Here is a 922,746-nt window from a genome sequence, read left to right as displayed (position 1 = left end):
GTGACGCGCTCCCGTTCACCGTGCGCGGCAAGGGCGCGCTGCGCGGCGGCGCGGTGACCATCGACGCATCCGGGTCGTCACAGTTCGTTTCCGGTCTGCTGCTGTCGGCCGCCCGCTTCGACGAGGGGCTGGTGGTGCACCACGACGGCAAGGCGCTGCCCTCGATGCCGCATATCGAGATGACCGTGGAGATGCTGCGCCGCGCCGACGTGCGGGTGCATGCGCCCGCGGACAGTTTCAAGGCGCAGACCTGGACCGTGGAGCACGGACCGATCCACGCGGTGGATTGGGAAATCGAGCCGGACCTGTCCAATGCCACCCCGTTCCTGGCCGCGGCCGCGATCACGGGTGGCACGGTGAGCATCCCGCACTGGCCGCGGTTGACCACCCAGCCCGGCGACGTGATCCGCGAGATCCTGGTACGGATGGGCGCCGAAGCCGGGATCTTCGATGGCGTACTCACCGTCCAGGGCCCCGACCGGCTCGCCGGCATCGACATCGATCTGCACGAGGTGGGCGAGCTGACCCCGACCGTCGCGGCACTGGCCGCGCTGGCCGACTCCCCGACCGTGCTGCGTGGCATCGCCCATCTGCGCGGCCACGAGACCGACCGGCTGGCCGCGCTGTCCACCGAGATCAACCGGCTCGGCGGCAAGGTGACCGAGACCGAGGACGGGCTGGAGATCGAGCCCGCCGAGTTGCACGGCGGCAAGTGGCACTCCTACGCCGATCACCGGATGGCCACGGCGGGAGCGATTCTCGGCCTCCGCGTGCCGGGCGTCGAGATCGAGGACATCGGTACCACCGCCAAGACCCTGCCGAATTTCGTCGCCCTGTGGGAGCGGATGCTCGATTCTTCCGACGAAGGAGCGGCGCACTGAGTCGGAGACGCTCGACGGCCAGCTACGACGAGTCCGACGTCCGGGTTCGTCCGGGGCGGAGTTCGCGTCCCCGCACCAAGACCCGGCCGGAGCACCTGGACGCCGAGTCGGCCATGGTCGTCTCCGTCGATCGCGGCCGCTGGGGGTGTGTGCTCGACGGCGACGCCGAGCGCCGCATCGTGGCCATGCGGGCGCGGGAGCTGGGCCGCACCCCGATCGTGGTGGGCGACCGGGTGGACGTGGTCGGCGATCTCTCCGGGCGGCCGGACACCCTCGCCCGCATCGTGCGGGTCGCGGACCGCAGGACCGTGCTGCGCCGCACCGCCGACGACACCGATCCGTACGAGCGGGTCGTGGTCGGCAACGCCGAGCGGCTGTTCATCGTGGTCGCGCTCGCCGACCCGCCGCCGCGCACCGGCTTCGTGGAGCGCGCCATGGTGGCCGCGTATGCCGGTGGGCTGCAACCGGTTCTGTGCCTGACCAAACACGACCTGGCCGCCGAATCCGAATTCGCCGCCGCCTTCGACGATCTCGAACTCGCCATCGTCTACGGCGGCATCGACGATCCGCTCGACCCGGTACTCGATCTGCTCACCGAGCGCCTCACCGCGCTGATCGGCCACTCCGGCGTCGGCAAGTCCACTTTGGTGAATCGTCTTGTGCCGGACGCGGATCGAGCCGTCGGCGAGGTCTCCGGCGTGGGCAAGGGTAAGCACACCTCCACCCAGTCCGTCGCGCTCCCCCTGCCCGGTGGCGGCTGGGTGATCGACACCCCGGGTGTCCGGTCGTTCGGCTTGGCGCACATCACCCCCGACGACGTCATCGCCGCCTTCACCGATCTCGCCGCAGCCATCGAGGACTGCCCGCGCGGCTGCACGCACCTCGGCCCGCCCGCCGACCCCGAATGCGCATTGGACCAGCTCACCGGCAAAGAGCACCGCGTGGCCGCCATCCGCCGCCTGCTCGTCGCCCTCACCTCCAACGACCCCTGGTAGACCGGAACCCCTTGCCTGCCAAAGGTTCCCGGCACACTCGGCCGATTCGCCCGGCAAGACCGGCACCGTCACAGCAATGGTCGCCGCCGCCTGCGTCGCATCCGGTGCGACAGTAGAACACTGCCCGCCGGTCGGACTGTCCGGATCAATGCCCGTCCGGCTGCCCGGGCGCGAATGGCCACTCTTCGAACCACGTGCACTTGCCCGAGTCGTCGAAACGCAGAATCCACAGGTCCCGCCACTGCGATGGGGTGTCCCGCGCATATTCCACCTCGACCCGCACCACGGCGGTATCCCCGTCCACCGCGACGATGTGGAACCGCATGGTGAACGGCTCGTCGGGCCCGTCCCTGCCGTCCTCCCAGAATTCGGAGAGAGCTTCGCGACCGGTGAGCAGCTGCGCCCACGGTGACACCAGGTACCCGGCGTCCGCGGCGAACAGCTCGTTGAGCTGTTCCGCGCCCGCCGACCGCCAGGCTCGCTCATATCCGGCCACCCATGCCTCGACAGCCGCACGGTCCATACCAGGAAAATACGCCGTTCGCGGGTTCGGTGGACGCATTCGAAGCCACCGAAGTGCCACCGCGGCTGCGTCGCGCCGATGGAGCAACCCGTCAGCGACTATCGGGGTGGGTGACCGCCGCAACGGTCACCGTCGCGGAAATACCTTTGAAGTCATCGGGATTGACCGTATAGAGCGGTAGGCGGTTCGCCGAGGCGATTGCTGCGATCATCAGGTCGATTCGGCGCGGCTTCGGATTGCGGCCCGCGTCCAGGACTGCGGCGACGATATGACCGTAGCGGCGCGCAGCACGAGCGTCGAAAGGAAGCGGTTCGAAGGCCGCCTCTGCCGCCTGGAGTCGCTCGATCCGCACGGCTCGCTCCACTGGATCGGTGACGAAATGCGGGCCTGCCGCGAGTTCGGCCATCGTCACCGAGCTGATCACCAACTCGTCGGGAAGTTCGGCGGGGTCGAGCCCGTCGAGAAGGATCAGGACGTTGGTGTCGATGAGCCCGCGACCGTGCTCCACCTTGGTCACTGTCCAGTCTTCGGGGCGAACTCGCCGCGTCGGTACGCGCGGTCGTAGGGGTCGTAGATGGAATCGTCGATGAGATCAGCGACGTCCGGTGTGGTCGCGCCTGAGCCGATCCCGGAGAAGAGTGCCAGAGCCTCCTCCCGGGGTACAGCCATCCGTCGGTGGGCACGTCGATGCGGAACCAGGTCCGCGACCGGAGCGCCATCCACGGTAATGGTGTAGGCCCGGCCGGCGCGCACATCGCGCAGAACCCGGCCGGAGTTGTTGCGGAGCTCGCGCTGGGGGATCTCCGGAAGCTCGGGCTGGGGGAAGGGCGCCGCAGACGTCATAGCGCCATGCTACGCCACGTCTACAGTTGTGCTACGGCAACTTCTCGGGAACTCGACAAACCGGCACGAAGCTCCACGACATGACGAAGGCGCCCAGGAAGCCCTGGGCGCCTTCGTGATTCAACGGATCAGTGCCTGCGACGGGACTTCGGGCCGCGCTTGCCCTTCGACTCCGCGCGGGCCGCCTCGCGACGCTCGCGGCGGGTGGGCTGGGGGCCGCCGTCGACGCCGTACTCCTCGGCGTCGCTGCGCACTGCGGCGTGGCCACCCTCGTCGGGGCCCGAGTAGCTGAAGCCGCCCGGGGCGGTTTCGTCGATGCCCCTGGCGCGCAGGGCGGCTGGGGCGGCGTGGCCGTTGGCGACGCGAGCCTCTTCGGTAGGCAGCGGGCGCGGGGCGGCCATCGCCCCGACCGGGGAGCGCAGGCCCGGCTCGACCGCAACACCTTCCGGCTGCGGCTGCTGCACCTCGACCTGAAGGTTGAACAGGAAGCCGACCGACTCTTCCTTGAGGCCGTCGAGCATCGCGGTGAACATGTCGAAGCCCTCGCGCTGGTACTCCACCAGCGGGTCGCGCTGCGCCATCGCGCGCAGGCCGATGCCTTCCTTGAGATAGTCCATCTCGTAGAGGTGCTCGCGCCACTTGCGGTCGAGCACCGAAAGCAGCACCTGCCGTTCGAGATTGCGCATGCTGCCCTCGCCCGCGAGACCGTCGATCTCCGTCTCGCGGGCCTCGTAGGCCTCGTGCGCGTCGTCCAGCAGCGCGTCGAGCAACTCCTCGCGGGTCAGCTCGCCCGCCTCGCCGACCTCGGTCTCGCCGGTCAGGTCCCGGGGGTCCAGGCTCACCGGGTACAGCGTCTTCAGCGCCGTCCACAGCTTGTCCAGATCCCAGTCCTCGACGTAGCCATCGGCGGTGGCGCCGTCCACGTAGGCGGTGAGCACGTCGGTGATCATGCCCTGGACCTGGCCCTCCATGTCCTCGCCGCGCAGGATCCGGTTGCGCTCGCCGTAGATGACGGTGCGCTGCTGGTTCATCACCTCGTCGTACTTGAGGACGTTCTTGCGGATCTCGAAGTTCTGCTGCTCGACCTGCGTCTGCGCGCTCTTGATGGCCTTGGAGACCATCTTCGCCTCGATCGGCACGTCGTCGGGCAGGTTCAGCCGCGTCATGATCGCTTCCAGCGCGGCGCCGTTGAACCGGCGCATCAGCTCGTCGCCCAGCGACAGGTAGAAGCGCGACTCGCCCGGGTCGCCCTGCCGGCCGGACCGGCCGCGGAGCTGATTGTCGATGCGGCGGGACTCGTGCCGCTCGGTGCCGAGCACGTAGAGGCCGCCCGCATCGCGCACCGCGTCGGCGTCCTCGGCGGTCTGGGCCTTGACCTGGTCCAGGGTGGGCAGCCAGGCCCGCTCGTACTCCTCGGGCGTCTCGACCGGGTCGAGGCCCTGCTTGCGCAGCAGGATATCGGCGATGATGTCCGGGTTGCCGCCGAGCACGACGTCGGTACCACGACCGGCCATGTTCGTCGCGACGGTCACCGCGCCCGGCCGTCCGGCCTCCGCGATGATCTCGGCTTCCTTCTCGTGGAACTTCGCGTTCAGCACGTTGTGCGGGATACCGCGCTTGGTGAACTGCTTGGACAGGTACTCCGAGCGTTCGACGCTGGTGGTGCCGATCAGCACCGGCTGGCCGTTCTCGTGCCGCTCGGTGACGTCGTCGACCACCGCGGAGAACTTGGCCTCTTCGGTCTTGTAGATCAGGTCGGACTGGTCGGCCCGGACCATCGGCCTGTTGGTCGGGATGGGGACCACGCCGAGGTTGTAGATCTGGTGCAGCTCGGCGGCCTCGGTCTCGGCGGTGCCGGTCATGCCGGACAGCGTGTCGTACAGGCGGAAGTAGTTCTGCAGCGTGATGGTGGCCAGGGTCTGGTTCTCCGGCTGGATCTCCACGCCTTCCTTGGCCTCGATCGCCTGGTGCATGCCCTCGTTGTAGCGGCGCCCGACCAGGATGCGGCCGGTGAACTCGTCGACGATGATCACCTCGCCGTCGCGGACGATGTAGTCCTTGTCGCGGGCGTAGAGCTCCTTGGCCTTGATGGCGTTGTTCAGGTAGCTCACCAGCGGCGAGTTGGCGGCCTCGTACAGGTTGTCGATGCCCAGCTGGTCCTCGACGAACTCGACGCCCGCCTCGTGCACACCGATGGTGCGCTTCTTGATGTCGACCTCGTAGTGCAGGTCCTTCTTCAGCAGCGGCGCGATGCGCGCGAACTCGGCGTACCACTTCGAGGAGGCGTCGGCCGGACCGGAGATGATCAGCGGGGTGCGGGCCTCGTCGATGAGGATGGAGTCGACCTCGTCGACGACGGCGAAGTTGTGCCCGCGCTGCACCAGGTCGTCCAGCGAGTGGGTCATGTTGTCGCGCAGGTAGTCGAAGCCGAACTCGTTGTTCGTGCCGTAGGTGATGTCGGCGTTGTAGGCCGCCCGGCGCTGTGCGGGGCTCATGCCGGACAGGATCACGCCGACCTCGAGGCCGAGGAAGCGGTGCACGCGGCCCATCCACTCGGCGTCGCGCTTGGCCAGGTAGTCGTTCACGGTGACCACGTGCACGCCGTCGCCGCTGATCGCGTTCAGGTAGGCGGGCAGCACACAGGTGAGGGTCTTGCCCTCACCGGTCTTCATCTCGGCGATATTGCCGGTGTGCAGCGCGGCGGCCCCCATCACCTGCACCTTGTAGTGCTTCTGGCTGAGCACCCGCCAGGACGCCTCGCGCGCGACCGCGAACGCCTCGGCCATCAGCTGACCGAGCGGATCGCTCTCGCCCTCTTCGACCATCTCGGCGTACCGCTCACGGAACTCGTCGGTCTTGGCCCGCAGCTCCGCGTCGCTGAGGTCCTCGTATTCCGGCTCGAGGGCGAGGACCTGGTCGGCGAAGTGCGAGAGCCGCTTGACTATGCGGCCCTCACCAATCCGAAGCAACCTCGTCAGTGTCAGCGCAGGCACGGGTCTCGTCAGTCCTCTGGTCGGTGTGTCAAATCGTGTCGTCGGCCCCCGGGCCGGTGCGGGCCCACGCGGTTGCGCGGAATCCGCTGCAAGCTTCATGGTAATGGTCTGTTGGTTGTGCGGCGTCCGCGGCGCTGCATGTTCGCGGCCCTCATGACTCACCGCTGGTTACTACCGAGATGTGCCCGGTTCCGGCGCGCCAGGGACTGCCGGTCGCTGATTCGACACATCCGCCGGGCAACGCGTCGACCGTGCATCCCAGCTCACGCTGTGATCGAATCGGTTTGCCGGGCTCGAAGGGGAACAGCGTGCCACAGAACCCCGGGCAGGCGAAAGAAGTGCACCGAATTCACCAGATATGCCACAACGGCCGGGGTAACGGTTGTTGCGGAAGCACAATAGGCGGGGGACGGCATCGGGAAAAGGAGTACCGGGCAGCGTGATCACGAGACTGACGCCGCAGGACACAGCGTTCTACCGGCTCGAGTCGAGCAGCAATCCGATCCACATCGGGTCTCTCGCGATCGTCCGGAACACCGAGCCCGGCGAGGTCGCCGAGCCGATCCTGGACTATGACCGCTTGGTCGATCTGGTCGAGAGCAGGCTCGCGCTGGTGCCGCGCTACCGGCGCAAAGTACGCGAGATCCCGCTGTCGCTCGGCCGCCCGGTCTGGGTCGAGGACAGCCGATTCGACATCACCTACCACATCCGGCGCTCGGCGCTGCCCGGTCCAGGCACGGACGAGCAGTTGCACGAACTCGTCGCGCGGCTCGCCTCCAACCCGCTGGATCCGGCCCGGCCCCTGTGGGAGATGTATCTGATCGAACGGCTGTCCGAGGGCCGCTGCGCGATCTTCACCAAGTCGCATTCGGCGCTGGTGGACGGAGAATCCGCACTGGAGATCGGCCACGTGATCCTCGACGCCGGACCCGCGCCGCGCGAGCTGGCCGACGACTCCTGGATCGCGCCGAGGGAACCCGGTGAGCTCGAACTGCTGGTCGGCGCGCTGGCCCACCTGGCGGCGCAGCCGCGCAAGGCGCTGGAGGTGGCCCGCGACGCGAGCGCGAGCGCGTTCGCGGTGCTCGGCACGGCGGGCAAGGCGGTCGAGTCGGTGGTCGCGGCGGTGCGCGCCGCGGCGACCGGCGCTCCGGACAGCCCGCTGAACACGCCCACCTCGCGGACTCGACGGTTCGCGGTGGTGCGCACCGAACTGGAGGACTATCGCGCGATCCGCAGGCGCTTCGACTGCTCGATCAACGACACCATCCTCGCGGTGGTCACCGGCGCCCTGCGCAACTGGTTGCTGTCGCGCGGTGAGGCACTCACCGAGTCCACCACCTTGCGGGCGGTGGTGCCGATGTCGGTGTACGTCGAGGGGAACGACGGGGACCAGGCGCAGGCGGCGAGCGAGGTGTCGTCGTTCCTGATCGATCTGCCCGTCGGCGAGCCGAATCCGGTGATGCGACTGTCGCACATCGCGCACGCCACCGAGCCCAACGGCCGCCAGCGCCGCGCCGTCCGCGCGCGCACCCTGGTGCACCTGGCCGGATTCGCTCCGGCCAGCCTGCATGCGATGAGCGTGCGCGCGGCGAGTACGTTCGCAGAACACACGTTCAACTTGGTGATCACCAACGCACCGGGTCCGCAGGCGCCGATGTACATCGGCGGCGCGCGGATGCTGGAGATGTATCCGGTGTCGCCACTGCTGCGCAATCAAGCATTGAGCATCGGGATCACGTCCTACGACGGACACGTCTTCTACGGTCTCAACGCCGACCGCGACGCGATGGCCGATATCGGCGTGCTCGCCGCGTCGGTGCGCGATTCCATGGAGGAGATGCTCGGTGCCTGCGTCTGATCAGAACAAGCTGCGGGTCTACATCCCGGCGACGGTGCCGATGCTGCGCGAGCTGGTCGCCGACCGGGAGCTGGCCGCCATCGGCGGGACCGCGTTCGCGGTGACGCCCGCACTGCGCGAGGCGTACGCCTCCGGCGACGACGAGGAACTCGGCGAGGTGGCCATGGCCGAGGCCGCGCGCGCCTCGCTGCGGCTGCTCGCCGCCGAACGCGAGGCGATCGGCGAATCGGAGGACATCCCCGAATCGGACCACCCGGACGATGCCGCGCCACTCACCGGCGGCAGCCCGGTCTACCGGCGCGCGGTGGTCGCCGCCGACGTCACCGGCGCGAAGCTGCGGCCCGATCTCGACGACGCGGTGGTCCGGCTGGCGGGCCCGATCAGCTACCAGCAGATCGCCTCGGTGCACGTCGACTTGGCCGATGCCGAGCCGCAGGTGGCCAAGGCCGTCGACGTGGTCGACGCGGCCGATCTCGGCGACACCGACGCCGAGTTCGTGCTCGGTGACGCCGAAGACCACCAGCTTGCCTGGTATGCCGCGCAGGAGCTGCCGTTCCTGCTCGAACTGCTCTGAGCCACCGCACCGTTCGCGGGCTTGTCCACCCGCCGTAACCTACGATGCCGTAACCTTGCTGCCGAGGCCGCGTTCGCTCGAGGAGACGACGGCCCGCGCATCCGACAACAGGGAGACCGACGGCAGCGATGGGTTCGAAAAATGGTGGCTTCTCGGTACGAGGCGTCCGCGCGTGGCTGGAGGCGCCCGCGGCGAGTGTCGCCGAGCGCGGCGGCAAGCTGAATGTGCTGCGCGGCGCCGTGGCGCGGGTGACCACCCCGCTGCTGCCGGACGACTACCTGCACCTGGCGAACCCGCTGTGGTCGGCGCGCGAACTGCGCGGACGCATCGTGGAGGTCCGCAAGGAGACCGCCGACTCCGCGACGCTGGTGATCCAGCCGGGGTGGGGCTTCGACTTCACCTACCAACCCGGCCAGTACATCGGCATCGGCCTGCTGGTCGACGGACGTTGGCACTGGCGTTCGTACTCGCTGACCTGTCCCCCGGATTGGTCCGTGCCCGGCCACGGCGGCAAGCGGCTGATCTCCATCGCGGTGAAGGCGATGCCGGAAGGCTTCCTGTCCAGCCATCTGGTCAGCGGCGTTCCGGTGGGCACCATCGTCCGGCTCGCCGCGCCGCAGGGCGGCTTCGTGCTGACGTACCCGCCGCCGGAGAAGGTGCTGTTCCTCACCGCGGGCAGCGGTATCACGCCGGTGCTGTCGATGCTGCGCGCGATGGACCGCCGCGAGGTCTTCACCGACGTGGCGCACCTGCACTCGGCGCGCACCGCCGACGATGTGATGTTCGGCGCCGAGCTGCGCGCCCTGCACGATCGCCATCCGGGTTTCCGCACCCGCCTGCATCTCACCGCGGAACACGGCAAGTTCGCGCTCGCCGATCTGGATACCGAGTTCCCCGACTGGCGCGAGCGGCACACCTGGGCCTGCGGGCCCGCCGGGATGCTCGACGAGATCGAGAAGCACTGGCGCGACGCGGGCCGGTCGGACCGGCTGCACGTGGAGCGGTTCGAGATCGAGCGTTCCGCGGTGGGCGAGGGCGGCACGGTGACCTTCGGCAAGACCGGACGCACCGCGGAGGTGGACGGAGCGACCAGTCTGCTGGAGGCGGGCGAGTCGGTGGGCGTGCAGATGCCGTTCGGCTGCCGGATGGGCATCTGCCAGACCTGTGTCCTCACCGTGAGTTCCGGCCATGTGCGCGATCTGCGCAACGGCGACGAACGCCGGGAGGGCGACAAGGTGCAGACCTGTATCTCGGTCGCCGCGGGCGACTGCACGCTGGACGTATAGCCCGGCAGGTACCCTCGATCTGGACCGAGTAGGGAAAGGACCCCGGTGGCCATCACCGATATCAAGGCGTACGCCCACCTCACGGCAGCCGACATCGAGACCTTGGGGCAGGAGCTCGATTCCATCCGGCGCTCGGTGGAGTTGTCCCGCGGCGAGCGCGACGCGAAGTACATCCGGCGCGCCATCGCGGCGCAGCGCGGTCTCGAAGTGGCGGGCCGCGCCGCGCTGTTCGGCAGCCGCAACCGCTGGGCCTGGCTGGCCGGCACAGCACTGCTGTCGGTCGCCAAGATCATCGAGAACATGGAGCTCGGGCACAATGTCAGCCACGGGCAATGGGACTGGATGAACGATCCGGAGATCCACTCCACCTCCTGGGAGTGGGACATGACGGGTCCCTCCTCGCAGTGGCGCCGCGCGCACAACTACTCGCACCACACCTACACCAATGTCCTGGGCAAAGACGAGGATCTCGGCTTCGGCATCCTGCGGATGACCCGCGACGAGCCGTGGCGTCCGATCCACCTGGTCCAGCCACTGGCGAACCTGCTGCTGGCCGCCACCTTCGAGTGGGGCATCGCGCTGCACGACTGGAGCATCGAGAAGGAACTGTCCGGCACGCCGCCCCGGCAGCTGATGTCGCAGCCGAACAGGGAGTTCGGCCGCAAGATCTCCCGTCAAGTCGCCAAGGACTACCTGCTCTACCCCGCGCTCACCGGACCGGCCTTCAAGCAGACGCTGAAGGCCAACGCGATGGCCAACCTGGTGCGCAACCTCTGGGCGTACGCGGTGATCTTCTGCGGCCACTTCCCCGACGGCGCGGAGAAGTTCACCGTCGAGCAACTGGAGAACGAGACCCCCGGCGAGTGGTACCTGCGCCAGATGCTCGGCAGCGCCAACTTCCAAGCCGGTCCGGCCATGGCGTTCATGAGCGGCAACCTCTGCTATCAGATCGAGCACCACCTGTTCCCGGATCTGCCGAGCAACCGGTATCCGGAGATCGCGGTGCGGGTGCGCGAACTGGCCGACAAGTACGACCTGCCCTACACCACCGGCTCGCTGGGCAAGCAGTATCTGCTCGCCTTCCGCACCATCCACAAGCTGGCGATTCCGGACCGGTTCCTCAAGGCGACCGCCGATAATGCTCCCGAGACGTCCTCGGAACGCAAGTTCGCGGGCATCACGCTGCCATCGCTGGGCGGGGTGACGCTGCCAGGTGCGGAGTCCACCCACTGGCTGCGCGTCGATCCGGAGACCGGCAAACGGCGCGGTCTGCGTTCGGCGCTGCACGAGGCGAAGGTCGTGCTCCAAGAGAAGGCGCGGCAGGAGAAGGAAATGCTGCGCGAGGCCAAGGCGGCGCTGAAGGAGAAGGCCGAGCACGAGCGGCAGCTGCTGCACGGGGCCAAGCTCGCGCTGCAGGGAAGAGCCCGCCAGGAACAGGCGGCGCTGCGCGAAAAAGCCCTGTGGGACAAGCCTTTTCGCTTCCTCCGAAGGGCGCGCTAATCTAGCAGTCCGCACCCTGGATCGCAATAGGGGAACCGACACATTCGTCTGGCCGACTTCGTAACCTACGATCTCGTAACTTACGATAAGGTAACCCGCATGGCGATCTCGGATGTCAAGGAATACGCGCACCTGACCGAGGCCGACGTGGAAGCACTCGGCGCGGAATTCGACGTGATCCGGCGAGAAATCGAGGCGTCGCGCGGCGAGCGCGACGCGAAGTACATCCGCAATGTCATCCGGCTACAGCGGGTGCTCGAGATCAGCGGCCGAGCGGTGCTGTTCGCCAGCCCCGTGCGGGCCGCTTGGCTGGCAGGCACAGCGCTGCTGTCGGTTGCGAAGATCATCGAGAACATGGAGATCGGGCACAACGTCATGCACGGGCAGTGGGACTGGATGAACGATCCGGAGATCCACTCCAGCTCGTGGGAATGGGACAACACGGGCGCGGCCAAGCACTGGAAGCACACGCACAACTACCTGCACCACAAGTACACCAACGTGCTCGGCATGGACGACGACATCGGCTACGGCCTGCTGCGGGTGACCCGCGACCAGCGCTGGAAGCCGTTCAACCTGGGCAACCCGGTCTACAACCTGGTGCTGCAGCTGTTCTTCGAGTACGGCGTGGCCATCCAGCATATGGAGCTGGGCAAGCTGGTGGCGGGCCGGTACAAGCCGGGCACCCCGGAGCGCGCCGAGTTCGAGCGCAGGCGCAGCGAGGCGCTCACCAAGATGGGCAAGCAGATCCTGAAGGACTACGTGGTCTTCCCCGCGCTCACCGGTCCCGCGTTCTTCTCCACGCTCACCGCCAACCTGGCCGCCAACGCGATCCGCAACGTGTGGTCCAACGCCGTGATCTTCTGCGGGCACTTCCCCGACGGCGCGGAGAAGTTCACCAAGGCCGACATCGATAACGAGACGAAGGGCCAGTGGTACCTGCGCCAGATGCTGGGCAGCGCCAATATCTCCGGCGGCCCGCTCACGCACTTCATGACCGGCAACCTGAGCCACCAGATCGAGCACCACCTGTTCCCCGATCTGCCGAGCAACCGGTACGCCGACATCGCCGTGCGGGTGCGCGAGCTGGCCGACAAGTACGACCTGCCCTACACCACCGGCTCGCTGCCGGTGCAGTACTTCAAGGCGTGGCGGACCATTCTCAAGCTGGCACTGCCGAACAAGTACCTGCGCGCCACCGCCGACGACGCCCCGGAAACCGCCTCGGAGCGCAAATTCAGCGGCCGCGCCAGCGCCACGGTCGACCCGGTTACGGGCAAGCGCCGCGGTCTGCGCACCGCGCTTGCCCAGGGCCGACTCCCCCGCCTCTCCGGGTCTTCAGGCCGTACCAGTCGGGGGCGCAAGGATTAGCGTTCAGGTCCTGCGTCGGGTGCGGCTCGGGTTTTGGGCGTTCCCGGTGAGTTACCCATGTACTCACGAAATCAGTAGTTGGGAGCCGGATGGCCTCCGTTCGGTGACTTGCGCCGTGGTCGGCCCGTGCGCCTCGAAATGGAGGGAGCCGTAGCGTGACGCGGAGGCCGAAGCTGTGTGCACGGCGGTCGCGGGCCTGATTGACTCAGTGGGTGCAGGCTGACGTTCTGGGTGTCTATGAGGCCATTCGGCGCCGCCGTGATGTGCGCGCGGAGTTCACCGGCGAGGTGGTGGACGAGACGACGCTGTGGCGGCTGCTCGATGCGGCGCACCGGGCGCCGAGCGTCGGGAACTCGCAGCCGTGGGACTTCGTGGTCGTTCGCGAGCAGGCGACACTGCGCAAGTTCGCCGACCACGTGGCGCAGCGGCGCGTCGAGTTCCGCGACGCGTTACCGCCCGAGCGTGCCGCGACCTTCGAGCCGATCAAGATCGAGGGCATTCTGGAGTGCGGCACCGGCATCGTGGTCTGCTATGACCACGACCGAGGCGGACCGCAGGTGCTCGGGCGGGCCACCGTGCCCGAAACCGGCGTCTATTCGGCGGTTCTCGCGATTCAGAACTTGTGGCTGGCCGCCACGGCCGAGGGCGTCGGCGTCGGCTGGGTGTCGTTCTACGACCCGGACTTCCTCGCCGAGCTGATCGGCCTCCCCGAGGGCATCCGCGCGGTCGCCTGGCTCTGCGTCGGCCCGGTCCGCGAGTTCCAGGACCTTCCCGACCTGGAGCGCTTCGGCTGGCGGGCCGGGAGACCGCTGGCGGAGGCAGTGCACCGCGAAACCTACCGTGGCTGAGGCCCGACCGCGCAGCCGAAGCGACCTCGTGCATTCCGTTACGCAAATGTGTAGTTAGTTTATGGTTCAATCGCACACCAACTGGGTACGACAAGGGCGAAACTGCTTCTGACGCAGTGTTCTTCGTTCGTGGTGTTCGTCCAGGAGGTTGTGCAATGGCCAATGTCGATGCTGTCCGGCTGTCGAACGAGCTCGGCATTGATCTGGCACAGGCGATGTTGCGTCTGCGCCGGGAGGGCATTCCCGGCGAGACCAAGCGCCAGACCTGCCTGCGGATCATCGCCGACGAAGCGCACCATCGCCGTCCGGGCGCCAGGCACTGAGCCCGCGTGCCGCTGATCGTCGCGACCCGCCCGGCAACCGGCACTGACCATTACTCGGTTGCCGGGCACGGTACATGCATCGCAGACGCGTTCGAGAACCGCCGAACCCCACGGATTCGGGTCCACTTCTAGACCGACATCCCTCACCCCCGACGGTGTGTCCTCGAGGTCACCGCGTGTGTCGAGACGGCAGCCGCGGCGTCGAAAGGACCGATCGAGGACAAATGGTTCCGGGTCGGCGATCCCGAGGTGGTTGGGCAGGAGAAACGATGCGAGGTTTGCCACGCGGCCAGATAATCCTTTGGCTTCGGGCCCACCGTCGGCCCCCTTCGCCGACGGTGAACCCTGCGCAGCGGCGATCCCCTCCACCGCCGCTACCGGCCTGCCACGCGCCGTTGCGCAACAGGCCGGGACGCCTGTCCCGGCGAACGCCCCTGCTCGTTCCGGAACTCGCCGCATGGACGCCCTCCGGGCCCCAAGCGCGAAAGTATCGTACCAAACTTTCGACTAGTTTTCCAAATACTTTCTATCTATTTGCTTACAGGGTTCCAGCGGCTTACCATGAACCCACTATGCATAGCCCTTCGGAGCTGTCGCGGCAGAAGAGATTCGGGCGAATCATCAAGGAACGCCGGGACGAGCTCGGCCTCACCCAACTGCAGATCGGCGACCTCGGGGGACCTTCAGCGCCGACCATCCGGAAGATCGAGGACGGCGAGGCGACGATCAGCATGCACACGCTGAACAAGCTCGACGCGCCGCTGCGATGGCTACCGGGCAGCGCCGCGCGCACCTACGCGGGCGGGACCCCCGCCGCCGACCAACCGGCCGACGGTGCCCGGAGCGAAGGCGAGTCGGTGGTAGCCGGACCCGACGCGATCCGATTCGACATCGCCGACCTCACCGGGCTGCTCGCCGCATCGGGCCGACTCGGCGATGCCGTCGAGCACCGCCGCACCACCGATCCGCAGGTCGTGGCGGCGATCGCCGAGCTGAACCGGGTGGTCTCCAAACTGTCCGCGCGCTATGCGACCGCGATGCTCGAACGCAATGGCGGCCCTGGACGCCAGCTGCACCCGCTGGTGGAGATGGCCTTCGCGCACTTGCTCGCGGTCCCCGCGGAGGCCAGTGACGCCACCGAACTACAAGAACGCCGGTACCGCCGCTGGCTGGCCGGTCGATCGGAGGATCTCGATGCGGCGACCGAGGCCCAGTTCCGGGCACGCTGGCTGGCGGCGAACATGGCGACGACCGCGGTTCGAAACGGCGCGGATTGAGGAAGCGGATATGACCGACGACGGGCCGAAGGCCGCCGCTCCATCTCTGAGCCACAAGATCAATCGGCTGTTCGCCGTGGTGCACCCCCGCTCGGTGCCGGAGCGCAGCACCGTCTCCGTCGCCGCGCAGATCAGCGAACTCCTCGGGCGCGAGGTGCAGGTGAGCTACCTGACGCGGCTGCGCGACGGCGAATTCGACCACGAAAACGGCGCGGGCACGGTCGAGGTCGAGATTCTGGTCGCGGTGGCGCGCAGCTTCGGTGTGGCCGCCGACTACCTCGTCACCAGCGGTCCCGCCGCCGCGGCGATCGATCGGGAACTCGAACTGCTCGCGACCATGCGGGACGCGAACGTCGCCAGCATCGCACTGCGCGGTTCCAACGTCGACCAGTCGATGCTGGCCAAGATCATCCAGAGCACTGAAGGCGCCGCGCCGACGAGTCGGTAACATACGTGCCTACATGGGCCACTGAGCTTTTGTAGGAGACCGATCACATGGCCATCCAGGCCCGGTTCCGGAGCTTGACACGGGACCTACCGATTCCCCACCCATGGGATTTGTCGACTTACCTCGACGACGTCGCGGCTTACCGAGGCCGGAGCATCAGTCTGCTGCCGATCGATACCGCGCTGCTCGCGGGCACCGGTTGCGGCACGGGCAGCGGCCTGTGGATCGCCAAGCAGGACAGCGACGTCGTCGTCTACGGCGCCGACACCACCGAATGGCACGCCGAGCACATCATCGTGCACGAGCTCGGGCACATGCTACTGGGACACGGACCGGAGCGGTCCGACACCGATGAGCCGTCCGCGACCACCCCGACCGTGGCCGCGGTGGCCGAGCTGCTGCCCTCGATCACGCCGGAGTCCATCGCGCACGTCCTCGGTCGCACCGACTACGGCACGCTGCGCGAGCGCGACGCGGAAACCTTCGCCGACATGGTGATGCTGCACGCCATGCGTCCACCGCGCCGCGACTCGCTGCTGCACCGGACGTTCTTCCGCGACCGGCGGCGGTGACTCCCCGCCTCTCCGGGTCTCCAGGCCGTACTCGAGCACGGCACCGCACCGCAGATCGGCAGTGCGCTGCATCAGCTTTCGATGGGGCGGTATTGCCGTCGGCTGCGGCCGCTGTGGCGTGATCTCGGCCCCTCATGGCCACCCGCGCTACTGCCTTCGGGAGCTGAACTCAGGCCGGCGATGCCGGACCGATACGGCAATAGCGAGAGACCCCCTGTCAGCGACATCGACTCGGATCTGCGGCTGCTCCTCGCGCTGGCGCGCCGATGGCCAAGGGCGAGAAAGGCTTTCCAACGCAGATCTCCGGGCATCCAGCCGGCGAGCTGAATGCCCGGAGAAGCGAGGGCTTGCTCAGGCGAGCCTGATGAGGCCGTAGTCGAAGGCGTGGCGGCGGTAGACCACCGATGGCCGATCGGTCTCCTTGTCCTGGAACAGGAAGAAATCGTGGCCGACGAGTTCCATCTCGTAGAGGGCGTCGTCGACGGTCATCGGGGTGGCCGAGTGCACCTTGGTGCGCACGATGTGGCCGGGGCCCTCGGCGTAATCGGCCTCCTGCGCCTCCTCGCGGCGCTCCTGCTCGGCACTCGAGCCGCTCGGCCGCTCGAACAGCGCCTCGTCCACCAGGGTCGCCGTGGCCTGGGCGACGGAGACCGGCGTCTTGTCACCATAGTGCACCCGGCGCCGATCCTTGGTACGGCGCAGCCTGCTCTCCAGCTTGGCGGTCACCGACTCGAACGCGGCGTAGAAGCTGTCCGCGCGAGCCTCGGCGCGGACGACGGGACCTTTTCCACGCGCGGTGATTTCGACGCGCTGGCAGCTCTTTCGCTGGCGGCGATTGCGCTCGTGGAACAACTCCACGTCGAAGAGGAACATCGATGGGTCAAAGCGTTCTAATCGGGAGAGTTTTTCCGCGACGTAAATTCGAAAATGGTCAGGTACCTCGACGTTGCGGCCCTTGACCACAATGTCGGCGCGCATCGCCCGCTGGCGTTCCGCTGTAGGTTGCTCTGGCGCTTCCTTGGTGCCGGAATCCAGCACCGAAGCGGCGGGATCTTGCACTGAAGGACGTGAAGAAGTCGTCACGCGTACCTCCCGGATCTGGCCGCACAGACCGATTCGTGCGGCGGGATTGAGCAGTGCCGATCGACAATGGCTCGGCACGAGTTGTCCGAGGCGCCACCTCCAAACTCCCGGTTCGGGTGTGTGTTCGCGACGCTAGTACGCCAACGGGCCGATCGCCAGTGTTCACGCAAATTTCCCGGAGTCAAGCAGCGCAAGTAACCAGAACGCCACGTGTCGGCAATCCCATCAGCCCCAGTGCGTGTACCGATTCGCGGGCCGTCGCGCCGGTGGTCAGCACGTCGTCGATGACCACCACCTCGGCGTTCGGCGGAATTCCCCAGTCGGCGACGCGACCGGGTGCCGTGGTCACCCGCCCGCCCAGGTTGCGAGCCCGCTCGGCGGGTGTCAAGCCCACCGAATCACGCACCCCAGGCCCCATGCGCAACAGTGATACCACCCGGCTATCAGGAAGCCATCGTGTAGCGACCCGCGCCGAACGCAACACCGGATCGCCGCCTCTGCGCCGCGCCGCCACGACCCGGCTCGGCGCCGGAACCAGCACCAGCGGCCGCCGTGCCGACCGCAGCTCGGCGAGCCCACCCGCGAGCGCGGCGCCCAGCGGCTCCGCGAGATCCCGCCGCCCGCGTTCCTTCGCGGCGAGCACCGCCCGGCGCACGGGGCCCGCGTACGGCGCGAGCGCCCAGCACGGGACTCCGGGATCGGTGCGCGGCCATACTCGTACCGGCGGACCGGCCAGCGCCGCGTCGCATTTGGCGCACCAACCGGCGCCGGCACGGCCGCAGCCCGCACAGGAGGCGGGCAACACCAGATCGAGCAGGGTTCGCATCGCCCGAGTGTGCACCCGCCCGCCGACAAGTTGGGTCAATCGCGTGCGCCGCCCGCTGCCGGAACACTGATTCCCTTGTGGCGAAGCCGTTTACACTGCACATTCCCGGCAGCAAGGTACTGCGGGCAGCTCCGGCGCATATCGAAGGGAGCCACCAAGGGCGGCGATCTCAACTGTGGGGGAGCTGGAGCGCGAGCCGAAAGAACACGCCGCACCGGACGCCGCGGATCCCCCATCCCCGATCGCGCCGACTGATCTCGCGCGGACGTGGGTAACTCATCGGGCACGCCCGAAACTTGCTCGGCACCCGAGGCAAGACCTGAACGTAAGCCCTGTGGCACGGCCTGAATACCCGGAGAGGCTGGCTAGCCGCGGTCAGCCGGGAAGCACCGGTAGGGCGTTAGCGCCCAGTCCGGGGACCTCGCGCCAATAAGGCTGCCCCTGGTCCGGGGCCGAGGTCAGTTCCAGCACCGCGCGCGAGTCGGCCACGTACTGGTGATCCGGACTCGCGCTCACCGAGCGCGCCGGCGCCGTCAGGTTCTGTGACGTCAGCGCGGTCGGCTCGGATCCGTCCGCCGAAACCGTGCTCACCGGGTCGACATTTCCTTCGCGCGCGATGATGATCGTGTCGGCGTCGAGCCAGTCCACCGACACCGCGGCTGTGCTGAGGCCGACGCCGACGGGAAGCGCGGAGGTCAGGGTCAACTTTCCGTCGGGTTGTGGCACGACGACCGCGACATACACCTTGCCGTCGGCGATCATCGCTGCCCGCACCCCCGATCGGGAGATCCGGAGTTCGGTGATCGGCAACCGGGGCGCGGTGGCCGAGGAGGCCGCCGTCAGCGCCGAGATGTCCACATTCTGCACCGATACATTCCCGGTGGCGCGGTCGTGGACCGCGCGGATGACCCGCCCACCGTCGAGCACCGCCCACGCCGCGCTGCCGTCGGCGGTCCATGACGGCCGGGTGATGGTGAAGCCCTCGGCGACGGGAAAGGCGTTGCCGCCGTAGGTGCCGACCATCAAGGCGCGCGACGGCTCGCCCGCGGGCCTGCCCGCCTCGGCCACCGCGGCGACCAGCTGACCATCCGGAGACAGCGACGCCGACTGCAGGTTGTTCACCCGGCCGAAGTAGCCCGGCGTCGGCGCGCTGCCGCTGTCGGTGACCTGCACCAGCCCCCCGGCGCGCAGCGCGTGCAACCCGGCCTGGTTGCGCATGGAAGTGCCCGGATTGAACTGCTGCACGTCCGCGACGCTCCATCCGTTCGCGGCGAACCGTTCGTCCAGCGGCTTGCCGTCGGCGAGCAGCACGTAGGGGCCGAGGATGTCGGCGCTGGAGAGCGTGAGCACCACTTGGGCGGCCAGCACTTCTCGATCGCGCGGATTCAGCGCCGACGCCCCGGCGAAGTCGATCTTGACGCCGCCGAGTCCGATGCCGACACCTTCCGGGTCGCCGTTCATCTTGGTGACCTGGCCGCGCAGCGCGACCGGCGGCGCCAGCTCGTTGCGCAGGACGGACGCGAGGGCCGGCTGCGGCCCCTCGATCAGCGAACTCAGCAATCGCTGGGTCAACTGGCCCTTCGGCACCGAGATCCAGCGCAGATCCGGGACCGTCGTGTTGCCGCTGGGATCGGCGAAGTACAGCGCGTAGCGCCGGTAGGACTTGAAGAACGCGGTGGAGTCCATCACGACGCCGTCGGGCAGCTCATCGATGCGCCACTCGCCGTCGACCTTGGTCAGCTCGATCTTGTTCTCGACGATGACGATGTCTTCGCTGGGCCGGTATCCGCCGTCGGCGGCCAGCTCGCCGACCTTGCGGGCGCGGATCTTGTAGGTGGCCTTGTCGCCGGAGCGCGATTCCCGCAGCGTGTCGGGCTTTTCCACGATGACGGTGCCCGCGGCGTCGTCCCACTGGGTGGAGGCGGCGGGCGTCATGTACTGGCGGGCGGCCAGATGCCGGTTGGCCGGGTCGGCGGCGGCTTGGAGGAAGTCGCGCAAGAGTAGGTCGGGATCGCGGTTGGCGACCGGCGGCGGCGGGCCCTCGGGCGTGGGCTCGCGGTTGATGGTGCCCAGGGCTTCCGGTGCGGAGGACTCCGGCAGGCTGGCGCACGCGGTGAGCGGCGACAAGACCGCTAGAAGCGCCGCGACCAGCACGGTCAACCGCCGCGGCCGCGTAGACTTGGCACGCGTCCTCATGACTGTCCGTCCCCGGATTCGCGTGCTCCGCTGCCACCCGCCTGCGCCGATTCCGGCGCCTGCGATCCGTTCGGAGCGGACATCGGCGCGTCATCGGACGGGGTGCTGTCGCCGGGTGTCGTCATAGCACCCGGCGCGGTTGTGCCCCGAACGCGCGCCGCATCCGACACGCCGTTGCCCGGCTCCTCCACATCCGACTCGCCATTGCTCCACTCCGCCCGGTCCGACTCGGCCGCGCTCGATTCCGTGACCCCAGCCCGTGCCGCATCCGGCTGCGTGGGATCCGCGCTCACGTCGTCCGTGCGCACACTGTCCGCTTCGGCGGTGTCCGGCTCCGCGCGTGAATCGCCCGCCTCGGCGGCTTCCGGCTCGGTCTGTGTGCTCGAGCCGTCCGCGTGCAGGACGTCCGAACCGGCAGGAGCCGAACCGGCAGTATTCGATTCCAGGTCGTCGCGCCCGGCGCCCGGCTCGACAACGGTCGACTCCGCGTCCACGGTCCGCACACTGTTCGGCTCCGCCACGCTCGACTCCGTGGCATCCGCCGCCGGAGTGGACGCCCCCGCGTCCACGGCTGCCGACTGTGCGGCGGTATCCGACTGCGCGCCCACGACGTGCACACTGCTCGGGTCCCTTGCGTCTCGCTCGGCATCCGCCACCTGCGCAGTGGACGTCTCCGCATGCGCAGCCGCCGCATCTGTGGCATGCGCCGCGACTGCCCCCGGACCCGCGCCCTCCGCGATGGCGACCGCATCCACAGCAGGGGACTCGGCCGGCAGTTCCGTCTCGACCACACGCATCTGCTTGCGGGCGGGCTCCAGCGGCAACGGGCTCGGGCCGAGTTTCTTCCCGCGCACCAGCGGCAGCGTCAGGCGGAAGCTCGCGCCGACGCCGACCTCGCCCCATGCCTCCAGCTTGCCCTCGTGCAGGTTCGCGTCCTCCACGCTGATCGAGAGGCCGAGACCGGTGCCGCCGGAGCGGCGCATCCGGGACGGGTCCGAGCGCCAGAACCGGTTGAAGACCAGCTTCTCCTCGCCGGGCCGCAGACCGACGCCCTGATCGCGCACGACGACGGCGACCGCGTTGGCCTCGGCATCGCCGCGCATCCGCAGCAGCACCGGCTTGCCCTCGCTGTGGTCGATCGCGTTGGCGAGCAGATTGCGCAGCACGCGCTCCACGCGGCGCGGATCGACCTCGGCGACCAGCGGCTCCTCCGGCATATCGGTGATCACCTCGACCCCGGCGTCCTTGGCCAGGTGCCGCACGGTGGAGATCGCGGCCCGCGCGCACATCCGCACGTCCAGCGACTCGACCTGCAGTTCGGCGACGCCCGCGTCGTGCCTGCTGATCTCGAGCAGGTCGTTGAGCAGACCCTCGAACCGATCCAGCTCGTTGACCAGCAGCTCGGCGCTGCGGGCAAGAGCGGGGTCGAGGTCGTCGCTGCTGCCGTGGATCAGGTCGGCGGCCATGCGCACGGTGGTGAGCGGGGTGCGCAACTCATGACTGACGTCGGAGGTGAACCGTCGCTGGAGATTGCCGAACTCTTCCAGCTGGGTGATCTGATTGGACAGGCTCTCGGCCATCTCGTTGAACGCCTGGGCCAGCCGCGCCATGTCGTCCTCGCCACGAACCAGCATGCGTTCCTTGAGCCTGCCGTCGGCGAACCGGCCCGCGATCCGGGCCGCGGAACGGATCGGCAGGACCACCTGCCTGGTGACCAGAGCGGTGATCGCGGCCAGCAACACCAGCAGCACGACCCCGCCGACCAGCATGGTGCCGCGCATCAGCGCGAGGCTGCGCTCCTCGTTGGCCAGCGGGAAGATCAGATAGATCTCCAGGGTCGGGATCTCGGCGCTGGGACTGCCGATGATCAGCGCGCGGCCGTGGTAGCCGTCCGCGTCGGCGACCGTGGCGAACTGATAGCTGACCTGGTTACGCTGCACGAACCGGCGCAGCTCGTCGGGCACCTCCTCGATCGGGCCGCGGTTGATCTGCTGCGGCGGCATGCCGCCGATGACGCTCAGCGCCGTATCGAAAGTGCCTGCGGCGCCGGTGGATTGCCCCGTACCGCCGCGGCTGGACAGCGCGTTGCGTGCCTCCTCCAGCCGCTGTGGCTGGGCGCCGATATCGTGCACACCCGCCAGCTGGCTCTGCACCGTGTTGCGCGCCCGGTCCATCTCCTCGACCGCCGCGTTGATCTTGGCATCGAGCAGCCGGTCGGTGATCTGACTGGTGAGCACCACGCCGAGGATCGTGATGACGATCAGCGACAACGTCAGTGTCGACACGATGACGCGCAGCTGCAGCGAACGGCGCCAGAGATGGCCGAGGGCAATGCCGACCGCTTGGAACCAGGCGACCACCGGTGCCAGCGCGCGTTGCAGACGCGCGATCACGCCGGTGAGATCTGCCGCCCGGCCTTCGCGGGGCCCTTCGTGGTCAGGCAACCTACCGCCCCCGGGCCCTCAGCTCGGAGCGGATCACGGCGGTCCGGCCTTGTACCCGACACCGCGGACGGTCAGCACGATCTCCGGGTTCTCGGGATCCTTCTCGACCTTCGCCCGCAAGCGCTGCACGTGGACGTTCACCAGCCGGGTATCGGCGGCGTGCCGGTAGCCCCAGACCTGCTCGAGCAGGACCTCACGGGTGAACACCTGGCGCGGCTTCCTGGCCAGCGCGACGAGCAGGTCGAACTCCAGCGGCGTCAGCGAGATCTGGGCACCGCCGCGGCTGACCTTGTGCGCGGGCACATCGATCACGATATCCGCGATCGACAGCAGCTCGGCGGGCTCCTCCTCGGTACGACGCAGGCGGGCGCGCACCCGGGCGACGAGTTCCTTCGGTTTGAACGGCTTGACGATGTAGTCGTCGGCGCCCGATTCCAGACCCAGCACGACGTCGACCGTGTCGGTCTTGGCCGTGAGCATCACGATCGGAACCCCGGAATCGGCCCGCAGCACGCGGCACACGTCGATGCCGTTCATGCCGGGCAGCATCAGGTCCAGCAACACCAGATCGGGGCGGATCTCGCGAACCGCCGCCAGGGCCTGCGTGCCGTCGCCGACCACGTGCGGGTCGAACCCTTCCCCGCGCAGGACGATCGTGAGCATCTCAGCGAGTGCCATATCGTCGTCGACGACCAGAATCTTCGGCTTCATAACTACTATGTTGTCATCTCCCAGGCGAGGATCGGGCCGCCACGCCAACACTGGTGCGAACCCGGGGCACAACCAACCTTATCGACCAACGATTTCGGCGATTCGCGCGGCCAGCGTAGCGGGATCGTCCTCGGATCGATATGTCCACCAGGGCCCGTGCCAGTGGCGTTCGGCCAGCTCACGGTACACCGCGCCGGTCCGGTGCTGCAGACCACCATCCCGCTCGTAGGCGTCCGGTGCGCGTTCGGCGTCGAGTTCGCCTCGCCTGCGGGCGCGCTCGACGGCCAGCTCGGTCGGCACGTCCAGCAACACCTGTAGCGCGGGCGCGGGCAGGGCGAATCTGCCGAACTCCAATTCGCCCACCCAGTCTACGATTTCGCCGTCGGCCGACTGGCAGAGCCGCGCGGCGGAATAGGCGGCGCTGGAGGCGACGTAGCGGTCCAGGAGCACGATGTCGTTGTCGGCCAACAGCTTCGACAGCTCGTCGTGGGCGCCCGCGCGGTCCAGCGCGAACAGCAGCGCCATGCCGCTGACCGAGTCGGCGAGGTCGCCGTGCGCGCCGCGCAGCGCCTCGGCTGCCAGGTCGGCGTGCACCGAGACGCGGTAGCGCGGGAAGGCCATCGTGGCGACGCGCAGCCCACGACCCCGCAGATCGGCGACGACCCGCTCGATCAGCGTCCTCTTGCCCGCCCCGTCGATGCCTTCGACGGCAATCAACACTCCCATAGCCAGGCAGGGTACCCCGCCGCTGCCGCGCGATCGACACCGGCTGACCAGCGCGGATGCCGAGATGGTCGCGCCGGTCGGCGGGACCGGTGGAGCGGTCGGCGGGCCCGGAGCGCGGTCCCGCCGACCGGAGGCCGACGGGACCCGCTCATGACCATGCCTCGCCTGCGCTCGGCTCCGTCATGCGCGCTGCGCGCTCAGTAGCGGTAGTGGTCCGGCTTGTACGGGCCCTCCACGTCCACACCGATGTACTCGGCCTGGTCCTTGGTGAGCTTGGTCAGCTCGCCGCCGAGCGCCTCGACGTGGATGCGGGCGACCTTCTCGTCCAAGTGCTTCGGCAGGCGGTAGACCTCGTTGTCGTACTCGTCGGGCTTGGTCCACAGCTCGATCTGCGCGATCACCTGGTTGGAGAAACTGTTGGACATCACGAACGACGGATGGCCGGTCGCGTTGCCGAGATTCAGCAGACGTCCCTCCGACAGCAGCAGGATCGAGCGGCCGGTCTCCTTGAAGGTCCACAGGTCGACCTGCGGCTTGATGTTCAATTTCGTTGCGCCGGAACGCTCCAGCGCCGCGATGTCGATCTCGTTGTCGAAGTGACCGATGTTGCCCAGGATGGCCTGGTCCTTCATCGCCTTCATGTGCTCGAGGGTGATGATGTCCTTGTTGCCGGTCGCGGTGATGACGATGTCGGCCTCGCCGATCGCCTTCTCCGCGGTCACCACGTCGTAGCCGTCCATCAGCGCCTGCAGGGCGTTGATCGGATCGATCTCGGTGACCTGCACGCGGGCGCCCTGTCCGGCAAGCGATTCCGCGCAGCCCTTGCCGACATCACCGTAGCCACAGATCAATACCTTCTTGCCGCCGATCAGCACGTCGGTGCCGCGGTTGATGCCGTCGATCAGCGAGTGGCGGGTGCCGTACTTGTTGTCGAACTTGCTCTTGGTGACCGAGTCGTTGACGTTGATCGCCGGGAAGACCAACTCGCCCGCCGCCGCGAACTGGTAGAGCCGCAGCACGCCGGTGGTGGTCTCCTCGGTGACGCCGCGAACCGATTCGGCGATGCCGCTCCACTTGCCCCGGTCGGTCTCGAACCGCTCGCGCAGCAGGTTCAGGAACACCTTGTACTCGGCCGAGTGGTCGGCGTCCTCCGGCGGAACCACGCCCGCCTTCTCGAACTGCGCGCCACGCAGCACCAGCATGGTGGCGTCGCCGCCATCGTCGAGGATCATATTGGCCGGCTCGTCCGGCCAGGTGAGCATCTGCTCGGCGGCCCACCAGTACTCCTCCAGGGTCTCGCCCTTCCAGGCGAACACCGGGGTGCCCTTGGGCTCGTCGACGGTGCCGTGCGGGCCGACGACCACGGCGGCCGCCGAGTGGTCCTGGGTGGAGAAGATGTTGCACGAGGCCCAGCGCACCTGCGCGCCCAGCGCCGTGAGGGTCTCGATCAGCACCGCGGTCTGCACCGTCATGTGCAGCGAGCCGGAGATGCGCCCGCCCTGCAGCGGCCGCACCTCGGCGTACTCACGGCGCAACGCCATCAGACCGGGCATCTCGTGTTCGGCGAGGCGGATCTCCTTGCGGCCGAAGTCGGCCAGCGACAGATCCGCCACCTTGTAGTCGATGCCGTTGCGGACATCGGCGGTCAACGACGTGCGTGCGGGAAGTTCTGAGGTGGTCATCAGCCTCTCCTGGTTCGGCAAGTACCGAGGCAAGGCTAGTCGCTCCCGACCGGGTGCGGACTACGCGGTCACCCCGCGGGCAGCCAGGATCCGGCGCCGCTTGCGCGGCTGGATGTTCGCCAGCGTGACGTCGCCGCCGTAATGGGCGAGTACGCGCGCGTCCATCACCCACCGCCACAGCGGCGGGATGGCGGCGAACACGATCATGCTGGCGTAGCCCGCAGGCAGTTGCGGGGCCTGCTCCGAGCTGCGCAGTGTCTGGTAGCGGCGGCCGGGGTTGGCGTGATGGTCGCTGTGGCGCTGCAGGTGGAACAGGAAGATATTGGTGACCAGGTGGTCGCTGTTCCAGCTGTCGCGCGGCGAGCAGCGGGCGTACATGCCGTTCGGGCGGCGGGCTCGCAAAAGGCCGTAGTGCTCGACGTAGTTCACCGTCTCCAGCAGGCCGATGCCGATCACGGCCTGCAGCGCGAGCCAGGGCAGCACCTGATAGCCGAACGTCGCGACCAGGGCGCCGAACAGCACCACCGTCATCGACCACGCCTGCAGGATATGGTTGCCGACGCTCCACCAGCCCTTGCCCTTGCGCGCGAGACGGTCGCGCTCCAGGACGATCGCCGAACGGAAGCTCCCGGACACGCTGCGCGGCAGGAATTCCCACAGCGACTCCCCCAGCCTGGCGCTGGCCGGATCCTCCGGGGTTGCCACCCGCACGTGGTGGCCGCGGTTGTGTTCGACGAAGAAGTGCCCGTACCCGGACTGGGCCAGGGCGATCTTGGCCAGCCAGCGCTCCAGGTGCTCGACCCGGTGCCCGAGTTCGTGGGCGGCGTTGATGCCGATGCCGCTGACGAACCCCAGGGTCGCGGCCAAGCCGAGTTTGTCGACCACGCTGAGCTCGTCACCGGCCCACATGTAGCTCGCGATCACCAGTCCGATCAGCTGCACCGGCAGCATCAGATAGGTGCACCACCGGTAGTACCGATCGTTGGACAGCAGCTCGTAGTCCTCGTCCCTCGGGTTGCTGCCGTCCACGCCGATAGCCCAGTCCAGCACCGGGATCACGATCAGCACGATGATCGGGCCGATCCACCAGAAGACCTCCACACCGGTGTGGAACACGAGCTGCGACGGCAGCAAAGCCGACGACGGCGCGAGCAAGCCCAGAACCCACAGATGGCGTTTGGGATCGGGCGATCCCGCCGGTTTGCCAACCGTTTGCACTTTTGCCCCACTCAATGAAGACACGAAACTTCGATGACCCGACCCGCTGAGAATACTGGCAGACAGCGGATCTGTTGCACACCGGCTGACCTCGGCAACATGTCGGCAAGTGCAAGCCGTGTAGTCGGTTTTTAAGCTGCCGCACAGCTACTGGTGTGTCGCGAGCCGATTGCCCGCGACCGCTCAGCTCTGCACCCGCGCGGCGAGGATCGCCTCCACGTAGGGACTCAGGAGTGCGCTCAGCTCCGCGGGCACGTCCCGCCCCGGAGCAGGCGGAGTGGGGATGTAGCTGAGGGCGATCCGCACCAACGCGTGCGCGATCACGTCCGATTCGGCGGCCGACGCCGCCACCCAGCTGTACTGGAAGGCGCGCGCCAGCCGCTTGGTCGCATGTTCGAGCAACGGCCCGGCATCGAGGGTGATCAGCCGCAGCAGATCGAGCTTCACCTCGCCCGCGACCAGCGACTGGACCAGCGGGTCGGCGGCAGCGTCGAGGAAGAAGTTGGCCATGCCGTCGCGGAACGCGGCGCGGGCGTCACCGACGTTGCCGTTGATCGCCGCGTCCACGTGGTCGACCAGGTCGTCGGCCAGGCGCAGGGCATAGGCCTGGGTGAGGCCGTTGCGCGAGCCGAACTCGTTGTAGAGCGTCTGCCTGCTCACGCCCGCCCTGGCCGCGATGTCACCGAGCGTGATCTTGGACCAGTCCCGCTCGGTGAGCAGCTCGCGCATCGCGTCCAGGACCGAAGTCCGCAGGAGGTCCCGCGCGGCCTCCTGGTAGGGAATCCTGGTTCCGTTGCGCGGCATACCCGCGACACTGTCACGGGGGACTGCCGCAGTCAAAATCTCACGACCGTTCGATTTCGACCATGAAGAAGTCCGCCTTGGCGGCGCCACAGTCCGGACAGGTCCAGTCGTCGGGGATGTCGTCCCAGCGGGTTCCCGGCCCGATGCCGTCTTCCGGCCAGCCCTCGGCCTCGTCGTATTCGAAGCCGCACTGGATGCACTGGTAAAGCTTGTATTCGGTCATTTCGCTGCGTCCTTTCCCGTATGAGCGGAGCCCTCCGTGGTCACTCCGAGCCGTCGCCTCCTGGCCTGACGGCTCATGCTGTGGCCCGCATCGGCTCGAAGTCGATCTTTTCCCGCACGCCGCAGTCCGGGCAGCACCAGTCGTCCGGCACCGTCTCCCACTTGGTGCCCGGTGGAAATCCCTCATGTGGCGCGCCTTTCGCCTCGTCGAAGACGTAGTCGCAGACGGGGCAGCGAAAAGCACTCATGCCCCACCCCCGGCGACTACGTCTTGGACGTAGCGTGCGAGGACCTTGTCCCGCTTGCCCGGATCGATGTTGGCGCGGGTGATGTCGCCGTCGTAGTGCGCGAGCACCCGCTTGTCCATGACCCGGCGCCACAGCGGCGGGAAATAGGCGAGCAGGATCATGCTGGCGTAACCGCTGGGCAGGTTCGGCGCGCCGTCCCAGCTGCGCAACGTCTGGTAGCGCCGGGTGGGGTAGGCGTGGTGATCGCTGTGCCGCTGCAGGTGGTACAGGAAGATGTTGGTGACGATGTGGTCGCTGTTCCAGCTGTGCACCGGGCCGGGCCGCTCGTACCGTCCGCTCGCCGTGCGCTGGCGCACCAGACCGTAGTGCTCCAGATAGTTGACCGCCTCCAGCAGACTGAAGCCGACCACGGCCTGCAGGATCAGGTACGGCAACAGCTCGATGCCGAACACCGCGAGCAACACCGCGTACAGCCCGGCCGACATGAGCCAGGCGCTGAGCACTTCGTTGCGCAGGCTCCACGGCTTCTTGCCGAGCCGCTCCAGGCGGACCTTCTCCAGCTGCCAGGACGACGTCAGGCCGCCCCACACGGTGCGCGGCCAGAACGCCCAGAAGGTCTCGCCCACCCGGGAACTGGCCGGATCCTCCGGCGTCGCGACGCGGACGTGGTGGCCACGGTTGTGCTCGATGTAGAAGTGCCCGTAGAACGACTGGGCCAGTGCGATGCGGGAGAGCCAGCGTTCCAGGTCCACCTTCTTGTGGCCGAGTTCGTGCGCGGTGTTGATGCCGATGCCGCCGATCATGCCGACGGTGATCGCCAGGCCGATCTTGTCCACCACCTGCAGTCCGCCATCGATGCCGAGCCAACTCGCGTCGTCGGCGGTGATCAGGTAGGCGCCCATGAGCAGCGTGGCGTACTGGAACGGCAGGTACAGGTAGGTGAGGTAGCGGTAGTACTTGTCGTTCTCCAGGTACTCCATCACCTCGTCCGGCGGGTTCGAACCGTCCGGGCCGAAGCAGATGTCGGCGATCGGGATCAGCACATAGACCAGGACCGGTCCGAGCCAGAACGGCACGTGCGCGAGGCGATGCCAGCCGAGTTCGTTCAACGCCCAGATGAGCGGGAGCCCGATAGTGAACAGGCCCGTAGGGGCGAACAACCCCCACAGCCACAGATAGCGTTTGCGGTCCCGCCAAGCCGGTACCTCGACCGGCCGCACGGCCCTGTCGGTGTTCGTCGACATCGTTGTCTCCATTCCCAACGACGCGCCACGTGTGACGCGCATTACCTCTCAAAATGGACAATAGACCCAAATTTGTCGGCCGTCTAGACAAATCAGACAATTTGTAAAGACGATGCGGGAACGAAGAAACCCCGGCCGGATAGGCATCCGACCGGGGCTCGAGTGCTGGGAGTGGCTAACGCAGCAGAACGTCGGTGTCGGCGGGCAACGCGTCCACCGGCCACCAGCGCAGATCGGTGGATTCGTGACTGCGCACCGGGACCGCGTCTGCGGGAGCAGTGATGCGGAACAGCAGGTCCAGGTGCCTGGTGGGCACACCGAGCGAGCAGGTGATGGGATGCGCCTGGGCGCCGTACAGCCCCGGTTCCAGCCGCAGACCCGCGATGCCCGACTCCTCGGTCGCTTCGCGCAGCGCGGCGCTCGCGACGGTGTCGTCGCGCTCCTCGCAGTGGCCACCGAGCTGGATCCAGCGCCCGACGCGCGGATGCAAGGTGAGCAGCACCTCGCGGCCATCCGGAGAGAAGACAACCGCCGAGGCGGTGATGTGGCCCGGCACGTGCTCGCGCAGGCACCCGCGCGGAGCCGAGCCGAGGAAGGCCAGCATCGCCTCGCGCAGCGACCGATCCGAATCGGTTGCCGGACACCATGATTCGAGCAGCGCAGTCGCCGAGGCGTGCAGGGATTCCGCGCTCACCGGCGACGCCCTCGTGCGCCAGGCGTGACCCGCCCGCGAACCCTCACAGCTCGACCAGCCCCGAACCGGCGCCGACCACCGGCCGCGCGGTCAGCTCTTCGAGCGGATGGCCGATGGCGATCGCACCCAGCGGACGCCAATCCTCGGCCAAGCCCAAGACGTCACGGGTGATCTCCGGCGCGAAGATGGTCGAACCGATCCAGCAGCTACCGATCCCCTCGGCGGCCAAGGCGACCAGCAATCCCTGCACCGCCGCACCCACCGCGACGGTGAACATCGTGCGCTCGTACCCACGGCGCAGTGAGTCCGTATAGTCGTGCGCCCCGTCCGGCACGCAGAACGGGATGATCACCTCGGGAGCGTCGAACAGGATCCGCCCGCGGGCGATCCGGCGCTCGATCCGCTCCGGCGTGAGTCCGTCGGAACTCAGATCCTCGCGCCACTTCTCCGCCATCGCCTCGAGCAGCTGCGTACGCAGCCCCGGCCTGCGCAGCCAGACGAACCGCACCGGACGGGTGTGATGCGGGGCGGGCGCGGTCAGCGCGACCGATACCGCCGCCCGAATGCGTTCGGGATCGACCGGGATGTCGGCGAACCGACGAATCGAGCGACGCAGCAGGATCGCCTCTTTGCGCCCGCGCTCGATCGCCTCGGCGGTGCCGAGCCAGAACAGGTCCTCGGTGCCGCCGCGGAGCAGATCCGCGGCGCTGGATCCGTCGTCGACGACCGGTAGCCCGCGCACCACGGCGACCGGAACACCACCCAGCTTGCCTTTCACCAGGTCCGCGGCGGCGGCCAGCTCGTCCGCCACGGCCACCTGAGTGACGTACAGCTCGTTGCCCTGACCGTCCACCGCGCCCGCGTAGTCGTGCAGCACCCGAATCCCCGCGGCGCCGATGGCCGCATCGGTCTGTCCGTTGCGCCAGGCGCGGCCCATCGTGTCGGTGACGACGACCGCGACCGTCACGCGCAGCCGCTCGGCCAGCGCCGCGCGCAGCGCCTTGGCGCTGGCGTCCGGGTCGGTGGGAAGCAGCACCAGCTCGCCCTGCTCGACGTTCGAGCCGTCGACGCCGGAGGCCGCCTGCACGATGCCGAGCTTGTTCTCGGTGATCAGCGTGCGGCCTTTGCGGGCGAGCACCCGCACCGCTTCCTGATCGATGAGCATGCGCCGGGCGGCATCGCGTTCCTCGGGGTCCAGCGGCGCGTCCACGATGCGCCCTTCCACCTTCGCGACGATCTTGCTGGTGACCACGAGCACGTCGCCGTCGGCCAGCCACGGCGCGCATCGCGCGATGTGTTCGGCGAGGTCGTCACCGGGCCGGAATTCCGGAAGACCGGTGATGGGCAGGATGCGCAGCTCTCCGGCCGCGTGATCGGTCGATGTGGTCACGGCTCGACTCCGGCGAGATCCAGCGCCTGACGCACCATTTCGGCGGTGGTCGGCGGGTCGGTCATCAACAAGGGCACGCTGCGCACTTCCACGCCGGGCACGTCGGCGGTGTCGGTGCTGTGGATCAGCCAGCCGTCCAGGATTCCGGTGGCCGAACGCGCGCCGTAGTGCCGGCCGATCGCCTCGGCCGTGGTCTCCACACCGATCACCGACAGGCATTCGTCGGCCATGCCGCGCAACGGCTTCCCATCGATGACGCCGGAGACGCCGATCACCTTGGCCGCGGTGGTGCGCAGCGCGCCGCGAATACCGGGTACCGCCAGGATGGCGCCGATGCTCACGACGGGGTTCGACGGTGCGAGCAAGACCACATCGGCGGATTCTATGATATCGATCACATTCGGCGCCGGTTTGGCTTCCTCGGCGCCAATTGTGGCGAATCCATGCGTGTCGATGTTCGCGCGGTAGCGAACCCACCACTCCTGGAAATGGATCGCGCGCCGTTCGCCAGGGTTGTCCGGATCGGTCACAACGACATGGGTTTCGCAGCGATCGTCGGTTGCCGGGATCAGTTTCACGCCGGGCTGCCACCGGTTGCACAGCGCTTCGGTGACCGCGGAGAGCGAGTATCCGGCGCGCAACATTTCGGTCCGGATCAGATGCGTGGCGATATCTCGGTCCCCCAAGCCGAACCAGTCCGGCTGCGCGCGATATTTCGCGAGCTCCTCCTTGGCGTGCCAGGTCTCGCCGACCCGGCCCCAGCCCCGCTCGGTATCGATGCCGCCGCCGAGGGTATACATGCAGGTGTCGAGGTCGGGACAGATCCGGAGGCCGTGCATCCAGACGTCGTCGCCCACGTTCACGATCGCGGCGACGTCGGCCTCCGGCAGCAGTTCCCGGACGCCATGAAGGAAGCGCGCGCCACCAACGCCGCCGACCAGCACGGCGATCCGGGGTCCGTTCGCGGGCGTGCCGCCCGCTTGTTGTCCAGTCACATCCGCACAGCCTATGCGGTGGCGTGGCAACTCCCCTTCGCGGCAAATTTGCTGTTTATTTGCTATTGCACGGCGCAAGATCAGTTCGGAATGCGGCTGCGGATAGTAACGGAATAGCGACGGCGGCTTGACCATCGACGCGTCCGGCGTGTCTAATCACAGTCATGTCATTCCGGGTTCGCGCGAGAGCCCAAGGCGCGAGCGGCATTTCGAACAGATGTTCGCACAGGGATGACAAGCTCGGGGACGTCCGCGGGACAACGTCGCGGGGTATGGCCGTCGGTGCGCGTGTTGGTCCGACGGAAAGAATCATTCTGCGCTAACACACAGTGAGGAGGCGGAGCGATGGCCAACGAGATGGTCTCGCCGACCGATTCCACAGCAGGCGCAGCACGTGGCGTCTGCGCAGACAACGGCTGGAAGGACGGAGAGGGGGGTGACGGAGTCGCGGCGCCTCGGCTCAGCCTGGTCGTGACCGGCTTCGACGAGATGTTCGAATCCATCGAAGAGCAGTGGCAGGAGCGTGCCCTGTGCGCGCAGACCGATCCGGAGGCGTTCTTCCCCGAGAAGGGCGGCTCGACCCGTGAGGCCAAACGGATCTGCATGGGCTGCGAAGTACGCGACGAGTGCCTGGAATACGCACTCGCACACGATGAGCGCTTCGGCATCTGGGGCGGGCTCTCCGAGCGGGAGCGCCGCCGCCTCAAGCGCGGCATCGGCTGACAGACGTACGCGGCGCCCGGAGTCGCACTCCCCCCAGGACGGCTCCGGGCATACGCGACACGACCGACAGATCACCCGCCTCGATGCGGACGGCCGGAGCCGGCTGGCCTAGATTTTGTGTCATGGCACGTTCCCGTAAGCGTCGACCGCCGACCGCCCGGTCGGTGACCCGCCGCGGCCGCGGGGTGCGCGGGCCGATGCTGCCACCCACGGTGCCCGCCTGGCGGACCCGCGGCCAGAAGTTCGACCGGCTGGTGCTGGAGGCGTTCGCCCCGTTGGACACCCGCTGGCACGACCGGCTCACCAAACTGGACATCGCCGTCGACGACGTTCCGAAAATCCGTCCGCTGCACCCGGATTCGGTCACCTGGCCGGACGAGGTGGTGGCCGACGGCCCGGTTCCGCTCTCGCGGCTCATCCCGGCCGGCGTCGACCGGCACGGCGCGGCGACCCGTGCGCGGGTGGTGCTGTTCCGCAAGCCGCTCGAGCTGCGCGCCAGCGACCCCGACGACCTGGTGGATCTGCTGCGTGAAGTGCTGGTCCAGCAAGTCGCGACCTACCTCGGCGTCGATCCGGACGTGATCGATCCGGAAGCCGAGTAATTCGCACCCATCCGCGCGCCGACCGCGCCCGAATGCTGTTGCGGGGCCGAGCGCCGGGCGACCGCGGGTGTACGCCCGCTTCCGGCGGGGTACCCCGAGATCTCCTGCTCCGTGACATACCGCCGACCGCGCCATCCGGCCCGCGGAATGCCATGCTGCCCTCGTTCTGCTTACAGCAGACCGAGATTCCTCGAGCGTGTCTGTCCCCATCGATGCGCGAGGGGGGTTACTCTCATCGGCGTGATTCCCATGCGTCGTTGCTGCCGTCCAGGTTGCAAGAATCCGGCCGTCGCGACGCTCACCTATGTGTACTCGGATTCGACGGCAGTAGTCGGGCCGCTCGCGACGGTCGCCGAACCGCACTCCTGGGATCTCTGCGAAACGCACGGCTCCCGAATCACCGCGCCGAAGGGCTGGGAAATGGTCCGCCACGAAGGCGGATTCTCCTCCAGCACACCGGACGACGACGATCTGACCGCCCTCGCCGAGGCGGTGCGCGAGGCCGGACTGCGCCGCCGCCCGCCCGAACGCGAGCAGCGCGGCTATCACGACTACACACCCCCGCCGGCGCGCACCACACGCACCGGCCGCCGCGGCCATCTCCGCGTGCTCCCCGACCCACCGTCCTGATCCGGCTAGGAGGGTGTCGGAGCGGCCACGCGCAACCACTATGGTGTTGGGCATGACAGTCGCCCGCTCTGCCGAATTCGTGAACGCGGTGATCAAGGCTTACGACGTTCGCGGTGTGGTCGGTGATCAGATCGACACGGAATTCGTCAGGGACGTCGGCGCGTCGTTCGCCAGGTTGATGCGCGCGGAGGGCGCGAGCCGGATCGTCATCGGACACGACATGCGGGACTCCTCCCCCGAGCTCTCGGCCGCCTTCGCCGACGGCGCGCTCGGCCAGGGCCTTGACGTGGTGCACATCGGCCTGGCCTCGACCGACCAGCTGTACTTCGCCTCCGGCCACCTGGACTGCCCTGGCGCCATGTTCACCGCCAGCCACAACCCGGCTCGCTACAACGGCATCAAGCTGTGCCGCGCCAAGGCTCTCCCGGTGGGGCAGGACACCGGCCTGGCCACGATCAAGAACGAGCTGATCGAAGGCGTGCCCGACCGCCCGGGCCATCGCGGCACCGCGACCGAAGTCGATCTGCTCGCCGACTACGCGGCCTACCTGCGCGGCCTGGTCGATCTCGGCGGCATCCGCCCGCTCACCGTCGCCGTGGACGCGGGCAACGGCATGGGCGGCCACACCGTGCCCGCCGTGCTGGGCGCGCTGCCGCAGGCGACCATCGTCCCGCTGTACTTCGAGCTGGACGGCAGCTTCCCGAACCACGAGGCCAACCCGCTCGACCCGGCGAACCTGGTGGACCTGCAGAAGCTGGTCCGCAGCTCGGGCGCGGACATCGGCCTTGCCTTCGACGGCGACGCCGACCGCTGCTTCGTGGTCGACGAGAACGGCGAGCCGGTGTCGCCGTCGGCGATCACCGCCCTGGTTGCCGAGCGCGAGCTGGCCAAGGAGCCGGGCGCGGTGATCATCCACAACCTGATCACGTCGCGTGCGGTGCCGGAGCTGGTGCACGAGCTGGGCGGAACGCCGGTGCGCACCCGGGTCGGCCACTCGTTCATCAAGCAGGAAATGGCCGCCACCGGAGCCGTGTTCGGCGGCGAGCACTCCGCGCACTACTACTTCCGCGACTTCTGGGGCGCCGACTCCGGCATGCTCGCGGCCCTGCACGTGCTGGCCGCGCTCGGCGAGAAGGACCGGCCGGTGTCGGAACTGATGTCGTCGTACGCGACGTACGCGGCTTCCGGCGAGATCAACTCCACGGTGTCCGACACTGCGGCGCGGACGATGGCCGTGGTGGATGCTTTCGCGGATCGGGCGCACTCGGTGGACCGGCTGGACGGGGTGACCGTGCAGCTGGCCGACAACGCCTGGTTCAACTTGCGCGCGTCGAATACCGAGCCGTTGCTCCGGCTGAACGTCGAGGCCCGATCGGCGGAGGAAGTAGACGCACTCGTAACCGAGATCCTGAGCATCGTGCGCTTCTGACTGGAATAGTGGAATCACAGGCCTTGGATTCGCCCGACTCGGTCTCGGTATGGCACCCCGACCGGGTGGGCGCGGGGGCGGAAACGATACAGCGCGATGAGGGGAGGTGGGACGCCCGATGATCGCTGGAACACCGGTGCTCGACCTCGACGATGCCGCTTCACTCGAAGCAGCCGATGCCGGCGGCGCCCTGCGCTCGGCCGCTTCCGGCGGCGCCCAGGTGCGCGCCACCGCGGCGGCCGTCGGTGAGGACGCGCTTGCCCGCCTGGCCGATCTGCGACCACGCAGCGTGGTACTGGTCTCCGGTGCCGGGCGCGCCGCGCGTGCGGCGGGACTGCTCGTCGCCGCGCTCGGCGACCGCGCCGGCCTCCCCGTCGTGCCCGCCGCCGCCCTCCCGCCGTGGGTCGGGCCCCTGGATGTCGTGCTGGTCGCCGGCGACGACGCGGGCGACCCGCGGCTGATCGACGCCGTCGACCGGGCGTTGCGTCGCGGCGCCGAGGTGGTCGTCGCGGCACCGCACGAAGGGCCGCTACGGGCCGCCGCGTCCGGCCGCGCCGCCGTGCTGGAGCCGAGGGTGCAGGTGCTCGGGCACAACCGCCTGCTGCGCTTCCTGGCCGCCGGAATCGCGGTGCTGCGCGCGGTCGACCCGGTGCGCAGCGGGGTCGCCGTCCCCGAACTGACCGAGCTGGCCGACGTGCTGGACGCGGAAGCGCTGCGCGACGGTCCGCACAACGAGGTCTTCCGCAACCCCGCCAAGACGTTGGCCGCGCGCATGCAGCAGCGTGGCGTCGTGCTCGCGGGCGACTCACCGGCCGCCGCCGAACTGGCCGAACACGGCGCCGAGGTGCTGCTGCAGTCCGCGGGCAAGGTGGCCACCGCCGTGGACTTGGCCGAGGCCGTGGCGGCGAAGGCCCAGATGACCGAGGCCGCAGGCGAATCCGCCCCCGATTTCGATCCGCTGTTCCACGACGAGGAACTCGACGGACCCGCTCCGGTGCAGCGCATCCGGGTGTTCGTGCTCAGCGCCGATCACGATCGCGCCGCCGCGCGCCGCCGCATCGCGGTGTTCGACGGCGACGGATCGAATCTGGTGGACGCCGATCTGGTGAACGCCGACGTCGACCTGCTGCACACCGGGATGACCGACCCCACCGTGCCAGGACCGACCCGCGCCGAGGAGTCCGCGCCCGGGCGAGGCACCGAACTCGAACAGCTCGCGGTGCTCGCGCTGCGACTGGAGATGGCCGCCGCCTACCTGCGGCTGATCGGCTTCCGCGACGCCGCGGCCGAGAGCCAGGGGCAGTTCGGGGGAAGCTACTAGTGCACGAACTCGTTGGTGCGCTCCGTTCGTATGCCTGGGGATCGCGCACCGCGCTCGCTCAGCTGTGCGGCAGGCCGGTTCCCTCCGCCCATCCGGAGGCGGAACTGTGGTTCGGCGCCCACCCTGCCGACCCCGCGTACGTGAGGCTCGGCGACCGCAGCACCTCGCTGCTGGAGCTGGTCGCCGCCGATCCGGATCGGGAATTGGGCGCCGCCGCAGTGGAATTCGGCGGCAAGCTGCCCTTCCTGCTCAAGGTCCTCGCCGCGGAGGAGCCGCTGTCGCTCCAGGCCCATCCGAGCATGGCGCAGGCCAAGGCCGGTTTCGACCGGGAGAATCGGTCCAAGGTGCCATTCGACTCGCCGCTGCGCAACTACCGCGACGAGAACCACAAACCCGAGTTGGTCGTCGCGCTGGATCGGTTCGAGGCGCTGGCGGGTTTCCGCGACCCGCACCGCACGGTGGCGGTGCTTCGCGCGCTGGCGGTGGACGCGCTCAGCTCCTACGCCGAGCTACTTGCCGCCCAACCGGATTCGGCGGGTCTGCGCACCTTGTTCACCACCTGGATCACGCTGCCGCAGCACGTGCTGGCCACGCTGTTGCCCGCGGTGCTGGACGGCTGCGTGCGGTATCTGTCCGGCAAGGGCGCGCGCGAGTTCACCGCCGAGGCCCGCACCACGCTCGAACTCGCCGAGGCCTATCCCGGCGACGCGGGTGTCCTCGCGGCGCTGCTGCTGAACCGGGTCACCCTGGAGCCGGGTCAGGGATTGTTCCTCGCGGCCGGGAATCTGCACGCCTACCTGCGCGGGCTGGGGGTGGAGATCATGGCCAACTCCGACAACGTGCTGCGCGGCGGCCTCACCCCGAAGCACGTCGACGTGCCGGAGCTGTTGCGGGTGCTGGACTTCGAGCCGATCAGCCTGCCCGTCGTGCTGCCGGAACCGGCGAGCGGCGGGTCGGTGCGCTATCGCACGCCCGCGCCGGAATTCGCGCTGCGGCGCTTCGACCTCGTCGCGGGCTCGGCGCGGGTGCCGCTGACCGCGGCGGGGCCGGGGATCGTGCTGTGCACCGCGGGAACAGTGCGGCTGTTCCAGGACGACTCCGCGTTGGAGCTCACCCGCGGCGGCGCGGCCTGGATTTCCGCCGCGGACACCGACATTCGAGCCCAGGCGGTGGGCGGCAACGTGCAGCTGTTCTGTGCGTGTGTCGGGGCGACCGCCTGACCTGTCCGGGATGGCCGTCCGCCTCCGCTCCGGCTGTGCGGGCTGACGCCGAACTACGTCCGACTGCGCCCGTTAGGCTGTTCGCGGATAGCTCGATGACAGAGAGGACATGCTGCCATGTCGGCTGGCGGTGGCAAGAAGGCGATCATCGCGGCGTTGACCGCGAATGCGGGAATCGCCGCGGCGAAGTTCGTCGGTGCGGCGATCACCGGCTCGGGATCCATGCTCGCCGAGGCCGTGCACTCTGTGGCCGATACCGGTAATCAGGGATTGCTGCTGCTCGGGCAGCGTCGCGCCGCGAAGGAAGCAACCGAGCTGCACCCGTTCGGGTACGCGCGCAACCGCTACTTCTATTCGTTCATCGTGGCGCTGGTGCTGTTCACCCTCGGCTCCGGATATGCCAGCTACGAAGGCATCCACAAGATCCAGCATCCAGAGGAGCTCAGTTCACCGATCGTGGCGATCGTGATCCTGCTGATCGCGATCGGGCTGGAGATCTACAGCTTCACGACGGCGGTCCGGGAGTCCAAGCCGCTCAAGGGCGACGCGAGCTGGTGGCGGTTCATCCGCAATTCGCGCAGCCCCGAGCTTCCGGTGGTGCTGCTGGAGGACACCGGCGCGCTGATCGGCCTGCTTCTCGCGCTCGCGGGCGTCGGCCTGACCATGCTCACCGGCGACCCGGTCTGGGACGGCCTCGGTACCCTGGCCATCGGCGCGCTGCTCGGTGTCATCGCCATCGTCCTGATCGTGGAGATGCAGAGCCTGCTGATCGGTGAGGGCGCCACACCCGATGAGAACCGGTTGATCCACGCGAACCTGGTCGACGACACCCGTATCGATCGGGTGATCCACCTCAAGACCCAGTACCTCGGTCCGGAGGAGCTGCTCGTGGCAGCGAAGGTCGGTGTGGTTCCCGGCCTGGACGTCGCCGCCATCGCGACTGCGATCGATGACGCCGAGTCGCGCGTCCGCGCGGCGGTCCCCGCCGCTCGCGTCATCTACCTCGAACCCGACCTCTACCGCACCGAAGCCGTCCAGGGGTAGGTCTCCGCCGTCGTGGTCTGCGCGTTCTCAGCGGAGCTCGGCGGTGGGGGTGCGCAGAAGGGCGAGAGGGTCGGTGCGGATGGCGAAACGGTCGCGCAGGGCGTGGCGTGCGGCGTGTAGACCGTTCATGCCGTGCACGCCGGGGCCCGGCGGGGTGGCGGACGAGCACAGATAGACGCCGGGAATGGGTGTGGCGTAGGGATTCCAGCGCGGAGCCGGGCGGAACGCGAACTGGCGCAGGGTCATCGCTCCCGCCGAGATGTCGCCGCCGATGTAGTTGGCATTGTGCGCGGGCATTTCGGCCGCGGTGCGGACGTTCTTGGCCACGATCAGATCGCGGAACCCCGGTGCGAAGCGCTCGACCTGAGCGATCACGTCCTCGCTGACGTCGCGGGTGGAGCCGTTCGGCACGTGGGCGTAGGTGTAGAAGGTGTGGCCGCCCGCGGGCGCGCGCGTCGAGTCGACCACGCCGGGCTGGATGGACAGCAGGTAGGGCCTTTCGGCGTGTCGGCCCATGGCGACGGCGTGCTCGGCCGCCATGGCCTCGGCGCGGGTGCCGATCACGTGCACCGTTCCGGCCAGCGCACAGCCCTCGGCCTGCCACGGCACCGGACCGGAAAGCGCGAAGTCGACCTTGCAGGCCGCGCCGCCGTAGCGGAAACGCCGCAGCCGCCCGGCATAGCGCGCGGGCAATCGGTGCTGCGCGATGCGCAGCAGTTCGGCGGGGGCGAGGTCGAGCAGGATCGCGCGGGTGTCGGCGAACTCGTCCAGCGAGTCGACCCGGTGCCCGGTGTGCACCCGGCCGCCGAGCCGTTCGAGTTCGGCGATCAGCGCGTCGGGAATCGCTTGGCTGCCGCCGCGCGGAAGGACCCAGCCCCCGGCATGGGCCAGGGTGCCCAGCATCAGCCCGGCGCCGGCGGCCGTGATCGCGCGCGGCGGGATGATGGCGTGGGTGGCGACGCCGGTCAGCAGGGCGGGCGCGACCTGTTCGCGAAACCTGACGTCCCACAGCGGCGATCCCTGCTCGAACGTACGCAGGCCGAAGCGGATCGCGGTGGCGAGCCCGGATGGCACGCGGCGCAGATCCGACATCCCGACATCGACCACGTCCGGCCAATGCCGCACCAGCGGCGCGAACAACCTGCGCCAGGCCGCGCCGTCGCGACCGAGCCCATCGACTGTCCGCTCCAGATCCCGCCAAGCCAGCCCGGCCACGCCGCCGTCGAGCGGATGCGCGTAGGACACCTCCGGGGCGAGCAACTCGACACCGTGCGCGGTCAGATCGAACGCGCGGAACACCGGTGACGCCAATGCCATCGGATGCGCGCCCGCGCACACGTCGTGCCGATAGCCGGGCAGCGTCAGCTCGGCCGTCCGCGATCCACCCCCCGGCGTCGCCTCGGCCTCGTAGACCTCTACGGCCAGCCCCGCCCTGGCCAGGATCACCGCGGCGGTGAGCCCGTTCGGCCCGGAACCGACAACCACCACATCAGCCATGACCCCACGCTACCGGCGACCGACACCACGACTCGGGCCCCGCGCCGACCAGTAGGCCTGAGCACTGGTCATGCAACTCCGGTCGCGCACGCCCATTCGAGCGTGGCCGGACTCGCAGTCCGCTCCGGAACCTCGCGCTCGTCGACGAAAGGCTCGAACACCGACGCCGCCTGCTAGTCCGCGCCGACAGCGGCGAGCCACTCCGCCACCAGCAGGTCCAATCGCTGGTCGCGCAGCTCGGGACGTAGGCGGCCGCCGCGTTCGAGCGTGGCCAGGCCGTGCAGGGTGCTCCAGGCGACCTCGGTGCGGGCGCCGAGGTCCGGATCGTCGACCAACGGGCGGAACATGGCTTCCAGCTCGGCGAACCCCTCGCGCAGCGGCAGGGGGGCCTCCAGTCCGAAGGTGAGGTCGGTGCTCATGAGGAACATCGCGTCGTAGAGCGCCGGGTTGGCGGCGGCGAATTCCAGGTAGGCCCGCGCGACCCGGCGCAGCCGGTCGGCGTCGCCGGTGGCCTCGGCGTGCGCCTGCCGTACGACTGTGGTCAGTTCGGCGAATCCCTGCACCGCGACTGCCGAGACGATCGCCGACTTGCCCACGAAGTGGCTGTAGAGCACGGGCTGGCTGTATTCGATCCGTTCGGCGAGACGGCGCACCGTCACCGACTCCCAACCCTGCGCTTCGGCGAGCTCGCGTGCGGTGTCCACGATGCGCTGCCTGCGCTCGGCCCGCTCTCGTTCTTTGCGCGTCTGGGTGGTCATGACAGCAATTCTAGCGTCGCTAGACAATCTATCGAAGCTCGATTAATCTCGCTATCATATCTAGCAGCGCTAGATTTCAGAGCAGAGATAGCCACCCAGGAGTACCGCCATGAACCTCTCCCGCATCGCCACCGTCCTGTCCCTGATCGGCGCCGCGTTCATCCTCTACATCGGAATCAGCTACCTGGTCGCCCCCGACACCATCGCTCCCGGCTTCGGCCTTCCCGCCTGGCCGGACGGTGACGCGGCGGCGTTCATGAACCTGAAAGGCGTGCGCGACACCGTCCTCGGCCTCCTGATCCTGGTCCTGCTCGCCCTGAAGCAGCGGTACGCGCTCGGCATCGTGACCTTGGTCGTCTCCCTCGTGCCGACCGGCGACATGCTCACCGTGCTGAGCTGGAACGGTTCCGCCGCAGCCGCGTTCGGCATCCACGGCCTGACCGCCGCTCTGGTCGCACTGACCGGTGCGCTGCTCATCCGCGAGCACGGCCTGCGGAACCGGCGCGAGGCCGATGCCATCGGCATAGCCGCGACCGCGTGACACGAACGGCCGCCGAATCCGACCGCACCCCAGCTGGATCCGGCTCCACAGCGATCTGCATCACATCCGCCGCCTCGCCGATGAGTTGCCGACGATCGCCCCGTCATCACCATCGAACGCACGACGAGCAAGGAGATCGACCATGGCGACCAAGCCGCACGGCCCCGCGTCCTACTTTCCCTCGATCGAGGCCAAGTACGGCCGCGCCATCGACGAGTGGAAGGCCGCCATGCGCGACACCGGATTGACCTCGCACAAGGAACTCGTCGAGTGGCTGAAGACCGAGCACAGTTTCGGGCACGGCCACGCCACCGCCCTCACCCAGCACCACCTGCACCCGGAGAAGTGGGCGGCCTGACCCGGACGCCACGAAGGGCCCGCAGATCCTGCGGGCCCTTCGTCGTTCACCGCGCCGTCAGGCCTTGACCAGGTCTATGGCCTCGGCTTCCTGCGTCAGCGGTGCGCCCGGCGTCCCGTGGTCGTCGTCGACCATGGTCCGCTCGTCGAAGGGGAGTTTGCGATCGAGCACCGCGCGGACCTGGTCCACGTCGACGGTCTTGGTCCAGGTGCCGATCAGCACGGTGGCGGCCGCGTTGCCGGAGAAGTTGGTCAGCGCCCGCGCCTCGGACATGAAGCGGTCGATGCCGACGATCACGCCGACGCCGTCGAGGAGTTCGGGCCGGTGGCTCTGCAATCCGCCGGCCAGCGTGGCCAGACCCGCGCCGGTGACGCCCGCCGCGCCCTTGGACGCGACGATCATGAACAACAGCAAGCCGACCTGCTCGCCGATGGACAGCGGCTTGCCCATCGCCTCGGCGATGAACAGCGACGCCATGGTCAGGTAGATGGCGGTGCCGTCCAGGTTGAACGAATACCCGGTCGGCACAACCACACCCACGGTGGTGCGCTCGACACCCAGATGATCCATTTTCGCGATCAAACGCGGCAGGGCGGATTCCGAGGACGACGTCGCGACGATCAGCAGATACTCCCGCGCCAGGTAGCGAACCAGCTTGAAGATCGACACCCGCGAGACCGCCCACAGCAGCACGCCCAGCACACCGAAGACGAACACCAGGCAGGTCAGGTAGAACGCGATCATCAGCGTGCCCAGCTTCACCACCGCGTCCAGGCCGGTCTTGCCGACCACGTTCGCGATCGCGCCGAACGCGCCGACCGGCGCCAGCCACAGGATCATCACCAGGATGCGGAACACCAGCTTCTGCAACAGGGCCACGCCGCGCACGATCGGCTCGCCTGCCGTGCCCATGGCCTGCACCGCGAAACCGACCAGCAGGGCGACGAACAGTGCCTGCAGGACGTTGCCCGTGGTGAGCGAGGACAGCAGCGTGGAAGGGACGATGTTCTGGATGAAGTCCCAGGTGCCGCCCGCGCTGTGTGCCTTGTCGGCCAGATCGTGACCGGCATTGGTCGACTTGGCGATATTCAGCCCGGTGCCCGGCTGCAACAGGTTGCCGACCACCAGGCCGATCCCGAGCGCGATGGTCGACATGATCAGGAAGTAGCCGATCGCCAGGCCGCCGACCTTGCCGACCGTGGCCGCCGCGCGCACCGAGCCGATCCCGAGCACGATGGTGCAGAAGATGACGGGAGCGATCATCATCTTGATGAGATTGACGAAGATGGTCCCGAGCGGGGCGAACGACTGCGCGACGCCGGGCGCCAGCCAGCCGACTAGGACGCCGGCGACCACCGCGACGATCACGGCCAGATACAGCCAATGGGTGCGGTCTTGCCGCGTTCGAGTCGAGTCGCTCATGGCGAGGGTTTCCCTTCGAGAGGTACCGAAGTGAGGTGGCTCACGCCCCCCAGGCAGAATGATGGTCGGCCGGGTGACTCCGGTCACTGTTTGGTGCATTACTTTCAGTGGAGGACGCGCTTGTGAGACGCATTCGGCTCTCGCTCGCCGGTCAGGCATTCGTCTTCCAGCTGATCGTGCTCGCGGTGATGGTCGTGCTCGGCGCGCTGCTCGCGGTCCTGGACGCGAGGCGCGACAGCGACCTCATCACCACCCGTGAGGTCACCGACGTCGCGGTGAGCGTGGCCGACTCGCCCTTCACCATCGCCTCCGTTCGCTCCGACGATCCGGCGGCGCTGCTACAGCCGGTGGCCGAGGAGATCCGGCTCGAGACCGGCATGGACTTCATCGTGGTCATGGCGCCGGATCGGACCCGCTACACGCACACCAACCCGGCCATGATCGGGCTGCCGTTCAGCGGCAACATCGATCGCGCGCTGGCGGGCGAGACGTTCACCGAGACCTACACCGGCAGCCTCGGTCCCTCCATCCGAGCGGTCACTCCGGTCTACGACGACGGCAGAGTCGTCGCTCTGGTCGCCGTAGGGGTGACCCGTGCGAAGATCGGCGACCAGGTCGCCACTCAGCTCCCGGTGATCCTCGGCGTCGCGAGCGCGGGCCTGCTGGTCGCGGCGGCCGGATCGTTCCTGCTGAGCCGCAGGCTGCGGCGGCAGACCCACGGGCTCGCGCCCGACGAACTGCGCGTGATGTACGAGCACCATGACGCCGTGCTCCACTCGGTCCGGGAGGGCTTGGTGGTGTTCGGGCCATCCGGCGAGAAAGCCGAGGTGGTCAATGACGAGGCGCGCCGACTGCTCGACCTGCCGACCGGTCCGGTGCGGCGCAGCGACCTGCCGCTGTCACTGCGGCGGATGAGCGGGGGTACCGTTCGCGACGAGATGCACGTGACCACCGAGCGGATCCTGCTGGTCAACCAGGACACCGTGGAGTGGGAGGGCCGCCCGATCGGCACGGTGATGACGATTCGCGACCACACCGAATTGCAGGCGGTGATGGGCGAACTCGATTCCGTGCGCAGCTTCGCGGAATCGTTGCAGGCACAGGCGCACGAGTCCGCGAACCGGCTGCACACGGTGGTCACCATGGTCGAACTGGGCCGCCATCAGGAGGCCGTCGAGTTCGCCACCTCGGAGCTGCAGATGTCCCAGGCGCTCATCGATCGGCTGTTCGCGGCGGTCGGCGCGCCCGCGCTCGCCGCGCTGCTGCTCGGCAAGGTGAACCAGGCGGCCGAACGCGGCATCGAGCTGACCATCACCGACGAGACCGCCCTGGACTCCGTGGACCCGCTGTCGCCGCACGAAACCGTCACCTTGGTCGGCAATCTCGTCGACAACGCGATCGACGCCGCGGCGGACAGCCCGGCCGGCTGGGTGGAAGTCACCCTGCGACATCAGGAGGTGGACGCGGAAGCCGGGGCGGGGCACGGCACGTCGACGCTGGTCGTCCGGGTCGCCGACAGCGGGCAGGGGATGTCGGCGGAGATGTTCGCGCGTGCGTCGCAACGCGGCTATTCGACCAAAGCCGACCATCACGGGCTGGGTCTCGCACTGGTCCACCGGCTGGTGGCCCGCCACGGCGGAACCATCCGCACCCAACGGGATCCCGAAAGCGCGGTGACCGTGACGATTCCACGAAAGGGAGCACGATGATCCGTGTGCTGATCGTCGAGGACGAGCCGCTGATCGCCGAGGCGCACCGCGCCTACGTGGAGCGCATCGCCGGTTTCACGCCCGTCGGCGTCGCCCATACCGGACGCGAGGCGATGCGCGCGGCGGCCGACGCCGCGGCCGAGGGCGTTCCGATCGACTTGGTGCTGATGGACATCGGCTTACCGGACGCGAGCGGCCTGGATGTCGCCGCCGCGCTGACCGGGCTGGCGCCGCGCCCGGACGTCATCGCGATCACCTCCGCGCGCGACCTCGCCATGGTGCGCAGCGCCGTGTCGCACGGCGTCGTGCTGTATCTGCTGAAGCCGTTCACGTTCGCCGCGTTCCGCGACAAGCTGGACCGCTACCGCGAGTTCCGTACCGCGCTGCCCGCGGGTGAGAGCGCCATCTCCCAGCACGACATCGACCGCGCGCTGAGCGCGCTGCGCACCACCGACCAGCGCGCCGCGACTCCCAAGGGCGTCGCGCCGCAGACGCTCGACGAGATCTCCCGCACTGTTCGCGCGGCCGAGGGCGAGGGCGTGACGGCCGCGGATACCGCGACCGCGATCGGGGTCTCCCGCATCACCGCGTGGCGCTACCTGGAGAAACTGGCCGACGACGGGCTGGTCCTCCGGCGCTCGGACTACGGCAGAGCAGGTCGTCCGAAGACCCGCTACGTCTGGAAGAGCACCGGCTGATCACACCGCCGACGGTTGCGGCGCCTGCGCCCGGCGGCCGAGCTGGACCGGCATCCGCGCATAGCCGTGCAGGGTGAACAGCTCGCGGCGCTTCGGCGCGCCGTCCAGGCGCAGGTCGGGGAACCGCTCGAACAGCGCCTGCAGCGCGTAGACGCCCTCCATCCTGGCCAGGTTCGCACCGAGGCAGACGTGCACGCCGCTGCTGAAGGACAGGTGGTCCTTGGCGTTACCGCGCCCGACGTCGAACCGGCCGGGATCGGCGAAGACCGCGGGGTCGCGGTTGGCGCCCGCCAGCGAGAGCACCACCGTGCTGTCCTTGCGCACCAGGACACCGTCGACCTCGACATCGGTCAACGCGGTCCGCGCGGTGGTCTGCACCGGCGAATCGAAGCGCAGGATCTCCTCGACGGCGTTGGGCCACAGCTCCGGCTCGGCACGCAACCGCTCCAACTGATCGGGATGCGCCAGCAGCTGTGCGACGCCGTTGCCGATCAGGTTGACCGTCGTCTCGAAACCCGCGCCCATGAGCAGGCTCGCGGTGGCCTTCAGCGCGAAGGAGTCCAGCTCGCCCGCGGTGACCAGGCTGCTGAGGATGTCCTCGCCCGGCTCGCGGCGCAGCCGTTCGATGTGCTGGTCGAGGTAGTCGTTCATCACCTCCATGGCCAGCATGGCCTTGCGGTGCGCGCGCCATGGGATGCCGATGTCCAGCAACGGCGTCATCTGGTCGCCCCAGTCGAGGAACCTCGCCTTGTCCTCGTCCGGGAAGCCGAGCATCTCGGAGATGATCGCGATGGGCACCTGGGCGGCGAACGACTCGATCAGATCGGCCGGGCCGCCCGCGGACAGCGCGTTCAGCAGTTCCTCGGTGACCGTCTCGACGCGGTCGCGCAGCCTGCGGATGGCGCGCGGGGTGAACGCCGAAGCGACCGGCTTGCGCATGAGCGTGTGTTCCGGCGGATCGATCACCAGCATCGACGGTGGTTCGACCGGGTTCGGCGGCAGCGGGAAGCGCTCGGCGAGCTTCTGCATCGGTTTGGGGACGTTGAAGCTTTCCGTGGTGCGCACACCGAAGCGGGTGTCGCGCAGGATGGACCGGCACAGCTCGTGGTCGAAGGTCGCCCACGCGATCGAGGTGCGCAGCAGCCTGCCTTGCCCGCGCAACTGCTCGATCAGCGGATAGGGGTCGTCCCAGCCGGTCGGCCCGCCCATCAATTCGGCGAACGGGTCGCCACGGCGGGCCTGTAGTCGCAGGGCGAGGCGTGGCGCGCCCTGCACCGACAACCAGCGGAACCAATACTGTGGCTTCATAGTTCAACCCCGTCGTTGTGCGATGACTCCACCGTACGGAAGTCCGCATATCTGTGGAACGTCCCATGGTCGGATCGGCGCATATACCGCGGTAGGAGCCGCCGCGCGGGTCGGGAGGCCGGGTTCCGGCTTACCCGCGCTGCGTGGTCACCCGTTCCGAAGCGACGCGCCGGTCGCGCAGCGCCGGGTCGGGGTTGACCACCTGCACCAGCGAGGAGCCCGCCGCGAGCACTGCGACATAGCCGTCGATGAGCTCGGCCGGGGTGTCCCACGGCGTGCTGGAAAGCACCCGGTCGCCCTCGGCGAAACCTTGCCGCATGGCCGACTTCCGCGCCTCGGCGAGCACCTCGGCGACCGGCATGCCCTCCAGCGCGACACCGGCGCCGCGGGGCAGGAACTGATCACCGTGCACGCGCACCGAGGTGGCGAAATCGGTGACCCCTACCGGCAGATCACGCACCGGCGCGCCCATGGCGTCCAGCGACAGGGCCGCGACCTCACCGGCGCCGTCGGTGTCGTCGAGGCGATCGGGGGCCGCCAAGGCCAAGTCGGCGTCCTCGTCGGGGTGCAGCACCACCTCGGTGCCCGCCCACCAGCAGCCCAGCAGCACCGCGGCGGTCTGCCAGTGCGCGGGCAGCAGCACGGCGACCCGGGCGCCCGGGCTCAGGCCGAACTCGTCGCGAATCAGGTTGGCCGTTTTGGCCGCCCAGTTCGCCAGCGTCAGGCCGGACAATTCGATCCGCGCGCCGGTCGCGTCGTCGTAATAGGTGACGCGCGGACCGGCCGGGTCGCGGGCGAGGATCGGATCGAGTATCGCTTCGGTGAGTGTGTGTGCCTGGTCGATGTCACGCATGGTTCAGTTCACGCATTTCGGTCCGTTCTGGCCTGCATCGATCGGTGGGGCGGGTGGGACGGGTGTGGCGGCGGTCGAGGTTCCGGAGAGGTCGAAAACCCGGCCGGCCGCCGAGCCCGGACCAGAATAGTCGCTTGCCAGCACGACGCTCACCGAATCCGGGGACAGCGCCGGATCCGCGACGATCGACAACCCGCCGAGCGCCGTGGCCACCGCCTGAGCCTTCGGGCTCGACGGGTCCGCGGCGAGCACCCGGCTGCTCGTGGCGCGCCCTCCGATGTAGTTGGATACCTCGCCTTGGCGGAATCCCTTGGCGCTCAGCGCTTGCGCCACCTCCGCCGCGAGTCCGCCGACGCCGCCCGCGTTGTAGACGTTGACGGTCATCTTCGGGGGTTCGGCACCGAGTTCGGGCTTTCGCGTCGTGGTTTCCACTTCGCCGACCAGCGAGGCGATGTAGGTCTTGACCGACCTCGGCTCGACCTTGACCACGGATTCGCCATCGCTGGTCTCGCCGTTCAGGTCGGCGACCGGAATGGTCTCGAACGTCACCTGCCCGCCGGACAAGTCCTTCAACTGCTGCAGGAACGCGAGTGCGTCCCAGCCGTCGTCCACCACGATCGTCCGTCCCACCGCGGCGCTGAGCTTGTGCAGTGTGCTCGGGTTGCTGAGCGTCTTCGCGCTGAGCACCTGCTGCACCAGTTGGGCCATGAACACCTGCTGGCGCACGATGCGATCGATGTCGCCGCGCGGCAGATTGTGGCGCTGGCGGACGAAACTCAGCGCCCGTGATCCATCCAGGCGCTGCGGGCCCGCGGGGAAATCAGCGCCGGACATCCATTCGTCGACGGCGTTTCGCAAGCACACCTCGACGCCGCCGACGGCGTCGGTGAGCAGCACGAAGCCGAGCAGGCTGACCTCGGCGTAGTGGTCGATGGTGAGCCCGGTGAGGTTGGCCACGGACTTGATCAGCGCCTGCCTGCCCGCCTGGGTGGACTGCCGCTCCGCGTCGGCCTCCGCGACGCCCTGCTCGGTCAACTTCACATACTGGGCCGCCTTGGTCACGCCGTAGGCGGAGTTGATCTTGCCCATGCCGAGGCCGGGAAGGTCGACGTAGGAGTCGCGCGGAATGGAGATCGCGGTGGCGGAGCGCCCGTCGTTCGGCACGCGCAGCAGCACGATGGTGTCGGTGTTGGTGCCGGACTCGTCGCCCGCGTGCAGGATGGCGCGCTCGCGGTCCGACAGCGGATTGCCGTGCGCGTCGGTCCGGCTGTCCACGCCGACCAGCAGGATGTCCACCGCACCGTCGCGACCGCCGCCGAGCCCGAGGTCGCCGATGCGCTCGATGTTGGCGACCAGCGAATCGACACTGTGCCAGGCGAAGCCGGTGAGCACGAGCACGATGATCGCCGCCGCCGCGGCGAACGAGCGCAGCGATCCGAACGACTGTGTACCGGGCCGGGGCGGCCGCGACGATACCGATGTGCCCCTCCACTGCGACAACTCTGCATCCTCTCGCCGAAACTGGGTCTCATGGCGATGCGTACGCAACCGCTCCGCCACCTGTGGTTTCCCGCCCGCCCCGCCCAGTTTCGGGATCCCCCGACGCCTCGAGCTAACGAACGGTTACTGCGAAGGATCTGAACCGCGAGTGCGGTGGCATGCCAGACTTGCGCCCGTGACCGACCTCACCGCGCCCGAATCCACCGTATCCGCACGCCTCGTCGTCACCGGGGCGCGCGGGCAGGTGGGCCGGGAACTGCTGCGTCTCGCTCCGGCCGCCCACGGCTACCGGCGCGCCGAACTCGACATCACCGACCCCGCCGCCGTGCGCGCGGTGCTCACACCCGGCGACGTGGTGCTGAACTGCGCCGCCTATACCGCCGTCGATCGGGCCGAAACCGAGACCGAGGCAGCGTACGCGGGTAACGCGACCGGACCTGCCGTGCTCGCCGAGGCCTGCGCGGCACTCGGTGCTCGGTTGATCCATCTGTCCACCGACTATGTCTTTCCAGGTACCCACCAGCGGCCGTATGACACCACCGATCCGACCGGACCCGCGTCGGTGTATGGGGAGTCCAAGCTCGCGGGCGAGCAGGCGGTGCTCGCGCGGTGCCCGAACGCGCACGTGGTGCGCACCGCGTGGGTATACACCGGGCGCGGCGGAGATTTCGTCGCGACGATGCTGCGGCTGGAACAGGAACGCGACACCGTCGACGTGGTCGACGACGAGGTCGGCTCCCCAACCTACGCCGCCGACCTGGCCACCGCACTGCTGGAACTGGCGGGGCGGCCGGACGCGCCGCGAGTCCTGCACGCCACCAACGCCGGACAGGCCAGCCGCTTCGAACTCGCCCGCGCGGTGTTCGCCGGGATCGGCGCCGATCCGGAACGGGTCCGGCCGTGCGATTCGTCCGCGTTTCCCAGACCCGCACGGCGCCCGGCATATTCGGTGCTCTCACCACGTGCCTGGGACAGCGCCGGGCTGACTCCCCTGCGCGCTTGGCGAACGGCACTGGAAGACGCGCTGGCGAGCCGGTCCGGCTAGGGTTGGCAGTCATGAGCGAGCGTGAGCGAGTGAATCGAGGACACAGCGTGCAATCGCGCACAACGGAGCCGAGCGGCCGCGAGGCGGAGTTGTGAGTGATTCCACCGCGCCAGCGAGCCTGGCCGTCGTCACGGTGACCTACTCGCCGGGTGAACACCTCGAGCACTTCATCACCACCCTCGCCGCGGCCACCACGGAGAAACCGCAGGTGATCCTGGCCGACAACGGGTCGGTCGACGGGGCGCCCGAGCTGGCCGCCGAGGCCAACTCGCACGTGCGGCTGCTGCGCACCGGCGGCAACATCGGCTACGGCGGCGCGATCAACCGGGCGGTCGCGGAGATCGATCCGGACATCGAGTTCGTCGTGATCGCCAACCCGGACATCCGCTGGGGCGCCGATTCCATCGACAAGCTGCTCGCGGCGGCCGAGCGCTGGCCGCGGGCGGGCGCGCTCGGGCCGCTGGTGCTGGAGCCGGACGGCAGCGTGTATCCGTCCGCCCGGCGTGTGCCCGGGCTGCTCGACGGCGCTGGTCACGCGATCCTGGGCACGGTGTGGAAGGCCAACCCGTGGACCCGGCGGTACCGGCAGGAGAACGAGGAGATCTCCGAGCGGGCGGTCGGCTGGCTGTCCGGGTCGTGCCTGCTGGTGCGGCGCGCGGCGTTCGACTCGATCGATGGCTTCGACTCGCGCTACTTCATGTACATGGAGGACGTCGACTTCGGCGACCGGATGGGCAAGGCGGGCTGGCACAACGTGTTCGTGCCGGACGCCGAGGTCACCCACGCCAAGGGGCATGCCGCGGGCCGCCATCCCGAAGTCATGCTGCCCGCCCACCACGCCAGCGCCTACCGGTTCCAAGCGGACCGGCATCCGCACTGGTGGCAGGCACCGCTGCGGCTGGCGCTGCGCGCTGGACTTGCGGTGCGCTCGAAGATTGCGGTTCGATCTGCCCTGCGCCAACAGGCGCGCGACGCCGGATAGCCGGTGCCGCGAGAAGCAACGTTGTGAACAGGGGAGCTTGATGGCAGGAAATGCAGGCACCGAGGCCGTGATCCTGGTCGGCGGGCAGGGCACGCGGTTGCGGCCGCTGACCCTCTCGGCGCCCAAGCCGATGCTGCCGACGGCCGGGTTGCCGTTCCTGACCCATCTGCTCGCCCGCATCGCCGAAGCCGGGATCACCCACGTGGTGCTGGGCACCTCGTTCAAGGCCGAGGTGTTCGAGGAGCACTTCGGCGACGGCGCCGAGCTGGGGCTGGAGATCGAGTACGTCACCGAGACCGAGCCGCTCGGCACCGGCGGCGCCATCCGCAACGTGCTGCCCAAGCTGCGCGGGGACACCGTGATGGTGTTCAACGGCGACGTGCTCGGCGGCACCGATCTCGGCGCGGTGCTCGACACGCACGAGTCGACCCGCGCCGACGTGACGCTGCATCTGGTCCGGGTCAGTGACCCGCGTGCCTTCGGATGCGTGCCGACCGACGAAGACGGCCGGGTCACCGCGTTCCTGGAGAAGACCCAGGATCCGCCGACCGACCAGATCAACGCCGGGTGCTACGTCTTCCGCCGCGAGTACATCGAGAAGATCCCGGCCGGGCGTCCGGTCTCGGTGGAGCGCGAGGTGTTCCCCTCGCTGCTGGCCGAGGGCGCCCGCCTCCAAGCGCATGTCGACACCTCCTACTGGCGCGATATGGGCACCCCCGAGGACTTCGTCCGCGGTTCGGCCGATCTCGTCCGTGGTATCGCGCCCTCCCCTGCTTTGCCTGGTCAGCGCGGCGAGTCGCTGGTCCACCCCGGCGCGGGCGTCGCTCCCGGCGCGGTGCTCATCGGCGGCACGGTCGTCGGCCGCGGCGCCGAGATCGGCGCCGGTGCCCGGCTGGACGGCGCGGTCGTCTTCGACGGCGCGGTGATCGAAGCGGGTGCCACGGTTGAGCGCACCATCATCGGCTTCGGCGCGCGCATCGGCCCGCGCGCGCTGGTCCGCGACGGCGTCATCGGCGACGGGGCCAACATCGGCGCCCGCTGCGAACTCCTGCGCGGCGCGCGCGTCTGGCCCGGCGTCGAGATCCCCGACGGCGGCATCCGCTTCTCCACCGACGTCTGAAGGCACGTCACGCGCTGCGATGAAGCTCTTCCCGGGTGACGCGGCGAGCGATCTCTTCGACGTCGGCGGCAGTGAGCCCGCAGGCATCGTGCTGGCGCACGGCCTGGGCCAGCAGCTTTCGGACGAGCGCGGAGGTCGGGATGTGCTCGGCGGCGGCCCGCCGACGAAGCTCGGCGTCCAGGGTGTGGCTGATCCGCAGGTGCAGTGACACATCAAGGGTGGCGGCATTTTCGGCGGCCTCGGCCTCAGCGGCTTCAGTTTCCTCGTCGGCGACCTGCGCACGGATGGCGTCGTGGCGCGCGCGGCGAGCGGCCTTGGCGGGATCGGTCATGATTGCGTTTCCTTGCTGTAGGGCGCCTTGCCGGACACGATGAGGGCGTCGTGCGGGCTAGCTGAAGCCGACAGCTTGCTGACCCCAGGCGGTGTGGAGTTCGCGGTCGGGGTCGTCGACGACTCGGTCGGCGGTGTCGATGACCAGGGTGGTGCGGGCCGGGAGGCGGTAGGGCGGCCAGTGTTTGGAGCCGTCGAGGGCGGCGGGGACGCCGTAGGTGGCGAAGGCCAGCCAGCGGCGCATGATGCGGCCGGAGATGTCCATGGCGGTCTTGCGGCCGCCGAGCCAGAAGGTCGGGTCGTGGTTCAACGTGCCAAAATTGCCGAAGACGTAAGGTAGTTCGGTGGCATGGCCCGCGCCGACGCGGGCTGCCCGCAGCATCGGGGTGGCGTAGTCGAAGCGGTACATCCAGGTCGGCGAGTGCTGGGCGTGGCCGTCGGCGACCCAGTGCGCCGGCATCCGGAACGCCGCGTCGGTGGACATGGCCATGGCGCCACGGGCCTTGCCCAGATCCGGGTAGGCCGAGGTGATCTCGGCGATCCGCTCGGCCGACATCTCGGGATGATGTGCCGCTACGTCGCGCAGCATCGCGTTCACCGCGTCCGGGGTCACCGGCATGATCGGCGAGCGGAGCAGCCGGAACAGCGACGCCTCGTCCTTGTTGGTGCCGATCATCAGCGGCACCCGGTGCGAACGCCCGCGCTGGAACCGGTCGATCGGGTAGGTCGGCAGTAGATCTCCGTCGACCACAGGCGCCGCCGCCAGCCTGCCCGGCTCCTTCAGCGGGATCTCGTCGAGCAGCACGCCCGCCGCCGCGACGATCCGATCGATCGGGCACTCCAGGAGTTCTTTGGCCCGGGACGCGGGCAACTCGATCAGTTCCAGGAATCGCTGCGCCACCGCCGCCGCGCGTTCCGGTCCGAAAACCGTGGTCGCGGGCGGACTCTGGGCGATCGCCTTGTGGAACAGGCCCGCCGCGCGCGGCGAGGTCAGCAACGCGGTGACGCAGCCCGCGCCGGAGGATTCGCCGAACAGCGTGACGTTGCCGGGGTCGCCGCCGAACGCGGCGATGTTGTCGCGCACCCACTCCAGCGCGGCGATCTGGTCGTGCAGGCCGAGGTTCGGCACGAAGTCGTCGCCGAGCGAGGACAGGTCGAGAAAGCCGAGCGCACCGAGCCGATAGTTCACCGCGACGACCACGACGTCACCGGTCAGCGCCAGCTTGCGTCCGTCGTAGATCTCCTGCGCTGCGGTGCCGAGGCAGTACGCGCCGCCGTGCAGCCAGACCATGACCGGCCGCGGCTCGGTCTCCAGAGGACGCGCCGGGTCACCGGCCCCGCGATGCGGTGACCAGACGTTCAGCCAGAGGCAGTCCTCACCGATCGTCAGGCCCGAGTCGATGGGCACCATAGGGCCGAGCGACTGCGGCGCGATCTCGCCGAAGCGGGTGCAGTCGCGCACCCCCTCCCACGCCTGCGGTGGCTGCGGCGGCGCGAACCGGGCCGGGCCGGTGGGTGCGGTCGCGTACGGGATGCTGCGCCACATCGAAACGGACCCCTCGCGCACGCCACGCACATCGCCGTAGACCGTCCGCGCGATCGTCTCGCCGAGATCGTCGGGCCCGGGCACCGCCTCGGAGAACTCAGCGCGCATCGCAGACCTCCTCATACTTCTCTTTCGAGAGTACGTCGAAGATCGGTACGCCCAGGTTTCGATGCCGAGACATTGCTGCGTCGAGCGACATTCATCCGCTGTTCAGGCCGCTGCATGGGGCACGGTGTCGAATTGGTCACGGTCGTGCGAGTCACACCGGATTCGCTCTGATAGCTGTAGAGACGCTGGCCCCCGCCCCGCGACCGGCTCAGCGGCGAGCGACCCGCCAAAGGTCCGTCGCCTGGACAGACTTCGGACAACACCTCGCCGAACAGCAGAATGGGTGCCTCACTCCTGAGCGCTGAACGTGGACGCTTCGCTGATGGACGGCCAACGCGCCGCCACATCATCAACGTCGAAAATGACATCGGCGCGCCGCTTCACGCGCTGCAGATGGCCGTCGAGGTGTCGGGGCGCAACTGATCGCAACAAGATAGGCGGGGGGCCTACCGTGCGTCTAACGTTCATCGCCAGAGATCCGGCCTCGAACCCAACCGGTTCACCCACGCTATACCGCACTGACCGGGGTTCCTGGGTAGTGCAGGGATGGGTCGTCAACGACCCGGATGTGCTGGCTCAGATGGGTATCCCAGCGGGTGAATCATGCGTCGAGATCCCAGACCGGCTAGTTCCGTTCTTCGGGCAGGGAGACAGTGACATCGATCAGCGATGACGAATTCGACCGGCTACTCTCCGACTTCGACCGAGAGTCGCTTCACCTCGAAACCCGTGATGCGTACGGTACGGCGGTTGAGCTACCGCATATGGCGAAGTGGGCGGAAGGTGAACACGACGATCTCGAATGGCTGCAAGGCTGGTGCTCGACGCTGCGGAACCATGTCGCCGCCGGTAGATCGGTCCGCCGAGCGCGCATTGTCTCGGAGCCGCTCAGCGACTATCAGCGCTGGTCGTACGGCATCGCCCAACCCATGGTCGACGCCGGCGAAGATATCCGCTGGGTTCCTCGGCGACGGGTGTCCTCTCTCGCCATACCCGGCAATGACTTCTACCTGTTCGACGACCGTCTCGTCGTGTTCCTCCACTACGCGGGCAACGGACTCGGTAGCGACAAGGTGACTTCGACCGACCCACACGATATTCGATTGTGCCGCACGGCGTTCGAGGCGGTGTGGCAATTGGCGATACCACACCGTGAGTACAAGCCCGTCTAGTTCGGCGCAGGAAGCGCGGCGCGCGCTCGGCGCTCGACTCCGTGATCTCCGCAAAGACGCGGGTTTGACCGGCCGCGAACTCGGCGAGGCAACAGGACAGCACTACACACGGGTGTCGAAGATCGAGAACGGCGTCCAGGCCCCCACTAATCGAGACATCCGCGTGTGGTGCCGTATTTGCGCCGCCGAAGACCAGATCGCGGACCTGGTCGCCACCCTGCGGACAGTCGACTCGGCTTATCTCGAATTCCGTCGCGAGAGCAGGGCGGGTATGAAGCGCGTACTCGGCGCTCATACCCAGAAGCGGTACGAACAGACTCGGGTCTTCCGCATCTACGAGCACAATGTCATCCCCGGCCTGTTCCAGACTGCCGAGTACTCGGCCGCCATGCTGTCGTTTTGGATCCGCTTCCTCGACACACCGAACGACATCGAAGAAGCCGTCGCTGTCCGGGTGGAACGGCAGCGGATTATCCAGCGGGGCGGCAAGCGGTTCGTAGTGGTGCTCGAGGAGCAAGCGCTACGAACATGGTTCGGGACTGCAGAGGTGCAGGCTGGGCAGCTCGGCCGACTACTCGAGTTGATGGCGCTTCCGAATATCTCGCTCGGCATCGTCCCGTTGATGACCGAGCGAGATGCCGTTGCGTCTACCGGATTTTGGATCCTCGACAACGACCTCGTCGCACTGGAAACACCGACTGCGAGCATCCAGGTAACGCAGCCCGCCGAGTGCCACATGTACATGCGAATGTTCGAGGTCCTCAGAGGCGCGGCGGTGTACGGCCGCGACGCCCGCGAACTCATCGTCAACGTTCTTACTGAACTCGGCGGATAGGTGTTGAACAACGTGGCTCCGTATCTCGGTCAGCCTATTGCTGGTGTACGCGAGATCGACGAGCGAGCAGCAGAGTATCTAGCCGCAAACGGGAAGTAGGACAGAGGTCGCATGGCTGACGAAGTGTTCGAGGTAGTTCCGGTCGCACATGTCGTAGGTGGTCGCCGCGAACCTACGGACGATCACTGGAGAGGCACGGAGGCAATCATTCGCATAGATGACTCCAGGTTCACCGAAGAGTCCGTGCAAGGCTTGGAAGAGTTCAGCCATCTCGAGATCGTGTTCCGGTTCCACCTGACAGATCCAACCGACTTGCACTTCGGTGCGCGCAGTGCCCGCGACAACCCAGCATGGCCGAAGGTCGGCATCTTTGGGCATCGGAACATGCGGCGCATCAACTGGCTCGGCGTATCCCGTACCCGACTGCTCCGAGTAGACGGCTTGGACCCACACGTAGCTGAGCTGGACGCGGTAGACGGCACACCCGTGCTCGACATCAAGCCATGGTTTGCCGAGTTCGGCCCACGCGGCGAGATCCGACAAGCCCCGTGGTCCACCGAAATGCTCAAAGACTACTTCTAGACCGCACGAACGCACCGGCGGTGCGGGCCCTAGAATGAGCGGATGCCGAGTTACAGCTATCGGTGCCGCAGCTGCGGCGACACGTTCGAGGTGACCCGCCCGATGGCGGAGTCGTCAGCGCCGACCGCCTGCCCGAGCGGGCACGACGACACGGTCAAACTGCTGACCACGTTCGCCACCGTCAGCCGAGGCGGCGGCAGCGCGCCCGCACCGAGCCCCGCGGCGCCTCCGGCGAGCGGCGGCTGCTGCGGTGGCGGCTGCTGCGGCTGACTCCCCTTCGACCGCCGCGAATTCGGTCGGGCCCGCACCGTGCGCCTCGACCCGAGTTCTGCTGTGCCGCTCCCCTTCACAGCCGCCACGGGTCCGATCAGGCGCCGTGGCATCTCCAGCGGGCGGCTTGCCGCGGCCTGACTTCGCGTTGCCTGCCGAGTTCAGCCGGGCCCGCACCGGCCGCCGCGGCGCGGCGGGCTTCGCGGTCGCCCCGGATTTCAGTCGCGCCGGTCGACGTGACCGAGGTCCCGCTCGGGTGCCACCCGGTCGCGGACCCGCTGCTTGAGCACCGCGACGTCGGGGAATCCGCCGTCGGCCTTGCGCTCCCAGATCTGTTCGCCGTCGACGGTGATCCGGAAGATTCCGCCGGAACCCGGGATGAGTGCGACCTCGCCCAATTCGGTGGCGAACGTGCTGAGCAATTCCTGCGCCATCCAGCTCGCCCGCAGCAGCCAGCGGCATTGGGTGCAGTACTCGATCGCGACGCGTGCCATGTCCGCTGACGCTACCGGTCAGGCGTCGTGCGTGCCGTCCAGGTAGACCCAGGCGCCGCCGGAACGGGCGAATCGGCTGGTCTCGTGTAGTGCGCCGCGGCCGTCCGCGTCCCGGTAGTGCGCGACGAACTCCACGGTGCCGGTGTCGTCGAACAGGCCGCCGCGCTCGGTGCGGTTGATCTCCAGGAACAACCAGCGTTGGGCAGGAACGCCCCGTCCGCGGTTCCGCAGACTGCCGCGCCCGGCGCTCATCCCCCTTTCGGCGTGCGCGAGCCATTCGTGAGTACGAAGGCCGCCACCCTCAGACCTGACGCTCATGACACCCGATCTTGCCGCCGGCCGCACGACGCACGCCCGGCGGGTGCCACAAGCCCCCTGCGCCGGAGGTGATCGTCCAAGCGCAGGACCGCGCCCCGTTTCGGGCGGTTTCAGAGTTCTGTTCGGTTGCTCAACCCGGCGACTACCGCCGGTCCCGGTGAGATAGCAATTTTGTTGGTCCTTTTTCGCCGGGGTGCGGAGTACCGCGAACGGAACTGTGATTTGCTTCATATGAGCCGTCGGATTGGTCCTGGGTCTGAGATGCGTTTCAGGAGGATCGTTGACTGATGTAAAGCCCCGATCAGCGCCTCCAGTGGAGGCGGTGCGTCCCTATCCGGCACGGCTGGGCCCGAAGGGCTCCTATATCTGGAAGATGGTGACGACCACCGACCCCAAGGTGCTCGGCATCATGTACCTGACCACGTCGATGGCCTTCTTCCTGATCGGCGGCCTGATGGCGCTGTTGATGCGCGGTGAGCTGGCGCGGCCCGGATTGCAGTTTCTCTCCACCGAGCAGTTCAACCAGCTGTTCACCATGCACGGCACGATCATGCTGCTGTTCTATGCCACGCCGATCGTGTTCGGCTTCGCCAACGTCATCCTGCCGCTGCAGATCGGCGCGCCCGACGTCGCCTTCCCACGGCTGAACGCGTTCAGCTACTGGTTGTATCTGTTCGGCGCCAGCATGGCCACCGCCGGGTTCACCACCCCGGGCGGCGCGGCGGATTTCGGCTGGACGGCGTATTCGCCGCTGACGGACATAGTGCATTCGCCGGGCGTGGGGGCGGATCTGTGGATCATGGGCCTGGCCGTCTCCGGTCTGGGCACGATTCTGGGTGCGGTCAACATGCTGACCACCGTGATCTGCCTGCGCGCTCCTGGCATGACCATGTTCCGGATGCCGATCTTCACCTGGAACATCGCCGTCACCGCCATTCTGGTGCTGCTGGCCTTCCCGCTGCTGACCGCGGCGCTGATGGCGGTGGCCTTCGACCGGCGCCTCGGTGGCCACATCTACGACCCGGCAACCGGCGGGGTGCTGTTGTGGCAGCACCTGTTCTGGTTCTTCGGTCACCCCGAGGTGTACATCATCGCGCTGCCGTTCTTCGGCATCGTCTCGGAGATCTTCCCGGTATTCAGCCGCAAGCCGATCTTCGGTTACACGACCTTGGTGTATGCCACCCTGGCCATCGGGATGTTGTCGATCGCGGTGTGGGCGCACCACATGTACGCCACCGGCGCGGTGCTGCTGCCGTTCTTCTCGTTCATGACTTTCCTGATCGCGGTGCCGACCGGTGTGAAGTTCTTCAACTGGATCGGCACCATGTGGCGCGGTCAGCTGACCTTCGAGTCGCCGATGCTGTTCTCCATCGGCTTCCTGGTGACGTTCCTCTTCGGTGGTCTGTCCGGCGTCATCCTGGCCAGCCCGCCGCTGGACTTCCACGTCACCGACTCGTACTTCGTCGTGGCGCACTTCCACTACGTGCTCTTCGGCACCATCGTGTTCGCCACCTTCGCCGGTATCTATTTCTGGTTCCCGAAGATGACCGGGCGCATGATGGACGAGCGCTTGGCCAAGTGGCACTTCTGGACCACGTTGGTGGGCTTCCACACCACTTTCCTGGTGCAGCACTGGCTGGGCGCCGAGGGCATGCCGCGCCGCTACGCCGACTACCTGCCGACAGACGACTTCACGCTGCTGAACACGGTCTCCTCGATCGGCGCGTTCGTCTTGGGCGCGTCGCTGCTGCCGTTCCTGTGGAACGTCTTCAAGAGCTACCGCTATGGCGAGGTCGTCACCGTGGACGACCCGTGGGGTTACGGCAACTCGCTGGAGTGGGCCACCACCTGCCCGCCGCCGCGGCACAACTTCTACGAGCTGCCGCGCATCCGGTCCGAGCGTCCCGCCTTCGAGCTGCACTACCCGCACATGATCGACCGCATGCGCGCCGAAGCGCACGTCGGCTGGGGTACGACCGTCCACGCCGCGGCAGTGGCCGAGAGCGAGACCAGTGCGGGCCGAGCCGACTAGTCCCGGTGTGCCTCGACGGCTGCCAGCTCCGCGGCGAGCGCGAGGGTCTGTTCACGCCAGCGCCGCAGGTCGGTGACGCTCGGCGCCAGTTCGTAGTCGTGGTGGTGCGCGGCGCGCGACAGCGCCGCCCACAGCACCGCAACCCGCGCCGCCGCGTCCGGTCCGGCGAAGGCGCGCAGCGCGATCAGCTGCGCCCGCATCGGGCAGCGGATCAGTGCGGGCGCCAGCCGCAACCACAGTTCGTCGACGGCCTGCTCGAGAGCGATCCGCAGAATCCACGCCGTCGCACGCGACCACAACCCGCCCGCGTCGGTCACCGATCCGGCGAGCAGCAGATCCACCGTCTCCAGCCGCTCGGCCACCGAAGGATGATTCCCGCGCGTGCGACGCGCGCCGTTCTTCGGGCCGCGCTGCCCGTGCCGGGACGCGCGCCCGCCGCCCGCGTGGCCACGGCGTGCGCCCGCCGGGCGACGCCGCCCGCTCATGCCCGCACCTCGCTCGCGCTCGGCTCCGGCACGGGCCTCACCGGGCCAGCCACGCGACGAACTTCTCGGTCTCACCGATCAGCTCGCGCATGTCCCGCCCGATCGGCACGTGCGCGCCCGCCGTGGCGTCGCGCAGTGCGTCCACCACCCACCGTCCTTCCCGCGCGATGAGATTCTTGTTCAGATCGTCCACCTTGCTGCCGACGCCGAATACCGCCAACGCCACCTTCGCCCTGGTGGAGTGCGCGCCGTCGATGTGGCGTTCCACCTCGCGATGGTTCATACCCGCGGCGAGCAAGGTGCGCCTGGCCCTGGCCAGGCTGGCCGCCTCCACCGCGGAACGGCAGCACGTGGCCACCAGTTCGTCGGCGATCGCCGCGGGCAGCTGCGGGGTGCGTACCAGCGCGCGGGCGTCGTCGAGGTAGCGGCGGATCGGGTCGCTGGAGACCCGCACCTCGACCACCGAACGATCGCGCCGCTGCACCTCGAGTACGGTCGCGTCGAGCTGCATCCGCCGCACCGCCTCCGCGAGGCGCTCGTCGTGGGTGAAGACCACCACCTGACGACTCCACGCGACCGTCGCGAGCACCTGGGCCAGACCGTCCACCTTGGCCGGGTCCATCGCCTGCACCGGGTCGTCGATCATGACGAAACGAAACGGGCTCTCCTCCACCGTGGCCCGCGGCAAGAACAGCGAAAGCCCGAGCGCGTGCAGCTCGCCCTGGCTCATCACGCCCAGGGCCGCGCCGTCCACCTCGTCCACCGTCACGTCGAGCAGCACGCGACGCGCAGTGCCCGCGTTGCCTTGCAGACGGATCGCGCCCAGCTCGACATTGCTCTGCTGCCGCAGCGTGCGCCACACCCAGCGGGCCGTGGTCTCCAGCGGCGTCATGCGCTCGCCGCGCAGGCCCGCGGTCGCCGACTTCAGCCAGTCCTCGGCTTTCTTCACCGTGCGCAGTTCGGGCGCGTATGCGGCGACCTCGCGCGCGCCCTCCAACCAGTTCGCGATCCGCGGGACCAGCGGCGTCCACACCTCGTCCAAGCGGTCGAGTTCCTTGCGGGTGCCCTGTTGCAGCAGGTCGAGCTCGTCGACCAACCGGGCGTGCGCGCTGCGCAACCGGCCGGGCAAGGCCGGGGTGTAGTCGGTGGTGGTCAGTGCGGCCCAGTCGGCCCAGGCCTCGCGCACCGCCGCGGTATCCACGGACGGCGGATTGCGCGGATCGAAATCCAATTCGGCCGGGACGAGTTCCGGGAGAGACCGCGCGGCCCGCACGGCGTTGCCGAACTCGATTCGCGCGGTGGTGAGCGCGTCGACACGGGCGGCGAGACGCTCTATGGCGGAGTCGGTGTCGCGCGCCCAGTTCTCGTCGAGCGCGCCGCGGCCGCACACCGGGCACGGACAGGTCCCGCTCGCCGCCTGGTGCTCCCGCGCCTTGCGCAGCAGCTCGAGCACGCGCAGATCGGCCTCGGCGTCGGCGGTGGCGCCTTTGGCGAGGGCCGAGCCCCAGGTCTCCAGACGGGTCGCCACTGCCTGCACTTCCGCGTCGGCGGGCAACGCGAGCCGCACGATCGCCCGCAGGCCGTCCCGTCCGGCGGGGTCGTCCACCGAACCGAGCACCTCTCGGCCGATGGCGGCGAGATCCGGCTGAGCCGGACGCAGCAGACCGGCCACCCGCACCGCCCGGTCGTCGGCGACCGAGGCGAGCAGCTCGAGCAGTTCCAATCGTTCCTGACGCGAATCCCGGACGGCACGTTCCAGCTCCAAGCGCCGCATCCGGATCCGTTCCTGCGCCAGGGTGAGCTCGTCCAGCCCGAGCAGCTGGTGCAGCGCGTCGAACAGGTCGCTCGGCTTGCCGTCGACCAGCGCGCCGAGTTCGCTGTAGGACAGGAACGGGCGGTAGAGCTCGAGCTGTGCCGCCCACCGATCGGTGTGGAATTCCGTTGGCGGGCCGGGTGCATACCGCTGGGTCCACTGCGCGTCGGACAGGTCAGCGTCGGCGGCCCATTCTTTGGCGATGGTCAGCTGCGGCGCGTCGCCCGCCGTGAGCAGCTCCAGTTCGATGCGGGCCGCCGCTCCGTCGTGCAGGTTGCGCCACCCTTCCCGCCAGGCCGCCGAACGACCGTCCCAGCGACGGTTCCCGCCGGTCAGAGCCAATTCGGCGGCCTCGGCGAAACTGGATTTGCCGCTGCCGTTGCGGCCGACCACGAGGGTGAGACCGGGACCGGGCGGCAGCTGCAGCGTCGTCTCCGGCCCGATACCGCGGAAGCCGCGCACGCGAATCGCGTTCAAGAAGATTCCGGAGTGCTCGAATGCCTTTGCCGCGTCATCGAATTCGGCTGGCCCGAGGGCGCGCAGCACGCTGCGCGTGACCGAAGGGGTCACCGCGGGGTCCTCGGCGAGACGCCTGGTCACCACATCCGATAGCCGGGGCGGCGCATCGGAAGGACCGCCGGCCTGGACGGCATCGGGATCCATGCGCATGCGAAAACCCCTCCACCATCGAGCCGCCACACGTCCTCCGACCCCGTGCGCGGCGCCTTGTCGAAGCTGTGCGAAACGCTACCCGATCGCGCCCGAATCGCCCACCATGCGGTGCGAATCTGCCCGCGGGGATGGATATGGTCATCGAAACGCCTGCGCCGTGCCTCGATGTCCACCCCTCGCGCCAACCCCGGCGGGCAGCTCGATGGTGTCTTCACCCGTCCGGGTGGCTCGGTCGAGCCGAACAGGACAGGATGCCAGAGCACATCATCCGGCGCAACATTTGTCCTGCCGGCGAATGCGGCACCGAGACAAGCGGTTCCGCGCGACGTGGCACCGCTCGCGGCACCTGTCGGTGCGCTGCGGTAGAAATCCGGTCAACCGAGTAATGAAGGAAGGCGATGAGCCACCACCGAGCTGGAGCCGTCCGATGACGACGCCGTGGACCGAAGACCAGGTCGCGGCGCTGGCGCCGGACGCGAGCTCGCTGTCGGCGGCACGCAAGCTGGTGGGCCGCTGGCGCGAGAGCGGGCAGCACGGTGACGCGCTCTGGGGGCGTTGCCAGGGCAGCGGCGCCACCCCATATCAGACGATCGTCGATCTGTCGGGGCCCGCGTATCGATGCTCCTGCCCGAGTCGCAAGTTCCCGTGCAAACACGCGCTGTCGCTGTTGCTGTGCTGGGCCGCGGGTGAGGTTCCGGCCGTCGCGCAGGTCGCGGACTACGCGGCGTCCTGGATCGGCGGCCGCGCGGCGCGTTCCACCTCCGCGGGCCGGTCCCGCACCCCTAACCCGGCGACTGCCGAGCAGCGCGGCGTGCGCGTGACCGCTGGGCTGGAGGAACTCGACGTCTGGCTCGGTGATCAGGTCCGCACCGGGCTCGCGCAGAGCGACCGCTCGTTCCGCGCGTTCGAGGGCATCGCCGCCAGAATGGTCGACGCGCAAGCCCCCGGCCTCGCCTCGGCCCTGCGCCAGCTGCCGGCTATCACAGCCACCAGGACCGACTGGCCCGACGTCGTGCTGCGCGAGTACGCGCGGATGCACCTGCTGGTCGCCGCGCACCGGCAGCTCGACGCGGCGCCGCCCGCGCTGCGGGCCAGCATTCGCACCCACATCGGCTACCCGAACCCGGCCGAGGCGGTGCGCACCGAACCGCCCGTGCGGGACCGATGGATGGTGTTCGGCCTCCGGATCACCGAGGAGGAGCGCCTCTACACCCGGCGCACCTGGCTGTACGGGCGCGCGACCAGGCGCTGGGCGTTGATCGTCGACCATTCCTTCGGTTCCCCGAGCTTCCCCGCCGACCTTCCCGCACTCGGGCAACTGGCCGACGCCGAGGTGCATTTCTATCCGGGCGCCGCGCCGCTGCGGGCGCTCTGGGGCGAACGGCACGGCCCCGCCGAATTCTTCACCACGCTGCCCGCCGCCGATCGGCCCGCCACGATCGCTGCCGCGCTGGCCGATCACGCCGCGGCGCTCGGCGCCGATCCATGGCTGCGGTCCTGGCCGATGCTGCTGGTCGACGTGGTGCCCGCGCGGACCGACCAGCGCTGGTATGTCACCGAATCCGATGGCACAGCGCTGCCGATCCGAGCCACCGAGGACCCGTGGACGCTGCTCGCCGTCTCCGGTGGACATCCCGTGACGGTGCTCGGCGAGTGGAACGCCGACGGGCTGGCACCGATTTCGGTGTTCGCCACAGCGGAGGTGATCGACCTGGCGCGCGCCGACCTGCTCGGACACGACGTGCCGCGATCTCCCGCCGGGCAATCCACGAGCGCGGATCTGACCTCCGCAGCCCTGCTGGGCACCGCGCGCCGGACACCGGATCGCGCCGCGCTGGCGCCTTCGATAGCGCGAGCGGTGGAACGGTTATCCGCCGACCCAGCCTTTCGGCTTCTCGAATCCGCCGCTCTCCAGGACCTCTTCACCCGCGGCGGGGTCGCGCCCGCCACCGCGACCGCACCCGAGCCCGCGGCCGACGACGCCCGGCGGCTGCTGCCGCGCCCGGCGGCGGCGCGTCTGGCGCGGATGTTGCGGGAGCGCTCGGCTTTCCTCCCCGAGTGGTTCGACGCGGCGGCTCCGCAGGACTATCGGGCCCCGGACGCGCTGTGCGAGCAACTGCTCGAGCACGCGAAGATCAACGCCTCCCTGCGCGAACCGCTGCTGCGCTTGGCGGGCGCGCGCGGCAGCTGGCTGGCGGCGCAGCATCCGGAATGGCGCGCTCTGGTGCGGCAGCCCACCGCTTCCGCGGATATCTGGCAGTTCGGGCAGCCGCCTGAGCGGCGCGACTGGCTCGCACGGCTCCGGCGCGACGACCCGGACGCGGCCAGGGCACAGCTCGCGGCGGCGTGGCCGAAAGAATCCGGTCCGATCAAGACCGAACTGCTCGCCGTGCTCGCCGACGGACTCGATCCGGCGGATGAACCACTGCTGGAGACGGCGCTGGACGACCGGCGCGCGGACGTGCGCCGCACCGCGGCCGGACTGCTCGCACTGCTGCCGGAATCGGCGTTCGCACAGCGCATGCGCGCCCGGGCGAGCGCGTGGGTCCGCGTCGAGCACCGGCTGCTGCACACAAATCTGGTTATCGCGCTGGCTGATACGCTCGACGCCGCCACCCAGCGCGACGGGATCACCGACCGAACTGTCGAATTCGCCTACCGCTGGAACGGCACGCCCGACGTGCCCGCGGCCTGGCTGCGGCAGATGGTCGCGGCGACGCCGCTGCCCCACTGGACGGATCTGCTCGGCTCACCCGAGCAGGCGGTGCGGGCCACCATCGAGGACCGGTTCCGGCAGCCGGTCTTCGACGGCTGGGTGGATGCCGCACTGGCCCAACGGGATTCGGCATGGGCACGAGCGCTCTTCGAGGCGGGCGTGCCGACCGACCTGGCCATGCTGCGCAGACGGGAGCTGTTCGCGCTGCTGCCGCTGCCGGACCGCACGGCGCACCTCGGGCGATTGGACGGTTCCTGGCTGTCCGAGATCGAGGCGCTGCTGCCCGCGATGGGGCATCCGTGGCCGGAAGCGCTGGCCCAGCATGTGGTCCTGCTGCTGTTCGAACGGGCGCGGGCGGCGGCGCGTCGCCCGGACGCGCACGGCGTCTCCCCGAACGCGCACCGGTCGCTGCTCGCATCCGCCGCCGTCCACCTTCCCGTCCCGGCGGCGGCCACGCTGTCGTCGGTGGCCCGCCGATGCGACGATCCCGCCTGGGAGCGGGCCTTCGACCAGCTCGCCCACGACCTCAACCACCGCTCGATGATGCTCGAGGAGTTGCAGTGACCACCACCGAACCGAACCCGGACCTGCTGCGCCCGCACGCCGAACAGGCGTACGCCGACGAGCTGCGCGCCCTCGCCGCCGCCGACGACCGGCCCCGCCCGCCGTCCTGGCGGCTGTCGCCCTGGGCGGTGGTCACCTACCTGCTCGGCGGCACCCTCGACGACGGAACCGTGATCACTCCGAAGTACGTCGGCCCACGCAGGCTCGTGGAAGTGGCCGTCGCGACGCTGGCCACCGACCGGGCGCTGCTGTTGCTCGGCGTTCCCGGCACCGCCAAAACCTGGGTCTCGGAACATCTTTCGGCTGCGATCAGCGGTTCGTCGACGCTGTTGGTGCAGGGCACCTCGGGCACGGCCGAGGAGGCGATCCGGTACGGCTGGAACTACGCGCGGCTGCTCGCCGAAGGACCGAGCGAGGGTGCGCTGGTGCCCTCGCCGGTGCTGACCGCCATGCGCGCCGGCGCCATCGCCCGGATCGAGGAACTCACCCGCATCCCCTCGGACGTGCAGGACGCGCTGATCACCATCCTGTCGGAGAAGACGCTGCCGGTGCCCGAACTCGGCACGGAGGTGCAGGCCGCCAAGGGCTTCAACGTCATCGCCACCGCCAACGACCGCGATCGCGGCGTGAACGAACTGTCCTCCGCGCTGCGCCGCCGATTCAACACGGTGGTGCTGCCGCTGCCCGCGAGCGAGGACGAGGAGGTCGCCATCGTCAGCAGGCGAGTCGAGCAGCTCGGCTCCGCCCTGGAACTGCCCACCGTGCCCGCCGCGGCCGAGGAGGTGCGGCGGGTGGTGCGGGTCTTCCGCGAGCTGCGTTCCGGCAGTACGGCCGACGGCCGGACCAAACTCAAATCGCCGTCGGGGACGCTGTCCACCGCCGAGGCGATCTCGGTGATCACCAACGGCATCGCGCTGTCGGCGCATTTCGGCGACGGCGTACTACGCGCCTCCGATATCGCGGGCGCGGTGCTCGGCTCGGTGATCAAGGACCCGGTGGCCGACACGGTGGTGTGGACGGAGTACCTGGAGGCCGTGGTCCGCGAGCGGCCGGACTGGTCGGACTTCTACCGCGCCTGCCGTGAGGTCACCGGGTGAGACCCGAATCCCCGCCGGTGACCAAGGTTTTCGGTATCCGGCACCACGGCCCAGGGTCGGCGCGTTCGCTGCGCCTGGCCCTGGAGGCGTTTCGTCCCGACGTGATTCTCATCGAGGGGCCCGCCGATGCCGATCCGCTGGTGGGGTACGTTGCGGCCGACGGGATGACCCCTCCGGTGGCCCTCCTGGCCTATGTCCCCGACACCCCGGCCAAAGCCGCGTTCTGGCCGTACGCAGTGTTCTCCCCCGAATGGCAGGCGCTGCGGTACGCCGTGGACAACGATGTGCCCGTCCGATTCTGCGACCTGCCCGCCACCATCACGCTCGCGGTCGACGACGAGCCCGGCGACCGATTCGATCCGCTCGCGGCACTGGCCGAGGCGGGCGGCTACGACGACGCCGAACGCTGGTGGGACGCGGTCGTGGAATCGGTGCCCGACGCCGACGCGTTCGATCCGATCACCGAGGCGATGGGCGCGCTGCGCGAGTCCGCCCAACGAGCCGACGACGACCCCACGCGCGATCCATCAACGCACGGCCTACCCGCCCACGACAATCCGACACCGGACGAGTCGGCGGATGCCGCAGCGACGGAGCCGGATTCGGTCGCGGAGGCGCTTGCCGAGACCGACCTCGTTCACCGGCCACCGTACGAGCCGATCACCCTCGACGCGCACACCCTGCGGCGCGAGGCGTACATGCGCCAGACCATGCGCAAGGCGCTGAAGGATGGGGCGACGCGGCTGGCGGTGGTGTGCGGCGCATGGCACGCGCCTGCGTTGACGGGCGGGCTCGGCCCGGCCGCGCCCGATGCCCGGCTGTTGAAGGGACTCCCGAAGACCAAAGCGCGGCTCACCTGGGTGCCCTGGACGCACTCGCGGCTGTCCACATCCTCCGGGTACGGCGCCGGGGTCACCTCACCGGGCTGGTACCACCACCTGTTCACCGAGACCGAGCAGCCGATCGCCCGGTGGCTGACCAGAGTCGCCGGTGTCCTTCGCGCCCACGATCTGCCCGTCTCCAGCGCACATGTCATCGAATCCGTCCGTCTCGCAGACACTCTCGCTGCGCTGCGCGGGCGGCCACTCGCCGGATTGTCGGAGGTCACCGAGGCGACCCGGTCCGTGCTGTGCGGCGGCGACGAGACCATGCTGCGGCTGGTGGTCAGCGAATTGGTCGTCGGTGAAGCACTCGGCGCCGTGCCGGAGCACACCCCGACCGTGCCGCTGGAAGCGGACCTGCGCGCCACGATCCGTTCGCTGCGCATGAAGCAGGAGCCGCTGGCCCGCACCATCGACCTGGACCTCCGCAAAGAACGCCAGGTCGCGCGCTCGCGCCTGTTGCACCGGCTACGCGTGCTGGAGATCGACTGGGGCACGCTCACCACAAGCGACGTCCGCAGCACCGGCACCTTCCGGGAAACCTGGACGCTGGAGTGGCACCCCGAGTACGCCATCTCGATCATCGAGGCGTCCCGCTGGGGCACCACTATCCGCACCGCCGCGGAGACGAAGATCCTCGACACCGCCAGCAGCGCCGACCGCACCGTCGGCGAACTCACCGCCGCACTCGAGGTGGCCCTGCTCGCCGATCTCGGTGGCGCGACAGACGGACTGATCGCCCGGCTGGAGTCCGCCGCCGCACTCGACCACGACGTCACCCACTTGCTCACCGCGCTGCCCGGCCTGATCCGGACCCTGCGCTACGGCGACGTGCGCGGCACCGACACCAAGGCGCTGGCCCACGTCGCCGACGGACTGCTGGTGCGCATCTGCGCGGGCTTGCCCGCCGCGGTCACCGGATTGGACACCGATGCCGCCACCGAGCTGCGCACGCTGCTCGACGCGGCGCACACCGCCATCCACACCAGAGATGACAGCTGGGCCACCGGAGAATGGCTGGCCGCCCTGCACCGCGTCGCCGACCGCGACGACGTGCACGGCGCCCTGGTGGGACGCGCCGTCCGCCTGCTCGCCGACGCGGGCCGCATCGACGACGCCGAATCCGCGCGCAGGCTCTCCGCGGCCCTGTCGGTGGGCAACCCGGCCGCGGCCAAGGCGGCCTGGATCGACGGGTTCCTCGGCGGCCGCGGACTGCTGCTCGTCCACGATCGAGAGTTGTTGCGGCTCATCGACGACTGGCTGCGCGGCCTCGGTGACGACACGTTCGTCGAGACGCTGCCCCTGCTGCGCCGCACCTTCGGTGCGTTCGAATCAGGCGAGCGTCGCGCGATCGGCCGGGCGGTGCGCGACGGCGGGTCCGTCGCCGCCACATCGACCAGCGCGGGTATCGACCCGGACCGCGCGACTGTCGCGGTCCGCACCGCCGCGGAGATCTTGGGGGTGAAGTTGTGACGCCGGAACACGGGATGACCGACGAAACACACGCCAGGCGTTGGCGATTGGTCCTCGGCGCGGCGGCGGAGGAAGGGCTCGGCGGGCTGGGTTCCAGCGCGGACGCGGCAATGGACCGGGCGCTGTCTGCGCTGTACAACACGGACGAGCCGTCGCCAGGAAAGCGCACGGGCGGCTTGCAAGGCTCGGCGCCGCGCGTGGCCCGCTGGCTCGGCGACATTCGCAGCTACTTCCCTTCCACCGTCGTCGAGATCATGCAGCGCGACGCCGTGCAGCGGCTCAACCTGACCCAGTTGCTGCTGGAGCCGGAGCTGCTCGAAGCGGTGGAGCCGGACGTGCACCTGGTCGGCACCTTGCTGAGCCTGAACCGGGTGATGCCCGAGACCACCAAGGCGACCGCGCGCATGGTGGTGGAGAAGGTGGTGCGCGAGATCGAGCAGCGCATCGCGGCGCAGACCGTCGCCGCGGTCTCCGGCGCGCTCAACCGCGCCGCCCGCGTCAGCCGACCGAGGTTACGAGATATCGACTGGGACCGCACCATTCGCAAGAACCTCGCCACCTACCTGCCGGAGCATCGCACCGTAGTGCCGGAACGCCTGGTCGGCTACGGCCGCAAGGCGCAGGCGGTGCGGCGCGACGTGGTGCTCGCCATCGACCAATCCGGTTCGATGGCCGCCAGCGTCGTGTACGCCTCGGTGTTCGGCGCGGTGCTGGCGTCCATGCGATCGCTGCGTACCTCCCTGGTGGTCTTCGACACCGAGATCGTCGATCTCACCGACAAACTCGACGACCCGGTGGAGGTCCTGTTCGGCACGCAACTCGGCGGCGGCACGGACATCAACCGCGCCCTTGCCTACTGCCAGTCCCTGATCACCCGCCCCGCCGACACGCTGTTCGTCCTGATCTCCGACCTCTACGAGGGCGGCATCCGCGACGAGATGCTGCGCCGCGTCCACGCGATGCGGGAGTCCGGGGCGCAGATCGTCGTGCTACTCGCCTTGTCCGACGACGGCGCCCCCGCCTTCGATCACGAGAACGCCGCTGCCCTTGCCGCCCTCGGCATCCCGGCTTTCGCCTGTACTCCCGACAAGTTCCCCACCCTTCTGGCCGTGGCCCTCGACCGCGGCGACGTCCAGTCGTGGGCCAACGCCAACGCCGCGCACCACTAGCCGAATGTTGCGGTCGAGGAGGGTCGGCCCCGTGATCGCGGTGTGCACGTCCTCCACTTGCACGATGGTCGAGGCGTCGGCATCGACCGATCCGCATGTCGTGCGGATCGCCGATGCCGATCGCCCTGCACTAGCTTCGGTCAGCCGGTGAAGCCCTCCAGGAAGGAGAAGACCTGGACGGCGAGGTTCAGCAGGGTGTTCAGGATGGTAATCGGCTCCATGACAACTCCTTGTCGGGGCTGGCAAACAGGACGGCTAGGCGATCGTACGCGGATAGGGCGGCTTTCCACGCGATCGCCACCGGCGTGTACCGGGTCGGTTATCTGCTGCTCAGCACGCCTTCCGCGGAACAGGACCCATAACGCCCCATGCGGTGGCCGCAGCAGGAACCACGAAAGGATGCAGCGCGGCGGACAAGGTCAGCAACAAGACTGCAACTATTGCATCGAGCCAGTAATGGTTGGCCGTGCCCACGACCACGAGCAGGGTCAGCGCCGGGTGAGCCAGCGCAATCCAGCGCCAGCGCGTGCGGGTGGCGGCGACCATCGCGAAGGCGAGCAGCAGCGCCCAGCCGACGTGCAGCGACGGCATGGCGGCGAACTGATTCGACAGCCCGCCGGAATCGACCTCGCCGTAGACGGATTGGCCGTACACCGCGGCCAAGTCCACGAAACCCCGGTCGGGAAGCATTCGCGGCGGAGCGAGCGGGACCATGATGTGCACCAGCAGCGCCGCCCCGGTCATAGCCACCATGAGGTTCCTGGTCCAGCGGTAGTGCTCGGGCCGAAACACCCACAGCCACAACAGAACAGCGACGGCAGCGGTGAAATGTGCACTGGCGTAATAGAAGTTGGCCGGAACGGCGAGAAAGTCACGATCCAGGAACAAACTCTGGACCGTCCGCTCTCCCAGGAAACCGAGCCGTTCCTCGAACCCCAGCACACCGTGCGCGTTCGCCATCGCGCGACCGGTGTCGTCAGCGGTGACCAGTCGCCCGGCGCGATAGCCGAGGTAGAGCACCGTGATCAGCCCGAGCTGACCCATCGCCTCCACACCGCGACCGCGCACGGCCGCAAGAATTCGTTCGACGATCCCACCCGGCGCGAACTGGAGTCCGGCACCAGGACCACCGAGACCTACCGCAACCATCACGCGACCTCCTTCCCCGTTGAACCAGGCCGTTTTCAAGCATTAAATGGAGTGATAACCTCCGTTTAAGCTAGTACTACCGACCGGACAACTTCAGCAAGATGTGATGGGGCGAACACGCACCCGGCGAAAGATCGAATTCGCGTGCCGCAGCAGCGAATTCGCGATAAATGTCGCCCAAGTTCGGCCGCGCGGCCATCCGGGGTAGCGGACGCTTCGTGTCGGGTCGAGCAGTCCACCGCAGAACATCCGCATCAGCAGCCCGCACTGGCTCTCAGCCGACGAGCTTCCCAATGATGGTGTCGGTTGCCTCGATGAGGCGTGACGGTCTGGCTATGTTCGATTCATGGTGATCGAACATCAGTTCGCCGGGGATTTCGAGGTGCACCTGACCGTGCGCCCGCCTTCCGACGAATCGCGGTTGGTGGAGTGGGCCGCAGACCGCGGCCTTCGTTACACGCGGATCGTGCTCGATCGTGGAAGCGTGCCGGACCAGCCGATGCTCACGTTCACTGTTTCGGGGATGCTCGCCGACGCGAATCAGGTGGTCAAGGATCATGCTCGCGCACTGAGAGCGGCCGGTTTCGCTCTGGTTCGCGCCAAGATCGAGGCGAGTCCGTTCAACGAACAGATTCCGCAGACGACCGAGCAGGTGGTCGCGCTACCGACGGGCTGTTACTTCGAGCATCATGTCAAGCTCGTCCTGGGCGGTGAGGCGGATGTGCTGCGCGTGCGAGCTCTCGCCGAACCTCATGCCGCGCATGTCTCACGCAATGCCCGCCGCTCGGCGAGTCACGGCCGACACGAACGGTTCGTGACGCAGCGGGCCCATGACGTCGTCCTGTCCGAAGCCGGCGGCCGGCTCGAGGCTCTCCTGGCGGATTTGGCGGCCGCGGGGTTTTCGGCGATCGAGGTGGAGCGGGAGTTCGTCGTGTACGACGATCACCCGGGACTCGATGCGGGGTGGATCACCGAATCACCTGTTGTGGCGCCATGATCGTGGACGAGGATCACCGCGCGGCGCTGGATCATGTGCTCGCTCTTGTCGCCGGTGCGGCGTGGGGCGCCGGGCTGGTGCTGCGCGGCAGCATGACGCTGCAAGCGTGGGTGGGCGACCGGGCACGACCTCCGGCCGACCTGGATTGGATCGTGCCGACGCTGTCAGCCGACTTTTCCGACCCGCTCGATCCCTTCCCGTACGTCGATGACATCACTTGGGTGCAACAGTGGCCCGAGGCAGCCGCCGGGGCCGCTCGATACCGGATGTGGACCGAGGAAGAGTTCGCCACATTCGGCAGCCGTCCGGCACTGCCCCCGGAGGGCCTGCGATGGATTCGGGCCGAGGAGGGGTGGATGCGGAATGACCCGCATTCGGTGGCGCTGGAACTGGTCGAGGCGATACGAGACGATCCAGATGCGGGCCGCGGTGTCGTACTCGATGCCGATGGCGCCGACTCTGACGCGAAGTGGGGCTACTCCTACGGATATGACACTCCCGGCGTGCGTCTGCTTGTGCCGTGGTACACCGACAGCCTGGAATCGGGTGCGATACAGCTGGATTTCGCCGCCGAGGAAACACTGCCCGACGCACCGGTCTGGACGGCCATCCCGCGCGGCGACGGCGGTCCGCCCACACCCGCGATCACCGCAAGCCGTGAGCTGTCACTGGCCTGGAAGCTGCTGTGGCTGCACACCGACTCGATGGAGAAGAACTGCGCCGCAGGCAAAGACCTCTACGACGCCGTAGTCCTCGCCGAATGCCCACAGACACATCTGACACCTCGGCTGCTCGGTAAGGTGCTCGGAGACCACGCACACGGATTCGGCCCGGAGACGATCCGCCGCTGGCGAGTCGACTGGGACGAATTCGCCGTCACCCACTGGGCCTGCTACGACATGGACATCGACTTCGACCCGGACAGCTGGCTCGAACGGCTCGCGCACGCATTCTCAGCGTCGATCGCCGGATCCGGCTGAAGCGGAAGAGGAGGCATCAGAGGACCTCCTCGACGGCAGAAGCAAGGCGTGCAGCGTCATCCTCGTCGTGGGCACCGACGGTGAGCGGGCGTGTCCTGGTGCCGCGGTAGGCGGCTCGACCCGGTTTCGGGGTATCGATGATGCTGATGATCGGCTGGATCGCATCGTCGGGACGTTGACCCGCCAACGACCCCAGAACCGCGGCAGCGACCTTCATGCCCGTCCCCACTTCGCCGGCGAAGCTGGAGCGGACCAACCGGGTGGGTCCCCAGGTGACGTAGCCGAGGTCGGGGTTCTGGTCTGTGGCGAGGATTCCGAGCAGTTCGTTGGCTCGGCGCTGCTGAGCGTTCGATCGCTTGAAGGTGAACCCGTCGACCATCTCCAGATCGTCGAAATCGATGGCGCCCGCGCGGGCACCCGGGACAGCGGTGTTCACGATGACCGGCCGGTCGCTCGCGCGCAGCAAGTCGGCGAGTTGCGTGACGAACAGGTACTTGCTGAGGAAGAACAGCGACCAGGACGCCTCGTGTCCTTCAGGCGTGGGGTGTCGGCGCTGTCGGATGAATGACGCCGCGAGAACCAGCGCATCGATGCGTTCGTGGTGCTCCTTCAGTTGGTCGACCACGCGGCGGCTTTCCTCAACGAGGGAGAGGTCGGCCGCGATGAACTCAGCGCTGGATGGCGCCGAAGGGGACTGGCTCGCCGTGTCTGCAAGCAGCGCGTCGAACTTGGCGCGGCTACGTCCGATCACCACCACTCGTTCTCCCGCTGCGAGGTAGTGGCGCGCCAATGCGGCACCCATCCCGTCCGTACCTCCCGTGACCACGATCGTCCTCATGACACACTCCCACCATTCCGGAACCTATGTTCCGGAACAGCGTACATCAAGGCGGAACGCATGTTCCGAATTGCTAGGCTGACGGCATGACAGAAGGGCGGAAGCAACGGCGCGACGCTGTGGCGAACAAGGAACGCATCCTGAGCGCCGCAGAAGACGCGTTCCGGCACCATGGCCTTTCCGTCGACATGCGTGCGGTCGCGTCAGCAGCCGGAGTCGGAATCGGCACGCTGTACCGTCACTTCCCCACCAGGGAAGACCTCGTGCAGGCCATCACCGGGTCCGACATCGCTGACCTCGCCGTCGCACACCTCCCGGATCGGGCTTCGGCGATCGACGGACTGCGAGAGTTCTTCACGAGCACGCTGACTCAACTCGGCGCCAACAAGGCCATGATCGACCTACTCGCGGGCGCATCACCCTCCGATTCGGATCTCGAGCGATGCTTCGCCCATCTGAGAACCGTCGGTCGCGAAGCCATCGAGCGATCCGCCACCGACCGGACCCTCGCCGGGGACGTGACCGCAGACGACATCGCCTACCAGTTGCTCGGCCTCATCCGTATCGCGCAGCTCATCCCCGAGCCGGGCGCGATCGAGCATCAGGTCGAACTCACGCTGCGCGGGCTGGCGCCTGATGCCCCGTCAACGTGCCCGCCGGTCGAGCCGTCATCGGTACCCGTCACGAACGTCCCACCCCGCAACAGCTAGTCACCACATCAGATGGAACCAGGCGCGCCGCAGGCACGTCGAAGACCAGTATCGGATGGGACCGCACCGGCCGATACCGCCGCCTGCAGCCGATGCGGGCCGATCTCACCGCAGCCGTACCCGAAATCGTCGAGGAAGAGTCGGCGGCCGATCGTCACGTTGCCATAGCTCCGAGACCTGGAGCCCGCCCCATCAATTCGAAGAAACCTGTAGGAGGCAGGAAGCGACGCGGCAGAACCAAATGACCGAAATTGGTTCGCCGCGTTCGCTGTCACAGCCCCGCGTGGTTCGGGAATCTTCTCCCTGCTCTGTCGATCACGATGGGTCCGGTACCGGTTCCTTCTCCTCGGGCACGGCGGCGGGCATGAACACCGTGGTGACGAGGGCCAGGGCGAGCAGACCCGCGCAGATGTAGGCGGCGAACCCCACGCCGGAGGTCATCGCTTCACGGGCCGCCGTCGCTGCTTCGGCGGTACGGGGGTCGGCGGCGAGGGCGGGGATCATCGATCCGGCGCTGTCGGTCACGGCCCCGGCGAGGCGATCCCGGTCCTCGGTGAGCCGGTCGCGCAGTTCCGAGTCCATGGCACTGAAGAAGACCGTGGTGACCACCGCGATGCCGAGCGCGGAACCCAATTCCCTTGCCGCGCTTTGCAATCCCGAGCCCTGTCCGGCTCGTTCGGCGGGTACGTCCGCGAGCACGACATTGGTGACCTGCGCGGTGGCGAAGCCGACGCCGATGCCATACACGAAGAGGGCGAGGGCGATCGGCCACCAGGTGGTGTCGATTGCCGCGAACAAGCCGAGCAGCATCAGCCCGGCGGCTTCGAGGAATAGGCCTATGCGGACCTGGGCGAGGGCGGACACCGAGGCCGTCATGGAGAAGCTCGCACCACTGGCGAAGAAACTGCCCACCGCCAGCGGAACCAGCGCCAGCCCGGCCTGCAGCGCGCTGTAGTCCAGGGTGAACTGCAGCCACAGTGGCAGTACGGCGATGATGCCGAATTCGCCGAGGCCGACGACCAGCGTCACGATATTGCCGTTGCGGAACGAGTCGATGCCGAAGAGCCGCACATCCATGAGCGGTTCCGCACCGGCTCGCGCGAGGGCGTCCTGCCTGCGCCAGAAAGTCAGCAGAGTCACGGCCGCGAGAACGAAGGCGATCAGCACGGGGGATGGCCCGCTCGACCAGGTGAATCCGGTGATCGAGAGCGGTTCGGTGGTCAGGATCCAGCCGTGCGAGCGGCCCTCGATCAATGCGAAGGACAGCATTCCCAAACCGAGCGCCGAGAGCACCGCGCCGATGCCGTCGACCCGGCCGCGGACGCGGGGTGCGGTGGGCAGGTAGACCGATACGCACACCATGATCACGACGACCAGCGGGATATTGATGCCGAAGGCCCAACGCCAGGAGAAGTCGGCGAGCCAGCCGCCGAGCAGTGGGCCGACTGCTGCCGCCGCGCCGATGGTCGAACCCCAGACCGCGAAAGCGCGGCCCCGCGCCTGGCCGGTGAAGGTCGCGTTCACCAGGGCCAAAGAGGTGGGCAGGATCATCGCGCCACCGATGCCCTGAAGGAATCGTGCGCCGATGAGCAGCGCGCCATTCGGCGCGGCGGCGGCGAGCAGGCTGGTCACGCCGAAGACGACGAGCCCGAGCAGAAACAGCCGACGCGCGCCGTACAGATCGGACAGCCGCCCGGTGAGCAGCAGCAGGGCCGCGAAGACGATGGCGTAGGACTCCTGGATCCATTGCGCCTCGGTCGAGGTGATGGACAGGTCCGCGATGATCGGGGCGACGATCACATTGACGATTGTCAGATCCACGACGATCAGGGCCACGCCGAGCGAGACGGCGATCAGGCCCAGCCACGAGCGCAAGGGTGGGGCGGTAACTTCAGTCGGCAATGTACCTCCATCATAAAGCATCTTTGTGGTGAAGGTATATTGACACACGGTAGGTTGTCAATCCGGAACCCGGTCAGGACAGGAGGCGCGGCGATGGCACGGCAATCAGCGAATGACATTGCGGCACAAAGGCAACGACTGGTCGAGGAGCTCCGGGCCTATGGCGCGAGCTTCACCGAACTCGGCCGCCGCTTCGCCGAGGTCCTCGGCGTGCACTCCACCGACGCCTTCGCACTGCTGGAGATCACCGCGGCCGAGGAAGCGGGTGCGCCACTACAGCCCGCCCTCCTCGGTAGGCGCATCTCCCTGTCCTCGGGAGCGATGACCGCATTGCTGAACCGCTTGGAGCGGGCCGGCTACATCACGCGCAGCCGCGAGCACACCGACCGGCGCGTCGTCACCTTGCGCAGCAACGCGAAGGTCAGGGAACTCGGCGAGGACTTCTTCGGCTCGATCAACCAGCAACAGGACGCCGTCCTCGCCCGATACCCGCCCGAACTGCTCCGCCAGTTCGAGACTATTCTCGGCGATCTGCGCGCCACCATCGAAAACCATTGAGCCCGAACCTCATCGAGCCGCACAGCCGCTCGTCGAGCCCGCAGCGATGATCGCAGCTGAGTCTCGTCGAGCTCGCAAAGAGAAGACGAATCCGCAGGAGAACGTCCGGGTGTAGAGGTGAGTGCCGTGATCAGAGCCGAGGCGACCTGACCACCACGCACGGCGTGGTCAGCAGGGCGGAATCGGTGGCCAGCCCGGAAGCGACAAGAGCGGCCGCGGCGAGATTCAGGACGTGCGTGTCAGCGATGTCCGACCGGATACCGCCGGTGGCGGCGCGGCGTTCGAACTCCTCGGCGGCTGCTCGCGCATCGGAGATGTGCGGATCGATGGCAGTGCGATCTTTGGAGCCCGCCGACACGAACGCCTCCCAGATCAGCAAGTCGAGCGAGCCGCTGAGCAGACCCCATGCGTCCACCCCGGCCCGTACCGGGCGGTCGAGCATCCCGGCGAGCCTGTGCACCACGTACGAGGCCTGCTGTACGCCGAACGCGAGCGCGATGGTTCCCGCGCCCGCGCACCAGGGACGCCCGGCCTCACCGACTCGCTGCCGCCCGAGCCCGCCCACCGCCGAAGGGTTCGGGATGAACAGGGGCGCTTCGAATCCCAGCGCGACCGACCGGCCTTCGTCCAGGTCGGCCGCAAGACCGGTGACGAGGTCGTCCAAATCGTGACCGCCGCTCGCGTCGATTCCGGCGATTCGCCACCAGCCGACGTTCGCCAGCTTGCCGACATCGACCGCGGCGACGACGAGGTTGTCGGGCGACATGACAGCACCATAGTCCGGGTTCCCCGCAGTCAGGTCTCGGTCGGTTGCCGCATTCTCCGCCAACCGCACCGGATCGCAGCGGCAAGTCTCAGTCGGTCCCGGCACGCCGACCGGAACCGGTTCTGAGCCGGTCGGCTCATCACACACGTCCTGTTCTGCCGACGAGTGGATGGTGAGCCGTCGGTTGCTGGGGCCTTGCTCGGCTGTTTCAGTCGCACGGCCTCGGCGCGATATCCGCCGAACCGATGAGTTCGGCGGCTTCGTGTCGTCCTTACCGGTATGACTACACCCACCATCGGCAGCCTGTTGTTGTCCAGCACCGACCCGGCCCGGCTGCGGGACTGGTATGCCTCGGCATTCGCGCTGAAGGTCGACCGCACGCCCGGCGAGCCCGGCTACGATGTCCTCGACTTCGGCGGCTTCTACGTACTGATCGACAGCCGCGACGACGTCGGGGGCACCAACCCCGAGCCGGGTCGGGTGATCCTGAACGTCGACGTGGACGATGCGCGGGCGGTAGCGGGTCGCATCGATGATCTCGGAGGGCGCTGGGTTGCCGAGCTGGACGACCGCGACGGCAGTCTGTTCGCCACGGCGATCGACCCGGATGGAAACTACGTTCAGTTCATTCAGCTGAGCCCGAAGCATCGGGCTGCGATGGCCGAGAGGAGCTAGTGATGCTTGCCGACAGCAGAGCGTTCAGTGGGTTCTCGGTGGACGACGTCGATGCGGCCAAGACGTTCTACGCCGAGACGCTGGGAATACGGGTTTCCGAGGAGAACGGGATGCTCAACCTGCACCTCGGCGGCGGGGCCACAGTCCTGGTGTATCCGAAATCGGACCACACGCCCGCGACATTCACGATCTTGAACTTTCCGGTCCCGGACATCGAGGCGGCCGTCGACGAGCTCACCAGCCGCAACGTCCGCTTCGAACGGTACGAATTCGCCGAACAGGACGAGAAAGGCATCCACCGCGGAGGCGGTCCCCTGATCGCCTGGTTCACCGACCCCGCGGGGAACGTGTTGTCCGTCATCCAGGAGTGACGCTTCAGACCGAACGGCGTACTCGGCCCGTCCGCAATGAACCGCGGCGCGACGAGGAAGCCCAGGCCCGTAGAGGTTCGCCACAAGCGGCCGGATCACCGCCGCTTCGGTGGCCGCCATTCGCCTGTATCGAGCGCGATCAGCCGCATCCCCAGTCCGTGCGGCGCACAATCATGGTGCGCCGCACGGGTTCTCAGAGGTCGGCGATAGCCGCGAGGGGCGGCGTGCGTGCGGCGCGGACCGCGGGCCATAGTGCGGCCAGCACACCGACGACCGCCGAGCTGATCAGGACGAGCACCAGTTGCGTCCACGGGATGGCGATCTGGTCCAAGCCGAAATCGCGCAGGGTTCGCAGGAAGCCGACGCCGAGGCCGAGGCCGAGCACCATGCCGACGATCGCGCCGAATACCGCGATCAACATCGACTCGAGATAGATCGTCCTGCGCACCTGCATGCGCTGCATGCCGACCGCGCGCAGCATGCCGATCTCCCTGCGCCGCTCCACCACCGACAGCGCGAGGGTGTTCACGATGCCCAGGATCGCGATCACCACCGCCAACGCGAGCAGACCGTAGAGGATGGCCAGCAGCGTGTTGATCTGCCTGCCCTGCGCACCCTTGAACTCCTCCCGGTCCTGCACCTGCACCACAACGAATTGCTCGGTCGCCTTCTCCAGGTCGGCGCGCATCTCGGTGATGTTCGCACCCGGCTTCGCCTTGACCAGCACCAGGAAGTTGGTCCGGAAGTTGAGCGGAACCACCTCGTCGTAGACGGCTTGCGACACCACCATGGGACCGAGCAGCGGAGTCTTCTTGTACACGCCGGTCACCGTGAGCGAAACCTTCTTGCCGTCGAAACTGGTCAGGCTCACCGGTTCGCCGACCTTCCAGCCCCGTTTGTCCGCCTCCTCGTCCGACACGAGCACGTCGCGGTCGCCGAGAGTGCCACTACCGCGCACGATTTCGTAGTTCAGCACGCCGTCCAGCGGCCCATCCGCCGACGCGGCGAACACCTGCTCGTCGCCGATCTTGAAACCGGCGCCGCGGAGTCCGACCACCTCGGCCACCCCGGGCACTTTCGTGCGGGCCGCGTCGGCCGCGCCGAACGGCACCCCGAGCAACTGCGGACCCGCGAGCGCGTAGTCGGCTCGCACCCCCTTGTCGATCAGCACGCCGACGCTCTCCTTGGCCGACGCGCCCAGCATGCCGATCGCCGAGACCAGCATCAGCCCGAGCGTGAGCGCGAACGCCGTCGCGGCGGTGCGCCGAGGGTTGCGCGCGGCGTTGTTGCGCGCCATGTGCCCGATCGACCCGAACGGCCGCACCAGCACCCCGAGCCCGGCCACCACCGGCCGCGACAGCGCGGGCGCGGCGAGCAGCACCGCGAAGATCAGGCCGAGCGCGCCGACGCCGACCGTCGCGGCCGCCGTGCCGCCGGTGCGCTGCGCACCCAGCACGACGAACCCGACGCCGAGCCCGGCGAGCACCACCCCGATGGCCGTGCGCACGCGCAGCGACTCACCGGTGGACGCGAACTCCTCACGCATGGCCTGCACGGGTGGAATCCGCGCCGCGCGACGTGCGGGCGCATAGGCGCTGACCATCGTCACCGCGAGACCGACGAACAACCCGACCACGATGGTGCGCGGCAGCACCGCCATCGATCCGGTCGGCAGCCCCAGGTCGAAGGCGTTCAACACCGCCGACAGCCCGAACGCCAGCCCGACGCCGCCCGCGAGACCGATCGCGCTGCCGATCAACCCGATGACGAACGCCTCCGCCACCACCGACCGGCCGACCTGCTGACGGCTCGCGCCGACCGCGCGCAGCAGCGCCAGCTCGCGCAGGCGCTGCGCGACGATCATCGAGAAGGTGTTGTAGATGATGAACGTGCCGACGATCAGCGCAATCGCACCGAACGCGAGCAGGAAGTAGTTGATGAAGTTGAGCGCGTTGGAGACTTCCTTCTTCAGGTCGGTGCGGACCTGATCACCGTTCTGCACCTTGTAGCCGGGCAGGTCCCTGCCCAGATTGTCGCGCAGGCCGTCGCCGGGGATGCCGCCGGCCGCGAGATCCACATAGGCGACGTGCAGGCCGTCGGTGAACAGCTTGCGCGCCTGCGTGTCGTCGAACAGCACACCGATGAAACCGCCGGTGTCCGCAGGGAGTTCGTAGATGCCGGTGAGGGTTACGTCGATCGGGTCCGGCTGCGACGGGATCAGGATCTTGGTCCGGTCACCGACCTTCAGCCCGGCCCGCTCGGCTCCGCCGGTGTTGAGCGCGATCTCGCCGGGGCGCGCGGGTGGGACGCCCTGAGTGAACTTCTCCGGCTCCGCGACGGCCTTCGCCGGCGGCAGGTAGGACTTGCCGAAGGTGGGCGCTCCGCCGGTCTGCACAGCTTTCTTGCCCGCCGGATCGAGCAGCACCACCGGCCCGTTCACGCTCGGGGCCACCGTGCGGACGCCGGGGTATTTCGCCAGCTCGTCCACCACGTTGTTCGGAATGCCTTGTGCCTGGCGCTCTTTCGGGCTCACTCGGACGTCGACGCCCTTGGCCTCGTTGGCGAAGATCCCGTCGAAGGTGTGCTGCAGCGTGTCGGTGAACACGAACGAGCCCGCGATGAAGGCGGTGCCGAGCACCACCGACAACAGGGTCAAAGCGAGCCGGACCTTGTGCGCGGCAAGATTGCGCAACGCAACTTTGCGCATCGGACTTCCAGCCATCACGCCCACCCCTGGTTCTCCCGCGACCGCCCGGTCACGCCTGCTCCAACGCTTTCATCCGGTCCAGCACGGTGTCGGCGGTCGGATCGCGCATCTCGTCCACAATGCGACCGTCGGCCAGGAACACCACCCGGTCGGCGAATCCGGCCGCATGCGGCTCGTGCGTCACGATGACGACCGTCTGCCCGAACTCGTCCACCGCGGCGCGCAGGATCGACAGCACCTCCTCTGAAGCGCGGGAGTCCAGGTTGCCGGTCGGCTCGTCGCCGAAGACGATCTCCGGTTTTCCCGCCAGCGCCCGCGCACAGGCCACCCGCTGCTGCTGCCCGCCGGACAGCTCACTGGGACGGTGGGTGAGCCGATCGGTGAGCCCGAGCCGCTTCAGCACCGTGTCCAGCCAGTCCTGGTCGGGTTTGCGCCCGGCGATGTCCAGCGGCAGCGTGATGTTCTCCAGCGCCGTGAGCGTCGGCACCAGGTTGAACGCCTGGAAGACGAACCCGATGCGGTCTCGGCGCAGGCGCGTCATCTGCTTGTCGGACAGGGTGGTGAGGTCGGTGTCGCCGATACGGACGGTGCCGGAACTGGCGCTGTCCAGCCCGGCCAGACAGTGCATCAGGGTCGATTTCCCCGATCCGGACGGGCCCATGATCGCGGTGAACTCTCCCTTCGCGAACTCGGTCGACACTCCGTCCAAGGCCCTGACCTGGGTATCGCCCGATCCGTAGACCTTCGTCAGTTCGATAGCGTGGGCCGCGACATCGGTCGTGACCGCGGTGTCGGTGGTGTCGCCCAAGGCTTGCGAAGTCATGTCGTCCAGTCTTACCGGGATCCTGTCCACATGCCATCAGGGAAGACCCCGAGTCTGCGGGTGTCGTGGGGCCGTCACTCCTGCGGCAAGGGGCGGCGGAGCTCGGTGACGGCGATGCGGGCGGTCTCGGCGATGGCGGCGTCGACGACGGGCAGCTGCGGGTCCGCGCGCGCCGCACGGGTGAAAACCGCGACGGCGACGGGATACTCGCCGGGGAACTCCACCACCGCGACCTCGTTGCGGATCACGCCGATGGTTCCGGTCTTCCCCGCGACCGACACGCTGCGGTGCGGGAAAGCGGCGGCGATGCGATGCGGCCAGACCTGGTAGCGCATGACGGTTCGGACGAACTCGGTCTGTTCGGGAGACAGCAACGTGCCGCTCCATAGTGTGCGCAGGAACCGGGTCATTTCCTCCGGTGTCGTCGCGCTCGTGTAGGAGGGGTCGTATGCCGATACCGACCACGCGTCGTCGTTCTCCGCCAGGATCGCGAACGCCTCGGCGGTGGTGTGGGTGTCGGTGTCGCGGACCAGGCTGCGGTGCAGGTCGGCGGTGCCGCCCACGATTCGGGTCTGGGTGAGACCGAGGTGGTCCAGCAGTTCCTCGACCGCACCGAGACCGGTCGCGCCGAGCAGCACATCGGCCGCCGCGTTGTCGGAGACGGTCATCATCGAGGTCGCCAGGTCGCGCAGGCTCATGGTCACCGGGTCGCGCATGACGGCGATGCCGGTCGGGCCTGGCGTGCAGTCGGACGGGGTCACTGTGAGCCGGGACGTGGGATCGATGCGCCCGGCGTCGACGTAGCGGCAGAACGCGACGAACAGCGGCAGTTTGTACACCGACGCGACGACCACCCGCTCTCGACCTCCGATGGAGATCTCGGCCCCGGAGTCGTCGCAGCGGCGGGCGTGCAGCCAGCCGGTACATCCCGCATCGGCGAAGACGGCGCGGATCCTCTCCTCGGCGGCATGCCCGTCCGTCGCCCGACCGCCGCTCAACGAGTCGCTCCGCGACGCTTCCCGCCCACCCGTCACCCGACCGCCACCTCTCAACGAGTCGCTCCACGACGCATCCGCCATCAGAGGCGCTCCCGGTACAGCACCCGGTCCACCGCATCGGCGTGGGTGTCGGCTCCCGGACGGTGGACGACGCGCACCCGCAGGGCGACCGCCTGCGGCGCTATGCGCAGCCAGGTCACGCCCGGCGTGGCGGACGGAGGAGTCGCCGTGAGCCCGAAGCTCGTTCCGGCGGCCACCGCGGCGAAGACGGTGCGGTCATCGGGCGCGGGCACGGTCGGCGCGTCCAGGCCTCGCTCGCGCAGCAGGTCCAGCACGGCATCGAAGGCGGGCGGGTTGGTGGCGCGCGGCGGATGGGCGAAACTCAGCCCGGCGAGCATGGGGAAGGTGGGGCGTTCGGCACCGGTGCTGCGGTGATCCGACGGCACGACGAGCCACCGCGGCACCTTGACGACCGGGCGCGCCTCGACGCCGTCGACCAGGGCCGGATGCTCGATCACCGCGACGTCGCAGAGGCCGGCGCGGACGTCGGCGATGAGATCGACGGTCGTGCCCACCGCGGTGGACACCGCGGCGCCCGGGGCGACCACGGTGCGCAGTGCGCCCACGCAGGCCGTGACCATCCGGTCGGGCAGCGCCGCGGTCGCGCCCCAGTGCACGGCGCCGTGGGCGTGCGCGATGCGGTGCGACTCGGCGAGCAGACGCTCGGCGTCGTCGACGAGCAGCCGAGCGCGGGGCAGCAGCTGGAGACCGGCCGAGGTGAGCACGGCCCCCTGCCTGGTGCGGTGGATGAGGTCGACGCCAAGGTGCCGTTCGAGCCGCCGAAGTCCCTGGGACAGCGGTGGTTGGGTCATGTCGAGCGCGGCCGCCGCCCTGCCGAAGTGCCCCTCGTCCGCGACGGAGACGAAGAAGCGAAGGTGGCGGATCAGGTCCATGCGGTCATTGAACCAGTGGGTTTCGGGAGATCGGTTTCGCTGCCCGGCCGCGGTCTGCGCCGGAACCGAACCGCGCGGGCGAACCTGCGGCGATATCGAAGTCAACTCGTCCGCGCCGGGGTCTGATATTGGCGCCTGCCGCCGTGTCGATGGTGTGGTGCAGCGGTGACCTTCTCAGCACTTGCTCACCGTGTCCCGCTCGGTCGTCGCCGGCTTCTCGCCGCCGCGGCGATGTCCGCGCTGACCGCCGTCACCGCCGCGTGCGGGTCCGGCAGCGATGCGTCGGCGAACCCGAAAACCACACCGGCTGCCGCGACCCCGTCGTTCATCGAGATGGAGACCAGCCACGCGGCACGGCTGGGTGTGTACGCGATCGACACCGCCTCCGGCCGCACTATCGCTCATCGGGACAGTGAGAGGTTCCCGATGGCTTCCACATTCAAGGGTCTCGCGTGCGGCGCTCTACTGCGTGACCATCCGCTGTCGACGGGTTACTTCGATCAGGTGATCCATTACCCCCGCACCGATCTCGTCGAGTATTCGCCGGTGACCGAGAAGCGCGTCGACACCGGCATGACCGTTGCCGAGCTGTGCGACGCCGCGATCACCATGTCGGACAACACCGCGGGCAACCAGCTGCTGAAACTCCTCGGCGGTCCGGAGGGTTTCACCGCGTTCCTGCGTTCGATCGGCGACAACACCTCGCGCCTGGACCGCTGGGAAACCGAACTGAACACCGCCATCCCTGGCGACGAGCGCGACACCACCACACCCGCGGCGCTCGCCGCCGACTACCGCGCCCTGGTCCTCGGCGATGTGCTGGCCGAACCCGAACGGGAGCGATTGAAGTCGTTGCTCATCGCCAATACCACCGGGGGCCAACGTATCCGTGCCGCGCTGCCTGCGGGCTGGACCGTCGGCGACAAGACCGGCAGCCCCGCCTACGGCGGAGCCCTCGATGTCGCCATCGCGTGGCCGCCCGGACGCGCCCCGCTCGTCATCGCTGTCCTGACCACGAAATTCGAGCCGAACGCCAAAGCCGACAACCCACTTGTCGCCAACGCCGCCCGTGCGGTCGTCGAGACGCTCGGGTAAACCGAGACCGTGACTTCATCGCCGACCATCGCTCGCCGCACCCTACTCCGAGCGGCATTGCTTCTCCCGCTGGCCGGATGCGCGAGCGGCACGACGTCTGCGCCCCCATCCGATCCGATCGGTGGGCCGGTCTCCGCGACACCCGCGCCCTCAGCGGCGAACGACTCCGACACCCGCCTGGCCGAGTTGGAGCGGAAGTTCGACGCACGCCTGGGGGTGTATGCCCTCGCCACCGGCACCGGTGTCACCGTGGCCTACCGAGCGGACGAACTATTCGCGTTCTGTTCGACGTTCAAGGGATTGGCGGCCGCAGCGGTCTTGCAACGTAATCCGTTGTCGCACTTGGATACCGTCGTCACCTACACGGAAGCCGATCTCACGAAGAACGCATCCATCACGCCGCGGCACGTGGCCACGGGGATGACGATCCGTCAGCTGTGTGACGCCGCGGTCCGCTACAGCGACGGCACGGCAGGCAATCTCCTGCTCCGTGATCTCGGCGGGCCTGCCGAGCTGACGGCGTATGCCCGCAGCCTGGGCGACACGGTGACCCGGATGGACCGGATCGAGCCGCTGATCACCGAGGCCGCTCCGGGAGACCCGCGAGACACCTCGTCTCCCCGAGCGCTGGGCACCGACTATCACAAGATCGTACTGGGCGACACGCTGCCGGACGAGAAGCGCGCATTCCTCCGAGATCTGTTGGAGCGCAACGCTACCCGCTCCGGCGCTCGACGAATCCGGGCGGGGATCCCGCAGGGCTGGACCGTCGCCGACAAGACGGGGACCGGTGACTACGGCACAGTGAACGACATCGCCATCGTGTGGCCTCCGGGTTCCGCACCGCTGGTCATCGCGATCATGTCCAGCAAGGCCGACCGGGATGCCGCATACGACGAGGCCCTTATCGCGGAGGCCGCGGCATATGTGGTGAACACGCTCACGTGACTCGGGCTCCGCCAGGTCTGATCCCGTCCGGCGACCCACTCGACGGCTGATGTAGCGAGCAGTTCACGCGGTCGGAAAATTGGTTCGGCAGTTGTGTCGATCTCCGGTATTCCCCGTTCGACCTGAGGATGAGAGGGTCCGAGAGACGGACCCGGATCATCCAAGGAGACCGACCATGAAGTACATGCTGATCTGGCGCGCGACCGACGAGGCCCTCGCGGGGATGGCGAATGCCGACTTCACCGAGATGCTCGAGACCATAGGCAAGTACAACGACGAGATGATCCGGGCGGGCGTGCTGCTCGCCGCGGAAGGTCTCGACGACGCCGCCGACGGCGTGGTCATCGACTACTCGTCCGAGACTCCCGTGGTCACCGACGGACCCTACGGCGAGACAAAGGAGCTGTTCGGCGGGTTCTACATCCTCAACGTGGCATCGAAGGAGGAGGCGATCGAGTGGGCCAAGCGGGCGCCGATCACCGGGCCCGGCTTCAAGACCGAGATCCGCCGGGTCACCACCATCGACGAGTTCCCGCAGGACAACGAGTGGATCCAGAAGGAGCGGGCATGGCGCGAAGCCACCGGTCAGCTGTGAGCGGATCGACGTGCCATGGCCGATCCCACCGGCCGTGAGGCCGTCGCCGCCGTCTGGCGGATCGACTCGGCCCGGATCGTCGGTGCGCTCGCGCGGTACACCGGCGACTTCGCGCTGGCTGAGGACCTCGCCCAGGAGGCGCTGGCCGAGGCACTGGTGACCTGGCCCCGCGAGGGCGTGCCCCGCAACCCCGCTGGGTGGTTGCTCACCGTCGGACGGCGTCGCGCGATAGACGCGTTCCGCCGGCGCTCGGCCCTCGACGAGAGGTACACCGCCCTCGCCCACAATATGGGCGAGGGCGGTGCCGTCGCGGGGAGGGCACCTGCGGATCCGGTGCGGGACGCCGAAGACGTGCTGTGGGATCCGGACCAGATCGACGACGACGTGCTTGCGTTGATGTTCATCTCCTGCCACCCCGTGCTGCCGCGCGAGGCGCGGGTGGCGCTGACGCTGCGGGTGGTCGGCGGTCTGACCAGCGACGAGATCGCCACGGCGTTCCTCGCCCCGACCGCGACCGTGCAGGCCAGGATCACTCGGGCGAAGAAGACCCTGGCGGCGGCGCGGGTGCCGTTCGAGGTGCCCCAGGCCCAGCAGCGGGGCGAGCGGCTCGGCTCGGTGCTCAGCGTGGTCTACCTGATCTTCACCGAAGGGTCCTCGGCCAGCTCCGGTGACGCTCTGATCCGGCTCGACCTCGCGAGCGAAGCCCAGCGTCTGGCACGGGTGCTGGCCCGGCTGATGCCGAACGAACCGGAGGTCCACGGACTGCTGGCGCTGCTGGAGCTCACTGCGGCACGCTTTCCCGCGCGCACTGGGCCCGATGGCCATCCGGTGCTGCTCGAGCACCAAGACCGCCGCCGCTGGGACCGCGCCGCCATCCGCCGGGGACGAGCCGCGCTGACCCGCGCGGAGCAGGTCGGCCGGGGCCTGGGCGCCTACGGCTTGCAGGCTGCGATCGCCGAATGCCATGCTGCCGCCGCATCGTTCGATGCGACGAACTGGGAGCGCATCGTGCTCCTCTACGAGGCACTCGGCCGGCTCGCGCCGTCACCGGTGGTCGACCTCAACCGGGCGGTCGCGGTTTCGATGGCACAGGGACCGGCCGCGGCGCTGCCGATCGTGGACGACCTGCGGGCTACCGAGTCGCTGGCGAACTCCCACCTGCTGCCGACGGTTCGCGGGGAGCTGCTCACCCGATTGGGACGCACCGACGAGGCGCGCACCGAACTGGAACTCGCCCTACGGCTGTGCCGTAACCGGCGTGAGCGGGCCGTGCTGCATCGTAAGCTCGCCGACCTCGGCTGATTCGTGATCCGCCGCAGAACTCGTGCCGCGGACACCGCAGCGGCGAGTCGGGTGAGCTGAATGGATAGCCGCAGGTACGTTGACCCCGACGCATTGTTTGCTCGCAAGTTGCCCAACATGTCGAGAAGGGACAGGAAATGAAGCGTGTCGCATCCATCGTGACGGTGGTGGCGGGTGCGGTCTGTGGTGTCGTGCTCGCGGCTGCTCCGGCCTCGGCGGCGATTCCGACCGGGGTGTTCTGCGCGGGTATGACGTGCGTGAACTCGACCTCCGTACCGCAGGTGGTACACGGGACGGCGGTGTGCCCCACTGGGAGCTCCCTGCCGGTCAATGCGCTGATCGAGCCGCTCGGCGTTCGTGTCATCAGTGTCGTGTGCCCAATGGGCGCCCAGCCGATGGGCATCAGCTTCTGACCTGGGCCAGGTGCACCCGAGCGATGTCCGCTCCCGCTCCGGCCCGGACGTCCTCGGGGACCAGGTCGCATTCGCCCTTGGGAATCGACGACGGCTCCAGGTCTTTCCGCGCCTACACCCGGGGATGACCGGCACGCTCCCGGTCGACGACCCACTCGAAGGCAGAGGCTTCCGATCGGGCGCCCTCGACGGCGCGGGAGCGATTGGGTTCACCGAGTGCGGCGAGCAGTTCCTCCGACATCTCCACCAGCGCGGCCAGCGTGGCCGGAGTGAACCACGGTGGTCTGGTCGCGAACAGGATGTCCTCGGAGGCGGTGTTGCCACTCGCGCCCGGCGCGAAGGGGCACCCGCCGAGTCCGCCGAGCGCACCATCGACCATGTCCGCGCCCGCCGTGACGGCGGCGAGGGTGTTGGCCACGCCCATCCCCCAGGTGTCGTGGCCGTGAAAGACGATGCGCCGCTGGGGTGTTCGATCCCGTACCGCCGTGACGAGCGCGGCCACCCGGCCCGGATGCGCCTGCCCGAGTGTGTCGGCGAGGACGATGTCGTCCGCGCCCTCGGTGCGGGGATCGCGGGCGATGGCGAGTACCCGCTCCGGGTCGACCGGACCGTCGAAGGGGCAGGTGAACGACGTCGCCAGGCACAGCTGGATCGACCCGTCCACCTCGCGGGCCAGGCGCACCGCGTCCGGCATCGCGGCGATGCTGGCCTCGGTGTCGCGCCCGATGTTCGCCCGATTGTGCGCGTCCGACACCGAGAAGCAGTACTGGAAGTTGCGGACCCCCGCCGCGGCGGCTTTCTCCACGTGCCGCGGCGTGGCCACCCACACCCAGCAGCGGCGCAGTTCCTCGGGCGTCAGCGCGGCGACCAACTCCATCGTGTTCGCCATCGGCGGGACCAGGTCCGGGCGGGCCATCGAGCCGATTTCGAGCGCGGGCACCCCGAGCGCGAGCAGGCGGCGGACGAGATCCACCTTGTGCTGCACCGGCAGCGGTTTGCCGGTCAGCTGGAGTCCGTCGCGCAGCGTGACGTCGCGTAGCAGCGGTGCGGTCATCGTTGCTCCCGCGCCTGGCGGCGGCCGCACATCACGCCACCCCAAAGCTTTTCGCTCGCCCCGGTCGGATTCGGCTGCACCGTGGGCCTGCTGCTGGCCGGCGCACGGAATTCTCGTGCGCCGCGTCCCGGCGGACGCCTGCGGTCGTTCGGCTGCGGGCTCATGCTCCCGCCTCGCTGACACTCGGCCCCGCCACGACCACCAGGGCGGCTGCGTCGATTGTCCGCTCACTCATCGCGCCTCCAACGCATCGATCTCGGCCTCACTCATGCCGAGCAACCCGGACAGCACCTCATGCGTGTGCTCGCCAAGATCGGGGCCGACGGTATGGATGGGCAGGGACTGTTCGCCGATAACCGGGACGATGCCCGGAAAGCCGACCGTCTGCGGTTCCGGGGCGCCGACGTCCACGGCGAACGGCTGGATCATGTTGCGTGCGCGGTACTGCTCGTCGGCCACGATGTCGGCTGCCGTGTAGATCGGGCCGCACGGAATGGCCGCGGCTTCCAGGACTTTCAGCGCCTCGGCGCGGGTGTGGCGGATCGTCCACTCACCGATGGCCGCGTCGAGGCGCTCGCGGTGGCGCCAGCGGCCCGCGTTGTCCTGGAGTTCCGGGTCGGCCGCCAAGTCCGGGCGGTCGATGACCTTCATATAGCGCTGGAAGATGGCATCGCCGTTGCCGCCGATGATGATGCTGGTTCCGTCGGCGCACGGGTAGGCGTTGCTCGGCGCGATGCCCTCCATCCGGCCACCCACGCGCTCCCGCTGGATCCCGTAGGCGAGGTAGTCCGGCACCAGCGACTCCATCACCGACAGGATCGCCTCGTTGAGCGCCACGTCGATCACGCGCTCCCGCAGGGGAACCGGTGTGGCGCCGCGTTCGCGCTGGAACAGCGCCATCACGGTCCCGAACGCGGCGTAGATACCGGCGATGGAATCACCGATCGAGACGCCGGTGCGCACCGGCGGACGATCCGGGTCGCCGACCAGCTCACGCAGACCGCCGACCGCCTCGGCCACCGCGGCGAAGCCGGGCCGCGCCGACATCGGCCCGGTCTGCCCGTATGCGGAGATCCTGGTGATCACCAGGTCCGGATTCGCCTCGTTCAGCACCTCCGGGCCCAGGCCCCACTTCTCCAGCATGCCGGGCCGGAAGTTCTCCAACAGCACATCGCAGCGGCGGATCAGGTCGAGCACGATGCCGCGCCCCGCCTCGGTGCGCAGATCCAGCGTGATCGACTTCTTGTTGCGGTTGATCGTCCGGTAGAGCATCGAGGTGTCGCCGCCGTAGAGCCGCCAGTTGCGCAGCTCGTCGCCCACCTTCGGGCGTTCCACCTTGATCACCTCGGCGCCGAAGTCGCCGAGGATGCGCCCGGCGGTCGGCGCGGCGATGTAGTTGCCGAGTTCCAGGACGCGCACCCCGTCCAGCGGCCGAATACTCATGGCCACCAGTGTGGACCATGCCACCGACGGCCTGGGCGCTACCTCACGGTTCAGCGACCGTGTGGCGTGCTGCTCGCGGCTCGGCGCGGCCTGGCACCGGCGAGCCCGGCAGTATGCGACCGGACCGGCTACCGCGCCGCTGCCGGGCGTGGCCGTCGCCCGGCAGCGGCGTGCCGCGCCCGGATCTACCTGCCCCTTCGTCGGATACCGCATGGCCCCTCAACTGCCGCGGTGGGGAATTCACCGCCACAACCATGCGGGGTCCGCTCAGGAGGCGAGCAGCCGCGTGTCCTCGATGATCGAGTAGTGCTCGGCATTGCCCGCGATGCCGGTGCTCGCCACACCGTCCACGCCGACCGGGACGTCGCCGGCCAGCGTGATGCGGGTCAGCTTGCGTGGCTGGTCGTCGTAGTCGTCGATGGCGTAGTGCTGGGTGGCGCGGTTGTCCCAGATAGCGACGTCACCGGGCGCCCAGTTCCAGCGGGCGGTGTGCTCCAGGCGGGTGACCCGGTCCTGGAACAGCCGGAACAGAGCGTGCGACTCGGTGCTGGACAGCCCGACGAAGTGCTTGACGAAGTGGCCGAGCAGCAACGCACGCTCGCCGGTCTCCGGATGCACCCGAACCACCGGGTGTTCGGTCTCGTAATAGGTGGACTCGAACTCGGCACGATAGGCGGCGGAGTTCGGGCGCGGCGCCGCACCGGTGCGTGCCGCGTAGTCGTAGACATTAGTGTGCACCGCGCGCAGCGACTCCGCGAGCCGCTTCAGCGGTTCCGGCAACGAGTCGTAGGCCGCGACGGTGGAAGCCCAGGTGGTGGCGCCACCGTAGCTGGGCAGGCGCACCGCGCGCAGGATGGACGCCTTCGGGATGCGGTCGACGAAGGTGACGTCGGTGTGCCAGCTGTTGGCGCGGCCGTGCTCGGAATCGATGGCCAGGCTCTTCACGCCGTGCGAGGTGACGGTCGGGTGCGGTGTAGTCGGCGTGCCGAGCAGTTGGGCGAACTCGTACTGCCCGTCCTCGGTGAGGTGATCCTGCCCGCGGAAGAAGACGACCTTGTGCTCCAGCAGGGCGCGCTGGACCACCTCGACGGTGGCCGAATCCAGGTCGCCACCGAGCCGGACGTTGTCGATCCGCGCGCCGATGCGGGCACCGAGCCGGGTCACAGAGGCAGTGGATGGGGTGGCGGGTGCGACCGTCATGAGATCACCTTCGCTGTCGATATCGGTTGCTGCTCACTCGAGCAGATCACCGAAACCACCCCGCCGACCAGGGTTTTCGTCGCGCTGATCACAAACGACCGAAGCCCACCCACCCCCGCCGGGCACACGTCCCGCCCACACAACTCAGCCGATCACCGCCACACAACCACGTAACGGACGAAGCCGACCCACCCCCGCCGGGCGCACGTCGCGCCCACACACCGCCATCAAACACCGCGCAGGTAAGCCAGATCGTCCGCGATGCCGTCGGCAGGGGTCTCCAGGATCACCGGAGCGCCTGCCGTTTTGCACACTTCCGCGAGCAGCTGGGGGTCGATGGTGCCGTCGGCGAAGTTGGCGTGGCGGTCGGCGCCGGAGTTGAACTCGTCGCGCGAGGAGTTCAGGTGCACCAGGTCGATCCGTCCGGTGATCGCCTTGATCCGGTCGACGACGCCGACCAGTTCCTCGCCGCCCGCCCAGGCGTGGCAGGTGTCCAGGCAGAATCCCGCGCCGTAGTCGGCGACCGCGTCCCACAGCCGGGCGATGGAATCGAAGTGCCTGGCCATGGCGTGATTGCCGCCCGCGGTGTTCTCGATCAGGATCGGCACCGCGAAGCCGCCTTTGTCCTGCTGGCGCTCGAACAGCTTGCGCCAGTTGTCGATTCCGGTCTCCAGTTCGGCGTCGGAGCGCACGTGCCCGCCGTGCACCACCAAACCGAACGCACCGATGTCGGCGGCCGCCTTCGCTTGTTGCGCCACCGCGTTGCGCGAGGGCATGCGCAGCCGGTTGTTCAGGCTCGCCACGTTGATCTGGTAGGAGGAGTGCACCACGACCTCGATCGGGCTCGCGAGGATCTCCTCGGTCCGCGGGTGCGGGGTGGGCTTGTCCCAGCTCTGGGGATCGACCACGAACATCTGGATGACATCGGCCCCCAGTTTCTCGCCGAAGCCGATCGGGTCGCTGTCGAGCCGGACATGTGCTCCTATGCGCATGCGGTCAGCGTAACGGGCGGCACCGACAGCGGACGAAGGTCGCGCCCCGACTGTTGCATCCCGGCGGCCCGGCGAGATACATGGTTAGTGTCCGCGCGTTCGACTCGACCAAGGGGTGTAACGGTGTTGCAGACCGGCGATGTCTTCGCAGGCTACGTCATCCAACGCGTGCTCGGCCGTGGCGGCATGGGCACGGTGTACTCGGCCCGGCATCCCCGGCTGCCGAGGTTGACCGCCCTGAAGCTGCTGAAGCGCGAACTGTACGCCGACGCCGACATCCGCCGCCGCTTCGAACGCGAGGCCGATCTGGTCTCGCGGCTGGACCACCCGAACATCGTCACGGTGTTCGATCGAGGCGCCGAGGACCAGCAGTTGTGGATATCCATGCAATACGTGCCCGGCGCGGACGCATCCTGCGCGGACGTCGACGTGCTCGCGCCTGGGCGCGCGGTGCAGATCGTCGCCGACACCGCCGCGGCACTCGATTTCGCGCACGCCAACCAGGTGCTGCATCGCGACGTGAAACCGGCCAACATCCTGCTGGCCAAGGCGCCGATCGGGCAGCCGGAGCGGGTGCTGCTCACCGATTTCGGCATCGCGGGCGTGCGCGGCGCCGACACCACGATCGGCTCGTCCGGCTCGATCACCGCGACACTCGCTTTCGGCGCGCCGGAACAGCTGATCGGCCAGCCGTTGGACGACCGGGCCGATCAATATTCACTGGCCTGCACCCTGTTCTGGATGCTCACCGGCGCGCCGCCATATCCGGGCGCCAACCCGGCGGCGGTGGTGAACAGCCATCTGTACGCACCGATCCCGGTGCTGAGCCGGGTGCGTCCCGGCCTGCCACCCGCGCTGGATCCGGTGCTGGCCCGCGCCATGGCCAAGCGGCCCGCGGATCGGTTCGCCAGCTGCGCCGAGTTCGCCGCCGCGGCCAGGTATGCCCTCGCCGGGCAGCGGATCGCACCGCACACCGCCGCACCACAGTTGGGCATCCACGCCGACGGGAACGCGCCGACACAGCACACCGCCCCGGCAGCACCACAGCAACCCACGCCGCCGACACAGCACACCGCACCTGCGCCGCCGCGTCCGTCGACGCCGCAGGAACCGCCCCGGCAGCCCGCGCCACCGCGCCGGAGTTTCCCACCGCCGCGGCGACCCGTCCACCCCGGCATGATCGAGCTGCCGAACCTGCCCATACGCCCGGGGTCGGCCGTGCGGCCGCACCAGCAACCCCCGGACCCGCGCCCACCGCCCACCCGTCCAAGCCGCCGTTCGCCCGCGTGTCGCCACGCTCGCCGAGCGATCGGCGGCCACGCGACTACTGCTATGGTTTCGATGTTTTCCGTGGTCCGGCCCATCTCGGACCGCGCGTTCTGATGCTGTACGCCTGTTCGCCGGTGGGTCCCGGCGAGCGGCGGGAAGTGGAGCAGTCATGCTGGCCAGCGGTGACGTTTTCGCCGGCTATGTCATCGAGCGGCAACTCGGCCGCGGTGGCATGGGTTCGGTCTATCTGGCGAAACATCCGCGGCTGCCGCGGATGACCGCACTGAAGCTGCTGAATCGGGAGATGTTCTTCGACAAGGAGGTGCGGGCTCGGTTCGAACGGGAGGCGGATCTGGTCGCGCAGCTCGATCACCCGAACATCGTCACGGTTTACGACCGCGGGCTCGAGGACGAGCAACTGTGGATTTCGATGCAGTACATCGATGGCATCGACGCCGCCTCGGTCGAACCGACATCGCTGCCACCCGAACGCGCGGTCCAGATCATCAAGGAGACCGCGGACGCGCTGGACTACGCGCACGGCAGCGGCGTGCTGCACCGCGACGTGAAACCCGCCAACATCCTGCTGGCCCGCTCCAGCGCCGGGCGCGGTGAGCGGGTGTATCTCACCGACTTCGGTATCGCGCGCCTGCGCGACGACACCGGTCATCTCACCCAGACCGGCACCTTCACCGCGACCCTGGCCTACGCCTCGCCCGAACAGCTCACCGGCGCCGCGCTCGACCACCGCTCCGACCAGTATTCGCTGGCTTGCTCGCTGTTCTGGCTGTTCACCGGCACGGGCCCGTTCGCGGCGACCAATCCCGCCGCGGTCATCCAGGGGCATCTGCAGGGTGCGCCGCCCGCGTTGAGCAGCGTCCGGCCCGGACTGCCCTTCGGGCTGGACGGCGTGCTGGCCAAGGCGATGGCCAAGCGGCCCGACGACAGGTACGGCAGCTGTGCGGAACTCGCCGCGGCCGCCAAGCAGGCGCTGACCGGCCCGAGCGTGCCGTCGATGCCGGTGGTCGGCGGTCACCGTCCGGTCACCGGTCCACAGCCACAGCCGACCATGGGTCCGCGCCCGACGACCGGGCCGCAGATCCCGACGACCGGCACGCCGCACCCGGTGGCGCACGGCCCCCAGGTGAGCGGGCCCGGCTACCACATGAACGGCCCCGGCCCGCACACCAGCGGACCGAATTCGCTTGCCGCAACGGCGTCGCCGGTGACTCCGCCCCCCGCGACGCTGGTGAACCGCAGTCCGCACACCGGCCCGGCGCCGCAGCCCCCCGCCGCCAATCCCTACGGCCAGCAAGCCGGGTTCTCCGGCTTCGGCGCTCCGCCGCACGGCGCGCACATGCACCCCCCGGCCGGACCGCAGGGCAAGAAGAACACCGGGCTGATCATCGGCATCGCGGTGGGCGTCGTGGTGCTGATCGTGGCGACGCTCGGCATCATCGGCGTGGTCTCCGATTCGGGATCGAACAGCAGCGGCCCGACTACTACTACTTCGCCTGTCAAGCCGAACGTCGTCGATGCCACCCCGGAAGCGATCAGCGCGGAGTTCCCGCGGATGGTGCCCGCCTCCAAGACCGAGGAGATCGGCTACAACGGCGCCGAGTGCTGGCTGGCCTCACCGAGTTCGCCGCCGTCCCCGTCCAAGGGCGAGCCGGACTTCGGCGACTGGGCCGCGCAATGGCGCTGCTTCAAGGGCGGCAACAACGACGATCCGTACTACCGCATCTACGCGTACAAGACGCCCGCCGAAGTGCAGACGGTGCTCAAGGGCCTGCCTTCGCAGGCCACCAAGTCCACCGACACCAACGCCGGAAAGTCCTACACCAACCACAAGTACAACGACGACGGCGCCAAGATGGTCACTACTTTCACCGGCGACCCGGATCGCGCCCAGTTCCTGATGTACACCGACGGCTTCAGCTTCACCACGATCGACGAGCTGCTGCGCTGGTGGCGCTCGGCTCCGCTGAACTGACGCATGCTGCGCACCGGTGAGGTTTTCGCCGGGTACACCATCGAACGCCTGCTCGGCCGCGGCGGGATGGGATCGGTGTACCTGGCGCGGCATCCGCGGCTGCCCCGGCTGACCGCAATGAAGCTGTTGAACGCGGAGCTGTTCCACGACACGGAGATCCGCGCCCGCTTCCAGCGGGAAGCGGATCTCGTCGCACGGCTGGACCACCCGAACATCGTCACGGTGTTCGATCGCGGCGTGGAAGACGAGCAGCTGTGGATTTCGATGCAGTACATCGAAGGCACCGATGCCGCGGCGGTGGACGCGTGGACCCTTCCGCCGCACCGGGCGGTGCAGATCATCGCGGAGACGGCCAAGGCGCTGGACTTCGCGCACAGCCGCGGCGTGCTGCACCGCGACGTGAAACCGGCGAACATTCTCTTGGAGCGCGCCGAAGGCGGGCAGGAGCGCGTCTACCTCACCGACTTCGGCATCGCTCGATTCCGGGACGACACCGGACGGCTCACCCAGACCGGCTCCTTCACCGCCACCCTGGCTTACGCGGCGCCGGAGCAACTGTCCGGGGCACTGCTGGATCACCGAGCCGACCAGTATTCCTTGGCCTGCACGCTGTTTCGGCTGCTGACCGGCACGGTGCCGTTCGAAGCCACCAATCCGGTCGCGGTGATCCAGGGACATCTCAGCGCACCACCGCCATCGGTCAGCAGGCTGCGCCCGGGTCTGCCGGTGGCGCTGGATGCGGTGCTGGCCAGAGCCATGGCCAAGCACGCGGCCGATCGCTTCGACTCCTGTACCGAATTCGCCGCCACCGCATGGCAGGCACTGACCGCGCCCGCGGCGTCGTCATGGCAACCGCCGCCCCCGCCGAATCACCCGCTGCCCCAGCTGAATCAACCGGTGCATTCGCCGAATCAACCGGTGTCCCAGCCCGATTCGTCGTCAGGGCGGCGCGAGGCACGTGCCTATCTCGGCCCGGCGCGACGTTCCCGCTGGCACGCCTCGGTTGGCGGGTGGCTCGGCCTGCTGCTGGTGCTCGGGCTGGCCGCTTTCATCATCTCGACGGCGCTCGGCGACGACACCGGATCCTCCGGCGCCACTACAGCAACGACCACAGTGCGCGCCCAGAACACCGCCCCCTCGACCACCCGGCGTCCGACCACGACCGTCCCGGCCACGAAGGATCGAGCCGCGGTCGGCGCCCGCGCCGCGCAACTGAGCGCCGCATTCCCGGATATGCTGCCCGAGACCACCGCTGAACGCCTGGTGCACTCCGGCACCGGATACAACAAGGCGGGCTGCTTCGTCCACACACCGGACCAAGCGACTTCTCCCGACCATGACGACCCGGATCTCGGCGCCTGGGTGCTGATGTGGAGCTGCTTCGGCGGACCGAACAAGGCGGCCTTCGACTTCTACCTCTACGGCTCCCCCGCCGACGCGCAGAAGGTGCTGGACGCCTTGCCCGCCAACGACCGCGCGACCGCCACCAACCACAGCGGCCACACCTACACCAACTACACCCTGCACGGCAGCCGCAACCTGCGCCCACGGATGGTCACCGCATTTCCCGGCAACCCGCGCCGAACGTCCATGCTGATGTACAGCACCGGGTTCATCGCCACCGACGCCGAGTTCATGGACTGGTGGACCTCGGCGCCACTGAACTGAGCAATTACTATCCCTTGGGGAGACACGAAGGTGGAGACGTGGACGACACCCGCTTCACCATCGGACCAGTAGCCGAGCGAACCCGTCGCACCGTCAAGGCGATCCGGTTCTACGCCGACCAGGACATCGTTCCACCCTCGCGGTCGTCAACGGCTGGCCCGCCCCGCCGAGCCTCGCGTCGGTGTTCGCCTGGTTCACCGCGGCCCCAGCGCGTCGATCGGGCGAGATCTCAATCGAAGACGTAGTGCGCGAAGTCGTGGGTCGGGTGGAAGCCGATCGTGCGGTAGATCCGGTTGGCCGTGGCGTCGGCCGTGTCGGCGAACAGGCAGACGTCCAAGCCTTCGGCGCGGAGCAGCTGCGCCACGTGCGCGGTCACGGCGCTGGCATAGCCGTGCCCGCGCGCGTCGGGTGGGGTGTAGACCGGTCCGATCCGCGACCAGCCTTGGATCGGAATCTGGTGGGCGGCAAGGCTCACCGGCTCGCCGTCCCGCTCCCACAGCCACCAGCGGCCCGCTCGGACGCGGCGCAGGAGCGCGGCCTCGCCCAATCCGGGCGGTAGATCCGCGGATTCGTCGGTCATGGCGGCCATCCATTCCGCGCACAGCGCTACATCGGATTCGACCGCTCGGCGCGGTACTCCGGCGACGTCGGGGATGCGCAGCGCACCGAGCCGGTGCAGTCTGGTGACGTACGACTGATGGAATCCCTTGCTCACCAATGCCGACCAATGCTGGGCGAAGGCGGTCGCATCGGCGACGACGCCCTCCACGCCCGCACTGTCGGGCACCACTTCGACCAGCGCCCTGGCCACCGCGGCGATGCTGTCGGGCGGTAGCTCACCGAGATACACGTCGCGACCGGCCACCCGCATGGCAGCGCCGACCACCGAGGCATCCTCGCCGTGCACCGAGAGGAATCGCGACGCCTCGGCCGGGGCGTCCATGCCCGTAATGTGATTGGCGATGCTCGTGGTGATCACGGTGTGCCGCAATGGATCACGAAGCAGAAACGCCCCCGCGAGCGAGCGGAACTCGGCGGCGTCGGTGGTGATCTCGATCCTCATGCAGATCACGGTAAGGGCCTAAAGTGTTGCGCACCCTAATTTTTCGCGTACGACCCGAGGTCGGGGGACCGAGCGACCGGCCGGTTCTCTCAGTCGACTGCCCCACCACCCGCACGGAGCTTGAGCAGGACCAGCCCCGCGGTGCAGGCGAGAATGAGTCCGGCGACGGTGATTTCGACGTGCAGGCCCGCGATGCCGAGCACCGCCCCGACGATTCCGCCGATGAAGATCAGCCAGGCCAGCGTCCGCGACAGAATCGTGGATAGTCTGCGCGCCTGCTGGTTCGACGCCAGATGCTGCGCAGTTGCCGACACCGCATCTCCCGCGGCGTGGGATGACCCACGCCGGGACGCTGTCGAGTAAGCTCCCATCATCTACTCCTCGATGACGCCGGTCAGAGAACCACTGTCACGTTCTCACACAACGTGTCCCTCATCCTGAACAGGCGTCTCACGCGTAACTTTGCTCACACACGCTACGACTCCGGGACGCCGGAGGACAGCGACACGTGTCAACGACACGCCGATGAGACCAATTCGATATGTGAATTATGAGCGTTTGAAAGCGTCGTCCGGCGCATCCCCAGCGACCGTCATGCTCACCTCGCTCGGCCGAGCGCCCTCGAGTAAGGTGAGGCCACTCGATACACACGAGGAGTGTCACCGATGGAGAGCAGCAGGACCAAGATCGCCGGTCCGGCGATCGCCGCGGGAGCGGTTTCCATCGGACTCGTCCTGATCGGCGCGTGCGGCGTCGGCAAGCACGACACCTACGTCCCGCCACCGCCGCTGAAGGCGGGACAGCACGCCGAGCCGGTGGTCCGGGAGGACAACACCGGCCCGACCACCCCAAGGGTGGTCATCCCGCCATCGCCGACCTGGAGAGTCGCGCCGTACAACCAGTCGCGCCCAAGCCCATTCGCGGGCTTCGTCACCAGCACCTCCGCGGACCCCTCCGCCCCAGCCGACGACCCCGCGCACGCCGCGCCGCCCGAGGACGCGCGGCCATCGGCCGCGCGCACGACGACCGAACTGTCGGAGGAGCCCACCGCGACGCCGCGCAGAACCACCAGCGCGCGAGACGAGGACGAGTGACCTCCGGTGGTGCGCGCGAAACGCGCACCACCGCACGGTCCTACAGTTCGGGCAGCTGGTAGTCGCCGACCCGGGAACCGAGCACCCGCAGATGCTCCAGCCCACCCCCGAGGGTGCGCCCGATCGCGGTCAGCCGGGCCACGTAGTGGCCCACCGGGTACTCGGCGGTGACGCCGATGCCGCCGTGCATCTGGACGGCTTCCTGCCCGATGTGGCGCGCTGAGCGCCCGACCTGCAACCGTGCCCGCGAGGCGATCACCGGGGCATCGGCACCGTCCGCCAGCGACGCCGTGACATACAGGCTCATGCTGCGCGCCAACTCCAGCGAGACGTACATGTCGGCCGCCCGCTGGGTGAGGGTCTGGAACTTCGACAGCGTGACACCGAACTGCTTGCGCTGCTTCAGGTATTCGGTGGTCAGCCGCAGCGTCTCTGCCATCGCGCCGATCGACTCCGCACAGAGGCTCGCCTGCGCATGCGTGAGCACCGAGGCGATCACTCCGGCCGCGTCTGCCTCGCCGAGCCGCTCGGCGGGCGCATCGGTCAGTTCCAGCTGCGCGCCGCGCTGGCCGTCCACCGTGCGGTAGGACTTGCGGACCACGCCCGCGGCGTCCGGCGCCACCAGGAACAGCCCGACCCCGCCATCCGGCAATAGGGCGCTGACCACCAGCTCGTCGGCGCTGTCACCGTGCGGGACGGGATTCTTGACACCGGTCAGCGTGTACGAATCACCGTCCGCCGCCGCAGTGGTCGCCAGTTCGGTCGACGGCCAGCGCACCCCGGGCTCGGCGTGGGCGAACGCGAGCAGTTTCGCGCCCGAGGCGACCTCCGGCAGAATCCGCTGCCGCTGCTCGGCGCTGCCCGCCTCGGCCACCAGGCCACCGGGCACCAGCACCGCGTCCAAGATCGGTTCGGGCGCGAGCCTGCGGCCGACCTCTTCCAGCACGACCATGGTCTCCACCGGACCGGCGCCGACGCCGCCGTCCTCCTCGGCGAAACTCAGGCCGAGCACGCCGAGTTCGGCGAGCTGACGCCACACGTCGCGGCTCCAGCCCAGGTCGGAATCGGTGATCTTCAGCCGGGATTCGGCGTCGTAGGTGCGTGCGAGCAGGTCGCGAACCGTGTCGCGGAGCATGACCTGTTCATCGGTGAGATCGAAATCCATGGTGTCGCCTCACAATCCGAGGATCGTGGAGGCGATGATGGTGCGCTGCACCTCGCTGGAGCCTCCGTAGATGGTTGTCTTGCGGTAGTTCAGGTAGCCGGGACCGCTGCGCTGCGCCCAGCCCGGCGAGGCGATGTCGTCCGCGTCCACCGGGATCGCGTCCGGTCCCGCGATGTCCAGCAGCAGCTCGGTGGCCGCCTGCTGGAGTTCGGAGCCGCGCAGCTTGAGCACCGACGAGGCCGGGTTCGGCTTGCCGTCCGACGAGTTGGAGACCACGCGCAGCTGGGTGAGCTCCAGGGCGAGCAGCTCGTTCTCCAGCTCGGCGACCCGCGCCGCGAACACCGGGTCCTGCAGCAGCGTGCCGTTGCCGGAGCGGGTCTCGGCCGCGTACTGCTTCGCGACGCCGATCTTGACCTTGGTGCGGCCGACGCCGGTGATGCCGGTGCGTTCGTTGCCGAGCAGGAACTTCGCGTAGGTCCAGCCCTTGTTCTCCTCGCCGACCAGCTGGTCGGCGGGCACCCGGACATTCTCGAAGAAGACCTCGTTCACCTCGTACCCGCCGTCGATCAGCTTGATCGGGCGGATGGTGACACCGGGCGACTTCACGTCGAACAGCAGGAACGAGATGCCCGCCTGCTTCTTCGACGCGCTGGGGTCGGTGCGCACCAGGCAGAAGATCCAGTCCGCGTACTGGGCCAGCGTGGTCCAGATCTTCTGACCGTTGACGATGTAGGAATCGCCGTCGCGGACCGCGGTGGTGCGCAGCGAGGCCAGGTCGGAGCCAGCGTCCGGCTCGGAGAAGCCCTGGCACCACCAGATGTCCAGCGCGGCGGTGGGCGGCAGGAACCGCTCCTTCAGCTCCTGGGAGCCGAAGTGGGCGATCACCGGGCCGACCATCTGCGCGTTGAAGGTCAGCGGCTCCGGCACCGAGGCGAGCTGCATCTCGTCCTGCCAGATGTGCCGCTGCATCGGCGTCCAGTCCTTGCCACCCCACTCGACGGGCCAGTTGGGCACCGCGAGGCCGTGGTCGTTGAGGATCTTGTTCGCGGTGACGAAGTCTTCGCGGGACAGCTCACGGCCCGTGCGGACGCGCTCGCGAATGTCCTCCGGGATCTCGGTCCGATAGAACTTTCGCAGTTCGTCGCGGAAGGCGGCATCCTCCGGGGACAAGGATAGTTTCATACGTAGCTCCCTGTGTGTCTCGTACGTCCGAGTAGAACCTACCTCGTCGCAAACGTCCACTGTCGACTGGATCACACCGAGAGCTGGGGAAGGTGGTGCACGGTGTTCCGTCTCCCGGCACGACGGGAGCGGCGACCTGGTACGTTGCTGCTCGTGAGTCGGGGACCAGGCAGGTTTCGGTATCGAGGTGAACGAATGAACGGCAGGACCATCGCACGCGCCACGGCGGCCGCGGCATCTCTGGGCATCGGCGCGGTTCTGACTTTCTCCGCCCCGGCCACCGCCGAGCAGACCCCGGCGCCCGTGGACACCGGCCTGGCCCACCTGACCGAGATCGCCGGATCCGACCCGACCGCCCAGGAAGGCGTCGCCGCGCTCACCAGGTACGCCACCTTGGTCGACGCCGCCAACCTGCGCGACGTCTCCAGCGTGTTCACCCCCTTCGCGTACGCCGCGCCCACCTTCGGCTGCGGCAGCAACGGTCCGATCACCACCGTCATCGCCGCCGCGACCACCGATGGATCGGGCCCCAATCGGGATCTGAACGTCGAGCCGGGCACGTTGCGCTTCAGCGCCACCCCCTCGCACTCCGGCGCGCCGCTGGCCTCCGGCCTCGTCGTCGCGTGGGTCAATGTGAACACCGGCGCCAGCGGCCTCAGCCCCCTCGACGACGTCACCGAGTTCCGCTTGCCGTCGCTGTCCAAGACGGTCAACAGCGGTCCGGGCACGGTGCTCGCCTCGATGTGGGGCATGATCGACTACCCGTTCGCGCACTGCGTGATGACGCCCACGGTCGGCCTCTTCACGGTGCCCGACCGCCCGGCCCCCGCCCCGGCGCCCGCACCCGGTGCGGCCCCGCCCGCCCCGAACGGCGCCGCACCCGCGCCCGCCCCCGCGGCTCCCTAGCCTGCGACCTCGGCTGGAGTTCAGGCGCACGGTGCGTCTGGAGTCCGCGTCCAGCGACGATGTCCGGTGATGCGGCCGTTCGACCACCGCCCAGGCAGGTCCGTGGGTGTACTTGCGGCGGGCGCGCATTGAATTCTTCGAATGCGGCATCGGCTTCCGCAAGCAATTCGGGGTCGACCGGACCTGTCTGCACGCCGAAAACCTGTCCGGCAACTCTCTCTTCCATATACCGCTTCTATTTCAGGACTTCCGTCATTTGAATAACGGTTCGGCCTGTTGTCCAGTCAGTAAAATATATTTGTCGGCTTGAACGGCGTGCCGGATTTGAACAGTACTTCAGCGCTCTTGCTGACGTTGTTCTGCCCACGCCTGTTGCCGCTGCGCTTCCCGCTCCCGGTACCACTGGTCATATTCGGTACCAGCTAGGTCGTCACGGAATCGTTCGGGCAGATCGGCCGGATGCATTTCCGGCGCCCGGGCGGCGAATTCCTCCAACATGGCATTCGCTTTCGCCAAATATTCGGGGTCGATCGTACGGCCGGGCCGGAACGTCTTCCCGAAAGCCTTTTCCTCGTACTGCTCCATCAGGGTCCTCCTGCTAGGGGTTCGATCATTTGAATCACCGTTCGGCCGGTAGACCAATCGGTGTATATACGCGTCGGCTTGAACTCGGTACCCGACCTGAAAAGAATTTCTGGATTTCCGGGCGCCGAATATGGAGTGATGTCTTTACCGGTGCGCGAGACATAATGGAATTCCACGTTGCCTTCTCGCACATTGCCGCCCTGTTTGAGCGGGCTTGTACTGGTGAACGCGTCCTCCATGACGTTGTCGCCTCTGTCCAGCGCGCGACGGTAGCGGTCGATCTGTTCCGGAGTCAGGTCGGTTACTCGGGTCACCGGGCCTTCATGGTTCGGCAATTTACTCAGCGCCGCATTCAGATCATCAATGTATCTCTGCTGTTCCGGAGTGACGGTCCCGCGCCGCAATTGCTATGGCCTCTCATCATGCTCCTGCTGACGTTGTTCTGCCCACTCCCGTTGTCGCTGCGCTTCCTGCTCCCGGAACAGCGCTTCTTTTTCGGTGCCCACGTAGTCGTCGCGGAACCGCGCAGGCAGGTCCCGTGGGTGTACTTGCGGCGGGCGCGCATTAAATTCTTCGAATGCGGCATTGGCTTCCGCGAGCAATTCGGGGTCGACCGGACCTGTCTGCACGCCGAAAATCTTTCCGGCAACTCTCTCTTCCATAAACCGCTCCTATTTCAGGACTTCCGTCATTTGAATAACCGTTCGGCCTGTCGTCCAGTCAGTAAATATATTTGTCGGCTTGAACGGGGTGCCCGATTTGAACAGGATTTCGGGATTTCCGGGTGCCGAATACTGGGTGATGTCTTTTCCGGTCTGTGAGAATATTTGGAATTCCACGTTGCCGTCGCGGACGCCGCCGCCGTTTGTGAGTGGGGATGTGCTGGTGAACGCTGGGTCCGTGTGGCCCTCACCTCGCTCCCATGCCCGCCGATAAGCCGCGATTTCTTCGGGCTCGAGATTGGTCACGCGAGTGACCGGACCCCGGTAGTCCGGCAATTTATCCAGCGCCCGGTTCAGGTCGTCAATATATCGCTGCTGTTCCGGAGTGACGTTCCCGCGCCGCAATGCTCCGTTCGCGTAGTCGGAGGCCGATCCGGTGTAGTCGGCGATCGTGTCCACATCTCGCCCGGAGAGCTGCGCCGGACGCGTATCCGTGGCCTTCTTGCCCATGTTCGCAATACGATCCAGGTCGGCTCGACGCTTGGCAACGTTGGCCAACGAGTTGAATTCGCGTACCTGCTTTGCTTTCCGGGCCGCCTTCCAACCATCGATCAGTCCACGAATCGGTCCGGCAGCTTTCGCGATGATTTGCGCGACTCGCGCACTGCCCACTGCCGCGCCGAGTCCGGCGGTGAGCACCGATGCGGCCACAGCAAGCGCAATGGTGATGCCGACTTCTGCGGCGATCTGTTTTCCGAGGTCTTGCAGCAGGACCATCAGTTTGTCCCGCAGCTCTGTGAGTGACTGCTTATGGTCCAGGCAGGCTGCCGACAGCTCGGCGAACGCGGCGATCAGGTCTCGTGACGAGTCGCGCAGTATCTGAAGGTCTTTGATGACGAGCGGAATTTCCGGTGCAATATTCCGTTCGAGCTCCGCGGCGATCTGGTCGAGAAACGCGGGAAAATCGGCTATAGCCGGATCGGTCTGGATCTGTTTCCACGCATCCGAAACGTTCTGTAATTTGTCGGTGTCGCCGTCGGGCACGGTCACACCGATCATCTCGATCAGTTCGACCGAGTCGGATACCAGACCATTGCCGGGACCGCCCGCGGACGGCAGCGGCACCCGGCACAAGTACACGGGAGGTGGGAATGGTGCGGGTTTCTCCGGACCAGGACCGCCCGCATTGATGGTCGCCGAGTGCTCGGCCAGCGCATAGTTGTGGCCCACCGTTTGAACGACGGACGCGAAATTTCCTGCGGCCTCGGCGATCCGCGCGCCTTCTCGCAGAACGGATGACGCCACGTCGTCGTATTGGGCGGCCCAGCCGCGCGCCTCCTCGTACGATCCGGCCATGCTGGCGCATTCCGACAGCGCACCATGACGGGCGTCCATTGCCGAAAACCATTTGGTAGCGGCGTCCTGGAGCCCGGCCGCGGTGGAGTAGTACACCTGTGGGTCGATACCGAGCACGCTCATTTGGTCAACTCTCCAGAATCTGCACGTTGACGGTAATGGCGTCGCTGTAGGCGGTGTGCGCCGCCACGGCGGCCGCGCGCATGGCCGCGATGCCGTCGCGCACGTCCGCGGCGCCCTCCGCCCAATCTCGATGTGCCTCGGCATGTTTAGCCGCAGCGTCGCCGGTCCAGGTGCGATGCAGCGCGTCTACCCGCCGATTGACACCGGCGAATGTGTCCTCCGCGAAACCGGCCAATCCGCCGATGCGGGCCGTGACAGCGTCCAAATGCGCCAGGTCGACGCCGAACTCGGCTGTCATGGCAGGTCCAGCGACGACGTGGCCTCGGCGCGGCCGGTGTCCACCGCGACCACCGTGTCGACCGCCACGCCGAGCAGATCACCCATACCGTCCAGCGCCTCGAGGATCTGCACCGCACCACGGCGCGCCTCATCCCATGCCGCCTGATACGCGGTGGCGGCTGGACCGCGCCATGTCGCCATGAGCCCGGCGACCTCGGCATCAGCCGACCGGAGGCCGGAGATGAGTTGGTTTGCCGCTTGCTGGACGTAGCGGCCCGCATCGCTGACTTCGGCCGGAACCATCGCGAAATCGGATCCGGCGCCTGCTGTTTCCGTCACTGAACTCCCCGGTATGCCTGCTGTACGGTACGTGCTTACCCACGTGATCTTGCAGAGTTGGACGTACCAACCAACTCGTAGGTTCCATTCGAGATGGTTTCGAGATAACTCCTGGCTGGATCCAATCCGGTTGCGCGCCCGCCGTCTGGCGATGTGCGAGGATCCCACGGTGCCGCATCTTTGACAGGCGACGATTGCGCGGTGGACGCGCTGGCGACAACGGAGGTCTTCTGCCCTGTGGTCGCGCTCGGCGTCCCGTCGGAAATGTCCCGGCAGGGCACGAGCACCCGCGCAGCACCGACCGCGAGATCGACAGCTCGAAGGGTGTTCCCCCTGTTCGTTATCGGCTCCCTCACTGCTGGTGGTGGCTCGTGCTTCCGCCGTGGGCCGGACCGGCTCCTCCGCCCCCATGACTGCGGCCGACTTTACCGCTCGGTTCAGTGAGGCGGCCAGCGCGGCCGATCGGGCAGCGGTGGAGGGTGGCGGCAGGACCGTGTGACGAAATTATGGCCCGCCGGGCAAACGCCGCCGACCGGCACGCACTTCCGCCGCCATGTCCTCATAGCCAATGGCCAGCTCGGCGAGGCGTTCCCAGACATCGCCCAGTTCACTGGTGGACGTGCTGGCCAGCGCGGCGTAGGCGCAGGCGGTGAGCTGGCCCAGACGGTCGATGACCGCGCCGATGGTCTCGGTGTGAACCAAGGCCGCGCCATGCGAGGGCGGGAGTTGCGCGGTGACCCAGCGGTCGATATCGCGCACCAGGCGGGCGCGCAGGAGGTCGATCTCGTCGGCGGTGTCGCGATCCGCGCACAGGAGTCGCTCGTGCAGGCAGGACAGTTCATGGGCGAAGCGCAGCAGCGGATGATCATCGGCAATATTGCCCCCTCAGGCCCGCAGCAGTTGATGTTTGGTGGGCAACGGATCGCTCACGGTCATGGCGCACCCCTCCGATGGCGATGTCGGCCGTTCACCGGCGCACCGCCTTTCCTGAACAGTCCAGCAGCGCCTCCACGACGGTGGTCATGTTGGGGCGGTCGGGATCTCGCGGTGGGACCACCCACCGGCGGTAGCCCGCCAGCTCGTCGGCCGGGCCGGGCAACGCGATCTCACCACCCGCCGGGACGATCGATGCGCTCAGCCGCATCAGCCGCGCCGCGATGACGTGGTCGCCCGCCAACTCCGGTGGCTCCGCCCTCGTCAAGAAGGTCCAGCGCTGCGAGCGGTGCCAGACGATCGGCCCGCGCAATCCCTGATGGGTAAGCCGGTCGCGAACCGACTCTCCCCATTGAGCAGGCATCGTCACCGCGCCCACCGGAATTCCCGCGCGTAGCACGATGCGGTGCGCCTCGCGGTCCACAAAGCACGGCAATCCACAGGCGCGCCGGTAGTAGTGGGATCGGTGTATGACGTCGGCGGGCGCGTGCATCGGTCTACCTCCTGCGGGCGATCGGTTGTGGTGCGCACGGCCTCTGGCGGGTATCGGATAAACACCAGATCGGAGAACGGAATCGGCGTAGGTTCTCTGCCGGACGCAGCTCAAGCACAGCACTGCTGACCTGCATCGCGTTCCGGAAACTGGGTATCCCAATCGCTTCCGCGCGAAGGGCCAGAGCGGCCCCCAGTTCGCAGAATCGTTTCACCCAGTACGGGCGGTCTGCACAGTCGAGATAGGGGGCTTCATCATGGACAGCGGATCAACTTTGCCGAGGCGGCAGCTCGGCCGATACCTGCGCGAGGCGCGCACGGCGCTCAATCTCTCGCAGGAGCGGGTGGCCGAACTGACAGGGGTGAGTTCTTCGGTGGTGCAACGGGTCGAGAAGGGCATATCGACACGGCTGAAAGCCCACGAGCTACAAGCGATTTGCGAAGTACTCGAAATGTCGCGGGAGATGACCGATGCAATGACCGGGCTACTCCAGCAAGGCGGCGAGATGAACTGGTGGCACGAATACGGCCACCTCATCCCCGCAACCTTCGACGTGTACGTCGGCCTCGAGACCGCAGCGCGGAAGCTGGCCGTGTACCAGCCATCGCTGGTACACGGTCTGCTTCAGACCGCAGACTACGCCCGGGCTCTCATAGAGGTTGGCACACCCGGGGAGAGCGCCGCAGAACGTGACCGCCGCGTTGAACTCCGGATGAAACGCCAAACGATCCTTACCAGAAGGCACTGTCCCCTCATGCTGGATGTCGTTCTACACGAGGCGGCACTGCGCAGCGCTATCGGCGGCCCCAAGATCATGTCCGCACAGAATCGGCATCTCGCGGAGATTGGAAAGCTACCCAATGTGACGCTCCGGGCGCTGCCCTTCTCTGCTGGCGCACCGGTCGGTCATCCCGTCGGACAGTTCGCCACTCTCGAGTTCGATAGAGATGCCAAAGGCGTGCCCGTCTCACCCCCAATCGTCTATCTAGAGACATTCACGGCGTGCATGTACCTGGAGAAACCGAACGATCTGCATCGGTACGATGAGGTGCACGACAGCATTCGACGTGCATCGCTCAATGAGACAGAGAGCAGGAGCCTGCTCCGGCAGGTAGCGAAGGAGTTCTCAGCATGACTGCCGACCTATCCGGAGCCACGTGGTTCAAGAGCAGCCACAGCGCCACCCAGTCCGACTGTGTCGAGGTCGCCTTCCTCGACGGAGGTTCGGTTGGCGTACGTGACAGCAAGAACCCAACCGGTCCGGCGCTGGTCTTCACCCCTGGCGAATGGGACGCTTTCACCACCGGGGTCATCGTCAGAGAGTTCCACCGACACTAGCTTCGAATGCGACGAGAGCCCTTGAATCCCAACGGATTCGAGGGCTCTCGTCCGTTTCACGCGCGGTCCGAGCGGGTCGGCACGGCGGGTGCCGCTCTAGGCGGCGGCCGATCAGGACCGAATCACCGGATGCGGTGCCGCTGCCGGGTATTCAGCCCAGTTTGGTGAAGAATGCGCGGATGTCCGCGGCGTGCGCGTCCGGGCATTCCATCGCCACGAAGTGGTTGCCGGTGTTGCCCTCCGGCCAGTGCACGATGGTGTTGCCCTGTTCGGCGAGTCGCCGCATCAGTGCGGAGCCGCCGCCGTAGGTGCCGGTGGGCACCGCTTTCTGGCCTTTCGGCCAAGTGAACCCGCGGTCGCCGAGGCCGTTGTACATCGGCCAGGACGACGAGGCCGCGGTGTTGGTGAACCAGTACAGGCTGATGTTGGTCAGCAGGTGGTCACGGCTGATCACGTCCTCGACGCGGTCGGCGAGCGGGGCGAACTCGGTGAACTTCTGCATCAGCCAGCCGAGCAGGCCCACCGGCGAGTCGGTCCAGGCGTGTGCGAAGGTCTGCGGCGCGTGGTGCAGCAGCACGTGGTGGTTCACGCCGGTCATCCAGGTCTGCATGAGGTCCCACTCGGCGCGTTCGTCCGGTGTCATGGTGGGTACGTCGGCCTCGGTCGGCATCCCGATCCCGCCGTCGAGGTGCACGCCGATCACCCGGTCCGGAGCGGCGATGGCGAGTTCGGGCGCGACGTAGGCGCCGAGGTCGCCGCCCTGGGCGCCGAAGCGCTGGTAACCGAGCCGATCCATCAGCACGAGCCACATCGCGGCTACTTTCCCCGGTGTCATGCCCGGTTCCCGCGGTCCTTCGGAGAACGCGAAACCTGGCACCGAAGGCACCACGACGTGAAATGTATGCGCCGGGTCGAGGCCGTGCGCGCGCGGATTGGCCAGCAGGCCGATGGTCTCGGTGAATTCGACGAACGAGTTCGGCCAGCCGTGGGTCAGGATCAGCGGCGTGGCGTCCGGCTCCGGCGAGCGCACGTGCAGGAAATGCACGTCGAGGCCGTCGATGTTCGTGATGAACTGCGGGAACTTGTTGAGCGCCGTTTCCTGTGCGCGCCAGTCGAACTCGGTCCGCCAGTACTCGGCCAGCTCGCGCAGGTAGTCGACCGGCACGCCCCGATCCCAGCCCGCCCCGGGCAGCTGGGCCGACCAGCGGGTGCGGCCGAGCCGGTCGTTCAGGTCGTCCAGGTCGGCCTGCGGGATCTCGATGCGGAACGGGCGAATGTCGGTGTTGCTGGTCATCGGTGCGGCTCCTTGCCGGTCGGTCCTGCGGGACAACCACGACACTAGGGATCATCTAGGACTGTTCAGGTCCTAGATCTCTGCGATCCTGAATTTCGTGAACGACACCCCAGCCCGATTGCTCCGCCTCCTGTCGCTGCTGCAGACTCCCCGCGAATGGCCGGGCAGCGAACTGGCCGAACGCCTCGGCGTCACCGACCGCACGGTGCGCCGCGATATCGACCGCCTGCGCGAACTCGGCTATCCGGTGGCCGCGACGCTGGGCGCGGCGGGCGGCTACCGGCTGGTGGCGGGCGCGGCCATGCCGCCGCTGCTGGTCGAGGACGACGAGGCCGTCGCCATCGCGGTCGGGTTGCGCGCGGCGGCCGGGTCCGCCGTGGCCGGAATCGAGGAAGCGTCGGTCCGGGCCCTGGCCAAACTCGAGCAGGTGCTGCCCGCGAAATTACGGCGCAGGGTACGGGTCCTGGGCACCGCGTTGACCCCGCCCACCGACGACGGCCCCGCGGTGGACCCCGAAGTACTCGCCACGCTCGCCGCGACCGTGACCAACCGGGAGCGGGTGCGTTTCGCCTATCGCGCCGAGGCAGGCACCGAAACCCGGCGCAATATCGAGCCGGTGGGCCTGGTGCCCCTCCGGCGGCGCTGGTATCTGGTCGGCTACGACCTCGACCGCGCCGACTGGCGGGTCTATCGCGTCGACCGGATCTCCCGTCCACAGCCCACCGCCGCGCGCTTCACCCCGCGCCCACTACCCGCCGCCGACGCCGCCGCCTACGTGACCGGGAGCCGAACCGACTGGGGCACACCGGCATTCCGGATTCGAGCGACCGTAGACGCCCCGGTCCACCGGGTAGCGGGGCGGCTGGGCGACGGTCCAGGCGAGGTCGTCGCGATCAATGAGCACTCCTGCCGGATCGATGCGGTCCGGGACGACTCGCCGGAATGGCTGGCGCACCGGCTCCTCGGGCTGGGAGCGGACTTCCAGGTGTCCGAGCCACCGGAGCTGATCGCACAACTGCGCGTCATCGCTCATCGGATCGACCGCGCGGTGACCACGAATCCAGGGCCGAGCACCGGCGCCAGACGAGCTCGATAAGCGAATCGCGCCGATCGCCGGTGCACGACTCGTGCCGGACCGTGTGGCAGACCCCGGCCGTCGCGATGACGAGCTGACGCCCGAGAGCCTCCGCCCGGCTTGCCACGACATCGGGACTTCAACCACGTGGCGCGGGTTCCTCCGCCCCACGACCAAGCGCGCGTCCCGGCGTTCGGTTGGCGCAGCCGAGGCGGATGGTCCGCGCAACGATCTGAACCTGACATACCCGCATCCGACGAGTTCAGGCCTGCCGATTCGGCATGATTCCGTCGAGCACCTTGCCGGACAGTCGGCCGAGGGTTTCCAGCTCCTCTTCGGACAACTGCGCCGCCAGCGTTTCCGCAAGGACCGAACCGTAGACGCGGCGGGCCTTTCGCAGCGCGACACGCCCCTCGGGGGATAGCGTCGCCCGCACCTCCCTGCGGTTGCGCTCCACTGGTCCGCGGACCACCCACGCGCGCTTCGCCAATCGGTCGACGATCCGCGTGAGCCCGCCAGGAGTGACGGCGAGCGCCTTCGCCAGATCACCCATCCGCAGGCCGTCCGACTCGGTTGCCAGCCAGGCCATCAGGTCGTGCTCGACTAGTGAGCACGCGGCCTCCGCGGTGAGGCGGGCGTCCAACTGCTGTCCCACCGCGGTATGGACCAGGTGGAGGTTGCGCCAGCTGAGCATGGCGGGGCTCGGTCGGCTCATGCCGGACAATGTAGCCGATCCGCTGATACTTTCCTCGACAAGTATTGTCGAGAAAAGTATCCTGGGCGCATGGTGTTCGACAGCAAACGCGGAACCTATGGCCGACGCAACCAGTCCTCCGGGCCGGTCACTCGATGGCTCAGCAAGCGCATGATGAACTGGCATCGGCGCAAAGGCGGGAAATTTCAGGGAATGGATGTGCTCGTCCTCACCACGACAGGTGCCAAGACGGGACAGACGCGGCAGACGTCGCTGGCCTGGTTCCCGGATGGTAAGGACGCGTGGCTGATCGTCGCCTCGGCGGCCGGAGCACGAGGTAATCCCGCGTGGTTCCACAATATCGCGGCGCACCCGGACCAGGTCTCAGCCGAGTTTCCCGATCGGACGATTCATGTTGTGCCGTCGCAACTCACCGGCGCGCGCAGAGCGGCTGCCTGGGAGCGGATCACCGCGGCCGAGCCCCGCTACGCGAAGTATCAGCAGGCCACCGATCGTGTCCTCCCGATTATCCGACTCGTTCCCGCGGAATAGGACTGAGCCTGTCCACTTCCACAGCCCAGAGCGACGACCGAGCATCAACGTCCGACGAACGCGGTGACCGGATCGCGCCGATCATCGGTGCACACGGCGCCGGATCGCATGCCTGGCACTACCAGCCACGTCCGATACTCGTGGCCAGCTCTGGTGTCCGGATGAGATCGACTGCGGCGGTTGGGTTTCCGTGAATGGGCCTGGAGCAGTATCGGATTGGTGCGCCCATGTTCGCGGTCGACGACAAGTATGAGCCGACCGCGTGTCCGGATCTGTGGGTAGGAAGTCCTTGAGCAGTCACGTGGGCATGAAGACACTGGTCTGTGGCGCCCGAGCAACTCGCGACTCGGCGGTTGCGCGGTTGCATTGTGATGTTCGTTCTGGAACAAGACATTCCGGCTCACGGCGGGTCGGTGCGCAATCGGCCACCGCGAGTTCTCCGGTCACGAAGAACCCACCAACGGATAGGCACTCGTATGACGGACAACGGAATCACCTTCATCAACGTCCTGGAAATACCTGCCGAGCAGATCGACGAATTCATCGAGAACTGGCACGAACGGGCAAAGATCATGCGGGAGGCACCCGGCTTCCGGGACGTACGTCTGCACCGGGCGCTCCTGCCGCACGCACGATTCCAACTCGTCAACGTCGCCCACTGGGACAGTGCCGAAGCCTGCGCAGCCGCCGGGGCCAACGCGACGGTCGTAGCGTCGGTGGACGCTGCCAGGCAGGTCGCCAGCGCAAACCCGGCACTCTACGAAGTCGTGGCCGAATACCTCTGAAACGCGGTGTCCTCCCGGCAGACCGCGGAGTCGAATGGTGGCTCAACCGTGCGGTTGAGCCACCCTTTCACTACGCTCGGCCCCATTACGCTGCCCGTCATTGCGGAGACGATGCCCTGGCCGGTAGTCGGGCGATAGGTCAGCGGGCGAGGTGGATGCGGAGGATGGCGCCGTTTTCAGTGCTCGCGAGCAGTTCGTCCGAGCGGCCGGGAACGGCGGCGACGGCGGTCATGGGCTGGCTGTCGAGGACGGCGCACGCGGCGCCGTCCGCGGGATCGACGCGGACCAGCTGGCCGGTCAGAGTGGTCACGTAGAGGACACCCGCCGGGTCGACCAGGAGGTCGTCGGCGAAATCCGGCAGGCCGGCCAGCGGCGAGGAGAGGTCGGCGACGGTGCTGCGGTCGGCGGGCGCGGCGAGCGGGATGCGGACGATCCGGCCGAGCGGGCCGCCGTTGGCGGTCACGTACAGCATGTCGTCGTGCACGGCGGCGCCGTTGGCGGCGAGTCCGGCCACGGGCTTGCCCCAAGCGGCGTCGACGACTCCGTTCGGACCGACCTTGACCACGCCGGAAAGCCCTGCGACGTAGAGGTTTCCGCTCGGGTCGAATGCCGCGCCATTCGGCATCGTGAAGCCGGAGACGAAGACTTCCGGCTTCGGCGCGGCCGCGCTCGGATCGAAGCGGATCACCCCGCCGGGACGAACAACGCTGATCGGCGCGTCACCGTAGACGACGTAGAGCAGTCCATCCGGGCCCGGCCGCACGGCGCCGGGAAATTCCACCGGGACGGCCGCGGTGAGCCTGCCCGCGGCGTCGTAGCGCTGGACCTCGTTGCGGTTGAGCCGGGAGACCCACAGATTGCCCTGCGCGTCGTACCCCAGGTTCTCCGCCCAGTCGAGCAACGGCAGCCCGGCGGGCACGGCGGTAGCCGCCACGGCGGGGCCGCAGGAGGCGACCGACGGGGCCGCGGAGGCGACCGGCGCGAACGCACCGGCAAGGGCTACCGCGGCGGCGGACAAGACCCAGGCGCCTCGACGGCAGATGGTTCGCAACGGGCACCTCGGCTCGGGAAAGGGGCGGGTCGCCGCGCAGTTTAGCCGCCTTTACCGAAAAATTGTGCTGTCCCATCCGCGACACGATCTTTGGCACTATCGGTGAATGCCATTCTTCGACGGCGCGCGCGGCCGGATGCACTATCGGCGGTGGCCGATCGAAAACCCGCTGTGCACGGTGGTCTTGCTACCCGGCATCGGTCAGAACACCGGGCATTATCACCGCTTCGCCCGCGCGATGCGACCCACCGAGGCCGAGGTATGGGCGCTGGATACCTCCGGACATGGACTGAGCGAGGGCGACCCGGAGCGGCCGGGCACCCTGACGGAGCTGGTGGACGACGCGACGCGCCTCGTCGGGCTGGTCCGGGCCGACCAGCCGCGGCTGCCGGTGATCCTGATGGGCCACTCGCTCGGCGCGGTCACGGCACTGGCCATGCTCGGCGCCGCGGTGCCGGATTCGGGGGAGGCGATACCGGATTCGGCCGCCTTCGCGCGGGACTACCCGCTGCGGCCCGCACTCCCCCCACATGAGCTGGCGGGACTCGTGCTGTCCGGCGTCCCGAAGCGCGCGCTGGGCGGCGGCGTTCCCGGCGCGCCGGGAACGCCACTGCCACGCGCACTTCCGGTGCTCGCGGTGCACGGTGTAGACGATCGGCGCGCGCCGATCGATGCAATCAGGGTATGGACTAGCCGCCACGAATCGGTAGATTTACGGCAGTACACCGACGCAGGGCACGACCTGCTGCACGAGCCGGTGCACACGCGGGTCACTGCCGACATCGCGGACTGGATACAGGGTGTCGTCGTGGGGTTGGCACGGCATCCTTGAAACCGAACACGCTCTTCGGACGAGGAAGGGGGACGGGCAGATGCCATCGCAGGAGAACGGGTTCGGCGGAGAGCCACCCGCCGAGGTCACCGCGCCCGGTATCGACGTCACCGCACTGAACCGTGCGGTCGACGACGGTTCACTGTGGATCGACGGCCTACTGGTCGCCGACGGCGCACACGAACGGTGCGCGCGCCAGTACGAGCAGCTCGCCGACCAGGTGGAGGCACAGATCCGCATCTTGAGCGCGGCCACGTCGCTGCCCGGCTTCGGCGGATTCGCCTCGGGTGACGCACTGCGCGACGGTTTCGAGCGCAAAGCCGACGGCGCGATCGCCCGGCTGAGCGAATATGCCACCGCGGCACGGGAACTCGCGCAGACCTTCCGCGCCGCCGCCGCGGCGTATCAGCAGGCCGACCAGGCGCAGGCCATGGCGGTCGAGCGGATCGACGTGACGGGAGCGGCGCATGCGTAAGATGCCGCGCGCCGGTGAGCGGGCGACCCATCGGCGCACCGACCCCGCGTACTCGCCGAACGTAGAGGTCTTCGACAACCTCACCCACGCGGAGATCCACGCCAAGGTCCAGCTGCTGCAGCCCGCTGTGCTGGCGGGCGGCCAGCAGGCCTGGGGCGACGCCGCGGCCAATCTCGCCGACGCGATATTCCAGGCGCACAACGCGATTCGCGCCGCCATCGCCGACGGCTGGCGCGGCGCCGCGGCCGAGAACGCGGACGCCGTGGTGCGCGTGTTCGAGCAGAGCGGCCAAGACCTCGCTGACGTCTTCGCCGTGGTCTCGCAACGCCTCGGCCAGGCAGGCGACGCGGCGGAGGCGCTGCGTGCCGCGGTGTCCGAACCTTCCGGCGGCACGCCGGATCTCGGTGCGGCGCTGCTCGATCCGGATCAGGCGACCAGCAATGTCGAGGGCCAGAAGGCGAGCGAGCACGCACGCCAGGATGTCGTGCGCGCGATGAATGACATCTACGCGGGCGTATTCATCCGGACCGGCACCGACGTGCCCGCGTTCCCCGATGAGGCGGACGACGACCCGACACCTGCGCCATCCACCGCCACACCGGCGAGCAAAGTAGCCGCAAACGTCTCGATTTCGCCTGACGCGCAGTCGATTCCGCTCGAACACACCCCGCAGCGCCCGAGCTGGACGACGGATCCGAGCGCGGCCCCAACCGACCGGGTCCTCGCCGAGGACAGCCCCACGACGACCACCGCAGGCGTCACGCAGGCGGGTACCACGATCACGGGCGATACTCCGGCGACGACCACTCCCCGGGTTGTGCCCGCCGCCGACACACCGCCCTCGACGGTCCCGGCCGCGTCCGGGATCCGCACCGTTCCCACCGCGAGCTCATCCGGACCGGCGACCGCCCCCGCATCGGTGGGCAACGAGTCGGTCATCGTGCCGGGCGCGGGCAGCCAGCTCCCACCAGAGGAGCAACGCAAGCGTGACGAGCGGCGCAAAGACAACGACAGCAATAATGCGGTCACCGGCCTCGGCGCGGGCGCGGTGGGCGGTCTGATGGGCGGTGCGCTGGCCGCGGCCGACACCCCGCGCTCGGGGGCGAGCCCGGCCGCGAACGCGGCGGGCGCGCGGGCGGTCTCCGTCGACGACGAAGACGACGAGTTCGACCTGGACGATCTCCCCACCTTCCTGGAGCCCTCCGACGACGGCGGTGACCTCATCGGGTCGCTCGACCCGACCACGCCGCCCGTGCTGGGCGAATGGGCCGAGTACGAGTGAACTGGACGCTGACCCCGGACCAGTTCGCGCTGGCTTGGTCGCGCACCGACGGAGATCGAATCCCGTATCCCCTCGCGGTGCGCCTGTCCGCCCGCGACGCCGGCGAGCGCGCCGCGCAACAGCCCGCGCTCGAGCATTGGTGCGATCAGGTGCTGGACGCGGATCTGGAAGCGGCGCTGCGCGTTCTCGCGCAGCCGGACCTACGGATCGAGGTGTTCGGTCAGCGTGATCCGGCCCCCGCCCCGCACACCTGCGCTCCGCGCGAGGACGGCGGGCCGCTGACGCCACCCCCCGCATCGGCGACAGATGGCGACGCACCCGGCGCGGCGGCGCGACCGGTCCGGATTCTCGGCGCCGTCTCCGGGAACGTCGCGGTGGTCGCGGCGCAGCGCCCCGGTGCGACGCCCGACCGCGGCGGCGATGTGCGGTTGTTCGTCGGCGGCTCGAAAAGTCTGTGCGCGCGGGTGGTTTCGATGCTGCCGGAAAACGCCCCTGGCAACCTCCCGCGCCTGACGGCTCCCCTCGCGCAGGTCGGCCAAGACAGCCGCAACCTGGTGACCGTCCCGGTCGCCGGTCCGTCCACTCCGGCCCGGATCCGCAGGTTGCTGAAACAGCCGCGCGAAGGCATCGGCCAGATCGTCGTCTCCGCCCGCCGCGGCGCGGGCGAGCCGCGCCCGTTCGGCGTGCTGTGCTGGATCGACGTCGTCGCGGACGGCCGATACGCGGTGCGCACCGGCACCGACGTCGATATCGTCGCCGTCACCGCGGAGCGGTTCGCCGCCCAACTGCGCCCCCTGGTCACCGCGGCCGCACGCACGTCAACGGCCTACGCTCAGCGCTGAACCGCCCGACGGCCAGGCTCGGTATGGAACTCCTCTGCAACGAGATTCCGGCCCGGGACGAATACGTCCCGGGCCGGAATCTGCTGGCGCAGTCGCGGATTCGAGTTCAGATGGCCAGCTGAAGAGCCAGGGTGGCGATCGCCGGGGCCATGTACAGCAGAGGGAACGGAGTGGTCTTGTAGGAGCGAGCGCGCAGGGTGGTCACAACGGCACCGGCGAAGTAGAGGATGAGACCGATGGCGGCGGCCACGCCCACGACCGGGATGAAGAAGCCGACTACGAGGCCTACCGCCCCGGCGCCTTTGGCCAAGCCGAGCCAGTTCCACCAGGACTTCGGTACGCCGTATTCCACCAAAGGCTCCACGACGAACTTCTGCCCTGTGACGATGGAGTAGGCCGAGAAGCCGATCCACAAGGCTGCCAGGACACCAACGATGTAATAAGCGGTGGTCATCGGAATCACATTCCCTTCAACAGTTTCGTTTTCCGTGTCTGTCGAGGTGACGATGTACCGGCCGCCGGTGTGACATCTGCTTAGCGCACGTCCGACACGGCAGCGTCGTATCCAGGCGCCGGGTTACCCCGACGCGGCGGCCATCGTGGGCCGACACGGCCGATCGGGGCATCGGGCCGACGCCGTGATCCGACCGCTTACGGTGTACGAGTGCCACTCTATGAATTCGAAGGCAAACGGCCCCAGGTCGATCCGTCGGCGTTCATCGCCCCGACCGCGACGCTGATCGGCGACGTGCGGGTCGAGGCGGGCGCCTCGATCTGGTACGGCGCGGTGCTGCGCGCGGACCTGGCGCCGATCGTCATCCGGGAACGCGCCAATATCCAGGACAACGCGGTCCTGCACGTGCCGCCGGACGTGCCGATGGAGATCGGCTCCGGCGCGACCATCGCGCACAGCGTCGTGTTCCACGGGGCCACGGTCGGCGCCGACACCATCATCGGCAACGGCACCACGGTGCTGGACCTGGCGAAGATCGGGGCGGGCAGCATGATCGCCGCGCATTCGCTGGTCCCGCCCGGCGCCGAGATCCCCGACGGTGTGCTCGCCGCGGGATCACCCGCCGAGGTCAAGCGCCCGATCGAGGGCACCCAAGCCCAGGTGTGGGTCCAGCTGAACCCCGGCTTCTACGCGGACCTGGCGCAGCGCCACCGCAAGGGCATCGCGGAACTCTGAGCGTCAGCACAACAGCGCGGTGACCTCGGCGTCGCCGAGCTGATGGAAGTCACGGTAGGCGCCACCGACACCGCCGAGCGAGCGTGGCACCCACGGGCAGACCACCTCGTCGGCCTCGGCCTCGGCTCGGCGCATCGCCTCCGTGGAGGCGACCGGGATCGCGGCCACGACCCGTGCGGGCTGGTGCAGGCGCGCGACCCGGCAGGCGGCCACGACGGTGGCGCCGGTCGCCATCCCGTCGTCGACGATCACCACGGTGCGGCCCTCCAGCGGGATCGGTTGGGCATCCCCGCGCAGCATCTGTTTGCGCCGTTCCAGCTCGGCGCGCTCGCGAGCCTCGATCGAAGCCACCTGCTGCGTCGATACCCCCGTGTGCGCCAGCACATCCGGGTTGAGCACCCGCACACCGTCCTCGCCGACGGCGCCCATGGCCAGCTCCGGTTGCCACGGCACACCCAGCTTGCGGACCAGGAGGACGTCGAGATCACCGCCGATCACCTCGCGCACCGCGGCGGCCACCGGGACCCCGCCGCGCGGCAGGCCGAGCACCAGCGGGTTCGACGCCCGCAGGTGTTCCAGATACGCACCCAGCGCGCGACCGGCCGAGGCCCGATCGGTGTAGACCATCGATCCGAACGCTACTCCGGTCCGCGCTCGGTGATCGTGAATCTGCGCAACGCGAGGCTCGGGTTGGTGACGCGCACCTTGCTCAGGTAGGCGAGGTCTATTCCGGCGGTCAGCACACCCGGCTCGTCACCCAGTTCGGCGAGCACCGCGCCGGTCGGGTCCACGATCATCGAGGCGCCCGAACCCCGGGGCGCGGCCTGATCGGCGGCGGCCACGTAGACCGTGTTCTCGATGGCACGCGCGCGCACCAGCGTGCTCCACTGGTCCACCTTCCCCGGCCCGGGAATCCACTGCGCGGGCAACAGCAGCACCTGCGCACCCGCGGCGGCCACCCGGCGCGCGCCCTCGGGGAAGCGCAGATCGAAGCAGGTCTGCATGCCGAATGTCACATCACCGACCAGGAATGTGGCGGGCGTCTCGATCGCGCCCGGCTCGACCACGTCGGATTCGAGGTGCCCGAAGGCGTCGTAGAGGTGCACCTTCCGGTAGCACGTAACCAGGACGCCATCGGGTCCGAGCACGACGAGAGTGTTTCGGATACGGTCACCTCCCGGGGCGACCTGCTCCACCATCCCGGCGACCAGGAACACCCCGAACTCGCGTGCGATATCGCCGAGGCCGGTGACGAATGGGCCGGTCAGCGGCTCGGCGACGGCCACGACCCGCTCGTCGAGCCGGGTCACGGCAAACATCGAGTATTCCGGCGCGACGACCACGCGCGCCCCGCGCTCGCGGGCCGTGCGCACGTGTTCGCGCAGCGCGGCGAGGTTGGCCGAGGGATCGGTCGAGGGGGCGAACTGGACGACCGCCACGTCCAGCTGTTCCGGCGTCCGATCCTGATGCGCGGGCGAGTCGTCCAGTTGCATAGGTCTCACCGTATTGGGGCGGTGGCCGGGACGACCAGCACGAGGCAGTAAACTCCTGGTCAATGAGCACCAATCAGGTCGACAGCGTTCCTGGCGACGACGACAGGGACAAAGACGGCCCGTCCTTCGCCGATCTCGGGATCGATGACCGCATCCTCGCGGCCATCGCCGACGTCGGTTACGAATCGCCTTCGCCGATCCAGGCGGCGACGATTCCCCCGCTGCTCTCCGGCGCCGACGTCGTGGGTCTCGCGCAGACCGGCACCGGCAAGACCGCCGCCTTCGCCATCCCGATCCTGATGGGACTCGAGGTCACCGGCCGGAGCCCGCGGGCCCTCGTGCTGGCCCCGACCCGCGAGCTTGCGATCCAGGTCGCGGAGGCGTTCGGCCGCTACGCCGCGCACATCCCCGGCCTGCACGTGCTGCCCATCTACGGCGGCCAGAGCTACGGCGTCCAGCTGTCCGGCCTGCGCCGCGGCGCGCACGTCGTGGTCGGCACGCCGGGCCGGGTCATCGATCACCTGGAGAAGGGCACGCTCGACCTGTCGCAGCTGCAGTACCTGGTGCTCGACGAGGCCGACGAGATGCTCAAGATGGGCTTCCAGGAGGACGTCGAGCGCATCCTCGCCGACACACCCACGGACAAGCAGGTGGCGCTGTTCTCCGCGACCATGCCCGCCGCGATCCGCAAGATCTCCAAGCAGTACCTGCACGATCCGGTCGAGATCACGGTCAAGGCGAAGACCTCGACGGCCACCAACATCACCCAGCGCTGGGTGCAGGTCTCGCATCAGCGCAAGCTGGACGCGCTCACCCGGGTGCTCGAGGTCGAGTCGTTCGAGGCGATGATCATCTTCGTCCGCACCAAGCAGGCCACCGAAGAGCTCGCGGAAAAACTGCGCGCCAGGGGCTTTTCCGCCGCCGCGATCAACGGCGACATCGCCCAGAACCAGCGCGAGCGCACCATCGGCCAGCTGAAGTCCGGTGCGCTCGACATCCTGGTCGCCACCGACGTCGCCGCGCGCGGACTGGACGTGGAGCGGATCTCGCACGTGGTCAACTACGACATTCCGCACGACACCGAGTCCTACGTGCACCGGATCGGCCGCACCGGCCGCGCCGGACGCAGCGGCGAGGCATTGCTGTTCGTCGCGCCGCGCGAGCGGCACCTGCTCAAGTCGATCGAGCGGGCCACCCGGCACCCGCTGACCGAAATGCAGCTACCCAGCGTGGAAGACGTCAACGCCCAGCGCGTCACCAAGTTCGGCGACACCATCACCGAGAACCTCACCTCGTCGAATCTGACGCTGTTCCGCAAGCTGATCGAGGACTACGAGGCCGAGCACAACATTCCGCTGGCCGATATCGCGGCGGCGCTGGCGATCGGCTCGCACGACGGCGACAACTTCTTCATGGAACCCGAGCCGGAGCCGGTCGAGCGGCCGCAGCGCGACCGGACGCTACGCGAGCGGCCCTCCCGGCGGTTCGACGAGGACCGGGGCGGCTCGCAGCACCGCGTCAGCGGAACCGAGCTGGCGACCTACCGGATCAGCGTCGGCAAGCGCCATCGCGTGGTGCCCGGCGCGATCGTCGGCGCCATCGCCAACGAAGGCGGCCTGCGCCGCAGCGATTTCGGGCACATCAGCATCCGTCCCGACCACAGCCTCGTGGAGCTGCCCGCGCAACTGCCCGCGGAGACGCTGGAGGCATTGCGGCGCACCAGGATCAGTGGTGTGCTGATCCAGTTGCAGCTGGACTCGGGTCCGCCGCAGCATCGCTCGTTCACCCGTGGCCCGCGCAGGGAGCGCGAGGGCGTCAAGCGACCGGAGCGCCGTAAGCCACGCTCCTGAACCGGGGAGGGTACGCCCGAGGTAGACGCATAGAAGACGCAGCCGGACGAAGTCCGTCCACAGCCCGCGCCGGGCCGAGCGCAGGCGAGGCAGCCGCATAGAAGACGCAGCCGGACGAAGTCCGTCCACAGCCCGCGCCGGGCCGAGCGCAGGCTCGAGCAGCCGCTCATGCGCCGGGCCGAGCGCAGGCTCGAGCAGCCGCTTATGCGCCGGGCCGAGCGCAGGCGAGGCAGCCGCCTAGCTACAGTGTTGCCGTCGGTGCGTAACGAGGCGCACGCGGCAGCGGGTGTCCCGCGAAGACACAGGAGGGCCGCGTTTGTTCGTTTTCGGTGATCGTGTCGTCTGCACCGCCGTCGATCTCGTGCGCGCAGCGCACTGCGAGTTCGCAGTGTTGCGCGCCCTCGACACCGAACTGGGCACCCTCCCGGCCGAACCCGGCACCGCCGCACCGGCGTCCGAACTCGAACACAGAATCGATGGTGTTCGGCAACGCCACCTCGCCGACTACCGTGCCCGCTTCGCCGGCGCGGTGGTGCAGATCGACCGGCCACCGGACGACTCGGGAGGCCCGGCCGAGCAGGTCGCGGCGCTGACGGCCGCGCACACCGACACCATCGCAGCCCTGCGCGCGGGCGCACACGTCGTTCACGGCGCGACTTTCTTCGACGGTCGATTCCATAGCTCCTGCGACTTTCTGGTACGCGCGGAACACCGAGTCCGTTACACCGTGCACGGTGTCGTGCCCACGGCGGCCGATCGAGTGGGCGCCGCGCTCGAGCTCGCCGCCTGTGCTGCGGCACTGGACCATTCGGGCGCGCTGACCGCACCGTTCGTCCGGCTGCACCTCGGTGCGGAGAGCACCGCCGAAGCGCTGAGCGAGCTCCTTCCGGTGTGCCGCGCACGCAGGCGCCGGGTGGAGCGCATCGTGGACGAGAAACTCGGCGAACTGCTGCCGGTCCAGTGGGGCGACCCTCGCTATCTCGCCTGCGGCCGCTGCCGGACCTGTACCGCCGCCCTTTCGGCCGCGCGCGATCTGCTGCTGGTGGCCGGCATGCCATCGGCGATCCGCGCTCGTCTGCGCGAAGCCGGAGTGAGCACCATTGATCGGCTGGCCGCCGCCGAGGTCGCGGTACCGGATGTGCCGGCGCGCGCCGTCACAGCGCTGCGCCGCCAAGCGGAAACCCAACTGCGACGTGAAGATTCGGGTGCGCCCACGTACACGCTGACCGACGCGACCGCGCTCGGCGCGCTGCCACCGTCCTCCCCCGGCGACCTCGCGCTCACCATCGAGGGCGGCGAACGGGTGCCCCGCACGGTCGAGATCGGCGGACCGGACATTGTGCACCTGTCGCTGCGTTGGCCGTTCGGCACGGACGAGCTCGACGGCGCCGCAGAACGCCGCGCGCTCGGGCAGGTGCTCGACTATCTGGCCCAGCGGCGGCGGATGTATCCGGATCTGCATATCTACCACTACACCTCGGCGGTGCGCACGGCGCTGCTGCGCTGCATCGGGCGGCACGGCATCGGCGAGGAGTTCGTGGACGAATTGCTCCGGGCGGGTGTCCTGGTCGACCTGTACCCGGTCCTCCGCAACGCGATGATCATCGGCGAGCCGTCCTACGACCTGAGCACGCTGCAACAACTGTGGCCCGATGCGGAGCATTCGCCCGATGCGAGCGACACCGACACCGTACTGCGGCTGCGTGATTGGCTGCTCGACTGTGGTTCCGGGCAGCGTATCGAACTCCACCGCCTCTCCGCGTCTTCAGACCGTACCAGTCGAGTGACCCGGGAATTGTGTTCAGGTCCCGCGTCGAATGCCATTCGAACCCTGGACGTACCCGGCGAGTTACCCATGTGCTTGCTGAACCCGTCATCGCGTCGGGACGCGATCCAGGTGAGGACCGTGTCGAGTCCGCGGACCCGAGCCAGTTCGTTGCACACCGTCCCGGGCGAGCCCGATCTCATGCCGCCGTCCCGGCCGTCGTCACTGGAGGCTGCCCTCGCGGAATACGCAGCGGGACTCGGTGTTCCGCTGCACCCGTCGGCTCTGATGGCCGCCGCGCTCGGCTATCACCGGCGCGAGCGGCAGCCGCTGTTGTGGGCACATGCCGACCGGCTCAGCCACCCGGTGGACGAATGGCCCGATGCGGCCGGGGTTCTGGTCGCCGACTGGGGCACGGTGGACACCAAATGGCATCGCCGCCCCGACCGCCCGGCCATGCGGCGGTATCTGACGCTGACCGGCCGGATCGGAACCGGCTCGAGCGGCGCCGCGGGGCCGAGCGTCCTCGCCCCCGGCACCACCGTCTACACCTTCTACGACCCCCCGCCACCCGTGGGCATGGTCACCACCGTCGGCCGGCGGGCCACCGCGACGGCGACGGTGCTCGGCTGCTCGGTGGACACCGAGTTCGACGACACCGTCCGGCTGGAGGAACTGCTGCCCGAAGGCTGCGAACCCTACGACGAGCTGCCGACCGCCATCGCACCCGGCCTACCCGCGTGGGACGAGAACGCCGAACTGGCGGTCGAACTCGCGGCGCAGCAGTTGCTCATGACCTTGCCGGACTCGCCCCGGGAGGCAATCTTCGACATTCTCACGCGCCGCCCGCCCCGGCTGCACGGCGGCGCCAGGCTGCCCGAGGTGCACGGCGACCACGCGGCCGCGATCACCGCCGCGGTGCGCGCGCTGGACCGCTCGTACGTCGCGGTGCAGGGACCGTCGGGGACCGGGAAGAGCTCGACCGCGGCCCGGGTGCTGGAGCGCCTGGTCACCCGGCACAACTGGCGGATCGGCATCGTGGCGCAGGACCACGCGACCGTGGAGAACCTGCTCGACGCGATCGTGCGAGTCGGCGTGCTGCCGGAGTTGGTCGCCAAGAAGGACGCGGCGGCTCTCGCCCCGGAGTGGGCCGTGATCGACGCCGCCCGCTACCCGCGTTTCCTGGACAACGCGATCAGCGGCTGCGTACTCGGCGGCACTCCAGCCGATTTCGCCAACGACGATCTGGTGCCGCGCGAGGGTCTCGACCTGCTCGTGGTCGCCGACGCCGGCCGCTTCGCGCTGGCCGAAACCGTGGCCGTCGCCGCGAGCGCGCGCAACCTGCTGCTGCTCGGCGATCCGGTGCCGTCCACCCCGCGCGGCACCCACCCTGCTCCGGTCGGCGAATCGGTGCTCGGCTGGCTGACCGAGGGCCGCCAGACCCTGCCCGCCGAGCGCGGCTACTTCCTGGACCGCACTTGGCGCATGCATCCCGCGGTGTGCGAACCCATTTCCCGGCTGTACTACGACGGACGCCTGCGGTCCAATGAAACCGTCACGCTGGCACGGCATCTGGACGCCGAGGAGCCCGGCGTGCACACCGTCCTGGTCGACCACTACGGCAATGCCACCACCTCGCCCGCCGAGGCACGCGAGGTGGTGCGCCGGGTCCGCGCGCTGCTCGGCATGTCCTGGACGATCGGCGCGACGACGCGCAGGCTGCACCCGCACGACATCTTCGTGATCGCGCCGTACGCCGCGCAGGTCGCGCGGATACGGACCATGCTCGCCCGAGCCAAGATCGAAGACGTGCTGGTGGGCACGCCGGATCGGTTCCGCGGCAGGGAAGCGGCGGTGGTGCTGCTTTCGATGACCACCTCCAGCCCCGCCGACGCCCCCTACGGCATGCCGTCGCTGTTGTCGCGCGGCTTGATCCGCGCCGCGCTGTGCCGGGCCATGTGGAGGGCGATCATCATCCGGTCCCCACTGCTCACCGAGTACTTGCCCGCCACCGTGGAGGAACTGGCCGACCTGGGCGCATTCCTGCGGCTGGCGGACAGCGGTCAGCCGAAGCAGACACCCTCGCCGCGGTAGGTCGGCACGGCGACGCGGGAGCCGTCGGTGTCGACCAGATACACCGTATCGAACCGCTCGCACAGTTCACCGGCCTTCGCGTGCCGGAACCACACCCGATCACCGATCCGCAGTTCCGCGGCGCCCGACAGCGGTGTCTGCACCTCTCCCGCGCCTTCGGTGCCGAGCAGCTTCAATCCGCTGGGCCACACCGGTTTCGGCACGCGAGACGGCCCAGCCGGGCCGGAGGCGATGTAGCCGCCCGCGAAGACGGTGGCGATCTTCCGCGCGGGCCGCCGCAGCACGGGCGTGGCGAAGTAGAGTGCGGGCCTCGGGGTGAACGATCGGTAGTGGTCGAACAGCGTCGGCACGTACAGGCCGGAGCCGGCGGTCACCTCGGTCACGTCCGGGTCGGCGACGCTGACTTCGATGGATCCGGAGCCGCCGCTGTTGACGATCTCCAGCTTGCCGGTCACCGAGCGGACCGCGTCGAGCACTTTCGCCCGCCGCTTGGCGATCTCCGCCGCGGACACCCGCTTCACCAACCGCACCGCGGCACTCGCGTCGGGCAGCCCGGCGATCTGCGCCTCGTAGGTCATCACGCCCACCACGTCGAAGCCACGACGCAGCGCGGCGCTCGCCAGGGCGGCCGCTTCCTGCGGCGTGCGCACCGGGGACCGGCGGACCCCGAGATGCAGCGGGCCGATCCGCAGGGAGGCGTCCACGTCCAAACAGACCCGGGGGTGCGCGCGGTCGGTGCCCAGGGCGGCGCGGATCAGGTCGAGTTGAGCGATGTCGTCGATCATGAGCGTGATCGATCGCAGCAGGATGTCGTCGGCGGCCAGTTCCGCCAGCGCGGCCCGGTCCACGCTGGGATAGCCGAGCAGGACGTCTCGGGCCCCGTGCCGCACCAGCCAGATGGCCTCACGCAGGGAGTAGGACATGATGCCCGCGAAGCCGCCCGCGGCGGTGAGATCCGTGCCGAGGACTTCGGCGAGAACGGCGCGGCAGCGCACGGATTTGCTGGCCACCCGCATCGGGACACCGCCAGCGCGACGCACCAGGTCGGCGGCGTTGGCGCGCAGCGCGGCCAGGTCGAGGGCGGCCAAGGGCGGGTCCAGCTCGGCGGTGGCCGCGTGCAGGCCCGGGATCGGCGACGTCTCGGTCACCAGGACAACTCAACCATCAAACTGGTCGATCGTCCAGTACTTCCGGTGTGCTACCGGTCGGTCCCTTTCGCGGCCATGGCGCCGACCAGGTCATCCAGCACCACCAGCATGGCCTCGTCGTTACAGTCAGCCAGCCAGCGCAGAACGGCGCCTCGGACGAGCGAGACAACATAGGCCGAGATCGACTCCACCGGTTCGAGCCATTGCGTGCCCGACCGCTCGGTGCACAGCTCCAGGAACGCGGCGACCTCGGTTTCCATGCCCTGGTAGGCCGCCGACGCGATCGGGTCGGCGACGCGGTCGGTCCGCATGTCCCAGCGAGCGCGCAGCAGCTGCACGGCCGCTTCGTATGCTCTGATGTGCTTGGACGGAGCGGCTGCGATCAAGGGCCAGTACGCACTGACCCCGGCGTGCAGCAGCACCCGCAGCGCGCGAACCCCGGTGTAATCGAGCGTGGCCGCTGCCTCTTCGACCGCCTCGCGTATAGCAGGCCGCAGCCGATCCTTCGTAATTACTTCTCCACCTGCGCTCAACGACGACTCCCTAGGCGAAAGAACTCACGCACCTCGGTCGGCGCGACTCGCTGAACATGGCGGGCAACTTCTGGAAAACCCGCGCTGCCCGGTCCAACGTGCATCAATGTTAGAGGTTTTTCCGGGTTTAGAAACGGATTCGGTGGGTAGTTTCAGACTGAAAGAATGTTTTGTTACCCAACCGCGATCGGGATGCGATCACCTCGTGTCGCCCCGAATTCCCGCCATGACGGGCGATCTCGGAGCCTCCCGCCATCCGGCAGACCGTAGAAAAGGTTACGGTTCAAACGCTCGGCGTCCCAAATTTTGTGACGAACCGCACACTGAAACCGACCAGATCGGGCAGCTCATCATGTGTGGTCCGATCCGCGACCGACATGTTTTCGTTCCGTGGTGCCGATAGCCTGGATCGGTGACTCTCTCGCCACCCGCCGATCAGTACTTCCTCTCCGGCACGTTCAACTTCCGGGATACCGGCGGCCTGCGCACCGAGGACGGCGCCAAGGTCCGCCCCGGGGTGCTGCTGCGCTCGGCCCAACTGAGCGGACTCGACGAGGCGGGTCACGCCGCGCTGCGCGAACTGCGCGTCACCGATGTGCACGACCTGCGCGGACACCGCGAGATCGCGCACATCGGCGCCGACCGGCTGCCCGAGGACGTCCGGCTGACCATCACGCCGTTCGACTCCAGAATGGCCGAGGCGCCGCCCCACGAGGCGACCGCGCGCACCGCCTACACGCACATGCTCGAGGTCTACCGGATGTTCCCGGCGCTGCCCGAAGCGCACGCCGCCATCGCCGCGCTCGCCGAATCCATCGTGCGCGGTGCGGGCGCCGTGCTGGTGCACTGCGCGGCAGGCAAGGACCGCACCGGGTGGGCCGTCGCGACACTGCTGCGCGCGGTCGGCGTCACCGAGGCGGAGGTGCGGGCCGACTACCTGGAGAGCAACGGGGCCATCCCCGCGCTGCGCTCCTTGATGACGACGAAACTGCTCGGCGGCGAGGAGGTCTCGGTCGACCTGCTCGGCGTCCGCGAGGAATACCTGGAGATCGCCACGACCTCGATGCGGGAACTGCACGGCGATCTGCCCGGCTACCTCGCGACTGTCGGCCTGACGCCCGAACTGCTCACGCGCCTGCGCACGCGCATGCTGGAGTGAGCGCGGCTCACTCGGCGGGCACCACTCCCCTTCGCACCAGGCCGTCGGCGCCGATCGTCACCTGATCGCCGGTATGGAACCAGGTTCCGGTGAAGCGCGCCGCGGTGGTGGTGGGGTCGTCCCAATAGCGTGGCGTGACGTTCGGCCCGCGGCACAGCAGTTCGCCGTGCCCTGCCGTTGCCTTCGGCCCCCACAGCGCCAATTCCGTACCGCCGAACGGGAATCCGAGCACCGCGTCCGCGTCCGAGTGGTCCGCTGCTTGCTCGGCGTCGTCCACCGCGAGGCCGATGCCGCTGGTCTCGGTCGCGCCCCAGACCGACCACTGCCGAGCGGCCGGGAACACGCCGTGCAGTTCGGCCGTCAGGTCCACGGGAGTGATCCGCGCCGCGGCGCGTTCGGCACGGTGACCGGCTTTGCTGATCCGCACGACGCCCTCGGTGCACAGCCCATCGGCGCGCAGCTCAGCCAGCTCGGGCAATAAGCCCGCGAAGATCCGCGGCGTCGCGGAGACCATGTCGATCCGCTCGGCCGCGATGGCTTCGGCCATGCCACAGGTGTCCCTGGCGAGCACAACGGTGCCACCGACCGCGAAGGTCGGCAAGAGCTGATCGACACAGCCGCTGGCGTGCGCCAACGGCAGCAGCACCAGGTTGCGCAGGCCATCGGTCGGCAGATCCAGCGCGGCGACCATGGAGCGGACCGCCGAGAGCAGGTTCTCGTTGGTCAGCTCCACGCCCTTGGGCGTGCAGGTGCCGCTCGTGTAGCACAGCAGCGCCAGATCGCTCAGCGCCGCACCGTCATCGATGTAGGCGGCGCCATCGGGCAGTTCGGTCTCGCCGCCCGCCCGACCGAGCACGAAATCCGCACGGCTGTCGGTGATCACGCGCTCGGCCACCGCCTCGGGCAACCCGTCGTGCACCAGCACCGGCACCGCGCCGCTGAGCAGAGCGCCGAGGAAGGTTTGCACCCAGCGCGCGCCAGTGGGCATGTGCACGGCGACCCGATCGCCGTAACCGATGCCGTGCTCCTGCAAGCCGCCGGCGATCCGGGAGGCGGCGTGCCACAGCTCCCGGTAGGTCAGGCGCGGGCCACCGATCTCCACCACCGCTTCGCGGTTGGAAAACGCGTGGACCTGCAGATCCAAGAGTTCGGTGAGCGCTGGCGTGAGGTTCCCGTAGCGCAGCACACCGTCTGCGCCCCTGGCTAGCGGGTTATCCCAGGCATGCGGGCCGGTCAGGGGGTATTCGACGAGAAACTGCGACATTCGTCCTCCGCGCGCCTCGAGTGAGCAGGCACCTGCGACTATATGACTCGGGTCACAATTTTGCTGGGATAGGCGACGAACGTGTCCTACCTGTCACCGCCCGGTGTAGCCGGCCTTCCCCGGACCCACCTCGAGGAAGCTGCGCACGGCGCCTTTGAGATCGTCGGTCTCGAACAGGACGCCGGATACCTCCGGGGTCACCGAATCCGCATGTGCCACACCGCCGGAACGCCACGCCTCGATGATCTGCTTCGTCGCCGCGTGCGCCTTGGTCGGGCCGTCCGCCAGCCGGTGGGTCAGCGCCTCGGCCGCCGCGTCGACGTCGTCGTGCACCTCGTTCACCACGCCCCACTCGGCCATGGTCGCCGCGTCGTAGAGATCGCCGGTCATCACGAATTCGCGGGCCCGTCCCGACCCGGCCCGCTCGGCGAGACGCTGCGGGCCGCCCATGGACGGCGTCAGCCCGACCACGGTCTCCACCAACCCGAACTTCGCCTTCGGCGCGGCGAGCAGGATGTCGCAGGCGAGCGCGATCTCGAAGGCCGCGGTCAGCGTCAGCCCGTGCGCGGCGAACACCACCGGGCAGGGCAGCGCCTCCAGCGGATGGATTATCTGGGCGAACAGCGTGCGCCACAGCTCGGCGCCCTGCTCGGCGGTCAGACCGTCGAACACGTGCACGTCGACGCCGCCGGACACCACCTTGCCCTCGGCACGCAGCAGCACGGCGCGCGGCGGTCGCGCCGACAACTCGGCGATGTCGGCGATCAGCGCGTCCAGCATCGCCCGATCGAACAGGTTGAGCGGCGGATGGGCGAACGTGAGGGTCGCCACCTCCGCGCCGCCCGCGGTGAAGTCGCGTTCCAGGCGGGTGGCCTTCGTTTCACTCATCCGGTCAGCCTAGGCGTACCTCCGCCTTCGCTCCGGCCATGCGCGGGGCTGAAGACGGACTACGTCCGACCGCGTCCTCTGTGCGTACTCCGCCTTCGCTCCGGCCATGCGCGGGGCTGAAGACGGACTACGACAGACAGCGCCCACTAGGACTTCGATCTGCGAAACTGTCCAGGTGACCAAGTCGGCCAGCGAAAACGGTTCCTACGTCGAGCCCGGCGAGTTCAAGAGGGACACGAACTACATCACCACCCGGATCACGGCCGACGGCCGCGAGGGCTATCCGGTCGAGGCAGGGCGCTACCGGCTCGTCGCGGCTCGGGCCTGCCCGTGGGCGAACCGCACCTTGATCGTGCGCCGTCTGCTCGGCCTCGATCAGGTGCTCACGCTCGGCCTGTGCGGTCCGACGCACGACAAACTCAGCTGGACTTTCGACCTGGATCCCGGTGGGGTCGACCCGGTGCTCGGCATCCCCCGGTTGCGCGATGCCTACCTCGCCCGGTTCCCGGACTATCCGCGCGGCATCACGGTGCCCGCCATCGTGGACGTGCCGACCGGCCAGGTCGTCACCAACGACTACGCGCAGATCACACTGGACTTCTCAACCGAATGGACCGACTACCACCGGCCCGGCGCGCCGCGGCTGTACCCCGAAGCGCTGCGCGCGGAGATCGACCAGGTGAACCTCGCCGTGTTCCGTGACGTCAACAACGGCGTCTACCGGTGCGGGTTCGCCGGCGCGCAGGACGCCTACGACACCGCCTACGACCGGCTCTTCAACCGGCTGGACTGGCTCTCGGAACGCCTTGCCGCGCAACGCTATCTGGTCGGCGACACGATCACCGAGGCCGACGTGCGGCTGTTCACCACGCTGGTGCGCTTCGACGCCGTCTACCACGGGCATTTCAAGTGCAATCGGTCCAAACTCAGCGAGATGCCGGTGCTGTGGGCGTACGCGCGCGATCTGTACCAAACCCCCGGCTTCGGCGACACCATCGATTTCGAGCAGATCAAGACCCACTACTACGTGGTGCACCGGGATATCAATCCGACCGGAATCGTCCCGAAGGGGCCCGATCTGGCGAACTGGTTGACCCCACACGGCAGAGAGACCCTCGGCGGCAGTCCGTTCGGCGACGGAACCCCGCCGCCCCCGCCACCGTTGGCCGAACGCGTACCCGCAGTGCATAGCCCCGCATAGCGAGCACCGCCGAACGAAGTCAGTCCATTGCCCGCGCCGGGCCGAGCGAAGGCAGACCCAGCCGCAGAACAAGACACAGCCGGACAAAGTCCGTCCATAGCCCGCGCCGAGCCGAGCGAAGGCAGACCCAGCCGCAGAACAAGACGCAGCGGGACGAAGTCCGTCCGTAGCCCGCGCCGGGCCGAGCGAAGGCAGAGGCAGCCGCAGAACAAGACGCAGCGGGACGAAGTCCGTCCGTAGCCCGCGCCGGGCCGAGCGGAGGCAGAGGCAGCCCCAGAACAAGACGCAGCCGGACGAAGTCCGTCCGTAGCCCGCGCCGGGCCGAGCGGAGGCAGAGGCAGCCGCAGAACAAGACGCAGCCGGACGAAGTCCGTCCATAGCCCGCGCCGGGCCGAGCGGAGGCGAGGCAGCCGCCTAGTGGAACCGATCCGGCTGGGTACTTCGTTGTCATGACGAGCTGACGGCAACCGGTGCCATACAGTTCAATCCAGGAGACCGGAAGAGGAGGATGCCGCCGATGCTCAAAGGCGCGTTCGAGAAGACGGTGGTCGAGCTGCTCGATACCGGGTCCCGCCTGCAGGCGCCCGCGGTCGCCAAGTACGTGGACCGGATCCGACGCTCCCATCCCGAGGAAAACCCCGCCCGGATCATCGAGCGGCTGGAGAAGCAATATTTGCTCGCGGTGACCGGCAGCGGTAGTGCGGTCGGCGCGACCGCCGCGCTCCCCGGTGTCGGAACCATTGCTGCGGTCGCCGCGGTGAGCGCGGAGACCACCTTCTTCATGGAGGCGTCGGCGGTGTTCACCCTCGCGGTGGCCGCGGTGCACGGCATTTCGCCGGAGAATCAGGAGCAGCGCAGGGCATTGGTGCTGGCGGTGGTGCTCGGCGAGAGCGGCATGGAGATCGTGCAGAAGACCGTCGGCACCTCCGCGAAGAACTGGGGCACCGTGTTCGCCAACCGGATCCCCGGGCTGTCGAGCATGAACGATTCGCTGCTGAAGCGGTTCATCGTGCGGTTCATCACCAAGCGCGCCGCGCTGATGGCGGGCAAGGTGCTGCCCGCGGGCATCGGCGCCGTGATCGGCGGTGCGGGCAACCGCGCGCTCGGCAAGACCACGATCACCAACGCGCGCAAGGCATTCGGGCCACCACCGGGCACCTGGCCCGCCGACCGGCACCTGATCGTCGACGCCGATCCGCTCACCGCGATCGACCCGGTGAAGCCGCAACCTCCGGCCACGCCACGATGAGCGTCCGCCGCACGCCCTCTGGAGGACGTCCGGTCGCGTTCGCGGTCCGGGGATTGACCAAGCGGTACGACCTGACGAGCGCCGTGACGGACGCCAGCTTCACCGTGCCCGCCGGCACCACCGCGGCGCTGGTCGGTCCGCAGGGCGCGGGCAAGACCACCGTCCTGCGGGCGCTGCTCGGCCTCATCGCCCCTACTTCCGGCACCGCGTCGGTGGGTGGACCGGGTTCGGCGCGCCCCGACGCCGCGCCTTCCGCGCGAGGCGTCGGCGCCGTGCTCGCCCCGCGCGGACTGCATCCGGCTCGGACGGCCCGGGATCACCTGCTGATCTATGCGGCCGCGGCGGGCGTCGTGGACGCGCGGGTGGGCGAGGTGCTCGAGCTCGTCGGGCTGGACGAGCACGCCGCGACGAAGTGCGGCGCCATGTCGATCGGGCAGCAGACCAGGCTGGCGCTGGCGACCGCGCTGCTCGGCGATCCACCGCTGCTGGTGCTCGACGATCCGATGGACGGACTCGAGGCCGCCGAACGCGGCTGGTTGCAGGAGTTTCTGCGCAGGCACACCCGCCGTGGCGGCAGCGCTCTGCTGTCCAGCGAGAGTCTCGCCGCGGTGCTGCCCGGCGCGGACCACCTGATCGTGCTGAACGAGGGCGCGGTCGTGTACCAGGGCAGCCCGGCGCGGCTGCGGCGCGGACATCCGGATCGGCTGGTGGTCACAGCGTCCCCGCCCATCGCGCTGGCGACCATGCTTGCGGCACAAGGGTTTACCGACGCGGTGATCCGCCCCGACGGTCGCCTCGCCGTCGCCGAGGCGACCGAGGCGCAGATCAGGGCTGCGGCCACCGCGGCGAAGGTGCGGATCGACAACATCATCCCCGACCCCATCCACCCCGACCGGGTGCTCGCGTCGCTGACCAAACCCACGGCCGCGCCCGCGCCGCACTATCCCGGCCTCGCCGCGCCCGGCACCCAGCAACCGTCTTCGATGCCCTACGGAATTCCACGATGATCGCCATCCTGCCCGCGGACCTGGTGCCGAACGTCAACTCCGAGATCCGCAAGGTCGTCACGATGCCGCGCGGCCAGGTGCTCGCTGGCCTCGTACTCGCCATCGCGCTGATCGCGAGCATCGCCTCGGCGAGCCTGGCCGGGCCGCCGGACCCGCGCGGGCAGCCTGCCACCGGCGCGGCGACGATCGGGCTCTACGTCGGTCTCGCCGTGGTCGCGCTGGCGGCCGCCGTCTTCGGCGCGGTTGGCACCGGCGCCGAGTACCAGTACCACACGATGCCGGTGAGCGTGCTGTTCACCGCCGACCGCGACCGCCTGGCCGCCGCGAAGTTCCTGGTCATCGGGTGTTGTGCGCTAGCGGCGGCGGTGGCGGTGGAATTGGTCGCGCTTGGCGGCCTGTTCGGCGTCGGTCGCCACAAGATCACCGTCACCGCGGAGTTGTTCGCCGTGCTCGGCGGCGGTCTGCTCGCGGTGGTCTGCTGGTCGCTGATCGGCGCGAGCGCGGGCATCCTGATGCGCTCCTCGTCCAGGGCGGTAGCGCTGCTGCTCGGCTGGGTCGTGATCGGCGAGCCCTTGCTGTGGCTTGTCGCGCAGGGACTCGGTATCCCCGGCATCGTGACCCTCCTGCCCGTCTCCGCCACCGTCGGCACCGTGGCCGTCGGCTCCTTCCCCGACAGCGATTTCCTCGCGCCCACCCCGGCCGCCGTCGTGGTCCTGCTGCTCTGGACCATCGGCTCGGGCGCCGCCAGCTGGTGGAGCCTGCGCACCCGCGACCTGTGACGCGAGCCCCGGCGGGGAACAAGTAGGTGTCGGTGGGTGTCGGTACCGTCGATGAGGAACGCGGGACGACAAAGGGGGCGAGCGGTCGACATGGACGGGGGCGGCAGACCGGGATGGATACGCAGGCTGTGGGCCGAGTGCCGGCCGCACCGCGCGGTGCTGGCCGGGATCGGGGCGGCGGTGCTCGGTGGCGCGGTCATCGAGACGGCCGGGCCGCTGCTGACCAAGAAGGCCATCGACGCGGCCGGTGTGGGTGACACTGCGGCGATCAGCGCGGTCGCGGGCCTGTTCCTGGTGCTGGCCGTCAGCCGCTCAGCGGCCGGATTCGGACGGCGCTTGCTGGCCGGGCGGCTGTCCTTGGACGTGCAGCACGCGCTACGCGTGAATCTGCTCGGCTCGCTGCAGCGCTTGGACGGCATCGGACAGGACACCCTGCGCACCGGGCAGGTGGTGTCCCGGTCGATCACCGATCTCCAGCTGGTCCAAGGCCTGATGGCGATGGCCCCGCTGTCGGGCATGGCGCTGCTGGAGTTCGTTCTCGCCGCCGCGGTCATGATCTGGCTCTCGCCGCCACTGGCCGCCGTCGCACTGCTGGTGGTGCCCGCGATCGGACTGGTGGTGTATCGAGTGCGCCCGCGGCTGCACGCGGCCACCTGGTCCGCGCAGCAGCGCGCCGCCGACCTCGCCCAGCATGTCGAGGAGACGGTGACCGGCGTGCGGGTAGTGAAGGGCTTCGGTCAAGAAGCTCGGATGGTCGACCTGCTGGAACGCCATGGCCGGAGGCTGTTCGCGGAGCGGATGCGCGCGGCGAAGATCGACGCCGGATTCGCACCGACGATCGCGACGATTCCGCAACTCGGCATGGTCGCGGTCATCGCGCTGGGTGGGCTGCTCGCACTGCACGGCAGCATCGGGATCGGCACCTTCGTCGCGTTCGCCGCGTACGTCGCGGTCATGACCGGCACCGCGCGCATCCTCTCGTCGGTGATCGTCATGGCCCAGCTGACCAGAGCGGCGGCCGAACGGGTGTTCCAGGTGATCGACACCGCGCCGGTCATCGCCGACCCGGACCGTCCGGTCGAGCTTCCGGATGGGCCGCTCGGCATCGAAATCGATGCCCTCACCTTCGGTTTCGATCCCGATCAGCCGGTTCTGCGCGAACTGGACCTGCGGATACGGCCCGGTGAGACGGTGGCCGTCATCGGCCCGGCGGGCTCGGGCAAGTCCACACTCGCCCTGCTGCTCCCCCGGTTCTACGCGCCGGATTCCGGCAACATCCGGCTGTTCGCCGATGCCGCACTCGCTCCGCCGCGCACCGAACCGGCCGACGGGTCCATCGACACGTGGAACGGTCCGCACCCCACGCCGCGCACGGACCCGGTTGACGCGTACACCGAGACGCGGAACGGTCGCGACCCCACGCCGCGCACCGACTCGGCCGACCCGTTCGCCGTCACACGAAACGGTCCGCACCCCACGCCGCGCACCGACTCGGCTGACCGGTACACCGACACGCGGAACAGTTTGCGCACCGCCGCAAGCGCCGAACCGGCCAACGCGTCGGCTGTCACGCGACGCGGGTCGAGCAACGCACCGAGCACCGACCCTGCCGGTGCGTTCACCGTTCCGCGGATCGGTCCGCGCACCGCGACGCTCACGGCGGACGCCGTCGGGGTCGACATCGCCGACGTGCGTGCCGCCGATCTGCGCGCGGCCATCGGCGTCGTTTTCGACGACCCCTTCCTGTTCTCCGACACGATCGCCGCGAATATCGCGCTCGGGCGGCCGGAGGCCACCGACGATGAGATCAGGCAGGCCGCCGTGCAAGCCGCGGCCGACGAGTTCATCACCGAGTTGCCGGATGGCTACGACACTGTGGTCGGCGAACGCGGCCTGACCCTTTCCGGCGGCCAGCGGCAGCGGATCGCCCTGGCCAGGGCGCTACTGGCGCGCCCACGCATCCTGGTTCTCGACGACGCTACCTCGGCGGTGGACGCGGTGACCGAGGCCGCGATCTTCGACGCGCTGCCCGACCGCGGCGGACGGACCACGCTGATCCTGGCGCATCGGGAATCGACGCTCGCCCATGCCGATCGCGTGATCAGGCTGCCCGGCCCCGCAGGACACGTCGCCCCTGGACCGGACGCCGCCCCGACCGGGGCCGGGAACCAGCGGGCGCTCGGTCGTTCCGGCGGCCACTTCGCGGGCGCGGCGGCCGACGTGAGCGAGACCCCCGAACTGCGCCGCACCATCGAGCGCTTGCCACCCGCCGCCGAACAGCCCAGCCTGAACGCACAGCGTTTGCGCGAGCCCGATCCGCGCTTCGGGCTGCGCCGCATGCTGCGCCCGGTGCGCCCACTCGTCCTGACTGTGATGGCTCTGCTGGCGGCGGACGCCGCGATCGGCATCGCGTTCCCACCTCTGGTGCGCTACGCGATCGACGGTGGTGTGCTCGGCGACAATGCCGCGGCGCTGGTTCGCGCCGCGCTGCTGGGCGTGGTGCTCGCCGCCGCGGGCTTGGCGGTCGGCGCGGCGACCACCGTGCTGACCGCGCGCACCGGAGAACGAGTGCTGTTCGCCTTGCGGGTCCGCAGCTTCGCGCATCTGCAGCGGCTCGGGCTGGACTACTACGAACGCGAACTCTCCGGCCGGATCATGACCCGGATGACCACCGACGTCGACGCACTGTCGACATTTCTGCAGACCGGGGTGGCGACCACCCTGGTCGGCCTGATGACACTGGTCGGCATCGTGGTCGCGTTGCTGGTCATCGATGTCTCGCTGGCGCTCGTCGTGCTGGCGACGGTGCCCAGCCTGGTGCTCGCCACAGTGCTGTTCCGGCGGGTGTCGTCCATCGCGTACACCGTCTCGAGAGAGCATGTGTCGGCGGTCAACGCCGATTTCCAGGAGAACGTGACGGGGCTGCGCGCCGTGCAGGCGAACCGGCACGAGCCGCGCGCGGCCCGTCGCTTCGCCGAGTATTCACAGCGCTATCGCGACAGCCGTCTGCGGGCGCAGCGCGCGATCGCGCTGTACTTCGCATTCGTCGTCGGGTGGGCGGACGCGGCGCTGGCCGCGGTGGTGTTCTTCGGTGCGCGCGAGGTCGCCGCGGGTGCGACCAGCGCGGGAACGCTGATCGCGTTCGTGCTGTATCTCCAACTGCTGTTCGGCCCGATCCTGCACCTGTCCCAGGTCTTCGACAGCTACCAGCAGGCCAGGGTCGGGCTGCGACGGATCGGGGACCTGCTGCGCACGCCGTCCTCGCTCACCGCGGATCCGGCCGATCCGGTGCCGTTCGCGCACGGACTGCACGGCGATGTCGCCTTCGACGACGTCCGGTTCCGGTACGCGGGCAGCCGGGGTCTGGCCCTGGACGGCGTTTCCCTGCACATCCCGACGGGTTCCACCCTGGCGCTGGTCGGGCCGACCGGCGCGGGAAAGTCGACCGTCGTCAAGTTGCTGGCGCGTCTCTATGACCTGCCCCGTGACGAGTCGAACCATTCCGGTGGGCATCCGAAGGGGGCGGAGACCCGGACTATCCCAGCGCTGAGCCCCGCCGGGTTGGCGAGTAGCTCGATCGAGCAGAACGGTGACCGTGGCGTAGCTCCCGGCGTCATCCGCGTGGACGGCGCCGACATCCGCGACTACCGCCTCGCCGACTACCGCTCCCGGCTCGGCATCGTCCCGCAGGAAGCTCACCTGTTCACCGGCGATGTGGCGAGCAACATTGCATTCGGGAAACCATTGGCGACACCCGAGGAGATCGCCGCGGCCGCCGCCGCGGTGGGCGCGACCGACATGATCGCTGCCCTCCCGCTCGGGATGGGCCATCCGGTCGGCGAGCGGGGCCGCGGTCTGTCGGCGGGGCAGCGTCAGCTGATCGCGCTGGCCCGCGCCGAACTGGTCGCTCCGGACTTGCTGCTGCTCGACGAGGCCACCGCGACGCTCGATCCGGACGCCGAGGCATCGGTGCTGGCAGCGAGCCGATCGCTGAGCCGGGACCGGACCACCGTGATCGTCGCGCACCGGCTCGGCACGGCCGCGCGCGCCGACCGGATCGCCGTGGTCGACCACGGGCGGATCGTGGAATTCGGTCCCCATGCGGAGCTGCTCGCCGCGGGCGGTCCGTATGCCCGGCTGTGGGCAGCGGCGCACGAGTCAGGGGGAATATTCTCGACTATTGACGAGTCGTCACCTATGAGGTCGGGGGTGTCGGGTGGTCAGTGAATCCGCCGATTTGCTGCTGGGCCTATCCTCAGATAGGGCGCATCGGCGCGCATCCGCTGATCCCCGTGCCGGGCACGTCACAAACGTCGCAGCGCAAAGAACGAAATGAGGCGAACACCTGCTGTGAGCAGCTCAACTTCCCAGTTCGGACAGAACCAATGGCTGGTCGACGAGATGTATCAAAAGTTCAAACAGGATCCATCTTCCGTCGACGAGAGCTGGCATGAGTTCCTGGCCGACTACACGCCTGAGGCGAGCGGCGATTCCGGCAACAGCCAGACCGCCCCCGCGCCCGCGCAGGCCGCCGCTCCGGCTCCGGTCACCCCGGCCCCCAAGCCCGCTGCCGCCACGCCTGCGCCCGCCCCTGCCCCCACGCCCGCGGCCCCGAAAGCGCCCGCCCCGGCTGCCACCAAGCCCGCCCCGGCGGCTCCGAAGCCGGCCGCGGTGACCGCTCGCACCCCGCAGACCACCCCGGCACCGACCTCGAACGCCGCGCCGACCTCCGGCCCGAAGCAGGCCGACACCGCCACCGACGAGTCCAAGGTCCTGCGCGGCGCCGCCGCCGCGGTGGCGAAGAACATGGCCGCCTCGCTGAGCATCCCCACCGCGACCAGCGTGCGCGCGATCCCGGCCAAGTTGATGATCGACAACCGCCTGGTCATCAACAACCATCTCGCCCGCACCCGGGGCGGCAAGATCTCCTTCACCCACCTGCTCGGCTACGCCATCGTGCAGGCGGTCAAGGCGTTCCCGAACCTGAACCGGCACTACGCCGAGATCGACGGCAAGCCGAACGCGGTCACCCCCGCGCACACCAACCTCGGCCTCGCCATCGACCTGCCCGGCAAGGACGGCAACCGCGCACTGGTCGTCGCGGCCATCAAGGGTTGCGAGGCCATGACCTTCGGGCAGTTCCACACCGCCTACGAGGACATCGTCCGCCGGGCCCGAGACGGCAAGCTGACCGCCGAGGACTTCTCCGGCGTCACCGTCTCGCTGACCAACCCGGGCACCATCGGCACCGTGCACTCGGTGCCGCGCCTGATGAACGGCCAGGGCGCGATCATCGGTGCCGGCGCCATGGAGTACCCCGCCGAGTTCCAGGGCATGAGCGACGAGCGCATCGCCGAGCTGGGCGTCGGCAAGCTGATGACGCTCACCTCCACCTACGACCACCGCATCATCCAGGGCGCGGAGTCCGGTGACTTCCTGCGCACCATCCACACACTGCTGATCTCCGACGAGTTCTACGACGAGATCTTCCACGGCCTCGGCGTGCCGTACGAGCCGGTCCGCTGGCGCAAGGACGTCCGCGAGCGCGGCGTGGACAAGAGCGCCCGCGTGCTGGAGATGATCGCGGCGTACCGCAACCGCGGCCACCTGATGGCCGACACCGACCCGCTGCGGCTGGTCAAGGACAAGTTCCGCAGCCACCCGGACTTGGACGTCACCCAGCACGGCCTGACCTTGTGGGACCTGGACCGCACATTCAACGTGGCGGGCTTCCACGGCCAGGACCAGATGAAACTGCGCGACGTGCTGTCCATCCTGCGCGACGCCTACTGCCGCCACGTCGGCGTCGAGTACACCCACATCCTCGAAACCGAGCAGCTGCAGTGGATCCAGGAGCGGACCGAGCAGAAGCACGCGAAGCCGACTGTCGCGCAACAGAAGTACATCCTGAACCGACTGAACGCCGCAGAGGCCTTCGAGACCTTCCTGCAGACCAAGTACGTCGGACAGAAGCGCTTCTCGCTGGAAGGCGCCGAGGCCGTCATCCCGATGATGGACGCGGTGATCGACCAGTGCGCCGAACACAGCCTCGACGAGGTCGTCATCGGCATGCCGCACCGCGGTCGCCTCAACGTGCTGGCCAATATCGTCGGCAAGCCGTACTCGAAGATCTTCACCGAGTTCGAGGGCAACATGAACCCCGCGGGCGCGCACGGCTCGGGTGACGTGAAGTACCACCTCGGCGCGCACGGCACCTACCTGCAGATGTTCGGCGACAACGAGATCGAGGTCTCGCTCACCGCCAACCCCTCGCACCTGGAGGCGGTCGACCCGGTCCTGGAGGGCCTGGTCCGCGCGAAGCAAGACCTGTGGGACAAGGGCGACGGGCCGGAGGGCTACTCGGTCGTGCCGCTGATGCTGCACGGTGACGCCGCGTTCGCGGGTCAGGGCGTGGTCGCCGAGACGCTGAACCTGGGCGGCCTGCGCGGCTACCGGGTCGGCGGCACCATCCACATCGTGGTGAACAACCAGATCGGCTTCACCACCGCACCGGAGAACAGCCGCTCCACCGAGTACTCCACCGACATCGCGAAGTTCATCGGCGCGCCGATCTTCCATGTCAACGGCGACGACCCGGAGGCGTGCGACTGGGTGGCGCGCCTCGCGGTCGACTTCAAGCAGAAGTTCCGCAAGGACGTCGTGATCGACATGATCTGCTACCGCCGTCGCGGCCACAACGAGGGCGACGACCCGTCGATGACCCAGCCGTACATGTACGACGTCATCGACACCAAGCGCTCGGTCCGCAAGGCGTACACCGAGAGCCTGATCGGTCGTGGCGACATCTCGCTGAAAGAGGCCGAGGACGCGCTGCGCGACTACCAGGGCCAGCTGGAGCGGGTGTTCAACGAGGTCCGCGAGCTGGAGAAGTACTCGCCGGAACCGAGCGAGTCGGTCGAAGGCGACCAGCCGGTGCCCGCGACCGTCGTGACGGCCGTGGACAAGGCCGTCCTGCAGCGGATCGGCGACGCGTTCCTCAACGTGCCCGACGGCTTCAACGTGCACCCGCGCGTCAAGCCGGTGCTGGAGAAGCGCCGCGAGATGGCCTACGAGGGCAAGGTCGACTGGGCCTTCGCCGAGCTGCTCGCGTTCGGCACGCTGATCGACGAGGGTCGCGCGGTGCGCCTGACCGGTCAGGACTCCCGCCGCGGCACGTTCACCCAGCGGCACGCGGTGATCATCGACCGCAAGACCGCCGAGGAATACACCCCCCTGCACAACATCGGCAGCGAGAACCCTGGTTGGTTCGCGGTGCACGACTCGGCCCTGAGCGAATTCGCCGCCGTCGGTTTCGAATACGGCTACTCGCTGGGCAACCCCGAGGCACTGGTGTTGTGGGAGGCGCAGTTCGGTGACTTCGTCAACGGCGCGCAGTCGATCATCGACGAGTTCATCTCCTCCGGTGAGGCCAAGTGGGGCCAGCTCTCCGACGTGGTGCTGCTGCTGCCGCACGGCCACGAGGGCCAGGGCCCGGACCACACCTCCGGCCGCATCGAGCGCTTCCTGCTGCTGTGCGCGGAGGGCTCGATGACCGTCGCGGTGCCGTCCACCCCGGCGAACTACTTCCACCTGCTGCGCCGCCACCAGCTCGACGGCATCCGCCGCCCGCTGATCGTCTTCACCCCGAAGTCGATGCTGCGCAACAAGGCCGTGGTCTCGGATCTGAAGGACTTCACCGAGAGCAAGTTCCGCTCGGTCTTCGACGAACCCGCCTACGAGCAGGGCATCGGCGACCGCGGCAAGGTCAAGCGCGTCCTGTTGACCAGCGGCAAGCTGTACTACGAGCTGGCCGCCGAAAAGGCCAAGCAGAAGCGCGAAGACGTGGCGATCGTCCGCATCGAGCAGCTCTACCCACTGCCCACCTACCGCCTGAACGAGGCCCTCGCCGGCTACCAGAACGCCACCGACGTCGTCTGGGTCCAGGAGGAACCGGCCAACCAGGGCGCCTGGCCCTTCTTCGGCCTCAACCTCCCGGAAGTCCTCCCCGCCCGCCTCGGCAAACTCCGCCGCATCTCCCGCCGCGCCATGTCGGCCCCGTCCTCGGGGTCCAGCAAGGTCCACGCGGTCGAACAAGCGGAAATCATCGCCGAAGCGTTCGAGCCGACGGCATAGTTCCCTGACCCGAAGCCGGGCCGAATCGCCTTCTCACGCGAAGCGATTCGGCCCGGTTCGCGTTTTCGGAACACGACGGTTCAGAGCGCCGGAATCAAGCCTCGCTGGGATGGCGGATGCGTGCTGCCGATAGCCGTCGGCGGTCACCACGGCGTCGGGCGAGCTGCCGAACTCCGACGGCAAGAGGAGGAGCCGGGCTATACCCTGCCCGGCTCCTCCTGTGTTACGAGCGGGATTCGAACCCGCACCCGTCGGATCAACCGTCCGATGCTCTGCCGATTGAGCTATCGCTGCACCATCTGTGACCACTACGCCCGCGAGTGTGGTTCAGCATGATGTACCCCGCGCGTTGCCATTACGCTACAGCGCCACGTAGAGGCGCTGCCCGGACTCGAACCGAGATTTCGGGGGTGGCGTCGCGTCCACACTCATGAGCTCGAGGTCGATGGTGGAGCCGACATCGCGTACGCCAGCGAATTTCCAGTTCTGCTAAGACTATTGGGCAAGGATCAGTCCCTGACGGCAACTCTGTGTCCAAGGTGGCGAGGCGGCGGAGGACAGCCGCCACCTCGCCGTACGCCGGAACAGTCGGCCCTGGGTTCGGACCGTCAGGACGGCGCGAGCGCCTTCATCAGCGCAGCAGCGGTAGCGTCGTCGATGCACGTCGGCTTACCACCGTTGTCGGAGTGGAATGCACCGCCTTTGGTGTTTCCGGTGAAGTAGCACATCGGAAACGCCGGTTTGCCTTCCGGGAAGGTCAGCGGCGGAGCGAGGCCTCCGAGGGTCTCGTCGCGCAGTGCGCGCAGCCCTTTGATCACATCCGCGCTCGTCGATGACGGCGAGAGGCCGGCAGCTTTGGCCGCCGCCAGGAAGAGCTGCCCGCCTGCCCACGGCCACAGCAGTGGTGAGCTGAAGTCCGCGCCATCCCGAAGGCCGGGAATGTACTCGGCGAGAGCGTCATTGAAATCCTTGATCGCCGGAATCGATTCGTCGGTGTAGAGCGCATTGGAGCCTGCGAAGATGCTGCCCTCGAAGTTCGGGTCCGTGGCCCACGCCTTCTGCAGGCTGACACCGGTAGGAGCCTGAATCGGTTTGTAACCTTGCTGCGCACAGGATGCCGCGATCCGCGAAATCGCCTCGACCGAGACGCCGGGGAATACGGCGTCGACACCCTTTTCCTTGAATGCCAGGCAGGGCGCGATGTAGTTCGGCGCCGCAATCGCGACTTTCTCCGAAGCGAATCCCAGACCGGCCTGTTCGGCCATCGGCTTCACCATCTGCGGTAGCTGCTCGCAGACCGGGATCTCGGCGCAATAGTAGACGCCGAGTTTCTTCGCACCCGCCTTCTTGGCCTGGGCGACTTCGCCCAGCATCAGCACCGGCAGCGTAGTTCCGGAGGCGAAGAAGTTCGGATCGGTGATGAACGGGGCATCGACCGGCTGTCCGCCGATGACCGGAATGCCCTTGCTGTCGACGTAGCTTTGCCAACTCGAACTGACCAGGCTGGTTTGGCCGACGATGGCGACCACCTTGTCCTCTTCGACCAGTTTCTTCGCCACAGCCAGCGCCGTCGTCGGATTCTGCTGGTCGTCGTAGGTGATGAGCTTGACCGGGTGCCCATTGATTCCGCCACGATCGTTGACCCATGACGCCCACGCCTGCAGCACATCGCTGCTGCGCCCCACCGATCCGGCGGCGGGGCCGGTGCAGCTGCAAATCGACCCGATGACGATCGGATCGCCTTTCAGCCCGCCGTCGGACACTTTCACCGGGCCAACGGTTTTGGCCCCGTCGCTCGTCGAGTCGGCGGAACACGACGTGAGCGCGAGCGCTGCCGCCAGTATCGGCGCCACGCACCACAGAAACCTTCTCTTCCTCATTACTCCACTCCTGGACCGAGTATTCGCTACGCCCATGGCCCGGCCGCGGTTCCGGATGGGTGTCCCGCCGGCGATGCCGGCAAGTCTGTGTGTCCCCCGTCGACGCCGAGATAGTTCTGCAGCACGACATCTCGGTCGATCCCTGCGGCGGGTCCGGCGAACGCGACGGTGCCGCGGCTGAGCAACACCACGTGATCGGCCATCGTGAGCGCGTGGTCGACGTACTGTTCGACCAGCACAATCGCCGCGCCCGTGGTGCGCAATTCGCCAAGGGCCACGAAGATCTCGTCCACGACCAGCGGAGCCAGGCCCATGGACACCTCGTCGAGCAGGACAACCGCCGGATCGGCCAGCCAGGCGCGCCCCAGTGCCAGCATCTGCTGCTGCCCGCCCGACAGGGAACCTGCCCGCTGATCGAGCTTCGCCCGCAGCGCGGGGAAGACATCGAGCACGTCATCGGTGCTGACTCGGCGCCACGGCGGCGTCAGCAGGCGCAGGTTCTCCCGGACCGTCAAGTCCGCGAACACACCTCGGCCCTCGGGGATCAGGCACAAACCGGCGCGGGCGCGTCGTGCCGGGCGAGCGCGGGTCAGATCTGCTCCGCCGATCGACACGGTTCCCGATCGCGCCCGCAGTAGCCCGGAGGCCACCCTGAGCAGCGTCGACTTTCCGGCGCCGTTCGGTCCGAGCAACGCCACGACCGAGCGAGGTGGAACGGCCAGGTCGACGTCGTGGAGCACCATCGTCGAGCCGTATCCCGCGGTGATCGAGCGCAATTCGAGTGCGAAATCGGTGCCGGTCGCGCTGTGTCCCTTTGCGCATGCCCCGGGATCCTGAGCTGCGGCCTCCTTGCCCTGGCCGGTCATGCTACAGGTTCCTTCAGCCGGTTCTCGCCCGTGACCGGTACGCCGAGATAGGCGTGCTGCACCACCTCCGAAGCCCGGACCTGCGCGGGCGAGCCCCGGAATATCAGGCGACCGAAATCGAGTACGAAGATCTCCTCGCAGATCTCCAGCACCAGCGACATGTCGTGCTCTACCAGGACGATTCCGACGCCGCGTTCGGCGACGACATGCCGAAGAATCTGCCCGAAGCGCGCGGTCTCCGCACGATCGAGACCCGCGCTCGGCTCGTCGAGCAACAGGATCCGGTACGGCCCGGCAAGACATCGCGCGAGTTCGACCAGTCTTCGCTGCCCGGTGGACAGTGCGCCGACGCGAGAATCCTTGATGGATTCGATACCGCACAACGCCATAGCGGAAGCCGCCGCGGCGCGCACCCTCCGGGCATGTCCGTGGGCCGCGAACAGTTGGGCCAGCGGATTCGCCCCGGCGAGTGGGCCTTCGGCTCCCATCGCGACGTTTTCGGCCACGGTAAGGGAATCGAACAGCTCCGTCCGCTGAAAGGTTCGCCCGATGCCGAGCCGCGCCCGGCGGGACGTCGAGACTCGACTGATCACCCGGTCCTGCAGTCGCACCTCGCCGGCGTTGGCCTGGACGAGACCGGTGCAGGCGTCGAACGTCGTCGTCTTTCCCGCACCGTTCGGGCCGATGAGTCCGGTGATCCGCCCGGTACGCGCCTCGAACGAGAGGCCGTCGACGGCCACCACGCCGCCGAAGCGGACCGAAAGATCCCGCACCTCCAGCAGCGCCGAGGGCTGGCTCGTGGATGGCTCCACCGCGACAACCGCCACCGACCGCTTGCGGCGAAACGCGCTGTCCAGCCAGGACCGGATCGGTCCGGGAACCTCCAGGCGGCTCGCGGTGGCGGCACGGAGCACCACCAGGATGCCGAACAGGACCTGGAGCCACAGCGACATGCCTGCGACGGGGACGTAGGACGGCACCAGGATGAGCGCGACCGCGGCCAGCAGCGAATACCACGGCTCCCGGCCCACCATGATGACAATGACCGCGAAATAGGTGACCGACAGTAGCGGCTGGTAGTTGGTCGCCGAGGCAGTGGTCTGGGCCATTCCTGCGAGTGCGCCACCCAACGCCGCGAGGAACGCCGACACGCAGAAGACGAGAACGCGGGTGACCTCGATCGAGACACCGTTGGTCCGCAGCGCGGTCGGCGATTCGGCCAGACCCCGGAGCAATCCTCCGAGCCTGCTCTTGTCCAACGCCACCACTATCAGCGTGCCGATCGTGGCCAGTACCAGCACGAGACGGTAGAAGGACGGGTCAGAGTCCAGTCCGAATACGCTGGGGCGCGGCATCGGCAGGCCGAGACCGCTGGTGCCGAACATATAGGGCTGGCTGTAGAACATCATCTGGAGCACGACGCCGAATCCGAAGGTCGCCAACGCCAGATACAGGCCGCTGAGCCGAATGGCCGGAATCGACAACACCGCACCGATCGGCACGACCGCCAGACCACAGGCGAGGAGAGCGAGCGGCCACGGCCACCGCCAGTCGACCGCGAAGTGCGAGAACGCGCAGGCGCCGATCGCGGTGAAAGCCACGTGACACAGCGAGACTTGACCGGACGTGCGAACCAGCAGACCGAGCGAGAGGAAGACGAGCGTCATCGCCAGCGCCACAGTCCAATCCGTCAGGTGGATGCCCGCGAACGACGGAACCAGCGCCAGCACGACCAACACCACCACCCCGCCAATGGATTGCAACGTCGGCGGAGCAGTCCAGCCGGATCGGATACGCCGGACCACCCGATCCCGGTCCAGCAGGAAGCGACGCGGCATGACGAGCAGCACGAGGAACAACGCCAGGAACGGCAATGCGGCGGGAACTCCCGCGGCCAGCCCGGTGGTGAAGTAGCGGGTAGCCAGGGCGGCGAACACCCCGATGAGCAGTCCACCGCCGAAGCTCCATGGCAGACTGGTGAACCGGCCGATGGCCGCCGCTCCGAACGCCTGGACGACCAGCAACGTCAGCTGCATGGGATCGAGCGGCATCAACGGCGCGAACAACACCCCGGACAGCGACGCCAGACCGGTGCCGACACACCAGGCCCATCGCCGAGTGCTCACCGGGCTGGTCCCGGCCAGATCCAGCAACGGCGCGTTCCCGACGACCGCGCGCATCGCGACACCACACCGCGTGAACCGCAGCGCGGCCGAGAGCGCGGCGGTCGCGAGTACCGCGACCCCGAACGTGGCGACATCCGACCACTGCACCTGCACACCGAAGGCGGCGAATCCGCCTTGCGGCAGGAAGATCGGAACTATGCGCGTCGTCGTCTGCCCGTAGTACAGAGTCACCCCCGCCTGGACAACCAGCAGAATCCCGACGGTCGCGGCGATCCGCAGTTCCACTGTCGCCTGGTCGACAACGCGGGCCAGCAACTCCAGCGCCATCCCCATGGCCGGACCGATACCGAGAACACAGATGGCCGCGGCGAGCTGCCAAGCAAGCCCATTGATGACATGCAACGTGTAGAACCCGTACGCCGACACCGTAGCCATGGCACCGTGGGCGAAATTGAACACTCCCGACGTCTTGTAGGTGAGCACCAAACCCACCGCGGCCAGCCCATAAACCGAGCCGGATACGATTCCCGCGATCACGAACGGCAAGAGATCTGCCACAACTTACTCCAATTTTCGCTGATCACCGACACTGCGAGACCGTGCGGAAGCGTCGGCGCACTCTGGCACTACCTGGTCGGCTGCTGATCGAGCGACCGCCCACACGGAAAGGGCGTCAGCGCTCTTTGGTATAAATGGCTCTATAGGCGAGCAGCTGGACGATTGACTCGGTCATGCCGTCTCCGGGGTTCGATGAACATATGGCACGCACTGGGTGAACGCGTGCCAGTCAGTGTTGATCGTCGTCCCGCACCACACCATGCAATCCCGCAGCTTCTGCCTCGCAACCGAATTCGACGGCACGAAAACGTAAGCCGGAAGCGAAGTCGATGCGGCAGCGGCTGAGTTCAGCTATCGACGGGCGGCCAACCGCGCGACCGTGTCCACGTCATCAACCAGCAGATCTTCCGGATCACCGCCTGCGACCCTGTCGAGCAGTCGATCTGTTTGCCGAATGTGATCGATCGTGAGGATTGCGTCGGTTTGGTATTCGGCGGCGAGACACAGTGAGCGCGTCGGAAGATTCGAGTTGCAGGTCGGCATAGCGCTTCTCGACCATCCGTGCTGCGCGAAGCAGCTGGATCTGAGTTTGCGGGGATGGTGAACCTGACGCGTTCGACTTGTGTGAACAGGTAATCCATGAGGTTGCGTGCATAGAAGCCGAAACGTCTACGAGCCAGGCGAACCGCTTCGGCCAACACCGGCACCGAGACGACGACCAAGCTTGCGCCTGGGTGCATCCATCGTGATCGGCTGGTGCTGGGCGACGGTGCCAGTCGAAAGTCGCCGAGTCCGCCGTCAAGGCAATAAAGCTAACCGAGGACAGGGACGTCGTAGCTGCCGCCGACCTTACGTAGCGTGATGTGTCGAGTTGGGAACCGGATCGACCCCCGTTCGCGTACAAGTAGTGTGGCAGCCAAGCCGACATGAGGGGGGACTTGGCCATGAGGGTGGCTCCAGATCAATTGCGGGCGCTTGCGGCGTCGATGGACGACATCGGCACCAAGGCCGACGCCTTGGACGTGCGCACCATGGCAGATGCCGTGACCGCCGCGATGTCGAGTTCGCCGTTGGGTGGGGTCTGCGCGACTGCCGGTGAGTACGTCGAGGGAGCGTGGCTCCGGATGGCGATGCGGTGCAAGCGGGTATCGAACATATGCAAAGGCGGCGCTGGCGCCTATGAGGTAACCGACCAGGAATTCCGTGACCGGATCGCCGCGATGGGCGGCGGTCGCTGATGGAGGGCAGTGTTCCGACATTGCCCCAGGTCCGGTCGTGGAAGCCGTGGACGATAACCGAAGCCGGCAACCAGATGAAGGCGCGCAATGCGGAGTTCCGCAGTTTGGCCGAGCGGATGGGCACCCAGATTCGGGATGCAGGCTCGCACTGGGATGGCGAGGCGTACTGGTCGGCCCACGACCGGGTCGCAGGCGATCGTGACACCGCCTACAAGGTGGCGGACGAAGTCGAGGTACTCGGCGACGCCATGGTCCACGGTGGAACCTCGATGACGAACTACCGCGAGGTGTGATCGGCAAGGTGACCGAAGCAACCGCGGCTGGCTTCAACGTCGCCGACGATTGGATTGTCACCGCCGTATCCGGTAACAGCGACGATGGCGTGCAGGCTCATCAGACGGCGATTACGACGGCGCTCAACGAGATGGTCAGTGCCCAGGATGACGCGGTGAACGTGATCAAGCAGGCCGCCGACGAGGTGCGGTCACGCGGTGAAATGTTCGGCGACGGCGATCCGGTGGCGATGGCGCCGATGGGCCTCTGTATCAGCGGCAGCCGGGTGTCAATATCGACGGCGGCTTCGACGCCGAACGCACCCAGGCCGCAGCGGCGGCGTTCGAGAACGTATTCGGTCGACCACCGACGACGCCGACCGACTGGCAAACTGCGCACGCGCTTAACCCGAACAGTTACACGCCGAAGTTCCAGGGTGTGCCACCCGAGATCCGAGTGGTGAGGATCGAGCCTGTGCATGGTCAGGGAGTGGTGCGGACGGCACAATACATCGAACAGCGCGACGTGACGAGTTGGCCGCCTCCACAACGAGACCTGGGCGACAACCGCACGGCCGACCCCAACTTCGACCCTGAGCACGCCAAGGTCGCCACCTACATAGATTACGAGAACGGGATTGTCGTGATGCGGCAGAACCCGTCGGTTCGCCAGAACCCAGATGGCACTCCGGGCGAGGTACAAGCCGGTGTCCCCACCGGTCAAGTCTGGCAGGCCGAGGACGGTTCGGTGCGGATCAGATACGAAGCCGGAAATCCCTTCGCACCAGACTGGACCGCCAACCCGCCGGGAACCACGAAAATCGACGACCACCCAGTGACCGTGAACGGCGACCTCGTCCTCAAGCCGGGAGACACGGGGGTCGAAGTGCACGGCACCCGCACGGACTACCCCTCCCTCGAGGTGTACCAGGACGATCCGCAGGGCAACACTCGTACGGTAGTAATCGACCCGGCTGTGTCCGGACGGTCATGGGGTCCCAGCGTGAACCTGCCGTACCACCACGACATTGGCCTCGGCGAGTCGGCATTTCGGCCGTTCCATGAGTGGAACAGTACCGACGATGTGCCGGGTCCGGAAAAGCCGCCGACACAATTCGGCCCGGTGCCGAACCCGCCGCATGTGCCGCTCCCGAAAGGAATGATCTGATGGCAGCGGGAAATTCGGTATCGACCTATTGGGCTGCCGCGACCGGCAGCTTGTCGCTGGGTTTCGTTGATTTCACCAAGGTCAGCGTAAACAGGCGAGTTCGTCTGCGGTCCGACGGACATGGGCTTGAAGATGGAGTGGAGTTCCGCGAAAGCTCATGAGCACGGCGGCAACGTGGCGAGACGCACCCTGCTGACGCTAACGATCGTGCCTGTTCCGATGACGACGGTGCGAGTCGCGGTCGCGCTCCAACTCGTCCAGACGATCGTTGAGTTCCTCCCAGTCGCTCTTACCACCCACAAACCACACGACCGGATGGGCGCCCGGTCCGCAGTCGCGGGTGACGTGCGTGCGGCCCTGCGGTGCCATTCGCTCTTGCCAGCCGGTATAGGCGAAGTTGGAGCACCAGGCGTCGATCTTCACTGTGGCCGGGGTGAAGTCGCGGTTCTCGCAGTCCACCTCCAGGCGGCTTTCCACCGGCCCGTACCAGCAGGGCACCAGATAGGAGGCGTTTGCCGCGCCTGTACCGACCAGAACCGGAGCAACGGAAAATACCGCGCAGAGCGCGACACCTGCCGCAGCTCGCTTACGCCCCCTCGATCCGATTCCCCGCGATCGCCCGAGTATGGCAAGAGGATTGGTGGTTCGTATACTCACCATGCGCACCCTATATTGTTCCCGCCAATGGTGAACTTGCCACGGCCACAGCAGATCTCGGACGTCCAATCACACGAGGGATCTCTCGTCCGGTTTGAAGGTGAACTACCGCAGGCGCACCGACGGCCCCCGAAGCAAGCGGAGGAGCCGGGCTATACCCTGCCCGGCTCCTCCTGTGAAACGAGCGTGATTCGAACCCGCACCCGTCGGATTAACAGTCCGATGCTCTGCCGATTGAGCTATCGCTGCACCATCTGTGACCACTGCACCCGCGAGTGCGGGCGATCAGATGATGTGGAGCCCGTCGGGAATCGGAGAGAATCTCATCTACCCGATACGATTTGTGAATCGTAATTCGTAAGAGAAATGAAGGCCGACCACAATCTCGGCAACCTATCCAGTCGGCTAGCGGTGTACCGACCAGGTGCCGCTGCGGGCCAACACCCGCAGCAGCGACCCCGTCATGTCTCTCACGACACCGCCGTCCACCGCACCTTGCGATCCCCGCTGCGCAGGGACAAGATCCGTACCCTGAGCTGTTCGGCTGCCGCGGGCTTGTCAGGCGCCAGCCGGATATACGCGCCGACAGAGTGCAGTTCGGCGATGTCACGGAGCAGGTGCCACTTCGACCAAGCCAGAAGGTCGTATCCGTAGGCGTCGAGGAACCGACGTCGGCCGTTCTCCGGCTCATGAAAATGATCAGGTAGCCCGCTGACCAGATCCAGTTCCCGTGGACCGATGCAGCACTGGTCCCAGTCGATCAGGACAAACCCGCGGTCGGTCTGGACGGCGTTCTCGGAGTGCGCGTCAGCGTGGATCAAGCCGTACCCCAGGGGAAATTCGGCGGCATGGTAGGCGTTGACGAGTTCTTCGGCGCGGGTGGCGATCCATACACGGTCATCGACGTTCAGTACGGGGAGCGCCCTGCTGGCATCCAAGGCCAGCGCCTCATGCAACCGATGCAACGGTCTGTATTCGGGCACCGGCAAAGGTGGGCGCGGCAGACGGTGTAACCACCGGAGCACGATAGCGATGTCCGTCGACGTTGCGGGCGTGCGTGTCGGACAGTATGGCCAGAAGGTGGCGACCGCCCCGGCCGTGATGACGGGTTGCTCACAGGGAAGAGGGCATAGCCCGATCGGCTCACCGTCACGTTCGTTCAGCCACCGTGTGATGGCGACGCTCGTGCTAGCGCGTGCCCGCCGAAGGTCTGTGTCCGGAGCGAGCCGCACAACCACGCCGCCGTTGCCCTCGCCCGGTAGCAGGTACACCGCATTCGACCGGTGGTGCAGCAGCTGCGCGCCATCCGAGGCAACCCCGAATGCGGCGCATGCAGCTCTCAGCGCATCAGGGCCGGGAAGTCCACTGTCGTCGATCACAGCGCGAGAGGAGTAACCATGCGGATCTCCTCACGCATGTCAGCGACCGAAGGGTTGCGATCGTAGCGAGCGGCGATGGTATCGAGGTGACGCAGCCGCGTGCAGCAGCGTTCTGATGACAGCGCCGCAACCGCGCTGATCGCGTCACGGCCACAGGTCGCCGCGCTGTCGTAGTCACCAGCCTGGAGGTATGCACCAGCGAGCGTCGGCAACGCTACGGCACGACTCCGGGCATGCTCAATCGCGTGTCCGTTGATCGCAGCAGTCAGTTGCTCTATGGCCGCGGGCGCGGCAGTCGAATCAGTCAACGACAGTAGGTAGTACGAGTGTCCTTGCTGCGCAGTAATTTCCGCATGCGTGACGAACGACGCCCATGGCGGAGTGTTGTCGACACTGGCGACTCCATAGAGGTCCTCGGCCGTGCCCATTGCCCGCCGCATCTGTTCAGCCTCACCGAGCGCCGCCCAGCACCACGCGGTCACGGCCGAAATGTATCCCGCCGTCATCGTGCTGACCGGATGCTTCCGGCTGCCAGCGGTTGTCGAGGCAAGTCGCGCGAGCGCCAGCGCCTCTTGGCGGCGCCGACCAGCATCGTCGTCGGGCGAGTCAGGCCGCCACAGGTGCAATGACTGGTGGGTCATGTCCAGCAGGATGGTCACCGCCAGATCGGTGCTGCGCGGGTGGTCCTGTCCCCTGTACGTAGCATCAAGCGCATACGCCCACAATCGGCGCGCCGAATCGTGATCCTCGACGTCATACGCCAGCCAAGCGGCGGTCGCGGCGAGCCCCGCCGCAGCAATCCAATACCGCGTCCGCACGTCGGAAGTGCAATCGGCGTTCTCGAGCGCACGAACCTGGTGTACCTGCGCAAATGCAGCTGCCCGGCAGAATCCACCACCGTGGGCCATATCCCAACGCCGGAATCCCTCACTGATGGCTTCGATCGCGTCGATGTCGGCCGCCCCGAGACGGGTTCGAATACTGGGCATCGAATCGCCAGGCAGGCTATTGCCCAGCCGAGCCAGTTCCGGGTGCAGGTTGGAGCCGAGCGTGGCGGCGGTTACCAGGACCAGAAAATCCCGTCGGTCCACCCAACTCACCTCCTTCATCGAAAGGCTACCGCCGCCTTCGACGGGAAAGCCCAGGAGATGTGGTGGAATTCCCAGTCGTGACGCCATCCGCGCCACCACCTTGACATGCCCGATCCGACGTTCACCGCGTTCGACCGCCGATACTCGTGGTTGGCCCAGATCGAGCAGCGCACCAAGTTGCGTCTGACTGAGACCCGTGTACTCGCGGATCGCCGTGAACACTATGCCGAAGTCATAGGCTGCCAACGCATCCCTCACGTATGGCTGGTCATACAACTCCGGCGACATCGGTCGGCGCAGCCCGGCAGAACGCATGCACGTTGAGCACATCGTGCCACGACTCACTTCCTTCAGCGTCCCACCGCATATCGTGCAGCTTCTCCCCGTCATAGCGCCGCTTTCTCACCGTCGTTGGTCGAATGGTCGGCCCTGTCGCGCTCGTCCCGTTCAGTTGCCCAATGCCTGCTCGTTCGGCATTGGTAACCCCGCCAGGCACCTGCGTTCTGCCACGTAAACCCACCGAACTGTCGACGTCAAGCCCCAATGGGGCTAATCCGGCGGGGCATAGCAAACCCGTCCTCGCTCCCCAACTATTGGCCCTGGCGCCCGGCACCGGGCTTGACGCCGCGCCTCCGCGGCGCACCAGCCCGCCAGGGTGGCGTGCCGGTGGCGAAACGCCCCCGGTGTCGGGCACCGCTACAAGGACGACAACAAGCATCCAGGGGGTCACCATGTCCGCATCCGTCGTGGCGGACGCGCTCGGCCGCTGTCACTACTACCGAACCGTATGCCAATTGCCTTGCCACATAGATGAATCCGGGCGTATCGCAGTCACCATAGGCGGTCGAGTCCGTGCGCTCACCACTCCGGAACCACTCGGACACGCGATCCGTGAGTACCTGCTCGCCCGGTCATGGGCGGGGCCGATCGTGTGGCACCGATCGCGGCGGTACACATTTCTCACAGGCTATTCGGCTGAGGCCGACGATCATTCGCCCTACGCGCGCACCCTGCTGCGAACCAACTCGCTGATCATCCCGTCCCTCGGCATCGTCGCACTCCCCTCACCTGCGGATCAAGGCAGCTACCGCCGATGGATAGAACCGGCTCGCGACGGCTACCGGCCATGCCTGAAGACGGTGCTCGACGCCCTGATCGCCTGCGCCCGATGACAGGTCCCTCCACACCCCGCCCCGGCGAGCCCGATCTCCACCTCAGCATCTTCCTGCAGGGAGCCCGTCTGGACTACGTCGCCTGTCGCACCGCTGCCCTCCGCTTCATCGCGGAATGGCACGCGCGCCAGCGCGAACCGATCACCGTCATTCCCGGCCCTACGCACGGCCTCGATCGCCTCCCCTGCGAACGCCTCTACCTCGAGCCGTGAACCTGTCGCGTTGGGCGGTGGCATCCCACTTTGTTCGTCCCGCTGTCGGAATGCCGTGCAGCGATTCAACAATCGGAACGGAACGGCAGGCACAGCGGCAGCAGATCGAATCGAGCCGGGGTTTCGGTGACGGTCGGCGGTGGTGGGGCCACCTCTGTGGGCGGCGGGGGCTCGGTGGTCGACGCGGGCGATGGGGTCTGTTGTACTGCGTCGCCCTGGGGGGTGGAGCAGGCGGCGGCCAGCACCCAGATCGTGCCGATGACAAGCGCTATCAATGCCACGGCCGCGATCTGTTGGGGACGATGGCGGATCGGGCGCGGTTGGTCGGCCGTGCGGGTGCGGGTGCGTGGAGGCACGGTGATCATGTGCCGGAGGTCGGCGATGCGCGGTCGACGTTCGACGAGGCGCGGTACGGTGGGCCGTCGCGGTGGACGCGGTTCGGCGTCGGCGGCGGACCACCACGGCGGCTCGCTCGACAGGGGTGATGGCGTGGCGGGTGGGCGCAATGGCTGGGTGTCGGACTCGATCCAGGACGACCACCGGTCGGTGAAGGGTGACGACAACGGGGGCGGTGATTGGGCAGCGAAATCCACTGTTGCGCCTGATGGCAGGGGCTCCGATGGTGGCGATTCGGCGGGTTCCAGCGTGTAGGGGTCCGGCTCGGCGGGTTTCGACTGTGCGAGCCTCGGAGGCAGGCGATCCGATGTCGAAACCGGCTCCGGGTCGTCTTCGGGTCCCTCAGCGGTATCGAACTGCCGATCCGCGATGGACGACGGCGAGCTGTGCACGCGTTGGCCGCCTTCTGGACCGGAACCGGCTGTTTCGTCTGACGACACAGCTTCCAATGCGTCGGATCGGGCTGGCATGGGTGTTTCGGCAAGCGGCGATACCGGCCGGTCCGACGCGGGCGCCGTCTCGTCTTGTGCGTCATCGCTCTCGGGCGCTTGCAACGAGCCGGGTGCGTTGAGCTGCGGTGCTACCGGCCGCTCGCGGGTGGAGTGCGACGACGGCACGTCCTCATGAGCAGGCACGCAGGCCGCGTCCGAGTTTTCCGCGGAAGGCGTGCCGCCACCCGGCGCTGCTTCTTCGAGCACCATCGCGCCCGCATCACCACGCAGCGCCCGCTCCAGCGGAAAACCGTCCGCCACAAGGTCTTCAATGCTGACCTGATCGACCAGGTTCAAATCGCTGAGCACGGCGTGCGCACGTTCGGCCGTCCAGATGAGATTGCGGCTCGCGGTGCGGTGGAACCACGCACGCAGCTCGGCGGGAGTGCTTCCGAGCACCACCCCGCAACCCTTACGCCGCGACTCGATGTTGAGCGTGACGGTCGATTCCCTGGGCGGCACTACGACGATCAGCCCGTCGACGTAGGTGTCGGGGTGATGTTTGCGCACCAGTTCCTTCAGGTTCGAGACGTTGTTCGTGACCTGGTCGAACGGGCTGCTGTCGCTGTCAGGCACGTCGATCGGGTCGCCCTCGAACCCGGACAGCCGCCAGCGCCCGTTGGCCTGCACCGAGAGGACGCCGGTCATGGCTTCCGGTACGGTGCCCTTCGCCTCGATCACCACCGCGGCCCTGGGCGTGATCACAACCAGGTCGGCTCCCTGCGCCTCGCCGTCGCCTTTGCGGTCCGGTAAGTAGCAACCCGAGATCGCTACTCCCACAATGACGTACTGCCCTGTCCAGCTACGCAGCCAGCCGAGCACACGCCGCTCGGATCGCGTTGCCGTCGTTCGTTCGTTGATGACCAGCATCAGCGGCCACCTCCATCACGTCCACGGAATCGACCATTCGACGGTATTCGACACGATTTCCGGCGAAAACGCGAAAAACACTGCAAGAGCGGTCTATTGGCAGCAGAAGGGCGTGTCCGGTGCCGTGTGGGGGCAGAGCCGCAGTCGGACACAGCTGCGACCCAGGTGGCGTTCACCGAACTGGCCCGCATACACGCCGACAACCGAGCCAGCGAGAGATGGATCCTGGACAAAGTCTGCGAGCTCGTCGCCCGAACCGGCTACGCCGACAGCGTCATCGCACTTCCGCTCGGCCAGATATCCCGCTCGAAGACGAGTGGGGAGCCAGCTGGCGCCGGACAGCGCAACAACTCTCATTCGAGATCCGAAACGCATGCCGGGCTCAACTCGCCACCAGCGACGCGGCCGACCACCACTGATCCGACGCCGGCTCGAGGCCCGGTCACCCGCGCAACGCGGCCGCGAGGGCCGGGTCGACGGAAAGCGCTATGGCGATAAGGGATTCGACCAGTAGATCGATGTGCTGTTCGCGGGAAATGGGTTCCGTACTCAACCAGGTGAGGGTGGTTTCCTCGACGAAAGCGATCCAGCCGCGCATGGCGAGCCAGAGCCGCGGGTGGTCGGCCTCGGAGATCGGGACCGGTACCTCGGCGAGGATGATGCCGATGATGGCGTCGCGGGTTTGGTCGACCAGGGCCGCGAGGTCGGGGCTGACGCTGGTGGGGCCGCGCAGCAACGCCAAGTATGAGGTGCGGTTCTCGCTGACGTAGTCGATGTAGCGCTCCATCGAGTCGCGCAGCATCCCGAAGACGCCCAGGGCGCGGTCGGGGGCGACGCGCTGGAGCAACTCGGCGTTGGCGTGGCGCGCGATCGCCAGCAGGAAATCCTGCTTGGTCGGGAAGTAGTGGAACAGCAGGCCGCGCGAGATCCCGGCCTGGATGGCGATCTCGCTGACGGAGATGTCCTCGATGGCGCGCTCGCCGAGCATCTTGGCGCCCAAGGTGATCAGCTGCTCGCGACGTTCGGCCGGGCTGAGCCGAGTGCGTTTGGTCGCCTCTCCCTGGGTTCTGGTCACCCGATCATCCTACTGAACGCAAGTCAATACACTGTTGACTCGCGCTCAATAGGACCGTAGTCTCGGTTACATGAGTCGCAAGGTCACAGACAATGCTGTCGCCGACCGACCCACGCGCCACGCCAGGACGATCATCATCGGCAGCGGGTTCTCGGGTCTGGGTCTGGCTATCCGGCTGACCCAAGAGGGTCGCAACGACTTCCTCGTCCTGGAGCGCGGCAGCGAGGTCGGCGGCACTTGGCGGGACAACACCTACCCCGGCGCGGCCTGCGACGTCCCCTCGCACTTGTACTCGTACTCGTTCGCGCTGAATCCGAACTGGTCGCGGTCGTACTCGCGCCAGCGCGAGATCCAGCAGTACATCGAGGACGTATCCAAGCGCTTCGACGTGCGCGACAAGCACATCTTCGATTGCGACGTGACCGGCGCCCGCTGGAACGACGACACCGCGCTCTGGGAGATCGACTCCACCCAGGGCCACTTCACCGCGAACAGCGTGGTCTCGGCGGTCGGCGCGCTCTGCGAACCCGCGCTGCCGGACATCAAGGGCATCAGCCAGTTCGAAGGCGAGGTCTTCCACTCCGCCCGCTGGAACCACGACGCCGACCTCACCGGCAAACGGGTCGCCATCATCGGCACCGGCGCCTCGGCCATCCAGATCGTGCCCGCCATCGCCCCGAAGGTCGGCCACCTGGACGTCTACCAGCGCACCGCGCCGTGGCTGCTGCCGCGCCTGGACCGTCCCTATACCAAGGCCGAGCGGCTCGCCTTCAAGCACGTGCCCGGTTTCCAGCGACTATCCCGCGCGGCCATCTACGCCGCGCGCGAGACCCAGGTGGTCGGCCTGGCCAAGCTGCCCGCCATGATGCAGGTGTTCGAGATGCTCGCGAAGGCCAAGTTGCGCTACGAGATTCGCGATCCGCGGCTGCGTGCCAAGGTCACGCCGAACTTCCGGATCGGCTGCAAGCGCATGCTGATCTCCAACGACTACTACCCGGCCCTGTCGCGGCCCAATGTCGACGTGGTCACCGACGGCATCGCCGAGGTACGCCGGAACTCGATCGTCACCAAGGACGGCACCGAGCGCGAGATCGACGCGCTGATCGTCGCGACCGGCTTCCACGTCACCGACTCGCCGACCTACGACACGATCGCGGGCCGCGACGGCCGCACCCTCTCGGAGGTGTTCGACGAGATCGGCCAGCAGGGCTACAAGGGCGCTTCCATCGCCAACTTCCCCAATATGTTCTTCCTGCTCGGCCCGAACGTCGGCCTCGGGCACACCTCGATGGTGTACATGATCGAATCGCAGATCAACTACATCGCCGCCGCGCTGGCCACCATCGACCGCCTCGACCTGCGTACCGTGGAAGTGCGCCGCGACGTGCAGGATGCCTACAACGCCGACCTGCAGGCGAAGCTGGCGGGCAGCGTCTGGCTGACCGGCGGGTGCTCGAGCTGGTACCTGGACAAGCACGGCAACAACACCACGCTGTGGCCGGACTTCACCTTCGAATTCCGTCGGCAGACCAGGACATTCGACGTGGCGGCGTACGACATCTCCATTTCCCGATCCGATCTGAAAGCAGTGGCACGGTGAGCAAGGACGCTTACTTCGAGAACAAAGTGTGTGTGATCACCGGAGCGGGCTCCGGGATCGGCCGCGCCTTGGCCGAGAATCTGGCCGGGCGCGGCGCCAAACTGGCGCTGTCCGATATCGACGTCGAGGGTCTGGCCGAGACCGTGCGCCGCTGCGAGCAGCTCGGCGCCGAGGTCAAGTCCGACCGGTTGAACGTGGTCGAGCGCGAAGCGGTCCTGCTCTACGCCGACGCGGTGAAAGCGCACTTCGGCACGGTGCACCAGGTCTACAACAACGCGGGCATCGCCCACCACGGCGAGGTGATCCGCTCGGAGTTCAAGGACTTCGAGCGCGTCATGGACGTCGATTTCTGGGGCGTGGTCAACGGAACCAAGGCGTTCCTGCCGATGGTCATCGAGTCCGGCGACGGTCACATCGTCAATGTGTCCAGCCTGTTCGGCCTGATCGCGATCCCCGGCCAGAGCGCCTACAACGCGGCGAAGTTCGCGGTGCGCGGCTTCACCGAATCACTGCGGCAGGAGATGCTGGTCGCACGGCATCCGGTCAAGGTCACCTGCGTGCATCCCGGCGGCATCAAGACCGCGGTGGCGCGCAACGCCACCTATGCCGAGGGCATCGACAGCAAGTCGGCCGCGTCGATGTTCGACAAGAAGCTGGCTATCCACAGCGCCGAGATGGCGGCGCAGACCATTGCCGAAGGGGTGCGCAAGGGCCACGGCCGGGTGCTGATCGGCTGGGAGGCCAAGCTGCTGGATCTGTTCGTCCGGGTGACCGCGTCGGGCTACCAGCGGATCGCCGCCAACGTCGAACGCCGCTTCCTGCCCTGATCCGGATTCGAGGGACAATCATGCGGGACATCAACCTTCCGCTGCCGGTCGCGCGGGCGGTACTGAATCCGATCTTCCGGATCACGCTCAACAAGCGGTTGCCGTTTCCGATGCAGCGCAGGCTGCTCGACATCGGTTCGCGGGCGCAACTGCTGCCCGAAGGCAGCATCGTGCAACGCCTGCGCCTGGGCGGCAGGCCCGTCGAGCGGATCAGCTTCGCGGACACCTCCGATCACGGCGCCGTCCTCTACTTGCACGGCGGCGGGTACGCGGTCGGCTCGACGGCGACCCACCGTTCACTGGCGGCCCGGCTGGCGCGCGACACCGGCTGCGCGGTCTACGTTCTGGACTATCGACTGGCACCGGAGCATCCGTTCCCCGCGGCGCTGGACGACGCCGAGGCCGCGTTCCTGGAGCTGATGGCGAGCTACCACGCGGGGCAGATCGCCGTCTCCGGTGATTCCGCGGGCGGCGGTCTCTCGCTGGCGCTGGCGCAACGGCTGATCGCGCGGCATGGATCCACTCCTGCCGCGCTCGGCCTGATCGCACCGTGGTCGGATCCCAACCGGATCCCGGATCGCGAGCGCGACTTGGTGATCAGCAAGCCGTGGTCGCGCGCCTGCGCGGCGGCCTATCTGGGCGACGGGGACCCAGCCGACTCGGTTTACGCACCCCTGACCGGCGAGCTGCGCGGTCTGCCGCCGACTTATGTGCAAGTCGACGTCAGCGAGCTGCTGCACACGCAGTGCGTGGATCTGGTCGCCGCGCTGCGGGCGGCGGGCGTGCATGTCCAGTTCACCGAGAGCAAGGGCTTGTGGCACGTCGCACAGCTGCAGGCCGCGCTGGCGGCACCCGCGGCGGCCGCGTTGGGTGAGCTCGCCGGATTCCTGCGCGAAGCGCTCCAACCCGCGGACCTGCGCGAACTAGGATGAGCAGCGGAGCGGATCCGTACCGGGCGGTAATGTGCGGATCCGAATTCGGTGGTCGACCTCACGGCCCTGGCACAGGTGTCGTAGATTACTGGCGAGTAAACCCACGTGGAAGGGCAGTGATGCGAGAGTTCGAAGTCCCGGCTTCTTACACCATCCCGGATGACGCGAACAATTCCGACAACGTCTTCCGCCACGCCGAGCAGACGCCGAACGCGGTGCTGTTCAACGTGCCGAACGGCAGTGGCGGCTGGCGGGACGTCACAGCCGCGGAGTTCGCGACGACCGTCACCGGCGCGGCGAAAGGCCTGATCGCCTCGGGCCTCGAACTCGGCGATCGCGTCGCCATCATGGCCCCGACCCGGTACGAATGGGCCGTCCTCGATTTCGCGATCTGGGCCGCGGGCGGCTGCACCGTCGCGATCTACGACAGCTCCGCCGCCGAGCAGGCCAAGTGGATCCTGCAGGACTCGGCCACCAAGCTGCTGATCCTGGACAGCGACAAGCACCGCAAGGTGATCGACGACATCGAGTCCGGATCGCTGCCGGAGCTGCGGGAGATCCTGCAGATCGACAAGAGCGCGCTGGACGAGCTGATCACCCGCGGCGCCGAGCTGGACGACCAGGCCGTGCACGACCGTCGCGCCCAGGTCGGCGCGCAGTCCCCCGCCACCCTGATCTACACCTCGGGCACCACGGGCCGCCCCAAGGGCGTCATGCTGACCCACGCGAACCTCTACGCGGAGTCCAAGTCCGACGTGATCGCGCTGCACAAGTACGTCGCCGAGGGCAAGAAGACCCTCATGTTCCTGCCGCTGGCGCACGTCTTCGCCCGCGCCGTCGCGCTGGCCGCGTTCGACGCGAAGGTGATCGTCGCGCACACCGCTGACTGGTCCACCCTGGTCGAGCAGTTCGGCAGCTACCGGCCGCACTTCATCCTCTCGGTGCCGCGTGTGTTCGAGAAGGTGTTCAACAGCGCCAAGCAGAAGGCGCACGACGGCGGCAAGGGCAAAATCTTCGACGCCGCCGCGGCCACCGCGATCGCGTGGAGCGAGGCGATCGACAACGGCGGACCCGGCGTGGTGCTCAAGCTGAAGCACGCGCTGTTCGACAAGCTGGTCTACGCCAAGCTGCGGGCGGCGCTCGGCGGCCAGTGCGAGGCGGCCGTCTCCGGCGGCGGCCCGCTCGGCGCGCGGCTCGGCCACTTCTTCCGCGGCGTCGGGGTGACCATCTACGAGGGCTACGGCCTCACCGAGACCACCGCCGCCATCGCCGTGAACACTCCGGAGCACATCCGGGTCGGCTCGGTCGGACGCCCGATCGAGGGGCACGCCGCCAAGATCGCCGAGGACGGCGAGCTGCTGCTGCGCGGCTCGGTCGTGTTCAGCGGTTACTGGGGCAACGCGGAGGCCACCGAGGAAGCCTTCGAGGCCGGCTGGTTCAAGACCGGTGACCTCGGTGCCATCGACCAGGACGGCTTCATCACCATCACCGGCCGCAAGAAGGAGATCATCGTCACCGCGGGTGGTAAGAACGTCTCCCCCGCGCTGCTCGAGGACGAGCTCCGGGCGCATCCGCTGATCAGTCAGGTGATGGTGGTCGGCGACGGCCAGCCGTTCATCGGCGCGCTGATCACGCTGGACCCGGAGGCGCTGCCCGGCTGGAAGGAACGCAACAACCTGCCCGCCGACACGCCCATCGAGAAGCTGATCGAGAACCCGGACCTTATCGCCGAGGTGGACGCCGCGGTGGCCGAGACCAACAAGAAGGTCTCGCACGCCGAGCAGATCAAGAAGATCCGGCTGCTGACCATCGATTGGACCCAGGAGACCGGCGAGCTCACGCCGAAGATGTCGCTCAAGCGCGCCGTCGTGATGAAGCAGCACGCCGAAGACGTGGCGGGCATCTACCACTGAGCTGGTTTCCGAGAGGCGCTGTCCGCGAAGGTCACTCGCGGACAGCGCCTTTCGCGTGCGAGGGCAGGGAGGCAGGCTTGTCGACCCAATCGGAGCCGACATCGTCGAGGACACCGGAGGTTTGCGATGACGAGATCGGAACGGACACAGCCCGCACGTGCACTGCTCGACCGGATCCGGGCAGAGCTGGCGCCATACGACGACAACCGCCTCGTCCCGCGAATCGCGGCAGGCACGGCGCCCCGAGCGACGTTGGCGGCCATCGCCGCCGAGGAACTGCGCATCACCGACAGCGACTGGCGCAGCGTCCATACGTTGGCCGCGCGGGCCGACGAGCCACACGCCCGCGCCTTCTTCAGCGCGCTCGCACCGGGCGAGCAACAGGCGCACCACTTGCTGGACGGTCTGGTGGCGGCGGCCGGTCCGGACACCGGCGCCCAGCAACCGCGGCCGGGCTGCCAGGCGTATCCGGCCTTCATGGCGTGGTTGGCGCTCAACGGCGCCGCCGCTGCGGTCATCGCCGCGTTGTACACGAATCTCGCCGCCTTCGGCCGGTATTGCGAGGCGGTCGCCGCTGGGATGCGCGAGCACTATGGCTTCGACGACGACGCGTGCGCGTTCTTCGACTTCTACACCGCCGACGCTACTGAGATCGAGGAGAAAGCACTCGCCGCGGTACAGGCCGGTCTCGATTCCGGGCGGCTCGACCCGGACGAAGCCCGGACGTACTCGCGGCTGTTCCAGAGCTACGAGCTGATGTTCTGGAATACCCTCGCCGACGAGTTCGCTGGATAGCCGCGGACTGCCGCACGTCATCGAATGGTCACAATCCGGCCAGCGGTTCGGCAGTAGCCTCGATGCCATGGCCGTGCTGCGACTGCGGGTGGTGGCCGGGATCGTCTCGGCGGGGCTGGCGCTGGGCATTGCCGAACTGCTCGCGGCTTTCTTCGGCGCGGACAGCGCCCCGCTCAATGCCCTCGGCTCGGCCGTGGTCGACCACACGCCCGACGGTTTGCGCGAGTGGGCCATCACCACATTCGGCACGAACGACAAGGCCGTGCTGTATCTGATCATGGGCGTCCTCGCCGCGCTCGTCGCCGGGCTGGCGGGAGCGGCCGAGCGCGGGACGCGCACCGCGGGATCATGGTTGTTCGCCGCCTTCGGCGTGATCGCCGCAGGTGTAGCCGTGGCGCGGACGGGAGTTGGCGGTGCATTGCCGACTGTCATCGGCGTCGCCATTGGCATTTACACGCTGCGCGTGCTGACCCACCGCATCGACCGAATGGCCGAACAGGCATCCTCCGACGCGCAGGCCGATGCGGCGGGCGCTTCGGCCGCGGCAGAACTTCCAGCGGCTCGGTCGACCGATTCGCAAGACCGCGGAATCCGCCAGACCGGAAACGAATCCGACGCAACGGAGCGCAGGAACTCCAGCCCGGAGCGGCGGCAGGTCTTGCAAGGGCTGTTGGTAGCCGGTGGGTTGGCCGTGGTCACGGGCATCGGCGGGCGGCTGCTGGGCCTGCGGCGGCGGGACGTGTCGGGTGAACGGGCCGCGGTGCAATTGCCGGAGCCGACCGCACCCGCTATGCCACTAGCGCCCGGTGCGGATCTGCGCGTACCCGGACTGACGCCGTATTTGACCTCCAACGACGACTTCTACCGAATCGACACCGCACTGATCGTGCCGCAAGTGTCCAAGGATGACTGGTCGCTGCGCATCCACGGCATGGTCGACCGCGAAATCTGGCTCGGCTGGGCGGATTTCGCGCATCGGCCGGTGGAGGAACGCCTGATCACCCTGGCCTGCGTGTCGAATCCGGTCGGCGGCGACCTGATCGGCAACGCGCGCTGGCTCGGCTACCGCCTGGACCAGCTACTCGCCGAAGCGGGCCCGCACCCGGATGCCGACATGGTGCTATCACACAGCACCGATGGTTGGACCGCGGGCACTCCCCTCGCTGTGCTCACCGATGGACGCGACGCCCTGCTTGCGGTCGGCATGAACGGCGAACCCCTTCCCGTGCAACACGGTTACCCGGCGCGTCTGGTCGTGCCGGGCCTCTACGGCTACGTCTCGGCCACGAAGTGGGTGACCGAACTGGAGGTCACCCGCTTCGATCGCGCCACCGCCTACTGGACCCGTCGCGGCTGGTCGGCGCTCGGCCCGATCAAGACCGGCACCCGCATCGACACCCCACGCGGCAGCAAGCGCCTCACGCCGGGTCGGGTTCCCATCGCAGGCGTTGCGTGGGCACAGCACCGCGGCATCCGCGCCGTCGAGGTCCAGATAGACGACGGCCCATGGCAACAGACCCGCCTGTCCGACGAACAGTCCATCGACACGTGGCGCCAGTGGATCTTCGACTGGGACGCCCCCGCAGGCCCGCACACCATCCGCGCCCGCGCCATCGACGGCACCGGCGAAACCCAGACCGCCGAACACCGCGATGTCATCCCCGACGGCGCCACCGGCCATCCCTCGATCACCGTCCGCGTGGGTTGACTTGCATCTCGGATGGTCTCGTAGTGGCAGGCAATGAACGCTTTGTCGACCGGATAGGATCGAGCGAGCCCGGTGGTCGTCGGCCGTTCGAGGAGGGGGCCATGTCCGAAGTTTTGGATTGGGCGCGGGAGGAGAACCTGCAGCCGGCGCCGATCACGTTGGAGATCTGGAAGAAGCTTCCCGAGGATTTCTGCCGCTTGGTGGAGGTGGTGAATGGGGAAGCCGTTCGGGCGGAGTCGCCTACGAGGCCGCATCAGAAGTCCGCTCGCCGGATAGCCGACTTTGTCGAGACCGCTGCCGAAGCTCACGTCAGTCGATACCGCGATGGCTGCTTGGACGTCGATTTGGATTTCGACGTGCTGCTGTGGGAGTTGCCGAGGGTGACAATTCGGCGGTCGGACATTGCGCTGTTCGAATGCGCCCCGCCCGAACTTCGGCCGTTGCCCGCTTCCATGGTCAAACTGGTGGTCGAAGTCGTCTCACCGGGCACCGAGCGTGTGGACACGGCCGACAAGCTCGCGGAGTATGCGCTGGCCGGGATCCCGTGGTACTGGATTGTCTGGGTGTCGAATAATCGCGTCGATTCGATCGAGATCTACGTACTCGACCATGTGCTCGGCCACTACCGACCGCATATGAAGCTGGAGCCGACCGGTTCACAGACCGTGATCGATGTGCCGATCGAGATCAAAATCGACTGGACTCGACTCGGCATGCTGACACGCTGACGCCCGCCCACCAACATTCTCCGGACGGGCATCACCGAGGGCTCAGCTGCTGAGATCGGCCTTGGCCGGTTCCGCCGGGGACGGTGCGCCAGCGGGAGCGGATTGGCCGTGGCGGATGAACAGTGCCGAGGCGATGGCACCGATCAGCAGGACGCCTGCGGGGAGCAGGGTGGACTGGCCGAGGGCGGTGCTGAAGGCGTCCTTCACGAAGTCCGGGATCGGGCCTTGGCCCGCGCCTCCTTCGGAGACCTGACCGCCGCCGCCGAGGTCGTTCGCTGTCATTCTCGCCGCGATCAGAGCGCTGATCGCCGCACTGCCGAGCACCGAACCCACCTGGCGGGTGGTGTTGTAGACACCCGCGCCCGCACCGGCCTGCTGCACCGGCAAGTTGTGTGTGGCGGTCGCTGCCAGCGGCGCCCAGATACAGGCGTTGGCGAATCCGGCCAATCCTGCGGCGACGAGGTACCAGACCAGCGACGAGTCCGGCTCCATCATCGCCGAGAACCAGAACACCGAGACCGCGAACAGGCCGAAGCCGACCGTGGGTACCGCCCTCGGGTGCAGCTGGTCGGCGAATTTGCCGACCAGCGGGGCCGCGACGCCGGTCACGATCGCCATGGGCGCGAAGACCAGCGCGGACTTGGTCGGCGACATCTCCCGCACGGCTTGCAGATAGAAGTACACCGGCACCATCAGCGAGGTCACCGCCGCGCCCATCGCGGCGATGGCGATATTTGACAGCGCGAAGTTGCGATCGCGGAACAGACCCAGCGGCAACAACGGCTCACCGGTGTTGCGGGCCTGATTGACCACGAACACCGCGAGCACCAGCAGGCCCGCGCCGATCATCAGCCAGATGCGCGGCGACCAGTCGTAGCTGTTGCCTTCCTGGATGCCGAATATCAGCAGGAACATGCCGACGCCGCTGAGCAGCATGCCGGGAATGTCGAATTTGTGCTCATGCGTCGGCAGCGCGGGCACCAGCCAGACGGCCAGTGCGAAGGCGACCACACCGACCGGGACGTTCACGATGAAGATCCATTCCCAGCCGAGTCCGTCCACCAGCACGCCGCCGAGGATCGGGCCGACCAGCGTGGCCAGGCCCGCGACGCCGCCCCACAGCCCCATGGCCGCGCCGCGCCGGTCCGGCGGGAACGTCCTGGTGATCACGGCCATGGTCTGCGGCGTCATCAGCGCGGCGCCGACACCCTGTGCGGCGCGGGCGGCGATCAGCATGCCGACGCTGCCGGACACGCCGCACCACAGCGACGCCACGGTGAACACCGCCAGGCCGATCAGATAGATGTTCTTGGGGCCGAAGCGATCACCCAGCCTGCCGGTGACCAGCAGCGGCACGGCGTAGGTGAGCAGGTAGGCGCTGGTCACCCAGATCACCTGTGAGATGTCGGCGTGCAGGTCGGTCATGATCGCCGGATTGGCGACCGCGACGATCGTCATGTCCAGCAGGATCATGAAGAATCCGACAACCAGCGCGACCAGCGCCGGCCACGGATTACGTTGGGTGGACATGTATTTCGTTCCTAACTCGGATCATCCGAAAAACTCGTGACGGAGTTCGCCACGGCACCGTCCGGCGCCGGTGGCCGGGCGGTGGAGGCGACGGCCGGACGTGCGCCGCTCGGTTCGGAGCGCGCGCCGGTCTCGGGGTCGAAGTCCTCCCATTCGAGTGCGCCGCTGTCCAATTCGGCGACGAACTCCTTGACCCAGGCGGCTTCGGCGGCGAGCATGGCCCGGGTGAACGGCAGGGCGATCCAGTAGCGACGCGGGACGGCCCGCTGCTCGGCCCACGTGATCAACATGTCGGAGTCGGCCAGTTCGATTTCCAGCTCACCGATCCGTTCGCGCAGCAGCGCGAGCACCTCTGGCTTGGGCAGATTGTGCAGCTCCCCCAGCGCCACAGGGAAGACCGGATACTCGGGGATGGGTTGCCGCACGATCTCGGCGATACGGTTGCGCAGCGCGTCCCTGCCACGCGTGGTGATCCGGTAGGTGGTGCGCTCTGGCCGGTTACCCGCCCGGTCGACGCCCTCCGCACGGACCAATTCCTGGTCGGCCAGCCGGGACACCGTGTGGTACAGCGATCCTGGCCGCACTTTTACCAGCTTGTCCTCCCGCCGGGAGATCAGCGTCTGATACATCTCGTACGGATGCATGGGTCGTTCCTCGAGCAGCGCGAGCACAGCGATCGCCAACGGCGTCACCGGTGCTTGGCCCATGCGTCGTCACCTCCGTCGATCATTCGTCCGGCCCTTGACGGATACGCCGAGCCCGCCCCTTCGACCCGAACGGTAGCTCCGAGCGCCGACATCCTCCGTACCGTATATTCCATACGGAATATACCGCGTGGAGCGGGCGGCCGACAAGGCTCTACCCCCGCGGTGATCGGCAACACATCATCTCCGGCGCGGCCACGCCAACCCATTCAGCCGAACCCACGACGAGAGGCCATCGAGATACGAGTCTCGATGGCCTCTCGATTCAGCTCCCGTCGCAAGGCCGACATCGTTGGCGACCTTCCACCAGCGCCGTTGCTGGCGCGGGAGTGTGTACTGCGTGGCTTCGCTTCCGGTGGCCCGATCGAGGGCCTGACAAGAAGCCTAGGCCGAGGATTGCCGCTGAGGCAGTGTCGGAGGCGACATCTATCGCGCGATTTCCGACATCTTCCGTGCACCACCGCCGAGACGAGTTCGTGGCATCCCGAACTCCCTGGCGAATTGATCTACGGCCACCCGCGCGGGCGACATCGAACGCAACCCGTTGCCGGAAGAAGACCAGGTCACGAAACCGGAGCGGATGCTGAACAGGCGGCAGCGCGACGGATCGGCTAGAGAGCGTGCTCGTCCAACCAGCCGCGGGCCACGTCGCCCGGCGCGACGCCGTCCTCCCGGACTCGCCGGATCATGGCGGCCAGTTCGTCGGTCGTCAGCTCACCCGCGACATAGTTCAGTTTCTTGATCTGCCGCTCGTCGAGCAGCCCTTTGCGAAACAACGGCAGCACGTTCTCGGCGGGCACGGCGTAGTCGTCGTCGGACAGCACGGTCAGCCCATCGGTCGCGCCCGGAGCGAGCTCGGGCGGACCGGTCAGCAGACCGGCTTGGATCTGCCCGTCCAGCAATGCTTTTCGCAGCGCGGCCGGATCGGCGAATGCCACAGTGGACGCGAACGCGCACCCGGTGACGCGATTGAGCGTGGCCGGACGCGGCAGCACGCCCGGCATCGACGCCACACCTACGGTCAGCTCACGGCAACGGGAGGCGAGATCGCCGACGGACCGTAGTTTGTCGCGCGCCGCCGCCTCCGTGGTGAGCACCACCCGCGGCCGTAGATCGGCGCCGTCGGCGATGTCGGAGATCACCAGCCCTTCGGGCAGCGCGGCGCTCAACGCGTCGGCCACCCTTTTCGGCGGGCGAGCGGTCGCGTGTTCGTCGAGATGGGCCAGCAGCGCGCCGCTGTGCTCGCCGACCACGTGGACCCGATCGGCGTCGAGGGCGGCAAGGTAGTCCGCTCGACCGCCCAGACGCGGCGCGACCGCCGTCCGTACACCGGTCCGCGCCAGCGCGCCCGCATAAATTTCGGCGAGCACCACCGACTCCGCCGAATCGCCCGCCCCGACGGTGATCGAGGGCCCCGGCTGGTCGTTCCCGCAGGATACGACCAGTGCGACCGACGCGAGGACCAGGAATCGGGCCAGTACCCGCTGTGACGCGGCCAACACCATCCGGCGACACCAACTCTCCGACGATTCGACTCAGGCAACGGAAAAACCTGGAAGCGGGCAGTATGGACACCCAGAATGTACCGGCGGCCGCTCGGCACCGAGACCGCGCACCGCCGTCTTGCCGGAAGGGACTCCCGTGAAATCCACCCGCACCTTCGACGCCGCCGGGCGTCGGCGCGTCGTGTTGCGTGCCGCTCGTGTCCTCGCCGCCGCCGCGGCCCTCGCCGTCGCGATGGTCCTGTCCGCGTGTGGCAATTCCGATCCGCTCGCCGCGAGCGGCGACTGTTCGGGGGACGGGCTGGTCGTGGGTTCGGCGAACTTCCCGGAGTCCGAAACCGTGGCCAATGTGTACGCGGAGGTGTTGCGCGTCAACGGATTCGCCGTCGACACCAAGCTCAACATCGGTAGTCGCGAAGCCTACATCCCGGCGGTACGGCAGTGCGCCATTTCGGTGATTCCCGAGTACACCGGCAACCTGCTGCAGTACCTGGACAAGAACGCCACCGCCACCAGCGCCGCCGACATCGACAACGCGCTCGGCACGGCACTCGGCTCGGGCCTGGCCATCGGCACGCCCGCGCCCGGCGAAGATTCCGACGCCGTCGTGGTCACCCGCGCCACCGCCGAACGCTGGAACCTGCGCACCATCGGCGACTTGGCCGCGCACTCGGCCGAGGTGAAATTCGGCGCGCCCGCCGAATTCCAGGAGCGCCCCGGCGGCCTGCCCGGCCTGAAGAAGAACTACAACCTCGACATCGCCGCGAACAACTTCGTGCCGATCGCCGACGGCGGCGGCCCGGCCACGGTGCGCGCGCTGGTCGAGGGCCAGGTGACCGCGGCCAACATCTTCACCACCTCGCCCTCCATCGCGCAGAACAACCTCGTGGTGCTGGAGGATCCGAAGCACAACTTCCCCGCGCAGAACGTCGTCCCGCTGTTCAACGCGGCGAAGAAGTCGGACAAGGCGCTGGCCGCGCTGAACGCGGTGTCGGCCGAACTCACCACCGCGGAACTGATCAAACTGAACGAGGCCGTCTCCGGCACGAGCAAGACCGAGCCGAAGGCCGCCGCCGCGGCCTGGGTCGCCGCTCAGGGGCTGAACAAGCCGGTCGGCTAGGGAGGGAAAACCGTTGTCCGATATCGAGTTCTCCGGTATCAGCAAGACCTATCCGGACGGCACACACGCCGTCGCCGACCTCGACCTGCGCATCGAATCCGGTTCGTTCACCGTGTTCGTCGGCCCTTCCGGCTGCGGGAAGACGACCTCGATGCGGATGATCAACCGCATGATCGTCCCCAGTTCCGGCACGATCAGCATTGCCGGAGAGGACATTTCGACGCTCGATCCGGTACGTCTTCGCCTCGGCATCGGGTATGTCATCCAGAGCGGTGGCCTGCTGCCGCACCGGACGGTCGTCGACAATGTGGCGACCGTGCCCGTGCTGCGCGGCGACTCGCGCCGCGCCGCCCGCGCCGCCGCGCTCGAGGTGCTGGACCGGGTGGGCCTGGACCGGTCGCTGGCCGGTCGCTACCCGGCGCAGCTGTCCGGTGGGCAGCAGCAGCGCGTCGGCGTGGCCCGCGCGCTGGCGGCGGACCCGCCGATTCTGCTGATGGACGAGCCGTTCAGTGCCGTCGACCCGGTGGTGCGCGCCGAGTTGCAGGTCGAAATGCAAAGACTGCAGGCCGAATTGCACAAGACCATCGTGTTCGTCACGCACGACATCGATGAGGCGATCACGCTCGGCGATCGGGTGGCGGTGTTCGGCCGCGGCGGTGTGCTGCAGCAATACGACCCGCCGCGGCATCTGCTCGCCCAGCCCGCCACCGATTTCGTCGCCGACTTCGTCGGCCGCGACCGCGGTTACCGCGGGCTGTCCTTCCGCGCCGCGAACGACGTTCCGCTGCACGAGATCCGGACCGCGGCGGCGGACGAGGTCACCGCACTGCGGCTGGACGAGGGCGAGTGGGTACTGGTGGTCGACGCTGCGGGTAAGCCGCTCGGCTGGGTGGACGTGACCGGTGTCGAGGGTCTGCGCGCCGGGCGCGCTCTCACCGACAGCGTGTCGGCGGGCGGCTCACTGTTCACCCCGGCCGGTGACCTGCGCCAGGCACTGGACGCCGCGATCTCCTCGCCGTCCGGAATCGGCGTGGCAGTGGACGATGCCGGTGCCGTGCGCGGTGGCGTGCTGGCCACCGAGGTGCTCGAACAACTGGCGGGGCAGCGCGCGCACGATGACGCCGAACGCAACCGGCACTTCTTCGAAGAGCACGCACGGTGAGCGAGCGTCAGCGAGTGAACCAGAAGACACAGCGCGCTCTCGCGAACGGCGGAGCCGAGCGCCAGCGAGGCGCAGTCGTGAGCGGCGAATCGACATGAAATATCTCGTCGCGAACTTCTCGGAGATCATGGGGTTCACCGCGACCCATCTCTACCTCGCGCTGGTGCCGCTGCTGCTGGCATTGGTGATCGCGGTTCCGGTCGGCGCGCTGGTGCGGCGGGTGTCGTGGCTGCGGCGGGTCACGGTGACCGCCGCGAGCCTGGCCTACACCATTCCGTCGCTGGCGCTGCTGGTGATCATTCCGCCACTGGTGGGGATTTCGGCCATCGATCCGCTGAACGTGATCATCGCCCTCACCGTGTATTCCACGGCGTTGCTGGTGATCGCGGTGCCCGCTGCGCTGGATTCGGTGCCCGCCTCCGTGCTCGACGCGGCCGACGCGGTCGGCTACGGCCCGCTGCGCCGCACGCTCACGGTGGATATGCCGCTCGCGGTCCCGGTCTTCGTGTCCAGCCTGCGTGTGGTGGTGGTGACCAATATCGCGATGGTGTCGGTTGGCGCACTGATCGGGGTCGGCGGGCTCGGCAAGCTGTTCACCCAGGGCTATCAGCGCGACTATCCGGACGAGATCGTCGCGGGCGTCATCGTGACGCTGGCTCTCGCGTTGGTCGCCGACCGCGTGGTGTACGCCCTCGGCCGCTGGTCGACACCGTGGGTGCGCGCGGATGCCAGGGCCGCGAAAGCGAAAGGCGGTGCCGCATGAATCTTTTCATCGACGCCTGGCACTACTTCACCGATGGCGCCAATTGGGGCGGACCGTCGGGCATCGAAACCCGCATCGTCCAGCACCTGTGGTACAGCGTCCTGACCATCGCCGTCTCAGCGGCCATCGCGGTGCCGCTCGGACTGGTCATCGGCCACACCAGGCGCGGGGCAGCGGTGCTGGTCGGCTTCGCCAACGCGATGCGTGCGCTGCCGACGCTCGGTCTGCTGACGTTCGTGGTGCTGCTGCTCGGGCTCGGCCTGATCCCCCCGCTGCTGGCGCTGGTCACGGTCGGCGTACCGCCACTGCTTGCGGGTGCGTACGCCGGAATCGCCAATGTCCCTGACGATGTCGTGGACGCCTCGCGGGCCATGGGCATGACCGAGCGGCAGATCCTGTTCCGGGTGGAAGTGCCCAATGCGCTGCCCATCCTGCTCACCGGCCTGCGCGGCGCCACGCTGCAGGTGGTGGCCACCGCGACCATTGCCGCCTACGTCAACCTCGGTGGACTCGGCCGCTACATCTTCGACGGCATCAGCCTCTATCGCTACGACCGCGTGCTGGTGGGTGCGCTCCTGGTGGCGGTGCTCGCGATGCTGCTGGACGGTCTGCTCGCGTTCACGGTGTGGGCCAGCGCGCCGGGGAGCGGCAGATTGCGCCGATCGCCGCGACTGGCCATCGCACCCGCGACCGATTTGCGGAGCGCGGACTGAGCTCAGTCGATGCCACCCATAGCGTTCCGACGACAAGGGCGCCCCGCTCGAGCGGGGCGCCCTCGGTCTCTGTGCGGAGATTCGTGTTACGCGACGCCCTCGGCGCGAGCCGCGGCCGCGACTGCCTCCGCGACCGCGGGGGCGACCCGGGGATCCAGCGGGCTGGGGACGATCTTCTCCGGACCCAGCTCGTCGAGGACGACGCTGAGGATGGCGTCGGCCGCGGCGATCTTCATGCCCTCGGTGATCCGGCGCGCGCCGGCGTCCAGGGCGCCCTTGAAGACGCCGGGAAAGGCCAGCACGTTATTGATCTGGTTCGGGAAGTCGCTGCGGCCGGTGGCCACGATCGCGGCGTACTTGCGCGCCACCTCGGGGTGGATCTCCGGGTCCGGGTTGGACATGGCGAACACGATCGATTCCGGCGCCATCGACGCGATGAGCTCCTCGGCGATCAACCCGGCGGACAGGCCGAGGAACACGTCGGCACCCGCCAGCGCCTCGGCCGCGCCGCCGGTGCGGCCGCGCGGGTTGGTGCGGGTGGCCAGCTCGGCCTTCACCTCGTTGAGGTCGCCGCGGTCGCGGCTCACGATGCCCTTGGAGTCGAGCACGGTGACATCCCGGACACCCGCGGCGAGCAAGATGTTCGTGCACGCCACCCCGGCGGCGCCCGCGCCGGACACCACGACCTTCAGTCCCTCGATGCCGCGGCCCTGCACCTTGGCCGCACCGTTGAGGGCGGCGAGCACCACGATGGCGGTGCCGTGCTGGTCGTCGTGCATGACCGGGCAGTCAAGCGCCTCGATGACTCGCTTCTCGATCTCGAAGCAGCGGGGGGCGGAGATGTCCTCCAGGTTCACCGCGCCGAAGCTCGGGCGCAGGCGGATCAGCGTCTCGACGATCTCGTCGACGTCCTTGGTGTCCAGCACGATCGGGATCGAGTCCAGCCCGGCGAACTTCTTGAACAGCGCGGCCTTGCCCTCCATCACCGGCAGCGAGGCGCGCGGGCCGATGTCACCGAGGCCGAGCACGGCGGTGCCGTCGCTGACCACGACCACGAGCCGATCGGTCCAGGTGTAGCGCTTGGCCAGCGTCACGTCCTCCGCGATCGCCCGGCTGACCTGGGCGACGCCAGGCGTGTAGGCGATGGAGAGATCGCGCTGGGTCTCCAAGGGCGCACTGAGTTCGACCGAGAGCTTGCCGCCGAGATGTCCCGCGAAAATTTCGTCGTTGGTGATTTCGGAAAGGCTTGCGGTGGCATTCGGTGCGTCAGTCACAGGTGACACGATTTCACTCCTGCTCGGGTCGGGCTAAACCGGGGGACGGTTACCACCGGGTAATCGATATAAGACGTTTCACTAGGCTCATCGAGTGCGCTGACCGGGATGTTTCGAGGCGGCTGCGAGCGAGCGAACACGGCTTGCCGATATCTCGATGGCATGGCGCGGCACTGATCCGCGGAGCAAGAACCGGACGGGTGGGTCCGGACAGAACATGCGGTGCGATCCCTCGGGCCGCGACGGTACGTCGCGAGGCGGAGGTCTCCGTAACTCCCCTACCCGGCGGTGGCATAGGTAAGGAATCCGACACATTCTGCCAGTCCGGTAGGCGAGTTGCCAAACCGGTTCCCCCTCGGCGGTGTCGCGCGTCATCATTTCACGGTAAGACGCGGGAATTACCCTGAGGTAAGCGGAAACTCGCACCTCACGGCCGCGATGCGGTGAGTTGTCGCACCGGTCGATACCTTGCATCTGTGAGACCTGGGCGGCGGCCTCAGCGATCGCTCGGCGTGCGCTACCGACGGACTCCATCCGACGACTCCCAGTATGCGGCTGCCGCCGCCTTTCTTCGACCCGGCGCGAACCGCGGAGGGAGTTCGTTCGACTGTGTCCCCTGTGCGGCTGCCTCGATCCTCCCTCGATCCCGGCGCTGACGGCGGACGAAACACCGCGCCGCCCCTAGGCGACGATATCGCGCGCCTGTTTTTCTGTTGTCGCGCTCGGCGCATCCGGACGCACCCACACGCGGCGCACCCCGCCAGACATCAGCCGCACCCGCCGATCATCCCACGCGCCACCCAGCCCGCTGAATCCGCTCACCGCGCCACTGATCGACTCGCGGCTGGCGACGTCGCCCGCGGCGAACAGGCCCGCGACGGTAGTAGCGCAGTCCGGTCCGGTGACGCGCAGTCCTCCGGTGCCGCGCACTGTGCCCGCCAGGACCGCATGCAGCGGCACCCGCCTCGCCCGGTCGGCCATACTCTCGCGAGTCAGCCCTGCGCGCACTGCCACCGGCACGTCGTCGAGCGCGGCGAATACCCGGCGGCCATTGGCGATGGCCGCGAGCGCAGCCGAACCGTGCGTTCGAGAAATGAGCGGGCACAATTCACCGACCCGCAACCAAAGCAGTTGCGTCAGCTCCACCATTGCGTCCATAGCAATAATCCAGCAGCCAGGAAAACCATCGCCGATCCGGTCAAGGCGGCCACACCCCGATGCCGGTCCGCGTAGATCTGCGCCGCGAGGGCCACGGCGGCGGCCGCCAGATGCCAGGCGACCGACTCGCCTCCCGGCCCGGGAAAGCCACGCCGGTCCGCGATCACCGCGGCGCCGACCACGACGAGCATGCCTGCGAATGTGCCCGCGGCGACGAGGCCGCTGAGCCCACGCACCAATCTCACGGGGCGATCACCGGCACGCCGGTTGCCTTGCTCGCCAGCTTCTCGAATTGCACTGGGTCGGTGGTGAATTCGCCGAGCCGGATGGCCTTGTTCGCGCCGTGGTAGTCCGACGAGCCGGTGGAGAGCAGGCCGAGCTCGGCGACGAGGGCGGTCAGCAGGGCGCGGTCGGCCGCGGAGTGGTCGGGGTGCGCGATCTCCAGACCGCCGAGTCCGAGCCCGGCCAGCTCGCGGATGTCGTCGATCGCGAGCAGCCTGCCCCGCTTGCGCGCCCTGGTGTGGGCGAGGACGCTGACCCCGCCCGCGGTCGCGATCATCTCGACCGCGCGGTGCAGCGGGGTGTCGGCCTTTTCGGCGTAATAGCGTCCGTGCGGAGCGAGCAACTCGGTGAAAGCCGCGTCCACGCTCGGCACCACACCCGCTTCGACCAGCGCTCGCGCCAGATGCGGTCGCCCGGCCGACGGCCCCGCCGAGGCGAGCACGGCGTCCGGGTCGATGGGCAATCCGTCGGCGGCCATTCGCTCGGCCATGGCGCGCAGACGCTCCACCCGTTCGGCGCGCAGGCGCTCGCGCTCCTCGGCGAAGGAGCGATCGGCAGGGTCGAACAGATACGCCAGCAAATGCACAGGAACCGGCCAGCCGTCCGCACCCAAACCGACGCAGGACATCTCCATGCCGCGGACCAGCGTGAGCCCCTTCGGTAGCGCGTCGACGGCCTCCGCCCAGCCGGCCGTGGTGTCGTGATCGGTGATCGCGACGACATCGAGTCCCGCGGCGGCGGCGTTGCGCACCAGTTCGGCCGGAGTGTCGGTACCGTCGGACGCGGTCGAATGGGTATGCAGGTCGATACGCACGCCCTCAGTCTTACAGTGCCCGGACTTCTGCCCTCACCCGCAGGCGCCCTTCCGCGCCCACGCGCAACGTAGCATCGTCGTTGTGCCGTCGTTTTCCCCGCTCTCGTCGTTTCGCGGCTCCAGCCGGACACCGCAACAGCGGTTCATCCCGGTGCCGACCGAACGGGCGATCGTCGACTGCGCGGTCTACGTGGAGGGCAAGCGTCTGCCCGGCCGGTTCACCCACAAGCAGGCACTCGCGCGAGTGCGCGACGAGGCAACCGGATTCGTCTGGGTCGGCCTGCACGATCCGGATTCCGCGCAGATGGCCGATATCGCGGCCACCTTCGGGCTGCACCAGCTGGCCGTGGACAACGCGCTGCAGAAGCACCAGCGGCCCAAGCTGGAGCGCTATGACGACATGCTGTTGCTGGTGCTGCGCACGGTCAGTTACGTCGAGCACGAACTCGGCGCCGTCAGCGAGATCGTGGAGACCGGCGAGATCGTCGTGTTCACCGGCTTCGACTTCGTGGTCGCGGTGCGGCACGGCGAGCATTCCGGGCTCGCCGAGGTACGTAAGGCGTTGGAGGAAGACCCCGCACAGCTGTCGCTCGGGCCGGGCGCTGTGCTGCACGCGATCACCGACCGGGTGGTCGACTCCTACATCAAGGTGGCCCAGTCGGTCGAGAACGACATCGATGAGATGGAAGAACAGACCTTCACCCCGCGCAGCAAGGTCACCGTGGAATCCATCTACCAGCTCAAACGCGAGGTGGTGGAACTGCGGCGCGCGGTGAACCCGCTCGCCGCGCCGCTGGAGCTGCTCGGCCACAATCCGGACCTGCCGATGCCCAAGGAGGTTCGGCGCTATCTGCGCAACGTCACCGAGCGCCACGCCGGCGTCACCGAGCGGATCAACGACTTCGACGAGGCGCTCAGCGCGCTGATCAGCGCGGCGCTGGCGAAGGTCACGGTGCAACAGAACACCGACATGCGCAAGATCTCGGCGTGGGTCGCGATCGCGGCCGTGCCGACGATGATCGCGGGTATCTACGGCATGAACTTCGACCACATGCCGGAGTTGCACCAGGTCTGGGGTTATCCAGCAGTGTGGCTGGTCATCCTCACCATCTGCACGGGTTTGCTGATCACCTTCCGCCGCAACAAGTGGTTGTAGCCTCGCCGCGGCTCACAGACTGGCTGCGCCCCGTCCCGGATCGCGCACATCGATCCCCGCCTCCTGCCATGCCTCCCGCAGCGCCTGCGCGCCGCGGACCCGCACCCACGCCGCCTCGGTCGCGGTCACCGGCGTCACCGCGAAGTACCGCACCGGCTCGGCCGGCTCGGGCAGCACGACGTCGGGAATCTCGCTGTCACCGAGCAGAACCGCGGTGAACGGCGCATCGCGCCACATCGGCTCACCCAGGTCCATCAGCGCATCCGCTTGCAGCACAATGCCTTCCACGGCGGGCGCGGCGGCGAGCACACCGAGCGACTTGGCCACCCCCGAACTCGCGCCGACGCCGGACCGCAGCGTCAGCACCAGCTCCGCGCGCGGGCCCCGCACCGGATCCGCGTGCAGCGCGGCGGGATCGCCCATCGGATGCCGGGCCCCGCCCAGCGTCGCATAGTGCACCAGATCACCGTCGACGATGCGCAGGATCTCGATCGGCTCCAAGCCGAGGAACGTCACCGACGCCGCGTCGACGCTCGCGGCCTCCACGTCGAAATGGCCCAGCACCGCGGTGCGGACCGTCCTCAGTACTTCCATGCGTCAGATGGCCAGCCGCGCGAGCATGTCACGCGCCTGCTCGGCCGACTTCGGGTCGCACAACACGTCGTAACGGCCCGCCACCAGCTGCATGGTGGACGCGAAATCGCGTTGCCCCTTGGTCGCCGCGTACGGGATCGAGGTCGAGATGACGCCGAAGATGATGCCGCCGATCAGGCCGACCAGCAGCGGGCCGAACGCGCCGCTGGTGGTGAACAGGCTCAGCAGCAGACCGAGGAACAGGCCGAGCCAGGCGCCCGACACCACGCCGCCGCCGATCACCTTGCCCCAGGTCAGCCGATAGAGCACCCGCTCGACCTGCATCAGGTCGACGCCGACGATGGTCACGTCCTGCACCGGGAACTGGTTGTCGGCCAGATAGTCGACCGCCTTCTGCGCCTCGGCATAGGTCGGGTAGGAGCCGACCGGCCAGCCCGACGGGGGCGTCGGAAGGCCCTGCCGCGCGCGGTTCGAGTTCCCCAAGGGATTCGTCATGTCTCTATTCTGCTATCGCGACGTGGACAGCGGTGGGGTGAAACGCGTGGTGCGCGTCATTCCGGCGGCCCGGCCCTGCTCCGCGATCACCTGGGCCATCTTGGCGCTCGCCTCATCGATCATCTCGTCGCCGAGCATGACCGCGCCGCGGGCGCCGCCGGTGGCAGACGTGTGGAAGGCGTACGCATCCAGGATCTCTTCGGCGCGGTCGTAGTCCGACTGGCGCGGGCTGAAGATCTCGTTCGCCGCCTCGATCTGACCGGGGTGCAGCACCCATTTGCCGTCGAACCCGAGTGCCGCGGTGCGCGCGGCCGCCCGCCGGAAGCCCTCGACATCACGGATCTGCAGGTAGGGGCCGTCGATCGCCTGAAGTCCGTGCGCGCGGGCGGCGAGCAGGATGGTCATCAGAATGTGGTGGTAGGCGTCGCCGGTGTCATAGCCCTCCGGCTGTTCGCCGACCACGAGGGTGCGCATGTTGATGCTGGCCATGAAGTCGGCCGGACCGAAGACCAGGGTCTGTACCCGGGGGCTCGCGGTGGCGATCGCATCGATATTGCGCAGGCCCAGCGCGTTCTCGAGCTGCGGCTCGATGCCGATCCGGCCGACATCGAGGCCGCAGGTCTTCTCCAGCTGGGTCAGCAGCAGGTCGAGAGCGCGCACCTGACCGGCGTCGGTCACCTTGGGCAGCAGAATCGCGTCCAGCGCCGCGCCCGCGCCCTCGACCACGGAAATGACATCGGTATAAGTCCATTCGGTGGTCCAGTCGTTCACCCGGACCACGCGCAGCTGCGAGCCCCAGCCGGAGTCGTTCAGCGCCGCCACGATATTCGCGCGCGCCTCGGCCTTGGCCACCGGCGCGACCGCGTCCTCCAGATCGAGGAACACCTCGTCGACGGGCAGCGTCTTGGCTTTCTCGATCATCTTCGTGTTGCTGCCCGGGCAGGCGAGCACCGAACGTCGCGGCTTCATGATCACTCCCGTCGATCGTGGCGCGGGTCGGGCACCCGCCCGCGAACCTCTAGCCTGGCAGCATGGCAGCAACCAGGGTGTACGTCGCCAGGCTGGCCGGCCTGGTGGTGCTGGGACCGGACGGCGAGTCTATCGGCCGGATCCGCGACGTGGTCGTGGCCATCCGCTACGACCGCCAGCAACCGCGCGTGCACGGACTCGTCGTCGAATTGCCGACCCGGCGGCGCATTTTCGTACCGATCCTGCGGGTCACCGCGATCGAGCCCGGCATGGTCACGCTGAACACCGGGACGGTCAGCCTGCGGCGATTCACCCAGCGGCCCGGCGAGCTGCTCGCCTTGGCGCAGATCGCGGATTCGGTAGTGCGGGTGCAGGACCCGGACCTGCCGGATCTGGTGGGCGTGGACGTGCACGTGGTCGATCTCGGCATCGAACAGACCCGCAGCAGGGACTGGCTGGTCACCCGACTCGCGGTGCGCGGGCACCGCAGGCTCGGACGCAGGCGCACCGTGCACGTGGTCGACTGGACCAGGGTCTCCGGCCTGACCCCCTATGAGATCGGCAAGCCCGGACAGGACGTCACCCAGCTGCTGGAACAGTTCGAGGGGATGCGCGCGGCCGACGTCGCCCAGATGTTGCGTGAGCTGCCGGAGAAGCGGCGCGTCGAAGTCGCCGTCGCGCTGGACGACGAACGCCTCGCCGACGTGGTGCAGGAGCTGCCCGACGACGAGCAGGTCGAGCTGCTCAGCCACTTGGAGGTGCGCAGAGCCGCGGACGTGCTGGAGGCGATGGACCCCGACGACGCCGCCGACCTGCTGGGCGAACTGCCCGAAAGCGAGGCCGAATCGCTGCTCGCCCTGATGGATCCGCAGGAGTCCGAGCCGGTCCGCAGGCTGCTCGAACACTCCCCCTACAGCGCGGGCGGTTTGATGACACCGAAGCCGGTCATCCTGACGCCGTCCACGACGGTGGCCGAGGCGCTGGCGCGGGTGCGCAACCCCGACCTCACCCCGGCGCTGGCCTCCATGGTGTTCGTGGTCCGTCCGCCCACCGCGACGCCGACCGGGCGCTATCTCGGTTCGGTGCACATCCAGCAGTTGCTGCGCGAGCCACCCGCCCATCTGGTCGGCGGCATTCTCGACACCGACCTGTCGCCGCTGCGCCCCGAACTCCCGCTGGCCGCGGTGACCCGCTACTTCGCGACCTACAACCTGGTCTGCGGGCCGGTGGTGGACGAGGAGAACCATCTGCTCGGCGCGGTCAGCGTCGACGACGTGCTCGACCACCTTCTGCCCGAGGACTGGCGTGATCAGGAAGCCAACGACGAGAGGGGCCGGGCATGACCGAGAGCGACACCGGCACGCGGCTCGGCTACAGCAGGGCCCGCCAACGCCTGGAGACCCCGGTGGAAAGCCGGTTCAGGTTGGAGTGGGACGCCGAAGCGATGGCCCGCAGCAGCGAGCGGGTGGCGCGGTTCCTGGGCACGGGACGGTATCTGGCGGTCCAGACGATCCTGGTGGTGGTCTGGATTCTCTTGAACGTCTTCGCGGTCAGGCTGCGGTGGGACCCGTATCCGTTCATTCTGTTGAATCTGGCCTTCTCTACCCAGGCCGCGTACGCCGCGCCGCTGATCCTGCTCGCGCAGAACCGCCAGGACAACCGGGACCGCGTCGCCCTGGAGGAGGACCGGATGCGGGCCGCTCAGACCAAGGCGGACACCGAGTTTCTGGCCCGGGAGCTCGCGGCGTTGCGCTTGGCGGTCGGTGAGGTGGTCACGCGTGATTACCTGCGCCGCGAATTGGAAGAAATGAAAGGAATTCTGAACCGGATCGATTCCGCGGAATCCTCGGAAAGCGAGATTCACGCGGAAGGAACCGGAAAGACCGGCCGCCAGAAAAGCCCCGGCCGAAAGTCTGTTCCGACACCGGCTTCACCGCCGGTAACCGATGATTGACCGGAAATACCCGACAACGACCTGACCGGTGGGTAACCTGGACAACGTTGTCCAGAGCGACCCGGGCAGGGGATGCCCCGGACAACCGCTCCCGTGACGTCGAGGATTGGGTGTGGCCGTATGCGTGTTTCTGCTCCGATAACGGTCTCGGCTTTGGTTGTTGCTGGTGTGGTGGTGAGTAGTTCGGGGGTGCAGTCGGTGCCGGGGGTGCGGGCGCCGGGTGTGTTGACGTCGGCGGGTGCGGGTGTGGTGGCGGGTGGGTCGGGGGTGGTGGGGTTGTTGCCGGTGGTGGCGGAGGGTCCGCGGCGGTTGCGGGCGGTGTCGCCGGGGTCGGGTCGGGTGGGGTTGGGTGGGGTTGGGGGGCGGGAGTTTTCGTTGCCGGGGGTGGGGGGTGTGTTGGGGATTCCGGAGGTGGTGTTGGCGGCGTATCGGAATGCGGAGTTGGCGTTGGGGTCTTCGGTGCCGGGGTGTGGGTTGTCGTGGAGTTTGTTGGCGGGGATCGGGCGGGTGGAGTCGGGGCATGCGCGGGGTGGGCGGACGGATGCGGCGGGGACGGCGGTGGCGCCGATTTTCGGTCCGGCGTTGGATGGGAGTCTGCCGGGTAATGAGGTGATCCGGTCGGGGGATGGGGGGTTTGTGCGGGCGGTGGGTCCGATGCAGTTCTTGCCGGGGACGTGGGGGGTGTATGCGGCTGATGGGAACGGGGATGGGGTGGCTGATCCGCATAATGTGTTCGATGCGGCGTTGGCGGCGGGGAAGTATTTGTGTTCGGGGGGGTTGGATCTGCGGGATTCGGGGCAGGAGTTGCGGGCGGTGTTGCGGTACAACAATTCGATGGCGTATGCGGGGAATGTGCTGAGTTGGTCGGCGGCGTACCGGAGTGGGGGTGGGCCGCGGCCGGTGCCGTTGGCGCCGGGGGTGGTTCCGCCGGGGGTGTCGGGGACGGTGCCGCCGTCGTCGGAGATGACCGCGACCGTTTACCCGAGGGTGGAGCAGCCGCCGCGGCAGCCGCGTCCCGTGCCGCCTCCGCCGCCGGTGATGATCAAGATTCCTGGTCTGCCGCCGATTCCGTGTGGGATCTTCTGCCCGGCCCCGCCACCGGTGCCGGTGCCGCTGGATCCGTGTGTGGTACAGCCGGTTCCCGCGCCGATGCCGCGGGTGGGGCGGCCCGGGATTCAGCCGCAACCGCTGGCTCCGGCGGAGCCCTACGGCCCCGCACCCGGGCAGCTACCCGGCCCGGCCGATCCCGAGGCTGCCCGCCGTCCCGGCGATGCGGGCGCAGCCGGGACCGCCGGGCAACCCGCTCCTGTTGACCCGCAGGCCGCTGCTTGCACCCCACCGGGTACCCGCCGCGCCGCACCCGCTCTCTGGGCACCCGGACACGACCCCGCGCCGGGCGCAGCCACCCACGCCGCGCCGGGCACACCCGGACATGAGGCCGCGCCCCGCAGCAACACCGAACCTGTCACCCCCGAACCGGAAGCAGCCGCCGAACCCGCACCACCCGCACCTCAACCAGCCATCACCCTGCCCTTCGGCATCGTCATCCCCCTCCCCGGACCGCCCGCGCCTCAACAGTGATTCAAACCTGCTATCAGATCACGAAGCAGTAACAAAAAGATCTCGGATACGGTAACCTTCCTCTCATCTATAACGAAGGGCTCACAGCGAGCCATGGGAGGGTCACCACACCGTGGGGCGTCACCGAAAACAGCCACCTGCCACCGTCAGGCGGAGTTCCGTTATCGCATTGACCGGACTGGTTCCCGCTGGGCTCGTGACCGTCACGTCCGCCTCCGATGTCGGCGACATGGCTCCCCTCGCAGTCGCGGTCCAGACACCCGAAGACGATCAAGTCGCGTACGGGGCCAGGCCGCAGACCGCGGAGCCGCTCGCCGCCACCGAATTCACCGCTCACGCAATGGCGAAGGCCGCGCCCACCGCGACGCCGGTGGTGAAAGCCGTTGCACTGCCGAGCGGTCGGCAACGCGCCGCGTTGCCCGCAGGGCCGATGGGCGTTCCCGGTGTGGCCGTCGCGGCTTACCAGAACGCGGAACGCGTTCTGGCCGCGGAGAATCCGGTGTGCGGGATGCCGTGGTCGCTGCTGGCGGGCATCGGGCGGGTCGAGTCGACGCACGCCTTCGGCGGCAAAGCCGATCTCGACGGCAACCCGCTCAGCCCGGTTTACGGCCCGGTGCTCGACGGCTCGCTGACAGGGAACCAGGTCATCAACGACTCCGACGACGGCGCCCTGGACGGCCTGGCCGGCTACGACCGTGCCATCGGCCCGATGCAGTTCCTGCCGCAAACCTGGAAGCGCTACGCGGCCGACGGCAACTCCGACGGCATCGCCGATCCGCAGAACCTCTTCGACGCGGCGCTGACCGCAGGGCGATACCTGTGTGACGGCGGTCTGAACATGCGCGATCCGGCTCAGCGGTCCAAGGCGATCCTGCGTTACAACCACTCCATGGCCTACGTCGCCAACGTCATGTCCTGGGCGACCTCCTACAACACCGGGGCCGCACCCTGGGCCGGAGACGTGCCGAAAATTTGACACGCCTAAAATTCCTGCCATGCCAGTAGTCACGGAATCGGATGTGCGGGGTGCCCTCGCGAAGGTCGACGACCCGGAGATCCGCAAGCCGATCACCGAGCTGGGCATGGTGAAAAGCGTCGTGATCGGCGCCGACAGCGATATCCACGTGGAGATCTACCTGACGACGGCGGGTTGCCCGCTACGCACCGAGATCACCCAGCGGGTCACCAAGGCCATCGCCGACGTGCCCGGCGTGGGCGCGGTGACCGTCGATCTCGACGTGATGAGCGACGAGCAGCGCACCGCGCTGCGCAAGCAGCTGCGCGGCGACTCGGCCGATCCGGTCATCCCGTTCGCCCAGCCCGGCTCGCTGACCCGCGTCTATGCGGTCGCCTCCGGCAAGGGCGGGGTCGGGAAATCCAGCGTCACGGTGAACCTCGCCGCCGCCATGGCCGCACGCGGCTTGTCGGTCGGCGTGCTGGACGCGGACATCTACGGCCACTCCATCCCGCGCATGCTCGGCACCGATGCCAGGCCGACGCAGGTCGAGCGGATGATCATGCCGCCTGTCGCGCACGATGTGAAGATGATCTCCATCGCGCAGTTCACCAAGGGCAATACTCCCGTGGTGTGGCGCGGCCCGATGCTGCACCGGGCCTTGCAGCAGTTCCTCGCCGACGTGTTCTGGGGCGATCTGGACATCCTGCTGCTCGACCTCCCGCCGGGCACCGGGGACGTCGCCATCTCCATCGCGCAGCTGATCCCGGGCGCGGAGATCCTGGTCGTCACTACCCCGCAGCCCGCCGCCGCCGAGGTGGCCGAGCGGGCGGGCGCCATCGCGCTGCAGACCCGCCAGCGCATTGCCGGCGTGGTGGAGAACATGTCCTGGCTGGACTTGCCGGACGGCACCCGGATGGACCTGTACGGCTCCGGCGGAGGTCAGGACGTCGCCGACCGCCTGACCCGCGCGGTGGGCGCCACCGTCCCGCTGCTCGGCCAGATCCCGATCGAGCAGGCGCTGCGCGAAGCAGGCGACGAGGGCACCCCCATCGTGCTACGCGACCCGGAGAACCCCGCCGCCAAGGTACTGCTCGAGGTCGCCGACAAACTCGCGGTCCGCCGCCGCGGCCTGGCGGGCATGTCACTCGGCATCGACACCACCCGCTCTGGCTCTGTCTAATTGCAGCGCCTGTTGCGCTGCGTGTTCGCGGCCCCCTTATGGCTCGCGTCCGAGCGGGCGAGACTCGCGCCTACGGCGCATGCGCTTCGCCCACTCGTCCGCGAGCCGGTGCCGCGTTGTCCACCTCACGCAACCGCACCGGACCCCCACCGCCGATTTCGAGGCAAGCGAGACCGGGCATTCGCCGTTCGCGGCCCGGCTCGCGCCTCGGTGACGGTCACGTCCGCGATCAAGCCGCCAGCGGCAGTCACCTGGCAAACAGCTACCGGAGGAGTCGGTGAACATAATGGTGCTGCGGTTTTCGCGCCGCGTAACACTCGGCCCAACGCCCGCTTTCGAGCGCAGCGAGACCGAGCATTCCCCGTTCGCAGCGCCGCAGGCACTGCAAATAAGATCACATTATGCTCACCATGCTGCTGTACGTGCTGATCGTCGGCTTGGTCGCCGCGGTGCTGTTCCTGCTCGCCAGTGCGGTGTTCGGGCGGTCCGAGGAGCTGGGCCCGTTGCCGGAGGGGACGACGGCCACTGTGCTGCCCGTCGAGGGGATCACCGGGGCCGACGTGCGCGCGCTGCGCTTCCAGCAGGCGCTGCGGGGGTACAAGGCCGGCGAGGTGGACTGGGCGCTGACCAGGCTGGCCGCCCGGATCGACGAGCTGCAGCATCAGCTGGCCGAGGTGCAGGCCGCGAGGTGGCAGACGCCGATCGCGCCGGAGTCGAAATGACCGTGCCCGCCGAGGACGGCCTGATCCGCTGTGCGTGGCCGCTGGAGTCCCAGCTGTACCGGGACTACCACGACTACGAGTGGGGCAAGCCGCTGCACGGGGACGACGCGCTTTTCGAGCGGCTGTGCCTGGAGGCGTTTCAGTCCGGCCTGTCCTGGCTGACCATCCTGCGCAAACGTCCGGCCTTCCGCGCGGCGTTTGCCGGGTTCTCGATCGAGCGTGTCGCGGAGTTCGGCGACGCCGACGTGGCCCGGCTGATGGCCGACGCGGGCATCGTGCGCAACCGGCTCAAGATCGACGCGGCCATCGCCAACGCTCGGGTCGCCCTGCACCTCGACATCGGCTTGGACGAGTTGCTCTGGTCGTTCGCCCCGCCGCCGCGCCCGCGCCCGCGCACCGGCGCCGACGTGCCCGCGACCACACCCGAATCCGTAGCTCTGGCAAAAGAATTGAAACGGCGTGGGTTCCGTTTCGTCGGCCCGACCACGGCGTACGCGCTGATGCAGGCGACCGGAATGGTCGACGATCACCTGGCCGATTGCTGGGTGGGCAGCGCTGAGCCCGACACGGGCCGACCGGTCACTTTTTGAACTCAGCTATCCGTCCACATCCGCGATAGGGAAGAATGGGACGGGTGTAGCTCGCCAAACGCCGGCGAGCTCACTGGTTGGTGACAACTGGAGTTCCAAGAAAGTGCGCAGCAGACCGCGCAGATCTGGAGGGAGCAGAGGATGGCGGCCATGAAGCCCCGCACCGGGGATGGTCCCCTCGAGGCAACCAAAGAAGGGCGTGGAATCGTTATGCGGGTTCCACTCGAGGGTGGCGGGCGTCTGGTCGTCGAACTCACGCCGGACGAGGCAGCAGCACTCGGTGACGAGCTGAAGAGCGTCACCAGCTGAGTGGCCCAAGCTGAGCACTCGGCTCTCGCCGATGCCGCCGGTCTCCTGGCCTGCCCCGAATGCATGCGGGCGCACCAGGATGCCGCGGCGCTCGCGCTCGAACCGCAGGATCGGGCGCTGCGCTGTCGGCGCGGGCACAGCTTCGACGTCGCCAGACAGGGCTATGTCAGCCTGCTGACCGGCGCGTCGACCAAGATGATCGGTGACACCGCGGCCATGCTCGATGCCCGCGCCGCCTTTCAAACCGGGGGACACTTCGCCCCGATCGCCGAGGCGGTGACGCATGCCGTTACGGCGCGACGGACGGCCGGCCCGGTGCTGGAGGTCGGCGCGGGCACGGGCTACTACCTAGCTCAGGTGCTCGACGCCGCTCCCCCGACCGTCGGCATCGCGCTGGACGTGGCCAAATCGGCCGTCCGGCGGTGCGCTCGGGCCCATCCGCGCGCCGCGTCTGTGCTGGCCGACGCGTGGCGCGGGCTGCCGGTTCGGGACGGCGCGCTGGACAGCGTGCTCTCCGTGTTCGCGCCGCGCAATCCTGGCGAGGTCGCCCGGGTGCTCGCCGAGGACGGCTGCTTCGTCGTCGCCACACCCACCGAACGTCACCTCGGCGAATTGGTCGGGCCGCTGGACATGGTGCGCGTCGACCCGGACAAGGACCGCAGGCTCGACGCCGCGATGACCGGGCATTTCGAGCCGGTCGAGCAGACGCTGGTCGAGTATCCGATGAAACTCGCCAGAGCCGATGTCGCGAACGTGGTGGACATGGGCCCTTCCGCGCATCATGCGGCCGCCGACGACGCGCGTCTGGCGCGGTTGCCCGAAAGTATCGAGGTGACCGCCTCGGTTGTCGTCGGCACCTACCGCCCTGGGGCCTGACCGCGCGCCTCGGCAGGCACTCAGCCCTTGCGGATCTGGTCGTAGACGTCGACCGTCCGCGCAGCGATCCGCGACCAATCGAACTCCGACACCGCCCGCGCGCGGCCCACGGCGCCGAACTCGGCGGCCAGGACGGGGTCACCGGCGACTTCGTTCACGGCGGCGGACAGTGCGCGCTCATAGTCCTCGGCGGCCCCCGCGTCATAGTGCACCAGTCGTCCGTTGCGGCCGTCCGCAACCACCTCGGGGATACCGCCCACGTCGGAGGCGACCACCGCCGTGGCGCAGGCCATCGCCTCCAGGTTCACGATGCCGAGCGGTTCGTACACCGACGGGCACACGAACACCGACGCGGCGGCCAGGATCTGCCGGATCTGCTCGGTCGGCAGCATCTCGCGAACCCAGAACACCGTGCCGCGCCGCTTCTGCAACTCCTGCACCGCCGCGGTGGTCTCCGCGGCGAGTTCCGGCGTGTCCGGCGCGCCCGCACACAGCACGAGCTGGATATCGGGATCGAAGTCGCGGGCGGCGGCCAGCAGGTGACCCACGCCTTTCTGCCGGGTGATGCGGCCGACGAACGCCACGATCGGCCGGTCGGTGCGCACGCCCAGATCCGCGAGCACCGAGGGCGAGTCCGCGGCCGCCGGGCCGGGATGCCAGATGCCTCCGTCGATGCCGTTGTGCACCACATGCACCCGGTCCGGGTCGATGGACGGGTAGGCGTCCAGCACGTCGCGGCGCATTCCCTCGCTGACCGCGATGATCGCGTCGGCGTGCTCGACCGCGTTGCGCTCCGACCACGAGGAGATCCGGTAGCCGCCGCCGAGTTGCTCGGCCTTCCATGGCCTGCGCGGCTCCAGCGAATGCGCGGTCAGCACGTGCGGCACGCCGTAGAGGGTCGCCGCCAAGTGCCCGGCCAGGCCGGTGTACCAGGTGTGCGAGTGCACCACGTCCACCTCGCCCACGGCGTCGGCCATCCGCAGCTGCGTGGACATCATCTGCAGCGCGGCGTTGGCGGCATAGAGCGACGGATCCGGTTGGTGCACCACGGCATCCGTGCGCGTGGCGCCCATGCAGTGCACGGTCACCTGGCACAGGTGATGCAGATGCGCCGTCAGCTGCGTGACGTGCACCCCGGCCCCGCCGTACACCTCGGGTGGATATTCGCGGGTCAGCATCGCGACGCGAAGGCGGTCCCGCTCGCCGGAATCCACCGACGGGCGACCGTCATCCGTGCCGAAACTCACTGGTCCAAACTAAACGTTCAGCTCCACGTGGGCCACTCACGCACGCCGCACCCGGTAGTTTGGCAGATGTGAGGAGCCAGCCGCACGTCCTGGGAATCGTGCTCGCCGGTGGTGAGGGCAAGCGACTCTTTCCACTCACGGCCGACCGCGCCAAGCCCGCCGTCCCCTTCGGTGGCGCCTACCGCCTCATCGACTTCGTGCTCAGCAATCTGGTCAACGCCGGCTTCCTGCGGCTGTGTGTGCTCACCCAGTACAAGTCGCACTCGCTGGACCGGCACATCTCGCAGACGTGGCGACTGTCCGGTTTCGCGGGCGAGTACATCACTCCGGTGCCCGCGCAGCAGCGGCTCGGGCCCCGCTGGTACACCGGGAGCGCGGACGCGATCATGCAGTCGCTGAACCTGATCTACGACGAGGACCCGGATTACATCGTGGTGTTCGGCGCCGACCACGTCTACCGCATGGACCCGGAGCAGATGGTGCGCCACCACATCGATTCCGGTGCGGGCGTGACCGTGGCGGGCATCCGGGTGCCGCGCAGCCAGGCGAGCGCGTTCGGCTGCATCGACAGCGACGATTCCGGCCGGATCATTCAGTTCCTGGAAAAGCCCGCGCATCCGCCGGGCACCCCGGACGACCCGAACGTCACCTTCGCGTCCATGGGCAACTACGTCTTCACCACCAAGGTGCTGGTGGATTCGATCAAGGCGGACGCGGACAACGCCGATTCCGACCACGACATGGGCGGCGACATCATCCCGTCGCTGGTGTCCGCCGGGCAGGCGGGCGTCTACGACTTCGCCGACAACGACGTGCCCGGCGCCACCGACCGCGACCGCGGCTACTGGCGTGATGTCGGAACCATCGACGCGTTCTACGACGCGCACATGGATCTGGTCTCGGTGCACCCGGTGTTCAACCTCTACAACAAGCACTGGCCGATCCGCGGCGCGGCCGAGAACCTACCGCCGGCCAAGTTCGCCCAGGGCGGGCTGGCACAGGAGTGCATCGTCGGCGCGGGCAGCATCCTCTCCGCCGCCACGGTGCGCAATTCGGTGCTCAGCGCCAATGTCATGGTCGACGACGGCGCCACCGTCGAAGGCTGCGTGCTCATGCCGGGCGTCCGGATCGGGCGCGGCGCGGTGGTGCGGCGCGCCATCCTGGACAAGAACGTGGTCGTCGGCGAGGGCGAGATCATCGGCGTGGACCTGACACGCGATCGCAGCCGCTTCGCCGTCAGCAACGGCGGGGTGGTCACTGTCGGAAAGGGCGTCTGGGTCTGAGGGCTCCCCCGCCTCTCCGCGTATTCAGGCTCACCCGCCTCTCCGAGTCTTCAGGCTCACCCGCCTCTCCGAGTCTTCAGGCTCACCCGCCTCTCCGAGTCTTCAGGCTCACCCGCCTCTCCGAGTCTTTAGGCCGTACTAGTCGGGGTGACGGGGGATTTGCGCTCAGGTCCTGCGTTGGGTGCAGCTCAGGTTCTGGGCGTGCCCGGTGAATTACCCATGTACTTGCGAAATCAGTCGTTACGTGGCGACCCGAATTTAGGGTTCGCCCGGCTCGGCGGCGGGGGTTCCGATGCAGAATGGCGCGCACGGGCCGGGGGTGCGCGGCACCGTGGTCTTCGAGGCGTCGCCGAAATCCGCGGTGCTGACCAAATAGACCGCCAGCAGGGCGAATAACAGCACCGCGGCGAAGGCGACCATCGTCCGACCCCAGTGGATCGGGCGTGGGCGACGCTCGTCCTCGTCCCACAGGAACATCATCACCACGGCACCGCACCCTCTTCCGGACCCGCTCGAACCATGAACCCACTAGTACCTGTTTCGTTGGCGCTCTGCTGCAGCATGCGCCGAACCGTGCCCGTACGGAGGCGGATTCGCGAACTTCACCCGCCGCGGCGACCGACTATCCGCGAGGCGCCGAGAGCCGGACACCCGAGGACGTTCCGAAGGTGTTCTACGGCAAGCACATAGAAAGGGGCCCAGCGGCCGACGATTACGGTCCAGGCGGGGCGACAGGCTGCGTGCAGAATGGCTCACACGGGCCCGGTGTCGGCGTGACTTTGGCGGGCCCGGTATCGAAATCGGTATTACTGACCACGATCAGCACCAAGACGGCTCCCAGCAGCACCAACGCGAGGGCCAGCATGGTCGGCCGCAGCCAACTCGTCCGACGCTCCGTGACGACTTCCCCCATGACGCCCATCTCGATCGCATCCAATTCGCGCATAACCGGTAAACCTCGCTGACTTGTTTCTCAGCGCATACCCGCGATTCGGCCGCGGAAAACGACTCCGCCCGTTGCGACTCGTCTAACCACGCACCTACTGATTTCGCAAGTACATGGGGTAACTCGCCGGGCACGCCCAGAACCTGAGCGGCACCCGACGCAGGACCTGAGCGCGAATCCCGCGTTACCCGACTTGTACGGCCTGAAGTCCCGGAGAGGCGGGGAGCTTCGCTAACCACGCGAGGCACAGAGCAATCCGTCACCGACCGGAATCAGCACACAGGTGAGTTCGGGATTCTCCGCGATGGCGCGGGTCGCGGCGCGCACCGCCTGGGTGGCCGGATCACGCTGCGCCGGGTCGGGCACCCGGCCCCCGAGCAGCGCGTTGTGCAGCAGAATGGCCCCGCCATTACGCAGTAATCGCACCCCCTGGGCCACGTACTCCGGATGCTCCAGTGGCGCGGCATCGATGAAGACCAGATCGTAGGCGCCGTCGGCCAGACGCGGCAGCACATCGAGCGCACGTCCGTTGATCAGGCGGGTTCGCGCGGGCGGGATGTCGGCGGCGCGGAACGCTTCCTTGGCCGCGCGCTGGTGCTCCGGCTCCGAATCGATGGTGGTCAGCGTGCCGTCCTCGCGCATGCCGTCGAGCAACCACAGCCCGCTGATGCCGGCGCCGGTGCCGACCTCGACCACTGCCCGCGCGCCGAGCAGCTGCGCGTACATGCTCAGCAGCGCGCCCACCGACGGCGGCACGGGCGGCACGCCGAGTTCGGTGGCCCGTTCGCGCGCGCCGACGAGGATCTCGTCTTCCACGACGGATTCCTCCACGTAAGCGAGATTTCGCTCCAGGTTCGATGCCACGGGTATGAGGCTAACGCCGTGCGGGTGGTCTGGGCGGTCCGGACAACACGCGCCGCCGCCATTTCCAGGGCCGTTTTTCTCAGGTGACCCTCAGGATCTCCATAACCCGGCCATATCAGAACCAGAAAGAGTATGGGGACGCAAGACCACCGACCGTGTATTAACACGGGACTCGGGAACAACGACATACCGGTTGTCGGTTGTATCCGTACGCGACGGTCCGTAGATCCGGTCCGGAGCGAGTCCCGACGTTTGCGGTCCCTAGTAGGAGGTAGCCCCATCCACATGGTCGATGCGGCGCGCGAGTACGCCACCTTGCCCGAGCAGATCCTGCCTGTCGAAGCCGACGCCGTCGAGGAATCCGTCGAGCTCAGCGGGACTGCCGCCTTCGATGCCACCGGGGACCGGTCGGCCATGCCGTCGTGGGACGAGCTGGTCCGCGAGCACGCCGACCGGGTCTACCGCCTGGCCTATCGCCTCTCCGGCGACGCACAGGACGCGGATGATCTCACGCAGGAGACCTTCATCCGGGTGTTCCGTTCGCTGTCGAGTTACCAACCGGGCACGTTCGAGGGCTGGTTGCACCGCATCACGACCAACCTGTTCCTGGACATGGTCCGCCGCCGCAACCGGATCAGGATGGAAGCGCTGCCCGAGGACTACGACCGGGTGCCCGCCGAAGGTCCCGGCCCCGAACAGGCCTACCACGACGCCCGCCTGGATCCCGACCTGCAATCCGCCTTGGACTCGCTGGCGCCGGAGTTCCGCGCGGCGGTGGTCCTGTGTGACATCGAGGGACTGTCCTACGAGGAGATCGGCGCTACGCTCGGCGTGAAACTGGGCACTGTGCGCAGTCGGATCCACCGTGGGCGGCAGGCACTGCGCGACTACCTTGCGCATAATGGAAGTGAGCAGCGGTTCGCCGCTGATGCGAACATAGGGTGATTCGTCGGAAGCCGGCATCGCCCCACGGACGGTCGATGGCGGTTGGAAGGGTGAGCACCGAATGAGTGGCGACTTCAGTACGTCCGGTCGTCGTCCGCCTCGCTTTCGCCCCACCGAGCATCTGGCGAGTGAGGCGATCGCGGCTTATGCGGACGGCGAACTGCGGATGAACGCCTATCTGCGCGCCGCCCAGCACCTCTCGCTGTGCCCGGAGTGCGCGGCGGAAGTCGATGCCCAGCAACAGGCGCGCATCGCGTTGCGGCATGCGGGCAATGTCGCGATTCCCACCGGACTGCACGACAGCTTGACCAGGATTCCGCTCGGGGAATTGCCGGGTGGCGCGTCCAGCGCGCGTACCCCCACCTCCGGCGTCGGCCAGACGCCTCGTAACGACGCGGTTTTCGGCTTTCTGACCGATTCGTTCACCGCGACCCGGTGGACAACCTGGTGGCGCAAGTAGAGTTTCCCGAGTGACCACCGAATCGACGAATTCCGGATCGGCCGACACCTCGGATTCGGCGGCCAACCGCGGGAATCTCCGTCCATCGGACGCGCCCGTGCTCGGCCCGCGCCCGGTCTACCGGCCCCATGTCGACACGCACACCGCGCGCGCCTTCCGCAGACCGTCCGGCCTGTCCGGTTCGTTCGCCGAGCCGCTGCCGGGCCGCTCGGCCGGCGCGGCCCGGACCGGCCCCGAACTGCAGAACCGTCCGCCCGACGCGCTACTGGCCGAGGCGTTCGGCCGCCCGGAGGGTTCCACCGAACTACTGCAGCGCGACCCCGACGCGACCGGCGGTCCCGCGCCGGTCGCCGGTCCCGCCGACCCGTGGCGTGATCCCGAGGCCGTCGCACGTCTCGGCGCTCCCGCGGTGCCGACGCCCAAGCCGCAGCCGCTGCCCCGGGCCGAGAAGCTCAGCGCGCGCCAGGTGCTGTTCGGCGACCGGGTCGCCCCCAAGGCACTGGCCCTGCTCGCGCTCGTTGCGCTCGTCATCGGCCTGCTCGGCGGACTGGTCGGCAGGCTGACCGCGGAGACCGCCTCTACGCTCACCTCGCGCAAAGTCACCCTGGAGCAGACCGGCGACAGCGATCGTCCGCACGGCCTCATCGCGCAGGTCGCGAACGCGGTGCTGCCCTCGGTCGTCTCGATCCGGGTGACCGTCGGCGACAACGGCGCCACCGGTTCCGGTGTGGTGATCGATGGCGGCGGCTACATCGTCACCAACAACCACGTCATCTCGATGGCCGCCCAGGACAAGAGCAATCGGGCCGCGATCCAGGTGCAGTTCTCCGACGGCACCAGGGTCCCCGCGCAGATCGTCGGCCGCGACCCGAAGACCGACCTGGCCGTGCTGAAGGTCGATGTGAAGAATCTCACCGTCGCCAAGATCGGCAAGTCGGCCGACGTCCAGGTCGGCGACGACGTGCTGGCCATCGGTTCGCCGCTCGGCCTCAGCAAGACGGTCACCTCCGGCATCGTCAGCGCCCTGCACCGCCCGGTGAAATTGGAGGGCGAGGGCAGCGACACGAAGGCTGTGATCGACGCGGTGCAGACCGACGCCTCGATCAACCCGGGTAACTCCGGTGGCGCGCTGGTGGACATGGACGGCCGGGTCGTCGGCATCAACACCGCCATCCGCAGCGAGACCGGCGGCTCGGTCGGCCTCGGCTTCGCCATCCCGGTGGACATGATGACCGAGGTCGTGCAGACCTTGATCCGCGACGGCGCCGTGCACCACCCGATCATCGGTCTGAGCGCGCGCACCAAGCAGGTGGCCAACGAGGTCATGAGCGGCGCCGCGGTGGCGGACGTCTCGCCCGGCGGTCCCGCCGCCAAAGCGGGGATCGTGGAGGGTGACGTGATCGTCAAGGTCGGCGATCGCGAGGTGACCGGTCCGGACGAACTGGTCGTCGCGGTGCAGTCGCATGAGATCGGCGAGACGGTGAACGTGCAGTTGATCCGCGATGGCAGGCAGGTGGACGTGCCTGTGACGCTGGAATCCGACTGACCCGCCAGCCGGATCGCCGGGTAGCCTGATTAGGTGTTCAGCAACATCGGCTGGAGCGAGATGGTCATCCTGCTCGTCGCCGCCCTCATGATTCTCGGACCGGAGCGTCTGCCCGGTGCCGTGCGCTGGACCACGCGCAGCCTACGGCAGGTGCGTGACTACGCGAGTGGCGCGACCTCGCAGCTGCGCCAGGAACTCGGGCCGGAATTCGACGATCTGCGCAAGCCGCTGGCCGACCTGAACGAACTGCGCGGCATGACTCCCCGCGCGATGGTCACCAAACATCTTCTCAATGGCGACGATTCGCTGTTCAAGGATTTCAACAGCACATTGCCCGACCCGAAGGACTTGTACAGCACGAACAGCGGAATGCCGGACTATCCGATGCCGAAGTTGGATAAGCCGTTGGAGCGCAACGAACGTCCTCCGATCGACTCCGACGCCACCTGATCCGTCAAGAAGTCTAGACACCATGTGGTGTTCAGCTGTCTAGACTTCGCACATGTCGGCCGATGACGTTGCGCGCGTGTTCGCGATCGAGGACAAGGTCGAGCGACTGAAGGCGGCCACCGACGGGGTGGCGGCGGCCCAGCAGACCATCAACGAACTAACCAGGATTCGGCGTGCCGTGATCCGCGAGCTGCATGCCGAAGGCTGGACGTTCGCCAGAATCGGTGCGGCGGCGGGCCTTTCCCGCGCCCGCATCCACCAGGTGAGTACGCAGGGGCCTGCGCCCGAAGGACTGTTCTTCGGGCACGGTTCGCTCACCGTGCTCGTCCCTGAGGTGCGCGCGGGGCGAGTGATCGGTGCACCGGATCCGGCTGCGCCGCAGCGGTTGGCCGAATTACTCCGCGAACTCGGCTTCACGGTCGCGGTCGAGCATTTCCTGCCCGGCCGCCCGGTCGACCTGCGCCGCGACGGACTGATCGTGCTCGGCGGCCCCGAACTTTCCCCCAGCCTGCGCCAATTGGTGACTGCCGACCCGCGGCTGCGCCGCGCCGTGGCCAGAGTCGGCGACACGCGCCGGGGAATCGAGGACCGGGCGGCCCGGCGGGTGTACCGGCCGGGCGGCCCCGAACCACACGACATCGCCTATCTGGCCAGGCTTCCGCGCCCGGACGGGCGCGGCACCGTACTGATGATCGACGGTATGCACCCGCCCGGCTCGCTCGGCGCCATCCGCCTGCTCGCCACCCGGCTGGCCACGCTGCACGAGCGGGCGAGCACCCACCAGTTCTCGGTGTTGATCGCCTGCCGCTTCGACCGCGCCACGGGCGAACCGCTGGAGGCCGAACTGCTCACGCCGGTCTATCGCCACGATCCCGAAACCCGCTCACCCGCGGGGGGTCTGCGCCGCTGAGCGGACACATCCGGAGGGACTGACCGGACCCCTACCGTGCATCGCCTCATGCACCGCGGGGCTCGCGCGAGGCCCGTTCTCGGAGACCGTGATTCGACCTCTCCCCCGTTCGCATACTCGTGGGAGCCTCGGAAGCGTTCGCGCAAAGGAATTCAGCAAACCGCCCGCCACATAAGGCAACGCGCACACCCTTCGGCAATTGGCTGTGAGCGCATCCACGGCACAGTGTGCGTGCATCGCCTTCCGCACGCCACACTCCGGTAAGCAGCTGCTCGAGCGCGTCCGTCGAGCCGAGTTTCAGCACTCGTACACCGGTGTGGCACGGGTCACCGCATCCACCGATCCCGCCTCCTGCGGAACTGCGTAGGATAGCTGGAAGATAACCATTCTGATAGGTGAACTCAGGTGCTCAATCGAGGTTCGATGTCTGCGAGTTCCGTGCCCCTCCGCACCGTACCGCAGCGCGAGCCGCTCCAGCCCGCGGCCCGCGCCGAGACCGACGCACCCTATCGCCAGCTCCGCGAGACGGACGCGTGAGGCGTCCGGCAAGGAGGAAATAGTGAATCCGCTTCTGCTGATCGGTGGCGCCGTCCTGGTGACGGGGTTGCTGGTCTTGGTCGCCACCATGCTGCTGCGGCCGGCGTCGTCACGCGCCCACCTCTCTGTCGCCGAGCTCCAGGCCCGGCTCGCGAAGGAGCAGGAAGCCGTGACACCCGAGCCACAGAGCTCCGAGGAAGACGAACCGGCATCCGACGACTCGCGGACCGATGGCGAGACGCGCCTGGTGATGCCTCCGGTTCGTAGGCAGCTTCCGTATCCACTCACCGACGGCACGACGAGCGAATCCACGTCCACGACGGCCGAGGAGAGCTCCGACGACGCGCAAGCGGAGCGAAGGGCTGCCGCGGCGGCGTTGCTGCGCCGAATAGCCTCGGCGTAACCAGGCTGACGATACGGCGGAAACTCGCCGTTCGTCTCGAGCCCGATGCGCTGCGGCCGGACCCGCTCGGGAGCGGGTTCCTGTGCGCGCGATACTCGGGCACTTGATCACCCCTCCCGCCGCGCGGCTCAGTCGCGCCGACACGCGGGTCACCGCCTCCGCCCAGGCCACTCGTCGCCTCTCGAGCGGCGGATTGAAATCCGGTTTGCCGGGCATACCCCCGGCATAGCGGCACACGCAGTGCCGCGCCTCTCTTTCCACTTGCACGACGTGCTCGCTCGGCCCGCATTCTGTTTGCTGAAAATTAGCTGCAAGTAGGTGACGGTGCGTTGTGCTTTCGGCCCCGCCACGCTCTGCCCGGTCCGCCCTACCGAGAGGAGATCGCGCCGTGACCGCCACCCAGATCGCCGTCCTCTGCTCGCTCGCGGGCGCCGCAAGTCTGGTCGCCACCATCGGCCTGCTGCACGGACCGGCGACCCGGCGGCGCCGGGTCGGCGTCGCCGAGCACGGGATCCCGGAGGAGGTCCCGGCCACCCTCCTGCCGACCTGTCCGATCGGCCGACCGCAGCAACTGCCCACCGAGCCGTTGACCGTGGCGGAGGCACACGAACTCATGCAGCGCCACCGGATCTGTGAGCCCTCGGAATGCGTCTACAAGAACGCGGCCTTCCGCACCCTGATCGAAGCCGGGTACATGCGCGACCCGCGGGCGAACGGGTCCTGACCGGACCCGCACGCCTGGACATTTCGGGCGCTACCGCCCAGGCCGCGGGCATGCGGCCACGCCGAATCCGGTACCGCCGAGCAGCTCGCGGACGTTCAGGCCGCCACCCACGCGGGCCGCAGGGTGTTCATCGGCGGGCGATCGGTCAGCGATACCTCGGTGCTGTGCGCGGTGAATTCATCGCCGATCAGCGGGAATTGGGTCAGCGCGGCGCCGGAGTCCTGAACGCCGCTGCGGCCGAGGACCGTGCCGAGGATCTGGCGGCTCATTACCCCTAGATCGGCCAGCGGCCGGTTCCGATGGGTGCGTACGCCCAGGTTGACCTGGCCGATCGCGGACATCCCGAGCCGGTCGTAGGTGTCGAGCAGCAGCCCGATCTCCACGCCGTAGCCCGGTGCGAACGGCACCGAGGCGAGCAGCTCCCTGGTACCCGCGTACTCGCCGCCCAGCGGCTGCAACATCTGGGACAGCTCCGGCCGCAGCGCCGCCAGCAGCGGGCGCGCGACCAATTCGGTGACCCGGCCGCCGCCGTGCGCGTCCACCGCGCCGCCCTGCCGCAGCGGCCTGCGGTAGTAAGCCTTGGCCAGCTGCAGATCATTGACCGTGAGCAGCGGGCCGAGCAGTTTCGGGACGAAGGCCGGGTCCGGATCGATCAGATCGGAATCGACGAAGGCGATCAGATCGCCGCTGGTCACCGCCAGCGAGCGCCACAGCACCTCGCCCTTGCCGGGAACCGGCTCCAGCTCGGGCACCGCCTGCTCGCGGCTGATCACCTCGGCGCCCGCCGCGCGAGCCCGCTCGGCGGTGGCGTCGGTCGAACCGGAATCGAGCACGACCAGCTCGTCGACCAGCGTGCCGAGCAGCGGCCGGATGCTGGCCACCACGTCGGCCACGGTCCGCTCTTCGTTCAGCGCGGGCAGCACCACCGACACGGTGCGCCCGGCCTTGGCGGCGGCGAGCTCGTCCACCGTCCAGTTCGGGGTGTCCCAGGTATTGGTGGTCGCCCAAGCGGGCTCGAAGGATTGGAATGTCATACCAGACCTCGCAAGGTTCGTGCGGGGGGCCGGATGCCCTGGATCGCGGCGATCATGTCCACCACCCGCCGGGTCGCGGCGACTTCGTGAACACGAAAGACTCTGGCGCCGGCCGCCGCCGACCATGCTGTTGCCGCCAATGTGCCCTCCAGCCGCTCGGAAAGACCGACACCTAAAGTCTCTCCGATGAAATCCTTGTTGCTCAGCGCCATCAAGACTGGCCATCCGGTTTTTACAAGAACGTCGACTCCGCGCAACAGTTCGAGCCCGTGATAGGTGTTCTTGCCGAAATCGTGGGTCGGATCGATCAGAATCGAGTCCTTGCGCACGCCCGCCGCGAGCGCGTTCTCGGCGGCGCGCACCACCGTCTCGGTGACCTCGTTCACCACGTCGGCGTAGCGGACCCGGTGCGGCCTGGTGCGCGGCACCGCGCCACCGGTGTGGCTGCACACCACGCCCGCCCCGTTGGCCGCGGCCACGGGCACGAGTTCCGGGTCGGCCCCCGCCCAGGTGTCGTTGATCAGATCCGCGCCCTCCCGCGCGGCGGCCAGCGCCACGTCGGCACGCCACGTGTCGACGCTGATCAGTAGCTCGGGATAGGTCGCGCGGATGGCCGCGACGAACGGCACCACCCGGCGCGTCTCCTCGGCCGCGTCGACCAGATCACCGGGCCCGGCCTTCACGCCGCCGATGTCGACCAGGTCGGCGCCCTCGTCCACCGCCCGCGCGACGGCATCCATGGCCGCCGCGTCGGTGAAGGTGGCGCCACGGTCGTAGAACGAGTCCGGCGTGCGATTCACGATCGCCATCACCAGCGCCCGATCCGTCGCCACCGGCCGCCCGCACAGCGTGGGATGCGGCACCACCATCGAGCTGAACATGCCAACGACTTTAGCGAGCTGTTCCGCCTCTCCCGGCACTCAGACCATACGGTGACGGGGTTGCCCTCAGGTCCTGCGCTGGGTACCGCTGCAGCGCTGGCCGTCGCATCAACAGACGTGGTGGCGATGATCTCGCATTCGCCGCGCCCGTTCCAGTCGGAACGGAGCAACTGATCTCGCACGCACATGGGTAACTCGTCGGGTACGCCCAGAACTGCGGCCGCACCCGACGCAGGACCTGGACGCAATTCCTGCGTCACCCAACTGGTACGGCCTGAAGACCCGGAGAGGCGGAGGAGCGTCAGTTCTTGGGGGCTCGGCCTGCGGCGACGTCGGCCGGGTAGTCACCGTAGGCGGGGACATAGCCCTCGGTGCGTCCGGCGAGGACGTACAGGGTGCTGTCGGAGTTCGGCGTGTAGCCCTGCTTGCGGAGTTCGACCTTGCGGCTTTTGAACGTGGAGGTGTGTTCCAGTTCGGGAACGACACGGACGAACAGAGGAATGGCATATCCGGGGAGCTGTTCGTAGGCCAGCTTCGCCAGCGTGGCACCGTCGAACTCGGCGCCGGAGCACAGCGTCACCGCGGCCATGCCTGCCTTGCCGTCGGTGCGCGGGATGTCCACGCCGTAGACCACGGCCTGGGCGATCGACTCCGCCTTGCTCAGCGCGCCTTCCACCTCGGTGGTCGCCACGTTCTCGCCCTTCCAGCGGAACGTGTCGCCGAGCCGGTCCACGAACGCGATGTGATGCCAGCCCTGGTCACGGACCAGATCGCCGGTGTCGAACCAGACGTCGCCCGGCTCGAAACCGTCGCGCACGAGCTTGGCCTCGGAGGCGGCCTTGTCGGTATAGCCGTCGAACGGGGCGCGGTCGGTCACTTTGGCCAGCAGCAGGCCGGTGTCGCCGGTGCCCACCCGACGCAGCCGTCCGTTCTTGTCCCGCTTGGCCTCTCCGGTCTCGTCGTCGTACTCCACCACGGCGTACGGCAGTGGGCCGAAACCTGCGGTGCGGTCCACGCCGAAGACGTTCGCGAACCCGATATTCGCCTCGCTCGCACCGTAGAACTCCACGATTCGCTGAATGCCGAAGCGGGATCTGAACTCATCCCACAGTTCTGGGCGCAATCCGTTGCCGACGACGAGCCGGACCAAGTGCTGCCTATCGGTTGGTTTGGCGGGCTGATTGACCAGATAGCGGCATAACTCGCCGATGTAGATGAAGGCCGTCGCCTGCTCACGAATGACCTCGTCCCAGAACCGCGACGCGGAGAATCCCCGCCCGAGGGCGAATGCGCCGCCGGAGCCGAGCACCGCCGACAACGCGACGGTGACCGCGTTGTTGTGATAGAGCGGCAGGCAGCAGTACATGGTGTCGTCGCTGCGCAGGCGAATGCCGAGACCGCCGAACCCGGCCATGCACTTTGCCCAGCGCAGATGGGTCATCACGCTGGCCTTCGGCAGGCCCGTGGTGCCGGAGGTGAAGATGAGGAACGCGCGCTCGCGTGCGGTGACCTCGGCGCAACTCGGCGGGTCGGTGTCGTCGGCGCTCTCGGCCGCCCGATGCAGTTCGTCGGCCGACAGGAGGTTGTCGAGTGGCTCGGGCAGCGAGCCGATCGCCTCCGCGCATTCCGCGCCGACCACGTTCAGCACGCTGCCGAGCAAGCCGAAGCTGTGGGCGAGCACCTGATCGCGCTGGTGATGGTTGAGCAAGCCGACGGTGGCGCCGAGTTTCACCGTGGCCAACACGACGAACAGCGTCTCAGGTCGGTTGGTCATCAGCACGCCGACCACGTCACCGCGCCGCACACCGCGCGCCGCGAGCACGCTCGCATACCGGTTCACCTGGGCGTTGGCCGCACCGTAGGTGTAGGTGGCGCCCTCGAACCGCAGGAACGGACGATCCGGATGACGATGGGCATTGCGCTGGAAGTACAGCCCGATCGAGGACTTGGACTCCGGCTTGACCAGCACTTCCCGCGCGTTGCGCAACATGCCCGGAACCACCTCCGAGGCGATGGCGGGCAGATTGCGGGCGATATCGGCCAGCCTCACCGTCGAGCGGGCGTCGGTGCTCACGTCTGCAGTTCTCCTCGTCAAGCGGTACGCGGCGCCTCCAGTGCCGCGAAGGCGGACGGGAGATCGGTTACCACGGTAATCCGGGACAACGCTGTCTGGGGCACGAACTTTCGTTCGTACAACTCGTCTATCCAGGAGAACAAACCGGCGAAGAATCCATTGGGATCCAGCACAATAACGGGCTTCTCATGCTGTCCCAGATAGCCACCGGTCCACGTCTCGAAGAACTCCTCCAAGGTGCCGATGCCGCCGGGCAGGGTGAGGAAGGCGTCGGCGCGGTCCTCCATCACCTGCTTGCGCTGGCGCATGGTGTCGGTGACCACGAGTTCGTCGGCGTCCACGTCCGCGACCTCCCGGTGCACCAAGTGCTTCGGGATGACGCCGATGGTCTTCGCGCCACCGGCACGGGCCGCCGTCGCCACCGCGCCCATCATCGAGACGTGACCGCCGCCGGACACCAATTGCCAACCGCGCCGGGCGATCTCGGTGCCCACCCGGGCGGCGAGCGAGAGGTGATCCGGATCCGTGGTGCTCGCCGAGCAGTAGACGCAGACGGCGAAGGGCTGGTCGTTCACCACTCGTCCTCCGTCCCGATCGCGTCCTCGGCGCCGCCCGCTTCCGCGTTGGCCTGGATGATGCCCACGACCTCCTCCACGCTGTCGGTCACATGCAGCAGACCGAGGTCGCCCGGCGAGATCTTGCCGGAGGCGCCGAGCGAATCCCGCAACCAATCGACCAGACCGGACCAATACCTGCTGCCGAACAGGATGATCGGGAAACGGGTGATCTTGCGGGTCTGCACCAGCGTCAGCGCCTCGAACAGCTCGTCGAGCGTGCCGAAACCGCCGGGCAGGCAGATGAACGCCTGGGAGTACTTCACGAACATCGTCTTGCGGACGAAGAAGTAGCGGAAGTTGATGCCCAGATCGACCCAGTCATTGAGGCCCTGCTCGAACGGCAGCTCGATGCCCAGGCCGATCGAGTAACCGCCCGCCTCGCAGGCGCCGCGGTTGGCCGCCTCCATCACGCCGGGCCCGCCGCCGGTGATCACGGCGAAACCCGCCCTGGCCAGCGCGGCGCCGATCGCCCGGCTCGCCTGGTACTCGGGATGGTCGACCGGCGTACGGGCGGAACCGAAGACGGTCACCGCGCGGGGCACCTCGGCGAGCGCGCCGAATCCCTCGACGAGCTCAGCTTGGATGCGCAGCACGCGCCAGGGGTCGGTGTGTACCCAATCCGTGTCGCCGCGCTGGTCCAGCAGATTCCGGTCTGCGGTGCCGATGCCGTCCTTGCGGTCACGGCGGAACATGATCGGCCCGCGGAACTTCGCTGCCGACCTGGGCTTGGTGGTGACCTCACGGTCCGCGGCGTCGGTGGACATGCGATCCACGCTACCGTCCGGAAACGAGCACACACTTGCTGGACGTGAGAAGTCGTCCGACGTTCAGCCGGGCGCCGCGATGACGAGACGCATCCGCAATCTCCGCTCGTCGCGTCAGATCTCTCCGACCGAAGTGCCGGTCAGGTAGTTGCGCAGCATGGCGGTGACCGCGGTGATCTGGTCCACCGGAACATGCTCGTCGCGCTTGTGCGCGAGGTTGGGGTCGCCGGGACCGAAGTTGACGGCGGGGATGCCGCGAGCGGCGAACCGGGAGACGTCGGTCCAGCCGTACTTGGCGCGCACGCCGCCGCCACCGTGCCGCTGCACCGAGGCGATGAGGTCCTTGGCCGCGGGGGCGGTGAGGCCGGGCAGCGCGCCGGGTGCGGAGTCGGTCACGTCGAAAGAGAGTTCGAGTCCGTCGAAGACCTCGAGGACGTGCTCGACGGCTCGGTCCACGGTGCGGTCGGGGGCGAAGCGGAAGTTGACGTCCACCTCCGCGGCGTCCGGCACCACATTGCCCGCCACCCCGCCCGCGACACGGACCGCGGACAGCCCCTCGCGGTAGACGCAGCCGTCGATGTCGACCTCCCGCGCACGGTAATCGGCCAGCCGCTGCAAGATCGGAGCCAATCGGTGAATCGCGTTGTCGCCCAGCCAGGCTCGCGCCGAATGCGCCCGCACGCCCGAGGTGCGCAGCCGAACCCGCAGCGTGCCTTGGCAACCCGCTTCGATCCAGCCCGCGGACGGTTCGCCGAGCACGGCGAGATCACCGGTGAGCCAGTCGGGCAGCTCGCGCTCGACGTGGCCGAGCCCGTTGAACTCCGCGGCGATCTCCTCGCCGTCGTAGAAGATCAGGGTCAGATCGTGCACCGGATCGGCGACCGTCGCGGCCAGGTGCAGGAACACCGCGTCACCCGATTTCATGTCCACGGTGCCGCAACCGTAGAGCACCCGCTCGCCCGCCGGGTTCACGGCGAACCGGCCCGGCACGTTGTCGGCGATCGGTACGGTGTCCAGGTGTCCGGCCAGGATCACCCGGGTCGGCAACCCGCGATTGGTGCGCGCGAGCACCACGTTCCCGCGCCGCAGCACCTCGAACCCCACCGTCTGCTCCCGCAGCGCCCGCTCCACCACGTCGGCGATAGCGGCTTCCCCTAGCGAAACGCTCGGGATGTCGACAAGCGCGGCGGTCAGCGTGATCGGGTCGGCATGCAGGTCGATGGTCACGCCCTTCACCCTACGACCGCTGACCGGCCGCGCCCGCACACCATGTCTGGAGTGGTCGGGACCAGGTGCCGGTCGGCTGCTCGGCCACCAGTTCCGTGCTCACCTCCTCGACTCACCGCGATACGGGCACCGCGCCCGTCCGCCGTAGTCGGTTGTGCACCGACGCAACCGGTAACTACGGTGTCGGCCGTGTACCAACGGCGCGTACGAAACCGGCTCTCGCCCGGACGGCGCCGGAGTGCCCGTGACGTCGGATACACCGATCCGGTGAGCCTGGACGGATTCGACATCGTCCTCGTCGGTTTCTTCTCCGCGAAGCAGAAGGACTACGCAGAGAGGATGGACGCCGCGGCGCAAGCCGTCGCGGCGCGCGGCGGGCGGGTCGTAGCGCGGTTCGTCCAGCGTCGTGGCGTCTCCTCCGGCGGCGTCGGGCTCATGTCGCGTGAGTACTCGGCCCGGACGCTGCTCAGCGCCGGGAAGGTGCGCGAAGTGACGCAGGCGTGCGCGGATCACTCGGCGGATGCGGTGGTCTTCGTCAATCCGCTCACCGAACGGCAACGTCGTGTGCTGACACGGACATTCGGCCGACCGGCCGTGAGCCTCGCCTCGGCGGGCCGAGTCACGTAAGCGTGCGGCCAGGAGCAGCAGCACACTCGTTCGACGCGGGGCGGTAACCTGTAGTGCCGTGAGCATCCAGGGAGCAGCAGCAGTCGGTATCGCCAACGTGACCGCGGACGGGACCGTGCTGGACACGTGGTACCCGAACCCGCAGCTGGGCGAGTTCTCCGAGACCGGCACCAAGCGGCTGGACGACGCGCCCGCCGAGTACGCGGCGCTGCTCGGCTTCGACGAGGCGCGCGGGGTCGACGTGATCGCGGTGCAGACTACGATCGCCGACCTGTCCGCCGCGCCGGTCGACGCACACGACGTCTACCTGCGCCTGCACCTGCTCTCGCATCGCCTGGTCAAACCGCACGAGGTGAGCCTGGACGGCCAATTCGGCCTGCTGACCAACGTGGTGTGGACCAACCACGGCCCCGCCGCGGTGGAGGGCTTCGAGGCCACCCGCGCCAAGCTGCGGGCCCGCGGTCCGGTCACGGTGTACAGCGTCGACAAGTTCCCGCGCATGGTCGACTACGTGCTGCCCTCCGGCGTCCGCATCGGCGACGCCGACCGGGTCCGCCTCGGCGCGCACCTCGCCTCGGGCACCACCGTCATGCACGAGGGCTTCGTGAACTTCAACGCGGGCACCCTCGGCGCGTCCATGGTCGAGGGCCGCATCTCCGCGGGCGTCGTAGTCGGCGACGGCTCCGACGTCGGCGGCGGCGCGTCCACCATGGGCACGCTCTCCGGCGGCGGCACCACGGTGATCTCCATCGGCGAGCGCTCGCTGCTCGGCGCGAACTCCGGCCTCGGCATCCCACTCGGCAACGACTGCGTCGTAGAGGCGGGCCTCTACCTCACCGCGGGCACCAAGGTCGCCACCCCTGACGGCACCGTGGTCAAGGCGGCCGAACTTGCCGGGCGCGACAACCTCTTGTTCCGCCGCAACTCCACCACCGGCGCGGTCCAGGTCGTCCCCCGCAAGGGCACGGGCATCGAACTCAACGCCGACCTGCACGCGAACGACTGAGCGGTCCCGCGGACGCCGGGAACGGGGACCTGTTCACCAGGTCAGCGTCGCCCGGCAACCGCGCAGTGCGTGGCTGACTGTCCGCTTGCTGGCGCTTGTGTACTACGGCTTCGGGTGGTCCGCGAGGATCTCATCGAGACTGTCGACGGTGACGGCGCGGTCTATCCAGGTGTTGATCTGGTCGAGATCGGTGCACTCGGCAATGCGGCTGGTGGTGGCCTCGGAGAGAGTGAAGCCGCGCGTCCGCAGGATCCGCAACAGCGCAGCAGCCTCGCCGCGAGAGTAGTAACGCCGGGCGAACTCGCTCTTGTATTCGTAGATGCCGGTCGTCATGAGGCTCTCCAAGAAGTGCCGGGCCGCCTTCGGGAGTACGGCCATTACCAGGTCAATGTACATATCGCCGTTGGCCACGTCGACCATGTTCTCGGCGAGAGTGGTCAGGATGGCATCGCGTTCAGGATGGTGTCGATGCGCGATCGCCGACAGAACTGCCAACTCCGGATTGGTGGCGGCAGTCGAGGCATCGGTCACCACCGGGACGTCGGCCGGGCCGAGCGCCACGGGAGCCAGGGCGCATCCCGGCGCAATGAGGATGGGGCGACGGCAGCGGGCTGCCGTGCGCTCGCTCGGGCACATCACCAGCAGCATGGTGGGGCAGCGCAGCCGGGCGCGCAACGTGGTCAGGTAGACCGGCCAGCTCCAGGACTTGTTGCCGTCTGGCCGCAACTGAACTTCGATGATCACCGCAAGGGCGGGGTCGGTCCCGTTGGCCAGGACTACGACGGCGTCTGCTCGGTACTCGGTCGGGTCGATGTCCGGGAAATCGCCGGATTCCAGTCGGGCATGGTCGAATTCGGGTAGTGGGGTGTCCAGCACAAGCGCCAGCAGGTCGGCGGCGAGTCGCGGGCGTTGCCGGAACAGGTCGATGATCACCTCGTGCAGGACGGTGGGCATGCGGGCACAGTACCGATGCAAACCGACAGGATTCAGTGCCGGGACAAGCCCGCAGCGTCGAAGAGTTTCATTGCCCTGTCCCGAATTTCGCGTCGGCGGTCGGCGAGACGGACGATCTGGATGGTCAGCTCAGCTGCCACGGTCTCGACCTGGTCCATGCGCCGGTCGAACACCACAAACAGCGCCATGGGCCCACCGCGAGCCGCGGGTGATCAGCAGAGCTCGCCATGCGGCGGTCTACAGGAACCGATGGAATCCCCAGGGGCTCGTATCAGCCTGGACGACGCGTGCGCCGCTGCAATGCGGCGGTGATCAGTGCGCGTGACGCCTCTCCGCGAATCGCACTGGCACTGAGTGCTTGAAAAGTCTTCTCGTACAGGTCTATTTCGCGTGGCTGGGTAACGGTCAGCTCAGCGGCAACCGTCTCGACTTGGACCATGCGCCTGTCGAAAACCACGAAATTTGTTGTGGGATAACGAAATTTGGCGTCCCTGGGAATGATGCCCAGCACGACGCGAGGGTTGTCCAACTCCAGCAGGGAGGTCAGCTGCTCGACCATAACGTCATCATCGCCAACGGTGGTGTACAGACATTGCTCGGCGAGTAGGAAGCTGAATCGGTGCACTCCCTCCGACAGCACAGCCTTACGTGCCATGCGGGCATCCACGGCGGCGTCCAAATCGTCGGGTCCGTCGACCATAGCGATGCAGGCCCGCAATACCGCTTCGGCGTATCGACGAGTTTGGAGGAGTCCGGGCACCAGTTCCGTTTCGTACCAGCGTTGAAGCCGCGTACCGGCTTCCCATTCGATCGCCTGTTGCTGGCGCCGCGTGTGCCCGTTCGCGAGGATGCGTTTCCACTCGAGGTATGCCGCGTTGATGTTGCGAACAGAGGCGATCAGGTCGGGGATTTGGAGCGTGGAATCGGTCGCGGCACACCAGTCTCGGATGTCATTTTCGGTGGGTGTCTGTCGGCCGTGCTCGATTCTCGAAACCTTGGAAGGATGCCAGCCACAACGGTCGGCGAGTTGCTGACCGTTGAGGATGGCGTTTTTTCGGAGTTCGCGTAGGCGAGTCCCCAGGTTCTCGCGTGCTTCCCGTACTCCACTCACACCTGGGTGTGCTCGCTCCGGATGTAGTCCTCGTGGGGTATCGCCCTGTCCCACAGCTGATCTCGTACCGGACCGTAGACCGATGTGACGAGCGGGTCTTCGGTGACAGCGATCCCGGCCGCGGCACCGTCGGCGTCGTTGACGTTGTAAGCGAGCAATTCGTCATCGAACAGCCACCAGTCGTCCAGCGGCACCGGCAGCGACTCGGCAAGGTGACGCGGCAACCACCGGATATCCTCGTGCAGTCCGAGGTCGCCGTTTGCCGTAGTGGACAGTAGCCAGCGGACGTAGTCGCTGTGCGGGACCGTTACCACCCGTACCCGCTGCACGGCTACGCCGCGTCCGGTCGTCTCGGTCATCAAGGCTCGCCAGGCATGCCAGGTATCCGGTGGTGGTAGCGGTGGTTCGCCTGCCAGGAATCGGCGCAGTGATTCCACCTCGTCATCGACCAGGTAGGAATCCCTTGTCTCGCAATGGAAGGCGCGTCGCTTGGCACGGGTGAACAGTGGTGGGAACGGATCAGTGGTTACCAGTTGCATGAGGAGTCCTCTCTGCCGCTAGGCGCACTTCCACGGCGACCTCATGGTCGGGCAGGTTCAGTTGAGCGAGCGCTTCGGCATCGGTGACACACAGTCCGGACAGCCGGAAGCATCCGCCGCCGGAGTCCGATAGCGGCGTGTCCAGCCATGTACCCGGCTCGAGAAACGACAGTAGACGGTGCGGGATCTCCACCCTGTCGGTGCAGCCGGAGATCTCCCAGCCTTGGACGACGGCGGTGCCGTGATCGGTGGCCCACAGAGTGGGCGAGTTGCCGTTTCCACTGGGGCCGCCCAGCATTCGAAGCTTCATGGTGTTGTCCTGACGCGAGGGCTTGCGTTGCACCATCGATCGTCGCGCCTATGTCCCGTTCAGATCAACGATTCTCGGCTACGACTGCAATCTAGCGCAAGAAACTACCGAACAAGGCTATCGGCTTCCTAGCGTCGTGCCCGGCGACCTGAGGCCGGATGCGTTCAATCGGTCCTCCACTCGAGGGCAGGGCAGACCGGCGGAACACGCGCGCACTACCAGGCCTCGGGACGCCTCCAAAAGGCCCGGCAGGGGAAGGCAACGTGATGGGATTCGACTGGTGGCGGGAAGCCGAGCCGGACGAAACGTCGCCGCAGGCGATCATCGACCGAGTGCAGGCCGAGTGGCGAGCCAAGCGCCAACGTATCCAGGCCGAGGATGCCCGGCCCGCCGACGCCGGGCTATGGCCACAAGGCTGGGCGCACGAAGCACCCGACCTCCCATTCAGCGTGCCCCAAGCGCACGCCACTATGCAGCGACACCGGGAATGCCAGGTACAGGACTGCCCGCGCAAGGCAGCAGCAAGGCAAACGCTGATCGAGGCGGGCCGCATGAAGCCGGACACCTCACGGGAGTACTGAGCCGGATCGAGTCGGTGTTCGAGGAGCGGTAAGCCGAGACCGATGAGCCGTGGCCGCCGGGGCGGCGCGGGTGTGGGCCAGTCAGTAGGAGGCAGTGTCCGTTTCGATGATGTGGTCGCGGTTCGCGCAGCACAGCACAGAGGCGCGGATCTGCGAGCGGTCTCGGCAAGTATCGGAGATCACCGCGAGAGCTCACGTCGGCCGTGTTGACCTAAAGCGGACTCGAGATTCTAGGTTTGCTGTGTTGAGCCGAGCTGAGGTGGAAGAGAGCCGATGATGAACAATGCAGCGTTGCCCCTGCTGGTGCGGTACGAGGACGCTTTCAATGCCAACGATGCCGACTCCATGAATGCGCTGTTCTGGGAGGACAGCACCTTCGTCAATTTCGGCGGCGGTCTGGTAATCGGTCGGGGCGAGCTGCTCGTCAAACAGCGTCTCGTGTTTGCTCCGGGCGGGCCGCTGCACGAGGTCAGCGTTGCGTACCAGCATGAGGTGACCATTGAGCTCACGCCGACGGTTGCGCAGATGGTGGCACGGCAGCGCACCCGAGACAGCGTTGATCCGACGCGCGATCCGATGCATGGCGTGATCATCCTGACCGCCGAGCTCCGCGACGGTGAATGGCGGATCCGCACCGGGCAGAACACGCCCGTGAGCACAGGATAGCTATGCGGTCAGGCGTTGTCGGGGCCCTCACCCGACAAGCCGAAGGCGATGATCCGGTCCGGGTGGATGCGGATCATTTCGCGGGAGACCCCCGCGATGTAGGGGTCGACGTCAGTGAGTGCTTCAGCGGTGCCGCGGATTTCCAGGCAGCGGACGCGCCAGGGTTGCACCGAGGCGATGTCGTCGACGACGAATGCGACGTGGGCGTTCGTGGTGAGGTTGCGGAACTTTCGGGAGGCCCCCATGTTCCAGCCGGCGATGTCGATGGTGCCGAGGTCGGCGTTGTAGTGGAAGCCGACGGGGTTGTTCTGCGGCGTGCCGTCGGGGCGGACGGTCGCCAGGCGGCCGAGGTGCTGGGTGTGCAGGTAGTCGATCTGTTCGGGGGTCAGAGTCGAGGTCATGTGGCGACCGTAGAACCTTGACCTAACTCGAGGTCAACCGATCGACCCCTCAGCTCAGCAATTTCTTCTGCACCTTCCCCATGGCGTTGCGGGGCAGGGCGTCCACCACTCGGATCTCGCGCGGGCGTTTGTGCACTGAAAGTTGTTCCACCACATGATCGATCAGTTCGCGCTCGGGGACCGGGTCGCGCAACACGACGAATGCGGTGATGCGCTGGCCCAGGTCATCGTCGGGGAGGCCCACCACGGCGGCCTCCGCGACGGCGGGGTGGCCGAGCAGCACGGTCTCCACCTCGCCCGCACCCACGCGGTAGCCGCCGGACTTGATCAGGTCCACCGACTCCCGGCCGACGATGCGGTGGAAGCCAGATGGGTCGATCGCCGCCACGTCGCCGGTCCGGAACCAGCCGTCTTCGGTCCAGCTCTCCGCGGTCGCCTCCGGACGGTTGAGGTAGCCGTCGAAGAGCATCGGGCCGAGCATTTGGAGACCGCCGATGCTCTCCCCGTCGTGCGGGACCGGCGCGCCGGACTCGTCCATGAGCCGGGTTCGAACACCACGCACCGGCATGCCGACCCAGCCCGGCCTGCGCTCGCCGTCCGCCCTGGTGGACAGCGTGATCATGGTTTCGCTCATGCCGTAGCGCTCGATGGGCGCGTGCCCGGTCAGCTCACGCAGCCGCTCGAACACCGGAACCGGCAGGGGCGCACTACCGGAGACCAGGAGGCGGGCGTCGGCCAATTGCTTTGCCGCATCGGGGTCGTCGACCACCCGCGACCACACGGTTGGTACGCCGAAATACAGCGAACCGTTGGCCGCCGCGTATGCCTGCGGCGTCGGTTTGCCGGTGTGGATCAGCGGACTGCCCACGCGCAGCGGGCCGAGCACGCCGAGGATCAGCCCGTGCACGTGGAACAGCGGAAGTCCATGTACCAGAACGTCGTTCGCGGTCCACGCCCATGCGTCGGCGAGCGCGTCCAATCCGGCCGCGATGGCGCCCCTGCTGAGCACGACGCCTTTGGGCAGACCCGTGGTCCCCGAGGTGTACAACACGAAAGCCGTTGCGGCGGGATCGGGTTCGGGATAGGTGTGCCACGACCTGGCGTGCCGCCGCACCGGCACAACCGGCAGCTCGGCGCCCTCCGGCGCCTTACCCAGCCACGCCTGCGCGCCCGAATCGGCCAGGATGTGCGCCCGCTCCGCGGTTCCGGAGTCCGGCGGCACCGGCACCACCGCGACGCCCGCGATCAGACAGCCGACCACCGCGAGGACGGTCTCCACGGTCGGTTCGGCCAGCACCGCCACCCGCTCCGCGCGCGCGACGCGTTCGGCCACCGAGGTAGCCGCGCCCAGCAGGTCGCTGCGCGAGAGGGTGGTCCCGTCGATCGTGACGGCGTCGGGGATGTCCGCTCCGCCTGCGACGGCGAGCGGATTCAGAGAACTGAGCAGCAGCGGCGGGGCGAAGGACACTCGACCACGCTACTTCGTCGGCTCTCCGGCGACGCGGCGACATCCGGCCGCATCGGCAGCGCGAATCGTTGACACCCCGCTGACGCGGTGAGAACGTTATTGCATAGCCTTATCAGCACTGCGAGGTCAACGATGACCAGGCCACTTCGCGCGACGCATCGGCCCGAATCGCCGGACTCCTTCGACATCGGGCAGTACATCGACGGCATCGCCGGATTCCTCGGCGGCACCGCGAACGTCATCATGCAGCTGAGCGCGCCGGCGGTCGGCTATGGCGTGGTGGAGAGCACCGTTGATAGCGGGAAGGTCATGCTGCACCCGATCAAAAGGTTGCGCACCACCCTGACTTACCTTTCCGTGGCGATGCTCGGCACCGACGAGGACCGCGCCGTCTACCGAGAGGCGGTCAACGTTTCGCATCGCCCGGTCCACTCGACCGAGTCGAGTCCGGTGCGCTACAACGCCTTCGATCCCGCTCTGCAACTGTGGGTCGCGGCCTGCCTGCACTGGGGCGCGAAGGATCTCTACGAGCGAATGCACGGCCCAATGGACGAGACGACCGCCGATGCCTTCTACCGGCTCGGCGCCCGGTTGGGCACCACGCTCCAAATGCCGGAAGCGATGTGGCCTGGCGACCGGCGTGCCTTCGACGAGTACTGGGCCACGAACCTGGCCGAGACCAGCATCGACCCGACCGTTCGCGCCTATTTCTTCGATCTCGTCGACCTGCGCATGCTGCCGCGACCGGCGCAACTGGCGTTCGGCCGCCTGCACCGCTTCTTCGTCACGGGCCTGCTGCCTCAGCACCTGCGCGATGAAATGGGCCTGAACTGGACCGAGCGCGACGAACGCGCGCTCGGCCGGATCCTGCGCGCCCTCGGCGCCGCTGCTTCCAGACTGCCGGGGCCGGTCCGTGTGTTCCCGCTCAACGCCTATCTGCTGGATATGCGCATCCGGCGGCGGCTCGGCCTGCGCCTGGTCTGAGGCGACCGGACCGGATCCGCCGTTTCATTCCGGCAATCATTGGGCAATCGCTCCTGCAGCTGTCCGATTCGCAGGTTTGTCCCGAGTTTGCGGCCGATGCGCACCCAGCGAGCCAGGAGGAGAGATGGGCTATCGAATGACGACGACCGCGCTCGTCGCAGGCGCGTGCCTGGCACTGTTCGCACCGGTCGCGGGGGCCGAGCCGGAGCAGACCGACCAGGCGGCGGTGCCGTCTCGCACCGCGATCTCCGTGCGCACCACCTTCGGTATCGGATGGGGTACCGCCAATGAACACGAATCGCGCTCGAGCCTGTCGCTGGTCAAGCTGTTCATGGCCGACTACGCCCTGCGCCACGGGGACGGTTCGGCCGCCGACCGCGACTTGGCCGAGCGGATGATCCGCTATTCCGATGACGGGGCGGCCAGCATGATGGAGGCCAAGTATCCACAAGCGGTCGCCGCGATCGCCCAGGAGTACGGCCTCACCGAGACGGTTCCCGGTCCCACTTGGGGCGCGGGGGCGACGAGCGCCGCGGACGTGTCCGACTTCCTCGCCGCCAAACTGCGCAATGACCCCGGATCGCCGATCTTCGAGTGGATGGCCGCCGCGGGTTCGATGGCCCAGGACGGCACCGAACAGGATTGGGGCACCGCGCGCTGGCCGTTCGTGCTCGGCACCAAATGGGGCTGGTCGGATTTCGGTGAGCCGGAGGTCGCCTCGGCGTCCTTCGGCAACGGCTTCGCGGTGACGGCGCACACCCGCGGCACCGCGGCCGAGCAGACCGCCGACGTCCTCGCCGCGCTCGGCGCGATGACGAGCGGGCTCCCGCACTTCCGCTGACCCGCGCCGATCCGGACGCGCGTCAGGGCACCCGGAACGACACCACCACGTGGTCGCGCGCGAACCGCCGGATGGCCGCGTCGTCGCCGAGCGGGATCACCGTCTGCGGGGTCAGCGCCAGCGAAAGCGCTGTGCGGGCGATCATCTCGGCCAACGGCTCCGGGTCGTATTCCGGCAGCTTGCCCTCCCGCTGCAGCCGCGTGATGAATTCGGCGAGGTAGTCCCGCCCGAGTTCGATGACCGGGGCGCCTTCGGTGGTGAGGTAGGGCAGCACGAGTTCGGGCTCGGTCGCCAGCAGCCGGTGAATCAGCTGGTTTCCACGCAAGCCGGTGATGAACGCGGCGAACAGTTCGACGATCTGGTCTTCGGCGGTCGCGTCCCGATCGACTTGCCGTTGCAGTGCGGCGTCGACTTCCTCGATGAACTCCCGGGTCTGCCGCAGCCCGACGGCCTTGATCAGATCGGATTTGCTGGCGAAGCGCCGGTAGAGCGTGGCCAGCGACAGCCCGCAGCGGCGCGCGACCTCGACCATGCTGGTGCGCTTGATGCCGAAGTCCAGGAACGCCACCAACGCCGCGTCCAGCACTCGGGCCTGATTGCGGTCCTCCGGGGCCGCGCTGCGCACGAGCGGCAGCAGTCTGGTCAGCGTGGCCATGCCTCCACCCTCTCCGCGTCGGCGAAACAATGACACTTCCAGCATCGCATACCATCACACCCGACTCGGGACCATTGACAGCCCGTCGAGATAATGAGACGGTTGGGGCACAATCTTCTCATTGCCCGAACGTCAGGTCCGGGCGGACACCGAAAGACGAGGTCAACGATGACCGCGCCGCTGGGCACCACCGAGCACGAGCCGGATCCGAGCCTGATCCTGACCCCGGAGACCGTCGCGGAATACGTGGACGGAATCGCCGCTTTCCTCGGCGGCACCGCCAACGTCATCGTGCAGCTGAGCCTGCGCCCGGTCGGCCGCGGTGTCCTGGAGAGCACCGTCGACAGCGGCAAGGTCACCCTGCACCCGATCAAACGGCTGCGCACGACATTGACCTACATCGCGGTCGCTCTCCTGGGTTCGGACGACGAACGCGCCGCCTATCGTGCTGCGGTCAACGGCTCCCACCGCGCGGTGCGCTCGACCGCCGAGAGCCCGGTGAAATACAACGCCTTCGACCCGAACCTGCAACTATGGGTGGCCGCGTGCCTGTACTGGGGCATCGATGATCTCTACACCCGGATGCACGGCCCGATGGACCCTGCCACCGCCGACGCCTTCTATCGCTACGCCGCGCGCCTTGGCACCACGCTGCAGATGCGGCCGGAGATGTGGCCCGCGAATCGTGCGGAGTTCCAGCGGTATTGGGATGAGGGCCTGAAGCAGCGTGCCATCGAACCGGCCCTGCGGGACTACTTCGACGGTCTGATCGACCTGAAGATGATGTCGCGGCCGACGCAACGCGCCTTCGCCGGGCTCCAGCGCTTCGTCGTCACCGGCCTGCTACCCCAGCACCTGCGCGACGAGATGGGCATGACCTGGACCGAGCGCGACCAGCGTCGCTTCGATCGGCTGCTCCGGGCCATCGCGGCGGTGCACACTCGATTGCCCAAGCAGGCACGGATGTTCCCGATGAACGCCTATCTTTTCGACCTGCGCCGCCGGATCCGACGGGGGAAGCCGTTGGTTTAGGCCTACCGCGCCATCCCGTATCACGTGTCCATATGCGGGTAGCGGTATTCGACCGAGGGAACGAAAGTTTCCTTGATCGTGCGCGGCGCGACCCAGCGCAGCAGATTCAGCGGCGAGCCCGCCTTGTCGTCGGTGCCGGAGGCGCGAGCGCCGCCGAAGGGCTGCTGACCCACCACCGCACCGGTGGGCTTGTCGTTGACGTAGAAATTGCCCGCCGCGAATCGCAATGCGGCGTCGGCCTGTTCGACCGCGTTCCGGTCCTGCGCGAACACCGCGCCGGTCAATGCGTAGGGCGCGGCGGACTCGACTTCGGCGAGGATCGCGCTGTACGCGCCGGGTTCGGCGTCGTCGTAGACGTACACCGACAGAATCGGCCCGAAGTACTCGGTGGCGAACGATTCGTCGCGGGGGTTGTCGGTGACGAAGACGGTCGGCCGGACGAACCAGCCTGCACTGTCGTCGTAGCCGCCGCCGACCGGAATGGTGAGACCGGCATCCCTGGCACGCTGGATGGCCGCCACATTCTTGTCGAAAGCCCGCCGATCGATCAGCGCCCCACCGAAATTCGACAGATCCGCGACGTCACCGTAGCTCAGCCCGGCGGCAACGTGCAGGAAGTCATCGCCCATCGCGCGCCACACCGATCGTGCGATATAGGCGCGGGAGGCCGCCGAGCACTTCTGGCCTTGGTACTCGTAGGCGCCGCGAATCAGGGCGGTGCGCAGTGCGTCCGGATCGGCGGAGGAGTGCGCGACGATGAAGTCCTTGCCGCCGGTCTCCCCGACCAGGCGCGGATAGCCGTGGTAGCGGCCGATATTCGCGCCGACTTGCTGCCACAGATACTGGAACGTCTTGGCGGAGCCGGTGAAGTGGATACCGCCCAACCGCGGGTCGGTCAGCGCTACCTCCGACAACTGCACCCCGTCCCCGGTGACCATGTTGATCACACCGGGCGGCAGGCCCGCCGCCTCCAGCAACCGCATCGTGTAAAACGCCGACAAGGTCTGGGTGGGCGAAGGTTTCCACACCACGGTGTTGCCCATCAGCGCGGGAGCGGTAGGCAGGTTACCGGCGATCGCGGTGAAGTTGAACGGGCTGATGGCGTAGACGAACCCCTCGAGCGGCCGGTAGTCCATCCGGTTCCACACCCCGGCACTGGACTGCGGCTGCTCCGCGAGAATGCCGCGCGCGAAGGCCACGTTGAACCGCCAGAAGTCGACCAGTTCGCACGGCGCGTCGATCTCGGCCTGCTGGGCGGATTTCGACTGCCCGAGCATTGTCGCCGCGGCGACGGTCTCCCGCCATGGGCCGGCCAGCAGGTCGGCCGCGCGCAGCAGCACTGCGGCGCGTTCCTCGAACGGCAGCGCCCGCCAGCCGGGTGCGGCCGCCATAGCGGCGTCGATGGCGCCGTGTGCTTCCGAGTGCGTGGTGTCGGTATAGGTCCCCAGCACCTGTCGGTGCCGATGCGGCGCGACGATGTCGTGTCGTTCGCCGATGCCCGGCCGGTGCTTGCCGCCGATCACCAGAGGCACGTCGACGGGCTCGGCGGACAGCTCAGCGAGTTTGCCGAGCAATCGCTCCCGCTCGGGGCTGCCCGGAGCGTAGGTATGCACCGGCTCATTGCTCGGCGTGGGGACAACCGTGACAGCGTCCATAACTTCAGGCTAGCTCCCCCGGCCCGACGCGCGTGTCCGCCGACACACCAGTTCCACCGGCGCGCCATTTCAGCTACAGCGGTCGCTGAACAGAGGCGGATCGTCCCCGGACTGGATTCGTCGCCCCGGTCATCAGCCCGCGGTGCGCCGGCCCGTCGCCGCAGCAACTCGCTCGCCAGTTACGAGCGGCGCGGTCCGGACCGCCGACCCCAACCCGCAGTGAATCGTTCGGCCGCAGCAGCAACGCCCTCGCCGGTCACGAGCAGCGCGGTCCGGACCCCCCACCCCAACCCGCAGTCAATCGTTCAGCCGCAGCGGCAACGCGCTCACCGGTCATGAGCAGCGCGGTCCGGACCCCGCGCCCCTCAGCCCGCAGTAAGTCGTTCGGCCGCAGCGGCAACACGCTCGTCGGTCGCGGTCAGCGCGATCCGGACGTGCTCGGCGGCGCCGGGGCCGTAGAAGTCGCCGGGCGCGGCGAGGATACCGCGGTCGGCCAGCCAGTCCAGCGTGGTCCGGCACGGCTCGCCGCGCGTCGACCACAGATACAGGCCCGCCTCCGAGTGGTCGATCCGGAAACCGGCCTCAACCAGTGCCTTTCGCAGCACTTCGCGGCGTCCCCGGTACCGCTCGCGCTGCTGCGCCTCATGCGCGTCATCGCTCAGGGCGGCGGTCATCGCGGCCTGGATCGGGAAGGGGACCATCATGCCCGCGTGCTTGCGCACCTCGAGCAGCTCGGCCACCAGGGCCGGGTCGCCCGCCACGAACCCGGCGCGATAACTGGCCAGGTTGGAGGTCTTGGACAGCGAATGCAACGCGAGCAGGTTGGTGTGGTCGCCATCGCACACCTCGGGGTCGAGCAGGGAGACCGCACGGCCCTCCCAGGTCAGTCCCAGGTAGCACTCGTCGGAGGCGACGATCGCGCCGCGTTCCCGAGCGAAAGCCACCACCTTGCGCAGGTGGTCGACGCCGAGCACCCGGCCGGTCGGGTTGGACGGCGAGTTCACGTAGATCAGCGCGGGTGTCTGCGGACCGAGCCGGGTCAGCCCATCGGCGCGCAGCACCTGCGCGCCCGCCAGCAGTGCGCCGACCTCGTAGGTGGGGTAGGCGACCTCGGGGACGACCACCAAGTCGCCCGGGCCGAGGCCGAGCAACCGGGGCAGTCCGGCGATCAGTTCCTTGGTGCCGATCACGGGCAGCACAGCCGCCGGATCGAGACCGGTGATCCCGTAGCGCCGCTTCAGCGCGTCGACCGCGGCCGCGCGGAGCTCGGGGGTGCCGTGCGTGGTCGGGTATCCGGGCACTTCGGCGACCGAATTCAGCGCCGCCCGGATCAGCGGATCGACCGGGTCGACGGGGGTGCCGACGGACAGATCGACGATCCCGCCGGGATGAGCGGCCGCCTTCACCTTCACCGAAGCGATGGTGTCCCAAGGAAAATCGGGCAGCTGACCGCTGACCCGGCCACGCGGTGACACGTCAGGTCTCACTCACTCGCCATCGGGGGCAGTTCCTTGATGAACGGCGGGTCGTAGTCGACCTTGCCGACCTTCGTGGCGCCGCCGGGCGAACCCAGCTCGTCGAAGAAGTCGACGTTGGCGTTGACGTATCCGCTCCACTGGTCCGGGGTGTCGTCTTCGTAGAAGATCGCCTCCACCGGGCACACCGGTTCACATGCACCACAGTCCACGCACTCGTCGGGATGGATGTACAGCATGCGACCACCCTCGTAGATGCAGTCCACGGGGCATTCCTCGATGCATGCCTTGTCCTTCACGTCAACGCACGGTTCAGCGATGATGTACGGCACTGCCGCTCTCCTAGTCTGTCCTCGCCTGCGGGATAGTCCGCCCGGCGAAACCCTATCCCGACACCCCACGTTACTACTGGTCAGCCTGCCCTAACTCGTGGCCTTATGCACGCGAAAGTTGTCCCGCCTCTCCGGGTATTCAGGCGGTACCAGTAGATGCCGCAGAACCCGCGTTCAGGTCCTGCGTTCGGTGCTGCTCGAGTTCTGGGCTACCCGGCGAGTTACCCATGTGCTCACGAAATCACTCGTTTTCGCTGAGAATCCTGAGGTGGCCCGCCGTTGCGGACGGCGGGCCACCGCCTTACGACGTTTCGCACAACGCCGTCACCTCGGACGCTGCCGATTCGCGCTATCCGACCGTCAAGGGGAGTGCCGACATCGTCCGCTTCGGCACTCCGTAGGTCGTGGTCCGCTCCCTGGCCGGTCGACCGATGCCGGCGGCGATCTCGACCAGCTCGGCGACGGTCTTCGCCGAGCCGTGCTGCGACCCGGCCATCCGGGAGATGGTCTCTTCCATCAGCGTACCGCCCAGATCGTTGGCGCCGCTGTTGAGCATCACCCGGGTTCCGGTGGTGCCGAGCTTGACCCAGCTGGTCTGGATGTTCGCGATCCGGCCATGCAGCATGATCCTGGCCAGCGCGTGCGCGGCGCGGTTGTCCCGGTTCGTCGGCCCCGGACGCGCGGCGCCCGCCAGGTACAGCGGCGCGCTCTGGTGCACGAACGGCAGCAGCACGAACTCGGTGAAGCCGCTGGTCTCGTCCTGGATTCCGCGCAGTACCCGTAGGTGCCCGACCCAGTGCTTCGGATTGTCCACGTGGCCGTACATCATGGTCGAACTGGAGCGGAGGCCCACCTGGTGCGCCGTGGTGATCACCTCGATCCACGCCGAGGTGGGCAACTTGCCCTTGGTGAGCACCCAGCGCACCTCGTCGTCCAAGATCTCCGCGGCCGTGCCGGGAATTGTGTCCAGGCCGGCCTCCTTCAGCGCGACCAGCCAGTCCCGGATGCTCTGGCCGCCGCGCGAGGCGCCGTTCACGATCTCCATCGGGCTGAACGCGTGCACGTGCATCGACGGCACCCGCTGTTTGACCGCGCGCACCAGGTCCGCATACCCGGTGACCGGCAGGTCGGGGTCGATGCCGCCCTGCATGCACACCTCGGTGGCGCCGTCGACGTGCGCCTCCCAAGCCCGGTCGGCGACCTCGTCCATGCTCAGCGTGAACGCGTCCGCATCGCCCTTGCGCTGGGCGAAGGCACAGAACCGGCACCCGGTGTAGCAGATATTGGTGAAGTTGATGTTCCGGTTCACCACGTAGGTGACGTCGTCGCCGACCGTGTCGCGGCGCAACTGATCGGCCAGCGCGGCGACCGCGTCGAGTTCGGCGCCATCGGCCGTGGCCAGCGCGAGATACTCGGCGTCGCTGAGCCCGGCCGGATCGCGTTCCGCGGCGCGCAGCGCGGCCAGCACGTCCGAGTCCAGCCGGCGCGAGGTCCCGACGGCGAGATCGCGCGCCTGTTCGCGGATCGTGTCCCAGTCGCCGAACGCGCCGACCAGGTCTTGGCCGAGCCCGGCGTCGCTGCGGTGCTCGGTGTTGCGGCCCTCGGTGTCGATGGCGGTATTGAGATCGACGCGTCCAGCCGATTCCCAGGACTCGTCGGGCTCCTGCCAGGGCAGGCCGACCGGTATCGCGTCCGGATTCGCCAGCCCGGTCGCAGGGTCGGTGAGCGCGGCGACGTGCGCGCCGATGCGCGGATCGACCCACGGATTGCCCGCCCGCACATACTTCGGATGCGCCGAGGTCCGCTCCACCAGTTGATAGCCCGCCGCCTCGGTGATCTCGCGCAGCGTGTCCAGGTTCGGCCACGGCCGCTCCGGGTTCACGTGGTCGGGCGTCACCGGCGATACCCCGCCCCAGTCGTCGATGCCCGCCTCGATCAGCGCGCGGCACTCCGCGTGCGATACCAGGTTCGGCGGCGCCTGGACCGGCACGTCGGGCCCGAGCAGGATGCGGGTGACGGCGATGGTGGCGAGGAATTCCTCCAGTCCCGCGTCCGGCACGTCCCGCATCGCGGTGTCGTCCTTGGCGCGGAAGTTCTGGATGATGACTTCCTGGATGTGTCCGAAAGCCTTGTGCTGCTTGCGGATCGCCATGATCGACTCGGCCCGCTCGGCCACCGTCTCGCCGATGCCGACCAGGATGCCGGTGGTATAGGGCACCGACAGGCGGCCCGCGTCGGTGATGGCGCGCAGCCGCACCACGGGATCCTTGTCCGGGCTGCCGTAGTGGCAGTTGCCCTTCTCGGTGAACAGCCGGGTCGCCGTGGTCTCGAGCATCATGCCCATGGACTGCGCGACCGGCTTGAGGCGGGCGATCTCCTCCCATGACATCACACCCGGATTCAGGTGCGGCAGCAGGCCGGTCTCCTCCAGCACCATGATCGACACGGCGCGCAGGTAGTCCAGCGTGGAGTCGTAGCCGCGCTCGTCCAGCCACTGCGCCGCCTCCGGCCAGCGGTCCTCGGGGCGATCACCCAGCGTGAACAGCGCCTCCTTACACCCGAGCGCCGCGCCGCGGCGTGCGATGTCGAGCACCTCGTCGGGTTCGAGGAACATCCCCTTGCCCTCGGCGCGCAACTTGCCCGGCACGGTGACGAAGGTGCAGTAGTGGCACTTGTCCCGGCACAAGCGCGTCAACGGGATGAAGACGTTGCGGGAATAACTGATCGTCTTCGGACGGCCGGTCGAAGCCAGCCCGGCATCGCGCACCCGCGCGGCACTGCGACAGAGGTCGGCGAGATCGTCGCCGGTGGCGTGCAACAGCACCGCGGCCTCGTCCACGTTCAACGTGACACCGTCGCGTGCCCGGCGCAGCGCCCGGCGCATGGCCGATGGAGTGGGCGGCGCGGACGGGACACTCGGGTTCGGTAGGTCGGTCACGCCCTCGATCATGCGCTACACATCCGGAACTGTCTCCCTCCAGTGCTCGACAGTGAGGCGGAGCGGACCAGCCGCGCGGGCGAACGCTCCGCTCACTACGGCGCCCACGCTGGACGCGGGGCGCCGTTGAGCGTTGACAACTGCGCGGTGCCCGAGGCTATTCCGGAGCGGCTCCGGTGCGCGCTGCCCGGCGCACCGTGATGTCGCCTTGCCGCCCCGGTCCGCCGACGCTGGTCTGCGACAGCGGGTGCGCGATCGTGCAACCATGACAGCATGTCGCAGTCGCGCACGATCATGGCCGACCCGGCCTGGCGCCCCAGCCCGAAGGCGAAGCTCCTGTGGACCGTGCAGGCGACGCTGGCGTGGGTGATTCCCCTCGCGGCGCTGATCGTGTGGGCGGCGCTCGACTCCGCGCACCGCGGCTGGCAACTCGGAATCTTCTCGGTCACGCTGGTGCTGGCCGCGCTGAACGTCGGCGTCGTGCCGTGGTGGCGCTACGCGGTGCACCGCTGGGAGGTGACCGATGAGGCGGTGTACACCAGAGTCGGCTGGCTCACCCAGGAGAGCCGGGTCGCGCCGATCTCGCGAGTCCAGACCGTCGACACCGAGCGCGGCCCCCTGGAGCGCCTGCTCGGACTGGCGACGGTCACCGTGACCACCGCGTCGTCGGCGGGAGCGGTACAGATCAGCGCCCTCGATCTCCCGGTCGCCGAGGAGACCGTGACGCGGTTGACCCGGATCGCCGCCCAGCACCGCGGGGACGCGACATGAGCGAGCGTCAGCGAGTGAACGATCGACACAGCCGAGCACTCGCTCGTGCCGGAGCCGAGCGTCAGCGAGGTGCAGGCATGAGTTCCCTGAGTCAACCCCTATGCGGCGATCGGTTGTTGAGTCGGTTGTTTTTTGGTGGGGTCGTAGCAGGTTTTGGTGCGCCAGCAAGCCCAGATGATGCGCAGCCAGGCGCGGCCGAGGGTGCGGATGGCGTGGGGGTGTCGTTGGCCGCGGGCGCGGGCGGCGGTGTAGCGCTGGTCTGCCCAGTCGCTGGCGCGGCGGCTGTTGTCGATCCAGGTCACCAAGGCTTGTCTGGCTCGCTGGTTGGTGGCGTGGCGGAAGGCGACGGTGTGGATTTTGCCGGAGGAGCGGGTGACCGGGGCGATGCCGGTTTCGGCGGCGAGTTGATCGAAGCTGTTGGCGCGCTCCAGGATTGGGCCGACCTCGCCGATGATCTGGGCCAGGTTCAGTGTGCCGACGCGGGGCAGATCGGCCAGCAATCTGGCGTAGGGGTGTGCGGCGAGAGCGTCGGCGATCACGGCGTCGAGTGCGTCGATGCTGGTTTGGATCGAGCGGACGAGCCCGGTCTGGGCGCGGACCAGCTGCGCGATGACCGGCTCGCCGAGCCTGCTGGCCGATGTGGGTGCCTCGCGCAGCCGGGCGAGCAGCTCGGTGCCGGGACGGCGGCCGCTGTAGTGGTGGCGGCGGCAGAACGCCTCGAGGCGGGCCGCGGTGAGCCCAGCAGCGGCCTGCGGGCTCGGGTAGCGGTCCAGGAACGCCAGCGCGATCGGCGAGTGCAGGCTGGCGAAGATCGTCCTGCCTCCGGGCCAGTGCGTGTCCAGCAGCGCGGCGAGTTGATTGACCGCGGCGATGCGCATGCCCAGGTGGTCGCCGCGCTGACGGGTCAATGCCTGCAGTTCGAGCGTTTGCGGCAGGGTCGGGGCCAGTACCGGCAGCCGGTGGCCGTCGGTGCGGGCGTAGTCGGCCAGCTTGAACCCATCGCCGGGATCGTTCTTGGCGCGGGCGGCGCCCCAACGGGGGCGAGCGGCATGAAAAGCGTTGGGGTGCACCGGAATCACCGGATGCCCGGCGGTCAGCAGCCGGTCCACGACCAGCCCGCGGGTGGTCTCGATTGCCACCGGCAACTCACCGGGCCCGCCGTAGCAGGCCAGCCGTGCCAACGCGCGAGCGATGCCGTCTTCAGTATGCGGCACCGGGAAGCGTTCGATCTTGCCACCGGCATCGTCGATCACGGTCACGTCGTGAGTGGTGCTGCCCCAGTCCCAGCCGGCGAACGCCACAGGTGTGCTCCCTCGAGGTCGATGAACTGCCTCCTCGGAAGCGAGGGCCGCCGCCGGAAGCTCATTGATCGGCCCTCTGCGGGGCATGTCCCTGACGCCGGTCCGCGGCCCTCGGCCCGGTGGGGCTGGCAGAACTCATGCTGGCCATCAAATGGCACGCGACGAAGGCCATGCACCCACCGGAACCGAGAGACAACAACCCTAACTGTTCGGGCTGCAGAAGGGATGGTGCCCCAATGAGCGAGCGAACAGGCACAGTCTGGCACCCGCTCGTTCCGAGGGTGAGCGTCGGCAAGGGGGCGCCATGAGCGAGGCGGGCACCGCGCAGATGGAACAGCCCTGGCAGCGGCTCGACAAGCGGATGCTGCTGGTGCATCCGATCACCGAGGTGGTGAAGTTCATTCCGGTGCTGATCGGTTCGGTGATCCTCGGTACCAGCAGCGGCAACCATGTGTGGAGCGTCATTCCGGTGGTGCTGATCGTCGGGTTCGCGCTCACCCGCTGGTTCACCACGACGTACCGCGTCGGGCCCACGCATGTCGAGCTGCGCACCGGGTTGGTGCAGCGCAAGAAACTGTCGGTGCCGCGCTCGCGCATCCGGTCGGTGGACATCGAGGCGGACCTGCTGCATCGGGTACTCGGGCTCGCGGTGCTGGCGATCGGAACCGGGCAGCAGGCCGATTCCGGTGAGCAGTTCAAACTCGACGCCTTGGACGCACGGGTGGTGCCGCCATTGCGCGCCGCGTTGCTCGCGCACACGGCGGGCCAGGTCGACCAGGTCGAGGAACGAAAGGAACCGCCGGAGAACGCATCCGGTGGTTTCGCGACGACGCGAGCTCCGGCGCGTGAGATCGGGCACTGGCGTCCGGCGTGGGTGCGCTACGCGCCGCTGTCGCTGACCGGGTTCGCGATCGTCGCGCCCATCGTCGGCGTCGCCTTCCAGTACGGACTCGGTGAGATCGTGTTCCGCTCGGACGCGGTACACGACGTGGAAGACGGTGGCACGCTGGTGCTGGCGCTCGCCGGCGCCGCGCTGCTCGGCGCCATCGTCCTCGTGGTCAGCGCCGCCGCGTGCGCGCACTACCTGACCACCTATTTCGGGCTGCGCGTCAGCGATGACGGCAAGACCTTGCAGCTGCGCCACGGCCTGTTCACCACGCGCCAGATCACCCTCGACCTGGCCCGCCTGCGCGGAGCCACGGTGAAGGAACCGCTGCTGCTGCGCCTGGCGGGTGGCGCCGAGCTCGAGGCGATCATGACCGGTGAGAACCCGCGGCAGAAGATCCTTCCGCAGGCACCGCGCGGCGCCGTCGAGCACACCCTGAGCCATCTGCTCGCTCCGGACGAGGTGCGCGACAACGCTATTCTCCTCGCGCCGGGCGCAATCCCCAGTGGCGCAGGATCATCGGACGCCGGTCCGGCACCGGGCAGCGCGCCGCTGATCGCCCACGGACCTGCTGCCCGGCGCCGCAGGCACACACGGGCACTCATCCCGGTCGCTTTCCTCGCCATCGTGATGGCCTACCTCGCCCTTGCCGGAGCGGGCTTTTCGCCGTGGTGGTGGTCGGCGCCCGGCCTCGCCCTTCCGGTGGCGCTCGCACTGGCGGAAGACCGTTACCGCGGCCTCGGCCACGCCGTACTGTCTCGCACGGCGACCAGCCCGACCTGGCTGATCACCCGCTCCGGCTCACTCGACCGCGACCGGGACTGCCTGGAGGCGCCCGGTGTCATCGGCTGGACCGTGCGCCAGACGTTCTTCCAGCGCCGCGCCGGTGTCGCCACGGTGGTCGCGGCAACCGCGGCGGGCAAGAAGCGCTACGCGGTGGTCGATATCCCGGTCGACGAGGCATGGGAGCTCATCGAGGCCGTCACCCCGGGGCGGCTCGGCGTGCACTGACCCGCGGGCCGGCGTCGCCGACCGATTGCCGAACCGTTTTCCCCGTGATCTCCACTCTCGTCCGCTGAATTCAGCGCGGGCGGAACGCGCGGACGTTCATCTGGAAGTAGATGTACGCCAGCGGCGGGAGCAGTCCGCAGAACAGCAGAAGCGCCGTTCGCGCATCGCTGCCGAGCAGGACGTCGCCGCCCGGGCCGAGGCTCGCGCAGATCAGGAATCCGAACGCCCAGGCGGCCAGCGGAAGCCCTACGGCCGCGGTGCGCTGGGTGACCGACCGTGCTCCCGCGACGAGCAGCACGTTCACCACACCGGCCAGGACCGCGGCGACCGGGAACGCGATGGTTCCGAGATACGTCGGCAGATACAACACCTCGAGCGACAAGGTGAGCAGCGCGTCCAAGACCAGGAGAACGAGGATCACCGGGGCCAGCGCGCGGCCGATGGCGAGACGAGCGGCACTGGTTGCCACGGCAGCGTGGCCGTCGACGGTCGTCGTCACGGAACCGGTGGGTAGCCGAGGAGGGTCAACAGGTGGCTCTGCATGTCGGCAAACGCGTACAGCACCGTCATATACAGGTCGTGTTGCCCCTGCCAGTGCGGCTTCATGCTGTCGACGAACGCCACGATCGCGTTCTGGAGCTCCCAGTTGTACATACTGGCGAGTCTATTCCGGCGTTCTCCCGCACACGATCAGTTCCCTTCGTCCACCGGGAGGTTCGCGACAACCGGGAACGCGCCCGTGTCCCCCACTCGCTGCGCCGCGATGGCAAGCACCCGCTTGCGTGCGGCGAGCCAGCCGACGACCAATGCGGGGATGATCAGGGCGATGGTCGCGACCGTCCAGGTCCCCACCGGATAGTCGAAGCCGGTGAGCACGACGACCAGGAACGTTGCTGTCCCGGAAATCACCGGAACGGTACATGGCGCACGAATAACACCCGCGGGCAACCCTTCAGCAATGAGAAATAGCCGCTCGGATAGCTTGCGGAAACCAAGGGCGTTATATGCGAAATGTCCGGAAATACTGGGGATCATCCCCGCGACGTCTGCGGGATTCGGTCAGTCCAAGCCCGCGAACAAATCGTGCTCCCGCCCGTCCGGCCCGAGCGGACCGCGCTGACCTCGAGCGAGGATGAAGTGCTCTTCCGGCAGCACCGGTTGGGCAACATTGTTCGACAGGGCGAATTCCCGACCGGACGGCGCGACCGTGACCTGGGTGGCGTGCGCCCGCAGCGCGGCGCGCTTGGCCGTCAGCACATCGGAGACGTCGATCGTGGTGGTTACCGCGTGACTCGGCACGCTCGCGAGCTCCCCTTCGGCGGGCAGCCGCCAACCGGGTGGCAGCGCGCCGGGCAAGCCCTCGACCGTGCGCCGGCCCAGCGCGGCGGTGTGCAGGCGCAGCATATCGGCGTCGGTGACCGTCCAATAGAACTTCGGAGTGTCCCAACCCTGGCCGGCCGCCGCGTGCACGGCGGCCGTGGTGATCTCGTGCGCACGGATGTGGTCGGGGTGGCCGTAGCCGCCCTTCGGGTCGTAGCCGACCACCACTTGCGGCCGCAGCCGCAGCACCAGATCGGTGAGGGCGTGCACCGCCTCGTCCCCGGAACCCACGAACACCCGCGGCTTGTTCGCGGCAGGGGTTCCCGCCATACCGGAGTCACGCCAGCGCCCCGCACCGCCGAGGATGTGCGGCGGGCCCGCGCCCAGCGCGGCCAGCGCGCGGGTCAGTTCGAGGATGCGGTAGCCGCCGAGCTGGTCGGCATGCTCCGCCGCCAGCAGCGCCCATTCGTCGCCGATCACCTCACCCTCCTCGCCGAGGGTGCAGGTGACCACGGTGACCGGCACGCCGCGACGGCGGTAGTACGCGATCGTCCCTCCGGTGGTGATGGATTCGTCGTCCGGATGGGCGTGCACCAGGAGCAGGCCGCCCGTTGCGGCCGAGGTCACGGGATCCTGCGCCACAGCGACGCGTCACCGAAGATGCCGACCTGGATGGCGCCGCTGAGCGAGGCGCCGTCCACCCGGGGCCCGGACGCGGCGACGGCGTTGTCCTGCACGATCGGCAGCACCGTCGCCATGGCCCACAGTTTGGGCTCGGCCTCGACGATCACCCGGCCCACGTCGCCGCCACGCAGCGCTTCATCGATCGCAGGTTGCAGGCTCGGATCACACACGCCGGACAGGTTGCTCGGCGCGCGCTGCGCCGCCTCGGCGATGGCCTGCGCGGGGCCTGTGATCCCCGGCACCGCGGGCGGCGGGCAGCCGTAGCGGGACGCCAGCACGGTCGCCGGGTCCGAACCGGCCACCTCCCAGCCGACGATTGCGTCGACGGTGCCCTCGATCAATTCCGTGCCGTACAGCTCGTCGGCGGCGACGCTGCGCACCGTCGCGTCGATGCCCGCGCTGCGCAATTGGTCGGCGGCGGTATTGGCCACCGCGAGTGCGGTGGCGTCCTTGTCGACCGCGCCGATGCGCACGGTCAGCGGCTTCCCGTCCTTGCCGATGGTGCGCGGCTGCGGTGCGGGCGAGGTCGGCGAGGTAGCCGGCGGCGGCTCCGGCGCCCGGCCGTACCCCGCCGCGGCGAGCAGCGCGAACGCCTCGTCCGCGGACGGCCGAGGCGGCGCGGTCGGGGCATAACCGGGATCGGACGGGGCGAGCACCTGCGCACGAGCGGGTTCCACCCAATTGCCGGTCTGCGCGCCGACCGTCGCAAGCAGGTTGGGGTCGAGCAGCGCCAGTACGCCCGAGCGGACCCGCGGGTCGCTCAGCTCCCCCTTGCGCCCGTTGAGCACCAGGTGCAGCACGCGTGACTGCGGCATGATCGCCGTCCGCACCGACGGAATCGCACCCAGCTGCGCCTGGGTCGCCACGCCGCCGTGGACCAGCGCCATCTGCACATCGCCGGTGCGCAGCGAGCCCGCCAGCTGCGCGGTCGTGCCGCCGCGGCGCAGCAGGATCTGGCCGGGCATGGCCGGTGTCCCCCAGAAACGGTCGTTACGTTCCAACAGCAGCTCGTCGCGTCCCGGGTCCGCCGAGCGGATCCCGAACGGGCCTCCGGACACCCGGACGCCGTTGACCTGGCCGTTCATCCCTCGGGCGAACCCGCCGGGAGCGTCTTTCAGCAGATGCGAGGGCAATAGATCCGTGAACAACTCGCGCCAGCCGGGATAGGGCTGGGACATCACCACGGTGACCGTCTTGCCACCCGCCGACGAGTTCACATCCGAGATCAACCGGTATCCGGCCGGATCGACGACGCCGGGTTCGGAGATCATCTCCTGCCACAGGTAGCGGAAGTCCTCGGCCGCGATAGGCGCACCATCCGACCAGGACGCTTCGTTGCGCAACTTATAGGTGATCGTGAACGGCTCCTCCGCGGTCACGTCGGCGGAGATCAGCAACGACGAGTCCGGCACCCACGCCGTCGCTCCCGGCGTGGTCGGGCTCGGCACCGGCCGGAACGGGCTGGGCATCACCAGCGAGGCGATAGCCGAGGTGGCGGCGGACTGGTCGGAGCGCAGATGCGGATTGAAGGCCGTTCCGATGGTGTCCAAGGCGACGACGACACTGGTCTCCGCGGGCTTGACCGGCGTGGTCTTCGGACTGTCGGTGCTTTCGATGGGCGGCGGCGGGTTCGCCGCACAGCTGCTGATCAGCGCCAGCACCGCCATGGTCGGCAACAACGTACGCCACGCTGCGCGTTTTCCTGCGCCCACTTTCACGCTCGGGAACTCTACCGTACGGCCGAGTCCGCTCGCAGATTCCTGATGTCACGAGAGTGCTCGTCGATACCGATCCCATATCGGCGAAGAAGAAACCGCGCACGCACCACCGTGTCTGCGACACCGCGCGATGCCGACGCCATCGTCACCCGGCAAATATTCGGCGCATCTGCGACGTCCGCAATCCTCGACCATTCGCCGCATCGCAAGCGGAGAGCCCTATCGATATGCACGGCGATGACGCCGACAACTCCGGCGATCGATGGCGCCGCACTCGAAAATGAACAATCGCGCCGACATGCCGAACAGCAGGGAAGCTCCGCACTCGCGCGCGTTTCCAGGGTAGGCGCCGCTGGTTCCCCAGCCGCCAGTCCCCCTGCACAGCAAGGTTTTCCGTCCCCATGCACGCTGCCGGACGCGGCTGGTCGCAGGCGACCGCATGCGCGTAGCGCGATAAACGTAGTGAATATGCGGTACATAATTCCCGAACGAGACCACCGTAAAGATCAATTTCGATGAGCGAATTTCACAGCGAATTGCAGCAACGTCTCGAAGTCGAATCTCGGCCGCCGCAGAAGCGAGCCGGCACGAGTTCCACATTCCGAGAATCTGCGCACGAATCGGAACCAAACGAATTGTCGTGACAATTAACTGCTGAAGGCATCAATCACCCTCTACCAAAGAGGGCTCCCGGCCCGGCGAAAAACCGAAACCAAGCAATTCGATGACTGCCGGGCCGTCCCGCGATGGTGAATTCCTCGGAAAGTCGCCATGAATTGCCGACCAGCCCGCGACGTTTCACCGCTGCCTCTCCCCCAGCCGCGGCGGTCACGAGCACGCCAGCGGATGCCGCGTCATCGATCGGCCATACGAACCGCCCGGAGCCCCGGCGCCAGCGCGACGCCGGGTTCCGTTCCGAGGGAAGTGATTACAGCGCCGCGCGGTCCCGCGCCTTGCGCCGGGACAGTTCCCGAGCACGCTCGTTCCCCCCGAGCATCACCTTGCGCACCCGGACCACCTCCGGCGTGACCTCCACGCACTCGTCGGCGGCACAGAACTCCATCGCGCCTTCCAAATCCAGCTGCAATGGCTTGGCCAGGGTCTCGATCACGTCGGCCGTGGAGCTTCGCATATTGGTCAGCTTCTTCTCGCGGGTGACATTGATGTCGAGATCTTCCGCACGCGGGTTGATGCCGACGATATGGCCCTCGTAGGTGTCCGCGCCGGGCTCGACGAAGAACTGTCCGCGGTCGGCCAGCTGGATCATGGCGAACGGCGTCACCGTGCCCGACCGGTCGGACACCAGCGATCCGGTGTGCCGGGCCCTGATCTCACCCGCCCATGGCGCATACCCGTGCGACACCGCGTTGGCGATGCCGGTGCCGCGGGTCTCGGTGAGGAAGTCGGTACGGAAGCCGATCAGGCCGCGCGAGGGGACGATGAACTCCATCCGCACCCAGCCCGCGGCGTGGTTGTTCATCTGCACCATCTTGCCCTTGCGTGCGGCCAGCAGCTGGGTGATGGCGCCGAGGTATTCCTCGGGGCAGTCGATGGTCAGCTCTTCGTACGGCTCGTGCACCTTGCCGTCGACCTGCTTGGTGACCACCTGCGGCTTGCCGACGGTCAGCTCGAAGCCCTCCCGGCGCATGGTCTCCACCAGGATGGCCAGCGCCAGCTCGCCACGGCCCTGCACCTCCCAGGCATCCGGGCGGCCGATGTCGAGCACACGCAGCGACACGTTGCCGACCAGTTCCTGGTCCAGCCGCGACTTCACCATGCGGGCGGTGAGCTTGTGGCCCTGCACCCGGCCGACCAGCGGCGAGGTATTGGTGCCGATGGTGACCGAGATGGCGGGCTCGTCGACGGTGATGCGCGGCAGCGCGACCGGATTGTCCAGGTCGGCGAGGGTGTCGCCGATCATGATGTCCGGGATGCCCGCGATGGCGACGATGTCGCCCGCCACGGCGACCTCGCCGGGCTGGCGTTCCACGCCGATCGTCTGCAACAGCTCGGTGATCTTCACCTGCTTGACGCCGTCGGCGTGCATCCACGCGACGTTCTGCCCCTTGCGCAGCTCGCCGTTGTGCACGCGGACCAGCGCGAGACGCCCGAGGAAGGCCGAGGCGTCCAGGTTGGTGACATGCGCCTGCAACGCTGCGGCCGGATCGCCCTTGGGCGCCGGGATGTACTCCATCAGCACGTCGAACAGCGCGTCGAGATTCTCCGCGTCCGGCGCATGCCCGTTCTCCGGACGCTCCTTGGACGCCTTGCCCTCCCTGCCGGAGGCGTACAGCACCGGCAGGTCGAGCGCGAGCTCGGCGGCCTCGGCCGCGGCGTCGTCCAGGTCGGAGGCCAGATCCAGCAGCAGATCGTGGCTCTCCTCGACGACCTCCTCGATGCGGGCGTCGGGGCGGTCGGTCTTGTTCACGACCAGGATCACCGGCAACGACGCGGCAAGCGCCTTGCGCAGCACGAATCGAGTCTGCGGCAGCGGTCCCTCGGACGCGTCGACCAGCAGCACGACGCCGTCCACCATGGACAGGCCGCGCTCCACCTCGCCGCCGAAGTCGGCGTGACCCGGCGTGTCGATGACATTGATCACGGTGACCGAACCATCCGGGTGGTGCCGGTGCACCGCGGTGTTCTTGGCGAGAATGGTGATGCCCTTCTCGCGCTCCAGGTCGCCGGAGTCCATCACGCGATCGACGGGTTCGGCCCGCTCGGCGAAGGCACCGGACTGGCGCAGCATGGCGTCGACCAGGGTCGTCTTACCGTGGTCGACGTGGGCCACGATGGCGACGTTGCGAAAATCGCGTGCAGACGACACGCCTGAATCCTCCTGCTGTTAGGTGTTGGTGCTCGGCCGACCCCTGCAGACAGGTGGAGAATCGAAACTCACCGGGCATCGCGGCCAGGTACACCCTACCGGCAGTCCGGTTCCCGCAACGTTTCAGGCTTTGTACTAAGGGTATGCTAACCGCCGTGGGCAAGGTCAAAGCCAAGCAGGTGTCGAGCCTGAAGCCGAAGAAGAAGTGCTGTCGGAAGAAGACGCGCTGCGTAAAGTGCCCCGTTGTGATCATGCGGATGAAGAAGTGCGAAGCCGCAGGGATCTGCGGCAAGGATCTGAAGAAGGCACTCAAGCAGGCGCGCGCCGCCTGATCAGCGCCGCACCCTTTTCGGGGCGGCCCGATGCGAGGAGTAAGGAGCTATGGCGCAGCAGACACTGCTCTCCGATACCGAAATCGCCGAGGCCCTCACCGAGCTGCCCGAGTGGGCTCGATCAGGGGACAGCCTGGTCCGCACCGTCAAGGCGCCCACGTTTCCGGCGGGCATCGAACTCGTGCGCCAGGTCGCCGAGGTCGCCGAGACAGCAGGCCACCATCCGGACATCGACATTCGTTGGCGCAACGTCACCTTCACACTGTCCACCCACTCCGCGGGTGGGCTCACCGCGCTGGACGTCGCGCTGGCGCACGAAATAGACCGCTGTGTCTGATTTGCGGCACCTGCGGTGCCGCGTGTTCGCGGCCCCCTGATGGCTCGCGTCCGAGCGACCGCCGCTGGCGACTTCGTCGCGGACGCGGCGGCCGCTCGGACGCGAGCCGGGCCGCGAACAGGCAATGCTCGGTCTCGCTTCGCTCGAAAACGGGAGTCGGGCCCAGTGGTCACGTAGTGCGGAAACCACAGCACCTATGTTCGCCGACACCCGTGTGGGCTAGTGGCTGCCGCTGGCGATTCGTCGCGGACGCGGCGGCCGCTCGGACGCGAGCCGGGCCGCGAACGGACAATGCTCGGTCTCGCTTCGCTCGAAAGCGGGAGCTGAGCCGGGGTGTTGCGCTTGCACCTGCGCTGAAAACCCGGATGTTCGGCCTCTGGAGATGGCCACCGGGCTCGACGGCTGTCAACACGCGAGGCCATCCACAGTTACGTCGGCTCCTCCTCCGGGTGGGCTAGCCCCACGCAGCGGTGTCTAGGCGCCGCGTGCGGGGCCCTCCGCGGCAACGCGCGCTTCCTGCTCTGGGCTCGACCGCGCGCGGCGGTGTCCGGACCGGATCATCCAGAGGAAGAACACCACGACGCCGAGGACGTCGACCGCGCCGAGCCAGGCCAACACGCCCGGACGCGAAATGGTCCAGATCGAATCCTGGAAGAACGACAGCACCCACGGCACGCCGACGAGCATGGTCACCACCCAGAATCCCGCCATGATCCGCGCGCCCGGTGCGGAGCGCAGCGGCCCGTAGACCAGCCACAGCACCGTCGGCAGCAGCCACACCCAGTGATGCGACCAGGAGATGGGCGAGATCATCAGTCCGAACAGCTGCACCACGATCAGTGTGCCGAGCCGGTCGTCCGGCTCGAGCGAGCGCCAGGCCAGGAATCCCAGCACCGCGACCACCAGCACAGCCGCGATCCACCACGGTCCGGATTCCACGTCGTATCCGAGGATTCGGCTCAGCGCGCCGCGCAGCGACTGGTTCCACACCGAGCCCACCGGCCCGATCCGATCGGCGTCGCCGAGCAGCGTGCCGAAGTACCTCCGCGCCTCGATCGGCGCGATCAAGAAGCTCAGTCCCACCGTCGCGCCGAAAACGAGCACGCACCACGCGACGGTCGCCCACCGCCGCCGCGCGACGAAATACAGACCGGTGATCGCGGGCGTCAGCTTGACGCCAGCGACGATCCCGACCAGCCCGCCGGAGACCCACCATCGCGAACTGCGCACCGCGAGCATCGCGCCGAGCACCAGGAACACGTTGACCTGGCCGTAGTCCATCGTGGTCCGCACCGGCTCCAGCCACAGCCCCAGCGCGGTCCAGCCGACTGTCACCGCCCGCCACTGGGGCGCCCGCAGTGTCTCCGCACCGAACATGAGCTCGAAACTGACGTGCACCACGGCATACAGTGCCGCGGCGATGGCCAGCAGCCAGGCCACCGCGACGACGGTGAACGGCAGGTAGTGCAGCGGGAAGAACACCAGTGCCGCGAAGGGCGGATAGGTGAACGGCAGCGGGAAGTCCGGGGTCTTCTCCGCATAGGTGAAGTCGTAGAGCTGATCGGTCAGCAGCGCGGCCGATCCGCCGACGTAGACGTGCAGGTCGACGAGGTTCATGCCGTTCGGAGACAGCAACATCCAGAGCAACCGCGCCAGCACGGACAGACCGAGCACCGACACAGCCCATCGGAGGTGACGATTCAAATCGCTGCTTTCGGTTCGGGTGCGGTGCGTCGGTTCGGCACGCCCGAACTTCGGAGTGTTCCGGCGACAGCGCGGACGGCACGGATTAGATTAACCGCAGCGCGAATCAACCCCGCGCCACCCTCGAACCACTGGTAACATTTGCATCAAATTTCACACCAGTAACACCAGTGGCGCACTATCGTCTGTTAACACTGATCGTCCACAGCGCCATTCGGACGTCGCGGCTGTACACATAGCCGCAATGTCCCTAGAGTGACCCCCGAAACGATGCCTTTTAGGATCGAACCCAGTTGTACCCCGAGGTAAGGACGGCCAGACCAGTGCTTCGCACCCGAGGATCGCGGATTGCATTGTCCGCACTCGCCATCGCGGCGAGTGCCACGCTCGCCGCACCGACGACAGCAATCGCTGCCCCCGCCCCCGCGGCGACCACGCAGAGCGTTCCGATGGTCCCCGAGGGCGTACCGGTGGACGCGCTGGCCGCGCTCGCTCCCGCCATCGTCGGGGCCGTCGCGGGCCCGGCGGACATCGCGAGCCCGGCAGGTATCGCCGGCCCGCAGTCGGCGATTCTGGACCAGGCACGCAGGCTGCTCGCCACGCTGAATCTGCCGCCGCAGATCAAGTCGACGCTGGAGCGGATCATCACCTTCCTGGACGGCAGCGGCGGCGGTGGCCCCGAGGTGCCGCAGGACGGCCCGGTGATCGCGCAGTTCCTGTACCCCACCATCGGCAAGGGTTGCATCAGCCCGACCGCCGACTCGATCGGCACCGCGCTGGCCGTGCCCGGCCCGGCCACGCTGCCGCCGCCCGGCCCGCAGGCCGGTCAGACCGGATTCGTGTTCACCGCGCTCGGCACCAAGTCGCCTACGCCGGTGCAGAACCCGCCGATGACGGTGCAGTGGCTGAACCTGGACACCCGCCAGTCCGGCGTCCTGCCGCTGACCGACGAGGCCAAGATCAACCCGGACGGCCCCGCCACGCTGTCCGCGATCGCCAATACCGGTTTCGGCCGTGTCGTCGCCGTCGTCGGCGGCTCACTGACCACCCAAGCCGGCGACGCCGCGCCGCGGACCTGCTCGTTCCTGCCGACCCTCGGGTTCTTCACGGTCGGCTGATTTTTCGGTCGAGGGCGGCGACTCCATCGGGGTCGCCGCCCTCGCTGATTCCTACGCCGATGACATCCCGGAAGTATCTGCCGCGATGGCGCATGAGTCCGCCAGGACTGTGGTAGACCGCTAACTATGGCGACCCTCGATAGTTCGATACACCCGGGTCATTCGATCCGGAGCAAGCGCTCGCGCCGCTCGATCTTGTCGATCCGCTCCGAAGGTTCGATTCTGTCGATCGGCTCGGCCTATTCGATCCTGTCCATCGGCAGCGTCGGCTCGGTGCTGTCGATCGGGTCCGTGGGATCGTTCGGGTCGGCGATCTCGTCGTTCTCGTTCACCAGCCTCGGTTCCGCGTTCTCCGGTTTGTCCCGGTGGTCGCTGTTCTCCTGGCGGGCCGACCACGAAGCGCCGGACGGCCGCCCATCACTGCGGGTCGTCCCGGACGACGAACCCGACTTGCGGGTCGCACCGCTCAGCCATAGTCAGACGTAGCACCTGCCCCGGCCGATCACTCTGCACTTGCATCCGAGTGCTCCGCACCGCGAGACCGGGCATTCACCACTGCCCATATTCCGGTGCGAGCACATTGTTCAGATCTATCCCCACCCCGTCGATGGATCGCTTGTCGATTTCGAATTGGTGCAGGTGCGCCGCGGGGTGCACGAAGCCGTCCGGCGTGCCCCAATCGTGCTGCCAGTACCAGGAACACAACCCTGCGGCCGCAGCCAGCTCGATGGTCGGGGAGTTCGCGTAGACGCCGGTGTTCTCCTTGCCGAGCACAGCCTGCCAGCCCAGCAGGTACGGCCCGATCATGGTGGCGAAGTCGACCGCGGAGGGGTTGTCGTCGATGGACGCGTAGATCGGCGCGTTGTCCGGGCCGCCTGCGGCGCGATGCAGCGCGAGACCGCGCTCGGCGTGCCGCTTGCCCGCCTCCAGCCCGCCACGCCAGTCCGCGGTCGGCCCTTTGCCGAACTGGTAGTTCGAAACGATCCGCAGACCAGCTGCTTGCAACTGCTCGACTTCGGCGACGCGCAGCGGCTTGCCGACCATCCACTCGGCGCCGGGCCTGCGATCGGAGACATAGCGAATCACGCCGAGGTGTCCCGCTTCTTTGATCGCAGCGGCCGAGGGAACGCCGCCCGCGTAATCGACGAGGGTGCCGAGCGAGGGCCGCCCGGAGGCCGGGGCCGCCCCGGCGGTCACGCCGACCACGGCGGCCGCGGCCGCATAGGCGAACAGATCACGCCGGGATACCGAATTGGAACGCATCGTGGACTCCTTCGCGCAACCCGACCTGGATAGCAGCGTGCCCGGCGCACCTTCCCCTGTATCTCTCGCGCGCCGGGAGCCTCGAACGTGTACTTATTTCACCACATTCACACGGGAACCGCTAGACCCAGGAGACACATGTTTCACATTGGCCACACGCGGCAGCGTGGTCAGGCGATACCGTCGATGCGGGCGGCAACGTCGATGGTTCGCATCGACGGATCGGCCAGTTCCTTGCCGATCACCGCGACGACCTGCGCCACGACCTGCTTCTTGATCCCCGCCAGCGCACCGAGCGTGGCCGCGCGAGCACCGTGCGCGGTGAACTCCATGCGAACCTCGGCCGGGTCCGGCGGCGGAACGTCGATCACCACCTGCAACGGGTCGGCCGCTCGGGCGGTGAGCACCAGCGGCACTTCGACGTCGGCGCGATAGCGATTGGCTTTCAAGATATCCACAGTGATGTCCAAGCTGACCGGCAGCGTCAGGTCGAAAGCGACCGGCTCGGCCGAGCGATCCGCCAGCCGCGGGATCCGCACCGCTCCGCGGACCGTCACCGTCGCGGCGCCCCGCGGTCCGGCCCGCAGCGGGCCGACCTCGATCGGCCTGCCCGCCAATCGTTCCACCACGTCGAACACGCGCTGGCGGGTCACGATGTGGGAGAAGAACCGATGACCGAACTCGTCGTAGCAGATCCAGTCGAACCCGGCAGAGTTCCGATGCGGCGAGCGAGTGCCCGCGACCATCGCCTCGATGTCGAACACCAGATTGCGGCGGGTCTGCGGATCGGCCAGCATGGCGTTCACCCGTGAGGCGACCTCGCGCTGCACCACCCCCGCGATCGGGTCGAGCAGCCACTCCCAGGCCGACTCCACCGCTTGGGCGCGCAACACGAAGCTGATGTCACGCTGGGTGATCGGAGGGATGTCGATGACGATGAGCACAGGTTCCGCGGTGCGGGCATGCAGCGTCAGATCGATTTCGACCCTGGCCTCCAGCCGCAGTTTCCGGCCGCCCAGCAGCACCTTCAGGGTCAGCGACACCGGAACGGTCACCTCGAACGTCACACGTGGACCGCTGTGCAGGACCTGCGGCGTGCCGACTTTGCCTTCGGCGACGAAACCGGCGAGTCCGGCCGGTCCGATCGACACCGGGCCGATGGTCAGTCCGCGGCCCGCCATACCGGAGACGGCGGATTCGATCCGGGCCGCCGTCACGGCGTGCGTGACGAAACGCTCGCCGAATTCGGCGTAGTCGATCCAGGCCGGCTCGCTACGCGGTTCGTCGGTCGGCTGCATCAGTAGTTCCGAAACCCTCACCTCTCGATGGACAACCGACACGGTACGCGACCGATCTTGTGGCACCACCGCACGCGCGCCCTTGACCCGAGATCCCCGTCCTGCCGATGAGGGGGAAGCAGGGCGGGGATCGGCGACGGCGCTGCCGGGCGCCGCCGACTCCATCGTAGGACTATTCGGCACGCTGTTTCACCCGCATATCCCGCTGATTCGGCTCGCACCGGCGCAATGGTCACAATTGGCCGAAACCGACCACGCCCGGCACGTCGGCCAGGGTGAACCGGTGGATGCGCACCTCGTCGAACTCGTTGCCGCCGATCGTCGTCACCTGACCCGCCTCGGCCCGCAGAACGATGTTCGTATGCTGCCCGAACGGGCTGGACTCCGCGTACAGCAGCACGTCACCGGTGCGCGGCTGGTATCCGGACTCGATCGGAACGAACCGGCCCGTGCTCTCGTAGTACTCCTGCAGTGTGTATACGCCGGGGATCCGCCAGGACCCCGAGTTCGGGTTGACCAGTGGCGCGCCCGCCGCGCGTAGGACCCAGCTGACGAAATCGGCGCACCATGCCTCGTCGGCCCCCTCGGCGTACTTCGTGCCCGCGCCCGGCTCCCCGAACTCGCGTTCGGCGACCGCGACGATTCCGGCCCGGGTCGGATCGAGCGCCGAACGATCGAGGGCGGGGAACTCGGTGAGGCGCTCGCCCACGACAGCCTGACCGGCCGACTGCCGCTGCCACCAGAGGTTCCCGGCGGCGGCCACGCCGAGCAGCACCAACGCCAGCGCGATCCACCGCGCCCGCTGTGATCTGAGCTGTCGTGTCATCGATTCCCGGTTTCCGTACGATCCCGATTCTCGGTCTCATGAAGTTCGACGCGCGAAAGCACCGAACAGTTCCCGGCACCATACGGTTGGTTTCGATTACCCTGCGGAAGGGCAATCCGTACGAGCCGGAATCGACTCCGGCGCCGCGGAAATCGCGATAGTCTCCGAGGAGACCAGCCGATGTGGAGGTCCGGCCCTGGACACGCTGTGGACATTCGTCGTGCATCGGCGGCACCAGTTGCTCGTCGACTCCTATCTGCATGTCTCGGCCGTGGTGCAATCGGTGCTGCTGGCCACCGCGGTGTCGGTGCTGCTCGGAATTCTGGTCTACCGCAGCCGATTCGGCTCCTCGATCGCCACCGCACTGGCCAGCGCGGCGCTCACGATACCGTCGTTCGCGCTGCTCGGTCTGCTGATCCCGGTCCTCGGTCTCGGTGTCGCGCCGACCATCACCGCGCTGGTGGTGTACGCGCTGCTGCCGATCATGCGCAATACCATCATAGGACTGGACTCGGTGGACCCCGCCGTCACCGACGCGGCGCGCGGAGTCGGGATGAACCGGCTCCGCGTACTCGCCCGCATCGAACTGCCGCTCGCCTGGCCCGCGATCCTGGCCGGTATGCGGGTGAGCACGCAACTGATCATGGGCATCCTGGCCATTGCGGCATATGCCAAAGGCCCCGGACTGGGCAACCTGATCTTCTCCGGACTCGCGCGCCTCGGCAGCCCGAACGCGGTGCCGCAGGCTCTGGTCGGCACGATCCTCATCGTCGTGCTCGCACTCGTGCTCGATGGGATCTACGTCCTCATCGGGCGACTCACCACCTCGAGGGGAATGGCGTGACCGACACCGAAACCCGCGGCGGCGAAGCCGAACCAGCCGTCTCGGGAGTAGAGATCGTGCTCGATTCGGTGACCAAACACTATTCGGGACAACGCGGCCCTGCGGTGGACGAGGTCTCGCTGACCATCCCGGCCGGTGAGATCGTTGTGCTGGTCGGGCCGTCCGGCTGCGGCAAGACCACCACCATGCGAATGATCAACCGGCTGATCGAGCCCACCTCGGGCACCATCACCATCGGCGGACGCGACGCGGCCACGATCCATCCCGACGAACTCCGGCGCGGCATCGGCTATTCGATCCAGCAGGCGGGCCTGTTCCCGCATCTGAATGTCGCGAAGAACGTCGCCACCGTGCCCGGCCTGCTCGGCTGGGACCGGCGGCGGATCGCGGCGCGGGTCGACGAGATGCTCGAGCTGGTCAACCTCGACCCGGAGACCTTCCGCGACCGCTACCCGCGTCAGCTCTCCGGCGGCCAGCAGCAGCGCGTAGGGGTGGCGCGGGCGCTGGCGGCCGATCCTCCCCTGCTGTTGATGGATGAGCCGTTCGGTGCGGTCGACCCGATCACTCGCGGACTATTGCAGGACGAGTTGCTGCGTTTGCAGGGCGAACTCGGCAAGACGATCGTCTTCGTGACGCACGATTTCACCGAGGCGGTCAAGCTCGGCGATCGAATCGCGGTGCTCGGGGACCGATCCCGGATTCTGCAGTACGACACTCCCGCCGCGATCCTGGCCGACCCCGCCGACGCGACGGTCGCCGGTTTCGTCGGCGCGGATGCCTCGCTCAAGCAGCTCACGCTGACCAGAGTCAGGGACGTCGAACTCGGCGAGTGCCCCACCGCCACCGAGCAGGACCCGGTCGAGGAGCTGCGCGGCGCGCTCACGGGCCGGGACTGGCCGTGGGCGTTGGTGCTCGACCACCAGCGCCGACCGCTGCGTTGGGTCTCGGCCGAGCAGCTGGCGCACGCCGACTCGCTGCGCGTGATCGGATCGCCGCTACCGGAGACGTTGTCGCTGAAGTCGACCCTGCAGGACGCCCTCGAAGCCCTGCTGGCCCACCAGAGCGCGACCGCCGTGGTCACCGGAGCGCGCGGCGAGTACGTCGGGCTGATCACGATCGACACCCTGGTGGCACACCTGTCGGCGCTGCGCGCCGAACACGGCGCCGACCGTGCCCCCTCGACGGACGACGCACCATGACCGCCACCACCACGCCCACCGCACAGCGCAGCGCCGAGCGCATCCGGCTGCTCGTGCAGCCCGTGGTCGTTCTCGCGCTCACCGCGGGCGTGCTGGTGTGGGCGTTCGCTCGCGACCTGACCATGACGCAGCAGGCCAGTCTCAACGCGGCCAACATCGCGACCGTCACCAGGCAGCACGTGCTGATCACCGCGACGGTGGTGCTGATCGTCATCGCGATCGCCGTCCCGCTCGGCACCCTGCTCACCAGGCCCGGATTCGGCCGCCTGGCACCGCTTTTCGTCGGCATCGCGAATATCGGCGCGGCCGCGCCCGCGATCGGGCTGATCGTGATGTTCTATCTCGCCACTCGTACCACCGGCTTCTGGATCGGTGTAGCGCCGATCGCGTTCTATTCGCTGCTTCCGGTGCTCCGCAACACCATCCTGGGCTTCCAGCAGGTGGACCGGATGCTCGTCGATGCCGGACGCGGCCAAGGGATGTCGGCGGCAACGGTACTGCGCCGCATCGAATTCCCGCTGGCCGTGCCCTATATCCTGGCCGGATTGCGCACATCGCTGGTGCTCGCCGTCGGCACCGCGACGCTGTCGTTCCTGGTGAGCGCGGGCGGGCTGGGCATTCTGATCGACACCGGCTACAAACTGCGCGACAACGTCACCTTGGTGGTCGGCGCGGTGCTCGCCGTATCGCTGGCGCTGCTGGTCGACTGGCTCGGCGCGCTCGCCGAAGAGTTCCTCGGGCCGAGGGGGCTGAAATGACCCGGGTGTGGCGCATGTTCGCGCTGGTGCTGGGGATGGCGCTGGTGGCGGCATGCGGGTTGCAATCCGGCAGCGCGGTACCCCTGCGGGTCGGTCCGGGCAGCATCCGCCCGGTGCCCGAACTGGAGGGTGTGCGCGTCACCGTGGGCTCCAAGGACTTCACCGAGCAGAACATCCTCGGATATCTCATCGAATTCGCACTGTCGGCCGCGGGCGCCGACGTGCGCGACCTGACCAATATCCAAGGTTCCAACAGCGTGCGCGATGCCCAGTTGCACGGTCAGATCGACCTCGCCTACGAATACACCGGCACCGGCTGGATCAACTACCTCGGCAACGAGACCCCGGTGCCCGACGAGATCGGCCAGTTCGAGGCGGTCCGCGCCGCCGACCTCGCCGAGCACGACATGGTGTGGACGGCCATGGCGCCGATGAACAACACCTACGCGCTGGTCATGAGCGCACAGACCGCGCAGGAGACCGGGGTGCGCACATTGTCGGATTACGCCCGGCTGGTGGACACCGACCCGGCCGCCGCGGCCATCTGCGTCGGCACCGAGTTCAACGTCCGGCAGGACGGATTCCCCGGCCTGACCCGCAAGTACGAGATCGACGCAGGCAAGGTGCGCAAACAGATCGTCCAGGACGCCGTGGTCTACCAGGCCACCGCGGACGGCAAGCAGTGCCGCTTCGGCTCGGTGGCCGCCACCGACGGCCGCATTCCCGCATTGAATCTCGTACTGCTGCAGGATGATCGCGGCTTCTTCCCGAAATACAATGCGGCGCTGGTGATGCGCAAGGATTTCGCCGACGAGCACCCGCAGGTCGCCGCGATCATGGCGCCGATCTCGCAGCGCCTCACCAACGAGGCCATCACCGAACTCAACCGCCAAGTCGACGTGGACGGCCGCGAACCCGCCGAGGTGGCGCGGGATTGGATGGTCGCCCAGGGGTTCGTCACCGCCCGTTGAGTTCACGTGCTCCCCGGACAGCGGCGCGCGGGCCGCCGTCCGGGGTCCGGCTTGCGCTGGTGCGGATTCGCCTTGCCCAAGCAGTCGGTAGTTCACCATCGCGCCGCGACAAACGCGATCAAGCGCGCGGATCCCGACCCAGGTACCGCAGCAGCGCTGCCACAGCGGTGTCGTCCACCTGACCGTCCACGATCGGGGCATACGCCCCCCACTGGCGCAGCGGTTCGACGATTTCAGCCGCCTCGCCACTGCCGGGCGCCGGGTGGATGGTCCGCGCGGCGGCGAGGAGGTGGGTGGCGAGTTCGTCGGTCAACGGCGAGGGCTGCCCGGTGGCGATCGCGATGTCCCAGGCATGGACCGCGGCGTCCAGCGCGCACATGACCGCGGCGACCGGAGTGGCGAGCGCGCCGTGCGGCAGTGGCGTCGGCACGGACTCGGTGGCATCGTCGACAGTGGCCCAGGCGGCGGAGGTCTGTTCGATCGCCTCGCGCACCAGACTCGACGCGGAACCGTCGATCGCACCGGAGGGGGCGAACGGGTTGTCGGCCGGACCGTCGCCGATGCCGAGGAACTTCGCGTACGCCAGCTGATCGCCCGCGGCGTGCTGAACCACCTGCGTCACATCCCATTCCGCGCACGGCGTGGGCAGCTGCCACTGGTCCGCACCGACACCGGCGACGACGGACTCCAGGGCGCGGTAGGCGTCGGCGAGCACGTCCCGCCAAACGGGAAGCTGGGTCGCGGTGGTGGTGGTGGCGTTCATGTCGGAGCCTTTCGGGTCGTTTTCGGTGCTGACATCAGCCTATGCGGCCATTAGGCTACTTTCGTTCCTAATTATGGAAAGGAGAAAAGTGGCCTCGACCACTACTCGCCTACTGCGGTTGCTCGCACTGCTCCAAGACCGCGCGCGCAGCGGCCGTGAACTCGCCGAGCGCCTCGGCGTCACCGATCGCACACTGCGCCATGACATCCAGCGGCTGCGCGAGCTGGGCTACCCGGTGCACGCGGAACGCGGGGCGATCGGCGGCTACCGACTCGGCCGCGGCACCACCATGCCGCCCCTGCTGCTGGACGATGACGAGGCGGTGGCCGTCGCGGTCGCGGTCGGGCTCGCCGAGGACGGCTCCACCGGCATCGCGGATATCGCCGAGCACGTCACGAGGGCGCTGGGCAAGCTGGATCAGATCCTGCCGAAACGCTTGCAGCGCAAGGTATCCGCGCTGCGCGACGCCACCGCGATCGGCCCGGCGACGACGGGGTCGCGGGAGCCGGACGCGCCGGTTCCCGCCGCCGTGCTCACCACCCTTGCGGGTGCCATCCGAGGCGGCGCGACGGTCCGCGTCGAGGAAACGACCCCCGAATCCGCCGCTGAGATCGAGCCGTACCGGCTGATCAGCTGGCAGCGCCGCTGGTATCTGGTCGCCTACAGCCTCGAAAACCATTCCTGGCGAGCCATTCCCGTCGCGCGGATCACGCGGGCCGAGGCGAACTCCCGACGCTTCGGCGCGCGCTCGCTTCCCGAGGACGATCTGGTCGCCTTCGTCATGCGCCACATCGCCACGACCGGATGGAAGGTCCATGCCCGGGTCACCGTGCTCGCCCCCGCCGACGTCGTGATCGCCCGCATCAATCCCGCGGTCGGCGTGGTCGAAGCCGTGGACGCCGACACCTGCGTGCTCTACACCGGTGCGGACGCTTTGGAGACCATCGCCATCTACCTATCCATGCTGATGATGGACTTCCGCGTCGACGGCCCGCCGGAACTCGTCGCCCACCTCCGCACCCTCGCTCGGCGATATGCCGATGCGATCGCCGACGCGCCGGACGGCTGAACCCGCCGCGACCACGAGTGCCATAGTGAGGCCATGTCCGATTCCGGCCCCGCCGACAACGCAGCGCTGACCCGCCTCGCCTTCGAACTCTCGCTGCTGGCCAGGCACTTCCCCGCCGCTCTGCTGCGCCGTCCCGGCTACCAGCTCGACCGCTCGGCCTACTTGATCCTGACCAGGCTGGAGCTGGACTCCCCGCTGAGCCTGCGCGAGCTGTCCGAAGCGTTCCAACTGGACATCTCCACGATCAACCGTCAGGTCGCAGCGATGCTCAAACAAGGGCTGGTCGATCGGGTACCCGACCCCGAAGGAGGCATTGCCCGCAAGATCCGCGCCAGCACAAAAGGACCGGAGCTGATGGCCGCCGACCGCAGGCAGAGCCGGCAGGGCATCGGTGCGGTCGTGGCCGACTGGGCGGAGTCCGATGTCGACCAACTCAGCAGGCTCGTGGCGCGTTTCAACCAGTCGGTCGAGCACATAGAGCACAATCCCTGGCCGCGACCGCCCGGGTTGGGGTGACGGTGCGTCACGCCGCGGAGTAGATCCCCGGAGTGATGCCGTAGCAGCGACGGAACCAGCGCGTGAGATGGGCTTGATCGGCGAATCCGGCCGCGATGGCCGCTTCGGCGACGGGGTGACCTGCCGCGATCAGCTTGCGTGCGGCGCGCAGCCGCAGCAGACGCTGGTAATCGCTCGGCGCGAGATCGTAATTCGCGCGGAAAGCGCGATACAGCGCGAAGCGGCTGGCGCCGCTCGCCTCGACCAGGTCGTCCATCGAGAGCGGATCGAGATACCGGTCATCGAGCACGGCGCGGACGCGACGGGCGATCGCCGCCCCGGGCTGAGCGGACGAGCGCATCAGCGGGCGGCGCGCCCCACGCTGCACCATCGCGGCGACGGAGGCGGCCAACGCCTCGTCCGCGGCGAGTTCGGTGGCCGGACCGGTCAGACCGGCGCAGAGGCGGCGCAGTGCGGAGCTGAGCATCGGGTCGTGCAGCACCGGTTCGGTGAACAGCGGCAGCCCTGCCGGACGGCCGGCCCGATCGGACAGCAGGTCGGCGACCAGTTCAGTGCCGATGTGCACAATGGAATAGGTGAAACCCTGCTCGGTGGTGCTGTGCCCGTTGTGCGGCTCGTCGGGATTGAAGGCCATCACCATGCCCGCCGCACTGGTCCGCGCGGCGCCACGGCAGTCGAAGCTCTGCGCGCCGAACTCGGTGAAACCGAACGAGTAGGTCTCGTGGCTGTGCGAGTGATAGACGTGTCGCTCGAAATGCGCGTGCATCAGTTCCACCGGGCGATTCGGCATCCGCCGATACCGCACCCACTCACCCGCACCGTCGGACATCACCCCATTGTGCTCGCGCACCAGCGTTCAAGACCGCGGGATGGCGGGTCAGCAGGATCGAGTTCGTGCGTATCCGACTGTTGCTCGTTGTGGTCATGGCGTTGTGGGGCAGCGCGTTCGCGTCCTCGAAATCGGCGGTGGGCGTGGTGCCGCACGAGGTGGCGGGGTTTCTCCGCTTCTTCGTAGGCACGGCCGTCCTGCTCGTCGCCCTGCGGTTGCCCCGGCTGGCGACCAAGGAAGCCGGGCGCGTCGCGTGGCTGGGGCTGATCGGCGTCTTCGGCTATAACTTCCTGTTCTTCCTCGCACTGGCGCTGGCGCCCGCCGCGGACGGCAGTGTGATCGTGCCGATGACCGCGCCCGTGGTCACCGTCGCCGTCACGGCCCTGCTCGGTCGCACCCGGCTGAACGCCCAGCGCGCCTCGGGCCTCGCCGTCGCGGTCTGCGGCGGTGTGGTCTTCTTCGCCGGGATCCCCTCCGGCGGTGGCAACCGGTTGCTCGGCGACCTCGTCTTTCTCGCCGCGGCGGCCTGCTGGGCGTGCTACACCCTGCTCGGCGCCCCGGTACTTGCCCGGCTCGCGGCCCCCACCGTCACCGTATACGCCACGGCCACGGGCACAGTGGCCCTCGCCGTGGTCGCGGCGCCCGCCCTGCCCGACGTCGCCTGGTCCGAACTCGGTCTCGGATTCTGGCTGAACCAGGCTTATCTCGGCGTACTGCCGACCGCCGTTGCCTACGTCCTGTACTACCGCGCCGTCGGCCTGGTCGGCCCCGCAGCCGCCGCCTCGGCGATGTTCCTGGTCCCTGCCTTCGGTCTGGCTTGCGCGTGGCTGTTTCTCGGCGAGTCGATCGAACCGGTGCAAGCTGTCGGCGCCGGGCTGATGTTCGTCGGAGCCTGGCTCAACACCCACGAGGGCAACTCCCGAGCGGCGACCCCGCCCCAGAGGCGGTGGCGCCGGATTTCCGAGCGCCCGCCGACGACATCGACCGTTTGATGTACGGCTTCAGCGTGCTGATCTGCATGCCCGATGGCCGCTCGCATCCGGACTCGGCGGCCACCGGGACCGTCATGCGGCACAGCACCCTGCGGCGCTACGCCTGCGAAGCGGGCTTCACCGACGTCGAGGTGCTCCCGATCGACGACTTCGGCTTCTGGCGCTTCTACCGCCTGATCCCGTAACTCGCGCCGAGAGGGCCGTCAGGCGGGATAGGGACGTTCGGCGAGCGCCGACCGGAGCGCCCGCGCCCACCACACGAGCTGGTCGAGCAGCTGATCGGCAGCGGCGACAGGCATTTCCGGGTGCCCCGGCCGCCCCGCGGCATCGAACTGCTTACCGACATCGTGGAAGCTCACCGTGTCGCGCACGGTGACCGCGTGCAGCTCGGCGAACACGTGCCTGAGGTGTTCCACGGCACGCAAACCGCCGGAAAGGCCGCCATAGGAGACGAAACCAACCGGCTTGGCACGCCACTCGGTGAAATGCCAGTCGATCGCGTTCTTGACCGACGCCGGATAGCTGTGGTTGTACTCCGGTGTCACCACGACGAACGCCTCCGCCGCGGCCAGCCTCGGGCTGACCACCTGCAGCGCTCGGGCCGCCTCCGGCTCGGGCCGGCTGGACAGCCGTTCCGGCAACGGTGTTTCGGCCAGATCGATGATGTCGACCACGACGTCATCGCGGCGGTCGGCATGCTCGGTGAACCACGTGGCGACAGTCGGGCCGAAGCGGCCCGCACGTGTGCTGCCGATGATCACGGCGAGCTGAATCGGGTTGTCAGGCATGGCACATTCCCTTCGACGCATTTCGATACACAAGACAGCGTCGAACCCGAACAAGGGTTTAGGTCAAGCCGGTGTTCTCGACCACACTCGGGCGCAGCCGCCCACCGGGTCGGGCTCACACTTCCAGATCCTCCTCGATGCCCCTGAGGCGATGCCGGGCCAGCGCGAGGTTCGCGCGGCCTCGGTCCAGGGCGAGGTAGAGGAACAGGCCCTTGGACTTTCGGCCGGTCATCGGCCGGATTATGTGGTACTGGCCGGACAGCGTGATGAGGATGTCCTCGATGTCGTCCTTGAGCCCGAGCTGGTCCATGGTGCGCAGCTTGGCGCGCACCACCTCGGTGTTGCCCGCGCCCGCGACCTGGAGATCCAGAGACTTGGAACTGCCGAGCATCCCGAGTGCCATGCCGCTGTTGTAGTCGACGACGGCGGCGCCTATCGCCCCATCGATCACCATCATGTCTTTGAGGGCCAGATCCATATTCGACATATCCGTTTTCCTTTCACCTGGTTTTCGTTGTCTGATCTTTTCGGGGGTCCTGCGTCATCGGCGTCAGATGCTCGGCGATCGCGCGCGCCACCGGGCGCGACTCCAGATGAAGCCGCCCGATGTTCACCTCGGGGCCCGCCAGCACGGTCAGCGAGGTCCAGCCCGCCGAATAGATCACCACGTGCCCGCTGCTGCCGTGCACGACGACCTCGTCGAAGCCGCCGCCGTGCGCGGTGTCGGCCAGCCGGTGTGAGAGCGCCAGCTGCGAGGCGGCCATTGCCGCCATGCCGTTCGGCTCGATGTGTGCGGGAAGGTCGTGCGCGACGAGCAGCCCGTCGTTCGACGCCACCAGCACGCCGGTCAGCCGCGGGACGCGATCGCGCAGTGCCTTCAGCTCGGTCAGCACCGCCGCGTTCGGTTCCGGTCCGGACATCCCCACCTTGGTCAACCTTCCCATCAGTTCGCCCAGCAACTTCTTCCGCGTCGTCACGCGAACTCCTCCAAAGCCGCCCGCAGGCGGACGAGTAGGTCGCGGTCCGGAAGCTCCAAGCGGTCCGGGACGGGAACCGGTGCGGCCGGTTGCCGCACCCGGCGTCGAGGCAGCCGACCGGGGGCACCGGCAGGCCCAGGAACAGGAACAGGAACTAACGCTTCCGGCTCAGCGGCCATCGGCGCGGCCAGGACGATCGGCTCAGCCGCCACCGGAGCGAGCCTCGCGACGGGTGGCTCGATCAGCCCCACCGCGGTCAGATCCCGCACCGCCACCAGACAGCCATAAGTGGTGCGGCCGAGTTCACGGCCGATCGCCGCGACACTGCGCCGGGCATCGGCGGCGGCCAGCACCTCGGCCTGGCCGCCGGTGAGCACCACCCGCCGACGCCGCACCCGGCGGACGGGCACGACCGGGGCACGGTCGACCAGGTCTGCGGGCCATGGCCCGGACTCCGGATCGCCGCGCCGGGCGCATTCGTGCACAAGCGCATCCGGCGCGATATGGCACACCGGCGCGAGCCAATGCGGCGGCGCGGGCCGGAACTCTGGGACGGTGCGCGAGGCCAGCAGAAAGTAGGCGGCATCGAACACCGACAGCAGTGCCAGGGTTTCCAGCCGTGGCCGCCCCAGCACGCGGCCGGGGTCCCCGGCTCCGGCACGCTGCCAGTCCTCGGCGGTCGCCACGCCCGCCTCGACCACCAACCGGTCCAATCCGGTCGTGCGACGGCAGTCGGCGGACACTACCGCGCCTTCAGCGAGATGAAATGCGCCGTCGCCCGCGTGCAGCACGCCGGTGCTTCCTTCCTTCTCCAGTCGCCGCAATTCGACCGCGAGATCAACACCCATGACCGTCACCCGAGACCGTCCTCAGCCAATTCGGCGAGAATTCCGCGGAGCTGGAATCGCGCCATGGCCAGATTCCCGGTGTCCTCGTCGAACAACACGTGCACGAAAAGCCGCCCGTCGAAGTCGCCGTTCACCAGATTCAGCAAGTGATAACCACTCATCCCGCAGACGATGATTTCGGTGACGTCGTCGCCGTCGCGTCCGGTGGACAGCGCCGGGCAGCCGAGCACCGCGCGCACCACGTCGGTGGTGGCCGCGGCGTCCTCGTGCTGGTCGACCAGCTCGTGCACCCCGGCCGCGGCGATCGCCAGGCCGCTCGCGCCGTCCACCAACGTCACACTGCGCGCACCGGGAATATCCATGATGCGTTTCAGACAGCCGTCAATACCGATCACGCGCCACCACTTGTCATGTGCGGGTGTTTACGGGTTCCAGACGCTACACACGAAACCCTGGCGTTGCACAGCAAATCCGGGAGAAATTTCCGGTAAAAACCGATTCCCCTGGAAGAAGGGCAGAAATACCATTCGGTATTCAATACCTATTGGTATTCAATACCTTTCGGTTTTCATGCGAATCCTTGAAACTGCCGCTCAGTTGCTTCGGCTCCGCTACGGGTTACATCGCGCGACTCTCGCCATCGAGAACGCATGCGAGATCTACCGTGACGCAGACGCAGTAGCTTCGCCGCCCGACTTCCAGGGCCGCTGCCCACGGGTCGACTCGTCTTGTAGTCATCGGCCTGCAATTGCCGGACCGGCCAGGTGCAGCCGGTTCCTTGCCGGCGCGGCGCGCAGCCGATTCCGCGCACCGGCCACGATGGCATGCCAGCAGACCCGTTCTATCCGGAGCGGCAGTTGGCCCATGGCCCCGGCTGCCGCCGCTCGATATCGGTCGGGCGAATCGACGCGCGAACAACGAGTGGAGGGCGTCAGCCGCCCGTGAGGCCGGTGGAAATCTTGACCACGACCTTGTCATTGGTGAGTTCCTGCACCGTGACGGTGCGCCCGTCCGCGGACTGGGTTTCCCCGACCGGAACGGTGACCTCCTGACCAGCGACCGAAAGAGTGACCAGATTGCCGTTCACCGCAAGGAGTTTGGCCTCGATGCCGAGAATGCTCGCCTTGGCGTCCACACCACGAGCGAACGTGACCGTGCAACCACTCACAGCGCAGTCGGTCTTCGTACCCTGCCCTTCTGCCGTGCAGGCAGCCGCGAGCGGGGTCAGCAAGGCGAACAGGGACACAGCGACGAGCCGACGAACAGACACGCGCTCAGTGTAGAGGGAACCGGCCGCGCCGTGACCTGAATCCCTGCTGCGAGCCGCATGCAGATCTTTCAACCGCGTCTCCCGCGCAAGTAGTCGCTGACCAGTGCGGCGCCGAGCCCGTCCAGGTCGGGTGCTACGACGCGGCCACCACTGCGGCGCGCCATCAGGTCGACGAACGCGGCCAGCCTCGGGCTCTCGCCGAGCATGAACACCGTTACCGACGCGCCGAGCTTGGCCAGCGCGTCGACCTGAGCCATCGTCACGGTCAGGGTGCGCGGATCAGGCGGCCAGTCGAAAAACGCCTCGCCGTCCGGCTCCAGATGGGCCGTGGGCTCGCCGTCGGTGACGACGAGCACGACGGGCACCGCATCCGGATGCCTGCGCAGGTGCGCCGCGGCAAGCAGGAGTGCGTGGTGCAGGTTGGTGCCCTGCTCCCACACGCCTTCCAACGCGGTCAGTTCGCCGATGTCGACTGTCGTGGCATACCGGCCGAACGTGATCACGCTCAGCGCGTCGGAACGAAACCGGGTGCCGATCAGTTGGTGCAGGGCGAGGGCGGTGCGCTTCATCGGCACCCAGCGGCCGTCCTGCACCATCGACCAGGACGTGTCGACGCACAGCGCCACGGCCGCCCTGGACCGCTGCTCGGTTTCCATGATCTCGACGTCGGAAACATCCAGTGTGACACGGCGACTGCCCGTCGACGCCGATCGCAGCACGGCGTTGCGCACGGTGCGCGACACGTCCCACGGCTCGGTGTCGCCGAACCGCCACGCTCGCGACGCTCCGGTCGGCTCGCCGGCCGCACCGGCCAAGGCCGTGTCCCGCTCGCCGCGCCGAGACCGCAACCGGCCGACGACATCGCGCAGCGCGACCTCGCCGAGTCGCCGCAAAGCCTTGGGCGTCAACCGAAGCGAGCCGTCTTGCGCGCGTTCGAACAGCCCTTGCCTGCGCAGTTCTCGCTCCAACTCGGCCAGCCGGCCCGCGTCCACGCTCGCGTCTTCGCCGAGATGACGGGTCAGGGCATCCAGGTCGATGTCCTCCAACCTGGCACCGGGGTAGGACTGGGCCAGCTGCTCGGCGAGCGCGTCCAGTTCGGCGAGGTCCTGCAGGGCCTGCGCGCCTGCACCGAGCCCCAACGGGTCTTCGCCGCGAAACCGCCGCCCGGAGACCCAGTCCTCGCCCGGACGCAGCGCCCGCAGATTCGCGTCCAGCGCGGCTATCTGCTGGGCGATCCGCGGATCGCCGAACGCTTGGCCGATCAGCTCGGCCAGCTCCGCGCGCTGCTGCTCGGACATCGAGTTCAGCATGCGTTGCGCCGCGGCGGCGCGGGCGGCGAGCGCGTCGATCAGTTCCTCGGTGTCGCGCGGGTTCTCCGGGAAGAACTCGCCGTGCTCGGCCATGAAATCGGCGAACCGAGGCTCGGTGTTCTCACCTCGCGCATGGGCCGCGAGCAGGTCGTTCAAGTCGGACATCATGCGCCGGACCCGCTCGACGTCCTCGGTCGTGGTGTTCCGCAAGGCCTGTTTCATGCCCTGGAAACGGGATTCCAGCAGTTCCCGGCCGAGCAGGTCGCGGATCTTCTGGTAGTTCTCCCGGCCGGTCTCGGATCGCCAGCGGTAGTCGGCGAGCTCGTTGACGGCGGCGGCCGTGCTCGACGGCAATGCGTCCAGCTGTGCTTCGGCGAACCTGGCGTCGTCGGACGGATCGGGAAACAGGGCGCCGCGTTCGGCGTCCAGAGCCTCGTTCAGCAGCTCGCGGACCTGCTGCAAGGTGCCGTCCAGCCGGTGCCGCCGAGAGATCTCCGAGCGGCGCTGCCACACTCGGCGGGTCAGCTCCTCCAGCCCGGGCATCGTGCGGGTACCGCGCCGCAACAGTTCCTGCAGTGCGCTGCGCGGCGAACTGCCCTCCATCACCTCGCGCCCGATCCGGTCCAGCGCCTCCCGCAGGTCGAGCGGAGGCGCCAGCGGATCGGGCCCGTCGTGATAGGGCCCGTAGGAGTAGCGATCGGGGGAGGTCACGATGCCTCGCCGGGAGCGGTCATCGGCCGTACACCGCCATGCCGTCGTCGGAGTCCTTGGCGATCTGGCGGGCCAGAAACAGGGCCTCCAAAGCGAATTCGACGGCCGAGGCGATCCGAGGCGGCGGATCGGCGGCGTCGACGCCGAGCCGACCGGCGACCTGGTGCAGTACGGGAAGCTCGGGCAACGCGGACAGGACTTCCGCACCCGGCACGCGTTCGCCGGTGGTGACCAGATGACCATCGCCGACCGCCTCCGCCAACGGCCGCAGGTTCAGTCCGCCGAGCAGCGCCCGCGCCGTCTCGGAGAACGAGCGCCGCAGCAGGTGGGTGAGATGTTCCTGCTCTCGCCCCTCTTCGCCGGACTCGAACTCCAGCTTGCCACGCAACACCGCCGGCACGGATTCGAGATCGACGGGCCGGGCGACGGCGGGATGCTCCCCGGTCACCGCGGACCTGCGCAGGGCGGCGGCGGCCACTGTTTCGGCCGCGGCGACCGCGAACCGCGCGGACACCCCCGACCGCTGGTCGATCGCGGATGATTCACGCAGTTGCCGCACGAACCTGGCCAGCACCTCGATCAGCGGATCGCCCACCTCGGCCACCAGTTCGGCTTCCTGACGCACGAGGGCCACCTCGGCCTCGACGCTGAGCGGGTAGTGGGTACGGATCTCGGCGCCGAACCGGTCTTTCAGCGGCGTGATGATCCGGCCGCGGTTGGTGTAGTCCTCCGGGTTGGCGGTCGCGACGAGCAGCACGTCCAGCGGCAGGCGCAGAGTGTAGCCGCGGACCTGGATGTCGCGTTCCTCCATGACGTTCAGCAGCGCGACCTGGATGCGTTCGGCGAGATCGGGCAACTCGTTGATCGCGACGATGCCGCGATGGGCGCGCGGCACGAGCCCGAAATGGATGGTCTCCGGATCGCCGAGACTGCGACCCTCGGCCACTTTCACCGGATCGACGTCGCCGATCAAGTCACCGACGGACGTGTCCGGTGTCGCGAGCTTCTCCGCGTAGCGCTCCGAGCGGTGTCGCCACGCGACGGGCAGCTCGTCGCCCAACTCGGCGGCCAGCCGGCGACCTTGCGGGCTGATCGGGTCGAGCGGGTGCTCGCCCAGTTCGGCGCCCGCGATCACGGGCGTCCACTCGTCGAGCAGGCCGGCCAGGGTGCGCAGCAGCCGGGTCTTGCCCTGACCGCGCTCCCCCAGCAAGACGACGTCGTGACCGGCGAGCAATGCGCGTTCCAACTGCGGCACAACGGTCCGGTCGAACCCGACGATGCCGGGCCACGGATCGCCGCCGGAACCCAGCAGAGCCAGTAGGTTCTCGCGAATCTCGGTCTTCACCCCACGCGGCAGATATCCGGCCGAGCGCAGCTCGCCCGCGGTCGTGGGCAGGTGTGCGGGAACTTTCACGAATTCGACGCTACGTGCGTTCCGTCCGCGGGTCGACCGGAAGAGTCTCGACCGGTAGCGGTCTCGGTCGGTCGTCCGTTACGCAGGTTGTTGCCACAGGCTCATGAAGGTGATTTTCGCGTCGATCTGCGAGTTCACTCCGGCGCCCCCGATGCCCTGATGTGCCTCGGCGAAAGCCCAGGCACCGACATTGAGCTCGTATCGGGTGTTGGCCTCCATGGTCCACCGCACTTCCGCGTCGCGGCACCCGGACGCCATTCCGCAGTTGTCAATACATACGGTCGACCGTATTATTTAGTTCGCACCGGTTAGAGCGGGCAGTCGATCGAAGGGATGTTCAGCATGGAGAGCCAGCGCATGGTCGAATTGGCGCAAGCCTTGGCCGTTGCGAAGAGTAAGCAGGACCTGCCCGCGGCCATGCGGCTCCTGCACCCCGGGATGGTGTTGGAGACACCGGCATTCGGGACAACGGCCCGAGGCCGGGCGGAGAACGAAAGGGCCCTGGCGAGGTTCTTCGCCTCGTTCCCGGACTATCACGTCGAGCTGAACGGTCACGCGGACGACGGCGAGACCTTGGTTTGCTGGGGAACCGCGTGGATGACCATGACCGGCAATCGATTCGGCGTCGAACCCAACGGCAGACGTGCGCAGGTGCCGGTGTTCATCCAGTTCACCTTCGCCGACGATCTGATCGCCGGCGAACGGTTCTGCTTCGACCTGTCGGTCCTGTGCGCACAGTCCGGTGTCTCCACAGATGCGGTGCGGCGCAGACTCTTCGGCGAAGTCGCGAGCCAGGAACTCGAGATCGGAGATCGACCATGACCGTGGACGCGCGCGTGCAGCCCGTCGGCACGATTGCGACAACCCCATTATTCGATGTCGTCGTGAATCTGAACCCGCGATTGGATTTCGGCGCCGGTCCCCTCGGTCGCCGAATTCTGTTCGGTGCGGCCGGTGGGTCGTTCGAAGGGCCGAAACTTCGCGGTGACGTGGTAGCCGGCGGCGGCGACTTGGCCTTGTTCCGGCCGGACGGCACGATGGCGCTGGACGTGCGGCTGACCCTGCGCACCCACGACGACGAGCTGGTGCACATGAGCTACGGCGGCCGGTGGGTCACACCACCGGAGGTGCGGGCCGAGCTCGCGGATCCGGTCAAGAAATCCCAGGTCGACCCGTCGCGCTACTACTTCCGGACGAATCCGCTGTTCGAAACCGGCTCGAGCCGGTATTCCTGGCTCAACGACATCGTCTGCATCGGATCGGGCTACGTGGTGGAGGGCGGCGTCGCCTACCACGTCGAGCAGGTGCTCTGAAGGCGCGAATACCGAAGCGGTACACGTAGTTTCGCCGCACGGCAGACTGACTCGGGCGCTGGGCACCGGTTTCCTACTCGCCACCGTGTTCGCACTCGCGCATCAGCCCGAATCCCTATGGCACCGGTGCGTCCATCCGGATATCCGGCCTCGCCGGCGTGACCTGAACCTCCATCGCTCCGCGGCGACCGTTCTGAGTTCGGTTATCAGGCTGTTCGGCCGCATGTGGTGCGGTCGCGACGGGGGTGTCGGCGGTTTCGCGCGCGATCGATCCGGCCGCCATCAATGTGTCCAGGTGGGGAGCGCGATCGTTGTCACTCGCGCTCGGTGCGCGGTCCTCGGCCGAGCGCACGGTAATCGGCTCCCACGCGTCTCCCGCGTTCGATTCCGGGTGCGTCTCGGCCACTTCCGCCGACGCGACCGGCTCGTCTTCCGCCTCTTCGGGATCCGGGTTGGCCCGCTCGGACGGGGCATCGGGGGCGCGCTCCGCCGAGCCCTCGACGGGCTCCGCCTGCTCGCTGATCCGGATCCGGTGCAGTGTCTTTCGCACCGCCGCCGCCAATCGTGCATCCAGCTCGGCCTCATCCGCACCGGCAGGGGCTGCCACACCGTTCGAGTTCACCGCGGTGGGCTGCTGGGCCGTCGGCAGCGGTGTTGTGGCCAGCCACAGCTCAGTGAACGGTGGCGCGGGTACCGCGGGATCGGCGGAAAACGCCGCGACTTCAGCCCGCGCGGTGGACTGCTCCGCAGTGGTAGCCGTGCTGCCCTGTTCGTGCTCACGGCCGCCGGCGGGAGGCGGCATCGGGACAGCCGGGTCCTCCGTAGCGTCGGCGGACTGCTCCGGAGCACCGGCCGGGTGCCCGCCGGCTCCGCCAGCGGTCGTGGGCTGGATGAGGATGCTCGGCAGGATCTGGTTTGCGGCTCCGCCGACCTGGGTGAGCGCCGCCAACCGCTCCTGGAGATCTTCGTGGTCGGGCACGGCCGCGGTCGCCTGTTCGATCGCGCTCCCATATCGCTCGGCGACGAGGCGGTGGGTGACGAGCGCGACGCCGATCATGATCGGCGCGATCATATGGATCCCGATGCCCGCCACGTCGCCTGCTCTGAAGTAGGGGAACGTGTTCAGCGCGATGCTCGCTGTCAGCAGGACGCCCTCGACGGTGTACACCTGCCACAGCCGGTCGATCACACCCCATTCGGCGGTATCGGCGGTGGACAGCATCAGCGCGACGAGAACCGCGCTGATCAGGGCTTCCAGGCCGTAGGACAGCCACCACATCGGATTGGCCATACCGCCGGTGGGCGCGATGTTCTGCTGCACCGTGACCGCGGAGAACAGCATCGAGAACGCGACCACACCGGCGAGCAGCCCCAGCACACGCGGTTTGCGCTGGTGCAGACGAGCGACTTTCGCATGCGGGCTGCTGCTGTGCCGCTGCTCCCCGATCGCCTGCGCGGCCCGCAGCAGGTCGGCGGCCTCGCGTTCGGCCAACTCGGCTGCCGTGCGCCGCACCCGCTCCGCGGCGTCGGCCGCCGCTTGGATACGCGCTCGCTGCTCATGGCGCTCATGGTCACGCACCAGCTCAGCCAACTCGCGGGACGCGGCCAGCTCACGCTCCGACAATGCTTCCAGCAGTGCCGGATCGTCCTGGTGCGCCAACCGCTCATGCGCGATCTGCACCCGGTCCGGCAGCGCGCCGGCCACCAGATCATCCACCTGCGGCGCCGTGGCGGGCCCGTAGGTCGTGAAACGACGGAACATCAGCAAAGAACCTTTCCGACGATGCAGTGTTCCAGACGCGGAGCCAGAACGACATTCGGCGGTGGACATCTTCGTCGAACGTGACATACCGCCCCAGCCGAGACCGGCAACACGAGACCGGGCTCAGTAGCCTTTCGCCGAACGGCCCGGGTCCGTCTGCTGGACCTTTGCCTGGAGGTCATGGCCGTCTCGGGAGACGTCGTACCGTTCCATGACGTACCGCATGCTTGCGGCGACATTGGCCACCGGATCGTGAATGTTGGCAGAGGTTCCGGCCGCGTGATAGGCCTGGAAGGTGCCCGGAATGGTCTGGGTGAGACCTCTGGAGGCTTTCCCCGCCGCGGCGTTGCTGTCCCAATTGTTGACGGCGTTGGGGTTTCCGCCGGATTCCCGTTCGATCAGGACCCGGTAGCCGCGCTTCCAGTTCTCGCGGGCCACCGGATCGGTGATACCGAGCGCGTCGAGCGCGCCCTCGATGGCGGCGTCGACCGAGACGCTGCCCTGGTAACGGGCGTAATCGGCGGTCGTCGCGGAAGGCACGTAGCCCGGGCCGGGTGAATAGCTGTGCTGCATGTAATTGCTCGGCACATAGCTCGGGCCGGAGCTACCGTACGTGGGAGCGGAACCACGGATGTCGTTCGCGTGGGTCTGGACTCGGTCCGAGGCCTTCTCGATCTCGTCGTGCACGTTGTCGAGCGTGTTCAACACGGCAGTCTCCACGCTCGTTTGGATAGCACGCGAGAAGAACTGCTTCCCCGGGCTCGGTCCAGGGGTAGCGCGCAGGATTGCCTTCAGGTCTTTGACATGTTCTTTGACCGCCAAGAAAGCGCCGCTCGAGATGTCGTACGTGCCATAGGCGGACCAGTCGACGCTGTCGTCTTGTTTGCCGATGTCGTCTTTGATGCCGCGAAACTCCTTCAGGCGCGACGAGTAACCGTCGGCCAGTGCGGACTTCTTCTCGTCCTTGTCGTCGTCGTGCACGAGCTTCTCGTCACGCAGTAGTTTCAACACATCCGGGGCCTGCGACGGCACGCCCGTCGCCAGCAGGTCCGCGGAGGTCTGAATCGTCTGTTGCGCCAACTCGATGAACGTGACGAGTTCCGGACGCGAACCGTGGGGTGGGTCCAACTTCACCACCCAGCGCTCGATGCTCATCGAGGCACCCGAGCCGCGCGACTCCCGGTCGGCTGTGGGTCTGCCAACACCGCCATCATCACCTCACGCCTGAGCAACATTCAGGCCGTACGAGGCCTGCAACTCCGAACACCTGAGTATTACGCAGCCGAAAGTCGCCCATTCCCGACATTGGGAGCAGACGGCTCCTGGTGAGCACACTGAAGGACTTTCAGTGCGTGGCCCCCCGACCAGGATCGGTCGACGCTCTGCTGGGCTCGGAGCTTTCCCGCCGAGCCCAGCAGTTCGAACAGAACGCTCGGGCGCTCAGAAGCGATTCTTGTGTTCCACTACCCATTCTGCGAAAGTGCGGGCGGGCCGACCGAGTATCCGCTCGACAGTTCCATCCGGCGTCCGCGCCGACTCCGGCGGATCGGCGTGCCAGCCGACGACGTACTCGGCATCGGCCTGCGACACTCCCGTCTGCCGCAACCGCTCAATGGCCTGCTGTTTGCCGATCTGTTCGAAGGCGAGGTCCCGACCGAGCGCGGCGGCGACCATCGCGACGCGCTCGCCCGTGGTCAACGCCTGAGGTCCATTGAGGTTGTAGGCCCGGCCGACGTGACCGTCCTCGGTCAGAGCGGTCGCGGCCACCGCGCCGATATCGGCCTCGTGCACCACGGCACTGGGAAGGTCGAAAGGCTCACGCACCACAGCCTCGGCTCGGATGGAGTCGGCCCAGGTGAGTGCATTCGACATGAACTCCTGCGGCTCGAGCCTGGTCCAGGCGACCCCGGATTCCGCCACCGCGGTTTCCGCGGGACCGACGTATCCGCCCCACAGGATGGTGATGCGCTCGACTCCGGCGGACACGGCCCTGCGGACCAACTCGGGTCCGGTCTCGGCCACCCCAGCGGTCACGGTGATATGCAGCCCGGTGACACCATCCAACGCCGAATCGAGTGCGCCCGGCTCGGTGTGCGTGCCCGCCACCAGCTCCGCGCCCGCGGGCAGCAGATCTGCGGCCCGCTGCGGATCGCGGGTCAGCGCACGCACCGCTCGCCCCCGTCGCAGCAGCTCGGCTACCACCTGTCGTCCAGTGTTTCCCGTTGCGCCCGTTACCAATATCGTCACGATGAACTCCTTTCGACCGCGACCGTATGACCTCAACATAAGTTGAGGTCAAGTGGAGTTCGCCGCATCGAAAACTAGCCTTCGGGGTAGAAGACGAACAGGGTGCAGCCGGTTGTGCTCGCGGGCACGTGCCACGACCCGGCCGGGGCGTGCAGGAATGTGCCGGCCGGGTAGTCGCGTGCGCCGTCGTTGAACGTGCCCGCGACCACGTAGACCTCCTCCGGGCCGGGCTCGTGGACGTCACGGCGCGGCCATGACGTGCCGGGGTCCATCTCCAGCACGTTGGCGTGCGCGCCGGACGGCCCCGTCCAGAGTGGACGTACCCGGATGCCGGGGAAGAGTTCGCGTATGGGGGATTCGGTGACCGAGACAGAGGTGTAGCCCTCCTGGGCGAGGATCTCTGAGTACATGCCTCCCACGGTGCCGCGCGCGGCCACGCCTCGACAGTGTCGAGAAAGACATCATAGGGTACTTTTCTGCCATGCATCGCGTGGTGGCCCTGGTCCGGCCGGTGCAGTCGACGTTCGAGCTCGGCTGCGCCGTAGAGGTCTTCGGCACCAGGCGGGCCGGGGTGCCGCAGCATTACGAGTTCGAGGTGTGCACGGAGTCGCCCGGCCCGGTGGCGACCTCCGCCGGGTACGCGATGTCGGTGTCACAGGGCCTATCGGCACTCGCATCCGCGGACACGGTGCTCATCCCGGGCTGGGCGCCGGTGGAGGCGCCGCTGTCCGCCCGCGTGCGTCGCGCGCTGCTGCGGGCACACGCCCGTGGGGCGCGGCTCGTCACGATCTGCTCCGGGGTGTTCGCACTGGCCCGCACGGGGCTGCTGGACGGCCGCTCGGCCACTACGCACTGGGCGCGCACCGCGCAACTGGCGCGGGAGTTCCCCGAGGTGCGCGTGGAGCCGGACGTGCTCTACGTGGACCATGGCGATGTCGCCACGAGCGCAGGAGCGGGCGCTGGTATCGACCTGTGTCTGCACCTCGTCCGAAAGGACCATGGGGCCGCACACGCCACCCTCATCGCGCGGCACATGGTGATGCCGCCGCACCGCGAGGGCGGCCAAGCACAGTACGCGCCGTCCCCACCGCCAGCGGACGCGCTGGACGGCCTCCTCGAATGGGCCGGCGCTCGCCTCGGGACACCACTGTCGGTGGGCGACATGGCCGCGCACCTCAGCGTCTCGTCCCGCACACTCGCCCGGCGCTTCGCCGACCGACTCGGCACGAGCCCGGGCGCGTGGCTCTTGGCCCGCCGGGTGGCCGAGGCACGTACGCTGCTCGAGGAGACAGACCTGCCGGTGGAGGCGATCGCCGCCCGCGTCGGCCTCACCACAGCGGTCAACCTACGCCGCCGCTTCCGCACCCAGGTCGGCACAACCCCGGCGGCCTACCGGAAGGCGTTCCGGGTCTCGTGACACACACGTTTTTGCGCCGGCGGCCCGCCCCCGCTCCGAACGGCCTCTCGTAGCCGCACACCGCGCTGCCTGAAGTATCGTCGCCTGTTCACCACCGGAACCCCCGAGCGCGCTACGGATGACACTTGCCGATCACATCGGTAAGCGGCCAACGCGCCTCCACGTCATCGACATCGAAGATGACATCGACACGCTGCACAACCCGCTTGATGTGACCGTCGAGATGCACGCGTCCCGGCACGATGATTGCCTCCGCGTGGGTCCGCTCGACTTGATCGAGCAGCAGGCTGATCGGATCAGCCGTCTGCGCCGACAGCGCAATTGTTTTGCACAGATCGTAACCAAGGCGCTTGGCAAGGCTCCGGATCGTCGTCTCCAGCCATTTCTGATGCGGCCCTGCGATATCCGTCCGCAAGAATCCGATCGCCCGAGGGCGGCCGGACGGCGTCATCCCACACCTCCCGCCAGATAGGCGGGCTCTCCCGACAAGCCGGTTCCCTGTTCCACCATCTGTTCCCTCCGTCGACTTTGGTAGGCCACGGCGCGGGGCGAAGGCCCTACTACCGCCGAACCGGGCCGTTGGAACACTCATGAGGCTCCCAAACCCAGGCGTCCGCATAAAGGCCATGTAATGGGACATCGATAGGACGTTTATGCCCAAAGTCCTTGCGCCAGCGTCCTATACGTGGACTAGTCTGCCCCCATGGCATCGTCAGGGAATGCGGCGCTCCGCGCGGCCAGGCAGGCACTGGGCTACCGATCTCAGACCGCACTCGCAGAAGCCGTCACGGAGGCTGCGCGCCAGATCGGACTGCGCATCGAGGTCGCCAGCCGAACCGTCCGTCGATGGGAATCGGCTAATCCGCCGTGGCCTCATCCTGAGCACGCAGCAGCACTCGAGGCACTTTTCAAGCGGCCGGTTACCGAACTGGGCTTCTCACCACCTTGGACGGAGGAAGCAAGCAATCCACACGCGGGGCGCGCGCCTGCCGGCGCACACGTACGTCTGCCACTCGGCCACATTGGACTCGGCACGACCGTGCCGCAACTCCCGGCTTCCGCAGCGAAGGACTTTGCCTCGATCACAATGTCCTATCGGCACCTGTACTGGTCGACCCCCGCTGCTCGGCTGCACCGTTTGGTTGCCGATCATGCACAGTTCGGCATCGAACTCTTGCCGCAGATATCCGGGCCGGCCAAGACGATCATGGCGCGAGCCATTTCCGAATCAAGTCTTCTAGCCGGACGATTGGGATTCTTCGACCTCCAACAGCCCGAGCTCGCACAGCCAAGCCTCGTACTCGCGCTTCAAGCCGCGCACGAAGCTGGAGATTCCCTTCTCGGCGCGGCGGCGCTTGCCCACATGGCGTTCGCGCCAGCGTTCTCGGCGGACTCGTCTCGCGCTGGGGAGGCGCGTGAACGTCTGCGTGCCGCACGCGCTTTCGCGGGCCGAGGCAACGCCAACGCCGAGACGATGGCTTGGTTGGACGCCGTGGAGGCAGAGGTCGAAACACGATTCGGCGACACACGCCGTGCCCTTGCCCTCATTCACCACGCCGAGAAGATCTACGACGAACACGACGGCGACTCGCATCCCTCACCGGAGTGGTTCGACTGGTTTTCCCCGGTCCGACTTGCCGGCTTCAAAGGAAACACACTCATTCTCGCCGGCAGGGGGCGGGAAGCTCGCGAGACCTTGGAGCAGGTCCTCAGCGATCTGCCCGCTAAGGACGCGAAGCAGAGATCGATCTATCTCGCTGATGCGGCCGCCGCAGCCGTGCTGGAAAAGGAGCCTGAGCAGGCGTGCCGCTACCTCGAGGATGCCCTCGATCTACTTGGGCGCAGCTGGTATGCGACTGCACTCGAGCGAATCAAGGCTGTGCGTCAAACGCTCATGCAGTGGGACTCCTTGCCCTCCGTTCGAGGCCTCGATGAGCGGTTGTACGACTGGCATACAACCGTCAATTCGTTGGTCGGCTAACCAGCACCATTCTCGGCCGCGACGATGCCCGCCAGTTCATTCAGGTCGCTGATCTGCCAGTCGGAGAGATCAGCGACCTCTTGTTTGTCGCGGTGTATCCACCCCCACGGACCCCTCAGTACGTAGGCCGTTCGCATACCTGCCTGTTTGGCCGGCGCGACGTCATTATCGATGCGGTCGCCGACATAGACAATCTCTTCCGCTGGTCGGCCCGCCGTCTCGATGACTTTTCCGAAGAACTCGAGCGAAGGCTTTTGCACACCCCAGTCCCCAGAGGTAGCAATGAAGTCCGTGGGCAGGTTCAAACCTCGAAGTATGGTTCCGGCGGGTACTGTTTGATTCCCAGCGACCCCAACCTGAACGCCCATCTCGCGGAGCTTCGACAACGCCGGCCGAACGTCAGGATAGAGGTCGTCTTCGCCGAACCACTCCGGCTGTCCGGCGTCTACCCGTGCCTGCCGTTCCGTGTCGAGGTCGAACCCAGGACGGAAGATTTGGAATGTCTCACGGTAGTCCAAGCCAGTTGCGATGATTGCCCCGAACGCTGCCGCGAACGTATGCCGGGGGACTCCGAGCCAGTCCGCCCACGTTCCGTACTCTCGGGTCTCATCGACGAGCGTCTCTCCAACATCAAAGACAACTGCGGCAATCACCAGACAACCGTACCGTGCTGCCTCGAGTGATTACCGGCATGCTTCGATGCGGCTCAGGATCGACCACGGCTATGCGAATTCGACTGAGCCATATATCGGTTAGGCATTGGCGCCGACCAATTGTTCGGTCCGCCTGACCGCGCCAATCAGTTCGGGGCGTGCGCAGTCGATGAACTACGCCACGGCGGTACGCCGGATCATCTCGATGACCCTGAACTTGGATAGCGACGAAGTCAGAGTGCCCAGAAGAACGCTGGCCAAGTTGGGGCGTTAAGGCCGTTTCCTACACGTTGAAGCGGAACTCGACCACGTTCCGCCACGAACCAACGTCACGGCGAAGGCGCGATGTATTCGCACTGCAGGTCGGACACCCTCGCGATGTGCTCGAAGTCGTGGTCCGCGGCAAGCACGGTCGCATCGTTCACGATGGCATAGCCGGCGATGAGGATGTCGTGCGAGCCGGCCGCCCGGACGAGCCCCGCGTTCCACAGTGCTGCCTGGATATCGAGCACGAGCGATTCGTCGGGTGCATGCTCGAGCGGGAATCCGAGGGAGATCTGCTCTCGGTAGTTCGCGTGCTCTTCGGGCGTCCGGGCGCTGTGGCAGAACTCGAGCACCTGCGGCGGGCAGGTGACGAACAGGTCGGCCGACGCTCGCTCGATACGCCGCAGGCGCGCAGTGATACCCGGGTCCCCAGTGGCCAACCTCGCCCAGACCGAGTTGTCGACCAGGTAGTCGGTCACGAGGACTGGGACTCGCCCGGAGAGACCACTGGCGCGCCGAGCTCGTTGTCGAGGTCGGTCAGTCCTGCGATACCGTCGATCATCGCGCCCTTCTGCTTCGAGGCGATGAGCCGGCGCAACGCGAGGTCGAGGACGGCTCGGTTCGATCGCTCGCCCGTGAGCGCTCGGGCACGCTCGATGAGCTGCGGATCCAGGTCGACGCTGGTGACTGCCATGATTGTCCCTCCCGTTTGTTATATGTCTGATTATATATCGGGCGGCGTCACGGGGCCACCCCAGCCGTACCGGGACTCCAGCTCGAGCAGGAGGACCAAAGCCACCGACCCAAGCCAGCGCTCTCACTCGCCGTGGTTCCTGTTCCACAGCTGATGCGTCAGACCGCTGGATGTGCTGATGGACTCAACACTGAATCGCTCTTCCAGGCCAGTGAGGTGATCCCAGATCCGAACACCAGCACCGAGCACGATCGGAATGATCGACACGTGCAGAAAATCAATGAGATCGGCGTGGAGGAACTCGCTCACGGTGGACGGCCCGCCGCCGATCCGGACGTCCAACCCGCCGGCTGCATCTTGCGCCAAGCGAAGCGCCTCCTGCGGCGAGGCATCCACGAAGTGGAAACTGGTGCCGTTGTCGAACTCGAGTGCTTCGTGCGGGTAATGGGTCAGAATGAAGACCGGGGTGCGGAAGGGCGGCGAATCTCCCCACCATCCCTTCCAGCCGTCGTCCGGCCATTCGCCCGCCTGCGGGCCGAACTTGCGACGACCCATGATCTCCGCCCCGACACCCTGGCCCCACATACTGAACATGGCGCGGTCCACGGTCACGGGTTCGTCGATTCCGTGAATGCCGTGGATGACGCGTCCGTCGAACTTGCCGAAGAGCGCCTCCGCTCCGCCGATCGGCGCTTCGAGCGTCACGTGATCGCCGGCGGCATACCCGTCCGAGGAGACGAAGAGGTTGTGGACTCGCGTACGGGACACAATGGCTCCAATACAGGTGGTTGCAAAATAAAATCACTCGCATCGTAGCGTAGAGTGATTTCTATCTGCAATCACTTTGGAGATCAGATGGCGAGAGAACAGCCCCGATCAGGGTGCGCAATCAATGCGGCGGTCGAGGTGCTGGGCGACGCCTGGAGCCTCATTGTGCTTCGCGACATCGTTTTCGGCGGTCGCCGCCACTTCCGCGAGCTCCTGACGCGCAGCGACGAAGGCATCGCGTCGAACATCCTCGCCAACCGCCTCCGAAATCTGGTCGAGGAGGGCCTGCTTTCTCGTGACGATGCGACGCGGGGGCAGCGGGCGGCGTATTCGCTCACCGAGGCAGGGATTCAGACGGTTCCGGTGATGGTGGCCCTCGGGGCCTGGGGCATGCATCATCGACCCACGTCACACGCATTGAGCGTTCGCGCTCGCATCCTGGCCGAGTCCCCGGACCTCGTCGACGACCTCATTGACGAACTCCGCGAGATTCACCTCGGCATTCCGCGACGCGCCCCCGAACGCCCCCTTGCGTCCGAACGACTGCAGCACGCGTTCGAGGCCGCCGCAGAGAGAGCGGGGGCATGGTCCAGTGGCAGCGACGCGCCCGAACCAGCAACCTCGAACGCCGACGTCTGAACGTTCGGGCGTCCCGACGCCTTCGTAAGAAGGCCCTGAGGTTGAACCGAAACGCGACTACACGTTGAAGCGGAACTCGACCACGTCGCCATCTGCCATGACGTAGTCCTTGCCTTCCATTCGGACCTTGCCTGCGGCCTTGGCAGCGGCCATGGAACCGGTGCCGACCAGGTCGTTGTAGGCTACGACCTCCGCCTTGATGAAGCCGCGTTCGAAGTCCGTGTGGATGACTCCGGCCGCCTTGGGGGCGGTGTCGCCCTGGTGAATGGTCCAGGCGCGGGCCTCTTTCGGGCCCGCGGTGAGGTAGGTCCGGAGGCCGAGGGTGTGGAAGCCTGCTCGGGCCAGGCCGTGCAGGCCGGGTTCGGTTTGGCCGATGGATTCCAGGAGTTCGAGGGCGGATTCCTCGTCGAGTTCGAGGAGTTCGGCTTCGACCTTGGCGTCGAGGAAGACCGAATCGGCTGGGGCGACAGAGGCTTTCAGCTCGGCGACCTTCGCTTCGTCGGTCAGGACCGACTCGTCGGCGTTGAAGACGTAGAGGAAGGGCTTGGTGGTGAGCAGGGAAAGTTCTTTGAGGAGTTCGGTGTCCACCTTGTCGGCGGCGGCGAACAAGGTGGTGCCGTTGTTCAGAATCTCCTGGGCTGCCTTGGCGGCGTCGGCGACCGGTTTGCGGTCCTTCTTGACCTTGGCTTCCTTGTCCAGGCGCACGACCGCCTTCTCCAAGGTTTGCAGGTCGGCGAGGATGAGCTCGGTCTCGATCACCTCGATGTCGGCGGAGGGGTCTATCCTGCCGTCGACGTGCACCACATCGTCGTCGGAGAATACGCGGACCACCTGGCAGATGGCGTCGGCCTCGCGGATGTTGGCGAGGAACTTGTTGCCCAGGCCCGCGCCCTCGGAGGCGCCCTTCACGATGCCCGCGATGTCGACGAACGACACGGTGGCGGGCACGATGCGTTCGGAGCCGAAGATCTCGGCCAGCTTGGTCAGCCGCGGGTCGGGCAACGGGACCACGCCGATGTTGGGCTCGATGGTCGCGAACGGGTAGTTCGCGGCGAGCACGTCGTTCTTGGTCAACGCGTTGAACAGCGTCGACTTTCCGACGTTGGGCAGGCCGACGATTCCGAGGGTGAGACTCACGAGGAACAGAGTCTACGCGGCGGGCCGACTCCGCTACCCCGCGCCCGCCTCGAACCGGGTGCCCGCACCGCAGGCACAGGCAACCCAGGTCCGGTCAAGGGATCAGGACGACTTTGCCCAGGTTGGCGCGACCCTCGATGACAGCGTGCGCCTCGGCGGCCTCGTCCAGCGCGAATTCGGCGTGGACGGCCGGGCGCACCTGGCCGGACGCGAAGTACTGCCACAGCTCTTGGCGCCAGTGCTCGTACACCTCGGGCCGCCCCCGCGCGATGCGGGCCATCTGGAAGCCGATCACCGACTTGGCGCCGACGAGCAGGTCGTATGCCTGGATAGTGCCGCCGCCCGAGCTGTATGCGACCAACCGCCCACCGGGGGCCAGGGCGGCGATCGCGGGTGTGAGCAGGTCGCCGCCGACGGCGTCGAGCACGTAGTCGGCGGGCGCGCCCCAGGACTCCCGGCCGTACTCGACCACGTCGTCGGCGCCGAGCTTCTGCACGAACTCTGCCTTGGCGAGATCCGACACCGCGCCGACCACACGCGCCGCACCCCGCACCCGCGCCAGCTGGACCGCGAGGTGGCCGACGCCGCTCGCGGCGGCGGTGATCAACGCAGACTCCCCCTCCTGCGGCGACGCGGCGTCGAGCGCACCGAGCGCCACCAGCCCGCTGCGCACCAGTGCGACGGCGTCGACGGCGGAGGCTCCGTCGGGAATCGGCGAGGCCATGGCCGCCGAGAGCAGCGCGTAGTCGGCGTAACCGTGCCCGAACACCAAGCCCGTGACCCGATACCCGGCCGCGTACCCGTCGACGCCCTCGCCTACCGCCACCACCTCACCGGCGACCTCGCCGCCCAGCGCGATCGGTTCACGCTGCTCGCGCACCTTCCGCACCACCGGCAGGGTCACCCCGACCGCCTCGACGCGAACCAGAAGTTCGCCCGGCCCCGGTGTCGGCACCTCGGCCGAGACCAGTTCGAGCACCTCGGGACCGCCGCTGCGCCCGTATTGGACCCGCCGCATGAACACCTCCACAAATCATCGGAAGGCGCAACGCTAGTCGGATCTCAGCGCTCGACCACAGTCCACTACACGTTGTAGTGCTCCATCTCACCGTCGCCCGCGGCCAGCGGAGAGGTCGGTGGATGAGTTGTTCACCAGGCGCTGACGGCGGGACACGAAGTCACGACCGTGGTCCGGGGAGAAGCACGTCCACGTCGCGAACTGATCGCATGAGCTGCGCGGAGCCGACCTTGCGATAGCCGACGTGCGGCGTAGCGTGACCGTATGGAGCCGACCACTGAGGTGGTGACGGCGCGGCCGGCACCAGTGCTCGCGGCGTTCATCGACCGCTACCTCGGCTACCGCATGTCCGGGTTCGCCGCGTCGATCCATCGCGGGTTGCCTTCGCGTCACATGACTTTCATCGTGGCGATCGGCCCGACCATCGATGTCGTCGAGCAGACCGATCCGCGCCAGTCCCCGCAGGACTACCGCTGCGTGCTGAGCGGTCTACAGGAGAGCACCGCGCTGATCGCGCACGACGGCTACCAGGAAGGGGTGGCCGTGGAGTTGACGCCGCTGGGCTGCCGAACGCTGTTCGGCATGCCCGCCGCGGCGCTGTGGGACACGTCGGTCGAATTCGCCGACGTGGTCGGGCCGGTGGGCATGGAACTGTGGGAACGTTTGCAGTGCGCGCCGACCTGGCCGGAACGCTTCGCCGCCTGCGACCGGGTGCTCTCGGCGCTCGCCGACCCCGATCGCGTGGTCGGTCCCGAACTGACCTGGGCCTGGCATACCTTGGTCCGTTCCGGCGGCGGCATCGCGGTGGGCCCGCTGGCCGAGCAGATCGGGTGGAGCAGGCAGCATCTCACGCGCCGGTTCAATGGCGAATTCGGTCTGAGCCCGAAACTGGCGGCCCGGATCACCCGTTTCGAGCGGGCCAGGCGGATGCTCGCGCACACGCCTTCCTACATCACCATCGCTCAGGTGGCCGCTGCCTGCGGGTACTACGACCAGGCCCATCTCGATCGCGACTTCGCCGACCTCGCCGGGACGAGCCCGACGGCCTGGCTGGCCGAGGAGGTTCCATCCGTCCAAGCCGCCGAGGAGGTCGCCGGTTGACGATGAAGGACATGACGAACCCGACTGAAACCAGTACCCGCACCGCCGTCTGGCCTACCCTGACCTTCCGCGACGCTCCCGCGATGGAAACGTTCCTCATCGAGGCGTTCGGCTTCCGGGAGACCGCGCGCTACGCCCGCGAGGACGACCCGTCCATCGTCGAACACGCCGAACTGCGCTGGCCGCTGGGGGGCGGCATCATGTTCGGCTCGGCGGGCAAGGACGACAGCCCGTTCGGCACCCGCCCGCCCGGCACCGACTCGGTCTATCTGGTCTGCGAAGACCCCGACGCCCTGTTCGCCCCCGCCACCGCCGCGGGCGCCGAGGTGGTCCGCGGCCTGCGCGACGAGGACTACGGCTCACGTGGTTTCACCGTCCGCGACCCCGAGGGCAACCTCTGGAGCTTCGGCACTTACTGGGGCGAATAAGGGCGCAGCCGGACGAAGTCCGCCGGTAGCCCGCGCCGGGCCGAGCGACGGCAGAGACAGCCGCAGAAAAGACACCGCCGGACGAAGTCCGTCGATAGCCCGCGCCGGGCCGAGCGACGGCAGAGACAGCCGCAGAAAAGACACCGCCGGACGAAGTCCGTCGATAGCCCGCGCCGGGCCGAGCGACGGCAGAGACAGCCGCAGAAAAGACACCGCCGGACGAAGTCCGCCGGTAGCCCGCGCCGGGCCGAGCGAAGGCGAGGCAGCCGCTCAGCGCCCCCCGAGCCCCGACATCGCGATGCCGCGGATGAACGCGCGCTGGGCGATCGCGTAGATCACCAGCAGCGGAAGCAGGATGACGACCGCGGCGGCCATGAGGATCGGCCACTGGGTGTGGTACTGGCCTTGCAGCCGGACCAGACCCAGTGTCGCGGTGGCGACGTCCTCGCGCTGGATCATGACCAGCGGCCAGAGGAAGTCGTTCCACACGGTGATCCAGGTGAGGACGGCGAGCACCATGAGGGCCGGGCGGGTGTGCGGCAGCAGGACCCGCCAGTAGACTTGCCATGTGGTACAGCCGTCGAGGATGGCGGCCTCCTCCAATTCCGTCGGCAGCGTGCGGAAGAACTGCCGCATCAGATAGGTGCCGAACGCGCTGCCGAAGAGACCGGGCACGATCATCGCCCACGGGGTGTCCACCCAGCCGAACGCACGCATCAGCAGGAACTGGGGGATCACCGTCACGGTCAACGGCACCATGAGCGTCGCCAGGTAGGCCAGGAACAGCATGTCGCGTCCGCGAAAGCGCAAGCGCGCGAAGGCGTAACCGGCCAGCGAGCAGAAGAAGACCTGTCCCGCGGTAACGCATAGCGCGTAGATAGTGGTGTTGAGCAGCATCCGCCCCAGCGGCAACAGCTCGAAGACCTTCCCGTAGTTCGACCACTGCGGCCGCTCCGGAAGCAATGCGGCGTCGGCGATCTCACCGTCCCGTTTCAGCGACCCGGACACCGCCCACAGGATCGGCAGCAGCGCACACCACGCCACACCGACCAGCGCGGCGTACACCGCGGCCCCGCGAACCGCGCGCCGCACGATGGCCCGCTCGACCCGGCCGCGCGCGACAATTTCGCCGCGCCGGACCGGCAGGGCGCGCCGCACCACCTCGACCGCGTTCACTGCTCGACCTCCGCCCGCCGGGCCATGCGCAGTTGCAGCAGAGTCAGCAGGAACAGCATCGCGAAGATCACCCAGGCGAGCGCGGACGCGTAGCCGACCTCGTAGAAACCGAAGGCGTTCTGGAACAGCATGATCCCCAACAGGTAGGTGCCCGTCTCCGGACCGCCGTTGCCGCCGGTCAGCGCGTACGCCTGGTCGAAGGCCTGCACCGAGTTGATGATCGTGATGATGAAGACGAACGACAGCGGCCCGCGGATCAGCGGCAGCGTGATCGCGGAGAACCGCCGCAACGCTCCGGCGCCGTCGATCTTCGCGGCTTCGTAGAGCGTCTCCGGGACGCCCTGCATGGCGGCGAGCAGGATGACCGTCGCGAACGGCACGCTCTTCCATACGGTGACGATGCTCAGCGACACCAGCGCCCAGTCCGGGTCGGTCAGCCAGGGCACCGCGTCGATGCCGATCCAGCCGAGCGCGACATTCAGCAGGCCGTCGTCGGTGAACAGGAATCGCCACACCACCGCCATGGCGACCGCCGACGCGACCAATGGAAGAAACGCGACGGTCCGAAAGATGGTGATACCGGGCCACTTTCGGTTCAGCACCGCCGCCACCGCGAGCCCGATCGCCACCGTGGGCAGCAATGTCAGCACCGTGAAAACAGCCGTATTGCGCACAGCGATGAGAAACAGCGGATCGGATCCGAACAGCCGCCAATAGTTGTCCAGGCCGACGAACCGCATGGGACTGAACAAGTCCCACGAATGAAAACTGAGATAGAGCGAAAAGCCCAACGGAAACAACAAGAAAACCGCTACAGCTCCCACATTGGGCGCGACGAATGCCCAACCGGCCCGTTCCCGCCGCCGCGCCAGTCGGGACGGTGCTTTGCTCGCGGTTCGCGGCCGCGGTATCCGGCTCATGGCACCTCCAACAGGGCGTCGACGTCGGAGGCGAAGCGGCCGTTCAAGGAGTCAGCGGTGGCGGCGCCGCGCAGGACGCGGTTGGAGCCCCGCTCCAGCAGTGCCGAAACCTTGCCCCAGGCAGGCGTCACCGGCAGGGGCCGGGAGTTGGCCGGGCCCTCGGTGAATACCTCGAGATTGCGGATCTCGCGGTGCGCGGCGGCGAACCCCGCCGAGCCCATGGCGGATTTCAGCACCGGAACGAACAATCCGGACGCGGCGATGATCTCCTGCCCCACCGGCCCGGTCGCGAATTTGACGAACTCCCAGGCCTGTTCGATGCGCGGACTGTCCGCGGCGATGGATAGTCCCGTGCTGCCGACATCGGTGATGGCGCCCGGACCACCGCGCGGGCCGACCGGCAACACGGTGACGTCGATGGCGAGATCGCCGTGCCCGGCGAATTCGGAATAGAGCCAATGCCCGCCCAAAGCCATGGCCGCGCGTCCCCGCCGGAACAGGTCCGGCGCCGAAACCGACAGCGTGTCGGCCGCTTTCGGCGCCACACGGTGGCGCACCGCGAGGTCGGCGTAGAACTGGAATCCTTCGGCGAACCGCGGATCACCGACGTTGGTCCTGGTCGGATTCACCGATGGCGTGAACCACTCGGCGCCGTTGTTCATGCCGAAGCAGGCTGCCGAGAAGTAGGGCACCCACGCGTCGGCGAAGCCCCATCGGGTCCGCCCGGACGAGTCGTGCCTGGTCAAAGCGCGGGCGGCGGCGAGGAACTCGTCGAACGACCAGGCGTCACGCCAGCGAGTGGGCGGGGTGAGCCCGGCGTCGGCGAACAGTTGCCGGTTGTAGTACAGGAACACCCCGGACCATTGCTCGGGCAGGGCGTACTGGCCACCGGCGTAGGTGAAGGTGTCGTACAGCGCCGGGTAGCTGTCGGCGCGCAGCTGGTCCGCGTACTGCGGCTCGCGCTCCAGCAGAGTGTTCAGATCCAGCAGCACACCGCGCTCGGCCAAGCCGGAATACAGCAGCTCCCAGGCCATCAGCACGTCCGGGCACTTGCCGCCGGCACAATAGGTGAGCATCTGCTGCATGGGGTCGGGCCCCGACATGATGGTGCGAATCCTGATGTCCGGGTGCCGTTTCCGGAACTCGTCGATGATCTTCAGCCGCACCCGCGCTTCTTCCGGCCGGGCCTGGAAGAAGAAGGTCAGGGCGTCGTCATCGGAACCGCACCCACCGGTCGCCAGCAGCGGTGCGGCCAGCGCCGACCCGAGCAACGTCCGGCGACGGACCCGGGCGACGGGATCGGCACGCAACACAGCCCTCCTCCGGGGCGGATGTGGAGCTTCTTCGAACCGCATGGCAGCATACGTTCGGCTATCACAGGGTGACGGCCGACACATGAACAATATTTCACGCTGCTCGCCTGGCGGGCCGAATCGGCACGACGGCGATCATCGATCGGATACGTTGTCACGTGTTTCAGCAAGATCCTGCGCGTTTCACAGGAGAGTAGGCCGATGGCGACAATCGAATATCTGCGGACCGATCCCGATCTGCCGCCCGTCGGCGTGGTCGACAAATCCCCGATCACTCCGGCCAAGAAATTGATCTTCGCCGGGATCGCCGTACTCGGTGCGATCGCCTGGGCGGTGCTCGCCATCTCGCGTGGCGAATCGGTCAACGCGGTGTGGATCGTGATCGCAGCGGTGTGCACCTACTTCATTGCGTATCGCTTCTACGCCGGGTTCATCGAACGCAAGATCACCAAACCCCGCGACGACCTGGCCACGCCCGCCGAGATCCTGGAGAACGGCAAGGACTACATGCCGATGGACCGGCGGGTGCTCTACGGGCACCATTTCGCCGCCATCGCGGGCGCGGGTCCGCTGGTCGGTCCGGTGCTCGCGGCGCAGATGGGCTACCTGCCGGGGACCATCTGGATCGTGGTCGGCGTGGTGCTCGCCGGGGCGGTGCAGGACTACCTGGTGCTGTGGGTGTCGATGAAGCGGCGCGGTCGAAGCCTCGGGCAGATGGCGCGCGACGAGCTGGGCGTGATCGGCGGCTGGGCGGCGATCGTCGGCATTCTCGTGATCATGATGATTCTGCTCGCGGTGCTCGCGCTGGTGGTGGTCAACGCGCTCGCGCACAGCCCGTGGGGCGTCTTCTCGATCGGAATGACCATCCCGATCGCACTGTTCATGGGTGTCTACCTGCGGTTCCTGCGGCCGGGCAAGGTCGGCGAGGTGTCCGCGATCGGGTTCGGTCTGCTGCTGCTGGCCATTGTGAGCGGCGGCTGGGTGTCGGAAACCGACTGGGGCACCGACTGGTTCACACTCTCGCCGGTGACCATCTCGTGGCTGCTGATCGCCTACGGCTTCTTCGCCTCGGTGCTTCCGGTATGGCTGCTGCTGGCGCCGCGGGACTATCTGTCCACCTTCATGAAGGTCGGCACCATCGTCCTGCTCGCGGTCGGCATCCTGATCACGCTGCCGGTGCTGCGGGCGCCCGCGGTCTCGACATTCGCGACCTCCGGCACCGGTCCGGCGTTCGCTGGCTCGCTGTTCCCGTTCCTGTTCATCACCATCGCATGCGGAGCGCTCAGCGGTTTCCACGCACTGGTCTCCTCCGGAACCACGCCGAAGCTGCTGGAGAAGGAATCGCACGCGCGGATGATCGGCTACGGCGGCATGCTGATGGAGTCGTTCGTCGCGGTCATGGCCATCATCACCGCCTCGATCATCGACCAGCACCTGTACTTCGCGATGAACGCGCCGGTCGGGCTCACCGGCGGCACCGCGGAGAAGGCAGCCGCCTACACCAACAGCCTCGGCCTCGGCGGTCCCCCCACGACGCCCGCCGAGCTGAGCCAGGCGGCGAGCGACGTCGGCGAGACGACGATCATCTCCCGCACGGGCGGCGCGCCGACGCTGGCGGTCGGCATCTCCGAGGTGTTCCACCAGTTCCTCGGCGGCGCCAGCATGAAGTCGTTCTGGTACCACTTCGCGATCATGTTCGAGGCGCTGTTCATCCTGACCACGATCGACGCGGGCACGCGGGTGGCGCGGTTCATGCTGTCGGACGCACTGGGCAACTTCGGCGGAGCGGCGAAGAAGTTCCGCGATCCCTCCTGGAGGGTCGGCGCGTGGCTGTGCTCGGCGCTCGTGGTCGCCGCGTGGGGGTCGATCCTGCTGATGGGCGTCACCGATCCGCTGGGCGGCATCAACACGCTGTTCCCGCTGTTCGGCATCGCCAACCAGCTGCTCGCGGCGATGGCGTTGACCGTGGTGCTGGTGATTCTGGTGAAGAAGGGCCTGGCCAAATGGGCTTGGGTTCCCGGCATACCGCTGGCCTGGGATCTCGCGGTGACCATGGCCGCGTCCTGGCAGAAGATCTTCTCCGCCGACCCGAAGCTGGGGTACTGGAAGCAGCACAGCATCTGCCAGGCGGCACAGGAGGCCGGGAAGCTGTGCCTGACCGCGAAGACCCAGGACGATATGAACGCGATCGTGCGCAACACCTTCATCCAAGGCACGTTGTCGATCGTGTTCGCGGTGCTGGTGCTGATCGTGGCGGTCGTCGGCGCGGTGGTCGCCTTCCGCGCCTGGCGCTCCGGCGAGACGACGACCAGCGAGACCCCGGAGGAGCCGTCGAAGATCTTCGCGCCCAGTGGATTCGTCGCCACCGCGGCGGAGAAGGAAGTCCAGAAGCAGTGGGACGAGTTGATCGCGACCGGACAGGTGCGCGCGCCCGGCGCGGCACACGTTCATGCGCAATGAGTGATGCCGCCAGCACGGGTGCCGACCGGTCCGCGCGACCGGCCGACACCCGGCTGCGCGCCACGGCGCGTGTCTGCGGGGACGGCGTTCGTGCCGGGATCTGGTGGTTCAACTCGATCCTGGGCGGACAGGACTACCGGCGTTACGTCGAGCACCTGCGGCGCAGGCACCCGGAGTGCGCGATTCCGACCGAGCGGGAGTACTGGCGGCAGCGGCATGCCGAGGCGGATCGCAATCCGGCCAACCGCTGCTGCTGAGTGAACTTTTTTTGGTGCGCGCCGCCGCATGTCGTTTCGGTGCTTCGCACCACTCTCCACCGCGCCGGATGCCATGGCGCTTGTGTGAGGTGGCGACAGCGCCTGGCGACGATGGCTGATTTCCGCTAGCACAGGTTCGCCGTAGCTGCCATTGTGGTGGACGTGACGATCACGGCATTGGACTTCGAACGTTGCTATCGGGCGGTGTCGACCCGGGACTCCCGATTCGACGGGCATTTCTTCACCGCGGTGCGCACCACCGGAATCTATTGCCGCCCTTCGTGTCCGGCGATCACGCCGAAGCGGGCCAACGTGTCGTTCCTGCCCACCGCCGCCGCCGCGCAGCAGGCAGGCTACCGTGCCTGCCGCCGCTGCCTGCCGGACGCAGCCCCTGGCTCGCCGCTGTGGAACACCAGGGCGGATCTGGCCGCCCGGGCGATGCGGCTGATCGGTGACGGGGTCATCGAACGCGGCGGGGTGCCCGCGCTGGCCGCCACGCTCGGCTATTCGCAGCGGCAGCTCACCCGGGTGCTGAGCACCGAACTGGGCGCGGGACCGCTGGCGCTGGCCCGGGCGCACCGAGCGCACACCGCGCGCCTGCTGATCCAGACCACCACGATGCCGATGTCCGATATCGCGTTCGCGGCCGGATTCGCCTCCATCCGCCAGTTCAACGACACGGTGCGCGAGGTGTTCGCGGTCAGCCCCACCACCATGCGGACCGAGGCTCAGCGCGCGAGATCCGGCGCGCCCGCTCGTCCCGCGGCCGCCGCCAACGGCTCGCTCACGCTGCGGCTGCCGTACCGGGAGCCGCTGGACCGCGCCTGGCTGGAATGGTTCCTGTCCGCGCACGTCGTGCCCGGCATGGAACTGTGGGAAAACAGCACGTACACCAGGAACCTGCGCACCCCACACGGGCACGCCACCGCGCGGCTGAGTTTCCAGCGTGATCACGTGCGGGCGGAGTTGTCCCTACACGACATGCGCGATCTCGCGCCTACGGTGGCGCGGCTGCGGCATCTGCTGGATCTCGATGCCGACCCGGTCGGGATCGATGAGGCGCTCGGTGCCGGGCCGGGGACGCGCGGGCCGTCCATGGAACAGCTGGCGGATCACCACACCGAGTCTTTGCCGGACGCCGGTGCGGGCTCGCCGCCGGATGCCGAGGCGATGCCCGAGATCGACCGGTTCGGTGCGCTGCGGCCGTCGTTCACGCCGGGTATCCGGGTGCCCGGCTGTCTGGATGGAGCGGAACTCCTGCTGCGCACCATGATCGGGCAGCAGATCTCGGTGTCCGCCGCGGCCACGCACACCGCCCGGCTGGTCGAAGCGCTCGGTGCGCGAGTCGACGGTCCGATCCCGCTGCTGTTCCCGGCCCCGGAGGTGATCGCCGAGCGCGGCTCAGAAGTCTTGACCGGCCCTGCGCGACGGATCCGCTCCATCGTCGCCGCCGCGGAGGCGCTCGCCACCGGGGACCTGCTGCTGCACCAAGGACGCACCGCCGCCGACCTGCGCCGCGATCTACTCGCGCTGGACGGCGTCGGGCCGTGGACCGCCGACTATGTGACCATGCGCCTGCTCGCCGACCCGGACGTCCTACTGAGTACCGATCTGGTGGTCCGTCAAGGCGCGACCCTACTGGGCATCGATCTGACGGATACCGTGCGCTGGGCGCCGTGGCGGTCGTATCTGTCGATGCACCTCTGGAAAGCGGCGCTGACCGACCGCGCCACACCCGCTAAAGTTCCCGCGCTCGCCACCACGAAAGGCAGTGTCGAATCATGAACACCAGCATCGCCGTTCCATCCAGCGTCGCCGAAAAGGTCGCCTTTACAGCGGATTTCGCGACTACGGAGACTCCACTCGGGCCGTTCACCGCGCTCGTCGACGCAGACGGTGCGGTCCTGGCCGCGGGATGGACCTCCGACGCGGAGAATCTGCGTGGCTTGATCCATCCCACGCTGCGGCCCACTCAGCTGCGGCAACGAGATTCGCTGGGCGACGTGACCAGTGCCGTCGCCGCCTACCACGAGGGCGACCTCACGGCGATCGACCCGATTCCCGTTCGACAACAGTCCGGGGAGTTCCTCGTGCACGCCTGGGAAGTGCTGCGCAAGGTGCCCGCGGGCAGCCCGCTCACCTATACCGAATTCGCCGCCCGCTCCGGCCGCCCCGACGCCACGCGCGCCGCGGCCAACGCGTGCGCCCGGAACGCTGCCGCCCTGTTCGTGCCCTGCCATCGAATCCTCCGCATCGGCGGCGCACTCGGCGGATTCCGCTGGGGGTTGCCGGTAAAACGCTGGCTGCTCGACCACGAGGGCTGAAGCATCCCCGGACCGCACTTGGTCGACGCCCGCTGTCTGTAAACCATGGCCAGGCTTCTGCTGGACTTGGTCGAGCCGTCAGCGCCCGGGCCCGTACGTAAAATCGCTATCCGCCTTCGATACTCGTCCGCCCCAGAATGCTCGAGATATCGGCGAGCGATTCGCCGAGCCGCTCGGTCAAGCGATGGTCGCTTGCAGCCGGGAGCCATCGCGGCCGCGGAGGACGTGCAGGCGGCTGGGGATGCGTTGACGCATTTCGTCGACATGGCTGACCACGCCGACCACCCGGCCACCGGCGCGGAGTTCGTCGAGAACGGCCATGACGGCGTCGAGGGCGTCGGCGTCCAGGCCGCCGAAGCCCTCATCGATGAAAAGGGTGTCCAGGACCACGCCACCGGATTCGGCCGCGACGGTGTCGGCCAGGCCGAGCGCCAATGACAGTGCGGCCATGAAAGTTTCGCCGCCGGAAAGCGTTTTGGCGGGGCGAATGGCGCCGGTGTAGTCGTCGCGGATGTCGAGGCCGAGCCCGCCGCGGCGGCCGCGCGGACCCGCCTTGTCGGAGTGGACGAATTCATAACGACCACCGGACATCTTGCGCAACCGCAACGACCCCGCCTGCGCTACCTCTTCCAGGCGGGCGGCCAGGACATAGGAGTGCAGCGACATGTGGCGGTTGTTCGCGCCGCGCCCGGCCACCACTTCGGCGAGACCCTTCAACTCCTCGAAAGCCCGCTGGGCCGGCGCAATCCGCTCGACAGCGGCCCAGAGCTGACCGCCGAGGTCCTCCAGCTGACTCGCTCGCCTGCCGGCTTCGGCATGAGCGGCCACGGCGGCGTTCAGGCCGGTCTGCGCGGCCGCTACCTGTGCGTCGAATTCGGCCAGGTCACCGGGCTCCAGCGCCACCGCGGCCCGGATCTCCGGCTCCGCCAGAACGGCTTCCGCATGCGCACGGACCCGGTCGGCCGCCACGAGCTGCGCCTCGATCTCGGCCTGCCGCTCGGGCGTACGCGACGCGGCGGCGACGACCTTCGCGTATGCGGTCAGCAACGCGACGTCATCGCGTGGAGCATCGCGGCCCGCTCGCGGGTGACGCACCGTGTCGTCCGCGTCCGCATCAGCTAGGACATCGTGGTGGGCGGCACCCGGCGCGGTGGCGATGTCGGTTACGACCGCATGAGGTGATGCTGCGCGAGGGTCGGCGGAACCGCGGCGCAGTTCGCTGCCATCGGCCGCTGGCGCGAAACCCGCTGCGAGGGAGAGTTTTTCGACACGACCAGCGATCACTGACACCTGCTCGCGCGCCGCCGCGGCGTCCGAGCCGGCCTCGCGCAATGCGGTCGCCTCGGCGACGAGGGCGGTGAGCCGGGCGCGGCGGCGCTCGATGGTCTCGTCGGCACCGGCCGTGGTGCGCAGTCGTTCGGTGAGTTCGGTCAGGCGCTTTTCGGCGGAGGCGATCGTGGCGGCGACCGCGCTGCGGCGGGCGGCACCTTCGCGCATTTCATCGTGCAGGCGCGTCTGGTCGTCGCGCAGGCGGGTGAGGTCGGCGGTCAGGGCATCGGCGTGTGCGGCCAGTTCTACCGTGTCCTCGTAACGGTCGGTCGCGGTGCGCAATGCGGCGGCGAGCTCGACGCGATCGGTGTCGCCGCCGCGCGCGACCAGCGCTTCGATCTCGCGCTCCAACCCGGTGATGCGGGCCAGCGCGCGGTCGCGGGCGTGCTCCGCCGTGCGCTCGGCCGCCGTGGCGGCCTCCTCCTCGTCCTTGGCGACCGAGGTCGCGGCGGGCTGGGCGGGCGCGGGATGGTCGGCGGAACCGCAGACCGAGCACGGACTTCCATCGACCAGCTCACCGGCCAGCTCGGCAGCCATCCCGGAGAGCCTGCGCTCGCGCAGGTCGAGCACGAGTTCCTTGGCGTCGAGGTGCGCGGTGCGGGCGGTGTCGAACTCGATCCTGGCGTGATCGAGTGCGGTTCGGCGCGTAGCCAGTTCGACGGCGGCCGTCGCGGCGGTCTGCAAACGTTCGGTGTCCGCGGTCAGGCCGGGCAGCGCCGCGGCCGCCTCGGTCGCCTCGCGCAGCCGGGCTTCCGCCCTGGCGAGCGCGGCGGGCAACGTATCGCGTCGCTCGGTCAGTTCGATGATGCGTTCGGCCAGCGTCGCGTCCTCGGCGCGCAGCGCGACGAGCTCGCCGCCGAGCCGGGTGGCAGTCGCGGCGTCGGTGCGCACTTCGTCCAGGGCGCCGATCTGCCCGCTCCAGCGCTGGATCGCCGCGTCGATATCGGCGTCGTCGCGCACCTGCGCGTCATCGGACCGGAGCAGCTCAGCCGCGTCGATGTCGGCGTGGTCGCGCACCTGCGCGTCGTCATCGAATCGGAGCAGTTCGGCCGCGCCGAGTTCGGCGCTCGCCGGTTCCAGGAGTCTGGACGCCAATCGGCGTGCCGCGCTCTGCTTTTCGCTGTCCCGCTGCCGCTGGGTCCGGACTGCCACACGCGCCTCGTCGATGGCCGCCGCGACCGGCTCTGCCCGGCGCGCCAGTTCGAGTTCGGTGTGCAGCGCGCCCCGCCGTTCGGCGTCGGCGGCGAAGTCGTCCAGCTGGCGACGCGCGGTAGCCATGCGGCGGTGCAGCTCGTGTAACCGACGCTGTTGTTCGGCCTGCTCGCGAGCCCGCGCCGACTCCTGCTGACAGCGTTCGACTTCGGCGACGGCGGCCGCGAGGTCGGCCCGCGCGGCGGACAGCAGATCTTGGGACCATGTGACGGACTCCGGCAAGCCGACCGAATCCGCGACTCCGGCCGCCATGCCGACCTGGGTGATCAGTCGCTCGACGCCATCGGTGCGGGCGTCCAGATCGGTTTCGGCGGCGCGGCGTTTGTCCGCGAGCCACTGCTCTGCGGTGCCGAAACGCTTGGTGTCGAAGAGCTTTTCGAGCAGCCTTTCGCGATCTTCGTTGTCCGCTCGCAGGAAACGGGCGAAATCGCCCTGCGGCAGCAGCACCACCTGGAAGAACTGGTCGGCGCTCATGCCGAGCAGGCGCAGGACCTCCTCGCCGATATCCACTATCCGGGAGAGGTTCTCGCCGTGACCGTCCAGCCAGGTCAGCGTCGCCTTCGCGGGCACAGTGCGCATGCCGGTGCCGTCTCGCTTGGGACGCTCGAATTCGGGGCTGCGGGTCAGCCGCAGCCGCCGCCCGCCCAAGGTCGCTTCCAGCGTCACCTGCGGGGGCGTGTGTTCCGGTGCGTGATCGGAGTGCAGCCGCTTGCTTTCGCCGCGCGCACCGGGCACCTTGCCGTAGAGAGCGAAGGCGATCGCGTCCAGCACCGTGGTCTTCCCCGCCCCGGTCTGGCCGTGCAGGAGGAACAACCCGTCGGCGCCGAGCGCGTCGAAGTCGACGACCGTGGTGTCGGCGTACGGGCCGAACGCGGTCATCTCCAGCGTGTGCAGCCTCATACCGCCGCGCCTACACCCGGCTCCGGCACAGGCGAGCGCTCGGTGATATCCCTGGCCCGCTCGCTCATGCGGACAGTTCCTCGGCCGCGGTCACCGCGGTCACTTGCTCCCGCTCCGCGACGGCGGCGGCGAGCGCGCGCTCCAGCCACGTCATCTCGCTCGGGGTCGGCGCGCCGCGAACGTCGCTCAGGAAGCTCCGGGCTACTTCGGTGTCGCGGCGGCCGTGCACCCGCTCACGGTAGCGCAGCTCCGGGTTGCCCTCGGGCCGTGCCCATTCGACGTGCACAGCGTACGGGAACCGTTCTCTGAGCTTGCGCATGGCGTCGACCGGGCGAGCGATGTCGGTGAGCACCGCGGAGACGTAGTGCTGTTCGGCCTCGGTGTGCGCCGTGTCACTGAGCAGCTCGTCCAGGGTACCGGTGAGTTTGCTCAATCCCCGAATCGTCGGCAGGTCCCGGCGCCGCACCGAACGCAAGCCGGACGCGTCCAAGTCGACGATCCAGACCGCCTTGTGATGCGAGTTCTCGGCGAACGAGTACGGCAGCGGCGAGCCGGAGTAGCGCACCGACTCCGCCAGCGTCTGCGGCGAATGCAGGTGGCCGAGCGCCACATAGTCGATGCCTTCGAAGGACGCCAACGGCACCGTCTCCACCCCCCCGACCGAGATCGACCGTTCCGATCCGGTGGCTTCCCCACCGACGACGAAGGCGTGGGCCAGCACGACCGTCCGCGCGCCCGGTCGACCCGCGATGTCGGCGCGGATCCTTGCCATCGCCGCGTCCAAGATCTCGGCATGCGATCGGGCCTGCGGCACACCGAGTTCGGCGCGGGTGATCTCCGGTTCCAGGTACGGGATGCCGTAGCAGGCGACGAGCCCGTGCTCGTCCCCGAGCAGAACCGGTCGATCCGCGTCGGCGACCGTGGTGCGCAAGTGCAACCCGCCCGCCGCCGCGAAACTGGCACCGGCGCCGAGCCGAGCGGGCGAATCGTGGTTGCCCGACGTGGCGACGATGTGCGCTCCAGCCGCACGAATGGCCTCGAATCCCCGGTTGCACACGGCGATCGCGTCGGCGCTCGGGATCGACCGGTCGTACACGTCACCCGGCAGCACGACCACCTCGACCGACTCCTCGGCCACCAGCTGCGCGATCGCGGTCAGTGAACGCGCCTGGTCGGCAAGCAGATCGACACCATGAAACGTGCGCCCGATGTGCCAGTCCGAGGTGTGCAACATCCGCATGCCGCGAAACCGTAGGACAACCCACCGACAGACTTCAATCGACCTGCCCGCTGTGTCGGGTTTGCCCAGCCACAGCGCGGCGTGTCCGCCGGGTCATGCCGCGTGTTCGTCCCTCGACTCGAATCACCGCTCATCCCTTGGCTTCTCGAACCTCACGACGCGGGCGGCACGGTATGCCAGGAGCCGAGCGGTGTCCGGACCGGCGGTCTGCTGGCAAAGCGAGTTTGCCGACCCCATGGTCAAGACCGTACGCGAGACTCGTTCTTGTCGGTGGCATGAGGCAGCATCTGCGCAATGACCGCTCCGACGCTCGTCGCCCCTGATACCGGTATTTGCGGCCGGGTCGACGTCGGCCGACTGGGACCTGCGACGCGGGCCGGCCACCGCACGACAGCGGCGGAGGCGCGCCTCGCGACGTCCACCGACAACGAGCGCTGGTCGCGGCAGGGCTCAGCGCGGCCGATGAGAAGGTGCGCGCGCCGCCCAGCCGTAGTCGGCGGCCTTCTATCCACGGCCGGAGCTCGTGGCCGGAGTTCGTGCCGGGTGATCCGTTCCTGGATTCGACGCTGACCACCGAGGCAGGCGAGCAACCGGTCTATAGCCGTGCCGCCACGCCGCCGTGCGCGGCGGCAACTAGGGTGCATAGCGTGGCTGCTTCCGAACGTGCGCGATCCCGGGTGCCCGCGCCGCAACGCTCGATCCTGCCGTCGGTGCCGGGGATCCCCGTCGGCGCGGCGGTCCTGATCGCGATTGCCTGCACGTTTGTGGGATTCCTGATCGATGCCAGCGGCGGCGGCGGAGAGCTGACCGGCACGTTCGCCGCGCTGTACATCGTCGGGTGCGCGGCGGCCGTCGCGGCCGTGCGCTACCGCGGGCTGTTCAGCACGATGGTGCTGCCGCCGCTGCTGCTGTTCGTCACCGTGCCACTGGCCTATCAGCAGCTCACCGGGCGCGGCTCGACCTCGATGAAGGACATCCTGCTGAACCTGGCGATCCCGCTGGTGAACCGCTTCCCGACCATGATGCTGGCCACGGTCGTCGTGGCGCTGATCGGCGGCGCCCGAATCCTGATGCACCGGCGCGAGGCAGAGGCGAGCAGGCCACTACCCGTGCGCCGCGGCGCGGGCTCGGGCAAATCGCCCGCCAAGAAGAAGCCCGGTCGCCCCTCCGGCACGCTCGCGGACGCGGCGCGCCGCAAAGCCCGCCGACCCCGGCCCGAGCCCGACGGGCCCGACCTCGACGACGTGGACGACCCCGCCCCCCGCCCGCCTCGCCGCACCGCGGCCCAGGTCGCCGACGCTCCGCCGCGAGTCGCGCCGTCCCGGCCGCGCGAGGGCCGCACCCCGGCACGCGGCGGTTCCCGCCCGACCGGTGCAATGCCCCGCGCCGAAGGCGAGCCACCGCGCCCGGCAGGCGCCCGCCGCGAAATCCCCCCGCATCCGCAACCCAACGTGCGCTACCGCGATCGTGATTCGAACCGCACCGAACGACGCAGGCCGGAGAATCTGTAGCCGGATTCGGCACACGCCCTCTCGCAGAAGTCCCACTACCGGGCAAAATCCTCGCGACTGCGACCAATCGCAGGTGGCGGCTCACATGAGGCTCGTCCCAAGCAGCCGAGACTTACAGGACGCCCCCAGTACGACAGCGTGGTCCGGGAGCTGCAATCCCGCCCAACGCGATGACATCGCGCCGCCCGCTTCCGAGCGAGTACTCGCCGTTCGCGGCCATCGCAGCGAATACGCCGCTCTGCCGCGAGGTGGCCGGTATGTTCCGCCACGAAGCCGCCAGCAGCGCCCACCGGACCGCCCACCACCGACACGCGGCGAACACGCAGGTCACGCCGCCACCGCCACATGCGACCGCACCCGCCCAACCCCCGTTTCGAGCGAAGCGAGACCAAGCATGCCCCGTTCACCGCCATCGCGGCGAATACGCCGCGCTGCCGCGAGGTGGCCACTATGTCCGCCACGCAGCCGCCAGCGGCGCCCACCGAACCACCCACCACCGACAGGCGGCGAACCCTCGGTCGCGCGGGCCATTGCACGCAACCACACGGCCCAACCCCCACTTTCGCGCGCAGCGAGACCGAGCACTCCCCGTTCACGGCCCGGCCCGAGCAGCCGACGCATCCGCCACGAACTCGCCAGCGGCAGACACCACCGCTAACGAAGAAGCGCAGCACACCCTTGATACCGCAGTTGCCGACCCACGCAACCACTCGGCCCCACCCCCACTTTCGAGCGCAGCGAGACCGAGCATCCCCCGTTCACGGCCCGGCCCGAGCAGCCGACGCATCCGCCACGAACTCGCCAGCGGCAGACACCACCGCTAACGAAGAAGCGCAGCACACCCTTGATACCGCAGTTGCCGACCCACGCAACCACTCGGCCCCACCCCCACTTTCGAGCGCAGCGAAACCGAGCATTCCCCGTTCGCGGCCCGGCTCGCGTCCGAGCGGCCGACGCGCAAGCGACGAAGTCGCGAGCGGCGGTCGCTCGGACGCGAGCCACAAAGGGGCCGCGAACACGCCGCGACGCAGTCGCGGCAAATCAAACAGAGCGCAGTTCCCGCGGCAGCGCGAAGACGAGCGTCTCGTTGGCCGTGGTGACCGGTTGGACATCGCCGTAGCCGTGCTCGGCCAGCATGTCCAGGACGCCGCGGACCAGGATCTCGGGGACCGACGCGCCCGAGGTGATACCGATCGTGCGGACGCCATCGAGCCAGGCCGGGTCGACCTCGCGGGCGAAGTCCACCAGGTGGGCGGCCTTGGCGCCCGCCCCGAGCGCGACCTCGACCAGGCGCACCGAGTTCGAGGAGTTGCGGGAACCCACCACGATCACCAGGTCGCATTCCGGCGCCATCGCCTTCACAGCGACCTGACGGTTCTGCGTGGCGTAGCAGATGTCGTCGCTCGGCGGGTCCTGCAGGCCGGGGAAACGCGCCCGCAGCCGCTGCACCGTCTCCATCGTCTCGTCCACGCTCAGGGTGGTCTGCGAGAGCCAGATCACCTTCGACTCGTCGCGCACGGTGACGTTGTCCACCGCGCCCGGCCCATCGACCAGCTGGACGTGCTCGGGCGCCTCGCCTGCGGTGCCCTCGACCTCCTCGTGGCCCTCGTGACCGATCAGCAGGATGTCGTAATCGTCGCGGGCGAACCGCTTCGCCTCCTGGTGCACCTTGGTGACCAGCGGGCAGGTCGCGTCGATGGTGTGCAGATTGCGCGCCGCGGCGGATTCGTGCACCGCGGGCGAGACGCCGTGCGCGGAGAATACGACGACCGCGCCCTCGGGGACCTCGTCGGTCTCGTCGACGAAGACCACGCCGCGCTCGCGCAGCGTCTCCACCACGTGCCGGTTGTGCACGATCTCCTTGCGCACGTAGATCGGCGCGCCGTGCTTTTCCAGCGTCTTCTCGACGGTCTCGACGGCACGGTCCACGCCGGCGCAGTACCCGCGCGGCTCAGCGAGCAGCACACGCTTTCCGCGGTCGGCGTTTGCGGCGCCGGCTGAGCGGGCGATTCCGACGTTCAAGGGAATGGCCGAAGACATGCCCACAGGATACGTGCGCCCCGGGGCCTCGCCACTTCCGGGAGTTGTCCGTCACATCCTCGCGGCATCGACCTGGTACGGGCCGCGAGCTGGGCCGGAAGACCGCCGCGGAATGCCACGGAGCCGCGACGCGCGTGCCCGTGCGGATACTTCGCGACGTGACCCGCGGTCTATTCTCCGCATATGAGCGCTGCGCCGCGTAATTCCGGCCGATCCGCCACGCGTAGGGGCGGACGGATATTCGAACCGCGCAGACCCCTCCTTTGCATAGCACACCATTTCGGGCAGGCTAGGACCATGCTTCGACCACCCTTTCTGGCCCGGGTCGCCGCCGGTGCCGCCGTATACGCCCTCGAGGAAACCCGCCGGCTACCCACGGCGGCAATGAATTTCCCGATCACGGCCATCAGTCAGATGCTGCAAACGACGATGCACGTCCAGCAGTTCGTGACCAGTTTGGCCCTGAAGGGCGACGCGGTTTTCGACCGTTTGTCCAACCGCCCGGTCGACCAGCCGGAGTGGGCCACTTTCGACGAAGACCTGGCCGACGACCCGAGCCCCGTCACCCCCCACACCAGCCGATTCGACCTCTACACCGCCGACGAGGCCGAACCGGCCCACACGCCCGAAAACTTCCCGGCGGACGCCGCCCGCGCCACCGAGACCAACGGCCACACCACTTCGGTGCCGACCATCGACGACCCTGCCGAGCCGAAAACCGCTGAGCCGGAATCCGAATCGGATCCCGAGCCCGCCGCGGCAGCGTCCGAGATCGTCGAACCGGAAGTCGCCACCCGGTACGACTACGTCAACATGACCCTGGCCCAGCTGCGCGCCCGGTTGCGGATGCTGACTGTCGAAGACCTCATCGCGCTGCTGGAGTACGAGCAGCACACCCGCGCCAGGGCGCCGTTCGTGACCATGCTGACGAACCGGATCGCCACCGTGCAGGCCCAGTGACCGATCCTCGGACACCCCCCTCGCCGACGGTTGGCCGGGAAACTTCCGGCCAACCAGCCGCCGCGTCGGCCAACTCCGCCGAGCACCCGTGGCCGGTGCGTTCGGTGGCCATCAAGGTCGCCCAGTGGATCGACCGGCTCGGCAGCATCTGGGTGGAGGGCCAGATCACCCAGATCAACCTGCGCCCTGGCACGCGCACCGCGTTCCTGGTGCTGCGCGACCCCTCCGCCGACATGTCCCTCTCGGTGACCTGCGATCCGGACCTCATCCGCGATTCCCCCGTCCCGCTGCACGAGGGCAGCCGGGTGGTGGTCTACGGCAAACTCTCCTTCTTCACCGGCCGCGGCACGATCTCGTTGCGGATCCTGGAAATCCGGCCTGTCGGGATCGGCGAACTGCTGGCCCGCATCGAGCGGCTGAAAGCGCTGCTGGCGGCCGAGGGCCTGTTCGATCCCCGGCTCAAGCGTCCGCTTCCGTTTCTGCCCGGGACGATCGGCCTGATCACCGGCCGCTCGAGCGCCGCGGAGCGCGATGTGCTGAGCGTCGCGCGAAACAGGTGGCCCGCGGTGCGCTTCGAGATCCGCAATACCGCGGTGCAGGGACCGACCGCGGTGCCGCAGATGCTCGCCGCGCTGGCCGAACTCGACCGCCACCCCGCCGTCGAGGTGATCGTGCTCGCCCGCGGCGGCGGCAGCGTGGAAGACCTGCTGCCGTTCTCCGACGAGGCGCTGTGCCGCGCCATCGTGGCCGCGACCACCCCGATCGTGAGCGCGATCGGCCACGAACCCGACAATCCGCTCAGCGACTTCGTCGCCGATCTGCGCGCGGCCACCCCGACCGACGCCGCCAAGCGCATCGTCCCGGACGCCGCCGCCGAGCTGGCCTGCGTCCGTGAGCTGCGCGGCCGCACCGCCGCCGCGCTGCGCGGCTGGGTCGACCGCGAGACCAGGGCGCTCACCCAGCTGCGGTCGCGGCCGGTGCTGGCCGACCCGCTGCGCGAGGTCGACCGCCGTCAGGAGGAGATCGAGCGCCTGCGCAGGTCGGCGCGCCGCTGCGGCGAGCAGGTCATCCGCACCGAGACGATGGCGACCACACACCTGCGCGAGAAACTCACCGCCGTGGGTCCGGCCGCGACGCTGGCTCGTGGCTACGCTGTCGTGCAGCGCGTCACCGGCCGGGAGCGGGTGGTGGTGCGCTCGATCGAGGACGCGCCCGCGGGAAGCCAGCTGCGCATCCGGGTCGCTGACGGCGCCGTTACCGCCGCCGCGCTCGGCACCCAGGCGCTCGGAGCGAAGAGCGATGGAGTTCGCGGTCGCGGATCGGCGCCGCACACCGACACAGGGAGGAACTGACCTTGGCCGAGTCCGGCAAGTCCACGGGTAAGGACGGGACGGAAGCCGATCCGGCCGACGAACTCGCCGAGATCGTGAACTTCGGCTACGAACGCGCCCGCGACGAATTGGTCAACGTGGTGAAGATCCTCGAGCAGGGCGGCCTCGACCTGGACGAATCCCTCGCCCTGTGGGAACGCGGCGAGGCGCTGGCCAACCGTTGTGAAGAGCACCTGGCGGGCGCGCGCAAACGCGTGGAGGACGCGCTGCACCGCTCCGACTTGGAACAGCAGCAGTGACCATCCGCCGCGCCACCCCGGACATCCGCACCACCGACCTGGCCGCCAGCCGCGACTTCTACCGGCTGCTCGGCTTCCGCGAGGCGATGGACCTGGGCTGGGTCGTCACGATGGCGTCCCCGTCCAACCCGACCGCCCAAGTCCTGCTCGTCGGCCCGGACGCCGAACAGCCGCAGCCGGACATGAGCGTGGAGGTCGACGACGTCGACGCCGTGCACGGCGCGATGACCGCCGCGGGCGCCGACATCGTCTACCCCTTGCGCGACGAGCCTTGGGGCGTTCGCCGCTTCTTCGTCCGCGACCCCAGCGGGACCATCGTCAACGTGGTCACCCACCGCTGACCGGCAGCCCCGCCGGGTCGCCTACTTGCGCCGCACGAATGTTGCGCGGAACCGGGCCACACCGTCCGCTGCGCTGACCCGCTGGAACCCGGCCTTCTCCAGCACACGCACCGACGGCGGGTTGGACAGTTCGGCCTCGGCGTGCACTTCACGAACGCCAGGCGCGGTGAACGCGTGGGCGGTCAGCGCGACGGTCGCCTCGGTGGCGTAGCCGCGACCCCGCCGCGACGCGACGATGCCGTACCCGATCTCCAGATCGCCGTCGAGCGGCGGCCAGAACAACCCGATCGATCCGACCACGAGCCCGCTCGCTCGCTCGATCACCAACCGGTGCCCGAACGGTCCGAGCCAGTCCGGATGCTCGCCGAAAAGCCCGGCGATGACTCGATCGCCCTCGGCCGGGAAATCCGCGGCCCAGGCGGCCGCGCGCAGGTCGTGGAGCACGGCGGCGGCCTCATCGGCCGTCCACGACCGCAGGACGAGATGTTCAGTGGTCAGATCTGGGGAAACAACAAGAGACACGTGACACTCCTGGTCATCGAAGAGGACCGGCCCGCACCGACGCGTCTGCGGAGTCAGTGGCGCGCGGACCGGCGGAAGGCATGCGAAAGACGGCTGAGGACAGCCATATTCATCAACCTCCGAGATCCGGTTCGGCATGTGTCTCGCTCCGCGGCCAACCTAACCGTCGTAGGTGCGGAAAGCCAACCGTGTTTCAGGGCTGCGAGCGACCGGACGGGGGCGTGTGACACATAGACCGGTTGGAGATGGACGCGATTGTGCGCGCGAACGCAACCGCGATTTCCCCGGCCACCGTTCGAAGTCTCGATGCGCTGCACCTGGCCACCGCGTTGGAACTCGCCGACGATCTGACCGCCGTCGTGACCTATGACAAACGGTTCGGCGAGGCCGCGGAGGCCGCGGGATCGACCTGGGTCGCACCCGGTTGAATCAGGGCTTCAGCGGCTGGGCTGCGGTGATCGCCTGGGCCAGCGTGGTGAACGCCGCTTGATTTCCGGCGCCGGTGATCAGCACCCGCGACTGGCCGAGGTCGGCGATCCACGCGGTCTCCGAGCCCTGCTCGGCGTAGACGATCCATTTCTGCCCGCCGATCTCGTCGGCGCCGCTGGCGTACCGCGATCCGAGCACGAACCGGGCCAGCGCCTCCTCGGTCGCGCTGCTCTGGGTGAACCGCATGTAGGTGCCCTGCGGCGTGATGTAGCCGACGGTGCTGACCGGTCCGCCGCCGATGCCGCCGATGGATTCGCGGCTGCCGGAATTCGGTGTCCAGTCCGCGGGCAGGGCCGGGTTGCGAATAGGGAACGGCAGTGATCTGGCGTCGGCGTTCAGCGCCGCCCGAGCGTCGAAATGCGGGATCTGCCCCTGGGTCGGGCCCTTCGCGGCGAAACTGCACTGGCTGGCCAGGCCCGCGAACACCACGGCGATCAACACCAACGGGATCAGCGACCAGAACAGATCCCGGTAGTCGTTCATGATGCGTGGCTTTTGGTACGGCACGCTCCCAGTATCCACTCGCGCGGCGACGCTGCCGGAGCGCACCCCGATCACCCGTACCAGGGGTGTACGACCGTGCCACATCGAATGAGACAATTGACCGGCACGTACCGACGCACAGGAGGCCCCCGCAATGACGGCAACTTCCCCCAGCCCCAGCCGCCGCGAGGCGCCCGACCGCAACCTCGCACTCGAGCTGGTCCGCGTGACCGAGGCCGGGGCGATGGCCGCGGGCCGGTGGGTCGGACGCGGCGACAAGGAGGGGGGCGACGGCGCCGCCGTCGACGCCATGCGGCAGCTGGTCAGCTCGGTATCCATGCGCGGCATCGTCGTCATCGGCGAGGGCGAGAAGGACGAAGCCCCGATGCTGTACAACGGGGAAGCCGTCGGCGACGGCACCGGCCCCGAAGTGGACTTCGCGGTGGACCCGATCGACGGCACCACGCTGATGTCCAAGGGCGTGCCCGGCGCGATCTCCGTGCTCGCGGTGGCCGAGCGCGGCGCGATGTTCGACCCGTCGGCGGTGTTCTACATGCACAAGATCGCCACCGGCCCCGACGCCGCCGACGTGATCGATATCTCGGCCCCGATCGGCGAGAACATCAGCCGGGTCGCCAAGGCCAAGAACTCCTCGAAGTCCGACCTGACCGTCTGCATCCTGGACCGTCCCCGGCACGCCGAGCTGATCCAGCAGGTGCGTGACGCGGGCGCTCGCATCCGCCTGATCTCCGATGGCGACGTGGCGGGCGCGATCGCGGCCGCCCGCCCGGACTCCGGCACCGACATCCTGGTCGGCATCGGCGGCACGCCCGAGGGCATCATCGCCGCCGCAGCGATGCGCTGTATGGGCGGCGCGCTGCAGGGCATGCTCGCCCCGAAGGACGACGAGGAACGGCAGAAGGCCATCGACGCCGGCCACGACCTCGACCGCGTGCTCAGCACCGAAGACCTGGTCTCCGGCGACAACATCTTCTTCTGCGCCACCGGCATCACAGACGGCGACCTGCTGCGCGGCGTGCGTTACTTCGGCGGCGGCGCCTCCACCCACTCGATCGTCATGCGCTCGAAGTCCGGCACGGTCCGCATGATCGACGCCTACCATCGGCTGACCAAGCTGCACGAGTACTCGTCGGTCGACTTCATCGGCGACGAACACGCCGTCCCGCCGATGCCGTAATTTTTGCAGCGCCTGTGTTTGTTTTGCAGCGCCTTCGGCGCCACATTAGGGGGCCGCGAACACGCAGCGCCGCAGGCGCTGCAAAAATTACACAGTATGACCGAGGAGACGCAGTATCGCATCGAGCACGACACCATGGGCGAGGTTCGGGTTCCGGTGGACGCTTTGTGGCGGGCGCAGACCCAGCGTGCCGTGGAGAACTTCCCGATCAGCGGACGTGGCTTGGAGCGCGCGCAGATTCGCGCGCTCGGCCTGCTGAAGGCCGCGTGCGCCACGGTGAATCGTGACCTGGGTCTGCTCGATCCCGCGAAGGCCGACGCGATCATCGCGGCGGCGAACGAGATCGCGGACGGCAAGCACGACGACCAGTTCCCGATCGACGTCTTCCAAACCGGTTCCGGCACCAGCTCGAACATGAACGCCAACGAGGTGATCGCCTCGCTGGCCAAGGCGAACGGTGTCACGGTGCACCCGAACGACGACGTGAACATGTCGCAGTCGTCCAACGACACCTTCCCCACCGCAACCCATCTCGCCGCCACCGAGGCGGTCATCACCGATCTGGTGCCCGCGCTGGAGCACCTGCGGCTGGCGCTGCTGGACAAGTCGACCGAGTGGCGCACCGTGGTGAAGTCCGGCCGCACCCACCTGATGGACGCGGTCCCGGTGACCCTGGGCCAGGAGTTCGGCGGCTACACCCGCCAGGTCGCGGCGAGCATCGACCGCATCATGGCGACGCTGCCGCGGCTGGGCGAGCTGCCGATCGGCGGAACGGCGGTCGGCACCGGGCTGAACGCGCCGGAGGGCTTCGGCGCGAAGGTCGTCGCCGAGCTGGTACGCGCCACCGACATCGACGCGTTGCGCGAGGCCGAGGACCACTTCGAGGCACAGGCCGCGCGGGACGGTCTGGTCGAGGCCTCCGGTGCGCTGCGCACGATCGCGGTCAGCTTGACCAAGATCGCCAACGACATCCGCTGGATGGGCTCTGGCCCGCTGACCGGACTGGCCGAGATCCAGCTGCCCGATCTGCAGCCGGGCAGCTCGATCATGCCGGGCAAGGTGAATCCGGTACTCCCCGAAGCGGTTACCCAGGTCGGGGCACAGGTGATCGGCAACGACGCCGCGGTCGCCTTCGCTGGCGCGAACGGCGCCTTCGAGCTGAACGTGTACATCCCGGTGATGGCGCGCAACCTGCTGGAGTCGATTCGCCTGCTGGCCAACGTCTCCCGGCTGTTCGCGGATAAATGCGTGCGCGGCCTGATCGCCAACGTCGAGCACCTGCGCACCCTGGCCGAGTCCTCCCCCTCCATCGTCACCCCGCTGAACTCCGCGATCGGGTACGAGGAGGCGGCCGCGGTCGCCAAGGAAGCGCTGCGGGAGAAGAAGACGATCCGCCAGACCGTCATCGACCGCGGGCTACTCGACGAGAAGCTGACCGAAGAGGAACTCGACCGCCGCCTGGACGTACTCGCCATGGCAAAGCTGAAAGACGAGGACTAACCGGCTCGAAGGTCCACGTTGTGAGAACAACATGGACGTTCAGCCGACACGGCGGTAACGGCTGCTCACTGGTGTAGCAATCGGTGGGGTGAACATGACGAACGGCCCCGCATAGACCAGCAGCAGGGACACGATCGCCCCAGCCCTGTCAGGGCTGGGGCGCGGTTGGCGTTCAAGTGCGTCACACCTTGAACTGCGTCGCGTGGTGGATATTCAGCTCAGCGATATCGACGTGCATCCTGTATTCGCCAGGCTCCAAGCGCGGGAAGGTGGCGAACCACGTCATCGACGGAGGCCCGTGTCGGCGGGTTCGGCCTGCGCGGCGCGGATACGGTCGCGTCGGCGCTCGGCGCGCCACTCGGCCTGTACGCGGTCGATGATCGCCTGCGGCGATGTGTCCTCCGGTTCGGCTTCCCTCCACCAGTCGAATCCCACCACTTCACCCCTGTCGTGTTCGTTGCTGTTGGTGTGCACCCGCCGCCGGGGACAAAGCGCCAGCCGGGCAAACCCTGGCGTCCCCATTTGTTGAATCGGGGAGCGTCGACCCGGCGGCAGGGCCGATACTGAGAGTGACAGCGGCCACACCCCAACGTGTCCCGCCTCGGGACAAGCGCACTAGCATGAATTTCCGTGCCGCCGAAGGGAAGTGCACACATGAGTCGCAACCAGCCAGAAGACGGCCCATTCGTTGGCCGCCAGATACGCACCATCCGCGCCCGGCGTGGGATAACCCAACAGGTCCTCGCCGATCGCGTCGGCCTCAGCCGGGGCGCAATCGCGAAGTTCGAAAACGGCGAACGTCCGGTCGACTCCCGCCGGACGCTGTACGCGCTGGCCGCGGCGCTCGGGGTGCGCGTCGCGGACTTGACGGGCCATCCACTCGATCAGGCGGACCCGTCGGCGGCGGCGTTCCATGCCGCTGTCGGCAAAATCGAGGCGGCGCTATGGATGGCAGGAGACACAACCGAAACCGCCGAGGCGAGAAGCCTCGGAGAACTGGCGGTCGCCGCTCGCCGGGCTGGGGAAACGCGTCTCGCGTGCGACTTCGTAGCGTTGGGGCCGATGCTGGCTCCTTTGATTACGGACTGCTACCGGCACACGCGCAGCGCGGCCGAAGCCGACCGCGTGAGGGCGTGGAACATCCTGGCTTCGGCCGCGTTCGATACTGCGATAGCGTTGCGGGTACGTGGCTATGGGGCGCTGGCGTGGACCGCCGCGCAGGCAATCGAGCAGGCAGCACAGAACACAGGCGATACGGCGGGGTTGGCAGCGGCGGCGTTCGCGCGAAGTCAGGTGTTGCTGTCGCGTCCGGGTTCGCTCTCTGGCGCCCTGGGGTGCGCCGAAGCCACCGCCGACAAACTTCAGTCGGCCTCGTCGTCTCGCGGCGAGCTGGAGACGTACGGAATGCTCCATCTTCAGTGCGCGTTGACTGCGGCCGCACTGGGCAAAGACGCGGCCGGACATTTCGATGAGGCGGAAGAGACGGCCGACAGGCTCGCCGAAGCCGCCTCCGTTGGCGAGTCGATGATGCGCAATCCCACGTTCGGCCCCGAGAACGTGATCCTGTGGCGCATGTCTGCGGCGATGGAAACGCGCGATCCAGGCCGGGTACTCGAGCTGGCCCCGACGATCGACCCGAACGCCATCGAGGCGCCGAGCCGCCGCGCACAGTACTTCGTGGAAATCGGCCGCGCACACGCCCTACAGCGGAACTACCGCGAATCTCTGTACGCCCTACTGCGTGCCGAACACGTCGGTCCTCAGCACGTTCGAGGAATGATCCACGTCCGGGAGCTGGTCGGACACATGATGCGCACGGCGAGGCGGGATCTCACCACGGGCGAACTCGGCCGACTGGCGCAACGAGTCGGGGTTGTTCCGGCATAGGTCGCGTTGAAGGCTTCATCCGGAAGGTGATTGGGTGTCCCCAAGCCGCGCGCCCTGGCTCAGGTCGAGCACGCGCACGTGCTGGCACGCAGCGGCGATATCGAGGGCGGTTGCGCACTCGCCGCTGAGGGGTTGACCGTTGGACTGCGCTATCGCAGCGAGCGGATTGCCAGGCTGACCCGAGATTTTCGGGCTAGCCTGCCGACTCGGACCGCCGAAGCGCGACACCTGGACGATGCGCTGGCCACTCTCTACAGACTGGACGCTCTATGACACGCTTGGCCGTCACCGGGCATCGAGGTCTACCGGCGCCGACGACCGCGCTGGTCGATGCACAGCTACGCGCCGAAGTCGCTGTGCGCGCCGACAGCGAGCTGATCGGCATAAGTTGCCTCGCCGATGGTGCCGACAGCCTGTTCGCACGGGCGGTGCTCGACCTCGGCGGTGGTTTGATCGTTATCGTCCCAGCGCGAGAATATCGTGACAGCCTGCCCGCTGAGCACCATCCCGTCTACGACGAATTACGTTCTGCTGCAACGGAAGTAATCGAACTCGATCGAGAAGAGTCCGACTCCGAGGCGCACCAGGCAGGCAGTGTACGCATGCTCGACCAGGCCGACGAGTTGATAGCGGTGTGGGACGGGAAACCGGCGCGCGGCTACGGCGGTACCGCTGACGTCGTGGCCGTCGCTCGTGAGCGTGGCATCCCGGTGACGATTGTGTGGCCGGATGGAGCCGAGCGGGACTAAGGGGAAGCGCGTAGCGCGCACGACGTTGGGCGGTCTGCGTGACCGACAGGACATGCTGAGCGATCCGAAGTCGGGCGTTCTCGTACTGCCCTACAGGTGTCGTCGGCTCAAGCGCGGACACGCGTAGCAGCTCACTCCTCGTCGACGGCGTGCGCCCAGCGGCATTACGAGCCGTGGCGATCTCGAACCGTGCGATCGCCAGGAAGTCAGCTGGCGCGTTGATGTGCGGACGCGGTGTCAGTGGAGGTGTCAGGCGTGTGTCAGGTCGGTGTCAGTCAGCCCGGCAACAGTGTGTCCATCGAACAAAACGACCGGCACCGACACGGTTCCAGTCGGTGCCACAACCGATTCGAGGAGTACACGACATGTCCATCACCATCACGCTGACCGACCAGGACAAGAGCACCCTGCGCGCCGCCGCCTACGGTGCGGTGTCGCTGATGGCCGCCTCCGGTGTGCCGCACAAGGGCATCACGCACGGCTCCATCGTCTTGACCTCGGCGACCGGGCTGGTCGGGCACGTGCTCGTCGCCAGGTCCAAAGACATTCACCTGCAGGGTAAGTCCGTCGCCGAACTCGCCGACCAGGTGCTGCCCGCCCTGACCGCAGCCGTGAGCCTGCTCGCCGAGTACCCCGGCGAAGCCGACAACTTCCGCGACACCGTCCTGGTCGCCGTCGAAGCCGCCGCCGGGCCCCGCAAGGGTGAGCCCAGCCCCGCCGTGGCTGCGATGGCCCGCAAGATCACCGCAGCTCTCGACGCCGCTTGACCGGTCAGTTCACCGCGCCGTTCCGGTGGCGCCCCCGCTGCCGAGTGGTGCCACCAAGTAGGTCTTCTCCAACAGTTTCAGATCTCGAGAAAAGGATTGCAGCAATGGCAGGCACGACAAGCAGCTCATCAGGGCAGGGACATTTCGGGCGCGAGAACGGTGTGGCGGACGGCTGGGGCAAGGTCGCCGACGCGTTCCGCGCGAACCTGGAGCGAAACCCCGGTGAAGGAGGCGCGGCGTGCTGCGTCTACGTGGGTGGCCGCCAGGTCGTCGACCTGTGGGACGGCCTCGCCGATCGCCGGGCGAACCGAGCGTGGGACGCGAACACCATCGTCCAGGTCGCCTCCACCACGAAAGGCGCTACCGCGATCTGCGCCCATCTGCTGGTTCAGCGCGGTCTGCTGGATCTGGACGCGCCGGTGGTCAAGTACTGGCCGGAGTTCGGCGCTGCCGGTAAGGAGGAGATTCCGGTGCGCTGGTTGCTTTCCCACCAGGCCGGCCTCCCGCTCATCGACGGACCGTTGACCTTCGAGCAAGCGTGCACGTGGGATCCGGTCATCCAGGCACTCGAGGCGCAGCCACCGCTTTGGGAGCCGGGCACCGAACACCTCTACCACGGCGTCACTTACGGGTTTCTGGTCGGCGAGGTCGTGCGCCGGATCTCCGGCAAATCGCTCGGCACGTTCTTCGCCGACGAGATAGCTGCCCCGCTCGGGCTGAGCGCCTGGATCGGACTGCCTCAGCAACAAGAGCAACATGTGGCCGGGATCGAGTACACCGCTCCGTTCACCCTGGAGGAGCTGCTCGCGGGGATGATCGAGACTACCGGGCTCGATAAGGACACGGTCACCGCATGGATCAACGCTGTCTGGGGTCCGGACTCGGTCCAGATGCGCGCCGGTTCGCTCGGCGGTGCCTTGGACAACTCGGCAGACCCCACGACCGCGTACTACACCACACGTGCCTGGCGCGCGGCGGAGTTCCCGGCCGCGAACGGGATCGCGGACGCGGCATCGCTGGCACGGATGTATGCCGCCACCGTGAGCGAGGTCGACGGCACCCGGCTGCTCGATCCGGCCACTGTCGAACAGGCGACAGCCATCCAGACCGACAAGACGCGGATGCACGGGCTGCCGCCGGAGCTGAACATCCCGGCCGACCGCTCCTTCAACATGTCGCTCGGATTCTGGCGCGCCTGCCAACCGCTGCCGATGCTCGGGCCAGGGTCGTTCGGCCACCCCGGTTCCGGCGGATCGATCGGTTTCGCGGACCCCGACGCCGGTGTCGGTTTCGGCTACGTCACGAACCTCTGGAACTTCCGGCCCGACGATCCGCGGGCGGCGAGCCTGGCCGAGGCTGTTCGATCCTGCCTCGGCTGACACGAGCCCCGGCGGGGACGGCTCCATGCTCGATAAGCACGTCCCGGAGTCGTTCCCGCCGGGTAAGCACTCGCCGGGCTCATTTCACGCCCATCCACGAACAGTCCGAGGAACCCCCTTGTCATGCGTGACCCTTGGCTATGCGTCAAGGGAGCACATGGGTAACTCACCGGGTACCCCCAGAACTCGAGAAGCACCCAACGCAGGACCTGAACGCAAATCCCCGTCACCCAGCTAGTACGGCCTAAAGGCCCGGAGAGGCGGAGGAGCCGGAGGAGAGTTCGTCGCGGGCCAGCTGGCCGTCGGGGCCGAAATCGGTGCGGGTGAAGACGTTCCACCGCTTCAGCAGCGGAGCGAAGACCAGTTCGCCCTCCTTGGCGCGGTCGTAGACGCCCGCCTCGGCGAGCACCTCGTCGCTGCTGCGGCCGTCCGGCAGGGTCACGGTGGGGATCTCGAAACCCGCGACCCGGTCCGCGATGGCGCGCATGGTCTGGTCCGGCACCAGGTCGAGAGCCGCGGCAATCAGATCGGCGAAGACGACCGACTGCAGTTCGTCGTCCAGCGCGATCCGCTCGGCGATGGCGGTGACCTGCGGGTTCTCCTGGAGCGCCGCGATGTTGCGGTGCCGGACCGCGCTGGCGGCCTCCTCGAACGCGCAGGTGGCCAGCACCTCGAGCAGGTGCATCGCCGGGCGGCGGAAACCCTTGGTCATGTGCTCCATGCGCAACCGCTCCAGCTCCACCGGGTCGACCGACCTGGTGACCATGAGGTAGTTGCGGATCAGGATCTCGTGACGGTTCTCCTCGGCCGTCCAGCGACCGACCCAGCGCCACCATGCGCCGGTGCGCAGGTACTTGCCCACCTCACGGTGATACGAGGGCAGGTTGTCGGCGATCAGCACGGAGACGGTCAAGGCCAGTTTGGCGGTTTCACTGAGCTCGGACTCCTCCGGCGCCCAGTCGGTGCCGCCGAGGAATGCGAAGTTGCGCCCGTTATCCCACGGCACCAAGTCGTGCGGCTGCCACCCGTCGGCGGCATCGATGTGCTTGCGCAGAATCAGTTCTACGTCCACCGCGAGCGATTCGAGCAGTTCGCGATCGGTCAGGAGAGTTTGCACCGAGACAACCTAGCGGCTTGGGCCCGCGAAGCGGGGCGGATGGATGGGACGGACTGGCAAACCGGGACCGCGCGGCGATCCCGGACGCCGGAAACCGGGTTACGACTTCGGCGTGACGGTGATAGTACCGTCCACCCAGGTGATGGTGCCGCCAGTGAAATCGCTCTGCTTGCCACCCGGGATGTCCTTCTCGTCGCTGATCGGATAGCCCAGCTTGCCGTTCGCGCCGCCGTTCTCCTCCCAGGCCTTGCGAATCTCGCCCCAGACGACATACGGCTCGGCGTCCCTGGCCTCGTAGATCGTGCCGCCGGCGAAATCCTGGTATTCGCCCTCGTCGGGGCCTTGCTCCTCGGCTTGCAGGGGAAGTCCGAGCAGGCCGGTCGGACCGCCGCTCTGCACGTACTTGTCGTAGATGTCGCCGGAGACGGTGATGTCGCCGCCTGGCGTGGCGATCCTGGTCTCCTCCCCGGCGGCGCCCGGCGTGCGCTGGTCGGTGTCCTGCGTCGTGGTGGCCGCAGTGGTAGTGGCGGCGGTAGTGGTGGGCGACATGATCGTGGTCAACAGGGCGGTCGTGGTGGCACCGGTATCCGTGTCGTCATCGTCGCCGCAGCCGACCGCGACCAGCCCTGCCGCGGCGAGCACCGCGGTGAATCCAGCCGTTCGTCGAGCGAAGTCGTGCATGTCCGTCCTCTCGCAAGGGGCTACCGGCACACCACGGGCTCTGGTGACACCGCGCGTAGCCTCGGCCGATTGTCATACCGAACAGCTATCGCGCCGGATAATACCCGCAGGATGTGCAGCACCACGCCCGCGACAAGGGTGCGCCGCCCGCAATAGACCAGCGCGGCCTGCAGTGCGCTGGAGCGCTGGTCGAGCGGATCGTCGGCACACTGCGGCCGGTACTGGGCCTCTGCTCGCAGACGGATCGGCCCTCGGCGAATTCCGCGTCCACGGCTCCCGAATTCACCGCGGTGGCGCTGCTGGGCGCGTTGCGGGAACTGCACGAGGTCGGCGACGGCCTGACCTCCGGCCGCCGCGCACGTCCTCCGGGTCCCGGCCCGGAGGACGTGCGCGGCGGCGAACCTACTCAGGCGTTGGGGCCGTACTCCTCCAGCATCTCGGTGACCAGCGCCGCGATCGGCGACCGCTCACTGCGGGTGAGCGTGATGTGCGCGAAAAGCGGGTGGCCCTTCAACTTCTCGATTACCGCGGCGACTCCGTCGTGCCTGCCGACGCGGAGATTGTCGCGCTGCGCCACGTCGTGCGTGAGCACCACCCGCGACCCGGTTCCGAGCCGGCTGAGCACCGTGAGCAGCACGTTCCGCTCCAGGGACTGGGCTTCGTCCACGATCACGAAGGAATCGTGCAGCGACCGTCCCCGAATGTGGGTCAGCGGCAACACCTCCAGCATGTCGCGGCTGAGGACCTCCTCCATCACCTCGCGGCTGGCCAGCCCATCGAGCGTGTCGAAGACCGCTTGCGCCCACGGACCCATCTTCTCGCTCTCGGTGCCGGGAAGGTAGCCCAGCTCCTGGCCGCCGACCGCGTACAGCGGACGGAAGACCACCACTTTGCGCTGGGTTCGCCGTTCCAGCACCGCTTCCAGACCCGCGGTCAACGCGAGCGCGGACTTGCCGGTGCCGGCCCGCCCGCCGAGCGAGACGATTCCGACGCTCTCGTCCAGCAGTAGGTCGAGCGCGATGCGCTGTTCGGCGGAGCGACCGTGCAAGCCGAACGCCTCACGTTCGCGCACCAGCTGCACCCGCTTGTCCGGGGTGACCCGGCCGAGAGCGCTGGAGCTGGCGCCGAGCAATCGAATGCCGGTGTGGCAGGGCAGTTCTCGCGCTTCGTCGAGATCTGTCACCGACTCGGCGTAGAGCTGATCGATCCGCGACGAGCTGACATCCAGCTCCACCATGCCGGACCAGCCGGAGGTGACCACGTCCTGGGCGTGGTACTCGTCGGCATGCAAGCCCACCGCGCTGGCCTTGACCCGCAGCGGAATGTCCTTGGACACCAGTACCACTTCGCGACCCTCGGCCGCGAGGTTGAGCGCACAGGCCAGGATTCGGGCGTCGTTGGTGTCGGTGCGGAACCCGACCGGAAGGACCGCGGGATCGGTGTGGTTCAGTTCCACCTGCAACGTTCCGCCCTCGGTGCCGATCGGCACCTGCTGATCCAGCCTGCCGTACTGCAGGCGCAGATCGTCCAGGTTGCGCAGCGCTTCCCGCGCGAACCAGCCCAGCTCGTGATGGTGCCGTTTGGCTTCGAGTTCACTGATGACCACCAGAGGTAACACCACGTCGTGTTCGCCGAACCTGGTGAAGGACCAAGGATCCGACAGCAGGACGGACGTGTCGATGACGAAGGTGGTGCCGGGTAATTGCGAGGGGCGGGCCCCCTTCGCGGCGGCTCCGCCTTTCGCGGAGCGGGAGTTCGCCGAGGGAGCGGAAACGGAGCGTGCAGCAGTCACGGTGGGCTCCTTTGTGTTCGTGCGGCACTCGCACGAACGATCGCGCTGGACCGGTCCGTCCTGATGGACCCGACGTTGCCGTCAGATGCCACGAGGGCCGGGTGCCGGCCCCCTCGTACTGAGCAGCTCAGTCACGGTCAGGACCTCCCGTACGAGCCACACCGCCGCGGCCCGCACACCCGACGCTACCTGCGAAACCCGCTTCCGCGCTCAGGGACAGATGGGCTTGTCCGTGAATTTGTCGTAAACCGGAGCGTCGGGACGGTTCAACGCAGCTGGTCGAGCAGGACGGGGACATGGCTGTGCGCCGGATCGTGTACGGCCGTGAGCAGCGTGACCGGACCTTCGGCGGCCAGCGCGCGCAATTCCCGCAAATCTTGCTGCGCCTGCGTAGTCGCCAGTTCGGCCTGGTAGCGGTGGGCGAACTCCGTGGCGCGGGCGTCCCGGTCGGCGTGGAACCAGCGCCGCAGTTCGGTGGACGGGGTGAGCTCCTTGGGCCAGCGATCGACCCGCGCTTGCGCCTTGCTGATCCCCCTCGGCCAGAGGCGATCGACCAGCACACGGGTGCCGTCGTCCGGGTCCGGTGGGTCGTAGACGCGCTTCACCTGGAAGCCGCGCGGCGGTTGCAGTGTCATGGCAGTCATCGCAGCACGGGCACCGCAGCACGACGGGATGCGCCACGCGGTCGCTGTCGCCCGATTCGACGGATAGAGTCGCTGGTATGTCCGGTAACGAGGATTTGGAGAAGCTGTCGTCGAAGGAGCTGCACGATCGAGCCATGAAGTTGGCTCTGCGGCGCGGTGACGTGAAGTTCCTCTGGCGGCTGCTCACCTCGATCCCCGCCGCGGAGGCCGCCGCGGGCAATGTCGGCGAGAGCGAGGCGGACATCAAGTATGTGCTGCCCATGATCGACGACTACATCCACGGGGGCGACAGCGCGGTCGCCGAGGTGTTGCGGCCGGTGTACCTGGAGTATCTGACCCAGCACTCGTCCTGAGTCCGGTCAGCCGCGGCGCAGTACCGCACGCCACAGACCGACGGCCGTGCCGCGCAGGACGTTCTCCCAGCTGAAGTGGTCGTGCCACAGGATGATTCGGCCGCCGCGCAGCTCGAACGTGCCCGCCACCCAGAACCCGATGCGCATCGGCCCGAAGCGCAGGTAGTCGGTGCGGTCGGTGAGCACGATGTCGCCGTCGGCGGCGATGTGGTGCATGTCGACGCCGAATCCGAGCCAGTCGCGGCGCAGGCCGCGCAGCAAGCCGCCGGCCCGGCGGACGCCTTTCACATCGGGCAGCGAGGTGTTCTTCCAGACGATGTCCGGGTGCAGCAGATCGATCGCCTCCTCGGACGCGCCCAGTTCCAGCGCGGCGAAGAATTCCCGCACCGTGGTGATCGAGTCCTGTTTCAGGTCGAGTTCGTCGGTCATGGTCCGAGCGTAAGCCGCGCTGGTCAGCGACGGCGCGCGATGAGCACGGCAAGTCCGTCGAGGATGCGCCCGATGCCGAACTTCAGCGCGCCTTCCCCGCCGGCGACCGCGCCCTCCTCGGCGAACGCGGCGGCCGCCGCCGGGTAGCGATCGGCCGCGGCGGCGACCATGTCGGCGAACTGCCCAGCGATCTGTTGCTCGTACGTCTCGGTGTCCACCACGCGCACCTGCTGCACCAGACTGCGCGCATGGCCGGTCAGCAGGACGATGGTGTCCAGGCGTTCGGCGTTGGTGAGACCGGTCTCGGCGAGCGCGGCGAGTGCGGCTTCCATCCAGGCCATCTCGTTCGGGCCGATCGGCCGGACCCCCACGGACACCTCCATTGACCAGGGGTGTTCGCGGAAGCGCCGGTAGAGCGTCTCGCACCAGGGGCCGAGTTGGTCGCGCCAGGGCTCGTCGGCCGATGCCAACTTTGCCGCGGGCAGCTCCGGGGGTGCGCCCAGCGCGGCGTCCAACATCAACGCGATGAGCTCGGCCTTGCCGGGCACGTAGCGGTACAGCGACATCTTGGTGAAGCCCAAGCGCTCGGCAATCCGCTGCATGGACAGGTTGGCCAAGCCCTCGGCATCGGCGAGCGCGATCGCCTCGGCGACGATCCGCTCCAGCGACAGCGCGGGTTTCGGCCCGCGCTTGGGGCGCTGCTGGAGGCCCCAGAGCAGTTCCAGGGTCGTCGGTGTCGGCATGACCGCATCCTTCCGGAGAACGCCTTGACGTGGAACTGTGTCTACCATACGCTAATTTGCGTCTGGCGGATACAGATTCCATCGGACACAGATTTCGGAGGAGATCCTCATGCGCAACACCACCGTCCTCATCTCCGGCGCCGGCATCGCCGGACCCGCGCTGGCCTACTGGCTGCATCGCTACGGGTTCGCCGTCACCGTCGTCGAGCGCGCTCCCGCCCTGCGTCCCGGCGGGCAGGCCGTCGACTTCAAGGGCCACACCCACCGCACCGTCCTGGAGCGGATGAGCATCCTGGACGACGTCGAAGCACGGAGGACCGGCGCCACCGACACCGTGTTCGTCGACCAGCGCGGCACCCGGCTCGCCCTGATGTCGGGTGACTTCACCGGCGGCGACGTGGAGATCCTGCGCGGCGACCTGTCGGAGATCATCTACCGGCGCACCGCCGACCACTGCGAATACCTGTTCGGTGATTCGATCACCGCGCTCACCGAGACCGGGGACGGCGTGCACGTCGAGTTCGAGCACGCCCCCGGGCGCACTTTCGACCTCGTCTTCGGGGCCGACGGCATCCATTCCCGGGTACGGGCGCTGACTTTCGGCCCGGAGCGGGAATTCGTGCAGCACCTCGGTTATCACTACGCCGTCGCAGGCGCGAGTCCGCGGAGCACGACGACGACCGGCTCGCGGGAACGGGCGATCGCCCACGGCCACAACGCTCCTGGACGGCTCGCGATCAGCGGCGGACCGAAGGCGCAGCAGATGTACATCTTCGCCTCCCCCGAACTCGACTACGCCCGCGACGACAGCGCCACCCAGCGGCGCATCCTCACCGAGGCTTTCGCCGACGTCGGATGGGAGGTGCCGCGGATGCTCGCCGAGCTGGCCGACTTCGACGACATCTACCTGGACTCGGTCAGCCAGGTCCGGATGGCGGGCGGCTACACCAAAGGCCGCGTCGCGCTGGTCGGCGATTCCGGGTACGGAAACACGCTGGGCGGCTTCGGCACCGGGCTCGCCGTGGTCGGCGCGTACGTCATCGCGGGCGAATTAACCCTGGCCGACGGCGATCACACCGTCGCTTTCGCCCGCTACGACCGGATCATGCGGCGCTACGCCAAGATCGCGGGCAACAGCAACGCCGGCCCCTTCCTGGCTCCCAAGACCGGTCTCGGTATCAGAACGCGCAACTGGTTCCTCGGATCTCGGCTGTTCGGCTGGATGGCGGAATACGGCGACAATGCCGCCGACGACATCGACCTGCGGGACTACCCAGCCCTGGTCGGCGTGGGGGACGCGCACTGACAGTTCGTCACCCGCCTTGACAGCAATCGGACTCGGTCTGCTCGCCTCGCCCCCCGGCGCAACACCGCAGTTCGCGACGGCCGCACCCACAACGACGGCCGCCGCGACGCGTCGACCTCGCGGAGTCGATTGTGTTTCGATGGAACCGGAGTGGGATGGGACGCGTCTATAAGGTCAGACAGCACTGACGGAAGGGACGGCGATGGTGGACAACCCGTTTCCCGGTTACATCGAGGCTGCGAAAACCGGGGCGTTGCAGGTGCGGATGGATCCGCAGGGGTTCGTCGATATCGACCGGGCGTGCCAGGAGTTGATCGATGCGCTCGTGGCGGCGCAAACCGACGCACGCGAACTCGGTGAGCGACAGACCTGGGGGCTCGGCGAGGACAATCCCCGGTTGTCCTCCGCCATCGAGTTGGTGCGCCTGTTCCGGGAGAAAGCCTTCGGCGGGCCGAACAATGCCTTCGACACTCTCACCGACTACATCTCCACGGCGCAGGAGATCCAGGCCATGTTCAAAACCATCTGCGATACCTACGTTCGTACCGATGCGGAATTCGCTGCGGCGATGCGGGAGGTCAGCGTATGAAGCTCGGCTCAGCCGCTCGCGGAACCGGTTTCGCACTCGCGGCGACGGGCGTCGTCCTGCTGGCAGCGTGTGGTGGCCGGACGACCGCCACCGAATCACCGACGCCGACCACGCCGGGAGCGGCTGGTGCGGGCTCGGGCGCGTCCACCGGAGCGGGCTCACCGGCGGCATTCGATCCCTGCACGGCACTGACGCCTCAGCTGCTCGCCCAGCGCCGGTGGGACGCCGAACCGCCCGAACCCAAGCAGGACAGCCAGGGCGGCGTCACCTGGAAAGGGTGCCGCTACGTCGCGAAAGCAGGCTACGGCTTCGTCGTCGAGACGACCAACGGCACGCTCGACCAGGTTCGGGGAAAATATCCTGCTGCCGTGGACATCTCGGCGGGCGACCGAAAAGCCGTGCGTTATGAGGCCCGCCCGGACGTTCCTGGTGGCTGCACGGTCAACGTCGAGATGAGGTCCGGCTCGCTCTACATTCTGACCAACGTGCCACAGACATCAGCGAACAAGAACCTTGTCGCCTGCGATATCGCCACCGACATCGCCCGGACAATCGCACCGCTGCTGCCCTCGGGCAGCTGAACATCGGGGGAAGCGTCATGAGACAGACCGATGGCCGCGTGATCACCAATCCGGAGAACGCGCACAGTTTCTCGCACGCCGAGATCAAACAGGCCGCCGATGCGATGAACCCGGCCGAGCTCGGCGGCGCACTGGACGCGTGGGCGGGTATCGCGGCGGCGGTGACGAACGCCGGGCAGGAGTTCGAGACCGCTATCAAGAAAGCGGTGGAACAGCATTGGGAGGGCGCGGCGGCGGAGAGCGCGGTGCGCGGCGTACGGGACTACGCGGCACGGGTGGGTGAATTCGGCGAGGCTTTGGGCGTGCAGAGCGGACCGCTGTCGGCGGCGGCGAACGCGGCGGCGAGGTTCAAGATGTCGGTGCCGGACGTGCTGGACACCTCCGGTAGTCCGGCCGATCCGCAGCAGCGCAACTCGCGGGAAGAACAGGCCCGCGACGAGATGAACACCCAGTACATCCAGCCGTACGGGAGCACGGCACCGGCTATCCCCACACTGCCGCCACCCCTCGGCCAGGCCGCCGCGGCACCCGGCGTCGAGACCGGGAACGGCGTGCAGGCGGATACGAGCGTCAGCTCGCAGGCGCTGTTGAACGGTACCGGCCGGGGCGATACGGCCTCCTCCGACGACACGTCCGCTTCAGAGAGCAGCGGCTCCCCGGGCGGAGCTGACGCGGAAAGCACGCCGGACGCGGAAGTGTCGCCGACTTCCGAAGGCGCTCCGGAAACCGTTGCAGCCCAATCGGTTGCACAGAACCATGACATCGGAACGCCGACGGCGGCGGCGTCCACCGCGAGGCCGCCGACATCCGGCCTCGGCACCCCGATCGCCCCGACCATGCCCCTGCCGACGGCGCCCGCCACCGTCACGCCGACCTCGTTCAACGGCACGCCGAGCAGACCGGGCACGCCCGGTTCGCTCGGCCGCCCGAGTATCACCGGGGACAACGACAACCAACCGCGACCGGGTACCTCCCGTGCCGCACCGCCCACCGCCCCCGCGGCGTCGACGGCACCATCCGCGGTGCCGGGACGCCCGGGCGCACCCGGCCTGTCGGGATACTCGGGCTTGATCCCGCCGGGCATGCGCGGCAAGGGCGCGGACGACGACGAGCACAAATCGCCGAAATACCTGCGCACCGAAGAGCACGCGAAAGAGCTGCTCGGCGAGGTGAAACCGACAGTGCCGCCGGTGCTCGGAGAGCAATGATGGCGCGGTGGACCCTCTCGGCCGAGCAGTTCGCCGCGGCATGGTTCGGCACCGGACTGGACCGAATGCCGTTCCCGTTCCGATTCACCAGCCGGTTTCCCGGACTGCACGAGTACCAGGCTTACCAACAGCAGTTCCGCGCCGAACTGGGACGCGACGATCGGCTGCCGCTGCGCACGGCGATCACCACGCTGGCCCGCCCCGACTGGCGCATCGAACTGGTCGGCTACGACAACACCCGCGACGGCATCGAACTTCGCGCCGTCGCGTGCGGTACCCGCTCCGGCTCGGGCGTGCTCGCCGAGCAATCCCCCGCGCCGGATGGTGGTCGAATCCGCCTGCGCCGCTGTCGAACCGACCAGCTCGCCACCGAACTGGTGCGCCTGCTGCCGGAGACCCCTGCAGGCACCGCGGGTGAGAAGAGTTTTCTGCTCGACGATCTCAACGACGATCGTCCCGATCTGTTCGGCAGTGCACCTGCCAGCCAGGCCAAGGAGCGCTACCGGCGTTTCTGGCGGCAGTCCTGCACCACGCGCGGCACCGCCGTTGTGCTGTTGGGTCCGCGCAACGCGGAACCGCTGCGCACCGGCCGCCTGCGCTGGATCGACACGCCCGACGGCCGCTACTGCGAGGTCCCGGCCAACCGCGCACTGATGATCCGCCCCGGCACCAGCGGCGATATCGCCCGCTACTTGGACGAGGCGATCGTGCGTGCGAAAGCACGCATCGACCGGTAGTTCCGGATCACCGAGCGGACTCGTAGTTTGGGGCTATGACAACTCGGAATGAGATCGAAGCATTTCTGGACGAGTACCAGCAGGCGTTGAGCTCGTTCGACGCCGAACGCTCGGCCACGCTGTGGGGAACGCCGGGCACGCTTGTGAGCGATGGATTCGTCGGCTCGCTGTCTTCGCACGCGGATATGGCGCAGGGGCTGCGGCAGTCCTACCCGTTCTATCGAGCGTTGGGACTCGCGTCGGTCGATCACACCTTGCTGGGGCAGGTCGAACTCACCCAACGCATCACACGCTTGCACGTCCGCTGGCATTTCTTCGACAACGCGGGTGAGTTGCTCACCGACAGCGACTACGAATACCTGCTCCGCCGCGACGACGACGGCATGCTGCGCGCCTATGTCGCGGTCGGGATCGACGAGATGCGGAAACTGACCGAACTCGCCGCGGCCAAAGGCATCGAACTACCCGGTTCCTGAGCATCATCCATGCGAATGTCCGCACGGACAGCAGTGCTCGCCGATCCCGCTTCGCACATCCGGCGGGGGCACCGGATGCGCGAAGCACAGTCGGCTCAGCCGAGCAGGCGCCAGTCCTCGAGACCGTCGTACAGCGGAACGTCCTTGGCCAGCTTGCTCACCCTGGCGCGCAGCGAGTCCAGGTCGGCGGTACCGGCCAGCGCGCTGGCGATGATGTCGGCGACCTCGGCGAACTCGGTGTCGCCGAAGCCACGGGTGGCCAGGGCCGCGGTGCCGATCCGCAGGCCGGAGGTGACCATCGGCGGACGCGGGTCGAACGGAACGGCGTTGCGGTTCACCGTGATACCGATCTCGTGCAGCAGGTCTTCGCCCTGCTGGCCGTCGAGTTCGGAGTTGCGCAGATCGACCAGCACCAGGTGCACGTCGGTGCCGCCGGTGAGCACGCTGATGCCCTTGTCCTTGACGTCGGCGGCGGTGAGGCGCTCGGCGAGGATCTTCGCGCCCGACAGAGTGCGCTCCTGGCGGTCGCGGAACTCCTCGGTCGCGGCAATCTTGAAGGCGACGGCCTTGGCGGCGATGGCGTGCATCAGCGGCCCGCCCTGCTGGCCGGGGAACACCGAGCTGTTCAGCTTCTTGGCGTACTCCTGCTTGGCCAGGATCAGGCCGGAGCGCGGACCACCGAGCGTCTTGTGCACGGTCGAGGACACCACGTCGGCGTAGGGCACCGGCGAGGGGTGCAGCCCGGCGGCGACCAGACCGGCGAAGTGCGCCATATCCACCCACAGGTAGGCGCCCACCTCGTCGGCGATCGCGCGGAACGCCGCGAAGTCCTGGTGGCGCGGGTAGGCCGACCAGCCCGCCACGATCACCTTCGGACGCGCGCCCAAAGCGATGGTGCGCACCTCGTCCATGTCGACGCGGTGGTCTTCCTTGCTCACCCCGTAGGAGTGCACCTCGTAGAGCTTGCCGGAGAAGTTCAGGCGCATGCCGTGGGTGAGGTGACCGCCGTGCGCGAGGTCCAGGCCGAGCAGCTTGTCGCCCGGGTCCATCAGCGACATGAGCACCGCGGCATTCGCCTGCGCGCCGGAATGCGGCTGCACATTGGCGAATTCGGCGTCGAACAGCTCCTTGGCGCGGTTGCGCGCCAGGGTCTCCACCACGTCGACGTGCTCGCAGCCGCCGTAGTAGCGCCGTCCCGGGTAGCCCTCGGCGTACTTGTTGGTGAGCACGCTGCCCTGCGCCTGCAGCACCGCGCGCGGCACGAAGTTCTCGGAGGCGATCATCTCCAGGGTGTCGCGTTCGCGGGCGAGCTCGCCTGCCATCGCGGCAGCGAGTTCCGGATCGAGATCACCGAGAGACTGGGAATTGACAGAGGCGGTCGTCTGCGTCACGGACTCAGTCTATGGGCCGAGGGCCCGGCTCTCGAGCAGGGGGTTCATCCAGATAGTTCTCCAGCAGCAACGTGAGATGTCGCTGCGCGTCTTCCAGCGGCCGGGTGGATTTCATCGCACGCGCCTGCACGATGGCGCCTTCCATCGCACTGAACGCGAAACTGCTGAACGAGCGCGCATCCTCCGCCGACAGGCCCGCGGCGGTCAGCGCCGCGCCCAGCCGCTGGTGCCAGTCGGCGAAGACCGCGCCCGCGGCGGCCTGCACCCGGGGTTCGGACTCGGCGAGCGCCGCGCCGACGACCGGGCACCCCGCGCGGTACCCGGTCTTCTCCAGCGTGGTGATCCACCATTCGAGGAGCGACCCGAACCAGCGCTGCGGAGGCCCTGGCGTGATCTTGTCGATCACCGCACCGATCCGGTCGCCCGCGACCCGGGTCGCGGTCTCGACCAGCTCGCTCTTTCCGGAAGGAAAGTGCTGGTAGAGCGAATTGCGCGAGGCGTTGCTGCGTTCCAGCAGAGCCGCCAGCCCCGCGGCGTGCACGCCCTGCTCGCGGACCAGCTCGATAGCGCTGTCGATCAGCCTGGTGCGCGGCCCGGCGGTCACGCGATTTCCTCGTTCACGGTTGCGTGAACCGATCGGTCCATGTTGCAATCATGACAGATGTGGACCGATCGGTTCACCGAAAGGATGGGATTGATGTCCGAAACCACGCTCGACCTGGCTCAGCTGTCGGGTCTCGAGCTCCTGCGGACCGCGATGACCAGGGAGGATCGCCCGCCGTTCATCGGTGACCTACTCGGCATGGAGGTCGACGAACTCGAACACGGCAGGGTGGTCTTCGCGGTGCGCACCCGGCCCGACTTCGCCAACCCGCTCGGCACCACGCACGGCGGCATCTGCGCCACGCTGCTCGACTCGGTGATGGGTTGCGCGGTGCACACCACCTTGGCGGCGGGGGTCGGCTACACCACACTCGAACTGAAGATCAACTACATCCGGTCCGTCCCCACCGACGGACAGCGACTCACCGCTACCGGCACCACGATCCATGTCGGCCGCACCACCGCCACCGCCGAGGGACGGGTGGTCGACGAGCAGGGCCGCCTGGTCGCGCACGCCACCACTACCTGCGTCATTCTCCGCGGGTGACCGCTGACCGGAGGAGAATCACGATGCCCGAACGCACCTCGCGCGCCGAGGCCTGAGCCCCCGACACCGGGGACCCGAATTCATGGGGCTCGACGAGCCGTAACGAGAACGGGCCGCCCGAGCGGTGTTCCTGGTGACAGCTATTCAGGATCACCCAGTGGAGGAATGACCATGGTCGGCTTGGTTTCGGTACCCAACTCTCCCCTCGAGGCGCTACTGCGCACTCTTTCGCTCCTGCTGTGCAGCATCTCCTCGGGCGGGCAGGGCTGCGCCGTCATCCAGTAGCACTCCGAAACGGCGTGTGACCCGAGCGCAGTCGGGCCGCACGCCGCATCCGTCGTTCAGGCCGCGGCCCGCACCGCGCTCGGCGTAAGCGGTTCGTCGAGCAGCCTGCGGAACCGGTCCGCCCGGTCGTCGGCGTCGACCGCGCGATCGAGCCACCCGCCCAGCAGCCGATATCCCTCCACATAGGTGGAGATGTAGGCGCGCCATAGCGGCGAGGACAGGAACCGCAGCGACTGCCGCGCCCGATCCGGCGTCACCAGGCTCCAGATCTGCAAGAACTCCGCCACCTCGTCGTGCGAGCGCCGCCGGTCGTGTAGCAGCAGTGCGGCGTCCTGTCGCACGCCGAGCAGCTTGGCCGAGGCGTTCGAAAGTCGTTCGGCCCGTTCGCCGTCGAAGCGCAGGCCGAGGTCGGCGTAGATCTCCTGCGCCCACTTCCCCCAGCCCGGCCCGACGATGGAGCGCAGTGCCAGATCGGCCAGACCTTCCGCCATCAGGCACTGCGGCGTGTTCACCAGGAACAGCGTCTGCTCGGCCTGACCGTCGGCGACCAGCCCGGCCTCCTTGCGGCAGTGCTCGGTGTGGTGCCCCGGGTACGACTCATGTGCGATCAGCTGCGGCAGATGGGCCATGTGCTGTTTGAGGTCGGAGTTGATCGCGACCCGGGAGTGGTAGTTGCCCAGGTAGTAGTTGAATCCGGACCAGGGTTTGTCGCCGACCACCTCATAAGTGACGTGCTCGTGGTCGGGCAGCGGGTAGCGTGCGCGGACCAGCTCGCGTAGCGCGCTGGAGAACGCCTCGACGCAGACCGACAGGCGCTCCGGTGGGATCTCGTCGGCCTTGCGATGCGCGGCCATTCGTTCGGCCAAGGAGCCATCGCCCACGAGCACCTCGTCCATCTGCAGGTGCGCATCGCGGTAGTCGGCCACGTCGCCGGGCGCGATGTCGACGTCGAAGTAGGCCCGGACCTCCTCGACGAACCCGATCTCGTCTCCGGCGAACTTACGACCGGAACATTCCAGCGCCCGCAGGTGCACGTCGAGGAATTCCGCACGCTGCGGCGACAACCCGGCATCCGGTACCCCGGCGCGCAACTCGGCGGCGCGGCGAGCCAACTCGCGCGGCTGCGGCGTCGGCGCGTTCTGCACCGCGCGGCGCAGCGCCGGATCGCCGGTGTAGGCGTCGACGAAACCTTCCTCGAGTCGATCGAAGGCGAGGCCGAGCCGCAGGTATTCGGTCACGAGCGGTTGCGCTTCCATGCCAGCCGACACTAGCGCGGTTGGCGGGCACCCACATTACGGGCGTGCCCAGGACCGTCGATCGTCAGTCCGAGTCCCCGACGGCGGCGGCGATTTCGCGGAACGACTCCAGCAGGATGTCGCAGTAGTCGTCCAGGTCAGGAACGATCTCCGGATCACACGCCACGGACACGGTAAAACTGTCGCGCACGCCGACGAACGAGTGCGCCAGACCGATATCCGGGTAGACCGGCGGCAGCATGCCCGCGAAGCGAAACGGCTTGTCCAGCAACGACCATTCGGCAGTCGGCTCACACTTGACGCTGGTCAAGATGGTATGGGCGACTGCGGGAGCGGCGGGCGGGAGCGTGCCGTACCTCGCCCGATAGACGCGGCTCGGCAGCAGGTCGACCAACTCCAGTCGAGTGAGTTCGCGGCGGCTCGACGCCGAGTGGCGACGTACCCGCAACGTGGCGTCGACGGCCCGGGCGCGACCGGCGAGATCGAGTTCTCCCGGGAACAGGTCGACCACATCGGCGCCGGTGTGATTGGCGCCCATCACCGCGGCATCGGGCACCGCGATGGTCACGAACGCCGCGAGATCGTCTGGGCACGCCGCACCCTGTTTGTCGAGATACCGCTGCATGGCGCGCGAGATCGCGGCCAGGCCGACGGCCGTCACGGTGATCCCCGATGCCCGGACCTCCCGCAGTTCCAACGGGATCGTCCGCATGACGCGTCCCGGACCGATCCGCCGGTTGAACACCGTTTCGCTACGCGGTGGCGTGCTCGGCCCGCTGTCGTCGTTGTCGCGTGCGATCCGCCGGTTCTCCGCCCCGACGCGGGCGTTGAAACGCATCACCTGGAACGGCCAACGCAACACGCCTCCCACGGCGGCCAGTCCCAGGCGCAGGCCGAGGCGCTTCGCGGCATGGCCGAGCCCCTCGATCCGCACCGGCGCGGGCTCGGGCGCGAACAATGCTTCCGACAGCGACGTCATGGCCGGGCCCGCCATGAGCGCATGACTGACATGCATCAGCACCACGGTGCCCGCGCCGCTCAGCGTGGGTATGCCGGATACCTCGGGGAACACGTGCAGCTGCCAAGCGCTGACCCGAGCATCCAGCGGCCGCTCCAGGATGCTTCCGATCCGGTCGAGACATCCCGTCCAGTCCAGGTCAGCGGCATGGGTGACCACGTGACTGTCGATGGGAGTGTCGTCGACGCCCCAGAACGGATGTCCGAGCCCGCCCGGCACCTCGTGAATCCGGCGGCGCAGTGGTTCGAGCAGCTCAGCCCGTTCGCCGACGTGACGGGCAATGTCGGCGGCGGTCGGCGGCGCACCGGTCTCGCTGTCGAACACCCACCACATCGGCCAGTCGGTGACGCGACCCGAGCGAGCGAAGTAGTAATAGGAGGCGTCATTGGCCACCAGCTGTGATTCGGGCATCCTGCTCTCATTGATCTCGGAGTTGCCGCACGCTATCGCCGAAAGGCCGAAATCGCCTGTCCGCCTGCGGAACAGCGCGAAGTCCTGGCCGGGTTGTGTCCTCAGCCGCGGGTCAGTTTCGGCAGCCGGAAACGCCGACCACGCGGCGCGGGAGCGCTCACCTCGGACAGGGCGGCGTATTCGTCGTCGGTGAGCGTGATGGTGGCGGCGGCGGTGTTCTCCTCCAGATGCGCCACGCTCGAGGTGCCGGGGATGGGCAGGAGGACCGGCGAACGACGCAGCAGCCAGGCGAGCGCGAGCTGGGATGGGCTCGCGTCGTCGCGCGTGAAGGTATCCAGGACACCACCGGGACGGGCGAGATCACCGGTGGCCATGGGGAACCAGGGAATGAACGCGATGTCGTTCGCCTCGGCGTACTCGAGCACGTCCTCCGCGTTCCGGTTGGCGAGGTTGTACATGTTCTGCACCGAGACGATGTCGACGACCTTGCGAGCCTGCTCGAGCTGGGCGACGGTCACCTCGGAGAGGCCGATGTGGCGGATCTTGCCCTCTTGCCGCAGCTGTGCCAGCTCACCGAGTTGGTCGGCCAGCGGCACCTTCGGGTCGATCCGGTGCAGTTGATAGAGATCGATGCGTTCGAGGCCGAGATGGCGCAGGCTCAGTTCGAGCTGTTGGCGCAGGTATTCGGGGCGGCCGACGGGACGCCAGTCACCGGGCCCCGGCCGGGTCAGGCCGGCCTTGGTGGCGATGACCAGGTCCTCGGAATACGGATGCAGTGCTCGGCGGATCAGCGTTTCACTGACGAACGGACCGTAGGAATCGGCGGTATCGATGAAGGTGATCCCGAGTTCCACGGCGCGGCGAAGGACGCGCACGGCCTCATCCGGATCCTTCGGGTCGCCCCAGACTCCCGGACCGGTGATCTGCATCGCGCCGTAACCCAGGCGATGGACCGGGAGATCGCCGCCCAGGGCAAAGGTGCCCGAAGCGGCGGCGGGACGTGACTCGGCTTGTGTGGTCATGTTTCCTTCCGAACAGGGGGCCTGATCACTCAGCGTGCGCGTCATCGCTCGGGACGGGAAAGAACCCCGAGTCGATGAAGGACTCGACATAGGCGTCCAGCGCAGCCGTATCGATCGGCGGGCAATGGATTCCGTGCCCGGCGAGCTCCGTACGAGTGTGGGTGTCGTCGACGGGGACCGCAACCCCGCCGTAATTGCCGCTGACCAGTGCGGCGCGCACCAGCGAGTCGTCGCCGGCCGCATCGCGTGCCGCGGCCTCCTCGGCCAGCTTGGTGGCGATCTCCTCGACCGCGGCGATCGCGACCGGGATCCCATGGCTACGCAGGGATCGGAAGATGTCGCGGATCGCCACCCGCTGCGAGTTCACCAGGTGATAGGCCGACCCATTGGTGGCTTCGGCTGCCAGCGCCACGATGGCACCGGCAACGTAGTTCACCGGTACCAGCGCCATATCGGCGTCGCCGGTGTCGGGGGCGAGACCGAGGATGGCGGCCGCGCGGATCATGTTCCAGAACGAGTCGTCGGCGCTGTTCACGCCGGTCCGCGGATCGCCGCAGACGATTCCGGGACGGTAGATGCTCACCGGCACACCGCGTTCACCCGCCTGCCGGACCAGTTGCTCGGCAACCCATTTACTGGCCACATATCCGTTCTGGGACACCTCATCGGCGCTCAGGACCGCGTCCTCGCGGCCACGGAAATCCGGTGCGGGTGCGGCCGGTATCGCCGCGTTGACGGTGGACACGAAATGCACGGGTTTGATCCGACCGGTGGTCGCCAGCCGCAACACCTCGCGGGTGCCCTCCACGTTGGCGGCGCGCAGCCGCGCATAGGGCTCGATGTGGTTCACCCGAGCACCGTTGTGGTAGATCACCTCGATCCGGTCCGCCAGCCGGGCATAGCCGAACTCGTCGAGTCCGAAGCGCGGCGCCGCCAGATCACCTGCGACAGCGACGATACGGCTGTCGTAAGCGTCGTCCCAGATACGGTACTTCTCCAGGGCGTTACGAATCCGCTTGGTCGCCCGCTCGTCATCGTCGCTGCGAACCAGGCACCAGACGCGTGCCCGGGTGCTGGACAGCAACTCCCGGAGCAGGTGTACGCCGACGAATCCGGTCGCACCGGTGAGCAGCACATCCATCGGGGTTTCCGAACTCGCCGGCCTGGCGCCGGCACCATCGATCTCCGGTTCCAGCACGGCATCGGTGGCGATCGTCGCGGAGTCGTCGGCCGAAACCACCACCGCGGGCTGGTCCAGGTTGTCGATGCGGGTAGCCAGACCGCGCACGGTGGGCGCGGTGAACAACGCCGCCATCGGCACGTCGATGCCGAGCCGAGCGGTCAGCGCACGCTGCAACGTGAACGCGAGCAGCGACGTGCCACCGAGATCGAAGAAATCGTCCTCGGCACCCGCCCGGGCGATGGCGAGAACCTCGACGAACGCCTCCGCCACTGTCTGCTCGGTCGGGGTCGCGGGCGCGACGAAATCGCGGGCCCGGAACACCGGCTGCGGCAGCGCGGCACGATTCAGCTTTCCGCTGTCGTTCATCGGGAAGGAATCGAGCACCATGATCGCCGACGGCACCATGTACGACGGCAGCACCTGCGCCAGCGACTCCCGCAGCGCGTCGGCCGCGAGGTCGGTCGCCGCGACCACGTAGGCGACCAGCTGGTCGCCGTTCTCCGACGCCGTCACCACGACCACCGCTTGGGCGACGGAGGGCTCGGCCAGCAGCGCGGCCTCGATCTCACCCAGCTCGATCCGGTGGCCGCGGATCTTCGCCTGGAAGTCGCTGCGTCCGAGATACTCCAGCACGCCGTCGGCACGGCGGCGCACCAGATCGCCTGTCCGGTACATCCGGGCACTCGGCGGCCCGTAGGGATCGGCGACGAATCGATCCGAGGTCAAGTCCGCACGCCGCAGGTAGCCGCGCGCCAATTGGTCTCCCGCCAAATACAATTCGCCGACAACACCAGCCGGCACCAGATGCAGCCGGGAATCCAGGACGTAGGTCCGGGTATTCCACTCCGCGACGCCGATCGGCACGGTGGCCCGGTCGCTCGTGGACGCGGGCCAGTACGTCACCGACACCGCCGCTTCGGTCGGCCCGTACAGGTTGTGCAGTCCGGCGCTCGACAGCGCCGCGAAGTCCGCGACGGTGCTGGGCGGCAACGCCTCACCGATGACGAAAACCGCACGCAGCGAGGCCAATTGCTCCGCTGTCGCTGCGGCCAGGAATACCTGCAGCACAGAGGGGACGAAGTCGGTGACCGTCACCCGGTTGGCGGCGATCAGATCGGCGATGTACCCCGGATCCCGTTGACCGCCCGGCGCGGCCAGCACCAGTCGCGCACCTACCCACAGCGGAACGAAGAAACCCCACAGCGACACGTCGAACGTAGTCGCCGTCTTCTGCAGGTAGACGTCGTCCGGCCCGAACGAATACTGCGCCGCCATCCATTCGATCTGGTTGGTGATCGCACCGTGCGACACCATCACGCCCTTGGGCCGACCGGTCGACCCCGACGTGAACAGCACGTACGCCGGATGGTCCGCGTGCAGAGGTGCACGCAACTCACCCATGGCGACGGGTTCGGCAGAATAGGCCGACAGGTCCAGAGCGTCGACATCGATCACCGGAACCCCGGATACGGGTACCGGATCGCCGTTGTCCGTGAGCACACACACGGGCTCGGCCACTTCCAGCACATACCCGATCCGCCCGGCCGGATGATCGAGATCCAGGGGCAGGTACGCACCGCCCGCGCTGAGCACCGCGTACATCGCGACCAGCAATTCCGGCGAACGCGGCAGCGCCATGGCGACCACGGACTCGGGACCGATCCCCTGCCCGATCAGATACCGGGCCAAGCGGTTGACGCGCGCGTCGAATTCCCGATAAGTCCAGGCGGTCTCGTCGTGCACCACGGCCACCGCGTCCGGTGTCGCGGCGACGGCACGGCGGAAGCCGGTCAACAGGAGACGCGCCGACACCGGGTGGGCCGTGTCGGCGGCGTCGGACAGCAGCCGCACTCGTTCGGCCGGATCGATCACATCGATGTCACCGAGCACCGCCGCGGGGTCGTGGGCGATCGCGGACAGCAGGCGCACGAACCGGTCGACGAAGCCCTGCACGGTGTCCTGGTCGAACATGTCGGAGGCGTAGCTGACCACCCCGCCGATCCCGGTGGGCGCGCCCGCACCGTCGTAGGCGTCGCCCACCATCCAATGCAGGTCGAACTGCGATACCTCGGCGCCGATATCCAGGCTCGAGATGGTGAGGTCCGGCAATTCCAGCGCGACGGGCTCCATATTCTGGAACGACAGTGCCACTTGGTACAGCGGATGCCGCGCCGTCGACCGGACCGGTTTCAGCGCGTCGACCAGCCGCTCGAACGGCACGTCCGCATTCGCGAACGCCTGGATATCGGTCTTGCGCTGCCGTCCGAGCAGGTCGGTGAAGGTTTCCCCGGCGTCGTATCGTGTGCGGAACACCAGGGTGTTGATGAACATGCCGACCAGGTCGTCCAGTACCGCCTCGCCCCGCCCGGCAACCGGCGAACCGATCGCGATGTCGTCGGTGCCCGACAACCGCGCCAGGAGCACCGCCAGGGCCGTGTGCACGACCATGAACAACGTCGCGCCTTCGGTTCGCGCCAATTCCGTCAGCGCACGGTGGGTTTCGGCATCGATGCGCACCGCCACCAGGCCTCCGGCGTAGGAGCGCGTCAGCGGACGCGGTCGATCCGACGGCAGGTCGAGCTGATCCGGAAGCCCGGCCAAAGCCTGCTTCCAGTAGGCGATCTGCTTGGCCGCCAACGATTCCGGATCGTCCTCGGCGCCGAGCAGGTCGCGCTGCCACATGCTGTAGTCGGCGTACTGCACCGGCAATGGCGCCCATGTCGGAATCTCCCCGGCACAGCGAGCCGCGTACGCGGTCATCAGATCCCGGGTCAGTGGGCCTATCGATGACCCGTCAGCGGCAATGTGGTGCACCACCATCGCCAGCACGTACTCGGGTGCCGCGCTGGAGTGACCCGAATTCGCCGCGCCGCTCAGATCGAACAGCACCACCCTGACCGGCATGTCGGTAGTGAGGTCGAAGACCGTACTCGCCAAGCCGACGACGGCGTCCGCCACCTCCGCCGGAGCTACGGCCCGGATCTCGAACTGCGGAACCGCCTGTGCCACAGGCAGAATCACTTGCACAGGAGCTGCGGGGCCCTGCGCTGAACCGGAATCCGAGTGCGGATAGATGGTGCGCAGGATCTCGTGGCGGGCCACCAGATCCCCGATCGCCGTCCGCAGCGCGTCCGTGTCGAGGGCACCGCTCAACCGCACCGCCAGCGGAACGTTGTAGGCCACCGAAGCGGTGTCGAGGCGGTTGAGGAACCACATGCCCTGCTGCCCCAAGGACAACGGAATCCGTTCCGGGCGCGGACCGGCGGTCAATGGCCGACGGCCCGCCCCGGTCGAAGCCTCGCCCAGGCGCGCCGCGAGCGCGGCCACCGTCGAGGCCTCGAAGAGCAACCGCACCGGGATCCGGGAGTCCAGTGCGGCCCCCAGCCGGGCGATGAGCCGGGTGGCGATCAGCGAGTTGCCCCCCAACTCGAAGAAGTCGTCGTCGGCGCCGACCGGCGTCGCGGCGTGGAGCAAATCGGTGAAGGCGCCCGCGACCAGTTCTTCCAGTGGCCCGGACGGCGCCCGGAATTCCCTGGCCTGCAGCACCGGCACGGGCAGCGCGGCGCGGTCTAGTTTGCCGACCGGAGTCAGCGGGATCTCGTCCAGCACCATGACGGTGGTGGGCACCATGTGCGCGGGCAGGCTGCGTTCGGCGAACGTGACGAGCTCGTCCGGCCGGGCGATCGCGCCGGCAGCGGCGTGCACGTACGAGACGAGAATCGTCGCGCCAGTGGGGAGTTTGTGCCCGATGGTGACGGCGAAGTCGACGGAGTCGTTGGACCCGAGGACCGCGTCGATCTCGCCGAGTTCGATGCGGAACCCGCGGATCTTGACCTGGAAATCGTTGCGACCGACATATTCCAGCCGACCGTCGGCCGTCCGCCTGGCCAGATCGCCGGTCCGGTACAGCCGCGCTGCACTCGGGTCGAACGGGTTCGCCACGAACCGTGCGGCCGTCAGCGCGGGTCGCTCGTGATATCCCCGCGCCACCTGCGCCCCGGTGATGTAGAGCTCACCGACGACCAGGTCCGGAACCGGATGCAGCCGCTGGTCCAGCACGTATTCGGTGATGCCGCGGATCGGCCCGCCGATGGTGACGGCCTCGCCCGGCACCAGCGGCGCGCTGATATTGGTCATGATCGTGGTCTCGGTCGGCCCGTAACCGTTGTAGAACTCGCGGGTGCGGCGCCCGGCGATCGGAATAGTCCAGCGCTGGACCAGATCCGGCGGGCACGCCTCACCACCGGCGATCACGACGCGAAGCTTGTCCAGGCCCGTCGGGTCGACCGACGCCAGAGCCGTGGGGGTGATGAACGCATGCGTCACCCGCTCCCGGCGCAGCAGCGCGGCCAGTTCCGCGCCGCCGTAGACGGTCGGCGCCGCCACGATCATGGTGGCGGCTCCGCCGATTGCCAGCAGCAGTTCCAGCACCGACGCGTCGAAGGACGGCGACGCGAAATGCAGTGTGCGTGAGGTGCTCGTGACCCGGTAGCGCTCGCGCTGTTCGTCGCAGAAGCTCGACAGCCCGGCCTGGGTGACGACCACGCCTTTGGGTTTACCGGTCGATCCGGAGGTGTAGATGACGTAGGCCGGGTGCTCCGCGCGCAACGGCCGGGTGCGATCCACGTCGGCAACCGGCGCGGCCGAGTAGTCGTCGAGCTGTCGATCGACATCGTCGGCATCGATGACCAGCCATTCCAGTTCGCCGGGCAGATCCGCGCGTACCTCGGCGATCGTCAGTCCCAGCACCGCATGCGAATCCGAGATCATGTGCGCGACCCGGTCCGCGGGATAGTTGGGATCCACCGGTACGAACCCGGCACCGGTCTTGGCGATGGCCCACACCGCGAGCACCGAGTCGAGCGACCGCGGAATGCCGATCGCGACCAGATCCTCCGGGCCGATGCCGCGGGCGATCAGCAGCCGAGCCAGCCGGGTCGACCGATCGTCGAGGTCGACATACTCCATTTCGGACAACCGCGTCGAGGCGTCCGCATAGACCACCGCGACGCCATCCGGATTGTTCTCCACCGCACCGGCCAGCAGCTCCGGCAGCATCGTGACGCCGGCCTGCTCGGCTGGGCTCGGCCGGGCGGGCCGGACCGGGGCGGTCAGTGCCGGGACGAGTTCGGCGGCGCCGAGTATGTCGATCTCGCCGATGACCGCGCGCGGATCGGCAGCGACCGCCGCGAGAATCCGCTCGAACCGCCAACCGAGCCGCTGTACGGTCGCTTCCTCGAAGAGATCCGTCGCGTAGGTGAATACGATGACGAGCTCGTCCGGCGTACCGTCCGCACGGTGGCGCGGCTCGATGATCACCTGGAGATCGAATTTCGCCACCACCTCGTCGGGCTGCAGCGCCGAGACCGTCAGTCCCGGCAGCTCGAGCGACGGCTGCTCGGTGTTCTGGAACGACAGCATCACCTGGAACAGCGGATTGCCCGCACCGACCGGAGCGGGGAGAACCGCCTCGACCACCCGCTCGAACGGGATGTCCGCGTTGGCGAAGGCGGAAAGATCGGTCTCGCGAACCTGGTCGACCAGTGCGGCGAACGTGGCGGCGCGATCGACCTCGGTCCGCAACGTCAAGGTGTTGACGAACATGCCGACCAGGTCGTCCAGGGCGGCCGCGCCGCGACCCGCGATCGGCGTGCCGATCGCGATATCGGAGCCGCCGGACAGCCGGGCCAGCAGCGCTGCCAATGCGGCATGGACGACCATGAACAGCGACGAATTGCGCTCGCGCGCGATGCGGGCCATACCCGCGTGCACCTGCGCGGGCACCACGACGCCGGTCGACGCGCCGCGCAGGGACGCGATCGCCGGGCGGGGGCGGTCCAACGGCAGCTGCGACGCCGCGGACACACCGGCGAGCTGCCGCCGCCAGTATGCCAACTGCTCTGCGGCCACGGAGCTCTCCTCATCTTCGGTACCGATGACCGCACGCTGCCAGACCGCGAAGTCAGCGTACTGTACCGTCAGGGGCGCCCAGTTGGGCGTCGTGCCGGCGATCCGCGCCAGGTAGGCGGTCACCAGGTCCCTGGCCAGCGGCGCGAGCGAGGAACCGTCCGCCGAGATGTGATGCACGACGAAGACGAGCAGGTGCTCGTCCGGGGCCGGGCCGGCGAACAACCGGATCCGCACGGGCGGATGCTCGGTGACGTCGAAACCCGCGGACAACAGTTTGGCGACCCATGCTGGATCGGCGGCGATGACCGTCTCGACCTCGAGCCCGTCCGGCAGCGTTTCGGCGGCCGACCGGATCTCCTGGTGCGGCGCCTCGTCCTGGCCGTGCACCGGGAACCGCGTGCGCAGCGCTTCGTGCCGCTCCAGCACATCCACTACCGCCTGCCGCAACGCGGGCACGTCGAGGGCGCCGGCAAGCCGGAGCGCGAACGGCAGGTTGTAGGCCGGAGACTCGGTATCGACCTGATTGAGCACCCACATGCGCTGCTGGGCCAGCGACAGCGGCACCAGATCCGGTCGCGCGGCCCGGGTCAATGGTGGGCGACTCGCGGCAACACCGGAGCCCGGCACGATGCCCGCCGCCAGTTCGGCGACCACCGGTGCGTCGAACAGCGTCCGCACCGACACCCGCGCGTCCAGCGCCGCGCTCAGCCGGGCCACGACCTGGGTGGCGACCAGCGAGTTGCCGCCGAGGGCGAAGAAGTCGTCGTCGACACCCACCCGCTCCGCACCGAGCACGTCGGCGAACACCCCGGCCACGATCTCCTCGATCGGGGTGGACGGCGCCCGGAACTCCCTGCCGGTGAACGTCGGCCGAGGCAATGCCTTGCGATCGAGCTTGCCGCTGGTGTTGAGCGGGAAGGCGGCCAACTCCACCGCCGTGGCCGGAACCATGTAGGCGGGCAGCGTCCGCGCCAGCGCAGGCAACAGCTGCGCCGGATCGATGCTGGCTCCCGGCGACGGCACCGCGTAGGCCACCAGCTGATCGCCGAGCTCCGACGGCACCACCACGACAACGGCCTGACTCACCGAGGGCTGCTCGAGCAGTGCCGATTCGATGTCACCGAGCTCGATGCGCTGACCACGGAACTTCACTTGGAAGTCGGTGCGGCCGAGGTATTCCAGAACGCCGTATTCCGCGACACCCTCACCGAGTCCGGCCGGAGCCGCGCCAACGGAGCGACCCGGCTCACGCCAGACCACCAGGTCGCCGGTCCGGTACATCCGCGCGCCGGGTTCGCCCCCGGACCCAACTCCTCCGAACGGGTCGGCCACGAACCGATCCGAGGTCAGGTCCGGGCGGGCCACGTAGCCGCGGGCCAGTTGGTCACCCGCCAGATAGAGCTCACCGGGAACGCCCGCCGGCACCGGTCGCAACCGCGAATCCAGCACGTAGACGCGGCTGTTCCACTGCGGCGATCCGATCGGCACCCTGGTGCGTTCGCCGCCGGACGCCTGCCAGGAAGTGATGGACACCGCGGCCTCGGTCGGTCCATACAGGTTGTGCACGGCGGCATCGGAGATCGCGCGCAGGGCGGCGACCGTCTCCGGCGGCAGCGCCTCGCCGATCGCGAACACATGCCGCAGGGTCGAGACGGCATCCGCCGCCGTGTGGGCCGCGAACACCGCGAGCATCGAGGGGACGAAGTCTGTGACGGTAACGCGCTGTGCCGCAATGGTTTCTGAGAGATAGACCGGGTCACGGTGGCCATCATGGGTGGCTACTACGAGCTTCGCGCCGACCCGCAACGGCATGAAATAGCCCCAGAGCGAGACGTCGAAGGTGGTGGCGGTCTTCTGGAAGTACACGTCGTCGACGCCCAACGGGTACTCGGCGAGCATCCACGTGATCTGGTTGTGGATCGCGCCGTGCGATACCGCGACCCCCTTCGGGCGGCCGGTGGAGCCCGACGTGAAGATCACGTACGCCGGGTTGTCCGGACGCACCGGTCGCGACAGTTCCTCGGCACGCAGCGGGGCACCGTCGAAGCCGTCCAGATCCTCGGTGTCGATGGACAGCACCGGAATCCCGTCCGGCACGGAGACGGCGTCCGCCGTCGTGGTGATCACGCACACCGGTTCCGCGGTGTTCAGGACGTGCTGGATTCGCTCGTCCGGATGATCCGGATCCAACGGCACGTAGGCGCCACCCGCGGTGATGATCGCATACATGCCGACCACCAGATCCAGCGAACGACGGACCGCGAGCCCCACCAGGGACTCCGCGCCGACTCCACGCGAGATCAGCAGGCGCGCAAGTCGATTGACCCGCTCGTCGAAGTCGCGGTAAGTCAGCTCGCGGCCCTCGTAGATCACCGCGACCTTGTCCGGATGCGCTTGTACCGCACGGCGGTAGCCGTCCAACAGTAGTTCCGGTTCGACCGGATGCCGGGTGTCGTTCCACTCGCGCAGGATTCGATCCCGCTCGCCGCTGATCAGCAGGATATCGATCGCGCCGACCCGTGCACCGGGATCACCGACCAGTGCCTCCAGCACCCCGAGCAGCCGTGCGGCGAGGGCTTCCACTTCGTCGGCGGTGAACCGGCTGCCCAGATACTTCCACGTAAGCTCGATCGTCGACGCCGAGTGCACCAGCATGGTCAGCGGGTAGTGGGTATCGTCCCGGAGACCGACACCGGTCACCGACATGCCGTCCACGGAACTGACGGCGGCGATCGCGTCCCGGTCGATCGGGTACGACTCGAAGATCAGCAAGGTGTCGAACTGCGCGCCGGCGCCGACGACCCGCTGGATATCGGTGAGACCCACGTAGTGGTGGTCGAGCAGCCCGGCTTGTTCGCGTTGCAGCCGCTCCAGGAACTCGCCGACCGTCAGCCGATCGTCCACGCGCACCCGCACCGGCAGCGTGTTGATGAACAAGCCCACCATGGACTCCACGCCGGTCAGCTCGCCCGGACGGCCGGACACCGTCGCGCCGAAGACCACGTCGCCGCGACCGGTGAGCCGCCCGAGCAGAATGCCCCACGCAGCCTGCACCAGAGTGTTCACCGTGACGCCGAGTTCGGCGGCGCGGCCGGTGATCCGGCGGGCGCCGTCGGCGTCGATCTCGGTGATCCGCTTCCCGATCTCGTAGTGCTCGGTCGTCTGCGGTTGCGGCGCGAGCTGAGTCGGCTCGTCCACGCCGGACAGCGCCTCCGCCCACACCTTCAGCGACGCTTCCTGATCCCGGCCGGCCAGCCAGCTCAAGAAGTTGCGGTAGGACGTCACCCGCGGCAGCGCGGACCGATCACCGCGCGTCGCGTACAGCACCAGCACATCACGCAGCAGCAGCGGGTTCGACCAGCCGTCGAGCAGGATGTGATGGCTGGTGATCACCAGGTGCCACTGCGGCTCGGTGGCACTCTCCCCGGAAACGTCGCCCGTGTCGCCGCTCGCCGGTCCGGAAAGCCCTCCTTGCGTGCGGTACAGGGTGAACCGCATCAGGGGCGCCGCGGACATATCGAAGTGGGTCTCGCGCTCCAGCGCGACCAACCGCTGTAGCTGCGCCGACTGCTCGGACTCGGGCAAGTGCGTCAGATCGACTTCGCGCCACGGCACCTCGACCCGGTCCATGACCAGCTGCACGGCCTGACCATCGGCATCGGTGACGAACGCGGCCCGCAGGTTCGGATAGCGGTCCAGCACCGCCTGCGCCGCCGCCCGCAGCCGCTCGACGTCCAAGCCGCCGCCCAGGTCGACCCTGGCCTGGGTGATGTACACATCGACACCCGACTGGGCCATCAGCGCGTGGAACAGCAGGCCGGACTGCAGCGGCGACAGCGGCCACACGTCCGACAGCGCCGGGTAATTCCGTTCCCATACGTCGATATCCGATTGGCCGACCGTGACCAGCGGCAGGTCCGACGGTGTCAGGCCACCGGCATCCGGCCGCTGTGCGTGCCGAGCCAGTGCGGCGAGCGCCGCGACCCACAGATCTGCGAGCTCCTGCACCCGCTCCCGGGACAACAGCCCCCTGGGGAAGGCGAACGACGCACCCAGCCGCGGACCGTCCCCGCCGTCGGTGACGATCGCGTTGAGGTCGATCACACCGTTCGCGGGCATGTCCGGATCCATCTCGGCATCCAGCTGCCCCAGATCCGCCACCGGCGCCCAACCCAGCTCGGCGAGTTCTCCACCGATCTCCCCCGCCGACACACGACCCAGATAGTTGAAGCTGATCTGCCCCGCGGCGCCCAGCTGTGCGGCGGTCTCCGGGTTCAGATAGCGCAGCAGGCCGTAGCCGAGACCCTTGTCCGGGATCGCCAGCAGCTGCTCTTTCACCGATTTCACGATGTCGCCCAAGGGCTTTCCGCCCTCGAACGCCGCATCCACGGCGGCGCCGGCGAGATTCAGCCGGACCGGATAGGCGCTGGTGAACCAACCCACCGTCCGGGACAGGTCCGCGCCCGCGACGACATCCTCCTCGCGTCCGTGGCCCTCCAGCTTGACCAGCACCGTGCCGCCGGACGTTTCGCCACGCCACTTGCTCACCGCCAGTGCCAGTGCCGACAGCAGGCCATCGTTGACGCCGCCGTGGTACCGGCCCGGGATCGCGGTCAGCACGGCATCGGTCACCTCCGCCGACAGCGTCACCTGCACGCGATCGACGGTGGCGAACGTGTCCACCGCCGGATCGAACGCGCGCGCACCGAGCGCCGGGTCCGCAGTGGCCGAAACCTGCTGCCAGAACGGAAGTTCCGCCACGCGCGCCGGGTGCTTCGCCGCGTCCACGAGGGCGTGCGCCCAGCGCCGCATCGAAGTTCCGTTGGCCGGGAGCGCCACCGGCTGCCCCCCGGCCAGCTGCGACCAGGCCACCGCCAGATCCGGAAGCAGAATCCGCCACGACACGCCGTCGACCACGAAGTGGTGGGCGACCACCAGCAACACATCGCGGCGGCCACTGGACCCGGCATCCGCCGATCCGTCCAGCTCGGTGCCGGTGAACGCGAACCAGACGAACTGCACCATGACCGCGTTCGACGGATCGAGCCGCCCCAAGGCCGCGTCGTATTCGGCACTTGCCCGCCGCGACAGCTCCGCATCGTCGACGTCCGCAGGCAGCTCGACCCGGCGTACGAGACTGCCGACGTCCACCGCGCCACGCTCCAGCGCCTCGAAGAGCCAGGCGGCGTCCGATACGGATCCCGCTGTCGCGGAAAGGGATTCCCCTTCGCTGCTGCGGCGCAACCGAGCGCGCAGCACATCGTGGTGATCGAACACCGCGCTGATGGTCGCGTTCAAGGTCGCCCGATCGATGCCTGCGGGCAGCCGCAGCGCCATCGACTGGGAGAACCGCTGATACGACGAGCCGTTGGCCAGCGTCCCCGCCATGATCGGCGGCAACGGAATCGCGCCCACCCCGCCGCCGGGCAGTTCCGCGAGCCGGTGCTGCTCCGACGTACCGTCGAGCGCGGCGATCTCGGCCAATGCCGCGACCGTGCGATGATCGAACACATCCCGTGCGGTGAACACCACCCCGCGCGCTTTGGCCCGCGCCACCAGCTGGATCGACAGGATCGAATCGCCACCCAGCGCGAAGAACGAGTCGTCGAGACCAACGCGTTCGACACCGAGCACCGTGGCGAACACCTCGGCGATGATGGACTCGGCCTCGCTCACGGGAGCACGGAATTCGCGTCCAACGAAGGCCGGCTCCGGCAGCGCGTTGCGGTCCAGCTTGCCGATCGGGGTGAGCGGAATCGTGTCGAGCACCACGATCGCCGCAGGCACCATGTACTCCGGCAACCGGCCCGCGACGAAGGTCGCGAGTTCTTCCGTGTCCACACCGGTCCCTGCATGCGGCAGCACATAGGACACCAGGACCTTCGCGCCGGACGGGAGCGTCTTGCCAAGGGTCGCCGCGTAATCGATTGCGGGATGGGCGGTCAGCGCATTATCGATCTCACCCAGCTCGATGCGGAAGCCACGGATCTTGACCTGGAAGTCCAACCGGCCCAGATACTCGAGGGTGCCGTCGGCCTCGTTGCGCCGCACCAGATCACCGGTCCGATACAACCGTGCCCCCGGAGCGCGTCCGGTGGACGGGTCACCGGTCTCCGCGCCGAACGGACTGGCCACGAACCGCTCCGCGGTCAGGCCCGGCCGCCCGAGATATCCCTGAGCCAGCGCAGGCCCGGACAAGTACAACTCCCCGATCACCCCGGCCGGCACCGGCCGCAACCGCGCATCCAGCACGAACGCACCCACCCCCGCGATCGCGCTGCCGATCGTGACCGGCTCGCTGGGCCGCAATGGCCCGCTCACGGTCGCCCATACCGTGACCTCGGTCGGACCGTACCCGTTGACGAACAGCCGATCGTCACGCGCCCAGCGCCCGATCAGATCCGGACTGCACTCTTCGCCGCCGACCTCCACGACCTCCAGATCGTCGAGCCCGGCCGGATCCACCGACTCCAGTGCACCCGGCGTGATCACGATGTGCGTCACCCGCTCCCGCCGCAGCAGATCCGCCAACTCAGGGCCACCGAACGCGTGCGGCGGCGCCACCACCAGCGTCGCCCCGGACGAGAAGGCCAGCAACAGTTCCAGCACCGAGGCGTCGAAATTGGGCGAGCATACGTGCAGGATGCGCGAACCCTGGTGCACCCGGAGGGCTTCCCGCGCCGCGGCCACCAGCGCACCGAGACCGGTATGGGTGACCACCACGCCCTTGGGCTTCCCGGTCGAACCCGAGGTGTAGATGACGTAGGCGGGATGCCGGGGATCGACCGGCCGCACCCGGTCGGCGTAGGAGATCGGATGCCCCGGCCGCTCGGCGATTCGCGCGGCGTGCGCCGGATCATCGAGCTCGACCCAGTCCACACCCGAGCCGAGCGCTTGCCGGTGTGCCGTGACGGTCAACCCCAGCACCGCACCCGAATCCGAGAGGATGTGCGCGATCCGCTCCGGCGGATACGCCGGATCCACCGGTACGTACGCGGCGCCCGTCTTCGCGACCGCCCAGACGGCCAGCACGGATTCGATGCTGCGCGTCATCCCGATGGCCACCGTGTCACCGGCGCCGATCCGGTGGGCTATGAGCTCGCGCGCCAACCGCGACGACAACTCGTCGAGCTCCCGATAGGTCAACTGCCGATCGTCGGACGGATCGCCCGACGGATTGAACCGGACGGCGACGGCGCCTGCGGCGGATTCCACCGCGGCCGTGAGCAGACTCCCGAAGAGTAGACCGACCCGGCGACGACCACGCGGGGCACGACGATCTCTACTCATTCTGGCATTTCACCTCTCGCCGCTGTTCGGACTTTTTTGCAGGAAGAAACTCATCTAAAACAAACACGCACTTCGCGAACCGAATGCTCCACCATCGCGAACAAATCAGCGACCCTACCAAATGAAATAGCCTGTATGTTCCCAACACTGGGAATATACAGATGCCGCAGTTGCGTACCGGAAACAATCCCCTCTCGCCGGGCCTATGTCGCGACCTCGACAAGACCCGAGGAATCGGTTCGCAGCCGCGGTAGATGCGCCCGACCGAGGCGGGAAGGTCGCCGCAGGCGCGCCGAAAAACATGCATCTACCTGGAATTTCTATCACTCGCCCCGTTCCGGCCATCGGACCACGCACACCCCTTCTGGTCGGATCGGGTGCACCTGCCACGGAACGGTTCGGACCGCGCGGGATGTTTTGAGGAGTCGGAAACAGGTGTAATGCAACCCACATCGATCAATTCCGCGAATGACTCCACGCACGTCTGAGGCAGCATTTCCCGGCCGTCTTCAACGATTCGAGAGAGGGATTTCGCTGGAGCGGCGTAGGCTTTATTTTCCGACGCATCCCGAGTAATTGATTTCGCCCGCACAGTGGAGCGAAAAACTACTTTCTCCGAAGTCCGGGAGACCTCACGCAACCGCTCGGTGGCCTGGTCTCGCCGGGCAACGAACGCCACTCGCCCCGCTGGACGTCGAGCACTACGGGCACCGCAGCCATGCCGATCCGGTCGATGAGATGTGCGGAGTGTCAGGCGGTTCGCAGTGGGCTCCCACCCGGTCATCGACTCGGTTACCGACGGGTAGTGGACCCCACTCGTACTGCCATCGCGACACAGAGCAGAATTCGGCTATGCGGCGACAGCTAGACCGAATCTCACCGGATCCGCGCGGCAACTGTGCGTGTTTGCCGAAGTGGAGTGTCGGGTAAGTGGCACGGATGAGCGAGCCGAGTCCCTACGTGGAATTCGACCGGAAACAGTGGCGAACCCTGCGTAAGTCGACTCCCCTGGTACTGACCGAGGAAGAACTGATCGGCCTGCGTGGCCTCGGGGAACAGATCGATCTCGAGGAAGTCGCGGAGGTCTATCTCCCGCTCGCTCGTCTCATCCATCTGCAAGTGGCCGCACGCCAGCGCCTATTCGCCGCGACCGCGACCTTTCTCGGCGAAACCCATCCGGACCAGCAGGTACCGTTCGTGATCGGCGTCGCGGGCAGCGTCGCGGTGGGCAAGTCGACCACCGCCCGCGTGCTCCAGGCGCTGCTGGCCCGCTGGGATCACCACCCCCGCGTCGACCTGGTCACCACCGACGGATTCCTCTATCCCACCGCGGAACTCACCCGGCGCGGCATCATGCACCGCAAGGGTTTCCCGGAGAGCTACGACCGCCGTAAGCTGCTGCGATTCGTCACCGAGGTGAAATCCGGCGCGGCGGAGGTCTGCGCACCGGTGTATTCGCACATCTCCTACGACATCGTGCCGGGGAAGCTGCACTGTGTACGGCAGCCCGACATTCTGATCGTGGAAGGCCTGAACGTGCTGCAGACCGGTCCCCGGCTGATGGTCTCGGACCTGTTCGACTTCTCGATCTACGTCGATGCGCGTATCGAGGATATCGAGAAGTGGTACGTGCAACGGTTTCTCACGCTGCGCGAGACCGCGTTCGCCGATCCGAACGCGCATTTCCACCACTACTCCGGATTCACCGACGACCAGGCGACCGCCGCCGCGCAGGAGATCTGGAACAACACCAACCGTCCCAATCTGGTGGAGAACATTCTGCCCAGCCGGCCACGCGCGACTCTGGTGTTGCGCAAGGACGCCGACCACAGCATCAATCGGCTGCGCTTGCGTAAATTGTGATTTCGATTACAACTTCCACGCTTCATCGAGACGCTCGGCGACATCGATATCGCGGGCCGCGGCAATGTGCGGTCTGCGGATCTCGGTAGCGACATAGCGGGCGACGAATCGTCTCACCTCGTGATCGACGCTGGCGAGGATGCGCACCAACTGGCCGCGCTTCGTGGCGGCGGCGACATTGACGTGCACATCGACCGGACGCGGCTCGGCGATATCGATCACCACCCGTAACGGCGCGGCGGTGCGCACCGTCAGGTGCAGATGAACGGTCCCCTCGACGTGGAACCGATGCCGATCCACGGCCAGGTCCAGCAGCAGGTCGAGGTCCAGCGGGATGATCAGCTCGAACGAGATCGCCTCGCCGCCGAGGCGGCGCAGCCGCGACCGCCCGAGCTGGACCTCCGCGGTCACTTTCGCCAATCGCCCCGGGCCGACGCCGATCGGACCGAGATCGAAGGCAGCGCCGGTCAGCTGACCGAACGCGCCGGATATGCGTTCTTCGGAGGCGGCGAACTCCAGGAAGCGCCTACCGAACTCCGCGTAGCCGATGAAATCGCCCGGACCCTGCTGCGCCTTCCCGTCGGGCCGCGCACTCATGGCGCCGCGCGGTATGCGAGAAGAGCGGCGGATCCGCCGCGCCGAGATCGAATCAGACGCCGAAGCGGCGATGGCGTGCGGCGTAGTCGCGCAACGCCCGCAGAAAATCCACCCGCCGGAACTCCGGCCAATACGCCTCGGTGAACCATATTTCCGAGTATGCGCTCTGCCACAGCAGGAACCCGGACAATCGCTGCTCGCCGGAGGTGCGGATGACCAGGTCGGGGTCGGGCTGCCCGGAGGTGTAGAGATGCTGGCCGATCGCGTTCACGGTGATCGACTGGACCAGATCCTCGCCCGTCTCCCCCGCGGCGATCTCCTGGCGGACCAGCGAGCGCACCGCGTCGGTGATCTCCTGCCGCCCGCCGTAGCCGACCGCCACGTTGACATGCACCCCATTCCGCCCTTCGGTGCGTTCGGCCGCGGTACGCAGCCGCTTGGCGATGAGCTCGGGGAAGCCGTCGAGCGTGCCGACGATCCGCACGCTCCAGTTCTGCTCCGGCGCCGACAGTTCCTCGACCACGTCGGTGATCACCTCGAACAGCGTCTCCAGCTCGTCCGGATCGCGCTGCAGGTTCTCGGTGGACAGCAGGTAGACGGTCACCATCTCGATGCCCTCGGCCTCGCACCAGCCGACGAGTTCGGCGATCTTCAGCGCGCCGACCCGATGACCGTGGGTGACGTCGGTAAAACCGTTCTCCCGCGCCCAGCGGCGATTGCCGTCACACATCACCGCGACGTGCCGGGGATGTTGTTTGCCGGCCAGCTGCTGGGACAGCCGGGCCTCGTAGATGCGATACGGCAGACCCCGCACTCGACTCGGAAGTTCCACGCGGGCAACCCTACGCCTCACCGACACGATCTCGGCATCGACCGCGATACGCCGGTACAGTGGCTTGGAGCTCCAAGCTACGGTTCCGTAGGTTACTCACGGGTTCAGCTAGGCGGAGGTACTCATGTCGGAATCGGTCGGCGCCGCCGACGCGGCACTGGTCACAGCGGGCCCCCACTCGGCGGGCGAAGCGCTCGCGGAGGCGCTGGTCAAACCGCGCATGCGCGGCTGGATCCATACCTGGGCCGTCGGCATCGCGGCGATCGCGGCCGTGGTGCTGACCGCCACGGCCGCCACGATCTCGGCGACCGCGGGATGGTCGACGCTGATCTACGGGGTCACCGTGTGCGGGCTGTTCGGCATCAGCGCGGTCTACCACCGGGTGACCTGGCCGACCGCACGTGCCCGCATCCGGATGAAGCGGGCCGACCACTCGATGATCTTCCTGTTCATCGCGGGCAGCTATACGCCGTTCGCCCTGCTCGGCCTGCCCGGACGCACCGGGCAGACATTGCTGGCCGTGGTCTGGGCGGGGGCGCTGGCCGGAGTGGCGCTGAAGTTGCTGTGGCCGACCGCGCCGCGCTGGGTCGGGGTTCCGCTGTACCTGCTGCTCGGCTGGGCGATCGTGCCGGTTGCCGGGCAACTGAACGGCCAGATCGGCATCGCGCCGTTGATCCTGCTGCTGATCGGCGGCCTGTTCTACAGCGGAGGCGCGATCCTCTACGCGACCAAATGGCCGAACCCGTGGCCGACCGTCTTCGGTCACCACGAGTTCTTCCATGCGGCCACGGTGCTCGCCGCGCTCACCCACTACGCCGCGGTCTGGCTCGTCGTCCTGCGCTGAGCGCAATACAGTCGGCGGGGAGATCCGACGAACGGGGCGCGATGGCACGGCAGATGATGGGAGGCGCAGCGCTCGGCTGCCGGTGCTCGTCGGCGTGGCGGCCGGATTCGGCGTCTCCGACAAGATCATGGGGAAACCGCCTGTGCCGGTCGCACTGGTTCTATGCTGCTCGTTCGTGTTCTTCGTCGCTGCCTTCCGCGGCATCGCCCCGCCGGAGCGGGCAGTCGTGATGAGCGCGCCCTGCACCGGGGCGGCGCTCGGTAGTGCCGAACGTTTCCGCCTGGTGCCGCCCATGGACGCCGCCGGGCTATCGACGGTGTCCGGAACGTGCACACGGATCACGGGATGCTGGGCGGCGAGACCACGCGTGACGCGGCTATCCGGGCTGCGAACCCGATGATCTCGAAGTTCGTCCTCTGGGCGCTCAAGGCGCGGGGTGGGCTGGCCGTGGTGGTCACCACCGCCAACCTCAGCGGTCTCGCGGTGATCGTCACCCAGCTGTGGCTGAACGGGTTCCTCGGCAGGCTCGGCACGGACTGGCTGCGCGCGCTGGTATTCGTCGGCATCTATCCGGCGGTGGGATTCCTGGCCGGCGTCGTTCTCGCGGTGCGTGACCGCAAACGCTATTTCGGCTGGCTCGACGCCGGGCGAAAACCGACCGAAGCGGAGGCACGTCTCCTGCTGCGGCTGCCGATCGCGATCAGCATGCGGGCGCTCGCGCTGTGGATTCCCGGGGTGATCGTCGCGTCGGCGATCTTCGCGCACCTGAGCCCGGAGAACGACCCCGGCGTGACGACGGCACTGTTCACGATCGGCGCGTTCGAGTCGGCGGCGGTCACCTTCCTCATCGTGGACCGGCTGATCCGGCCGACCATTCCGGTGGTCGCCGGGATTCTCGGCTGGACGATGCACTACAGCTCGTCGGTTCTCGTCCGGGTCGTGGTGACCTGGGCGGTGGCGGCGGCGCTTCCGCTGCTCATGCTGATCGTCGTGCTGGCCGACCCGGCCGCCGCCGCCCCCGATCGGGTCCGGACCGCCATCTACCTCTCCGCGGTCGGCCTCGGTGTCGGGGCGCTGGCCACCGCCTTCCTCGCGCGTGCCGTCGCCGCCCCGATGCGCACCCTGCGCCGGGCGCTGGACCGGATCACCCAGGGCGATCTGGACGTCCGGGTACCGGTCGGCAGCACCAGCGAGATCGGCAGGTTGGAACACTCGGTCAACGAGCTGGCCGCGAACCTGCGCGAGCGGCAGCGGATGCGGGAGGTGTTCGGCAGGCACGTCGGGGCGGAGGTGGCCGAGCGCGCGCTCGCGCGCGGTGTGGATCTCACCGGTGACGTGCGGGAGGTCTCGGCGCTGTTCGTCGACGTGACCGGGTCGGTGGAGCTGTCCACCGGACTGCCGCCGCAGGAGTTCGTCGCCAAGCTCAACCGGCTGCTCGCGCTCGTCGTCGCCGCGACCGAGGAGAACAACGGGCTGGTCAACAAGTTCGAGGGCGACGCGGCGCTGTGCGTCTTCGGGGCACCGATGGCCCTGCGCGACAACGCGACTCCGGCCCTGCGCGCCGCGCGCCGCATCCGCGACGAGGTGCTCGCCACCCGCGAACTGGACATCGGCATCGGCGTGGCGCGGGGCCCGGTCTTCGCCGGTGATGTCGGCTCCGACACCCGGCTGGAGTTCACGGTGATCGGCGACGCGGTCAACGAAGCCGCCCGCCTCACCACCGCGGCCAAAACGGTGCCGCGGCGAATCCTGGTGAGCGAAGCGGTGATCGAAGCCGCCGCGGACCACGAACGCACCAAATGGACCTTCTACGACACCATTGTGCTGCGTGGCATGAAGGACCCGACGGCCTGCTGGACCGACATCGACGGCCCTGATATGCCGACCGACTCCACCGCGACCCGCGCCGACCAACCCGACAGCGGCAACCCGTCCGATACCGATCCGGTCATCGAAATCCACACCGCCGCAGCCGAACCCGACGAGGTCCGGACGCCGAACACCGAGCTGGACACCCCACCCCGGCGATAGCGGCGCCAACCGTCGCCTGTCTCGTCAGGCGCGCAGTCATCAGAAGCAGACAACCCGACGGCCGAGGGCGATCACCCAGACGTCAGAACTCGCAGCCGGGCCTCCGGATGCTGGTCCACACGAGCGGCGGCACACCGGAATCGAACGCGCGCTCCGCCGATACCAGACTGTTCATTCGCGCTGCGGAGCCAATTGCTCCGAGGCTCCCGATCTGTGGATGGCGATGCGCGACAGCAGGCGGATAGAGGTGGGCGGATGGTCGTGTATCCATTGGGCGAGCGCTGTGACGGCCGAGGCGAGTGAGGTGGCGCTGGCGAGCAGGGCCCAGGGTGTGAGTCCCGCGGTGTCGTACGAGATTTGCCGGATTCCCGGTATGACGAGGCTGCCATTGCCGAAAGCCCAGCTCACCACCATTCCAGCTTGTCCACCCAGGTCTGAGGTGCGTGCGAGCATGGCTCGCAGCTCCGGGCTTTTGCTGTTCATATAGAGCACAGTGAGGATGACCAGAGCCGCGGCGATCACCGGGGCGATCGTCGCCACCCGGGACAGGACTTCGGTGCGATGCCGGAGATTCGCCACCACCGTGCAGACGGTGACGGCGATCGCGGCCGCGGCGAGTATCGCGAAGGCACCGGTGATACGCGCGGCGGGCGGCGGCGATGACGACCAGATGTTCAGCAGGGACGTGGTCGCGGTCATCCGGCCGAAGGCGTTGACGCTGGCCTTCCCGTCGGAGCCGGAAGCGGTCAGCCACGGCCGGAACAGCAGGATCAGCGTGACGATGCTGCCCGCTGCGGCGCTCAGGTAGCCCCAGTAGCCGTTCAGCCTCGACAGGCGTACCCGGAACTCGGCCAGCTGTCCGAGTGCCGCGCTCGGCACTGGATCGGATCGAATGTCCTTGACCGACCAGGGAGTTGGCTGCACCGTCGCTCCGAATCAGGGGTAGGTCGGCGTCGAGCCGAGGCGGACATGGTGATTCCCCTGCTGCGGGCCGTTCGTGCCGGCTTTCGCGTTGGCTGGCATGCGCGCGAACCCGGCCGAGGCGTCGTCGCTGTCGTCGGCCACAGTCCGCAAAAGCAGGGGCTGGACCGACACTAAGAGGCGCAGTACGTCCGCAGAATGGTTGCGATCAGCGCGATCTTGAATCCTGGACCGGACCACTCGGCCTCGAGCTTGGTACCAGCAAGCCATTCCGCGGGCCGAGGCACTGTACGAGATCTACATGAAGGAAAGAGCCGAGGAGGAACGCGAGACATGAGCAGCTTCAGCAGGTGGGATAGGGAAGCCTATCGCAAGCGGGTCGGCGAGGACGAGGCTGCTCGGCGACGCGGTGCAATCATGGCCGAGCAGTGGGGATACCAACTTGCCGAGGAGCGGAAGCGACTGAACTTCACGCAGGCAGGACTCGCGGAAATCATGGGCGTAAGCCCCGGTCGGGTCTCGCAGATCGAACGTGGCGAGGTTGCCACCGTGGACGCCATCGCAGCCTATGTTTCCGCACTCGGTGGCAGACTCGAGTTGCTTGCCGATATCGGCGGCCATCTGCTTCGGATGCCGACCAACCCAGCCGCATAGAAGTAGAGTTGGCTAATTCCGCTGGAGTGCCATGCGCAGCTGGTCCGGGGTCGAGACCGGGAGGTCGCACACCGAACCGCGGCAGACGTAGGCCGCGGCGGCGTTGCGGACCAGGGGGCGATCGGCCAGGAGCGGGACAGCGTTGGGGGCGGCGGCCAGGACGACCGAGCCGCCAGGGGCAGCCAGACGGGCTGCGGTGAGCAATTCCATTGGGGGCGAGGCGGATTCGGTGGCGATCGCGACCTGGAGGGGCCCGCGCAGGGCGGCCTCGGCGACGGCCAGCCACTGGCCGGCCGAACGCGGAGCACGCGCCAGGACGATCGCGCCACGCTCGAGCGTGCGATCGGCGAGTTCGCGGTAGCGCTCGGCGCGTTCCGGGTCGCTCGCGGCCGCGGCGGTGAGCAGCGCCTCGGCCAGCGCGGAGGCGCCCGCGGGCGTGGCGCCATCGATCGGGTCGCGCGGACGGGTGACGAGCGTTTCGGCGTAGTCGGCGGTGTCGAACCAGCCGCCGGGCTGGTCGGGGTCGGCGAAGTGCGCGATCGCCGTGTCCAGCAACCGCTGTGCGTCTTCCAGCCAGCCGAGTTCACCGGTGGCCTGATGCAGTGCGAGCAGCCCCGTGACCAGCCACGCGTAGTCCTCCAGGATGCCCGGCGCCGCGCCGACGACACCGCCCAGCGACGCCCGCCGCAGCCGCCCGTCCACTACGTGCTCGGCGAGCAGGAAGCGCGCGCACCGGATGGCGGCGGCCACCCACTCCGGCGCGTCCAGCGCGCCCGCGGCTTCGGCGAGCGCGGTGATCGCCATCCCGTTCCACGCGGTCACCACTTTGTCGTCGCGCTCCGGCTGCGGACGGCGGTCGCGCGCCGCGATCAGCGTCGCTCGAATGCGTTCCAGGCGGGCGTCGTCCTCCGCGCCGGTCGGCTCGGTGTACCTGGTCAGCACGGAGGTGCCCTGTTCGAAGTTCCCCGCGGTGGTGACGCCGAAGAATCCGGCGGCCCACGCCCCGTCGATCGAACCGAGCGCACCAGCCAGTTCGGCAGGGGTCCACACATAGGTCGCGCCTTCGACGCCCGGTTTGCCGGGCTCCAGGTGCGTATCGGCATCCAGCGCCGAGGCGAAACCGCCCTGCGCGGTACCCAAGTCGTCGAGCAGGAACCGCACGGTCTCGCGCGTGACCCGGTGCGACAACGATTCCGGCAGCGCCGACGTGCTGCGCCGCGCCAGATGCGCGTAAGCCCGCAGCAGCTGCGCGTTGTCGTAGAGCATCTTCTCGAAGTGCGGCACCACCCACGCGGCATCGACCGAATACCGTGCGAATCCACCGCGCAGCTGGTCGTAGATGCCGCCGCGCGCCATCGCCTCGGTGGTGCGCGCGACCACGTCGAACACGGCGGGCTCGCCGGTCCGCTCCCAGTACCGCAGCAGACCCTCCAGCAGCGCGGAGGGCGGGAACTTCGGCGCGCCCCCGAAACCACCGTGCTTGTCGTCCTCGTCGCGCAGCACGGCGGCGACGGCGTGGCCGAGCAGCTCGGCCGTGATGGTCAGCTCCGCATCGGGCAGCCCCGCCGTCTGCGCCCGCAGCGCCTCGGCCACCTGCGCGGACGCTTGGTCCACCTCGTCGCGGCGCGTGCGCCAGGTGTCGGTGATCGCGGTCAGCAACTGGGTGAACGATGGCATGCCGCCGCGCGGGAGTTTCGGATAGTAGGTGCCGCAGTAGAACGGTTCGCCGTCCGGGGTGAGGAAGCAGGTCATCGGCCAGCCGCCCTGACCGGTCATCGCGACCGTGGCGTTCATGTACACCGCGTCGAGGTCGGGCCGCTCTTCCCGGTCCACCTTCACACAGACGAAGTTCTCGTTCATCTGCTCGGCGGTCGCCGCGTCCTCGAACGACTCGTGCGCCATCACGTGACACCAGTGGCAGGACGCGTACCCGACCGAGAGCAGGATCGGCACATCTCGCTCGCGCGCTTCGGCCAGCGCCTCGGCATCCCACTCCCGCCAGTGCACCGGGTTGTCCGCGTGCTGGCGCAGGTACGGAGACGTCGCCATTCCGAGCCGGTTCATGGCTCCACCGTACGACCCTTCCCGGCGCCGTGCGGGGACCAACTCCTTGACTCTCCGGTGACGGGAGACAACAGGGTCGAATCATGAAGGTTGATCTGGTCCGAGTGGACGAGCACTACTACGGAGCCGACACGCAGCCCGCGAGCGGATCACCGAGGGCGACGCGATCCAGGCACTGCACATCGGACCGTACGCGACCGAGCCGGAAACGCTGGCCCGCATGGACGCACTCATGACGGACGAAGGGTGGACCCACAACGGACGCCACCACGAGCTCTACCTGTCCGACCCGCGCCGGTCACCAGGCCCGGCCGCCAAGACGATCCTGCGCCAGCCGGTTCGCCGGACGAGGTAGCGCCAGCCGACCTTTCAGGCGGCTCCGGTAACACCGCGTGCGCGGCTTGCCCGTATCACCTTGCGCACCAACTTGTTTCGAGGGAATCTACTGGCAGGTTCTCGACGCCCTGCCGTGGCATCGCTACACAGACATCGAGAAAGCCGAGGTCAGCTGTTCGGATATGGCGGCTGGCCGGACGATGGGGCCGGATAACCGGGAGGTGGGGCCGTTGGATATCCGAAAGGCTGGGGAGGTTGGTGGCCGTACTGCGAGTAGGAGGGCTGACCATATGGCGGTGCAGGCTGGTGGCCGTACATCGGAACTGATTGACGACGGGCCGCGATCCACCGGCCGGTCGGGCTGAGGGCGGCGAGGACAAGGGTCGCCAGTGTCAGCACGCCGAGGATGATCGGCAGCAGGCCGAAAAGTCCTACCATCGCGAGCCCGACAGCCATGTTGATCAGACTCAGCGCGCTGCCGACGATCACCAGAACTCGGCCGACAGTCAATCGGCACAGCAGCAGAACGCCGCCCAGAATGAGCAGGAAAGCCACAAATCCGGCCACCGCCACGCTGATCAGCGAAAGACCTGCCAGAGTGCCGAAGGTCGTCCCCATCGACACGAGACCGAACACCTCCCAGCCACCACCCAGCAAGGCAAGCAGTCCCGCCGCGATTCCGGTGCCACCACCCGCCGAAGATCGGGGCGGCTGGTAGCCGGGCCCCGGCAGGTGGGGATGAGCGGGCGGATAGCTGCCCGGTGCGGCACCGGGCCAGCCGTGCTGGTAGTTCATATCGGCAGTCATTCCTCCTCGGTCGCGGCGGGCCATACCGTACCTGAGGTCGGCGCGCCTTTCGTTGCGGCATTGGATAGATGCCCGGTCGCCGGGCCAGCTACACCTGCCGCGGCCCGAATTCGGATTCCCGACGGCCGGTGCGCCCGCGAGCCCGAGCGGGAGGCCGAGCCGTCGCGGGTACTGTCGGGAATCGAAGAATGCTCGAATTCAGTGGCGGCACCGAAAATTTGGAGCACATGCGGTCGCTGGCACAGACTGCGAGCGGTCCGCCGCGTCGTACCGTCCGGAGATCGTTCAGCTAACGTCGGCAACTGGCTGTCCACCCGCCGCAAGCAATACCGCATCGGGAGCCTCGATCCCGCCCGGGCCGCCCAGCTGGAAGCACTCGGCGTGCACCGTGCGCCACCACGGCGAGGCAAATGGCGCGCTCGGTCGCGGCTACGACGTCCCTCAGATCGCGGCGAGAGCGACTGCCGCGACCCACAGCTCCAGCATGATCGCCTCCTGGTCCGGGCGGCCTTCGTCGGCCGGGCGGAAGGTCACCACCGGGTCCGCGTCCGGCTGGTCCAGGAACTGTAGGGCCGTCCACATGTTGCCCCGCGCGTCGGCGGTCCACGCGGCCATCGCTTCGGCCGATTCGCCGTCGCGTTCGGCCAGTATTTCGTCGCGGTAGCCGAAACCCCATAACGTCGCACGAGGGGCACGCGAGAAGGTCAGTGTCGCCAAGTCTTGAATCGGCGGTTCGTCCGTCGGCGGTATCGGCTGCATCATGACACCGACCTGATCCAGCCCCATCAGGGTCAGGCCGAAGAACATGGAAGCCGAATCCGCATACAGGTCGAGCAATCTCGCCGTCAGGATTCGTATCTGCTCATCTGAGGGATAGAGAATCGTTCTCGGCATTCGTCGGGGCGCCTTTCAGCAGGTGTGTGGCAGGTCCCGCCCCTCCGGGCGCTCGTGACTGCCGGCGCTCCCCGCGCTCGGGGAGACCGCTTCACTGTCGCGGCGGGCGAATGGTCGGCTCGGTCAAACCCTGGCAATACTTTGGCACGCTGGCGCATCGGCTCGAGGTTCGGGGTAGATCTCGGGACCAGGCGGGGGCGACGGTGAGCCCGGCCCTCGTGGATTCGCAGGTGCGGACTACGGCGTCCGGGCCAACATCTCGCGGCCGACGTAGGCCAAGAGTCGACGGTGCGCCGGTTCTTCCTCGGCGACAATGACTTCCGGCCCGAAAGCACCCCGCGCCCGGAAGGAATCGATGCCGCCCATCGCGCGCATGGTCGCGAGCAATTCGCCGCAGAGCTCGTCGTCGGCAAGATCCGTCCGGTCGATGGCCACCGCGATGTCGACACCGTGGACGAGAACTTCGGTCAGATGCACCAGTGCCGCCGCGGGGCCCGGCAGTTCACCCAGCGAAATGCCCACCGTGCCATCCAGCGCGTCCGGCCGGTGCCACGCGGCGCGATCGACCTCCGCCGCCGCGGCGTAGGCGCCCTGCGGGTCACCGCCCAGCCAATCGGAATCGTGTTCGGCGCCCGCATCTGTACCGCTCAGCGCAGCCGCGAAGATGTGCATGCCGCCCACGGTGTGGTTGAGGACGGCCCGCACATCCCAGTCCCGGCACGGCGTAGGCGCGGCCAGGCCCGCCTCTTCCACGGCGGCGACGATCGCTCCGGTCGCATCGAGTGCACGGTCGATCTGTCCGATCACGTTGTCCATGATGTTCCTTCGGTCGAGCGGTTTGGCTGAATTGGTAACACAGGACACCGACCGACGTGCGGTATTGCGAACACCATATTGCGCAAAATGGTTGCCAGCAGGACGCTTCCGCGCGACGGCGAAAATAACTAGCTGCGTGGGAGCCGAGAAAAACAATACGCGGCAACCGAATTCGGGCTCGCAAACGATCTCCCACATCCAGCGGTGACAACGGGTGCACCACAACTCCCATTGCACCTCCCGCTGCGAAATCGGCGGGCGCTTCGCTACGACGACCGATGCGGGGCCGAGACCACTTTCCGGCCCCGCAGCTGTCCGTCACCACCCGCCGATACGCGACCCGCGGCAACTACCCGAGCACAGGGTAGTTGGCCCGGATGACGCCGTGCGGGTCCCGAGCGCGCTTGATCTCGCCCAGTCGGGCCAGTGTCGCGGAATCGAATGCGGCGGAGGCGTTTTCGTCGGGCGTGAGGAAGGTGTACGGCTTCCGTCCGCTGATCTGGCCGCTCAACGCGTCGACTATCGCCGTGCGCCGGGCCTTGACGGCCCCGGCGAGGTGCGGGAGCCCCAGCCCGAGGCAGTAGAGCAGATACGGCTCGGCGACCGGGCCGCACGCACCGCCGTCCGCGCGGCGCTCGGCCAGCGCCCCGCCCAGGTGACGGATCTGCAGGTTGGCCAGCGGGGCGACCGGCTCGTCGATCAAGGTCTTGATCACGGCGTCGCCGAGATCGATCAGCTGCTCGGCACGCGACAGCGAGGGGCTCGGATCGGTGGGCTCGCCGGTAATCGCGCCGATGTCGGCGGGTCCGAAAACCCCGCGCTTGTCGATGATCGGATCCCCGATGGCGTCGAGCCGGGTGAGCAGGCTGCGGCCTTGCTCCGGGTCGCCGAGGTACACCGTGTCCACCCCGACCATGGGCGGCGCGTCCGGGATCTGAAGGCGCTGGAACCAGACGGTCAACTCGTCCGGGGCCGACGCGGTGATCTCCTGGAACGCCTCGAAGACCTCGCGAATTCGGGTCGCAGGCCACAAGATGCGGCCACCGAACAGCTCCGGCGCCGGAAACAGATCGAATTCCAGTGCGGTGACCACCGCGAAGTCGCCACCGCCGCCGCGCAGCGACCAGAACAGATCCGGATCGTTCTCGGCCGTGACCCGGCGGCGCATGCCATCGGCGTCGACGACCTCGAACGCACGCACCGCGTCCGAAGCCCAGCCGTGTTTGCGGCTGAGCCAGCTCATCCCGCCGCCCAGGGTGTAGCCCGTCACGCCGACCGCCGGGTTGCTGCCCGCGAGCCCGGTCAGCCCGTGCGTCCCGGCGGCGGCCTGCACCCGGCCCCAGCTCACGCCCGCGCCGACCCGCGCCACCCGCCGTGCGGGGTCGATGTCGATACTGTCCAGCTGTCCCGTGCGCAGCAGAATCGCGTCCGCGACCCCACCCGCGGCGCCGTGCCCGGTCGGTTGGGTGACTACCGGAACACCGGTACCGCGCGCGTACTGGACGACGGCCGCGACGTCGTACGCATCGGCGGCGTGCACCACCGCGGCCACCGGCTGAACGACCGTCGTCGTCCACGGCCGGGCCGCGTTCCCGAAGCCCTCGTCACCGGGCAGCAGCACGCGGCCCGGCAGCGCACCACGCAGTTCGTCGAATGTCATTTGCTCTGTCCTGACTCTCGCGTTCGTATCGAAGTGAGACGCGAGCAACGATCGAGGGTTTCGGCCATCAGGCCGTGGATCGTGCCGCGACTGCCTCATTGACGAACGAGAGCGCGGAAAGGTAACAGAGCGCAGCTCAGCGAGGGTTTCAGCTCGACTCGGCGCGACCATCGGGGTCGGCGCCCTCGGTCTCCTCCGCGCGGCGCGTGACGCCGTGCTCGGTCCCCTCGTCGGCCTCCTGATCCGGTTCGGGGTGCTCGGGCTCGAAAGTCGCGGGCAAGCCCTTGATGTGCCGGTTCATCGACCGGATCAGCAGGAAGGTGCCCACGAGCAGGATCAGGACGATGACGAGCCCCAGCGGCGAGGCCTTGCCGAATTCCGGTCCGGTCGGGGTGCCTGGCGTCTGGGCGAGCAGGACCAGCGTCACGACCGCTCGTCCTCGATGCCCGCGAACAGGTCGGTCTCCGGCAGCGCGGTGCGCACCCGGGTCTTGGCCAGCTCGAACTCCTCGGTCGGCCACAACCGCTGCTGCATTTCCAGCGGAATGGCGAAGAACGCGCCGTTCGGGTCGATCTGCGTCGCGTGCGCGCGCAAGGCGTCGTCGCGCTGCGCGAAGTATTTGGCGCATTCGATCTGCGTGGTGATCCGGGAGACCACGTCACCGCGCTCGGCGGCGTACTTGCGCATCCGGTCCAGCCACTCCTGCAGCGGGAACGGTTCGCCGAGACGCTCGTACTCCTCGGCGAACAACTCCATCCGCCGCATGTTGAACCCGTGGTCGTAGTACAACTTCAGCGGCGTCCACGGCTCGCCCGCGTCGGGGAAGCGCTCGGGGTCGCCCGCGGCCTCGAATGCGGCCATCGAGACCTCGTGGCAGCGGATGTGGTCGGGATGCGGGTAGCCGCCGGTCTCGTCGTAGGTGGTGATCACATGCGGCTTGAACTCGCGCACCACGCGGACCAGCGCCTCGGTGGCCTCCTCCAGCGGAACCAGCGCGAAGCAGCCCTCGGGCAGCGGCGGCAGCGGATCGCCCTCCGGCAGTCCCGAGTCGACGAAACCGAGCCAGTGCTGGCGCACACCGAGCGCGCGGGCCGCGGCGTCCATCTCCTCGCGGCGGATCTCGTCGATCCGCTCCAGGACGCCAGGGGTGTCCATGGCCGGGTTCAGGATGCTTCCGCGTTCTCCGCCGGTCAGCGTGACGACGAGGACCTCATGTCCTTCGTCGGCATAGCGGGCGGTCGTCGCGGCACCCTTGCTGGATTCGTCGTCTGGGTGGGCGTGCACCGCCATGAGGCGAAGGCCACTCACGTCTCGTTCACCGTCGCTCTCGCTCGCGGGTGTCGGGGCTTCGTTACCTATAGTTCCATTCGACCCATCTTTGTTCCGACGTACCCCCCGAGAGCGACGAGTTCATGAGCGAGCGCAGCGAGCGAACAATCGACACAGCCGAGCCCTCGCTCGTGTCGGAGCCGAACGCCAGCGAGGCGCAGGCATGAGTTCCCTGAGTCAACCCCTATGCGGCGATCGGTTGTTGAGTCGGTTGTTTTTTGGTGGGGTCGTAGCAGGTTTTGGTGCGCCAGCAAGCCCAGATGATGCGCAGCCAGGCGCGGCCGAGGGTGCGGATGGCGTGGGGGTGTCGTTGGCCGCGGGCGCGGGCGGCGGTGTAGCGCTGGTCTGCCCAGTCGCTGGCGCGGCGGCTGTTGTCGATCCAGGTCACCAAGGCTTGTCTGGCTCGCTGGTTGGTGGCGTGGCGGAAGGCGACGGTGTGGATTTTGCCGGAGGAGCGGGTGACCGGGGCGATGCCGGTTTCGGCGGCGAGTTGATCGAAGCTGTTGGCGCGCTCCAGGATTGGGCCGACCTCGCCGATGATCTGGGCCAGGTTCAGTGTGCCGACGCGGGGCAGATCGGCCAGCAATCTGGCGTAGGGGTGTGCGGCGAGAGCGTCGGCGATCACGGCGTCGAGTGCGTCGATGCTGGTTTGGATCGAGCGGACGAGCCCGGTCTGGGCGCGGACCAGCTGCGCGATGACCGGCTCGCCGAGCCTGCTGGCCGATGTGGGTGCCTCGCGCAGCCGGGCGAGCAGCTCGGTGCCGGGACGGCGGCCGCTGTAGTGGTGGCGGCGGCAGAACGCCTCGAGGCGGGCCGCGGTGAGCCCAGCAGCGGCCTGCGGGCTCGGGTAGCGGTCCAGGAACGCCAGCGCGATCGGCGAGTGCAGGCTGGCGAAGATCGTCCTGCCTCCGGGCCAGTGCGTGTCCAGCAGCGCGGCGAGTTGATTGACCGCGGCGATGCGCATGCCCAGGTGGTCGCCGCGCTGACGGGTCAATGCCTGCAGTTCGAGCGTTTGCGGCAGGGTCGGGGCCAGTACCGGCAGCCGGTGGCCGTCGGTGCGGGCGTAGTCGGCCAGCTTGAACCCATCGCCGGGATCGTTCTTGGCGCGGGCGGCGCCCCAACGGGGGCGAGCGGCATGAAAAGCGTTGGGGTGCACCGGAATCACCGGATGCCCGGCGGTCAGCAGCCGGTCCACGACCAGCCCGCGGGTGGTCTCGATTGCCACCGGCAACTCACCGGGCCCGCCGTAGCAGGCCAGCCGTGCCAACGCGCGAGCGATGCCGTCTTCAGTATGCGGCACCGGGAAGCGTTCGATCTTGCCACCGGCATCGTCGATCACGGTCACGTCGTGAGTGGTGCTGCCCCAGTCCCAGCCGGCGAACGCCACAGGTGTGCTCCCTCGAGGTCGATGAACTGCCTCCTCGGAAGCGAGGGCCGCCGCCGGAAGCTCATTGATCGGCCCTCTGCGGGGCATGTCCCTGACGCCGGTCCGCGGCCCTCGGCCCGGTGGGGCTGGCAGAACTCATGCTGGCCATCAAATGGCACGCGACGAAGGCCATGCACCCACCGGAACCGAGAGACAACAACCCTAACTGTTCGGGCTGCAGAAGGGATGGTGCCCCAATGAGCGAGCGCAGCGAGCGAACAATCGACACAGCCGAGCCCTCGCTCGTGCCGGAGCCGAGCGCCAGCGAGGCGCAGGCATGAGTTCCCTGAGTCAACCCCTATGCGGCGATCGGTTGTTGAGTCGGTTGTTTTTTGGTGGGGTCGTAGCAGGTTTTGGTGCGCCAGCAAGCCCAGATGATGCGCAGCCAGGCGCGGCCGAGGGTGCGGATGGCGTGGGGGTGTCGTTGGCCGCGGGCGCGGGCGGCGGTGTAGCGCTGGTCTGCCCAGTCGCTGGCGCGGCGGCTGTTGTCGATCCAGGTCACCAAGGCTTGTCTGGCTCGCTGGTTGGTGGCGTGGCGGAAGGCGACGGTGTGGATTTTGCCGGAGGAGCGGGTGACCGGGGCGATGCCGGTTTCGGCGGCGAGTTGATCGAAGCTGTTGGCGCGCTCCAGGATTGGGCCGACCTCGCCGATGATCTGGGCCAGGTTCAGTGTGCCGACGCGGGGCAGATCGGCCAGCAATCTGGCGTAGGGGTGTGCGGCGAGAGCGTCGGCGATCACGGCGTCGAGTGCGTCGATGCTGGTTTGGATCGAGCGGACGAGCCCGGTCTGGGCGCGGACCAGCTGCGCGATGACCGGCTCGCCGAGCCTGCTGGCCGATGTGGGTGCCTCGCGCAGCCGGGCGAGCAGCTCGGTGCCGGGACGGCGGCCGCTGTAGTGGTGGCGGCGGCAGAACGCCTCGAGGCGGGCCGCGGTGAGCCCAGCAGCGGCCTGCGGGCTCGGGTAGCGGTCCAGGAACGCCAGCGCGATCGGCGAGTGCAGGCTGGCGAAGATCGTCCTGCCTCCGGGCCAGTGCGTGTCCAGCAGCGCGGCGAGTTGATTGACCGCGGCGATGCGCATGCCCAGGTGGTCGCCGCGCTGACGGGTCAATGCCTGCAGTTCGAGCGTTTGCGGCAGGGTCGGGGCCAGTACCGGCAGCCGGTGGCCGTCGGTGCGGGCGTAGTCGGCCAGCTTGAACCCATCGCCGGGATCGTTCTTGGCGCGGGCGGCGCCCCAACGGGGGCGAGCGGCATGAAAAGCGTTGGGGTGCACCGGAATCACCGGATGCCCGGCGGTCAGCAGCCGGTCCACGACCAGCCCGCGGGTGGTCTCGATTGCCACCGGCAACTCACCGGGCCCGCCGTAGCAGGCCAGCCGTGCCAACGCGCGAGCGATGCCGTCTTCAGTATGCGGCACCGGGAAGCGTTCGATCTTGCCACCGGCATCGTCGATCACGGTCACGTCGTGAGTGGTGCTGCCCCAGTCCCAGCCGGCGAACGCCACAGGTGTGCTCCCTCGAGGTCGATGAACTGCCTCCTCGGAAGCGAGGGCCGCCGCCGGAAGCTCATTGATCGGCCCTCTGCGGGGCATGTCCCTGACGCCGGTCCGCGGCCCTCGGCCCGGTGGGGCTGGCAGAACTCATGCTGGCCATCAAATGGCACGCGACGAAGGCCATGCACCCACCGGAACCGAGAGACAACAACCCTAACTGTTCGGGCTGCAGAAGGGATGGTGCCCCAATGAGCGAACCTGCGCCGGAGAACGGCGACGGCGCGAAGGCCGCCCCGAGCGGACCGCCCGCCGACCGGTACGGAACGCGCCCCCCGGTACGGCGGCGCTGGCCGGCGCCGGTCCTCGGCGCGCTGGTGGTGCTCGCAGGGCTCGGTGTCGCCTACCTCGGCTATCAGAAGTACGGCCCGGACGACATCGAGGCCGAGCAGCTCGGTTACACCGTGGTCGATGACTCGACCATGACCATCCGGCTCAAGGTCACCCGTGCCGATCCCGCGCGGCCGGTGGTGTGCTTCGTGCGCGCGATGGCGCGCGACGGTTCCGAACTAGGCCGCCGCGAAGTGCTCGTCGAGCCCTCAAGCAGCGGAACGGTGGAGCTGACCACCACCGTCCGCGCGTCCGCGCGACCGGCATCGGGCAGCATCTACGCCTGTAGTGATCAGGTGCCCGGCTATCTCCGAGCTGGCTGATTTCCGCGCGTTCGCCCCCGACCTGCCCACGAAATCAACTCCGACCTGCAGATTTATGAATCATGCTAAAATGGCGTGATACACGGTTCCGGGGCTCGGAGCCGTGTTTGCTGCATTGGCGGCCAGCGCTGACGGTTCGGGCTTGCGAGCTTGCCCGCAACCAGGGCCTGTCGGGGTTCGATGAACTTCCCAGGATCGCTCTAGCCGTCGACTGGCGCGTGCCTGCTCCCGAGTGGGTATCCGCCAGTGCTCAGGGAATCCCGGCCTGCCGGGAACAACTACTAGGGAGTGATCGAGATGACTGAGACGCAAGTGACCTGGCTGACCCCGGAGTCGCACGACAGGCTCAAGAGCGAACTCGACGCGCTCATCGCCAACCGTCCGGTCATCGCCGCCGAGATCAACGAACGCCGCGAAGAAGGCGATCTCAAGGAGAACGGCGGGTACCACGCCGCGCGCGAGGAGCAGGGTCAGCAGGAGGCGCGCATCCGCCAACTGCAGGAGCTGCTGAACAACGCCAAGGTCGGCGTTGCACCCACCAAATCCGGCATCGCGCTTCCCGGGTCGGTCGTCAAGGTCTACTACGACGGCGACGAGACGGACACCGAAACCTTCCTGATCGCCACCCGTGAAGAGGGCCTGCGCGATTCCAAGCTGGAGACCTACTCGCCGAACTCCCCGCTCGGCGGCGCGCTCATCAATGCCAAGGTGGGCGAGACCAGGGAATACACGCTGCCGAACGGCAACACCATGAAGGTCACCCTGCTCAGCGCCGAGCCTTACCACAGCTGATGCTTGCGGCCGCGGCGCTCTGCCCGGCCGATACCTCCGCGGACACCAGCGGCCGCGCCCGATCATCGGGTGCGGCCGCTTCGTCATGTCCGTGAACCTAGCTCAGTGCCTGTTCGACGTCCGCGAGCAGGTCGCTGACATCCTCGATACCGACCGACAGCCGCACCAGATCCGCGGGTACCTCCAAGTCGGAGCCCTCGGTGGACGCGTGCGTCATCGCGGCCGGATGCTCGATCAGCGACTCGACGCCGCCCAGGGATTCGGCGAGGGTGAACACCTCGGTCCGCGAGCAGAATTTGCGCGCGGCCTCGACGTCACCGTGCAGGCGTACCGAGATCATCCCGCCGAATCGCCGCATCTGCTTGTCGGCGACGGCATGGCCGGGGTGCTCCGGCAGGCCGGGGTAGATCACCTGGGAGATGGCGGGGTGCCGGGACAGGAATTCCGCGAGGGTTTCGGCGTTGTCGCAGTGCCGGTCCATCCGCAGCGCGAGGGTCTTGGTGCCGCGCAGAGTGAGGAAGGCGTCGAACGGGCCGGGCACCGCGCCCGCGCCGTTCTGCAGGAACGCAAAGGCCGCGTCGAGTTCCGGATCGTCGGTGATCAGCGCGCCGCCGATCACGTCGGAGTGGCCACCGAGGTACTTGGTGGTGGAGTGCACCACGATGTCGGCGCCGAGCAGCAGCGGTTGTTGCAGGTAAGGGGTGGCGAAGGTGTTGTCGACCACCAGCTTCGCGCCCGCGGCGTGCGCCACGTCGGCAAGGGCGGGGATATCGCCGATGCTCAGCAGCGGGTTGGTCGGGGTCTCGATCCACACCAGCTTGGTGTTCGGCCGGATCGCGGCGCGCATCTCGTCGACGTTGAACACGTGTGCGGGCGAGTGCTCGATGCCCCACTGGCTGAAGACCTTGTCGATCAGCCGGAAGGTGCCGCCGTAGGCGTCATCGGGGATCACGATGTGATCGCCGGGGCGCAGCGTGGCACGCAGCGCACAGTCGGTGGCGGCCATGCCCGAGGCGAACGCCCGGCCGTAGCGGCCCGATTCCAGCGCGGCGAGGTTCGCCTCCAGCACCGAGCGCGTCGGGTTGCCGGTGCGGGCGTACTCGAAACCGCCACGCAACCCGCCCACGCCGTCCTGGGCGAACGTCGAACTCGCGTAGATGGGCACATTCACCGCGCCGGTTTGCGGATCGGGTTCGAATCCGGCGTGCACGGCACGTGTGGAGAATCCCAGCTGGCTCATGGGGCTCAGCCTAATCGGGCGATTCCCGGGCAATTGTCCCGGTAGGCTCATCGGGGGGAAATGTCTGGTATGCGAACGGTCGGCGCGCCGGGATCGCGGGTTCTGGACGCTCACGCCGATCGAATTACGTGCAGGCCATGCTCGCGCCGGAAATCTTGTGCCGCACGCGGCGACGTGAGCTCGGTCTCACCGGTACGACGCCCGTTTACGCTGAGTCCATGGTCACTGTCGAAGAACTGTTCGCCACCGATGCACTGCTGTCCGAGGACGAGCGCGAGATCCGGGACACCGTCGCGGCCTTCGCGGCACAGCGCCTGCGCCCGCACATCGCGGACTGGTTCGAGGCGGGCACGTTCCCGGCTCGCGAGCTGGCACCGGAGCTGGGCCGGCTCGGACTGCTCGGCATGCATCTGGACGGCTACGGCTGTGCGGGCATGTCGGCGACCGCGTACGGCCTGGCCTGCCAAGAACTGGAGGCGGTCGACTCCGGGGTGCGCAGCATGGTCTCGGTGCAAGGTTCGCTGGCGATGACCGCGATCCACAAGTACGGCTCGGAGGAGCAGAAGCAGCAGTGGCTCCCGGAACTCGCCGCGGGCCGCGCGCTCGGCTGCTTCGGACTGACCGAACCCGATTTCGGCTCCAACCCGGGCGGCATGCGGACCAGGGCGAAGCGCGACGGCGCGGACTGGGTGCTGAACGGCTCCAAGATGTGGATCACCAACGGATCGATAGCCGACGTCGCGGTGGTCTGGGCGCAGACCGAGGACGAGGGCAAGCAGGTGATCCGCGGGTTCCTGGTTCCCGCGGGCACGCCCGGATTCGCGGCGCGGGAGATGCATCGCAAGCTGTCGCTGCGCGCGTCGATCACCGCCGAATTGGACTTCGACGACGTTCGCCTGCCCGCCGACGCGGCGCTGCCGGGGTCACGTGGACTGGCCTCGCCGCTCGCCTGCCTGAGCGAGGCGCGCTTCGGCATCATCTTCGGCGCGCTCGGCGCGGCCCGCGACTGCCTGGCGACGACGATCGAATACGCCAGGACCCGCGAAGTGTTCGACAAGCCGCTCGCCGCCTACCAGCTCACCCAGGCCAAACTGGCCGACATGGCGCTGGAGTTCGGCAAGGGCCAACTGCTCGCGCTGCACATCGGGCGGCTGAAAGACCGCGGCGTGGTGACGCCCGAGCAGGTGAGTGCGGGCAAGCTGAACAGCACGCGCGAGGCCATCGCGATCGCTCGCGAGTGCCGCACCATTCTCGGCGCCAACGGCATCACGCTCGACTACCCCGTGCTGCGGCATGCGAACAATCTGGAGTCGGTACTCACCTACGAGGGCACCGCGGAGGTGCACCAACTGGTGCTCGGCAAGGCTTTGACCGACGCGAATGCTTTCCGCTGACTTTCCATAAACGAGTTTGCTGCGTCTGATCTCAACCGGCGATTGAAGCGCTGCCGAAGTCACGATTTGATAAATTCTGGGCGATTGCTAGCATGTGACGATGTTTTTTCTCGGCCCCGCGATGCTCGAAGTGTCGGCGCGCAGGACTTTGAATCGCCTCCACCAGACGCACGGGGCGCCCGCACTCGCCGCTGCGGCGCTGCTCCCCGCGCTGTCGGCGGCGCTGGACCAGCATGCCGCTGCCGTGCGCGACATCCTCCAGCACGGCGTGCCGGATGCGACCAATGTCCCGGCCACCGTGCTGCTCGCAGGTTATGCGCGTGGGCTACTCGATCAGGCGCGGGAGGCGTCGTCCGCTGAGCGGTACATCGACGGCCTGCCGGACGGCCCTGGGACGCGTGACACGGTTCCAGCGGATGTCCTCGACTGGGCCGAGGCGGACTGGATTCACTTGCGCTTGGCTGGAGTATGCCTGCACGGCATGCGCAACCCCGCCGAGTCCGCGCCGTCACACTTGCACTGAGCGAGTTGCTGGGACGCGTGCGTCCGCCGCAGGGACTCCCGCGACGGACGCACTCCACAATGCGGATGGCGGCCTAGGGCGCATCACCTTCGTCGAGGTGATCCCGGTAGCCGCCGGGCTGCGGCTTGCCACTACCCGGTGTCGGCCCTTGGCCCCACTGCTGCCCCGGGCCGCGCCTCCCCGGCTGTTCCCATTGCTGCCCCTGCGCGCCCGGTTGCCCCTGCGGACCGGGCTGTCCCTGCGCACCCGGCTGACCCTGCGCACCCGGCTGACCCTGCGCACCCGGCTGACCCTGCGCACCCGGCCGTGTCGGCCTACCCTGCGGGCCCGGCTGTCCAGGCATGCCCTGCGGACCCGGCTGTACCGGCCTACCCTGCATGCCCGGCTGTCCAGGCATGCCCGGCCGTCCAGGCATGCCCTGCCCGCCCGGCTGACCCTGCGCACCCGGCTGCCATTGCTGCGCCGGGCCGCCGACGGGCTGCTGCTCCCACTGCTCTGCGGCGCGCGTGGGCTGCTGCCCCCGGGCGGCCTGCTGATCCATCAGCATCTGCTCGCGGGCGGCGTCCTCACGGCCGCGTCGGTAGGCCTCGGCGTGTCCCCTGGCCGCGGGGATCTCCCGCTCCAAGCCGCTGATCCAGTTCTCCCAGCGCTGCTGCATCGGGCGGATCATGCCGCCGCCGACACCGACCACCAAGATGCCACCGACGGTGGCGAGCACCGCGATGAGAATCGGCATGGTGACCGCCGTGGCAACGCCGATCTGGTGCAGGGCCGCCACGATACCGACACCCCAGACGAACACCGCCGCGATCCGACCGAGCATCGGGCCGTAGGACAGGCCGCCGAGCATGTTGCTCACCATGTCGCGCACGGCACTGGCGATCGCGCCCGCGATCACCACGATGACGATCGCGACCGCCGCCCTCGGCAGCCAGGCGACGATGCCCCCGATCAGGTCGCTGACCGGGTTCGGGCCGAAGACGCCGAAGCCGAGCTGCAGAGTGATCAGCAGAATCGCGTAGTACGCCAGCTTCGCCAGGATGTCGGAGGCGTCGTATTTGCTGTGCTCGAGCATCCGCTGTACCCCGCCGCGCTCGACCGCCCGGTCGAACCCGACCCGCTCCAACACTGTGTCGACGATCTTCGCCACCGCCTTCGCGACGAGCCAGCCGATGAGCAGGATGACGAGGAAGCCGGCCAGCTTGGGTACGAACGTGGCGATGGAGGCCCATGCGTCCGACAACCCGTCCTGAAAATCGATGGCCAGACTAGAGGTATGCATGCCCATTCCTCCGCTATGCGATGACACCGTGACTGTTTGCCCCGGTTATGTCCAGCCAGGACATACCCTCATGAAATCTCTCGAATCTGCCATTTGCGGGTAAATTGCCATTTCTTTGATTCGATCCTTTGCGGCGTCTCTCACCAAGCCTGGACCCGGCAGTACACGGAATCCGCGACAGACTCCTGCGAACTCGGATGACGCTCCCGGAGAAAGGGATTGGGCTGCGCAGTCACGCGGAGCGACCGCTGTCGGCGCATACCATCAGCGCACTGCGCCGAGACGCTCGCGGAACTGTCACGCACCACCGGTCCGGCCATCGTTACCGCCGACTCAGCCGAATGGATCGGGCCGTCCGAGGCCGACTGCCGCGCAGTGTTCTACGGCGCCCTGCTCACCGCGGTCGGCTGCAATGGCCGGGACTCGGAGAATGCCGAGCCACCATCGGCGACAGCGCACCGAGGACGCCTGCCCGGTACACCCGGCCTCGTTCGACCGCGCCGGTGCGGCGAGATCACCGGAATCGACCGCGCGTGGCTTCGGCGATCGGTCACCGAGCGAGTCCTCCGGGCCGCCCTCGCGACGGCATGAGCCGAGCACCCCGCCCGTTCGCCGGGCGACAGCCCTCGCAAACCGCGGCGTAGCCCGCCACGGCACAGCCGGTGCGAAGAATTGCCTACTGAGCGGAGCTGAGCTGACATCCGGGATGAGCTCACCGAGTGGCGTGACGCCGTGGTTAAGCAATTGTCACGTTTAGTCATTTCGGTGCCATGTGAGTGTCACCGGCACGCCAAGGGCGGTGCTCACACTGAACGAGGACCCGGCATTTGGGCGATGCCTCCACCGCCACTCCATCGGAGGTGCACGATGCACACCTTGTCGATCGACCGTAGCGCACGGTTGTCGGTTCCGAATGCGCTGGGAGCCTGCCATGTTCGTGCGTGACCACCTGCCGCGGCACCCGCGCGGCGCGGCCCGGCCATTGCCGGATCAGCGCGAGCTCGTCGCCGCCTTCGGCGGCCATCCGAGCGACTCGGACGACGAACATCCCCTGCTCGTCTGGGCCGCGACGCTGGCCACGCTGCACCGGCAGCGGCACACCGATCCGCTGGCCGCCGCCGGAATCGACTGCCGCCGTGCCGAACTGGTCGCCGCTATCGATGCGTGGCTGCTCGACCGACTGCCCCGCAGGCGATCGACCGATCACCTGCGCGCCGAATCTCTCGGCGCCACAGTCGATCGCATGGCCGCGGCCCACGTCCACGCCAGCCACCTCCTGCACACCGCCGAGAAGGTCTCCGACGACCGGGTGCACGCCGCCTGGTACCGGCTGGCTCTGCTAGCCGACGAGTGGACCGACCTGATCACCGTCGGCGTGCGCGAAACGGTGCGCGGCAGGCGACCGGCTTAGCCTGACGAGACAGCCGGAACCCACTGAGCTGCGGTCACCGGGACCGTCGATCGAACTCGACGTCATCGGGTGCCCGTCGCGAGTTCTGCATGGAAAGCGCACAGAGGCAGGCAGAGGCCGCCGCGCCGGATCGGCCCCGCCCAACCGTGCGAGTTCTGCGGCACCGGCTCACACGGCGGGGCGCCATCGGTCGATCGGGTGGCCCGGTGTGCTCGTTTACTTTCCGATCTGGCCCATGCTGAGGAAGCCGAGCAGGTCGTGGCGGGTGATGACGCCGACGGGCTTGCCGTCCTCGACGACCATGAGCGCGTCGGTGTCGGAGAGCGCTTTGGTCGCGGCGGAGATGGGCTCGCCCGAGCCGATCAGCGGGAACGAGGGGCTCATGTGCTTGGCCACCGAGTCGGTCAGGTTCGCGCGGCCTTCGAAGACCGCCGACAGCAGGTCGCGCTCGGACACGCTGCCCGCGACCTCGCCCGCCATCACCGGCGGCTCGGCGCCGACCACGGGCATCTGTGACACGCCGTACTCGCGCAAGATCTCGATGGCGTCGCGCAGCGTCTCCGACGGATGGGTGTGCACCAGGTCGGGCAGCGCACCGGACTTGCCACGCAGCACGTCACCCACGAGCGGTTCGGCTGCGCCGTCCAGCCGTTCGCGGAGGAAGCCGTAGGAACTCATCCACTCGTCGTTGAAGATCTTCGACAGGTAGCCGCGTCCGCCGTCGGGCAGCAGCACCACGACCACCGCCTCGGGATCACGCCGCGCCACCTCGATGGCCGCGACCACCGCCATGCCGCACGAACCGCCGACCAGCAGGCCCTCCTCGCGAGCCAGCCTGCGGGTCATCTCGAAGGAATCGGCGTCGGACACCGCGATGATCTCGTCCGGCACGGCGGGGTCGTAGGCGGACGGCCAGAAGTCTTCGCCGACGCCCTCGACCAGGTATGGCCGTCCGGTGCCGCCGGAGTACACCGAGCCCTCCGGGTCGGCACCGATGATCTGCACCTTCCCGCCGGAGACCTCCTTGAGGTAGCGGCCGGTGCCGGTAATGGTGCCGCCGGTGCCGACGCCCGCCACGAAGTGGGTCACCTTGCCATCGGTGTCGCGCCAGATCTCCGGTCCGGTGGTCGCGTAGTGGCTGTCCGGGCCGCCGGGGTTGGAGTACTGGTCGGGCTTCCACGCGCCATCGATCTCGCGAACCAGGCGGTCGGAGACGCTGTAGTAGCTGTTCGGGTGGTCCGGCGGCACGGCGGTCGGGCAGACGACGACCTCGGCGCCGTAGGCGCGCAGCACGTTGCGCTTGTCCTCGCTGACCTTGTCCGGGCAGACGAACACGCACTTGTAGCCGCGCTGCTGCGCGACCAGCGCCAGACCGACGCCGGTGTTGCCGGAGGTGGGCTCGACGATGGTGCCGCCGGGGCGCAGCTCGCCGGACTTCTCCGCGGCGTCGATCATCTTCACCGCGATCCGGTCCTTGGCGCTTCCGCCCGGGTTGAGGTATTCGATCTTGGCCGCCACCAGCCCCGCGTCCGGTCCGACGACCGAGTTCAACCGGACCAGCGGCGTGTTGCCGATGAGGTCCACGACATGATCCGCGATGCGCATGGACCCCATCGTTGCAGACGCACTACCTGTGAGTTCGCGCACGCCGGACGCAACCGGTCCGGGCTACCGGCAAACCGGCCCTCGCGCCCTTAGGATCGCTGCCATGAGGCAGCCGAACATCGCCCGTGCCGCAGCGATTCTGGCCGGATCGGCGATGGCTCTAGTGATCGGATCCGGTGCGCGCGCGGAGGCGGCGACCGTCGAATTCCCGGAGGTGCCCACGCTCGCGCATGGTGGTCTGTGCTGGACCAGCATCCGCACCTGGGCCGATACCAGTCCCGAGTGGCCGGGCCGCGCCATTCTCAATATCCGCGCGTCACCCGTCTCGGGCATCGGGCCGGGTCGCCACCCGCTTGCGCCGCTGTGCGAGGTTCGCACGACCGTGGCCTGGCGCAACGTCACCACGGGCGCGACCGGCCGCTATGACAACACGGTGGTCACCGGCATCTACGGCAGCATCCAGTACGCGCTGTTCCAGGACACCGGCCCCGGCTTGATCGAGGTCACCATCTCCACCAACGCGGCGAGCGTCCCCGCGCGCGGCTCCTTCGTGGTGCCGGGTGAACCGGTGACGGCGGCCCGGACATCTGCGTCCTGAGGGGCCGACACGGGCTTCGGGCTGCGGTAGGTGCCGCGGACGCGTTCGGGAATGAGCGAATCGGCGTGATTTCGTAAAATTCCTGGCGTGAGCACACCTCAGTTCCGCTGGCGGACGGCCGCGATGACCGGTGCCGCGGCCGCGCTCGCCGGTTCGGGCGCGGGCACCGCGTGGTGGGCGACGTATCGCCTGCTCATGGCCCAAGCGGGCGCCGCGCGCGGCGTGATCGGCCGGGACACCTCGAAACCGCCGGAGGCGGACGGCATCTATACCGCGGGCTGCGTGGAGCCCGAGCCGTGGCGCACCGGCAAACACGCCGACCTGCATCTGATGATCTTCGGCGACTCCACCGCGGCGGGCGTCGGCTGCGTGGTGGCCGACGAGGTGCCGGGCGTGCGTCTGGCCCGCGGCCTCGCCGACGCGACCGGGCAGCGAGTCCGCCTGAGCACCAAGGCCATCTCCGGCGCCACCTCCAAGGGCCTGTCCGGTCAAGTGGACGCGATGTTCGTCGCGGGTCCGCCGCCGGACGCCGCGGTCATCCTCATCGGCGCCAACGACGTCACCAAAAAGCACTCGATCCGCGCCTCCGCGCGCAGGCTCGCCGCGGCGGTGGCCCGGCTGCGCCGCGCCGACGCGGTGGTGGTGGTCGGCACCTGCCCGAACCTGGGCACGGTGACGGCGATCCCGCAGCCGCTGCGGAGCGTGGTGCACAACTGGAGCGTCCGCTTGGCCAGGGCGCAGCGCGTGGCGACGACCGTCGCGGGCGGGCATCCGGTATCGATGGGGTATCTGCTCGCCACGGAGTTCCGCGCCGCGCCCGAGCTCCTCTTCGCCGCCGACGGATTCCACCCCTCGGCCGCGGGTTACGAACTCGCCGCTGCGCAGCTGCTTCCGGTGCTGGTCGACGCACTGGACGGGACACCCGCTTCCGGTACACCGCGACAGGACGTAAATTCGATACGAATCCGCGAGTAAGTACAAAAAGGGTTCGCCACGACCGTCCCACAAAGGAGTCCTCATGCCCGAGGCCGTCATCGTTTCGACCGCACGCTCCCCGATCGGCAGGGCCCGCAAGGGTTCGCTGGTCGACCTGCGGCCCGACGATCTGACCACGCAGATTGTGCGGGCAGCGCTCGACAAGGTGCCTGCCCTGGACCCGGCCCAGATCGACGACCTGATCCTCGGCTGCGGCTCGCCCGGCGGTGAGCAGGGCTTCAACATCGCCCGCATCGTCGCCGTGCAGCTCGGCTACGACTTCGTGCCCGGCACCACCGTGCACCGCTACTGCGCGTCGTCGCTGCAGTCCACCCGGATGGCGTTCCACGCGATCAAGGCGGGCGAGGGCGACGTATTCATCTCCGCAGGCGTCGAAACCGTCTCCCGCTACGTGACCGGTTCGGCCGACAGCTGGCCGAACACCCAGAATCCCCTGTTCACCGCGGCACAGGAACGCACCGCCAAGACCGCTGAGGGCGGCGCGGGCATCTGGCACGACCCGCGCGAGGACGGCCTGCTCCCCGACGCCTACATCGCGATGGGCCAGACCGCCGAGAACGTCGCCTCGTTCACCGGCATCACCCGCGAGGAGCAGGACCGATGGGGTGTGCGCTCGCAGAACCGGGCCGAAGAGGCGATCAAGAACGGCTTCTTCGAGCGGGAGATCATCCCGGTGACACTGCCGGACGGCACGGTGGTCAGCACGGACGACGGCCCGCGCGCCGGCGTCACCTACGAGGCGGTCGCCGGGCTGAAGCCGGTGTTCCGCCCGGATGGCACCATCACCGCCGGCAACTGCTGCCCGCTGAACGACGGCGCGGCCGCGCTGGTCATCATGAGCGACACCAAGGCCGAGGAGCTGGGGCTGACGCCGCTGGCGCGCATCGTGTCCACCGGCGTGTCCGGCTTGTCGCCGGAGATCATGGGCCTCGGGCCGATCGAGGCGTGCAAGCGCGCGCTGGCGCTGGCGGGCAAGACCATCGATGACATCGACCTGGTCGAGATCAACGAGGCGTTCGCGGTGCAGGTGCTCGGCTCCGCGCGGGAGCTGAAGATCGACGAGGACAAGCTGAACGTCTCCGGCGGCGCGATCGCGCTGGGCCACCCGTTCGGCATGACCGGCGCCCGGATCACCACCACGCTGATCAACAACCTGCAGACCTACGACAAGCAGTTCGGTCTGGAGACCATGTGCGTCGGCGGCGGCCAGGGCATGGCGATGGTCATCGAACGCCTGAGCTGAGATGCCACAAGGGCGGCCGCCGGATGATCCGGCGGCCGCCCTTGCGCGGTGCGGCTAGTCGTTCTGGAAGTAACTCAGCAGTCGCAGGATCTCGATGTAGAGCCAGACCAGGGTGACGGTCAGGCCGAGGGCGACGCCCCAGGCCGCCCGCTCCGGCGCCTGCGCGCGGATCAGCTGGTCCGCGGCGTCGAAGTCGAGCAGGAAGCTGAACGCGGCGATGGCGATGACCACCAGGCTGAAGACGATCGCCAGCGGGCCGCCGTCACGCAGCCCCAGACCGCCGGAGATGAAGAAGCCGGCGACCAGGTTGCCGAGCATGAGCACCAGGATGCCGATCATGGCGCCGACGATGATCCTGGTGAACCGCGGCGTCACCCGGATGGCGCCGGTCTTGTAGACCACGAGCATGCCCGCGAAGACACCGAACGTACCGAGCACCGCCTGCCCGATCAGCGCGCTACCGCCGACCCCGCCGAACTCGATATTGGTGAACATGAACGACAGCGCACCGAGGAAGAGACCCTCGGCGACCGCGTAGGACAGCACGAGGACCGGGTTGTCCATCTTGTTCGCGAACGTAGCGATCAGGACCAGCACCAGGCCGACCAAGCCACCGACGATCACGAACAGCGGCGCGAGCGACGTGTTCGCGTTGGTGAGGCCGTAGGAGACGATCGCGGACAGGGCCAGCACCGCGAGGGTGATGCCCGTCTTGGTCACCACGTCGTCGATGGTCATCGCCCTGGTGGTGGGCGGGGCCTGCGGCGGATAAGGCTGCTGGTGCGGCGGGTATTGGCCGTACGGCTGGCCGTATTGTCCCGCGGTGGTCACGCCGGAACCGAAGTTGGCGTAGCCACTGCCCTCCTGCCTGGGCAGGTTCCTGAAAACCGGATTGCTCGTGGTACGCACGGCTTCCCTTTCTGGAGTCGTTGCCGCTGTTCATCGAGGTGATTTCCTCGATATCCAACTGTTTTATCCAACGTTTGTCGTCCGCGGCGAGTTCCCTGGGAAACTCACTGAGCCAGACAATTCGGACTCTACCGCTGCCGCGGGTCGTGCAGGCCACGCACGGACCGAGTCACCGTGAATTTCCGGTTGCGGCCGACCACCTCGGTCCGGCCCACCATACGTTCGACCACGGCGCGATAGTTGAGGTGCGAGTTGTACACGGTCCACAGTTCGCCGCCCGGGCGCAGCACCCGCCCGGTCTCTGCGAACATCTTGATCGCCGATCCGGTGTGCACCGCCGCGCCGACGTGGAACGGCGGATTGCACAGCACCAGATCGGCGCTGTTGTCCGCGGCCGACGACATCGCGTCGTCGCGTGCGACGCACACGCGGTCGGCGACACCGTTCGCAGCGGCGGTGGCCCGCGCCGACGCGACCGCGGCGGCGGATTGATCGGTGGCGACCACCGTGATCCCCGGCCGCGCCGTGGCCAGCGCCACGGCCAAGATGCCGGTGCCGCAGCCGAGGTCGATCGCGTCGCGGGCGTCCGGCTTCATCAATTTCAGATGTTCGAGCAGGAATCTGGTTCCGATGTCGAGGCGGGCGCCGGAGAAGGCGGCACCGTGCGCGACCACCTCGAGACCCAATTCGTCGAGCCGTTCGCGCACCGGGAACGGCGGGACACCCACCGGTTTGGCCCCGGCCACCAGGAGGGTGCGCGACTTCTGCTTGCCGCGGCTGGCGCGCACTTCGGAGAACGACTGGGCCAGAACGTCGTTCATCGACTTGGTCAGATACTTGTCCCGGCCGCCCGCGAACACCTCGACGTCCGGATCGGCGTATCGGGCGATGGCGTCGGCGATTTCGGCCAGCCCGGCCAACACTCGCGGCAAGCGGAGCAACACCACTCGGGCATCACCCAGCAACTCGGCGCCGAGGGGATGTGTGGTGTAGCGGTCCGATAGGCCGAGCGCGCGGGCGTTGTTGGCAAGGGCGAGTTCCCCGGTGAGCAGATCCTGGTGCACCCGCACGCCGTTCACATCATGCCCGGCGATGGCGCCGAGGGTCAGCGCGCCGTAACTGTCACCGATAACGGCTACCTTGCCGCTATCGGCGGTCGCCAGGGCATCGGCGGCGACGTCGAGGATCAGCCGATCAGCGGCATCCACGGCGTAGAGGTTCAGCGCCTCCACGTCCGGATACCGCCGCAATCGGCTCAGTACGTCCTCGACATGTCCCACGCCTCAAGTGTGCTAGATCGTTGCCGAATGGTCGCGCCCACCCCGTCCAATCGGCCTCATCGCGTTTCCGGCGCCACGATCCGCGCTGTGCGACACACCGGCACATAGTGATTCGACGCGGAGCCGAGAAACCGTGCGGCCGCTGCGTGCCGATCTCGTGGACCAACCGAATTCGGGAGACGGAGAGAACACACGACTGCGCATCGGCAAGTGAGTGCACGGTGTCGACGGCGCAATTGCCGACCCGACTCGAGCGGTTACGAAATCGCGCCATCGAGGGTGGAACGCGCGGTACGCGAGATCGGCTGCGCCGTCGACCCACGCCGCCCAATCGGGTCGGTCGCTTCTCGGCGTATCGCCCGATGCGCGGAATCCGCTGCTGTACCGAGAACCCGGCAAAATCGGCGAAAGATGCTGCTCGCCAATCGAACTACCGGGCCAACGCGGCACAGCGGAAACCCGGGCACGATCGAGTCCACCCGGCCGTCGCACCTGTCACCCGACTTGACACCGGCGGACGCGTCACGCTGGACAGACCCGGTGCGCCGCCGGAGAACAGGAAGTAGCGATCGGGCAGTATTTCCTGCTGAGCCCAATTGTCTCGCCGACGCCATTCGATCATGGCGAAGTTCGTCCCACAGCCACCCGACGGCGAATCAACAACGACAAGCTCTGATTACGCCATCCTGCGCCGCCCCCTGAGTAGCATCGGCTCCATGCGCAACTGGATGGTGCTGACGGTCGCGGTCGCGACGGTACTGCTCGGGGGCTGCGGTGATGGCGAATCGACCCCGGGACTACCGGTCGCATCGGTCACCGGCACGCAGGCCGCGACGCCGCCCGCCGGTCCGCCCGCTGCGCCGCAGGACGCCACACCCAAGCAGGGCACGGCTTCCGGCGACGCCGCGCTGACGGTCACCGACATCCGCCTCGGCCGCCAACCCGGCGTCGATCGCGTGGTCTACGAACTCGGCGGGGTCGGCGCACCCGGCTGGCTCGTCCGATACACCGACCAGGCCGTGCAGGACGGCAGTGGCAGACAAGTCGACGTGGCGGGCCAGTCGATTCTCGAGGTGCGCATCCTCGGCTCGGCCTACCCCTTCGACAGTGGCGTGACGCCGTACGCGGGCCCCGACCCCGCCGTCGACCCGGCTGTGCCAGGCGTCGCGGGTGTCTACCGGTCCACAGTGTTCGAAGGCGCCGCTCAGTCGTTCATCGGCGTGCGAGCCGACCGGCCCGCGTTCAGCGTCACCACGCTGTCCAATCCGACCAGGCTGGTCGTGGACATCGCCAGCCCGTAGACCGATACCGGTACACCCAAGGGGTATGTGGGCGGGACGGATCGAGGGCCACTAGACTCGGCGCTCGTGGTCCAATGCCGCATGTTCCGCGCCGCCGGGTTCGCCCGGCCGCTCGGTGTGCTTGCGTTGCTCGCCGGGATCGTCGCCATGCACTCGGCCGTCTTCGCGGTCTCCGGCCATGCCACCGCAGTGCACGGCACGAACCCGGCGCGCCCCGGGATATCGGACCCCGTGCCCGATCCCGTGCGGGCTACGGCCGCGAGATTCAGTGCGGCCGTTACCGCCACGGTGGATATCGCCCGCGCCGTGACCGGCGACAAGACTCGACTGCAGCACCGAACCGACGAGCCTCGGCCATACCATCGAAACAACCTGGATAACGGCCGGACTCGCGCCGAGCCCGTCTGGACACTGCCGAACCACGACGGCGCTCCGCTCGGTTCGGACGAGACTCGACCACATCATCGGATCGAGTCGGACGTACGGATTCGCACCGAACTCGTCTGGGGACGACCAAGCGATAACGGCACTGTGCCCGGCCACGACCTGCACCGGGCGGACGAAGGGGCACGATCCGGCAACGGCGGATCCGTCCGATCGGCGGGCGAGCTCGTCACAAGGGTGGCGGGCGGTCCCGGACAAACCATCGAGGACGCCGAGAGCTCGCCCCCGGGGACGCATGCCGCGCGGGCTGTCACAGCGGTCTTCGCGGCGAGCGGGGTGCCGGAACCCGATTGCGCCGGGGGTGGGTGCGGCAGCGCGCACAGCGGGATCCACAGTTGCGTGTTCATCCTGGTCGTCCTCGCGGCACTGGCCGGGTTGGTGCTGCTCTACCGAATGGCGGCCGATCGCGCACACAGTGGCGTGGCGCTGTCGCGGCACTGGCGTCCGCGGCGGGAACGACCACCCCCGTGGACCGTGCTCACCTTGGCCGAACTGGCGATTCTGCGGATCTGACAGGTCCGCCGCGTCCGTGTGTCCGAACCACGGTCGCGGCGTTGTCCACTCCGCCATAGGACTCCCCATTTCCCAAGGAGCACATTCATGTTCATCACCCCGAACCGCCTGGCCATCGCCGTCGCCACGGCTGCCGCGCTGAGCCTCGCCGGATGCGGCGACGCCGATACCGGGCACACCACAGAGCACGGCACCTCGACAACCGCGAACACGAGCGCGCCGGCGCGCGCTGAGCACAACGATGCCGACGTGACGTTTCTGCAGATGATGTACCCGCATCATGCGCAGGCCGTCGAAATGGCCCGGCTGGTGCCCGGCCACACCGACAATCAGCAATTGCGCGCGCTCGCCGCATCGATCGAGCAAGCACAAGCGCCCGAGATGCAGCAGATCACCGCTCTGCTGCAAAGCTTCGGCCAGCCCGCCCCCACCATGGGCGAGGAACACCAGGGCCACGATATGCCGAGCACACCCATGCCCGGCCTGATGTCCGCCGAACAGCTGGCGGCCTTGCAAGCGGCATCCGGCCCGGATTTCGACCGCCAGTGGATGACCATGATGATCGAGCACCACACGGGCGCCATCGCGATGGCCGAGACCGAACTCGCCGACGGCATGAACTCGGACGCGCAAGCGCTCGCTCGCGCGATCATCTCGGCGCAAAAGGCGGAGATCGACCAGATGCGCACCATGCTCGGCCAGAACTGAATGAGCGCCGCGCCGATATCGGTTGACCATCGATATCGGCGCGGCCGCGCGACGCTCATGCGCGGCAAGTACCGTCGGACTGTCCGGCTCCGTTCCTCTTGTCCCAGCCGGACGTGCCGAGGGGAGTGTGGGACCGACTATGCGACGACTGGAACGTGCGGGCCTGATGGCCGCCGCGATGGTCACCGCGGCGGGCGTGTTGATCATCGGTGCCTGCGCACAGCAGGTTTCCGGTACCGCGCAGGTCAACGAGACCGATCTGACCGCGTACGTCTCGGAGGTCACCTCTTCGGTGGCCGCGGCGTCGTCGTCGCGGGCCGCGGCCGCCGAGCGCGCGACGGACTCGGCTTGTGACGCCTTCCTCACCGCGAACGGCAGCTCGGTGCGCGCGTTCAACGACTACATCGACGCCAGCAACGCCAAAGGCCGCAACGACCCCGACACGAACGGCAAAGCCGACCACGCCGTCACGACACTGCGCGACAATGCGCGCTCGGTGGATCAGGAGGTCACCAGAGAGGTGCCGTCCGCGGTCGCCGACCCGCTGCGCGCATACCACGACAACACCATCGCCCTGGCCGACACGCTGGACCGTCGCGCGGACACCGACACCCTGAACGCGGCGATCGACCGGTTCAACGCCACCAAGAACACCGCGCTCACGGCCTGCGAGGGTCACGGCACCCGGTAGCGGTTGGCGTGCTGGACGGCATCGCGGCGCACGCGGCCGGAAAACGGCGCGGCGCGAGATCGATTGTCAGCGCCCAGAGCGCACTATGGTGTGCTCAGCGTTTCGTCGGCTGCGTGCACGCACTCGTTCCAGCACAACAAGGGTCACGCCTACCACCAGGAAGACAGCGGCGACGATCGTCGCCATGGTCGCGCCGCGGTCGGACCCCCACCCCGCGAGCGCCGCGGCGCCGATCGCGACCACCGCCGCGACCAGTAATAGCCCGTATCCTGGCCAGTTCTTGGTGTCGGCCAATGCCGCCCCGGATTGCGGTGCAGGGTCGCGCGCGATATCCGGAGCGTCATCGAGCGGGGGAATCTCCCACGGCTCGTCATCCGCTGTCATTGCTGCTTCCTCACGCCCGCGATACCTACCGTCGATCCGGCACCTGATACGAGGAGGGTGCCCGGATCGCCCCGGCCGAAACGCGGACGCGGAATTCAGTTGTAGGACTGCGTGACTCCGTCGAGCAGATGCTCGAGCGTGTCGTAGGTCGGGGTGGCGACCACATCGATCAGGTCCGTCGGCACCGGAACGTTGCGCTCCGCGGTGACCTTCGCGAACTGGGCGGCGTCGTTGGCGCGGAAGCCGTGCTCGGCGGCAAGCCGCTGCAACTCCGGATCGGTGGACAACAGGCGACCCAAGCGGTCACCGGTCGCACCGAACGGCACCAGCGTGTGCCGGGACAGCACCGTCGGAGACGGGTACAGCAGCGTCATTTCCGGCTTGACCTGCCCGCGCACGGTGGCCTCGACGTACTGCGCCTCGTAGATCCAGACCAGCGGTGTCGGGCCCATACCCGTGGCGAGATAGTTGTTGAACGGTCCCTCGGTGGTGTTCTCGGTGTAGCCCTGGCCGACGAAAAGCCGTGCCAGTGCGGGCAGGACGGTCTGCTCGGCGGCCTGGCCCTGCACGATCGTGTTGCCATTGGCGACATAGCTCGCCGCGGCCAGATACATGGCGGCGGAGTTCGAGCTACGCGGGTCGGTGGTGGAGATCAGGATGTTCTTGCGCACCGGGTAGGCGGTGTTGTCGGGCAGCTCGTCCCAGCGCTTGCCGGTTCGGACCAGATCGAGGTAGCGGCGCAGGTCGAGGGTGGACACCGGTCCCGGCCGCACCGCGCCCGCCTTGGCCAGCAGATCCGCGATCGGCGTGAACGTCGCGATCGCCATCGGCGAGGAGAACGGGGTGTATTTGGCGGACACGTTGTTCTGCCGCTGAATTCGCTCGGCCGCCTGTTCACTGGACGGGAACGCGAAATCGTATTTCGAGAGGTCGATGGACGTGGCGATCTGGCGCGATCCGGCGGGCTCGACCTCGACGCGGACGCCGTTGCGGGCCAGCGCATCGATCACCTTCGGGTCCTGGAAGAACGCCATCTTCTCCGAACCGACGACGCCACGCACCACAGTGGGCGCAGCGGCCGGGGCGGGCGCTGCGACGGGAGGCTGCGAAACCGGTTCGCGTACAACGAGAACGACCGCCAGCACGAGTACGACAACTGCCGCCGCGACACCGAGTGTCGCTCGCTTGTTCGCCGACCATAGTCGACGCAGGTCCGGCAGCGCGAATGTCTTCGCCTCGGTCGGCTGCGCCGCCTTTTCCAGTGCCACGGCGGCGGCTTCGGCTTCCTCGACGACCTTCTCCAGCTCGCGTCGCACCAGCCGCTCGATGAGGATCGGAACGAACTGCCGCACCGGGCGACCCTCGAACTTGCGCCTCGCCGCACCGACGGCGCTCTCGATATGCTCCGGAGAATACGTCTCGGTGTAGTTCTCGACCAGCCGCTCCGTCATCTGACGGATCGCCTGTTCCTCACGGACGGTAACGATTACCACCACATTCTCCTCGGCGTCCCGGCGCTGGCGCGGCGACGTCTCGGGCTGCACCGCGCCGGCCAACCCTAACCGCATCCGTGCGACGCGGACATCCGCCCGAGCTTCCCGCCAGTGAATGATTTCGGCTGCGCCGGTGGATATCTCACGCGAACGGCACTGTGCTTCTGCCCAGCTCAGATGCCCGACGGCGCCGATGGGCAGCGGACTCAGCGCCGACCCGACCACGCGTCCAGCCCCCCGAACGCGCCATGGAGTGTTCAATACCGCATCGCCGATCCGCCACCACGTGTTGTCCTCGTGTTTCCCACGCGCACCGGCTTGCCGAGCCTGCACTGTCGCGCTCAGGGACACCATCGCGTCAGGGAATTCGCGGAGATAACACCAATGCGGCGATTGGGCGCCGGTGCCGCTACTGCATAGCGAAGCGGAGCAGCGCCTGCTTGTCGCCTTGCTTGATCTTGCCCTTGCGGTTCAGCACCTCCAGCTGCCACGCGTCGCCGGAACGGAACGCCCGGGCGACCGCGTTGGCGTTGTCGTTGCCGAGCAGCGACGGCCAGATGTCGGCGACCTGCTGGCTGCTGCCACCGGTCGAGTCGTAGACCTTGAACGAAATGTTGTTCGCCTTCTCGAACGAACTGCCCTTCTTGAAGGCAGCCGCGACGAAGATGATGGCGTCGATCGCGCCCGGCACATCCGCGAAAGTGACGTGCACCGTCTCGTCGTCCCCGGAAGCGGCACCGGTCTGCTCGTCGCCGGTGTGCACAACGGAGCCGTTGCCCAACGGGTCCAACGAGTCGAGTCCGGCGAAACGCACCGGCTCGCTGCCCTGCATGAGAATCGCGATCAGGTCCAGGTCCACCCCGCGCTTGCGACGCGCCCAGCCGAGCGCCCCGCCGCTGGTGCCGCTCGACGGATCCCAGCTCACCCCCACACTCAGCTTGGTGATACCCGCCAGATCCGCGGCGCCATCTTCTTTTTTGAGCGTAATCATGGCTGCCAGGCTACCGGCGATTCCATAACACTGAGCGGCGTAGCACTACCACGGATCAGCCGGGGAATCGCGCGAATATGGTGCCCTTTCCCTAGGTTTCCGTACTCCTTTTCTCGGAACATCGCCCTGTCCAGTAGCGCGCATCGGGAAGTTGACGATATCGTCAGCGCGTTGGTGTCGAAAGGAGCTGCCCCTCATGTCTCGTGTCGCCGTGGTTACCGGTGCTTCGTCCGGAATCGGCAAGGCTACGGCCGCCGCGCTTGCCGACCGGGGTTATCACGTGATCGGAACCAGCCGCAATCCCGGCACCATCGGCGCCGACGCCATGGTGACGGGCGTCGAGTATCGGGCACTCGACCTGACCGACAAGGCATCGATAGAAGCGTTCGTCGCTGGCCTCGGTCAGGTCGACGTCCTGGTCAACAACGCGGGCGAAAGCCAGGCGGGGCCGCTGGCCGAACTGCCCGGCGACGCGGTCGAGCGACTGTTCCAGTTGAACGTGCTCGGCCCGGTCAGCCTGACCAAGGCGCTGCTACCCGGCATGCGGGAGCGCAAGTTCGGCCGCGTGGTGATGGTCGGCTCGATGCTCGCAAGCTTCCCGATGCCCTACCGCTCCTCCTACGTCGCCACCAAGGCGGCATTGCGCGGCTTCGCGGTCGCCGCACGCTTCGAGGAATCCCCCTTTGGCGTCTGGATCACGGCCGTCGAGCCCGGCCAGATCGATACCGGCCTCCGCGAGCGACGCACGAAATACCTCACCGAAGGCTCCGCCCACACCGCCGACTTCACCACCTTCATGGCGAAACTCGACGAAAAGCAAGCGAAAGGCATTACGCCGGAAAAGGTTGCCACCACCATCGTCAATGCAATCGAAGCCGACCGCCCCCGCCCGCTCTACGCCGTAGGCAGCAACGCCCCCGTGTTGTTCACCGTCCGCCGCCTCCTCCCCCGCACGGTCATGGAACGCATCATCGCCCGCGCCCACGGCCTTTCCCGCTGAGCCGAGCGATCACCCGCCGGTGTCGGATTGCGAAGCAATGTGGTTGCCGCCCTTGCTGTCCGGTAACGTCACCGTGCGCTCCGTCGATGCACTGCGACGAGGTGTCGACGGCAAGCCGAGTGACGAAGGGATCCGGAATTGACACGTAAGTCGATTCGACGCGTTAAGACACTTGCGCTTGCGGGGGTGGTCTCGGCCGTGTTGAGCACGGCATTGGGCAGCGGCAACGCGGTAGCCGATGAAACCGACCCGATCATCGCATCCAAGGCGCTGCTGGCGTCCCCCGTTGCCGCTGACGGCTCGAAGATCGTCTCCGGAACCATCAACGGCCGCAATCTGTCGCTGGAGGTCTACTCCGCGGCGATGGAGACGAACATCGCAGTCAAGGTGCAGCGTCCCAAGGACGCTTCGCAGCCCCGGCCGGTGCTCTACCTCGTCAACGGTGCTGGTGGTGGCGTCGATCTGGCGACATGGTGGGGCAACACCAACGTGGGCGATTTCCTTGCCACCAAAGATGTGAACATAGTGATGCCGGTCGGTGGCCCCTTCGCGTATTACGCCGATTGGAAGCAGCCGGATCCGGTACTCGGCAACAACAAATGGCGCACGTTCTTCACCGAGGAACTGCCACCGTTGATCGACAAGGCGCTGGGCACGAATGGCGTCAATGCCATCTCGGCGAATTCGATGACCGCCACCGCCATCCTGCAGATGGTGGAAGCCGAGCCGGGGCTCTACACAGCCGCCGCGGGCTACAGCGGTTGCGCGCAGATCTCCGATCCGATCGGCAAGCAGTTCGTCAAGCTGGTCGTCGAGACGTGGGGCGGCGGGGATGTCCGGAACATGTACGGCGAGGACGACGATCCGGCGTGGGCGGCCAACGATCCGGTGCTCAACGCGGAAGCTCTGCGCGGGACGAGTATTTTCATGTCGACCGGCAGCGGCTTACCGGGCCCGCACGACACGATGAACAGTCGGTTCACCCTGAACAAGACGCCATACGGTCTGGCCAACCAGCTCGTGATCGGCGGAGTCATCGAGGCCGCCACCAATTGGTGCACGCGCAATCTGCAGACCCGGCTGAACGAGCTGGGTATCCCGGCCACCTTCGATTTCCAGCCCATCGGCACCCATTCCTGGGGCTACTGGCAGGACGCGTTCCATCAGTCCTGGCCGATGCTGGCCCGTGGACTCGGATTGCCCGAGTAGCACCCCAGACATACACAATCGGCAAGGCGTCCAGGCTTCACGTGACTGCGCCGCCCACCAGTTCCGGTGCGTGGCGGCGGATTTTGGCCAGCTGTTTGGCGGCCCGATCCGAGGACACTGTCGATAGGATTGGCGCGGCTGACCGCCACATATTCGCCGCGCCGACATAGTCACCGTTGCGCCAGCGCAGCAGGCCGACCTCGGCTGCGCTGATAGCGCGAATCCTAGTATGTGTCTGTGCATCCCAAACTTGATGACTGAAATACAGATAGCGCTCCGCCTCGACCGGGTCACCCAGGGCCCGAAGAGCTTTCGCTGTGTGATGAGCCGCAGACGCCTGAGTAGGGCAAAATAATGCCGCCCATCGCGGCCGGTCGGTTACCGCACTATCGATCCATTGCTCGGCTCGAGCCAGCGCGGCGCGGGCTTCGCGTAAGTTGCCGGTTTCAGCGTGGCAGCGCGCAACCGCGACATCGAACAACACCTCCGTATCCTTGCTGACACGGCCTCTTGCGCACATCGCGGCCTTCTCGGCAAGCGGTACCGCGATATCTGGCCGTAAGTCGGCGCAGCTTGCAGCGAAGGCTCGCAGAGGAAGGATCCACCTGGCGTCGCGAACTCGACCGTGCTCGTCGCAAGGAACTGGAGACCCAGTCCCCCCGGCACCCACAGAACCCGAACGACATGGCCCGCCAACTCGGCTATTCCGATGCCCGCTCGCTCCGCCGCGCCTACCACCGGTGGTCGATCGAGGACTGACGACCAGCCCGCCGCGAGAGGTGGCGGAAGCCATGTGCAACGGTCGAAGATTCCGCCGCCAACGGGTGCACGCAGGAGCCGCCTCGTGCCCCCAGTCGGACTCGAACCGACACTGGGCGGATTTTAAGTCCGCTGCCTCTGCCAATTGGGCTATGGGGGCGTCCGGGACAGCCTACCGAGTCGTACGGGTGTACCGGAATTCCGACAATTCGTCGGGGTGGTGGGGCGTCGGCCGTTGCCGGACCGGTGGGTGGTGCGTGGTGCGACCAGGCGGTAGCGACGGGTGTTTCGGCGCGGTGGTGGCAGGCGTCCCAGAGAACTAGATCGGCGGCGGCGGGCTGGTGTTAGCGTCCACGACCGGACTGGCGCGAGGAATTTCGGCGTGTCGGCTCTCGGCGTGTCAGCGACGGGGCGGCAGTGGAATTCGGGCGAGGTCGGTGGCGATGTGGATCTCGCCGGTGAAGTACTTCGACGCTTCGGCGAGGTGCTCGTCCAGATCGCGGTAGCGCTGGGAGAAGTGGGTGAGAACCAGGGTGCGGACACCGGCGTCGGCCGCGGCTCGGGCCGCCTGGCCCGCGGTGAGGTGGCCGTATTCGGTGGCCAGATGCTCGTCGGCGTCCAGGAAGGTGGCCTCGATGACGAGCATGTCGACGTCGGCGGCGAGTTCCTGGACGCCGCGGCACAGCCGGGTGTCCATGACGAAGGCGAAGCTCTGGCCGGGCCGTGGCTCGCTGATCTCGCCCAGAGTGACGGTGCGCCCGGCGAACTCGACGCTGCCGTGCTGTTGGAGTTCGGAGATGATCGGACCGCGCAGCCCGAGGGCGTGCAGCCGGTCGGGCAGGATGCGCCGGCCGGGCGGCTCGCTGAGCCGGTAGCCGAAGGTGTCGACCGGGTGCGAGAGCTGGACCGCGGTCACCGTGAACGGCGCTCCGGGTACCTCCACGATGCCGGGGCCGACGACCGGGCGCGGCCGGAGCTCGGCGCGGTGATAGTAGGAGGTCGCGTTGACCAGGCGGTCGTAATACGCGGCCCCCGACGCCGGGAACCACACGTCGACCGGATGCGGCACCCGGTCGAGATTGATCCGCTGCACCACTCCGGCCAGCCCGAGACTGTGGTCGCCGTGGAAATGGGTGATGGCGATCCGCGTCAGCCCGGTGACGGAGACGCCGGCATACGTCATCTGGCGCTGGGTCCCCTCGCCCGGGTCGAAGAGGATCGCCTCGTCATCCCACCGGAGGAGATACCCGTTGTGGTTCCGCTGTTTCGTCGGCACCTGGCTAGCGGTCCCGAGAACAACCAACTCACGCTGCGACACCGCGCCAGGCTATCCGCCGGTACCCGACGAGCCGAACGGGGCTTGCAACTAACGCGGCAACCTCGCCTCCGCTCGGCTCGGCGCGGGCCACGGACGAACTCCCTCCTGCTGCGCTTTCATTCAGCTACCTCGGCCTCGGCTCGGCTCGGCGCGGGCCACGGACGAACTTCCTCCTGCTGCGCTTTCACTCGGCTACCTCGGCCTCGGCTCGACCCGGCACATGCTGCGGACGGACCCTCCCGCTGCGCCTTTCATTCGATTGCCTCAGCCTCCGCTCGGCCGCGGACGAACGTCGCCCAGCGGCACCTGCCCACGGCTGCCTCAGCCTCGGCCCGGCCGCGCGGACGAACGTCGCCGAGCCGCACCGCCTTGCGGCTGCCTCAGCCTCCACCCCGCCCAGCGCGGAGCTACCGACGAACTTCGCCCAGCGGCGCCCTCACCCAGCGGAAGCTCTTCCGAGCAGCGAGTGGCGCCGGGAGTAGCCGAAGTAGATGACGAAGCCGATCACCATCCACGCCAGGAACCGCAACCAGGTCTCCACCGACAGATTGAGCATCAGCCACAGGCACGACAGCATCGCGAGGACGGGAACCAGCGGAACCAGTGGGACGCGGAAGCCGCGCGGCAAATCGGGGCGGGTGCGGCGCAGGATGAGCACACCCACCGAGACCAGCACGAACGCGAAGAGCGTCCCGATGTTGACCATCTCCTCCAGCGTGCCGAAGTCCACGAACCCGGCCAGCAGCGCGCACGTCACGCCGACGAGCCCGGTGACGCGGACCGGCGTGCCGTGCTTGCCGGTGTGCGCGAGCTTGCGCGGCACCAGGCCGTCGCGGGCCATCGCGAACAGCACCCGGGTCTGCCCGAGGTACATCACCATCACGACGGTCGTGAGCCCGGCCAGCGCACCGATCGAGATGATGTTCTTCGCCCAGGTCGCGCCATGGATCGCGAAGGCCGTCGCCAACGTGGCGTCGCCGCCGGACAATTCGGTGTACGACACCATGCCGGTGAGCACGATCGACACCGCCACGTACAGGACGGTGACGATGAGCAGCGAGCCGAGGATGCCGCGCGGCACCGCACGCTGCGGGTTCCTGGTCTCCTCGGCCGCCGTGGCGACGACGTCGAAGCCGATGAACGCGAAGAACACCAGGCTGGCCGCCGCGAGCAGGCCGTACCAGCCGAAGTTGCTGTGCCCGGCGCCGGTCAGATAGGAGAACAGCGACTGCCGCAGGCCCTCGCCTCGCTCGCCCGGCTGGGACGGCGGGATGTACGGCGAGAGGTTCGAGGACTTGAAGTAGGTGACGCCGACAACCAGCACGACCGCGATCACGCCCAGCTTGATGGCCACCGCCAGCGCCGACACCCGGGAGGACAACTTGGTGCCCGTCGCGAGCAGCACGCCCAGCACCGCGATGAGCAGTACCGCGCCCCAGTCGAAGGTCACCGAGCCGAAGTGCGCGATCGGCGAAATGCCGCCGCCGAGCACCTCGCCGAGATACTGCGACCAGCCCTTCGCCACTACCGCCGCGGCGAGCGCGAATTCCAGGATCAGGTCCCAGCCGATGATCCAGGCGACGAGTTCACCGAAAGTGGCGTAGGAGTAGGTGTACGCGCTGCCCGCCACGGGAACGGTCGACGCGAACTCGGCATAGCACAGCGCGGTCAAGCCGCAGGCGATCGCGGCGAAGACGAAGGCGAGCGACACGGAGGGACCCGCGACATTGCCCGCGGTGCGGGCGGTGAGCGTGAAGATGCCCGCGCCGACCACCACGGCGACACCGAAGATGGTGAGGTCCCAGGCGGTCAGGTCCTTGCGGAGTTTCGAGTCGGGCTCGTCGGTGTCCCGGATCGACTGCTCGACCGACTTGGTGCGGAACAAGCCGCTCCCACGAGACGAGACATCACCCGCCGTCTCGGCTTGTGGCCTGGGGTTCGTCACGGATTCTCCTTCATCAGCGCTGGTGTGCATCTGTTCTGTACCCCGGCGGCGCGTCAATGCACGCCAGCCATGAACTTGCTGATCCGCGGTGCGACAGCGGCGACGATCAGTCCCGCACACACCACGGCCGTCCCGGTGATACCGAAGTAGGCGAACTCGTGACCGGGGTCATAGAACCGAGCCAAAGTACCCGACATCGACGTTCCAATGCCAATGGAGAAAAAATACAGCGCCATCATCTGGGCTCGGAAAGCTTCCGGTGCCAGCTGGGTGGTAACCGCAAGACCCACCGGTGAGAGCAGCAGTTCGGCGATCGCGAATACGGCCATGATCGCCAGCACGAGCAGTGCGGGCACAGCGCGCCCGGGAGTGCCCGACATGGGCACGAACAACCAGAATGCAATCCCCATGCCGATCACGCCGAGCGCGAATTTCCGCGGCGTACTCGGAGCGCGCTGCCCGAGCTTGGTCCACAGCAGCGCGAACAGCGGCGAGAGCAGGATGACCCACACCGGCTGGACCGAACCGATCCAGCTCGACGGCGCGGTCCAGCCGAAGACGCTCCAGTTCATCCGTTCGTCGGAGTAGACCGCCAGCACCGTGAAGATCTGCTTGAACAGCGAAAAGAACACGGCGTTGGCGATGAACAACGGGAGGAACGCGCGCACCCGGCTGCGCTCGAATGGGGTGACCTTGGCGCTGGTGAGCAACACGGCGAAGTACGCGACCGAAGCGGCGACAATGACCCCGGTCGTCACTTCGGGCAGGTTGTCCAACGTGACCAGGCCGGTCACCCACACGACCACGACGAGCAGCACGGCTCCGGCCAGCGCGGCGACCAGCGGCCGGATGGCATTGTGCGGGAGCGGGTTGGGTACCTCACGACCGTGCGTGCCGAGGTTGCGGCGGAACGCCATGTACTGGGTGAGGCCGAACGCCATACCGATCGCCGCCACGCCGAAGCCGTAGTGGAAGCCGAGGTGGGTTTGCAGCAAACCGGTGAGCAGCGGGCCGCTGAACGCACCGAGATTGATGCCCAGATAGAACAGTGTGAAGCCGCCCGCGGCGCGCGCGTCACCCTTCGGATAGAGGGTGCCGAGCAGCGACGAGGCGTTGGCCTTCAGCCCGCCGCTGCCGAGCGCGACCAGCAGCAGACCGACCCCCACACCGGACAATCCCGGCAGCACGGCGAGTGCGATGTGCCCGGCCATGACCACGACGCCGCCGTAGAACAGGGTCCGCTCCATGCCGAGCAGCCGGTCGGCGATCCACCCGCCGAGCACGGTGGACAGATAGACCAGGCCGCCGTAGGCGCCGACGATGCCGATGGCGGTGTCCTTGGCCAGTCCCAGGCCACCGTCGGTGGCCGAGTAGTACAGGTAGTACCCCAGGATGGTGACCATCCCGTAGAACGAGAAACGCTCCCAGAGCTCGACACCGAACAGGTTGGCCAGCCCGATCGGGTGGCCGAACAGGGTCCGGGTCGCTCCTGATTCGTGCGATGTTGCCGCTTCAACCATCTTCAGACCATCACATGTGAGCGAGCGATCCGGAGAGATTCGTTTGTTCTGTTCAGGAACAAATTGGGTTCGCCGCCCGGGTAGTGGTTTGCTCCCCGCACGGTGGGGCACCCCGTTACCAGCAGGCAAACCAGCGTGATCCCCCCGACCCGCACCCAGAAAGCATTGTGCTGATGGTTCACGTGGAAATGACCGTGCCGACCACACCCGAGCAGGTCTTCGACGTCCTGGCCGACGGCTGGCTGTTCTCGGCGTGGGTGGTCGGCGCGACGCACATCCGCGACGTCGACGACGACTGGCCCGCCATCGGCGCCCAACTGCACTACAGCGCCGGCGTATGGCCGTTCACCGTGGACGACATCACCCAGGTGGTGTCGGTGGATCCGCCGCACATGATCGAACTGGAGGCAAAGCTTCGGCCGCTCGGCTCCGCGTGGATCCGCCTGGAACTCGTCGAGACTCCGCTCAGCGAAACCGAGATCCGCATGTACGAGCACTCGAAAAACGGGGTGGGCGCCCTGATACCCACCATGGTCCAGGAACTACTGCTGGTGCCGCGCAACAAGGAATCGCTGTCCAGGCTCGCCGACATCGCCGTCGGCAAGGCGCGTCGCGCCGCGGCTCGCGCCGAAGTGGGTTCGGTATAGGGCCGCCCGCACATCCGACGAGTCGTCAGGCGATCGACAGGGCAATGCCGTCGAGAATGTCGTGTTCGCTGACCACCAGCTCGGAAATGCCCGCGCGGCGGGACAATTCCTCCGCCAGTACCTCGGTGATGACCGCGCCGCCGCCGATCACATCGACCCGGCCCGGGTGCATCGGGCCGAGCGCGGCACGTTGATCGTGGTCCATGGCGATCAGCCTGGCGCAGACGTCGTGCACCTGGCCCAGGCTGAGCCGGGTCAGGTGGACCTTCTCCGAGTCGTATTCCGGGAGGTCGAGCGCTACCGCCGCGAGGGTGGTCATGGTTCCGGCCACGCCGACCCAGGTGTGCGCCCCTTCCACGGGGACATGGGTGAACGCCTCCCCGAGCCGTTCGGCGGCGAAGGTGCGGGCAGCCGCGATCTGTTCGGCGGTCGGCGGATTGCCCGCCAGGCAGCGCTCGGTGATCCGGACGCAGCCGATATCCGCGGAGTAGGCGGCGCGCACCCCCGCGCTGTCCCCGAACACCAGCTCGGTCGATCCGCCGCCCAGATCTACCACCACGAAAGGCCCTGCCGCGCTGGACAACTCGCCGATCGCGCCGCCGAACGACAGGCGCGCCTCTTCGTCGCCGGTGATCACCTCGGCTTCGGCGCCCGCCACTACGGTGCCGAGTTCGGCGCGTGCCATGGCGAAGAAGTCTTCCCGGTTGGCGGCGTCCCTGGTGGCGGAGGTCGCCACCATGCGCACACGGCTGACGCCCGCCTCGCGCATCAGCGCCACGTAATCGGCCAGCGCGGCGCGGGTGCGTTCGATCGCCTCCGGGGCGAGCGAGCCGGTGGCGTCGACACCTTGACCGAGCCGGACGATGCGCATCTCCCGGTGCACGTCGGCCAGGCGTCCGTCGCCGAGCACGTCGGCGATCAGCAGTCGGATGGAGTTCGTGCCGCAGTCCACAGCGGCTACCCGGTCACTCATTGCTGCCTCCAGTCTCTCGCGCGCGGACGGGCTGATACCTCGGCCAGTCGACCGGAATCGCCGTACCCCGCAGGCCGTGCTCGGCAGCCAGCGCCACCGCCTCGTCGCCGAGCGGGTTCACCCCGGGCCCCTTGGCCAGCGCGTGCGCGATCAGCACATGCAGACACTTGACCCGCTCGGGCATGCCGCCGCCGGTGAAATCGGTGCCCAGCGACTCGATCTCGTCGCGCTCGGCCAAATAGCTCACGTGGGCGGCGCGATAGGCGGCGGCCAATTCCGCGTCGGCACCGAGCCGTTCGGTCATCTCGCGCATCACGCCAGCGGATTCCTGCCTGCTCGCCTCCGCCGTGAGCCGGGGATCGGTCAGGTAGTAGAGCGTCGGGAAGGGGGTGCCGTCCGGCAGGCGCGGCGAAGTCTTCACCACGGCCGGGATCCCGTCCGGGGTGCGATAGGCGACGGCCAGCACGCCACGCGGCGCACGGCCCAGCTGCTCGGCGATGATCGCGAGATCCTGGTCGGTGGGTGCGGTCACCTAGGTCCTTCCGGTGCTTGCGGCGGCGTGGCCGCGGGCGTCGGCGGCGGCTCGGAAATACTGCGCCACAATCCGGTGTACCACGGGTCCGGTTCCCTGGCCTTGGTGGGCGCAGGCGGCGGTGCGGGCGCCTCGATGCCGGGCACCTGCACGATGTAGGGCGTCTCCCCCGGCATCACCAGACGAAGCCGATCCCGCGCCTCGGTACGGATATAAGCCGGATCTTGTTGCTGGGCACGACGATCGCGCAACCGGGCCAGATCCGCCTCCAACTCCTCGCGCTGCTGCGCCAGCTGCGCCGCCTCGGCGCGCTGGGTGAAATACGTGCGCATCGGCACGGCGAGAGTGAGCGCGAGCGCGAACACCACCATCGCGAGGATCACCGCTTTGCCGGTGGACAGCCCGAGGATGGTGTGGTCGTGCCGGCCGGCGGAGGAATTCGGTTCGCGCTGGCGCGGGCCCGGCTTCTTCTCGGCGGAATCCGACCGTCGGCGGCCGCGCTTGGCCGCGGAGTCGGCCGGGCGTGATCCAGCGGCACGCGACGTGCGGCGGTCCCCGCGTCCGGCCGGACTGGTCCCACGCGCACGTCGCTCCGTCATGTCATGCCTTTGCGTCTAATCTGCGGTGCTCCCGGGGCCCTGCGTGGTTACGCAAGCTACCTCCTCCGGGCCCGTCGCTCGCACCGCGGTGTCAGCTTTCGAACGCGAACCGCGGGAACGCGACGTCACCGGCGTAGCGCGCCGAATCACCGAGCGCGTCCTCGATGCGCAGCAGCTGGTTGTACTTGGCGACGCGCTCGCTGCGCGCGGGGGCGCCGGTCTTGATCTGGCCGCTGCCCACCGCCACCGCCAGGTCGGCGATGGTGGTGTCCTCGGTCTCGCCGGACCGGTGCGACATCATGGTCTTGTACCCGTTGCGGTGCGCCAGCTCCACCGCGTCCAAGGTCTCGGTGAGCGTGCCGATCTGGTTCACCTTCACCAGCAGCGCGTTGGCGGCGCCCTTGGCGATGCCCTCTTCCAGGCGCTCCGGGTTGGTGACAAACAGATCGTCGCCGACGAGCTGGATCTTGTCGCCGATCTGGTCGGTCAGGGTCACCCAGCCGTCCCAGTCGTCCTCCGACAGCGGGTCCTCGATGGACACCAGCGGGTAACCGGCCAGCAGCTCGGCGTAGAACTGCGCCATCTCCTCGGCCGACCGCACGACGCCCTCGAACTTGTAACCGCTGCCCGAGGTGTAGAACTCGGTGGCCGCGACGTCCAGCGCGAGCGCCACGTCGTTGCCCAGCTTCAGACCGGTCTTGGCGATGGCCTCGCTGATCAGGTCCAGTGCCGCCTTGGTGCCCGCCACGTCGGGCGCGAAACCGCCCTCGTCGCCGAGGCCGGTGGCCAGGCCCTTGGACTTCAATACCGACTTGAGCGCGTGGTACACCTCCGTGCCCCAGCGCAGCGACTCCTTGAAGGTCGGCGCGCCGATCGGGGCGACCATGAACTCCTGGACGTCGACGCCGGTGTCGGCGTGCGCGCCGCCGTTGAGGATGTTCATCATCGGGACGGGCAGCACATGCGCGTTCGGGCCACCGAGGTAGCGGAACAGCTCGAGCCCCGAGGACTCGGCCGCCGCGCGGGCCACCGCCAGCGAGACACCGAGCAGGGCGTTGGCGCCGAGGCGGGACTTGTCCTGGGTGCCATCCAGGTCCAGCAGCACCTGGTCGACGGTGCGCTGCTCGACGGCGTCCAAGCCGATGACGGCGGGCGCGATCTCGTCGAGCACACCCTCGACTGCCTTGCGCACCCCCTTGCCGCCGTAGCGCTCGCCGCCGTCACGCAGTTCGACGGCCTCGTGCTCGCCGGTGGACGCACCGGAAGGCACGGCCGCCCGGGTCAGGGTGCCGTCGTCGAGAGCGATCTCGACCTCGACAGTGGGGTTACCGCGCGAATCCAGGATCTCGCGAGCTCCGACCTGTTCGATGATGGCCACGAAAACGACACTCCTTCGGCTGCTGACACGGTAGGTCTTACGGGATGGGCCGTGCGCTGCGAGCCTATCGTCCTCGCGGCGGGGCGGGTAACCGGCACTCCGGGGAACCTGCGGTGCGAGCGACGGGCCCGGAGGTGGAAGCTTGCGTAGCCACGGAGGGCCTGCGGGAGCACCGCGAATCGGATGCCGCCGATCACACGCGGCGCCCGACGCTGTAGCCAGCGGCCCGATCGCGCACCGTGAGCAGGTATCCGTGCGACTGGTTGTAGGTGAGCAAGGCCCGTTGCCAGCCGTGCTCGGAGGTGAGATCGCCGCCGCTGGCGCACAGGTACCGCGCGGCGGTGAGCGCCGCGTCATCGATGCTCTGCGGGTCGGCGACGGCGTCTCCGTTGGCGTCGACGCCCCAGCGCTTCCAGGTCTCCGGAATGAACTGCAGCGGGCCGACGGCGCGGTCGTGGACGGGGTCGCCGTCGAGCGCGCCGCGGTCGGTGTCCTTGATCAGGGCGACGCCGGGTGAGCCGTCCAGTGGGATGCCGATGATCGGCGGGTGGACCGCGCCGTCGTCGCCGATCGCGGACCCCCGGTGGCCGCCGTGCTTGCTCTCCACGCTGGCGATGCCTGCGAGCGTCGTCCATGCGATGCCGCAGTCGGGACGGGCCCTGGTCATCACGGCCGCCGCGTAGCCGTACGCCTCCAGCGCGATCGACGGGATGCCCAGCCGGTCCGCCTGCTCGTCGGCCCAGCCGCGCAACTGAAGGGCGGTGCGTCCGGGGGCGTCCAGATCGATAACGGGCAGCGGAGTGCCAGGGCCGGGCGGAATGCCCTCCGGGATCGGTGTGCGGTCGATCCCGCAACCGGCAAGCCCGAGGATCACCACGGCGGCGGCCAAGGCGCCGGTCTTCTTCACCCCTCCCATCATCCAGATGACGAAGTGTGCTAGCGGCTATCCGGTGATCGAGACCACTGCGTGTCGGGTGCGCCGCAGCACCGATCAGACGAGCAGCTCGCTGGTCGCGGTGTGTCTCGGCGCGGCGAGAACCGTTCTGGTGTAGCCGGATTCGACGATGCGCCCGTGATCGAGGACGAGCAGTCGCGGACAGTACTCGTCGACCAGGGCCATGTCGTGGGTGATGACCAGCAGGGCGGTGCCGCTCTCGGCGCGAATACGGTCCAGCAGGGCCATGATCGCGGCCGCGGTGGCGTGGTCGAGCGCGGAGGTGATCTCGTCGCACAGCAGCACGGCGGGTTCGGCGGCGAGGGCCCTGGCCAGCGCGACACGCTGGCGTTGGCCGCCGGACAGCTCATGGGGATAGCGCGCGGCCAGATCAGCGGACAGCTCGACCGAAGCGAGCAGTTCGGCGATGCGCCGCGGGAGGTCCCGTCTCGGGACGCGCCCGATCCGGCGCAGCGGGCGGCCGAGCGTTTGCGCCACGGTCCGCCGGGGGTTCAGTGCCGATCTAGGGTTTTGCGTGACCAGCTGAATACCACCCGGGCCGTAGCGGATCCGCCTGCCCACGCCCACGGTGATCGGCTTGCCGCGCAGTTCGAGCGAACCGGTCGCGCCGTGGTGCAAACCCGCGACTACGCGCGCCAGCGTGGTCTTACCCGCACCGGAAGCGCCGACCACGGCGAGCGCCGCACCCGCATCGAGCGCGAGATCGATGCCTGCGAGCACCTGGTTACCATCGACCGATGCGCTGATTCCTCGTGCGCGCAAGACGATGTCGAGTACCGGTTGGTCATCCGACCCGGAATCGGACGAAGGCTGGTGCCCATTCCCCGTGCCCTCGACCCGCCCCTCCGGGACCGCGCTGACGTGATCTTCCGGCGACGTGATGTCCCGGCGTGCGACCGCGCCCGCACCATCGCGGGCGTCCAGATCAGCAGCGTCGAGCAGTACCGCGGGCGCGGTACCCGATGCTTGCCGCGATGCCACGGCGACCGCGCCGGAAGTCTTTGTCGGCGTGCCGTTTCCGTTTCGAAGCGGCTGCGCCGGACGAACCGGCACAAGCGTCGGGTGGACCGCGCCGAGTTCGACGACATCGTCGGCGATCGAGTGCACGAGGGCGGTGTCGTGGCCGGAGAGCAGGATCGCCGCCGATCGTTCGCGGGCGAGTTCGACGAGCCGACCGGCGATATCGGTGCGTAACGCGCCGTGTAGTCCGGCGAGCGGTTCGTCGAGCACCAGCACGCCGGTCCGGCGGACCAGCGCCCTGGCGAGGGCGACGCGGCGCTGCTGGCCGCCGGAGAGTTCGCCGGGGCGGCGGTGCAGGTACTCCGGCGACAGGCCGACCAGCGCGAGAGCGTCGGTCAGCGTGGCCTTGGACGCGTTCGGCGCCACCTCGCGCAGCAAGGCGCGCACCCGCAGCAGCGGGTTCAGCGCCGAACCGGGATCTTGCCCGACGAAGGCGATGTGCTGCCGCCGAAAACGCTGCAGCGCGTCCTGCTTCAGCGTGAGCACGTCGCGCCCGGCGACAGATGCCGAACCCGTGGCCCGCGCCGCGGCGGACGGCAAGTGCCCGAGCAGCGCCCGCATCAGGGTGGTCTTGCCCGACCCCGACGGACCGGTCAGCGCGGTGACCGTGCCCGCCGGTATCCGGAAAGTGGTGGGACCGGCCAACTCCTGCCCGTTCGAACCGAGCACGGTCAGGCCGTCGACCAGCACAGGATCGCTCATCGCCGCACCGCCGCACCGGTACGTACGTTCCCGACACTCCTGGTTTCGGTCGTGACGGCGTTCATTCCCGCTCCCCTCGTCCGAATGCCGACACCGCCAGGTTCACGCTCACCGCGACGATCGCGATCGCCAGGCTCGGCGCGAGTACGGCCCAGGGATTGAGCAGCATGCCGGAGGCGTTGTCGCGCACCATGACCGCCCAGTTGCTCGCGCCCAGCGTGGTGGGCAGATGCAGGAACGACGCGGTGCTGACGAGATAGACCCCCGCCACGAAACGCAGACCGAGCTGGGTCGTCAGCACTTCTCGCAAATTCGGGATCACCTCCCGGAAGACCAGATACGGCAGCGACTCGCCCGCGGCCTGCGCGCTTTCCACGAATCCGGACGCGGCGACACCCGCGGCTGCCGCCGTGAAGATCCGTGCGCAGTACGGAGCACCGAACAGCAGCGCCAACACGATCAGTCCGAAGCTGCCCGCGTCCGGCCACGAGGTCAGCACGAGCAGGATGCCGAGCACCGCGGGCAACAGGATGAAGAAGTCGGTGCCGAGTTCGATCACCGCGCCGATCCGTGGGCGCAGCGCAGCCACCGCGCCGAGCACACACGCCGACCCGGTCACCGCCACCGCGATGACCGCCGACAGCAGCAGCAAACCCCAACCGCCGTAGAGCAATTGACTGAACACGTCGCGGCCGAGCCGGTCGGTGCCGAGCGGCGCGCCGTCGCCGGGATCGCCGAACGGGATTCCGATCGCCTCCTCGGCAGGATGCGGCGCGAGCGTCGGCCCCAAGAGCGCAAGCACGGTGACCGCCACGGCTGGCGCGACGGTCAGCAAGCCGAGCCGTCGCGGCACCGGACGCGCTATGTCGATCGAACCGAGACCGATCATCAGCTCACCTCCCCGGACATGGATGCCCCGGACTCGAACGGCCGATAGTCGACCCGGCGAACTCGGCCTTCATCGCCGCCCCCGCAGCGACCAGGAGCGGATGCCGTCGGCGGCGGCCAGCATGACCACGATGACCACCCCGGACAGCGCGACGACCGCGGCGACCACCGAGGTATCGCGGTCGGCGACCGAACCGGCCAGCACCGCGCCGAGACCGGGATAGTTGAAGATGGTCTCGACCACCAGCGAACCGCCCAGCAGCATCCCGACCGTGGTCGCGAAGCTGGCGACGATCGTCGGCAGCGCGAACGGCAGCACGTGCCGCGCCAGGACGACGCGGGTGGAAAGCCCGTCCAGCACCGCGCTTTCCACGTGCGGAGCTCCGGCGGCGTCGGCCAGCGCGGCCCGCACCACTCTGGTGTTCCAGCCGATCTGCGGCAGCGCCAGCGCCAGCACCGGCAACACCAGCATGTCGGGTCCGGCCGGGAAACCGGATCGGTCGGTGATGGTGACCGCGGGCAGCCAGCCGAGGGCCAGCGCGAACACCAGGATCAGCACCGTCGAGATCACGAACTCGGGAATCGCCACCGCCGTGGTCGTCGCGGGCTGCAACAGGCGCGTCGCGGCACTGCCGGGCCGCGTCGCCCACCACGCGCCGAGCGCGAGCGACGCGAACACGGTCACGGCCAGGGCGAGCCCGCCGAGCAGCAGCGTCGGCGGGAACTTGTCGACCAGCAACTCGTTGACCGAACGTCCCCGCGCGGTACGGCCGAAATCGCCGGTCGCGACGCCCGATATCCAGTCCCAGAACCGCACCGGCATGGGACGATCCAGACCGAGCTGGTGTTCCTTGGCCGCGATCTGCTCCGGCGTGGCCTCACGGCCGAGGACGGCGCGGGCGGTGTTTCCCGGCAGCAGGTCCACGGCGACGAAGACGGTGGCCAGCAGCGCCACCAGCAGGCCGGCGCGCCGGAGCAGAAGGCGTGCGAAGGAGATCACCCGGCCAGCCAAGCCCTTTCCAGCTGGACCCGGGCGAACCCGCCGAGCGTGGGCAGGTCGCGCACCTGGGCGGACGCGATATCGATGCCGTCGGCCATGCCCCAGATCAGGTACCCGCCGCGGTCGTACTGGATACGTTGCAGCTCCCGAGCGGCCTGCTGGTATTCCGAGTCGGTATGCGCGGACAACGCTTTGGCGGTGGCCGCGTCGAAAGCCGCGTCCTTGAAGCCGGTTTCGTTGCGGTTGGACCCGCTCGACAGCAGCTTGCTCGCGAAGAACAGCGTGGAATCGTTGGTGCCCCAGGAGATCGTGTAGAGCGGCGCCTGGAGCCAGGTCTGGTCGTAGAAGGCGTTCGGCTCCTGGGTGACCACCTCGAGCCGGACGCCGATCTCGGCGAGCTGGGTGGCGATGACCTTCGCCGATTCGACTTCGCCTGGCGCCTCGGCCTTGGTCATAAAGGGATAGGTATGCCCTGTATCGAAGTTCGCCTCGCGCAGCAGTGCCTTCGCGCGATCCACATCGCGGGTGCGCTGCGCGATGGTGGTGTCGTAGACCGGGTCGCCGGTGCCGAGGATGTCGTTGGCGATCGTCCCGTAGCCCGAATGCACCTGGTTGAGCAGAGCATTGCGGTCGACGCCGAGCCGGAGGGCGGTGCGCACGCGCACGTCGGCGAAAGGCCCGTCGGAGGTGCGCATGGCGACGCCGACCACCGTGTCGTTCGGGCGGCGCACCACGGTCAGGTCACCGCGGCCTTCGGCGGTGCGGCCCGCGATGGCGCCGACGTTGGAGGCGAGGTCGATCTGCCCGCCGAGTACCGCGTTGCCCAGGGCGGTCACGCTCTCGAACATGGTGACCTCGATGGCGTCCAGCAGTGGCGGCGTACCGTGCCACTGGTCGTTGCGCACCAATCGGGCATTGCCGCCCTGGTAGGACTCCAGGCGGAACGGTCCGCTGCCGATGCCCCTGGTGAAATCCGTGGTGTCCTTCTTGACCGTGAAGGTCATCAGCCGGACCAGCAGCGGCAGCTGGGTATTCGGCTCTGGCACCGCGAGCACCACCCGGTTCGGCCCATCGGCCGTGATGTCCTCGACGGCCACCGGCATTTTCGACGCGCCGCCGACCGTGCGCAGCCTGCGCAGCGACCACACGACGTCCTCGGAGGTCACCGGCGACCCGTCGTGGAAGGTCGCGTTCTCGGCGAGGGTGAAGCTCCAGCGCCGCCGGTCGGCGTCCGGCTCCCATCGGGTGGCCAGGCGCGGCGCGATGTTCGGGTCGGCGCCCGGCACGGTCAGGGCGTCGTAGACCAGCGAGGCGATCAGGAAGTCGCTGTCGTTGCTGAGGTTGGCGTGCGGATCGCGTTCCAGCCGCGCCGAGGTGCCGAGCGCGCCGACCCGCAGCGTGCCGCCGCGGCGCGCCGGGCCGGGCGAGTCCGCGTCGTCGGAACAGGCGGCGACCAGCAGCACCGCCCCCACTCCGAGACTCGATCGCAGCAGTTGCCGCCGATTCAAAACCATTGCACTGCCCTCACTCCTGGACGAACCCACCGCGATACCGCATAATCACTACTGTTGATCAGGACAGGCTAGCCTAATCCGTCGGAAGACTCGCCGATACCGGCAGCAAAACGGCAGCATTGAGGCGCAGCAACCGTAAAACCGCTAGACAGCACCAAGCCGCCCGTCCGCGACCCGGTCTCGTTGAATCGAAGCTATGCGGATCGGCTATTTTCCAGGCGACACGTTTAGGTAAGGCTTGCTTTACCCCGCCGGTAGCAGTTACCTTCGCAGTTCGATCGTCACCCTGCTTTTCGAACCGATGCGAAGAAGGGAATCCCGGTGAAAAGCGTTCTCTCCGAACGTAAGACGCTTCAACCGCAAGACCTCGAACGACGTGAGCTACCCGCGACCGCGGGCCGTGCCGTACGCGAACTCGCCAGAGAGATATCCGCCACACTGGATGCCACGCTCGCCGATCCGGCCGCCGCCGCGCACAGACTCACGGATCCGGCGGTGATCGCACAGATCGATGCCCGCGCGGCGGAACTCCCCGCCGAGGTGCGCCATGCCATGCGCCCGCCCGCCACCGCGGCGGGTGGCACGATAGTCAGCCGTCTTCCGCTGTCCGACAACGAATTCGGCCCGACGCCGCCGAGCTGGCGCGAGGCCGCACGGTGGAGCGGCGATCCGGCGACGCGCGCACACTCGTTCGAGTTCGACCTCGTGATGCTGCTGCTCGCCCGCAGCGCGGGAGAACCGTTCGGCTGGCAAGGCCAGCAGGACGGGCGGCTGGTGAACAACATCGTTCCCGCGGCCGGTCACGAGCACGAACAGTCCGGCGCCAGCAGCAAAACCTTGCTGAGCCCGCACTCCGAGGACGCGTTCCATCCGCGGCGGGCACATCTGCTCATGCTCGCCTGCCTGCGCAACCCGGACCTGGTCGGCACCACGGTGTCGTCGGTGCGCCGCGTGGAACTCTCCGCCGCGCAGCGCGCACTGCTCAGCGCGCCCACACTGCCGATCCTGCCGGACGTCTCCTACGGCGCCGGGCACGAAAGGTACTCGGCCGCACCGATTCCCACCCTGTGGAGCGTGGCGGGACCAGCCGAGCAGACCCTGCGCTACGACCCGGCATACACCCCGCTCGAGGACGCCGACCCCGAATTCCGCGCTGCCTACGAGCAACTCACCGTGGAACTCGAGCGCGTCTGCGTTACCGCCGCGCTCGCCCCTGGTGAGCTGCTGCTGGTGGACAACGACGTCGCCGTGCACGGCCGGGTGCCGTTCACCGCGCGGTACGACGGCACCGACCGATGGCTCAAGCGAGTGAACATCCGGCTTCCGGAACGACGACGGCGGGCCGAGGAAGCCGACGAGAATGGGTACGGGCAACACATTGTTGCCCCGTTCCGAGCGGCAGGCGCCCTGCCGGTCGAGAGCGGCACTGGAGAGCGAGCAGTACCCCATGATCGAGGACCCCTTGAGCACGCGTGACCGCAGCACCCCACTACGGGTGTTGAGCCGCAGCGACCTGGCCGACGTGCCGATCACACCGGCCGCGGTCGTGCGCGCGGTGGAAGAGGCGTATCTGGCCTTCGCGGCAGGTGATTCGGACAACCCGCGCAAGCTCAGCGTGGCGAACCCGGACGGCTGGTCGGTCGCCTACGCCATGCTCGGCCGGGACGGACGCAGGCGCGTGGTCGCGATGAAGACCTCCTACAAGTTCGATCCCGGCCACGACCGCAGCACGAAGCGGTACTACACGACCATCACGCTCTACGACGACGCCACCGGCGCGCCGATCGCGATGATGGACTGTGCCAGGGTCGGTGCGCTGCGCACTCCGGCGGTGTCGGCGCTGCTGGTGCGGGAGACCGTCCGTCGTGGCGCGGAAAGCGTGCTGCTGGTCGGCACCGGAACCCAAGGTCGCAACGCCCTTCCGCAGCTGCTCGCCGCGAATCCGCAGCTGCGCAAGCTGATGGTCTACGGAACGCACCCCGAGGGGCTGGAAGCCGTGCACCGCGTGCTCGCCGAGCACCACCCGCAGGCGCTGCTGGAGACCGTGGCGGATCCGCGTGCCGCGGCGGCGACCGCCGACGTCGTGCTGGCCACCGCGGGCCCGGGGACCGAGGTCGCGCTCGAATCCACGGATCTCGCACCGGGTTCGGTCGCGGTGCTGGTCGGTTACGGGTTGGCGCCCTCGACGCTGGTCGACGCCGATCGGGTGATCGCGACCAGCGCGGAGCAGATGGCGCTGACCGGCACCGACATGGTCGGCCCCGACGGAACGCTGCGCGCGGTGGACGCCGAGCTGCCGCAGATCCTGAACCGGCGTGCGGTGGCACGGCGTTCGGACGACGAGCGGATCTTCGTCTACAACAGCGGGCTGGTGCTCACCGATATCGCGGTCGCCCATGTCCTGGCCGAGCGCGCTATCGCCGAGGGCCGCGGGACGGAGGTGCCGCTATGGGATTAGAGGCGGACGTCGGCAACGTCACCTCCGCGCCCGGCGGCCCCGTGGTCGTGGCCGCCGCAGCCCACGAGTCGATCAGCGCGGCGCCGATGCCCGCGCATCTCGATCCGTGGGAGCGCCGCCTTCTCGACAACCCGAATCTGCTGGGCGACATCGCCTTTGCGATGGGCGGGCCGTTCCACGTCATGTATCCGGCGCGCGTGGCGCACAACATCCGAGAGTTCCGCGCCGCCTTCGAGCGAGCCGGGGTGCAGGGCACGATCTACTACGGCAAGAAGGCGAACAAGGCCGCGTGTGTCGCGCGTTCCTGCGCCGAACATGGTGCGGGTGTGGACGTCGCCAGCGTCGGTGAGCTGACCGCCGCGCTGGCGCAGGGCGTTCGCGGTGACCAGCTCATGGTGACCGGCCCGGCCAAGTCGGACGAATTGCTCTGGTTGGCGGCCCGGCATGGCGCGCTGATCGCGGTGGACGACCTCGGGGAACTCGATCGGCTCGCGGGTCTGGCCGCACCCACGATTCCCGCGCGCGTGCTGCTGCGCGTCCTGCCCGCCGCTTCGGCGAGCCGGTTCGGCATGACCGGCGACGAGATAGACGACGCGCTCCCGGTATTCCGCGCTCGTGCGTCGATTCGCCTGGAGGGCTTCAGTTTTCACTTGTCCGGCTACGACGCAACGGCACGCGCGGAACTCGCGGACGAGCTGATCGCCCGCTGTCTGCACGCGCGCACGCTCGGGCATCCGGCCGGCACCGTCTCGATCGGCGGTGGGTTCGGCGTCGACTACGTCCCGCCCGACGCGGCGGCGGCGTTCACCGAGCACGTCGACAGGCGCTGGTTCCACTCGGGGAAGTCCTTCGATTCGTACTACCCGTACCACTTTCCAGTGCCGGGCGCCGCCATGCTCGCGCAGATCCTCGACCACGCGGGTCTCGCCCAGCGGTTGCGGGACAACGCGATACGGCTCGCGATCGAACCGGGACGCGCCCTGCTCGCACACGCGGGATCAACCGTCTTCCGCGTACAGGGCAGCAAAACTCGGTACGCGGACGGTCGGCCCTACCGGTTGCTCACCGTCGACGGCACCAGCCTGAGCCTCTCCGAGCAGTGGTTCGACAGCGAGTACCTGCCCGATCCGCTCCTGTGGCCCGCACGCCCCGGCACACCGACGCCCACCAGCGTCGGCGCGGCAACCTGCCTGGATTCCGACATGCTCAGCTGGCGCCGGGTGCCGCTACCCCGGCCCGCTGCCGTCGGCGATCTGCTGATCTACCCGAATACGGCTGGCTACCAGATGGATTCGAACGAGTCCCCCTTTCACGAACTGCCCATCCCGCCGAAAGTCGTGCTGCACGACGCGCCCGGCGATCGGTTCCGCTGGACCCACGACGGTAGCTGACCCCCACTTCACCCGATACGAACGAGGAGAAATCAATGCCGCTCGTCACGCGTGTGACGGATCTGATCGGCCGCACGCCGCTGTTCGAGCTCGCGGCCACCGCGACGGGCACCCGCTTACTGCTCAAACTCGAGCAGTTCAACCCGACCGGCGCGGCCAAGATCAGGATGGCCCGCGAAATGGTGCTCGACGCCGAACGACTGGGTTTGCTGAGCAGTGGCGGGCATATCATCGAATCCACGTCCGGAAACACCGGGCTCGGCCTCGCGGTAGTGGCCGCCGAACGTGGGTATCGCTTCACCGCGGTAGTCGACCACCACGCATGTAAGGACAAACTGCGCGCGATGGCAGCGATGGGTGCGGAACTGGTGTACGTCGCCGACGAGGGTGACGACAACCTGGCCACCTCGGCACGGGAAGATCTCGCCGAGGCGATGGCGGCCGAGCGCGACGGCGCGTTCTTCACCGAGCAGCACAACAACGACGCCAACGCGGTCGGCTATTACGCGGTGGCCGAGGAACTGCTCGACGACGTCGAGCGGGTCGACATCCTGCTGTCGTCGGTGGGCACCGGCGGTTCGCTGTTCGGCACGGCGACCCGCCTGCGCCAGCTCGGCTGCGTCCCCTACGTGATCGGCGTCGAGCCGGTCGGCTCGATCGCCTTCGGCGGGCCGGGCGGTCCCTACTGGCAGTCGGGCACCGGCACCCCGCCGGGCGCCACCATCGGCACCGCCGTGGACTATTCGCTGCTCGACGAGGGCGTGAAGGTCTCCGACGTGGCGGCGTTCGCGACCGCCCGCGCGGTGGCGGCCGAACTCGGCTTGATGATCGGCGGGTCCGCGGGCGGCTCGGTGCACGCCGCGCTCACCCGGCTCGAAGAGTTCCCGCCCGGCTCCACCGTGGTCACCATCGTGTGCGACGGCGGGGAAAAGTACCTGGACACCGTCTTCGACGACGAGTGGATGAACGAACGAGACCTGCGCAGCCCCGACAGCGAACGCGAGGTGCTCGAGATGTTGCGGCGCTACACGCCCGCCGCCCGGCGCACCCTGGTGGAGTCGCGGTGAGGTACGGCGACGGACGGCGTTTGAGCGCGCTCGCGACGCCCATCGCGCTGACCCAGCTGGCGCAGATCGCCGTCTCGACCACCAACATCGCGCTGATGGGCACGCTGGGCGTGCGTCAGGTGGCCGCGGGCGGCCTGGCGATCGTGCTGTTCAACCAGATCCGCACCATGTGCGTCGGGTTGATCACCGCCAGCGGCAACCAGATCGCCACGGCGGTGAGCGCCGCGGGCAAGCGCGGCGAATCGCCGGACCGGGAGATCCGGGACCTGCTGCGGTCGAGCTTCCTGATCGCAACCGTCGCCGGACTCGCCGGCGGCGCGGTGCTGATCGGGCTCGGCTGGGTGCTGCCCTGGCTGGGGCAGGACCCGGGCGTGCTCGCCGACGCCCGTCCGCTGATGGTCGCACTCGCACCGGGCTTGCTGCCCTGTCTGTGGTTCCAGGTGCTGCGCCAGTACACCGTGGGCATGCAGCGTCCGCAGGCGCTGCTGCTGGTGACGCTCGGATCGGTGGTGCTGAACCTCCTGCTGGCACTCGGCTTCATCCACGGCAAGGCCGGGCTGCCCGCGCTGGGCCTCACCGGCATCGGCGTCGCGACCTCGCTGGTGTTCCTGATCACCTTCGGCGTCTTCTGGGCGATGGTGTGGCGCGACGACCAACTCGGCCACACCCTGCCGATGAGCCCGCTGCCGGTGCGACCGGCGACGGTCAGAGCGGAGCTGAAGCTGGGCACGCCGATCGCGCTCACCTACGGCTCCGAGGCGGGCATGTTCTCGGTGCTGGCGCTGGTCATGGGCAGTATCGGGCCCGCGGCGCTGGCCGCGCACAACGTCGTCTACCAGATCATCTACATCGTGTTCCAGGTGGCGATCGGCCTCTCGCACGGCGCGTCGATCCTGGTCAGCCACGCTGTCGCCCGCGACGAGTACACCCACGCCCGCGCGCTGGCCTGGCTCGCGCTCCGGCATGCGGCGGTGGTCGCGGCAGTGACGGGCGCGGTCTACGTGCTCGCCCCGGATCTGGTGCTGCTCCCCTTCCTGGAATCCTCGGACGCCGACACCATCCGGGTCGCGCACACCCTGCTGCTGATCGGCATCGTGCTGCAGTTCTTCGATGCCGCCCAGAACATCGGCACCGGCCTGCTGCGCGGACTCAAGGCGACCAACGCGGGCTTCCGCCTCTCCCTGATCGGTTACTGGGGTGTCGGCCTGCCCGTCGCCCTGCTGCTCGCGTTCCCGCTGGGACTCGGCGCCGCAGGCGTCTGGTGGGGACTCACCGCGGGCCTGGCCACCACCGCCATGCTGATGCTCCGCCGGTATTTCGCCCTGCTCGACGAGCAGGAACTCGACCGCCCCCGTCTGCTCCGGGAGAGCCTCACCACGCCGAGCTGAGCGGGTCGCCCGCAAGCTCGGCTCGTGACCGTCCGATGTCGGTCATCAGCGGGTCCGCGAACCGTTGTGCAATCGCGGTGCCGGGCTCGGCAGCGAAGCGCCGGGCTTCTCAGGCGAGCAGAATCGCGCCTGCGCCGGAGGCAATGCCGGTGCGGGCGCGACAGCCTGCTCACGCGGCGACGCGCGGCGTCGGATGGACGGCGGCCTCCGTGTCGGCGGCTCGGGCCGGCTCCGGATAACGGTGCCGCGCTTCCTCGCGCCGGTTCGGTCGCGGCCGAGTTCGTCAACCACGGCCGGGGCGGGCTCGGGTCGCGTAGCGTTGAGAGGTCGGTGGGGCCGCCGTGTCGGCTCCGCGGCTCGGGGATCGGGAGGTGTCGGATGCTGAGTGTGTTCTCCTCGCCGGGGCACTATGTGCAGGGACGGGACGCCACGGCCGCGCTCGGTGCGGAGATGACCCGTCTCGGGATCGGTGGCCCGGTGCTGATCGTGTCCGGAGGCAGCGCCTTTCGGCTGCTCGCCACGACATGGGAGCACTCGCTCACCGATGCGAAGATCGCCTATTCGATCCATCTGTCCGGCGGCGAATGCAGCAGGGCGGAGATCGCCAGGATCGTCCACGCCGTCGAAGAGTCCGGCAGCACAGTCGTTTTGGGCGCGGGTGGCGGCAAGGTGCTGGACGCGGCGCGCGCGGTCGCCGACGATCTCGACCTGCCGATGATCAGCTGCCCCACCACAGCCTCCAGCGACGCACCGTGCAGCGCGCTGTCGGTGATCTACACCGAAGCAGGCGAATTCGAGGCCTATCAGTTGGTCCGGCGCAATCCGGCGCTGGTGCTGGTGGACACCTCGGTCATCGCGCAGGCCCCGGCCCGGTTGCTCGCCGCGGGCATGGGCGACGCCTTGGCCACCTGGTTCGAGGCGCGCACGTGCAGTGCGGCGCAGGTGCGCAATATGCGTGGCGGCGCATCTACGCGCAGCGCCGCCGCGCTCGCGGAGCTCTGCTATCGCACCTTGCTCGCCGACGGTGCACAGGCGCTGACCGCGGTCCGCGAACACAGCGTCACACCGGCGCTGGAGCGCGTCGTCGAGGCCAACACGCTGCTGTCCGGGCTCGGTTTCGAATCGTCCGGACTGGCCGCCGCGCACGCGGTGCACAACGGCCTCACCGCCGCCGCGGGAACGCATCCGTTCCTACACGGCGAGAAGGTCGCCTTCGGCACGCTCACCCAACTGGTGCTCGAAGGCGCGCCCACGTCCGAGATCGACACGGTCCTCGATTTCTGCACCGAGGTCGGGCTGCCGATTACCCTCGCCGCGCTGGGTCTGCCCGACGCCGATCACGAGACGCTGTCTTCCATCGCGACCCGCGCGACCGCCCCGGGCGAAACGATCCACAACGAGCCGTTCACCGTCGACGCCGCGATGCTGGTCGACGCGCTGCGCACCGCGGACGCACTCGGCAAGCGGTGACCAACGCCACTCCACCGGCCATTTCCCCTGCGTTCGACACCGAACTATCACCTTCCCGCAAGCATGTCGTCATCAGCCGTCGGGAAACCTGTTCGTAACCGACGCTATTCTGGCGACGGAGCCAAGCCAATGGCGGGCAAACCGCCAGGAGGGATATTCGGTCCGGTGGCCATCACCAGAGTCGCGGAGCACCCGCGTCCGGATCACGTGTTGTTCCACTTCAGCGACACCCACCTCATCGCTGGCGACGACCCCCTGTACGGCGATGTCGATGCCGACCTGCGATTACGGCAGCTGCTCGAACAGGCCGCGGCCAGCCGGATCCGTCCGACCGCGATCGTGTTCACCGGCGACCTCACCGATCGAGGCGAACCCGCGGCATACAGCAAGCTGAAGTCCATCGTCGATCCGTTTGCTAGAAATTTGCAGGCGCCTATCGTTTGGGTCACGGGCAACCACGACGACCGCGCCGCACTGCGCGCCCGGCTGCTCGGGGAGCGTGCCAGCACCTCCCCGCTGGACCGCGTCCACCTGATCGATGGCTTGCGCATCATCGCCCTGGACACCTCGGTGCCCGGCCACCACCACGGCGAGATCTCCGACGGCCAGCTGGAGTGGCTGCGCGCGGTGCTGGCCGAACCCGCCCCGTTCGGCACCATCCTGGCCATGCACCACCCGCCGGTGCCGTGCGTGGTCGATCTCGCCGTCACCGTGGAGCTGCGCGATCAGCGCAGACTGGCCGACGTGCTCGACGGCAGCGACGTGCGCGCCATCCTGGCGGGCCACCTGCACTTCTCCACCAGCGCAACCTTTGCCGGTATCCCGGTCTCGGTGGCGTCGGCGACCTGCTACAGCCAGGATCTCGGCGTCGCGCAGGGCGGCCTGCGCGGGCGGGACGGCGCGCAGGCCTTCAACTACGTGCACATCTATCCGGACACCGTGGTGCACTCGGTGGTGCCCATCGAGCGCGGAGATACCGTCGGCGCTCCGTCGACGCCGGAAGAGGCGCAGCAGCGACTCGCGGAGGAGGGCATCGTGATCCTGCCCGCCGCGCGCATTCCGCACGTCATGCGGCGCCAGGCGTCGACTCCGGAAGCGGACGACGAGGCGGTGCGCTGAGCCGCTCCCACGGCGCGGGCTCGGGGAAGTACTCGGCGAGGAACTCCGACACGATCCGCGCCCGCTCGGTCTCGGCGACCTCGGGGAAACTGCCGTCGTTGAGGCAGAAGAAGTCGACGTCACGGTGGCGCGCCAGCTCGTCCAGCAGGGCGAGGCCGGTAGAGTTCGTCGTGTCGACGTAGCGCATCTTCGCCGATTCCTGCGGCACCGCGCGACCGGTCAGCAGGGCATAGTAGTGATACAGCGAGTTGGTGACCGAGATATCGGCGGCCGCCCGGAACCGGCTCGCGCACGTGCGGGCGAAATCGGCGGCGAATTCCTCTTCCATCTCCATCAGCACGCTGCGCCGCAGCGGCACCGGTGTGTGCTCCAGATGCCGCGTGATCACATAGCCGAATCGCTCGGCGAGCAGCGCCCGATTCACCCGGGCGGCATTCTCGAAACCGCTGCGCCGCTCGTCGTTGCGCCCCGGACCGATCCTGGTGTCCGCCTCGATGAACCGGCTCAAACCGGCCGGGGTGAAGAACATCGACGGGCGCACCGGACGCGCGAAGAACATATCGTCGTTGGAGTACAGGAAGTGCTCGCTGAGCCCTTCGATGTGCTGCAACTGGCATTCCACCGCGTGCGAATTGAAGACGGGCAAGCCGGTGGTGTCGCGGAAATGATCCACCGCTCGCACCACCGTCACCTTCGGGTGCGTGGACAGCCAGTCCGGCGTCGCGGAGTCGGTCGCGATGAAGATCCTGCGGATCCAGGGCGCGTTCTTGTGCACCGACCGCAGCGCGTACTCGAGCTCGTCGATCTGCCGAATCCTGGCATCCGCGTCGTCGCCCTCGCCGACCACGACTTGGGCGAGCATCCCGGCGCGACGGGCGCGGAATTCGGGATCGGAACCGTCCACCCAGGAGAACACCAGGTCGATGTCGAAATCGACGTCGGTGGACTGCGGCGCGAACATGTCCGCCAGGGTTGGCCAGGTCCGGTCGAAAAGCCGCACCTGCGTGCGCTCGACGTCGGCGAGGTCGAAGACCGTACGGGTGAGCGCGTTCGGGCGCGGGCAGGTCACCGTGTCGCCGTGGTACTCCCACAGTTCCAGATCGACGTGATGCGCCGGGTCACGGTCACGTCCGAGCCGGAACACGTTGTGCCCCAGATCCACACAGGAGAATCCGGCCGACAGCGCCGCGGCCGTCACCCGCCGCACCATCGCGCGGTGCGCCGCGTCGGCCGCGAGCACGAGACGGTGTCCGCTGTCGCGCACGAGCAGAAACGGCACCTCCGCCGCCGCAAGCTCCTCGCGCAGGTACCCGAGATCCTCGGTCATCGCGGCCGACACGGCGAGGTTGCCCGCCATCGGTCGCGTCACCATTTCTACCGCCCCCGCATCCACTCCCCTGTCCACCATGATTCTCTCCACATCCGTCTATCCACCGGTTTCCGATTCCATCCGGGGCGCCGCGCCGAGGGGTGATTCCGCCGACGCCGTGGCATCGACGCGAGAGGACCGCGCTCGGCGCGGTGAATTCAGAGATGGGGAAGGGTGCCGAGGCGGGGGTACCAATTGATCACCTGGTATGCGGACGACTGGTAAACCATTTCGTATCACCTCACTCACGGCCGGACGCGGTCGCGTCATGGTTGGAAGCGCTGCACTCGTGCACGGCGAGGCCGAAGTGGCACGGATGGCAGCTGTGGGCCGGACGATCGTTGGCCGGCGAGATAGTGGTCTGCCCGGACAATGCCGGGCACCCTTACGAATGATGCAACGCGGGCGACATTCCGTCAATCGGTTCGGTTTGCCCACCCGTGCTCTTCCGCTGCCGCTGAGCAGGGCCATCGCTCCCGGCGCTAGCACACCGCGAGTAACTAATTAGGATAGCCTCACCATATTTCACGCAGGAAGGGGCAGCGCTGGTGCGCGTCGTCATTTTGTTCGGAACCGAGATGGGGACGGCGGAGTCCGCCGCGGGCAGCATCGCCGCAGAGCTCTCCGGGGCGCACGACGTCTCGGTGCACGACATGACGGACTTCGAGATCGACGCGTTGGACGTGCGCGACTTCCACGTCGTCGTGTGCTCGACCTACGGTGACGGCGATCTGCCGACCGGCGCCGAACCCTTCGCCGACGCGCTCGAGCGCCACACGCCGGAACTGACCGGCCTGCGGTTCGCCGTGTTCGGGCTGGGCGACAGCGTGTACGGCGACACGTTCAACCGCGGCGGCGAGATCATCGCCGAGAAGCTCACCGCGTGCGGCGCCATCCAGGTCGGCGAGCACGCGCGGCACGACGCGTCGACGGAGATCCGGGCCAAGGACATGGCGCAGCAGTGGGCCGCCACGCTCGACATCCCCGCATTGGTCTCCGCCTGAGCGTCACCCGGGACCTCGCCTGATCTTTCCTGCAGTCCGGACAAAGGGCGCGGCGCCAGCGCATAAGTGGCGCAGCAAGTTACGTGCTTACGGCAGGTCCTCGCACGAGCGCTCCTCCGCGACGCGGAGATTGTCGCGCCGGGTCGCTGCGGGATACGCGGCGGAGCCCGGCACACTATGGGGGTGTTGCACCTGCGGATGCTGGCTCCGGCCGAGATGACCGATGACGTGATCCGGATCCTGGAACAGGACGAGGCCGTCAGTGGCCTCGCGGTCATGCGCGGCGTCGCACTGCGGCCGAACGGTGACGTGGTGCTGGCCGACGTGGCGCGGGAGGCGGCGAACGACGTGATCCAGCGATTGCGTGCGATCGGGCTGCACCATGCGGGCAGCATCGAGATCGAGCCGGTGCGTACCTGGCTGTCGCGCAGCGGATTCGATGCCGAGGTGCGCACGCCAGGCAGCAGTGCGGACTCCGTGGTCTGGGCCGATGTCGCTCAGCGCTCGTATGAGGAAACCGAGCTGAACTGGACCTATCTCAGCTTCATGACCTTCGCCACGGTGATCGCCGCCATCGCGATCGTGCTGGATTCGCAGATTCTGGTCATCGGGGCGATGGTCCTCGGTCCGGAATTCGGAGCCATCGCCGCGCTTGGTGTCGCCTTGGTGCGCCGCCGATTCGTGTTACTCGGCCTCGCCGTGCGCACGCTGATGCTCGGTTTCGCCGCCGCCATCGCCATCACCTTCACATTCGCCTTGATCGGGCGTGCACTGGGCTGGATCACCGTGGATGACGTGACCGGTCCGCGCCCGGAAACTGCCTTCATCTACACCCCCGACAAATGGTCGTTCATCGTCGCCGTCGTCGCGGCCGCCGCCGGAGTGCTCGCGCTGACCTCGGCCAAGGCGGGGGGAATGGCCGGTGTCTTCATCTCGGTGACCACCGTGCCCGCTGCGGGCAACATCGCGCTCGGCGCCGCGTTCGGTATCGGATCGGCGGTCTGGGGCAGCACCCTGCAACTCGTGGTGAACCTGTCCGGGATGGCGCTGGCGGGCTGGGCCACCTTGGCGGTACAGCAGGCGGTGTGGTCCCGGGTGTCGGTGCGCCGTGCCAGGGCGATGCACAAGCCACGTCGGATGCTGTAGTCGCACCACTCGATATCCCCGCGGTGATCTCGGCCTGACCTGCACCGCGAGACCCGGCCTGATAGTCGCCTGAGAGCAGCCCGGACAAAGGGCGCAGCGCCAGCGGACAACGGGGCGAGCACTTTAGACTGCTAGCAAGCGCGGTACAGCCCACCGCGCTCGACGATCGATGAGGTGACGAAGATGGCAGCCGGAGCGAGCCCCGCCCAACGTCTACAGAACTCGGCAGATCATCCCGAGCTGGACGTGCTACCGGAATGGCCCCTGGAGACGATCGGCGTGCTGGTGACGACCGATCCGGCGCCGCACGCGATTCCGGTGTCCTGGCCGGTGCGCGCGGACGATCGGCAGATCCTCCTCAGCCTCAAATTCGATCGCGGCTCGCTGGCCCGGCTGCGTGAGCGTCCCGAGGTGGCGCTGCTGATCCTCGGCGGCGGCAACGTGGCGCTGTGCGCGCGCGGCACCGCGCACGTGATCGCGGAGGGGATGCCCGATGCCGAAGACTATGTGGCCGTACGCATCGACGTCGAGGTGATCGACGACCACCGCCAGTCCGCCTTCGCGATCGTGCAGGGCATCCAGCGCACGGTGCTCGACGACGAGAGCGAGCTGCGCGCGCTGAAAGGCCGGGTGAGCACGTTGCAATCCTGGGCGGGCGACCAGAACTGAGCCGGCCCAAGGTTTCCGGGCAGCAAGGAAGAAAGGCGGCACCGGCCGTGCCGCGCGGAAGGGGATCATGAGCATCACTTTGGCCAAAGGCGGCAACGTTTCGCTGTCCAAGCAGGCCGCGAATCTCACGAAGGTTTCGGTGGGTCTCGGCTGGGACGTACGTACCACCACCGGCGCCGACTACGACCTCGATGCCAGCGCGCTCGCGTGCGGGCCGAATCTGAAAGTGCTATCCGACCAGCACTTCATCTTCTACAACAACCTGCGTTCGCCCGAGGGGTCCATCGAGCACACCGGCGACAACTTGACCGGCGCCGGTGAGGGCGACGACGAGGTCATCAACGTCGACCTCACCGCCACCCCGCCGACCATCACGAATATCTTCTTCCCGGTCTCCATCCACGACGCCGACGCCCGCGGCCAGTCGTTCGGCCAGATCCGCAACGCCTTCATCCGCGTCGTCGACGCCGGTACCGGCGTGGAATTGGCGCGCTACGACCTCAGCGAAGACACCTCCACCGAAACGGCCATGATCTTCGGCGAGCTGTACCGGCACAACAACGAATGGAAATTCCGGGCTATCGGGCAGGGGTATGCGTCGGGTCTCGCGGGTATCGCGCGCGATTACGGGGTCAACATCTGATCGCTGACGAATTCTCTGACGCCGCGTGGGTCTTCCGCTCGATGCAGGACAGCGAGTTCGGACCCGCGCGGCGCGTTCCGGTGAGTACCGGCCGGGTCGAGCCCCGGCCAGTACCACTCGCACATGGGGTGATCAGGGCCGATCGAACTCGCCCTCGGCAACCCCCGTAGCAAAGGCATCCCACTCGGTGGGGGTGAACACCAGTGCCGGTCCAGTGGGGTTCTTCGAGTCACGGACACCGACCATGCCGCCATCGAGGAATGCGATCTCGACGCATTCGGAACCACCGGCACTACGGGTACTCTTGAACCACTTAGCCGTAGATAGGTCTACGTTCATGCCGCAAACTCCCTCGCTATCTGCCGCAGCAGGTTCCTGCTCTGCACTGCGTCCAACGCTGCGTGCTCAATAGCGGCGGCAGCCTTCCGATACATCCGCTCATCCTGCACTCGTTCAAGGTACATGTCACCGGTGTAGCCCTCGATGAAGACGACCGACGGCGCAATCTTCCCTCCTTTCGCGTCATAGCCGAAATCCAGGATCACGTATGGCCCGACGTACAGACCGAGCGGAAACCCAACTCCGAACGGAAGTATCCGCGCATCCACGTTGTCACGAGTACTCATGTCGGCGATGTGCCGACACTGCGCTGCCATGATCTTTCGCCCTCCCACCAGCGTTCTCAGGACAGATTCGTGCAGCACCACTTTCAGGGTTGTCGGACGTGAGCGTCGCGCAATGAGAGCCTGTCGCTTGATTCGCAGCTGCACCCGCCGGTCCAACTCCTCGGCCGTATCGTCGGGGAAGTAGATGCGATCGAGAGCTCGGGCGTAGTCAGGGGTCTGGAGCAATCCCGGAACCAGATTCGGTCGAAACATGGTGAGCGAGGTAGCGGAAGATTCCAGACCGACATACATGTTGAAACTCTTGCGGATCACATCGTCGAACGTGTGCCACCAGCACTTCGCATCCGACTGCCGAGATAGCTCAACCATAGCGGTTGTCATGTCATCATCGAATCCGAGAACCCGGCACAACTCCCGGATGTCCAGTTCGCGGAGAAGGCCACCGCCCTCGGCTTTTTCGATGCGAGCGAGCTTGCTCTTGCTCCACTGCATCATGGCCGCGACCTGCTCCAGAGTCAGGCCCAGTTCATTGCGGCCGTTGCGGAGATGCCAGCCCAGCTGACGCCTGGGCAGGGTTGAGCCACCTTCATCTGTCATATCGAGCCCCCAGTTGTCGTCCGTTCATGGGAAACGAGCGGAACCAGAGTGGCACGCCGTCAGCGTCTTTGGAGCACTTACACGAGATTCCCATGATGGCGCGCCCATCCAACCATTCCGGTGGTGTGCTGAGTAGGCGGACAGAGTTCAGCGACCCTCGCGCACTTCGCCGAACAACGTAAGGGCAAGGGCGACAGGGCGAACCGGTGTTCGCACTTCAGACCAACAACCCGAGGAAGGCTCGTATGGACGATTCCGCGTTCGCGGACACGCCGACTTCTCGGTGCGCCTACTACCGACGCACCTGCGGCATTCCGGCTGCAATCCATCCGGAGAACGGCCACATCGTCGTCCGGTCCGGAATGATCGGCGGCATCACCATGCCCGCTAGGCTCGGGCAGCAAGTGCGAGACAACCTGCTCCACAATCGTTTTGCGCTCGGGCCGGTCATCGCCCACGTCCGATCCGGACGCTGGACCTACCTGATCCGCCCCGACCTGCCCGACGACATCCGTCTGTTCGCCGAACTCTTCCGCCTCGACGTGTCCGTCGTCCCGATAGGCGGCGACATCGCCTTGCCCTCACCTGCCGACGCCCACGCCGTGTACCGGCAGTGGGTCGTCGCGCCGCGCGACTCCTTCCGGCCGTCCGGGCTGTTGATCGTCGAGACGATACGCGCCTGCGTCGCGAGAAAGGCATGGCCGTGAAAGACCCGGATCTAGATTTCGGATTTGATGGGTGCGCAGTCGAGTCGGAGGCTGCCGGTCGTGTGGAGCGGGTGTTGCGGCAGGTCGTTTGACCTCAACTTATGTTGAGGTTCTAGCTTTGCGTCCATGATCAACACGCAAACGTCGGCGAAGACGATTCTGGTGACCGGCTCGACTGGCAACATCGGCAGAGCACTGCTGACACAACTGGCTGAGCATGGTGAGGTCCGCGTGCGAGCGGCGACCCGCAACGCAGCCTCCGTTGGGCTGCCCGAAGGGGTCGAGCCGTTCCAGGCCGATCTGCGGCATGCGGACTCGCTGCGGCCCGCGGTCGAGGGCGCGACCGCGTTGTTCCTGGTGTCACGCATCGGGGACGATGCAGGCATCCTGTCGTCGGCCCGGCGTGCGGGCGTCGAGCATGTCGTGCTGGTGTCGTCCATCACTGTGCAAACGCATCCCCATCTGGGACCAGCGCAGGAGAACGCCGCGGTGGAACAACTGCTCGAGACCAGCGGCATGGACTGGACCATCTTGCGCCCCACCCAGTTCGCGTCCAACGCCTTGTGGTGGACGGACTCGATCCGTGAACGCGGTGGTGTGGAGGTCCCCTTCGCCGACGTCGGTCTGCCCACCGTTCATCCCGGTGATATCGCGCGCGTGGCCCGTACGGCGTTGACCGAACCCGGGCATCGAGGACGCGAATACGCCCTGACCGGACCGGAGCTGACAACTCCTCGCCAGCAGGTCGAAACCATCGCTTCGGTCCTCGGACATCCACTCTCGGTCACCGAGATCAGCCGTGGGCAAGCGCGCGAACGGATGATTCCGGGTATGGGAGCGCAAACAGCCGACGCGCTTCTCGATGTCATGGGCGGTGACACCAACGACGAGCTGCTGGCGGTCCGTGACACAGTCGCTCGGGTAACCCGCTCCCCGGCTCAGACGTTCCGCGACTGGGTTTCCCAGAACATTTCCGCGTTCCGATAGGTCGGATAATGTCCCTGCTGCCGCTGGTCGTCCGATCCCATTCCTTGTGCTGTGCACGCATGTGTTCATCATGGTCGCAGCCGTCGGCGACGGCGTGGACTGGTCGCCCGGCCACGGCGACAGGAAACCTTCGATGAGCGGGTCGGGCGGCGGCGAGATCATCGCGAAAATACTCCAGGCAGCCAAGCGCATCGCCGACGGGGTTGTTGGTAGAGCAGCCCCGCGAATCAGCGAGACACACCACGAATTCCCGCACGCGATATGGGACGGCCTTGCGCAGGTCAAGCATAAAGACGAGCAGCTGGCACCCGAGTTCGACAGGATCGGTCCGGCTGCGCGCATGGACCGCAATACCGCCGCCGAACATCCGGAATCCGGTCGGGTCTCGAAAGAACCTGTCGCCGACTCCTACGGAGCCGACAGCGGATCACACAACGCGGAAGTAGGGACCCGGACCGTGCACGGTCACAGTTCGAGCTCCGCGTCGGTGATCGGGTAGGCGACGCAGGAGTGGGTGTAGCCGAACTGAGCGTCGGACAGGCGGAGTTTGGCTTCCTCGGCAGTGTGCACCTGCCCCTTGACCACCCGCAGACGGCACAGGCTGCACTCGCCGGAGCGGCACGCCGCTTCGGGGCGAATGCCGTTGTCCTCCAGCGCATCCAGAAGCGGACGGTTGCGTGGGGTGCGGAAGGAGGAGCCGCCGACGGTGACGGTGACCTCCTCGGCCGGGTCCACCCCGGCGGGCCAATGTGATTGGGCGGTGGGGTCGTTGGGTGCGCCGTTGGCTTCGAAGCGGATGCGCTTGCGGGGATGACCGAGCGCGGTCAATTGGTCGAGCGCGTAGGGGTAGAGAGCCTGCGGCCCGCAGACGTAGACCATCCGGTCGTCGAGCGCGCCGACGAGGTTCTCGATCGTGTCCGCGGTGAGGAAACCGGTGGCTCCGGTCCAGTCGGCGTCGGGCTCGGCGATGACGTGGTCAACGCGGATGGTGGGGCGTGCGGCGGCGAGAGCGTCGAGTTCGTCCCGGAAGATGACGTCGGAGGCGTTGCGGGAACCGTAGATCAGGTGGAAGGTGCGGTCCAGGCCGAGGTCGGCGAGTTCGCGCAGCATGCTCATGGCCGGGGCGACACCGGACCCGCCCGCCAGGAAGACCACGTCGTTGCCGTGGAAGAGCGGATTGTGGTGGAAGGTGCCCATCGGTCCGGTGGTGGTCAGCACCTGCCCGATCTGGACGGTATCGAGGAGCAGGTTGCCGATGCGGCCGCCGGGGACGCGGCGCACGGTGAGGTCGTAGTAGTCGCGGCGGGTGGGGCTGGAGGAGATGGCGTACGGGCGGCTGGTGCCGTCGACGAAGACGTTGACGTACTGCCCGGCCAGGAACGGCGGCAGTTCGGCCTCGTCGAGGCTGCTCATCCGGAAGGTCTTGGTGGTGGCCGTCTCGTCGATGATCGCGGTGACGACCAGTTGCAGCCGCTTGGGGTGATAGGTGTCGACGGTGGCGCGGGTTTCGGCGAGGTAGTCGCGGGTGTCGGGAACGCGGGAATCGATCTCGGCGATGATCTCCGCCGCGCCGTCGAATTGTTCTGCCAGAGGGTGTTTCATGGTTGCTCCGTTCAGGCGGCCTTGGTGCGCAGCAGGCGTCGGGCGACGCGGGCGCCCGCTTCGAGAGTGGGCTGGAAGCCGCCGATGCCCGCCCAGGAACCGGCCAGATGCAGTCCGGGGACATGGGTTCGGCGTTCGCTGTTGCGGAACAGCCAGCCTTCGGTGGCGTCCTGGTCGTAGCCGTAGATGGCGCCGCCGGGGTGGCCGAGATAACGCATCATCGTCAACGGCGTGGCGACATCGATTTCCTCGATGGCGTCGCGGATGCCGGGGGTGATCGTTTCGCACAGGTCGAGCAAGGTTTCGGCGTAGGCGAACTTCGTGCGCGCGTACTCCGACGGAGCGACATTGCGCCAGATGTCGGCGTACTGCAACGTCATCAGGCTGACATGGGTGGCGCCTGCGGGCGCGAACCCGATGGGGACCACATCGTAGGAGCTGACGCAGATGCCGCGCGCCGGTTCGAAGGACCTCCACGCGTTGTAGGTGCGATCGTCGTCGGTGTCCATGTTGACGAATGTGGTGCTGGTGGTGAACCCGAGCTCGGCGGGTGTGGCGTCCAGACCCATGTGCAGGACGAAGCCGGAGACGCCGATTCGCCTGGTGGACAGGTCGTCTCGTACCGCCGCGGGTATATCGATGCCCTCGAGCATGCCGTAGGTGGTCGGCAGCGACGCGTTGGACACGACATCGGCTGCGGTGACCTCGGTGCCGTCCTCGAGCCGCACGCCGAGCGCCCGCCCGCCCGCGGTGAGGATGGCGTCGACGGCGGTGTTGAACCGCACCTCGCCACCGGCGGAGAGGAACGCGTCGAGGATGGCGGTGGACATGGCCTGCGAGCCGCCGCGCACATGCCAGGGCTTGAACTCGAAGTAGGCGAACAGCGTCAACGCCAGATCCTGGAACCGCAGCTTCGACGGCGGCTGACCGAGATAGGTCCAGTACATGCCGAGGGCGACCTTGATCCGGTCGTCGTCGAAGTACTCGTCGAGAACATCCTTCATCGGACGCAGCCCATACTTGAACAGCACCGGGTCGATCTGCTCGACCGGCATGTTCCGCATGGCGGCGATCTGCCAGAACGCCACCTGCTTCAGCAGGTCGAAGAACTTCGCCGCCCGGTTGCGATTGCCGGGGAACTCGGACTCGATGGCCTCGATCGCGGCGTCCCAGTCCGCAGGCAGGGTCAGATCCAGCTGGCCGGGAATCACCGCGCGGTAGATGTCGTGCTCCTGCACGAACTCCAGCTTGTCTGCGATACCCAGCTGCTGGAACAGGCCTTCCCGCAAGGAGATCGGCTGCCCCTCCACTCCCACGCCGGAAAGCTGGTGCAGGGCGACTTCGAATTCGAAACGTCCACGGCGAAAGGAGGTGCCACAGCCGCCCGGAAGGTTGTGCCGCTCCAGCAGCAGGGTGCGCGCGCCCGCTCGTTGCACAGTGGCGGCGGCGGTCAGCCCGGCATTGCCCGCGCCGATGACGATGACGTCGTAGTCGCTCACGCGTCCGCCCTTTCGCGCAGCACCTGCTCGGTGGCCTCGGCCTTGACGCGCTCGAACTGCTCGCCCATCCGCGCGGCAAGCGCCTGCGCCGCCGTCAGCGGCCGCACCATGACCATGAAGTCGTCGATCTTGCCGTTCTCGTCGAAGTGCAGGAAGTCGCAGCCGGTCAGCTGTTTGCCGTCCAAAGTCGCCTCGAACACGAACGCGTGATCGCGACCGTCGGCGTCGGCGATCTCCCGCACATAGCGGAAGTCCTCGACGACCCGGAGCACTGCGCGCAGGATGGCCGCGGTGAGCGCCTTGCCCGGATACGGCTTGAACGCCACCGGACTGGTGAACACCACGTCGTCGGCCAGCAGCGCCTCGACGGCGGCCTCGTCGCGGGCTTCGACGGCTGCACGGAAGGGATGCATGCCTCCCACCTTTCATACACAATTAATTGAATAGGTGAATCGAACGGTAGTACCAGCAACAGCTCGTGTCCAGAGCGAATAGGACAAAAACTTGAATAATCGCGCCAGGTGGTAGCCTGACGGGATGGCGCTACGTAACGCGGTGTTGGCCGCCCTGTTGGAGGGCGAGGCGTCCGGCTATGACCTGGCCAAAGGCTTCGATGCCTCGGTGGCCAACTTCTGGATGGCCACGCCGCAGCAGCTCTACAAGGAACTGGAACGCATGGCGACCGATGGCCTCATCGAGACCCGGGTCGTGCAACAGGAGCGCCGCCCCAACAAGCGCCTGCACTCCCTGACCCCGGCCGGACGGGCGGCACTGCACGAGTTCATCGCCGAGCCCCCCAAAGCCACCGCCATCCGCGACGAGATGATGGTCAAGGTCCAGGGCATGGACGTCGAGGACGCCCCGGCAGTGCGCGCCACGGTGGCGGAGCGCCTCGAGTGGTCGAAGGCGAAACTGGCGCGATACGAACGCCTGCGCTCTCGGCTGCTGAACGGGCGCAGCGAACAGGCGTACCTGGCCGAGGCCGAACGAGTCGGCCCGTACCTCACCCTGCTGCGCGGAATCTCCTTCGAACAGGAGAACATCCGCTGGGCGGAGTTCGCGCTGTCGGTGATCGACCGGCGGATCGCTGCGCACGCGTAGCGGTCTCGCAGCCCCGAACACCGATCCGAAAAGGGTGAAGGACTCTTCAGTTCCGCGCGGCTGTATCGGAGGCCTATAGGGAACTGTTTCCCACTCACAATCTATAGCGCACCGGTGGTCTTGCGGCAAGACCAAGGGTGTGCTGCATACTCGCTGGCCTAGGCCGAACCTGCGGACATGGGAGTAGCGAATGGGTGTTGTTCACGATCGGGACGAGCGGGGACGCGACGAAACACTCCGAGGGGAGCGGCCGGTGGTGGATACCGACGTGATCATCGTGGGCGCAGGGCCGACCGGACTGATGCTGGCCGGTGAACTGCGCCTGGCCGGAGTGCGGCCGCTGGTACTGGAGCGGCAGCCGCAGCCCCGAGACACCCCCAAGGCCAGCGGTCTCGGCGGGCGGATCCTGCACTTGCTGCGCTACCGGGGCATGCTGGACCGATTCGAGGCAGCCAGCAGCAACCCCAACGTGGCTCCTCGATTTCCCTTCGGCAATATGTATTTGGACTTCACCCACCTGGCAGACCCCCCGATGCGGGCGTTGCCGCTCCCACAACTGGAAATCGAGCGACTGCTCGACGAACGAGCCCGCGAACTCGGCGCCGACATCCGTCGCGCACACGAGGTGGTCGGGGTGAGCCAGGACGATGCCACGGTGACCGCGGACGTGCGCGGGCCGGACGGACCGTACCAGGTGACCGCCCGATACCTGGTGGGCTGCGACGGCGGGCACAGCCGGATCCGCGACATGGCCGGAATCGCGTTCCCCGGCACCACATATCCAGAGGTCAACAGGCTTGCCCAGGTCACCGTGCATGATTCGGTGACCGTGCTGGACAACGGCGACATCGACGTCCCCGGGCTGGGCACGATCCATGCGGGTTTCACGCGAACAGACCGCGGTGTGTTCGCGTTCGCGGTCAGCTCCGGGGTTCTGTCCCTCCAAACCACCGAAGACGAGTCCACCGAGTACTACGACGACGAGCCGCTGACCCTGACCGAACTCGGAGACAGTGCTCGCCGCGTGCTCGGGGCGGATCTCCCGTTGGGAGAACCGACTCGGCTGACCCGCTACACCTTCAAGGATCGGCAGGCCGAACGATACCGCGCCGGGCGGATCCTGCTGGCCGGCGATGCGGCCCACCTGTTCCCCGCCACAGGCACCGCGCTCAATGTCGGCATGCTCGACACGGTCAACCTCGCTTGGAAGCTGGGCGCCGACATCCACGGCTGGGCGCCGGCCGGCCTGCTGGACACCTATCACGACGAACGCCACTTCGCCGGTGCGCGGGCGCGGCTACAGACCCGGGCCCAGGTGGCACTGCGGCGCGGACAAGACCCGGCCGCCGAAGCGCTTCGGCAAGTCTTCCAGGAACTGGTCGCCGACGAGCCGGCATTGCGCCGGATGGGGGCTTTGGTCGGCCACACCGACATTCGCTATCCGATGCCGGGCTCCGGCCAGCACGCCTTGGCCGGCACCTTCGCACCCGAACTCACCTTGCACACCGACCAGGGCATCACCAGCGCCGCGGAACTCATGCGGACCGCACGGCCCGTCCTGCTCGACCTCGCCGACCGTCAAGACCTCCGCGAGATCGCCCGAGACTGGCAGCATCGGATAGACATCCGCACCGCCAAAACCGATAACCGACCAGCCGACGCCATGCTGATCCGCCCGGACGCCCACATCGCCTGGGCCGCAACTATCGACGAACCCACCGACACCGCCGCGATCGGGCTGCGAGAAGCGCTCTCCGGCTGGTTCGGCGCACCCGTGGAAACGACGGTGCCGATTACGGCCAGAACTCACGCCAGTCATCGGTAGGGAGAGCGAGCCGAACTCCCCGGGCCCGCTCTGCCGCGTCCTCGGCCGCGCGGATGGCGACGGCGAAATCCAGCGTCGCTTTGCGGAGGCGTTCCTCAGCGCTTTCGGCCCCGCCGAGGTGGACTATCCGCAGGGGTTCGGGGATGAGGTCAGGTGGGAGGCCCGCCTTGGTCGCGCGGGAGATGATCTTCTCGGCCAGGGCCAGGGCGGGTTGGGCCATGGCGATGCCGTCCAGGCAGGAGCGGCGGGACTTCTCGGCGGATTTGCGCTCCTCCCAAGCGCGTTCCTGGGCGGCGATCTTTTCCTCCACCGAGGCATCGGGATCGGTCGCGGAGTCAGCGAGGTGCGGGCTGCGGTTGACCAGTTTGGCGACCAAGGCGGCGGCGACATCGTCGACGGTGAATTCGCCTGCGGCCTGGGCGATCCGGGAATGGAAGAGCACTTGGAGCAGGAGATCGCCGAGTTCTTCCTTGATCGTCTCGGCGTCGTCGTTCTGGATGGCGTCGAGCAGTTCGTAGGTCTCCTCGAGCAGGTACGGGCGCAGGGAGTCGTGTGTCTGGGTGACCTCCCAGCCACCGAAATGCCAGAGCCGGTCCATGACCTCGACGGCTCCGGCCAGACCCGCCGCGACCACTGCCGTGTCGGTCCGCGCAGTCGGCTCGCCGCCCGGCGCGGGACGATCCACACCGTTGGACGGCGCCCCGCGCAGGACGGATTCCTCGCGATCCGACGAGCTCATCGGGGGGCCAACTCGGCAGCCACGGTGAGGTCGACTGCTCCCTGTGCCTTTCCGTCCAGTGCCAGCAGCAGGTCGGCGACGAACTGGAGTAGCACGACATCGCGAACCCGCTCGGCGCCGACGCTATCCTGCACGCGCGGCAGCGGCAGCTGCACCACGCCCGACGCGGCGCGGTATCCGGCGCTCGGGAAGAGCCGCTTGAGCCGCAGCTGCTTGGAATCCGGCAGATGCAGCGGCGAGATCTTCAAAGTCGTTCCGGTGACCGCGATCTCGGCGACCTCGTATTCGCGGGCGAGCAACCGCAGCTTGGCCACCGAGACCAGGCGGCCGACCTCGACCGGCAATGGGCCGTAGCGGTCCACGAGCTCCTCCACCACCAGCGCCAGGGCCGGATCGTCCTGGGCGGCGGCCAGTTTGCGGTACGCCTCCAGGCGAAGCCGATCGCTGGCGACGTAGTCGGGCGGGATGTGCGCGTCGACGGGCAAATCGATGCGCACCTCCTTGACTTCCTGGCTGGTGATCGGCTTCCCATCGGCCGCGGCGCGGTAGGCCTCGACCGCCTCGCCCACCAGACGGACATACAGATCGAAGCCGACGCCCGCGACATGGCCGGACTGTTCGGCGCCGAGCACGTTGCCCGCGCCGCGGATCTCCAGGTCCTTCATCGCGACCGCCATGCCCGCGCCCAGATCGGAGTTCTGCGAGATGGTGGCCAAGCGGTCGTAGGCGGTCTCGGTGAGCGGCTTCTCCGGCGGGTACAGGAAGTAGGCATACCCGCGTTCCCGGCTGCGTCCGACCCGGCCGCGCAGCTGGTGCAGCTGCGAAAGTCCCAGCGCGTCGGCGCGTTCCACGAGCAGCGTGTTGGCGTTGGAGATGTCCAGGCCGGTCTCGATGATCGTGGTGCACACCAGCACGTCGTACTCGCGCTGCCAGAAGCCCTGCACGGTGGACTCCAGCGCGTCCTCGTTCATCTGGCCGTGCGCGACGACCACGCGCGCCTCCGGCACCAGGTCGCGAATCCGCTTGGCCGCCTTGTCGATCGATGACACCCGGTTGTGCACGTAGAACACCTGGCCGTCGCGCAGCAGCTCGCGGCGAATGGCCGCGGTGACCTGCTTGTCGTTGTAGCCGCCGACGTAGGTGAGCACCGGGTGACGCTCCTCCGGCGGGGTGAGGATGGTCGACATCTCGCGAATACCGGCCAGGCTCATCTCCAGCGTGCGCGGGATCGGCGTGGCCGACATGGTGAGCACGTCGACGTGCGTGCGCAGCGCCTTGATGTGTTCCTTGTGCTCGACGCCGAACCGCTGCTCCTCGTCGACCACGACGAGGCCGAGGTCCTTCCAGCGGACACCGGTCTGCAACAGCCGGTGCGTGCCGACCACTATGTCGACGCTCCCCTCGGCCATTCCTTCCAGCACGGCGCGGGCGTCGGCGGGATCGGTGAAGCGGGACAGGCCCTTCACGGTGATCGGGAAGCCCGCGACGCGCTCGGTGAAGGTCTGTAAGTGCTGCTGCGCGAGCAGCGTGGTCGGCACCAGCACGACGACCTGCTTGCCGTCCTGCACGGCCTTGAACGCCGCGCGCACGGCGATCTCGGTCTTGCCGTAGCCGACGTCACCGCAGACCACGCGGTCCATCGGGACCGGCTTCTCCATGTCCGCCTTCACCTCGGCGATGGCGGTCATCTGATCGACGGTCTCGGTGAACGCGAACGCGTCCTCCATCTCCTGCTGCCACGGCGTGTCCGTCCCGAACGCGTGGCCGGGAGCGGCCTGCCGGGCGGCGTACAGCTGCACGAGTTCGCCCGCGATCTCGCGAACGGCCTTGCGCGCCTTGCGTTTCGTGTTGGCCCAGTCCGAGCCGCCGAGCCTGGACAGGCTCGGCATCTCGCCGCCGACGTAGCGGGAGAGCTGGTCGAGCGATTCCATCGGCACGAACAACCGGTCGCCGGGCTGGCCGCGCTTGCTCGGCGCGTACTCGATCACCAGATACTCGCGGCGGGCCCCGCCGACGGTGCGCTCGATCATCTCCACGAACTTGCCGATGCCGTGCTGGTCGTGCACCACCATGTCGCCCGCGTTCAGGGCGAGCGGGTCGACCTGGTTGCGGCGCTTGGCGGGCATCCGCTTGCCCTCGGTCGGCGCGGTGACCCGGTTGCCGGTGAGGTCGGACTCCGCGACCACTACCAATCCGGCGTTCTCGAATACCAGGCCGTCGTGCAGCGAACCGCACAGCACGCCGACCACGCCTTCGTTCGGCTCGGCTCCCGTCTCCAGCGCGGCGGCGGGGACGTCGGCATCGGCCAGCCGTTCCAGAATGCGCTGCGCGGTGCCGTGTCCTGCGACGACCACGACCGCCCTGCCGCCGGTGGCCACGTGCGCGCGCATCGAGGCGAACAGCGTCGCCACCAGTTCGTCGGACCCGCGTGCGGCCGGGCCGGGCAGTACCGGCAGCACGACCTCGGACGAGTCGCCGGACGCGAGCGGGCTCAGCGACCACCAGGGCAGGCCCTGCCGGTCGGCGCTGGCATGGATCTCGGGCAGCGGGCGGTAAGCCGAGGCGGCCAGGTCGAGGCCGTGCCCGCCGAGCGGGGCCGCGCCACCGAACGAGGCCGCCGTCCAGGATGCCTCCAAGAATTCCTCGCCGGTACGCACCAGGTCGGCCGCACGGGTGCGAATCTTCTCCGGATCGCACAGCAGCACGTGCGTGCCCTCCGGCAGCACCTCGGTGAGCAGGCGCAGCTCCCCGGGTTGCAGCACCGGCAACAGCGCCTCCATACCATCCACCGGGACGCCGTTGGCCAGTTTCTCCAGCATCTCGGCCAGCGCCGCATCGGCCGCGTTGGCGACGGCCACCTCGGCGGCGCGCTCGCGCACGGCGGCGGTGAGCAGCAGTTCGCGGCACGGCGGCGCGACGACCACGTCCGCCGTGACATCCGGCAGCGAGCGCTGGTCGGCGACGGCGAACGGCCGCAGCTCGGTGATCTCGTCGCCCCAGAACTCCACGCGTACCGGGTGGTCCGCGGTCGGCGGAAAGACGTCCAGGATGCCGCCACGCACCGCGAACTCGCCGCGCTTGCCCACCATGTCGACCCGCGTGTAGGCGAATTCGACCAGCCGGGTGAGCAATTCGTCGAAGTCCAGCTCGATGCCGACGCGCAGCACGATCGGCTCGATATCGCCGAGCCCGCCCGCCATCGGCTGCATCAACGATCGCACCGTGGTCACCACCACCCGCAGCGGCGCGGGGGAATGCGGATCGTCGGGGTGCGCGATCCGGCGCAGCACCTCCAGCCTGCGCCCCACCGTGTCCGCGCCGGGCGAGAGCCGTTCGTGCGGCAGCGTCTCCCAGGACGGGAACTGCGCGACCGCCGGACCGAGCATCTCCTCCAGCTCGACGGTCAGATCGTCGGCCTCGCGCCCCGTCGCGGTGACCACCACCAGCGGTTCGCCGGCCGCGATGGTCGCGGCGACGAACGGCCGCACCGCCGACGGCGCCACCAACTCGACCGCGGACTTGCCGATCAGCCCGGCGACCGTCTGCAGTGCGGCATCGACGCCGGCGGCCGCGACGAGTCCCGCGAGTGGTGGACGATGGGTGGGCATGAAGGACTCCTGAACACAAGCGGGGCGGATCCGGCGGCCAACCGAGTCTAGTTGGGGACGCCGACACGACGAACCGGCCCCATCACGGCAGACCTACCCTCGGACGCCGTCCGCGAAGATCATTCGCACCTCGACGCCGGACTTGCGCACCGCACGCGCCGCCGAATACTCCGGGGAGTCGTACCACTCCCGGATCCGCTCCAGATCCGGGAACTCCAAGACGACGGCCCGCCGGTCCGCGGGCCATGCGCCCTCGACTGCCTCCGGCACGGTCGCGACGAGGTAGCGCCCGCCGAACCGCCGGATCGACGGCTCCGCCAGCCGCCAGTACTCCAGACCGACTTCTTCATCCAGGACATCGGCCTCGACGATGACGTAAGCGGGCATGCGCGACTCCCATAGGACGAGCGGATCGGAACCGACCGAGCCTAGCGCTGCCCTGCCGAAGATATATTGCGCCACAATTCTCAGCGGCTGTCATCCAGCGGCGAGCCCCCGCAGGCGGCACCCCGGTAGGGCGGTTGTCGCCGCACGCGACCACGCTGGCCGAACTCCTGCTTTCGAGCGAAGCGAGACCGAGCATTCCCCGTTCGCGGCCCGGCTCGCGTCCGAGCAGCCGCCGCGACCACGACGAATCGCCAGCGGCGGCCACTAGCCCACACAGGTGTCGGCGAACATAGGTGCTGTGGTTTCCGCATTGCGTGACCACCAGGCCCCACTCCCGCTTTCGAGCGAAGCGAGACCGAGCATTCCCCGTTCGCGGCCCGGCTCGCGTCCGAGCGGCCGCCGCGTCCGCGACGAAGTCGCCAGCGGCGGTCGCTCGGACGCGAGCCACAAGGGGGCCGCGAACACGCCGCGACGGAGTCGCGGCCAAATATTACGGCACGTAGCGGCGCAACCGTCTGGCCGCGAATTCCCTGAAGTACGAGAGCTTTTCGGGCGGCACAAGGGCGGGGAGCAGGAAGTACCAGGCACGCTCCATCCGGACCGCCATCTGGTCGATCGATTCGGTGCCTACGGCGATGATGTGCACGCCTGCGGCCATCTCCTGCAGCAGCAGTCCGATGACATCGGCGTCCAGGTCGGGGACCAGGTCGCCCTGGGCGATGGCCCGCTCGGCGAGCAGCCGGTAGGTGTCGCCCCAGGTCTTGGCGATGTTGTCGCCCTGCGCGCCGCGGTAGTCGCCGATCTGGTGGGTCAGCTTGAGCATGGCGCCGACCATCGGGTCGTTCATCGATAGATCGGCGACGACGTAGGTGATGCCGACGCACGCTTCCAGTGCAGGCACCCGGGGATCGAAGAAGCCCTGACACGAGCTGATGAGTCGCTCGTTGCCCTGGTCGACCACGGCGCGGGCCAGCTCTTCCTTCGAGCCGAAGTGAAAGTACAAGGCGCCCTTGGTCACGTTGGACTGCGCGATGATCTCGCTCAGGCTCGCATTCGCATATCCCAAGCGCAGAAAGACATCGGCAGCGCCTGCCAGGACGGAATCGCGGGTGATCTCCGCGCGCGCTTGCCTAGCCATCAGATCCGCCTGTCATCCCAAAAACCAGCCATCCTGAAGTAGACCGACATCCCGAAGTTGACCGACTTACCGCCCGAACAGCACCCAGAGGATGGGTGAACCGTACCACCAGGAGCGCGCCCAGCAGCCAATTCGCGCATTCGGCCAGACCTACCGCGCAATTCGCTGGTTAACAATCCGGGTCACTCGCCGGCCTCCGCATGCCATTCCGAGCTCAGCTGCGGATCGGCCTCCAGATGACTCAGCCCGTTCCAGCACAGGTTCACCAGATGCGCCGCGACCACCTCTTTCGACGGATGGCGCTCGTCCAGCCACCAGGTCGCGGCGGTGGCGACCTGCCCGACGAGCGCCTGCGCATACAGGGTGGACAGGCTGGTGTCGAACCCGCGACGGTCGAAATCGCCCGCCAGAATGTGCGCCACCTGATTGGTCGCCTCGTTGAGCAAACTGGAGTACCTGCCTTCGGCGGCGGCGGCGGGCTGATCGCGCACCAGAATTCGAAACCCATCGGTTCGTTCTTCGATGTAGGTCAGCAGCGCCAGCGCGACCCGTTCCAGCCGGATCCGGGATCGGTTCTGGGTGAGCGAGGACGTGATCATGTCCAGCAGCATCGACATCTCACGATCCACGACGACCGCGTACAGCCCCTCTTTGCCGCCGAAGTGTTCGTACACCACGGGTTTGGAGACCTGGGCGCGTTGCGCGATCTCCTCGATCGAGGTCGCGTCGTACCCGCGTTCGGCGAACAGCGCGCGCCCGATCTCGATCAACTGCTGGCGCCGCTGAGTGCCGGTCATGCGCGGCCGGACCACCCGGTGCGACTCACCAGAAGACACTGCAGTTCCGCCTCTCCGGGTTTCCGGCCGTACAGGTTGGGTGGCGCAGGATCTACGTTCAGGTCCTGCGTCGGGTGCCACCGGGTTCTGGGCGTACCCGGTGAGTTACCCATGTTCGTACGAAATCGGCCGCCACGTCGGGAAACCTCCGACGCACGACACCGATGTCCGGATACAACTGTTCCAGACCGCTCGACAACGCCCCCGGTCGCCCCGCGATCACCGCTGGACACATCATTCGACCTACCCCGACCACGGGCAACTCGCCGCGTACGGCCAGATCGTCAAACCTCCGACACCAGCCCCAGCGCCCCGAGGACACCCGCCCCTCTCAACGCGACAACTGATCTCGCACGAAAATGGGCAACTCACCGGGATACCCCCAGATCGTCAGACCTACGACACCGGCCCAAGCACCCCGACGACACCCGCCCCCTCAACGCGACAACCTGATCTCGCACGAACACGCGACAGCCGATCTCGCACGAACAGGCGACAACTGATCTCGCACGAACATGGGTAACTCACCGGGTACGCCCAGAACCCGAGCGGCACCCAACGCAGGACCTGAACGCGACCCTCGCGTCACCCGACTTGTACGGCCTGAAGACTCGGAGAGGCGGGGGAGCCTACAAATTCGCGGGGAGACGGGAGAGTATGCGAGGATTCATCCCGTGCCGTGGCACAGCGGCGGGGGTTTACTCGAACCGCCGGTGTGGCAATCCGCCGTGGTGTAATGGCAGCACATCTGATTTTGGTTCAGAGAGTTCAGGTTCGAGTCCTGGCGGCGGAGCTCGACAGCACGATGACTATCGTTGGCCCGCACATCGCTGACCAAGCACGACGACAGCCCAGCACGAGGACAGGCAGCCGAGGGAGATCCATGCCACAGCAGACCGCCGTCGTCGTTCTCGCAGCCGGTGCCGGGACGCGGATGCGGTCGAAGACCCCTAAGGTACTGCATTCGCTGGCCGGTCGGAGCATGCTCGCGCACGCGCTGCATGCGGCGAACGAGATCGACCCCGCATATCTCATCACCGTGGTGGGCCACGACCGGGAACAAGTCGGCGCGGCGGTGACCGCAGTGGCCGACGATCTGGGCCGAGAGGTCACCCCGGCCGTGCAGGAGCAGCAGCTCGGCACCGGACACGCGGTGCAGTGCGCGCTGGCCGCCCTGCCGGTCGGCTTCACCGGCGACGTGCTGGTCACCTCCGCCGACGTGCCGCTGCTGGACGGGCACACGCTCGCCGCGCTGCTCGACGAGCACCGCAGCTACGCCGAGCGTCCCGCGGTCACCGTGCTGACCTTCGTACCCGCGGACCCGAACGGCTACGGCCGGATCTTGCGCGACGCGGACGGCCAGCTGGCCGAGATCGTCGAGCACGCCGACGCCACCCCGGAGCAGACCGCGATCACCGAGGTCAATTCCGGCGTGTACGCCTTCGACGCCGCAGTGCTGCGCACCATGATCAGCAGGCTGTCCACCGCCAACGCCCAGCACGAGCTGTATCTGACCGACGTGCTGCGCCTGGCTCGCGAAGCCGGTCACCCGGTCCACGGCGCCCGTCTGGTCGACGCGGCGAAGGTCACCGGTGTCAACGACCGAGTGCAGCTGGCCGCGGCGGCGCGCACACTCAATCGGTACATCCTGGAGCGCCACATGCGCGCGGGTGTCACGATCATGGACCCCGCCTCCACCTGGGTGGACGCCGGCGTGCGGATCGGCAGGGACGCGGTGCTGCGCCCCGGCGTGCAGCTGCTCGGCAACACGGTCATCGGCGAGGATGCCGAGGTCGGCCCGGACAGCACGCTCACCGACGTCGTGGTCGGCGACGCCGCCCGGGTGATCCGCACCCACGGCGAGGGCGCGACCATCGGGCCGAACGCCTCGATCGGCCCGTTCAGCTACTTGCGCCCGGGCACCGTGGTCGGCGACACGGGCAAGCTGGGCGCCTTCGTGGAGACCAAGAACGCCTCGATCGGCGCGCACTCCAAGGTTCCGCATCTGACCTACGTCGGCGACGCCACCATCGGCGAGCACAGCAACATCGGTGCGTCGAGCGTCTTCGTCAACTACGACGGGGTGAGCAAGCACCACACCGTGGTCGGCTCGCACGTGCGAACCGGCAGCGACACGATGTTCGTCGCGCCGGTGACGGTGGGTGACGGGGCCTACACGGCGGCGGGTACTGTACTGCGCAGAAACGTTCCGCCCGGGGCTCTCGCGGTGTCCGGTGGACCGCAGAAGAACATTGAGGGCTGGGTGCAGCGACACCGTCCAGGGACGGGCGCGGCGCGCGCGGCGGCGGAAGCCATCGCGGCCAAAGAGATGTCGGGTCAGGCAACAGAGCATAAGGATGGCAAAGAGCAGTGACCGCGTCATGGATCGACAACCAGAAGAACCTGATGCTCTTCGCGGGACGCGCACATCCTGAGCTGGCCGAGCAGGTCGCCAAGGAACTCGACGTCCACGTCACGCCGCAGATCGCGCGCGACTTCGCCAATGGCGAGATCTTCGTCCGGTTCGAGGAGTCGGTGCGCGGTTCCGACGCCTTCGTCCTGCAGAGCTTCCCCGCGCCGCTGAACCAGTGGCTGATGGAGCAGCTCATCATGATCGACGCGCTCAAGCGCGGCTCGGCCAAGCGGATCACCGCCGTGCTGCCGTTCTACCCGTACGCCCGCCAGGACAAGAAGCACCGCGGCCGCGAGCCGATCTCGGCCCGGCTGGTCGCCGATCTGCTGAAGACCGCGGGCGCGGACCGGATCATCACCGTCGACCTGCACACCGACCAGATCCAGGGCTTCTTCGACGGCCCGGTCGACCACATGCACGCTCAGCTGCAGCTGGCGGAGTACATCCGCAACAACTACAGCCTCGAGCACATCACCGTGGTCTCCCCCGACTCCGGCCGCGTGCGCGTCGCCGAGAAGTGGGCCGACTCGCTGGGCGGCTCGCCGCTGGCGTTCATCCACAAGACCCGCGACCCGCTGGTGCCCAACCAGGTGAAGTCCAATCGCGTGGTCGGCGAGGTCGAGGGCCGCACCTGCATCCTGATCGACGACATGATCGACACCGGTGGCACCATCGCGGGCGCGGTCAAGGTGCTCCAGGCGGCGGGCGCCGGTGACGTGGTGATCGCGGCGACCCACGGCGTGCTGAGCCCGCCCGCCGCTGAGCGCCTGACCAGCTGCGGCGCCAAAGAGGTCGTGGTGACGAATACGCTGCCGATCAGCGAGGAGAAGAAATTCCCCCAGTTGACGGTGCTGTCCATCGCACCGCTGCTGGCCCGCACCATCCGCGAGGTCTTCGAGAACGGCTCGGTAACCGGCCTCTTCAACGGCAACGCTTGACCGCCTCTCCGCGTATTCAGGCCGTACCAGTCGGGTGACGTGGGGTTTGCGTTCAGGTCCTGCGTCGGGTGCGGCTCGGGTTTTGGGCGTACCCGGTGAGTTACCCGTGTGCTCACCTGCTGCTCTGGGTCTTCGGGCCGTACCAGTCGGGTGCCCGGACAGCGCAGTCCGCCGTGGTCATAGAAGGGTTCGGGAGCGTCACTCTCCCGGGGGCGGCCCGCTTCACCGGGTAGACGTTGTCACTCGTGTTGGATCGCCACGCCGCACGCATCGGGCGGGATTTCGACCTGCTGCACTTTCTCTGGGTAACGCGCTATTCGGTATGAGGGTGCGTTCGGCGTCGGCGTGGGGAGTGCCGGTGCCTGGTGTCGCGTCGCAGTCCAACCTCTGCAAGTTCTGTGGTGCTCCCGCTGCAGGCGACGCCGACAGCTTGTCATTCGTTGATCTAGTGAGTTCCACAGCAGCGCTGGCCTTTTCGGGAGGAACGGGCTGCATACGAGTGCACGCCAGGGCGCGGGGCCGCTCAGCGGTGCCCGCCGGTGTGATCGTGGGAGCAGGTGTCGGTACGGCGGCCGTCCACGGTGGCGGCCGCCTGCCCTGCGCCGTGGCCTTCCAGGGCCGCGAACGGTCCGCACTGGTTGGCGGTGATCCAGACATGGACCATCGGATTGCCCGCGCCGGGGTTGATCGAGTTGGGCGGGCAGTTGCCCTGGGCGTCGGTGACACCGGCAACCTGAGGACCGTCGGCGCCGGTCTTCCAGCAGAGGTCGTCGTGGACGTGCCACTGCATCAGGGGCCCGCCGTAGTCCACCAGCTCGGTGTCGTCGATCTTCTTGCCCTTGGCGATGTACATCGCCGAGACCAGGGTCCGATCGGCGCCGTCGACCCGGTAAACCAGTGACTCCGGGTGGGTGGCGTCAAGGAAACGGTCGTCGCGGATGTAGCCGGTGTTGATGTAATGCTCGTAACCGGTGGCCGAGTCGCCGATGGAGCGAAAGCCCAGTGCGCCGATGGAACTGACGTCGGCGAACGCGGGCAGCTGGTCGAGGGTGCTGCGAATCAGGGCGGTCGCGCGCTGCTCCTGCGCGGCGGTCACGCCCGGCACGCCGGACACATCGACCGGGGGCGCCGGATCCCACGGCCGCGGCCATGCGGTGCCGGTCCCGTGGTCGGTGTGGTCGCCGCCGGCATGAGTGTGGTCGCCGGCGTCGTGGCTGTGCACGTGTCCAGCGCCGCCGAGCATCGCCGCGACGGCGAGGGCGCCTGCCAGACCGGCGGCGGTCGCGGTCGGTGCCGTGGGCAGTGCCGCCCTGGGGCGCGCCAGGGTGACGGTTGCACCGGCGATCGCGAGCAGCCCCAGCGCCGCGCACGTGCTGTCGAGGAACTGCGGCGCCTCCGCCGTGTCGAGGCCGTCGGGCCAAGGCAGCCCCGCGAACCGGGTGTACCCCCAGATCACCACCGCGACGAGGTTCACCCCGATCACCGTGACCGGCATGGCCTTTCGCGTGCTCACCGACGCCAGCAGCCCGGCCGCGCATTGTGCTGCCGCGAGCACGACCATCAGCCGGGCGAGGGTGGCGTGCTCGGTATGCAGTCCCGCGGCGAACAGGTGCAACGCACCCGCCCCGACCGACGCCGCACCACCGAGCAGCAGGAATCCGTTGCGCCCACCAGTCATGTTCGATCTCCTTCGTTCGCCCTGGACGCTACTGGGCCGGGTCGGGCGTCGCTCCCATGACTTGTGAGAGTTCTCTGTGGTTTTCGCGCGGCCCTTCTGCGTGCGCGGTCATCGGCATTATGGGAAGTTCAAACCCCTGCGACTCCTGGCCCCACATTCGGTCTCATCGGCGCCACCTGACGGTGCGAGAACACCGCCACTGAACGCTGCGAGTCACAGCGATTCCGGCCGACCGGGTTGGTGTTCAACAAGCGATCCGTTCTCGCCGACTCGTTGTCTGATCCACTGTGGTCGCAGGGCGTTGCGGACGACGATTGCGTCGGGGCGTTTACGAGCGAGGTTGGGTCTGCGGAGTGAGCAGGACGATTGGGATCATGCGGTCGGTCTTCTGCGCGTAGTCGTCGTAGAGGGGGAAGATCTGTGCCATCTGGGTCCAGAGGGGCTCGCGCTCGGCTGCGGACGCGACCCGGGCGTGGGCGGTGAATCGGTGGGTGCCGGCCTGCACTCCGACGCTCGGGTTTGCCAGGAGATTCTTGAACCATGCCGGGTCATCGTCGGCGCCACCTTTGGAGGCGACGACGACGAACTCGTCGCCCGAGCGGCTATAGATCAGGCAGGTGCGGCGCGGCTGCCCGGTCTTGCGTCCGGTCGTGGCGAGCACGAGCGTGTGCACCCCGTTGTTCTCGTGTCCCTCGGTGCCGCCCGAGGCCAGGTAGGTGCGGGTTTGTTCGGCGACCCAGTCCCATTGCGAGTCGGTGGCGCTGTCAAGGTCTTCGGCGACGGCCATGTCGGCGGTCCTTTCTAGGTGTGTGACGTGTGGGGTGACCCGGCGGTCTCGTGTCGAGGCCCGTGTGGTCCTGTTTCTTTGTCGCGCGGCCACGGTGGCCGCATCTGCCCTGGGAACGGAGCTGGCAGGCGGTTCTCGACATCCTGGGCCACATCGTCGTCGAGAACCCCACTCGGCACCATGGTCTGCGCTCCCCACGGATGGGTTGCTCCACTACTACGAGCTCGCCGTCGCACAGGCCGAAACTCCGGTCTCGCTCACCAAATACCCGCACCGCGCCGACGACTGCCCCGACTGGCTCACCTGAGCACGCCGTCCTCTGCGTGGTCTCGGGACGTTGGTCTTCGACAGTGAGCACGTGGCCGTTTCGAACCGCACGGGAAGCGGCTACAGGACGTTCGGTCCCCCGGAGTCTCTCGCTGCTCCACCGCCGGGCGCCCCATCCGGTGTTGGCCGATTGCGGGCGGGTGGGTAGATGGGCTCCGGGCGATTTCCGAACAGATAGTCTCGGAAAGCCCGCAGATACTCGTCCAATTCCTGTTGGTCGAAAAACCGAGCTTGCGTCGGGTCGAACCATTCGTTCGGCGTCGGGTGCCGCGCGATCATGTAGTCGAGAGCTTCGCGCATCATGTCCCCGTAGGCCGAATTCGTGGCGACGCGTCCGTGTTCTATCCGGGCAAGTCGCCGCATCTGGTCGGCCAAGCCCGCGGAGTGCATGATCACGAGCGGAAAGTCTCCATCGAGGTGGTACGCAAGCGGCTTGGGCACGCCCCCACCGAGACCACCCAGGTCTACACCCAGCGCTCAACGCTTTCGCGATCACCTTCGAAGGCCGGATCGCCCCGACCGGTAACTAACCAACACCGAGGTCGGATCCACCCTTAATCAGACACTCCCCAACGATGCCAATCGCAAGCTAGTTCGATGCGAGTACATGGAGTTACCCATGTGCTTGCGAAACCAGCTGTTGCGTTGAAGGTGCGTTGGACATGTCGGGTGTCGCGTCCTGCAACCGTTAGTTGCGGCGAGGAGCGGGGATACTGGGGGTATGGACCGTGACCCGTTGGAAAACGAGATGGGGGATGACGACCAAGAGGACGAGATCCGCGAGTATCAGCGCAACATCGAGGATCCGCCCGAAGATCTGACCATCCGCTACCACGAGAACGAGGACGACGGCAGGCTCGGCATCGGTGACGAGCTCGACCAGGAATGGACACAGAGCGACGGCCGCGCCGAGCAGGACGAAGCCGACGACCGGTCCGCCGAGGTGGCCGCGATCGAGATCGTCAGCGAGGAGGACCTCTGAGCGTGCCCCGGCCCGGTGCGCCACACCGGCGCAATCGGGTATGACGACGAGTTCGCCGTGGTAGGCATAGGTGGCGTGACCGGGACGATACGAGGAGGGTGCGATGAGCACGCCGAAGGATCCGGGACCGACGGACGACGCGCAGCGCCCATCCACGTCGCCGTCGTCGAAGCACACCGGGGACGCGTCCGGCGGCGAATCCGCACAGCCGCCGACCGGGGATACCCCGTCGTCGGCGCCGGGCGGCGAATCCGCCGAGGAAGAACCGACGCCCACGCAACAGCCATATGAAGGCGAGCCGGGTCCAGTCGAAGGCCAGCCCGCCGCGCAATGGTGGCAGCCCACCGGCGCGCCGCCCGCTGGCCCGTTAGGCGGGCAGTGGGGCGCGGAACCCAGCGGGCAGCCCTCTGAACCGCAGCAGTGGGGCGCCGATGGCCGGAGCGGTCAGCAATCGTGGGGAGCCGAACCCGCCGCACCGGGCCAGCCACCGGAAACCCCGTTGTCCGGCTCCGCACCGCAACCTCCGAGCGACGAGTCGACGACGCCGTTCACGCCGGGTGATCAAACGCGGTACGGGTCGGGCGGTCCACCGCAATACCCTCCAGGCGAGCAGCCGCCGTATCCCCCGGCCGGGCAGCCGCCTGCCGATGCTCAGCAGCCCTACCCGCCGAGCGGTCAACCGCAGTACCCGTACAACTATCCCCCGGCGGGGCCGCAGCCGCCGCAGTACGGCTACCCGTCCTACCCGCAGCAGGGGTACGAACCCTATGCCACCCCGCCCCGGCAGTCGGGTAGCCAGGTGTACTCCATCATCGGATTCGTCTGCGCGGTGACGGCGGTGTTGTTCTGCCCGATCTTGTTCGGCCCGGCCGGGATCGTGCTCGGCGTGATCGGGCACAACAAGGGGGAATCGCTCGGCAAATGGGCCGCCATCGCGTCGGGCGTCGGGATGGTGATCGGCTTCATCGTCGGGTTCGTCATGTTCGGCGGAGAGTTGACGACGTAGATTTCCCGTATGCGTCGATTCGGTGTAGTCCCGTTGGCAGGCCTGGGTTTCCGCGAAGACCGTACAGCTGCGATCGAGGCACGATCATGACCGGATTCGCAGGCTTCCCCCTTATCGGATTGGACTTCTACGAAGATCTCGAGGCCGACAACTCCAAAGCCTTCTGGACGGCGAACAAGGAGACCTACGAGCGCGCGGTGAAACAGCCGATGACCGCGCTGGTCGCCGACCTCGAACCGGCCTTCGGGTCCGCCAAGATCTTCCGGCCGTACCGCGATGTTCGGTTCGCCAAGGACAAATCGCCGTACAAGACCGCCCAGGGCGCCGTGGTGCGCGCCGCTCCGGGCGTCGGCTGGTACGTCCAGATCGGCGCCGCGGGGCTGTACATCGGCGGCGGCTTCTATCAGGGCTCCCCCGACCAGCTCACGCAGCTGCGCGCCACTATCGATGACGACGTGCGCGGACCCGAGCTGGCGGCGATTCTCGGGAAACTGGCCGAGGCGGGCTTCGCGATCGGCGGCGAGAAGCTGAAGACCAAGCCCAAGGGCTACGACGCCGACCATCCGCGCATCGACCTGCTCCGGCACAAGTCCCTCACCTGTGGAAAGGAATTCGGGGCGCCCGCATGGCTGGAGACGCCGCGGGCGGCGAAGGAAGTGCGCGCCGCCTGGGAGACGATGCGGCCGCTGATCGAGTGGCTGGCCGCGGTGGTCGGCGGTGCGCCGGCGTAGCGCGCGCCACCGACACCGGCCTGGACGTCATCGAGGGCGACGACCCGCCCGGTGCGCCGGACGAGGCGACCCGCCCCGCCCGGCGCACCGGCAGACGGTCAGCGGCGTTCGGCGAGCACCAGTGCGAACCGCGCGTCCGGATCGGTCCACACGTTCTGCGTGGCGAAGCCCGCGGCGGCGAGTTCGGCGTCGAGGCGCTCGGCCCGGAATTTCGCCGAGATCTCGGTGCGCAGCTGCTCGCCGCGGGCGAAGCCGACGGTGAGATCGAGGTCGGCGACCGTGACGGTCATGTCCTCACTCGCCTCCAACCGCATCTCGATCCACTCCTGCACCGGGTCCCAGACCGCGACGTGCCGGAATTTCGCCGGCGCGAAGTCGGCGCGCAAGCGGGAGTTCAGCACATGCAACACGTTGCGGTTGAACTCGGCGGTGACGCCTGCCGCGTCGTCGTAGGCGGGGACCAGCACCGCCGGGTCGATGACCAGCCCGGCGCCAAGTAGCACATGCTCGCCGGGCTCGAGCACGTCGTGGATTCGGACCAGGAACTCGGCCCGTTCCTCGGGGACCAGGTTGCCGATGGTGCCGCCGAGGAAAGCGATCATCCTGCGGCCACCGCGCGGCAGATTCTGCAGCGTGTCGGTGAAATCGCTGACCACACCGTGCACGGCGAGGCCAGGGAACTCGGCCGCGACCTCGTCCGCCGTGACCCGCAGCGCCGACGAAACATCCTGCGGCACATAGGTCTTCAGCGGGCCCCCAGCGCTCAGCGCGGTGAGCAGCAACCGAGTCTTGGCCGCCGAACCCGCGCCGAGCTCGACCAGCACCTCGGCCTGCGCAGCACGGGCGATCTCGCCGACCACCCGCTCCAGGAGGGCGCGCTCGGTGCGGGTCGGGTAGTACTCGGGCAGCTCGGTGATCCGCTCGAACAGCTCGCTGCCCTTGGCGTCGTAGAACCACTTGGGCGGCAGCCACTTCGGGTTCGCGGTCAGGCCCAGCCGGGCGTCCGAGCGCAGAGCCGCGGTCAGGTCGTCGTCGGTGAGGTGGATGTCCAGGGTCGCTGCGGTCATGGCAGGGGCCTTTCGGGTCAGAGGAGGGTGTCGACGGACAACTCGCCCGGCCTGGCGGTCACCAGGCTGCGGTCCGGGATCGACCGCCAGCGGGGGTCGTCGTCGAACGGTTCGGAGGACACGATCGCGAAGTCGTCGGTGACCAGCGCCGACAACGAGTGGTGGCAGGTGGTCGCCCACAATTGCGCACCGTCGGAGAGCAGGAAGTTCAGGCGCGCCTCCGGCGCCCGGTCGAGGATCGCGGAAACGAGCAGCCGCAACGCCGCCGGAGCCGCGGACCACTCGCCGTCCGGCGAACTGGTGGCCAGCAGATCGCACAGCAGCACCCACAGCGTGGCGGTGTCGGTGGCGGACTCCGCCTCCAGCAGCCGCGCGGGGGTGAACAGTTCCTCGGCGCCGAGTTCGGCGGCGATGAGCGCGAACTCGGCGGCCACCGCGGTCAAAGTGCGGCGCCAGTCCGGAACCACGCCGTTGTGGCTGAAGGCCCAGCGGTCCCGGGTGAACGGCGCGCAGGCGGACCGCTCCACCGGCATGCCGACCGTCGCCGACCGCACCGCGCCGAGCATCGCGGAGGATTCCAGCTGCGGCAGCACCTCGTCCACCGCAGGATCGGTCCAGATCGGCGCGGCGTTGCGATACCGGCTGACGGTGACCACGTCTTGCACGGTGTGCCACCAGGCGACGCCGAAACCATCAGCGTTGATGGTGCCGCCGCGGCGCATATCCCGCGGGGCCCACGACTGGGTGCGCAGCGAATGCGATCCGAGCGTCAGCATCTCACCGACACGCACCGACGGACCGACATAGCCCAGATGTCTACACATGGGCGCCCGCCGGTTCCGTGGGTGTGGGGCGCATGCGGGTCGGTTCGCACGGCCCCCCTGAGCGTCGTCCGCGCACACCGCCGCGACGGCCGGACGTGCCACTGCCAGCGGTGAGCTGCGCACCGAGACCATGACGAGGCCGGCTCACTCGCCTTCTCCCGGTCGCAGATCGCGCGCCAAGCGGAAGCCGGCGAAGATCTGGCGACGAATGGGATGGTCCCAGTTACGGAAGGTGCCGCGGCAGGCGACCGGATCGGTTCCGAAGGAGCCGCCGCGTAGCACGCGGTAGTCGCCGCCGAAGAACACCTCGGAGTACTCCCGGTACGGGAAGGGGCGGAAGCCCGGGTAGGCCTCGAAACCCGACGCGGTCCATTCCCAGACGTCGCCGATCAGCTGGTGCACACCCGCGGGAGACGCACCGGCGGGATACGCGCCGACCTCGGCTGGTTCCAGATGGTGCTGCCCCAGATTCGCGGTGGTGAGGTCGGGATCGGCGTCACCCCAGGGGAATCGGCGTGACGCGCCGGTGGCCGGGTCGAATCTGGCCGCCTTCTCCCATTCGGCTTCGGTGGGCAGCCGCTTGCCCGCCCAGTTCGCATAGGCCTCGGCCTCGAACCAGCACACGTGGACAACCGGCTGACCCGGCCGCAGCGCGGTCATCACCCCGAACACCCGCCGCCACCAACGCCCGGACGGGTCGCGCTCCCAGAATTGCGGTGCGACAAGACCGGCCGCCTGTCGGTGTGCCCAGCCGCGCTCGGACCAGAGTTCGGGACGCTCGTAGCCGCCGTCGTCGAGGAAGGCGAGGTACTGCTCGTTGGTCACGGGTGCGGCATCGATCGCGAAGCCGGGAACCCACACCTGATGGGCGGGACGCTCGTTGTCCAGCGCCCAGGCGTCGGTCGAAGTGCCCATGGTGAACTCGCCCGCGGGGACGACGACGTCCGCGCCCACGGCCGCCGCAGCGCTCGGCGCGGCCGCCGCGGAGAGCACGGCGACGCCGGCGCGCAGCTGGTGGGTGGCCAGCATGGTTTCGTCGTGCTGCTGCTCGTGCTGGGCGATCATGCCGAAGGCGAAACCGCCGTCGACCAGTGGCCTGCCCTGTAAGTCGCTGCGCTCCAGCACATCCCACACCTTGTCGCGCACGGTGCCGACGTAACCGCGGGCCTGCGTCGGGTCGAGCAGCGGCAGCCCGGGCCGGTTGGCGCGGGCGTGCCTGAACGCGTCATAGAGTTCGTCGATGTCGGCGCGCACCGGCTCGCGGCCGCCGACGTCGCGAACGAGCCAGAGTTCTTCCTGATTGCCGATGTGCGCGAGATCCCAGACCAGCGGGCTCATCAACCGCGAATGCTGGGCTACCAGTTCGGCTTCGTCGACACAGTCGGTGAGAGTGATGGTGCGCTGCCGTGCGCGCGTGAGTACCTCGGCGATCCGGTCGCGGAGTTGTTCGGTGCCGGAGTGGTCGGTCGGGGCGGGATGTGAAGTGGTCACGGGAAACGTCTCCGAGAGTCGTGCTGGTCGGCGTCGTCGCGGCCGGTGGAGTCACTGCGGCTACGGGTGATCGGGCTCTTGCTGTCCTGGTCGACCGGCGTGCGGTCGACGATGCGTGGGAGGTAGGTCGTCACGGGGCCGCTCCCGGAGGCTGTGTGCCGGCACCATCCTCGGCCGGGATGGGACCGCGGCCCATGCGGGCTCGGTCGGCCGATGCTTGGTCGGCAATGCACGGCAGGTTCCTCGTCATCGGTCGGCTCCCGGAGGGTCTGCACCGACACTGTTCACGATGTCGTCCTCGGTCGGGATGCGACCGCTGCGACATCGTTCGGCGGCGGATTCGACGGCGCGGGCCGCCTGCTCGGTCGCCGCATGCGCTGCCGCGAGCCGCAGCAGGGCGACCGCGCCCGCCCGGATGTCCGGGTCGGCCAACCCGGAGCGGGCGGCGTCGACCCAGCGATCGGCGAGCGGCGCGGCGAGCGAGGTCGCCTCCGCGACCACCGCCGGGCTGGACAGGAGCGCGTCGATGACGTGGACCGGAACGGTCCACGCGTCGCCGGGCTGAGCGTCGATGTAGCGGACCTCGAGATGACCCGAGGCGCGCACCGGTGGGAACAGCGTGGTCAGGTGATAGTCGAGATCGCCGGTATCGGGGCGACGGCCCACCTCGTCGTCCAGCGCGCCGGACAGCCAGTCGGCGAAGGTCGCGCCGGGCGGTGCGAACCATCCGCCGTGGTGGCCGTTACCGGGCTCGCCGGCGTCGTCGGGTCGGCGCACGCACAGCAGCGGTACGTCCAGCGCCCATCTGCCGTACGCGGCGACCGGGTCGGCCCAGTCCAGCACCTGTGGGCGGGTTCGGGCGTTGTCCAGCCGGAGCCAGGCCCGCATGCGCTGGGACGCCCACGTGCCGGGCGGCGCGCCGCGCAGGGCGGGCGAACAGGCGAAGGCCGCGAGTAGGGCGGGACCGATCGCATACAGCGCGGTCCAGCGCGCGGTGACCTCCGCGCGGTCGCCGCCTGCGTCGACGCTGACCTGGGTGGCGGCGGTATTGCACATCATCAGCTTGCCGAACGGCCCGATGCCGCCGAAGGATCGCTCCATCGCGCGATAGCGCGGCAGCTGAAGCAGGCGTTTGGGGCGGCGATCCGCGTCGGCGGCGAGGGAAATGGGGCGAATGGACCGGGATTCGAGAAGTTCCCGCAACAGGCGGGCATCCTCGCGCAGCCGGTCACACAGCTGCGCGGCAGTACCGTAGGGGGCACTGGAGAGTTCGATTTGACCACCGGGCTCGAGAGTGACCCGGCTGCCCCCCGGCAGAGCGAGCGCCGGCGAATCAGCGGCGATGGACCGCGGTGCGTACGGTCCGAGGGCATCCGCCAGAGCAGACAGCTGCGGACGCGGAGCGGCCGAAGGGCCGGAGGCCGAACACTCACCCTGCACCGTGAGCCATTCGAGTTCGGCGCCGATCAAGGCGGGTGGTCCCAGCTTGAAGCAGACGCCGCCGATATACGCCTCCGCCGCCGCGCGGGTGGACAATTCCCCCTGCTCGGTGGCACAACTGGCCGTCTGGAGTCTCTCGAGCGTGACCGCCATGCCAACCTCCACTGGGCGTCCGAGATGTAGTCCGCTGCTCTTCGGTTATCGCCGCGCGGCTCGGGCGTATTCCCCTCCGGGACCCACCTTTCGCGCGCGGCGTCCATCCAGCGTAGCCACGAAGACCGACAAGAAACCGACATGAAGCCGAACAATCCACCCGTTAAGGTCGGCTGCATGCTGGATGACGATCGCGTACGAGCCGACACTCCCGGATGCGTTTGCGGGCCCGGACCAGGTCCCGTTTTCCTCGACAGCGCAGGTTCGTCGCTACCGCCCCGGGTCGTCACGGACACCGTCATCGCGCATCTGCGCCGGGAAGCCGAGATCGGCGGCTACCGCGCCGCGAACGAGCGTCTCGACGACCTCGCCGACGTCAAGACCGCGATCGGCGCGCTGATCAACGCCGAGCCGACGAGCATCGCGCTCAGCGACAGCGCTACCCGCTCCTGGGCGGATTTCTTCTACTCCGTCCCGCTCTCCGCCGGGGACCGCATCCTGGTCTCCGAGGCCGACTACGCCAGCAACGCCATCGCCGCGCTACAGCGCGCCCGCGCCACCGGCGCAACGGTGGAGACAATCCCCAGCGACAGCAGCGGACAGATCGATCTCGACGCCATGACCGCGCTGGTCGACGAACGGGTCAAGCTGGTCTCGGTGCTGCACGTGCCGACCAACGGCGGCCTGGTGAACCCGGCCGCCGAGGCGACCAGGATCGCGCACTCGGTCGGCGCGCTGGTGCTGCTGGACGCGTGCCAGTCCGCTGGACAGCTGCCGCTGGACGTGGCCGAACTCGGCGTCGACGCGCTGTCGGCCACCGGCCGGAAGTGGCTGCGCGGCCCGCGCGGCACCGGATTCCTGTACCTGCGCCCGGAGTTGGCGCGGTCCATGGAACCCGAGCGGCTCGACCTGCACAGCGCGGAATGGACCGGCCCGAGCGATTACCGGCTCGCGCCCGACGCCAGCCGCTTCGAGTTCTGGGAATGCGACGTCGCGGGGCGGCTCGGCCTCGGCGCCGCTGTGCGGTACCTGCTCGACCTCGGTCCGGAGGACGTCTACGCCGCGATCGCCGCCCGCGCCGAACACCTGCGCAAGGCGCTGCCCGAGATTCCCGGCGTGACGGTGCGCGATATCGGCATACGGCACAGCGGCATCGTGTCGTTCACCGTCGACGGCGTCGACCCCGCCCAGGTGCGCGACCGGCTGCTGGCGCAGGACATCACCGTCACGGTCAGCCACGCGAGCTCGACCCTGCTGGACATGACCGGCCGCGGCCTGGCGTCGGTCGTGCGCGCCTCGCCGCACTGCTTCGTCGGCTTCGACGAACTCGACCGCTTCGTCGCCGCGGTGGCGGCGCTCTAGTTCCGGCTGTCGACCTGCGCCCCCAGAAAGGGGGTTAACGCCGCGCCGCGATGGCGGGATAGTTGGGGGAGGCCGGTTCCCGGCCGACGGTTTGGTGGTGAGGAGTGGGACGTTGAGCAGGTTCACCGACGAGATGTACGCGACAGCGCAGACCACCGAGCGCGGGCTGGTGACCGGCGAGCCGGCTGCCCCGCTGCGGCGGACCTGGGCGGAAATCCATCTGATCGCCCGGCGCATGGCGGGCGGATTGGCCGAGACGGGCATCGGGCACGGCGACGCCGTCGGCGTGCTCGCCGGCATGCCGGTCGATATCGCCCCGGCCTGCCAGGCCATCTGGATGCGCGGCGCGTCGATCACCATGCTGCATCAGCCCACACCGCGTACCGACCTGGTGGTCTGGGCCCGCGACACCGAGACCGTGCTGACCATGATCGACGCGCGGGCCGTCGTGCTCGGCGCGCCGTTCGAGGCGGCCGAGCCGCTGCTGCGCGAACGCGGCATCACCGTGGTGCGCATCGACCAGCTGCCCGAGGGGCCCGACATCGATCCGGTGCCCACCGGCGAGGACGACATCGCCTTGCAGCAGTTGACCTCGGGCTCCACCGGGTCACCCAAGGCGGTGCGGATCACCCACGCGAACTTCTTCGTCAATGCCTACGCCATGTTCGACCGGGTGAAGTTCCAGCTCGACGACGACGTCATGGTCAGCTGGCTACCGCTGTTCCACGACATGGGCATGGTCGGATTCCTCAGTGTGCCCATGCAATTCGGCGCCGAGGTGGTGTGCGTGACGCCACTGGACTTCCTGACCAGGCCGCTGCTGTGGGCGGAGCTGATCAGCAGGTACCGCGGAACCGTCACCGCCGCACCCAATTTCGCGTACTCGCTACTGGCCCGGCGCTTGCGGCAGGCCGACGACGGCGCGTTCGACCTCAGCAGCGTGCGGTACATGTGGAACGGCGCGGAACCGGTGGACCCGGACACCATGGAAGCCATGGCCGCGGCCGGAAAGCGCTTCGGGCTCAACCCGATGGCCCTCACCCCGGTCTACGGCATGGCCGAGACCACGCTCGCCGTCTCGGTTCCCGACCCAGGCCACGGACAGGTGCTCGACGTGATCGACGCCGATCTGCTCGAGGCACTCGGCAAGGCGGTGCCGGTGCCGGACGAGCACGGGCATCCGGCTCACATCCGCCGGTTGCCCACGCTGGGCTACCTGGTCGACCACTTGGAAGGCCGGATCGTCGACAGCGAACGCCAGCCGCTGCCGCCCCGGTCGGTGGGCGTGATCGAGTTGCGCGGCCCCGCCGTCACTTCCGGCTACATGACGGTGGACGGCCTGCGCCCCGCGCAGGACGCCGACGGCTGGCTGGACAGCGGCGATATCGGCTACTTCACCGATGAGGGCCTGATCGTGGTGTGCGGCCGGATCAAGGACGTGATCATCATGGGCGGCCGCAACATCTATCCCACAGACATCGAGCGCGCGGCGACCAGGGTGTCCGGCGTCCGGCCCGGCAATGCCGTCGCGGTCCGGTTGGACGCGGGCCAGAAGAGGGAGACCTTCGCGGTGGTCGTGGAGAGCAACAGCCACCAGAACCACGAGGAGGTCAAGCGCATCCAACACGAGATCGTGCACGCGGTGTTCTCCGAGGTGGGCGTGCGGCCGCGCACCGTCGCGGTGCTCGGCCCCGGCGCCCTGCCGAAGACCTCGTCGGGCAAATTGCGCAGATCCGCGACGGCGATACACCTGCCGCACGGCTGATCCGCCACTGAACGGTGGTCGTACGTGGGGCCACTCGCACACGAATCGCGTCCGGCCGCTTCCATCGCGCCAACGCGATTATCGTTGTGCGCGTAGGCAATCAGCCACTATCCAAGCGGAACGGTGCTGCGCGGAGCAGCGAGCACTCTTGCGGCTCAGTGCAATTGGTTCTGCGCGGTCTCCAAGCCGACGCGCAGCAGCAGTTCCACCGCGTCGGCGGCCTGCTCGACGATCACCGGCACCTCTTTGCGTTCCGGTGCCGAGAACGGCTTGAGCACGTAATCAGCCGGGTCCTGCCGGCCCGCCGGGCGGCCGATGCCGATCCTGGTGCGCAGGTAGTCCTTGGTGGTCAGGGCGCTGGAGACGGAGCGGAGCCCGTTGTGCCCGCCCTCGCCGCCGCCGCGCTTGAGGCGGATCGCGCCGAACGGCAGGTCGAGCTCGTCGTGCACGACGATCACCTCCGTCGGCGGCACGGAGAAGAACTTGGCCAGCGCGGCCACCGCCCGCCCGGACAGGTTCATGAACGATCGCGGCTTGGCGATCAGCACCTGGCGGCCGTCCAACCGCGCCTGCAGCAGGTCGGCGCCGGACTTCTTGTGCACACCGAAACGGCCGCCGACGCGCTGCGCGAGCACGTCGGCGACCAGGAAACCGACATTGTGCCGGGTGCGCTCGTATTCGGGGCCGGGGTTACCCAATCCGATGACGAGTGCGGGCCCGGTGGACGATTCGGTGTTGTTCAGCGCTCTGGCTTTCGGTTATTCCGCGGTCTCGCCCTCGGCCTCGGCCTCGCCCGCGGCGGGCTCGGCGGCCGGGGCGGCGATGACGTTGACGATCAGAGTCTCCGGGTCGGCGGCCAGGGTGACACCGGCAGGCAGCGGCACCGCGCCCGCGGTGATCTGGGTGCCCGCCTCGACGCCCTCGACGGAGACCTCGATGGCCTCGGGCAGCTTCAGCGCGTCGGCCTCGATGGAGATGGTGGTGGCCTCCTGGGTGACCAGGGTGCCCGCGGCGGCGTCGCCGACGACCGTGACGGCCACGTCGGCGGTGACCTTCTCACCGCGCTTGATGATGAGCAGGTCGGCGTGCTCGATGTAGCGGCGAATCGGGTGCACCACAACAGATTTGGTCAGCGCGAGCTGCTTCTTGCCGTCGATGACGAGGTTCAGCACCGCGTTGGTGCCGTGCTCACGCAGGATGGCGGCGAACTCCTGGGCGTTGACCGACAGGTGCTGCGGGTCGGTCTGGTGGCCGTACAGCACGGCGGGGACGTTGCCGGCACGCCGGGTGCGGCGGGCGGCGCCCTTGCCGAACTCGGTGCGTACAGAGGCTTCGAGAAGGTTGACGTCGGACATGACTGGATCTACTCCTACGGCTCTTCCGGGCGGTCAGCGTTTACCCGTCAGGGGTTGCTCACGCCTGACCGGGGTGGTCTACTCGTCGGGGCGAAGACCGAACGAGGACGGCCGGAAGCCGCGCCGCGTCGATCACGGTGTCGCAAATCTGGTCTGCGGTCACCCTCGCCGAGACAACCCGAACACCATACCCCAGCGCAGGTGCGCTCTATGCATCGGGTGGTTACCGACGGATCGACTCCGGTTCCCATCGGTCGCGTACGCTGGCGTGGTTGCCGATCGGTCGTCTGCGAAAGGTTTTTTGCGTTGAGCGCCTCCCCTGAGGGTGTCGTCGCGCCCGCCCCCCGCGGGCTGCCCGCCGAGGTCGCCCGGCGGCGCACGTTCGCGGTGATCTCCCATCCCGACGCGGGCAAGTCCACGCTCACCGAGGCGCTCGCCCTGCACGCCAGGATGATCTCCGAGGCGGGCGCGATCCACGGGAAGGCCGGGCGCAAGTCCACCGTCTCGGACTGGATGGAGATGGAGAAGGCGCGCGGCATCTCGGTGAGCTCGACCGCGTTGCAGTTCAACTACCGCGCCGCGGGCTCCGACGTGGACAGCGTCATCAACCTGGTGGACACCCCCGGCCACTCCGATTTCTCCGAGGACACCTACCGCGTACTCACCGCCGTCGACGCCGCGGTGATGCTGATCGACGCGGCCAAGGGCTTGGAGCCGCAGACGTTGAAGCTGTTCCAGGTGTGCCGCCACCGGGGCATCCCGGTGATCACGGTGATCAACAAGTGGGACCGGCCGGGGCGGGCGCCGCTGGAACTGCTCGACGAGATCGACGAGCGGATCGGCCTCACCCCCACCCCGCTGTTCCTTCCGGTCGGCATCGCGGGCGACTTCCGCGGCCTGCTGCGCCGCGGCCCGGACGGCGTCCCGCTCGAATACATCCACTTCACTCGCACCGCGGGCGGCGCGACCATCGCGCCGGAGGAGTCGCTCACCCCGGAGTCCGCCGAGGCGCGCGAAGGCGAGCCGTGGAACACCGCCGCCGAGGAGAGCGAACTGCTCTCGGCCACCGGCCAGGACCACGACCAGGAACTGTTCCTCGCCGGGCAGACCTCGCCGGTCATCTATGCGTCCGCGATGCTGAACTTCGGCGTGCGGCAATTGCTGGAGACTCTGGTCGCGCTCGCGCCCGCGCCCGGCGCGCGCCCGGACCTCGCAGGCAAGCCACGCGAGACCGGCGACCCGTTCAGCGCGGTGGTCTTCAAGGTGCAGGCGGGTATGGACGCCGCGCACCGCGACCGGCTCGCGTTCATGCGGATCGTGTCCGGCGAGTTCGAGCGCGGCATGGTGGTCACCCACGCCCAGACCGGACGACCCTTCGCAACCAAGTACGCGCTGACCGTGTTCGGCCGCGAGCGCGCCACCGTCGACATCGCCTACCCGGGCGACGTGGTCGGGCTGGTCAACGCGACCGCGCTGGCCCCGGGCCACACGCTGTTCGTGGACAAGAAGGTGGAGTTCCCGCCGATCCCGTCCTTCGCGCCGGAGCACTTCGCGGTGCTGCGGGCGCGGAGTGCGGGCAAGTACAAGCAGTTCCGCAAGGCCATCGACCAGCTCGACTCCGAGGGCGTGGTGCAGGTGCTGCGCAACGATCTCCGCGGCGACGCCTCCCCCGTGCTCGCGGCCGTCGGTCCGATGCAATTCGAAGTGGTCACCGCCCGGATGCTCACGGAGTTCAACGTGGAGACCACGATGGAGCATCTGGGCTACACGCTGGCCCGGCGCACCGACGCCGCGTCGGCGGACGTACTCGGGCGACAGCGCGGGGTGGAGGTCTTCACCCGCTCAGACGGTGCGCTACTCGCGCTGTTCAGTGACAAGTGGCGGCTGCAATACATCGAGAAGGAACACCCGGCGCTCACGTTGGAGCCCCTGGTGGCCACCGCCGACTGAGTCAGCCGGCGGTGGGTTCGGGCCGCTCGGTCCGCACGGTGGGGGTGCTGGGTTCGCGTTCGACCGAGGCGATGCCCTCTTCCCGGGCTATCAAGCCCCAGCGGCTGGAGGTCAGCCGCAGGCTCGGCAGGTCACTGAGCGAGAGCACTACCTCGTAGGTGCGCTCATAGCCGGTGTGGGAGATCCGCCAGCGTCCGTCGTCGCAGCGGATGTAGCGGTCGTTGTAGAAGGCCGCGCCGCGCAGCAGCATGTTGTGGCCCGGAATGAGCACCGTGTCGGCGAGGTACCAGGTGCCACTGGCGGCGTCCCCATCGACATCGATCTCCGGGTGGTCGCATCGGTGCTCGGTGATCACGTGCGGACCGAGCGTATTGCGCATGAACGCGATGAACGCCTCACGCGATTCGAACTGGAGATATTCGCTGTAGGTCGCGGTCGCCTCGGGGATCATGGTGTCCGCGAATTCATCCCATGATTTGGTGTCGAGCGTGCGAAGATAGCGGTACTTCAGCCGGCTGATCGCCGCTACGTCGTTCACTTCCCGCTCGTCGTCCCGGCCGCCTGCCGATCTCGGATCGCCGCGCACCTGCCCGAAATCGATCGGCCCCGCGTCGAAACGTAGTCGCGCGTCCGTGCGCCGAGCGCCGCGGTTCTGCTCATCGGCGCCCCGGTTGCCGCGCTCCGGTCGGCCGCCGCGCTCCGGCCGGTCCTGGTCGATGTCCCGGGTACTCGGCTCCGGTCCACCGGGATCGATTCCCACACTGCCGCGCGTTTGCCGGCCCGGGTGGAATCCCGGGTCGTCGCGCCCCTGTCCACCGGAGCTCATGCCCCGGTCAGTACGCACTTGCGCAGCGACGCCCACACCGGGGTCGCCGCGCTCTTGCCCGCCGGTTCCCTGATCCATACCCTCCACAATCCCACCCCAGGTCTCGAATTGGGAGGGTTGTATCAGATTGCTATCAGACCCGATCAGCTTCCGATCGTGAAGCAGGTGCGGCAGAAATCCTCGCCGAACTCGGTGAGCCGGAGACTCTTGCGGACGATCTTCGGCGCCCGGCCCGCCTTCTTCAGCGCCGCCTCCACCACGGGCTGGACTTCGAGCACCATGTACCGGCTCAGCACGACCGGATCATCGGAGGTCAGTGTGAGTCCGAGACGGTTGAGGTTGATCAGGTACATCCGCGCGCGGTCCGGGTAGCGCACGCCGGCCTGCTCGGGCACCGAGGTGAGATCGCCCTGCACGAGTTCCGAGCCGATCCCCAGCGGACGGTTGGTGCGCACGTCCACCGACGGTTGCGGGCCGTTGAGCGCCATGAAGCGAAGAATGCGCGCCTCGTCCGGAGCGAGCTCGTCGAGGATGCGGTCGTAGGCCGGGTGCACGTCATCGGTGAAGTAGACGTCGGCGGACCTGGCCAGCAGCGCGTCACCGCGACGGCGCAGTTCCTCGGTGGTAGCCGAGCGCAGGTGCGAGCCGACCGCGAGCGCCTGCTGCGCGCCGTTGGACGTCGGGACGTAGCTGACGATCTCCCGCACCGAACCCTCGGTGACGCCGAGGGCGCTGCGGGCGATGGAGCGCAACGCGTTTCCGGTTCGCTCGGCGATCTCGGCCGAGGATTCGCCGTCCAGCGCGGCCTGCGTGATCTCCTTGGTGACCTCGAAGGTGGTGCCGACGGCCCATTGGCTGCCGCGCACGACCGTCCCCGCGGCCACCCCTGCCGCGCGGAAAACGCCGCGGATCAGCCGCGCTTCATTGCTGATCTGCCGCTGTTCGACATCCGAACTGCGCTCGACGCCGCGGGAAGAGGCCCGGGCCACGTCCTGTCCGGTCCTGTCGTCTGCCACGTTTTCTCCGATATCGCCGGGTGAACGGATCCGCCCACAGACTACTTCCCCTTGTGTCGCCGGTCATTCGCACCGCCTGACTCGGACAGTGTGTCGGGCGCACGGCGCACAATAGGGTTTCTTTGCCGAGGGGGTGCTAGTTTTGGGTGCCGGTGAGGCGGCGGTCACCGGTGTATCGGCAGGAGGGTGTCGTGTTAGAGAGCGTATTCGGAATCCACCCCACGATCCTCCTCGAGCTCGTGACGATACCTCTATTCACCGGAGTCATCGGCTATATCACCAACTGGACCGGCGTGCTCATGCTGTTCAAGCCGGTCGCCTTCCACGGCTTCCGAGTTCCCGGTCTGCGCGCGCTGTACCCATTCCTGCCCAAGCGAATTCAAGTTCTCCCGCTGCTCAGCTACGACGGCCGATTCGGTTGGCAGGGCATCGTCCCCTCACGCGCGGACAAGATGGCCAGCATCGCGGTCGACAAGGGCCTGGCCAAACTCGGCAGCGTCGCCGACTTCTACCGCGAGCTCGAGCCGGACAAACTGGCCGAGCATCTCGCGAGCATCGCCGACGCGCAGATCAAGGACATCGTCGAGGACATCCTGAAGCGCGAGCATCCGCAGCTCTGGTACAACCTGCCGGCGCAGGTGCGCGAGGTGGTGCACGAGCGGGTCCGCCAGCAGTTGCCGGAGATTCTGCGCGAACTCACCGAGGAATTGGGCGCGAATATCGATCAGCTGCTCGACGTGAAGCAGATGGTGATCCGCTACTTCCAGGCCCGGCCGCATCTGCTCAACACGCTGTTCCAAGTGCTCGGCGCCAAGGAACTGCGTTTCATGCAGAACTTCGGTTTCTACTTCGGCGCGCCGATGGGCGTGGTGCTGGTCGCCGTCCTGCATCTGACCGGATGGTCCAGCCTGGTCGTGCTTCCGATCGGCGGCGTGATCATCGGCTGGGTGGTCAACTGGATCGGCATCAATATGATCTTCGCGCCCGCCTATCCGAAGTGGTGGTGCCCGTGGCGGCAGGGCCTGCTGATCAAACGCAAGTCCGAAATCACCGACGGATATGCGGAATTGGTTTCCAGCCAGGTGATCACGGTGGCGAATATCGGCGACGAGTTGCTCAACGGTCCGCGCTCGGATCGCACCATGCAGATGCTGGAGGACACCTTGCGTCCGGCCGCCGACCGCGCGCTCGGGCCCGCGCGTCCCGCGGTCAAGTTCATGCTCGGCAGTCGCGAATACGACTCGTTGCAGGCCACGTTCACCACCGAGGCCATGGCCATCGCGCCGATCGCGTTCGCCGACCCGGAGTTCAACGTCCGCCAGGGCAGGCAGATCAACGAATACATCGCCAGGCAGATGTCCGTGTTGTCGCCCCCGGACTTCGTCGACATGCTGCGCGCCGCGATCAAACAGGACGAGTGGCTGCTTTTCGTCCATGGTGGTGTATTAGGGCTGTTCGCCGGATACGCTCATATCCTGATCTTCGGAACGGGAGTGGCGACATCATGGCTGTAGCGGGTCCGGACGACGGCGATCTCGAGGCCGTCGAGCACCGCGATGCGACGGAGGCGAACGCCGAGCCGTCACGGGCAATCGCCCGGCGGCCTACCTCGGACCTCACCCGCACCGACGAATTAGCCAGACTGGCAACGGTTCCCGCGGCCACCGTGCGGGCCGCGACGGGCGTCGCCCGGGTCGCGTGGAGCGCCGTCACGGGCGTGACCGCCTGGGGTGTCGGCACCGCGGTCGATGTCACCTCTACCGTCGTGCGGCGCAGCATCGAGGGAACACCGCCCCGAGAAGTGTTCGCCGAGGCCGAGGCCGAGGTCCGCGCCGCGATGCGCAGGGCGCTCGGCATCCCGGGCACCGCGGAACCGCCCACTCGGGAGAGTGTGCCGACGCTGCGCGAGCAGGGCGCCGCGCTGCTGCGGTTGTCGGCCAGCGCCCACGGCGAGGACGACAACCACCCGGCCTTCCCGGGCATGCTGGCCGAGCTGACCCCGGACGAGGCGCGCATCCTGCGCTTCCTGCACTTGGACGGGCCGCAGCCCTCGGTCGACATCCGCACCGGACGCCCGCGCGCGCTCGGCGCGGAACGCGTCGGTTCGATGCTCACGCTGATCGGCGAGCACGCCGGCCTGCGCTTCCCGAACCGGATTCAGCAGTACCTGACCAACCTGCGCAGACTCGGTTTGGTCGAGCACGCGCGGGAGCCGATCGGCAACCCGAACCGCTACCAACTGCTGGAGGCGCAGTCAGCGGTCCGAGAGCTGCTGAAGCGTTCCGGATTCGGCACCAAGGTGATCTACCGCAGCGTGGTCCTCACCGACTTCGGCGCCGACTTCGTGCGCAGCTGCCTGCCGGTGGCTGTGCAGGACGGACGCGCCTCCGGGCACTAGGTCCCCCACCCCCGCATCGCCATCTCGGCCACCCGCTCGAGTTCCGCCCGGCTCGCGCCGTCCCTGGCCGCCTGCGACATACCCTGCATGATCGTGGCGACGTAGCGAGCCAGCGTGCGCGCGTCCGGATGGGCCGGTAGCAGGCCCGCGTCGATATCGGCCTGAATGCGAGCGGCGAACCTGTCGGCGTTCCAGTTGCGCATATCGCGGAGCAGGTCGGCTATCTCGGTGTTGGTGGTGTTGACACCCGCGCTGATCACCAGGCAACCGTGCGGGCAATCCGGCCGGGTGTACTCCGTCGCCGCCTCGTGCAAGATCCGCGCAACCGCCGCCTCCGCGGTCGCCTCCTCGGCCAGCGCACGCGTGACAAATCCGCCGTAGCGTGCGCCGAAACTCGCGACCGCCTCGCCGAACAGCGTCTTCTTGTCACCGAACGCCGCGTAGAGGCTCGGCGCCCCGATGCCCATGGCCGCGGTCAGGTCGCCGATCGAGGTGGCTTCGTACCCGCGCGCCCAGAACAGCCGCATGGCCTGATCCAGCGCCGCGTCCCGGTCGAAGGATCGGGGTCGTCCCCGGGTCGTGGTACCCATGCCCAGAATTTTATAGCGCTCGCTAGACAATGTGCTACTTTACTTTCTGTAGCGACCGCTAGAGAAAGGGGCCCGGCATGGGCACGCTGACGGGTAAGACGGCATTGGTGACCGGAGCCAGCCGGGGAATCGGACGGGCCATAGCCGAACGACTCGGGCGTGAGGGCGCACGGGTCGCGGTCCACTACAACGGCAACGAGCAGGCGGCCAAGGCGACCGTCGCCGCGATCGAAGCCGCAGGCGGCGAAGCGTTCGCGATCCGCGCCGAACTGGGTGTGCCGGGCGACGCCGCGACCCTGTGGGCCGCTTTCGACGCACATGCCGACGGGCTGGACATCCTGGTGAACAACGCGGGCACCGATGGCATCCGCGAGCCGATCGCGGGGACCGACGAGGGGGCGTTCGACCGGGTCTTCGCGATCAACGCCAAAGCGCCGTTCTTCATCACCCGCCTCGGCCTGGACCGGTTGCGGGCGGGCGGCCGGATCGTCAACATCTCCACCGGCCTCACCCACGGTGCGCGCATGCCGCAGCTGATCGCCTACACCATGACCAAAGCCGCGATCGACAGCTTCACCAGCGTGCTGGCCAAGGAGGTCGGCGCGCGCGGCATCACGGTGAACGCGGTGGGGCCAGGAGTGATCGACACCGACATGAACGCGAGCTGGCTGCGCGATCCCGAAGTCGAGGCGATGGTGACGGCGATGTCTCCGTTCCATCGGGTGGGGCACTCCGCCGACGTGGCCGACATCGTCGGTTTCCTCGCCTCCGACGACGCACGGTGGGTCACCGGACAGTGGATCGACGCCACCGGCGGCGCGCTGCTTTGAGTAACCGAAGCGGCTGCCACGGCCGAGCGACTGCACCTGCCATGCGGCTGCCTTCGCATTCGCTCGGCCGGGCGGGTCTGGGAACGGACTTCGTCGGCTGCGCCCGTTACGCGGCCGACTCGAGTCTGCACCCGGCAAGGCGTGGGTTATGGACAGACTTCGTCAGGCTCCGCCATTAGGCTTGTGCACCGTGCTGTCCGTAGTGCCGAGTCCCGTCACCGTGCGCGCGCCGTCGAAGGTGAACCTCCATCTCGGAGTCGGCGACCTGCGCGCCGATGGCTATCACGACCTGACCACGGTATTCCAGGCGCTGTCCCTGAGCGACGATGTGCAGATCGCGCCGTCGGCTTCGCTCGCCGTCCGGGTCACCGGCGAGGGCGCGGCCGAGGTGCCGACCGACCGGACGAACCTGGTCTGGAAGGCGGCCGTCCGGCTCGCGCACCTCGGCGGCCGCGCGCCCCTGGTGGAAATCGCCATCAGCAAAGGCATTCCGGTGGCGGGCGGCATGGCGGGCGGCAGCGCGGATGCCGCCGCGGCGCTGGTCGGGCTGAACGAGCTGTGGGACCTGGGCCTGTCCCGGGACGAACTCGGTGCGGTGGCCGCCGAACTGGGCAGTGATGTCCCGTTCGCGCTGCACGGCGGCACCGCGCTGGGCACGGGCCGCGGGGAACGGCTGCTTCCGGTGCTGTCCCGTAACACGTTTCACTGGGTGCTCGCCTTCGCGAAGGGGGGCCTGGCCACTCCGGCCGTTTTCGCCGAACTCGATCGGCTCCGCGAGCATGGCGAACCCCCTCGGCTCGGGGTGCCGCAGCGACTGATGCAGGCGCTGGCCTCCGGCGATCCGCACCAGCTCGCTCCGCTACTCGGCAACGACTTGCAGGCGGCGGCGCTGTCGCTGAAGCCGGAACTGCGGCGCACGCTGCGCGCGGGCGTGACCGCGGGCGCACTGGCCGGGCTGGTGTCGGGCTCCGGACCCACCTGCGCGTTCCTGTGCGAGAGCGAGGAATCCGCGATATCGGTGGCGGCCGAACTCGCGGGCGCGGGCGTGTGCCGCAGCGTGCGCACGGCCAGCGGCCCGGTGCCGGGCGCGCGCGTTCTGAGCGCCGACGCGTCCGGGAAGCACTGACCGGCGCGCGCCGCCGCTCGCGGGCGCGGCCGTTGGGTCAGGAGACGACGTCGGCCAGCCGATCGACTTGGTCGACATCGCGTCCGTAGCAGTAGAGCATCACCTCGTCGGCGCCGAGATCTTCGAATTGTGCGATAGCTGTGCGGATTTCGTCCGGTGTGGTGAGCATCCCGGAGACCATGGACTGGGCGCGTCCGGTGAACTCGTAGTAGGCGCCCATCGCGGCGCGGGCCGCATCGATGACCTCCGGCGGGCCGAGCGCCACGTTGACCTGGGCGACGATGCGGGGCGCTCCGGACCTGCCGTGGTCCTTCCATGAGCGGCGCACGGTGTCGAACAGGCCGCCTGCCCACGAAGGCGGTGCGGCGGCGAGAAAGCCGCTGCCCCACCGGCCGACTCGCGCGAGCGCCGCGGGTTGGAAACCGCCGAACAAGATTTCGGGACCTTCCGGCCGCAGCGGCGCGGGTCCAATCGGCCCGCACTCGTCGCTGTAGGGCACTCCGGACCACAGGCGGCGCATGAGCGCGAGTTGCTCGTCGAGGCGGCGACCACGGGTGCGCAGGTCGGTGCCGGAAGCGAGGTGATCGTCCGCGCGTCCGCCGACCCCGAGGCCGAGCACCAGGCGGCCGCCGGACATCCGGTCCAGCGTCGCGACCTGTTTGGCGAGCAGCACCGGGTCACGCAGCGGCGCGAGCAGCACTTCGGTCTGGACCTTGATTCTGGCGGTCGCCCCGGCGATGGTCGCCAGCGCGATCAAGGGTTCGGGGTTGTCGTAGACCAAGCGGTCGAGCAGGCCGAGCGTGCGGAACGGGCCCGCGTCGGCGCGCCGGGCCCAGTCGAGCAGGGCGGCGGGATCGGAAATGGGCAGGCCGAGGCCGACATGCATGGGAATCCTCCAGAGGAGCGAAGCGGAATGGGAACGGTGCCGCCCGCCGAACACCCCCGTTTGACGAGGTGGGGCTCCCATTCTGCGGCTGTACTTCTGGGGAGCGCCGGATCGGTTACTTGGAACGAACGTTGTTCGTTCCAAGCGAATCTAGACGAACGATGTTCGTTCCGCAAGCGCCCGGTTCGCCGGGAGGAAAGCCCGCCCACGCCGGTCGGTACGCTGGCCCGGGGCCATCATCGGCCCGTTTGCGCAAGACACGGAAGGATTCATGTCCAACCTGATCAATCTCGAACAGGTCCATAAGAGCTTCGGGATCAAGCCGTTGCTGGACAACGTCTCGCTCGGCGTGCATGTCGGCGAACGGATCGGGGTCGTCGGCCTCAACGGAGGCGGCAAAACCACCCTGCTCGAGGTGCTCACCGGGATCGAGGAACCCGACAGCGGCCGGGTCAGCAGGCTCGGCGGCTTGCGCTCGGCGGTGGTGACCCAGCGCGGCACGCTGCCCGCGGGCGCGACGGTGGGCTCGGTGGTGCTGGCCGGCCTCGCCGACGACGCGATGACCGACCAGGTCGCCGAACACGAATGGGCCGCCAACCCGCGCATCCGCTCGGTGATGGACGGCATCGGCATCGCCGGTCTCGGCATGGACACCCCGGTCGACAATCTCTCCGGCGGCGAGCGGCGGCGGGTCGCGCTCGCCGCGGCGCTGGTGCGCGAGCTCGACCTGCTGGTACTGGACGAGCCGACCAACCATCTCGACGTGGAGGGCGTGCAGTGGCTGGCCGAGCACCTGCTGAGCCGCCGCAGCGCGCTGGTCGTGGTGACCCACGACCGCTGGTTCCTCGACACCGTCGCCACCAACACCTGGGAAGTGGTCGGCGGCGACGTCGAAAGCTACGAGGGCGGTTACGGCGACTGGATCTTCGCCCGCGCCGAGCGCGCCCGCCAAGCGGACGCGTCCGAAGCGCGGCGGCGCAACCTGGCCCGCAAGGAACTGGCCTGGCTGCGGCGCGGCCCGCAGGCCCGCACCTCCAAGCCCCGCTACCGGGTCGAGTCCGCGGAAGCCTTGATCGCCGACGTGCCGCCACCGCGCGACAGCGTCTCCCTGGCCGCGTTCGCGCGCAAGCGGCTCGGGCGCGTCGTGGTCGAACTGGAGGACGCCACGCTCGCCACTCCGGATGGCAGGGAACTGGTGCGCGATCTGACCTGGCGGCTGGCGCCGGGCGAGCGCGTCGGCCTGGTCGGCGTCAACGGTTCGGGCAAGACGACGCTGCTGCGCGCGCTGGCCGGAGACACCGGCTCGGCGCTGGCCGCCGGCAAGCGCATCCAGGGCCAGACCGTGCAGATCGGCTGGCTGCGCCAGGAACTCGACGACCTGCCGACCGACCTGCGGGTGCTGGAGGCGGTGCAGCAGGTCGCGCAGCGAATCATGCTCGGCGACAAGGAGATCTCGGCGGGCCAGCTGGCCGAGCGGCTCGGCTTCAGCCCCGCTCGCCAGCGCACGCCGGTCGGCGACCTGTCCGGCGGCGAGCGCCGCCGCCTGCAGCTGACCCGCATCCTCATGTCCGAGCCGAACGTCCTGCTGCTCGACGAGCCGACCAACGACCTGGACATCGACACGCTGCAACAGCTGGAAGACCTGCTCGACAGCTGGGCGGGCACGCTGGTGGTGATCAGTCACGACCGCTACCTGATCGAGCGCGTCTGCGACTCCACCTGGGCGCTGTTCGGCGACGGCAAGCTCACCAACCTGCCCGGCGGGATCGAGGAGTACCTGACCAAGCGCGCGGCCCTCGCGGCGGGCCCCACCCGCGCCACAGCGCCCGAGGCCAAGTCCGCCGCCGCGCCCGCCACCGATTCCGCTGCCTACCGCGCGGCCCGCAAAGAGCTGACCCGCCTGGAACGCGCCATCGACAAGCTGTCCGACCGCGAGCAGCGTCTGCACGCCGCACTCGCCGACGCCGCCACCGAACCGGACAAGCTGGTCACCCTCGGCGCGGAACTCAAGCAAGTCCTCGCGGAGAAAGACACCGCCGAGGAGCGCTGGCTGGAGCTGGCCGACGGCGTGTAGGCGGCGAGACATGGCCCCGGGACAGACTGTGAGGCATGCCCAGGGACCTCGCCGACACCGGAATACGCAACCAACTGATTTCGTGAGAACATGGGTAACTCACCGGGTACGCCCAGGACTCGAGCGGCATCCAAACGCAGGACCTGAACGCGAATCCTGCGTCACCCACTAGTACGGCCTGAAGACCCGGAGAGGCGGATAAGCAACTCACCGGGTACGCCAGAACTCGAGCGGTACCCAACGCAGGACCTGAATGCAAACCCCGCGTCACCCGACGGTACGGCCTAAAGACTCGGAGAGGCGGGGGAGAGAGGCGGGGGAGTGACGGGCAGGCTGGTACTCGCGGCGACACCGATGGGCGACATCGGCGATGCCTCGCAGCGCCTGCGGGAGGCGCTGGCCACGGCCGATATCGTCGCCGCCGAAGACACCCGGCGCACGAAGTCCCTGGCCAAGGCTCTGGACGTCGGGATCACCGGCCGCGTGGTCAGCTTCTACGACCACGTGGAGACAGCGCGGATCCCGATGCTGCTCGACGAGATCACCGCCGGGCGCACGGTGCTGCTGGTGACCGACGCGGGCATGCCGTCGGTCAGTGACCCGGGATATCGGATGGTCGCGGCCTGCGTCGAGCACAACCTCCCGGTGACGTGCCTGCCCGGCCCCTCGGCGGTGACCACCGCACTGGCTCTGTCGGGCCTGCCGGTGGAGCGGTTCTGCTTCGACGGATTCCCGCCGCGCAAATCCGGCCAGCGCCGGGAATGGTTGCGCACCTTGGCCGCCGAGCCGCGCGCCTGCGTCTTCTTCGAGGCGCCACACCGGCTCGCCGACTGCCTCACCGACGCGGTGGAGATCCTCGGACCGGATCGACGCGCCGCCGTCTGCCGCGAGCTGACCAAGACCTACGAGGAAGTGATCCGCGGCACCCTCGCCGAACTCGCCGCCTGGGCGGTCGACGGCGCGCGCGGCGAGATCACCGTGGTCCTGGCGGGCGCTCAGCCGACTGCCGCCGACCCCGCCGACCTGGTCGACGCGGTCGAGGCCCGCACGGCCACCGGCATCCGCCTCAAGGACGCCTGCGCCGAAATCGCCGCCGCGCACGCCGTCTCGCGACGCGAACTCTACGACGCGGTGCTCACGGCCCGTCGCACCCCCTAGCCCTGGGTGCACACGCCGGACCTGACGCTCCCGCGCCGTGCACGAGTCGGGGTGGCGCTGGTGCCGCGTGCGGTGCGGCGGGCATGATCGTCGGTATGACTTCTCTGGAGAGCAAGGCCAAATCGTTTCTCGGGTTGCATCGGCCGGGAGATCCCGGAGTCTTTCCGACGGTGTGGGATGCCTGGTCCGCGAAGGTCGCCGTCGAGGCGGGCTTCTCGGCCGTGACGGTGGGCAGTCATCCGCTGGCCGATTCGATCGGGCGCGGCGACGGCGAAGGGATGACGTTCGACGAGTCACTGACACGGGTCGAGCAGATCACCGCCGCGGTGGATGTTCCGGTGTCGGTCGACATCGAGTCGGGGTACGGACTGGAACCAGCGCGGCTGATCGACGGCTTGCTCGAGGCGGGTGCGATCGGGCTCAATATCGAGGACACCGTGCACAGCGAGGGCAAACGGCTGCGCTCGGCCCAGGAGCATGCCGACCTCGTGCACGGCTTGCGCAAGTCCGCCGACGCCGCGGGCGTGCACGTGGTGATCAACGCGCGCACGGACCTGTTCCTGCGCCAGGACGGCGACGACGCCGACCGCGTCGACCGCGCCATCGAGCGCCTGAAGTTGGCCGCCGAGGCGGGCGCCGACGTGCTGTTCCCGGTGGGCCGCCACGCCGACGCCGATATGCGCCGTCTGACCGGCGAGCTGCCGCTGCCGGTGAGCGCCACCGTTCTGCCGGATCAGGCCGACAAGGCGACCCTCGCCGACCAGGGCGTCGCCCGCATCACCTTCGGCCCGTTCTTGCAGGCCGCGCTGACCACGGAGACCAACCGCCTGCTCGATCGCTGGAAGTGACCGCGGCGGTCACGCCGGAACGCTGAGACCCAGCGTGGTCATCACGAACTGGACGAACAGCGGCGCCAGTTCCGGTACCCGCGCGGGTCCTTCGGCGATGATGACGCGGCGCGTCCGCTCGCCGATCGCGTCCGGGATCAGGGCGATCAGTTCGTCCGAGACCTCCGGCAGCGTCGGATCGGCGGCACGCGCCTCGTCATAGAACAGCCGATACAGCTGGGCGAAACGGTCGACGGCCAGGTCACGGTAGTCGACGGCGGCCTGGTTCACTTTGAAGGACTCCACCAGCACCAGTCGCGCGAAATCCGGCTCGGTGGCGACGGTCTGGCAGAACGTGACGACGATGGATTCGATCTTCGCGTACGGATCGGCGTCCGGCGGCAGTTGGCCGAGTTCGTCCGCGATCCGGGTCGCCACGATGTCGACCCCGGTGTGCACCGCCTCGACGAAGCACTCCTCTTTATTGGTGAAGTGCTCGTAGAAGGTGGTGCGCGAAACCCGCGCTCGCGCAACGAGATCGGTGAGCGTGGTCGCGGGATAGCCTTTGCTGTCCACGCACTCCACCATGGCTTCGACCAGCCTGCCGCGCTGCGACGTGAGCACGGCTTCGCGCGCGGCCCGATGGCGCTCGGCGAAACCGGACCGCTGAACGGATGTCGTCGCATGCTGCTGCCGCATGGGTGCCCTCTCTGTGCCGGAACCGATGCCGAACGGGACGTCGTCGTACCGATCGCACACAGTCCACGGCGCCGCACGGCCGCGAACCGGTGTTTCATTATCCGACAACACATTCCATGGTACGTAGGCAGGTGGATCCGCACCCCGGCGGGCCGCCGGAGATCAGCGCGAAAGTGCTGCGCGCCTTGATGTTCCGGCGCGCGACACGTCCGGGTCAGTCCTTCGGCTCGAGGTACTTGGGGAAAACAGGTTCCGGCGCGGGCAGTGCCACACCGGGCTCGATCGCGGTCGCGATGTCGGCGAAGACCCGGTTCTGCTGACCCAGTTGATCGAGGATGCGCCCCGCCGACCCCGGCATCACCGGCTGCACCAGGATCGCGACGATCCGCAGCACCTCCAGCGTCACGTACAGCACGGTGGCCTCGCGGGCGAGGTCCTCCGGCGTGCCGGATTTCGCCAGTGCCCATGGCGCCTGCGCGGAGAAGTACCTGTTCGTCTCGCCCAGTGTCAGCCAGATCGCCTCCAGCGCGAGATGCATCTGTTGCCCGTCGAATTCGGTGCGGCAGCGCTCCAGCAGGCCGCCGGCGAGGTCGAGCAGGGCGCGATCGTCGGCGGTGAACTCGCCTGGGGTCGGCACCACGCCGCCGCAGTCCCGCGCGACCAGCTTGGTGCTGCGCTGCACCAGATTGCCGAACTCGTTGGCCAAGTCGCTGTTGATCCGGCCCACGATCGCCTCATGGCTGTAGCTGCCGTCCTGGCCGTAGGAGATCTCGCGCAGCAGGAAGAAGCGCACCGCGTCCAAGCCGTAGTTCTCTACCAGCTCCAGCGGGTCGACCACGTTGCCGACCGACTTGGACATCTTCTCGCCCTTGTTGTACAGGAACCCGTGCACGAAGACGCGTTTCGGCAGCTCCACGCCGGCCGACATCAGGAACGCGGGCCAATACACCGTGTGGAACCGGGTGATGTCCTTGCCGATGATGTGCACGTCGGCGGGCCAGAACCTGCGGAACGCGGCGGATTCGGTGTCCGGGAAGCCGACGCCGGTGATGTAGTTGGTCAGCGCGTCCACCCACACGTACATGACGTGATCCGGATGGCCGGGCACCGGCACGCCCCAGTCGAAGGTGGTGCGCGAGATGGACAGATCCTTCAGCCCCGCCTTGACGTAGCTGACGATCTCGTTGCGACGCGTTGCGGGCGCGATGAATTCGGGATGCTCACCGTAGAGCGCGAGCAGCTTGTCCTGGTAGGCCGAGAGCCGGAAGAAATAGTTGGACTCCTCCGTCCAGGTGACCGGCGTCTTGGACTCGGTGGAGACGCGAGTGCCGTCCTCCAGCACCGTGGTCTCCTCGTCGGCGTAGAACGCCTCGTCGCGCACCGAGTACCAGCCCGAGTAGTTGCCCAGGTAGATGTCGCCGTTGGCGAGCATCCGCTCCCAGATCGCCGCGCTGGCCACCTGGTGGTCCGCGTCGGTGGTCCGGATGAACCGGTCGAGGGAGATGTCGAGCGTCTTGTCCAGCGCCTCGAACACATCGGAGTTGCGCGCCGCGAGCTCCTCCACCGGGATGCCCTCGGCGGTCGCGGCCTGCTGCATCTTCTGACCGTGCTCGTCGGTGCCCGTCATGAAGAACACGTCGTACCCGTCGAGCCGCTTGAAGCGGGCGATGGCGTCGGCCGAGATGTACTCGTACGCATGCCCGATGTGCGGCGCACCGTTCGGATAGGCGATGGCCGTGGTGATGTAGAAGGCGGGGCGGTCAGCTTCGCTCATGGTGTTGTCTACTGTAATGCGCGTGCATTTCTTCGCTCGCGTGAATATCCCCGGCGTCGATCCCCGGGTCGCGGCGCCCGTGCTTCGCGACGGTGGCCTGCGATGAGCGCCACACGTCCCGCGCCGGAGTTGCCCGAGCCGCTCGGGCCGATCGTGGACGCGCACACCCATCTGGACGCCTGCGGCGCGATCGACGCCGCCTCGACCGCGGCGATCGTGGACCGAGCCGCTTCGGTCGGCGTCGGTCAGGTGGTCACGGTCGCCGACGACCTTGCCGCCGCGCGGTGGGCGGTGCGGGCCGCGCACTGGGACGACCGCCTGTTCGCGGCCGTCGCACTGCACCCGACCAGGGCGAACGCGCTCGACGACGCGGCGAAGGCCGAGCTGGAGCACCTGGCCGCCGACCCGCGCGTGGTGGCTGTCGGCGAAACCGGCCTCGACTACTACTGGCCCGGAAAACTGGACGGCTGCGCCGACATCGAGACGCAGATCGAGGGTTTCCGCTGGCATATCGACCTGGCCAAACGGATCCGCAAACCGCTGATGATCCACAATCGCGAGGCCGATCACGACCTGCTGACGGTACTGCTGGACGAGGGCCCGCCGGACACGGTGATCTTCCACTGTTTCTCCTCGGACACGAACATGGCGCTGTCGTGCGTGGCCGAGGGCTACATCCTGAGTTTTTCCGGAACGGTGAGTTTCAAGAACGCGCATGAACTGCGTGAGGCGGCTCGAGTCGTGCCCGACGATCAGATCCTGGTCGAGACGGACGCGCCGTATCTGACCCCGCATCCGTTCCGCGGCGCGCCCAACGAGCCGTACTGCCTGCCCTACACCGTGCGAGCGCTGGCCGCATTGCGGAAGCAGGACCCCGCGGAACTGGCGAAGATCACCACCGCCAACGCGCGTCGCGTCTACCGCATCTGAGGGCCATCCCCGGCCTCGAGCCGAGTAGCGACACTTCGGCCGGGCGCTGACCCGCGTCTGCACCAAATATCAAATGTGTTCTATGTCACGTTTGGCGTGTCGTTTTGTGATTTACCTGCGGACTCGATATCTGATCGTGATATTGAAAAGCCCCTGTTCCGGAGCTTGCGGTTGTCGGGCCTGCGCGCCCTCGTTATCGTGCTGTGACCATGTCACCCTTTTCCCGGATCAACCGGTCGCGGTCCCCGCTGCTGTATCTGGCGGTCGGGGCGCTGCTGCTGACATTGATCGTCGGCGCGGGCCTGGCGATCGTGAACCGCAAGACGGTGACCGTCGTCGTAGACGGCGAGAAGCTGTTGCAGACCACCATGTCGCCCGACGTGCGCGGCGTCTTGAAAGCCGCGGGCTTCGCCGTGACCGACCGGGACAAGGTCGCTCCCGCGCTGGCAGCGCATATCGGCAACGGCGCGACCATCACGCTCAATCGGGCGCGTGAGGTCGACCTGTCGGTCGACGGCATGACGCAGAAGGTGTGGACCACCGGCGTGACCGCGGGCGAGGCGCTCGAGCAGCTGAGGATCCCGAAAGAGGTGTACGTCTCGCCCGCGCGCGAGGAGAAGCTGCCGCTGCAGGGCGCGTCACTGCTCATCGCGACCCCTCGCACGGTCTCGCTGCTCGACGGCATCGGCAATCCGGTGGACGTGCGCATGGCGGCCCCAACAGTCGGCGAGTTCCTCACCGTCGCAGGCATCCCGCTGATCGAGCAGGACTCCGTGGAACCCGCCGCGTCCACCCCGCTGACGAATGGTCTGCGCATCACGGTGACGCGCAAGCGGATCGAGCAGCACACCGAAACGCTGCCACTGGATCCGCCGGAGAACATCATCGAAGACTCGACCTTGAACATGAGCCGCACCGTGGTGGAATCAGCCGGCAAGCCCGGCGTCCAGGACGTCACGTTCGCGGTCACCATGGTCAACGGCCAAGAAGTCGACCGCAGGCCGATCAGTTCGACGGTGTCCGTGACCGCACAGCCGAAGACCGTCCGCAAGGGGGCCAAGCCGGGAACCGAGGTGCCGCCGGTGCGCGACGGCGCGACCTGGGACGCTCTGGCCCGCTGTGAGTCGACCGGCAACTGGTCCATCAACACCGGCAATGGCTACTACGGCGGCGTGCAGTTCGACCAGGGCACCTGGGAGCGGCAGGGCGGCTTGCGGTACGCACCGCGCGCCGATTTGGCGACCAGGGAAGAACAGATCGCCATCGCCGAGATCACCCGGCAACGGCAGGGCTGGGGCGCCTGGCCCGCATGCACCAGCAGGCTCGGCATCAGCTGACGCCGACCTCCCGCGCGCCCGCACTGCACGCACACTCGTGTTGATAGATTCTCGAGGTGTCCGAACCTGAAATTGCCGCTCGCGGGAGTGCCGCACTGCTCGGTCCCGCCGAGGTGCGGGTGCTGGCCGAACGGCTCGGGATTCGGCCGACCAAGCAGCTCGGGCAGAACTTCGTGCACGACGCGAACACGGTGCGGCGGATCGTCGCGGCGGCGGGGGTGGGGCGCCCGGACATGGTGCTCGAGGTCGGACCGGGTCTGGGTTCGCTGACCCTCGCGCTGCTGGATGTGGTGGATTCGGTGGTCGCCGTCGAGATCGATCCTGTTCTCGCGCGACATCTTCCGGTCACCGTCGCGGATCGGGCGCCGGAACTGGCGGCGCGGTTGTCGGTGGTCGAGGCGGACGCGCTGCGCGTCACCGCCGCGGATCTCCCCGCCGTCCCGACCGCGCTGGTGGCCAACCTTCCGTACAACGTGGCGGTGCCGGTGCTGCTGCATCTGCTCGCCGAATTGCCCAGCATCGCAGTGGCTTTGGTGATGGTGCAGGCCGAGGTGGCCGATCGTCTCGCCGCCGAGCCCGGCAGTCGCACCTACGGTGTGCCGAGCGTGAAAGCGGGTTTCTTCGGGACGGTCCGGCGTGCGGGCGCGGTCGGCACCCAGGTGTTCTGGCCGGTTCCGCGCGTCGAGTCGGGTCTGGTCCGGATCGAACGTTTCGCGCAACCGCCGTGGCCGATGGACGCCGAGCACCGCCGCCGGGTCTTCGCGGTCATCGACGCCGCATTCGCGCAGCGCCGCAAGACGCTCCGCGCCGCCCTCGCCACCTGGGCAGGCTCACCCGCTGAAGCCGAACGCCGCCTGCTCGCCGCGGGCATCTCCCCCACCGCCCGCGGCGAGACCCTCGACACCGCGGCTTTCGTCCGCTTGGCGGCTCAGGCATGAAGCGGCACATACGACCGCGGCTCCCCGCAGCGTTTGCGAGGAGCCACGCGGATAGGCGATCAGACTGCGACTTCGTAGCCCGCCTCATCGACGGCGGCGACGACATCGGCCTCGGCGATCGGCGCGGTGCTGTCGACCCGGACCGCACCGCTGGCAAGATCGACGTCGACCCCGGTCACCCCGTCGATCTTGCCGATCTCGGCCTGCACGGAGCCGACGCAATGCCCACAGGTCATCCCGGTGACGGTGTAGGTGGTAGTGGGCATATCCGACTCCTTCATCAGCTTCCATTTATACGGCCGGGGGGTACCCCGACATACGCAATATACCCCCGTAGGGTATGAGCGGCAAGCAGTTCGGTCCCATGTGATCGGCCGTCCGACATTGGTTCCGGCGATGACCTGTTGCCATGGCGGCGCAACACCATGACGGTCACGGTGATCCACACCGAGCAGCGTATCCACCACCACAGCGAACACCCCTGCCCCTCCCGAATACGCCAGTGACCAACCTCACCGACCCAACACGCGAGACCACAAGGCACGCACACAATCCACGTGGATACGGAAAATGCGCAACCACCGATCTCACCACGCAACAGCTGATCTCGAAAGTACATGGGTAACTCACCGGGTACGCCCAAAACTCGCACACCACCCAACGCAGGACCTGAACGCAATCCCCCCACCACCCGACCAGTACGGCCTAAAGACCCGGAGAGGCGGGTGAGCAACTCACCGGGTACGCCCAAAACTCGCACACCACCCAACGCAGGACCTGAACGCAAATCCCCCACCACCCCACTAGTACGGCCTAGGTTCTGTCTCGAAGTGAAGTGATGGGTGGCACCGCTGTGCGGTGCCACCCATCAGCATGTTCGGTGAAAGTTGTTGGCCGCTTTGGCATATGGGTGAGGTCTCCGGTATTTCGGGTTAGCGACCAAGCAAACCTGAATAGTCCCGGAGACCTCGTGCCCAGCGTAGCGGTGGCGGGGCGGGCGGATCTGACCGATGCCCAGTGGGCGCGGTTGGAGCCGTTGCTGCCTCGACCGAAGAAGGCGGGCCGCCCGCCGAAGTGGACGAAACGGCAGCTCATCGACGGGATCCGGTGGCGGACCCGGGCCGGGGTGCCATGGCGCGACGTTCCCGCCGAGTACGGGTCCTGGCAAGCGGTCTACGGATTGTTCCGACGCTGGCAGCGAGCCGGCGCGTGGGCGGCGATCGTGACATCGCTGCAGGTGCTGGCCGACGCGGCCGGGGTGATCGACTGGCAGGTCAGTGTGGACTCCACGATCGCTCGGGCCCACCAGCACGCTGCTGGTGGGCGCCGCGACAGCGACCGGCAGGCCGAACCGCCAGCCGGGCCTGGTGAACGCGAGCCGGCCGATCACGGGTTGGGGCGCTCTCGGGGTGGGTGGACCAGCAAGCTGCATCTGGCGTGTGAGCAGGGCTGCCGGGTGTTGTCGGTGCTGGTCACCGCGGGTCAGGCCGGTGACAGTCCTCAGTTCACGGCGGTGTTGGACGGTATCGCGGTGCCGAAACTCGGAGGCGGACGTCCGCGGGTGCGGCCGGTGCGGGTGTTGGCCGACAAGGCGTATTCCAGTCGCGGTAACCGGGAGTGGTTACGTCGTCACGGGATCAGAGCAACGATCCCGGTCCCGTCCGATCAGGCCGCGAACCGGCTGCGCCGCGGCCGGGCCGGTGGGCGGCCGCCGACGTTCGATCCGGTGATCTACCGTGACCGCAACGCTGTCGAACGCGGCATCAACCAGCTCAAACAGCATCGGGCCGTGGCCACCCGGTTCGACAAACTCGCCGTCCGCTACCAAGCCACGATCCACATCGCTGTCATCAACCAATGGCTTCGACACTCGTGAGACGACCGGCCACAGGCCAGCCCTCACCACTTCGAGACAGAACCTAGATACCCGGAGAGGCGGCACAGCATACGATCGGGGCGTGACTCAGGTGACCGACCAGCGCGCGACCGCACGGCTCGGGGCCGTGCCTTCCTGGTCGAGTCCCGCGCCGCTGCGGCCCTCACCCGACTTCGGGCCGACCGACCGGCTACGCGGCTGGCTGGTGACGGCGTTCCTCACCGCGATCGCCGCGGTGACGCGCTTCACGATGCTCAACTATCCGACCGACGCGGGCACCCCGGTGTTCGACGAGAAGCACTACGCCCCGCAGGCCTGGCAGATGCTCACCGGCGGCTGGGTGGAGGACAATCCCGGCTACGGGCTGGTGGTGCACCCGCCGGTCGGCAAGCAGGTCATCGCGATCGGCGAGGCGATGTTCGGCTACAACGGCTGGGGCTGGCGCTTCACCGCCGCGGTCGCAGGCACCGTGCTGGTGCTGCTGGTGATCCGGATCGTGCGCCGGATGGCGCGCTCCACCCTGATCGGCGCGATCGCGGGCATCCTGCTGATCGCCGATGGGGTCACCTTCGTCTCGTCGCGCATCGGCATGCTCGACATCTTCATGGCGCTGTTCGTGACCGCCGCCTTCGGCTGTCTCATCGTCGATCGTGACGAGGTCCGCGCCCGGATCGCCCGGGCGGACGCCGAGGGCCGGATCGGCGGGACGGACTGGGGGCCGCGCCTCGGTGTGCGCTGGTGGCGCTTCGGCGCGGGCGTGCTGCTCGGGCTGGCCTGCGGAACCAAGTGGTCCGGCATCTATTTCATTGCCGCCTTCGGTCTCCTGAGCGTCTACTTCGATCTCTCGGCGCGGCGGGCCTACCGGGTCCGCCGCCCGTGGCTCGGCGTTGCCGTGCGCGATATCGGCCCCGCGCTGTACGCCTTGGTGCTCGTGCCGCTCGGCGTCTATCTGGCCGGTTACTGGGCCTGGTTCGCCAGCGAGACCGGGGTGTACCGGTACATGCCGGGCAATCCATCGGCTCCGACGGACCCGATCGGCACCGGCGGATTCTGGTCGCACGTGGTGCCGGGCGCTCTGCGTTCGCTCTGGTATTTCAACGCGAGATCGCTGGAATTCCACACCGAGCTGACCAACTCGGCGGGCAACCATCACCCCTGGGAGTCCAAGCCCTGGACCTGGCCGATGGGCTTGCGCCCGATGCTGTACTACTACGCCGACAGCGGCGTCACCGGCTGTGGCCAGACCCAATGTGTGAAAGCCGTGATGCTGATCGGGACGCCCGCCCTCTGGTGGATCGCGGTTCCGGCGCTGGCCTGGATGCTGTGGCGCGGCCTGGTCCGCCGGGACTGGCGCTATGGCGCGGTGCTGGTCGGTTACGGTGCGGCACTGCTGCCCTGGTTCGCCACCCTCGATCGGCAGATGTACTACTTCTACGCCGTCCCGATGGCTCCGTTCCTGGTGATGGGTGTGGCGCTGGTGCTCGGCGACATCTTGGGCCCGGCGCGCCCGAGCCCGATACCACGCAGCCCCGTCGGCACATACCTCTCCGCGGCGCCGAGTGAACGGCGCACCCTCGGTCTGCTCGCGGTGTGTCTCTATCTCGGGCTCGTGATCGCCAACTTCATCTGGCTCTGGCCGATACTCACGGCCCTGCCGATCACACCGAGCAACTGGCACGACCACCTCTGGCTGCCCAGCTGGCGGTAGCTGTGTTTGATTTGCAATGCTCGGTCTCGCTACGCTCGAAAACGGGAGTCGGGCCCAGTGGTCACGCAATGCGGAAACCACAGCACCTATGCTCGCCGACACCCCTGTGGGCTAGCGACCGCTACTGGCGGCTTCGTCGCAGACACGGCAGCCACTCAGACGCGAGCCCGACCGCGAACGAACAACGCTCGGTCTCGCTGCGCTCGAAAACGGGAGTCGGGCCTTGTGGTTGCGTGAGGCGGCAGCTGCGGCACCAGGTGTGGGGTGCCGATCCTGAGAGCAGGCCGCTGGGACCGCATCGATGTGCAGCGAGATTCGGATCGCGCGGGTACGGAGCGCCGCCGCTGCTCGTCAGGACTCCAGCGCCGCCTGCACGTATCGCAGAGCGGCGGCGTCGTCCAACCCCAATCGGCGCACCGTCGCGACGTATGCGGTGGCCGCCCGGCCCGCCACGTCCCGGGTCGGGTCACCCGACGACCCGATGAACGATCCCTGCCTGCCCCGGGTTTCGACCACTCCGTCGGCCTCCAGCTCGCGGTACGCCCGCGCCACCGTGTTCGGGGCCAGGCCGAGCTGGGCGGCCAGTGCGCGGACGGTCGGGATCTTGGTTCCGGCTGTCAGCCCGCCGGACCGCACCTGGGCGATGATGCCGAGGCGCAGCTGCTCGTAGGGCGGCACGGGCGACTCGTGCGACACCGTGATGGTGAACATGGCGTACTCACACATCGTCTCGGGACAGCGGACAGGACAGGCAGCGGGGGCCGCCTCGTCCGGAACCCAATTCGGAACCGGGGATGCGCAGCACCTCGATGCCCGCGTCTTCCAGTCTGGCGTTCGTCATCTCGTTGCGCTCGTAGGCCACCACCACGCCGGGGGCGAGGGCGAGAGTGTTGTTGCCGTCGTCCCACTGCTCGCGTTCGGCCGTGACCCCGTCCAGCCCGGTGTCGATCACCCGCAGCTTGCCGATGCCCATCGCGTCGGCGGCGGCGGGCAGAAACGGATCGGGGCCGCGCATGCTGACCCGGCCGCTTCCCTGCCGTCCGCCGTAGTCGTCCTCCTTGTGAATCGTGAACGCGCACAGCGAGTCGCGCACCGCCGGGTACATCACGACGGCGTCGGCGTCGACCATGGTGCACACCGTGTCCAGGTGCATGGTCGCGCGGGTCTGCGCGATCGGCAGCACCAGCACGGTGTGTGCGAGATCGTCGTCGAACAGGCTGCGGGCCAACGCTTCCGCACCCGCGGGCGAGGTGCGTTCCCCGACGCCCACCGCGACCACGCCCTCGGACAGCAACAGCACGTCACCGCCCTCGATCGGAGCGGTGTGCGATTCGTAGGCACGCCGCACCCCGAGGAAGCGGGGGTGGAAGGCGTAGATGAGATCGGTCAGCGAGGTCTCTCGGCTCCGAGCGGGCAGTGCGAGCGAGGTGATCGCGACGCGCGGACCGACCCAGAACGAGGAATCCCTGGTGAACAGCAGATTGGGCAGCGGATCGATGACGAAGTCCGCGCCGTGGTGCATGCGCCGGACCAGCGAGGTGGTGTTCGGCCCGAACGGCAGTTCGTCGAACGTCATGCCCGTCATCAGGAGTTCGGACAGTTCCCTGGCCGGCACGCCGCGCAGGAAGGCGGCCAACTCGTCGGCCAGCGCGTGCCCGAGCCTGCGTGCGTCGACCGCCGCCGAGATGCCCTGGATGCGTGCGGCGCCGCTGACCGCGAGCGTCTCGGCCAGCAGGTCCGACAGCAACAGCACCTCGGTGCCGCGCTCGCGCAGGACGTCGGCGAAGGTGTCGTGCTCCTGCTGCGCGCGTTCCACCCATGGGATGCCGTCGAACAGCAGCTGATCGTTGTTGCGCGGCGTCAGCCTGCGCAGCTCGTTGCCGGGCCGGTGCAAGAGCACCGTGCGCAACGAACCGACTTCAGAGGTCACCGCGAGGCGCGCATCGTCCGGCTCGGGTCCCTGCGCCCCTGGACTCTCGCGCCGCGCGGACACAGCATCTGCTCCCATGATCAGACCGTAGTTCGCCGCGGCCCGGAGAGCACGAAATTTGCCGATCACCCGTGCCGCCGAATCCGCCCTCGGCTCACCCTAACCTGAAGTATTGTTGAGGGTGATTGGAGGAGTGTGCATGTCGACAGCCGATTGGCGGGCGAAAGAGCTGACCCCCGGCCAGCTCTCCGAGCGTAGTGGAGTAGCGGTCTCCGCGTTGCACTTCTACGAACGCGAAGGGCTCATCACCAGCAGACGCACCAGCGGGAATCAGCGGAGATACACCCGCGAGACGTTGCGCCGGGTTGCCTTCATCCGCATCTCGCAGCGCGTCGGCATACCGCTGAGCGAGATCAGGGCCGCCCTCGATCAGCTGCCCGAGGGCCGTACCCCCACCCGGCGGGACTGGGAGACCCTGTCGACCGTCTGGCGCGCCGACCTCGACGACCGGATCACTCAGCTGATTCGCCTCCGCGACAACCTCACTGGCTGCATCGGCTGCGGCTGCCTCTCGCTGGGCAGCTGCCGCCTGGTCAACGAGCACGACCGGCTCGGCGCCGAAGGCCCCGGCGCCCGCGTACTCGACGTGCACCTCAACTGCCCGTCGAAACCAGCAGCCTGCTGAACCGGGCGGACATGACCGCGTCCGGGCTGCCGAGTTCGGCGCACACCTGCTCGGCAAAGTCCCGCATCGCTCGACGGCGGGATTTCAGTGCCTCGGCCGCCGCGACGCGGGAAGTCCAGCGGACGCTCAGCGGCCTAGCACTGCGAGCATCCCAGCCACGGCCCGCGGCCAGGTGAACTGCTCGGCACGGCTGCGCGCGGCTCGGCGCCGTCCGGCTTGCGGCATGGCCAGCACGTCGGTCACCGCCTGCGCGAAGGCCGACGGATGGTCGGCGGCGACCGCGCCGCAGTCGGCGGTCAGGATGTCGGCCAGTGCCGAGGACCGGCTCGCCACGACCGGCGTACCCGCCGCGAGCGCCTCCAGCGCGGCCAGCCCGAACGTCTCGTGCGGGCCCGGCGCCAGCGAGACATCCGCAGTGGCAAGCAGTTTCGCGACCATTGCCCGGTCGGAGATGAAACCGGTGAAATGCACGGCGGGCACCCCGCCCGGCAGTTCGGGCAGCATCCGCGCCCGCCGCTGTAACGCATCCCGGCGCGGACCGTCTCCCGCCACCACCAAGCGGGCCTCGATGCCCGCTGCACGCAGCGCGCCGACCGCCTCGATGCTGCGATCCACCCGCTTTTCCACCGACAACCGGCCGCAGTGCACCAGCAGCGGATGTCCGGGCACCCCGAGATCCGCCCGCAGCCTGCGATCGCGCCGCCGCGGGCTGAACAGCTCCAGATCCACCCCCAGCGGGACTAGTTCCACGTTCGAAGCACCGATCCGCAGGAACTCCTCCCGGGCGAATCGGGTGGTGCACACGACCATGTCGTATTCGGTGGCGGTATGCCGGTTGGCCACGTCCGCGCAGCGGCGCGCCACCGGACCGGGCAGCACCTGGCCGAGCAGCCGGTCGAGCCGCTCGTGCGAGATCATCACGCCGGTCACGTCGCGCCGCCGCGCCCAGCGACCGAAACCGCGCAGCGTCAGCCGGTCGGACACCTCCAGTACGTCGGGCCGCAGCCCTGCCAGTACGTCGGCCACCCGGCGCGGGTCCGCGGCCCGGTAACCGCCGGTCCACGGAATGGCCAAAGCCGGCAGCGTAATCCGCACCACCCCGGTGGGCAGGATCTCCTCCGACCGTCGCGGACCCGGCACGATCAGCACCACTTCGTGTCCGGCGGCGGCATATCCCTCACCCAGGTGGTGCAGCGCGGTGCGCAGCCCGCCCGAACGCGGGCCGTAGAAGTTCGCCAGCTGAACTATGCGCACGCGCCGATCGTGCAGCGGATCGGGTTACCTGCGCCGAATGACGCGTGAACAGCCGTGAAAGAACAGATAACGGGATTCGACCCGGACCACCACCATGGCGTGGTTGCTCTCGGCAACAGCGATTCAGTGCGCGGGCAGCCCGCGACCGGCTCGGGGAAGATCGAGGTCGAGCGGAATCCGGCCGGCCGCGAGATGGGATTCGACCTGTTCGGCCGGCATCGGCCGCGCGATCAGAAAACCCTGTGCGCGGTAGCACCCGAGACCGACCAGGGTGCGCGCGGCCACCGCCGTCTCCACGCCCTCGCCGACGACGCCCAGCCCGAACGAACCGGCTAGGCCGATAATGGATTTCACGATGGCGAGATCGTCGGTGCTGGCGCCGAGACGCTGGACGAAGCCGCGATCGATCTTCACCGCGTCCACCGGCAGCGCTTTGAGATGCGACAGCGAGCTGTACCCGGTGCCGAAGTCGTCGATGGCGATCTGCACGCCCATTCGCTTCAGTCCGCGCAAGGTGACCTGGGTCCTGGCCAGATCCTGGACGACGACGTGCTCGGTGATCTCGAGACACACCGAGCTTCCGTCGATGCCGAACAGCCGGAGGATGTCTTCGATGCGCTCGACGAAATCGAGGCTGACCAATTGCACCGGCGACACGTTGATCCGCATTACGACATTCCCCGCCATGCCGCGACGACGCCACTCCGCGAACTGCGCACACGCCGACCGAATCACCCAGCGCCCCAGCTCACCGGCCAGGTTGGTGGCCTCGGCCACGGTGACGAACGCGGCGGGCGGCAACAACCCCCTGGTCGGGTGCAACCATCGCACCAGCGCCTCCAGCGCGACGATGCGGCCGGTGCGCAGGTCGACCTCGGGCTGATAGTGCAGCAACAGCGAGCCGTCCGACACCGCGCCGCGCAAATTGAGCTCCACATCGTCCTGGAGCTCGAATTGGGCGCGCATGGCGTCGGTGAACACCGCGACTCCGTTGCCACCGCCCGACTTCGCCGACAGCAGCGCATGATCGGCGCGGCGCAGCACATCGGCGACGGTGGTTTCACCGGGAATGCCGAGCGCGACTCCCACGCTGGCACCCCGACTGACAGACTCGCCGCCGACGGTGACGCGCCGGGCGATCAACTGCTGGATGCGGTTGGCCTCGTACTCTGCGGCCACCGCGTCCATGGGTTTGGCGGGAACGATGACGAATTCGTCGCCGCCCAGTCTGGCGATCATGTCGTTCGGGTCCAGATTCTCCCGCAGCCGAGTCGAGAGCGTGCGAATGAAGTTGTCCCCGGCTGTGTGACCGAGGAAATCGTTGAGTGCTTTCAAGCGATCCAGGTCGAGGAAAAACGCCGCCACCGGGCCGGGGCTGCCTGCGCGTAGTCGGTCCTCCATATGCTCGAGCAACGCACGTCGATTCGCGAGGCCGGTCAAATCGTCGTGCAGCGCGATATACCGGAGCCGCTCCTCCGCGACCACCCGCGCCTGCAATTGCGCGAAGAGCGCCGCGATTGCCTTCAGCACGTTGAGTTCGCGAGTGCTCCATTCTCTATCGCCCGCTTTGACGAACCCGAGCGCGCCGGTCGGCTCGCCCCTGGACAGCAGCGGCACGGCGGCCGAGGTGACCCCCGGGATGCCGGACGCCCGGCGCACGGTCTCCTGGTAATCGGCGAACTGCGGGGTCGGACGCGCGATCAGCGGCTCGGTCGCGTTTTCCAGCGCACGAAACACCGGGTCGGCGCCATCGAAGTAGATCACGCCGAGCGGATCCGGGTCGGGCACGTTCTGCCGGTGCGGCCACTCCGCGATGAGCACGGTTGCTCGACGTTCGCGGTCGGTGTGTCGCACATAACTGAAGTCCACGTCGAAGTACTCGACCAATTGAGCGAGCACTCGCTCGGTGGCGGCGACCATGGTCGTGGCGTCCACACCCATGAGCTCGGAGGCGACCTGAGTCACCAATGAGTCGAGTGTCCGCCGTGGCACATTGTCTCCGATCGCGTTAACTACTGGTGTCCACGCCGAGCACCGGACGCCGCCTACTGCGTACGGTGGCGGCGGAGGCGTAGCTCAGGCGAAGCACCAACGCCATGGTCTCATGCTCAGGCACTTCCAGCAGGTTCAGGAAACGACGCTGAAGTGACGCTAGTGTATCCGCGAAGTCGGGGGAAATCGCGGTAAGTTCGCCCGGGCGTCGGGCATACAGGTATACCGGTGAAATCGGTTGCACACACAATCCGAGGTGTTCGGCCTGCACCCAAACCTGCGCGACCGCCGCGCCCGCCTCCGCATAGTGGCGCAACCCGGGGCCGGCGGCGTCGAATGTCACGGCCAGAATGGCGGAGCTGGACCGCACCCGGTCGCCGGTGTATTTTCCCAGAGCCGCACCGCCCGACCAGGATCGCAGCTGCGCCATGACGTCGGCGCGAGTGGTTATCTCGAACGCCGCCCACTCGTCGTCGGTGAGTTCGAGGCTCCGGGCATCGATCCCGGTGTCCGGATCGTCGTCCGGCCACCGCACTTCGGCGAGCATTTCCTCGTATAAACGGGGCGTGAGATAGCGAATTCGATCAGAATCACCCAGCAAACGCGCAGCTTCTTCGATTTTCGGACGATCCACCACCGCGCGCAGATGTGCACCAACCGATTCGGCGACCGCGGCAAGGGAATCCAGTACGCCGTCGGCGAGCGGGGCGCCGGTACCGACCCGGCGATTGGTCGCGCGGCGCAGCACCCGGGGATAGTCGGCGGCCAGTTCCGTATTCCGGTCGCCGCCCAGCAGGAGGCGCGCGACGAGCTCGCCGGACCCCGGAGCACCCTCGATGAACTCGTACGGGCCGAGGATGCCGTGCGCGGCCGCGGCGACCCGCGCGTTGTACAGGGCCGCGCCGAGCGCGACGGCGCTGCCGCGATAGCCGACATCCATCGCGGAGCTGTACTCCGGCGCCAGCTCGATATGGATGTCGCTCGCCCCCACGCGCAGCGACCATGGCTGCATGTTTCCGCCGGACGGCGCCCGCTGTGCGCAGGCCAGCACGCTGTCGACGGGCCCGGCGACCGATTCGGACGTCACCTCGGCCCACGCCGGTTCGTCGGCCGCCGGTGGATCGGCCAACTCGTCGAGATGCCGTTCCACATCCACCCGGACGCGGCCGGAATCCAGCTTCATGCCCAAGCCGATGCGCCGCACCGCGGCGACCGCACTCGCGGCGCCGAGGGTGACGTCGCCGCCCAGCTGCGGCCAGCTGGTCACCGTCTCCCCGACTTCGACCATGCTCGCGCCGAGCCGCGGCGACAACCCTGCGGTGCCGAGCAGCTTCACCACGAACGGCGCCTTCTCCCTCGGCGTCAGACCGCGCAGATCCGCGGCACGAATGTCGCCGAGCAAACCGTGAAATGCCGGGCGCTGCGGTTCGCGATCGAAACGCTCGACATCCAGCAAACCGCGGTCGCTCGTCTCCATGAGCAACGGAATGCGGTGCCGCGCCGCCGCCTCACGGATCACGAGCTTCATATCGAGAGAATCACATTCCTCGACGACGACCGACAGACCGTCCAGGAACGCGTCCACCGAATTCTCGTCGACTCCCGCAATGAAGATTTCCACCGGCAGATAGGGATCCAGTTCGGCAATACGCCGTGCGGTCACGACCGCTTTGTTGATGCCGATGTCGAACAGCGTTCCCGGAACCCGATTGAGATTGGACAACTCGATTTCGTCCAGATCGGCCAAACGCAACCCGCCGCAAACACCTTCGAGTGCGAGCAGATGCGCAATCGAGTGTCCGGCGCTTTGTCCGATGATCCCGATCGTAGTTTCGGCCAGCCGATCCTGTTCCGCTCTGGTGAGTTTGTTCCGGTTGCGATCCAGCCGAATCATTCGGAATGTTCGCCTGCCCGGCAATCCGATCACCGCGGCGCGCCACGGATAGTAGATCCACCGATCCGCCTCGGGGCCCTCCGAAATATCCGGTGCGGCAACCATTTTGCCGAGTTCAGCACGCAGCAACTCGCGCAGGTCGGTGAATTCGATGCGTGGATCGTCGCGCAGCGCGGCGAGAGTTCGGGCGTCGGCCGGATCGGCCCGATCGAGGATCAGTGGCCGGTGCAGCGCAACTCGGGTGCGATCACAGGCCATGTCCACGCCGATCCTCCGCTCCCCGCCCGGTCCCATACGGCGCATCGGGTGGCCGAGGGGGCGGTATGCCGAGCACGTCCTGCTCGGCTTGCACCAGTGACCGCTGCGATTCCTCGGCAAATGCCGTATACGACCGGGTATCCCACCACAGCGGAACCGTCTGGTAGCGCTCATCGGGATACGGAACCGCCGGGATCCCCTCGGCGGGGACGGCACCGCAGGACTGGTGCCTGCGCACGGTGAACGACGCCACCGTGGCGAAACCGTAGCGCGCGCCGAGTAGGCGCGCGCCGTGCAGCACCGTGCGCGAAATCGCGGCGCTCAGTTCGCCCCGGTGGGGCGCAGAACGGGCGACCCACGCACCCTTGGCTTCGATCACACCTTCGGGTATCCGATCGGCAATCATCCGGCGCAACTGCTCCGCCCCGGGATGACCCGCCCATTCGACCAGCGCGTGCGCCTGTCGCGCAGCGGTGTACGGTCCCTGCATCCGCACGCCGGCGACCATCTCGCCGCTCGCGTCGAGCGCCGCGAAGACCAACGCGGTCGACCGACCGTCGGCGACCGCCTCGTATTCGAGGGCGTGTTCGACCCCGAAGCGCCGGTAAACCTCCAGCGCACCATCGAGATACCCGTGCCAGAGCGTCGGCTGAACACTCGGTTCGGCGACAAAGAACGCACACTCGGATTGCGCGTCGTAATACCGAAACACTCCCCGCCCAAGGGAGTTCGTCGGCACGACTGCAATCAGATCCACAGTCATGTTGTCCCTACTCCATCGCCGCGCTGTTATGCGCGATAGCCCAGCCTCATGTAGCACCCCCACGGCCCATGAGCCGAGATGAAGTTGCCCAGGGCAGTATCCGTCATCCGACAGGAATTGACCAGCCGTCCGGCTAACTTTCCGAAAACTCTACGGTACATGCGATGTTTTCGCAGGTCAGAGGCACTGCACTCAATATCGGAAATAACGAAGAGACCAGTCGGTTCTGCTGTAGCTATCGACCAGCAAGCTAGACGAGGATGGAAATGAACAGTTCCACGGACTCCGGTCCGTGCCAGATCTCGATCTCTTCACGGTAGGCACGGGTGATCTCGGCCGACGCCGTCGCGTCGTCGACCTGCGCCCATACGTCCTCCACCGGATCGTGATAGTCGCCATTCGGCGCGAAGCGCGCGTAGACACCTTTCGGCACTCGTACCAGGACGTCGCCTACCGGCACGGCATCGGCGGAGGGGTACTCGAAGCACACCACCGCGTTGTAGTTCCCGGCCGGATCCGGCACGTACACCGTGTACATCGGACGATCCTCGCCCGCACGGTCGCGCAATCGGTCCTTGAGGAACTCGATCAGGTCACTGTTGCTGACCTTGAAGCTCGGACGCACCCTCGGGACGACCAACCCGCCGTAGATCGCCTCGGCTCGCACCACGATCGCATAGCTCATCACGCGTCGACCGCCAGGTAGAGATCGATCTTGTAGGCGTGCGGGTAACACTCGAAATCGCCGGTATAGGTCCGTTTGATCTGGTTGTGTTCCTCGGCGTACGCGATCTGCGTCCATAGGTCGGTCATCACCTGCGGGAAATTACCGACCGAAGAGAACCGCGCGTAGGCGCCGCGCGGCAGCCGGGCGACCAGGTGACCGCGGGTGACGTCGTCGAAGGACGCGCACTGATAGCCGACGATCTGCGTGTTATAGGTGCCGAGCTCCCCGGTGTAATCGGTGTAGGCGCTGGCCAGCGGTCCGCCGAGCTCCTGGTGCAGCACGGCAGCCCAGGCGGCCTCCAGGTCGCGGTCACGCAGTTCTCCGAGCGCACGCTTTGGGCTGCGCACCGGCAGCCCGGCAACCCATATCTCGTCCCGCTCGACGATTTCAAACTGCATGGAAGACTCTTTCGAATGAAGCCGGGGGTGAGCTACCCGCATCCGGTCGGTCGGAACCGCCATGCTACCAACCCGGACCGAGTGGTACCGATCACATGTCCGGCTCGATATCCCCCTCACCACGCCGCTGAACTGGACAGATGTCCGACGATATCGGTCCGGGACGGACAGATCGGCTATGAACAACTCATGTGATGCATAGTGGGCATAATCGTCCGGTTCGCCGAACCTGTGGCACCACCGAACGGAGTTCTGATGAACAACAGCTCGATCTCTGGCCGTTCGCACCACCGCGCGGGCGCGGAGGCCGCGCCATGGCGCACACCCCTGCCGAGGGGCGTGGACCCCGCCATCCAGACGCGAATCATGCGCTGACGTGTGCCGCACCATCGCCGAACTCGACGCCGCGGTCGCGGGCTGCTTCGCCTGCCCGCGCCTGGTCGCCTGGCGCGAACTCGCCGCCGAGCAGAAGCGCCCCGCCTTTCGTGACCAAACCTATTGGGGCCGTGCGGTCCCCGGATTCGGGCCGGATGACGCCCGAATGCTCATCGTCGGACTCGCGCCCGCCGCGCACGGCGGCAATCGCACCGGGCGCATGTTCACCGGCGACCGCAGCGGGGACGTGCTCTACGCCGCGCTGCACGCCGTGGCATTGGCCAACCAGCCGACGTCGACGAGCATCGATGACGGCCTGCGGCTGACCGGCGTGCGAATCACCGCGCCGGTGCACTGCGCTCCGCCGGACAACAAGCCGACGCCTACCGAACGAGACCGGTGCAGCCACTGGTTGGACACCGAAGTACGCCTGCTGACACCGACCTTGCGCTCGGTGGTGGTGCTCGGCGCGTTCGGCTGGCAGGCGCTGTTCCCGGTGCTGGCACGCGCGGGCTGGGTCGTGCCGCGTCCGCGCCCGAAATTCGGCCACGGCGCACATGTGGAACTGGCCGCGACCGACGTCGAACGGACGACGCTGCACCTGTTCGGCTGCTATCACGTGAGCCAGCAGAACACCTTCACCGGACGACTCACCCCAGCCATGCTCGAGGCGGTGCTCAGTGACGCGGCAGCGGCCGCCGGGATCGTTCCACGGCGGGCGGGCGCTCCGCGCGAGTGAGCCGGTCGCGGATCGGCGCTCCGGTTCCGCGGCTCACGACTGCACTTCGCCGGCGCTCGGCTCCGTCGTGTGCCCCTGCGCGCTGTGTCTTCGGTTCACTCGCTCACACGTGGTCGACCAGGGCCGGGTGACCTGCCTCGTGAGCGCAGTGCGCGCAGCAGAAGTACTGCCCACGCGCCTCGACGCCGTGACCGAGGATTCGGCACGAACAGTGCGTGCACGTCGGGGCCATCGCGTTGATCGCGCATTCGAAGCTGTCGAAGATGGCGGATTCGCCGTCCCGGGTGATGGTGAACGTCTTGTCGTAGTCGTTACCGCAGGTGGCGCAGGTGGCCATGAGTATCACCGGTCCTCTCGAGTGGATGGACAGCTCGTCGAGGTTCGCGGTACCCGCCGGAGACGACGCAAAACGGAGCGCGGCGGGCATGCTGCTGCACTCCGCCTGTTCCACAGACCTCAGGCCAGCCGGAGTGCTCGAACCGGACAGCTCTCCACGACGAGCTCGAGCAGTCCGCGCTCCGGCGCGGCGATCGTGTCGGAGATCGGCGCGACGATCCCGTCGTCGCCGACGCGGAAGGAGTCCGGCGCCAAGGCTTCGCACATGCCGTGGCCCGCGCAGACGGTGCGGTCGGCGATGATCCTCATCGGCCGATCCGCTCCAGCCGGATCGGCAGACCGTCGGCGGGTACCGGGCCGGTCCCCGCGACCAGCGGCACCCGATAGCTCTCCGGAACAGTCCAGCGGTACCGCAACAGCATCTGATGCACCAAGGCTTTCACCGTCATACCGCCGAAGTAGAGGCCGATGCACTTGTGCGCGCCGCCGCCGAAGGGTGCCCACGCGAAGCGATGGGATTTGTCCTCCCGACGGTGGTCGGCGAAACGCTCCGGATCGAATGCGTCGGCATCAGGCCAGTACTCCTCGGTGCGCATGATGCCGTACGTCCCGCACAGCACGAGCGTCCCTTTCGGAAGGTAGTAGCCGAGGATGTCGGTGTCGGCGATGGTTTCGCGGACCTGCTGGGCGACCGGCGAATAGATCCGCAACGCCTCCTTGAACGCGAGATCGAGCGAGGGCAACCGGTCCAGATCGTCGTAGTCGAGCGCGGGCTTGCCCAGCGCGACGGATTCGGCGCGCAGCCGCCGCTGCCATTCTGGATGTCTGCCGAGCTCGTAGACCAGCATGGACGCGGCGATGGTGCTGGTGTCGTGGGCGGCCATCATCACGAAGATCATGTGCTCGACCACCTCGGCATCGGTGAATGTCTCGCCCTCGGCGGTGCTCGCCCGGCACAGGACACTGAACAGGTCGTTGCTGTCGCCCGCGCGTTTGGCGGGCAACTCGCGGCGGAAATGCTCCTCGAGCACGCGCCGCCCGCGCAGGCCGCGGGCCCACACTCCACCCGGGACGTTGGTCCGGATCAGTGCGGCGCCGCCGCGCACCGCGTCCTCGAAGGCGCGCTCCAGCCGGAATGCCTCCGCGCCGAGCTCGGCGCCCGCGAAGACCTCGGTGGCCTGCTGGAGCAGCAGTTTCTTGATCGCGCGGTAGACGCGGAAGTCGTCACTCGGGCGCCAGTCCGCGATGCCGCGGGTGATCCGTGGCGTGGTCAGGTCGAGATAGCCGGTCAATCGCGGCCGGGTGAACGCCTGCTGCATGATGCGCCGATGGAACAGGTGCTCGTCGAAATCGCGCAGCAGCAGGCCGCCGCGAAAGAACGGGCCGATCAGGAATTCCCAGCCGCGCTGCGCCGACAGCGCCTTGTTCCGGTCCAGCATCACCGCCTCCAGCCCCTCCGGGCTGCTGATCCCGACCACTCGGCGTCCGAGTATGCCGAACCACTGGACGGGCCCCAAGCGACCGACTCGCATGCGCGAGAAGCGGATCGGGTCGGCCAAAGCGGGCAGGGTGTAGCCGATTCCGGGAAGGCCGAAGTCGCCCGGCACCGGTTTCAGTCCGCTGCCCGGCGGTGGTTCGGCCAGCGGCCGCACCGGCGCGGGATAGCGTGCGGTCAGCCGCGCACCTGCCCGCTGCGCGTACCAGGCCCACGTGGCGCGCGCCTGGCGTACCGTGCCGGAAACCTCGTTGATCGACTGGGGCACAAGCAGACTCATGGCCGTCATCCCTTCGCGACGCTGCGACAGGTCGACACTATCGGAAACCTACCGTGGAGCCTCCCCTGCCGAACGCCGCGAAGATCGGCGCAGGCCGCTACTCGACGCCGCCTTGGGCATCGGGCCCCGGGGAGTGCGGCGTTGACGGTACGCGTACCGGCGAAAGTCGGCCGCGCTGCTCAACTACCGGCCGGATCCTGCCGCACCAGCTTGGTGATCAACGCGGACATCAGCGGTTCGCGCAAACCCGGTAGAGCGCCGAAATCCCCCGCGACGATCCGGTTGGTCGCCAGCGCGACGACCGCGCCGATCACCGCCTCGGCCACCACACGCTGATCGGGCAAGCTCGCGCCGAGCGCGCCGGCGAACGCGTCCACGAAACCGGCCTGCGTCGCCAGTCGCCGCTGGAGTACCGCTGTCCCTGCCGCATACACCTCGACCAGGAAAACCTTCGCCACCTCCGGCTCCTGCGCGAGCGTCGAGAAGTAGGCGTCCAGAGCGCCGTCGATGCGTTCCAGCGCGGGACTCTCGGCCGCGAGCGCCGCCCCGATCCGGGTCATCACGATCTCCACGGCCATGTCGTAAGCGGCGAGGAAGCACGCCTCCTTGTTCGCGAAATGCTGGTAGAACGTCATCCGCGAGACGCCGGCACGCTCGAGCACGTCCGCGACCGTCACCGCGGCATACCCTTTCTGCGCGGCGGCCTCGATCATCCCCACCGACATGCGAGCACGCTGCGCGGCCACCACCTCTTCCGGCGCGATCCCATGATTGCCGCCGTGCAGCTTCCCGCCCGCCTTGGCCTTCAGCAACGATCCGCGCTCCACGTTCCGATGCTAAGCATTCCGTGGTCGGCCGGGCCCGCGAATGCACGGTTTCGCGACGGGCTGAGCGATGTCCGCGCAACCGGGTCGGCCACGGTTCGGTGTCGGCCGCCGCTGAAATCGGAGCGACCAGGCCGGCGCGAATATCGCTTCCGCATAGCTGCTCGTGCGCCGACGCAGCTCAGAGGAGTTCGCTGCGATACTTCGCGGCGAGTCGCCGCGCCTTCTCCCGCTGTTGCGACTCCTCGGCCTCGGTCAGCGGCGGCGGGCTGTCGGTCGGGCTATCGAGCGGGGCGCCGACCTCCGCGAAATACTCCTCCTGTCCCGCCGGTGCGCACATGCACAGCATGCGTGCGGGCCGATCCGAGACATTGCGGAAGAAGTGCGGCGCGTTGGCCGGGATGTTCACCGTCGTGCCTGCTACCACGTCGATATCCAGGCCACGGAAGGTGAAGCGGATGCTCCCCTCCAGAACGGTGAACATCTCCTCGACATCGTGCCGATGCGGGGGTGGACCACCACCCGGTGGCACCCTCATCTCGATAAGGGTGTAGCGGCCGTTCGTCGCCGAGCCCGGGATCAGGATGCTGTAGACGTTGCCCGCCAACGCCAGATGCCGCAGTCCGGCACCGGAATTCGCGTCGGCGACAGTCAGCTGACGGCGAGGATCGTCGGGTGGGATCGCACCATGGACAGGGCTGTCGGAAAGCTCGTCAGGGATCATGATCTTCCTTGTCGGCCGAGCGAATCAGGCGACCGCGACGACGATCTTGCCGCGCAGGTGACCCGCATCGAGACGGCGATAGGCGTCGGCGGCTTCCTCGAGCGGGAACACCGCTTCGATAGGCATGCGCAGGCGCCCGCTTTCGAACAACGTCAGATGCTCGGCCATGGCCTCCGGAATGGGGACGATCTCGGTGGAGAAGCGCACCCCGTATTGCGCGGCGCCGAGGTCGGCGATGGTGATCACTTTGGCCGGGTCACCGGTGAGCGCGATCGACAGCGGCAGCACACCGCGACCAGAGCCGTCGAGCACCGCGTCGATGCCTTGCGGCGCCGCACTCCTGATCCGTTCGACCAGGCCGTCGCCGTAAGTCACCGGGATGGCTCCGATATCGCGCAGAAAATCATGGTTTGCCTCGCTGGCGGTACCGACGACCGTGGCGCCGCGCAAGCGGGCGAGTTGGACTGCCATCAGGCCGACTCCGCCCGCGGCCGCATGCACCAGCAGTGTTTGCCCGTCGCGCACGTCGAGCTGTCGCAGCGTCCGGTAAGCCGCCTCGGTGGCGACCGGCAACGCCGCCGCCTGTACGAAACCGAGCGAATCCGGTTTGGCGACAATGTCACCAACCGGCGCGAGGGCGTGGCCTGCGACCGCGTCGAAGGCCGCGGTGCGACCGAATACCGGCTGTCCCACTGTCCACTCGGTGACGTCGGCGCCGACCGCATCGATCACGCCTGCCATTTCGATTCCGACAGTGCCCGCAACCGCCGGCGCGGTCGCGCCCGGCTCGAACAGGCCCGCACGCATCTTGGAGTCGCGGCCGTTGATCCCCGCCGCCCGGACGCGAACGCGGACCTGCCCGCGATCCGGCTGCGGCAACGGCACTTCGGCGAGTTCGAGTACCTCGGGCCCGCCGTAGGCACGGAACTGCAGGCGGCGCGTCGTGGTCGTGCTCGTCGGGTTCAGCGGGGCGAATTCCGTTGTCATCACTTGGTTCCTTGCTGTCGGGGAGGAGCACCTCGGATCAGGAGTTGCGAGGTTACCTGTTCGAACAGGTAAATTGATCAGACCATTCCTGGAGTCCGTATGACATGGATCATATGATTGTCATATCGCCAGTATAGGTCAGCCCACGACCACTAGTCCGGCGCAGCAGGCTGGCACTACAGTGTCTACTGTTCGATCAATGAAAATGGAGGCGACACCGAATGCAGCACCCGAAGCACCGAGACGCTCGGGATCAACCGGCCGACGAAACGCTCGGCACGGCGACCGTGCCGGTGCCCGCCAGCGCCGAGGTGGGTCCGATCAGTCACGGCATCTTCCGAGTCGCCCGCCTGCATCGGATGATCGCCGGACACCTGCTTCGCCGAGTTGGCCTGCACACCGGACAGGAACTGGTGATGATGCAGCTATGGGAACTGGGTCCGCAACGCCAGACCGACCTGGTACACCTACTCGATTCCGACGCGGCCACCATGACCAGAACCATCAAACGCTTGGAAAACGCGGGCTTCGTCCGCCGCCGTCCGTGCCCGGACGACAAACGCGCCACCCTGATCGAGCCGACCGCCGCCAGCCGAGCCCTGCGCCGGGAGGTCGAAAGCATCTGGACCGAACTCGAGAACGCCGCGGTCGGCACCCTCGACGCCGCCCAGAGGGCTCAGAGTTTGCAAGCGCTGCGTGCACTGGAGAACAACCTCGCCCGATACGCAGCAAAAGCGGACGAGTAACGGCGCTGACTTCGAATTGCCAGTGGCCGTTGATCTGCCAGGTCACCACGAGCCGGTGGGGCGGGTCCCAGGTGAGCACGTGGCCCCAGTCGCATTCGCTGCCGTCGACGCCGCGCTCGTACCAGCGACCGCCCTCGCCGGGTTCGAGGATCGCCTCGGCCAGTTCGGCCTGGCCGATGCGATAGGCGGCGGGCCACCAGCTGCCGAAGGACTCGGTGAAGAAGGCGAAGGCCTCTCAACCGGCATCGCCACGCTGGCTTTGCCCTGCAGAGTGGGAAGGGTGGGTAGTCATGAGGTCTCCTGTTCGGGATCGGCGGCCGCCGCGTCCGCGGCCTTCTGAAAACTGGTCAGTGCGTCGTCCCAGATCCACTGGAAATACGCCTGGATCGCGGCCAGTCCATCCGGGTTGATCCGGTAGATCCGCCGCGTGCCCTCCGGTGTGGCCACCACCAGTCCCCCGTCCTTGAGCACCCGCAGATGCTGGGAAACAGCCTGACGGGTGATCGGCAACGACTCCGCCAGATCGCCGACCGATGACGGTCGCCGGGCGAGTCGTTCGAAGATCACCTGCCGCATCGGATCACCGAGGATCGTCATATCGACGTCTCTGAAAGCAACCACGTACGTAAGTCTGCGCTTTCAAATGCTGGTCAAATCATTCAATGATCACGGACACGGGGTTGATCCATTCTTCATCGATGGAGAATGCGCCGTGATGGCCCTTGCGCAGGCCGCAAACGGTGAGCGCGAGTACGCCGTGACCCTGCACGCGCGTGTGCGGACCGAACCCGGCTGGGTCGACCGACGCCTTCGCGGCGACATTGAGTGGTGTCGCCAGATCGGGGATTCCGGTCACCTGCTGGAACTGGCGCCACAGGCTGTGGTCGTCGAGCGGTCGAGGGGCACCCCACGGTGTCGGTTCCGCGTTTTCGACGCGAACCATCGCATCGCGGGTGTAGGCGTCCCACTCGTCTCCGTTGAATCCGTTGTCGGACAACCACTGCCGCACGTCGTGATATCGCAGACCGGCTTCGGCGGGATGTGGCGCGCCGAAATTGTCGAAATTCCGATCGGCGTCGTCTTGGTACCAGTCGTGTTCGTAGTAGCGCTGTAGTCGACCGTGCTCGGCCATGCACCATCCCCACCGGTCGCCGCAGCCACCATCCTCTATCAGGCTGTACCACTGCGCGCGCCCGAATCGCCTGCTCAGCTCGATACAGCGGGATTCTCGAAGCTCACGCTCAGAGGGCGGGTCTATCTCGATCACATCCTCGATCGTGATCGGGTGCCGTCGCCTCAGCTCGATCTCGCGCTCGTGGGCGTCGCCCTCGCGCGTCAGCACAGGATTGCCGAAAACCAGTGTCCAGCCGTTCAATACCGGGCTGACGTACATGCGGGTACAGTCGCGGTGTTCGGAGTGGTCCTGTTCGAACGGCCTATACGGCGTGGCGTTGCGCCAGAGTTGGGTGCCCATGCACCAGGTCGCGGGAATCGAATCGTGGAGGTCGAACGCGTCGAGCACAGCGGCTTGATCGTCGGTCTCGACGGCATACCATTCGCCTTGAGGCACAATGGGTCTTGGTGTCGCTACGGCAATCTTCGCGGCGATGAGCCGTGCCAACGCGGTGAGATCGGGTGTGTCGAGTTGCCGCCATCCGAGCCGCACCAGCGCCAGCAGAGCACCGCGGCGCTCCGGAATCGGTGCGCGCCTCGTGGCATGCAACAGTGACAGCGTAGCGGGACCCAGCTTCGCGAAAGCCTCTGCGGCCTTGTAGCGAGCCGAGGCGTGGGCCAGCACCGGAATCAGCAGCGGCGCGTAAGCGACCGCCCGATCATCGCCGATCCGCGTGGCGACATTCTCCGGCCCGAGCGGCCAGCCATGCTCACCACGCTCGGCCTTCGCATCACCATTGACGATCCCATCGGCGTAGGTCGCCACCTTCTCCAGGTCATCGGTGGGCAAATCCATTGCGATACAGCAGAGTTCAAGAATTCTTCGGATCCGCTCCGGCTCGTCGAGCAGCAGCGCGTTCGCGATCGCTTCGGTAAGCCGCCGATATGCGGGCGGGCCGATGCGGTGCAATACCGAAACGATGATCTCGTCATCGACGAATGGTTCGGGCGCCAAGAGCTGCGCGACCAGCGGTTCGACCACAGCTCGGCCCCCGCCGACGAGTGTATCCGTGGCGGCGTTACGGGTCTGCGGGTCCGCCAACTCGAGCAACACCGCGTACAAATCCATAACGAATTCGTAGCAGAACCTCCCGACAGTGCTGTGCGCATTCATGGGGACCGAGTCCTCGTGCCGGTCGACCAGCAAGCCGAGCGCGACCAATTCGAACCCGACCGCCGAGTCGGGCGCACATCCCACGCGTGGAGCGAACATCGACGCGTCGTGCAAGAAACAGGCGTTCAGTCCAGCCGCATTCCCACTGCCCAAGATGGGCATTCAAGTTGCCGCCCACTCCGGCTCGGTTTCGGATCAGGGGCGATGCGGCGCCCTGCTACGGGCGTCTTCGGAGGTTGCTCGATCATGGCGGAGACGCACTCGGCGGCAACACGGGCTCGGACTACCGAACAGCCGCCCGGTCTCAGGACTCGTCGACCGCGAGTGCCCCGGACGGGCAAGCCTCCACGGCCTCCCGCACTGCGGCGTCACTGCGCTGCGGTGCATGGTCGAGCAACCGCACCCTGCCGTCGTTCTCGTCTTGATCGAAGACCTCCGACGCGATAAGGGCGCACATGCCCGCACCGATACAGCGCTCCCGATCCGCCGAGATTCGCATCCTCGTCATCTCCTTCGTGACGCTCGGCCGACGATTCTATCGGGCCGTTTCCGTCCAGGTGACCGGCAGTTCGTGGACGCCGTAGATGTTCATGTCGGTCCTGAGCCTCACCTCGCCGGCGTGGATGGCGAGTTCGAATGTCGGGAAGCGGCGCAGGAGTCCGGCGAAACCGGCGCGCATCTCGATGCGGGCCAGTTGCTGGCCGAGGCATTGGTGGACGCCGTGGCCGAAGGACAGGTGACCACGGGCCTTGCGGTGGACGTCCAGGGTGTCGGGGTTGTCGAAGCGCCGGGGGTCGCGGTTGGCAGCCAGCAGTGAGACGACGACGGTCGATCCCTTGCCGATCGTTTCACCGCCGAGTTCGATGTCGTCGGTGGCGTAGCGATAGAAGATGTCGGCAACGGACAGGTAGCGCATGAGTTCCTCGACGGCATCGGGGATCAGGTCCGGGTCGGCGCGCAGTTCGGCCAGCTGCTCGGGGTGCTCCAGGAGCGCGAAGGTGCCCAGTGCCAGCATGTTGGCGGTGGTTTCGTGGCCGGCGAGCAGCAGCAGGAAGGCGATGCCGGTCAGCTCCTCGATGGTGAGATCATCATGGCGGGCCAGGTCGGACAGTATGTCCTCGCCGGGCTCGGCGCGTTTCCGTGTGACCAGTTCGGCGAGGTACGTGGTCATCGCGCCGTACGCGGCCATCTTCTCCTCGAGCGACTGGTCCTTGACCAGGAACTTGGCGGAGTTGACCTGGAAGTTCTCCCGGTCCACGTAGGGGACACCGAGCAGTTCGCAGATCACCAGCGAGGGCACCGGCAGCGCGAACTCCTTGACCAGGTCGACCGGCGGAGTAAGACGCGCCATCTCGTCCAGCTGCCGCTCGGCGATGTCGATGATCTGCTCTTCGAGCTGCTTCATGCGTCTGACGGTGAAGGCGCCGGTGAGCTTGCGCCGCAGCCGGGTGTGGTCCGGCGGGTCCATGGCGATGAACAAGCCCGGGATCTGCGGGGACGGTTCGGTGGCGGCGGGCATGCCAGGGGTCTCGTACGGCACGTGGACGATGCCGATGTCCTGGCGGGAGCTGAACCGGGTGTCGGCCATGAGCTGGCGGACCGCGTCGTAGCCGGTGACGAGCCAGCCTTCGTGACCGTCGGGGAAGACCATGGGGCTGACGGGGCGAGCCTCGCGGAGCCGGGTGATCTGGCTGGGCGGGTCGAAGGGGCCCGCATCGCGATCCATGGGGAGGCCGTGCGGGACGGAAATCATCTGGCTCATCGGTTTTCCTTTCGTGGCGGTTGTTTCGACCACACTCGCCGACGGACCTGACATACGACTGTCACGGCCCTGACACCGGCCGGGTGTCGGAGCCGTGGTCGGCTGGCCCGTGCGACGACGACCCCCGACCGCTATCGGACAGACGACGCCTGAACCATCCAGGGACATTGCGAAGTTCGACGGCGCTTCGGCAGACAACCAGAACAATCGGCCGACGCCACGGACGATCGACGACGAGCTGCTCATACCAGCCCAGGGCCCGGTACCGCGGCAGCTTTCTGCGCCGCGTCGGCAGATTGCCCGTGGCAAGATCGGCCAGGTGCAGATCGGGATCCTTGGACCATTCGAGGTTCGCACGGACGACGGCGTTTTCGCCGACGTGCCGGGCGCGCGGCTGCGCGGGCTGTTGACCGCCCTCGCACTCGAACCAGGTCACGCAGTCCCGAAGGCAACGCTCATCGACTGGATCTGGGGTGAACACCCGCCCTCCGACGCGGCGAATGCCTTGCAACGCTTGACTTCCCGGCTGCGGAAGGCGCTGCCGGAAGGGTTGGTCGAGGGGCAGACGGACGGATACCGGTTGAGGGTGCAACCCGACGCTGTCGACGCCGTGCGGTTCGAACGCCTCGTGGCCCAGGCCCACAATGACGAGGATCCACGAGGGGTACAGCGGCTGCGCGAGGCCCTCGCATTGTGGCGCGGTACGGCCATGCAGGACGTCGGCCTGCAGGAGAGTGCCGCGTTCGACGCGGCGGTCACCCGGCTCGAAGGGCTACGCCTGACTGCCATGGAGGATCGGTTCGATGCGGAGATCGGCCTCGGCCATGGTGCGGAGCTGGTCACGGAACTGACCGACTCGGTGGCCGCGCATCCGGTGCGAGAACGGCTTGTCGCCGCGTTGATGCGTGCCCTCGTCGCGACCGGTCGCGACACCGAGGCGCTGCTGGTGTACGAGCGCACGAGAGAAACCCTGGCCGACGAGCTGGGCGTCGACCCCGCACCGGAGCTGTCCGCATTGCACGTCGCGCTGCTGCGGGGCGAGTTGGGACGGCGGGAGGAGAACCGGAAGACCAACTTGCGTGCCGAGCTGACCAGCTTCGTCGGCAAGGACTCCGATGTCGCGGGGGTCCGCGAACTCAACGCCGAACATCGGCTCACCACCCTGATCGGGCCGGGCGGCTCGGGAAAGACCAGACTGGCCACGGAAACCGCGCGCACGCTGCTCGGCGACCTGCCGGACGGGGCCTGGCTGGTCGAACTCGCGGCCATCGGCGCCGACGGTGATGTGGCGCAAGCGACGCTCGCCGCGCTCGGACTGCGGGATGCGCTGCTCGGCGAGGCGCCGGACGCGGAACCGACGGATCGGGTCATTGCCGCGGTCCGCGAACGGACGATGTTGCTGATTCTGGACAACTGCGAGCACGTGATCGAGTCCGCGGCGACATTCGCCCATCGAGTGCTCGGAGAGTGCAGTCGGCTGCGGATCCTCGCGACGAGCAGGGAACCCCTCGGCATCACCGGCGAGGCGCTGTGGCCGGTCGTGCCGCTGGCCTTGCCGAAGGGGGACGCCGGGCCGGGCGAGATCGAGTCCTCTCCGGCCGTCCGGCTGCTGCGCGACCGTGCCGGCGCGGTGCGCAAGGACCTCGCGACCGACGCCCACACATTGTCGACTTTGGCACGCGTCTGCCGGGCGCTGGACGGGATGCCACTGGCCATCGAACTCGCCGCGGCCAGGTTGCGCACCATGTCCCTCGAGCAGCTCGCCAATCGGCTCGACGACCGGTTCCGCCTGCTGACCGGCGGCAGCCGTACCGCGCTGCCACGGCACCGGACGCTGCGCGCGGTGATCGACTGGAGCTGGGAGCTGCTCACCGACGCCGAACGGATTGTCCTGCGGAGGCTCTCGGTGTTCTCGGGCGGGGCGAGTCTGGAAGCAGCCGAGTGGATCTGCGGGGGCACAGGGGGTGGGCCCGATGGGCGGGGAGGCGGGAAGAATGTGGCGGTCGAGACGGGTGAGGTGCTCGAGTTGCTGACCGCGCTGACCGAGAAATCGCTGGTGCTCACCGAGGGCGACCGGGCGCCGCGCTACCGGATGCTCGGCACCATCAAGGAGTACGCCGAGCAGCGTCTCGCGGAGGCGGGGGAATCGGATCAGACGCGCCGTGCGCATCTCGCGTATTTCACCGAACTCGCCGAAATCGCGGATCCGCATCTGCGCCGCGCCGAGCAATTGGAATGGCTCGCCACGCTCGAGGCCGAGCGCGGCAATATCGCTGCTGCGATGCGCGGTGCGCTCGCGGCCGGCGAGACAGAGGGGGCGATGCGGCTCGCCGCGGCCGCCGGCTGGTACTGGTGGCTCGGCGGGCACAAGGCGGAGGGCAACGAGCTGATCATGGCGGCCACGGCCATGCCCGGCGAGGTGGCCGACGAGATCCGGGCCGTGGTGTACGCGTTCGTCATACAGTTCGTGATCTCCGGGCCGCAGAGTGACCAGCACCATGCGGAGGAGTGGATCCGCAAAGCTTACGAAATCAGTCGGCGTGTTCAGAGCCATCACCCGGTGCTGAGGTTCACCGCCCCACTGGAACGCATGTTGCATGGGCCGGACGCGATCCTGCCCGCGTGGGAAGCACTGCTGGTCGACGAGGACCCCTGGGTACGCGCCCTCGGTCGGCTGCAACTCGGCAAATTGCGGATCCAGCTCGGCCAGGGCGGTAGGGATGCGGACACATATCTCGAGACGGCGCTCACCGAGTTCCGCGCGCTCGGCGAACGGTGGGGGATTTCGTTCGCCCAGACCGAGCTGGCGAATCGAATCGCCATGCGCGGCGAGTTCGCCGCTGCGTGCGAGCACTACGAACAGGCGATCGCGGTCGTCACCGAGATCGGCGCCAGCGAGGATGTCGTGCCGATGCGGTCGCGGCAGGCCCAGTTGTACTGGCTGTTGGGCAATGCGGAGTCGAGCGCGGCGGCCATGTCAGAGGCGCAGCGGTCCGCGGAACGAGTTGCCTGGCCGAATGTGCTGGCCGAGCTGGCGTTGTCGAAGGCGGAGCTCGCGCGCTGGAGCGGCAACGCCGAGCAGGCACACCGGCAACTCGACGTCGCGACAGCGATACTGGGCGATGACGCCGAGCGGGCAATCGGCCGCGCAATGAAACATAGTCTGCTCGGCTACCTTGCCGAGGATCTCGACGATGCCCGTGAACACCGGGTCGCGGCCTTTCAGGCGGCGTCCGAGGCGGGGCACGCACCCCTGATCGCCCAAGCGCTCGTCGGGATCGCGGATCTGGCGCTGCGTGAGGAACAGTACGAGCAGGCCGCGCGGCTGCTCGCGGCGAGCGCGGGCGTGCGCGGTCTGTCGGATCGTTCCCAACCGGATGTGGCCAGGATCGAGCAGGCCACGCGAAACCGCCTCGGCGACACGGGGTTCACCGAGGCGACTCAGGAGGGGGCGCGGGCCGGCTGGCACGAGTTGGCCGCGGTCACGCTCGCTTGCTGAAAGTGGAACGCGCCCACAGGAATCCGACGAGAGCGATCCCGGCGCACCAGGCGATGGCGGTGATCGCATCGCCGGTGTTCGGTGCGCCGTTCAGCAGCCCGCGCAGGGTTTCGATGATCGGCGTGAAGGGCTGGTACTCCGCGAACTGTCGCAGGCCCGGCCCCATCTTCTCGGCAGGCACGATCGCGCTGCTGAAGAACGGCAGCATGACCAGCGGCACGGAGGCCATGCCCGCCGTTTCCGGAGACTTCGCCGCCAGTCCCAAGGCGACCGTGAGCCAGCTTGCCGCGAAACCGAGCAACACGACGATGCCGACCACGCCGAGCCAGTCGAGGACATTCGCCGACGGACTGAATCCCAGCAGGAAGGCCACCCCGATGAGGGCCGCGATGGCGATCAGATTGGTCAGCACAGTGGCGATGACATGCCCGCTCAACACCGCGCCACGGGAGACGTCCATGACCTTGAACCGGTTGATGATGCCGTTCGTCATGTCGGAGTTCACCGCCGTCGCGGTGGCCCCCAGCCCGTAGCAGACGGCCAGCAGGATCAGTCCCGGCGTGGCGTAGTCGATGTAGTCGACACCGACGTCGAAAGCGTCGCCGAACATGTACACGAACATCAACATGATGATGATCGGCATCAGGACCGCGTTGAATACCGAGGTCGGGTTCCGGGCGATGTGTTTGAAGTTGCGGCGCAACATCACCTTCGAGTGGTTCTTGGTGCTCATTTCGCTTCCACCTCCGTGGCGTGGCCCGTCAGGGCGAGGAAAACGTCGTCGAGGTCGGGTGTGTGCACAGAGAACTCTTCGGCGCTGAGTGAGTACTCATCGAGCCTGCCCAGCAGAGCCCGGAGCGATTTCGTCCCGCCATCGCTGGGAACCCGCAGGGTCAGTGTCTCGTGGTCCGGCGCGGAGTCGGGGAAGAGGCGCGCGGCCGCGTCGAGGTGGGCGACGTTGGTGAACCGGAGCCGGACGTGCGTCCCGGGGATCTGGCGTTTGAGGTCGTCCGGAGTGCCCTGGGCGACCAGGCGGCCCTGGTCGAGCACCGCGACCCGGTCGGCGAGCTGATCGGCTTCCTCGAGGTACTGGGTGGTGAGGAAGATGGTCACGCCGTCGGCCACCAGGTCACGGATGATCGCCCACATCGTGCGACGGCTGCGCGGGTCCAGACCCGTCGTCGGCTCGTCCAGGAAGATGATCTGCGGGTTGCCGACGAGCGTCATCGCCAGGTCGAGCTTCCGGCGCATACCGCCGGAGTACGTCGACGCGGGTTTCTTCGCCGCCTCCACCAGATCGAAGCGTTCCAGCAGTTCTGTGACGGTCCGCTTGCCGTCTTTGGCGGAGACCCCGTTGAGGTCCACCATCAGCTGCAAATTCTCCTGCCCCGTCAGCAGCTCGTCCACCGCCGCGAACTGGCCGGTGACCCCGATCGCCGCGCGCACCGCCTTGGCCTCGGTCGCGACGTCATGGCCGGCAACGCGCACCGACCCGCCGTCGGCATTTATCAACGTGCTCAGCACATTCACCGTCGTCGTCTTGCCCGCTCCATTCGGACCGAGCAGGGAAAAGACCGTTCCCGCACGAACATCCAGATCGATGCCATCGAGCACGACCTTGTCCCCATATTTCTTCCGCAGCCCTGACACCGCGATCGCTGAATTACTCATGCGACCACCATCGGCGTTTGGCCTGACACCCACCTGTCACGCCGCTGACACGGTGTTCTACCTGGTCGTGCCCGCGTCAGCCTGGTGACAGGGCGGTGTCAGGCCAGGCGCTGATAGTGGTTGCCATGACGAAGAACAGCACTTCCTCGCCCCTCACCGAGCAAGACAAGACCACCCTGCGGACCGCCGCTTACGGTGCCATCGCACTGCTGACGGCCGCCGATGCCACCGGCTCGCCCCACAAGATCGCCACCGCAGGCTCCATCGCCCTGGGCTCGGCGACCGGCCTGGTCGGGCATGTGCTCGCCGAGAAAGCCGAGGGCGCCAAGCTCAACGGCAAATCCGTAGCCGCCATCGCCGACGTGGTACTGCCGGCCTTGACGGAAGCCATGAGCCTGCTCAACAAACAGGACCCGGCAGAAGCCGACAACTTCCGCAACACCATCAACGTCGCCATCGAAGCAGCCACCCGCGCCCGCAAAGGCCAACCCAGCCCCACCGTGGCCGACATGACCCGCAAAATCAACGAAGCCCTCAACGCCGCCTGATCGGACGCCAACCCGCGCAATCTCGAAATCAGGATTCCCGGCCCACCACCGTCCTCGCGATCGTCCGCATCCCCAACCGCCAGCCACCTACCCGCCGCCTGCGACGACCACAGACACGAAAGAGGCCCTGACCAGCATTGATCCGCGGGTCGGGCAATGGCGCTGCTGAAGGTTGAGCGCCAATGGCGACTCGCTGCGGAACGGCGGCTGGATCACGAGACCGATCGGAAGAGCCGATTCGGATCCGGATCGAGGCTGTAGTCGCGGATCGTTCGTGTGCATTTCTCATCGACGCTCATGCCATGAAAATCGGCGACCGCGAGGGCGGCCGGTATGGGAAACAAGTGGGTCAGACCGAACTGGCGCAGTCCAGCGATCGGTATGCCATACCGCGTAACGATCTCGGCGAGGACAGCGGGAGCCTCCGACGCGCCGACGTTGTCCGTCACGATCGCTTGCACAGCTGCCTCGTATGGATCCCAGGTTCCGCCGACGAGAAGGCGTTGCACCTGGTCCACCAGGTGCATGAGACCCTCGATCCGGGGTAGGTGAGCGACCAGCCGCACCTCGTCGGATGCCTCCGAACTGATCTCGATCAGGCCAGGGGCGCCATCCATCGACACTGTCCGCCGGTAGTGCTCGGTCGTGGCGTTCTCGATGCCGCGGATCGCACCGCAGGCAAGCTGCGCCAATCGTCGATCGAGCTGCACGGGCTCGGGCAGTGGCACGCGGAGCGCGAGACCGCCATCGGCGACAAGGCGATCCGCGCGACGCCGCCGTTGACGCAATTCGTGCGGTGTGGCGCGGAAGGTTGCGACCATCACTCGGTTGAATTGACGCAGGCTGCCGAACCCGGAGGCGAAGGCGATCTCGATGACCGACAGCTCGGTTTCGTCCAACAGGCGTCGGGCGAAATGCGCACGCCGAGAGCGGGCGAGCTGATCCGGGGTGGCGCCGACCTGTGTCCGGAACATCCGGCGCAAGTGGCGTTCCGATACTGCGAGTCGCGCCGCGAGTTCGGCCTCGGTGGCTTCATCCAGCGCACCAGCTGCGATGAGATCGACTGCACGGCAAACCAATTCGGATGAACTCGTTGGCCTTCGGTCGCTGCGGTACGGCCTGCAGCGGTAACACGCCCGAAATCCCGCGGCTTCGGCACCTGCCGCCGACGTGAAGGACACCACATTCTCCGGCAGCGGACGTCCAGGACACGGCGGCAGGCAATAGATGCCGGTCGTGATGACGCCCTCGAACGCTTCCACACCGACAGTCTGCGCGACGGACTACATCCCGGCCAGCCATATCCGGCCGTGTCAATGAATGTGTCCGAATGTGACGGGATCGGCGACAGCGCACACCCCATCATTGGCTGGATGGACGCACAGATCAGCAGAGAATTGGTTCTGCGGGCATGGCGCGAGTTCGCCACCCAAGACCCCGACCGGATCGCCGCCGTATTCACGCTCGACGCCGAATGGCTTGCGCCACCAGAGAATCCAACGGCCCGGGCACTCGACGGGACCAATCACCTGATCGGGCGAGACCGTATCGTCCGCTTTCTGACCATCGAGTTCCCCGCCGTCTTCGTGGCCGACAGAAAGGTGGACTTCACCGCAGTCACCGCCGAGGGCACAACAGTTGTCGTGGAGGAACGAATGCGGGCAACCCTGATGAACGGCAACCACTACGACAACGAGTACTGCTTCGTATTCGAACTCTCCGACGACGGCCTGATCCATCGAGTGCGCGAATACATGGACACCCGCCGCGCCGAAGAAATGTTCGCCACGCCAAGCCCGAACGCCTCCGGGCAGCCTAGCTCCTGAACGACGAAGGCCCGGTCCGTGTGGACCGGGCCTTCGTCAGTCGCTCACGCACACTCTCATGGTCGAGGGTGTTCAACGCGCCGACTTCGAGTCGGATTTCGTCATGGCGGCCAGGGTGAGGACGACGCGCCGCCGGCCGACCTCGACGAGTGATCTCGGCTACGACGCCGGTGAGACCTTCGGACGGCACTTTGTGGAGCGAATCACCAAGACCCGTCCCGGGTGGTACCTCGCCGCACCCCTTGGTAGGTTTCGGCTTGTTCGCTCAGCGTCGCGCACCACCTTCAGCCTTTGCCTCGCGGAACCCTTCCTTCGATCCACAGTTTGTGCGCCTCTTTCGTCATGGAAAGAGGCGGGAATCGTCATATCTACGCAGCCGATTTCGCGGTCATTCTCGACGGCGAAGTCGGTGGCACCGATGGAGCTTTCATGACACGCACCATCGCGCCGAGCTTTGGAACGCGCGCGCGAGATGCCCGACGCCGCAGTGCGGACTCTCGCAGCAAGCCTCGCGCTGCTCGGTACCTGCCGAATTCCGATCGCGCTCGCCACTGCGGCGCCGCTCCCCGCCCGGCTCGCCGCGGGCGTGGCTGTCCTGTCCCATAAAGCCTTGGAGAACCGATGGTAACCGCACTACCTCACCAGCCCGCGGAACTCGACGCGGTGATCTTCGACTACAACGGCGTCATTGGCCTGCAGCCCACCGTTCCAATGTGGAGCAGGCTCGCCGAACTCGCCGGATGGCACGCAGACCAGCTCGGACTCTTCCAGAATGCTTTCTGGAGCGCCCGCGAACCCTACGATTCCGGCGAGCTCGACGACGCGGACTTCTGGACCGCCGTGCTCGGCCATCGCCCGGACCCGGAAATGCTCACCCGGTTGCGTGCCGTCGACACCGCGCTGTGGACCCGGACCGACGACCGCGTCGTCGCACTCCTCCACCAGGCCCGGCGGGCAGATCTCCCGATGGTGCTGCTCTCCAACGCACCTCATCCGGTCAGCGATGCCCTCGACGCCTCCGACTGGCGCACTCTGATGACCGACGCCCTCTACTCGGCCCGGCTCGGCATGAACAAACCCCACCCCGACACCTACCGAAACGCACTCGCCGCGACCGGAGTTCGCGATCCCGGCCGCGTCCTGTTCATCGACGACCGTGCCGACAACTGCCAAGCCGCCGCTCGCCTCGGCTTGCGCGCTCTCCACTACACCGGCTCACCCGCCGATATCGAAGATCACCTCCGCCTCGCTACCGTCGCCGCGTAGGCGCCCGCGAGTCGTCACAGGATTTCCGGGGTCGGCCGACACCGCTGCCAGTCGGTGGTGGACACGAGCCTGGCCAGACGCTCGGCTGGGGTATCCCAGCCGAGCGTTTCGCGCGGGCGCCCCGTTTGGCCACCATGACCGAACGCCCCATCCAGGACCACGGTTCCATCGGTCGACATGTGGCCGGATCGCACAAGAAGCTATAGCGTCGCTTCCGTCGCCGAATGAGCCAACAGCCCGGCGGAAAGACAACCAACCAAACGCAACCACAATCGCGGGGTCCGGGGGCGAAGCCGAGCAGGTCACTATGGCGATGCCGAAGGCGAGCCCGAAGGGGGGTCCCGGGGGGCGAAGCCCCTCCGGGCTGGGGTGTGGGGGCTCGGCCCCCACAAACACGCGGAACGAGAAAGGCTCATGCTCTCCATGAGCATGAGCCTCCGACGAGTGGAGCTAAGGGGAATCGAACCCCTGACCTTCTCGATGCGAACGAGACGCGCTACCAACTGCGCTATAGCCCCGTGCGGCTCCGGGGAACCGCGCTGTGACACTGTATCAGGCCGTGCCCTCTGAGTCCGAATCGGCGGGCTGACCTGCCCGGATAGTGGTGACTACACTACGCACCCTCCGCGCGGCGGGTGTCGCCGGTGGCGCGGCTGCGCAGGGCGCGGGCGGTGGCCGGGTCGAAGGGGTCGAGGTGCTCGAACAGGGGGTCTTCGTCGTCGGGGTCGACGAGCGCGGAGCGGCGGCGGAGGGTGCGGGCGGTGTCGCGGTCCATGGTGCCGTGCGGGGCGTCGGCTCCGCGCGCGCGTGGGTCGCCGCCATGTCCACGGTTGAGGCGGGCGGCGCGCTTGCGGCGGATCTCCTCCTCCATCCGCACTTGCTTGCGCAAGTAGGCCAGGTACGTGACGAGCACGACACAGGAGAGCCCGGTGCCCCACCACAGCAGGGGCGTGAGCACGAACGCGAGCGCGCCGCAGAGGATGGCGGTGAGCACCAGGCCGAGCACCGCGCGCTGCCGGAAGGTGTAGCGGGCGGCGCGGGCGATGGCGTCGGCCTCGGGGTCGAAGCCGCCGCGGCCGCGGCGAGTGGAGATGAATTCCGGTTCGTCCGAATCGGTTTCGTCGTACTCGTCGTACTCGTCGTAGGGCAGGCGGGCGGGCGCGGTGGAGCGCGCAGGAGGGATTCTGGCCGCGGTCGGTTCGGGGTGGTGTACGCCCACGCCGTCATCATCGGCCGCCGTGTCGATCTTCGCAGCGACTTCGGCGGCTTCTTCGTCGTCTTCCGACTCGTCGTCTTCCGATGCGGCGGTCGCGAGGTCGGCGTCGGCCGCCTCGATGTCGTCCGTTTCGGCGTCAGCGATGTCGGATGCCGCGGCGTCGAAGGGCGCGGGCAGGTTGTCCTCGTCGGTCTCGGTGACGGGCTCGTCGGCCGGTGTCGTCATCCGGTCCTCCGCATCATCGCTGTGGGAATACTCTCTCGGTACGCGGCGCGGCCGCCAGTTCGGATCGGTTTCGTGCCCGGCAGCCGGGCCCTTTCTGAGACGTCGTTTGCCTCCGCCGCGGTGCAGGACCCGGGTCGCCAGCGCGGCGTCGGTGGTCCGGCGGATTCTCGGGTGGCGGTCGGCGAGCATCGGGAACAGGACGAAGACCCAGAGCACGACGAGACCGATCCACAGGATCGAATTCGGCATCGCGTCAGCACCTCCGTCCCCGCCTGGATTTCGTCCGGCTCGGCCCGCGAGCGGCGCGTCGTACGCCGCACTCGTCCGGCTCCCCGTCCGACGCAACCGCGTCGACGCCGGACGCCCGCAGGCTCCCTGCCGATGACGCAAGACGCACCATCGACGTCCGTAGGCTAATTCCGGGTAGCACCAAGTTCCGGCAGGCGCGCCGTGCACATCCGCCACACCTGTCACATTCCCACCAATGCCACCGGGTCCGGTGGCCCGCGCTTACAGCAGGGTGACGCGCCCCTCTCGCACCAGCCGGTCCAGAACGGTTCCGACCACCTCCTCGACGGTCATGCCGACCAGCAGGTGATCTCGCCAGGCGCCGTCCACGTCGAGGTAGCGCCGTAGCAGCCCCTCCTCCCGGAAGCCGACGTTGCGGAGCACCGCCTGACTGGCCAGATTCTCCGGTCGCACGGTCGCCTCGACCCGATGCAGGCCCACCGGCCCGAAGCAGTGGTCGAGCCCGAGCGCCAACGCCGCGGTCGCGACACCCTGTCCGCTGAGATCCCTGGCCACCCAATAACCGATCCAGGCCGAGCGCAGCGCGCCGCGCACGATATTGCCGATGGTCAGCTGTCCGCTGAACCCGCCGTCCACCTCGATGACCAGAGGGATCATCGCGCCGCGCCGTGCCTCCGCCTTCAAGCTCGACCACAGCGAGGGCCAATTGGACGCGTGGTTGCGCGCCTCCCACGCCCCGCGGCCGGTCGGCTCCCACGGCTCGAGATGGTCCCTGTCCCGCAACCGGATCCGGCTCCACGCCGCCGCGTCGCGCAGCCGCACCGGACGCAGGGTGACCTGTCCCGCGGCCACCCGGACCGGGCCGAGCCGCGCGGGCCACCCCGGATGCTGCGTGACCCGGAAAACGTTCATCGCGTCCACGTCTCAGCCACGCTGTGCGAGAAAGGCGACCTGAACCTCGTCACCGGTGCGGATCTCGGTGTCGTCCGGGTCGATCAGGATCAGGCTGTTCGCCTCGGCGAGCGTGGCGAGCAGGTGCGAGGACGAGTTCGCGCTGCCGAGTGGCTGTACCAAGTACTCACCGGTCGCCTCGTCTCGCATGAGTTGTGCGCGCAGGTATCCCTTGCGTCCGGCCATGGAGCTGATCGGCATGATCGTGCGCGCGCGGATGATCCGGCGCATGGGATGCCTGCGTCCCAACGCGATCCGGATCAGCGGCCGCACCATCACCTCGAACACCACCAGCGCGCCGACCGGGTTGGACGGCAGCAGGAAGGTCGGCACCTCGTCGCGGCCGAGCTTGCCGAACCCCTGCACCGAGCCCGGATGCATGGCCACCCGGGTGATTTCGAGCTCGCCGAGCCCCTCGAGCGCCTCCCGGACCTGCTCGGAGGCCCAGCCGCCGACCGCGCCCGCGATGACCACCACCTCGGAGCGCACCAACTGCCCCTCGACCACGTCACGCAACCGGCGCGGATCGGAACTCACGATGCCGACCCGGTTCACGTCCGCGCCCGCGTCCCGCGCGGCCGCGGCGAGCGCGTAGGAGTTCACGTCATAGACCTGGCCGGGACCGGGCGTGCGATCGATGTCGATCAGCTCACCGCCCACCGAGATCACCGATAATCGCGGTCGCGGGTGCACCAGCACCTTGTCCTGGCCGACGGCGGCGAGCAGACCTACTTGCGCGGCGCCGATGATGGTTCCCGCGCGCACCGCGACGTCACCCGGCTGGACGTCGTCGCCGACGCGCCGCACATAGTCCCCGGACCGCACCGGCTCGTACACCTTGATCCTGACCCGCCCGCCGTCGGTGAAATCCAACGGGAGAACCGCATCGGCGAGCGTCGGCATCGGCGCGCCGGTGTCCACCCGGACGGTCTGGCGCGGCTGCAACCGGATCGGCTGACGCGATCCGGCGACCACCTCACCGACCACGGGAAGGGTCAGGTCGACGAGTTCGCCCTCCTCGTCGCGGATGTCGGCGCCCGCGGAGGCGACGTCGACGCTGCGCACCGCGTAGCCGTCGATCGCGGCCTGATCGAAGCCGGGCAGCGGACGCTCGGTGACGATGTCCTCGGCGCACAGCAGGCCCTGGGCCTCGGAAATCGCGACCCGGACCGGCCGCGGCGCGACGGCCGCGGCGGTCACCTTGATCTGCTGATCCTCAACCGACCGCATCCAGCCCTTCCTGATCCTCTCCGCACTCCATCCGATTCCGCCTGCGCGGGCGCGCGGGATCGCACCGCGGCGCAAGCATGTTCGCGCGCACCGCGGTGAACCACCATTCGTACCCGACGGTCCACTCTCGGCGAAACCCCGGACGGACCCGTCAGTCGTCGGTCGTCAGCTGCGGATCCCAGTCCGGACCGAGACGGTGCTGCAGCCACTCCCGCAGGGCGGGGCCGTATTCCTCTCGTTCCAGTGCGAAATCGACCGCAGCACGAAGATAACCGCCCGGGTTGCCCAAATCGTGGCGCGACCCACGGTGCACCACCACATGAACCGGATGTCCCTCGGCGATCAGCAGTGCGATGGCGTCGGTGAGTTGCAGCTCGCCGCCCGTACCGGGCTCGATGCGGCGCAGCGCGTCGAAGATGGCGCGGTCCAACAGGTACCGGCCAGCGGCGGCGAAGGTCGAGGGCGCGTCGGCCAGTGCGGGCTTCTCCACCATTCCCTTGACGCGCAGAACATTCGGGTTCACGGCGTCCGGCACCCGCGCCACGTCGAACACGCCGTAGGCGCTGACCTCGTCCTTCGGCACGTCGATGGCGCACAGGACGGTCCCGCCGCGCTTGCGGCGCACCCGGCTCATCACGTCGAGCACACCGCAGGGCAGCACGAGGTCGTCCGGCAGCAGCACCGCGATGGCGTCCTCGTCGGCATCGAGTGCCTGCTCGGCTTGGGCGACGGCGTGACCGAGCCCGAGCGGCTCCTCCTGTACGACCGAGGTGACGTCGAGCAGTGCCGGCGCCTTGCGCACCTTCTCCAGCAGTTTGTACTTGCCGCGCTCGGCGAGCGTGCTCTCCAGCACGAGATCCTCGACGAAGTGCGCGACGACGCCGTCCTTGCCCGGGGACGTGACGATCACCAGGCGCTCGGCCCCCGAGTCCGCCGCCTCGCTGGCGACCAGCTCGATCCCGGGGGTGTCCACCACTGGAAGAAGTTCCTTGGGCACCGTCTTGGTCGCGGGCAGGAACCGTGTCCCCAGCCCGGCCGCGGGCACCACGGCCGTGCGGAAGCACGACACCACCGCGGTGTCAGCGGGCTGTCCGGCCTTTGCTGTCATGCGCATACCCTATCCGTCCATCACGCCGCCGGGTCGGCGTCGCGCCGACCCGGTACCGGGGTGAGCCTATGGTGATCACTGTGGAGATGCCCGGCGAGCGCGATAAACATGCATGGCGCATCGAACTGGTGGCCCGGCGAGCTGTGATGAGCGCCACTGATCGGCAGGACGAGGCGCTCGCCTTGGCCGCGGCGGTCGGCGCGCTCGGCGCGCGGGAATGGGTCTGCGCGTATGTGCCGGTCGATCCGGAGCCGGGCTCGACGGCGATGCTGGACGCGCTGCTGGCCGGTGGCGCGCGGGTGCTGCTGCCGGTAACCGGGCCACCTGGGCCGCTGAGCTGGGCCGAGTACACCGGAGCCGACGCCATGCGCCGCGCCCGCTACGGCCTGCTGGAGCCGATCGGCACGGTGCTGCCACCGGCCGAGGTGGCCAGGGCCGAGGTGATCCTGGTGCCCGCGCTCGCGGTGGACCTGCGCGGCGTCCGGCTCGGACGCGGTGCGGGCTACTACGACCGCACGCTGTCGGCCGCGCACCCGGACGCGCGGCTGATCGCGGTGGTACGAGACGAGGAACTGGTGGAGCGACTGCCCGAGGAGCCGCACGATCTGCGCATGGGCTGGGCACTGACACCGCGTGGCGGCCTGCGACCGCTCGGCGATAGCGCCGGGGAATGAAATGCCGATTGGCGGTGTTGGCACTGTCGGCTGTAGAGTGCCAGGTTGACGAATACCGCGGAGGATCCTGTGCCAACTTACTCGTACGCGTGCACCCAGTGTGACAACCGCTTCGACATCGTTCAGTCCTTCACCGACGAAGCTCTGAGCGTCTGCTCGGAGTGCTCGGGGAAGCTGCGCAAGCTGTTCAACTCGGTCGGCATCGTCTTCAAGGGCAGCGGCTTCTACCGCACCGACAGCCGCGGCGGCTCGTCCACCGCGAGCGAGCCCGCCAAGACCGACAGCGGCTCGAGTTCGTCCTCCGACTCGTCCACCGGTTCCACCGCGGCCACCAGCACGGCCGTAGCCAGCTGATTCGACGTTTTCCCCAGCCTCGTCGTTATCCACAGCCCCGCTGATACGGGGCGGACGAGTGTGAGTTCGGCCATAGGATCCGGCCATGACTCGCGCACTCGCCGACCTCGGCCGAGGTGGCTGGAATCCCTCCGGATGGCAGCGCCCGCCATGGGCCGACGTCGTCCTGGCCCGACGGCTACTCGCCGCCGCCCTCGCTGTACTCGCGGCCGTCCTCTTCGTGCGTGGTGACCCGGACGCCGAGCGCATGCCGATCCTCGTCGCGGCCCGGGATCTGGAGCCGGGACGGCTCCTCGAAGAGGGCGACCTGCGCTCGGCGCCACGCGAAGCGGGCACGCTGCCCGCGGGCGCGGTCGGCGACCCGGCCGCTCTCCTCGGCGCGACACTGACCGGCGCGATGCGTCAGGGCGAGGTTTTCACCGACCTGCGCGTCATCGGTCCACGGCTGGCCGCGGCGGCCACCGGAGCACGCGACGCCAGGATCGTGCCCATCCGTCTCGCCGACACCGCGGTCGCGGACATCCTCCGTGCGGGCGATCGCGTCGACGTGATCGGCGCCGAAGACTCGAACGGCCCCGGTACCCGGCCTGCCCGCACCCTGGCCACCGACGCCGCCGTCATCTTGGTCTCGGGACAGGCCGACGAACGAGGCGCCGCCGAACGCGTGGTCTTGGTCGCGATGGACGCCGACCACGCCACCGCCGTGGCCGGAGCTTCCCTGCGCACCGCGCTCGCCGTCGTCTTCCATTGACCTGCCGTGCCCGCAGACATACCGAGTGACAAAGTTCGGCGAGTATCTGCAGAAGCGTTCCAGCCCGATCACGCCCGGACTCACCGATGCGGAGCTGCTGATCCAGATCCGCGACCTGCTCGCCGAAAGCAAGACCAGCGCGGCCGGACGGCACGAACTCTGGATCACCTGGGTCGCAGCGCGGAACGGGCCCGCCGTGACAACGACGGACCCGTTCGCATTGTGCGGCTGGATGGTTGACGCTCAGCCGAGGCTGAACGGCTGGCCCCACAGCGTCACCCAAGTGATGACATTGTCGGTCTCGACCTCGACGCTGACGAAGGCACGCGCCTGCGCGTAGCCGCCACAGCCCGACAGGCCGATGGTCTCGTCGGCCCAGGTCACCGAACCGCTGGTGCCCTTGAACTTGTTGCGCTTCTTGTGCGATTCGTTGCCGAAATCGTCGGCCTGCTCCAGATCGAGCACGTAGAACGACTTCGCCTGACCCGGGCCGAGCGACAGCTCGCCGCCACTGTTCGCGCCGACGCCGCCGGTGACGGTGTCACCACTCCAGTCCACATCGCCGTCCACGCCACCGGTGGCACCGCCACCGGCGATGTTGACCTGGCAGCCAACGGTGTAACCCGGGAAGATCGCTCCGCCTGCGGCACCGGACACTTCAACCTGCGCACTACCGGACACCCAGGCATTGCGGTGCACCGGCGTCGAACCCATAGACGGGCTGATGGTGGCCGACTCCCCGACCAGACGGATCGTCACGACGGTGCCGTCCGACAACGTCTTGGTGAGTTCCCCGCCCGGCAGCGGGACGAAGGTGTCGGCATTCGCCGCACCCGTCGAGAGCAGACCCATGGTGATGGCCGCGGACGCGCACAGTCCTGCCGCGCGCGCCAGCATTTTACGATCGAACATGATGGTAATACCCCTAGAGTATCGAGTTCGCTTCAGCGAAAAGAGATTTGACAGATCCAGCCGATGTCAGCCGATGCTGAACGGCATCCCGTAGAGGGTGGTCTTCGAGTAGTGATCACCGATGATCTCGACAACCGTGTACGAACGCGCCTGCGCGTAACCCGCGCAGCCCTGGATCTGAATCTCGGCATCCTGGTACTCCACCGAGTAAACACCCGGCTTCAAGATGTCCTTGTAATCGATCTGAACGAACTTCACCTCGCCCGGCCCGAGGTTGATACCGATCGAACCACCAGCACTCGCGCCATCGAGGTTCACACTCCCGGACACACCCGCCGAAATCGCATCATCAGCAATGCTGATCTGGCAACCCACGACGTAACCGGTGCTCAACTGCGAAGCACCGTGCGTCGAGGAGTTGTTGGTTCCGGGGTTTCCGGTCGGACCGTTGTTGGGCCCGATTGTTCCCTCGGGTGTGACGGCTACGTCGGCGATGGCGTTCCCCGAAACCCACACGACACGGCCGGCACCGTTCGCAGCGAGAGAAGGGGAGATCAGGGCGCGCTCACCCGTGCGGGCGAGGCTCACGCCAGGGCCGTTCTTGTGGCCGTCCGGCAACGGCACGAAGACATCGGCATTTGCGGCACCGGTCGAGAACAGACCGGTGGCTACGGCCGCCGCGGCGGCAGCGCCCGCGACGCGGGCGCCTCGAGACAGACCGTTGGTGCGGTACTTGCTCATATTTTCCTCATCAGTTGCATCCGCCCACCTCAGGGTGTCGAGGCGGACATGTCCCTCCAAGCCGACGGCCGGGTGGTGGAATGTGAAGTCCACCAAGCGATCGCCGACCATCGCGTCATCGAGCGATATCGGACGAAACAATGCTATTCGGTATCAACCAGACTTTTCCGGAAATTCGGGCAAGTTATCCCCGCGCGACAGCGATCCGACTAGGATCGCGGAGCGTTGTCGGGGCGCAAGAGAATTCATGGCGAAATGGGCCCGCCGCCGATGTGACGGGCCCATTTCGTTGGTGGCTGCGGGGTTTTACCCGGCTGCGCTCAGCCGAGGCTGAACGGCTGGCCCCACAGCGTCACCCAGGTGATGACATTGTCGGTCTCGACCTCGACGCTGACGAAGGCACGCGCCTGCGCGTAGCCGCCACAGCCCGACAGGCCGATGGTCTCGTCGGCCCAGGTCACCGAACCGCTGGTGCCCTTGAACGCGTTCCGGGTCTTGTGCGATTCGTTGCCGAAATCGTCGGCCTGCTCCAGATCGAGCACGTAGAACGACTTCGCCTGACCCGGGCCGAGCGACAGCTCGCCGCCACTGTTGGCGCCCACGCCGCCGGTGACGGTGTCACCACTCCAGTCCACATCGCCGTCCACGCCACCGGTGGCACCGCCACCGGCGATGTTGACCTGGCAGCCGACGGTGTAACCGGGGAAGATCTTGCCGCCGGCAGTGCCGGACAGCTCAACCTGCGCGCTACCGGAGACCCACGCGTTGCGGTGCACCGGCGTGGCACCCATAGACGGGCTGATGGTGGCCGACTCCCCGGCCAGACGGACCGTCACGACGGTGCCGTCCGACAGCGTCTTGGTGAGCTCGCCGCCCGGCAGTGGGACGAAGGTGTCGGCGTTGGCCGCACCGGTGGAGAACAGGCCCATGGCGATGGTGGCAGCGGCGCCGACGCCGGCCATCCGTGCCAGGTTCTTACGGTTGATCATGATTGCTATCCCTCGAGGGTTGAGTCCGCTTCAGCGGGAGGATGGTTCGTGGATTCGACAGACGTCAGCCGATGCTGAACGGCATCCCGTAGAGGGTGGTCTTCGAGTAGTGATCACCGATGATCTCGACAACCGTGTACGAACGCGCCTGCGCGTAACCCGCGCAGCCCTGGATCTGAATCTCGGCATCCTGGTACTCCACCGAGTAAACACCCGGCTTCAAGATGTCCTTGTAATCGATCTGAACGAACTTCACCTCGCCCGGCCCGAGGTTGATACCGATCGAACCACCAGCACTCGCCCCACTGAGGTTCACACTCCCGGACACACCCGCCGAAATCGCATCATCAGCAATGCTGATCTGGCAACCCACGACGTAACCGGTGCTCAACTGCGAAGCACCGTGCGTCGAGGAGTTGTTGGTTCCGGGGTTTCCGGTCGGACCGTTGTTCGGGCCGATGGTGCCTTCCGGCGTCACGGCGACATCGGCGATCGCATTGCCCGACACCCAGACCACGCGGCCGGCGCCATTGGCAGCCAGCGACGGCGAAATCAGGGCCCGCTCTCCGTTCCGGGTGATCGTCACGCCAGGTCCCGCCTTGTGGCCGTCCGGCAACGGCACGAAGGTGTCGGCGTTGGCGGCACCGGTCGAAAGCAGGCCCATGGCAACGGCCGCGGCAGCGCCGATGCCCGCGACGCGGGCGCCGCGGCGCATGGTGCGGTTCTCGCTCATACTTCCCCTCATCAGGTTCAAACAGTCAACCTCGACCATCGAGGCTGGACGTGGTCCTCTCAGGCCCAGCTCAGTGTGTCGCTCCTTTGTTGCCGATGTGTAACCGGTTGTTATTTCGTCGCAACGTACTAGCTGGCAACGGAACCGAGCCAGGTTCCGCCGAGCGGCATCTCGCGTGCCGATACCCGGGCCTGTTGGGTCCAAATGTGCGTGGCTCGATGGGGACATTAAACGTTCGATAACCGCGCCCGCAACGCGGTGGTTCGTAAAGTTCAGCGTGACGTAAGTCACAGTTGCGAACATTTGAATATGGCTTGACGTGCATAAATGCAGGATGGCTACAGCGGAGCCTGCCCGGAAAGCGACTCAGGGGAGCCGTGACCACATACGGGACAGAGCCGTAAAGAATTTTCTTGGATTACTTTCGAGCGGAAGAGATCACGGGCGAATCACGAGAACCCTGCTCGGAATACGTAGCTACTACGTAGATAACGGCCTCAGCCGTGGTGTGGGGGGACTTGCGCGCGCAGCCAGTCGTCGTCGGCGGCGCGGCCGTCGTCGCGGTCATCGCCGCGCTCGTCGCTGGTTGTCTCGGGCAAGGCGTCACCGAAGACCTTCGCCAGACGCGCGCTATCCCTCGCCCGGCGAGCCGCCGGGCGAGGGTCTTCGGGGGGAGTGCGCGAGGTGATTACTCGACCAATCCGGAGAGTTCGCCGATCACCCGGCTGGCGAGCGGTCCGAGGGTCGCCATACCGTCCCGGATCGCGGACCTGGTGCCGGGCAGGTTGACCACCAGGGTGCTGCCGGACACGCCGGCCACCCCGCGGGACAGACCAGCGTCCAGCGACCCGGCCACCCGGCCGGAAGATCGCAGCGCTTCACTGATTCCGGGCAATTCGCGGTCGAGCACCTGAGAGGTGGCTTCCGGCGTGACGTCACGCGGCGACATGCCCGTGCCGCCGACGGAGATCACCAGATCGACGCCACCGATCACCGCGGTGTTGAGCGCGTTGCGGATCTCGACCTCGTCGGCCTGCACCGACACCGACGCGTCCACGAGGAAACCCGCCTCGGTGAGCAGCTCGGTGACCAGCGGGCCCAGCGAGTCAACACCTCCATGCGCCGTTCGATCGTCGACGACCACCACCAGAGCACGCCCCGCCACAGGAGCATCGATTTCCATGCTGCTCACCGTAGCGCCTGCGTCGAACAATCCGGCGGCCGCGCCGAGAACGCCGGCGTCGATGTCGGCCAGCGGAGCCTGTCCGCCGCGCATCATCGGCCGCCCTCCGCGGGCGCGCCGGAGAGGGTGACCTCGACGGTCTTGGGGTTGTTGCCTTGCTCATCGGTGTAGGTGACTTTCACCTTGTCGCCTGGCTGGTGGGAGCGGACGGCGGCGACGAGCGCGTTTCCGGAATCGATCGGGCGGTCGTCGAGCTTCGTCACGACCACGCCCGGCGGAATGCCCGCGCGAGCGGCGGGGCCGTCCGGCGTCACATCGCGAACCTGCGCGCCGGAAGCCTGTTGTTCCGGGTCCTGCTGCCGCGACACGGTGATCCCGATCTGGGCGTAGGTGGCCTTTCCGGTCTTGATGAGCTCGTCGGCGACACGGCGCGCCTGATCGATCGGGATCGCGAAGCCGAGCCCGATCGACCCGGTCTGACCCCCCACGATCTCGGAGGGCCCGAGTGTCGCGATGGCGGTGTTGATACCGATGAGCTTCCCGTTGCCGTCCGCCAGAGCGCCACCCGAGTTGCCGGGGTTGATCGCGGCATCGGTTTGGATCGCGTCGATCACCGGACTGACCGCGGGACTCGGCTCGCTGCCGTTGCCAGAGGTGACGACGGGCCGGTTCAACGACGACACGATGCCCGTGGTGACCGTACCCGCCAGTCCGAGCGGCGAGCCGATCGCGATGACCGGCTGGCCGACCTGCAAGTTCGCCGACGTCCCCAATTCGATCGGCGCGAGACCGCTCCGGCCGGACGCCTTGATGACGGCCAGATCGGAGACCGGGTCGGCCCCGACCAGCGACGCAGGCGCACTGCTGCCGTCGGCGAAGACGACCTCCATCTTCGCGTTCGGCCCGCCGCCCGCGGCCACGTGATTGTTGGTCAGAATGAGCCCGTCGGAGGACAGGATCACCCCGGAGCCCTCGCCCTCGGCCTTGCTGCTGGCCACCTTGATCATGACCACGCTGGGCAGCACCTTCTGCGCGACCGCCTGGGTGGATCCGGCCGGGGCGGTGGAGGCGTTGCTGATGTTCGGCTTCGGCGCGTCCAAGGCGTTGGTGACCGGGGCGCGACCGTCGTCGGAGCGGGTGACCAGCGCGCCGACCGCGCCTCCGACGCCCCCGCTGACCAGCGCCAGCGCGACTGCGCCCGCGGCAAGGCCGGTGCGGAACGGCCGCCGGGGCGGCGCGCTGTAGACACCGTCCTGCGGCGTCCCGTATGGCCCCGCGAACGGCTGAGCGGGATGGTGCTGTGGCGGGAACTGCGCCGTCGGATGCTGCGGCCCCTGCGGACCGTAACCGTGGGAATGCGCCTCCCCCGGTCCGAATACGCCGCCCTGCGGAGCACCCGCCGACCACGGGGCGGACGCCGCGCCGTGAATCTGCTCGGTCGGCTGCCGGTCCGAACCGGCGGCCGTCCCGGGCTCCGGTCGATCCTTCGAATCCTCGGTCATGGACTCCTCGTCTCTGCTCACGTCGTCACCTCGCTGGCGCTCGGCGCCGCCGTGCGCATGACGCGCTGTGTTCTCGTTCGCTCTCGAGCTCGCTCACGTCGTCACCCCGCCGGCACTCGGCGCCGTCGTGCTGTCACCGTGCTGCCCCTCGGACATACGCTGACACTCACGTGCCGACCAGGGTGGTCACGGCGACTGAGAGCGGACTGAGACTGTGCTTTCAGTTTTCCGAGATCTGCCCCCAGAAACCAGTATTAGAACCATCGGCAACTCGATGTCTCAAATCAAGCACAATCCGATCTCTGCAATGTCGGAAATTCCGGTGAATATTTCGCACAGAACTGATCATTGTGGTGGAAATAGACATCCATCGGACGGTATTGCGTCAATCGGGCGCAGGAGCTCCGGCCTCACCCGGCAGCACGACGCGGACCACGGTGCCACCACGTTCCGACGTATCGACGGCGATGGTGCCGCCGTGTTTTGTCACCACTTGCTTCACGATCGCCAAGCCGAGGCCCGAACCCGGCATCGACCGGGACGAGGTGATCCGGTAGAAACGCTCGAACACCAGCTCACGCTCGGCCGAGGGAATTCCGGGCCCCGCGTCGTCGATGGACAACTCCAGCAGCCCCGGACCGCTCTCCCGCATGACGATGCGGACCTGCGCGCCCGCTGGGCTCCACTTGGCCGCGTTGTCGAGCACGTTGAGCACCGCGCGTTCCAGCCCGGCGTCGTGACCGTAGACGAACCACGGTCGCAGATCCGCGGCGAACTCGATGCCGCTGCGACGGCGGCGCGCTCGTTCGAGCGCGCGTTCCACCACCTCGCCGAGATCCACCCGCTCGTAGACGGTTTCCGGTGCGTCTTCCCGTGCCAGATCGACCAGATCGCCCACCAGCGTCGACAACTCTTCGATCTGGGCCATGACGTCCGCGCGCAGCTCGGCCATGTCCTCGTCCGGTATGTGCGGTGCGCCAGGACGGCTCGACGCGATGAGCAATTCCATGTTGGTCCGCAGCGAGGTGAGCGGCGTGCGCAATTCGTGCCCGGCGTCGGCGACCAACCTGCGCTGCCGATCGCGCGACTCGGTCAAAGCGCGCAGCATCGCATTGAAACTCTCTGTGAGCCTGGCTAATTCGTCGTCACCGGTCACCGGGATCGGCGTCAGATCCTCGGTGCGGGCGATGCGTTCGGTGGCCGCGGTGAGCCGTGCGATGGGCCGCAGGCCGGTCCGGCCCACGGCCGTGCCCGCCGCGGCGGCCAGCACGACGCCGCAGCCGCCGACCACGAACAGCAGCCAGGCGAGCCGGTCCAGCACCTCTCTCGTTCGATCCAGTCGCTGCGAGATCACCAGCGTCGCACCCGAGTTCGTGTGAACGGCCAGTACTCGCTGATTGCCGACGGTGCGCAGCGAGGAACTGCGCTCCCCCTCGGCGACGTCCATCTCCTCGGCCCCGACCGGTGGATCGGTCGATTGCGGCGGCGAATAGGGCTTGAGGTCGGGATAGATCAGCGCGATGCCGGTGTCATCGTAGAAGGCGGAGGCGATCATCAGATTCTGGATGTTGAATCCGTACGGATTGCTGGCGATCACGGCGCTGGCGCGGCTGCGCAGCTGCGCGTCCACGTCGTCGTACAACGCGCGCGCGACGAGAGCGTAGGCCGCGATCGAGGTGACGGCCACCGCGATCGCCACCACGGAGGCGGCCAGCAGGGTCACCCGCGAGCGCAGCGAGACCGAACGGGTCAGTGGCATCGGCGGCCGCATGTCCGCGGGCTCGGGCTGGCCGAGCGCGGCGACGACAGGTCGCTTGGGAGGTGTCCGTGCCATGCGAGCGGCCTACGGGGGTGTTTCGCGTAGTACGTAGCCCACTCCGCGCACGGTGTGGATCAGCCGCGGCTCGCCTTCGGCCTCGGTCTTGCGGCGCAGATAACCGATGTACACCTCGAGCGCATTTCCCGAGGTTGGGAAATCGTAGCCCCAGACCTCCTCGAGAATGCGGCTGCGGGTCAGTACCCGGCGCGGGTTCGCCATCAGCATTTCCAGCAGTGAGAACTCGGTCCGAGTGAGACTGATCGGGCGGGCGCCGCGGGACACCTCGCGCGTCACCGGATCCAGCGACAGATCAGCGAACTTCATCGCCTCCGATGCCTCACCCGGATCGGCGGTCGTGCGCCGCAGCAGCGCCCGCAACCGTGCCAGCAGCTCCTCCAGCGCGAAGGGCTTCGGCAAATAGTCGTCCGCCCCGGCATCGAGGCCGGCGACCCGCTCGGATACCGAATCTCGCGCCGTAAGAACCAGAATCGGCAAATCGTCGCCCGTGCTGCGCAACCTGCGGCAGACCTCGAGCCCGTCCACCCGGGGCATCATCACGTCGAGCACGAGCGCATCCGGTCGCTGGACGGTTGCCTTCTCCAGCGCGTCCACGCCATCCACCGCGAGATCGACGGAGTAGCCGTTGAAGGTGAGCGACCGGCGCAGCGATTCCCGGACGGCCCGATCGTCGTCGACTACCAGAATGCGCATGTCACCAGTTTGACCGCAGCGACTGAGAGGTAACTGAGAGGCCACCCCCGACACGCCGCGGCGAGTCCGCGCGAAACCTTCGGCGCGTCACCCCGGCCGACCCCGCATGACCAGGGGGTTCCACCGATGTGCCGAGAAGTTGACGCGTCCTTGATGCATTCCACCGCGAAACACGTTCTCTATAGCCATATTCGGTTATTGCGTACCGACTCCCCCGGATTGCCGTTGACCACTCTGCACGGTATGTTCCGTGCGGTAAAAAGAAGACCTCTAGTTGGTTCTTTGCGGGTTGAATCAATACTGAACAGCCACGCCCAACCGAGGTCACTGGTGAAGCGGAGGCGACGGAAGCGGATGGAAGCTGCACCGCGGTCCTGGCAATTCAGCCTGTCGAACTGGTCGGTCACCCGCAAGGTTGGCGTGGTGCTCGTGCTTCCGGTGCTGCTGGCCACCGTCTTCGCCGTGCTCCGAATCAACAACGAACTGCGTACCATGACGCAGTTGGACGCGGCCAGCGAACAAGCCATCATCATCCGGCCGATCGTCAAGTTCGGTACCGCCACCGAGCAACTCGGCGTCACCGCGACCGCCACCTGGGGCAACACCGCCGACCCGTGGACCGACGCGGCGCTGACGAAGTTCGACCAGGCGCTGGTCGAGCTGGAAGCCGCGCTGCAGACCACCAAGGCCAGCAGCCGGGTCACCTCCGAACTCGCCTCGGCCATCGCGACCGGCACCACGATGCGCAACAGCTTGCGCAACGGCTCGCCCGCGATGGTCGGCGAGCAGTCCGACGAGATCATGGTGCGCATCGGCAATGCGCTCGCGCTGTCACCCTCGGTGGACGACCTGGTGATCCAGCGGTACTTCCTGCAGCTGGCGTCGGTGCAGACGGCACGGCGGGTACTCACCCAGCAGCGCATGCTGATCGGCTCGCCGGACGCGGGCCGCAACCCGAGCGTGCGGCCGCGCGTGCTGGTCGCCGCGGGCGCCGAGATCACCATGATCTACCAGTACGCGCAGATCCTGCCGGACTACGCGGGCAATATGCGCCCGCTGCTGGACGCCGTGCAGACCCGCCTCGGCACGTTCAGCCAGAACGTCGCCGACCCGGCGACCAACCCCGCGGTGATCGACTCGCTGCAGATCAGTTCGGACACCTACGAGAAGACCACCGCGCAGCTGATCGACACGATCGACAGCGCACTGGACGACCGCACCACCGAGGCGCAGATCGGCGCACTCCGCGAGACGACGATCGTCATCGGCATGCTGCTCGCGGGTCTGGCGCTGGCCCTGTCGGTGGCGCGCACCCTGGTCGTCCCGGTCCGCCGTCTGCGGCGCGACGCGCTCGAGGTCGCGCACTTCAAGCTGCCCGACGAGCTCGCCGTGGTGCGCGCGGGCGGCACCACGCCGGAGATCACCCCGGTCGCCGTGCACACCACCGACGAGATCGGCCAGCTGGCCCGCGCCGTCGACGAGATCCACGAGCAGGCGCTGAACCTCGCCGCCGACCAGGCCCGCCTGCGCCTGCAGATCGGCAACATGTTCGAAACCCTCTCCCGCCGCAGCCAATCGCTGGTCGAGCAGCAGCTGGCGCTGATCGAGGATCTCGAACACGACGAGGACGACACCGACCGGCTGCAGAGCCTGTTCCGCCTCGACCACCTGGCCACCCGCATGCGCCGCAACGGCGACAACCTGCTCGTGCTCGCAGGCACCGCGCTGCGCCGCGGCCAGCTCCACCCGGTGCCCCTGTCGGACATGCTCTGGAGCGCGGTCTCCCAGGTCGAGGACTACCAGCGTGTCGAGATCGGCGCGGTGCCCGACGGCATCGTCGCGGGCGAGCCCGCGGTCGACATCGAGCACCTGCTCGCCGAGCTGATCGACAACGCGCTGCGCTACTCGCCGCCGACCACACCGGTCACGGTGATGGTTTCGCGCGCGGTGGACGGCGGGTACCTGATCGAGATCACCGACCGCGGCCTCGGCATGTCCCTGGAAGACCTGCAGACGACCAACGACCGGCTCGCCTCCGGTGGTGAGGTCACGGTCGAGACGGCGCGCCGGATGGGCCTGTTCGTCGTCGGCAGGCTGGCCAAGCGCCACACCATCACGGTCAGCCTGCGCCGCACCTCGACCATGGCGCAGCAGCCCGGCATCACCGCCAGCGTGCACCTGCCCGGCGCTCTGGTCGCGCCGCCGATGGACGCCACCGACCCGGCGGGCAAGCCGCTCGATATCACCGCCGAGCATCAGCTACCCACGCTCGCCGCGCCGCACACCGGAGCACAACCCCGCAATCTCGTTCCGGTGCCGAGCCTGCCGCAGCGCGACACCGCACGCTTCGGCGTGACGAGTTCGGGCCTGCCCCAGCGCCGTCCGGCCATCCGGGTCGCCGAGTCCCCCGACCAGCCCGCGGTCTCCGCGCCGGTCGGCCGCGCGGTCAACCCGGCGGATCAGCCGCCCACCCAGCCGTGGCCGGTGCTCACCCCCCGCACGGAGACCGACCGCACCCAGACCGGTCCGTTCGGTCCGCCGACGCCCGCCGGGAGCGAGCAGCCCGGCGACGGGGAACAGACGCAGGCGCGCACCGATCTGTGGACCGAGATCCAGGACGACGAGCCGATCACGGGCCCGAACCCGGTCGTGGCGAGGGAGACCGTCGCACCCCAGACCACCGCACGGTCCGGTCTTCCGATCCGCAAACCGCCCACCCCGCCCGCCGACCCACCGCAGGAGGTGGCCCCCGAGCCCGCGACGGTAACCTCATCCCGGCTGCAGCCGGTCGCAGGCGCGTCGCCCACCCCGATCTATCAACGCATGGTCTCGGAATGGCTGGTCGAGCCCTCGACCTCGCAATCGTCGGACAGCACGTGGTCTTCGCCTGGTGACGCGGGATGGCTGGCCGCCGAGGATGCCAGCCATCCGACGAGTTCCGCGCGCACCGTCGGCGGACTGCCGATTCGCAGGCCGGGCGCCCAGCTGGTGCCCGGCGGCCTGGCGCCGGCGGAGGACGCCGGAAGTCGTGATCCGGATGAAATTCGCAACAACTTGACCAGGCATCTCAGTGGGGTCCGCAGCGGGCGGGCCAATGCGCAGTACAACGACGGAGGGCTTGCATGACCAACCCCAGCAACAGCACCACGGACGAGAACCTGAACTGGCTGGTCGCCCGCTTCACCCGGGATGTGCCCGGCGTGTCCCACGCGGTCCTGGTGTCGGCGGACGGCCTGTTGCAGGCCACCAGCCCCCATCTGCCCAGCGACCGCGCCGAGCAGCTCTCCGCCGTCACCGCCGGACTCGCCAGCCTCTCGATGGGCGCGGCCTCCTTGTTCGACGGCGGCAAGGTGATGCAGTCCGTTGTCGAGATGCAGCGCGGCTACCTGCTGGTGATGAGCGTGGGCAACGGCTCGCACCTGGCCGTGCTGGCGAACAAGTCGCACGACATCGGTCGCATCGGCTACGAGATGGCGCTGCTGGTCGACCGGGTGGGCTCGGTGGTCACCGCGACAGCCCGTACCGCCGTTTGAGTGTGAGATGTCCAACCCATACGGCCCCGGACCACGACCAACCACCCGCGTCCGGCCGTACGCCCTGACCTCCGGGCGTACCGAACCGGCGATCGACCTGCCGCTCGAGGCGGTCATCGAAACCTTGTCGTACACTGCACATCTCGACTGGCCGACCGGCGACATCCGCATCGAGATACTGCGACTCGGCACGCACCGGCTGTCGGTCGCGGAGATCGCGGCGCATCTGGACCGGCCACTCGGCATGGTCCGGGTGGTGATCGGCGACCTCGTCGTCGACGGCACCATGCGCGTGCATTCGACCCTGACCGAAGAGGCGAGCTATGACGAGCGCCGTTCCCTGATGGAGAGGACATTGCGTGGACTCCGCGCCCTATAGGAATCTGGGGCCCAGTGGAAATCCCGGGCCAAGTGGGAATATCGGACCGGGGAATGCCCCTGGGCCGGATGGCTTCGAGAACCGGGTCGCCTCGACGAAGATCGTCGTCGCGGGCGGCTTCGGCGCTGGGAAGACCACGTTCGTCGGTGCGGTGTCGGAGATCGTTCCGCTGCGCACCGAGGCGATGGTGACCCGTTTCTCCGACGGCATCGACGATCTCGCCGACACGCCGGAGAAGGAGACCACCACGGTCGCCATGGATTTCGGCCGGATCATCCTGCCGGGCAACCTGGTGCTCTATCTGTTCGGCACGCCGGGCCAGCGGCGGTTCTGGTTCATGTGGGACGACCTGATCCGCGGCGCGATCGGCGCCGTGGTGCTGATCGACACCAGGCGGTTGGAGGACAGCTTCGCCGCGGTCGACTTCTTCGAAGCGCGCAAGCTGCCGTTCCTGATCGCGGTGAACCGCTTCCCCGACGCGCCGCGCTTCCCGATCGCCGAGCTGCGCGAGGCGCTTTCGGTCCGCGAGGGCGTGCCGATCGTGGACATCGACGCACGCAATGCGATCGAGGTGCGCCAGGCGCTGGCCGCGGTCACCGAGTACGCGATCGCCCAGCTGAAGGCGAACGAGCTGGAAGGAACCGCACGGCATGCGTGAAGTCGCGCTGCTGGCCGCGGGTGGCGGCGCGCAGACGTCCGTCGATCAGTTCGCGCTCGGCTACTGGCTCGTCGTGCTCTCCGTGGGCATTTCCGTGCTCGGCGCCGTGGTCGGCCTCGCGTGCATCGTGCACGGCGCTCGTTCGGTCCAGTTCCGGCTGGTGTGGGTGGTTTCCGCGGCGATCTCGCTCGGTGGCGTCGGGGCGTGGCTGGCCACCTCGGTGGCCATGCTCGGCTTGCGGGTGCCGGGTAGCACGCTTCGCTACGACTCGGGCCGCTTGGTCGCGGCTCTGGTGGTTTCGATCGTGACGGTCGTGGCCGCGCTGCTGATCATCGGACGCAAACCGCGCCTGGCACTGCTGCTGCCCGGCGGGCTGGTCCTCGGCCTCGGCATCGCTCTCACGCACTACCTGGGCATCGGCTCGATCGCGATCCAGGGTTCGGTCGAGGTGACGATCTGGCTGGCCGCCGTCTCCACCGTGATCGGCGTGATCACGGCGACCGCGACGCTCTGGTCGTTCCAGGCGGCGCGCTTCCCGCTGGCTCGCGCCGCGACAGTGCTGCTGTTCGGCGTCGGTGTGGCCGCGACCTACTACACGGCGCTCGCCGCACTGCATTTCGACGTGAACCGGTCGGCGAAGATACCCGAGGGTGTGGAGTTGTTCGACTTCGTGTTCCCGATGTTCGTCATCGGCTTGCTGGCGCTGACGGTCCCGATCTCCGCCGTGCTGATCGCCCCCGACCGCCGGGAGTTCGCGACCCCGCCGAAGCCGCGTCGACCGAAGGTGGAGCCCGCCCGCTGATCCGGAGCGGCACGGCACGGCGAACCATGCTGCCGCAAGTCGGTTTCCGCGGCAGGTCCGCCACGGGTTCGAGCTGAGCGGTCGGGCCGGAATCCGCGATGACCCGGAAACACCAGCCCCGGCGACTTACAGTGGGAGCCACGCGTTTCGGTCTGGGGCCGCGCGGAGCCGATTTCGGCCGGTGGATTTCGTTGAACGGGAGGATCCGGACGTGACGCCGGAACAAGAGGCAGTGCTGCGCGACATCCAGACTCAGCTGCGCGGGCCCGGCCTGTCCGGTTGGCCTCAGCTGGGCACCGACGCGGACGGCGAACATCGCACGTTGGTGGACGGGCTGGCCGCCGCGCTGGCGCGGATCGGCGAGTTGGAACACCAATCCGCCGAGTTGCGAACGCAAATAGGCGAATTGCGCACCGAAATCAGCGAACTAGAGGCGACGACTGCCGAACTCACCGAGCAGGTGCAGCGGCTGGACGGGCCGCACTGGCCTTGGCCGCTCTCGCTGTTCGAGGTGCCCGCCGCGCTGGTCGGTGATCGGCTGGCGCGGTTGGAGGCGCTGTTGGCGGATTTGCCCGGGTGGCGGGGACACGACGGCGGCGAGCGGCGGGAGACCGGCGGCACCGACGGGCCTGCGGAGTTGACCTCGAAAAACTGAGCCACACACCACAGCAACCGCGCGAAGCGCGCAAATCGGCGGTGGGAGAACGGAATCGGGAGAGCCAGGGTCGACGTGGGGCCCTGCAGAGTGGCGATGAGCGGGTTCTCCTGGGAACCAGGAGAACCCGCCCTCGAGCACGAGGGTACCGCCGTCCGGCCTTGCCCGCATCATTTTCCGCAGACTTTTTCGCTGCCAAAAACCAACCCTCAGTACGTATTTGAGAGAGTGGCTAATCAGCTGCAACCATAGTGGACGCAATAGTGCGACGTGATGCACATCATAGTAATAGCTAAATATTAGCTACATACGGGGTGGGTGCCCTACCAGTTCAGGTCACCACCGGTTTTCCGGACGATCGACCAGCAACAGCGTGCCCATCTCCCCCAACAGCAAATATCAAGCCATCGAGAGCTGGTACGCGGCGCCTACACCGAAGCTCGCCACCGGAGTTCGCACGACCATCACCGTGCTTCTCGACATGGCGTCCGAGTCCCTCGCGAATCGGCGCGCCGACCACCCTTCATCAACGGCGGCGCTCACCGAAACCGCGTTCCCAACCTGATGCGCCCCTCCGCCCCGCAACAGGTTTCGAGCGAAGCGAGACCGAGCATTCCCGTTCGCGGCCCGGCCCGCGTCCGAGCGGCCGCCGCGACCACGACGCAGTCGCCAGCGGCGGCCACAGCCCACACGCGTATCGGCGAGCATAGGTGCTGTGGTTTCCGCACTGCGTGACCACTAGGCCCGACTCCCGTTTTCGAGCGCAGCGAGACCGAGCATTGCCTGTTCGCGGCCCGGCTCGCGTCCGAGCGGCCGCCGCGACCGCGACGAATCGAAAGCGGCGGCCACTAGCCCACACGGGTGTCTGCGAACATAGGTGCTGTGGTTTCCGCACTGCGTGACCACTAGGCCCCACTCCCGTTTTCGAGCGCAGCGAGATCGAGCATTGCCCGTTCGCGGCCCGGCTCGCGTCCGAGCGGCCGCCGCGTCCGCGACGCAGTCGCCAGCGGCGGTCGCTCGGACGCGAGCCACAAGGGGGCCGCGAACACGCCGCGCCGCAGGCGCTGCAAATCAGATCCAGCCGCGCCGCACGGCCGCTACCAGCCTGCGCGGCACCTGATGCACGACGCCCCCGACGGTCACCGGCACCAATTCGACAGGCGCGGCCTTCCAGTTCGCCCTGCGGCTGCGGGTGTTCGACCGCGACATCTTCCGCTTCGGTACCGCCATGTCAGGCCTCCCCTCGGACGCGCCTACCGTACTTGCGCTCGAACTTCTCCACCCGGCCCTGGGTATCCATTACGCGATGCGCGCCGGTCCAGAACGGGTGCGAGTCGGCGGTCACGTCCACTGTCAGCAGCGGATATGTGTTGCCGTCGGTCCACTCGACGCTGCGCGCGCTGGTGGCCGTGGAACGCGTGAGAAACCGCTTTCCGGTGCTCACGTCCTCGAAGACCACCGGGTGGTAGTCGGGATGGATTCCCTTCCTCATTTCGCCTCTCCTCTCGGGCTTTTCGCCTCTTCGACCGATTGGGCCGCAGTTTCACCGTCCACGCACGGATCGGCGTGCCACTCCCCGAACGGGTCCTCCCACTGGGCCACTCGCTCGGGTGCGCGCTCGACCAGCCGCAGTTCCTCGTCCTCCACCAGCGCCCAGTGCAGCGCCTCGCGGATCTCCGCGGGATCGGCGTCGTGCACCAGGATCGCCAGCGAGATGTCCCGGTCTCCGAAGCGCTCGTCCCAGCGCAGGGCGGCCATGGCGCGGCGCTCCGGGTCCACCTCGGCAAGCTGGTCGCCCGACATCCCGGCCAGCCAGCGTCCCGCACCGCCCACCCGCAGGCCTCCACCCGCCGATTCCAGCCACACCACCTCGTCGGGCTGGGTGGCCAGCCACAGGCGCCCGCGTGCGGTCACCACACCGTCGAACAGCACGTCGAGCGCCTCGTGCAGACGGGCCGGATGGAACGGCCGCCCCGCGGCGAATTCCATCAGCACGACGCCGTAATCGCTGGTCAACGGCGGTGTGCCGCGCAGCAGCGGCGCGTGCGCGTCGAAGACCCGGCCGCGCCGCGAGCCTGCGGTGATCCGAACGAGCAGCGTCTCGACTCGGGCGGGAGTGAGTTCACCTGGATCGTCCACCCAGTCGACGGGCGCACCGGGTGCCAGCCTGGCCAGTACGGCGGCGAGTTTGCCCCGGTCGGCCCGTGCATCGCTGAGCAGCGTCCCGTGCGCGTCGACGGCACCGAGAGCGATGACGGCATCGGCGAAGTCCACCTGGCCGACCGCGACCTGCGCCACGGTGCGGTCATCGTCGGCGCGGGCGAGACCGCGCTCGGCGAGCGTCTCGTCCCCGGTCGCGTCGGCGAGCCAGGCGCCGGCATCCAAGCAGGTGAGCACCGCGTGCACCCGCACGTCACGCCCGGCGGGGCCGTCGACGCGACCGTGCACGCCGCTGACCACGGCGTGCTCGATGGCCTGGCACACCGCCTCGGCCTCGAAAGCGGGGTCGAGTGCGAGGACGATGCGATCGATGGAGTCGCGCCGGGCGAGTGTGCACAGCAGCGGAAGCAGGTCCATCCGCAGCGTGCAGGATACGCAACCGTGCGCGAGCTCGAGCACGGCCGAAGTCTCCTGCGTCGGCGTGCGCACCGTGCGGTGCACGATGCCTTCGTGCAGTTGAGCCAGGTCGTGGCGGACCACGACGGTACCGGGAGCCATCCCCAGCACCGCGGCCGCGCGATCCACGCCCGCCGTGGCGAGTCCGGCGGAACCGGCGAGCACCACCACGGGCGTCCTCCGATCGGACTCGGCTGGGAACAGGGTGGAATCTTGCGCAGCCACCGGGAACCCCTTTCGGTAATGATTTTCATTTGCCGTTGGACAACGCTACATTGTCGAGCAGCCGTTGTCGAAAACGATTGTCATCTACTGGAGGGAGCGCATATGTCGGCCCACTGCCAGGTCACCGGACGCAAGCCCGGATTCGGCAAGTCCGTGTCGCACTCGCACAAGCGGACCAGCCGTCGCTGGAACCCCAATGTCCAGCGCAAGACCTACTACCTGCCCAGCGAAGGCCGGCGCGTCACGCTGACCGTGTCCGCCAAAGGCATCAAGACCATCGACCGGGACGGTATCGAGGCCGTGGTAGCCCGGATCCGGGCCCGCGGCGACAAGATCTAGAAGGAGCGACCAATGGCGTCGAAATCGACCGACATCCGCCCGATCGTCAAACTGAAGTCCACCGCAGGCACCGGGTACACCTACGTGACCCGCAAGAACCGGCGCAACGACCCGGACCGCTTGGTGCTGCGCAAATACGATCCGGTCGTGCGCAAGCACGTCGACTTCCGCGAGGAGCGCTGAGATGGCCAAGAAGTCGAAGATCGCGCGCGACCAGCAGCGCAGGGCGATCGTGGCGCGCTACGCCGAGCGCCGCGTCGAGTTGAAGGAAATCATCCGGAAGCCGAGCACTTCGGACGCCGATCGGGCGGCCGCCCAGGCCGAACTGCGGCGGCAGCCACGAGACGCCAGTCCGGTACGATTGCGCAATCGGGACGCCGCCGACGGACGACCGCGCGGTCATCTCCGGAAGTTCGGACTCTCCCGTGTGCGAGTGCGCGAGATGGCCCACCGGGGCGAATTACCCGGTGTGCACAAATCGAGCTGGTAGACAACCACAGATCTCGTGAGAAGGAACCCGTCATATGGCAGTCAAGCGAGCACCGTCGAAGAAGGTACGCGCCGAGCAGGCCCGCCGTCCGAAGAAGAACCCGCTCATCGCCGCGGGCATCGAGACGGTCGACTACAAAGACGTGAACCTGCTGCGCACGTTCATCTCCGATCGCGGCAAGATTCGCAGCCGCCGGGTCACCGGGCTGACCCCGCAGCAGCAGCGCCAGGTCGCTGTCGCGGTGAAGAACGCGCGTGAGATGGCGCTGCTGCCGTTCACCAGCCGGTAGGCGGACGTCGATACGCGCGAGACCCCCGAGCAGCCTCGGGGGTCTTTGTCGTTGGCTGCCGAGGCGACCGCTTGCGAACGAGCGTCAGGACTAGGGTTGCGCTATGGATCGGATACCGACCGGACGCGCCGCCGCAGCCGTCGCCGTAGCGCTCGCCTGCCTCGCGGCAACGGGCTGCGGCGACTCGAAGGACACTGGAACACAACCGAACACGAGCACCACCAGGACCGCGGCGCCGAGCACGCCCACCGAGGACCCCGGTGGGAACCAGGGCAACGTGTTCACCGCCGACCCGACCATCGTCGGTGCACATCCGATCCCGTTCCAATCATGGACCCGTTTGGCGGACAACAAAATCGCCGTGAACTTCCAAACCGGGACGCCCGAGTGTTACGGCGTGGATGCTGCGGTCGCCGAATCCGATTCGACGGTGACGGTCGAACTGCGCTCGGGCACCCGCACCGAGGCGGTGGGCCGAATGTGCACGATGATCGCGGTCTTCGGCACGCTGGAGGTGCCACTGAAAGCGCCGTTGGGAAACCGCACGGTGCTCAGCGCGGTCTGAGGAAGCAAGCGAACGCCGCGCCGGACCGACGGTCCCGACGCGGCGTTTTCCGCTGCTGCCCGCCTCAGTGGGCGAAGTGGCGCGCCCCGGTGAGGTACAGGGTGACACCCGCCTCGCGGGCGAGGTCGATGGTTTCCTGGTCGCGCACCGAGCCGCCGGGCTGGACGATGGCGCGGACACCGGCCTGGATCAAGGTCTGCGGAGCGTCCGGGAACGGGAAGTAGGCGTCGGAGGCGGCCACCGAGCCCTTGGCCCGGTCACCGGCCCGTTGCACCGCGAGGCCGACCGCGTCAACCCGGTTGACCTGGCCCATGCCGACGCCGACCGACGCGCCGTCGTGCGCGAGCAGGATCGCGTTGGACTTCACGGCACGGCAGGCGCGCCAGGCGAACGCGAGGTCGGCCAGGGTCTGCGCGTCGGCGGGCTCACCCGCGGCCAGGGTCCAGTTGGCCGGGTCGTCACCCGCGGCATCGAGCACGTCGCGCTCCTGCAGCAGCACGCCGCCGCTGATCGGACGCAGTTCGGCACCCGCGCGCCGCGGCGGCTCGGCGACGAGGATGCGCACGTTCTTCTTGCGCTGCAACACTTCCACGGCGCCGTCGGCGTAGGACGGCGCGACGATCACCTCGGTGAAGATCTCCGCGACCTGCTCGGCCATCTCCACGGTGACCGCACGGTTCGCAGCGATCACCCCGCCGAACGCGCTGACCGGATCGCACGCGTGCGCCTTGCGGTGCGCCTCGGCGATGTCGGTGCCGAGCGCGATGCCGCACGGGTTCGCGTGCTTGATGATCGCGACGGCCGGGTCATCGTGGTCGAAGGCAGCCCGCCAGGCGGCGTCGGCGTCGACGTAGTTGTTGTACGACATCTCCTTGCCGTGCACCTGCCGCGCCTGCGCCAGCCCCAGGCTGCCATCACCGCTGGTGTACAGCGCGGCGGCTTGGTGCGGGTTCTCGCCGTAGCGCAGCACCGCCGAGCGCTCCCAGGTGCCGCCGAGCCATTCGGGGAACCGGGTCGCCGCGTCGGCTTCGCCGTCGACGGCCAGCACATTGGTCAGCCAGCTCGCGACCGCGACGTCGTAACTCGCCGTGTGCTGAAAAGCCTTGGCCGCCAAGGCGGTCCGCTCGGCCAGCGTGAAGCCGCCGGACTTCACCACGGCCAGCACGTCGTCGTAGTCGCCGCTGTCGACGACCACCGCCACCGACGGATGGTTCTTCGCCGCGGCCCGCACCATGGACGGCCCGCCGATATCGATCTGCTCCACGCACTCGTCGGGACTCGCCCCGCTCGCCACGGTCCGGGTGAACGGGTAGAGGTTCACCACGACCAACTGGAACGCCTCCACGCCGAGCTCGACCAACTGGTCGACGTGCTCCTGCTTGCGCGAGTCGGCCAGGATGCCCGCGTGCACCCGCGGGTGCAGCGTCTTGACCCGGCCGTCGAGCGTCTCCGGGAACCCGGTCAGGTCCTCGACCTTGGTCACCGGGATGCCCGCGTCGGCGATCTTGCCCGCGGTGGATCCGGTCGAGATCAGCTCGATGCCCGCGGCGTGCAGACCGGTCGCGAGCTCGACGAGCCCCGTCTTGTCGTAGACGCTCACCAGCGCCCTGCTGATCGGCTTGCGTTCACTCACCGGAGAACTCGCTCATCTGGGATAACTGCCTTTCGTCCGTCGGAGACAATGCCTCTCGTGGCGACAGCGGCGACAACATCCGCCAGCAACCGTCGCTCGACAACCTTGATGCGCTCGTGCAGGGTGGCCTCGTCGTCGTCGGGTAGCACCGCCACCGCCTCCTGCGCGAGGATCGGGCCGGTGTCCACGCCCTCGTCCACCAGATGCACCGTGCAGCCGGTGACCCGCGCTCCGTAGGCGAGCGCGTCACGCACTCCGTGCGCCCCGGGAAACGCGGGCAGCAGCGCGGGGTGGGTATTGATGATCCGGCCGCCGAACCGGTCCAGGAACGCGGGGCCGAGCAGCTTCATGAAACCCGCCGACACCACGAGATCCGGGTCGTAGGCCGCGACAGCATCGGTGAACGCGACATCCCACGCGGCGCGGTCGGGAAAGTCCTTCAGCGCCACCCGGAAATGCGGCGCGCCCGCGGCGTCCGCGTGGCGGGTCGCGGCGCAGGTGCGGTCCACGCCGACGGCGACGATCTTCGCCGGATAGCCGGGGGCGGACGCGGCGTCCAACAGCGCGCGCAGTAGCGAGCCGGTGCCCGACGCCAGCACGACGACGGTGGCCGGCGCCGCTGCGGGCTTCCACGGGGCGTGCGAGGACGTCAGCGTAATACTCCTGCGATCGATCGGTATGGCGTACGGGTGCGGCACCGCCGGGTTAGAGCCTAACGACCGTCCACCCGGTCACTGTCCGGCAGGTCCGTCTCGACGACCTCGGCGTCGACGATGTCAGCGGTAGTGTCGCCACGGTGCGCCGCCCCGGTTTCGATCGCGGGCGGTTCGTCGACGAGCTCGGCGTCGAGCGCGCCTTCCAGCTCAGGTCGGTCGTAGTCGAGGGCGCGATCGTCGCGGTAGTCGTAGTAGTCGTCGTCCAGGTAGCCGTCGTGGTCGGAGTCGGCGTAGTAGTCGTCTTCGTCGGCGTAGTCGGCTTCGTCGTCATAGTCGTAGTCGTCGTACGGATCGGTGTAGTCGGCCGGCGGGACGCCGACCGGCACGAGGAACCAGCGCGCGAACACCAGGCCCGCGTAGCCGGGAATCGCGAGCCAGGCGAAGGTGATCGCCGCGAAAATCGGCAGGTCCAGCCCTACCCGGCCGAACGTGCCGAGCTCGCCGCCAGCGACCGCGCCCGCCAGCGCCAGGGCGAGCGCAGCCAGCGCGGCCGAGCTGAGCGTCGCCCACGGTGCGGTGATCCGGTCGGTCGAGGTGCGCGCGCAATCCAGCCCACCGAGCACGCCGACCGCCGCCGGAACGAGCAACAGCACCAGCCACCACCATGCCGCGGGCCCCGTCGGTACCGCGGCGAGCAACGGAAAGGCTGGAATCGGGCCGCCGACCACCGAGAACACGCCGAACGAGGCGGCACCGATCTGCGCGCTGGAACCGACCAGCACACCGACCGTGTGGACCACCAGGTTCGGCAGGTAGAGCAGCGAGAGCAGGGTCAGTCCGATCACGCCCACGGCGTTACCCGCCGACTGATAGGTGTCATCGACCCGCGAGACATGTGCGAGGAACGATACGACCACCACCGCGGTGGCACAGCCCAAGAGACGCAAGACGGACCGGCCCGCGCCGTACAGCCCGGAGACGGCCCAGTCGGGCACGCGCAACAGTACGAACAGCAGTCGCCGGATACGAATCGCGATGCCGATGACGGCGGCGAGCAGATACAGCGCCGCGACCCACGCGAACGCCGCGAGGGTGTTCGGCGGTTGCAGCGCGATGACGCCGGAGGCGTCTTCGGCGACGGCGAGGCAGACCGAGGTGACCAGCAGCGGACCGCCTATCGCGGCGCCGACGATCCACCCGAGATCGGCCCTGGTGCAGTCCGGTTCCACGGCGCGTGCGCATTCGCGCCCGGCCAACCAGACCAGAAACGCGGTCGGCAGCAGCGGAAGCAGGCCGAGCGAGGTCTTGCCGATCACCAGCGGAACCTGGTGCGCGCCCAGCCAGCTGGCGGCGACCGCACCGGAGGCGCCCGCGAGATCACTGCCCGAGGTCAGCAGCGTGCCGAGCACGAGAACGGCGAAGGCGGTGAGCCCGAATGCCGCGGGGCGGGCCGCGACCGAGACGAGAACCCTGGACCGCTCCGGAGTCAGCGACAGGAACCCGGCCTCCTCCACGTCGGTGTGCGGCTGCGACGCGCGCGACGCGCCGGTTCGGCGCGTCGAGGAGGTTCTGGAGGAGCTCATGACTTTTCAGCGTGGCAGCTTCCCCGGCGCGAGCGGGTCAGGCGCGCCGGGAAGAAGCTGCCGCGCGGCCGCGCCAGGGAAGCGGCCCGGGTCTTACTTGTTGTTGTCGTCCGAGGGACGGAATGCCTGGGTGGCGTCGGAGGACGGATCGCCACCCTGCTCGCCGCCGAACGGCTGGCTCGGCTGCTGCCCGAAGCCCTGCGAACCGTAGGGCGACTGCTGGCCGGACGGCTGCCCGCCGAAGTGCTGGGTCGCGCTCTCGTCCGGGCGTGGCTGCCCGCCGTAGGGCGAACCCGGCTGCTGGGACGCGCCATAAGCCGTCGGCTGGCTCTGCCCGTAGGGCGACTGCGGCTGGCCGTAGGCCTGGCCCTGCTGGCCCTGGCCGTAGCTCGGCTGGCTCTGGCCGTAGGGCGAAGGCTGCTGCGAGGGGAACTGCGGCGGCGCGGCCTGACTGCCATAGCCGGACTGCCCGTACGCCCCGCTCGGTCCGTAGCCGGGCTGACTCGGCTGTCCCTGTCCGTAGGACTGCTGCGCCTGCCCGAACGACGGCGGCTGTTGTCCGTAACCGGCCTGACCGAAACCGCTCGGCGCGGTAGCGGGCCGCGGCGCGGGCGCCTTCAGGATGCCCGCCTCGAACAGCGTTGCGGTGATCGCGACCGCGGTCTGCACGAACGCGAGGACGAGCAGGATGTACGCACCCACCTCCAACTCGGTGCCTTCACCGAAGTTGAACGACTGGAACAGCAGCGCGACGAAGCCCGCGGTCGAGGCCGCGGCCGCGGCACCGGTCCAGTTCTGCTTCGGCAGCAGCGAAAGCCCGGCGAGCAGGCCGCCGAGCAGCAGAAATCCGAGCAGCGACGAGCCGGACGCCACCTCGAACAGGTTGGCCGTCTCCGGCTCGCTGACCCGCCGACCGCCGAGATCGATCGGCTTGCTGCCCACGAACGGCAGGAAGCCGAGCAGGAAGTTGATCACGCCGAGCGCCGCGACACCGACCACCAGGAAGAACGGCAGACCTTTGGCAGCGGAACCGGTAGCGCTCGAACCTGAACTGGCACCACCACCCGCGGCCGGGCTCTGGCTGGATGGTGCTGAGGGCGAGGGTGTGTTGTACCCGGAGCCCCCGGTCGGGTATGACATGTCGTCGTCTCCTAAATCGAGTCGTTCATGGTCTTCACGGCTGGATTACTTCTGACGCTACTGCACTGCCTGGCCCAGGTCACCCCGCACCGATCACCGGGATGGGCGAGTCCGCCCACGTCCCGGCAGGTCGCCACGCGTTCGAGGCGCGCGTCCGACCTGCAGCCTCTAGCGAGACCACCGACCGCCTACCTAACTGTTGCCCGCGGCGGCTGTTTTTCACACTGCCCGGCTTCTCGAGGACGGGGACTCACACCGGCCGGTGAACCATCCATCCGGCTGCCTCGTGTGAAGAAGAAATAAGGGGCCATGACGAGTCCCCCGAGAGGCCAACGGTTCCGCACGTGGCTGGTCAGGACGCTCGGCTGCTGCCCAAGTCCGAGCCCACCGGTCACACATGACGAAGGCCGCCCCCCGAATTCGGAGGCGGCCTTCGTGCGTGCTGCGTACCGTGTCGGATCAGGCGCTGATGCTGGCCTTCTCCAGGATCTCGCGGGCCAGCGCGGCGGTCTCGGACGGCGTCTTGCCGACCTTCACGCCCGCGGCCTCCAGCGCGTCCTTCTTCGCCTGGGCGGTGCCCGACGAACCGGACACGATGGCGCCCGCGTGGCCCATCGTCTTGCCCTCGGGGGCGGTGAAGCCGGCGACGTAGCCGACGACCGGCTTGGTGACATTGGCCTTGATGTAGGCGGCCGCCCGCTCCTCGGCGTCGCCGCCGATCTCGCCGATCATCACGATCAGCTTGGTCTCCGGGTCCTTCTCGAACGCCTCGATGGCGTCGATGTGGGTGGTGCCGATGACCGGGTCGCCGCCGATGCCGATGGAGGTCGAGAAGCCGAAGTCACGCAGCTCGTACATCATCTGGTAGGTCAGCGTGCCGGACTTCGAGACCAGGCCGATCGGGCCCTTGCCGGTGATGTTGGCCGGAGTGATGCCGACCAGCGACTCGCCGGGGGTGATGATGCCCGGGCAGTTCGGGCCGATGATCCGGGTCTTGGCGCCCTTCTCCACGTTGTAGGCCCACGCGTAGGCGGTGTCCTGCACCGGGATGCCCTCGGTGATGACCACGAGCAGCGGGATCTCCGCGTCGATGGCCTCGATGATGGCGTCCTTGGCGAACTTCGGCGGCACGAACGCGATGGACACGTCGGCGCCGGTCTCCTTGATGGCCTCCGCGACGGTGCCGAACACCGGCAGTTCGACCGCGTTGCCGTCCTTGTCCGTGTGGGCGACGGTGGTGCCCGCCTTGCGCGCGTTCACACCGCCCACGATCTGAGTGCCCGCCTTCAGCATCAGCGCGGTGTGCTTGGTGCCTTCGCCGCCGGTGATGCCCTGGACGATGACCTTGGAGTCCTTGTTCAGGAAGATAGACATTCTTTTCGTCCTTACTCGGCCGTCGTTATCGGGCGGCTGCCAGTTCGGCGGCCTTGTCGGCGCCTTCGTCCATTGTCTGCGCCAGCGTCACCAGAGGGTGCGCGGCATCGACGAGAATCTTGCGGCCCTCGTCGACCCGGTTGCCGTCGAGACGGACCACCAGCGGCTTGTTCGCGTTGTCACCCAGGATCTCCAGCGCCTTCACGATGCCGTTGGCGACCGCGTCACAGGCGGTGATGCCGCCGAACACGTTGACGAACACGCTCTTGACCTGCTCGTCGTTCAGGATGACGTCCAGACCGGCGGCCATCACCTCGGCCGAGGCGCCGCCGCCGATGTCCAGGAAGTTGGCGGGCTTCACGCCGCCGTGACCCTCGCCCGCGTAGGCGACGACGTCCAGCGTGGACATGACCAGGCCGGCGCCGTTGCCGATGATGCCGACCGCACCGTCGAGCTTGACGTAGTTGAGGTCGTTCTCCTTGGCCTTGAGCTCGAGCGGGTCGGTCGCGTCCTTGTCCGCGAACGCGACGTGGTCCTCGTGCCGGAACTCGGCGTTCTCGTCCAGGGTCACCTTGCCGTCCAGCGCGAGGATCTCGTCCTGCGGGGTGCGCACCAGGGGGTTGACCTCGACCAGGGTGGCGTCCTCGGCGACGAACACCTCCCACAGCTTCTGGATGGTCACGGCCGCGGCGTCCAGCACGTCGGCGGGCAGGTGGCCCTGCTCGGCGATCGAGCGCGCGAACGCCAGGTCGACGCCCTTGACCGCGTCGACGGGAACCTTGGCCAGCCGCTCCGGCTTGGTCGCGGCGACCTCTTCGATCTCCATGCCGCCCTCGACCGAGCACATGGCCAGGTAGGTCCGGTTGGCCCGGTCCAGCAGGAAGGAGATGTAGTACTCCTCCGCGATGTCCTTGGCTTCGGCGACGAGGATCTTCTTGGTGATGTGGCCCTTGATGTCCAGGCCGATGATGTTCTGCGCGTGGGTGAGGGCGTCGTCCGGGGTGGCGGCGTACTTGACGCCACCCGCCTTACCGCGGCCACCGGCCTTCACCTGGGCCTTGATCATCACCGGCTTGCCGATTTCCTCCGCGATGGCGCGGGCTTCCTCGACCGTGTCAGTGACGCGGCCCTCGGACGAAGGCACTCCGTGCTTAACGAAGAGCTCCTTCGCCTGATATTCGAAGAGATCCATGTACTCACCGTCTCGTCTGCGTTGTGATGACAACGTCTTTGTTGGCGGCCCGACGTCGGAAGCGGGTCGGGTCGGACTTTAACCAGTCACATGGAGGCCCAATCGGCCACGTACATCCTAAGTGGCGCAGGTCACGGACCGGTGCCGAGGGACGGCAAAAGCGCTGGCCAACACTACTGGCGAGTAGGTTGCCGGTGGCGCGCCAGGTAGAACCGCCGAACCCGGAAGCAGGCGGGCATCTACTACAGCTTGTCGTCGAACAATCTCTCGGGCGTGCCCATACCGCAGTGAGATATTCCGCACGGTTAGAGTGATCAATCTCACATGTTTGTTACGGACTGTCCGCACCGCTTGTGGGGGCGCAATCGTTTCGTTACCGTAATTGCGGTCGATGTCACAACACGGTCACGACTAGGAGGACGGCAAGCTTTGACGCAGCACAGCGCTCCGCCGCAGGAGAGCCGCTCCGCAGCCGACCGATCGACGCCGCTGACCAGCGGATATCCGAGTTTTCCCTGCTTCACGATGTGGCACAGCCGATGAACCATCGCTCCACCTTCGCTTCCGATGATCGCGTGCGGTCCGGACATCGTTACCGCCAGGACGACGAGCCCTTCGGCACGCCTGGCGGGCATGCCGGTCCCTCCATCGACGGGCATCGAAATTCGCTCTACGGCGCGGCCCCGCAGGCCGACTACGACTTCCAGGCAGCAGCGGGCCACGGCCATGACTTCGCTGCCGATCACGCGCCGATCGAGGCGGGTTACGACCAGGCGGCCTACCAGAATCCGGGCTACGACCAGGCGGCCTACCAGACGCCCGGCTACGACAACTCCTGGGCAGACAACTCCTGGGCCACGAATAGCACGTGGGCCCAACAGGATTGGTCGCAGGAGAACTCCTGGCCCGACGGCGGCGCGTGGAATTCCGGCGGCGCGTGGGCCGAACAGGAGCCCTGGGCCCCCCACGAGACAACACCGGCGTCCGAGGACACCGGCTGCTGGGCTCCAGAAGAAGCCTGGGCGCACGAGACCGCCGAACCCGAGGCGACCGAAACCGGGAGCGACAGCCCGGTCGTGCCGACGGTGATCCCCGCCCGCCGCGCCGGGAGCAAGCGTGGTGGCGCGCACCGTGTGCCCGCACCTCCCGCCGCCCTCAAGGGCCGCGCCGCGGTCGCCGCTGTCGCCGCCGGTGCGGTCGTCGCAGCCGGACAGGCCGCGTTCGCCTCGACCGAGCAGCCGTCGCAGACCGTCGACTACGAAGCCGCGGGCCAGATCCACGAGATCGCCGCCCAGTCGGTGAACGTGGCCGACCCGAACGCCTCGCCGGAATCACCTCAGGTACTGAACGTTTCGGCGCCCGCCAATCTCGAACAGTTCAACGACATCCTGCAGAAGGGCCAGAAGTACGCCGAGGACCTCGCCGCACAGGAGGCCGCGAAGCTTCGCCCGCTGTTCCACAAGTTCTTCGCCGCGGGCAACTTCACCTCCGGTTTCGGCGCCCGCTGGGGCGTGCAGCACCTCGGCATCGACATCGCGGGCCCGATCGGCACTCCGATCTACGCGGTCGCCGACGGCACCGTGATCGAGGCCGGTCCCGCCGCGGGCTTCGGCATGTGGGTTCGGCTGCTCCATGATGACGGCACCGTCACCATCTACGGCCACATCGACACCGCCACGGTCTCCCAGGGCCAGCGCGTGCTGGCTGGCGACCAGATCGCCACGATGGGCAACCGCGGCTTCTCCACCGGACCGCACTGCCACTTCGAGGTCTGGTTGAACGGCGTCGACAAGGTCGACCCGCTCCCCTGGCTGGCCTCCCGCGGCATCAGCCTGGGCCCACAGCGCGACTGAGCGACCCCCGCACCGTTTGTCCGCATGCGGGGACCCTGCGCCACTTCACCGAGCACGGGATGCCTGTGCCTCCGCTACCTGGGGACGCGGGCGCAATTCGGGAATGCCCGTACCGTTCAGCCGTAGGGGGGAGCCTGCGACGCAATCCCTTACGGTGCGGCCACGATCGCGAGGCCGAGCAACGCAACCACTTTGGCGACCTCCACACCGATGTACCAGTAGTGGGCGTGCGAACGCGGCAGGTCTTCGCCTGCCAGAATCCGGTCGGCGCGGCGGGTCAGAGGCGGGCGTACCACAAGGATCTGGAGGGCCAGAAGCGTCAAGGCGACGCCCAGCCAGGACCAGGTGGCCGGGCTGGACGCCACGATCAGTGCGGCGAGCACCAACAGCGCGGCGAGCGCGACCTCGGCGGCGTTCAACGCGCGAAACACCAGGCGACCGATGCCGAGACCGAGCGGAAGCGTCACGCCGGGCGCGCGGAACTTCAACGGCGCCTCCAGGAACGAGATGGCCAGCACCATGCCGAGCCACAGCATGGGCAGAAGCCACAGGATGTGCTGCGCGACCGTGTCCATGCCGCGGACCCTACCGGTGCGGCGCGGCCACCGGCAGGGCCGAAAGGCCCGGTCGCACAGACCGGCCCATCCTGGGCGCTACCTGCACGCTCAGAGCTTGACCAGCGTCCGGCTGTACTGCGGGATCAGCCGGATCTTGCCCGCGGTACCGAAATCGATCGTCACGGTGGCCAGCGGCCCGAAGCCCTCGGCGGCGATCACGCGGCCGAGGCCATATTTGTCGTCGCTGACCCGATCGCCCACGGCGAGCACCAGGTTCGCGTTGTTGCGCGTCGCGCCGCCGGGCGCGGGCCTGCGCGGCCCACGGTCCCGCAAGCCCGGCCGTGGCTCCGACCACCCGTCGCCCCGCGTCCAGTCCCGCTCCAACCCGTCGTCGTCACCGCCGCGCCGCCGGATACCCCTGGCTCCGGGCGATCCGGCCGGCTCGAGGCGCTGCCAGTCGATGAGATGCCCCGGGATCTCCTGCAGGAAGCGCGATTCCGGGTTGGAAACCGGCTGCCCCCAGCCCGAACGCACCACCGCGCGCGACAGATACAGGCGGCGCCTGGCTCGGGTGATGCCGACGTAGGCGAGGCGGCGTTCCTCGGCCAGCTCGGTCGGATCGCCGAGCGCACGCATGTGCGGGAATTGCCCGTCCTCCCAACCCGTCACGAACACCACGGGAAACTCCAGACCCTTGGCCGTGTGCAGCGTCATCATCGTGACGACACCGGAGCCCTCTTCCGGAATCTGGTCGGTATCGGCCACCAGCGAGACCCGTTCCAGAAACGCGGCGAGCGAACCCGGGTCGGGCTCGCCTTCGCCCGCTTCGGGCACCAGCCCCTCCTGCCGGGCCGCCTCCGCGTCGTTGTGCGCCTCGGAGCTGAATTCCCGTGCGACGCTGACCAATTCGTTGAGGTTGTCGAGTCGCGCGCCGTCCTGTGGATCGTCGGACCCCTCCAGCTCGGCGCGATAACCGGTGCGCTCGAGCACCGCCTCGACCACATTGCCCACATCGGGAAAGTCGGACTCCGCCCGTTCGCCCGCAGCCCGGATCTCGTCGAGCAGGTCGAGGAAGCCCGCGATGGCCCGCTGTGCGCGGGTGTTCAGCAGCGCCACCTTGCCCTCCGCGGCGTCGCGCAAGGCGGCGGCGAAACCGATCCCGCGCTGTTCGGCGTGCACCGCGACGCACGCTTCGGCTCGGTCGCCGATGCCGCGGCGGGGCGTGTTCAGGATGCGGCGCATGCTCACCGCGTCGTCCGGGTTCTCCAGCACGCGCAGATAGGCGACCACATCGCGCACCTCTTTGCGCTCGTAGAAGCGGACGCCGCCGACCACCTTGTAGGGCAGTCCCATCCGGATGAAGATCTCTTCCAGCGCGCGAGAGTTGTTGTTGGTCCGATAGAACACCGCGACGTCGGCGTAGTTGGCCTCGCCCTGGTCGACCAGGCGGTCGATCTCGCGCGCCACGAACGACGCTTCGTCGTGCTCGTTGTCGGCGACGTAGCCGGTGATCAGATCGCCCTCGCGGGAATCGGTCCACAGCTTCTTGTCGCGCCGGTTCTCGTTGCGCGAGATCACCGCGTTGGCGGCGGAGAGGATGTGCTGTGTGGAGCGGTAGTTCTGCTCCAAGAGGATGGTTTCCGCGTCGGGGAAATCGCGCTCGAACTCCTCGATATTGCGGATGGTCGCGCCACGGAAGGCGTAGATGGACTGGTCCGCGTCACCGACCACACACAGTTCGCTCGGCGGCACCCGGTCCTCGGGCCGGTCTTCTCCGTCGTCCCCGTGGTGCCCGACCAGCTCACGCACCAGGACGTACTGCGCGTGGTTGGTGTCCTGGTACTCGTCCACGAGGACGTGCCGGAAACGGCGACGGTAGTACTCGGCGACCTGCGGATGGTTCTGCAGCAGCGCCACCGTCTCGCCGATCAGGTCGTCGAAATCCAGCGCATTCGCAGAACGCAGCCTGCGCTGGTACTCGGTGTAGACCCTGGCTACCAGGCCGGGCAGCTCGGCGTCGTCGGATTCGGCGTCCGCGGTGGCGCGGGCCGGATCGATGAGTTCGTTCTTCAGATTCGAGATCGCGGTCGCCAGCAGGCGCGCCGAGTACTTCTTGGTGTCGATGTCCAGATCGCGGCTGATCATGGTGAGCAGGCGGCGGGAATCGTCGGCGTCGTAGATCGAGAAATTCGAATTCAAGCCGGGCAGCAGCGCGGCCTGGGTACGCAGAATCCGGACGCAGCTGGAATGGAACGTGGACACCCACATGGCGTTCGCGCGCGGGCCGACCAGCCCGCTCACCCGCTCCCGCATCTCCGCGGCGGCCTTGTTGGTGAAGGTGATGGCGAGCACCTGGCCGGGAGTCACGCCACGGGCGGCGAGGAGATAGGCAATGCGCCGGGTGAGCACGGCTGTCTTGCCCGACCCCGCGCCCGCCACGATCAGCAGCGGCGAGCCCGTGTGCACGACCGCCGCACGTTGCTGCGGATTGAGGCTGTCGAGCAGTCGTTCGGCCTCCTCGGCGCGCCGCTTCTCCCGCTCGACGCGCTGTTGTTCGCGCTCGGCGTCCGACGGCGGCGCCTCCGGCACGGCGGCGCGCTGCGGGCCTTCCGCTTCGTTCCGGGGCGGTTTCGATGTCGGGTCCGGGTGCACGAGCCGACCGGTCTGCGTCTTGGGAGCCACCGTGATGTCCATCGTCCATCCACGCTACCGGCGGGCACCGACAGAGATGAAGCCCCTGGCGCTTCGGTATCCGTTCGGCAGCGGCTCGGCGAACGCGGGATGAACCCCCACTGGTGGGAAGCCGGACCGAAACGACCTGGGCGTCTCGGGCGATTCACAAATGTAGTTGTTTTGCATACCTCCCAGGCCGTGGCAGACTGGCGGCATGCTCAGCGCTCTCGCGACACGTCCGCTTCGGTTGACCGCCGGATGTCGGGATCGCGGAGCCTATGCCTGAGCGCACCTTCCTGGGGGGACAATGCAAGGCCCCACCAGGTCTGTTTCACGGTGAAAGAACCGATCGGTAACGAGCCGAGTGCACCCTCCGATCCATGTTCTGACACGAGGAGATGAATGATGAGCACCCCTGCCACGACGACCGGATCCGATTCGGCGCTGCCGCAGACCGAGGCCGAGATCGACAAGCTCCGCAAGGAGATCGACCATCTCGACGCCGAGATCCTGGCCGCGATCAAGCGCCGGACGGAGATCTCCCGGATCATCGGCCGGACGCGGATGGCGTCGGGCGGGCCGCGCCTGGTACACAGTCGCGAAATGAAGGTGCTGGAGCGCTTCAGCGAACTCGGCCAGGAAGGCCACACCCTCGCCATGCTGCTGCTTCGTCTCGGCCGCGGTCGCCTCGGCCACTGAGAACCGCGCGGCGCTCGCAAGACCGTCGCATCCCACAAGGCCGCCCCGGGTGTGCACACCCCCGGGGCGGTCGTTTCATGTCCGGATTCGGTGTGCCTGTCGGTGGCCCGGGGTAGGCTCCGCCCGCATAGATCCGCCCGTGGGGGCCGCGACTCGTGCTGACCACCCCCGACACACCGCTCAGGTGAGGGCGATGTACTTGGTGGACAGGTACTCCTCCATACCCTCGATGCCGCCCTCTCTGCCGAAGCCGGACGCCTTGACCCCGCCGAAGGGGGCGGCGGGATCGGAGATGACGCCGCGGTTGACGCCGACCATGCCGGATTCCAGCCCCTCGGCGATCCGGAGGGCGCGATCGAGGTCCCGAGTGTAGACGTAGCTGACCAATCCGAATTCGGTGTCGTTGGCGGCGGCGAGCCCCTCCTCCTCGGTCTCGAAACCGATGATCGGGGCGACCGGGCCGAACACTTCCTCGCGCAGAATCCTGGCTTGCGGCGGTACGTCGGCGAGGATGGTGGCCGGGTAGAACCAGCCGGGGCCGCCGGGCGCCTTGCCGCCGATCAAGACCTGTGCGCCTGCCGCGACGGCGTCGTCCACCAATTCGCCCACAGTCTGGAGTTGGTCCTCGTTGATCAGCGGACCGAGTGTCGTGTCGGGGTCGGTGCCCGGCCCGAGCCGCACCTTGCTGGACATCGCCTCGACCAGCTTGGCGGTGAACTCCGCGCGGACGCCGTTCTGCACGTGGAATCGGTTGGCGGCGGTGCAGGCCTCGCCGCCGTTGCGCAGCTTGGCCAGCATCGCGCCCTGCACGGCCGCGTCGAGGTCGGCGTCGTCGAACACCACGAACGGGGCGTTCCCGCCGAGTTCCATGGAGGTGCGCAGCAGCCGGTTCGCGGACTTCTCCACCAGCTTCCTGCCGACCTCGGTGGAGCCGGTGAACGTCAGCTTGCGCAACCTGGGATCGTCCAGCAGCGGTTGAGTCACCGCGCTGGAGCGGCTGGTGGTGAGCACCGAAAGCACGCCGTCGGGCAGGCCCGCTTCGCTGCACAACTGGGCCAGCAACAGCATGGTCAACGGCGTCGCGGAAGCGGGCTTGACGATCATCGTGCAGCCCGCGGCCAACGCCGGGCCGATCTTGCGCGTGCCCATGGCGAGCGGGAAGTTCCACGGCGTGATCGCCAGGCAGGGGCCCACCGGCTGCTTGTGCACCATGATCCGCCCGGTGCCGGACGGCGCGTGCAAGTAGCGCCCGTGCACTCGCACGGCCTCCTCGCTGAACCAGCGGAAGAATTCGGCGCCGTAGCGCACCTCGTTGCGGCTCTCCGGCAGCGCCTTGCCCATCTCCAGGGTCATCAACAGCGCGAACTCCTCCGCACGGGCGGTGATCCGATCGAACACCTTCCGCAGGATCTCGCCCCGCTCGCGCGCCGAGGTGGCCGCCCATTCCTCTTGCACCGCGACGGCGGCGTCGAGGGCGCGCAACGCGTCCTCCGGCGTCGCGTCCGCGACCCGCGTCAGCACCTCCCCCGTGGCCGGATTGTGCACCGGGAAGGTTCCCGCGCCGGTGGCGTCGACGGGTCCGCCGATCCACAGCCGCGTCGATACGGATTCGAGAAGTTCACGTTCGGACACCATGGATCCAGCCTATTCCGCGGGGCCGGACGAAGTCGGTCGACAGCGCGCGCCGGGCCGAGCGACGGCGAGGCAAACCGACCGTGCCGCTCCCCGCGGACGGTCGCGTGCGCGCGGCCGTGCCTGCTTGTACTCTCGGCGAACGTGAGCAGCGACATCACCGCGACGGCGGCATGGCGGAAACTGCACGATCACCACGAGGCCGTCGCCGGACGACACCTCAGGGAGTTCTTCGCCGACGACCCGGCCCGGGGCAGCGAGCTGACCGTCCAGGTGGGGGACCTGCACATCGACTACAGCAAGCACCGCGTGACCAGGGAAACCCTGCACCTGCTCGTGGAATTGGCGCGGGAGGCGGGCGTGCCGGAGCGCAGGGACGCCATGTACCGCGGCGAGCACATCAACACGTCCGAGGACCGCGCGGTCGGCCACATCGCGCTGCGGCTGCCGAAGGGCGAGAGCATGATCATCGACGGCGTCGATGCGGGCGCCGAGGTGCACGAGGTGCTGCGCCGGATGGGCGAGTTCACCGATGCCCTGCGCTCCGGCACGTGGCGCGGCGCGACCGGCGAGCGCATCGAGACCGTGGTGAACATCGGCATCGGCGGTTCGGATCTGGGCCCGGTGATGGTGCATCAGGCACTGCGCCACTACGCCGACGCCGGGATCGGCGCCCGGTTCGTCTCGAACGTCGACCCCGCGGATCTGGTCACGAAGCTGGACGGGCTCGATCCGGCCACCACGCTGTTCGTCGTCGCGTCCAAGACGTTCTCCACCCTGGAGACGCTGACCAACGCTACGGCGGCCAGGCGCTGGCTGGTCGCCGCGCTCGGCGAAGCCGCCGTCGCCAAGCATTTCGTCGCGGTCTCGACCAACGCCGAGCGGGTGGCGCGCTTCGGCATCGACACCGACAACATGTTCGGCTTCTGGGACTGGGTCGGTGGCCGCTACTCGGTGGCCTCGGCAATCGGCCTCTCGGTAATGGCGACCGTCGGCAAGGAGCGTTTCGCGGAGTTCCTCGCCGGAATGCACACCGTGGACCGGCATTTCGCCACCGCGCCGCTGGAGGTCAACGCGCCCCTGCTGCTCGGCCTGCTCGGCGTCTGGTACTCGAACTTCTTCGGCGCGCAGTCGCATGCGGTGCTGCCGTATTCGAACGACCTGGCCCGCTTTCCCGCCTACCTGCAACAGCTGACCATGGAGTCCAACGGTAAGTCGGTGCACGCCGACGGCTCTCCGGTTACCACCGCCACGGGCGAGATCTTCTGGGGCGAACCGGGAACCAACGGCCAGCACGCCTTCTATCAGCTGCTACACCAGGGCACCCGGCTGATCCCGGCCGACTTCATCGGTTTCGCGCGGCCCACCGACGATCTGCCGACCAGCGACGGCACCGGCAGCATGCACGACGTGCTGATGAGCAATCTGTTCGCGCAGACCAAGGTGCTCGCCTTCGGCAAGACCGCCGAGGAGATCGCCGCCGAGGGGACCGACCCGAAGCTGGTGCCGCACAAGGTGATGCCGGGCAACCGTCCGTCCACCACCATCCTGGCGCCGCGGCTCACCCCGTCGGTCGTCGGCCAGCTCATCGCCCTCTACGAGCACCAGGTCTTCGTCGAAGGCGCCATCTGGGGCATCGACAGCTTCGATCAGTGGGGCGTCGAACTCGGCAAGCAGCAGGCGCTCGCGCTCGCCCCGTTGCTCACGGCGGAGAAAGATCCTGAGCCGCAGGACGATTCGTCGACCGATTCGCTCATCCGCTGGTACCGCGCGAACCGCTGACCCATAGCCGCGGCCGGTGGCGCTGCGGTGGTCCGTGCGGCCTGTGCACGTAGTACCTCGGCGCGCGCCCGACCGCTTCAGCGTTCACGGACCGTGTAGCGCCCCGCGCGCTCACGCAGCACCACGTCGGCACGTGCGCTCGTGGTGGCGACCAGCTCCGCGTTCCGTAGGTCGCTGTCGCGCACCTTCTCTTCGGCTGCCGCGGGCGTGCGCCCGCCGCGAATGTGCCTGCGCAGCAAGCGGTCCTGGATCACCGGTCGCGCCGCATCCAGGTACCAGCACTCGTCGAGCAGTGCGCGGACCGCCGACCATTGCCGGGTTTCGAAGTCATCCAGCAGCAGATAGTTGCCCTCGGTGATCACGAGGGGCTGACAGTCGAAAACCACGCCACCGGATACCGGCGCATCGATCGTTCGATCGAAGGTGGGCCAGGCCACCGGCTGGCCAAGCGGTGTACTCCGCAGTCGCCGTAGTCCCGCGACGTACCCGTCCACATCGAACGTGTCCGGCTCCCCTTTTCGCGTGAGACTTCCCGTGGCCCGCAGGACATCGTTGGCCAGGTGGTATCCGTCCATCGGCGCGATCTCGGCGACGGCACCGCCCACCTCGGCATTGATCGCATCGCGCAACGCGACCGACAACGTGGACTTGCCCGCGCCCGGCGGCCCCGCGATGCCGAGCAGATACCGTCCGTCCCCGGCTCGCTCCAGCACCCGCCGCACCAGCCAACTCAACGGTCGCTCGACGAACTCCCCTGCCACCGCCGCCACACTACCGCTGCTCCGAGTGCCCGCCCCTCGTCACGCACTACCGAAGCCGTTGGCGGACCCGGGCGGATAGCACCGCCGCGTGGTCACGCAGCGCTTCGGCGAACACCTGCCGGAGTTCCAGGGTGTCGCGGTCACGGCGGTGGGCGATGACGGTTCGGCGGACCGCGGACGGGTGATCGATGCGGAGGAGCGCGATGGTCGAGGGTAGAACCGGGACCGCGATGCCGGGGACCACGGTGACACCGAGTCCTGCCGCAACGAGGCCGAGTTTGGCGAACCAATCGCGGGCGACGAACGCGATATCCGGTTCCCATCCGGGGTCGCGCCAGGCGCCGAGCAGGGTAGAGCCGGACTCCTCGCTTCCGGCGATCCATCGTTCCTCGCGCAACATCGCGGGGGTGGCGCTGGTGGCGCCCGCGAGCGGGTGTGTGGGCGCGAGCGCGACGAGCAACGGATCATCCAGCAGGGGTTCGATCTCGACACCAGGAGGCGGAGCGTCGGGCGCGGTCACCACCGCTACGTCGAGTCTTTCCCGGGCGACGGCAGTGAGCAATCGGGGACTGAGCCCCTCCCGCAGCGATATCCGCGCACGCTGGTCGCCGGCCACCGCGGCGATCGCCTGCGGCACGAGGGCGGCCATCGCGGTCGAGAACGCGCCGACGCGTAGCCGACCCGATGGGCGCGCTTCCAGGTTGCGGATATTGTGCCGAGCGTTTTCCAGCTCGCCGAGCACCATCTCGGCATGCCGCACGACGATCCGTCCCGCGTCGGTGAGTTGGACGCCGCGGGGGTGACGCTCGAACAGCGCGCACCCGGCCGCCTGCTCCATCAAGGCGATCTGACGGGACACCGCGGACTGCGTGTAGCCGAGATTCTCCGCGGCAGTGGAGAACGAGCCGCAGGTGGCCGCCTCCCGCACTACGCGCAGGCCGACGACCGTGAATTCACTCATGCGAATTACTCATACCAGCTATGCATGACTTTCGCTTGTCGCATGAGTATCCGGCCCATAGCGTCGGCGGCATGAGTGAGCGAAGCGCGCGAGCAATGGACACAGCCGCGAGCGAGAACAAGAAGCTGCTCGAGGACATCTTCGAGCAGATGGCCCTCGGCAACACCCGCGCGCTGAGCGACGCCATGGCCGACGATTTCCGCTGGGTGTTCCCCGGCGACTGGTCCTGGAGCGGCGCTTGGGAACCGAAATCCACTGTGCTACACGAACTCCTGCGTCCGCTCATGGCCCAGTTCCGCGAATACCGCAGTGCCGCCGAGGTGATCGTCGCCGAGGGTGACCGCGTCGTGGTGCAGGCTCGCGCCCACGCCGTGACCATCCGCGGCGAAAACTACGATCAGACCTATTGCTTTGTCTTCCGCGTCGCCGAGGGGAAGCTGCGCGAAGTGGTGGAGCACTGCGACACGGCGTTGGTCGAACGGGTGCTGACCCGGCCCGCCTGACACCTGACACACGTCGCCGCGGCGGAACCAGGCGATCTCGCGGGAGAATCCGCCCGGCCCCGCACAGCATGCGACGGCAGGACAGCCGCGCCGGCTCGGGACGCCGCGCTGTCCACGAGGGTCGAGCAGGTCGACACCCCGGAAGCGGGCGCCTCAGACGAACGCGCGCTCGACGATCGCGCCGGTGTCCACCCCGGTGGGCAGTGTGCCGAACGCGATGCCCCAGTCGTCGCCGAGGCGGGTGGCGCAGAAGGCGTCGGCGACGGCCGGGTGGCCGTGGCGGACCAGCTGCGCGCCTTGCAGCACCAGCGCCATCAGCTCGACGACGCGGCGCGCGCGATATTCGATGTCGTTCAGGTCCGACAGCTCCTTGCCGACGCGGGCAATGGCGTCGTCCAGCCGATGGTTCTCGCCCTTCGCCAGCGACACTTCGTTGAAATACGCGTCGACGGTCTCCGGCTGACGGCCCATGGCCCGCAGCGCGTCCAGTGCCGCGACGTTGCCCGATCCCTCCCAGATGGACATCAGCGGCGCTTCCCGGTACAGCCGCGGCATGCGGGATTCCTCGGCATACCCATTGCCGCCCAGGCATTCGAGCGCCTCGGCCGCGTGCGACGGCGCGCGCTTGCACACCCAGTACTTGGTGATGGCCAACGCGATGCGCCGCAGCGCCGCCTCGACGGGGTCCTGTGTGGCCCGGTCGGTGGCCCCGGCCAACCGCATCATCACCGTGGTCGCGGCGTCGGACTCGATCACCAGGTCGGCCAGCACATTCCGCATCGCGGGCTGGTCGATCAGCTTCGCGCCGAACGCTTCCCGGTGCCTGGCATGGTGCACCGCGTAGACCGTGCCCGCACGCATGCCGGTGGCCGAGCCGATGACGCAGTCCAGCCTGGTCATGTTCACCATCTCGATGATGGTCTTGACGCCGCCGCCTTCCGCGCCGACCAGCCAGCCGCTGGCGTTCTCGTACTCGATCTCCGAGGACGCGTTGGACTTGTTGCCGAGCTTGTCCTTGAGCCGCTGAATGCGGATGGGGTTGCGGGTGCCGTCCGGCAGCATCCGGGGCAGTAGGAAACAGGACAGTCCGCCGGGCGCCTGCGCCAATGTGAGGAACATGTCCGACATGGGCGCGGAGGTGAACCACTTATGCCCGACGATGCGGTACGAGCCGTCCGGCTGCGGTGTCGCGGTGGTGGTGTTGGCGCGGACATCCGAGCCACCCTGCTTTTCGGTCATCGACATGCCCGCGATGAGTCCAGCCTTGGTGGACGGCTCGCGCAGGCCGAAGTCGTAGACGCGAGAGCCGAGCAGCGGTTCGTACTTCTGCGCCAGCTCTCGGTTGTGCCGCAGCGCGGGCACCACCGCATAGGTCATCGAGATCGGGCACATATGGCCGGCGTCGGCGACGCCCCAGGTGTAGAACTTCGCCGCGCGCGCCACGTGCGCACCCGGCCGGTCGTCCAGCCAGGGTGCGCCGTGCAGGCCGTGCTCCACGGCGATGCGCATCAGGTCGTGCCAGTGCGGGTGGAATTCGACCTCGTCGATGCGGTGGCCGTACCGGTCGTGCGTGCGCAGCACCGGCGGGTACTCGTTGGCGAGCCTGCCCCACTCCTGAGCCTCGGCGCCGCCTGCGAGCGCGCCGAGTTCCCGTACCTCGGGTTCGGCCCAGCCCGCGCCTTCCCGGTGCAAGCCCTCGATCAGCGCCGGGTTGCGCGCGACGTCGAACGGCACGATATCGGGCACCTGGTTGAAGACTTCATGCGTCTGCATCTGACACTCCTGATTCCAGCCGAGCACCATCGGCGCCCGGGTTGTCGCGCACACCCAGCGCGCGTATCGCGAAAGCGATGAGTTCGGGGACGACGAATTCCCCGTGCGGCGCGTCGGCGAGCGGGCCGACCAGCACTTCGCCGATCGCGCCGACCAAGGCCGCGGCGCTGACCCTCGGGTCCTGCGGCGGCAGTTCACCCCGCGAAACACCCTCGGCCACCGCCGATTCGAATGTCTCGGCGAACGCGCGCCGGAAGTGCAGGCGTTCGCTGTCGACGGTGCCGTCGACCGGCTCGGCGAGCAGCACGTAGGCAAGATTCGGGTTCTTCAGCGCACGACCGGCGAAGGTCTCCACCGCCGCGGTCACCCGTTCCAGCGCCGTTCCGTTCGCACCTGCCGCGGCCACCGCGGCGACTTCGCGGGCGACCACCTTGCGGAAGACCGCGCGCACCAGATCCGCCTTGCCCCCGAAGTTCTTGTAGACGGTGCCGGTGGCCACCCCCGCCTCGGCCGCGACCGCCGCCATGGACAGCGCGGCATACCCGCCGCGGGACAACACCTTGGTGGCGGCCTGCACGATCAGCCCCGCCTTGGCGTCCAGGCGGGCCTGCACGGCGGGAGTTCTGCGGTAGGCCACACAAGAAGTGAACCACGAATTCATTTCTTCACACAAGGGCGCTTTTACGGCGTATGTTCGAGCTCGTGACGGTACTGATCGAACGCAACGGCCCAGTGACCACCGTGATCCTGCACCGCCCCGAGGCGCGCAACGCGGTCGACGGACCGACGGCCGCCGCGCTGGCCGACTCTTTCCGCGAGTTCGACGCCGATCCCGACGCGGCGGTCGCCGTGCTGTGGGGCGACGGCGGAACGTTCTGCGCGGGCGCCGACTTGAAGGCGCTCGGCACCGAGCGCTCCAACCAGGTCACCGAGGACGGCGACGGCCCAATGGGGCCGACCCGCATGCGGCTGTCCAAACCGGTGATCGCCGCCGTCTCCGGCTTCGCGGTGGCAGGCGGGCTCGAGCTCGCGCTGTGGTGCGATCTGCGGGTCGCCGAGCAGGACAGCACCTTCGGCGTGTTCTGCCGCCGCTGGGGCGTCCCGCTCATCGACGGCGGCACCATCCGGCTGCCGCGCATCGTGGGCACCGGACGGGCCATGGATCTGGTGCTCACCGGACGTGCGGTCGGCGCCGAGGAGGCGCTGCAGATGGGTCTGGTGAACCGCGTGGTGCCCACCGGCGAAGCGCGCAGGGCGGCGGAGGAGCTCGCCGCGGAACTGGCCGCGCTGCCCCAGGCCTGCCTGCGCTCGGACCGGATGTCGCTGCTGGAGCAGGACGGGATGAGCGAGGAGTCGGCGCTGCGCAACGAGCTCCGGCACGGCATGGCGGCACTTGCCAACGGCGCACTGGAGGGCGCGCAGCGCTTCGCGGCGGGCGCAGGCAGACACGGCGGCCGCGCCTGAATTCGATGACCCGCCTGAGCGTCGTCGACGAGATCTTTCTCCGCACCCACCGCGGACTGGGCACTCCGATCGCGCTGCAGGGCCTGTGGCGGACGGCCGACCTGGTGGATCCCGCGCTGCTGGCGCAGGTGCACGAGGCCATGCGCGCGGGAACATTGGGACGCAGGGTGAGTCGACCGCGCGTGCCGGGCGCTCGCCGATCCTGGCAACCGAACGTTCGCGCGTATCCGATCGCTCGCGCCGCGGACATCCTCCCCGTCGCGGAACTGCTCGACTGGGCCGACGCGCAAGGCGACGGGCTCGATCCGGAATACGGCCCGGGATGGCGGCTTTCGACCGCGACGCTGAACGACGGCGGTTCGCTCGTCTCGCTCACCTGCTCCCACGTGCTGGCCGACGGACGGGCGCTGGCAGTGGCAGTGGACGGCGCGTTGCGCGGCGACCGCGACCGCCAACTGAATTTCGCTGCGCTGGAATCCGATTGGTGCGATGCCTGGCACCAGTGGACGATCGTCCTGCGCGGCACCGCCGCGGCGTTGCGTCAGGGGATACCGCGCCAGCCGTCCGCCGCGAGCCGGGACGAGCAGCCGCGCACCGGCTACGGGACAATGGCGCACAGCGCGATCCTGCAGTGCCCCGCCGCGGAGTGGGATCGCGCGGCCGTGCGACATGGCGGCACGGCCAACAGTCTGTTCATCCACCTCGTCGCGACCATGCTGTGGAACAGCGGGTTTCCCGCCGAGACGATCGAGGCGAGCTTGCCAGTCGACACCCGCACCGAACCACGCGTGGACAACGACCTCGCCATGACCGAGATCGCGATCCGCCGCTCCGACACGCCTGCGACCGTCCGCGCGCTCGCCCGTTCGGCCTACGAACGCCGCATGTCCGCGCCGGGTGGCATGCCCGAAGAACTGCTCCAGGTGATACCGGACCGCTGGGCCTACGCCCTGTCCAAAGGCGCGGGCGAACGAGACATCCTATGCTCCAATATCGGAACGCTGCCCGCCTCTCTGCGCACACTCGGCCCGCACCGCTGTACCGGCGTCGCCGCCCGCGCCATCCACCCCGGCCTGACCGCCGCGCGACTGCCGCGCACCAGACTCGCGGGCTACCTGTGTCGCATCGGCGACGACTACGTGCTGAGTCTCGTGAGCCTGGACCCGGATCGCATCGAGTCCGCCGCCGCGCTACGCGAGCTGGCGGTACGCACCGCGGCCTCGGCCCGGCTGCGGACGCGCGCGTGGTGAGTTCATCGTCCAGCGAACCGGATACAAAGCTTCGCCACCGAGCCGAGGCAGGCCCTCTGCTCCATCCGCGATGACCTCGACCACGTCCGGGTAAACCCTGCGGCAATGCCGACGCTGCCGACGATCGGGTGAAATCCGGCCGAAGCCGTGTCGGAGCAAGCCGGGCCGGCACACGACTTGCTATGGTGCACAGTCCTGCCCGCGATTCCGACGGGAAACCGAACGCCGGTTGCGTCGGTCGACTCGCCGCGCCGGGCCCAATACCGGCCCCTGAGCTGCACCTACCGGTAAAGTTTCGGCCGCACACGCCGAGAAGAATCTACGGCGATCATTGGTGTGCGATTGGCGTTTGCGTCCGAAGTTCCGTTTCGACAGCGACTCGACTGGAGCATGATGAACCGCAAGCATTCGCGTACTCTGGCCGCGATCACCGCGGTGATGCTGGCCACCATCGGAACTGTTGCCGGAGTCGACACCGCGGCCGACGCGGAGCCCGGGGAGGTCAGTGCCGGCGGGCTGCATGTCGTCGCGTCGGTGGATGCCAATCATGTCCTGCCAACCGGCGGCGCTCTGGCGATGGGAGTTCCATTCGCGCACGCGGCCAAGGTGTCCGGAAATTTCACGGCCGCATTCGACGGGACCTCGGCCCTGCGTAGCGGGGGGATCGTCGCCGGATATCTGGTGGGCTGCGCGGTGGACATTTCCGATGGCATCTCGGTATCCATCGCCGCGGCCGGCGGAGGCGAAGTCGCTGTCACGCCCGGGGCCGCCCTCACCATCGATAATGAGGGTTTGGTGGCACTTACCATCGCCTCGGAGGTCACCATCGCCGGCAACGGGGAACTCGGTGGTGAGTTGACGGTATATCTGTTGCCGGGCAGTGTGACCGCGGTAGTGATCGCCGAGGAGGAGCTCGACGAGGACTCGGAGTTCCCCTACACATTCGCGCACAGCAATACCGCGCTGAATGTCAACGGATGCCTCTCCCCGGCCTCGGCCATGCCATTCATCACCGTCCGCGCGAACGCCAGGAACGGCACCGCGCAAACGACAGGCTATGGCGATGCATTCGTGTTCTGAATCGACCTGACTTGCTACGTGCTCGTGGCGCAGGGTGCTTGCCGGTACCCAACCCGGCGCCACCGGCACGTGCGAAAGAGCCGACCAGCGTCGCGAAGTGCGCGAGGGCGGCGTGCGTTTCGCGGATCCGGGGCGGCCTGCGGTCAGTGGATCGGGACCGAGCTCGATTCGCGCCGCCGGAGGACATCGTCCGGGACGGCGATGTCCGGCGCCAGATCGTCGGAGCCGATCGGCGCACCCCACACCTGGCGTAGCGGAAGCACACCGGCCCACACACCGCCCGCCTCGATGTCGGCCGCGTCGTCGATGGGACCGCCGGCGCGGACCTTCACCGATGCTTCGGTGAGATCGAGGGCGAGCACTTTCGTCGCGGCGAGTTCCTTCTTGTTCGGCGGGCGCACGCGCGACCAAGCGCCAGGCGCGGCGTGTTCGACGATCACGCGCAGTGCGTGCAGGCGTTCGTCGTGGCCGGTCACCTCGACGGTGCGACCGAGCACGACCGCGGAGCGGTAGTTCATCGAGAAATGCATGGCCGACCGCGCGTAGACCACACCGTCGACCAGGGTCACCGCCACCGAGACGTCGCCGGTGACCGCCGCGCGCAGGCTCCCGGCCCCGGTCGAGCCGTGCACGTAGAGCAGGTCGCTGTCGCGCCCGTAGATGGTCGGCAGCACGACCGGCGTGCGGCCGAGCAGCACACCCAGGTGGCAGACCAAACCGGCGTCGAGCACCGCATCCAGGTCGGCGCGATCGGTCCGCGCGCGGTCTTTCAGCCGGGTCGGCGTACTGCGCGGGGTTGGGGAGAGTGGGGGCCGGGAGCTGGCTGATTCGGTCATGGATCCAGCATCAGAGCACAAATGGCATTATCAAAGTGCCAATTCAGCAGAATTCCAGCAGTCCATTTCGAGGAGGGGCCGTGCTGGACGACTTTTCGCTCGAGCTGGATCGCGAACTGCCGGAACCGCTGGCGGTGCAGATCGCCGACCAGCTGCGGCATGCCGCGACCAACGGACGGCTGCGCGGTGGCGACCGACTGCCGTCCACGCGCGCGCTGGCCGATCGGCTCGGCGTCAGCCGCGCCGTGGTGACCGCCGCCTACGACCAACTGCACGCGGAAGGCTGGATCAGCGGCAAACGCGGTTCCGGCACCTACCTGACCACCGCTCCCGCCGCGGGGCCCGCGCGCGCCGCCGCGTCCCGCGGCACGGATGTCGCACCACATCTGCTCGACCTCGTGCCCGGCGCCCCATGCATCGAGGCCATCGATCCAGCCGCGTGGCGGCGCGCTTGGCGCGCCGCCGCGGACGACACACCGCTGGTGCGGAAGGACCTCGCTGGTGAACCGGAGTTCCGCACGGCGGTCACCGAACACCTGCTGCGCCACCGTGGGCTCGGCGCGGGCAGCGACACCGTGCTGCTCGCCACCGCCGGAACCAGTTCCGCCGTCGGCGAATTGGCCGCCGCGCTGCTGCGGCCCGGTGATGCCGTCGCCATGGAAGACCCGGGCTATCAGCGCGCCGCAGGCGCGTTCGCGGCGGCAGGGATCGATGTGCTTCCGGTCCCGCTGGACGCGCACGGCTTACGCGTCGATCTGCTGCCGCCAGGTATCAAGGCGGTGTATTGCACTCCGGCACATCAGTTTCCACTCGGCGCCCGAATGCCCGCCGCTCGCAGGGTCGAGCTGATCGAGCACGCGCGACGGTCCGGCATAGTCGTCATCGAGGACGATTACGACGGCGAATTGCGCTACGACACCGCGCCGCTGCCGTTGCTCGCCACCATGGCTCCCGATGTCGTCGTCCACTTGGGCACGACGAGCAAGATCCTGTCCCCCAGCCTCGGCGTCGGCTGGCTGCTGTCCGCACCGGGGATCGCTGCGGCTGTGCTCGCCCACCGGGAGCGCACCGGCACCGGCCCGAGCCCGGCGGGCCAGCGGGTGCTTGTGGCCTTCGCCGCGCACGGTGACCTGGCCAGGCACCTGCGCAGGTTGCGCCGCGCGGTGCCGCCGCGGCGCGCGCTGGTGGTGACCGAGCTGCGCAGCCGCGGGCTCGATGTGGTCGGCGACGACGCCGGTTCACATATCGTGGTCCCGGTGGACTCTGCCGAGACCGAGGCGCGCGTGATCGCGACCGGACAGCTTCGTGGCGTCGCGCTCGACGGGCTGGCCAGGCATCACCTGCGATCGCGCCGCGAGCACTTCGGCATCGCCCTCGGCTATACCGCGCTGCCCTGGCCTGACCTGGCCACGGCGGTCGCGATCGCCGCCGAGTGCCTCCCCCGGCCCGTAGCATGGTCCGCATGAGCGAACAGGACATTCTGGCGCGCATCAAGAAACTGGTCGACCAGGAGCACGAGCTGCGCTCGCAGGCCACCCGGGGCGAGTTGGACCCGAGGACCGAGCGCCGGCGTTTGGCCGAACTCGAAGTGATGCTGGATCAGGCGTGGGATCTGCTCCGGCACCGCAGGGCGCGGATCGGCCTCGGCGAGTCCCCGGACGCCGTCCAGGCCAATCCTGTTGCCCAGGTCGAGGGCTACCTCCAATAGCCGCCACCATGCCGAACACACCGACCGAATACGACGTCATCGTGATCGGTGGCGGACCGGCGGGCGAGAACGCCGCCGCCTACGCCGTCGCGGGCAGTGACCGGACAGCCGCCCTCGTGGAACGCGAGCTCGTCGGCGGGGAATGTTCCTATTGGGCCTGTGTCCCGAGCAAGGCCCTGCTGCGGCCGGGCCACGTGCTTGCGGCCGCGCGGGCGATGCCCGGTGTCGCCGCGACCGGACTCGACGTGGCCGCGGTGCTGCGGCGACGCGACGCGTTCGTGCACGACCACGACGACTCCGCGCAGGCCGACTGGGCGAAAGACAACCGCATCGACGTCGTGCGCGGCACCGGGAGTCTCGCCGGGGAGCGCTTGGTGGACGTCGACGGACGGCAACTGCGCGCCAGGCATGCCGTGGTGCTGGCCACCGGCACCACCGCCAATATCCCCGATGTGCCCGGCCTGCGCGCCGCGCTGCCCTGGACATCCCGCGACGTCACCAACCTGCACGAGGTCCCGCGCCGGGCCGCCGTCATCGGCGGGGGCGTGGTGGCCTGCGAAGCGGCGACCTGGCTGGCCGCGCTCGGCGCCGAAGTCACCGTGCTGGTGCGCGGCTCGGCGTTGCTGGCGGCGGTCGAACCGTTCGCGGGCGAGCGGGTGGCCTCGGCGCTGACCGAAGCGGGCGTGCGGGTGCGGTTCGGGACCGCGCCGACCGCCGTCGAGCGTACGGCGGCGAAGGACACCGGCGAAGGGTGGATCCACGGCGATCCGGTCACGGTGCGGTTGCGTGGCCCGGAGGGCGACTCGACGCTCGAGGTGGACGAACTCGTGGTCGCGGCGGGCCGCACGCCCGCCACCGCGCGGCTGGACTTGGCCGCTGTCGGACTGCCCGACGGTTACGTCGCCGTCGACGACCATCTCACCGTCCGCGGCGTCGAGGGCCGATGGCTGTATGCGATCGGCGACGTGAACCATCGCGCGGCGCTCACTCATATGGGCAAGTACCAGGGCAGAGTGTGCGGTGACGTGATCGCGGCCCGCGCCGAGGGCAAGCCGCTGGAGGACGCGAGATTCGTCGCGAGCTCCGACCACGGCAAGGTGCCGCAGGTGGTGTTCACCGCACCCGAGGTGGCCTCCGTCGGTCTGACCGAGGCCGCGGCCAGAGAGGCGGGCCACGCGGTCGAGACCGTCGAACTCGACATCGCGGTGGCCGGTTCCGCGCTCTCCCGGGACGACTATGCCGGACACGCGAAGCTGGTGATCGACAGCGCCGCCGACACCTTGCTCGGCGCCACGTTCGTCGGCCCCGACGTGGGCGAGCAACTGCATGCCGCCACCATCGCGGTGGTGGGTGGAGTGCCGCTGTCCCGTCTTTGGCACGCGGTGCCGGCCTTCCCGGCGGTCAGCGAGTTCTGGCTGCGGCTGTTGGAGGCGCGGCGCGCGTAGCTACCATCGGAAGATGGTGGCAACAACGGATATCGCGACCGCCGACGGTGTCGTCCGCGGTCATCGTGGCCGCCGCGTATCCCGCTGGCGATCCATACCGTACGCGTCTCCCCCGCTGGGAGACTTGCGGTTTCGCGCGCCGCAGCCGGTCGAGCCGTGGTCCGGCGTCCGGGCGGCCACCGAGTTCACCTCCGCCGCGATGCAGCATCGCTCCGGGGCGCGGATCGGACCGCGCGCCTACCAGCCGACCAGTGAGGACGCGCTGACACTGAATGTCACCGCGCCCGCGACACCCGCCGCGCGCCCGCGACCGGTGCTGGTCTTCCTCCACGGCGGCGGCTACCTGATCGGCACCTCCGCGCTGGCGCTGTATTCCGGTGCGCGGCTCGCTGTGCGCGGCGATGTGGTCATGGTGTCGCTGAACTATCGGCTCGGCGCGTTCGGCTATGTCGACTTCAGCGAGTTCGGTACGCCAGGGCAGCCGTTCGACACGAACCTAGGGCTGCGCGACCAGATTGCCGCACTGGAGTGGGTGCGCACCAATATCGCGGCCTTCGGCGGCGATCCGGGCAACGTGACGATCTTCGGTGAGTCGGCCGGTGCGCACGCGGTGCTCAGCCTGATGGCCACTCCGGCAGCGAAAGGCCTGTTCCATCGCGTCATTTCGCAGAGCCCGCCCGCCGACTGGGCGATGACCGCCGAGGAGGCCCGCGCCTTCGCCCGCCGCTGCGTCACGGCACTGGGCGCCACGCCGGACACCGCGGGCGCCGCGTTGCGCACGGCGGGCGCCAACGACATCCGTCGCGCGGTCGACCGCAGCATCAATCGGGTGCTGCGCGAACAACCGGGCGTCTTCCCCGCCTGTCCGGTCGTGGACGGTGACTTCCTGCCGCGCGCCCCCATCGACGCCATCGCCGACGGCTCTGCCCACCGGGTGCCGCTGATCATCGGCACGAACCGGGACGAAGGGACGCTGTTCGCCAAGTACGCCGACGAACTGCCCACAACGCCAGGGCGGCTGCGCGCCGCGCTGGCCCGTTCCAGCGATGCCGCCGAATCCCGGATCGCCGCGGCGTATCCCGGCTATCCGGAGCCGAAGGCCGCGGTACGCGCCGGCGGCGATTTCACCTTCTGGCGGCCTTGCCTGACCGTCACGGAAGGCCACAGCAGGCATGCGCCCACCTACGCCTACCGCTACGACTTCGCCCCGCGCGTCCTGCATCTGGCGGGTCTCGGCGCCACACATGCGACTGACCTCATCCCGGTCTTCGGCGCGGGCGACTCCCCCTTCGGCCGGGCGCTGACCGCCGCGGGCGGTCGGCGCGGGCTGCGGGCGGTCACCGATCAGTTCCAGGACAACTGGCTCGCGTTCGCCGACACCGGCGCTCCGCTACCCTCCTGGCCCGCCTACACCGAAGCCCGCAGATCCACCCTGATCATCGACTATCCCACCCACGTGGAACACGACCCGGACCAAGCGAAAAGACTTGCCTGGCAAGGCGTTCGGATACCGACACTGACCTGACCGGCGGCCGCTACTTCAGCAGCCGGGACATCCGCCGGTCCGCGAGCACCTTGCCCCCGGTCTGACAGGTGGCGCAGTACTGGAAGGACCGCTCGGCGTAGGAGACCTCGCGGACGGTGTCGCGGCAGACCGGGCAGGCCAGTCCGGTGCGGGCGTGTACCCGCATGCCGGAACGCTTCTCGCCCTTCAGACGTGCGGCGTCCTGGCCGACCGACCGGCGCACCGCGTCGCTGAGCACTTCGCGCATGGCCGCGTACAGCTCGGCCAGCGTGTCGTCGGGCAGCGTCTTCGTATTCGCGAACGGTGAGATCCGCGCGGTGTGCAGGATCTCGTCGGAGTAGGCGTTGCCGATTCCCGCCAATAGCGCCTGGTCGACGAGCGCCGTCTTGATCCGCTGTGAAGTGCCGTGCAGGATCTCGGCGAACTGCGCCTCGGTGACCTCCAGCGCGTCGGGGCCGAGGCGCGCTATGCCTGGGACTGCCTTGGGATCCTCCACGACGTACGCCGCGAGCCGCTTCTTCGTGCCCGCCTCGGTGAGGTCGAACGCCGGCGTCGCCCCTTCCGGCGTGAAGAAATGCACCCGCAGCGCGAGCGGGCTCTTGCCGCCCGGCTTCGGCGGCGTCGGGCTCGGTTCATCGATCCAGCGCAGCCACCCGCCCCGCGACAGATGCGTGACCAGCCACAGTCCATCGCATTCCATGCCGAGGAACTTGCCCCAGCGCCCTGCCCCGGTAACGTCCCGCCCCGACAACGCCGTCACCGGGGGCTCGAACGTCTTGACCGCGCTCAAAGCGGCCACGTCGACGCGCCCGACCACCGCGCCGACCGCATGTTCCCGCAGGAACTGCGCCAACGCCTCCACTTCGGGTAGCTCAGGCACGCGCTCCAGAGTACCCACCCGGGCAGCTGATCGAGGGGAGTCGAATGGCGGCTCGAATCACTCCCCTCAGCCACCATTGAACTCCCTTCGATATTCTGCGATCAACAACGCAACCACAGCCGGTCCACTGAGCTGGGACCGCAGGTGCGGGCACGACTGCGGAAGGTAAGCCGGGTACGGCACCCAACGCGCCCAGCACTGTCCGGTACATATATGGAGCGCCGACTCACCTGGGCAGCACGACCACAGGCGTCTTTACGACGCTCCCCCGCCGCGGCGCAGCAGATAGATGTCCATGATCCAGCCCTTGCGGTCACGCAGTTCGGCGCGGGCACGGACGATCTCGTCCCGCACCGCTGGCAGCGGGCCCTCGATCAGCGTCTCGTCCGGCATGCCGAGGTAGGCGCCCCACCAGATGTGCACGTCCTCGCCCGATATCGCGGTGAACGAGCAGTCGCCGTCCAACATCACCAGCGCGTTCTCGGCGCCGAGTCCCTCCTCCCGCAGGCGGCGGCCGGTGGTGATGCGCAGCGGTTCCCCGATTCCGTGCAGCACGATGCGATGACGTGCGGCCAACGCCTGCGCGCTGGTGATCCCCGGAATCACCTCGTAGTCGAAGCGCGCCACACCACGCGCGAGCACCCGCTCGATCATCCGCAGCGTGCTGTCGTACAACGCGGGATCACCCCAGACCAGGATGCCGCCCACCCCGTCGACCTCGGCGAAGGCCGATTCCAGCAGCGCCGACCTTCGATCGTGCCAGTCCTCGACGACGTCCACGTAGTCGGCGGGCGTCCGGTGGCGCGGCGGGTCGACGATCGGCACGATCCGGTACGGCCGGTCCATGTGCTCGTCCAGCACCGCGGTCCGCACGTCGACCAGTTCCCGCTTGGCCTCGCCCTTGCCGATCACGAAGAACACGTCGACCTGCCGAATCGCCTTGACCGCCTGCATGGTGACCTGATCGGGATCTCCGGCGCCGATGCCGATCACGTAGAGCTTGCGCATGCGGGCGAGCTTGCCAGGACGACTAGAGTTGCCAGGCGTGGCCCCTGACGCGCTCGATCCGGCTTCCACCCCCGATACCCAGTACGAGGACCTGCTGCGGTTGGTGCTCGCGTCCGGCACGAGGAAGGCCGACCGGACCGGTACCGGAACCCGCAGCGTCTTCGGCCATCAGCTTCGCTACGACCTCTCGGCCGGGTTCCCCCTGGTCACCACCAAGAAGGTCCACCTGAAGTCGATCGTCTACGAGTTGCTGTGGTTCCTGCGCGGCGACTCCAATATCGGCTGGCTGCGCCAGCATGGCGTCTCCATCTGGGACGAATGGGCCGACGCCGCCGGCGAGCTCGGGCCGGTCTACGGCGTGCAGTGGCGGTCGTGGCCGACGCCGGACGGCACCCACATCGATCAGATCGCCCAGGTGCTGCAGACCCTGCGCACCAACCCGGATTCCCGGCGCATCATCGTCTCCGCGTGGAACGTGGCCGACCTGGACAAGATGGCGCTGGCCCCGTGCCACGCGTTCTTCCAGTTCTACGTGGCCGACGGCAAGCTGTCCTGCCAGCTGTACCAGCGCAGCGCCGACCTGTTCCTCGGCGTCCCGTTCAACATCGCCAGCTACGCACTGTTGACCCACATGGTCGCTCAGCAGACCGAGCTGACCCCCGGTGATTTCATCTGGACCGGCGGCGACTGCCACATCTACGACAACCACTCCGACCAGGTCACCGAGCAGCTGACCCGCGACCCCTACCCGTTTCCCACGCTGCGGCTGCGTCCCGCGCCGACGCTGTTCGACTACCGCTACGAGGACGTGGAAGTGGTCAGCTACCAGCATCATCCGGCCATCAAGGCCCCGGTGGCGGTGTGAGCGAACCGAGGGCACGGCGCGCCGCGGCGCATGACGGAGCCGAGCGGCAGCGAGGCGGAGTCATGAGCCGCACGGTCGGGCTGATCTGGGCGCAGACCCTGGACGGGGTGATCGGGTCGCGCAACACCATCCCCTGGCGCTTGCCCGAGGACATGGCGAACTTCAAGGACGTCACATGGGGTCATCCCGTGGTCATGGGCAGGCGGACCTGGGATTCGCTACCGCCGCGATTCCGGCCGCTGGCCGGTCGCCGAAACATCGTGGTGACCAGGCAACCCGAGTGGGCGGCCGAGGGGGCCGAGCGCGCCGCGTCGGTAGCCGAGGCACTGGAGAGCTGTGGCTCCGGCACCGTATGGATCGCCGGTGGAAGCGAGATCTACCGGGTCGCTATGGAATTCGCGACCGCCCTCCGAGTGACCGAGATCGACACCACGGTCGAAGGCGACGCCTACGCGCCACCGATCGGCTCCGAGTGGGAGCCAGACGACCCGGAACCCTGGCGCACGTCGAGCACCGGTCTGCGCTTCCGCATCCGGCACTACACCCGCGCGCGATCAGCTTGAACGGGCGAACCGACGATGTCCGCGGTACAGCCCCGCACCTGGCTGCGAAAAGCCACGTCAGTTGCCGGTGCAACACACCGCACAGCGACGGTGCCCGTCAAACCGGACCCGCGCCGCGACGGTCTCGGGCATACTCCTCGATATGCGGCGGCCGGACTTCGTCCGTCCGAGCGCCTCGAGCCGATGCCACCAGCCCGGCATCGGCTGTGGTGATCTGCGAAAGGCGGTCCATGGACAAGAAATCGCTGACTGCGGTCGCGCGCCAACAACTGAAGTTGGCTGCCACCGCCACGAGCGGACGCAGTTCACAAACGATCTACGGCGGTCATACGCATGCTCTGCGGCAAACGGTGGTCGGCCTGACAGCCGGGCAGAGCCTGGCCGAGCACGACAACTACGGCGAGGCCACCCTGCTGGTGCTCAGCGGCACGCTGACGCTGGTCAGCGGCGCCAACGAATGGAAGGGATCGGCGGGCGACCTGATCGTGGTGCCCAAGGCGCGCCACAGCGTCAAGGCGGTCGATGACGTCGCGTTTCTGCTGACCGTAGCCAAGTAGTAGCGACCCGCGTGGTCCGCTCGGCGGTGGGGCGGGTCGAGCACTAGTGTGTTCGATCATGGGTGAGCCGCAGCCGATCCTCGAACCGCTCACACCGGCCGCCATCTTCCTGGTCGCCACTATCGACGAGGGTGGCGAAGCAGTGGTGCGGGATCTGCTCGCCGACATCAACGGTCTGCGCCGCTCGGTGGGCTTCCGGCTGCCGGGCGCAGGCCTCAGCTGCGTCACGTCGATCGGCTCCGCCGCGTGGGACCGGCTGTTCGCCGGGCCCAAACCCGCTGAGCTGCATGAGTTTCCCGGCTTCACCGGCCAGCGCCACACCGCGCCCGCGACACCGGGCGACCTGCTCTTCCACCTCAGGGCCCAAGTGCAGGACGCCTGTTTCGAGCTGGCCATGGCCATCGCCGACCGGCTCGCCGGCGCGGCGACCATCGTGGACGAGACCGTCGGCTTCCGCTACTTCGAGCAGCGCGACCTGCTCGGCTTCGTGGACGGCACCGAGAACCCCGAAGGGCGTGCCGCGGCCGCCGCCGCGCTGGTCGGCGAGGAGGACCCGCGGTTCGCCGGCGGTAGCTACGTGACCGTGCAGAAGTACACCCACCCGCTGGCGGACTGGCGGGCGCTGTCGGTCGAGGAGCAGGAGCGCGTGATCGGCCGCACCAAGCTGGACGACTTCGAACTCTCCGACTCCGACCAGCCCGCAGACTCGCACGTCGCGGTCAACACGCTGATCGATCCGGACGGCACCGAGCGCCAGATTCTGCGCGGCAACATGCCGTTCGGCAGCGTGCGTGACGGCGAGTTCGGCACGTATTACATCGCCTACGCGGCCACCCCGAGCGTCATCGAACGCATGCTCACCCGCATGTTCCTCGGCACCGACGAGGCCGCTTACGACCGGATCCTGGATTTCTCCACCGCCGTGACCGGAACCTCGTTCTTCGCCCCGACCATCGATTTCCTCGACGATCCGCCGCCGGCTCCGTGGGTCACGGCGGAACACGCGGTATCCCTCGGCACGGACGGCGCCGGTCCGGCAGGTCCGCCCGGTACCGACGCGCTAGCGGGCGAGGGTTCACTCGGCATCGGCACGTTGAAAAGGAGCACCAGGTCATGAACAACCTCCACCGTGAACTCGCGCCGATCACTTCCGAGGCATGGACGGCCATCGAGGAGGAGGCGGCGCGCACGTTCAAACGGCACATCGCCGGCCGCCGCGTCGTGGACCTGTCCGGTCCGCACGGCACCGACTACTCCGAAGTCGGCACCGGGCACACCACCGCGATCGAGGCTCCCGGCGAAGGCGTGCTCGCCCGCACGCGTGTGGTCGCGCCGCTGGTCGAACTTCGGGTGCCGTTCGCCCTCTCCCGCGAGGAACTCGACAATGTCGAGCGCGGCGCCGAGGACACCGACCTCGACCCCGTGAAGGACGCCGCGAAGAAGATCGCCTTCGCCGAGGATCGCGCGATCTTCGAGGGGTATCCCGCCGCGCACATCACCGGCATCCGGGCCAGCTCCGCCAACCAGGCGATCACGGTGCCCAGCGACCCCCGGCAGGTGCCGGAGGCGATCGCGCAGGCATTGAGCGCCCTGCGGCTGGCCGGTGTCGACGGGCCGTACTCGGTGCTGCTCAGCGCCGACCTGTACACCGCGGTCAGCGAGACCTCCGATCACGGCCATCCGATCCGCACCCACATCGAACGCCTGATCCCTGAAGGCGAGATCATCTGGGCGCCCGCCATCACCGGCGCGATCGTGCTCACCACCCGCGGTGGGGACTTCGATCTGCGCATCGGGCAGGACCTGTCCATCGGGTATCTGTCGCACGACGCCACGTCGGTCCAGCTGTATTTCCAGCAGAGCCTGACGTTCTTGGTGTACACCGCGGAGGCGGCGGTCGCGCTGACGGTGTGAGCCGGCGCTGCCGGTCGGTCACACGTGGGAATCGCCGGCTGTGCGCCGGCGCCCGGGGGCGGTACCGTGAGGCCGGAAATGCACCAGAGGCAGGTAGACGAGATGACAACGGTGCGGGCAGGTGTGGTCCCGACGCAGCGCGCGGCGCTCTACAGCGTGCTCGGCATCCTGGCGACCGTGGCGGTCTGCGGCTCGTTCGTCGTCTCGTTCGGCGTGCACCGGGTGTTCACCGGATTGCTGGCCGGTGCGGTCGTCGGCGTCGCGCTGCTGGCGGCGCTGTTCACCAGGGACGCCGTGGTGCTCACCGACTACGCCATCTACCGGCGTAAGCCGTGGACGATGTCCAGCATCTCCTGGGATCGAGTGGTGGCCGGTCGCTTCACCCTCGACGAACGTGCCCGGTGGTCGTTGGCGCTGGACCTGTCCGGCGGTGACGAACCGCACGGCGAGCTGGTCCTGCTGTCCATACCGCCGGTGGTCCGCCCGGTCGCGGGCGCCTACGACCTGCGCAAGCGCGATCAGGTCACGGAGATCCGGGCGATCTTGCGCCGCAAGCGGATTCCGGTGACCGTGCTTCCGCAGATCGCGGGCGCGTTGCAGGAGCACTGGCAAATCGCACCGCCGGCGCACTGAGTCCCGGGCACGGTGCAGGCCGATGGCCACCGTGGCGACAACATCGACCAGCGGTGCATTTGCCGCGCGTTCGGGCGGCGCAGTCGGGGGCCGGTCGGTGCGGATTGATCGCGCCGCGTGCGGGACGCGATGCGGCGGTTTCGGTTACGTTGACAGATGTGTCGATGCTGAAGGGCGCCAACGTGCCGGTGCCGGTGTCCGCCGTCCGGATCGAGGTGGGCTGGCGGGCCGCGACGGGGACGCCGGATGCCGATGCCTCCGCACTGCTCGTGGTGTCCGGAAAGGTGCGATCCGACAGCGATTTCGTCTTCTACAACCAGCCCGCCCACCCCTCCGGCGCGGTCCGGCACGAGGGCAAGCGGCCGGGCCCGACCCTGCTGGATGTGCTGTCGGCGGACCTGGCGCGAGTGGAGCCGCAGATCGACGGCATCGTGATAGCGGCATCCACCGACGACGGCACCGTCGGGCAGCTCGACGGATTGTTCGCGCGGATCGTCGATCCGGGCACCGGAGCGGAGATCGCGCGTTTCGACGACGTCGGCGCGACGACCGAAACCGCGGTCGTGCTCGGCGAACTCTACCGGCGCCAGGGCGGGTGGAAGTTTCGCGCGGTCGGACAGGGTTACACGTCCGGTTTGACCGGGCTTGCCGCCGACTACGGCATCACCGTGGACGACGCACCCGCTCCGCCGCCACCGACCGCACCTGCGCCAGCCGGTCCGGGCGAATGGGGCACAGCAGCACCGCCGACGACGCCGGTTCCGCGGGAGCCGGGCCAGGTCGCCGCACACCCATCGTCGGCGGCGCCGGATCCGTCCGGCGCGACCGCATGGCACGGCCATGCCACGCCACCGCCCGGCCGGTACATCCCGCCGGGCCAGGTCTCGTCGCCGGCAGGCCAATACTCGCCGGCACCAAGCCCATACGCACCCCCGCCCGGCCAGTACCCGACGCCCCCAGGCCAGCCAGTTGCGCCAACTGGTCACTATCCAACGCCATCGAGCCAGTACGTACCGCCAGGCCACCAAGCGCCGCCGCCGGGCCAGTACCCGCCCATGCCAGGTAGTTACGCACCGCCCGGCCAGCACCTCGCGCAGGGCCACCAGGCGCCACCACCCGGCGTCGATGTGCCGGGCCAGTATGCCGCCCCAGCACCGGCGGAGTGGTCGGCGCAGTTCGGGTACGCCGCGCCCACCGAACAGCGGGTCGGCACGAGCAAGATCTCTTTGACAGAGCACTATCCCTCGGTCTCGCTGACCGCGTGGGGCGTCGGCTCCGGCATCCTGCGGATCAACCTGAACTGGACCGCCACGGTCACGAATGCGCTGGATCTCGATCTGTGCTGCTTCTGGGAACTGGTCGACGGTCGCAAGGGCGATATCCGTCCGGTCGGCGACGTCGGCGCGCTGGACCGGGCGCCTTTCATCCGGCTGGAGGCCGACGACCGGTCCGGCGCGGCCGCCGGTGAGAACCTCCAGGTGAATCTAGACCGCACCGCTGAATTCCGCCGAATCCTGGTCTTCGCCACCCTTTACGACGGCGCCGCGGACTTCCGCGGCATCCGGGTGACCGCGACGCTGTACCCGGTCGGCGCGCCGCCGATCGAGCTGAGCGTGGACGGCTGCGCGGACAACTCCCGGGACGCGGTGCTGGCTCTGCTCGAGAACACCGGCGCGGGCCTGGCGGTGCGGCGCGAGGGCCGATTCGTCCCGCCGCCGCCGAACCGCCCGCGCTGGGGCGTCGCCGAGGTGGACAAGGTCTATGGCTGGGGCTTGAACTGGGTGCGGGGCGAAGGCAAGTCCTGACCCTCAGGCGGTGGGCAGCGCCAGGCGATCCAGCAGGTCGGCCGCCTCGGCCCGGATCGTGTCGAGGTCGCCGGGCCAGCAGAGCGTGCGCAGCACAGCACCCGGGATGGTCTGCTCTGCGTAGGTGGGCGCGGCGCCCTCGTCGGAACGGATGCTGATCACGGTCTCCACCAACCGGAACGGCAACAGCTCCGCGCCCGGCGTGCTCACCGCCCCGCCTTCGGCCAGCACCTGCGCGGCCAATGTCTCGTAGTGCCTCCGTAATTCGTCGCGGCGCAGACGGAACGCGGCGAACCGCTCGGTGCGCAGCTCCGGCAGCAGGTACAGCGCCCCCAGGTTCCAGCGCGACGCGCACAGCTGCCGCACGTCGAACAGCGCCAGCGCGTACAGCCGGACCTGCACTGGGTCGGGTACCTCGCGCAGGCGTCCAGCCAGCTCGATCGGCATCGCGATGGTTTCGGCGAGCAACGCGTCGAGGATGTCGTCTTTGGCCGCGAAGTGGTGATACAGCGAGGCCTGCCGGATGCCGACGGCGTCGGCGACGGCACGGGTGGAGGTGTTGGCGTAGCCGTTGGTGGTGAACAGTTCGCCTGCGGCGTCCAGGATTTCGGCACGCGGCGTCTGCCCGCGTCGTCGTCGCTGGGCGACGCGCGGACGGCCGGGACCGACGTTCGTCACGCCGCCATTCTGGCAGGGAGCCGCAGAGGCACTTCGGCGTGGTAGCCGTCCGGTCGGTTTGTCAACGGACCACGGTGCATTTTCTGTCACTTGATAGAAATACCGGCAACGCAGAAGTTACCGCGGGTGTCAGAAGTGATACACGGAGGTCACCGAAAGCGCGACCGCGACCATAAAACTGTCGTCTGATAGTTATTGGCCGCACGCCGAAGGACCGCCCATGGCCACCACCCTCGCCCCGACCCCGCCCTCCGACCTCAGCGGCGACAGCGCCGACCTCGCCAAGTTCGGCTACCAGCCCGTCTTGCACCGAAAGCTCGGCCGCTACGCTTCGTTCGCGGCGGGCTTCTCGTTCGTCTCCATCCTCACCACCATCTTCCAGTTCTTCGGCTTCGGCTATTCGTTCGGCGGAGCCGCCTTCTTCTGGACCTGGCCGATCGTCTTCGCCGGACAGTTCCTCGTCGCGCTGAACTTCGCCGAACTGGCCGCGCGCTACCCGATTTCGGGCTGCATCTACCAGTGGTCCCGGCGGCTCGGCGGGGAAATCGTCGGCTGGTTCGCGGGCTGGATGATGATCATCGCGCAGATCGTCACCGCCGCCGCGGCCGCGATCGCGCTACAGGTGGTGCTCCCCTCGATCTGGAGCGGATTTCAGCTCGTCGGCACGGACACCGCGCTCACTTCCCCGTCCGGCGCGACCAACGCCGTGGTGCTCGGCAGCATCTTGCTCGTGCTCACCACAGTGATCAACGTGATCGGCATCGACCTGATGGCGCGGATCAACTCGATCGGCGTCACCGTCGAGATCGTCGGCGTCCTGGCGATCATCGCGCTGTTCTTCACCAGCACCGAGCGCGGCCCCGGCGTGGTGCTGCACACCGATCAGGCCGCGCCAGGTCCCTACTGGGCTGCGTTCCTGGTCTCGGGGCTGATGGCCGCCTACGTGATGGTCGGATTCGATTCCGCGGGTGAGCTTTCCGAGGAGACGAAGAACCCGCGCCGCGTCGCACCGCGCACCATTCTCACCGCGTTGTCGGTTTCGGCGCTGGGTGGCGGCCTGATGCTGCTTGGCGCGCTGATGGCCGCGCCGAGCCTGTCCGACGGCGCGCTGGCCACCGACGGCTTGGCCTACGTGCTCACCACCAAGCTGGACAGCCCGGCGGGCAAGGTCTTGCTGGGCTGCGTCGCGGTCGCGGTCACCGTGTGCACATTGGCGATTCAGACCGCGGGCTCGCGGCTGATGTTCTCCATGGCACGGGACGGGAAACTGCCGTTCGCGCGCAGGCTGGCCGCGGTGCATCCACGCTACGGCACACCGGCGCTGCCCGCCGTCGTCATCGGGGTGCTCGGCATCGGCCTGCTGCTGCTGAACCTCGGCAACGCCGCCATCTTCGCGACACTGGCCAGCGTCTGCATCGTCACGCTGTACCTGGCGTATCTGCTGGTGACGGTGCCGCTGCTGGTGCGGCGGTTCGCCGGGCTACCCGACCCGGGCACCGACGCGCGCCTGTTCAGCCTGGGCCGCTTCGGTATTCCGATCAACGCGCTCGCCGTGGTCTGGGGCATCGCCATGGTGGTGAACCTGGCCTGGCCGCGCCCGGAGGTCTACACCCCGGACGGCGGCGGCTGGTGGATGCTCTGGGCCGCACCACTTTTCGTGCTTCTAGTGCTGGGAATGGGTGTGCTGGTGCATACCACCGTGCTCAGCGCCGGCCGCCGTGTCCAAAGCCCCGAGCCCGCACCACAACCCGCCTGATACACCGGGTGCGGTGATGAGCATGCCTGGCAACACCGCACCCGGGTCGACCACAGGAATAGCGCCCGCGCTGTGACGCCAGACGTGATCGCCCCCCGATCGGCCACGAAACCACCACAACCAGCGCACGAAAGGAAAGAACCGTGACAAGCACCGCGGACACGTCCGGCGCACGGGCGCACGCACGCTCGCAAGCCACGGCGGCGACCATCGCAGCGCCCGACCTGCCCTCGACCGTTCCGTCCTCGAAAGTCACCTTTGACCAGCGTATTCCGGCGCACGGTTACGCGAACGTCGTGCTCGGCCGCGGCACCCGCATCCGGCTCTCCGATCCGGCGGGCGCGGCCTGCGCGCATGTCCTGCTGCTGCGCACCGACGCGCCGTGGGAGCGCCTGAACGTCGCCGACACGGTCAAGGTGCCGTGGCAGGCGTACCTGGGCGGCGGCCACCCGCTGCTGTCGGACCAGGGACGCATCCTGGCGACCGTGCTCGCCGACACCTCCGGCCACCACGACGCGCTCTGCGGGCCGACCGACCGAGCCCGCGCACAATTGCGCCTGGCCGGCGCCAAACAAGGACTCGAACCACGCGATATCGGGCCGACGGTCTCGTTCTTCCGTGGCATCCGGGTCGAGCCGGACGGAACGCTCACCGCCACCGGCAGCGCCGCCCCGGGCGCCTCGGTGGATCTGCTCGTGCACCTCCCGGTCACCGTGCTCGTCGCCAACTCCGCGCACCCGCTCGACGAACGGCCCGCGACGGATCTCGATGTCGTCGCGTGGGCCGCCCCGGAAGATCTCGCCGCGGCGGCCAACGACGACCCGGAGTACCAGCGGGCCGTGCAGAACACCGAACAGGCTTGGACGGCCGCACTGACTCTGGAGGCAACCGCATGACCACGGCTCGCACCGTCGTGCTCGACGAAACCGTCCCGGCCCGCTCTCCGTGGTCTGCCGTAGTCCGTGCGGGCGACCACTTGTCGATCATCGATCTGCATGGCAACCAGGCGGTGGACTGCCTGCTGTACTCGGCCGCCGACTACACCGAGCGCTACAGCGCGCAGGCCACGGTCACCGCGCAGCGCAACATCTTCCTCACCACCGGAAGTGTGCTGCGCACCGACGCGGGAACGGCGCTGATGACCGTCGTGGCCGACGAGGTCGGCAACCATGACACCATCGCGGGCGCCTGCTCGCAGGAGTCCAACACACTGCGCTACGGCCACCACACCCGCCACCAGCACGCCTGTGTGGAGAACTTTCTCGCGGAAGGGTTGCGCTGGGGGCTCGGCAAACGCGATCTGGTGTCGAACATCAACTGGTTCATGAACGTTCCGGTCGAGGCGGACGGCACGTTGGGGATCGTGGACGGCCGGTCCGCACCCGGCAAGCAGGTCACTCTGCGCGCCGAGATCGACACGCTGGTACTGGTTTCCAACTGCCCACAGATCAACAACCCGTGCAATGGGTTCGACCCGACACCCGTGCGCATGGTGGTGTCGCGATGACCGTCGCCCAACTATCGGCGGGCGCCGGAACGCACCCCGGCGCAGCGGAACCGAACACGATGGAGGTCCTCCGCCCCGGCATGCTGACCACCGTGCAGGACTGGCCCGGCCGGACCGGGTACTGGCACATCGGCGTCCCGCCATCGGGACCGATGGACGACCTGTCGTTCCGGCTGGGCAATCGAGCGCTCGGCAACGACGAGGGCGCCGCGGGTCTGGAATGCACCCTCGGCGGTCCCGCGCTCCGGTTCACCGCGCCGACCTGGATCTGCGTCACCGGCGCACCGGCCGACGTGACGGTGGACGGCGTCCGTGTGCCACAGTGGCGCACGGTGCGGGTGCCCGCGGGCGGCATGCTGGACGTTGGTGCCGTGCGCGGGCCGGGCATGCGCTGCTACCTGCTGATCGCGGGCGGCATCCAGTTGCCCGAATACCTCGGCAGCGCCGCCACGTTCACGCTCGGCCGGTTCGGCGGCAGCACCGGCGGGGCGCTGCGCGCCGGTGAATCGCTTCCGCTTGGCACCCACCACGGCCGGGTCGTGGTGGCCGTTTCGATGGAGGAACAGCCCGTGCTGACCCGGCGCTGGGAGCTTGCGGTCACCGAAGGCCCGCACGGCGCACCGGAATTCTTCACCCGCGACGACTTCGATACCGTCGTCGGGACCGATTACGAGGTGCACTTCAACTCCGATCGCACCGGCGTCCGACTGATCGGTCCGAAGCCGGAATGGGCCCGCGCCGACGGCGGCGAAGCGGGACTGCACCCGTCCAATATCCACGACACGCCGTATTCCGTAGGCGCGCTGGACTTCACCGGCGACACTCCCATCCTGCTCGGCCCCGACGGACCGAGCCTGGGCGGTTTCGTCTGCCCGGTCACCGTCGTGGCGGCCGACCGCTGGAAGCTCGGCCAGCTGTCCCCCGGCGACACCGTGCGTTTCGTGCTCGTCCGCAGCGACCGCGCCGCCTCGATCCGCGAGTTGGGGCTCGCGCGCCGCGCCGCGTGGCCGACGGTGCTCTCGGCGGGCGGTGACGGTGACGACGGCGTGCTGCGCCGCGCCGACGTGGACGACGAGACCGCGGTGACCTACCGCCGCGCGGGCGACGACGGAGTGCTGGTCGAGTACGGCGCTATGACATTGGATCTCGGCCTGCGCGCCCGCGTGCATGCCCTGCACCAGCACCTGCTGGCGGCTCGCGTGCGGGGCGTGAGCGAGCTGACCCCGGGGATCCGCTCGTTGCAGATCCGGGTCGATCGTCACGTCCTGCCGGTGCCCGCGCTGCTCGACCTGCTCGCCGAGGCCGAAACACAACTCCCCCCGCCCGCCCGGCTCGTGGTGCCCAGCCGCGTCGTCCACCTGCCGCTGTCCTGGGACGACCCGTCCACGCGCGAGGCCATCATCCGCTATATGCACGGTGTACGCGCCGACGCGCCGTGGTGTCCGTGGAACATCGAGTTCATTCGTCGCATGAACGGCTTGGACACGGTCTACGACGTGTACGACACCGTGTTCGGGGCCGAGTACCTGGTGCTCGGACTCGGCGACGTCTACCTCGGCGCGCCGGTCGCCACCCCCACCGATCCCCGGCACCGGTTGGTCACCACGAAGTACAACCCCGCCCGCACCTGGACGCCGGAGAACGCGGTCGGCATCGGCGGCGCCTACCTGTGTGTCTACGGCATGGAAGGGCCGGGCGGCTATCAATTCGTCGGCCGCACCACCCAGGTGTGGAATCACCGCGCTACGACGACGTCCGTGCTGCGGCCCGGAGCCGATCGCGCCGCCACCGATGCTGAAACACCATGGCTGCTGCGGTATTTCGATCGCATCCGCTGGTATCCGGTCGAGGCGGAAGAACTCCTCGACCTGCGCGCCGACTTCGCCGCGGGCAACGTCCAGGTGCGGGCCGAGGACGGCGAGTTCCGCCTGGCGGACTACCGAACGTTCCTCGCCGATAAGGCCGAATCCATCGAACTCTTCCGCACGAGGCAAGCAGAGGCCTTCGCCGCCGAACGCAACTCCTGGCGGTCGGCGGGCGAGCTCACGATCCAACCGATTGTTCCGGTCACCAACCGAAAAGCTCGGCCGCGATGATCGATTCGTCGTCCCAGGCGCTCTCGATCTCGTCGCGTTCCCGGTCGGACAGCTCGGGTGACCACCCGCAGCGTCGCCAGAAATCCTCGCGATGGTCCTGGGAAAGAGGTATCGGTTCGCACATGGCGGTCGCTCCTGACAGCCCACAGTCCTGCTTTCCGATTGTGGGCCTGTTCCGCGGCGACGTGCCGGAACAGGCCCACCGAGTCCGGTTTTCAGCGCAGGTCGCGGAAGAACTCGCGAATGTCCGCGGTGAGCAGGGCGGGTTCCTCCATGGCGGCGAAGTGACCGCCACGGTCGACGTCGTTCCAGCGCGTGATGGTGTTCTCGGTCTCGGCGTAGCGGCGGATGCCGATGTCGTGGGCGAAGACCAGAGCCGCCGTGGGCACGCCGGAATTCTGCTCGGGTTCGCCCCACGGCGTGTCCTGGGCGTAGCCGACATAGGCCGCCGACCCGGCGGTTCCGGTGAGCCAGTACAGCATCACGTTGGTCAGCAAGCGATCCCGGTCGATGATCTTGTCCGGGTCGACACCACGGGGATGCGTCCATTCCCGGAACTTGTCCATGATCCAGGCGAGCTGTCCCACCGGGGAATCCACCAACCCGTAGGCGAGGGTCTGCGGCCGGGTGGACTGGATGGCGATGTAGCCGAACTCCTCCTGCATGAACGCCTCGATCCGCCCGATGCGATCGCGTTCCAGGTCGGTCAGGCTCGCCAGCTCCTCCTCCGCGAGCGGCAGCGGCGGGAAGGGACCGGGCCCGCCATTGACGTGCACTCCGGCGACCCGGCTCGGCGCCGTGCGGCCGACCTGCGGGCTCACCGCCGCTCCGATGTCACCGCCCTGCACGCCATAGTGCTCATATCCCAGCCTGCGCATGAGTTCGTCCCACGCCGCGGCGATTCGATCGATGGTCCAGCCCGTCTCGGCGACCGGTCCGGAGAACCCGAACCCGGGCAGCGAGGGGATGACCAGATGGAAGGCGTCGGCCGGATCACCGCCGTGCGCCCGCGGATCGGTCAACGGGCCGATCAGGTCGAGGAATTCGACGACCGAGCCCGGCCAGCCGTGCGTCATCAGTAGGGGCAGCGCGTCGGCCTCGGGCGAGCGGACGTGCAGGAAGTGGATGGTCTGGCCATCGATGTCGGTCGTGTACTGCGGGTAGGCGTTGAGCTGCTTTTCGGCTGCGCGCCAGTCGTATTCGGTGCGCCAGTATTCGGCCAGCTCGCGCAACCAGGCGGTCGGCGTCCCGGTGTCCCAGCCGTCACCCGGCAGCGGGGTGGGCCAGCGGGTGGCGTCGAGGCGGGAGCGCAGATCATCGAGCTGCTGCTGCGGAATGTCGATGCGGAACGGGTGGATGTCGTTGCTCATGACATCGACGATATGACCTACCTAGGACAGCTTCCGCCCTAGCAATCGGGCAAACTCTTCCTATGTTGGAAACCTCGGCACGACTGCTTCGCCTGCTGACCCTCTTGCAGACGCCGCGCGACTGGACCGGCACCGAACTGGCCGAACGGCTCGATGTGGACGTGCGCACCGTCCGCCGCGACATCGACAAACTGCGCACCCTGGGTTATCCGGTGGATGCGACACCAGGCGTGGCCGGGTACCGACTCGGCGCGGGCGCGAAGTTGCCGCCGCTGCTGCTGGACGACGACGAGGCGGTGGCCGTGGCGCTCGGCCTGCGCACCGCGGCGGGCGGCACCATCGCGGGCATCGAGGACAGTTCCCTGCGGGCGCTCGCCAAGCTCGAACAGGTGCTGCCGTCGCGGCTGCGCTACCGCGTCGGCATGCTCCAAGCGGCGACGGTCACGGTGCCCTCGGGCGGCCCCACCGTCGACCCCGATACCCTCACCACCGTGGCGGGCGCCATCCGCGACAGCCACCGCCTGCGCTTCGACTACCGCGGTCACGACGGCGTCGCGTCGCTGCGCACCACCGAGCCGCATCGGCTGGCCCACACCGGCCGTCGCTGGTACCTCATCGGCTGGGACATCGACCGCGACGACTGGCGCACCTATCGCGTCGACCGCATGCATCCCCGCATGCCGACGGGCCCACGCTTCACACCACGCGAGGCGCCCGACACCGACCTGTCCGGGTATCTCTCGCGCGGCGTCACCACCGCGCCGTACCGCTATACCGCCCGGATCACCCTGGGCGTCCCCGCCGAAGTCGCCGCCGAACGCATCGCCCCGACCGTCGGGGTGATCGAGGCGCTGGACACCGAAAGCTGTTTGCTCCGAACCGGAGCCAACTCGCTCGACGAGCTGGCGATCTATGTCGCCACCTTCGGCTTCCCGTTCCGGGTGCACGAACCCCCAGAACTCGTCGCGCACATCCGCACGCTCGCGGCACGCCTCGGCGTGGCGGTCGACTGACCCGTTCAGGCCGAAACGGCGGCGACGGCGGGTTCACACAACGATTACCGTCTTGCCCTGAGCGTGTCCCTCGAGGACGTGGCCCACCGCCGCGGCCGCCTCGGCGAGCGGGTAGCGCCGCTCGATCACCGGGTGCAGTTTTCCGTCCACGGCCAGTCCGGCCAGGAACTCCAGGTCCGCCTGCCGTGGGCGCATCAACAGCGGACGCATCGTCTGGCTGACCACCAGGCCGGTCAGCACCACCTTGGCGACCCACACCACAGGCCCGAACCAATTTCCTCCGGGCGCGCCCGCCGACGAGACGAGGACTCCTTTCGGGGCGAGCACCCGCCTGCAGGCGGTCAGCGAACGATTCCCCACCAAATCGAGCAGCACGTCGTAGCGGTGCTCGTCACGGGTGAAATCCGCGGTGGTGTAGTCGATCACCCGGTCGGCCCCGAGCGAGCGCAGCGTCTCGACATGACGTGTGCTGCACACGGCCGTCACCTCCGCACCGAGCGCTTTCGCGATCTGCACCGCGCTGGTGCCGACACCACCCGAGGCGCCATTGATCAGCACCGTCTGCCCGGCACGCAATCCGCCGACGTCGCGCAGCCCTTGGAGCGCGGTCATCCCCGAATCCGGCAGGGCCGCAGCCTCTTCCACGGTCAGACCGACGGGACTGTGCGCAAGTCGTTCAACGGGCACGCTGACGTATTCGGCGAATGCCCCCGAATCGACCGCACCGAAAACCACTTCCCCACAGGCGAACCCGGTGGCACCGGCACCGATGGCCACCACGTCACCGGCGAGATCGTGCCCGATGATCCGGTATTTGGGCCGTCGCAGGCCGAAGCCGAGCCGGATGGCGTAGGGCTTGCCGGTGAGAAGATGCACGTCGCCACTGCATACCGCCGCCGCACGCACCCGGACCAACACCTCGCCGTCGCCCGCGACAGGCCGCGGCACCACCTCCGTCCGGAGGACCTCGCTGAAGCCGTACCGCGGCGCGGCGATGGCGGTCATCGTGCCGTTGTCGATAGTGGACTGCTGGCCGTCGGCCTCGGACATGGCGATCCTCGTCTTCGCAGGATACTTACAGCGTAAGTACGTCACCAAGGACGGTACGCTTACACCGTAAGTACGTCAAGATTGGGAACCATGCCCGAGAGCAGCGCGACCCGCGCGACATTGACCAGGGACGCGGTGTTGCGCGCCGCGGTCCGGCTCGCCGACGAGCACGGCCTTGCCGCGCTGTCCATGCGGAAGTTGGCGCAGACGCTCGGCGTCGAGGCGATGTCGCTGTACAACCACGTAGCGAACAAGGACGACCTGCTCGACGGCATCGCCGATCTGGTGGTCGCGGAGATGGCGCTGCCCGAGATCGGCGGCGACTGGAGGGCCGCCCTGCGCGCCAGGGCGGCCTCCGCTCACGAGGTGCTGCTGCGTCATCCCTGGGCAACCGGCCTGATCGGTACCAGGATCAATGTCGGCCCCGCCATGCTGCGCTACGTCGATGCCACGGTGGGGTGCCTGCTCGCGGCGGGATTCTCCCTACCACAGGCCGATCGCGCGTGGAACGCGCTGGACAGCCACCTTTACGGTTTCACCTTGCAGGAGTTGAACTTCCCGCTGGAGCCGTCCGAGTACGCCTCCGCCGCAGACGAATTCCTTCCGCGCATCCCGGCCGACCAGTTTCCCCACATGAACGCACTGGCCCAGCTGGTGATCGACGGGAAGCACACGGGAATCGCCGATTTCTCCTTCGGCCTCGAGCTGATCCTCGACGGCTTGGAGCGGTTGCTCACCACGGCCGAGGACTGACGCTCAGCCCACGCCGAACGTAGCCTCCGGATTGGACACGTCACGAACGATCCGCAGCGCCTCGACCAATGCCTCCAGCTGCACGGGCGTCATCAGTCCGACGAACCAGCGATCGATGGCGGCGAGGTAGTCCGGTAGCACCTGCGCGAGCCGTGCCGCACCCGCCTCGGTGAGCACTGCATAGGCGCTGCGCCGGTCGTCTGGATCAAGCTCGCGTTCGACCAGACCCGCACCCGCCAGCCGATCGACCAATCGGGTGACGCCACTGGTGGACAGTGAGGTCTGCACCGCCAGCGCCGACATGCGCAACCGCCGCCCCGGCGAACGGCTCAACCGCATCAGCGCGTTCAAGTCCAACCCGGACAACCGGTGTGCCTTCCAGACCGGTTCCAGCTTGGCCACCACTCCGGCGTGCGCCTCGAACAGCAGGCCCATGGTGGTCAGGCGTGGATCCTCGAACAGTTCGATCGCGTCCATGCCGGGCAGACTACTCGGAATGTTTGACGCGAGGATAGTTGACACGAGGAACAAATCGTCATAGAAATATGCGTACGCATTATTCCTCGCAGCAACTAATGGAGGTTCCCATGTCGCCGAACGCCTGGATCGCCGGTTTCCGCTCCGGGGTGATCAGTCCGGACGAGCAGATCAAACTCGCGGAGTCGCGCGCGTTCACCGACCAGACCGTGCGACAAGTGCTGCGCTTGGCGGGCGGCGGTGCGCAGTTGCGGATCAGGCTGACCAACCGCTACGGGAAGACTCCGCTGGTCATCGACGCGGCCCGGGTGGCGATGCGCAAGACAGGCAGCGAGATCGTCGCCGAGACGGACACCGCGCTGCGCTTCGACGACGCCGAGCGAGTGGTCGTCCCGCCGGGTGGCGAGGTCGTCAGCGATCCGGTCGAATTCACCGCGTCGGCGGGCGCGGAGCTGGCGTTGAGCCTGTACCTGCCCGGCCCGACAGGTCTCGCGACCTTCTCCCAGGAGCCCGGCGAAATCGCCTACGTCGCAGCCGGAAACGTCGCATCGGACGCCGTACTTGCCACCGCCGAGGAGGTGCCCGCACGATTCTACGTCGTCGGCGTCGACGTGCTCGCGCCCGCGGGAACGCCGGTAGCGGTCGCCTTCGGCGATTCCTGGTTCGAAGGCGCCGGCACCACCGTCGGCGCCAATCGCCGCTCGGTGGACTTTCTCGACGCGCGGCTGGACCGCGGCTGGGTGGTCAACCAGGGCATCTCGGGAAATCGGCTGCTGACCAGGGAGATCGGCGATCCGGGCCTGGAGCGCTTCGATCGCGACGCGCTCACCGTACCGGGCGTCACGAGCGTCCTGGTGAACTTCGGCATCAACGACCTCATCCTCGGCGGCCTGGCGGACCAGCCGCCCGCTACAGCCGACGAACTGATCGCGGGCTTCAACGCGCTCGCGCACCGCGCCCACGCGGCCGGTCTCACCATTCACGCCGCGACGATCGGGCCTTTCGCCGGCTGCATTTACGAGGGGGTTACCGTCGCCGAGACGCTGCCGACCCGGCGTCGCGTGAACGAATGGCTACGTCGCTCCGACGTTTTCGACTCGGTGTTCGACGTGGCGCGCGCGGTCGAAGACCCGGAGCGAGCCGATTTCATTCGCCCCGGATTCGACAGCGGGGATGGCATGCACCTCAATGACGCGGGCGCTCGCGCGATGGCCGAAAGCGTGGACGTCGCAGCGCTTTTCGGTTGAGGTCCGCGCAGCGCTCACCGTCTCAGGCCACGCAGCACGATCTCGACACCGCCGCGGAACTCGTCGTCGGCCGACATGCCCTTGGCCCGGCCCGCGGTCTGCGCCAGATGCGGATAATCCTCAGGCGACAGCTCGGCCATCGCGATAGTCCCCCGCCCGGGCAGCGGTGCGTGGTGCTGGTTCTGCAAGTAGCCGATCAAGAAGGCGACCAGCGTGCGCTGGGCGATCACGCGTGCGCGTCCGGTGAAACCACCCTCGGTGAGCACAGCGAGCATCGCTTCCATCACGCGCAGTGATTCGACCGAGGACTGCCGATGCCGCAGCACCAGCGGCACGGCCGCCGGATGGGCGGCGAATCCGGCTCGGATGTGTTCGAGCAGCAGCGTCGCGCGTTCCTTCCAGTCGATTCCGGCGGGCAGCGTCGTGTCGATGGAGGCGAACACCTGATCCACTACCAGCACCTCGAGTTCGTCGCGGTCGCGGACGTAGCGGTACAGCGCCATGGTGGCCACGCCGAGTTCCTTGGCCACCGCGCGCATGGTGAGCGCGGGCAAGCCGTCGCGGTCGAGCACGGCCAGGGCCGCCGAGGCGAGATCGGCGGTGGTCAGCGAGCGAGGACGGGGCACGGGTTGACAGCGTACAAGCTACGCGCATACTGGTCGTAGGCGTACGAGGTACACCTACGAGAGGAGCTTCGATGTCGCTACCGACCGCAGTCCCCGACCGAACTCTGGTCACCGTCTCCGGCGCGCACGTCCAGGTACCGGACCCGGATTGCCTGATCCACCTGCAATTCCGCCGATTCGCCGGATGCCCGGTGTGCAACTTGCACCTACGCTCGATCGTCGCCCGCGGGCAGGAGATCGCTGCGGCGAACATCCGCGAGGTGGTCGTCTTCCATTCCAGCGCCGAGGAATTGCGCAAATACACCGCCGAGCTGCCGCTCGATGTGATGGCCGATCCGAGCCGCAAGCTTTACCGCGAGTTCGGCGTCGAGACCTCGCCCCGCGCGCTGCTCGACCCGCGCGGCTGGCCCGCAATCTTGCGCGGCGTGGCCCACGCTGCGTGGGCGGCGCTTCGCGGCAGGCAGGCCGCCCCGCCCACCAAGCCCGAGGGCGGAAGCCTCGGATTGCCCGCCGACTTCCTGATCGGTCCCGACGGACGTGTCCTCGCCGCGAAGCTCGGCACACATGTCTATGACCAATGGTCGGTAGACGAATTGCTGGCGCTCGCACCGATGGTGGAGCGCCGCGCGTGAGTATCGTCGAAAGGCCACTTCTGGCACGGGGATTCGCGTTGCTCTTCGGTGGACTGCTTGCCGGTGCATTCGGGTATGGCGCGGTCAACGTCCTGTACGCCTTCCGCCGGGTGCCGCTGGAGGTGCGCTTCACCTTCCACACGGCACTCATGAGCGTGAACGGCCTGGTCATGCAATCGCTGATGGGTCTGACCATCCTCAGCACGCTGATGCTCGCCGTCCGCACCACCGGACGGCCACGCCTGCTCGCGGCCGGCGCGGCCGTGCTCGCGGTCGCGGCGTTCCTGATCACCCGCCTGGGGAACGTCCCGATCAACCAGGACATCAAGGTGTGGGCCGTCAGCGGCCCACCTGCCGACTACGCCGAAATCCTCAGCCGCTGGGAGGCATTCCACTTCACGCGCACCGCCTGCGCCGTGGTGGCTTTCCTGCTCGTCGTGCTGACCACCCTGATCCGCACGAAAGAAGCACGCCCATGATGACCGTCGAATTGTTCGTCTCCGACCACACGCTGACCGCCGACCACAAAAGAGCCCTCGCCGAACGCATTCTGCGCGATCTGACCACCGAACCCGGCGCCCCGGAATCGGTGCTGGCGAAAGCCCGTGAGCTGACCCATGTTCTGGTGCGCGTCCCCGACGCTTGGGCGACCGGCGGACCGGACCAGGTCAGCGCGCCGCGCTATCTGGTGCGACTGACCGTCCCCGGAGCATGGGCCAACAACGGCGATTTCGGCGACCACGTGATCCCCTTGATCACCAAGGCCATCGCCGAGACCGAAACCGACCAGCACCGACTGACCCGCGACCCACACTGCGTAGTGCAGATCGTCGGCCTGCGCGAACACAACCTCGGCGCCTTCGGCCGGACGCTCACCATCACCGAGATCACCAAGCTGATGACCGCGGACTACCGCGCCACCGGCGACCACCCCGACGCCCCCGAGGGCCACGCCATCGACCCGATCTGCGGCATGACCGTCGAACTGTCCACCGCCCGCTTCACCCTCACCCACGACGGCACCGACTACGCCTTCTGCGCCCCGGTCTGCCGCAAGGTCTTCGCCGAGGAACACGCCGTCCCGCTCTGAGGTGTGTCAGCGAAACCTGTTCACAGCAATCAGGGCAACAGCGATCCGGGATCGATGGTGAATTCGAAAGGACTGCGCAGGGTGACCGCATTACCAGCGGGCACCCTGTGCGTCAGCTCGTAGGTGCGGTCGCCCCCGAGTTCGTGTGCGAACAGAACGGGAAGAGATTCGCCCGGCAGCTGCCCTTTGAACGGATTGGGCTCGAACCGCCAGTAGTTCGGAATACCCGCCTCTGCATAGACCACAGGTTTGACCATGCGGTCTTGCAACGTCGTAGATTTGGACACCACCTCTACCACGAGTTCTACCTGATGAGCAGGAACTCCCCTGGCATCCAATTCGATCGAATCGGCCACCACCATGAGATCGGGAATCGGCTCGTCGTCACCGATCAGCACCCCGACGCCTTCCAGCACCAGACGATCTGGCGGCAACACCGCGTCGAGGGCACGCCCCAGCCATCTGATCAGCAACTGATGCCGAGGCTTCGGCGCGGCATTCACGACGAGCTGACCATTCAACACCTCGTAACGCAATCCGTCTTCGGGCATGTGGTCGAGGTCGGCAGCCGTCCAGCTGTCGGCACGAGGAATTGGCATAGCCATGAAACCACCTCCAACCTCGTCAAAAAGATGGCGGAAGATCGCCGCCGATTCCGTTCGAGTCTATCCGACGCACCGAAACGAACCCCCCGATGAAGGGCACGGATCGGTGCCCTTCATCGGCGGAACTCACGTATCCCTACTCCACGACGACGATCGTGATCTCGTCGTCGGCCAGGTCTGTCGGCTCGCCCGGTGCGACGAACCAGTGGGTGACCTCGGCTTCGGTGAGGTCCGCGTTCAGGTCGCCGGTCGGGAGGACCGAGAGGGCGCCCGCGGTGGCGGAGGCCAGGAACTCCAGTACGGCCGGGCGGCCCGAGGTGGCGGTGGTGTACGTGGTCGACTCGTAGGTGATCTCGCACTCTTCGCGTACCTGTTCGGCCCGGGCCAGCGCGTCGGACTGGGAGAGCGCGACGACCTCGTTTGCCGTGGTGATGACGAACGCCGGGTGTTCTTCGCCGAGCGGGCGTACTCGGTCGGCGTAGGACACCGGGTGCGACGGGGCCGCTGCGAGATCCTGCTGCACTTGTGGGTCGTCGAGTGCCACCCAGCGGATTTCGCTGTCGGACACCGGTTGCAGGGTGATCCCGAATCCGGTGCCCGCGGTCGCGAGTTCCTCCGGTGCGAGGTCGCCGGCGAACAGGCAGGCGGCACCGGCTTTCTGCACCGCCCACGCCGCGACCACCGCGTCCACCGAGCGTGGCAGCGTCACCGCGACGATGTCGCCCGGTCCGGCACCGCGATCGATGAGCACTCGGGCCAGCTGCGAGGAACGCCGATCCAGCACGTGGTAGGCGATCTCGTCGTCACCGTCCAGCAGGGCGGGCGCCTCCGGGTCCTCCTCGACGACCTCGGCGAGCACCTTGGCCACCGTGTGCGCACCGACCCGGCCGACCGGCTCGGGCGCGGAAGTCGTTGCCGTGATGCCGGATTCGACCAGCAGCCGGGCACGCTCGTCCGCGTCCAGGATGTCGATGTCGCCGACCAGGGCGTCCGGGTCGCCGAGCAGCGCCTCCAGCACCCGGACCAGGCGCTGGGCCAGGATCTGCACCTCTTCGGCGGTGAACCGGCTACCCAGGTACCGCAGGGTCAGCTCGATGGTGGACTCCGCCATCACCAGCAGCGTCATCGGGTAGTGCGTGGCGTCGTTGACGCCGACACCGGTCACCGACATGCCGTCGATCGAGCTGGCGGCCGAAATCGCTTCCTTGTCCATCGGATACGACTCGAACACCATCAGCGTGTCGAACAGCGACCCGGTGCCCGCCACCCGCTGGATGTCGGTGAGTCCCACATAGTGGTGCTCGAGCAGATCGGCCTGCTCGTGCTGCAGCCGCTCCAGCAGCTCGCCGATGGTCTGGCGGTCATCGATCCGCAGCCGCACCGGCAGCGTGTTGATGAACAGACCCACCATCGACTCCACGCCGGGCAGCTCGGCCGGACGGCCGGACACCGTCGCGCCGAACACCACGTCGCCGCGGCCGGTGAGACGTCCGAGCAGGATGCCCCAGGACGCCTGCACCAGCGTGTTCACCGTGACGCCGAGTTCGGCGGCGTGCTTGGTGAGCCTGCGGGTGCGGTCCGCGTCGAGTTCGGTGGTCAGCGTCCCGATCTCGTAGTCCTCCGTGCCGCGTGCCTGCGGCGCGAGCTGAGTGGGCTCGGTGACGCCGTCCAGCGCCGTCGCCCAGGCCCGCAGCGAAGCGTCCCGGTCGCGCCCGGCCAGCCAGCCGAGGAAGTTGCGGTAGGAGGCCACCCGCGGCAGCGCGGTCTGATCGCCGTGCACCGCGTACAGCACCAGCAGGTCCCGCATGAGCAGCGGCATCGACCAGCCGTCCAGCAGGATGTGGTGGGTGGTGATGGCCAGGTGCCACTGCTCGGCGTCACTGCGGAACAGCGTGAACCGCATCAGCGGCGGCGTGGCCATATCGAAGTGCGTCGCCCGCTCCACCGCGACCTGACGCTTCAGTTCCGCTTTCCGCTGCTCGACGGGCAGCTCGGTGAGATCCACCTCGCGCCACGGCGCTTCGACCCGATCGAGCACCACCTGAACGGCCTGCCCGTCGGAGTCGGTGACGAACGCGGTGCGCAGGTTCGGGTACCGGTCGATGATGCATTGGGCCGCAGCCCGCAGCCGCGCCACGTCCAGCGTGCCGCCCAGGTCCACCACGGCCTGCATGGTGTACACGTCCACGGTGGACTGGGTCATCAGCGCATGGAACAGCAGACCCGACTGCAGCGGCGAGAGCGGCCACACCTCGGTCAGCGCCGGGTAGGTCCGTTCCCACAGTTCGATGTCGTGCTGCCCCACCCGCACCAGCGGCATGTCCGATGGCGTGAAGCCGCCCGCGTCCGACCGCCGCGCGTGCGTGGCCAGCACGGTGAGCGCCTCGACCCAGAGGTCGGCGAACTCCTGGACCCGCTCGGTGGTCAGCAGACCGGTCGGGAAGGCGAACGACGCGCCCAGCTGCGGGCCGTCAGCGCCGTCGGTGACGATCGCGTTGATGTCGATCGTCGCGTTGGCGGGCATGTCGAGGTCCATGTCGACATCCAGCTGGCCCAGGTCGGCCACCGGCACCCAGCCGATCTCGGCGAGCTGCTCGGGGATCTCCCCGGCCGACATCCGGCCCAGGTAGTTGAAGCTGATCTGACCGGGGTTGCCGAGGCTCGACGCCGTCTCGGGATTCAGCTGCCGCAGCAGGCCGTAGCCGACGCCCTTGTCGGGCACCGCGAGCAACTGCTCCTTGATCGACTTCACGACCTCGCCCAGCGCGGCGCCACCGGCGAAGGCGTCGGCGACGTCCGCACCGGCCAGGTCGAGCCGGACCGGGTAGGCGGAGGTGAACCAGCCGACCGTGCGGGACAGGTCCGCACCGGGCACCACGTCCTCTTCGCGGCCGTGGCCTTCCAGCTTGATCAGCACCGCGCTGTGCTCGATGGCGGCGTCCGCGGGGCCCTGCGTGGTTACGCCGGCTGCCTCCTCCGGGCCCGTCGCTCCCGCCGCGCCGTCACCGCGCCAGCGGGCGACCGCCATGGCCAGCGCCGACAGCAGGCCGTCGTTCACGCCGCCGCGGTAGAGGCCGGGGATGGCGGTGAGCACGGCGTCGGTGACCTCGGCGGGCACCGTGACCTCGACCCGCTCGACGGTCGCGAACGTGTCGACGGCCGGATCGAACGCGCGGGAGCCGAGCAACGGATCCGGCGTGGCCGAAACCTGCTGCCAGAACGGCAGTTCCGCGACCCGTTCCGGCGCGCCGGCCGCCTCGACCAGGCTGTGCGCCCACCGCCGCATCGAGGTGCCGTTCGCGGGCAACGCCACCGCCTGACCCGCGACCAGCTGCGACCAGGCCACCGCGAAGTCCGGGATCAGGATGCGCCAGGACACGCCGTCGACCACGAAGTGGTGCGCGACGATCAACAGCACATCGCGGCGCTCACCGCTGTGTCCGATGGCGGCGTCCGCGGGTCCCTCCGTGGTTACGCCAGCTGCCGCCTCCCGGCCCGTCGCTCCCGCCGCGAAGGCGAACCAGACGAACTGCGCCATAGCGGCATTCGCCGGATCGAGCCTGCCCATCGCCGCGTCCAACACCTCGGTGCCGACCCTCGCCAGCTCCGCCTCGTTGGTGTCGGCGGCCAACTCGACCCGGTGCACCAGGGCGTCGACGTTCACCGCGCCCCGCGGCAGCGCCTCGAACCTCCAGTCCGTGCCGGTGCGGCGCAACCGCGACCGGAGCACATCGTGGTGGTCGAAGACCGCCGCGATGGTGCCGACCAGGGTTTCCCGCTCGATGCCCTCGGGCAACCGCAGCGCCATGGTCTGCGAGAACCGCTGGTAGGACGAGCCGCTCGCGAGGATCTGCCGCATGATCGGGGTCAGCGGGATCTCGCCGACACCGCCGCCGGGCAGTTCCTCCAGCCTCACCTGTTCGGCACCGGCGCCGAACGTGGCGATCTCGGCCAGCGAAGCCACGCTGCGCCGCTCGAACACGTCACGCGGGGTGAACACAACGCCGCGCGCTTTGGCCCGCGAGACCAGCTGGATGGACAGGATGCTGTCGCCGCCGAGCGCGAAGAACGAGTCGTCCAAACCGATCTGCTCGACGCCGAGCACTTCGGCGAACACCTCGGCGATGACGGACTCGATCTCGTTGGCCGGTGCGCGGAACTCGCGCGGGGCCAGCTCCGGTTCGGGCAGCGCCTTGCGGTCCAGCTTGCCGACCGGGGTCAGCGGGATCTCATCGATCACCACGATCGCCGTCGGCACCATGTGCGGCGGCAGACTGCGAGAGGCGTACTCGGTCAGCCTTGCGGTGTCGATCTCGCGGCCCGGCGTGGCCAGCACGTAGGACACGAGAATCGTCGCGCCCGCCGCGGTCTGGCGGCCGAGCGTGATCGCGTACTCGACGTCCTCGTGCCTGCCGAGCACGGTGTCGATCTCACCCAGTTCGATGCGGAAGCCGCGGATCTTCACCTGGAAGTCCGAGCGGCCGACGTAGTCCAGCTCCCAGCGCACCGAAGGGAGCGCGGCGTTGCCCGCCCGCTCACCGGGTTCGGCGAACCAGCGCACCACGTCACCGGTGCGGTACATCCGCGCGCCCTCGTTGCTCCACGGGTTGGCGACGAATCGTTCCGCGGTGAGGTCGGGGCGGTTGTGGTAGCCGCGTGCCAGCGCGCCACCGGCCAAGTACAGCTCGCCCGCGACGCCGGGCGGCACCGGGTTGAGGCGGTGGTCCAGCACCAAGGCCGACATACCCCGCACCGGACGGCCGATCGTGATGTGCCTGCCCGGGGTGAGGGCGGCGTACGACGAGATGATCGTCGTCTCGGTCGGACCGTAGGCGTTGAAGTACTTGCGGCCCGGCCACCACTTGGCCAGCAGTTCCGGCGTGGTGACGTCACCACCGACGGAGGCCACCTCGAGCGCCTCCATCCCTTCGGCGTCGACCGTGCCCAGCACGGCGGGGGTGATGATCGTGTGCGTCACCCGCTCGGTGCGCAGCAGCTCGGCCAGATCCGGGCCGCCGATGATGGTCGACGGCACGACCACCAGCGTGGCGCCGGTGTACGCGGCGCACAGCCATTCCAGCACCGACGGATCGAAGCTGGGCGAGCAGATATGCAGGAACCGGTGGTGCGACTCGAGCTGGTACAGGTCGGTCGCGACGCCGACCAGGCCGCCCATGCCCGCGTGGGTCACGGTGACGCCCTTGGGCATACCGGTCGAACCCGAGGTGTAGATGACGTACACCGGGTGCCGCATGGCCAGCGAGGAGATCCGGTCCGCGTCCGTGACCGGCGCGGCGGACTGGCTTTCGACGAGCGAACCGAACTCGGGGTCGTCCATCCGCAGCCACTCGACGTCGCGCGGCAGCCGGTCCACGTACTCGCTCGCGGTGATGCCGATGACCGCGCCGGAGTCGTTGACCATGTGCCGCATGCGGTCTTCGGGGTAGGTCGGGTCGATCGGCACGTGCGCGCCGCCGGCCTTCGCGACCGCCCAGAACGCGGCGACCATCTCGTAGGAACGCGGGAACGACAGCGCCACGATGCGCTCCGGACCGACACCGCGCGCGATGAGCACCCGCGCCAGGCGGGAGGAGTACTCGTCGAGTTCGCGGTAGGTGATGGACCGCCCCTGGTAGCGCACCGCGATCTGCTCCGGGTCCAGCCGCGCGCCACGCTGGAGCAGGTCCGGCAGCAGGCCGGTGGCCATGACATCCTCGCCGTGCACGTGCGTGAGCAGGTGGTACTCGGCGGGGTCCAGCAGCGGCAGATCACCGATCGGGGTCTCCCGGTCGGTGACGATCGCGGTGATCAGCCTGGTGAAGCGCTCGGCGAAGATCCGCACGGTCTCGTCGTCGAAGAGGTCGCGTGCGAAGGAGAACTCCGCGTACATGCCCGCGTCGTCGGGGTTCTCCCCAGCCTCGCGGATGGTCAGCGACAGATCGAACTTGGCCGTGTCGACGTCGAAATCGACCGCCCCGACATGCAGTCCGGGCAGTTCGAAGCTGCTCTCGGGCAGGTTCTCGAACGACAGCGCCACCTGGAACAGCGGATGCCGCGCGGTGGAGCGTTCCGGGTTGAGCAGTTCCACCAGCCGCTCGAACGGCAGGTCCGCGTGCGCGAACGCCTGCAGGTCGGCGTCCTTGGTCCTGGCCAGGAACTGGTCGAAGGTGAGGTCGCCGTCCACGTTCGAGCGCAGCACCAGGGTGTTGACGAACATGCCGATCACGTCGTCGAGTTCGGCTTCGCCGCGACCCGCGATGGGGGTGCCGATGGCGATGTCGTCGGTGCCGGACATGCGCGCGAGGAACAGCGCGAGCGCGGCGTGCACGACCATGAACAGCGTCGCGTTCTGCTCCCTGGCGATCTCGGTGAGCATGCGATGCAACTCGCCCTCGATCGGGAACACCACGCGTCCACCGGCGAACGACTGGGTGGTCGGACGAGGCCGGTCGGAAGGCAAGTTGAGCTCGTCGGGCAGACCGGCCAGTGCGGCGCGCCAGTATTCGGCCTGCTGCGAGATCAGGCTCTCCGGGTCGGTCTCGGAGCCGAGCACGTCGCGCTGCCAGAGGCTGAAGTCCGCGTACTGGATCGGCAGCGGCGCCCAGCCCGGTTCCACACCGGCCGAGCGGGCCGCGTAGGCGAGCATCACGTCGCGGGTCAGCGGGCCCATCGACCAGCCATCCGCGCTGATGTGGTGCGCGACGAACACCAGGACGTACGCTGTGTCGGCCCCCGCCCCGCCGACCGCATCCGTCACTCGGAACAGCTTGGCCCGCAACGGAACCTCGGTGGTCACGTCGAATCCGGCGGAGACCACCTCGACGATCCGATGCCGGATGTCCTCGGCGGCAACCGGTTCCGGCGTCAGGTCCGGCGCGGCCCGCTCCGCGGGCACGATCACCTGATGCGCCGCGCCGTTCTGCTCGGGGTAGACGGTGCGCAGGGTCTCGTGCCTGGCGATCACGTCCGTGACGGCTAGTTGCAGTGCGGTGACGTCCAGTTCGCCGGTCAGCCGCACGGCCACCGGGATGTTGTTGACCGCGGAGGCGGTGTCGAACTGGTTGAGGAACCACATCCGCTGCTGCGCCAACGACAACGGAATCTGCTCCGGACGCGGACCAGCCACCAGAGCGCGGCGACCACCAGCACCCGCATGCTGCTCCACCTTCGCCGCCAAACCAGCCACCGTCGACGCCTCGAACAACACACGCACCGGAACACGCGCATCCAACCCCGCACCGATCCGCGCCGCGACCTGCGTCGCCAACAACGAATTACCACCCAAGGCAAAGAAGTCGTCATCCGCACCGACGCGTTCGACACCGAGCACCTCGGCGTACACCGACGCCACGATCTCCTCGATCGGCGTGGACGGCGCACGGAACGCCTGAACCTCGAACTCCGGCTCCGGCAACGCCTTGCGATCCAGCTTGCCATTCACGTTCAACGGCAGAGCGTCCAACACCACAAACGCCGACGGCACCATGTACGACGGCAAACCCGCGGACAGCGCCGACTTCACCTCAGCGACATCGACACCCGCATCGGCGCCACTCGCCACCAGGTAGGCCACCAGCCGGTCACCGGTCTTCGGATCGGACTTGGCGATCACCGCGGTCTGCGCGACCTCGGGCAGCGCCAACAGGGCGGCTTCGATCTCGCCGAGTTCGATACGGAACCCACGAATCTTCACCTGGAAGTCGGTACGTCCCCGGTACTCGAGCCCGCCCGCGCTTGTCCACGCAACCAGGTCACCGGTGCGGTACATCCGCGCACCCAGCTGGAAGGGGTTGGCCACGAAACGATCCGCGGTGAGATCGGCGCGCCCGAAGTAGCCACGCGCCAGCTGCGCACCCGCCAGATACAACTCACCCGAGACACCATCCGGCACCGGACGCAGTCGAGAGTCCAGCACGTACACCTGGCTGTTCCACTCCGGCGCACCGATCGACACCGACACCTCGTCGGCGAGGGTGACGCGGTGGCTGGTGATCGACACCGCCGCCTCGGTCGGACCATACAGGTTGAACAACTCCGTGCGCGGGTACTCCCGCAGGAACCGCTGCGCCACCGCACCCGGCAAAGCCTCACCGATCGCCAGCACCCGCCACAACGAGTTCGGCATCCCCGCCGTCGACAAAGCATCCAGCATCGAGGGCACCACGTGCAGGGTGGTCACCCATTCCCGAGCCATCAACTCGTTCAGATACGCCGGATCCCGATGCCCGTCCGGTGCCGCGATGACCAAGCGGCCACCACACACAGCCGCCGTCCAGAACTCCCACACCGACAAGTCGAACGTCGCCGCAGTCTTCAACAACACCGCATCCGCAGCGTCGAGCCCGAATTCGATGCTCTTCCACTGCAACTGATTCGCAATCGCCCCATGCGAGACCGCGACGCCCTTCGGGCGGCCGGTGGAACCGGAGGTGAAGATCACGTACGCGGTGTTCTCCGGACGCAACGGCGCGACACGGTCAGCGTCGGTGACCGGAGAGGCCGCCACGGCAGCCAGGTCGAGTTCATCGATCCGCACCAGCGGCGCGACATCGGTCTCGAACTGCGCGTCGGCGTTGGTCAACACACAGACCGGTGCCGCGGTCTCGAGAATGTAGTTGGTGCGCTCGGCGGCCTGATCCGGGTCCACCGGCACGTACGCGCCACCGGACTTCGCCACGGCATACATCGCGACGATCAGATCGACCGACCGGCGCAACGCCAGCGCCACGCGGGATTCCGGACCCACACCCAACGAAATCAAATGCCGCGCAAGGTGGTTCACCCGCTGATCGAGTGCACCGTAGGTGATCGACTCGCCATCGTCGGTGACCAGCGCTACTTCCTTCGGCCCGGCCGCGACGGTGGCGTCCAGCAGCGACACCAACGTGGCGGAGGTGTCCACCGTCTGCTCGGTCGCATTGCGTCCGGAGATCAGCCGGGTCCGCTCCGTGGCGTCGAGGAGTTCGAGGTCACCCACCGGTGTGCGCGGCGCGGCGATGATCTCACCCAGCAAACGCGCGAACCGATCCACAAAGCCCTGCACCGTATCGCGATCGAACATGTCAGTCGCATAGGTGAAGAACCCGGTGATGCCGTCGGGTTCGCCCGCGTCGCTGTAGCGGTCGGTCGCGATCAGGTGCAGGTCGAACTGCGACAGCTCGGTGTCGATATCCAGCCCCGACACACTCAGCCCCGGCAGCTCCAACGCCGCCTGCGCCAAGTTCTGGAACGACAAACCAACCTGGAACAACGGATGCCGCGCGGTCGAACGGACCGGGTTGAGCACCTCCACCAAACGCTCGAACGGCACATCAGCATTAGCGAACGCCTGAATATCGGTCTCACGCTGACGGGCCAACAAATCGGTGAACGCCTCATTCGCATCCACTCGGGTCCGGAACACCAGGGTGTTGACGAACATACCGATCAGATCATCCAGGGCGGCTTCACCACGACCCGCCATCGGCGTACCGATCGCGATGTCATCAGTCCCGGACAACCGAGCCAGCAGCACCGCCAGCGCGGTGTGCACGACCATGAACAGCGTCGCGCCCTCCGCACGCGCCAACTCGATGAGGGCTTGGTGGGTCTGGGCGTCCACCCGCAACTCGACCTTGCCACCCGCAAACGACTGCACCGCAGGACGCGGCCGATCCGACGGCAGATCCAACTGATCCGGCAACTCCGCCAACGCCTGCTTCCAATAAGCAACCTGCCTAGCGGACAACGACTCCGGATCATCCTCACTACCGAGCAACTCACGCTGCCAGATGCTGTAATCCGCGTACTGCACCTCGAGCGGCGCCCAATTCGGCGCCTCGCCCGCCGACCGCGCGGCGTAGGCGATCATCAGGTCTCTGGTCAGCGGGCCGACCGAGGAGCCGTCACCGGAGATGTGGTGCACCACCATGGCCAGCACGTAGTCCACCGAGCCGTCCGGCTGGGTCTGCGCGCCGTCGGCGATCTGGAACAGCGCGACCCGCATCGGCACCTCGGTGGTGACGTCGAAGATCGTCGACGTCAATGCCACCACGGCGGATTCGATCTGGTCGGGCGCGACCACCCGCACCTCCAGCCGCGGGACTGCCTGTGCCGGCGGCAGGATGACCTGCACCGGACCCGACTCGGTCTGCGGGTAGACGGTGCGCAGGATCTCGTGCCTGCTCACCAGATCGGCGATCGCGGCACGCAGCGCGGCAACGTCCAGCGCGCCGGACAACCGCACTGCGATCGGCACGTTGTAGGCCGCCGACTGGGTGTCGAACCGGTTGAGGAACCACATGCGCTGCTGCGCCAGCGACAGCGGAATGTGCTCCGGCCGCGGTCCCGCGGTCAGCGCCTTGCGACCACCGAGGTCGGCGTGCTGCTCCACCCGCACCGCCAGCGCGGCGACGGTTGAGGCCTCGAACAGCAGGCGCACCGGCACCCGGGTGTCGAGCGCCTCGCCGAGGCGGGCGGCGACCTGTGTGGCCAGCAGCGAGTTGCCGCCCCAGGCGAAGAAGTCGTCGTCCAGACCCAGGCGCTTCGACTCGGACCCTTCGCGATCCGAGATGCGCAGCACCTCGGCGAAGGTGTTCGCCACGATCTGCTCGATCGGCGTGACCGGGGCGCGGAACACCGCCTTCTCGAAGGTGGGCCGCGGCAGCGCTTTGCGGTCCAGCTTGCCGTTCGCGTTGAGCGGCAACGCATCCAGCTCGATCAGCACCGACGGCACCATGTACGACGGAAGCTCGGCCGACAGCGCGGCTTGCAATGCCCGCTTGTCGAGCGCGTCCGCCGTCCGGGTCACCACATAGGCGACGAGGCGGTCGCCGATGCTCGGATCGTGATGCGCGACAACCGCGGCAGCGCTCACCATTGCCTGCCGCAGCAGCGCGGCCTCGATTTCGCCGAGCTCGATGCGGAAGCCGCGGATCTTCACCTGGAAGTCGGTACGGCCCCGGTAGTCCAGCTCGCCGCCGGCGTTCCACGCCACCAGGTCGCCGGTGCGGTACATCCGCGAGCCGGGCGCACCGAACAGATCGGCGACGAACCGGTCCGCGGTCAGCTCGGGACGGCCGAAGTAGCCGCGCGCCAGCTGCGCACCCGCCAGATACAGCTCACCCGAGACGCCGACCGGAACCGGCCGCAGGCGGGAATCGAGCACGTAGACCCGGCTGTTCCACTCCGGCGAACCAATCGATACAGAGGTCTCGTCGGCGTCGGTGACCACATGGCTGGTGATCGACACCGCCGCCTCGGTCGGACCGTAGAGGTTGTGCAGCTGCGCGGCGTTGTCGCGGCGCAACCGCTGGGCCGTCGCGGCGGGCAGCGCCTCACCGATGGCAAGCACCCGCCGCAGCGAGGATGCCAGGTGGCCGCCGGATTCGGTGAGCAACGAGTCCAGCATGGACGGCACCACGTGCAGGGTGGTGACGCCGGTGGCGCGCATCAGCTCGTTCAGGTACGCCGGGTCGCGGTGCCCGTCGGCGGACGAGACCACCAGGCGGCCACCGGATACCGCGGCCGACCAGAACTCCCACACCGACAGGTCGAACGTCGCCGCGGTCTTCAACAGCACCGCGTCGTCCGCGCCGAGCCCGAAAACGCTCGTCTTCCACTGCAACTGGTTGACGATCGCCGCGTGCGGGACCGCGACACCCTTCGGCTGACCGGTCGACCCGGAGGTGAAGATCACGTACGCGGTGTTCGCCGGGGTCAGCGCGCCGCCCCGCTCGGCCGCGGTCACCGGGGTGTCCGCGTACTCGGCGAGGTCGAGGGCGTCGATCTGCACGATGTCGGCCACGGACGTGCGGAAGCCGTCGCGTCCGGTGGTCAACACGCACAACGGCGCGGCGGTGGCCAGGATGTAGTCGGTCCGCTCGGCGGGCTGATCGGGATCGATCGGCACATACGCCGCACCGGATTTCGCGACCGCGTACATGGCGACCACGAGATCGCTGCTGCGGCGGATCGCCAGCGCGACCCGGTCCTCCGGGCCGACGCCGCGGCCGATCAGGTACCGCGCCAAGCGGTTGACTCGCGCGTCCAGCTCGGCATAGGACAAGATCGCGTAGCGAATCGATGAGGGGTGGTGGTCGGGCGACGGGTGGGCCAGCTCCTGCTGACCGGTCGGCTCGTCGGCGATCAGCGCCACCGCCTCCGGCGTCGCGGCCACCGTGGCATCGAGCAACGACACCAGCGTGGCGGTGCGCGTAGAGCCTGCGGAACGCGCGGCAAGCAGAGCGTCGAGGTCGTATTCGGTCTCGTTCCACGCGGTGAGGATGCGCTCGCTCTCCTGTGGCGCGAGCAGGTTGATCTCGCCCACCCGCACCGTGGCGTCGGTCAGCACGGCGTCGAGCACCCGCAGGAACCGGTCGGCGAAGCTCTGCACCGTGTCCTCGTCGAACAGGTCGATGGCGTAACCGAATTCGGTGATGATCTCGGCCGGAGTGCCGTCCTCGGCGTACCGGTCGTACAGCGTGACGTGCAGGTCGGTCTTGGCCAGCTGCGAGTCGAAGTTGACCGGGCTCACGGTGAGGCCGGGCAGCTCGAAGGTGGTCTCGGCCAGGTTCTGGAACGACAGACCGACCTGGAACAGCGGGTTGCGGGCGGTCGAGCGCACCGGGTTGAGCACCTCGACGAGGCGCTCGAACGGTACGTCGGCGTTGGCGAACGCCTCCAGGTCGCGTTCCTTGACGTCGCCGAGCAGGTCGGCGAATGAGTCACCAGCGTTCACTTCGGTTCGGAACACCAGGGTGTTGACGAACATGCCGATCAGATCGTCGAGTTCGCGTTCGCCGCGGCCCGCGATCGGGGTGCCGACCGCGATGTCGTCGGTGCCGGACAAACGAGACAACAGAACAGCCAACGCCGCGTGCACAACCATGAACAGCGACGCGTTGTGCGCGCGTGCCAGCTCGTGCAGGCGGGCGTGCCGCTGCGGGTCGATCTCGAAGCGGATCGCCTTGCCATGGAACGACTGCGCGGGCGGGCGCGGCCGGTCGGCGGGCAGCTCCAGCTGATCCGGCAGGTCGGCCAGCGCCGTCTGCCAGTACGCCACCTGCTGCGCGGCCAGCGATTCCGGATCCTCCTCGGACCCGAGCACCGCGCGCTGCCACAGCGCGTAGTCGGCGTACTGCACCGGAAGCGGCTGCCATTGCGGCGCCTCGCCCTGCACGCGAGCCACATACGCGGCCATCACATCCCGCGCCAGCGGGCCCATCGACGAGCCGTCGGCCGCGACATGGTGCACCGTGAACGCCAGCACATGCTCGCGGTCGGCGATACGGAACAGGGCCACCGCCAACGGCACCTCGACAGTGACATCGAAGGTGGTCAGCGCGAAGGCGATGACGGCGCCGAGCAGATCCTCCTCGGCGACATCCACCGGGGTGAGCGCCACCGCGGACTGCGCCGCGGGATGGATCACCTGGTGCGGTCCGTCCGCCGAGCGCGGATAGGTGGTGCGCAGCACCTCGTGGCGGGCGAACACATCGCTGATCGCCTGCTCCAGCGCGGTCACGTCGAGCGTGCCGGACAGCCGGACGGCCAGCGGGATGTTGTCCACCGCCGAGGTGGCCGTGTCGAACTGGTTCAGGAACCAGTACCGCTGCTGCGCGGGCGAGAGCGGGACGCGCGCCGGACGCTCCCCCGCCTCCAAGCGCGGCCGGTTCCGGCCGGACCCGGCGTTGCGCTCGACCCGGGCGGCCAGCGCCACCACGGTGGACGCCTCGAACAGGTCGCGCACCGCGAGGCGGGTGTCCAGCGCGGCGCTCAGCCGCGCGGTCACCTGGGTGGCCAGCAGCGAGTTGCCGCCGAGTTCGAAGAAGTCGTCGTCAAGGCCGACCCGCGCGACACCGAGCACGTCGCCGAAGGTGCCCGCGACGATCTCCTCGAGCGGGGTGGACGGTGCGCGGAACACCTTGGCCTCGAACACCGGCGCGGGCAGCGCCTTGCGGTCGAGTTTGCCGGAGGCGTTCAGCGGGAAGGCGTCGAGCACGACGAACGCCGAGGGCACCATGTAGGCGGGCAGCTCGCCGCCGAGTTCCGCGCGCACGGCGTCGATGTCCACCGAACGGCCCGCGGTCGCGATCATGTAGGCCACCAGCTGGTCGCCGAGCCGCTCGTCCGAGCGGACCACGACCACCGCTTGCGCGATCGAATCCAGCGCCGTGAGCTCCGACTCGATCTCGCCCAGCTCGATGCGCAGACCGCGCAGCTTCACCTGGAAGTCGGTGCGGCCCAGGTATTCCAGTTCACCCTTGGCCGTCCAGGTCACCAAGTCGCCGGTGCGGTACATCCGCTCACCCGGCGCACCGAACGGATCGGCCACGAAACGGTCCGAGGTCAAATCCGGACGCGCGACATAGCCACGAGCCAACTGCACACCCGCCAGATACAACTCACCCGCGACACCAACAGGCACGGGGTGCAGGCGCGAATCCAGCACGTACACCTGGGTGTTGAACACCGGGGCGCCGATCGGCACCGACACCACGTCGTCCTCGGTCACCTCATGGAAGGTGACGTCCACCGCGGCCTCGGTCGGGCCGTACAGGTTGTGCAATCGGGTGCCCGTGAGTTCCTGCATCCGCCGCGCGGTGGCCGCGGGCAGAGCCTCACCGGAGGCGAAGACGTTGCGCAGGCTGGTGCACTCGTCCGCGCGCTCCTCGGCGGCGTCAGGCCCGGAGGCGGTAGCTTGCGTAACCACGGAGGGCCCCGCGGCCGCCGCATCCAGCACAGCGACGAAGACCGAGAGCATCGACGGCACGAAGTGCGCCGTGGTGACCTGCTCGTCGGTGATGACCTGCACCAGGTAGGCCGGGTCGCGGTGACCGTCCGGCTTGGCGACCACCAGTCGCGCACCGATCTGCAAGGGCCAGAAGAACTCCCACACCGACACGTCGAAGGTGGCCGGAGTCTTCTGCAACACCACGTCGGTGTCGTCCAAGCCGTACTCGTCCTGCATCCACACCAGACGGTTGACGATCGCGGCATGCGAGACCGCCACACCCTTCGGGCGGCCGGTCGAACCGGACGTGAAGATCACGTACGCGGTGTTCGACGGACGCAGCGGCGCACGACGGTCCGCGTCGGAGACCGGGGCGTCCGAGTAGTCCGTCAGCGAGATCAGGTCGATCTCGATCGCCCGGGTCGACCCGGCGTCGAACTCGTCGCGCGAGGTGGTCAGCACACACACCGGACGGGCGGTGTCGAGCACGTACCGGGTGCGGTCGGCCGGATGATCCGGGTCCAGCGGCACGTACGCGCCACCGGCGACGCTCACCGCGTACATGCCGACCACCAGGTCGATCGAGCGGCGCATGCCGAGCGCGACCATCGCGTCCGGTCCGACGCCCAGCGAGATCAGGTGACGGGCCAAGCGGTTCACTCGCGCGGCGAACTCGGAATACGTCAGCGTCGCGTAGCGACTCGATGAGGGGTGGTGGTCGGGCGACGGGTGGGCGAGACTCGTCCCCTCGAACGTCACCGCCTGCGCGTCCGGAGTCCGCTCGACCTGCGCGGCGAACATCGAAACCAGCGTGGCGGACGGGTCGACCGCGTGCGCGGTGGCGTTCCACCGCTCGACGACATCGGCGCGCTCGACGCTGTCGAGCAGCTCGACGTCCCCGATGGTGACGGACGAATCCGCGGCGACCGCGGTCAGCATGCGCACCAAGCGTTGCGCGACGCTCGCAATGGTGTCGACATCGAACATGTCGGTCGCGTAAGCGAATTCGGCCGTCATGCCGTCGGCGGCGCCGTCGGCATCGAACCGGTCCGCGAGGTTGAGGTGCAGATCGAACTTGGCGGTCACCACGTCCAGCGGCACACCGGCCACGTCGAGGCCGGGCAGTTCGAACGCGGCCTCGCCGGTGTTCTGGAACGACAGCATCACCTGGAACAGCGGATGCCGCGCCTGCGACCGCGCCGGGTTCAGGATCTCCACCAGCCGCTCGAACGGCAGGTCCGCGTGCGCGAACGCCGCGAGATCGGTGTCCTTGGTGCGCGCGAGCAATTCGGTGAACGGTGTCGCCGGGTCGACCGCGCTGCGCAGCACCAGCGTGTTGACGAACATGCCGATGGCGTCGTCGAGCACCGCCTCGCCGCGGCCTGCGACCGCGGTGCCGATGGCGATGTCGTCGCTGCCGGAAAGCCGGGCCAGCAGCGCGGCGAACGCCGCGTGCACCACCATGAACAGGCTGGCGCCGTTCCCGCGGGCCAGTGCGTTCAACTCCCGCAGCAGCTGCGCGTCGAGCGAGAACTCGTACACGCCACCGCGGTTGGACGCCACGGCCGGACGCGAACGGTCCGACGGCAGATCCAGCTGCTCCGGCAGACCGCCCAGATGCTGCGACCAGAACGCGACCTGCTGGGCGATCAGCGAGCCGGGATCGGTCTCGGCGCCGAGCGTTTCGCGCTGCCACAGCGCGTAATCGGCGTACTGCACCGGCAGCGGAGCCCAGGTGGGCGCCTCGCCGCGGGAGCGCGCCGAGTAGGCCACCATGACGTCGCGGGCCAGCGGCCGCACCGACCAACCATCGCCGGAGATGTGGTGCACTACGAAAACCAGCACGTGCGTGTCGGGCTGCGAGCCGTCCATCGAGCCCGCGATGCGGAACAGCCGCGCCCGCACCGGGACCTCGGTGGTGACATCGAACCCGGTCAGCACCAGTTCGCTGATGCATTCCTGGATCTCGTCCTCGGAGACCTCGATCGGGGTGAGATCGAGGGTGCTCTGCCCGGCGGGCAGCACGACCTGCACGCCTTGGCCGTCGGCGGTCTCCGGGTAGACGGTGCGCAGCACCTCGTGCCGGTCGACCACGTCGGCGACGGCTTGGCGCAGCGCGTCGGTGTCCAGGGTTCCGGTGAGCCGGACCGCGAGCGGGATGTTGTTCACGGCGGTCTGGTTGTCGAACCGGTTCAGGAACCACATGCGCTGCTGCGCCAGCGACAGCGGAATCCGGGACGGACGCGGACCCGCGACGAGCTCGCGGCGGCGTCCGGTGCCCTGGTGCGCCTCCACCCGCGTGGCCAGCGCGGCCACGGTCGGGGCCTCGAACAGCACGCGCACCGGAATCCTGGTGTCCAGTGCCGCGCCGAGCCTGGCGACCACCTGGGTGGCGATCAGCGAGTTGCCGCCCAGATCGAAGAAGTCGTCGTCCGAGCCGACGGCGCGTTCGGCCTCGGCCAAGCCGAGCACCGCGGCGAAGGTGTCGGCCACGATCTCCTCGACCGGGGTGGACGGCGCGCGGAATTCCCGTGCCTCGAAGGCGGGTTCGGGCAGCGCGCGCCGGTCCAGCTTGCCGTTGGGGTTCAGCGGCATGGCGTCGAGCACCACGATCGCGGCGGGCACCATGTAGGACGGCAGCAGCGCGGACAGGTGTGCCCGCAGCTGCTCGACATCCACCGTCGCGCCGTTCGCGGGCACCACATAGCCCACCAGCTGGTCGCCGGTGCGTGCGTCGGAGCGCACCAGCGCGACCGACTGCGCGACCGATTCGTATGCGGTGAGCGCGGTTTCGATCTCGCCGAGCTCGATGCGCAGACCGCGCAGCTTCACCTGGAAGTCGGTGCGGCCCAGGTACTCGATCGCGCCGGTGGCGTCCCGCGTGACCAGGTCACCGGTGCGATACATCCGGGCACCGCGCGCACCGAACGGGTTGGCCACGAAGCGATCCGCGGTCAGGTCGGCGCGGCCGAAGTAACCGCGGGCCAGCTGGTCGCCGGCGAGGTACAGCTCGCCCGCGACGTTCGGCGGCACCGGGTGCAGGCGCGCGTCCAGCACGTATGCCTGCGCGTTCCACACCGGCAGACCGATCGGGACCGCTCCCTCGACCTGCCCGGCGACCGGGCCGTGCGTGGCGTGCACGGTGAACTCGGTAGGGCCGTACAAGTTGTACAGCGCGGCGTCGCTGACGCGGCGGATTGCCACCACTGCTTCGGCTGTGAACGCCTCACCGGCGACGAACAGAGTCCGCAGCGAGGCGAGCGCGTCCGCGTCGGCCGGGTCGACGCCGCCGGCGAAGACGGTCAGCATGGACGGCACGAACGAGGTCATGGTGACCCGCTCGGCCGCGATCACCTCGGCGAGGTACTGCGGGTCGCGGTGCCCGTCCGGGCTGGCGACCACGATCCGGCCGCCGGTGCTCAGCGGACCGAACAGCTCCCATACCGACACGTCGAAGGTGGCGGGGGTCTTGAACAGCACGACGTCGTCCGCGCCGATGCCGTATTCGCCGGTGATCCAACGGATCTGGTTGACGACCGCGGCGTGCGACACCGCGACGCCCTTCGGGCGGCCGGTGGAGCCGGAGGTGAAGATCACGTATGCCGGGTGCTGCGGGCGCAGCGGCGCGGTGCGCTCGGCGTCGGTGACCGGGGCGTCCGAGTATCCGGACAGGTCCAGCTCGTCGACGCGCAGCGTGGCGCGGTCCGCGCCGTCGAACGCGTCGCGCGCGGTGGTGAGCACACAGACCGGGTCGGCCGAATCCAGCACGTAGTGCACGCGATCGGCGGGCTGGTCCAGATCCAGCGGCACATAGCCGCCACCGGCCGCGTGCACCGCGTAGGCCGCGACGACCAGATCGACCGACCGGCGCATGCCCAGCGCGACCAGCGTCTCCGGGCCGACACCCGCCTCGATGAGACGACGCGCCAGCCGCCGCACGCGGGCGGCGAATTCGGCGTAGGTAAGGGTCGCCCCGGTGGCCGGGTCGACAATGGCGATCGCGTCCGGCGTGGCCTCGGCCTGCGCGGCGAACTCCTCGACCAGCGTGCTCGCCGGGCCGAGATCACGTGCGGTGTCGTTCCAGCCGCGCAGCGCCTGCTCGGTCTCCTGCTCGTCCAGCAGCGCGACATCGCCGATCGGCAGATCCGGTTCGGCCGCGACGACCTTCAGCAGCCGGTCGAAGCGACGCCCGAACTCCGCCATGGTGACCGGGTCGAACAGGTCGGTGGCGTAGATCAGCTCGGCGGTGATGCCCGCTGGGGCCGGACCTGTGCCGTTGGTCGCTCCGGCGGGCGCGGCGCCGCGCTCGGAGAGCACCAGTTGCAGGTCGAACTTGGCGACGTCGATCGGCAGGTCGACACCGCTCACCGTCAGGCCGGGCAGCTCCAGGCTGTTCTGGCCGGTGTTCTGGAACGACAGCATCACCTGGAACAGCGGGTGCCGCGCCTGCGACCGCGCCGGGTTCAGTATCTCCACCAGCCGCTCGAACGGCAGGTCCGCGTGCCCGAAGGCCGCGATGTCGGTGGCGCGCACCGAGCGCAGCAGTTCGGTGAACGTCGCGTCGCTCTCGATCGGGGTCCGCAGCACCAGGGTGTTGACGAACATGCCGATCAGGTCGTCGAGCGCCCGCTCACCGCGCCCGGCGATCGGGGTGCCGATGGCGATGTCGTCGTCGCCGGACAGCCGCGACAGCAGTACGGCGAGCGCGGTGTGCGCGACCATGAACAGCGTCGCGCCCTTGGTGCGGGCGAGTTCGGTGAGCTGGGCGTGGGTTTCGGCGTCGATCTCGAAGGTGTGCGTGGCGCCGCGGCCGGAGGCGACCGCGGGGCGCGGCCGGTCGACGGGCAGATCCAGCTGCTCGGGCAGCCCGCGCAGGGTGTCCGACCAGAACGAGATCTGCTCGGCGATCACCGAATTCGGGTCGTCCTCGGCGCCGAGCACCTGACGCTGCCACAGCGCGAAGTCCGCGTACTGCACCTCCAGCGGACGCCAGGCGGGCTCGCCGCCGTCGACGCGGGCGCCGTAGGCGGTCATCACGTCGCGGGTGAGCGGGCCCATGGAGAAGCCGTCCGCCGAGATGTGGTGCACCACCAGGGCCAGCACATGCTCGGTCGGGCTGATCTCGAACAGCCTGGCGCGGAACGGCACCTCGGCGGTCACGTCGAACGCGGTGCCAACCAGCCGCGAAAGCGCTTCGGGCAGTTCGGCTTCGGTGACGTCGAACGGGGCGAGGTCCGGAATGACCTTGGCGGTCGGCACGGTCTGCTGATACGCGGTGCCGTCCACCTCGGGGTAGAACGTGCGCAGCGACTCGTGTCTGGCCAGCACATCGGCGACCGCGATCTGCAGCGCCTGCCGGTCGAGCAGGCCGGACAAACGCACCGCGGCCGGAATGTTGTCCACCGCCGAGTCGGGGTCGAAGCGGTTGAGGAACCACATGCGCTGCTGCGCCAGCGACAGCGGGACCAGTTCGGGCCGCTGCTGCGGCGCCAGCGCCGCCCGTGCGCCCGCGCCCGCCTTGGTCTCCGCGCGCGCCGCGAGCGCGACCACCGTGGAGGCCTCGAACAGTTCGCGGACGCCGAGGTCGGTGTCCAGCGCGGCGGACAGCCGCGCCGCGACCTGGGTGGCGGACAGCGAATTGCCGCCGAGGGCGAAGAAGTCGTCGTCCAGGCCGACCCGCTCCAGGCCCAGCACGTCGGCGAAGGTCGCGGCGACGATCTCCTCGACCGGCGTGGTCGGGGCGCGGAACACCGCGGCCTCGAAGACCGGCGCGGGCAGCGCCTTGCGGTCCAGCTTGCCGGAGGCGTTGAGCGGGAACTCCGCCAGCACGATCACCAGCGACGGCACCATGTACGCGGGCAGCTGCCTGGCCAGGTCTTCGCGGACCAGGTCGGTGTCCAGCTGGACATCCGACGCCGTGCTCTGCGCGGCGTCCCGCGCGGGGATGACGTAGGCGACGAGCTGATCGCCTGCGTGCGCGTCGGAGCGCACCACCACGACCGCTTGGGCGACCTCGTCCAGTCCGGTCAGCGCCGACTCGATCTCGCCGAGCTCGATGCGCAGGCCGCGCAGTTTCACCTGGAAGTCGGTGCGGCCCAGGTATTCCAGCTCTCCGTGCTCGGTCCAGGCCACCAGGTCGCCGGTGCGGTACATCCGCGCACCGGGCTCCCCGTACGGGTTGGCGACGAAGCGGTCGCCGGTCAGGTCAGGTCGCGCGACATAACCGCGCGCGAGCTGGGCGCCCGCCAGGTACAGCTCACCCGCGACACCCACCGGAACCGGCCGCAGGCGCGCGTCCAGCACGTAGACCTGGGTGTTGAACACCGGAGCGCCGATCGGCACCGTCTCGGTGTCGGCGTCGACGACCTCGTGGAAGGTGACGTCGACCGCGGCCTCGGTCGGGCCGTACAGGTTGTGCAGCGCGGCGCCGGTCAGCTCACGCAACCGGTGCGCGGGCTTCGGCGGCAGCGCCTCACCGGAGGCGAACACCAACCGAAGCGAATCGCACCGCGCGGCGGCGGCATCGGCCACGAACACCGCGAGCATGGACGGCACGAAGTGGGTGACGCTCACCCGCTCCGCGCTGATCACCTCGGCGAGGTAGGCCGGATCGCGATGCCCGTCCGGCTTCGCGACAACGAGCCGAGCGCCGATCTGCAACGGCCAGAAGAACTCCCACACCGACACGTCGAACGTCGCCGGCGTCTTCTGCAGCACCGAGTCATCGGCACGAAGCTGGTAGGCGGTCTGCATCCAGACCAGACGGTTGACGATCGCCGCATGCGAGACCGCCACGCCCTTCGGACGACCGGTCGAACCGGAGGTGAAGATCACGTACGCGGTGTTCGACCCACGCAGCGGCGCACGACGGTCGGCGTCGGTGATCGGCGCCTCCGACAGCCCCTTCAGGTCGAGCAGGTCGATGCGCACCTGCGCGGTGTCGATGTCCAGATCGCTGCCGGAGGTCAGCACGCACACCGGATCGGCCGCGCCGAGAATGTATTCCGTGCGCTCGGCCGGGTGATCCGGGTCCAGCGGCACATACGCGCCGCCGGCCACGGCGACGGCGTACATGCCGACGACCAGATCGATCGAGCGCCGCATACCCAGCGCCACATACGATTCCGCGCCGACCCCGCGGGCGATCAGCCAGCGCGCCAGCTGGTTCACCCGCCAGGAGAACTCGGCGTAGGACAGACTCGTCCCGTCGAATGTGATCGCGGTCGCGTCGGGGGTGCGTTCCACCTGGTCGTAGAACATCGAGACCAGCGTCGCGCCGGAAGCGGAGCCCGCGGAGCGACCCGGCAGGGCAGCGTCCACATCGAATTCGGTGGCGTTCCACCCGGACACCACGAGTTCGCGCTCGGCGGTGTCGAGCAATTCGATGTCGCCGACGGAGACGTCGGGCGCGGTGGTGATCGCGGTGAGCACCCGGATCAGGCGGTCGGCGACGCGGCGCACGGTCTGCTCGTCGAACAGGTCGCGCAGGTAGCCCGCGCGCACCCGCAACCGCGAATCCAGCTGCGCGATCAGGGTCAGCGGGTAGTGCGTGGCGTCGGCCGCGTCCAGGCCGACCACCGACATTCCGTCGATGTCCGCGGCCTGTGCTTGCAGACCCGCCGCGTCGACCGGGTAGGACTCGAACACCACGAGGGTGTCGAACAGACCGCCGATGCCCGCGGCGGATTGGATGTCGGCCAGCCCGACATAGTGGTGGTCGAGCAGGTCGGCCTGCTCGCCCTGGGTCCGAGTCAGCAAGTCGCGCACGGACTCCGACGGATCGAACCGCACCCGCACCGGAACGGTGTTGATGAACAGGCCGACCATCGATTCCACGCCGCTCAGCTGCGCGGGACGCCCGGAGACGGTGGTGCCGAACAGCACGTCGTCGCGGCTGGTCATCCGGCCGACCAGGATGCCCCACGCGGTCTGCAAGACGGTGTTCGGCGTGACGCCCAGCTGCGCGGCCAGCGCGGTCAGCCGCGCGGTGGCCGCCTCGTCCAGGTCGAAGAAGTACTCACCGGACAGCGAGGTGATCTCGCGACCGGCGTCCGGGCGGGCCAGCAGGGTCGGCTCGCCCACGCCGCGCAGCGCGTGCGTCCACGCGGCCAGCGAGGCCGCGTGATCCTGCTGCCGCGTCCATTCCAGGAAGTGGCGGTAGGAGCGGGCGGCGGGCAGCGCGGAGCTGTCCGCGTGCGCGGCGTAGAGCACCAGCAGGTCGCGCATGAGCAGCGGCATGGACCAGCCGTCGAGCAGGATGTGGTGGTTGGACACCACGAACTGCCAGCGGGCCCCTTCTTTCGCCGAAGAGTCCGCGACCTGGATCAGCGTGAAGCGGATCAGCGGCGGTGCGGTCAGGTCGAACCGCCGCATGCGGTCGGCCTCGATCAGGTCGGCCGCCGAACCGGAGTCGGTCCGGTCGTGCTCGGCCCACGCCACCCGGACGCCCTCCAGCACGATCTGCACCGGGTTGCCGTCGCGGTCGGTGACGAACGCGGTGCGCAGGTTCTCGTAGCGGTCCACCAATGCCTGTGCGGCCGAACGCAACCGGGCGGCGTCCACCCGTCCGGTGAGGGTCAGCACCGCCTGCGCGGTGTAGACGTCCACCGAGCTCGCGGCGAGGCGAGCGTGGAACAGCAGACCTGCTTGCAGCGCCGAGAGCGGCCAGATGTCGGCCAGCGCTCCGAAGCGCTGCTCCCAGCCGTCGACATCCCGCTGGCTACTGCGCACCAGCGCGAAGTCGGACGGCGTGTGTCCCCCCGCGCCGGTCGAATTGGCATGGCGGGCAACCGATTCCAGTGCGGCAGTCCACAGCTCGCCGAACTCGCGCACGTCGGCGGCGGTCAGCAGAGTCGAGGGGTAGCCGATGTTGGCGGTGAGCTTGTCGCCGACCACGATGGCGTTCACGTCCAGCGGCGCCATCGCGGGCATGTCCGCGTCGTAGGCGCCGCCCAGCGCGCCGAGTTCGGGCGCGGGGATCCAGCCGAAGCCGCGCAGCGACTCGGGTACGTCGCCCTCGGAGACTCGGCCGAGATAGTTGAAGCTCACCTGACCGGGCAGCTCGCGCGGCAGTTCGGACGCGGTCTCGGCGTTCAGGTAGCGCAGCAGTCCGTAGCCGATGCCCTTGTCCGGCACGGCGAGCAGTTGCTCCTTGACCGCCTTGACGGCCGACCCCAGTGCGGGTCCGCCCGCGAACGCCGCGTCGACGTCGATGCCGGACAGGTCGAAGGCGACCGGGTAGATCGCGGTGAACCAGCCGACGGTGCGCGACAGGTCCGCACCAGGGGCCACGTCCTCTTCGCGGCCGTGGCCCTCCAGGCGGATCAGCAGCGAATCATCGCCGCGAGCGGCCACCCGGCGCGCCCGCCACTTGGCGGTGGCCAGCGCCAAAGCGGTGAGCAGGCCGTCGTTCACGCCGCCGTGGAACAGCGCCGGAACCGTGGTGAGCAGGGCCTTGGTGACCTCGGCGGACACCTCGAACGAAAGCTTCTCGATGATGCCCGAGGTATCGACCTCGGGGTCCATCGGACGCTCGGTCAGCAGCGGATCGGGCGCGGCGACCACCGAACGCCAGTAGTCGAGTTCGGCGACCCGCTCCGGGCTGACGGCCTCGCGTTCCAAGGCGTGCGCCCAGGCGCGCATCGAGGTCGTGGGCGCGACCAGCTCGGGCGTCTGGCCCGCGCTGCGCTGGCCCCACGCGGTGACGAAGTCCGGCACCAGGATGCGCCACGAAACACCGTCCACCACCAGGTGGTGCGCGACGACGATCAGGCGTCCGGCGCGATCGATGGCATCGGGTTCCAGCCACACGAACCGGATCACCACACCCGCGGCGGGATCGAGCCGGTCCAGCGACTCGTCCAGCGCGGCCGAGGCGATCTCGACCAGCTCGGCATCGGTGCCGCTCGCGTCGAACTCGGTGCGGTCGATCAGCGCGTCCACCTCGACCGTGCCCGGCGCGGCGGTCTCGACTACCCAGTCGTCGCCGTCGCGGCGCAGGCTGGCCCGCAGCATGTCGTGCCGATCGATGACAGCGCTTACCGTCGCCACGATTCCCGATCGATCGATGCCGACCGGCAGTTCCAGCGCGAGCGTCTGGTTGAACCGGCCGAACGAGCCGCGCCGCTCGGCCATGAACCGGACCACCGGCGTCAACGGCATGGCGCCGATACCGCCGCCCGGCGGCTCGGCAAGCGTCACTGCCGACGCCGCGGCGGCCTCGGCGGTTTCCGCGACGGAGGCCAGTCCGGCCACGGTGCGCTGCTCGAAGACGTGCCGCGGCGTGAACACCACGCCGCGCGCCTTGGCCCGCGAGACCAGCTGGATCGAGACGATGCTGTCGCCGCCGAGCGCGAAGAACGAATCGTCCACACCGACCCGCTCCACGCCGAGCACTTCGGCGAACACCTCGACGATGGTCTGCTCGAGCGGGGTGCGCGCCGCGCGGAACACGACCTCGGTCGCGAACACCGGCTCCGGCAGCGCCTTACGGTCCAGCTTGCCCACCGGGGTGAGCGGAACGTGGTCGATCACCATGATCGACGAGGGCACCATGTAGGCGGGCAGGCGCTCTTCGACGTGCGCGGTCAGCGCCGGGACATCGATCGAACGACCCTGCGCGGCAACCACATACGACACCAGCGACACCGCGCCAGCGGCGTTCTCCAGCCCCAGCGTGACCGCGAAGTCGACGGTCTCGTGCGAGGTGAGCGCCGCGTCGATCTCGCCGAGCTCGATGCGGAAACCGCGCACCTTCACCTGGAAGTCGGAGCGGCCGACATATTCGACCTCGCCGGTGCGCGTCCAGCGCACCACATCGCCGGTGCGGTACATCCGCGCGCCCGGCACATACGGGTTTGCCACGAACCGCTCGGCCGACAGCCCTGGCCGCGCGTGGTAGCCACGCGCCAGCTGGACACCCGACAGATACAGCTCACCTGCGACACCCACCGGAACGGGCCGCAGCTGGGCGTCCAGGATCAGCGACTGCATGCCGCGGACCGGGCCGCCGATGGTGACCAGATCACCGGGCGCGAGCGCGTCGCTGATGTTGGTCATGATCGTGGTCTCGGTCGGGCCGTAGCCGTTGTGGAAGCGGCGGCCCGAACCGTCCGGCGCGCCACCCCACTTGGTGACCAGATCGGCGGGCACGGCTTCACCACCCGCCACGATCACCCGCATATCGGCCAGTGCGGCCGAATCGAGCGAGGCGAGCACCGACGGGGTGATGAAGGCGTGCGTGACCCGCTCGGCGCGGATCAGCTCGGACAGTTCCTCGCCGCCGTACACGCCGGGCGGGCAGACCACCAGGGCGCCGCCGCGGCCGATCGCGAGCAGGAACTCGAGGATCGAGGCGTCGAAGCTCGGCGAGGCGAAATGCAGTGCGCGCGTGTCGGAATCGACGTCGTATCGGGCGTTCTGCTCGTCCCGGAAGTTGGCCAGGCCCGCGTGGGTGACGACGACGCCCTTGGGCACACCGGTGGAACCGGAGGTGTAGATGACGTAGGCCGGATGCTCCGGCCGCACCGGTCTGATTCGATCGGTGTCGGTAATTGCGGCATCGTCGAATTCGGCGAGCTCCAGCTCGTCGAGCACCAGCCAGTCGACCGAGTCGGGCAACTCGGCGCGCACCGACGCCACGGTCAGACCGATCGGCGAGCCGGAGTCGGTGACCATGTGTGCGATGCGGTCGGCCGGGTAGGTCGGGTCGATCGGCACGAACGCGCCGCCGGACTTGGACACCGCCCATTCGGCGAAGTACGACACGTCCGATCGGGGCACGGCGACGGCCACCAGATCCTCGGTGCCGATGCCGCGCTCGATCAGCAGGCGGGCCAAGCGGTTCGACCGCGCGTCCAGCTCGCCATATGTCAGCGTCGCGTAGCGACTCGTTGAGGGGTGGTGGTCGGGCGACGGGTGGGCCAGCGTCGCGTAGCGACTCGTTGAGGGGTGGTGGTCAGGCGACGGGTGGGCCAGACTTCTCCCCTGGAACACCACTGCGGGCGCTTGCGGGTCGATGGCCACGGCCTCGGCGATCAGGTCCGGCAGCGTCCGCGCCGGAGTCGCCGCCGCGCCGGTGCGGGTGACGAGATCGGCCCGCTCGGCGGCGTCCAGGACATCGATCGCGCCGACGGTGATCGCCGGATCGGCCGCGACCGCCTCGAGCACGCGCTCCCAGCGGTCCACGATGCCCGCCGCGGTCGACTCGTCGAACAGCTCGGTAGCGTAGGTGAGCGCCAAAGCCATACCGGCGGAACCGGATTCGCCGCGCTCGGCCAAGGTGAACTGCAGGTCGAAGCGTGCGACGCTCTCTTCCAGGTCCAGCGCGGACACCGAAAGACCCGGCAGCTCGAGGGTGGTGCGCTCCAGGTTCTGGAACGCCAGCATCACTTGGAACAGCGGGTTGCGCGCCTGCGAGCGTTCCGGCGCGAGCAGTTCCACCAACCGCTCGAACGGCACGTCGGCGTTGCCGTACGCGTCCAGGTCGGCGCGGCGCACCCGGTCGAGCATCTCGGCGAACGATTCACCCGGCTCGATCCCGGTACGCAGTACCAGGGTGTTGACGAACATGCCGACCAAGTCGTCGAGCGCGGCCTCGCCGCGGCCCGCGATCGGGGTACCGACCGCGATGTCATCCCCGCCCGACAAACGCGACAGGAGAACGGCGAGCGCACCGTGCATGACCATGAACAGCGAGGCGCCGCGCTGCCGCGCGACCTCGTCCAGCGCGGCGATCAGCTCGCCGGACAGCTCGCGGTGCAGCGTCGCGCCGCGGTGCGAGGCGATGGCCGGGCGCGGGCGGTCGGTAGGCAGGGCCAGCTCGTCGGGGACGCCGTCGAGCGTGCTCCGCCAGTGCGCCACCTGCTGCGCCAGCAGCGACTCGGGATCGTTCTCGGAGCCGAGGATCTCGCGCTGCCACACCGCGAAGTCGGCGTACTGCACCGCCAGCGGCGCCCAACCGGGGGCGGCACCGGTGCTGCGCGCGGTGTAGGCGGTCATCACGTCACGGGTCAGCGGCCCCATGGAGAAACCGTCGGCCGCGATGTGGTGCACCACGACCACGAGCACATGCTCGTCGGGTCCCGCCGCGTACAGCCGGGTGCGCAGCGGAACCTCTTCGGCCACATCGAATCCGGTGGTGACGAAATCGGTCACCGCCGCGGTCATCCCCGCGGGATCCACCGGGACCGGATGCAGGTCCATCGCGATGTTCTCGGCGGGCACGATCACCTGGACCGGGGTGCCGCCGTGTTCGGGGTAGCGGGTGCGCAGCGACTCGTGCCTGCGCACCACATCGGCGACCGCCAGGTGCAGCGCCTCGACGTCCAGAGCGCCGGTGAGCCTGATGGCGATCGGCAGGTTGTAGGCCGACGAGGCGGTGTCGTACTTGTTCAGGAACCACATGCGCTGCTGCGCGAACGACAGCGGTACCAGTTCGTCGGCGGCCCGCTCGCGGGCGACCAAGCGGGCCCGGGCGGCGCCGTCGGCATGCGACTCCACCCGTGCGGCAAGGGCTTCCACGGTGGAGGCCTCGAACAGGGTGCGCACCGCGACGGTCGTGCCGAGCGCGGCGCCGATGCGGGCGGCCACCCTGGTCGCGATGAGCGAGTTGCCGCCGAGGTCGAAGAAGTCGTCGTCCACGCCGACCCGCTCCAGGCCGAGCACGTCGGCGAACACCGCGGCCACGGTCTCCTGCACCGGGGTGACCGGCGCGCGGAAGGCACGCGCCTGTGCCGTCGGGGCGGGCAGCGCGCGGCGGTCCAGCTTTCCGTTGACGGTCAGCGGAATCCATTCCAGCCGCACCACGGCCGAAGGCACCATGTAGGCAGGCAACTGCTCGGCGGCGCCGTCGCGGACCGCGTCGAGCACCGGCTCGGCGCCCGGTTCGGCGACCACGTAGGCCACGATCCGCTGGTCGCCGGGCTGGTCCTCGCGCACGATCACCGCGGCTTGCGCGATGCCGGGCTGAGCGAGGATCGCCGATTCGATCTCGCCGAGTTCGATGCGGAAGCCGCGCACCTTCACCTGGTCGTCGGCGCGGCCAAGGTACTCCAGTTCGCCGTGCCGGTTCCAGCGCGCGAGGTCGCCGGAGCGGTACAGCCGCTCACCCGGCGCGTCACCCATCGGATCGGCGACGAAGCGGGTGGCCGACAGGTCGGGGCGGCCGAGGTAGCCGCGAGCCAATTGCGGTCCGGCCACATACATTTCGCCCGCGACGCCGACCGGCACCGGCCGCAACCTGTTGTCGAGCACGTACACCCGCAGACCGGCGATGGCGCGGCCGACCACGCTGCCGGAGGCGGCGGCGATGGTCGCGGCGTCCAGCGCGCGGTAGGAGACGTGCACCGTGGTCTCGGTGATGCCGTACATGTTGACCAGCAGCGGCGCTCCAGCCGCGGAGCTTGCGGAGCGGCCGTCGGGCCCAGCACCATGGCGTGCCACCCAATCCGACAGCCTGCGCAGCTCCAGCGCCTCACCGCCGAACACCACGTAGCGCAGCGCCAGCGGCGCGGCGTCGGGCGCGGCGTTCCGGTCCGCCTCCGCCAGTTGGTAGAACGCGGACGGGGTCTGGTTGAGCACCGTGACGCGTTCGGCGCGCAGCAGCTCCAGGAACTGTTCCGGCGAGCGCGAGGTGTAGTAGTCGACCACCACGAGGCTGCCGCCGAACAGCAGCGGGCCCCACAGCTCCCACACCGAGAAGTCGAAGGCGTAGCTATGGAACAGCGTCCACACGTCTTCGGGCCCGAACCCGAAATCGCGGTCGGTGTTCGCGAACAGCCGCACCACGTTGCGGTGCGCGACCGCGACGCCCTTCGGGCGACCGGTCGAGCCGGAGGTGTAGATCACGTACGCGACGTTGTCGGGGGTGAGCGCGGCGTTGCGGTCGTCGTCGGTGATCGGCGCATCGTCGGCGTCCTCGACATTGCCGGTCTCCACCGCGAAACCGTCCAGCACCACGGCGGGCAAACCGTCCGGCACCGCCACCTGCACCGTGGAATCGAGCACCACGCTGGTCGGCCGGGAATCAGCGAGCACGAAGGCGATGCGGTCGGCCGGGTACGTCGGGTCCACCGGCACGTAGCCCGCGCCGGTCTTCACCACGGCCAGCAACGCGACCACCAGGTCCAGCGACCGCGGCAGGATCACCGCGACCAGCGTCTCCGGCCCGGCGCCGTCGGCGATCAGCCTGCGCGCCAGCACGTTCGCGCGCCGGTCCAGCTCGGCGTAGGTCAGCGTCTCCACACCGAAGCGGGCCGCGACACGGTTCGGGTGCGCGGCGACGACGGCATCGAACAGGCCGGCCAGGGTGGCGCCGGGATCGGCGAACCCACCCGCACCGGCGGTGTCGACGCCGGAGGACACCCAACGCTGCGACACATCGAGACGCTCGCTCTCACCGAGCAGATCGATGTCGCCGACGGCGATCTCCGGATCCTCGGCGACACCGCGCAGGATCCGCACGAAACGGTCGGCGAAGGCGGCCACCGTCTCCGGGTCGAACAAGTCGGTGGCGTAGTTCCAGGACAGCGTCAGCCCGCCGTCGGCGGCCTCGCCGACGGTGAGCTGCACGTCGAATTTCGCCGTGCCCGGGTCGAAGTCGACCACCGCGACATCCAAGCCGGGCAGCGCGACGGTGCCCAGGTCGGCAGCCGAGGCGGCCTCGAAGGTCAGCACGACCTGGAACAGCGGGTGGTACGCCTGCGAGCGCGCCGGGCTGATCACGTCCACCAACCGCTCGAACGGCACGTCGGCGTTGGCGAAGGCGGCCAGATCGGTGCGGCGCACCTGGTCGAGCAGCGCGCCGAAGTGAGCGCCGGGATCGACCTGGCTGCGTAGTACCAGTGTGTTGACGAACATGCCGACGGTGTCGTCGAGCGCGCGCTCGCCGCGACCCGCGATCGGCGTGCCGATCGCGATGTCGGTGCTGTTCGACAGCCTGGCCGCCCACGCGGCGAGCGCGGCGTGCACGACCATGAACAGCGTCACGCCGCGGGCGCGCGCCAGCTCGGCCAGCGCGTCGTGCACCTCGGCGTCGACCGAGAAGTTATGCGTGCCACCGGCATTGGAGGCGACTTCGGGCCGGGGCCGGTCGGCGGGCAGCTCGATCTGATCGGGCAGGTCGCGCAGCCGCTCGCTCCAGTAGGCGAGCTGCCGCGCGGCGACGGAGTCGGCGTCGTCCTCGGCGCCGAGCACCTCGTGCTGCCACAGCGCGTAGTCGGCGTACTGCACCCCCAGCGGAGCCCAGGAGGGGACCTCGCCGCGGGCGCGCTCGGTGTAGGCGAGCACCACGTCACGCAGCAGCGGGCGCAGCGAGAAGCCGTCCGCGCTGATGTGGTGCATGACCAGCACCGCGACGTGATCGGTTTCCGACAGCGCGAGCAGGCTCGCCCGGAACGGGATCTCGGCGGTCACGTCGAACCCGACGCTCACCAGCTCGACGATCCGCGCGGGCAGTTCCTCCGCCGCGACCGGCTCGGCGACCAGATCGAAGGCGACCTCGCCGACCGGCAGGACACGCTGGTAGCCGGTGCCCTCCACCTCGGGGTAGACGGTGCGCAGCGCCTCGTGCCGCGCGAGCACGTCGCGGATGGCCGCGCCGAGCGCGGCCACGTCGAGATCACCGGTCAGCCGCAGCGCGACCGGGATGTTGTTCACCGCGGTCCGGTTGTCGAACCGGTTGAGGAACCACATCCGCTGCTGGGCCGACGACAGCGGCACCAACTCCGGACGCTCCCGCGCCACCAACGGAGCCCGGCCGCCCTCTCCGGCAGCCGATTCCACCTTCGCGGCCAGCGCCACAACGGTGGACGCCTCGAACAACGCGCGCACCTGGACCTGCGTATCCAACGCCTCGCCGAGCCGCGCGGCCACCTGCGTGGCGACCAGCGAGTTGCCGCCCAGTTCGAAGAAGTCGTCGTCCAGGCCGACCCGCTCCACACCGAGCACCTCGGCGAAGGTGTCGGCCACGATCTCCTGCACCGGCGTCGCGGGCGCGCGGAACACCTTGGCCTCGAAGACCGGTTCCGGCAGCGCCTTACGGTCCAGCTTGCCCGAGGCATTCAGCGGGAACTCATCGAGCACCACGTACGCCGCGGGCGCCATGTACCCGGGCAGCCGAGCGCCGAGCGCTGCCTTGACCGACTCGACGTCCACCACCCGGTCCGGGTCCGCCACCAGGTAGGCCACCAGCTGGTCGCCGGTCCGCTCATCGGCGCGCACCACGACCACCGCCTGCGCCACCGATTCCAGCGCCGTGAGCGCCGACTCGATCTCGCCCAGCTCGATACGCAGACCACGCACCTTCACCTGGAAGTCGGTGCGGCCCAGGTACTCCAGCTCACCGTCTTCGGTCCAGGCCACCAGGTCGCCGGTGCGGTACATGCGCTCGGCATCGCCGAACGGGTTGGCCACGAAACGCTCGGTGGTCAGGTCGGGACGACCCACGTAGCCGTGCGCCAGCTGCGCGCCCGCGAGGTACAACTCGCCGGGCACGCCGGCCGGAACCGGCAGCAGCCGCGAATCCAGCACGTACACCTGGGTGTTGAACACCGGGGCACCGATCGGCACCGACACCACGTCGTCCTCGGTCACCTCATGGAAGGTGACGTCCACCGCGGCCTCGGTCGGGCCGTACAGGTTGTGCAGCCGCGCGCCGGTCAGCTCACGCAACTTCTGCGCGGTCACCGCGGGCAGCGCCTCGCCGGAGGCGAAAACATTACGCAGACTGGTGCATTCGGCCGCGCGTTCATCCGCCACGAACACCGACAGCATCGACGGCACGAAGTGCACCGTGGTGACCTGCTCGTCGACGATCAGCCCCGCCAGGTACGCGGGATCGCGGTGACCGTCCGGCTTCGCGATCACCAGTCGCGCACCGACCTGCAACGGCCAGAAGAACTCCCACACCGACACGTCGAACGTGGCCGGGGTCTTCTGTAACACCACGTCGTAGGCCGCCAAGCCGTACTCGGCGTGCATCCACACCAGGCGGTTGACGATCGCCGCGTGCGAAACCGCCACACCCTTCGGACGACCGGTCGAACCGGAGGTGAAGATCACGTACGCGGTGTTCGCCGGACGCAGCGGCTTGTGCCGATCGGCGTCGGTCAGCGGCTCGTCGGAGAACTCCGACAGGTCCAGCTGATCGATGCGCACCTGCCGGGAGACAGTGGTCGCCAAATCGGAGCCGGAGGTCAGCACGCACACCGGGCGCGCGGTCTCCAGAATGTAGTCGATGCGCTCGGCCGGATGGTCCGGGTCCAACGGCACGTACGCGCCGCCGGCGGCGTTCACCGCGTACATGCCGACCACCAGATCGACCGAGCGGCGCATGCCGAGGGCCACATACGATTCCGGGCCGACGCCGTTGCGCTTGAGCCAGCGCGCCAGGCGGTGCACCCGCGCGGCGAACTCGGCATACGTCAGCGTCGCGTAGCGACTCGATGAGGGGTGGTGGTCGGGCGACGGGTGGACCGGACTCGTCCCCTCGAACGTCACTGCCGCCGTGTCCGGCGTGCGCGCGACCTGCGCCTCGAACAGCGAGACCAGCGTGGCCGCGGCATCGCCCACCGGCGAGGTGAGCGCGGCGTCCACCGGGAACTCGGTGTCGTTCCACCGCTCGATCACCAGCGACCGTTCGGCGTCGTCGAGCAGGTCGATGTCGCCGACCGTGACCGACGGCTCGGCGGCGACACCACGCAGCACGCGCACGAAGCGCTCGGCGAACGCGCCCGCGAACGCGCCGTCGAAAAGATCGGTGGCGTAGACGAGTTCGGCGTCCATCGCCGTCTCGGCGCCGGGTACCTCGCTGAGCGTGAGCTGCAGGTCGAACTTCGCGGTCGGCTGGTCGATACCCAGCTCGGAGACGGTGAGGCCGGGCAGCTCCAGCGCGGTGCGGCCGAGGTTCTGGAACGACAGCATCACCTGGAACAGCGGGTGCCGCGCCTGCGAGCGGGCCGGGTTGAGCACCTCGACCAACCGCTCGAACGGCACGTCGGCGTGCGCGAACGCCTGCAAGTCGCGCTCGCGGACCTGGGCGAGCAGGTCGGCGAAAGACTCACCCGCGTCCACTTCGGCGCGCAGCACCAGGGTGTTGACGAACATGCCGATCAGGTCATCGAGTTTGGCTTCGCCTCGACCGGCGACCGGGATGCCGATGGCGATGTCCTCGGAGCCGCTCAACCGCGCCAGCAGCGCGGCGAAGGCACTGTGCACCACCATGAACAGCGTGGTGCCGTGCGCGTGCGCGACGCGGTTCAACTCGTCGATCAGCTCGCCGGGCACGCGGAACCGGTGGGTGCCCGCCCGGTACGACGCGACAGCGGGCCGCGGGCGACCAGCCAAGCGCAGCTCGTCGGGCAGACCGGCGAGCGCGCCGCGCCAGTAGTCGAGTTGCTCGGAGATGAGCGAGGTCGGATCGTCCTCGGAGCCGAGCGTGTCGCGCTGCCACAGCGCGAAGTCCACGTACTGCACCGCCAGCGGCGGCCAGCCCGGCTGCGCCGCCGAGGTCCGCGCGACGTAGGCGGTCATCAGGTCGCGCACCATCGGCCGCATCGAGAAGCCGTCGGCGGCGATGTGGTGCACCACCACGACCAGCACGTAGTTGTCCGGCGCGAGCCGGTAAGCGCGCAGGCGCACCGGCGGTTCGGTGGTCACGTCGAAGCCGCGCTCGACAAAGTTGTAGAGAGCGCCGAGCAATCGCCCCTCGGCCACCTCGACCACATCCAGATCCGGAATCGCCCTGGTCGCGGGCAGCACCCGCTGATAGGCGACACCGTCGCGGGACGGGTACACGGTGCGCAGCGATTCGTGCCGCGCGATCACGTCGGCGATCGCGCCGCGCAGCGCGTCCAGATCCAGCGCACCGTCCAGCCGCACCGCGGCGGGGATGTTGTCGGCGGCGGAATCGGCGTCGAAGCGGTTGAGGAACCACATCCGCTGCTGCGCCAGCGACAGCGGCGGGTGCTCGGGACGCACCTGTGCCGTGAGTGCTTGGTGCGCACCGGTTCCCGCGTGCGACTCGACCCGGGCGGCCAGCGCGGCGACGGTCGGCGCCTCGAACAGCACGCGCACGCCGATCTCGGTGTTCAGCGCTGCGCTCAGGCGGGCGGTCACCTGGGTGGCCACCAGCGAGTTGCCGCCCAGCTCGAAGAAGTCGTCGTCCACGCCGACGCGCGGCACGCCGAGCAGGTCGGCGAAGACCTCCGCCACGATCTCCTCGATCGGGGTGGACGGCGCGCGGAACACCCGCGCCTCGAACACCGGCGCGGGCAGCGCCTTGCGATCGAGCTTGCCGGAGGCGTTGACCGGGAACGCGTCCAGCACGACCAGCGCGGCCGGGATCATGTAGCCCGGCAGCGCGGTGGCCAGCGCGGTCTTCACGTCGTCGATGTCGACCGTCGCCTCGGCTTCCGCGACCAGATAGCCGACCAACTGGTCACCCGCGTGCGCGTCGGAACGCAGCACCACCACCGACTGGGCGATACCCGGCTGCGCCAGCAGTGCCGCTTCGATCTCGCCCAGCTCGATGCGCAGGCCGCGCAGCTTCACCTGGAAGTCGGTGCGGCCCAGGTATTCCAGCTCGCCAGCGGCGGTCCAGGACACCAGGTCACCGGTGCGGTACATCCGCGCGCCTGGCGCGCCGTACGGGTTGGCGACGAACCGATCCGCGGTCAGGTCCGGACGACCCAGGTAGCCCAGCGCCAGCTGATCGCCCGCCAGATACAGCTCTCCCGCGACACCCGGTGCGACGGGGTGCAGACGGCTGTCGAGCACGAAGACGCGCGTATTCCACACCGGGCGTCCGATCGGCACCGACACCGTATCCGCGTCCGTCGCTTCGTGATACGTCACGTCGACGGCCGCCTCGGTGGGGCCGTACAGGTTGTGCAGCCGCGCGCCGGTGAGCGCGCGCAAACGTTGTGCCGTTTGCGCCGGCAACGCCTCGCCGGAGGCGAAGACCTGCCGCAGCCGCGGCGCGGGCTGGCCGTCGCCGTTCTCGTTGCCCAGCGTGGCGACGAAGACCGAGAGCATCGACGGCACGAAATGCGCTGTCGTGATGTGCTTCTCGGCGATGATCTGAGACAGGTACACCGGGTCGCGGTGCCCGTCCGGGCGCGCGACGACCAGCCTGGCGCCGGTCTGCAATGGCCAGAAGAACTCCCACACCGACACGTCGAACGTGGCGGGAGTCTTCTGCAACACCGCGTCCTCGGGGCCGATCGGGTACTCGTGCTGCATCCACAGCAGCCGGTTGGCGATCGCGGCGTGGCTGACCGCCACACCCTTCGGGCGTCCGGTGGAGCCGGACGTGAAGATCACGTACGCGGTGTTCTCCGGCCGCAACGGCTGCGTGCGCTCGGCGTCGGTGATCGGCGCGCCGCTGGTGGCGGCGAAGCCGGGCACGCCTTCGATGCCCTCGACCGACAGCACCGTCACCTGCGGCTGCGGGTCGAAGTCGAACCCGTCCGCCGAGCGGTACAGGATCATCCGCGGCCGTGCGGTCTCGATGATGTAGTTGACGCGGTCGGCGGGCTGGTCCGGGTCCAGCGGGACGTAGGCCGCGCCGGTCTGCACCACCGCGTACATCGCGACGACCAGTTCGGTCGAGCGCCGCAGCGCCAGCGCCACCAGCGATTCCGGGCCGACGCCCGCGCCGATCAACTGTCTGGCGATGCGGTTGACGCGCTCGGACAACTCGCGGTAGGTCAGCCGCTCGTCCTCGAAATCCAGCGCGATCGCGTCGGGCGTCGCCGCGGCCTGCGCGTCGAACAGCGAGACCAGCGTCTCGGCGGGCACCGGGTGCGCGCTGTCGTTCCAGTCGACGAGCACCTGCGCGTGTTCCTCGGGCGCCAGCAGATCGATATCGCCGATCGGCACGTTCGGGTCGGCGGTCACCGCCGCGAGGACGCGGTCCAGCCGCCGGGCGAACGCGGCGACGGTCGGCTCGTCGAACAGGTCGACGGCGTAGGAGAACTCCGCCGACATCCCCGCCGAGTCACCCAGTTCGTCCTGGGTCTCCGAGAGGGTCAGCTGCAGGTCGAACTTGGCCAGGCGGGCGTCGTAGTCGATGCCGTTGACCGAGAGACCGGGCAATTCCAGGCTGGCCTGCCTGGTGTTCTGGAAGGTCAGCATCACCTGGAACAGCGGGTGGCGCGCCTGCGAGCGGGCCGGGTTGAGCACTTCGACCAGCCGCTCGAACGGCACGTCCGCGTGCGCGAACGCGTGCAGGTCGGTCTCGCGCGCCTGGGCGAGCAGATCGGCGAAGCTCGCCGCGCCGTCCACCTTGCTGCGCAGCACGAGGGTGTTGACGAACATGCCGATGAGGTCGTCGAGCGCGGCCTCACCACGACCGGCGACCGGTGTGCCGATCGCGATGTCGCTGGTGCCGCTGGCCCTGGCGAGCAGCACCGCGAGCGCGCTGTGCAGCACCATGAACAGCGAGGCGTTGTGCCTGCGGCCCAGCTCGACCAGGGCGCGCTGGGTCTCGCCGGAGATCACGAACGGGTAGGTGCCGCCACGGTAGGAGGCGACGGCGGGGCGCGGCCGATCCGACGGCAGCACCAATTCGTCCGGCAGATCGGCGAGTTCGCGCGTCCAGTAGCGGATCTGATTGGAGATCAGCGAACTCGGGTCGTCCTCGGCACCGAGCACCTCGCGCTGCCACAGCGCGTAGTCGGCGTACTGCACCGGCAGCGCCGACCAGGCCGGGGCCTCCCACGACGTACGAGCGGCATACGCCACCATGACGTCGCGGGCCAGCGGCCCCATCGACCAGCCGTCGGCCGAGATGTGATGCACCACCATGCCGAGCACGTACTCGGTCTCGCTGATCTCGAAAAGCCGTGCGTGCAGCGGCACTTCGCTGGTCACGTCGAACGCCATCGAGGCCAGCTCGACCAGGTGATCGATCAGGTTGTGCTCGGTCACCGGCACCGGGGTGAGGTCCGGCACGATCTGCGCGGCGTCCAGCACCACCTGCACCGGGCCGCCCTTGGTCTCCGGGAAGACCGTGCGCAGCGACTCGTGCCGGTCGATCACGTCGATGACCGCGACCTGCAACGCGGCGATGTCCAGGTCACCGGACAGCCGGATGGCGACCGGGATGTTGTTCACGGCCGACGAGGTGTCGAACCGGTTCAGGAACCACATGCGCTGCTGCGCAAGCGAAAGCGGCACCTGTTCCGGACGCTGCCTGGCGACCAGCGCCTTGCGCGCCCCGTCACCGGCGTGCGACTCCACCCGCGCGGCCAGCGCCGCGACCGTGGACGCCTCGAACAGCATGCGCACCGGCACCCTGGCATCCAGCGCGATGCCGAGGCGGGAGGCGACCTGGGTGGCGATCAGCGAGTTGCCGCCCAGCTCGAAGAAGTCGTCGTCCACGCCGACCCGGGAGATGCCGAGCACCTCACCGAAGATCTGCGCGACGATCTCCTCGATCGGCGTTGTCGGAGCACGGAATTCACGCACCTCGAACACCGGGGCCGGCAGCGCCTTGCGGTCCAGCTTGCCGGAGGCATTCAGCGGCAACGCCTCGAGCACGACGATCGCCGAGGGCACCATGTACGCGGGCAGCGTGCGGTGCAGCGCGTTCTTGATGTTGTCGATGTCGACCGGGCCGCCGGTGCTGACCACGTAGGCGACCAGCTGGTCGCCCGCGACGGTGTCCAGCACCAGCACCACGGCCTGGGTGACGGCCGGGTGCTCCAGCAGGGCGGACTCGATCTCGCCGAGTTCGATGCGCTGGCCGCGGAACTTCACCTGGAAGTCGGTGCGGCCGATGTACTCCAGCACGCCCGCGCTGCCGACTTCCGGATCGCGCGGCTGCACCCAGCGCACCAGGTCGCCGGTGCGGTACAGGCGGGAGCCGGGCGCGCCGAACGGGTCGGCGACGAAGCGCTCGGCGGACAGGTCGGGGCGGCCGTGGTAGCCGCGGGCGGTCTGCGCGCCGCCGAGGTACAGCTCGCCGGGCACACCGACCGGGACCGGGTTCAGGCCCTCGTCCAGGACGTAGGTCTGCGCGTTCCACACCGGGCGGCCGATCGGCACCGACACGGGCGCGACCTCGTTGAGCTGCCACGCGGTGGCGTGCACGGTGAACTCGGTGGGGCCGTACAGGTTGTGCACCGTGGCGGTGGAGAACTGCCGGAACGCGGTGACGGTCGCGGGCGGCAGCGCCTCGCCCGCGACGAGAACCGCACGCAGCGAAGCGCATTCGGCCGTGGACGCGGAGCCGGCGAACACCGAGAGCATCGACGGCACGAACGAGGTCATGGTGACCCGGTGCCGTCCGATGATCTCCGACAGGTACATCGGATCGCGGTGGCCGTCGGGCGCGGCGATCAGCATGCGGGCGCCGACGGCCAGTGTGCCGAACAGCTCCCATACCGACACGTCGAAGGTGACCGGGGTCTTCTGCAGGATGACGTCGGCCGGGCCGATCCGGTATTCGGCGGTGATCCAGGCGATCTGGTTGACCACCGAGGCGTGGCTGACCGCGACGCCTTTGGGGCGGCCGGTGGAGCCGGAGGTGTAGAGCACGTAGGCCGTGTTGGTCGCGTGCAGCGGTGCGCGGCGCTCGGCGTCGGTGATCGGCCCGTCGCCGACCCCGCTCAGGTCCAGGGTGTCCAGCGCGAGCACCGGGATGCCTGCCGCGGTGACGTTGTCGGCGGTGGTGGTCAGCACGCACACCGGGGACGAGCTGTCCAGCACGTACTCGGTGCGCTCGGCCGGGTGGTCCGGGTCGATCGGCACGTAGCCGCCGCCTGCGGTCATGGTGGCGTAGATCGCCACGAGCATGTCCACCGAGCGGCGGATGCCGACCGCGACCAGCGATTCGGGGCCGACGCCAGCGTCGATCAGCTTGCGCGCCAGGCGATTCACGCGCGAGGCGAACTCGGCGTAGGTCAGCTCGACCGGCGGGCCGAACTCGTCCGCGCCGCGGACGCCGCCGTCGAACATCACGGCGGGGTCGTCGGGCCGGGCCCGCACCTGCTCCTCGAACAGCTCGAGCACCGTGGCAGCGGGCAGATCGTGCCGAGTGTGGTTCCACTCGGTGAGCACCCTGGCGCGTTCGGAGTCGTCGAGGATTTCGATGTCGCGTACAGCGGTCTCCGGCGCGGCGACGGCGGCTTCCAGCACGCGCAGGTAGCGGCGGCCGAACTCGGCGACGGTCGGTGCGTCGAACAGGTCGGTGGCGAAGGAGACCACCGCGGCCATGCCCGCAGGCTCGCCGTGCGAGCCCCGCTCCTCGGTGACCGTCCATTGCAGGTCGAACTTGGCGATGTCGACCTCGAGCTCGTCGGCGGTGACCGACAGCCCGGGCAGTTCCAGGGTCGCGTGCGACATCTCCTGGAACGACAGCATCACCTGGAACAGCGGGTGCCGCGCCTGCGAGCGGGTCGGGTTGAGCACCTCGACCAGCCGCTCGAACGGCACGTCCGCGAAGGCGAACGCGGCGAGGTCGGTTTCCCTGGTACGGCCGAGGAATTCGGCGAACGGTTCGTTGCCGTCCACCTCCGAGCGCAGCACGAGGGTGTTGACGAACATGCCGATCAGGTCGTCGAGCGCCTGCTCGCCGCGTCCGGCCACCGGTGTGCCGATGGCGATGTCGCTGGTGCCCGACAGGCGAGCCAGCAGCACGGCCAGCGAGGCGTGCATGACCATGAACAGGCTGACGCCCTGCGCCCGAGCCAGCGCGATGAGGCGCTGATGCAACTCGACATCGATCTCGAAGCTCACCCGGCTGCCGCGGAAGCTCTGCACCGGGGGACGCGGACGGTCCGCGGGCAGATCGAGCTGATCCGGCAAGCCCGCCAAAGACATACGCCAGTAAGCGATTTCGCGGGCCGCCATCGAGCCGGGATCGGACTCGGCGCCCAACAGCTCGCGCTGCCAGATGCTGAAGTCCTGGTACTGCACCGGCAGCGGCGCCCAGTTCGGCACCTGGCCCGCGGTACGGGCCAGGTAGGCAGCGGCCACGTCGCGCGCCAGCGGACCGAACGAGAAACCGTCGGCCGCGATGTGATGCACGACGAACGCCACCGCGTAATCGGCGGTGCCGTTGCCGCGACCGCCGGTGACCGCGAACACCCGCACCCGGATCGGCAGCTCATGCGACACGTCGAAGCCGCGTGCGGCGAATTCGGCCAGCGCGCCGTGCAATTCGGCCTTGTCGATCGGCTGCACCGCGATGCTCAGATCCACTTGGTCGACCGGAACCACCTGCTGATAGCCGCCGTCGCCGGACTCGGGGAAGATCGTGCGCAGCGACTGCTGGCGCTCGACCACGTCCAGCAGCGCCGACTGCAGCGCCGCCAGATCCACCTGACCGCGCAACCGCACGACGAACGGCAGGTTGTAGGTGGGCACGGTCGGGTCGAACTGGTTGATGAACCACATGCGCTGCTGCGCCAGCGACAGCGGCACCCGTTCCGGCAGCTGCTGGGCCACCAGCGGTGGACGCGATTCGTCGGCGGGAGCGGCGTTTTCCGCCCGTGCGGCGATTCCGGCGACGGTCGGGGTCTCGAACAGCGCGCGCACCCCGATCTGGGTGCCGAAGGCCGCGCCGATGCGCGCCACCACCTGGGTCGCGACCAGCGAGTTGCCGCCCAGATCGAAGAAGTTGTCGTCGATGCCGATCCGGTCCTGGCTGAGCACGTCGGCGAAGATGCCCGCCACGATCTGCTCGGCCTGGGTGCGCGGTGCGCGGAACTCGCCCGCGTCGGCGCTGAACACCGGCTCCGGCAAGGCTTTCCGATCCAGCTTGCCGCTGGTGTTGAGCGGGAAGGCGTCCAGCACCATGATCGACGCGGGCACCATGTAGCTGGGCAGCTTCTCCGCCGCGAACCTGGCCAGCGCAGCCGGATCCACGGTCTGGCCCGGCGCCGCGACGACGTAGGCGACCAGCTGCTGACCGGTTGCCGTGTCCACGACCAGCACCACGGCCTGGCTGACCGCGGGGTGCGCGAGCAGATCGGTTTCGATCTCCCCCAGCTCGATGCGCTGACCGCGGAACTTCACCTGGAAGTCGGTGCGGCCGATGTATTCCAGCGTGCCCGCGGAGTTCCAGCGCACCAAGTCGCCGGTGCGGTACATCCGCTCGCCAGTGGCCGACAGCGGGTTGGCGACGAAACGGTCCGAGGTCAGATCGGGGCGGCCGCGGTAGCCACGGGCGAGCTGACGCCCGCCGAGGTACAGCTCGCCGGGTGCGCCGATCGCGGCCGGACGCAGCCGCGAATCCAGCACGTACACCTGGACGTTCCACTCGGGGATACCGATCGGCACGGTCACCGTGTCGGCGGCCGTCGCCTCCCAGTAGGTCACCGAGACCGCGGCCTCGGTGGGGCCGTACAGGTTGTGCAGTCCCGCGTCGGTGATGGCGCGGAAGCTCGCGGCGGTCTCCGGCGGCAGCGCCTCACCGATCACGAAAACCGCACGCAGCGTGGCACATTGAGCCGCCGTGGCGTGCGCGACGAACACCGTGAGCATGGACGGGACGAAGTCGGTCACGGTGACCCCGTGCCGGGAGATCATCTCCGCGACGTAGAGCGGGTCGCGATGGCCGTCCGGCGACGCGATGACCAGCTTCGCGCCTACCAGCAGCGGAAGGAAGTAGCCCCACAGCGACACGTCGAACGTGGTCGCGGTCTTCTGCAGGTACACGTCCTCGGCGGTCAGCCGGTACTCGTCCAGCATCCACAGCTGCTGGTTGACGATGGCGTGGTGGGTGACCGCCACGCCCTTCGGGCGACCGGTCGAGCCCGAGGTGTAGATGACGTAGGCGGTGTTGTCCGGACGCAGCGGCGCGAGCCGGTCGGCGTCGGTGACCGGGGCCGCGGAGTATGCCGACACGTCCAGGGTGTCGATCTCCACCCTGCGCACCGACCCGGGTAGGTCCAGCTCGTCGGCCGACAGCGTGAGCACGCACACCGGATCGGCGCTGTCGAGGATGTAGGCGGTGCGCTCGGCCGGATGATCCGGATCGATCGGCACGTACGCGCCACCGGCCTTCACCACCGCGTGCATGCCGATCACCAGCTCCAGCGAGCGGCGCATGCCCAGCGCGACCAGCGATTCCGGGCCGACGCCGTCGGCGATCAGGAACCGGGCGAGCCGGTTGACTCGCGCGTGGAACTCGGCATACGTCAGCGTCGCGGAGCGACTCGTTGAGGGGTGGTGGTCGGGCGACGGGTGGGCCAGCGTCGCGGAGCGACTCGTTGAGGGGTGGTGGTCGGGCGACGGGTGGGCCAGCGTCGCGCCCTCGAAATCGAGCGCGATGTTGTCCGAGGCCAGCGGCATCTGCGCGTCCAGCAGCGCCGCGAGCGTGGTCGCCGGAACCTCCTGCTCGGAGTCGTTCCACTCCAGCAGGGTCCGCTCGCGTTCGCCGGCGGTGGTGACCTCCAGGTCCCACACCGCCTCGTCCATGCCAGCGGCGAGGAAGCGACCGAAGAACTCCAGGAAGCGGCCGTGGTGGCTGCGCGCCTCGTCCTCGGTGTAGAGGTTGGGGTTGGTCTCGAAGTCGATGTGCGCGCGGGTGCCCGCCACCGACTGGTAGAAGTTGACGCCCAGGTCCTCGATGCTGCCCGTGGACAGCACGTGCATCTGGCCAACGGTCGAGCCGAAGACGATCTCGTCGTGGAACAGCATGATGTTGACCCACGGCCCGAAGAACTCGGTGGTCACCACGCCGTCACCGGCCGCGTCCCTGCGGATGTCCTCGTGGCGGTACCGCTGATGCCGCAGTGCGCCGGAGACCTCGACCTGGACCTGCTTCAGCAGCTCGGACACCGTGGTGTCGTGCCCGACGTGCAGCCGCAGCGGCACGATGTTCGACGACGCACCGCCCGAGCGGCGCATCGCGGCGGTGGTGCGCGCGGTCACCGGCAGGCTGAGGATCACGTCGTCGACGCCGTTCCACTGCGCCAGGTACGCCGCGAAGCCGGCGAGCAACAGTCCGGCGGGCGAGGAATCGTGCCGCGCGACGGCCGCGTCCAGCAGGGCGTTCTGCTCGTCGGACAGCGCGGCGCTCACGATGCCGTTGATCGCGGCAGGCGGCGCGGAACGGCCGGTCAGGCTGGTGCCTTCCTCCAGCCCGGCCACCCGCTCGGCCCAGTACTCCTTGTCGGAGGTGAAGCGGGTGCTGTCGCGGTAGGCGATCTCCTGCTCGTAGAGCGTGCGCAGCTCGGTGGCTTTGGACGCCACGGGCTCGGTGCCGTTCACGTATGCCGTGTACAGCTCGGCGATCCGGTTGACGTTGGTCATGGCGCCGAAGCCGTCGAGCGCTATGTGGTGCGACCGCGAGTACCAGTACCAGTGATCGTCTGCCAGCTGGAGCGCCGCGATGAGGATCAGCCGGTCGGAGGTCAGATCGAGCGGGCGGCTGTACTCGGCGCGCATCCACGCCTCGGCGGCGGCGGCCGGATCGGCCTCGCCGCGCAGGTCGACGTAGACGACCTTGTCGTAGTCGGCGATCGAGTGGTCGACGAACTGCAGCGGCTGCCCGCCCTGCTCGATGATGCGCAGGAAGCCCGAGCCCAGCTCGTGCGAAGCGTCGAGACTGGCGCGCTCGAGCAGATCCGCGTCGAGCTCGCCGTGCAGGTCCACGTACTGCGCGATGTTGATCGGCACCTGCGGATCGACATGCTGCGCGTACCAGATACCCAGCTGGGCGGGCGACAACGGAAAGGTCACGGACACCCCGGTTTCTACCTCAGCGCCAGCGTGTGCCCGTTCGCCACCAGTTTCGCCGTTTCCGCCGAAATCCAGCCGGTCCAACCGTAACCTCGCTTCCGGAACACCACGCAAGCGCTCCCCGACCACACCTGGAGTAGGCGCTCACCTGTCCAAGCGTGGCGCCTGCGTCTCCAGTTCAGTTCCCATATCAATCAGGCAAAAATGTTCATTTGAACTATCTGTCCAACAGGCCGGCGTTGTTACATGGGCTCGACCGTGCCCGAAGCCCACCGACCGGCTCCGCCGGGACTGCCGTTGCGAATCACCGGATCAATCTACCGTCGCCTCCGCCACCCGACCAACCAACCTCCATAGCCGTACGACATCACCACAGGCAAAGTGGTTGTGAGCGGTTCGTAAGGGGACTGTTGCGGTTCTCACATACCGGAGTTGTCGGCGGACCCGCGCCCCCGCGCCGGGTCGTAGAGGTGGGACTCCGCGCAGGAGAGCGAGGGCGCGAGCGCACGCCCTACCAAGATCACCGCGGCCTGTCGTAGGCCCGCCGCCTCGACCTGGGCGGCGATGTCGGCCAGCGTCCCGCGCAGGACGAGCTGCTCAGGCTGGCTGGCGCGGTACACGACAGCCGCCGGGCAGTCCGGGCCGTAGTCGGCGGCCAGTTCGGCCGCCAGCGCGCGGACTCGGGTGATGGCCAGGTGCAGCACGAGCGTCGCGCCGGTGGCCGCGAAGTTCGCCAGCGCCTCCGACTCGGGCATCGCGGTCGAGCGGGCGTGCGCGCGAGTCAGCACCACCGACTGCACCAGCTCCGGCACCGTCAACTCGGCACCGAGCAGCGCCGCGGCCGCGGCGTAAGCGGGCACGCCCGGCGTGACATCCCACGGAACACCGTGCGCGTCCAGCCTGCGAGTCTGCTCGGTGAGCGCGGAATACAACGACGGGTCGCCCGAGCACAGCCGAGCCACGTCCTTGCCCGCGCGGTCGGCGCGCACCAGATGATCGGTGATCTGATCGAGGTCCAAGTGCTGGGTATCGATCAACTCGGCATCCGGCGCGCAGTACGCCAACACTTGGGAGTCCAGGTAGGTACCTGCATAGAGACAGACCGGCGACGCGCGCATGAGTTCGACCGCGCGCACCGTCAACAGATCTGCCGCACCCGGCCCCGCCCCGATGAAGTGCACGGTCATGCGCCGAGTGTATTGACCGCCGCACGCCACCTTATGGGCACAGTCGGACGTAGTCCGTCGTCAGCCCGCGCGGCCGGAGCAAGGCGGAGGTATGTCCAACCGGCAACCGAACTCGTCGCACCCGAACGTCGACTTCGCCACTCGTTCACACAGTGCCGGAGCCCGACCTCAGCCGGTCACGTCGAAGTGCGCCTTCGCGGCCCACAGCCGGACCACCTGCTGACCAGACCCCGTTGTGCTCACCGAACTCCTCCGCTCAGGCCGCACCGGTACCACGAGTGCCGAGCAGTCCACACCGTCGCGTCGAAGAGGGCGACCAACCTCGAGCGCCGAGCGCCTCAGCCGGTCACGTCGAAGTGCGCGACCACTTTCGCGGGCCGCAGCCGGACCACCAGCTCGCCGGGAACGCCATTGCGCTTGCCGAATTCCTCGGCCCGATCCGCCCCCATATACCGTCCGCCGATCGCAGTGGCGGTGCGCAGCAACTCGTCCGGGTCCTCCGAGAGTGTCACGGAGCCCTGCAACTGAACCGACGCATACGGCGGCACCTCTAGATCGACGCACACCGCGACCCGCCCGTCCCGCGCGAACGCCTGACCCTTGACTGTCGACTTGCCCGTGTTGAACACCAACTCGTCCCCGTCGAGGACGAACCAGACCGGCGTAACCATCGGCCTGCCGTCAGCGGCCACGAAAGCCACTTTGCCCGTCCGGGTTCCTTGGGTGAGAAATGCGCGCACGTCGGGATCGGAAAGTGAAGCCATCGGCTCACCCTAGGTCGACCAAGTGCCCAATCAGCGCTGACACGCATGACCCGCAGCGTCCAGGATCAGGACCGGGAAACCACTCCGCGCATCATCGCCCCGACGTTCGCCCGCCGTCTCCCTCTCGCCGATCATCACGATGAACCACAGTTAGGACGACCCACATCCGCGAGACCTCGCACGCGGTCATCGGATCCCGTCCGCTCAGACCATGCCCGCACGCTTCACCAGACCACGCCTCGCGCATCATGCGGCGGAATATTCCCGGAGTCGAGCGTGATCAGCCCGCACACCGCCATGATCGTATCTTCGCGAGATTCCAAGTGGTCCAACGCTGGGGTGATCACGGCCGCTGCGCCGACTCGGCCGATCACCGTGAGCAGCGCTGCGATCGAGGCGGGCGCGGTCGGGCCGACGACCAGTGTCCGAGCCAGGTCGTAGCCGGATAACCGTGCCAGTGACCGGATTTCGAGTTCATGTCGGCGCGCGCGGCGACCGGAGATGTCGCGACGCAGATACCCGACCACTTTCGGCTTCACGATGACCTCTCGTTCGATGGGAACGCCCGCAGTCGGGGGCTTTAGCCACCGCTCGCAGCTCACTGCGTCCGGAGTGTCGTGGTGGGGCCCGACATCACCCCGACGCCGGGCGCAACGCAAGCCTCAGGGAACGAAGGGTGCGCGGCGACGCTGTCAAGCGCACGACAACAGGAGTGCCATATCTGCCGTTGAGCCGCACAGCGGGCGGCTTCTCACCTAAAGTTCGCTCGTAACAATGGCTTTCGGGGTAGGGGCAAATGTGATCGACAAAGAGATCAATAGCGCGTGGAAGTCGCCGGGATTCCGGAAGTTGCTCGCCGAAGGGCGACCGGGTCAGGCCCTCGCCCTGGTCCGCAAAGAAATGGGCTTGTCCCAAGCCGACTTCGGTGCCTTGCTGCACTGGGACCGCACCCATGCAGGCCGCGTCGAACGCGGCGAAGTCGGGACAATCTTCGATATTCGCGAACTGATCCGCGCCGCCGACGCACTGGGAGTTCCCCGCACGGCATTGCTCCCGATCTTGCTCGGACCCGCGGATCCGAGGACCATCGAAGAGGGGGGTAAAGGAGCCGACGATATGGACCGCAGACAATTCGGCCTAGCAGCAACGATCGCGACAGTGGCCGTAGGAGCACCAGCAACTTCGACGCCGACACAGGTCGGCTCGGGCCATATCGGTTACTTCCAGGCACTGACCCAGCGCATGTGGAATCACGACAATCACTTCGGCGGCGGGGATATCGCCGAGTACGCTCTTCACCAGTACGGATTGGCTCGCCGCCTGCTTGATCACGGCGACTATGGACGGCAAACCGGCGTGCGCCTCTTGGTGGAGACGAGTCGGCTTGCCCGCTGTGCCGGTTGGCTTTGCCTCGACAGCGGCCGATCAGTTGCCGCGCGGCGTTGCTACGTCGAGGCGGTGCTGCTGGCCGAACAATCCGGAAGCGACGAACTGCTCGCCAATGCGCTTGCCAGTCTGACATTCCTGACAACGGACAGACCGATCAGCCGAGAGCCGGTCCGGCTGGCACAGCGCGCCAGCCACCTCGCACGCCGAACCCCGTCGGCCCGACTGAATGCAGTCCGATCCGCCCGCGAGGCCGTGGCCCACGCGGCCATCGGAGAACGACAGGAGTTCGAGCAAGCGATCACCCGTGCCTGGCGCGAGGTCGATCGAGGGCTCGATGACGCCGACGAACCAGTCTGGCTGCACCACGTCACGCCGACCGAGATCAAATCGATCGAGGCCAGAGGCCGCGTCTACCTCGGTCAGCACGGCCGAGCGGTCAGCATCTACCGCGAAACGATCGGCAACCGCGGCGCCCAACCGCCACGCGATGAAGCGTCCTACCGTGCATACCTCGCCGCCGCCCTCGCGGGCCTGGGAGACACGACCTCGGCCATCACCGAAGCCCATGCCGCCCTAACCCTTCTGGAGGGGCCGGTCAACTCACCACGCCTGCTGGCCGAACTGCGCCCGGTCCGCGTCGCCGCCGCATGCTCGCGCGGCCACGAACACTTCCGCGTCCGTTTCGACACCTTGGTGCGCACGGCCTGAGCGCCAGTCCAGCCTCGTTCAGAACGGCCGGATTCATCCATGCGCACGGCCTGACCTTCCTGAGGACACAAAGCTTTTCGCCGAGTTGTTCCGAATCAACGTGTCGATTGCCCGGAAGGTGGGGCGGTTGCGTTGCCGTCGCCGACGGCTGAGTCCGAACGCTCTTCTGCGCCCTGTCCGGAGCGGGGGCAGTGTCTACGGATGACATCGACGGCCCGCGATCACCGTGTGAACGGCTGTACCTGGAGCGATGATGGTTGCGTTTCGGGCAGCGGACGACTGCGACACCCGCGCCCGTCCGCCGCTTGCCCCGTGACACGTGCAGGCGGGACACTGGCCTGATCGAGTGATGACGAGAAGGGGTAGGCGTCGACTCCAAGCCCGCGGAGTACCGCCGGAAGTGTTGCAAATTCTTGGACTCGGCCAAGCACAACCACCCTCAGCGGCGGTGCGGGAGCAGCCGGGGCAAGCTCCGCAAGTGCAGCGCGGCGGCACTGACTACGGCCAAGAACGCAGCCGGGGAATCACCCGAGACCGGTGAAATCGTCTGCGTGACATCAATACTGAGAGTTCACCGGAACTGGCTCGTAACCAGTCCCGCTGCTCAGCGCGTCACGCGTGAAGTCCAGTACTCCCGCAAACTTGCGATCAGCGGCCCATCGAATTCGAGGATCGCTACCTCGCGCATCTGCTTGCGGTTGCCCTGGACCCGGTCATCGAACCGTGCTTCCCACTCCGCCACGGCGGTACTACCGTCCACGTACAACGCCAGCAGGTCGCATTCGATATTGCCTTGCGACTCGACAACCTTCGATTTCCAGTACGCGCGGATACCCTCGCGGCCCTCGATCGGCGCGTCGAGCACCCGCTCGTGATAGGTGGCGTCCTCGCCGAAGATGGTGACGATCAAGTCCGGGTCCTGGCCAACCCACGCCCGGATGTACACCGCAGCAACGTCTTCGACATGTTGCCTGGTCGGCGCGATCGTGCCTCCACAACATCGCTCAATGTGAGCGGCCCATCAGGATCTGTGTGCTCGCTCGCCGACTAGAGCGTAAACCAGCCGCGGGTCCGGCAACGTGATGTCGTTCAGTTCGACCCCGACACGGATACCTAGTGCCTCGTCCAGATCGATTCTGCTGTAACCGCCGGCATGGACGAGTCCGCGAACGTAGTCGAAAGGCGGTTGGCCACGGCGTGTCGCGCCGCCATTCGACTACCCTCGCCGCGTTACTGAACTCGAATACCAGTGAACCTATCTGGACGAGGCACTAGTCAAGGCAAACCCACTTCCAGCGCTGCGCTACTACCCGGAGGTCATGGGCATTGCCGGTGCAGTAGCCATCCAGCACGATCTTCATCGGGAAGCACGGCCAGATGCAACGCCCCGAAGCAACACGCGTCGCTGACGTTCCGCCGCCGCCCGATCGACTGCCGATCGAACAACTCCGCGTTCACCTCATGGCGGAAGTCCGACCTGCGCTTCTCGCGTCGAGGTTCAGGCCGATAGTTCCTCGTGAACACCCCACGGCCGCCCGGCGCCGCAATCTCCGCGATATCGGCATGGCACCGGTCGACACCTTGGTTGCACACGACCTGACCGCCACGCCAGCCTCGTTCAGGACAGTCGTATTCATCCGTGCGCAGAGCCTCGACTTTGCGCGAGATCGGCGCTGCGACACCACCCAGGATCCGGCCGAAATCACGCATGATCTGGAGAAAATCGCCGTAAGGGGTTCCGGAGAACGTCTGCCACTTCATCGGTAGACCAACGGAACGACTGTCGGCAGATTGACGGAAGAACCATCGGCAGATCCTCGGACTGCCGACTTCCGATGCTCCTGCTATCACCGGCAAGCGGGCACGTCAGCGGAGGTAGATCCCACTATGCTTCACCATTCCGGCTCGGACGGTATCGTGCACCGTGTGTCGGACCGGGGGATCGAATTCAAGCCGGATGCGGATGACCCGAAGCGGGTAAAGCTGTCCAGGGGCTTACCGCAGGGGGTTTCACGGGCGGAGATCACCTATCGCGTAGAGGGCGGACTCAGAGGTACGCGGGTGGTGCACTATTCCGAAGCGGAGTTCGCGCACCTTCGGACTGCCGTCGACAATGTGTACGAAGGCTCGTGGAGTGAACCGCAGCGACTGTCACTGGCGGACGCCAGGCGCTATATCGATCAGGCGCAGCAACGGATAACGCTGAAAGAAAACGAGATTCGTCGTAAGCGGGAGGCCGTTGACCTGACCTGTCCGTGCTGTGAACGGCAACGGACCTACATCGGTGTGCTCGGTTTCATCACCGGGCATACCGGCTTCATGACCGACCATCCGAACGAGTGGGGCCAGCAGGTTGTGCAGCAGCACGCCTACCGATGCGATCAGTGCGGCTCCATGCTGTTCTTCGCCGATGGCTACCTGGCTCATCCCTTGCCGGGTCGAACGAACCCCGGGGACCTCCGGGGATAGCTGCGGACCGGCAAGGTCGAAACGCTGTGTCCCTGCACGACCTGCGGATGAGGCTCCCTTCGGCGGCGTTCAGCTTCGGATGTGTTCCGGCCGGACGCCGAGGCCGATGAATCGGCCTGCCGCGTGGCGTAGTACAGGTAGGCGGCGGAACACGCGGAAGATCGGTGGCACGTGGGTGGCTGTGTTGTCGTGGAGGTTCTTGGGGTAGAGGTCGCGCAGGATGGCCAGCTGGAATAGTTGGGTCAGTTTGACCGGCAGTTGGCGGCGTGCTTGCACGCGGGGTGGATCGGCGTCGGTCAGGTTGTGTGCGAGCAGTTTCGGGCCGAGGATATTCGCGGTCGCAACGGCATCCTGGATGGCCAGGTTTATTCCGACACCACCCGCCGGTGACATAGCGTGCGCGGCATCGCCGATGCAGAGCAGGCCCGGTCGATACCAGTTATCGAGCCGATCGACACGCACCGTCAGCTGATGGATATCATCCCAACTGGCGAGTTCGTGAACACGGTCCCGCAATGCGGGGGCGAGTGCACCTATTCTATTGTGTAGCTCGCCGATTCCGAGCGCGCGCAGCTCCTGGTAAGAGTCCGTCGGGATGGTGTATGCGACCTGCCAGTAGTCACCGCGGTCGATGGCGACCATTGCCCCTTTACCGCCCTGGAAGAACTCGACCCGGTCTGTCGCCCGCCGCGACAGCCGGAACCACAGGACGTCCATAGGCGGCGAGCTCACCTTGGCACGCAAACCGGCCTGGTCTCGCATGCGCGAGTGTCGGCCATCGGCCGCTACGACGAGGTCGGCGCGGATCTCGAGCTGCCCGCTATCGGTGGTCGCCCGTACGCCGACCACACGATCGTTCTCGATGAGCATCTCGGACGCTTCGGTGCGCTGCATGAGCTGGAAGCCGGGGAATGTCGCGGCCTTGGTCGCAAGGAAATTCAGGAACTCCCATTGCGGCATGAACGCGATGTAGGGGCTGCGGACCGGCAGCTTCCGGAAATCCGCGAAGGTCACCGGCGTGCCACCGACGGCGACGGTGACCCGGTCCATCGTGCTGTGCGGGAGGCGGTGGAATTCGTCCAGCCAGCCGAGTTCGTGGATGAGTTCCTGGGTGGACGGATGGATGGTGTCGCCGCGGAAGTCGCGCAGGAAGTCGGCGTGTTTCTCCAGCACGATCACCTCGACGCCCTGCCGGGCCAGCAAAGTCCCCAGCATCATCCCGGCGGGTCCTCCTCCTACCACGCAACATTGCACCTTCATGTCATGCACCGGCGATCTCTCCTTCTTCTTCGGGTGGCGTGCCGCCATTGGGTCGAACAAGTCCGTGGAGCACGAGAGCGGCCAGCTCGGCGACATCGACGGGGTTTCCAGCGCTGCGCCCGACGGCGAGAGTCGCGAACAGCGCAGTCGCGGTCGTGTGCACATCGTGGTCGCGCAATTCCCCGGCGGCCACGCGTGAGCGCAGGTAGTCGGCCATCGCTGTCTGGCCTTCGGCGACGAACTCCGCCAGCACAACCCGGACGTTCTCGTGTGAATGGCCCGCCGCGAAAAACAGCCTGAGCAGCTTGGTGTTGTCGGCCAGCAGGCTGTCGAACTCGCGCATCACCCGGGGAAGGACCTCGGCCGCCGCCAGCCCCCGCGCCTGCTCCAGCAATTCGCGCAACTGCCGCGAGAACCCCCGCTCCCGCAGCAACGCGGTCACCAGCGCTTCCTTGCCGGCGAAGTAGTGATACAGCAGTCCCGGCGTCACCTCGGCCGCAGCCGCGATGTCCTTGACCGAGGCCCCATCGATGCCCTTCGTTGCGAACACATCCAACGCCGCGTCGAGCAAGCGCTCGCGCCGCCACTCAGCCTGTTCTCGTCGACTTGCCACCACGACCTCATTGACTAAACGATCATTCAATGAATTGAGGTTACCACGTGCGCGGCCGAGAATGCACCCTTCCAATGTTCCATCCGGAGGCAAACTTTCGACGGTTGATTAATAGTACGCAGCTGCGTACTATCTGTGCATGCTTATTGTCTTTCTTCCAATTCACATCGTCCTGGCAGAGCAGGCGCGGCCATGACGGGCGACCAGCCGTTTTCGGAAGGCACTGTGCTCATGCCGTGGCAAGCCGGACCACGGCAAGACATCTCCGGGCCGATATTCGTCAGCGTCACGGACTTTCTGGCCACCTCCGACGAGGACGTTCAGCTCATCTACAAGACCGGAATGGAGCTGGGGCGTACCTGGCCCGTCATGCACGGCGCCGTCGGCCTGTGGCTCTGGGGTCGGCCCTCGCAATTACGTGGCGGCTCGATCTCCGTGTGGGAAACCGAGCAGGATATGCGGCGTTTCGTGCGATGGCCGGTGCACACGGACATCATGCGGAAGTGGCGCGGACAAGTCGGTGTCGCGGCAGACTCGTGGCAAGCCGCCCGGTTCGAGGCAGAGGAGGTGTGGGCTCGGACCCGGAACACGATCGAGCGCCCCCATCCACACGCTCGATGACGGCACCCGCGGTAGCCCGCAGCGAGTGCCACGGAATACGAACGACACAGCAGTTCCCGTCCAGCCGTGAACCCGGGTTCCCGGGAACCCGCTGAGAGTTCAGGACGCTGTCGATGCGTGGCAAGAACAGTGGTTGCGACCTGCGGCAAAGTCACCGAGGACGGCCGAGGAGAGTGTCGCGCTGGTCGTCGATCACGGCCCGGATCGCGGCGACGACGGCGGCGACCTCTGGGCGGCGGAGGGTCTCGGCGCGGGCGACCAGCCAGTAGCCGAGGGTGACCGTCACGGAATCGGCGAGGACGCGGACCAGGTCCGCGTGGCGGTCGGCCATGAAGCAGGGCAGCAGGCCCAGGCCCGCGGCGGCGCGGGTGGCCTCGACGTGCACGAAAACGTTGGTGGAGGTGACGGATTCGCGCATGGAGGGCGCGAAGCTGGAGGCGAGGTCGAGGTCGTCGACCTGGAGCATGGAATCGATGAAGTACACCAGCGGGTGCCGGGCCAGGTCGTCGATCGTCGCGGGGGTGCCGTGCTCGTGCAGGTATTCGCGCGAGCCGTAGAGGCCGAGGCAGTAGTCGGCCAGGCGGATTGCGGTGGCTCGGTGCACTTGCGGCTCGCCGACCACCACCTCGAGGTCGAGACTTGATCGCTGCTGCGACGCGCGCCTGGTTGTCGCCACGATCTCGACGGTGATTTTCGGATGCCGCCTCCGCACCTCGGCGGCCGCGGGCGCGGCGATGTAGGCGCTGAAGCCGTCGGTCGCGGAGATCCGCACCACGCCCTCCAGCACACGGTTGCCGCCCGCGTCCGCGGCGAGCGATTTCACCGCCGACTCCACCGCCTCGGCCGCGGCGAGCGCCTCCTTGCCGAGATCGGTCAGCTCCCAGCCGCCGCTCACGCGAGTGAGCACCCGGCCGCCGAGCGTTTGCTCCAGTGCGGCGATGCGGCGTGAGATCGTGGTGTGGTTGATGCCGAGTTCCTCGGCTGCGGTGACGAAGCGGCCGGATCGTCCGACCGCGAGCAGAACGAGGAGGTCATCGGCGCTGGGACGCCGGGGGGACCCCGCGGAAGCCGGGCTCATATCTGCATGATTGCAGATGCGTACTGCATTAATGGTCATTGCGGCGCGATTCGTCTGCACGAATACTCGGTTCAGCCAAAGCATTGTGGGGGCCGTCACATCGAGACCGAAGTGTGGCCCCGGGCACGAAGGAGAAGTGCGATGAGGGTGCACGACGCCGGGGCGAACCCGGCCAAGCCGAAAGGCGTAGATCCAGGCGAAACCAGCGGTTTGCGGCGTGTAGTGGCCGCGTCCATGGCGGGCACGGTCGTCGAGTGGTATGAGTTCTTCCTCTACGGCACCGCCGCCACGCTCGTGTTCAGCAAGGTGTTCTTCGCCAAGGACACCAGCGACCTGGACGCCATCCTCGCCGCCTTCGTGACCTACGCCGTCGGCTTCGCCGCCCGCCCACTCGGCGGCGTCGTGTTCGGGCATTTCGGCGACAAATACGGTCGCAAGAAGCTGCTCCAGTTCAGCCTGGTGCTGGTGGGCGCCGCGACCTTCTTGATGGGCTGCCTGCCGACCTTCGCGCAGATCGGCTACTGGGCGCCCGCGCTGCTGGTGATCCTGCGCTTCATCCAGGGTTTCGCGGTCGGCGGGGAATGGGGCGGCGCGGTGCTGCTGGTTGCCGAGCACAGTCCCAGCCGCAGCCGCGGTTTCTGGGCGAGCTGGCCGCAGGCGGGCGTGCCCGCGGGCAACCTGCTGGCGACGATGGTGCTGCTGGTGCTCACCTCCACGCTGTCGGACGCGGCATTCCTCAGCTGGGGCTGGCGGGTAGCGTTCTGGCTGTCGGCGGTGGTGGTGCTGGTCGGCTACTACATCCGCACGAAGATCACCGACGCGCCCATTTTCGTCGCGGCGCAACAGGAAGCCGAGCAGATCAAGGCGACCTCGCTCAGCGTCGTCGAGGTGCTGCGCCGGTACCCGCGCGGCGTGCTCACCGCGATGGGACTGCGTTTCGGCGAGAACGTCATGTACTACCTGGTGGTGACCTTCACCATCACCTATCTCAAGGTGCAGGTGCACGTCGACACCAAAGTCATCCTGTGGTGGCTACTCGCCGCGCACGCGGTGCACTTCGGGGTGATCCCGCTGGTGGGCAAGCTGTCCGACCGCTTCGGCAGGCGGCCGGTCTACCTGGTCGGCGCGCTGACCGCGGGCACCTGGGGCTTCTTCGCCTTCCCGATGATGGACAGCGGCCACAACGTGGTGATCATGTCCGCCATCATCATCGGCTTGGTCTTCCACGCCTTCATGTACGCCGGGCAGCCCGCGATCATGGCCGAGATGTTCCCCACCCGGATGCGCTACTCCGGTGTGTCGCTGGGCTATCAGGTCACCTCGATCGCGGCCGGGTCGCTGGCGCCGATCATCGCCGTCCGGCTGCTCAACACCTATGACTCCGCGGTGCCGATCGCGTGGTACCTCGCCGGCGCGGCCGCGATCAGCGCGATCGCCGTGCTCGTCGCTCGCGAAACGAAAGGCCTGAGCTTGGAAAGCATCGATCTCGCCGACGCCGAGAAACTCGGCGTGCGAACCGCAAAAGTGACGGTCCGATGAGCGAGCGCGGCGAGCGAATCATCGACACAGCGCGGATGACGGAGTCGAGCGCAGGCGAGACGCGGTCATGAGCGATCTCGCGGGGCGCACGGCCCTGGTCACCGGCGGCGCGAGCGGCATCGGCGCGGCCTGCGCCCGTGCGCTCGCGGCGCGCGGCGCGGTGGTCACCGTCGCCGACATCGATGACGTCGGCGCCAAAGCGGTGGCCCGCGAGCTCGGCGGCACGTCCTGGGCGGTGGACCTGCTCGACGTCACGTCGCTGGAAACACTGGAACTCGACGCCGACATCCTGGTGAACAATGCCGGAGTCCAGCACATCAGCCCGATCGAGGACTTCGCGCCCCAGCGGTTCCGCGATCTGCTCACGCTGATGGTCGAGGCGCCGTTTCTCTTGGTGCGCGCGGCGTTACCGCATATGTACCGGCAGGGCTGGGGACGGATCATCAACATCTCCTCGGTGCACGGCCTGCGCGCCTCGGCGTACAAGGTCGCCTACGTGACGGCCAAGCACGGGCTCGAGGGGCTGTCGAAGGTCACCGCACTCGAAGGCGGCCCGCACGGCGTGACGAGCAATTGCGTCAACCCCGGCTATGTGCGAACCCCTTTGGTGGACAAGCAGATCGCCGACCAGGCCAGAGCACACGGCGTGCCGGAACAGGAAGTGGTGGAAAAGATCCTGCTCACCGAGAGCGCGATCAAACGCCTCGTCGAGCCGGACGAGGTGGGGGCGCTGGTGGGCTGGCTGGCCTCACCGAACGCGGGAATGGTCACCGGCGCGTCCTACACGATGGACGGCGGGTGGAGCGCGCGATGAGGGCGCGCTCACCCCAAGGCGGCCAGCGCCATACGGCGCAGCACCGGGCGGGCCCGGACCGCGGTGGCGTTGGTCGCGCTGTGCGGGGTCGAGTTGATCAGACCGAAGGCGGCGTGGGCCTGCACCCGCGCCGTCTCCTCGGGTAGCTCGGGATGCAACTCGCGCAGCACCGCGACCCAGATCTCCACATACTGGCGCTGGGTGCGGCGGATCTCCCGGCGGGCCGGTGCGGGCACGTTGTCCAGGTCGCGGTCTTGGATGCGGATCAGCTCCGGCTCGCCGAACGCGAAGTCCAGGTGGTGGTCCACCAGCCCGGCGAGCGCCTGCTGGGCCGAATTCGTCGTCGCCACCACGGCCTTCCCGCCATCCAGCAGCCGCTGACTCACCCCGACCAGCAACTCGATCAGCAGCGCTTCCTTGTTCGGGAAGTGCCGGTAGACGGCGGGACCGCTGATGCCGACGGCGGCGCCCAAGTCGTCCAAGCGCATGCCGAGGAAGCCCCGGTCGGCGATGAGCCGGGCGCCCGCCTCCAGCAGTTGCGACCTTCGCTGCGCCTTCAGCTGCTCGCGACGGGTGGGCGCGACGGGTTCGGCACTGGTCACGCGCGGTCCTTTCCGCCGATCTGGACATCTCGGTTAACCAAGACTAACCTGAATTCCAGTTATCGTCGACTAACTGGACGACAGGATGGCGTGATGACCGTTACCGAAGAGGTCGGCAACCAGGCCGCGCACGCGGCGCTGGTCGACGACCTGCGCGCCCGGCTGGCCGCCGCGGCGCTCGGCGGACCGGCGAAGGCGCGCGAACGCCACGTTGCGCGGGGCAAGCTGCTGCCGCGGCAGCGGGTGGACCAACTGCTCGACCCGGGCAGCCCGTTTCTCGAGCTGTCCCCACTGGCCGCGACCGGGATGTACAGCGACGAGTCCCCCGGCGCCGGGATCATCACCGGGATCGGCCGGGTGTCCGGGCGTGAATGCGTGATCGTGGCCAACGACGCCACCGTCAAGGGCGGCACCTACTACCCCATGACGGTGAAGAAGCATCTGCGCGCGCAGGAGATCGCGTTGCAGAACCGGTTGCCGTGCCTGTATCTGGTCGACTCCGGCGGCGCGTACCTGCCGCGCCAGGACGAGGTGTTCCCCGACCGGGAACACTTCGGCCGCATCTTCTACAACCAGGCGACCATGAGCGCCAAGGGAATCCCGCAGATCGCGGCAGTGCTCGGCTCGTGCACAGCCGGTGGCGCTTACGTTCCCGCGATGAGCGACGAAGCCGTGATCGTGCGGAATCAAGGCACCATCTTCCTCGGCGGGCCGCCGCTGGTGAAGGCCGCGACCGGCGAGGTGGTGACGGCCGAGGAACTCGGCGGCGGCGAACTGCACTCCCGCACGTCGGGCGTCACCGACCACTTGGCCGAGGACGACCAGGACGCGCTGCGCATCGTGCGCCGCATCGTCGGCACGCTCGGACCGCGCGCGGCCGGCCCATGGGAGGTGCGGCCAACCGTCGCACCCACCGCGCCGGAATCGGAACTCTACGACGTGGTCCCGGTCGATCTGCGCACGCCATACGACGTACGCGACGTCATCCACCGCGTGGTCGACGGTTCGGGCGACGGAGCGAGCGGCTTCCACGAGTTCAAGGCCGAGTACGGCAAGACCTTGGTCACCGGATTCGCGCGCATCCACGGGCATCCGGTGGGCATCATCGCCAACAACGGCGTGCTGTTCAGCGAATCCGCCATGAAGGGCGCGCATTTCATCGAGTTGTGCGACAAGCGCAGCATCCCGCTGCTGTTCCTGCAGAACATCACCGGCTTCATGGTCGGCCGCGACTACGAGGCGGGCGGCATCGCCAAGCACGGCGCGAAGATGGTCACCGCGGTGGCCTGCGCGCGGGTGCCGAAGCTCACCGTCGTGATCGGCGGCTCCTACGGCGCGGGCAACTACTCGATGTGCGGGCGCGCGTATTCGCCGCGGTTCCTGTGGATGTGGCCGAACGCGCGGATCTCGGTGATGGGTGGCGAGCAGGCCGCGTCGGTGCTCGCGACAGTGCGCGGCGACCAGCTCGACAGCAGCGGGCAGCCCTGGTCCGCGGACGACGAGGAGGCATTCAAAGCCCCGATCCGGGACCAGTACGAGGGCCAGGGCAACCCTTACTACTCGACCGCGCGCCTCTGGGACGACGGTGTCATCGATCCGGCCGACACCAGAACCGTGCTCGGCCTTGCCCTTTCGGTGTGCGCGCAGGCCCCGCTCGAACCCGTTTCCTACGGCGTCTTCCGGATGTGATGGCGATGCTGAACAAATCCGTTCCCGTCGAGTTCGACACCGTGCTGGTCGCCAACCGCGGCGAGATCGCGGTGCGCGTGATTCATACGTTGCGCGCCATGGGAATTCGCTCGGTGGCCGTCTACAGCGACGCCGACGCCGACGCCCGACACGTCCACGAGGCCGACACCGCGGTGCGCCTCGGACCAGCCCCCGCACGGGAGAGCTACCTGTCCATCGACGCTGTGGTGGCCGCCGCCGTGCGCACCGGCGCGCAGGCCGTCCATCCCGGCTACGGATTCCTCTCGGAGAACGCGGCTTTCGCCGCCGCGCTGACCGAGGCGGGCATCGTCTTCCTCGGCCCGCCCGCGCGCGCGATCGAGGTGATGGGCGACAAGATCGCCGCGAAGAACACCGTGGCCGCGTTCGGCGTCCCGGTGGTGCCGGGCATCGCTTCGCCGGGCCTCACCGATGACGAGCTGATCGCCGCGGCCGCCGAGGTCGGGTATCCGGTGCTGGTCAAGCCGTCCGCGGGCGGCGGAGGCAAGGGCATGCGCCGAGTGGACGATCCGGACCGGCTGCCCGATGCCCTGCGCAGCGCGCGCCGCGAGGCCGCCGCCGCGTTCGGGGACGACACGCTGTTCCTGGAACGCTTCGTCACCCGGCCCCGGCACATCGAGGTGCAGATCCTCGCCGACCAGTTCGGCAACGTGCTGCACTTGGGCGAGCGCGAATGCAGCTTGCAGCGCCGCCACCAGAAGGTGATCGAGGAGGCGCCCTCGCCGCTGCTCGACACGGCGACCAGGGCCAGGATCGGCGCCGCCGCCTGCAGCACCGCGCGCAGCGTGGACTACGTGGGCGCGGGCACCGTGGAGTTCATCGTCTCCGCCGACCGGCCCGACGAGTTCTTCTTCATGGAGATGAACACCCGCCTCCAGGTGGAGCATCCGGTGACCGAGCTGGTCACCGGCGTCGACCTGGTGGAATGCCAGGTCCGCGTCGCGGCCGGGCAGAAGCTCGCGGTGGCGCAGGACGACATCCGCATGGTCGGGCACGCCATCGAGGCCAGGGTGTACGCCGAGGACCCGGGGCGCGGGTTCCTGCCCACCGGCGGCACGGTGCTGGATCTCGACGAGCCGGAAGGCCCAGGGGTCCGGGTCGATTCGGGGCTGCGGATCGGCACGCGCATCGGCAGCGACTACGACCCGATGCTGTCGAAGGTCATCGCGCACGCCAATGACCGCGACGCCGCGCTCGCGAAACTGGACCGGGCGCTCGCCGATACCGTGCTGCTCGGCGTGACCAGCAATATCGAGTTCCTGCGCTTCCTGCTGGCCGACCCGGACGTCGTCGCAGGGCGATTGGACACCGACCTGCTGGACCGGCGAGTGGCCGACTTCCATCCCGTGTCCGTCGGCGATGAGGAGTTCGTCGCCGCGGCGGTCCGGCACTGGCTGCGGCGCTGGCCGACGACGGCGGGCAATCCGTGGGAGGTCCCGTCCGGCTGGCGGATCGGCGCCCACGCACACACGCCGATCCGGCTCGCGGGCGGCGATCGGATCGAGCACGTCTACCTCTCCGGCACGCCCACCGACGGTGTGGTGCGCGTCGGCGACGGCGCGACCTCGTCGCTCACCGCGACATTCACCGGTCGCGACGACGACGCCTACGCCGGTGTGCTCACCCTGACCAGGGACGGCCTGCGGCGCACCTTCCGGGTTGCCGAGCAGGACGGTCTGCTGTGGGTGGCGGGACCGTCCGGCATCGCGGCGCTGCGCGAAGTCGCCGAGGTCAATGTACGCGTCGGCGATGAACACGTCGGCGACGCCGAAATCCACAGTCCCATGCCGGGTTCGGTGATCGCGGTGCCGGTCGCTTCCGGCGCCGCGGTCGCCGCGGGCGATCCGGTGGTGATCGTGGAGGCGATGAAGATGGAGCACTCCCTCACCGCCCCGGTCGCCGGGATCATCGAACTGCTGGTCGAGCCCGGCGCCCAGGTGCGCCTCGACCAGGTGCTCGCGCGCGTCGTCGCCGCGCAAGCCGAACCGGAACACGCTCAACGAGAAGGAATCCCGACATGACCGACTTCCTGTCCACCGGCACGCTGCCGGAGGAGTACCGCGATCTCGCGCTGACCGTGCGTGACTTCGCGCGGTCGGTGGTCGCTCCGGTGGCGGCCGAGCACGACGCGAACCACACCTTCCCGTACGAGGTGGTCGCGGGAATGGCCGAGATGGGTCTGTTCGGTCTGCCGTTCCCCGAGGAGTACGGCGGCATGGGCGGCGACTACTTCGCCCTGTGCCTCGCGCTCGAAGAGCTGGGCAAGGTCGACCAGAGCGTGGCCATCACCCTGGAGGCGGGCGTCTCGCTCGGCGCGATGCCGATCTACCGATTCGGCAACGACAAGCAGAAGCAGGAATGGCTGCCCCAGCTGACCAGCGGCCGCCAGCTCGCCGCGTTCGGCCTGACCGAACCGGGCGCGGGCAGCGACGCGGGCGGCACCAGGACCACCGCGGCCGCCGACAGCGGCGAGTGGATCATCAACGGCAGCAAGCAATTCATCACCAATTCCGGCACCGACATCACCGTGCTCGTCACGGTGACCGCCGTGACGGGACAGACCGGCGGCAAGAAGGAGATCTCGACCATCCTGGTGCCCACCGACACCCCCGGCTTCGTCGCCGAACCCGCGTACAACAAGGTCGGCTGGAACGCCTCCGACACCCATCCGCTCAGCTTCACCGACGTGCGCGTGCCCGAGGAGAACCTGCTCGGCGAGCGCGGCCGCGGCTACGCGAACTTCCTGCGCATCCTCGACGAGGGCCGCATCGCCATCGCCGCGCTGTCCGTCGGGGCCGCGCAGGGCTGCGTGGACGAGAGCGTCCGCTACGCCAAGGAGCGCGAGGCGTTCGGCCAGACCATCGGCCGCAACCAGGCCATCGCTTTCAAGATCGCCAGAATGGAAGCGCGGGCGCACGCCGCCCGCACCGCCTACTACGACGCCGCGGCGCTGATGCTGGCGGGCAAGCCGTTCAAGAAGCAGGCGGCCATCGCGAAGCTGGTGGCCAGCGAAGCCGCCATGGACAACGCCCGCGACGCGACACAGATCTTCGGCGGCTATGGCTTCATGAACGAGTACCCGGTCGCCAGGCACTATCGGGACAGCAAGATCTTGGAAATCGGCGAAGGCACGACGGAGGTGCAGCTGATGCTGATCGGACGGGAGCTGGGCCTGTGACCCGGCGCGCGGTGGTGCAGCGCGGACTCTGGTTCGAGGAGTTCGACACCGAGGTGGTCTACGAGCACCGGCCCGGCCGGACCATCACCGAGGCGGACAACGTCCTGTTCACCACGCTGACCATGAACACCCAGGCATTGCACCTGGACGCGGCGTTCAGCGAGCAGCTGCCCCCGTTCAACCAGCGGCTGGTGAATTCGATGTTCACGCTGTCCACCCTGGTCGGGCTCTCGGTGGCGCAGCTGACCCAGGGCACCATCGTGGCCAACCTCGGCTTCTCGGAGATCGCGTTCCCCAAGCCGCTGTTCCACGGCGACACCATGTACGCCGAAACCGTGGTCACCGACAAGCGCGAGTCGAAGAGCCGCCCCGGCGAGGGCATCGTCACCTTCGCACACACGGCACGCAACCAGCACGGCGACATCGTCGCCACCGCGGTACGCAAGACGCTGGTCCGCAAAGCCCCGGAGCAGCCATGAGCTGGCAGATGGCGGGTCCGGCCTGGTTGTTCTGCCCGGCGGATCGCCCGGAGCGTTACGCGAAGGCCGCCGCCGCGGCCGACGTGGTGATCCTCGACCTGGAGGACGGTGTCGCCGCCCACGACAAAGCGGCGGCGCGCACGGCGCTGGTCGACACCCCATTGGACCCCGAGACCACGGTGGTGCGGGTCAACGCGGCCGGCACCGACGAGCACGACCTCGATCTGGCGGCGCTGGCCGCCACCGGCTATCGCCGGATCATGCTGCCGAAATGCGAATCCGCCGAACAGATCACGGCGCTGCCGGACTACGAAGTGATCGCGCTGATCGAGTCGCCGCTCGGCGCGCTCGCGCTCGGCCAGGCGGTGCCTGCGCGCAACGCGATCGGTGTCATGTGGGGCGCGGAGGATCTGGTTGCGGCGCTGGGCGGGACCGCGAGCAGGCACGCCGGCGGCGGCTACCGCGACGTCGCCCGGCACGTCCGATCCACCGCGCTGCTGGCGGCCAAAGCGTACGGAAAGCTGGCGTTGGACTCGGTCTACCTGGATATTCGCGATCTGGACGGTCTGCGCGCGGAAGCCGAGGACGCGGTCGCGGTCGGCTTCGACGCCAAGGTCGCGATCCACCCGAGCCAGGTGCCGGTGCTGCGGGCGGCCTACGCACCGTCGGAGGACGACACCGCGTGGGCCCGGCGGGTGCTCGCGGAGGCGCCGAAGCACCGCGGCGTGTTCGCCTTCGAGGGCAGGATGGTCGATGCCCCCGTGCTCCGGCATGCCGAGCAGATCGTGCGACGCGCCGGCCGCGCCTGAGCACCGAGTTTCCACAGCGAGGAGGACCGCGATGCAACCACAATGGATGCCAACCGAACAAGACATCGCTGCGGCCAGGATCACCGACTTCGCGCGATTCGTCGCGGAGCGCACCGGGGTGCGGCCAGCGGACTACCGCGAACTGTGGCAGTGGTCGATCACGGATCTCCCCGGCTTCTGGCACGCGTTGTGGGACTACTTCGAACTCGGCGAGGTCGCCGGCGAGGTGCTGGCCGACACCGAGATGCCGGGCGCGCGGTGGTTCCCCGGCACCCGGCTCAACTATGTCGACCAGGTGATCCGCCAGCTGCGCACCGACCGGCCCGCGATCAAGGCGATCAGCGAGGACGGTCCGATTCGCGAGGTGTCCTGGGCCGAATTGATCGACGACACTGCCACTTTGGCCCGTACGCTGCGCTCGCTCGGCGTGCGGCCCGGCGACCGGGTGGTGGGATACCTGCCGAACATCCCGGAGGCGGTGGTCGCGTTCCTGGCCACCGCGAGCATCGGCGCGATCTGGAGTGCCTGCGGTCAGGACTACTCGCCGAAGGCGGCGCTGGACCGGCTCGGCCAGCTGGAACCCACCGTGCTGGTCACCGCCGACGGCTACCGTTTCGGCGGCAAGACACACGATAAACGCGCCGACATCGCCGCCTTGCGTGCGGGGCTGGACTCGCTGAAGGGCACGATCGCGATCCCCCGGCTCGGGCTCCGCGTACCGGACGCGATGCCGTGGCGCGAAGCGGTCACCACCACAGCGGCCGCGCCCCCGGTGATCACCACGGAGTCCGTCGATTTCGACCATCCGCTGTGGATCGTGTTCTCCTCCGGCACGACCGGCCTGCCCAAGGGCATCGTGCACGGCCACGGCGGCGTGCTGCTCGAACACCTCAAAGCCGTTGCCCTGCAATCGGATATCGGTCCAGAGGACACGTTCTTCTGGTACACCAGCCCCAGCTGGATGATGTGGAACTTCCAGATCGCCGGCCTGCTGGCCGGGGCGACGATCGTCTGTTATGACGGCAGCCCCACCCATCCCGCTCCCGACACGCTCTGGCGCATCGCCGCCGAAGTGGGCGCCACCGTGCTGGGCACCAGTCCCGGCTATGTGCTGGCCTGCATCAAAGCGGGCTCCGTGCCGCGCACCGACCACGACCTGTCGACGTTGCGCACGGTCGGCATCACCGGCTCCGCACTGCCCACCTCCTCGGCGCTGTGGCTGGGCGAGAACGTCGGCGACCACGTGCAGGTCTCCTCGATCAGCGGCGGCACCGACGTGGTGTCGGCGTTCATCGGCGGTGTGCGCACCGTGCCGGTGTGGCCGGGTGAGCTTTCGGCGCCCTACCTCGGCGTGGCGCTGGACGCCTATGACCCGGCGGGGCAGCCGGTGCAGGGCGAGGTCGGCGAGCTCGTCGTCACCGAGCCGATGCCGTCCATGCCGGTCCGCTTCTGGCGCGACGACGACGGAAAGCGTTATCACGACGCGTATTTCGACATGTTCCCCGGCGTCTGGCGGCATGGCGACTGGATCACCATCACCGACCACCACAGCGTGATCGTGCACGGCCGCTCCGACTCCACGCTCAACCGGCACGGCATCCGGATGGGCAGCGCGGACATCTACCAGTCCGTCGAGCGGCTGCCGGAGATCGCCGAGGCCCTGGTGATCGGCGCCGAGCAGCCCGACGGCGGGTACTGGATGCCACTGTTCGTCGTGCTCGCCCCCGGCGCCGAACTCACCGACGACCTGAAGGCACGCATCAACAACACCATCCGCACCGAGGTGTCCCCACGCCACGTCCCCGACGAGATCATCCTCGCCCCCGGCATCCCGCACACCCGCACCGGCAAGAAGCTGGAGGTGCCGATCAAGAAATTGTTCCAGGGCGCCGACCCGGCTCGCGTCGTCGAGCGCACCGCCGTCGACGACCCCGACCTGCTCGACTGGTACGCAGCCCGGCGACGGTGATCGGGTATGTCGATAAGCGCTTCGACAACGTGGGCCCAGTGAGGCTGCCCCTAGCCGAGGCTGCCCGGTGGCACGACCCAGACATGAGGTTGCCTGGTCACCGCCGCGATGTCCCGCCGCTCATCCCGTAGCCCTATCGCATGAGATCGCGAGACGGCACATAGCACCAGGTCGTTACGATGTTCGTCATGAGTGTCGACAATCGCCGTACGGCGCGGAAGGCGAGCAGCGGCGACTCGGCACCTCGAGAGGTCCGGCGGAGGCCGAAGAATCGCCGGGCCCAGATCGCGGCGGCCTCGGCCGCGGCGTTCGGCGCACTCGGCTACCACGGCGTGAGCATGGACGACATCGCCTCCGGCCTCGGGATCAGCTCCGCGGCCCTGTATCGGCACTATCCGAGCAAGTACGCGCTGTTCCGGGAGGAATTGCTGCGGGTGGGCCGGGCGATGACCGAATCGGTCGAGCTGCCCGACGAGGCGGCGGACTGGCCCGCCGAGCAGCGGCTGCGGCACGTGCTCGACGCGCTCATCGCCGTCACGATCGAGAACCGCCCCACCGTCACCCTGGTGCGCTGGGAGGGGAGATACCTCGAACCCGCAGACGAGACGACGCTCGACGAGCAGCAGGCCGCGGTACTCGACGCCCTGGGCAGCGAACTGGCCGCGCTGCGCCCGAAGACCACCGATGACGATCTGCGGGTGCTGCGCGCGGCATTGCTCAGCGCGATCACCAGCATCGCCGACCACCACGCCGGCCTTCCCGCGAAAGCTCTTGCCCGCCTGCTGCATTCGGCGTGCTGGTCGATCGCGCACGCGGAGCTGCCCGCCGAACGTCCGGTCGAGCCGGTGGCGGTGGTGGAGATCCCGGATTCGTTCAAACACGAACTGCTGCTGCGCAAAGCGGTCGAGCTGTTCCACGAGCGCGGGTACCCGAACGTCAGCGTGGAGGACATCGCCACCGCCGCAGGGCTTTCGGCCGCCTCCGCGGTGTACCGGTTCTATCGCGGTAAGAGCGACATCCTGGCCGCCGCGTTCCGCCGCGCCGCCGAACGGGTTTCCGGCGCCATCGGCCCGGCCGTCGCGGCGGCAGGCGATTCCGAGGACGCACTCACCGCGTTGATCACGAAGTACGTCGCGGGCTCGTTCGCCGAGCGCGCCCTCACCTTCGTGTATTACACGGAATTCCAACATGTTCCGGCCGAGGAACGCACCGTGCTGCGCAATATCCAGCGGCTCAGTGTCGAGGAGTGGGCCCGGCTGCTGCGCGAGGTGCGCACCGAACTCACGCCGGCCGAGGCCCGCATTCTGGTCCACGCGGCCTTCGCGGTGGTCGTCGATCTCGGCCGCGCCTTCGGCAACGAGCCACTCGCAGCTCAGGATCGGGTGCGCCTGCTGATGCAGCTGGTGCTCTTCGGTCGCCCCGCACAGTAGCGATTGCCGTAGGCACCACCCCGGTACCGGAAACGGTCGGCACGGCCTGCGCCCGAACCCTGCTCCAGCGCAACCAAACGGAAGTTTATGTTAGTCACAGTTCGCTGCTAGATCTACCTATATCAGTAGATAATCAACGCTTTCCATACTGGTTGTGACCTCTCATTCAGCGCTTCCCGAGATGGGGAAACATCGCTGAGACAAATGACCGATTGGGCTACCATCGCGGCATGGGTGCCGAGGAACGCCGCGCTGCGGGCAAGGCGGCGGGCGAGAATCCGGCACGGGCGGTCCGGCGCCGGCCGCGCGATCGACGCGCCCAGATCGCGGCGGCGTCCGCCGAGGCATTCGGCGCGCTGGGCTACCACGGCGTCAGCATGGAGGACATCGCCTCGCGGCTGGAGATCAGCTCCGCCGCGCTCTATCGCCACTACCCGAGCAAGTACGCGCTGTTCCGCGAGGAAGTGCTACGGCTGGGCGCGGTCAGCCAGGAGGCGGCCCGGCTGCCGGATGACGCGGGCGAACTGCCCGCCGAGCGCAGACTCGAGCAGGTACTCGACGCCCTGATCACAGCCGCCATCGCCAACCGGCGCAGCGCCGCGCTGCTGCGCTGGCAGCGGCGCTATCTCGAGGACGCCGACGCGGCCACCCTGTCCGAGCAACTCGCGAGCGTGAACGCGGCGCTGATGTCCCTGCTCGCCGATACCAGGCCCGCGCTGAGCAAAGCCGACCGCGCCGTGCTCGCGGCGGCTTTGCTGAGCGCGCTCAGCAGCATCGGCGATCACCACGTCTCGATTCCGGTCCGCGCATTGACCCTGCGGCTCACCGCGGCCTGCCGCACGATCGCCGATTGCCTGCTACCGCCGCCCGGCGGCGCCGAAGCCGAAACCATTGCGGCGACCGAGATTCCGCTGACCTTCAAACACGAACTGCTGCTGGTGCGCGCGGTGGAACTGTTCCATCAGCGCGGCTATCCGAACGTCAGTGTCGAGGACATCGCGGCCGCCGCGGGGCTGCCCGCCTCCTCGGCGGTGTACCGCTTCTACCGCGGCAAGGGCGATATCCTCGCCGCCGCGTTCCGCCGAGCGGCCGATCGGGTGTCGGCCGCCATCGGCCCCGCCGTCGCGGCCGCCGCAACCCCCGAGCAAGCGCTGAGCACGCTGGTCGAACTGTACGTGGCCGGCTCGTTCGCCGAGCGCGAGCTGACCTTCGTCTACTACGCCGAGATCAGCAACGTGCCGCCGGAGGAGCGCACCGTGCTGCGCAATATCCAGCGGCTCAATGTCGACGAGTGGGCCAAACTGCTCGCGGCCGCGCGTCCGGAGCTGTCCGCCGCGGAAGCACGCCTCCTCGTGCACGCCGCACTGGCGCTGGTAGTAGACCTGGGCGAGCGCTTCGGCTCGCACGACCCGGCCTGCTCCCGTCTGCGGGTGATCTGCCTCATGCAGGTCATCCTGTTCGGTCGACCGGCAGAATAGGGCGTCGGTCGCACATCCCGCGCGGAATGCCGAATTGGTCGCGCGAAACCCGTTGACCGCCAACGAGTTCGACGATTTCGTTCGACTGGTCGCGCGAAGCCCTTGGTCGACAACGGGTTCGACGATATCGCCCGTCTGGTCAGCGCGAGTACCCGTCGGCCCGATTGTCGGGCACGACGCGTCCGGAGGCGACCAGGATGCGGAACGCCGCCTGCTTACGCGGGCAGGCGTCGGCGCGGCACGGGCGATGGCACTGCATCACGCGGTGCGCTTGTTCGACGGTGAACGGCTGGTCCGGGGGCTGGTGCGCGTCTTCGGCTCCGCCGTGCGAAAGGCAGGAGCCGACGGCGGTGATCAGCGCCACCAGCAGCAGGCATGCGCTGAGCATGCCCAGCAGCGGTTCCACGGCCGATCACTGGCCTGGGACCTGCCGGAAACAATACGCCGAGGCGGCTAGGTACTGACGGCAGCTCGCGCCGTGCCCGGCATGGACGGCGCGGATGAACCGCGCGCGGTCGTAGCTCAGGCCGAACGGTTCCTGGGTGCAGTCGCGGCTTTGCACCCGCCACAGCTCCCGGACATCAGAGTGCAACACGTCCATCTCTCACCTCCACAAGTGCGTGCACCCGGCACCGAGAGGGCGCCGCCGGAACCGCGCTCGACACGGATGGATCGGGCCGTGCCGGGACCGTGCGCCGGGTACCGGTCGATGGACGCCCTCGACAGGGTTTGGGCGTGACCCCCGATGCCGGATGCAGATTCAACAGTGCGCGTTGCGATTCGGTAGATAACAGTCCCTAATGCGGTAATTGCGAGTACTTTCCGTTTGTATCGTCCTGGAGCAAGGAAGCGAGACCTATGGTGGAGGTCGACTGGACGGGCGAAGCAGTACATGCGCTTCGCACGGCGATGAAGCGAAGCCGTTACGAATTCGCACGTCTGGTGGGCGTCACCCCGCGCACCGTGGTCCTATGGGAGAACGGCCGGACGACCCGAATGCACGCCGCTAGCCAGCGACTGCTCGACAGGGTTGTATCGCAAGCCGATTCAGCCGTTGTCACCCGATTCGAGCGGGCGATCACCGCGGGACGGGAGTCGGTCTCCAACCGCGAAAGCGCCGATCCGGCGCCCGAAAGGCACACCAAGCTCGGTAGGGAAATCGGGCTCGACAAGGAAGTCGAGGAAGACGACGTGAGAAGGCGAGAACTGCTGGCCTGCATCGGCGCAGGCATGGCAGGCCAGGCGGCGGACCTGGTGGCGAACGAACCGGAGCGGATGCTCGCGACTCTGGACGCCGGGTCGATCAGCGAGCGCCGACTGGTGTTCCTGGAGCAGTCTGCCGAGGTCCTCGGCACGCGAGTGGTGCAGGTGCCACCGCACGAACTGCTGCATGCCGGCCTGGAGCAGTTCCGCCTGGTCCGCGGCTGCCTCGGCGAACGGCAACCGACCCATCAGCAGGTCCGGCTGGTGCGCACCGCAGGCCGACTGGCGAACGTGGTCGGCGAGATCCTGTTCAACGAGGGTCATTTCGGTCAGGCGCGGATGTGGTACGCCACCGCGATCCACGCCGCGCAGGACATCGGCGACCGCTATTCGGAAGACATCGCCCTGGCCGGACTCGCGTATTTGCCGACCTATAGCGATAAACCGAAGGAAGTTTTGCAGCTTCTCGATGGTCGTTTGCAAGAAAATCCGTCATACGGCCCCGCTGCCGCATGGTTGTGGGGAATGGCCGCGCGCGCACATGCCAGCCTCGGTCACGCCGATGAATTCGCGCGCTGTATCACGCGATCGGCCGCGGCATTGGACGATGTCGGGCCGGAAGACCTTTCGGTCGGTATCTTCTCTTTCCGACCCGAGAAACTCGCCTTTTATCAAGCGATCGGATATTCCCGCCTCGGCCGGGCCGACGAGACCGCCGCGGCGGCGGCGCACGCGATGGCGCTGTACGACCCGTCGGAGACCATGGAACCCGCCCTGGTCCGCTTCGAACACGCCACGGCGCTGCTGGCCTCCGGAGAGGTGGACGAAGCCTGCGCGGTGGCGACCGGCGCGCTCACCAACGCGCGCACCTACGTCGGCCTCACCGTCACCAAGCGCGCCAAGCAGTTCGACGCTGCGCTGGGCGGTCTGCGCACGAGAGCAGTTACGGAGTGGCGGCAACAGGCCCACACGACGATCGACGCCCGTGTCAAGGCGTGAAGAACTGGCTGGACAAGGCGGGGCGCGCCGGTCGGCAGAGGGGATGTGACCAGCGCGCCCCGCGTATTCAGTTGGTCAGTTCGCCTCGTTGGACATCGCCTCGACAAGCGACTTGGGACGCATGTCCACCCAGTGGTTCTCTACGTACTGCAGGCAGGACTTGCGGTTGGCCGCGCCGTAGGCAATGGTCCAGCCGCCGGGGACGGCGGCGAAGACCGGCCATAGCGAGTGCTCACCCTCCTCGTTGATCAAGACGTAGAACTTGGCGTCATCGTCGTCGAACGGGTTCTTCATTCGGTTTTCCTTCTTCCTGGTCGGATCAGGGTTCGGGGGAATTCAGGGGTATTCGGCGCGTGCGTCTCGGTGCCGAGAGCGCTGGGGGCGGAGTCCTCTCGCTCGGTGTGCTGCTCGCCCGCGCCGAACAGATCGATGTCGCCGACCACCTGTTCCGGGTCGGCGGTGACCGCCGCGAGCAGGCGGACGAAGTGGACGCCGAAGGCCTCGATGGTGGGGGCGTCGAACAGGTCGAGGGCGTAGGTGAAGCGCAACGTCCCGCCCGTGACGGTCAGTTGGATATCGAAAGACGTTGTCTCGTAGAGGAATTCGTATTCCGCTGCGGATACGCCCGCCATGTCCGCAGTGACCGGCGCAAGGTCCTGGAACAGCAGCGCGATCTGGAACAGCGGATGCCGCGCCTGCGAGCGCGGCGGGTCGAGCACCTCGGCCACGCGGCCGAACGGCACGTCAGCGTGGGCGAAGGCATCCAGATCGTGCTCCCGCACCCGGCACAGCACGGCGGCGAAGGTATCGGAGCCCGACACTTCGGCGCGCAACACCAGAGTGTTGACGAACAAGCCGATCAGGTCGTCCAGCGCCGCGTGGCCACGGCCCTGGACCAGCGCGCCGATGACGATGTCCGTCGTGCTGGACAGCCGCGCGAGCAAGGTGGCCAGCGCGGCGTGCACGATCATGAACGGGGTCGCCTCGTAGCGCGCGGCCACCGCCGCGATGGCGTCGCGAACGTCGTCCGGTAATGCGAGTGTTGTGCTCGCCGCGGCATGGGAGGCGACCGCTGGACGCGGCCGGTCGGCCGGAAGGTCGAGTTGTATGGGCAAGTCGCGCAGCACATTTCGCCAGTACTGCAGCTGGCGTGCGGCCGGCGAGCCCGGGGCATCCTCGGCGCCGAGCACGCGATGCTGCCAGAGCGCGTAGTCGGCGTACTGAACATCGAGATCGGCCCAGGCCGGCGCGGTGCGCGTCGCGCGGGCCGTATAGGCGGTGGCGAGGTCGCGGACGAGCACGCCGGTCGAGAAGCTGTCGGCCGCGATGTGGTGCAGCACCAGCGCGAGCACATGGTCGCGGTCGGAGCGGGTGACCAGGCCGACGCGCAGCGGCACTTCGGCGGTCAGGTCGAAGGGGACGGCGGCGAACTCGCGCAGTGCGTCCGACGTGTCCAGCGGGTGGATCTCCACTACCTCGACGGGGTCGAGAATGCGCTGGTAGCCGGTGCCGTCGAGATCGGGATACACAGTGCGCAGCGTCTCGTGCCTGCAGATCACGTCACCGATGGTGGCGGCGAGCATGTCCGGGTCGAGGTATCCGGTGAGGCGCACCGCCACGGCGAAGTTGTCCACGGTGTCGGACGGACCGAACCGATTGCGGAACCACATGCGTTGCTGCGCGGGCGAGAGGGGAACGCGCCCGGGGCGCGGCCGTCGTGCCGGCGCGGGCGGGCCGCCTGCGCCGACGAGCCGTTCGGTTCGCGCGGCGAGCGTGGCCACGGTGGGCGCCTCGAACAGCAGGCTCGCCGGGATCTCGGCGTCCAGCGCGGCGCCGAGCCGGTCCGCGGCCTGGGTCGCGAGCAGCGAGTTGCCGCCGAGAGCGAAGAAGTCGTCGTCGGCACCTACCCGCTCGACGCCGAGCGACCGCGCGACGATCCGCGCGACAGTCGCCTCGCTGCGGGTGGCCGGAGCGCGGTAGGCCGCGGTGCTGAGCACCGGAGCGGGTAGCGCGTTGCGGTCGAGCTTGCCGGAGTTGTCGAGCGGGAAGCGCTCGAGCACCACGAACGATGCGGGCACCAGGTGCTCGGGCAGCTCGGCACGCAAGGCGGCGCGCACGTCCTCGGCGTCGATCCTGCGGCGCGCCCGCGCAAGCACATACGCGACCAGCTGCTCGCCGAGCCGTTCGTCCCAGTGCACCAGCACCGCAGCCTGCGCGATCGTATCCAGCGCCGTGAGCGCCGACTCGATCTCGCCCAGCTCGATACGCAGACCACGAAAGTCGCTGCGGCGCAGTTGCTTCAGTTCACCTCTGGCCGTCCGGGTCACCAGGTCACCGGTGCGATACATGCGCCCACCCGGCGCACCGAACGGATCGGCCACGAAACGATCCGCGGTTGAATCCGGACGCGCCACATAACCACGAGCCAACTGCGCACCCGCGAGATACAACTCACCCGCCACACCAACAGGCACCGGATGCAGCCGCGAATCCAGCACATACACCCGTGTGTCGGACACCGGGGCACCGCTCGGCACAGAGACCGTAAGGTCCTCGGTCACCTCGTGATAAGTGACGTCGACGGCAGCCTCCGCCGACCCATACAGGTTGTGCACCCCCGCTCCGATCACCTCTCGCGCCCGCTGCGCGGCAAAGGCGGGCAGAGCCTCGCCCGATGTGAAGACATTGCGGAGCGTAATGCAGTCCGCGGCGCGTGGATCCGCAAGAAATACCCCCAGCAGTGGGGGCTCGAAGTGCACCGTGGTGACGCGCTGCTCGATGATCACCCGCGCCAGATAGGCGGGGTCGCGGTGCGCGTCCGGCCATGCAAGCACCAGGCGTGCACCGAATACCAAGGGCCAGAACAACTCCCATACCGAAGCGGCGAAGGTGGCCTGGGTGTGCTGCAATACCGCGTCGTCCGCGGACAGTGGATACGCCGACTGCATCCATGTGAGACGCTTCACGATCGCCGCGTGTGATACCGCCACGCCCTCGGCCGATCCCGAGGTGAAGATCACATACGCGGTGTGGGCCGGTTCCGGCGCGCCGAGCCGGTCCAGCGCGGTCAGCGGCTCGGCGGAGTACCTGCTCAGATCGAGCCGATCGATCCGGATCTGCCGCGCCGCGCCGGCGTCCAGGTCGAGACCCGAGGTGAGCACGCACACCGGCCGGACGGTCCGCAGCACGTATTCCAGCCGATCGGTGGGGTCAGCGGGGTCGAGCGGAACGTACGCGCCGCCCGCGAGGGTGATCGCGTAGATGCCGACCACCATGTCCAGCGAGCGCCGCATGCCCAGCGCGACCGGCGCGTCCGGACCGACGCCTTGTCCGACCAGCCAGCGCGCCAGGCGCCGCACCCGGCCCGCGAACTCGGAATACGTCAGCGTCGCGTAGGGACTCCATGAGGGGTGGTGGTCGGGCGACGGGTGGGGCAGCACCCGTCCCTCGACCGTGACCGCGGGCGCGTCCGGTGTTCTGGCCACCTGCGCCTCGAACAGCGAGATCAGGGTGGCCGCGGGGGCCACTGACCCGGTGGTGTCGTTCCACCGGTCCAGCACCAGCGCGCGCTCTGCGGCGTCCAGCAGCTCCAAGTCGCCGACCGGCACCGACGCATCGGCGACCACGGCCCGCAGCACCCGCGTGAAGCGGGCCGCGAAGGCCTCGACCGTGTCGCGGTCGAATAGGTCCGTGGCGTATCGGAGCACGCCGCGCAGCGCGGTGCCTGCATCCGCTGAGAGTTCGGTGAATTCCATGGCCAGGTCGACCTGCGCGACACGGTTATCGAACGGATAGGCCGACACCGTCAGCCCGGGCAAGCCCAGCACCGTGTCATCCCGATGCTCGAAGGTCAGCATGGTCTGCACAATCGGCGAATACGCCTGCGACCGAACGTGATCGAGCTCCTCGATGAGCCGGGCGAAAGGCAGATCGGCATGCGCGAAGGCGCGCACGTCGATGTCGCGGACCCGAACGAGCAGCTCGGCGAAGGACATGTCCGCAGGGACGGGAGTGCGCAGCACCACGGTATCGGCGAACCTGCCGATCAGGTCGCTCAGCGCGTTGTCGGCACGTCCGGCGACGGTGCTGCCGATAGCGATGTCGTCCACCCCGGTCAGCCGTGCGAGCAGCGTGGCGAAGGCGGCGTGCAACACCATGAACGTCGACGCGCTGTGCCTGCGCGCGAGTTCGGCGATCAATCCGGTCAGGTCGGGCGGGACCGCGAACTCGACGGTGGCGCCGCGTCCGGAGGCCACCGGAGGGCGCGGACGATCGGTGGGCAGTTCGAGCAACGGGGCCAGTCCGGAGAGTTCGGCCCGCCAGTACGCGATCTGGTTCGACAGCACCGACGCAGGGTCGTCCGCCGAGCCGAGCACGTCGTGCTGCCAAAGCGTGAAGTCCGGATACTGCACCGGCAGCGGCCGCCACTGTGGCGCCTCCCCCGCCACGCGCGCGGTGTAAGCCGTCATCAGATCGCGAACCAGCGGCGTGGTGGAGACGCCATCGGCGGCGATGTGGTGGACCACGACGGCGAGCACGTGGTTGTCCGGCGCGACGCGAAACAGAGTCGCCCGCACTGGAATCCGGGTGCGCAGGTCGAATCCGTCAGCGGTGGTCGCCAGGACCGCCTCGCGCAGGTGCGGCTCGGTCACCGCGATCGGATGCAGAGTCGGCTCGGGCACATCCGCACCGGCGAGCACTACTTGGGCAGGACCTTCGGCGTCCGCCGGGAAAATGCTGCGCAGCGCTTCGTGCCGGTCGATCACGTCACGCACAGCGGTCCGCAGCGCCTGGTAGTCGAGTGCGCCGGTGAGGCGGATGGCGATCGGAGTGTTGTAGACGCCCGAGTCCGGATCGAGCCTGTGCCGCAGCCACATCCGGTTCTGCGCTGGTGACAACGGAATTCGCGCGGGCCGTTCCCCGGGGACCAGCGCGGAGGGTTCGGTGGCGTCCAGCCCTGCCGAGCGCGCGATCCGGCGCGCGAGCTGGGCCACGGTCGGCGCCTGGAACACCTCGCGGACGGTCAGCGAGCAAGCCAAGGCCGTGTTCACCCGGGCGACCAGCCGCACAGCGAGCAGCGAATTGCCGCCGCGGGCGAAGAAGTCGTCGTCCGCGCCGATCCGCGCCGCACCGACCAGGTCGGCCACCAGCGTGGCGAGCACCGCCTCGATTCCTTCCCGCGGCGCGCGAAAGTCCATTGTGGTCCCGGTGAATTCGACTTCGCGTGCGCCGGAATAGACCAGTTCGCCGGTGCGGTTCCAGCGCACCAAATCGCCGGTGCGGTACATCAACCGGCCGGGCACGCCGAACGGGTCGGCGACGAATCGTTCTGCGGTGCGCCCGGGCCTGTCGGGATAGCCGCGCGCCAGTTGGTCGCCCGCGAGGTACAGCTCGCCGGTGACACCGATCGGCACCGGCCGCACCCGCGCGTCCAGCACGTAGACCCGCGTGTTCCAGCACGGGCGGCCGATCACCCCGTTCCGGACGGATTCGGCGTCGGCCTCGGTGAACTCGTGGCAGATCGCGGAAACCGCCACCTCGGGCGTTCCATAGGCGTGGTGCACCGCGCCGCCGACACTGCCGCGGAGCGCGGCGAGCAGAGCCGGGGTGAGTGCCGCACCACCGCAGCGCAAATGCCGGACCGAGCGCAGTGCGTCGCCCATGCCAGCGCTGATCAGTGCGGCTGGCATCGACGGCGCGAACTCGGCGATGGTGATCCGATGTTCGCGCAATAGCCCCGCGACGTACCCGGGGTCCAGCGGCCCGCCCGGCCGCGCGATCACCAGCGGAGCTCCGGCCGCGATGGGCAGAAAGCACTCCCACACCGATACATCCGAGGTCAGCGGCGCGTGCTGCAAGATGCGGTCGGACGCGGTGACTCGGTAGCGGAATTCGAGCCAGCGCAGCTGGTTCAGGATCGCGCGGTGGGTTACCGCGACGCGGTTCGGATACCCCGTGGAGCCGGAGGTGAACAGCACGTAGGCCGTGTTTTCCGGGCGCAGCGCCGCGATTCGCTCGTCGTCGGATACCGGCCCGTCGGCGACGCCGTCCAGGTCGAGATCTGCGAGGTCGAGCACGTGCACGCCGTCCGGTGCACGCAACGCCGCGCCGCCCGCCGTCAGCACCAGCCGCGGCGCGGCGGTGGCGACGACCTGTGCCAGGTGATCGGCTGGACGCGCCGGGTCGATCGGCAGGTAGGCCCCGCCCGCGCGCACGATCGCGTACATCGACACGAGCATGTCGATCGAACGCAGGGCGGCCAGTCCGACGACGGTCTCCGGGCCGACGCCCGCCGCGATGAGCCTGCGGGCCAGCCGGTTGACCTGGGAGGCGAACTCCGCGTAGGTGATCGCGGAGCCCTCGTAACGCAGGCCGACCTCGTCGGGCGTGGCCGCCACGCGGGCGGTGAGCAGGTCGTCCAGCGTCTCGCCGGGAAGGGTGTGTGTGGTGGCGTTGTGATCCGACAGGAGCATTCCGCGTTCGGCCACCGACATCAGCTCGGCATTGCCGACGAGGGTCCGGGCGTCGCGAACCATGGCCCGCAGCACGCGTTCGAACGCAGCCAGGAACCCCGCGACGGTGGGCGCGTCGAACAGGTCGAGCGCGTAGCGCAGCTGGACGTCGATGCCGTCCGGCGCGCCGTCGGCGGTGTGGCGGTCGGTCAGCGTCCAGTCCAGGTCCAGGTGGGTCGGCGCCGGTCCGACCTCGAACACCGCGATGGCCAGGCGGTGCAGGCGAAACGCCGGCGTGGCCTGGTTCCGCACGGTCAGCGCGACCTGATACAGCGGCGCGTGCGCCGGCGAGCGGACCGGGTTCACCGCTTCGACCACCCGCGCGAAGGGCACCGCGGCGTGGTCGAACGCGGCCAGATCGGCCGCGCGCACGGACGCGAGCAACTCGGCCAGGGTCGCGTTCTGGCGGACCTCGGTGCGCAGCACCAGCGTGTTGACGAACGCGCCGACCAAGTCGTCGAGCGCTTCCTCCCCGCGTCCGGCGACCGGCGTGCCGATCGCCACGTCGGCGCACGCGCCGTAGCGGCTCAGCAGCACGGCCAGGGCGGTGTGCAGGACCATGAACGGGGTCACGCGACGCGCGGCGGCGAAGTCTCGGATCTGCTGGTGCAGAGCGGCGTCCAGCCGCCCTGTGAGCGCACCGCCCCGGTTCGTGGCGACCGCGGGCCGCAGCCGGTCCGACGGGAGGGCCAGCACCTCTGGGAGCCCGGACAGGCGATCGGTCCAGTAGGCCAGCTGGAGTGCCGGCACCGAATCCGGGTCAGAGGCGGAGCCGAGCGCGGCGCGCTGCCAGATCGCGAAATCGGCGTACTGCACGGGCAGTGGTCCCCACGCCGGGGCGATACTCGCACAGCGCGCGACATAGGCACTGGTCAAATCCCTGGTCAGCGGCGCGAAAGACCAGCCGTCGGCGGCGATGTGGTGCACCACGAACAGCAGGACGTGGACCTGTCCAGCGATAGGCGCTTCGCCCTCGACGCGCAGCAGGCGAACGCGCAGCGGCACCTCGGCGGTCACATCGAAACCGGCTCGCGTTGCGGCACCGACGAGTTCGGACACCTGGGCCGCGGCCACCGGCCGCGCGACCAGCTCGACCAGCTTCGTTCCGGCGGGAAGCACCACTTGCGTTGCCACGCCGTCCTGTTCGGGATAGAGCGTGCGAAGCGTCTCGTGCCGTGCGATCACATCGGCGATCGCCGCCTCCAAGGCAGGCACATTGAGCGCACCGGTCAGTCGCAGCGCGAACGTGATGTTGTATCCGCCGCCCGTGGTGTCGAACCGATTCAGGAACCACATGCGCTGCTGGGCGATCGACAGCGGGGTCGGCCCGCTACGTTCCTGCGGCGTGAGCGGCGGGAACTCGATCGGTCCTGTCTCGACCGGCGACAGCCCAACAGATCCGGCCTCGCCCGACGCCGCCACAGGCCCCGTACCCATCAGAGACAGCCCAACAGGCCCCGATTCGCCCGACGAGTCCTCGACAGATCCGGCCTCGCTTGATGGCAGCCCAACAGATCTGGTCTCGACCGACGCCGCCACAGGTCCTGTCTCAACCGACCGTGGCCCGACAGGTCCCACCTCGCCCGACGACAGCTCGACAGCTCCGGCCTCGACCGGCGCCGCCACAGAGCCCGTCCCCCTCAGAGACAGCCCAACCGGCTCCGCCTCGACCGAGGACATCCCGAGAGGCCTGGGCCCGCTCGACGAGACCTCGACAGATTCGGCTTCGCCCGACCGGAGCCCAACAGATCTGGTCTCGACCGACGCCGCGACAGGTCCGGTCTCAACCGACTGTGGCCCGACAGGTCCCGCCTCAACCAACGACAGCCCAACAGGCCCGGCCTCGCCCGACGAAAGCTCGACGGAACCGGCCTCACCCGACGAAAGCTCTACAGAACCAGTCTCAACCGACGAAACCTCGTCAGAACCGGTCTCAACCGCCCGCTGCCCGACAGATCCCGCCCCGACCAACGACAGCCCAACAGGTCCGGCCTCGACCGGGCGCATCGCGAAAGGTCCGGTCTCTATCGGACGATCGGCGGTGATCCGCTGCGCGAGCGCGCGCACCGTCGGCGCGTCGAAGATCGTGCGCACCACCACCTCGGCGCCAGTGGCCTTGCTCAGCCGTGCGGCGAGCTGGGTCGCGTTGAGCGAGTCGCCGCCCAGGGCGAAGAAGTCGTCGTCGGCGCCGACCTCGGTCACCCCGAGTAGAGCCGTAAATGCCTCGGCGACCAGCTTTTCCGCTGCTCCGCTGGGGGTCCGGTACACGGCTGGTTCGAACGCGGGCGCGGGCAGCGCGGTGCGGTCCAGCTTCCCGGCGGCGTCCATCGGGAAGCGGTCCAGCAGCACGAAAGCCTGCGGCACCAGATAGCCCGGAAGCCGCTCGGCCACCGCGTCCCGCACCGTGGCGATCTCGACCGGCCCATTGGCCACCAGGTAGGCGACCAGTTGCTCGCTCGTACCGCGGTCGTCGCGCACCAGGGCGGCGGCCTGCCCGATGCCGGGTACCGCGAGCAGGGCCGACTCGATCTCGCCGAGATCGATCCGCAGACCACGGATCTGGGCCAGGGCGTCGCTGCGGTCAAGGAACTCCAGCTCGCCCGCCGCGGTCCACACCACCAGGTCGCCGGTGCGGTACATGCGCTCGCCCGCCGGACCGATCGGATCGGCGACGAACCGGTCACCGGTGCGACCGGGCCAGCCCAGGTAGCCGCGCGCCAGTTGGGCGCCGGCCAAGTACAGCTCGCCGGGTACCCCCACCGGCACCGGCCGGAGCCGCGCGTCCAGCACGTAGGTCCTGGTGTTCCAGATCGGCTTGCCGATCGGCACGGTCTCGAAGTCGGCGTCGGAGACCTCGTGGAAGGTCACCTCTACCGCCGCCTCGGCCGGTCCGTAGCCGTTGTGCACGCACGCGCCGGTGAACTCGCGCATCCGCTGGGCGACCGCGCCGGGCAGCGCCTCGCCGGAGCAGAACACCTCCCGCAGCGACGGCACCTCCGGCGCTTCCGCGACGAACGCGGCGAGCATGGACGGCACGAAATGCGCCACCGTCACGCCCTCGCTTCGGATGAGCCGGGCCAGGTAGGCCGGGTCCCGATGACCGTCCGGCCGCGCCAGCACCATCCTGGCCCCGGCTTGCAAGGGCCAGAAGAACTCCGGCACCGAGACGTCGAGGGTGACGGGCGTCTTCTGCAGCAGAACATCACCCGGTCCCAGCGCGGCATACGCCGACTGCATCCAGCGCAGCCGGTTCACGATGCCGCCGTGGCTCATCACCACGCCCGCGGAACCCGAGGTGAACAGCACGTATGCGGTGTTTGCCGGGCGCAACGGCGCGCGCCGGTCGGCGTCGCTGAGCGGAGTGTCCGGGTGGCCGGACAGGTCGAGCCGATCGATTCGAATCTCGGCGGCATCGGAATTCAGGTCGGACCCCGCAGTGAGCACATACACCGGCGCCGCCGTGGCGAGGATGTGCTCGTCGGGCCGGTCCGGATCCAGCGGCAGGTAGGCGCCGCCCGCTTCGATGATCGCGTACATGCCGACCGCCAGGTCGATCGACTGCCGAATACGCAGCGCGACCAGTGCTTCCGGCCCCACACCTCGGGCGACCAGCCAGCGCGCAAGGCGATTGACCCGCCCCGCGAACTCGTCGTACGACAGCGTCGCCCCCTCGAAGGTCACCGCAGGCGCGTCCGGCGTTCTGGCCACCTGCTCGACGAATAGCGAAGCGAGCGTGCGTGATTCGCCGATCGCGTGCACGGTGGCGTTCCACTCGCGCAGTATCAGCGCGCGTTCCGCATCCGAGAGCAGCTCGATGTCGCCGATGCGTGCGTCCGGGTCGACCGCGACAGCGACGAGCATCCGCCGGAATCGGGCGACATACGACTCCACCGTCGCGGCGTCGAACAGATCGGTCGCATAGCGCAGGCTGCCGGACAGCCCCGCCGATCCCGCCTTCTCACCGACGATCAAGTGCAGGTCGAATTTCGCTCCGGTGGAGGCCACCTCGACCGGTCGCACCGACAGCCACGGCACCTCCAGCGCCTTGCCGCCGACCACGGGCGCCGCGGCCTCGAAGCTGAACATCACCTGGAACAGCGGGTGCGCGCCGGTGCGGCGAGCCACCGGCACGGCGTCCACCAAACGTTCGAACGGCAGGTCGGCGTTGGCGAACGCGGCCGAATCGCCGTCTCGCACGTCCCTGAGCAGTGCGGCGAACGAGATGTCATGGGTGACCCGCGTGCGCAGCGCCACAGTGTTTCCGAACCTGCCGACGAGCCCGTCGAGCGCGGGTTCCGCGCGCCCGGTGACCGGCGAGCCGATCACGATGTCGGCACTGCCGCTCAGCCGCGCCAGCGTGGCGGCGAACGCTGCGTGCAGCGTCATGAACAGTGTCGCGCCGCCGCGCCGCGCCAGCGCACGCAGTCCGGCGGTCACTTCGGGCGTGATCACGAAATCCACGGCCGCGCCGCGCTGCGATGCCACGGCTGGTCGTGGCCGATCGGTCGGCAGCGGAAGCTGCGCCGGGGCGCCGTCGAGCAGCTCGCGCCAGAACCGCAGTTGCTGATAGGCCAGAGTGCCAGGCAGGTCCTCAACGCCGAGCAACTCGTCGTGCCACAGGCTGTAGTCCGCGTATTGCACCGGCAACGCGTCCCACCCCGGTCGCCTGCTGGTCAGCCGGGCGAGATAGGCCCGGAGCAGATCGGTGACCAGCGGAGCCAGCGACCGGGCGTCGGCCGCGATGTGGTGTACCACGAATACCAGCACATATTCGTCGCCGGTGACGCCGCGTGCTCGGTCCACGCGGTCGACGGCCAGCAGCGCGACGCGCGAGGGCAGCTCGGTGGTCAGATCGAATCCGGCGCGGACTATCCCGGCCACCGCGTCGTCCACCGCGGAGCGGTCGATCGGCACCGCGTGCAGGCTCAGACCGATGTCGGCGGCGTCCGGGACGGATTGGCAAGGGCCGCTGTCGGTCTCAGGGTAGACAGTGCGCAGCGTCGCATGCCTGGTGAGCACGTCCAGCACGGCGCGCTCCAGCGCTTTGATGTCGAGCCGCCCGGTAAGCCGCAGCACGAGAGGAAGGTTGTCGACGCTGTCGGCGCCGTCCTGACTCTCGATCCGGTTGAGGAACCACAGTCGCCGCTGCGCGGGTGAGAGCGGCATCCACTCCGGCCGGTCCCGGGTGGCCAACGGAGGCCGTCGCGCGGCGGCGAGGCCCTCCCCCGCGGCTGCGTCGAACAACGCGCGCACCGGAATCCGCCCGCCGCCGGCCTCACCCGTGCCGGTGGTGACGTGGATGCCGTCCAGTGAAGTGTCGGCAAGGCGGCCCAGATGGATCAGCTCGCCGTCGTTACTCCAGCGAACCCTTTCCCCGGTGCGGTACATCCGCTCCCCTGCCGGACCTTCCGGGTTGGCCACGAATCGCTCGGCGGTCGAACCGGGGGCGGCGACGTAGCCGCGGGCCAGTTGCACACCGGACACGTATAGCTCGCCGACCACACCAGGGGGGACCGGCCGCAGCTGCTCGTCGAGCACCAACATCTCGGTGTCGTCGGCGGCGACGCCGATCGGAACCTGGGTGACGTCCGCGGCGGTCACCTCATGGGCGGTCACGTCGATCGCCGCTTCGGTGGGCCCGTACAGGTGGTACAGGGTCGCGCCGCTGAGGTCGCGGAAGGCCGCCGCCGTAGCGACGGGTAGCTCCTCGCCGGAGGCGAAGACCATCCGCAACGAGTCCGGCGCCGCCACGTGCCGATCGGCGACGAACGCCGCGAGCGCGGACGGCACGAAATGCACGGCGGTGACGCCGCTCTCGTGAATCACCCGAGACAGGTGGGCCGGGTCACGGTGCCCGTCCGGCGCGGCGATGACCAGTCTCGCACCGACCTGCAACGGCCAGAAGAACTCCCACACCGACATGTCGACTCTGCACGGCGTCCACTGCAGCACCACGTCGTCGGCCCGCAGCCGGAACAGCCGCTGCCGCCAGCGCAGATTCGCCACGATCGACCGGTGCGACACGGCCACGCCCTCCGGCCGTCCGGTCGAGTCGGAGGTGACGATCACGTAGGCGATGTCGTCGGCCGACCGGGCGACCGCAGGCGCGTGCGGTGTCGGCAGACCCTCGAACCGATCGATCCGGAACGTCGGGACCTCCGCGCCGAACCCGGGCTCATCGCGGGTAGTGGTGAGCACGACCACCGGTTCGGCGACCGCGAGCACGGCGGCGATCTGATCGGCCGGTTGGTCGGGGTCGATCGGCAGATACGCGCCACCGGCCTCGAGAATCGCGTACATGCCGACCAAGAGGTCGAACGAGCGCCGAACGGCCAAGCCGACCAGCGTCTCCGGCCCGACGCCCAGGGCGATCAGATGCCGAGCCAGCGCATTGACCCGGCCGCCGAATTCGGCATACGTCAGCGTCGCGTTGCGAGTCGATGAGGGGTGGTGGCCGGGCGACGGGTGGGCCAGGGTCGCGCCCGCGTATTCGAGCGCGACCGCGTCCGGCGTCCGGCGCACCTGATCCTCGAACTGGCTCACCAGCGTCTCGGCCGGCGCGGGCGCGGCCAGGACGTCGCGCGCCGCCGTGAGCGCGTCGTCGAGCAGCGCGTCCAGTACCGCGCCGAGCGCGACCTCGCCGGTCTCCAGCAGCGTGGGCAGCCGACTGGAGACGACTGCCGGGACCAGGGCGTCCGCGCCGAGTTCCGAGCCCATGGCTTCGGACAGCGCCGCGAGTTCGGCCGCCAGCGCCGCATAGGTGACGACGACTTCGGCGTGGCGCAGCGCGACCCGCCACGGCTCCAGCTCTGCGACGGTCGCGATCAAGCCGGGCAGATCGTCGATGCCGTAGGCACGGCGGGCGTTCGCGCGATCTCCAGGGGCGGAATGGGTACCGATCGGACTGGACGCATTTGCGTGGGTCATCCGCGGCTTCCTTCCGAATCGACATCCGGCGCCGAGTCGGCAAGTACCGCCGCAGCGGCGGCGCACCCGGAGCTGATATCGCTGTGCGCGGGTCGCGGCTGGTCGGTGGGCAGGGCGAACAGAACACCCAGCCACTGCTTCACCTGGATACGTGCAGCGCCGACTGATGACAGATCGGGCATCCGAATGTCGAAATGCGGTGTGGCGTGCAGGAAGCCGACGAATCGATGCGCGTGGCCCGCGACCGTCGCCTCATCGATGGGATGCGTGGCGTAGCGGGACCCCGCTTGAATTCCCGCCGATGCCGAACCTTCCCCGAGTCCGGCACCGGCGGGGTTCTCGGTGACCATGAGCTGGAGATCCAGCGTGGTCGCTCCGGTGTCCAGGGTACTGGTGGACACCGACAGTTCGGGCAGTTCGAACGCGATTGCCTCGGCATCGTCGACGAAGTGCAGCACCTCGAAGGCGTCCGCTGCGCCGCGCGAGCCCGGCACGATGGGGCAGGCACCGGAACGCCGGAACGGATCGCGATACCTCGGGCGCTGCCGCGCGGGAGACAGTGGAACCAGCGGCGGCCGTGGCCGTGCCCGCAGCTGCGCGACCAAGGACGCGCCGCCGGATCCACCGGCCCGCTCGACGAGTTCGGCGCGTTCGTCCACCATGCTTGCGGTGAACACGTCGCGAACCTCGAGCGGGCAGCTCGGTTCGGCAGCGAGCCGGGCGACCTGGGTGGTCGCCGAACTCTTGCCGCCGGGTGTGCAGTAGTCGTCGTCGCGGCCGATTCGCCCGTTACCAGGCGCCTGCGCGACCGCCTGCTCCGCAGCGGTCGCGGAGTCGGTCCGCCCGAGGCGATCCGGCGCACCGTGGGTGGTCCACCGCGCCAGATCAGGCTCCGCAGAAAGCCCGTCTCGCCTACCGCAGGAGTCGGCCACCAACCGCGCCGTCGCCGGCCCGGATCGCACGATGCCGCCCCGGGCGAGCTGTACCCCCGACAGATACAGCTCACCCGGCGTTGTGACCGGTACCGGCCGCAGCGGTGCACCGAGCGTGTAAAGCCGGGTGTCGAACACCGGCGCGCCGATCGGCACCGAGAGAGTATCGGTGCCGCTCGGCACTCGCAGCCCTTGGGTGAGCGCGAAGAGCGGCGCCGCACTGGAGGCGCGCACCGGCGAGGCGCGGCGCGCGACCTGCTGGCAAGCAAGGCCCGTACCCTGCACCAGAGCCTCCTAGTTTGGCGAAATATCAGCCGTCCGAACACTTTTGGACAACACGAACAAGCCGCTGCTCCCGGCTGCCCACCCCGGGCGCATGGCGTTTAGCACCACGTGCGAGTCGACGAAAAAGCGCGAGCGGTGACACCGCGCGCGCAAGATTGGCGACAGATTCGTGTGAAGAGATCGGCGACCGATGGTCGCCGCCGTGGCGAGGGGTCGCGCCCGCCGACAGCCTGGCCTAGCGTGTGATCGTTCCTCCAACGTCATGGCCGTGGACGCCACGGCTATGTCAGCTACATCACACGGACGTGATCCGTGCAGTGCGAACCTTATGCGGTCCGTCAATAAAAAGGAACTACTTCCTCTAAAAAATTCTGGACGAACGTGCAAGTACGGCTCTCGACGGCCAAAAGCCGAGGCCCGAAGCGTGTGCGCGACCACATTCGCGCCCCGCGGGCGCGCTACCGCGCCACTGACTGAGCAGATTACGAGCCGAAAGGTTGCATCCGCGTTGCATCGGCGCCCATCCGTCGATCCAGTACTCGGATCTTGGCCTCGATCTGCGCATAGAGAGGCGAGTCCGAATCGACTGTCGCGCGGTAGGCCGTCCATGCGGCCGCGTCGTCCCGTCCTTCCGCGCCCGCCGTCCAGCGACGCAGCGCCCCGGAATCGCGGGAATTCAACACAGCGATGCGCAGCCGCAGCCGCAGCTCGTCGCGAATGTCGATGACGCCCGGCGCGGTCGAGCGCGGCAGCACTGGCCCGGCATGAAGTCGTAGTGCCGAATCGACGTCTCCGGAGTCGAGCGCGGCGCGTAACGCCTCCACATCGGTGGCGACCGGAACACGCAAACGGTAAGGCCGCGAACCGAGAACGGCCGCACCGACCACCGCGCGCAACCGCGACATGGCCGCACGAACGGTGCCGTTGTCGAGGTCGGTGTCATCGAGCAGCAGCGCGAGATGATCGGCGCCGAGCCCCTCCGGATGCTCGGCGAGCAGCAGCAGGATCTCGGCGTGCCGCTGCGACAACGGAACTCGCTCGTCGGCGATGCTCAACTGCGGCTGTCCGAGGCCGAGCACGTCGAGGCCGAGCCGACCCGCCGGTTGCGGGTGCGCCGCGTCGAGCCGGGTCGACACGCCACGCTGCCCGGCCCGCATCGCGGTGAGCAGCAGGTCCATCTCGGCGGCCGTGGCGGTGGCTTTGACCAGCGCGAGGGTCTCCGGCTTCGCCACGCGAACGCCACCGGCGATCATCAGCACGCCGACCAGCCTGCCGTCCGGATCGTGCACCGGCGCCGCGGCGCCGGTGATCTGGTGCATCCGGTGCAGGAAATGCTCGGGTCCGTGGATCCACGTGGCGCGCCCGGTGCGCACCACCAGGCCGACCGCGTTCGTTCCGATGCGGCGCTCGCTCAGGTCGTCGCCCGCACGCAGGCCGATCTCCGCGGCCGCCGCCACCTGCTCGTCGTTGCCGTGCACCGAGAGCACCCGGCCGAACTGATCGGCGACCACGACGATCGAACCCGTTCCGGCCGTGTCCTGTACGAGCAATTTGTCGATCAGCGGCATCAGCGCGGCGATCGGATGCGACTGGACGTAGCGTCGCAGATCGGCGCCGCGCAGCCCGCGGTCGTCGAGCACGTCCATCGGGTCGACGCCGCCGCGTAGGCTGCGCAGCCACGATTCCAACACGGCAGGGCGCAACAAGCCGGCGAGCTTCACGAGCTGATCGCCACCCGCGCCGAGGTATCCATGCGCCTTGGCGGCATAGACCTCGAGCGCACCGAGTGGGGCACCCGGCTCGGCGCCCTGGCGTGGTGGCCGCCCACCCGCGATGTTGCTGACCATTTGGCTTTCTTTCCGCCCCAAACTCTACCGGCGCGTAGCGAGCCACAATGGCGGATGGTCGGCTTTGTCCGCCAGGTCACACCCCGGCGCAGACCTGCCTGATTGTGACCCAACGCCCCCTTTACTACGAGGTGAGGTGCGCGGCCACTTTTTCCGCGAGCATCACCACCGTGGCTTGCGGTCCGCGTCCCAGCGGTACGGGCACGACGGAGAGATCCACAATGGACAGTCCCGTCACGCCACGGACTCGGCACATCTCGTCCACCACGGCGGCCGAATCGGTCTCGCGTCCCATCGGACAGGTCCCGGATAAATGTTGTGAAGTGGCCAGATTCGCACGTAGCCAGGGGTCGAGATGCGCGCGTGCCGGAATCGGATCGACGGAGCGCGCGTTCATTCGACGCAGCAAGTCACTGGCGGTCGACACCGCGTCACGCAGGCGGGCGCGGTCTTCCTCCTCGGCGAGATAGCGGTAGTCGATCAGCGGCGCGTCCGCGGGATGAGCCGAGCGCAGGCACAGCACGCCGGAGGATCGGGGGCGCATCAGCGCGACACCGAGCCTCCGCACACCCGGCGTGAACGACACGGCGTACGGCCGGATCTCGATATCGTCGACCTCCAGCACGGATTCCAGCGGAACGGTCTGCGGCCCGGACAGGTCGAGCTGGTAGGAGATGCCGATCTCGGGATGGTCGGTGAACCCGGCTCCGACCGGCGCCGCGTGCACCACCGGAATGCCCAGTGCGCGAAGCTGTTCCGGGTCGCCGACACCGGAACGCAGCAGCAGGACGGCCGACTCGATCGCACCGGCGCTGAGTACGACGCGGTCCGCCCACTCGGTATCGGCCTTGCCCTCGCGAACGCAGTCCACTCCGATCGCCCGCGTCCCGTCGAAGCGGATGCGGGTGGCATACGTGCGCGGCGCGACGCTCAGGTTCGGGCGGGACAGCGCGGGCAACAGGTAGCCGAGCGCCGTACCGGTCCGCCTGCCCCGGTCACAATTGCACGGCACCACGCCGACGCCGTCGCCGCTGTCCGGCGCGTTGAGATCGGGCACCGCGGCGAACCCGGCGTCCAGGCACGCCGCGGTGAACGCCGCGCTGATCGGAGCCGGATTCTTCGTGCGGAGCAGCGGAACCGGGCCGCGGTCACCGTGCCACGGGCGATCGCCGAAATCCAGGTCACGCTCGGTGCGGCAGAACATCGGCAGCACGGCGTCGAACGACCAGGTCGCCGAGCCGCCCAGCGCCCGGCTCCACGCGTCGAAGTCCGCTACCGTGGCCCGGACGAAATAGCCGCCGTTGATCGCTCCCGAGCCGCCGATCACCTTGCCGCGCACGATGGTCGCCGGCACCGGCGGATCGTCGGCGAGGACGACTTCGTAGTGCCACAACCACTCCGCCCCTGGACGCAGTGGCATCGCGGTGGCGTCGAGCAATTCGGCGGGGACGGCGGCGGGATCGTCCCACAGCTGCCCCGCCTCGATCACCCGCACTGTGTGCGCCGGATCCGCGCTCAGCCGCGCCGCCAGGACACTCCCGGCGGTACCGCCCCCGACGATAAGTGTGTCAGCCATGCTAGTCCGCCTCTCTGTACCGCCTCTCCGGGTATTCAGGCCGTACCAGTCAGTGCCACCGGATCTGCGTTCAGGTCCTGCGTTGGCGCCGCTCGAGTTCTGGGCGTTCCCGGTGAGTTACCCATGTACTCACGAAATCAGTAATTGCGAGCCATATTTCGATCGGCAAGGCCCCGGCAGCACAAGAGGCCATGAATACCTCGCTGCGCGTTCACCGCCTGGACCAGGTGCGCCCGTCCCCGATCGCGTACGACCGCGTGATGACCGCGGCCTCGGGCGAGAGTTCGGCTCGGCGCGGGCGACGGGGCGGGCACGGTTGGGTTCGATCAGCGGGGTGGGGTGGGTTTCAGCGATTCCACGCTGCGGGCGCGGAAGGCGCCGAGCCACAGGCCGGTGCCGTAGGCGATGTCGTCGATCCGCTTGTAGGCCACGTATCGGACGGGATCGAGTCCGCCCGCGTCGCGATGGGTGAACCAGTCGGCGAGGCCGTCCGCGATGGCCATCGTGACGGCGATTCGGCGAATCCGCCGGGACACGAGCATCGCCAGCAGCGTGATCGGCCAGTAGTGCCTGCACATGGCCGAGGCGAGGCGCCACAGTCCGGCGAAGAAGCCACGGGCCAGATAGATCGCCGCGATCCGAGTGGGATTGTCCAGCTCGGCGAAAACCCGCCGCAAACGGGCCAGCGCGGTGATCAGGGTGACGATCCCGCCGAGCAGTCCCCACTTGGTAGTGGTGGCGAACAGGAACGCGGCCAGCACGGTCCAGGACGGCACCGAGAGCGGCGAGACCATCCCCGCGTGTCGCTCGCCCAGCGGCGCGGCCCCCGTGCCGTAGAACAGCTTCCGGCCGAACCAGGCGCGGAAGCAGACCCTGTGGTCGTGCGCCACGTGCGCCGCGGGCTCGTAGCGCAGCCGCCAGCCCGTCCGTTCCAGCCGCCAGCACAGGTCGACGTCCTCGGCGACGTGCATCGACTCGTCGAAGCCACCCTGGGCCAGCAGCGCCCTGCGGCGCACCAGCAGCGCCGCGCTCGGGACGTAGGACACCAGCCCGCGCGAGTGCACCGCCGCCTCGCGTCTGCCGAGATCGAGCGAGGAGCGGGTGTGCTCGTAGCGTGCCAGTGCGTTGGACTCCGGATCGAGCGCGACGATCCGCGGCGCGACCAGCGCCACCCCGGGGTCGCTGAAATGGCCGAGCATCACCTCCAGCCAGCCGCTGCGCGGCACCACGTCGGAGTCCAGGAAAGCGACGAAGTCGGTTGTCGCCGCCCGCAAACCGGCGTTGCGTGCCGCGGCAGGCCCCTGCTTGCGGTCGTGCCGCAGCACCGTCACCCGGCAGCGGGTGCCGCGATTGCGCGGTATGCGGACCGGCTGGTCGGAGCCATCGTCCACCACGATGACGTTGTGCCCGCGCAGCGCGGCGAGCAGCCGGGCCAATCCCTCGGTGTTGTTGTGCAGCGGCACGATGACGGTGACGTCCTCCGGCGAAGGCAGCAGGCGAGGACGCGGATTGGCGACGCCGGAGTCGAGCAGCCGTCTGGCAACGACGGCGGACTTGGGGCCGGTCACCTCGAGGTACCCGTCGCCGATCATCTCGGCAGCCTCCGGGGCAAGCCGCAGCAACCGGGCTGGCGAACCGCCGATCAGAACCCGTCCTCCGGAGTATGCGCGTACCCGAGGATCGATCCGCACCCCGAATCCATCGGGCAGGCGATCATGGCGCATTCCTGGCATGCTAGGCGGAGATTCGCGCGCGGGCATCAACAGTCCGGAAAAATCGGCAGATTTCCGGGCGGAACCGGGCCGCAACCGGGACCACCGTGCGCCGGACGTGATGCCGACAATTCGCCTTGGCAACTTCTCCAACATCCGGCAACATAGTGGCTATTGCCCGGTAGCGGACCGTACAACGACCCATTCCCAGCCCTTAGCATGCGTTTGGCAAACTGCATGGCATCACGCCAGCGGACTCTCGTCGCAGGCGCGCGCGGGTCGGCGTTCGGGCGTGAAAGCGGCCGGGCGCGTCGCGCTCAGGGTCAGCGGGACCGGTCCCGTCCCACGCCCGCTCACTCGGGGCGCCACCCGGCGGGAATGGTCGACCGAGGAGCGCGGGATCATCCGCGTGGTGTCGGCCAGCGCCGCCTCGCCGTAGCCCTGGACGCACTCCGGGTCCGGCCCGTCGGCGGGGAGTCCGGTGAAGAACTTCGCCGCCATACACCCGCCCCGGCAGGCGTCGTAGTGACTGCACGACGCGCACGCGCCACCGCCGCTGGGCTCGCGCAACTCGGTGAACAACTCCGCGGACCGCCATACGGCGCCGAACCCCCCGTCGGTCACCACGTTCCCCGCGCGGAACCGGTCGTGGATGGCGAACGGACAGGCGTAGACGTCGCCGACCGGGTCGACCAGGCAGACCACCCGGCCCGCCCCACACATGTTCAGACCCGGCAGCGCCTGACCGAACGCGGACAAATGGAAGAACGAGTCGCCGGTGAGCACGCCCTCCCCGTTGCGCAGCAGCCAGTCGTAGAGCACGCGCTGCTGGTCCGACGTCGGGTGTAGTTCGTCCCACACGTCCGCCCCACGCCCCGAGGGCCGCAGTCTGGTCAGACGCAGCGTGGCGCCGTACCGGTCGGCGATGGCCCGGAACCGGTCGAGCTGCCCGATGTTGTGCCTGGTCGCCACCACCGACAACTTCGCGTCCCGAAAGCCTGCCGCCGCAAGGTTTTCCAGCGCGCGAATGGCCATGTCGTAGGATCCGGGCCCGCGCACGGCGTCGTTGACCGCGGCGTCGGCGCCGTCCAGCGACACCTGCACGTCGACGTAGTCGCTGGCCGCCAGCCGGGCCGCGATCTCGGGCGTGATCCGGACCCCGTTGGTGGAGAACTTCACTCCCACGTGGTGGGCGGTCGCGTAGTCGACCAGCTCCCAGAAATCCGGGCGCACCGTGGGCTCGCCGCCGCCGATGTTCACGTAGAACACCTCCATGCGCTCGAATTCGTCGATCAGCGCCTTACACTGCTCGGTGCTGAGTTCCCTCGGGTCCCTGCGGCCCGAGGAGGACAGGCAGTGCACGCAGGACAGATTGCAGGCGTAGGTGAGTTCCCAGGTCAGGCAGATGGGCGCGGCCAGACCGGATTCGAAGCGGTCGACCAGACGCACCGCCCGATCCGACGGCACGCTCGTCGACGGCGCCACAGCCGCGCTCGCGACTGGGCCTCGCCGGCGCTGGGCTCCCTCGTGCGCGGCTGACGCGCCGCGTCCTCGGTTCACCCCCTGACGCTCGCTCACCGCCGTAGGCGCTTCCGGCACGCAGGCCGGCGCACCGACGATCATGTCCGAATCGGCCAGCTGTTCCAGCGCTTCGACGTACGGCGCGGCATTCTCCTCCGGCACGCCCGCCGCACGCAGGGCGGCACGAGCCGAGCCGTGCTCCGGCAGTGACCGCACGATCTCGACGATCCGCGGACTCTTCAGGAACGAGAGTTTGCGTGTGCCGAAGTGGTAGAGCAGCGCGCCGAACGGCTCCGGGCGCAGAGCCACTCGCGGATGCAGCTGCCAGCGGGTATCGAGATCGAGCATTGTCGTCGACCGCCCGTCAGTAGACGCCGCACATACCGTCGATGGACACCTCTTCGATGAGGCTCTCCTCGACCAGCGGCGCCTCCTCGGCCGACCGTGCGGCGGCGGTCTCCACCCGGCCGGTGTTGTCGGTGTCGGTGTGTCCGATGGATCCGTATTCCGGCATGTCTACCTCCGAGGGGACGATCGGTGCGCCGGGCCGCCCGGTGCGGCCCGCGCTCACACGATAACGTCATCAGCTGACAAAATGGAACCTGTTTCACCTATTCGGCGGGCGACCGGACGAATTCCGTCCGCGGCCGGTCCCGGCGACCGACCCGATCCCGACGCACGCCGAGTCGTACGCGCGGCGACCGGAGCCGGAACGCGGCGCTCTAGACTTCGGGTGGCAAGCAGCTGAACAGAATGTGACGGGCGACATACGCCCGCAGCGGTAGAGGTGGCATGGGAGTCGGACGAATGCAGGCTAACGGGGGCGGCAGCACACAGTGGTGCGGGCATCAGGTCCGGAGGCGGAAGCTTGCGTAATCACGGAGGGCCCGGGAGCACCACGAATCAAACACTGTCGGAGTCCGAGATCGTCGAGGCCGCACTGCGAGTGGTCCGCGAGGACGGCGTGGAAAAGCTGTCGATGCGACGACTTTCCCGCGAACTCGGTGTCTCGCCGATGGCGCCGTACTATTACGTCGCCGACAAGCGGGAGTTGCTCGACCTCGTCGCCAGCGCGGCGCTCACCGGAGTCCGTACGCCACCGCCCGAAGCCGGGGCGTGGCAGCACCGGCTGCGCGACCTCGTCGACCAAATCGACGAGAAGCTGCGCAAACACCCCGGTCTCGGCGACATCCTGATCGAGCAGATGCTCGGCAAACAGCTGGACCTGATCGCCGCGATCATGGACATCCTGGCCGACGCGGGGTTCGACGACCGCAACGTGCTCGCCGCCTACGCAACCATCCACACCTACCTCTTCGGCCGTAGCCGGGTGAACCCGAGGGACCGCTCCGCACCCGCCGACGTCACCTTGCCCCCGGTCGTCGAGCGGGCCACCCGGCATATCGGCGACCTGCGCGGGCGGTACTCCTACGAGTTCGGCATGGACGTGCTGATCGCCGGTCTGGAAGCCCAGCTTGTCCGGCAGGCGACCACCGACGTACGATGAAACTGAAACACGTTCTAGTTTTGGGCGCCCTCTGGCGCACGCGTCTGGTTCGAGAGGACGACATGACCACTGTCGAGGTTCCACATGGCTCGCGCTCGGTCGTGCTGCGCGTGTCCGCGGTGATCGCCGAGACCGCCGACACTTGCTCGCTGGTCTTCGACGTCCCCGACGAACTGGCCGAGAAGTTCCGCTACCAGCCGGGGCAGTTCCTCACATTGCGCATCCCCAGCGACCGGACCGGCTCGGTGGCCCGGTGCTATTCGCTGGCCAGCTCGCCGTACACCGACGACCGCCCGAAGGTCACCGTCAAGCGGACCGAGGGCGGCTATGGGTCGAACTGGGTGTGCGACAACGTGAAAGCGGGCGACCGGATCGAAGTGCTGCCGCCCTCGGGCGTCTTCACGCCCGATGATCTGGACGACGATCTGCTGCTGTTCGGCGCGGGCAGCGGCATCACACCGGTGATGTCCATCCTGAAATCGGCGCTGGCGCGCGGCACGGGCCGCATCGTGCTCGTCTACGCCAACCGCGACCACGAATCGGTGATCTTCGCCGGTGAGCTGCGCGAACTGGCGGACAAGCACCCGCAGCGGCTCACCGTGATCCACTGGCTGGAGTACCTGCAGGGGTTGCCGACAGCCGATGGGCTGGCCACCCTCGTCGCGCCGTATCGCGGCTACGACGCGTTCATGTGTGGGCCGAAGCCGTTCATGGACCGGGTGCACGACGCACTCGCGCAGCTGGGCGTGCCGCGGACGCGCACGCACGCGGAGGTGTTCAATTCCCTTGCCGGAGACCCCTTCGCCGACCAGGCGCCGGTCGAGGTGTCCGATGAGGAGGCCGCCGACGCGGCGACCGTCCAGGTGGAACTCGACGGCGAGGTGCACGAGCTGAAGTGGCCGCGCAAGCAGACGCTGGTGGACATCATGCTGGCCAAGGGCCTGGACGTGCCGTATTCCTGCCAAGAAGGCGAATGCGGGTCGTGCGCGTGCACGGTTCTGGAGGGCAAGGTCGAGATGGACAATGCCGAGATCCTCGATCCCGAAGACATCGAGAACGGCTATATCCTCGGCTGCCAGGCGCACCCGGTGACCGATCACCTGAAGATCCAATTCTGAGCGGCGCGGCGCCCGACCCCGTATTCGCCGGGGATGGACCACGCTTGCTCGGCTGAGCTATCGAGCGCGGTACTCGGCGCGGAGTTCGGGCGGCAGATGCTCGGTCGCGTAACTCAACGCGGTACGCCCCATGGCCGTGGCGTGACGGTCGAGGAAGCCCGTCAGCAGAGCTCGGCCGATGCGCTTGCCGATTTCGCGCAGCATCCAGCCCAGCGCCTTCTGGATCAGGTCGCGCCGGTCAGCGAGCAATAGTTCGCTCAGCGCGAATGTGGTCGAGGCGTCGCCCGCCTTGATGAACGCGAACGTGGCGAGCAAGGCCACCCGCCGCTCCCACAGCGAATCAGCCTGTGCCAGTTCGAACAACAGATCGCGGGGTTTGTCGAGCAGCCACGGACCGACGATGTTCTCGGCCGACACGTCGACGAGATCCCAGTTGTTCACCCGGCCGCGGAGTACGGCGGCCAGGTAGAGCTCCACCATGGCGGTGCGGGCAGCTTCGTCGAAAACGCGCGGCTTGGACGCCGCGGCGAATCGCGCGTTCAGAATGACCAGCCCGGCGAAGCGGTCTTCGTGCACAGCGCTGTCGAGCAGCCGATCGATCTCGTCGAGCGCAAGCCCCGCGAAGCGTTTCGCGACGCCTCGGCTCGCGGGCACCCGGACGCCGATGAACACGTCACCCTCGCCGTACTCTCCCGGCCCGGTCTTGAAGAACCGCCGCAAGTGCACCGCATCGGCAGGGTTCGCGAGCGCCCGCAGCGCCGCCTGCACGTCCGCCGCGCTCACCGCCACCTCGGTCATCGAACAACCCTTCGTTCCGTCGCGCCGGACGTTCAGTTCCGCGCGCCCAGAATGCGGCCCGATTCGAAAGCCGCCGCGCTGGCGGGCAGCGCGCCGGGCCTGCCGCTGTTCAGCACCCGGACCTCGCCATTCCCGGCGCTCGGGCGGCCAAGGGCCTCGATGCGCCGAATGGTCTGCGCGGCAACGGCTTGCGCACTGTCGAAGAGGCGCACACCGTCCGGGAGCGCGGCCACGATCGCGTCGGTCACCAGCGGATAGTGCGTGCAGCCGAGCACCACGCCCGCCACGCCCGCCGGAGTCCGCGCGGCGGCGCCGGCGATCGCGGCGTGGGCGGCCGCCAAGTCGCCACGATCGATCGCGTCCGCCAGCCCGTGGCATGCGACGCCGATCACCTCGGCATCGCCGCCGAACTTCGCAATCAGATCGGCCTGGTACCGGCTCGCCGTGGTCGCGGCGGTGGCCCAGACCGCCACCGAGCGGCACACGGCGGCCGCGGGCTTGATCGCGGGCACGGTGCCGATCACCGGAACATCGGGCCCGACTTCCGCACGGACGTGCTCCAGCGCCGTGACGCTGGCGGTGTTGCACGGCAGGACGATCACCTCGGCGCCCGATCGGAGGGATGTCCGCGCGGCGTCCACCACCCGCTCGACCACCCAGTCCTCCGGCTTCGGCCCCCACGGCGCGCCGTCGGGGTCCAACTGCAGGAGCAGATCCACATCCGGCCGCAACTTACGCAGCCAAGCGGAGGTGGGGAGCAACCCCAGACCCGAGTCGATGAGCGCGACGATCACCGGACCACCGTATTACTCCCCCGCCGCTCCGAGTATTCAGGCCGTACTAGTACGCCATAGTGCGCGTTCGCCGCGCTGTTGGCTATCGGCAGCCCGTGGCCGTCGGTCGCCCTACCACCGCGCGACGGTCGCACCGTGCCGCCGCTCGAGCATGCGCCGAACACGGTCGCGGCCTCGAGCGAAGGCTCAGCTCGGGGCCAGCAGCTCCCTCAGAGGGGCGGCCGCGGCGATCTTGGCGCGCGCCTTCATCACCTGGGCGGTCATGCCCGCGCCGACGACGCCGGTGAGGGCGCCCGCCTGGGAGTAGTACGCGAGGAATCTGCGGCCGTCGTCGGAGACGATGTGCACGTCGTCGGTGGCGTTCGGGGTGCCGAGGGCCTGGATCTTGACCTCGTACTGGTCGCTCCAGAAGTACGGCACACGGGCCGCCGTGGGCGGTTCGGCCCCGAACAACGCGCAGGCGAGCAATTTGGCCTGTTCCCCCGCGTTGGTCCAATGCTCGACACGCTTGCGCAAACCGGTCTCGTGCAGCCAGGCCGCGACATCGCCGACCGCCCACACCCCCGCTACGGAGGTGCGTCCGACCTCGTCGGCGAGCACACCGCCGCCGGCCGACGGCTCGGCCAGCGCGATTCCGGAGTCGCTCAGCCATTCGGTCACCGGCCGCGAGCCGACCCCGATCACGACGAGGTCGGCGGCGATCTCGGAGCCATCGGACAGCAGCGCACCGCGGACCCGGCCCGTGTCATCGCCGCGGAGCGTGTCGAGGCCCGTGCGGCAGCGCAGGTCGACCCCTTCCTCGCGGTGCATCCGTGCGACCAGTTCGCCGACCTCTGTGCCGAGCACCGAAGCCAGCGGTGTCGCCTGCGGTTCGACCAGGACGACCCCGACGCCGTTCGCGCGGAAGCTCGCGGCCAGTTCGCAGCCGATGAAACCCGCGCCGACCACGAGCGCTGTCGCGGCGTCGGCCAAATCGGCCCGCAGGGCGACGGCGTCGGCGTGCTCGCGCAGCACGTGCACGCCGCGCAGATCCGGCAAGCCCGGCAGGCGACGCGGGCGCAGGCCGGTGGCGATGATCAGCTGGTCGTAGACCAGGGTGCTGCCATCGGCCAGACGGACGCGGCGCGCGTCGGTGTCGACGCCGACGGCTTCGGCGCCCAGGCGTACGTCGATGCGCTTCTCGGCGTAGAACTCGCTCGGCCGCAACGTCGTGTCGTCGGTTTCGCCGCGCACGAACTGCTTGGACAGCGGCGGACGGTCGTACGGCAACCGCGTCTCGGCACCGACGAGCACCAGCTCACCGTCGTAGCCCGCGCGGCGCAGTTCCTCCGCGGCGCGCAGGCCGGCGAGGCCGGCTCCGACGATCACGATCGGCGCTGTCATGCGGCCATCCCTTCCTGGAACCGACCGCCGATTCGGTGAACAGGCGGTGACACGCAGCAACCCTAACCGTTGCTTGGTTGTCCATTCTGTGAGGACTGTCACGTCGAACCGCGCCGATTTCAGCGCGAAATCGTAGCCGTTCAGCTATTGATCGGGCGGTCAATCAGGGCTATACCAAGTACTAGGACACAATCCACAGCCCGAGGAGGCACACAATGTTCACCGAGAGCCGCGCACAAGATTTCCTGGCTGTCGTGCTCGGGATCTTCACCGCACTGTCACCCATCTGGGTGGACACGAACAACAACGCCATGTGGTCACTGATCGTGCTCGGCGTGCTCATCGCCCTCACCGGCCTCGCACAGATGGCCCGCCCCGAGTTGGCGGCGGCGGACTACGTGATGGGCCTGTGCGGCGCGCTGCTGTTCATTTCCCCCTGGGTCATGGACTTCACCGAGTATCGGGCCGCATCCTGGACCGCATGGGTAGTCGGAGTAGTGACGGTGGTAGTCGCGGTGGCGGCACTGCCGACGGTGTCGGGGCGTCTGCACGACATGGCTCCGCATCACTGATGCAGATGCCGAGAACCCGGCGCGCCGGGCGTCGCCGTAGCGCGAAAGTCGACGGCGACGCGCGGCAGCTCATCCTCGATGCCGCGGAAAAGCTCTTCGCGGCACAGGGATTCGACGCGACCGCGACGGCGTCCATCGCCGCCGCGGCCGGCGTCCCCAAAGGACTCGTCTTCTACTACTTCCCGACCAAGGATTCGATTCTCTCCGCGCTGATGTCCGAGCGAGTGCCCACGCAGCCGATCGATGACATCGGAACCGTGGTGGCGCCGGGCGATCCCGCGACGAGCCTGGTCAATCTGGATGCCGCCCTGAACCTGCGCGACCATCACTCGTCGGTGCTGCGGGTGATCATGTGGCGGGAGGCCGATACCCATCCCGACGTGCGCCGCCAACTGCGTCGCCTGCGCGACCAAATGCTGGACGTCACCGCCAAGGTGCTCCAAGCGAGTGCGCCGGCCCCGGTCGGCCCCGGCACCCTGCGCGCGTGCGCCGCGGCGTGGGTCTCGGCGATGTTCGCCATCGCCAGCACCGACCGACTGCACGCGCTCGACGGCGTCCCGCTCCCCACCGCCGATGAAGTGCTCAACATCGCACGCGTAGTCGCGGCTGGGATGGCTCAGCTGGGCTGAGCTCCCCCGCCTCGCTCCCCCGCCTCTCCGCGTCTTTAGGCCGTACTGGTCAGGTGGCGCGGTGTTTGCGTTCAGGTCCTGCGTTCCGGTGCTGCTCGAGTTCGGGCGTTCCCGGTGAAATACCCATGTTCTCTCGAGATCAGTAGTCGCGAACCATGTTCGATCCGATGCTGAGCGAATTCCCGGAGAGGTAGTTCAGGGTTATCCACAGGGGGCGTGTTGTCCACATTCGGCAGTCGCGTTGGTGTTCCGCGATCCCAGGTCCGCCACGATCGTCGGTATGGAAGCACTGCAACTGATCTCGCGTCGGCAAGCGCTGGCGTCCGGGCTGTCCGACAAGCAGCTGCGGCGGCTGTGCCGCACCGGACAGTGGCATCGTCTGCGGGCCGGGCACTATCTGAACTCGCCGGGCTCCGGTCTCGGCGCGACGGGACGGCATCTGCTGCTGGCGCTCGCGACCGCGGAGACGACCTCCGACTCCGCGATCACCAGTCACTGTTCCGCCGCGGTGCTGCACGGGATGTCGACCTGGAACATTTCGCTCGATCGCGTCCACCTGACCAGGAACCGGATCAACGGCGGCCGCCTGAGCAATCGGGTCGTCGTCCATTCCGCGCAGGTGGAGCCGGACGAGATCACTCTCGTCCGGGGCATCCGAGTGACCACCCCGGCGCGCACGGTCATCGATATCGCCCGATCGGAAGGCTTCGAGCAATCCGTCGCCCTCGGCGATTCCGCGCTGCGCGACGGCTTGACGACCACCGCCGAACTGCGGGAACACCTGCGGCGAGCCCGGCACCGACCCGGCCGCCGCAAAGCTGCCCAAGTGCTCGACTTCCTGGATGGCCGCAGCGAGGGGGTCGGCGAATCCCGCAGCCGAATCATGCTGCATCACTACGGCTTCCCCGCTTCCGAGGTACAGGCACGTGTCTTCACCGACAGCGGAGTCTGCGTCGGCCGCGTCGACCTCCTGTTCCCCGACCTCGGCGTCATCGGCGAGTTCGACGGAAACGCCGAGAACCACAACGCCTTACGCCTTCCCCGCTGCCCCGAACAGGTAGTCATCGCAGAGCGAACGCGCGAAGACCAACTCCGCGCACTCGGCTGGATGGTGGTTCGCTGGAACTGGGACGACCTGACCGCCCCCGCTGATCTGCTGCACCGTCTCCGCGCGGCCGCCCAAATCGCGGCTCAACGCCACCGATCCGGCTACTGGACACCCACCCCCATGCCCTGACTCCGTCTATACAGCGGCGGTCACCGTGATGAGGTGGACAGCCCTCCGCGGGGACGTCGGGTTGCGGTTCCCGTCAGTCGGGCTGGTTGAGGAAGTTGGTGACGTCGATCGCGAAGCGCTGGTGCTTGATCGCGCCCATATGGCTGGCGCCGGGATAGATGATGAGTTGGGAGTCGGGGATTCCGTCGGCGGTACGGCGGAAGTTAGCGATGCTGTAGCCGGCATCTCGTTCGCCGCCGATGACGAGGGTGGGCGCTTGGATTTCGCCGAGGCGGTCGGTGAGGTCGAATCCGTCTTCGGCGCGGATGAAGGCGTGCGTGTCGGCGGGGTTCCGCGGGCGGGCCAGCGGATCGAACAACCACATGGCGACCGCGGCGACACGGGCGGCCACGGGCGAGGCGAAAGCGGCGAACGCCATGTGGTGCATCGCTCGGCGGCCACGCAACGCCGCTTCGGCGTAGCGCATCTGGCCTTCCTTGGCGACCGGATCCAATCGGTACCCGGACGACGCGAGGACAAGGCGCCGCAACGCCTCTGGATGGTCGGCGGCGAGCTGGAGGGCGATCGAACCACCCGACGATATGCCGAGCACGTCGACCGGCTCACCGAACTCGACGCGCAGCGCGTCCGCGTGCTGTGCGGCGATCTCGCCCATCGTGATGCCCTCGGTCATGCCGGGCGCCCGACCCACCGCGTAAACACGGAAATTCCGGGCAAGCGGCGCCAGCACCTTGATCTCCGAGTCGAGCATCCAGCCGCGCGGATTCGCGTGGTCCGGAGTGAACCACCGGAGAAACACCAGAGGCCGACCGGCACCGATCGCGAAGTACGGCATGCCGTGCTCCAACACACCCTCCGCGACCTCGAGCTCCGCTCGTTCGGTCTTACCCACGATCCACTCCAATCCACGATCGTCATCCGTCCACTCGACGCTATCGGAGCACACTGCGCCCGCAATAACCTCCGACGTCACGCCCTGCGTTGCCACTGACCACGCACTGAACTCAACGTCGGCCAGCTGAATATGTGAACTCGCCCAAGGACCGCCGCCTGGCGTTGCGCTGCCCGTAAGGTACGGAGCATGGTGCCCACCGAGATGTCCGACTTGGTGCAATCGGTCGTCGAGTCCTACCTGCTCGACGGAGCGCGCCGGTACAACCGCAGGGAGGTGGCCGCGCAGTCCGGGACGACGACGGCGCTCACCCGGCGGTTGTGGATGGCGCTCGGCTTCCCGTCGAGCATGGGCGACGAAGAGGTCGACTACGCCGACGCCGACATCGCGGCGGTGCGCAATTTCCAGCAGCTGAATGTCTTGTCCTCCGCCGACAAACGGCAGCAAGCCGCGACCGCGCGCACACTCGGTCAAGGCATGGCGCGGCTGGCGGAATGGCAGATCGACCTGGTTCTCGCGGAGATCGAAGAGCGCATTGCCGAGGCGGCCCCCGACGCCGACCCGGCCGAGACGGTGCGCACCGCCACCGAGGGCGCGATCGCCGCGCTGGAACAGTTGAACACCTATACGTGGCGACGGCATCTGGCCGCGGCGCTGTCGCGCTCGCTGGACCCGGAGACGACCGCGGGCGAATCGGTGCGCGAACTGGCCGTCGGTTTCGCCGACATGGTCGGCTACACCCGCCTGACCAGGCACCTGCACCCCGACGAGTTGTCCATGCTCCTGGAGGCATTCGAGTCCACCACCACGGCCGCCATCACCGAGAACAGCGGCTGGGTGATCAAGAACGTCGGCGACGAAGTCATGTTCGCCACGGAGAACGCCGCCGATGCCGCCACCATCGCCTTGGCCATCCAGGAGTCGACGATGATGGTGGGGGGGACCCCGGAACTGCGTGTGGCCCTCGCGTACGGCCCCGTGCTGCAACGCTTCGGCGACCTGTACGGGTCGGTGGTGAATATCGCCTCCCGGCTCACCGGCGTCGCACGGCCGGGCACCGTACTGATCGATGACCGAACCGCCACCGCCCTGGAGGGCAATCCGGAATTCGACATCAAGCACCTTCGCAGCGTGCGGGTGCGCGGCTTCAACCGGCTGCGTCCGCACTTGCTGCGCCGCAACGGCAGAAACGGCCGGTAGCTCGTGCTCGACCCGGCGCAGGGCTGACGGCGTACTGCGTCCGGCGGCGCCTTCTATGCTCGTCCGGTGGAAACGGACTGGTCACAGCTGCGCGCGCGTTCCCTGGTGGAGGAGGACGCCGCGATCCTGGCGTTGCACAAGCCGTCCGGGATCTCCGTGACGGGTGAACGCCACGACACCGACATCGTCGAACTGGCCGCTGCCGTGGGCGAGACACTGTATCCGGTGCACCGCATCGACAAGGTGACCTCGGGCCTGATCCTGTTCGCGAAGGAACTCGGCGCCCACGGCGAGCTGACCAGGCAGTTCAACAAGCAGACAGCCGACAAGGCGTACCTCGCCGTGGTGGCGGCCACCGGGCTGCCCGACACCGGCGTAATAGATCTGCCGCTCAGCGTCGGACGCAAGAACCGGGTGCGGATCGCGGCGCCTCGGGAACGCATCCAGCGTGCGGCAGACCGATGGTTCGTCGACGACGCCGATCTGCTTCCCGCGAAGCACTACCCGTCGCTCACCCACTTCGCCACGGTGCTGCGCGCCCCGGCGCACACCGTGCTCGCACTGCGCCCGATCACCGGACGGCGCCATCAGATCCGGGTCCACCTGGCCTGGACCGGACATCCGATCGTCGGCGATCCCCTGTTCGACCGGTCCGGCACGCACGAGCGAACCTACCTGCACTCTTGGCGTCTCGGCCTGACGGCCTCGTGGCGCACGCCACCGCACCTCACGCTGACCGCCGAGCCGGACGCGGACTTCTGGCGGCCGATCGAGGAATCCGCCGACGCGGCGATCCTCGACCGAGCAGCCGAGCTGCTGCACACGATTCGCTAGCTGTCCTGGCCAGTGCGCACATGGCGCTGCGCCACCACTCGATGGCAACCGGTGGTCGAGGCCGGGCGGACAGCCGGATCAGGCCGCTGCGTCCGGCCAGCCGGGTGAGCGGCCGAGGACCAGCAGAATTCGATCCAGCACCGAAGTTCCTTCCGAAACAATCAATCCCGGCGCGAAAGCCGCACCTGGCGCCGAGCGTTCGGGCCCGTCGGGGACGGCGAGGGCGACCCGCAGTGCCGCTTCGGCGAGATCCGCGTCGAGAGTGATGCTGTCGCCGATCGATCGCGCGACGTCCCAGGCGTGGACGACGCTGTCGACCAGGTGGAAGCCGATCGCGCGGGCCGCGGGAAAACCGTAGCCGGGCAGGATTTCCGGGAGCTGCAGCGTGCGCTCGAAGATGTCCCGGGCGGCGAACGCGGCGAGCACGTCGTCGGCCGAGGCGCGATAGTCCGCGATCGGATCGGCGGAGGGGCGGACGGTCCAGAGACCCGGATCGTCGCCGCCCCGCGCGGCGGCCGCGAAGCCATGGTTCTGCGCGATCATGTGCTCCAACAGGGCCCGGAGATGCCAATCCGCACAAGGGGTTGCGCCGCCGAGCTGGTCGGGGCGCGCGCGGGCGACGGCGTCCACACTCACTCGAACCGCACGGGCGTGCCGAGCGCGCAACTCTTCACCTTCAATAGTATGCATACGCTTATCATATGTTAATGCGTACGATCCGCCAAGCAGTATCGTCATTCCATGTCGAACGCCCGTCCCGATCTCGCCGCGATGATCGTGCCGCTCGGGCGGGCGCTCATGGCCGCGGAGCTGCCCGTCCTGGACCGGCATGAACTGTCGATGTGGAGCTACGCCGTCCTGCTCGGGCTCGGCGCCGAGCCCGTTTACACCCAGGCGGCACTGGCCAAAACGATCGGCGCGGACAAGACCCGCATCATCGGCGTGCTCGACGAGTTGCAGCGGCGCGGCCTCATCACTCGCGGACCGGACCCGGCGGACCGCCGGGTGAACCTGGTATCACTCACCGAGGCGGGCCGGAACATCCGCGATCGCGCACAGCGCGATATCCAGGCTCGTGAGAATCAATTGCTCGAGCGGCTGCCCGCCGGAGATCGGCGTGTGTTTCTGCGCGCCCTGCGCACATTGTCGGATGCGGTGGCCGAGCAGTCCGGCCGACACGGGAACGAAACGAATCCCGCATTGTGACCGTCGACACAAAACGACGAGCATGCTCCGGGCAGTGGCGAGCGTCATGACGACGGGTAATACGCAGGTCAATTAGCCTGAGGGGGTGCCGCGGACGCGACGCCGGCACGCTCTGACGCAACGCAGCGAACCCCTAGCGAAAGCGAATGCCGATGATCCTGGTGGCTCAGGTCAGCGACACACATTTCGATCTCGGCACCCGCAATGCCGAACGTGTGCAGCGGGTGCTGGCATTCCTCGCCGACCTGCGCCGCAGACCCGACGCCATCCTGGTGACCGGCGACATCACCGATTCCGGAAAGCCCGAGCAATACGCCGAGGCCAAGCTCGCGTTCGACACCGAGCTTCCGCTGTTCACCATCCCAGGCAACCACGACGATCGCGCGGGCTTCCGCACCGCCCTACTCGGCGAGCGAACCTCCGGCGCGCCGATCAACCGCGTCCATCGGATCGGTGAGCTCACCATCGCCCTGCTGGATTCGACTGTCCCCGGCGAGGCGGGCGGACGACTCGCCGACGAGACCTACGACTGGTTGCGCGACGTGCTTGCGGCCGCGCCCGCTGGCAAGCCGATCATGCTCGCACTGCACCATCCGCCCGCGCGTCTGCACAGCCCGATCGTCGACGAGATCGCACTCGCCGACCCGCAGCGGCTCGCCGACGTGGTCGCCGCCGACGAGCGGATCATCGGCGTGCTCACCGGGCATGCGCACTCCGCCGCGACAACCACATTCGCCGGGCGCCCGCTGCTGGTGGCGCCGAGCACCGCGTCGGTGCTGGCCGGCGAATGGGAACTCGACCTGCCCGACCACGTCATGGACTACGCACCGGACCCGGCGATCGCGCTGCATGTCATCGATGACGATCACCGGCTGACCACCCATTTCCGCACGGTTCCGATGGGCGGCCGGATCGGCGTACAGCCGGTCTGAGCGCGGTTTATCCGGCTCGCGCCGGGGCAATCGGGAGGCACAACGGACGTCTACCCGGAGGCACCGCCATGGTCGACCTACCAGCCGCATTGGTGAAAGGCGCGTTCGCGACCGGAGCGCGTATCCGGCATGCTCGGGTGTTCCATCCGAACGGCCTGCACCTGTCCGGCCGTTTGCACGCGGAGCCCGAGTTCGAGCCACTCTTCGGGGCCGGGGAACGGGCGGTGATCGCCCGATTGTCCAAGGGGGCGGGAATGCCGGGCGGCCTGCCCGATGTGCTCGGGTTCGCGTTCCGGGTGCTCGACCGCGATGACGAACCGTGGGATTTCACGCTGGCCACCACCGGCCGCGGACTGCTCGGCCGACTGGTGTTCACACCCGCCCGCGGCTGGGCCACCGCCCGCTACGGCTGCCTGATGCCCTACCGGATCGGCAATTCCGCGCCGACCTGGTTCTTCGCCGAGCCGGACGCCGACCAGCCCGCGTCGGCCTCGCTCCACGCGATGGACGCCCATCTGGACGAGCACCTGGTGAGCTTCACCCTCACCGCCAGCCGCCTGACCGGGCCGCGAGTGCGACTGGCCGAACTCGCGCTGCGGCATGCCGAATCGGCCGAGTATCGGACGGACTACTTCGATCCGATGCTCAATCGCCCGTCCGAGGTGGAACTGTTCCCCAATGCCGTCGGCAAGATCCGCGAACTGGCCTATATCGGCAGCCGGAGCGGGCGCGGCGAAGGCGCCTAGCTTCGCGCGGCGCGTTCGCGGCGATAGGCCGCGGGGGTGTTACCGGTCCACCGCTTGAACGCGAAGATGAACGTCGAGGCTTCGGCGTAGCCGAGGCGGATCGCGACGTCGCTCACCGATAGCGGTGTGGCGGTGAGCATTTCCTCGGCCAAGGTACGACGGACTTCGTCCAGCAGAGCGCGATAACCGGTGCCCGCGGCGTCGAGGTGGCGGCGCAGCGTGCGCGTGCTCATGTTCAGGTCGCTCGCCACGACGTCGATGCCGGGTGGCGCGGCGAATCCGTCCTCGCCACCGCGCGGCACCAAGCGTTCCCGCACCTCGGCCGCGATGCCGGTGCGGGCCCTACGCCGGTGCACCAGCTCACGACACTGCGCCAGACACATCGCCCAGGTGTGCTCGTTGGCCTGGGGCAACGGCTGCTCCAGCAGGACCGGTTCGATGGCGAACAGGTTGTCCGGCATGCCGAACCGCGGTGGCACCACCGTGACCTCTGTGATCCGGTCTACGTAACCGGGTGCGGGAAAACGGAATTCGGCCCTGGTCAGCGGCAGTCGTGTGCCGAGCAGATCGCTCATCACCTGGTGCATCGCGGTGACGTCGCGTTCGACGAGGAACTGGCGCACGTCCGCGGGCACCGACTCGTCGTGTACCACGGCGATGAACTCGTCTTCGCGAAACTGAGCCACCGGCAGGCAGAACGTGAAGCTGAGGTCCAGATAGCGCAGTGCGAAGTCGATCGCCTCCCCGAGCGTGGGGCTGCTGACGCAGGCGAAGCCGAAGATGCCGAACGTGGTGATCCGGTAGCGGCGGCCGATCTCGATGCCCAGTGCCGGCCGGTCGGCGAGTGCACGAACCAGATTGCGGATCACCGCCAATTCGGTGTAGGCGTCGATCTGCGCGTCCGGGTCACGCAGTTGCCGCTCGGTGAGCCCCGTGCCGTTCAGCATGCGCGTGACGGGCACGCCGTGCTCGGCCGCGTAGCCCACCATCAGCGCCACGCTGGCCACGCCGCGCGGAAAGTTCCAATCGCGGACTTCTGGATCCTGCACCCGCTCCACGCGGACAGTATGGCCGAATTTCTCGATACGACGGACCCGGACTCCTACAGTGGAGTCAGCTACGGCCGGAGTGAGGAGTGTCACATGAAAGCGCGCAATGGGCCATCGATCCTCATCATCGGCGCGGGCTTCGGCGGCATCGGGATGGCGATCGAATTGCGCCGCAACGGTTTCGACGACATCACCATCCTGGAGCGCGCGGCCGACCTCGGCGGCGTGTGGCGAGAGAACACCTACCCGGGCGCCGCCTGCGATGTGCCGTCCCCGCTGTACTCGTACTCGTTCGAACCCAAGCCGGACTGGCCGCAGCGGTACTCGGGACGCGCCGCCATCCACGACTACCTGCGCGGCGTCGCCGAGCGGCACGGCGTGCTCGACGCGATCCATTTCGGCACGAGCGTGACCGACGCGGAATTCGACGACGCCACCGGCCAGTGGACCGTCCGCACCGCCGACGGGGACACCCGGATCGTGGACGTGCTGATCTCCGCGGTCGGCCAGCTGTCCCGCCCGGCCATGCCCGCAATCCCCGGCATCGACAGCTTCGCGGGCCCGTCGTTCCATTCGGCCGCATGGGACCACGATGTCGATCTCACCGGCAAACGCGTCGCCTGCATCGGCACCGGGGCCAGCGCCATTCAATTCATCCCGGAAATTCAGCCCGTGGTTGCCCACCTGACGCTGTTTCAGCGCACCCCGGCCTGGGTGATCCCGAAGTTCGACACCGACTACACGCCCATCCAGCACAACCTGTTCGCCCGCTTGCCGGGCGCGCTGTTGGTCGAACGGTTCGGCTGGTGGTCGATCGCCGAATTCTTCTCGCTCGGGCTGGTCGAGTTCCCCGCGATCACGCGGCTCGTGGCCCGCGTCGCCGCCTGGCACCTGGCCAAGCAGGTCGCGGACCCGCACTTGCGGGAGAAGCTCACCCCCGACTACCCGATCGGCTGCAAGCGCGTCCTGTTTTCCAACGACTACTACCCGGCGCTGACCCAGCCGAACGTGCAGGTGGAGACCACCCCGATCACCGGGATCATCCCCGCGGGCCTGCGCACCGCCGACGGAGCCGTGCACGAGGCGGACGTGATCATCTACGGCACCGGGTTCAAGGGCACCGAATTCCTCTGGCCGATGAATATCTACGGGCGCGCGGGGCGCCAACTGTCGGACGCCTGGACCGACGGCGCGCACGCCTACTACGGCATCACGGTGCCGGACTTCCCGAACTTGTTCCTGGTCTACGGGCCGAACACCAATCTCGGCGTCGGATCCATCATCTACATGATCGAGTCGCAGACCCGCTATATCCGTCAGGCCATCCAGTTGCTCGCCGACCACCCGGGCCACTGCCTGGACGTGCGCGCGGATCTGGAGGAGCACTACAACACCGCTCTCCAGCAGCGTATGGCCCGCACGCCGTGGAACTTCTGCTCCAGCTGGTACCGCAACTCCGCCGGCCGCATCACGAACAACTGGCCGGGTTCGCAGACCAGCTACCGCCGCGGCACCCGTCACCTCGACCCCGCCCACTACACCCTCACTCCGGTCTGCTGATCAATCACAGACCGCTGAACTGCGCGAATTCTCTGGAACCTTGTGCTGCCCGCCGGACTGGCAGACTTGTGCTGTGAGTGGACTGGCCCATGCGGGCGACCCGGGTGAGCGAGGACCGCTGCGCCCGATCGAGTTGGCCACCGGCGCCGTGCTCGGCGGGGCCACCGTCGGGTTGGTCACCATCGGATCGGTGATTCCGTTCGCCGCCGCTCTACAGCTGGTCGCCGCAGTCCCTATGGGGCTGATCGCGCACCGCTACCGGCTGCGCGCACTGGCCACCGCGACCATCGCGGCCACGCTGGTCACCTTTGTCGCGGCGGGCGTGGTGCCCGCGACCGGATTGATCGCCTCGGCGACGGTAGGCGGCATCATCGGCATCGTGAAGCGGCGCGGCGGCGGTGTCGTCGCGGTGTTCGGCCTCGCACTGCTGACCGGCCTGGTCTGGGCGGCATTCGCCGTCGGATCACTCCTGCTGCTCTCGGCCGCACGCAACTTGCTGTTCGACAACATCCGCAACGCCGCACGCGGTATCCAGGAACTCGCGGCACGCCAGGCGCAGCTGGCGCCGCTCGGACAGGCCGCGACCGATCTGGCCGAGTCCGTGCTGCGCTGGTGGTGGGCGTGGGTCGGCGGCAGCGTCGCGCTCGGCATGGTCGCCACCGGGCTGTTCTCCTGGTACGTACTCGGCTCGGTGCTGGATCGGCTGGCCTGGCTGCCCGGACGGGACCGGCTCGACGCACCGGACGACGACCGTCCCATCGCACCGCTACCGGTCACCCTGCACGGCGCCGGATTCCGCTATCCCGGCGCGGCGCGCGATGCCCTGCGCGACATCGACCTGACAGTCGGCGTCGGTGAGTTCGTCGCTGTGGTGGGGCACAACGGATCGGGCAAGTCGACGTTGACGCGGTTGCTCGCCGGACTGCCGCCCACCTCGGGATCGGTGCAGCGCCCCGGGTCGGCCGGACTCGGGCGCCTGGGCGGAACGGCACTGGTGATGCAGCGGCCGGAGAGCCAGACCTTGGGCGTGCTCGTCGCCGATGACGTGGTGTGGGGGTTGCCCCCTGAGCTCGCAGCCGACGTGGATGTCGACGGACTGCTCGGCGAGGTCGGGCTCGCCGGGATGGGCGCCAAGGAAACCGCCACGCTGTCCGGCGGGCAGCAGCAGCGCTTGGCGGTGGCCGCGGCGCTGGCTCGCCGCCCGGCGCTGCTGATCGCCGACGAGGCGACCTCGATGATCGATCCGGACGGGCGCCGCGAACTCGTGGAACTGCTCGCGGCACTGCCGAAGCGACACCCGATGGCCGTGGTGCTGGTGACCCACCACGAGGCCGACGCCGCCGCGGCCGACCGGGTCGTCCACTTGGCCGCGGGCCGCTCCGCGGCGCACCTGCCCGCATGGCCGCGCCCGGTGCGCGACGCGCGGCGCAGGCCGATCGGCGAGCCGATCCTCGAACTGCGCGAGGTTCGGCACACCTACAATCACGCGACACCGTGGGAAGCGGCCGCCCTGCACGGCGTCGACCTGTCGGTTCGGCGCGGCGAAGCGTTGCTGGTCGTCGGCGGCAACGGATCGGGCAAATCGACTCTCGCGTGGATCATGGCCGGGCTGATCGAGCCGAGTTCCGGTCGTTGTGAACTGCGCGGGAAGCCGATCACCAAGCAGATCGGGGGCGTCGAACTGGCGTTCCAGAGCTCTCGCCTGCAGTTGCAGAAACAGACCGTCGGCGCGGAGATCGCGGACTGGGGCGGGCGGGCGACCGGCTCGGGCGCGGTCGGGCGGGCGCTGGACGCGGTGGGGCTGGACCGGTCGCTGGCCGCCCGCTCCATCGAGGAACTCAGCGGTGGCCAGGCCAAACGGGTGGTTCTCGCGTCGATCGTGGCCAGCCATCCGCAGGTGGTCGTGCTCGACGAGCCGCTCGCCGGACTCGACCCGGAAGGCCGGGCCGACATCGTGGAACTGCTTGCGCGGCTGCGCGATTCCGGGCTGACGCTGATCGTCATCTCGCACGACGTCGCCGACATGGCGGCAGTGTGCGACCGCACGGTCCGACTGCAGTCCGGACGCATTCTGGCGGCCGAGTCCGCATGGGAAGCCATCCCGAGCGGCGCCGCCACGCCCGCCGATCCCCGGCCCGCCGAACTGCGTCCGCCCGGCGACGCGGCATGGCGACTCGAGCACGGAGGTCACCGATGAGTACGGTGCTGCTGCGTCAGGTTCCCGTCGACAGTCCGGTGCACCGATTGTGGGCGGGTACCAAGATGATCGGGGTTTTCCTGATCAGCCTGTTGCTGATGTTCCTGCCGTCCTGGCCGGTGCTCGGCGTGATGGTCGTCTTGCTGGTCTTCGTCGGAGTGGTCGCCCGACTGCCGCTCGGCACCTTGCCGCGGCTGTCGTGGTGGTTCTGGGCGCTGCTCGCCGTCGGAGCCCTGATCAACGTGCCGGTCGGCGGCACGGCGGTGCTGCGTTACGCGCAGGTGGTCGTGTTCGGATTGATCCTGGTATCCGCCTCATTCCTCATCGCGTGGACCACGCCGATGAGCGAGATCGCACCGGCGCTCGCCAAGTTGGGCGCGCCGTTGCGCAAACTCCGCGTCCCCGTGGACGAATGGGCCGTCGTCGTCGCGCTGACCCTGCGCGGTCTTCCACTACTCATCGAGGAAATCCGGGTCCTGCGCGCGGCCCGCCGCCTCCGTCCCAAGGACAGCTTGCTCTATCGCGCCGCCGACAACCCCCTCGTCGACATCCTCACCGCGGCCATGGCGGTCTCCACCCGCCGCGCCGGTGAACTCGGGGAGGCGATCACCGCACGCGGCGGCACCGGACAACTCACCGCCCATCCGGGCTCCCCGGGCCGTCGCGACGCCCTCGCACTAGCCGTGGTCGTCGCGACCTGCTCGGGCGCCGTCGCCTTGCACCTGCTGCTCTGACCGGCTCGGCGCGTGGAATGTACGGGATGCCAGGCCGGTAGAAAGGCAGGATTCTCGGCCGCCACAAAAGGGAGAGCGTTCGGTTTGGCAATCCCGAGGAACTTTCTGATCGCAAGCATGGAGAAGGCGCGCAATACCTGATTGCTGGCCCATTGCTGCCGCCATTGCTTTCTGGCGAAATCTTAGCCCCGGCAACCACAGTCGGCGGCGACGATCCCGCGAGCGCCCCGAACTCCGCCGCGCATCCCACGCCATGGCTACACAGGTGCACGAATCGTCGAATAGCTACCGGCTATAACTAGAGTAAGGCGGAAAAAGAAGGGAGATTACCCTCTCAATTCATGATCTAAACCCTCCGGTCGCAGTACAGTTACCACTCAGAAGTTGCTGTCTTATGCATCACATCACGGATGTACGCGCCAGTGGGGGAAGGAATTTCAGCGCGTGCCGCGTTCTCTTGTGCTGGAACCTGATGAAGATTGGAAACCAGGGAAATGATTCTCCGGAAAGTCACCGCCGCTGTTGTGCCACTCGTCGCGGCGCTCACGGTAGGCGCGGGCGCCACACACGCGGAACCGGCCGCGGCACCGGTCCCGAATATCGGGTACGAGGCCCGACTGGTCGGGAACCAGATCGTCACGACACTCACGGCGGGCACGTTCGAGGTTCGCGGCGACGCCGTCGGCATCAAGGACGAGGCCGGAAATGTCGCGCTCACACTGCCGCTCGCCTTCCGCCAGGACGGACTCGAGTACCCCATGCCGTACGCCGTGCGTGAAGCGGGCCGGGTGCTGGAGCTGACCGTCGTCAAGGACGCGACACGGGCGCGCCCGGTCGCCACGCCGGTCGCCTCGCCGTACGAGAACCAGCGCGCGATGGAGGCGTTCCTTTCGCAGTTCGGCATCGCCACCGCGGTCGGCGGGTTCATCGGTACGATCATCGGCGCGCTGGTCGGCCTGACGGGCATCATCTCCGGCCCTGGCGTGATCGCCAGTGTCATCGCCGGTGCGGGCATCGGCGCCATCATCGGCACCATCGTCGCCGGTGGACCGACGCTGATCGTCGCCGGAATCGACCTGCTCAGCACCCTCCATGCCGCGCCGGGGACCACCAAGTGGATGGACACCACCGGCCGTCCGCAGTACTGACCCCGCCCCGCGGAGACACCGGTCGGCCGACCGGGACGAAAGCGCACCGAATCACCTGCGATTCGGTGCGCTTTCGGGTATGCCCGGGCGCGGCGATCCTGGTGCGCAACGAACCCGCCTACCGCGAATGACACCCCGGAGCAACCGGCAGCCCCGCGAACCGGTCGGCGAGAAAGTTCATCGCCCCCGGTGCCTCGCCGATCGCCGCCGGATTGTGGGTGGGCAGCATCGAGTGCACCGAAGTGACGGTCGCTCCCTGCGCGCAGTAACGACCGAGCAACTCGGTGAACCCCGCGACGGGGATCACGTCGTCGGTGATGCTGTGATACAGGTACATCGGAACAGCGGGCGCGGTGCCGCCGAGTTCCTGTACGCCGATCGCGGCACGAAAAGAATGGTGCGACAGCAGACTCGGAACCGTGGCGAAGTCATCGACCCGTGCCCCGACGTACATCGGCACCAGATCGGACCCGCACGCCGCCCCGACCTCGATCAGCGCCGCCTGCCCACGCTCGTTGAGCAACTCCAGCACGCCCGCGCCGGGATCGTTGCGGGCGATCGCGAACAAGATGAGCACCGCCAGCCCGGCCTGCACGGTGCCATCCGCGCGGCGGGCGATGGCGGGCCAATCCGCCGGAACGCCACCCGAGGTGATCCCGGCGAATCGAATGTCCGGCGCGTACTCCGGCTGCATCTGCGCGGCCCACAGCGTGGCGAAGGCGCCGCCCGAATAGCCCCACGCGCCGATAGGGCTCTCGGGTCCGAGTCCGGCCGACGGGAAGTCGCGCGCGGCCCGGATGCCGTCCAGCACACCGCGCCCTGAGTTGACCCCGTCCAGGAAACGGGACTGCGGCCCCTCGTAATCGCTGACTACGAGGGCCCATCCACGCCGCAACGCCTCCGCCATGAACGGCGTATCGATCAGCGTGTTGACCGCGCCGGGATCCCACCCTCCGCGCAGCGCGTACGACGGTGCGCACCGCGTTCCGAGACTGTCCTCAGGAACCTGATACGACAGCAACGGCCGCGCTCCCGGGCCGAACCATGGCAGCATCGGCACCATCACGGTCGCCACATAGGCCGCGGGCCGGTCGCTGGAATCGGTGGTCCGGTACTTCACCTGCCATGCCCGAACCGGCAGGGGCAGACCGAACAACGCGATCGGGCGGGAGTCGAGAACGGCGCCGTTGGGGTATGCGCCGACGTCGGTGGGCGCCGCGTAGAACGGGTCGTGGTCCGGGGGCGGTAGCTGCGCGGATACCGCGGGAGCTGCACTCAGCACGGCCACCAGAACGATCACGGCCGATAGAATTGTGCGCAGGAATGCCTCGCGTATCAGCCGATTACCCGTCTGCTCGGTGACAGGCGCTGCGTGAATATCCTTCATCAGGCCACCCCACTCCCGGCGAGGCAAGAGTGCGCGGGTGCCGTCGACACCGACTCACTCCCGCCTCGGTACTCAACGCTACTGCCGTATGATCCGCCCGGGCAACGGTCGATCGGAGGTCACACCCATCGCCGGGGTTGTCCGCCGCGACTGGCTACAGTGATCCGAAAATGCGCCTGACGCAACCCAATAGCCATCAGGCACCACCCAGCCCGGGATGCGGGCGCGACGAACAGGAGTAGCCGAGCATGCGGCATGGCAACGGACTGGACATCCCCGAAGGGCTCGCCGACGTGTGCGCCCCGGACCGGATGGCGGTGCTCGTCTACGACATGCAGGTCGGCGTGCTCGGCCAGCTGCCGGACGGCCCGGAGATCATCGAGCGCGTGGTTCGGGTGGTCGACGCGGCGCGCTCCGGTGGCTACCCGGTGGTCTTCCTGCGCCATTTCTTTCTGCCCGAGCGCCTCAGTGGCGCATTCGCGCTGCGCATGGCGATGAACTGGCAGCAGGTGGATTCGGTGGACAAGGTGCGGTTCATCCTGCAGCGCGACACTCCCGCCTTCGAGCTGGTCCCCGAACTGCGGCCGCGCGCGGACGAGGTGGTGTTCGACAAGACCTCGATGTCGGCGTTCGAAGGCACCCCGCTCGCTTCGATGCTGCGCGACCTGCGCATCGGCGCCTACGCGATCGCGGGCGTCGCGCTGGAGATCGGCATCGCCCCCACGGTGACGCACTCCACCGATCTCGGTTTCGTCCCCGTGGTGATCAGCGACGCCTGCGGCGGCCGGGACAAAGCCGCTATGGCGCGGGCCTACGATGATTTCGAATTCCAAGGCCACACTGTGGTGACAGATGTCGCGACCATCACCCCACTGCTCGCGGGCGCCAACTGACGAGGCACCCGGCGTCACGCGCCCGGCGGGTCGCCGAGCCACGCCGGGTGCCACAACCGGCCCGCCTCGGTCCAGTTCATGAACCGCACGGTGCCGCCGAGTTTCGGCGTCACCCACACCGCCTCCTTGCGCTCCTCGGCGGTGAGTTCGTTGTCGAACGGGGAGGTCTTTCGTTCCAGCTTGCGCAGCCGCGCGGCCAGATCACGCATGTGCGGCTCGCTGAATCCGGTGCCGACCCGCCCCACGTAGTACAACCGCCCGTCGTGCGGAATGCCGACCAGCAGAGATTTGAAATTCCGTGCCGCGCTGCGCCGCCAGCCACCGATCAACACCTGCTGCGTGCGCCAATTGCGCTGCTTCACCCACGAATGCCCACGCTTGCCCGGCAGATACACCGAATCCTTGCGTTTGGCGACCACGCCCTCCAGGCCGTGCTCCTGGCTGTAGCGCACCGCCTCGGCGCCCGGTCCGTCCAGTCGCGGCGGCACCATCATCGAAGGGGCATTCGCGGCCAGCGCCTCCAGCACCCGGCGGCGGTCCGAATATCGTTTGCGTACCAGCGACGTGCCGTCGAGATACAGCACGTCGAAGGCGACGAAGACGGCCCGCGCCGCCCCGGCTTGCAGCAGACCGAGATTGGCGACGCCGTGATCGTCGAAGACCACCGCCTCGCCATCCAACACCACGCTGTGCCCGGCGAGTTCGCGCGCCAGCACCCCGATCCCGCGATAGCGATCGGTCACCACGTTCCCCGCGCGGCTGCGCAAGGTGATTACACCGGAATCGATCTCGGCGATCAGCCGGAACCCGTCCCACTTCGTCTCGAAGCACCATTCATCGGCGCCGAGGGCGGCGACGTCACCAGGCGTCGCCAGCATCGGCGCCAGCCCGCGCGGAAGCGGCGAAGGCGCGCTCGACGGCAGGATGATTTCGCCGGAAGGCTCGTCCGCGCTGGTACGGGGCTCGTCCCGCGTTTCGGCGCCGTTCTGTGCGCGCATCAGGTGCATCAGCCACTGGTTGCCGTTGGTCTGGATCAGCGCGTACCGCCCGGTGAGCCGCTTGCCGTGGAACTGGACGATGATCTCGTCGTCACGCCATTTCTCGGTGTCGTACGTGCCGGAATCCCAGATCGTCATCTCACCGGCGCCGTACTCACCCTTCGGGATGGCGCCGTGGAAATCGAGATACTCCAGCGGATGGTCCTCGGTGTGCACGGCGAGACGGTTCTGATCCGGCGAGGTGGGCGGCCCCTTCGGTACTGCCCATGACACCAGTACCCCGTCGCGCTCCAGTCGCACGTCCCAGTGCAGCCGCCGCGCATGGTGCTCCTGCACCACGTAGCGGTTGTTCACCCCCGGCTCGGGCGGCTCGGCCGGCACCGGCTCGGGTGTACGGGACGGGTCACGCAGCGACCGGTACTTCGCCAGCGCGTCCGGCGCCGAGGCGCCCCGCGCCAGCGGCGGATCCAGCTCCGCGAGCAGATCGCCGTCCGACCGGTACCTGGCCAGCACCTCATCGAACCGCAAGTGCCGCAGCTTCTTCCGGTTCTCGATCTCCTTCCAGGTACGCGGCGCGGCGACATTCGGCTGCTGACGCCCACGCATCGAGTAGGGCGCGATGGTGGTCTTGGACGGGTTGTTCTGGCTCCAGTCCAGGAAGACCTTCCCGCCACGAGCCGCCTTCGCCATCGTCGCCGTCACCAGATCCGGGCGCAGCCGTTGCAGATTCGTCGCCACCTCTTTGGCTACCGTAGAGGCGCCACCGGGGCTGAGTTCCCGGTCCAGCGGCACGTAGAGGTGAATTCCCTTGCTGCCGCTGGTGACCGGGAACGCATGCAAGCCGATCCCCTCGACCATGTCGCGCACCGCGAGCGCCACCTCGGCACATTCGGCGAGTCCGGCTCCTTCGCCCGGATCGAGATCGAACACCAATCTGGTCGCCGGACCCATCCGGTCGTCGTCGAAACGCCATTGCGGTACATGGACTTCCAGCGCCGCCTGCTGGCCGACCCAAGCCAGACCGGCCTCGGAATCGATCAGCGGGTAGACCACCGTGCGATCGGAATGCCGCATCGTGCGACGCTCGATCCAGGGCGGCGCGTGCGAGGCGAGATTCTTCTCGAAGAAGGACGGCTCGTCGACACCGTTGGGCCAGCGCTTCCGGGTAACCGGCCGTCCCATGACGTGCGGGAGCATGGCGGGCGCGATCGCCGAATAGTAGGCGATGACTTCGCCTTTGGTGGTGCCGGTGGCCGGATACAGCACCTTGTCGAGGTTGCTCAGCTCAACCTCGATACCACCGAACTCTCGGCGGGCCACCATGTTCGCAGTCTAGCGGCGGAGACCCCGCGACGGTCTCCGCCGCTGCTTCAGGCGTGCGGCCCGGACTGGTCCGGCGGGACCACCTTCTTGGCAGCCTCCTTGCCTTTGGCGATCTTGTCCGTGTACTTGTGATGCGTCTTGTCGTCGATGAAGTCACCGGCCTTGTCGACCGCTGTGTTGATCTTGTCGGCGTTCTTGGCCGCCGCGTCCCTTCCCTTGCCGACCAGGCCTTTGAGTGTGTCCGCGAAACTCATCGCCGTCCATCCTTCCTGTCGCCAGCTAACCGGAGTCGTTCAACCAACATTCTCCCACCAGGAATCCCCTGGTGGCTCGATCATCGGATCCACACGCTGACCTGGCATCGGTACCGCGACGGAGGTGCCCGCCGCCCGCGCCGCCGCCACCATGCGCCCGACCGGCTCGGACCAACCGTGGAAGGCGAGGTTGAACGTCGCCCAATGGATGGGCACGAGCAGGCCGTAGCCCGGATCGCCGACGCACAGATCGGCATGCGCCATGACCGCCTCCTCGGGGTTCATGTGCACATCCGGCCAGCGCTCGTCGTAGGCGCCGATGGGCAGCAGCGTCAGATCGAATGGACCGAGCGCAGCGCCCGCCGCGGCGAACGCCTTCGTATATCCGGTGTCGCCGCCGAAGTAAGCCCGCCGCGTCGGACCGACAATCGACCAGGAAGCCCACAGCGTGGTGTTGCGGAGCAGGCCGCGTCCGGAGAAGTGCCGCGCCTCGGTGCAGGTGAGCGTCAGATCCGCGCCGTCCCGATCTCGGCCGAGTTCAGCCAGTGATACCGAAGCGCCCCAATCCAATTCGATGATCCGATGGTCCGGGACACCCCAGTGCCGCAGGTGGGCGCCGATGCCGATCGGCACGAGGAACGGCGCGCTCTGGCGTACCACCAGTTCCCGGACCGTCTCCTTGTCCAAGTGGTCATAGTGGTCGTGTGAGATGAGCACCGCGTCCACCTCGGGCAGCTCCGCCAGCGGCTGCGGCACCGGGTGCAGGCGTGCGGGCCCGACCAGCGCCGAAGGCGAAACCCGTTCGCTCCATACGGGATCGGTGAGAATCCGGTACCCGTCGATCTCGATCAGCGTCGTCGCATGGCCGTACCAGGTGACGGCGAGAGTGGCCGCCTCACTCGGCGGCAGGGGAGTCTGCAGCGGGATGGTTCCGCGCGGCCTGCCCGCATTGCGCTGGGTCAGTGCCGAGACCAACAGCGATGGAGCCGACCCCGCGGCTACCTGACTGCTGGGTTCGGTGTTGTGGAACTGGCGATTTCGGTAGCTCGCCGCGCCCGCCGCGTAGGGCTGGATCGCCGAAATCGAAGCGCCCATCGCCGATGGGATACCCCACACCGCCCGGACCACCCACGTAATGCCGAGTGTACCGGCGGCCGCGCCGACGATATTTCGAATGCCCATCATCGCCCCACAAACTTCGCGGCGCGCTTTTCCTGCCTGGCCAAACGACCCTCCTTGGCATCCTCACTCGTCCATGCGGCCTCGAGCGCCGCACGCTGCTGAGCGGTTTCCGGATCGCGCGTCCCGTCGTCGTTGAGCACCAGCTTCATGTGGCGGAGCGACAGCGGCGCCAAGGCCGCGATCTGCTTCGCCCAGGCTTGCGCCTCGGCAAGGCCGCCGATCCGGTTGGCGAACCCGAAGATGTAGGCGTCCTCGGCCGAGATCGATTCCGCCCCGAGCAGCACGGTCCTGGCCGGACCGCCGCCGATCAGCGCGACCAGCCTGCGCACGGTCCACCGATCCACCGTGATGCCCAACTTCGCCGCCGGAATCGCGAGATACGCCTCCGGCGAGACCACCCGCAGATCCGAGGCGAGCGCCAACTGCACGCCCGCACCGATCGCGGCGCCGTTGATCGCCGAAATCACCGGGATCGGCGCCGATTCGATAGTGTGCAATGTCTCCAGCCACGCGGACAGGAAATCACCGGTGTACACCCCGGACAGATCGGCGCCCGAACTGAAGACCGGACCGCGCCCGGTCAGCACGATGACTCGCGCTCGGTCGGCTATAGCGGCGAGGACGGCTTCACGCAGCAGCGTCACAAGTTCGTAGTTGAGCGCGTTGCGGCGCTCCTCCCGCTGGAGTTCGATGGTCACCACATCACCATCGCGGCTGACCCCGAGCATGCGACCTCCCTGAACGGTCCATCTGGTCTCTTCACTCTGCCACAGGCGCAGACCCGCCTCTCCGAGTATTCAGGCCGTACTGGTCGGGTGACGCTGGATTTGCGTTCAGGTCCTGCGTTTGGTGCCGCTCGGGTTCTGGGCGTTCCCGATGAGTTACCCATGTACTTTCGAAATCAGTTGGTCCGGTGCCTGCCGCTGCGGCCATGCGTCGGGTGACGAAGGATTGCGTTCAGGTCCTGCCGTGGGTGCCGCTCGGGTTTTGGGCGTGCCCGGTGTTCGAGATGCTCGGTGAACTCGGCTGCCGGAGCGCGGGCCGCGCGATTGGAGTCGGAGGTGCTCGCCACCCGGCCACAGTCGCTAACCTACCGTTAACCGAGCAACTGATTTCTCGAGCACATGGGTAACTCACCGGGAACGCCTGAAACCGAAACGGCACCCCCACGCAGGACCTGTACGCAAATCCCGCGGCCCGACCAGAACGGCCTAAAGATCCCTAGAACGGCCTAAAGATCCGGAGAGGCGGAGGGGCTCAGACCCACAGTGAACGTATCCGGGTCCGCACCGATGCGCGAACCGCTGTCCAGCGCGTTGATTGCGTTCACCTGCGCCGGGGTGAGCTCGAAGCCGAACACGTCGAAGTTCTCCGCGATCCGCGACGGTGTGATCGACTTCGGAATGACGACATTGCCCAGCTGGAGGTGCCAGCGAATGATCACCTGCGCCGGAGTGCGATCGACCTCGGCGGCCACAGCGGTGATGGTGCCGTCGTCGAGTACGGTGCCCTGACCGAGCGGGCTCCACGCCTCGGTGGCGATCGCGTTCGCGGCGTGGAACTCACGCAGCTCCCGCTGCACAAACCTGGGGTGCAGCTCGATCTGGTTCACCGCCGGGATCTCGCCGGTTTCGGCGATGAGCCGCTGCAGGTTCGCGACCGTGAAGTTCGAGACGCCGATCGACCTGACTCGCCCCTGCGACTTCAGCGCCTGGAAAGCGCGGAAGGTGTCGACGAACCGTCCGGCGGCGGCCACCGGCCAGTGAATGAGATACAGGTCGAGGTAGTCCAGGCCGAGCCGGGCCAGACTGGCGTCGAAGGCGCGCAGCGTGGCGTCGTAGCCTTGCTCGGCGTTCCACAGCTTGGTCGTCACATAGATCTCGTCCCGGGGCAGTCCGTATTCCCGGATCGCACGACCGGTGCCCTCTTCGTTCCCGTAGATAGCGGCGGTATCGATGCTGCGATAACCCACCTCCAGCGCGGTGGTGACGGCCGGAAACACATCGTCGGCGGGCACTTGGAACACGCCGAAGCCGAGCTGCGGGATCACGTTCCCGTCGTTCAGCACGATCGGGGGAACGGTGCTGGTCTCGCTTCTGAAGGTCACATTCCGACGGTAGAAGTGCGGCGGCGAACCGTCAATCACGCACTCGGGTGTGTTGGCCTGCAATTTGCTGGACACGCTGGGTATTCGGGTCGCGTCGCGGTGATCAGCCCGCGTCGCCGGGCAGTCCCAGTCTCCGGTAGCGCACCTGCCGTGCCGCGAGCACCTCCGATTCCGGGCGGGCGCGCAGGGTCGCGAGTTCGTTCGCGATCGCGGCGACCATGCGGCGGGCGAAGTCCACCGGCTCGTCCGCGGCATCAGGAAGCTCGGGCACGATGCGGTCGACCACGCCGTCGGCAAGCAGATCGGCTGCGCTGATCCGTTGGGCCGCAGCAAGTTCCGGAGCATGGTCGGTGTCACGGAATACGATGGCGCTCGCCCCTTCCGGCGGCAGCGGAGCCAGCCAGGCGTGCGTGGCGGCGAGCACCCGGTCGGCGGGCAGCAGCGCCAGCGCACCACCGCCGGTGCCCTGACCGAGCAGTACCGAGACGGTCGGGGTGTCGAGCGTCACCAGATCTGCGATGCAGCGGGCGATTTCGGGTGCGAGGCCCCGCTCCTCGGCTTCTTTCGACAGCGCCGCACCCACTGTGTCGATGACCAACACCAGCGGCAGTCGCAACTCCTGAGCAAGCGCCATACTGCGCCGCGCCTCGCGAAGGGCGGCCGGACCCATGGTGTTCTCGCCTTGCTGGCCGCGCCGATCGTGCCCGAACACCACACATGGTTGCCCCCGGAAACGTCCGAGCGCGAGTACGGCCGTTCGATCCGATTCGCCCTGGCCGGTGCCGCTGAGCGGAACCCGTTGCGTCACATGACGTAAGAGCTCGCGAATGCCCGGCCGCTGTGGGCGGCGCGAGATCAGCACCGACTGCCATACCCGGTTTTCGCCGGAACGATTCGTCGCGTCATCGCGGCGGATTTGTCGTGCCTCAACGGCTTTCGAATCATCGACGGTAGCCGCCTCCGTCGGCTGCTGCCGCCACGTTGGTTCATGAGGAGACACAGAGGTGGGCAGCGCGGTAGCGCCTTGCGCCGCCGTGGAATCGGGCAGCTGGACGCCACTGAAAACGCTCAACGCGCGATGGGCGATGCGACGGAAAACGGGTATCGGCAGCACCCCGTCGATGACGCCGCGGCGGTACAGGTTCTCCGCGGTCTGCACACCTTCCGGAAATGGTCTGCCGTACAGGGCCTGGTAGACCCGCGGCCCGAGAAACCCGATCAGCGCACCGGGCTCGGCGAAAGTGATATGTCCCAGCGAACCCCACGACGCGAAGACGCCGCCCATCGTGGGATTGCGGAGGTAGACCAGGTACGGGTGACCAGCCGATTTGTGGGTCGCGACGGCACCAGCGATCTTCACCATCTGCACGAACGCGACGGTGCCCTCTTGCATCCGGGTGCCGCCAGAGGTCGGCGAAGCGATCAATGGCAGCCCGAGTTCGGTGGCGCACTCGACCGCCGCGACGATCCGTTCCGCCGCGGCGACACCGATCGAACCGGCCAGAAACCCGAACTCGCAGGCGATCACGGCAACGCGACGACCACGCAACAGCCCCTCCCCGGTGAGCACCGACTCATCGGTGCCCGCCGCCAGCGCCGCCTTCCGCAAAGCGTCACGATACCGCGGGGTGGCGGCCACCGTCACCGGTGGCCGGTCCCAGCTGATGAACGAGTCGGTATCGAGCAGCTGCCCGAGGAACTCCCGCGCCGAAGTACGCACCGGGCGAGCCTATCCGGCCCTACCCGGTGCTTCAGCGTGCCGCGCGAGCCCTCAGTAGCCCTGCATCACCTTGCGTAGGGCGTACTCGGTGAGCGCGACCAGCGCCTGCTTGGCGGGCTCACGACGCCGGGCATCGATGGACAGGATCGGGGTATCGGCGGGCACGGCAAGTGCCTGCCGGATGTCCTCGATCGGATACCGCGGTGCGTCGTCGAATTCGTTGAGCGCTACCAGGAAGGGTAGGCCGCGCGCTTCGAAGTAGTCGACGGCCGCGAAGCTGTCCTCCAGTCTGCGGGTGTCGACCAGCACCACGGCGCCGATGGCGCCGCGGATCAGGTCGTCCCACATGAACCAGAACCGATACTGGCCGGGCGTGCCGAACAGATACAGCACCAGATCGTCGGCGAGGCTGATTCGGCCGAAGTCCATCGCCACCGTAGTGGTCGACTTCATCGGAATGCCGGTCAGATTGTCGATCCCGGCGCTGGCATTGGTCACCAATGCCTCGGTGCGCAGCGGAACGATCTCCGAGACGGCACCGACCATCGTGGTCTTCCCGACGCCGAACCCACCCGCGACCACGATCTTCGCCGATGTCGGCTTGCTGGTGCGGGTGTCGACCTGTGCCGTCGAATTAAATACGCCGGAGTCCACTGAGAACCCTTTCGATCAGCTCGCGACGTTCATCGTCGCTGGAATCGTCTTTCAATGTCGCCGAAACGCGCACGTGTCCGGCCTCGATCAGGTCGGCTACGAGCACGCGGGCTACCCCAATGGGGATACCCAGTCTGGCTGCTACCTCGGCAACGGACGGCGATTCTCTGCACAACTCCACGATTGACGTCTCGATGTTGGTCAGTTCGAACTGCCGCTCGAGGGCGACCGGATGCGATGCGACGAGGGCTTCCAACGCCAACTCGACCGCCGGCCTGGTTCGGCCTGCGGTCAGCGAGTACGGGCGTACGAGGCTCGGCTCGGCGCTTCCCATGCGGTGATCTTCTATGTCCATCCCACCATCAGGAACCCATCGTGACGCGTGGCGTGGCCTGAACAGTCTGGCCGACACGCTCGACCAACAGAGCCATCTCGTAGCCGACCTGACCGATGTCACATGAGGTGTTGGTCAGCACCGCGAGATAGGAACCGTCGCCGACAGCCATGAGTAGCAGGTAGCCGTGCTCCATCTCGACGACGGACTGCAGCACGGTGCCGCCCTCGAATAGATTCGAGACGCCGACTGACAGGCTGGCCAGACCGGCCGTCACGGCCGAGAGCTGTTCGGCGCGATCGACGGGCAGCTGGGCACTCGCGGCCATGAGTAGGCCGTCAGCCGAGACCAGGACGGCATGGGCTACGCCAGGAACCTCGTTGGCAAAGTTCGAAACCAGCCAATCCAGCTGACGGTTCGTACCACCTAGATCGGGGTTCATCGGTCTCCTTTATCTCCGGTTAGGTTCATTGCTCTCATTGCGCGGCCATCCCGGACGCCCTGCTGGTGACGACTCAAGCTGGACCTGATCGTTTCTGGATCGCGGCGCGGCACCCGATCGCCCGCACCGCTGACGCCACCCGGGACAAGCCTCCCGCCCGGATTGCGTTGCGGCAACCCCGCGGCCGTCCTCGTCTCGGGCTGCGCCTCGCTCGCGCGGCGAGCCGCCTGCCACCCTTCGTCGCCCGGCGACTCGAAGGAGGCCGCCACCTGCGACCGATCCGCGTTGGGGTCCGACAGCCACGCCGACATCATTTCGGCGAAGATCGGCGTCGATCCCATGGACGACTCCGACTCGGCCGCGGGCTGCAGCCTGGTCTGGAAGAACGAGGCCGTCTTCGCGGGGTTGGACTTGAAGCTGTGCTTGCCGGGATCACGCCCGGAGGTGGTTGCCGACTGCTCACCGCTCACGGCGTGCTGGCCACCGCGATCCCGTTGCGGCAGAGCGATTCCCGGGGGAACGGGCTGACGCTGTGGCGCCTGGGCGCCCGGCTGCCGCTGCGGCAGGCCGGTCAGCCCGCTCTCTCGCTGCGGCAGGCTCGTCGGCGCGGGCGGACGCTGGGGCAGACCACCCAGCGCCGACTCACGCTGCGGCAGACCACCCGAGGCCGGCTCGCGCTGCGGCAGGCCGGTGGCGGCCGAATCCCGTTGCGGCAGACCGTTGATCGAGGGCAGCGCACCGGAAGCCGGTTCGCGCTGCGACAAACCGTTTCCGGACTCGCGTTGCGGGAGACCATGGGCGGCGGGCTCACGCTGCGGCAATCCGCCTGGTGTCGCGTCGCGCTGCGGTAGGTTCGGCGCCGGCTGCCGCGGCGGAAGGCCAGTGGTGCCCGGCTCACGCTGCGGCAAACCACCCAGCGCCGACTCACGCTGCGGCGCACCGTTCGACCCCGGCTGACGCTGCGGCAATCCGGTGGCGCCCGACTCACGCTGCGGCAAACCACCCAGCGCCGACTCACGCTGCGGCAAACCACCCGACGCCGACTCACGCTGCGGCAAACCACCCGACGCCGACTCACGCTGCGGCAAACCACCCGACGCCGACTCACGCTGCGGCAAACCACCCGACGCCGACTCACGCTGCGGCAAACCACCCGACGCCGACTCACGCTGCGGCAAACCGCCCGACGACGCGTCCCGTGGCGGAGCGCCGTTCGATCCCGGCTGCCGCTGCGGCAGACCGACGCTCGGCTGCGGCACACCATTGGCGCCCGGCTGCCGCTGCGGCAGTTCGCCCGAGTTCGCTTCACGGTGCGGCAGACCCGCGCCGCTCGGCTCCGCCGGACCACCCGGCTGACGCGGCGGCGGACCGCCGGGACCGAGATGGCGCTTGGGCAGGTTGGCCGCGGCGAGCTTGCCGCGTTGCGGGCCGCCGGCGGCTTGGCCCGGCGTGGGACGCAAGCTCGCGCCCGACTGCTGGGCGTCCGAACGCAGACCGGACGACATCGCCGACGAACCCGGCTGCCGCTGGGGCAGGCCGCCCGAGCCGACGGGCGCCGGTGCGCTGGGCGATGCGGCGGGCGCGGAGCCCGCGGAGTCGGTGACCGGAATCGGGCCACTCACTCCGGGATCTACGGTGACCATGACATTGCCCCCGGGTGTGCGCGTGACCGCCCGTGTCTGCATGGACGACTGCGCCGACGGACGCTGCGGCTTGACGGGCTGCGGCGAGGGCGTCGGGGTGACGGGCTGCCCCGCGCTCGGCTTGCCCGCGACGATCAGTCCGACCGGCACGTGCACGGTCACGGTCACGCCCGGATCGCGTGCGGTGTCGAAGGTCGCCCGCAGCCGCACGGTGAGACCGTGTCGCTCGGCGAGCCTGCCGACCACGAAGAGACCCATGTGGCGGGCGGTGTCGGGCCCGGGCTCGGCGGTCTGCTCCAGGCGCAGGTTGATGTCGGCCATCTCCGCGGGCGGCATACCGATGCCTCGGTCGGCGACCTCGATGAGCAGCCCCTGGTCGTGCGCCTGCGCGAAGGTGAACTTGACGTCCGTCTCCGGCGGCGAGGCGCGCAGCGCGTTGTCCAACAGCTCGGCGAACAGATGCGCCATGTCGGAGGCGGCAGGCTCTTTCAGCGAACCGCGCGGCGTGGCGCCGAGCTTCACCCGCTCGTAGTCCTCGACCTCGGAGATCGCGGCACGCAGCACGTCGGCGATCTCGACCGGAGCGGACTTGCTGCGGCGCTGTCTGGTGCCCGCGAGAATCAGCAGGTTGTCGCCGTTGCGGCGCATACGCGCGGCGAGGTGGTCGAGCCGGAAGAGGTTTTCGAGCAGACGCGGATCCTTCTCGTCGTACTCCATCGCCTCGATGAGGGTGAGCTGATGGTCGACGAGCGACTTGGACCGCCGCGCCAGGGTCTCGAACATGTCGTTGACCTGCGCACGCATCTTCGCCTGCTCGCTCGCCAGACGCAGGGCCTGCCCGTGGATGTCGTCGACCGCGCGCGCCAGCTGACCGATTTCCTCGGTGCTGCGCACCGGCATGGGTTCCAGCGGGACCTCTTCGGGCGAGGCGCCGTGGCGGAGCTGGGCGACCTCCTGCGGCAGGTCGCTCTCGGCCACGCGCAGCGCGGCCAAGCGCAGCCGGTGCAGCGGGACGATCATCGAGCGGGCGACGAACACCGCGAGCAGGAGCGCGGCGAGGATGGTCGCGATGACGACCGCGGTGTAGGTCCACGCGTCGCGCTGGGCCGTGGACACCAGCGACTGCATCGCGGCGTCGATGTCCTTGGTCGCCTTGCCGACGACGTGCTCGTACACCGCGAGGCTGTCGGTCAGCGACTTCTTCAGGTCACCGACCGGGAGCTGGCCCGCCTGGGACTGCGGGCTGGTCAGCAGCGCGATCCTGGTGTCGATGCCCGCGCGCAGGTCGGCGATCGAGGTGTCGCCGTCGGAGAAGCGGTGCGCGAGCACGTTGAGCAGCGCGCGCTCGGTGTTGGCCGCGATCATGAAGCTCTGTACGCCGGACTGCTGGCTGCGCAGCACCTCGGGGAAAGCCGCGACTTCGTTGACCAGAGCGGCACGGGTGTTGAGCGAGTCGACCAGCCGCAGTTTGGCCACGTCCACGGCGGAGTCGCTGACCTGGCCGACGGTGTTCTCGACGATTCGCACACTGTCGTTGCGGACGCGGTCGATCAGCGCGAGGGTGTCCGACGGCGGGCCGGTGGTGACCGATTTGCCCTGGGCCCGCACTCCCCTGGCCTGGGTGAGCATGCTGTCGATGGCCTCGCGTGCACCCGGCACGCCGCCCAGCTTGCCGATCGACTTCTCGGCGTTGGCGATCGCCTTGTCCAGATCCGCGAGGTTCTGATCGGTCACTACGGACTGATTGGTCCCGAGCGAGATCATCTGCGAGGCCGCGGTGGTCGCGGTCTGCGCGCTGAGCCCGGTAACCGACGGGATGGCGGCCACGTTCTCGGCGATGTCGGCGAGCCGGTTCGATTCCGCGAACTCCGACGAGATCCTGGACACGCCGAGCCCGACTGCGACCGCCAGGGGCACGGCGAGCACCGCCGTCACCTTCCAGCGCAGGTCCCAGTTGCCGAGCGCCCAGCGCTTACTGCCGGACCTAGCGGCGTCACGCATGTCCCACTCACTTTCCAAACTGGCCTCTACCACGCGCCATCAGCCGAACCTCCACGATCGCGTGCATGGCTCGACAGGTGGAGCTGGCCGAGAACTGCGGCTGGCCGAGAAATTGCGTCCTACGACGGCCCAAATAAGTGACATCAGATTCTAACGGATCAATAACTTCTTGGGTGCCCGGGCGTGATGTCGCGATCATTGACCTGCCAGTTCCAGGCAAAACCAAAGGTCGCGCCACCCATCCGGGCGTCGCGTGAAGTCTGCCACAATCAACCAGATCTATCGAGGCGGGCATCGAGGCGAGGCTAGGGAGTCACGGGTTTGAACGTGCGGCAGGAGTACCGACCGGCCTATCAGACCAGCTTGGTGGATCCGGCCGAGTTCTGGGCCGGCGCGGCCGAAGCGATCGACTGGGACGTGCCACCGACCCAGATCGTCGACACCAACGCTCGGCCGGTGGCCAGATGGTTCGCCGACGCGCGCCTCAATACCTCCTTCAACGCACTCGATCGGCACGTGCACCCGACCACCCCCGGTGAGGCCGGTCGCGCCGATCAACCCGCATTAATATACGACTCCGCTATGACCGGCGCCAGCGTCGTCTACAGCTACGCGGAGTTGCTCGCGGAGGTCTCCCGGTTCGCGGGAGCGATGCTGCGACTCGGTGTCTCAGCGGGCGACCGCGTGGTGATCTACCTGCCGATGATCCCCGAGGCGGTGATCGCGATGCTGGCCTGCGCACGCATCGGCGCGGTGCACTCGGTGGTGTTCGGCGGCTTCGCCGCGCCGGAACTGGCGGTTCGCATCGATGACGCGGAGCCGGTGTTGATTATCACAGCGTCAGGGGGACTGGAGCCCGGCCGGAAGATCGAGTATCCGCCGATCGTGTTGCAAGCGCTGGATCTCGCCACGACCACCGCGCCGCGCACGGTGATCGTCAAGCAGCGACCCGAGTTCGAGACCATCCATTTCCCGCCGCCACAGCCCGCCACCGAGTACCTGCCGAGCTCGACGGAAACGGTGGCCGCGCAGTGGCTCGACTGGGACGACGCCGTCCGCGACGCGCCGCGGGCGGACCCGGTGCCGGTCGCGGCGACCGATCCGCTGTACATCCTCTACACCTCCGGCACCACCGGGAAGCCCAAGGGCGTCGTCCGGGACAACGGCGGACACGCGGTGGCCCTCGCCTGGTCCATGCGCAACATCTACAACGTCGACGCGGGCCAGGTGATGTGGGCGGCATCCGATGTCGGCTGGGTGGTCGGCCACTCCTACATCGTCTACGGGCCGCTGCTGGCCGGGGCGACCACGCTGCTGTACGAAGGCAAGCCGGTCGGCACGCCGGACGCGGGCGCGTACTGGCGGGTGGTCGCCCAGCACAAGGTCAACGTGCTGTTCACCGCCCCGACCGCGTTGCGCGCCATCCGCAAGGCCGACCCCGGCGCGGAGCTGGCCCGGGACCACGACTTGTCCTCGCTGCGCGCGCTGTTCTGTGCGGGCGAACGGCTGGACCCGGCCACCTACACCTGGGCCGACGAGACCCTGCTCGCCGGTCGTTCCGACTGCCCGGTCGTCGATCACTGGTGGCAGACCGAGACCGGCTGGCCGATCTGCGCGAACCCGCTGGGCCTGCAGCAGCTGCCGATCAAGCCGGGCTCGGCCTCGGTACCGGTGCCCGGCTACCGATTACGCGTGCTCGACTCCTCCGGTAATCCGGTGGCACCCAACACCGAGGGCAATATCGTCATCGGACTGCCGCTGCCGCCAGGGACACTGACCGGACTGTGGCGCGACGACGCCCGCTACGAGCGCTCCTACCTGTCCGCTTATCCCGGGCACTATCTCACCGGCGACTCCGGCTACTTCGACGAGGACGGCTACCTGTATGTCCTCGGCCGCAGCGACGACGTGATCAACATGGCCGGGCATCGGCTCTCCGCGGGCAGCATCGAGGCCGCCGTCGCCGGGCACGACGCGGTCGCCGAATGCGCCGTGATCGGACTGCCCGACGAACTCAAGGGGCATCGGCCGGTGGCCTACGTGGTGCTCAAGTCCGGTGTCGAGATCGATCCGCGACAGCTGCGCGACGAACTGATCGAGCGGGTGCGCACCCAGGTCGGCGCGATCGCCACGCTGCACGACGTCATCATCGTGTCGGCGCTGCCCAAGACCAGGTCCGGCAAGATCCTGCGCAAGACCATCCGGCAGATCACCTCCGGCGAGACGTTCGAGGTCCCGTCCACCATCGACGATCCCGGCGTGCTCGCGGCGCTGGAGGAGCAGATCATTGCGGCCCGTCCGGAGTGGCGGGCATCGGCGCAGGACAGCCGGGAGAACCCCGACCAGGTAGTGGCTCCCGACGTGAATCCGGTTACGCCGTCCTGAGTTCGCACAGCACCCCGCGCGTCCTCAGAGTTTCCACAGAGGACGCTCATCTCGGTGCCAGCCGTTCGAAATAGCCTCGAGACCGCACCGCAATCACTCGATGATCTGGAGGCAACACATCATGAAGCGTTCCGTAGGCCGCCCCGCCGTCGCCGCACTCGCCGCAGGCGGATTCGCGACGATCGCCGTGCTCCTGAGCCCCGCGATCGCGGCGGCAGGCCCGATGGAACTCGCCGAGCCGCTGCTGACCTCGGATTGCTCCTTCGCCCAAGTCGACGCGGCACTGCACGCCAAGGCCCCACAACTGGCCGCGATGCTCGACGCCAACCCGACCCAGAAGGACGAGCTGCGGCGCAAGTTCGATCAGCCGGTCGAGCAGCGGCGTGCCGAGTTGCAGCGAGCCATCAACGAGAACCCGGACGCCGTGCGCGAGGCGGAGACCGACCCCCGCACAGCACAGCTGCGCGACACCATCCGCACCGTGGCCGACTCCTGCCACAACTACTAACCTATTAACCAGCTAACCGCCCCCCGGACCGACTGATCTCGCGAGGACATGGGTAACTCACCGGGTACGCCCAGAACCCGAACGGCACCCAGCGCAGGACCTGAACGCAAATCACGCCCCTCCGACTGGTACGGCCTGAATACTCGGAGAGGCGGAGGAGCACCCAGCGCAGGACCTGAACGCAAATCACGCCCCTCCGACTGGTACGGCCTGAATACTCGGAGAGGCGGGGAGGTGACGTGACGACCTCGAACCCGACCGTTCTCGTCGTCGACGACGACGAGGACGTGCTCGCGTCGGTCGAGCGCGGGTTGCGGCTGTCCGGTTTCCAGGTGCTCGTGGCCAGGGACGGGGCGCAGGCGCTGCGCACCGTGAACGACCACGCGCCCGATGCCGTCGTGCTGGACATGAATATGCCCGTGCTCGACGGCGCCGGCGTGGTCACCGCGTTGCGCGCAATGGGCAACGACGTCCCGATCTGTGTGCTCAGCGCTCGTGCGTCGGTGGACGATCGCATCTCCGGGCTGGAGTCCGGCGCGGACGACTACCTGGTCAAACCGTTCGTGCTCAAGGAGCTGGTGGCGCGGATCCGGGCGCTGCTGCGCAGACGGGCCGACGCGCCCGCCACCGCAACCCCCGGCGCGATCACCGTCGGCCCGCTGGAGGTGGACGTCGCCGGCTACCGCGCGCTGCTGCACGGCCGCGAGATCGAGCTCACCAAGCGGGAATTCGAGCTGTTGTCCACGCTGGCCAGGAATGTCGGCGTGGTGCTGAGCCGGGAACGCCTGCTGGAACTGGTGTGGGGCTACGACTTCGCCGCCGACACCAATGTGGTGGACGTTTTCGTCGGCTATCTGCGCCGCAAGCTGGAGGTCGGCGACACGCCCAGGTTGCTGCACACGATCCGCGGCGTCGGTTTCGTGCTGCGAGCGCCGAAATGACCGCTGCCCCTGCTGCCTCCACCGCACCGCCGAAAAGCCCTCGACTACGGTCGTTTTCGCTGCGTACCCGGGTGGCGGGCGCCGCGGCCGCCGGCGCGATCGTCATCGTGACGCTGATCAGCCTGATCAGCATCCGCGCTATCGAGCGCAACAACGTGCAGCAGTCCGACCAGCAGCTCGCCATCGCGGCCCGCATCGTGCTGATCGAGCCGCAGATCGCGGTCCGGTTCATCAGCCTGACCGGGCTGAACAACGACATGGCGGTGACCGTCCGGGACAACGGCGTGGTCGCCGCCAGTACGACCACCGAACTGCCCGCGCTGCCGACCGGTTCTCGCACCGTCACGGTGGGCGGCACCCCGTACCGGATTCTCACCACGACGGAGAATCAGCCCGCGGGGCGGGTGGTGTCGCTGGGTATCCCCGCCGCGGGCGCGGCCCAAGCCACCGCGGACCAACAGCGATGGGTGCTCGGCGGCGCCTTGCTGTCCATCGCCGCCGCGGCGGCGCTCGGCTGGCTGCTCGCGGGGGCCGCGGTGCGCCCGATCGTCCGGCTCACCCAGCAGGTCGGCGCCCGCAGTGCATTCCCCGATCCGCGTGCTCCGCAGGTGCCGGTGGAGGGCGCGGGCGTGCACGAGGCGGAGAAACTCGCCGACGCGGTCAACACCATGCTGCAGCGCGTGGATCAGGCCCATGCCGAGACCGCTGCCGCGCTGGAGACCGCGCGCGACTTCGCCGCTGTGTCCGCCCATGAGCTGCGCACCCCGCTCACCGCGATGCGCACCGACCTGGAAGTGCTGCGCACCTTGGATCTCGACGAGACGCAGCGCGCGGAGATCCTCGACGACCTGCAGCGCAGCCAGGGCCGGGTGGAGACGACGCTCGCGGCGCTGGAGCGGCTGGCCACCGGCGAGCTGACCAATCAGCGCGACCACATCGCCACCGACGTCGGCGACCTGTGCGACCAAGCCGCGCACGATGCCATGCGGCACTTCCCCGGCCTCACCGTGCGCATCGACTCCGACGCCGAACTGGTGACCCGCGGTCTGCCCGCCGGGCTGCGCCTCGCGGTGGACAACGCGCTGGCCAATTCGGTCAAACACGGCGGAGCCACCGAAGCGCTGGTCTCCGCGCACCGGGCGCCGGGCGGCCACATCGTCATCTCCATCGATGACAACGGCCGCGGCATCCCGCCGCACGAACGCGAAGCCGTCTTCGACCGCTTCTCCCGCGGTAGCCAAGCCAGTAAGGGCGGCTCCGGTCTGGGCCTCGCCTTGGTCGCGCAGCAAGCCCAGCTACACGGCGGCCGAGCCTATTTCGACGAGGGCACGCTGGGCGGCATCCGCCTAGTCCTGGACCTGCCGGGCTCTGTTTGATTTGCAGCGCCTGCGGCGCTGCGTGTTCGCGGCCCCTTTGTGGCTCGCGTCCGAGCGACCGCCGCTGGCGACTGCGTCGCGGACGCGGCGGCCGCTCTGACGCGAGCCGGGCCGCGAACGGGCAATGGTCGGTCTCGCTGCGCTCGAAAGCGGGAGTCGGGCCGAGTGGGTGCGTAGTGCCACGCCTGCATGCCTCGGTGGTCAGTAGACCTTCTTGGCTGTTGCGGCGGCGATCGTCCGCTGGCAACTGCGTCGTGGCCGCGGCGGCCGCTCAGATGTGAGCCGGGCCGCGAACGGGGGTGCTCGGTCCCGTTTCGCTCGAAAGCGGGAGCCGCGCCGAGTGGTTGCCCGAGGCGATCACCGCGACAACCACGTGTTCGCGGCTTGGTGTCGGCTCGGACGGTTCGAGCGCCGGGCTGATCGACTGACCGGCCTCGAAGCACAGCACGCCATGTGTTGCCGGAAGAATGCCGATCCCTTAGTCAATTCTCAGAGAAACGCCAAGGGCGCGGCCATAACTCGCGTTTAGGGTCTGCGGGCGTGATCGGAAAACGCGCCCGCTGGGCACTTCTCGCCGTTGCTGTCCTCGCCGCAGGAGGATTGGGTGCCGGAATCACCACATACCTCGGTTCCGATCGGGGCCCGCGGGGAATCGCGCTGGTCAATGCCGATACCGGGCCGACCGGTGCGCGCGTGGTGCAGGCATTGCAGGAGGCCGGTGGCTACGACTGGGCCGCTGCCGCGCCGGGCGAGGCGAGCACCGACGACTATGCCGCGGTCATCACCCTGCCCGCCGATCTCACCGAGTCCATGGGCACCCTCGCCGGAGCACAGCCCAAGCGGGCCAAGGTCACCGTGGACGCGCACCACGACGCCGACGCCGACCTGGTGAACGGCGCGGTGACCGAGGTGACGCGCCGGATCGGGGCGGTCGGCGTGGACGCCGCGCTCGCCGCCGTCGCACAGGCACGGTCCCAGATGTCGCAGGTGCAATTCACCGCGCAACTGCTGAACGCGGGCGTCGACGCGGCCGCCGCCGGCGCAAACCAGTTCAGCTCCGGCGCCGATCAGCTGCTCGGCTTCCTCGACTTCGCCCGGCAGGGCTCGGCACAACTCACCTCGGCGATCGCGCTGCTGAACTCGACCGTGGACGGCGCTGCGGCACAGGCGAATCAACTCGCTTCCGCACTGGATTCGACCGGTATCACGATCGCGCAGGTGGAACGGACGGCGAATACGGTGAGCGGCGGACTCGACCAGGTTCTGCCGCTGCTGCGCGCCCTGCCCTTCGCGAGTGATCCGGCGCTGGCCGACATCATCAGGAAGCTGGAAGCGCTGCGCAGCGTGTCCAGCCAGGCGGGCGCCCAGCTCACCGGCCTCGGCTCGCTCGTCGGCGGCGCGGTGGACCCGGACACCGATCTCGGCACCCTGCTTCGCACCGTCGTCGACCGCCTGACCAGCGCGAGCGCGCAACTGTCCGAAGGCGCGAAGCTGGCCGAGGGCCTGCCGCAACTCGCCGAGCAGGGCGGCGCCCAGCTGGTCAGCGCCATCGGCCAGCTCACCGGCGGCGTCACCCAGCTGCAGAACATCGTCGACAACCTGAGCACCCAAACCGGCCAAGCGGTCGCCGCCCTACCCCAACGCAGCAGCACCCAGCAATCCGCCTTGGCGCTAGCCCTCACCGATCCGGTCGAAATCGTGCGGGAATAGGAGAAGTACGACGATGGCCCGTGCTCCGAAACGGATCACGGGCCGGTCGAGTCAGCGAGTACTCAGAGCACGTCCGCGACGAAGGCGTAGGCATCGGTCACAGCTGCCGACCTCCGAAGGTCAAGGGCCGCCGGAAGCTTCTGCGATCGCTATCCGACGCAACCACACTGGCTCAACCTCCGTTTTCGAACGAAGCGAGATCGAGCATTCGAACACGCGGCGCCGCAGGCGCCGCCAAACTAATTAGCGTTGAGCAGGTCGATCACGAAGACCAGCGTCTTGCCCGAGAGCTTGTGACCCGCACCGGCCGGGCCGTAGGCCAGCTCCGGCGGGATGGTCAGCTGACGGCGGCCGCCGACCTTCATGCCGGGGATGCCATCCTGCCAGCCCTGGATCAGGCCGCGCAGCGGGAAGGTGAGGGACTCGCCCCGGTTCCAGGACGAGTCGAACTCTTCGCCGGATTCGAATTCGACGCCCACGTAGTGCACCTCGACGGTGCCGCCGGGCACGGCTTCCTTGCCCTCGCCTTCGATGATGTCCTTGATCACCAGCTCGGCGGGCGCGGGCCCTTCTTGGAACTCGATCTCCGGTTTGGTCATTCGGCAATCCCCTTCGATAGGTGGTGGTTGGATTCGGTCAACGATTGGTGATCTCGCGGTAATCGCGGGCGCCGTAGCCGGTGTAGATCTGCCGGGGACGGCCGATCTTCAAAGGCTCGCTGTGCATTTCGCGCCAGTGCGCGATCCAGCCGGGGAGGCGGCCCATCGCGAACAGCACGGTGAACATGCGGGTCGGGAAGCCCATCGCCTTGTAGATGACGCCGGTGTAGAAGTCGACGTTCGGGTACAGGCGCCGCTGGATGAAGTAGTCGTCGGTGAGCGCGGCCTCTTCCAGGGCCTGGGCGATCTCGAACAGTTCGTCGGCGCCGCCCAGCCTGCTCAGGATGGCGTCGGCGTGCTTCTTGGCGATCGAGGCGCGCGGGTCGTAGTTGCGGTAGACGCGGTGCCCGAAGCCCATGAGCTTCACCCCGTCTTCCTTGTCCTTGACCTTGCGGATGAACTCCTTGACGTTGCCGCCGCTGGCCTTGATGCCGTCGAGCATCTCCAGCACGGCCTGGTTGGCGCCGCCGTGCAGCGGACCCCACAGCGCGTTGATGCCGCCGGACACCGAGGTGAACAGGTTGGCATCGGACGAGCCGACCAGGCGCACGGTCGAGGTGGAGCAGTTCTGCTCGTGGTCGGCGTGCAGGATGAGCAGCATGTCCAGGGCGGCGGCGACCTCGGGGTCGACCTCGTAGGGCTCGGCCGGGAAGCCGAAGGTCATCCGCAGGAAGTTCTCCACCAGGCTCAGGGAGTTGTCCGGGTAGAGGAAGGGCTGGCCGACCGACTTCTTGTACGAGTAGGCCGCGATGGTGGGCAGTTTGGCCAGTAATCGGATGGTGGACAGCTCGACCTGTTCGGGGTCGCGCGGGTCCAGCGAGTCCTGGTAGTAGGCCGACAGCGCGTTCACCGCCGACGACAGCACCGGCATCGGGTGCGCGTTGCGCGGGAAGCCGTCGAAGAACCGCTTCAGGTCCTCGTGCAGCAGGGTGTGGCGGCGGATGCGGTCGGTGAAGTCCTCGAGCTGGGCCTGGGTCGGCAGCTCGCCGTAGATCAGCAGATAGCTGACCTCGATGAAGGTCGACGCCGACGCGAGCTGGTCGATCGGGTAGCCGCGGTAGCGCAGGATGCCGGCCTCACCGTCGATGTAGGTGATGGCCGACTTGGTCGGGGCGGTGTTCATGAAGCCCGGGTCGTACGTCACATACCCGGTGCTGGCCAGCAGCTTCCCCAACTCGATCCCGTCGTTGCCCTCGGCGGCCTTGGCGACCGTCATCGGGAACTCCCCGCCGGAATAGGAAAGGACCGGCTTGGCGTCTTCGTCGACGTTGATGATGTTCTCAGCGGGCACGGAAGGATCCCTCTCAGGCTAGAACCACAGGCACCGGCGCGGTCGGCGCACGATGCGCTTGCCTCAACGCTAGCCGTTCACCGACGCGGACAATACCGGAGGGTAGTCCTGCGGCGGCTCACAAACACATCTCGGCGCGGTGAGGTCCCGCGGCGACGGCGGGGCGCGGTCGCCCGGCGTTCGCGGTGCACTTCAGACGGCTATTTCGGCATGAGCGCGACGGACACGGTAGCGCGTGAACGCCGGGAAGGCGATCGCCGCGATCAGTACGCCCACCACCACGAGCACTCCTCCTCCCGCGGCAGCTATAGCCGTACCCAGGCTCGCCGCCGCGAAACCGTGGGCAACATCACCGATGCGCGGGCCACCCGCGACAACCACCGTGAACACGCCTTGCAGCCGCCCGCGCAGGTCGTCGGTCGCCACGGTTTGCAGCATGGTGACCCGCAATGCGGCCGAGACCATGTCCACCGCACCGCCGAACGCCGAGCAGGCCAGCGCGATCCACAGCCCGGCACCGAGGCGCAGACCGTGCCCGGTGAATCCGACCGCGACGCCGAAACCGACCATGGCCAGGCCCCACAGCGCGATGCAGACCAGCACGGCGAAGCCCGGACGGCGGATGCGCGGAATCCAGCCGGAGAACACGCCGCCGAGCACAGCGCCCGCCGACATCGAGGCGAACAGCAACCCGAGCGCGACCCCGCCGGTGGCGGGATCACCGAAGGTCTCGTGCGCGATCTGCGGGAACAGCGCGCGCGGCATGCCGAACACCATGGCGATCACGTCCACCGCGAACGACGCGAGCAGCACCCGCTGGGTCGCCAGGTACCCGAAACCCTCCAGCACCGTGCGGAACCCGGCGCGGCGCACCGTTCCGGTCGGCGGCAGCGCGGGCAGCCGCCACACCGCCCAGAGCGTGGCCAGCAGCGCGATCGCGTCGACCAGGTAGAGCGTGGCCAGGCCGACCACCGGGATGAGCACGCCCGCCAGCACGGGCCCGGCGATCGCGCCGAACTGCATCACCGTCATGTTCAGCGAATTCGCCGCGGCGAGTTGGCCTTCCGGTAGCAACCGCGGAATGGTGGCGCTGCGGGTGGGCTGGTTCACCGCGAAGAATGCCTGCTGCACCGCGAGCAGGCCGAGCACGATCCACACGTTGTCCACCCCGGCGGCCGCTTGCAACCAGAAGGCGAGCGCGGTGAGCCCGGTGCCGCAATTGGTGATCAGCAACAGTTTGCGCCGGTCGAGGACGTCGGCGAGCGCGCCGCCCCACAGGCCGAACACGATCAGCGGCACCAGACCGAACAACCCGGCCAGGCCGACATAGCCAGAGCTGCCGGTGATCTGGAAGACCTGCTGCGGCACCGCGACGATGGACAACTGCGCACCGATCATGGTGACGATGCCCGAGGTCCACAGGCGCCGGAAATCCTGATGGCGCAACGGGGTTGTGTCGGCGAGCAGTTTCACCGGCCGCAGCGTATCCAGTCCTCCCCCACCGCTCGACGCGAGAATTCTCACGCGTGCGGTGGGAATACCTCAGGGCTGCAAGCGCTCCACCGTGGACGGGCCGTCCGCGATACGCACCCGGATCCGGTTGTGCAGTCGGCCGCGGCGCCCCTGCCAGAACTCGACCTCGTCGGGGCGGAGCAGGAAACCACCCCAGTGCGGCGGCACCGGGATCTCGTCGACATCGGCGAATCGCGCGGTTGCCTCGGCCAGCGTGCGATCCAATTCGGCCCGCGACCCGATCGGTTTGGACTGGCGGGACGCCCAGGCCCCCAACTGCGAATCCCGCGGCCGGGAACGCCAGTAGGCCGCCGTCGTCTCGGCGGGCACCCGCTCGACGGTGCCGCGCAGGTGCACCTGCCTACCCAACGCGGGCCAGACGAAGGTGACCGCGGCGTGCGGCACCGCTGCCAGCTGGGCGCCCTTGTCCGAGTCGTAGTTCGTGTAGAAAATCACACCTTCGGGCGAGAGGCCTTTACACAGCACGGTTCGCGCGACCGGCCGTGGCGTGCCGTCCACGACCGACACCGTGGCGAGCACCATGGCGTTGGGTTCGGCGATACCGACCGCGGTGGCCTGTTCGATCCAGTGCCGCAGCAGCGGCTCCCAGCCACCGGCCAGCCAGGTCTCGTCCAGGTCGACGTCCTCGTTGCCGCCGTGCGGCAGGCCTCCGTATTCGACTCGCATGCCAGCGAGATCGGTGGTCGGCAGAAAGTCTGCCGTTTCGTTGCCGGGAGGTGAATTGTCCAGGTCGCGCATGGGCCAGACGTTACTCCGGGGTAGCAGGGAGCTAAGGTTTTGGTGATCGGCATGTGCTCGTCAAATCAGACATCTCCCCAGTAGCGAGAACATGCGACCCAAGTGCAAGGAGAGCCGCAAACATGACTACCAGCCCCGCGGTTTCCGGTGGGCAGGCCACCGTACCCAGCGATTTCGTCAGTGGCCTGGAGGGCGTGGTTGCTTTCACCACCGACATCGCCGAACCCGACAGAGACGGCGGCGCCCTGCGCTACCGCGGCGTCGACATCGAGGATCTGGTGCAGAGCCAGGTGACCTTCGGTGATGTGTGGGCGCTGCTGGTCGACGGGTCGTTCGGCCGCGGCCTACCGCCAGCCGAACCATTCCCACTGCCGGTACACACCGGTGACGTGCGCGTCGACGTGCAGGCGGGCCTGGCCATGCTCGCGCCGATCTGGGGTTACCAGCCACTGCTGGACATCGATGACGAGACCGCACGGGAGAACCTGGCCCGCGCCTCGGTGATGGCGCTGTCCTATGTCGCGCAGTCCGCGCGCGGCATCTACCAGCCCGCGGTCCCGCAGAAGAAGATCGACGAGTGCACCACGGTCACCGCGCGCTTCATGACCCGCTGGAAGGGTGACCCCGACCCGCGCCACACCGAAGCCATCGACGCCTACTGGGTCTCCGCCGCCGAGCACGGCATGAACGCCTCCACTTTCACCGCGCGCGTGATCGCCTCCACCGGCGCGGATGTGGCGGCCTCGCTGTCCGGCGCGATCGGCGCCATGTCCGGTCCGCTGCACGGCGGGGCGCCCGCGCGTGTGCTGCCGATGATCGAAGAGGTCGAGCGGACCGGCGACGCACGGGCTCTGGTGAAGGGCATCCTGGACCGCAAAGAGAAGCTGATGGGCTTCGGCCACCGGGTCTACCGGGCCGAAGACCCGCGCGCCCGGGTGCTCCGCGCCACCGCGAAGCGCTTGGCCGCCCCGCGCTACGAGGTCGCCGCCGCGCTGGAGCAGGCCGCGCTCGCGGAGCTGCGCGAGCGGCGTCCGGATCGCGCCATCGAGACCAACGTGGAGTTCTGGGCCGCGGTGATCCTGGACTTCGCCGAGGTGCCCGCGCACATGATGCCCGCCATGTTCACCTGTGGCCGCACCGCGGGCTGGTGTGCGCACATCCTGGAGCAGAAGCAGCTGGGCAAGCTGGTCCGTCCGGCCGCCATCTACACCGGTCCCGGTCCACGCAAGCCCGAGGATGTCGCGGGCTGGGCGTCGATCGCCCACAAGTAGCCGAGAGCGCGACGGCGGCCGATTTCGGCGCGACCGCCTCGGCCACAGGTGCAATCGGCGATGAATGCCGCTGCGCCGGGCGCTATTCCACTCGCCCATACGCACCGGCCGCAGTCCGGGCCGCGGCGGGCACGATGGCGGTACTGCCCGACGTCCGCGCCGCGGGTTTCGCCTTCGTGCATTTGTCGGTACTCGGGTGATGCTTCGCCTGGTCACTCCTCGAGCGAGGCAGCCCAGTCGACGGCGACGGTTTCGCCGCGGTCGACATCGAAGAAAGCGACCTCCAGGTGCTGGCCCAGGTCGACGAGACCGATGGCGGGCAGCGGCACCGGCTGGACCAGGCGGACCCGCCACGGCTTGGGCTCGTCCCAGGCGCGCAGTTCGAGGTCGAGGCGCAACACGGGGTCGTCGCGACCGGAGTAGTCGGCCGCGACCGGCGCGGCGGCGAGCACGGTGGCGTCGGCGCGGCGGCCGTCGGCCAGGATCTTCGCGATGCTCACCCGCCCCGACTCCTCGATATCGGGCACGTACAACACCAGGCGGCCGCGGTCGCCCGGATCCACCCGGCAGCACACGACGTCGCCCGGCTGCATCCATTCCAGGTCGGCTTCCGCCACTCGTTGCCGCACCCGGCTCTCGTAGGGGAACTCTCCGTCCAGCTGCACCCGGACCCAGAACACGTGGCCCGGTTCGGTCCGCCGTGGACGCACGCCGAGGATCGTCGCCGACCCGGCTTCGCCGCGAATCAGCAACTCCCGACGCATCGCGTCCGAGAGCGTCGCGCCGCGCAGCCGGATAGTTCGCATCCGCTCGCGCAATCGCCACCCCGAGTTAGCCGACAGCATGCCCATGGGCGCCTACGTTAGCCGGAGTGTGGGCGACGTCACAGCGACACCACCGACTACCCTGTTCGCCATGACCTCTGCGTTTCCGACCATTCCCGACGACATCAAGCCCGCCGACGGACGGTTCGGCTGCGGCCCCTCCAAGGTGCGCCCGGAGCAGCTGCAGTCTCTGGTGAACGTCGGCGCCTCGGTGTTCGGAACCTCGCATCGGCAGAAGCCGGTCAAGGACGTGGTGGCGCGCGTGCGCTCGGGCCTGCGCGACCTGTTCGGCCTGCCGGACGGCTACGAGGTGGTGCTCGGCAACGGCGGCACGACCGCGTTCTGGGATGCCGCGGCGTTCGGCCTGGTCCGGGAGCGTTCGCTGCACCTGACCAATGGTGAGTTCAGCTCGAAGTTCGCCGCCGTGACCAAGGGCAACCCGTTCATCGGCGACCCGATCGTGGTCTCGGCCGAGCCGGGCAGCGCGCCGGAGCCGGTGTCGGACCCGTCGGCGGACCTGATCGGCTGGGCGCACAACGAGACCTCCACCGGTGTCGCCATCCCGGTGCAGCGTCCGGCAGGGTCGGAACACGCGCTGATCGCGGTCGACGCCACCTCCGGCGCGGGCGGCCTCCCAGTGACCATCACCGACGCCGACGTCTACTACTTCGCACCGCAGAAGTGCTTCGCCTCCGACGGCGGCCTGTGGGTCGCGCTGATGAGCCCGGCAGCGCTGGCCAGGGTCGAGGAGATCAAGGCGTCGGGTCGCTGGACGCCGGATTTCCTGTCGCTGCCGATCGCGATCGACAACAGCACCAAGGACCAGACCTACAACACCCCGGCGCTGGGCACCCTGCTGCTGTTCGCCGACCAGGTCGAGTGGCTCAACGCCAACGGTGGCCTGGACTGGGCGGTCAAGCGCACGCTGGACTCCTCGTCGCGGCTGTACTCCTGGGCCGAGTCGAGCGAGTACGCCACGCCGTACGTCACGGACCCGGCGCACCGCTCGCAGGTGGTCGGCACCATCGACTTCGCCGACTCGGTCGACGCCGCCGCGGTGGCGAAGGTGCTGCGCGCCAACGGCATCGTGGACACCGAGCCCTACCGCAAGCTGGGCCGCAACCAGCTTCGCATCGGCATGTTCCCGGCGATCGACCCGGACGACATCAGCCAGCTGACCCGCTCCATCGACTGGGTCGTGCAGAATCTCGGCTGACCGCCGCGCATTACGGCCGCACGGCCGCAACACGCCCGGGACGACACGCCGAAAAATTAGGCGCGGCAGGGCGAATAGAGCAGATTAGCGGGGCGCGGGAGTCTCGCCGGAGATTTCCGTGCCGCGTGTCCTGCCCCACGAATCTCAGATGTGCACTACTGTTTCGAAAAGTGGGCGGTGTCGCGAGTCGACGCGATAAGGAGGTAACGGTGCGTGAACTTCGAGTGATCGGGGTGACGCCCGACTCCACGCACATCGTGTGTATCGACACCGAGTCCGGTCAGAAGTTCCGGCTTCCCGCCGACGACAAACTGCGAGCCGCCGCGCGCGGAGACCTTGCCCGATTCGGCCAGATTGAGATCGAAATGGAAGCAACTATGCGTCCCCGCGATATCCAGGCCCGTATTCGCGCAGGGGCCTCCGTGGAACAGGTCACCGAAGAATCCGGAATGCCGGCCAGCCGCGTCGAGCGGTTCGCCTATCCGGTTCTGCTCGAGCGGGCCCGTGCCGCCGAGCTCGCCCAGAAAGCGCACCCCGTCCGCCCCGACGGCCCCGCCGTGGAAATGCTCATCGACGTCGTCACCGCCGCTTTCACCGCGCGCGGGCACAACATCGAGGGCGCCGAGTGGGACGCCTGGAAAGACGAGAAGGGGTACTGGGTCGCCCAATTGCAGTGGCAGAACGGGCGTTCCGAGATCGCCGCGCACTGGCGTTACCAGCCGGACGCGCACGGCGGCTCGGTCTCCCCGCTCGACGATCCGGCCTCCGATCTGATCGATCCGGATTTCGGGCGCGCGCTGCGCGGGCTGGCGACGATCCTGCCCCCCGAGCCGGAACCGGCCGCGGCACAACCGGAGCCGGTGGTGGAACCCCGCCCCGCCCCGCCCGCGCCCCCCTCGCGTCCGGCGAGCCGCCAGAACCAGCCCACACTGGACGAGTACTACGAACAGCGTGCTGTGGCGGCTGGCGGCAGCTCCGCGGCGATCCCGGCGGGCGCCGGTGCGGCGCCGCCCGCTGCGTCGAGCACCGCGACTGCCGCCGCCGGTAACGCGGCGCCCACCAACGGCGCCGCGGCGACAACGACCTCCTCCGCCGCAGCGGAGGAGCCCGCGAAGCCCGCGCCCGCCGCGTCGACACCCGCTCCCGCCGAGGAGCCCGCGAAGCCCGCGGCCAAGGCTCCTGCGAAGCCGAGCCGCAGCAAGCGCGGCAAGGCTCCGATGCCGTCCTGGGAGGACGTGCTCCTCGGCGTGCGCAGCTCCGGCCACTGAACTCCCCCGCCTCTCCGGGTATTCAGGCCGTACTAGTGCCTCGTCCAGGTAGGTTGCCCTGGTAACCGGGTGTCGGGTTGATCGTGGACGCGTGTCCGGTGATGCTGCCAGTGGAGGTGGTGTCGGTGGCCCGGAGGCCGGAAGTGTTTGTGCGGGCGGTGACCCCGGAGGAGGGGCGCCGGTTGCAGAAGATCACCAAGACGAGCAAACAACCGGTCAGGACGCGACGAGCGATCGTGGTGATGGCCTCGGCGCAGCGGCAACCGGCCCCCGCGATCGCGAGGTTGATGCAGGTCAGCGAGGCGTATGTGCGGCAGGTGATCCACGAGTTCAACGAGCGGGGGTTCGAAGCTCTGGACCCAAAATGGAGCGCGGGCAGGCCGAAGAAGGTAGATCGGGCGACGCGTGAACGCATCGCTTGTATCGCCCGGTGCTGCCCGCGTGATCTGGGCTGGCCGTTCTCGGTGTGGAGCCTGTCGAAACTGCGAGAAGTGTTGCTGACCAACGGAATCGCTGAGATCAGCCGCGAAACTCTGCGCAAGATCCTCCACGGCGAGGGGGTGTCGTGGCAGGCGGTCAAGACCTGGAAAGCGGGCACCGACCCGGAGTTCACCGCGAAGATGAACCGCGTCCTGGACCTCTATGACCATCCACCCACCGATGGGCGGGTGGTCTGCGTGGACGAGTTCGGGCCGCTGAACTTGCAACCCCGCGCTGGTCGTGGCTGGTTCGGGCGACGAACCCCGAAACGGTTGCGGGCGACCTACCGGCGCACCCAGGGCGTGCGGCACCTACTCGGCGCTCTGGATCTGGCGACCGGCAAGATCCACTACCGGATCCGGGATCGTAAACGGTGGCAGGAGTTCCTGTCGTTGCTGAAGTCGCTGCGGGCGCGCTGGCCCGGACAGAAGCTCTACGTCATCGCCGACAACTTCTCCCCGCACAAACGAGCCGAGGTCCGCACCTGGGCTGCGGCCAACAACGTGGAACTGGTCTTCCTACCGACCTATTCATCGTGGTTGAACTGGATCGAGTCCGAATTCGCGGCTCTACGCTACTTCGCCTTGAACGGCACCGATCACCGCAGCCACGACGAACAGGACGCCGCGATCGGCGCCTACATCCGCTGGTACAACCAGCACGCCCGACCCAAACGCGACTTCGCCGTCAACTCCAAGATCCGGCACCCTGATTACCTACCGAAGGTTGCTTGACGAGGCACTAGTAGGTGCCGCGGGGCCCGCGTTCAGGTCCTGCGTTGGGTATCGCCCGGGTTCTGGGCGTTCCCGGTGAGTGACCCATGTGCTCGCGAGATCAGTAGTTGCGATCCGATGCTCGATCGCCCGCCCGAATGGAATTGCTACCTACACCCACGAGCGGGTCCGCATATGACGGCTGGGCGCGTCGCGTGTTCGCGGTGCGAAGCCACGCCACAGCCAGTGCTGGGCGAGTAAGTTTGCGGTGTGGTCGACGACGTGCGTCGGCGCCGAGCAGCTCATCCCTGTAGTGAGCCGATCGGCGCCGCTGTGCGTTGCTCGAAGTTCGCGGAGTTGATTCGTGCAACTATCGGGAGGTGCCGGACATGCTTTCGAAGGCTTCGTCACTCTGGTATGCCGATGCACCCAACCCCTTGGCAGTACTGCGAGCGAACCACGACCCGGACCCGGAAGCCGCACTGGCACTTGCGAAGCAACTGCACGACGACTGCGATGTTCGGCCGATCATGGTCGGGACGCTGGCCGGTTGTGCGGGCCCGGAAGCCGGTCAGGTGTACATCGGTTGCTATCCCGGTGTGACGGTGCTGTGCTCGGCGCAAGCCGCTCGCATCCGTCCGACCGAGATCCCGGAGTTGCTGGTGCGTCCGCTGGCTTCCGAACACACTTACCTGGTGTCCTTCGACGCGGGGCACGGCTGGGGTGCGTTCGCGCACTGGGAGCGCGGGGAACTGCGCAGGTCGTTCAGCTCGACGAGGGTGAACATCCTGGAGGACGAGGGACTTCCGCTGGTGTGGGAGCGGCCGTACTGGGCAGGCGAGCATCCGGTCCAGTGGCGCGCCGGTGAATTACCCGACCCGCAGACGCTGCCGTTCGATCCGCCCGACTTCGCCGACACCGCGAACAACGAATGGCTCGGCTTCCACTACCGTGCACCCGCCGCGGACGGCGCGCTCGTGCCGGGTGATGTCCCCATCTGCGGATTCACGCTCTACCCCAAAGGCCACGCACCCGAGCCCGTCGGACAGGCCCCGGCCGACGGGGAGGCACATGACCAGCGCAGGCGGGGCTTTTTCGGCTGGCTGCGCGGCCACGACCGGGTTCTCTAGACGTAACCACACCCGGTGTCGATACCGCAGGGCCCGCCATGGCTTCGCCGATCAGGCAGCAACTGCGCCGAGCAGCAGTGTTGCCCACCCGAGCAGCACACCCGCCGCACCGCCACCGACCACCCACCGGGTCACGGGGGCGAAGCGCCACCGCCACACGGTAGGCGCGGCGCCACCGGCCGCGACCAGATTCACCGCGACCGCGAGCAGCGGGTGCACCTCGGCCAGCGCGGCGCCGAAGGAGTACACCGCGACCGCCGACAGCAGCGCCACCATGATCGCCACGGTGAGCCCGGCGCCCCATGGTGTCGGGTCCTGGTAGGACGGGTACGGGCGATACGGACCGGTCACGCCGTCCTCACCCGCTCGTAGAAGGCCATCGCCGCCGCGGTCGCGACATTGAGCGAGTCGGTGCCGGGCGTCATCGGGATGCGCGCCCGGATATCGGTGGCACGCATGGCCTCCTCGGTCAGTCCCGGGCCCTCGGCCCCGAGCAACAACGCCACTCGCTCCCCCGTCATCGCCGTCGCCAGATTCACCGCCGCTGCCTTCGGGGTGAGCGCGACGATCTGGAATCCCTTGCGGCGCAGTATATCCAGACCGTCCGGCCAATCCGGCACGGACGCGAAGGGCACCCGCAGCACGTGTCCCATCGACACCCGCACGGCGCGGCGGTAGAGCGGATCGGCGCAGCGGTCGCCGAACAGGATCGCATCGGCTCCCAGCCCGGCCGCGTTGCGGAACATGGCGCCGAGATTCTCGTGGTCGTTGACGCCTTCGAGCACCGCGACGGTCCGCGCCTTCTCGATCACCTCGGCGACCTCCAGCTCCGCGCGGCGACCGGCGACGGCGAGCACGCCACGATTGAGATGGAAGCCGACCACCTCCGCCATCACCTCGGCCGAGGCGCGGTAATACGGAACATCGACCGCCACCAGATCGTCGGCGAGTTCGGCGCGCTTGCGCTCCACACCGAGCAGCGCGGTCGGCGCGAATCGCGAATCGAGCATCCGCTGGACGACGACGACGCCCTCGGCGATCACCAGTCCCTTGCGCCCGGGCAGATCGGGCCTGCGATCGGCCGACTTGAGATCGCGGAAGTCGTCGACCCTGGGGTCGGCGGGGTCATCGATATCGATCACTTCGGCCACCGCTCCATCCTGCCGGGCGGCTCCGGCCGGGACCGAATCGGTGTTCGCTCGGCAGTCGCGGGCGCCGAGGAAAATCCGGTGCGGTCGCCTCCGGGAACGTGGGATGGTCGAGGCATGACCCTTCCGGGAATCACGATCCGCTCCGCCACCGAGGACGACACGCCCGCGATCGAGACGCTGGTGGAGACCTCCTTCGGCACCCGCTACGACCCAGCGGAGCTGGACCGGGTGCCGCTGCTGTTTCCCGAGGAGAACTCGATCGTGGCAGAGGCCGACGGACAGATCGTCGGGCACGTCCAGTCGACCACCATGACGGTGACCGTGCCCGGTGAACGGACCGTGCAGGCGTGCGGCATCGCCGGTGTCGGCGTGGCGCCGACGCATCGGCGGCGCGGCATCCTCCGCGCCATGTACACCGAACAGCACCGGCGCATCGAGGCGGCGGACCTGCCGCTGACCATGTTCACCGCCAGCGAGGGCGGCATCTACGGCCGCTTCGGCTACGGCACGGCGACGCGGGAGAACGCGGTGACCATCGATCGCCGGTTCGCCGAATTCCTGCCGTCCGCACCGGACCCCGGCGGGGTCACGCTGCCTGCGGCGCGCGATATGCGCGGGGCGGCGGAGTCGATCTACGACCGCTGGCGCAGGCTGGTGCCGGGCGCGCAGGTGCGTCCGGCCGCGAGCTGGGACATCCTGTTCGACGACCCGCAGCGCTTCCGCGACGGCGGCAGCGACCTGTTCGCGCTGCTGCACGCCGACGGCTATGCGCTGTATCGCTTCCACTCCGAGGGCCGGGCGAGAACGGTCGAGGTCGTCGAGATGCGGGCGGTCACCAAGGAGGCGCACGCGGCGCTGTGGCGGGCCCTGCTCGGACTGGATCTGGTGCAGCGGGTCGCAGCCGTGCTGACCGACCACGACCCGCTCCCCTATCTGCTCACCGACCCACGGCTCGTGCGCACGACGGCACGCTACGACGGTTTGTGGCTGCGCCTCATGGACATTCCTGCGGCGCTGGCGGCGCGAGCCTATGCGGGCGACCTGGATGTGGCGCTGGAGGTGACCGACCCCTTCCGGAACGCGGGTGGCACGTTCGAGCTGCGTGTACGGGACGGACAGGCCGTCTGCGAACCCACCGATCGTGCCGCCGATATCGAACTCGGCATCGACATCCTGGGCAGCATGTACTTCGGCGCGTACCCGGCCCGGCTGTTCGCCGCGGCGAACAGGTTGCGGGCCAAGGATTCCGCCCTGCTGCGCGCGTTCGACGACGCCTTCCGCGCCGAACGGGACGCGGCACTCGGCTGGTTCTTCTGAGCGTGGGCCGCTCCGCCGCCGGGAAGGAAGAGATGTCCGAATCGGCGCGGGGCTGGCATGCTGGTGTCATGAAGCCGATTCAGTTGGTTCTCAACATCCTGTGGCTCATCTTCGCGGGGTTCTGGCTGGCGCTTGGCTACATCGTGGCAGGGATCATCTGCTTCATCCTGATCATCACGATCCCCTTCGGGATCGCGTCCTTCCGGATCGCGGCCTACGTGCTGTGGCCGTTCGGCCGGACCACCGTGGAGAAACCCGGTGCGGGGGCGGGCTCGCTGATCGGCAATATCATCTGGTTCATCGTTGCCGGATGGTGGCTGGCGCTGGGTCACCTACTGACGAGTATTCCGCTGTTCGTGTCGATCATCGGCATTCCCTTCGGCTGGGCCAACCTCAAACTGATACCTGTCTCACTGTTCCCGCTCGGCCGCGAGATCGTGGACAGCGATCAGCCGTTCGCCGCCGGATAGGTCTCGCCGACGCGATGATTCGGCTGGGCCGATCCTCGGGCTCATCCCCATTCTCGCCTGCCGACTCGGAAGCGAGTCGATCCGGCATGCTCGCCACATTCGCGACACGACAGTGATCTGTGTCACAGACTGTTAACGAAAAGCCCCCTTCGTGCGAAAGTTAGCTAGAAGGTAACTGACTTGCCAGTGCCCCCGCGCCTCGATCCGGGCGCCGAGCCGACCGCATCAGGAGGGCTCCACCATGACCGATCGCCCAGCTCCACCGGCCGACCAGGACACCACGCCCCTCGCGCCGATCGCGGTGGTGCTCGGGCTCCTGCTGCTCGTCGCCGCGGGCACGCGGCTCACCCACCTACCGAGGTGGTCCGACGACTACGGCGTGCTGGTCTATCCGGCGTTCGCGCTCTACCTGGCGATCACAGCCCGGCTGCTGTGGTGGGGCGGGAAGACCAGTGTCCGGCTCGTCCGAACCGGACGCTGAGCGAGTGCCGCGGTGACCGCGAATCCTGTTGCGGCCCTCGCCGCTACTCGGATTCCGCGACGATCTGCTTCATGATCGCCACGGCCCGGCCGAGCACAACGAGCTGCTCCTCGCTGAGCGTCGCCAGCTGTTCGGTCATCCACGCCTCGCGGGCGCTGGTTTCGTCGGCGATGAGCGCACGGCCCCCCGGAGACAACGAGACGATGATCTGGCGGCCATCGGTCGGATGCGGATTGCGCTCCACCAGGTCCAGATCGGTGAGCGACGCGATGACACGGGTCATCGAGGGCGGCTGCACACGCTCCTTCGCCGCGAGGGCCCCCGGCGTCATCGCACCCTCGCGCGAGAGCGTCGCGAGCGCCGAGAGCTGAGTCAGCGAGATCTGCGAGTCGGCGCGACGGCCGCGCAGGTGTCGCGTCAGTCGAACGACCGCCAGCGAGAGCTCACCAGCGAGGGCTCGAAGATCCGATGGCGTTGTCACAGTGGCAAACGATACGCCGACCGCCTCGCCGCGAACGTCTTTCCGCCGCTCGGCGGTGCCTCGCCTCCGCTCGGCCGCTGCTGCCTCGGCCTTACCTCGCCTGACCACGCCCATTAGGCTGAGCGCGTGACAAAGAATGTCCCGCAACTTCCACCGCGGCTGACCGATCCGCGCCCCGTGCTCGCGGTCGGCAGCGCGCTGTGGTTGATCGCCACCGTGGTGGTGTGGGTGGGCGGCGACCGCTGGGCGGCGGCACGTCCGGTGTGTCTGATGGGGCTGGTGGTCGGCGGGATCGCCCTGGTGATCTACCTGGTCCAGCGCCGCGGCGCGCGGCGGGGCGACAAGGGCGCGCAGACCGGTCTGTAGTCGGCGGGGCTACGGTCCACCCACCTCGAATTCTTCGGTTGTCCCGGTGAAGGGGTGCAGCCCGCCGTCCGGATCCAGACGAGTCGCATAGTGCTCGAAGCGGTAGCGACCTGGCGCGGCATCGAGGGGAATGTCCCAGGTGAATCGGGCCACCGACCCGGCCGTGCCGCGCTTGCTCCAGAAGAACTTCACCGCCCACTCGCCCTCGTTGGCCACCCGCGCCCACGCCCCGGAGGAATTCCTGCGCTGCACTTCCAAGAACGTGCCGTTGCGGCGGTTGTCGTGTTTCGGATGCGCCGAGACGAATTCCGCCACTACCCGACCGCCGCGGCCGTAGAACGGTTCGGGTTGCACGAGCACGTCGCCGAAGCCACGGCCGGGTGTGGCGACGTCCGGTCCCGCACCCGGTTGGAAATTCGGCTGGAGGTGCGAAACGTCGCGCGGCGCCGGGCCGCGCGGCACCTGCCGGCGGGCGACGAATGCGTCGGCCAGACGCGTGAATTCCTGCTGATAGGCACACAACGTGTAGCGGCCGAACAGGGTCGAAGCGCCCTCGTACTGCTGGGCGTCGTATTCCTCGGGCGTGGTGACGTATTCGTGGTAGGCATTGGCGTACCCCTGCATGAGCACCTGCTCCAGCGGAACGTTCAGTGCCTGCGCGACGGCACGGCGGATTCGAAGTCCGGACGTAATGGTGAATTCGCCTCCCGCAGCGGCTAAATAGAGCTCGCCGATGTGAACGAGCTGAATCGGCAGCACATTCGGCACCCACGGCACCGGAGGCAACAGACCGAGCGGCGCCGCGATCACCTTGGGCGCCTGCGCGTCCGCCAACCAGCCCGGCGCGGTCCGGTCAGGATTGCCGACCCAGTCGACCAACGGGTTGCGCACGCCCTCCGGCACGGGTCCGCCGGGCAGGCCCGGGCCGTCCTCGACGCTACCCGCGATGAGCGAAACACCCGCCGCCGCCGGTGCGGTACGACGCGGTTGGCCATCTGGCGTGAAGTGACCGTCCACGGCGATGTCGGCCAAGTCGATGTAGCAGAGCAGCGCGTCGATCGGACCGCCGATCGATTGGGCTTGGCCTACCGCCTCTTTCGACGCCAGGTACTGCCGCTCGCCGATGATGCGCGTGTTCTCGAACTCGTCCTCGGTGGGTCCGGAACCCGGCCGCAGGTTCAGATTCGGGGACATGTCGCCCGCGTTGGTCTGCGCGAAGGCGGCGACGAACGAGGGCTTGCCGTCCAGGTAGCGCACGCCGTGGTCGATGTGCTCGGCGGAGAACGAGGCGTAGCCCTTGTTGTCCGAGCTGATCAGACGATTCGCGTTGGTCATCGAGGTGTTGTGCGTGGCGAACCAGGTGATCGTCCCTACCGTCGCGCCGCCCTTGCGCAGGGCGAGAGCGGTCACCTCCGGATCGATGGCATCGGGGAAATGTTGCTTGTCCGCAGGCGGATTGAGCTCCCAAGCCACCCGCGAACGATTCACGCTCGCGTCGTGCAGCTCACTACGGCCGAGCGCGAGCGAGCCAGGGCCGAGGTCGGCGTGCGCGGCGGCGATCGCCTCGACGATCCCGTTCACCTCCGCGTCGTACACCTGCTGCTGGAAGCCGAGAATGGACAGGTTGTAGGCGTAGTCGTTGCTGGAGCCGCCGCAGGTCGCGTGTGAATGCGTCGAGGTGAGCAGCACGTTCTGCTCGGTGTACAGATCACCGAAGCGCCGGGCCAATTCGGCCAGCACGCCGCGGTGCACGGACTGGAAGATCATGCCGTTCTCGGCGACCGCGAAGACCACCCGTCGCCCGGCACTGCCGACGATGAACGCCCTGGCCCGCGGGCGCAGGTGAATCCCGGCGGTCTGCTGCTCGAGCTGGGAGTAGCCCATCATGCCGCATTCGGCCGCGGGTCCGGTGATGTCGGAGAGCCCGACCCCGATTTCGTAACCGCCGGAATCCGGCGCGGCGCCCGCCGGAACGCCGCTCATCCCTGGCGCCGTGGCGGCCGCGAACGTCGCGGAACCGATCGCGGCCCCCGCCAGCACAGTTCGCCGCGACACCGCCATGCCCGTCTCCCTTCCGTCCGATGCAGCCAACCACACAACTGGTCACTCGTCCAGTCCAGATTTTTCCGGCCCGCGAATTGACTGCGCGCGCGGTGCGCGCTTAACTCCCTTGGGTGTCCTCCCGATTGAGCGTCGAAGAACGACGGGCCCACCTTATCGAGGCCGCGATCGGCCTTGCCGAGAAAAAGGGCGTTGCGGGCGTGACCACGCGCGATGTCGCTCAGGCGGCCGGCGTCTCGCTCGGTGTGGTGCATTACTGTTTCGAAAACAAGGACGCGCTGATGACCGAGCTGGTCAAAGCGTTGTCGATGGAATTGCGCGATTCCGTCGACGCAAACGAAGCAGTATGGCAGGACGTCGAAAGTGGAAAAGAATCCCTTCAAAAATTGGTCCGCGCCGGACTGGAACTGATGTGGCTCAACATAGAAGCCACTCCGGAACGGCAGCTACTCACTTATGAAACGACCACTTACGCGCTGCGCGAAGGCGAACTAACGCCGGCGAAACTCGCGATCGCGCGCGAGCAGTACAACTTCAACGACTCCACCGTCGCCGACGTCCTGGAGCACGCACGCGACGCGACGGGAACCCGGTGGTCGGTCCCGGTGCGGGCGTTGAGCCGATTCACCCTCAACGTCATCGACGGCGTCGTGCTGCGCTGGCTGGTGGACAACGACAGCGAAAGTGTGCGCGGGCAGCTGGATCTCTTGAGCGAGATGATCACGGGCTACGCCGAGCAGTAGGCCGCTGCTCAGCGTCGAGGACGCGGCGCGCGGACGTGGACGGTCGAGCCGACCCGCCACCAGGGCACCTCGACCGTGGACTCGATCGGGCCGCTCAACCGCACCAGCAGATCGTCGTGCACAACCAGCTCGCCCTCCTGCACAGGCAGGGTGAACAGCTGGCGCAGCACGACGCCCAGCGGCTCCGCCGCCCAGGTGGTGCGGCGACCGGCGTCGACCACCTCGGCGGTGACGGCCTCCGAGACCAGCGGCAGATCGAGCAAAGCCGCCAGGGCCGGGGCGGTTTCGGGGTCACCGGCCACCAAGCGGTCCGGCGGTACGGCAAGGCCGAACCAGGGCTGGTCGAGGACGAACACGTCGCCTGAATCGACCACAGCGCCGGATAGCGCGCGCACGCGATCGGGCGGGTCGAGGTCGGTGAGATCCAGCCATCCCGTCGCGATGGCGGCGGACAAACGGGCGTGCGTGCGCGAAACAATGTCCGGTTCAGGCGTTTTGGACGGGTCGCCGAGCGCGTCCAGCAGAGCGGCAGCCAGCTCGTCGGTGATCGCGTCCGGGTTCGCCAGAACGGCGCGGAAGGCGTCGGGGTCGACGTCCGGCACGGCAAAAGCCGGTAGCAGTCCAGCGAATTCGGTGTCGGCGGGATGGCGGAACAGCCCGAGCGGGGTGCCGCCGATCCGTGCGTATCCGCGCAGCCACCACGCGGTGTAACCGCCGACATCGGCGAGCAGGCGGCGCGTCCGCGGCGTCGCCGACAACTGCCGCAGGGCTTCCGGCCAAGCGGCCTCGTCCACCAGGTCCAGGTCACGGACCGCGGCCAGCTCCGGCGGATCGTCCGGCAGCGTCGACCACCAGCGTTCCTCGTCGTCCAGATCGTGATCCGGTCCGGTGGGATCGGCCTCGACGATCACACTGAAATCCCAGCCGACGCCGAGGGACCGCAATGCGTCCGCGCCGTAACGATCGACGAGTTCGGGGGCGACCGTCCCGAACGGCGCATCGGGCACCAGCAGGTCACGCAGCGGCGCTCCGGGCAGCAGCAGTTCGTCGGCGGGCAGCGCTTCGCCATCGGTGCCGGGCAATTCGAGCAGCCCGAGCCAGGACGGCAATGCGGCCGCGTCGGCGTGCGCGGCCAGACGCAGGACGGCATCGGCGGTGTCGGGATCGCCGGGGTGGTCCTCCAGGTCGGCTCGCAAGCCCGGATCGCTCAACAGATCCTCGGCGGTGGCCGACCGCGCGCCGAGTCGCGCCAGCAAAGGGTGTGCCGCCTCGGGATGCACCAGCCTGGCCCAGTGCACCGGGATCGCGACCTCGAGCTGGTCGTCCAGCACCACTGTGCGCGGCCCGGTGACGAGCCTGCCGTCCGCCAGCGGCACCGCCAGCGCGCCGAGTTCTTCCGCCGCGAGCGGATCGACCACGAAGGGCTCCAGCGCCGCGTACAACGACCGCCACCAAGTCGGCGGCCGCTCCAGCCCACTCGACAGTTCCGCAAGCCGGGCCAACCCGATCCGGTGCACGTCCAGCACGCCCATGGGCTCGGCCTGCGCCCGGCCGGAGAGGTCCGGGATCACCAGCGGACCGACCACGCCCTCGAGCAGCGCGGCCAATTCCGCGGTCAGACCGGTGAGAACGTATGCACGGGTGGGGACCGCGACGTCGAACGGCCGGGCCTGCTCTGCGGTCGACGGAGTACCGCCGAAGCCGAACTCGGTCTCCGATCCGCGGGGCGATTCGGCGCTCTCGGCGGCGTCCGGCCAACCATCCGGCGCATGGCCTGGTCGGGCGCCGACCGGGGCATCCGGCCCGCCGTCTGGCCTCTCTCCCGGTCCAGCACCCGGCGCGCCGATCGGTTCGGTGCCCGATCCAGCAGGTCCGCCGCCGGACAGGTCGCGCGGTTCGACGGCGATCGACGCAATGTCGTCCCATAGTGGTTCGTCGGAAGCGACCGTGGCTCCGCCGAAACCTTCCAGCGGTGCATGCCCGTGGATATCGAGGACAGGAAGCCAAGGGCGGGTTTGCAGTTCGCGCACCAACGCTTCGCGCAACAGACCGTCGGCTTCGCTCCGCGCGAAACCGGGTGCGGGGACGAGCACGAGGCGGTCGCGCGGCGGGAGGGCGCGAGCGAAATCCGCGTACCCTTCGGCTAGCTCGCCGAGCCGGGCGCCGGGCAACAGCCTTCGGCGATCCGGTTGCATCGCGATGTCGGCGATGAGCAGCGCGGGCAGCGACAGTTCCTCATCGGACCTGGTCGGCGCCCTGAGCACATCCGGGGCCGCGGGCACCGGCTTGCCGTCGCGCACCGGCAGCAGCCAGCGGGCGCGGGGCGTGCGGTACTGCCACCAGGTCCGTTGTTCGCTGCCGGGGCCGTCGACGTACACCTCGTGCATGCCGTCGCCCATGTCCTCGGCGCTACTGACGAATTCGTCCCTGTCGATGCGGATGCACTGCAAGACGGGCAGTTCCAGCAGCAGGTCGACGGCTTCGGCACGCATAGCGGCCAGCAACGCGTCGGCGTCCACGTCCGCGCGCAAGCGCAGCACGATCTCGGTGTCGAGGCCATCGGCAGGTCGCGTCTCGATCGGCCAAGCCAACCTCAGCACCGGAGGGGCGGATTCGCCCGTCTCGACGGCAGGCATCCGGACTTCGTTCCGGCGCATGGCGTCCGTGGTCCGAGCGCGGGAGAACCGCAGCGATCCCGAGGTCGAACGCACTTCGATGTCGTCGCTCACCGCGAGCACCGCGGTGAACCCGACGCCGAATCGGCCAACGGTGCCGGTCTCGGCCTTCCCCGAGGCGCGCAGGGCGGTCATGGCGTGCACACCCGAAACATCCAGCGGCGCACCGGTATTACCGATGTGCAGCTCCCGACCGTCGAGCCGGACGACCAGGCGACCGGCGATGCCCGCCTTGCCCGCGGCATCGGCCGCGTTCTGCGCCAACTCGGTGAGCAAACGGTCGCGGTAGCCTGCGCGCACCAGGTCGTTCTCGGTGGCGGCATCCTCGCGCAACCGGGTCGGCGAATCACGCCAAGCGGCGAGTACTGCCGCGCGCAGCGCCGAAGTGCCGAACGGATCGGCGGCCTCGGTCAGCTCCGCGGCGATGACGGGAACTCCGGCCGAGCCTCGGCCTCACCGACCGGTTCGATGCCCGAACCAGCCTGCGCACCAGCCTCTTCGACCTCGGTCGCTTCGGTCGTCGGCTCGGCTGCCGAGGGGGCGGAGGCGGCGGGTTCGGAAGCGGTCCCGGCAGTCGACGGAGCCGCCGACTGGACTGCGTCCGTCCCGGCCACGACCGAATCGGCCGGGTCTGGATCGGCCGCGTCCGATTCCACTGCGCTGGGCCCGGCTGCGTTCGACGCCGCTGCATTCGTCTCGATCGAGTCCGGCTCCGCCACGGCCCACTCGACCGGGGTCGACAACGAATCCGTGGCGGGCTCGATCGCGGCTTCTGTCGGTGCACTGGTGCTCGGCGCGTCAGCGGAGCCGGTGGCCGACGGGGTGTCCACCGGGGCCTGGCCACTCTCGTCAGCCACTATCGGATCGGGCACATCGGTCGCGCTGGACTTCCGCTCGGCGGTGTCAGCTGCACTGTCGGTGTCGATCGTCACCGCGCTCGACTCGTCCTCGTCCGACTCGCCGGGCACGGCAGTATGGTCCGCCTCGCTCGCGGGCGCGTCGACGGCAGTCGGCTCGGCCCCGGGTTCCGCGCTCTCTTCCTTGGCCGCGGCGGACGCGGCACTCGAATCGGCAACGGCAACGCCCTCGGTCGCGCTCGATACGTCTTCAGCCCGGTCGGCAACAGCGCCGGACCCAGCACTCGCAACCGGCGCCGCTGGATGCTCGCCCGTCCCTGCCGCGAGTTCGGTGGAATCCTGCTCGGCGACGGGAGAGGCGGGCGCGGCCCGCTCCGGCTCCATCGAGATCATGTCGATCGCCGCGTCGTCGTACGCCTCGTGGAGTGGGGAGCCGCTGCCGCTGGGCATCACGGTGTCGGAGTGGGCGCCGCAGCCGTAGGCGATATGGACGACACGCCCGTCGGCACCCATGGCGTTGCCGCACACGCCGAAGGCGGCGCGCAGCGACCCGGCAAGCGGCAGGTAGAAGCCGCAGGTCCCGCAGGTAGCCGGCGCGGACTTGGCCATCTCGGAGCCGGGACCGTGCTCGGTGTACCAGCGCTCGGCGGCCTCTTCGCGGCCTTCCTTGCTCAGCACCTTGGTGCGGCCGAGACCGAGCTCGTAGGCGACTTCGTCGACCACCGGATCGCCGGTCGCCACATAACCGGGCGCCAGCCGCGGATCGTCGGCGGGCGGCGCGAGCAGATCCCCCGGCGCGAGGTCACCGGGACGAATCCGCTGCTCCCACGGTACGAAGTCGGGCGCGACCAGGGCGTCGGGCCCCGGCAACAGCGCCGACTCGCTGACCGTCGCGTAGTCGGCCTCGGGCGGGGCGGCCACCACCACAGCCCACTGCCAGCCGCGATAGCCGGGCAGCGTGGCTTCGAATCGGTGCGTCGCCGAGCTCTCGTCCTCGGCGATCACACCCAGGTACGCCCCCACCGCTACCGGTTCCAACTCCAGGAGCGCACGGCGGGCCAGGTCGACGGCATCAGCCAGAATCGGCCGCATGCCGGACTCAGAAACAGAAACTGCGCTCACGGCCTACATTTTGCCGTATGAAGCGCAATCGGCGTCGGTTGGCCACCGGTGTGCTGGTCGGTCTGCTCGTTGTGGCCGGATGCGACGCCACCGAGAACCCGACACCCCGGATGAATATCGAGGTAGTCGGCACCAGACCACATGATCGGCAGGCGTTCACCCAGGGGCTGGAGGTCGGCGGCGGCATTCTCTACGAGGGCACCGGACTGGCCGGCGCGTCGACCGTGCGCGCGTCGCTGCTCGCGACCGGCGAGGAACTGGCCAGGGTCGAATTGCCCGCCCCCTATTTCGGTGAGGGCATCGCCATCGCCGGTGCCACGCTATGGCAGCTCACCTGGCATGACGGCGTGGCGATAGCCCGAGATCCGGCCACGCTCGCCGAACGCGGCAGGGCGAGCTACGACGGCGAGGGCTGGGGTCTGTGCTCCCGAGACGGGCGACTGGTGATGAGCGACGGCACCGACCGGCTCACCTTCCGTGATCCGGTCACCTTCGCTCCTACCGGCTCGGTCGCTCTGACCAGCTGGAACAATGCGCGCCTCAACGAGCTCGAGTGCGCGGCGGACGGGTCGGTCTACGCCAATGCCTGGCCCACCGACACCATTCTGCGCATCGACCCGGAGTCCGGCCACGTCCTGGCGGCCATCGAGGCCGCCGGTTTGCTCCCCGCGACCGCCCGGGCCGGCACCGACGCGCTCAACGGCATCGCCCAACTGCCAGGCACCGATCGGTTCCTGATCACGGGCAAGAACTGGCCGACCATGTTCGAAGTCCGTTTCACTCCGGCCTGAGCGCGACCCGAGGGCGGGACCTTACGCGCCGCCACGGAGCGCGAGTGAATGCCCAGCGCGGGAGTAAGCCAGAATTGGAGTCGTGACTACTTCCCGCGAACCTTCCGGTCCCGACCGTGATCGGTGGGAAGGCGAGGAGTCCCCGCCCTTCGACCGGCATCCCGGTTTCGACCGATATCCGCCGCCCAACGCTCCGCGTCGCCGCAGGCCGCTGCCACCACTCGGGCCGGAACCGGGACACACCTCCGGGCGCTCCGACCAACCGGGATCGCCGCCCGGCCGTCGCGACGAAATGTCGCGGACCCCGGAGAATCCAGCAACCAAGCGCTTGCCGCGCGGAAACGACACCGAGCAGCCGACGTCGCCCGATCGCACGCCTCGACGCGTCTTCCCGTGGCGCCCGCAACCGCCCCGGCACGCCGAGCCGCCCAGCCGTACCGAACCCGACTATCCCGAGACCCTCGTCCAGCAGCAGGTCGAGCCACCCGAAACCTCGGCTCCGCCCGGCGGGCAGCGCGTCCCCCGCAAGCTCACCGTGACCCGCGTCGCCGCCATGCGCGGCAGGCAACTCACCGAAAAGGGCATCGCGACCTTCCAGCGCGCGGCCAAGGCCGACGGCGCGGACAAGTCGGGACTCACGGCGCTCACCTACGCGACCATGGCGAACTTCGCCCTCGACGCGGCTATCGCGGTGGCACTGGCCAATACCTTGTTCTTCGCCAGCGCCACCGCGGAGAGCAAGACGAATGTCGCGCTGTACCTACTGATCACGATCGCGCCGTTCGCCGTGATCGCGCCGCTGATCGGCCCGATGCTCGATCGCCTGCAGCGCGGCCGCCGACTGGCGCTGGCCACCTCGTTCGCGCTGCGAGCGGTGCTCGCGGTGGTGCTGATCATCGAGTTCGACACTTGGGGGCTGTATCCGCTCGCGCTGTGCATGATGATCGGCAGCAAATCGTTCTCCGTGCTCAAGAGCGCGGTGACGCCACGGGTGCTGCCACCCGATATCGATCTGGTCCGCACCAACTCCCGGCTCACGGTGTTCGGTTTGGTGGGCGGCACTATCGGCGCCGGAGCGCTGGCCGGGCTCGCCGCCGCCATCGCGGGTTCCAACGGCGCATTGGTCTTCGCGACGCTGATCGCCTGCGCGGGAACATATCTGAGCCTGCGCATCCCGTCCTGGGTCGAGGTCACCGAAGGTGAGGTGCCCGCGACGCTGAGTTATCACGGCGCCGACGCGCACACCGAGGTGCTCTCGTCCGGCAGGGAATCGACGGTGCCACCGCGCAAGCGCAGGCAGCCGCTCGGCCGCGCGGTGGTGACCGGGCTGTGGGGCAATGGCGCCATCCGGGTGCTGACCGGGTTTCTCACCTTCTACATCGCGTTCGTCGCCAAGGCGACCGAGCAGCGCCCGGTACAGCAGGCCGCCATGCTCGGCGTGGTGGGCGCGGCCGCCGCCATCGGCAATTTCGCCGGCAACGCGACCGGCGCCCGGCTCAAGCTCGGCAAACCCTCGCTGGTCGTGCTCGGCTGCACCGCGGCGTGCGCGTTCGTCGCGTTGTTCGCGACGTTCACGAACAATCTGCTCGGCGCGGCGGTCGCCGCCCTGGTCGCGGCCGCGACGAGCGCGCTGGCCAAGGTGTCGCTGGACGCCGCGATCCAGGACGACCTCCCACCCGAGTCGATCGCGTCCGGCTTCGGACGGTCGGAGACCGTGCTGCAGCTCAGCTGGGTTGTCGGCGGGGCGGCGGGCGTGCTGCTGCCGACCGACTACTGGAAGGGCTTCGCGGTGATCACCGCGATACTCGCGATCGGCTTGGTGCAGACTTTCGTCAGCTTCCGAGGACATTCGCTGCTGCCCGGCCTCGGCGGCAACCGTCCGCAGCACGCGGAGCAAGAGGTTCCGGCGTCCCGGCCGCACGGGCACCCGGCCGGCACGCCCGGTGCGCACGGCCACACGCCTCGGCGCGGCGGCGACACCACACGCATCCAACGAGGGCAAGGAGACCCGATCTGGTGAGCAAGCTCAACGCACGCACGATCGTCGCGCTGGTCGCGACCGCCCTGCTCGTGCTCACCGTCGCCTTCGTGGGCGTGCTGGCGGTGCTGATCCGCAACGCCGACGAACCCGACGTCACCCTCACCGCCTACGCGCAAGGCAAAACGGTCACCGTGCGGCCGTTCAGCTACTGCGCGGTGAATATGCAGGACTGCAGCATCCTGCCCGAGGACACCGTGGAAGGCACGTTTTTCGCGACGCTGCCCTGCGCTCCCGACAGGCCGGACTGCCACCGCGGCCGGACCGCCGAACTGGACGTTCCCGCGGGCTACCCCCTACAGCTGTCGCTGCCGAAGGAGGTGGCCGAGGCGCCCTGGCTCGCGCAGCTCGTCTACACCCTCCCGTCCGGCGAGCGAGTCGACCGGGTGATCAGCCGCTACGACTACCCGGACCGCGCCCTCGCACTCACCATCGAGTCGAAACCGGAGCCCGACCTTCGCCTCATCGGCGTCGAATTCCAGCTCCCCATCCTCGCCCGCGACGAAACCGGAAAGGAGTTCTACCTCCCGCACGCCACCTGGTCGATCAGCACGGCGTAGCGAGTTCCCGACGGCATTCCTCCCGCCGTGGCCTCCCCGGCTGCCGCTGCGATGAAGGCCTCCTCGTGTAGGCCCCTTTACCGCGCTGGCCCTACCTCCGGTCAACCCGAGCGTTTCGCGGTGATCGCAGCACGGACCAAGCGGCCGAGCGCGTCGACGCGCTCCGAAGTGCCGCTGCCGCCGACCTGCACCACCGTGATGACGACCGCGGTGAAGATGGCTTCCAATGCGATCGCGGTGTCCCTCGGATCGATGTCTTCGGCGATGTCCCCGGACTCCTGACCCGCGCGCAGCGACGTTTCGAGCGATTGCCGAATACGTTGCGGCACAACGCCGTCGACCAGCCTGGCGAGCAGGCCCGGCTCTCGGCCCGCGAGGACTCGATGCACCAGCGGGTAGGTGGCGAGCCGCGTCACGAACCGCCGGACGACCTCCTGCCAGTAAGCGGCGTCCATCGGCCCCGGCTGGTCCAGCGCGTCGTCGCACAATCGAGCGGCGTCGCGATCGAACGCGGCGACGAAGAGAGCCTGTTTGTCGGCGAAGTGGAAATACACCGCCGACGGCGCCAAACCCAGTTCCCGCGCCACCGCGGCCACCGAAGTGTTGCGGAAACCCTGATCGGCGAACCGGCGAGTGGCGACATCGAGGATCGACCGCCGCGTCTGCTCGCCACGTGGCGTAGTGGACGTCGTCTCGGGTGGTGACATGCCTGCACAGTATCGCGGCGTCCCTCACCAGCTGAAAAGTCTATTTGAATGATTTAATCGATTCGTCAGTTACGGTGGTCTGTGATTGTTCCACCCACTGAAAGGACCGGACATGTCCATCTCGACCCCCGATCAGCCTGTCGCGTCCGCTCTTCCATCGACGCCGAACCGACGTCAGGTTCTCGCGATGCTGGCCGCCGCATCCGCCAGCGTGCCGGTCTTGCGGAGCACGCTCGGCGCCGAGGCCGCCGCGGCACCGGCATCGCGGCCCAACATCCTGGTGGTGATGACCGATCAGGAACGTGCGGATGTCGTTCTGCCCTCGGGTTTCACACTGCCCGCCCGTGCCAGGCTGGACGCCGCCGGCGTACGGTTCGCCATGCACCATTCGCCGACGGCCCCGTGCTCGCCGGCGCGATCGGCGTTCTTCACCGGGCTGCAGGCTCCGGTCACTGGCATGACCGACAACGTGCGCGGCAACGATCTGATGGCCGCGGCCCTCGAGCCGATGCACGCCTGGAGCCCGAATCTCGACACCGCGATCCCGACGCTTGGGACAGTGCTGAAGAAGTCCGGCTATCGCACCGCCTACATCGGGAAATGGCATCTGTCCGAACCCGTCGGCGCCGACAGCACAGCGCTGTCGGCCTACGGATTCGACGAGGCCTACGACATCCTGTCCGGTGGCGGTCCGAACGAAGGCACCCATGAGGATCCGGGCGTCGTCGAGAACGCGGTCGGGTGGCTGCGGCGACACGGCAACGACCCCGAACCGTGGCTGTGCGTGGTCAGCATGGTCAACCCGCACGACATGATGTACTGCCCGCGCTTCTACCGGCTCGAGGACGTCCCCGATTACGGCGCCGACATACCGCCGAACTTCCAATCCGACCTGTCGACCAAACCACAGGTGCAGACCGTCTGGCGCACCATGAACGAGGCCGTCGGCGGGCTCATGCCCAACGAGGTCGACTCGCCCCTGGGGCGCAGGCAGTGGCGCCAGTGGGGCAATTGGTATCTCGAGTTGCTGCGCCGCACGGACGAGTTGCTCGGCCAGGTCCTCGACGCGGTGGACCGCAGCGGCGGCGCGGGCAAAACAGTCGTGGTCAGGGTCGCCGATCACGGCGAACTCGGTGGCGCACACGGACTACGGCAGAAGGGGGCGATGATCTATCGCGAGAACAACCGGGTACCCCTCGTCATCTCCGATCCCAGAAACCCTGCCACGCACGGAACCACTGCCGCCGCACTGACTTCGCACGTCGACCTGGTGCCCACTCTGGCCGCCTTGGCCGGTACCGACGCCTCCGCCATCAGTCCGATCGTCGGCAAGGACCTCACCCCGCTACTGGCCAGCCCGGCAGGCGTTGTCCGCGACGCCATCCTGGTCACCTCCGACGCCAAATCCAGTGGTGGCCAAGCACCAGGCGTCAAATACTGTCTGCGCGGCGCGATCACATCCCGCTACAGCTTCGCCCGCTACTCGACGCCCCGAGACATAGCTGGACCACGTAGCGAATTCGACTACGAACTCTACGACCGCCAGGAAGATCCCCTCGAAATGCACAATCTCGCCCACCGCGGCGGGGCGGCCGCACTGGTCGAGGAGATGAACGACCTCGTCGATTCCCTTGTCGCCCAGGAACTACCAAGTCTTTGATTTACGGCGGGCGGTCCACTCCAGTACCGCGGGTTCCCGCCCCACGCAACCACACGGCCCCACACCGATTTTCGAGCGAAGCGAGACCGAGCATTCCCCGTTCGCGCAGCGCCGCAGGCGCTGCCAAATAAACAGAGCTACCTGTCCAGCTCGCGGGCTACCGCGCGGACCACTTCCGAGATGCGCTGCGCGGTCTTGCGATCCGGGTACTTGCCCTTGCGCAGGTCGGGCTGCACCTTCGCCTCGAGCAGGGTGATCATGTCTTCGACCATGCCGTGCAGCTCGTCGGCGGTGTGCCTGCGGGCGGGAGGTTCCTTGCGCGCGTTGCGTTCCTGGCCCTGCCGGACCGAAGGCGGCGCCTCCAGCAGCTTGAGGCTCAGCGCCTGCGGGCCGCGGCGGCCCGCCGCCATGCCGAACTCGACACGCTGCCCGGGCTTGAGGCCTTCGACGCCCTCGGGCAGCGCGGACGAGCGGACATAGACGTCCTCACCCTCGTCCTGGGAAAGGAAGCCGAAGCCCTTTTCGACGTCGTACCACTTCACCCTGCCGGTCGGCACTGCGCTCACCCGTTCATCATCGAAAACTCGGACCCCTACGGCCCGAGCACATCCGTCTGCCGGTCCGGTCCCGCGGCGGCGCCGCGACCGGGCCTTTTCTTGTGCGAAAAGAACGCGCCCAGCACGATTGCGGGACGCGATTGCCATCGAGTCTACCCCGGCGCGAATAACGCAAGCACATCAGTTTTACCGTCGAGCCGTGACGAACTCTTCCACTCCGACTCCGTCCGGTGGCGCGCCGCGTCACCGCGGCGATTGGTTGCTGCAGCTCGCGCTCTGCCTGTTCGCGCTGGGATTGCTGGCGATCATCGTCATCTTCGCCATCCCGATGCTGACCGACGGTGAGCCGGGGCTGTGGCTGTACTTCGGCGCGCTGCTCGCGCCGCTGGGGTTCATCCTCGCCCTCGTGTTCGCATTGCGCTCCGGCCGCAGATCGCGCTGAACCGGAGGTGCCGCCTCCGTCGCGAGCCAACGGTTACCCGGCGCGATCGTTACCGACTCAGTTATGTGATCCTCGTCACATTACGAGAAGGTCACAGAGCGGTGACGGCCCGCAACCAACGCCGCTGCGGCTCGTCTAGCTGCGTCAAGGCATTTCAACGCGCTCGAGATCGCATCGAGACCCATCCGTACACGCCGGTTACCAAATAGTGATTTTTCCCGCGGTTCGTCGTACCGTCTTACCCAGCCGGGACACCCGGCAACCACCGGCCCGCCGCACCGAGCCTCGCCCCGCGGGTACCGGACCCCGACATAAACGTAAGGGGCGAGGGCGGAACGGACGACCTCTCAGTCCGAACCCCAAACGAAGACGTCGCAGGTGCGCCGAGAGGAAGACGAACCCGATATGAGTGGACGCCATCGCAAGCCAAGCTCGACCGGCCGCACAGTAGCCAAGGTTGCCGTCACCGGCGCCATCATCGGCACTGCCAGTGCGGCATTCGCAGGCAACGCCAGCGCGGCACCCGACTCCGACTGGGATCGACTCGCTCAGTGCGAGGCCGGCGGCAACTGGGGTATCAACACAGGCAACGGTTTCCAGGGCGGGCTGCAGTTCTCGCCGAGCACCTGGCGCGCCCACGGCGGCCAGGACTACGCCGCCGCCGCCAACCAGGCCTCCCGCGAAGAGCAGATCGTGGTCGCCGAGAAGGTCCTCGCCACGCAGGGCTGGGGCGCTTGGCCCTCCTGCTCGCGCAAGCTGGGCCTGAGCAGCGCGCCCACGCCGCGCTCCGCGCCCGCCACCACCGAAACCCCGGCCTGGACCCCTGCCCCGCAGGCCGCCCAGGCCGCGCCGCAAGACAGCTCTCAGCAGGTCTTCTCGGCCGTCGACCGCGCTATCCAGGTCGTGCAGGCTCAGGGCGTTCAGGTGCCCAAGGAAGCCCTCGACTTCGTCAACGCCGCCAAGGCGAGCGGAGTCACGCTCGACCCCGCGATCGTCAACTTCTACGAGGCGAACAAGGGTCTGCTCCCTTCCTGACCCCCGACACTCGCGAAGAAGGGCCCCGCATCAACGAGGATGCGGGGCCCTTCTCGGTAGTCGAGAACGTTCCGGCGCGCTCAGCGGTTGATCACCGTGTTCGGGTGCATGTAGGGCAGCTGCTCGGCGGGGACCGGAAACTCGGTGTCCTCGCCATAGGGCGAGAGCCCACCGGAGCGGGCCGAGGAGAGCTCGGTGACTGCGTGGTCACCGTCGGCGACCTTCGGCCAGCCGTTGTCGACGTAGGGTTTCTTCGATTTGTTCACCACGGCCCCATGCTAGCTCCCCCGCCTCGCTCCCCCGCCTCGCTCCCCCGCCTCTCCGGGCCTTTAGGCCGTACTAGTCAGGTGACACGGGATTCGGGTTCAGGTCCCGCGTTAGGTGCTGTCCCGCCTCTCCGGGTCTTCAGGCCGTACTAGTCAGGCGATACAGGATTGCGTTCAGGTCCTGCGTTGGGTGCCTCGCGGATTTTGGGCGTTCCCGGCGAGTTACCCATGTGCTTCTGAGATCAGCGGTTGCGTACGGATCCGCTTGCTCGGCCCCGGCGTCGTAGGCTGGGTCGGATGACCGCGACCGACTCCCTCGCCGGATGGCTCGGTGGCCGCAGTGATGCCCAGCTCGTCACGCTGTTGCAGCTTCGGCCCGACCTGGCCGTGCCGCTGCCCTCCTCGATGGCCGTGCTCGCCGCCCGCGCCGAACAGCGCGCGTCGGTGCTGCGTGCCACCGAGGACCTGAACACGCTCGAATTCGCCATTCTGGAAACCCTTGCGGTGCACGGCGTCACGCGCACCAGCGGTGGCCCGCTGCGCAGCGACGAACTGCACGTGCAGCTGAGCGAACGGGTGCCCCGCGCCGCGATCGACGACGCGCTGGAGCGCCTGACCGTTCGCGCGCTGGTATGGCTCGATGACGAGCAGCGCTTGCATCTGATCCCGGCAGCCGCCGAGGCGCTGCCGTGGCCGATCGGCAGCGCGACCGAGATTCCCGACGCACTCACCGAACCCGAGGTTGCCGCCGCGCTCGGCGAGCTCACTCCCGCCGAACGGGCCCTGCTGGACAAGCTGGCCACAACCGGCCCACGCGGACGCACCAGAGACGCCGCACCGGGCACTCCTGCCGATCGTCCGATCCAGCGGCTGCTGGCACGGAGGCTGCTGCACTGGATCGACGAAGAGACCGTCGAACTGCCCGTCACCGTCGGCCAAGTGCTACGCCGAGAACCGGTCACGCACCCGCACGCGCTGACCCCACCGCAGCCGCACCCGACCAAACAGGCGCCCGCCGAGGTCAACGCCGTCACGGCGGGCGAGGCGGGCGAGCTGCTGCGGCACTGCGCGGGCGTGCTGGAAGTGCTCGGCCAGGCTCCCGCCCCGACCCTGCGCGCAGGCGGGCTCGGCGTGCGGGAGCTGCGCCGCATCGCCAAGCAGACCGGTGTCGACGAGCCGAGGGCAGGTTTGCTGGTCGAACTCCTGGCGGCGGCGAAACTGCTCGAGAAGGGTTTGCCGGACCCGCCGCCGGACTTCGACTCGACCGACGAGTTCTGGGCGCCGACCCCCACTGTGGACGCCTGGCTGGAATCCCCGCCCGCGCGACGCTGGGCCACCCTCGCGCTCACTTGGCTGGAATTGGACCGGATGCCGTGGATGATCGGTATGCGCGATGCCAATGACAAGCCGCTGGCGGCACTGTCGCTGGAGCTGCGCACCCCGCACGCACCGCGCGACCGGCACGCGATCCTCGGCCTGCTCGCGGAGCATCCATCCGGCACCATGCTGGACCCGGCGGATATCGGCCGGGTGCTGGCATGGCTACAGCCGCGCAGGCGCCGCAACTTCCGGCCGGAGGTGGTCGAGCAGACCCTTGCCGAGGCGGCCGCGCTCGGCTTCGTCGGCCGCGGCGCGCTCGGCTCACCGGCGCGGGCGCTGCTGCACGGTGCGGCGACCAGCGTGACCGACGCCGAGGCGGAGATGGAGGCGGCGCTGCCGGAACCGGTCGATCACGTGCTGGTCCAGGCGGATCTGACGGTGATCGCCCCCGGCCCGCTGACGACGGACCTGCAGCATCGCATCGCTCTCGTCGCCGATGTCGAATCGGCCGGCGCCGCAACGGTGTATCGGATCAGCGAGTCCTCGGCACGCCGCGCCCTCGACGCCGGGTTGACCGCGGCCGAGCTACACGCCTTGTTCGCCAAGCATTCCCGGACGCCTATCCCGCAGGGACTCACCTATCTGATCGATGACGTGGCGCGGCGGCATGGTCAGCTGCGTGCGGGTATGGCGCAGTCGTTCCTCCGCACCGACGACCCGGCGCTGCTCGCACAGGTGCTTTCCGCGCCGGTGGCGAGCATGCTGGCGTTGCGGTCCATCGCGCCGACCGTCGCCATCGCCCAGGCGCCGCTGGGCGAAGTGCTGGAACAGCTGCGGGCGGCCGGTTTCGCGCCCGCCGGTGAGGATTCGTCGGGCGCGATCGTCGATCTGCGCCCGCGGGGCGCACGGATAGCGGTGCGGCCTGCCGCGCGCCAGCCGTATCGCCCGACGCCCCCCAGCGCCGAGCAACTGGAGTTGCTGGTCGCGGAGCTGCGTGCGGGCGAACGCGCCGCGAGCGCACGCTCGGGTCACTCGGTGCGGCCGGACGGCACCCGGACCAATACCGCGGCGACCCTGGCCCTGCTCCAGCTGGCGGCGCGGGTGCGTCGATCGGTGAACATCGGCTACGTCGACGCCCAGGGGGTCGCCACGCAGCGCGTGGTGGAGCCGTTGAAGGTGGGCAACGGGCAGTTGGACGCACTGGACCCGGTGACCGGCGCGGTCCGGCACTTCACCCTGCACCGGATCGCGTCGGTTGCCCTGCTGGAGTGATCAGTTCTTCGGCTTGGCCGTGCAGAAGGTGGCCTTGGGGTCGCTCTCGATGAGCCGGAAGCCGTCGGCGTCCTCGCTGCACAGCAGTTCGTCGGCCTGACCGTCGATCCGCTTCACCACCCGGAACGTCGCTTCCGACGAAGTGCAGTCGACCTGCTTGTATCCGGTCGCGCTGCTCTCGTTGTAGCAGCGGCCTTCCTTGAAGTTCGGCGCCAGGCACAGGAACGCGGTGGTGCCGCCGCTCAGGGTCTCCTCGTAGGACGTGTAATCGGAGGCGCAGTCGGTCTTCTTGTCGTAGGACTGCGCGACCTTGTACACGGCCTTGTCCGACGAGCAGTCGACCGGCTCGGTCTTGGAATCCACCGCCGAGCCCTCGATGACGTTGATGCAGTCGCCGACCTTCGCCTTGGCCGTGTCCGATTTGCCCGCGTCACCGATCAACGAACATCCGGCCACCGTGACCACCACCGCGGCCACCGCCACGAGGGCGAGCACAACCCGTGCCAGCAGCCTCGCTCCTGGAACCATCACCTGTAAACCTTCTCTCACCGAACACGTTCACGGGGTCGTGAACGCGGGTGAGGATACTCTGTCCGCCTCTCCGGGTATTGAGGCCGTACTAGTTGGGTGACACGGGTTTGCGTTCAGGTCCTGCGTCGGGTGCTGTCCCGCCTCTCCGTGTCTTTAGACCGTACCAGTCGTGTGATGCGGGATTTTGCGTTCAGGTCCTGCGTTGGGTGCCTCGCGGATTTTGGGGGTTCCCGGTGAGTTACCCATGTGCTTCTGAGATCAGCTGTTGCGTGGCGCGATCAGGAGTGCGTGGCGGAGTCAGTGGTCCCTGAGTGGTGGTGTGTCCCCCCTACATGTGCAGCCCGAGGAGGCCCAGGAGCGACAGACCGATGATGGTGGGGACCAGACGGCCGAGCAGTTGGAACGCAGAGTAGTTCACTAGCAACGCCTTTCGCATTTCCTCGACTGGACCCTTGTCCAGCATGTGGTTTGTGTCGCTGCCGGAGATCGAGTCGTTACGCTTGGTCGGTATGACGGTTCAGGACGTCGCGAACGACCTGTACGGGCTGGCTCCCGCGGAGTTCGTCGCCGCGCGTGCGGACCGGGTCGACGCAGCCAAGAAGGCGGGCGACAAGCAGCTCGCGACCGCAATCGGCAAACTGCGCAAGCCCACCCTTGCCGCGTGGACGGCGAACCTGCTCGCCCGCGCAGCGCCCGACGACGTGGAAGCCCTGCTGCGGCTGGGCGCGGCGCTGGCCGCCGCGCAGCGGGAGCTGTCCGCCGAACAGCTGCGCAGCCTGACCGCGCAGCGGCAGCAGCTGGTCAACGCGCTGGCCAAGAAGGCGGGCGCGCTGGCCGCCGAGCACGGACACCCGGTGGGCGAGGGCGTCGTGCGGGAGGTCGGCCAGACGCTGACGGCGGCACTCGCCGAACCGGACGTCGCCGAGCAAGTGCGCACGGGAACGCTCGCCACGGCGGCGAGCTACGAAGGCTTCGGACCGAGCGGACCGAATCTGCGCGCGGCGCCCGAACCAGCGACGCCGCAGCGGGCAGCGGGAGCGGCGGCGGACGACAGTGCGCGCCGCGAGCTGGATGACGCGCAGGAAGCACTCGAATCCGCGCGCGCGGAACGGGATTCGGCCCAGGAAGCACTCGATGACGCGGCACAGGAACTGTCCGACGTAGACGCGCGCGTCGCAGCATTGCGCGACGAACTCACCCGGGCCGAAGAGCAACGACAGTTCCGCAAGTCTGCCGAGCGGTCCGCGAAAGAAAACCTGCACATCGCACAACGCCAGTTGGACCGGGCCGAACGCCGGGTGACGAAGGCCCGTCAGCGCGTCGACGGCAAGTGACACCACTGCTTCGGGACTCGGCAACGCAACCACTGATCGCCACACACTCCCGATCACGCCACACACTCCCGATCACGCAACGCAACACGTGATCTCAGAAGCACATGGGTAACTCACCGGGAACGCCCAAACCCGAGCGACACCCGACGCAGGACCTGAACGCAAATCCCGCGTCACCGACTGGTACGGCCTCAATACCCGGAGAGGCGGGGGAGCCTAAAGCCCCGGAGCGGCGGGGGAGCTGGGGAACAGGTATTCCTCCGGCGGCGGTTCGGTGCGGTCGAGCCACGCGTCGAAGAAACCGGTCAGATTCGTGGCCGACCTTGACTGCATGAACGCGCGGAACTCCGGCATGGAGGCGTTGCCGTAGGTGTGTGCCGCCAGGAAGTCGCGGACGGCGACGAAGAACACCGCGTCGCCGATCTGCTTGCGCAGTGCGTGCAGGAACAACGGCCCACGGTAGTACACCGAGGTGAATTCCTTTCCGGCGCCGGGGTTTTCCAGCGGAATCGCCCAGAACTTCGCACTGTCGCGGTACTTGCGGATGGTCTCGCGGTAGTCGTCGTCGACGTTCTTGCCCTCCATCCGCTCCGGCCACAGGTAGTCGGCGGTGTAGCTGGCGAAGCACTCGTTGAGGCAGATATCCGACCAGTGGCGCACCGACACCCAGTTGCCCCACCATTGGTGCGCGATCTCGTGCACGACGGTCTGCAGATTGGTCTTGGGCGCGTAGAGGGGGCGCGTCTGGGTCTCCAGCGAGTACTCGATATCGGCGTCCAGGTAGATTCCGCCAGAGGCCTCGAAGGGGTATGGGCCGTAGAGGTTTTCGGTGAAGTCGAGGATCTCCGGCAGGCGCTGCTCGGTCTCGCGGTGGTGGCTTTTCGCGTTCGGGGCGAACGCGCTGACCAGCGGGGTGCCGTTGGCGCGCCGCTGCTCCAGGTAGTCGAACTTGTCGATCGCGACCGTGGTCAGATAGCCGAGCACAGGTTTGGTGGTCGCCCAGCCGACCACCCGCTTGTCACCGCGCAGCACATTCTCGGTTGGCAGACCGTTGGACACCACCTCCCATTCCGCGGGAACGGTGGCATGTAGTTCGAACGTCGCCTTGTCCAGTGGGGTGTCGTTGAGCGGATACCAACTGGTGGCGGAGTGCGGTTCGCCCGCGACGAACGCGCCGCCGCTGGGAGCGAAAGTCCATCCTTCACCCCCGGCGTCCACAGCGGGACCCGCGTAGTCGACGGTGACGACGAACGGCAGACCGGGCAGCAACGGAAGCGTCGGCGTCACGGTCAATTCGTGCTCACCGTTGCGGTCGAACGCGGCAGGCAGGTGGTTCACCGACACCATGCGCACCGCCGGCCCCGCGAAGTCGAGGTTGAACCTGCGCAATGCCTGGGTGGCGGTGGCGGAGATCTCGGTGGTTCCGGTGAGCCGGCGGCTCGGCGGGTCATAGTCGATGCCGACGTCGTAATGCTGGACGTCGTAGCCGCCGTTGCCGTCCAGCGGGTAGTAAGGATCGCCCAAGCCGGGTGCGCCGACCAGCGGGTCCGCGAGCGGGTCGGCGTTCGCGGGCGCCGACCATACGGCGACGAACGCGCAGGCGACCGCGGCGCACATCCAGCCGGACAACCTCATACGAACGACCACCCCTCTCAACCCCGCCTCTTTCGGCGCCGATGCACCGACCTCGCAGGATGGTAGCCGCTTCAGTCACCGCTGCCGGTCAGCGCCACGGACGCGCCGACACCGAAGATCATCACGCCGCCCGCGCCGCCCACCGCCTCCAGCCTGCGTGGCGACCGGGCGAACCAGGATCGGGCCGAGGCGGCCAGCAGCGCCCATGCGCTGTCGGAAACCAGCGCGATGGCGAGGAAGACGGTGCCGAGAAGCAGGAATTGCCACGGCAACGAGCCACCGGCCGGGTCGGCGAAGTGCGGCAGCACGGCGGAGAAGAAGACGATCGCCTTGGGATTGGTGAGCCCGACGATCGCGCTCTGACGCAGCACTCGCGCATGGGGCGTCGGTTCGATCGGTGCACCCAATGCCGCGCGCAAGGCCCCACGCTGGCGAATTGCCTGGATTCCCAGGTACATCAGATACAGCGCGCCAGCGAACTTGACCACGGTGAGTGCCAGCGCCGACGCCGTGAGCAGTGTGCCCAGCCCGATCGCGACCAGGACCAACGCGACGTAGACACCCGCGGCGTGCCCGAGCACCGAGAACAGCGCCGCACGCCGACCGAGGGTGAGCGCGCGACCGACAGTGAACAGCACACCGGGACCCGGCACGACGATGATGACGACCGCGGCGGCGACGAACGCCAGCAAATTGGACGCTGGGACCATCTCCCGAGTGTATGCGCCCGCGCAAGGGCAAAAACTGGGCTTCGCAGCCGGATTCAGGAACCGAGCTCGCCGGGCAGCTGGTGCGGATCGAGGAGCAGTCTTTTCGTGGCGGTGCGGCGCACCTTGTCGGCGAGCGCGAGGTTATCGGTGAGCAGCCGCCACTCGACCTCGCTGATCGCGGCGCGGGCGCGCTCGATGACCGAGCCGTCGGTGGTGCCCCAGGCGATCGGCATGGCGCTCACCGACTGCCAGCGCTCGCCCACCTGCCGCGGTGCCCGGTCGGTGCGCACCGCGACCGACGGCACCCGCTCACCCGCCTTGGCTTGGTGGCCGGGCAGCGTGCGGACCTTCCTGGTCACCAGGGCGTAGCGCGGATCGGCCGCCTCCGGCGTCGACACGTCGACCAAGGCGAGCAGCACCACGCCGGAGGGATAGGTTTCCGAAACCACCGCGGGGACCAGCTCGCCGTCCGCGTAGAGCTTGTCGATGCTGGAATGCCGCGGCGTCCACAGCGCCACCCACAGCGCGGTCACCGCACCGAGCGCGAAAGCGACCGCGAGCAGGTACGCCCAGCTGTGGTTCAGCCAGATCAGGAACGCCGTTCCGGCTGCCGCGACCACCGCGGCGGCGGTCGCCATGAGACGCAGGCGGCGAAGGTCGGCGAATACTTCGTTGACCGCGTGGGCATGCCTGCGGTCCACCGCGAATTCGAAGCGTCGCACGCCCTCATTCCTAGCACAGCTTGCGGAGGGATTGCCTCCGCTTATCCGATGGCCGGGCCGAGCAAGTCGTCGGCATCTGTGATGCGATAGGCATACCCCTGCTCGGCGAGAAACCGCTGACGATGCGCGGCGTATTCGGCATCGAGGGTGTCGCGCGCGACCACCGAGTAGAAATGGGCCTGGCCGCGGTCGTGCTTCGGCCGCAACAACCGGCCGAGGCGCTGCGCCTCCTCCTGGCGCGAACCGAAGGTGCCCGAGACCTGGACGGCTACCGAGGCTTCCGGCAAATCGATGGAGAAGTTCGCGACCTTGCTCACTACGAGCACCGGGATCTCCCCGCGGCGAAACGCGTCGAAGAGTTCTTCGCGTTCTCTGGTTTTCGTCGAACCCTGGATCACCGGGGCGTTGAGCTCGGCGCCGAGTACGTCCAGCTGTTCCAGGTAGGCGCCGATGACCAGGCTCGGCGCGTCCTGGTGCTGGGCCAGAATCGATTCGACCACGGCGATTTTGGTGTGCGCGGTGGAGCACAGCTTGTAGCGCTCCTCCGGCTCGGCGGTCGCGTACGCCATCCGTTCGGCATCGGTCAGCGTGACCCGGACCTCGATGCACTCGGCAGGGGCGATCCACCCCTGGGCCTCGATGTCCTTCCACGGCGCGTCGTAGCGCTTCGGGCCGATCAGCGAGAACACGTCGCCTTCGCGGCCGTCCTCGCGGACCAAGGTCGCGGTCAAGCCGAGGCGGCGGCGGGACTGGAGATCGGCGGTCATCCGGAAGACCGGCGCGGGCAGCAGGTGGACCTCGTCGTAGATGACCAGGCCCCAATCGCGGCTGTCGAACAGTTCCAGATGCTTGTACTCGCCTTTGGTGCGACGGGTGATCACCTGGTAAGTGGCGATGGTGACCGGGCGGATCTCCTTGCGTTCGCCGGAGTACTCGCCGATCTCTTCCTCGGTGAGCGAGGTGCGCGCGAGCAGTTCGCGGCGCCACTGCCGGCCCGCCACCGTGTTGGTGACCAGGATCAGCGTGGTGGCCTTCGCCTTGGCCATCGCGGCGGCGCCGACCATCGTCTTGCCCGCTCCACAGGGCAGCACCACTACGCCGGACCCGCCCGCCCAGAACGAGTCGGCGGCCATCTGCTGGTAGTCGCGCAGGTGCCAGCCGCCGGTCACGTAGTCGAGCTCGATGGGGTGCGCCTCCCCGTCGACGTAGCCCGCGAGGTCCTCGGCGGGCCAGCCGATCTTCAGCAGCATCTGCTTGATCCGGCCGCGCTCGGACGGATGCACCACCACGACGTCGTCGTCGATCCGCGCGCCGAGCATCGGCGCGATCTTCTTGTGCCGGAGAACCTCCTCCAGCACCGCGCGATCCAGGCTGACCAGCGTCAGCCCGTGCGCGGGATGCTTGACCAGCTGCAACCTGCCGTAGCGCGCCATGGTGTCGACCACGTCGACGAGCAACGGCTGCGGCACCGCGTACCGAGAGAAACTGACCAGGGCGTCCACCACCTGCTCGGCATCGTGCCCCGCCGCCCGCGCGTTCCACAGCGCCAGCGGCGTCACCCGATAGGTATGCACATGCTCCGGCGCCCGCTCCAACTCGGCGAACGGCGCGATCGCCTGCCGCGCCGCATCGGCCAACTCGTGGTCGACCTCCAACAGCAGCGTTTTGTCACTCTGCACAATCAGCGGACCGTCGGTCACAGTCCCTCCTCGTATTCGATTCCCCGCCATTCTCCCCGATGCCCCCGACAACCCCGCAGGTTACCGGGCCCTTATCCGCGGTGCGGGAGGATGGCAGCGATCAGGTGCAACAACGGAAGGGTGCGATGTCTTCCCCGACGACCAGCAACCGTGACGGTGCGAGGGAGAGACAGCGAACCGAACACGCCACTGTCGTTGTCTGGCCGCGGTCGAGGACCACCGGATAGTGACCGCTATTCCCAGTAGCCCCCGGCGCGGGCCGCAGAAAAATTGGGTGGGCAGAGTTGTTGCGCTGGTTGGCATTTACCTACAGCGACAATCAGGGGACCTCCGCCCGGCCGCACTGGCCGTTGGCTGGCTGGGCCAGTAGCATAACGACAAATCTGCCAATGGACGGGGGGCCGCGGTGAGCGAACTCGAACTTGATCCGGACAAGACTCGCGAGATGGCGGGGATAGTACGCGGCCACGCCGACACCATACGACAGTTGATACCGCTGGCGAGCGGCGTCGTCGCCGTCGGGATGATGCAAGATTCCCAGGTCGCAGACTCTGTCGACCAGATCGCTAGGGCACTGAACAACGTGGTGGACTACCACACGAAACGGCTGATCGACTTCGCCGATGTCACAGACACTGCCGTAGTCGAATTTGTGAACCGTGACCAGCTCTGGGCCACCGCTCTTCGGGAGGCAGGTCAGCGATGAGCGGTGGAAGCTACACGACGCCTCTGACGGTGCCGAAGGTCCTAGCCTGGGATCCACGCGCCACAATCGCCATTGCCAACGTATTCAAGGACGCAGCGCTGCGGATCGATGAGCAGACCCACCAAGCGGCATCACGCATCGACATGTCATATACCTATTTCAAGGGATCTGTCGCCGATTCCGCTCGCAACCGGGCGGCTCAGGACCGGGACCATGCTCGGCGGACAAAGCAGGTCCTCATCGACATCCAACACGAGGTTTACCTTCAGATCGATGCGATCGTCGGCTACATCGATGTGATCAAGGACAAGAAGGCCGAAGCAGAGTCTGCCAAGTTTGATTTCTTCGTCAGAGACAACGGCGGAGTGGACTCCAGGATGTCCAACGCCGAGGTCCTCATGAAATACGGTCCCACCGGCCTCGTAGAAAAAGAAGGGCTTGAGCTCTACCTGACAACACAGCTTCGGGCTGCGTTGACAGCCATCCAGCAAACCGATCTGGAAGGCGCGGAGAAGATCAAGCGGCTGCTGGAGGATCTGTCACCGGAAACGCAGCGCGGAGCTACCAAAATGCCGCAGGACCCAGTTCTCGCCGAGGTCCTCACGAAATTCCAGACCGCCCCGTCAAGTGCGCCGGCCACGTTATGGCCATCCGGCTTCGTCCTCGATCGCATCCGTGCCGTCCATCCCGATTTCCAACCGATCCTGATGACACCTGAGGAGATAGCGCTCCTGTCATCACGGATGGCCCGGCCAGGAACCAACGCGATCAGTGAGATCACGGACTTCTTCGAGATCAAAGCCCAAGCCGAGGACGCCGCCAAGAAGACTTATACGAATCCGAGCGAGAACGCGCTCAACGACGGCCATGGCGATGCGTTCCGGCACATGTACTGGAATGCGCTCATGACGCAGCGATACGGCGCAGAGTGGACCGAGAATTACGGCACCGCGCACGAAGGACTGGGCGCGAACCCCCCGACGCGAGAAGCGATGGACCTGCACAACAACTCGATTGGACGACAGATTGCCATCGACAATCCGAATGCCTCGCCGCAAGAGCTACAGCGATTGATCTATCAACGAATCCAGGATGGCGGTGCGATCGTGCTCGACCAGAAAGGCCAGGTCGCATGGAGCAACCAGGTAGACGTGGATAGGAACGGGCACCCTGCGCCTGTTGACATTCCGCTTCCGGCAGGTCGGTGATCCCGTGCGCGGTCTTCTTCAGATCATGGCCGTAACAGGCTGCTTGCTGGCCAGTACGGCATGCTCGCCATCGGATGACCGTAGTACCGCTGATGCGCAATGCTCGGCGACCTTCGACCTGGAGTCGCGGGCCGAGCCTCTGGGCTCTTCCTACGGGTTACAACGCGCCATCAGTGACCGGGCTGCGCAGCCTGGAACATATTCGCTGCGAATGCTGACGGAAGCCGCGGGGTGGGCTAGTCAGTGGGATCGCGTTGTCATGGCGTTGTCCGGCGTTCCAGCGGAGTGGCTGAACTCGGTGGCAGGAACCCCCGGATACTGCTGGTCCAACCTTGGCAGCTTCAAGTTCGACTATCCCGTCGATAACTTCTATATCTTCGTCACGGGCTCCACTCCTACGCAAGTGATTCGCACCAAGCAGGGGTCCGAACTCTTCATCGGCGTATTCAGTGGCGACATACTCGCGCCGGATTCCCGGTTCCAGTCCGTTCAGCCACCGGACCGTCCATGGGAATCGTATCTGGAATTGACGCAGAGCTGACCGGCAGCCCCGGTTGGCCAAAGCACCCACTCGGAGCGACAGATCCCGATCGGCGCCACGCTCTCGCCGAAGCGGCCGATTCCGGAGGCGTTTCTCCGATCATGACTCGAGGTAGAGGCGTTCGCATGGGAGGCGAGGAAGGCCCTCCGCACCGTCCGGAAAGACTTCCACCGCGTCGCCGTAGTGGGCCGCCCTCCACTCCTTGACGAATGCGTGTGCAGCCGTGGCGCAGGCGGCGAATTCGAGGTGCAGGCCGTGCCAGAACAGGCTGAGGCGGACATCGACCTCGGTAGGACGTGGGGACGTGTTCGCGTCTGTAGGTTCACCGCTGCCGGTCACCGGCTGCTGCCGATCACGAAATCGGATCTGTCATCGACCACGCGGAGCCCGGCGGTAGAGCATTCGCGACCGGATACGCCTCTGTGTTCGCTGATCACGTCATCGTGTACCGGTGCGATGCGACGGCACTGTGGATAGCCCACGTACATCAGCGTGTCGGTCGCGTTCTTGAAGACAGCGCCGATGCACTCCGACAACCGCAGCGACCTGGGCAGTTCGGATTCAGACATGCGCCGCCGCCCTCGGGGGCTTGCCGGGTCCGGCGCACGCTCGGATGGCGTCGACCACGACCAGACCCGAGTGGCGGAACGGGCAGTTGGGTGCTTCGACCCACAGCCGCAGGTGCGCGGATCGGTGGTCCGGGCTCGGTAGCGCGATCGTTCCTCCGGTCCGCACGATCGACACGTTCAGCCGATACAACTCGGCGAACAGTCGCACCTCGTCGGGCAGGTCAGGTCGGGTGAGGATGGTCCACCGCTTCGACCGCGGATGCGACATGATCGGTCCGATCAGCGAATGCTGATGTCGCATATGGTTTCTGACCGCCGCGCCGAGTTGGGCGGGCATGATGATCCCCCACACTTGCGTTGCGCGCATGATGATCCGGCCCATGCAGGGCGGGTCGATGACAGCGGGCAGGTCGCACACCCGCCGGTAGTAGTTGACACGGGACAGCGGCGTGTCCCCAAAAGCTATGTGGTCCATTGGAAAGACCTCTGCTCGTATCGGTGGCCTTGGATGCGCCCGTCCCCGCTATCCCCTGAAATGGTCCCCGGAGATGGGATAGAACCTCTCGACCGGACGCGTATTCAGCACACACCGCGGAGTTGCCGAGAGTAAGGTCGCAGCGGGTGTTGAAAGGTGGTGGATCGACCGCTTCGGGTGACGAAATGGCAGGTCTGATGGACAGTCCGAACATGCACCTTTCCGAGTGGCTGACCCGGTCGGGTTGGAGCCGTGGAGAACTGGCGCGCCGCGTGCGTGCCCTGGCGATCGAATGGGGCGAACCCCAGATCAGGCCGGACACGTCGAGCGTGCGCCGCTGGGTGGACGAGGGAGAGCAGCCCCGCCCACCGGTTCCGGCGATTCTCGCTGACCTGTTCTCCGCGCGTTTCGGCTACCGTGTGACGACATACGACCTCGGTCTACGCGACGCGTCGACCGTTGACCGCGCACTCGTCTACCACCCATCGTGGACAGAGACGGTGGAAGCAGTCGCAGACCTTGGGAGAGCAGACGTGGATCGTAGGAAATTCCTGACCACAGCGCCCTTCGCGGCCGTCGCGGCAATCGGACCGTCTCGAGACTGGCTGCTCAACACACTCGACCAGTTTCCCGATGAACGGCAACGTGTGGGTCTCGAGGATGTCACCGCCGTGAAGAACATGTTCAGCACGTTCCAAGAGATGGACATCTTCCAAGGAGGCGGCTCAGGTCGTCTCGTATTGGCGGCGTACATGAACGAGCATGTGTACCCGCTGCTGCGGCGAACGCACGCCGAGGAAGTCCGTTCGGCGTTGTATGGCGCGGCAGCCGAACAGACTTATCTGCTTGGGTGGATGGCGTTCGACAACGGCGAGCACGGTGCCGCCCAGCGATATCTCATCCAGGCGCTTCGCCTGGCGGAGGAGTCGCGGGACCCCGCGCTCGGGGCTCACGTGCTCGCAGGCATGGCCGACCAGGCGACGCTGCTCGGGCATCCGCATGAAGGGCGACGGCTTGCCCAGGCGGGTCGGCAAGGTTTGTCGAAGGTGAACGCGCCCGCCTGTCTGACGGATCTGTGGACCCTCGAAGCTCGCTCTCTTGCAGTCATAGGCGACAAAGTGGGCACCGCGCATGCGATCAACGCGGCGGAAAGTGCATTCGCCCGCATCGAACCCGACCGAGAACCCGAGTGGGCGCGGTTCATCGATCAGGCGTACATCTGCGGCGAGTGGGCGAACGCCTTTCGTGATCTCGAACAGCCGGACGAAGCCGAACCACATGCACGCCGGTCCATCGCCTACGCCCGTACACAGAACCGTGCGCGGCGCGGGGCACTGTCTCATGCCGCCTTGGCAGTCACACACATGCAGAAGCGGGACCTCGAAGCTGCCCACGCCGCTGGGGTGCGAATGCTGGACCTCTCCCGCAGGGTCAAGTCCTCGCGCTCGGTGGAAGCCGTCCGCGACGTGCAGCAGCGCATGATGACGTTCGGAGCGCATCCCCTGGTCGCGGACTTCAACGAACGGGCACGAACGCTACTTGCGGCATAACATGAACCGCAACGAGGCCGGACCTTCGTGCTGCTCAAGCCAACCTGTCAGTCCGCGTCGTTCTTTTCGAACCGGGCGACAAACCGTAACTCCAGTGCATGAGCCAGCCTTTCGAGCATGTCGATGGTGGGCGTGCCGCCGCCGGATTCCAGCCGCGAAACATCCCGCTGCCGCAGCCCGGCACGCTCGGCCAACTGCGTCTGCGTGAGTCCGAGTTCCAAGCGACGTTCCCGAATAGCGTTGGCGAATTCGATTGCCAGTCGAGCCTCTTCGCGGCCAGCGTTGTACTCGGCGGCGTTGAAATCAGAACGATCGGCTCGCTCCCGCCTCAGCTCATCCATGGACTTGTGGTCAGCCATCGCCGGTTACCTTTCTATCGAAACTAGCTCGGGCGTGGTCATGCTCGGCCTCGCACACCTTGCGGAGAGCCTTTGCCCGCTCAACCTCCGCAGCTTCCCGCATCCGAGTTTTACGGAAAACGGTCAGCAGGACCACCCGTCGATTCCTTCTAGGACCACGACCAGCAACCGTCAACTGGACCGCGACGGCGGGGAACGGGACAGGTGAGGATCGGGGGCATGATCGAGATGGCGGCGGTGGCCGGGGTTGCGGTGGCGGCGTTGGGGATGGTGCTCACGCCGGGGCCGAACATGATGTATCTGGTGTCGCGGACGGTGTCGCAGGGGCGGCGGGCCGGGCTGGTGTCGTTGAGTGGGGTGGCGGCTGGGTTCGGGGTATATCTGGCGGCGGCGACCGCCGGGATCACGGCTGTGTTCGCGGTGGTGCCGGGGCTGTATCTGGGGGTGAAGCTGGCTGGGGCCGCTTATCTGGGGTGGTTGGCGTGGCAGGCGCTGCGGCCGGGTGGGGTTTCTGTGTTCGCGCCCGCGGCGCTGTCCGCCGATCCGACGCGACGGCTGTTCACGATGGGGCTGGTCACCAATCTGCTGAATCCGAAGATCGCGATCATGTACATGGCGTTGATTCCGCAGTTCGTGACGCCGGAGCACGGCAAGGTGTGGTTGCAGAGCCTGTGCCTGGGGTCGGTGCAGATCGGGGTGGCGCTCACCGTGAACGGATTGATCGTCCTGGGCGCGGGCGGCCTCGCGACCTTCCTCACCAAGCGCCCCCTGTGGCTGCGCACGCAGCGCTACATCACCGGCACGATGCTCGGCACCATCGCCGCCCTGCTGGCTACCGACCGCACCCGTCCCACGCCCGCCTGACCCACGGCGGCGGCAAAAGGTGTGGGCCGAACTCGGCACCCGGTGCGGCGACTGTTGAAGTTCAGCTGTCCGGGGTCCGGTGCGGGTGGATCTCGTCGCGAGAGCTGGGCGTCGAGTTCGAGGCTTCGGTGCCAGCCGGCCTGGAAAAGCAAGAAACCCGCGCCGTGGCGCGGGTTTCCGGTTTGTCAGCTCCTAGATGGCGCGGACGCTCTGGGCCTGCGGACCCTTCTGGCCCTGGCCGACCTCGAACTCGACACGCTGCCCCTCGTCGAGGGACTTGAACCCGGAGCCGGAAATCTCGGAGTAGTGAACGAAAACGTCGGGACCGCCAGCGTCTTGCGCGATGAACCCGAAGCCCTTTTCGCCGTTAAACCACTTCACAATGCCTTGCGTCATTTACTTTGTATTGCTTTCTGTAGCAAGCCGAGCGATCACTTCAACAGCTCGTGCTCACCGACAAGCATGTCACACTCCCCGCCCCTCATCAGCAGAAGGTGAGGCAGCGCACGTCAGCGCAGCCACCGAAGATGACGGATTGTGCCCCGATCTGCCCCAACTCAACTGCGCGATCGGAAGAGGGTGCCGACCGCCGAAGCTTCCCGTGGTCGACACTCAGGTCCGTGCTCCAGTGCTGAGGTCGTAGTGCAGTTCGGCGAACTGTCCTGCCTGTTCGACCTTCGTGAGCCGCATCCGAGCAGACAAGATGCGCCGAGGCAGCAGGGGCGCGCCCGCTCCGAGAGTCACCGGAACGACGCTGGCGACGATCTCGTCGAGCAGCCCGGCGTCGGCGAACTGACCGGCCAGATCGCCGCCGCCGACGATCCAGATACTGCGATCGCCCGCAGCCGCGGCCATCTCGCGGTGCACGGGCTCGACGGAGCCGGAGACGAATCGGAGGTTCGCGTCGGGGATGACGGGGAGATCGCGGTGGGTGAACACCCAGCACGGGAGGTCGCCGTAGTACCTGCGCCAGTTCTCCGGTGGCTCGTTGGCCACGATCCACTCGTAGGTGGTCGCGCCCATGCACATGGCGCCGACCTGCGCTAGGAAGCCGGCGATGCCTGCTTGCGCCTGCTCCGCTCCGTCCACCTCGAACAGCCAGGAGAGCGAGTTGTCCGCGTCGGCGAGGAATCCGTCCAAACTGGTCGCCGTGTAGTACTGGGTAGCCATGCCGAGCACGTTGCCAGCAAAACCTGACAGTTCACGGCAAGGTTTTCCGATCAGCCCAAGCGCAATCGGCGGACGCCCTCGTCCAGCGTTTCATCGCGCTTGCAGAAGGTGAAACGCACCAGATGGTTCCAGGCGGCGGTGTCGTCGGCGAACACGCTGACCGGCACCGCCGCGACACCGAGTCGCTTGGGCAGTTCCCGGCAGAACGCCAGACCGTCGGCGGCGCCGAGGGGTGTGATGTCTGCACACACGAAGTACCCGCCTGCGCTGGTTTGCACGCCCAACCCGGTGTCGGCCAGTGCCGCGGAGAGGCGAAGCCGCTTCTCGGACAACGCATCTCGCAACTTCGCGACCCAGCCCAGCTCGTGGTTGATCGCGTGCGCGACCGCGGGCTGAAACGGACCGCCCGCCACGAAAGTCAGGAACTGCTTCGCCGCGAGTACGCCGTCGATCAGGTCGGCAGGGCCGCACGCCCACCCGGTCTTCCATCCCGTGACGCTGAAAGTCTTTGCCGCACTGGACACCACGATCGTCCGCTCGGCCATGCCCGGCAGGGTGGCCAAGCTGATGTGCTCGGCGCCGTCGTAGACCAGGTGCTCGTATACCTCGTCGGTGAGCACCAGAATGTCACGCTCACAGGCGATCTCGGCGATCGCTTGCAGATCCGGGCGCCCGAGCACCGTGCCGGTCGGATTGTGTGGCGAGTTGACGATCAGCATCCGGGTCGCCGGGGTGATCGCGGCGCGCAGACTGTCCAGGTCGAGGACGAACCGGTCGCCGTCGGCCACCAGTCGGGCCGTGCGCCGACGTGCACCGGCCAGCGCCACCGCGGCGGCGTACGAGTCGTAGTACGGCTCGATCAGCACGACTTCCTGACCGGGCTCGACCAGGCCGAGCACCGCGGCGCTGATCGCCTCCGTCGCGCCCACCGTCACCAGTACCTGCGCCTCCGGGTCGTAGCTGGTCCCGTAGCGCCGGGCGCGGTCGTCGGCGACGGCTTGACGCAGCACCGGCACGCCACGCCCTGGCGGGTACTGGTTGAGGCCGTCGGCGATGGCGCGGCGAGCCACCTCCAGCATGCTCGCGGGCCCGTCGGTGTCGGGAAATCCCTGGCCCAGGTTCACCGCGTCGTGGCGGACGGCGAGCTCGGTCATCTCGGCGAAGATCGTGGAGGCGAAGGGACGCAGGCGGGCCACGGTCTGGGGTTGCGAGGGCATACCCGGAGAGTAGTCCAGAGGCGGGTCTTGTTGCCAAAGGATAGCTGTCATCATCTAAGGTGCTGACCAGGCCATTCACCTGCAGAATTGTTCGTTGCTCCAATGGCAAAAGCCTCGCCATGTTCTAGCCCACAAGCTCGCGGGCAATCCCGAAACGGAATATTTACAGATTCCTTCCCGGATCTGCCCGTCGGCGGACAAGTACTGCGTTCCTTGCGGGGCATTTGCTGCGCGACTGGTCACGAACCTGGTCGATAAGTTCGGCGACACCGGGCCGGGCGCCGCGACCGGTAAACCCGGAGTCGGTGTCGCCTCCAGCTCGCATCCGCCTCAGCCGACGCGCGGCTGGCGACAGACGGCTGGCGCTCAACCCAGCCGAATCCCGCCCAGCTTGGCTGGATTCGCCAGATCGTAAGTGCCCCAGACCAATCCGTCACACACGGTGAAACCGACAACCCGGGTGGGATAACCGGCCCGCCCCTCCTCGGCCGGACGCGCGGCGACCACAAGGCCCAATTGCCCGTTGACCGAGGCGAATTCGAAATCCAACGGCGTGTCCTGAAGTCCGTACTTGCGCACCAGCCCCAGGTAGAAGCGGGCGATCCGATCCGCGCCGTGCAGGACGTTCACCGCGGTGGCGGTGGTGCCGTTGGCGTCGCCGATCGTCACCGCGTCCGGGTGCAGCGCCGCCGCAACGGCGGCAACGTCACCGGAGCTCAGCGCGGTGAGGAAACGCTGCACCGCCGCCTCGTGCTCGGCATCAGCCACCGGCTGCGGCGTCCGCGCCACCGCCTTGCGGGCGCGCACGGCCAGCTGGCGTGCGGCGTCGGCGGAGATGCCGAGGATGTCGGCGATCTCATCGAACGGCACCGAAAGTCCGTCGTGCAGCACGAAGGCCACCCGCTGCGGCGGCGTCAGGGTGTCCAGCACGACCAGCGCCGCGAATCGGCACTCCTGCTTGCGTACCACCGCCTCCAGCGGGTCGGGCGCACTCGACGGCGTTCGGGCGGTGACCACGGGTTCCGGCAGCCACTGGCCGACGTAGCTTTCCCGGCGCGCCGCCGCACTCCGCAAACGGTCCAGGCAGATCCGGCTGACGACGGTGGTCAGCCAGGCCCGCAGGTCCTCGATCTCGGACTGGTGCGCGCCCGCCAGACGCAGCCAGCTTTCCTGAACCGCGTCCTCGGCATCGCCGACGCTGCCCGTCAGCCGATAGGCGACCGAGAGCAAATGCGCCCGATGTGACTCGAACAGGTCGGAAAGCAGCGCGGCAACCATCACCGGGAAGTCTACGGTCCGGCGGTGGCACGTTTCCGCGCGGTATCCGAGCATTGGGTGATGGACAAACCGGATGATCCGGCGGGCCGGTCCGTGACAGCATGGCCCAATGGACCATCACGTGCTGTCGAACGGAATGATCTGGCTGTCGGCGCCGACGATGGACGACGTAGACACCATCACCGAATGCTGCCAGGAGCCGTCCATCGGGGAATGGGTGACCGTCCCGGTGCCCTATGTGCGGGAAAACGCCGTGTCCTTCATCGAGGACATGGTCGTTCCCGGCTGGTCGTCGCGCAGCCCGATCTGGGCGGTGCGGCTGCACCCCGATGGGCCGGTCGTCGGCACGATCAGCCTCGGCCGACGCGACGAGAGTTCGGCCGAGATCGGGTTCTGGCTCATTCCCGCGCAGCGGTCGCGCGGCCTGATGACTCAGGCGGTGAACATGGTGTGCGACTTCGGGTTCCGCGCCGACAGGCTGGACTTGGAACGGATCGGCTGGCGCGCCTACGTGGGCAATTACGCGTCCGCCGCGGTGGCGCGCCGCGCTGGATTCCGGTACGAGGGCCTGTCCCGGCTGGGCAGTGTGCAGCGCGGCCGACGGCGCGACCACTGGTTCGCCGCCCGGCTGCGCACCGACCCGCCCGGCCCCGCCGCAGGGTGGCCTGCCGAGTTCGACCGGACAACGACCACCGCGACGGCACTGGGCATCGCGGACGGCGTGTCGTAGATTGCGAGGATGGCAGCCGACCAGCGCTTCACCTGGATAGTCCGGACCATGGACGTGCGGCCCACCGACCGGGTCCTGGAGATCGGTCCCGGTTCCAGCGATTCGATCTCCTGCCTCGCCGAACAGGTGACCGACGGGAGGATCGTCGGTGTCGAGCGCTCCGGCACGGCCATCGCCCGCGCGCGCAAAAAGCATGCCGCACAGCTCGATTCGGGCCGGATCCGCCTGGTGCACGCCGATTTGGCGAACGTGGACCCGGACCTGCTGCTGAGCGAAATCGAACCCGGCGCAGCGGGTTTCGACAAGATCCTGGCAGTGAACGTCAACCTGTTCTGGACGAAAAGGCCCAATGCCGAACTCGCCTCGATCCGGCGGCTACTGGCACCCCGCGGCGCACTGTGCCTGTACTACGGCTACGGCACGCCCGACGCGCCCGAGCCGACCAGTCCGAAACCGGCTCCGGGCAGGCTCACCCAGCACTTGGCCGAGGCGGGCTTCGACGTCCGCACCATCTCGTCCGGCGATCTGCTGGGGTTGATCTGCTCGTTCTGATTCGCTGCGCCGCGTGCTCACGGCGCCTTCCGGGTCGCGCCTGAGCAACCGCCGCCGGCGGCTTCCTCGCGAAAGCGACGGCCACTCGGACGCGAGCCGGGGTCTTGATCAGCGCTCGCGACGCTGCCGCACCGCTTCGGCCAGCCGGTCCAATTGACGTGCGGTGGTCTCCCAGTCCAGGCACGCGTCGGTGATGGACTGGCCGTAGGTCAGTTCAGTGGCGCGGCCGAGGGTGAGGTCTTGGCGTCCCGCGACCAGGAAGCTCTCCAGCATCACGCCGACCACGCCTGCTTCGCCTGCGGCCACGCGCTCGGCGATATCGGTGACCACGTCCACCTGCTTGTTATGGTCCTTGTTGCTGTTGCCGTGGCTGGCGTCCACGACGACCCGCTGCGGCAGCGACGACTTCTCCAGCCGGATGCAGGCCTCGGCGACCGAAGCCGCGTCGTAGTTCGGGCCGTTGCTGCCGCCGCGCAGGATCACATGGCAGTCCGGGTTGCCTGTGGTGCGGATCAGCGCGGAGCGGCCGTCGAGATCGGTGCCAGGGAACACGTGACTCGCCGCCGCCGCGCGCACACCGTCCACCGCCACCTGCACGTCGCCGTCGGTGCCGTTCTTGATGCCGACCGGCATGGATAGCGCGCTGCTGAGCTGGCGGTGCACCTGGCTGGCCGCGGTACGCGCGCCGATCGCGCCGTAGGAGACCAGGTCCGCGATGTACTGCGGGGTGATCGGGTCGAGGAACTCACACGCCACCGGAAGCCCGAGGGCGGTGATGTCGGCCAACAGCTTGCGGCCGAAACCCAAACCGGTATTGACGTCGAACGAGCCGTCCAGGTGCGGGTCGTTGATCAGGCCCTTCCAGCCGAGGCTGGTGCGCGGCTTCTCGAAGTAGACCCGCATCACCACGTGCAGCCGGTCGTCGAGCTCTGCCGCCTTCGCGGCGAGACGCCGGGCGTAGTCCAGGGCGGCGGCGGGGTCGTGCACGGAGCACGGACCGACGATCACCATGAGGCGATCGTCCGCGCCGTTCAGCACGTCCACGGTGGCCTTCCGTCCCGCACGGACGGTGTCGGCGAGGGCATCGGTGATCGGGTGCACGCGACGCACCTCCGCCGGCGAGCGCAGCGGGCTGATGTTGAGGGTGCGCTGATCGTCCAGATCGGAATGCCGAGCGTCGACCTCGGCTGCGGTTGTCATGTCGTGGGTTTCCTTTTCTCGGGGCCGACCCACGGATGTGACACCGTCGAGCCGGTCCATCATCCGGCTCGGGGTGGAATGTCGTCAGCGCATGTGGTTGCCGCAGACCAGCCCACCCAGGGCCGGCTTGCTAAACCAGAAATACACGCGCTGCACGTCAGGGACAGTACCAGGCCGCTACCACACCGTGAACGCGAAGTGGTGCTCTGTTGGTTTTGCAGCGCCTGCGGCGCTGCGTGTTCGCGGCCCCTTTGTGGCTCGCGTCCGAGCGACCGCCGCTGGCGACTTCGTCGCGGACGCGTCGGCCGCTCGGACGCGAGCCGGGCCGCGAACAGGCAATGCTCGGTCTCGCTTCGCTCGAAAACGGGAGTCGGGCCCCAGTGGTCACGCAATGCGGAAACCACAGCACCTATGCTCGCCGACACCCGTGTGGGCCAGTGGCCGCCGCTGGCGACTCCGTCGCGGACGCGTCGGCCGCTCGGACGCGAGCCAGGCCGCGAACGGGGAAAGCTCGGTCTCGCTGCGCTCGAAAACGGGAGTGGGGACGATCTGGTCGCGTTGCGCCATCACCGCAACACCCGGTGTCTGCCGCTGAGGTTTTATGTGCAGCTGCTACCGCTTGTGGTCCAGCCAGGAAACCCTGAATCCGCACTTTTCAGCACGGCCGGAGTGCGATTCTGGTGAGCGCCGTTCGCGGCAGCTCGAAGATCGTTCTCACCCCCACTGGCCGGGGACATAGTCGCCCGCCGGGGTGCGGGCGATGACGTTCATCCGGTTCCAGGCGTTGATCATGGCGATGGCGGCGATGAGGGCGGCGATCTGGTCGTCGTCGTAGTGCTTGCGCACCTCCTGCCACACCCCGTCGCTGACGGCGCGGCCGTCGCCGATGCGGGTGGCCTCTTCGGTGAGCGCCAGCGCGGCGCGCTCGGCCTCGGTGAAAACGGTGGCCTCGTGCCAGGCGGCGATCAGGTTGAGCCGCACCGAGGTCTCACCGGCGTGCGCGGCGTCCTTGGTGTGCATGTCGGTGCAGTAGCCGCAGCCGTTGATCTGGCTGGCGCGGATCTTCACCAGCTCGTAGGTGGCGGCGGGCAGGGTGGAGTCGTTGATCACCTTGGAGGCCATGGTGAGTCGTTTGACGAAGCTGCCTGCGACCGGGCTGGCGAAGAGGTCGATGCGCTGTTCCATGCTGTCCGTCCTTTGTTCGTTCCGTTGGGTTCACAAAGACGACGGCACGGTGCGCCGGAGTGTGACGGCGCGTTGCGTGATCTGTATCACACCGCCGAGACAGCCGGACGAAGGCGGCGATCGACTACTTCGTGAAGTCGTAGGTGACGCCGGTCAGCTTCTCCGACAGCTCCCACAACTCCCCCGCAACCTTCTCGTCCCTGGACGCCTTCGACGAGCTGGACGGCCCAGGGGATCCGCGCATGCCACCGAACCCGGTCGGGCCGTAGTAGCCGCCCGGCTCGACGTCCGCTGTCGCGGCGTACAGCGTCGGCAGCGCGCCCATCGCGGCGCTCTGCGCCAGCAACCGGTTGCCCAGCGCCATCATTTTGTCCTGGATCGACTCGGTATGCGATTGCAGCTCGGTCGCCGCATAGCCAGGGTGCGCGGCCACCGAGATCTTCTGCGCACCCGCCGCGGTCAACCTGCGCTGCAGTTCCCTGGCGAACATCAGATTGGCCAGCTTGGCCTGCGCATAAGCGGGCCAGCGCTGATATTTGCGCCGCTCCCAGTTGAGATCATCCAGGTCGATCGTGCCCATCTGGTGCGCACCGCTGGAAAGGGTGACGATCCGGTCGGCGATCTTGTCCAGCAGCAGCCCGGTGAGCGCGAAGTGTCCGAGATGGTTGGTACCGATCTGCCGTTCGAATCCGTCGGTGGTGCGCCCCTCCGGGAGCGCCATCACACCCGCGTTGTTGATCAGCACGTCGGCCCGGTCGATGCCCTCGGCGAACTCGCGCACCGAGGCCAGATCGGCCAAGTCCAGCTTGCGCACCTGGGCTCGCTCCCCGAGCTCAGCGGCAACCTGCTCCCCTTTGGCCATGTTCCGGCAGGCCAGCACCACCTCGGCCCCCGCACCGGCCAGCGCACGCACCGTCTCGGCCCCCAAGCCGCTGTTGGCCCCGGTCACGATGAACGTCCGACCGCTCTGGTCGGCGAGATTCGAGGTGTCCCACCTGGTCATGGCGCCAAGTCTAGTCCGCGCCCGCGTCCGGCGACGGGTTCGACACCGGCTGCGCGCCACTACGTCTGGGCGAGAATTTCCTCGTCCGACATCGCCGTGGCCTCGAGGTAGAGCGACGCTACGTCACCACGGCGTCGGTATCGAGCACGACGGCGGCGAGCTTGTTCGAGACTGTTCGAGGAAGAGCCTATCGCATTGAGATAGGGTTGCCTAACCTATCTAAAGCAACCTCGGCTCGACTTTTCTGTGAGGCAGACCGTGACTTCGATACCGACCGCGTCCGCAACGCATCGCGACGGCTATGTCCCTTTTCCCGCACACACGGCCGCGGAGTATCGAGCCGCCGGGTACTGGACCGGCCGGCCCCTCGGTGATCTGCTCCGCGCGACAACGCGCAGGCATCCGCTGCGTCCGGCGCTACTCGATGCCAAAGGCGCGCAGACCTACGCCGACGTCGACGCCGCGGCGGACCGGATGGCCCACGGGTTGCTCGCCCTCGGCATCGCGCCCGGCGACCGGGTCGTGGTCCAGTTGCCGAACGTGCCCGAGTTCCTGACCGTGTTGTTCGGGCTGTTGCGCGCCGGAATCATCCCGGTATTGAGCCTGCCCGCACACCGGCGCGCCGAGATCGAACACTTGGCCCGGCTCTCCGACGCGGTCGGCTACATTGTCGCCGACCGCATCGGCGATTTCGACTATCGCGACCTGGCCACGACGGTGCGGGCCGCGGTGCCCTCGCTGCGCCACATCCTGGTGCTCGGCGACCCTGGGCCGTTCACCGACCTCGCCTCGATCCCGCGCGAGGGCGAGGCACTGCCCGAGATCGATCCGAGTGATATCGCCCTGATGCTGGTCTCCGGCGGCACCACCGGACTGCCGAAACTGATCGCGCGCACCCACGACGACTACGTCTACAACGCGACCGCAAGCGCCGAAGTGTGCCAGCTGACCGAAAACGACGTGTACCTCGCGACCCTTCCCGCCGCCCACAACTTTCCGCTGGCCTGCCCCGGCATTCTCGGCACTGTCGGCGTCGGCGGCGCGGTCGCCTTCGTCGGCGATCCGAGCCCGGAGAACGCGTTCGCCGCGATCGAGCGGCATGGCGTCACGGTCACGGCGGTGGTGCCGCCGCTGGCCCAGCTCTGGTGCGCCGCCACGGAATGGGAGGCGGCCGACCTGACCTCGCTGCGCCTATTGCAGGTGGGCGGCGCCCGGCTGGCCGAGGTCAACGCGAAGGAGGTGACTCCAGCGCTGGCAGCGACCCTGCAACAGGTGTTCGGGATGGCCGAAGGGCTGCTCAACTACACCCGGCTCGACGATCCGGTGGAGTTGCTGCACACCACGCAGGGCAGGCCGCTGTCACCCGCCGACGAGATCCATGTGGTGGACGCTGACGGCAACGATGTCGCGCCCGGCGACGAGGGCGAGTTGCTGACCAGGGGGCCGTACACGATCCGCGGCTACTACCGCGCACCCGAGCACAACGCGCGCGCGTTCACCCCGGACGGCTTCTACCGCAGCGGCGATCTGGTGCGCCGTCTGCCCAGCGGTCATCTCGTGGTCTCCGGCCGGATCAAGGATGTGATCAACCGCGGCGGCGAGAACATCTCCTGCGACGAACTCGAGGAGCACCTGCTCGCCCACCCGGCAGTCCGGCATGCCGCGGCCGTGGGACTGCCCGACCCCGCGATGGGCGAAAAGGTCTGCGCCGTCCTCGTCGTCGACGGCGAAATGCCGACCCTGGCCGAGATCAAGACCTTCCTCGCCGCCCGCGGGTTGGCCACCTACAAGCTGCCGGACGTGCTGCGCCGCAGCGACAGGCTGCCGATCACCGCGGTCGGGAAGATCGACAAGAAGGCGCTGCGCGCCCAGGGGTGAGCAGCACGTGTGCGAAAACCGACGGGCAGCGCAGCATCGGTGCGCTGCCCGTTCGCTTCGTCGCTCAGGCCTTGACCACGTACGGCGCGACGCTGCCCAGCTTCTCGCAGGTCTCCTCGAACTCCCGCTCCGGCCGAGACTGCCCGACGATCCCGGCGCCCGCCCGCAGCCAGGCCCCCTCGGTGTTCTGGTACACCGCGCGCAGCACGAGGGTGGCCTCCATCGCGCCGGTCGGCGAAACCGTAAGCACCGCACCGGAATACAGCCCGCGCGGGTCGTGATCGAGCCGGAACACCGAGGCGACACCCTCGCGCTTGGGAATGCCGGAGGCGGTCACCGAGGGGAACAGCATTTCCAGCGCGTCCCAGCTGGACCGATCGGCGGCCAGCCGCCCGCGCACGGTGGACGCCAGGTGCTGCACGCTGCCGCGCTCACGAACCGTCATGAAATCCGACACCGCGGGCGTGCCGGGATCGGCCACCGCCGCGATCTCCGCGAACGAGGTCTGCACCGAGATCGCATGCTCCACGATCTCTTTCGGATCCGTGACCAGATCCGCTCGTGCGGCCGAGTCGGCCGCCGCGCCGCGACCGAAAGCGCGGGTCCCCGCCAGCGGCTCGGTGGTCACCACGCGATGCTCGTCCACCGATGCGACCAGCTCGGGACTGAAGCCCGCCGCTTCCAAGCCGCCGAGCCGCAGCAGGAACGACCGCGCCGGAGTGTTGTGCGCGCGCCCGAGCCGATAGGTGGCCGGAACGTCGACCGCGAACGGCAGATCGACCTTCCTGGACAGGATGACTTTCTGGTATCGCCCGGCCTGGATCTCGCCTACCGCCTCGGCCACCCGATCCCGGTAGCCGGTCGGGTCGATGCGGATGTCCGCGGGATGGGCCCGCGGGAGTTCGGTGCTCTGCGACTGCGCGATCAGATCGTGGATGTCACCGGTCTCGGCAGGTGTCGCGCCGGACACCCGGACACCGAATTCGCCGACGCGTACCTCGATGCGCGGAATCATCAGGTGTGCCAGCGCGGTACGCGGGTCGACGTGCTCGGTCGCGTCGAGCGCCCACGCGCAGAACTCGAAACCGATCCAGCCATAGGCGTTTCGCCCTTCGAGGGGCAGCGTGCCCAGCGCGCGATCGATCACCCCGGCCGGATTTCCCACCCAGCTGCTGATCGTCGTCTGTCCTTCCCACGTGACCCGCAGCTCCCGCACATCCAGTTCGACACTGCCGACCGGATCGGCGGCGAACACCCATTCCCCCGGACGCTCGTACATCACATACTCGCCGAACCGATCCGACCCTGCCAGCTGAGACATCGCTGCCGCCGGATCGGTCACATACTCAACCCGCAGGCGTTCCGTGGTCGACAACGATCCTCCAAAGGTTACCCTGACCTAACTTGTGCAGGTAAGGTTAGCATTACCTGCATAGCTACGCCGGTAACGGAATCCGTGCCATCGCGGCGCCACCGCCCGGGCAATCCGGCGAATGCTCAGGCCCCGCGATCGGTTGTGCTCGCCGGGAATGGGGAGACCCGAGACTGCCGGTCCACGGACAATGCTCGGACCATGCGCACCGCCCGAACCGAACTCGCCGCCCCGACTGCCTGCGGGGAATCGACCCGGCGGGATTGAATAGTGGAGAGCGTCACCTGCGGAGGGAAGAACATCGATGATCGATCACCGCGGCGATTCACCCGCGACCGCCCGAGCCGGGACCACACCGCAGTCGGTGGTGGCCCTGATCGACGCCGCATCGGGGGTGGAACGCGAACTCGTCGGCACGTGGCTGGCCGACGGCGGGATCAGCGCGGAGTTCGGCACCGAAGCCCCGGTCACCCAGCTGGACCTGGACGCGGGCGCCGTCGCCGCCCAACTGGTCAGCAGGCGCGACGATCCGCTGGTGGTGCCGATCCGTGTGCTGTGGCTGCCACCGGAACGCGACGGCGTGCGCCGCGTCACCTTCGCCGATCTGGCTCTGCTGACCAATCCGCGCAAGCCCAACCGGTTGGCGCAGCGCAGACTGCTCGCCAAGTCGCCGGACCGGCACGTCGTGCTGACCGGCGCGCCCGCGCGGCTCAGCGAGCTGCGGGCGAACAACCCGGAGGCCGCCGGGCTGTTCGACAAGGGCACCGCCGAGCCGTTCGCACGCGCCATCGTGCGCGCGGCGGTGGTGGCGCTCGAACGTGCCGAACGCACCATCATCGGCGACCGGTACAAGGTGCCCCGGCTGGTCGCCGAGGAAATCCTCGATTCCCCCGACTTCCTGCGCAGGCTGGAGCTGATCGCCGACCAGATCGGGGCGAGCCCGCACGAGGTGTACCGGCGCGCGGAGAAGTCACTCAACGAACTCGTCGCCGCGCAGAGCAGGCTGGTCTCCGATCTGTTCACCCAGGCCATGCGGCCGATACACGCGTCGACCTGGAACGTGGACCCCGATGAGTCCGGTCTTTCCGCGCTGCGCGATCTCAACCGTCGCTTCCCGCTGGTTTTCCTGCCCTCGCACCGCTCGTACGTCGACGCGTTCGTGCTCGGGGACGTACTGGCCCGCAACGACTTTCCGCCGAACCATGTCATCGGCGGCGCAAATCTGAGTTTCTGGCCGATCGGGCCGATCGCCCGGCGCACCGGAGCGGTGTTCATCCGGCGTAGTTTCGGCGACGACGAGGTGTACAAGGCCGTCGTCGAGGAGTACTTCGCCTACCTGCTGGCCAAGCGCTTCAACCTGGAGTGGTACTTCGAGGGCGGCCGCACCCGCACCGGCAAGCTGCGCCCACCCCGTTACGGTTTGCTGAACTACCTTGCCGCGGCGGTGCGTTCGAATCGCATCGACGATGTCATGCTGGTTCCGGTCTCCATCACTTACGAACGGCTCAACGAACTCGGCGCCATCGCCACCGAGCAGGTCGGCGGCACGAAGAAGCCCGAGGGGCTGGCCTGGCTCGCGCGCTACATCCGCAACCAGCAGCATTCCGCGGGACACGTATACGTGCGGTTCGGCGAGCCGCTGTCGGCCCGTGACCGGCTCGCCGCGCACGGAGATCCGCTCACCGCCCCGCCGCTGACCATCCCGCTGCACCAGACCGAGCCGATCCCGCCAAGCCGCACCGAGGCGGGCACCGTGGACGACAACGAACCGCCGGAGATCGCCGAGCTGGAACGAAAGGCCGTGCAGCGGCTGGCGTTCGATGTCGCGGTCGGGATCAACGCTGTCACGCCGATCACGGTCAACGCGCTGGTCACCCTGGCGCTGCTGGGCGTGGACGGGCGCGCCCTCACCCTCGGCGAGGTGCGCACCGTGCTCGCGCCGGTGCTCGGCTACATCGACAAGCGCGGGCTGCCCGGCGGCGAACTCGATGCCCTGCGCGACGAACCGGGCCTGGCTGTCGTGCTGGAACAGCTCTCGCTGGCCAAAGTCGTCACGGTATATCGCGGTGGGCTGGAACCGGTGTATTCGATCGAGTCGGGGGCGCACCTGGAGGCCGCGTTCTACCGCAACAGCGCCGTGCACTGGTTCGTCAACCGCGCCATCCTCGAGCTGTCCATCCTCGCCGGCGTCGACTGCGGTGACGCCGACGCACTGAAATCCGGCTGGGACGAGGCGTTCCGGCTGCGTGACCTGCTCAAGTTCGAGTTCTTCTTCCCCGAGCGCAGTGAGTTCGCCGACCAGATGGTCGCGGAGATGCTCCTGGTGGACCCGGACTGGTACAACCACACCCGCCGCGACACCAGGAGCTCGGACATCCTGGGGAAACTCACCGCCTCCGGATTCATGATGGCCCACCGCGTGCTGCGCTCCTTCTTCGATGCTCAACTCGTGGTGGCGGAACGGCTGGCCGCCCGAGACCCGGGCGACGAGATCGACCGCAAGGAGATCAGCGCCGAATGCGTGGCCGTCGGCAAGCAGATGATGCTGCAGCAGCGGTTGCACAGCCCGGAGTCGGTCTCCACCGAGTTGTTCACCAGCGCATTGAAGCTCGCCGACAACTACGACCTCTTGGTGACGGTCTCCGACGGCTCGCCCGAGCAGCGCGCGGAATTGACCCAGCGCAGAATGGAATTCGCCGAACGCCTGCGCGCCATCGGCGCCCGTATCGCGCAGGCCGTCGCGCTGGACCCGTCCAACATGGAAACGCGGTGATCGATCGTCCCCCGGAATGCCGCGATACACAGGAGGTTCGATGACCGACGCGCGCGCTGACCTCGACGCCGCGGTCGCCGCCGTCCGCTCCGGGCCGCAGGGCCCCACTGTCGCCGCGGTCTTCGACTTCGGCGGCACTGTCGTGGACGGGGCGTGGCGACGGCGTCTGCCGCGCCGCCGCAAGCTCGCGGACGTGCTGCTGCGCGGCATTCGCAACGGCATGACCGACGGCGAGTACGACCAGTTCCTCCAGCAGCTACCCGAAGCGCTGGGCGGGCGATCGGAACAGGAGCTGGACGAGCTGGGCAGACAGCTGTTCCGACGCACCATCTACGGGCACCTGTTTCCGGAAGCGTGGCAGCTGATCCGGACCCACCGGGCCGCCGGGCACACGGTCGTGCTGGTCAGCTCGCTGACCAGGTTCCAGGTGCTGCCCGCGGCGACACAACTGGGCATAGCGCACGTCCGCTACACGCCGATGGCCACCAGCGGCGGTGGGCTGACCGGCTACCCCGACGGAAAGACGCTGTGGCGCAACGGCAAGGCCGAGGCGATCACCGAGTTCGCCGCCGCACATGACGTGGACCTCGAACGCAGCTACGCCTACGCCGACGCGATCGCCGACCTACCCATGCTGTCGCTGGTCGGTCATCCAGTGGCGGTGAATCCCGATGACGCACTGGCCGAGATCGCCGACCGGCAGCACTGGGGAAAGCTGACATTCCGGCCACGCCGCACGCCGCGCACGAGCGATTACGCCCGCACCGCGGCGGGCTTCGCCGGACTACTCGGCGGCGCGCTCTTCGGTGTGGCGTCGAAGGCACCGACCAAGGACCGCCAGCAGATGGCCGACGCGCTGATGGCGCACGCGGCGCGCAATACGCTGCGCATCGCCGGGGTGCACGTCCGGGTCACCGGCGCCGAGCGCGCGAAAGCTCCACGGCCCGCGGTCTTCCTGTTCAACCACCAGAGCCAGTTCGACATCATCATCGTGCCGGAAGTGCTCGGCGGCGGCGTGACCGGCATCGGCAAGAAGGAACTCACCAAGAACCCGGTGTTCGGGCCGCTCATGCGCTTCGCAGGGGTGACCTTCATCGATCGCTCGAACACCGCGCAGGCGAAGGCGGCGCTGCGACCGGTAGTGGAGACCTTGCGCAGCGGACTGTCGATCGCGGTATCTCCCGAGGGAACTCGCTCCTACACCCCCGAGGTCGGTGCGTTCAAGAAGGGCGCGTTCCACATCGCGATCCAAGCCGGGGTGCCGGTGATCCCGATCGTGATTCGCAACGCGGGCGAGATCTGCTGGCGCAATGCGATGGTCGCCCGGCGCGGAACCGTGGACGTGGCGATTCTCGACCCCATCGACGTCAGTGCATGGAACCCCGACGACATGGACGAGAACGTAGAGCGCGTGCGACAGCTGTTCATCGATACGCTCCTGGACTGGCCCGAGTGATCAGCCAAAAGTGTCGTGGCTCACGAAGGCATTAGAGCGTCCGGCCGAACAGCAGCTTCCACGGCATCAGCGCCGACTCGAGCTGCACTTTGAGGCTCATCTTGGAGGCGCCGAGCGTTCGCTCCTCGAACCGGATCGGAACCTCGGCGATCGCCGTCCCCCGCTTGATCGTGCGGTAGTTCATCTCGACCTGGAAGGAGTACCCGTTGCTGCGGATCGAGCCGACATCGATGGCGCGCAGGGTGTCGGCCTTCCATGCCTTGAAGCCCGCGGTGGCGTCCTTGACGCCCAAGCGCAGAATCAGGTTGACGTAGAAGTTCGCCCAGGCCGATAGCGCCTTGCGATACCACTTCCACTCGGCGGCGGTCGAGCCGCCGGGGACGTACCGGGAACCGAGCACCACGCCCACGTCGGTGGTCGTCAGCTTCTCCAGCATCGCCGGGATGACTTCGGCAGGATGTGAGAGGTCGGCGTCCATCTGGATCACCACGTCCGCGCCCTCGTCCAGCGCGCGTGTGATGCCCGCGACGTATGCGCGCCCGAGCCCGTCCTTCTCGGTCCGATGCAGCACGCCGACCACGTTCGGCAGTTCGGCGGCCAGCTTGTCCGCCACCTCGCCGGTGCCGTCCGGCGAGCTGTCGTCCACCACGAGCACATGCAGGTCGGGCACGGGCAGTGCCGTCAGCCGCTCCACCGCAACCGGCAGATTCTCCCGCTCGTTGTAGGTCGGCACAACAACGGTAACCCTCAAGGGTCGCCCTCCCTGCTGATCCTGGTTTCCGCTCGCAGGCCACGCCAGGACCACCGAGCATTCGTCGAGTTCTGGAGAACCGTACTCGATACCCCGGACCGCGGGCCGAGCGGCCGCACCCGGCGCGACGCCGTTCGACCCTCCGACCTGCACCTCAAGATCAACTTCTGGGCGGCGGGGAACACCTCACGCAGCCGTGCCGTCCGGCCGCAAGCGACATCGAGCGTACCCGATTCAGGGCTGCGGTCGACTCGGCGACATCACGTGAAGTGCATTACCGCGCAAAGCAATTCACTACACCGTCGCACCTCAGTCCCCCTCGCGCCAGGCTCGGTCCCGCGCATCCTCACGCTCATTACGGGCATGCGCGATTTCCAGCGCCCGCTCCGCTGTCGCCCGGTCCGGATAAGGCCCCATTCGATCGCGGAACCAGCACTGCCGTCCTTGTTCCGCTCGTTGGTGCTTCAAGCAGTAATACCAGCGTTCAGCCATACCTCCAGCATCCCACCGAACACGACACCCCATCCGCATTTCGAGTTCGCCCATCCATAGCGGTGAGCAGGGTATGCCCGTAATTCGCGGGAGATCTACCGCCGACAGACTTGGGCAATGGATGAGCGAGCCGCATACAAGAACCGCACCCGAAGACGACGAGGAGAATGCGCCCCGAAGTAGCCACATATGGAGAGAATGCGGACGACCTTTCGATAGATGCATCGCGCTCCGATCGTGCGCCCGATAGCGAGGGCAAGAATCGCCCAGGCGACACAATACGAGCGCGCAATAGGCGACGATGATCAGCGATATGGATCGCCACCCCCAATCACCGCAAGTAACCAGGTGACGTCGCAATGCCGTTCCCCGTTTCCGCTCCCGTTCCCGGTCATCCGAATGCCAACTAGCGCGATCACCACCACACCGATAGCGAGCACGCCCCCAGACCGCACCGGCGGGATGATCTCGAACTCGACCAGGTCGCTGAGAAAGCCGATCCCGAGGACGGCAGATCCCCAAGACGGTTGTGACGGCGAGAACGCCCCCAAGCAAGCTCAGCCCGCCATCCAGCGACGAGCGAGCATTCGATCGCAGACGACGCCCGCGATGACTCCGATGAACAGCACGCGACCGAATCGAGAAAGGCGAACCCGCAAGCGCGAGGAGAAGGGGCGACATGGCGGCGCCAGCCTATCCACGGTGCGCTGGACGAGCGCGAACCCAGTCAGTAGTGCCCTACGGCGCCGCGCGATTCGCCACCCCCGAACCGCACCGACCCACCAAACGCAACCACAAACATGGGGGTCCGGGGGCGAAGCCCTCCGGGCGGGGCGTGGGGGTTGCACCCCCACAAGACATGACGAAGCGAAAAGGCTCATGCTCTTTATGAGCATGAGCCAGCGATGAGCAGAGTGGCCAGGGCCGGGATCGAACCGGCGACCTTCCGCTTTTCAGGCGGACGCTCGTACCAACTGAGCTACCTGGCCGCAGGCACCCGTAGTGAATGCCATACGCTGAACGCCGGATTGATCCGGCGCATATCTGCGACCCTGACGGGACTCGAACCCGCGACCTCCGCCGTGACAGGGCGGCGCGCTAACCAACTGCGCCACAGGGCCATGCTCTGCTACCAACGATCCGCAGATCGTACCCCCTACGGGATTCGAACCCGCGCTACCGCCTTGAAAGGGCGGCGTCCTAGGCCGCTAGACGAAGGGGGCTCGTCCCGGATTTCTCCGGACCGGCTTTCAACGGCTGTCCGTTGGGAGCTGGGATAGCTTATGACAGACCGGACTCGAATCCCAAACCGGCTGGTCAGAGCCCCAAACCCAGCTCCTCCAGACGAGCCTGGGCACGCCAGCCGTCGCTGCGGAACTTCTGCAGCCAATCCAGCGTGGCCATGGCCTCGACCACCACCTCGAGCGCCTCCTCGAAACGCGAGCGCAGATCGACCTGACCGCCGATCAGGTCCACCATGTATCGCTGACCGGCGAGCGCCGCCGCGAGCGTGCGGGTGAACCGGTCGGGGTCGGCGTCGGCGCGCAGCTGTCCGTGGTCGATGGCGCGCACGGTGAGCACCCTGGTCGTGCGGCCGAGGATGCGTCCGCCGCCCGCTCGCACGTCGCGGTAGAAATCCGGCTCGATGATCAGGCGGTACTCGGCTTGCACGATGATGTCGTGCTCCAGCCGCAACGCGATCTCGTCGACCATCCCGTGCAGGATGTCCAGCGGGCTGAGATCCGTTCGCGCGAGCCACCGCTCGGCGGAGGTGCGATAGCGCTCCACCGCGGTCTCCAGCACCGCGCGCGCGAGGTCTTCCTTGGAATCGAAATGGAAGTACATGGCGCCCTTGGTGGCACGCGACCCTTCCAGTATGCGGTTGAGCGATGCAGCGGCATAGCCGCTCTTCCCGAACTCAACGGCGGCGGACCTGATAATCGCCGCCCGTGTCCGGCGGGCCCGCTCTTGCTGCCGTGCCATGCTCGAAACGCCTCCGAAGCCTACTCGCCGCCAAGCAGCCACCCCCAAAGGAACGGACCCTTGGCGCGAATTCATGAGTTTTATCAATACTGCAAACCGGGTTTTCGCCCGGTTTCAAACCTTTGGTACGAAAACTCGCGGAAAACCTGAACCACACCGGCTGGTATAGTTTTCCTGCCCGGGTGCGCCGCAGGGGGTGCGCATCCGGGCATTTCTTCGTCTCGGATCTGCCTCCTCCTGCGGCATCCAGTTCCGCCGAGTCGTGGCCGACCGAACCGACCGCGACGCCTTCGGACACAGCAACGACAAGCTGAATTCCGCAGCACCGACACAGTCGGCGAATCTTTCGGAATTCACCAAGGCGTCACCGTACCCGGAAACCCGATGCGACACGCGGCAAACCGAAGAGTCAGATGGCCATCCGATTCCGCTTTCTGTTGCAGCAAATATTCCGCAACCGAACCTCGGCGTCCGGCGGCTGCACGAATTCGCCAGCGGCCCAGCGATGTTCACCCGCGCCGACCGGCAGGCCGAACGACCGATCGGCGCGCACGACGCACCGGCCAACCCGGTCCGCGAGCCCCGCCCGGCCCGGGCCGTTCACCCCCTGAAAATCCAAAGACATTGTCAGCCAACATGATTGGATGATATCCAGATCCGGCTAAGATGAACAAAGCTGGGTGCCAAATGTTTTACCGGCTGCATCGTCACGTGCGCGCGCCGCGTTACCCGCGCCGCCGCGTCGTGCAACGCACCCGCTCACCACGCCGACCCGACCCTTCACCGCACCCCGCCGACACGAACTCCCCCGATTGGGGCAACGGCACGCGATCGCACTACACTGTTCCTCCGCGCCCCTATAGCTCAGTTGGTAGAGCTACGGACTTTTAATCCGCAGGTCGTAGGTTCGAGCCCTACTGGGGGCACACCCGTCGGGCGCCTGGATCCTCCGGGCGCCCGATCTGGTTTTCCAGGAGTCCTGCACTACCCCACACGCATGGGACGCACCGCGTCCACTCCAGCGCTTTGCCACTGTGCGGCGCAGGCCCATGCCGCTTCCTCTCACAAGCCGTGCCGACGAGCCCCTTTCGGCGATGCTCGTTCGATTCCGACGGCTCGGATCGTGGGTGGCGACCACGGTCTACCCGCGCTGCAAGCGCGTCGAAGCGGACATCAAGGGGACCTTCACCCGAACGGCGGCGCTGAACGACACGCCGCTACCGCACCCTGGCATCGAGTATTCACGACGGTGGCGACCGGTCCGATTGTGAGGAAAGGCACAACCGGAGCCAGTTCACCAGCGTCGGCACCCGTGACCTCATCTGTGGCGGCTCGGTGCACGCCGATACGGGCAACGCGCTCGGCGGTCCGGCAGACGCGCTCGAACGCGTTCCCGGGTCCTCGGCGGCCAGTATTTGCCATTTCCAGCGGACTGTGCGATTGCACACGCGGGCTAACGCTCCGCGCCCCGCGCCGATAGTCCCCTCAGTGCGGGCTGAACCCATACACTCGTGTGGATCACTGAACGGCTGAGACGGCGTATGAGGTGGATCACCAGGGCATCGATCGTCCAACGGAAGCGTTTCGCATCACACCTACGGTGCCGTAAGGTATGGCCGCATCAGTAGCGGTCTACCTTGGGATGACCAGCACGACCGGACGCACACACTGAAGGGTTCATACATGGCAAGGGATCTGACTCAACTCGAGCTTCTGACGGAGTTGGAGCCGGTTGCCGAAGAAAACGTCAACCGGCACCTTTCTCTGGCAAAGGAATGGCATCCGCACGACTACGTCCCGTGGGACGACGGCCGCAATTTCGCCGCACTCGGTGGCATCGATTGGGATCCGGAGCAGTCCGGTCTCAATGAGGTCGCGAAGGCAGCCATGATCACGAACCTGCTCACCGAGGACAACCTGCCCTCCTACCACCGGGAGATCGCCGAGAACTTCTCTCAGGACGGCGCTTGGGGCACCTGGGTGGGCCGCTGGACCGCCGAGGAGAACCGCCACGGCATCGTCATGCGCGACTACCTGGTCGTCACCCGCGGCGTCGATCCGGTCGCCCTCGAGGAAGCTCGGATGGTCCACATGACCAACGGCTTCGCCTCTCCCGCCGAAGCCGACGCCGGATTCCTGCACTCCGTCGCGTACGTCACCTTCCAGGAGCTGGCCACCCGGGTCAGCCACCGCAACACCGGCAAGGTCTGTGACGACCCGATCGCCGACCGCATGCTGCAGCGCGTCGCCGCCGACGAGAACCTGCACATGATCTTCTACCGCAATATGTGCGGCGCGGCCCTCGACCTGGCTCCCGACCAGGCCATCGAGGCCATCGCCCTGATCCTGGAGAACTTCCAGATGCCCGGCGCGGGCATGCCCAACTTCCGCCGCAACGGCGTGCTGATGGCCAAGCACGGCATCTACGACCTGCGCCAGCACCTGGAAGAGGTCGTCCAGCCGGTGCTGAAGAAGTGGAACATCTTCGAGCGCAGCGACTTCACCGCGCGTGGCGAGGCGGTCCGCGAGCGCCTCGGCCTGTTCCTGGACAAGCTGGCCAAGGACGTCATCAAGTTCGAGGAGCAGCGCGACCGCATGCTCGCCCGCGAAGCCGCCAAGCGCGAGCGCAAGATGGCGGGCAGCACGGTCGGCTGATCGCACACCGACCCCACTGCGCCGCCGTCCGGGAACCGGACGGCGGTGCTTTTCGGACGTTGGTGACCGTCCGGCTCGTAACAGTCGACTTTCCGAGCGGACGACCCGCACCGGCCGAGTTACGTGCGGAAATGAGACACTGGTCGGCGTGACGATGACTACCGAGGCGAAGGCCGCGCTGCGGATCGGGCCGTATCCGGTCGATCCGCCGGTCGTGCTCGCGCCGATGGCGGGCATCACGAATCTCGCGTTTCGCAAGTTGTGCCGGGAATTCGGCAGCCCGACCTCGATCTACGTGTGCGAGATGATCACCGCGCGCGCAGTGGTGGAGCGCAACGAGAAGACGTTGCACATGATGTCCTTCGACGCCGACGAATATCCCCGTTCGATTCAGCTCTACGGCGTGGACCCGGCCACGCTCGGCGAAGCGGTGCGGATCATCGTCGGCGAAGGCTGGGCCGACCACATCGACCTCAACCTCGGCTGCCCGGTGCCCAAGGTCACCCGACTCGGTGGCGGCGCCGCGCTGCCGTACAAGCGCACGCTCTTTCGCCGCATCGTGCGCGCGATGGTGAGCGCCGCCGAACCAGCGGGAGTTCCGGTGACCGTGAAGTTCCGCATCGGCATCGACGACGAACACCTCACCTATCTGGACGCGGGACGCATCGCGGAAGCCGAAGGCGCGCGGGCGGTCGCCCTGCACGCGCGCACGGCCGCGCAGCGCTACTCCGGACAGGCCGACTGGACTGCGATCGCCCGGCTGAAGGAGGCCGTCACCTCGATCCCGGTGCTGGGCAACGGCGACATCTTTTCCGCCGACGATGCCGTTCGCATGATGGACGAGACCGGCTGCGACGGCGTGGTGGTCGGCCGCGGCTGCCTGGGCCGCCCCTGGCTGTTCGCCGAACTGCAGGCCGCGCTGCGTGGCGAGCCGCTGCCCGTGGCCCCCGATCTGGGCCGGGTCGGCGCCGTGCTGCACCGGCACGGCGCGCTGCTGTCGGAACACCTCGGCGAGGACAAGGCCATGCGCGACCTGCGCAAGCACATGGCCTGGTACCTGATGGGATTCCCGGTCGGCGCCGACCTGCGCCGCGCGTTCGCGACCGTGGCCAGCCTCACCCAACTGGAAGACCTTGTCGGACAGCTGGACCCGACCGCGCCGTTCCCCAAGGACGCCGAAGGCCCACGCGGGCGCCAAGGTTCCCCAGGAAAGGTCGCACTGCCGCACGGCTGGCTCGACGACCCCGATGATCCAGCGGTGCCGCAAGCCGCCGATGTGATGCACAGCGGCGGATGATCGGGCAATCCCGCAGCGAACCACAGTGACAAACACCGCTATGACCTCGCTGGTTTCACGCTCGGGTGGCTCGCCGTGGCGGAATCGTTATCATTGCGGAATCGGTGCTGCCGATCGAGTACGGCTGAGGCGGAAAGCAAGACGAAAAGCGAGGTTCGTTGGTGGGTGACGATCGGCACGGGCGTTCGCCACGGCCCGGAGGTCGTGCCCCGTGGGAGCGGTATCCCGAGGAGGACTACCCCGAAAGAGACGCCGCACGGACGCCCCGGCGGGCGCGCCACACCGACGCCGCCCCCGACCAGGGTTCCGCGCCGCTCACGGTCCAGGACCTCGTCCAGCGGGTCGACAACGAGCGTGCCGGGCGAGGGGGCCGCCGCGCCACCGCGCCACCGGACGGGGGCGCGCCGAACCGAGGTCGTCGCGCGGAATCCGATCCAGTAGATGCCGGCCCCCCACCGGGCCGGGGCCGCCGTGCCGAACCGGCACCACCGGACGCGGGCCCCATCCCGGGACGGGGTCGCCGTGGCGAGCCCATGCCGCCCGCAGGTCCCGCATCGCCGCCCGCAGGTCCGGCAGGGAGGCCCCCGGGTCCGGCAGCGAGGCCGGGGCGCCCCGCAGAGCCCACACGCCGCCCACCGGACGCCGCCAATGGCCGCGGCGCCGCGGCAGGCCCGCGGCGCGCGCCCGACGCTCCCGCACCACGACAGACCGGCAATTCCCCGGTCGTCCAGGACATCGCGGGCGAACGCGCTGCCCCGGCCTCGCGTTCGGCGGGCCGTCACCCCGCCGAGCGCTCCGCGCCTCCCGTCCGCCCGGAGCCGGAACAGGCCGAAGAAGTCACCGACGTTCTTCCCCCGCTCACCGAGCCGACCCGCGCGAAGCGCAAGGGCGCGGGCTGGCCGACCAAGGAAGGCAAAGCCCAGCCCAAGTCGGTGGGCACACCCGCGCAATCCCGTCTGGAGGCCGCCCGCGAGCGCAGGAACAAGCGCCTGCGGACCATCGGCCGAGTCGCGATGGCGGTGGTCGCCGTCCTGGTTCTGTTGACCACCGGCGGCGGCTGGAGCTACATGCGGTCGACCACGGACAGCTTCACCCAGGTCTCCGCCCTCGACGAGAACTCACAGGACATCGTCGATTCCAATGCCCAGCTCGGCGACGAGAATTACCTGCTCGTCGGTACCGACACGCGCGCAGGCGCCAACGGCAAGCTCGGCGCAGGCACACTGGACGACGCCGAGGGCTCCCGCGCCGACACCACCATGCTCGTCCACATCCCGAAGAACCGAAGTCGGGTCGTCGTAGTCTCTTTCCCGCGCGACCTGGACGTGACCAGGCCGCAGTGCACCGGGTGGGACAATGAGAAAAGCAGAAGCACCGACGAGAAGTACCCGTCTGCCATAGGCGACAAGCTCAACGCCATCTACAATCTCGGCGGCCCGCCGTGCCTCGTCTCCACGATCCAGCGTCTCACCGGCGCGTCGATCAATCACTTCATCGGCATCGACTTCGCCGGCTTCGAGACAATGGTCAATAGGATCGATGGCGTCGAGGTCTGCGCGACCAAACCGCTCGTCGACGATGTACTCGGCACCATCCTCGAGAAGCCGGGTAAGCAGCGCATCAACGGCGAGACCGCACTGAACTATGTGCGGGCCAGGCACGTCTACGGCGAGGAACGCAGCGACTACGACCGGATCAACCGGCAGCAACGCTTCCTCGCTTCGCTGCTGCGCGGTGCACTGGCGAGCAAGGTGCTCTTCGATCTGGGCAAACTGAACGGTTTCATCAAAGAGTTCACCGATCACACCTTGGTCGACGAAAAGACCAGGCCCGAGGATCTGCTGATGCTGGGCCGCTCGCTGCAGAAGATCGATGCGGGCACGGTTACCTTCATCACCGTCCCGACCGCGGGCACCACCTCTTACGGCAACGAGATCCCCCGCGAATCCGACATCAAGGCGATCTTCAAGGCGATCCGCGACGATCAGCCGCTGCCGGGAGAGAAGCCGACCGTCCCGAAGGACATACCCGCTCCTACCCCGGCCACGCCGACACCGACGAAATACACGGCGGTGGATCCCTCCACCGTCTCGTTGCTGGTGTCCAACGGCTCCGGACACGAGGGTCTGGCGCGCACGGCCGCCACCAAGCTCGGCAACCAGGGCTTCACGATCTACAACACCGGTAATTACGCCAACGGCAACTCCGCGACGACGAAGGTCCGCTACGCCGCAGGCCTGGAAGCCGAGGCCGCCACGGTGGCCACCGCGATCCCCGGCGCGACCATCGAGGCCGCCGACGATCTCGGCGGCATCGTCGAGGTCGTCATTGGAGCGGACTCGACGAACGGCGTCACCGTGAAGGCACCGACGCCGGTCGGTGACACGATCACCAACGTTGCGACCAGCACCTCGAAGGATTCGACGCCGACCGTACTGCCCTCGGACCTGGAACACGTCAACGCGGCCGAAGAGATCTGCAAGTAGCAGCTGGCCCCTTAGAGCCATCCGGCATGCTGGGCACGGTCGCGCCCACTGTGCGATGCGGATCACATTTCCGGGGCCCGCGGCCGCGTCGAGACCGAGATCGGCCGCGCGATGTCAGCGAGCATTCCGCCTGCGGCAACACATGCGCTAACAGTTCGTACCGGTCATTCACTCGGTGTTCGTGACTTGGTCAGCGCGGAGAACTAGTGTCAGTTTTCATGCGTGTCATCTACAACGAGCAAATGGCCGAACTCGCCACCCTCCTGGGCGAGATGGCCGGCTTGGCCGGCTCGGCCATGGACCGGGCGACCCAGTCGCTGCTCCAGGCCGACCTGGCTCTGGCCGAGCAGGTGATCAGTGAGTACGACCGGATCCACGAGCTGATCCAGGACGCCGAGGAGAAGGCCTTCGCCTTGCTCGCGCTGCAGGCCCCGGTGGCGGGTGATCTGCGGCAGGTGGTGAGCACGATCCAGATCGTCGGCGACGTGAACCGGATGGGCGCGCTCGCGTTGCACGTGGCGAAGGTCACGCGCAGGCGCCACCCGAACCATGCACTGCCGGAGGCCGTCAATGGCTACTTCGCCGAGATGGGTCGCATCGCGGTGAACATGGGTGCGGGCGCCAGGGAGGTGCTGGAGACCCGCGACCCCGAGCGCGCCGCACAGCTGAACGAGGACGACGAGGCGATGGACGACTTACACCGTCACCTATTCACGCTGCTCATGGACCGGGACTGGAAGTACGGCGTCGCTGCCGCGGTCGACGTCACACTGCTCGGCCGCTACTACGAGCGCTTCGCCGACCACGCCGTCGAAATCGGCCGCCGGGTCATCTTCCTGGTCACCGGCGTCCTTCCGCCTGACCCGGACGCCGAGTCGTAATTGAAAGCCTTGGCGCTGGAGACCAGCCTGGCATTCGTCAATCGGCGAGCTGCTCGGTAGCCGAACCCAGCGCCCACAAGGCCGCACCCGGTTCCCGGCCGATCACGCATGCCCGCATCGGACTATCGCAGCGGCATCGGCAAGAAGACAGATGCAGATACGCGGAAGGTCCTGGGCAGCCGAGTTGCCGCCCAGGACCTTCGCCGTGCTCATACCGCGTCGACCGAGACGCGATGGGTGGCTGGAATCAGCCGAAGCGACCCGAGATGTAGTCCTCCGTGGCCTTCTGCGAAGGGTTGGAGAAGATCTTCTCGGTGTCGTCGATCTCGATCAGCTTGCCCGGCTTGCCCTGGGCCTCCAGGTTGAAGAAGCCGGTCTGGTCACTCACGCGCGCGGCCTGCTGCATGTTGTGGGTGACGATGACGATGGTGAATTCCTTCTTCAGCTCGGTGATCAGGTCCTCGATCGCCAGGGTGGAGATCGGGTCCAGCGCCGAGCAGGGCTCGTCCATCAGCAGCACATCGGGTGATACCGCGATGGCGCGTGCGATGCACAGACGCTGCTGCTGACCGCCGGAGAGACCGCCGCCCGGCTTGTCCAGGCGGTCCTTCACCTCGTTCCAGAGATTGGCGCCGCGCAGCGAGCGCTCGGCGACCTCGTCGAGCTCCTTCTTGTTGCGAACGCCCTGCAGCTTGAGCCCCGCGACCACGTTGTCCCTGATGGACATGGTGGGGAAGGGGTTCGGCCGCTGGAAGACCATGCCGATGGTGCGACGCACGCCCACCGGGTCGACCTGCGTGCCGTAGATGTCCTCGCCGTCCAGCAGCACCGCGCCCTCGACGCGGGCGTTCGGGGTTACCTCGTGCATGCGGTTGAGCGAACGCAGCACGGTGGACTTGCCACAGCCGGACGGACCGATGAAGGCGGTCACGCTGCGCGGCAGCACGGTCAGCGACACCTCGGACACGGCATGGAACTTGCCGTAGTAGATGTTCAGATCTTTGACGTCGATCCGCTTGGCCATTTTTCGGTAATCCGTTCCGCTTCTATCGGTTCCGCGTGAGCAGCCGGTTGACGACCGCCGCCGCCAGGTACAGGAAGGCAATGATGAGAATGAGAGTCAATGCCGCGCCCCAGACCCGCGCCCGTCCGGCGGCTTCGGGGTTGGCCAGCTCCTGGTAGATCAACAACGGCAGCGACGCCATATTGCCGTCGAAGATGTTCATGTTGATCGACTTGCTGTAGCCGACCAGCACCAGCACCGGAGCGGTTTCACCCATCACCCTGGCGATGGCCAGCAGAATGCCACTGATCATGCCGGGCAGCGCGGTCGGAACCACGATCCGCACAATCGTCTTCCACTTGGGGACACCGAGGGCGTAGGACGCTTCGCGCAGCTCGTCGGGCACCAGTTTGAGCATTTCCTCGGTGCTGCGAACGACCACAGGCAACATCAGCAGCACCAACGCCAGCGAAACGGCCAACGAACTCTGCGGGAACCCGAGCGTCGCGATCCACAGCGCGAAGATGAACAACGCCGCGACGATCGACGGCACACCCGCCAGAATGTCGACCATGAATGTCGTGGTCTTGGCCAGAGTTCCGCGACCGTACTCGACCAGATACACCGCGGCCATGATGCCCAGCGGCACCGCGATGACCGTCGCGACCAGCGATTGCGCGATGGTCCCGTAGATCGCGTGGTAGACGCCGCCCGCGAACTGGTTGGGCAGCACGCCCTTCAGCGAGTTCTGCCACCAGTTCAGCTTGACCACAGCGTTGAAACCCTTGGTGACCACCATGAGCAGCACCCAGCCCAGCGGCACGAGCGCGATGCCGAACGCCAGCCAGACCAATCCGGTCGCGGTGTTGTTCCGCACCCGCCGGCTGAGGCTCACATGCCGGAAGGTGGGGGCTTTGACCGGCCGGTCCAATGTCGACGTGGTCATCACCCGTTCACCCTTCCGCCGGCGGCGAGGCGCGCCAGCGCGTTCACGACGAAGGTCAGCGCGAACAGCACGAAGCCTGCCGCGATGTACGCGCCGGTCGGCAGCGGCTCACTGAATTCCGCTGCCGCCGAGGCGATTTTGGAGGCGAAGGTGTAACCGCCGTCGAACACCGACCACTGCCCCGGCTGCGCGGCCGTCTTCAGCACGATCAGCACGGCGATCGTCTCACCGAGCGCGCGTCCGAGGCCGAGCATGGCTCCGGCGATCATGCCGCTGCGCCCGTAGGGCAGCACGGTCATCCGGACGACCTCCCACTTCGTCGCGCCGAGCGCCTGTGCCGCTTCGATGTGCGCGCGGGGGGTGAGGTTGAAGACCTCGCGGCTGACCGATGTGATGATCGGCAGGATCATCACCGCGAGCACGACGCCCGCGGTGAAGATCGTGCCGCCGCTGGCCAGCGGGATATTGCCGTCCGAGAACAGGAACAGCCAGCCCAGCTTGTCGTTGAGGAAGGTCTGCACCGGCTCCAGTTGCGGAGCGAGGACCAGAATTCCCCAGAGACCGAACACGATCGAAGGCACCGCCGCCAGGAGATCGACGAGCACCGAGAACGGCCGCGCCAGTGTCTTCGGCGCGTAGTGCGTGAGAAACAGCGCGATGCCGATGCCGACCGGAACCGCGAGCACCAAGGCGAAGATCGAACTCAGCACCGTCACCATGAACAGATCCCGGATGCCGAACCGTAGGTTGTCGGCATCGGAAGTGTTGAACTCGGCGCTGGTGAAGAAGCTCGCGTCGTTCGCCAGTACCGAAGGCACCGCGCGAATCAACAGGAACAGCGCGATCAGCGCGATGGAGGCGACGATGATCGCGCCCGCCGTCGTGGCCAGCGAGCGGAAGATGATCTCCGCACGCGGACTGTGACGGCGGCCGGTCTCGGCGGCCGGTTCGGTGCTCGGATTACTCGGCATGGGCGCAGTATCTCCGCCCGCCCGCTGGACAGTCGAATCCGACTGTCCAGCGGCGGCAACTTCGTCGTGCACGGTCATGGGTTCGCTATCAGGAGATGGCGTTGATGGCGGTGGTCAGCTTGGTCTTGAACTGCTCCGGGATCGGGATGTACCCGGCCTCGTCCAGACCCTGCTGGCCGTTGGTGACCGCCGAGGTGAGGAAGGCCTTGACCGCCTTGGCCGTGTTGGCGTCGGCGTACTTCGAGCACACGATCTCGTAGGTCGGCATCACGATCGGGTACGCGCCCGCCGCGGTCGGCTTGTAGAACGAGGAGGTGTCGATGATCAGGTCGTTACCCTGGCCCGAGATCTTGGCCGACTCGATGGCCTTGCCCGCCGACGCGACGCTCAGCGTCACCGGGTCCTTGCTCGCCGAGGTGACGATCCGCGCGACCGACAGGTTCTGCGCCTTCGCGAAGGACCACTCGTTGTAGGTGATCGAGTTCTTGGTGGTCTTCACTGCGGCCGAGGTGCCCTCGTTGCCCTTCGAGCCCGCGCCGACGCCACCGACGAACGCCTTGCCCGCGCCCTTGCCCCAGGCACCGTCGGAAGCGGCGTCCAGGTAGAGCTGGAAGTTGTCCGTGGTGCCCGACTCGTCGCTGCGGAAGATCACCGCGATCGGCTCGGACGGCAGTTTGGCGTTCGGGTTCAGCGCCTTGATCTCCGGGGCGTCCCAGGTGGTGACGGCGCCGTTGAAGATCTTGGCGGCGGTCGGGCCGTCCAGCGCCAGGTCGGTCACGCCGTCGATGTTGTAGGTGATCGCGACGGGGCCGAACACCGCGGGGAGGTTCCACGCGGGCGAGCCGCAGCGGTCGGCGGCCTTCTTCGGCTCGTCCTTCTTCGAGCTCAGCGGCGAGTCGGAGCCACCGAAATCGGTCTGGCCACCGAGGAACTCGCTCACACCCGCGCCGGAGCCGCTCGAGGTGTAGTTGAGCGTGGCACCGTCGCAGTTCTTCTCGTAGGCGGCGATGAAGCGCTCCATCGCGTTCTTCTGCGACGAGGCGCCACTGGCCTTGAGGGCCTCTTTACCACCACACGCGACGTCGACCTTGGCAACGTTGTTCGAGTCGGTCGAGGTGTTGTCGTCGCTACCACACGCCGCGAGTGTCATGGCGCCGACGGCCAGCACACCAACGAGGGCGCTGCTGCGCTTGAAATTCACTATTCCTCCGGAATGGCGTTCTACTCGTCCGGTCCCTCACCGGCCCGGACGGGTGTTGTGGTGCTGTTCGCGGGGAACTTGCGCACCAGGCAGCAGTATGCTGCCCTGACTCAACCTAGGGTCACGTGGTTGACAGTTGGACCGACCTGGGTGAACGGGAGGTGAACAGCCCGGCGCGATTGCACCCGGTACGTGTGACGTTTGCCCCAGTTTTACTCGGAGACACCGAGTCCGCCGCCTGCTATTCAGCCTCGGCCGCCGCGTAGGCGACGTCGACGTGAGCCGTGGCGAATCCGAGACGGGTATAGGTGCGCACCGCGGCAACGTTGTCGGCCTCGGTATACAGCAACACCTCGGCTAGGCCGCGGTCACGCAGGTGGCGCAATCCGGCCAGGGTGAGCAGACGACCGAGCCCGCGACCCTGGGCGGCCGGGTCGATCCCGACCACGTAGACCTCACCGAGCGGCGGGTTCTGCTCGTAATGCACCTTGGTCCAATGGAATCCGAGCAGGCGCTCGGGGTCGTCGGCGGCACAGGCCAGGAACAGGCCCTGCGGATCGAACCACGGCTCGGTGCGGCGGACGGCGATGTCGCGTTCGGTCCACCCACCCTGTTCGGGATGCCAGGCGAAGGCGGCCTTGTTCACCCGCAGCAACTCCGGGTCGTCGGCGGGACCGGCATAGGTGCGCAGTACCAGGTCGTCCGGCACGGCCAGTTCCGGTAGCTCCGGTGTAGCCAGAGACCGCCGCATCTGCCACAGCTCACGCGCCGTGCGCAGCCCGAGTCCGGCCGCGACGGACTTGGCTGCGGGGAGATCACCATGTGCCCACACCCGCGCTCCCGGACCGCCTGCGGCGAGCGCGGCCGTGACCAGATCGGTACCCACTCCATGGCCGCGCGCCGATGGATCGACCGCGACCTCGGCCATCGCCGGGTGTTCGCCATGCGCGGGAACGAGATTCGCGTACCCGACGATCACGCCGTCGCGCCGGGCGAGCAGATGGCGCGGCCCGGTGTGGTCGCCCGAGGTCACCGACAGCACAGCCTGTTCCGAGATCGGGGCCACACCGTCCGCGGCGGTGGCCCGGGCGAGCAGATCGGTGATCGCCCGCACCGCATCCGCGTCCGGACGGTCGATCCACTGTGTCGTCGCGCCGCTCATCGGCCTCCGTTCTTCGAGCCATCATCGGACCCCGTGTGGAGTTCCGCTCTTGGCAACGCCGTGGCAGCCAGCCGCATTTCGGCGTCGGCCGACCGCGCTGCGGGGCTAGCGAAGACAACGCGGCAGCCCGCCGCGAGGACTCACTGCGCCGAGCCGTTGATCGGCGCGAACGGGGAGTCGTCGGTGCCCTCGTTCTCGTCGTCCGGGAAGTTCACCTGTTCGCTCTTGCTCGCTGCCCGCGATGGACGCACGGCCTTGTAGCCGACATTGCGGACCGTGCCGATCAGGGACTCGTACTCGCTGCCGAGCTTGGCGCGCAACCGCCGGACGTGCACGTCCACGGTGCGGGTGCCGCCGAAGAAGTCGTAGCCCCACACCTCCTGCAACAACTGCGCACGGGTGAACACCCGGCCCGCGTGCTGCGCGAGGTACTTCAGCAGCTCGAACTCCTTGTAGGTGAGGTCGAGGGGGCGTCCGCGCAGCCGGGCGGTGTAGGTGCCCTCGTCGATCACCAGCTCGCCGAGGGTGATCTTGCCGCTGTTCTCCGGGCTGGCCACGCCGCCGTTGCGCCCGACCAGCAGCCGCAGCCTGGCGTCGAGTTCGGCAGGCCCGGTGCCGGGCAGCAGGATGTCGTCGAGTCCCCAGTCGGCGTTCACCGCGACCAGTCCGCCCTCGGTGAGCACCGCGACCACCGGCACGGACGAGCCGGTACTACCGAGCAGACGGCAGAGGCCACGAGCGGCGGCCAGATCGGTGCGCGCGTCCACCAGGGCGACATCCGCGGAGCCCGCCTCGAGCAGCGAGGCCACTTCCGTGGGCGCGGGGCGGACGTTGTGCGGGAGCAGCGCCAGCGAGGGCAACACCGACTCAGGGTTGGGGTCGGAGGTAAGCAGGAGCAGCTCCACAGGCCCTCCTCCCATCTCGTAGCTTCGCGCATGCGGCAGCACCGCCGTTGCCACGTCGCTAATCACAGGTAATCGGATGCAAGATTAGCGCGTAACCCGGGATGACCACGCATTCCGGGGTCGGGCACCGCACCGCGGGCCGCCCGGGAGCCGGGTTCGGGCCACCCGATAGGGTGCGTACGTGGGTTACCCTGCGCATCGGGCACCCAGCACACACGAGTTGCCCGGCGCGGAATTCGAACGCGTGCCGCGCGGCGGCCAACCGGCGCGGCCCGAGACCCGGGAGAGACGGGGGAGCATGCGGAAGCTGATCATCGGCCTGCTGTGTCTGGCCGGATTCGCGATCGTCGTCGACTTCAGCACCGCGGCCTATTCGGAATATCGCGTGTCACGGGCGCTGCGGGACGGCGCCGATCTCACCGCCGACCCGGAAGTGACGATTCACGGTTTCCCCTTCCTCGGGCAGGCGTGGGACAGCCGCTACGACCGCGTCGAGATCCGGGCGCGCGCCAAGCGAGAGGACATTCCCGGCGAGACCGCATTGGAAGCGACGCTGACCGGAGTGCGGCTTCCGCTGGGCGAACTGGTCGACGGCAGCCTGCGCGGCGTCCCCGTCGAGCGAGTGGACAGCAGGCTGCGGGTCGAGCCGACCGAGCTCGGCAGGCTGTTCACCATTCCCGACCTGCAGGTGCACTCGCGCCCCGCGGACAAATCCGACGGGACCGGAGGGTCGGGCGGCTCCGGCATGACCACCACGGGCGCGCTGGTGCTCACCGGCACCTTGCCGGAGACCCCCGGCGCCCAGTACGGCGGCGAAAAGGTCAGCGTGAAGGCCGATCTGTTCCTCGACGGCGACCAGGTGAGGATCGTGGCGACCGGCTTCTATCGCGGCAGCCCCGGCACCGAGACCATGCCGGTGGCAGTGATCACCGAGGCCGATCGCCCTGCCGTGCTCGCCCGGTTCACCCGTACCATCGACACCAAGGAGTTGCCGTTCGGTGTCCGGCCCACCAAGGTCTCCGCCCAGGGCGGTCAGATCGTCGTGGAGGGCAAGGGCGTGAACGTCACGATCGACCTCGACCGATTGCACCGACCATGATCGAAATCACCATCCTGGCAGTGGTCCTGCTCGCCGCGCTCACCGTGGGCGTCCTGCTGCGCCGCCGCCACGGCAAGGTGCGCGCGGCGAACAGCATCGACCTGTCCGAATCGGCGCGGGCCGAACTGCTCGCGGCCGTCGGCGTGACCGGTGCCGGTCCCGCGGTGCTGCATTTCTCCGCCGAGTGGTGCGGACCGTGCGCTGCTGTTCGCCGGGTGGTTGCCAACGTCACGGATCAACTGGCCGGATCGGCACAGCCGCCGCAGGACATCGAAGTGGATATCGACGCCGAACCCGCGCTCGCGCGCGAGTTGAACGTGCTCTCCCTGCCGACCACGTTCGTCTTCGACGTCGAGGGCAGGGAACGGTTCCGGATCTCCGGCGTGCCGAAGGCCACGGATCTGCACTCCGCGCTCGAGCCGCTCACCGTAGCCGCATAGTCCTGCGCCGGGCGATGGAAGCCAAAGCAGCCGCCTGAGCTGCGACGACAAGCCCCCTCGACGGTTCTGACGCCCCCCGGGTCCAATTCCCCCGCCGAATTGGGTAAACTGCTTGCCGTGCTTGCCAACCACGAGCTGATGCTCACCCGACGCCGCACAGTTGATCTGTGTCGGCTCGGTGGTTGTTGCTGCCTGTGCCGCTGATCGGTCGGCTTCCCGGATTCCCTGACGCCGACCGCTGCCCGCCGCGCGAGTGATCTCACGATCCCCCGGCGAACTGGCAACTTCCCAGTCATCAGACTTATTCAGCGCAGGAGTACGCACAATGTCCACCGAGATCCGCAATAATTCCGGAACCGCCCCTCCCTTTACCGACCAGGTCGACGTCCGCGGACCGCGCTTCACGGCGTGGGTCACCACCGGGGTCCTCGTTCTGGTCCTGCTCGCCGCCGCGTTCTCGCCGGCCGCCGCGGCAGTGCTGATCGCCCTGCAGGCGGTCGCCTTCGCCATCGGCGCCGCCTACGGGCCGCGCCGCCACCCGTACGGCCGGATCTACGCTGCGTTCGTCGCGCCGCGGCTCGCGCCGACCAGCACGACCGAGCCGGCGGCTCCGCTGCGGTTCGCGCAATTGCTCGGCCTGGCCTTCGCGGGCGTCAGCTTGCTGGGCTTCGCGCTCGGCTCCACCGTCGTCGGCGCCGTATTCGCCGGCTTCGCCCTGTTCGCGGCGTTCCTGAACGCGGCGTTCGGGATCTGCCTGGGTTGCCAGATCTATCCGCTGGTCGCCCGCGTCCGCCGGACCGGTCCGGTGGGCGGTGTTCGCGAACCCTCCGTGGTTACGCGAGCTGCCGCCTCCGGCCCTGACACGAACACCGCCGGGTCCCCGGCATCGAACTGAACCCTGCACGTCATCTCTGAAAGGAAAACAATGGCTCGCTCCGATGTCCTGGTCTCCGTTGACTGGGCCGAAGAGAACCTCAACGCCCCCGGCGTCGTCTTCGTCGAGGTCGACGAGGACACCTCCGCCTACGACGGTGGGCACATCGAGGGTGCCGTCCGGCTCGACTGGAAGAAGGACCTGCAGGACCAGGTTCGTCGCGACTTCGTGAACCAGGAGCAGTTCTCCGACCTGCTCTCGGCGCGCGGCATCTCGAACGACGACGAGGTCATCCTGTACGGCGGCAACAACAACTGGTTCGCCGCGTACGCCTACTGGTACTTCAAGCTGTACGGCCACAACAACGTCAAGCTGCTCGACGGCGGCCGCAAGAAGTGGGAACTGGACGGCCGCCCGCTGTCGAGCGAAGCAGTCAACCGGCCGGCCACCCAGTACAAGGCGGCCGCGCCGGACCTCTCGATCCGCGCCTTCCGCGACGAGGTCATCGCCGCCATCGGCACCAAGAACCTGGTCGATGTGCGTTCGCCTGACGAGTTCACCGGCAAGATCCTGGCGCCCGCGCATCTGCCGCAGGAGCAGAGCCAGCGTCCCGGCCACATCCCCGGAGCCATCAACGTGCCGTGGAGCAAGGCCGCGAACGAGGACGGCACCTTCAAGTCCGACGCCGACCTGACCGAGATCTACAAGGATGCCGGGCTGGACGGCGAGAAGGACACCATTGCCTACTGCCGGATCGGTGAGCGTTCCTCGCACACCTGGTTCGTGCTGCAGGAACTGCTCGGCCACCAGAATGTCAAGAACTACGACGGGAGCTGGACCGAATACGGCTCCCTCGTCGGCGCACCGATCGAGTTGGGAGAGTAATCAATATGTGTGCAGCACCGACACAAGGCCAGGCCATCCCGGCGGGCGTCGACGTGGAGAAGGAGACGGTCATCACCGGCCGTGTCCTGAGCACCGACGGCCAGCCGGTGGGCGGCGCGTTCGTGCGCCTGCTCGACGGCAACGGTGATTTCACCGCCGAGGTCGTCGCCTCGGGCACCGGTGACTTCCGGTTCTTCGCGGCTCCCGGCGCGTGGACCGTCCGTGCGCTGTCCTCGGCGGGCAACGGCTCCGCCGAAGTGCGCCCCGAGGGCGCGGGAATCCACGCGGTCGACGTCGCGGTCGCCAAGTAAGTCACCGCACTCGCCGAACGGCCCCGGTGCTTTCCTCCGACGGAAGCACCGGGGCCGTTTGCGCGCCGCGCCGCGGGTGTCGTTAGACTCCGAACGTGGTCCTCTTCTTCGAGATTCTGCTGGTGGCTGTGGCCGTGCTGATCGGCTGGTTCGGCCTGTACGTCTTCTACCGGCTGTTCACCGAATCATGAGCGAACTCGCGAGCGAAGGTTCCAATCCGGCCGAGCGAGCGAGTGAACAACTGAACGGCAGCGCTCCGGCCGATGCCGCTGCTCGGCGCAGCGGTGACCGGGCCGTGGCCGACGCTGCCGAACGGGCGAAATCCACCGCCGCCCGCAATATCCCGGTCCTGCCGGATCTGCCGCTGCCCGAGGACACCGCCAATCTGCGGCTCGGCCCGGATCTGAGCGCATCGATGCTCGCGCTGCTGCCGCTGGTCGGCGTCTGGCGTGGCGAGGGCGAAGGCAACGATCCCGAGCGCGGCGACTACCGGTTCGGCCAGCAGATCGTCGTCTCGCATGACGGCGGCGACTTCCTCTCCTGGGAATCCAAGTCCTGGGTGATCGACGCCGAAGGCAATTACGGCGGCCCCGACCTGCGCGAGAGCGGCTTCTGGCGGGTCGGCATCGACGGCAACGACGAGATCATCGAGCTGCTGCTCACGCACAGCAGCGGCATCGTCGAGCTCTTCTACGGCCAGGCGCTGACCCAGTCGTCCTGGGAGCTGGCCACCGACGTGGTGATCCGCAGCCAGTCGGGCGTCGTCGTCGGCGGCGCCAAGCGCCTCTACGGCATCGTCGAAGGCGGCGACCTCGCCTACGTCGAAGAACGCGTCGTCGCCGACGGCCCTCTCCAACCCCGCCTCTCCGCCCGCCTACAGCGCTACATCGGATGAGTAGGCCGTTCCGCATCGGCCGAGTTCGCCGATCCGCTGAGCTATCGGAGCAGCTGTACTGCCGTTGAGCTTCTGCCGACGCGACAACTGATTTCGTCAGCACATGGGTAACTCACCGGGTACGCCCAAAACTCACCCATACACCCAACGCAGGACCTGTCACCAACCCGAGCGGCACTCACTAGTACGGCCTGAATACGCGGAGAGGCGGAACAGACCTGAATACGCGGAGAGGCGGAACAGAACAGCCCCCGAGCCTTACCGGTGCGTTTTGATGCGCACGGGTCCGGTCGGACAGACCGGAGCTCGGGGGCCGGGTGACTGCCTGGTATTCGCTCAGCGCTCGCGCGGGCGAAAACCACCTGCAGCGGTGGCGCTAGCGGACAGCCACCTCACGTGTCCTAGAAATAACCATTATTCGAACCACCTCCTTCCTGTGTACGAACGAATCTAGCGAGGCGTCGTCAGGTCGGCAACGGAATTTCTCGGTGGGCGGAAGTGGTGGTCTCCGGCCGTGTGCCGTCGGCCGCAAAATCGGTTGCCGCCTGGTCTGATGCATCGATCCGGAGCACCGCGTCGGCCCGATGATCTCGAGGCAGTTGATGCGTGACGACGACCACGACGCGATCCGCTTCCACCAGGCCGCTGTCGGCGTCCAGCAGATCGCACAGCAGCCGCGCACCGGCCGCCGCCTCCAAGTGCTCGGTCGGTTCGTCGAGGAGCAACACACGTGCGGGTGATACGAGGGCACGCGCCATGAGGATGCGGCGGCGCTGGCCCCCCGACACGGCCGCCGCTCCCCCGACCAGGTGGGTATGCACGCCATCGGGCAGTCCGTCCAACCAGTCACCGAGGCCGACTGTCCGCAAGGCGCTTCCGGCTTCCGCCTCGGTGAGGTCGCCGCGGGCGACCCGCAGATTTTCCAGCACCGAGGTGCCGAACAGGTGCGCGTCCTCGGCGAAGAAGGTGACGCCGGGCCGCGGCGTGTCGAACAGGCCCGCCCATGCCATCAGCAGCGTCGTCTTCCCGGCGCCACTCGGGCCTACCACCGCGATCCGCCGCCCCTCCGGCAGCTCCGGCACGCAGGCGCCTACCGCACGGCCCGAACCGGCCATCGGCTCCGACATATCCACCGCGGTAGCGGTCACCGCCGACGTCTCCATCCCATCGGTCTCCCTCGCCGACGTGACTGTGCGAGCACCCGCCACGGCCGTCGTCCTATTGCCGATTCGAGTAACCATCGTCGCGGCGGGATGCGTTGTCCGTGACCGCGAGGCGGTTGTCGTTGGATCGCCGTCGAATCCGACCAGTCGACGCAGGGCCGCGCGGGCGGTGGTCAGCGCCTGCGCCGCCGCGGGTAGCGGGCCGACCGCCTCGAAAGCCGACAGCGGCAGCAGGACCAGCACGGTGAGGGCCATGGGCGTCATCGCGCCCGCGGTCCCGCCGTCGGGGCCGTAGAGGGTGATGCCGATCAGCAAAGCGCCAAGCACGCTGGCGCCGATCGACAGTGGCGTGGCTGCTGCCGACCAGGCGCTGCGCGAGGCGGCGGTGTCCTCCGCGGCGACAGCCCGGCGTGCGGCGTCCGCCGCCGCATCGAGTGCGGCGTCCAACCGACCCGCGACGCGCAGCTCGGCCGCGTGGTCGAGCACGGTGAGGGCCCGCGCGGTGAACTCGGCGCGGTCGGCGCGCACGGCACGCTCGGCCGCACGCGCCGCGTTGGCCGACAGCCACGGAGCGACGACACCGGACAGCGCGAGCGCACCCGCCAGGATCGCGGCAGCACCCATCGAGATCGTGGCCAGCAGCCCGATCGCAGCCGCGGAGAGCACGACGGCGACCGCGACGGGCACGAAAACCCGCACCACGACCGACCCCAGATCATCGATATCGCTGCCGATCCGGACGAGGAGATCACCCCGGCGCGGTGGAGTGGAACCACCGCCGTCGGCGCGCGGCGAGTTCGACCCGTCGGTGTCGCTGCTCGACTGCCCGGGTCGACGCAGCCAGAAGTCCGAGCGCGCCAGCGTTCGATAGACCGTCGTCCGCGCCGCCGTCATAGCGCGCAAGGCGACGTCATGCGTGGCGAGGCGCTCCAGGTACCGGCACAGGCCCCGCGAAATGCCGAGGGCGCGCACCGCGACCACGGCGATGCTCAGGTCCAGCACCGGCGGCATCTGCCAGGCGCGGGCGATCAACCATGCGGCCAGCGCCGCGAGGCCGAGCCCGCTACCCAACGCGAGTACACCCCAGGCGATCGCCACCGCGACCCGCCAGCGGGACAACTCGAGCAGTGCCCACATCCGGCGCAGATCGCCGAGCAGCGTGGTGCCGGTGTCGCGCGAAAGGGTTTGCGTCATGACAGCCGCTCCGTTCCCACCGCACCGGTCTCGGTTCGCGACACCCGGGCGGCACGAACCTGGACGACACGGTCGGCTGCGGCCAGCACGGTGGGACGGTGCCCGATGACGATCACCGTGGCGCCCGCGCGAGCTCGTACCCGAAGCGCGGCCAGGACCGTGGCCTCCGCAGTGGCGTCCAGGTGCGCGGTCGGCTCGTCCAGCAGCAGGATCGGGCGGTCGGCGGCCAGCACCCTGGTCAGCGCGAGCCGTTGGCGTTGGCCGAGCGACAGCCCGACACCGCCGGGGCCGACCACGGTGTTCCACCGATCCGGCAGCTCATCGAGCACGGCGTCGAAACCGGTGGCGACGCAGGCCGCCTCGAGGTCGTCGACAACCCGGGCCGGTCCCCGCGGGGCATCGTCCACCGTCTGGGCGCCGAGCAGCTCCAGGTTCTCCCGCAGCGTGCCGGGAACGAGCACCGGCCGCTGCGGCAGCCACGCCACGCGCGCCCACCATCGCTGCACATCCATTTCGCGCAGGTCGATCCCGTCGACGGTCACCGCGCCCCGATCAGGCGCGATCAAGCCCAGAATCGCCTGTATGGCCGTCGATTTCCCGCTTCCGTTGGGACCGGCGAGCACGGTCATGGAGCCGGGCGAGAATGTTGCCGACAGTCCCGCGGGCGCGAATCCGTCCCGCGCACCCATCGACAGGTCGGTGACCTCGACCAAGCCTGCGCCCGAAATACTGCTGCGAGGCACCGAGACGGATGCAACTCCTGGCGCGGGAACGACAGCGCTACTGCTCGCACGGGAGCCCTTGTCGGGCAGAGCATTCCGGCCCTGTTCCGGCTGATCCGGCGCTGCTTGCCGGATAGACGCGGTATCGCCGCAGGCAGGCGCCGATTCGAGAATCGCGAACGCTTTGTCCGCGGCCGCCATGCCGTCCTGCGCGGCGTGGAAACGCTCGCCGACCATGCGCAGCGGCAGGTAGACCTCTGGCGCCAGCACCAGGGCGACCAGTCCCGCGTAGAGGCTCATCTCCCCGAATACCAGGCGCAGCCCGATGGAGACCGCGATCAGTGCCACGCTCAGCGTCGCCAGCAACTCCAGCACCATCGAGGACAGAAAGGCGATGCGCAGGGCGCGCATCGTGCGCAGCCGCAATGCGTCACCGAGATCCCGCACGCGGTGCTGCATGGTGTGCCCGCGTCCGGCGTCGCTGCCCAGCGGACCGGGGTCGGCACCGACCTGCCGTGCGTGTGCGGAAGGCGGGGGAACGATCTCCGCCTCGCCGGTCTCCCGGCCGAGCGCCCGTAACGTCGGCATGCCCGCGAACAGATCGAGCAACTGATCCGACAGCCGGGTGGTAGCCGCGAGCGTGGCTTCGGCCCGCCCCTGGGTCAGCAGGCCGATGAGGATCATGAAGATCGGGATCAGCGGCAATGTGATCACCACGATCACACCGGAGGTCAGATCGTGCGCCGCGATGACCGCGAGCACGATCGGCGGAACCAGCGCCGCCAACAGCAGCGCGGGCACGTAACCGACGAGATAGCCGCGCAGCCCGGACAGCCCGGCACCGACGACCACGGCCAGCTCGGTCCGCCGCGAATCCAGTTCCCGCGGCGACAACCGCGCGCCTGCCGCGAGCACCGCGGTTTCCAACTCCGCCACCACGCTGGCACCCGCCCGATGGGCCAGCCGGGACTGGACCCAGGTGGCCAGCACGCGGACCGCGATCGCGAGGGCGAGGGCGGTCAGCTCCGTGGTCCACGCGCCCACGGTGCGCTGGCCGGGATCGGTGACAACCCCGGCGAGCACCCGTCCGATCAGCACGGCCGCCAGCACGATCGCACCGGTGATCAGCAACGACAGCGCGACACTCAGCGCCAGATAGCTACGCGCCGAGCGGGCGTACCGCCACAGGCGTGGATCGATCGGCGGGCGGGCCATGCCATCAATCCTGCACGGGTCCCAACGGCAGCCCCACCGGTGCGGGAATCTGCTCGAGGGTGATCCGCTTGCGGAATACCCAATACGTCCACCCCTGGTACACCAGCACGACGGGCGCGACGAACAGCGCGGCCCAGCTCATCACCTTCAAGGTGTATGGCGTCGAGGACGCGTTGTGGATGGTCAGGTCGAAGGCCGCGTCGATGGTCGAGGGCAGCACATTCGGGAACAGCGATCCGAACAGCAACGCGGTCGCCGCCGCCACGGTCGCCGTGGTCCCGGTGAACGCCCATCCGTCGCGGTGGGCGAAATCTGCCGCCGCCGCGACGACCAGTGCGAGCACCGCGAGCGCCAACGCGATCCAGGTCCACCCGGTCCCATAGGCCAGCTGGGTCCACAGCCCGAATCCACCGACCACGACCACGGTCGGGGCCAGCAGCAGCCGGGCGGTGCGCCGCGCGTCGTCACGCACCTCGCCGCCGGTCTTGAGCACCAGGAACATCGCGCCGTGCAGCGCGAACAGCAGTCCGGTGGCCGATCCGCCGAGCAGGGCGTAGGGCCCGAACAGGTCGGCCACCGAGCCGGCGAGCTGCTTCTTCTCGTTCAGCGGGACCCCGTGCACCACGTTCGCGAACACCCAGCCCCAGGCCAGCGCCGGAATCCAGGAACCGATACCGATACCGATGTCGCAGCGGGCGCGCCAGCGCGGGTCATCGATCTTGCCGCGGTACTCGATGGCGCAGATACGCAGGATCAATGCGACGAGCACCAGCAGCAGCGCAAGATAGAAGCCGGAGAACAGGCTGGCGTACCACTCCGGGAATGCCGCGAACATCCCCGCGGCCGCGGTGATCAGCCATACCTCATTGGCATCCCACACCGGCCCGATCGTGTTGAGCACCACGCGCCGTCGCTTATCGGACCCCTTGCCCAGAATCGGCATGAGCATTCCGACGCCGAAGTCGAAGCCCTCCAGCACGAAATAGCCTGTGAACAGCACGCCGATCAGGACGAACCAGAACTCTTGCAAACTCATCGCAGGCTCCTAGTAAGCGAACGAAAGTTGTTCGACGGCAGGTTCTTCGGCACGGCGGCCACCCGAAGCCTCGTCGGTGTCGCTGGACTCGCCCTTGGCGGGCGCGGCGGGGTCCGGTCCGTGGATCACATACCTGCGCATCAGGTAGAACCACACCACCGCGAGCGCACCGTACAGCAGCGTGAAGGTGATCAGCGAGAACAGCACGACGCCGGGCGAATGGTTGGAGACACCCTGCTGCACGGTGAGGCGCAGGTTCGGATCGCCGGTCGGGTTCGGCACGACCACCCACGGCTGGCGTCCCATCTCGGTGAACACCCATCCGGCGCTGTTGGCCAGGAACGGCGTCGGGATGGCGAGCAGGCTCAGCCAGGAGAACCATCGCTGGTCCGGCACCCGGCCGCGGCGGGTGAGCCACAGCCCGGCCAGGGCGAGCAGCGCCGAGCCCGCTGACAGGCCGATCATGGCGCGGAACGACCAGTAGGTGACGAACAGGTTCGGCCGGTAGTCGCCGACACCGAAGTGTTCGTTGTAGGCCTTCTGCAGGTCGACGACGCCATCCAGCGTCACCCCGGTGAACGAGCCCTCGGCCAGCCAGGGCAGCACATACGGCACCTCGAGCACGTGCGTGACGCTGTCGCAGTTGTTGTGCGTGCCGACGGTGAGCACGGAGAAGTCGGGGTCGGTCGCGGTGTGGCACAGCGATTCCGCCGACGCCATCTTCATCGGCTGCTGCTCGAACATCAGCTTGCCCTGAACGTCACCGGTATAGACCAGCGCGGCCAGCGACACGATCGTCACGACGATGCCCGCCCGGGCCGCGGGCCGCCACATGGCGCGCGCCTCGGCCAGTTTCGCTTCGTCGCCGCTGCGCGCGTTGCGTACCATCCACCAGCCCGCGATGCCGGCCACGAATGTGCCTGCGGTCAGGAAGGAACCAGCGACCACGTGCGGAAAGGCGGCCAGCGTTGTGTTGTTGGTGAGCACCGCGACGATGCTGTTCAGCTCGGCGCGCCCGGTTTCCGGGTTGTACTTCGCGCCGACCGGGTGTTGCATGAACGAGTTGGCCGCGACGATGAAGTAGGCCGAGGCGTTCACGCCGATGGCGACCATCCAGATGGCGCCGAGATGCAGCAGTTTCGGCAAACGGGTCCAGCCGAAGATCCACAGCCCGAGGAACGTCGACTCCATGAAGAAGGCGACCAGACCTTCCAGCGCGAGCGGGGCGCCGAACACGTCACCGACGAACCGGGAGTACTCGCTCCAGTTCATCCCGAACTGGAACTCCTGCACTATGCCGGTCGCGACACCGAGCGCGAAGTTGATCAGGAACAGCTTGCCGAAGAACTTGGTCAGCCGTAGCCAGTGCTGCTTGCCGGTGATCACCCATGCCGTCTGCATGGCGGCGACCAGCGGCGCGAGACCTATCGTCAGCGGCACCAGGAGAAAGTGGTAGACCGTCGTGATGCCGAACTGCCATCGCGAGATGTCCAGCGCGCTCAAGCCGACCTCCTGCGTATCTACGACGTGTCGTAGTAAGCCTACGCCGGAGGCGGTCCTCGACAATGAGTCCTAGACCACGACCAGCGGGGTCTTTCCGCTCGAATCGCCGGTTTCCCGTGCTCGTCGCCACCCCGCGCCCGCCCGAATAGGACGGAGATCACGGGAGCGGCGCTCCCCTGCCTCTCCGGGTCTCAGGCCGTACTAGTCGGTGACATGAGATTTGCGTGCAGGTCCTGCGTCGGGGCCGCTCGAGTACGGGCGTACCCGGTGAGTTACCCATGTACCGCGGAGATCGCGTCAGCGAGAAGCCAACGGTGGGTGCCACCACGCCGGTCAGGGCCGTGTGACCAACCCTGGGCGCCACTCACCCTTGCGGCCTGAATACGCGGAGAGGGACCAGGCCCCTTACCAGTCGCCAATGGCTCCCGCGCGCTCGATGCCGCGATTCACCAACGCGATGATCTCCGGCGCGTTGTCCGGTGCGGACATGCGCAGACCGTCCAGCGAATTCACGCGCGCCGCCAGCGAGATGCTCGACAGCATCCAAATGCTGTCGCAGGTGAGCAGGTCGGCGGTGAACAACGAGTCGTACCGGCACTGCCACCCGGCCTTCTCCGCCTCGGCGAACAGCGCGCGCTGGGTGACACCGGGCAGCACGCCGTTCTTCGGGGGCGGAGTGATCAGCTGCTTGTCGCGCGCGATCACCACGCTGGAGCGCGGGCCCTCCAGGACCCGATTCTCGGTGCTGGTGAAGATCACGTCGTCCGCGCCCATCCGCGCGGCGAACCGTAGCGCGGCCATATTGGTGGCGTAGGACAGCGTCTTGGCCCCCAGCAACTGCCACGGCGCGGCCTGTGCCAGATCGATCGAGATACCGCGCGACAAACTCACCACCGCGACGCCTTCGGTGCGGGCCTTCTCGACGCGCTCGGACACCGGCACCACCAGCACGAAGGCTGTCGGCACCGGCACGGCGGCAGCGAGATCACCGGTCTTCACCTTGTCGGGCGCGCCGGCCAACTCGGAGTCGCGGCCGCGGGTGAGCACCAGCCGCATCACGCCTTCGCGCTCGCTGCCCCACTCCTTCGCGGCGGTCTCGACCGCCTCCCGCCACTTGCCCAGCTCCGGCTCGGGCAGATCCAGCGCCTGCGCGGAGCGACGCAATCTGCCTAGATGAAATTCGATCGCGCACGCAACTCCCGCGCGCACGAGCACCGTTTCGAAGACACCGTCACCGCGTAATACGCCAATATCGTCCGCAAACAACAACGGCGCGTCCGCATCACGGACCACGCCATCGAGTGTTACCAGAACTCGATCCACCATGCGTTGAGCGTAGGCGGTAGGAGCGGACAATGCCTACGTCACGGCCGCTTTCGCAAGACCTTTTGTCAATGTTCCTTGCGGCGTCGACCGTAATGCTCGAGAAATGCCGATCCGCTATGCCCGACTCGGGCTCAGCGGCCCGGCTCATCCACCACTGTGCGGCCACGCAGAGAAGACTCAGCCGGACGAAGTCCGTCTTAGCGGCGCCGGGGTGAGCGGCGGCGAGGCAGCCGCCTAGAGTGGGAAAGGTGTCCGTGGTCGTTGCGCCCAGCCCCATCCTCAGTGTGTCGGGAGCCGTCGCGGGAGCGGCGGGTTCGCCCGACGCCGCCGTCGCCTGGCACTACGGCGACCCGTTCGGCGAACAGCGCGCCGCGGTGGATCGCGCCGCGATCGTCGACCGCTCGCATCGCTTCGTCCTGCGCATCAGCGGCGCGGAGCGGCTCACCTGGTTGCACACCATCACCAGTCAGCATGTCGCCGCTCTCGGTGACGGGCAGTCCGCGGAGAACCTGGACCTCGATCTGAACGGCCGGGTGCTGCACCACTTCGTGCTCACCGAGCTGGACGGCACGGTGTGGATCGATACCGAGGCCGAGCATGGGCCCGATCTGCTCGCGTTCTTGCAAAAGATGGTGTTCTGGGCCGACGCGCAGCCTGCCGAAGCCACCGACCACGCGGTGCTGAGCCTGCTCGGTCCACGGATCGGCGACTTGACCGAGGCGCTCGGCATCGCCGCCCTCCCCGGGGTGTACCAGGCGACGCCGCTGCCCGGCGGCGGGTTCCTGCGCCGGATGCCGTGGCCGACGGCGGACTCGTTCGACCTGGTCATCCCGCGCGACCAGCTGGCCGACCGGTGGACCCGACTGACCGCGGCCGGAGCGGCGCCCGCCGGGATGTGGACGTTCGAGGCGCTGCGGGTCGCAGCCGTTCGTCCCCGGATCGGACTGGATACCGACGAGCGGACCATCCCGCACGAGGCCCACTGGATCGGCGGCGTCGCCGAACACGGCGCTGTCCACCTCGACAAAGGCTGCTACCGCGGCCAGGAGACCGTCGCCAGGGTGCACAATCTCGGCAAACCGCCGCGGCATCTGCTGCTGTTGCATCTGGACGGCTCGGCGGACGAGCGCCCGGCCACCGGCGACGACGTCACCGCCGGCGGCCGCGCGGTCGGCAGACTCGGTACCGTCGTCGATCACTACGAACTCGGCCCCATCGCGCTGGCCCTGGTCAAGCGAACGGTTCCGGCCGATACCGCGCTCGTCGCGGGCCCGGTCGCGGCGTCCATCGATCCCGATTCGGTGCTCGCCGACGACGCGCCGCAGGCAGGCCGGATCGCGGTCGACCGGCTACGCGGGCGCTGAATCCGTTGACGAACGAGCGGTCGGCCAGGGGATTTCCCCGCCGGCATCCCCACTCCCGCTCAGCGCCCAGTTCCCGATTCCAGACGAGAGGAGCGCTGTCCATGCGCATCGGTGACTCCGGAGAGGTCCTCGCCACCTGCGTCGTGCACGCCGACCTCGAGGTACCGGGACGAGTCGGCCGCACCGCGATCGACAAAAGGCCGGTAGCGGGACGGGTCGCGGTGCGCGTTCTGGGTTTGGACGGCGACCACGTCTGCGACACCGAGCACCACGGTGGCGTGCACCAGGCCGTATACGCGTACGCCGACGAGGACGCCCGCCGCTGGGGCGCGGAACTCGGCCGCGAACTGCCCGCGGGCTGGTTCGGCGAAAACCTGCGCATCACCGGTCTCCCGGTCAGCGATGCGGTGATCGGCTCGCGCTGGTCGATCGGCGACACCCTCTTGGAAGTGAGCGCTCCGCGGGTGCCGTGCGCCACCTTCCAGCACTGGAGCGGCGAGCGGCAGTGGGTAAAGCGGTTCGCGCTGCGCAGCGACACCGGTGCCTACCTGCGTGTGCTCACCGAAGGCACGATCGGCGCAGGCGATCGGGTCGCGGTGGCGCACGTCCCCGAGCACGGCATCACCGTCCGGGACGTGTTCACCGGCGACGATCTCGACCTGCTCGCGATCCTGCTCGCCGACGAGCCGACCATCTCCGATGACGTGCGGATGCAGATCGAACGACACGCGCGCAGGCAGACGAACGCCGCGCGCGCCGCCGCGCGCCGAGCCGGCGAGGACGAACTCAGCACGGGAGCCCAACTGTGAGTGTGGAACTGGTCGAGGTCGTCCGCTCGGGCTTCCGCGAGTGCGTGCACCGCGGCTCGGTGGTGGTGCTCGACGCCGTGGGCGAACCCACTCTGACGCTCGGCGAGGTGCACCTGCCGATCTTCCCGCGCTCGACGAACAAACCGATGCAGGCGATCACCATGCTGCGCAACGGTTTCGAACCGCTCGACGACGCCGAACTGGCCATCGCCGCCGCCTCGCACTACGGCGAGCCGGACCACGTCGCCCTGGTGCGCAGGTTGCTCGACCGCTTCGACTTTTCGGAGTCGGACCTCGCGTGCCCGGCCGACCTGCCATACGACGAGCGCGCCCGCGCCGCGGCACTCTCCGGCGGACAGCAGCCGCACCCGATCTACATGAACTGCTCCGGCAAGCACGCGGCGATGCTCGCGACCTGCGCGGTCAACGGCTGGCCCACCGATGGCTACCTGGACCAGGCGCATCCGTTGCAGCGCGCGGTGATCGCCACGGTTGCCGACCTGACCGGCGAGCCGGAATCCGATCTGGGCATCGATGGCTGCGGACTGCCGATCGTCCCGGTATCGCTGGTGAACCTGGCCCGGGTGTTCGCGATGATGGCGACCGCCGAACCCGGCACCCCGGAACGCCGGGTGGCCGACGCCGTCCGCGCTCATCCGCGAGTGATTTCCGGCACGAACGGGCCCGACCTGCTCGCCATGCGAGCAACCCCGGGACTGCTGTGCAAGATCGGCGCGGACGGCGTGCACGCTGGTGCGCTGCCGGACGGATCGTCCTTCGCGTACAAGATCGACGACGGTCACGACCGCGCCCGGATCCCGCTGACGCTGGCCATTCTGCATCGGATGGGGATCGAATGGACCGATGCGCATGCGGAACTGGCGGCCCCTGCCGTGCTCGGCGGCGGTGCACGAGTCGGTGTGATCCGCGCGATACCCGGAGTCGTGTAGCGATTCGACCGCGGGGCGACAAGCGGGCAAACGGCACCAGTTCCTGAGTTCTTCACCCACTCCTGGAAGCGAGACCGCCGGACACACGCTAAAGTGTCTGTCAGGAAGAGTATTAATTCGAACGGGGCCGCCACCAAACCCCAGGCCGCCCCGCTGTGACGCGAGGGGGTCAGCCATGGGCCGTGGCCGGGCTAAGGCAAAGCAGACCAAGGTCGCACGGGAGCTGAAGTACAGTTCGCCGTCGACCGACTTCGCGAGCCTTCAGCGCGAGCTTTCGGGAAGCCCCAACTCCCAGCGGAGTGGTGGTGTGCTGTCCGATGAGCACGACGCGGACGACTCCTTGTCCCGCTGGGACGAGGACGACGACTACAACGACGACTGGCGCCGCTGACTCGGATCACGTTCGAAGGGGGAGGCCGACGGGCCTCCCCCTTCGAGCGTTGTCGCGGGTTGACGGGACTGGCGCCGAAAAGGCTTGCAATACACCAGAGTCCCGCATCGGATGAGGATGCGGGACTCTGGCGTGTCTTCCGCTGCGGTCAGAACCGCGGATGGTCACCGACCAGGACGGCGCGCACGGCGTCGGCGTCCTTGGCCTTCTTGACCGTGCCGAGCGTCCAGCACTCGATGTGCCGCGCGGTCAGCACGGCCAGCGCGCGGTCCACATCCTCCGGGGCGACGACGGCGACCATGCCGATGCCCATGTTGAAGGTCTTCTCCATCTCGGTCCGTTCCACCCGGCCGCGCTGCGCGATCATCTTGAACACCGGCGCCGGATTCCAGGTGCCCCGATCCAGTTCGGCGACCATGCCCGCGGGCAGCACCCTGGCCAGGTTGGCCGTCAAACCGCCGCCCGTGACGTGGGCGAACGTGCGCACGTCGGTCTCGGCGATCAGCGCGAGGCAGTCCTTGGCGTAGATCCTGGTCGGCTCGAGCAGTTCCTCGCCGAGCGTGCGGCCGAACTCCTCGACGTGTCCGGTGAGCGACATGCGGTCGATGTCGAGCAGCACCTTGCGGGCCAGACTGTAGCCGTTGGAGTGCAGGCCCGAGGAGCCCATGGCGATCACCACGTCGCCCGGACGGACCCGGTCCGGCCCGAGCACCGCGTCGGCCTCGACCACGCCGACTCCGGTCGCGGACAGGTCGTAGTCGTCGGGATCCATCAGGCCGGGATGCTCGGCCGTCTCACCACCCAGCAGCGCGCACCCCGCGCGCACGCACCCTTCGGCGATACCGGAGACGAGTTCGGCGACCTTCTCCGGAACGACCTTTCCGATCGCGATGTAGTCCTGCAGGAACAGCGGCTCCGCACCGCAGACCACGAGGTCGTCCACGACCATCGCGACCAGATCGAGGCCGACCGTGTCGTGCTTGTCCATCGCCTGCGCCACCGCGATCTTGGTGCCGACGCCGTCGGTGGAGGCGGCCAGCAGCGGCTCCCGATAGCCACCCTTCAGCGCGAACAGTCCGGCGAAGCCGCCGAGGCCGCCTTGCACCTCGGGCCGGGTCGCCTTCTTCGCCAATGGCCCGAACAACTCGACGGCGCGATCACCCGCCTCGATGTCCACGCCTGCCGCGGCGTACGAGGCACCACCACTGGGGGTCTGTTCAGTCATTTTCGGGGAAAGCTCCAAACCGAATCGGCGGATAGATGCCTGCTCACGCTACCGGAGCAGGATAACGACCCCGCACCGGTGTTGGCTCGCCCTCTTGACAATAGGGCAGAGCGAACCGTAATACAGACCATCAGTCCGACTCCTCCCCGTCGAACAGTCCGGCCGTCCGCGCCCGGCGGCGACGCTGCCGCACCGGATCGGGCACGGGCACCGCGGCCACCAGACGCCGCGTGTACTCCTCCCGCGGCGCGCGCAGGATGTGGTCCCGGTCGCCCTGCTCGACCACTGTCCCGTTGCGCAGCACGACGATTCGGTCGGCGAGCTGATCGACCACGGCGAGATCGTGGCTGATGAACAGGCATGCCCAGCCGCATTCGCGTTGGAGTTGCCCGAACAGCTCCAGCACCGCGGCCTGCACCGAGACGTCCAGTGCGCTGGTCGGCTCGTCGGCGACCAGCAGGTCCGGGTCGAGCACCAGGGCACGGGCCAGGCTGGCGCGCTGGCGTTGTCCTCCGGACAGCTCGTGCGGATACCGGTGTTCGGTGCCCGCGGGCAGCCGCACGTCGTCGAGCAGTCCGCGGACCCTGGCGCGAATCTGCGCCGAGCTGCCGGCCTTGTGCACGATCAGCGGTTCGGCCACGCAGTCGCCCACGGTGAGCCGCGGGTTCAGCGAGCTGGCCGGATCTTGGAACACGAATCCGAAGCGTCGCCGGATCGGCCGCAGCTTGCGCTGCGACAGCCCGACGATGTCCTGCCCACGCACCCGCACCTCACCGGACGTCGGCCGTTGCAGCGCGGCGACGCAGCGCCCGATGGTCGACTTGCCCGACCCGGACTCGCCGACCAGGCCGAGGGTCTCGCCAGGTCCGATGCGCAGGCTCACCTCGTCCACCGCGCGGAATCTCGGGCGACCGAACGGCCCGGGAAATTCGACCACCAGATCGCGGACCTCGAGCACCGGACCGCCCTCGGCGTCCGCAGCGTCGGCCGGGCCGTGATCGATCTGTTCGGTGCCCAGATGCGGGACGGCGGCCAGCAGGGATCGGGTGTATTCCGCCTTGGGACTCGCGAACAGTTCGTCCACCGGCGCCTGCTCGACCACCGCGCCGTCGCGCATCACCACCACGCGGTCGGCGATATCGGCGACCACGCCCATGTTGTGGGTGATCAGTACGATCGCGCTGCCGATCCGGTCGCGCAGGTCGCGCAACAACGCCAGGATCTCGGCCTGCACCGTGACATCCAGTGCCGTGGTCGGCTCGTCGGCGATGATCACCTTCGGCTCGCAGGCGATGGCGATGGCGATCACCACACGTTGCTTCTGCCCGCCCGAGAGCTGGTGCGGATAGTAGTCCACACGGTGCTCCGGATCGGGCAAGCCGACCGTCCGCAGCAACTCCACCGCACGCGCTTTGGCGGCCTTCTTGCTCAGATCGGTGTGCGCTCGCAGTGCCTCGCAGATCTGGAAGCCCACCGTGAACAGCGGGTCCAGCGCCAGACCCGGCTCCTGGAACACCATCGATATCGCGCCGCCGCGCAGAGCGCTGAGCTGCCTTTCGCTCATCGCGGTGATCCGCTCGGTCCCCAGGGTGACCAGGCCACGCACGGACGCGGTCTGCGGCAGCAACCCCATCGCCGTCCGCGAGCTAACCGACTTGCCCGAGCCCGACTCCCCGACGATGGCCAGCACTTCGCCGGGATAGACCTCGTAGGACACGCCGGTGACCGCGTGCACCGGCCCCGCGTCGGTGGCGAAGGTGACCGACAGCGATTCGATCGACAGGGCAGGGCGACCCCGCTCCGCCCCGGATGACTCAGGCATTGGTCGTGTCCTTCCCGCCGACTCCGTCCCGTGCACCCGGAACACTGCCGGGTTGCTCGTCGGCGGCACTCGGCCCGACTCCCGACCCGGCCGCCACGGCGACGGCACGACGGGTGCGCAAGACGGGGTTGAGCACTTCGTTGAGGCTCTCGCCGACCAGCGTCATGCCGAGTACGACGAGCACGATGGCGACACCGGGAAAGATGCCGGTCCACCAGATGCCGTTGGATACATCCGGCAGCGCCTTGTTCAGGTCGAAGCCCCACTCGGCGGCTTGGGTCGGTTCGATACCGAAGCCGAGGAAGCCCAGACCGGCCAGGGTGAGGATGGCCTCCGATCCGTTCAACGTGACGATTACCGGCAGCGACTGGGTGACGTTGGCGAGGATGTGCCGGAACAGGATTCGCGCGGTCGACGCGCCGGTCACCCGCGCGGCGTCGACATACGGCTCCTGCTTCACCGCCACGGTGGCGTTGCGCACCACCCGGAAGTATTGCGGCACGAACACCGCCGTGATCGCCACCGCGGCGGACAGCACACCGCCCAGACTGGTGGAGCGGCCACCCGCGACCACGATGGACACCACGATCGCCAGCAGTAGCGTCGGAAAGGCGTACATCGCGTCCATGAACAGCACGAGCACTCGGTCCAGCCAGCGGCCGATATAGCCGGACAGCAACCCGAGCGGCACGCCGATCAGCAGCGAGAGCACCAGCGAGATCGCGATCACCCAGAGTGCGGTGCGCGCGCCGTAGATCACTCTGGAGAACACGTCTTCGCCACGCACCGAGGTGCCGAACCAGTGCTGGGCCGACGGCGCCTGCTGGCGGGCGAAATCGACACCGTCGGCGGCGCTCTGGGCGAATCCGTACGGCGCGATCAGCGGAGCGAAGAGCGCGGCGAAGACGAAGACGCCGACCAGGCCGAGCCCGAGAATGAGCGTCGCGCGCTGCAACCCTGCGGTCATCGAGAACAGCCGCAGGCCCGGCACGCCCCGGCGCGGTACCGGCGCCGCGAGCACCGGTTCGTTCAGCAGTTCCGGAGCGGTCATCAGAACCTCACCCTCGGATCGATCAGCGCCACCAGGACGTCCACCAGGAAGCTCATCACCGCCACGATCAGCGCGATGAACGCGACGATGCCCTGCACGGCGATGAAGTCGCGCGCGGACAAGTACGACGCGAGCTGGTAGCCGAGCCCTTTCCATTCGAACGTGGTCTCGGTGAGCACCGAGGCGCCGAGCATCATGGCGATCTGCATACCCATCACCGTGACGATCGGAATCATCGCGTTGCGGAAGGCATGTCGTCCGGTCACGACCCGTCGAGACAGGCCGCGCGCCCGCGCGGCGTCCACATAGTCCGTGCGCAGCGTCTGGATCAGGTTGATCCGCACCAGCCGCAGGAAGATGCCTGCGGTCAGCAGTCCGAGCGCGATGGCGGGCAGCACAGCGTGTTTCAGTACGTCGACCAGATATCCGGTGTCGCCGTAGAGGATCGCGTCGATCACCATGATGTTGATCTTGGGTGAGACGTGCTGAAGTTGGAGTTCGACGTTCGTACTGGCCCGGCCCGCCACCGGCAACCAGCCCAGCTCGACCGCGAACACCAGCTTCAGCAGCAAGCCCACGAAGAACACCGGCGCGGCGTAGAACAGGATGGCCAGCAGCCGCAGCCCTGTGTCGGCGGCCGAATCCCGATGGGTCGCCGCGTATCTGCCCAGCGGGACACCGATCGCGAACGCGACGATCAGCGCCCAGCACACCAGTTCCAGCGAGGCGGCGCCGTAGGTGATGACGACCTCGCTGATCTCCCGGTTGTCCTGCGAGCGACCGAGATCTCCCTGCATGAGCCCCGAAAGGTAGTCCCAGTACTGGGCCAGGATCGGCCGGTTCAACCCGGCCGCCTCCTTGCGCACCTCGATCTGCTCCTGGGTCATGCGCCCACCCAGCGCGGCGCTGATCGGGTCACCGACCACTCGCATCAGGAAGAACACGACCGTCACCAGGATCCACGCGGTCACCGGGATCAGCAGCAGGCGAACGCCCAGGTAGCGCAGCAGCACCAGGTGACGAGAATCGTCGCCGCCCTTGACCGTTCGCGGCCGGCCGAAGCGCCGGGCCCGGGTCGGCGCCGTGTCCGGCGCTGTTGTCGTCCCGGGCCCGGCAGTGTCGCCGGAACTCACTTGCTCAGCACCGTATAGCGGAACTTGAACGACGAGTCGAGCGTCTGCTCGACGCCCTGCACATCGTTGCCCGAGACCGCGATCTGTTTGCCGGACAGCAGCGGAACGATCGGCAGGAAGTTCTGCGCGAGATCACGCTGCACCTGCCTGATCTGCTCCATCCGCTTGTCCTTGTCGGGCTGGGTCGCCCCGGCGATCAGCTGCGCGGAGATGCCGGGGTCCTCGAAGTGTGACTGCAGGAAATTGTTCGGACCGAAGAACGGGCTGAGGTAGTTGTCCGGGTCCGGGAAGTCCGGGAACCAGCCGAACTGGTAGAGCGGATACGCGTCGCGCGCTCGTTCCCGCTGGTAGCTGACCCATTCGGTCGATTGCAGGTTGACCCGGAACAGGCCGCTGGCCTCCAATTGCGACTTGATCGCCGCGTATTCCTCGGAGCTACTGGAACCATAGTGATCCGGGTTGTATTGCAGGTTCAATTCGACCGGCGTCGCGACACCGGTGTCGGCGAGGAACTTCGCCGCCCGGTCCTTGTCCGGCTGGGCGCCGTAGATGTCCTTGAACGGCTCCGCCGCACCCGGCATGCCCTGCGGCACGGACGAATACGCGGGCAGATAGGTGTTCTTGTAGACGCTGTCGGCCAGCGCCGCCCGGTCGATCGTGGCGGCGACGGCTTTGCGCACGGCCAGCTTCTGCTCCGGTGCGCCGCCCGGCATGGTGTTCAGGTTGAACACGATGTAGCGCAGTTCGCCGCCGGGACCCTCGTGCACGGTGACTCGGTTGTCGGTGCGCAGCGATTCGATGTCGGTCGGCGTGAAGGACCGGTACCCGACGTCGAGCGACCCGTTCTGCAGGTCCAGCTTCATGTTGTCGGTAGTGGCGTAGTACTTCGTCGACACCGTCTTGGTCTTCGGGGTGCCGAGAATGCCGTTGTACTCGGCGAACGCCTGGTACTCGACCAGCTTGTTCTTGTCATAGCTCGCGATGGTGTACGGGCCGGAGTAACCCTTGGCCCGCACCACCTCGTCGTCCGTCATCACCTTATCCGGCGTGTACACCTTCTCGTCCACGATCGGTCCGGCCTGGGTGGGCAGGATCGCGGGGAAGGTCTGGTCGTTGGCCACCTTCAGGGTGAACGCGACGGTGCGCGCGTCCACGACATCGGTCTTGTCCAGGTTTCCCAGCAGCGACGCGGGTCCGTTCGGATCGTTGATCCGGAGCATCCGGTCGAAGGAGAATTTGACGCTGGTCGCGGTCAACGGGTTGCCGTTGGCGAACTTCAAGCCCTCTTTCAGGGTGCACGTGTATACCGTCGGCGCGGTGAACTCGCACTTCTGTGCCGCGTCCGGCCGTGGGGTCGCATCGCCGGGCGCGAAATTGAGCAGGTACTGGTATATCTGCGTCTCGGCGACCAGCGACCCGTTGTCGTAGGCGGCCGCCGGGTCCAGCGAGAAGATCTTGTCGGTGGTGCCCGCCACCAGTCCGCCGCCACCGTCGCCGGTCCTTCCGGAACCGCAGCCCGCCACCATCGATGCCGCCAACGCCACCAGGCCGACGGCCGCGATGGTTCGCGTCCCGGTCCGTCGCCCACTCCTCGAATTCCTCATCACGGCCCCACTTCTCGAGCGCCGCACCGCGTTCTCCTGGATCGCAGGCCCGGTGCGGACACGGGTGAACTTCCGATCTGATCGGCACCGTACCTACGAAGCATTTTCGGCACGTTACGTTTTCGAAGAAAAATTGCCGCGTCGTCAGCAGGGGTTATGCGTCACACGGATGACACCGCGGAAAAACCGGTCGTACGTCCAGAATTGCCGGAGACCGCGGGAAGCGATGTCTCGAGCACGCCACATCACGGTGCACGACAGTCGGAAACTGTACCCACAAGGCCACCGAACGAAACCACCAACCGGCACTGCCGGGGGCGAGCTCTCGACGGGAGAGTGCCACCGGCACAGGTGAGCCGAAGGGCGATCAGGGATTGTCCTCCGCGTTCACGGACGACTCAACGCGCTCGCGTTCGCGTTCTCGCTCAACAGCATTGCCTCGGACTGGCCGGTCAGCATGCCCTCGAGCACGTTCTTCCCGATGGCCGCCTCGGTGGGCAGCGGGATCGGGTAATTGCCGTCGAAGCACGCCGAGCACAGCCGGGAGCGCGGCTGCTCTGTCGCGGCGATCATGCCCTCGAGGGAGATGTAGCCGAGGGTGTCGGCGCCGATCGACCGGCGCACGCCCTCGACCATGTCTTCGACATCGTCTTCGGTACCCGCGCCGTTGGCGATCAGCTCCGCGCGGGAGGCGAAGTCGATGCCGTAGAAGCACGGCCATTTCACCGGCGGCGAGGCGATCCGCACGTGGATCTCCAGCGCGCCCGCCTCACGCAGCATCCGGATCAGCGCGCGCTGGGTGTTGCCGCGCACGATCGAGTCGTCCACGACGATCAGGCGCTTGCCGCGAATGACCTCGCGCAGCGGGTTGAGCTTGAGCCGGATGCCCAGCTGACGGATGGTCTGGCTCGGCTGGATGAACGTGCGCCCGACGTAGGCGTTCTTCATCAGGCCTTGGCCGTAGGGCACACCCGACCCTTGCGCGTAGCCGACCGCGGCCGGTGTGCCGGACTCGGGGACCGGGATCACCAGATCCGCCTCGACCGGATGCTCCTTGGCCAGACGACGGCCGATCTCCACCCGGGTGGCATGCACCGAACGACCCGCGATGGTGCTGTCCGGCCTGGCCAGATACACGTACTCGAAGACGCAGCCCTTGGGCTCCGGGTTGGCGAAGCGCATCGAGCGGACGCCGTCGGCGTCGATCGCCAGCAGTTCGCCGGGCTCGATCTCCCGGACGAACGCGGCGCCGACGATGTCCAGCGCGGCGGTCTCACTGGCAACGACCCAGCCACGCTCCAGCCTGCCCAGGCACAGCGGGCGCACGCCGTGCGGGTCACGCGCGGCGTAGAGGGTGTGCTCGTCCATGAAGGTCAAGCAGAAGGCGCCCTTCAACGTGGGCAGCAGTTCCATCGCGGCCTGCTCGATGCTGGAATCGGCCGCGGCGTGCGCGAGCAACGCCGTGACCAAGTCGGAGTCGGACGTCGCCGCGGCGGGCTGCGGGCGCCCGCCACGCACCGAAGCGCCGACCAGACCGAGTTCGCGTGCGCGACCGGCCAATTCGGCGGTGTTGACCAGATTGCCGTTGTGTCCCAACGCGAGCCCGGAACCGACCGCGGTGGTGCGGAAGATCGGCTGAGCGTTCTCCCAGGTCACTCCGCCGGTGGTGGAGTAGCGACAGTGGCCGACGGCGATGTGACCGGGCATGGCGGCCAGGGTCTGCTCGTCGAACACCTGGCTGACCAGACCGAGATCCTTGAAGACGAGGATCTGCGAGCCGTCCGACACCGCGATGCCCGCCGCCTCCTGCCCACGATGCTGCAATGCATACAGGCCGTAGTACGTGAGCTTGGCCACTTCTTCGCTCGGAGCCCAGACTCCGAAGACGCCGCACTCCTCGCGCGGCTCGTTCTCATCGACATCCGGGGCGGAAAACGAGGTGGCGGAAGTGCTGTCGACCGGCAGTTCGGCGTTGGTCACCGTTTGCTCCCTGTTCGGGCGGGCTGGGGGCAGATTTCATTCTACGGGTGCACGCCCGCGCCTTCGCACCGCCACCGCATCCGAACAGCAATCCAGGGTCGCCGAAGCGCCGGATTCGCGCCACCGTGAGCTGTTACCGTGCGCACCGTGACGACGACGGACGACATGAGCAAGCCGGGGTCGAATGCACCAGGGAATCACCGGCCATGGCCTCGTATGGCGCTGTTCCCCGTTGCCGTGCTGACCTTGCTGACCGCGCTGCTGGGCATCATGTACCTCGACTACGTCGTGGATCCGGAGAAGAACCTGCACGACTTCCCGGTCGCGCTGGTGAACCAGGACGTCGGCGACACCATCGGGAGTGGCGACGGGCGCAGGCAGGTGAACTTCGGTAGCCAGATCACCGAAGCGCTGGCGCAGGGTGTGCCGTCCGACAAGGTCGATCTGCGCGTGATCAGCATCACCGAAGCCGAGCGGCAGATGCAGTCCGGGCAGGTCTACGGCGCGATCGTCATCCCGAGCGACTTCAGTAAGCAACTCGGCAATCTCGGTGTGGGCAGCGTCATACCCGGTGACATCCAGCGGCCGGTCATCACGCTGCAGACGAACCCGCGCACGGGCGCGTTCGGCACCCAGATCGCGCTTCGGATCGGCAATGAGGCGTTGACCAAGGTGAACGAACAGGTCGGCAAGCAGCTGACCGATCAAGTCAACGCGCAGCTGGCCCCGCGACCAGGCGGCCCGCCCGCGCCCGAACTGTCCGGCGCGACCAGAGTCGCGCTCGCATCGCCGATCCAGGTGGTCGTGCAGCAGTACCACCCATTGCCCGACGGCAGCGGTCAAGGCCTCACCGCGTTCTTCTACGCGCTGCTGTTGTTGCTGGCCGGTGTGGTCGGCGCGATGGTCATCCACACCATGATCGACGCTCAGCTCGGTTTCGTGCCAACCGAGTACGGGCCGTGGTACGTGCACTATCCGCCGACGCCGATCTCGCGGTTCAGGACGCTGCTGATCAAGTGGGGCGTTTTCGTGCTGGCGGCGAATATCGTCGCCGGGGTGTTCCTGCTCGTCGGCAAGCTGCTGGACATGCCGATCGGCAATCCGCTCGCCCTGTTCCTCTACAGCGCGCTCGCCATGATCGCGGTGGGCGTGACCGGGCTGTCCATGCTGGCGGCGATCGGCTCGGCGGGTCTGCTGGTGAACCTGATCCTGTTCGTCATCCTCGGCCTGCCGTCCTCCGGCGGCACCGTGCCGATCGAGGCGACGCCGGAGTACTTCGGCTGGCTGGCTTCATTCGAGCCCATGCACCAGGTATTCCTCGGGGTGCGGGCGATCCTGTACTTCGACGCGAGTTTCGGCGCCGGACTCGCCCGAGGGGTGTGGATGGCGGTGCTCGGGCTCGCCATCGGGCTGGTGTTCGGCGCGGTGGTCACCCGCTTCTACGACCGCAAGGGGCTGGAGCGGCGCAACCGCGTCCGAGCGTGAGCGGCCCGCGGCCGGGATGATGGTCGATGTGACTTCGTGGATCGAACGCGCCCGCCGGCTGACCGATGAGGTGCTCGCGCCGCACGCGAGCGCCGTCGACCGGGACGGCGCGATACCGCGGACGCATTTCGACGCGCTGGCCGAGGCGGGGTTCTACGGCATCTCGATGCGTGAGGACGTGGATCTGGCCTCGTTCACCGAGGTCGGTGAGATCTTGGTGGCGGGCTGTCTGGCCACGTCGTTCGTCTGGGCGCAGCATCTCGGGGTGGCTCGCCGGGTGGCGACCTCGCCGAACCCCGCACTGCGCGAGCGCTTCGGTACGGATCTGCGCGAGGGCCGGGTGCGTTCCGGGGTTACCTATGCGGGCGCAGCCGAGCAACCCGCACTGGTCGCGCATCGGACGGACGGCGGGTTCGTCATCGAGGGGAACGCGCCGTTCATCACCGGCTGGGGCATGGTGGACGTGGTCGGCGTCGTCGCGCGGGACGCCGCCGACGACCAGTCGCTGGTCAGCGTGATCGTGCCCGCCCAGGAGGGCGCGCATCTCTCGGTGCGGCCGATACCGCTCACCGCGGCGGACGCGAGCCGCACCGTGACCGCGCGGTTCGACGGCCTGCGCGTCCCGGATTCGGCGGTGGACAATCGCATCTCACTGCGGTCGTTCCACGCTTCGTTCGTCGTAGCGGCTTGGCGCAACGGCGCACTCGCCCTGGGTATCGCGCGGCGCTGCCTCGCCGAGCTCGATCAGCTCGGCATCGATACCACCGCGCTCGCCGCGGAGCGCAGTGCAATCCGCACGGAGCTGGACGCCTCGCTCAGCGGAAGCGCGGATGTCTACGTTGCCCGTGCCCGCGCCTCCGAACTGGCGATGCGCGCCGCGTCAGCCTTGTTCACCGCCGCTGGCAGCACCGCGATCACCCGCGGCACCCTCGCCGAGCGCTCCCTGCGCGAAGCCGCGTTCACGCTGGTCTTCGGCTCCCGGCCCGGTATCAAAACAGCTCTGCTCGAACGGTTTACGAGCAAGTCATGATCGCAGACTCCACCCACGGCGGCATGCCCAACCAAAGCGTTGTGCCCAACAAGTAGTGGCGAACCGCGCCGCAATAGGCGATCTCCGGCGGTCTGCACGGCGGCGGCGCCTCGGCGGTCAACGCGCGGTCACCCGGGCGATCGGCAGCCAGTGGTCTATTTCCGCCGCGCGGGTGCCGGAGGCGCTGACCGCGCCGGACTCGACCGCGGCGTGGAAGTCGAGCAGCCCGGTGGCCAGAAGCAGCCAGGTGCGGGGGTCGGTCTCCACGACGTTCGGCGGAGTGCCCCTGGTGTGCCGCGGGCCCTCGATGCACTGCACCGCGACGAACGGCGGCACCCGGAGTTCCACCGAGTGCCCGGGCGCCGAGGCCGCCAGCGAACGCGCCGTGGTCCGCACGGCCGCCGCGAGTCCGGTGCGAGCAGGTGCGCCAACCGACTCGTCGCGCAACCATTCGCTCACCGCCGCCACTGCCGCCCGCATCTCCGCCGGATCAACCGTCCCTCGCGCCACCCGGCAGACCTTACTTCCCACTCCCGACACCCAAGGCCCGCGCTCAGCACAGTTGCCCGGCACCACACCCTCGCCGAAAGGTGCGGAGATCCGGGCGACCGTGGGCAGAGGGGTCAAGCGGCCTGCTTGGGGGTGGCGCGCATACCGACGTAGCAGCATTCGGTGCCGTCGGCGAGGGTGGCGAAGACGACCGGCATGTAATCCTCGCTGAAGGACGGTCCAGCGCCGGAGGCGGCGAACACGGTGGGCGCGACCGGCGTCAGGTCCATGCTCAGCGCGGGTGACAGGCCCGCCATGCCGTCGACGAACTCGTAGAGCATGTGCGCGGTGCCGTCGTCACGCTTGGTGACGGTGATGACCACACCGGCGCGCCGGTAGGTGCCGACGAAGGGGGCGATGTCCACCGCGACCGGCGGCTCGGCCGGGCCGAACGCCTCCGGGACGCGGACGTCCGCCAGTTCGGCGAGCAGTTCGCGGAACAGGGCCGCGTAGAGCTGGCGCGCGCCGCCGCCGTTGGTCAGCAGTGCCACCGCGACGCCCGCCCGCGGCACCGCTCGCAGGTACGCGTACTGCCCGATCGCGGCGCCGTCGTGGCCGAATCCTTTGACGCCGTCCCAGTCGTAGAGGGTCCACCCGAGACCCCAGCCGTCGGCGCTGACCGTCCACTTATCCGGCACGTCGACCTCGCGCCGCTGCATCGCGGCGACGGAGGCTGCCGACAGCACCTCGGCGCCGTCGGCGGCGCGTCCACCGTCGAGGTGCATGCGCGCGAAGCGGACCATGTCACCCGCCGAGGTGATCACGCGCGCTGCCGGCGCGACACTACGGGGCATCAGATCCCATTCCGGCGCGGGATCCGGGTCGGCACCCGCCGCGCCGAGGTGGCTCATCGCGACGCGGAACCGCAGCGCCTGCTCCGGCAGCGTCACCAGGTGATCGAGCCCGAGTGGAGCGGCGAGCATGTCCTGCACCGCCTGGTCCCAGGTCTTCCCGGTGCGCACTTCGATGACGCGACCGAGCACCATGTAACCGAGGCTGCCGTAGGACATCGCCGTCCCCGGCGCGCAGTCCAGCGCGACATCTCGCGCCGCCTGCACGTATTCGGCGAGGCAGTCGTCGCCGCGCCCGGCGTCGTGGTTGAAATCGTTGGTGACGCCGCCGGTGTGGCTGAGCAGTTGCCTGATGGTGATCGTCGCCGTCGCCTCCGGGTCCGGAGTCGCGAACTCCGGCAGCACGTCCACCACCGGCGCGTCGAGATCGAGCTTGCCTGCGTCCACCAACCGCATGATCAGCGTCGCGGTGTACACCTTGGCGATCGAGCCGCAGAGGAACACCGAATCGGTGGTCACGGACACCCCGGTCCCGCGGTGCAGGACGCCGCTGGCGATCTCGTAGACCTGCCCGTCGACCAGCACCGCCAGCGACGCGCCCGGCACATGATGTTCGGCCCGCAGTTCGTCCAGGCGCGCCTGCCAGCGCGCAACGGAAAACCTGCGCCCGGCCGAGTCCGTGCTCCCCCAGCGCCCACGCACCTGCCACGCGCCCGTCTCGTCCCAGCTCATCGTGTTCGACATCGCTTGCTTCCCTTCTTCTTTGCGCACACTGTTCGCGCCATGCGAACAATGTACCCATTCGGGAACGATGTGCGCAACTTGCAGCCGACGGGGATACCGACCAGGAGGCCAATCCGCTGACGCACATCTCCCAGCGACCGCCCAGGCCTCTAATGAGCAGGGCAGATGGTGATGTGCACGGCCATGTCGGCGGCGCGCGCGCCAGGCAGACAGGTACCCGTCGCGGCATGTTCGTGTTGTCGCTGAGGCGCGGTCCGGTCCCTTCCGGATCGCGGGGCGTCCCGCGAGCGAGCGCCGGGCCGATGCGGCAGAGATCGGTCAGACACTGGTGCACGATGCCGAGCGCGCGAACTCTCGCGTCGAGCCGCGACGACGAATCACGGGAAACGATGGCGGCGCGCGGTTGTCCACAGCCGCTGACAGGCACCGGGCCACACGCCCGCGGGCCGCCTCGCGATCAATCCAAAGACGGCTCAGCGTTCGCGAAAGGAGCCTTCGAGGTGGCGCGCCAGGCGCGGGGCGACGGCTCCGCCCGCGTTCACCGCCAGGTGCAGCAGAGCCGGAGCGGTGGCGCCGCCGGAGCGGTGGCGCAGCCGGCCGAAGATAAGACCGCCCGCCGTGGTCGCGGCGATGGTCGCGGGCACGCTGTCGCCCGCCGCACGTGCAGGCGCGATGTGCCAGAGGCCGAAGGTCGCCGCGCTGAGCAGTGCACCCGTTCGCACACCGAAAGCCTGGTCCAGCAGTGGGTCCAGAGTGCCGCGGAAGACGAGTTCCTCGCTGTAGACGGTGCCGATCGGGATGTGCACGGCGACCCACTCGACCGTCGACACTTCCGGCCCCCGGTCGGCGATCGCACCCACGAACCTCCGCGCCGGTGGAAGGGCAAGGGCGGCACCATAACCGGCGGCGACCACCGAGGCGGCGAGCATCCCATAACGCACACCGTCTTTGGAGCACCAGTTCGGACTACCGCGCAGCGCAAGCGCATATCCCGTGGCGAATCCGGCGTTGGTGGCGGTGCGCTTGCGCACGCCGAGACCGAGGCGCGGCAGGACCACGTTGCTCCACGCCAGCGGAAGCACGACGGCCGCAACCGTTCCTGCGACGCGCCCGATGCTCACTTGGTCGTCCGCTCGTATTCCTCCGCGGACTCCACTTCGGCCCGGATGCGTTCGGACCTTTCCGCGGTCCAGTCCGGCGGCGCCGCGATGGCTGCCCAGCCGTCCAGCACCAGGCTGCCGTAGCGGTGCCCGTGTCCGTCGGTGACGCCCTGCGCGTTGGTGAGGTCGGCGGCGACCTGCCAGAAGGTGACGAACGGCCACCAGCGCATCTGCGAGGACACGTCCGAACCGCGCGGCTCGGACAGCCAATCCGGTTGCGAGAAGATCAGATCCGTCGACCACCAGACGATCGGGTCGGACGCGTGCTGCAGATAGGCGATGCGCGGCGGACGCCATTCCGACGTGGGCCGCGCCAGGTCGGCGCTGTCGGAGGCGAACCGGACCACGAGACCGTCCGCGTACACCGGCTCGACCTCGGGCGAACCCGGATCGCGGCGCTCGACGAACTGCTGCCACAGCCGGTTGGAGTTCGGCGGGCCGACCCACAGCGCCCCGTCCACCTTGGCGCGCAGGTCGGCCAGCCCGTCGAACGCTGCCTCGGACCCCTCCGAGCCCAGGCTCTCGCCGTACACCAGCAGCTCGGGTCGCAGCTGTGGCGGGCGTGCGGTCCAGTGCTGGTACACCGCGTCGAACAAGTCTCTGCTCGCCGCGGCGGCCTTGCTGCGGTCGGCCAGGAACGACAGCACGCTCGGCAGGTACGAGTACTGCGTGGCCACAATGGCGGTGTCACCGTCGTACATGTACTCGACGGCCGCCGCGGCCAGGGAGTTCACCCAGCCCGTTCCGGTGGTGGTGACCACCACGAGCACTTGCCGGTCGAACGCGCCGGCCCGCTCCAGTTCGGCCACCGCGAGCTCGGCAGGTTCTTTGTCGCCTGCGACCGACTCCAACCCCACATAGGCCCGGATCGGTTCCTTGGCGGGGCGGCCGGTGACCGAGGTGATCCGGCCGGCGCTGGGGCCGTGCGAGACGAACCACCGTCCTTCGAACCCGAGGGTCTCCCATTTCGCCAGGGAGCCAGGGCTGCCGGAGCGCTCCGGTTGCTGCGGCTGGACCGCGTTCACCGAGGTGTGGTCGTTGCGCACGCTGAAAGCCGAGTTCGCCACCGCGAAGAACGCCCGCACGGCCACGCCGTTGAAGATCGTCACCGCGAACACAACCAGCACCAGGAACCCGGCGGCCGGAGCCAGCTCGCGCGGCACCCTGACCCACCGGTTGAGCAGGCGAGCCAGGAAGCGGATGATCTCCCGCACCGTCCGGAACACCGCGACGGCCGCGGCGCCGACGGCCAGGCTGAGCAGTCCGGTGCGCAGGTAGGCGGGCGTGGTCGTGCCCGCCATCCCCATCAGGGCGGTGATCTCGCGCTGCCACCGCGCCGATTGCACCAGCATGAGGGCGGCGCTCAGCGCGGCGGTGAACAGAATCGCCGACTTCACCGTGTAGCGCACCCAGGTGGGCGGCGTGGAGAACTTCAGCCGGGGACGCACCCACAGCCGGAACAACCACTCCAGCAGACAGCCTGCCCCGTACCCGAGCGCGGCGTTGATCCCGCTGATCAAGCCCTGGAACAGCCAGTCACGCGGCAGCAACGACGGCGTCACCGACAGCGCGAAGAACACCGTCGCGACCACAAGGCCGACGTAGTTCAGGTCGATGATCTCCTCGGCGCGCCGGACGACCGCGACGGCGCGTGTGCGCAGCCTCCGCATAGCCCCGGCGGTCTCCAGCATTCGACCAGTATGGCGGTCGCCACCGACGATCCGTCGCGTGCCCGGAGGAACGCGGGCGCGGGCGGCGCAGATCACGCCGAACGGTTGGGAGAGCCCTGCAACGGATGTCGTCCATGGCAACTACCCAGCCCGCTCGAGTAGTTGTACGCGGGCGCGGGCGCAGCGCGATCCGCAGACTTCCTATCCATGAGCACACCGAGCGCACGCCCGAAAGCCACCGCGGCATTCGTCGCACAGGCCGCGGTCGCCTTCGGCGTCAGCTTCGTCGGGGTGGGTATCGGCATCTTCGCACTGCCCCTGGACATCTGGCAGCGCGGATTCCTGGCGATGTCCGTCCTCTTCCTGGTCACCAGCACCTTCACCTTGGCGAAAGTGGTCCGCGACCAGCACGAAGCCGCGACCGTGCACGGTCGCATCGACCAGGCGCGGATGGAAAAGCTGCTCGCTGAGCACGATCCGTTCACATCCGTCGCCTGACCACGCGCACCTGGGCGGGCCCGGTAATCGAGGGGTCCAGGCCCGCCCAGGTGGGCGTTCAGACCGTGCCGGCGCCGAACAGCTTCGGCAGCGTGCCCTCGTGCGCGGCGCGCAGCTCGTCCATGGCGATGGAGAACTGGCCCTGCACCTCAACCGAATCCGATCCCTGGTCGACCACGCCGATGCGCACCCACGGCAGTTCGCGCGCAGTGCACATACGGGTGAACCGGGTCTCCTCCGAGCGCGGCACGGCGACGAGGACCCGCCCCGCCGATTCGGAGAACAGCATGACGAACGGGTCCGCGTCCTCGGGAAGCAGAATGCGGCAACCGGTCTCACCGGCGAGCGCGGCCTCGACGACGGCCTGGGCCAGGCCGCCCTCCGAAAGGTCGTGCGCTGCACTGATCATGCCGTCGCGGGAACCAGCGGTCAGCACCTCGGCGAGCAACTGCTCGCGCGCGAAATCGACCTTCGGCGGGACGCCGCCGAGATGGTCGTGTGCGACCTGCGACCAGATCGAACCGCCGAACTCGTCGTTGGTGTCGCCGAGCAGGATCAGCGTCTCGCCCGGCTCCAGGCCGAGCCCGGTCGGGATGCGGCGGTGCACGTCGTCGATCACGCCGAGCACGCCGACCACCGGGGTCGGCAGGATCGCGGTCTGGCCGGTCTGGTTGTAGAAGCTGACATTGCCGCCGGTGACCGGGATGCCGAGTGCCACGCAGCCGTCGGCGAGACCGCGCACCGCCTGCTGGAATTGCCACATCACGCCCGGGTCCTCCGGCGAACCGAAGTTCAGGCAGTTGGTGACGGCCTTCGGCGTCGCACCGGTGGTGGCCACATTGCGGTAGGCCTCGGCCAGCGCGAGCTGCGCGCCGGTGTAGGGATCCAGCTTGGTGTAGCGACCGGAGGCGTCGGTGGCCAGCGCGATGCCGCGGCCGGTCTGCTCGTCGATCCGGATGACGCCCGCATCGGCGTGTTCGGCCAGCACGGTGTTGCCGCGCACGTAGCGGTCGTACTGTTCGGTGATCCACTTGCGGCTGCACAGCTGCGGGCTGGAGATCATCTGCAGCAGGGTGGCGCGCAGCTCCTCGGCCGTCCTGGGCCGAGTCAGCCGGTCGGGGGTGTCAGCGATCAGCGCGTCCTGCTCGTCGGGGCGCGCGACCGGGCGTTCGTACACCGGGCCCTCGTGCGCGACGGTGCGCGGCGGCACGTCCACCACGGTCTCGCCGTGCCAGGCGACCACCAGCCGGTCGCCCTCGGTGACCTCGCCGATCACCGTGGCCAGCACGTCCCACTTGCGGCACACGGCCAGGAACGCGTCCACGTTCTCCGGGGTGACCACCGCGCACATACGCTCCTGCGATTCGCTGGAGAGCACCTCGGCGGGAGTCATATTCGCCGCGCGCAGCGGCACCTTGTCCAGCTCGATGTGCATGCCGCCGTCACCGGCCGCCGCGAGCTCGGAAGTGGCGCAGGACAACCCGGCGCCGCCGAGGTCCTGGATGCCGACCACCAGCTCGGCCGCGTACAGCTCGAGACAACACTCGATCAGCACCTTCTCGGTGAACGGGTCGCCGACCTGCACCGAGGGCAGCTTCTTGCGGCCCGCGCCGGACTCGTCGCCGGAGAAGGTGTCCGAGGCCAGCACCGACACGCCGCCGATGCCGTCCAGCCCGGTGCGCGCGCCGAACAGCACGATCTTGTTGCCTGCGCCGGACGCGAAGGCCAGGTGCAGGTCCTCGACCCGCATCACGCCGGCGCACAGCGCGTTCACCAGCGGATTGCCCTGGTAGGAGGCATCGAACACGGTCTCACCGCCGACGTTCGGCAGGCCGAGCGAGTTACCGTAGCCGCCGACGCCGCGCACCACGCCGTCCACCACGCGACGGGTGTCGGTCGCGTCCGCCGCGCCGAAACGCAGCTGGTCCATCACCGCGATCGGGCGCGCGCCCATCGCCATGATGTCGCGCACGATGCCGCCGACGCCGGTGGCCGCGCCCTGGTACGGCTCGACATAGGAGGGATGGTTGTGGCTTTCCACCTTGAAGGTGACCGCCCAGCCGTCGCCGACGTCCACCACGCCCGCGTTCTCCCCGATACCGGCGAGCATCGACTCGCGCATTTCGTCGGTGGTGGTCTGCCCGAAGTAGCGCAGGTGCACCTTCGAGGACTTGTAGGAGCAGTGCTCGCTCCACATCACGGAGTAAATCGCCAGTTCGGCGTCGGTCGGCCTGCGACCGAGGATTTCCTTGATGCGGGCGTATTCGTCGTCCTTGAGGCCCAGCTCTTTGTAGGGTTGCGGCACATCGGGGTTTGCTGCGGCTGCGCTGACGGTGTCGACCTGCGGAGTCACGGAGTACCAGGGTCCTTTCGGCCGGGCAGGAGGGTCGGCAAGCCGGCGGAGCCGGCGGGTTGGGCGAACTCAGCGAAGCGACGAACGTTGTCACTGGGTTGCGGCGAGATGCCTGGGTGTAAGTCTAAAGGCAGTGGGTACGGGCCACGCAGCTGAGGCCGCCACGGGGGTGCCCGCGAATGCGAGAGCGGGTCCGCGGGATGCGGTCCCACGTGCGATATCGCCACCCGGGTCGACCAGCCGAGCCGCCGCGCGCACCGGCTACTCTGAGCCGGTGAACGAAGGATCGGGGGTCGCGAATCCCGATGGGCGTTCGGTCGCCACGGACGTCGCGCGATCCCGGAGCGAAGATTCCGGAGCCGCGCCAGGTAGCGCACCGCAGAGCCTGTCATCGCCGCAAGTGCGCTGGCTGGTTGCTGCCATCGCGCTGTTCGCGGTGTCGGCGATCGTGTCGCTGCTGGCGCACTGGTGGCATGGCTACATCGATCTACAGGTGTACCGCAACGGCGCCCGGGTCTGGTTGGACGGCGGCGAACTGTACGGTCCGATGCCGCCGGTGGAGGGCATCGGGCTGCCGTTCACCTATCCGCCGCTGGCCGCGCTGTTCTTCGCGCCGCTGGCCCTGATGCCGCTCACCCTCGCCGAGGCGCTGGTGACCGCCACATCCATAGCGAGCCTGGGTATCGCCGTCTGGTTGGTGCTGGTGCGCCTGCGTCCCGAGTTGTCCCGGCTGACCGTGCTCACCCTGGTGATCGGCGCGGTCGCGGTGGCGCAGTTCTTCGAGCCGATCCGCCAGACCTTCGGCTTCGGCCAGGTCAACCTGGTGCTGATGGCTGCCATCACGCTGGATTGCCTGGTGCGCAAGCCGTTCTGGCCGCGCGGCATGCTGATCGGCATCGCGGTGTCGGTAAAGCTGATCCCGGCCGGTTACCTGCTGTACTTCCTCCTGCGCAAAGACTGGAAGGCCGTCGGCACGCTGGTGGTCTCCACGATCGCGGCGGTCGGTCTCGGATTCCTGCTGTTTCCCAGCGATTCCGTGGACTACTGGTTCAGCACACTCGCCGACACCGGCCGGATCGGCCCGCCCTATTTCGCGGGCAACCAGTCCATCAAGGGCATGACGTACCGTCTCGGCGTCGATGATTCGGTGGCCACGGTGCTGTGGATCGCTTTGTCGCTGGTCGCCGTCGCGCTCGCCGCGGTGTGGATGCGCAGGCTGATCGACGCGGGCGCGACCGTCGCGGCGCTGCTGGTGAACGCCGCCGCGATTCTTCTGGTGTCGCCGGTGTCCTGGTCGCATCACTGGGTGTGGATCGCGCCCGCGCTGGTGCTCACCGCCGACCTGATGGTGCGTGGCGCGCGCAGCCCGCGGCTGATCGGCGTGGTCGCGGCGGGCACCGTGCTGTTCCTGATCGGTCCGCACTGGCTGTTGCCGCACTCGCGCGACCGCGAACTGGAGTGGGCCTGGTGGCAGCAAGTCATCGGAAGCAGTTACGTGCTGGCCACATTCGCGGTGTTCGTCGTAGCGGTCGCCACCTACCGCCCGGTGGTCTCGGGCGTCAGGAAGGCGGCCAGCGCCGCGGCGTAGGCCGGGACGTCGGCAGCACCCATCAGTTCGCGGGCCGAGTGCATCGCCAGTTGCGGCGCGCCGACATCGACGGTCGGCATGCCGGTGCGCGCCGCGGTCATCGGCCCGATCGTGGAGCCGCAGGGCAGATCGGCGCGATGCACGTAGCGCTGCAACGGAACTGCGGCCTGCGCGCACGCCAGCGCGAACGCGCCCGCACCGGTGGCGTCGGTGGCGTAGCGCAGGTTCTGGTTGACTTTGAGCACCGGCCCGCCGTTCACCTGGATCCGGTGCGCCGGCTCGTGCCGCTCCGGGTAGTTGGGATGCGTCGCGTGCGCCATATCACCGGACGCGCACACCGAACCGGCCAGCGCGGCAAGGTAATCGGCGCGTCCGCCGCCGCGGGCGAGCACGACGCGCTCCAGCACGGCGGGAAGCAGATCCGACTGCGCGCCGCGGTCGGACTGGCTGCCGACCTCTTCGTGGTCGAACATGGCCAGCACCGGAACCGCCGCACCCGGCTCCTCGATCGCGGCCAGAAAGGCTTGCAGCCCCGCGAAGCAGGTGCCCTGGTTGTCCAGGCGCGGCGCACTGACCAGATCCTGGTCCCGACCGACCAACCTGCTCGGCGTCACATCGTGGGTCATCAGCTCCCAACCGAGCACCTCGCCCGGCTGGACCTCGGCGCGTGCGGCGACGAAATCGAGGAAAGCGCCGGGCTCGTACCCGACGCCCCACACCGCGTTGACGTGCCTCTGTGGATCCAGCGTGACGCCCTTGCGGTCCTCGGACAGGTGGATGGCCAGCTGTGGCACCCGCAGGATCGGTTCATCGATGCGAACCAGCCGCTCGCGCACCGCATTTCCCTCGCGCACGCTCAACCGCCCCGAGACGCCGAGCTCGCGATCCAGCCAGGAGTTCAGCCACGCGCCGCCGTAGGGTTCCAGGCCGACCAGTTGCCAGCCTGCCGAGCTCAGGTCCGGATGCTGCTTGACGCGCAGGTTGGGACTGTCGGTGTGCGCGCCGACCACACGGAACGGGGCCGCGTTCGAATCTTCTCCGGTCGCCCACGCGACCAGCGACCCGCCGCGCACCACGTAGTGCCTGCCCGGGCCGCCCGAGGGCCAGGGCTCCGATTCGGCGAGCCGGGTGAACCCGCGCGCGTCCAATTCCGCGGCGACCGTCCGACAGACGTGGAACGGTGACGGAGACGCATCGATGAACGCGCACAGCCCGGCGGCCGTGGCTGCGGTGGTGGAAACGGGCATGCCTGCGATCCTAGGCGGCGACCTCGCCTTCGCTCGTCCGGCGCGGCTTCGGACGGACTCCGTCCCACAGCACCCCTTCTGCGGCAACCTCAGCCTCCGCCCGCCCGGCACGGCTTCAGACGGACTCCGTCCCACAGCACCCCTTCTGCGGCAACCTCAGCCTCCGCCCGCCCGGCACGGCTTCAGACGGACTCCGTCCCACAGCACCCCTTCTGCGGCAACCTCAGCCTCCGCCCGCCCGGCACGGCTTCAGACGGACTCCGTCCCACAGCACCCCTTCTGCGGCAACCTCAGCCTCCGCCCGCCCGGCACGGCTTCAGACGGACTCCGTCCCACAGCACCCCCTCTGCGACGACCTCAGCCTCCGCCACACCGGCCCGGCCGCCGATACCACATTCTCCAGGTAACCGCGCGGTGTGAATACTCCGTCGGCCGCGCCGATTCCGATTGGAACATAACAGCCAGAATGGTTAGACGACCAGACGAATCGGATGTTCGCGGCATTCATCGGATGAATATCTTGTACTCCGGAGTATTACTCCGACGCGATCGAAACCAGATCGAGCAATCGCATGAGTTCGGTATATCGGCGCGCTCCGATTCGCCCCCGCAGCTCCTGCTCGGCGTGCGCCTCTTCCGCGCGTACCTCGGCGACCAAGTCGGCCCCGAGCCTGCTCAGCCCGATCAGGACACGCCGTCGATCGTCCTGCGCGGCGAGCCGGAAGATCAGGCCGCGTTCGGCCAGATAGTCCGCGTGCCTGGTGGCCGACGACGGCGCGAGCTGCGATTTGGCCGCCAATTCGGTCATCGTTATCCCCGCGTCGCCACAAAGATTCGACAGCATCGACCACTGGTCCGGCGAGAGTTGCCTGGCGCACAGCGCCGCGTCCAAGTGCCGCACCCAACCGCGCTCCGCGGCACGCAACGCGCCATGTAGCGTGGAATTTCCGCTTACAATGGACGTCATTTATTTCCTGCCTGCCATGAATTTCGCCCGAACGAGAAGAAGAGTACCCAATGCCAGCGTTCGGGGAGAGCCCAGAGGGCACGATCGAGATCCTCAACATAGTTCCGCTCCAGGGACCGGGCGGTATCATCGCGCCGTCCTGCGACGCCGCGATATCGCTTGCCGTCGATGAAATCAACTATGGTGCGGGAATTCTGGGACGAGAAATTCGTACCACGAATATCGACGGCGGACGACAACCGCACGAGGTCGCCGCCGAGGTCTCGGCGCTGCTGGCCACCGGCATGGTGCACGCCATCACCGGCTGGCACACCTCAGCGGTCCGGCGAGCCGTGGCCCTGGCCGGCGCCAGCCGGGTGCCCTACCTGTACGCCACCAGCCACGAGGGACTCCCCGACGAACTACCCGGCGTACTGATGCTCGGTGAGCACCCGGCCGGGCAGACCGTGCCCGCCGTGCACTGGCTCGAACGTGAGTACGGCGTGCGGCGCTGGGCCGTCATCGGCAACGACTACATCTGGCCGCGCCAGTCCGCCAAGGCGATTCGCGACAGCCTGGCCGATCCGGTCGCGATCGTGCTCGAACAGTTCGTCCCGCTGGGGCTGCCGGACTTCTCCGGCTTCCTCACCCACCCGGCGCTGGACCTGGCCGACGCGGTGGTGATTCTGATGGTCGGCGCGGACGTGTCCCGATTCAACCAGCAGTACGCCGCCACCGGCCGTGCCGCGTCGCAGCTGCGAGTCAGCCCGGCCGTGGACGAGAACGTGTTGCTGGCGGCAGGTCCGGAGGCCAACCAGAACCTCTATGTGGCGTCCAGCTTCTTCCTGGACGACCGGACGTCCGACGGCCGCGACCGGAGAGCCCGCTACCGCAGGCGGTACGGCGACTTCGCCCCCGCGCTCACCAGCTTCAGCAACGCTACCTACGAAGCCATCCACACCCTGGGCGCGCTCGCGCGGAGGGTCGGGTCGCTCGAGGTGCCCGCGATTCTCGACGCCCTCGACCAGGGCTTGGTCCTCGAAACCCCGGGCGGGCTCCTGGGTTTCCGCGGCAACCAGGCGATCCAGCACGGCTACCTGGCCCGCGCCGACGGCGTCGGTTTCGACATCGTCGACCGCATCGCCTGATCCGCATCTCGGTCGAGGGTGCACCCGTCCGCTGCTACCGCGCGCGGCCGAGTTGCGCCACGACCAGGTCCACCGCTGCTCGAACGACCACCCGGTCCTTTTCTTTCTCCGCTTCCGAGAGGTCGCGGTACGGCGGTAGCTGCTCCGGCTCCGCCCACGCACGGTTGCGATCCAGCCACGCTATGTGGACCACATCGCTGGCGTCCTCGACGAAATCGGCGCTGATCAGATCGTGCCCTGCCCGCAGCGCCGAAAGCACGAGCGACATCGCGACCTGCGCCGACGCGATGTTCTCTCGCTGAAAGTCTTTGGGCAGCCAGCGAAAGCGAGTGTTCGCGATATCCACCCGATCGATGCCGCCGCGCGCCGCGATCCACTCCGGATCGGTGGTTCGCTTGAGCCGAGGTCGACATGAACCGTCGCTGCGCCGACGGCCCTCCCGCCACAACTGGTGTAACCGGGACGCCAATTCCTCGTTCAACTCATCCGAGCGCGACTCCAGCCACCGAAGTTCCGTAGCCGAGGCCTGGTGCGGGTGTCCACTGATGGCGTTGACGTCTCAGGCGGAGACCAAAGTGTCCAGCACCGAGAGAAACAGACCCAAGCCGTCGTCGCTGGGGCCGGTCAAGGGCTCGGTGGCGTGTTCGGGATGCGGCATCAGACCGACGACGCGACCGTTGGTGGAGGCGATGCCCGCGATACCGCGCTGCGAGCCGTTCGGATTGCCGCCCGCGTAACGGAAGACCACCCGGCCCTCACCCTCCAACTCGTCCAGCACGGCGGCCGAGGCCTGGTAACGGCCCTCGCCGGACTTGAGCGGGACGAGGATTTGCGCGCCCTTCTCGAAACGGGAAGTCCACGCCGTGGAAACCGACTCCACGGTCAACCATTCGTCCCGGCAGATGAAGTGCAGGCCCTCGTTACGGGTCAGCGCGCCGGGCAGCAACCCAGCCTCGCACAGCACCTGGAAGCCGTTGCAAATCCCCAGCACCGGTAGACCGGCACCGGCCGCGCGCACGACTTCGCCCATCGCAGGGGCGAATCGGGCGATGGCGCCCGCCCGCAGATAGTCGCCGTAGGAGAAGCCTCCGGGCACGATCACCGCGTCGACCTTCTTCAGGTCGGCGTCGGCATGCCACAGGCTGACCGCCTCGGCCCCGGCCATGCGCACCGCCCGAGCCGCGTCGACGTCATCGAGCGTGCCGGGAAAGGTAATGACCCCGATCCGCGCGGTCATGAGACGCGAACCACCTTCCACTCCTCGATCACGGTGTTGCACAGCAGCGATTCGGCGATCTGCTCCAGCGCCGCGTCGTCGACGCTGTCGTCGACGTCGAGTTCGAATCGCTTGCCCTGCCGCACATCCGAGACGCCCTCGAATCCCAGACGCGGGAGCGCGCCGACGATGGCCTGCCCCTGCGGATCCAGGATCTCGGCCTTCGGCATCACCTCGACCACGACTCGTGCCACGCGTTGCTCCTCATGTGGTTGTGGGGTTACCTCAGCAGCGTAGTTGTGCTGGTCGGACGCGGCATCCGCGGGGGTCGGCCAAGCCGCGGCGATGTCGGCGAGAACACACCTCTCGTCGATAGCATGGCGGGATGCGCATAGCCCACTTCGGTCATTCCTGCCTCCTCGTCGAGCTGCACGGCAAGAAGATCCTGTTCGACCCGGGCACCTTCTCGCACGGCTTCGAGGGCCTCACCGGCCTGGACGCGATCGCGGTCACCCATCAGCATCCCGACCATATCGACCCGAACCGTATCGACGCGCTCATCGAGGCCAATCCAGCCGCACGGTTGCTGTCGGATCCGCAGACGGCTCAGCAGCGCGGCGAGCCGTGGGAGCCGGTACGCGCGGGCAACGTGTTGAGGCTCGGCGATCTCCAGATCACCGGGGGCGGCGGCAGGCACGCCGTCATCCACCCGGAGATACCCGTGATCGACAACACCGTCTTCCAGCTGGGCACCCCGGACGACCCGGCCCGGCTCGTGCACCCGGGTGACTCGCTGTGGGTGCCGCCGGTCCCGGTCGGCGTGCTGGCCGCCCCGGCCGCCGCACCGTGGATGCGGATCAGCGAGGCCGTCGATTATCTGCGCGCGGTCGGTCCGCGTGTCGCGCTGCCCATACACTTCGGCATCATCCAGCCCGAGGCGCAGGGCATCTACTTCGGCCGCCTGACCGAAATGGCGCCGGCCGGAACCGAATTCCGGGTGCTCAGGCCGGAGGACGCCGCGGATCTGTAGCGCTACCCGGCGTAGGTCGCGAGGAACAGCGCCTCGGCGAGCGCCATGTGTTCGATCTCCTTCGGGTCGACGCTCTCGTTGGGCGCGTGGATGAGGCATTTCGGTTCCTCGACGCCGAGCAGCATGATCTCCGCGTCCGGGTAGGTCGCGGCGAAGACATTGCACAGCGGTATCGAACCGCCCTGCCCTTGGGTGGTCGCCGGGCGTCCGTAGGACGTGGACAGCGCCGCCTCCATCGCGACATGCGCCGGTCCGCCGGTGCGGGACCGGAACGGCGCTCCCATGCCTTCCAGTTCGATGGTTACTTCGGCGTGCCACGGCGTGTGCGCGTCGAGGTGCGCAACGAGCGCGCGGTACGCCTGCGCGGGGTCGGTGCCCGGCGGAATGCGCAGGTTGAGGCGGGCGCGGGCGATCGAAGGAACCGCGGCGGCGGAACCGACCACGGGCGGAGCGTCGATGCCGAGCACGGTCAGCGCCGGTCGCGCCCAGAGCATGTCGGCGACGGTGCCGTCGCCGGTGAGTTCGACGCCGCGCAGGACGGCGGCGTCGGCGTGGAACTGCTCGCTCGGATACTGCACGCCGGGCCAGACCTGGTCGCCCGGCACTCCGGCGATCGTGGTGTTGCCACGCTCGTCGCGCAGCGAGGCCAGCACTTGGATCAGCGCGGCCAGCGCGTCGGGGGCCGGGCCGCCGAACATGCCGGAATGCAGCGGACCGGCGAGGGTTTCGATGGTGACCACCACATTGACGTTGCCACGCAATGTTTCGGTGAGAGTCGGCACACCGGCGGCGAAGTTACCGCAGTCGCCGATCACGATGGCGTCCGCTCGCAGCAGATCCGGGTTGGCCTCGACGAACCGTTCCAGTCCACCGCTGCCCTGCTCCTCTGAGCCCTCCGCGACCAGCGTCACCCCCACCGGCAGGTCCGGGAGCGCGCGCAAAGCCGTCAGATGCATGACGATGTTGCCCTTGCAATCGGCGCTGCCGCGCCCGTACCAGCGTCCGTCCCGCTCGGTCAGCTCCCAGGGCGGAGTGCGCCACGCTCCCTCGTCCATCGGCGGCTGAACGTCGTAGTGACAGTAGAGCAACACCGTCGGCGCACCCTCGGGCGCCTGCCGCGACGCGACGACCGCCGTGCTGCCGTCCTGCGTTTCGTGCAAGCCGATCTTGGTCAGGCCCGCCGCGGCGAAGGCATCGGCGACCCACTGCGCCGCCAGGTCGCACTCCTCCGGAGGGAACTGCCGCGGATCGGCCACCGATCTAAATGAGACAAGCTGTGCCAGATCACTTTTCGCTTGCGACATCAATGCGGCAACCCTCGCGCGCAACCCCGCGGTACGAGCATCCTCAGTCATCCCCCAACCCTATCCCCGCCCGCTCGGGCGAACTCCGCACAGCCGGTCGGGTCTTCGGATCCGGCACGCCGTTCGCGACGACCCGGCGGATCAGTGAAGTCCATCCGCAGCGGAAGGCGGTGTGTCAAGCTGGGCGGGAGGCGTGCCAGCTATCGGTTGGCATCCTCGAAAGGCACGGCAACACAGCCGGTCCTCGAGCGACCGGCGCCCGCACAGGCACACCGCACACGAGCCGGATCGGGAGGCCGCATTCATGTCCGAAGGAGCCGATGACCTGTTCGCCCTGCCAGGGTTCAGCCGGTCCGCGCCACGGGGCGGATTTCCGGCACACGAGATGTTCCCGCAGGTCGCCTATGAACTCGTGCACGACGAACTCATGCTCGACGGCGTCGCCAGGATGAACCTGGCCACTTTCTGCACGACCTGGGTGGACGACCAGGCGCGCAGGCTGATGACCGAATGCCTGGACAAGAACATCGTCGACAAGGACGAATACCCGCAGACCGCCGAGTTGGAGCGCCGCGGCGTCCAGATGGTCGCGGATCTGTGGCACGCGCCGGACCCGACCGGCACCCACGGCACCTCGACCACCGGGTCCAGCGAGGCGGCCATGCTCGGCGGACTCGCAGCCAAATTCCGCTGGCGCAAGCGCGGCGGCACCGGAACGCCCAACTTCGTCTGCGGGCCGGTTCAGGTCTGCTGGGAGAAGTTCGCGCGCTACTTCGACGTCGAGATCCGGCAGATTCCGCTGCGCGGCGACCGGCTCACCATGCAGCCCGCCGACCTCGCGGAACATTGCGACGAGAACACCATGATGGTGGTGCCGACCTTCGGCCAGACCTACACCGGTCTGTTCGAAGACGTCGCCGGGATCAGCGCCGCGCTCGATGCACTACAGGACGAAAAGGGCCTGGACATCCCGATCCACGTCGACGCGGCCAGCGGCGGCTTCCTGGCCCCGTTCGCCGCGCCCGACCTGGTCTGGGACTTCCGGCTGCCGCGGGTGAAGTCGATCAACGCCTCCGGTCACAAGACCGGGCTCGCGCCGCTCGGCGCGGGCTGGGCGATCTGGCGCGAGGCGGCCGACCTGCCGGAGGAGCTGATCTTCAACGTCGACTATCTCGGCGGCAGCATGGCCACCTTCAACCTCAACTTCTCCCGGCCCGGTGGGCAGGCGATCACGCAGTACTACGACTTCATCCGTTTGGGGCGCGCCGGCTACGCCAGGGTGCAGTCCGCGATCTACCGCGCGGCGCAGCACCTGGCCGCGGGTCTGCGCGGGCTCGGGGTCTTCGAGCTGATCCATGACGGCGACCCGCAGCGCGGCATCACGGCGGTCTGCTGGCGCCTGGCCGGCGATCCCGGATTCAACCTCTACGACCTGTCCGACCGGCTGCGCTCCAGAGGCTGGCTGATCGCGGCGTATCCGCTGCCTGCCGACCGGGACGACGAGACGATCATGCGCGCGGTGATCCGCCACGGCTTCACCGTCGACATGGCCGACCTGCTGCTGGCCGACCTCACCCGCTGCATGAAACAACTGGAACAGCGACCATTTTCCACTTCGCTCACCCGCGCGGAAGCGGGTGGGTTCACGCATGACGCGACACCCGCCGTCCCCGAGACGAAGATCGCGCCGACCTGATCGCGACCGCGCCGCCGCCCGGCTACGCCATTCGCGGGCGGCGGCGCCGATCGGCCGCGCGGACGCGGTGCCGACCGGCCGCGGCGTGGCGGCGGCCGTCACACCGCCGCGCCGCGGCGTCATTCATGCGGCTCGGGCGGCCGGGAACGGCTCCCACCGGTAGGTGTCGCCGACCGCGCCGTGGAACAGCGCGAGGTCGACGGCGTCGAGCATGGCCTGGCGCGGGCCGGAGCGCGCCAGCTGCGCGGCGGACACGGCCAAGCGGAGCACCCCGCCGCGGCGGGCGGTGCGTGCGGCGCCCATCACCAGGGCGCGGCACCACCACGGCTCGGCACGGAAGCCCTCACCGATGCCGTACACCCGGGCTTTCTGCGCCATATTGCGCTCCAGATCGATGATCGAGGTGAGGCCGAGCGCGAGCCGGAAACCGACCTCGGGCAGCGCGTCGAGCGCGCCCGTGGAGGCGTCCCAGCGCGGGGCGGCGAACAGTCGGGTGCGCAGGTCGACCTGCTCCATCACCCGGTCGGCGGCGGTCAACCGCAACCGCGCCTCGTGCTTGGGCAGGGTGGCGAACTCGGCGCGCCGCCGCTTGGTGGCCGCCTGGTCGTAGCCGTGCAGCACGATGGCGTCGCCGCGGGCCCGGCGACCGCGAAGCCAAGCCTGGGTCGCCGGGTCGTCGAGCAGCCGGTATTTCCCCTTCAGCCGCGGTGCGACCAGCAGCGAGAGCGGCACGCCACGCCGATCCATCTCCTCGGCGAATTCCATCGCCGTGTCCCGGGTGGTGTCCCTGATCCCGGAAATCGACACGATCAGCGCAGCGTTCATGAACCTACGGTGCCAGCCGCACATGTCCTCGACGTGCAGGCCGAATGACCAGGCGGCGAACACTCCGTCACGCCTGTGTCGAGCGGGTGGCCCGGCATCGGCGCACCGCCGCTACCGTTCGGCCACCGGCTTCCCGTGCCCGGCTTACGCGTCGGCGAGGCCGACCGTATCGAGCACCCAGGCGTGCTCGAAGGCCACTTCCCGCCACTTCTCGTAGCGCCCGCTGACTCCGCCGTGGCCCGCGGTCATCTCCGTCTTGAGCAGCAGCGGCCCGTCGCCGGTGGCGGTGACCCGCAGCTTGGCGATCCACTTCGCGGGCTCGACATAGAGCACGCGGGTGTCGTTCAAGCTGGTGATGGCAAGGATCGCCGGGTAGTCCTTGGCCTCGACGTTCTCGTAGGGTGCGTAGGACTTCATGTACTCGTACACGTCCTTGTCCGCCAGCGGGTTGCCCCACTCGTCCCACTCGATGACGGTCAGCGGGAGCGACGGGTCGAGGATGGAGGTGAGCGGATCGACGAACGGGACGTTGGCCAGGATGCCCGCGAACAACTCCGGCGCCAGGTTCGCCACCGCGCCGACCAGCAGGCCGCCCGCGCTACCCCCGTCCGCGATCATCCGGTCCGCTGCGGTGGCGCCGGTATCGATGAGATGCCGTGCGCAGGAAACGAAGTCGGTGAAGGTGTTCTTCTTGGTCAGCGTCTTGCCGTGCTCGTACCACAGCCTGCCCATCTCGCCGCCGCCGCGCACGTGCGCGACCGCGAAGACCATGCCGCGATCCAGCAGCGAGAGACGGGCCACCGAGAACGTCGGGTCGATGCTCGCTTCATAGGAGCCGTAACCGTAGAGCAGCAACGGTTTCGGCCCCTCGGCGGCCGCGTCCTTCTTCCGGACCAGCGAGATCGGAATCCGGGTGCCGTCCGCGGCGACCGCCCAATCCCGGTGCTGCTCATAGTCGTTCGCGTCGTAGCCGCCGAGCACCGGCTGCTCCTTGCGCAGCAGCAGCTCGCCGGTGGCCGGGACATAGTCGAATACCTGCATGGGCGTGATGAACGAGGTGAGCCCGATGCGCAGGGTGGGTTGCGCCCACTCCGGGTTCGAGCCCACGCCGACCGCGAAAAGCTCCAGGTCGAAGTCGAGTTCGCGACGTTCGCCGTAGCCGGATTCGGTCAGCGGCCACACCGCGATCCGGGTGAGCGCCTCGCGCCGGTAGCTGAGCACCAGGTGGTCGCGGAACGCGTCGATGTCCTCGAGCCGCACGTCGTCGCGATGGCCGATCAGCGGCGTCAGGTTCGACGGATCGTCCACCGGCGCCTCGGCCAGCACGAAGTTCTCCGCCTTGACTCCGTCCACCACGTCGTTGTGCAGGATCAGGAAGCGATTCGCGCCGCCGACCACCGCATGCTCGGCGGAGTACTCGACGCCCTCGCGGCGGGGCAGCAGAACACGGAACTCACCCTCGGGCTCATCCGACTCCAACACCCAGCCCTCGCTGGTGATCTTCGAGCTGACCCAGATCATCAGGTACTTCTCCGAGCGGCTCGCGCCGATGCTCACCCAATAGCGCTCGTCGGGCTCATGGAACACCTTGGCGTCGGGCTCGGTGCTGCCCAGCCGGTGCCGCCACACCGTATCGGGCCGCCACGACTCGTCGACAGTTTGATAGAAGACGTGACTGCCATCCAGCGACCACGTCGCGCCGGGAGCGGTACCCGCGATCTCGTCGCCGAGCAGCTCGCCGGTGCGCAGGTCCTTGAACCGCAGCACGTAGCGCTCGTCGCCGACGTTGTCCACCGAGTAGGCGAGCAGAGTGCCGTCATGGCTGATCGAGAACGCGCCCAGCGCGAAGAAGTCGTGGCCCTCGGCCAGCTCGTTGCTGTCGAGCAGCACCTCTTCGCCCGCTACGTCGGTCTCCGCGTCCAGCACCGGCGGCGTCCACGCGTCGACGCCCTCCACGGCGGCGGCGATCGGGCACCGACAGTGCACGCCGTACTGCTTGCCTTCGAAGCTGCGCGAGTAATACCAGTAGTCACCCAACCGGCTCGGCACCGACAGGTCGGTCTCCTGGGTGCGCGCCTTGATCTCGTCGAAGATCGTCTCGCGCAGCGTGGCCAGGTGCGCGGTTTGCGCCTCGGTGTAGGCGTTCTCCGCCTCCAAGTAGGCGATGACGTCGGAGTTCTCCTTGTCCCGCAGCCACTCGTACTCGTCGACGAACACGTCGCCGTGGTGCACCCGCTCGGTGGGCATCGCCTTCGCGACCGGCGCCGCCACGACGGGAGCGCCACTGCCGGGTTCGGAGATCGTTCCGCTGTCGAGAGCCATGGCGTCCACCCTACTGTTCGGACCCGTCGCCGCCCGCCGCACGGCTGGTCGACGCGGTGACCGACGCCATCGGTTCCTGACGCGCCCCTTTCCGCCCCGGGTACCAGCGACCGCCGCTTGCGGCTTCGTTGCGGACGCGGCGGCCACTCGGACGCCACGACGTTGTCCCGCAGGTCCGCGGCGCCTTACGCGTTCAATCTCCGAGCGCGCCGCGAATCGACGCAGCTAGATAGTCCAAGTCGGCTCGCCGCGGGCTGGTCGGACGACCACGCAAGCCGAACCCGTCGCCCGGCGTGCGCGGGATGACGTGCAGGTGCACGTGGAAGACTTCCTGCCCGGCCGTCACCCCGTCGGCCAGAAAGAAATTGACCCCGTCGCACCCCACCTCGCTGACCCGCAGCGCCGCAGCCAACCGCTGCCCCACCTGGAACAGCTTCCCCCCGATCGCCGGATCGAGTTCCGCCAGACTGTGTGCCGCCACCTTCGGCACCACCAGCAGATGCCCCGGCGTCATCGGCCGAATGTCCATGAACGCCAGCACATCATCGTCCTCGTAGACCTTGCTCGACGGCGCCCGCCCGGCAACGATATCGCCGAAAATCGTGTACGGATTCACGATCGGCAGCCTAGGCGCTCACCGTTGTGTGCACGCTACGCAATTGCGTAGCCCATACACGACACGTGAGGTACCATCGAGTCAGCTCCTGGCACTAGCTGGGAGAAGTGGACCCGGCTCCTCTCCGGACGGTGAGCAGTCGGGTTTCGCGCTATCTGGAGCGATTCTCGACCTCGATGATGTCTCTGATCAGCGGCGCGACCAAAGGCCGCCAGACTCCACCCGCGCCGAACGCCCACGCGACCGCGTCGGGCCACCACAGCCCCGGCTCGCTGTGCGGTGGCAGGTGCACGTACGGCAGCTCCACCGATGCCTTACGGAGTACTGCGGCAATACAGTTACGGTCCCGATGGTCCAGGCTTTCCCGGGTCTCGATAACGAGTCGCCCGGCCTTCAGGTCCACCAAGTAGGTGACCAATTGAGCCATGCATTCGTCACGAGCGCGCACCTCGATCCCCCTCCCTAGGAAGATCGCGACGCGAATGCTTTCGCATCGGGCCATAGCGGAGAGAATCTGCCGACGGCGCTGATCCGGCTCTTTCGCGAAGTGCCACCGCCGCTGGCCAGGCAAACACATGCTGCGGACCAACGCCCGCGCGTGGTCCAGTTGCTCAGCGGGAACGAGTGCAGCGCACAGTATGTAGCGGTCGCGGCGAATCGACTCGTCCACGAATGCGTGAATGGGCACCGGGGGACCATACCGGCGCCCTAGCACCTCTGCGAGCGAATTCGCGGCGAAAGTCTAAGTCCCGCTACAGAATTGGTGACGGTGTATAGCGGGCCGCGTCCGGGTAGCGGTCGACCAGTTTCTGCACCTGGCCGATGACGTCGGCTGCCTGCTCTTCGGCCGCGCCGACGAAGGCGGACTTGTCCGCAAGGGCCGCGTCGAGGGCGGCACGGTCGAGCGGGAGGCGCCCGTCGGCGGCGAGGCGGTCCAGGAGGTCGGGTTCGCGGCCCTGTTCCCGCATCGCCAGCGCGACCGCGACGGCGTGCTCTTTGATGACCTCGTGCGCGGTCTCGCGGCCGACTCCGGCGCGGACCGCGGCCATCAGGATGCGGGTGGTGGCGAGGAATGGCAGGTAGCGATCCAGTTCGCGGGCGACGACGGCCGGGTAGGCGCCGAACTCGGCCAGGACGGTGAGGAAGGTCTCCATCATCCCGTCGATGGCGAAGAACGCGTCCGGCAGCGCGACCCGGCGCACCACCGAGCAGAACACGTCGCCCTCGTTCCATTGCGCGCCCGCCAGCTCGGCCGCCATCGAGGCGTAGCCGCGCAACACCACCTGCAGACCGTTCACCCGTTCGCAGGAGCGGGTGTTCATCTTGTGCGGCATCGCCGAGCTACCGACCTGCCCGGGCTGGAAACCCTCGGTGACCAGTTCATGCCCGGCCATCAGCCGGATGGTGTGCGCGAACGAGGACGGGCCTGCACCCAGCTGCACAAGCGCGGAGAGCACGTCGTGGTCCAGCGAGCGCGGGTAGACCTGGCCGACGCTGGTGAGCACGGTCGCGAAGCCGAGATGCCTGGCCACCTGCTGCTCCAACCGGGTCAGCGCGGCCGGGTCGCCGCCGAGCAGGTCGAGCATGTCCTGCGCGGTGCCCATCGGACCTTTGATGCCACGCAGCGGGTAGCGATCGATCAGCTCGCGCAGCCTGGTGAGCGCGATCAGGAGCTCGTCGGCGGCGGAAGCGAATCGCTTGCCCAGCGTGGTGGCCTGCGCGGCGACATTGTGCGAGCGGCCCGCCATCACCAGCGCCTGATACTCGGCGGCGCGCTCGGCCAGCCGCGCGGCGATCGCGACGCCGTGCGCGTGCACGTGCTCGAGCGACAGCCGGATCTGCAGTTGCTCCACGTTCTCGGTGAGATCGCGGCTGGTCATGCCCTTGTGCACCTGCTCGTGCCCGGCCAGCGCGTTGAATTCCTCGATGCGCGCCTTCACGTCGTGCCGGGTGACCCGCTCGCGTTCGGCGATCGACGCGAGATCGACCTCGTCGAGTACCCGCTCGTAGTCCGCGATGATCCCCTCGGGGACGTCGACGCCCAGCTCCGCCTGCGCGCGCAACACCTCCAGCCACAGCCGCCGCTCTAGCACGATCTTGTGCTCCGGTGACCACAGGTGCACCAGCTCATGGCTGGCGTAACGGGTGGCGAGGACGTTGGGGACGATGCTCACGACTGCGCCTCGCTGACGCTCAGCTCCGTCGTGCGCATGGGCGCTGTGTTGATGGCTCGCTCGCTTCGCTCCCTCACGTCCGGTCAGTCTAGCCCCCGGAAACGGTCCGGTTGCCTCGGCGTGGCGCCGGACGCGGCACGCCCCGTGCCCTCTGAGGTCAGGTACGTTGCGCCTTCCGGGCCGCGCGTGCCCGATGCGGTTCGCCCGGAGCTCTCCATGGTCCCGTAACCCTCCGCCTCCGCGCCGCGCACCGGTCCTGGTGCGGCGCGAACGGAGCCCTCCATGGCTACGCCGACCGCCTCCGGGCCGGACGCACGCGCCGGGGGCGCGACGATGTCGATCACTTCCAGGAGCGCACCACGAGCCATCCGCCGCGGTTCGGGGTCCATCTCGGTGAGCGCCGCGACCACCGCTCCATCCACCACCGCGACCAGCCTGCGCAGTTGCTCCGGCCGCACCATCCGGTCGGATCGGCGCAGTACGTCGGCCAGCAGCTCGTCCAGCTGGGCGCGCAGCCGGAGCTGGACCTCGCGTAACTCCGCGTGCCGGGCCGAGGCGACCGAACGCTCGTACCGGGCGATCAGCTGCCCCCGCGCGAGCTCGTCGGCGCCGTCGCTGCCGACCAACAGGTCGAGGACCAGCTCGACGGTGGCCTCGGCGCCGCGGCGGCGGTGGCTCACCTCCCCGACCCGCCTGCGCATCGCGTCCAACTCGGCGTTCCCGCTGAACTCGACCGCCCGCGCGATCAGATCATCCAGGGATTCGAAGTAGTAGGTGGTCGACGCCAGCGGCAGATCAGCGCGCGTCGCGACCGACCGATGCCGCACCGCTTCGAATCCACCTTCGAGCAGCAACTCGGCGGCGGCGGCTACCAAAGCCTGGCGACGCCGTTCGCCTTTCGGGGTCGTCGCGGTGATCACCGTGCCATCGTGCCAGTCGTCATCAGTTCTTCCAGGGGAAATCAGCGAGGAAAAGCAGCCATCGTTGTTTTACCCCATCCGCGCGGACATGGTGCCGAACTGCGGAAAGTTGTTGCACGGCACAGGGTTCAGCGAGCGAGATAGTGCCCTAGACGCAGTAGCGCCGCCTCGATGTCCGCCGTGGCACCCGCGAACGAGAAGCGCACCGTGTGATGGCCGTTGACGGTGTCGAAATCGACCCCGGGCGCGAGCGCCACGCCGGTGTGGTTCAGCACGTCCGCGCACCAGGCCCGCGCGTCGTCGGTGAGATGGCCGATGTCGGCGTAGGCGTAGAAGGCGCCGTCGGCCGGGGCGAGGTCGGTGATGCCCAGTTTCGGCAGGCCGTCCAGCAGCAGCCGCCGGTTCACGGCGTACCGCCGGACGTGCCCGTCGAGTTCCTCCTTGGCCTCCGCGCCGAACGCGTGCAGCGCCGCGTATTGCGAGATGGCGGGCGGGCAGACGGTGAGGTTCGAGGCCAGCCGCTGCAGCGCGGGCCGCAGTCCGCTCGGTACCAGCATCCAGCCCAGCCGCCAGCCGGTCATGGAGAAGTACTTGGAGACCGAGCCGATCACCACCGATTCCCGTGAGGTCTCCCAGGCCGACGAGGTCGCGCTGTCGGTGCTGGAGTTGTCGTAGGTGATGCCGTGGTAGATCTCGTCGGAGATCAGCAGCGTGCCGTGCTCCTCGCACCAGCGGGCCAGTGCGGCGAGTTCGGCCGGGGCGATCATGGTGCCGGTCGGGTTGGCGGGACTGGCCACGATCAGACCGGCGGGTGGTTCCGGGAGAGCTTCGAGCATCGCGACGGTGGGCTGGAATCTGGTCCGGGCACCGCAGTCCAGCTCCAGGACGCGGCAGCCGAGCGCGGTGAGGGTGTTGCGATAGGCCGGATAGCCGGGGCGCGCGACCACGACGGTGTCGCCAGGATCGAAGGCGGCCAGGAAGATCAGCGAGAACGCGCCGGACGAGCCGGTCGTCACCACCACGTCGTCCGGGTCGACCGGGTATCCGTAGGTCTCGCTATGGTGTTCGGCGATCGCTTCGCGCAGCGCCAGAATGCCGAAAGTCTCGGTGTAACCGAGCAATTCGGATTCGATCGCCAGTCTCGTCGCGCGCAGCACCGGTGCGGGCGCCGGTGTCGACGGCTGCCCCGCGGCGAGGACGAGCACGTCGCCGTGGGTTCTGGCGCGTTCCGCGGCGGCTTTCCAGACATCCATAACGTAGAAAGGTGGAATGGTCGACCGGCGAGATTCTCTGGACACTCGACAGACGGTAGAGCACCATTCCGCGCGATCGCGGTTATGGTCTGCGTAATGCTCGAGAAAGCTCGACGAGTCCGGCTCGACCGAGTACGCGGAGTGGGTGGCATCGGGGTCATTCCGCGTGACTGGCGTGCGCGAGCACCGAAACGTCCCACGCAAGCGCTGTTCGAGGGACTTGATCCGCGTGTCCTGTGGACCCGCCGATCCGAGCTGCGGACCTGGTGGGAACGCAGACCGGACCCCCGTGACCTATGGCGGCGCAGGCCCAGCGGCGAGGATGTGCTCGCGCTGGCGCGGGAGCACAGAGTGCTGCTGGCCGGGCTCGTCGCGGTCGCGGTGTTCGCCGCGGGCGACACCTCGTTCGCCGGGAGGGTTACCGCACGCACCCCGGCGCCGGACCGCGCGCAGCGCGTCGCCGTCGCCTATCCGCCGCAGGTCCAGAGCACGCCGCCATCGGTGCGCCGGTTGCTGAACGCGATCGCCAACGGTGAGCGGCGGCGCGAGCAGGCGGTGGTCACGGCGGCCGCGCGCGCCACCCTCGAACGCGCCAAAGCCGAGGCAGCCGCCGCGACCGCCGGTGAGCGGCAACCGTGGATGACCGGGAGCGCGCCGATTCAGCCCGGACCGCTTCTACCGGGCATCAGCGGCTTCGTCCTGCCCACGCACGGGGCCTTCACCTCCGGATTCGGTTCCCGCTGGGGCACGTTCCACAACGGGATCGATATCGCGGCACCGATCGGCACGCCGATCTACGCGGTCGCCGACGGGACGGTCATCGACGCGGGACCGGCGCAGGGCTTCGGTCTCTGGGTACGGATCCGCCACGACGATGGCAGCATCACCGTCTACGGACACATGTACGACTTCTTCGTCTCGGTCGGCGAACGGGTGCCCGCGGGCATGCAGATCGCCCGCATGGGCAACCGCGGCGACTCGACCGGCCCACACCTGCATTTCGAGGTAATCGTCGGCGGCCGCCACGTAGACCCGCTGCACTGGCTGGCGCTACGCGGCCTGACCTTCAACTGAACCGCAACAGGGGCCCCGCGAACACCCAACCAGCGCGCCGCGCATCCCCCGCACGCAGCCCGAGAGCGGTCCTCAAAGCGAGCCGTCGCCCCGCGCCGATGGCTTGCTGTGCGCGGCCAACTACAGCACGAGAGCACTGCGAGCCGCGACTACTGATCTCGCAAGCACATGGGTAACTCACCGGGCACCCCAGAACCCGCGCGGCCACCCAACGCAAGACCTGAACGCAAACCCCACGCCCCCAACTAGTACGGCCTAAAAGTCCCGGAGAGGCGGAACAGCCAGACCGATATCCGTGCGGTAGTGGCTGCCCGGAAGCTTGATCGCGCCGATGCGGTCGTAGGCGCGTGTGCGAGCCTCCACCAGGTCGGCGCCGACGCCGACCACGTTCAGCACCCTGCCGCCCGCGGAGACCAGCGCGCCGTCTTCGCGCAGCGCGGTCCCGGCGTGCAAGACCGTGGCGCTGTCGTCGAGCGCGCCTTCCCCCGCACCGGAGATGGCATCGCCGACGCGCGGGCGACCAGGATAGTTCTCGGCGGCGAGTACCACGGTGATCGCCGAACCATCGCGCCAGCGCGGCGGCGCGACCTGCGCGAGCGTGCCGGTGGCGGTGGCGTTGAGCAGCTCGCCGAGCGGGCTGTCCAGCAGCGCGAGCACCGCCTGCGTCTCGGGATCGCCGAAGCGGCAATTGAATTCGACCACGGCGGGACCGTCCTTGCCGATCGCCAGGCCCGCGTAGAGCAGACCGGAGAATCCGCTCCCGCGTCGCACCAGTTCGGCGGCAACGGGTTTCACCACATCCTCGATGATCGCGGTGACGGTCTGGTCGGGCAGCCAGGGCAGCGGCGTGTAGGCGCCCATGCCGCCGGTGTTGGGTCCGGTGTCGCCATCGCCGACGCGCTTGTGGTCCTGCGCGGGCAGCAGCGGCAGCACGGTCTCGCCGTCGACCAAGCAGAACAGTGACACTTCCGGTCCGTCGAGGAACGATTCCAGCAGCACCGGGTGGCCCTGTTCGAGCAGTTCCGCGCCGTGCTCGCGCGCGGCGGATCGGTCGGCGGTCACCACGACGCCCTTGCCCGCGGCCAGTCCGTCGTCCTTCACCACCCAGGTGGGGCCGAAGCGGTCGAGTGCGTCGTCGAGTTCGGCCGGGCTGTCCACGACCTCGCTATGCGCGGTGCGCACGCCTGCCGCGGCCATCACGTCCTTGGCGAACGCCTTGGAACCCTCGATCCGGGCGGCGGCGGCGGACGGGCCGAAGCAGGCGATGCCCGCGGCGCGCACCGCGTCGGCGACCCCGAGCACGAGCGGAACCTCGGGCCCGATCACCACGAGGTCGGCGTTCACCTCGGTGGCCAGCGCGACCACGTCCTCGGCGGAAGACGGGTCGACTGGTCGGACCTCCGCGTGCTGGGCGATCCCCGCGTTGCCGGGGGCGGCGAACAGCGCGGTCACCGCGGGGTCCCGGCGCAGCGCCAGGACGAGGGCATGTTCACGGGCTCCGGAACCGATGACGAGTACACGCACGGCAACAGACTAATGGGCGCAGCCGGAGGCAGTCCGTCCGCGGCCCCGCACCGTGCCGGGCGAAGACCGAGGCAGCCATATAGCAGACCCGGCCGAACGGAATCCGCACGCAGCCCGCGCCGGGCCGAGCCGAGGCCGAGGCAGCCGCAGAACGACCCGATCGCCGTCTTCATCGCTGCCGGTCCGTGTGCGGGGGATGATGAATGGGGACAACGGATGTGGGCGGACATGCGCCACTCCGACCGCACCGGAGCACCTGAAGGATGTGCTGACCATGGGTCTGATCGACGGACTAATGGGCAATGCCGGCCGGATCGATCCGGGCCAGGCGCAACAGGAGTACGCCAAGCTCCTCGGCAATGGTGAACAGATCTACGCCGCGTACCTGCTGGTCCGCGACGCCATGCTGTTCACGAACCGCCGCCTGATCCTGATCGACAAGCAGGGGGTAACCGGCCGGAAGGTGAGCTACCACAGCGTCCCCTACCGCGCGATCACACATTTCTCGGTGGAGACCGCCGGCACCTTCGATCTGGACGCCGAACTGGCCATCTGGATCGCGGGCACTCCCGAACCCCTGCAGAAGCGGTTCAACCGCCAGGTGGACATCTACGAGGTGCAGGGCATCCTGTCGCACTTCGTCGCGGTGTAGCACGCCGGCGCAGCCCCGTGGTAGATGAACCGGTCTAGTCTGCGGAGCATGGCTTCTGTCTTCAGTGCGATCATCGCCGGTCAGCTTCCGGGCCGATTCGTCTGGGAGGACGACGAGTTTGTCGGCTTCCTCACCATCGCCCCGATCACCCCGGGCCACACCCTGGTCGTGCCGCGCAAGGAAATCGACCAGTGGCAGGAGGTCGACGCCAACACCCTCGCCCGGCTCACCGGCGTGGCGCAGAAGATCGGGCAGGCCGTGCGCGCGGCGTGGGACGCGCCGCGCGCCGGCCTGCTGATCGCCGGTATGGAAGTGCCGCACCTGCACGTGCACGTGTTCCCGGCCTTCACTCTGGGTGACTTCGACATCTCCAGCGCGGACCCGAATCCGAGCCCCGAATCCATCGACGAGGCCCAGGCCAAGATCAAGCAGGCACTGCGCGACCTCGGCTACGGCGCCAACGTCCCCGACTCTCCCGACTCCCCCGCCTCTCCGGGTCTTTAGGCCGTACTAGCTAGAGCGCGGGATTTGCGTTCAGGTCCTGCGTTGGGTGCTCCTCCGCCTCTCCGAGTCTTCAGGCCGTACCAGCCGGGTGCCGCGCGATTTGCGTTCAGGTCCTGCGCTGGGTGTCGCTCGAGTTCTGGACGTCTCCGGCGAGTTACCCATGTGCACGCGAAATCAGCCGTCACGTCGCGTCGTAGTCAGTCGTCCCTCGGTTCCGGGGGAGGGGCCGACCCCTCGTGGTCGGCCGCTCCCTTCACCTCTATCGCGGTCAGCTCGCCACGTCGTGCAGCGGAGTATCCACTCCGCCGACCGAGACCGTCGCCAGCGTCTGGCTCGGGGTCCAGTAGATCCGGCCGTGCTCATAGTCCTGGTACGTGCCGGTGTCCCAGGGGATCTCGTCGGTCTTCGGCCAGCCCAGCGGCCCGTTCTCGTGGCCGGAGCGGTTCCAGCGGTCACGGATCGCGCCGTGCACCCAGAAGGCGCGTTCGCTCGTTTGCTGTCGATAGAGCGCGCCGCCCTGGAACCCCTGCACCTCGCCGGACGGCTGGCCGTCCGGACCCTTCAGGATCGTCCGGTCGGTGACCGGGTAGCCGAGCGGACCCGCCTCCCAGCGCAATTCCTCGAACTTTCCCCACAGCGTTTCCGGGATCGGGTGTGCGCCGGTGTCGGGGTGCCAGTAGATATAGCCGTGCTCGAACTGGGCGAAGCGGCCGACACCGTCGGGCGTCGCGATTTCGCCCTCGGTGATCCTTCTGCCCAGCCATGGATTCGCGGCGGCGCTATCGTTGATCGCGTTCGGCTCCGACCCGCCGCCCGGTTCGCCAGTGGCGAAGCCGCGCACATCGTCGGCGAAGACGTCCCACGGGAAGTTCGGTCCGACATCCGTGTGCGTACCGAAACCGAGAACCTCGGTCACGTACTTGTGGTCGGAGATCCCGTCGCGCCGTTCATAAGGCGGCGCGATGACATGCGTGTCGAAACCGTATTTCCTGGCGTCCTGCACCGCCAGCCACGCCGCGATCCGGATGTCGTCGCGGATACGTAGCCAGTCGTTCCGGCTCCAGGCGGCACGGCTGCCCGCGAAGCATAGGTTGATCGTGTAGGGATTCGCGTCCAGCACAGACCAGCTCGCCAGGTCGGTGTCGACGACATCGACGACGATGCGATCGCGGACCGTGTAGTGGTAGCTCACGCCATTGTTGGGATTGTTGAGGTAATTCGCCAGGCTCTCCGCGGTTCCGTTGCCCTCCTGGGTGTGTAGCAGGAAGTTGGTGACGCGCGCCCCGTGGCGGCTGGACGCGGAGTTGCCCATACGGTCGATTTCGGTGTACTCAGGCTTGTTCATGTTTCCCCCTTCATTCGGATTCGCCGCTTTCGACCATTGGCCGTAGTCGTCGGCGAGTACTTTGTTCACGTCCACCACGACGCCCCCGACCCGGTCGCTGTCGATGCGGATCTGGTGGATGTGCGCGGCCGGATGATCCCCGTTGATCGAAGGGTCGCCGGACCAGTTGTGTTGCCAGAACCACGTGGCGACACCGTCCTCCAGCGCCCAGTCGATGCACCGCGCGTTGCCGTACATGCCGGTCCACTCCAGGCCGACCACCGATGCCCAGCCCCGCAGAAACGGTGCGATCAGCGAATTCCACTCGTTCAGGGAAGGATTCGCGTCAACGGGAGCATACAGCGGCCGGAATTCCGGTCCGCCGGCCGCGAGATGATAGTTCAGTGCGATCCGCGCATGATGCACGCCCGCGTCGAAGCCGCCCCTCCAATCCGAGGTTTCCCCTTTGCCGTACTGATAATTGGTAACTATCTCCAGTCCGATGGCACGTAATCGGTCGCAATATTCGCGCCGCAGCGGTTTCGCTCCGAAATTCGTGCCCGGCCGGGAATCGCTGAAGTAGCCGATGACACCGGCATATCCAGCGTCCTCGATCGCTTGCGGTTCGATCAGCGCCGCGGAGAAGTCGATCAGTTCAGTCATCGCGCACCCCCCGTACGAGTCCGCGCGCTGGTTTGCAGTAACGCGTTATGTTCGTACATCTCAACAACTTTCGACAGATGGAGAACCCGACATAGTCAGATTCGGCGCGATGGTAACAGGAGATGCACCCATGCACGGGTTGATCCCCATCTGGTGTTTGCCCGTGACCTCACCGAACCCGCAGCGAGACCTGGTCGCCTGCACAGATTCCCATTGCCGAGAACATGCCGACGATCGGCACCGAAGTCTGCCCGCCGTTCGCGGCACATACCGGTCGGCCGCGCCACTGGAACACCGCAACTAGACGCGAATGATCATGTCGCAAAAGCCCTGATTCGTTGCCACCCGTGTCCGAGGTGCGGCGACAGAACGAAAGTCATTGATACCTACGCGAGGTGTCGGGCACGATGCGCCCGGCGTCGATCAACGCTTGCCGTGCCGCTGCCTTGCGCGGGCACTCGTCGACGTGGCATCCACGATGCCGCTGCATGGTCCAGTGCGCTTCGGACACACTCAGCGGGTGGTCAGGTGCCTCATGCGGCCACCCGATCGGCCATAGGCGGGCGTCGGCCGCCTGCTCAGTCCAGATACGTGTGCGGCGGCGTTCGGCTCGCCACTCCTCCTGCACGCGGTCGATGATCGCTTGCGCCGATGTTTCATCCGGCTCGGCTTCCCGCCACCAGTTGAACCCCACCATTTCACCCCTGCCGTGTTCGCGTGTCTTGGTGTGGGCACCCGGCGCGGGGGAATCGTCAGAGCGCGGCGACCACTGGCGAACATCCCCGCGCCGGGGCCTACGTCTAGAGCGTTCCGCGCATACGGCGCTGGCAGCAGTGGCACCACTGGTGGCATGACCGGCACGACGCCGCGCGATGAGGGCAGCCGTAGCCGTACTAGTGGCATGGGGGTGGCATTCGACCGTTCGGCGGGCATTTTCGGCCGGGGAGGTGGCAGGCTGGTGGTATGTCGGGGGCCACGGGCGATCTGATCAGGCAGTTGCGCACCGCCATGGGCTGGAGTCAGGGCAAGTTGGCGGCTGAGCTGTCCAAGGTGTCGGGCTACAACATGACGCGGGAATACATTTCGCGGCACTGGGAGTCGGGCAGAACCGAGCCGTCGCCGTTCTGGCTGCGCCATCTGGCCACGGTGCTGGATTGTCCGCTGAGCTTGTTGGAGGCCGATGTGAACCGGCGTGAATTCCTATCGCATCTTGCGGCTACCTCGATCGCACCTGTGGTGGCGTCGGATCTTCTCTCGCACGGGTTTTCCGCGCAGCTGCATTCGACCGGGCCAGTAATCGACGAGTGGGAAGGCAAGCTTTCTCAGTACGGCACCGACTACATGAGCCAGGGTGCGGCGCAGATCCAGCAGCGGCTCGCCGCTGATCTGGTCGTGCTGCAACAGCAGCTCGATTCCCCACGCATGTGGGCCGTCGCCGCCCGGCTCATGACCCTGTTCGCGAAGACCTACCCCGGCTCCGACGGCAACAAGGCGATCTCGTGGTATCGCATGGCGGCCGAAGCGGCGGACCGATCCGGCGACACCGATACCCGGACTTGGGTGCGCGGCCGCGCCGCGATCGCCCTCGGCTACGAAGGTGCGGGGTTGCCGGTCGCACACGAATTCGCCGATCAAGCTCTGGCAATCTCGGAGCGACCCGGTCTCGGCCGCCTCAATGCGCTATGGGGGAAGGCGCATGCGGCCGCACTCCAAGGCGACACCCACACCGCCCGTCAGCTGAGCGACGACGGCCGCCGCGCGTTCGACCGTTCCGGCTCCGAAGAGCAGACCTCCGACTACGCGGTGCCGTGGTGGCGCGTGAACGTCTTCCTGTCCCTGCTCGCCGCCCGGCTCGGCGACGAACGGCTGGCGGTCCAAGCCCAGGAAGCGGCACGGACCGAACTGCCCGACTCGCTGCCCCGGTTCGCGACCCACTTGGACATGCATCGAGGCTTGATGTTGGTTCGGGCCGGGGACCGGGCCCAGGGAGTGAAACTGGCGCGGGCGGCACTCGACGCGCTACCCCCGGAGAAGCACTCGCTCACACTGCGCATGTTGATGACCGAGATAGAGCCTCCGTTGAACGGCCTCAGCCGCTGATCACACGCCCAGCGGCTGCTTGGAGCCCCCACTGAGCTCAGGCGCGAAGCGGCTGCTGGAGCCCCCCGTCAGGATTGAACTGACGACCGCTCGCTTACAACAACGGGCACGGCCTCTACCACTGAGCTCAGGCGCGAAGCGGCTACTGGAGCCCCCTGTCAGGATTGAACTGACGACCGCTCGCTTACAAGGCGAGTGCTCTACCACTGAGCTAAGGAGGCGGGAAAAGCGGTTGTCATCATAGCCGGGCGCGCCGACTGCGTGACACCGGGTTTCGGTGTCACGCAGCGGCGGTCGATCGTCCCCGGCGCAGTATCGATTACCGCGGGATCAGGACTGCGCTCCCTGGCGGGCCGCATCGTCCGCGGCCATGGCGTCGCGCAGGCTCTTCGGACGCATGTCGGTCCAGTTCTTTTCCACGTACTCGACACAGGCGGCGCGGCTGTCCTCGCCGAACACGACTCGCCATCCGGCTGGAACCTCTGCGAAGGCCGGCCACAGGGAATGCTGTTCTTCGTCGTTGACCAGGACGAAGAAGCGGCCGTCTTCATCATCGAAGGGGTTGGTGCTCAATTTCACCTCACTGGATACTGGCGCTATGTACGGGATCGCTCCTGGTCCACACGGCGCCCGGGTTATCAGGAACACTGGCGCCGAGTGACCCCGAGCGTTGTTTCGACACTAGCAAGCAAGACGTTACGCCTGGGCGGTTACCCGGGCGGGCACGTCGGCCGCCTCGCAATCAGCTCGCAAAGAAGTCGAGCAGAATCTTGTTGACCGCCTCCGGCCGTTCCAAATATCCGAAATGTCCCGCGTCCGGTACCTCCTGGTATCGCGCACCCGGGACCACCTCGGCGATCTCCCTGGACAGGTACGGCGGAATCATCCGGTCGTCGGCGAATCCGACCGAAAGGCAGGGCACGCGAATCGCCCGGTATGCCTGCACTCGGTCGAAATCGTGGTCCATCCTGCGCTGTGCGCGGATGCCGGGGGGAACCGGTCCGCCGGTGAACTCGAACAGGTCGAGCCAGTCGCGGGCGGCGTTCGGCTCGGCCATGGTGGCGGGCGAGAGGTTCATCACCGCGGTCATCGCGGCCTCGTATTTCGGCGGCAGTTTCACCCCGCTGGCGTCCAACTCGTGTTCGCCGAGCGACAGCGTTTTCTGGAATTGGTCGAGCCGCCCGTGTCCGGCCATGAATACCGCCTTGCGCACCAGGTCGGGGCGGGCCAGCGCCAGCTCCTGAGCCACCCGGGCGCCCATCGAGGTGCCGACCACCAGGGCGGGACCCTCGTCGAGAAATTCGATCAGGGCGGCCGTGTCGGCGACCAGGTCGTCGATGGTCATGCCGGAAGCCGCCTCGAAGGACGGCGCGATCCCCCGGTTGTCGAATGTGCACACCCGGTAACCGGCCGCGACCAGCGTCGGAACCTGGTGCAACTCCCACACCCGGCCCGGACTGCCCGTGCCCATGATCATCACCACGAGCGGCGCGGAGCCCTTGACGTCGGTGCCCCTGGCGCGGTCACCCTTCACCTGATAGTTGAGGGAAATCCCGTTCACCGTGGCCAGCGGCATATCGACCCTTTCGTGGAGTTGGTGCTGCGCTCCCCACGGTATAGGGAACGGCGGGGTCGGCGCACCGACCGGGGTGACCTGGTGTCGAGTGCCACGCGACCGTCGGCCGCCCCGGCAGACGCACCTCCCAGCGTCGCATACCATTGACTTTTCGCACGGACGAGCGCACTGAGCCGGGAGGACTTGACAATGGCCGCGAAGGGCAGCGCCAACGACATTGCGGACGACGATCTGGAACCACTGGCCGACGAGACCGCGCGCCAAGCGCAGCGGGTGGTCGCGGCCTATGCCGAAGATGCCGACGAGTGCCGGATGTTGTTGTCTATGTTGGGTATTGGACCGAGCGCCCGGGGCGAATAGTCTCGTTCTCGACGCCAACGGCGACGTCGACTACACAACTCCAGCGGGATACAGCAACGCGCAAAGGATGCGTGAGTGGACCAGATGAACCCGTCCGACGACTCCGAGCACGCCAGAGACACCTCGACTGCTGACACCGCGACCGGAGCCACCGGTCCCGACGCGGGCTCCGGTTTCGTCGTCGTCGCCAATCGGCTCCCCGTCGACCTCGAGCGGCTGCCCGACGGCAGCACCCGATGGAAACGCAGCCCGGGCGGCCTGGTCACCGCGCTGGAACCGGTCTTGCGCAACAACAAGGGCGCGTGGGTCGGTTGGGCAGGGGTGCCGGACGTGGAGGTCGATCCGATCATCGAGGACGGCCTGGAACTGCATCCGGTCCCGCTGGCGGCGCAGGAGGTGGCCGACTACTACGAAGGCTTCTCCAACGGCACGCTGTGGCCGCTCTACCACGACGTGATCGTGCGACCGGTCTACGACCGCAAATGGTGGAGCGCCTACGTCACCGTGAACCGGCGTTTCGCCGAGGCCACCGCCAAGGTCGCCGCCGAGGGGGCGACCGTGTGGGTGCAGGATTACCAGCTCCAGCTGGTGCCCAAGATGCTGCGCATGCTGCGCCCGGATCTGACCATCGGGTTCTTCCTGCACATCCCGTTCCCGCCGGTCGAGCTGTTCATGCAGATGCCGTGGCGGACCGAGATCGTGGAGGGCCTGCTCGGCGCCGATCTGATCGGTTTCCATCTGCCCGGCGGTGCGCAGAACTTCCTCTATCTGGCCCGTCGCCTGGCCGGGCAGCCGACCTCACGCGGCTCGGTCGGCGTGCGCTCCAAGCTCGGCGTCGTCCAGGTCGGGTTCCGCACGGTACGAGTGGGCGCGTTCCCGATCTCTATTGCCTCTGCCGACCTCGACGAGCAGTCCCGCCGCAGGTCGGTGCGTGAACGTGCCGCCAAGATCCGGGCCGAACTCGGCAACCCGAAGAACATCCTGCTCGGTGTGGACCGCCTGGACTACACCAAGGGCATCGACATCCGGCTCAACGCGCTGGAGGAGCTGCTCATCGAGGACCGGATCGATCCGGCCGACACGGTCATGATCCAGCTGGCCACGCCCAGTCGCGAGCGCGTCGAGAGCTACATCCAGATGCGCGGCGACATCGAACGTCAGGTCGGCCGGATCAACGGCGAGTTCGCCAGAGTGGGCTATCCGGTGGTGCACTACCTGCACCGGCCGATCCCGCGCGACGAACTGATCGCGTTCTTCGTGGCCGCCGACGTGATGCTGGTGACGCCGCTGCGCGACGGCATGAACCTGGTCGCCAAGGAGTACGTCGCCTCCCACAGCGGACTCAACGGCACCCTGGTGTTGAGCGAATTCACCGGCGCCGCAGCCGAATTGCGCCAAGCCTACCTGTGCAATCCGCACGACCTGGACGACGTGAAGGACGCCATCGTCGCCGCACTGGGCGATGACCGGGATACCAAGCGCAGGCGGATGCGCGCGTTGCGCCGCCAAGTGCTGGCCCACGACGTGGACCGCTGGGCACGCGCCTTCCTGGACGCGCTGGCGCAGGACCAGGTCGCCGGCAGCGCGCTGCTGACCGACGACGACGTGTACCCGGAATCCCGCGCGCGGCGCTGAGCAGGCATTCCGTCGAGCCCGGGTTCACAGGAATCACCCAGCTTCGATCCAGGAACTTCGCAGCGGGGTGCTGGACCATGAAGCCATGAGTGGCGCGCCGGTGGAGCAGAGACCCGAAGCCAGGGTGCTGGTGGTCGACGACGAGCCGATGATCGTCGAACTTCTCGCGGTGAGCCTGCGCTACCAGGGCTTCGAGGTGGACACCGCGGCCGACGGCGCCCAAGCGCTGGACAAAGCACGGACGTTCCGCCCGCAAGCGCTCATCGTGGACGTGATGATGCCCGGCATGGACGGCTTCGGCCTGCTCCGCAGGCTGCGCGCGGACCGCGTCGACGCGCCCGTGCTGTTCCTGACCGCGCGCGACGAGGTGCAGGACAAGGTCACCGGCCTCACCCTCGGCGCCGACGACTACGTGACGAAACCGTTCAGCCTGGAGGAGGTCGTGGCCAGGTTGCGGGTCATCCTGCGCCGCGCGGGGCACGCCGCGCCGCAGCGGGAAAGCTCGCGCATCCGCTTCGAGGACATCGAGCTCGACGACGACACCCACGAGGTATGGAAGGCGGGCGAGCCGGTGGCTCTGTCTCCCACCGAGTTCACGCTGCTGCGCTATTTCATGGTCAACGCGGGAACCGTGCTCAGCAAGCCACGCATCCTCGACCACGTGTGGCGTTACGACTTCGGCGGCGAGGTCGGCGTGGTGGAAACCTATGTCTCCTACCTGCGCAAAAAGGTCGACACGGGCGATACAAGACTGATCCACACGCTGCGCGGTGTCGGCTATGTCATGCGCGGGCCCCATCGCAAGAGCGGCACGTGAGCCCGAGCCGGATCGCGACGGCGCGGGCGAAAGCGTCCGATCTGCTGTCCGCGATCCCCCTGCGCGTGACGCTGATGGTTCTGCTGGTTCTCACCGCGGGGCTCGGCCTGCTCATCTCCGGCATGGTGGTCACGTCCGGGTTGGAACAGCAGCTGACCGACCGCACCGATCAGCAACTGCGCGATGGTGCGATGGAGTGGTCGCGGCGGCCGCCTCCGCTGCCGGTGCTGCCGCCCGACCCGCGCCACGCACCGAGCCAGTTCTACGTGCGCTCGCTGCGGACCGACGGGCGCGCGTTCCTGATCAGGGCTTTCGGTGTGGAGGCCGAGCCCGACCTGACGCAGACGCCACGATCGGGTCCGTACACCGTCGGCTCTGTGAACGGCAGACCGACCGAGTGGAGGGCACTGACGGTGCGGACTCCGGACGGCACAACCACGGTGGCGCTGCCGCTCACGCAGAACACCGACACGGTGCAGCGCCTCGTGACGCTCCAACTGGTCGTAGGCGCGATCGTCCTGACCGCGCTGGCGGCGATCGCGTACTTCGTGGTGCGACGCAGTCTGCGACCGTTGCGTCGGGTGGAGAGCACGGCCGCGGCGATCGCGCGCGGCGACCTGCACCGCCGGGTGCCAGTTCGCGGCAAGAACACAGAGGTGGACCTGCTGTCCCGGTCGCTGAACGGCATGCTGGCGCAGATCCAGCGCGCGTTCACCGCGACCGAGGCGTCCGAGGAAGCCGCACGGCGGTCCGAGGAGCGGATGCGTCGATTCGTCGCCGACGCCAGTCATGAACTGCGCACCCCGCTCACCACGATCCGCGGGTTCGCCGAGCTGTACCGCCAAGGCGCCAACGCCGATCCGGGCACCTTCATGGAGCGCATCGAGCACGAATCCCAGCGGATGGGTGTGCTGGTCGAGGATCTGCTGATGCTCGCGCGGCTGGATGCCCAGCGCCCGCTGGAGCTGGGGCCGGTGGACCTGCTCGCCGTCGCCAGCGACGCGGTGCACAACGCGCGGGCGGTGGTCGCCGCCGAGCGTACGGACGGACCCGTGCGCACCATCGAGCTGAAAGTAGAACCGGGCGAAGGGACGCTGGAGCTGCTCGGGGACGAGGCGCGGTTGCGCCAGGTTCTGGGCAATCTGCTGAACAATGCCATCACGCACACCGTGCCCGACACGTCGGTGACGGTCCGGCTGACACCCGCCGCCGATCACGTCCTTCTCGAGGTGGCCGACACCGGCCCTGGCCTGCCGCCGGAGGAGGCTGAACGCGTCTTCGAGCGCTTCTACCGCACCGACACCTCTCGCACCCGCACCAGCGGCGGGACCGGGCTCGGCCTGTCCATCGTGCAGGCTCTGGTCACCGCGCACGGCGGCGAGGTCGGCGTCCGCAGCACGCCCGGTGAAGGGACGACTTTCACCGTCCGGCTGCCGCGCCCGACGGATTCGCCTTGAGGCCGACGATGGTCTCCGACAACATCGGCATCGGATTCAGTCGGGCGTGTGCAGCAGAGTCCGCCGTAATAGCTTGCCAGGCTTCGCAATTCGAACCGCCGATTCGAGAGGCTCGATACTCTGCACCTGCCGACAGTGTCAACCGAGCTCTACACGGGAGTGACGGCCTCGACCAACCAGCGTGAGTCGGTTTTGGCCAAGCTGACGCGCACTCGGCTGCCGGTGGTGGTGCCCTGTGGCGTGTCCTTGCTCGTCATGACCTGGTTGAGGAACAGCAGGACCACCGCGTGCGATCGGTCGGCGGAGATGACGCCGCCCGCCTGTGTGGTCGCGGTGACGGTGAGCTGCTTTTCCTTGGCGCCCGGCGCGATCTGCTTGTCGATCAGCGTGAGGTAGTCCTCGCGGAAGTCGCCGCTGAGGTTGTCGGCCGACTTGCGCAGTTCGGTGTCCACGGTCTGCGGGCTGTAGGTGAACATGGTCTCGACGGTGCGGCTGGCCGTCGCGACCGCGTCCTTGCGCGACTGTTCGGCCTGCCGGTCGTCCCAGTAGCGGTATCCGTTGACGCCGCCGATGACCGCGACCGCGGCGACCACGACGCCGAGCACCGCGAGCAGGATCCTGCCTCGAATTCCGTTCAGGTTCATGCCACGAACTCCACGTCGGAAACGGTCAGACCGGAGTCGCCGCGGGAAACCGTGACCCGGAACCGGTAATACCTGGTCTGTGGTTCGGCCTGGCCCGCATTGGTGAGCGTCTGCTTGGCGGCGACCAGCACGCGCGCCGAGCGATCATCGTCGCTCTCCAGCGCGGACTCCACGATCTCTCCGCTGGATACCACCTTGGCCTGCTGCACGATGCTGGTGAACGGGTCGACGCGACCGTCGAACTCGGTCTTGAACTCGCCGGAGGCCAACGACAGGATCCGGTCGATGTCCTGCTTGGCCGAATCGGCGCGGATGGTGGTGAGGTTGACGATCGCCTGCCTGGCGGTCTGTACGTACTCGGCGCGGCGCTCGTCGCGTTCGTGCGCCGAGCGCATCGCGAACACCGAGAGGGTCGCACCGCACACCAGTGCGAGAACCAACAACGCGGAGACGGCCAGCGCGAGGATCCGTGGAGCGCTACGGCGCCGTGTCCGGGCCGCTTTGTCGGTCGCCAAGTCCTCAGCGGTGACCTGCTCGGCGTCGGCTTTCGCCTCGGCGAGCGATGTCTTGTCGGTTGCGGCACTGTCCGCCCCGGCGACCGTTCCCCCCGCGGCATCCGCTGCCTGGCCGGCCACAGCGCCCGATTCCTTGTCGACCTCGCCGGTCGGCGCCGCCGAGTCGGGCGTGTCCCGCGAGGGGGGTTGCTTCGCCAGCGAGGTCGAGGGGTCGGGCTCGGCGCCAATGGAGCTCGGTTCGCCATCCACTGTGGATCGGGAGGTTCCGGCGCCGCGGGCCGCAGTGTCCTCGGAGGCCGTGGTCTGCACGTCTGTGGTGGTCGCGGTCGCGTTCTCCTCGACCGGTGGACCGGCCGAGCGCATCGCACGCCGCCGCGTGCGGTGACCTTCTCCGTTGCTCTCACTCATTGTTGCTGCTCCTCGAGCATCGCCTGCCAGCTCGACGGTACCGTGCCCGAACCGCCCGGTCTGATATCGCCCTGTCGGTATGTGCGCCCGTCGGTGCCGATATACACGCCGGTGTCCGGGTCATATGCTCGCGCGGCGGCCGGTGTGGCGCCGCCGTAACTCGCGGGTGCGACACCAGGAGGTTCGTCCACGGGCGCGGCCGCGGGTGCGACCGGCTGCGGCGGACCGAACGGCGGGTTGTTACCCAACGGAAAGTACCCGCTCCGACACAGCTCCGGCGTCGGGGCGCGCACGCCCGGCACTTCCGCGCACGGTGTATTGCGGATGCCGCGCACCGCCTCGGGCGCGTCCTGCGGCACTTTGCAGTACAGACCGGGCGGCGTGTCCGGGGTGTCCAACTCGCTCGGCGAACGGCGCTGGTCCGGCGGCAGGAACCCGGTGGTGCACGCGGGCGGGTCGTTGACCAAGGACATGAAGTCGACCAGCGCGCCGTATTCGAGCGGACCGCGGACCGCGGTGAGCAGCGCGGCGACCAGCGGTGGGTAGACCACCAGGACCTGCTCCAGCCCGGCGTGATAGGTGACGCCGACCTGGCCGACGCTGACCAGGTTCGCCAAAAGCAGCGGCAGCGACGGGCGCAGATCATCGAACAGCGTGGTCACCCGCTGCATCGCGGCCGGTCCCTTGTTCAGCACGCCGCGCAGCGCGGGGTCGTGGCCGCGCAGTTGGTCGGTGACCGTCGCCAGATCGGCGGTCCAAGAACGGATCGCGGCGTCCGAGCGGGTCTGGGTGTCCAGCAGCGGCCCGATCTGGTCGAGCAGCTGTTTCGTGGGTTCGGCGTTGGCCTGCGCTTCCTGCACCAGCAGCGCCGCGGAATCGATGAACCGCTGCAGATCCGGCCCGGCGCCGTTGAACGCGAGGAAAGCCTCGTCGATGACCTGCCGCAGCCGGGTGTCCGCGACGCTGGACAGCAAGCGGTCGGCCTGGTCGAGCAGCGCGCCGACATCCTGCGGCAGCTTGGTGCGTTCCACCGGGATCACGCTGCCGTCATGCAGATTTCCGCCGGTGCGTCGCTCGGGGGGCACCAGGTCGACATACTGTTCGCCGACCGCGGACACGCTGCGCACCCAGGCGTCGACGTCGGCGGGGATCTTGTAGTCGCTGCCGATGGACAATTTCGCGTCCACACCGGCGGGCGTGAGCCGGACCTCCTGCACCACACCGACATTCGTGCCGCGATAGGCGACGTTGGCCGTCGGGTAGAGACCACCGGTCGCGGCCAGCTGCACCGTCACTTCGTAGCGCCCGATACCGAACATCGCGGGCAGCTTGATGTACGTCCCGCCCATGACCACCAGGCCGATCACCGTCAGCACCGAGAAGATGATCAGCTGGGTGCGGACGAACCGCGTGAGTTTCACTGTCCCGGCCCCCCTTGCGGCGCGGTGTTGCCCGGCAGGGGCACGGTCAGCCCGGGAATGGCGGGCAGGCCTGGTATCGGCGGCAGACCGGGGATGGTCGGGCTGGGCTGGCTCGCCGCGGGCGGCGGCGCCTGGAGCGGCCCGGTGGCCGGGTCACCGTTCTGCGCCGCGGTACCCGGTGCGAAGCTGCCGAGCGCGCCCTCCACCCCGCCGAAGCGCCCGCCCAGCGGCGTACCGGTGAGGAAGTTCGAATCCAGCCGCCGCCCGGTCATATCCACCGTCATGAACAGATTCAAGTAGTCGCCCTTGATGGCGTGGTCCAGGTTCTTCATCGGGAACGGGAAGGTGGCCAGGATCTTCAGCGCCTCGGTCAGGTTGCCGCCGGTGTCGGAGAGCGATCGCAGCACCGGGACGAGGCTGTGCAAGTTGGCCTTCAGGTCGTTGCCGCTGGCGTCGATGATCCGTTGCGTGACGTCGCTCAATTCGCCGAGCGCGGTGAGCGCCCTGGTGATGTTCGCCCGGCGGTCGGCCAGCACGCTCAACGCCGGATGGATCTGTTCGATGGCCGCCGCCACCACGTCGCGCTGCTCGGCCAGCTGGCCGCCGAGGCGATCCAGGCCGCTCATCGCGGCGATAATGTCACCGGTCTGGCGGTCCAGGTTCGTGGTCAGCTCGTTCAGCTGCGGCAGCAGGTCCCGGATCGCCTCCTCCCGCCCGGTGAGCGCGGAATTGAGTTCGCGGGTGATGGTTTCCAGCTGCGCGACGCCGCCGCCGTTGAGCACCACCGACAGCGAGGACAGCACCTGCTCGGTGGTCGGGTAGGCCCCGGCCCGCGCCAGCGGAATGACATCCCCCGGCTTCAACTCGCCTTCGGGGGGCTGATCGGTCGGCGCGGACAGTTCGAGATGATTGGACCCGAGCAGACTGGTCTGCCCGATCTTGGCGACCGCGTTCGCCGGAAGCCGCACATCGGGATTCAGCGTGACCGTGACCAGCGCGTGCCAGTCCTCCACCTCGATCCCCGAGACCGTCCCGACCGTCACGTCGTGCACCCGGACCGGCGAATTCCTGGTCAGAGTGGTCACGTTCGGCATCTGGATGCGCACGTGATAGGAGCCGGGCGCGGTGCCCTCGGTGCCGGGCATCGGCAGCGAATTCAACCCGTCCCATTGGCAGCCGGAGACGCCGAGCGCCACCGTCAGCCCCACCGCGACAGCGAAGGTGCGGCGTATTCGCATCATCGCACTCCTCCTGGAAACCCCGGAATGGCCAGTCCGGCAATGCCGTCCGGCACGCTCACCGGCGCGGGTTGCGGCCCCGCCGGGGTCTGGCTCGCCACCCGATCGGCCAGATCGGGATCGGTATACACCAGCTGCTCCGGAAACGCGGTCATGCCGCTGGCCGCGTTGCTCATGATCGGCACGTAGTTCATGCTCAGGCTCTTGATCACGGGCGCCAGGTACTGGGCGCAGAGGTCGGCGCTGCGATCGGAGTCGTTGGTCTCCAGGGCGCGGACCGAACCGCACAGGAAACCGAGCGGGTCAGCGGGATTGTTCAGGGCGATGGCGCCGGTCAGGGTGCCCTGGGCCGGTTTGTAGATCTGGTAGAAGTTCACCAGCGCGGTCGGACCTGAGTGCAGCACCCGTTCCAGCTCCGGCCGCTTGTCGGCCAGTACCTGGGTAGCGTCGGCCAGCCGCTGCAGGCCCTCGGTGAGTTCGGTGCCGCTGCTGTCGAGAAACCGGCGAACGTCGGTCACCGCGGCGTCCAGATTGTCCAGTCCGGCGCCGAGATCCGCCGAGACATCGGCCAGCACCGACGACACCGACGCGAGTCGTCCGCCGAACTGCACGATCTGCTCGTTACTCGCCGCGAGCACCTCGACGAACTTCTGCAGGTTGCGCACGGTGCCGAACAGGTCGGTGCGGCCGTCCGACAGCGTGCTCAAGGTCGCCGACAGCTCCCGCAGCGTGTCGCGGAACCGTTGCCCGTTGCCGTCGAGGTTGTCGGCGGCGGTGTCGATGAAGCGGCCGAACGAGCCCTGCTTGTCGTCGCCGACCGGGCCGAGCGCGGTGGCCAGCTTGGACAGCTCCGCCTTGATGTCGTCCCACTCCACAGGCACTGCGGTGTGCTCGATCGGAATCACGTCGCCGTCGCTCAGCTTCGGGCCGGCGGTGTAGGCGGGCGCGAGCTGGATGAACCGCGCGGAGACCAGCGAGGGCGAGATGATCACCGCCCGCGGGTCGGCGGGGACGTCGACACCACGGTTGAGCGTCATCGTCACCTGCACCCGGTCGGCGCCCGGCTCGATCGAATCGATCCGGCCGACCTTCACGCCGAGCACCCGCACGTCGTCGCCCGCATAAAGGCCGGACGTGGACGGGAAGTATGCGGTGACCTTCGTGGTCCCGATGCGGGCTATACCGTTCCACGCGACGGCGACCACGAGCACGGCGGCCAGCACACCGGCCACCACCAGCGCCCAGCGGGGCAGTTTCCGTACGGCGTTCAGCGCGATCATGCACATCCCCCCAGACGCGACTCCCCTGTCATCGAGGCCGATCTATCGACGACTCGAGACGGGTAGAGGATGGACGGGTATTCCGCACTCATCGCGGCGGCTCCTGTATCGCGGGTTCGATCGACGGGAACGGCGTGAGGTAGCTCTGCAGATCGTTCGGCAGGTGCTGCGGCCACACCAGCGCGTCCACCAGCGGCTGGAGCGTCTTGCTCGCGGCGTTGACCACATACGCCTGGAAATACGGGCCGCTGCCGACCTGCTCGCCGAGCGCGGCGGCGAACGGGCCGAGCCCCTCCAGCGCATCGGCGATGTTCTGCTTGTTCCGCTGCAACAGGGCCAGCACCGAATTCAGCTTGTCCAGTGCCGGTTTCAGTTGTGCCTCGTTGTCGGCGACCAGGCCGGACAGTTGCTGGGCGAGTCCGTTGACATAGACGATCAGCTGCCCCAGCGCGGTGCGCCGCCGGTCCAGCTCACCGAGCAACTCGTTGCCGTCCAGCAGGAGCGCGTTGATCTGGTTGCCCCGGTCGGCGAGGATCCTCGTCACGTTCTGTGCCCGCTTCAACAGATCCGACAGTGCCTGGTCGCGCGCGTTGATGCTGCGCGAGAGCGCGGTCACCCCGTCGAGTGCCGAGCGCAACGGCGCCGGCGTGTCGGCGAACGTCGTCGAAAGCGCGTCGAGGGTCTGGTCGACCTGGTCCAGATCCAAGCCGTGCACCGTGCCCGCCAGCTCGCTCAGTGCCTCGTTGAGCGAATACGGCGAGGTGGTGCGGTCCAGCGGAATGGTGTCGTCGGCACGCAGCGCGCCCGGACCGGACGGCGTCACCTCGAGCGACTTGCGCCCGAGCACGGTATTGGTCTTGATCGCCGCCGAGGTCTTCTCACCCAGCACGATCGACTCGGCCAGGGTGAATCGGACGAGTACCTTGGCGCCGTCCAGGCTGACTTTTTCGACCCGTCCGGAGCGTACGCCCGCGACTTGAACCGAGTCGCCGGGCAGCAAGCCGCCCGCGTCGGCGAAGTAGGCGGTGAATGTAGCGCCGGAGCGGATGAACGGGAGCCGGTCGAATTGCAGTGCCGACAGCGCCACCGCCACCGCGAGCACGAGGCCGACGATGCCGATGGTGGTGGCGGAAGATCGCTGCTGGTTCATCGCTCGTCCGCACACCTTCCGGTCGTCTGTGCACCAGGCATGTTGATCTTCATCGTCTGTCCGTTCGGGCCGTCCACCAGGAAGTTCGTCTGGCAGACGTAGAGCTGGAGGAAGGAGCCGTAGGAACCGATCCGGATCAACTGGCGATAGGTCGTCGGCAGCCGTTCCAGCACCCACTGGACGGTGTCGGACCCGGCGTCGAGGTTGGTGGCCAGGCGTCCGGTCTGCTCGATGGTGCCCTGCAGGTCGGGACGGGCCTGGGCGAGCAGGTCGGTCAGGTCGCCGGTGGCGCCCGCGATGCGCGGGATGGCGTCGCCGATCTGGTCCCGGTCGGCGGCCAATCCGCTGACCAGACGCTGCAATTCGGCGATGGTCGTGGCGAACTGGTCACCGCGCTCATCGATCGTCCGCAAGACGGTGTTCAGGTTGTCGATCACGCTGCCGATCAGCGCGTCCCGATCCGCCAGCGTCTTGGCGAACGAACCGCCGCTGTTGAGCAGCGACACCAGGGTGCCGCCCTGGCCCTGGAAGACCTGCAACAGCGCGTTGGTCAGGTCGTTCACCTGTCCGGGGTCCAAGCCGCGCAGCAGCGGCCGGAACCCGCCCAGCAGCATGTCCAGATCAAGTGCGGGCGCGGTCTGTTCCTTCTGGATGGTGCCGCCCGGTTGCAGCACCCGATTCGAGCCCGGCCCCTCGGCCAGCTCGAGATAGCGGTCACCGACCAGGTTCTCGTACTTGATCGCCGCGCGCGTGCTGGTGAGCAGCCGGTATTTGCGGTCGACGTCGAACTCGACATGCGCCAGATAGTCCTTGCCGACCTTCACCGAGGCGACCGATCCGACCGGCACGCCTGCGATGCGCACCTTCGCACCGGGCAGTATGCCGGAGGAACTGGTGAACACGGCGTGATAGCCGTTCTCCCGCGCGAAGCGAACCTGGCTGAACACGACCGCGAGTCCGGCGAAGACCAGCGTCATCACCAGGGTGAAGATGGCCAATTTTATGGTCGTCGCGGTGTTTTTCACGGTCGCGGCACCCCCGGCAGTCCGGCGAACAGGATCTGGAAGATCTTCGGTGGATTCACCGTCAGCATCATCGACGGCGCGTACACGAGACCTTCCGAGGTATCGGTGACGACATAGTCCGCGTGGCTGCCCGGCACCCGGTCCAGTAGACCTGCACAACGCGGGCCGCCGGTCGCGTTGACCTTGGGCAGGTCCTCCGGATAGGTGTAGGGCTTGGCGCCGTACATGAAGCCGGTGTTCAGCGCGACGCCTTCTTGCAGGCCGCCGAAGACCGCCTCGCCCATCGGGAGCGCCTTGCCCAGGCCGCCGATCAGGCAGTACAGCGCGGGCGCGTACTCCTCGAGCAGCCCGGTGGTCGGACGCAGCAGATCGAGCGCCGTGACGAGCTGGCTCTCGTTGTCGCGCAGGACCGAACCGGTGGTGTCGGCCAGTCCGATGAGGTTCACCAGCACGTTGTCGAGATTGTTCTGCTCCTCGACCAACGTGTGGCTGGTGACCGTCGCGTTGTCCACCGTGCGCAGCAGGTCGTTCACCGTGTCCGCGTACAGGTTGGTCACGTCGCTGGTCTTCGCCAGATCCTGTTGCAGCGTCGGCAGATACGGGTTGATGTCACGCAGGTAGGCGTCACTCTGCGCGAGCAAGTCGCCCAGCTTCTGCCCCCGGCCCTGCAATGCGGTGCCGAGCGCGGACAGCGTCGCGTTCAGCTTCTCCGGCTCGATCTTGGCGAGTACGTCGGACAGATGCTGGAACAGCGTGTTGAATTCGACGGTCACCCGCTGCGCGGTGACGGTCGCGCCCGCGCTCAGCGGGGTGGCCGAAGGCCGTTCGGGGACAATGAAGTTGACGTATTTCGCGCCGAACACCGTGGTGGACCTGATGTCGACCTCCGCGTTGGACGGCACCAGCTTCAGCAATTCCGGATCGAGGGCCAGTTTCAGCGTGGCGCCCTCGGCGGTGTTGTCGACGGACGCGACACGGCCGATCTCGACACCGCGGATCTTCACCTTGGCATCCGGGTCGAGGACCAAGCCGCTGCGCGGCGCGTCCACCATCACGGTGGCCGTGGGGGTGAACCCGCCGACGAACATGATCAACGAGACCGCCACGATCGCGACCAGCGCGAGCACCATCGCGGCCCCCGCGAGTTTCAGCCCGAGCCCGCCGCGCATCGCCCGCAGGAAGTGGCTTTCCGTTTGCTTCGATTCCGCCATTTCGCTTATCCGGAGAGATGGAAGTTGCCGGAGGTGCCGTAGATGGCCAGCGAGATCAGCAGGGTCACCGTGACCACCGCGACCAGCGAGGCCCGCACCGCGTTGCCTACCGCGACACCGACGCCGACCGGCCCGCCCGCGGCGTTGTAGCCGTAGTAGGTGTGGATCAACATGACCGCCAAGGCCATGAAGATCGCCTGGGCGAATGACCAGAGAATGTCGCTGGGGATGAGAAAGGTCGAGAAGTAATGGTCGTAGACGCCCGCTGACTGCCCGTAGATCACCACCGTGGCGAACCGGCTCGCCAGGAACGAGGCGATCACCGCGAGCGCGTAGAGCGGGACGATCGCGATCATCCCGGCCAACACACGAGTGCCGACCAGGTACGGCACCGGCCGGATCGCCATCGACTCCAGCGCGTCGATCTCCTCGGCCACCCGCATCGCGCCCAGCTGCGCGGTGGAGCCTGCCCCGATGGTGGCGGCCAGACCGATGCCGGAGATTACCGGCGCCGCGATGCGGACATTGATGAACGCCGCGAAGAAACCGGTGAGCGCCTCGACGCCGATGTTGCCCAGTGAGCTGTAGCCCTGCACCGCGATGGTGCCGCCCGCGAACAGCGTGAGGAATCCGACGATCACCACCGTGCCGCCGATGACCGCCAAAGCGCCTGTGCCCATGCTGATTTCGGCAATAAGGCGGACCGTCTCGGTGCGGTAGTGCACCAGCGCCCGCGGAATGGAGCCCAGCGCTCGGCCGTAGAACACGGCGTGCTTGCCCACCGAATCGAGCGAGTCCGACATCCGGCGCACACGCCGAATGGTCCGGGGGAAGCGGGATTGGATTACGAAGGCCATCGGGTCACCGCGCCGTGAACTTGATGCCGACGGCAGTGACCACCACGTTCACGACGAACAGGGCCATGAAGGCGAAGACTACGGTCTGATTCACCGCATCACCGACACTCTTGGGTCCACCTTTGACATTCAGGCCCAGATAGCAGGCGACCAGCCCGGCGATCAGCCCGAACAACCCGGCTTTCACCTCGGAAATGATCAGCTCGGGCAGATGGGTGAGCAGCGTGATGCCATTGACGAATGCACCGGGATTCACATCCTGCAGATACACCGAGAACAGAAACCCGCCGACGATGCCGATCGTGCACACCAGGCTGTTGAGCATCAGCGCCACGAACATCGACGCGAGCACGCGCGGCACCACCAAGCGGTGCACCGGGTTGATGCCGAGCACCCGCATGGCGTCGATTTCCTCACGGATGGTGCGCGCGCCGAGATCGGCGCAGATCGCGGTGGCGCCTGCTCCTGCGACGATGAGCACGGTGACGATCGGCCCCACCTGAGTAACGGAGCCGAATGCCGCGCCCGCGCCGCTGAGATCGGCTGCACCGATCTCGCGCAACAGAATGTTCAGCGTGAAGCTCACCAGAACGGTGAACGGAATCGCCACCAACAATGTCGGGACGATCGATACTCGCGCGATGAACCAGGATTGGTCGATGAACTCACGCCATTGAAAGGGTCGGCGCACGCTGGAACGTGCGACGTCGGCGATGAGTTCGAAGAATCCACCAACGGCCCGCAACGGCACGGCAAGGACCTCGTTCATCCGCGATCCTCCTTGCTCAACCGACGTACACGGCGCACGGCGCGAATCTCAACCGTGGCCGCACCGCCGGAACGATTAGAACATGTTCACCGTGTTGCCGGAAGCATTTTTCACACTTTTGACGTGCATTTTCTCGAAAGATCGACATATTAAATTGACACCGGTTTCACCCGGGAATGATCCCACCTCTGTGAAGCGTGACATACCCAGTCCCCATGTCTACCAAGCGCCGATCCCCCGATCAACAGTTGGACAGCTGATCAGTAGCGCACCCGCGGCAAGCCGCCGCTCAGCCCAGATCGATCAGGGCGGAGGCCGAGAAGGTCCGCTCCGCCGGGCGATCGGCGAAGTAGCCGCCCAGCATGTCTGCCAGATCCCGCCCCGACCATTGCCCATCGGCGGCGTCGAACCGGCGTTCGACTACCGGAGCCGCCATGAGCGCCACCATCCCCCCGTAGACGACGAACAACTGCCCGTTGACCGCATCGGCCGCGGGCGAGGCGAGGTAGGCCACCAGCCGCGCCACGTGATCCGGCGACAGCGGATCGACACCCCCCTCCGGGGCGGGGCTGAACACCGCCTCGGTCATCGCGGTTCGAGCACGCGGCGCGATCGCGTTGGCGCGCACGCCGTAGCGCGACAGCGCTCGCGCGGCCGAAAGGGTCAACGCGGTGATGCCCGCCTTCGCGGCACCGTAGTTGGCCTGCCCCTCCGGGCCGAGCAAGCCCGCCTCCGAGGAGGTGTTGACCAACCTGCCGTACACCGGGGCGCCCGTCTGCTTGGACTTTCCTCGCCAGTATGCGGCGGCGTTGCGCGACAACAGGAAATGGCCGCGCAGATGCACCGCGACGACCGCGTCGAAGTCCTCGTCGGACATGTTGAACAGCATGCGGTCGCGGGTGATACCCGCGTTGTTGACGACGATGTCGACCGACCCGAAGGATTCCTCGGCGGTGCGGATCAGCGCGTCGGCGGTGGCCCGCTCCGCGATGCTGCCCGCGACGAACTCGGCCTTGGCACCCAAGGCGCGGATTTCGGCGAGCGTGTCGGCGACCGCGTCCGAGTCCGCGATGTCGTTGACCACCACGGAGGCGCCGGCCCCGGCCAGCGCGAGCGCTTCGGCCCGCCCAAGTCCGGCGCCGCCGCCGGTCACGATCGCCACTCGGCCCGCAAGGCTCAGATCATTGCTCACGCGGCCGACTCTAGAACGTGTTCCAACTTACGGCAAGGGTCGTTCACTGCAGCCGCAACGCGGCCTTGGGGCACTGCGCGACTGCGTCCTCGACGTCGGCGAGCCGATCGGCGGGTACCTCGGCGTTCGCGATGTGCAGCACGTCCTCGTCATCGAGTTCGAACACGTCGGGGGCGATTCCGACGCAGATTCCATTCGCTTCGCATTGGTCGAGATCGACACTGATCTTCATGGCAACTCCTTTACCACAGCTCCAGCAGAAGCCTAACAAGCCGATCGGCCCGGTCGAAGCGCCATCGGGGATTCGGTATCAATACTGGAACATGTTTCAGTCCATATGCAATGATCGGGAGAACCCGATCCAACGAAGGCTCGGTCCAACCCACCCCGCCGACTCCGCAAGCTCCGTCGGCTGACCACCCCCAAGTCCAACCCACCCCGCCGACTCCGCAAGCTCCGTCGGCTGACCATCCCCCAAGAGGTATTGCCATGCGCATTGCGTACACGCCGCAACAGGAGCAGCTGCGCGCGGAGCTGCGCGACTACTTCGCGCGGCTCATCACCCCCGAGCGCAAGGAGGCGCTCAGCGCGCAGACCGGTGAGTACGGGCAGGGCAACGTCTACCGCGAAGTCGTCCAGCAGATGGGCCACGACGGCTGGCTGGCACTGGGCTGGCCCAAGGAGTACGGCGGCCAGGACCGCCCGACCATGGACCAGCTGATCTTCACCGACGAGGCCGCGATCGCGGGCGCGCCGGTGCCCTTCCTGACCATCAACTCGGTCGCGCCGACGATCATGCACTACGGCAGCGAGGAGCAGAAGAAGTTCTTCCTGCCCAAGATCGCGGCGGGCGAACTCCACTTCTCCATCGGCTACTCCGAGCCGGGCGCGGGCACCGACCTGGCCAGCCTGCGCACCACCGCGGTGCGCGACGGCGACGACTACGTGATCAACGGCCAGAAGATGTGGACCAGCCTGATCGCCTACGCCGACTACGTCTGGCTCGCCGTGCGCACCGACCCGACAGCCAAGAAGCACAAGGGCATCAGCATGCTCATCGTGCCGACCACCGCCGAGGGCTTCTCCTGGACCTCGGTGCACACGATGGCGGGACCGGACACCAGCGCGACGTACTACCAAGACGTCCGGGTGCCCGCGAGCGCGCTGGTCGGTCAGGAGAACGGCGGCTGGGCACTGATCACCAACCAGCTCAACCACGAGCGCGTGGCGCTGACTTCCGCCGGGCCATTGGGGCTGGCGCTGCGCCAGACCGTCGAGTGGGCGAGCAACACCAAGGCCAGTGACGGCTCCCGGGTGATCGACCGGGAGTGGGTGCAGCTCAACCTGGCCAGGGTGCACGCCAAGGTCGAATACCTCAAGCTGCTGAACTGGGAGATCGCCAGCCGGGCCGACGCGGGCGGTGACGCGGCTCCGCGGCCGTGGGACGCCTCGACCTGCAAGGTGTACGGCACCGAGCTCGCCACCGAGGCCTACCGGCTGCTCATGGAGGTGCTCGGTCCGCAGGCGTACCTGCGCCAGGACTCCCCCGGCGCCGAACTGCGCGGACGACTGGAGCGAATGCATCGCGCCGCCCTCATCCTGACCTTCGGCGGCGGCACCAACGAGGTGCAGCGCGACATCATCGCGATGACCGCCCTCAAGCAGCCTGCCGCGGCGCGCTGATCGAAAGCAGGAAGACCACCATGGATTTCACCCCTACCGAAGCCCAACTCGATCTCGCCCGGCTCACCGGCGAGGTGTGCGGCAAACTGGTCACCGCTGACCGATTGCGCGAACTCGACACCGCGGACGAGCGATTCGACCAGCCGCTGTGGAGTTCACTGGCCGAGACCGGCGTGCTCGCGGCGGCGCTGCCCGAGTCGGTCGGCGGCAGCGACCTCGGCCCACTCGAGCAGACCGCCATCCTGCGCGAGCTGGGCAAGCACGTCGCGGCCGTGCCGTATCTGTGGTCCATCGCCCTCGGCGCGGGCGCGCTGGCCCGCTTCGGCGATGCGGCGCAACAGGATCTGGCCACCCAGGCCGGAGCGGGTCGGGTCAACCTCACCGTGGCGCTGGCGGAGGAGCGCAACTGGGAACCCGCCACGCCGACCACCACCGCGATCGAGACCGACGAAGGCTGGCGGCTCACCGGCGCCAAAACGACCGTGCCCTACGCGAACCGCGCCGAGCGAATCCTCGTTCCCGCCACGGTATCCGGCACCACCGCGGTCTTCCTGGTCGACCCGGCGGCGGCTGCGGTGACGGCGCAGCAGGTCGTCGACCGCAGCCCGGAGTTCGCGGTCGAACTCACCGATACGCCCGGCGAATTGATCGGCACCGTCGAGGGCGGTGCGGAGATCCTCGACTGGATCCTCACCCGCGCCTGGCTGGGGCTGAGCGCCATGCAGCTGGGCACCCTGGAACGAGCGCTCGACCTGGTCGCCGAATACGCGAGGGAGCGAGAACAGTTCGGCAAAGCGGTCGGCAGTTTCCAAGCCGTAGCCCAGCGTCTCGCCGACGGATACATCGACGTCCAAGGCCTGCGCCTGGCGGTCACGCAGGCCGCATGGCTGCTGTCGGAGGACCTGCCCGCGGCCGAGGCCGTGCACACCGCCAAGTTCTGGGCCGCCGACGCGGGCCACCGCGTCGCGCACACCGTCGTCCACATACACGGCGGCGTCGGCATCGACCGCGACCACATCGCGCACAACTACTTCACCGCCGCCAAACACAACGAGTTCGCCCTCGGCACGGGCACCGACCACCTGCGCGCCCTCGGCGCCATGCTGGCCGGTACCCCCGCCTGAAGGGAATACCACCGAGTCCGCCCGCCGCCATGACGGGCCGACTACCGTGCCGAGTTCGCCGATTAGACCCATATACTGAACTACTTCAGAAGTGGAGTAAAGTAGGCGTATGACCGCAAAGAGCTTCCCGTTCAGCGACTTGATTCGCAAGCAAACATCGGTGTTTCCCGCTTTGGCCGATGCCGACGTCATACTGGAGCGCCGCGACGCCGAGAATCTGGTGCTGTCTCGTTCCGAACGCTTCGAGGCCAAGGAGACGGCATTGCGCCTGCTCGCCCGAACCATCGCCATCATCGCCAAATCGAACCGCAGCCTGGCGGAGGAAGTCTTCGAGGAAGAACTGCCCTGGCTGAAATGGCTACCGGACACCGGTCGCGCCGAGGCGGCCGCTGAACTGCTGGATCAGTTGATTGCCGGAGCCGATACCGGACTGTTCACCCCGTTCGCCCGGGATCTCGTCGCCTGGCAGCACACAGCCGAGATATACGCCCAGCCGGAATTGGCACATCGACTGGCCGGACCGTTCGACCCGTCGGACTTCAGCGAGGTATCCCGTCCGGGACGTGCGGAATGAAACTCCACAGAGGCGATGAGGTTCCGCGCCCAAATCCCTGGCGAGTTGTGGTGCACAATCTGAACGCGGCGCGAGGATGGGCCGAGCTGCTCGCCCAAGCACCCGGCAACCTCGATCGAGCCTGGGTCGATATCACCAGCGACCCGCGAAGCGCCGCGAATCCTTCGCGGCAGCATCGACTGAAGTACGACCTCGGGTCGGTGAAGCTCGGCGGTGCGGAGTTGGAGCAATGGCAATATGAGATCACCGGTGGCGGCCGGATCTGGTACGCGATCGACGACGCCAACCGGATTCTGTACCTGCCCCTCGCCGGGACCGGGCATCCGAGGCAGACCGATCGTCGACGCTGACTCCAGGGGTGTCATGCCGGATGCCGCGGTCGGGCCGCTGCGAGGGCGCGGGGCCCGACCGGTCGCCGGGGGTCTACTTCGAATTCGCCTCGAGGTGGTCGTCCGCGGGACGGGCCTGGGTTTGCTCCTTGGCCCAGCGGTAGTCGGGCTTGCCCGCCGGGGAGCGCTTGATCTCGTCGACGAACCAGACGCTGCGGGGCTGTTTGTACGGGGCGATTTCCTGGGTGAGCATCGGCCGCAGTTCCTCGAGGGTCGGCCGGTTTCCGCCGCGACATTGCACGACCGCGACCACCCGTTGGCCCCAGCGTTCGTCCTCGATGCCGACCACCAGCGCATCGAAGATCTCCGGGTGCGTCTTGAGCGCGCCCTCGACCTCCTCGGGGTAGATCTTCTCGCCGCCGCTGTTGATGCTGACCGAGCCACGGCCGAGCATCGTGACCGTGCCGTCCTCCTCGACCCTGGCGAAGTCGCCGGGGATGGCGTAGCGAATCCCGTTGAACTCCTTGAATGTCGCCGCGCTCTTGGCTTCGTCCTTGTAGTAGCCGAGCGGGATGTGCCCGCGCCGCGCCAGGATGCCGACCTGCCCGGAGCCGGGCTGCACCGGGTTTCCGTCCTCGTCGAGCACCTCGGTGGAGGCGTCGATCTTCACCCGCGGGCCTCCGGTGTGCGTCGCGCCCTTGGCCACGATGGACAGCCCGCCGAAACCGGTCTCGGAGGATCCGATCGAGTCGGAGATCATCCGGTTCGGCAGCAGCTCGAGGAACTGGTCCTTGAGGGCGGGTGAGAACAGCGCCGCACTGCTGGCCATCACGTACAGGCTCGAAAGGTCGTAGGGCTGACCGGTTTCCGGGTTGCCTTCGATCAGCGCGTCCAGCATCGGGCGCGCCATCGCGTCGCCGGTGATGAAGATCAGGTTGATCTTGTGCTTGTCGATCGCCTGCCACACCCCGTGCCCCGAGAACTCCGGGATCATCACAACCTTGCCCCCGCCGAACAGGCTGTGGAACGTCGCCCACTGCGCGCCGCCGTGGATCATCGGCGGAATCGGCCACCGCACCATGGGCGGACTGCCCGCCCCGACCTTGGCCAATTCCCATTCGTCCTGGACGTATTCGCCGGTGACGAAGTTGATGCCGGCACCGAGCACACGCCACACGTCCTCCTGGCGCCACATCACGCCTTTGGGCATGCCGGTGGTACCGCCGGTGTAGAGCATGTACAGGTCGTCCGGGGATCGCTCGCCGAAGTCGCGCTCACCCGAGGCACCCGCGAGCGCCGCCTCGTATTCCACCGAATCCGCTGCGGTCGCCACCGTGCCGGTCGTATCGTCGTCCACGACGATGACGGTGCGCAGCATCGGGGTGTTCGCACGAACCGCGGCGACCTTGTCGCTGTAGCGACGCTCGTGGATCAGCGCGACCATGTCCGAGTTGTCGAAGATGTATTGCAACTCGTTCTCGACATATCGGAAGTTCACGTTGATCATCACGGCCCGCGCCTTGAAGATCGCGACCATGGCCTCGACGGCCTCGATCGTGTTGCGTGAGTAGATGCCCACCTTTTCGCCCGGCTGGACTCCCTGTTCTTGCAGGTAGTGAGCGAGTTTGTTGGCCCGCTCCTCCAACTGGGCGTAGGTGACCTCGCGGCCGTCGTCGGCCAGCGCGACGCGGTCGGGCATCAGGTCGATGGCGTGTTCGACAAGGTCCGCTATGTTGTGGCTCACAGCCATAAAAATAGAACGTGTTACTGTTTCTGACAAGGCTCTAGTCAGGAGAATCAGCAATGCCGCACTGCCTCGTCGAGAAGCGCGACCATGTCCTCATCGTCACCATGAACCGGCCCGAGGCGCGCAACGCGCTGTCGGCGGAGATGATGGCGATCATGCGTGACGCCTGGGACCAGGTGGACAACGATCCGGACATCCGGGTGGCGATCCTGACCGGCGCAGGCGGCGCGTTCTGTGCGGGCGCCGATCTCAAGGCGATGACCGCCCAGCACCCCGGCGACTCGTTCGCGGGCGGCGGCTGGGATCTGTCCAAGATCGAGGCGCTGCTCAAGGGCCGCAGGCTCACCAAGCCGCTGATCGCGGCGGTCGAGGGCCCTGCCATCGCGGGCGGCACCGAGATCCTGCAGGGCACCGATATCCGCGTGGCCGGCGAGAGCGCGAAATTCGGTGTGTCCGAAGCGCGTTGGGGCCTGTTCCCGCTGGGCGGCTCGGCGGTGCGGCTGGTCCGCCAGATCCCCTACACCGTCGCCGCGGACATCCTGCTCACCGGTCGGCACGTCACCGCGGCGGAAGCCAAGGAGATCGGCCTGATCGGGCACGTGGTGCCGGACGGAACGGCACTGGACAAGGCACTGGACCTCGCCGGGCAGATCGCCGCGAACGGCCCCCTCGCGGTGCAGGCCATCCTGCGGACCATCCGGGAGACCGAGGCCATGCCGGAGGAAGACGCGTTCCAGATCGACGCCAAGCTCGGCATGGCGGTGTTCCGCTCGGCCGACGCCAAGGAAGGCCCGAAGGCGTTCGCCCAGAAGCGCACGCCGACCTTCACCGGCAGCTGAGCCCCTGCCGACCTGACAGCTCAGGCCCGGTCCAGCACCGCACGCAGGAATTCCCGCGTGCGGTCGTGATCGGGGTCGGTGAAGATCTTCTCCGGATCGCCGTCCTCGATCACCCGGCCGGAGTCGAACATCATCACCCGATCGGAAACGTCACGCGCGAACTGCATTTCGTGCGTAACACACAAGAACGTGATGTCAGTGGTCACGGCGATGTCCTTCAGCAGATGCAATACACCGGCCACCAACTCGGGATCCAGCGCCGATGTCACCTCGTCCAGCAGCAGCACCTCGGGTTCCATGGCGAGCGCCCGGGCGATGGCCACCCGCTGCTGCTGCCCGCCCGACAGCTGAGTCGGCCGAGCAGTCGTCTTGTCGGAGAGACCGACCAGCTCGAGCAGCTCCACCGCCCGCGCCTCCGCCGCCCCCTTCGGTTTGCCGAGACTGCGGATCGGGCCTTCAGTGACGTTGCGCAGCACATTCATGTTCGGGAACAGATTGAACTGCTGGAATACCATGCCGATCTTCTTGCGCGCCCGGCGCAGATGCGCCTCGTCCGCGGGCACCAGCCGGGCGCCCTTGTGCATGTGGCTGAGGTACTCCCCGGCGACCTCGATGGTGCCTTTCGACACCCGCTCCAGCGTCATCAGCAGGCGCAGGATCGTTGTCTTGCCGGAACCGGACGGACCGATCAAGGTCACGAACTCGCCCGGCGACACCGCGAAGTTCAGCTCGCTCAGGCACATCACTTCGCCGAAGTACTTCTCCACATCGGTGAACCGGATCATCGCATCCGCGGAACCGGGCGGCTCCGGCGCGGCACGCTCGGTGGCGGTGGGCTGGGATTCAGACTGTTCCGACACGTCGCTCCAATTTCCGAACCAAGATCGAGCACGGATAGCTCAACGCCAAGAAGGTCAAGCCCGCGGCGAACCACGCCTCGGGGCCGGCGCCACCGGTGTCGGCCGCGTAGGCGGTCTTGACCTGATAAACCATGTCCAGGATGACGATCGAGGACAGCAGCGGCACTTCCTTGAACATAGCGATGGTGTAGTTGCCGAGTGCGGGCAATACCCGCGGCACCGCCTGCGGGAGGATCACGCCGGTCCAAGCCCTGGCGCGCGGCAGGCTCAGCGCCGTTGCCGCGTCCCACTGACCCCGCGGAACAGCGTCGATCCCGGCCCGGAAGACCTCCGAGGTATAGCAGGCGTAGTGCACACCGAGCGCTGTCACACCCACGATCAGCCGCTGCGTTTCGATGGTGAACCCGCCGAGCAGGTCCGGGCGAACTATCCAGTACAGGACGAAGATCTGCACCAGCAGCGGTGTGCTGCGCACCAATTCGATGAACGCCCAGAGCAACTGGTCCACCACTGGTATCTGCAGTTGCCGGATCACCGCGAAGGCCAAGCCGAGCAGATAGGCAACCAGTGAGCCGAGCAGCGTGAACTGGATGGTGACCTGCAACCCGTCCCAGATGTAGGGGAAGGCTTCGAAGAACCGATCCCAGCGCCATTTCGACATCAGGAACTCACCCCCATGGTCATTCGGCGGGCGCGGTGCACCGGCGGCCGGCCGACCCGCCGCGCCGCCAGGCGCTCCAGCACCCGCATGATCACCGTGACAGCGATGGCGAACAGCAGGTAGAAGACCAGCTCGAGAGCGTAGATCAGGCCGAGCTCACGGGCGAACGCCGGCACGGCCCGCAGTTCGTCGGCCTTCTTGAATATCTCCGGCGTGGCAATGAAACTCAGCAGCGCCGTGCTCTTCACCAACTGTATGAACAGATTGTTGAACGAGGGCAGCATCTCGACCACAGCCTGTGGCAGAACTACCCGCCACATGCGCTGCAGCGGACTTAGATTCAGTGCTATCGCACCGTCTAGTTGTGTAGTTGACACGGATTGAATCGCGCCGCGGACAATCTCCGCACCATACGCGCCGTGATTGAGCCCGAGCACGATAACGCCGATGAGCAGCAGACCCTCCGCCGTCGCACCGAGTGAGACGCCGAAGAAGATCGGGACCGCCACCGCGAAGAAGAACAGCTGCACGACCTCGGAGCTGCCGCGGAACCCCTCGACATAAACCCTGGTGACGAAACGGACGGGCCGGGATCGCGACAGCATCGCGATCCCCGCCACAAACGACAGCGCCACCGTGAGCGCGATTCCACCCACCGCGGCCCACAGCGTGAACGGAAGTCCCTCGAGTATGCGCTCGAAGTAGATATCGATGTTGTCGAACAAGACTCAGGCCGTGCAGTACTGCTCGGTGGTGCGAGACGGGTCCGGTTCGTTCGCGGCAGTCAGCCCGAACGGCTCGACCAGTTTCAGCCACTCACCGCTCTCGTGCAGCGCACGCAGCTCACGGTTGAAGTCCTCGCGGAACTGATCATCGTCCAGGCGGAAGTTGAACGTGCCCACGTCGGGCTTGGCACTGAACTGGAAAGAGGAGGTGACCTCCAAGTTGGCATCCGGGTTGTTCTTGACCAGCCACGACGCGGTGACATCCAGCATAGCGCCGCCGTATACATCGTTATTGCGCACCGCGCGCAGAATATCGTCCTGCTTGGCCATCGGTTCGATCAGATTCGATGGAACACCCGAGCTCTCGGCATATCCGTTCTCCACCGCACCACCCAAGGTCGCGATGCGCACGTTCGCTCTGGTGATGTCCTCGAACCGGGTGATATCGCGCGGGTTGCCCTTCGGCACCAGGAACGCGGAACCCACCCGATAGTCGGGAATCGCAAAATCCGAACTCTCGCAACGCTTCGGATTGATGAACATGCCTGCGGCGACGAACGCGTAGTTCTTCGCCCGCACCCCGTCGATGAGCCCGTCGAAGTCGGTGACCACGCCCTCGACCTCATTGATGCCCAACTTCTTCAGCACCGCGCGGGCGACGGTGGGTGCGTACCCGGTCAGTTCGCCTTTCTCGTCGAGGAAAGCCCATGGCGCCTCGTTGGCGAAGCCGACCTTGATCTTGCCCGAACTCTTTGCCTCCGCATAGGTGACCGCCGCGGCACCATCACCCCCCAACCCACATCCGGCCAACATGGCGACCGCCGCGGCCGATAACGCCACCGCTAGTGTGCGCCGCCACCGTCCGATACCAACCCTCATCCGAAACTCTCCCGTCCTGCATATCCCCACCTGCGGGACCATCGTCCCGCAGGTGGGCCCCCCTGCTCGTACCCGGGAAAGAGTAACCTAGATCACAGTCCGATAAACGTCTCGCGCCCAAATTGGCTGGTGGCGCGAGGGGCACCGGGCCGTGCGCCGATGTCAGTTGCTGCCCGGGTAGTCCATCCAGAACGGCTCCCACTGGTGCCCGTCCGGGTCGATGAACGTGCGGCCGTGCATGCCGACCTGCGCCTCCTGCGCGCGCTTGTCCTCGTTCACCTCTTCGGTCGCTCCCGCGGCGAGTGCGGCGGCGGTGAGGCTGTCGACCTCTGCGGCACTGCCGAGCGACAGCGCGTACGCGGCATTGATCGCCACCTTCGTGTCGGCCAGTGGCCGCTTGCTGAAGGTGGTGAAGAAATCCTTGGTGAGCAGCATCAGGCAGATGTTGTCGTCGACCACGATGCAGGCGGCGTTGTCGTCGGTGAACTCCTGGTTGACCTTCCAGCCCAGCGCTTCGTAGAAGGTCTTCGACCGGTTCAGGTCGTCGACGGGGAGATTGATGAAGATCATCTTGCTGCTCATGGGCGTCGTCCTTTCGAGCGCATCCGTTCGTGTCACTGGATATGACGGGCCATCGACGGTGAACTCATCGCCACAGAACAGGTGACACGTCCCACAAACCGAACAGGTTTAATGATCTTGATTGGTAGCGACCTCTCGAGTTCGAGGCCTGTTTTGTGTCGGTGGCCTGTGGCAGGGTGACACCCATGAACGACTCGCCCGGCTCCCCCGCGGGCCTCGCTCCCGATGTACTCGCCTCGTTCGAGGCCCATCGCAGAGAGCTGTGCGCGTACGCCTACCGCATGCTCGGCTCCTCCTTCGAAGCGGAGGACGCGGTGCAGGAGACCTTCACCCGCGCATGGAAGTCCTATGCGTCGTTCGAAGGTCGTGCCAGCCTCCGATCCTGGCTGTACAAGATCACCACGAACGTCTGCCTGGACATGCTCGACGGCCCGCAACGCCGGGCCCGGCCGATGGATCTGTCGGGCCCGTCGCGGCCGGATTCGCCGCTGCCCGCGCCGCAGCCCGATTACGTCTGGATCGAGCCCATCCCGAACGCGCTCGCCTTCGGCGCCGATCCGGCCGAGCACGCCAGCGCGAAGGACACGCTGCGCCTGGCCTTCGTCGCCGCCTGCCAGCACCTGCCCGCCACGCAGCGCGCCATCCTGATCATGCGCGAGGTACTGCGCTTCTCCGCCAACGAGACCGCCGAGGCGCTCACCATGTCACCCGCGTCGGTGAACAGCGCGCTGCAGCGGGCGCGGGCCACCATGTCCAAGGTTCAGCCGATGGCCACCCACACCTACGACGAGACCGACGAGGACCAGCGCAGACTGGTGGACAACTTCGTCAAGGCGTTCGAGGCCTATGACATGGACACACTCACCTCCCTGCTGAAAGCGGATGTGGCCCTGTCCATGCCGCCGATCGAACTGTGGATCTCCGGCCCGGAGAACGTGGCCGCTTTCATGCTCGGCAGCGGAAGCGCCTGCCGCGACTCGCGACTGGTCCGGTTGGAAGGCGCCAACGGCCTGCCCGCCTTCGGCCACTACAAGCCCGGCACCGAGCCGGGCGTATGGGTGCCATGGTCCATCACGGTGCTGGAACTCGACGGCGACACCATCGCCGGCCTGACCTTCTTCCTCGACACCGAAAAGCTGTTCCCGCTGTTCGGCCTCGCACCGGAACTCCGCGAGCCAGTCAGCTGACCAGCGCGCGCTGACCATGAGGACAGTGAAATGGCGGCCCGGATACTAGGTCTGAGCCGCCATTTCACTACCCGACTCCAACGCAACCAAGCCCCTGACCCAGCCCTCTCAAACGCAACCACAGCCGGTCGACCACGCTGGAAGTGGCACGTTCCCAACCCAACTGCGGGAGGTAGCCGGGTACGACACCCGACGCGCCCAGCACCGCCAAGGGAATACCGTGGTAGGTCGGGCATGACTCGAAGCCTTGGGCAGAGACATCTCTGGCCGTGCCCCCAGTCGAGCGCACCCTCCATGCGTTTACTGGGCAGTGCTGGGCACGCTGAGTGCCGTACCCGGCCTACCTCCCGCAGTCGAGTGCACAAGTGCGGTCCCAGCTCAGTCAACCGGCTGTGGTCACGTCACAGATCTCAGGGCATCGAGCCGAGTCGAATGGCGGTTGTCGTGGTGGCTGGAGCCGCCATTTCACTAACCCCGATTCCACACGCAACCACGCTCCTGACCCAGCCTCGCTAAACGCAACCACAGCCGGTCGACCACGCTGGAAGTGGCACGTTCCCAACCCAACTGCGGGAGGTAAGCCGGGTACGGCACCCGACGCGCCCAGCACCGCCAGAGGAAAACAATGGTAGGTGGGCACTACTCGAAGCCTCGGGCAGGGGAGTCTCGGGCGATGCCCCGTAGTTGAGCACCCTCCATGGGTGTACCGGAGCAGTGCTGGGCGCGCTGGGTGCCGTACCCTCCCGCAGTCGAGTGCGCACCCTCAGTCCCAGCGCAGTCAACCGGCTATGGTTGCGTCACGGATCTCAGGGCATCGAGCGGAGTCAAATGGCGGCTATCGCGGTGGATCGAGCCGCCATTTGACTCGGCTCGACTACTTCGCCGGGATATAGCGGTCGCGGAGTTTGCGCTTGTAGAGCTTGCCGTTGGGGTCGCGCGGCAGTTCGGGGAGGTAGTCGATCGACTTGGGCATCTTGTACTTCGCCAATTGGGTGGCGGCGAAGGCGAGCAGTTCGGCGGTGAGCTCGTCGTTGCCCTCGACGTCGTCGGCGGGCTGCACGACCGCCTTCACTTCCTGGCCCCAATCCGGGTGCGGGATACCGAAAACCGCGACGTCCGCGACCTTCGGGTGGGTGATCAACACGTTCTCGATCTCGGCCGGGTAGATGTTCACCCCGCCGGACAGGATCAGGTCCGAGCGCCGGTCGTGCAGGTAGAGGTAGCCGTCCTCGTCGAGATGGCCGATATCGCCGACGGTGAACAGGTCGCCGACGCGTGAGTCCTCGGTCTTGGCCTTGTCGTGGTGGTACTCGAAACTCGAAGCGCCCATGCGCATGTAGACCAGCCCGGGTGCGCCGACCGGGACCTCGGAGCCATCCTCTTCACTGAGCACCTTGATCACCGACCACGGCCACGCCTTGCCCACCGAGCCCGGCTTGCGCAGCCATTCGGCGCCGTTGATCACCGTCCCGCCGCCCTCGGTGGCCGCGTAGTACTCGGTGACCGTCGGTCCCCACCATTCGAGCATCTGCCGCTTGGTCTCCTGCGGGCAGGGCGCGGCGCCATGCACCATACTGCGCAGCGAGGACACGTCGTACTTGGCGCGCACCTCCTCCGGCAGCGCGAGCAGCCGGTGGAACTGAGTGGGCACCATGTGGCTGTGCGTCACCCGGTGTTTGTCGATCAGCCGCAGCATCTCTTCGGCGTCCCAGCGATCCATCAGAACGAGCTTGTGGCCCAACTGAATCGAGATGGTGGCGAAGTTCAGCACGGCCGTGTGATACAGCGGCGAGCCGCAGATGTGCACGTGATCGTCGTAGGGCGCGAGGTCGAAGAGGCCGAAGAAGGCGGCGGTGTGCGGCGGAACGACATCCGGGTCGGCGCCGGTGAGCGGGCGCCGAACTCCCTTGGGCCGTCCCGTGGTTCCCGACGTGTAGAGCATCGGAGCGCCCGTGCTGCGATCGGACGGACGACCGGTGTCCGCGGCACCGAGCCAGGCCACCGACTTGAAACCCTCGATCTCGCCCACCGCGAACCGTGCCGTCGCGGGAAGTCCGGCCTCATCGGCCGCGGCCTTCGCGGCGGCGGCGAAACGATCGCTGGCGATGAACGCCTTCGCCTCGCTGTCGCCCAGGATGTAGGCGACCTCGGGCCCGGTGAGATGCCAGTTCACCGCGACGATGTACAACCCGGACTGATAGGCCGCGAAATAGGCGGCGATCGCCTCGACACAGTTGTGCACCATGCTCACCAGCACGTCGCCGGTATTCAGGCCGAGCCCACGCAGGCCGGTGGCGTAACGATTGGCGAGCGTTGCCAATTCGCGATACGTCACCTCCCTGCCCGACGGATCGACCATCGCGATCCGATCCGGTTCGGCTTCGGCGATGTTCCACAGACCGAGAATGTTCTTTGACTCCTGCATGGGGGGATGGTGAGGAGGCGGAGCCGACGGGGCGGGTGAGGCAGTCACCCCATTGAATTTAGAACGTGTTCTACTTTTCGACAAGGGGTGCCAGCCGACGCAATTGCGCGATATCGGAAACCGACACCAGCATCATGGTGACGCCGGCGGCTTCCCACACCCCCAGTTGCTTACGGACGTGCTCCTCGTCGCCGATGATCGCGGTGTCCAGAATCAGCTCGTCTGGTACCGACGCCGCGGCCTCGGCCTTCTTGCCCGCCTGGAATAGCAGCCCGATCTCGTCGACCTCGCGGGCATAGCCCATCCGCCGATACACCTGGGCGTGGAAGTTCAACTCCGGCGCGCCCATGCCGCCGATGTAGAGCGCCATGATCCATCGCATCCGCTCCAGCTCGCTCGCCGGGTCATCGGTGATCACCACCTGGCAACTCGCGGCAATCTCGAAATCGTCCCTGCTGCGCCGCGCACCGGCCCGCGCGAAGCCCTCGTCGAGCCAGTCGTTGTACATCCCGGCCAGCCGGGGCGCGTAGTAGATGGCCAGCCAGCCGTCGGCGATCTCGGCGGTGAGCGCGACGTTCTTCGGCCCTTCCGCACCCAGCCAGATCGGCAGATCCGCGCGTAGCGGATGCACGATCGGCTTGAGCGGCTTGCCGAGCCCGAGCGAGCCCGGCCCGGTGTAGGGCAGCGGATAGTGCGGGCCGTCGTTGGTGACCGGCTCCTCGCGGGCCAGCACCTTGCGCACGATGCCGACGTACTCCCGGGTGCGCTGCAACGGCTTGGCGAACGGCTGTCCGTACCAGCCCTCCACTACCTGCGGCCCGGAAACGCCGAGCCCGAGAATCGCGCGGCCGCCGCTGAGGTGATCGAGGGTGAGGGCATGCATGGCGGTCGCGGCGGGAGTGCGCGCCGACATCTGCACCACCGAGGTGCCCAGGCGTACCCTCCGCGTCGAGGAGCCCCACCAGGTGAGCGGACCGAACGCGTCCGACCCCCAGGACTCGGCGGCGAACACGGCGGCGAACCCGGCGTCCTCGGCCGCCACCACCAGTTCCCCCGCGTTCGCGGGCGGCTGGGCCATCCAGTACCCGAGCTGCAATCCGAACTTCACGCCGGACCCCTTTCTGTGTTGTGTCGGCGGGCGCTCGATCGTGCCGTGAGCCCGCCTCCTTGTCCATGACCGCACCGCCGCTTGCCACCAGAGTTAGAACCTGTTCTACTCGATATCGTGACTCAGGGGAATACTGCATCCACGGCAATCGCGGGTGAGAGCGGCACGGGATTGGACACCTCGCCCGACGTACTCAGCGCGCCCCTGCGGATGCGTTTCGACTACACCCGCTCCGTCGGAACCACCATCGGGACGTTTCTGACCAATCTGCGCGACCACAAGATCATCGGCGCGCGCGGCTCGGACGGTCGAGTGATCGTGCCGCCGCCGGAATACGACCCGATCACCGCGGAACCGCTGACCGACTTCGTCGACGTCGCCGAGACCGGCACGGTCGAATCGTGGACCTGGGTGCGCGAGCCGCTGCCAGGCCAGCCGTTCGACCGCCCGTTCGCCTGGGCATTGATCCGGCTCGACGGCGCGGACACTACATTGCTGCACGCGGTCGACGTCGCGGCGCCGGAGGACATGCAGACCGGTCTGCGAGTCACCGCTCGATGGGCGGCGAAGACCGAAGGCAGCATTCGCGACATCGTCTGCTTCGAGCCGGGCGAGAAGTCCGGCTCCCCCGCCGAAGCCGGCGCCGCTGCCGAGCCGGTCACCATGATCACCACCCCGGTCGACCTGTCCTACAAGCACACCGCCTCCCCGCAGGAGACCGTCTACCTGCGCGGACTAGCCGAGGGCAAGCTGATCGGCGCGCGCACGGACGACGCGGGCAAGGTGTACTTCCCGCCGCGCGGCGCGAACCCGACCGACGGCAGGCCGACCAACGACTTCATCGAGCTGCCCGACCGCGGCACGGTGACCACCTTCTGCATCGTGAACGTGCCGTTCCTCGGACAGCGGATCAAGCCACCGTACGTCGCGGCGTATGTGCTGCTGGACGGCGCGGACATCCCGGTGCTGCACCTGGTGCTCGGGTGCGACGCCAGCGAAGTCCGCATGGGCATGCGGGTGGAGGCGGTGTGGAAGCCGCGCGAGGAATGGGGCTACGGCCTGGAGAACGTGGACCACTTCCGTCCCACCGGCGAGCCGGACGCCGACTACGAGACCTATAAGCACCACCTCTGAGAGAGGCGCACGTTGACCGACAACGCCACCGACATCGCGGTCGTGGGTTTCGCCCACGCACCGCACGTGCCGGAGACCTTCGGCACCACCAATGGTGTCGAGATGCTGGTGCCCTGCTTCCAGCAGCTCTACGACCGGCTCGGCATCACCAAGTCCGATATCGGCTTCTGGTGCTCTGGCTCCTCCGATTATCTTGCCGGACGGGCCTTTTCGTTCATCTCGGCGGTCGACGCGATCGGCGCGGTGCCGCCGATCAACGAATCGCACGTCGAGATGGACGCTGCGTGGGCGCTGTACGAGGCGTGGGTGAAACTGCGCTCAGGACAGGCGAAGACGGCGCTCGTGTACGGCTTCGGCAAGTCCTCCGCGAGCACGCTGCGCCAGGTGCTCACCCTGCAGCTGGACCCGTACCTGGTCGCGCCGCTCTGGCCCGACGCGTTGTCCATCGCCGGGTTGCAGGCCCGCGCCGGGCTCGATGCGGGCCGCTGGACCGAGCGCGACATGGCGGCCGTGGCCGCGGGCGCGTCCGGCGACGTCGATAGCCTGCTGGACAAGCCGTATGTCGCCGATCCGCTGCGCGCGCACGATGTCGCGCCGATCACCGACGGCGCGGCAGCCGTCGTGCTGGCCGTCGGCGATCGCGCCCGCGAGCTGTGCGAGCGCCCCGCCTGGATCACCGGTATGGCGCACCGGGTGGACACCCCGGTCCTCGGCGCCCGCGATCTCACCGTCTCCCCCTCGACGTCGGCCGCGGCCCGAGCCGTCACCGGCGGCGACACCAGCGGTTTCGACGTCGCGGAATTGCACGCGCCGTTCAGTCATCAGCAGTTGATCCTCACCGAGGCCATCGGCCTGCGGAACGGCACCGCGATCAACCCGTCCGGCGGCGCCCTCACGGCCAACCCGATGTTCGCCGCGGGCCTGGAGCGCATCGGCTTCGCGGCCGAGGCGATCATGGCCGGCACGGCGAATCGCGCTCTCGCCCATGCCACCAGCGGCCCCGCCCTCCAGCAGAACCTTGTGACCGTCTTGGAATCGGAGACCCAATGAGCACAGCATCGCGCAGCGATTCGATGAGGGGTGGCGGTCGGGCGACGGGTGGGCGCACAGCATCGCGCAGCGATTCGATGAGGGGTGGCGGTCGGGCGATGGGTGGGCGCTTCCCTGCCGCGGTGCTCGGCACCGGACAAACCCATCATGTGACGAAACGCACCGACGTGTCGATGGCGGGCATGTGCCGCGAGGCCATCGATCGCGCCCTCGCCGACGCCGGGCTGACCATCGCCGATATCGACGCGGTCGTAGTCGGTAAGGCGCCCGACCTGTTCGAGGGCGTCATGATGCCCGAGCTGCATATGGCGGACGCCTTGGGCGCTACCGGGAAACCGCTGCTGCGCGTGCACACCGCCGGTTCGGTCGGCGGCTCGACCGGCATCGTCGCGGCCAATCTGGTGCAGGCGGGCGTGCACAAGCGCGTGCTCGCGGTGGCGTGGGAAAAGCAGTCGGAGTCGAACGCCATGTGGGCGTTGTCGATTCCGGTGCCGTTCACCATGCCGGTGGGCGCGGGCGCGGGCGGGTACTTCGCACCGCATGTCCGCTCCTACATCCGGCGCTCCAACGCCCCGGGCCATATCGGCGCGATGGTCGCGGCGAAGGATCGCCGTAACGGCGCCAAGAACCCGCTCGCCCATCTGAAGCAGCCCGACATCACGCTGGAATCGGTACTCGCCTCGCAGATGCTGTGGGACCCGATCCGCTTCGACGAGACCTGTCCCTCCTCCGACGGCGCGTGCGCGATCGTGCTCGGCGACGCTGACGCGGCCGCCGCCGTCGAGGCCACCGGTAGGACGGTCGCCTGGGTGCACGCCACCGCGATGCGCACCGAGCCGACCACCTTCGCCGGACGCGACCAGGTCAATCCCCAGGCCGGGCGGGACGCGGCCGCTGCGCTGTGGGAGGCGGCGGGCATCACCAACCCGCTCGAGGAGATCGACGCGGCCGAGATCTACGTGCCGTTCTCCTGGTTCGAGCCGATGTGGCTGGAAAACCTCGGCTTCGTGCCGCCAGGCGACGGCTGGAAGCTCACCGACAAAGGGGAGACCGAGATCGGCGGCACCCTGCCGGTCAACCCGTCCGGCGGCGTGCTGTCCTCCAACCCGATCGGCGCGTCGGGCCTCATCCGGTTCGCCGAAGCGGCCAAACAGGTCATGGGACGGGCCGGGGACTATCAGGTCGAGGGTGCGCGCAAGGCGCTCGGTCATGCGTACGGCGGCGGGTCGCAGTACTTCTCGATGTGGGTGGTCGGATCGGAGCCGAGGTGACTCCACTGAGGTTCACCCTCGGCATCGCGCTGAGTCCACTGGACCAGCTGCCCGGGCTCGCGAAAACCGCTGAGGAGTGCGGCTTTTCGTCGATCGCACTGCCGGACTCACTGTTCTACATGAAATCGGCGGCGGCGAGATACCCGTACACGCCCGACGGCAGCAGGTTCTGGGGACCGGACACACCGTGGGTCGACCCGCTCATCGGCGCGACCGCCATGGCGGCCGTCACCAGCCGCATCCGCTTCTACACAAACGTGCTGAAGCTGGGTTCGCGCAACCCGCTGCTGCTGGCCAGGCAAGTCGGCTCGGTGGCCAACCTGTCCGGAAACCGCTTCGGGTTCGGTGTCGGAATCGGTTGGGCTCCAGAGGAATTCGAGTGGTGCGGGGTGCCATTCGCGCGGCGCGGCGCCCGGGTGGACGAGATGATCGAGGTCATCAAACTGGTCCTGGCCGGAGGAATGGTCGAGTATCACGGCGAGTTCTTCGACTTCGATCCGTTGCAGATGAGCCCGGCGCCGACCGAGCCGGTGCCGTTCTACATCGGCGGGCACACCGACGCGGCGCTGCGGCGCGCCGCGCGAGTGGGCGACGGCTGGACCTCGGCCATGATGACCTACGACGAACTACGGCACACCATCGGAAAGCTCGGCGCACTGCGCGCCGAGTTCGGCAGGGCCGGCGGACCGTTCGAGATCCAGGCGGTGTGCGTCGACCGCTTCGGCCGGTCCGGGTATCAGGACCTCGCCGATGCCGGCGTCACCGACGCGATCGTGGTGCCCTGGCTGGCCGATGGCATCGGCTTCGACGGCGAGCTCGCCGCCAAACAGGACTCGCTGCGCAAGTTCGCGCAGCAGAACATCGCCGAACCCATCGTGGCCGCACGGTGAGAACCACTCGCTGACCAAGGGAGCGCATATGAGCGACGAACACCCGGCCCGGGCAGCGGGCCTCGCCTCGCAGGCCGCGGTTCGAGCACGGGACAAGCAGGCATGGGTCGCGCTGTTCGCCGAGGACGGCATCGTGGAAGACCCCATCGGTCCCTCCGGCTTCGACCCGGAGGGCAACGGACATCGCGGCAAGGAGGCCATCGCCGCGTTCTGGGACAAGGCGATCGCCAAGACCGACCTGATCGAGTTCCTGTTCGGGGACTCGTTCGCGTGCGGCAACGAGGTCGCGTTCACCGGCACCATCCGCAGCACGATCGGCGGTCATCGGATCGATGCCGATGGCGTGTTCACCTACCGCGTTGACGAGGGCGGCAAGATCGCCGCCCTGCGGGCATTCTGGGAGGTCGACCGCGCCATGGCCACCGCGCGACCGGTCGACTGAACACCCCCGCCTGTCCCGGCAGACGAAAGAGGCCCTCACACCGTGCGGTGTGAGGGCCCCTTTCGGGTCTCAGTGCGCGATCGGGCAGGTCTTGTAATCGACCGGGAACTCCTTGATTCCGTTGAGCCAGCCCGAGCGGAGCCGCTTCGCGTCGGCGACCTTGGTGATATCGGGCAGGTGATCGGCGATGGCGTTGAAGATCAGGTCGATCTCCAGCCGGGCGAGATTCGCCCCGATGCAGAAGTGCGCGCCGGTGCCGCCGAAGGCCAGGTGCGGGTTGTCCTTGCGCATGATGTCGAACTTCTCCGGCTGGTCGAAGACGTCCTCGTCGAAGTTGGCCGACCGGTACAGCATGACCACTCGCTGACCCTTCTTGATCTGCACGCCGCCGAGTTCGGTGTCCTCCAGCGCGGTCCGCTGGAACGAGCTGACCGGGGTGGCCCAGCGGATGATCTCGTCGGCTGCGGTAGCGGGCCGTTCCTTCTTGAACAGCTCCCACTGGTCCGGGTTCTCCAGGAACGCCATCATGCCGTGCGAGATGGCGTTGCGGGTGGTCTCGTTGCCCGCCACGGCGAGCATGATCACGAAGAAGCCGAACTCCTCCTCGCTGAGCTTGTCACCATCGATGTCGGCCTCGATCAGCGTGGTCACGATGTCGTCGGCCGGGCACTGCTTGCGGGAGGCCGCCATCTGGTAGGCGTAACCCAGGATCTCGGCGGAGGCCGCGACCGGGTCGGCGGTGCTCTCCGGATCGTCGTAGCCGGTCATGTCGTTGGACCAGGTGAACATTTTCATCCGGTCTTCCTGCGGGACGCCGATCAGCTCGGCGATGGCCTGCAGCGGCAGCTCGCACGCGACCTGAGTGACGAAATCCCCGGAACCCGATTCAGCCGCCGCCTTGACGATCGACTCGGCACGGGCCGACAGCTCCGCGCGCAGACCGTTGATGGCGCGCGGAGTGAACCCGCGCGAGATGATCTTGCGCAGTTTGGTGTGCTCGGGCGCGTCCATGTTCAGCAGGACGATGCGCTGCAGCTCGATCTGCTCGCGGGCGATGTCGTCGTTGAACCGCGGGATGGCGGTGTTCTCGTAACTGGAGAACACGTCGCTGCGCCGCGAGACCTCCTTGACATCAGCGTGCGAGCTGACCACCCAGAAACCGTCGTCGTGGAACCCGCTCACGTCGGGCGACTGCGGATTCCACCAGATGGGGGCGGTCCGGCGCAGTTCGGCGAACTCCTCGACCGGAACACGCTCGGCGTAGATGTCCGGGTCCGTGACGTCGAACCCGTCCGGGAGATTCGGCCGGGCATTCCGAGTGTCTACCACCAGATGTCTCCTTCGACAAACTGAAACACGTTCTATAATCATTGAAGCACAGGCGCGAGAACGAGGAAAGAAACCGGACAGATCCGCCCCTGGTAAGTGCCAGGAACGCGTTTCAGTTTTCTGTCCCTAAGGAAAGGTTGGACATGGGCACACCCGTCATCGTCGAGGCCGCACGCACCCCGATCGGCAAGCGCGGCGGCTGGCTGTCGGGCCTGCACGCGGCCGAACTGCTCGGCATGGCCCAGCGCGGACTGCTGGACCGGGCACATCTGGACCCCGCGCAGGTCGAGCAGGTCATCGGCGGATGCGTCACCCAGGCGGGCGAGCAGTCCAACAACGTCACCCGGGTCGCCTGGCTGCACGCAGGCCTGCCGTGGCAGGTCGGCGCCACCACCATCGATACGCAGTGCGGATCGGCCCAGCAGGCCAACCATCTGATCGCGGGGTTGATCGCGGCCGACGCGATCGAGGTCGGCATGGCCTGCGGCGTGGAGGCGATGAGCCGGGTTCCGTTGGGCGCCAACGTCGGCGAGCACGCTGGACCGCGCAGGCCCGCGTCGTGGAACATCGACCTGCCCAATCAGTTCGAGGCCGCGGAGCGTATCGCCAAGCGGCGCGGCATCACTCGCGCCGATGTGGACGAGTTCGGCGCGCGCTCACAGCGTCTGGCGGGGCAGGCTTGGGCCGAAGGCCGGTTCGACCGCGAGGTGCTCACCGTGACCGCGCCGGCGGTCGACAAGGAAGGCAACCTGACCGGCGAAAAGCTCGATGTGACACGGGATCAGGGTCTGCGCGCGACCACCGTGGAGGGCCTGGCCGAGCTGAAGCCGGTATTGGCGGGTGGCGTGCACACCGCTGGATCGTCCTCGCAGATCTCCGACGGCGCCGCGGCGGTACTGCTGATGGACGAAAAGGCCGCGCAGCGAGCGGGTTTGCGACCCAGGGCGCGGATCGTCACCCAGGCGGTGGTGGGGGCCGAGCCCGAATTCCACCTCGACGGCCCGGTGCAGGCGTGCACTCGGCTGCTGGAACGGTCCGGCATGAATATCGGCGACATCGACCTTTTCGAGATCAACGAGGCGTTCGCGTCGGTGGCACTTTCTTGGGCATCGGTCCACCAGCCGGACATGGGCCGGGTTAATGTCAACGGCGGCGCGATCGCGCTCGGACATCCCGTCGGCTCCACCGGATCGCGTCTTCTCGCAACGGCTTTGCACGAGCTGGAGCGCAGCGACCGCAGCACGGCGATGGTTCTCATGTGCGCCGGTGGCGCACTCGCGACAGGCACTATCATCGAACGTTTGTGAAACTTCAACCATTTCGCGCGATTGGTTGAACGTTCATCCCCCAGGGGCACAAACGTGTCGTACGCCACACAAACCCGCATACCGCCCGGTCGATGAGATGTCAGCTATCTTGCCGCTATCAAGACCCCTTGCGGCGAGACCGCAACGACGGGCCAGAACCTGGTCGTACGCCTGGTTCTCGAGAGCCCTTGGGGTAACCCGCAAACGCAACCGTCCCAGTGCCTTCGCCGCGATCCGACCTAGAAGCTTCAAGGAAATCCGGAATCAGGCGTAGGTTTTCAGTTACTGAGCCGCTAATATCAATGATACGTATCCGAGATAACGACTGTTAGTACAGCGAAGGGAATTGGGCGGCTCACAATGGCTGATTTCGCGGCGCGGCTGAACAAGCTGTTCGAAACCGTGCATCCCCCGGGGCGTAAGCCGCATACCAACGCGGAGGTTGCGGCGGCGCTGACGGCCTCCGGACATCCGATCTCGAAACCGTACCTGTCGCAGTTGCGGTCGGGACAACGGACGAACCCGTCCGATGAGACGGTGGCCGCCCTGGCGAAGTTCTTCAAGGTCAAGCCGGACTACTTCTTCAACGACATCTATGCTGCCAAGATCGATCACGATCTGGAACTGCTGTCCCAGCTGCAGGGCTACGGACTGCGACGGCTGTCGAGTAGGGCGTTCGACTTGTCCGAAGAATCACAGAACCTGCTCACGTCCATGGCGGAGAAGTTGCGGGCCAGCGAAGGCTTGCCCGAAATTCCTCCAGACGGCACCGAATAGGTTCTCCTGCACGGCAGCACAGTGCGGCCCACCGGGTCGCACTGTGCTGTGTTATGCACGTGCAAACGTGCGTGCAGCACACAACCGGCGCGCGGCCGTGTCCGACGAAATAAGGGCACGGACGCGTGCTGGCATGTGGTGTGATCTGGATCATTGTCCTGCATAACCGCATTCGACGCACCATGCGCGTTCGTCGTTCGCGCCGAACCGGATTCCCGGCAGCGCCCGTTCGTTCGAATAGCCGACCGGTCGCGCACTATTGCGTCGGACTGATCGCGATCGCGCCGGTCTGTTCAATTCCGAGCGGACGCGGAAGCGGACGCCGCATAGGCGCTGGCGATGGTCTGGACCCATCCGCGCGGACTAATGCCTTCCGGCGGAGCAATCCACCGGGCGTCCACCACGATCTCCCCCATCGGATTACGCGCCCACCGCGCCACCCGGTCGGCCCGGTCCGCCACCGACGCGGGCGGGGAGGCCGGTTCCGCGAGCACGCCACCGACATCGCCGTCGCGAACGCGATCCAGCTCACACCGCTCACACCGTCGGACAGCCGCCCCGCGCGCGCGCCGCCGGGATCGAGATGGTCGAGCGCGACCGCGATCTCGGGCACCGCGACGGCGGCGGCGAGCGCGCCCGCGGTGACCGCGAGGACGACGGCCACCCTGACTGCGGTCGCGGGCTTGACCAGGACGCGGCCGACCCACGCGTCTGCGGGCCCGCCGAGCAGCGCTGAGCCCGCGACGGCTTCGGCTACCCCTGGCACATGGAGTGTGCGACCTATGGCCATGCGACGAGCCTTCCCCTCATCAGTTGAAACGCAGTCTTCTGCCCGGTCGCCACTCTCACACGGGACTTTCCCACGGACGGGTGCCCCATAGTAAACCCAGCCCGCAACTGCGCCCCAGAAGGGGCTGTGCCGCTCAGGCGCCGTAGACCGGCTCCGAGGGTGCCGCCTTGGCGATCAGATCGGCCACGACGGGGCCGAGTTCGGCCGGATTCCAACGAGCGCCGCGGTCCACTGCGACGCCGTGCCGCCAGCCATCGGCCAGCGCCACCTTGCCGCCCTCGACCTCGAACATCCGGCCGGTCACCGTCGCCGACTGAGTACTGCCCAGCCACACGACCAGCGGCGACACATTCTCCGGCGCCATGGCGTCGAAACCGTTGTCCGGCTCGGCCATCGTGTCCGCGAACACCGTCTCGGTCATCCGGGTCCGCGCTGCCGGCGCGATCGCGTTCACCGTGACGCCGTAACGGGCGAACTCGGCGGCGGCGGTCAGCGTCAGTCCCGCGATACCCGCCTTGGCCGCGCCGTAGTTGCCTTGACCAACACTGCCTTGCAAACCCGCGCCGGAGCTGGTGTTGATGATGCGGCCATCGACCGGACAGCCCGCCTTGGCTTCCGCGCGCCAGTACTCGATCGCGTGCCGCATGGTGGCGAAGTGGCCCTTGAGATGAACGCGGATCACCGCGTCCCACTCGTCCTCGCCGAGGTTGACCAGCATCCGGTCGCGCACGAAACCGGCGTTGTTGACCAGAACGTCCAGGGTGCCGAACGTGTCGACGGCCTGGCGCACGAGCCTGCGGGCGCCTGCCCAGTCCGCGACGTCGTCGCCGTTGGCCACGGCTTCGCCGCCGAGCGCCTCGATCTCGGCGACCACCTGCTGTGCAGGCGTCTCCGCGGTGGCCGCGCCGTCCAGCGCCGAGCCGAGGTCGTTGACCACCACGCGGGCGCCTGCCGAGGCGAAGGCGAGGGCATGCGCGCGGCCGATGCCCCGGCCCGCGCCGGTGACGATGACGACGCGTCCGGCGCAGATCTGGTCGGTGTCCATGTGTGTCCTCTTCGTGCGGTGTTCGGGATGTTCAGGACTGCTGTTCTGCGGTGGAGGCAGCCAGGAAGGCGGGGCGCTCGCCGCCGCCGTGCACCAGCAGTGTCGCGCCGCTGACGTAGGCGGCCAGCGGCGAGGCGAGGAAGACGGCGCAACTGCCGATGTCGTCGGGGCGGGCCATGCGGCCGAGGGGGATGGTCCGGCCCACCGCGTCGACGCCTTCTTCGTCGCCATAGTGCAGGTGGCTCAATTCGGTGTGCACAGGCCCGACCACCAGCGAGTTGACCCGCACCTTCGGCGCCCACTCGACGGCGAGCGAGCCGGTCAGGCTGTCCATGCCCGCCTTGGCCGCGCCGTAGGCGGCGGTGCCCGGCGACGGACGGTGCCCGCTCACGCTGGAGATGTTCACGATCGAGCCGCCCTCTTCTTGTCGCTGCATCACCGCGTTGGCGGCCTGCGCCACCAGCAGCGGGGCGAGCAGGTTCAGCTCGACGATCTTGGCGTGAAAGTTCTTGCCTGCCTCGGCGGCGAGCGCGAAGGGGGCGCCGCCCGCGTTGTTGACCAGATGATCGAGGCGGCCATGGCGCTCGGTGATCGTCTCGATCAACGCACGGACCGCATCCGCGTCCCGGACATCGCACGGCAGGTAGTCGATCGCGCGTCCGTCGACCTCGACGGGAACGTCGGCGGGGCGCCGCGCGCACGCCACGACGGTCGCACCCGCGGCCAGGAATGCCTCGCTCACGCCCGCGCCGACGCCGCGCACGCCGCCCGTCACCAGAACGACGCGTCCGGCGAGATCGATTTCGAGTGCCACCGTGCTAACCTACCAAGCAACTGCTTGCTTTGCCAATGGCGTTCACACACGATGGGACTTGCGATGGGGATCAACCGCCACTCCGAATCCACCGGCATCACCGTGGTCACGGTCGACTACCCGCCGGTCAACGCCATCCCGACCGAGGGCTGGTTCGCCATCGCCGACGAAGTGCGGGCGGCGGGCCGCGATCCGGACACCAAAGTGGTGGTCCTGCGCGCGGAGAACCGCGGCTTCAACGCGGGCGTGGACATCAAGGAGATCCAGAGCAAGCCCGGCCACCAGGCGCTGATCGACGCGAACCATGGCTGCTTCGATGCCTTCGCAGCGGTCTACGAATGCCAGGTGCCGGTCATCGCGGTGGTGCAGGGCTTCTGCCTCGGCGGCGGCATCGGGTTGGTGGGCAACGCGGATATCGTGATCGCCTCCGACGACGCCACCTTCGGCCTACCCGAGGTGGACCGCGGCGCGCTCGGCGCGGCGACCCACCTGGCACGGCTGGTGCCCCAGCACCTGATGCGCGCGCTGTTCTACACGGCGAGCACGATCACCGCACAGCAGTTGCAGCACTACGGCTCGGTCTACCAGGTGGTGCCGCGCGCCGAACTCGACGCGGCGGCTTTGGAATTGGCCAAGAACATCGCGGCCAAGGACGGCCGGGTGATCCGGGCGGCGAAGCGCGCGCTGAACGGCATCGACGTGCAGGACGTGCACCGCAGCTACCGGTACGAGCAGGGATTCACCTTCGAACTCAATCTCGCCGGCGTCGCCGACGAGATCCGCGCCCGGTTCGACGACGATCTCGCGGCGCGCAAGGCCGGCCAGTGAAGCCGCGTAACCAGGAAAGTCCCCGGGCGGGCCACCCATCGGAGAGGGAGCGAAAAGCGATGCGAGACAAGCGGATGTCGCTCGACGAGGTCGTCGGCGAACTACGCAGCGGGATGACCATCGGCATCGGCGGCTGGGGTTCCCGGCGCAAGCCGATGGCACTGGTGCGGGCCATCCTGCGTTCGGAACTCACGGATCTGACCGTGGTCAGCTACGGCGGCCCCGATCTCGGGCTGCTGTGCGCGGCAGGGAAGGTGCGCAAGGCGTACTACGGCTTCGTGTCGCTGGATTCGCCGCCGTTCTACGACCCGTGGTTCGCGAAGGCGCGCTCCGCGGGCGCGCTGGTCGCGCGCGAGATGGACGAGGGAATGCTCGAGTGCGGGCTCGAAGCGGCCGCGGCACGGCTACCCTTCCTGCCGATCCGCGCCGGTCTCGGATCGGACGTCCCGAACTTCTGGGAGGGTGAGCTGAAGACGGTCGAATCGCCTTATCCGGTAGCAGGCACGCCGGAAACTCTGATCGCTATGCCCGCGCTGAATCTGGATGCGGCACTGGTACACCTGAACCTCGGCGACCCGCACGGCAACGCCGCCTACACCGGCGTCGACCCGTATTTCGACGACCTCTTCTGCCTGGCCGCGCAGCGGCGCTACGTCTCGGTGGAACGGGTGGTCGAGACCGACGAGCTGGTGAAAACCGTTCCGCTGCAAGCGTTGCTGCTCAATCGCATGATGGTCGACGGCGTGGTGGATGCACCGGGTGGCGCGCATTTCACCCTGGCCGGGGACAGCTACGGCCGGGACGAGAAGTTCCAGAAGCACTACGCCGAATCCGCGAAGACGCCGGAAGCGTGGCAGCGGTTCGTCGACACCTATCTGGCCGGATCCGAGGAGCAGTACCAAGCCGCCGTCCGCCGATTCGCGGCGGAGGCGTGATGCAGAAGCGGGTGTCCCGCAAACCACAGGAGGCGCGATGACCAGCACCGAGATCGTGAGCCGCGCCGAGGTGTGCGCGGTGGCGTGCGCGGAGATCTTCCGCGGCGCCGGGGAAATCATGGCCAGTCCGATGTCGCCGATGTCCATCCTCGGCGCCCGATTGGCCAAGCTCACCACCGAGCCCGATCTGCTGCTCTCGGATGGTGAAGCGCTTCTGTTCGCCGAGACTCCCCCGCTGGGCGGCAAAGCGCCGATCGAGGGCTGGATTCCATTCCGGAGGGTGTTCGACGTGGTGGCCTCCGGGCGCAGGCATGTGGTGATGGGCGCCAACCAGATCGACCGTTTCGGCAACCAGAACCTGTCGGCGTTCGGTCCGCTACAGCAGCCGACCCGGCAGATGTTCGGTGTGCGTGGGGCGCCGGGCAACACCATCAATCACGCCACCAGCTATTGGGTCGCCCGGCACTCCAAGCGCGTGTTCACCGACGGGGTCGACATCGTCTCGGGGGTGGGGTACGACAAGGTGGACCCGGCCAACCCCGCCTACCGCTTCCTTCACCTGCACCGCGTGGTGACCAACCTGGGCGTCTTCGATTTCGAAGGTCCCGACCACACCATGCGTGCCCGCAGTCTGCACCCCGGCGTCACCGCCGGCGAAGTCGCCGAGAACACCTCGTTCGAGATCGCCGGACTCGCCGACGCGAACGAGACGCGCTTGCCGACCGCCGAGGAACTGCGGCTGATCCGGGAGGTGCTCGACCCCAACAAGATTCGCGAAACCGAGGTCCCGGCATGAGTGAGCGAACCATCGGCTCGACGTTTGCGCCGAGCGTTGGTCATGAGCGTCAGGGCTGGGCGGCAACCGTGCAATCACGTCGCGAACGCCCAGGAGGACACCGCATGAGTTCCCTGAGTCAACCCCTATGCGGCGATCGGTTGTTGAGTCGGTTGTTTTTTGGTGGGGTCGTAGCAGGTTTTGGTGCGCCAGCAAGCCCAGATGATGCGCAGCCAGGCGCGGCCGAGGGTGCGGATGGCGTGGGGGTGTCGTTGGCCGCGGGCGCGGGCGGCGGTGTAGCGCTGGTCTGCCCAGTCGCTGGCGCGGCGGCTGTTGTCGATCCAGGTCACCAAGGCTTGTCTGGCTCGCTGGTTGGTGGCGTGGCGGAAGGCGACGGTGTGGATTTTGCCGGAGGAGCGGGTGACCGGGGCGATGCCGGTTTCGGCGGCGAGTTGATCGAAGCTGTTGGCGCGCTCCAGGATTGGGCCGACCTCGCCGATGATCTGGGCCAGGTTCAGTGTGCCGACGCGGGGCAGATCGGCCAGCAATCTGGCGTAGGGGTGTGCGGCGAGAGCGTCGGCGATCACGGCGTCGAGTGCGTCGATGCTGGTTTGGATCGAGCGGACGAGCCCGGTCTGGGCGCGGACCAGCTGCGCGATGACCGGCTCGCCGAGCCTGCTGGCCGATGTGGGTGCCTCGCGCAGCCGGGCGAGCAGCTCGGTGCCGGGACGGCGGCCGCTGTAGTGGTGGCGGCGGCAGAACGCCTCGAGGCGGGCCGCGGTGAGCCCAGCAGCGGCCTGCGGGCTCGGGTAGCGGTCCAGGAACGCCAGCGCGATCGGCGAGTGCAGGCTGGCGAAGATCGTCCTGCCTCCGGGCCAGTGCGTGTCCAGCAGCGCGGCGAGTTGATTGACCGCGGCGATGCGCATGCCCAGGTGGTCGCCGCGCTGACGGGTCAATGCCTGCAGTTCGAGCGTTTGCGGCAGGGTCGGGGCCAGTACCGGCAGCCGGTGGCCGTCGGTGCGGGCGTAGTCGGCCAGCTTGAACCCATCGCCGGGATCGTTCTTGGCGCGGGCGGCGCCCCAACGGGGGCGAGCGGCATGAAAAGCGTTGGGGTGCACCGGAATCACCGGATGCCCGGCGGTCAGCAGCCGGTCCACGACCAGCCCGCGGGTGGTCTCGATTGCCACCGGCAACTCACCGGGCCCGCCGTAGCAGGCCAGCCGTGCCAACGCGCGAGCGATGCCGTCTTCAGTATGCGGCACCGGGAAGCGTTCGATCTTGCCACCGGCATCGTCGATCACGGTCACGTCGTGAGTGGTGCTGCCCCAGTCCCAGCCGGCGAACGCCACAGGTGTGCTCCCTCGAGGTCGATGAACTGCCTCCTCGGAAGCGAGGGCCGCCGCCGGAAGCTCATTGATCGGCCCTCTGCGGGGCATGTCCCTGACGCCGGTCCGCGGCCCTCGGCCCGGTGGGGCTGGCAGAACTCATGCTGGCCATCAAATGGCACGCGACGAAGGCCATGCACCCACCGGAACCGAGAGACAACAACCCTAACTGTTCGGGCTGCAGAAGGGATGGTGCCCCAATGAGCGGCCGAGCCCGCATGCGGCAGCGAAGCGTAACCACGGAGGGCTCCACTCAGGCGAGAAAGGCGACAGCATGACCGCGCACCTGCGCACCGCGTTGACCGATCTGGTGGGCGTCGAACACCCGATCGTGCAGACCGGCATGGGTTGGGTGGCGGGCCCGAGGCTGGTTTCGGCCACCGCCGAGGCGGGCGGACTCGGCATTCTGGCCTCAGCCACCATGACCTTCGCGGAGCTGGAGGCGGCCATCGCGAAGACCAAGGCGCACACCGCGAAACCGTTCGGCGTCAACATCCGCGCCGACGCCGCGGACGCCCCCGACCGGATCGATCTGCTGATCCGGGAGAAGGTGGCGGTGGCCTCGTTCGCGCTCGCGCCCAAACAGGATCTGATCGCGAAACTGAAAGACGCCGGCGTGGTGGTCATCCCATCGATCGGCGCGGCCAAGCACGCGGTCAAAGTGGCGTCCTGGGGTGCGGACGCGGTGATCGTGCAAGGCGGCGAGGGTGGCGGGCACACCGGCCCGGTGGCCACCACCTTGCTGCTGCCCTCCGTGCTGGACGCGGTGGACATCCCCGTGGTCGCGGCGGGCGGGTTCTTCGACGGACGCGGCCTGGCCGCCGCGCTGGCCTATGGCGCCGCGGGTATCGCTATGGGCACCCGGTTCCTGCTGACCCAAGAGAGCACGGTGCCCGACGCCGTCAAACAGGAGTACCTGCACAGACAGCTCCAGGACACGGTGGTGTCGCTCAAGGTCGACGGCATGCCGCACCGCGTGCTGAATACCGAACTGGTCCAGCGCCTGGAACATTCGGGCCGCTGGCGCGGGCTCGCCGCGGCGGTGGGCAACGCGACCCGGTTCAAGAGCATGACCGGGATGAAGTGGTCCACCATGATCCGCGACGGCCTGGCTATGCGAAAGACGAAGGAGCTCACCTGGTCCCAGGTCGTGATGGCCGCGAACACCCCGATGCTGCTGCGCGCGGGACTGGTCGAAGGCAACACCGAGGCCGGTGTGCTCGCCGCCGGTCAGGTCACCGGAATCATCGATGACCTGCCCACCTGCAAGGAGTTGATCGATCGGATCATCGCCGAGGCGGTCGCGCGGATCGAGGCGCTCGCAGCGCTGCCCGATGGGGCGAACTCGACGAGCAGGTAGCCGAATGATGACGGCCTCCGGATCACAGACCGAAAGCCGTCACACGCCATCTGGCATTGCAGGCACGGGCCGCATCGAAGGAGCCGTCGGCACGGTCATGCGCGCGGGAGGTCCGACGGTTGATCAGGGTGCGCGCCAGCGTATCGGGCGAGTCCGGCGGCGAAAGAGTCGAACATCGGCTCGAAGAAGCGTCGCATCACAAGGGACTCGATCGGGCGCAGAACCAACGCCGGGTCGAGGTGTACCTGCCAGACCAGTCGGCAGCGGTCGGGTCCGACCGGGTCGACGGTGATGTCCTCGATCATTCTGCGGGCCAACGGGATCGACATGGCGTCGGCGGAGAACGTGAAACGGACAGCGGGCTGCCAGGCCAGGAATCGTTCACGCACGGTTATCCAGCGCAAATGGATGTCGCGGATCGTGCCGACGTCGTGCGGAGCACTTCCGTACCAGGTGGTGGCCCGGTAGCCGCCGGCCCACTCCGATTGCCCTTCGCCGGTGGCGAGAATGTCGAAGGTACGCGGCGCTGACGCCGCCACGACACGTTCGCTGAACAGGTGGCAGCGCATCGCGGAGATGTCGTCGAGGCTACTGGGTCGCAGTGCGTGCAAGGTCATTTCGCGGCGACCAATCCGCGGGTCAGGCGAATCGTTGTGCGGCGCGGTAGATACCGCGGCAGACGCGCGGACACCGCGTTCGCCAGCCCGGATACCACGCTCGGCCGGGGTGCGCGGCGGTCCAGTTCACCTAGCGCCTTCGCCACCACCTGCGCCGCTGTCTGCCGTCGTCCGACGCTGGCGGCTTCACCCGCCACGTCGAAGAACTCGGTATCGGTGGCACCCGGGCACACGGCAAGGGCGGTGACACCGCTGCCTTCGAGTTCACCCCACAGCGCCTCGGTGAACGAGAGCACGAACGCCTTCGTCGCGCCGTAGACGGCCATGAACGGGATCGGTTGGAACGCCGCGGTGGAGGCGATGTTGACCACCGCTCCGGCGCCGCGCCGCACCATGTCCGGCAGTATCGCCCGGGTCAGTTCCGCGACGGCGGTGATGTTGACCGCGATCTCCTCGCGCATTCGCGCGGGGTCGTCGTCGACGAGCGGGCCGTGGGTTGCGAAGCCGGCATTGTTGACCAGCAGGTCGATCGGGTTGTCGTCCGCGGACAGCACGGCCACAAGTCGCTCGACGTCGGCCGGGATCGAAAGGTCCGCGGTGAGGATTCGAGCCCGAACACCAAAGGTGTGTTCGAGGTCTGTCGCCAGCTTGCGCAGCCGGTGCTCGCGCCTGGCGACCAGGATCAGATTGCAATGTCTTTCCGCCAATGCGGTGGCGAACGCTGCGCCGATCCCGCTACTCGCACCGGTCACGACCGCGGTCGCGCCATCCCAGGTCTTCATGTCGCCTCCTGAAGGTGAACAGGTGTTCAGCTAGCTATACTTAACAGCTGTTCAGTGAACTTTGTCAAGGGAGGCTCAATGACCGATACACGCCTGCGACGAGCGCGTGGGGAGGGCGAGCGGCTGCGCGCGGAGTTGGTTTCCGCCGCGATCGAGCTGCTGCTGGAACCGCAGTCGTTGCCAACGCCAGCACTGCGGGCCATCGCCCGGGCCTGCGGTGTCGCACCCAGTGCGGTCTACCTGCATTTCCCGTCTCAGGATGCGCTGAACTATGCGGTGACCGAGGAACTGTTCGGTCGGCTGCGGCACGCGCTGGACGTCGCGGACATTTCCACCGGCACCCACGCGGACCGGCTGCGCGCGTTGATCGACGCCTATCTCACATGGGCCGAAAATCATCCGGGCGCCTACCAATTGCTGTTCGAACGCCCCGATCCCCCGATCGAATCCGGCACCGGGCCAGGGCTGGATCTGCTGGATCGTCTCGCCGATCTGTTACCCGCCGCCGAGAACTCCGCGGATCTCGCGCTGCGTGTGTGGTGCGCCTTGCACGGCGTAGTCTCGCTACGCATCCACAAACCTACGGCCCCTTGGACATCGGAACCACGTGCCGACGCATGGGCAGTCGTTGCAGCCCTCGCCGACCTACCGTGACCATCCGCGGCATCCATCCCGCGGATCCGGCACATCGCGCGATATCGTTCCGCGCCCCGGCAACGCCGGGACCGGGCCATGCCACCGAACATACTCACCGCTACCGGCCTGAGCGATACCTCAGACCAGCACATTTACCGGCGACGCCTGGTTGACGGGGAATCGACGGCCTAATCTTGACCCATAACCGCATACCGGTTTCGCCTGTCTCCGCCGTACTGGCGCAGGCGTCGGTCGCGGCAGTGTGGCGACACGGGCGAATCGAAGGACTCGACCACTACCACTCGAGCGGAGGCCACGATGCCTGCGACGAACGAGATCACTGTGAGCAGTAAAGCTTTCGCCGATGGCGCACCCATTCCGGAGGCCTACTCGTGCACGGGAAAGAACCGACCGCCACCCCTGACGTGGACCGTTCCGGAATCAGCCGTCCGACTCGCCCTGATCATGGACGACCCGGACGCGCCCATCGGGCTGTTCACCCACTGGGTGGTCAGCGACATCCCGCCGACCACGACCTTCAGCGAGGAGGGCCAGGCCCCGAAGGGCGGTGTAGTCAGCCTCAACAGCGCGGACCTCGCCGATTACTTCGGTCCGTGCCCACCGACCGGGACCGGAGTGCACCACTACCGATTCATCGTGCATGCGCTGGCACACCCGGTTTCGTTGAGCTCGAAAACACCCGTGGCTCAGGCGAAATCCGCGATCGAGGGAGCAAGTGTCGGATACGGCCAGCTGGTCGGCACCTACACCGTTGACACCGGTCCGGTCTGAGCGGAGTCCGCCGGGACGTCCTCGTTGGTGTGTCGCCGGCGGTCCGGGGTAGTCCTCCCGAGCGGCAGGTCGGCCGACCCGAGTCGCCGACGTGCCGCTCGTCGCGCGGTGTCAGCGGGGCAGGCGCTCGATGATGGTGGCGTTGGCGGTGCCGCCGCCCTCGCAGATGGTCAGCAGGCCGTAGCGGCCCTCGATCCGTTCGAGCTCGTTGAGCAAGGTGGCGAAAAGCTTTGCGCCGGTGGCGCCGAGCGGGTGGCCGAGGGCGATCGCGCCGCCGTTGACGTTGACCCGCTCCGGGTCGGCGCCGGTCTCCTTCAACCAGGCCAGCACCACCGGCGCGAAAGCCTCGTTGATCTCGACCACATCGATGTCGTCGATGGTGAGGCCGGACTTCTCCAGCGCCCACTTGGTCGCCGGAATCGGCGCGCTGAGCATGAAGATCGGGTCCGCGCCGCGCGCGCTCACGTGGTGGATGCGCGCTCGCGGCGTCAGGCCGTACTCCTGCACGGCCCACTCCGAGGCGAGCAGGGTAGCGCTGGCGCCGTCGGAGATCTGGCTGGCTACGGCGGCGGTGAGCGGGCTGCCCTCGGCCAGCGGCGGCAGCGTGGCCATCTTCTCCAGGCTGGTCTCCCGGGGGCCCTGGTCGATCCAGAAATCGCCGACCGGCACGATCTCGTTGTCGAAGCGACCATTCTTGATCGCGTCGCGGGCCCGCTCGTGGCTGCGCAGCGCCCAGCGCTCCATATCTTCCCTGCTGATGCCCCATTTCTCGGCGATCAACTTGGCCCCCTGGAACTGTGAGACCTCACCCGTGCCGTAGCGGTGGTCCCAGCCTTCCGCACCCACGAACGGCGAGTCGAAACCGTACTCCTTGCCCGCGAGCATGGCGGCGGAGATCGGTATCGCGCTCATGTTCTGCACACCGGCGGCCACGATCACTTCGGCGGTGCCGCTCATGATGGCCTGCGCGCCGAAATTGACGGCCTGCTGGCTGGATCCGCACTGCCGGTCCACCGTGACGCCGGGAACCTCTTCGGGATAGCCCGCGGTCAGCCACATGGTACGGCCGATGTTGCCCGCTTGCGGACCGATGTTGTCGACGCAACCCACGATGACGTCGTCCACGTTGCCCGGGGCGATCGGGCTGCGATCCAGCAGGCCACGCAGCACGGCCGCACCCAGATCGGCGGGGTGCACGCCCGCCAGTGCGCCGCCGCGCTTGCCGACCGGGGTGCGTACCGCATCGATCACGTAGGCGTCCCGCAACGGGGCATACGGACGACGGGACGCGGAAGGTGCTGACATGTAAAGACTCCTACGTGGTGCGCTCGGGGACGGTGAGTCCGTCGAGCACGATGGTCAGGTACTGCTTGGCGAGGTTGTCGACGGTGATGGGTCCACCGGGCCGGTACCACCGCACCGCGACCCACACCGTGTCGCGCAGGAAGCGGTAGGCCAGTTCGACGTCCAGTTCCGGCCGGAAACTGCCGTCCTGTACGCCGTTGGTCAGCACCCGGTGCCAGAGTTCGCGGAATTCGCGGTTGTAGTCGGCGATGTAGGTGAACCGCTCCGCAGTGCGCAACCGCTTGGCCTCGGCCTGGTAGATCGCCACCGCGGCGTGCCAGCGGTCGAACGACTCGTAGGAGGCGAGCACCAAGGCTTCCAAGGTGTCTCGCGAGCTCAACCCGGAGGCGACGATCTCACGGTAGCGGCCGAACAGATCGTCCAGGAAGCCGCGCAGGATCTCGTCCACCATCGACTCTTTGGAATCGAAGTGGTGGTAAAGGCTCCCGGATAGGATTCCGGCCGCGTCGGCGATGTCACGCACGGTGGTGGCGCGCAATCCCCGCTCGGCGAACAATTCGGCCGCCAAGGCGAGCAGCTCGCGGCGCCGTGCTGATTTCGAGGCGTCTGCTGCGGTCACGCGCCCATCATACAACCAAGCATTTGCTTGGTCGAGCCGCGTCTTCTCAACGAGACGAGTAGCGCAGCGGGGAGGAAACCGAGAGGTCGGCGAGCAGTCGATCGCAGATCACCACGGGCGAGACGCCCGCCCGCGCCATCCGCGCGACGAGCGCGAGACGGCGCTCGCAGCTGTCCCATTCCACGGTGAGCTGGCCGCGGTCCGGTCCCGCGTCCACCGTGGCCATCACCCGGGGCGGGCCGCCGCGAACCGGCTCCTCGCTCAGCTTGAGCACCATGCCGCGCTGCCAGGCGTGATAGGTGTCCATGTCGGCGCCGACCACCAGCTTGTCGGTGGCGGCACACAGGCCCTGCGCGATCTCGTCCGCGAAGGCCACCCGGTCGAAGCCGAATTTGCGGCACTTCGCGAGTACCGCGAGCAGATCCGCGCGCACCTCGCGCAGTAGAGCAGTCTGACGGTGTCTGCGCCGCTCCTCTTCGTTGCCGGGATGGCCGGACGCGAAACTGAGCCCGATGCGTCTTGCGCGCTCCCGATCGCGCGCCAGATCCGCGCGCAGTGCGCCGCGTGGGTCGCGGGCGACCTCCCCCTCGTCGACGGCATGCTGCTCGAGAATGCGGGCGGCGGCCATCGCCACAGCGCGTTCGGAGGTGTGCTCGATGAGTTCGGCGCCGAGGGCCAGCGCCGAGAGTACGAGGCTGTCCAGCCGCCGTCTCGCGAGCACGACGTCGCGGACCAATTCGAGTTCCAGTTGTTCGCGGGCAGGTGGGCGATCCAGGCCCATAGCCATCGCCCCCTTGCAGAGCGCGGATCCGATCGCATCCAGCATGGCACATCCCGGCGCTCTCTTGCGTGCCCTTTTCCACCTGATCAGCCGCCTATTTGCCGCACTGCGCCCGACGCCGGAAGGCGATCGCAATGCAGCGCAGAGGTTGCCGCACCGATACCGAGCAAGCGGCTGCTCGATGGTCGCCAGACGCGCGCACCTGCACGTTCCGACGTGGCGGACGGGCGAAGAGCCGTGGAAACCGATGCGACTCAGGCGCGTTGACTGCTGACCGCGACCACCTCGCCGGTCAGGTACGAGGTGTAGTCACTGGCCAGCATCGCGATCGTCGCGGCGACCTCCCACGGCTCGGCCGCGCGGCCGAACGCTTCCCGCTCGGACAACCTGTCCAGCAGTTCGGTCGAGCTCACCTTGTCCAGGAAAGCGTGTCTGGCGATGCTCGGGGCCACCGCGTTGATCCGGACACCGAACTCGGCGGCCTCGACCGCGCTGCACCTGGTCAGCGCCATCACGCCCGCCTTCGCCGCGGCGTAGTGCGCTTGGCCGTGCTGCGCACGCCAGCCGAGCACGCTGGCGTTGTTCACGATCACGCCCCCGTGGCCCGCGTCGCGGAAGTAGCCGAGCGCGGCGCGGGTGCAGCGGAACGTGCCATTGAGCGTGATGTCCAGAACGCGGCTCCACTGCTCGTCGGTCATGTCGACCACCGGCGTCTCCCCGCCCAGCCCGGCATTGTTGACCATGATGTCGATCCGGCCGACGGCCTCGGCCGCGCCGCGTACCAGCGCGTTCACCTGCTCGGTGCGCTGTACGTCGCACGCGATCGAGGCCACCCGCCGGTCCGGGAACTCGGCGGCGAGCTCGGTGGCCGTCTCCGCCAGACGCCGCTCGTGCCAGTCGGAGACCACCACGTCCGCACCCTCGGCCAGCATCCTGCGCGCGGTGGCCGACCCGATGCCGGTGCCCGCGGCCGCGGTGATCACGGCGGTCCGCCCGGTCAGCAGGCCGTGCCCTGGAACGGGCGCGGGGGCGACCGACAGCGGCCCTCGACCGCCGACGCCGGGCGTCACGGGCGCGCCTCACGCGGCAGTCCGAGCACGCGCTCGGCGATGATGTTGCGCTGCACTTCGTTCGAACCTCCGTAGATGGTGTCGGCGCGGGTGAACAGGTACAGCCGCTGCCATTCGTTGAGATCGTCCGCGCCCGCCACCAGGCCGCGGGCGCCGAGCACGGCCATCGCCAGCTCGCCGAGTCCGCGATGCCAGTTGGCCCACAGCAGTTTCGCCACCGACGCCTGCCCGCCGCCGTCGTCTACGCCTGCCCCCTCCATCGTGCGCATGGCGTGCGCGCGCAGCACCCGCAGCCCGACCCAGGCTCGGTCGATCCGGTCGGCGATCAGCGGGTCGTCGGCCGCGCCGGTGCGGCGGGCCAGCGCCTCGATGTCGGCCAGTTCACGGGCGAACCGGATCTGCTGGCCGAGCGTGGAGATGCCGCGTTCGAAGGTGAGCGTGCCCATGGCGATCCGCCAGCCGTCACCCGGTTCGCCGACCACCAGGTCGGCGGCGGTGCGTGCGTTGTCGAAGAAGACCTCGTTGAACTCGGACGTCCCGGTGAGCTGGATGATCGGACGCACATCGATGCCCGGCTGCTTCATCGGGACCAGCAGGTAGGACAGGCCTTTGTGCCGGGAGGAGCCGCGCTCGGTGCGGGCGAGGACGAAGCACCAGTCCGCCACGTGGGCCAGCGACGTCCAGATCTTCTGCCCGTTGATCGACCACTCGTCGCCGTCCAGGTGCGCCGAGGTGGCGATCGCGGCCAGGTCCGAGCCCGCGCCCGGTTCCGAGTAACCCTGGCACCACAGCTCGGTGACGGTGCGGATGCCGGGCAGGAACCGATCCTTCTGGGCCTTGGTGCCGAAGGCGAGGAGGGTGGGGCCGAGCAGTTCCTCACCGACGTGCGACACCCGCGCGGGCGCGTTGGCCTTGGCGTACTCCTCGTGGAAGATCACCTGCTGGCGGACGGTGGCCTCGCGGCCGCCGTACTCCTTCGGCCAGCCCAGGCAGGTCCAACCCGCCGCCGCCAAGTGCCGGTCCCAGGCCAGGCGCTCGTCGAACGCCTCGTGTTCGCGGCCGGGGCCACCGAGGCCCCGCAGCGCGCGGAATTCTCCGTTGAGGTTCTCCTCCAGCCACTCGCGCACCTCGGCGGCGAAACGCGCATCTTGCATGACGGAAAACCGTCCGTCCGGCGCGGCGGTGTCGGATTCTGAGGTCTGGATCGCACCCACGCCGGTAGGATAACCTACCAAGCACTTGCTTTGTAGTGCGCGCGCATAACTGGCCCGCGGACGGTAAGGACAACCGTGACAACCCCTGCACAAACGACACCGATGGCACTGCACCACGCCGCGCGCACGTTCGGCGCCGCTCCCGCGATCGCGGATGACGGAGTCCGGCTGGACTGGGGCCAACTGCTCGAGTCGGTCCAAGACGTGGCCCGGGCCCTCATCGCGCGCGGTGTGCAGGCCGGCGACCGGGTGGCCATGTGGGCACCCAACACCCATCACTGGGTGATTGCCGCACTCGCCGCGCACTATGTCGGCGCCGCACTGGTGCCGTTGAACACCCGCTACGTCGCCGGCGAGGCCGCCGACGTGCTCGGCCGGGTGCACGCGAAGGCGCTGTTCATCGCGGGCAGCTTCCTCGGCCGCGACCGGCTTGCCGAATTGCATGCCGCTGCACCGGATCTCGCCATCGACACGGTAGTGGTGATTCCGGTCGAGCCGGGTACGGAGAACATGGATATCGCCGCGCTGGACTGGTCGGAACTCGCGATCGTCGCCGAACAGGTCACGGTGGCCGAAGCGGAGGAACGCGCTGCGGCGGTGCGCCCGGAAGACATCTCCGACATCCTTTTCACCTCCGGTACCACCGGTCGCAGCAAAGGCACCCTGGTCGCGCACCGGCAGGCGCTCGCGGTGGTGCGCGCGTGGGCGGAGTGCGCCACGTTGCGCGCGGACGACCGGTATCTGGTGGTGAGCCCGTTCTTCCACAATTTCGGCTACAAGGCGGGCATTCTCGCCTGCCTGGTCACCGGAGCCACGATCATCCCGCAGGCGACCTTCGACGTGCCGGAGACGATGCGGCTGATCAGCGCGGAGAAAGTCACGGTGCTGCCCGGTCCGCCGACCATCTATCAGACGATCCTGGACTTCCCCGACCGCGACAGCTTCGGCCTGAGCAGCCTGCGGGTGGCTGTCACCGGCGCGGCGACGGTACCGGTGGTGTTGATCGAGCGAATGCGGTCGGAACTCGACTTCGATGTCGTCATCACCGCATACGGCCTGTCCGAGGCCGCGGGCTTCGGCACCATGTGCCGCGCCGACGACGACGCCGAGACCATCGCGAACACCTGTGGCAGGCCGATCGCGGATTTCGAACTGCGGCTCGGCGAGGCGGGCGAGGTGTTGCTGCGCGGACCCAACGTCATGCTCGGTTACCTGGACGACCCGGACAGCACCGCCGAGACCATCGACGCCGACGGCTGGTTGCACACCGGCGACGTCGGCACGATCGACGAACGCGGGTACCTGAAGATCACCGACCGGCTCAAGGACATGTACATCTCCGGCGGCTTCAACGTCTATCCGGCCGAGATCGAGCAGGCGTTGGCCCGGCTGGAGGGCGTGGCCGAGTCCGCGGTCGTCGGGGTGCCCGACACCAGGATGGGCGAGGTGGGCAAGGCGTATGTGGTGCGCAGGCCCGGTTCGTCGCTCACCGAGGACCAAGTGCTCGCCCACGCCACCACCGTGCTGGCCAACTTCAAGGTGCCGCGGTTCGTCGAATTCCGCGACCGACTGCCCTACAGCGCCGCCGGGAAAGTGCTCAAGCGTCAACTACGTGAGGAGAAGTCGTAATGTCGGAACCGGCAACCCCGAACGAGGGCCCGGCCATCCCGGACGAGGGCGAGGTGGTCACCTACCAGCGGCGTGGCCGCGTCGCGATCGTCACGCTGAACCGGCCGGACTACCGCAACGCGCAGAACTCGGTGATGACCTACGCGCTGGACGCCGCCTTCGAACGCGCCGTGCAGGACCCCGAAGTCGGGGTGATCGTGCTGGCGGGCAACGGAAAGCACTTCAGCGCCGGGCACGACATCGGCACACCGGGCCGCGACCACCACGTGCGATACCAGAACAAAGCCGCGCTGTGGTGGGACCACGTCGACCGGGTCGGCGGCGATCAGCGCTTCGCCCGCGAACTCGAGGTCTATCTCGGCATGTGCCGCCGCTGGCGAGAGATTCCCAAGCCGACCATCGCGATGGTGCAGGGCGCCTGTATCGCGGGTGGGTTGATGCTGGCCTGGGTGTGCGATCTGATCATCGCCTCCGATGACGCGTTCTTCTCCGATCCGGTGGTTCGCATGGGCATTCCGGGCGTCGAGTACTTCGCGCACCCGTGGGTGATGGGCCCGCGCGCGGCCAAGGAGTTCTTGTTCACCGGCGACCGGTTCGGGGCGGCGCAGGCCAAGGAGTGGGGCATGGTCAACCGGGTGGTGCCGCGTGCCGAGCTCGAGGCCGAGACGCTGGCGCTGGCCGAAAAGATCGCCACCATGCCGCAATTCGGTCTGGCACTGACCAAGAAAGCCGTCAACCAGGCCGAGGACCTGATGGGCATGCGGTCGGGCATGGACTCGGTCTTCGGACTGCACCACTTCGCACACGCACACAACGCCGAAGTCGGCGCCGACTCGCTGGGCGGCATGAACGCCAAGTCGATGAAGGCTTCCGCGAGCACCGAACAGAACGGAACGACGTAGTGGATCTGGATCTCGACCAGGCGACGCGGGAATTCCAGCGGGAAGTCCGCGAATTCCTGGCCGCCACCAAGCCCACGAAGCCGCTGCCCTCCATGGACACAAAAGCTGGATTCGAGGCACACCGCGCCTGGGAGCGCACCCTCGCCGACGCCCGGCTCTCGGTGGTCGCCTGGCCCGGGGAATTCGGCGGACGCGACGCCTCGCTGCTGGAATGGGTGCTGTTCGAGCAGGAGTACTACGCGGCAGGCGCGCCGGGGCGGGTCAGCCAGAACGGTATCTTCCTCTTGGCGCCGACGCTTTTCGAGCACGGCACGGCGGAGCAGCTGGCGCGGATCATGCCGCGGATGGCACGCGGCGACGACATCTGGGCGCAGGCGTGGTCCGAGCCGGAGGCGGGCAGCGATCTGGCCGGCATCCGCTCCACCGCCCGGCGCACCGCCGGAGGCTGGCTGCTGAGCGGCCAGAAGACCTGGAGCTCGCGCGCCGCCTTCGCGGACTGGGCGTTCGGGCTGTTCCGCAGCGACCCGGAGGCCGAGCGGCACAAGGGCCTCACCTACGTGATGTTCCCGCTCACCGCCGACGGCGTTTCCGTGCGCCCGATCCCGCAGCTGGACGGCGAGCCCGGCTTCGCGGAGATCTTCCTCGACGACGTCTTCGTGCCCGACCGTGACGTGATCGGCGCTCCCGGCGAGGGCTGGCGGGTGGCGATGAGCACCTCCAGCAACGAACGCGGCCTCTCGCTGCGCAGTCCCGGCCGGTTCAGCGCCACCGCACAGAGGCTGATCGATCTGTGGCTCGACGCAGGCGACCAGGACAACACCACGCAGCGCGACGCCGTCGTGGAGGCCTGGATCGGCAGCGAGGCATACCGGCTGCACACCTTCGGCACGGTCACCCGGCTCGACCAGGGCGGCAAACTGGGCGCGGAATCCTCGATCACCAAGGTGTTCTGGTCCGAACTCGACATCGCTATGCACGAGACCGCGCTCGAGGTGCTCGGCGCGGCGGCCGAGCGCTCCGGGCCGTGGACCGACGGATACCTGTTCGCGCTGTCCGGCCCGATCTACGCGGGCACCAACGAGATCCAGCGCAACATCATCGCCGAGCGGCTGCTCGGACTACCGAGAGGAAGCAGCCGATGAGATTCGCGCTCAGCCCCGAACAGCTCGATTTCGGCGCCAGTCTGCGCAAACTGCTGGACGCTGGTCGCACACCCGCCGCGGTGCGCGCGTGGGCCTCGGGCGATCCCGGACCGGGCCGCATGCTGATCCGGCAGCTGGCCGAAGCCGGTGTGCTCGGCTTGGCTGTCGCGGAGCGGCACGGCGGCCTCGGCGCCGAGCCGATCGATCTGGTCGTGGCGTTCCAGGAGATCGGACGCGCGGCCGCGCCGGGACCGCTGGTGGAGACGGCCGCCGCGATTCCCGCACTGCTGCAAGCACTTCCGGATCCAAGTCCGGCCGCCCGGTGGCTGCCGGGCTTCGCGGGAGGTCTGGCGCTCGGTACGGTCGCTTTCGAGACGCCCGGTCCAAGCGGCGTCGCACTGGACGCCGACACCGCCGAGGTCGTCCTCTTCGCCGACAAAACGCGGCTGTGCACCGGACACCGCACCGGGCTGGTCCGGTCGGTCGATCCCGCGCGCCGCTTGTTCGCGGTGTCCGCTGACGACACCATCGCCGAGGGCGAGCAGGTGCGCGAAGCTGCGGCCGCGGGATTCGATACCGGTGCGCTGGCTTGCGCGGCCCAGTTGCTCGGCGCTGGACGGGCTCTGCTGCATGCTTCGACCGAATACGCCAAGCAGCGCAAGCAGTTCGGCAAGGCGATCGGCGAATTCCAGGCCGTGAAGCAAAAGCTCGCCGATGTGCTGATCGCGTTGGATCTGGCCGAGCCACTGCTCTACCGCGCCGCACTGACCATGACCGGCCCCACCCGAAGCCGGGACGTGTCGGCCGCCGTGATCGCCTGCGGTGACGCGGCTTACCGTGCGGCCCGTGCCGCCCTCCAGGTACACGGCGCGATCGGCTACACCGCCGAGTACGACCTCTCGCTGTGGCTGACCAAGGTGACCGCCTTGCGTTCGGCTTGGGGCACACCGGATCTGCACCGCTCCCGGATCGCCCGCGCGCTGCGCGATGAGACCGACCGAGACCGCGTCGCACAAGGTATCGCATGAGTAGCCAGGCCCCCAGCCTGCCGCGAGGCGTGATCACGCATCGCCCCGCTCGAGCCGGAAAGGACACAGCATGAGCATCGCCGAACACCAGGAATTCCTCGCGTCGGTCCGGGCCCTGCTGACCAAGCACGCCGGTTCCGCGGCGGTGCGGGCCGCGATGGACACCGAACTCGGCTACGACCCGGCCCTGTGGCGGCTGCTGTGCGAGCAGATCGGCGTCGCCGCGCTGGCGATTCCGGAGGAGTACGGCGGTTTCGGTGCGAGCCTGGTCGAATCTTTGCTGGTGGTAGGCGAATTGGGCCGCACACTAGCTGGCGTACCGATGCTCGGTTCGGCCGTGCTCGGCGCGCAGGCCGTGCTGCTGTCGGGTGACGCCGAGGCGTGCTCGCGATTGCTGCCCGAGGTCGCCGAGGGCACCAGGACTATCGCGGTCTGCTGGGCCGGCGAAAGCGGCTGGGACGAGCAAGGCGTGCACGCGGCGGACGGCGCTCTTACCGGGACCGCGCACTACGTGCTCGACGGGATGTCCGCGGACACCCTCGTCGTCGTGACCCCGAGCGGTCTTTTCGAGGTCGAACCCAGCGCTACGGGCGTCACCCGGCGATCCGCGCCGACCATGGACCCCACCAGGAGACTCGCCGAGATCAGCTTCGCCGCGGCGCACGCCCGCCCACTCGGGTCCGGTGATCCGGCGCCGACCATCGCCCGGCTGCGACACATGGCCTGGGCCGCCTTGGCCGCCGAGCAGGTCGGCGCGGCGGACCGCTGCCTGGAGATGACCGTGGACTACGCCAAGTCCCGGGTGCAGTTCGGCCGGGTGATCGGCAGCTTCCAAGCGCTCAAGCACCGGATGGCGGACATGTATGTGCTGCTGGAATCGGCCAGGTCGGCGTCCGTCGCGGCCACGGCGGCGGTGGCGGCGGACAGTCCGTCGGCCGCCGAGGACGTGTGGGCCGCCCGCGTGCACTGCTCGGAGGCGCTCACCGCCATCGCGGCCGAGACCGTCCAGTTGCACGGCGGCATCGCGATCACCTGGGAGCACGACGCGCATTTGTTCTTCAAGCGCGCCCACGCGGACGCGCAGTTGTTCGGCACGCCGCGGCGGCCGTTGACCCAGTCGGCCTGAGGCCGGGGCGCACCCGATCCTGTTGACGGTGCGCCCACCTCGATGGCCTGCCCGGTGCTGACCGAATCAACTACCGATCGACGCCGTGGGCCCGTGGGCATGCACGGCTACACGAAGGCCGTCGAGGACGATGTCCATCAGCCGCTGCACAGCGACCCGCGGAGTCAGTCCGGTGTGAGGAGTACGGTCGGGAGGTATGACCGAAGCGAAGCGGGGACGCGTGCGGGTCGAGACCGGCCAGAAGCGGGTGCGGGTCTATCTGGGCGGGCACCTGGTGGCCGACACCGTCAGGTCGGTGCTCGTGTGGGAGACCCCCCACTACCCGACCTATTATCTGCCGGTCGCGGATCTGCACGCGAAGCTCGAACCGCACGGAACTACCCAGCACTCCCCGAGCCGGGGCGACGCGACCGTGTACGACGTCGCGGTCGACGGTACGACGGCCGGCGCCGCGGCGCTGCGGTATCACGATTCGCCGCTCACCGAACTGCGTGACCTGGTCCGGCTGGAGTGGGACGCGATGGACGAATGGTTCGAGGAGGACGAGCCGATCTACGTCCATCCGCGTGATCCGTACTCGCGCGTCGACATCCTGGCCAGCTCGCGGCACGTCCGGGTGGAGATCGACGGCGTCACCGTCGCCGACTCGCGCACGCCGCGCATCCTCTTCGAAACCGGTTTGCCCCCAAGGTATTACCTGCCGATGACGGACGCTCGCATGGATCTGCTGCACCCGTCGGCCACCCACACCAGCTGCCCCTACAAAGGCACCGCCGACTACTGGTCCGTCCGCCTCGAGGGCAAGGAGTACCCCGACTACGTATGGGGTTACCGCACCCCGCTTCCCGAGAGCCAGAAGGTCGCCGGACTGGTCTGCTTCTACAACGAGAAGGTCGACATCTACCTCGACGGCGAACTCCAGGAGCGGCCCCACTCGCCCTTCAGCTGACCGGATTCAGCAATATCCAGCGAGCCCACGCGCGATGGGCTTCGACCAGAGTGGCGGCGCAGGCGGATTCCACATTCATTTGTACCCGCAGGGTGCGCTCGGCCGGTAAGCGCACCACTCCGCTTTCAGGTCATACCGCGACCAGGGGCGGGCTGTCGGCCGCGCGGCGGTATTGACCTGGGGCCGAGCCGTATTCGCGTTTGAACGCCTTCGCGAAGGCGAATTCCGAGGTGTAGCCGACTCGGCGTGCGACGGCGCCGAGGCTGCTGTCGGTGGCGCGGAGCAGGCGGGCGGCGGTCAGCATCCGCCAGCGGGTCACGTAGGCCAGTGGCGGTTCGCCGACTGTCCCGGTGAAGCGACGGGCGAGCGTGGCGCGGGAGACACCGGCGACGTCGCTGAGATCGGGGACGGTCCAGGCTCGGGCGGGATCCTCGTGCACCGCGCGAAGCGCCGCCGCGACCGCCGGATCGGTGAAAGCGCCTGCCCAGCCGGAGGCTCGGGTGTCGGCCTGCTCGTCGAACCACGCGCGAAGGATGAACAGCAGCAGCGTCTCCAATAGCGCGGGCACGGCGGCGTCGCTGCCCGGACGTGGCTCGGCGATCTCGGCGGCCAGCAGGTCCACGGCCCCCCGCAGCGCGGGATGACGCCCGCGACGGGCGGGCAGATGGATGAATTCGGGCAACTCGTCGAGGATCGGATGGCTGCGATTTCGTCCCAGTTCGTAGGCGCCACACAGCAGAGCGGTCCGCACGCCGGGCCCCACGATCTCCCTCGGCTCGCCGGGCAGCGCGGTCTCGGTGACCGGACTGTCCAGGCTGTCGACCAGGTCGTGTTCGGCGCCGCGCGGCATGACCAGCACGTCTCCGACGCCGAGCGCCATCGGTTCGCCGTTCGGCGGGACCACCCAGCACGACCCCTGTAAGACCACATGGAACCCCGCGCCTGGCACCACGGGATACCGGCGGCCCCACGGCGCGTGCCGGATGAACAGGCCGGAGGTCGGGCTGCCGGTGCGGATGGCCGCGATTGCTTCGCTCAGGATGTCCACGAAATCACCATACACTCCCTATGTGAGTGTTATAGACATAAAATAGAGCAATATAGCCATAGATTGACTCGAACGAAAGCAATATGTTTCCAACCATGACATCGACCGAAGCCACCGCATCCGCTCCGACGATCGCCGTCTACGGCGCCACCGGCCACACTGGCGGCTACCTGCTCACCGAACTGCACCGCCGCGGCCTCACCCCGATTCTGGTCGGCCGCGACGCCGATCGGATCCGCGCCGCCGCCACTGCCGCGGGCCTGCCGGAGTTCGAAGTGCGGGTCGCGCACCTGACCGACCGCGCCGCCCTCGTCGCGGCGTTCACCGGCGCCGACGCGGTGATCAGCAGCCTGCCCGCCTACGTGAACCACGGCCCCGCCGCGCTCGCGGCAGCCATCGACGCGGGCGCGCACTACACCGACATGTCCGGCGAGCAATTGTTCCTGAAGCGGGTCTTCGACGAGTTCGGACCGAAGGCCGCGGCGGCGGGCGTCACCGTGATTTCCGGCATCACCGACAGCAATCTGCCCGGCGACCTGCTCGGCTACCTCACCACTCGCCGAGTCACCGGACCGGCCGACGTGGTGCTGAGCCACCTCAGCAAGAGCGGCGGCAACGGTTCCAAGGGCAGCGCCGAGACGGTTTTCGCCAGCCTGGACTGGTTTCGCGGCGGCGGCTGGCACTACGCCGATGGCGAATTGCGCACCGGCGCAGCGGCGCGCCACGACAAGATGACCTTTCCTGGCGACACCGAACCGACCGCCGTCGCGAAATTCCCACAGCCGCCGGTCCTGACCATTCCCCGGCACTCGGACGTCTCCTACGTCGAGGGCGTCCTCGCCACATCGATCCTCGACACGCTCAGCGGGTTCACCGCCGAACTCATCGACGCGCTGCCCGACGAGCCCGGCTCGGATCTGCGCTACGACCTCGTGGTGGACGCGTCCGGGACGGACGGGCGCACGGTTCGCGGCGTGGTGAGCGGCGTCGATTCCTACCGCGACTCGGCGCTGATGGCGGTGGAAACCGCGGTCCGGCTGGCCGGGGGCGCCGCGGCGCCTGGTGCGCTCGCTGCCGCCGAAGCGTTCGACGCGGCCGAGTTCCTCGACGCGCTGGCGCCGTTCGGAATCACCTGGCGCATCGAGGAAACCGGAGAACAGGCACGGCATCGGGCATAGTCGAACGATGACCGACAATCGACCTCCGCTCGCCGTCGCACTCGATCTCGCACCCCACCCGGAGGGCGGCTGGTACCGCCAAACTTGGCGCAGCCCTGTCGAATTCACGCCCGAGGGATACGAGGGACGGCGGGCGAGCGCGACAGCGATCTACTTCCTCTTGCAGCCGGGTGAGCAGTCGGCGCCGCACACCGTGCGCTCCGACGAGCTGTGGCTCTGGCATCGCGGCGGGCCGCTGGCGCTGAATATCGGCGGCGAAGAAGTGATCCTCGGTCCCGACCTGGAGCATGGTCAGGTACTCCAGGCCGTGGTGCCGGGCGGTGTCAGCCAGGCGGCCCGGCCGGCGGGAACGGACTATGTTCTGGTCAGCTGCATAGTCGCGCCGGGTTTCGACTTCGCGGATTTCCGGCTGGACTGATCGGATTCAGCGCACGGGCGCCGCGGCGAACGCGGCGAGTTCGTGCGGATCGTGCGCGCAGAACATCCGCACCCGGTCGCCGTGTTCGGCGCGCAGCGTACGCAGCCGCTCCAGATTCTCCACCCGCGCCTGCCCCACCGCGCCCATGAGCACCTCGAAGATCCCGAGCCCGACGGGCGGGCGCGCCTTCACCGACTCGAGCTGCCGGTGGTGGAAATAGGCGTCGCCGCAATGCAGCAGCCAGCCGTCGCTCTGCCGGATCGCGACGCCGCTGTGCCCTCGGGTGTGCCCGATCAGTGGAATCATCAGGATGTCCTCGAGCACCGGCACCGCCGTGAAGCCGAACCACGAGTCCGCACCGGTTTCGTGGGCGAGCCAGCGTGGCCCGTGCTCCCATTGGCGCGGCTGGTAGCGGCGGCGCTCGCCAGCCGTCGGCCGCTGCGTCGCCGCGTCGAGTTCGTCGGCGAAGACGTGCACGGTGGCGTCGGGGAAATCGGACAACCCGCCCGCGTGATCGAGATCGAGGTGGGTGAGCACGATGTGGCGAACGTCCTCGCACCGATAGCCGAGCGCGCGAATCTGATGCAGCGCGGTGAGCTCCGGACGTAACCGCGGCCGCAGCAGCTGGGCGGTGCCGAAGCCGAGCCGGCTCCGATCGAGCACGTCGCCCATGCCGAACCCGGTGTCCACCAATACCAGTCCGTCGCCGGTCTCGACGAGCAGGCAGTGGCCGACCAGCGCGCCGGTCAGCAGCCCACCACTGCCGAGCAGCGCGCGCCCGCCGACCGGGCACATCGTCGCGCAGTCCAGATGGCGCACCAGCATCGCGGAAACTCCCTCCTGCGGCGCCGGATCGGACCGCTCCGATCCGGCACGAAGGTCTTTGTAGTTCCGGTCAACGTAGCCCGATCGCGGCGCGGCCGCGACAGCACGGTCGCCGCCACAGCGATCGGCGCGGCAGATGGTCCGCCCGAACACCGCACCTATTCAGGGATTTCGAGCACGCCCTCGTGCACGGCCCAGGCGATGGTGCGCTCCAGGTTCGGGCAGGTATCCGGGCGACCCGGCCCGTAGCCGCTCGCGTTCAGCTCGGCGAAGACCGGGCAGTGCTCGGCCGGGTCGCCGGTCCACTGCACGGACGTCTGATGCGAGCTGCTTTTGCGCACCAGCACCTGACTCCGGCAAGTCAGACACCGCAATGGGGTCAGGCCGTCCTCCAGATACCGCTGTTTGTCGGCCACGGTCTGGGCGCGCACCTCGGCTCGCCGACTGGGCTGGCCTGCGAAATCGGGTGCCTTCGCCCAGGTTGCGGCCATCAGACCCCCGCCTCGGCTTCCTCGGCCTCGCGCTTGCGCCGCAGGTTCTCGGCGACCTCGGCCTCCCACGCCTCGTTGGCCTTGGTGGTGTCCACCTCGAACTCGAAACGCTGGGTCATCTTCTCGGTGACGTCGGCCAGGTCGACATAGAACTGGTCGTACCAGCGACGCAGCTGGTAGACCGGCCCGTCCTCCTCGCACAGCAGCGGGTTTTCCACCTTCGACTTGTGCTTCCAGATCTCGACGTCCTGCAGGAAGCCGACGCTGATGCCCTCGGTCATCTTCTCCGCCAGCCGATCGGCCATCTCGCCGTCTACGCCCTGCGGCTTCTCCAGCGTGATCCCCCATTGCAGGACGAAGGAGTCCTGGGTAACCGGGTAATGGCAGTTGATCAGCACGCTCTTGACCTCGTAACCGCTGTAGATATTGATCAGCGGGTTGATCATGTACGAGGGGCCGTAGTACGAGGCCTCGGACTTCAGCAGCGTATCGCCGCTGTACTTGGAGGCCATGCCGATGTCCGGCCTGCCCTTGGTCTCCAGGAACTGGGTGGCGATGTGACCCTCGAAGACGTTCTTGAAGTACGTCGGAAAGGCGAAATGGATGTAGAAGAAGTGGGCCATGTCGACCACGTTGTCGATGATCTCGCGGCAGTTGGCGCCCTCGATCAGCATCGAGTTCCAGGTCCAGTCGGTCCACCCGCTGTCGAGTTCCTCGGTGGGGTTGCCGTCGGCGTCGGTGTAGGGGCCCTTGATGTACGGAATGGTCACCTCGGGCGGCGGCTGGCTGCCCTCGACGTCGTGCCAGACGAACAGCTGACCATTGCGCTCCAGCGTTATCCACCTCCTGGTGCGCGCCAATGGCGGCACCCGGCGCGCGTACGGAATCGCGGTGCACTTGCCGCTGGTTCCCGACCAGCGCCAGTCGTGGAACGGGCAGGCGATGTCGTCACCTTTGACCTCGCCCATGCTCAGGTCGCCGCCCATGTGCCTGCAATAGGCGTCGAGTACTCGCAGTTCACCGCTGCTGTCGGCCCAGACGACGAGTTTGGTGCCGAACACATTCACCGCGTGCGGCTTGCCATCCCGGAACGTCTTGGCCAAACCCAGGCAATGCCATCCCCGCGCATACCGGGTAGGTGCGGTGCCGACATCCAGCTCCCGGACCCTCGCACTCCCCTGTGGGGTAATTGCCATCGCGATTCCTCCTCCTTCTGTACTAGAACACGTTACAAAACTGACGCCCTCGACGCCAGCGATACGCCGCACTTCCTGCATGAGCGCAAGTCCGACCGAGGGTGAACCCGAGTTCTCGACAGAAATAGGAACCTGTTCTAGTCTCAGAGGCAAATGACTATCGGTTATCAATCGACCAGGCAGGAGCGGGTCCCGAGATGACGCAAGAAGTGACCGAACGGGTCGAAGCGCTGTTGCCTACGCTGCGCGAACGCGCGCAGGAGGCCGAGGACCTGCGGCGCATCCCCGACGAATCCATGAAGGCGTTGCAGGAGACCGGCTTCTTCCGGTTGCTCCAGCCGAAGCAGTGGGGCGGTCACGCCGCCGATCCGGTGGTCTTCTACGACACCGTGCGCAAGATCGCCAGCGCGTGCGGCTCCACCGGGTGGGTGGCAGGCATTGTGGGCGTGCACAATTGGCATCTGGCGCTGTTCGCGCAGCAGGCGCAGGAAGACGTCTGGGGCGAGGACACCGAGGTGCGGATCTCCTCCTCTTACGCGCCGATGGGTGCGGGCACGGTCGTCGACGGCGGCTACATCGTCAATGGCGCGTGGGCTTGGTCGTCCGGGTGCGATCACGCCACCTGGGCGGTGCTCGGCGGCCCGGTGATCAAGGACGGCAAGCCGGTCGACTTCGGCAGCTTCCTCATCCCGCGCGACGACTACCGCATCGATGACGTCTGGAACGTGGTCGGCCTGCGCGGCACCGGTTCCAATACTGTCGTGGTCAAGGACGTCTTCGTGCCGTCCCATCGGTTCCTGAGCTTCCGCGCCATGAGCGAACTGAAATCGCCTGGACTGGAACAGAACACCGATCCGGTCTACAAGATGCCCTGGGGCACCATCCATCCCACCACCATCTCCACCCCGATCGTCGGCATGGCCTACGGCGCCTACGAGGCGCACGTCGAGCATCAGGGCAAGCGCGTGCGAGCGGCCTACGCGGGCGAGAAGGCCAAGGACGACCCGTTCGCCAAGGTGCGGATCGCGGAGGCCGCCAGCGACATCGATGCGGCCTGGCGGCAGCTGTCGGGCAACGTGGCCGACGAATACGCACTGCTGGTGGCGGGCAAGGAGATTCCGTTCGACCTGCGCGTGCGGGCCCGGCGTGATCAGGTGCGGGCCACCGGCCGCTCGATCGCCGCCATCGACAAGCTGTTCGAGAGCTCCGGTGCCACCGCACTCGCGAACGACACTCCGTTGCAACGCTTCTGGCGCGATGCCCATGCCGGACGGGTGCACGCGGCCAACGATCCCGAGCGCGCGTACCTGATGTACGGCACGCACGAGTTCGGGCTCCCGGTCACCGACGGCATGGTGTAGGAGGTGACCGTGACCTCGACCGTGGAACTCACCGCCGAATCGTCCTCCCGCTTCGCGCAGGTGCGACCCGGCCTACGGCTGCACTATCACGAGGCGGGCGTGGGCAATGGGCCGACGATCATCCTGCTGCACGGCGGTGGGCCGGGCGCGTCCTCGTGGTCGAACTTCGCCCGCAACATCCCGGTGCTGGCGGAGCATTTCCATGTGCTGGCAGTGGACCAGCCGGGATACGGCCGCTCGGACAAGCCGACCGAGCATCCGCAGTACTTCGTGCACAGCGCTTCCGCGCTGAAGGACTTGCTCGACCATCTACAGATCACCTCGCGGGTGCACCTACTGGGCAATTCGCTCGGTGGCGGCGCCGCGGTGCGGTTCGCGCTCGACTACCCGGAGCGGGCCGGAAAGCTGATCCTGATGGGCCCGGGCGGGCTGAGCACCAACCTGTTCGCGCCCGACCCGACCGAGGGCGTGAAGCTGCTCGCCAAGTTCAACTACGAGCCGACCAGGGAGAACCTGGAGGCGTTCCTGCGCATCATGGTCTTCGACCAGTCGCTGATCACCGACGAGCTGATCGACGAGCGGTTCGCATCGGCGAGCACGCCGGAGGCGCTGGCCGCGACCCGCGCCATGGGTAAGTCGTTCGCGAGCGCGGACTTCGAGAAAGGGATGCTCTGGCGCGACGCCTATAAGCTGCGTCAGCCGGTGCTGCTGATCTGGGGTCGCGAGGACCGGGTCAACCCGCTCGACGGCGCGCTGGTGGCGACCAAGCTGATCCCGCGCGCGCAGTTGCACGTCTTCGGCGGGTGCGGGCACTGGGCACAGCTGGAGAAATTCCACGAGTTCAACCGTCTGGCCATTGATTTCCTCGCAGGCGTCAAGGAGAAGTGATGGGAATCCGCTCACTGGGGTATCTGCGTATCGAGGCGACCGACATGGCCGCCTGGCGGGAGTACGGGCTGAAGGTCCTCGGCATGGTCGAGGGCAAAGGCGCTGATCCCGAGGCGCTGTATTTGCGCATGGACGAGTTCCCGGCCCGGCTGGTGATCGTCCCCGGCGAGACGGATCAGCTGCAGATCTCGGGCTGGGAAACCGCCGATGCCGCGGAGCTGCAAGACATTCGCACCCGGCTGGACGCGGCCGGTGTGCCCTATAAGGAGGGCACCGCCGCGGAACTCGCCGATCGCCGGGTCTATGAGCTGATCCGGTTCGACGACCCCTCCGGCAACACGCTCGAGGCGTTCCACGGTGCCGCGCTCGAGCATCGGCGGGTGGTCAGCCCCTACGGGCACAGGTTCGTCACCGAGGAGCAGGGGCTCGGGCACGTGGTGCTCAGCACCAAGGACGACAAGGCAGCACTGGAGTTCTACCGCGACGTCCTCGGCTTCCGGCTGCGCGACTCGATGCGGCTGCCACCGCAGCTGGTCGGACGCCCGGCCGACGGCGAACCCGCCTGGCTGCGCTTCTTCGGCTGCAACCCGCGCCACCACTCGCTGGCGTTCCTGCCCATGCCCACGCCGAGCGGCATCGTGCATCTGATGCTCGAGGTGGAGAACGCCGACGACGTCGGGCTGTGCCTGGACCGAGCGCTGCGCAAGAAGGTCACGATGTCCGCGACGCTCGGACGGCACGTCAACGACAAGATGCTCTCCTTCTACATGAAGACGCCGGGCGGGTTCGACGTCGAATTCGGTTGCGAGGGTTTGGAAGTGGACGACCACGACTGGATCGCACGGGAATCCACCGCGGTGAGCCTGTGGGGTCACGACTTCACCATCGGGCAGCGGCAGCAGTGACCGAGAGGGCGAGCGAAACGATGACCTCGGACGGACCCGAGATCGACCCACGGCAGTTCCGGAACGTGCTCGGGCAGTTCTGCACCGGCATCACCGTGATCACCACCTTCGACGGCGACCAGGCCCCGATCGGCTTCGCCTGCCAGTCGTTCGCCGCCCTCTCCCTCGAACCGCCGCTGGTGCTGTTCTGCCCCACCAAGGCTTCCCGGTCCTGGGCGGCGATCGAGAAAACCGGACGCTTCTGCGTGAACGTCCTCGCCGAACAGCAGCGCGAACTGTGCGCCCGCTTCGGCTCCCGCGAACCCGACAAGTTCGCGGGCACCGACTGGCACACCTCCGACCTGGAGCTTCCCGTCCTGGACGACGCCCTGGCCACCATCCAGTGCAAAGTCGACAGCGTCATCGACGGCGGCGACCACTACATCGTGATCGGCCGAGTCCAAACCCTCTCCGAATCGACCACGACGGGCCGCCCCTTGCTGTTCTACCGCGGCCAATACACCGCCATCGAACCCGAGAAGACCACCCCGGCCCCTTGGCGCGCCGACCTGGAACACTTCCTCACCACAACCACCCTCGACACCTGGCTGTGAGACCCTCGTAGCCACTGGGGCTACATGGGGCTACAATCACCTGATGAAGGTGATCACACAGCGAGAGTTCCGGAACAACTCTGCCGCCGTCATGGACGAGGTGGAATCCGGCGAGACGTTTCGGGTGACGCGGAACGGCGTCGAGGTCGCCGAATTGCGACCGGTGTCGCGACGGCGGCGGCTGACCGCTGAAGAACTCGTAGAGCGGCATCGCAAGCTACCTCGGGTCGACTACGCGCTGATGCGTCAGGAGGCCGATGAATTCTTCGGTACCGAGGATCGCGTCGGTGACGATGACGCCTGGGCGTCACGCCGATGACGAAGCGTCATCCGTCCGGCGTGCTCGACACGTGCACCTACATCGACCTTCCTCTGCTGCCCCCGGAGTCGCTACCTGCGGCACCGGAGATCACCGCTATCACACTGGCCGAGCTGAATCAGGGCGTAGCCATGGCCAAGAGCGCCGCCATCCGAGCGTCGCGGACCGAACAACTGGGCGCCGCCATAGTTGAGTTCGATCCGCTACCGTTCGATGGGGATGCCGCGACAAGGTATGGCTCGCTGGTGGCGCTGACGATAGCCGCCAAGCGCGACCCACGCCCCCGCCGGATGGACCTCCTCATCGCGGCAATAGCTTCCGCCCGCGGGCTACCGCTGTTTACCCGCAACGGTGAGGACTTCCGCGGCCTCGAAAGCATGCTCGACATCGTCGTGCTGTGAGCCGGAATCCGGTTATCGTCGGCGATTCCGCTTGTCTTCCAAGATCTCCAGGCTGAATGCGCCCTCGATGACCGCGTCCTGTAGACGGGTCAGTGCGAGCGCGCGGCGATGCGTGCCGAGAACTTCACGAAGTGCTGTGTTGACCGTATCCGTGGTAGTACCAGTGCCCAGCACCTTGGCCACCTCGAAGACGAGTTCGTCATCCAAGTCGATCGCGGTCCACGCCATACCATCCCTAGGGAGCTGAGCAGGGTCACTGTACTGACAACTGTACTTTCGTTGAGAGCTCAGCGAGGTGCAGTACGCGGCAGGTGAGTCTGGATATGAGAGTTGCCCGGTGCCGCGGGGGCAACTCCGAGGCCTTTCAGGACAAAGTGCTCAATTGATGAGCACTTCAAGGTCGAGGATGGGCTTTAGCACCAGCACCGCGACCCCGGGAGACCACCATGGACCAGTTCGATGGCACCGAAATCCTCGCCTGCGCCGACCACACCCAGTGGGAGGGATGGCTCGACGCCAACCACGACCGCAGGACCGGCGTCTGGCTGAAGATCGCCAAGAAGAGTGCGGCGGGTACGACGATCACCATCACCGAGGCTCTCGACGGCGCACTGTGCTTCGGTTGGATCGACAGTCACCGTCGCAGCCTCGACGCCGATCACTACCTCCAGCGCTACTCCCCCCGCCGCCCGAAGAGCCCGTGGTCGCAGGTGAACGTCGCCAAAGCTCAAGCCCTCATCGCCTCGGGGCGCATGCGCTCCTCCGGTTTCGCCGCCATCGCCGCGGCACAATCCGACGGCCGCTGGTCTGCCGCCTACGAGCCCCAGCGCACGGCCACCTGCCCCGCCGATCTGACCTCCGCTTTGACCGAGAACCCCCGCGCCCGAAGCAGCTTCGACCAACTCGACCGCACCGGACAATACGCGTTCTACCTGCGGCTTATGAAGTCGCGGGCGCCTGTCGAGCGCACAACTCAGCTACGCCGGATCCTCGCGGAATTGAGCGAACAGGGAGCCTAGATCATCCGGAAATCGGTTGGGGATCGCGTACGAGCACGCGCTGACGAGAACAATCAGGGCGAGCGAGACATCCGAGCTCGTCGGCGCCGGTGACGCCGTAGCGTCGGACGCGTTCCTGACCAGTGGCGCCGACCGGCCGGAAGCGAGGAACCATGATCGCAGTCCACGCCTACGTAGCGCATATGGAGATCGTGACTGCCACGGCAATTGGCTGAATCTTCTTGCAGATGAATGGGATTCGCTACGCTGGTCGGGCATGCAACCTAGCGCGACCGAGTTGCGCGCCCCCAATTCGACCGGGTTGTGTATCGCACACCCAGTACATAGCTTGGCTACAGAAACTAGGGTCGGGTCAGCGAAGGAACGCCAATGTTCGCCAAGTGGATCGTCCGTGCGCCCATGATCCCGAAGGTACGTCGCATACGCTCGATGGCCGCCACGCTCTGCTCGCTCGCCGTGCTATCCGCGACAGCGGCGGTCTCGACCGCACATGCCGACGAGATCGACCAGACCGCCGCCGCGACAATGGAACTGGGTTCGGTGGTCAGTTCACACGGATTCGCCGCCGGGTGGGGCGGTATCGAATCGGCCCGCTTCATCGAGTACGTCACCGAGGGGCCGACCGGCGCGCCGACGAGGGCAACCGGCATTCTCGCCACGCCGGACGGAACCCCGCCGGCGGACGGGTGGCCAGTTGTCGCATGGACGCACGGAACCACTGGCCTCGGACCTACCTGCGGGATCAGCACGAACGCGAAGGCCGACGCACCGCACGTACGACGGCTGCTCGATCGGGGCTACGCGGTCGTCGCGCCGGACTATGTCGGCCTTGGTCCGGGCGCGGCCACCGTCCATCCGTATCTGCAGTCGCGCACCGAAGCCACGGCGACCGTCGACCTGGTGCGCGCCGCCCGCCGCGCCGAACCCGCGCTCGCGCAGAGATGGGCGGTGGCCGGAGTCTCGCAGGGCGGCCACGCCGCGCTCAACACGGGCAATATCGCCGACCGCTACGCTCCCGAACTCGACTTCCGCGGCACCGCGGCATTCGCGCCCCCATCCAACATCGAGAAGATATTCACGCTGGCCGGGCCTTATGTGCCCACGGTATCCGGCTTCGACGGCCTCACCGCGACGTTCGCCGCCGTGCTGGACGGGGTGCGGCTCGGTGCGCCCGAGGCCGTGGCGGCCGTACTGACACCCACCGGGGCGGACGCGCTCGCTCGCATCGACCGCCGGTGCGAACCCGAATGGAAGGCAGCGGTCGCCGGTATCACGGTCGGTTCGATGCTCAACCGGCCGGTAGCGGGCAGCCCCTTGGCTGACGCCATCACCCGATACATGCAGGTGCCGACCTCCGGATACCGCCAGCCGCTGTTCATCGCACACGGATCCGCCGACCGGGACGTTCCCATCCCGATCACGCATGTGCTGCTCGCCCAATTCAAGGACGCTGGAACGCAATACGAGTTCCGCACCTACGACGCCGATCACGGCGGGATCGTCGAGGCCGCCTGGCCGGATGTTCTGTCCTTCGTCACCCGTGTTCTCGCACCCGCGTGACCGGCGAGGAGCTGCCCAGTCAGCCGCGTAGGTGGGCGCTGTCCTTCGTCAAAGGCAGTCGACCACCGCCTCGACAATCGCCGATAGCGGCGGGAGCGGCTCGCCATTAGGCGGACGCAACCAGTAACGGTTCTCCTTCGTCACCGGACCGAATCCAGTTGGCAGGATGACATTGCTGCGGTGCGGCCCGACGCAGACACCACGGCGCTCCAGGCACGACGACACGACCGTTTCCAACGCGCCGTCGTAGATCACCAGGAACGCGCAGCGAGCGGGCCGACGCCGCGCCAACACTGGGCCGGGTCGGCCCCGCCCTTCGAGTTCCGCCAGCACCCGCACGCCGAACTCACCCGGCGTATTGACCACCGACAGCGCCCCGACCAGCGGTAACACGACGAATCCCGGTGCGGTGGCGTGCGCGCCGTGCAATCCATACGACTGGTACCGCGCGGCCCACCTGCCGGGAGAGTCACCCTCACTCGTAGTCATCAGGAAACCAGACGGCACGCTCATCGAGAACCATGCGGCCAGCCGCCACCAACGTCCGCCGTGCCCTCCGCCGCACCCGGCAGACTTCTACCAGGCATTCCAGGTGCACCTGCATGGCGCGATGGGCCTGCTCGACAGTCATCGCGCCGGGGTCCGCACAACAACTCCAAGGTCCCGCGCCCCAGTATCCAATCTGCGCTAGTTCAGTTGTGGGGCAACCATTCTCCTTCGCGAACTGTCGCTCACGCATGAGTCGTTCGTTGATCGCCTGCACAGTCAGGCGCGTTCGGTGGAGCATGGGCTCAACCCCCTGATCAAGACGTTGTGTATTCGCCGACGTCCGAGCTCGCCGTCGGCCTGGTACGAAACGGCGCTCTCAGATTCGGGCACTGCGCAGGGCGAAAGGAGGGCAAGTTACGGGGCAGACACACCGAGATCCGGTCGATAGCCGACGCCACTGGCTAGACTGAGTCGATAAACGCTGATGAGGGGGCCGCATGCCACCGAACGTGCAGTTC

At 68.1% G+C, this 922,746-nt stretch carries 811 protein-coding genes, 10 tRNA genes and 8 pseudogenes (1 of these 829 cut by a window edge); 391 read left to right on the top strand and 438 right to left on the bottom strand.

What is annotated here, in order from left to right; translation table 11 throughout:
* Together aroA and rsgA are read left to right on the top strand one after the other, a co-directional pair.
* Positions 1-881, top strand: partial view of a 3-phosphoshikimate 1-carboxyvinyltransferase gene (aroA, locus tag OHA40_RS22430; RefSeq protein ID WP_330228851.1) — the 3' portion only. It extends 406 nt beyond the left edge of the window; 881 of the gene's 1,287 nt are visible here — the last part of the coding sequence; its start codon lies beyond the left edge, outside the window; it ends in the stop codon at positions 879-881.
* Positions 878-1,876, top strand: a complete 999-nt coding sequence (gene rsgA, locus OHA40_RS22425) for a ribosome small subunit-dependent GTPase A (protein WP_330234325.1) — start codon at positions 878-880, stop codon at positions 1,874-1,876. Before aroA ends, rsgA begins: the two co-directional genes overlap by 4 nt.
* 145 nt (positions 1,877-2,021) lie before the next feature.
* On the opposite strand, the gene OHA40_RS22420 is transcribed toward rsgA, so the two are convergent.
* The 4 genes from OHA40_RS22420 to secA all read right to left on the bottom strand — a co-directional run bounded on the left by OHA40_RS22420 (position 2,022) and on the right by secA (position 6,235).
* On the bottom strand, positions 2,022-2,399 hold the full coding sequence (locus tag OHA40_RS22420; protein WP_330228850.1) for a YybH family protein: 378 nt from the start codon (positions 2,397-2,399) through the stop codon (positions 2,022-2,024).
* Positions 2,400-2,490: 91 nt separating this feature from the next.
* Positions 2,491-2,916, bottom strand: a complete 426-nt coding sequence (locus OHA40_RS22415) for a type II toxin-antitoxin system VapC family toxin (RefSeq protein WP_330228849.1) — start codon at positions 2,914-2,916, stop codon at positions 2,491-2,493.
* A complete protein-coding gene (locus OHA40_RS22410; protein WP_330228848.1) occupies positions 2,913-3,242 on the bottom strand; it encodes a type II toxin-antitoxin system Phd/YefM family antitoxin in 330 nt (109 codons plus the stop codon). Before OHA40_RS22410 ends, OHA40_RS22415 begins: the two co-directional genes overlap by 4 nt.
* 128 nt (positions 3,243-3,370) lie before the next feature.
* Complete coding sequence (secA, locus tag OHA40_RS22405) at positions 3,371-6,235, bottom strand: preprotein translocase subunit SecA (protein WP_330228847.1); 2,865 nt, start codon at positions 6,233-6,235, stop codon at positions 3,371-3,373.
* Positions 6,236-6,674: 439 nt separating this feature from the next.
* Between secA and OHA40_RS22400 the strand changes: the two genes are divergently transcribed.
* The 10 genes from OHA40_RS22400 (at position 6,675) to OHA40_RS22355 (ending at position 16,292) form a co-directional block, all read left to right on the top strand.
* Entirely contained in the window at positions 6,675-8,093 is a 1,419-nt protein-coding gene (locus OHA40_RS22400) for a WS/DGAT/MGAT family O-acyltransferase (protein ID WP_330228846.1), read from the top strand.
* A 40-nt stretch (positions 8,094-8,133) separates the two neighbouring features.
* Complete coding sequence (locus OHA40_RS22395) at positions 8,134-8,667, top strand: DUF6912 family protein (protein WP_330234324.1); 534 nt, start codon at positions 8,134-8,136, stop codon at positions 8,665-8,667.
* A gap of 128 nt (positions 8,668-8,795) precedes the next feature.
* Positions 8,796-9,953 carry a ferredoxin reductase gene (locus OHA40_RS22390; RefSeq protein ID WP_330228845.1) on the top strand — a complete coding sequence of 386 codons (1,158 nt, stop codon included), beginning with the start codon at positions 8,796-8,798 and terminating at the stop codon, positions 9,951-9,953.
* 45 nt (positions 9,954-9,998) lie between these two features.
* Entirely contained in the window at positions 9,999-11,453 is a 1,455-nt protein-coding gene (locus OHA40_RS22385) for a fatty acid desaturase family protein (protein ID WP_330228844.1), read from the top strand.
* Positions 11,454-11,552: 99 nt separating this feature from the next.
* Positions 11,553-12,824 (top strand): fatty acid desaturase family protein, encoded by a 1,272-nt coding sequence (locus OHA40_RS22380; RefSeq protein WP_330228843.1) that lies wholly within the window; start codon positions 11,553-11,555, stop codon positions 12,822-12,824.
* A gap of 227 nt (positions 12,825-13,051) precedes the next feature.
* A complete protein-coding gene (bluB, locus tag OHA40_RS22375) occupies positions 13,052-13,672 on the top strand; it encodes a 5,6-dimethylbenzimidazole synthase (RefSeq protein WP_330234323.1) in 621 nt (206 codons plus the stop codon).
* 155 nt (positions 13,673-13,827) lie between these two features.
* Complete coding sequence (locus OHA40_RS22370; RefSeq protein ID WP_330228842.1) at positions 13,828-13,995, top strand: hypothetical protein; 168 nt, start codon at positions 13,828-13,830, stop codon at positions 13,993-13,995.
* A gap of 572 nt (positions 13,996-14,567) precedes the next feature.
* The gene (locus OHA40_RS22365; protein ID WP_330228841.1) at positions 14,568-15,272 is read left to right on the top strand and encodes a helix-turn-helix domain-containing protein; all 705 of its coding nucleotides are present in this window, start codon (positions 14,568-14,570) and stop codon (positions 15,270-15,272) included.
* 10 nt (positions 15,273-15,282) lie between these two features.
* Positions 15,283-15,720: a hypothetical protein gene (locus OHA40_RS22360; RefSeq protein ID WP_330228840.1), complete on the top strand. Its 438-nt coding sequence runs from the start codon at positions 15,283-15,285 to the stop codon at positions 15,718-15,720.
* 110 nt (positions 15,721-15,830) lie between these two features.
* Positions 15,831-16,292, top strand: coding sequence for a hypothetical protein (locus tag OHA40_RS22355; protein WP_330228839.1), 462 nt, complete (start codon positions 15,831-15,833; stop codon positions 16,290-16,292).
* Positions 16,293-16,643: 351 nt separating this feature from the next.
* Here OHA40_RS22355 and hpf read toward each other — a convergent pair whose 3' ends face one another.
* The 15 genes and pseudogenes from hpf to cofD all read right to left on the bottom strand — a co-directional run bounded on the left by hpf (position 16,644) and on the right by cofD (position 32,775).
* The gene (gene hpf, locus OHA40_RS22350) at positions 16,644-17,270 is read right to left on the bottom strand and encodes a ribosome hibernation-promoting factor, HPF/YfiA family (protein WP_330234322.1); all 627 of its coding nucleotides are present in this window, start codon (positions 17,268-17,270) and stop codon (positions 16,644-16,646) included.
* Between the two features lie 286 nt (positions 17,271-17,556).
* Positions 17,557-18,201, bottom strand: coding sequence for a ComF family protein (locus OHA40_RS22345; protein WP_330228838.1), 645 nt, complete (start codon positions 18,199-18,201; stop codon positions 17,557-17,559).
* Between the two features lie 375 nt (positions 18,202-18,576).
* Positions 18,577-20,397, bottom strand: coding sequence for an MtrAB system accessory lipoprotein LpqB (gene lpqB, locus OHA40_RS22340; protein WP_330228837.1), 1,821 nt, complete (start codon positions 20,395-20,397; stop codon positions 18,577-18,579).
* A gap of 629 nt (positions 20,398-21,026) precedes the next feature.
* Positions 21,027-22,778 (bottom strand): annotated as a pseudogene (mtrB, locus tag OHA40_RS22335) (MtrAB system histidine kinase MtrB); the annotation flags it as partial.
* 96 nt (positions 22,779-22,874) lie between these two features.
* Positions 22,875-23,552 carry an MtrAB system response regulator MtrA gene (gene mtrA, locus OHA40_RS22330; RefSeq protein WP_039800350.1) on the bottom strand — a complete coding sequence of 226 codons (678 nt, stop codon included), beginning with the start codon at positions 23,550-23,552 and terminating at the stop codon, positions 22,875-22,877.
* Positions 23,553-23,630: 78 nt separating this feature from the next.
* The gene (locus OHA40_RS22325) at positions 23,631-24,278 is read right to left on the bottom strand and encodes a dTMP kinase (protein ID WP_330228836.1); all 648 of its coding nucleotides are present in this window, start codon (positions 24,276-24,278) and stop codon (positions 23,631-23,633) included.
* Between the two features lie 197 nt (positions 24,279-24,475).
* The gene (gene ahcY, locus OHA40_RS22320; protein WP_330228835.1) at positions 24,476-25,960 is read right to left on the bottom strand and encodes an adenosylhomocysteinase; all 1,485 of its coding nucleotides are present in this window, start codon (positions 25,958-25,960) and stop codon (positions 24,476-24,478) included.
* A gap of 60 nt (positions 25,961-26,020) precedes the next feature.
* Positions 26,021-27,115: an alkane 1-monooxygenase gene (locus OHA40_RS22315; protein ID WP_330228834.1), complete on the bottom strand. Its 1,095-nt coding sequence runs from the start codon at positions 27,113-27,115 to the stop codon at positions 26,021-26,023.
* A gap of 246 nt (positions 27,116-27,361) precedes the next feature.
* Positions 27,362-27,982, bottom strand: coding sequence for a TetR/AcrR family transcriptional regulator (locus OHA40_RS22310; RefSeq protein WP_330228833.1), 621 nt, complete (start codon positions 27,980-27,982; stop codon positions 27,362-27,364).
* A gap of 40 nt (positions 27,983-28,022) precedes the next feature.
* A complete protein-coding gene (locus OHA40_RS22305; RefSeq protein WP_330228832.1) occupies positions 28,023-28,205 on the bottom strand; it encodes a rubredoxin in 183 nt (60 codons plus the stop codon).
* 73 nt (positions 28,206-28,278) lie between these two features.
* Positions 28,279-28,452, bottom strand: coding sequence for a rubredoxin (locus OHA40_RS22300; RefSeq protein ID WP_330228831.1), 174 nt, complete (start codon positions 28,450-28,452; stop codon positions 28,279-28,281).
* Positions 28,449-29,696 (bottom strand): alkane 1-monooxygenase, encoded by a 1,248-nt coding sequence (locus OHA40_RS22295; RefSeq protein WP_330228830.1) that lies wholly within the window; start codon positions 29,694-29,696, stop codon positions 28,449-28,451. Before OHA40_RS22295 ends, OHA40_RS22300 begins: the two co-directional genes overlap by 4 nt.
* Before the next feature lie 175 nt (positions 29,697-29,871).
* Complete coding sequence (locus tag OHA40_RS22290) at positions 29,872-30,390, bottom strand: NUDIX hydrolase (protein ID WP_330228829.1); 519 nt, start codon at positions 30,388-30,390, stop codon at positions 29,872-29,874.
* Between the two features lie 43 nt (positions 30,391-30,433).
* The gene (locus OHA40_RS22285; protein ID WP_330228828.1) at positions 30,434-31,780 is read right to left on the bottom strand and encodes a coenzyme F420-0:L-glutamate ligase; all 1,347 of its coding nucleotides are present in this window, start codon (positions 31,778-31,780) and stop codon (positions 30,434-30,436) included.
* The gene (cofD, locus tag OHA40_RS22280; protein WP_330228827.1) at positions 31,777-32,775 is read right to left on the bottom strand and encodes a 2-phospho-L-lactate transferase; all 999 of its coding nucleotides are present in this window, start codon (positions 32,773-32,775) and stop codon (positions 31,777-31,779) included. The genes OHA40_RS22285 and cofD overlap by 4 nt, the downstream gene beginning before the upstream one ends.
* 489 nt (positions 32,776-33,264) lie before the next feature.
* Between cofD and OHA40_RS22275 the strand changes: the two genes are divergently transcribed.
* The 7 genes from OHA40_RS22275 to OHA40_RS22245 all read left to right on the top strand — a co-directional run bounded on the left by OHA40_RS22275 (position 33,265) and on the right by OHA40_RS22245 (position 39,744).
* The gene (locus OHA40_RS22275; RefSeq protein WP_029901515.1) at positions 33,265-33,498 is read left to right on the top strand and encodes a WhiB family transcriptional regulator; all 234 of its coding nucleotides are present in this window, start codon (positions 33,265-33,267) and stop codon (positions 33,496-33,498) included.
* A gap of 122 nt (positions 33,499-33,620) precedes the next feature.
* Positions 33,621-34,100, top strand: a complete 480-nt coding sequence (locus OHA40_RS22270; protein ID WP_330228826.1) for a metallopeptidase family protein — start codon at positions 33,621-33,623, stop codon at positions 34,098-34,100.
* A 249-nt stretch (positions 34,101-34,349) separates the two neighbouring features.
* A complete protein-coding gene (locus OHA40_RS22265; protein WP_442944071.1) occupies positions 34,350-34,730 on the top strand; it encodes a DUF3499 domain-containing protein in 381 nt (126 codons plus the stop codon).
* A gap of 52 nt (positions 34,731-34,782) precedes the next feature.
* Positions 34,783-36,159: a phosphomannomutase/phosphoglucomutase gene (locus OHA40_RS22260; protein ID WP_330228824.1), complete on the top strand. Its 1,377-nt coding sequence runs from the start codon at positions 34,783-34,785 to the stop codon at positions 36,157-36,159.
* 118 nt (positions 36,160-36,277) lie between these two features.
* Entirely contained in the window at positions 36,278-37,480 is a 1,203-nt protein-coding gene (locus OHA40_RS22255; RefSeq protein WP_330228823.1) for a tobH protein, read from the top strand.
* Entirely contained in the window at positions 37,480-38,700 is a 1,221-nt protein-coding gene (manA, locus tag OHA40_RS22250; protein ID WP_330228822.1) for a mannose-6-phosphate isomerase, class I, read from the top strand. Before OHA40_RS22255 ends, manA begins: the two co-directional genes overlap by 1 nt.
* A gap of 117 nt (positions 38,701-38,817) precedes the next feature.
* Positions 38,818-39,744 (top strand): cation diffusion facilitator family transporter, encoded by a 927-nt coding sequence (locus tag OHA40_RS22245; RefSeq protein ID WP_330228821.1) that lies wholly within the window; start codon positions 38,818-38,820, stop codon positions 39,742-39,744.
* Between the two features lie 27 nt (positions 39,745-39,771).
* Here OHA40_RS22245 and OHA40_RS22240 read toward each other — a convergent pair whose 3' ends face one another.
* Positions 39,772-41,241 carry a phytoene desaturase family protein gene (locus OHA40_RS22240; RefSeq protein WP_330228820.1) on the bottom strand — a complete coding sequence of 490 codons (1,470 nt, stop codon included), beginning with the start codon at positions 41,239-41,241 and terminating at the stop codon, positions 39,772-39,774.
* Between the two features lie 173 nt (positions 41,242-41,414).
* On the bottom strand, positions 41,415-41,999 hold the full coding sequence (locus tag OHA40_RS22235) for a TetR/AcrR family transcriptional regulator (RefSeq protein WP_330228819.1): 585 nt from the start codon (positions 41,997-41,999) through the stop codon (positions 41,415-41,417).
* A 109-nt stretch (positions 42,000-42,108) separates the two neighbouring features.
* Between OHA40_RS22235 and OHA40_RS22230 the strand changes: the two genes are divergently transcribed.
* Positions 42,109-42,540, top strand: coding sequence for a DUF4267 domain-containing protein (locus tag OHA40_RS22230; protein ID WP_330228818.1), 432 nt, complete (start codon positions 42,109-42,111; stop codon positions 42,538-42,540).
* A gap of 142 nt (positions 42,541-42,682) precedes the next feature.
* Positions 42,683-42,898 carry a DUF4287 domain-containing protein gene (locus tag OHA40_RS22225; RefSeq protein ID WP_330228817.1) on the top strand — a complete coding sequence of 72 codons (216 nt, stop codon included), beginning with the start codon at positions 42,683-42,685 and terminating at the stop codon, positions 42,896-42,898.
* Positions 42,899-42,955: 57 nt separating this feature from the next.
* Here OHA40_RS22225 and OHA40_RS22220 read toward each other — a convergent pair whose 3' ends face one another.
* Positions 42,956-44,320, bottom strand: a complete 1,365-nt coding sequence (locus OHA40_RS22220) for a cation:dicarboxylate symporter family transporter (protein WP_330228816.1) — start codon at positions 44,318-44,320, stop codon at positions 42,956-42,958.
* 188 nt (positions 44,321-44,508) lie between these two features.
* On the opposite strand from OHA40_RS22220, the gene OHA40_RS22215 reads away from it, so the two are divergent.
* Positions 44,509-46,029 (top strand): sensor histidine kinase, encoded by a 1,521-nt coding sequence (locus OHA40_RS22215; RefSeq protein WP_330234321.1) that lies wholly within the window; start codon positions 44,509-44,511, stop codon positions 46,027-46,029.
* A complete protein-coding gene (locus OHA40_RS22210) occupies positions 46,026-46,727 on the top strand; it encodes a response regulator (RefSeq protein ID WP_330228815.1) in 702 nt (233 codons plus the stop codon). The genes OHA40_RS22215 and OHA40_RS22210 overlap by 4 nt, the downstream gene beginning before the upstream one ends.
* Here the strand turns inward: OHA40_RS22210 and OHA40_RS22205 are convergent, their stop codons facing one another.
* The 3 genes from OHA40_RS22205 to OHA40_RS22195 form a co-directional block, all read right to left on the bottom strand.
* Positions 46,728-48,035: a cytochrome P450 gene (locus tag OHA40_RS22205; protein ID WP_330228814.1), complete on the bottom strand. Its 1,308-nt coding sequence runs from the start codon at positions 48,033-48,035 to the stop codon at positions 46,728-46,730. It lies immediately after the preceding gene.
* A gap of 130 nt (positions 48,036-48,165) precedes the next feature.
* Positions 48,166-48,888, bottom strand: coding sequence for a TIGR03089 family protein (locus OHA40_RS22200; RefSeq protein WP_330228813.1), 723 nt, complete (start codon positions 48,886-48,888; stop codon positions 48,166-48,168).
* A 3-nt stretch (positions 48,889-48,891) separates the two neighbouring features.
* Positions 48,892-50,319: an LCP family protein gene (locus tag OHA40_RS22195; protein ID WP_330234320.1), complete on the bottom strand. Its 1,428-nt coding sequence runs from the start codon at positions 50,317-50,319 to the stop codon at positions 48,892-48,894.
* 244 nt (positions 50,320-50,563) lie between these two features.
* Here OHA40_RS22195 and rfbD point away from each other — a divergent pair, with 244 nt between their 5' ends.
* From rfbD to OHA40_RS22180, 3 genes are all read left to right on the top strand, one after another.
* On the top strand, positions 50,564-51,433 hold the full coding sequence (gene rfbD / locus OHA40_RS22190) for a dTDP-4-dehydrorhamnose reductase (RefSeq protein ID WP_330228812.1): 870 nt from the start codon (positions 50,564-50,566) through the stop codon (positions 51,431-51,433).
* A gap of 91 nt (positions 51,434-51,524) precedes the next feature.
* Entirely contained in the window at positions 51,525-52,415 is an 891-nt protein-coding gene (locus OHA40_RS22185; protein WP_330228811.1) for a glycosyltransferase family 2 protein, read from the top strand.
* A gap of 40 nt (positions 52,416-52,455) precedes the next feature.
* Entirely contained in the window at positions 52,456-53,535 is a 1,080-nt protein-coding gene (locus tag OHA40_RS22180) for an NDP-sugar synthase (protein ID WP_330228810.1), read from the top strand.
* A gap of 7 nt (positions 53,536-53,542) precedes the next feature.
* Here the strand turns inward: OHA40_RS22180 and OHA40_RS22175 are convergent, their stop codons facing one another.
* On the bottom strand, positions 53,543-53,866 hold the full coding sequence (locus OHA40_RS22175; protein ID WP_330228809.1) for a hypothetical protein: 324 nt from the start codon (positions 53,864-53,866) through the stop codon (positions 53,543-53,545).
* Between the two features lie 57 nt (positions 53,867-53,923).
* Positions 53,924-55,519, bottom strand: a complete 1,596-nt coding sequence (locus OHA40_RS22170; protein WP_330228808.1) for a carboxylesterase/lipase family protein — start codon at positions 55,517-55,519, stop codon at positions 53,924-53,926.
* A gap of 653 nt (positions 55,520-56,172) precedes the next feature.
* Between OHA40_RS22170 and OHA40_RS22165 the strand changes: the two genes are divergently transcribed.
* The 4 genes from OHA40_RS22165 to OHA40_RS22150 all read left to right on the top strand — a co-directional run bounded on the left by OHA40_RS22165 (position 56,173) and on the right by OHA40_RS22150 (position 58,378).
* Complete coding sequence (locus tag OHA40_RS22165) at positions 56,173-56,691, top strand: DUF6879 family protein (protein WP_330228807.1); 519 nt, start codon at positions 56,173-56,175, stop codon at positions 56,689-56,691.
* On the top strand, positions 56,672-57,526 hold the full coding sequence (locus OHA40_RS22160; RefSeq protein WP_330228806.1) for a helix-turn-helix domain-containing protein: 855 nt from the start codon (positions 56,672-56,674) through the stop codon (positions 57,524-57,526). The genes OHA40_RS22165 and OHA40_RS22160 overlap by 20 nt, the downstream gene beginning before the upstream one ends.
* 111 nt (positions 57,527-57,637) lie before the next feature.
* The gene (locus OHA40_RS22155; RefSeq protein ID WP_330228805.1) at positions 57,638-58,108 is read left to right on the top strand and encodes an SAM-dependent methyltransferase; all 471 of its coding nucleotides are present in this window, start codon (positions 57,638-57,640) and stop codon (positions 58,106-58,108) included.
* Between the two features lie 42 nt (positions 58,109-58,150).
* Positions 58,151-58,378: an FmdB family zinc ribbon protein gene (locus tag OHA40_RS22150; protein WP_330228804.1), complete on the top strand. Its 228-nt coding sequence runs from the start codon at positions 58,151-58,153 to the stop codon at positions 58,376-58,378.
* Positions 58,379-58,596: 218 nt separating this feature from the next.
* Here OHA40_RS22150 and OHA40_RS22145 read toward each other — a convergent pair whose 3' ends face one another.
* Complete coding sequence (locus OHA40_RS22145) at positions 58,597-58,872, bottom strand: SelT/SelW/SelH family protein (protein WP_330228803.1); 276 nt, start codon at positions 58,870-58,872, stop codon at positions 58,597-58,599.
* Positions 58,873-58,890: 18 nt separating this feature from the next.
* Positions 58,891-59,190 (bottom strand): YchJ family metal-binding protein, encoded by a 300-nt coding sequence (locus tag OHA40_RS34760; protein ID WP_442943787.1) that lies wholly within the window; start codon positions 59,188-59,190, stop codon positions 58,891-58,893.
* A 280-nt stretch (positions 59,191-59,470) separates the two neighbouring features.
* On the opposite strand from OHA40_RS34760, the gene ctaD reads away from it, so the two are divergent.
* Positions 59,471-61,222, top strand: coding sequence for an aa3-type cytochrome oxidase subunit I (ctaD, locus tag OHA40_RS22135; protein ID WP_330228802.1), 1,752 nt, complete (start codon positions 59,471-59,473; stop codon positions 61,220-61,222).
* Here ctaD and OHA40_RS22130 read toward each other — a convergent pair.
* Entirely contained in the window at positions 61,219-61,707 is a 489-nt protein-coding gene (locus tag OHA40_RS22130) for a hypothetical protein (RefSeq protein ID WP_330228801.1), read from the bottom strand. The genes ctaD and OHA40_RS22130 overlap by 4 nt on opposite strands.
* A 37-nt stretch (positions 61,708-61,744) precedes the next feature.
* Positions 61,745-64,189, bottom strand: coding sequence for an AAA family ATPase (locus tag OHA40_RS22125; RefSeq protein WP_330228800.1), 2,445 nt, complete (start codon positions 64,187-64,189; stop codon positions 61,745-61,747).
* A gap of 430 nt (positions 64,190-64,619) precedes the next feature.
* On the opposite strand from OHA40_RS22125, the gene OHA40_RS22120 reads away from it, so the two are divergent.
* Genes OHA40_RS22120 through OHA40_RS22105 form a run of 4 tightly spaced genes read left to right on the top strand, consistent with a single transcriptional unit; the run spans position 64,620 to position 72,092 of the window.
* Positions 64,620-67,472: an SWIM zinc finger family protein gene (locus OHA40_RS22120; RefSeq protein ID WP_330228799.1), complete on the top strand. Its 2,853-nt coding sequence runs from the start codon at positions 64,620-64,622 to the stop codon at positions 67,470-67,472.
* Positions 67,469-68,569, top strand: a complete 1,101-nt coding sequence (locus tag OHA40_RS22115) for an ATP-binding protein (RefSeq protein WP_330228798.1) — start codon at positions 67,469-67,471, stop codon at positions 68,567-68,569. The genes OHA40_RS22120 and OHA40_RS22115 overlap by 4 nt, the downstream gene beginning before the upstream one ends.
* Positions 68,566-70,923, top strand: a complete 2,358-nt coding sequence (locus OHA40_RS22110; protein WP_330228797.1) for a DUF5682 family protein — start codon at positions 68,566-68,568, stop codon at positions 70,921-70,923. Before OHA40_RS22115 ends, OHA40_RS22110 begins: the two co-directional genes overlap by 4 nt.
* 14 nt (positions 70,924-70,937) lie before the next feature.
* A complete protein-coding gene (locus OHA40_RS22105; protein WP_330228796.1) occupies positions 70,938-72,092 on the top strand; it encodes a VWA domain-containing protein in 1,155 nt (384 codons plus the stop codon).
* 330 nt (positions 72,093-72,422) lie between these two features.
* Here OHA40_RS22105 and OHA40_RS22100 read toward each other — a convergent pair whose 3' ends face one another.
* Positions 72,423-73,241: a phosphatase PAP2 family protein gene (locus tag OHA40_RS22100; protein ID WP_330234319.1), complete on the bottom strand. Its 819-nt coding sequence runs from the start codon at positions 73,239-73,241 to the stop codon at positions 72,423-72,425.
* 346 nt (positions 73,242-73,587) lie between these two features.
* Between OHA40_RS22100 and OHA40_RS22095 the strand changes: the two genes are divergently transcribed.
* Positions 73,588-74,238 (top strand): hypothetical protein, encoded by a 651-nt coding sequence (locus OHA40_RS22095; protein WP_330228795.1) that lies wholly within the window; start codon positions 73,588-73,590, stop codon positions 74,236-74,238.
* Positions 74,235-75,218 carry a nucleotidyl transferase AbiEii/AbiGii toxin family protein gene (locus tag OHA40_RS22090; protein ID WP_330228794.1) on the top strand — a complete coding sequence of 328 codons (984 nt, stop codon included), beginning with the start codon at positions 74,235-74,237 and terminating at the stop codon, positions 75,216-75,218. Before OHA40_RS22095 ends, OHA40_RS22090 begins: the two co-directional genes overlap by 4 nt.
* Positions 75,219-75,234: 16 nt before the next feature.
* Here the strand turns inward: OHA40_RS22090 and OHA40_RS22085 are convergent, their stop codons facing one another.
* Positions 75,235-76,056, bottom strand: a complete 822-nt coding sequence (locus OHA40_RS22085; RefSeq protein ID WP_330228793.1) for an SDR family NAD(P)-dependent oxidoreductase — start codon at positions 76,054-76,056, stop codon at positions 75,235-75,237.
* Positions 76,057-76,142: 86 nt separating this feature from the next.
* Between OHA40_RS22085 and OHA40_RS22080 the strand changes: the two genes are divergently transcribed.
* On the top strand, positions 76,143-76,766 hold the full coding sequence (locus OHA40_RS22080) for a TetR/AcrR family transcriptional regulator (RefSeq protein WP_330228792.1): 624 nt from the start codon (positions 76,143-76,145) through the stop codon (positions 76,764-76,766).
* Between the two features lie 315 nt (positions 76,767-77,081).
* Here the strand turns inward: OHA40_RS22080 and OHA40_RS22075 are convergent, their stop codons facing one another.
* Positions 77,082-78,668: a DHA2 family efflux MFS transporter permease subunit gene (locus OHA40_RS22075; protein WP_330228791.1), complete on the bottom strand. Its 1,587-nt coding sequence runs from the start codon at positions 78,666-78,668 to the stop codon at positions 77,082-77,084.
* Positions 78,669-78,761: 93 nt separating this feature from the next.
* Between OHA40_RS22075 and OHA40_RS22070 the strand changes: the two genes are divergently transcribed.
* The gene (locus OHA40_RS22070) at positions 78,762-79,226 is read left to right on the top strand and encodes a MarR family winged helix-turn-helix transcriptional regulator (RefSeq protein ID WP_330228790.1); all 465 of its coding nucleotides are present in this window, start codon (positions 78,762-78,764) and stop codon (positions 79,224-79,226) included.
* A 130-nt stretch (positions 79,227-79,356) separates the two neighbouring features.
* Here the strand turns inward: OHA40_RS22070 and OHA40_RS22065 are convergent, their stop codons facing one another.
* Positions 79,357-79,992 (bottom strand): hypothetical protein, encoded by a 636-nt coding sequence (locus tag OHA40_RS22065; protein WP_330228789.1) that lies wholly within the window; start codon positions 79,990-79,992, stop codon positions 79,357-79,359.
* A gap of 279 nt (positions 79,993-80,271) precedes the next feature.
* Here OHA40_RS22065 and OHA40_RS22060 point away from each other — a divergent pair, with 279 nt between their 5' ends.
* Together OHA40_RS22060 and OHA40_RS22055 are read left to right on the top strand one after the other, a co-directional pair.
* Positions 80,272-80,667 (top strand): VOC family protein, encoded by a 396-nt coding sequence (locus tag OHA40_RS22060; RefSeq protein WP_330228788.1) that lies wholly within the window; start codon positions 80,272-80,274, stop codon positions 80,665-80,667.
* Positions 80,668-80,669: 2 nt separating this feature from the next.
* Positions 80,670-81,038, top strand: a complete 369-nt coding sequence (locus OHA40_RS22055) for a VOC family protein (protein WP_330228787.1) — start codon at positions 80,670-80,672, stop codon at positions 81,036-81,038.
* Between the two features lie 193 nt (positions 81,039-81,231).
* Here the strand turns inward: OHA40_RS22055 and OHA40_RS22050 are convergent, their stop codons facing one another.
* The 4 genes from OHA40_RS22050 to OHA40_RS22035 form a co-directional block, all read right to left on the bottom strand.
* The gene (locus OHA40_RS22050; protein ID WP_330228786.1) at positions 81,232-83,760 is read right to left on the bottom strand and encodes an ABC transporter permease; all 2,529 of its coding nucleotides are present in this window, start codon (positions 83,758-83,760) and stop codon (positions 81,232-81,234) included.
* A gap of 34 nt (positions 83,761-83,794) precedes the next feature.
* A complete protein-coding gene (locus tag OHA40_RS22045) occupies positions 83,795-84,568 on the bottom strand; it encodes an ABC transporter ATP-binding protein (protein WP_330228785.1) in 774 nt (257 codons plus the stop codon).
* 74 nt (positions 84,569-84,642) lie between these two features.
* Positions 84,643-85,566, bottom strand: coding sequence for a serine hydrolase (locus OHA40_RS22040; RefSeq protein ID WP_330228784.1), 924 nt, complete (start codon positions 85,564-85,566; stop codon positions 84,643-84,645).
* Between the two features lie 80 nt (positions 85,567-85,646).
* On the bottom strand, positions 85,647-86,519 hold the full coding sequence (locus tag OHA40_RS22035; protein WP_330228783.1) for a LysR family transcriptional regulator: 873 nt from the start codon (positions 86,517-86,519) through the stop codon (positions 85,647-85,649).
* A gap of 231 nt (positions 86,520-86,750) precedes the next feature.
* Between OHA40_RS22035 and bla (OHA40_RS22030) the strand changes: the two genes are divergently transcribed.
* From bla (OHA40_RS22030) to OHA40_RS22010, 5 genes are all read left to right on the top strand, one after another.
* Positions 86,751-87,614: a class A beta-lactamase gene (bla, locus tag OHA40_RS22030; protein WP_442944070.1), complete on the top strand. Its 864-nt coding sequence runs from the start codon at positions 86,751-86,753 to the stop codon at positions 87,612-87,614.
* Between the two features lie 9 nt (positions 87,615-87,623).
* On the top strand, positions 87,624-88,562 hold the full coding sequence (gene bla, locus OHA40_RS22025; protein WP_442943785.1) for a class A beta-lactamase: 939 nt from the start codon (positions 87,624-87,626) through the stop codon (positions 88,560-88,562).
* Positions 88,563-88,737: 175 nt separating this feature from the next.
* Complete coding sequence (locus tag OHA40_RS22020) at positions 88,738-89,157, top strand: YciI family protein (RefSeq protein ID WP_330228781.1); 420 nt, start codon at positions 88,738-88,740, stop codon at positions 89,155-89,157.
* Positions 89,158-89,172: 15 nt separating this feature from the next.
* The gene (locus tag OHA40_RS22015; protein WP_330228780.1) at positions 89,173-90,459 is read left to right on the top strand and encodes an RNA polymerase sigma factor; all 1,287 of its coding nucleotides are present in this window, start codon (positions 89,173-89,175) and stop codon (positions 90,457-90,459) included.
* Positions 90,460-90,596: 137 nt separating this feature from the next.
* A complete protein-coding gene (locus tag OHA40_RS22010) occupies positions 90,597-90,872 on the top strand; it encodes a hypothetical protein (protein ID WP_330228779.1) in 276 nt (91 codons plus the stop codon).
* A gap of 112 nt (positions 90,873-90,984) precedes the next feature.
* Here the strand turns inward: OHA40_RS22010 and OHA40_RS22005 are convergent, their stop codons facing one another.
* From OHA40_RS22005 to OHA40_RS21990, 4 genes are all read right to left on the bottom strand, one after another.
* Entirely contained in the window at positions 90,985-91,926 is a 942-nt protein-coding gene (locus OHA40_RS22005; RefSeq protein ID WP_330228778.1) for a hydroxymethylglutaryl-CoA lyase, read from the bottom strand.
* Between the two features lie 231 nt (positions 91,927-92,157).
* A complete protein-coding gene (locus OHA40_RS22000) occupies positions 92,158-93,369 on the bottom strand; it encodes a CaiB/BaiF CoA transferase family protein (RefSeq protein ID WP_330228777.1) in 1,212 nt (403 codons plus the stop codon).
* A gap of 267 nt (positions 93,370-93,636) precedes the next feature.
* Positions 93,637-94,569, bottom strand: a complete 933-nt coding sequence (locus OHA40_RS21995) for a TauD/TfdA dioxygenase family protein (RefSeq protein WP_330228776.1) — start codon at positions 94,567-94,569, stop codon at positions 93,637-93,639.
* A gap of 227 nt (positions 94,570-94,796) precedes the next feature.
* Positions 94,797-95,561, bottom strand: coding sequence for a deoxyribonuclease IV (locus tag OHA40_RS21990; protein WP_330228775.1), 765 nt, complete (start codon positions 95,559-95,561; stop codon positions 94,797-94,799).
* Between the two features lie 123 nt (positions 95,562-95,684).
* On the opposite strand from OHA40_RS21990, the gene OHA40_RS21985 reads away from it, so the two are divergent.
* The 3 genes from OHA40_RS21985 to OHA40_RS21975 are packed head-to-tail and all read left to right on the top strand — an operon-like array spanning position 95,685 to position 100,491.
* The gene (locus OHA40_RS21985; RefSeq protein WP_330228774.1) at positions 95,685-96,944 is read left to right on the top strand and encodes a serine/threonine-protein kinase; all 1,260 of its coding nucleotides are present in this window, start codon (positions 95,685-95,687) and stop codon (positions 96,942-96,944) included.
* A gap of 55 nt (positions 96,945-96,999) precedes the next feature.
* On the top strand, positions 97,000-98,823 hold the full coding sequence (locus OHA40_RS21980; RefSeq protein WP_330228773.1) for a serine/threonine-protein kinase: 1,824 nt from the start codon (positions 97,000-97,002) through the stop codon (positions 98,821-98,823).
* A 3-nt stretch (positions 98,824-98,826) separates the two neighbouring features.
* Positions 98,827-100,491 carry a serine/threonine-protein kinase gene (locus OHA40_RS21975; RefSeq protein WP_330228772.1) on the top strand — a complete coding sequence of 555 codons (1,665 nt, stop codon included), beginning with the start codon at positions 98,827-98,829 and terminating at the stop codon, positions 100,489-100,491.
* A gap of 229 nt (positions 100,492-100,720) precedes the next feature.
* Here the strand turns inward: OHA40_RS21975 and OHA40_RS21970 are convergent, their stop codons facing one another.
* Positions 100,721-101,554: a GNAT family N-acetyltransferase gene (locus tag OHA40_RS21970; protein ID WP_330228771.1), complete on the bottom strand. Its 834-nt coding sequence runs from the start codon at positions 101,552-101,554 to the stop codon at positions 100,721-100,723.
* Between the two features lie 89 nt (positions 101,555-101,643).
* Entirely contained in the window at positions 101,644-101,868 is a 225-nt protein-coding gene (locus OHA40_RS21965; RefSeq protein WP_330228770.1) for a hypothetical protein, read from the bottom strand.
* Positions 101,869-102,219: 351 nt separating this feature from the next.
* Between OHA40_RS21965 and OHA40_RS21960 the strand changes: the two genes are divergently transcribed.
* Positions 102,220-102,648, top strand: a complete 429-nt coding sequence (locus tag OHA40_RS21960; protein WP_330228769.1) for a hypothetical protein — start codon at positions 102,220-102,222, stop codon at positions 102,646-102,648.
* Between the two features lie 40 nt (positions 102,649-102,688).
* Here OHA40_RS21960 and OHA40_RS21955 read toward each other — a convergent pair whose 3' ends face one another.
* Both OHA40_RS21955 and OHA40_RS21950 read right to left on the bottom strand, forming a co-directional pair.
* Positions 102,689-103,813, bottom strand: coding sequence for an acyl-CoA dehydrogenase family protein (locus OHA40_RS21955; protein WP_330228768.1), 1,125 nt, complete (start codon positions 103,811-103,813; stop codon positions 102,689-102,691).
* A 9-nt stretch (positions 103,814-103,822) separates the two neighbouring features.
* Positions 103,823-104,995 (bottom strand): acyl-CoA dehydrogenase family protein, encoded by a 1,173-nt coding sequence (locus OHA40_RS21950; RefSeq protein ID WP_330228767.1) that lies wholly within the window; start codon positions 104,993-104,995, stop codon positions 103,823-103,825.
* 195 nt (positions 104,996-105,190) lie between these two features.
* Between OHA40_RS21950 and OHA40_RS21945 the strand changes: the two genes are divergently transcribed.
* On the top strand, positions 105,191-105,901 hold the full coding sequence (locus OHA40_RS21945; RefSeq protein WP_330228766.1) for a hypothetical protein: 711 nt from the start codon (positions 105,191-105,193) through the stop codon (positions 105,899-105,901).
* A 336-nt stretch (positions 105,902-106,237) separates the two neighbouring features.
* Here the strand turns inward: OHA40_RS21945 and OHA40_RS21940 are convergent, their stop codons facing one another.
* From OHA40_RS21940 to OHA40_RS21905, 8 genes are all read right to left on the bottom strand, one after another.
* On the bottom strand, positions 106,238-106,486 hold the full coding sequence (locus tag OHA40_RS21940; RefSeq protein WP_330228765.1) for a hypothetical protein: 249 nt from the start codon (positions 106,484-106,486) through the stop codon (positions 106,238-106,240).
* A complete protein-coding gene (locus OHA40_RS21935; protein ID WP_330228764.1) occupies positions 106,486-106,890 on the bottom strand; it encodes a hypothetical protein in 405 nt (134 codons plus the stop codon). Before OHA40_RS21935 ends, OHA40_RS21940 begins: the two co-directional genes overlap by 1 nt.
* A 3-nt stretch (positions 106,891-106,893) precedes the next feature.
* Positions 106,894-107,148, bottom strand: a complete 255-nt coding sequence (locus OHA40_RS21930; RefSeq protein WP_330228763.1) for a hypothetical protein — start codon at positions 107,146-107,148, stop codon at positions 106,894-106,896.
* A gap of 9 nt (positions 107,149-107,157) precedes the next feature.
* The gene (locus OHA40_RS21925; protein WP_330228762.1) at positions 107,158-108,627 is read right to left on the bottom strand and encodes a hypothetical protein; all 1,470 of its coding nucleotides are present in this window, start codon (positions 108,625-108,627) and stop codon (positions 107,158-107,160) included.
* Between the two features lie 4 nt (positions 108,628-108,631).
* Positions 108,632-108,925: a WXG100 family type VII secretion target gene (locus tag OHA40_RS21920; RefSeq protein ID WP_330228761.1), complete on the bottom strand. Its 294-nt coding sequence runs from the start codon at positions 108,923-108,925 to the stop codon at positions 108,632-108,634.
* A complete protein-coding gene (locus tag OHA40_RS21915) occupies positions 108,922-109,245 on the bottom strand; it encodes a WXG100 family type VII secretion target (RefSeq protein ID WP_330228760.1) in 324 nt (107 codons plus the stop codon). The genes OHA40_RS21920 and OHA40_RS21915 overlap by 4 nt, the downstream gene beginning before the upstream one ends.
* 504 nt (positions 109,246-109,749) lie before the next feature.
* Complete coding sequence (locus OHA40_RS21910; RefSeq protein ID WP_330228759.1) at positions 109,750-110,004, bottom strand: DUF4254 domain-containing protein; 255 nt, start codon at positions 110,002-110,004, stop codon at positions 109,750-109,752.
* A gap of 208 nt (positions 110,005-110,212) precedes the next feature.
* The gene (locus OHA40_RS21905; RefSeq protein ID WP_330228758.1) at positions 110,213-110,671 is read right to left on the bottom strand and encodes a DNA-directed RNA polymerase subunit beta; all 459 of its coding nucleotides are present in this window, start codon (positions 110,669-110,671) and stop codon (positions 110,213-110,215) included.
* Between the two features lie 256 nt (positions 110,672-110,927).
* Here OHA40_RS21905 and OHA40_RS21900 point away from each other — a divergent pair, with 256 nt between their 5' ends.
* Together OHA40_RS21900 and OHA40_RS21895 are read left to right on the top strand one after the other, a co-directional pair.
* Positions 110,928-111,806 carry a helix-turn-helix domain-containing protein gene (locus OHA40_RS21900; protein WP_330228757.1) on the top strand — a complete coding sequence of 293 codons (879 nt, stop codon included), beginning with the start codon at positions 110,928-110,930 and terminating at the stop codon, positions 111,804-111,806.
* On the top strand, positions 111,803-112,009 hold the full coding sequence (locus tag OHA40_RS21895) for a DUF397 domain-containing protein (RefSeq protein WP_330228756.1): 207 nt from the start codon (positions 111,803-111,805) through the stop codon (positions 112,007-112,009). The genes OHA40_RS21900 and OHA40_RS21895 overlap by 4 nt, the downstream gene beginning before the upstream one ends.
* Before the next feature lie 151 nt (positions 112,010-112,160).
* Here OHA40_RS21895 and OHA40_RS21890 read toward each other — a convergent pair whose 3' ends face one another.
* On the bottom strand, positions 112,161-113,303 hold the full coding sequence (locus OHA40_RS21890; RefSeq protein ID WP_330228755.1) for an epoxide hydrolase family protein: 1,143 nt from the start codon (positions 113,301-113,303) through the stop codon (positions 112,161-112,163).
* 97 nt (positions 113,304-113,400) lie between these two features.
* Here OHA40_RS21890 and OHA40_RS21885 point away from each other — a divergent pair, with 97 nt between their 5' ends.
* Complete coding sequence (locus OHA40_RS21885; RefSeq protein ID WP_330228754.1) at positions 113,401-114,399, top strand: helix-turn-helix transcriptional regulator; 999 nt, start codon at positions 113,401-113,403, stop codon at positions 114,397-114,399.
* A 241-nt stretch (positions 114,400-114,640) separates the two neighbouring features.
* Here the strand turns inward: OHA40_RS21885 and OHA40_RS21880 are convergent, their stop codons facing one another.
* Entirely contained in the window at positions 114,641-115,093 is a 453-nt protein-coding gene (locus tag OHA40_RS21880; RefSeq protein ID WP_330228753.1) for a MarR family winged helix-turn-helix transcriptional regulator, read from the bottom strand.
* Positions 115,094-115,162: 69 nt separating this feature from the next.
* Here OHA40_RS21880 and OHA40_RS21875 point away from each other — a divergent pair, with 69 nt between their 5' ends.
* Positions 115,163-115,624 carry a nitroreductase/quinone reductase family protein gene (locus tag OHA40_RS21875; protein ID WP_330228752.1) on the top strand — a complete coding sequence of 154 codons (462 nt, stop codon included), beginning with the start codon at positions 115,163-115,165 and terminating at the stop codon, positions 115,622-115,624.
* A 476-nt stretch (positions 115,625-116,100) separates the two neighbouring features.
* On the top strand, positions 116,101-116,409 hold the full coding sequence (locus OHA40_RS21870; protein WP_330228751.1) for an antibiotic biosynthesis monooxygenase family protein: 309 nt from the start codon (positions 116,101-116,103) through the stop codon (positions 116,407-116,409).
* A gap of 139 nt (positions 116,410-116,548) precedes the next feature.
* Here OHA40_RS21870 and OHA40_RS21865 read toward each other — a convergent pair whose 3' ends face one another.
* Positions 116,549-117,427 (bottom strand): SMP-30/gluconolactonase/LRE family protein, encoded by an 879-nt coding sequence (locus OHA40_RS21865; RefSeq protein WP_330228750.1) that lies wholly within the window; start codon positions 117,425-117,427, stop codon positions 116,549-116,551.
* Between the two features lie 139 nt (positions 117,428-117,566).
* Between OHA40_RS21865 and OHA40_RS21860 the strand changes: the two genes are divergently transcribed.
* From OHA40_RS21860 to OHA40_RS21845, 4 genes are read left to right on the top strand one after another with little or no spacing between them, the layout of a single operon-like run.
* On the top strand, positions 117,567-118,292 hold the full coding sequence (locus OHA40_RS21860) for an alpha/beta hydrolase (protein ID WP_330228749.1): 726 nt from the start codon (positions 117,567-117,569) through the stop codon (positions 118,290-118,292).
* Positions 118,293-118,332: 40 nt separating this feature from the next.
* The gene (locus OHA40_RS21855) at positions 118,333-118,767 is read left to right on the top strand and encodes a hypothetical protein (protein WP_330228748.1); all 435 of its coding nucleotides are present in this window, start codon (positions 118,333-118,335) and stop codon (positions 118,765-118,767) included.
* The gene (locus tag OHA40_RS21850) at positions 118,760-120,049 is read left to right on the top strand and encodes a PPE domain-containing protein (RefSeq protein ID WP_330228747.1); all 1,290 of its coding nucleotides are present in this window, start codon (positions 118,760-118,762) and stop codon (positions 120,047-120,049) included. The genes OHA40_RS21855 and OHA40_RS21850 overlap by 8 nt, the downstream gene beginning before the upstream one ends.
* Positions 120,031-120,891 (top strand): ESX secretion-associated protein EspG, encoded by an 861-nt coding sequence (locus OHA40_RS21845; RefSeq protein WP_330228746.1) that lies wholly within the window; start codon positions 120,031-120,033, stop codon positions 120,889-120,891. The genes OHA40_RS21850 and OHA40_RS21845 overlap by 19 nt, the downstream gene beginning before the upstream one ends.
* Before the next feature lie 106 nt (positions 120,892-120,997).
* Here OHA40_RS21845 and OHA40_RS21840 read toward each other — a convergent pair whose 3' ends face one another.
* On the bottom strand, positions 120,998-121,345 hold the full coding sequence (locus OHA40_RS21840; protein WP_330228745.1) for a DoxX family protein: 348 nt from the start codon (positions 121,343-121,345) through the stop codon (positions 120,998-121,000).
* 210 nt (positions 121,346-121,555) lie between these two features.
* Here OHA40_RS21840 and OHA40_RS21835 point away from each other — a divergent pair, with 210 nt between their 5' ends.
* Entirely contained in the window at positions 121,556-122,080 is a 525-nt protein-coding gene (locus OHA40_RS21835; protein ID WP_330228744.1) for a gamma carbonic anhydrase family protein, read from the top strand.
* Between the two features lie 3 nt (positions 122,081-122,083).
* Here the strand turns inward: OHA40_RS21835 and OHA40_RS21830 are convergent, their stop codons facing one another.
* Positions 122,084-122,707, bottom strand: a complete 624-nt coding sequence (locus OHA40_RS21830) for a phosphoribosyltransferase (protein ID WP_330228743.1) — start codon at positions 122,705-122,707, stop codon at positions 122,084-122,086.
* Positions 122,708-122,718: 11 nt separating this feature from the next.
* Positions 122,719-123,573: a carbon-nitrogen hydrolase family protein gene (locus OHA40_RS21825; RefSeq protein WP_330228742.1), complete on the bottom strand. Its 855-nt coding sequence runs from the start codon at positions 123,571-123,573 to the stop codon at positions 122,719-122,721.
* Positions 123,574-123,635: 62 nt separating this feature from the next.
* Here OHA40_RS21825 and OHA40_RS21820 point away from each other — a divergent pair, with 62 nt between their 5' ends.
* Entirely contained in the window at positions 123,636-125,423 is a 1,788-nt protein-coding gene (locus OHA40_RS21820; protein WP_330228741.1) for a DEAD/DEAH box helicase, read from the top strand.
* 316 nt (positions 125,424-125,739) lie between these two features.
* A complete protein-coding gene (locus OHA40_RS21815) occupies positions 125,740-129,282 on the top strand; it encodes an AAA domain-containing protein (RefSeq protein ID WP_330228740.1) in 3,543 nt (1,180 codons plus the stop codon).
* Here the strand turns inward: OHA40_RS21815 and OHA40_RS21810 are convergent.
* Both OHA40_RS21810 and OHA40_RS21805 read right to left on the bottom strand, forming a co-directional pair.
* On the bottom strand, positions 129,252-130,430 hold the full coding sequence (locus OHA40_RS21810; RefSeq protein WP_330228739.1) for an alanine racemase: 1,179 nt from the start codon (positions 130,428-130,430) through the stop codon (positions 129,252-129,254). The genes OHA40_RS21815 and OHA40_RS21810 overlap by 31 nt on opposite strands.
* Before the next feature lie 50 nt (positions 130,431-130,480).
* Positions 130,481-130,963 carry a TetR family transcriptional regulator gene (locus OHA40_RS21805; RefSeq protein ID WP_330228738.1) on the bottom strand — a complete coding sequence of 161 codons (483 nt, stop codon included), beginning with the start codon at positions 130,961-130,963 and terminating at the stop codon, positions 130,481-130,483.
* 412 nt (positions 130,964-131,375) lie between these two features.
* Here OHA40_RS21805 and OHA40_RS21800 point away from each other — a divergent pair, with 412 nt between their 5' ends.
* A complete protein-coding gene (locus OHA40_RS21800) occupies positions 131,376-132,122 on the top strand; it encodes a tyrosine-protein phosphatase (protein WP_330228737.1) in 747 nt (248 codons plus the stop codon).
* Positions 132,123-132,129: 7 nt separating this feature from the next.
* Here the strand turns inward: OHA40_RS21800 and OHA40_RS21795 are convergent, their stop codons facing one another.
* Together OHA40_RS21795 and OHA40_RS21790 are read right to left on the bottom strand one after the other, a co-directional pair.
* Positions 132,130-133,386 carry a class I adenylate-forming enzyme family protein gene (locus tag OHA40_RS21795; protein WP_330228736.1) on the bottom strand — a complete coding sequence of 419 codons (1,257 nt, stop codon included), beginning with the start codon at positions 133,384-133,386 and terminating at the stop codon, positions 132,130-132,132.
* Positions 133,387-133,479: 93 nt separating this feature from the next.
* A complete protein-coding gene (locus tag OHA40_RS21790) occupies positions 133,480-134,274 on the bottom strand; it encodes an enoyl-CoA hydratase/isomerase family protein (RefSeq protein ID WP_330228735.1) in 795 nt (264 codons plus the stop codon).
* Between the two features lie 175 nt (positions 134,275-134,449).
* On the opposite strand from OHA40_RS21790, the gene OHA40_RS21785 reads away from it, so the two are divergent.
* The 6 genes from OHA40_RS21785 to OHA40_RS21760 all read left to right on the top strand — a co-directional run bounded on the left by OHA40_RS21785 (position 134,450) and on the right by OHA40_RS21760 (position 146,643).
* Entirely contained in the window at positions 134,450-135,475 is a 1,026-nt protein-coding gene (locus tag OHA40_RS21785) for a glutathione S-transferase family protein (RefSeq protein WP_330228734.1), read from the top strand.
* Between the two features lie 517 nt (positions 135,476-135,992).
* A complete protein-coding gene (locus OHA40_RS21780; RefSeq protein ID WP_330228733.1) occupies positions 135,993-136,724 on the top strand; it encodes a hypothetical protein in 732 nt (243 codons plus the stop codon).
* Between the two features lie 83 nt (positions 136,725-136,807).
* Positions 136,808-137,731 carry an ATP-binding cassette domain-containing protein gene (locus OHA40_RS21775; protein WP_330228732.1) on the top strand — a complete coding sequence of 308 codons (924 nt, stop codon included), beginning with the start codon at positions 136,808-136,810 and terminating at the stop codon, positions 137,729-137,731.
* Positions 137,728-138,510: an ABC transporter permease gene (locus OHA40_RS21770; protein ID WP_330228731.1), complete on the top strand. Its 783-nt coding sequence runs from the start codon at positions 137,728-137,730 to the stop codon at positions 138,508-138,510. The genes OHA40_RS21775 and OHA40_RS21770 overlap by 4 nt, the downstream gene beginning before the upstream one ends.
* Before the next feature lie 51 nt (positions 138,511-138,561).
* Positions 138,562-142,737: an ABC transporter ATP-binding protein gene (locus OHA40_RS21765; protein ID WP_330228730.1), complete on the top strand. Its 4,176-nt coding sequence runs from the start codon at positions 138,562-138,564 to the stop codon at positions 142,735-142,737.
* A gap of 174 nt (positions 142,738-142,911) precedes the next feature.
* Positions 142,912-146,643, top strand: coding sequence for a multifunctional oxoglutarate decarboxylase/oxoglutarate dehydrogenase thiamine pyrophosphate-binding subunit/dihydrolipoyllysine-residue succinyltransferase subunit (locus tag OHA40_RS21760; RefSeq protein WP_442944069.1), 3,732 nt, complete (start codon positions 142,912-142,914; stop codon positions 146,641-146,643).
* 224 nt (positions 146,644-146,867) lie between these two features.
* Here the strand turns inward: OHA40_RS21760 and OHA40_RS21755 are convergent.
* The 4 genes from OHA40_RS21755 to OHA40_RS21740 form a co-directional block, all read right to left on the bottom strand.
* A tRNA-Asn gene (locus OHA40_RS21755) sits at positions 146,868-146,934 on the bottom strand.
* Between the two features lie 317 nt (positions 146,935-147,251).
* Positions 147,252-148,523, bottom strand: coding sequence for an ABC transporter substrate-binding protein (locus OHA40_RS21750; protein ID WP_330228728.1), 1,272 nt, complete (start codon positions 148,521-148,523; stop codon positions 147,252-147,254).
* 26 nt (positions 148,524-148,549) lie between these two features.
* Positions 148,550-149,389, bottom strand: a complete 840-nt coding sequence (locus OHA40_RS21745) for an ABC transporter ATP-binding protein (protein ID WP_330228727.1) — start codon at positions 149,387-149,389, stop codon at positions 148,550-148,552.
* Entirely contained in the window at positions 149,386-152,073 is a 2,688-nt protein-coding gene (locus OHA40_RS21740; protein WP_330228726.1) for an ABC transporter permease subunit, read from the bottom strand. Before OHA40_RS21740 ends, OHA40_RS21745 begins: the two co-directional genes overlap by 4 nt.
* A 944-nt stretch (positions 152,074-153,017) precedes the next feature.
* Here OHA40_RS21740 and OHA40_RS21735 point away from each other — a divergent pair.
* The 4 genes from OHA40_RS21735 to OHA40_RS21720 are packed head-to-tail and all read left to right on the top strand — an operon-like array spanning position 153,018 to position 154,751.
* Positions 153,018-153,311 (top strand): hypothetical protein, encoded by a 294-nt coding sequence (locus tag OHA40_RS21735; RefSeq protein ID WP_330228725.1) that lies wholly within the window; start codon positions 153,018-153,020, stop codon positions 153,309-153,311.
* On the top strand, positions 153,311-153,604 hold the full coding sequence (locus tag OHA40_RS21730) for a hypothetical protein (RefSeq protein ID WP_330228724.1): 294 nt from the start codon (positions 153,311-153,313) through the stop codon (positions 153,602-153,604). The genes OHA40_RS21735 and OHA40_RS21730 overlap by 1 nt, the downstream gene beginning before the upstream one ends.
* An 8-nt stretch (positions 153,605-153,612) precedes the next feature.
* The gene (locus OHA40_RS21725) at positions 153,613-154,047 is read left to right on the top strand and encodes a hypothetical protein (RefSeq protein ID WP_330228723.1); all 435 of its coding nucleotides are present in this window, start codon (positions 153,613-153,615) and stop codon (positions 154,045-154,047) included.
* Positions 154,048-154,058: 11 nt separating this feature from the next.
* A complete protein-coding gene (locus OHA40_RS21720) occupies positions 154,059-154,751 on the top strand; it encodes a hypothetical protein (RefSeq protein ID WP_330228722.1) in 693 nt (230 codons plus the stop codon).
* A gap of 198 nt (positions 154,752-154,949) precedes the next feature.
* Here OHA40_RS21720 and OHA40_RS21715 read toward each other — a convergent pair whose 3' ends face one another.
* The 4 genes from OHA40_RS21715 to OHA40_RS21700 form a co-directional block, all read right to left on the bottom strand.
* Positions 154,950-155,408 carry a hypothetical protein gene (locus OHA40_RS21715; protein ID WP_330228721.1) on the bottom strand — a complete coding sequence of 153 codons (459 nt, stop codon included), beginning with the start codon at positions 155,406-155,408 and terminating at the stop codon, positions 154,950-154,952.
* 176 nt (positions 155,409-155,584) lie between these two features.
* Positions 155,585-155,657, bottom strand: a tRNA-Asn gene (locus OHA40_RS21710).
* 221 nt (positions 155,658-155,878) lie between these two features.
* Positions 155,879-156,646 carry a phosphotransferase family protein gene (locus OHA40_RS21705; protein ID WP_330234317.1) on the bottom strand — a complete coding sequence of 256 codons (768 nt, stop codon included), beginning with the start codon at positions 156,644-156,646 and terminating at the stop codon, positions 155,879-155,881.
* Between the two features lie 137 nt (positions 156,647-156,783).
* Positions 156,784-158,193, bottom strand: coding sequence for a helix-turn-helix domain-containing protein (locus OHA40_RS21700; protein WP_330228720.1), 1,410 nt, complete (start codon positions 158,191-158,193; stop codon positions 156,784-156,786).
* Between the two features lie 416 nt (positions 158,194-158,609).
* On the opposite strand from OHA40_RS21700, the gene OHA40_RS21695 reads away from it, so the two are divergent.
* Together OHA40_RS21695 and OHA40_RS21690 are read left to right on the top strand one after the other, a co-directional pair.
* A complete protein-coding gene (locus tag OHA40_RS21695; RefSeq protein WP_330228719.1) occupies positions 158,610-159,050 on the top strand; it encodes a hypothetical protein in 441 nt (146 codons plus the stop codon).
* Complete coding sequence (locus OHA40_RS21690) at positions 159,047-159,262, top strand: hypothetical protein (protein ID WP_330228718.1); 216 nt, start codon at positions 159,047-159,049, stop codon at positions 159,260-159,262. Before OHA40_RS21695 ends, OHA40_RS21690 begins: the two co-directional genes overlap by 4 nt.
* Positions 159,263-159,327: 65 nt before the next feature.
* On the opposite strand, the gene OHA40_RS21685 is transcribed toward OHA40_RS21690, so the two are convergent.
* Together OHA40_RS21685 and OHA40_RS21680 are read right to left on the bottom strand one after the other, a co-directional pair.
* On the bottom strand, positions 159,328-161,019 hold the full coding sequence (locus OHA40_RS21685) for an NERD domain-containing protein (RefSeq protein ID WP_330228717.1): 1,692 nt from the start codon (positions 161,017-161,019) through the stop codon (positions 159,328-159,330).
* Between the two features lie 442 nt (positions 161,020-161,461).
* On the bottom strand, positions 161,462-162,094 hold the full coding sequence (locus tag OHA40_RS21680) for a TetR/AcrR family transcriptional regulator (RefSeq protein WP_330228716.1): 633 nt from the start codon (positions 162,092-162,094) through the stop codon (positions 161,462-161,464).
* A 70-nt stretch (positions 162,095-162,164) separates the two neighbouring features.
* On the opposite strand from OHA40_RS21680, the gene OHA40_RS21675 reads away from it, so the two are divergent.
* The 7 genes from OHA40_RS21675 to OHA40_RS21645 all read left to right on the top strand — a co-directional run bounded on the left by OHA40_RS21675 (position 162,165) and on the right by OHA40_RS21645 (position 170,597).
* Complete coding sequence (locus OHA40_RS21675; protein WP_330228715.1) at positions 162,165-163,694, top strand: flavin-containing monooxygenase; 1,530 nt, start codon at positions 162,165-162,167, stop codon at positions 163,692-163,694.
* Positions 163,691-164,521 (top strand): SDR family NAD(P)-dependent oxidoreductase, encoded by an 831-nt coding sequence (locus OHA40_RS21670; protein ID WP_330228714.1) that lies wholly within the window; start codon positions 163,691-163,693, stop codon positions 164,519-164,521. The genes OHA40_RS21675 and OHA40_RS21670 overlap by 4 nt, the downstream gene beginning before the upstream one ends.
* 20 nt (positions 164,522-164,541) lie before the next feature.
* Positions 164,542-165,453 carry an alpha/beta hydrolase gene (locus tag OHA40_RS21665; RefSeq protein WP_330228713.1) on the top strand — a complete coding sequence of 304 codons (912 nt, stop codon included), beginning with the start codon at positions 164,542-164,544 and terminating at the stop codon, positions 165,451-165,453.
* Positions 165,454-165,572: 119 nt separating this feature from the next.
* Complete coding sequence (locus OHA40_RS21660) at positions 165,573-167,366, top strand: AMP-dependent synthetase/ligase (protein ID WP_330228712.1); 1,794 nt, start codon at positions 165,573-165,575, stop codon at positions 167,364-167,366.
* Positions 167,367-167,492: 126 nt separating this feature from the next.
* Positions 167,493-168,161 carry a hypothetical protein gene (locus tag OHA40_RS21655; protein WP_330228711.1) on the top strand — a complete coding sequence of 223 codons (669 nt, stop codon included), beginning with the start codon at positions 167,493-167,495 and terminating at the stop codon, positions 168,159-168,161.
* Positions 168,162-168,228: 67 nt separating this feature from the next.
* Entirely contained in the window at positions 168,229-169,869 is a 1,641-nt protein-coding gene (locus OHA40_RS21650) for a molybdopterin-dependent oxidoreductase (protein WP_330228710.1), read from the top strand.
* 101 nt (positions 169,870-169,970) lie between these two features.
* Positions 169,971-170,597, top strand: a complete 627-nt coding sequence (locus OHA40_RS21645; RefSeq protein ID WP_330228709.1) for a Uma2 family endonuclease — start codon at positions 169,971-169,973, stop codon at positions 170,595-170,597.
* 42 nt (positions 170,598-170,639) lie between these two features.
* On the opposite strand, the gene OHA40_RS21640 is transcribed toward OHA40_RS21645, so the two are convergent.
* The 3 genes from OHA40_RS21640 to OHA40_RS21630 all read right to left on the bottom strand — a co-directional run bounded on the left by OHA40_RS21640 (position 170,640) and on the right by OHA40_RS21630 (position 174,336).
* Entirely contained in the window at positions 170,640-172,127 is a 1,488-nt protein-coding gene (locus OHA40_RS21640) for a DHA2 family efflux MFS transporter permease subunit (protein ID WP_330228708.1), read from the bottom strand.
* 11 nt (positions 172,128-172,138) lie between these two features.
* Positions 172,139-172,834: a PadR family transcriptional regulator gene (locus tag OHA40_RS21635; RefSeq protein WP_330228707.1), complete on the bottom strand. Its 696-nt coding sequence runs from the start codon at positions 172,832-172,834 to the stop codon at positions 172,139-172,141.
* A 608-nt stretch (positions 172,835-173,442) separates the two neighbouring features.
* Complete coding sequence (locus tag OHA40_RS21630) at positions 173,443-174,336, bottom strand: ABC transporter substrate-binding protein (protein ID WP_330228706.1); 894 nt, start codon at positions 174,334-174,336, stop codon at positions 173,443-173,445.
* Between the two features lie 232 nt (positions 174,337-174,568).
* Between OHA40_RS21630 and OHA40_RS21625 the strand changes: the two genes are divergently transcribed.
* From OHA40_RS21625 to OHA40_RS21610, 4 genes are all read left to right on the top strand, one after another.
* Positions 174,569-175,453 (top strand): ABC transporter substrate-binding protein, encoded by an 885-nt coding sequence (locus tag OHA40_RS21625; RefSeq protein ID WP_330234316.1) that lies wholly within the window; start codon positions 174,569-174,571, stop codon positions 175,451-175,453.
* Positions 175,454-175,466: 13 nt separating this feature from the next.
* Positions 175,467-176,615, top strand: coding sequence for an ABC transporter ATP-binding protein (locus OHA40_RS21620; RefSeq protein ID WP_330228705.1), 1,149 nt, complete (start codon positions 175,467-175,469; stop codon positions 176,613-176,615).
* 94 nt (positions 176,616-176,709) lie between these two features.
* Positions 176,710-177,378 (top strand): ABC transporter permease, encoded by a 669-nt coding sequence (locus OHA40_RS21615; RefSeq protein WP_330228704.1) that lies wholly within the window; start codon positions 176,710-176,712, stop codon positions 177,376-177,378.
* Positions 177,375-178,091: an ABC transporter permease gene (locus tag OHA40_RS21610; protein WP_330228703.1), complete on the top strand. Its 717-nt coding sequence runs from the start codon at positions 177,375-177,377 to the stop codon at positions 178,089-178,091. Before OHA40_RS21615 ends, OHA40_RS21610 begins: the two co-directional genes overlap by 4 nt.
* An 86-nt stretch (positions 178,092-178,177) precedes the next feature.
* Here the strand turns inward: OHA40_RS21610 and OHA40_RS21605 are convergent, their stop codons facing one another.
* The 4 genes from OHA40_RS21605 to OHA40_RS21590 all read right to left on the bottom strand — a co-directional run bounded on the left by OHA40_RS21605 (position 178,178) and on the right by OHA40_RS21590 (position 181,619).
* Positions 178,178-179,374, bottom strand: a complete 1,197-nt coding sequence (locus OHA40_RS21605; protein WP_442943784.1) for an NAD(P)-dependent malic enzyme — start codon at positions 179,372-179,374, stop codon at positions 178,178-178,180.
* A 672-nt stretch (positions 179,375-180,046) separates the two neighbouring features.
* Complete coding sequence (locus OHA40_RS21600; RefSeq protein ID WP_330228701.1) at positions 180,047-180,523, bottom strand: hypothetical protein; 477 nt, start codon at positions 180,521-180,523, stop codon at positions 180,047-180,049.
* Positions 180,502-180,768: a hypothetical protein gene (locus OHA40_RS21595; RefSeq protein WP_330228700.1), complete on the bottom strand. Its 267-nt coding sequence runs from the start codon at positions 180,766-180,768 to the stop codon at positions 180,502-180,504. The genes OHA40_RS21600 and OHA40_RS21595 overlap by 22 nt, the downstream gene beginning before the upstream one ends.
* Positions 180,765-181,619, bottom strand: coding sequence for a PHP domain-containing protein (locus OHA40_RS21590; protein WP_330228699.1), 855 nt, complete (start codon positions 181,617-181,619; stop codon positions 180,765-180,767). The genes OHA40_RS21595 and OHA40_RS21590 overlap by 4 nt, the downstream gene beginning before the upstream one ends.
* A gap of 82 nt (positions 181,620-181,701) precedes the next feature.
* On the opposite strand from OHA40_RS21590, the gene OHA40_RS21585 reads away from it, so the two are divergent.
* A complete protein-coding gene (locus tag OHA40_RS21585; protein WP_330228698.1) occupies positions 181,702-182,775 on the top strand; it encodes a magnesium and cobalt transport protein CorA in 1,074 nt (357 codons plus the stop codon).
* Positions 182,776-182,787: 12 nt separating this feature from the next.
* Here OHA40_RS21585 and OHA40_RS21580 read toward each other — a convergent pair whose 3' ends face one another.
* Genes OHA40_RS21580 through OHA40_RS21570 form a run of 3 tightly spaced genes read right to left on the bottom strand, consistent with a single transcriptional unit; the run spans position 182,788 to position 184,833 of the window.
* A complete protein-coding gene (locus OHA40_RS21580) occupies positions 182,788-183,369 on the bottom strand; it encodes a suppressor of fused domain protein (protein ID WP_330228697.1) in 582 nt (193 codons plus the stop codon).
* Positions 183,370-183,372: 3 nt separating this feature from the next.
* Positions 183,373-183,864 carry a general stress protein gene (locus OHA40_RS21575; RefSeq protein ID WP_330228696.1) on the bottom strand — a complete coding sequence of 164 codons (492 nt, stop codon included), beginning with the start codon at positions 183,862-183,864 and terminating at the stop codon, positions 183,373-183,375.
* Positions 183,865-183,876: 12 nt separating this feature from the next.
* Complete coding sequence (locus OHA40_RS21570; RefSeq protein ID WP_330228695.1) at positions 183,877-184,833, bottom strand: HpcH/HpaI aldolase/citrate lyase family protein; 957 nt, start codon at positions 184,831-184,833, stop codon at positions 183,877-183,879.
* 62 nt (positions 184,834-184,895) lie between these two features.
* On the opposite strand from OHA40_RS21570, the gene OHA40_RS21565 reads away from it, so the two are divergent.
* The 9 genes from OHA40_RS21565 (at position 184,896) to OHA40_RS21525 (ending at position 193,003) form a co-directional block, all read left to right on the top strand.
* Positions 184,896-186,176 carry a magnesium transporter MgtE N-terminal domain-containing protein gene (locus tag OHA40_RS21565; RefSeq protein WP_330228694.1) on the top strand — a complete coding sequence of 427 codons (1,281 nt, stop codon included), beginning with the start codon at positions 184,896-184,898 and terminating at the stop codon, positions 186,174-186,176.
* The gene (locus OHA40_RS21560; protein WP_330228693.1) at positions 186,173-186,787 is read left to right on the top strand and encodes a DUF1003 domain-containing protein; all 615 of its coding nucleotides are present in this window, start codon (positions 186,173-186,175) and stop codon (positions 186,785-186,787) included. The genes OHA40_RS21565 and OHA40_RS21560 overlap by 4 nt, the downstream gene beginning before the upstream one ends.
* A gap of 72 nt (positions 186,788-186,859) precedes the next feature.
* A complete protein-coding gene (locus tag OHA40_RS21555; RefSeq protein WP_330228692.1) occupies positions 186,860-188,368 on the top strand; it encodes a lytic transglycosylase domain-containing protein in 1,509 nt (502 codons plus the stop codon).
* Positions 188,369-188,480: 112 nt separating this feature from the next.
* Complete coding sequence (locus OHA40_RS21550) at positions 188,481-189,344, top strand: lytic transglycosylase domain-containing protein (protein WP_330228691.1); 864 nt, start codon at positions 188,481-188,483, stop codon at positions 189,342-189,344.
* 19 nt (positions 189,345-189,363) lie between these two features.
* Positions 189,364-190,506: an Mrp/NBP35 family ATP-binding protein gene (locus OHA40_RS21545; RefSeq protein ID WP_330228690.1), complete on the top strand. Its 1,143-nt coding sequence runs from the start codon at positions 189,364-189,366 to the stop codon at positions 190,504-190,506.
* A 401-nt stretch (positions 190,507-190,907) separates the two neighbouring features.
* The gene (locus OHA40_RS21540; protein WP_330228689.1) at positions 190,908-191,228 is read left to right on the top strand and encodes a DivIVA domain-containing protein; all 321 of its coding nucleotides are present in this window, start codon (positions 190,908-190,910) and stop codon (positions 191,226-191,228) included.
* On the top strand, positions 191,225-191,818 hold the full coding sequence (locus OHA40_RS21535; RefSeq protein WP_330234315.1) for a DNA-3-methyladenine glycosylase I: 594 nt from the start codon (positions 191,225-191,227) through the stop codon (positions 191,816-191,818). Before OHA40_RS21540 ends, OHA40_RS21535 begins: the two co-directional genes overlap by 4 nt.
* A 141-nt stretch (positions 191,819-191,959) precedes the next feature.
* On the top strand, positions 191,960-192,127 hold the full coding sequence (locus tag OHA40_RS21530) for a DUF3117 domain-containing protein (protein ID WP_011211259.1): 168 nt from the start codon (positions 191,960-191,962) through the stop codon (positions 192,125-192,127).
* Positions 192,128-192,190: 63 nt separating this feature from the next.
* Positions 192,191-193,003 (top strand): putative RNA methyltransferase, encoded by an 813-nt coding sequence (locus tag OHA40_RS21525; RefSeq protein WP_330234314.1) that lies wholly within the window; start codon positions 192,191-192,193, stop codon positions 193,001-193,003.
* A 20-nt stretch (positions 193,004-193,023) separates the two neighbouring features.
* Here the strand turns inward: OHA40_RS21525 and glgA are convergent, their stop codons facing one another.
* Positions 193,024-194,181 carry a glycogen synthase gene (glgA, locus tag OHA40_RS21520; RefSeq protein ID WP_330234313.1) on the bottom strand — a complete coding sequence of 386 codons (1,158 nt, stop codon included), beginning with the start codon at positions 194,179-194,181 and terminating at the stop codon, positions 193,024-193,026.
* 137 nt (positions 194,182-194,318) lie between these two features.
* Between glgA and glgC the strand changes: the two genes are divergently transcribed.
* Entirely contained in the window at positions 194,319-195,533 is a 1,215-nt protein-coding gene (glgC, locus tag OHA40_RS21515; protein WP_330228688.1) for a glucose-1-phosphate adenylyltransferase, read from the top strand.
* Positions 195,534-195,791: 258 nt separating this feature from the next.
* Here the strand turns inward: glgC and OHA40_RS21510 are convergent, their stop codons facing one another.
* The 3 genes from OHA40_RS21510 to OHA40_RS21500 all read right to left on the bottom strand — a co-directional run bounded on the left by OHA40_RS21510 (position 195,792) and on the right by OHA40_RS21500 (position 197,349).
* Positions 195,792-196,019 (bottom strand): hypothetical protein, encoded by a 228-nt coding sequence (locus tag OHA40_RS21510; protein WP_442943782.1) that lies wholly within the window; start codon positions 196,017-196,019, stop codon positions 195,792-195,794.
* Between the two features lie 226 nt (positions 196,020-196,245).
* On the bottom strand, positions 196,246-196,479 hold the full coding sequence (locus OHA40_RS21505) for a hypothetical protein (RefSeq protein ID WP_330228687.1): 234 nt from the start codon (positions 196,477-196,479) through the stop codon (positions 196,246-196,248).
* A gap of 231 nt (positions 196,480-196,710) precedes the next feature.
* The gene (locus OHA40_RS21500) at positions 196,711-197,349 is read right to left on the bottom strand and encodes an O-methyltransferase (protein ID WP_330234311.1); all 639 of its coding nucleotides are present in this window, start codon (positions 197,347-197,349) and stop codon (positions 196,711-196,713) included.
* Positions 197,350-197,628: 279 nt separating this feature from the next.
* On the opposite strand from OHA40_RS21500, the gene sigE reads away from it, so the two are divergent.
* The 7 genes from sigE (at position 197,629) to OHA40_RS21465 (ending at position 203,318) form a co-directional block, all read left to right on the top strand.
* Positions 197,629-198,288, top strand: a complete 660-nt coding sequence (gene sigE / locus OHA40_RS21495; protein WP_330228686.1) for an RNA polymerase sigma factor SigE — start codon at positions 197,629-197,631, stop codon at positions 198,286-198,288.
* Between the two features lie 61 nt (positions 198,289-198,349).
* On the top strand, positions 198,350-198,748 hold the full coding sequence (locus tag OHA40_RS21490; RefSeq protein ID WP_330228685.1) for a hypothetical protein: 399 nt from the start codon (positions 198,350-198,352) through the stop codon (positions 198,746-198,748).
* A gap of 10 nt (positions 198,749-198,758) precedes the next feature.
* A complete protein-coding gene (locus OHA40_RS21485) occupies positions 198,759-200,294 on the top strand; it encodes a S1C family serine protease (RefSeq protein WP_330228684.1) in 1,536 nt (511 codons plus the stop codon).
* A gap of 33 nt (positions 200,295-200,327) precedes the next feature.
* Complete coding sequence (tatB, locus tag OHA40_RS21480; RefSeq protein WP_330228683.1) at positions 200,328-200,744, top strand: Sec-independent protein translocase protein TatB; 417 nt, start codon at positions 200,328-200,330, stop codon at positions 200,742-200,744.
* 52 nt (positions 200,745-200,796) lie between these two features.
* On the top strand, positions 200,797-201,654 hold the full coding sequence (locus OHA40_RS21475; protein ID WP_330228682.1) for a hypothetical protein: 858 nt from the start codon (positions 200,797-200,799) through the stop codon (positions 201,652-201,654).
* 559 nt (positions 201,655-202,213) lie between these two features.
* Positions 202,214-202,594 carry a hypothetical protein gene (locus tag OHA40_RS21470; RefSeq protein ID WP_330228681.1) on the top strand — a complete coding sequence of 127 codons (381 nt, stop codon included), beginning with the start codon at positions 202,214-202,216 and terminating at the stop codon, positions 202,592-202,594.
* A gap of 388 nt (positions 202,595-202,982) precedes the next feature.
* Complete coding sequence (locus OHA40_RS21465) at positions 202,983-203,318, top strand: hypothetical protein (protein ID WP_330228680.1); 336 nt, start codon at positions 202,983-202,985, stop codon at positions 203,316-203,318.
* Between the two features lie 95 nt (positions 203,319-203,413).
* On the opposite strand, the gene OHA40_RS21460 is transcribed toward OHA40_RS21465, so the two are convergent.
* From OHA40_RS21460 to dapE, 6 genes are all read right to left on the bottom strand, one after another.
* Positions 203,414-204,352 carry a glucosyl-3-phosphoglycerate synthase gene (locus OHA40_RS21460; protein ID WP_330228679.1) on the bottom strand — a complete coding sequence of 313 codons (939 nt, stop codon included), beginning with the start codon at positions 204,350-204,352 and terminating at the stop codon, positions 203,414-203,416.
* Positions 204,349-205,233, bottom strand: coding sequence for a dihydropteroate synthase (folP, locus tag OHA40_RS21455; RefSeq protein ID WP_330228678.1), 885 nt, complete (start codon positions 205,231-205,233; stop codon positions 204,349-204,351). The genes OHA40_RS21460 and folP overlap by 4 nt, the downstream gene beginning before the upstream one ends.
* A 301-nt stretch (positions 205,234-205,534) precedes the next feature.
* Positions 205,535-207,307 carry a long-chain-acyl-CoA synthetase gene (locus OHA40_RS21450; RefSeq protein ID WP_330228677.1) on the bottom strand — a complete coding sequence of 591 codons (1,773 nt, stop codon included), beginning with the start codon at positions 207,305-207,307 and terminating at the stop codon, positions 205,535-205,537.
* 17 nt (positions 207,308-207,324) lie between these two features.
* Positions 207,325-207,885, bottom strand: a complete 561-nt coding sequence (locus tag OHA40_RS21445) for a TIGR00730 family Rossman fold protein (protein WP_442943781.1) — start codon at positions 207,883-207,885, stop codon at positions 207,325-207,327.
* The gene (locus OHA40_RS21440; RefSeq protein ID WP_330228675.1) at positions 207,879-208,688 is read right to left on the bottom strand and encodes a TIGR00730 family Rossman fold protein; all 810 of its coding nucleotides are present in this window, start codon (positions 208,686-208,688) and stop codon (positions 207,879-207,881) included. Before OHA40_RS21440 ends, OHA40_RS21445 begins: the two co-directional genes overlap by 7 nt.
* 114 nt (positions 208,689-208,802) lie before the next feature.
* Entirely contained in the window at positions 208,803-209,915 is a 1,113-nt protein-coding gene (gene dapE, locus OHA40_RS21435) for a succinyl-diaminopimelate desuccinylase (protein WP_330228674.1), read from the bottom strand.
* A gap of 189 nt (positions 209,916-210,104) precedes the next feature.
* On the opposite strand from dapE, the gene OHA40_RS21430 reads away from it, so the two are divergent.
* Together OHA40_RS21430 and dapD are read left to right on the top strand one after the other, a co-directional pair.
* The gene (locus OHA40_RS21430; RefSeq protein ID WP_330228673.1) at positions 210,105-210,542 is read left to right on the top strand and encodes a hypothetical protein; all 438 of its coding nucleotides are present in this window, start codon (positions 210,105-210,107) and stop codon (positions 210,540-210,542) included.
* 58 nt (positions 210,543-210,600) lie between these two features.
* Complete coding sequence (dapD, locus tag OHA40_RS21425; RefSeq protein WP_330228672.1) at positions 210,601-211,548, top strand: 2,3,4,5-tetrahydropyridine-2,6-dicarboxylate N-succinyltransferase; 948 nt, start codon at positions 210,601-210,603, stop codon at positions 211,546-211,548.
* A gap of 102 nt (positions 211,549-211,650) precedes the next feature.
* Here dapD and OHA40_RS21420 read toward each other — a convergent pair whose 3' ends face one another.
* The 5 genes from OHA40_RS21420 to OHA40_RS21400 all read right to left on the bottom strand — a co-directional run bounded on the left by OHA40_RS21420 (position 211,651) and on the right by OHA40_RS21400 (position 214,462).
* Positions 211,651-212,502, bottom strand: a complete 852-nt coding sequence (locus tag OHA40_RS21420; protein WP_330228671.1) for a hypothetical protein — start codon at positions 212,500-212,502, stop codon at positions 211,651-211,653.
* A 32-nt stretch (positions 212,503-212,534) separates the two neighbouring features.
* Positions 212,535-212,690 (bottom strand): hypothetical protein, encoded by a 156-nt coding sequence (locus tag OHA40_RS21415; RefSeq protein ID WP_330228670.1) that lies wholly within the window; start codon positions 212,688-212,690, stop codon positions 212,535-212,537.
* Between the two features lie 83 nt (positions 212,691-212,773).
* Positions 212,774-213,613 (bottom strand): helix-turn-helix domain-containing protein, encoded by an 840-nt coding sequence (locus OHA40_RS21410; RefSeq protein ID WP_330228669.1) that lies wholly within the window; start codon positions 213,611-213,613, stop codon positions 212,774-212,776.
* Complete coding sequence (locus tag OHA40_RS21405) at positions 213,610-214,152, bottom strand: DUF6879 family protein (protein ID WP_330228668.1); 543 nt, start codon at positions 214,150-214,152, stop codon at positions 213,610-213,612. The genes OHA40_RS21410 and OHA40_RS21405 overlap by 4 nt, the downstream gene beginning before the upstream one ends.
* On the bottom strand, positions 214,133-214,462 hold the full coding sequence (locus tag OHA40_RS21400; protein ID WP_330228667.1) for a hypothetical protein: 330 nt from the start codon (positions 214,460-214,462) through the stop codon (positions 214,133-214,135). Before OHA40_RS21400 ends, OHA40_RS21405 begins: the two co-directional genes overlap by 20 nt.
* A gap of 266 nt (positions 214,463-214,728) precedes the next feature.
* Here OHA40_RS21400 and OHA40_RS21395 point away from each other — a divergent pair, with 266 nt between their 5' ends.
* Together OHA40_RS21395 and OHA40_RS21390 are read left to right on the top strand one after the other, a co-directional pair.
* The gene (locus OHA40_RS21395) at positions 214,729-215,043 is read left to right on the top strand and encodes a hypothetical protein (protein WP_330228666.1); all 315 of its coding nucleotides are present in this window, start codon (positions 214,729-214,731) and stop codon (positions 215,041-215,043) included.
* A gap of 273 nt (positions 215,044-215,316) precedes the next feature.
* Positions 215,317-215,709 carry a YybH family protein gene (locus OHA40_RS21390; protein ID WP_330228665.1) on the top strand — a complete coding sequence of 131 codons (393 nt, stop codon included), beginning with the start codon at positions 215,317-215,319 and terminating at the stop codon, positions 215,707-215,709.
* An 8-nt stretch (positions 215,710-215,717) separates the two neighbouring features.
* On the opposite strand, the gene OHA40_RS21385 is transcribed toward OHA40_RS21390, so the two are convergent.
* Positions 215,718-216,110, bottom strand: a complete 393-nt coding sequence (locus OHA40_RS21385) for a PPOX class F420-dependent oxidoreductase (protein ID WP_330228664.1) — start codon at positions 216,108-216,110, stop codon at positions 215,718-215,720.
* 49 nt (positions 216,111-216,159) lie between these two features.
* On the bottom strand, positions 216,160-217,560 hold the full coding sequence (locus OHA40_RS21380; RefSeq protein WP_330234310.1) for an acyl-CoA synthetase: 1,401 nt from the start codon (positions 217,558-217,560) through the stop codon (positions 216,160-216,162).
* A gap of 150 nt (positions 217,561-217,710) precedes the next feature.
* Here OHA40_RS21380 and OHA40_RS21375 point away from each other — a divergent pair, with 150 nt between their 5' ends.
* A complete protein-coding gene (locus OHA40_RS21375; RefSeq protein ID WP_330228663.1) occupies positions 217,711-218,562 on the top strand; it encodes an oxygenase MpaB family protein in 852 nt (283 codons plus the stop codon).
* A gap of 124 nt (positions 218,563-218,686) precedes the next feature.
* A complete protein-coding gene (locus tag OHA40_RS21370) occupies positions 218,687-219,403 on the top strand; it encodes a hypothetical protein (RefSeq protein WP_330228662.1) in 717 nt (238 codons plus the stop codon).
* Between the two features lie 22 nt (positions 219,404-219,425).
* On the opposite strand, the gene OHA40_RS21365 is transcribed toward OHA40_RS21370, so the two are convergent.
* Positions 219,426-220,058, bottom strand: a complete 633-nt coding sequence (locus OHA40_RS21365) for a TetR/AcrR family transcriptional regulator (protein WP_330228661.1) — start codon at positions 220,056-220,058, stop codon at positions 219,426-219,428.
* A 168-nt stretch (positions 220,059-220,226) separates the two neighbouring features.
* On the opposite strand from OHA40_RS21365, the gene OHA40_RS21360 reads away from it, so the two are divergent.
* Positions 220,227-221,090, top strand: a complete 864-nt coding sequence (locus OHA40_RS21360) for an oxygenase MpaB family protein (RefSeq protein WP_330228660.1) — start codon at positions 220,227-220,229, stop codon at positions 221,088-221,090.
* A 20-nt stretch (positions 221,091-221,110) separates the two neighbouring features.
* Here OHA40_RS21360 and pruA read toward each other — a convergent pair whose 3' ends face one another.
* The 4 genes from pruA to OHA40_RS21340 all read right to left on the bottom strand — a co-directional run bounded on the left by pruA (position 221,111) and on the right by OHA40_RS21340 (position 227,502).
* Positions 221,111-222,745, bottom strand: a complete 1,635-nt coding sequence (gene pruA / locus OHA40_RS21355; RefSeq protein ID WP_330228659.1) for an L-glutamate gamma-semialdehyde dehydrogenase — start codon at positions 222,743-222,745, stop codon at positions 221,111-221,113.
* 365 nt (positions 222,746-223,110) lie between these two features.
* On the bottom strand, positions 223,111-224,220 hold the full coding sequence (gene dapC, locus OHA40_RS21350) for a succinyldiaminopimelate transaminase (protein WP_330234309.1): 1,110 nt from the start codon (positions 224,218-224,220) through the stop codon (positions 223,111-223,113).
* Between the two features lie 8 nt (positions 224,221-224,228).
* Positions 224,229-224,552, bottom strand: coding sequence for a ferredoxin (gene fdxA / locus OHA40_RS21345; RefSeq protein WP_014987978.1), 324 nt, complete (start codon positions 224,550-224,552; stop codon positions 224,229-224,231).
* 349 nt (positions 224,553-224,901) lie between these two features.
* Positions 224,902-227,502 carry a bifunctional FO biosynthesis protein CofGH gene (locus OHA40_RS21340; RefSeq protein ID WP_330228658.1) on the bottom strand — a complete coding sequence of 867 codons (2,601 nt, stop codon included), beginning with the start codon at positions 227,500-227,502 and terminating at the stop codon, positions 224,902-224,904.
* A gap of 261 nt (positions 227,503-227,763) precedes the next feature.
* Here OHA40_RS21340 and OHA40_RS21335 point away from each other — a divergent pair, with 261 nt between their 5' ends.
* Positions 227,764-228,261 carry a PH domain-containing protein gene (locus OHA40_RS21335; protein WP_330228657.1) on the top strand — a complete coding sequence of 166 codons (498 nt, stop codon included), beginning with the start codon at positions 227,764-227,766 and terminating at the stop codon, positions 228,259-228,261.
* 98 nt (positions 228,262-228,359) lie between these two features.
* Here OHA40_RS21335 and OHA40_RS21330 read toward each other — a convergent pair whose 3' ends face one another.
* Positions 228,360-229,562 carry an IS110 family transposase gene (locus OHA40_RS21330; protein WP_330228174.1) on the bottom strand — a complete coding sequence of 401 codons (1,203 nt, stop codon included), beginning with the start codon at positions 229,560-229,562 and terminating at the stop codon, positions 228,360-228,362.
* 304 nt (positions 229,563-229,866) lie between these two features.
* Between OHA40_RS21330 and OHA40_RS21325 the strand changes: the two genes are divergently transcribed.
* Positions 229,867-231,459, top strand: a complete 1,593-nt coding sequence (locus OHA40_RS21325) for a PH domain-containing protein (protein WP_330228656.1) — start codon at positions 229,867-229,869, stop codon at positions 231,457-231,459.
* Positions 231,460-231,529: 70 nt separating this feature from the next.
* Here the strand turns inward: OHA40_RS21325 and OHA40_RS21320 are convergent, their stop codons facing one another.
* The 6 genes from OHA40_RS21320 to typA form a co-directional block, all read right to left on the bottom strand.
* Entirely contained in the window at positions 231,530-231,958 is a 429-nt protein-coding gene (locus tag OHA40_RS21320; protein WP_330228655.1) for a hypothetical protein, read from the bottom strand.
* Positions 231,955-232,113 (bottom strand): hypothetical protein, encoded by a 159-nt coding sequence (locus OHA40_RS21315; protein ID WP_330228654.1) that lies wholly within the window; start codon positions 232,111-232,113, stop codon positions 231,955-231,957. The genes OHA40_RS21320 and OHA40_RS21315 overlap by 4 nt, the downstream gene beginning before the upstream one ends.
* Before the next feature lie 36 nt (positions 232,114-232,149).
* Positions 232,150-232,368 carry a hypothetical protein gene (locus OHA40_RS21310; protein WP_330228653.1) on the bottom strand — a complete coding sequence of 73 codons (219 nt, stop codon included), beginning with the start codon at positions 232,366-232,368 and terminating at the stop codon, positions 232,150-232,152.
* Positions 232,369-232,518: 150 nt separating this feature from the next.
* On the bottom strand, positions 232,519-233,421 hold the full coding sequence (mshB, locus tag OHA40_RS21305) for an N-acetyl-1-D-myo-inositol-2-amino-2-deoxy-alpha-D-glucopyranoside deacetylase (RefSeq protein ID WP_330228652.1): 903 nt from the start codon (positions 233,419-233,421) through the stop codon (positions 232,519-232,521).
* Positions 233,403-235,130 carry an ABC transporter family substrate-binding protein gene (locus tag OHA40_RS21300; protein ID WP_330234308.1) on the bottom strand — a complete coding sequence of 576 codons (1,728 nt, stop codon included), beginning with the start codon at positions 235,128-235,130 and terminating at the stop codon, positions 233,403-233,405. Before OHA40_RS21300 ends, mshB begins: the two co-directional genes overlap by 19 nt.
* Positions 235,131-236,109: 979 nt before the next feature.
* Positions 236,110-238,008 (bottom strand): translational GTPase TypA, encoded by a 1,899-nt coding sequence (typA, locus tag OHA40_RS21295; protein WP_330228651.1) that lies wholly within the window; start codon positions 238,006-238,008, stop codon positions 236,110-236,112.
* Positions 238,009-238,163: 155 nt separating this feature from the next.
* On the opposite strand from typA, the gene OHA40_RS21290 reads away from it, so the two are divergent.
* Both OHA40_RS21290 and OHA40_RS21285 read left to right on the top strand, forming a co-directional pair.
* Positions 238,164-238,340 carry a hypothetical protein gene (locus OHA40_RS21290; RefSeq protein ID WP_167489963.1) on the top strand — a complete coding sequence of 59 codons (177 nt, stop codon included), beginning with the start codon at positions 238,164-238,166 and terminating at the stop codon, positions 238,338-238,340.
* Between the two features lie 49 nt (positions 238,341-238,389).
* A complete protein-coding gene (locus OHA40_RS21285; protein ID WP_330228650.1) occupies positions 238,390-238,677 on the top strand; it encodes a 4a-hydroxytetrahydrobiopterin dehydratase in 288 nt (95 codons plus the stop codon).
* Positions 238,678-239,151: 474 nt separating this feature from the next.
* Here OHA40_RS21285 and OHA40_RS21280 read toward each other — a convergent pair whose 3' ends face one another.
* A complete protein-coding gene (locus OHA40_RS21280; protein WP_330228649.1) occupies positions 239,152-240,381 on the bottom strand; it encodes a mannosyltransferase in 1,230 nt (409 codons plus the stop codon).
* 323 nt (positions 240,382-240,704) lie between these two features.
* Here OHA40_RS21280 and OHA40_RS21275 point away from each other — a divergent pair, with 323 nt between their 5' ends.
* Both OHA40_RS21275 and OHA40_RS21270 read left to right on the top strand, forming a co-directional pair.
* Complete coding sequence (locus tag OHA40_RS21275) at positions 240,705-241,499, top strand: Rv1157c family protein (RefSeq protein WP_330228648.1); 795 nt, start codon at positions 240,705-240,707, stop codon at positions 241,497-241,499.
* A 126-nt stretch (positions 241,500-241,625) separates the two neighbouring features.
* Positions 241,626-241,985 carry a hypothetical protein gene (locus OHA40_RS21270; protein ID WP_330228647.1) on the top strand — a complete coding sequence of 120 codons (360 nt, stop codon included), beginning with the start codon at positions 241,626-241,628 and terminating at the stop codon, positions 241,983-241,985.
* A 63-nt stretch (positions 241,986-242,048) separates the two neighbouring features.
* Here the strand turns inward: OHA40_RS21270 and OHA40_RS21265 are convergent, their stop codons facing one another.
* The 3 genes from OHA40_RS21265 to OHA40_RS21255 all read right to left on the bottom strand — a co-directional run bounded on the left by OHA40_RS21265 (position 242,049) and on the right by OHA40_RS21255 (position 244,886).
* Entirely contained in the window at positions 242,049-242,762 is a 714-nt protein-coding gene (locus OHA40_RS21265; protein WP_330228646.1) for a DUF1906 domain-containing protein, read from the bottom strand.
* A 170-nt stretch (positions 242,763-242,932) separates the two neighbouring features.
* On the bottom strand, positions 242,933-244,060 hold the full coding sequence (locus OHA40_RS21260) for a hypothetical protein (RefSeq protein WP_330228645.1): 1,128 nt from the start codon (positions 244,058-244,060) through the stop codon (positions 242,933-242,935).
* Between the two features lie 232 nt (positions 244,061-244,292).
* Positions 244,293-244,886 carry a CHAP domain-containing protein gene (locus OHA40_RS21255; RefSeq protein WP_330228644.1) on the bottom strand — a complete coding sequence of 198 codons (594 nt, stop codon included), beginning with the start codon at positions 244,884-244,886 and terminating at the stop codon, positions 244,293-244,295.
* Between the two features lie 196 nt (positions 244,887-245,082).
* Between OHA40_RS21255 and OHA40_RS21250 the strand changes: the two genes are divergently transcribed.
* From OHA40_RS21250 to OHA40_RS21235, 4 genes are read left to right on the top strand one after another with little or no spacing between them, the layout of a single operon-like run.
* Entirely contained in the window at positions 245,083-245,730 is a 648-nt protein-coding gene (locus OHA40_RS21250; RefSeq protein ID WP_330234307.1) for an ABC transporter permease, read from the top strand.
* Positions 245,727-246,929: an ABC transporter ATP-binding protein gene (locus OHA40_RS21245; RefSeq protein ID WP_330228643.1), complete on the top strand. Its 1,203-nt coding sequence runs from the start codon at positions 245,727-245,729 to the stop codon at positions 246,927-246,929. Before OHA40_RS21250 ends, OHA40_RS21245 begins: the two co-directional genes overlap by 4 nt.
* Positions 246,926-247,687: an ABC transporter permease gene (locus OHA40_RS21240; RefSeq protein WP_330228642.1), complete on the top strand. Its 762-nt coding sequence runs from the start codon at positions 246,926-246,928 to the stop codon at positions 247,685-247,687. Before OHA40_RS21245 ends, OHA40_RS21240 begins: the two co-directional genes overlap by 4 nt.
* Positions 247,684-248,658 carry a glycine betaine ABC transporter substrate-binding protein gene (locus OHA40_RS21235; protein WP_330228641.1) on the top strand — a complete coding sequence of 325 codons (975 nt, stop codon included), beginning with the start codon at positions 247,684-247,686 and terminating at the stop codon, positions 248,656-248,658. Before OHA40_RS21240 ends, OHA40_RS21235 begins: the two co-directional genes overlap by 4 nt.
* Positions 248,659-248,776: 118 nt before the next feature.
* Here OHA40_RS21235 and OHA40_RS21230 read toward each other — a convergent pair whose 3' ends face one another.
* The gene (locus OHA40_RS21230) at positions 248,777-249,421 is read right to left on the bottom strand and encodes a TIGR03086 family metal-binding protein (RefSeq protein ID WP_330228640.1); all 645 of its coding nucleotides are present in this window, start codon (positions 249,419-249,421) and stop codon (positions 248,777-248,779) included.
* 88 nt (positions 249,422-249,509) lie between these two features.
* On the opposite strand from OHA40_RS21230, the gene OHA40_RS21225 reads away from it, so the two are divergent.
* The gene (locus tag OHA40_RS21225; RefSeq protein WP_330228639.1) at positions 249,510-250,490 is read left to right on the top strand and encodes a helix-turn-helix transcriptional regulator; all 981 of its coding nucleotides are present in this window, start codon (positions 249,510-249,512) and stop codon (positions 250,488-250,490) included.
* A 33-nt stretch (positions 250,491-250,523) separates the two neighbouring features.
* The gene (locus OHA40_RS21220; protein ID WP_330228638.1) at positions 250,524-251,006 is read left to right on the top strand and encodes a MarR family winged helix-turn-helix transcriptional regulator; all 483 of its coding nucleotides are present in this window, start codon (positions 250,524-250,526) and stop codon (positions 251,004-251,006) included.
* A gap of 7 nt (positions 251,007-251,013) precedes the next feature.
* Here OHA40_RS21220 and OHA40_RS21215 read toward each other — a convergent pair whose 3' ends face one another.
* Complete coding sequence (locus tag OHA40_RS21215) at positions 251,014-251,835, bottom strand: AraC family transcriptional regulator (RefSeq protein WP_330228637.1); 822 nt, start codon at positions 251,833-251,835, stop codon at positions 251,014-251,016.
* Between the two features lie 65 nt (positions 251,836-251,900).
* On the opposite strand from OHA40_RS21215, the gene OHA40_RS21210 reads away from it, so the two are divergent.
* Positions 251,901-252,827 carry a DMT family transporter gene (locus OHA40_RS21210; protein WP_330228636.1) on the top strand — a complete coding sequence of 309 codons (927 nt, stop codon included), beginning with the start codon at positions 251,901-251,903 and terminating at the stop codon, positions 252,825-252,827.
* Positions 252,776-253,012: pseudogene (locus OHA40_RS21205) on the top strand (SAM-dependent methyltransferase); the annotation flags it as partial. The gene OHA40_RS21210 and the pseudogene OHA40_RS21205, both read left to right, overlap by 52 nt.
* An 18-nt stretch (positions 253,013-253,030) precedes the next feature.
* Here the strand turns inward: OHA40_RS21205 and OHA40_RS21200 are convergent.
* The 9 genes from OHA40_RS21200 to OHA40_RS21160 all read right to left on the bottom strand — a co-directional run bounded on the left by OHA40_RS21200 (position 253,031) and on the right by OHA40_RS21160 (position 260,364).
* On the bottom strand, positions 253,031-253,615 hold the full coding sequence (locus OHA40_RS21200) for an NADPH-dependent FMN reductase (protein WP_330228635.1): 585 nt from the start codon (positions 253,613-253,615) through the stop codon (positions 253,031-253,033).
* Between the two features lie 115 nt (positions 253,616-253,730).
* Positions 253,731-254,102, bottom strand: a complete 372-nt coding sequence (locus OHA40_RS21195) for a hypothetical protein (RefSeq protein ID WP_330228634.1) — start codon at positions 254,100-254,102, stop codon at positions 253,731-253,733.
* A 13-nt stretch (positions 254,103-254,115) separates the two neighbouring features.
* The gene (locus OHA40_RS21190) at positions 254,116-254,592 is read right to left on the bottom strand and encodes a roadblock/LC7 domain-containing protein (RefSeq protein ID WP_330228633.1); all 477 of its coding nucleotides are present in this window, start codon (positions 254,590-254,592) and stop codon (positions 254,116-254,118) included.
* Complete coding sequence (locus OHA40_RS21185) at positions 254,589-255,440, bottom strand: hypothetical protein (protein WP_330228632.1); 852 nt, start codon at positions 255,438-255,440, stop codon at positions 254,589-254,591. The genes OHA40_RS21190 and OHA40_RS21185 overlap by 4 nt, the downstream gene beginning before the upstream one ends.
* A 5-nt stretch (positions 255,441-255,445) precedes the next feature.
* A complete protein-coding gene (locus tag OHA40_RS21180; RefSeq protein ID WP_330228631.1) occupies positions 255,446-255,835 on the bottom strand; it encodes a hypothetical protein in 390 nt (129 codons plus the stop codon).
* Positions 255,836-256,371: 536 nt separating this feature from the next.
* On the bottom strand, positions 256,372-256,710 hold the full coding sequence (locus OHA40_RS21175; protein ID WP_330228630.1) for a hypothetical protein: 339 nt from the start codon (positions 256,708-256,710) through the stop codon (positions 256,372-256,374).
* A gap of 68 nt (positions 256,711-256,778) precedes the next feature.
* Positions 256,779-258,731 (bottom strand): vWA domain-containing protein, encoded by a 1,953-nt coding sequence (locus tag OHA40_RS21170; RefSeq protein ID WP_330228629.1) that lies wholly within the window; start codon positions 258,729-258,731, stop codon positions 256,779-256,781.
* A 19-nt stretch (positions 258,732-258,750) separates the two neighbouring features.
* Positions 258,751-260,145: an ATP-binding protein gene (locus OHA40_RS21165; RefSeq protein WP_330228628.1), complete on the bottom strand. Its 1,395-nt coding sequence runs from the start codon at positions 260,143-260,145 to the stop codon at positions 258,751-258,753.
* 78 nt (positions 260,146-260,223) lie between these two features.
* Positions 260,224-260,364, bottom strand: a complete 141-nt coding sequence (locus OHA40_RS21160) for a hypothetical protein (RefSeq protein ID WP_330228627.1) — start codon at positions 260,362-260,364, stop codon at positions 260,224-260,226.
* Between the two features lie 123 nt (positions 260,365-260,487).
* Here OHA40_RS21160 and OHA40_RS21155 point away from each other — a divergent pair, with 123 nt between their 5' ends.
* On the top strand, positions 260,488-260,967 hold the full coding sequence (locus tag OHA40_RS21155; protein ID WP_330228626.1) for an ester cyclase: 480 nt from the start codon (positions 260,488-260,490) through the stop codon (positions 260,965-260,967).
* Positions 260,964-261,458 (top strand): DUF3237 domain-containing protein, encoded by a 495-nt coding sequence (locus OHA40_RS21150; protein ID WP_330228625.1) that lies wholly within the window; start codon positions 260,964-260,966, stop codon positions 261,456-261,458. The genes OHA40_RS21155 and OHA40_RS21150 overlap by 4 nt, the downstream gene beginning before the upstream one ends.
* Before the next feature lie 115 nt (positions 261,459-261,573).
* Here OHA40_RS21150 and OHA40_RS21145 read toward each other — a convergent pair whose 3' ends face one another.
* The 4 genes from OHA40_RS21145 to OHA40_RS21130 all read right to left on the bottom strand — a co-directional run bounded on the left by OHA40_RS21145 (position 261,574) and on the right by OHA40_RS21130 (position 265,877).
* Complete coding sequence (locus tag OHA40_RS21145; RefSeq protein ID WP_330228624.1) at positions 261,574-263,220, bottom strand: hypothetical protein; 1,647 nt, start codon at positions 263,218-263,220, stop codon at positions 261,574-261,576.
* Positions 263,221-263,343: 123 nt separating this feature from the next.
* A complete protein-coding gene (locus tag OHA40_RS21140; protein ID WP_330228623.1) occupies positions 263,344-264,300 on the bottom strand; it encodes a transglycosylase SLT domain-containing protein in 957 nt (318 codons plus the stop codon).
* 360 nt (positions 264,301-264,660) lie between these two features.
* Positions 264,661-265,467 carry an NmrA family NAD(P)-binding protein gene (locus tag OHA40_RS21135; protein WP_330228622.1) on the bottom strand — a complete coding sequence of 269 codons (807 nt, stop codon included), beginning with the start codon at positions 265,465-265,467 and terminating at the stop codon, positions 264,661-264,663.
* A gap of 74 nt (positions 265,468-265,541) precedes the next feature.
* Entirely contained in the window at positions 265,542-265,877 is a 336-nt protein-coding gene (locus OHA40_RS21130; protein ID WP_330228621.1) for a cupin domain-containing protein, read from the bottom strand.
* Positions 265,878-265,948: 71 nt separating this feature from the next.
* Here OHA40_RS21130 and OHA40_RS21125 point away from each other — a divergent pair, with 71 nt between their 5' ends.
* On the top strand, positions 265,949-266,884 hold the full coding sequence (locus OHA40_RS21125) for a GlxA family transcriptional regulator (protein WP_330228620.1): 936 nt from the start codon (positions 265,949-265,951) through the stop codon (positions 266,882-266,884).
* Between the two features lie 112 nt (positions 266,885-266,996).
* On the opposite strand, the gene OHA40_RS21120 is transcribed toward OHA40_RS21125, so the two are convergent.
* The gene (locus tag OHA40_RS21120; RefSeq protein ID WP_330228619.1) at positions 266,997-267,335 is read right to left on the bottom strand and encodes a hypothetical protein; all 339 of its coding nucleotides are present in this window, start codon (positions 267,333-267,335) and stop codon (positions 266,997-266,999) included.
* 252 nt (positions 267,336-267,587) lie between these two features.
* On the opposite strand from OHA40_RS21120, the gene OHA40_RS21115 reads away from it, so the two are divergent.
* Positions 267,588-268,865, top strand: a complete 1,278-nt coding sequence (locus OHA40_RS21115) for a hypothetical protein (RefSeq protein ID WP_330228618.1) — start codon at positions 267,588-267,590, stop codon at positions 268,863-268,865.
* Here OHA40_RS21115 and OHA40_RS21110 read toward each other — a convergent pair.
* The 4 genes from OHA40_RS21110 to OHA40_RS21095 form a co-directional block, all read right to left on the bottom strand.
* Positions 268,862-269,518 (bottom strand): HAD family hydrolase, encoded by a 657-nt coding sequence (locus OHA40_RS21110; RefSeq protein ID WP_330228617.1) that lies wholly within the window; start codon positions 269,516-269,518, stop codon positions 268,862-268,864. The two genes, OHA40_RS21115 and OHA40_RS21110, sit on opposite strands and share 4 nt — an antisense overlap.
* Before the next feature lie 329 nt (positions 269,519-269,847).
* Complete coding sequence (locus OHA40_RS21105) at positions 269,848-270,261, bottom strand: PIN domain-containing protein (protein ID WP_330228616.1); 414 nt, start codon at positions 270,259-270,261, stop codon at positions 269,848-269,850.
* Positions 270,258-270,476 carry a type II toxin-antitoxin system VapB family antitoxin gene (locus tag OHA40_RS21100; RefSeq protein ID WP_327110033.1) on the bottom strand — a complete coding sequence of 73 codons (219 nt, stop codon included), beginning with the start codon at positions 270,474-270,476 and terminating at the stop codon, positions 270,258-270,260. The genes OHA40_RS21105 and OHA40_RS21100 overlap by 4 nt, the downstream gene beginning before the upstream one ends.
* A gap of 123 nt (positions 270,477-270,599) precedes the next feature.
* A complete protein-coding gene (locus tag OHA40_RS21095; RefSeq protein WP_330228615.1) occupies positions 270,600-271,244 on the bottom strand; it encodes a dihydrofolate reductase family protein in 645 nt (214 codons plus the stop codon).
* An 87-nt stretch (positions 271,245-271,331) separates the two neighbouring features.
* Here OHA40_RS21095 and OHA40_RS21090 point away from each other — a divergent pair, with 87 nt between their 5' ends.
* Complete coding sequence (locus OHA40_RS21090; RefSeq protein WP_330228614.1) at positions 271,332-271,883, top strand: winged helix-turn-helix transcriptional regulator; 552 nt, start codon at positions 271,332-271,334, stop codon at positions 271,881-271,883.
* Between the two features lie 57 nt (positions 271,884-271,940).
* Here the strand turns inward: OHA40_RS21090 and ychF are convergent, their stop codons facing one another.
* Complete coding sequence (ychF, locus tag OHA40_RS21085) at positions 271,941-273,020, bottom strand: redox-regulated ATPase YchF (RefSeq protein WP_330228613.1); 1,080 nt, start codon at positions 273,018-273,020, stop codon at positions 271,941-271,943.
* Between the two features lie 94 nt (positions 273,021-273,114).
* Entirely contained in the window at positions 273,115-274,038 is a 924-nt protein-coding gene (locus tag OHA40_RS21080) for a quinone oxidoreductase family protein (RefSeq protein ID WP_330228612.1), read from the bottom strand.
* A 264-nt stretch (positions 274,039-274,302) separates the two neighbouring features.
* On the opposite strand from OHA40_RS21080, the gene OHA40_RS21075 reads away from it, so the two are divergent.
* On the top strand, positions 274,303-275,139 hold the full coding sequence (locus OHA40_RS21075) for an AraC family transcriptional regulator (RefSeq protein ID WP_330228611.1): 837 nt from the start codon (positions 274,303-274,305) through the stop codon (positions 275,137-275,139).
* Between the two features lie 11 nt (positions 275,140-275,150).
* The gene (locus tag OHA40_RS21070) at positions 275,151-275,567 is read left to right on the top strand and encodes a VOC family protein (RefSeq protein ID WP_330228610.1); all 417 of its coding nucleotides are present in this window, start codon (positions 275,151-275,153) and stop codon (positions 275,565-275,567) included.
* Positions 275,568-275,837: 270 nt separating this feature from the next.
* Here the strand turns inward: OHA40_RS21070 and OHA40_RS21065 are convergent, their stop codons facing one another.
* The 3 genes from OHA40_RS21065 to OHA40_RS21055 all read right to left on the bottom strand — a co-directional run bounded on the left by OHA40_RS21065 (position 275,838) and on the right by OHA40_RS21055 (position 279,018).
* A complete protein-coding gene (locus OHA40_RS21065; protein WP_442944068.1) occupies positions 275,838-276,662 on the bottom strand; it encodes a carbohydrate ABC transporter permease in 825 nt (274 codons plus the stop codon).
* Positions 276,663-276,739: 77 nt separating this feature from the next.
* The gene (locus OHA40_RS21060; RefSeq protein ID WP_330234305.1) at positions 276,740-277,615 is read right to left on the bottom strand and encodes a carbohydrate ABC transporter permease; all 876 of its coding nucleotides are present in this window, start codon (positions 277,613-277,615) and stop codon (positions 276,740-276,742) included.
* Positions 277,616-277,659: 44 nt separating this feature from the next.
* Complete coding sequence (locus OHA40_RS21055; protein ID WP_330228609.1) at positions 277,660-279,018, bottom strand: ABC transporter substrate-binding protein; 1,359 nt, start codon at positions 279,016-279,018, stop codon at positions 277,660-277,662.
* Between the two features lie 159 nt (positions 279,019-279,177).
* On the opposite strand from OHA40_RS21055, the gene OHA40_RS21050 reads away from it, so the two are divergent.
* From OHA40_RS21050 to OHA40_RS21035, 4 genes are all read left to right on the top strand, one after another.
* A complete protein-coding gene (locus OHA40_RS21050; RefSeq protein WP_330228608.1) occupies positions 279,178-281,436 on the top strand; it encodes a carbon starvation CstA family protein in 2,259 nt (752 codons plus the stop codon).
* Between the two features lie 98 nt (positions 281,437-281,534).
* Positions 281,535-281,693 carry a YbdD/YjiX family protein gene (locus tag OHA40_RS21045; protein ID WP_442944067.1) on the top strand — a complete coding sequence of 53 codons (159 nt, stop codon included), beginning with the start codon at positions 281,535-281,537 and terminating at the stop codon, positions 281,691-281,693.
* Between the two features lie 162 nt (positions 281,694-281,855).
* Complete coding sequence (locus tag OHA40_RS21040; protein ID WP_442943779.1) at positions 281,856-283,478, top strand: DNA-3-methyladenine glycosylase 2 family protein; 1,623 nt, start codon at positions 281,856-281,858, stop codon at positions 283,476-283,478.
* Complete coding sequence (locus OHA40_RS21035; RefSeq protein WP_330228607.1) at positions 283,475-284,017, top strand: methylated-DNA--[protein]-cysteine S-methyltransferase; 543 nt, start codon at positions 283,475-283,477, stop codon at positions 284,015-284,017. The genes OHA40_RS21040 and OHA40_RS21035 overlap by 4 nt, the downstream gene beginning before the upstream one ends.
* A 177-nt stretch (positions 284,018-284,194) precedes the next feature.
* Here the strand turns inward: OHA40_RS21035 and OHA40_RS21030 are convergent, their stop codons facing one another.
* Together OHA40_RS21030 and OHA40_RS21025 are read right to left on the bottom strand one after the other, a co-directional pair.
* Positions 284,195-287,458: an AAA family ATPase gene (locus OHA40_RS21030; RefSeq protein WP_330228606.1), complete on the bottom strand. Its 3,264-nt coding sequence runs from the start codon at positions 287,456-287,458 to the stop codon at positions 284,195-284,197.
* A 64-nt stretch (positions 287,459-287,522) separates the two neighbouring features.
* A complete protein-coding gene (locus OHA40_RS21025) occupies positions 287,523-288,698 on the bottom strand; it encodes an exonuclease SbcCD subunit D (protein ID WP_330228605.1) in 1,176 nt (391 codons plus the stop codon).
* Between the two features lie 647 nt (positions 288,699-289,345).
* Here OHA40_RS21025 and OHA40_RS21020 point away from each other — a divergent pair.
* Positions 289,346-290,209 carry a DUF6542 domain-containing protein gene (locus OHA40_RS21020; RefSeq protein WP_330228604.1) on the top strand — a complete coding sequence of 288 codons (864 nt, stop codon included), beginning with the start codon at positions 289,346-289,348 and terminating at the stop codon, positions 290,207-290,209.
* Positions 290,210-291,250: 1,041 nt separating this feature from the next.
* On the opposite strand, the gene OHA40_RS21015 is transcribed toward OHA40_RS21020, so the two are convergent.
* Positions 291,251-292,249: a 4-hydroxy-3-methylbut-2-enyl diphosphate reductase gene (locus tag OHA40_RS21015; RefSeq protein WP_330228603.1), complete on the bottom strand. Its 999-nt coding sequence runs from the start codon at positions 292,247-292,249 to the stop codon at positions 291,251-291,253.
* A 297-nt stretch (positions 292,250-292,546) separates the two neighbouring features.
* On the opposite strand from OHA40_RS21015, the gene OHA40_RS21010 reads away from it, so the two are divergent.
* The 4 genes from OHA40_RS21010 to OHA40_RS20995 all read left to right on the top strand — a co-directional run bounded on the left by OHA40_RS21010 (position 292,547) and on the right by OHA40_RS20995 (position 295,180).
* On the top strand, positions 292,547-293,209 hold the full coding sequence (locus OHA40_RS21010; RefSeq protein ID WP_330228602.1) for a lipid droplet-associated protein: 663 nt from the start codon (positions 292,547-292,549) through the stop codon (positions 293,207-293,209).
* Positions 293,206-294,561, top strand: a complete 1,356-nt coding sequence (xseA, locus tag OHA40_RS21005) for an exodeoxyribonuclease VII large subunit (protein ID WP_442943778.1) — start codon at positions 293,206-293,208, stop codon at positions 294,559-294,561. Before OHA40_RS21010 ends, xseA begins: the two co-directional genes overlap by 4 nt.
* 71 nt (positions 294,562-294,632) lie before the next feature.
* On the top strand, positions 294,633-294,839 hold the full coding sequence (locus OHA40_RS21000; protein ID WP_442944066.1) for an exodeoxyribonuclease VII small subunit: 207 nt from the start codon (positions 294,633-294,635) through the stop codon (positions 294,837-294,839).
* Positions 294,836-295,180, top strand: coding sequence for a VOC family protein (locus OHA40_RS20995; protein WP_330228600.1), 345 nt, complete (start codon positions 294,836-294,838; stop codon positions 295,178-295,180). The genes OHA40_RS21000 and OHA40_RS20995 overlap by 4 nt, the downstream gene beginning before the upstream one ends.
* A 21-nt stretch (positions 295,181-295,201) precedes the next feature.
* Here the strand turns inward: OHA40_RS20995 and OHA40_RS20990 are convergent, their stop codons facing one another.
* A complete protein-coding gene (locus OHA40_RS20990; protein WP_330228599.1) occupies positions 295,202-295,702 on the bottom strand; it encodes a GNAT family N-acetyltransferase in 501 nt (166 codons plus the stop codon).
* A 245-nt stretch (positions 295,703-295,947) separates the two neighbouring features.
* Between OHA40_RS20990 and OHA40_RS20985 the strand changes: the two genes are divergently transcribed.
* Positions 295,948-296,130 carry a hypothetical protein gene (locus OHA40_RS20985; protein WP_442943777.1) on the top strand — a complete coding sequence of 61 codons (183 nt, stop codon included), beginning with the start codon at positions 295,948-295,950 and terminating at the stop codon, positions 296,128-296,130.
* A gap of 1 nt (position 296,131) precedes the next feature.
* Here the strand turns inward: OHA40_RS20985 and OHA40_RS20980 are convergent, their stop codons facing one another.
* Positions 296,132-296,698 (bottom strand): DUF4245 domain-containing protein, encoded by a 567-nt coding sequence (locus OHA40_RS20980; protein WP_330228598.1) that lies wholly within the window; start codon positions 296,696-296,698, stop codon positions 296,132-296,134.
* 130 nt (positions 296,699-296,828) lie between these two features.
* Between OHA40_RS20980 and glpX the strand changes: the two genes are divergently transcribed.
* Positions 296,829-297,872, top strand: a complete 1,044-nt coding sequence (gene glpX / locus OHA40_RS20975; RefSeq protein ID WP_330228597.1) for a class II fructose-bisphosphatase — start codon at positions 296,829-296,831, stop codon at positions 297,870-297,872.
* Between the two features lie 96 nt (positions 297,873-297,968).
* Positions 297,969-299,372, top strand: a complete 1,404-nt coding sequence (locus tag OHA40_RS20970) for a class II fumarate hydratase (RefSeq protein WP_330228596.1) — start codon at positions 297,969-297,971, stop codon at positions 299,370-299,372.
* 282 nt (positions 299,373-299,654) lie between these two features.
* Here the strand turns inward: OHA40_RS20970 and OHA40_RS20965 are convergent, their stop codons facing one another.
* Complete coding sequence (locus OHA40_RS20965) at positions 299,655-299,807, bottom strand: hypothetical protein (protein ID WP_330228595.1); 153 nt, start codon at positions 299,805-299,807, stop codon at positions 299,655-299,657.
* A 219-nt stretch (positions 299,808-300,026) separates the two neighbouring features.
* Between OHA40_RS20965 and OHA40_RS20960 the strand changes: the two genes are divergently transcribed.
* From OHA40_RS20960 to OHA40_RS20945, 4 genes are all read left to right on the top strand, one after another.
* Positions 300,027-301,259 (top strand): helix-turn-helix domain-containing protein, encoded by a 1,233-nt coding sequence (locus OHA40_RS20960; protein WP_330228594.1) that lies wholly within the window; start codon positions 300,027-300,029, stop codon positions 301,257-301,259.
* Positions 301,260-301,615: 356 nt separating this feature from the next.
* Complete coding sequence (locus OHA40_RS20955; RefSeq protein ID WP_330228593.1) at positions 301,616-302,008, top strand: hypothetical protein; 393 nt, start codon at positions 301,616-301,618, stop codon at positions 302,006-302,008.
* Positions 302,009-302,373: 365 nt separating this feature from the next.
* Positions 302,374-302,775, top strand: coding sequence for a hypothetical protein (locus OHA40_RS20950; protein WP_330228592.1), 402 nt, complete (start codon positions 302,374-302,376; stop codon positions 302,773-302,775).
* Between the two features lie 104 nt (positions 302,776-302,879).
* The gene (locus OHA40_RS20945; RefSeq protein ID WP_330228591.1) at positions 302,880-304,154 is read left to right on the top strand and encodes a serine hydrolase domain-containing protein; all 1,275 of its coding nucleotides are present in this window, start codon (positions 302,880-302,882) and stop codon (positions 304,152-304,154) included.
* 244 nt (positions 304,155-304,398) lie between these two features.
* Here the strand turns inward: OHA40_RS20945 and OHA40_RS20940 are convergent, their stop codons facing one another.
* From OHA40_RS20940 to OHA40_RS20925, 4 genes are all read right to left on the bottom strand, one after another.
* A complete protein-coding gene (locus OHA40_RS20940; RefSeq protein ID WP_330228590.1) occupies positions 304,399-305,271 on the bottom strand; it encodes an acyl-ACP desaturase in 873 nt (290 codons plus the stop codon).
* 99 nt (positions 305,272-305,370) lie between these two features.
* Positions 305,371-305,952 (bottom strand): LGFP repeat-containing protein, encoded by a 582-nt coding sequence (locus OHA40_RS20935; RefSeq protein ID WP_330228589.1) that lies wholly within the window; start codon positions 305,950-305,952, stop codon positions 305,371-305,373.
* Between the two features lie 406 nt (positions 305,953-306,358).
* On the bottom strand, positions 306,359-307,633 hold the full coding sequence (locus OHA40_RS20930; RefSeq protein WP_442944065.1) for a PhoH family protein: 1,275 nt from the start codon (positions 307,631-307,633) through the stop codon (positions 306,359-306,361).
* Between the two features lie 377 nt (positions 307,634-308,010).
* On the bottom strand, positions 308,011-308,379 hold the full coding sequence (locus OHA40_RS20925; protein ID WP_330228587.1) for a DUF488 domain-containing protein: 369 nt from the start codon (positions 308,377-308,379) through the stop codon (positions 308,011-308,013).
* Positions 308,380-308,465: 86 nt separating this feature from the next.
* Between OHA40_RS20925 and OHA40_RS20920 the strand changes: the two genes are divergently transcribed.
* The gene (locus OHA40_RS20920; RefSeq protein ID WP_330228586.1) at positions 308,466-308,741 is read left to right on the top strand and encodes a hypothetical protein; all 276 of its coding nucleotides are present in this window, start codon (positions 308,466-308,468) and stop codon (positions 308,739-308,741) included.
* 6 nt (positions 308,742-308,747) lie between these two features.
* Here OHA40_RS20920 and OHA40_RS20915 read toward each other — a convergent pair whose 3' ends face one another.
* Both OHA40_RS20915 and OHA40_RS20910 read right to left on the bottom strand, forming a co-directional pair.
* Positions 308,748-309,170: a limonene-1,2-epoxide hydrolase family protein gene (locus tag OHA40_RS20915; protein WP_330228585.1), complete on the bottom strand. Its 423-nt coding sequence runs from the start codon at positions 309,168-309,170 to the stop codon at positions 308,748-308,750.
* Positions 309,171-309,193: 23 nt separating this feature from the next.
* Positions 309,194-309,913, bottom strand: a complete 720-nt coding sequence (locus OHA40_RS20910) for a TetR/AcrR family transcriptional regulator (RefSeq protein WP_330228584.1) — start codon at positions 309,911-309,913, stop codon at positions 309,194-309,196.
* A gap of 109 nt (positions 309,914-310,022) precedes the next feature.
* On the opposite strand from OHA40_RS20910, the gene OHA40_RS20905 reads away from it, so the two are divergent.
* The 6 genes from OHA40_RS20905 to OHA40_RS20880 all read left to right on the top strand — a co-directional run bounded on the left by OHA40_RS20905 (position 310,023) and on the right by OHA40_RS20880 (position 314,810).
* Positions 310,023-311,219 carry an FAD-dependent monooxygenase gene (locus OHA40_RS20905; RefSeq protein ID WP_330228583.1) on the top strand — a complete coding sequence of 399 codons (1,197 nt, stop codon included), beginning with the start codon at positions 310,023-310,025 and terminating at the stop codon, positions 311,217-311,219.
* A 202-nt stretch (positions 311,220-311,421) separates the two neighbouring features.
* Positions 311,422-311,808 (top strand): hypothetical protein, encoded by a 387-nt coding sequence (locus OHA40_RS20900; RefSeq protein ID WP_330228582.1) that lies wholly within the window; start codon positions 311,422-311,424, stop codon positions 311,806-311,808.
* Positions 311,805-312,389 carry a DUF3558 domain-containing protein gene (locus tag OHA40_RS20895; protein ID WP_330228581.1) on the top strand — a complete coding sequence of 195 codons (585 nt, stop codon included), beginning with the start codon at positions 311,805-311,807 and terminating at the stop codon, positions 312,387-312,389. Before OHA40_RS20900 ends, OHA40_RS20895 begins: the two co-directional genes overlap by 4 nt.
* Before the next feature lie 17 nt (positions 312,390-312,406).
* A complete protein-coding gene (locus OHA40_RS20890; protein ID WP_330228580.1) occupies positions 312,407-313,597 on the top strand; it encodes a hypothetical protein in 1,191 nt (396 codons plus the stop codon).
* Positions 313,594-314,334 carry an ESX secretion-associated protein EspG gene (locus OHA40_RS20885; RefSeq protein ID WP_330228579.1) on the top strand — a complete coding sequence of 247 codons (741 nt, stop codon included), beginning with the start codon at positions 313,594-313,596 and terminating at the stop codon, positions 314,332-314,334. The genes OHA40_RS20890 and OHA40_RS20885 overlap by 4 nt, the downstream gene beginning before the upstream one ends.
* A 35-nt stretch (positions 314,335-314,369) precedes the next feature.
* The gene (locus tag OHA40_RS20880; RefSeq protein WP_330228578.1) at positions 314,370-314,810 is read left to right on the top strand and encodes a hypothetical protein; all 441 of its coding nucleotides are present in this window, start codon (positions 314,370-314,372) and stop codon (positions 314,808-314,810) included.
* A gap of 95 nt (positions 314,811-314,905) precedes the next feature.
* Here the strand turns inward: OHA40_RS20880 and glyA are convergent, their stop codons facing one another.
* Positions 314,906-316,201 (bottom strand): serine hydroxymethyltransferase, encoded by a 1,296-nt coding sequence (gene glyA / locus OHA40_RS20875; RefSeq protein ID WP_330228577.1) that lies wholly within the window; start codon positions 316,199-316,201, stop codon positions 314,906-314,908.
* Between the two features lie 4 nt (positions 316,202-316,205).
* The gene (locus OHA40_RS20870; RefSeq protein WP_330228576.1) at positions 316,206-316,805 is read right to left on the bottom strand and encodes a TetR/AcrR family transcriptional regulator; all 600 of its coding nucleotides are present in this window, start codon (positions 316,803-316,805) and stop codon (positions 316,206-316,208) included.
* Between the two features lie 93 nt (positions 316,806-316,898).
* On the opposite strand from OHA40_RS20870, the gene OHA40_RS20865 reads away from it, so the two are divergent.
* Positions 316,899-317,351 carry a PaaI family thioesterase gene (locus OHA40_RS20865; protein WP_330228575.1) on the top strand — a complete coding sequence of 151 codons (453 nt, stop codon included), beginning with the start codon at positions 316,899-316,901 and terminating at the stop codon, positions 317,349-317,351.
* A 341-nt stretch (positions 317,352-317,692) separates the two neighbouring features.
* Here the strand turns inward: OHA40_RS20865 and OHA40_RS20860 are convergent, their stop codons facing one another.
* From OHA40_RS20860 to OHA40_RS20845, 4 genes are all read right to left on the bottom strand, one after another.
* Complete coding sequence (locus OHA40_RS20860) at positions 317,693-318,892, bottom strand: DUF885 domain-containing protein (protein WP_330228574.1); 1,200 nt, start codon at positions 318,890-318,892, stop codon at positions 317,693-317,695.
* A 64-nt stretch (positions 318,893-318,956) separates the two neighbouring features.
* Complete coding sequence (locus OHA40_RS20855; protein WP_330228573.1) at positions 318,957-320,321, bottom strand: wax ester/triacylglycerol synthase domain-containing protein; 1,365 nt, start codon at positions 320,319-320,321, stop codon at positions 318,957-318,959.
* A gap of 101 nt (positions 320,322-320,422) precedes the next feature.
* Positions 320,423-321,343 (bottom strand): aldo/keto reductase, encoded by a 921-nt coding sequence (locus OHA40_RS20850; protein ID WP_330228572.1) that lies wholly within the window; start codon positions 321,341-321,343, stop codon positions 320,423-320,425.
* A 25-nt stretch (positions 321,344-321,368) separates the two neighbouring features.
* A complete protein-coding gene (locus OHA40_RS20845; protein ID WP_330228571.1) occupies positions 321,369-335,726 on the bottom strand; it encodes an amino acid adenylation domain-containing protein in 14,358 nt (4,785 codons plus the stop codon).
* Between the two features lie 930 nt (positions 335,727-336,656).
* Between OHA40_RS20845 and coaA the strand changes: the two genes are divergently transcribed.
* The gene (gene coaA, locus OHA40_RS20840; protein WP_330228570.1) at positions 336,657-337,589 is read left to right on the top strand and encodes a type I pantothenate kinase; all 933 of its coding nucleotides are present in this window, start codon (positions 336,657-336,659) and stop codon (positions 337,587-337,589) included.
* A 6-nt stretch (positions 337,590-337,595) separates the two neighbouring features.
* On the opposite strand, the gene OHA40_RS20835 is transcribed toward coaA, so the two are convergent.
* The gene (locus OHA40_RS20835) at positions 337,596-338,186 is read right to left on the bottom strand and encodes a hypothetical protein (protein ID WP_330228569.1); all 591 of its coding nucleotides are present in this window, start codon (positions 338,184-338,186) and stop codon (positions 337,596-337,598) included.
* Positions 338,187-338,238: 52 nt separating this feature from the next.
* Positions 338,239-339,018 (bottom strand): isoprenyl transferase, encoded by a 780-nt coding sequence (locus OHA40_RS20830; protein ID WP_330228568.1) that lies wholly within the window; start codon positions 339,016-339,018, stop codon positions 338,239-338,241.
* A 124-nt stretch (positions 339,019-339,142) separates the two neighbouring features.
* On the opposite strand from OHA40_RS20830, the gene trhA reads away from it, so the two are divergent.
* Together trhA and OHA40_RS20820 are read left to right on the top strand one after the other, a co-directional pair.
* Positions 339,143-339,862, top strand: a complete 720-nt coding sequence (gene trhA, locus OHA40_RS20825) for a PAQR family membrane homeostasis protein TrhA (RefSeq protein WP_442943776.1) — start codon at positions 339,143-339,145, stop codon at positions 339,860-339,862.
* A 327-nt stretch (positions 339,863-340,189) separates the two neighbouring features.
* Entirely contained in the window at positions 340,190-341,893 is a 1,704-nt protein-coding gene (locus OHA40_RS20820; RefSeq protein ID WP_330228567.1) for an adenylate/guanylate cyclase domain-containing protein, read from the top strand.
* 171 nt (positions 341,894-342,064) lie between these two features.
* On the opposite strand, the gene OHA40_RS20815 is transcribed toward OHA40_RS20820, so the two are convergent.
* On the bottom strand, positions 342,065-342,817 hold the full coding sequence (locus OHA40_RS20815; RefSeq protein WP_330228566.1) for a hypothetical protein: 753 nt from the start codon (positions 342,815-342,817) through the stop codon (positions 342,065-342,067).
* Between the two features lie 330 nt (positions 342,818-343,147).
* Here OHA40_RS20815 and OHA40_RS20810 point away from each other — a divergent pair, with 330 nt between their 5' ends.
* Positions 343,148-343,468 (top strand): helix-turn-helix transcriptional regulator, encoded by a 321-nt coding sequence (locus OHA40_RS20810; RefSeq protein ID WP_330228565.1) that lies wholly within the window; start codon positions 343,148-343,150, stop codon positions 343,466-343,468.
* Between the two features lie 12 nt (positions 343,469-343,480).
* Here OHA40_RS20810 and OHA40_RS20805 read toward each other — a convergent pair whose 3' ends face one another.
* A complete protein-coding gene (locus OHA40_RS20805; RefSeq protein ID WP_330228564.1) occupies positions 343,481-345,532 on the bottom strand; it encodes a thioredoxin domain-containing protein in 2,052 nt (683 codons plus the stop codon).
* Positions 345,533-345,680: 148 nt separating this feature from the next.
* Between OHA40_RS20805 and OHA40_RS20800 the strand changes: the two genes are divergently transcribed.
* Positions 345,681-345,887: a GyrI-like domain-containing protein gene (locus OHA40_RS20800; protein ID WP_330234300.1), complete on the top strand. Its 207-nt coding sequence runs from the start codon at positions 345,681-345,683 to the stop codon at positions 345,885-345,887.
* Between the two features lie 149 nt (positions 345,888-346,036).
* Here OHA40_RS20800 and OHA40_RS20795 read toward each other — a convergent pair whose 3' ends face one another.
* The 8 genes from OHA40_RS20795 to OHA40_RS20760 form a co-directional block, all read right to left on the bottom strand.
* The gene (locus OHA40_RS20795) at positions 346,037-346,675 is read right to left on the bottom strand and encodes a hypothetical protein (RefSeq protein ID WP_330228563.1); all 639 of its coding nucleotides are present in this window, start codon (positions 346,673-346,675) and stop codon (positions 346,037-346,039) included.
* A 441-nt stretch (positions 346,676-347,116) separates the two neighbouring features.
* Positions 347,117-347,569: a hypothetical protein gene (locus OHA40_RS20790; RefSeq protein WP_330228562.1), complete on the bottom strand. Its 453-nt coding sequence runs from the start codon at positions 347,567-347,569 to the stop codon at positions 347,117-347,119.
* Between the two features lie 237 nt (positions 347,570-347,806).
* Entirely contained in the window at positions 347,807-348,583 is a 777-nt protein-coding gene (locus tag OHA40_RS20785; RefSeq protein ID WP_330228561.1) for a TIGR03086 family metal-binding protein, read from the bottom strand.
* 151 nt (positions 348,584-348,734) lie between these two features.
* Positions 348,735-350,045, bottom strand: a complete 1,311-nt coding sequence (locus OHA40_RS20780) for an FAD-binding oxidoreductase (protein ID WP_330228560.1) — start codon at positions 350,043-350,045, stop codon at positions 348,735-348,737.
* A 148-nt stretch (positions 350,046-350,193) separates the two neighbouring features.
* Positions 350,194-350,472: a hypothetical protein gene (locus OHA40_RS20775; RefSeq protein ID WP_330228559.1), complete on the bottom strand. Its 279-nt coding sequence runs from the start codon at positions 350,470-350,472 to the stop codon at positions 350,194-350,196.
* Positions 350,469-351,335, bottom strand: a complete 867-nt coding sequence (gene mca / locus OHA40_RS20770) for a mycothiol conjugate amidase Mca (protein WP_330234299.1) — start codon at positions 351,333-351,335, stop codon at positions 350,469-350,471. Before mca ends, OHA40_RS20775 begins: the two co-directional genes overlap by 4 nt.
* Positions 351,336-351,558: 223 nt before the next feature.
* Entirely contained in the window at positions 351,559-352,761 is a 1,203-nt protein-coding gene (locus OHA40_RS20765) for an IS110 family transposase (RefSeq protein ID WP_330228174.1), read from the bottom strand.
* A gap of 337 nt (positions 352,762-353,098) precedes the next feature.
* A complete protein-coding gene (locus OHA40_RS20760; RefSeq protein WP_330228174.1) occupies positions 353,099-354,301 on the bottom strand; it encodes an IS110 family transposase in 1,203 nt (400 codons plus the stop codon).
* A 236-nt stretch (positions 354,302-354,537) separates the two neighbouring features.
* On the opposite strand from OHA40_RS20760, the gene OHA40_RS20755 reads away from it, so the two are divergent.
* Positions 354,538-354,999 (top strand): DUF4307 domain-containing protein, encoded by a 462-nt coding sequence (locus OHA40_RS20755; RefSeq protein ID WP_330228558.1) that lies wholly within the window; start codon positions 354,538-354,540, stop codon positions 354,997-354,999.
* Between the two features lie 297 nt (positions 355,000-355,296).
* A complete protein-coding gene (gene greA, locus OHA40_RS20750) occupies positions 355,297-355,791 on the top strand; it encodes a transcription elongation factor GreA (RefSeq protein WP_330228557.1) in 495 nt (164 codons plus the stop codon).
* A gap of 97 nt (positions 355,792-355,888) precedes the next feature.
* Here greA and OHA40_RS20745 read toward each other — a convergent pair whose 3' ends face one another.
* Positions 355,889-357,031 carry a cystathionine gamma-synthase gene (locus OHA40_RS20745; RefSeq protein ID WP_330228556.1) on the bottom strand — a complete coding sequence of 381 codons (1,143 nt, stop codon included), beginning with the start codon at positions 357,029-357,031 and terminating at the stop codon, positions 355,889-355,891.
* A gap of 218 nt (positions 357,032-357,249) precedes the next feature.
* Here OHA40_RS20745 and OHA40_RS20740 point away from each other — a divergent pair, with 218 nt between their 5' ends.
* Positions 357,250-358,425 (top strand): acyl-CoA dehydrogenase family protein, encoded by a 1,176-nt coding sequence (locus OHA40_RS20740; protein ID WP_330228555.1) that lies wholly within the window; start codon positions 357,250-357,252, stop codon positions 358,423-358,425.
* A 100-nt stretch (positions 358,426-358,525) separates the two neighbouring features.
* The gene (locus OHA40_RS20735; RefSeq protein ID WP_330228554.1) at positions 358,526-358,948 is read left to right on the top strand and encodes a DUF6401 family natural product biosynthesis protein; all 423 of its coding nucleotides are present in this window, start codon (positions 358,526-358,528) and stop codon (positions 358,946-358,948) included.
* A 73-nt stretch (positions 358,949-359,021) separates the two neighbouring features.
* Here OHA40_RS20735 and OHA40_RS20730 read toward each other — a convergent pair whose 3' ends face one another.
* On the bottom strand, positions 359,022-360,230 hold the full coding sequence (locus OHA40_RS20730; protein ID WP_330228553.1) for a mechanosensitive ion channel family protein: 1,209 nt from the start codon (positions 360,228-360,230) through the stop codon (positions 359,022-359,024).
* Positions 360,231-361,161: 931 nt separating this feature from the next.
* Here OHA40_RS20730 and OHA40_RS20725 point away from each other — a divergent pair.
* Entirely contained in the window at positions 361,162-361,641 is a 480-nt protein-coding gene (locus tag OHA40_RS20725; protein WP_330228552.1) for a DUF4254 domain-containing protein, read from the top strand.
* A gap of 216 nt (positions 361,642-361,857) precedes the next feature.
* Here OHA40_RS20725 and OHA40_RS20720 read toward each other — a convergent pair whose 3' ends face one another.
* Positions 361,858-363,246 (bottom strand): cystathionine beta-synthase, encoded by a 1,389-nt coding sequence (locus OHA40_RS20720; RefSeq protein ID WP_330228551.1) that lies wholly within the window; start codon positions 363,244-363,246, stop codon positions 361,858-361,860.
* Between the two features lie 103 nt (positions 363,247-363,349).
* On the opposite strand from OHA40_RS20720, the gene OHA40_RS20715 reads away from it, so the two are divergent.
* The 3 genes from OHA40_RS20715 to OHA40_RS20705 all read left to right on the top strand — a co-directional run bounded on the left by OHA40_RS20715 (position 363,350) and on the right by OHA40_RS20705 (position 366,083).
* Complete coding sequence (locus tag OHA40_RS20715) at positions 363,350-363,844, top strand: hypothetical protein (RefSeq protein ID WP_330228550.1); 495 nt, start codon at positions 363,350-363,352, stop codon at positions 363,842-363,844.
* A 123-nt stretch (positions 363,845-363,967) separates the two neighbouring features.
* Positions 363,968-364,819, top strand: a complete 852-nt coding sequence (locus tag OHA40_RS20710; RefSeq protein WP_330234298.1) for an SGNH/GDSL hydrolase family protein — start codon at positions 363,968-363,970, stop codon at positions 364,817-364,819.
* 43 nt (positions 364,820-364,862) lie between these two features.
* Positions 364,863-366,083: an acetyl-CoA C-acetyltransferase gene (locus tag OHA40_RS20705; protein WP_330228549.1), complete on the top strand. Its 1,221-nt coding sequence runs from the start codon at positions 364,863-364,865 to the stop codon at positions 366,081-366,083.
* Between the two features lie 54 nt (positions 366,084-366,137).
* Here OHA40_RS20705 and OHA40_RS20700 read toward each other — a convergent pair whose 3' ends face one another.
* Both OHA40_RS20700 and OHA40_RS20695 read right to left on the bottom strand, forming a co-directional pair.
* Positions 366,138-366,992 (bottom strand): Bax inhibitor-1/YccA family protein, encoded by an 855-nt coding sequence (locus OHA40_RS20700; protein ID WP_330228548.1) that lies wholly within the window; start codon positions 366,990-366,992, stop codon positions 366,138-366,140.
* 128 nt (positions 366,993-367,120) lie between these two features.
* Positions 367,121-368,272: a class I SAM-dependent methyltransferase gene (locus OHA40_RS20695; RefSeq protein ID WP_330228547.1), complete on the bottom strand. Its 1,152-nt coding sequence runs from the start codon at positions 368,270-368,272 to the stop codon at positions 367,121-367,123.
* Positions 368,273-368,988: 716 nt separating this feature from the next.
* Between OHA40_RS20695 and OHA40_RS20690 the strand changes: the two genes are divergently transcribed.
* The 4 genes from OHA40_RS20690 (at position 368,989) to OHA40_RS20675 (ending at position 371,929) form a co-directional block, all read left to right on the top strand.
* Positions 368,989-369,573 (top strand): AMIN-like domain-containing (lipo)protein, encoded by a 585-nt coding sequence (locus OHA40_RS20690; RefSeq protein WP_330228546.1) that lies wholly within the window; start codon positions 368,989-368,991, stop codon positions 369,571-369,573.
* A 66-nt stretch (positions 369,574-369,639) separates the two neighbouring features.
* Entirely contained in the window at positions 369,640-370,530 is an 891-nt protein-coding gene (locus OHA40_RS20685; protein WP_330228545.1) for a hypothetical protein, read from the top strand.
* Between the two features lie 87 nt (positions 370,531-370,617).
* Complete coding sequence (locus OHA40_RS20680) at positions 370,618-371,238, top strand: DUF305 domain-containing protein (RefSeq protein WP_330228544.1); 621 nt, start codon at positions 370,618-370,620, stop codon at positions 371,236-371,238.
* Between the two features lie 139 nt (positions 371,239-371,377).
* Entirely contained in the window at positions 371,378-371,929 is a 552-nt protein-coding gene (locus OHA40_RS20675; RefSeq protein WP_330228543.1) for a hypothetical protein, read from the top strand.
* 66 nt (positions 371,930-371,995) lie between these two features.
* Here the strand turns inward: OHA40_RS20675 and OHA40_RS20670 are convergent, their stop codons facing one another.
* The 3 genes from OHA40_RS20670 to OHA40_RS20660 all read right to left on the bottom strand — a co-directional run bounded on the left by OHA40_RS20670 (position 371,996) and on the right by OHA40_RS20660 (position 374,797).
* The gene (locus OHA40_RS20670) at positions 371,996-372,313 is read right to left on the bottom strand and encodes a hypothetical protein (protein ID WP_330228542.1); all 318 of its coding nucleotides are present in this window, start codon (positions 372,311-372,313) and stop codon (positions 371,996-371,998) included.
* A 95-nt stretch (positions 372,314-372,408) separates the two neighbouring features.
* Entirely contained in the window at positions 372,409-373,806 is a 1,398-nt protein-coding gene (locus OHA40_RS20665) for a three-helix bundle dimerization domain-containing protein (protein ID WP_330228541.1), read from the bottom strand.
* A 409-nt stretch (positions 373,807-374,215) separates the two neighbouring features.
* A complete protein-coding gene (locus tag OHA40_RS20660) occupies positions 374,216-374,797 on the bottom strand; it encodes a TerD family protein (protein ID WP_330228540.1) in 582 nt (193 codons plus the stop codon).
* Positions 374,798-374,993: 196 nt separating this feature from the next.
* Between OHA40_RS20660 and OHA40_RS20655 the strand changes: the two genes are divergently transcribed.
* Positions 374,994-375,797, top strand: a complete 804-nt coding sequence (locus OHA40_RS20655) for an SDR family oxidoreductase (protein ID WP_330228539.1) — start codon at positions 374,994-374,996, stop codon at positions 375,795-375,797.
* Positions 375,798-375,995: 198 nt separating this feature from the next.
* Positions 375,996-377,006 (top strand): alpha/beta hydrolase, encoded by a 1,011-nt coding sequence (locus OHA40_RS20650; protein WP_330228538.1) that lies wholly within the window; start codon positions 375,996-375,998, stop codon positions 377,004-377,006.
* A 37-nt stretch (positions 377,007-377,043) separates the two neighbouring features.
* On the opposite strand, the gene OHA40_RS20645 is transcribed toward OHA40_RS20650, so the two are convergent.
* The 5 genes from OHA40_RS20645 to OHA40_RS20625 all read right to left on the bottom strand — a co-directional run bounded on the left by OHA40_RS20645 (position 377,044) and on the right by OHA40_RS20625 (position 382,548).
* On the bottom strand, positions 377,044-377,490 hold the full coding sequence (locus tag OHA40_RS20645; RefSeq protein WP_330228537.1) for a hypothetical protein: 447 nt from the start codon (positions 377,488-377,490) through the stop codon (positions 377,044-377,046).
* Positions 377,491-377,851: 361 nt separating this feature from the next.
* Positions 377,852-377,925: transfer RNA gene (locus OHA40_RS20640), tRNA-Leu, on the bottom strand.
* Between the two features lie 240 nt (positions 377,926-378,165).
* Positions 378,166-379,083, bottom strand: a complete 918-nt coding sequence (locus OHA40_RS20635) for a ribonuclease Z (protein WP_330228536.1) — start codon at positions 379,081-379,083, stop codon at positions 378,166-378,168.
* 436 nt (positions 379,084-379,519) lie between these two features.
* Positions 379,520-381,028, bottom strand: coding sequence for an amino acid permease (locus tag OHA40_RS20630; RefSeq protein ID WP_330228535.1), 1,509 nt, complete (start codon positions 381,026-381,028; stop codon positions 379,520-379,522).
* Positions 381,029-381,081: 53 nt separating this feature from the next.
* Positions 381,082-382,548, bottom strand: a complete 1,467-nt coding sequence (locus OHA40_RS20625) for a peptide MFS transporter (RefSeq protein ID WP_330228534.1) — start codon at positions 382,546-382,548, stop codon at positions 381,082-381,084.
* A gap of 173 nt (positions 382,549-382,721) precedes the next feature.
* Here OHA40_RS20625 and OHA40_RS20620 point away from each other — a divergent pair, with 173 nt between their 5' ends.
* Positions 382,722-383,195, top strand: a complete 474-nt coding sequence (locus OHA40_RS20620; protein ID WP_330228533.1) for an SRPBCC family protein — start codon at positions 382,722-382,724, stop codon at positions 383,193-383,195.
* Positions 383,196-383,220: 25 nt separating this feature from the next.
* On the opposite strand, the gene OHA40_RS20615 is transcribed toward OHA40_RS20620, so the two are convergent.
* The 9 genes from OHA40_RS20615 to OHA40_RS20575 form a co-directional block, all read right to left on the bottom strand.
* Positions 383,221-384,168: a Ppx/GppA phosphatase family protein gene (locus OHA40_RS20615; RefSeq protein WP_330228532.1), complete on the bottom strand. Its 948-nt coding sequence runs from the start codon at positions 384,166-384,168 to the stop codon at positions 383,221-383,223.
* Positions 384,161-384,700: a DUF501 domain-containing protein gene (locus tag OHA40_RS20610; RefSeq protein WP_330228531.1), complete on the bottom strand. Its 540-nt coding sequence runs from the start codon at positions 384,698-384,700 to the stop codon at positions 384,161-384,163. The genes OHA40_RS20615 and OHA40_RS20610 overlap by 8 nt, the downstream gene beginning before the upstream one ends.
* Positions 384,697-385,299 carry an FtsB family cell division protein gene (locus OHA40_RS20605; protein WP_330228530.1) on the bottom strand — a complete coding sequence of 201 codons (603 nt, stop codon included), beginning with the start codon at positions 385,297-385,299 and terminating at the stop codon, positions 384,697-384,699. The genes OHA40_RS20610 and OHA40_RS20605 overlap by 4 nt, the downstream gene beginning before the upstream one ends.
* Before the next feature lie 91 nt (positions 385,300-385,390).
* Complete coding sequence (gene eno / locus OHA40_RS20600; RefSeq protein ID WP_330228529.1) at positions 385,391-386,677, bottom strand: phosphopyruvate hydratase; 1,287 nt, start codon at positions 386,675-386,677, stop codon at positions 385,391-385,393.
* A 193-nt stretch (positions 386,678-386,870) separates the two neighbouring features.
* Positions 386,871-387,593, bottom strand: coding sequence for a lytic transglycosylase domain-containing protein (locus OHA40_RS20595; protein WP_330234297.1), 723 nt, complete (start codon positions 387,591-387,593; stop codon positions 386,871-386,873).
* A 75-nt stretch (positions 387,594-387,668) separates the two neighbouring features.
* The gene (locus OHA40_RS20590) at positions 387,669-389,354 is read right to left on the bottom strand and encodes an ABC transporter ATP-binding protein (RefSeq protein ID WP_330228528.1); all 1,686 of its coding nucleotides are present in this window, start codon (positions 389,352-389,354) and stop codon (positions 387,669-387,671) included.
* A gap of 61 nt (positions 389,355-389,415) precedes the next feature.
* Complete coding sequence (locus OHA40_RS20585; RefSeq protein ID WP_330228527.1) at positions 389,416-390,243, bottom strand: ABC transporter permease; 828 nt, start codon at positions 390,241-390,243, stop codon at positions 389,416-389,418.
* A gap of 69 nt (positions 390,244-390,312) precedes the next feature.
* Positions 390,313-391,242 (bottom strand): ABC transporter permease, encoded by a 930-nt coding sequence (locus OHA40_RS20580; protein ID WP_330228526.1) that lies wholly within the window; start codon positions 391,240-391,242, stop codon positions 390,313-390,315.
* A complete protein-coding gene (locus OHA40_RS20575) occupies positions 391,239-392,756 on the bottom strand; it encodes an ABC transporter substrate-binding protein (protein WP_330228525.1) in 1,518 nt (505 codons plus the stop codon). The genes OHA40_RS20580 and OHA40_RS20575 overlap by 4 nt, the downstream gene beginning before the upstream one ends.
* 321 nt (positions 392,757-393,077) lie before the next feature.
* Here OHA40_RS20575 and OHA40_RS20570 point away from each other — a divergent pair, with 321 nt between their 5' ends.
* From OHA40_RS20570 to OHA40_RS20540, 7 genes are all read left to right on the top strand, one after another.
* Positions 393,078-394,232, top strand: a complete 1,155-nt coding sequence (locus OHA40_RS20570; RefSeq protein WP_330228524.1) for a TauD/TfdA family dioxygenase — start codon at positions 393,078-393,080, stop codon at positions 394,230-394,232.
* Entirely contained in the window at positions 394,204-395,214 is a 1,011-nt protein-coding gene (locus OHA40_RS20565) for an ornithine cyclodeaminase family protein (RefSeq protein WP_330228523.1), read from the top strand. Before OHA40_RS20570 ends, OHA40_RS20565 begins: the two co-directional genes overlap by 29 nt.
* Positions 395,205-396,605, top strand: a complete 1,401-nt coding sequence (locus tag OHA40_RS20560; protein WP_330228522.1) for an alanine racemase — start codon at positions 395,205-395,207, stop codon at positions 396,603-396,605. The genes OHA40_RS20565 and OHA40_RS20560 overlap by 10 nt, the downstream gene beginning before the upstream one ends.
* 35 nt (positions 396,606-396,640) lie before the next feature.
* Positions 396,641-397,672 (top strand): PLP-dependent cysteine synthase family protein, encoded by a 1,032-nt coding sequence (locus tag OHA40_RS20555; RefSeq protein WP_330228521.1) that lies wholly within the window; start codon positions 396,641-396,643, stop codon positions 397,670-397,672.
* Positions 397,669-399,060, top strand: a complete 1,392-nt coding sequence (locus OHA40_RS20550) for an MATE family efflux transporter (RefSeq protein WP_330228520.1) — start codon at positions 397,669-397,671, stop codon at positions 399,058-399,060. Before OHA40_RS20555 ends, OHA40_RS20550 begins: the two co-directional genes overlap by 4 nt.
* A 378-nt stretch (positions 399,061-399,438) precedes the next feature.
* A complete protein-coding gene (locus tag OHA40_RS20545; RefSeq protein WP_330228519.1) occupies positions 399,439-400,530 on the top strand; it encodes a glycerol dehydrogenase in 1,092 nt (363 codons plus the stop codon).
* 129 nt (positions 400,531-400,659) lie between these two features.
* Positions 400,660-401,649, top strand: a complete 990-nt coding sequence (locus tag OHA40_RS20540) for a phosphodiesterase (RefSeq protein ID WP_442943774.1) — start codon at positions 400,660-400,662, stop codon at positions 401,647-401,649.
* On the opposite strand, the gene OHA40_RS20535 is transcribed toward OHA40_RS20540, so the two are convergent.
* Positions 401,597-403,057 (bottom strand): stealth family protein, encoded by a 1,461-nt coding sequence (locus OHA40_RS20535; protein ID WP_442943773.1) that lies wholly within the window; start codon positions 403,055-403,057, stop codon positions 401,597-401,599. The two genes, OHA40_RS20540 and OHA40_RS20535, sit on opposite strands and share 53 nt — an antisense overlap.
* A 509-nt stretch (positions 403,058-403,566) precedes the next feature.
* Here OHA40_RS20535 and OHA40_RS20530 point away from each other — a divergent pair.
* From OHA40_RS20530 to OHA40_RS20515, 4 genes are all read left to right on the top strand, one after another.
* Positions 403,567-404,022: a flavodoxin domain-containing protein gene (locus tag OHA40_RS20530; RefSeq protein WP_330228517.1), complete on the top strand. Its 456-nt coding sequence runs from the start codon at positions 403,567-403,569 to the stop codon at positions 404,020-404,022.
* Positions 404,023-404,199: 177 nt separating this feature from the next.
* Entirely contained in the window at positions 404,200-405,168 is a 969-nt protein-coding gene (locus tag OHA40_RS20525; RefSeq protein WP_330228516.1) for a DUF389 domain-containing protein, read from the top strand.
* A 183-nt stretch (positions 405,169-405,351) separates the two neighbouring features.
* Positions 405,352-405,837, top strand: a complete 486-nt coding sequence (locus tag OHA40_RS20520; RefSeq protein ID WP_330234295.1) for a hypothetical protein — start codon at positions 405,352-405,354, stop codon at positions 405,835-405,837.
* A gap of 67 nt (positions 405,838-405,904) precedes the next feature.
* A complete protein-coding gene (locus tag OHA40_RS20515) occupies positions 405,905-406,480 on the top strand; it encodes a TerD family protein (RefSeq protein WP_330228515.1) in 576 nt (191 codons plus the stop codon).
* A 132-nt stretch (positions 406,481-406,612) separates the two neighbouring features.
* Here the strand turns inward: OHA40_RS20515 and OHA40_RS20510 are convergent, their stop codons facing one another.
* Both OHA40_RS20510 and OHA40_RS20505 read right to left on the bottom strand, forming a co-directional pair.
* Positions 406,613-406,819, bottom strand: coding sequence for a DUF397 domain-containing protein (locus OHA40_RS20510; protein WP_330228514.1), 207 nt, complete (start codon positions 406,817-406,819; stop codon positions 406,613-406,615).
* Complete coding sequence (locus OHA40_RS20505) at positions 406,816-407,703, bottom strand: helix-turn-helix domain-containing protein (RefSeq protein ID WP_330228513.1); 888 nt, start codon at positions 407,701-407,703, stop codon at positions 406,816-406,818. The genes OHA40_RS20510 and OHA40_RS20505 overlap by 4 nt, the downstream gene beginning before the upstream one ends.
* A gap of 245 nt (positions 407,704-407,948) precedes the next feature.
* Between OHA40_RS20505 and OHA40_RS20500 the strand changes: the two genes are divergently transcribed.
* The 3 genes from OHA40_RS20500 to OHA40_RS20490 all read left to right on the top strand — a co-directional run bounded on the left by OHA40_RS20500 (position 407,949) and on the right by OHA40_RS20490 (position 409,896).
* On the top strand, positions 407,949-408,410 hold the full coding sequence (locus OHA40_RS20500; protein WP_330228512.1) for a DNA-directed RNA polymerase subunit beta: 462 nt from the start codon (positions 407,949-407,951) through the stop codon (positions 408,408-408,410).
* A gap of 126 nt (positions 408,411-408,536) precedes the next feature.
* Positions 408,537-409,397, top strand: a complete 861-nt coding sequence (locus OHA40_RS20495; RefSeq protein WP_330228511.1) for an SDR family oxidoreductase — start codon at positions 408,537-408,539, stop codon at positions 409,395-409,397.
* A gap of 70 nt (positions 409,398-409,467) precedes the next feature.
* On the top strand, positions 409,468-409,896 hold the full coding sequence (locus OHA40_RS20490; RefSeq protein ID WP_330228510.1) for a hypothetical protein: 429 nt from the start codon (positions 409,468-409,470) through the stop codon (positions 409,894-409,896).
* Here OHA40_RS20490 and OHA40_RS20485 read toward each other — a convergent pair.
* Genes OHA40_RS20485 through OHA40_RS20475 form a run of 3 tightly spaced genes read right to left on the bottom strand, consistent with a single transcriptional unit; the run spans position 409,863 to position 412,911 of the window.
* On the bottom strand, positions 409,863-410,999 hold the full coding sequence (locus tag OHA40_RS20485) for an FAD-binding oxidoreductase (RefSeq protein ID WP_330228509.1): 1,137 nt from the start codon (positions 410,997-410,999) through the stop codon (positions 409,863-409,865). The two genes, OHA40_RS20490 and OHA40_RS20485, sit on opposite strands and share 34 nt — an antisense overlap.
* A gap of 11 nt (positions 411,000-411,010) precedes the next feature.
* On the bottom strand, positions 411,011-412,498 hold the full coding sequence (locus OHA40_RS20480) for a phytoene desaturase family protein (RefSeq protein WP_330228508.1): 1,488 nt from the start codon (positions 412,496-412,498) through the stop codon (positions 411,011-411,013).
* Complete coding sequence (locus tag OHA40_RS20475) at positions 412,495-412,911, bottom strand: nuclear transport factor 2 family protein (protein WP_330228507.1); 417 nt, start codon at positions 412,909-412,911, stop codon at positions 412,495-412,497. The genes OHA40_RS20480 and OHA40_RS20475 overlap by 4 nt, the downstream gene beginning before the upstream one ends.
* A 124-nt stretch (positions 412,912-413,035) precedes the next feature.
* Here OHA40_RS20475 and OHA40_RS20470 point away from each other — a divergent pair, with 124 nt between their 5' ends.
* Together OHA40_RS20470 and OHA40_RS20465 are read left to right on the top strand one after the other, a co-directional pair.
* On the top strand, positions 413,036-413,599 hold the full coding sequence (locus tag OHA40_RS20470) for a PadR family transcriptional regulator (protein WP_330228506.1): 564 nt from the start codon (positions 413,036-413,038) through the stop codon (positions 413,597-413,599).
* Positions 413,600-413,789: 190 nt separating this feature from the next.
* Complete coding sequence (locus tag OHA40_RS20465) at positions 413,790-415,424, top strand: FAD-dependent monooxygenase (RefSeq protein ID WP_330228505.1); 1,635 nt, start codon at positions 413,790-413,792, stop codon at positions 415,422-415,424.
* On the opposite strand, the gene OHA40_RS20460 is transcribed toward OHA40_RS20465, so the two are convergent.
* The 5 genes from OHA40_RS20460 to OHA40_RS20440 all read right to left on the bottom strand — a co-directional run bounded on the left by OHA40_RS20460 (position 415,393) and on the right by OHA40_RS20440 (position 422,093).
* Positions 415,393-416,163, bottom strand: a complete 771-nt coding sequence (locus OHA40_RS20460; protein ID WP_442943772.1) for a MazG family protein — start codon at positions 416,161-416,163, stop codon at positions 415,393-415,395. The genes OHA40_RS20465 and OHA40_RS20460 overlap by 32 nt on opposite strands.
* Positions 416,160-419,771, bottom strand: coding sequence for a transcription-repair coupling factor (mfd, locus tag OHA40_RS20455; RefSeq protein WP_330228504.1), 3,612 nt, complete (start codon positions 419,769-419,771; stop codon positions 416,160-416,162). Before mfd ends, OHA40_RS20460 begins: the two co-directional genes overlap by 4 nt.
* Positions 419,772-419,864: 93 nt before the next feature.
* Positions 419,865-420,158, bottom strand: a complete 294-nt coding sequence (locus OHA40_RS20450) for a DUF1330 domain-containing protein (RefSeq protein WP_330228503.1) — start codon at positions 420,156-420,158, stop codon at positions 419,865-419,867.
* A gap of 490 nt (positions 420,159-420,648) precedes the next feature.
* Positions 420,649-421,296, bottom strand: a complete 648-nt coding sequence (locus OHA40_RS20445) for a TetR/AcrR family transcriptional regulator (RefSeq protein WP_330228502.1) — start codon at positions 421,294-421,296, stop codon at positions 420,649-420,651.
* A gap of 182 nt (positions 421,297-421,478) precedes the next feature.
* Positions 421,479-422,093 (bottom strand): TetR/AcrR family transcriptional regulator, encoded by a 615-nt coding sequence (locus OHA40_RS20440; RefSeq protein ID WP_330234293.1) that lies wholly within the window; start codon positions 422,091-422,093, stop codon positions 421,479-421,481.
* A gap of 761 nt (positions 422,094-422,854) precedes the next feature.
* Here OHA40_RS20440 and OHA40_RS20435 point away from each other — a divergent pair.
* The 3 genes from OHA40_RS20435 (at position 422,855) to OHA40_RS20425 (ending at position 425,483) form a co-directional block, all read left to right on the top strand.
* A tRNA-Gln gene (locus OHA40_RS20435) sits at positions 422,855-422,925 on the top strand.
* Between the two features lie 90 nt (positions 422,926-423,015).
* The gene (glmU, locus tag OHA40_RS20430; protein ID WP_330228501.1) at positions 423,016-424,506 is read left to right on the top strand and encodes a bifunctional UDP-N-acetylglucosamine diphosphorylase/glucosamine-1-phosphate N-acetyltransferase GlmU; all 1,491 of its coding nucleotides are present in this window, start codon (positions 423,016-423,018) and stop codon (positions 424,504-424,506) included.
* Entirely contained in the window at positions 424,503-425,483 is a 981-nt protein-coding gene (locus OHA40_RS20425) for a ribose-phosphate diphosphokinase (RefSeq protein ID WP_330228500.1), read from the top strand. Before glmU ends, OHA40_RS20425 begins: the two co-directional genes overlap by 4 nt.
* Before the next feature lie 523 nt (positions 425,484-426,006).
* On the opposite strand, the gene OHA40_RS20420 is transcribed toward OHA40_RS20425, so the two are convergent.
* From OHA40_RS20420 to OHA40_RS20410, 3 genes are all read right to left on the bottom strand, one after another.
* A complete protein-coding gene (locus OHA40_RS20420) occupies positions 426,007-427,161 on the bottom strand; it encodes a hypothetical protein (RefSeq protein ID WP_330228499.1) in 1,155 nt (384 codons plus the stop codon).
* A gap of 328 nt (positions 427,162-427,489) precedes the next feature.
* A complete protein-coding gene (locus OHA40_RS20415; protein ID WP_330228498.1) occupies positions 427,490-427,948 on the bottom strand; it encodes a nitroreductase family deazaflavin-dependent oxidoreductase in 459 nt (152 codons plus the stop codon).
* A 387-nt stretch (positions 427,949-428,335) separates the two neighbouring features.
* Complete coding sequence (locus OHA40_RS20410; RefSeq protein WP_330228497.1) at positions 428,336-428,716, bottom strand: hypothetical protein; 381 nt, start codon at positions 428,714-428,716, stop codon at positions 428,336-428,338.
* A 280-nt stretch (positions 428,717-428,996) separates the two neighbouring features.
* On the opposite strand from OHA40_RS20410, the gene OHA40_RS20405 reads away from it, so the two are divergent.
* The 3 genes from OHA40_RS20405 (at position 428,997) to OHA40_RS20395 (ending at position 430,994) form a co-directional block, all read left to right on the top strand.
* Positions 428,997-429,257 (top strand): hypothetical protein, encoded by a 261-nt coding sequence (locus OHA40_RS20405; RefSeq protein WP_330228496.1) that lies wholly within the window; start codon positions 428,997-428,999, stop codon positions 429,255-429,257.
* 103 nt (positions 429,258-429,360) lie between these two features.
* On the top strand, positions 429,361-430,263 hold the full coding sequence (locus OHA40_RS20400) for a hypothetical protein (RefSeq protein ID WP_330228495.1): 903 nt from the start codon (positions 429,361-429,363) through the stop codon (positions 430,261-430,263).
* A gap of 86 nt (positions 430,264-430,349) precedes the next feature.
* A complete protein-coding gene (locus OHA40_RS20395; RefSeq protein WP_330228494.1) occupies positions 430,350-430,994 on the top strand; it encodes a DUF2461 domain-containing protein in 645 nt (214 codons plus the stop codon).
* Positions 430,995-431,092: 98 nt separating this feature from the next.
* Here OHA40_RS20395 and egtD read toward each other — a convergent pair whose 3' ends face one another.
* From egtD to egtA, 5 genes are all read right to left on the bottom strand, one after another.
* On the bottom strand, positions 431,093-432,061 hold the full coding sequence (gene egtD / locus OHA40_RS20390) for an L-histidine N(alpha)-methyltransferase (RefSeq protein WP_330228493.1): 969 nt from the start codon (positions 432,059-432,061) through the stop codon (positions 431,093-431,095).
* A 17-nt stretch (positions 432,062-432,078) separates the two neighbouring features.
* A complete protein-coding gene (gene egtC / locus OHA40_RS20385) occupies positions 432,079-432,885 on the bottom strand; it encodes an ergothioneine biosynthesis protein EgtC (protein WP_330228492.1) in 807 nt (268 codons plus the stop codon).
* A gap of 144 nt (positions 432,886-433,029) precedes the next feature.
* On the bottom strand, positions 433,030-434,376 hold the full coding sequence (egtB, locus tag OHA40_RS20380; RefSeq protein WP_330228491.1) for an ergothioneine biosynthesis protein EgtB: 1,347 nt from the start codon (positions 434,374-434,376) through the stop codon (positions 433,030-433,032).
* Entirely contained in the window at positions 434,373-434,510 is a 138-nt protein-coding gene (locus OHA40_RS20375; RefSeq protein WP_330228490.1) for a hypothetical protein, read from the bottom strand. The genes egtB and OHA40_RS20375 overlap by 4 nt, the downstream gene beginning before the upstream one ends.
* A 112-nt stretch (positions 434,511-434,622) precedes the next feature.
* Entirely contained in the window at positions 434,623-435,969 is a 1,347-nt protein-coding gene (gene egtA, locus OHA40_RS20370) for an ergothioneine biosynthesis glutamate--cysteine ligase EgtA (protein ID WP_330228489.1), read from the bottom strand.
* Between the two features lie 177 nt (positions 435,970-436,146).
* Between egtA and OHA40_RS20365 the strand changes: the two genes are divergently transcribed.
* Together OHA40_RS20365 and OHA40_RS20360 are read left to right on the top strand one after the other, a co-directional pair.
* Entirely contained in the window at positions 436,147-437,331 is a 1,185-nt protein-coding gene (locus OHA40_RS20365) for an aminotransferase class V-fold PLP-dependent enzyme (RefSeq protein ID WP_330228488.1), read from the top strand.
* Between the two features lie 112 nt (positions 437,332-437,443).
* Entirely contained in the window at positions 437,444-439,096 is a 1,653-nt protein-coding gene (locus OHA40_RS20360) for a fatty acyl-AMP ligase (RefSeq protein ID WP_330228487.1), read from the top strand.
* A 155-nt stretch (positions 439,097-439,251) separates the two neighbouring features.
* On the opposite strand, the gene pth is transcribed toward OHA40_RS20360, so the two are convergent.
* Both pth and OHA40_RS20350 read right to left on the bottom strand, forming a co-directional pair.
* Positions 439,252-439,839: an aminoacyl-tRNA hydrolase gene (gene pth, locus OHA40_RS20355; protein WP_330234292.1), complete on the bottom strand. Its 588-nt coding sequence runs from the start codon at positions 439,837-439,839 to the stop codon at positions 439,252-439,254.
* 15 nt (positions 439,840-439,854) lie between these two features.
* Positions 439,855-440,451 carry a 50S ribosomal protein L25/general stress protein Ctc gene (locus tag OHA40_RS20350; RefSeq protein ID WP_330228486.1) on the bottom strand — a complete coding sequence of 199 codons (597 nt, stop codon included), beginning with the start codon at positions 440,449-440,451 and terminating at the stop codon, positions 439,855-439,857.
* Between the two features lie 306 nt (positions 440,452-440,757).
* Between OHA40_RS20350 and OHA40_RS20345 the strand changes: the two genes are divergently transcribed.
* Complete coding sequence (locus OHA40_RS20345; protein WP_442943769.1) at positions 440,758-442,401, top strand: peptide chain release factor 3; 1,644 nt, start codon at positions 440,758-440,760, stop codon at positions 442,399-442,401.
* A 1-nt stretch (position 442,402) separates the two neighbouring features.
* Here OHA40_RS20345 and OHA40_RS20340 read toward each other — a convergent pair whose 3' ends face one another.
* Together OHA40_RS20340 and OHA40_RS20335 are read right to left on the bottom strand one after the other, a co-directional pair.
* Positions 442,403-442,939 carry a nuclear transport factor 2 family protein gene (locus OHA40_RS20340; protein ID WP_330234290.1) on the bottom strand — a complete coding sequence of 179 codons (537 nt, stop codon included), beginning with the start codon at positions 442,937-442,939 and terminating at the stop codon, positions 442,403-442,405.
* 431 nt (positions 442,940-443,370) lie between these two features.
* Positions 443,371-444,243 carry an Abi-alpha family protein gene (locus tag OHA40_RS20335; RefSeq protein WP_330228485.1) on the bottom strand — a complete coding sequence of 291 codons (873 nt, stop codon included), beginning with the start codon at positions 444,241-444,243 and terminating at the stop codon, positions 443,371-443,373.
* Positions 444,244-444,482: 239 nt separating this feature from the next.
* Here OHA40_RS20335 and OHA40_RS20330 point away from each other — a divergent pair, with 239 nt between their 5' ends.
* Together OHA40_RS20330 and OHA40_RS20325 are read left to right on the top strand one after the other, a co-directional pair.
* A complete protein-coding gene (locus tag OHA40_RS20330) occupies positions 444,483-445,757 on the top strand; it encodes a hypothetical protein (protein WP_330228484.1) in 1,275 nt (424 codons plus the stop codon).
* Complete coding sequence (locus tag OHA40_RS20325) at positions 445,748-446,641, top strand: Abi-alpha family protein (protein WP_330228483.1); 894 nt, start codon at positions 445,748-445,750, stop codon at positions 446,639-446,641. The genes OHA40_RS20330 and OHA40_RS20325 overlap by 10 nt, the downstream gene beginning before the upstream one ends.
* On the opposite strand, the gene OHA40_RS20320 is transcribed toward OHA40_RS20325, so the two are convergent.
* Complete coding sequence (locus OHA40_RS20320; RefSeq protein WP_330228482.1) at positions 446,638-447,231, bottom strand: TetR/AcrR family transcriptional regulator; 594 nt, start codon at positions 447,229-447,231, stop codon at positions 446,638-446,640. The genes OHA40_RS20325 and OHA40_RS20320 overlap by 4 nt on opposite strands.
* 77 nt (positions 447,232-447,308) lie before the next feature.
* On the opposite strand from OHA40_RS20320, the gene OHA40_RS20315 reads away from it, so the two are divergent.
* Entirely contained in the window at positions 447,309-448,061 is a 753-nt protein-coding gene (locus OHA40_RS20315) for an SDR family oxidoreductase (RefSeq protein WP_330228481.1), read from the top strand.
* 190 nt (positions 448,062-448,251) lie between these two features.
* On the top strand, positions 448,252-449,187 hold the full coding sequence (locus tag OHA40_RS20310) for a 4-(cytidine 5'-diphospho)-2-C-methyl-D-erythritol kinase (protein WP_330228480.1): 936 nt from the start codon (positions 448,252-448,254) through the stop codon (positions 449,185-449,187).
* A gap of 37 nt (positions 449,188-449,224) precedes the next feature.
* Here OHA40_RS20310 and OHA40_RS20305 read toward each other — a convergent pair whose 3' ends face one another.
* Positions 449,225-450,073 (bottom strand): LLM class flavin-dependent oxidoreductase, encoded by an 849-nt coding sequence (locus OHA40_RS20305; protein ID WP_330228479.1) that lies wholly within the window; start codon positions 450,071-450,073, stop codon positions 449,225-449,227.
* A 271-nt stretch (positions 450,074-450,344) separates the two neighbouring features.
* Here OHA40_RS20305 and OHA40_RS20300 point away from each other — a divergent pair, with 271 nt between their 5' ends.
* The 3 genes from OHA40_RS20300 (at position 450,345) to OHA40_RS20290 (ending at position 454,153) form a co-directional block, all read left to right on the top strand.
* Entirely contained in the window at positions 450,345-452,147 is a 1,803-nt protein-coding gene (locus tag OHA40_RS20300; RefSeq protein WP_330228478.1) for an ABC-F family ATP-binding cassette domain-containing protein, read from the top strand.
* A gap of 321 nt (positions 452,148-452,468) precedes the next feature.
* Positions 452,469-453,305: a 16S rRNA (cytidine(1402)-2'-O)-methyltransferase gene (gene rsmI, locus OHA40_RS20295; RefSeq protein ID WP_330228477.1), complete on the top strand. Its 837-nt coding sequence runs from the start codon at positions 452,469-452,471 to the stop codon at positions 453,303-453,305.
* Between the two features lie 95 nt (positions 453,306-453,400).
* Entirely contained in the window at positions 453,401-454,153 is a 753-nt protein-coding gene (locus OHA40_RS20290) for an isocitrate lyase/PEP mutase family protein (RefSeq protein ID WP_330228476.1), read from the top strand.
* Positions 454,154-454,162: 9 nt separating this feature from the next.
* Here OHA40_RS20290 and OHA40_RS20285 read toward each other — a convergent pair whose 3' ends face one another.
* The gene (locus OHA40_RS20285) at positions 454,163-454,831 is read right to left on the bottom strand and encodes a TetR/AcrR family transcriptional regulator (RefSeq protein WP_330228475.1); all 669 of its coding nucleotides are present in this window, start codon (positions 454,829-454,831) and stop codon (positions 454,163-454,165) included.
* Between the two features lie 214 nt (positions 454,832-455,045).
* On the bottom strand, positions 455,046-456,605 hold the full coding sequence (gene metG, locus OHA40_RS20280) for a methionine--tRNA ligase (protein WP_330228474.1): 1,560 nt from the start codon (positions 456,603-456,605) through the stop codon (positions 455,046-455,048).
* A 102-nt stretch (positions 456,606-456,707) separates the two neighbouring features.
* On the opposite strand from metG, the gene OHA40_RS20275 reads away from it, so the two are divergent.
* The 3 genes from OHA40_RS20275 (at position 456,708) to rsmA (ending at position 459,810) form a co-directional block, all read left to right on the top strand.
* On the top strand, positions 456,708-457,535 hold the full coding sequence (locus OHA40_RS20275; protein ID WP_330228473.1) for a TatD family hydrolase: 828 nt from the start codon (positions 456,708-456,710) through the stop codon (positions 457,533-457,535).
* 209 nt (positions 457,536-457,744) lie between these two features.
* Complete coding sequence (locus OHA40_RS20270; protein ID WP_330228472.1) at positions 457,745-458,872, top strand: transglycosylase family protein; 1,128 nt, start codon at positions 457,745-457,747, stop codon at positions 458,870-458,872.
* 56 nt (positions 458,873-458,928) lie between these two features.
* On the top strand, positions 458,929-459,810 hold the full coding sequence (rsmA, locus tag OHA40_RS20265) for a 16S rRNA (adenine(1518)-N(6)/adenine(1519)-N(6))-dimethyltransferase RsmA (protein WP_330228471.1): 882 nt from the start codon (positions 458,929-458,931) through the stop codon (positions 459,808-459,810).
* Between the two features lie 59 nt (positions 459,811-459,869).
* Here the strand turns inward: rsmA and OHA40_RS20260 are convergent, their stop codons facing one another.
* A complete protein-coding gene (locus OHA40_RS20260; protein WP_330228470.1) occupies positions 459,870-460,076 on the bottom strand; it encodes a heavy-metal-associated domain-containing protein in 207 nt (68 codons plus the stop codon).
* Between the two features lie 704 nt (positions 460,077-460,780).
* Between OHA40_RS20260 and OHA40_RS20255 the strand changes: the two genes are divergently transcribed.
* Together OHA40_RS20255 and OHA40_RS20250 are read left to right on the top strand one after the other, a co-directional pair.
* On the top strand, positions 460,781-461,686 hold the full coding sequence (locus OHA40_RS20255) for an IS5 family transposase (protein ID WP_330228469.1): 906 nt from the start codon (positions 460,781-460,783) through the stop codon (positions 461,684-461,686).
* A gap of 82 nt (positions 461,687-461,768) precedes the next feature.
* Positions 461,769-463,394, top strand: a complete 1,626-nt coding sequence (locus OHA40_RS20250) for a dolichyl-phosphate-mannose--protein mannosyltransferase (RefSeq protein ID WP_442943767.1) — start codon at positions 461,769-461,771, stop codon at positions 463,392-463,394.
* A 351-nt stretch (positions 463,395-463,745) separates the two neighbouring features.
* On the opposite strand, the gene OHA40_RS20245 is transcribed toward OHA40_RS20250, so the two are convergent.
* Both OHA40_RS20245 and arcA read right to left on the bottom strand, forming a co-directional pair.
* A complete protein-coding gene (locus OHA40_RS20245) occupies positions 463,746-464,105 on the bottom strand; it encodes a GntR family transcriptional regulator (RefSeq protein ID WP_330228468.1) in 360 nt (119 codons plus the stop codon).
* Positions 464,106-464,112: 7 nt separating this feature from the next.
* Complete coding sequence (gene arcA / locus OHA40_RS20240) at positions 464,113-465,402, bottom strand: arginine deiminase (protein ID WP_330228467.1); 1,290 nt, start codon at positions 465,400-465,402, stop codon at positions 464,113-464,115.
* Between the two features lie 121 nt (positions 465,403-465,523).
* Here arcA and soxR point away from each other — a divergent pair, with 121 nt between their 5' ends.
* Complete coding sequence (gene soxR / locus OHA40_RS20235; protein ID WP_330228466.1) at positions 465,524-466,009, top strand: redox-sensitive transcriptional activator SoxR; 486 nt, start codon at positions 465,524-465,526, stop codon at positions 466,007-466,009.
* Positions 466,010-466,135: 126 nt separating this feature from the next.
* Here the strand turns inward: soxR and OHA40_RS20230 are convergent, their stop codons facing one another.
* The 6 genes from OHA40_RS20230 to OHA40_RS20205 all read right to left on the bottom strand — a co-directional run bounded on the left by OHA40_RS20230 (position 466,136) and on the right by OHA40_RS20205 (position 473,295).
* Entirely contained in the window at positions 466,136-467,263 is a 1,128-nt protein-coding gene (locus OHA40_RS20230) for a glycosyltransferase (protein ID WP_330228465.1), read from the bottom strand.
* Positions 467,264-467,386: 123 nt separating this feature from the next.
* Positions 467,387-469,228 (bottom strand): putative bifunctional diguanylate cyclase/phosphodiesterase, encoded by a 1,842-nt coding sequence (locus OHA40_RS20225; RefSeq protein WP_330234288.1) that lies wholly within the window; start codon positions 469,226-469,228, stop codon positions 467,387-467,389.
* A gap of 43 nt (positions 469,229-469,271) precedes the next feature.
* Positions 469,272-471,407 carry an Rv1355c family protein gene (locus tag OHA40_RS20220; RefSeq protein WP_330234287.1) on the bottom strand — a complete coding sequence of 712 codons (2,136 nt, stop codon included), beginning with the start codon at positions 471,405-471,407 and terminating at the stop codon, positions 469,272-469,274.
* On the bottom strand, positions 471,397-472,170 hold the full coding sequence (locus tag OHA40_RS20215; protein ID WP_330228464.1) for a hypothetical protein: 774 nt from the start codon (positions 472,168-472,170) through the stop codon (positions 471,397-471,399). Before OHA40_RS20215 ends, OHA40_RS20220 begins: the two co-directional genes overlap by 11 nt.
* 250 nt (positions 472,171-472,420) lie before the next feature.
* On the bottom strand, positions 472,421-472,855 hold the full coding sequence (locus tag OHA40_RS20210) for an effector binding domain-containing protein (RefSeq protein ID WP_330228463.1): 435 nt from the start codon (positions 472,853-472,855) through the stop codon (positions 472,421-472,423).
* A complete protein-coding gene (locus OHA40_RS20205) occupies positions 472,855-473,295 on the bottom strand; it encodes a GyrI-like domain-containing protein (protein ID WP_330234286.1) in 441 nt (146 codons plus the stop codon). Before OHA40_RS20205 ends, OHA40_RS20210 begins: the two co-directional genes overlap by 1 nt.
* Before the next feature lie 376 nt (positions 473,296-473,671).
* Here OHA40_RS20205 and OHA40_RS20200 point away from each other — a divergent pair, with 376 nt between their 5' ends.
* On the top strand, positions 473,672-474,409 hold the full coding sequence (locus tag OHA40_RS20200) for a uracil-DNA glycosylase (protein ID WP_330228462.1): 738 nt from the start codon (positions 473,672-473,674) through the stop codon (positions 474,407-474,409).
* Positions 474,410-474,512: 103 nt separating this feature from the next.
* On the opposite strand, the gene OHA40_RS20195 is transcribed toward OHA40_RS20200, so the two are convergent.
* From OHA40_RS20195 to OHA40_RS20170, 6 genes are all read right to left on the bottom strand, one after another.
* Positions 474,513-474,746, bottom strand: coding sequence for a hypothetical protein (locus tag OHA40_RS20195; protein WP_330234285.1), 234 nt, complete (start codon positions 474,744-474,746; stop codon positions 474,513-474,515).
* A 119-nt stretch (positions 474,747-474,865) separates the two neighbouring features.
* Positions 474,866-475,054 (bottom strand): ferredoxin, encoded by a 189-nt coding sequence (locus tag OHA40_RS20190; protein WP_330228461.1) that lies wholly within the window; start codon positions 475,052-475,054, stop codon positions 474,866-474,868.
* Positions 475,051-476,520: a cytochrome P450 gene (locus OHA40_RS20185; protein ID WP_330228460.1), complete on the bottom strand. Its 1,470-nt coding sequence runs from the start codon at positions 476,518-476,520 to the stop codon at positions 475,051-475,053. The genes OHA40_RS20190 and OHA40_RS20185 overlap by 4 nt, the downstream gene beginning before the upstream one ends.
* Positions 476,521-476,699: 179 nt before the next feature.
* A complete protein-coding gene (locus OHA40_RS20180; protein WP_330228459.1) occupies positions 476,700-477,347 on the bottom strand; it encodes a TetR/AcrR family transcriptional regulator in 648 nt (215 codons plus the stop codon).
* A 178-nt stretch (positions 477,348-477,525) separates the two neighbouring features.
* Positions 477,526-478,068 (bottom strand): cupin domain-containing protein, encoded by a 543-nt coding sequence (locus OHA40_RS20175; RefSeq protein WP_330228458.1) that lies wholly within the window; start codon positions 478,066-478,068, stop codon positions 477,526-477,528.
* A 24-nt stretch (positions 478,069-478,092) separates the two neighbouring features.
* Positions 478,093-479,055 carry an NADP-dependent oxidoreductase gene (locus OHA40_RS20170; RefSeq protein WP_330228457.1) on the bottom strand — a complete coding sequence of 321 codons (963 nt, stop codon included), beginning with the start codon at positions 479,053-479,055 and terminating at the stop codon, positions 478,093-478,095.
* Between the two features lie 221 nt (positions 479,056-479,276).
* On the opposite strand from OHA40_RS20170, the gene OHA40_RS20165 reads away from it, so the two are divergent.
* Positions 479,277-479,801 (top strand): MarR family winged helix-turn-helix transcriptional regulator, encoded by a 525-nt coding sequence (locus tag OHA40_RS20165; protein ID WP_330228456.1) that lies wholly within the window; start codon positions 479,277-479,279, stop codon positions 479,799-479,801.
* Between the two features lie 58 nt (positions 479,802-479,859).
* Here OHA40_RS20165 and OHA40_RS34755 read toward each other — a convergent pair.
* The 5 genes and pseudogenes from OHA40_RS34755 to OHA40_RS20145 all read right to left on the bottom strand — a co-directional run.
* A pseudogene (locus tag OHA40_RS34755) lies at positions 479,860-479,979 on the bottom strand (SRPBCC family protein); the annotation flags it as partial.
* A gap of 110 nt (positions 479,980-480,089) precedes the next feature.
* Positions 480,090-480,422: an ArsR/SmtB family transcription factor gene (locus OHA40_RS20160; RefSeq protein ID WP_330228455.1), complete on the bottom strand. Its 333-nt coding sequence runs from the start codon at positions 480,420-480,422 to the stop codon at positions 480,090-480,092.
* Positions 480,423-480,456: 34 nt separating this feature from the next.
* Positions 480,457-482,187, bottom strand: coding sequence for a hypothetical protein (locus tag OHA40_RS20155; RefSeq protein ID WP_330228454.1), 1,731 nt, complete (start codon positions 482,185-482,187; stop codon positions 480,457-480,459).
* Positions 482,188-482,392: 205 nt separating this feature from the next.
* Positions 482,393-482,587, bottom strand: coding sequence for a ferredoxin (locus tag OHA40_RS20150; RefSeq protein ID WP_330228453.1), 195 nt, complete (start codon positions 482,585-482,587; stop codon positions 482,393-482,395).
* Between the two features lie 36 nt (positions 482,588-482,623).
* Positions 482,624-483,850 (bottom strand): cytochrome P450, encoded by a 1,227-nt coding sequence (locus OHA40_RS20145; RefSeq protein WP_330228452.1) that lies wholly within the window; start codon positions 483,848-483,850, stop codon positions 482,624-482,626.
* Between the two features lie 319 nt (positions 483,851-484,169).
* Between OHA40_RS20145 and OHA40_RS20140 the strand changes: the two genes are divergently transcribed.
* Positions 484,170-487,349, top strand: a complete 3,180-nt coding sequence (locus tag OHA40_RS20140) for a BTAD domain-containing putative transcriptional regulator (RefSeq protein WP_330228451.1) — start codon at positions 484,170-484,172, stop codon at positions 487,347-487,349.
* On the opposite strand, the gene OHA40_RS20135 is transcribed toward OHA40_RS20140, so the two are convergent.
* Together OHA40_RS20135 and OHA40_RS20130 are read right to left on the bottom strand one after the other, a co-directional pair.
* Positions 487,333-488,082, bottom strand: coding sequence for an ABC transporter permease (locus OHA40_RS20135; RefSeq protein WP_330228450.1), 750 nt, complete (start codon positions 488,080-488,082; stop codon positions 487,333-487,335). The genes OHA40_RS20140 and OHA40_RS20135 overlap by 17 nt on opposite strands.
* The gene (locus OHA40_RS20130) at positions 488,079-489,020 is read right to left on the bottom strand and encodes an ATP-binding cassette domain-containing protein (protein ID WP_330228449.1); all 942 of its coding nucleotides are present in this window, start codon (positions 489,018-489,020) and stop codon (positions 488,079-488,081) included. Before OHA40_RS20130 ends, OHA40_RS20135 begins: the two co-directional genes overlap by 4 nt.
* A 125-nt stretch (positions 489,021-489,145) precedes the next feature.
* Here OHA40_RS20130 and OHA40_RS20125 point away from each other — a divergent pair, with 125 nt between their 5' ends.
* Positions 489,146-489,568 carry a hypothetical protein gene (locus tag OHA40_RS20125; RefSeq protein ID WP_330228448.1) on the top strand — a complete coding sequence of 141 codons (423 nt, stop codon included), beginning with the start codon at positions 489,146-489,148 and terminating at the stop codon, positions 489,566-489,568.
* A gap of 212 nt (positions 489,569-489,780) precedes the next feature.
* Here the strand turns inward: OHA40_RS20125 and OHA40_RS20120 are convergent, their stop codons facing one another.
* Positions 489,781-490,647: a helix-turn-helix domain-containing protein gene (locus OHA40_RS20120; protein WP_330228447.1), complete on the bottom strand. Its 867-nt coding sequence runs from the start codon at positions 490,645-490,647 to the stop codon at positions 489,781-489,783.
* A gap of 96 nt (positions 490,648-490,743) precedes the next feature.
* Positions 490,744-490,830 (bottom strand): annotated as a pseudogene (locus OHA40_RS34750) (Ada metal-binding domain-containing protein); the annotation flags it as partial.
* A 111-nt stretch (positions 490,831-490,941) separates the two neighbouring features.
* Here OHA40_RS34750 and OHA40_RS20115 point away from each other — a divergent pair.
* Both OHA40_RS20115 and OHA40_RS20110 read left to right on the top strand, forming a co-directional pair.
* Positions 490,942-491,394: a nuclear transport factor 2 family protein gene (locus tag OHA40_RS20115; RefSeq protein ID WP_330228446.1), complete on the top strand. Its 453-nt coding sequence runs from the start codon at positions 490,942-490,944 to the stop codon at positions 491,392-491,394.
* Between the two features lie 621 nt (positions 491,395-492,015).
* Positions 492,016-492,660, top strand: coding sequence for an HAD family hydrolase (locus OHA40_RS20110; protein WP_330228445.1), 645 nt, complete (start codon positions 492,016-492,018; stop codon positions 492,658-492,660).
* 14 nt (positions 492,661-492,674) lie between these two features.
* On the opposite strand, the gene OHA40_RS20105 is transcribed toward OHA40_RS20110, so the two are convergent.
* The 6 genes from OHA40_RS20105 to OHA40_RS20080 all read right to left on the bottom strand — a co-directional run bounded on the left by OHA40_RS20105 (position 492,675) and on the right by OHA40_RS20080 (position 497,639).
* A complete protein-coding gene (locus OHA40_RS20105; RefSeq protein WP_330228444.1) occupies positions 492,675-492,839 on the bottom strand; it encodes a hypothetical protein in 165 nt (54 codons plus the stop codon).
* A 266-nt stretch (positions 492,840-493,105) separates the two neighbouring features.
* Positions 493,106-493,178 (bottom strand) — tRNA-Ala (locus OHA40_RS20100).
* A gap of 95 nt (positions 493,179-493,273) precedes the next feature.
* On the bottom strand, positions 493,274-494,350 hold the full coding sequence (sepX, locus tag OHA40_RS20095; protein WP_330228443.1) for a divisome protein SepX/GlpR: 1,077 nt from the start codon (positions 494,348-494,350) through the stop codon (positions 493,274-493,276).
* Positions 494,351-494,611: 261 nt separating this feature from the next.
* Positions 494,612-495,262: a GNAT family N-acetyltransferase gene (locus OHA40_RS20090; RefSeq protein ID WP_330228442.1), complete on the bottom strand. Its 651-nt coding sequence runs from the start codon at positions 495,260-495,262 to the stop codon at positions 494,612-494,614.
* A 12-nt stretch (positions 495,263-495,274) separates the two neighbouring features.
* The gene (glp, locus tag OHA40_RS20085; RefSeq protein ID WP_330228441.1) at positions 495,275-496,531 is read right to left on the bottom strand and encodes a molybdotransferase-like divisome protein Glp; all 1,257 of its coding nucleotides are present in this window, start codon (positions 496,529-496,531) and stop codon (positions 495,275-495,277) included.
* Between the two features lie 151 nt (positions 496,532-496,682).
* Entirely contained in the window at positions 496,683-497,639 is a 957-nt protein-coding gene (locus tag OHA40_RS20080) for a UTP--glucose-1-phosphate uridylyltransferase (protein WP_330228440.1), read from the bottom strand.
* 68 nt (positions 497,640-497,707) lie between these two features.
* Between OHA40_RS20080 and OHA40_RS20075 the strand changes: the two genes are divergently transcribed.
* From OHA40_RS20075 to OHA40_RS20065, 3 genes are all read left to right on the top strand, one after another.
* Complete coding sequence (locus OHA40_RS20075; RefSeq protein WP_330228439.1) at positions 497,708-498,313, top strand: 5-formyltetrahydrofolate cyclo-ligase; 606 nt, start codon at positions 497,708-497,710, stop codon at positions 498,311-498,313.
* A 69-nt stretch (positions 498,314-498,382) separates the two neighbouring features.
* A complete protein-coding gene (locus tag OHA40_RS20070) occupies positions 498,383-498,667 on the top strand; it encodes an FmdB family zinc ribbon protein (RefSeq protein WP_330228438.1) in 285 nt (94 codons plus the stop codon).
* A gap of 85 nt (positions 498,668-498,752) precedes the next feature.
* Positions 498,753-499,418: an SAF domain-containing protein gene (locus tag OHA40_RS20065; RefSeq protein ID WP_330228437.1), complete on the top strand. Its 666-nt coding sequence runs from the start codon at positions 498,753-498,755 to the stop codon at positions 499,416-499,418.
* 243 nt (positions 499,419-499,661) lie between these two features.
* On the opposite strand, the gene OHA40_RS20060 is transcribed toward OHA40_RS20065, so the two are convergent.
* The 8 genes from OHA40_RS20060 to OHA40_RS20025 all read right to left on the bottom strand — a co-directional run bounded on the left by OHA40_RS20060 (position 499,662) and on the right by OHA40_RS20025 (position 508,008).
* On the bottom strand, positions 499,662-500,330 hold the full coding sequence (locus OHA40_RS20060; protein WP_330228436.1) for an MspA family porin: 669 nt from the start codon (positions 500,328-500,330) through the stop codon (positions 499,662-499,664).
* Positions 500,331-500,396: 66 nt separating this feature from the next.
* A complete protein-coding gene (locus tag OHA40_RS20055) occupies positions 500,397-501,071 on the bottom strand; it encodes an MspA family porin (RefSeq protein WP_330228435.1) in 675 nt (224 codons plus the stop codon).
* A gap of 320 nt (positions 501,072-501,391) precedes the next feature.
* Positions 501,392-502,060 carry an MspA family porin gene (locus OHA40_RS20050; RefSeq protein WP_330228434.1) on the bottom strand — a complete coding sequence of 223 codons (669 nt, stop codon included), beginning with the start codon at positions 502,058-502,060 and terminating at the stop codon, positions 501,392-501,394.
* A gap of 64 nt (positions 502,061-502,124) precedes the next feature.
* Positions 502,125-502,793 carry an MspA family porin gene (locus tag OHA40_RS20045; protein WP_330234284.1) on the bottom strand — a complete coding sequence of 223 codons (669 nt, stop codon included), beginning with the start codon at positions 502,791-502,793 and terminating at the stop codon, positions 502,125-502,127.
* A gap of 688 nt (positions 502,794-503,481) precedes the next feature.
* Positions 503,482-504,072 carry a MogA/MoaB family molybdenum cofactor biosynthesis protein gene (locus OHA40_RS20040; protein ID WP_442943765.1) on the bottom strand — a complete coding sequence of 197 codons (591 nt, stop codon included), beginning with the start codon at positions 504,070-504,072 and terminating at the stop codon, positions 503,482-503,484.
* The gene (locus OHA40_RS20035; protein WP_330234283.1) at positions 504,069-505,478 is read right to left on the bottom strand and encodes a S1C family serine protease; all 1,410 of its coding nucleotides are present in this window, start codon (positions 505,476-505,478) and stop codon (positions 504,069-504,071) included. Before OHA40_RS20035 ends, OHA40_RS20040 begins: the two co-directional genes overlap by 4 nt.
* 385 nt (positions 505,479-505,863) lie before the next feature.
* Complete coding sequence (locus OHA40_RS20030; RefSeq protein WP_330228433.1) at positions 505,864-507,312, bottom strand: HAMP domain-containing sensor histidine kinase; 1,449 nt, start codon at positions 507,310-507,312, stop codon at positions 505,864-505,866.
* A 9-nt stretch (positions 507,313-507,321) separates the two neighbouring features.
* Complete coding sequence (locus OHA40_RS20025; protein WP_330228432.1) at positions 507,322-508,008, bottom strand: response regulator transcription factor; 687 nt, start codon at positions 508,006-508,008, stop codon at positions 507,322-507,324.
* A gap of 354 nt (positions 508,009-508,362) precedes the next feature.
* Between OHA40_RS20025 and OHA40_RS20020 the strand changes: the two genes are divergently transcribed.
* From OHA40_RS20020 to OHA40_RS19995, 6 genes are all read left to right on the top strand, one after another.
* Positions 508,363-511,134, top strand: a complete 2,772-nt coding sequence (locus OHA40_RS20020) for a sensor histidine kinase (RefSeq protein ID WP_330228431.1) — start codon at positions 508,363-508,365, stop codon at positions 511,132-511,134.
* Complete coding sequence (locus OHA40_RS20015; RefSeq protein ID WP_330228430.1) at positions 511,131-511,541, top strand: roadblock/LC7 domain-containing protein; 411 nt, start codon at positions 511,131-511,133, stop codon at positions 511,539-511,541. The genes OHA40_RS20020 and OHA40_RS20015 overlap by 4 nt, the downstream gene beginning before the upstream one ends.
* Before the next feature lie 7 nt (positions 511,542-511,548).
* Positions 511,549-511,920 carry a DUF742 domain-containing protein gene (locus tag OHA40_RS20010; protein WP_330228429.1) on the top strand — a complete coding sequence of 124 codons (372 nt, stop codon included), beginning with the start codon at positions 511,549-511,551 and terminating at the stop codon, positions 511,918-511,920.
* Between the two features lie 40 nt (positions 511,921-511,960).
* Positions 511,961-512,578, top strand: a complete 618-nt coding sequence (locus tag OHA40_RS20005) for a GTP-binding protein (RefSeq protein WP_330234282.1) — start codon at positions 511,961-511,963, stop codon at positions 512,576-512,578.
* Positions 512,571-513,380, top strand: a complete 810-nt coding sequence (locus tag OHA40_RS20000) for an MHYT domain-containing protein (protein ID WP_330228428.1) — start codon at positions 512,571-512,573, stop codon at positions 513,378-513,380. Before OHA40_RS20005 ends, OHA40_RS20000 begins: the two co-directional genes overlap by 8 nt.
* A gap of 181 nt (positions 513,381-513,561) precedes the next feature.
* Complete coding sequence (locus OHA40_RS19995) at positions 513,562-514,035, top strand: hypothetical protein (protein WP_330228427.1); 474 nt, start codon at positions 513,562-513,564, stop codon at positions 514,033-514,035.
* 1,071 nt (positions 514,036-515,106) lie between these two features.
* On the opposite strand, the gene rpmF is transcribed toward OHA40_RS19995, so the two are convergent.
* Genes rpmF through mrf form a run of 3 tightly spaced genes read right to left on the bottom strand, consistent with a single transcriptional unit; the run spans position 515,107 to position 516,876 of the window.
* A complete protein-coding gene (gene rpmF, locus OHA40_RS19990) occupies positions 515,107-515,265 on the bottom strand; it encodes a 50S ribosomal protein L32 (RefSeq protein WP_330228426.1) in 159 nt (52 codons plus the stop codon).
* Position 515,266: 1 nt separating this feature from the next.
* Positions 515,267-515,527 (bottom strand): type B 50S ribosomal protein L31, encoded by a 261-nt coding sequence (locus OHA40_RS19985; RefSeq protein ID WP_330228425.1) that lies wholly within the window; start codon positions 515,525-515,527, stop codon positions 515,267-515,269.
* Positions 515,524-516,876, bottom strand: coding sequence for a ribosome hibernation factor-recruiting GTPase MRF (gene mrf, locus OHA40_RS19980; protein WP_330228424.1), 1,353 nt, complete (start codon positions 516,874-516,876; stop codon positions 515,524-515,526). Before mrf ends, OHA40_RS19985 begins: the two co-directional genes overlap by 4 nt.
* A gap of 102 nt (positions 516,877-516,978) precedes the next feature.
* On the opposite strand from mrf, the gene rpmB reads away from it, so the two are divergent.
* The 5 genes from rpmB (at position 516,979) to OHA40_RS19955 (ending at position 518,559) form a co-directional block, all read left to right on the top strand.
* The gene (rpmB, locus tag OHA40_RS19975) at positions 516,979-517,215 is read left to right on the top strand and encodes a 50S ribosomal protein L28 (protein WP_043697994.1); all 237 of its coding nucleotides are present in this window, start codon (positions 516,979-516,981) and stop codon (positions 517,213-517,215) included.
* A gap of 12 nt (positions 517,216-517,227) precedes the next feature.
* The gene (gene rpmG / locus OHA40_RS19970) at positions 517,228-517,398 is read left to right on the top strand and encodes a 50S ribosomal protein L33 (protein WP_019049259.1); all 171 of its coding nucleotides are present in this window, start codon (positions 517,228-517,230) and stop codon (positions 517,396-517,398) included.
* A gap of 1 nt (position 517,399) precedes the next feature.
* Positions 517,400-517,705 (top strand): 30S ribosomal protein S14, encoded by a 306-nt coding sequence (rpsN, locus tag OHA40_RS19965; protein WP_330228423.1) that lies wholly within the window; start codon positions 517,400-517,402, stop codon positions 517,703-517,705.
* Positions 517,706-517,739: 34 nt separating this feature from the next.
* Positions 517,740-517,994, top strand: a complete 255-nt coding sequence (gene rpsR / locus OHA40_RS19960; RefSeq protein WP_011211513.1) for a 30S ribosomal protein S18 — start codon at positions 517,740-517,742, stop codon at positions 517,992-517,994.
* Between the two features lie 103 nt (positions 517,995-518,097).
* The gene (locus tag OHA40_RS19955) at positions 518,098-518,559 is read left to right on the top strand and encodes a hypothetical protein (protein WP_330228422.1); all 462 of its coding nucleotides are present in this window, start codon (positions 518,098-518,100) and stop codon (positions 518,557-518,559) included.
* Between the two features lie 64 nt (positions 518,560-518,623).
* Here the strand turns inward: OHA40_RS19955 and purH are convergent, their stop codons facing one another.
* The 6 genes from purH to sucC form a co-directional block, all read right to left on the bottom strand.
* Positions 518,624-520,192, bottom strand: coding sequence for a bifunctional phosphoribosylaminoimidazolecarboxamide formyltransferase/IMP cyclohydrolase (gene purH, locus OHA40_RS19950; protein WP_330228421.1), 1,569 nt, complete (start codon positions 520,190-520,192; stop codon positions 518,624-518,626).
* Positions 520,189-520,851 carry a phosphoribosylglycinamide formyltransferase gene (gene purN / locus OHA40_RS19945; RefSeq protein ID WP_442944064.1) on the bottom strand — a complete coding sequence of 221 codons (663 nt, stop codon included), beginning with the start codon at positions 520,849-520,851 and terminating at the stop codon, positions 520,189-520,191. Before purN ends, purH begins: the two co-directional genes overlap by 4 nt.
* Before the next feature lie 53 nt (positions 520,852-520,904).
* A complete protein-coding gene (locus tag OHA40_RS19940) occupies positions 520,905-522,431 on the bottom strand; it encodes a cell division protein PerM (RefSeq protein ID WP_330228420.1) in 1,527 nt (508 codons plus the stop codon).
* A gap of 93 nt (positions 522,432-522,524) precedes the next feature.
* Entirely contained in the window at positions 522,525-523,571 is a 1,047-nt protein-coding gene (locus tag OHA40_RS19935; protein WP_330228419.1) for a DUF5336 domain-containing protein, read from the bottom strand.
* Between the two features lie 459 nt (positions 523,572-524,030).
* Positions 524,031-524,945: a succinate--CoA ligase subunit alpha gene (gene sucD / locus OHA40_RS19930; protein WP_040782761.1), complete on the bottom strand. Its 915-nt coding sequence runs from the start codon at positions 524,943-524,945 to the stop codon at positions 524,031-524,033.
* Between the two features lie 25 nt (positions 524,946-524,970).
* Entirely contained in the window at positions 524,971-526,137 is a 1,167-nt protein-coding gene (sucC, locus tag OHA40_RS19925; RefSeq protein WP_330228418.1) for an ADP-forming succinate--CoA ligase subunit beta, read from the bottom strand.
* Positions 526,138-527,132: 995 nt separating this feature from the next.
* Between sucC and OHA40_RS19920 the strand changes: the two are divergent.
* A pseudogene (locus OHA40_RS19920) lies at positions 527,133-527,990 on the top strand (M23 family metallopeptidase); the annotation flags it as partial.
* A gap of 149 nt (positions 527,991-528,139) precedes the next feature.
* Here the strand turns inward: OHA40_RS19920 and OHA40_RS19915 are convergent.
* Both OHA40_RS19915 and pcrA read right to left on the bottom strand, forming a co-directional pair.
* Positions 528,140-528,565, bottom strand: coding sequence for a hypothetical protein (locus OHA40_RS19915; protein WP_330228416.1), 426 nt, complete (start codon positions 528,563-528,565; stop codon positions 528,140-528,142).
* Positions 528,566-528,655: 90 nt separating this feature from the next.
* Positions 528,656-531,241: a DNA helicase PcrA gene (gene pcrA / locus OHA40_RS19910; RefSeq protein WP_330228415.1), complete on the bottom strand. Its 2,586-nt coding sequence runs from the start codon at positions 531,239-531,241 to the stop codon at positions 528,656-528,658.
* Between the two features lie 384 nt (positions 531,242-531,625).
* Here pcrA and OHA40_RS19905 point away from each other — a divergent pair, with 384 nt between their 5' ends.
* A complete protein-coding gene (locus tag OHA40_RS19905; RefSeq protein WP_330234280.1) occupies positions 531,626-531,919 on the top strand; it encodes a chorismate mutase in 294 nt (97 codons plus the stop codon).
* Between the two features lie 180 nt (positions 531,920-532,099).
* Here OHA40_RS19905 and OHA40_RS19900 read toward each other — a convergent pair whose 3' ends face one another.
* On the bottom strand, positions 532,100-533,554 hold the full coding sequence (locus tag OHA40_RS19900) for an NAD-dependent succinate-semialdehyde dehydrogenase (RefSeq protein WP_330228414.1): 1,455 nt from the start codon (positions 533,552-533,554) through the stop codon (positions 532,100-532,102).
* 141 nt (positions 533,555-533,695) lie between these two features.
* On the opposite strand from OHA40_RS19900, the gene pgi reads away from it, so the two are divergent.
* On the top strand, positions 533,696-535,333 hold the full coding sequence (pgi, locus tag OHA40_RS19895) for a glucose-6-phosphate isomerase (protein WP_330228413.1): 1,638 nt from the start codon (positions 533,696-533,698) through the stop codon (positions 535,331-535,333).
* A gap of 77 nt (positions 535,334-535,410) precedes the next feature.
* Here pgi and OHA40_RS19890 read toward each other — a convergent pair whose 3' ends face one another.
* Together OHA40_RS19890 and OHA40_RS19885 are read right to left on the bottom strand one after the other, a co-directional pair.
* Positions 535,411-536,094 carry a nucleoside/nucleotide kinase family protein gene (locus OHA40_RS19890; protein WP_330228412.1) on the bottom strand — a complete coding sequence of 228 codons (684 nt, stop codon included), beginning with the start codon at positions 536,092-536,094 and terminating at the stop codon, positions 535,411-535,413.
* 46 nt (positions 536,095-536,140) lie between these two features.
* The gene (locus OHA40_RS19885) at positions 536,141-537,055 is read right to left on the bottom strand and encodes a LysR family transcriptional regulator (protein WP_330228411.1); all 915 of its coding nucleotides are present in this window, start codon (positions 537,053-537,055) and stop codon (positions 536,141-536,143) included.
* Positions 537,056-537,126: 71 nt separating this feature from the next.
* Between OHA40_RS19885 and OHA40_RS19880 the strand changes: the two genes are divergently transcribed.
* Positions 537,127-537,558 carry a nuclear transport factor 2 family protein gene (locus OHA40_RS19880; RefSeq protein WP_330228410.1) on the top strand — a complete coding sequence of 144 codons (432 nt, stop codon included), beginning with the start codon at positions 537,127-537,129 and terminating at the stop codon, positions 537,556-537,558.
* Between the two features lie 153 nt (positions 537,559-537,711).
* Here OHA40_RS19880 and OHA40_RS19875 read toward each other — a convergent pair whose 3' ends face one another.
* Together OHA40_RS19875 and OHA40_RS19870 are read right to left on the bottom strand one after the other, a co-directional pair.
* Positions 537,712-539,331, bottom strand: coding sequence for an acyl-CoA dehydrogenase family protein (locus tag OHA40_RS19875; protein WP_330228409.1), 1,620 nt, complete (start codon positions 539,329-539,331; stop codon positions 537,712-537,714).
* Positions 539,318-539,968, bottom strand: a complete 651-nt coding sequence (locus OHA40_RS19870) for a TetR/AcrR family transcriptional regulator (protein ID WP_330228408.1) — start codon at positions 539,966-539,968, stop codon at positions 539,318-539,320. Before OHA40_RS19870 ends, OHA40_RS19875 begins: the two co-directional genes overlap by 14 nt.
* Positions 539,969-540,033: 65 nt before the next feature.
* Here OHA40_RS19870 and OHA40_RS19865 point away from each other — a divergent pair, with 65 nt between their 5' ends.
* The 3 genes from OHA40_RS19865 (at position 540,034) to OHA40_RS19855 (ending at position 543,125) form a co-directional block, all read left to right on the top strand.
* The gene (locus tag OHA40_RS19865; RefSeq protein ID WP_330228407.1) at positions 540,034-540,795 is read left to right on the top strand and encodes a crotonase/enoyl-CoA hydratase family protein; all 762 of its coding nucleotides are present in this window, start codon (positions 540,034-540,036) and stop codon (positions 540,793-540,795) included.
* A gap of 5 nt (positions 540,796-540,800) precedes the next feature.
* Positions 540,801-542,045 (top strand): hypothetical protein, encoded by a 1,245-nt coding sequence (locus OHA40_RS19860; RefSeq protein WP_330228406.1) that lies wholly within the window; start codon positions 540,801-540,803, stop codon positions 542,043-542,045.
* Positions 542,046-542,435: 390 nt separating this feature from the next.
* Positions 542,436-543,125: an MspA family porin gene (locus OHA40_RS19855; protein ID WP_330228405.1), complete on the top strand. Its 690-nt coding sequence runs from the start codon at positions 542,436-542,438 to the stop codon at positions 543,123-543,125.
* A 143-nt stretch (positions 543,126-543,268) separates the two neighbouring features.
* Here OHA40_RS19855 and OHA40_RS19850 read toward each other — a convergent pair whose 3' ends face one another.
* Positions 543,269-543,961 (bottom strand): pyridoxamine 5'-phosphate oxidase family protein, encoded by a 693-nt coding sequence (locus OHA40_RS19850; RefSeq protein ID WP_330228404.1) that lies wholly within the window; start codon positions 543,959-543,961, stop codon positions 543,269-543,271.
* An 80-nt stretch (positions 543,962-544,041) separates the two neighbouring features.
* Between OHA40_RS19850 and pdxR the strand changes: the two genes are divergently transcribed.
* From pdxR to OHA40_RS19830, 4 genes are read left to right on the top strand one after another with little or no spacing between them, the layout of a single operon-like run.
* A complete protein-coding gene (gene pdxR, locus OHA40_RS19845) occupies positions 544,042-545,427 on the top strand; it encodes a MocR-like pyridoxine biosynthesis transcription factor PdxR (protein ID WP_330228403.1) in 1,386 nt (461 codons plus the stop codon).
* Positions 545,424-545,669 carry a DUF2630 family protein gene (locus OHA40_RS19840; protein ID WP_330228402.1) on the top strand — a complete coding sequence of 82 codons (246 nt, stop codon included), beginning with the start codon at positions 545,424-545,426 and terminating at the stop codon, positions 545,667-545,669. Before pdxR ends, OHA40_RS19840 begins: the two co-directional genes overlap by 4 nt.
* An 8-nt stretch (positions 545,670-545,677) precedes the next feature.
* A complete protein-coding gene (locus tag OHA40_RS19835; protein WP_330228401.1) occupies positions 545,678-547,114 on the top strand; it encodes a dihydrolipoyl dehydrogenase family protein in 1,437 nt (478 codons plus the stop codon).
* Between the two features lie 13 nt (positions 547,115-547,127).
* Positions 547,128-548,639 carry a carboxylesterase/lipase family protein gene (locus OHA40_RS19830; RefSeq protein ID WP_330228400.1) on the top strand — a complete coding sequence of 504 codons (1,512 nt, stop codon included), beginning with the start codon at positions 547,128-547,130 and terminating at the stop codon, positions 548,637-548,639.
* 10 nt (positions 548,640-548,649) lie between these two features.
* On the opposite strand, the gene OHA40_RS19825 is transcribed toward OHA40_RS19830, so the two are convergent.
* Complete coding sequence (locus tag OHA40_RS19825) at positions 548,650-549,519, bottom strand: Fpg/Nei family DNA glycosylase (RefSeq protein WP_330228399.1); 870 nt, start codon at positions 549,517-549,519, stop codon at positions 548,650-548,652.
* A 255-nt stretch (positions 549,520-549,774) separates the two neighbouring features.
* Positions 549,775-550,527 carry a precorrin-6A synthase (deacetylating) gene (gene cobF, locus OHA40_RS19820; protein WP_330228398.1) on the bottom strand — a complete coding sequence of 251 codons (753 nt, stop codon included), beginning with the start codon at positions 550,525-550,527 and terminating at the stop codon, positions 549,775-549,777.
* A 37-nt stretch (positions 550,528-550,564) separates the two neighbouring features.
* Between cobF and OHA40_RS19815 the strand changes: the two genes are divergently transcribed.
* The 7 genes from OHA40_RS19815 (at position 550,565) to OHA40_RS19785 (ending at position 556,864) form a co-directional block, all read left to right on the top strand.
* Entirely contained in the window at positions 550,565-551,392 is an 828-nt protein-coding gene (locus tag OHA40_RS19815; protein ID WP_330228397.1) for a thymidylate synthase, read from the top strand.
* A 62-nt stretch (positions 551,393-551,454) separates the two neighbouring features.
* Complete coding sequence (locus tag OHA40_RS19810; RefSeq protein WP_330228396.1) at positions 551,455-551,955, top strand: dihydrofolate reductase; 501 nt, start codon at positions 551,455-551,457, stop codon at positions 551,953-551,955.
* Between the two features lie 230 nt (positions 551,956-552,185).
* Positions 552,186-552,512 (top strand): cupin domain-containing protein, encoded by a 327-nt coding sequence (locus OHA40_RS19805; protein ID WP_330228395.1) that lies wholly within the window; start codon positions 552,186-552,188, stop codon positions 552,510-552,512.
* Positions 552,513-552,570: 58 nt separating this feature from the next.
* Complete coding sequence (locus tag OHA40_RS19800) at positions 552,571-553,629, top strand: Dyp-type peroxidase (protein ID WP_330228394.1); 1,059 nt, start codon at positions 552,571-552,573, stop codon at positions 553,627-553,629.
* Positions 553,626-554,426 carry a family 1 encapsulin nanocompartment shell protein gene (locus OHA40_RS19795; RefSeq protein ID WP_330228393.1) on the top strand — a complete coding sequence of 267 codons (801 nt, stop codon included), beginning with the start codon at positions 553,626-553,628 and terminating at the stop codon, positions 554,424-554,426. Before OHA40_RS19800 ends, OHA40_RS19795 begins: the two co-directional genes overlap by 4 nt.
* 78 nt (positions 554,427-554,504) lie before the next feature.
* Entirely contained in the window at positions 554,505-555,059 is a 555-nt protein-coding gene (locus OHA40_RS19790) for a hypothetical protein (protein ID WP_330228392.1), read from the top strand.
* A 164-nt stretch (positions 555,060-555,223) separates the two neighbouring features.
* Complete coding sequence (locus OHA40_RS19785; protein ID WP_330234279.1) at positions 555,224-556,864, top strand: TerD family protein; 1,641 nt, start codon at positions 555,224-555,226, stop codon at positions 556,862-556,864.
* Positions 556,865-556,867: 3 nt separating this feature from the next.
* Here the strand turns inward: OHA40_RS19785 and OHA40_RS19780 are convergent, their stop codons facing one another.
* Entirely contained in the window at positions 556,868-557,542 is a 675-nt protein-coding gene (locus OHA40_RS19780; protein WP_442943763.1) for a TetR/AcrR family transcriptional regulator, read from the bottom strand.
* Between the two features lie 220 nt (positions 557,543-557,762).
* Here OHA40_RS19780 and OHA40_RS19775 point away from each other — a divergent pair, with 220 nt between their 5' ends.
* The 4 genes from OHA40_RS19775 (at position 557,763) to OHA40_RS19760 (ending at position 562,901) form a co-directional block, all read left to right on the top strand.
* A complete protein-coding gene (locus OHA40_RS19775; RefSeq protein ID WP_330228391.1) occupies positions 557,763-559,298 on the top strand; it encodes an amino acid permease in 1,536 nt (511 codons plus the stop codon).
* Positions 559,299-559,441: 143 nt separating this feature from the next.
* Entirely contained in the window at positions 559,442-560,194 is a 753-nt protein-coding gene (locus OHA40_RS19770; RefSeq protein ID WP_330228390.1) for a DUF1989 domain-containing protein, read from the top strand.
* Entirely contained in the window at positions 560,191-560,805 is a 615-nt protein-coding gene (locus OHA40_RS19765; RefSeq protein WP_330228389.1) for an urea amidolyase associated protein UAAP2, read from the top strand. Before OHA40_RS19770 ends, OHA40_RS19765 begins: the two co-directional genes overlap by 4 nt.
* A 59-nt stretch (positions 560,806-560,864) precedes the next feature.
* Positions 560,865-562,901 carry a 5-oxoprolinase/urea amidolyase family protein gene (locus tag OHA40_RS19760; RefSeq protein WP_330234277.1) on the top strand — a complete coding sequence of 679 codons (2,037 nt, stop codon included), beginning with the start codon at positions 560,865-560,867 and terminating at the stop codon, positions 562,899-562,901.
* Here OHA40_RS19760 and OHA40_RS19755 read toward each other — a convergent pair.
* Entirely contained in the window at positions 562,873-563,025 is a 153-nt protein-coding gene (locus OHA40_RS19755; protein WP_330228388.1) for a hypothetical protein, read from the bottom strand. The two genes, OHA40_RS19760 and OHA40_RS19755, sit on opposite strands and share 29 nt — an antisense overlap.
* 91 nt (positions 563,026-563,116) lie before the next feature.
* Positions 563,117-564,271: an epoxide hydrolase family protein gene (locus tag OHA40_RS19750; protein ID WP_330228387.1), complete on the bottom strand. Its 1,155-nt coding sequence runs from the start codon at positions 564,269-564,271 to the stop codon at positions 563,117-563,119.
* 62 nt (positions 564,272-564,333) lie between these two features.
* On the opposite strand from OHA40_RS19750, the gene OHA40_RS19745 reads away from it, so the two are divergent.
* Complete coding sequence (locus OHA40_RS19745) at positions 564,334-565,284, top strand: helix-turn-helix transcriptional regulator (RefSeq protein WP_330228386.1); 951 nt, start codon at positions 564,334-564,336, stop codon at positions 565,282-565,284.
* Between the two features lie 33 nt (positions 565,285-565,317).
* On the opposite strand, the gene OHA40_RS19740 is transcribed toward OHA40_RS19745, so the two are convergent.
* Positions 565,318-566,334, bottom strand: a complete 1,017-nt coding sequence (locus OHA40_RS19740) for an NAD(P)-dependent alcohol dehydrogenase (protein ID WP_330228385.1) — start codon at positions 566,332-566,334, stop codon at positions 565,318-565,320.
* Positions 566,335-566,424: 90 nt separating this feature from the next.
* Between OHA40_RS19740 and OHA40_RS19735 the strand changes: the two genes are divergently transcribed.
* Positions 566,425-567,087: a TetR/AcrR family transcriptional regulator C-terminal domain-containing protein gene (locus tag OHA40_RS19735; RefSeq protein WP_330228384.1), complete on the top strand. Its 663-nt coding sequence runs from the start codon at positions 566,425-566,427 to the stop codon at positions 567,085-567,087.
* A 3-nt stretch (positions 567,088-567,090) separates the two neighbouring features.
* Here OHA40_RS19735 and OHA40_RS19730 read toward each other — a convergent pair whose 3' ends face one another.
* Positions 567,091-567,564 (bottom strand): MarR family winged helix-turn-helix transcriptional regulator, encoded by a 474-nt coding sequence (locus OHA40_RS19730; protein WP_330228383.1) that lies wholly within the window; start codon positions 567,562-567,564, stop codon positions 567,091-567,093.
* A 110-nt stretch (positions 567,565-567,674) separates the two neighbouring features.
* On the opposite strand from OHA40_RS19730, the gene OHA40_RS19725 reads away from it, so the two are divergent.
* Entirely contained in the window at positions 567,675-568,811 is a 1,137-nt protein-coding gene (locus tag OHA40_RS19725; RefSeq protein ID WP_330228382.1) for a GDSL-type esterase/lipase family protein, read from the top strand.
* A 14-nt stretch (positions 568,812-568,825) separates the two neighbouring features.
* Here OHA40_RS19725 and OHA40_RS19720 read toward each other — a convergent pair whose 3' ends face one another.
* A complete protein-coding gene (locus OHA40_RS19720; protein WP_330228381.1) occupies positions 568,826-569,437 on the bottom strand; it encodes a TetR/AcrR family transcriptional regulator in 612 nt (203 codons plus the stop codon).
* A gap of 71 nt (positions 569,438-569,508) precedes the next feature.
* Between OHA40_RS19720 and OHA40_RS19715 the strand changes: the two genes are divergently transcribed.
* The 3 genes from OHA40_RS19715 to OHA40_RS19705 are packed head-to-tail and all read left to right on the top strand — an operon-like array spanning position 569,509 to position 571,159.
* On the top strand, positions 569,509-570,069 hold the full coding sequence (locus OHA40_RS19715; RefSeq protein WP_330228380.1) for a peroxiredoxin-like family protein: 561 nt from the start codon (positions 569,509-569,511) through the stop codon (positions 570,067-570,069).
* Positions 570,066-570,548, top strand: a complete 483-nt coding sequence (locus tag OHA40_RS19710; RefSeq protein WP_330228379.1) for a DUF1772 domain-containing protein — start codon at positions 570,066-570,068, stop codon at positions 570,546-570,548. Before OHA40_RS19715 ends, OHA40_RS19710 begins: the two co-directional genes overlap by 4 nt.
* Positions 570,545-571,159 carry an ATPase gene (locus tag OHA40_RS19705; RefSeq protein ID WP_330228378.1) on the top strand — a complete coding sequence of 205 codons (615 nt, stop codon included), beginning with the start codon at positions 570,545-570,547 and terminating at the stop codon, positions 571,157-571,159. The genes OHA40_RS19710 and OHA40_RS19705 overlap by 4 nt, the downstream gene beginning before the upstream one ends.
* Before the next feature lie 29 nt (positions 571,160-571,188).
* Here OHA40_RS19705 and OHA40_RS19700 read toward each other — a convergent pair whose 3' ends face one another.
* The 5 genes from OHA40_RS19700 to OHA40_RS19680 all read right to left on the bottom strand — a co-directional run bounded on the left by OHA40_RS19700 (position 571,189) and on the right by OHA40_RS19680 (position 618,658).
* Entirely contained in the window at positions 571,189-571,710 is a 522-nt protein-coding gene (locus OHA40_RS19700) for a Uma2 family endonuclease (protein WP_330228377.1), read from the bottom strand.
* Between the two features lie 190 nt (positions 571,711-571,900).
* Positions 571,901-616,252 (bottom strand): non-ribosomal peptide synthase/polyketide synthase, encoded by a 44,352-nt coding sequence (locus OHA40_RS19695; RefSeq protein WP_442943761.1) that lies wholly within the window; start codon positions 616,250-616,252, stop codon positions 571,901-571,903.
* Between the two features lie 335 nt (positions 616,253-616,587).
* The gene (gene cobM, locus OHA40_RS19690; protein ID WP_330228375.1) at positions 616,588-617,355 is read right to left on the bottom strand and encodes a precorrin-4 C(11)-methyltransferase; all 768 of its coding nucleotides are present in this window, start codon (positions 617,353-617,355) and stop codon (positions 616,588-616,590) included.
* Positions 617,356-617,693: 338 nt separating this feature from the next.
* Positions 617,694-618,119: a PPOX class F420-dependent oxidoreductase gene (locus OHA40_RS19685; RefSeq protein ID WP_330228374.1), complete on the bottom strand. Its 426-nt coding sequence runs from the start codon at positions 618,117-618,119 to the stop codon at positions 617,694-617,696.
* A gap of 224 nt (positions 618,120-618,343) precedes the next feature.
* Positions 618,344-618,658 (bottom strand): hypothetical protein, encoded by a 315-nt coding sequence (locus OHA40_RS19680; protein ID WP_330228373.1) that lies wholly within the window; start codon positions 618,656-618,658, stop codon positions 618,344-618,346.
* A gap of 259 nt (positions 618,659-618,917) precedes the next feature.
* On the opposite strand from OHA40_RS19680, the gene OHA40_RS19675 reads away from it, so the two are divergent.
* Complete coding sequence (locus tag OHA40_RS19675; protein ID WP_330228372.1) at positions 618,918-620,216, top strand: helix-turn-helix domain-containing protein; 1,299 nt, start codon at positions 618,918-618,920, stop codon at positions 620,214-620,216.
* Positions 620,217-620,820: 604 nt separating this feature from the next.
* Here OHA40_RS19675 and OHA40_RS19670 read toward each other — a convergent pair.
* Together OHA40_RS19670 and OHA40_RS19665 are read right to left on the bottom strand one after the other, a co-directional pair.
* Positions 620,821-621,126 carry a nuclear transport factor 2 family protein gene (locus OHA40_RS19670; protein WP_330228371.1) on the bottom strand — a complete coding sequence of 102 codons (306 nt, stop codon included), beginning with the start codon at positions 621,124-621,126 and terminating at the stop codon, positions 620,821-620,823.
* A gap of 407 nt (positions 621,127-621,533) precedes the next feature.
* Positions 621,534-622,073: a hypothetical protein gene (locus OHA40_RS19665; RefSeq protein WP_330228370.1), complete on the bottom strand. Its 540-nt coding sequence runs from the start codon at positions 622,071-622,073 to the stop codon at positions 621,534-621,536.
* A gap of 30 nt (positions 622,074-622,103) precedes the next feature.
* On the opposite strand from OHA40_RS19665, the gene OHA40_RS19660 reads away from it, so the two are divergent.
* Complete coding sequence (locus tag OHA40_RS19660) at positions 622,104-622,685, top strand: hypothetical protein (protein WP_330228369.1); 582 nt, start codon at positions 622,104-622,106, stop codon at positions 622,683-622,685.
* A 69-nt stretch (positions 622,686-622,754) separates the two neighbouring features.
* Here the strand turns inward: OHA40_RS19660 and OHA40_RS19655 are convergent, their stop codons facing one another.
* Positions 622,755-623,903: an FAD-dependent oxidoreductase gene (locus tag OHA40_RS19655; RefSeq protein ID WP_330228368.1), complete on the bottom strand. Its 1,149-nt coding sequence runs from the start codon at positions 623,901-623,903 to the stop codon at positions 622,755-622,757.
* Positions 623,904-623,946: 43 nt separating this feature from the next.
* Positions 623,947-624,633 carry a TetR/AcrR family transcriptional regulator gene (locus tag OHA40_RS19650; protein ID WP_330228367.1) on the bottom strand — a complete coding sequence of 229 codons (687 nt, stop codon included), beginning with the start codon at positions 624,631-624,633 and terminating at the stop codon, positions 623,947-623,949.
* 117 nt (positions 624,634-624,750) lie between these two features.
* Between OHA40_RS19650 and OHA40_RS19645 the strand changes: the two genes are divergently transcribed.
* Complete coding sequence (locus OHA40_RS19645; protein ID WP_330228366.1) at positions 624,751-625,179, top strand: hypothetical protein; 429 nt, start codon at positions 624,751-624,753, stop codon at positions 625,177-625,179.
* 151 nt (positions 625,180-625,330) lie between these two features.
* On the opposite strand, the gene OHA40_RS19640 is transcribed toward OHA40_RS19645, so the two are convergent.
* On the bottom strand, positions 625,331-626,257 hold the full coding sequence (locus OHA40_RS19640; protein ID WP_330228365.1) for a LysR family transcriptional regulator: 927 nt from the start codon (positions 626,255-626,257) through the stop codon (positions 625,331-625,333).
* Positions 626,258-626,263: 6 nt separating this feature from the next.
* Here OHA40_RS19640 and OHA40_RS19635 point away from each other — a divergent pair, with 6 nt between their 5' ends.
* Together OHA40_RS19635 and OHA40_RS19630 are read left to right on the top strand one after the other, a co-directional pair.
* Positions 626,264-627,796, top strand: coding sequence for an MFS transporter (locus OHA40_RS19635; RefSeq protein ID WP_442943760.1), 1,533 nt, complete (start codon positions 626,264-626,266; stop codon positions 627,794-627,796).
* A 34-nt stretch (positions 627,797-627,830) separates the two neighbouring features.
* Positions 627,831-628,610 (top strand): annotated as a pseudogene (locus OHA40_RS19630) (3-hydroxybutyrate dehydrogenase); the annotation flags it as partial.
* A gap of 8 nt (positions 628,611-628,618) precedes the next feature.
* Here the strand turns inward: OHA40_RS19630 and OHA40_RS19625 are convergent.
* Positions 628,619-629,212 (bottom strand): SACE_7040 family transcriptional regulator, encoded by a 594-nt coding sequence (locus tag OHA40_RS19625; protein ID WP_330228363.1) that lies wholly within the window; start codon positions 629,210-629,212, stop codon positions 628,619-628,621.
* A gap of 93 nt (positions 629,213-629,305) precedes the next feature.
* On the opposite strand from OHA40_RS19625, the gene OHA40_RS19620 reads away from it, so the two are divergent.
* The 8 genes from OHA40_RS19620 to OHA40_RS19585 all read left to right on the top strand — a co-directional run bounded on the left by OHA40_RS19620 (position 629,306) and on the right by OHA40_RS19585 (position 640,283).
* Positions 629,306-630,901, top strand: a complete 1,596-nt coding sequence (locus OHA40_RS19620) for a carboxyl transferase domain-containing protein (RefSeq protein WP_330228362.1) — start codon at positions 629,306-629,308, stop codon at positions 630,899-630,901.
* A gap of 5 nt (positions 630,902-630,906) precedes the next feature.
* Positions 630,907-632,961 carry an acetyl/propionyl/methylcrotonyl-CoA carboxylase subunit alpha gene (locus tag OHA40_RS19615; protein WP_330228361.1) on the top strand — a complete coding sequence of 685 codons (2,055 nt, stop codon included), beginning with the start codon at positions 630,907-630,909 and terminating at the stop codon, positions 632,959-632,961.
* Entirely contained in the window at positions 632,958-634,118 is a 1,161-nt protein-coding gene (locus OHA40_RS19610; RefSeq protein WP_330228360.1) for an acyl-CoA dehydrogenase family protein, read from the top strand. Before OHA40_RS19615 ends, OHA40_RS19610 begins: the two co-directional genes overlap by 4 nt.
* Positions 634,115-634,597, top strand: a complete 483-nt coding sequence (locus OHA40_RS19605; RefSeq protein ID WP_330228359.1) for a MaoC family dehydratase — start codon at positions 634,115-634,117, stop codon at positions 634,595-634,597. Before OHA40_RS19610 ends, OHA40_RS19605 begins: the two co-directional genes overlap by 4 nt.
* Positions 634,594-635,406: an HpcH/HpaI aldolase/citrate lyase family protein gene (locus OHA40_RS19600; RefSeq protein WP_330228358.1), complete on the top strand. Its 813-nt coding sequence runs from the start codon at positions 634,594-634,596 to the stop codon at positions 635,404-635,406. Before OHA40_RS19605 ends, OHA40_RS19600 begins: the two co-directional genes overlap by 4 nt.
* Before the next feature lie 31 nt (positions 635,407-635,437).
* On the top strand, positions 635,438-637,375 hold the full coding sequence (locus tag OHA40_RS19595) for an acetoacetate--CoA ligase (protein ID WP_330228357.1): 1,938 nt from the start codon (positions 635,438-635,440) through the stop codon (positions 637,373-637,375).
* A 188-nt stretch (positions 637,376-637,563) separates the two neighbouring features.
* Positions 637,564-638,805, top strand: a complete 1,242-nt coding sequence (locus OHA40_RS19590; RefSeq protein ID WP_330228356.1) for a TetR/AcrR family transcriptional regulator — start codon at positions 637,564-637,566, stop codon at positions 638,803-638,805.
* Positions 638,806-639,035: 230 nt separating this feature from the next.
* Entirely contained in the window at positions 639,036-640,283 is a 1,248-nt protein-coding gene (locus OHA40_RS19585; protein ID WP_330228355.1) for a TetR/AcrR family transcriptional regulator, read from the top strand.
* A gap of 139 nt (positions 640,284-640,422) precedes the next feature.
* Here OHA40_RS19585 and OHA40_RS19580 read toward each other — a convergent pair whose 3' ends face one another.
* Positions 640,423-640,689, bottom strand: a complete 267-nt coding sequence (locus tag OHA40_RS19580) for a hypothetical protein (RefSeq protein ID WP_330228354.1) — start codon at positions 640,687-640,689, stop codon at positions 640,423-640,425.
* A gap of 6 nt (positions 640,690-640,695) precedes the next feature.
* Entirely contained in the window at positions 640,696-640,884 is a 189-nt protein-coding gene (locus tag OHA40_RS19575) for a hypothetical protein (protein WP_330228353.1), read from the bottom strand.
* Positions 640,885-641,141: 257 nt separating this feature from the next.
* Here OHA40_RS19575 and OHA40_RS19570 point away from each other — a divergent pair, with 257 nt between their 5' ends.
* The gene (locus OHA40_RS19570) at positions 641,142-642,485 is read left to right on the top strand and encodes a helix-turn-helix domain-containing protein (protein WP_330228352.1); all 1,344 of its coding nucleotides are present in this window, start codon (positions 641,142-641,144) and stop codon (positions 642,483-642,485) included.
* A 75-nt stretch (positions 642,486-642,560) separates the two neighbouring features.
* Here OHA40_RS19570 and OHA40_RS19565 read toward each other — a convergent pair whose 3' ends face one another.
* From OHA40_RS19565 to mftA, 9 genes and pseudogenes are all read right to left on the bottom strand, one after another.
* Complete coding sequence (locus OHA40_RS19565) at positions 642,561-642,779, bottom strand: MbtH family protein (RefSeq protein ID WP_330228351.1); 219 nt, start codon at positions 642,777-642,779, stop codon at positions 642,561-642,563.
* A complete protein-coding gene (locus tag OHA40_RS19560) occupies positions 642,776-655,924 on the bottom strand; it encodes an amino acid adenylation domain-containing protein (RefSeq protein ID WP_330228350.1) in 13,149 nt (4,382 codons plus the stop codon). The genes OHA40_RS19565 and OHA40_RS19560 overlap by 4 nt, the downstream gene beginning before the upstream one ends.
* Positions 655,921-657,141, bottom strand: a complete 1,221-nt coding sequence (locus tag OHA40_RS19555) for a hypothetical protein (protein WP_330228349.1) — start codon at positions 657,139-657,141, stop codon at positions 655,921-655,923. The genes OHA40_RS19560 and OHA40_RS19555 overlap by 4 nt, the downstream gene beginning before the upstream one ends.
* A 482-nt stretch (positions 657,142-657,623) precedes the next feature.
* The gene (locus OHA40_RS19550; RefSeq protein ID WP_330228348.1) at positions 657,624-658,988 is read right to left on the bottom strand and encodes a GAF domain-containing protein; all 1,365 of its coding nucleotides are present in this window, start codon (positions 658,986-658,988) and stop codon (positions 657,624-657,626) included.
* Positions 658,989-659,112: 124 nt separating this feature from the next.
* The gene (gene mftG / locus OHA40_RS19545) at positions 659,113-660,564 is read right to left on the bottom strand and encodes a mycofactocin dehydrogenase MftG (RefSeq protein ID WP_330228347.1); all 1,452 of its coding nucleotides are present in this window, start codon (positions 660,562-660,564) and stop codon (positions 659,113-659,115) included.
* A 326-nt stretch (positions 660,565-660,890) separates the two neighbouring features.
* Positions 660,891-662,288, bottom strand: coding sequence for a mycofactocin biosynthesis glycosyltransferase MftF (gene mftF, locus OHA40_RS19540; protein ID WP_330228346.1), 1,398 nt, complete (start codon positions 662,286-662,288; stop codon positions 660,891-660,893).
* Positions 662,289-662,519: 231 nt separating this feature from the next.
* On the bottom strand, positions 662,520-663,761 hold the full coding sequence (gene mftC / locus OHA40_RS19535) for a mycofactocin radical SAM maturase (RefSeq protein ID WP_330234276.1): 1,242 nt from the start codon (positions 663,759-663,761) through the stop codon (positions 662,520-662,522).
* 189 nt (positions 663,762-663,950) lie between these two features.
* Positions 663,951-664,145, bottom strand: a pseudogene (gene mftB, locus OHA40_RS19530) (mycofactocin biosynthesis chaperone MftB); the annotation flags it as partial.
* Between the two features lie 16 nt (positions 664,146-664,161).
* The gene (gene mftA / locus OHA40_RS19525) at positions 664,162-664,260 is read right to left on the bottom strand and encodes a mycofactocin precursor MftA (protein ID WP_157107015.1); all 99 of its coding nucleotides are present in this window, start codon (positions 664,258-664,260) and stop codon (positions 664,162-664,164) included.
* A 405-nt stretch (positions 664,261-664,665) separates the two neighbouring features.
* Here mftA and mftR2 point away from each other — a divergent pair, with 405 nt between their 5' ends.
* Both mftR2 and OHA40_RS19515 read left to right on the top strand, forming a co-directional pair.
* Positions 664,666-665,304, top strand: coding sequence for a mycofactocin system transcriptional regulator MftR2 (mftR2, locus tag OHA40_RS19520; RefSeq protein ID WP_330228345.1), 639 nt, complete (start codon positions 664,666-664,668; stop codon positions 665,302-665,304).
* 62 nt (positions 665,305-665,366) lie between these two features.
* On the top strand, positions 665,367-666,422 hold the full coding sequence (locus OHA40_RS19515; protein ID WP_330228344.1) for a ferredoxin--NADP reductase: 1,056 nt from the start codon (positions 665,367-665,369) through the stop codon (positions 666,420-666,422).
* A 57-nt stretch (positions 666,423-666,479) separates the two neighbouring features.
* Here OHA40_RS19515 and OHA40_RS19510 read toward each other — a convergent pair whose 3' ends face one another.
* From OHA40_RS19510 to OHA40_RS19500, 3 genes are all read right to left on the bottom strand, one after another.
* Positions 666,480-667,220 (bottom strand): DNA alkylation repair protein, encoded by a 741-nt coding sequence (locus OHA40_RS19510; RefSeq protein WP_330228343.1) that lies wholly within the window; start codon positions 667,218-667,220, stop codon positions 666,480-666,482.
* A 32-nt stretch (positions 667,221-667,252) separates the two neighbouring features.
* Entirely contained in the window at positions 667,253-668,014 is a 762-nt protein-coding gene (locus tag OHA40_RS19505) for a glutamate racemase (protein WP_330228342.1), read from the bottom strand.
* 186 nt (positions 668,015-668,200) lie between these two features.
* Entirely contained in the window at positions 668,201-669,397 is a 1,197-nt protein-coding gene (locus OHA40_RS19500) for an NAD(P)/FAD-dependent oxidoreductase (protein WP_330228341.1), read from the bottom strand.
* Between the two features lie 215 nt (positions 669,398-669,612).
* Here OHA40_RS19500 and OHA40_RS19495 point away from each other — a divergent pair, with 215 nt between their 5' ends.
* From OHA40_RS19495 to OHA40_RS19485, 3 genes are all read left to right on the top strand, one after another.
* A complete protein-coding gene (locus tag OHA40_RS19495) occupies positions 669,613-669,969 on the top strand; it encodes an SPW repeat domain-containing protein (RefSeq protein WP_330228340.1) in 357 nt (118 codons plus the stop codon).
* A 5-nt stretch (positions 669,970-669,974) separates the two neighbouring features.
* Positions 669,975-670,598 (top strand): TetR/AcrR family transcriptional regulator, encoded by a 624-nt coding sequence (locus OHA40_RS19490; RefSeq protein ID WP_442943756.1) that lies wholly within the window; start codon positions 669,975-669,977, stop codon positions 670,596-670,598.
* A 280-nt stretch (positions 670,599-670,878) separates the two neighbouring features.
* Positions 670,879-671,835, top strand: coding sequence for a type IV toxin-antitoxin system AbiEi family antitoxin domain-containing protein (locus OHA40_RS19485; RefSeq protein WP_330228338.1), 957 nt, complete (start codon positions 670,879-670,881; stop codon positions 671,833-671,835).
* Between the two features lie 73 nt (positions 671,836-671,908).
* Here the strand turns inward: OHA40_RS19485 and OHA40_RS19480 are convergent, their stop codons facing one another.
* Positions 671,909-672,727 (bottom strand): alpha/beta fold hydrolase, encoded by an 819-nt coding sequence (locus tag OHA40_RS19480; RefSeq protein ID WP_330228337.1) that lies wholly within the window; start codon positions 672,725-672,727, stop codon positions 671,909-671,911.
* A 189-nt stretch (positions 672,728-672,916) separates the two neighbouring features.
* Between OHA40_RS19480 and OHA40_RS19475 the strand changes: the two genes are divergently transcribed.
* Both OHA40_RS19475 and OHA40_RS19470 read left to right on the top strand, forming a co-directional pair.
* The gene (locus tag OHA40_RS19475) at positions 672,917-673,927 is read left to right on the top strand and encodes an adenylate/guanylate cyclase domain-containing protein (protein WP_330228336.1); all 1,011 of its coding nucleotides are present in this window, start codon (positions 672,917-672,919) and stop codon (positions 673,925-673,927) included.
* Between the two features lie 66 nt (positions 673,928-673,993).
* The gene (locus tag OHA40_RS19470; protein ID WP_330228335.1) at positions 673,994-674,761 is read left to right on the top strand and encodes an RluA family pseudouridine synthase; all 768 of its coding nucleotides are present in this window, start codon (positions 673,994-673,996) and stop codon (positions 674,759-674,761) included.
* Positions 674,762-674,839: 78 nt separating this feature from the next.
* Here the strand turns inward: OHA40_RS19470 and OHA40_RS19465 are convergent, their stop codons facing one another.
* The gene (locus tag OHA40_RS19465) at positions 674,840-675,451 is read right to left on the bottom strand and encodes a TIGR03086 family metal-binding protein (protein ID WP_330228334.1); all 612 of its coding nucleotides are present in this window, start codon (positions 675,449-675,451) and stop codon (positions 674,840-674,842) included.
* Between the two features lie 51 nt (positions 675,452-675,502).
* On the opposite strand from OHA40_RS19465, the gene OHA40_RS19460 reads away from it, so the two are divergent.
* The 3 genes from OHA40_RS19460 (at position 675,503) to OHA40_RS19450 (ending at position 677,645) form a co-directional block, all read left to right on the top strand.
* On the top strand, positions 675,503-675,967 hold the full coding sequence (locus OHA40_RS19460) for a MarR family winged helix-turn-helix transcriptional regulator (protein WP_330228333.1): 465 nt from the start codon (positions 675,503-675,505) through the stop codon (positions 675,965-675,967).
* Positions 675,968-676,113: 146 nt separating this feature from the next.
* Positions 676,114-676,899 carry a metallophosphoesterase gene (locus OHA40_RS19455; RefSeq protein ID WP_330228332.1) on the top strand — a complete coding sequence of 262 codons (786 nt, stop codon included), beginning with the start codon at positions 676,114-676,116 and terminating at the stop codon, positions 676,897-676,899.
* A 68-nt stretch (positions 676,900-676,967) separates the two neighbouring features.
* Positions 676,968-677,645 (top strand): phosphodiesterase, encoded by a 678-nt coding sequence (locus tag OHA40_RS19450; protein ID WP_330228331.1) that lies wholly within the window; start codon positions 676,968-676,970, stop codon positions 677,643-677,645.
* Here the strand turns inward: OHA40_RS19450 and OHA40_RS19445 are convergent.
* Positions 677,642-678,703: an AraC family transcriptional regulator gene (locus tag OHA40_RS19445; protein WP_330228330.1), complete on the bottom strand. Its 1,062-nt coding sequence runs from the start codon at positions 678,701-678,703 to the stop codon at positions 677,642-677,644. The two genes, OHA40_RS19450 and OHA40_RS19445, sit on opposite strands and share 4 nt — an antisense overlap.
* A gap of 84 nt (positions 678,704-678,787) precedes the next feature.
* Between OHA40_RS19445 and OHA40_RS19440 the strand changes: the two genes are divergently transcribed.
* From OHA40_RS19440 to OHA40_RS19425, 4 genes are all read left to right on the top strand, one after another.
* Positions 678,788-680,254, top strand: a complete 1,467-nt coding sequence (locus OHA40_RS19440) for a flavin-containing monooxygenase (RefSeq protein WP_330228329.1) — start codon at positions 678,788-678,790, stop codon at positions 680,252-680,254.
* Between the two features lie 73 nt (positions 680,255-680,327).
* A complete protein-coding gene (locus OHA40_RS19435) occupies positions 680,328-682,451 on the top strand; it encodes an ATP-binding cassette domain-containing protein (RefSeq protein WP_330228328.1) in 2,124 nt (707 codons plus the stop codon).
* Entirely contained in the window at positions 682,448-683,185 is a 738-nt protein-coding gene (locus tag OHA40_RS19430) for an energy-coupling factor transporter transmembrane component T family protein (protein ID WP_330228327.1), read from the top strand. Before OHA40_RS19435 ends, OHA40_RS19430 begins: the two co-directional genes overlap by 4 nt.
* A 494-nt stretch (positions 683,186-683,679) precedes the next feature.
* Positions 683,680-684,333: an ammonium transporter gene (locus OHA40_RS19425; protein ID WP_330228326.1), complete on the top strand. Its 654-nt coding sequence runs from the start codon at positions 683,680-683,682 to the stop codon at positions 684,331-684,333.
* A gap of 118 nt (positions 684,334-684,451) precedes the next feature.
* Here OHA40_RS19425 and OHA40_RS19420 read toward each other — a convergent pair whose 3' ends face one another.
* Positions 684,452-685,633, bottom strand: coding sequence for a lipase family protein (locus OHA40_RS19420; RefSeq protein WP_330228325.1), 1,182 nt, complete (start codon positions 685,631-685,633; stop codon positions 684,452-684,454).
* A 335-nt stretch (positions 685,634-685,968) separates the two neighbouring features.
* On the opposite strand from OHA40_RS19420, the gene OHA40_RS19415 reads away from it, so the two are divergent.
* Complete coding sequence (locus OHA40_RS19415; protein WP_330228324.1) at positions 685,969-686,613, top strand: cysteine hydrolase family protein; 645 nt, start codon at positions 685,969-685,971, stop codon at positions 686,611-686,613.
* A gap of 14 nt (positions 686,614-686,627) precedes the next feature.
* Here OHA40_RS19415 and OHA40_RS19410 read toward each other — a convergent pair whose 3' ends face one another.
* The 10 genes from OHA40_RS19410 to OHA40_RS19365 form a co-directional block, all read right to left on the bottom strand.
* On the bottom strand, positions 686,628-688,934 hold the full coding sequence (locus tag OHA40_RS19410; protein WP_330228323.1) for an ATP-dependent DNA ligase: 2,307 nt from the start codon (positions 688,932-688,934) through the stop codon (positions 686,628-686,630).
* A gap of 47 nt (positions 688,935-688,981) precedes the next feature.
* Positions 688,982-689,188: an antitoxin gene (locus OHA40_RS19405; RefSeq protein WP_330228322.1), complete on the bottom strand. Its 207-nt coding sequence runs from the start codon at positions 689,186-689,188 to the stop codon at positions 688,982-688,984.
* Positions 689,189-689,227: 39 nt separating this feature from the next.
* Positions 689,228-690,370 carry an MBL fold metallo-hydrolase gene (locus tag OHA40_RS19400; protein ID WP_330234275.1) on the bottom strand — a complete coding sequence of 381 codons (1,143 nt, stop codon included), beginning with the start codon at positions 690,368-690,370 and terminating at the stop codon, positions 689,228-689,230.
* The gene (locus OHA40_RS19395) at positions 690,370-691,098 is read right to left on the bottom strand and encodes an enoyl-CoA hydratase (RefSeq protein WP_330228321.1); all 729 of its coding nucleotides are present in this window, start codon (positions 691,096-691,098) and stop codon (positions 690,370-690,372) included. The genes OHA40_RS19400 and OHA40_RS19395 overlap by 1 nt, the downstream gene beginning before the upstream one ends.
* Positions 691,099-691,601: 503 nt before the next feature.
* Positions 691,602-692,477 (bottom strand): aldo/keto reductase, encoded by an 876-nt coding sequence (locus tag OHA40_RS19390; RefSeq protein WP_330228320.1) that lies wholly within the window; start codon positions 692,475-692,477, stop codon positions 691,602-691,604.
* Positions 692,478-692,580: 103 nt separating this feature from the next.
* A complete protein-coding gene (locus OHA40_RS19385) occupies positions 692,581-694,197 on the bottom strand; it encodes a carboxyl transferase domain-containing protein (protein ID WP_330228319.1) in 1,617 nt (538 codons plus the stop codon).
* A gap of 51 nt (positions 694,198-694,248) precedes the next feature.
* Positions 694,249-694,743: a GTP-binding protein gene (locus OHA40_RS19380; protein WP_442944063.1), complete on the bottom strand. Its 495-nt coding sequence runs from the start codon at positions 694,741-694,743 to the stop codon at positions 694,249-694,251.
* A gap of 88 nt (positions 694,744-694,831) precedes the next feature.
* Positions 694,832-695,206 (bottom strand): DUF742 domain-containing protein, encoded by a 375-nt coding sequence (locus OHA40_RS19375; RefSeq protein WP_054816467.1) that lies wholly within the window; start codon positions 695,204-695,206, stop codon positions 694,832-694,834.
* A gap of 7 nt (positions 695,207-695,213) precedes the next feature.
* Positions 695,214-695,627 carry a roadblock/LC7 domain-containing protein gene (locus OHA40_RS19370; protein ID WP_011207200.1) on the bottom strand — a complete coding sequence of 138 codons (414 nt, stop codon included), beginning with the start codon at positions 695,625-695,627 and terminating at the stop codon, positions 695,214-695,216.
* Positions 695,624-699,271 carry a sensor histidine kinase gene (locus OHA40_RS19365; protein ID WP_330228317.1) on the bottom strand — a complete coding sequence of 1,216 codons (3,648 nt, stop codon included), beginning with the start codon at positions 699,269-699,271 and terminating at the stop codon, positions 695,624-695,626. Before OHA40_RS19365 ends, OHA40_RS19370 begins: the two co-directional genes overlap by 4 nt.
* Positions 699,272-699,592: 321 nt before the next feature.
* On the opposite strand from OHA40_RS19365, the gene OHA40_RS19360 reads away from it, so the two are divergent.
* From OHA40_RS19360 to OHA40_RS19340, 5 genes are all read left to right on the top strand, one after another.
* Entirely contained in the window at positions 699,593-701,656 is a 2,064-nt protein-coding gene (locus OHA40_RS19360) for an AMP-binding protein (RefSeq protein WP_330228316.1), read from the top strand.
* Positions 701,657-701,777: 121 nt separating this feature from the next.
* Positions 701,778-702,164, top strand: a complete 387-nt coding sequence (locus tag OHA40_RS19355) for a hemophore-related protein (RefSeq protein WP_330228315.1) — start codon at positions 701,778-701,780, stop codon at positions 702,162-702,164.
* A gap of 239 nt (positions 702,165-702,403) precedes the next feature.
* Entirely contained in the window at positions 702,404-703,105 is a 702-nt protein-coding gene (locus tag OHA40_RS19350; protein ID WP_330228314.1) for a response regulator transcription factor, read from the top strand.
* The gene (locus tag OHA40_RS19345) at positions 703,102-704,481 is read left to right on the top strand and encodes a sensor histidine kinase (protein ID WP_330228313.1); all 1,380 of its coding nucleotides are present in this window, start codon (positions 703,102-703,104) and stop codon (positions 704,479-704,481) included. The genes OHA40_RS19350 and OHA40_RS19345 overlap by 4 nt, the downstream gene beginning before the upstream one ends.
* A gap of 540 nt (positions 704,482-705,021) precedes the next feature.
* Positions 705,022-706,191 (top strand): hypothetical protein, encoded by a 1,170-nt coding sequence (locus OHA40_RS19340; RefSeq protein ID WP_330228312.1) that lies wholly within the window; start codon positions 705,022-705,024, stop codon positions 706,189-706,191.
* Between the two features lie 239 nt (positions 706,192-706,430).
* Here OHA40_RS19340 and OHA40_RS19335 read toward each other — a convergent pair whose 3' ends face one another.
* From OHA40_RS19335 to pdxH, 4 genes are all read right to left on the bottom strand, one after another.
* A complete protein-coding gene (locus OHA40_RS19335; RefSeq protein ID WP_330228311.1) occupies positions 706,431-706,790 on the bottom strand; it encodes an FKBP-type peptidyl-prolyl cis-trans isomerase in 360 nt (119 codons plus the stop codon).
* A gap of 37 nt (positions 706,791-706,827) precedes the next feature.
* Positions 706,828-708,066, bottom strand: coding sequence for a citrate synthase (locus OHA40_RS19330; RefSeq protein WP_330234274.1), 1,239 nt, complete (start codon positions 708,064-708,066; stop codon positions 706,828-706,830).
* Between the two features lie 267 nt (positions 708,067-708,333).
* Positions 708,334-709,614, bottom strand: coding sequence for an MFS transporter (locus OHA40_RS19325; RefSeq protein WP_330228310.1), 1,281 nt, complete (start codon positions 709,612-709,614; stop codon positions 708,334-708,336).
* Positions 709,615-709,683: 69 nt separating this feature from the next.
* Complete coding sequence (gene pdxH, locus OHA40_RS19320) at positions 709,684-710,412, bottom strand: pyridoxamine 5'-phosphate oxidase (protein WP_330228309.1); 729 nt, start codon at positions 710,410-710,412, stop codon at positions 709,684-709,686.
* A 122-nt stretch (positions 710,413-710,534) separates the two neighbouring features.
* Between pdxH and OHA40_RS19315 the strand changes: the two genes are divergently transcribed.
* A complete protein-coding gene (locus OHA40_RS19315) occupies positions 710,535-711,683 on the top strand; it encodes a citrate synthase 2 (protein WP_330228308.1) in 1,149 nt (382 codons plus the stop codon).
* 212 nt (positions 711,684-711,895) lie between these two features.
* Here OHA40_RS19315 and OHA40_RS19310 read toward each other — a convergent pair whose 3' ends face one another.
* Complete coding sequence (locus OHA40_RS19310; protein WP_330228307.1) at positions 711,896-712,534, bottom strand: hypothetical protein; 639 nt, start codon at positions 712,532-712,534, stop codon at positions 711,896-711,898.
* Between the two features lie 64 nt (positions 712,535-712,598).
* On the opposite strand from OHA40_RS19310, the gene serC reads away from it, so the two are divergent.
* From serC to OHA40_RS19290, 4 genes are all read left to right on the top strand, one after another.
* On the top strand, positions 712,599-713,723 hold the full coding sequence (gene serC / locus OHA40_RS19305; protein ID WP_330228306.1) for a phosphoserine transaminase: 1,125 nt from the start codon (positions 712,599-712,601) through the stop codon (positions 713,721-713,723).
* 209 nt (positions 713,724-713,932) lie between these two features.
* On the top strand, positions 713,933-714,991 hold the full coding sequence (gene sepH / locus OHA40_RS19300; RefSeq protein WP_330228305.1) for a septation protein SepH: 1,059 nt from the start codon (positions 713,933-713,935) through the stop codon (positions 714,989-714,991).
* A gap of 101 nt (positions 714,992-715,092) precedes the next feature.
* Complete coding sequence (locus tag OHA40_RS19295) at positions 715,093-716,205, top strand: IS630 family transposase (RefSeq protein WP_330234030.1); 1,113 nt, start codon at positions 715,093-715,095, stop codon at positions 716,203-716,205.
* Between the two features lie 368 nt (positions 716,206-716,573).
* Positions 716,574-717,314, top strand: coding sequence for a DUF6928 family protein (locus tag OHA40_RS19290; RefSeq protein WP_330228304.1), 741 nt, complete (start codon positions 716,574-716,576; stop codon positions 717,312-717,314).
* 51 nt (positions 717,315-717,365) lie between these two features.
* Here OHA40_RS19290 and OHA40_RS19285 read toward each other — a convergent pair whose 3' ends face one another.
* Both OHA40_RS19285 and OHA40_RS19280 read right to left on the bottom strand, forming a co-directional pair.
* Complete coding sequence (locus OHA40_RS19285; RefSeq protein WP_330234273.1) at positions 717,366-717,590, bottom strand: DUF2537 domain-containing protein; 225 nt, start codon at positions 717,588-717,590, stop codon at positions 717,366-717,368.
* Between the two features lie 71 nt (positions 717,591-717,661).
* Complete coding sequence (locus tag OHA40_RS19280) at positions 717,662-718,465, bottom strand: TrmH family RNA methyltransferase (protein ID WP_330228303.1); 804 nt, start codon at positions 718,463-718,465, stop codon at positions 717,662-717,664.
* A gap of 114 nt (positions 718,466-718,579) precedes the next feature.
* Between OHA40_RS19280 and OHA40_RS19275 the strand changes: the two genes are divergently transcribed.
* The 3 genes from OHA40_RS19275 to OHA40_RS19265 all read left to right on the top strand — a co-directional run bounded on the left by OHA40_RS19275 (position 718,580) and on the right by OHA40_RS19265 (position 720,733).
* On the top strand, positions 718,580-719,782 hold the full coding sequence (locus OHA40_RS19275; RefSeq protein ID WP_330228302.1) for a GNAT family N-acetyltransferase: 1,203 nt from the start codon (positions 718,580-718,582) through the stop codon (positions 719,780-719,782).
* Between the two features lie 68 nt (positions 719,783-719,850).
* The gene (locus tag OHA40_RS19270) at positions 719,851-720,252 is read left to right on the top strand and encodes a YccF domain-containing protein (RefSeq protein WP_330234272.1); all 402 of its coding nucleotides are present in this window, start codon (positions 719,851-719,853) and stop codon (positions 720,250-720,252) included.
* Positions 720,253-720,493: 241 nt separating this feature from the next.
* On the top strand, positions 720,494-720,733 hold the full coding sequence (locus tag OHA40_RS19265) for a hypothetical protein (protein WP_330228301.1): 240 nt from the start codon (positions 720,494-720,496) through the stop codon (positions 720,731-720,733).
* Positions 720,734-720,776: 43 nt separating this feature from the next.
* On the opposite strand, the gene OHA40_RS19260 is transcribed toward OHA40_RS19265, so the two are convergent.
* Complete coding sequence (locus OHA40_RS19260) at positions 720,777-721,214, bottom strand: MarR family winged helix-turn-helix transcriptional regulator (RefSeq protein ID WP_330228300.1); 438 nt, start codon at positions 721,212-721,214, stop codon at positions 720,777-720,779.
* 126 nt (positions 721,215-721,340) lie between these two features.
* On the opposite strand from OHA40_RS19260, the gene OHA40_RS19255 reads away from it, so the two are divergent.
* Complete coding sequence (locus tag OHA40_RS19255) at positions 721,341-721,580, top strand: DUF2530 domain-containing protein (RefSeq protein WP_330228299.1); 240 nt, start codon at positions 721,341-721,343, stop codon at positions 721,578-721,580.
* A 9-nt stretch (positions 721,581-721,589) separates the two neighbouring features.
* On the opposite strand, the gene OHA40_RS19250 is transcribed toward OHA40_RS19255, so the two are convergent.
* Complete coding sequence (locus OHA40_RS19250; RefSeq protein WP_330228298.1) at positions 721,590-723,641, bottom strand: neutral/alkaline ceramidase; 2,052 nt, start codon at positions 723,639-723,641, stop codon at positions 721,590-721,592.
* A 125-nt stretch (positions 723,642-723,766) separates the two neighbouring features.
* Here OHA40_RS19250 and OHA40_RS19245 point away from each other — a divergent pair, with 125 nt between their 5' ends.
* Positions 723,767-724,384 (top strand): TetR/AcrR family transcriptional regulator, encoded by a 618-nt coding sequence (locus OHA40_RS19245; RefSeq protein WP_330228297.1) that lies wholly within the window; start codon positions 723,767-723,769, stop codon positions 724,382-724,384.
* Between the two features lie 8 nt (positions 724,385-724,392).
* On the opposite strand, the gene OHA40_RS19240 is transcribed toward OHA40_RS19245, so the two are convergent.
* Both OHA40_RS19240 and OHA40_RS34745 read right to left on the bottom strand, forming a co-directional pair.
* A complete protein-coding gene (locus OHA40_RS19240) occupies positions 724,393-727,392 on the bottom strand; it encodes a sacsin N-terminal ATP-binding-like domain-containing protein (protein ID WP_330228296.1) in 3,000 nt (999 codons plus the stop codon).
* A 77-nt stretch (positions 727,393-727,469) separates the two neighbouring features.
* Positions 727,470-729,038, bottom strand: coding sequence for a DUF3027 domain-containing protein (locus tag OHA40_RS34745; RefSeq protein ID WP_442943754.1), 1,569 nt, complete (start codon positions 729,036-729,038; stop codon positions 727,470-727,472).
* Between the two features lie 17 nt (positions 729,039-729,055).
* On the opposite strand from OHA40_RS34745, the gene OHA40_RS19230 reads away from it, so the two are divergent.
* The 3 genes from OHA40_RS19230 to OHA40_RS19220 all read left to right on the top strand — a co-directional run bounded on the left by OHA40_RS19230 (position 729,056) and on the right by OHA40_RS19220 (position 732,427).
* A complete protein-coding gene (locus OHA40_RS19230; protein WP_330228295.1) occupies positions 729,056-729,829 on the top strand; it encodes a glutaminyl-peptide cyclotransferase in 774 nt (257 codons plus the stop codon).
* A gap of 292 nt (positions 729,830-730,121) precedes the next feature.
* Positions 730,122-731,849: an MFS transporter gene (locus OHA40_RS19225; RefSeq protein ID WP_442944062.1), complete on the top strand. Its 1,728-nt coding sequence runs from the start codon at positions 730,122-730,124 to the stop codon at positions 731,847-731,849.
* Positions 731,846-732,427 (top strand): DUF2771 domain-containing protein, encoded by a 582-nt coding sequence (locus OHA40_RS19220; protein WP_330228293.1) that lies wholly within the window; start codon positions 731,846-731,848, stop codon positions 732,425-732,427. The genes OHA40_RS19225 and OHA40_RS19220 overlap by 4 nt, the downstream gene beginning before the upstream one ends.
* 101 nt (positions 732,428-732,528) lie before the next feature.
* On the opposite strand, the gene OHA40_RS19215 is transcribed toward OHA40_RS19220, so the two are convergent.
* Entirely contained in the window at positions 732,529-733,134 is a 606-nt protein-coding gene (locus tag OHA40_RS19215; protein ID WP_330228292.1) for a TetR/AcrR family transcriptional regulator, read from the bottom strand.
* A 112-nt stretch (positions 733,135-733,246) separates the two neighbouring features.
* Between OHA40_RS19215 and OHA40_RS19210 the strand changes: the two genes are divergently transcribed.
* Positions 733,247-734,794, top strand: a complete 1,548-nt coding sequence (locus OHA40_RS19210) for a sulfatase-like hydrolase/transferase (protein WP_330228291.1) — start codon at positions 733,247-733,249, stop codon at positions 734,792-734,794.
* A 137-nt stretch (positions 734,795-734,931) separates the two neighbouring features.
* Here the strand turns inward: OHA40_RS19210 and OHA40_RS19205 are convergent, their stop codons facing one another.
* Positions 734,932-735,351: a cold-shock protein gene (locus OHA40_RS19205; protein WP_330234271.1), complete on the bottom strand. Its 420-nt coding sequence runs from the start codon at positions 735,349-735,351 to the stop codon at positions 734,932-734,934.
* A gap of 199 nt (positions 735,352-735,550) precedes the next feature.
* Between OHA40_RS19205 and OHA40_RS19200 the strand changes: the two genes are divergently transcribed.
* On the top strand, positions 735,551-735,793 hold the full coding sequence (locus tag OHA40_RS19200) for a hypothetical protein (RefSeq protein WP_330228290.1): 243 nt from the start codon (positions 735,551-735,553) through the stop codon (positions 735,791-735,793).
* Between the two features lie 405 nt (positions 735,794-736,198).
* A complete protein-coding gene (locus OHA40_RS19195; protein WP_330228289.1) occupies positions 736,199-736,828 on the top strand; it encodes a resuscitation-promoting factor Rpf1 domain-containing protein in 630 nt (209 codons plus the stop codon).
* Between the two features lie 80 nt (positions 736,829-736,908).
* Here the strand turns inward: OHA40_RS19195 and OHA40_RS19190 are convergent, their stop codons facing one another.
* A complete protein-coding gene (locus OHA40_RS19190; protein WP_040773955.1) occupies positions 736,909-737,097 on the bottom strand; it encodes a hypothetical protein in 189 nt (62 codons plus the stop codon).
* 294 nt (positions 737,098-737,391) lie between these two features.
* Between OHA40_RS19190 and OHA40_RS19185 the strand changes: the two genes are divergently transcribed.
* The gene (locus tag OHA40_RS19185) at positions 737,392-739,686 is read left to right on the top strand and encodes a helicase-associated domain-containing protein (protein ID WP_330228288.1); all 2,295 of its coding nucleotides are present in this window, start codon (positions 737,392-737,394) and stop codon (positions 739,684-739,686) included.
* Here the strand turns inward: OHA40_RS19185 and OHA40_RS19180 are convergent, their stop codons facing one another.
* Positions 739,687-740,214, bottom strand: coding sequence for an LppU/SCO3897 family protein (locus tag OHA40_RS19180; RefSeq protein WP_330234270.1), 528 nt, complete (start codon positions 740,212-740,214; stop codon positions 739,687-739,689).
* 512 nt (positions 740,215-740,726) lie between these two features.
* Between OHA40_RS19180 and OHA40_RS19175 the strand changes: the two genes are divergently transcribed.
* On the top strand, positions 740,727-741,551 hold the full coding sequence (locus tag OHA40_RS19175) for a hypothetical protein (RefSeq protein ID WP_330228287.1): 825 nt from the start codon (positions 740,727-740,729) through the stop codon (positions 741,549-741,551).
* A 216-nt stretch (positions 741,552-741,767) separates the two neighbouring features.
* On the opposite strand, the gene OHA40_RS19170 is transcribed toward OHA40_RS19175, so the two are convergent.
* The 4 genes from OHA40_RS19170 to OHA40_RS19155 all read right to left on the bottom strand — a co-directional run bounded on the left by OHA40_RS19170 (position 741,768) and on the right by OHA40_RS19155 (position 746,318).
* Complete coding sequence (locus tag OHA40_RS19170; RefSeq protein ID WP_330228286.1) at positions 741,768-743,186, bottom strand: M1 family metallopeptidase; 1,419 nt, start codon at positions 743,184-743,186, stop codon at positions 741,768-741,770.
* Positions 743,187-743,257: 71 nt separating this feature from the next.
* The gene (locus OHA40_RS19165; RefSeq protein ID WP_330228285.1) at positions 743,258-743,896 is read right to left on the bottom strand and encodes a LysE family translocator; all 639 of its coding nucleotides are present in this window, start codon (positions 743,894-743,896) and stop codon (positions 743,258-743,260) included.
* 53 nt (positions 743,897-743,949) lie between these two features.
* On the bottom strand, positions 743,950-744,618 hold the full coding sequence (locus tag OHA40_RS19160) for a DUF3239 domain-containing protein (protein WP_330228284.1): 669 nt from the start codon (positions 744,616-744,618) through the stop codon (positions 743,950-743,952).
* 41 nt (positions 744,619-744,659) lie between these two features.
* Positions 744,660-746,318, bottom strand: coding sequence for a DNA repair helicase XPB (locus OHA40_RS19155; RefSeq protein WP_330228283.1), 1,659 nt, complete (start codon positions 746,316-746,318; stop codon positions 744,660-744,662).
* A 406-nt stretch (positions 746,319-746,724) separates the two neighbouring features.
* Here OHA40_RS19155 and OHA40_RS19150 point away from each other — a divergent pair, with 406 nt between their 5' ends.
* From OHA40_RS19150 to OHA40_RS19140, 3 genes are read left to right on the top strand one after another with little or no spacing between them, the layout of a single operon-like run.
* Positions 746,725-747,024, top strand: coding sequence for a hypothetical protein (locus OHA40_RS19150; protein WP_330228282.1), 300 nt, complete (start codon positions 746,725-746,727; stop codon positions 747,022-747,024).
* Positions 747,021-748,232, top strand: a complete 1,212-nt coding sequence (locus OHA40_RS19145) for a DUF6973 domain-containing protein (RefSeq protein ID WP_330228281.1) — start codon at positions 747,021-747,023, stop codon at positions 748,230-748,232. Before OHA40_RS19150 ends, OHA40_RS19145 begins: the two co-directional genes overlap by 4 nt.
* Positions 748,204-748,773 carry a hypothetical protein gene (locus OHA40_RS19140; protein ID WP_330228280.1) on the top strand — a complete coding sequence of 190 codons (570 nt, stop codon included), beginning with the start codon at positions 748,204-748,206 and terminating at the stop codon, positions 748,771-748,773. Before OHA40_RS19145 ends, OHA40_RS19140 begins: the two co-directional genes overlap by 29 nt.
* Positions 748,774-749,108: 335 nt before the next feature.
* Here OHA40_RS19140 and OHA40_RS19135 read toward each other — a convergent pair whose 3' ends face one another.
* Entirely contained in the window at positions 749,109-749,342 is a 234-nt protein-coding gene (locus tag OHA40_RS19135; RefSeq protein WP_330228279.1) for a hypothetical protein, read from the bottom strand.
* The gene (locus tag OHA40_RS19130) at positions 749,335-749,817 is read right to left on the bottom strand and encodes a DNA-directed RNA polymerase subunit beta (RefSeq protein ID WP_330228278.1); all 483 of its coding nucleotides are present in this window, start codon (positions 749,815-749,817) and stop codon (positions 749,335-749,337) included. The genes OHA40_RS19135 and OHA40_RS19130 overlap by 8 nt, the downstream gene beginning before the upstream one ends.
* Positions 749,818-750,029: 212 nt before the next feature.
* On the opposite strand from OHA40_RS19130, the gene OHA40_RS19125 reads away from it, so the two are divergent.
* Positions 750,030-751,367, top strand: a complete 1,338-nt coding sequence (locus OHA40_RS19125; protein ID WP_330228277.1) for a hypothetical protein — start codon at positions 750,030-750,032, stop codon at positions 751,365-751,367.
* A gap of 47 nt (positions 751,368-751,414) precedes the next feature.
* Here OHA40_RS19125 and OHA40_RS19120 read toward each other — a convergent pair whose 3' ends face one another.
* Entirely contained in the window at positions 751,415-751,726 is a 312-nt protein-coding gene (locus tag OHA40_RS19120) for a helix-turn-helix domain-containing protein (protein ID WP_330228276.1), read from the bottom strand.
* Between the two features lie 219 nt (positions 751,727-751,945).
* Here OHA40_RS19120 and OHA40_RS19115 point away from each other — a divergent pair, with 219 nt between their 5' ends.
* A complete protein-coding gene (locus OHA40_RS19115; protein ID WP_330228275.1) occupies positions 751,946-752,590 on the top strand; it encodes a LysE family translocator in 645 nt (214 codons plus the stop codon).
* 192 nt (positions 752,591-752,782) lie between these two features.
* Here OHA40_RS19115 and OHA40_RS19110 read toward each other — a convergent pair whose 3' ends face one another.
* From OHA40_RS19110 to OHA40_RS19095, 4 genes are all read right to left on the bottom strand, one after another.
* Positions 752,783-752,986, bottom strand: coding sequence for a cold-shock protein (locus OHA40_RS19110; RefSeq protein ID WP_067472163.1), 204 nt, complete (start codon positions 752,984-752,986; stop codon positions 752,783-752,785).
* A 216-nt stretch (positions 752,987-753,202) separates the two neighbouring features.
* A complete protein-coding gene (locus tag OHA40_RS19105) occupies positions 753,203-753,760 on the bottom strand; it encodes a dihydrofolate reductase family protein (protein WP_330228274.1) in 558 nt (185 codons plus the stop codon).
* Positions 753,761-753,810: 50 nt separating this feature from the next.
* The gene (locus tag OHA40_RS19100; protein ID WP_330228273.1) at positions 753,811-754,977 is read right to left on the bottom strand and encodes a pyridoxal phosphate-dependent aminotransferase; all 1,167 of its coding nucleotides are present in this window, start codon (positions 754,975-754,977) and stop codon (positions 753,811-753,813) included.
* 366 nt (positions 754,978-755,343) lie between these two features.
* Complete coding sequence (locus OHA40_RS19095) at positions 755,344-756,255, bottom strand: sigma-70 family RNA polymerase sigma factor (RefSeq protein WP_330228272.1); 912 nt, start codon at positions 756,253-756,255, stop codon at positions 755,344-755,346.
* 109 nt (positions 756,256-756,364) lie between these two features.
* Between OHA40_RS19095 and OHA40_RS19090 the strand changes: the two genes are divergently transcribed.
* Positions 756,365-756,985, top strand: a complete 621-nt coding sequence (locus OHA40_RS19090; RefSeq protein WP_330228271.1) for a GNAT family N-acetyltransferase — start codon at positions 756,365-756,367, stop codon at positions 756,983-756,985.
* A gap of 9 nt (positions 756,986-756,994) precedes the next feature.
* Positions 756,995-757,537 (top strand): class I SAM-dependent methyltransferase, encoded by a 543-nt coding sequence (locus OHA40_RS19085; RefSeq protein WP_330228270.1) that lies wholly within the window; start codon positions 756,995-756,997, stop codon positions 757,535-757,537.
* A 108-nt stretch (positions 757,538-757,645) separates the two neighbouring features.
* Here OHA40_RS19085 and OHA40_RS19080 read toward each other — a convergent pair whose 3' ends face one another.
* From OHA40_RS19080 to OHA40_RS19070, 3 genes are all read right to left on the bottom strand, one after another.
* On the bottom strand, positions 757,646-758,737 hold the full coding sequence (locus OHA40_RS19080) for a 3-deoxy-7-phosphoheptulonate synthase (protein ID WP_330228269.1): 1,092 nt from the start codon (positions 758,735-758,737) through the stop codon (positions 757,646-757,648).
* Between the two features lie 714 nt (positions 758,738-759,451).
* Positions 759,452-759,922, bottom strand: coding sequence for a carboxymuconolactone decarboxylase family protein (locus OHA40_RS19075; RefSeq protein WP_330228268.1), 471 nt, complete (start codon positions 759,920-759,922; stop codon positions 759,452-759,454).
* Between the two features lie 124 nt (positions 759,923-760,046).
* Entirely contained in the window at positions 760,047-760,925 is an 879-nt protein-coding gene (locus OHA40_RS19070; protein ID WP_330228267.1) for an oxidoreductase, read from the bottom strand.
* Positions 760,926-761,183: 258 nt separating this feature from the next.
* On the opposite strand from OHA40_RS19070, the gene OHA40_RS19065 reads away from it, so the two are divergent.
* Positions 761,184-762,803 (top strand): (2,3-dihydroxybenzoyl)adenylate synthase, encoded by a 1,620-nt coding sequence (locus tag OHA40_RS19065; RefSeq protein ID WP_330228266.1) that lies wholly within the window; start codon positions 761,184-761,186, stop codon positions 762,801-762,803.
* 64 nt (positions 762,804-762,867) lie between these two features.
* Here the strand turns inward: OHA40_RS19065 and OHA40_RS19060 are convergent, their stop codons facing one another.
* Positions 762,868-764,178, bottom strand: a complete 1,311-nt coding sequence (locus OHA40_RS19060) for a salicylate synthase (RefSeq protein WP_330228265.1) — start codon at positions 764,176-764,178, stop codon at positions 762,868-762,870.
* 301 nt (positions 764,179-764,479) lie between these two features.
* On the opposite strand from OHA40_RS19060, the gene OHA40_RS19055 reads away from it, so the two are divergent.
* Positions 764,480-766,948 carry a glycerol-3-phosphate 1-O-acyltransferase gene (locus OHA40_RS19055; RefSeq protein ID WP_330228264.1) on the top strand — a complete coding sequence of 823 codons (2,469 nt, stop codon included), beginning with the start codon at positions 764,480-764,482 and terminating at the stop codon, positions 766,946-766,948.
* A gap of 40 nt (positions 766,949-766,988) precedes the next feature.
* Complete coding sequence (locus tag OHA40_RS19050; protein ID WP_330228263.1) at positions 766,989-768,404, top strand: HAD-IB family hydrolase; 1,416 nt, start codon at positions 766,989-766,991, stop codon at positions 768,402-768,404.
* A gap of 31 nt (positions 768,405-768,435) precedes the next feature.
* Here OHA40_RS19050 and OHA40_RS19045 read toward each other — a convergent pair whose 3' ends face one another.
* The 5 genes from OHA40_RS19045 to OHA40_RS19025 form a co-directional block, all read right to left on the bottom strand.
* Positions 768,436-769,137: a polyprenol monophosphomannose synthase gene (locus OHA40_RS19045; protein ID WP_330234269.1), complete on the bottom strand. Its 702-nt coding sequence runs from the start codon at positions 769,135-769,137 to the stop codon at positions 768,436-768,438.
* Positions 769,138-770,562: 1,425 nt separating this feature from the next.
* Positions 770,563-770,636: transfer RNA gene (locus OHA40_RS19040), tRNA-Phe, on the bottom strand.
* Positions 770,637-770,694: 58 nt separating this feature from the next.
* A tRNA-Asp gene (locus tag OHA40_RS19035) sits at positions 770,695-770,768 on the bottom strand.
* Between the two features lie 29 nt (positions 770,769-770,797).
* Positions 770,798-770,870, bottom strand: a tRNA-Glu gene (locus OHA40_RS19030).
* Positions 770,871-770,964: 94 nt separating this feature from the next.
* On the bottom strand, positions 770,965-771,630 hold the full coding sequence (locus tag OHA40_RS19025; protein ID WP_330228262.1) for a TetR family transcriptional regulator: 666 nt from the start codon (positions 771,628-771,630) through the stop codon (positions 770,965-770,967).
* Positions 771,631-771,892: 262 nt separating this feature from the next.
* Here OHA40_RS19025 and OHA40_RS19020 point away from each other — a divergent pair, with 262 nt between their 5' ends.
* From OHA40_RS19020 to phoU, 6 genes are all read left to right on the top strand, one after another.
* The gene (locus OHA40_RS19020) at positions 771,893-772,270 is read left to right on the top strand and encodes a hypothetical protein (protein WP_330228261.1); all 378 of its coding nucleotides are present in this window, start codon (positions 771,893-771,895) and stop codon (positions 772,268-772,270) included.
* Between the two features lie 213 nt (positions 772,271-772,483).
* Positions 772,484-772,556 (top strand) — tRNA-Lys (locus tag OHA40_RS19015).
* A 757-nt stretch (positions 772,557-773,313) separates the two neighbouring features.
* A complete protein-coding gene (locus tag OHA40_RS19010) occupies positions 773,314-774,285 on the top strand; it encodes an acyl-ACP desaturase (protein ID WP_330228260.1) in 972 nt (323 codons plus the stop codon).
* 154 nt (positions 774,286-774,439) lie between these two features.
* A complete protein-coding gene (gene dusB / locus OHA40_RS19005; RefSeq protein ID WP_330234268.1) occupies positions 774,440-775,582 on the top strand; it encodes a tRNA dihydrouridine synthase DusB in 1,143 nt (380 codons plus the stop codon).
* A 161-nt stretch (positions 775,583-775,743) separates the two neighbouring features.
* Positions 775,744-778,068 carry an LCP family protein gene (locus tag OHA40_RS19000; protein WP_330228259.1) on the top strand — a complete coding sequence of 775 codons (2,325 nt, stop codon included), beginning with the start codon at positions 775,744-775,746 and terminating at the stop codon, positions 778,066-778,068.
* A gap of 218 nt (positions 778,069-778,286) precedes the next feature.
* Complete coding sequence (phoU, locus tag OHA40_RS18995) at positions 778,287-778,949, top strand: phosphate signaling complex protein PhoU (RefSeq protein ID WP_330228258.1); 663 nt, start codon at positions 778,287-778,289, stop codon at positions 778,947-778,949.
* 247 nt (positions 778,950-779,196) lie between these two features.
* On the opposite strand, the gene pstB is transcribed toward phoU, so the two are convergent.
* The 6 genes from pstB to OHA40_RS18965 form a co-directional block, all read right to left on the bottom strand.
* On the bottom strand, positions 779,197-779,973 hold the full coding sequence (pstB, locus tag OHA40_RS18990; protein WP_040773748.1) for a phosphate ABC transporter ATP-binding protein PstB: 777 nt from the start codon (positions 779,971-779,973) through the stop codon (positions 779,197-779,199).
* 22 nt (positions 779,974-779,995) lie between these two features.
* A complete protein-coding gene (pstA, locus tag OHA40_RS18985; RefSeq protein WP_330228257.1) occupies positions 779,996-780,898 on the bottom strand; it encodes a phosphate ABC transporter permease PstA in 903 nt (300 codons plus the stop codon).
* A complete protein-coding gene (pstC, locus tag OHA40_RS18980; protein WP_330228256.1) occupies positions 780,898-781,869 on the bottom strand; it encodes a phosphate ABC transporter permease subunit PstC in 972 nt (323 codons plus the stop codon). The genes pstA and pstC overlap by 1 nt, the downstream gene beginning before the upstream one ends.
* 88 nt (positions 781,870-781,957) lie before the next feature.
* Positions 781,958-783,070 (bottom strand): phosphate ABC transporter substrate-binding protein PstS, encoded by a 1,113-nt coding sequence (gene pstS / locus OHA40_RS18975; RefSeq protein WP_330228255.1) that lies wholly within the window; start codon positions 783,068-783,070, stop codon positions 781,958-781,960.
* Between the two features lie 241 nt (positions 783,071-783,311).
* Entirely contained in the window at positions 783,312-784,232 is a 921-nt protein-coding gene (gene mshD, locus OHA40_RS18970) for a mycothiol synthase (RefSeq protein WP_330228254.1), read from the bottom strand.
* A 140-nt stretch (positions 784,233-784,372) separates the two neighbouring features.
* Entirely contained in the window at positions 784,373-785,137 is a 765-nt protein-coding gene (locus OHA40_RS18965) for a winged helix-turn-helix transcriptional regulator (RefSeq protein WP_330228253.1), read from the bottom strand.
* Between the two features lie 298 nt (positions 785,138-785,435).
* Between OHA40_RS18965 and OHA40_RS18960 the strand changes: the two genes are divergently transcribed.
* The 6 genes from OHA40_RS18960 to OHA40_RS18935 all read left to right on the top strand — a co-directional run bounded on the left by OHA40_RS18960 (position 785,436) and on the right by OHA40_RS18935 (position 789,641).
* Positions 785,436-786,236, top strand: a complete 801-nt coding sequence (locus OHA40_RS18960; protein WP_330234267.1) for an LmeA family phospholipid-binding protein — start codon at positions 785,436-785,438, stop codon at positions 786,234-786,236.
* Complete coding sequence (locus tag OHA40_RS18955; RefSeq protein ID WP_330228252.1) at positions 786,233-786,676, top strand: thioredoxin family protein; 444 nt, start codon at positions 786,233-786,235, stop codon at positions 786,674-786,676. Before OHA40_RS18960 ends, OHA40_RS18955 begins: the two co-directional genes overlap by 4 nt.
* A gap of 325 nt (positions 786,677-787,001) precedes the next feature.
* Positions 787,002-787,571: a DUF4395 domain-containing protein gene (locus OHA40_RS18950; protein WP_330228251.1), complete on the top strand. Its 570-nt coding sequence runs from the start codon at positions 787,002-787,004 to the stop codon at positions 787,569-787,571.
* Positions 787,572-787,601: 30 nt separating this feature from the next.
* The gene (locus OHA40_RS18945) at positions 787,602-788,435 is read left to right on the top strand and encodes a sulfurtransferase (RefSeq protein WP_330228250.1); all 834 of its coding nucleotides are present in this window, start codon (positions 787,602-787,604) and stop codon (positions 788,433-788,435) included.
* Positions 788,436-788,440: 5 nt separating this feature from the next.
* Positions 788,441-788,746 carry a DUF1416 domain-containing protein gene (locus OHA40_RS18940; RefSeq protein ID WP_040773727.1) on the top strand — a complete coding sequence of 102 codons (306 nt, stop codon included), beginning with the start codon at positions 788,441-788,443 and terminating at the stop codon, positions 788,744-788,746.
* A 187-nt stretch (positions 788,747-788,933) separates the two neighbouring features.
* Positions 788,934-789,641, top strand: a complete 708-nt coding sequence (locus OHA40_RS18935) for an FABP family protein (protein WP_330228249.1) — start codon at positions 788,934-788,936, stop codon at positions 789,639-789,641.
* Positions 789,642-790,105: 464 nt separating this feature from the next.
* On the opposite strand, the gene cydC is transcribed toward OHA40_RS18935, so the two are convergent.
* From cydC to OHA40_RS18910, 5 genes are all read right to left on the bottom strand, one after another.
* On the bottom strand, positions 790,106-791,998 hold the full coding sequence (gene cydC, locus OHA40_RS18930) for a thiol reductant ABC exporter subunit CydC (RefSeq protein WP_442943753.1): 1,893 nt from the start codon (positions 791,996-791,998) through the stop codon (positions 790,106-790,108).
* Positions 791,995-793,935, bottom strand: coding sequence for an ABC transporter ATP-binding protein/permease (locus tag OHA40_RS18925; protein WP_330228248.1), 1,941 nt, complete (start codon positions 793,933-793,935; stop codon positions 791,995-791,997). The genes cydC and OHA40_RS18925 overlap by 4 nt, the downstream gene beginning before the upstream one ends.
* Positions 793,936-793,939: 4 nt before the next feature.
* On the bottom strand, positions 793,940-794,971 hold the full coding sequence (gene cydB, locus OHA40_RS18920) for a cytochrome d ubiquinol oxidase subunit II (RefSeq protein ID WP_330228247.1): 1,032 nt from the start codon (positions 794,969-794,971) through the stop codon (positions 793,940-793,942).
* 9 nt (positions 794,972-794,980) lie between these two features.
* On the bottom strand, positions 794,981-796,474 hold the full coding sequence (locus OHA40_RS18915) for a cytochrome ubiquinol oxidase subunit I (protein ID WP_330228246.1): 1,494 nt from the start codon (positions 796,472-796,474) through the stop codon (positions 794,981-794,983).
* A gap of 405 nt (positions 796,475-796,879) precedes the next feature.
* Positions 796,880-797,800, bottom strand: a complete 921-nt coding sequence (locus OHA40_RS18910) for an aminodeoxychorismate lyase (RefSeq protein ID WP_330228245.1) — start codon at positions 797,798-797,800, stop codon at positions 796,880-796,882.
* A gap of 248 nt (positions 797,801-798,048) precedes the next feature.
* On the opposite strand from OHA40_RS18910, the gene ygfZ reads away from it, so the two are divergent.
* From ygfZ to OHA40_RS18890, 4 genes are all read left to right on the top strand, one after another.
* Positions 798,049-799,164 carry a CAF17-like 4Fe-4S cluster assembly/insertion protein YgfZ gene (gene ygfZ / locus OHA40_RS18905; protein ID WP_330228244.1) on the top strand — a complete coding sequence of 372 codons (1,116 nt, stop codon included), beginning with the start codon at positions 798,049-798,051 and terminating at the stop codon, positions 799,162-799,164.
* 101 nt (positions 799,165-799,265) lie between these two features.
* Positions 799,266-799,973, top strand: coding sequence for an MOSC domain-containing protein (locus OHA40_RS18900; RefSeq protein WP_330228243.1), 708 nt, complete (start codon positions 799,266-799,268; stop codon positions 799,971-799,973).
* Entirely contained in the window at positions 799,970-800,923 is a 954-nt protein-coding gene (locus tag OHA40_RS18895) for an asparaginase (protein ID WP_330228242.1), read from the top strand. Before OHA40_RS18900 ends, OHA40_RS18895 begins: the two co-directional genes overlap by 4 nt.
* A 175-nt stretch (positions 800,924-801,098) precedes the next feature.
* A complete protein-coding gene (locus tag OHA40_RS18890) occupies positions 801,099-801,314 on the top strand; it encodes a DUF3073 domain-containing protein (RefSeq protein ID WP_330228241.1) in 216 nt (71 codons plus the stop codon).
* Between the two features lie 148 nt (positions 801,315-801,462).
* Here the strand turns inward: OHA40_RS18890 and purM are convergent, their stop codons facing one another.
* The 6 genes from purM to purF all read right to left on the bottom strand — a co-directional run bounded on the left by purM (position 801,463) and on the right by purF (position 810,129).
* On the bottom strand, positions 801,463-802,539 hold the full coding sequence (purM, locus tag OHA40_RS18885; protein ID WP_330228240.1) for a phosphoribosylformylglycinamidine cyclo-ligase: 1,077 nt from the start codon (positions 802,537-802,539) through the stop codon (positions 801,463-801,465).
* A 130-nt stretch (positions 802,540-802,669) separates the two neighbouring features.
* Entirely contained in the window at positions 802,670-804,361 is a 1,692-nt protein-coding gene (locus tag OHA40_RS18880) for an ABC transporter ATP-binding protein (protein WP_330228239.1), read from the bottom strand.
* Positions 804,354-805,412 carry an ABC transporter permease gene (locus OHA40_RS18875; RefSeq protein ID WP_442943752.1) on the bottom strand — a complete coding sequence of 353 codons (1,059 nt, stop codon included), beginning with the start codon at positions 805,410-805,412 and terminating at the stop codon, positions 804,354-804,356. Before OHA40_RS18875 ends, OHA40_RS18880 begins: the two co-directional genes overlap by 8 nt.
* The gene (locus OHA40_RS18870; protein ID WP_442944061.1) at positions 805,412-806,425 is read right to left on the bottom strand and encodes an ABC transporter permease; all 1,014 of its coding nucleotides are present in this window, start codon (positions 806,423-806,425) and stop codon (positions 805,412-805,414) included. The genes OHA40_RS18875 and OHA40_RS18870 overlap by 1 nt, the downstream gene beginning before the upstream one ends.
* Positions 806,426-806,541: 116 nt before the next feature.
* Positions 806,542-808,071, bottom strand: a complete 1,530-nt coding sequence (locus tag OHA40_RS18865) for an ABC transporter substrate-binding protein (protein WP_330234263.1) — start codon at positions 808,069-808,071, stop codon at positions 806,542-806,544.
* Between the two features lie 465 nt (positions 808,072-808,536).
* A complete protein-coding gene (purF, locus tag OHA40_RS18860; RefSeq protein ID WP_330228238.1) occupies positions 808,537-810,129 on the bottom strand; it encodes an amidophosphoribosyltransferase in 1,593 nt (530 codons plus the stop codon).
* A gap of 216 nt (positions 810,130-810,345) precedes the next feature.
* Here purF and OHA40_RS18855 point away from each other — a divergent pair, with 216 nt between their 5' ends.
* Positions 810,346-811,614, top strand: a complete 1,269-nt coding sequence (locus OHA40_RS18855) for an ABC transporter permease (protein WP_330234262.1) — start codon at positions 810,346-810,348, stop codon at positions 811,612-811,614.
* 28 nt (positions 811,615-811,642) lie between these two features.
* Positions 811,643-812,644: an acyl-CoA dehydrogenase family protein gene (locus OHA40_RS18850; RefSeq protein WP_330228237.1), complete on the top strand. Its 1,002-nt coding sequence runs from the start codon at positions 811,643-811,645 to the stop codon at positions 812,642-812,644.
* Positions 812,645-812,761: 117 nt separating this feature from the next.
* Here the strand turns inward: OHA40_RS18850 and OHA40_RS18845 are convergent, their stop codons facing one another.
* The 4 genes from OHA40_RS18845 to OHA40_RS18830 all read right to left on the bottom strand — a co-directional run bounded on the left by OHA40_RS18845 (position 812,762) and on the right by OHA40_RS18830 (position 817,579).
* Positions 812,762-813,124 carry a sterol carrier family protein gene (locus tag OHA40_RS18845; RefSeq protein WP_330234261.1) on the bottom strand — a complete coding sequence of 121 codons (363 nt, stop codon included), beginning with the start codon at positions 813,122-813,124 and terminating at the stop codon, positions 812,762-812,764.
* 143 nt (positions 813,125-813,267) lie between these two features.
* Positions 813,268-814,728 carry a serine hydrolase domain-containing protein gene (locus OHA40_RS18840; RefSeq protein ID WP_330228236.1) on the bottom strand — a complete coding sequence of 487 codons (1,461 nt, stop codon included), beginning with the start codon at positions 814,726-814,728 and terminating at the stop codon, positions 813,268-813,270.
* A 473-nt stretch (positions 814,729-815,201) separates the two neighbouring features.
* Positions 815,202-815,849, bottom strand: a complete 648-nt coding sequence (locus tag OHA40_RS18835) for a CPBP family intramembrane glutamic endopeptidase (protein WP_330228235.1) — start codon at positions 815,847-815,849, stop codon at positions 815,202-815,204.
* Positions 815,846-817,579 (bottom strand): alpha/beta hydrolase, encoded by a 1,734-nt coding sequence (locus tag OHA40_RS18830; RefSeq protein WP_330228234.1) that lies wholly within the window; start codon positions 817,577-817,579, stop codon positions 815,846-815,848. The genes OHA40_RS18835 and OHA40_RS18830 overlap by 4 nt, the downstream gene beginning before the upstream one ends.
* Before the next feature lie 186 nt (positions 817,580-817,765).
* Between OHA40_RS18830 and OHA40_RS18825 the strand changes: the two genes are divergently transcribed.
* Positions 817,766-818,056: a YiaA/YiaB family inner membrane protein gene (locus OHA40_RS18825; protein ID WP_330228233.1), complete on the top strand. Its 291-nt coding sequence runs from the start codon at positions 817,766-817,768 to the stop codon at positions 818,054-818,056.
* 58 nt (positions 818,057-818,114) lie between these two features.
* Here OHA40_RS18825 and purL read toward each other — a convergent pair whose 3' ends face one another.
* On the bottom strand, positions 818,115-820,409 hold the full coding sequence (purL, locus tag OHA40_RS18820; RefSeq protein ID WP_330228232.1) for a phosphoribosylformylglycinamidine synthase subunit PurL: 2,295 nt from the start codon (positions 820,407-820,409) through the stop codon (positions 818,115-818,117).
* Positions 820,410-820,683: 274 nt separating this feature from the next.
* Between purL and OHA40_RS18815 the strand changes: the two genes are divergently transcribed.
* Positions 820,684-821,997 carry a glycosyltransferase 87 family protein gene (locus OHA40_RS18815; protein WP_330228231.1) on the top strand — a complete coding sequence of 438 codons (1,314 nt, stop codon included), beginning with the start codon at positions 820,684-820,686 and terminating at the stop codon, positions 821,995-821,997.
* On the opposite strand, the gene OHA40_RS18810 is transcribed toward OHA40_RS18815, so the two are convergent.
* Positions 821,946-823,244, bottom strand: coding sequence for a M18 family aminopeptidase (locus OHA40_RS18810; protein WP_330228230.1), 1,299 nt, complete (start codon positions 823,242-823,244; stop codon positions 821,946-821,948). The two genes, OHA40_RS18815 and OHA40_RS18810, sit on opposite strands and share 52 nt — an antisense overlap.
* A 535-nt stretch (positions 823,245-823,779) precedes the next feature.
* Entirely contained in the window at positions 823,780-824,211 is a 432-nt protein-coding gene (locus tag OHA40_RS18805; protein WP_330228229.1) for a MarR family winged helix-turn-helix transcriptional regulator, read from the bottom strand.
* A 50-nt stretch (positions 824,212-824,261) separates the two neighbouring features.
* On the opposite strand from OHA40_RS18805, the gene OHA40_RS18800 reads away from it, so the two are divergent.
* Entirely contained in the window at positions 824,262-825,338 is a 1,077-nt protein-coding gene (locus OHA40_RS18800; protein WP_330228228.1) for a substrate-binding domain-containing protein, read from the top strand.
* A gap of 34 nt (positions 825,339-825,372) precedes the next feature.
* On the opposite strand, the gene OHA40_RS18795 is transcribed toward OHA40_RS18800, so the two are convergent.
* The 3 genes from OHA40_RS18795 to purS form a co-directional block, all read right to left on the bottom strand.
* Entirely contained in the window at positions 825,373-825,819 is a 447-nt protein-coding gene (locus OHA40_RS18795; protein WP_330228227.1) for a hypothetical protein, read from the bottom strand.
* Between the two features lie 78 nt (positions 825,820-825,897).
* Positions 825,898-826,575: a phosphoribosylformylglycinamidine synthase subunit PurQ gene (gene purQ / locus OHA40_RS18790; protein WP_330228226.1), complete on the bottom strand. Its 678-nt coding sequence runs from the start codon at positions 826,573-826,575 to the stop codon at positions 825,898-825,900.
* Positions 826,572-826,808, bottom strand: coding sequence for a phosphoribosylformylglycinamidine synthase subunit PurS (gene purS / locus OHA40_RS18785; RefSeq protein ID WP_039794963.1), 237 nt, complete (start codon positions 826,806-826,808; stop codon positions 826,572-826,574). The genes purQ and purS overlap by 4 nt, the downstream gene beginning before the upstream one ends.
* Positions 826,809-826,939: 131 nt before the next feature.
* Between purS and OHA40_RS18780 the strand changes: the two genes are divergently transcribed.
* Positions 826,940-827,584, top strand: a complete 645-nt coding sequence (locus tag OHA40_RS18780; protein ID WP_330228225.1) for an MBL fold metallo-hydrolase — start codon at positions 826,940-826,942, stop codon at positions 827,582-827,584.
* Between the two features lie 2 nt (positions 827,585-827,586).
* Here the strand turns inward: OHA40_RS18780 and OHA40_RS18775 are convergent, their stop codons facing one another.
* Positions 827,587-828,939, bottom strand: coding sequence for a dipeptidase (locus tag OHA40_RS18775; RefSeq protein WP_330228224.1), 1,353 nt, complete (start codon positions 828,937-828,939; stop codon positions 827,587-827,589).
* Between the two features lie 253 nt (positions 828,940-829,192).
* On the opposite strand from OHA40_RS18775, the gene OHA40_RS18770 reads away from it, so the two are divergent.
* A complete protein-coding gene (locus OHA40_RS18770) occupies positions 829,193-830,584 on the top strand; it encodes a glutamate decarboxylase (protein WP_330228223.1) in 1,392 nt (463 codons plus the stop codon).
* 123 nt (positions 830,585-830,707) lie between these two features.
* Here OHA40_RS18770 and OHA40_RS18765 read toward each other — a convergent pair whose 3' ends face one another.
* The 7 genes and pseudogenes from OHA40_RS18765 to OHA40_RS18735 form a co-directional block, all read right to left on the bottom strand.
* A complete protein-coding gene (locus tag OHA40_RS18765; RefSeq protein ID WP_330228222.1) occupies positions 830,708-831,409 on the bottom strand; it encodes a DUF2334 domain-containing protein in 702 nt (233 codons plus the stop codon).
* Positions 831,410-831,553: 144 nt separating this feature from the next.
* Positions 831,554-833,731, bottom strand: a complete 2,178-nt coding sequence (locus tag OHA40_RS18760) for a S9 family peptidase (protein ID WP_330228221.1) — start codon at positions 833,729-833,731, stop codon at positions 831,554-831,556.
* A gap of 193 nt (positions 833,732-833,924) precedes the next feature.
* The gene (locus OHA40_RS18755; protein WP_330228220.1) at positions 833,925-834,347 is read right to left on the bottom strand and encodes an HIT family protein; all 423 of its coding nucleotides are present in this window, start codon (positions 834,345-834,347) and stop codon (positions 833,925-833,927) included.
* Between the two features lie 151 nt (positions 834,348-834,498).
* Positions 834,499-835,035 (bottom strand): hypothetical protein, encoded by a 537-nt coding sequence (locus OHA40_RS18750; protein WP_330228219.1) that lies wholly within the window; start codon positions 835,033-835,035, stop codon positions 834,499-834,501.
* A gap of 64 nt (positions 835,036-835,099) precedes the next feature.
* Positions 835,100-836,521 (bottom strand): adenylosuccinate lyase, encoded by a 1,422-nt coding sequence (purB, locus tag OHA40_RS18745; protein ID WP_330228218.1) that lies wholly within the window; start codon positions 836,519-836,521, stop codon positions 835,100-835,102.
* A gap of 323 nt (positions 836,522-836,844) precedes the next feature.
* A pseudogene (locus OHA40_RS18740) lies at positions 836,845-837,441 on the bottom strand (TetR/AcrR family transcriptional regulator); the annotation flags it as partial.
* A 128-nt stretch (positions 837,442-837,569) separates the two neighbouring features.
* Positions 837,570-838,739 (bottom strand): pyridoxal phosphate-dependent aminotransferase, encoded by a 1,170-nt coding sequence (locus tag OHA40_RS18735; protein ID WP_330228217.1) that lies wholly within the window; start codon positions 838,737-838,739, stop codon positions 837,570-837,572.
* 51 nt (positions 838,740-838,790) lie between these two features.
* Here OHA40_RS18735 and OHA40_RS18730 point away from each other — a divergent pair, with 51 nt between their 5' ends.
* On the top strand, positions 838,791-839,768 hold the full coding sequence (locus OHA40_RS18730) for a M23 family metallopeptidase (protein WP_330228216.1): 978 nt from the start codon (positions 838,791-838,793) through the stop codon (positions 839,766-839,768).
* Between the two features lie 255 nt (positions 839,769-840,023).
* Here OHA40_RS18730 and purD read toward each other — a convergent pair whose 3' ends face one another.
* Positions 840,024-841,292 carry a phosphoribosylamine--glycine ligase gene (gene purD / locus OHA40_RS18725; RefSeq protein WP_330228215.1) on the bottom strand — a complete coding sequence of 423 codons (1,269 nt, stop codon included), beginning with the start codon at positions 841,290-841,292 and terminating at the stop codon, positions 840,024-840,026.
* Between the two features lie 274 nt (positions 841,293-841,566).
* Here purD and OHA40_RS18720 point away from each other — a divergent pair, with 274 nt between their 5' ends.
* The gene (locus tag OHA40_RS18720) at positions 841,567-841,944 is read left to right on the top strand and encodes a PH domain-containing protein (protein ID WP_330228214.1); all 378 of its coding nucleotides are present in this window, start codon (positions 841,567-841,569) and stop codon (positions 841,942-841,944) included.
* 48 nt (positions 841,945-841,992) lie between these two features.
* Positions 841,993-842,448 carry an HIT family protein gene (locus OHA40_RS18715; protein ID WP_330228213.1) on the top strand — a complete coding sequence of 152 codons (456 nt, stop codon included), beginning with the start codon at positions 841,993-841,995 and terminating at the stop codon, positions 842,446-842,448.
* A gap of 268 nt (positions 842,449-842,716) precedes the next feature.
* Here the strand turns inward: OHA40_RS18715 and OHA40_RS18710 are convergent, their stop codons facing one another.
* Together OHA40_RS18710 and OHA40_RS18705 are read right to left on the bottom strand one after the other, a co-directional pair.
* A complete protein-coding gene (locus OHA40_RS18710; RefSeq protein WP_330228212.1) occupies positions 842,717-844,435 on the bottom strand; it encodes a glycoside hydrolase domain-containing protein in 1,719 nt (572 codons plus the stop codon).
* A 376-nt stretch (positions 844,436-844,811) separates the two neighbouring features.
* Positions 844,812-845,132, bottom strand: a complete 321-nt coding sequence (locus OHA40_RS18705) for a hypothetical protein (RefSeq protein WP_330228211.1) — start codon at positions 845,130-845,132, stop codon at positions 844,812-844,814.
* Positions 845,133-845,398: 266 nt separating this feature from the next.
* Here OHA40_RS18705 and OHA40_RS18700 point away from each other — a divergent pair, with 266 nt between their 5' ends.
* Positions 845,399-846,535, top strand: coding sequence for a helix-turn-helix domain-containing protein (locus tag OHA40_RS18700; RefSeq protein ID WP_330228210.1), 1,137 nt, complete (start codon positions 845,399-845,401; stop codon positions 846,533-846,535).
* Between the two features lie 146 nt (positions 846,536-846,681).
* On the opposite strand, the gene OHA40_RS18695 is transcribed toward OHA40_RS18700, so the two are convergent.
* From OHA40_RS18695 to OHA40_RS18685, 3 genes are all read right to left on the bottom strand, one after another.
* Positions 846,682-846,756 (bottom strand) — tRNA-Thr (locus OHA40_RS18695).
* Between the two features lie 109 nt (positions 846,757-846,865).
* Positions 846,866-847,108, bottom strand: coding sequence for an MbtH family protein (locus OHA40_RS18690; RefSeq protein WP_011207082.1), 243 nt, complete (start codon positions 847,106-847,108; stop codon positions 846,866-846,868).
* Between the two features lie 169 nt (positions 847,109-847,277).
* The gene (locus OHA40_RS18685; RefSeq protein WP_330228209.1) at positions 847,278-848,111 is read right to left on the bottom strand and encodes an alpha/beta fold hydrolase; all 834 of its coding nucleotides are present in this window, start codon (positions 848,109-848,111) and stop codon (positions 847,278-847,280) included.
* Between the two features lie 189 nt (positions 848,112-848,300).
* Between OHA40_RS18685 and OHA40_RS18680 the strand changes: the two genes are divergently transcribed.
* The 4 genes from OHA40_RS18680 to OHA40_RS18665 all read left to right on the top strand — a co-directional run bounded on the left by OHA40_RS18680 (position 848,301) and on the right by OHA40_RS18665 (position 852,380).
* Positions 848,301-848,471, top strand: coding sequence for a hypothetical protein (locus OHA40_RS18680; protein ID WP_169333842.1), 171 nt, complete (start codon positions 848,301-848,303; stop codon positions 848,469-848,471).
* 84 nt (positions 848,472-848,555) lie between these two features.
* Positions 848,556-850,106 carry an alpha,alpha-trehalose-phosphate synthase (UDP-forming) gene (locus OHA40_RS18675; protein WP_330234260.1) on the top strand — a complete coding sequence of 517 codons (1,551 nt, stop codon included), beginning with the start codon at positions 848,556-848,558 and terminating at the stop codon, positions 850,104-850,106.
* A gap of 85 nt (positions 850,107-850,191) precedes the next feature.
* Positions 850,192-850,923 (top strand): response regulator transcription factor, encoded by a 732-nt coding sequence (locus OHA40_RS18670; protein WP_330228208.1) that lies wholly within the window; start codon positions 850,192-850,194, stop codon positions 850,921-850,923.
* A gap of 74 nt (positions 850,924-850,997) precedes the next feature.
* Positions 850,998-852,380 carry a sensor histidine kinase gene (locus tag OHA40_RS18665; protein ID WP_330234259.1) on the top strand — a complete coding sequence of 461 codons (1,383 nt, stop codon included), beginning with the start codon at positions 850,998-851,000 and terminating at the stop codon, positions 852,378-852,380.
* A 149-nt stretch (positions 852,381-852,529) separates the two neighbouring features.
* On the opposite strand, the gene OHA40_RS18660 is transcribed toward OHA40_RS18665, so the two are convergent.
* The 12 genes from OHA40_RS18660 to OHA40_RS18605 form a co-directional block, all read right to left on the bottom strand.
* Positions 852,530-853,024: a h domain protein gene (locus OHA40_RS18660; protein ID WP_330228207.1), complete on the bottom strand. Its 495-nt coding sequence runs from the start codon at positions 853,022-853,024 to the stop codon at positions 852,530-852,532.
* The gene (locus OHA40_RS18655; protein ID WP_330228206.1) at positions 853,021-853,947 is read right to left on the bottom strand and encodes a hypothetical protein; all 927 of its coding nucleotides are present in this window, start codon (positions 853,945-853,947) and stop codon (positions 853,021-853,023) included. The genes OHA40_RS18660 and OHA40_RS18655 overlap by 4 nt, the downstream gene beginning before the upstream one ends.
* Positions 853,944-855,368: an MlaD family protein gene (locus OHA40_RS18650; RefSeq protein ID WP_330228205.1), complete on the bottom strand. Its 1,425-nt coding sequence runs from the start codon at positions 855,366-855,368 to the stop codon at positions 853,944-853,946. Before OHA40_RS18650 ends, OHA40_RS18655 begins: the two co-directional genes overlap by 4 nt.
* Positions 855,365-856,609 (bottom strand): MCE family protein, encoded by a 1,245-nt coding sequence (locus tag OHA40_RS18645; protein WP_330228204.1) that lies wholly within the window; start codon positions 856,607-856,609, stop codon positions 855,365-855,367. The genes OHA40_RS18650 and OHA40_RS18645 overlap by 4 nt, the downstream gene beginning before the upstream one ends.
* On the bottom strand, positions 856,606-857,886 hold the full coding sequence (locus tag OHA40_RS18640; protein ID WP_330228203.1) for an MCE family protein: 1,281 nt from the start codon (positions 857,884-857,886) through the stop codon (positions 856,606-856,608). The genes OHA40_RS18645 and OHA40_RS18640 overlap by 4 nt, the downstream gene beginning before the upstream one ends.
* Positions 857,887-857,974: 88 nt before the next feature.
* A complete protein-coding gene (locus OHA40_RS18635) occupies positions 857,975-859,036 on the bottom strand; it encodes an MCE family protein (RefSeq protein WP_330228202.1) in 1,062 nt (353 codons plus the stop codon).
* Entirely contained in the window at positions 859,033-860,013 is a 981-nt protein-coding gene (locus OHA40_RS18630; protein WP_330234258.1) for an MCE family protein, read from the bottom strand. The genes OHA40_RS18635 and OHA40_RS18630 overlap by 4 nt, the downstream gene beginning before the upstream one ends.
* Positions 860,014-860,057: 44 nt before the next feature.
* Positions 860,058-861,230, bottom strand: a complete 1,173-nt coding sequence (locus OHA40_RS18625; protein WP_330234257.1) for an MCE family protein — start codon at positions 861,228-861,230, stop codon at positions 860,058-860,060.
* 47 nt (positions 861,231-861,277) lie between these two features.
* Positions 861,278-862,129, bottom strand: a complete 852-nt coding sequence (locus OHA40_RS18620; RefSeq protein ID WP_330228201.1) for an MlaE family ABC transporter permease — start codon at positions 862,127-862,129, stop codon at positions 861,278-861,280.
* A 4-nt stretch (positions 862,130-862,133) separates the two neighbouring features.
* On the bottom strand, positions 862,134-862,898 hold the full coding sequence (locus OHA40_RS18615) for an MlaE family ABC transporter permease (RefSeq protein WP_330228200.1): 765 nt from the start codon (positions 862,896-862,898) through the stop codon (positions 862,134-862,136).
* A gap of 289 nt (positions 862,899-863,187) precedes the next feature.
* Positions 863,188-864,090 (bottom strand): 3-oxoacyl-ACP reductase, encoded by a 903-nt coding sequence (locus tag OHA40_RS18610; RefSeq protein ID WP_330228199.1) that lies wholly within the window; start codon positions 864,088-864,090, stop codon positions 863,188-863,190.
* 43 nt (positions 864,091-864,133) lie between these two features.
* The gene (locus OHA40_RS18605) at positions 864,134-864,322 is read right to left on the bottom strand and encodes a ferredoxin (protein ID WP_330228198.1); all 189 of its coding nucleotides are present in this window, start codon (positions 864,320-864,322) and stop codon (positions 864,134-864,136) included.
* 257 nt (positions 864,323-864,579) lie between these two features.
* Here OHA40_RS18605 and OHA40_RS18600 point away from each other — a divergent pair, with 257 nt between their 5' ends.
* The 4 genes from OHA40_RS18600 (at position 864,580) to OHA40_RS18585 (ending at position 867,821) form a co-directional block, all read left to right on the top strand.
* Positions 864,580-865,773: an acyl-CoA dehydrogenase family protein gene (locus OHA40_RS18600; protein ID WP_330228197.1), complete on the top strand. Its 1,194-nt coding sequence runs from the start codon at positions 864,580-864,582 to the stop codon at positions 865,771-865,773.
* 20 nt (positions 865,774-865,793) lie between these two features.
* Positions 865,794-866,897, top strand: a complete 1,104-nt coding sequence (locus OHA40_RS18595) for an acyl-CoA dehydrogenase family protein (RefSeq protein WP_330228196.1) — start codon at positions 865,794-865,796, stop codon at positions 866,895-866,897.
* A 109-nt stretch (positions 866,898-867,006) separates the two neighbouring features.
* The gene (locus OHA40_RS18590) at positions 867,007-867,471 is read left to right on the top strand and encodes a hypothetical protein (RefSeq protein ID WP_330228195.1); all 465 of its coding nucleotides are present in this window, start codon (positions 867,007-867,009) and stop codon (positions 867,469-867,471) included.
* 50 nt (positions 867,472-867,521) lie between these two features.
* Positions 867,522-867,821 carry a hypothetical protein gene (locus tag OHA40_RS18585; protein WP_330228194.1) on the top strand — a complete coding sequence of 100 codons (300 nt, stop codon included), beginning with the start codon at positions 867,522-867,524 and terminating at the stop codon, positions 867,819-867,821.
* 73 nt (positions 867,822-867,894) lie between these two features.
* Here OHA40_RS18585 and OHA40_RS18580 read toward each other — a convergent pair whose 3' ends face one another.
* On the bottom strand, positions 867,895-869,544 hold the full coding sequence (locus OHA40_RS18580) for an acyl-CoA synthetase (RefSeq protein ID WP_330234256.1): 1,650 nt from the start codon (positions 869,542-869,544) through the stop codon (positions 867,895-867,897).
* A gap of 59 nt (positions 869,545-869,603) precedes the next feature.
* On the opposite strand from OHA40_RS18580, the gene OHA40_RS18575 reads away from it, so the two are divergent.
* A complete protein-coding gene (locus OHA40_RS18575) occupies positions 869,604-870,386 on the top strand; it encodes a crotonase/enoyl-CoA hydratase family protein (RefSeq protein WP_330228193.1) in 783 nt (260 codons plus the stop codon).
* A gap of 20 nt (positions 870,387-870,406) precedes the next feature.
* Here OHA40_RS18575 and ehuA read toward each other — a convergent pair whose 3' ends face one another.
* The 5 genes from ehuA to OHA40_RS18550 form a co-directional block, all read right to left on the bottom strand.
* Positions 870,407-871,171, bottom strand: a complete 765-nt coding sequence (ehuA, locus tag OHA40_RS18570; RefSeq protein WP_330234255.1) for an ectoine/hydroxyectoine ABC transporter ATP-binding protein EhuA — start codon at positions 871,169-871,171, stop codon at positions 870,407-870,409.
* A 58-nt stretch (positions 871,172-871,229) separates the two neighbouring features.
* A complete protein-coding gene (locus tag OHA40_RS18565; RefSeq protein WP_330228192.1) occupies positions 871,230-871,907 on the bottom strand; it encodes an amino acid ABC transporter permease in 678 nt (225 codons plus the stop codon).
* The gene (locus OHA40_RS18560) at positions 871,907-872,632 is read right to left on the bottom strand and encodes an amino acid ABC transporter permease (protein ID WP_330228191.1); all 726 of its coding nucleotides are present in this window, start codon (positions 872,630-872,632) and stop codon (positions 871,907-871,909) included. Before OHA40_RS18560 ends, OHA40_RS18565 begins: the two co-directional genes overlap by 1 nt.
* Before the next feature lie 3 nt (positions 872,633-872,635).
* Entirely contained in the window at positions 872,636-873,427 is a 792-nt protein-coding gene (gene ehuB, locus OHA40_RS18555; protein WP_330228190.1) for an ectoine/hydroxyectoine ABC transporter substrate-binding protein EhuB, read from the bottom strand.
* Between the two features lie 246 nt (positions 873,428-873,673).
* A complete protein-coding gene (locus OHA40_RS18550; RefSeq protein WP_330228189.1) occupies positions 873,674-874,093 on the bottom strand; it encodes a VOC family protein in 420 nt (139 codons plus the stop codon).
* Positions 874,094-874,278: 185 nt separating this feature from the next.
* On the opposite strand from OHA40_RS18550, the gene OHA40_RS18545 reads away from it, so the two are divergent.
* On the top strand, positions 874,279-875,280 hold the full coding sequence (locus OHA40_RS18545; RefSeq protein ID WP_330228188.1) for a sigma-70 family RNA polymerase sigma factor: 1,002 nt from the start codon (positions 874,279-874,281) through the stop codon (positions 875,278-875,280).
* 874 nt (positions 875,281-876,154) lie between these two features.
* Here OHA40_RS18545 and OHA40_RS18540 read toward each other — a convergent pair.
* The gene (locus tag OHA40_RS18540; protein ID WP_330228187.1) at positions 876,155-877,705 is read right to left on the bottom strand and encodes an acyl-CoA synthetase; all 1,551 of its coding nucleotides are present in this window, start codon (positions 877,703-877,705) and stop codon (positions 876,155-876,157) included.
* A gap of 70 nt (positions 877,706-877,775) precedes the next feature.
* A complete protein-coding gene (locus OHA40_RS18535) occupies positions 877,776-878,813 on the bottom strand; it encodes an LLM class F420-dependent oxidoreductase (protein ID WP_330228186.1) in 1,038 nt (345 codons plus the stop codon).
* Positions 878,814-879,023: 210 nt separating this feature from the next.
* On the opposite strand from OHA40_RS18535, the gene OHA40_RS18530 reads away from it, so the two are divergent.
* The 5 genes from OHA40_RS18530 to OHA40_RS18510 all read left to right on the top strand — a co-directional run bounded on the left by OHA40_RS18530 (position 879,024) and on the right by OHA40_RS18510 (position 883,600).
* On the top strand, positions 879,024-879,947 hold the full coding sequence (locus OHA40_RS18530) for a Zn-ribbon domain-containing OB-fold protein (RefSeq protein ID WP_330234254.1): 924 nt from the start codon (positions 879,024-879,026) through the stop codon (positions 879,945-879,947).
* A 12-nt stretch (positions 879,948-879,959) separates the two neighbouring features.
* Positions 879,960-880,997 carry a thiolase domain-containing protein gene (locus OHA40_RS18525; RefSeq protein ID WP_330228185.1) on the top strand — a complete coding sequence of 346 codons (1,038 nt, stop codon included), beginning with the start codon at positions 879,960-879,962 and terminating at the stop codon, positions 880,995-880,997.
* A 77-nt stretch (positions 880,998-881,074) separates the two neighbouring features.
* Positions 881,075-882,268 carry a thiolase domain-containing protein gene (locus OHA40_RS18520; protein WP_330228184.1) on the top strand — a complete coding sequence of 398 codons (1,194 nt, stop codon included), beginning with the start codon at positions 881,075-881,077 and terminating at the stop codon, positions 882,266-882,268.
* A 5-nt stretch (positions 882,269-882,273) separates the two neighbouring features.
* On the top strand, positions 882,274-883,158 hold the full coding sequence (locus OHA40_RS18515) for a TIGR03619 family F420-dependent LLM class oxidoreductase (RefSeq protein ID WP_330234253.1): 885 nt from the start codon (positions 882,274-882,276) through the stop codon (positions 883,156-883,158).
* Positions 883,159-883,186: 28 nt separating this feature from the next.
* A complete protein-coding gene (locus OHA40_RS18510; RefSeq protein WP_330228183.1) occupies positions 883,187-883,600 on the top strand; it encodes a nuclear transport factor 2 family protein in 414 nt (137 codons plus the stop codon).
* A gap of 69 nt (positions 883,601-883,669) precedes the next feature.
* Here the strand turns inward: OHA40_RS18510 and OHA40_RS18505 are convergent, their stop codons facing one another.
* A complete protein-coding gene (locus tag OHA40_RS18505; RefSeq protein WP_330228182.1) occupies positions 883,670-884,971 on the bottom strand; it encodes a cytochrome P450 in 1,302 nt (433 codons plus the stop codon).
* Positions 884,972-885,072: 101 nt separating this feature from the next.
* On the opposite strand from OHA40_RS18505, the gene OHA40_RS18500 reads away from it, so the two are divergent.
* Entirely contained in the window at positions 885,073-886,236 is a 1,164-nt protein-coding gene (locus tag OHA40_RS18500; protein WP_330228181.1) for a steroid 3-ketoacyl-CoA thiolase, read from the top strand.
* Between the two features lie 360 nt (positions 886,237-886,596).
* Positions 886,597-887,013, top strand: coding sequence for a helix-turn-helix domain-containing protein (locus tag OHA40_RS18495; RefSeq protein WP_011207048.1), 417 nt, complete (start codon positions 886,597-886,599; stop codon positions 887,011-887,013).
* Between the two features lie 256 nt (positions 887,014-887,269).
* On the opposite strand, the gene OHA40_RS18490 is transcribed toward OHA40_RS18495, so the two are convergent.
* The 3 genes from OHA40_RS18490 to OHA40_RS18480 all read right to left on the bottom strand — a co-directional run bounded on the left by OHA40_RS18490 (position 887,270) and on the right by OHA40_RS18480 (position 889,662).
* Positions 887,270-887,803 (bottom strand): hypothetical protein, encoded by a 534-nt coding sequence (locus tag OHA40_RS18490; RefSeq protein ID WP_330228180.1) that lies wholly within the window; start codon positions 887,801-887,803, stop codon positions 887,270-887,272.
* Between the two features lie 133 nt (positions 887,804-887,936).
* The gene (locus OHA40_RS18485; protein WP_330228179.1) at positions 887,937-888,848 is read right to left on the bottom strand and encodes an SDR family oxidoreductase; all 912 of its coding nucleotides are present in this window, start codon (positions 888,846-888,848) and stop codon (positions 887,937-887,939) included.
* 31 nt (positions 888,849-888,879) lie between these two features.
* Entirely contained in the window at positions 888,880-889,662 is a 783-nt protein-coding gene (locus OHA40_RS18480) for an SDR family oxidoreductase (protein ID WP_330228178.1), read from the bottom strand.
* A gap of 63 nt (positions 889,663-889,725) precedes the next feature.
* Here OHA40_RS18480 and OHA40_RS18475 point away from each other — a divergent pair, with 63 nt between their 5' ends.
* The 3 genes from OHA40_RS18475 to OHA40_RS18465 are packed head-to-tail and all read left to right on the top strand — an operon-like array spanning position 889,726 to position 892,221.
* On the top strand, positions 889,726-890,490 hold the full coding sequence (locus tag OHA40_RS18475) for an enoyl-CoA hydratase family protein (RefSeq protein ID WP_330228177.1): 765 nt from the start codon (positions 889,726-889,728) through the stop codon (positions 890,488-890,490).
* Positions 890,491-890,549: 59 nt separating this feature from the next.
* A complete protein-coding gene (locus tag OHA40_RS18470; protein WP_330228176.1) occupies positions 890,550-891,425 on the top strand; it encodes a CoA transferase subunit A in 876 nt (291 codons plus the stop codon).
* A 37-nt stretch (positions 891,426-891,462) separates the two neighbouring features.
* A complete protein-coding gene (locus OHA40_RS18465; RefSeq protein ID WP_330228175.1) occupies positions 891,463-892,221 on the top strand; it encodes a CoA-transferase subunit beta in 759 nt (252 codons plus the stop codon).
* 125 nt (positions 892,222-892,346) lie between these two features.
* Here OHA40_RS18465 and OHA40_RS18460 read toward each other — a convergent pair whose 3' ends face one another.
* Positions 892,347-893,549, bottom strand: coding sequence for an IS110 family transposase (locus OHA40_RS18460; protein ID WP_330228174.1), 1,203 nt, complete (start codon positions 893,547-893,549; stop codon positions 892,347-892,349).
* A gap of 310 nt (positions 893,550-893,859) precedes the next feature.
* On the opposite strand from OHA40_RS18460, the gene OHA40_RS18455 reads away from it, so the two are divergent.
* A complete protein-coding gene (locus OHA40_RS18455) occupies positions 893,860-894,945 on the top strand; it encodes an NAD(P)H-dependent flavin oxidoreductase (protein WP_330228173.1) in 1,086 nt (361 codons plus the stop codon).
* 95 nt (positions 894,946-895,040) lie between these two features.
* Here OHA40_RS18455 and OHA40_RS18450 read toward each other — a convergent pair whose 3' ends face one another.
* Complete coding sequence (locus OHA40_RS18450; RefSeq protein WP_330228172.1) at positions 895,041-895,562, bottom strand: SRPBCC family protein; 522 nt, start codon at positions 895,560-895,562, stop codon at positions 895,041-895,043.
* Positions 895,559-896,344, bottom strand: a complete 786-nt coding sequence (locus tag OHA40_RS18445) for an SDR family NAD(P)-dependent oxidoreductase (RefSeq protein ID WP_330228171.1) — start codon at positions 896,342-896,344, stop codon at positions 895,559-895,561. The genes OHA40_RS18450 and OHA40_RS18445 overlap by 4 nt, the downstream gene beginning before the upstream one ends.
* A gap of 78 nt (positions 896,345-896,422) precedes the next feature.
* Between OHA40_RS18445 and OHA40_RS18440 the strand changes: the two genes are divergently transcribed.
* Together OHA40_RS18440 and OHA40_RS18435 are read left to right on the top strand one after the other, a co-directional pair.
* Positions 896,423-896,998, top strand: coding sequence for a TetR/AcrR family transcriptional regulator (locus tag OHA40_RS18440; RefSeq protein WP_330228170.1), 576 nt, complete (start codon positions 896,423-896,425; stop codon positions 896,996-896,998).
* 324 nt (positions 896,999-897,322) lie between these two features.
* Positions 897,323-897,772, top strand: a complete 450-nt coding sequence (locus tag OHA40_RS18435) for a YbhB/YbcL family Raf kinase inhibitor-like protein (protein ID WP_330228169.1) — start codon at positions 897,323-897,325, stop codon at positions 897,770-897,772.
* A 111-nt stretch (positions 897,773-897,883) separates the two neighbouring features.
* Here OHA40_RS18435 and OHA40_RS18430 read toward each other — a convergent pair whose 3' ends face one another.
* The 5 genes from OHA40_RS18430 to OHA40_RS18410 form a co-directional block, all read right to left on the bottom strand.
* Positions 897,884-899,077, bottom strand: coding sequence for an acetyl-CoA C-acetyltransferase (locus OHA40_RS18430; RefSeq protein WP_442943751.1), 1,194 nt, complete (start codon positions 899,075-899,077; stop codon positions 897,884-897,886).
* A 10-nt stretch (positions 899,078-899,087) separates the two neighbouring features.
* Positions 899,088-899,696 carry a TetR/AcrR family transcriptional regulator gene (locus OHA40_RS18425; RefSeq protein WP_330228168.1) on the bottom strand — a complete coding sequence of 203 codons (609 nt, stop codon included), beginning with the start codon at positions 899,694-899,696 and terminating at the stop codon, positions 899,088-899,090.
* 46 nt (positions 899,697-899,742) lie between these two features.
* Positions 899,743-900,522: a hypothetical protein gene (locus OHA40_RS18420; protein WP_330228167.1), complete on the bottom strand. Its 780-nt coding sequence runs from the start codon at positions 900,520-900,522 to the stop codon at positions 899,743-899,745.
* Between the two features lie 209 nt (positions 900,523-900,731).
* Positions 900,732-901,547, bottom strand: coding sequence for an SDR family oxidoreductase (locus OHA40_RS18415; RefSeq protein ID WP_330228166.1), 816 nt, complete (start codon positions 901,545-901,547; stop codon positions 900,732-900,734).
* On the bottom strand, positions 901,544-902,701 hold the full coding sequence (locus OHA40_RS18410) for an acyl-CoA dehydrogenase family protein (RefSeq protein WP_330234251.1): 1,158 nt from the start codon (positions 902,699-902,701) through the stop codon (positions 901,544-901,546). The genes OHA40_RS18415 and OHA40_RS18410 overlap by 4 nt, the downstream gene beginning before the upstream one ends.
* A gap of 135 nt (positions 902,702-902,836) precedes the next feature.
* Here OHA40_RS18410 and OHA40_RS18405 point away from each other — a divergent pair, with 135 nt between their 5' ends.
* The 6 genes from OHA40_RS18405 to OHA40_RS18380 all read left to right on the top strand — a co-directional run bounded on the left by OHA40_RS18405 (position 902,837) and on the right by OHA40_RS18380 (position 909,537).
* A complete protein-coding gene (locus tag OHA40_RS18405; protein WP_330228165.1) occupies positions 902,837-904,390 on the top strand; it encodes a FadD3 family acyl-CoA ligase in 1,554 nt (517 codons plus the stop codon).
* Entirely contained in the window at positions 904,390-905,292 is a 903-nt protein-coding gene (locus OHA40_RS18400) for an enoyl-CoA hydratase (RefSeq protein ID WP_330228164.1), read from the top strand. Before OHA40_RS18405 ends, OHA40_RS18400 begins: the two co-directional genes overlap by 1 nt.
* Positions 905,292-906,434, top strand: coding sequence for an acyl-CoA dehydrogenase family protein (locus OHA40_RS18395; protein WP_330228163.1), 1,143 nt, complete (start codon positions 905,292-905,294; stop codon positions 906,432-906,434). Before OHA40_RS18400 ends, OHA40_RS18395 begins: the two co-directional genes overlap by 1 nt.
* Complete coding sequence (locus tag OHA40_RS18390; protein ID WP_330228162.1) at positions 906,431-907,462, top strand: acyl-CoA dehydrogenase family protein; 1,032 nt, start codon at positions 906,431-906,433, stop codon at positions 907,460-907,462. Before OHA40_RS18395 ends, OHA40_RS18390 begins: the two co-directional genes overlap by 4 nt.
* Positions 907,463-907,532: 70 nt before the next feature.
* The gene (locus tag OHA40_RS18385) at positions 907,533-908,588 is read left to right on the top strand and encodes an acyl-CoA dehydrogenase family protein (RefSeq protein ID WP_330228161.1); all 1,056 of its coding nucleotides are present in this window, start codon (positions 907,533-907,535) and stop codon (positions 908,586-908,588) included.
* Positions 908,589-908,784: 196 nt separating this feature from the next.
* Entirely contained in the window at positions 908,785-909,537 is a 753-nt protein-coding gene (locus OHA40_RS18380; protein WP_330228160.1) for a DUF427 domain-containing protein, read from the top strand.
* A gap of 130 nt (positions 909,538-909,667) precedes the next feature.
* Here the strand turns inward: OHA40_RS18380 and OHA40_RS18375 are convergent, their stop codons facing one another.
* Positions 909,668-910,585 (bottom strand): AraC family transcriptional regulator, encoded by a 918-nt coding sequence (locus OHA40_RS18375; RefSeq protein WP_330228159.1) that lies wholly within the window; start codon positions 910,583-910,585, stop codon positions 909,668-909,670.
* A 95-nt stretch (positions 910,586-910,680) separates the two neighbouring features.
* Between OHA40_RS18375 and OHA40_RS18370 the strand changes: the two genes are divergently transcribed.
* Together OHA40_RS18370 and OHA40_RS18365 are read left to right on the top strand one after the other, a co-directional pair.
* Entirely contained in the window at positions 910,681-911,763 is a 1,083-nt protein-coding gene (locus OHA40_RS18370; protein WP_330228158.1) for a saccharopine dehydrogenase NADP-binding domain-containing protein, read from the top strand.
* A gap of 7 nt (positions 911,764-911,770) precedes the next feature.
* Positions 911,771-912,181, top strand: coding sequence for a cupin domain-containing protein (locus OHA40_RS18365; protein ID WP_330228157.1), 411 nt, complete (start codon positions 911,771-911,773; stop codon positions 912,179-912,181).
* 6 nt (positions 912,182-912,187) lie between these two features.
* Here the strand turns inward: OHA40_RS18365 and OHA40_RS18360 are convergent, their stop codons facing one another.
* The 3 genes from OHA40_RS18360 to OHA40_RS18350 form a co-directional block, all read right to left on the bottom strand.
* Entirely contained in the window at positions 912,188-913,006 is an 819-nt protein-coding gene (locus OHA40_RS18360) for an MBL fold metallo-hydrolase (RefSeq protein WP_330228156.1), read from the bottom strand.
* Positions 913,007-913,164: 158 nt separating this feature from the next.
* Positions 913,165-913,497, bottom strand: a complete 333-nt coding sequence (locus tag OHA40_RS18355) for a hypothetical protein (protein ID WP_330228155.1) — start codon at positions 913,495-913,497, stop codon at positions 913,165-913,167.
* Entirely contained in the window at positions 913,497-914,693 is a 1,197-nt protein-coding gene (locus OHA40_RS18350) for a Rieske 2Fe-2S domain-containing protein (RefSeq protein WP_330228154.1), read from the bottom strand. Before OHA40_RS18350 ends, OHA40_RS18355 begins: the two co-directional genes overlap by 1 nt.
* A gap of 197 nt (positions 914,694-914,890) precedes the next feature.
* On the opposite strand from OHA40_RS18350, the gene hsaA reads away from it, so the two are divergent.
* From hsaA to OHA40_RS18320, 6 genes are read left to right on the top strand one after another with little or no spacing between them, the layout of a single operon-like run.
* On the top strand, positions 914,891-916,054 hold the full coding sequence (gene hsaA, locus OHA40_RS18345; RefSeq protein WP_330228153.1) for a 3-hydroxy-9,10-secoandrosta-1,3,5(10)-triene-9,17-dione monooxygenase oxygenase subunit: 1,164 nt from the start codon (positions 914,891-914,893) through the stop codon (positions 916,052-916,054).
* Between the two features lie 9 nt (positions 916,055-916,063).
* Positions 916,064-916,942: a 4,5:9,10-diseco-3-hydroxy-5,9,17-trioxoandrosta-1(10),2-diene-4-oate hydrolase gene (gene hsaD / locus OHA40_RS18340; RefSeq protein WP_330228152.1), complete on the top strand. Its 879-nt coding sequence runs from the start codon at positions 916,064-916,066 to the stop codon at positions 916,940-916,942.
* Positions 916,942-917,847, top strand: coding sequence for an iron-dependent extradiol dioxygenase HsaC (gene hsaC, locus OHA40_RS18335; RefSeq protein WP_330228151.1), 906 nt, complete (start codon positions 916,942-916,944; stop codon positions 917,845-917,847). Before hsaD ends, hsaC begins: the two co-directional genes overlap by 1 nt.
* Positions 917,848-917,867: 20 nt before the next feature.
* The gene (gene hsaB, locus OHA40_RS18330; RefSeq protein WP_330228150.1) at positions 917,868-918,440 is read left to right on the top strand and encodes a 3-hydroxy-9,10-secoandrosta-1,3,5(10)-triene-9,17-dione monooxygenase reductase subunit; all 573 of its coding nucleotides are present in this window, start codon (positions 917,868-917,870) and stop codon (positions 918,438-918,440) included.
* A 43-nt stretch (positions 918,441-918,483) separates the two neighbouring features.
* Positions 918,484-918,759: a type II toxin-antitoxin system Phd/YefM family antitoxin gene (locus tag OHA40_RS18325; protein WP_330228149.1), complete on the top strand. Its 276-nt coding sequence runs from the start codon at positions 918,484-918,486 to the stop codon at positions 918,757-918,759.
* Positions 918,756-919,160, top strand: coding sequence for a type II toxin-antitoxin system VapC family toxin (locus OHA40_RS18320; RefSeq protein WP_330228148.1), 405 nt, complete (start codon positions 918,756-918,758; stop codon positions 919,158-919,160). Before OHA40_RS18325 ends, OHA40_RS18320 begins: the two co-directional genes overlap by 4 nt.
* Before the next feature lie 12 nt (positions 919,161-919,172).
* On the opposite strand, the gene OHA40_RS18315 is transcribed toward OHA40_RS18320, so the two are convergent.
* Entirely contained in the window at positions 919,173-919,388 is a 216-nt protein-coding gene (locus OHA40_RS18315; RefSeq protein WP_330228147.1) for a type II toxin-antitoxin system VapB family antitoxin, read from the bottom strand.
* A 218-nt stretch (positions 919,389-919,606) separates the two neighbouring features.
* Between OHA40_RS18315 and OHA40_RS18310 the strand changes: the two genes are divergently transcribed.
* Positions 919,607-920,179 (top strand): YdeI/OmpD-associated family protein, encoded by a 573-nt coding sequence (locus tag OHA40_RS18310; protein ID WP_330228146.1) that lies wholly within the window; start codon positions 919,607-919,609, stop codon positions 920,177-920,179.
* 369 nt (positions 920,180-920,548) lie between these two features.
* On the top strand, positions 920,549-921,739 hold the full coding sequence (locus OHA40_RS18305) for a lipase family protein (protein WP_330228145.1): 1,191 nt from the start codon (positions 920,549-920,551) through the stop codon (positions 921,737-921,739).
* Positions 921,740-921,787: 48 nt separating this feature from the next.
* Here OHA40_RS18305 and OHA40_RS18300 read toward each other — a convergent pair whose 3' ends face one another.
* Complete coding sequence (locus OHA40_RS18300) at positions 921,788-922,228, bottom strand: hypothetical protein (protein ID WP_330228144.1); 441 nt, start codon at positions 922,226-922,228, stop codon at positions 921,788-921,790.
* Positions 922,229-922,746: the final 518 nt, after the last annotated feature.

Source organism: Nocardia sp. NBC_00508 (genome assembly GCF_036346875.1).
Taxonomy (GTDB): Bacteria; Actinomycetota; Actinomycetes; order Mycobacteriales; family Mycobacteriaceae; genus Nocardia.
The sequence above is the reverse complement of the archived record's forward strand: the minus strand, read 5'-3'. Positions and strand labels throughout refer to the sequence as shown.

Bases quoted from the DNA above. Each gene is read 5' to 3' on its own strand.
- OHA40_RS20400 (WP_330228495.1), top strand. From the start codon at position 429,361: ATGAGCACGCCGAAGGATCCGGGACCGACGGACGACGCGCAGCGCCCA.
- OHA40_RS20540 (WP_442943774.1), top strand. From the start codon at position 400,660: ATGGCGGGCAAACCGCCAGGAGGGATATTCGGTCCGGTGGCCATCACC.
- OHA40_RS19335 (WP_330228311.1), bottom strand. From the start codon at position 706,790: ATGACCAAACCGGAGATCGAGTTCCAAGAAGGGCCCGCGCCCGCCGAG.
- OHA40_RS21400 (WP_330228667.1), bottom strand. From the start codon at position 214,462: ATGAAGCTTCGAATGCTGGGCGGCCCCAGTGGAAACGGCAACTCGCCC.
- OHA40_RS19610 (WP_330228360.1), top strand. From the start codon at position 632,958: ATGACCGACTTCCTGTCCACCGGCACGCTGCCGGAGGAGTACCGCGAT.
- OHA40_RS19410 (WP_330228323.1), bottom strand. From the start codon at position 688,934: ATGGTGGCCCGCCGAGAGTTCGGTGGTATCGAGGTTGAGCTGAGCAAC.
- OHA40_RS19055 (WP_330228264.1), top strand. From the start codon at position 764,480: ATGATCGATCACCGCGGCGATTCACCCGCGACCGCCCGAGCCGGGACC.
- OHA40_RS19440 (WP_330228329.1), top strand. From the start codon at position 678,788: ATGAAAGCGCGCAATGGGCCATCGATCCTCATCATCGGCGCGGGCTTC.
- OHA40_RS20755 (WP_330228558.1), top strand. From the start codon at position 354,538: ATGAGCGAACCTGCGCCGGAGAACGGCGACGGCGCGAAGGCCGCCCCG.
- rpmF (WP_330228426.1), bottom strand. From the start codon at position 515,265: ATGGCGGTACCGAAGCGGAAGATGTCGCGGTCGAACACCCGCAGCCGC.
- OHA40_RS21030 (WP_330228606.1), bottom strand. From the start codon at position 287,458: ATGAGGCTGCACACGCTGGAGATGACCGCGTTCGGCCCGTACGCCGAC.
- hsaC (WP_330228151.1), top strand. From the start codon at position 916,942: ATGGGAATCCGCTCACTGGGGTATCTGCGTATCGAGGCGACCGACATG.
- OHA40_RS20515 (WP_330228515.1), top strand. From the start codon at position 405,905: ATGAGCATCACTTTGGCCAAAGGCGGCAACGTTTCGCTGTCCAAGCAG.
- OHA40_RS20135 (WP_330228450.1), bottom strand. From the start codon at position 488,082: ATGAGCACCAAGAACCACTCGAAGGTGATGTTGCGCCGCAACTTCAAA.
- OHA40_RS19600 (WP_330228358.1), top strand. From the start codon at position 634,594: ATGAGCTGGCAGATGGCGGGTCCGGCCTGGTTGTTCTGCCCGGCGGAT.
- OHA40_RS19800 (WP_330228394.1), top strand. From the start codon at position 552,571: ATGGGTGAGCCGCAGCCGATCCTCGAACCGCTCACACCGGCCGCCATC.
- OHA40_RS19685 (WP_330228374.1), bottom strand. From the start codon at position 618,119: ATGGCTTCACTTTCCGATCCCGACGTGCGCGCATTTCTCACCCAAGGA.
- OHA40_RS21625 (WP_330234316.1), top strand. From the start codon at position 174,569: ATGGTCCTGTCCGCGTGTGGCAATTCCGATCCGCTCGCCGCGAGCGGC.
- OHA40_RS21665 (WP_330228713.1), top strand. From the start codon at position 164,542: ATGCGGGACATCAACCTTCCGCTGCCGGTCGCGCGGGCGGTACTGAAT.
- OHA40_RS21440 (WP_330228675.1), bottom strand. From the start codon at position 208,688: ATGTCCACCGACGCCGCGGACCGTGAGGTCACCACCAAGCCCAGGTCG.
- OHA40_RS18945 (WP_330228250.1), top strand. From the start codon at position 787,602: ATGGCTCGCTCCGATGTCCTGGTCTCCGTTGACTGGGCCGAAGAGAAC.
- OHA40_RS19310 (WP_330228307.1), bottom strand. From the start codon at position 712,534: ATGGGCATGCTGTCGGCTAACTCGGGGTGGCGATTGCGCGAGCGGATG.
- OHA40_RS22305 (WP_330228832.1), bottom strand. From the start codon at position 28,205: ATGACCGAATACAAGCTTTACCAGTGCATCCAGTGCGGCTTCGAATAC.
- OHA40_RS19745 (WP_330228386.1), top strand. From the start codon at position 564,334: ATGTTGGAAACCTCGGCACGACTGCTTCGCCTGCTGACCCTCTTGCAG.
- OHA40_RS19165 (WP_330228285.1), bottom strand. From the start codon at position 743,896: ATGGTCCCAGCGTCCAATTTGCTGGCGTTCGTCGCCGCCGCGGTCGTC.
- OHA40_RS19375 (WP_054816467.1), bottom strand. From the start codon at position 695,206: ATGGACATAGAAGATCACCGCATGGGAAGCGCCGAGCCGAGCCTCGTA.
- OHA40_RS19940 (WP_330228420.1), bottom strand. From the start codon at position 522,431: ATGAGCTCCTCCAGAACCTCCTCGACGCGCCGAACCGGCGCGTCGCGC.
- OHA40_RS20880 (WP_330228578.1), top strand. From the start codon at position 314,370: ATGACAACTCGGAATGAGATCGAAGCATTTCTGGACGAGTACCAGCAG.
- OHA40_RS19450 (WP_330228331.1), top strand. From the start codon at position 676,968: ATGGTCGACCTACCAGCCGCATTGGTGAAAGGCGCGTTCGCGACCGGA.
- OHA40_RS22010 (WP_330228779.1), top strand. From the start codon at position 90,597: ATGAAGCGTGTCGCATCCATCGTGACGGTGGTGGCGGGTGCGGTCTGT.
- OHA40_RS20205 (WP_330234286.1), bottom strand. From the start codon at position 473,295: ATGCAGTTTGAAATCGTCGAGCGGGACGAGATATGGGTTGCCGGGCTG.
- OHA40_RS20190 (WP_330228461.1), bottom strand. From the start codon at position 475,054: ATGAGGATCATCGCCGACCGCACCGTCTGCGCGGGCCACGGCATGTGC.
- OHA40_RS21325 (WP_330228656.1), top strand. From the start codon at position 229,867: ATGAGCGAGGCGGGCACCGCGCAGATGGAACAGCCCTGGCAGCGGCTC.
- OHA40_RS21200 (WP_330228635.1), bottom strand. From the start codon at position 253,615: ATGCCTGACAACCCGATTCAGCTCGCCGTGATCATCGGCAGCACACGT.
- OHA40_RS21845 (WP_330228746.1), top strand. From the start codon at position 120,031: ATGGGCCGAGTACGAGTGAACTGGACGCTGACCCCGGACCAGTTCGCG.
- OHA40_RS18950 (WP_330228251.1), top strand. From the start codon at position 787,002: ATGTCCACCGAGATCCGCAATAATTCCGGAACCGCCCCTCCCTTTACC.
- OHA40_RS22150 (WP_330228804.1), top strand. From the start codon at position 58,151: ATGCCGAGTTACAGCTATCGGTGCCGCAGCTGCGGCGACACGTTCGAG.
- OHA40_RS19810 (WP_330228396.1), top strand. From the start codon at position 551,455: ATGAGCCGCACGGTCGGGCTGATCTGGGCGCAGACCCTGGACGGGGTG.
- OHA40_RS20625 (WP_330228534.1), bottom strand. From the start codon at position 382,548: ATGGTTGAAGCGGCAACATCGCACGAATCAGGAGCGACCCGGACCCTG.
- OHA40_RS20950 (WP_330228592.1), top strand. From the start codon at position 302,374: ATGTCCATCACCATCACGCTGACCGACCAGGACAAGAGCACCCTGCGC.
- OHA40_RS21950 (WP_330228767.1), bottom strand. From the start codon at position 104,995: ATGAAACTATCCTTGTCCCCGGAGGATGCCGCCTTCCGCGACGAACTG.
- OHA40_RS21610 (WP_330228703.1), top strand. From the start codon at position 177,375: ATGAATCTTTTCATCGACGCCTGGCACTACTTCACCGATGGCGCCAAT.
- OHA40_RS18350 (WP_330228154.1), bottom strand. From the start codon at position 914,693: ATGGCAATTACCCCACAGGGGAGTGCGAGGGTCCGGGAGCTGGATGTC.
- OHA40_RS21735 (WP_330228725.1), top strand. From the start codon at position 153,018: ATGAGGGTGGCTCCAGATCAATTGCGGGCGCTTGCGGCGTCGATGGAC.
- OHA40_RS20215 (WP_330228464.1), bottom strand. From the start codon at position 472,170: ATGACTGTGGATCTGATTGCAGTCGTGCCGACGAACTCCCTTGGGCGG.
- OHA40_RS19495 (WP_330228340.1), top strand. From the start codon at position 669,613: ATGTTCACCGAGAGCCGCGCACAAGATTTCCTGGCTGTCGTGCTCGGG.
- OHA40_RS21120 (WP_330228619.1), bottom strand. From the start codon at position 267,335: ATGACGCCGTCCGGCCGCCCTCGGGCGATCGGATTCTTGCGGACGGAT.
- bla (WP_442944070.1), top strand. From the start codon at position 86,751: ATGTCCGCGCTGACCGCCGTCACCGCCGCGTGCGGGTCCGGCAGCGAT.
- OHA40_RS21420 (WP_330228671.1), bottom strand. From the start codon at position 212,502: ATGCCCACCGTCCTGCACGAGGTGATCATCGACCTGTTCCGGCAACGC.
- OHA40_RS21945 (WP_330228766.1), top strand. From the start codon at position 105,191: ATGAACGGCAGGACCATCGCACGCGCCACGGCGGCCGCGGCATCTCTG.
- OHA40_RS18825 (WP_330228233.1), top strand. From the start codon at position 817,766: ATGAGCACACCGAGCGCACGCCCGAAAGCCACCGCGGCATTCGTCGCA.
- OHA40_RS19100 (WP_330228273.1), bottom strand. From the start codon at position 754,977: ATGCCCTCGCAACCCCAGACCGTGGCCCGCCTGCGTCCCTTCGCCTCC.
- OHA40_RS18300 (WP_330228144.1), bottom strand. From the start codon at position 922,228: ATGACTACGAGTGAGGGTGACTCTCCCGGCAGGTGGGCCGCGCGGTAC.
- OHA40_RS20725 (WP_330228552.1), top strand. From the start codon at position 361,162: ATGTTCGTGCGTGACCACCTGCCGCGGCACCCGCGCGGCGCGGCCCGG.
- OHA40_RS19425 (WP_330228326.1), top strand. From the start codon at position 683,680: ATGATTCTCCGGAAAGTCACCGCCGCTGTTGTGCCACTCGTCGCGGCG.
- OHA40_RS19645 (WP_330228366.1), top strand. From the start codon at position 624,751: ATGACGGGCGACCAGCCGTTTTCGGAAGGCACTGTGCTCATGCCGTGG.
- OHA40_RS19515 (WP_330228344.1), top strand. From the start codon at position 665,367: ATGACCACTGTCGAGGTTCCACATGGCTCGCGCTCGGTCGTGCTGCGC.
- OHA40_RS20585 (WP_330228527.1), bottom strand. From the start codon at position 390,243: ATGATCGGTCTCGGTTCGATCGACATAGCGCGTCCGGTGCCGCGACGG.
- OHA40_RS21160 (WP_330228627.1), bottom strand. From the start codon at position 260,364: ATGGAGGCCAACACCCGATACGAGCTCAATGTCGGTGCCTGGGCTTTC.
- OHA40_RS19880 (WP_330228410.1), top strand. From the start codon at position 537,127: ATGAGTGAGCGAAGCGCGCGAGCAATGGACACAGCCGCGAGCGAGAAC.
- OHA40_RS19405 (WP_330228322.1), bottom strand. From the start codon at position 689,188: ATGAGTTTCGCGGACACACTCAAAGGCCTGGTCGGCAAGGGAAGGGAC.
- OHA40_RS21505 (WP_330228687.1), bottom strand. From the start codon at position 196,479: ATGCGCGAATTGGATGCGATCGAGATGGGCGTCATGGGGGAAGTCGTC.
- phoU (WP_330228258.1), top strand. From the start codon at position 778,287: ATGCGTGTCATCTACAACGAGCAAATGGCCGAACTCGCCACCCTCCTG.
- OHA40_RS20450 (WP_330228503.1), bottom strand. From the start codon at position 420,158: ATGCCCGCTTACGTCATCGTCGAGGCCGATGTCCTGGATGAAGAAGTC.
- OHA40_RS19430 (WP_330228327.1), top strand. From the start codon at position 682,448: ATGAGTACGGTGCTGCTGCGTCAGGTTCCCGTCGACAGTCCGGTGCAC.
- OHA40_RS20275 (WP_330228473.1), top strand. From the start codon at position 456,708: ATGAGCGCCACACGTCCCGCGCCGGAGTTGCCCGAGCCGCTCGGGCCG.
- OHA40_RS21955 (WP_330228768.1), bottom strand. From the start codon at position 103,813: ATGGATTTCGATCTCACCGATGAACAGGTCATGCTCCGCGACACGGTT.
- OHA40_RS20670 (WP_330228542.1), bottom strand. From the start codon at position 372,313: ATGACAGCGGATGACGAGCCGTGGGAGATTCCCCCGCTCGATGACGCT.
- OHA40_RS21335 (WP_330228657.1), top strand. From the start codon at position 227,764: ATGTCGCAGTCGCGCACGATCATGGCCGACCCGGCCTGGCGCCCCAGC.
- OHA40_RS19315 (WP_330228308.1), top strand. From the start codon at position 710,535: ATGACTACCAGCCCCGCGGTTTCCGGTGGGCAGGCCACCGTACCCAGC.
- OHA40_RS20285 (WP_330228475.1), bottom strand. From the start codon at position 454,831: ATGCGGCAGCAGCATGCGACGACATCCGTTCAGCGGTCCGGTTTCGCC.
- OHA40_RS19010 (WP_330228260.1), top strand. From the start codon at position 773,314: ATGGCAAGGGATCTGACTCAACTCGAGCTTCTGACGGAGTTGGAGCCG.
- OHA40_RS21870 (WP_330228751.1), top strand. From the start codon at position 116,101: ATGACGGACAACGGAATCACCTTCATCAACGTCCTGGAAATACCTGCC.
- OHA40_RS20125 (WP_330228448.1), top strand. From the start codon at position 489,146: ATGACGAAGAACAGCACTTCCTCGCCCCTCACCGAGCAAGACAAGACC.
- OHA40_RS21115 (WP_330228618.1), top strand. From the start codon at position 267,588: ATGGCATCGTCAGGGAATGCGGCGCTCCGCGCGGCCAGGCAGGCACTG.
- OHA40_RS18420 (WP_330228167.1), bottom strand. From the start codon at position 900,522: ATGCTGGATGCGATCGGATCCGCGCTCTGCAAGGGGGCGATGGCTATG.
- OHA40_RS19090 (WP_330228271.1), top strand. From the start codon at position 756,365: ATGGACCATCACGTGCTGTCGAACGGAATGATCTGGCTGTCGGCGCCG.
- OHA40_RS22215 (WP_330234321.1), top strand. From the start codon at position 44,509: ATGGTCGTGCTCGGCGCGCTGCTCGCGGTCCTGGACGCGAGGCGCGAC.
- OHA40_RS22070 (WP_330228790.1), top strand. From the start codon at position 78,762: ATGGCACGGCAATCAGCGAATGACATTGCGGCACAAAGGCAACGACTG.
- OHA40_RS19740 (WP_330228385.1), bottom strand. From the start codon at position 566,334: ATGTCCGAGGCCGACGGCCAGCAGTCCACTATCGACAACGGCACGATG.
- OHA40_RS22360 (WP_330228840.1), top strand. From the start codon at position 15,283: ATGACCGACGACGGGCCGAAGGCCGCCGCTCCATCTCTGAGCCACAAG.
- OHA40_RS21565 (WP_330228694.1), top strand. From the start codon at position 184,896: ATGGCAGCAACCAGGGTGTACGTCGCCAGGCTGGCCGGCCTGGTGGTG.
- OHA40_RS20050 (WP_330228434.1), bottom strand. From the start codon at position 502,060: ATGATCAACCGTAAGAACCTGGCACGGATGGCCGGCGTCGGCGCCGCT.
- OHA40_RS19620 (WP_330228362.1), top strand. From the start codon at position 629,306: ATGACCGTTACCGAAGAGGTCGGCAACCAGGCCGCGCACGCGGCGCTG.
- purM (WP_330228240.1), bottom strand. From the start codon at position 802,539: ATGACTGAACAGACCCCCAGTGGTGGTGCCTCGTACGCCGCGGCAGGC.
- OHA40_RS22130 (WP_330228801.1), bottom strand. From the start codon at position 61,707: ATGAGCGGGCGGCGTCGCCCGGCGGGCGCACGCCGTGGCCACGCGGGC.
- OHA40_RS19485 (WP_330228338.1), top strand. From the start codon at position 670,879: ATGGAAGCACTGCAACTGATCTCGCGTCGGCAAGCGCTGGCGTCCGGG.
- OHA40_RS22060 (WP_330228788.1), top strand. From the start codon at position 80,272: ATGACTACACCCACCATCGGCAGCCTGTTGTTGTCCAGCACCGACCCG.
- pstA (WP_330228257.1), bottom strand. From the start codon at position 780,898: ATGACCACGTCGACATTGGACCGGCCGGTCAAAGCCCCCACCTTCCGG.
- OHA40_RS19215 (WP_330228292.1), bottom strand. From the start codon at position 733,134: ATGTCACCACCCGAGACGACGTCCACTACGCCACGTGGCGAGCAGACG.
- OHA40_RS21780 (WP_330228733.1), top strand. From the start codon at position 135,993: ATGCTCAAAGGCGCGTTCGAGAAGACGGTGGTCGAGCTGCTCGATACC.
- OHA40_RS20780 (WP_330228560.1), bottom strand. From the start codon at position 350,045: ATGACATTCGACGAACTGCGTGGTGCGCTGCCGGGCCGCGTGCTGCTG.
- glpX (WP_330228597.1), top strand. From the start codon at position 296,829: ATGACGGCAACTTCCCCCAGCCCCAGCCGCCGCGAGGCGCCCGACCGC.
- OHA40_RS18430 (WP_442943751.1), bottom strand. From the start codon at position 899,077: ATGTCAGCACCTTCCGCGTCCCGTCGTCCGTATGCCCCGTTGCGGGAC.
- OHA40_RS18365 (WP_330228157.1), top strand. From the start codon at position 911,771: ATGACCGACAATCGACCTCCGCTCGCCGTCGCACTCGATCTCGCACCC.
- folP (WP_330228678.1), bottom strand. From the start codon at position 205,233: ATGTTCAGCTCGATGGTGGTGCCGCATCCCACGCTGTGCGGGCGGCCG.
- OHA40_RS21575 (WP_330228696.1), bottom strand. From the start codon at position 183,864: ATGACGAATCCCTTGGGGAACTCGAACCGCGCGCGGCAGGGCCTTCCG.
- OHA40_RS21880 (WP_330228753.1), bottom strand. From the start codon at position 115,093: ATGAGCCGACCGAGCCCCGCCATGCTCAGCTGGCGCAACCTCCACCTG.
- OHA40_RS19905 (WP_330234280.1), top strand. From the start codon at position 531,626: ATGAGCACCCCTGCCACGACGACCGGATCCGATTCGGCGCTGCCGCAG.
- OHA40_RS20935 (WP_330228589.1), bottom strand. From the start codon at position 305,952: ATGCACGACTTCGCTCGACGAACGGCTGGATTCACCGCGGTGCTCGCC.
- egtC (WP_330228492.1), bottom strand. From the start codon at position 432,885: ATGTGTAGACATCTGGGCTATGTCGGTCCGTCGGTGCGTGTCGGTGAG.
- OHA40_RS22395 (WP_330234324.1), top strand. From the start codon at position 8,134: ATGCTGCGCGAGCTGGTCGCCGACCGGGAGCTGGCCGCCATCGGCGGG.
- OHA40_RS22365 (WP_330228841.1), top strand. From the start codon at position 14,568: ATGCATAGCCCTTCGGAGCTGTCGCGGCAGAAGAGATTCGGGCGAATC.
- OHA40_RS21185 (WP_330228632.1), bottom strand. From the start codon at position 255,440: ATGGGTGTTGATCTCGCGGTCGAATTGCGGCGACTGGAGAAGGAAGGA.
- OHA40_RS20035 (WP_330234283.1), bottom strand. From the start codon at position 505,478: ATGACCGAGGATTCGAAGGATCGACCGGAGCCCGGGACGGCCGCCGGT.
- OHA40_RS21070 (WP_330228610.1), top strand. From the start codon at position 275,151: ATGACGAACCCGACTGAAACCAGTACCCGCACCGCCGTCTGGCCTACC.
- OHA40_RS20720 (WP_330228551.1), bottom strand. From the start codon at position 363,246: ATGCGCATCGCGGATCATGTCGTGGACCTCATCGGCAACACGCCGCTG.
- OHA40_RS22390 (WP_330228845.1), top strand. From the start codon at position 8,796: ATGGGTTCGAAAAATGGTGGCTTCTCGGTACGAGGCGTCCGCGCGTGG.
- OHA40_RS21700 (WP_330228720.1), bottom strand. From the start codon at position 158,193: ATGCGTTCTGCCGGGCTGCGCCGACCGATGTCGCCGGAGTTGTATGAC.
- rpmG (WP_019049259.1), top strand. From the start codon at position 517,228: ATGGCGTCGAAATCGACCGACATCCGCCCGATCGTCAAACTGAAGTCC.
- pstB (WP_040773748.1), bottom strand. From the start codon at position 779,973: ATGGCCAAGCGGATCGACGTCAAAGATCTGAACATCTACTACGGCAAG.
- OHA40_RS18320 (WP_330228148.1), top strand. From the start codon at position 918,756: ATGACGAAGCGTCATCCGTCCGGCGTGCTCGACACGTGCACCTACATC.
- OHA40_RS19590 (WP_330228356.1), top strand. From the start codon at position 637,564: ATGAGTGTCGACAATCGCCGTACGGCGCGGAAGGCGAGCAGCGGCGAC.
- OHA40_RS20615 (WP_330228532.1), bottom strand. From the start codon at position 384,168: ATGAGTGACCGGGTAGCCGCTGTGGACTGCGGCACGAACTCCATCCGA.
- OHA40_RS18925 (WP_330228248.1), bottom strand. From the start codon at position 793,935: ATGGCCCGCCCGCCGATCGATCCACGCCTGTGGCGGTACGCCCGCTCG.
- OHA40_RS21685 (WP_330228717.1), bottom strand. From the start codon at position 161,019: ATGCTGGTCATCAACGAACGAACGACGGCAACGCGATCCGAGCGGCGT.
- OHA40_RS18805 (WP_330228229.1), bottom strand. From the start codon at position 824,211: ATGACGTCCATTGTAAGCGGAAATTCCACGCTACATGGCGCGTTGCGT.
- OHA40_RS19275 (WP_330228302.1), top strand. From the start codon at position 718,580: ATGACCCTTCCGGGAATCACGATCCGCTCCGCCACCGAGGACGACACG.
- OHA40_RS20290 (WP_330228476.1), top strand. From the start codon at position 453,401: ATGACTTCTCTGGAGAGCAAGGCCAAATCGTTTCTCGGGTTGCATCGG.
- OHA40_RS20110 (WP_330228445.1), top strand. From the start codon at position 492,016: ATGGTAACCGCACTACCTCACCAGCCCGCGGAACTCGACGCGGTGATC.
- OHA40_RS19125 (WP_330228277.1), top strand. From the start codon at position 750,030: ATGCACCTTTCCGAGTGGCTGACCCGGTCGGGTTGGAGCCGTGGAGAA.
- OHA40_RS22275 (WP_029901515.1), top strand. From the start codon at position 33,265: ATGTTCGAATCCATCGAAGAGCAGTGGCAGGAGCGTGCCCTGTGCGCG.
- OHA40_RS19285 (WP_330234273.1), bottom strand. From the start codon at position 717,590: ATGGTGGCGCTGCTGTCGGCGGTCGCGGTGTACTCCTTCGGCGCCGCG.
- OHA40_RS21860 (WP_330228749.1), top strand. From the start codon at position 117,567: ATGCCATTCTTCGACGGCGCGCGCGGCCGGATGCACTATCGGCGGTGG.
- OHA40_RS21980 (WP_330228773.1), top strand. From the start codon at position 97,000: ATGCTGGCCAGCGGTGACGTTTTCGCCGGCTATGTCATCGAGCGGCAA.
- OHA40_RS18855 (WP_330234262.1), top strand. From the start codon at position 810,346: ATGGCGCTGTTCCCCGTTGCCGTGCTGACCTTGCTGACCGCGCTGCTG.
- OHA40_RS20195 (WP_330234285.1), bottom strand. From the start codon at position 474,746: ATGGCCACCTGCGCCACCTGCGGTAACGACTACGACAAGACGTTCACC.
- egtA (WP_330228489.1), bottom strand. From the start codon at position 435,969: ATGGCGGTCACGCTCGAGAGACTCCAGACGGCCAGTTGTGCCACCGAG.
- OHA40_RS20970 (WP_330228596.1), top strand. From the start codon at position 297,969: ATGACCGAGGAGACGCAGTATCGCATCGAGCACGACACCATGGGCGAG.
- cydB (WP_330228247.1), bottom strand. From the start codon at position 794,971: ATGAGTTTGCAAGAGTTCTGGTTCGTCCTGATCGGCGTGCTGTTCACA.
- OHA40_RS20445 (WP_330228502.1), bottom strand. From the start codon at position 421,296: ATGGCTAGGCAAGCGCGCGCGGAGATCACCCGCGATTCCGTCCTGGCA.
- OHA40_RS19775 (WP_330228391.1), top strand. From the start codon at position 557,763: ATGGCCACCACCCTCGCCCCGACCCCGCCCTCCGACCTCAGCGGCGAC.
- OHA40_RS21840 (WP_330228745.1), bottom strand. From the start codon at position 121,345: ATGACCACCGCTTATTACATCGTTGGTGTCCTGGCAGCCTTGTGGATC.
- OHA40_RS19575 (WP_330228353.1), bottom strand. From the start codon at position 640,884: ATGGACGTGTTGCACTCTGATGTCCGGGAGCTGTGGCGGGTGCAAAGC.
- OHA40_RS20590 (WP_330228528.1), bottom strand. From the start codon at position 389,354: ATGAGCGATCCTGTGCTGGTCGACGGCCTGACCGTGCTCGGTTCGAAC.
- OHA40_RS21405 (WP_330228668.1), bottom strand. From the start codon at position 214,152: ATGCAACTGGTAACCACTGATCCGTTCCCACCACTGTTCACCCGTGCC.
- OHA40_RS21035 (WP_330228607.1), top strand. From the start codon at position 283,475: ATGAACACCAGCATCGCCGTTCCATCCAGCGTCGCCGAAAAGGTCGCC.
- OHA40_RS21100 (WP_327110033.1), bottom strand. From the start codon at position 270,476: ATGGCAGTCACCAGCGTCGACCTGGATCCGCAGCTCATCGAGCGTGCC.
- OHA40_RS19170 (WP_330228286.1), bottom strand. From the start codon at position 743,186: ATGAGGTTGTCCGGCTGGATGTGCGCCGCGGTCGCCTGCGCGTTCGTC.
- OHA40_RS21230 (WP_330228640.1), bottom strand. From the start codon at position 249,421: ATGAACGCCACCACCACCACCGCGACCCAGCTTCCCGTTTGGCGGGAC.
- OHA40_RS18665 (WP_330234259.1), top strand. From the start codon at position 850,998: ATGGTTCTGCTGGTTCTCACCGCGGGGCTCGGCCTGCTCATCTCCGGC.
- OHA40_RS18645 (WP_330228204.1), bottom strand. From the start codon at position 856,609: ATGATGCGAATACGCCGCACCTTCGCTGTCGCGGTGGGGCTGACGGTG.
- OHA40_RS19935 (WP_330228419.1), bottom strand. From the start codon at position 523,571: ATGTCATACCCGACCGGGGGCTCCGGGTACAACACACCCTCGCCCTCA.
- OHA40_RS18310 (WP_330228146.1), top strand. From the start codon at position 919,607: ATGGACCAGTTCGATGGCACCGAAATCCTCGCCTGCGCCGACCACACC.
- OHA40_RS21600 (WP_330228701.1), bottom strand. From the start codon at position 180,523: ATGGACGCAATGGTGGAGCTGACGCAACTGCTTTGGTTGCGGGTCGGT.
- OHA40_RS21055 (WP_330228609.1), bottom strand. From the start codon at position 279,018: ATGCGGTTCGAAGAAGCTCCACATCCGCCCCGGAGGAGGGCTGTGTTG.
- OHA40_RS20500 (WP_330228512.1), top strand. From the start codon at position 407,949: ATGGACGATTCCGCGTTCGCGGACACGCCGACTTCTCGGTGCGCCTAC.
- OHA40_RS20795 (WP_330228563.1), bottom strand. From the start codon at position 346,675: ATGACTGCCGATATGAACTACCAGCACGGCTGGCCCGGTGCCGCACCG.
- OHA40_RS20075 (WP_330228439.1), top strand. From the start codon at position 497,708: ATGGTGATCACTGTGGAGATGCCCGGCGAGCGCGATAAACATGCATGG.
- OHA40_RS20535 (WP_442943773.1), bottom strand. From the start codon at position 403,057: ATGGTGGACAGGGGAGTGGATGCGGGGGCGGTAGAAATGGTGACGCGA.
- sigE (WP_330228686.1), top strand. From the start codon at position 197,629: ATGGTCGATGCGGCGCGCGAGTACGCCACCTTGCCCGAGCAGATCCTG.
- OHA40_RS21905 (WP_330228758.1), bottom strand. From the start codon at position 110,671: ATGCACGCGCCCGCCGACGTCATACACCGATCCCACTACTACCGGCGC.
- OHA40_RS22035 (WP_330228783.1), bottom strand. From the start codon at position 86,519: ATGGACCTGATCCGCCACCTTCGCTTCTTCGTCTCCGTCGCGGACGAG.
- OHA40_RS18385 (WP_330228161.1), top strand. From the start codon at position 907,533: ATGAGCATCGCCGAACACCAGGAATTCCTCGCGTCGGTCCGGGCCCTG.
- OHA40_RS21315 (WP_330228654.1), bottom strand. From the start codon at position 232,113: ATGTACAACTGGGAGCTCCAGAACGCGATCGTGGCGTTCGTCGACAGC.
- OHA40_RS19465 (WP_330228334.1), bottom strand. From the start codon at position 675,451: ATGCATACTATTGAAGGTGAAGAGTTGCGCGCTCGGCACGCCCGTGCG.
- OHA40_RS22270 (WP_330228826.1), top strand. From the start codon at position 33,621: ATGGCACGTTCCCGTAAGCGTCGACCGCCGACCGCCCGGTCGGTGACC.
- OHA40_RS19185 (WP_330228288.1), top strand. From the start codon at position 737,392: ATGACCGCGACCGACTCCCTCGCCGGATGGCTCGGTGGCCGCAGTGAT.
- OHA40_RS18400 (WP_330228164.1), top strand. From the start codon at position 904,390: ATGTCGGAACCGGCAACCCCGAACGAGGGCCCGGCCATCCCGGACGAG.
- OHA40_RS20835 (WP_330228569.1), bottom strand. From the start codon at position 338,186: ATGAGTGCGCGGCCCGACGGGAAGGCGCAGCAGGGTCCGGGCGATTTC.
- OHA40_RS19860 (WP_330228406.1), top strand. From the start codon at position 540,801: ATGACCCGCCTGAGCGTCGTCGACGAGATCTTTCTCCGCACCCACCGC.
- OHA40_RS19460 (WP_330228333.1), top strand. From the start codon at position 675,503: ATGTCGAACGCCCGTCCCGATCTCGCCGCGATGATCGTGCCGCTCGGG.
- OHA40_RS19145 (WP_330228281.1), top strand. From the start codon at position 747,021: ATGAGCGGTGGAAGCTACACGACGCCTCTGACGGTGCCGAAGGTCCTA.
- OHA40_RS20735 (WP_330228554.1), top strand. From the start codon at position 358,526: ATGTTTTTTCTCGGCCCCGCGATGCTCGAAGTGTCGGCGCGCAGGACT.
- OHA40_RS20710 (WP_330234298.1), top strand. From the start codon at position 363,968: ATGACCGGTGCCGCGGCCGCGCTCGCCGGTTCGGGCGCGGGCACCGCG.
- OHA40_RS20705 (WP_330228549.1), top strand. From the start codon at position 364,863: ATGCCCGAGGCCGTCATCGTTTCGACCGCACGCTCCCCGATCGGCAGG.
- OHA40_RS20475 (WP_330228507.1), bottom strand. From the start codon at position 412,911: ATGCATCCCTTCCGTGCAGCCGTCGAAGCCCGCGACGAGGCCGCCGTC.
- OHA40_RS19510 (WP_330228343.1), bottom strand. From the start codon at position 667,220: ATGACCGAGGTGGCGGTGAGCGCGGCGGACGTGCAGGCGGCGCTGCGG.
- OHA40_RS19750 (WP_330228387.1), bottom strand. From the start codon at position 564,271: ATGAGCAACGACATCCACCCGTTCCGCATCGACATTCCGCAGCAGCAG.
- OHA40_RS18325 (WP_330228149.1), top strand. From the start codon at position 918,484: ATGAAGGTGATCACACAGCGAGAGTTCCGGAACAACTCTGCCGCCGTC.
- OHA40_RS18770 (WP_330228223.1), top strand. From the start codon at position 829,193: ATGTCCGAAGGAGCCGATGACCTGTTCGCCCTGCCAGGGTTCAGCCGG.
- OHA40_RS20395 (WP_330228494.1), top strand. From the start codon at position 430,350: ATGACCGGATTCGCAGGCTTCCCCCTTATCGGATTGGACTTCTACGAA.
- OHA40_RS19840 (WP_330228402.1), top strand. From the start codon at position 545,424: ATGAGCGAACAGGACATTCTGGCGCGCATCAAGAAACTGGTCGACCAG.
- OHA40_RS19955 (WP_330228422.1), top strand. From the start codon at position 518,098: ATGGATCGGATACCGACCGGACGCGCCGCCGCAGCCGTCGCCGTAGCG.
- OHA40_RS21630 (WP_330228706.1), bottom strand. From the start codon at position 174,336: ATGGTGTTGGCCGCGTCACAGCGGGTACTGGCCCGATTCCTGGTCCTC.
- OHA40_RS18710 (WP_330228212.1), bottom strand. From the start codon at position 844,435: ATGACTGAACTGATCGACTTCTCCGCGGCGCTGATCGAACCGCAAGCG.
- OHA40_RS21760 (WP_442944069.1), top strand. From the start codon at position 142,912: ATGTATCAAAAGTTCAAACAGGATCCATCTTCCGTCGACGAGAGCTGG.
- OHA40_RS20890 (WP_330228580.1), top strand. From the start codon at position 312,407: ATGAGACAGACCGATGGCCGCGTGATCACCAATCCGGAGAACGCGCAC.
- OHA40_RS22235 (WP_330228819.1), bottom strand. From the start codon at position 41,999: ATGACCACCCAGACGCGCAAAGAACGAGAGCGGGCCGAGCGCAGGCAG.
- OHA40_RS21560 (WP_330228693.1), top strand. From the start codon at position 186,173: ATGACCGAGAGCGACACCGGCACGCGGCTCGGCTACAGCAGGGCCCGC.
- OHA40_RS21635 (WP_330228707.1), bottom strand. From the start codon at position 172,834: ATGGGCCAAGCACCGGTGACGCCGTTGGCGATCGCTGTGCTCGCGCTG.
- OHA40_RS19805 (WP_330228395.1), top strand. From the start codon at position 552,186: ATGGACAAGAAATCGCTGACTGCGGTCGCGCGCCAACAACTGAAGTTG.
- OHA40_RS21645 (WP_330228709.1), top strand. From the start codon at position 169,971: ATGTCCGAAGTTTTGGATTGGGCGCGGGAGGAGAACCTGCAGCCGGCG.
- glp (WP_330228441.1), bottom strand. From the start codon at position 496,531: ATGCGGTCGGTTGAGGATCAGCAGATCAAGGTGACCGCCGCGGCCGTC.
- OHA40_RS21010 (WP_330228602.1), top strand. From the start codon at position 292,547: ATGCTTCGACCACCCTTTCTGGCCCGGGTCGCCGCCGGTGCCGCCGTA.
- OHA40_RS19370 (WP_011207200.1), bottom strand. From the start codon at position 695,627: ATGAACCCCGATCTAGGTGGTACGAACCGTCAGCTGGATTGGCTGGTT.
- OHA40_RS18380 (WP_330228160.1), top strand. From the start codon at position 908,785: ATGACCGAAGCGAAGCGGGGACGCGTGCGGGTCGAGACCGGCCAGAAG.
- OHA40_RS19050 (WP_330228263.1), top strand. From the start codon at position 766,989: ATGACCGACGCGCGCGCTGACCTCGACGCCGCGGTCGCCGCCGTCCGC.
- OHA40_RS22045 (WP_330228785.1), bottom strand. From the start codon at position 84,568: ATGACTTCGCAAGCCTTGGGCGACACCACCGACACCGCGGTCACGACC.
- OHA40_RS20185 (WP_330228460.1), bottom strand. From the start codon at position 476,520: ATGAGTCTGCTTGTGCCCCAGTCGATCAACGAGGTTTCCGGCACGGTA.
- OHA40_RS19585 (WP_330228355.1), top strand. From the start codon at position 639,036: ATGGGTGCCGAGGAACGCCGCGCTGCGGGCAAGGCGGCGGGCGAGAAT.
- OHA40_RS22245 (WP_330228821.1), top strand. From the start codon at position 38,818: ATGTCGGCTGGCGGTGGCAAGAAGGCGATCATCGCGGCGTTGACCGCG.
- OHA40_RS20165 (WP_330228456.1), top strand. From the start codon at position 479,277: ATGCAGCACCCGAAGCACCGAGACGCTCGGGATCAACCGGCCGACGAA.
- OHA40_RS21370 (WP_330228662.1), top strand. From the start codon at position 218,687: ATGGGCTATCGAATGACGACGACCGCGCTCGTCGCAGGCGCGTGCCTG.
- OHA40_RS21695 (WP_330228719.1), top strand. From the start codon at position 158,610: ATGTCCGCATCCGTCGTGGCGGACGCGCTCGGCCGCTGTCACTACTAC.
- OHA40_RS21730 (WP_330228724.1), top strand. From the start codon at position 153,311: ATGGAGGGCAGTGTTCCGACATTGCCCCAGGTCCGGTCGTGGAAGCCG.
- OHA40_RS18660 (WP_330228207.1), bottom strand. From the start codon at position 853,024: ATGAACCTGAACGGAATTCGAGGCAGGATCCTGCTCGCGGTGCTCGGC.
- OHA40_RS21555 (WP_330228692.1), top strand. From the start codon at position 186,860: ATGCCCCGGACAACCGCTCCCGTGACGTCGAGGATTGGGTGTGGCCGT.
- OHA40_RS22155 (WP_330228805.1), top strand. From the start codon at position 57,638: ATGGCTGACGAAGTGTTCGAGGTAGTTCCGGTCGCACATGTCGTAGGT.
- OHA40_RS19985 (WP_330228425.1), bottom strand. From the start codon at position 515,527: ATGAGGAAGGGAATCCATCCCGACTACCACCCGGTGGTCTTCGAGGAC.
- OHA40_RS19560 (WP_330228350.1), bottom strand. From the start codon at position 655,924: ATGACCCACGCAAATGCGTCCAGTCCGATCGGTACCCATTCCGCCCCT.
- OHA40_RS22240 (WP_330228820.1), bottom strand. From the start codon at position 41,241: ATGGCTGATGTGGTGGTTGTCGGTTCCGGGCCGAACGGGCTCACCGCC.
- OHA40_RS20675 (WP_330228543.1), top strand. From the start codon at position 371,378: ATGCGACGACTGGAACGTGCGGGCCTGATGGCCGCCGCGATGGTCACC.
- OHA40_RS19295 (WP_330234030.1), top strand. From the start codon at position 715,093: ATGCTGCCAGTGGAGGTGGTGTCGGTGGCCCGGAGGCCGGAAGTGTTT.
- OHA40_RS21545 (WP_330228690.1), top strand. From the start codon at position 189,364: ATGCCAGTAGTCACGGAATCGGATGTGCGGGGTGCCCTCGCGAAGGTC.
- hpf (WP_330234322.1), bottom strand. From the start codon at position 17,270: ATGCGCGCCGACATTGTGGTCAAGGGCCGCAACGTCGAGGTACCTGAC.
- OHA40_RS20560 (WP_330228522.1), top strand. From the start codon at position 395,205: ATGGGATTAGAGGCGGACGTCGGCAACGTCACCTCCGCGCCCGGCGGC.
- OHA40_RS18360 (WP_330228156.1), bottom strand. From the start codon at position 913,006: ATGCTGGTGCGCCATCTGGACTGCGCGACGATGTGCCCGGTCGGCGGG.
- OHA40_RS21615 (WP_330228704.1), top strand. From the start codon at position 176,710: ATGAAATATCTCGTCGCGAACTTCTCGGAGATCATGGGGTTCACCGCG.
- sucC (WP_330228418.1), bottom strand. From the start codon at position 526,137: ATGGATCTCTTCGAATATCAGGCGAAGGAGCTCTTCGTTAAGCACGGA.
- OHA40_RS21530 (WP_011211259.1), top strand. From the start codon at position 191,960: ATGGCGGCCATGAAGCCCCGCACCGGGGATGGTCCCCTCGAGGCAACC.
- OHA40_RS21460 (WP_330228679.1), bottom strand. From the start codon at position 204,352: ATGACATTCCAATCCTTCGAGCCCGCTTGGGCGACCACCAATACCTGG.
- OHA40_RS21145 (WP_330228624.1), bottom strand. From the start codon at position 263,220: ATGTTCCGTCGTTTCACGACCTACGGGCCCGCCACGGCGCCGCAGGTG.
- OHA40_RS21270 (WP_330228647.1), top strand. From the start codon at position 241,626: ATGGCGACCCTCGATAGTTCGATACACCCGGGTCATTCGATCCGGAGC.
- OHA40_RS18410 (WP_330234251.1), bottom strand. From the start codon at position 902,701: ATGCAAGATGCGCGTTTCGCCGCCGAGGTGCGCGAGTGGCTGGAGGAG.
- OHA40_RS21215 (WP_330228637.1), bottom strand. From the start codon at position 251,835: ATGTCCGACGGTGCGGGTGAGTGGGTGCGGTATCGGCGGATGCCGAAT.
- OHA40_RS20565 (WP_330228523.1), top strand. From the start codon at position 394,204: ATGATCGAGGACCCCTTGAGCACGCGTGACCGCAGCACCCCACTACGG.
- OHA40_RS20260 (WP_330228470.1), bottom strand. From the start codon at position 460,076: ATGCCCACTACCACCTACACCGTCACCGGGATGACCTGTGGGCATTGC.
- OHA40_RS20595 (WP_330234297.1), bottom strand. From the start codon at position 387,593: ATGGGAGGGGTGAAGAAGACCGGCGCCTTGGCCGCCGCCGTGGTGATC.
- OHA40_RS20740 (WP_330228555.1), top strand. From the start codon at position 357,250: ATGGTCACTGTCGAAGAACTGTTCGCCACCGATGCACTGCTGTCCGAG.
- OHA40_RS21025 (WP_330228605.1), bottom strand. From the start codon at position 288,698: ATGCGGATGTTGCACACCTCGGACTGGCACATCGGGCGCACGTTTCAT.
- OHA40_RS21650 (WP_330228710.1), top strand. From the start codon at position 168,229: ATGGCCGTGCTGCGACTGCGGGTGGTGGCCGGGATCGTCTCGGCGGGG.
- OHA40_RS21385 (WP_330228664.1), bottom strand. From the start codon at position 216,110: ATGACCTCGACTCTGACCCCCGAACAGATCGACTACCTGCACACCCAG.
- OHA40_RS21660 (WP_330228712.1), top strand. From the start codon at position 165,573: ATGCGAGAGTTCGAAGTCCCGGCTTCTTACACCATCCCGGATGACGCG.
- OHA40_RS22020 (WP_330228781.1), top strand. From the start codon at position 88,738: ATGAAGTACATGCTGATCTGGCGCGCGACCGACGAGGCCCTCGCGGGG.
- OHA40_RS20210 (WP_330228463.1), bottom strand. From the start codon at position 472,855: ATGAGCTATGCGATCGTGGTGCGAGCCGAGGCGATCTACGGCGGGTTG.
- OHA40_RS21075 (WP_330228611.1), top strand. From the start codon at position 274,303: ATGGAGCCGACCACTGAGGTGGTGACGGCGCGGCCGGCACCAGTGCTC.
- OHA40_RS22410 (WP_330228848.1), bottom strand. From the start codon at position 3,242: ATGACGTCTGCGGCGCCCTTCCCCCAGCCCGAGCTTCCGGAGATCCCC.
- OHA40_RS22265 (WP_442944071.1), top strand. From the start codon at position 34,350: ATGCGTCGTTGCTGCCGTCCAGGTTGCAAGAATCCGGCCGTCGCGACG.
- OHA40_RS21490 (WP_330228685.1), top strand. From the start codon at position 198,350: ATGAGTGGCGACTTCAGTACGTCCGGTCGTCGTCCGCCTCGCTTTCGC.
- OHA40_RS20415 (WP_330228498.1), bottom strand. From the start codon at position 427,948: ATGGCCGTCGCCGAAGACCTTGACAGCGCCACCGACTCGCAATGGGAC.
- OHA40_RS18520 (WP_330228184.1), top strand. From the start codon at position 881,075: ATGAGGGGTGGCGGTCGGGCGATGGGTGGGCGCTTCCCTGCCGCGGTG.
- OHA40_RS19080 (WP_330228269.1), bottom strand. From the start codon at position 758,737: ATGACAACCGCAGCCGAGGTCGACGCTCGGCATTCCGATCTGGACGAT.
- OHA40_RS20925 (WP_330228587.1), bottom strand. From the start codon at position 308,379: ATGACACTGCAACCGCCGCGCGGCTTCCAGGTGAAGCGCGTCTACGAC.
- OHA40_RS18630 (WP_330234258.1), bottom strand. From the start codon at position 860,013: ATGACGCTGGTCTTCGCCGGACTCGCGGTCGTGTTCAGCCAGGTTCGC.
- OHA40_RS18355 (WP_330228155.1), bottom strand. From the start codon at position 913,497: ATGGCCGCAACCTGGGCGAAGGCACCCGATTTCGCAGGCCAGCCCAGT.
- OHA40_RS21130 (WP_330228621.1), bottom strand. From the start codon at position 265,877: ATGTACTCAGAGATCCTCGCCCAGGAGGGCTACACCTCTGTCTCGGTC.
- OHA40_RS18575 (WP_330228193.1), top strand. From the start codon at position 869,604: ATGCCGCACTGCCTCGTCGAGAAGCGCGACCATGTCCTCATCGTCACC.
- OHA40_RS19755 (WP_330228388.1), bottom strand. From the start codon at position 563,025: ATGTGCGAACCGATACCTCTTTCCCAGGACCATCGCGAGGATTTCTGG.
- OHA40_RS20805 (WP_330228564.1), bottom strand. From the start codon at position 345,532: ATGAACCGGCTCGGAATGGCGACGTCTCCGTACCTGCGCCAGCACGCG.
- OHA40_RS18470 (WP_330228176.1), top strand. From the start codon at position 890,550: ATGCGAGACAAGCGGATGTCGCTCGACGAGGTCGTCGGCGAACTACGC.
- OHA40_RS20555 (WP_330228521.1), top strand. From the start codon at position 396,641: ATGCCGCTCGTCACGCGTGTGACGGATCTGATCGGCCGCACGCCGCTG.
- OHA40_RS20320 (WP_330228482.1), bottom strand. From the start codon at position 447,231: ATGGGTACCACGACCCGGGGACGACCCCGATCCTTCGACCGGGACGCG.
- OHA40_RS18840 (WP_330228236.1), bottom strand. From the start codon at position 814,728: ATGTCGAACACGATGAGCTGGGACGAGACGGGCGCGTGGCAGGTGCGT.
- OHA40_RS19500 (WP_330228341.1), bottom strand. From the start codon at position 669,397: ATGACAGCGCCGATCGTGATCGTCGGAGCCGGCCTCGCCGGCCTGCGC.
- OHA40_RS19855 (WP_330228405.1), top strand. From the start codon at position 542,436: ATGATGAACCGCAAGCATTCGCGTACTCTGGCCGCGATCACCGCGGTG.
- OHA40_RS19270 (WP_330234272.1), top strand. From the start codon at position 719,851: ATGAAGCCGATTCAGTTGGTTCTCAACATCCTGTGGCTCATCTTCGCG.
- OHA40_RS21125 (WP_330228620.1), top strand. From the start codon at position 265,949: ATGCATCGCGTGGTGGCCCTGGTCCGGCCGGTGCAGTCGACGTTCGAG.
- OHA40_RS18305 (WP_330228145.1), top strand. From the start codon at position 920,549: ATGTTCGCCAAGTGGATCGTCCGTGCGCCCATGATCCCGAAGGTACGT.
- soxR (WP_330228466.1), top strand. From the start codon at position 465,524: ATGTCGACAGCCGATTGGCGGGCGAAAGAGCTGACCCCCGGCCAGCTC.
- OHA40_RS20015 (WP_330228430.1), top strand. From the start codon at position 511,131: ATGACCAACCCCAGCAACAGCACCACGGACGAGAACCTGAACTGGCTG.
- OHA40_RS21150 (WP_330228625.1), top strand. From the start codon at position 260,964: ATGACCGTGGACGCGCGCGTGCAGCCCGTCGGCACGATTGCGACAACC.
- OHA40_RS20620 (WP_330228533.1), top strand. From the start codon at position 382,722: ATGGTTCACGTGGAAATGACCGTGCCGACCACACCCGAGCAGGTCTTC.
- OHA40_RS21340 (WP_330228658.1), bottom strand. From the start codon at position 227,502: ATGATCGAGGGCGTGACCGACCTACCGAACCCGAGTGTCCCGTCCGCG.
- OHA40_RS19210 (WP_330228291.1), top strand. From the start codon at position 733,247: ATGTCCATCTCGACCCCCGATCAGCCTGTCGCGTCCGCTCTTCCATCG.
- OHA40_RS22230 (WP_330228818.1), top strand. From the start codon at position 42,109: ATGAACCTCTCCCGCATCGCCACCGTCCTGTCCCTGATCGGCGCCGCG.
- OHA40_RS22380 (WP_330228843.1), top strand. From the start codon at position 11,553: ATGGCGATCTCGGATGTCAAGGAATACGCGCACCTGACCGAGGCCGAC.
- OHA40_RS20690 (WP_330228546.1), top strand. From the start codon at position 368,989: ATGCGCAACTGGATGGTGCTGACGGTCGCGGTCGCGACGGTACTGCTC.
- rpsR (WP_011211513.1), top strand. From the start codon at position 517,740: ATGGCAGTCAAGCGAGCACCGTCGAAGAAGGTACGCGCCGAGCAGGCC.
- OHA40_RS22210 (WP_330228815.1), top strand. From the start codon at position 46,026: ATGATCCGTGTGCTGATCGTCGAGGACGAGCCGCTGATCGCCGAGGCG.
- OHA40_RS21855 (WP_330228748.1), top strand. From the start codon at position 118,333: ATGCCATCGCAGGAGAACGGGTTCGGCGGAGAGCCACCCGCCGAGGTC.
- OHA40_RS20065 (WP_330228437.1), top strand. From the start codon at position 498,753: ATGACTCGCGCACTCGCCGACCTCGGCCGAGGTGGCTGGAATCCCTCC.
- OHA40_RS19700 (WP_330228377.1), bottom strand. From the start codon at position 571,710: ATGCCCGAAGACGGATTGCGTTACGAGGTGTTGAATGGTCAGCTCGTC.
- OHA40_RS22125 (WP_330228800.1), bottom strand. From the start codon at position 64,189: ATGCGCATGGATCCCGATGCCGTCCAGGCCGGCGGTCCTTCCGATGCG.
- OHA40_RS20485 (WP_330228509.1), bottom strand. From the start codon at position 410,999: ATGAAACACCCTCTGGCAGAACAATTCGACGGCGCGGCGGAGATCATC.
- OHA40_RS19570 (WP_330228352.1), top strand. From the start codon at position 641,142: ATGGTGGAGGTCGACTGGACGGGCGAAGCAGTACATGCGCTTCGCACG.
- OHA40_RS21920 (WP_330228761.1), bottom strand. From the start codon at position 108,925: ATGACAGCCGAGTTCGGCGTCGACCTGGCGCATTTGGACGCTGTCACG.
- OHA40_RS19025 (WP_330228262.1), bottom strand. From the start codon at position 771,630: ATGGCACGGCAGCAAGAGCGGGCCCGCCGGACACGGGCGGCGATTATC.
- OHA40_RS21830 (WP_330228743.1), bottom strand. From the start codon at position 122,707: ATGGTCTACACCGATCGGGCCTCGGCCGGTCGCGCGCTGGGTGCGTAT.
- OHA40_RS19380 (WP_442944063.1), bottom strand. From the start codon at position 694,743: ATGGTCGGTGCCGTCTCGGAGATCGTTCCGCTGCGCACCGAGGCATTG.
- OHA40_RS18670 (WP_330228208.1), top strand. From the start codon at position 850,192: ATGAGTGGCGCGCCGGTGGAGCAGAGACCCGAAGCCAGGGTGCTGGTG.
- OHA40_RS21240 (WP_330228642.1), top strand. From the start codon at position 246,926: ATGACCGCCACCACCACGCCCACCGCACAGCGCAGCGCCGAGCGCATC.
- OHA40_RS21930 (WP_330228763.1), bottom strand. From the start codon at position 107,148: ATGGAAGAGAGAGTTGCCGGAAAGATTTTCGGCGTGCAGACAGGTCCG.
- OHA40_RS18865 (WP_330234263.1), bottom strand. From the start codon at position 808,071: ATGGTGGCGGGCTGCGGTTCCGGAAGGACCGGCGACGGTGGCGGCGGA.
- OHA40_RS19785 (WP_330234279.1), top strand. From the start codon at position 555,224: ATGCTGAAGGGCGCCAACGTGCCGGTGCCGGTGTCCGCCGTCCGGATC.
- OHA40_RS19095 (WP_330228272.1), bottom strand. From the start codon at position 756,255: ATGGTTGCCGCGCTGCTTTCCGACCTGTTCGAGTCACATCGGGCGCAT.
- lpqB (WP_330228837.1), bottom strand. From the start codon at position 20,397: ATGAGGACGCGTGCCAAGTCTACGCGGCCGCGGCGGTTGACCGTGCTG.
- rpsN (WP_330228423.1), top strand. From the start codon at position 517,400: ATGGCCAAGAAGTCGAAGATCGCGCGCGACCAGCAGCGCAGGGCGATC.
- OHA40_RS20985 (WP_442943777.1), top strand. From the start codon at position 295,948: ATGGACGCGATTGTGCGCGCGAACGCAACCGCGATTTCCCCGGCCACC.
- OHA40_RS19760 (WP_330234277.1), top strand. From the start codon at position 560,865: ATGGAGGTCCTCCGCCCCGGCATGCTGACCACCGTGCAGGACTGGCCC.
- OHA40_RS18845 (WP_330234261.1), bottom strand. From the start codon at position 813,124: ATGCGGGCGGCAGTGGCGGCGGTGAGCGAATGGTTGCGCGACGAGTCG.
- greA (WP_330228557.1), top strand. From the start codon at position 355,297: ATGACTGAGACGCAAGTGACCTGGCTGACCCCGGAGTCGCACGACAGG.
- OHA40_RS20045 (WP_330234284.1), bottom strand. From the start codon at position 502,793: ATGAGCGAGAACCGCACCATGCGCCGCGGCGCCCGCGTCGCGGGCATC.
- pdxH (WP_330228309.1), bottom strand. From the start codon at position 710,412: ATGCGCGACCTGGACAATTCACCTCCCGGCAACGAAACGGCAGACTTT.
- OHA40_RS21745 (WP_330228727.1), bottom strand. From the start codon at position 149,389: ATGACCGGCCAGGGCAAGGAGGCCGCAGCTCAGGATCCCGGGGCATGC.
- OHA40_RS20525 (WP_330228516.1), top strand. From the start codon at position 404,200: ATGGGGGTGTTGCACCTGCGGATGCTGGCTCCGGCCGAGATGACCGAT.
- OHA40_RS20155 (WP_330228454.1), bottom strand. From the start codon at position 482,187: ATGTTCGCTCCACGCGTGGGATGTGCGCCCGACTCGGCGGTCGGGTTC.
- OHA40_RS19225 (WP_442944062.1), top strand. From the start codon at position 730,122: ATGTCGCGGACCCCGGAGAATCCAGCAACCAAGCGCTTGCCGCGCGGA.
- arcA (WP_330228467.1), bottom strand. From the start codon at position 465,402: ATGGGAGCAGATGCTGTGTCCGCGCGGCGCGAGAGTCCAGGGGCGCAG.
- OHA40_RS22300 (WP_330228831.1), bottom strand. From the start codon at position 28,452: ATGAGTGCTTTTCGCTGCCCCGTCTGCGACTACGTCTTCGACGAGGCG.
- OHA40_RS22205 (WP_330228814.1), bottom strand. From the start codon at position 48,035: ATGAAGCCACAGTATTGGTTCCGCTGGTTGTCGGTGCAGGGCGCGCCA.
- OHA40_RS21155 (WP_330228626.1), top strand. From the start codon at position 260,488: ATGGAGAGCCAGCGCATGGTCGAATTGGCGCAAGCCTTGGCCGTTGCG.
- OHA40_RS21850 (WP_330228747.1), top strand. From the start codon at position 118,760: ATGCGTAAGATGCCGCGCGCCGGTGAGCGGGCGACCCATCGGCGCACC.
- OHA40_RS21395 (WP_330228666.1), top strand. From the start codon at position 214,729: ATGGGATTCGACTGGTGGCGGGAAGCCGAGCCGGACGAAACGTCGCCG.
- OHA40_RS20055 (WP_330228435.1), bottom strand. From the start codon at position 501,071: ATGAGCAAGTACCGCACCAACGGTCTGTCTCGAGGCGCCCGCGTCGCG.
- OHA40_RS20000 (WP_330228428.1), top strand. From the start codon at position 512,571: ATGCGTGAAGTCGCGCTGCTGGCCGCGGGTGGCGGCGCGCAGACGTCC.
- OHA40_RS18615 (WP_330228200.1), bottom strand. From the start codon at position 862,898: ATGAACGAGGTCCTTGCCGTGCCGTTGCGGGCCGTTGGTGGATTCTTC.
- OHA40_RS18540 (WP_330228187.1), bottom strand. From the start codon at position 877,705: ATGCAGGAGTCAAAGAACATTCTCGGTCTGTGGAACATCGCCGAAGCC.
- OHA40_RS20575 (WP_330228525.1), bottom strand. From the start codon at position 392,756: ATGGTTTTGAATCGGCGGCAACTGCTGCGATCGAGTCTCGGAGTGGGG.
- OHA40_RS20270 (WP_330228472.1), top strand. From the start codon at position 457,745: ATGTCACCCTTTTCCCGGATCAACCGGTCGCGGTCCCCGCTGCTGTAT.
- OHA40_RS18760 (WP_330228221.1), bottom strand. From the start codon at position 833,731: ATGGCTCTCGACAGCGGAACGATCTCCGAACCCGGCAGTGGCGCTCCC.
- OHA40_RS22420 (WP_330228850.1), bottom strand. From the start codon at position 2,399: ATGGACCGTGCGGCTGTCGAGGCATGGGTGGCCGGATATGAGCGAGCC.
- OHA40_RS18775 (WP_330228224.1), bottom strand. From the start codon at position 828,939: ATGACTGAGGATGCTCGTACCGCGGGGTTGCGCGCGAGGGTTGCCGCA.
- OHA40_RS22005 (WP_330228778.1), bottom strand. From the start codon at position 91,926: ATGACCGCACCGCTGCTACGCGACGTCACGCTGCGCGACGGACTCCAG.
- OHA40_RS22200 (WP_330228813.1), bottom strand. From the start codon at position 48,888: ATGCGTGACATCGACCAGGCACACACACTCACCGAAGCGATACTCGAT.
- OHA40_RS20785 (WP_330228561.1), bottom strand. From the start codon at position 348,583: ATGTGGGAGATCGTTTGCGAGCCCGAATTCGGTTGCCGCGTATTGTTT.
- OHA40_RS22015 (WP_330228780.1), top strand. From the start codon at position 89,173: ATGGCCGATCCCACCGGCCGTGAGGCCGTCGCCGCCGTCTGGCGGATC.
- egtD (WP_330228493.1), bottom strand. From the start codon at position 432,061: ATGACCGCAGCGACCCTGGACATCCACCTCACCGACGACGACCTGACC.
- mshD (WP_330228254.1), bottom strand. From the start codon at position 784,232: ATGAGCGGCGCGACGACACAGTGGATCGACCGTCCGGACGCGGATGCG.
- OHA40_RS20520 (WP_330234295.1), top strand. From the start codon at position 405,352: ATGGCAGCCGGAGCGAGCCCCGCCCAACGTCTACAGAACTCGGCAGAT.
- OHA40_RS21360 (WP_330228660.1), top strand. From the start codon at position 220,227: ATGACCGCGCCGCTGGGCACCACCGAGCACGAGCCGGATCCGAGCCTG.
- OHA40_RS21995 (WP_330228776.1), bottom strand. From the start codon at position 94,569: ATGACGGTCGCACCCGCCACCCCATCCACTGCCTCTGTGACCCGGCTC.
- OHA40_RS21990 (WP_330228775.1), bottom strand. From the start codon at position 95,561: ATGCGCATAGGAGCACATGTCCGGCTCGACAGCGACCCGATCGGCTTC.
- OHA40_RS18475 (WP_330228177.1), top strand. From the start codon at position 889,726: ATGGGGATCAACCGCCACTCCGAATCCACCGGCATCACCGTGGTCACG.
- OHA40_RS22085 (WP_330228793.1), bottom strand. From the start codon at position 76,056: ATGAGGACGATCGTGGTCACGGGAGGTACGGACGGGATGGGTGCCGCA.
- OHA40_RS18685 (WP_330228209.1), bottom strand. From the start codon at position 848,111: ATGCCGCTGGCCACGGTGAACGGGATTTCCCTCAACTATCAGGTGAAG.
- OHA40_RS20510 (WP_330228514.1), bottom strand. From the start codon at position 406,819: ATGAACGTAGACCTATCTACGGCTAAGTGGTTCAAGAGTACCCGTAGT.
- OHA40_RS22080 (WP_330228792.1), top strand. From the start codon at position 76,143: ATGACAGAAGGGCGGAAGCAACGGCGCGACGCTGTGGCGAACAAGGAA.
- OHA40_RS21220 (WP_330228638.1), top strand. From the start codon at position 250,524: ATGTCCGATTCCGGCCCCGCCGACAACGCAGCGCTGACCCGCCTCGCC.
- OHA40_RS20150 (WP_330228453.1), bottom strand. From the start codon at position 482,587: ATGCGAATCTCGGCGGATCGGGAGCGCTGTATCGGTGCGGGCATGTGC.
- cobF (WP_330228398.1), bottom strand. From the start codon at position 550,527: ATGCGCAAGCTCTACGTGATCGGCATCGGCGCCGGAGATCCCGATCAG.
- OHA40_RS18830 (WP_330228234.1), bottom strand. From the start codon at position 817,579: ATGCTGGAGACCGCCGGGGCTATGCGGAGGCTGCGCACACGCGCCGTC.
- hsaA (WP_330228153.1), top strand. From the start codon at position 914,891: ATGACGCAAGAAGTGACCGAACGGGTCGAAGCGCTGTTGCCTACGCTG.
- OHA40_RS21015 (WP_330228603.1), bottom strand. From the start codon at position 292,249: ATGTCTTCGGCCATTCCCTTGAACGTCGGAATCGCCCGCTCAGCCGGC.
- OHA40_RS18465 (WP_330228175.1), top strand. From the start codon at position 891,463: ATGACCAGCACCGAGATCGTGAGCCGCGCCGAGGTGTGCGCGGTGGCG.
- OHA40_RS22105 (WP_330228796.1), top strand. From the start codon at position 70,938: ATGACCGACGAAACACACGCCAGGCGTTGGCGATTGGTCCTCGGCGCG.
- OHA40_RS22295 (WP_330228830.1), bottom strand. From the start codon at position 29,696: ATGTCGACGAACACCGACAGGGCCGTGCGGCCGGTCGAGGTACCGGCT.
- OHA40_RS19455 (WP_330228332.1), top strand. From the start codon at position 676,114: ATGCCGATGATCCTGGTGGCTCAGGTCAGCGACACACATTTCGATCTC.
- OHA40_RS19230 (WP_330228295.1), top strand. From the start codon at position 729,056: ATGAAGCGCAATCGGCGTCGGTTGGCCACCGGTGTGCTGGTCGGTCTG.
- OHA40_RS20025 (WP_330228432.1), bottom strand. From the start codon at position 508,008: ATGCGCATTCTGGTAGTCGACGACGATCGGGCCGTCCGGGAATCGCTG.
- OHA40_RS18590 (WP_330228195.1), top strand. From the start codon at position 867,007: ATGACCGCAAAGAGCTTCCCGTTCAGCGACTTGATTCGCAAGCAAACA.
- OHA40_RS21260 (WP_330228645.1), bottom strand. From the start codon at position 244,060: ATGCAGCCGACCGACGAACCGCGTAGCGAGCCGGCCTGGATCGACTAC.
- OHA40_RS20900 (WP_330228582.1), top strand. From the start codon at position 311,422: ATGGTGGACAACCCGTTTCCCGGTTACATCGAGGCTGCGAAAACCGGG.
- OHA40_RS20895 (WP_330228581.1), top strand. From the start codon at position 311,805: ATGAAGCTCGGCTCAGCCGCTCGCGGAACCGGTTTCGCACTCGCGGCG.
- OHA40_RS19915 (WP_330228416.1), bottom strand. From the start codon at position 528,565: ATGGACACGGTCGCGCAGCACATCCTGTGGCTTCTGCCCATGCTGTGG.
- hsaB (WP_330228150.1), top strand. From the start codon at position 917,868: ATGACCTCGGACGGACCCGAGATCGACCCACGGCAGTTCCGGAACGTG.
- OHA40_RS20145 (WP_330228452.1), bottom strand. From the start codon at position 483,850: ATGAGCCAGATGATTTCCGTCCCGCACGGCCTCCCCATGGATCGCGAT.
- OHA40_RS22090 (WP_330228794.1), top strand. From the start codon at position 74,235: ATGATCGTGGACGAGGATCACCGCGCGGCGCTGGATCATGTGCTCGCT.
- OHA40_RS18810 (WP_330228230.1), bottom strand. From the start codon at position 823,244: ATGCCCGTTTCCACCACCGCAGCCACGGCCGCCGGGCTGTGCGCGTTC.
- OHA40_RS18800 (WP_330228228.1), top strand. From the start codon at position 824,262: ATGCCAGCGTTCGGGGAGAGCCCAGAGGGCACGATCGAGATCCTCAAC.
- OHA40_RS18955 (WP_330228252.1), top strand. From the start codon at position 786,233: ATGATCGAAATCACCATCCTGGCAGTGGTCCTGCTCGCCGCGCTCACC.
- OHA40_RS20845 (WP_330228571.1), bottom strand. From the start codon at position 335,726: ATGAGTAGAGATCGTCGTGCCCCGCGTGGTCGTCGCCGGGTCGGTCTA.
- OHA40_RS20010 (WP_330228429.1), top strand. From the start codon at position 511,549: ATGTCCAACCCATACGGCCCCGGACCACGACCAACCACCCGCGTCCGG.
- OHA40_RS20960 (WP_330228594.1), top strand. From the start codon at position 300,027: ATGAGTCGCAACCAGCCAGAAGACGGCCCATTCGTTGGCCGCCAGATA.
- OHA40_RS18450 (WP_330228172.1), bottom strand. From the start codon at position 895,562: ATGACCTTGCACGCACTGCGACCCAGTAGCCTCGACGACATCTCCGCG.
- OHA40_RS18720 (WP_330228214.1), top strand. From the start codon at position 841,567: ATGGGTCTGATCGACGGACTAATGGGCAATGCCGGCCGGATCGATCCG.
- OHA40_RS20220 (WP_330234287.1), bottom strand. From the start codon at position 471,407: ATGGCCTGTGATCGCACCCGAGTTGCGCTGCACCGGCCACTGATCCTC.
- OHA40_RS18940 (WP_040773727.1), top strand. From the start codon at position 788,441: ATGTGTGCAGCACCGACACAAGGCCAGGCCATCCCGGCGGGCGTCGAC.
- OHA40_RS20470 (WP_330228506.1), top strand. From the start codon at position 413,036: ATGGCGCTACGTAACGCGGTGTTGGCCGCCCTGTTGGAGGGCGAGGCG.
- OHA40_RS22325 (WP_330228836.1), bottom strand. From the start codon at position 24,278: ATGGGAGTGTTGATTGCCGTCGAAGGCATCGACGGGGCGGGCAAGAGG.
- OHA40_RS18490 (WP_330228180.1), bottom strand. From the start codon at position 887,803: ATGGCCATAGGTCGCACACTCCATGTGCCAGGGGTAGCCGAAGCCGTC.
- OHA40_RS22050 (WP_330228786.1), bottom strand. From the start codon at position 83,760: ATGGCTGGAAGTCCGATGCGCAAAGTTGCGTTGCGCAATCTTGCCGCG.
- OHA40_RS20490 (WP_330228510.1), top strand. From the start codon at position 409,468: ATGGTCGCAGCCGTCGGCGACGGCGTGGACTGGTCGCCCGGCCACGGC.
- cobM (WP_330228375.1), bottom strand. From the start codon at position 617,355: ATGACCGTGCACTTCATCGGGGCGGGGCCGGGTGCGGCAGATCTGTTG.
- OHA40_RS19105 (WP_330228274.1), bottom strand. From the start codon at position 753,760: ATGGCTACCCAGTACTACACGGCGACCAGTTTGGACGGATTCCTCGCC.
- OHA40_RS19550 (WP_330228348.1), bottom strand. From the start codon at position 658,988: ATGGTCAGCAACATCGCGGGTGGGCGGCCACCACGCCAGGGCGCCGAG.
- OHA40_RS21925 (WP_330228762.1), bottom strand. From the start codon at position 108,627: ATGAGCGTGCTCGGTATCGACCCACAGGTGTACTACTCCACCGCGGCC.
- OHA40_RS18550 (WP_330228189.1), bottom strand. From the start codon at position 874,093: ATGAGCAGCAAGATGATCTTCATCAATCTCCCCGTCGACGACCTGAAC.
- OHA40_RS20920 (WP_330228586.1), top strand. From the start codon at position 308,466: ATGTCCGGTAACGAGGATTTGGAGAAGCTGTCGTCGAAGGAGCTGCAC.
- OHA40_RS18765 (WP_330228222.1), bottom strand. From the start codon at position 831,409: ATGAACGCTGCGCTGATCGTGTCGATTTCCGGGATCAGGGACACCACC.
- OHA40_RS21940 (WP_330228765.1), bottom strand. From the start codon at position 106,486: ATGGAGCAGTACGAGGAAAAGGCTTTCGGGAAGACGTTCCGGCCCGGC.
- OHA40_RS18715 (WP_330228213.1), top strand. From the start codon at position 841,993: ATGGCTTCTGTCTTCAGTGCGATCATCGCCGGTCAGCTTCCGGGCCGA.
- mftF (WP_330228346.1), bottom strand. From the start codon at position 662,288: ATGCGCCATGATCGCCTGCCCGATGGATTCGGGGTGCGGATCGATCCT.
- OHA40_RS18495 (WP_011207048.1), top strand. From the start codon at position 886,597: ATGGCTGATTTCGCGGCGCGGCTGAACAAGCTGTTCGAAACCGTGCAT.
- OHA40_RS20495 (WP_330228511.1), top strand. From the start codon at position 408,537: ATGATCAACACGCAAACGTCGGCGAAGACGATTCTGGTGACCGGCTCG.
- OHA40_RS21540 (WP_330228689.1), top strand. From the start codon at position 190,908: ATGCTCACCATGCTGCTGTACGTGCTGATCGTCGGCTTGGTCGCCGCG.
- OHA40_RS19135 (WP_330228279.1), bottom strand. From the start codon at position 749,342: ATGTCTGAATCCGAACTGCCCAGGTCGCTGCGGTTGTCGGAGTGCATC.
- OHA40_RS19180 (WP_330234270.1), bottom strand. From the start codon at position 740,214: ATGGTTCCAGGAGCGAGGCTGCTGGCACGGGTTGTGCTCGCCCTCGTG.
- OHA40_RS21765 (WP_330228730.1), top strand. From the start codon at position 138,562: ATGAGGAACGCGGGACGACAAAGGGGGCGAGCGGTCGACATGGACGGG.
- OHA40_RS19330 (WP_330234274.1), bottom strand. From the start codon at position 708,066: ATGACGGTCGCCAAGGCCGCCGAGGGCAACGACGGGATCGAGTTGGGG.
- OHA40_RS19835 (WP_330228401.1), top strand. From the start codon at position 545,678: ATGCCGAACACACCGACCGAATACGACGTCATCGTGATCGGTGGCGGA.
- OHA40_RS21050 (WP_330228608.1), top strand. From the start codon at position 279,178: ATGGCGACAATCGAATATCTGCGGACCGATCCCGATCTGCCGCCCGTC.
- OHA40_RS19730 (WP_330228383.1), bottom strand. From the start codon at position 567,564: ATGGACGCGATCGAACTGTTCGAGGATCCACGCCTGACCACCATGGGC.
- OHA40_RS18900 (WP_330228243.1), top strand. From the start codon at position 799,266: ATGCGCATCGGTGACTCCGGAGAGGTCCTCGCCACCTGCGTCGTGCAC.
- OHA40_RS21265 (WP_330228646.1), bottom strand. From the start codon at position 242,762: ATGCGTTCCAATTCGGTATCCCGGCGTGATCTGTTCGCCTATGCGGCC.
- OHA40_RS18545 (WP_330228188.1), top strand. From the start codon at position 874,279: ATGAACGACTCGCCCGGCTCCCCCGCGGGCCTCGCTCCCGATGTACTC.
- rpmB (WP_043697994.1), top strand. From the start codon at position 516,979: ATGTCGGCCCACTGCCAGGTCACCGGACGCAAGCCCGGATTCGGCAAG.
- OHA40_RS22220 (WP_330228816.1), bottom strand. From the start codon at position 44,320: ATGAGCGACTCGACTCGAACGCGGCAAGACCGCACCCATTGGCTGTAT.
- OHA40_RS18390 (WP_330228162.1), top strand. From the start codon at position 906,431: ATGAGATTCGCGCTCAGCCCCGAACAGCTCGATTTCGGCGCCAGTCTG.
- OHA40_RS22175 (WP_330228809.1), bottom strand. From the start codon at position 53,866: ATGACCGATCCCGCCAAGGCCGCTCGCCGCGCGCGCCACGACGCCATC.
- OHA40_RS18485 (WP_330228179.1), bottom strand. From the start codon at position 888,848: ATGGACACCGACCAGATCTGCGCCGGACGCGTCGTCATCGTCACCGGC.
- OHA40_RS18625 (WP_330234257.1), bottom strand. From the start codon at position 861,230: ATGCGCGGCGGGCTCGGGCTGAAACTCGCGGGGGCCGCGATGGTGCTC.
- OHA40_RS21790 (WP_330228735.1), bottom strand. From the start codon at position 134,274: ATGAGTGAAACGAAGGCCACCCGCCTGGAACGCGACTTCACCGCGGGC.
- OHA40_RS19075 (WP_330228268.1), bottom strand. From the start codon at position 759,922: ATGGAACAGCGCATCGACCTCTTCGCCAGCCCGGTCGCAGGCAGCTTC.
- OHA40_RS20440 (WP_330234293.1), bottom strand. From the start codon at position 422,093: ATGACCGGCACTCAGCGGCGCCAGCAGTTGATCGAGATCGGGCGCGCG.
- OHA40_RS18445 (WP_330228171.1), bottom strand. From the start codon at position 896,344: ATGAAGACCTGGGATGGCGCGACCGCGGTCGTGACCGGTGCGAGTAGC.
- OHA40_RS18640 (WP_330228203.1), bottom strand. From the start codon at position 857,886: ATGATCGCGCTGAACGCCGTACGGAAACTGCCCCGCTGGGCGCTGGTG.
- OHA40_RS20245 (WP_330228468.1), bottom strand. From the start codon at position 464,105: ATGTTCACCATCACGGTGTCGCACGAGTCGCCCGTGCCGCCCTACGAG.
- OHA40_RS19635 (WP_442943760.1), top strand. From the start codon at position 626,264: ATGATTGCAGATGCGTACTGCATTAATGGTCATTGCGGCGCGATTCGT.
- OHA40_RS19195 (WP_330228289.1), top strand. From the start codon at position 736,199: ATGAGTGGACGCCATCGCAAGCCAAGCTCGACCGGCCGCACAGTAGCC.
- OHA40_RS20865 (WP_330228575.1), top strand. From the start codon at position 316,899: ATGTCCGAAACCACGCTCGACCTGGCTCAGCTGTCGGGTCTCGAGCTC.
- OHA40_RS19660 (WP_330228369.1), top strand. From the start codon at position 622,104: ATGCTTCACCATTCCGGCTCGGACGGTATCGTGCACCGTGTGTCGGAC.
- OHA40_RS22255 (WP_330228823.1), top strand. From the start codon at position 36,278: ATGATCGCTGGAACACCGGTGCTCGACCTCGACGATGCCGCTTCACTC.
- OHA40_RS19120 (WP_330228276.1), bottom strand. From the start codon at position 751,726: ATGGCTGACCACAAGTCCATGGATGAGCTGAGGCGGGAGCGAGCCGAT.
- OHA40_RS18595 (WP_330228196.1), top strand. From the start codon at position 865,794: ATGGATTTCACCCCTACCGAAGCCCAACTCGATCTCGCCCGGCTCACC.
- OHA40_RS20910 (WP_330228584.1), bottom strand. From the start codon at position 309,913: ATGCCGACACCGACGACCCTGGAACTGCTCTGGGGCCTCCAGCAGCGC.
- OHA40_RS19130 (WP_330228278.1), bottom strand. From the start codon at position 749,817: ATGGACCACATAGCTTTTGGGGACACGCCGCTGTCCCGTGTCAACTAC.
- OHA40_RS19725 (WP_330228382.1), top strand. From the start codon at position 567,675: ATGTCGCCGAACGCCTGGATCGCCGGTTTCCGCTCCGGGGTGATCAGT.
- OHA40_RS22065 (WP_330228789.1), bottom strand. From the start codon at position 79,992: ATGTCGCCCGACAACCTCGTCGTCGCCGCGGTCGATGTCGGCAAGCTG.
- OHA40_RS22260 (WP_330228824.1), top strand. From the start codon at position 34,783: ATGACAGTCGCCCGCTCTGCCGAATTCGTGAACGCGGTGATCAAGGCT.
- OHA40_RS21675 (WP_330228715.1), top strand. From the start codon at position 162,165: ATGAGTCGCAAGGTCACAGACAATGCTGTCGCCGACCGACCCACGCGC.
- OHA40_RS18370 (WP_330228158.1), top strand. From the start codon at position 910,681: ATGACATCGACCGAAGCCACCGCATCCGCTCCGACGATCGCCGTCTAC.
- OHA40_RS18705 (WP_330228211.1), bottom strand. From the start codon at position 845,132: ATGGTGGGGTTCAACTGGTGGCGGGAAGCCGAGCCGGATGAAACATCG.
- OHA40_RS20460 (WP_442943772.1), bottom strand. From the start codon at position 416,163: ATGAGCTCGTCGGATCGCGAGGAATCCGTCCTGCGCGGGGCGCCGTCC.
- OHA40_RS20855 (WP_330228573.1), bottom strand. From the start codon at position 320,321: ATGCCCGAATCACAGCTGGTGGCCAATGACGCCTCCTATTACTACTTC.
- OHA40_RS19830 (WP_330228400.1), top strand. From the start codon at position 547,128: ATGGTGGCAACAACGGATATCGCGACCGCCGACGGTGTCGTCCGCGGT.
- OHA40_RS18600 (WP_330228197.1), top strand. From the start codon at position 864,580: ATGCGCATTGCGTACACGCCGCAACAGGAGCAGCTGCGCGCGGAGCTG.
- OHA40_RS21525 (WP_330234314.1), top strand. From the start codon at position 192,191: ATGCGGGCGCACCAGGATGCCGCGGCGCTCGCGCTCGAACCGCAGGAT.
- mfd (WP_330228504.1), bottom strand. From the start codon at position 419,771: ATGCCCACCCATCGTCCACCACTCGCGGGACTCGTCGCGGCCGCCGGC.
- OHA40_RS21375 (WP_330228663.1), top strand. From the start codon at position 217,711: ATGACCAGGCCACTTCGCGCGACGCATCGGCCCGAATCGCCGGACTCC.
- OHA40_RS22170 (WP_330228808.1), bottom strand. From the start codon at position 55,519: ATGCGCGCTGAGTTCTCCGAGGCGGTGCCCGGGCCCGACGATCTCGGC.
- OHA40_RS18960 (WP_330234267.1), top strand. From the start codon at position 785,436: ATGCGGAAGCTGATCATCGGCCTGCTGTGTCTGGCCGGATTCGCGATC.
- OHA40_RS20325 (WP_330228483.1), top strand. From the start codon at position 445,748: ATGGCTGTAGCGGGTCCGGACGACGGCGATCTCGAGGCCGTCGAGCAC.
- OHA40_RS19250 (WP_330228298.1), bottom strand. From the start codon at position 723,641: ATGGCGGTGTCGCGGCGAACTGTGCTGGCGGGGGCCGCGATCGGTTCC.
- OHA40_RS20545 (WP_330228519.1), top strand. From the start codon at position 399,439: ATGCTGAGTGTGTTCTCCTCGCCGGGGCACTATGTGCAGGGACGGGAC.
- ahcY (WP_330228835.1), bottom strand. From the start codon at position 25,960: ATGACCACCTCAGAACTTCCCGCACGCACGTCGTTGACCGCCGATGTC.
- OHA40_RS18875 (WP_442943752.1), bottom strand. From the start codon at position 805,412: ATGACCGCTCCGGAACTGCTGAACGAACCGGTGCTCGCGGCGCCGGTA.
- OHA40_RS20405 (WP_330228496.1), top strand. From the start codon at position 428,997: ATGGACCGTGACCCGTTGGAAAACGAGATGGGGGATGACGACCAAGAG.
- OHA40_RS19345 (WP_330228313.1), top strand. From the start codon at position 703,102: ATGACCGCTGCCCCTGCTGCCTCCACCGCACCGCCGAAAAGCCCTCGA.
- OHA40_RS19175 (WP_330228287.1), top strand. From the start codon at position 740,727: ATGACGGTTCAGGACGTCGCGAACGACCTGTACGGGCTGGCTCCCGCG.
- OHA40_RS18890 (WP_330228241.1), top strand. From the start codon at position 801,099: ATGGGCCGTGGCCGGGCTAAGGCAAAGCAGACCAAGGTCGCACGGGAG.
- OHA40_RS19400 (WP_330234275.1), bottom strand. From the start codon at position 690,370: ATGGGCATTCGAAATATCGTCGGCGCGGCCGCCGGTACACTCGGCATT.
- OHA40_RS21750 (WP_330228728.1), bottom strand. From the start codon at position 148,523: ATGAGGAAGAGAAGGTTTCTGTGGTGCGTGGCGCCGATACTGGCGGCA.
- metG (WP_330228474.1), bottom strand. From the start codon at position 456,605: ATGAGCGAAGCTGACCGCCCCGCCTTCTACATCACCACGGCCATCGCC.
- OHA40_RS19885 (WP_330228411.1), bottom strand. From the start codon at position 537,055: ATGAGTGAATTCACGGTCGTCGGCCTGCGCGTAGTGCGGGAGGCGGCC.
- OHA40_RS21970 (WP_330228771.1), bottom strand. From the start codon at position 101,554: ATGAGGATCGAGATCACCACCGACGCCGCCGAGTTCCGCTCGCTCGCG.
- OHA40_RS18635 (WP_330228202.1), bottom strand. From the start codon at position 859,036: ATGAACCAGCAGCGATCTTCCGCCACCACCATCGGCATCGTCGGCCTC.
- pstC (WP_330228256.1), bottom strand. From the start codon at position 781,869: ATGCCGAGTAATCCGAGCACCGAACCGGCCGCCGAGACCGGCCGCCGT.
- OHA40_RS20715 (WP_330228550.1), top strand. From the start codon at position 363,350: ATGAGGCAGCCGAACATCGCCCGTGCCGCAGCGATTCTGGCCGGATCG.
- OHA40_RS19290 (WP_330228304.1), top strand. From the start codon at position 716,574: ATGCTTTCGAAGGCTTCGTCACTCTGGTATGCCGATGCACCCAACCCC.
- OHA40_RS19765 (WP_330228389.1), top strand. From the start codon at position 560,191: ATGACCACGGCTCGCACCGTCGTGCTCGACGAAACCGTCCCGGCCCGC.
- OHA40_RS20130 (WP_330228449.1), bottom strand. From the start codon at position 489,020: ATGAGTAATTCAGCGATCGCGGTGTCAGGGCTGCGGAAGAAATATGGG.
- OHA40_RS20365 (WP_330228488.1), top strand. From the start codon at position 436,147: ATGCTGGATGACGATCGCGTACGAGCCGACACTCCCGGATGCGTTTGC.
- OHA40_RS20885 (WP_330228579.1), top strand. From the start codon at position 313,594: ATGATGGCGCGGTGGACCCTCTCGGCCGAGCAGTTCGCCGCGGCATGG.
- OHA40_RS20605 (WP_330228530.1), bottom strand. From the start codon at position 385,299: ATGACGGAGCGACGTGCGCGTGGGACCAGTCCGGCCGGACGCGGGGAC.
- dusB (WP_330234268.1), top strand. From the start codon at position 774,440: ATGACTACCGAGGCGAAGGCCGCGCTGCGGATCGGGCCGTATCCGGTC.
- OHA40_RS18505 (WP_330228182.1), bottom strand. From the start codon at position 884,971: ATGATTATAGAACGTGTTTCAGTTTGTCGAAGGAGACATCTGGTGGTA.
- OHA40_RS21415 (WP_330228670.1), bottom strand. From the start codon at position 212,690: ATGGCGCTGTTTGTGGTGTTCGACCGGCGCATGGACCAGGTCGAGACC.
- OHA40_RS21255 (WP_330228644.1), bottom strand. From the start codon at position 244,886: ATGACACGACAGCTCAGATCACAGCGGGCGCGGTGGATCGCGCTGGCG.
- mtrA (WP_039800350.1), bottom strand. From the start codon at position 23,552: ATGAAGCCGAAGATTCTGGTCGTCGACGACGATATGGCACTCGCTGAG.
- OHA40_RS19850 (WP_330228404.1), bottom strand. From the start codon at position 543,961: ATGACCGAATCAGCCAGCTCCCGGCCCCCACTCTCCCCAACCCCGCGC.
- OHA40_RS20850 (WP_330228572.1), bottom strand. From the start codon at position 321,343: ATGACCACACAAGCCGAGTCACGTCCCGCCGCCGCTTCGGGCACCTTT.
- OHA40_RS19085 (WP_330228270.1), top strand. From the start codon at position 756,995: ATGGCAGCCGACCAGCGCTTCACCTGGATAGTCCGGACCATGGACGTG.
- OHA40_RS19705 (WP_330228378.1), top strand. From the start codon at position 570,545: ATGATGACCGTCGAATTGTTCGTCTCCGACCACACGCTGACCGCCGAC.
- OHA40_RS22310 (WP_330228833.1), bottom strand. From the start codon at position 27,982: ATGCCGCGCAACGGAACCAGGATTCCCTACCAGGAGGCCGCGCGGGAC.
- OHA40_RS20020 (WP_330228431.1), top strand. From the start codon at position 508,363: ATGGAAGCTGCACCGCGGTCCTGGCAATTCAGCCTGTCGAACTGGTCG.
- OHA40_RS20810 (WP_330228565.1), top strand. From the start codon at position 343,148: ATGAGCAGCTTCAGCAGGTGGGATAGGGAAGCCTATCGCAAGCGGGTC.
- OHA40_RS18700 (WP_330228210.1), top strand. From the start codon at position 845,399: ATGTCGGGGGCCACGGGCGATCTGATCAGGCAGTTGCGCACCGCCATG.
- ehuA (WP_330234255.1), bottom strand. From the start codon at position 871,171: ATGATCCGGTTCACCGATGTGGAGAAGTACTTCGGCGAAGTGATGTGC.
- OHA40_RS19595 (WP_330228357.1), top strand. From the start codon at position 635,438: ATGCAACCACAATGGATGCCAACCGAACAAGACATCGCTGCGGCCAGG.
- OHA40_RS18565 (WP_330228192.1), bottom strand. From the start codon at position 871,907: ATGTCGAAATGGCGCTGGGATCGGTTCTTCGAAGCCTTCCCCTACATC.
- pruA (WP_330228659.1), bottom strand. From the start codon at position 222,745: ATGGACGCTGTCACGGTTGTCCCCACGCCGAGCAATGAGCCGGTGCAT.
- OHA40_RS20175 (WP_330228458.1), bottom strand. From the start codon at position 478,068: ATGATCCCTGACGAGCTTTCCGACAGCCCTGTCCATGGTGCGATCCCA.
- OHA40_RS20170 (WP_330228457.1), bottom strand. From the start codon at position 479,055: ATGACAACGGAATTCGCCCCGCTGAACCCGACGAGCACGACCACGACG.
- OHA40_RS21875 (WP_330228752.1), top strand. From the start codon at position 115,163: ATGGTGTTCGACAGCAAACGCGGAACCTATGGCCGACGCAACCAGTCC.
- OHA40_RS19790 (WP_330228392.1), top strand. From the start codon at position 554,505: ATGCACCAGAGGCAGGTAGACGAGATGACAACGGTGCGGGCAGGTGTG.
- OHA40_RS18605 (WP_330228198.1), bottom strand. From the start codon at position 864,322: ATGAAGATCAGTGTCGATCTCGACCAATGCGAAGCGAATGGAATCTGC.
- OHA40_RS19365 (WP_330228317.1), bottom strand. From the start codon at position 699,271: ATGCGTGACGCCGCTAGGTCCGGCAGTAAGCGCTGGGCGCTCGGCAAC.
- OHA40_RS19900 (WP_330228414.1), bottom strand. From the start codon at position 533,554: ATGGTGTCCGAACGTGAACTTCTCGAATCCGTATCGACGCGGCTGTGG.
- OHA40_RS18935 (WP_330228249.1), top strand. From the start codon at position 788,934: ATGAGCGAACTCGCGAGCGAAGGTTCCAATCCGGCCGAGCGAGCGAGT.
- OHA40_RS19640 (WP_330228365.1), bottom strand. From the start codon at position 626,257: ATGAGCCCGGCTTCCGCGGGGTCCCCCCGGCGTCCCAGCGCCGATGAC.
- OHA40_RS21820 (WP_330228741.1), top strand. From the start codon at position 123,636: ATGAGCACCAATCAGGTCGACAGCGTTCCTGGCGACGACGACAGGGAC.
- glmU (WP_330228501.1), top strand. From the start codon at position 423,016: ATGCCACAGCAGACCGCCGTCGTCGTTCTCGCAGCCGGTGCCGGGACG.
- OHA40_RS20945 (WP_330228591.1), top strand. From the start codon at position 302,880: ATGGCAGGCACGACAAGCAGCTCATCAGGGCAGGGACATTTCGGGCGC.
- OHA40_RS21580 (WP_330228697.1), bottom strand. From the start codon at position 183,369: ATGGAAGTACTGAGGACGGTCCGCACCGCGGTGCTGGGCCATTTCGAC.
- OHA40_RS20115 (WP_330228446.1), top strand. From the start codon at position 490,942: ATGGACGCACAGATCAGCAGAGAATTGGTTCTGCGGGCATGGCGCGAG.
- OHA40_RS20730 (WP_330228553.1), bottom strand. From the start codon at position 360,230: ATGCATACCTCTAGTCTGGCCATCGATTTTCAGGACGGGTTGTCGGAC.
- OHA40_RS21960 (WP_330228769.1), top strand. From the start codon at position 102,220: ATGGAGAGCAGCAGGACCAAGATCGCCGGTCCGGCGATCGCCGCGGGA.
- OHA40_RS20465 (WP_330228505.1), top strand. From the start codon at position 413,790: ATGGGTGTTGTTCACGATCGGGACGAGCGGGGACGCGACGAAACACTC.
- serC (WP_330228306.1), top strand. From the start codon at position 712,599: ATGACCTCTGCGTTTCCGACCATTCCCGACGACATCAAGCCCGCCGAC.
- OHA40_RS20660 (WP_330228540.1), bottom strand. From the start codon at position 374,797: ATGATTACGCTCAAAAAAGAAGATGGCGCCGCGGATCTGGCGGGTATC.
- OHA40_RS18880 (WP_330228239.1), bottom strand. From the start codon at position 804,361: ATGCCTGAGTCATCCGGGGCGGAGCGGGGTCGCCCTGCCCTGTCGATC.
- OHA40_RS18500 (WP_330228181.1), top strand. From the start codon at position 885,073: ATGGGCACACCCGTCATCGTCGAGGCCGCACGCACCCCGATCGGCAAG.
- OHA40_RS21090 (WP_330228614.1), top strand. From the start codon at position 271,332: ATGGCGAGAGAACAGCCCCGATCAGGGTGCGCAATCAATGCGGCGGTC.
- OHA40_RS20505 (WP_330228513.1), bottom strand. From the start codon at position 407,703: ATGACAGATGAAGGTGGCTCAACCCTGCCCAGGCGTCAGCTGGGCTGG.
- OHA40_RS34760 (WP_442943787.1), bottom strand. From the start codon at position 59,190: ATGAGCGTCAGGTCTGAGGGTGGCGGCCTTCGTACTCACGAATGGCTC.
- OHA40_RS18675 (WP_330234260.1), top strand. From the start codon at position 848,556: ATGAACCCGTCCGACGACTCCGAGCACGCCAGAGACACCTCGACTGCT.
- OHA40_RS21080 (WP_330228612.1), bottom strand. From the start codon at position 274,038: ATGCGGCGGGTCCAATACGGGCGCAGCGGCGGTCCCGAGGTGCTCGAA.
- OHA40_RS22100 (WP_330234319.1), bottom strand. From the start codon at position 73,241: ATGGTTGCGGTAGGTCTCGGTGGTCCTGGTGCCGGACTCCAGTTCGCG.
- OHA40_RS20060 (WP_330228436.1), bottom strand. From the start codon at position 500,330: ATGTTCGATCGTAAAATGCTGGCGCGCGCGGCAGGACTGTGCGCGTCC.
- OHA40_RS20300 (WP_330228478.1), top strand. From the start codon at position 450,345: ATGTCCAACCTGATCAATCTCGAACAGGTCCATAAGAGCTTCGGGATC.
- OHA40_RS22370 (WP_330228842.1), top strand. From the start codon at position 13,828: ATGGCCAATGTCGATGCTGTCCGGCTGTCGAACGAGCTCGGCATTGAT.
- OHA40_RS19110 (WP_067472163.1), bottom strand. From the start codon at position 752,986: ATGACGCAAGGCATTGTGAAGTGGTTTAACGGCGAAAAGGGCTTCGGG.
- OHA40_RS20090 (WP_330228442.1), bottom strand. From the start codon at position 495,262: ATGAACGTTTTCCGGGTCACGCAGCATCCGGGGTGGCCCGCGCGGCTC.
- OHA40_RS19475 (WP_330228336.1), top strand. From the start codon at position 672,917: ATGGTGCCCACCGAGATGTCCGACTTGGTGCAATCGGTCGTCGAGTCC.
- OHA40_RS22145 (WP_330228803.1), bottom strand. From the start codon at position 58,872: ATGGCACGCGTCGCGATCGAGTACTGCACCCAATGCCGCTGGCTGCTG.
- OHA40_RS20655 (WP_330228539.1), top strand. From the start codon at position 374,994: ATGTCTCGTGTCGCCGTGGTTACCGGTGCTTCGTCCGGAATCGGCAAG.
- OHA40_RS20745 (WP_330228556.1), bottom strand. From the start codon at position 357,031: ATGAGCCAGCTGGGATTCTCCACACGTGCCGTGCACGCCGGATTCGAA.
- OHA40_RS19565 (WP_330228351.1), bottom strand. From the start codon at position 642,779: ATGAAGAACCCGTTCGACGACGATGACGCCAAGTTCTACGTCTTGATC.
- OHA40_RS19490 (WP_442943756.1), top strand. From the start codon at position 669,975: ATGCCGAGAACCCGGCGCGCCGGGCGTCGCCGTAGCGCGAAAGTCGAC.
- OHA40_RS22345 (WP_330228838.1), bottom strand. From the start codon at position 18,201: ATGCGAACCCTGCTCGATCTGGTGTTGCCCGCCTCCTGTGCGGGCTGC.
- OHA40_RS21390 (WP_330228665.1), top strand. From the start codon at position 215,317: ATGATGAACAATGCAGCGTTGCCCCTGCTGGTGCGGTACGAGGACGCT.
- OHA40_RS19875 (WP_330228409.1), bottom strand. From the start codon at position 539,331: ATGCAGACGCATGAAGTCTTCAACCAGGTGCCCGATATCGTGCCGTTC.
- OHA40_RS18730 (WP_330228216.1), top strand. From the start codon at position 838,791: ATGCTCGAGAAAGCTCGACGAGTCCGGCTCGACCGAGTACGCGGAGTG.
- OHA40_RS21300 (WP_330234308.1), bottom strand. From the start codon at position 235,130: ATGGCGGTGCTGGCGCTGATCAGCAGCTGTGCGGCGAACCCGCCGCCG.
- OHA40_RS22095 (WP_330228795.1), top strand. From the start codon at position 73,588: ATGGTGATCGAACATCAGTTCGCCGGGGATTTCGAGGTGCACCTGACC.
- sucD (WP_040782761.1), bottom strand. From the start codon at position 524,945: ATGTCTATCTTCCTGAACAAGGACTCCAAGGTCATCGTCCAGGGCATC.
- OHA40_RS21770 (WP_330228731.1), top strand. From the start codon at position 137,728: ATGATCGCCATCCTGCCCGCGGACCTGGTGCCGAACGTCAACTCCGAG.
- pcrA (WP_330228415.1), bottom strand. From the start codon at position 531,241: ATGGACATCACGGTGGCTCCCAAGACGCAGACCGGTCGGCTCGTGCAC.
- OHA40_RS21975 (WP_330228772.1), top strand. From the start codon at position 98,827: ATGCTGCGCACCGGTGAGGTTTTCGCCGGGTACACCATCGAACGCCTG.
- OHA40_RS18455 (WP_330228173.1), top strand. From the start codon at position 893,860: ATGACCGCGCACCTGCGCACCGCGTTGACCGATCTGGTGGGCGTCGAA.
- mftG (WP_330228347.1), bottom strand. From the start codon at position 660,564: ATGGCTGACACACTTATCGTCGGGGGCGGTACCGCCGGGAGTGTCCTG.
- OHA40_RS21825 (WP_330228742.1), bottom strand. From the start codon at position 123,573: ATGCAACTGGACGACTCGCCCGCGCATCAGGATCGGACGCCGGAACAG.
- OHA40_RS18620 (WP_330228201.1), bottom strand. From the start codon at position 862,129: ATGGCCTTCGTAATCCAATCCCGCTTCCCCCGGACCATTCGGCGTGTG.
- OHA40_RS21570 (WP_330228695.1), bottom strand. From the start codon at position 184,833: ATGAAGCCGCGACGTTCGGTGCTCGCCTGCCCGGGCAGCAACACGAAG.
- OHA40_RS19395 (WP_330228321.1), bottom strand. From the start codon at position 691,098: ATGCTCGGGGTCAGCCGCGATGGTGATGTGGTGACCATCGAACTCCAG.
- OHA40_RS20915 (WP_330228585.1), bottom strand. From the start codon at position 309,170: ATGACCGACGAACTCGACCTGAAACAGGACTCGATCACCACGGTGCGG.
- OHA40_RS19655 (WP_330228368.1), bottom strand. From the start codon at position 623,903: ATGATGCTGGGGACTTTGCTGGCCCGGCAGGGCGTCGAGGTGATCGTG.
- OHA40_RS19735 (WP_330228384.1), top strand. From the start codon at position 566,425: ATGCCCGAGAGCAGCGCGACCCGCGCGACATTGACCAGGGACGCGGTG.
- OHA40_RS21895 (WP_330228756.1), top strand. From the start codon at position 111,803: ATGACTGCCGACCTATCCGGAGCCACGTGGTTCAAGAGCAGCCACAGC.
- OHA40_RS21475 (WP_330228682.1), top strand. From the start codon at position 200,797: ATGTCGGCCGATGACGTTGCGCGCGTGTTCGCGATCGAGGACAAGGTC.
- OHA40_RS22180 (WP_330228810.1), top strand. From the start codon at position 52,456: ATGGCAGGAAATGCAGGCACCGAGGCCGTGATCCTGGTCGGCGGGCAG.
- OHA40_RS21285 (WP_330228650.1), top strand. From the start codon at position 238,390: ATGGCGCAGCAGACACTGCTCTCCGATACCGAAATCGCCGAGGCCCTC.
- OHA40_RS19355 (WP_330228315.1), top strand. From the start codon at position 701,778: ATGAAGCGTTCCGTAGGCCGCCCCGCCGTCGCCGCACTCGCCGCAGGC.
- OHA40_RS22120 (WP_330228799.1), top strand. From the start codon at position 64,620: ATGACGACGCCGTGGACCGAAGACCAGGTCGCGGCGCTGGCGCCGGAC.
- OHA40_RS19115 (WP_330228275.1), top strand. From the start codon at position 751,946: ATGATCGAGATGGCGGCGGTGGCCGGGGTTGCGGTGGCGGCGTTGGGG.
- OHA40_RS19265 (WP_330228301.1), top strand. From the start codon at position 720,494: ATGACCGATCGCCCAGCTCCACCGGCCGACCAGGACACCACGCCCCTC.
- OHA40_RS20030 (WP_330228433.1), bottom strand. From the start codon at position 507,312: ATGGCACGGACACCTCCCAAGCGACCTGTCGTCGCCGCGCTCGGCCAG.
- OHA40_RS22225 (WP_330228817.1), top strand. From the start codon at position 42,683: ATGGCGACCAAGCCGCACGGCCCCGCGTCCTACTTTCCCTCGATCGAG.
- glgA (WP_330234313.1), bottom strand. From the start codon at position 194,181: ATGCTGACCCGCGAATATCCACCCGAGGTGTACGGCGGGGCCGGGGTG.
- OHA40_RS21890 (WP_330228755.1), bottom strand. From the start codon at position 113,303: ATGACCAGCAACACCGACATTCGCCCGTTCCGCATCGAGATCCCGCAG.
- mca (WP_330234299.1), bottom strand. From the start codon at position 351,335: ATGGCGGTGCACGCCCACCCAGACGACGAATCCAGCAAGGGTGCCGCG.
- OHA40_RS21655 (WP_330228711.1), top strand. From the start codon at position 167,493: ATGACGAGATCGGAACGGACACAGCCCGCACGTGCACTGCTCGACCGG.
- OHA40_RS20905 (WP_330228583.1), top strand. From the start codon at position 310,023: ATGCGCAACACCACCGTCCTCATCTCCGGCGCCGGCATCGCCGGACCC.
- OHA40_RS21365 (WP_330228661.1), bottom strand. From the start codon at position 220,058: ATGGCCACGCTGACCAGACTGCTGCCGCTCGTGCGCAGCGCGGCCCCG.
- OHA40_RS18780 (WP_330228225.1), top strand. From the start codon at position 826,940: ATGCGCATAGCCCACTTCGGTCATTCCTGCCTCCTCGTCGAGCTGCAC.
- trhA (WP_442943776.1), top strand. From the start codon at position 339,143: ATGTCGGAATCGGTCGGCGCCGCCGACGCGGCACTGGTCACAGCGGGC.
- OHA40_RS20350 (WP_330228486.1), bottom strand. From the start codon at position 440,451: ATGTCCGACGTCAACCTTCTCGAAGCCTCTGTACGCACCGAGTTCGGC.
- OHA40_RS18655 (WP_330228206.1), bottom strand. From the start codon at position 853,947: ATGAGTGAGAGCAACGGAGAAGGTCACCGCACGCGGCGGCGTGCGATG.
- OHA40_RS19415 (WP_330228324.1), top strand. From the start codon at position 685,969: ATGCGGCATGGCAACGGACTGGACATCCCCGAAGGGCTCGCCGACGTG.
- OHA40_RS18680 (WP_169333842.1), top strand. From the start codon at position 848,301: ATGGCCGCGAAGGGCAGCGCCAACGACATTGCGGACGACGATCTGGAA.
- sepX (WP_330228443.1), bottom strand. From the start codon at position 494,350: ATGCCGAATTCGATCCTGTGGATCGGTCTCGTCGTGCTCTGGGTCTTC.
- OHA40_RS18530 (WP_330234254.1), top strand. From the start codon at position 879,024: ATGCGTTTCGACTACACCCGCTCCGTCGGAACCACCATCGGGACGTTT.
- OHA40_RS20860 (WP_330228574.1), bottom strand. From the start codon at position 318,892: ATGGAAGCGCAACCGCTCGTGACCGAATACCTGCGGCTCGGCCTCGCC.
- OHA40_RS20790 (WP_330228562.1), bottom strand. From the start codon at position 347,569: ATGCCGAGAACGATTCTCTATCCCTCAGATGAGCAGATACGAATCCTG.
- OHA40_RS18510 (WP_330228183.1), top strand. From the start codon at position 883,187: ATGAGCGACGAACACCCGGCCCGGGCAGCGGGCCTCGCCTCGCAGGCC.
- OHA40_RS19795 (WP_330228393.1), top strand. From the start codon at position 553,626: ATGAACAACCTCCACCGTGAACTCGCGCCGATCACTTCCGAGGCATGG.
- OHA40_RS21640 (WP_330228708.1), bottom strand. From the start codon at position 172,127: ATGTCCACCCAACGTAATCCGTGGCCGGCGCTGGTCGCGCTGGTTGTC.
- OHA40_RS21235 (WP_330228641.1), top strand. From the start codon at position 247,684: ATGACCCGGGTGTGGCGCATGTTCGCGCTGGTGCTGGGGATGGCGCTG.
- OHA40_RS20315 (WP_330228481.1), top strand. From the start codon at position 447,309: ATGGGCACGCTGACGGGTAAGACGGCATTGGTGACCGGAGCCAGCCGG.
- OHA40_RS21195 (WP_330228634.1), bottom strand. From the start codon at position 254,102: ATGTCGAATATGGATCTGGCCCTCAAAGACATGATGGTGATCGATGGG.
- OHA40_RS20420 (WP_330228499.1), bottom strand. From the start codon at position 427,161: ATGACTGGTGGGCGCAACGGATTCCTGCTGCTCGGTGGTGCGGCGTCG.
- OHA40_RS20105 (WP_330228444.1), bottom strand. From the start codon at position 492,839: ATGTCGACCGATGGAACCGTGGTCCTGGATGGGGCGTTCGGTCATGGT.
- OHA40_RS19715 (WP_330228380.1), top strand. From the start codon at position 569,509: ATGTCGCTACCGACCGCAGTCCCCGACCGAACTCTGGTCACCGTCTCC.
- OHA40_RS18910 (WP_330228245.1), bottom strand. From the start codon at position 797,800: ATGGTGGATCGAGTTCTGGTAACACTCGATGGCGTGGTCCGTGATGCG.
- OHA40_RS21535 (WP_330234315.1), top strand. From the start codon at position 191,225: ATGACCGTGCCCGCCGAGGACGGCCTGATCCGCTGTGCGTGGCCGCTG.
- OHA40_RS21900 (WP_330228757.1), top strand. From the start codon at position 110,928: ATGGACAGCGGATCAACTTTGCCGAGGCGGCAGCTCGGCCGATACCTG.
- OHA40_RS20040 (WP_442943765.1), bottom strand. From the start codon at position 504,072: ATGATGCGCGGCGGACAGGCTCCGCTGGCCGACATCGACGCCGGCGTT.
- OHA40_RS21795 (WP_330228736.1), bottom strand. From the start codon at position 133,386: ATGTCGCAGTTTCTCGTCGAATACCCCCTGACCGGCCCGCATGCCTGG.
- OHA40_RS22000 (WP_330228777.1), bottom strand. From the start codon at position 93,369: ATGAGTATTCGGCCGCTGGACGGGGTGCGCGTCCTGGAACTCGGCAAC.
- purQ (WP_330228226.1), bottom strand. From the start codon at position 826,575: ATGACCGCGCGGATCGGGGTCATTACCTTTCCCGGCACGCTCGATGAC.
- OHA40_RS18440 (WP_330228170.1), top strand. From the start codon at position 896,423: ATGACCGATACACGCCTGCGACGAGCGCGTGGGGAGGGCGAGCGGCTG.
- OHA40_RS20080 (WP_330228440.1), bottom strand. From the start codon at position 497,639: ATGACAGCAAAGGCCGGACAGCCCGCTGACACCGCGGTGGTGTCGTGC.
- cydC (WP_442943753.1), bottom strand. From the start codon at position 791,998: ATGACGCAAACCCTTTCGCGCGACACCGGCACCACGCTGCTCGGCGAT.
- OHA40_RS19070 (WP_330228267.1), bottom strand. From the start codon at position 760,925: ATGACCAGGTGGGACACCTCGAATCTCGCCGACCAGAGCGGTCGGACG.
- OHA40_RS20305 (WP_330228479.1), bottom strand. From the start codon at position 450,073: ATGCATGTCGGCCTCGGCCTGCCCATTTCCGATCCCGCCGCCCTGCTC.
- OHA40_RS19615 (WP_330228361.1), top strand. From the start codon at position 630,907: ATGCTGAACAAATCCGTTCCCGTCGAGTTCGACACCGTGCTGGTCGCC.
- OHA40_RS20680 (WP_330228544.1), top strand. From the start codon at position 370,618: ATGTTCATCACCCCGAACCGCCTGGCCATCGCCGTCGCCACGGCTGCC.
- OHA40_RS22055 (WP_330228787.1), top strand. From the start codon at position 80,670: ATGCTTGCCGACAGCAGAGCGTTCAGTGGGTTCTCGGTGGACGACGTC.
- OHA40_RS21690 (WP_330228718.1), top strand. From the start codon at position 159,047: ATGACAGGTCCCTCCACACCCCGCCCCGGCGAGCCCGATCTCCACCTC.
- OHA40_RS18315 (WP_330228147.1), bottom strand. From the start codon at position 919,388: ATGGCGTGGACCGCGATCGACTTGGATGACGAACTCGTCTTCGAGGTG.